The organism is Microbacterium sp. SLBN-154 (assembly GCF_006715565.1).
Taxonomy (GTDB): domain Bacteria; phylum Actinomycetota; class Actinomycetes; order Actinomycetales; family Microbacteriaceae; genus Microbacterium.
In genome coordinates, this window is sequence record NZ_VFNL01000001.1 from 335,837 (window position 1) to 1,235,300 (window position 899,464).

The window sequence follows — 899,464 nt, forward strand, 5'->3', positions numbered from 1 at the left end:
CCCCGACCGCAGCAGGGGCACCGAAGTGTCACAGGTGATCCTCGGCGCCCACAAGCCACCACCCCGTCGGGCCGCCTCGCCTGGCGGCGGCGCATCGAGGTGTCACAAATGGTCGCCACCCACGTCACCGAGCGACCACCCCATCCGAATACGCCAGCGGCGCCCGAGCCGAAGCCCGGACGCCGCTGGCGTTCTCAGCGCCGTTGTTCTCAGCGCCGTCGCACTCCGCGTCAGCGGAGCACGAGGAACCCGGAGAGCCCCGTCGAGGTCTCGACCGTGTTGCTGCCGCCGTACTGCGCGACCACGACGTGCACGCCGCGGTTCTGCTTCGGGAGCGGGAAGGCGACCTGACCGTTCACCAGGGTGCCGGTGTACTTCTTCGCATCCACGAAGAGGGTCACCTCACCCTCGGGCACGACGCCGTTCCGGGCCGAGACCGTCACGGTGGCGACGAACTCCTGCGAGCTCGATCCGACGTAGCGGTTGAGGCTCACCCGCGTGTCGGAGGCCACCTTGACGAACACCTCGGCGCTCGTCGCGGTGCCGGGGTTGATGTTCCCCTCGGCCGTGGCGGTGACGCGCACCGACAGGGCGGCGCCCTGGTCGTCGCGGGTCACGCGGTACCGGTCGGAGGTCGCCCCCTCGATCGGCTCGCCGTTGCGCAGCCACTGGTAGGCGACCGTCACCTCGGCCGGGTCCCACGTGCCGGGGTCGGCGGTGAGGGTGCGTCCGATCTTCGGGGTTCCGCTGATCGAGGGAGCCTCGACCGCGACCGGAGCCGCGGCCCCGGGATCGACCTCGACGACCGTCCGCACCGCCGAGTCGCCGTAGCCGACGACACCGAGGTAGCGCGTCCCGGGCTCCAGCCCCGACCACGAGACCGTGTAGGTCGCGGGCACACCCTGCTGCACCGGCAGCGGGTTGGGCGTCGCGGTGAACGAACCCGCGCCACCCGGGGTGACGACCGCCGAGGTGAGGTCCCACCTCAGCGGCTGCGTGATCGAGTACATGTTCGCGATGACGAGGTACGTCCCCGCCTCCGGGTCGTCCAGGCTCACCTGCTCATCGGCCGACGCCGTCGCCGACGTCCACGACTCGTAGTAGCGGAGGTCATCCGGGGCGACCACGCGGTACACGAACAGGTCGAGGTCGCTGCCCTCGTCATCCGACGAGTCCAGCTTCCACTGTGCGAGCGTGGCACCCTCGGCCACGTCGACGATCCACGCGACGTCGCCGTTCTCGTCACCGGAGTTCTCGTTGCCGGTGTGACCCTCGACCGGGTTCGCCGGGTCGGTGAGCAGGCTCACCGGCGCGAGGCCCGAGAGGTTCAGCGCGAGGTCGCCGGTCACGCCGGGCGTGATGGTCACGTCGGTGCTGCCGGTGATCCCCTCGCCCGACGCGGTCGCCGGAGCATCCGCCGTCACAGGCTGCACCGCGAGCGGCGAGCGCGCGGTGGTGCCGTCGCCGCCGGTCCAGGTGAGGAAGCCCGTCGCCCACTGCTCGACCGGGGCCGAGGCGTTGGAGATCGTCACCGAGAACGACTGGCTCTCGCCTGCCGCCCCGAAGGTGAGCGTCGACGGCTCGACCGAGACGTTGACTCCCGGGATCGACGCGTCCACGGTGTACGTGCCGGGGCGCGTCGCGGTGAGGGTGCGGGTCACGGTCTGCTCGCTGGAGAGCGTTCCGATCGCGATCGACGCGAGGTTCAGGTCGCTGCCGTCGATGGGCTCGACGCCCTCGAAGTCGAAGTTCCCCACGCCCTCGACGAACGCCGCCCAGTCGGCCGGACCGTTGAGGTACAGCAGGCCCGGGTCGAGGAAGCGTCGCGCGTCGACCTGGCCGGCGCCCTGTGCGAACGGATCGGTGTTGGCCGAGCCGTCGGCGTTCACGGTGTCGTAGGCGGTGGTCATCATCGCCGACTTCACCTCGTCGGGCGTGGCCAGCGGGTTCTCGCTGAGGTAGAGCGCCCCGAGACCGGCGATGTGCGGCGCCGCCATCGAGGTGCCCGAGAGCACGCCGTAGGCGGGTTTGCCGTCGGCGTCGTTCTGCACGGCCGCGAGGATCGCCACACCGGGTGCGGCGATGTCGGGCTTGAGCACATCACTGCCGTCGGCGAGCATCGGGCCGCGGCTCGAGAAGCCCGCGACCTGGGGCACCGGCGTCTCGTTGCCGGTGATGTTGCCGCCGATGAGCGTCGCCGTGGGGTCGACGGTGTTCTGGACGTAGTCCAGCAGCGCAGGGCGCACGGCGGCGTCCAGGTGCACGGTCGGCACCGAGTGGAAGTCGTTGTCGAGCGACCCGGGGGTGACGTTGACGAGGATCATCCCGGTTCCGCCCGCGGCGGCGACCTCCTGCGACTTCTCCACGCGCGCGTTCACACCGCGGTCGCAGACGACGATCTTGCCCGCGGCCTGCGCGGGGTCGACGGTGTCGAGGAAGCACAGCGCGGCATCGGCGGCGTTCGCGCCCGCAGCGGGGATGTCGCCGGCGTACACGACCGGACCGGTGACCTCCTCGCCCTCCTGCACGGTGACCGAGGCACCGGCTTCGAGGTAGCCGTTCGGCAGCTGGACGCTGCCCTCCCAGGTAGGGATCGTCGAGGCCGCGACCGTGGCGTACCAGGGCGAGGCGTGGTCGGCGGTCGAGGCGCCGGGGCCGCTGTTGCCGGCGCTGACCGACACGAAGACACCCGCGATGGCCGCGTTGAAGAACGAGATGTCGTCCGGCTGCCAGGTGGAGGATGCGGCGCCGCCGCCGATCGAGTAGTTGATGACGTCGACGCCGTCGGCCACCGCGGTGTCGATCGCGTCGAGCAGGTCGCTCAGCGCGCAGATGTCGTCGTCGGTCACGAGGGGATCGGGTCCTGCCCAGCAGGCCTTGTACGCCGAGACCTTCGCGGCGGGGGCCACACCCGAGATCGCGCCGAGGTCGATGCCCTCGATCGACGCGGCCACCTGGTCGTTGCCCGCGGCGGTGCCGGCGGTGTGCGAGCCGTGGCCGTCGTTGTCACGCGGCGAGACGTACTCGGCCTCGAACGTGAACCCGGCGGCGGCGGCGCCGTCGCCGAAGTAGCGCGCACCGATGAGCTTGGTGGAGTACGCCGACTCGTCCCACGCATCGCCGGTCACGCGCTCCGCGCGGAACTGCGTGCCGTCGGCCTTGTCGAACACGACCTCGTTGCCCTCGAGGTACGGCTCGCCCGTGCCCGGCGTCGTGCCGAGCGGGTCGCCGGCGAACGAGGGGTTCTCGGGCGCGATACCGGTGTCGATGACACCGACGACGACGCCCTCACCCGCAGCATCCACACCGCCGACCTGCTCCCACACGCCGCCGGCGCCCTCGAGGCCGAGGAACTCGGTGGAGGGGACGGCGTCGGGGTGACGGATCTCATCGGGGTAGACGCCGATGACGCCGTCGGTCCCGGCGACCTTCGCGGCCTGTTCGGGCGACATCTTCGCGCTGAAGCCGTTGAGGGTCAGCTGGTAGGTGGCCGCAGGGTCGATGCCGGTCTCGGCCGCGACATCCTGCTGCCGTTCGGCGAGGAAGGTGGAGTACTCCTCGACGGCCTGCGACTGGGTGTCGAGCTTCTCGCCCTCGCCGGGCTTGGTGGGCGCGAGGCCCGCCTCGCCGCCTTCGTACGTCGCGACGGGCTCTTCCTCGAGCAGGACGATGTACGAACCGGTGGGGGAATCGATGGGAGTGGGGGGTGTCACCTCCTCCACGGGTGTCGCGGCATAGGCGCCGGTTGCTGCGGACCCGGTGAACAGGGCGGCGAGTGTGACGACCGCGGCTGCTCTCACGGAGGATCGACCCATAGAAGGCTCCCAACGAGGATGGTGTAGAGCGAGGCGTGCGCGGCATCATCGGCGCGCACGTCGGGCTAACGTAACTCACAGGCGAAACTCAGAGAACGTATTCCAGATGAGAACTCGATGAGATCCGCCCTACGCTGGAGAGGTGGCCCGAACCGCGCCCCTGACGACCCGCGTTCTGTTGACGTGCGCGGCGATCGGCGTGGCGACGGGCGTGCTGCAGGCAGGAGCGGGAGCCCTCAGCGGCGTGATCGTCGCGACCTGGCCGATCCTCTACGGCCTCGTCCTCGGCATCCATGTCCTTCCCGGGGTGATCGCGCAGGAGCTGCTGCGCCAGCCCTGGGTCGCCCTGCTGACGCATCTCATCGCGGCGCTTGTGGCGAGCGCGGTCGTGCCGGTGTGGATCGGTCGCTACATCGGGACGGCGATCCTCATCGGCCTGCTCCAGGAGGGGGTGGCTGCCCTCACCCGATACCGTCGATGGGAACCGTGGCGGTTCTTCGTCTCGGCCGTCGTCGTGGGCGTCGTGATCGGCGCGGCGATCTGGTTCGCCGCCGATGTGACGCAGTTCCGCGAGTGGCAGCAGATCGTCTACGTCGCCCTCTTCGTCGCCGGTCCGATCGCCTGGACCGCGGTCGGGCTCGGCATCGGTCGGGCGCTGCGCCGGGCAGGTGTGCGTCCGCGGATTCCTCAGCCCCCGAGCTCGGCGGGGTGAGTCAACCGCCACCACTGCGTGGGCGGCTCGATGTCGCCCTCGATGACGACGTCGACCGTCTCGGTCCGCGGCCCGGCGGTCCAGGTGATCGAGCCGATAACCTCGCCGTCGGTGTAGGTCTCGGGCGTGCGGATGTCGGAGGTCACCGCGATCGGGGTGTCCGACCAGGTGCGGATGTCGGCTGCCGACGCCGTCACCACGCGCGCCGCCCCACCCCACGGGGCCGTGACGTCTCCGAGTGTCTGACCGGCGGTCACCAGCGGCACGTCGTGGAAGCCCTCCTGGATGCTGCCGAGCAGCCGCAGCACGTCGCCGTTGACCGCGTCGCGGGATTCGCCCCCAAGCATCACGCCGACGACCGCGAGGGGCGTGCCCACGCCGACGTCGAGCCGTGAGGTGTAGAGGAATGCGAACGTGCCGGGGCCGAGGTTGCCGGTCTTGAGCCCGCTGATGCCGGCCGTGCCGAGCAGGCCGTTGGTGTTGTTGACGATGCCGGCGCTGCCGATCGTCGCCGATGGGGTGTCGACGATCCCCGCGATGTCGGGATGCGCCGCGGCGATGCGCCCGAGCGCGATGAGGTCTGCGGGAGTGCTGGTGTTGCGCGGGCTGATGCCGGTCGGGTCGACCACGGTGGTCTGGGCGAGGCCATGGCCGTCGAGCCAGGCGCGGGCCGCCGCGACGAAGCCGGCCCGTGACCCGAAGGCCCACGTCGAGACCGCGTCGGCGTAGTTGCTGGCCGACGGGATGAGCATCGTCGCGAGCGCGCCGCGGAGCGACATCGAACTGCCCGCCGGCATCGGCGCGATCGTGACGTTCTGCACGTAGTAGGCGTCGTAGAGGTCCTCGTCGGCGTCGTCGAACCACAGGGTCGGACCCTGGTCCTCCGGGCTCGCGAGAGGGTGGGCGTCGAGCACGACGAGCGCGGTGACGAGCTTGGTGATGCTCGCCATCGCCGCCGGCTCCTGTGGACCGGAGGTCGTCCAAATGCCCGCCGCCTCCGCGCCGAGGTAGGCGTCGGCGCCGGCGACGCTGATCGCCGACGACCCCTGGGCGGGGAGCGAGAGCGTCGCGGGGGCGGTGATGGGGGCGGCCGGTTCGGTGTACGTCGCCTCGGGGGCGGGAAGCGGGGCGGTCAGCGCCCAGGTGACGTAGGCCGATGGCGCGCCGATCACCAGGGCGAGGACCACCGCGATGACCGTCCAGCCGATCCAGCGGCGCCTCCGCCGTCGCCGGGGATCGATATCGTCACCTCTCACGGGCGCCCCCGGGGCGTCGCGCATGAGGGCGTCGAAGTCGGCGAAACCGCCCCGCTCGTCCAGCTCCGTCGTCACCGCTCCCCCTCCGGCCCCTCATGCTTACCTCGTCGCGCGGGAAAGCGCGAGGCCCGAGCCGGAGTCGAGTGGTGTCGCGTCCCGAACTCCTGCAGATTCGGCGCGCACCGCCCCGATCCGGGGAGGCTGGCCGCGCGGCGCGCGAAACGGCAGGAGTTCGGGACACGGCGAGGCGGCGCCGGCGCCGTGCGGCTGGGCTCGACGTCGAGAGACCGCCCGGCCGAGGGAGGTTAGGGCAGGCTAAGTTGGGGGTACCGAGCCATCGAGGACCCATGCCCGCCCATCCCCGCGACCACGCCGCCCCGCGCACGGCTCGGGACGACGCTCCGCGGCTTCTCCGCGCACGGCAGGTCGCGATCACGCACGAGGGGGCACAGGCCGCAACCCCTGCCTCCGCGACCCTCGACGTCGCACCGGGTGAGGTAGTGCTGCTTCTCGGGCCCAGCGGTTCGGGCAAGTCGACGCTCACCCTGGCGCTGAACGGTCTCATCCCGCAGGCGATCCCCGCCGCGGTCGTCGGCGACCTCGAGGTCGCCGGCCTCGACGTCGGCGCCACCCCCGTGGCGACCCTGAGCACGCGGGTGGGGATGGTCTTCCAGGACCCCGACGCCCAGCTCGTCACCGGCACGCTCCTCGACGAGGTCGCCTTCGGCCCCGAGAACCTGCGGCTCCCGGTCGGCGAGGTGCTCGGGCGCGCCGAAGCGGCGCTCCGCCGGGTGGGGCTCTGGGAACGGCGCCGCGAGAACCCCGACCGGCTCTCCGGTGGCGGCCGGCAGCGCCTGGCGATCGCCTGCGCCCTCGCGCTCGGGTCGCCGCTCCTCGTCCTCGACGAGCCGACCGCGAACCTCGACCCGCGCGGCATCGAGGAGGTCTATGCCGCGCTCGCCGACATCGTCGCCGCGGGCGATCGCGCGATCCTTCTCGTCGAGCACGATCTCGACGCCGCGGTCGGCCTCGTCGACCGGGTCGTCGTCCTCGATGCCGACGGGCAGCTGTTCGCGGACGGTTCGACCGACGACGTGCTGCGCGCCCGCGCCGAAGAGCTCCACGCGATGGGCGTGTGGCTCCCGGTGTCGACCCTCGCCGCGCTGCGGCTGCGCTCCGCGGGGTACCTCCTCGATCGGCTTCCCCTGACGCCCGCCGAACTCACCGACGCCCTCGACGCCGCACCCTCCCCCCTTCCCGCCTCCTCCCCCCTCCCCACCTCCTCCCCCCTCCCTACCGCCTCCCCCCTCCCCACCTCCTCCCCCCTCCCCACCTCCTCCCCCCTCCCTACCGCCTCCCCCCTCCCCACCTCCTCCCCCCTCCCCACCTCCTCCCCCCTCTCGACCTCCTCCCCCCTTCCCGCCTCCTCCCCCCGTCAGACGCGGGCGATCGGTCCAAACGCGGACGATTCGGGGCGAAACGTCCGCGTCTCGGCCGAATCTCCTCGCCTCGACCGCGCGCTCCGCACAGCCGGCGCGCTCCGCGCGCGCGCCACGGAAGCACCCGCAGCCGCCCCCGCCGTCACAGTGCGCGAACTGACCATCCGACGCGGAGGCAGCGAGATCCTCCACGGCGTCGACCTCGACATCGCCACGGGCGAGTTCATCGCGATCGTCGGCGCCAACGGCGCCGGCAAGACCACGCTCCTGCAGGCGATCGCGGGCGTCATCCGTCCCCCGAAGGGCAGCGTCACCGTGGGGGGGACGGATGTCGCACGCGCCGACATCCGCACCCTCGCGCGCCGGGTGGGCTTCGTCTTCCAGAACCCCGAGCACCAGTTCATCACCCACACCGTGTTCGACGAGGTCGCCCATGGGCTGCGCCTTCAGCGACTCCCCGACGACGAGATCCGTGCGCGGACGGCCGAGATCCTCGCGCGCTTCGGCCTGTCCGACAAAGCCGCCACCCACCCGTTCCTCCTCTCGGGCGGCCAGAAGCGCCGCCTGTCGGTCGGCACCGCGCTCGTGACGGGTGCGCCGGTGCTCGCCCTCGACGAGCCGACGTTCGGGCAGGACCGCGCCCGGGCCGACGAGCTCCTCGCTCTCCTGGGCGACCTGAACGCCTCCGGCACCACGGTCCTCGTCGTCTCGCATGACATGCAGCTCGTCGCCGAGCACGCCCACCGGGTCGTGGTGGTCGACGACGGACGCATCCGCGCCGAAGGCGCGCCGGCCGACATCCTCTCCGACCTCGCGCTGCTCGAGTCCACGGGCCTGGCCGCGCCACCGCTCGCCCGAGCGATGACGGCGCTCAAGCGGCATCCGTCCCTCCGCCGGGTCACCCGCCTGGCCGACCTTCCCGGCGGTGCGCCGTGACGGTCACCGGCCCGGTCACCGCGGCGCAGGCGACCCGCGGCCGGTTCGACCCGTACGCCGAGCGAGTCGAGGCGTCACCGCTGCGCTTCCTGTACGGCATCAATCCGCTCGCCACGCTGATCGCGCCAGCGCCGGCCATGCTGGGGCTGGTGTTCGTCAGGGATGCCGCCACCCCGGCCGCCTTCCTGGCGCTGGCGTACGCGGTGCTGCTCGTGGGGGTGCGCTTCACGCCGCGTCTCGTCGGCTTCCTCCTCGCCATCCCCGCCTTCGCCGCGGTGCTGGCGCTCAGCTTCGCCCTCTGGACCGACCCCGAGCGCGTCGACCAGAGCGTCACGGTCTGGTCGATCGGCGACTGGACCCTCTACGGCGGCGCCCTCGAGGTGGGGGCGGCCACCGGCATCCGGATCGCCGCCATCGTCTCGCTCGCCCTCATCGCCGGACTGTCGGTCACCGGCCCCGACCTCGTCCGCGCGATGGTGCAGCAGCTGCGGGTGCCGTACCGCATCGGGTACACCGCGCTGGCGGCGTTCCGGTTCGTACCCCGGTTCGGCTACGAACTCGAGGTGATCCGCCAGGCGCACCGGGTGCGCGGCGCGCACGGCGGGCGGGGGCCGTTCGCCGCGGCCCGCCGGTGGATCGGGTACATCGTGCCGCTCCTGGCCGGCGCGATCCGGCACGCCGAGCGGGTGGCGCTCGCGATGGACTCCCGCGCCTTCGGCGCCTACCCCGACCGCACCGAGCGGCACCTCGTGCCGTGGCGGGCGCGCGACACGGTCTTCACGCTGGCGTTCTGGATCGTCAGCGCGGCACTCTTCGCCCTGCCGTTGCCCCGCTGACGCGCCCGCCGCCGCCGCGCCGCGGAGGGCGCCCGAAGTTCGAAAACCCCGGATGCCGCCCCTCAGCGCTTGCCGGCGAGCTGACGCCCCACGATCTCGCGCATGATCTCGTTCGTGCCGCCGTAGATGCGGTGCACGCGCGCGTCGAGGAACGCCCGGGCGATCGGGTACTCGGTGATGTAGCCGTACCCGCCGTGCAGCTGCACGCAGGCGTCGAGCACGTCCCACTCGCGCTCGGTCGCCCAGAACTTCACCTTCGCGGCCTCTTCGGCGCTGAGCTTGCCGTCGCGGTACGCCAGCAGGGCACGGTCGATGTAGGCCCACAGCGCGTCGACGGTGGTGGCGACATCCGCCATCTGGAAGCGGGAGTTCTGGAAGTCGATGATCCGCTGCCCGAACGCCTCGCGGCTGCGGGTGTAGTCGAGGGTCCAGTCCAGCGCCGCCTGCGCGGCCGCCGCCCCTGCGACGCCGATCGACAGGCGCTCGAGCGGCAGGTTCATCATCAGCTGGATGAAGCCCTGCCCCTCCTTGCCGCTGATGAGGTTCTCCTCGGGCACGAACACATCGGTGAACGACAGCTCGGCGGTGTCGTGGCCGTGGAAGCCCATCTTCTGCAGCTTCTTGCCGTGGTCGAAGCCCTCCGACGAGGTCTCGATCAGCAGCAGGCTGAACGCCTCGGGGCGATTGCCCTCCCCCGTCTTGACGAAGGTGACCACCACGTCGGCGCTCGCACCGCTCGAGATGAACGTCTTCGCCCCGTTGACGACGTACCCGCCGTCGACCTTCTTCGCGGTGGTGGAGATGCCGCGCAGGTCGCTGCCGGCGCCCGGCTCGCTCATCGCGAGCGCGCCGATGATCTCGCCCGTGGCCATGCCCGGCAGCCACTTCTGCTTCTGCGCGTCGGTGCCCATGTGCACGAGGTACGGCACGGCGAGGTCGTCCTGGATGCCCAGAGCCCCCGCCAGCGACCCGGCACCGGCAGCGATGACCTCTTCGTTGACGATCGCGCGGAAACGGTAGTCCTGCAGCATCCCGGCGCCGCCGTACTCCTCGGGGACCGAGAGTCCCATCACGCCGGCGTCGCCCGCGGCGCGCAGCGTCTCGCGATCGATCTGCCCGTCGGCATCCCACTTCTCCCGCTTGTCGTTCGTGACGTAGCGCTTGCAGAACTCCTTGACGACGTCGCGGAACGCCTCGTGGTCCTCGTCGTAGATGTCGCGCTCCATGAGCGGGCCTCCCATTCTCGTCTTCGAGTGCGGGTCACGCCGACCCTCAGTGTCACGAGCAAGGGTACTCAGTTTCATGGCAGAGCGGATGCCGCGGTCCGGCCGACGACGGACGAGTGCCCCGCGTCCAGGCCGCGGGGCACTCGGGCGGTGAAGGTCAGCGGATCAGAGCCTGCCCCCCGGGCTGGCATCGACGACGTCGACGCTGCTCTTCTTCGCCGCACGGACGGCGACGAGACCGAACCCGACCTTGTTGAGCACGTCGGCGATGACGTAGATCACCGCGGCGATGCTGATCGCGACGGCGGCGTCACCCCCGCCGAGCTCGATGAACTCCTGGATGGCGGTGCCGAGCGGGTAGATCGACCACCCGATGACCACGAACAGCCGCATCACCTGCACGGCGCCGCGCACGTGGGCCGGAGCGCCCGCGGGAACCTTGACGGTGAAGATCAGGTACACGATGTACAGCCACGCCAGCACCGAGATGATGAAGAAGATCCAGTTCGGCGCCGATCCGGGAACGCCGATCTCGCCGAGGTAGCCGAACACGATCATGATGATGTCGGCGACGATGAGCTGCGCCACGAAACCGCGACGCACCGCGCCGGCGATCGCGAGGATGAGGCCGAACTCCACCAGCAGGAGCGGGGTGGTGATGAGCCAGTCGATGTAGCGGAGCGGCAGGGTCGCATCGACCTCCGCCGCCGTGATGTCGCCGCCAGGGAACTGCACGACGTCCTTCATCACGTAGTAGAGGATCGCGGCGACGAGGGTGATGACCGCGGCGTAGCTCGCCACGGATCTGTACTCGGGTTTGAGGTCGTTCCGCTCCATGAAGAACCAGAACGTGCCGGCCGCCATGGCGACGAAACCGAGCATGAAGAACGACTGCACGATGGAGAAATCCATGACCACTCCCTGAGACAACGGCGGCGGGGAAGCCGAAGGGCTCAACGTCGGTGTCAGCCGGTGCTGAGAGGCGTCGGGGTGGCGCCTGTGATCAGGCTAGAACCGCGATTTGACATCGGGGCCGAACCGTAGTAGAGGTCTCTCGATCGCGAGGAATCGCGTGCTAACCGTAGGTGGGAGCGGCCGGCAGGCCGAAGAACTCCTCTAAAGTGGTGAAGTTGCCTTCGTGCATCGCTCGCGCGATGTCGGGGCCGACATAGCGAAGGTGCCAGGGCTCGGGCGCGTAACCCGTGACATCCGTCCGCCCCTCCTGATACCGGACGATCCAGCCGAACTCCCACGCGTGCTGGGCGACCCAGGCCCCCTGCGGCGTGGCGGCGAGGTCGTCGAGGGTGCCGCAGGCCCCATCCGCACACGGCACGACGTCGGCGGCGAGACCCGACTGGTGCTCGCTGTGACCGGGCCGGGCGCTGACGAGGTCGGCACCCTCCACACCGCGATCGGCGACCTGCACGCCGTACGAGGTCTGCTGCGTGGTGTACGACCGGAAGGCGCTCTGCAGCCCGATCTCGCCCACGCCGGCGGCAGCCGCCGCCGACACCATCGCCGTGAGCGCCGCGGCCGCGTCGGGGGCCAAGGCTCCTTCACCGAGGTTGCGCACCCCCTCGGGGAAGACGACCGAGCCGGGGGCCCAATCGATCGGGGCGAACGGACGGATCTTGTTGACCACCACCCAGCTGAGGTTCGGGTCGTCGAGGCGCAGGCATGGCGCGGTGCCGGCGACGACTGCATCTCGGAATGGCCCGATGCCGCCGACAGCGGAGATCACCGCAGCCTCGTCCTGCACGGCGAGCGCGGAGGTCACCGCGGGGTCGGCGCACAGATCCTGTCCGGCGACCTGCTGCTCGACGACAGGGAGGTCGGTGGCCGGCACCGGCGCGAGAGGCGGCGGGGTGGGTGCCGCGGTCGCCGGGGCGATGAACGCACTGAGCGGGGCGGGAGGTGCGGATGCCTCGGGCTCGGCGGCCGCAGGGGGCGGGGCGTCAGGAGCAAGGCCGGCGACCGCAGCGGTGACGCTGGCGCTCGAGCCGAACACGAACGCCGCCACGAGAGCCGTCGTCACGGGCACCGACGGCCAGCGACGGTGGCGCTTTCGCGCGTGTCGCGCCAGGGGGACCCCCGGGCCGCCGAGCGAGGACCCCCGCCGCGCCGGCGCTGCCTCGTCGCCCGCCGTGCGCGCAGCATCATGCGCCCGGGCGCGCTCTCTGGCTTCGCGACGGGTGAGGGGAGGGGTGTGAGGAGGGGGCGCCTGCACCCCCTCATTCTTCCCGCATGTGCGCCCGGTGGCCAGCCCGGCCGGGTCGTCTTCGATTATCGGTCGGTGGGATCTTGACAGAGTTTCGAAGACGTGTTCCCCTGGAAGCATGCGATGGCAGGGGCAGCAGTTGGGCGTGGCGGATGCCGCGGCGCTGCCAGGTCTCGAATACCTCAACGGTCTGGTGCGGTCGGTGACCACGCCCGAATTCGCGGGGATCACCTTCCACGAGGTCATGGCGAAGTCGGCGCTCAACCGCGTTCCGGGGTCGTCGGCGATGCCCTTCGACTGGACGATCAACCCCTACCGCGGCTGCTCCCACGCGTGCTCCTACTGCTTCGCGCGGGGAACCCACGAGTACCTCGAGCTCGACGCGGGGAAGGACTTCGACTCGCAGATCGTCGTCAAGATCAACGCCGTGGAGGTGCTGCGGCGGGAGCTGGCGAGGTCAACCTGGCTGCGCGACCCGGTGCAGCTCGGCACGAACACCGACCCGTACCAGCGGGCCGAGGGCCGCTATCGGTTGATGCCGGGGATCATCGACGCTCTCAGTGCGTCGGGGACGCCGTTCTCGATCCTGACGAAGGGCACGCTGCTCCGACGTGATCTGCCGTTACTGGCCGACGCCGCGGCATCCGTCCCGATCACCATCGCGATGTCGATCGCCGTCTTCGACGACGCCCTGCAGGCTGCTCTCGAGCCGGGGACGCCGAGCGCTGCAGCGCGGCTCGACACCGTTCGGGCGGCGGTGGACGCCGGATTCGCGGTGACGGTGTTCCTCATGCCGATCCTGCCCCACCTGACCGACTCGGTGGCGGCGATCGACGACGCTCTGCGTCGGATCCGCGACGCCGGAGCATCGCGGGTCGTCTACGGCGCCCTGCACCTCCGCCCGGGAGCGAAGGAGTGGTTCCTGCAGTGGCTGGCGCGCGAGCGCCCGGAGCTGGTGTCGTCGTACCGGGGGCTGTACCCGGGGGTCTCGGCGACCGCGCCGAAGGCCTACCGCACGTGGCTCGCGCGCCGGGTGCGCCCGCTGCTGCGGGCCTATCGTCTGGAGGGCGGCGCGGAGGACGACGCGCACCCGCGCGCCACACGGTACGCGGGGCTGGCGGGCGGCCCGGGCGCGGGGGGCGCCCCGCTCTCGCATGAGGCCGCCGACCGCGCGCGGCTGGCCGCCACGGTGATGACGACCTCGCGCGGCCGACGTGCCGCCTCCGCGCCGCCGGCGCAGCCGTCCCTCTTCTGAGCGCTCGAGCTGTACGCAGCGCCGCGCGTCAGGTCACCGGGATGCCGCGAATGCGACGTCGGGCCGCCGCAGGCGACCAGTCGCGCCACCCTGGTCGCACCGCCGCTCGCGCCGAACCACCCGAAAGGCGACGAGCCACCCCGGAATGCAGGGTGGCTCGTCGTGAAGGGGGTCGGTTCGACGCTCCGCGGGGCCGGACGAGGTTTCGCCGGCGCAGCGGCCGTCAGGAGGTGAGGTCGGCGACCGTCGGACGACCGGCGAGGGCCTCGACGACCTCGTCACCGGGACGCGCGTCTTCGAAGGGCGCCTCGATCTCAGCGCGACTGAGCAGCTCCGTCATGCGACGACGACGCTGACGCGTGACCAGGGTCACGACGGTGCCGGCACGGCCCGCGCGGCCCGTGCGGCCCGAGCGGTGCAGGTACGTCTTGTACTCGTCGGGCGCGTCGGCCTGGACCACGAGATCGATGTCGTCGACGTGGATGCCGCGCGCGGCGACATCGGTGGCGACGAGCACCCGGACCCGGCCCGAGGTCAGTCGCTCGAGGTTGCGCGTGCGCTTGCCCTGGTTCAGGTCGCCGTGCAGCGCCAGTGCCGGAATCCCCGCGTCGTCGAGCTGCTCGGCGAGCATCTCGGCGTAGGCGCGGGTGCGGGCGAAGACGAGAGTCTTGCCGTCGCGGTCGGCGAGGGCGGTGACGATCTCGGCCTTGTCGCGGTGGTCGATCACGAGCACGCGGTGCTCGATGGTGCTGGAGTCTTGGTCTTCGCCGGCGACCTCGTAGACAGCCGGCTCGACGAGGAACTCCTCGACGAGGGCGGCGACCTCACGGTCGAGGGTGGCGGAGAAGAGGAGCTTCTGCGACCCTTCGGCGGTCCGGCGGAGGATCCGCTGCACCGGCTCGAGGAAGCCCAGCTCGCACATGTGGTCGGCCTCGTCGAGGACGGCGATCTTCACCTGCGAGAGGTCGAGCTTGCCCTGCTCCACGAGGTCCTCGATACGTCCAGGGGTGCCGACGATGATGTCGACGCCCTTGCGCAGGGCTCCCACCTGTCGAGCCTGGGGCACGCCGCCGTAGATCTGGGTGGTGAAGAGGCCGACGCTGCGCGCCAGGGCCTGCACCGTGCGGTCGATCTGAAGGGCGAGCTCGCGGGTCGGCGCGAGGATCAGCGCCTGGGGAGCGCGGCCCTGCTGGCGACGCTGTCCGGCCTGCGCGCGCAGGATCGCCTCGACGAGCGGGGCGCCGAAGGCGATGGTCTTACCCGAACCGGTGCGACCGCGCGCGAGCACGTCGCGTCCCTCGATGATCGGGGGGATGGTCGCCGCCTGGATCGGGAACGGCGTCGACGCGCCGAGCTCTTCCAGACGGGTCACGAGGTTCTCGCCGAGACCGAGGTCGCCGAAGCCGACGTTCTCGACCTCGTGCGCCTCGACGGCTTCGGCCTGCAGGCGCTCGTGGACGACATCGAGCTGGGCCTCGGCGTGCGCCGAGCGCACGGGGCGGTCGTCGGTCCGACGCGCGGGGCCGTCGTCGAAGCGACGCGCGGGGCGGTCGTCGAAGCGACGCGCGGGGCGGTCCTCCGTGCGACGCGCGGGACGGTCGTCGAAGCGACGCGCGGGACGGTCCTCGTCGTAGCGGCGGGCCGGGCGGTCGTCGAATCCGCGCGCCGGACGGTCGTCGAAGCGGCGCTGGGGGCGGTCGTCGGTGCGGCGCTGGGGGCGGTCGTCATAGCGACGCGCCGGACGGTCGTCGCCGGAGCGCGCCGGGCGGTCGTCGAAACGGCGCTGCGGACGGTCGTCGACGCGACGGGAAGGACGGTCGTCGTCTCGGCGGGGAGCCCGATCCTCGAAGCGACGCTGCGGACGGTCATCCTCGAACCGGCGCTGCGGACGGTCGCCACCCTCGTAGCGACGGGCCGGACGGTCGTCGGTGCGACGGGCCGGACGGTCGCCACCTTCGTAGCGGCGGGCGGGACGGTCGTCACCCTGGCGGGCATACGAGCCGCGGTCGCCGCGCGCCTGCGAACGGATCGCGCGGGCCTCGTCGCGGCCGGCCTTCTCCTGCGCGCTCCAGCGGCGCTTCGGCTCGCTCGCTTCGCGGGCCACCCACTCGCGTGAGGCGCCGGGTCGGCTGTCAGTCGCACCGTCGTTCGCGCGGTAGCCGCGGTGTCCGGGGCTGCGGCTTCCGGCCTTCGCGCCGGAGCCGCCGGAGCCCGCACCGTCGGCGGGGCGCCGCTTGCGGTCCTGGTAGCTCGAGCCCGCGGCGTAGCGCGGGTCGTAATTGCGTGCCGGGCGTCCGCCGGCAGGCTTCTTGTTCTTCGGGCTCATGATGAGGTCCTTCGTGCTGGCACGAGAACAGCGCTCGAGAACACGCTCGAGCAACCCGGGCAATCGCCGGCCGGGGGCCATTCCTGTGGTGTGAAGCGCCGGCTCGCAATGGCAGAGGGCGCGGGAATCGGCCGTGAGAACTCACAGAAGCCGTCACAACTTGGCGGTGTCCTCAGCCCGACGCTCCCCAGCCTACCGTCCCAGCCTGTGAGAGCCCCGATCGGCGGCGTGTCCGCTTGTCATGTGCACGCGCTACCATTCACACCAACGGGCTGGAACCGCTTGGCCCGGGGGATCCTCCTTTCCTTACTCGCGTCGACCTCCCGGAGGAGCGGTTGGGCACAACCGACCATCGGTACGCCGTCGTCGCCCGACCGATCGTGAGCAGCATGACCACCGCGACCCTTCCGGCCACGGCTCCCTTCTCCTCTGCGCTCGCGGCCGCGCTCCCGGCATCCCCCGTCGCCCTCCCGCGCGTCCACCGCCTCGGCACCATCGCGATCTCGTCCCTTCCGGTCGGCGTGCTCCTGGCGATCCTCACGACCACCGACCCCGACTGGTGGCACCTCCACTTCTCCCAGCTCGGAACGTTCAGCACGATGTCCAGCAAGCTGTTCAACTCCACCGTGCTCTTCTCCGGCTTCTTCCTCGCCGCGTACGGCGTGCTCCTGGCCGTCGCCCTCCCGCAGGGGGTGGGTCGCCGCACCCGTCGGATCTTCCGCGGATCCGTCGTGTCGGCAGGGTTGCACCTCACCGTCGTCGGGATGATCCCGATCCCCGTCAGCGTCGTCCTTCACGACCTGGCCGCGTCAGGCCTCGGGCTGTCGTTCCTCACGATGGTCGCGTCGAGCCTCGGCATCCGCGGACGCCACCACGCCTTCCGCCGGTTCACCCTCTTCTGCGTCGCGACCCTCGCGATCGGCATGGTGATCCTCACCGCCGGGTTCATCACGCTCGCCCTGTTCGAGATTGTGGCGTTCTCGCTGATGCTCGTGTGGCTCGGTGTGCTTCCGCGCGCGCTCGCCTATCGCGCGCCCGTCGGCGCCCACGGCGACGCCTTGACGAAGACCACCCCGATGACGGATGCCGCGACCGCACCTCGCGCCGAGATCACCGCGATCGGTTCGACGTGCGTCCCGACGCCGTCGACGGCCCGCCGTGTCGGCCGACCGTCGACGGTCACCGCGCGTCGCTCGCCTCGTCGTCGGATTCCCCGTCGTGCGGCACGCCTTCGGGCGATGCGCCTTCCGGCTATGCACCTTCTGACGTCGGCTCCACCTCGGCGTCCTCAGCAGCCGGCTCGCCTCGGTCCGGTTCAGGTCCGTCAGCACCGGAATCGCCGTCGGCTGACCCACCCGTAGGCGTCGACTCCTCGAGCGGCTCTTCCGGGGGCATCGGCGTCTCGATGTCGGGGTCCTGCTCGATCATCGGCAGATCGTCGGGCACCGTGGTCTCTTCCCGCACGACGTCGCCCTCGGTGGCATCCTCCTCATCGGTCGACGGTGTCTCGACATCGGGAGCTTCCTCGATGAGAGGCACGGCCACGGCGATCGCGCCGGTCGCGACGCCCGCCTGCTGACGCAGCTGGCGGCGGGTGAGGCCCGTCGAACCGACGGCGAGTGCACCCTCGGCCGGAGCGAGTGCACCCTCGGCCGGAGCGAGTGCACCCTCGCCGTCGCGGAGGCGACGACGGGCTTCGCGGCGCTCCTTCGCTCCCTCGATGAGGTTGTAGAGCGTCGGAAGGACGAGGAGCGTCAGCACCGTCGACGAGATCAGTCCGCCGATCACCACCACCGCGAGCGGCTGCGAGATGAACCCGCCGCTGCCGGTGATGCCGAGAGCCATCGGGGTGAGGGCGAAGATGGTCGCAAGGGCGGTCATGAGGATCGGACGGAGCCTGCGCGACCCGCCCGCGATCGTGGCGTCGTGCGACGACAGCCCCTTCTCGCGGTACTGGTTCACCAGGTCGATGAGCACGATGGCGTTCGTCACCACGATGCCGATGAGCATCAGCACGCCGATGAGGGACGGCACACCCAGCGGGATGCCGGTCACGACGAGCAGCAGGATGGCGCCGGTCGCGGCGAACGGCACGGAGATCAGCAGCTCCAGCGGCTGACGCAGCGACTTGAAGGTCGCGACCATGACGATGTACACGATGAGGATCGCGGCGAGGAGCGCCAGGCCCAGCTGGGTGAAGGCGTCCTGCTGCTCGGAGACGACGCCGCCGATCTCGGCGTCGGCCCCGGTGGGCAGATCGACCTCGGCGAGCGCCTCGGCCACGGTCGCCGAGGCGACGTTGAGGTCATCGGTCGAAGGGGTCACGGTGACCGTCGCGGTGCGCTGTCCCCCCTCGGTCGTGATCGACGCGGGGCCCGCCGACTCCTCGACGGTGGCGATCTGCTCGAGCGGGATCGGCCCGGTGGCGGCGGGCACCTGCAGCTGCCGGAGCTCGTCGATGGTGAGCGGGGTGTCTGAGGCGGTCAGGTAGACCGTGAGCGACGTCCCGTCGATCTCGACGGTGCCCACCGACTGCGGCTGCATGGCGGCCGACACGATGCCCCCGACGGCGACCTCCGAGAGGCCGAGGGCCGCAGCAGCGTCGCGGTCGACCGTGACGGCGATGAAGGGCAGCGACGAGGAGAGGTTGTTCGAGACCTGACCGATCCCCTCCTGGCCGTCGAGCCCCGCGACCACGGCGTCGGTCGCCTCCTGCAGGGTCGGCGAATCGGGCGCGGTGACATCAATCTCGATGTCGGTCGAGCCGAAACCGCCCTGCGCGGCCGAGACGGTGATCTCGCCGGCATCGTCGAGCTCCGACACCCGCTCCTGCACCTCTTCGCGCAGGGCGACCTGGTCGACGTCGTCAGCGGTGGTGATCGAGTAGGTGATGCCGGTGCCACCGCCGGCGAAAGCGTCCTGCAGCGGTGATCCGCTCGAGCCGATCGAGACCTGCACGGTCTGGATGCCGTCGATGTCGGTGAGGATCGCCTCGACCTCCTCGGCCGCGGCGCTCTCGGCCTCGAGGCTCGGGGCGGGCCCGATGCTCTGGGTCATCGTGAAGGTGTTCTGCCCCGAATCGCCGAGGAAGTTCGTCTTCATGAACGGGATGGCCGCAACCGTGCCGCCGAGCACCAGCACGGCGACGAGAAGGGTCGCCCACGAGTGACGGAGCGTCCAGCGCAGGACCGGCAGGTAGGCCTTCTGCAGTCGGCTCGGGGGTGCCGCCGGGTCTTCGGGGTCGATCGCGCGGCCGTCCTCGTCGAGGATCGGCTTACCCGGCCGCAGGAACCAGTACGCCAGCACCGGCACGATGGTGAGGGCCACGAACAGCGAAGCCAGCAGCGCGATGGTGGTCGTCAGGGCGAACGGGCGGAAGAGCTCGCCGGTGACATCGCCGACGAAGGCGATGGGCAGGAACACCGCCACGGTCGTGATCGTCGACGCGGTGATCGCCGTCGAGACCTCGCGGACGCCGAGGAGGATCGCGGCCTTCTTGTCGGCGTCGCCGACGTAGTGCCGCTTGATGTTCTCGATCACGACGATCGAGTCGTCGACGACACGGCCGATCGCGATCGTGAGCGCGCCGAGGGTCAGGATGTTCAGCGAATAGCCGAACCCCTGCAGGCCGATGAAGGTGAGGAGGACGCTCGTGGGGATCGAGATCGCCGTGACGATCGTCGCGCGGACCGACAGCAGGAAGACCAGGATGACGAGGACGGCGAAGACGAGGCCGAGGGTGCCCTCCACGGCGAGGGTCTCGATCGATTTCTGGATGTAGGGCGCCTGATCGAAGACGACGGTGAACTCCGCGCCGCCGATGGCGTCTTCGAGGTCGGGGAGGGCGGCGAGCACGCCCTGCGACACCTCCACGGTGTTGGCTGCCGGCAGCTTCGTGACGGCGATCGTGAGCGCCGGCTCACCGTCCACCCGCGAGATGCTCGTCACCGGGTCCTCGGCCTGCTCCACGGTGGCGACGTCGCCGATCGTGACCGTCTCCGCGCCGAACTGCGCGGCGTCGGTCGGCACGAGCGGGAGTGCGGCGATGTCGTCGACGGAGCCGAGCTTCACACCGGTCTGCACCGTGAGGGTCTCGTCGTTCTCGGTGATCTCACCGCCCGGGAAGAGCACGCCGTTCTGGTCGAGCGCGTCGCGGATCGCCTGCTGGCTGAAGCCCGCGGCGGCGAGCGCGGCCTGGTCGGGTGTGATGCTGATGCGCTGGCCGGTGCCGCCGACGATCTGGGCGGTGTTGACGCCCTCGACGTCTTCGAGGTCGGGAACCACACTCGCCTCGAGCTGCGACTGGATGGTCTCCTCGTCGTCGTACCCGGTGACGGCGAGCTGGATGACGGGGAAGTCGTCGATGCTGGCGCTGAGCACGTTCGGGTCGAGGCCGTCGGGGAGCTGGCTCTCGATGCGGTTGATCGCCTGGTTGATCTTCTGTTCGGCGGTGGCGAGGTCGGTGCCGTAGGTGAAGGACGCCTGCACCACCGAGGCATTGGTGGTGCTCGTCGCGGTGGTGGACTCCAAGCCCGGCACCGCCTGGATCGCCGTCTCGATCGGGGTCGACACATCGGTGTTGACCACCTCGGGCGACGCGCCGGGGTACGTCGAGACGATGATCAGCGTCGGGAACTCGATCGAGGGGATGAGCTCCTGCTTGAGGCTGTTCAACGCGATGCCACCGAACAGCGCCGCCACGATGGTGATGAGGGCGATGAGCGCGCGGTTCTTCAGGCTCAGGACGGCGAGGTTCGACATGAGCTGCTTTCTGCAGGGACACCGGATGCCGCGACCCGGCGCTCCATGCTGTGCTGCTGCTGTGGCGGAGCCGCCGGCGCGTCGATACGGGAGTGTATCGGCCGCCTCAGTATCTCATCCGCGTGGTGACGTCAGGCTGTGAGGACCGCGCCGAGGAGAAGACCCAGGCCCGCCGCGGCGACACCGGCGAGCAGCGTGCCGACCACGTTGCCGAGGGCGAGCCGCCACCGGCCCCGCTCCGCGAACAGCACCGTCTCGACGGACACGGTGCTGAAGGTCGTGTACGCCCCGAGGAAGCCGACCCCGACCACCGTGACCAGGGTGTCGCCGAGCGCCAGCGCAGATCCCGTGAGGAGGCCGAGGAGGAAGGATCCGGTGACGTTGACCAGGAGGATGCCGAGCGGGAATGCCCGCAGCCACGCGCGCTGCACGAGGGTGTCGATGACATAGCGGGCGCCTGCTCCGAGGGCACCGGCGACGAGGAGCATCAGGAAGGCGAGCGGATCGACGGCGCTCACGGCGTGCCCCGCGACGGGTTCACTCGGCCTCCCGCGGGGCATCGGAACCCGGCCGTGCGCCGGTGAGCCGACGACCGATGGCGAGTCCGCCGAGTGCGGCGAGGAGGCCGAGCAGCAGCGAGGCCAGCGCGAGCAGAAGCGCCGCCGCCGCGGCATCCACGGTCGGAGGCACGGTCAGCTGCACCGTCTGGACGGCGAACGTGCTGTACGTGGTGAATCCGCCCAGCACACCGGTGCCGGCGAAGGCCCGCAGCCGCGGCCGGCGATCACCGAGGATCGCGACGACGATGCCGAGCATCAAGGATCCGACGACGTTCTCGACAAGGGTGATCGCGACGACCTCGGTGCGACCGCCGCCGGCGGCAGGCAGGAGCAGCAGCGCCCGCAGTCCCGCACCGACCGCCCCGCCGGCCATGACGGCGAGGAGCACATCGGGGCGGATGCGCGGTCGGACGGGCACTCGGCCACAGTACTCGCCGCCCACCGGCGGCGCGGGGCGAGGGCGGCCGGTGTCAGCGACCGGTGAGCAGCTGGCGGATCGCCGACTCGGGCGAGATCGTCAGGTCGAGCAGCCGCCCGCGGTCATAGCGGGCGAACACCTTCGGGTCGATATAACTGCTGCGCGCGACCGCAGGGGTGTTGCCGAGGGCCTCGGCGGTGGCGCGCACGGCGAGCTTCTCGGCGCGCTTGCGGTCGCGCGCCGTGTCGACGGTGCCGATGCGGGCGAGGGCCTCGGCCGCCATGATCGTGCCGCGCAGGGTGCGGAAGTCCTTGGCGGTGAAGCGGCCACCCGTCAGAGCTCGGACGTGGTTGTTCACATCGGCGGGGGTCACCGGCACCCGCCGACGGCCACGCTGATACGACAGCAGCGCAGAGCGCGGGCGGCCGGCACTGAGCTCTTCGATGACCGCGGCGAGCTCGTCGTCCTCGATGCGGATGAGTGCGCGCTGCCCGCTCTTGGCGGGGAACGACAGCGTGATGACGGAGTCCTCCACCGACGCGTCGCGGCGCTGGAGCGTCGTGAGTCCGCGGCTGCCATGACGCTCGAGATAGCGAGCCGAGCCGATCCGCGGCGCGCCTTCGTCGAGCAGGCGGAAAGAGACCGCCAGCACCTTCTCGCGGCTGAGATCGTCGCGCCGCAGGGCCGTGGTCGCCTTCGCCCTCGCACGCGGGAGTGCCTCGGCGAGGGTCAGGGCGCGTGCGAACTTGCCCCGGTCGCGGCGCTCCCGCCACTTCGGGTGGTACAGGTACTGGCGCCTCCCGGCCTCGTCGACCCCCACCGCCTGGATGTGGCCCATCGGCTCGCTGGAGATCCAGACGTCCTGCCAGGCGGGCGGGATCACCAGCTGGTGGATGCGCTCGCGATCCTCCTCGGGGGCGGATGACCCGTGGACGTCGACGTAGCGGAAGCTCGATCCCGAGCGCACGCGGCGGTAGCCGGGATCGTCACCGGGACGCACCCGCACCAGTCGCGCCATACGTCGCCCCTCCGCGGTCGCGCTCAATGATCGCGGAGCATCGAGATGAGCTCCGCCTTCTTCTTGTTCGAGTATCCCGACAGCCCGAGCTCCTTTGCACGATCGCGGAGCTCGGCGACCGTCCAGTCTTCGTAGTTGCCGGATTCACCGCCCCGGCGGCCGACGGTCTTGCGGCCGTCTCGAGCGGCGGCGTTGGAGATGCGTGCGGCCTTCTCCTTCGACGCTCCGTCCTTGCGGAGCTCTTCGTAGAGCTCGGGGTCCTTCAGGCTCGACGAGCCACGTCCCTGGGGCATGATGCCTCCTTCCGCGCGGTCGCAGCGACCACACCGCCGACGTTAGGACCATGGCTGCGGGTGCACAGCGGCTTGACAATCCCCCTCCCCAGGGAATAGCCGTCAGCCTGCGGCTACACCGCACGGGGGACGACGTCAACCCCCTGCTGACGGAGCCCGCGGGATGCGAACCTGTGAAAGTGCCGAGTGGCACGCGGCGCACCCGACACTGGTCGCCGAATACGGACAAGGAGAGCCCCATGAACCTCGCCCTGATCATCATCATCGTGGTTGCGATCGTGCTTGCCATTGTCGGCGGCCTGAACTCCGCCCTGCAGTGGCTGCTGTGGGTGGCGCTCATCGTCGGCGTCATCGCCCTGATCGCCTTCCTGTTCCGCGTCATCACCGGCAGCCGCCGGACCTGACGTCCCGCACCCGCGCGCGACGGACAGAGCGCGGGAACGACGAAAAGGATGCCGCAGGCCTCGAGCCTGCGGCATCCTTCTCTTTTCCGTTCGGGTCTCTCACCCCAGGGCGTCCACGTGGTGCCGCAGCGCCGCGCGCACGAACTGCGCGCCTGCTGTCCCGCCGTAGTTCGCCGCGAAGCGCGGGTCGTCGACGTACATGTCGGCCAAGCCCCGCACGTACTGTGCGAGCTCGCGGGCAGATCCTTGACCGGGAGTCCCCGGGATGCTGCGCAGCCACGCCACGTGGCGGGCGGCGAGCGCCTGCGCCTCGTCGCTCTCCGGGTCGATGCCGGCTTCGGCGGCGGCGATCCAGTCGCGGCCGAGGTCCGCGGCACCGGCCTTCCAGTCGGCGCGCTCACCGTCGCTCATCCCGCGCCACCAGCGGTCGCTCCGCTCGTACGCGTCGGCGCCCCAGCGCTGTTCGACCTCTTCCCGGTACTGGGTGTGGTCGAACCCGTCGAACATGTTCTCTGCCATCAGTTCTTCACCTCCTCTCAATGCGTGGATGGTCGCCTTCACCGACGCGATCTGACGCGCCAGACGGCTCTGCTCATCACGGAGCCAGGCCAGATGCCTCTCGAGGGCGTCCACCTCGGTCGTGTCTCGATCGAGCAGATCGCGGATCTGCTCGAGCCCGAGCCCGAGTTCTCGAAGCAGCAGGATCCGCTGGAGACGAACCAGCGCCGACCCGTCGTAGTACCGGTAGCCGTTGCCGCCGATACGCGTCGGAGCGAGCAATCCGATGTCGTCGTAGTGCCGCAGCGTGCGGCTCGTCGTCCCTGCGGCCCGCGAGATCTGCTGAATCGACCACTCCATGGCTCAACCTCCTTCGAAAACGACCGTAGAGGTTGACGTTGCGTCAAAGTCAAGACGCATTTCCGAAGCAAGGGACGTTGGTCCTGGTGCGAACGCGATATATCGTGTTAGCCTCAGGACGAACGAGATATATCGCGTCTCGCAGTTTGGAGGAGTCATGAGTCTGGAGAAGTGGATCATCCACCCGGGAGAAACCCGCGTCATCGACCTCGAGCACGTCGCCGCTCTGAAGATCGGGCTCGTCGGCGGCCAGATCGACGTCGTCGCCCACGACGAGCCCGGCGCCCGTATCGAGGTGCATTCGGTCACGGTCAAGGACCTCCGTATCGAGGTGACCGGTGACGGCGCAGAGGGCAGCACCGTCGAGATCGACCACCCGCAGCTGCGCTGGGACAACTTCCTGGAGGTGTTCCGCAACTTCGGCGCGGGCGGCCCGCGTGCGGAGATCAGCGTCGCCGTCCCCCGCTCGGTCGCGCTCAACCTCGGCGTCGTCAGCGCGAGCGCGCTGGTCACGGGGCTGCGCAACGACGCCCGCGTCAACACCGTCTCGGGCGACATCATCGTCGACGGCCACACCGGCAACCTCACGGCCAACGCCGTCTCGGGCGACGTGCAGGTGCGCGAGCTCGTCGGCGGGCTCGTGGCCAACAGCGTCTCGGGCGATGTGACCGCCACCGGCGAGCTGCGCAAGGCCACGATCGACACCGCCTCGGGCGCCATGCTGGTCGACTCGACCGGCGCCCTGCAGAGCGTGAACCTCAACACCGTCAGCGGAGATGCGACCGTCCGCCTCGACGAGGCGCTGCCGGCCAACTACGTCGTGCGCAGCGTCAGCGGCCGGATCCAGATCGACGGCGTCGTGCGCTCGGGCCGCGGTCCGACCGGCTACAGCGGGTCGACGGGTGAGCTCAGCGGCTCGTTCGTCGACGTGCGCGCGAACTCGGTCTCGGGAGACCTGACCGTGCTGCGCCGTGCACCGCGGGTCGCCCCCGCCGACGTTCCCACCGCTCAGGTGGAGGGCGCCGACGACCGCCGCGGGGAGGACTGGTCATGACGCCGGTGTTCTCACATGGCGACCTGCGCCTGTACCTGCTGAACCTCCTCGACGAGGGGCCGCGCCACGGCTACGACGTGATGCAGGCCCTCGCCGATCGCACGGGCGGCACGTACACCCCGAGCGCGGGGACCATCTATCCGCGGCTGGCCAAGCTCGAGGAGGAGGGCCTTGTGACCAAGACCGTCGACGGCCGCAAGACCGTCTACGAGATCACCGAGGCCGGTCGCGCCGAGGTGCGAGCCCGCGCAAGCGACCTCGAGGGCATCGAGGCGGGCCTCAGCGACTCGGTGCGACTGATCGCCGAGGGTGTGCGCGGCAGCGTGCGCGAGGCGATGAAGAGCCTTCGCGCCGACCTCGCCGCCGCACGCGTCGACGAACGCGCGAGCACCGAATCGGCGCGGACCATGACGGATGACCCGCGAGGACGCAATCGCGAACAGCTGAACCGTGCCGACGCGGCTCTCACCGAGTTCCGCGCCCGCATCCGGGGAGACCTGAGGACGCACGTCGCCCGGGGCGGCGAGCTGTCACCATCTGTCGTCGATCACCTCGCCGACGACCTCGATCGGATCTCCCGCGAGATCATCCGCGCCCTGCGCGGCTGACCTGCCCGACCGTCACGCCGGCCAGATCTCCTCGTCCTCGGGCACCGGCTCGCCCAGAGGCACGACCAGGATCGGCCGGCGCTGACGGTGGGCCAGGCGCGCGGCGACCGATCCGGTGAAGAACTCGCGGATCGACTCGCCGATCCCGCGCTTGCGGGTGCCGACGACGAGGAGCTTCGCGTCGACCTTGTCGGCGAGGTGCTTCATCGCCAGCGCCGGATCGCCGACCAGCTGGTGCACACGCCAGTCGACGCCGTGTCCCTCGAGGGCTGCCGCAGCCGCCTGCTGGATGAGCTTGAGGTCTGCCTCGCCGGAGGCGATGTTGATGTCGATCGGCGCCGAGTGGACGTAGCCGTCAGGATCTTCATACGTGACGAAGCGGGTGACGTCGACGTGGACCACCACGAGAGGCGCGCCGAGGAGCTGCGCGTAGCGGCCGGCTTCGTTGAGGACGCGGGGCGACTGACCCGGGATGACCCCGGCGATGACCGCACCGTGCAGGGCCTCGAGATCGATTCCCGCGGTCTGAGATTCCGCCTCGCTCATATATCCTCGTTTCACCAGTCGTGGGGCCGCCGGTCGGGCGGGGCGCCGTGATATTCTGAATGCTACTCTTGCCGGTTCGTTGCCGGATTCGTGATTGCCCGGGTAACCGTCGCGGACAGCCCGCGCACAACAGCCCGCGGCTCAGACATGAGGGGGTCTCGCATGGGGCGTGGCCGACAGAAGGCGAAGAACACCAAGATCGCCCGTGAGCTCAAGTACGACATGCAGAGCATCAACTACTCTGCACTCGAACGTGAGCTCGGCTCCCCGACTCGTGAAGACGAGTACGTCGACAAGTGGGCAGGCGAGTACGAGGACGAGAAGGCCTGACAGCCTCGTCGCTCTGACCGCTGCACTCTCCCCGCGCCGTGAGGGCGGGGTGGCACGCTATGCCCGGCGGGCGGCGCGCTGTGCGCGATGCTGCCGCCACCAGGCCCAGAAGCGGTCGAGCTGACGCTTGAGCCATGCGGCGATGCGTCGTGCCCAGTGGAACTCGGTGCCGAGCACGGCGAGTCCGAGGAAGACGACCAGCCAGCCGGGCCCGGGGAGCGGGACGAGGATGAGTCCGCCCAGCGCCAGGACTCCGCCGAAGATCGCGACCCCGACACGGTAGAACCGTTCGAGAAGCGGATGACCCGCCACCCACGCCCGCGCGCGTCGGAGCGCCTCGCGGATCGGGCGATCCGGCCGTTCGGCTTCGGCGATCTCGCTGCGGATCTCGCGTTCGAGCCCCTCGGGCTCGGCCGGCTGCGGGTCGGGGTTCGCGGGTGCGGACACCCTTCGACGGTAGCAACGCCGCTCGCGAAAGGGCTGAGAGGCCGGTGGGCAGACACCCCACGCCGGCGCGCACCCGCTTCGCACCGTCGGAGAATCGCGCGGAGTTCGGACGATTCGCCCCGAACCCTCCGAGTCTCGCGCGATTCTCCGAGCTTCGTGAGGAAACAGGCACGCGCCGCGGGCGGTGCGGCGGGGCGCTGCTCAGCTCTCCTGCGAGCCCTCGACCCAGGCGAGGTACTCCTCGGTCACCGTTCCGGTGACGTAGCGACCATCGAAGCAGCTCATGTCGAGGTCCTCGACGTCCGAGCCCTCGAGGATCGCCGCCTTCAGGTCGTCGACCTCCTGGTAGACCATGTAGTCCGCCCCGAGCTCGGCGGCGATCTCGGGAATCGTCCGCCCGTGGGCGACGAGCTCGAGACGTGAGGGCATGTTGATGCCGTAGACGTGGGGGTACCGCACCGGCGGTGCGGCCGAGGCGAAGGTCACACTCTTCGCCCCGGCATCCCGGGCCATCTGGATGATCTCCTTCGACGTCGTCCCCCGCACGATCGAATCGTCGATGAGAAGCACGTTCTTGCCCTTGAACTCGCTCGACATCGCGTTGAGCTTCTGGCGCACGCTCTTCCTGCGCACCGCCTGCCCGGGCATGATGAACGTCCGGCCGATGTAGCGGTTCTTGTAGAAGCCCTCGCGGTACTCGATGCCGAGCTTGCGGGCGACCTGCATCGCCGCCGGTCGTGACGAGTCGGGGATCGGCATCACCACGTCGATCGCCCCCGGCGGGGTGTACTTCGCGATGGTGTCGGCCAGGCGCTCGCCCATGCGCAGCCGCGCCTCGTACACCGAGATGCCGTTCATGATCGAGTCGGGCCGCGCAAGGTAGACGTACTCGAACGAGCACGGCACGAGCTTCGGATCCGCCGCGCACTGGCGGGTGTGCAGCTGCCCCTCGAGGTCGATGAACACCGCCTCGCCGGGGTCGACGTCGCGCACCACCTCGAACTCGCCGTTCTCGAGGACGAGGCTCTCGCTGGTGACGACCCACTCGTAGTGGCCGTCGTCGTGGCGACGGGTGCCGAGGATCAGCGGTCGGATGCCGAACGGGTCGCGGAACGCGAGCAGACCGTGACCGGCGATGAGGGCGATCGCCGCGTACGATCCCTCCACACGCTCGTGCACCCGGGTGACCGCGTCGAAGACCTGGTCGGGGTCGAGTTCGGGGCCCGAGATCGTCGACTGCAGCTCGCCACCGAGCACGTTCACGAGAAGCTCGGTGTCGCTGGAGGTGTTCAGGTGACGACGGTCTTTGTGGAACAGCTCGTCGGTCAGCTCACGGGTGTTGGTGAGGTTGCCGTTGTGGATCAGCACGATGCCGTAGGGGGCGTTGACGTAGAACGGCTGCGCCTCCTCCTCGCTCGAGGCCGTGCCCTTCGTGGCGTAGCGGACGTGACCGAGACCGATCGTGCCCAGCAGCGCCCGCATGTCGCGGGTGCGGAAGGCCTCCCGCACCATGCCGCGCGCCTTGTGCATGTGCACCGCGCCGCTCGGCTCCGCCGTGGCGATGCCGGTGGAGTCCTGCCCCCGATGCTGGAGGAGGAGGAGCGAGTCGTAGATCTCCTGGTTGACGCTCCCGCGCCCGACCATCCCGACGATTCCGCACATGTGGTGTTACTTCGCTCCGATCCGGGGGATGCCGCCATAGGCGCCGACCAGACGCACCGCGCCCCCGTCGACCCCCTTCGCGCCCTGTTCGAACTCGCCGTCCGGCACGGGGCCGTCGCCGACGACGCCGACCTGCCATGTGGCGATGCCCGCGCGCACGAGCGCCGCGGTTGCGGCAGGCGCTGTCTCGGGGGCGACGACGGCGAAGAATCCGATGCCGAGGTTCCAGGTGCCCTCGGTCGCGGTGAGCGGGAGGTCGCCGAGGTCGGCGAGCACCTGGAACACCGCGGGGGGCTCCCACGTCGAGCGGTCGACCTCGACCCAGCTGCCGCGCGGCAGCACGCGCGCGAGGTTGGCGGCGATGCCGCCGCCCGTGACGTGGCTGAGTGCGTGCACCCCGTCGCCGACCTCGTCGATGAGGTCGAGCAGCGGACGGGTGTAGAGGCGGGTGGGTTCGAGCAGAGCCTCACCCCAGGTCATCCCGAAATCGGCGGCCCGATCGCCGTAGCCGATGCCGGCACCGGCGACGATGTGGCGGATGAGGGAGTAGCCGTTCGAATGCGGACCACTCGAGGCGAGGGCGAGGACGACATCGCCCGGGCGCACGCGCTCGGGCCCGAGAACAGCGGATGCCTCGACGACACCGGTCGCGGCACCGGCGACGTCGTAGTCGTTCGGCCCGAGAAGTCCCGGGTGCTCGGCGGTCTCGCCACCCACGAGCGCCGCTCCCGTCTCGCTGCAGCCGCGGGCGATCCCCGCGACGATGTCGGCGATGCGGGCCGGGACGACCTTGCCGCAGGCGATGTAGTCGGTCATGAACAGCGGTCGGGCGCCGACCACGGCGATGTCGTCGATGACCATGCCCACGAGGTCGAGACCGATGGTGTCGTGCTTGTCGATCGCCTGCGCGATCGCGACCTTCGTCCCCACGCCGTCTGTGCTCGTCGCGAGCAGCGGCCGCTCGTATCCGCGCAGCGCCGAGGCGTCGAAGAGACCGGCGAAGCCGCCGACCCCGCCCAGCACCTCGGGGCCGTGGGTGCGCGCGACGGCGCCCTTCATCAGCTCCACGGCCAGGTCGCCCGCCGCGGTGTCGACGCCCGCAGCCGCGTAGGGATTCTCGGGAGAGGAGGGGGAAGTGTCGCCAGAGATGCGGTCCACCCGCTCAGCCTACCCGCGCCCAAACAGCGGCCTTTACACTGGCGGCATGGGCGGTGCCGGCGGTCCGGAGTGGCTGATCCGCGAGGACGCGGGTCGGCCGGTGCTGATCGCCCTCTACCTGCGACAGGCCCTTGGGATCCGGTCGCCCGACGAGCTGCCGCCGCTTCGTGGCATCCCTTCCCGTGTCAACGATCGGAACGAGAAGGCGCAGTCGCTCCTGGAGCGGCAGTGGCGGGAGTTCTGGGCGCTGACCGTCGAGCCGCAGGCGCACCCGTCGCCCGTGCCGCTCGACCTCGTCGACGGGTTCGGCGTCTACGTCGCCCTCCCCACCGAGGGGATGGACGAGCTGCGCGAGGCGATCGTGCCGCACGCGGCGGAGGCCGTCGCCTTCGCCGAGGACGTGCATGCGCGATACAGCCGCGAGGCCGGGTCGCACAGCGCGTATCGCGCGTACGCCAGCGCGATCGCCGAGCACGAGCGGCAGGTGGGTCGACGCGCGCATTCGTTCGAGTTGAACGTGCAGGTGCTTCCCCTCGCCCAGCGGGGGGTGTGGTGGATCGGATCGCTCACGATCGCCGTCACCGACGGGCTGCGCGGCGACATCGCGGCGTTCGACACCGCGATTCACCCGATCATCGCCGAGCTGGCGTGAGGATCAGTCCTCGCGGGTGAGGGTGTGGTCCACGCGCACCTGACGTGTGCGGCGCCCCGAGGTGCGGTCGAGGATGAGCGCGACGGCGCCCATCACCGCCAGACCGACGGGGATGAAGATCAGCAGCAGGAAGCCGAACACCTGGCCGCTGGAGTACTCCAGCCCGGTGTTGTCGCTCACCTGCGCGGAGCCGTTGAAGCCGAAGGTGAGGATGAGGGCGGTGAGGATGCCGAGTGCGGCGCCGACCAGCAGGAAGGCGGAGTACTTCGGCGATCGGCGCACCGACACGGTCTCGACCTCATCCCGGGCGGGGGGACGGAGGTCGGGACGACGCGGCTCATCTGCCATGCCCCCATTGTCCCACCCCGAGCTTCGGGCGGCGTCGCGCCGGTGCGGGCGCGGTCGGGCCCGCAGGGGCGACGTCAGCGCGGTCGCTTCTTCGGGTCGGGGTCGGCAGGCCGCCACGGCGGCGGATCGTCGGAGACCGGGCGGCGCAGATCGTCGACGAGCGTCGTGTCGCGCTGCGCCTGCAGCATCCGTCTCCGCCTGCTGATGACGGCGTCGACGACCAGCACCACGAGCGCGGAGACGAGCAGGCCGAGCCCGGCGAAGACGACGCTCAGCACCCCGGCGACGCGGAACGCGCCCCCGAGGCTGTCGGAGGCGGGGCCGCCGGGGTTGCCGACGAAGACGTAGAGGAGGGCCAGCGCGACACCCGACAGCACGCCGATGACGAGGAACCGGCCGTAGCGCGGCGAGCGATGGACGACGGCGGGGATGCGCTCTTCATCGACGACGTGTTCGTCGTCGGGGTTTCCCTGCCAGCCGTCGCGGCCGGCGCGGCCGCGCGCCATGCCCTCATTGTGGCACCGGCGATGAGGGGTGGGGGCCGCCGGGGTCAGGGCCGCAGCGGCAGGAGTGCGCTGATGTCGGCGCGGACCCCGGATGCCTGGATGCGGCCCGCCGCGGCGGCATCGGCCCACTGCTCGGCGCCGGTGGCGAGGGCGAGCCAGGTCGCGGCATCCATCTCCACCACGTTGGGCGGGGTTCCACGGGTGTGCCGCGGGCCCTCGATGACCTGCACCGCCCCGAAGGGCGGGACCCGCACCTCGACCGAGTGGCCCGGCGCCTTCTCGGCGAGCAGCTGCAGGAGGTAGCGCACCGCCGTGGCCTGGGCCGGGCGTGGCGCCCCGGGCCGACGTGCGGCGTCGAGCGCGGCGCGCCCCTCGTCGGTGGTGATCTTCCGCGGCATCCTCTCACCGTACGCCGGGCCCTCGTGCCCGAGCGCCCGTGGCGCCTCGGCGCGCATCGATAGGCTGGCCGGGTGAGAATCCTGGTCCTCGGCGCGGGAGCCCGCGAGCACGCCATCGTCCTTGCCCTCCGCAGCGAGGAGGCGCAGCACGAGATCTTCGCCGCCCCGGGCAACGCCGGCATCGCCCGGGATGCGACGATCGTCGAGCTCGACCCCGACAGCCCCACCGCCGTGACGTCGTTCGCGCTGGCCCAGAACATCGATCTCGTCGTGATAGGCCCCGAGGCGCCCCTCGTCGCAGGCGTGGCCGACGCGGTGCGCGAGCGCGGCATCCCCGCCTTCGGCCCGAGTCGCGCCGCTGCGCGGCTCGAGGGGTCGAAGGCGTTCGCGAAGCGGATCATGGAGGCCGCGGGCGTGCCGACCGGGCGCGCCCTGCGGGCCCGCACCCTCGACGAGGTGGCCGCCGCGCTCGACGACGTCGGCGCACCGCACGTGGTCAAGGCCGACGGCCTCGCCGCCGGGAAGGGCGTCATCGTCACCGACGACCGCGCCGCCGCCCTCGCTCATGCCGAGATGTACCTGCCGACCGGTCCGGTGCTGATCGAGGAGTTCCTCGCCGGGCCCGAGGTGTCGCTGTTCTTCCTCAGCGACGGCGACCGGGTGCTGCCCCTCAGCCCCGCCCAGGACTTCAAGCGCCTCGCCGACGGCGACGCCGGCCCCAACACCGGCGGCATGGGCGCGTACTCCCCGCTGCCGTGGCTGGCCGATCGGTTCGGCAGCGAGGAGGCCTTCGTCGACCTCGTCACGACCGAGGTCGCCGCACCCGTCATCAGCCAGCTGGATGCCGAGGGCACCCCGTTCATCGGACTGCTCTACGCCGGCCTCATCGTCACCGACGCAGGCGTGAAGGTCATCGAGTTCAACGCGCGCTTCGGCGACCCCGAAACGCAGGTCGTGCTTCCCCGCCTCGCCGAACCGCTGTCGGAGCTGCTGCTGGCCGCCGCCTCGGGCCGGCTCGAAGGTCTCGCGCGCCCGCGGTTCAGCGACGCCAAGGCGGTGACCGTGGTGCTCGCGAGCGAGGGATACCCTGCGGGTCCGGTCACCGGCCGGGTCATCGAGGGGACGGATGCCGCGGCGAGCGTCGCGGGGGTGCACCTGGCCCACGCGGCGACCCGGGTCGAGGGTGACGACCTCGTCGCCACGGGCGGCCGGGTGCTGAATGTGGTCGCCGTCGCACCGACCTTCGCCGAGGCGCGCGATCGCGCCTACGACGCGATGGGCCGCATCACACTCGAGGGCGGGCAGTTCCGCACCGACATCGCCGCGCAGGCCTGACCCGTCCCGGTCGCCGAGCGGCGTCCCCGGTCGTTGAGCGAGCGCAGCGAGACGAAACGTCCCGGTCGTTGAGCAGGGTGTTGCGGGTGACATGCACCGCCAGAGCGGCCGCCGGCGAGCTCAGTCCGACGCGACGCACGCGCGTTTCCGCTCCTCGCTCGACGATGACGATGACCGAGCCGCGGCACGCGGAGCGGGTCGGGATAATGGGCGGGTGACCCTCCCCTCTACGCTTCCCGGCTGGCGGCACGTCTACTCCGGCAAGGTGCGTGACCTGTACCTCCCCACCGACGAGCCAGAAGACCGGATGCTGGTGGTCGCGAGCGACCGGGTGAGCGCGTTCGACCACGTGCTCTCCCCCGGCATTCCCGGCAAGGGCGAGCTGCTCACGCGGCTGAGCCTGTGGTGGTTCGACCGCCTCGGGGTGCCGAACCATCTTCGGGAGGGAGAGATCCCCGCGGAGGTGCGCGGGCGGACGATGCTCACCCGGCGCCTGGAGATGCTGCCGGTGGAGTGCGTCGTCCGCGGCTACCTGACGGGATCGGGCTGGGCGGAGTATCAGCAGCACGGCACGGTCTGCGACATCCCTCTTCCCGCCGGTCTCGGAAACGGCGACCGCCTGCCCGAGCCCCTCTTCACCCCCGCGTACAAGGCGCCGCTGGGCGAGCATGACGAGAACATCTCGTTCGACCGCACGGTCGACCTCGTCGGTCGTGAGCGCGCCGAAGAGCTGCGCGATGCCTCGCTCGACATCTACCGCCGCGCGGCGGCTATCGCCGAAGAACGTGGCCTCATCCTCGCCGACACCAAGTTCGAGTTCGGCGTCGACGACGCCGGCGTGCTGCGCCTGGCCGACGAGGTGCTGACCAGTGACTCGTCGCGGTACTGGGATGCCGAGGCCTGGGCGAGCGGCACCACTCCCGAGGAGCGGATGGCGAGCTTCGACAAGCAGATCGTCCGCGACTGGCTCGCCGCGCACTGGGACCGCACCGGTGCCCCGCCCGCGCTCCCCGCCGAGATCGTCGAGCGCACCGCCGACCGCTATCGCGAGCTGATCGACCGCCTCACCGCCTGAGCCCCCGGCCCCGCCGCGCCTCAGGCGTTGCGCATCGCCTTCAACCGCGACAGCAGCACCGGGCCGGTGCGGTCGAGGGTCCGGCCGCCGACCACCATCCCCCCGGCGAAGACGACGGCGCCCATCACAAGCCCGACGAGCCCTGCGATGAGGCCCAGCACCGTGTTCCCCGTGAAGAAGGCGATGAGCGCCATCACCACCGACGGCGCGGACAGCACGATCGCGATCAGCCAGATGCCCATGAAGATGAGCCCCTGGACGAAGGTCACCCCCGGTACCCGCTTGAACGGGTTGTCTCCGGGTGCGGCGACGGGCACCACGAACTGCGCCGAGGTCACCGCGCACACACCGTAGGAGATGCCGAGGACCCCGAGGCTCGCCCCCAGCACGGCGGGCGCCTGCGACCAGTCGCCCGAGAAGGCGAAGGGCAGCACGGCCCCTGCCACCGTGAGCGGCAGCGCCAGCGTCGCCGCGGCGAGGGTGCGCCCGAACCGGTCGGCGCGCCCCGAGACCCCGGTCGCCAGCTGGGTGCCGAAGGCGGTGCCGTCGTAGGAGATGTCGGCGTAGATGACGATGCCGATGACCAGCGCGATGAGCAGGCCGCTCCAGCTCACGGCGCCCAGCGCGTCGCCGCCGCGGGAGTAGAACCACAGGATGACCGGGACGAGCGGAACGACGATGAGCTGGCGGAGGTAGCGGGGGTCGCGCAGCCAGTAGGTGAGCGACCGCGCGTAGATCGCCCCGAACCCTCCCGTCGGCACGCGCCCGAACCACCCGAGCGCGCCGGGCTTCGCTGCGGCCCCGCCGGCGTTGCGCGGCCGCACCAGCGCGTCTGCGAGCGCCCGGCGCCACAGCACCCAGAGGATCACGACGGTCCCGACCGCGATGAGGAACTTCACCAGGGCGGGCAGATACTCGCCCGCCGCGGCGGCGGCCGGAATCGCCCACGCGGCGCCGAGCGGTGTCCACGAGACGACCTCGACGGCGATCGCCACCGTGTCGATGTTCAGCGCGAACCCGGTGGTGACCGCGATGATGATCGGGCCCGCGAGCACGAGGGGGATGAAGATCAGCACCCCCGCGATCTCGCGGAAGCGGCGGCCGCCGCTCAGCCCCACGGCGAGCGCGGCCATCGTGCGCGACGCGATGACCGCGGTGAGGATCGCCAGCGGGGCGGCGACGACCCAGGCGACGAGCGAGGCCGGGGTCCGCATCCAGGTGGCGACGGTGGCGAGGGCGGCCACGGAGGTCACGATGCCCGGGATGCCGCAGATCCCCGCGAAGGTCAGTGCGACCATCATCCGGTCCACCGTCATGGGGAAGGTGACGAGCCGGTCGGGCTCGAGCGTCGTGTCGACGCCGGCGACGAGGAGCGGTCCGAGCACCCACCCGAGCGTGACGAGGGCGCCCACCCCGACGACGATCGCCGATGCCAGATCGAGCGGTGCGGAGCCGAGCAATACCAGGCCGATGACGACGCCCGCCAGCATCCCGAGCCCGTAGACGCAGCCGAAGAGGAAGCCGACGAGCTGCCACGGGCTCCGCGCCAGCTGGTTGCCCAGCACGCGGAACCGCAGCCTCAGGAGTGTCGCAACCATTCCGGCCCCTCCCCGTGGCGGCGACCGCCGACCAGTTCGACGAAGCGGTCCTGAAGCGACTGGCCTGCGCGCACATCGTCGACCGTCCCCGCGACGAGCAGGCGGCCGCCCGCGACGACGGCGACGTGATCGCACATGCGCTGGACGAGGTCCATCGAGTGGCTCGAGACGATGACGGTGCCGCCGGTGGCGACGTAGCCGGTGAGGATATCCTGGATGTTCGCCGCCGACACCGGGTCGACCGACTCGAAGGGCTCGTCGAGGACGAGGACGCGCGGGGCGTGCACGAGCGCACAGGCCAGCGCGATCTTCTTCGTCATGCCCGCGGAGTAGTCCACGACGAGCACGCCGGCGGCCTCGGTCATGTCCAGGAGCGACAGCAGGTCAGCCGTGCGACGCGCGATCTCGTCGTGCGGCAGACCGAAGAGCATGCCGGTGTAGGTCACCAGCTGCTCTCCGGTGAGGCGGTCGAAGAGCTTGACCCCGTCTGCGAGATTTCCGAGCATGCGCTTGGCCTCGACCGGATTCCGCCACACGTCGACCCCGTGGATGAAGGCCTGTCCCGCGTCGGGCTGCAGGAGCCCGGTCGCCATCGAGAGCGTGGTCGTCTTGCCGGCACCGTTGGGTCCGACCAAGCCGTAGAACGACCCGGTCGGGACGGTGAGGGTGAGTGCCTCGACGGCGACCTTCTCGCCGAAACGCTTGTGCAGACCAGTGAGTTGCATCGCCGCCGAGGGCGGTGCGGTGGTGCGGGAATCGTTCACATCGCTCCGTCCGTCAACGCGCCGGTATATCAGCGCCCGTACAGCATTCCGGAAACCGCTCGCCGCGGCAACTCGAGAGAGGCGCCCCGGCCGATAGGGTGAGTCCCGCCATCCGCGGAAGGAAGACCCACCCATGCCCCTCTGGAAGCTGCACGGAGACGGCCGCACCGTCGCACCCGGAAGCGTCGTCGGCCCGCAGGAACGCCTCAACTGGGGAGCGACGATCGCCCTCGGCATCCAGCACGTCATCGCGATGTTCGGTGCGACGTTCCTCGTTCCGGTGCTCACCGGCTTCCCGGTCTCGACCACGCTGCTCTTCTCCGGCGTCGGCACCCTCCTCTTCCTCCTCATCACACGCAACCGTCTGCCCAGCTATCTGGGATCGTCGTTCGCCTTCATCGCCCCCGTCACCGCCGCCACCGCCTCGCAGGGCATGGGCTCGGCGCTGGCGGGCATCGTCGCCGTCGGCGTGCTGCTCGCCGCTGTCGGCGTCGTGGTCCAGCTCGCCGGTCTCGGCTGGATCGAAAAGCTGATGCCGCCGGTCGTGGCGGGAGCCATCGTCGCCCTCATCGGCTTCAACCTCGCCCCGGTGGCGTGGGACAGCTATCAGCAGCAGCCGGTGATCGCGACGGTCACCCTGACCGCCGTCATCCTCTTCAGCGTTCTGTTCCGCGGCTTCCTCGGGCGCATCTCGATCTTCCTCGGTGTCGTGGTGGGGTACGTCGTCGCCCTTCTCGTGGGCGCCGTCGACTTCACCGCCGTCGGTGAGGCCGCCTGGGTGGGCCTCCCTGAGTTCCAGATCGCCGACTTCGGCTCGCCCGGCACGTGGAGCGTCATCGCGATGTTCCTGCCCGTCGTGCTGGTGCTCATCGCCGAGAACGTCGGGCACGTCCGTGGCGTGGCGACGATGACGGATGCCTCGGTGAACCGCTCGACCGGACGCGCCCTCATCGCCGACGGAGCCGCCACCACGCTCGCGGGGTTCTTCGGCGGTTCGGGCACGACGACCTACGGCGAGAACATCGGCGTGATGGCGGCGACGCGGGTGTACTCCACCGCGGCGTACTGGGTGGCGGGAGCCACCGCCATCCTGCTCAGCCTGTCACCGAAGGTGGGGGCGCTGTTCAACTCGATCCCCGCGGGGGTGCTCGGGGGTGTCACCACCGCCCTGTACGGGCTGATCGGCATCATCGGCATCAAGATCTGGGTCGACAACCGTGTGGACTTCTCCCGGCCCGTCAACCAGTACACCGCGGCCGTCGCCCTGGTCGTCGCCATCGCCGGTTTCACCCTCGAGTGGGGCGACTTCCAGCTCGGGGCGATCGTGCTGGGAACGGCCGCGGCGCTCGTGATCTATCACCTCGGCAACGCCGTCGCGCGATGGCGTCGGACGGGCGCCGACGACGGTGGCCCGCTTCCGGCGGTGGGACAGCTCGGCGGCGATCCCGTCGAACGCTGATCCGGGGGCGCTCAGCTGCGGAGTGGGTCGGCAGGGAAGTCAGGTCGAGTCGCGCACCACCAGTTCGGTGCCGAGGATCGTGGCGTGCGGCGGATTCCGCCCGGCCAGAAGGTCGAGGAGCACCCCCGCCATCTGCTCGCCCTGCTGCAGAGAGGGCTGACGCATCGTCGTGAGGGCCGGCTGCACCGCCACGGCGATGGGTGAGTCATCGAAGCCGACGACGGCGACGTCTTCGGGAACGCGGCGTCCGGTGCGACGCAGCACCTCCACGGCACCCTGGGCCATGAGGTCGCTCGCGACGAACAGCCCGTCGAACTCCACCCCGCTGTAGACGATGCGCTCCATCGCGCGCATTCCGCCGTCGGTCGTGAAGTCGCCGTCCTCGGCCGCCACCTCCGTGAGTCCCTCCGCTGCCAGCGCCTCGCGGAATCCTGCCAGTCGGTCGACGCCCGCCGCCATCGTCAGTGACCCCGTGATCGTCGCGATGCGACGCCGGCCCTTCGCGATGAGGTGCGCCGCGGCATCCTTCCCGCCCCGCAGGTTGTCGACGTCGACGTAGTAGTCCAGGGGGCCGAGCCGGGGCGGCCGGCCGCCGTACACGACCGGGAGAGCGCTGGCGATGCGGTCGAGGAACGTGTCGCTCGTGTGGTGCGACACCACCACCGCCCCGTCGACAGAACCGCTCCGCAGATAGCTCGTCGTCTTGTCTCCGGGATCGTCGCTGGCGATGAAGAGGTTCAGGACGTAGTCCGAGCGGCTCAGACGACGGTTGATGCCCGACACGATCGCCGCGAAGAACGGGTCGCCGAAGAAGCGGGTCGTGTCCTCGGGCACGATGAGCGCCACCGCGTGGGTCTGACGGCTGGCAAGGGAGCGGGCCGCGCGATTGGGCACGTAGTTCAGATCGGCGATGGCGCGCCGCACCGATTCCAACGCGGCGGGGCTCACCGCCGTCGACCCGTTGACCACGCGCGATACCGTCGACCGGGAGACCCCGGCGGCCGCGGCCACCTCTTCGATGGTCGCGGCAGCCCTGGTGTCACTGCTCATGGGATGCCTCCTTGCCCGCGGGGCACCCGCCTCGCGATCGACGCTACGACGCGACCTCCGGGTGGACGTCGTCGAGCTCTCGTGCTGCGATGATACGGCGGTACTCGCGGCCGGAGTCCTTCACCGTGCGCGCCTGGGTGTCGTAGTCGACCCGGACGATGCCGAACCTCTTCTCGTAGCCCCACGCCCACTCGTAGTTGTCCAGCAGCGACCAGTAGAAGTAGCCGCGCACATCGACGCCTGCCTCGGCGGCGTCCAGCACCGCACCCAGGTGCGCCCGGAGGAACGCCGTGCGCTCCGCATCCGGCACCCGCACCTCGCCGCCGTCGACGATCACGTCGTCGTCGTAGGCCGCGCCGTTCTCGGTGACGTAGAGCGCGACACCAGCGGGCGCGGCGTATTCGTCCCACGTCCTCTTCAGCAGGCGTGTCAGCCCCTCGGGCTGCACCTCCCAGTTCATCGCGGTGCGGGCGAGGCCCCGGTCATGCCAGAAGATTCCGTCGGAAGCCGGGAACGGCGACGCGGTCACGCGGTCGGTCGGAGCGTCGCCGCGCGGCGGGAGCACCGCCGGTTCGGTGCCGCCGACGAGCTCGCCGTGGTAGTAGTTCACGCCGAGGGTGTCGAACGGCGTGCTGATCGCGGCGAGGTCGCCGGGATGCACAGCCTCGGTGAAGGCGGCGACGGCCGCGGCATCCTTCTTCTCGAAATCCGACAGGATGTCGGCCGGATACGCGCCCCGGAAGAGGGGGTCGAGGAACCAGCGGTCGAACTGTCCGTCGATCCGACGGGCCGCGTCGACGTCGGCCGGATCGGTCGGATCAGCGGGATCGGCCACCGTGAGGTTCAGGGTGATCCCGAGCGTCAGCGACGCATCACGGGCGCGGAGCTCGCGGACGGTCTGACCGTGGCCGAGGAGCAGGTGGTGGGAGGCGAGCATGCCCTCGGTCATGCTGAAGTGCCCGGGGGCGTGGATGCCCGCCGTGTAGCTGAGGAACGACGCGCACCACGGCTCGTTGAGCGTGGTCCACACGTTCACCCGGTCGCCGAGGGCGTCGTGCATGTCGAGCGCGTACTCGGTGAAGAGGTCGGCGGTGTCGCGGTTCGCCCAGCCGCCCCGCTCCTGCAGTGCCTGCGGCAGGTCCCAGTGATAGAGCGTCAGCCAGGGGAGGATGCCGGCGTCGAGCAGCTCGTCGACGAGCCGACGGTAGAAGTCGATGCCGGCCGGGTTGAGCGCTCCCCCGTCCGGACGCACCCGCGACCAGGAGGTCGAGAATCGGTAGGTCTGCAGCCCCATCTCCTTCATCAGCGCCACGTCGTCGCGATAGAGGTGATAGTGGTCGCACGCCACGTCGCCGTTGTCGCCGTTGATGACGGCGCCGGGCACCCGGCTGAACGCGTCCCAGATGGAGTCGCGTCGCCCGTCCTCGTGCGCGGCGCCCTCGATCTGGTAGGCCGCGGTGGCGGCGCCGAAGAGGAAACCGGGCGGGAAGGCGCGGGCGCTCGTGACAGCGAGGCGAGGGTCCTCGGTGAGGTCGATGGTCATGTCAGCCTTTCACTGCTCCGGCCATGATGCCGCTGATGAGTTGCTTACCCGCGATGACGAAGAGGATCAAGAGCGGGATCGTCGCCATCACGGCGCCGGCCAGCACGATCGAGTAGTCGATGTAGTATCCCGACTGCAGCTGACTGAGTGCTGTCTGCAGCGTGGGGTTGCTCGGGCTCAACACGATCAGCGGCCAGAGGTAATCCGTCCACGCCGTCATGAAGGTGAACAGCCCGAGGATCGCCATCGCCGGTCGCGCGGCGGGAACACCGACGGTGAGGAACGTGCGGAACTGGCCCGCCCCGTCGACACGTGCCGCCTCGATGAGCTCGTCGGGGATGACGTCGACCAGATACTGACGCATGAAGAACACCCCGAAGGCCGTGACCAGGGTGGGAACGATGACGGCGCCGATGGTGCCGGTCCAGCCGAGCTCGCGCATGACCATGAACAGCGGGATGATGCCGAGCTGCGTGGGGATCGCCATGGTGGCGATGACGAAGAGCATGAGTCCGTTGCGGCCGCGGAACTTCAGCTTGGCGAAGGCGTAGCCGGCGATCGTGGAGAACGTCACGACCGAGACGGTGATGACCCCCGAGATGACGATCGAGTTGCCGAGCGCCAGCCAGAACGGGATGGCGTCGAGCACACGGGCGGCGTTGGCGAGGAAGTTGCCACCGGGAATGAGCGGAAGCGTCTCGCCCCGGGTGGCGTTCGTGCCGCTGGCGACCACGAACGACCACCAGAGCGGATAGACGCTGCCGAGGATGAAGGCGGCGAGCAGGCCGTAGGTGAGGAAGCCCGGACGGCTGCCGATGCCGGCGTTGCCGGTCTCGCGACCGCGCCGGCGTCTGCCGGGTCGCTCCGGCGGATCGTTGTCGAGAGTCTCGACCTGCACCGCGGGAAGGGGCTCGGGGATGGTGACACTCATGCGACGCCTCCGTGGGTGCGGGCCTGACGCCGTGCGATGCGGCGTGCTCTGCGGTCGGATCGGGAGTCGGATGTCGCGATGCGACGGGCGATCAGGAAGTTGAGGACGCCGAACAGCACGATCAGAAGGAACAGCAGCCACGCGACGGCGGACGCCTCACCGAGGTTCGTGCGGAAGAAGGCGAGATCCCAGAGGAAGAGGACCATGGTCTGGAACTGGCGGTCGCTCCCGCCGATCCCGCCGGCGGCCGAGACGTCGAACAGGCGCGGCTCGGCGAAGATCTGCAGCCCGCCGATGGTGGCCGTGATGATGACGAAGATCAGCGTCGGGCGGATTGTCGGGATGGTGATCGAGAAGAAGCGTCGCACCGGACCCGCACCGTCGATGGCGGCGGATTCGTACAGGTCGCGCGGAACCGCCTGCATGGCGGCGAGGAGGATGAGGGCGTTGTAACCCGTCCACCGGAAGTTGACCATGATCGCGATCGCGAGATGGCTGAGGAACCGGTCCTGCTTCCACTGCTGGTCGGGGATGCCGAAGATGTTGAGGAGGTTGTTCGCCAGCCCATCGACGTCGCTGAAGATGCTCGAGAAGATGAGCGCGACCGCGACCGGGGTGACCACGAACGGGAGGAGAACGCTCATCCGCCAGAAGGTCGGGGCGCGCAGGCCCCGGTCGAGGAGGTACGCGACGATGAGGGCGATCGTGAGCTGCGGGATGGCCGAGAGCAGGAAGATGCTGATGGTGTTGAACACCGCGTTCCAGAACATCCGGTCGTTCAGGATCTCGACGAAGTTGCCGAGCCCCACGAAGTCGCCCTGTCCCTGCAGCAGGTCCCAGTCGTACAGCGAGACGTTGAGCGTGTAGAGCAGCGGAAAGAGGCCGACGACGCCGAACAGCAGGAAGAACGGGGCGACGTAGAGGTAGGGCGAGGCCTTCTGGTCGGCCTTCGACAGACGCTGGCGGAAGGGGGAGCGGACGGATCGGCGCATCCGATCCTTCGGCTCATCTCGACCGGAATCGGCGGGTGCCGACGCCGGCGACGGCAGAGTCGCGGTCATGTGCAGTTCCTCTCGCGGAGAGATGGTCGGGGCCCCCGGGCTGTCCGCCCGGAGGCCCCGTGTCATCCGATCGGCCTCAGCCGACCAGTTCGTTCAGCAGCTGGAGCGCCCGCTGCCAGGCACCCTGCGTGTCGGTCTCGCCCAGGTCGAGCGCCTTCAGCGCGGGACCGAAGACGTTCTCCTGGATGACGGAGTCCTCCGGGCCCTTGTACTGCGCTTCGACGCCGACGGCGCGCTCGGCGAGGATCGCGCCGGTGGGTGCGTCGTTGAAGAACGGGTTGGGAGTCGCCTCCGCCGCCAGGGTCTCCTGCGCCTCGACGGTGCTCGGGAAGTTGCCCGCTGCGGCGGACTGCTTCACCTGCTGCGCGGGCTGGGTGAGCCAGTCCGCGAGCTTGGCCGCCTCTTCCTTGTGCTCCGACGTCTCGGGAACGGTCAGGAAGGCGCCACCCCAGTTCGCCGGGCCACCGGGGAAGACGTTGGCGAAGTCCCATCCGTTGTCCTCATCGCCACCGGCCCCCTCGATCGAGCCCTTCATGACGCCCAGCATCCACCCGGGGCAGATGAACGTCGCGAATGTCCCGTCGAGGAACGATTCGCCGCTGTTCCAGTCCCATGCCGCCTGTGCCGCCGAAAGCCCGTCCTCGGTCGCCGCGCCCAGAAGCTCGAACCGCTCCTCGAGTTCGGTGTTGCCCTCGACGTTCAGCTCGCCGTCGGTGGTGTAGTAGCCCTCGGGGAGCTGGTTGACCATGGCGTTCCAGACGAAGCCGGAGTGGTCGTACCAGGCGTTCCCGGTGGCCTCGCTGTACTGACGGCCGACGTCGAAGTAGTTCTCCCAGTCGCCCTCGAGAAGAGTCGCGACCTCTTCACGGTCGGTGGGCAGACCCGCCGCCTCGAAGGCGGGTGCGTTGTAGCAGATGCCCTGCGGGCCGATGTCGGTGCCGTAACCGATGACGCGGCCCTCGGGATCGGTCGCCTGGTCGTACTTCCACTCGAGCCAGTCGCTCTTGCGGTCTTCGATGCCGTAGTCGCGCAGGTCGACGAACTGGTCGGAGACGCCCATGATCTGACCGAGCCAGCCCTCTTCGACCGCCACGACGTCGGAGAGTCCTGATCCCGCCCCGATCTTGGTGAAGGCGTCGGTGCGGGCGTTGCCGCCCGTGTCGATGTTGGTGGCCTCGATGGTGATGCCGGGGTTGGCCTCTTCGTACTCGGTGTACAGGTCGTCGTAGCCGAACGTGCCGAAGGTGGTGACCGTGAGGGTGATGTCCTCGCCGGCCTCGCCGCCTGCGGCGTCGCCGCCGGAGGAGCTGCAGCCCGCGAGAACGAGGGCGGTGGATGATGCGATCGCAGCCGCGACGGCCGCTTTGCGCATGGTGGATGACGTCACGATCACTCCTTTGTGGGTGGGTAAGCACGATGCTGTGTCGGCGACACGGTGCAGGTTGACGTTCCCGTGGAACCGCTCCCACGGATTGCGGATGACGCTATGGGATCGCTCTCACAGCTGTCAAGGGAGCGCTCCCAAGAAGATGGGTAACGATCAGGTCACGACGGCGAGCGGGGGGTCGAGCCGTAAGATGTCGGTGTGCCCACCATCGTCGTCGACGTCATGCCCAAGGCCGAGCTGCTCGACCCGCAGGGGAAGGCCGTCGCCGGAGCCCTCACGCGGCTCGGCGTCGACCGCTTCTCGGGTGTGCGGATCGGCAAGCGTTTCGAATTGACCGTCGACGGGGAGGTCGATGACGAGACCCTCGCCACGGCCCGCCGCATCGCCGCCGAGGTGCTCTCCAACGACGTGATCGAAGACGTCGTCGGCGTGGAGGTCGTGGAGTGACCGCCCGTATCGGCGTCATCACCTTCCCCGGGAGTCTCGACGACGTCGACGCCCGCCGCGCTGTGCGTCTGGCCGGCGGTGAGCCGGTCGCCCTCTGGCACGGCTCGCACGACCTCGAAGGCGTGGACGCCCTCATCCTCCCCGGTGGCTTCAGCTACGGCGACTACCTGCGTGCCGGGGCGATCGCCGCCCTCGCGCCCATCATGTCGGAGGTCACCGACGCCGCGCGGGGCGGGATGCCCGTGCTGGGCATCTGCAACGGCTTCCAGATGCTCGTCGAGGCGCACCTCCTCCCCGGCGGCCTCATCCGCAACGCCCACCAGCAGTTCATCCGCCGCGACCAGCGTCTTCGCGTCGAGAGCGCGTCGACGGCGTGGACATCCGACTTCGCCGACGGCGAAGAGATCGTCATCCCGCTGAAGAACGCCGACGGCGGCTACATCGCCGACGCCGACACCCTCGCGCGCATCGAGGGCGAGGGCCTCGTCGCCTTCCGCTACCTGGGCGTGAACCCCAACGGGTCGCTCAACGACATCGCGGGTCTGCGCAACGAGCGCGGCAACGTCGTGGGGCTCATGCCCCACCCCGAGCACGCCGTCGAGGAGGGTTTCGGCCCCGACACCCGTCTCGCGATGCGTTCGGGAGTCGACGGCCGCCGGTTCTTCACCTCGGCGATCGCGTCGCTCGTCGCCGCGGCCTGAGCCGCGGCGAGCGGGTCAGACGGTGCCGGCGGGCGGCCAGACCCCGATGATCAGCGCCATCACGACGAACGTCGCCAGCTCGTGGCCGATCGTCAGCACGGTCAGCGACGACGGTCGCCCCTCGAAGGCGTCGTGCGTGATGATCCGGGCGGCCGTGAACCCGGCCCACAGGATGATCGCTGTGCCGAGCGCTGCGAGCAGATACCCGCCCCCGTAGAAGTGCCACGCGATCGCGGTCGCCCCGGCGAGCACCCACGCGCTGATGAAGCTCACGAGGATCGTGACGAGGATCGGGATGACCGCCGTGGCGCCAGGTCTGTTCATGTCGACGCCGGCCAGTCGGGCCCACCTCGTGCCGAACACCTTCGGCGCATAGAACACCGATCCGACGATGAGCGTCGAGGCCGTGGCGATCAGGACCGCCCAGTAGTTGATCTCGGGAACCATCCGTCATCGGCAGGTGCTGCCGCCTCCTGCGCCAGACCATACTCCGGCCGGGCGGTAGCGTGGGAGTGGTGAGTGCGAATCTCGTCGTGTCCGTTCCGACCGCCCAGCTCGCCGATGACATCCAGCCGGCCCCCGCCGGCGTGGAGGTGATCGTGTGGCCGATGGATGGCCCGCCGCCTCGACCCCGGATCGACGTCGTCGTGCTGCCCTACATGTCGCTGACCGATGCGGTGCCGCTCCTCGACCAGGTCGAGACCCGCCTGGTGCAGAGCCAGTCGATCGGGTACGACGGCATCGAGGATATTCTGCCGCCGACATACACCTTCGCCAACGCCTCCAGCGTGCATGAGACCTCGACCGCGGAGCTCGCGGTGACCTTGGCGCTGGCTGCGCAGCGACGCGTGCCGGCGTTCGTGCGCGCGCAGGTCGAGGGCCGGTGGGCGCCCGAAGTCGCGGAGAGTTTCGCCGATCGGCGGGTCCTGCTCCTCGGATACGGCGGCATCGGCAAGGCGATCGAGGCCCGGCTCGCGGGCTTCGAGGTCGAGCTCGTCCGGGTGGCGTCGCGCCGCCGCGAAGAAGACGGTGTCACGATCCACGGGGTCGACGAACTGCCCGAGCTGCTGCCGCATGCCGAGATCGTGATGGCGTCCCTGCCGGGCGGCGACGCGACCCGCCACCTCGTCGACGACGGGTTCCTCCGCGCTCTTCCCGACGGCGCCCTCATCGTCAACGTCGGTCGCGGGCCGCTCATCGACACCGATGCGCTCGTCGATCACGCGGGCCGTGGCCGCATCCGCGCGGCGCTCGACGTCACCGATCCCGAGCCGCTGCCCGCGGGTCATCCGCTCTGGTCGACCGACGGCGTGCTCATCGTCCCGCACGTCGGCGGCGCGTCGAGCGCGATGCGCCCGCGGATCGCGCGACTCGTCCGCCGTCAGATGGAGCGGATGTCGCGGGGCGAGGCCCCGCTGAACGTCGTCCTCGGCGGCTGACGCCGCCTCCGCCTCACCCGCGCGGCGCGCGCGCTGCCTCCTCGATCAGCTGCAGCAGCCGCGCTGCGACGCTCACCGCGATGACGGCCGGCGCCTTGCCCGACACCTCGGGCACGCCGATGGGCGTGGTCACACGCGCGAGATCGCCGTCGGTGTGCCCCAGCTCGCGGAGCTTCGCCGCGAACCGCCCCCACTTCGAGCGCGAGCCGATCAGCCCGATCGACGCGAGGTCATCGCGTCGGAGCGCCTGGTCGGTGAGGGCCAGATCCTCGACGTGATCATGGGTCATGATGAGCACGTGCGTGCCGGCCGGCAGGTCGGCGATCGCCGCCTCGGGCACCGGGGTGTGACGCACGTTGACGGTCGCGACCGCGTCGGCGAAGATCCCCGAGCGTCCGGGTACCCCGAGCCGCTCCTCGGCCACCATGTCGGCGCGCCCGTCGATGAGCCACAGCTCGATCTCGTGTCGCGCGAGCACCCGGGCGAGCTCCAGTCCGACGTGACCGACTCCGAAGACCGCCACCGTCGGCACCACGCGCACCGGTTCGAGCAGCATCGTCACCTCTCCCCCGCAGCACTGCACGCCGTACTCGGTCGCGGCCTTGTCGCTGAGGGTGAGGGTCAGCAGCCGCGGCTCGTTCTCGCCCGCCTCGATCATCTCGCGCGCCGTCGCGATCGCGGTCTCCTCGAGATTGCCGCCGCCGACGGTGCCGAAGAGCCGATCGGGTGAGACCACCAGCTTCGCCCCGCCGTTGCGCGGCGCGTGACCCCGCACCGCGGCGAGGGTGACGAGCACCGCCGGCAGGCGTGCATCGCGCAGCCGGCGCAGTTCGTCGACCCAGTCCATCGGCGTCGCTCTCCGCTAGGGCGCGACAACAAGCGCGGAGCGCGTCGCCTCGATCGCCCAGAAGACCGCCTCGGGGGTGGCGGGCGAAGCGAGCTCGACGGTGCGCCCCGGCTCGCCGAAGGCGGCGACCGCCTCGCGCAGCGCCTCTCGCGCGGCGAACGCGAGCATGAGCGGCGGCTCCCCCACGGCCTTCGATCCGTACACCGCGCCGTCCTCGCGGGCGTCGGCGAAGAGGTGCACGCGGAAGTCCTCGGGCATCTCCGAGAAGCTCGGCAGCTTGTACGTGCTCGCCGAGGTCGTCAGGAGTCGCCCGCGGCCGGGGCCGGCGGAGGTGTCCCACCGCAGATCCTCGAGGGTGAGCCATCCGGCGCCCTGCACGAACCCGCCTTCGATCTGCCCGCGGTCGATCTGCGGCGAGAGCGAGTCGCCCACGTCGTGGACGATGTCGACCCGTCTCAGCCGGTAGGCGCCGGTGTACCCGTCGACCTCGACCTCGGCCGCCGCGGCACCGTAGGCGAAGTACTTGAAGGGCGAACCCGTCATACGTTCGATGTCCCACGACAGGCCCTCGGTGCGGTAGTACCCGGCGGCGAAGAGCGGCACCCGCGAGAAGTAGGCGGCAAGGGCCACCTCGGCGAACGGCACCGAGCGCTGCAGATGAGGAGCGGTGACCTGCCCGCCGGCGAAGACGAGGTCATCCGGATCGGTGCCCAGGAGCCCGGCGGCGACCGCCGTCATCCGCTCTTTGATCTGCTCGCAGGCGTTCTTCACGGCCGCGCCGTTGAGGTCGGCGCCCGACGACGCTGCCGTCGCGGAGGTGTTGGGCACCTTGTCGGTGCGGGTCGGGGCGAGCCGCACCTGGGTGAGAGGCACCCCGAGGGCGGTCGCGGCGACCTGCAGCATCTTGGTGTGAAGGCCCTGGCCCATCTCGGTTCCGCCGTGATTGATGAGCACCGAGCCGTCTTTGTACACGTGCACGAGGGCGCCGGCCTGGTTGTAGGCGGTGAAGTTGAACGAGATGCCGAACTTCACCGGCGTCATCGCGATTGCGCGCTTGACGTCGTCGTGCTCGGCGTTGAACGCCGCGATCGCCGCGCGCCGAGCGTCGACCTCCGCCTCGGCGCGGAGGGTCTGCCAGATCGCGGGCATCCGCTCGGCGTCTTTCACCACCTGCCCGTAGGGGGTGTCCTGCCCGGGGGCGTAGAAGTTCCGGCTGCGGAGCTCGTCGGGCTCGATGCCGAGCGCGGGGGCGGTGCGGCCCAGGATGTCCTCGATGAGGAACACCCCCTGCGGACCACCGAAGCCCCGGAACGCCGTCTGCGAGGTCTTGTGCGTCTGGGCGACGCGGCCGACGACGTGGACGTTCGGGATCCAGTAGGCGTTGTCGACGTGGCAGAGCGCGCGGCTCATCACCGGCTCCGAGAGGTCGAGCGCCCACCCGCCGTCGGAGGTGAGCGTCGCCTCCAGCGCCTGCAGCAGGCCGTCGTCGTCGAATCCGACCCGCCAGGAGATGTGGAACGGATGCCGCTTGCCGGTCATCGTCAGATCCTGAGTGCGGTTCAGGCGCAGCCGCACCGGGCGCCGGGTGAGGCTCGCCCCGAGTGCGGCGATGGCCGCCAGGCCGTGGGGCTGCATCTCCTTGCCGCCGAAGGCGCCGCCCATCCGCAGCGACTGCACGGTCACCTGGTGCGACGGCAGGTCGAGCACGTGCGCGACGATCTCCTGCGTCTCGCTCGGGTGCTGCGTCGACGACTCGACGAAGACCTGCCCCTCGGAATCGATCCGTGCGAAAGACGCATGGGTCTCGAGGTAGAAATGCTCCTGGCCCGAGAACGCGGTGACGCCTTCGAACACGCGGGGGGCGTCGGAGAGGGCCGCGCCGGCGTCGCCGCGGACGATCGCGCGCTCGGCACCCTGGAACGAGCCGGCCGCGATGGCCTCCTCGAGGGTGACGATGCTCGGGAGCGGCTCGTAGGTCACCTCGACGGCGGCGGCGCCGAGCCGCGCCGCCTCGGGGGTCTCGCCGAGCACCCAGGCGAGAGCGTGCCCGTGGTACATCGCCTCGACGGGGAAGAGCGGCTCGTCGTGCTTGACCCCGGCGTCGTTGACACCCGGCACGTCCTCCGCGGTCAGCACCCGGACGACCCCGGGCACACCGTAGGCGGGCAGGACGTCGAGGGTCACGCGCGCATGCGTGTGGGTGGATTGCACCGGCCACGCGGTGAGCACCCCCATCGTCTCCACGGCGAGGTCGTCGGTGTACATCGCGCGGCCGGTGACATGGAGGGTCGCGCTTTCGTGCGCGACGGAGCGGCCGACGACCGGGTCGGCGGGGCGGCGGGCGAGATCGCTCATCAGCCCACCGCCGATGCGGTGGGCTTCGGGTGCCGCGCGAAGAGTTTCCGCAGGGCGTTCTCGAGCATCGCGGTGCGGTAGGCCGCACTCGCCCGGTGATCCGACATCGGCGTGCCCTCGGCGCCCAGCACCGGGGCGACCTCGCGCACGGTGGCGAGGCTCCAGTCGCGGCCGATGAGCGCCTGCTCGGTGGCGCGGGCGCGCACCGGCATGGCGGCGACGCCGCCGAGCCCGATGCGTGCGTCGGCGACGACGCCGCCTCGCAGGTCGATCACGAACGCGACGGCGACGCTGGAGATGTCGTCGAAGCGGCGCTTGGCGATCTTGTGGAACGCAGCGAGCTCGCCGCGGGGCGCGGGGAAGCGCAGGGCTCGGATGATCTCGTCGGTGCGCCGCACCGTCTGGCGGTAGCCGGTGAAGTATTCCTCGAGCGGTACATTCCGCTCCCCGTCGCGCGAGGCGAGGGCGACGCTCGCGCCGAGGGCGAGGAGCGCCGGCAGCGCGTCGCCGATCGGCGACCCGGTGCCGAGGTTGCCGCCGAGGGTCGCCCGGTTGCGGATGAGCGGTGAGGCGAACTGCGGCAGCAGCTCGGAGAGGAGCGGCACACGAGCGCCGAGGGCGGCGGCGACCTCGGTGAGGGTGAGCGCCGCACCGAGCTCGATCTCGTCGTCGTCGATGCGGAACGCCCGCAGCTCGGGCAGGCGGTCGATCGCGACGACGAGCGGGGCGCGCAGACCGCGGAGGTTGACGTCGACGCCCCAGTCGGTCGCGCCGGCGACGAGGCGCGCATCGGGCTCAGCCTCGAGGAGGGCGACCGCATCGTCGAGGGTGGCCGGGCGGACGAACCGGGCGCCGTCGACGGTCACGTCTGTCGCGACGGGCTCCGGGGCCGGATGCCGCAGGCGCGCCGCCAGCGGATCGTCGCCCTCCGGCATCCCGAGCTCGTATGCCGCATCGCGAATCGGTCGGTAGCCCGTGCAGCGACAGAGGTTGCCGCTCAGCGCGTGCAGGTCGAATCCGTTCGCCCCGACGTGCCCACCCTCCGCACCCGCGAGGGTGCGCTCCTCACCCGCGAGGGTGCGCTCCCCACCCGCGAGGGTGCGCTCCTCACCCGCGAGGGTGCGCTCCCCACCCGCGAGGGTGCGCTCGTTCCCCTCCGGCGCGCGATCGCGCCGGTAGTACTCCCCGGCCATGCTGCAGACGAAGCCAGGTGTGCAGTAGCCACACTGCGACCCGCCGCCCACCGCCATCGCCTCCTGCACCGGGTGCAGCGCTTCCGGAGTGCCGAGGCCCTCGGCGGTCACGATCTCCTGACCGCGGAGCGCCTGGGCGGGCACGAGGCACGAGTTCACCGCGGTCCACGCCGCACCCGCGGCATCCGCAGCCGGCGTCGCGATGAGCATCGCGCACGCGCCGCACTCGCCCTCGGCGCACCCCTCCTTGCTGCCCGTCAGGCCGCACGAGCGCAGCCAGTCGAGCGCGCTGGTGTGCACCGCGACGCCGTCGAGCGATCGGAGCGCGCCGTTGACGGTGACCTCGTTGATAACCACCTCGGCCACCGCTCCGTCATCCACACGGTGTTCAGCCACGCGCACGCTCCATCTTCGCGATTGTACGGCCCGCGCGAGACGGGCGGTCTCCTCCCGCCGCACCCCGCCGCGCCATCCGTCACACGTCCGAAACACCCCACGGCGTCAGGCGAAACGTCGGCGCCATACCTTCGCCTGATCACATCCCTGAGCTCCACCTGCACAAGAAAGAGCCAACACCCGATGGCAACACACAGCCCCCTGAGCCGCCGCGGCCGCATCGCCGCCGGCGCCGCCGCGTTCCTCGCCTCCGCCCTCGTCCTCGCCGGCTGCGCGTCCGGCGGCACGACCACCGCCGCCGCCGGCGGCAACAGCGCCGAAGAGGCGTCGTACGGCGAGATCAGCGTCCAGTACTCCTGGATCAAGAACGAGGAGTTCGCCGGCGAGTTCTACGCCTACGAGAACGGCTACTACGACGAGGCCGGCTTCGACGAGGTCATCGGCATCTCGGGCCCCGACACCGGAGTCGCCAAGCTCCTCTCCGGCACCGTGCAGGTCGCGCTCAGCGACGCCGCATCGGTGGGCGCCGCGATCGCCGAGGAGGAGGCGCCACTGAAGATCATCGGCGCGACCTTCCAGAAGAACCCGTTCACGATCCTCTCCCTCGCCGACGGCGGTGACATCACCACCCCCGAAGACCTCATCGGCAAGACGATCGGCGTGCAGGACTCCAACGCCTCCGTCTTCGCGGCCCTCCTCAACGCCAACGACATCGACCCCGCCGACGTCAACGTCGTGCCGGTCGACTTCGACCCGACGCCGCTGATGAACGGCGACGTCGACGGCTTCATGGCCTACCTCACCAATGAGGCCCTCACCGTCGAGCTCGCCGGCTACGAGGTCACCAACCTCGCCTACGCCGAGAACGGCGTGCCCTATGTCGCCGAGACCTTCACCGTCACCGACCAGTACCTCGCCGAGAACGCCGATCTGCTGAAGGCGTTCCTGACCGCCGAGATCAAGGGCTGGACCGAGGTCTTCCAGCAGCCGGTCGATGACACCGTCACCCTCGTCGAGAAGTACTACAACGCGGCTGCCGCGGAGTCGTCGGAGGGGCTCGAGGCCGTCTTCGGGGCGCTCGACCCTGAGAAGACAGCGCTCGGCATCGAGGCGCAGAACCTCCTCATCTCCACCGAGGAGACCGAGGCGAACGGCCTGTTCACCATCTCCGACGCGCTCAAGGAGCAGACCGTGGCCTCGCTCGCCGCGGCCGGCTGGGAGGTGTCGGTCGACGACCTCTTCGACACCACGATCATCGACGAGATCTACGAGGAGAACCCCGAGCTCATCGACTACCTCCCGTAGCCCGAGCGACGCACATCATGACCGATACAAGAACATCGGATGCCACGGCGACGCCGTCGGCGGGGGTCACCCCGTCGGCGGCGCCGGCCGGCGGTTCCGGCATCAGCATCGACGGTCTGACCAAGACCTTTGCCACCGGTCGCGGCCGCACCGTCACCGCCCTGCAGGACACTCACCTGCACACCGAGAAGGGCTCGTTCCTCGCCCTTCTCGGGCCCTCGGGATGCGGCAAGTCGACGATCCTGCGCATCCTCGCCGACCTCGAGACGCCGACGACCGGCGACGTGCGCGTCGACGGCAAGACCCCCGCGCAGCTGCGCCGCGACAGCGAGCTCGGCATCGCCTTCCAGGACCACGCACTTCTTCCGTGGCGGAGCGTCTACGCCAACATCCGGCTCGTCTTCGAAGTCGCCGGCCGCCGCGCCGACAAGGCCTACATCGACGAGCTGATCTCCCTCGTCGGGCTCACCGGCTTCGAGAAGGCCAAGCCCGCCCAGCTCTCGGGCGGCATGCGCCAGCGCGTGTCGATCGCCCGCGCCCTCGCGCTGAAGCCCTCGGTGCTGCTCCTCGACGAGCCCTTCGGCGCACTCGACGATATGACCCGGCAGAGCCTCAACCTCGAGCTCCTGCGCATCTGGACCGAGAAGCCCGCGACGACGCTGCTGGTCACCCACGGGATCTCCGAGGCGATCTTCCTCTCCGACCGCGTCGCGGTGATGTCGCCGCGTCCCGGACGCATCAAGGAGATCATCGACGTCGACCTGCCGCATCCTCGCACCCCCGATCTGCAGCGCACGCCCGAGTTCCACGCCCTCGTCGACCGCGCGTCGGAACTGCTCTTCGGGGCCGACGGGCGCGCCGCGGCGGAAGCCTGATGCGGGTCCGCCGCATCCCCGGCTGGCTCGCCGGGCTCATCGGGGCCGCGGGGCTCCTCGCCGCGTGGTGGCTGTTCTCGGCGACCGTCTTCCAACCGCGGCCCGGCACGACCTTCACCCCCGTGCCCTCACCGTTCGTCGTGTTCCAGACCATCTGGACCGACGGCCTGGCTCCCTACATCGGCGTCTTCGAGGTGACGATCACCGAGGCGCTCATCGGGTACGCCTGGGGCAACGGCCTGGCGCTCCTCGTGGCCTCGACCGTGCTCCTCCTCCCCCAGATCGAGACCGTCGTGGTGCAGATCGCGGTCGTGAGCTACTGCCTGCCGGTGGTCGCCGTCGGCGGCATCGCGATCGTGGTGCTCGGCGGCGCGCGGCGCGCGGGCGACCCCAGCGCGACGGCGATCTTCCTCGCCGCCCTCGCGGTGTTCTTCACCACGGTCGTCGGGGCGCTCCTCGGGTTCCGCTCGTCCGACCGCTCGAGCCTCGACGTCGTGCGCGTCTACGGCGGATCGCGCTGGATGCAGCTGCGCAAGGTCCGGCTCATCGCCGCCCTTCCCGCCATCCTGAACGCCCTCCAGATCGCCGTCCCCTCCGCCTTTCTCGGCGCGATCCTCGGCGAGTACATGGGCGCCACCGACCGCGGCGTCGGCATCACCCTCATCCGTCTGCAGGGCGATCTCGATTCCGCGCGCGTCTGGGCGGTGTTCCTGCTGTCGGCGATCGTCGCGCTCGTCGGCTACGCCGTCGTCGGACTGCTCGCCCGCGCGGTCACGCCGTGGGTCTCGGGCAAGGCGGTGGCGGCATGACCGGCGCCGCACGGGCCGTCGGCCGCTCTCTTCTCAACGCCCTCCTCACCCTCGTCATCGTCGTCGCGCTCTGGTGGGCGGTGGTGAACCTCACGGGCATCTCACCGTACGTCGCCAAGGGTCCGGTAGACGTGTGGCAGTTCCTTTTCACCGATGAGGATGCTGCGCTGCACCGTGCCGAGATGGCGCCGCTTCTGGCGCAGACCCTCTCCGACGCCGCTCTCGGTTTCGTCGTCGGCATGCTCGTCGCCGTCGTCCTCGCCATCGCGTTCTCGCTGTCGCGCTCGGTCGAGATGGGGGTCATGCCTCTCGCGCTGCTGCTGCGGAGCGTGCCGCTCGTGGCGATCGCGCCCGTCATCATCCTCATCACCGGCCGCGGAACTCCCGCCTCGGTGGCGGTCATCGGCTCGATCGTCGTGCTCTTCCCCGCGCTCGCGTCGGTGCTGTTCGGGCTCAGCCGGGCGTCGAAGGAGAGCCTCGACCTCGTTCACGTCTACGGCGGCGGGCGGGCGACGCAGCTGCGGAAGGTCAACGTGCCCGGCGCCCTGCCGTCGCTGTTCGCGGCGGCGCGGGTGTCGGTGCCGGGCGCGGTGACCGGAGCGCTGCTGGCCGAGTGGCTCTCGACCGGTCAGGGCATCGGCGGGATGATCCAGAAGTTCAGCGCCTCGGCGCGCTTCGACGAGCTGTGGGCCTCGGTGGCGCTCATCACCGTCATCACGCTCGTGCTCTACAACGTGGTGCAGGTGATCGAGAACGTCGTCCTGGCGCGCATGGGGATGCCGACCGGGTCGCGCTGACGCGCGGGGCGGCGCGCAGCGTCGCCGCCTCGCGAGACCGACCTCCGCTGCCGAAACTCACCGCGCCGCGGTCGGTTTCGACGGCGCGGGTGGGTTTGGGCGCGCGGAGGGCGCGCCGCTGGATCAGAGCTGGAACTCGGGCCGCACTTCGGCGTCGCCGTCGGTCGGCATCCGAGGCTCCGCTCTGCTCGACGCATGGGAGCCTGGCGATACGGCGCAGTCATAAGGGTCGCTCGCGACCCGGTCTCGGTAGGCCTCATCGAGGGGAGGGCCGCGCCGCCCGTGCTTCGGCGGCGGCGAGGGCCGCGCGTGCCCCATCGGTGGGGGCGATGGCGACGAGTCCGCGGTAGAGCCGCACGAGGGTGTCGACCTCGAGTTCTCCGGTGCGGGCTCGGTTGCAGTGCACCGCCTGGATGGCCGCTTCGAGCTGGAAGCGCCCCAGCGGGCGGCCGAGGTCGGACGCCCGCTGCAGGAGCGCGTCGCCCTCGGCGATCAGTGCGCGATCCCACAGCGTGGTGTCCTGCTCGTCGAGCGGCGGCCAGGGATCGCCGATGCGGGCCGCCGCGCGAGACTGGGCGAACGTCAGCAGCGCGGCGAGACCCCACGCCTCAGGTTCGTCGCCCAGCAGCGCGGCGGTGAGCACCGCGAGCCACCGTGCCTCGTCGGCGAGCGATTCGCGCGGCTCGTCGCCCTGATTCAGCCAGTCGATCGCATATGCGCCGTAGATCGCTTCGAGCACTGCGGGCAGACGCGCGGGCATGTCGTCGCGGCGCGGGATGCGGAACGGAATGCCGGCACCGCGGATGCGACGCTTCGCCCGCACGAGTCGCTGGGCCATCGTCGCGCTCGGAACCGCGAAGGCGGCGGCGATCTGCGACGCCTCGAACCCCAGCACCGTCTGCAGCATGAGGGGCGTGCGTGCGGCGGGATCGATCGCCGGATGCGCACAAGCGAAGAGCAGTTCCAGTCGGCGGTCGGGGATGTCCTCGAGCCGCTCCAGCTCGTCGAGGGCATCGGCAGACGCCGGGTGGGCGAGGCGCGCCACCAGGCCGTCGTCGAGATCAGCAGAGGTTCGCCGAGCCGCAGAGCCGAGCGCGTCGCGCAGTCGGTTTCGCGCCACGGTGATCACCCACCCTTCCGGATTCGCAGGGACGCCATCGCGGGGCCAGAGCCGCAAGGCTCGTTCGAAAGCATCGGCCAGGGCGTCCTCGGCGAGGGCGACGTCGCGTGTGCTCGACGCCACCACCGCCAGGACGCGTCCGTATGACACCCGCGCCGTGCGCTCAGCGACGGCCCTGGCGTCACTCTCCGCGGTCATCGGTAATCGAACGCCTGCCACGCACCGTCGGCGAAATAGGTGCCCGACGGGCGCACCTCGACAGAGCCGTACTGCGCCGACGGCGCACGACCCGCCCAGGCGATGGCGTCATCGAGGTTGTCGACCTGGATGACGAAGGTGCCGCCCAACTGTTCCTTCGTGTCGGCGAAGGGGCCGTCCTGCACCTGGAGTGCACCGTTCGCTGCCGTGACTGTCGTGGTGAGGCTGGACGGCTGCAGCACCTCGGCACTGATGAGAACACCCGCCGCATCGAGAGCTTTCGCGTAGTCGTCGAAGGCTCGCATCCCTTCGGCCAGTGCCTCGGCGCCGAGTTCGTCCGCGGTCATCTCGGGGTAGTGCAAGAGCAGTGCGTATCGCATGATGTCATCCTTTCGTGCGCCGGAGTCGGCGTCACTGGGGTGACGATCGAACGCGTCGCCGATCGACACTCCTCCGTGCGGAATCACCTACCCGTCGGCCTCCACCCCCGAGACCGACCTGCACTGTCGAAACCCGCTGCGCCGCGGTCGGTTTCGACAGCGGGGGTCGGTGTGGATGTGGGGAGCCTGTCGCTTCCGTCAGATGACCGCGCGCGCGACCTCCGAACCCGTCTCCTCCGCGCTTCCGGTCATCCCGGCGGCCGGCGCAGGCGCGGCATCCTCTTCTGTTGATGGCGGAACCAGGATGCGACGGGGGTGCGCCGCCGAGCCTGAGACGACGTACTTCTGTCCGCGCCCGGTCGCGCTCGGGCGGGCCGGCCGCGGCGCGGCAGGCGACTCGGCGTCGACATCCGGGCTGTCGTCCGGCTCGTGGTCGACGCCGGGCAGGACAGGATCGCCGGCCGTCTGCGCCGGAGATTCCGCGCCGGTCCTGCGCGGCGGGGCAGCGTCGAGAGCTTCGCGCATGATCCGCCGGGGGTCGTATTGGCGAAGATCCATGGTCTCCCAGCGAGCACGGTCGAGGGGAACCCCCAGGTCGCTCTCCGCCTGGGTGCGCGTGCTCTCGACGAAGGCGCGCAGTCCTCTCACTATCTCTCCCGCCCGGCGGGCGAGGTGCGGCAAGCGATGCGGGCCGATGACCAGCGCGGCGAGAACGGCGACGACGAAGAGCTTCTCGAAGGTCAGGCCGAACACCGGGTCTCCTTGGGTCGGGGAGCCTCAGACACCCGCGGGCGTGGCGACGGGGTCGGGAAGGCGAGCGGCGCTCGCGCGGCGGGCGGCGCGGCGGTCGTGAAGATGAGTGATGAGGAGCGCGCCGGCGAAGAGCGCCGCCATCGGCACGGCGATGAGGAACATCGACAGCACATCGGCCGAGGGGGTGACCAGGGCGCTGAAGACGACGACCGCGACCACGATGAGCCGCCAGCTGCGCAGGAGCGTGCGGGCTGACACCAGTCCGAGCGCGTTGAGCAGCACCATGAACACCGGCAGGGTGAAGGCGATGCCGGTGGCCACCACGATCTTCATCACGAAGTCGACGTAGTACGTGGCGCTGAGGATCGTGCTGTCTTCGGCCGACGCGAAGCTCGCCAGCAGCTCCACCATGTGCGGGAACAGGATGAACCCCGTCACGCTTCCGGTGGCGAACAGCGCGAGCGCGGCGAAGGAGAACCCGACCGTGAGCCGACGTTCACGGCGTGTGAGGCCGGGCGAGACGAATCCGAAGAGCTCGAAGATCCAGACCGGGCTCGACAGCACGACTCCTGCGAACAGGGCGATCTTCACCTTGAGCTCGAACGCTCCGGTCACGGAGTCGTAGTTGAGGCTCGCGTCGCGCGACTCGGCGAGGACCTCGATCGGGGCGCGGAGCACCTCGATGACCTGGTCCGAGAAGACGAATCCGGCGATCACGCCGATCGTGAGCGCCACCGCCGCCCGGACGGCACGCCGACGGGCTTCGCGCACATGCGATCCGAGGGGCATGTCGCCTCGGGCGACGGTCGCGGCGGTCATGACGGGCGCACTCCTCCGGCGCCTGCCGTCGTCGGTACGGCGGGAGCGCGCGACGGGCCGATCGGAACCGATGCCGCAACCGACGCGACGCCCGGCTGGCCGGGGGTATCGTCGACGTTTTCGCGGACTTCGTCTTTCAGGATCCGCATCGACTGACCGACGCTTCGTGCGAGCGCCGGGAGTTTCGCGGCTCCGAAGATCAGCACGATGACGGCGAGGATGACGAGGGCGTGCCAGCCCGTGAGGTTCTGCAGCATGGGAGTTCCTTTCTCATGTGTCCAGTGGTCAGTTGCCAGGTAGTCAATTGCCAGGGGATCGGTTGCCAGGGCCCCCGCCGGACGGCGGCTGCCCGCCACCGGCCCCACCTGCGCCGGCGCTGACGCCGGGGGCGGTGTCGGTGTCCACTCCGACGGCGAGGGTGCCGACATAGCGGGACGAGGTGTCACCGCTGAACGTCCCCATCTGCAGCTCGGTGCCGTCGCTGAAGACGTTGTCGTTGGCGAGGCTGCCGATCTGCGCCAGGTTCTGGGCCGAGCCGGAGTAGGCGTCGAGCTCGTAGACCGCGTTGAGCATCTCCTCGGGGAACGCCACCTGCGACGTAGCGATGACGTTCGCCACATCGGTCGCGGATGCCACATCGGGGTACACCTCGAAGTGGATGTGCGTCCAGCGGCCGGTGTAGCACCCCGGCACGATCGTCTGGAACGTGGCCTCGCCGTTGGCGTCGACGACCTGGATGCCGCGGAGGAACGTCTCGTCCTCGACCCCCTCGGAGTACATCGAGTACAGCCCCTGGGCGTCGCAGTGCCACACGTAGACCGCGGCACCCTCGAACGGCACGTCGCCGCCGGCGATGTCGGTCACCGAGAAGGTGAAGGTCAGGGGCACGCCTTCGGCGGTCGTGCCGCCGTCGAGACTGGACCGGATGTCGCTGCGGACGATGCCCGACTCCTCGAGCACGTTCACGCCGTTGGCGCCGTCCGCAGGGTAGGGACCGTTGGTCTCCTCGGGGATCTCGCCCGCCGCCGCCGTCGTCGTGGTCGTCGAGTCCGTCGCTTCAGTTGTCGGGGTCGACTCTGTCGTGGCGGCCGACGTCGAACTGGCGGACGAATCGGTCGTTGCCGCACACGCGGCAAGAGTCGCCGCGCCGACGCCGAGTCCCAACAGCGTGAGCACCCGCCGCCGGCTGACCATCGTCGCGACATCGAATCCGGCGCCTTGGTCGACCACCTCGTCCGCCGGACGGGGCAGAACACGCCCTTCGTAGCTAGGACCCTGCGGGGTGTCGTCAGGTTCGGGCGTATTGCTCACGGCATCCTCCTCTGTCGGTGTGTTGCAGCAAGACTGGAGGGCCCGGATAAGCGCGATGTAGGACGTACCTTTGCTCTTCCTCTGTAGCCAGGGGATCAGCGCACGAAGAAGGGGATGGCGGTCGGGCAACCTTTCTGCCAACCCTCGCGGCCATCGGCCAACGACGAACGACGCTGTCAGCGGTCTGGGAAATCGCCTTCGTAGTCCTGCCACGTGCCGGCCAGATGCTGCATCGCCCACAACTGCTGGCTCTTGGTCACGCTTGTCTTGCCAGCGAAGTCCATGACGATGTAGTTCGACCGAAACCCGTCAGAAACTGTGCTCTCGTGCTCCTCGGCGGCCGCTCGGGATTCGAACCGAACGTAGAGCGCCTCGGCCGTGTCCCAGGCCTCAACGCACAGGATTGGTCCCCCGCAGACCGAGGAGGTGACGTTTTGAGGGTCAGTGGTCGGATCGGCAGCGTCAGGCTCGCTCTCCATCAGATAGTCGAGGGTGAGCGTCCACTGCGAATCGAACAAGGTTCGCCCGAGCCACCAGCCGCCGACGAGGACAAGTCCGGCAGCGATCACGGCCGCTGCGATCGCCGCGAGCTTCCACGCCCTCAGGGCTCTTGGTGTTGCGGACATGGTCGCGATCATCGCACGCGTCTGCTGTGTGGAGTACTCATCGACCTCTGCCCGGAAGCGGCCAGCCGCAGGGACTTGCCGCGCTCCTGTCGCGGTTGGTTACCGAGCGGCGTACTCGCTGTCGATGACGTGATCACCCCAGATCGCGCTGGGTTGTCCGGGCAGGGTGTCCCAGACGGCGAGGTGGCTCATGAAGCTGTGGGGTGCGGCGCCGTGCCAGTGCTCCTCGCCGGGAGGGCATAGGACGGTGTTTCCGGCGGACACCTCGCTGACGGCGCCGCCCCGCGACTGCACCAGCGCGACTCCTTCGAGGATGTGAAGCGTCTGGCCTCCCGGATGCGAGTGCCACGCGGTGCGGGCGCTGGGCGCGAATCGGACGATGGCGGCGTTCGCCTGCTGTCCCGGAGTCGACGGCGCGGCGACAGGGTCGAGCCAGACCTTTCCGGTGAACCACTCGGGCGGGTTCTTGGCGGTCGCGTGGCGGGTGATTTGCATGATGGCTCCTTCCGTCGGTCGTGCAGTCAGAGGGTGAGCAGCACCTTGGTGGCGCGACGTTCGTCCATCGCTGCGTACCCGTCCGCGGCCTGCTCGATCGGCAGCGTCAGGTCGAAGACATCGCCGGGGGTGATCTGCCCGTCCCAGATCAGCTGGATGAGCTCTGGCAAGAAGCGCCGTACGGGGGCGGGGCCGCCGTGGAGGTTCACGCTGGAGAAGAACAGCTCGAGCCCGTCGAGCGACACGTCGTGCGAGACGCCGACGAAGCCGACATGCCCGCCGGGACGGGTGGCGCGAATCGCCTGTTCCATCGCCTCCTGGGTGCCGACCGCCTCGATGACGCCGTGCACGCCGAGACCGTTCGTAAGTTCCCTGATCTTCGCGACGCCTTCGTCGCCTCGTTCCTCGACGATGTCGGTCGCGCCGAACAGGCGCGCCAGGGCCTGCCGGTCGGTGTGCCGTGACATCGCGATGATCCGCTCCGCTCCCAGCTGCCTCGCGGCCAGGACGCCGAGGAGGCCGACCGCGCCGTCGCCGACGACAGCGATCGTCTTGCCTGGGCCCGCGTGAGCGGCGACGGCGGCGAACCATCCTGTGCCGAGCACATCGGATGCCGCGAGCAGGGACGGCACCAGCTCGGCGCTCGGCTCGCCCGGCGTGGGTACGAGGGTGCCGTCGGCGAGCGGGATGAGCGCGTAATCGGCCTGCGTGCCGATCGCCCCCATCATCACTTGGTGCACGCAGCGCGACTGATAGCCGGCGCGGCAGATCTCGCACGTGTTGTCTGAGGCGACGAATGATCCGACGACGTAGTCACCGGGCTTGACGTTCTTCACCTCGTGGCCGATCTTTTCGACGATCCCGATGTATTCGTGCCCCATGGGCTGCGGGGTCTGGTGCAGCGGCTCGAGTCCCCGATACGGCCATAGGTCGGAGCCGCAGATGCAGGTCGCCGTGACGCGGATGACGGCATCCGTCGCCCGCTCGATCTCCGGCATCTCGCGCTCTTCGACCCGCACATCCTTCGGGCCGTACAACATCACTCCACGCATCGCGTTCTCCTGACTGAGGAATCCTGGGGTGCCGGCAGGTCCCGCCGCCAGGCACCATCTCAGGGAACGCGATGTCGGCCGCGACGGGGAGTGCCTGGTGAAAGGTGTACGGACAGTGCACCCCACACCTCGCGCCGGGCGACTTACGCTCGACGACATGGACAACAGGGCCGAGGTGCGGGAGTTCCTCACCACCCGCCGTGCGCGCGTCACCCCCGAAGCGGCCGGCCTGCCAGCGGGCATCGGCATTCGGAAGGTGCCGGGACTGCGCCGCACCGAGGTGGCGATGATCGCCGGAGTGAGCGTGGAGTACTACGCGAAGCTGGAACGCGGCGACATAGCCGGTGCTTCGGCGTCCGTCCTCGACGCGATCAGCCGGGCGCTGCAGCTAGACGACACCGAGCGTGCACACCTCGTCGACCTCGCGAGGGCGGCGGACGGCATCCCGCTCTCCGGCCGTCCCCGGCGCAAGGCGCCGAAGCAGTCGGCGTCTCGACCGAGCCTGCGATGGGCGCTCGAGGCCATCACCGATGGCATCGCGTTCGTCCGCGACTCGCGCCAGGATCTCCTGGCCACCAACAGTCTCGGCCGCGCGTTCTACTCACCCGTCATCGGCGATGGCGGCAGGACACCGAACCTCGCCAGGTTCCAGTTCCTCGACCCGGCATCCCGCACGTTCTACCCCGACTGGGACCTCTTCGCCCAGATGTGCGTCGCCATCATGCGCGCCGAGGCCGGACGCGACCCCCACGACCGCGGGCTGCAAGACCTCGTCGGCGAGCTGTGCACCCGGAGCGACACGTTCCGCACCCTCTGGGGGGCACACGACGTACGCACCCACGGCACCGGCACCAAGCGCTTCCACCACCCCGTCGTCGGCGAACTCGTCCTGTCCTACGAAGAACTCGCCATCACCGCCGAACCGGGACTCATCCTCATGGTCTATACGGCCGAGCCCGGATCACCCTCAGCGGAACGGCTCCGACTGCTCGCGTCATGGGCTGCCCAGCACCCCGCCGACAACACAGCCACGCCCGCCTAGCGCGTACCGCGTTCCACCGCATCCCTCCACGGAGCAACACATGACACTCACCGAACTGCTCGACGCGCTCAACGCCGGACACACGATCACCGGCAACTCGCCCTTGCACCACGTCATGCACGAGGCCAGCCAGGACGCGCTCCGGGTCACGGGCGAGCTCAACGGCGGGTACCACCCGCCCGCACGGGTTCGAGAATTGATCGCCGAGCTGATCGGCGGGGCTGTCGACGAGACCGTCACCGTCTTCCCACCGTTCCACGCCGACTTCGGCAAGAACATCACCATCGGCAAGCGGGTCTTCATCAACTCCGGATGCAAGTTCCAGGATCAGGGCGGCATCACGATCGGCGACGACTGCCTCATCGGCCACAACACCGTCCTCGCCACCCTCAACCATGACCTGGACCCATCCCGTCGCGCAGACCTCCACCCCGCACCGATCCGCATCGGACGCAACGTCTGGATCGGCGCCAATGCGACCATCCTGCCTGGCGTCACGATCGGCGACAACGCGGTGGTCGCCGCCGCAGCAGTCGTCACCAAAGACGTCCCCGCCGACACCGTCGTCGTCGGCTCCCCCGCAAGAGCCGTTCGCGCCGTCACAGGCTGAACGCCCGCCTCCGTCGGACCCCGCGCCACAGTGTGCGGAACAACGGCGTCGGGGCTGTGTCAGGGTTGTTTGCATGGACGCGCGCGCACGCATGTGGGGGTCTCACCTCCTCGCGACGGTTCGCGACACGGAGTTCGCGGTGTCACTCCGCTCACGCCTGATGTGGGACCGCGAACCCGTCCTTCTTCTCCCGAGCGCCGAGCACATCGCCGACCTCCCGTGGGTTGCCGAGCTCCTCGACGAGAACCGCCGCATCACTGTCGAGCATGCGTCGATGACGCGCCTTCGGCGGGTGGACGCGTACGGCTGGTACGCGGGTGAGGGGCCGTTCAGCGTCACGTTCTTCGGCCCGGATCGTGATCGGATCCGGGAACCTCGCCCCCGTGACTCCGGTGAGGCTGATCTCGCCTACGGCGGCCCACCCGAGTCGGACGCGCGGGTCGCCGCGCTACCCGGTCTCACGAACAACCCCTGGCTTGGCCGCGTCGTGGGGCGCGTACCTACCGCCGAGATCACCGATTACCAGCAGACATTCGTTGAACTGGATGTCACGCAGTGGCCGATCCCGATCGTGAAGGCGAAGGTGCCCGGGCGAAATTAGACCCGGCGCGTGACGCCTCAGGCGGGCCGATCGCATCCAGTCGTCGCGTTCGCCGACGCCTGTGGGTCACCCCGCCGGTGCGTGCCACGTGCGCGCCCCACGGGATGATGGGTCGAGTGCGCTCTTTACCAGCGGAGCAGGGATCGTGCCCTACTCGCGGGGCTGCCCATCGCCGCGCAAAACGCACGCTTCGACCTCATGTTCCTCCGCGCGGAGTTTCGCCGCGCGGGCTGGGACATTCCCTGGCTGCCGATGTACCGCACAGCTTCCGCTTGTCGATTCGCGGAAGGAGCCCGCAGGTCCGTAAGCCGGTGGGTCAGCGGGCAGGTGGGCGCTCCTGGATCACCCAGGCGTTACCGGCGGGGTCCGTAAAGAAGACGAAGGAGTTCCAATCTCCGCCACGACCCTCGCGGAACTCCCCGTCCTCGACCCGCTGGACGGCGCTCACCTCGACCCCACGCGAGATCAGCTCGGCGCGGGCGGCGTCGACGTCGTCCACGACGAGCTGTAAACCGTCCACGCGCGTCGCACCCCTCTTGAGGTGGATGCTGCTCGCGGAGCCGCGCGGCGTCAGCTGGACAACGCGGCCCGTCGCGCCGATCTCGATATCGAGGTCGAGGTGGAATCCGACCTGCTTCTCATAGAAGCGCTTGGCCTCGTCGACGTCGTCGACACACACCGGTATGACCTCGAGGCTCCACTGCACACTCGCACCTTATCGGCGCAGAGCGGTTCGCGAGAGAACCCCTCCAGCACAACTGCCGCGGCCACGGCCTGTGCATCGACGAGTTGTGGAACAGCGGCCTGTTGCCGATGAGCAGGGCATCTTCGGCTAGGAGTTCCGGACGATATCTCGCCTCGCGCCGGTGAAACATAGGCTTGCGAGATGGCGCATTCGACCGGATCCCGACCCGTCACGATCATCACCGGCGGAAGCCGTGGCATCGGCGCAGCGGTCGCGGAGCGACTCGCCGCTGACGGTCATGACCTCGTGCTCACCTACCGGGTCGCCCGCGACGAGGCCGCGGCCGTCGCTGCAGCCTGCCGTGCCCTGGGTGCCCGAGTCTTGCTGATCCGGGCGGATCTCGCCGACCTCGATGACGCCGCTGCGGTGGTCCCGGCGACCCTGGCCGAGTACGGCCGGCTGACCGGGCTCGTCAACAATGCCGGCGTGACCATGCAAATCGGCGACTACATCGACATCGACCTCGCAGAAGTAGAGCGGATGCTTCGCATCAACGTCCTCGCTCCCATCTCCCTCACACGCGCAGCGTTGGAGGTGATGTCGACCGAAAGGGGAGGCGAGGGCGGCACGGTCGTCAACATCTCCTCGGGTGCGGCGACGAGCGGCGCACCGAACACGTACGTGCCGTACGCGATGAGCAAGGCGGCGATCAACGCGATGACCGTCGGCTTGGCCAAAGAGTTCGGCCCTCAGGGGGTGCGCGTGAACACCGTCTCACCCGGGACCACCTACACGACCATCCACGCCGATGGCGGGCGCCCGAACGCTCCCGAAGAGCGCGCTTCGGCGATTCCGTTGCGTCGAGCGGCCCATCCCCACGAGATCGCCGACGCCGTCGCCTACTTCTTCGGCCCGGGCGCCGCCTTCACCTCCGGTGCCGATCTCCGCGTCACCGGCGGCAACTGAGCCCGGGCAAGACGCTATCGTCGCCACTGCGACGAACGGCCCCGCTGACGTCCCCGCGACGATGGGAGAGCAGGGTCGCCGCCACGCGGCGAGAAGTCGCGCTCGTCGCATCCGGATACCGCAGGCGCATGGCGAGGTCACCGGTGACGACCAGCACCAACTCGTCGGCGACCTCGCCCGCGCCGTCGCCGACCAGCGGACGCGCCAGTGCTTCCAGTCGAGATCGCAGCGATTCGGTGTCTGTCCGCACGGCCTCAGCAACTTCGGCAGGGGGATCGGCATGCTCCGCCGCTGCCCCGAGGAAGGCGCACCATCGCGAGCCGTGGGCACTCCCGCGAAACGTGTCGAGCGCATCGAAGACGGCGAGGACGCGGGACACATCGTCGGACGCGGCCGCGACCGCCTCATCCCACGTCTGGATCCAGACGCGCTGACGCCGTCGCAGTGCGGCAGCCAACAACGCCTCTTTGCTGGCGTAGCCCCGGTAGAGCGTCGCGGCCGACACCCCCGCACGCTCGATGACGGCGTCGATTGGCGTCGCAGCGACGCCGCGCGTGAAGAACAGCTCCTCTGCGGCGTCGAGGATGCGTCGCTCGGTGCCCTCGCGCAATGCCATGTCAGCACCCTATGCTTGTGAAAGTGAAACGATCGTTTTCATTCTACCTGACCGTTGCTGCGACCACTCTGATCGCCGCCACGTATGGTCTCGCCCGCTTCGCGTACGGCTTGCACCTCCCCGGCATGCAGGCCGAGCTCGGTTTCGATTCCGCGGTCGCCGGAGCGATTTTCGCCGGCGGATCGATCGCCTACTGCGTCGGAGCGGTGTGCGGTTTCGGGCTCGCGCCGCGGTGCCCGCGCACGCTGGTCGCTCTCGCCGGCGCCACCGCTGCCCTTGGCACCACGGGGGTGGCGATCGCCCCCTCGACTGCATGGCTTGCTCCCGGCGCGGTGCTGGCCTCGACCGGTGCCGGTCTGGCCTCCCCGGCGCTCGTGCGGGTCATTCAGCGGAATCTGCGGCGCGAGGCCGCCGATCGCGCGCAGTCGATCGTCAATGCCGGAACGGGGCCGGGCCTCATCGCGGCAGGCATACTCGCGCTCGCGCTGCTGCCCCAGTGGCGCGCGGCCTGGTGGATGGCCGCCGCCGTGTCGGTCGTCGCCGCCACCGCTGTACTCCTGCTCGACCGGCAACGCGACTCCGTCCCGACTCTCGGCCTTCCTCCGGCCGCGTGGTGGCGTGCGCACCGCATGGTGATCGTCGGCGCCCTGCTGATGGGCGTGGCATCCGCCGCGGTGTGGAATTTCGGTCGCACGATGCTCACCGATGCCGGGCTCGCCGATGGCGCGACGGTGCTCGCCTGGGTCGCGCTCGGCGTCGGCGGGCTGGCGGTGGTTCCGACCGCGGGTCTCCTCGCGGTCAGGCCGCCGCCGCGAGTGTGGGCGCTCACCGTCGTGGTGCTCGCCCTGGCCACCGCCACGCTCGTCGCGGCTCCCGCCACGGTGGGCTTCACGCTGGCCGCCTGCGTCGTCTTCGGTTGGGCCTACGTGGCGAGCACGGGAGCGCTGATCGGATGGACGGCCCTCCTCAAACCGGCGCGGGCAGCCAGCGGAACCGCTCTGCTCTTCGTGCTGCTGGTGCTCGGGCAGGCGGTCGGCGGCGCCATCCTCGGTCTCGTCGTGGGGTCGGCGGGTTACCCGACGGCGTTCCTCGCAGCCGCCGCCGTCGCCATCATCGCCGCCGGCGCGGGCGTCGTCCGCAGTCGGCCAGGCGCGCGACGCAACGCCTCGCCCCGAACTCCCGACGCGATGACCTCGGGCCGCTGACGGGGCGGATGTGGGTTCAGCGTCGATCGACGCCGACGGATTGATGCGAGGTCAGCGTCTGGTGATCGTGACGTCGACGACGTCGCCGATGCCCTTTCTCAGCTCTTTGCGGACCTTCGCGTTGAGAGACACCATGTGACCGCCCTCTCCGGTCGGCAGCGTGCCCACGTTCGCCAGCAGGACATCGTCGATCTTCGCGTCGATCCTGACGCTCTTCCCGGTGCCGAACAGACTCGTGGATGCCGGGATCTCAACGCAGTTCCACACCTCGCCCTTCACGTCGACACCGATCGTCGTGCGAAAGCTCGTCTCTTGCGCGTCCATCCCGCCAGCGTATGGCGGTGCGCGGCGGCGGTTGTCGTGCAACTCGCTTGTCCGCAGGGATGCCACGCATTCCCCCAACGTACGCCGCAGCAGTAGTTCACGCGGCTGATCCTCACAACCCCCTCATCGATGCCCGACTCGGTGGGTACCGTTGGTCGCCCGTCCCAGGACCGCACCCCCGGAAGGCGTCTCATGGCTCAGCACCCTCGCGAGAAGACATCGAGCAAGACGGCGAAGCTCGTGTATCGCCCGGTCGGCCTGCTGAGCGGGATTATCAGCGGGGCACTGGCGAGCGTCCTCTTCAAACAGATCTGGAAGCGCCTGAGTCCAAGCCATAGAGAAGACAGCCCCAATGCCTTGGAATCCGAGTACGGTCTCGGCGAGCTGCTCATCGCCACCGCGATACAGGGAGCGATATTCGCGGTCGTCAAGGCGCTCGTCGACCGGGGCGGAGCTCGGGCCTTCGAGCGCGTCACCGGCTCGTGGCCGGGCGACTGATCGTCGCGGCACCAGCACCGGCGAGCTCAGCGATCTTGGTCTAGCCTCCAGCCGCTCGAGGTGCGGTCGCTCAACCGGCAAGGCCCGTAACCGAATAGCGGCGAGTGATGCCAGCCGTGGCCCTGCCCCACTCGCTACTCGCGACTCGACGCTGATGAGACTCGAACACCGCCTGATCTGCGAATCGCTCCTCTACTGACCAGATCCGTGGATTGTCGGTCGCGACGACCTCGAAGGAGACGCACCCGACTTCGGCCCGAGTGAGCCTGAGGTGCTCCGGCAGGAGAAGGCGCACTACTTGTGCCTCTTCTTCCGTAGCGCATTCGAGCTCGCCAGCGAGGTGGATTTCACCCATGCATCGACAGTAGGGCGCTTCTCGATCTGACCGGAGCCCGTGGCGGGGACCTGGTCCGTCTACGGTGTACACCGCTGTGGCCCTCGCGAGCCTACGCCGCCCGCGCGACATCGATGCCGCTTCTCATGAGCAGACGAGTGCTCCCGAGGGGAGCCGCTGACTAGCATCGATTGATGACCAGGAACGCGATCATCTTCCATGGCACCGGCGGCAACCCGGACGTGCTCTGGTATCCGTGGCTGGATCGGCAGCTGACCGAGCGTGGCTACCAGGTGGAACGCCCGTACTACCCGAGTCTCAACGTCGAGCCGATCTCCACGTTCCTGCCGAAAGTGCTCGACGGTCGTCTGTTCGACGCGGACACCGTGTTGGTGGGCCACTCCGGCGGCGCAGCACTTCTGCTCGCACTGCTGGAGCACCTGCAGGCTCCGGTGGCTCAGACGATCCTGGTCGCGGGCTACGCGACGAGACCCAACGACTCCGACGAGCCCGTCCTACAGGATGGCTACGACTGGGACCGGATCCGCTCGAACGGCGGAGAGCTGTACTTCATCAACTCGATCACCGACCCGTACGGGTGCGATGCCACGCAAGGCCGGCTGATGTTCGACAACCTCGGCGGCACCCAGATCGTGCGCGACGACGGCCACTTCGGCGACTTCGACCAGCCCTACGACACCTTCGAACTCATCGATCGGCTGATCGTGCCGACGAGGCCCGACCACGACTCTGAGCCGCACATACCCGCTGCCGGGGAACCAAGCATTCCCGAGATCGAGGTCGACGAGACCGTCGCGCCGCGACCCGAAGAGGAGGTCGCCGACGTCGCCCGCGCCGACGTGCGACCATGACGCGGTGGTCTGCCCGCGGCATGCACGGCTCGCCGAGCGCGGATCGCACGGTTGAGGTCGGTGAGGATGCGTATGCCCTCGCCGCCCTTTTGGCAACGGCCGCGGCGGGCGCACCCCGCCACCCTACGTTGGACCCATGCTGCACTCGACCCGGCAAGGCTCCGGCAAGCCGCTTCTCCTGATTCACGGCCTCGGTTCCAGTAGTGGCAACTGGGCCCCGATCATCCCGGCACTGGCAGCCGAACGCGAGGTGATCGCCGTCGACCTCCCTGGCTGCGGCAAGTCCGCGCCGCTGACGGGGGAAACCACGATCGCCACGCTGACCGATGCTGTCGAAGCCTTCGTCCGCGACGCGGAGTTGGGCGATATCGATGTGGTCGGCAGCTCCATGGGCGCCCGGATGGCGATGGAGATGGCGCGTCGAGGGCATGCGGGCACCACTGTCGCATTGGCGCCTGGTGGGTTCTGGAACGACCGCCAGGCTGCGATCTTCGGGGCGAGTATCAAGGCCTCCGTCGCTCTGGTGCGCCGGATTCAACCGGCGCTTCCCTTCCTCACCGGCAACCCCGTGGGCCGCACAGCCCTGCTCTTGCAGTTCTCCGCTCATCCCTGGAAGCTGCCGCAGGATCTGGTGCTGCACGAGCTCCGGGGGTTCAAGACATCACGCAGCCTCGACCCAGCCCTCGACGCCCTCATTCACGGGCCCCGCCAGGCGGGCGCGCCGGCCGGTTCGCTCAAGGGCAGGATGGTCATCGGATGGGGGCGGAAGGACAGAGTCACCGTTCCGAGCGAGGCAGCGCGCGCGACGGAGTTGTTCCCGGATGCCACGCTCCACTGGTTCGACAACTGCGGTCACTTCCCACACTGGGACCAACCAGCGGAGACGGCCCGCCTGGTGCTCGACAGCAGCGCCTGAGCTGCGGCTGAGCGTCGACGCGAAGCCGGTTCACCATGGGCGCAGCGATCGACTCGTGCCGTCGGCTAGGCGGATGCGGCCGGGCGAGGATCGTCCTCCTCGCGCAGCCGCGGTTCGACGCGCAAAGCCGGACGCATTCCCGACTTGTCCGCGTAGAACGCGCGGATGGCGTCCATGTCCGCGCGGACGTCCCCTGTCAGCACGAGTGTCGGCCCCAGCCCAGTGGTCATCGTGGCGCGGTCGACGTAGCCGAGCGTGACCGGGAGGCCCGCCTCGCGGGCGATGCGATAGAAGCCCGATTTCCAGTGGGCGACGCCGCCGCGGGTTCCTTCCGGCGTCACGACGAGGCCGAACACATCGCCGTCCCGGATGCGGCTGACGAGCGCGTCGACCACGCCGGCGGGGTTCGACCTGTCGACCGGGATGCCGCCGATCGCCCGCATGAGCGGGCCCCGCCACCCGCGGAAGAGGCTCTCTTTTCCCAGCCAGCGGAAGCGCATCTTCAGGCGCCACGCGATCCCCAGCATGAGCACGAAGTCCCAGTTGGAGGTATGCGGCGCTCCCAAGACCACCGTGGGCCGGGCGGGTGCGGGTTCGGTGACGAGAGTCCATCTGCTGAACGCCCAATAGATGCGGGCGATGAGACGGAGCATCCGGCAACCCTAACGCCCCAACAGTCACCTCGGGGCTTCGGGTGGCAGGTCTCCGCGAGTGATGACGTCAGCGCCGGGCTCCCCCGTCAGTCGCCACCAGCTCGGTCCGGACTTGTAGGCGTCATACGGCACCCACTGATCGCCCCGGAGGATGAAGTCACGACCGTTCGTCATCCGGAAGTAGTGATCTGTGGATGCCACGGAGTGTCGCCAATACTGAACTCCGTCGTCGCTCGCTGGCGCGTCGGGTCGAGACTGCGACGCGGCCGACGCGGCCGGAAGTGCCCGGTCGGGGTCGGAACCGTCGCCATTCCACAGCACGGACCAGAACGCGCGAGAAGCCAGAGCGTCGATGGCGTCATCTCGAACCTCGGGAAGCCGACGGCGCAACTCAGTCTTGTAGTCGGCCGACACGGCGATCGTCAGCGCCTCCCCCGAAGCAATCGGGATGCCCTCCGACACCGCTATCGCGGCGTGAATCGCGCCCAGGAAAACGTCTGGATCGATGTCCGCGCGTATCGCGAGCTTCGCCGCCCCGTCGCGGAGGGAACCGGGATGCGGTGACCCTGGCCAGCCGAGATACGTCACCACTCCATCGGAGAGCAGATCCGGATCGACGCTCATGGCACCGGCCGCATGGCTCCCGGCTGACGCCAAGACCCCGGGGTAGGTGGACTGGATCGCCTCGGGCTGAACGACGAAGGCTGAGCGTTCCGTCATCAGCCACAGCGCCCCGCACGCCGTGCAGCGGTACAGCTCGCTGTGATCCACCACATTCTCGGCGACGAAGTCCGGCCGCTCGGCAGTCTCCCACTGCCGACGACACACCGCGCACCCCTGCGAATCCCAGAGAGATGGTGCGTTCGGCGCCTTGCTCACCTCAGGGTTCTCCTCTTCGTCGACGCGACTCTCGCGAGGCCGGGTCGACCGGTGCACTCACAGATCGAGGAAGTCGCCGAGCCACGTGCGGACTGAGGCGAGGCACTCCGGCGATACCTCGCCTGCGATCCCGGTCAGCCTGTCTCGCGAGAGCGTGCGGGGCTGTTCGGTCATTATCCACGAGGGTCGATCGAGGCCGGACGTGCCGTCCACCCGGACGTGGTTCGGCCAGCCGCGGTCGGTCGTTGTGATCGGCAGAGCAATCACGAGTGTCGTCACCGCATCCAGGTAGCCCGACGATGACACGATCATCACCGGCCGGTGACCGCCTTGCTCCCGACCGCGAACCGGCTCGAGCGCGGCCCACGCGACAACACCGGGAGCGAGCTCCAACGCGGTCACGACTCGTCGGTCAGTTCGGTGCGCTCCCACTGGGCGGTCTCGGTGGCGTGCGACTCGACATCCGATCCCGTGGACGCGGTGATCGCAGACTTGAGCGCCGCGAGACGCCGGCGTCGGTCCTCAGCGTCAGCGAGGTACGCGAGATGTGCTCCGAGAGTCACTCCGTCCCGTGCGGCCTGGGCCTTGAGCCGGTCACGGAGCTCATCGCTGACCTTGATGGTCGTGGTCATACTCGAAGTATACCGAGCAAAGCTTCCGCCGCTGCGGTTGTTCGGAGACGAGCCCTCCGCCCGCGGATGTCGAGAACGCGGCCTCGGTTCCGTCTCCTTCGTGAAGCGGCCAGAATGGGCCGCACGAACGGAAGGCTGACATGCCGAAGTACCTGATGCTCAAGCACTACCGCGGTGGTCGCCCTGCGGTGAACCAGGTTCCGATGGACCAGCTCACGCCGGACGAGTGGAACGCGCACGTCCAGTACATGAAGGACATGGAGCAGCGACTCCTCGCGTCGGGCGAACTCGTCTCCTCGGAGGCACTGTCGATGGACGGCTCGTGGGTGCGCTTCGACGGCGAGGGACGCCCGCCGGTCGTCGACGGCCCCTTCGCCGAGACGAAGGATCTCATCGCGGGCTGGATGCTGATCGAGGTGGACTCATACGATCGCGCGCTCGAGCTCGCCTCGGAGCTCTCCGCGGCGCCGTGGGCCGGCGGCACGCCGCTTGGTGAGTGGCTCGAGCTTCGCGAGGTGATGGGCGCACCCCCGGCAGACGCCGGATGATGATCGCGGATGCCACCGCTCTGCGTCGAGCGATCCCCGAGGTCACCGGCATCCTCGTCGGGCGCGGCGCTGATTTCGCGTCGGCCGAGGATGCCGTCCAGACTGCCCTGGTGCGAGCGCTGGAGCGTCCCGACCTCGACGAGGTTCGAGACATCCGGGCCTGGCTGGTCGCTGTCGCGTGGCGGGCATTTCTCGACCAGGTGCGCAGCGATTCGGCTCGCGCGGCGCGTGAGCAGCGCCACGCCGACGAGCCGGAGGCGGGGCCGGTTCCACAGCGCGAAGACACGCTCGCGATGTACTTCCTGTGCGCGAATCCGGTGCTGACCGCGACATCCTCGATCGCCCTCACGCTACGCGCGGTCGCGGGGCTGACGACCCGCCAGATCGCCGACGCCTTTCTCGTCCCAGAGGCGACGATGGCGCAGCGGATCAGTCGCGCGAAGCAGCGACTCGGTGGCATCCCGCTGGATCAGCCCGGCGACCTCTCTCGAGTGCTGCGCGTTCTCTACCTGCTGTTCAACGAGGGCTACTCGGGCGAGGTGGACCTCTCCCTCGAAGCGATCCGCCTGACGCGTCAGCTCGCCGTGCTCACCGACCACCCCGAGGTCGGCGGCCTGCTCGCACTCATGCTCCTCCACCTTGCGCGGCGGCCCTCTCGAGTGGTCGGCGGCCGGCTCATTCCGCTCGCGGAGCAGAACCGCGCCCTGTGGGACACCCAGTCGATCGCCGAGGGCGTCGACATTCTGCAGAGAGCGCTGGCGCGAGACCTCCTCGGCCAATACCAGGCGCAGGCTGCGATCGCCGCGCTCCACGCGGATGCGTCGAGCGCGTCGCAGACCGACTGGGTGCAGATCGTCGAGTGGTACGACGAGCTCGTCCGTCTCGCTGACTCTCCGGTCATCCGGCTTGGTCGCGCGGTCGCTGTCGGTGAGGCGGATGGTCCGCAGGCAGGCCTCGCGGCGCTCGCCACGGTGGATGCCCAGGTGCCGAGGTTCCACGCGGCGCTCGCCTACATGCACGAACGGGCCGGAGAGGCGGGTGTCGCGGCATCCGAGTATGCAGAGGCGGCGCGCCGAGCGACCAGCGTCCTCGAGCAGCAGTATCTGCTGCGCCAGGCCGATCGGCTCCGTCTCGGAGTGGTGGGCAGACCGTCCAGACGATGAGGTTGACCGACGCCTGAGCGGCTCGCTTTGGAGCAGTCGTCTGCTCGCTTAGAGGGGCGTGGATGTCGCGGGGGCGGCGTAAGCTCCCGCAGTGGCCACCCTCGATGACGTGCGGAGGATCGCCGACAGCCTGCCCGGCAGCGAGGAGCGCACGACGACGGGTGGCATCGCCTGGTTCGTCCGGAGGAAGCCGTATGCGTGGGAGTGCCACCCGTGGCCCAGCATCCCCGACGACATTCGAGCGATTCTCGCAACCGAGCTCGTCGTCGCCGTCAAGGTCGCGGACCGGATCGACGGAATCGCTCTGGTCCAGATGGAGCCCGACGTGTTCCTGCGGACGACCACACCCTGGAGCGAGCCGAAAGTGGCTTTCCGGCTGGCCGCGATCACGGCGGACCATCTCGCCGAGCTCGTGACCGACGCCTGGCGCGTGCAGGCTCCGAAGTATCTTCGCGACGAGTTCGATGCCGTCGCCAACGGCGCAGAGTCGACCGAGCCCGAGGTCTGATGAGCGAGTTGCAGGCTTAGGCCCCGTGGCGCAAGGCGCAGGCTCAGAACGCAGGTTGAGCGAACTGCAGGAGGAGCAGCTGCATGCGGCCGGAGACTGCGCGCGTCGCCGCGGGCACGATCTAGGTTTGTGACGGTCAGCCCGTGATCAACGTAGATGTTCGCGTCGAGGACCCCGAGACGCAACAGTGCGTCGCGTTGCGAGGAGAGGTCCTGGTCGGCGGTGGAGACCCTGGCATAGCCAATCTGAGTTTCATTGATGCCGCCGAGGGTGTCACTTGGTCTGGCGATGCGCGCTCAGGATCCGCGTACCAGCGAACGGAAGTCGATGGACAGCGCAGAATGATGCCGTGGACAAGAATCGGCGGGCGTCGACGCAGCTCATAACCGACGTCCTGCACCTTCTGAACGCTCTCGATCCCTCTGGGCTTGATCCCGGAGACGAAGACGGCGCACCGGCCGACGAGTACAGCCCAGAGGCAACGGCAATAGCGAGCAAGCTACGAGCGAGTGGGCTCATCACCACGGAAGACATCAATATGATCTGGGCCGACTGGTTCGGTGAATCCCTGGCTGCCGACACCGATGGACTCGCAGACTTCGTCAGGGATCTGAACGCGCTGATGAAGCGTCCCTGAGTTGAGGCGAGGTGCCGCCCGGTCGCCGATCGTTCAGCGATCCCGATCAGCCATTACCCCAGCGGCGTTAACTGCGACTGAGGTGTCCGCTAACCGCCGGCACCTCACCCAGCTCGGCGCTGATCAGTCGGTTCGTTGTAGTGGTCGTTCGGTGTATCCGCCTGTGTCCCCGGCCGATTTTGGCGCGTTTCGTAAGGCTCAGGTTCGGGCCGAAAGAACCGCACTACTCGCTGCCAAATTGACGATCTCGCAGTCGTCGAAGCTCCCGTCGTTGGTCACGCCCTACGCGCGCTCGTATCGTGCCGCACGAGCCGCCAAGAACGAGACCTTCGCCGGCTGATCCTAGAGAGACGGGGACTGTCGCGCACGCCAAGGGATACGAGACACAGGTCGCGGTTTGAGCAGGCGTGGGCATGTGGCCCCTGCCGTGCAAATCTCACCAGACGGGTCCTGCGAACAGTCAGGTGACGCGAAGAACTGCTCGGTCACTGACCACGCGAGCTAAGCGAGCCAAACATCTTGCGAGGTACCATCGCGCATGTGCGGACAGACAGGAACGTGACCGGCGGGGCGCGTTCTGACCGTGATCTCGACGCCGTGACCGCAGTGAGAATCGCAGGTGAAGAAGGCGAAGACCTACGTGACGTTGCTGTTGCGTTCGCTTGGTTCTTCTCCTTCCCGCTAGTTGGCATCGCGGCTCCCAGCCTTCCTGGCTCAAGCCTCGCTTTGAGCGCCTCCGGAATCATCGGGATTGTTTGGATCGTGAGCGCCCTGTGGGCTCCTCGATGGGGGCCCGTGACGAGCGCCATCCCCCTTCTCGGAGTCGCCTTCTTCCTCGTGTCACTTTTCGTCGGGAACCTGCTCGTGGGGTACGACCAGCCAACGATCCCTGGCGCGGGTCTGGCACAAGGGGCTGTGATTGCGCTCGTTGTCCTGGCTGCTGCCGGAGGTGCACTATCGACGGTCACGGTCGGGCGTGTGCGGGGCGCAGCGACGCTTGCCCACCTCGCTAGCGGCGTTGGGTTGTTGTTCGTCGTTGGCTGGTCGCTGTTAGCGAGCTAGCGTTGCGTGGTCGGCGCCTCCCTGATCGCCCGCTGGAGGATCGCTTACGAGTGCGCCGCGTGGCCTGAGGTCTGCAAGCGCTACCGGGCAGCCACGTACGCGCGCGTAATCCAGGCCCTTACCTCGTCATCGATCTCATCGACGGCACGCAACTCGAGATGGTGCATGAACACACCTGCCCGCGGTTCGACCACCTCCTTCCACCTCGGGTTCTCGTCGCGCTCGGGCAGCGCCAGCGAAAGCACCAGCGGCGCGCCGCGTTCTCCCAGGTATTGACCGGGTGCCCACGCGATCGCGAACGTTCGTCCGGCACGGAATGCCAGCTGGCTCTTGGACAACTCCTCCGTCACCGTTCCCACCCCGAGGATCACAGCCCGCAGCGCGTTGAGGAGCCCGCGAGAGTCGGCGTGGTCAACGAGGTACTCCTCCAGATTCATGGACACATGGTGTCGGGGACCTCAGAGCGCGAGCAAGGTCACGCCCCGATCCTCGGCGACCGCGGTCGGCACACCGGCTCCGCTATACCGTCGAGGGCGGGCACCGAGGACACCTTTCACGCGCCGCATGGCTCGTCCGCGACGTGGCCCTCCCGTGCAGTGCCCGTGTGGGGATCGCTACCTACTTAGCGTTCGTCCGGCGGGGCCGGAGTATGGGCCTTCACGGACGACATGGCCAGAGTGCTCGACGAGCCGCGCGACGATCTCTGCACGACGCCCGATCATCCAGTCGGCGGTGACGGAGTCCCACTCTTCGTCCGACGGTACGTAGAGCACGAGAGGACTAGCTCCCCACCCGGCGTCGAAAAGGTAGCCGCGGGAACCCTCCCAGTACACGACCTCTTCCTTCCAACGTCCTTGGACCTCAAAGGTTTTGTCGTCGCCGTCTTCCACAGCGGAAGGCTACATCGGGGGATCGGTCGCTAGTCTTCCTGACCGAGCTGCCCGCAGCACGGATCTTCCCGCTCGCGGTCCCGTTATGGCCACTGCACTACAGGGATCCCTAAACGGGAACCGCCCAATTGGGGCACCGTGTGCGCGCTGGCGACGCGCAGGCCCGACGAGTCGTATCCCGGCGTCCATCCCCTAGCCCGGACAAGCATCCGGCGATAATGCGGGCGAACTGACTCTCCCGTCTTCGCGACCCTTGGATTCCTTTTCGTGCTGAGCCCGCTAAGCCACCGTGGCGGGCAGTTTGGGCCGGCGAGCTCGCGGACTATCCCGCCGATGCGGCGATCAGACGTGCTTGTCCCTGAGGTCGGGCGAGAAGGACGCCGGTCACGTGGGAACAAAATCGACCTGCCCGCCGCCATGTAATCGCGCTTTGCTGCTCAAACGTTGCCGGCCATTGTCGCGCTTTCGTCAGTGCCGTACGGGCGTGTGACGCTCCTAGAGGCTGAGACGGGGCCGGGTGTCGGCAGCCCTCACTAGATTTGTGGGAGGGCAAGAGCTGGGGGTCTGGATGAGCGTTTTCGATGCGTTTGGTGCGTTCCAAACGAAGGTCAACGCGGACGTCGAGTCCGTGCGCGAAGCGCGCCGGCGCCGGGATGTATTTCGCGCCGCGTTCTCAAAGGAGGAGGACGTTCTCGAAGTCGTTTCGTCGGGCTCTCTGGCTCGCGGGACTCAGAAGGATCCAATCCACGACGTAGACCTGATCCTGATTTACAGCGCCGATGATCACCCAGAGTGGGGAAACCCGGGCGCGTCCGCGGCGGCGGCATTGGACCACGTTCGCGGCCGAGTGAACACTCTGCTGGGCGCCACTGACGGGAGCCATGACAAAGTGGTGCGACTGGCTCGCTGGCGGAATCACGCTGTGAAATGCTTCCTCGATGACCCGAATGATGAGTCGGGGTTCACTGTCGACGTCATGCCGGCGCTCCGAGTCGGCGACCACCTGATGATCCCCGAGGCCGCTTCGGAGGACTGGGTGCACTGCGACCCCGAGTCGCTGATTGCGGCCGTAGCCACGAAGCACAGCGAGTGGAACAAGTTCGCTGGCACGATCCGGATGCTTAAGCGGTGGGCGAGCGACCAGGACATCAAGATCAAGTCCCTCGTGATGGAGGTCCTCGCTCTCGATCATCTTCCTACCAGCTCGAATCAGCCGGCCGCAGTCAAGCAGTTCTTCGTTGCTGCGACGTATGCGATTGAGGGCTACGAGGAAGTGACCGACCCGGCAGGCTATTGCGGGCCCATCCAGGGAGATCTCGACTACGACGAGTTCGCGAAACGATTGCGCGGGGCGCGTGATCACGCTATCCAAGCAATCCAGGCATCGTCCAATAACGACGCGGACACTGCTCTGTGGCACTGGGGTCAGATCTTTGGTGCAGACTTCCCGCACGACCCAAACCCGGTCAAGGCTGCACCGGCGATGGTCGCACCGCGCCCGGTCAAGGACACTCCTCAGGGATGAGCAACCGTCCTTCGCCGGTCGCGTGGTTCGAGGACGATCCGCACCGGCTTCTCCGTGACAGGGAGGAGATCGGGCAGTTCGCCCCGGAGTTAAGATTCGTGGAGCCGACGACGGCGGCTCCCGGCGGAGGCTGGGTCGGCAAACTGCCCTTGTGGCCATTCGACCGCACTGCTCCCGCGGGTCTTGAAAGCCATTACCAGGACGGCGGGCTGGAACTAGTTGTCAACTACGGTCCGGCATACCCGATGGTGCCACCAGACCTGTGGCCGACGAATCCTTACCCGGAGATCGAGGAGCGAAGCCAAGCCGTGTGGCACGTTCTCCCGTCCGGCGCGTTGTGTCTTCTGCAAAGCGTGGGCCAGTGGCATCCCGAAGCGAGCATTACTCAGATGCTCATGAAGGCGGCGGGATGGAGGCTTGAGTACGCACTGATGAAGGCCGGACGTCTGGAGCGAATGACGGAAAGCGGGATCGTCTCGAACGCGGGTCTTGACGCGTTGCTCGTCGAGGCTGGTGCATGAGAAACGCGCCGCATGTGATGGTTCCCCGCGACGCGCTGAGTAAGATCGCGTCGTCGCTGGAGCGTTCCGGCGACCTTGCCTTCCGCCACGTGCCGTCCGACGACCTATTCGTGGTCTCGGTCGTCGAGACCGCGCCCAGTGTCAGGCAGCAGGTGGACATCCCGAGGCAGTACTCGGCCTTACGGTCGGGCGATGCGCTGTTCCATGGCAAGTGGGTAAGAACCCCGGGCGGTCTCGCCAATCTCACTCATCTCCAGCTTCTGCAACGCCCCGGGACGATGTTGCCGCACGAGGATGCCACAAGCCTGTTCGGGGTCTCCATCAACCCCGGTGCCCAGATCTCGCTCGTCCTTACTCATGATTCCGCCCTGCCGGAGGAACTCCGAAAGGCAGGCGTGCAGGAGTTTGCGGGGTGGGCGGTGACTCGCGAAGGGGCATTCCCCTACCCGACTTCCTTGGAGCCCGAGATTCTTGGTCTCTCACAGTTGAGCGGGCTGTGGCCGTTGGCTGAAACTGCGTCCCTTTCCATCGCTGTCGTCGGGTGCGGAAGCATCGGCAGCGTCGCTGCTGATGCGCTCGCAGGGTACGGCGTCGGCGCGTTGCATCTCATCGACAATGACCGTCTCCTGTGGCATAACCTCATTCGCCACCGGCTAGGCCCGGAAAGCGTCGGTCGGTTCAAATCGGCCGCTCTGGCTGACGCGATACAGGAGCGCTGGACAAACGACAACGTCGTCTCACACCCCATCGACGTCGTTCGCTCGGCCGACGTCTTTCGCAGTGTCATCCGCGAAGTTAACCTCGTCTTGTGCGCAGCGGACGGTATAGCGCCGCGTCGGGTTGTCAGTCACGCCGCTCGGCGAGCAGGGGTTCCGGCCGTCTTGGCCTGCGTCCTCGACCAAGGGGCAATCGGCGAGATCGTACGACTTCGCCCGTCGCCGCGCTTCGGATGCCTCTTGTGTCTGCGGGCGCAGCTGGCTGGAGAGGGCGCAATGGACGCCGAGGCAGATCAGGAACTCGCCTACGGGACCGGCGAGGTTCATCAGCCCATGACGGCGTCTCCTGGAGACCTGCAGGCCGTTGGGATCTTCGCAGCGAAGGCGGCTATCGCCACGCATCTCGAATCACGGTACGGCGACAGTTCACAACTATTGCCGGGTGAGCACGCGGTTCTCGGATTGCGACCTCAACGCGACCTCGTTCCCCCTTTCAACCTTGAGCACGCCGGAGAAGTCCGGTGGTCGTCGATCCCGCCGCCGCGGGAAGGATGCCCAACATGCAATCCGTAGTCCCGATAAGGATCACGCGCTCAGCGCTGCGACTCATAGCGAGCGAAGCGGTCGCGTCCTCGGACGGTAGAGAGACCGGCGGCGTACTGTTGGGGATTTCCGACGGCGAGCACATCACGATCCGCCATGCTGGCGGTCCAGGTCCTGGCGCCAGGAGAACGCCGATGACATTCGACCGCGATCTCGTCTACGCGCAGGATCTCGCAGACGAGGCGTGGGCACGAGATCGAAGTCAATGGATTGGTGAGTGGCACACCCACTCAAGCGGGCCGCTCTTCCCGAGCCCGCGCGACATCAGCTCATACCTCACTCATCTTGCGGACGCCGAACTCGGATTCACTCAGTTCGTATCAGTAATCGTCGGCCCGCCGACGCCCGAGGGAACGCCGATATCTGGGTGGATAGTGCGGTCGGCGCAGACCGTCGCATCGCCGATAGAAGCCATCGAGGAGGACGATTCGCATGCCCACTGACCCTGATTCCGTCAACCCGCGTGACCCCGTCTTTGTCTCGTACCGACACTCCGACGGCAAGCCCATCGCGGCAGAGCTGACGTGGTTGCTGCGTGCCGCGGGGATCCCTGTCTGGCGCGATGTCGATGACCTTCCCCCCGGAGACACACGAGAGCGTCTCCAGCAGGCGATAGATGACGGCATTTCCGGAGCGGTCATCGTAGTCACTCCTGAGATCGCCGCTAGCCCGGTGGTCAGAGAAGTCGAAGCTCCCCGCTTGCTTGACCTACATCGATCTCGACCGGCATTCGCGTTAGGCATCGTCAACGACGTGCACCGGCCCGACGGAGAGCTTGACTACAGTGCGCCCGACCGACTGCTGGGGCTTGAGAGGTCTGAACTCAAGGGTGTCGACCAGCGTGAGACGACGCGGCCTGGCCTGGTGGAGATGGCGAAGCAAATGCTGTGGCATCGAATCGCGTCGCTCCGTCCGGAGATTCTTTCGGAGTCGCGAGCCATTCGTATTTCTATACAGACGCGAAATACGCCGCAGGTGTATGACCGCACTGATGCTGACCTGGATGTTCGACTTCGCCCCTCGACCCACGAAAAGCTGCCGAGCAGGGCGGGCCTCTTGGACCTCATGGAAACGGCTCCATTCCTACCAGACGCTGTCACCCGCTCCGCCGCGCACGGTCTCCACATCGAGGGTGGTGCACACCTGTCGGTAGCCGTCGCACTCGGAGCAATCATCCCGTCGACTCGAATCGGGCCGGTGACCGTCACAGATGGACGCGGTGACGACTGGCGCAGCACCACTGAGGCGCAGATCCCTGACCCTGAGCGTTTGCGCGTTCTTGGCCGATTTGCCGGTCACCGTCCCCTGCCCGAAGACCGACGTGCCGACGTGGCGGCATACGTAGACCTTCAAACTCCACCCAGCAACGCCGCATTTGAGAAGTTCCTACGTGACCATGACGCCATCCTCACCGATTGGGTGCATATCGCCGCCGTCCACGACGGTTTACTCGATGTAGGCGACGCTGGCAACCTCGCCGCGGAAGCAGCGGCCAGGCTCCGCGAGCTTTCTATGTCCAACGGGAACGCACGAGTGCACCTCATGTTCCGGGGTCCGTTTGCGGTCGCCACGCTTATCGGCCGTCTGACAAACACGCTCCGAATCACGTCGTACGAGTATGACGAGTCGCAGTCCCTGAGCGCCCCATTCGTCGGGCCGCGCTACGAGCCCGTCTTGGAGATACGAGCGTCGACACCAACAGGGGCCATCCAAGAAGTCGTAGTGCCCGACCACGCCTGAAAAGTTTGGTGCGTCTTCCTCGGCCGAGTGCTCGGCTACGGATCTCGCGTTGCGAGCGCGAAGGCACTCACACTCTGCCCGGGTCCTTGACCGGGCGTAGTTGCCCCAGGCGTTTGCGCGTTCACAGAGCATGCCGGCCGCGCGGGTGACGTCGCCGGGTGAGGGAACCTCGACGTCCACGACGTTGGTGCACTCGGTGAGTCACCGATTCGCATATGACCCGCCCGGTGACGTGCTCGACGATGGTGCCCCATCCGCGATAAAACAGGGAAACGCGATGAGCCGCTGACAGCGAGCCGATCAGGCGACCGCCCGGGCACGCACCGCCGCGGCCAGCGCACGGATGCCGAGGTCGACGTCGGTGCCCGACACGGCCTCCTCGGGGTGATGGCTGATGCCGTTGGGGTTGCGGAGGAAGAGCATGCCGACCCCCGTCACGGCCGCGAAGGCCATGCCGTCGTGGCCGGCGCGACTGAAGAGCGTCGGCGCCTCCCCTGAGCGGAAAGGCGACACCGACCGGATCCCCTCGCCGACCACGTCCTGCAGCAGCGGGTCGCAGAACACCGCCGACGCCTCGTGCACCTCTCGCGCCGACCACGTCAGGCCTCGGCGCGCCGTGACCGCACCGACCTCGTCTTGGATCACCCGCCACACCCGGTCGCGGTCGCCGTCGAACTCGCCGCGGAGGTCCAACGAGAGGTGCGCGTCGCCGGGCACCACGTTGATCGCCCCGGGGTGGATCTGCAGCTCGCCGACCGTGCCGACGATGTGGTGCTCGGCGCGGCACACCCGCTCGACCGCGAGCGCGATCTCGGCCGCTCCGAGCAATGCGTCACGCCGCCGGTCGTAGGGAGTGCCGCCGGCATGCCGGGCCTCGCCGGCGATGTCGAGCCGGAACCGGCGCGCCGACGCGATCGACGACACCACTGCGAGAGGCTCGTCGCCCTCGTCGAGCTCGGGGCCCTGCTCGATATGCGCCTCGAGGTATCCGACGAGGTCGCCCGAGGCGCGCGCGGCGTCGCCGATGCGTCCCGGGTCAAGACCGAAGTCGAGGAACGCCTCGCGCAGCGTCGCGCCCGCGGCATCCGTCAGCTCCCACCAGGTCGGGTCCCACACGCCCGCGGCTGCCGACGACCCGAGCAGCGCGCGGCCGAACCGCGTGCCCTCCTCATCCCAGAACGCGACGACCTCGAGCGCGAACGGCAGCGTTTCCGCACGCAGCGCGCGCACCACCTCGATGGCCATGAGCACGCCGGCGATCCCGTCGTAGCGGCCCGCATCGGGCACGGTGTCGAGGTGCGAGCCGAGCACGAGCGCCGGCGCCTCACCCGCCGCCGGCCCCGCCCGCCCGATGAGGTTGCCCGCGGCATCCTGTCTCGTGGTCATGCCCGCTTCGCGCATCCACTCCGCCACCAGCCGGTTCACCCGCGCGTGCTCGGGCGAGAGGTACACCCGCTCGATGCCGCCCTCGGCGCTGCTGATGCGCGCGAGCTCATCGCACCGCGCCATCACGCGCTCGGCCGGCGTCATCACGCTCGCGCGCGTCACGCGTGCGCGGTCCACACCGCATCCCCCGCACCCCGGAACACGTCGGTCGCCGCCTCCACCCCGCCCGCGGCGGGCACCGCAACGCCGTGCCGGCGCAGCACCGCCTCGAGCGCGGCAAGGGTCGTGAGCACCGCGTCTTCGCGAGCGTTGTAGCCCATCGTGCCGATCCGCCACACCCGGCCGTGAAGCGGCCCGAACGACGTGCCGATCTCGATGCCGAAGTCCTCCAGCAGGTCGCTGCGCACCGCGTCGCCGACCACGCCGTCGGGGATCTCCACGGCGACCACGTTCGTCATCTTGTGCGCGACGTCGCCGAACACGACGAGTCCGAGGCCCTGCACGCCGGCGAGCATCGCCGCACCGGCGCGCGCATGCCGCGCGAGCACGTTGTCGGCGCCCTCCTCGAGCAGCAGCCGCGCGCACTCGCGCGCGCCGTAGAGCATCGAGGTCGCCTCAGTGTGGTGGTTGAGCCGCCGCGGGCCCCAGTAATCGAGGATCATCCCGAGATCGAAGTAGTTCGAGCGGATGAAATCGGATGCCGCCTCGTCGCCCTCCTCGCGAATGCCGGCCTCGATGCGCTTCCGCGACCGGATGATCTCCACCGCGCGGTCGGACAGGGTCACCGGCGCCGACCCCGAGGGGCCGCCGAGGCACTTCTGCAGGCCCGCGGTGGCGGCATCCAGTCCCCACCCGTCGGCCTCGAACGGGTTGCCGCCGAGCGACGCGGTGGCGTCGGTGTAGAACAGCACCCCGTGGCGGGCGCAGATCTCGCCGACCCCCGCGAGCGGCTGGTTCATCGTCGTCGAGGTGTCGCCCTGCACGAGCGCGAGAAGGGTCGGGCGCACCCGCACCACGGCCTCCTCGATGACGGAGTCGGGGAACACCTGCCCCCACTCGGTCTCGATCGTGTGCACCTCGGCGAGCGCACGCTCGGCGATCTCGGCGAGCAGGTGCCCGAACCGCCCGAAGATCGGCACGAGCACGCGGTCGCCGGGGCGGATGAGCGAGACCAGCACCGCCTCGATCCCCGCCCGAGAGGTGCCGTCGACGAGCACGGTCGCCTCGTTGCGGGTGCGCCACACCTGCCGGTACAGGCCCTGCGTCTCGGTCATCGTCGCGGTCATGAACGGGTCGTACTGGCCGACGAGCGGCGCCGACATCGCCGTCAGCACGCTCGGGTACGCCGAGATCGGGCCCGGGCCCATGAGCAGGCGCGGGGGCGGGGCGATGGGGCCGGGGAGGTGGGTCATGGTGCGTCCTGGGTCAGTGGGCCGGGGGGGTTGGTCATTCCTGAACCGCCTCGGCGAGGCGGCGGGCGAGACGGACGAGGGCGACATCGGTACCGGCGCGCGAGGTGACGCAGACGCCGACGGGTGCCGGCGCTCCGCCACCGGCGGCGACGCGCAGGAGCGGCGCCGACATCGACGGCAGGCCGGCGACAGCCGCGGGTGTCGTCATCCGGAGAGTTGCGGTGCGCGCCGCGTCGATGTCGGCCCCGGCGGCGGTGCGCAGCGGCGCGGGCCCGGGCACCGTCGGCATGAGCAGCACCGCCTCGGCGGCGAGCGCCTGCAGGCGGTCGGCGAGGGGGGCGAGGGCGCGGCGGGCGTCGTCCTCTTCTGCCGGGGTGATTCGGGATGCCGCACGGAACCGCTCCGCGACAGCCGGCCCGAGCGCGCCCGGATGCCCCTCGACCCACTCACCGTGATTGCGCCAGGCCTCGGCGCCCTGCACGGTGCGGAAGGGGACGAGGTAGTCGTCGAGGTCGCCGATCGAGACGGTCGCGACGTCTGCGGCATCCGTCCGCGCCAGCCGCGCGAGCAGCGCCTCGAAGGCTGTACGGGTCTCGGAGTCGGCGGCGTCGAGCACCTCGGAGGGCACGACGAAGCGCCACGGCAGGTCGTCGTCGGAGGCGCCGAAGACGTTCTCGGTCGACTCCGATGAGTCGTAGCTCAGGCACCAGTCGGCCACCCGCTGCAGGGTGTCTCCGTCGCGCGCGAGCCACCCGACCGTGTCGAACGACTGAGCGAGGGGCACGAGGCCCTGCCGGGGGACGAGACCGTGCGTGGTGCGGAGGCCCCACAGGCCCTGGTACGACGCAGGCACGCGGATCGACCCAGCGGTGTCGGTGGCGAGGCCCACCTCGGCGTGACCCAGGGCGACGGCGGCAGCGGGTCCGCTCGACGAGCCGCCGGGCAGTCCACCGGGGGCGGCGGGGTTCGGCGGGGTGCCGTAGTGGGCGTTGTCGCCGGCGACGCTGTACGCGAACTCGTCGGTGCGTGCGATGCCGCGCAGCGACGCTCCGCCGCGAAGGAGGTCGGTGACCGCGGGCGCGGTGGTCTTCTCGGGCCGGGCCTCGTCGAGGAAGACGGGATTGCCCGCCCCGATGCGGTACCCCGCGATGGCGAAGAGGTCTTTCACCGCGACGGTGAGACCCCCGAGCGGGCCCTCCCACGCGCCCTGCCAGAGCGGGTCGCCGACGGTGCGCCACACGGTGCGGTCGAAGGGGGCGGAAGCGGCGACCTCGTGCGACGCCGGGCCGGCGGCATCCGTCCGTCCCTCGAAATCCGACACCCGGATGCGGGCATGCACGCCGCAGACGATGTCGACCACCTGCGAGATGTCGAAATCGGTCGCGGCGCTGAGGTAGGCGTAGGCGAGGTGCTCGGCCATGCCGTACCGCGTCTCGATGAGGGTGAGCGCCGCGCGCACGCAGCGACGCATCGCCTCGTTCAGGTCGGGGTCGAGCCCCGTCGGCACAAGGTAGTCGGGCGTGCGCACGAGAGGGCCGCCCAGCTCACCGAACTCGACCAGCGCCTGCGCGCGCGGGATCACGTCGAAGCGGAGCGTCGCGCGCAGCGACGCCTCGAGCGCCGTCAGCGCGACCTCGCCATCGCCCTGCGCGAAGTGCGGATCGCCGACGTAGGCGAGCGCACCCTCGACCTGGACGGGGAGGTACAGCGCCGTCCCCTCGACGAGGAGGTTGATGTCGATGTTGCCGCCGTGCGATCCGGGCGGCACCGAGTGGGGGCGCTCGGGTCCGGTGACGGCGACCCCCATCGTGCCGAGGAACGGCGCGAGGGGGAACGACACCGTCCGGTCGCCGCCGTCGACGATCGGCAGCAGTCCGAAGAGCCGGCCGTCGCGCCGCTCGACCGGGGTGAAGACGCTCACATGCCAGTCGCCTCGCGGCAGCTCGCCGACGAGCGCTCCCTTGCCGTGCCGGTTGGAGATCACGCCGTACGGCACGCGCGGGGCGAGCTTCTCCACGGTGATGCGCAGCACGTCGCCGGGCGCCGCGCCCTCGACGAAGACAGGCCCGGTCACCACGTGAGGACCGTCGGTCGCGGGGTCGCGCGAGAGCTGCGCGGCGATCGCGATCGCGTCGTCCAGCACGGCGTCGGGCGCCACGCCCTGACCGGTGAAGTAGCCCAGCGGGTCTTTCCCGTGGTCTTCGAGGATGCCCTCGTGGCTGACGGTGTCGATCGTGACCGACTCACCCGAGCGGATCCGCAGCACCGGTGCATCCGTCTCGCAGGGGAGGCGCCCCCACAGCACCGTCTCGGGCGTCGCGCGCAGATAGTGGTCGCCGGGGATCGCGCCGACGCCCGGCTGCAGGATCGGCGTCACCGCGAGCATGTCCTCATCCCACCGCGCGCGCTCATCCCACACCATCAGGCGACCCCCCGCGACAGGAGGCGACCGCCGGGCGCCCCACGGAACTGCGGCGCCTCGCCCGGCCCTCCCTCGGTCACGTCGAACACCGACCGGCCGTGCAGCCATGTTCGTCGGATGCGGCCGCGCAACACACGGTTCTCGTAGGCCGTGATGGGGTTCTTGTGCAGCAGCTCTGCGGCTCTGATCGGGTACGGATCGTCGGCGCCGAAGACGGTCAGGTGCGCCGGGGCGCCCGGCTCGATGACCCCGGCCGAGAGGCCGGCGACGCGCGCAGGCCCCGTCGTGAAGAGCGGCAGGAGGGTCTCCAACGGGATGCCGCGCCGGCGCGCCTCGGTCCACACCGCCGAAAGCCCCACCTGAAGACCCGAGATGCCACCCCACGCGAGGCCGAAGTCGCCGTCGCCGGTGCGCTTGAGGTCAACAGTGGAGGGCGAGTGGTCGCTGACGATGGCGTCGACCGTGCCGTCGACGATCCCCTCCCACAGCCGGTCGCGGTTCGCGGCATCCCGGATCGGCGGACAGCACTTGAACTCGGGCGACCCGGGCGGAATCTCCTCGGCCGAGATCGTGAGGTAATGCGGGCAGGTCTCGACCGTCAGGTCGACGCCCTCGGCCTTCGCGCGGCGGATGGCGGGGAGGGAGCCCGCGTCGCTCAAGTGCAGGATGTGCGCGCGGGCGCCGGAGCGGCGGGCCTCGGCGATGACCGTCTCGATGGCCGAGGCCTCGCTCGCGGCGGGCCGCGAGGCGAGGAACGCGGCGTAGTCCCGGCCGATCGCGCCGTCGGCGTGGAGGTGCGCGGGGTCTTCGGCGTGGACGATGAGCCGCGAGCCGAGTGCGGCGATCTCGTCCATCGCCGCCGCGAGCTCGGCGCGGTCGAGGTGACCGAACTCGGGGACGCCCGAGGGAGAGAGGAAGCACTTGAACCCGTACACGCCCTCGTCGTGCAGCGGCTCGAGGGCACCGAGGTTCTCGGGCACCGCGCCACCCCAGAACCCGACGTCGATGTAGGCCGACGGGGCGGCTGCGGCCTTCTTAACGGCGAGCGCGTCGGCCGTGATCGTCGGTGGCAGGGAGTTCAGGGGCATGTCGACGATCGTCGTCACCCCGCCGGCCGCGGCGGCGAGGGTCGCCGAGCGGAATCCCTCCCACTCGGTGCGACCGGGTTCGTTGACGTGCACATGCGAATCGACGAGGCCCGGCAGCAGCACCGCGTCATCCGGGACGATGTGGGCGCCCCGCGCGGGTCCCGACGGATCGTCGACCCGGGTGATGACGCCGTCGACGTACTCGACGTCGGCGGGGCGGAAGCGGCCAGCCACCCACGCGCGCGCGGCGCGGATGACACCGCTGCCGGCGCTTCGGGGGTCGGCCATCGGCGCTCCTTCGTCGGGTCCGCCGCGCGGCGGATGCCCCATCCTCCCCCCGCCGCGTTTCGTCGATGTGAACGGCGGTGCGGCAACGCGATGTTTACACGAGGGAAACCGAAACGTGTCGGCGCGCTTCGTAGCGTGAGCCTCCAGCAGCACCCCCGCGGGAGGACCGTCATGCGCATCGGCGACTTCAACGCCCTCGACGAGGGCGAAGCGCGCGATCTGGTGAGCCTGTGGGCGGCGATCCCGCGGTGGGTGACTGCGGTGCTCGCGGGGCGCCCGTACCCCACGCGCGAGGCGTTGGAAGAGACGGCAGCGACCGAGGCCGCGACCTGGGACGCCGCCGATCTCGACCAGGCGCTGGCGCAGCATCCCCGGATCGGCGAGCGCCGCGAGGGCGACGACCCTTCCGCGACCGCGTCGCGTCGGGAGCAGGCCGCGATGACGGATGCCGCTTCCGACGTCGCCCAGCGGATCGCGGCCGGCAACACCCGGTACGAGGCCCGGTTCGGGCGCGTGTTCCTCATCCGGGCCCGCGGGCGCTCGGCCGAGGAGATGCTCGCCGAGCTCGAGCGGCGCCTGGCGAACACCCCCGAGTCGGAGGTCGCCGAGGCGGCGGGCCAGCTGGCCGAGATCGCTCTGCTGCGGCTGCGCGAGACCGTGTCGGCCGAGCGGGTGGCGTCAGGATGATGCCATGACCGGCCAGCTCACCACCCACGTCCTCGATGCCTCCACCGGCTTCCCCGCGAGCGGGGTCGCCGTCGTCCTGTCGAAAATGGGCGACGAGCCGCGCATCGTGCAGATCGCGTCGGGCGAGACCGACCTCGACGGGCGCCTCAGCCTCGGGCCCGAGTTCCTCGACCACGGCACCCACGTGCTGAGCTTCGCCACCGGGGCGTACTACGCCGGTCTGGGCGTCGACACCTTCTACCCGTCGGTGACGGTCACGTTCCGCGTCACCGACGACACGCACCTGCACGTGCCGCTGCTGCTGAGCCCCTTCTCCTATTCCACCTACCGCGGGAGCTGAAACGTGAAGGTCGTGATCATCGGAGCCGGTATCGGAGGCACGAGCGCGGGGATCGCGCTCGCCCGGCACGGGCACGACGTGGTGATCTACGACCGGATGCGACAGAACCGACCGGTCGGCGCCGCCCTCTCGCTGTGGTCGAACGGCGTGAAGGTGCTCAACTGGCTGGGCCTCGGCGAGGAGGTCGCGCGCCTCGGCGGCCGGATGGATCACATGGCCTACCACGACGGCCACACCGGCGATCAGCTATGCCGCTTCAGCCTCGCACCGGTGACCGCGCACACCGGACAGCGGCCCTACCCCGTCTCGCGCGCCGAGCTGCAGGCGCTGCTCATGGACACCTTCGGGCTCGACCGGGTCCACCTCGGGCACGAGCTCGTCGGGATTCGCGAGGAGGGCGAGAAGGTGATCGCCGTCTTCGCCGACGGTTCCACCGACACCGCCGACCTGCTCATCGGCGCCGACGGGGCGCGCTCCCTCACCCGCGACTGGATCACCCGGGCCGATGAGGGCGGCTTCCGCGTCGAGCGGCAGTACTCCGGCTACACGAACTTCAACGGGCTGGTGGCGGCTTCTCCCGCGATCGCGCCGCTCGATCAGTGGACGACCTGGGTCGCCGAGGGCAAGCGCGCCGCGGTGATGCCCGTCGCCGACGACCGGTTCTACTTCTGGTTCGACATCCCGCAGCCGGCGGGGCTCCCGTACGAGCGGGAGGATGGCGTCGCGCCTCTCGAAGCCGCCTTCGGGCACTGGTCGCCCGAGGTGCGGCGGCTGATCAGCGGCATCCGTCCTGCGGAGTCTTTGAACCGGGTGGAGATCTGGGACATCGATCCGCTGCACACGTGGACGCGCGGGCGCGTGGCGATCCTCGGCGACGCGGCCCACAACACCGCGCCCGACATCGGGCAGGGCGCGTGCTCGGCGCTCGAAGACAGCTTCGCGCTGGCGATCAGCCTCACCACGCACACCGTGGGGGTCGAGGACTCGCTCCGCCGCTACGAGAAGATGCGCACCGAGCGTGCGGGAGAGCTCGTGCTGCGGGCGCGCAAGCGCGGGGAAGAGACCCACGGCTACGACCCGTCGATCACCGCCGCCTGGTACGAGAGCCTGCGCGGCACCGACGGCACCGCGATCATCCGGGGGATCATCGGCAACATCGAGGGCAGCCCGATCAACCTCGGGGTAGGGCTGCTGTAGCTGCTCGGGTCGGACCCTCAGGTCAGGCGATGACGAGCAGGGCGATGCCCGTCCCGACGCTCACGACCGCCAGCACCAGGGCGAGCGTGATCAGCACGACGTGCACCCGGTAGAACGCCGTGCGGCGCCCGTCGGTGCCGCGGGCGCGGGGGTCGTTCGCGATGCGCGGGTAGAACCTCGGCCACACGACGGCGTTGAAGAGCGCGTTGACGAAGAGGACGATCGCAGCAAGCACCAGCACCGCTCGATCGTATGACGGATGCCGCGGCGCGGCGCCCGTGCCCGGTCGTTGAGCGAGCACAGCGGGTCGAAACGCGGCGCCCCCGCCCCGGTCGTTGAGCGAGCGGAGCGGATCGAAACGCGCCCACCCCGGTCGTTGAGCGAGCGGAGCGAGTCGAAACGCGGCGCCCCCGCCCCGGTCGTTGAGCGAGCGGAGCGAGTCGAAACGCGGCGCTGTCCGGTGGGCGTTTCGTCTCGTCGCTTCGCTCCTCGCTCACCGATCAGGCGTCCTCCCTACGGCGCTCCCGCCGCGTCGAGGAACCAGCGGCGCTCTGCGCCGTTGCGCGTCAACCCCGCGGCGCGCTCGTACTCGCGCCGCGCCTCCGAGGTCCGCCCCGCCCGATCCAGAAGGTGTGCGCGCACCGCCGCGACGCGAAGCGGCGAGGCCCGCCCCTCCCACGCAGCGACGATCTGCAAACCGGCCGCGGGGCCCGCCACCTCCCCCATCGCGACGGCGCGGCCGAGCTCGCTCACCGGTCCCGGGTCGAGGCGGCGGAGCACCTCGTAGAGTCCGAGGATCTGCCGCCAGTCGGTGTCGGCCGCGGTTGCGGCCTCGTCGTGGACCGCGGCGATGGCGGCGCGTACCTGATAGCGTCCGGCGGCGCGGAGCGCGAGGGCGGCGGTGAGCAGCTCGGCGCCCTCGGCGATGAGGTCGGCGCGCCACCGCGTTCGGTCCTGCTGGGCGAGCGGGATGAGCACACCCTCGCCATCGACGCGCGCAGGCCCCCGCGCGTCGGTGAGGAGCATGAGCGCCACCAGACCCATGGCCTCGGGTCGCCACGGATCGCCGGGACGACTGAGAGAGAGGAGCAGCCGGGCGAGGCGCAGCGCCTCGGCACCGAGGAGGGGTCGTGCGATCTCCTCACCCTCGGCCGCAGAGTGCGCCTCGGTGTGGATGAGGCTCAGGACGTCCAGGAGCACGGGGACGCGGTCGGCCAAGGGGCCACCGGCGTCGAGCGTGACCCCGCGAAGCGACGCCTTCGCCCGCGAGATCCGCTGCGCGACCGTCGACTCCGTCGAAAGCAGGCCGCGCGCGATCTCGCGGGTCGTGAGCCCACCGACGCAGCGCAGGGTGAGCGCCATCTGCGACGCGCGAGACAGCGACGGGTGACAGCAGAGCAGGAAGAGGCGCAGAGTGTCGTCGACCTGCGCGACGGGCCCGCCGGGCTCCTCTCGCGCGGTCCTCTCCTCGCGCGCCCGCCGCGCGGCATCCGATCGGACCGCATCGACGTACCGGCGCGACGCGACCGACACCAGCCACGCCGCGGGGTTGTCGGGAACGCCCTCGCGCGGCCACTGCGTCCAGGCGGCGGCGAGCGCCTCCTGCACCGCGTCTTCCGCGTCGTCGAAGCCGCCCGTGCGCCGCACCATCACCGCGAGCGCCCGCGGTGCAGCCGACCGCGCGGCGGCGGTCACCGCCCCGAGCGGCGCCGGGTTCACGTGTTCTCGGCGAAGTCCGCGTCGGTCCAGATGCGGGCGATGCGCATCCCGCCCGGCACGACGGCCTCGGGAAACCGCGCGGCGATCTCGGTGGCGCGGGCCTCGTCGGCGACATCCACGAGGTAGTAGCCCGACACCACCTCGGTCAGCTCCGGCAGCGGTGCATCGGTGACGACCGGGCCGTCGGCACCGCGCAGGACGTGCTTCTGGGCGGCGGTGTCGAGCGCCTCCGAGGAGACGAGCTCCCCCGTGGACTGAAGGTCGGACACGACGTCCCAGTAGACCTGGAACGCCGCCGCGCGCTCGTCGTCGGACATCTTCGCGAACAGGTCGATCACGGCCGGGCTGTTGTGGATCAGGATCAGGTACTGCATCGGAACTCCCTCACTTCCGGCCGCCGGGCGCGGCCCTCTCAGTGTGTCGGAGCCGCCTCGCCGATTTCGACACCCGTCGGGGCGCCCGAGCGGGCGGTCTCGCACCGAGACCCACCTCCCGCGCCGAGACCTACCGTGGCGCGGTAGGTCTCGGCGGGGATGGTGGGTCTCGGCGGGGACGGAACGCCGCACCGCGCGTTTCGTCTCGTCGCTTCGCTCCTCGCTCAACGACCGGTGAACGCCCGCCCTGCCCCGGTCGTTGAGCGAGCGCAGCGAGTCGAAACGGCGCCGACCCTCCGCGTCCCGCCCCAGGGTCAGGCGACCGGCTGCTGCAGATCGACGACCCAGCGGGTGCCGCCCGGATCCATCGGCGTTTCGAGGTACACCTCGCGGGCCGGTCCCGCGACCGACAGCCCCCGCCGCTCGCCCTCGGCGACGAGGTCCTGCCACGCGCGCTGGATCCCCAGCAGGTCGTCGGCCTCGTACCGCCCGGTGAGGGCACGGGATGCCGCGGGCACGGTCGCCCGCTCGAGCCCCGGCGGGGTCGCGGCATCCCCGATCTGCTCCGCCGCGGCGGCGATCATGCCGTCGCCGTCGGTGGTGTAGATCGCCACGCCGGGCCCGGTGTGCGCGGCGCCCGCCGCGGCGATCGCTTCGTTCACGCGCGTGAACATGTAGCCGATCTCGGCCTCGATCTGCGACATCTCCTCGATGCGCGCGGTCTGCTGCACCACGTGCAGTTCGGGCAGGGCGGTTTCGATGTATTCCGTCATGGGAATCTCCTTCTGGATGACGCGGAGACGCGCCTCGACCGCCGCGAGCCGATGCCGGTCTGCGGCGATCTGCGACCGCAGCTCCTCGCGCCGCTCACGCAGGAGGAGCGCGACGTCCTCCTGTGAGAGGCCGCCGTCCAGCATCCGTCCGACCTGATCCAGGGTGAACCCGAGGTCCTTCAGAGCGACGATGCGGTTGGCGCGCTCGAGCTGGCCGACGCCGTACGAGCGGTAGCCGCTCCAGGGGTCGACGCGCTCGGGCGTGAGGAGACCGAGGTGGTCGTAGTGACGCAGCATCCGGACCGACACTCCGGCCAGCCGGGCGAATTCTCCGATGCTCAACATGGTGATTCCACGACAGAGCCTGACACCGTGTCAGGGTCAAGCACCAGGGTTCGGGTTCACTCCGTCAGGCCCGGAAGACGGTGTGGATGTCGCGTTCGACGCGACTCAGCACCTCCCGGCCGCCGAGCGCCTCGAGCTCGAGCAGCACCGCGGTGCCGGTGACGTCGGCGCCGACCGCGGCGAACAGTTCGTGCGCCGCGGCGAGGGTGCCGCCGGTGGCCAGCACGTCGTCGACGAGAAGAACGCGCGCGCCGCGAGGCAGGTCGTCATGCACCTCGATCGTGGCATTGCCGTACTCGAGGGCGTAGTCGACCGCCGCCGCGGGCCGCGGGAGCTTTCCGGCCTTGCGCACCGGCACGACGCCGGTGTCGGCGGCGATCGCCGCGGCGGCGGCGAGGAGGAACCCGCGCGCCTCGACGCCGGCGACGACGTCGAAGCTGCCCGCAAAGGGGGCGATGAGCGCCTCGGTCACCGCGCGGAGCGCGGCGGCGTCTGCGAGGAGCGGAGTGATGTCGCGGAACTGGATGCCCGGCGACGGGTAGTCGGGGATGACGGTGATCAACGATTCGGCGCGGGCGAGGGGGCCGGAGGCGGTCACCCCGCCACCCTAGTCGCGCGCGCAACATACTCAGGAAAATGTAAGCGCTTGCAGTATTGTGAGCGCATGACTTCGCCCGAAACGGTCACATCCCCCGCAGACCGCTCCTCCACCCCCGGTTCCGAGTGGTGGCGCACCGCCGTCATCTACCAGATCTATCCGCGCTCGTTCGCCGACACCTCCGGTGACGGCATCGGCGACCTTCCCGGCGTCACCGCCCACCTCGACGACCTCGCTGAGCTCGGCGTCGACGCGATCTGGCTGTCGCCCTTCATGCGCAGCCCCCAGAAGGACGCAGGATACGACGTCGCCGACTACTGCGACGTCGACCCGCTCTTCGGCACGCTCGCCGACTTCGACGACATGCTCGAGGGGGCGCACGCGCGCGGCATCCGGGTCATCGTCGACCTCGTTCCCAACCACTCCTCCGATCAGCACGAGTGGTTCCAGCAGGCTCTCGCCGCCGCGCCCGGCAGCCCTCAGCGTGCGCGCTACATCTTCCGCGAGGGCCGTGGCATCGACGGCGACGTGCCCCCGAACAACTGGGAGTCGGTCTTCGGCGGCCCGGCCTGGACCCGCGTGACCGAGGCCGACGGCACCCCCGGTCAGTGGTACCTGCACCTGTTCGACACCTCGCAGCCCGACTTCGACTGGACCAACGAAGAGGTGCGCGAAGAGTTCCGTCGCATCCTCCGCTTCTGGCTCGACCGTGGCGTCGACGGCTTCCGCGTCGACGTCGCGCACGGCCTGGTCAAGGCGGAGGGCCTTCCCGACTACACCCCGCCCTCCACCGCCGACTCGATGGGCGGCGGCGAGGTGGACGTGCCCTACTGGGGTCAGGAGGGCGTACACGACGTCTACCGCGACTGGAACGCCCTGCTCGCGGAGTACGAGGGCGACCGCGTCCTCGCCGCCGAGGCGTGGCTGCCCACTGCCGACAAGACGGCGCTCTGGGTCCGCGAAGACGAGATGCACCAGGCTTTCAACTTCCCGTACCTGTCGACGCCGTGGAACGCCGCGGAGCTGCGCGAGGTCATCACCGAGTCCCTGCGCGCCTTCCCGGGTGTCGGTGCGCCGAGCACCTGGGTGCTCTCCAACCACGACGTCGTGCGTCACGCGTCGCGCCTCGCGCTGACGGCCGAGAACCCGCAGGGGCACGGCATCGGTCCCGACTCCCCCGGCAAGCCGATTCCGGATGTCGGACTGCGCCGCGCCCGCGCCGCGACGACCGTCATGCTGGCGCTCCCCGGTTCGTCGTACCTCTTCCAGGGTGAGGAGCTCGGCCTCCCCGAGGTCGTCGACCTGCCCGATGACGCCCGCCAGGACCCCACCTGGTTCCGCACCGGCGGCGAGCGCTACGGCCGCGACGGCTGCCGCGTGCCGCTGCCGTGGCAGAGCGACGCGCCCGCGTTCGGCTTCAGCACGACCGGCGAGGCGTGGCTGCCGCAGCCGGCCGACTGGGCGGGTGTGGCCCGTGACGTCCAGCGCGCCGACGGCGGCTCGACGCTGTCGCTGTACCGGAGCCTTCTCGCCGAGCGCCGCGCCCACCAGCTGGGTGCCGGCGGCCTGGAGTGGATCGACGGATTCGGCGACGACGTGGTGGCGTTCCGCAACGGCTCGGTGCGGGTGATCGCCAACCTCGGCGCCGCCCCGGTCGAGCTGCCGGCGGGTGACGTCCTGGTCGCGAGCGGGCCGGTCGACGGTCGCACGCTGCCCGTCGACACGGCGGTCTGGCTCACCGAGGACTGAGCGGCGCAGGCGCGCGGGACGACGAGCGAGGGGGCGACGTGGTCAGCATCGATGAGGTGGCACGCCTGGCCGGCGTGTCCACCGCCACGGTCTCCCGCGCGCTGAGCGGCCGCGGCCATGTCTCGGCGACGGCGAAGACGAGGGTCGAGGATGCCGCGAAGAGCCTCGGCTACGTCGTGTCGGCGTCGGCATCGAGCCTGGCCTCGGGCCGCCGGCGCAACATCGGGGTGCTCGTGCCGTTCCTCGACCGCTGGTTCTTCAGCACGGTGCTGAGCGGCATCTCGACCTCGCTCATGCGCCGCGGCTACGACATCACGCTGTACAGCCTCACCAACGACGCCGCCGAGCGGCACGCGATCTTCGAGACGTTCCTGCGCCGCCAGCGGGTGGACGGGGTGATCGCGATCTCGCTCGAACTCGGCGAGGACGAACTCGAGCGGCTGCGGCAGCTCGACCTGCCGGTCATCGCGATCGGCGGGCCGAGCCCGCGGCTGGACACCCTGACGATGGATGACGTGGCCGTGGCCCGGCTCGCCACCGAGCACCTCCTCGCGCTCGGCCATCGCGACATCGCCCACATCGGCGCGAGCCCCGAGTTCGACGTCGACTTCCACGTGCCGACCCAGCGGCGGCAGGGCTTCGAGCAGGCGCTGGCCGACGCCGGGTTCCCCGCGCGGCCGGCCCTGTACGAGCCCGCCGACTTCACGATCGAGGGCGGCTTCCGCGCCGCCAAGCAGCTCCTCGGGCGCCCCGGCGAGCGCCCGACAGCGATCTTCGCCGCCTCCGACGAGATGGCGATCGGCGCGCTGCTCGCCGCGCGAGAGCTCGGCTACCGGGTGCCGGAGGACCTCTCGATCATCGGCATCGACGGGCACGAGCTCGGCGAGTTCTTCCGGCTCTCCACGGTCGACCAGTTCCCGCTCGGTCAGGGTGAGAGGGCTGCCGACGCGATCCTCGCCGAGATCGATGCGGTCGCGCCCGTCGAGGATCGCCCGTCGCGGCGCCTGCCGTACGAGCTGGTCGTGCGCGGCTCCACCGCCCGCGCGGCGGGCTGACTCCGCGCGCGGCTCACCGGCCGGCCCGGAGCCGCCCGGTGTTCGCAGGTTAGGCTCGGCGGTATGGCCCTCGACCTCGACGCGATCTACACCGACCTCCACCGTCATCCCGAGCTGTCGTTCCAAGAGACCCGCACCGCCGGGGCCATCGCGCAGCGTCTGACGGAGCTCGGAATCGAGTTCGAAGAGGGCATCGGCCGCACCGGCCTTGCCGCGGTGATTCGCAACGACGACGACAACGCCGCCGATGGCGAGCGCGGCCCGGTCGTGTGGCTGCGCGCCGACATGGACGGCCTCCCCGTCGAGGAACGCACCGGCCTCGCCTACGCCAGCACCGCGCGCGGTGTCGACCCGCAGGGCCTCGACGTGCCGGTCATGCACGCGTGCGGCCACGACATGCACGTCACCGCTCTTCTCGGCGCGCTCGAGCGCCTGGTTGCGACCACCGACGAGTGGCGGGGCACCGTGGTGGCCGTCTTCCAGCCCGCCGAGGAGTACGGCGCCGGGTCGCAGGCGATGATCGCCGACGGCGTTCTCGACCGCTTCCCCCGCCCCGACATCGTGCTCGGCCAGCACGTCACCCCGCTCCCGGCGGGCACCATCGGCGTGCGCCCGGGCACGCAGATGGCCGCCTCCGACGGACTGCGCGTGACGCTTCTCGGCCGAGGCGGCCACGGCTCGCGGCCGCAGGCCACGATCGACCCCGTCGTGATGGCCGCGGCCACGGTGATGCGGCTGCAGACCGTCGTCTCGCGCGAGACCGACCCGCGCGATGTCGCCGTGGTCACCGTCGGGTCGATCCACGCCGGCCTGAAGAACAACATCATCCCCGCCGAGGCCGTGCTCGAGCTCAGCCTCCGCTATCCCGACGACGCGGCCCGTGCCCGCGTGCTCGAGAAGGTCGAACGCATCGTCCGGGCCGAGGCGCAGGCCTCGGGCGCCGAGGAGGAGCCGGTCATCAAGGTCGACCACAGCCTCCCGCCGACGATCAACGACGACGAGGCGACGGCGCGCCTGAGCGCGGCGTTCACCCGCGCCTTCGGCGACGACAAGGTCGTTGACCCCGGCATGTTCACCGGCAGCGAGGATGTTTCCTGGTTCGCCCGCGAAGCAGGAGTGCCGCTGGTGTTCTGGTTCTGGGGAGGCGTCGACCCTCAGGTGTACGCCGACGCCGCGGCATCCGGGAGCATCGAACGCGAGATCCCCACCAACCACTCGCCGTTCTTCGCTCCGCTCCTGCAGCCCACCCTCGACAACGGCGTGGCGAACCTCGTCACCGCGGCGCGGGAGTTCCTCGCCGCGCGCTGATCCGGCGCATCCTCTCCCTCTCTGCGCGGGCACCTTTGTCCGCGCGGGAACCTTCATCCGCGCAGCCTCCGCTTCCCCTCCCCGCGCGGGCACCTTCTCTCTGCGCGGGCACCGCCTTCCTTCCCCGCGCGCGGAGAATCGGCCGAGAGGCGTACGTTTCGCCGCGAAAAGTACTCCCGCGGGCCGATCGTCCTCTCGCCGCGAACCGCGGCTCTCGGGCCACCCGGTCGCGACATGGTGCGCACGCGCCGCGACAGGCGTAATGTCATCGGCCGTGACGACTGATGGTCGCGAGCCGGTGGAGGAATCCCCTCGCGCAAAACGCCTCCTGCTGGGAGACCCCCTCACCTCCGAAAAGCTCGACGACCAGCTGCTGCCCAAGCGCCGCGCGCTGCCGATCTTCGCCTCCGATGCGCTGAGCTCGGTCGCCTACGCCCCGCAGGAACTCCTGATGATCCTGCTGATCGGCGGCACGGCGTTCCTGGCCTTCAGCCCCGGGGTCGCGGTCGCCGTCGTCGTGCTGCTCGTCGTCGTCGTGCTGAGCTACCGCCAGCTCATCAAGGCCTACCCCTCAGGCGGCGGCGACTACGAGGTGGCGCGCACCAACCTCGGCGAGGTGCCGGGGGTCGTCGTCGCCTCGGCGCTGCTCGTCGACTACGTGCTGACCGTGGCCGTGTCGATCGCGTCGGGCGTCGACAACATCATCTCGGCGATTCCCGAGCTGGCGCCCTTCCGCATCGAGTTCGCGGTCGGGTTCGTGATCCTGCTCGTCCTCGTGAACCTCCGCGGGGTCCGCGAGGCCTCGTTCGCCTTCGCGATCCCCACCTACGTCTTCATCGGATCGGTCGCCGTGATGGTGGTGGTCGCCCTCATCCGCACCGCACTCGGCGACCCGCCGATCGCGTCGAGCGCCGAGTACGCCGTCCAGGCCGAGGAGCTGACGCAGGCCGCGACGATCCTCCTCATCCTGCGGGCGTTCTCGAGCGGATGCTCCGCCCTCACCGGTGTCGAAGCGGTCTCGAACGGCGTGCCGGCCTTCCGTCGCCCGAAGGTCAAGAACGCGCAGTGGACCCTCGTGCTCATGGGCGGCGTCGCCATCGTCCTGTTCGCCGGCCTCACCGCGGTCGGGCTCATCTCGCAGGTGCACTACGCCGAAGACCCCTGCACCCTCGTGGGCTTCGCGTGCGAGACCACCCCGCAGCCGAGCCTCATGGCGCAGATCGCCGCGGCGACATTCGGGATGGGCTCGATTCCGTTCTTCATCGTGCAGGCCGCCACCGCGTGCGTGCTGCTGCTCGCCGCCAACACGGCGTTCAACGGCTTCCCGCTGCTCGGCTCGGTGCTCGCCCGCGACGGCTACGCACCGAAGGCGCTCAACACGCGAGGCGACCGCCTGGTGTTCTCCAACGGCATGATCATCCTCGGGCTCGCGGCCATCGTGGTCCTGGTCGTGTACCAGGCGAACCTCACCACGCTGATCCAGCTCTACATCATCGGCGTCTTCGTGTCGTTCTCCCTCGGGCAGATCGGCATGGTGCGGCACTGGCGTCGAGAGCTTCGTCAGACCACACGGATCGAGGCGCGGCGCGATCCGCGGGCGGCCGCGGAACGCCGTTCGGTGCTGATCGGACTCGCCATCAACTCCACCGGAGCGGCGATGACGGTGGCCGTGCTGCTCATCGTCACGGCCACGAAGTTCATCTACGGAGCGTGGCTGGTCTTCCTCGCCATCCCCGTCCTCGCGGTCCTCATGGTCGGGGTGAACCGCTACTACCGCGACGTCGACCACGAGATCCGCATCGACGAGCCCGTGCGATACGGATCGTCAGGCGACATCGCTCTCATCCTCGTCAGCAAGCTGCAGAAGCCTGTCGCCAAGGCCCTCGACTACGCCCTGGCTGCCCGGCACGACAAGACGATCGCCCTGCACGTGGCGGTGACGAATGAAGATGCTGACGCGCTGCAGCAGGCGTGGCAGGACCAGCGGATGCCGGTGCCCCTCGTCATCCTCGAGTCGCCCTACCGCTACTACGCCCAGCCCGTCGCGGAGTTCATCCGTCAGTACCGCGAGAAGCACGGGTCAGCCGTGGTGACGGTGTACCTGCCGCAGTACATCGTCGGGCACTGGTGGGAGACCTTCCTCCACAACCGCCGCGCGCGGCGCATCGCCCAGCAGCTCATGCTGATCCACGGCGTCACGATCACCCTCGTCCCGTGGCTGCTCGACTCGTCCGAGCTCATCTACGGGCGCCGCTCGCGCCCCCTTCCCGGCCAGGACCGCGCCGGCCGGCCGTTCGACCCGGCCATCGAGGCGCCCCCGATCGCCGAACGGTCGAGCCTGGAGGCCCGCCCCGACGAGTGACGCGGGCCCCGCGGCATCCCCTCTTCTCCCCCTTCGGCCCCTTCGCGCCCTCTGCCGGCGCGCGTACTTCGGGCCCCTCTGCCGGCGCGCGCACGATCGGCCGAGACGCGGACGTTTCGCGGCAGAACGTACGCGCCCGGGCCGATCGTCCTCGTCTCAGCGCAATGATCGTTGCGGCCGGACCCTGAGCGGACCGGACTGTCTAGGCTGTCGGCGATGACCGCCGCCGATCGCCCCGCACTCCGCCTTCTGTTCCGAGGGCCGCGGGGTCGGCTGCTGGCCGCGCTTCTGCTGGCCGAGTTCGCGGCGAGCGTGACCGGCCTGAGCTACGCCGCCGTCCTCCCCGTAGCAGCGGCCGAATTGGACGGACTCGCGCTGTACGGACCGGCCGTCACCATCACCGGTGTGGTCAGCATCGCGTTCATGGCGTTCGGTGCCTACCTCTACGGCCGTATCGGCGCGCAGGCACAGCTGGGGATCTCCACGGCCATGCTCATCGTCGGCGTGGCCCTCTCCGCCGGCGCCCCGTCGATGGAGGTACTCATCGCGGGCCTCGCAGTGCGAGGCGTCGCGGCCGGCATCATGGGCGGGCTCGGGATGGGTGTGCTCTCCGACGTCTTTCCCGACGCGAAGGAGCGCGAGCGCGCGTTCGGTCTCTACGCGCTCATGTGGGTGGCACCCGCCCTTGCCGGCCCTGCGGTCAACGGCGTCCTCCTCGTCACCGTCGGCTGGCGGGCATCGATGGCCTGGCCGGCCGTGCTCATCGTGATCGCGCGAGCCCTGATGTCCCGATACCTGCGGGTCGTCGGATGGCAACGACCCCCTGATCCGGCGAAGATTCGCGCACCATGGGCGTTCCTGTCGATCGCCGCCGGCGTGCTCGTCGCCCAATTCGGAATCGCATCGGAGACACCGCTCGGCGTCGCGATCGCTGTGGCGGCCCTCGCCCTGACTCTCGCCGTGCCCTTCCGTCGCGCCCTTCGGCTGACCGTCCCGGGCGAGCGTCAGGCCCAGGCGGGCGGATGGATTCTGGCGCTCGTCTGTGGGAGCTATTTCGGCATCAACGCGCTCGTCCCGCTCCTTTCGGCGACGTATCTCGACGCCTCCGGAGTCATCGGGACGGTGCTGGTGTCGATCGGTCCCCTCGCGTGGGCGCTGTTCAGTGCTGGCGGCCTGGGGGCGCGCGTGTCAGCGAGAGGCTCGTACCTGTTGGCCGCCGTCGCCTTCCCCCTCGCAGCCCTCGGAGTGGCGATGTTCGCCGTGGGCCTCACGAAAAGCGTGGCGATCGGGGCGATCGGGCTGGGCCTGGTCTCGGCACTGATCGGGATGGCGATGGGTGTGGTCTATCCGAAGGTGATGACGCTGGCGTTCGAACGATTCCGGGGCTTCGACGGCACAAATCGCGCGCACGGCGGAGTGGTCCTCGGGGTCGGGGAGGACGTCGGCACCGCGACAGGCACCACGCTGCTCGCCGGCATCGGTGCGGTCGTCATCGGAATGGGGACGGGGTGGGTCGCAGGGCTCGCGGCGGCATTCGCCGTGCTCCTGGTCGTCGCGTGGGTCATGGCCGGCCGCAGTCGGCTGTGGCGACCGTGACCTGACCGCGCGGCGCGAGCGCAATCGGCCGAGACGCGGACGTTTCGCGGCAGAACGTACGCGCCCGGGCCGATCGTCCTCGTCTCGGGAGAGAGGAAAGGGGAGAGGCGCGAGGAGAGAGGAGAGAGGAGGGGAGCGAGGCGCGCGAGACCCGCAACGCGACCGTGAGCAACCCGTGAGGAGCAGCCGCCCGGCCGTAGGGATTCCGTGAGGACGCCGGATCCGCAGCATCCACGGGTGTTGCATCGCATCTCGTGCTCGATGTCATCTACCTCCTGGCGACCCTCGCCCCTCTTCGCCCTCGTCGGCCTCGCCGTGAAGGGGGTGGAGCGGCTGTGACCGTGCTCTCGCTCATCGCCACGGTCCTCGCCGTCGCCGCGATCGTCTACCTCGTCGTCGCCCTGGTGAAGCCGGAGAAGTTCTGATGGACGCCTCCTCCGTCTGGACCGGTGTGCTGCAGGTCGCCACCGTCGTCCTCCTCCTCGTGCTGATCTATCGACCCCTCGGCGACTACATCGCCCACCTCTTCACCTCCGACCGCGACCTGCGCGTGGAGCGGGGGCTCTACCGCCTCATCGGCGTCGACTCCCGCTCCGAGCAGAGCTGGCAGGTCTACGCGCGAAGCGTGCTGATCTTCTCGGCCGTCGGCGTGCTCTTCGTCTACACTCTCCAGCGGCTGCAGCAGTTCCTGCCCTTCTCGCTGGGTCTTCCCGCCGTGCCTGAGGCGCTGGCGTTCAACACCGCGGTCTCGTTCGTGACCAACACGAACTGGCAGTCGTACTCCCCCGAGCTGACTCTCGGCTACACGGTGCAGTTCGCCGGACTCGCCGTGCAGAATTTCGTCTCGGCGGCCGTCGGCATCGCCGTCGCGGTGGCCCTCGTGCGGGGATTCGCCCGGCGGGGCGCCGCCACGATCGGAAACTTCTGGGTCGACCTCGTCCGCGGCGTCGGGCGCCTGCTCCTGCCGCTGTCGATCCTCGCGGCGATCGCCCTGCTCATCGCCGGCGTCGTGCAGAACGTCAACGGTTTCACCGAGATCACCACCGCCACCGGCGGCACCCAGCTGATCCCCGGCGGTCCGGTCGCCTCGCAGGAGGCCATCAAAGAGCTCGGCACGAACGGCGGCGGATTCTTCAACGCCAACTCGGCGCATCCGTTCGAGAACCCGGCCCCGTGGACGAGCGTGCTGCAGATCCTCCTCCTGCTCGCGATCCCCGTCGCCATGCCCCGCGCGTTCGGCCGGATGGTCGGCGACAACCGTCAGGGCTACGCGATCCTCGCCGTGATGGCCTCGATCGCGATCGTCTCGATCGCCGCGGTCAGCTGGCTCGAATCGCTCGCCCTGGGCACCGCGCCGCAGCTGGCCGGCAGTGCGATGGAGGGCAAGGAGGTGCGCTACGGCATCTTCGGCTCGACCCTCTACGCCGCCGCGACCACCCTCACCTCCACCGGCGCCGTCAACTCGATGCACGACTCGTACACCGCGCTCGGCGGCATGATCCCGATGATCAACATGATGCTCGGCGAGATCGCGCCCGGCGGCGTCGGCTCGGGACTGTACGGGATGCTGGTGCTCGCCGTCATCGCGGTGTTCGTCGGCGGCCTGCTCATCGGCCGTACCCCGGAGTACCTGGGGAAGAAGATCGGGCCGCGGGAGATCAAGCTCGCGAGCCTGTACATCCTCGTCACCCCGACCCTCGTGCTCGCCGGGACGGCACTGAGCTTCGCCCTCCCCGGCATCCGCGAAGACGTCGAGTCGACCTCGATCTGGAACCCCGGCGTCCATGGATTGAGCGAGGTGCTGTACGCCTTCACCTCGGCGGCGAACAACAACGGCTCGGCCTTCGCCGGCCTGACGGCCAACACCCCGTGGCTGAACACCGCCCTGGGGGTGGCGATGCTGCTCGGCCGGTTCCTGCCGATGGTGCTCGTGCTGGCCCTCGCCGGGTCGCTGGCGGCCCAGAAGCCCGTCCCGACGACGGTGGGCACCCTGCCGACGCACCGGCCGCAGTTCGTCGGCCTTCTCGCGATCCTCGCGGTGGTCGTCACCGCGCTCACCTATTTCCCCGTTCTCACGCTGGGTCCCCTGGCGGAAGGTCTGGTCTGAACATGTCCACACTCACCGATCCCGCCGACGCAGCGGGCGTTTCGACTCGCTCCGCTCGCTCAACGACCGAAGCGGAGGGCGTTTCGACTCGCTCCGCTCGCTCAACGACCGAAGCGGAGGGCGTTTCGACTCGCTCCGCTCGCTCAACGACCGAAGAGCCGCGCGCCCCGCGCGCCTTCGGCGCGGCCCAGCTCGCCCAGGCCCTTCCCGGGGCGCTGAAGAAGCTCAACCCCGCCGCACTGTGGCGGAACCCCGTCATGTTCCTCGTGTGGGTCGGCGCCGCCCTCACCACCGTGATCGCGATCGCCGAGCCCTTCCTCGGCGGCGCGGGCGAGTCGGGCGGCACCCCCGTGCCCGCCGGATTCACCTGGGGCATCGCGGTGTGGCTCTGGCTCACCGTGATCTTCGCCAACCTCGCCGAATCGGTCGCCGAGGGACGGGGCAAGGCGCAGGCGGCGACCCTGCGGAAGACCCGCACCTCCACGATGGCGAACCGGGTGTCGGGCTACGACGCCGCCGGCGACCCGGCCGCCGAACGCGCGGCGACCGCGCCGGTCTCATCGGCCGACCTGACCCTCGGCGATGTCGTCGTGGTCTCGGCCGGTGAGCTGATCCCCGGCGACGGCGACATCGTGCACGGCATCGCCACCGTCGACGAGTCGGCGATCACCGGCGAGTCCGCCCCCGTCGTGCGCGAATCCGGCGGCGACCGCAGCGCCGTCACCGGCGGCACCCGCGTGCTGTCCGACCGCATCGTCGTGCGCATCACCTCCAAGCCCGGCGAGACGTTCGTCGACCGCATGATCGCCCTCGTCGAGGGAGCCAGCCGGCAGAAGACGCCTAACGAGATCGCGCTGAACATCCTCCTCGCGAGCCTGTCGATCGTCTTCGTCATCGTCGTGCTGACGCTGAACCCCATCGCCGACTACGCCGCCGCGCCCGCGAGCATCCCGGTGCTGATCGCCCTGCTGATCTGCCTCATCCCCACCACGATCGGTGCGCTGCTGTCGGCGATCGGCATCGCGGGGATGGACCGGCTCGTGCAGCGGAACGTCCTGGCCATGTCGGGACGCGCCGTCGAGGCCGCGGGCGATGTCACCACGCTGCTCCTGGACAAGACCGGCACGATCACCTACGGCAATCGTCGTGCGAGCGCGTTCGTGCGGATGCCGGGGGTCGACCCCCGGCAGGTGGCCGAGGCGGCGGCGCTGTCGTCGCTGGCAGACCCCACCCCCGAGGGGACGTCGGTGGTCGAGCTCGCCGCCGCCGAGGGCGTCAGCGCCCGGATGCCCGCCGGAGCGGTCGCCGTGCCCTTCACCGCGCAGACCCGTATGAGCGGGCTCGACCTGCCCGACGGCACTCAGGTGCGCAAGGGAGCCGGGTCGGCGGTGCTCGCGTGGCTCGAGGCGGAGGGCGCGGCGGTGTCGACCCAGGTGCGCGCCCAGGTCATCAGCGAGACCGACGCGATCGCGTCGTCCGGCGGCACGCCGCTCGTCGTCGCGACGTTCGCCCCGGTCGAGCCCGCGCAGCCCGGCGAGCCGCGAGGGCGCATCCTCGGCGTCATCCACCTCAAGGACATCGTCAAGGACGGCCTCCGCGAGCGGTTCGACGAACTGCGCGCGATGGGGATCCGCACCGTGATGATCACGGGCGACAACCCTCTCACCGCCAAGGCGATCGCCGCCGAGGCCGGGGTGGACGACTACCTCGCCGAGGCGACGCCGGAAGACAAGCTCGCCTTGATCCAGCGGGAGCAGGAGGGCGGGCGCCTGGTCGCGATGACAGGCGACGGCACTAACGACGCTCCGGCGCTGGCACATGCCGACGTCGGGGTGGCGATGAACACGGGGACGTCGGCGGCGAAGGAGGCCGGCAACATGGTCGACCTCGACAGCGACCCGACGAAGCTCATCGACATCGTGCGGATCGGCAAGCAGCTGCTCATCACCCGCGGCGCCCTGACGACGTTCTCGCTCGCCAACGACATCGCGAAGTACTTCGCCATCATCCCCGCGATGTTCATGGGGATCTTCCCCGGGCTGGCCGCGCTGAACATCATGGGGCTGTCGTCGCCGGCGTCGGCGGTGACGAGCGCCATTATCTTCAACGCGATCGTCATCGTCTTCCTGATTCCGCTCGCGCTCCGCGGCGTCGCCTACCGTCCCGCCAGTGCCTCGCAGCTGCTGACGCGGAACCTGCTGATCTACGGGCTCGGCGGCGTCATCGCCCCGTTCATCGGCATCAAGCTCATCGACATGGTCGTGAGCCTCATCCCGGGCTTCTGAGCCCCCGCATTCTCGGCCCGAACAAGGAGTCCCCCTCATGTCCGCCACCCGCACCACCCTTCGCAGCGTCGGCGTCGCCGTCCACGCGATGGTCGCCTTCACCGTCATCCTCGGTCTCGGCTATACCCTCCTCATCACCGGCATCGGCCAGCTGGCCCTCCCCTGGCAGGCGAACGGTTCCCTCGTTCAGGACGCGTCCGGAAACGTCGTGGGCTCGGCCCTCATCGGGCAGTCCTGGACGGATGCCGACGGCGAGGCCCTGCCGGAGTACTTCCAGTCCCGCCCCTCGGCGGCCGGTGACGGCTACGACGGCGGCGCCTCGAGCGGCTCGAACTGGGGTCCTGAGAACCCCGACCTCATCGCCGCGATCGAGGAGCGCAAGGCCGTCATCGCCGAGCGCGAGGGCGTCTCGCCCGACGACATCCCCGCCGACGCCGTCACCGCGTCGGCCTCGGGACTCGACCCGCACATCAGCCCCGCCTACGCGCTTCTCCAGGTGCCGCGCGTGGCGGAGGCCCGCAGCCTCGCCGAGCAGGACGTCCGCGACCTGGTGGAGTCTATGATCCAGTCCAGGGACCTCGGGATTCTCGGGGAACCGCGCGTCAACGTCCTGCAGCTGAACCTCGCGCTGGACGCCCGGAACCAGGACTGACGCCGCAGAGACAGAAGGACCACCCATCATGCCCGCCGCCCGCGCCCACCGCATCACCCTCGCCGGGGTGAGACGGTGAAGCGCGGGCGGCTGCGCGTGCTGCTGGGAGCGGCACCGGGCGTCGGCAAGACCTACGAGATGCTCGAAGAGGGCCGGCGGCTGGCGGGAGAGGGGCGCGACGTCGTCGTCGCGATCGTCGAGACCCACGGCCGCGCCGCGACGGCCGCGCAGATCGAGGGTCTGGAGGTCATGCCGCGCCGCGTCGTGGAACATCGCGGGGTCGAGCTGACCGAACTCGACCTCGACGGGGTGCTGGCGCGACGCCCCGAGATCGCGCTCGTCGACGAGCTCGCCCACACCAACGCGCCGGGATCCCCGCACGACAAGCGGTGGAAAGACGTCGAGGCCCTCCGCGACGCGGGGATCGACGTGATCACCACCGTCAACGTGCAGCACATCGAGTCGATGAACGGGGTGGTCGAACAGATCACCGGCATCCCGCAGCGCGAGACCGTGCCCGATGCGGTCGTGCGCGGCGCCGACCAGATCGAGGTGGTCGACCTCGCCCCCCAGTCGCTGCGCGACCGGCTCTCGTCAGGACAGGTCTACCCCGCCGAACGCATCGACGCGGCGCTGTCGAACTACTTCCGCCTGGGCAACCTCACGGCGCTGCGCGAACTCGCCCTGCTGTGGCTGGCCGACGAGGTCGACAGCGCCCTGAAGTCCTACCGGGCCGAGCACGGCATCGAGGGCACCTGGCAGGCCCGCGAGCGTGTCGTCGTGGCCCTCACCGGCGGACCCGAGGGCGAGACGCTGCTGCGTCGCGGCGCGCGGATCGCCGCCCGTTCGGCCGGCGGCGAGCTGCTCGCGGTGCACGTGTCCAGCCAGGACGGGCTCCGCACCTCGAGCCCGGCCGCGCTCGCCCAGCAGCGCGCCCTCGTCGAGTCGCTTGGGGGCACCTACCACCAGGTCGTCGGCGATGACATCCCGCGCGCCCTGGTGGACTTCGCGCGCTCGGTCAACGCCTCGCAGCTCGTCATCGGTGTCAGCCGTCGCGGCCGGCTCGCCGCGGCGGTGACCGGCCCGGGTATCGGCGCGACCGTGATCCGGGAATCCGGCGATATCGACGTGCACATCGTCACGCACGCCGCCGCCGGAGGCCGTTTCGCCCTCCCCCGGGTAAGGGGCGGAGCCCTGAGCGTCAAGCGACGGGTGCTGGGGTTCGTGACTGCACTGTTCGGCGGTCCGCTCCTGTCGGTGTTGCTGCTCACCTTCCGCAGCGACGAGTCGATCACCTCCGACGTGCTGTCGTATCAGCTGCTCGTCGTGATCGTCGCGCTCATCGGCGGCATCTGGCCGGCGCTGTTCGCCGCCGTGCTCTCGGGATTGACCCTCGACTTCCTCTTCGTCGAGCCGCTCTACAACGTCACGATCTCCGACCCGCTTCACGCCCTGGCGCTCGGACTCTACGTCGTGATCGCGATCCTCGTCAGCTACATCGTCGACCAAGCCGCGCGGGCAGCGCGGGTCGCCCGCCGCGCGGCAGCCGAATCGGAGCTCCTCGCGACGGTCGCCGGCAGCGTCCTGCGCGGAGAAAGCGCCATTCCCGCGCTCGTCACCCGCACCCGTGAGGCCCTCGGCCTCGCCGGGGTGCGCCTCGAAGCTGCCGACGGCACGACGATCGCCACGGACGGCGAGCCCGTGCGCGGCGACGACTACGTCACGATGGACGTCGGCCGCGGTCCCGACGGCGAGCCCCGGGGCCGATTGGAGCTGCACGGCACGCTGGGGGCGCGCGAACGGCGACTGCTCGACGCGATCGTCGCCCAGCTCGCCGCCGCCCTCGAGCACACCGACCTCACCGCGACCGCGCGAGCGGCCGGTGCCCTGGCCGAAGCCGACCAGGTGCGCTCGGCCCTGCTGTCCGCCGTCAGCCACGACCTCCGCCGCCCCCTCGCCGCCGCGCTCGCGGCGATCGGAGGCCTCCGCGCCGCAGGCGATCAGCTGAGCGCCGAAGACCGGCGAGAACTTCTCGAGACCGCCGACGAGAGCCTGTCCACCCTGGCGCAGCTCGTCACCGATCTGCTCGACGTCAGCCGCGTGCAGGCGGGTGTGCTCGCCGTGTCGCTGACACCCGTCGATGCGGCCGGCGCCGTGCTCTCAGCCCTCGACGAGCTCGACCTCGGGCCGGGCGATGTCGAACTCGGGCTCGACGCCGACCTTCCCGCACTCACCGCCGACCCCGTCCTGCTGCAACGGGTGCTGGTGAACGTGCTCGCCAACGCCCGGCGGCACAGTCCCGAGGGTGCACGCGTGCTCGTCACCACGAGCCGGCTCGGGCAGTATGCCGAGATCCGGATCATCGACCGCGGACCAGGTGTGAGCGCCGAGCGTCGAGAGGACATGTTCGCGCCCTTCCAGCGGCTCGGCGACGTCGACAACACCACGGGGCTCGGCCTCGGGTTGGCCCTGTCGAAGGGCTTCACGGAAGGGATGGGCGGTGCGCTCACGCCCGAGAACACGCCGGGCGGCGGGCTCACCATGGTGATCTCACTCCCGCTTGCGGCCGTCACCCCGGTCCCTGCCGGAGGCGGGCGCCCATGAAGATCCTCCTCGCCGACGACGATCCGCAGCTCGTCCGGGCGCTGCGTATCACGCTCGCAGCCCACGGGTACGACGTCGTCGCCGCCCCCGACGGGGCCGCCGCCGTCACCCTCGCCGCCCAGTCGCATCCCGACATCGTCCTCCTGGATCTCGGGATGCCGCGGCTCGACGGCATGCAGGTGATCGAGGCCCTGCGCGGCTGGACGAGCGCGCCCATCATCGTGGTGTCGGGGCGCACCGGATCGGCTGACAAGGTCGACGCGCTCGACGCGGGCGCCGACGACTACGTCACCAAGCCCTTCCAGATCGATGAGCTCCTCGCGCGGCTGCGCGCCCTCTCCCGCCGGCGCGGCGGCGCGGCCTCCGAGCCGCTCGTGTCCTTCGGCGACGTCACCGTCGACCTCTCCGCGCGGGCCGTGACCCGCAACGGCGACCGGGTGCACCTCACCCCCACCGAATGGCGGATGCTCGAGTTCCTGGCACGAAACCCCGGCGCCCTCGTCACCCGTCAGACCCTGTTGAAGGAGATCTGGGCGAGCGAGAACGTGCAGGACTCGGGGTACCTGCGGCTGTACATGTCGCAGTTGCGCAGGAAGCTCGAGCCCGACCCTTCGCATCCGGTGCACCTGATCACCGAGTCGGGGATGGGCTACCGGCTGGTGATGGATCCCGCCTGATGCCCGCCGGCGCGCGCCATCCGACGGGACTCCACCCGGCGGGAGATGGCCCGGCCGGCGTGCAGCTGCACGAAGAGTGTCACCGTTCCCGCCAGGAGGAGCCCGGCGAGATTCAGCGCGAGCTGCACCAGCGCCGCGCCGGCCTCAGCCCACGCCCCTACCGCGAGGGTCAGTCCGATCGTGCCGACCGCGGGCACGGTCGTGATGGAGATGAAGACCCCGACGAGCGCCGACGACTTCGACGTCGTCGATGAAAGCACCCCGGCGATGCCCGCAAGCACGGCGATCACGAAGGACCATGCGTCGGGACTGACGATGAACTGCGTCGCCTCGCCGGTCGTCGCCTGCTCGTACGTGAAGATGCCGAGGGCGTAGAGGAGGGCCCACACCCCCCACGCGATCAGGGCGCACACCGCGAAGCCGCCGAAGAGCGTGACCGACGCCGGCCCGATGATTCCCCGACGGCGGCGCACCGCCGCGTAGCAGATTGCGGCGATCGGAGCGAACTCCGGCCCCACCACCATCGCGCCGATGATGAGGATCGGCTGGTCCAAGAGCCGCCCGATCCCAGCGATCAGCGTCGCCAGCAGCAGGAACGCGAAGAAGCTCCAGGACGGACGGGCGTCCTCGGTGGCGCGGCTTGCCAGCTGAGCCCACAGGACGCCGTCGGAGGGATGACCCGGTGCGGCGCGTTCGGCCGCGTGTGCGGCATCCGACACCACCGTCAGAGGCTCGCTCACGACGATCGCGCCGCGCTCGGGCACTCCGGCGTGCCGGAGCAGCCGAACGATGTTGTTGACGTCCTCTCGTGCGACATCGAAGAGCAGCAGGTCACCGTTGCCCGTGTCGGAGACGCCGGGCACGACGACGAGATCGATGACGGTGGGCTGCGCCCGCAGCTGCGGCGCGAGCTCGCGGGCGAGCGCCGACGGCGCGGTCACGCGGATGGTGAGCATGGTGCCATCCTGCCCGGCAGGGGCGTCAGGAAGTCGTGAGGATCACGTCGCGTCGCGTAGGCGATCCGTCGAGACCGGATACCCCCGGGCGGGCGGTGCCGAGGATCATCTCATGCGTCCTCTCCCCACCGCTCCCGGCTCGCGCCCACTGCGTGGCAGCTGGGGGTTTCTCGAAACGACGGTCGCCCGCTACGGCGAGATGCGCGTGCGCCTGGTGATCCTTCCCCCTGAGACCACCGACCTCGAACGGCGCCTGTGGGTACTGATGCGGCTCTGGCCCTTCGTCGGACTGGTCGTGGGGGTCGTGGCGGGCCTGCTGCTGTCCGACGTCCTGGGAACGGCCGCGACGGTGATCCTCGCCGCGGTGGTGTGGCTGGCGCCCGCCATCGCCCTCTGGGTGGTGATGGGGCCGTTCCTCGGCCGCATCCGCGAGGAATGGGTGACCTGCGCGATCGGATGCGAGGACTCCGACCTGCGTCGGCGCGAACTGAACCGCGTGGCCCGCGCGCTGTCGTACGCGGAGGAGTCCTGGCGGACGGGCCGCCGCTCGCGCGGCGACTTCGAGGCGTCCTGGTCGGGCGCATGGGACCGGTTCGCCCCCCGGGTGTCCGAGTACGAGCCTGGCTCCGACGAGGGGAGGGTCGCCGCGTCGGGCGGGTTCTAGGATGAGGGCGCCCCCGTCCTCATCCCGGAGCCGCATGGACACCGCGATCGCCGCCCCCACCCTGATCACGAGCGCCGTGGCGCTGTTCACCATCTGCAACCCGATCGGCACCCTGCCGGTCTTCCTGCAGGTGACCGACGGCCGAACGCCCGCGCAGCAGCGCCGGATCGGGCTTCTCGTCGGGCTCGCGGTCATCGTGATCCTCGCCGTGTCGCTCCTGGCCGGCACCTGGGTGCTGCAGGTCTTCGGCATCGACATCACCGCGTTCAAGATCGCTGGCAACCTGCTCGTCGCCGCGATCGGATGGGCGATGCTCCTCGCCCGGCCGAGCCCGGTCGCCACCAACGATCCCGCCGGGTCGCCGGTCGTCGTGCCGCTCGCCATCCCGGTCATCGCCGGGCCGGGGGCGATCGCTCTCGCCATCACCTTCGCCCACTCCTACACCTCGGTGATCGACTACGTCGCAGGACTCGGCATCGTGGTCGTCGTCGGGCTCATCTGCTCGGTGGTGCTCTACTTCGGCCCGTTCGTCGCGAAGCTCCTCGGCCCCGCCGGCATGAACGTGCTCACCCGGATCTTCGGGTTGCTCCTCCTCGCGATCGCGGTGCAGTCGATCGTGACCTCGCTCGGCGAGGCCCTGCCGGGGCTGACCTCGACCGCGTCCTGACCGCGACCGGGTCAGGTCACCGGCTGTGCCGCGGAGAACACCGCGGCGGGATCGAACCGGCGCTTGAGCTCGCCCAGCCGAGCGAATGCGTCGCCGTACCCGATCCGACGATCCGCCCCGCCGCCGTCGACGAAGGTCAGGGCGAGGGCATCGATGTGCCACGGCGAGAAGAGCGCCACCGCCTCGCGGACGGCCGCATCGGCTCCGGCCGCAGCCTCGGGCACCGGGACCATCGTGACGGCGTGGCTGATGTACCGCCCCCGCATGGCCGACACCGCACCGCCGGCGGCGACGGGCCGGGCGACGGCTCCTCCGATGTGGCGCAGCTCCGTCATGAAGAGTTCTCGGTTCGAGCCGGCCCGCAGGAACGCGTCGATGGCGTCATCCGGGAGCTCGTCGAGGACCGCGTGCGCGGTGACCGCGGGAGTCGGCTGCGGCGGGTCCATGTGTACGGCGACCAGTCCGGCGGCGGGGATACGGGCGAACGTGTCCATCTCCGGCGCGAGCTCGCGCAGCGGCGCGAGGACCGCCGCCGCCGCGTCATCCGTCTCGAGCACCGCCCCGTCGATGACCACGACCGACCGGCCGGACAGGAAGGGCGGGAGCTCGGGCAGGGGCGGGAGGTTCAGGATGCGCAGGGTGGTCGTCGCGCTCTCGGGAACCGTCGCCGTCCACGCCGCCCAGGCGCGAGCGACCTCCGGGGCGCGCGCTGCGTCCCACAGCAGCATGCCGGCGTACACGTCCGCGTACGGGAGCAGGTCGATCTCGAGCGAGACCACCACTCCGAAGGCGCCGGAACCGCCGCGGACCGCCCAGAAGAGGTCGGAGTTCTCCTCGGCGCTCGCGCGCACGAGAGCGCCGTCGGCAGTGACGAGCTGTACGGCGCGGACGAAGTTGACGGCCAGGCCGTGCGTCCGCGCGTAGAACGACAACCCGCCGCTGAGGCTGTACCCGGCGACGCTCACGTCGCCGGCGCTCCCGTGCGGAGCGGTCAGGCCGTGAGGGGCCGTCGCTTCGAGCACGTCGTTCCAGTGCGAACCGCCCAGTACGCGCGCGGTGCGCGCGACGGGGTCGACCGTGACGCCGCGCAGGCGCGCCAGCGAGACGATCACGGTGTCGGCGTGCCCGGTGTCGGCCAGAGCAGCAGCAGCGTGACCGGTGGACTGCGGTGCGACCCGAAGTCCTGCCGCAGTGGCGGCACGGACGATCTCCACGACGTCTTCGGCGGTCTCGGGGCGGGCGACCGCGACCGGTCGTTGGTCGACGGCGACGTTCCATGGCATGCGTGCCAGGTCCCATTCGGCGTCGCCGGGCAGCACGACGCGGCTTCCGAGGTGGGCGCGCAGGCGGTTCGCCCGCGGGTCCGCCTCAGGACGGGCGGCGTCGGTCGTCGTGTCGGACAGGGTCATGATGAGCTCCAGCGGTCTGATGTCTGATCGGGTGGGCACCGCGATGGGCGCCCGTCGGAGAGTCTGACGGCGCCCGACGTGCTGCCACCATCCCAGCGGAGAGGGATCTTGGGGCATCCCAGATACCTGGGATGGTGGATCTTCTCCGGCGGGAGCACACTGTTCGCATGGCCACCGCACTGGCTCTGGGGCGTGCGCGGAGCGACATCGAGGTGATGTCGCGCGCCGGCCTCCCCCTGCACCGGTTCATGGACGAGGCCGCGGTCGCCCTGGGCACCGTGGTGCCCTTCGTGGCCGCGTGCGTGTCGACACTCGACCCGGCGACGGCGATGGTGTCGAGCGTGCGGAAGTTCGGCGCCCTCGACGGCCGCAACGAACAGGATGTCTCGTGGTCGCAGATCGAGTACGGCGGCGAGGAGCCGACGGCGATCCGCGGGATGCTCCGAGCCGGGCGCACGGCCGTGGGGATGCAGCGTGAGACCGGCGGGGAGCTGGAGCGCTCAGCGCGGATGGCCGAACTGCTCATTCCGTACTTCGACTTCCATGACGAGGCGCGTGTGGTCTTCGCCGATCGGAGCGGCGGGTGGGGACACGTCTCGCTCTTCCGCGGGAGCGACGACCAGGGGTTCGGACCGGATGAGCTGGCGTTCCTCGCCGCCGTTGCGTCATCGTTCACCCGCGGCATCCGCACCGGGCTCCTCGCCCAGATCGCCCTGACCAACCCCGTGCGCGAGGCCGGTCCGGCCGTCGTCATCGTCGATGCGCAAGACCGCATCATCCAGTCCACCCCCGGGGCACAGCGGCACCTGGAACGGATGTCCACGCCGCCGGGAATGGGCGATCCGCTCGTCTACGTCTTCGCGCTCGTCGACGCCGCCCGCCGACTCGCGCGGGGCGAGACCGACCGCGTCCCCCGGGTGCGGGCGCGCACGGCGGACGGGCTCTGGCTGGTGCTGCACGCCGCACCGCTCGGTGGGCTCGGCGATCGCGGCGGGGACGTCGTCGTCACCGTCGAAGAAGCCCGTCCACAGGAGGTGATCGACCTGGTCGCCGCGGCCTTCGGCCTCACCGCGCGCGAGCGCGACGTCGTCTCCATCGTGCTCCGAGGCGCCGACACGAAGGAGATCGCCGCCTCGATGCACGTCTCGCCCTACACCGTGCAGGACCACCTGAAGTCGATCTTCGACAAGGCGGGGGTCACCAGCCGTCGAGAACTCGTCGCCCGGGTCTACTTCGACCAATACCTCTCGCGCGCCGGGTCCGACCTCGCCCCCGGCGGGTGGTACGCGGCCGCGCCCTGACGGTGCCGCGCCCTGACGGCGCCGCAGCACACCGCCGGATCGGGCTCAGCCGAGGCCGGCGCGCTCGGTTTCGACCGCACCCTCGCCGGCGACGGGCTTGCGCGAGAGCCCGACCGCACCGGCGGACGGGTCCTTCGACCGCGACAGCGCCGCGGCGACGGCGACCGACTCGTCGACGTCGCGGTAGCGAGGACGCAGCTTCACCGGATGCTCGGGCTTCTTCTCGCGCTTCGCGCGCCGCGCGGCGTAGGTGAGGTTCAGCGCCTCGACGAAGATCGCGAAGGCCATCGGCCCGTAGATGAAGGCCTTGTCGATGTAGAACCCGAAGCCCTCGGCGATGAGGAACACACCGATGAGGAGCAGGAACGACAGGGCCAGCATCTTCACGGTGGGGTGCTTGTTGACGAACTCGAAGATGAACCGCGCGGCGAAGAGCATGATGCCGAACGACAGCACGACGACCGTGACGATCACCACGAGGTTCGTCGTCATGCCGACGGCGGTGATGACCGAGTCGAGCGAGAAGACCAGGTCGAGCACGAGGATCTGGCCGATCACCGCGCCGAACGAGATCGCCTTCGAACCGCCGGCGCCGTGCTCATCCTCGGCGCCCTCGAGCTTGTGGTGGATCTCGGTGACCGCCTTGTAGAGCAGGAACAACCCACCCGCGATGAGGATGATGTCCTTCCACGAGAAGCTCAGATCACCGACGGCGAACACCTCTTCGGTCAGCGTGATGAGCCAGCCGGCGAAGAACACCAGGATGACGCGCATCAGCATCGCCAGGGTCAGCCCGAGGTTGCGGGCCTTGGCCTGCTGCTCCTTCGGGAGCTTGGAGGCGAGGATCGAGATGAAGATGACGTTGTCGACGCCGAGGACGATCTCCAGCACGAACAGCGTGAGGAACACCGCGATGAGATCGGGCGTGAATGCGAAGCTGAAGTCCACGGTCACATCGTAGGGGGGTGACCGAACCGGCCACCCCCCCTTGATCTCCGCGCCACCGTTCGAGGTGCGCCGATCAGACCGTCGCGAGCACACCCTCGAGGCGTGCGTAGCTGGCCTCCATGCCGTCGACCATGCCGGTGGCCAGGATCATGTCGCGCGTCTCCTTGTCGGGGTACTCGATGACGAGCGTGAGAAGCGTCACCCCGTCTTCTTCGTAGAAGGAGAGATCGTTGATCGTCCCCGGTCCGTCCATCCCGATCATCCGCTCGGTCGACACCTCACGGCGGGGCGGGTCACTGAGGAGGAGCTCGCCTTCGAAGCCGAACTCCTCCCCCTCGACACCCGGGCCGGGCACCCAGACGTTCCGGAACGTGTCGCCGACGGCTTCGGCCTGTTCGGCGACGGGCATCGTCCAGCCGTCGGGTCCGAGCATCCACTTCTTCAGCAGCTCCGAGTCGTGGTGGGCCTTCCAGACCAGCTCACGGGGACCTCGGATGACCCGGGTGATGCGCACGTGCTGATCGTCGAGGATCTCGAGCTCCGTGCCGCGCCCCGCAGCGTACTCGCGGAGGTCGTGCAGGACGAGGTCGAGCTGGTTGATCGCCAGCGTCGAGCCTTCGACCGCGCCGAACGCGACGACCTGCTCGAGTGCGTCAGCGGACGCGAAGTAGGTGGTGTTGACCAGGCGCGACCCTGTCGCGGTCGCCTCGAAGGCGAAGACCACCCGCATGACGGGCATTCCCTCGAGCGGGGCGCCCTCTTCATTGGCGAAGGCGTCGAGCACGGTGAATCCCCGCGGAGCGTCGATGGAGAGGAACTCCCACGATCCCCACGACTGCTCTCCCTTCGGGCTCGTCATCACGTAGCGCGCATGCCCGCCGACGGTGAAGTCGAACTGCGGGAAGCGCGCCGGCCACCCCGGAGGGCCCCAGAAGCGCTCGAGCTGCTGCGGATCGGTGAACGCGCGCCAGAGCCGTTCGACGGATGCGTCGAACTCGGCCTCGAGAGTCATGGTGAGCGCTTCGGCGTCGGTGGTGACATCGGTGACGGGCATGTCAGTCTCCTTCGTTGGGTCCTGCGGGTGTGGGTGTCGAGGGGTCTTCGGCGAGAAGCTGGTCGAGGCGCGCGATGCGCGAGCGCCAGAGTTCCTCGTAGGCGGCGAGCAGCGCGCGGGCGCGGGCGATCATGGCCGGATCCGCTCGGACCAGCCGCTCCCGGCCCTCGGCGCGCTTGACGATGAGGCCGGCCGCTTCGAGCACCGCGACATGCTTCTGCACCGCGGCGAACGACATGTCGTACTCACGGGCCAAGCCCGACACCGAGTGCTCGCGCTCGATTGCGCGGCGCAGGATGTCGCGACGCGTCGCCGCGGCGAGTGCGTGGAACACGCGGTCGATGTCGTCATCGCTGAGCTCCGTTTGTACAACCATTTGGTTGTACGTTAGACCTCTGCACCGACTCGGTCAACACCCGCTGTGAAATCACTGATGCTCGGTCATGCCGCCTCCCGCCTATATGCAATATATTGCGACATCTTGATGTTGTGCCTCGACAACGGGCTCACAAGAGCCGCCTTTCAAAGGAAGAGAGTCATGACAACCACTGAACAGATCAAGAACGTCGTCCTCGTTCACGGGGCCTTCGCGGACGGATCCGGCTGGCGCCGGGTCTACGACCTGCTCACGGCCCGTGGGTACCGTGTGTCGATCGTGCAGAATCCGCTGACCTCGTTCGCCGACGACGTCGCCGCCACCACGCGCGTCTTGGACCTGCAGGACGGACCCGCGATCCTCGTCGGCCACTCCTGGGGCGGCACCGTGATCACCGAAGCCGGCGCACACCCCAACGTCGCCGGGCTGGTCTACGTGTCGGCGCTCATTCCCGATGTCGGTGAGACCAGCGGGCAGCAGTACGAGGGCTTCGCTCCGACGCCAGAGTTCGTCATCGACGTCACCCCGGACGGCTTCGGCTACCTCAACCGCGACGCGTTCCGCGGTGGGTTCGCCGCCGACCTCGACGAGGCGGATGCCGCGTTCCTGGCCGACAGCCAGGTGCCGGTGAACATGGCGGTCTTCAGCGAGGCGGTCACGGTCGCCGCGTGGCACGACAAGCCCAGCTGGGCGGTCATCGCCACCGAGGACAAGGCGTTCGACCAGGCGATGCTGCAGCATATGGCCACCCGCATCGGCGCCGACATCACCCACGTACCCGGTAGCCACGCCCTGTTCATCACCCAGGCAGATGCCGTCGTCGAGGTGATCGCCACCGCCACCCGCACCGCACCCAAGGCGCACGCGGAGGCGGGAGCTCGTTGACGTCCCACCCTCCGTCGGGGTCGGCTTCGCCATCACCGCGAACCGACTCCGACCGCGGCGTCACTCCGACGAGCGAGCGGCGTGCGGTGCGATGTCCTTCCGGGACGAGGGCAGAAGGCGCTTCACACCCGTCACCACGCCGACGATGAGAAGTCCGGCGATGAGACCGAAGACCGCCGAGACGGCGGTGTCGACGATCCAGACGACGACCGGGCCGGCCGCCTCCACGAGGCCCGTGATCGCGTGCAGGACGTCGTACGGCCCGTGCCAGAACGTCTCCGCGAGGTTGGTGATGACGAGGTGGCCGCCGACCCAGAGCATCGCGACGGTGCCGACCACGCTGATCACGCGGAACACCGCGGGCATCGAGGCGACGACACGTGCGCCGGTGCGACGGACGCGGCGCGACGGACTCTTCATCAAGCGGAGCCCGACGTCGTCGATCTTGACCAGCAGGGCGACGGCGCCGTAGACGAGCGCCGTCATGCCGAGTCCGATGACGGCGAGCGCGGCCAGGGTCATCCCCAGTCCGAAATCGGGATCCAGGCTCGTGAGGGCGATGAGCATGATCTCGGTGCTCAGGATGAGATCGGTGCGGATCGCGCCGAACACGAGCTTCTTCTCATCCCGCGGCTCGTCCTCCTCGGTCTCGTGATGCGCACCGAACCACTCCATCACCTTCTCGGCGCCCTCGTAGCAGAGGAAGCCGCCGCCGATGATCAGCAGGAACGGCAGCACCCACGGCGCGAAGGCGGTGAGAAGCAGCGCGATCGGGATGATGATGACGAACTTGTTGACGAGGCTGCCCAGCGCGATCTTCCACACGACGGGGAGTTCCCGCGCGGGAGTGATGCCCTGAACGTACTGGGGCGTCACGGCCGCATCGTCGATCACGACGCCTGCGGTCTTCGCACTCGCCTTCAGCGCCGCCGTGAGGATGTCATCGACGACGGCGAGCAGCCCTACCGACATGTGCGCTTCTCCCCTCGGCCTGAGCATCGGTTCCGACCACTCAGAGCACCCGCCCTAACGCTATCCGCTCGCGGGGCAACCACCGGGGGTATCGACAGGTCAGCTCGGCGGCCAGTGCGCGAGCGCCGCGTCGACGACTCGCTGCAGGTCATCGGCCGAGGCTCCCCCGGCGGCCTCGACGGAGACCCCATCGGCCACCGCCGTGAGATATCGAGCGAGCAGGTCCGGATCGGCGTCAGCGGGGAGGTCCCCCTCTGCGATGGCGCGCCGAAAGCGGTCCCGAAGGTCGGATCGAGTCCGGGCGCGCCACGTCGTGAGGATGCTTTGCGCCGTCCCGCCGGTCACGCCGACGGCGAGAGCAGCGCGCACCCCGAAGCATCCGGATGGTTGACCGGGCAGCGTACCGGCCCGAACGGCGCCGTCGAGGTACGCGCGAGCCACCTCCCTCGCAGAGGGCGCGGCGACCGACTCGCGCGCGTAGGAGCCCGGGCCCTTCTCGTAGAGCTGCAGGACCCTCAGAAAGAGGTCTTCCTTGTTGCCGAACGCGGCGTACATGCTCTTCCGCGAGATGCCCATGGCCTCGGTGAGAAGAGCGAGGCTCGCGCCTTCGTATCCGTGCTCCCAGAACACGACCAGGGCCTTCTCGAGGGCGGCATCGGAGTCGAAGGATCGCGGGCGACCGCGCCTCGTGTGCTCCATGAGATCAACCTAAACCTCTCGCCCGAACGAACCACTGGACAACAACGACGACGCTCGCGCTCAGAGGATCACTCCGAGCGCGAGCGTCGTGGGTCTCGCGCCGGCGTGACCACCGCAGGCGATCACTGCCAACCGAGGACGTTGACGACTCCCAGTGCAGCGGCGGCGACGAGTCCGGTCCAGAGCACGATCGCCACGGCCTGCCAGAGAATCACCCACCCCTTCTTGATGCCCGAGGCGACGAAGAAGGCGGCGGTCAACTGAGTGGGCAGTGCGAACGGCGCGATGATGCTTGCACCCGGTACGCCGAATCGGACCAGCCACCGCTGCAGGCGGCGGCGGCCCTTCGCCCGCCGCGAATCACCTTCGGTGTCGGCCTCCGTCGGGCGTTCCATCACCATCGTCGAGCTCGAACTGGCTTGCGGCCCGGTCGGAGCGACCGAGGCCTTCGCGGCTCGGCGGGCGATCACCGACTCGCGGACACGGGAGCCGAGCAAGACGACGAGGACGACGCTGAGGAGGTTGCCGATGATACCGGCGAGCGCGGCGACGACGGGATGGATGCCGCCGAGAATGCCGATCGCTGCGGACCCCTCACCCTCCACATAGGGGATCATCCCGAGGAGGGCGACGAGCAGCGGCTGGAGGAACTCCGGAAGTTGGTCGACGTAGGCCTGGAATCCCTCGTATGGGCTGGACATGAGTCACTTCTTTCTCTTCGCCCTTTTGGGGCCCTGGCGGCGGAGAGATGCGGTCAGCTCTCCGATATCGCATCGTCGGCACGTATTTATGCACCGATCGATGCGTAATAACGCACAGTCGTGAGAATCATTCCCATTGGACACCGCGCTGCCGACACCGGTCGTCGCAAAGGCATGCAGCGAGCCGTAGCATCCCTGGGATGACCGACCTCATCGTCTCCGGTGCCACCATCCAGCGGACGCCCACCGACATCGCCGTCGGCGACCTCGTCGTCCGCGGCTCGATGATCACTTCGGGGGAGGCCCCGGCAGACGCGGCGGCGGTCATCGACGGGCGCGGCGCCTCGGTCGTGCCGCTCTTCGTCGACACGGTGTTCGGCGCACCTGAGCCACCCGCCTCGGACGCGTTCGATCTCGTCCCGGGGAACCCGGCGACCTTCGCCGTCATCGACGGCAGGGTCGGGCCCGACGAGATCCGGCACATGCTCGTCGTCCGCCCGGAGCGACTTCGCGCGGTCGTCGTCGACGGTTCAGTGATCGTCCGGGACGGTCACGCGCTTCGGCCGGCGGGCACCGATCTGAACCCCGGCGATCCGCGCCTCACCGCGTGGACCGACACACGTCGCGACATGACCCAGTATCTGACCGCGGACGGCCGGTACAGCGAGACCCGCGGCGGCCGGCGAGACGCCTGGACGGGACGGTTCTGGATCGACGGTGAGAGGATCACGTACCTCGACGACTCAGGCTTCTGGGCGTTCGGGCAATTCCACGGCGGCCAGCTGCATCACGCAGGATTCGTGCTGGAGAGCTGATCGCGCGCGTCGATGACGCAGAACCGGATGCCCTCGGGGTCCTCCATGATCACGAAGTCCGCGTCCTCCGGCATCCGATCCCACGGCACCACGCGCGCACCGAGCGCGGTCAGCCGCGCAACCTCCGCCGCCTGATCCTGGGCGTACAGGTCGAGGTGGATCCTCGGCGGCAGCACCCGGGGCGCGGGCACGGCGTCGAGCGACACGTTCGGGCCCTCGCCGCTCCGCGGGCGGAGCACAGCGAAATCCGGGTCGCGCGGCTCTCGCACCTCGTAGTCCAGCGCCCGGGTCCAGAACGCGATCTGCGCCTCGATGTCGTCGACGCGGATGACGATCGATCCGACGATGAGCATGGGTTTCTCCTATGTCAAGTGTCAGGCCGCGAGGGGGAGGTTCGCGGGGGGCAGGGTGGGCTGTTGGTCGGCGTGGAGGGCGTGGAACACGACGCGGGAGAGGCGGCGTTTGAGGCAGCGGAGGGCTTCGACGGTGGAGTCGCCGTTTTCGAGGCGTTTGCGGTAGTAGACGCGACCGAGGCCGTTGACGCGGATCTGGGTGACCGCGATGCGATGGAGGGCGGCGTTGAGTTGTCGGTTTCCTGAGCGGCTCATCCGGACTCTGCCGCGGGTGTTCCCTGACCAGACCGGGAGGAGTGCGACACCGGCGTTCATCGCGAAGCATGCTTCGGATCGGAACCGGTGGACGTTCGCGGTCTCTCCGGCGATCTTCGCGGCGGTCAAGGGGCCGCAGCCAGGGATCGCGAGGAGGTGCGGGTAGCGGTCTTGGACGAGCGCGGTGATCCTCTTCTCGAGCTCGTCGATGCGGGAGCTGCCCGTGTCGATGTCGATAAGGATGTCACGTGCCAGCTCAGCGACCAGCCCGTTACGGGCGTCCAGCCATTCATTGACCCGTCGCCGCTGCTTGCCGATCGCGAATCCTTTGGTCGGAACGTCAAACTCCGGATCCAGTTCGTGCAGATGCCAGCGGAGTCGGTTGATCTGGCGGGTTCGTTCGCTGACCAGGTCTTCCCTGCGGTCGACCAGCAGCTTCAGCTCGCGGGTCGACTCGTCGTGCGATGCGACGGGGAGGTCGGGTTCACGCAGCACGGCACGGGCCACCGCTAGCGCGTCGATCGGGTCGGACTTGCCCCGCTCACGGCTGGATGCTCGGGCCTGAGCCATCAGCTTCGGCGGCACGCGCACCACGTCCTGCCCTGCCGCGAGGAGCTCACGCTCAAGCCGTGCAGAGAGGTGGCGGCAATCCTCGATGCCCCACCGCAGCTCGCCGGGAAGCTCTCGCCTGGCCCACCGCAACGCCGCCTCGTGACCTGCGGTCGTGGCTCTCACGGTCTTCTCGCTGAGTTTGCGACCGACGGCGTCGACCGCGACGAACGTGTGCGTGCCTTTGTGGACATCCGCGCCGATGACGATCACCATGGAAATCGTCTCCTTCCAACATCATCCGAATGGGACAGGTTGGGCCGGTCGGCGGACAAACCTCAGTCGGGGGGCGATGCCACGCTCCTATCAAGTCACGCCGGCCGGTCCATCACACCCGGTGCCGGCAAAACACATGAACGCCAACCCGAAAGCGGCAGCGACCCTAAGAGCCAGACACCAGGTGATCAGGATCCAACCACCGCGAAGCGGCACTGTCACCCTGACACTGAGGCGACCCTACGCCCCGGCCGACGGCTCCCAAGGGATGTCGGGGGCACAACTAGACTGATCGCGTCCGGCGCCCCGCGATCTCCAGGAGTTCAGCCGCGTGACCACCCCCTCCACCTCCCTGGCAGACACCGTCTCGAACGCCCTCGCGACGCCCGAGCGCGAGCAGCCGTTTGCCGCACTGGGCTTGAAGCCCGACGAGTACGAGCGCATCCGCGAGATCCTCGGCCGCCGACCCACGAGCGGCGAGCTGGCGATGTACTCCGTCATGTGGAGCGAGCACTGCTCCTACAAGTCGTCCAAGATCTACCTGCGGCAATTCGGCCAGAAGGTCAGCGACGAGATGAAGAAGCGTCTCATGGTCGGCATGGGGCAGAACGCCGGCGTGGTCGACATCGGCGAGGGCTGGGCGGTCACCTTCAAGGTCGAGTCGCACAACCACCCGAGCTACATCGAACCCTTCCAGGGTGCCGCGACCGGCGTGGGCGGCATCGTCCGCGACATCATCTCGATGGGTGCACGACCGGTCGCTGTCATGGACCAGCTCCGTTTCGGCGCGATCGACGACCCCGACACCGCCCGCGTCGTCCACGGCGTGGTCAGCGGGATCTCCTTCTACGCCAACTGCCTGGGACTGCCGAACATCGGCGGCGAGACGGTCTTCGACCGCGTCTACCAGGGGAACCCCCTCGTCAACGCCCTCGCCGTCGGCGTCCTCCGCCACGAGGATCTCAAACTCGCCAACGCCAGCGGCGCGGGCAACAAGGTCGTGCTGTTCGGCGCCCGCACGGGCGGAGACGGCATCGGCGGAGCATCCATCCTCGCCTCCGACTCCTTCGACGCGAGCGGTCCGACGAAGCGCCCCGCAGTGCAGGTGGGCGACCCCTTCGCCGAGAAGGTGCTCATCGAGTGCTGCCTCGAGCTCTACCGCGACGAGCTCGTCGAGGCCATCCAAGACCTCGGCGCCGCCGGCATCTCGTGCGCGACGAGCGAGCTGGCCGCCAACGGCGGATCGGGCATGCGCGTCGACCTCGAGAAGGTGCTGCTGCGCGACCCCACGCTCACGCCCGAGGAGATCCTCATGAGCGAGAGCCAGGAGCGGATGATGGCGATCGTCGCCCCCGAGAAGCTCGACGCCTTCCTCGCGGTCACCACGAAGTGGGATGTCGAGACGAGCGTCCTCGGCGAGGTCACCGGCGACGGGCGCCTGCAGATCTTCTGGCACGGCGAGGAGATCGTCAACGTCGACCCCTCCACGGTCGCCGTCGATGGGCCGGTGTACGAGCGCCCCGTCGCCTACCCGACGTGGATCGACGGCCTGCGGGACGACTCCGCCGAAGCCCTTCCCCGCCACAACGACGCCGCGCGCCTGCGCGAACAGTTCCTTGCCCTTGTCGGCAGCCCGAACCTCGCCGACCCGTCGTGGGTGACGAACCAGTACGACTACTACGTCATGGGCAACACTGCACTGTCGTTCCCCGATGACGCCGGCATGATCCGCGTCGACGAGCAGTCCGGCCTCGGGTTCGCGATCGCCACCGACTGCAACGGGCGCTACTGCCAGCTCGACCCCTATGAGGGCGCAAAGCTCGCCCTCGCCGAGGCGTACCGCAACGTCGCCGTCACCGGAGCCGAGCCGACCGCGGTCACCGACTGCCTGAACTTCGGCAGCCCCGAGAACCCCGAAGTCATGTGGCAGTTCTCCCGTGCGGTCGAGGGGCTAGCCGACGGATGCCTCGAACTCGGCGTCCCGGTCACGGGCGGCAACGTGTCGTTCTACAACCAGACCGGCGATCAGCCGATCCACCCCACCCCCGTGGTGGGCGTGCTCGGCATCATCGACGACGTCGCCCGCCGCATCCCGTCGGGATGGCAGGACGCCGGGGAGAACATCTACCTCCTCGGGGTGACCTCGACCGAGCTGAGCGGGTCGGCATGGGCCGAGACCGTGCACGAGCACCTCGGCGGCCGCCCGCCGGCGGTCGACCTCGCTCAGGAGAAGCGCCTCGCGGAGCTGCTGCACGCGGCCTCTCAGCAGTCGCTCGTCTCCAGCGCCCACGATCTGTCGACGGGCGGGCTCGCGCAGGCCCTGGCGGATTCGGTGCTGCGGTTCGGAGTCGGAGCACGGGTGTGGCTGACGGAGATCATGGAGCGAGACAGTGTCGACGCGGCATCCGCTCTCTTCTCCGAGTCCACCGGGCGCGTTCTGGTGTCGGTGCCTCGGGAGGATGACGTGAAGTTCCGCGGGCTCTGCGAGGGCCGCGGCTACCCGGTGCTGCGCATCGGCGTGACCGATGCGCCCGCCGAGGGCGAGGCCGAGCTGGAGGTGCAGGGGCTGTTCTCGGTGCGGGTAGACGAACTCGGGATGATCTCCCGCGCCACACTGCCCGACGCGTTCGGAGCCACGGTCACGGAGGCTGTCGCGCGATAGCGCGCCGGTCAACGGCGAAGAGCCGGGAGCATCTCGCTCCCGGCTCTTCCGGCCCCCGCCTGCAGTCCTGGATCAGGCCTGCACGTCACCGCGCCACGCGCCGGTTTCGGCGCCGCGCGACTCGATGAACGTCTTGAAGTTCTTCAGGTCCTTCTTGACCGAACGGTCGTCGATGCCGAGGGCATCCCCGACATGCTCGACGAAGCCCTGCGGCTCCCAGTCCAGCTGCACCGTGACGCGGGTCTCGGTGTCGCTGAGCTTGTGGAAGGTCACCACACCGGCGTGGTCCTCGCCCCCGGTGCTGCGCCATGCGACACGCTCGTCGGCGTGCTGCTCGGTGATCTCGGCGTCGAACTCGCGCTCGACGGTGCCGATCTTCACGCGCCAGTGGTTGTGGGTGTCATCCAACTGGGTGATCGACTGGACGAAGCTGAGGAACTCGGGGAAGGTCTCGAACTGGGTCCACTGGTTGTAGGCCGTGGAAACCGGGACATCGACATCGACGGTTTCGATGATGCGCGCCATGTCGCACTCCTTTCGTCGGCAGAGCCGGGTTCGGCCCCGTCGAGGGGAAATCTATCGAGCGGGGTGCGATCCGCCCGCGGCGTTGACGGCCGCCTGTCGGTCGGCTATCGTCGCGCGGTCGCGCTGGACGGAAACGGATGCCACGGGGCGCTCTCTAGACTGGGTGAGACCCGGGACGGAGAGCCGATGAGCGACGACGACGATTTCGCCATGTACAGCGATGCGCGCCAGCGCCGGATCAAGGCGGTGGCATGGGTCGTCATCCTGTCGCTCATCCTCGTCGGGGGCGGCGCGACGGTGCTGTCGCTGCTCTTCGGCTGACGCGGGTCGCAGAAACCTCTCTCCCCGTCCGCGCTCGCGCGCACCTGCCTCCCCTTCGCGCGTCACGCGTGCCGAAGAACTCGTGGCCCGCGTCCAGCCACCGTGGCTAGCATGGCCGGGTGGACCCGTTCACGGTCATCGCCGAGTTCTGGTGGATCGGAGCGTCGGCAGCCGGCGCTGGAACCATCGGATGGTTCGGGCTGCGCCATCAGCGCGCGAAGGGCTCGCGGCGGCTCGCGCTCCACGCCGCTCGCCACGAGCTTCGCGAGGCCCGCGATGTCGTCACCGCCTCGCGTGTCGAGGTGCGGCTCGCGCGCGCGGAGCTCGCCCGGGCGCAGGCCGATCGAGCGGCCGACCGTGTCCCCGCATCCGAGGTGACTCTCGCCCGGCAGCGGCTGCAGCAGGCCCAGCGTGAGGTGCGTGCCGCACACGCCGAGATCCGCCTGCGCCGCATCCAGGTGTCGGCGGCGCGGGCGACGATCCCCCGCGCGAAGTCGACCCCCGACACCCTGCCGCTCGCTCGGCTAATGGCCGCGCACACCGCGATCGACGGCCGCTGGCTGGAGTACGAGACCGATCCCGCCAAGCGCATCGCTTTCCCGGCGATGAGCGATGTGCGCCAGCCCTCGACCGCGGCCTACCTCGCCGCCCGCGCCGAAGCCGGGCGACTGCGTCCTCCCACCGCCGTCACCAAAATGACGCCGGTCGAGTTCGCGCAATACCGTGCGTCGGTCGAGAACCTCGGGAAGCTGTTCGAGCGCGCGGAGCGCGAGGCGTGGCGGGCGGCCGGAGCCGGCAACGGTCCTTCACGCCAGGATGATCCCCACTGGGTCGACCTCGCGCAATCGGTCGCGCAGACGGTGATCGCACGCGGGACCGAGGCGATCGCCCGCGTCGCGGAGTCGAACGCACGCAATCGCGAACGTGCCGGGGGACGGACGGATGCGACGGGTGCCGCCCCGCAGGCCGGCTCGCCCCCGGCTGGAAGCGCCGGACGCGAGGCCCGTGACGCCCGCCCGCCGCAGACGCCGGGGACTCCGGTGTGGCCCGTCCCCTCGCGCGGAGCGCGGCGGCCACAGGACTGACGCGCTGCGGGGAGCGCCGATGACGATCGAGTGGGGATGACGGGTGGACTGGTCGAACATCTGGATGTTCTGGTGGCTGATCTTCCCGATCGGAGCCGCCATCGGCGGCGCCATCAAGTCGTTCGACCGCGCGTCGGAGCGCCGGCACCGGCGGCGGCTGGAGATGATGCGAGCCAAAGCCGAGCTGCGCTCGGGTGCGATCCCTGCCGTCGGCGCGCGGGCCGCGACCCCGGGTGACGCGGGCGACGACCCGGGCCACGCGGCATCCGATTCGGCCGACGCCACCCTCACGCAGCTGCTCGCCATCCATGACGACGTCACCGCCCGCTGGCTCGAGTACGAACTGGATGTCGCCAAGCTCATCGCCTTCCCCGCGATGAGCGACGGACGCCAGCCGCTGACGGCGGCGTTTCTCCGCGCGAAGCGCGTCGCCGATCGGCTGCGACCGCCGTCGGCCACGGCGCGGATCAGCCCCGACCAGCTGCGGGAGTACCGCGAGGCCGTCACCGACTACGAGGTCGCCTTCGACCTGGCCGAGCGCGACGCGCGCCGGCTCAGAGACGCGAACTTCAGCGCCGAGGAGCGCAAGCGCCTCGACACCGCGCAGCAGCTCCTCTCGGTGGCGATCGACGAAGCGGCGACCCCGGCGGAGCGGCAGCTGGCCTACCGCCGCGTGCGCGAGGAGCTCGACGGCCTCCTTCTGCTGTCGGATGATGCGATCGAGGTGCTGGAGAAGAAGGTCGCGCAGGAGCTCCCCGCACGCCCTTCGACCGCGCCTCCCGCAGCACCGCCCGCGCCCTCCGCCTGACCGCCCGCTCCGCCGTCGAGGCCACTCGACCCCTCGGCCTCACGCCGTCTCGGCCACCCTGCTCCCCCGACACGTTCTGCCCCTTCGCGCGCGGGATCGGGGCACATCGTGACGGCGGAGGCACGACCGCGCTCGCCCGCGCCCCGCTCGCCTGGCGCAAAGGGCGCCGCCTCGCGGCAGATCGTGACAGGCGAAGGGTGCGGGCCGTACACGCGCCCCGCTCGCCTGGCGCAAACGGCCCCACCCCGCGGCAGATCGCGACAGGCGAAGCGGGGCGGGCGGCCCGCAGCGAGGGGACGGCCATCGCGTCGAAGGTTGACACGCGCCGCCCGAGTGTTGCATGGTTAGTTAGTCAACTAATTAACCAGTAAGGAACCCCGTGGTCGAAGAAGGCAGGGCGCTCTTCCTCCAGATCGCCGAAAGCGTGGAGGACGCGATCATCGACGGCAGCCTCACCGAAGAGAGCCAGGCGCCGTCGACGAACGAGCTCGCCGCGTTCCACCGCATCAACCCCGCCACCGCTGCCAAAGGAGTGACCATGCTCGTCGACAAGGGCGTCTTGTACAAGCGACGCGGAATCGGCATGTTCGTCGCTCCCGGCGCACGCGAGCGTCTGCTCGACGAGCGCCGCACTGCATTCGCCGACCGGTACGTCGAACCGCTGCTCGCCGAGGCGCGCAAGCTCGGACTCGGCCCCGCCGACCTCACGGCACTGATCAACGACCGCGCCGCGGTCACCGAACCCTGAGTCCCGAAAGGACACCACGATGACCCACGTGATCGAGGTGGAGCACCTGACCAAGCGCTACCGCGACACCGTCGCGGTCGACGACGTCAGCTTCTCCATCGAGAAGGACACCATCTACGGCCTCCTCGGCCGCAACGGCGCCGGCAAGACGACCGTGATGTCGATCCTCACCGCACAGAACTTCGCCACCAGCGGCACGGTGCGCGTGTTCGGCGAGCACCCGTACGAGAACGCTCGCGTGCTGCAGCGCATGTGCTTCGTGCGAGAGAGCCAGAAGTACCCGGATGACGCGACTCCGCGTCACGCACTGAGGATGGCGCGGCTCTTCTTCCCCCACTGGGACCAGGAGCTCGCCGATCAGCTCGTCGACGACTTCCAGCTACCGCTCAAGGGCCGGACGATCAAGAAGCTCTCGCGCGGTCAGCTCTCGGCGGTCGGCGTCATCATCGGCCTGGCCTCACGCGCCGAGATCACCTTCTTCGACGAGCCGTACCTCGGTCTCGACGCGGTGGCCCGCCAGATCTTCTACGACCGTCTGCTCAGCGACTACGCCGAGCACCCCCGCACGATCATCCTCTCCAGCCATCTCATCGATGAGGTGTCGAATCTCCTCGGCCGGGTGCTGGTGATCGACCGGGGCCGCATCGTCATGGACGAGGAGACCGACGAGATCCGCGATCGCGCGACGAACGTGGTCGGCGACGCCGCGGCGGTGGAAAGCTTCACCGCCGGTCGCGAAATCATCCACCGGCAGAGTCTCGGGCGCACCACCTCGGTCACCGTCCTCGGTCGGCTCTCGGCCGACGACCGCGCCCGCATGGCCGCCGCCGGACTGGATATCGCTCCCGTCTCGCTGCAGCAGCTCATCGTCCGCACCACCCAGCACGCCGCCGAGCAGGGCGGCTCGTTCACCTCACTCGAAGAAGGAGCACTCCGATGAACCGCACGCTGCGCGTCGTCCGGATGCAGCTGATCAACCGTCAGACCTACCTCTGGGTGCCCCTCCTCGTCCTCGGCGGCGCCTTTATCCTGTCCGTCGCGATCTGGTGGATCCTCGCCGGGTCGGGCGTGACCGGGAACTTCTACGGCGGCGGCGCCCAGGCACCCCTGTGGTATCTCGCGGTCGTCGGTGTGCAGGCGCTGACTCTGACGTTCCCGTTCTCGCAGGCGATGAGTGTCACGCGCCGGGAGTTCTTCTTCGGCACCTATCTCATCGCCGCGCTCAGCGCGGCGAGCCTGGCGGTGATCTTCGTCATCGGCGGCTGGATCGAGACGCTGACCGGCGGCTGGGGGCTCAACGGCTACTTCTTCTACTCGGCCGAGATCTGGCAGGGCGGCCCCCTAGGCGCCGCGTTCATCTTCTTCACCGTGGCGATGCTGATGTTCACGCTCGGGTTCACCGGTGCGACCGTGTACAAGCGTTTCGGGCCCACGGTCTTCACGGTCAGCCTCATCGGGCTCGGCGCGCTTCTCGTGGGAGCCATGTTCATCGTCGGCCGGCTGAACGCCTGGGGCCAGGTGTTCACTTGGATCGGCGAGCAGGGACCCCTCGGCATGGCTGCGTGGGGACTCGTCGTGGCCGCCGCGCTCGGCGCTGCGGCGTTCGCGACGCTTCGCCGCGCGACGCCCTGATCGGCCGTCGCGAGGCCTCCTCCCTCTGCTCCCCCGTCACGTTCTGCCCCGTCGCTCATCCGAACGGGGCGGAACGAGACGGGGGAGCGATCGAACGAGGGCGGAACGAGACGGGGGAGCGATCGAACGAGGGCGGAAGGTGACGGGGGAACGATCGAACGAGGGGACGCCGTCCTAGTCGGAGGGAAGGGATCCCAGGAACACCCCGATCTGGTCGTCCACCTTCACGAACTGCAACGCCGCACCGGGGAATCGCTCCCGCAACTCGGGAGGGGACGCGCTGTCGACCGCGAGCGAGACGGTCGCAGGGAACTCGCCGACGCGGCACCCCGAGTACACGGGGCCGGACGTCGAGTAGCCGTTCTGAGCGGCCTCCTCATCCTCCGGCAGGTCGGCGGTCAGGACGACAGTGAAGCAGTCACCGCCGGTGCCGTAGAACCCGGTCGTCGTCTCGAACAGGGTCAGCCCGAAGAACTCGTACACGGCGGAACTGGCTCCCACTCCGAACCACCCGGTCGGGATCGTCGTCGTCGACTCGGGCTCGAGCGCCGCGATCTGGGGCGCGCCGTGCGATGACTCGACCGGCGCCAGACGGACCAGCCCGTAGGTCACCACCGCCGTCACTGCCGCGACCGCGGCGAGGGACGCGATCCATCCGACCCAGATGAGGGAGGACTCTCGCCGACGAGGCGAAGAGCGAGTCGGATGCCGCGGTGCCCCGTTCGAGGCCGCAGACCCAGCCGTCCCCTCGTCGAAACCGGCGATCCCGGTCGCTGTGGCGTCGCCCGGTGCGACGGACCCCTCAGACTGCGGTCCGAGGGACGGGGCCTGCCCCGACAGGGCCTCCCCCGACAGGCCCTGCTCCTCCGCCTGCACGACCGACGTCACCGACGCGTCCCGTGCTGACGGCAACGCACGCGGAGCGTCGGATGGCTCGGGGCGGGCGGCGGCGGCGGACGAACTCTTCGTCTGCCGCTCGAGCTCCCTCAGACGGCGAAGGGCGTCCGGGTCATCGTCGATGTCGGCGGCCGGCCCGTACGCGCGCCGACGAAGAAGATCCAGTTCGGAACGCTCGGAGCCCTTCACGCTCCGATGATGTCACCGGCGCACAACCGCCCGCGCGTCGCGCGCCGGGTCAGCTCGACGAGCGGCCCGTCTTCTCCTGCAACCGTTCGATGTGCTCCGAGGCCTCGGCCTTGGTCAGATCGGCCGAGAGCTCTTCCCCCGCCTCGCGGGCCAGAGTGTCGAGATAGCTGCGCTGCGGAGCGGTCATGGGTTCGTCGCCGGTGACCCAGTCGGCCGGATCCTTCTCCGCCGGATTGGTGGTGTCGTCGGACGTGGTCGCACCGAGGGTCTCGGCGCCGGATGTGTTGTCGGACATGCGTTCGAGAGTACGTCGGGCCAGCGACATCCCTCCCGCCCTTGACAACGGCCCCGGATCCCGTCAGCGGATCGGCACCGCCACGTCGCTTCCGCCCTCCACGGTCAGGCGCTCACCCATCTGCACGAGCCCGGCCGTCTCGACGAACCCGCCCGCGAACAGCGCCTGCCCCTGAGCGAACAGCGGCGAGCGCTCCACCAGCGCTGCTGGCGCATAGCCGAACACCTCGCCGAGCTCGGCCAGGTCGCGCGGCGAGCTCATGCGCATCAGGGCGAGGTTGTCGCACTGCGACAGGGCATTGGGGTGCACCTTCGAGGGCCGCTGCGTCGACAGCAGCAGCCACAGCCCGTATTTTCGGCCTTCGGCCGCGATCTGCACGATGCGCTCGGTGAGCTCTCGCTCCACCGGGGTCATCGGGTTCGGCTGCACGAGATTGTGGGCCTCGTCGATGACGATCAACCGGCCCACCCGCTCGGCGCGGTGCTCCCACAGGTGATCGAGCACCGCGAGCGCCGCCGCGAGCATCTCGGCCCGCGTGGGGAAGCCGCCGAGGTCGAGCACCGTCGCGTCGGGCTGCTCGCGGATGTCGTCGGTGACGCTCCGGCCGCGCCAGGCCCACAGCCCCCACCCGCCGAGGCCGAGGTTCTCGAGCCGGGTCGCGAGGCGGTGACGGGCGGGGTCGTCGCCCGACCTCAGGTGAGCGACGAGGCTTCCGCGGCGGACGACGTCGAGTTCTTCCTCGAGTTTGAGCAGGGCGTTGAAGTCTTCGGCGTCGCGAATCGGATCCAGCTCGAGCAGCGCCGCGCGCGAGCGCCACGGCATGTCGAGGAATCGCGCTTGCAGGGCGTCGGGGCGGTCCCGCCCCGGGCGGAACACCCGGATGTCGCGCTCGTCCCAGGCGGCGCGCACCGCGTCATCCGCTCCCTCCCGCACCGTGCCGAGGCCGACGAAATCCGAGTTCGGATCCAGGATGACCAGGGGCAGGCGGGTGTGCAGGATGACGCGCTCGAGCAGCACGCCGAGGGCGTAGGTCTTGCCCGACCCGCTCTGCCCGCACCAGAAGGTGTGCCGGTTGAGCTTTCGCGCGAGCACCTGTGCGGGGGTCGGTTCGGCTGCCTCGAGGAGGGTGCCGATCTCGAGCCGATCGCCCATGTCAGCGCCCTTCGCTCACAGCGCCCGCGGCGGTGTGGTGGCGGATCACCTCGGCGACGACGAAGTTGAACCACTTCTCGGCGAACTCGGGATCGAGGTCGGCCTCCTGGGCCAGTCGCTTCAGGCGTGCGATCTGCTGCTCCTCGCGTCCGGGGTCGGACGCCGGCATGCCGTGCGCGGCCTTCAACTCACCCACCTGCTGCGTGCAGCGGAAGCGCTCGGCCAGAAGGAAGACCAGCGCCGCGTCGACGTTGTCGATGCTCGCGCGCAACCGCAGAAGCGTGGTCGTGGGATCTTCGGTCGTCATGGCTTTCCCTCCCCGATCCACGACCATACCGCGCGGCCCCGAGCGCCGCCGAGGTCGCGGGCCGCACGCCCCTAGAGTGTGACCATGACCGACGCCCGCCCGTCCGCTTCGTCGCCTGCGGACGACCCTGTCACCGACGCGTCCGAGCCCTCCGTCGAAACGACCTACGTCCGGCGCCGCACCCTCTTCACCAGCGTGAACAATCCGTTCGCGATCGGCTTCTTCCTCACCCTCGGCGGACTCGTCGCCCTCGGGCTCGGTGTCGCGTTCATCAACCTCTCCACGGTGCTGATCTACATCGCCTTCGCCCTGTTCGCAGCGCTCGGTCTCGACCCGATCGTGCGCTTCCTCGAGAGGCGCGGACTCGGACGCGGGTGGGCGATCCTCATCGTCTTCGCAGGCTTCGTCGTCATCGTCGTCGGGGTCGTGTCGCTCGTCGTGCCGACTCTCGTGCGACAGATCTCCCAGTTCTTCTCCGACCTGCCCTCGACGATCAACGCCTTCCAGGCCTCAGACGTCTACGCCTGGCTGCAAGACACCTTCGGCGACCAGATCGGCAGCCTGCTCGGGGAGTTCGAGACCTTCATCACCAACCCCGCGAACATCGCCGCGATCGGCGGCGGGGTCCTGCAGGTCGGTGCGACCATCGCGACGACGATCTCGGGCATCCTGATCGTGCTGGTGCTGAGCCTGTACTTCCTGGCATCCCTCGACACCATGAAGGTCGCCTTCACCCGTCTGAGCCCCGCCCGCTACCGCCCGAAGGTGCGGTCGATGACCGATGAGATCACCGACTCGATCGGCGGATATCTCATGGGCATGGTGGTGCTGGCGTTCTTCAACTCGCTCGTGGCGTTCTTCCTGCACCTCTTCCTCGGTCTGCCCTTCCCGGCCCTGATGGCGGTCGCGGCGTTCGCGATCACGCTCATCCCCCTCGTGGGTCCGGTGCTGTACTGGATCTTCGCCAGCATCCTCGCGCTGTTCACCAACCCCCTCACGGCGCTGATCTTCGCGATCGCGTACCTCATCTACATCCAGATCGAGGCATACCTCCTGACCCCGCGCGTGATGAGCCGCGCGATCGCGGTGCCCGGGGCGCTCGTCGTCATCGGCGCTCTCGTCGGCGGCACGCTGCTGGGGCTTCTCGGAGCGCTCGTGGCGATCCCCGTGACGGCGTCGATCCTGTTGATCATCAAGCAGGTCGTGATCCCCCGCCAGGACGCGAAGCTGTAGCGGGCGCCGTCACGGGGCGCCGCGCCGCCGCACCCCGCGCGCCCCGAAGCACCGCGACCCGCCGAAAAACGTCGCTCCCGCGGCATCCGCACGGCAGAAATCGACGGGTCGTGGGAATGGAGCGGGTCAGACGAGGGGCGTCAGGCAGGTCGGCGACGGCGCCGACGTGCGATGGCGCACGCGGCCGGGCACCCCGGAGCGGATGTCGAGGGTCAGCGACACCACGTCGTCGGAGCGTTCCCCGGCGACCAGCAGGGTGTCGCGCACCACGAGGTGGTGTCTCGGCCAGTCCACGCCCGCCTCGACGAGGGCGACGGGCGCGAGGCTCTCCCCCGCGCCGCGCACGGCGACGACGGCGATCGTGTTGCTCCCGCGCACACCGGCGTAGAGGAACGCGCCGTCGCGCGACGGGGCCAGCTCGGCGGCGCTGTCTCCGGCGAGCGTTCCGGCTCCGAGGGGCGCTCCCGACACCACGCGCCAGCGCCCCGCTTCGTCGCGCGCGAGCGCGAAGACCTCGCAGCTGTACTCCGTCACCACGTACAGGTGCCCGCTCGGGTGCCACACCATGTGCCGCGGACCGCTGCCGTAGGGCAGCGAGACGTCGTGCAGCGGTCGCAGCCTCCCGTCCACGAGGCGCCAGAAGCGCACGAGATCGAATCCCAGATCGGATGTCGCGACGAGCCCGCCGGGCAGGAACACCGTCTGATGCGCCCGCGACACCCGCTCCACGGCGGGCTCCGGTCGATCGACCGGCCCCGTCAGGGCCGCCGCGTCGGCATCGCCGCCGAACAGCGCCATGGCATCGAGCCCACCCACCCCGTCGAGCCCTCGCCCGCCGAAGAGATCCGCATCTCCGCGCCCACCGAGGCCCAACGCCCCCAGGTCGATGCCGACCTCGGCCGCCGCCGCCTCGACGTCCGACACAGCCCCCGCCGCCCCGCCCGGGGCCGACGGATCCGCCGCCGGCGGCGCGAACGACGGCCGCCCGATCCGTCCATCGCTCGCGAGCGGATAACGCACCACGCGCCCGTCGCCCCAGCACGTCGCGACGAGAGTCCCGCCGTCCGGCGACACCGCGACATGGCACACCGCTTCCCCCGCCTCGACCGCGTCGCCGAGCGGAGCGAACCGGTCTTCGCCGATGCGTCGGAACGCACGCACGGTTCCCTCCGCCTCGAGGGTCGCGTAGGCGACATCCGTCCCCTCGTTCCAGCTGACCCACGACGGCGAGCTCGCCGAGACCGCCTCACCGACCACGGCGAGCGGTCCGGCGGCGGAACCGGAGTCGGGTTCGCCCGCCAGGAGCACCCCGATCCCGGTGGCGATCCCGCCGCTGTCGGCGGAGTACCCGCCGACGAGGAACCGCATCAGTCGACCAGGTCGCGGCGCACGATGACCGCGTCGCGAGCTGCGCCCACGCCGATCACCGAGATGCGGGTGCCGCTCATCTCCTCCAGCGCCAGCACGTAGTCCTGCGCCGCCAGGGGAAGGTCGTCAAAGGTCCGGGCGCCCGAGATGTCGTCCTTCCATCCGGGGAACATCTCGTAGATCGGGCGCGCGTGGTGGAAGTCGGTCTGGTTGACCGGCACCTCCTCGAACCGCTCGCCATCGACGTCGTAGGCGACGCACACCGGGATCTCGTCGAGGCCGGTGAGGATGTCGAGCTTGGTGAGCACGAGATCGGTGATGCCGTTGATGCGGGTCGCGTACCGGGTGATGGGCGCGTCGTACCAACCCACGCGGCGCGGGCGCCCCGTGGTGGTGCCGAACTCGAACCCCCGCGAGCGCAGGAAGTCGCCATGCTCGTCGAACAGCTCCGTCGGGAAGGGACCCGATCCGACGCGAGTCGTGTACGCCTTGACGATCCCGACGATGCGATCGAGGCGCCGGGGGCCGACCCCCGATCCGGTCGCCGCGCCACCCGCCGTCGCCGACGACGACGTGACGAAGGGATACGTGCCGTGGTCGACGTCGAGCATGGTCGCCTGTCCGCCCTCGAACACCACGACCTCGTTTCGGTCGAGGGCCTCATCGAGCAGCAGCGACGTGTCGGCGACCATCGGGCGCAGACGCTCGGCGTACGACAGCAGGTCTTCGACGACCTCTTCCACGGCGATCGCGCGGCGGTTGTAGACCTTCAGCAGGAGGTGGTTCTTCTGATCGAGCGCCCCCTCGACCTTCTGCCGCAGGATGTTCTCGTCGAAGAGGTCCTGCACGCGGATGCCGACCCGGTTGATCTTGTCGGCGTAGGCGGGGCCGATCCCACGACCGGTCGTGCCGATCTGGCGCTTGCCGAGGAAGCGCTCGGTGACTTTGTCGAGGGTGCGGTGGTACTGCGTGATCACGTGCGCGTTGGCGCTGATCTTCAGGCGCGAGGTGTCGAGGCCGCGCGCCTGCAGCGCCTTCAGCTCGGCGAAGAGCACCTCGAGGTCGATCACGACGCCGTTGCCGATGACCGCGTTCACGCCCGGCGACAGGATGCCGGAGGGCAGCAGGTGCAGCGCGTACTTCTCGTCGCCGATCACGACGGTGTGCCCGGCATTGTTGCCGCCATTGAACTTCACGACCCAGTCGGTGCGTTCGCCCAGGAGGTCGGTGGCCTTGCCCTTGCCCTCGTCACCCCACTGAACGCCGACGATCACAATGCCTGGCATGGCCCACTCCCCCGTTGTCGGACGGTTACACCCGATCCTATCGGGCGCGCCCTCGCGCCCCCGGACCGGCCCGCTAGAGTCGGCCCATGCTGGCATCCTCTCGCTGGGCCGCCGTGTGGAACGTCCTGCGCCTCCTGGCCGCCGTCGCCATCATCACCGCCGTGATCGGGCAGGCCGTCCGCACCATCGGAATCGGCATCACCGACGGCTCGCACCTGCCGACGGTGGTGACGAACTTCTTCAGCTTCTTCACGATCCTCTCCAACTGCGCCGCCGCGGTGGTGCTGCTCTGGGCTGGTGGGCGCTGGGCTGTGGCGCGGCGGACGAGAAGAGCGGATGCCGCATCAGCGGCCGATCCCGCCGCCCTCGCGGTCGCGCTAGCCAGCGTGACGACCTACATGGTGATCACGGGCGTGGTCTACAACACCCTGCTGCGGAACGTACCCCTGCCCCAGGGAGTCACGGTGCCCTGGTCGAACGAGATCCTGCACGTGATCGCGCCGCTCTTCCTGCTGCTCGACGTGTTCCTCGGCCCCGGGCGCCGTGCGCTCGCGTGGCGCGACGTCGGCGTCATCCTCGTCTTCCCGATCGTGTGGGTGGTGTACACCCTCGTGCGCGGGCCGCTCATCACCAACCCGGCGTCGGGTCAGCCGTTCTGGTACCCGTACCCGTTCCTGAACCCGAACAACCCCGACCTGATCTTCCCCGGCTACGCGGGCGTGGCCTTCTGGGTCGTCGTCATCGCCCTCGGGATCGTCGTCGTCGCCTCGGTCGTCGTCGCCGTCGGGCGACGCCGCGATCACGACCGGGAGGCGTCGTCGGTCGGGGTCTCCGCCTCGGGCGGGGTGGGATCGGCGGGGGTCTCCGGCTCTTCGGCCGGATCCGTTCCCTCGTCGACGGGCTCGGCCGGCCCGGCGTCCGGCGCCTGATCACCGTCCACCGCCTCGCGCACCAGGTCGGGCACCTGCCAGCGGCCCTCCAGGATCTCGGCACGGGGGCGGTAGAGGCGGACGAGGAAGTTCCACCCCTCCGGCAGCGGGATGTCGTTCGGCCCTTCCACGTGACCCGGAGGCGTGAATCGCACCGTGATCGAGCCGTCCTCGTCGCGGACGCCGGTGACGCTGTTCACCGAGTAGCGACCCTCGGGGTTCGGCTCGAAGAAGCCGCGGGCGTTGTAGACCGACACCGACCAGAAGCCGTCGACCGGGACCTCGTGCATCGTGAGCTCGTAGTGCCCCACGGGCAGCTGCGGGTCCACACCGAGGTACGAGGCCTCCCACAGCGGCAGGCCGCCCCAGCCGGCGGCGGTGCCGATGAGGTGGCGCACCGGATCGACCTCGTCCCGGTTGCCGAAGGTGCGGTCGAATGCGCGCAGGCCCCGCGCGAGCGTCAGCAGGGCGTCGCGAGTGGCGTCGAGAGATGCCGCATCCCAGTCCCCCGGCTTGAAGGGCTGCGACGACACGGCCTCGAGCGCGAGCTGGTCCTGCAGGGCGACGACCGCGGCGATGTCCTCCGGATCATCGGGGTCGACGAGCGTCCGCGCCGCGACGAGCACGTGATCGGCACCCGGCGCGAGGGCTCCGAGGTCGTGTTCGCCCGGGTCGTGCACCACCGCCCGCACGTAGTGGTCGCGGTCGAGCACCATCACCGAGAGGTACCGGCCTGCGGCATCCGGAATCGTCACCCGACCGCCCTCGGACACGTCCACGATCGCGAAGCTGTAGAGGGTGTCGCGATTGAGGCGGATGACGGTCTGATGGGCGACGTCGGCGGGCTCGCGATTGTGCTTGAAGACGTTCACGCCGCCGGCGTCGCGTTGGATGTCGGCGAACATCCGATCGGTCTCGGCACGCACGAAGGTGTCGACATTGACATGCATGGCCATGAGAAAACCCTCCCGCACCGCGGAGCGGGGCGCAAACCCCCTCTCACTAGACTTGGGGCCATGTCGAAGGTCCTTCAGTCCCTGCCCGTCGGCGAGCGCGTCGGCATCGCCTTCTCGGGGGGTCTGGACACCTCCGTCGCCGTCGCCTGGATGCGCGACAAGGGAGCGGTGCCCTGCACGTACACCGGCGACCTCGGCCAGTACGACGAGGACGACATCGCCTCGATCCCCGACCGCGCCCTGCAGTACGGCGCTGAGATCTCGCGCCTGGTGGACTGCAAGACCGCCCTCGTCGAGGAGGGGTTCGTGGCGCTGGCGTGCGGTGCGTTCCACATCCGCTCCGGAGGCCGCACCTACTTCAACACCACGCCCCTCGGGCGCGCCGTGACAGGCACGCTGCTGGTGCGCGCGATGAAGGACGACGGCGTCGACATCTGGGGTGACGGCTCGACCTACAAGGGCAACGACATCGAGCGGTTCTACCGCTACGGCCTGCTCGCCAACCCCGCTCTGCGCATCTACAAGCCGTGGCTCGACGCCGACTTCGTGACCGAGCTCGGCGGCCGCACCGAGATGAGCCAGTGGCTGGTGGCCCATGGCTTCCCCTACCGCGACAGCGCCGAGAAGGCGTACTCGACCGACGCGAACATCTGGGGGGCGACCCACGAGGCGAAGACCCTCGAGCATCTCGACGTGTCGCTCGAGACGGTGCAGCCGATCATGGGCGTGCGGTTCTGGGACGACAGCGTCGAGATCGCCCCCGAAGACGTCAGCATCACCTTCGACGCGGGTCGGCCGGTGGCGATCAACGGCGAGGAGTTCGGCGACCCCGTCGAGCTGGTCCGGGCCGCCAACGCCGTCGGCGGCCGTCACGGCCTCGGCATGAGCGACCAGATCGAGAACCGCATCATCGAGGCGAAGTCGCGCGGCATCTACGAGGCGCCCGGAATGGCGCTGCTGTTCATCGCGTACGAGCGCCTCGTCAACGGCATCCTCAACGAAGACACCCTCGCGACCTATCACGAGCAGGGTCGTCGCCTCGGTCGTCTGATGTACGAGGGCCGCTGGCTCGAACCGCAGTCGCTGATGCTGCGCGAGTCGATCCAGAAGTGGGTCGGGTCCTCGATCTCGGGCACGGTGACCCTGCGCCTTCGCCGCGGCGAGGACTACACGATCCTCGACACGGTGGCCTCGGGCCTGTCGTACGCACCCGAGAAGCTGTCGATGGAGCGGGTCGGAGACGCCGCCTTCGGCCCCACCGACCGCATCGGCCAACTGACGATGCGCAACCTCGACATCGCCGACTCGCGCGCCCGCCTCGAGCTCTTCGCCGGGCTCGGCCTCATCGGCGGCGCCACCGGTGAGCTGGTCGGAAAGCTCGAGCAGGGCGGGGCCGACGAGATCATCGAGCCGGCCGAGCCCGACGAGCGCGGCCGGCTGGCCGAAGCGACCGACGCCGCCTCGGAGGCTGCGGCGTTCGACACCGGCACCGACTGACCCCGCGCGCCACGCCCCCAACCCTCGGGATACGATTCTCCGGTGTCGCCCGAACGGCACCGAGACCCACGCTTTCCGGCACCGGGTCTCGCGACTGGAGGTCTCCTTCGATGACGAAGCCCGCAGACGTGATCGACGACGTCGAGCTGTTCGACGAGCCCGAACCGCCCGCGCGTCGATCCCTCGGGCGCCGCATCGCCCTCATCGCCTACTCCGTCTTCGTCGGTGTGGTCGTGCTCGCGCTCATCGCCGCAAGTGTCGTCGTCTACTCCGTGCAGCGGTCGTTCCCCCAGCTCGACGGCGAGAAGACCCTGTCGGGTCTCACCGCCGAGGTGAGCGTGCAGCGCGACGCCCTCGGCATCCCCACCATCACCGCCGCGACCTCCCGCGACCTCTTCTACGCGCAGGGGTACGTCCATGCGCAGGACCGGTTCTGGGAGATGGACTTCCGCCGTCACGTCACGAGCGGCCGGCTGTCGGAGCTCTTCGGCGAATCGCAGCTGCAGACCGACATCTTCCTGAGGACACTCGGATGGCGCGAGATCGCCGCCCAGGAGGTCGCGTCTCTCGACCCGACCGTCCGGGCGTACTACGACGCCTACGCCGACGGGGTGAACGCGTACCTGGCCGACCATCAGGGCCCGGACGCGTCCTTCGAATACGCCGTCCTGGGGCTCCAGAACGCCGACTACGAGATCGAGCCGTGGACGCCCGAGGACTCGGTCGCGTGGTTGAAGGCGATGGCCTGGGACCTCCGCTCGAACATCGGCGACGAGACCAGCCGCGCGGTCGCAGCGGCATCCTTCACCCCTGAGGAGCTCGCCGACCTCTACCCGACCTACCCGTTCGACCGGAACCCCGTGATCGTCCCCGTGCTCGACGAGGCGGGAACCCCCCTCCCGGCGAGCGCGACCGCGGCGGCGGCGGACGCGCCGATCGTCGAAGCCGGCGTCGACTGGACCGAGGTCGGCGACGTCGTCGCGGCCGTCAGCACCCTCGTCGGGCCGATCGGCGAGGGCATCGGCTCCAACTCGTGGGTCGTCTCGGGGGCCCTCACCGACACCGGCATGCCGCTCCTGGCCAACGACCCGCACCTGGGCGCCTCGCTCCCCAGCGTCTGGCACCAGGTACAGCTGAAGTGCGAGCGCGTCCAGCAGAACTGTCCCTTCGACGTCGCCGGATTCGGGTTCGCCGGAATGCCGGGCGTGATCATCGGCCACAACGCCGACATCGCGTGGGGCTTCACCAACCTCACCACCGACGTCACCGACCTGTACCTCGAGCGAGTGCAAGACGACGCGTACTGGCGCGACGGGCAGCTGCTGCCTCTCACCACGCGGCAGGAGACCATCGAGGTCGCCGGCGGCGACGACGTCGAGATCACCGTGCGCGCCACCGAGAACGGGCCGCTCATCTCCGACGCGAGCGGGGAGTACGCCGGCATCGCCGACGACCCGTTCGTCGGCACCGAGGGTGCTCCCGCCGCGCCGGCGGGCGCTCCCGACGGCGAGTACGCCGTGAGCCTCCGGTGGACGGCGCTCGAGCCCGGCACGACGCCGGCGGCCATCTTCGCCCTCAACCAGGCGGGCGATTTCGACTCCTTCCGCACGGCCGCGTCGCTCTTCGACGTGCCGGCGCAGAACCTCGTCTACGCCGACACGGCCGGGAACATCGGCTACCAGACGCCCGGCAAGCTGCCGATCCGCGGAGCCGGCGACGGATCGCTGCCGCAGCCGGGGTGGGACTCCGCCTACGCCTGGCAGGGGTACATCCCCTTCGAAGAGCTCCCGGTCTCGCTGAACCCCAAAGCCGGGTACATCGTCACCGCGAACAACGCCATCGTGGGCGAGGACTACCCGTATCAGCTCACCCGCGACTGGGACTACGGATGGCGCGGGGCCCGCATCGTCGAGATGCTCGAGCGAAGGATCGCCGCGGGGCCGTTGACGGCGACCGACATGCGCGACATCCAGGCCGACAACGCGATGTGGGTCGGCCCCCGCCTCATCGCCGCCTACGCCGGCGTTCAGACCGGTGACGAGGGAACGGATGCCGCGCTCGCCCTCCTCGGCGGGTGGGACGGCCAGAACCACGCCGGCTCAGCCGCGGCCGCCTACGCCAACGTGCTCTGGGACGAACTGGTGCAGAACATCTTCGTGCGCGAGCGCGACACTGCCGCTCCCACCGGAAACCAGGCCCGTAAGTTCCTCGTCGTCGACACCCTGCTCTCCGATCCGTCGTCGCCGTGGTGGCAGAACGAGGGGCTCGACGTGTCGTCGCAGGCCGAGATGCTCGAGCGCTCCGCGACCGATGCGTACGAGCGACTCGTGACGCTCCAGGGCGACAACCCCCGGATGTGGAAGTGGGGCACCCTGCACGCCCTCGAGCTGAAGAACGACACGTTCGGAACCTCGGGCATCGCGCCGATCGAGATGCTGTTCAACCGCGGCCCTTACCCCGTCGGCGGCGGCTCGTCGGTGGCGAACGCGACGGGCTGGGTGCTCGGGCAGGGCTTCGAGACCGTGACCGTGCCGTCGATGCGCATGGTCGTCGACCTCGGCGATCTCGACCGGTCGGGCTGGCATCACCTGACCGGAGCGAGCGGCCACGCCTTCCACCCGAACTACGTCGATCAGACCCCGGCGTGGCAGCGTGCTGAGCTCCTCCCCTGGGCCTTCACCCCCGACGCCGTCGCGGCGACGACCACGCACACGCTGCGGCTGATCCCCTCGGACTGAGAGAACAGGCGACGACGGGTCAGCCCCCCGCGGCGGGCGGGGTCTGCTTCTGCTCGGCGAGTTCGTCGACGAGCAGATCACGGTCGTCGATCGTGCCGTTGCGGTGCGCCTGACGGGCGATCATGTGCGCGGAGAGCGGGGCGGTCGCCATCTGCAGCAGCATCACCGGCACGAGGAAGGCGACGACCGGCCACGATTGGAGCGCCAGTGCGATGGCGATGCAGATGAGGAGCAGGCCCAGGATCTGCGGCTTGGTCGCCGCGTGCAGACGCGAGGCCACATCGTTGAACCGCATGAGACCGATGGCGGCCGTGAGGCAGAGCAGACTCCCCGCGAGGATCAGCACGAGGGCGACGAGGTCGAGAGCATCGGTCATCGCTCTGCGGTGTCCTTCCGTGCGACGAACCGGGCGATGGAGATCGATCCGAACACCCCGACCGCCGCGATCACGAGGAGGACGGGAAGGGTGCGCGTGTGCTGGTTGATGGCCATCTCCGCGCCCAGCACGCACAGGACCTCGGTGAGGAGGACATCGGATGCCACGGCGCGGTCGAGGATCGAAGGACCGACGACGATGCGCCACAGCGTGATCAATGCCGCGACGACGAAGATCACGAAGATGGTGATGAGGAGCACGGTACTCATGTCGGTGTTCCTCCCTGACGCGGGGTGTCGACCGTCGCTTCGCGGATGATGTCGAGTTGAGCCCGTGATCCGACGGCCCGCACGATCCGCGCCTCCCAGCCGAGCACGGTCTTGCGCTGCAGGTCGATGTCGTCGTCGTCATCCACCCCGATGACGTGGAGGTAGAGCACGCGACGGTCTCGATCGGCTTCAACCACGAGCGAACCGGGGATCAGCGAAGAGGTCACCGCGGTGTGGGTCATGATCAGGTCGTCATCGGTGCGCAGGTGCACGGCGATGATGGCCGACCCGGGAAGCTTCCCCGGACGGACGGTCTGCCACGCCACCAGGAGCGAACCGCGCACGAGCGCCACGAGGAAGGTCACGACGAAGACCAGGCCGTACCAGAGATTGAGGCGACCCGACAGCGCCACGGGCGGCAGCCGGAACACGCGCGTGACCACGACCGCCGCGACGAGACCGGTGAGGAACGCGAGCACGGTGAACTGGCCCCACAGCAGCATCCACAGAGCGATCAGCCACAGGAAGAACGGCAGCTGACGCCAGGTGATCCCGAGCATTCCGCGAGCAGGAGGGGGAGTCGCGCGATCCTCGCTCATGAGTCCGCCTCCTCCTCGAGCTGAACGAGCTGGATCGGCTCGAGAAGCGCGGCGCCGATCCGTTCGCACACACCGTAGAGCGGCCCGGCGAAGACCGTCAGGGCGACCGTGATCGCCACCATGCCGGTGGTCGCCGCCGTCATGATGCGGGGGATCGCGCGCCGCTCGGTCTGGATGCCCGCGGCCGGCGCCTGGCCGAGATACGAGATGCGCGCCTCGGTCTCGGTGGAGTCGTCGTCCTCGCGCCAGAACGACAGGTTCCACGCGCGCATCAGCGCGTAGAGGGTGAGAAGGCTCGTCACGATGCCGCCGACGATCAGCACGAGCATGATCGGGGTGCCGACCTCGGCCGCGGCGTCGAAGAGGGCGAACTTGCCGATGAAACCCGAGAAGGGCGGAAGCCCGCCGAGGTTCACGGCGGGGATGAAGTAGAGCACCGCGATGACGGGCGCAGCCCGCATCAACCCCTTCACGCGCAGGATCGACGTGCTTCCCGCGCGGCGCTCGATGAGTCCCACCGCGAGGAAGAGGGTCGTCTGCACGACGATGTGGTGGACGGTGTAGTAGATCGTCGCGCCGATCGCCGCCGGGGTCGCGATCGCGAGCCCGAAGATCATGTAGCCGATATGGCTGACGAGGGTGAACGAGAGGATGCGTTTGAGCTCGGCCTGCGCGATCGCGCCGAGCACCCCGACGATCATCGTGGCCAGCGCCACGCACATCAGGAGGAAGTTCAGGTCGTTGTCGTTGAACAGCTGGGTCTCGGTGCGGATGAGCGCATAGACGCCGACCTTCGTCAGCAGGCCCGCGAACACCGCGGTCACCGGCGCCGGCGCGGTCGGGTAGGAGTCCGGCAGCCAGAACGACAGCGGGAAGACGGCGGCCTTGATGCTGAATGCCACGAGCAGCAGCAGATGCAGCACCGTCTGGGTCTCCTGCGGAAGCTCCATCATCCGCTCGGAGATCTGCGCCATGTTCACGGTGCCGAGAGCCCCGTAGATCGCGGCGATCGCCGCGAGGAAGAGGATCGACGAGACGAGCGAGACGACGATGTAGACGACGCCGGTGCGGATGCGGTTCTCGGTGCTGCCGAGGGTGATCAGCACATACGAGGCGACGAGCAGGATCTCGAATCCGACGTACAGGTTGAACAGGTCACCGGCGATGAAGGCGGTGAAGATCCCCGCCGCCAGCAGCAGGTACGACGGGTGGAAGATCGACACCGGCGTCTCGTCGTCGTTGTCGGCCGCTCCCTGGCCGACCGAGAACAGCAGGACCGCCAGGAGCACGATGCTCGAGACGACGATGAGGAGCGCCGAGAGCCGATCGACGTACAGCACGATGCCGAAGGGGATCGGCCAGTCGCCGACCGACACGGCCAGGGCATCGCCGCCCTGGTCGACGACGACCAGCAGGATCGCGGCGATGACGGTGACCGTCGTCAGCGTGACGATCGAGATGGCGACCTGGGTCCGCCGATGCCGACCGGCAACGAGCGCGAGCGCCGCGCCGAGGAGCGGAAGGGTCGCCAGGAGGGGGACGAGGGCGATCATGCGTCTCCCCCCTGCTCGGTCGCGTCGCCTCGCCGCGACCGACGCGACGAGCCTTCGGGAAGGTTCACCGGGGCGTCGTCCTGCACGCCGGAGATGTCCCGGCTGCCGAGCACCGTGATCGGCGCGGTGTCGAGACCGACGAAGTCGGTCGTGGCGTCGTCGTCGGTGTCTTCGATCTCGGTTTCGTCGTCGATCATGTCCTCGTCGGCGGCGCCGCGATCGCGCACCGCCAGGTCGGCCTCGTCGTCGGTGACGGTGTCGGCCTGACCGAGCTGCCACGAGCGGTAGATCAGGGCGAGGAGGAACGCCGACACGGCGAAGGTGATGACGATCGCCGTCAGGGTCAGCGCCATGGGAAGGGGGTCGGACATCTCCTCGGGCTCGCCCGACCCGAAGAACGGGGCGATGCCGGGTTGGCCGATGACGACGAGGAGGAACAGGTTCGCGGCATTGCCGAGGAGGAGGAAGCCGATGAGCACGCGGGTGAGACTGCGCTCCAGCATCGCGTAGACGCCGCAGGCGAAGAGCACGCCCATGATGAGGATGAGGGTGAGGGAGACGCTCACGACACGCTCACCCCCCTGGCCTTGCTGCGCTGCATCTGTCGGTCGACCTCGGCGCCGAGCGAGCGCAGCACATCGAGCACGAGGCCGACGACGACGAGGTACACCCCGACGTCGAACAGGGTGGAGGTGACGAACTCCACGTGACCGAGGACCGGGAGCTCGGCCTCGAACCAGGTGCTCGTCAGCGGCGGTGCGCCGAAGAGGAGCGGCACGATGGCGCAGCCCACTGCGATCGACATCCCCACCCCGAGCAGGCGCCCGGCGTCGGTCGGCGCGGCGACTCCGAGTTCGTACCGCCCGCCCGCGACGTACCGCATCACCAGCGCCATCCCGGCGACGAGACCCCCGGCGAAGCCGCCGCCGGGCAGATTGTGGCCGGCGAAGAGAAGATAGAGCGAGACGATGATGATCGAGTGGAAGAGGATGCGCACGATCACCTCGAGGAGTATCGAGCGGTTCTCCGGACGCACCTGCTGACCGCCCACGAGCCACGCCATGCGCTGACGCCCGCTCTCCGCGTTCCGGGGCTTCACGCCCGACGGGGTCTCGACGAGCAGGCGGCGATCGCGGCCCCCCACGCGGGGCAGGGCGTTGGTGGCGGTGAGGTTGTCTTTGCGGTCGGTGACGAAGACGAGGGATGCCACGCCCGTCGCCGCCAGGATGAGAACGCCGAGCTCGCCCATCGTGTCCCATCCGCGGATGTCGACGAGGGCGACGTTGACGACGTTGCGTCCATGCCCGAGCCCGTATGCGAGGTCGGGCCACGCCACGGAGACCGGGTCCTGCAGGCGCGCGCCGGTCGCGATGACGGCGACCGCCATCATCGTGATGCCGACGGCTCCGGCCACGAGTGCCCGCGGAATCGCGGCGACCGAGGCGTTGTGCTCACCCATCCGCGAGGGGATGCGTCGCAGCACCAGCGCGAACGCGATGAGGGTGACCGTCTCGATGAGGATCTGGGTCAGCGCGAGGTCCGGGGCGCCGCTGATCGCGAAGAGGGCGGCCATTCCCAGCCCCGTCACCGAGACCAGTACGACGCCGGTGTACCGCTTCTTCGCGCGCACGGCGATGAGTCCCGCGACGATCATCACGGGCGCGATGGCCAACTGGGCGGGGTTCTGGAACAGGTCGACGTCCGCCCGCCAGTCGGGACCGCCGACGATGAGGGCGGTCGCCTCGGCGACGACGAAGACGATGAAGATCGTCCCGATGTAGACCGGCAGCGAACCGCGCTGGGTGAACGTGGTCGTGGCCACCGACAGGCGGGCGATGCCGCGGAGCACGGCGTTGTAGATGTCGAACGCCTCGAAGGGCAGAACGCGACGGGAGACATCCTTCCGCACCGTCGCCCAGAAGATCGCCGCGCCGAGCGCGATCGTGCCCAGCGAGATGAACAGCGCCGGCTCCAGACCGTGCCAGAGCGCCAGGTAGTAGGGCTCGGGCTCTGCCACGCCCGCGGTGGCGAGCGGCGCCTCGTCGGCGTAGGTGGCGAGCACCGTGTCGACAGCCGGCGCCGCGAGCCCCGCGACGAGGGTGAGGGCGGAGAGGATCAGCGGTGCGGCGAGGAACCCCGCTGGGGCGCCGGGCCACTCGGTGCGCTTCGGTGACGCACCGTCGGGTCCGGTGCGCTTGGTCCAGAAGGCGCCCCAGACGAATCGGATGCCGTAGGCCATCGTCAGTGCCGAACCCGCCGCAACACCGAGGATGCCCACGATCGCCCAGGCTTCGCCGCCCTCGGCCTGATGGAGGAGTGCGGTGAGCGCGGTCTCCTTGGCGACGAAGCCGATCGTCGGCGGCAGTCCCGCCATCGAGGCGACGGCGACGATCGACAGGGTCGCGAGGACCGGCGCCTGCCGGCCGAGCCCCGACAGCTCGCCGATGTTTCGGGTGGCGAGCTGACGGTCGATGATGCCCACGACGAGGAAGAGCGCGGATTTGAACAGCGCGTGGCTGAGGAGGAGGGCGAGCCCCGCCAGCGCGGTGTCGCGGACGCCGTACCCGAGGATGACGGTGAGGAACCCGAGCTGGCTGACGGTCCCGAACGCCAGAAGGCGCTTGAGGTCGGTCTCGCGGAGGGCCTGGAACCCGCCGAGGAGCATCGTGAAGACACCGAGCGAGACGACGATGGGCCGCCACCCCGGTTCGTTCGCCTCGAACGGGGCGAACAGGGCGATGAGGTAGATGCCGGCCTTGACCATCGCCGCGGCGTGGAGGTACGCGCTCACGGGCGTCGGGGCGGTCATGGCGCCCGGGAGCCAGAAGTGGAACGGGAAGACCGCGGACTTGCTGAGCGCGCCGACCAGCAGCAGGACGAGGGAGGCCACGACGACGGGGCCCTCGGGTCGGGCGGCGAGGATCTCGGAGATGCTCGAGGTGCCGGTGTCGACGACGAGCAGCACGACGCCGATCAGCATCACCAGGCCGCCCAGGGTCGTCACGAGCAGGGCCTGCAGGGCCGAGCGGCGACTTGCGCCGCGGCGGTGGTAGTACCCGATGAGCAGGTACGACAGAACGCTGGTGACCTCCCAGAACATCACCAGCACCACGAGGTCGTCGGTGAGGACGAGACCGTACATGGCCCCCGCGAAGGCGAGGAGCACGGCGGCGAACTGACCGAGTCCCTCGGCGTTGTCGCGGAAGTACCACCGGCAGTACAGCAGGACGAGGGCGCCGACACCCGTGACGACGAGCGCGAGGATCCACGACAGGGTCGTCATCCGCATCGACAGCTCGATGCCGAGCGGGGGGATCCAGTCGTATGACTCGAATGGAATGTTCCCCGCGAGGACGGCGGGTCCGAGCACGACGGTGTAGACGAAGGCGGCAGCCGACACCGCGGCAGCGAAGAAGAACGCGCGCGCCCCGAGGCGATGCACCAGCCAGGGAAGTGCGAGTGATGCCGCCGCGAACACAGCGAGGAAGACCAACATGCGGCCTCCTCAGGGTCGTCGGTCGGCCGGGCAGCACGACTCAGGCGATCGGGGTCGGGTCCATTCTATTGGGCGGCCGGCGCCGGCCCCGACGTGTTCCCCTCGCGGAACGCGCAGGTGAAGTGCATCGAGACGGCGCTCCCGCCCTCCAGCATGCTCGCGACGGCGAGTCCCGCCGCGCGTCCCTTGTCGGCAGCCGGCTGGACGAGGGTGGTCAACGAGTACGGCGCGAGCCCATCGACGACGATGCCGTCGAACCCGGTCACACTCAGGTCGTCGGGCACGCGCAGTCCCGCCTCCTCGGCCGCCCGGATCACCCCCGCCGCGAGCAGATCGCTCTGCGCGATCACCGCGGTGGGTCGGTCGGGCGCCGCCAGCAGATCGCGGCCCGCCGCCAACCCCTCATCGATGAAGCTGCCCGCCGCGGCGTAGGCGGGCGCATCGGGATACACGTCGCGCGCGCCGGCCAGACGATCGCGCGTGACATCGACGGTCACCTCGACCTCGGGGCCGAAGAATCCGCGCGGACGATCGGCGTTCACCGGAAGGGTCAGCACCACCACGTCCTCATGTCCGAGCGCCCGCAGATGCCGCGCTGCGTGGCGCTGAGCCTCCCTGTTGTCCAGACCGATGCGGGGGATGTCCCCTCCGGCATCCCCCTCGATGACCACCACCGGGATGCCGCGGGCCCGGACCGTGTCGAGGGATCGCCGCATCAGCGGGCTGCATCCGATCAGCACGGCGGCGTCGATCGGAGCGGTCGTGAGCGACGGTGCGGTCTCTGCCGTCTCGTCGTCGCGCAGGAGGAGCAGCCCCGCACCGAGCTCGGCGACGCCCTCGGTGAGGCCGTCCATCATCAGGGTCTTCACCGGGTCGAGGAACGCCGTGCCGAGGTGCTCCTCGAAGACCACGCCCACGATGCCCGATCGCCCCCGCCGCAGCGAAGCCGCCCGCGGATCGGGTCCGGTGTAGCCGAGCGACGCCGCCGCATCGAGCACCCGCGTCCGCGTGGCATCCGACACCGGCGTCTTGCCGCTGAAGACGACCGACGCCGTCGACGCCGACACCCCCGCCGCTCGGGCGACATCGGCGATCGTGGCGCGGCGCCGTTCGTCGGTGCGTCTCATCCATCCAGGGTAACCGCCGCGCCGTTCCGCGGATCGAAACGATTCGGTATCCTTCTCGGGTGGAACTCGTCCTGACCCGTCCTCAGCTGGTGCGCTGGCGTACCGCCGTCTTCGCGATCTTCATGGCCAGCGGTCTGAGCATCGCGACGTGGGCATCGCGGGTGCCCGCCATCAAGAGCGCGCTGGGCGTGGACAACGTCGAGATCGGGTTCCTCCTCCTCGGCGCCGGCATCGCGTCCATCCTCGGACTCTCCCTCGCGTCGGCCGTGCTCGCCCGCTTCGGTGCCAAGCGCGGCATGCTCGGCGCGATGATCACCTTCGCCGCCGGTGTCGCGATCGTCGGCGTGGGTACCGACGCCGTCCCCTCGTACGCGATCGTCCTGCTCGGTCTGTGCCTCTTCGGCTTCGGCAACGGCGCGGTCGACGTGATGATGAACGTCGACGGCGCGGCGATCGAGAAGCAGTCGAACAAGACGATCCTCCCCCTCTTCCACGCCTTCTTCAGCTTCGGCACCGTCATCGGGGCGGGCGTCGGCGCCCTCGCCGCCGCGGCCGGCATCAACGTGCTGGCCCACACCGTGACGATGGCGGTCGTCGTGCTCGTCATCGCCCTGGTCACCTACCCGGCCGTTCCGGCCCGCGAGCTGGCCGAAGACCCGACGCCGGGCGAGAAGGTCGACTGGCGCACGCGTCTGCACTCCAACCTGTCGGCCTGGCGTGAGCCGCGTACCTACGCGCTCGGCGTGATCATGCTCGGCATGGCCTTCGCTGAGGGCGGTGCCAACGACTGGCTGGCCCTGGGGGTCGTGGAGGGCCATGGTGCAACCGAGGCCGTGGGCGCCGCGGGGCTCACCGTCTTCTCGGTCAGCATGACCGTCGTGCGCGTGCTGGGCGGACCGCTCGTCGACCGCTTCGGTCGTGTCAACACCCTCAGGATCCTGGCGGTCACCGCCGCGATCGGCCTGCTGCTGTTCATCCTCGCCCCCAATCTGCCGCTCGTCTTCGTCGGCGCGGCGCTCTGGGGCGCGGGAGCATCGCTCGGGTTCCCCCTGGGCATGTCCGCGGCCGCCGACGATCCGGCCCGCGCGGCCGCCCGGGTGAGCGCGGCGGCGACCATCGGCTACGTGGCCTTCCTCTGCGGGCCGCCCATCCTCGGGTTCATCAGCGAGCAGATCGGGCTGCTGAACACGCTGTTCATCCTGGTCGCGCTCATCGTGGCATCCGGTATCGCCTCTCCTGCCGCGCGCCCGATCGCCGGGTCGACCGTCGGCGCAGGGCACCCGCACCACTGAGCCTCCTCATCACATCGGTTCGGCGACTACGCTCGACGGGTGCGTCTGGTCATCGCTCGCTGCTCCGTCGACTACACGGGCCGCCTCACCGCTCATCTCCCGCTCGCGACGCGCCTGCTCGTCCACAAGGGCGACGGGAGTCTGCTCGTGCACTCCGACGGCGGCTCCTACAAGCCGCTGAACTGGATGAGTCCGCCGTGCACCCTGACGGTGCAGACGCCGGATGAGGATGCCGCTGCGGCCGGCGTGCTCGAGCAGTGGCGCGTCACGCACGCCAAGACCGGCGACGCGCTCCTCGTGCACGTATACGAGGTGCTGCACGACACGTCGCACGACCTCGGGATCGACCCGGGCCTGCAGAAGGACGGCGTCGAAGCCGACCTTCAACGGCTGCTCGCAGAACAGGTCGCGATCGTGGGGGAGGGGGTCTCGCTCGTGCGGCGGGAGTTCCCCACCGCCATCGGACCCGTCGACCTGCTGCTGCGCGACCCCGAGGGCGGCACCATCGCCATCGAGGTCAAGCGCCGCGGCGACATCGACGGCGTCGAGCAGCTCACCCGCTACCTCGAGCTGCTCAACCGCGATCCGCACCTCGCGCCGGTGAGCGGCGTCTTCGCCGCCCAGGAGATCAAGCCCCAGGCGCGGGTCCTGGCCGCCGATCGCGGCATCCGGTGCCTCACCCTCGACTACGAGGAGATGAAGGGCGTCGACTCGGGGCACCTGCGGCTCTTCTGACCGGCTCTGTCCGGTCAGACCCTGCGTGGCTCAGCGTCGCGCCCGTACCAACGCTGCTGCGTGCGTGCGGCTGCGTGCACCGAGCTTGGCGAGCACATTGGACACGTGCGTCTTGACGGTGGTGAGCGAGATCCCGAGACGCAGGGCGATCTCCGCATTCGAGAGACCCTCGCCCAGCGCGGTGAGGACGTCGTGCTCTCGTTCGGTCAGTCCGGCCGACACCACCGCACTCGTCTGGCGGAGGCCTCCGCTCACAGCTTCATCGCCGTCTGCAGTGGGAGTCGCGCGCGGGAGCAGGCCGAGAGCGCGCCGGGTGACACGGGGGTCGAGCACACCGTCTCCCTGCGCCACCGCATGGACCGCCGCCACAAGGGATGCCGCGTCGACGGTCTTGAGCAAGAAGCCGACGGCGCCGGCGGTAAGCGCGCCCGCCACCAGCTCCTGCTCGTCGAAGCTCGTGAGAACGAGGACGTCGCCGCATCTCTCCGCGACGATCTGCCGCGTGGCTTCGACGCCGTCCATACCCGGCATTCGCAGGTCCATGAGAACGACGTCGGGTTTCAGTGCGCGGGCGTTGCGCACGGCAACGGCGCCGTCCGCTGCTTCTCCGACGACATCGATCCCGTGCGATTCGAGCATGATCCGAAGACCCTCGCGGATCGCGCCATGGTCGTCGACCAGAAGAACCCGGGGCGCCGTCATAGCGGCACTTCCCGTGGGAGGAGTGCTCGCACCGACCATCCCGATGTCGTCGGCCCGGCGTCGAGCGTCCCCTCGAGGGCTCGAACCCGCTCGCGGAGCAGCTCGAGCCCCCACCCACTGCCGGGAAGCTCGGGCGCGGTGATCGGTCCGCCGCCACGCGAGACCACCCGGACGTCGACCTCGCGGGTGTCGGCGGTCAGGAAGACGGTCGCCTCGCCGCCCGACGCGTGTCGCACGCAGTTGGCGAGCGCCTCCTGAACGATGCGGGCGGCAGCCTGATCCACCGCCGCCGGCAGCGGCTCGGTGATGCTGTCGCGAAGCGTCACGGTCAGGCCCGAGCGCTCGGCGTCACGCACCATGGCAGGAATCGTCGTGGTACCGGCGCTGATCACCAGGGGGGCGTCTCCGGTGCGCAGCACCGCGATCATCGATCGCAACGCGTCGTGCGCCCGCAGGCTCGAATCTCGAACCGCACGCAGCGCCGAAGCGTCCCGATCGGACTGGGCGGGGTCGCTCAGGGCCGCCTCGGCGCGGATGGCCACCGCCGACACGTGCCCGGCGACCAGGTCGTGGAGCTCGCGCGCCATGGCCTCCCGTTCGCGTTCGACGGCTTCGTGTCGATCTCGTACGGCCAGACGTTCGGCATCCTCGGCACGCTGACGGTGCAGCGCAACCAACTCCTGCGACTGGGCCGTTGACGTCCCCCACCAATACGCGACACCGAGCAGCCCTGCGGTTTGCATGGCCATGAGGATTGCCACGCGTGGTTCCCCCGTGCTCAGTCCCGCCCCGAGCGCCGAAGCCGCGGCGAAGACCAGGACGACGGCCAGGATGCGACGACGGATCCGGGCGGTCGCCCTCACGACCGCGGCGTACAGCAGGTCCAGCGTCACGATGACCGGCACGACGCCGCTGACCGTGAGCACGTCTCCGACGAGCAGCACACCGGCGAGCACCAGCCCAAGGAGAGGGGCGCGATCCCGGAGGAGCACGAGGGCTGCCGCGGGGAGTCCTGCGAGGAGGGTCCACCACGGGGACACAGGGTCGGAGAGGAGGGAAAGAGAGCTCCATAGGCCGGTGAATCCCACTGCTGCCCCGAGGAGGGCTCCCAGCGCATACCCGATGGCATCGACGGCAGGTCGACGGGCGCTGATCCGCTTCCGCCACGAGATGGTCGTCGCCGGCATGGACCCATGCAATCACGCAGGAGGGTCCGTGACCTCCGTCGAAAGGACGATGACCGACCGGACCGGAATCGTCCCTTCTGCCGATGCCTCACCCGGGTCGGGCGGTCGACGGTGGAACCATGGACCTCCTTCCCGGCGTGCCGCTGCCCCTGACCCTCCTCGCGCTCGCGCTCGTCGACTCCCTGAGCATCGGCACTCTGCTCATTCCGCTCTTCCTCCTCGTGGCACCCGGCAGAGTGAGAGCAAGCAGAGTGCTGGTCTACCTGTCGACGATCGCCGCGTTCTACTGCGCCGTCGGAGCGCTGGTCCTCCTGGGTGCCGTCAATCTCGCCGAGGTCGCGCAGGACGCGCTGGTCTCTCCTCCCGGGCGGTGGGGTCGGCTGATCATCGGAGTTGCGCTGGTGATCGTTGCTTTCGCAATACCGACCAAGACCGACGTCCGGGCGACGGTCACCGCAGCAACGGCGACTGCTGATGACGCGGCTTCAGCCGCGGATCACCCGTCGCCGGGTCCCGGACGACTCAGCCGATGGCGAGACCGCCTCCTGGATCCGACGACGCGAAAGCGCGGAGTCGTGGCAGTGGCGGCGGGGGCAGGCATCATCGAGGTGGCCACCATGCTCCCCTACCTGCTCGCCATCTCGGTCCTCGCGTCATCCGATCTCTCGTCCGTCGCGCAGGTGACGGCACTAGTCGGGTATTGCGTGATCATGATTCTCCCCGCGACCCTCCTCCTCTTTCTGCGCGTGCTGGCCCACCGGGTTCTGGAGCGCCCCCTCCAGCGGATGACCGCATGGCTGCAACGCACAGCGGCAGAGAACACGGCGTGGATCATCGGAATCGTGGGCTTCCTCATCGCGCGCGATGCGATCTCCGACCTCGGGGGCCTCGGCTTCCTGGGGTGACCGGCGGTCCGTGCGTGCTCCGCGGACTTGTAGCGTGGAGGTCATGTCGACGCGCTCACCCTGGACCTGCATCCTGTGGGACGTCGACGGCACCATCATCGACGCTTCCGTCGGCATCCTCCGCCGTCTCACCGTCACACTCGAGCACTTCGGCAAGCCCGCGCCCACGCGGGAGGAGCTGGCCCACTGGATCGGGCCGCCGATGTACGAGTCGTTCCAGGTGAATGTCGGCATGACACCCGCCGAGTCGACCGAGGCCGTGGCGTTCTACCGCACCCTCGGCAAGCAGGAGGGCTACACCACCGATGCGCGGCTCTTCCCCGGCGTCGCCGAGATCATCCGGGACGCCCACGCCGCCGGCATCCCGCAGGCGACCGCCAGCTCGAAGCCGGAAGTGCAGGTGGTCTCCCTCATGGACCACTTCGACCTCTCGCCCCTCTTCACCGCCATCGCCGGGGCGACCCCCGACGAGAAGACGCTGAGCGCGAAGTCCGACATCGTCGCCGAAGCCCTGCGCCGCCTCGAGACCGCCGGCGTCGACACCGACCGGCCCGTACTGATCGGTGACCGCCACCACGACATCGAGGGCGGCGCCGAGCACGAGGTGCCCGTGATCTTCGTGACCTGGGGATTCAGCTGGCCGCATGAGGCCGAGGGAGCGCAGGCCGTCGTCTCGGATGCGGCGCAGCTGCGAAGGCTCCTCCTCGTCTCGGACGACGACTCCACCGACGGCGACGGCTGAGCGAGGCGCCCGATGACCGAGCAGGCCGATGACCTCCTCCGCTGGGTGATCCCTGCCGCCGTCGTGTTCGGTGTGACAGCTCTCGCCGTCGTCGCCGGGCTCATCGCCTTGCGCCGCTCACGGCGCTCACCCAAGGCGCGTGCCGCCGCCGAGGCGGCGCGGAGCGACGCCGGTCGCGCCCTGGTGAGACTCGATGACGCGGTGGACGACCTCGACATCGAAGTGAGCCTCTCGGGAGCGCTCTACGGCGGCGACGCCCCGACGACGCTGCGCCGCGCGCGGATGAGCGCCCAGCACGTGCGCGACGACGGATTCGAGGAGTACCGGCGCCTGGCCGCGCGGCTCGAGAGCGGCGAAGAAGCGGCGCGGGTGCGGCGCGCCGCCGAGGCGATCACCCGACGCGTGGAGGCCGCCCTCCGCACGGTCGACGGCGCCCGCACCGCGCATGCCGCGTGGGTGACCGCGCACGTCTCGGCAGCCGACCAGGTTCGCTCGGCGCAGGCACGGCTGGTCGAGGTGCGGGCGGCGATGGGCGATCCCGAAGCCCTCATCGCACAGCTCGCCCGGTTCGACGAGCGTGAATGGAAGGATGCCGCGGCGGCAGCCCGAGCCGCCGTCACCGAAGCCGACGAGGCCGAGGAACGCCTCGCCGAGGCGTCGCGCTCAGCAGCCGACCCGACGCGCAACGCCCTCGCCGAACTCGCCGCGGGCGAGCGGGCGCTTCGGCGCGCCGAGGCCGATGCCCGGACGCTCGAGGAGACCTACCGCCTCATCACGCAGGCGTCGCAGGCGCTTGCGGACGAGTTCGATTCGGCGCGGGGTGCGCTCCGGGCCGCAACGGCGATCCGGGCCAAGCTCGAACCCGCCGATGCGGAGCGCCTCGGCGACGAGATCCGGGCCGTCGCATCCTCCCTCGACGGGCTCGAGCCAGGAGCGGCACGCCGCCCCACCCATACGATCAGCGAGATCGCGCGGCTGCGCGACCGCCTCGACCGGGCCCTCGGCGATGCGCGCACCGCGCAGCAGCGGCTCCGCGGGGCCCGCACCGCCCTGCCCGGCACCCTCGCCGCCGCGCGCAACGGGGTCGCCCTCGCCGAAGCGGCGATGGCGGGGGTGCGCACCGGCGCGGATGCGCGGGCACGCCTCATCTCTGCGCAGCGCGACCTCGCGGCTGCCCGGCAGGCTCAGGATCCGGTCGAGGCGCTCGACGCCGCCCGGCGCGCGCTCCGGCACGCCGAAGACGCGCAAGCGCTCGCACAGTACGCCGCGGGCAGCGGCGGCGCCATCGATCCCGCGTGAGACGGCGCGCCCTCGCTAGGGTGAGTGCCATGGCGGGGGCGGGCGACGAGGCGGGCGTGGTCACGACGAAGGATGCCGCGAGTGCGACGCCGCGCGCGCCGCATCCGGTCATCCGGGTCATCGGTCGAATCCCGGCGACGCTCACCCTGGTCGCCCTCATCCTCGCGGCCGGTGTGATCTGGCAGGGCCTGTGGCGTCCGTTCGAGGCCGCCGACCTGTACGACACCGTCGCCTACGGCCTTCCCGCGCTCCTGGAGGGGCGGTGGTGGACACCGATCACCGGCACGTTCTTCGTGAACCAGCCGTGGGTGTACGTCTTCACCATCGCCGGCTTCTGGGGCATGGCCCATCTGGAATACCATCGCGGCACGCGCGTCGCCCTGGCGTACTTCTGGATCGGCCAGCTCTTCGCCGTCTGCGCGACGGCGCTGCTGCTGTGGTGCGCAGCGCTTCTGCCGTGGGAGTGGGCGCAGACCGAGGCGGCCGCGCTGGATGTGGGCGCCTCGGGCGGCACCATGGCGTGCATCGCGGCGGCGGTCGGCCTCTTCCCGCCACCGTGGCGGGTGCGCGCCTGGCTCGTGCTGCTCGGCTTCGTCTTCGTCGCGCTGCTGTTCTGGGGCGCGCTCCCCGACCTCGAGCACGTCGTCGCCGTCGTGCTCATCCTCTTCGTCGACCGGTCGCTGCGCCTCCAGCGCATCACGGTGCGCGAGCAGAGACTTCTGGCCTTCGTGACGATCGTCGTGCTCGGCGTCATCCAGATCGCCCTCATCATCGTGCCGACCAACGGGCCGTTCGGTCCCACCGAACCGGTCTCGGGCGGCTTCTTCGACGTCGCCGTCGACACCGTCATCATCGCCGTCGTCGCCAACGGCCTGCGTCTCGGGCGCCGCTGGGCATGGGTGCTCGCCGTCGTCCTCGGCATCCTCAACGTGCTCGTCGGTGTGCTGATCCTGGTCGCGATCACCGTGAGCACCGAGGCCCAGGTCGAGGTCGTGATCGACGGCGAGACCGAGATCGGTCTCGTCTCGGCGGCGCTCTGGCTGATGCTCGTGATCTATCTCGTCTGGGTGCGCGCGGCGTTCCGCGCGAAGCCGCGCCGCGGGTTCGGCGTGACACCGCTGCCGACCGTGGCCGACGTGAAGCAGATGATCCGCGCCGACGGTGGCGGCACCCTGTCGTGGATGGCGACGTGGGAGGGCATGGCCTACGCCCGGACGACCGGGGGCGTCGTGCCCTACCAGCGGCACCTCGGCACGGCCATCGCCCTCGGCGATCCGCTCGGGCCGGAGGAGTCGCGGCCGGGCTCGGTGCGCGAGTTCGCCGATGCGGCCGAGCGCGCGGGACTCATCCCCTGCTTCTTCAGTGCCGGCGAAGCCACCCGCGCGGCGGTTCCCGACGGATGGCGGAGTCTCGTCGTCGCCGACGACACGATCGTCGACCTCCCCGGCCTGCAGTTCACGGGCAAGGCGTGGGGCGCGGTGCGCTCGTCGCTCAATCGCGCCGAGCGCGAGGGCATGACATTCCGGATGACCCGGCTCGGCGACGAGCCGTGGGGCGTTCAGGCGCAGCTGCGCGCGATCTCGGAGGCGTGGGTGGGCGACAAGGGCCTCCCCGAGATGCGGTTCACCCTGGGAACGCTCATCGAAGCGGCCGACCCCGAAGTGCGTCTGGCGTTGGCGCTGTCGCCCGCGGGCGACGTCGACGGCTTCCTCTCGTGGCTGCCCGTCTACGGCGCGGGCGGCGAGGTGCGCGGGTGGACGCTCGACCTCATGCGCCGCCGCGAAGGCGGCTTCGGCCCGGTGATGGAGTTCCTGATCGGATCATCCGCGCGGCACTTCGCCGACGAGGGCGCGGCCGTGCTCTCACTCTCGGGCGCGCCGCTCGCCCACGAGAACCCGGCCGACGCCGGGGTCATCGCCGACCTCACCGACCGCCTCGCGCAGATGCTCGAGCCGGTCTACGGGTTTCGGTCGCTGCACCGGTTCAAGCAGAAGTTCAACCCGCGCTACGAGACGATGTACCTGCTGTACCGCGATGAGGGCGACCTGTCGCGGATTGCGGCCGGCCTCACCCGTGCGTTCCTCCCCGACGCGACCCTCCGGCAATTCGCCGGCGCGGGCCTGGAGCTGGTTCGCGGGAAGGACTGAGCCCCTGCGTCAGACGGGACGGATGTTCTCGGCCTGCAGGCCCTTGGGACCCTGCGCCACCTCGAACTCGACGCGCTGGTTCTCCTCGAGGGAGCGGTAGCCGCTCGCCTGGATGGCCGAGTAGTGCGCGAACACGTCGGCGCTCCCGTCATCCGGTGCGATGAAGCCGAAGCCCTTCTCGGAGTTGAACCACTTGACCGTGCCCTGCGTGCTCATCTACTGCCTTCGTTCCACCCGCGAGCCCGGTGCCCGCGTGGCGTGACCCACGCTAACGAAGGCCGCCGCCCCGCCGGGAGATGGTGACACAAACGTTGCGAAACAAGACGACGATGGATGCCGCCCGGCGACGAGGCACCCGGTTCCATCGTCCGCCCGGGCCGAGCAGAGAGCTCGAGGCCCGGGCGTCGACGGATCCCCCCGGATGTGTCGCGGGCGCCGTCGCAGGGACGGCGCGTGGTCGCGACAATTCACACTGTACCGATATATCAGTGATGATGCGAGCAATGTGTCGGTTGAATACACTTGTGGCGCCATGGCCGACAATGACTTCGTTCCGCTGACGCCCCGCGAGGGCACGGCGCTCGGCGACGACGTCTATGCGGTCCTGGGCGAGGCCATTCTGCGCGGCACTCTGCGGCCGGGGGATCGGCTCCGCGATGTCGAGCTCGCCTCCCGCCTCGGCGTCTCTCGCACCCCGGTGCGGGAAGCGCTGCAGCGCCTGGAGCGACTCGGTCTCGTCGAGGTCGCCGCGAACAAATACACGCGGGTGAAAGAGCCGCACCCCGACGCCTACCCGCACACCACCGAGTTCATGACCTACATCGCCGGCGATGCGGCGATCCTCGGGTTGGCGCGCGCGACCCCCGACGAGCACGCCGACCTGATCGACGCCGTCGACGCCCTCATCGACTGCTCTGCGCGCGACGACGCTCTGGGGGTCCTCGGGGGCACGACGGCCTTCTATCAGCTGCTGATCCGGGCGACGGCGAACCACGTGTTCATCACCATCATGCGCGAGGCGGGGCTCGCCCTCCAGCGGAACCTCCAGGCGTGGACCCCGCCGGAAGAAGACATCGAGCTGCGTACCGCCCGCTACCGACGGCTGCGGGACGCCGTGGTCGCGCGAGACGGCCGCGCGGCCGAGCGCGTCCTCATGGAGCTGAACAACATCGCCTCGCCCGGCGGGGACGACCCTCGCTAGGTTGGCCTCGTGGGCCACATCGAACTGCGAGACCTCGACGACGACGACCTCGACGCGGTGTTCGAGATGATGCGCGACCCCGCGGCGGTCGAGCTCGCCGCCTTCACCGCCGACGATCCGGATGATCGCGCGGCCTTCGACCGGTGGATCGCCCGCATCCGGGGCGATGCCGACGTCACCTACCGCATCGTCACGGAAGACGGGGCCTTCGCCGGTGCCGTCGGGTCGTTCACCGTCGACGGCGATCGCGAGGTGACCTACTGGATCGCCCGCCACGCGTGGGGGAGGGGCGTGGCCACGCAGGCGCTGCGCCTCCTGGTCTCCCGCGAGCCCGTGCGTCCGCTGTTCGCGCGCGTGGCCGTCCACAATGAGGCCTCCCGCGCCGTTCTCACGCGGTGCGGCTTCACCGAGGTCTCCCGCACGACATCGTTCGCGCCCGGTGTCGGTCGCGACGTGGAAGAGGCCGTGTACACGCTGCTGCCCGTCCTCGACGGCAACTGACGCCGCCCCGCGGCATCCTCTTTCCCGCCCCGCCCGCCCCGGCCCGCGCGTTCGCCCCGTGCGTTCAGGGAGCTGTTGCGCTTTCAGTAGTCAGCGTTACTATATACTGGTACTCATCATCACTGAGTACTGAGGGAGGCGCCGTGGGAAAGCAGACGACCGAGATGCTGAAGGGCATCCTCGAGGGCATCGTGCTGGCGATTCTGGCCACGCGCCGCGCATACGGCTACGAGATCACCGCGTGGCTGCGAGACGAGGGCTTCACCGACATCGCCGAGGGCACCGTGTACGCGCTCCTGGTGCGCATCGAGCAGCGCGGTCTCGTCGATGTCGAGAAGGTGCCGTCGGAGAAGGGCCCGCCCCGCAAGGTCTACAGCCTCAACGCCGCCGGCCGCGACTCCCTCGATGAGTTCTGGAGGACCTGGAGCTTCCTCTCCGAACGACTGGAACAGCTCCGCGAAGGGGGATCATCATGACCAACTGGATCGAGTGGGTGACCGGATCGCTCGCCGACAAACGACGCTGGAAGGCGTACCGCGCGCGGGTCGAGGCGCTGCCGACCCCGTACCGCACGGCCGCCAAAGGCGTCGAGCGCTACCTGATGTACAACGGCGGCACCGACCAGGGCGAGCTGCTGCTGCAGATGTTCGACGACCTGGCCGAGCTCTTCGAGGGTGCTGCCGCCGATGGCACGCCGGTGCGCGAGATCGTCGGCGACGACCCCGTCGAATTCGTCGACGCCTTCAAGTCCAACTACGGGATCGGATCATGGATCACCAAGGAGCAGAAGCGTCTCGCCGCGGCCATCGAGCAGGCGGAGAGGGAGGAGACGTCGTGAGCGCCGCGCTCACCCACGACGTCCGGTCCGCGGTGCGGATCCGCGGGCTCGAGAAGGCCTTCGGTGACCTCTCGGTCCTGAGGGGCGTCGACCTCGACGTGCCGACGGGCTCGATCTACGCCCTGCTGGGCTCCAACGGCGCGGGCAAGACGACGGCGATCCGCATCCTCGCCACCCTGCTCCGCGCCGACGCCGGCACGGTCGAGATCCAGGGACAGGATGCCGCGGCCGAGCCTGCGCGCGTGCGCGAAGCCATCAGCCTCACCGGCCAGTTCGCCGCGGTGGATGAGGTGCTCACGGGACGCGAGAACCTCGTTCTCGTGGCCCGACTGCGCCACGTCGCCGACCCCGGAGACACGGCGGACAGACTGCTGGCGCGGTTCTCCCTGACGGAGGCCGGTGGTCGGCGCGTCGGGACGTACTCGGGCGGGATGCGTCGCCGGCTCGACATCGCGATGAGCCTCATCGGCGATCCGCCCGTGGTGCTGCTCGACGAACCGACCACCGGGTTGGACCCCCAGGCACGCATCGAGGTGTGGGATGCCGTGCGCGAGCTCGCCCGTGGCGGCACGACCATCCTCCTCACCACCCAGTACCTCGACGAGGCCGAGCAGCTGGCCGACCGCATCGCGATCCTCCACGAGGGCCGCATCATCGCCGAGGGCACCCTCGACGATCTCAAGCGGCGGTTCCCGCCCGCGCGCGTGGAGTACGTCGAGAAGCAGCCGACCCTCGAGGAGATCTTCCTCGCGATCGTCGGCGGGAAGGACACCCCGTGACCACGCACGTCGTCGGCGACACCGCCGCGCTGACCGGTCGATCACTGCGCCACATCCTGCGGAGCCCCGACACGATCGTCACCACCGCGGTGATGCCGATCGCCTTCCTGCTCCTGTTCGTCTTCGTCTTCGGCGGGGCCATCCAGACCGGAGGCGAGTCCTACGTGGACTATCTCCTTCCCGGCATCCTGCTCATCACCGTGGCGTCGGGCGTCGCCTACACGGCGTATCGGCTCTTCCTCGATCTGCAGGGCGGGATCTTCGAGCGTTTCCAGTCGATGCCCATCGCCCGGTCGTCGGTGCTGTGGGCGCACGTCCTCACCTCCGTCGTCGCGAACGCGGTGTCGCTGGCCGTCGTCGTGGGCGTGGCGCTCGTCATCGGGTTCCGGAGCCCGGCGAGCCTCGGGGCATGGCTCGCTGTCGGCGGCATCCTGCTCCTGTTCACCCTCGCACTCACCTGGCTCGCCGTGATCGCCGGACTCACGGCGAAGACCGTCGACGGCGCCAGCGCCTTCTCGTACCCGCTGATCTTCCTGCCGTTCCTGAGCTCGGCCTTCGTCCCGACCGACTCGATGCCCGGGCCGGTGCGGTGGTTCGCGGAGTATCAGCCGGTCACGTCGATCGTGAACGCGATGCGGACGCTGCTGGCGGGCGAGGTCCCGGGCCCCGACCTCTGGATCGCCCTCGTCTGGTGCGGAGGGATCCTCATCGTGGCCTACCTCGGTGCGGCGTTGGCGTACCGGCGCCGGTTCCGCTGAGCCGAGGCGCGACGTCGTCCTCGCGGGGCGCGCGTGCAGCCCCGCGAGGACGAGCACGCCCCGCGAGCACGGGGCGTCGTCACGCGGCCTTGATGTAGCCGTTCGGGTTCAGGACGTACTTGCGCGCGGCGCCCTGGTCGAACTCCTCGTAGCCGCGCGGGGCGTCGTCGAGCGAGATGGGCGTGGCCTTGACGGCCTTGGCGATCTGCACCTTGTCGTGGAGGATCGCCATCATCAGCTGCCGGTTGTACTTCATCACGGGGCACTGACCCGTCGTGAACGACAGCGACTTCGCCCACCCGAGGCCGAGTCGCAGCGACAGCGAGCCGACCTTCGCGGCCTCATCGATGCCGCCCGGGTCGCCCGTGACGTAGAGCCCGGGAATGCCGAGGGCACCGCCGGCGGCGGTGAGGTCCATCAGCGAGTTCAGCACCGTCGCCGGCGCCTCGTGGCTGGAGTCCGAGCCGTGTCCGCGCGCCTCGAACCCGACCGCATCGACCGCGCAGTCGACCTCGGGCACCCCGAGGATCTGCTCGATCTGGTCCTTCGGATCGCCCTTGGACACGTCCACGGTCTCGGCGCCGAACGAGCGTGCCTGCGCGAGGCGCTCTTCGTTCAGGTCGCCGACGATCACGACCGCCGCGCCCAGCAGCTGCGCGCCCACGGCCGCGGCGAGCCCGACAGGACCGGCGCCGGCGATGTAGACGGTGGAACCCGGCCGGACCCCGGCGGTGTACGCACCGTGGAACCCGGTCGGGAAGATGTCGGACAGCATCGTCAGGTCGAGGATCTTCTCCAGGGCCTGGTCGCGGTCGGGGAACTTCAGCAGATTCCAGTCGGCGTAGGGCACCAGCACGAACTCGGCCTGGCCGCCCACCCAGCCGCCCATGTCGACGTAGCCGTAGGCGCTGCCCGGTCGGTCGGGATTGACGTTGAGGCAGATGCCGGTCTTGCCCTCCTTGCAGTTGCGGCACCGGCCGCAGGCGATGTTGAAGGGGACCGAGACGATGTCCCCGACCTTGATGAATTCGACGTCGGGGCCCACCTCCACGACCTCGCCGGTGATCTCGTGCCCGAGGACGAGACCCTCGGGAGCGGTGGTGCGACCGCGCACCATGTGCTGGTCCGACCCGCAGATGTTCGTCGAGACCGTTTTGAGGATCGCGCCGTGGGGCACCTTCCGGCCGACGTTCGCCGGGTTCACGCCTGGACCGTCCTTGAGTTCGAACTCCGGGTAGGCGGTGTCGATCACCTCGACCACTCCGGGCCCTTTGTACGCGACAGCTCTGTTCGTTGACATCATCGTCCTCTCGTCGTGCGCGACACAGGGCGGCTGGCGCCCCGCATTTCCAGCATGACCCAGGGGCAGTTGCGGCTCTACGCCTTGACAGGATCGCGTACGCGTCGATCATGCACGGGTCGCAGTCGGGCCGCGCACGACGAAGCCCCCGACCGGGAATCCCAGGTCGGGGGCTGATTCGTCGCTGTGCGCGAGGGGGGAGTTGAACCCCCACGCCCTTTCGGGCACTGGCACCTGAAGCCAGCGCGTCTGCCTATTCCGCCACTCGCGCGAGCCGCGGATCATCGACCCGCGAAACTCAACTTCCCGAGGATATCACGCCTCCCGGGCGGCCTCCGGCGTCGCCGGTCGCCACGTGCGACCGCCCGCCGTCGCGCGTGAGACGGCAGAAAGCGCGGCTCGGGATGCTGCGCGGCCGCGTTTTCTGACGGGTCGCGGCCCCGCGCGCGACGTGCGGAGGGATGAGCGGCGGAATCCCGGGAACGGCGGGTCGAACCGGGTGTGGATCGCCTGTCCAGACTGGACAACTAACATGTACCGACTGGATCGCCTGCCTGAGGAGCCCCGTGGGACTACTAGACAGCTTCGAGAAGGGACTCGAACGCGCCGTCAACAGCGCCTTCGCCAAGACCTTCCGTAGCGGGATCCAGCCTGTCGAAATCGCGTCGGCGCTTCGCAGTGAACTGGACAAGAAGGCCGCCGTCGTCAGCCGCGACCGCATCCTCACCCCGCACACCTTCACGGTTCGTCTCGCCCCGAGCGACGATGAGCGGATGCGCGCGATCGGCCCGGCCCTCGCTGAGGAACTGCAGTCCCTCGTGCACACGCATGCGCGCGCGCAGGGTTACAGCTTCGCCGGCCCCGTCACGATCACCCTCGAGCGCGACGACCAGCTCTCCACGGGAACGCTCCGCGTGGACAGCTCCAGCGCCGAAGGTGCGGTGTCGTGGCGCGGCGTGATCGACGTCGAGGGCAAGCGGCACCCGCTGCTGAAGGGCCGCACGGTCATCGGCCGCGGCAGCGACGCCGACGTCACGATCTCGGATGCCGGGACGAGCCGCAAGCACGTCGAGGTGCTGTGGGACGGCGAGCGCGCCATGGTCCGCGACCTCGGCTCGACCAACGGCACCCTTCTCAACGGCAGCCGTGTGAGCGAGGCACCGCTGGCGCCCGACTCCACCATCACGATCGGTCGAACCGATATCGTCTTCCGCGTGGTGGCGCAGGCGGTACCTCCTCGGCCCTCCCGGCCGGCTCCCGACGCCACGCGCGCCTTCGACATCCGCGAACAGGGGCCGCTGTCGTGAGTGAACTGACCCTCCTGCTGCTGCGCATCGGCTTCCTGGTGCTGCTGTGGTTCTTCGTCTTCGCGGTGGTGTATTCGCTGCGGGCCGACCTGTTCGGCATGAAGGCACGCAAGATGCCCGAGCCGGCCGCCGCGGCCGCCGCCCCGGTGGGCCCCGCCGTCACGAAGTCGCCGTCCTCGCCCTCGGCGCTCACCGAGCCCGTCGCCCGCGCGCGCCCCGCCGCAGCCCCCACCGCCCCGCAGAAGGGCGGACCCGCGACCCCCACCACCGTCTCGCGCATCGTCATCACCAGCGGCCCGAAGGCCGGCCTCGAACTGCCGCTCGGCAGCGAGCCGCTCACCATCGGACGCTCCAGCGAGTCGGGCCTGGTGATCCGCGACGACTACACCTCCAGCCACCATGCCCGCATCATGCTGTGGGGCAATCAGTGGATGCTGCAGGACCTCGATTCCACAAACGGCACCTGGCACGACGGCGCGCGCGTGTCGGCGCCGGTCGCGATCACCGTCGGTGCGCCGATCCGCGTGGGGGCGACCACCTTCGAGCTCCGGAAGTAGCGGACGGACCCCTCCTTCATGGTCTTCCAGGGCTCGAGCGCCGCGATCTCGCACACCGGCAAGGTGCGCTCCAACAACCAGGACTCCGGGTACGCCGGGTCGAACCTCTTCGTCGTCGCCGACGGCATGGGCGGCCACGCGGGCGGAGATGTCGCCTCGAGCCTCGCCATCGAGAGGCTGCGCGACCTCGACGACTCGTTCTCGTCGACCGCGACGGCCGAACGCGCGCTCCGCGACGCCATCGCCGAGACCGCGCAGCACCTGATCGACACCGTCGGCGTCAAGCCCGAGCTCGCCGGCATGGGCACGACCGTCAGCGCGCTGCTGATGGTCGACGACTACGCCGTCATCGCCCACATCGGCGACTCGCGCATCTATCTGTACCGCGACGGCGCGCTCACCCAGATCACCACCGATCACACGTTCGTCCAACGGCTGGTGGACTCGGGGCGCATCACCCCGGAGGAGGCGCGCTACCACCCGCGCCGGTCGGTGCTGATGCGGGTGCTCGGCGACATGGATCCCGATCCCGAGGTCGACACGTTCATCATGCCGACCCAGCCGGGCGACCGGTGGCTGCTGTGCTCCGACGGGCTGTCGGGCGTGGTCGACGACCCGCATACCGCAAAGGCCCTCGGGCTCGGCCTTGCCCCGGGCCGCACCGCCGATGCGCTGCTCAAGCAGGCCCTCGACGGCGGTGCCCCCGACAACGTCACCATCGTCCTGGTCGACGTCGGCGGGCAGCATCCGGTCTTCTTCGGCACCCCCACGATCGTCGGGTCGGCCTCGAACCCGATCGGCGTCGAGGTGCCCGCCGCCCGCCCCGGACGCAGCAGCTGGCTGCACCCCAACCGTGGGGCGGCGAACGAACCCACGCACTTCGAACCCGACGCCGAGTTCCTCGAAGAGCTCATCGAGGAAGACCGGCGCCGCGCGCGCCGGCGACGGATCGCGTGGTTCGCGGGGCTGATCCTGGTCATCGCCGCCATCGCGACGACGCTCATCCTGGCGTACCAGTGGACCCAAACCCGCTACTTCGTCGGTGCCGACGACGACACGGTCGTCATCTACCGCGGCGTCCAGCAGGACATCGGTCCGCTCCCGCTGTCGACCCCCTTCGAAGACACCGGCATCGACCTCACCGACCTCCCCCCGTTCTCGCGCACGACCGTCGAACGGACGATCACCGCACAATCGCTCGACGACGCCCGGACGATCGTCGATCGACTGCGCATCGCCGCGGAGGCGAACTCATGACCGCACCTCCCGGCGTCACCCGACCGGACGCCCCTTCGACCGACACCGCAGTTATCCGCGCGCTCAAGCGCATCCGCGTGCCGCAGACGCAGCGCAACCGCGAGCTGTTCCTGCTGCTCTTCGCCTGCGCGCTGACGTGGGCGGCCGTCGCCCTGGTGCAGCTCGGCGCGATCGGCGCGATCGAGCCGACGTTCCTCTACTACTGCGGTGGCCTTACCGTGCTGGTGCTGGCACTCCACATCGTGCTGCGCTTCCGCGCGCGCGACGCCGATCCGTTCGTCGTCCCGATCGCCACGATCCTCACCGGCCTCGGCATCGCGATGATCTACCGGATCGACATCGCGATCCGCGACGAGGGATGGGATGCCGCGTCGACGCGCCAGATGGCCTGGGCGGCGATCGCGGTGGTCGCCGCGGTGCTCGTGGTGATCTTCCTCCGCAACTACCGGGTGCTCTTCCGCTACACCTATGTCTCCGGCTTCGCCGGCATCGCCCTGCTGCTGCTTCCGATCGTCCCCGGCCTCGGCACGAACGCGAACGCCGATGTCTGGGTCTCGCTCGGGTTCGTGTCGTTCCAGCCGGGCGAGCTGGCCAAGATCGCCCTGGCCATCTTCTTCGCCGGCTACCTCGTCCGCACCCGCGAGAGCCTCACCTCGACGGGCACCCGGTTCCTCGGCATGACGTGGCCGCGGGCCCGAGAGCTCGGTCCGCTGCTGGTGATCTGGCTCGTCTCGCTCGGCATCATCGTCATGCAGCGCGACCTGGGCACCGGCACGCTCATCTTCGGCATGTTCGTGGCGATGCTCTATGTCGCCACCGGAAAGACCAGCTGGGTGCTGATCGGTGTCGCCCTCGCCGCCTCCGGCGCCTTCCTCGCCTCGCGCGTGCTGCCCTACGTCGGCGGGCGCTTCGCCAACTGGCTGAACGCGTTCGACCCCGAGATCATCGAGCGCTCCGGCGGCAGCTACCAGCTCGTGCAGGGCATCTTCGGGCTCGCCCACGGCGGCCTCATCGGCACCGGCCTCGGTCAGGGCCGCCCGTACATCACCCCGCTGTCGCAGAGCGACTACATCCTGCCGAGCCTCGGCGAGGAGCTCGGACTCGTGGGCGTCTTCGCGATCCTCTGCCTGTACATGGTGTTCGTCAGCCGCGGCATCCGGATCGGGCTGGCCGGACAGGATGACTTCGGCAAGCTCCTGGCCACGGGCCTGGCGTTCACCATCGCGCTGCAGGTGTTCATCATGGTCGGCGGCGTCACTCGCCTCATCCCCCTCACCGGCCTCACGACACCGTTCCTCGCCGCGGGCGGTTCATCGCTCGTGGCGAACTGGATCATCGTCGCCCTGCTCCTGCGCATCTCGGACGCCGTCCGCAGCCGTCCCCGGGTGGTGATCGGATGACGAAGGAACTGCGCCGGCTCAGCATCATCGTGCTGCTGATGTTCCTCGCCCTCTTCGGGTCGACGAGCATCATCCAGGTCATCCAGGCCGAGACCCTCGCGACGAACTCGGCCAACACCCGCGCGCTCTACGACTCGTACGAGGTTCAGCGCGGCTCGATCGTCGCGAGCGGCATCGAGATCGCGTCATCCGTCCCCTCCGACGATGTCTACAGCTGGCAGCGGGTGTACCAGAACGGCGACATGTGGGCACCGGTCACCGGGTACATCAACCCCGCTCTGGGCGCGTCGACCGGAATCGAACAGGCGATGAACGGCGAACTCAGCGGCACCTCCAACGCGCAGTTCCTCTCACGCATCGAGCGCATCTTCACCGGACAGCCGCCGCGCGGCTCGAACGTCGAACTGAGCCTGGATGCCACGGTGCAGCAGGCCGCCTACGACGCCCTCGGCGACCTGCAGGGCGCGGTCATCGCGATCGAGCCCGACACGGGCCGCGTGCTCGCGCTCGTGACCAGCCCGAGCTACGACACCAACTCGCTGGCCATCCACGACCCCGAGCAGGTGAACGCGACCTACGAGCAGCTGCTGGCCGACCCGGCCGACCCGCTCATCGACCGCGCGATCGGCGGCGATCTGAACCCGCCGGGATCGACGTTCAAGCTCGTCGTCGCCTCGGCCGCCCTCGCCTCCGGCGACTACACGCCCGAGTCCGAGCTGCCGAACCCGGCGGTGTATCAGCTGCCGCAGTCGAGCAACGTGGTCTACAACGCCAGCCGCGGTGCGTGCGGTCCGGGCGAGACGGTCACGCTGGCCGAGGCGCTGCGCCTCAGCTGCAACATCCCCTTCGCCGAGCTCGCCGTCGAACTCGGTGACACCGCGATCCGCGAAGAGGCCGAGAAGTACGGCTTCAATCGGAGCTTCGACATCCCGCTCACCTCGACCGCCTCGCCCTACCCTCGCGCACTGGATGACCCGCAGACCGCGCTCACCGGCTTCGGCCAGGGTCAGGTCGATGCGACGCCGCTGCAGATCGCCATGGTCTCGGCGGGGATCGCCAACGGCGGCGTCGTCATGAACCCCCGCATGGTCGATCAGGTCATCGGGCCGGATCTGTCGGTGCAGCAGACCTTCGAGAACACCGAGTTCGGCCGCGCGCTGGATGAGGATCTCGCCGAGGAGATGGTGGCGATGATGGTCGCCAATGTCCAGGACGGCGCGGCGAGCGGTGCAAGAATAGACGGGGTCGACGTGGCCGGGAAGACCGGCACGGCGGAGAACGGATCAGACGAGCCGTACACGCTCTGGTTCACCGGTTTCGCACCCGCCGACGACCCCCAGGTCGCCGTCGCGGTGGTCATCGAAGACGGTGGCGGACAGGGCCAGTCCGGCAGCGGGAACACAATCGCGGCGCCCATCGCGAAGACGGTCATGGAGGCGGTGTTGGGAAGATGAGACCGACGCAGGGAGTGACCTTCGGAGGACGCTACGAGCTGGACTCGCGCATCGCCATCGGCGGGATGGGCGAGGTCTGGGAGGCGACCGACCACGTCATCGGACGGACGGTCGCCATCAAGATCCTCAAGGACGAGTACATGGGCGACCCCGGGTTCCTCGAGCGCTTCCGCGCCGAGGCCCGGCACGCGGCCCTCGTGAACCACGAGGGGATCGCGAGCGTCTTCGACTACGGCGAGGAGGCAGGCTCGGCCTTCCTCGTCATGGAGCTCGTGCCCGGCGAGGCGCTGTCGACGATCCTCGAGCGCGACGGCGCACTGTCGACCGACAAGACCCTCGACATCGTCGCGCAGACCGCGGCGGCGCTGCAGGCCGCGCACGCGGCGGGCCTGGTGCACCGCGACATCAAGCCCGGCAACCTCCTCATCACCCCCGACGGCCGGGTGAAGATCACCGACTTCGGCATCGCCCGCATCGCCGACCAGGTGCCGCTGACCGCGACCGGTCAGGTCATGGGAACCGTGCAGTACCTCTCGCCTGAGCAGGCATCGGGTCACCCGGCATCTCCTGCGACCGACACCTACTCGCTCGGCATCGTCGCCTACGAATCCCTCGCCGGAAAGCGTCCCTTCACGGGTGAGTCGCAGGTCGCGATCGCCATGGCGCAGATCAACGAGCAGCCCCCGCCGCTCCCGCCGACGGTCGCGCAGCCGGTGCAGAACCTCGTCATGGCGATGATCGCGAAGAAGCCCGAGGATCGACCGGCCTCCGCCGCCGCGGTCGCGCGGGCGGCATCCGCTCTCCGCCGGGGAGACCTCGCCGCTGCCGCAGCCGCCGTGCCCGCCGTCGCCGGTGCCGCAGTCCTGGCCGATGACGCCACCCAGCTGCTCGCCCCTGCCGGTGCCACGGCCGCGGCGACCCAGATCCTGTCGGCGCCGCTGCCCGACTACGCCGAGTCGGAGGAGCCGGAGAGGAAGAAGCGCAGCCGCTGGACCTGGCCGCTCGTCGCCCTCATCGTCATCCTCCTCCTCGTGCTCGGCGGCACGCTCTGGGCCCTGTTCGCCAACCAGGGCGACCCGTCACCCGATCCCTCCGGGTCGACCTCGACGCCCCCGCGCCCGACGCCCTCCCAGACGACTCCGTCGGCGACGCCCACTCAGGACCGCATCGACCTCGACGCGCTGGGTCTCGTGGGCGTCGACTGCGACACCGCGCGTGCGGCGGCGCTGGATGCCGGTGTCCTCACCGTCAACTGCCAGCAGGGCAACGCCGCGCCCACCGCCGACGAGATCTCGCTCGTGTACGACTACGAGCCGCAGGGATCCATCACCCCCGATCAGGTGCTGACGCTGTCGTTCTACGGTCCGCAGACCGAGCTGCCGCAGCCGACCGCGCCGACCCTCAGCTCAGGGACGGTCGCCCCCGGCGGCACCCTCACCGTCAACTGGCAGGGCTACTCCTGCCCCGCCGGCGAGGGATCGCCCGGTGCGTACACGCTGACCGCGGTGAACGGCACGTTCTCGAACGGGCAGAACACCATGCCCTTCGACACCAACACGCGTCAGGCGCAGCTGTCGGTGCCGAACAACGCCAGCGGCACGGTGCTCGTCACCTACACGGTCACCTGCACCGGCGGACCGTCCGGCGAGCGCACCTCCGGCAACTCGCCCGAAGCCCAGGCGTCGATCGAGGCCGCACCCTCGCCCTCGCCCTCCGGCGGCGGCGACGGCGGTGACGACGGCGCAGACGGCTGAGCCCCGTCATCCGATCCGGTCTCAGGGAGTACCTCGGGACCGTCCGTTAGGCTGTACCCGTTCCACCAGGGGGTGACTGTGACCACTGAGACGCGCGTGCTTTCAGGGCGATACCGCGTCGATGAGATCATCGGTCGCGGCGGGATGGCCACGGTGTACCGCGGCGAAGACCTGACGCTCGGCCGTCAGGTCGCGATCAAGATCCTCGACCGCGATCTCGCCGACGACAACGCCTTCCGCACGCGTTTCCGGCTCGAGGCGCAGGCAGCCAGTCGCATGGCCAACCCCGCGATCGTGCGTGTCTACGACGCCGGCGAAGACTCCGAGTCCGGCGTCGACGGAGTGACGCGTCCGGTGCCGTTCATCGTCATGGAGCTCGTGCGCGGGCGTCTGCTGAAGGACATCATCGCCGCGGGCCCGGTGCCCGTCTCTGATGCGGTGCGCTACGTCGACGGCATCCTCGAGGCCCTCGAGTACTCGCACCGCGCCGGCGTGGTGCATCGCGACATCAAGCCCGGCAACGTCATGGTCACCGACGCCGGCCAGGTCAAGGTGATGGACTTCGGGATTGCGCGAGCGGTGTCGGACTCGTCATCCACCGTCGCCGAGACGACGCAGATCCTCGGCACCGCCGCCTATTTCTCCCCCGAGCAGGCCAAGGGCGAGCCGGTCGACGCGCGCGCCGACCTGTACTCCACCGGTGTGGTGCTCTACGAGCTGCTGACCGGGCGTCAGCCGTTCCGTGGCGATTCCCCGGTGGCGGTGGCCTATCAGCACGTCAGCGAGACCCCGCTCACCCCGTCGGAGGTCGTCGAGACCGTGCCGCGCGCGCTCGACACCGTCGTCCTGCGGGCGCTGGCGAAGGATCCTTTCCAGCGGTATCAGGATGCCGCGGGCTTCCGCGAGGCACTGGATGCCACCATCGACGGCAAGGCCCCGTCCAAGCGTCAGGTGGGGGCCCTCACCAGCGAGCTCTACGGTCCGAACCCGCGCGCCGCTGCCGAGACCGCGCGATCACTGCGTCAGCTCAGCACCGACACCACGATGAAGCGCACCCAGGCGGGCCCGCCGGTCGCATGGATCTGGGCGGGCGTCGCGCTGCTGGCGGTTCTTCTGATCTCGGTACTGTTCTGGGCGGTGACGATCCAGCCGTCGAACGAGGTGCCCTCGAGCGCCCGCATCGTCCCCGACGTGTCGGGCATGACCTACGAGCGCGCCGTGGTGGAGCTGGAGGGGGAGGACCTCGTCCCGTCCCAGATCACCGAACCCAGTGTCGACGTGCCCGAGGGTGCGGTCATCCGCACCGACCCCGCCTCCGGCGTCTCGGTCTCCCCCGGGCAGGACGTGCTCGTCGTGGTCTCTGAGGGTCAGGATCTCGCGACGGTGCCCACGCTCGAGGGATTGACCCGGGACGCCGCGGCCCAGGCGCTCACCGATGCGGGACTGCGCGTGGGAACCATCCGCACCGAGAACGATCCCGGCCGTGAAGCGGGCATGGTGCTCTCGGCCGATCGTGACGCGGGCACCGAGGTGCCGGCGGGCACGGTGGTCAACCTCGTCGTCGCCACGGGCAACGTCACGATCCTCGATTACCGCGGTTACACCGTGGAGGCCGCGACGCGCGAGCTGCAGTCCGACGAGCTCGGCCTCACGGTCGAGACGGCGGAAGACCCCGGCTGCCCCGCGACGAACCCGGCGACGGTGTCGCAGCAGTCGCTCGCCCCGGGTGACGTTCCGGTGCGATCGACGATCACGCTGACGTACTGCACCGGAGCCTGAGCCGGCGAGGCACTCATTGGGCAGGCTCGAGCCGCGGCATCCTCCTTCTCGCACGCGGACGATCGGCCGACGCGAGTACAGCTGGCGCGAGATCGCCCTCGCCTCGACCGATCCTCCTCGTGTCGGCGAGCGGAGTCAGCGCCGCGGGCTCAACTCCGCACCGCGCTCGGCGGCCCCGTCGAAACCGAGCGTCTCGAGCCAATTGCCCAGCAGCCGGTGACCACCCTCGGTGAGCACGCTCTCGGGGTGGAACTGCACGCCCAGCACCGGCGCGGAGCGGTGAGCGATGCCCATGATCACACCGCTCTCGGTCTCGGCCGTCACCTCGAGCTCGGGCGGGAGCGTCGGACGCTCGATGGCGAGCGAGTGATATCGGGTGGCGGTGAACGGATCGCTGAGCCCGCTGAAGAGCGTGCTGCCGTCGTGACGCACCTCCGAGGTCATCCCGTGCATCAGCTCCGGGGCGTGACCCACCCGGGCACCGAAAGCCTCGGCGATGGCCTGGTGGCCGAGACACACCCCGAGAAGAGGGATGCGGCGGGCCGATGCAGCGCGCACGACCTCGATCGACGCCCCGGCGCCGGCGGGGGTGCCGGGACCGGGGGAGATGAGGATCCCGCGGTGGCCCTCGAGGGTCTCGTCGAGAGCTTCCGGATCCAGCGCGTCGGCCTCCACCATGCGGGTGGACGCGCCGAGCTGGTGGAGGTAGCCGACGAGCGTGTGGACGAAGCTGTCGTGATTGTCGACGACGAGCACGTCGGCCGTCACTCGACCGTCACTTCCTGCGGATTGACGAACTGGCTCACCCAGGGGAAGGCATAGAAGAACAGCCCGTAGAGGATCGCGGCGACGAGGACGATCACGATGAACAGCCGAACCCACCAGGGGCCGGGAAGAACCCGCCAGAACGCGGCGTACATCAGCTGACTCCCTCGGTGAGCGAGGCCGGCGGTCCGTCGGCGTAGGGCTGGAAGGACTCGAAGACGCCGTAGGCGACGATGCGCTCGGCCAGTGAGAACATCGGGCTGCAGCTGGTCATCGTGATGTAACGCCCGTTCGCCGGGACGTCGGGCATCTGCGGCACCGGAAGCAGCACCTCGACCTCGTCGGGCGTGACGTACTCCAGGGTGCGGAAGCGGTAGGTGTACCACCCCGCCGGCGTCTCGATCACGATGGCATCCCCGACATGGAGCTCGGCGATCCGGTTGAACGGCGCGCCGTAGGTGGTGCGGTGACCCGCGACGGCGAAGTTGCCGACTTCGCCGGGCATCTTGCTTCCGGGGTAGTGGCCGATGCGGAAGTTGTCCAGCGTGCCCGCGCGGGTGACCCCACCCGCCATGGTCCAGGCGTAGTCCGAGCCGAAGCGCGGGATGCGCATGATGGCGAAGTCCTCGGTGCCGGTCGGCTCAGGAAGGATCACCGGCTCGGCCGGCACCGGCTCAGCGTCGGCGGGTTGGTCGGAGGGGGTCGGCACGGCCTCGGGCAGACCGTCGCCGTACTGCTCGGCCCACTGCTCCGACAGCTCGCGTCCCTCGGCATTGGCCTGTGCGCCGAAGATGAGGTCGCCGAGGTACATCTGCCACCCGACGTAGAGCAGGGTCACGACGCCCGCGGTGATGAGCAGTTCGCCGAAGACGCCGACGATCGATACCCGCGGTCTCGGCTTCGCGTGGCGCGGTGGCTTCCCGGGAGGCGACGCCTGTGACGGCGCCGCGCGGGCGGTGCGATCACGGCGCAGGGCCGGCTCGGTCATCCGCACGTCACGCTCGTCACCCACGGGGCGATTGTAGCCACCTCTCGCTGGGATCCCGCTGGCGGATAGAATGGGCCCATGGCACGCTCAGGCAGGGACGACGACACGCTCATCGAGCGCGCGGAGGGCGAAGCCGCCCCCAACCCGGTGTGGTTCAAGCCGATCATGATCGGCCTCATGCTGATCGGACTCGTCTGGGTCCTGGTCTTCTACATCAGCGGCATGCAGTGGCCGATCCCCGGCATCGGCGCCTGGAACCTCGCGATCGGCTTCGGCATCGCCTTCATCGGGTTCCTGATGACCACCCGCTGGCGCTGACCCTCCCACCCCCTGGCCCTGATCCTGCCTGTTCGCTGGCACCCGCCCGGGCCATGAGCCGTCCCCGACCCGGGAACCTGCTGGCCATGACGCCTTTTTCCCGCGCACCGCGCGATAGGCGTGCATCCGGCGTTCGGCGGCGACTTCTCCCGCTCCTCGCCGCGGCGATATCCCCAACCGCGGCGATCTGGGCACCCACGAACCGCAGCACGGTGAATCTCCGCGGGAGGGGGACGGCGCGGGCGGGCCGACGGGCGGGCCCGGTCGAGGAATCGGGATGCCGCGGCATCCGTCCTCTCCACAGGACCTAATTACACCGGTGTGATTCATCCCCAGGTGGGGATGAATCTGTGGATAACTACCCTCAGAAATACAGGGCGGGCGGCACCAGCAGCAGCGCGAGCAACCCGACCGTCAGGGCGATGAGCAGGGCGATCTGCAGGGGGCGTCGCGATCGGGCACGCGTCCGGGTGAGGATGACCGCGACGAGAAGTCCCGCGATCAGACCGCCGACGTGCGCCTGCCAGGAGATGTTGAATCCGGGGATGAACCCGATGACGAGGTTGATGCCGAGCACGATGGCGATGCCGGTCACCGGCGCACCGAGGTGCCGGCCGATGATGAGCAGCGCCCCGAAGAGGCCGAAGACCGCACCCGAGGCACCGACGACCGGGGTTCCGAACGACAGCAGCGCCACCGCCACCGAGCCGCCGAGCGTGCTGATCAGGTAGAGCGCGATGAACCGCCATCTGCCCAGGAGCGGTTCGAGACTGCGACCGATGAGCCACAGCGCCAGCATGTTCAGACCGATGTGCCAGAAACCGGAGTGGACGAGCGACACCGTGAGCAGGCGCCACGGCTGGAAGACACCGAAGGCCTCGGGGTAGAGGGTAGGCGCCCAGAACGAAAGGGTGTCGGTCACGGCGCCCCCGAACCCGGGGATCAACGAGATGAGGTAGACGAGTGCCGTGAGGCCGATGATCGCGTACGTCGCGAGGGGCCGGGTGTCGCCGACGACGACCGCGGCGGGGCGGCGGGCCCAGCGGCGCTCCGCCTTCTTCTGCGCGGTCGTGCGCGACGCCTGCTGCTCGGCGAGGCACTCGGGGCAGATGACGCCCACAGGCGCCTGGGTCTGACACTCGGGACAGATGGTGCGCAGGCACCGCTGACACAGGACGAAGCTCTGCCGATCGGGATGCCGGTAGCAGAAGTTGTCGCTGTTGCGACGAAGGTCGTCGGAGCTCACGTCCGTGTCAGCGGCGCCGCCGCTCAGGCGGTGACGACGTCGATCGACTCGATGACGACCGGCTCGACCGGACGGTCACCGGCCGCGGTGGGAACCTTCGCGATCGCGTCGACGACGGCGCGCGAGGCGTCGTCGGCGACCTCCCCGAAGATCGTGTGCTTGCCCTGCAGCCACGGGGTGGGGTCGGTGGTGATGAAGAACTGCGAACCGTTGGTGCCTTCGGGCTTGCCGGTGAGGCCGTTGCGCCGAAGACCGGCGTTGGCCATCGCCAGCTTGTAGGGGGCGTTGAAGTCGAGCTCGGGGCTGATCTCGTCGTTGAAGGTGTATCCCGGGCCGCCGGTACCCTGACCGAGCGGGTCGCCGCCCTGGATCATGAAGCCGGGGATGATGCGGTGGAAGATGACGCCGTTGTAGAGGGGGCCTTCTCCGGGCTTGCCGGTGGCGGGGTGGGTCCAGGAGCCCGAGCCGTCGGCGAGGCCGACGAAGTTCTGAACCGTGCGGGGGGCCTGGTCGCCGAAGAGGTTGACCACGATGTCTCCGTGGTTGGTGTGGATCGTGGCGACAGCGGTGTGAATGGGCATGAGTACATTCTTTCAGAGTCCCGTGCAAGCCCTGGCGGTCAGGGGGCAGTCTGGCAAGATGGACGAAACGTCCGATCACGCCTGTCCAGAGGGAGGGCCCCGTGAGCCTCAGCCGTAAGCGCAAGAAGGAACTCCGCAAGCTTCAGCGTGAAGCCAACAATCTGTGGGAGTCGCAGCAGGTGCTCGTCGGCCAGGCGGCGAACGTCGCCCGTGAAGCCGGCCGTCAGCTCGGCAAGTACGGTCGCGAAGACCTCGGCCCGCAGGTGCAGGCCACGTACGGCAAGTACGCCGAGCCGTACATCACGAAGAGCCTCGACGTCTCGCGCGACGTGCTGACCCACCGTGTCATCCCGGCCACGGGTGCCGTGGTCGGTTCGGCGATGTCGGTGTGGGATGCGGCCAACGACACCCGCGCCCGGCTGGCCAAGGGGAAGGGTCTGGCGCTGCCCGACTCGAAGACCTACTCCAAGAAGGCCGAGAAGTACGGCAAGGACGCCACCAAGGCGCTGTCGAAGAAGTTCTCGGTGCTCGAGCCCAAGAAGCAGGGCATGGGTGCGGGCGGGGTCATCGCGATCATCCTCGGCGTCGCCGCCGCCGCCGGCGTGCTCTACGCCGCCTGGCAGACCCTGCGGGCAGACGACGAGCTGTGGGTGGCCGACGACCCGCTGCGTGCCCCCGACGCCTGAGACATGGCGGGCGAAGCCCGCGAATCGAGATCTCATTCGTGAACGCAGCGCTGAACCGCGTTGAAGAGGCCGCACGAGAGCGCGGCCTCTTCGTCGAGTTCCGCGAGCGTCCGGCAGCGAAGAGCCTCCCCGAGGCCGCCGAGCTTCTCGGCATCCCTCCCGCGGGCATCGTGAAGACACTGGTGGTGAAGAGAGCGGATGACTCGTATCTGTTCGCCCTGGTGCCGGGTGACCGGGCGATCTCGTGGCCGAAGCTCCGCGCGGTCGTCGGCGTCAATCGTCTGAAGCTTTCTGATCCGGATGCCGCTCTCGCCGCCACCGGTTACGAGCGCGGGACGATCGTGCCCATCGGAAGCACGACCGACTGGCCGATCTTCGCTGACGAGCGGATCGTGGGCGAGCGGATCGCGATGGGCGCGGGTGCGCACGGGTACAGCCTCTTCGTCGATGCCGACGCGCTGATCTCCGCCTACGGCGCGACGGTGGCGGACATCTCGCAGCCGGCAGAGGGCGACTAGCCCGAGGCGGCGGCGACGCCGGGGTGCTGATCGCTGTACCCCGCCATACCGAGGGCGAGGTCGACAAGCCGCACGTGCTGCAGCTGAGCCACCTCGCTGAGAGCGAACCATCCCGCTCTGTCGGTGCTGCCGCCGACCTCGTAACGCAGACTTCCGCCGGTGACATGCGCGCGGTAGACGATCTGCAGGGTGTGAAGCGGCTCGGTGGCGCCCGGTGTGATGCGGCGGTTGCCCGGAATGACACGGGAGTTGATGCCGAGCAGCTCGACGAGCTCGACGTCGAAGCCGGTTTCCTCGAACACTTCGCGGCGGGCCGCCGATGCCGGATCCTCGCCAGGCTCGAGCCCGCCCCCGGGCAGCGTCCAGGCCGCCCGGCGCCCCTCGTTCCAGTGTGCGAGGAGAAGGCGATCAGCGGCGTCGACGACGACCGCATACGCGGCGACGCGCAGGTCCATACGCACGACCCTAAACCAGCAGAAGGGCCGACCCTTCGGGCCGGCCCTTCTCGCGTTGTGGAGCCTAGGAGATTCGAACTCCTGACATCCTGCTTGCAAAGCAGGCGCTCTACCAACTGAGCTAAGGCCCCGGGGCAGGGATGGTGGGGCTACCAGGACTTGAACCTGGGACCTCTTCATTATCAGTGAAGCGCTCTAACCGCCTGAGCTATAGCCCCGATTGTGTCGGCGACTCGCGTCGCCAACCTCCAAGAGATTACCGGACGCGACCGGTTTTCTCGAATCGGTCAGTTGGAGGTGAAGCCGACCAGCAGGCCGCCGGTGACCTTCACCGCGAGGTTGTAGATGCCGGCCATGACCGCACCGAGCACCGTGACGACGACGAGGTTCAGGATGCCCACGACCGCCGCGAACGCGAGCACCTGCGGGAGGCCGAGGAACTGCGCCAGCACGAAGCCGCCGTCGGTGAAGCTCGCCAGCAGCTCGTCGACTTCGGCGATGAGCCCGGTGGTCGACACCACGAGGTAGATCATGACGAGCGAGACGACAGTGACGATCGCCACTGCCACAGCCGCGAGGAACGACAGCTTGACCGCCGACCAGAAGTCGACGTACACCAGACGCAGGCGCACCTGCTTGGCGCTGGTCTTGCTGCTGGACTTACGGGCGAGCTTGTCGGCTACCGTGCTCATGCGTCAGTACTTCCTTCGGGCGTCTCGGGGGTGTCGGGTGCATCCGCCTCCTGCGGCACCGCACCGGCCGGGAGGTCTGGGTCGGCCGCCAGACTCGAGTCTGCCTCGGGTGCCTCGCCGTTCTCTGTGAGATTGCGCTCGGAGTTCCTGGCGATCGCGATGATCCGATCATCGTCGCCGGCACGGGCGAACACGACACCCATCGTGTCGCGTCCCTTGGCAGGCACCTCGGCCACCGCAGAGCGTACCACCTTGCCGCTGGCAAGGACCACCAAGACCTCGTCGTCCTCCGAGGCGATGAGACCGCCCGCGAGAACACCGCGATCCTCCGTCAGACGCGCCACCTTGATGCCGAGACCGCCTCGCGTCTGACTGCGGTACTGATCGACCGAGGTGCGCTTGGCATACCCGCCTTCGGTGACGACGAAGACGAAACCGTCTTCCGAGACCACCGAAGCCGACAGCAGCGAGTCGTCGCCGCGGAACGACATGCCCTTCACACCCTCGGTGGCGCGCCCCATCGGGCGCAGCGCCTCATCGGTGGCGGTGAAGCGCAGCGACATCCCGTGCCGACTGATGAGAAGGAGGTCGTCGCCGTCGTTCACGAGCATCGCGCTAACGAGCTCATCGCCGTTCTCCTCATCGGCGCCGCGCAGCTTGATGGCGATGACACCGCCCTGACGGTTCGTGTCGTACTCGGTGAGGCGGGTCTTCTTGACCAGCCCGCTGCGCGTTGCGAGCACGAGGTGCGTGGCAACGTTGTAGTCGCGGATGTCGAGGATCTGCGCGATCTCCTCACCGGGCTGCAGCGCGAGCAGGTTCGCGACGTGCTGTCCCTTCGCATCGCGTCCTGCTTCGGGGACCTCGTACGCCTTCGCGCGGTAGACGCGGCCCTTCGTGGTGAAGAAGAGCAGCCAGTGGTGGGTGGTGGTGACGAAGAAGTGCTCCACCACATCGTCGGCGCGAAGCTGCGCCCCCTTCACCCCGCGACCGCCCCGGTGCTGCGAGCGGTAGTTGTCGCTGCGCGTGCGCTTGATGTAGCCGTCGCGCGTGACGGTGACGACCATCTCCTCTTCAGGGATCAGGTCTTCGACCGACATGTCGCCGTCGTAGCCGGGCAGGATCTCGGTGCGGCGGTCGTCGCCGAACTTGTCCACGATGGCGGTCAGCTCGTCGCGGATGATCTCGCGCTGACGCGCCGGATCGGCGAGGATCGCGTTGAACTCGGCGATCTGCGCTTCGATCTCGCGCGCCTCGTCGACGATCTTCTGACGCTCGAGGGCCGCCAGGCGGCGCAGCTGCATCGCCAGGATCGCATCCGCCTGGAGATCGTCGATGTCGAGAAGGGTCTTCAGGCCCTCGCGCGCGTCATCGACGGTCGGCGACCGCCGGATGAGCGCGATGACCTCGTCGAGCGCGTCGAGCGCCTTGAGGTAGCCGCGGAGGATGTGCATCCGCTCCTCCGCCTTGCGCAGGCGGAAGCGGGTGCGGCGGACGATCACATCGACCTGGTGGGTGATCCAGTAGGAGATGAACTGGTCGAGCGAGAGCGTGCGGGGCACACCGTCGACGATCGCCAGCATGTTGGCGCCGAAGTTCTCCTGCAGCTGGGTGTGCTTGTACAGGTTGTTCAGCACGACCTTGGCGACCGCGTCGCGCTTGAGGACGATGACCAGGCGCTGACCGGTACGGCCCGAGGTCTCGTCGCGGATGTCGGCGATGCCGGTGATCTTGCCGTCCCGGGCGAGGTCGCCGATCTTCACGGCGACGTTGTCAGGGTTCACCTGGTAGGGGAGCTCGGTGATCACGAGGCAGGTGCGGCCCTGGATCTCCTCGACGTTGACCACCGCCCGCATGGTGATCGATCCGCGGCCGGTGCGGTACGCCTCTTTGATGCCGCGGGTGCCGAGGATCTGCGCGGAGGTGGGGAAGTCCGGCCCGGGGATGCGCTCCATCAGCGCCTCGAGCAGCTCCTCGCGCGTGGCATCGGGGTTCTCAAGCGCCCAGAGCGCTCCGGAGGCGACCTCCCGCAGGTTGTGGGGAGGGATGTTGGTGGCCATGCCGACCGCGATGCCGACGGATCCGTTGACGAGGAGGTTCGGGAATCGCGAGGGGAGGACGACGGGCTCCTGGGTGCGTCCGTCGTAGTTCGGCTCGAAGTCGACCGTTTCCTCTTCGATGTCGCGCACCATCTCCAGCGCGAGAGGAGCCATCTTCGTCTCGGTGTAACGAGGCGCGGCAGCGCCCTGATTGCCGGGCGAGCCGAAGTTCCCCTGCCCCAGGGCGAGCGGGTACCGCAGCGCCCACGGCTGCACGAGGCGGACGAGGGTGTCGTAGATCGGCGCGTCGCCGTGTGGGTGGAACTGACCCATGACCTCACCGACGACACGGGTGCACTTGGAGAAGGCCTTGTCGGGACGGTAACCGCCGTCGTACATGCCGTAGATCACGCGGCGGTGGACGGGCTTCAAGCCGTCCTCCACCCGCGGCAGGGCACGACCCACGATCACGCTCATCGCGTAGTCGAGGTAGCTGCGCTGCATCTCCAGCTGCAGGTCGACCTGGTCGATGCGCCCGTGGTTGTGTCCGGCGTTCACGTCAGGACGCTCGTCGTCAGCCATCAGTTGTCTCTACTTTCTTCGTTTCGTCTCGCGAGAGACGGAACGCGCATGGATCGCGTCGTCAGATGTCGAGGAAGCGCACGTCTTTGGCGTTGCGCTGGATGAATCCGCGCCGCGACTCGACGTCTTCGCCCATCAGGACCGAGAAGATCTCGTCGGCCGCCGCGGCGTCGTCGATGGTCACCTGGCGGAGGATCCGGGTCTCGGGATTCATGGTGGTCTCCCACAGCTCGTGATCGTTCATCTCACCGAGACCCTTGTAGCGCTGGATGCCGCCGTCGTTGGCCTTGGGCAGGCGGTTGCCGCGGGCCTGCCCTTCGACGAGCATCGCATCGCGCTCCCGGTCGCTGAAGGCGTACTCATGATCGGCATTCGACCACTTCAGCCGGAAGAGCGGCGGCTGTGCGAGGTAGACGTAGCCCGCCTCGATCAGTCCGCGCATGTAACGGAAGAGGAGAGTGAGCAGCAGCGTCGTGATGTGCTGACCATCGACGTCGGCATCGGCCATGAGCACGATCTTGTGATAGCGCGCCTTCGCGATGTCGAAGTCCTCGCCGATCCCCGTGCCGAAGGCCTGGATCATCGCCTGGACCTCTTTGTTGCCGAGTGCCCGGTCGAGGCGCGCACGCTCGACGTTGAGGATCTTGCCCCGCAGCGCGAGGATCGCCTGGGTGCGCGGGTCGCGCCCCTGCACGGCCGATCCGCCGGCCGAGTCGCCCTCGACGAGGAAGATTTCGCTGATCGAGGGGTCCTTGCTGGTGCAGTCCTTCAGCTTGTCGGGCATCGCCGCCGACTCGAAGACGCTCTTGCGGCGCGCGGTCTCGCGGGCCTTGCGGGCGGCGAGACGTGCGGTCGCGGCGTCGATGGCCTTGCGGATGATGTTCTTCGCCTGCACCGGATTGCGGTCGAACCAGTCGCCCAGTCGATCGCCGACGACCTTCTGCACGAACGCCTTGGCCTCGGTGTTGCCGAGCTTGGTCTTGGTCTGCCCCTCGAACTGCGGCTCGGAGAGCTTGACCGAGATGACCGCGGTGAGCCCCTCGCGGACGTCTTCGCCCGAGAGGTTCTCGTCCTTCTCCTTCAGGAGGTTGTTGGCACGGGCGTACCGGTTCACGAGCGCGGTCAGCGCCGCGCGGAACCCTTCCTCGTGCGTCCCGCCCTCGTGGGTGTTGATGGTGTTGGCGAAGGTGAACACGTTCTCGGTGTAGCTCGTGGTCCACTGCATCGCCATCTCGAGGGCGATCTTGCGGTCGGTGTCCTCGGACTCGAACGCGATCACCTCTTCGTTGACGATCTCGGCTCGGCGCACCTTGTTGAGGTACTCGACGTAGTCGACCAGCCCGCGCTCGTAGAAGAAGCTGTCACGCGGATGGTGCGGCTTCTCCTCGCCCGACTCGTCGGCCTCGACCGACACAGCGCTCTCGCGCTCGTCGCTCAGGGTGATCCGCAGCCCCTTGTTGAGGAACGCCATCTGCTGGAAGCGGGTGCGCAGGGTCTCGTAGTCGAAGTCGACCGTGTCGAAGATGCCGGCGTCTGGCCAGAACGTCACCGTCGTTCCGGTCTGGTCGCTCGGCTCGTCCTTCGACAGGGGCGCCTGCGGTACGCCGCCGTTGCGGTACGACTGCCGCCACACGTGGCCTTGACGGCGCACCTCGACCTCGAGGCGAGACGACAGCGCGTTCACGACCGACGAACCGACGCCGTGCAGACCACCCGAGACCGCGTACCCGCCGCCGCCGAACTTTCCGCCGGCGTGCAGGACGGTCAGCACGACCTCGACGGTGGACTTGCCCTCGGTGCGGTGCATGTCGACGGGGATGCCACGGCCGTTGTCGATCACGCGGATGGCGCCGTCTTCGAGGATCGTGACCTCGATCGCATCGCAGTAGCCCGCAAGCGCCTCATCGACGGCGTTGTCGACGATCTCGTAGACCAGGTGGTGCAGGCCGCGCTCGCCGGTCGAGCCGATGTACATGCCCGGGCGTTTGCGGACCGCTTCGAGGCCCTCGAGCACCTGGATGTCGTCGGCTCCGTATTCGCCTGCCACGCGGTTGTCCGCGGAACGCGGCTCGGTGCTTTCGGGAACGCTTTCAGGGGTCACAGACGTCATAGATTTCCAGCGCTCCACATCGGTTCACGAACCTTCACAGTCTATCAAGCCGATGACTCGTTTCACGCCCTCTACGCCGCTGTGGCGGCATGAAATGCGCCCGGACAGGATCGGACGTGGCTCAACCGTAGGTATCGCGCGGACCGCGCCCTGGAATGGCTCTCGGACCCCATTTCCAGGAGGGGACGTCCGGTCCGATGAAACGGATGGACTCCACACCCGCCTCGGGATAGCGGCGAACGATCTCCGACAGGATGTGCGCGCGCATCAGCTGCAGTTGCTTGGCCCAGGCCGTCGAGTCGGCCTGGACGGTGAGGATGCCGCGATCGAAGGCGACCGGACGGGTGTGGTGCGCGGTGTTGTCGCCTGCCACCTCGTTCCATGTGCGCACCACGTCTTCCCGGGCCAGCTGGGGCTCCCACCCGGCTTGCCGGGTGAGGTCGGCCAGCACATCGGCCACACCTTTGGGGTCGCGCCCCGGCGCGAAGGGCTGATGCGCCTCGTCGACGTCTCGTGTGCGACGGCGACGACGCAGTGCGCGGGGCGAGGGGTCGAGACCGCGCAGTCGCAGATAGGTGGCGATCGTCTCGGGAACCGATTCGGCGTCGGGCTCAGTCATTCACGCCGCCCCCGTCGACCGGGTCGACCGAGTCGACGACGATGGCCGCCGACGCCGGGGACCCGGAGTCCTCGGGACCGAAGATCTCGCCCGCCTCGACTCGGAGTGTGTGCGCGCGCAGCGCGCCGGGCACGTCGGCGCCGACCGCTGCCGTGACGATCACCTGCTCGAACCCCGCCGTCAGCTCCGCCAGGCGTCCCCGACGCCCGCTGTCGAGTTCGGCGAAGACGTCGTCGAGGATGACGATCGGATCGCCGAGCTGCGAGTCGGCCCGCAGCAGCTCGGCCGACGCGAGACGCAGCGACAGGGCGACCGACCACGACTCGCCGTGCGATGCGTAGCCCTTGACGGGCAGTCCGCGCACGCGCAGGACGAGGTCGTCTCGATGGGGACCGACGAGGGTGACGCCGCGGTCGAGCTCGGCGGGACGCCGCGCTGCCAGCGCGGCGCGGAACTGTGCGACGACGTCGGCCGTCGGGGGAACGGTCGCAGACGCGGCATCCCTCCTCGGCTCGTCCGCGGCGGCGTCGTCGTCGGAGTCGGAATCGCGCGAGAACGACAGGGCCCATTCGAGCTCGGGACGATGATCCTCACCCGCGATCGCACGGTACGCCGCGGCGACAGGCGGGGTGAGATCGGCGGCGAGCGCGATCCGCGCACGGATGATCTCGGTTCCGAGTGCGACGAGCTTGTCGTCCCACACATCGAGGGTCGAAAGCGCGTCGGCTTTGAGCCCTCGGGCGCGCGCCGACTTCAGCAGTGCGGTGCGCTGCTTGAGCACGCGATCGTAGTCGGCCAGGACTCCGGCCATGCGCGGGGTTTGCTGAACGAGCAGCTGATCGGCGAAACGGCGTCGCGCCGACGGATCGCCGCGAACGATCTGAAGATCCTCGGGGGCGAACAGCACCACTTGCGCGTAGCGCGGCAATTCGGCGGTGCGCACCGGGGCACCATTGACACGTGCCTTGTTGGATCCCTGTCGATTGACCTGGGCCTCGAGCTGCACGCGACGCTCGCCGTGGGCGAGACGTGCACGCACGATCGCGTATTCGGCTCCGTCGCGCACCATCGGCGCATCACTTGAGACTCGATGCGACCCCAGGGTGGCGAAGAAGGCGATCGCCTCGACGAGATTCGTCTTCCCCTGCCCGTTCTTGCCGACGAAGACGTTGGGACCGGGGACCAGGGTCAGGTCGACGGCCGCGTAGTTGCGGAAGTCGACGAGGCTCAGGTGCTCCACGATCACCGTGACAGCCTAGTTCGACGCTCCGACGTCGTCCCCGGGACCCGGATCGAGTCAGCGCAGCAGCAGGTTCGGCTGCAGCAGGTACTTGAACGACTCCGCGCCACCCTTGTCGACCGAGGTCTGCGGGGTGATCAGCACCGGGCTCAGCTTGTTGGCGTTCTCGCTCGAGGTGAACGTGATGCGGGTGAACTCGCTGCGCACTGCGCCCAGGGATTCGAGGAGGTACTGCGGGTTCAGACCCAGCGTCACATCGTCGCCGACGAGCGTGGCGTCCACCGACTCGGTCGCGCGGGCCTGCTCGGTGCCCGACGCGTCCATGGCGACCCCCTCCGACGTGAAGGTGAACCGCAGCGGTGCGGAACGGTCGAGCACGAGGGAGACGCGACGCACGGCCTCGGCCAGCTCGGCGGTGTTGACCACCGCGTGGTGCTCGGTCTGCTCGGGGAACAGACGTCGCACGGGCGGGAAGTTCCCCTTGATCAGCAGGGAGGTCACCGTCTTGTTGCCGGCAGTGAAGGCGATGATCTCGCGGTCACCCGCGCCCGAGAAGGCGATCGAGATGTCGCCGCCGTGGGCGAAGGTCTTGCCCACCTCGGTCAGGGTGCGCGCGGGAACCAGAGCGGTGGTGGCCTCATCGGATGCCGCAGAGCCGCCATCCCACGGGATCTCACGCAGCGCCACGCGGTACCGGTCTGTTGCGACGAGGCTGAGCCGGGTACCGGTGACCTCGAGCTGGACGCCCGTGAGGACGGGGGTGACGTCATCACGGGATGCCGCGAAAGCCACCTGCGCGATGGCGGTGGCGAAGTCCTCCGCGGGCACGAGGCCCGATTCGCCCGTGACCTCGGGGATCGCCGGGTACTCCTGCACCGGCATCGACGACAGCGTGAAGCGCGCCGACCCGCACGTAAGGAGGATCCCGCCGTCATCCTCCACCGCGATCTGGATCGGGGCGTTGGGCAGGCGGCTGGCGATCTCGGAGAGCAGGCGTCCGTGGACGAGGATCGTTCCGGGCTCATCGACCGTGGCGTCGATCGTCGTACGAGCCGACGCTTCGTAGTCGAACGCCGACAGAGACAGTCCGGACTCACCCGCCTCGATGAGCACACCGGCCAGGATCGGCTGCGGATTGCGCTGCGGAAGGAGCTTCACCACGAATGACACGGCTTCGCTGAACACATCGCGATTGACGTGGAACTTCACGGGTGCTCCCTCGACGTCGGGCTGGGCCTTCTCATGCTAGTAGTCGGCCTCGCCCATGCTAGTGCCCGCATCAAGCCGCATCCGGACGTGTTCTCCCCACGGACCGAGCCTGTGGAGGTGATCGGATGAGCTTTCTCTAGATCTTTCTCTGTCTTCTTGTTAACAGCTGTGGAAACTGTGGAGAACCGGCTCGATGCCACTCAGCACAGGGGAACTACACGTATGTGAGTTGTGGAGCGGCTGCGGACGAGGGGGTGAACAGTCCGAGCGCTGACGCCGGGTTATCCCCAGTTCTCCACAGGTAGGTGCAAAGCGTGCACAGTGATTCCGCAGGGCTACGGAGTTATCCACAAGTTTTCCACACTGTGAGGAACCGGATAATGGCGTCGTCCAGGGGGTCGTGTCAAGCACGGATTACGGCATACGCCGTTGCACGACGCCGCGTCGCATGCGGCATGGGAAATCGGTTCGGTCAGCGTCCGCCGCGACCCAGCTGCGTGGTGATCTCGGTCACCTGGTTGTAGATCGAGCGGCGTTCCTTCATCAGGTCGCTGATCTTCTTGTAGGCGTACATCACCGTCGTGTGATCACGGTTTCCGAAGAGCTGTCCGATTTTCGGCAGCGACAGGTTGGTGCGTTCCCGACAGAGGTACATCGCGATCTGTCTCGCGGTCGCCACGGCCTGGGATCTGCTTGAGCCGTAGAGGTCGTCGACGGTCAGTTTGAAGTACTGAGCGGTCGCCGTGATGATGTCGGTCGGCGAGATGATGTTCGCGTCATCCTGATCGACGATGTCTCGCAGCACCGTCTGGGCGAGGGACATGTCCAGACTCGAGCGGTTGAGACTGGCGAACGCCGACACGCGGATCAGGGCGCCCTCGAGTTCGCGGATGTTGCTGGAGACGACGGTGGCGATGTATTCGAGCACCTCGTCGGGGATGTGCAACCGCTCCGACTGCGCCTTCTTGCGGAGGATGGCGATGCGTGTCTCGAGGTCGGGGGCCTGCACGTCGGTGATGAGACCCCACTCGAACCGGCTGCGCATGCGGTCTTCGAAGCCGGTGAGGTGCTTGGGCGGCACATCGCTGGTGATCACGACCTGCTTGTCGTGGTCATGCAGTGTGTTGAACGTGTGGAAGAAGGCCTCCTGCGTCTCGGCACGGCCCTGGAGGAATTGGATGTCGTCGATGAGGAGGATGTCGACATCGCGATACCTGGCCTGGAAGGCCGATCCGCGGTTGTTGGCGATCGAGTTGATGAAGTCGTTCGTGAACTCTTCGCTCGAGACGTATCGGACCTTGATGCCGGCGTAGAGGCTGATCGCGTAGTCGCCGATGGCGTGCAGCAGGTGAGTCTTCCCGAGCCCGGAGTCGCCGTAGATGAACAGCGGGTTATAGGCCTTGGCCGGAGCCTCGGCGACGGCGACCGCCGCGGCATGGGCGAACCGGTTGGACTGTCCGATGACGAAGTTGTCGAAGGTGTACTTCGGATTCAGTCGCGTGTCGGTGCGCGACACGGATGCAGGTTCCACGGGTTCTTCACGCGGCGACCGGATCGGGGTGAGCGTGGCGGTGACCGTCGGCGCCGAGCCGTTGGATTCCACCGCTGCTGCCTGCGCGACCGGGGCGGACATCGGCGTAGCCACCAGGTCGGGATTGACCACGACCCGGAAAGCACTGGCTGCCGGACTGCCGTCGACATCCACGCGGGAGAGTGCCTCGAGGAGTGGTGCGCGCATGCGCTTGTTCACCTGTGCAGCGGTGAGGTCGTTGGGGACGTCGAGGTAGAGCGTTCCGCCGATGACACCCTGAGGGACGGCGAGGTTCAGGAAGCCGTGGAGCTGCGGGGTGACACGTTCGTCCGTCGCCAGAATCTCCATGACGGCAGGCCAGAACGGTACATCTGGTGCGTCCTGCTCGGCCATGTGCCCCCCGGGTGAGATTCGCGGTCCCAGGCCGTGCGGAGTCGACACGCCGGGCCTGTGGATAACTGCCGGAGCCACGCTAGTCAGCGCAGGTCGCGGGAGCAAACTCCACTGTATGGCGCGGCGGCGTGTCGTGCCACTGCCGAAGTAGGTCACACTGGTAATGCGACGAGAAGCCCGCAGAGCGCGTCGGTTTGAGTTCTCAGGCATCTCGACGTAGCCTTAGTCGGTTGACTTATGCCCTCGTGGCAGTCCCCGTAACGTCGTCCCCGGTCCTCCAAGGGTAGAACCCCGTCCCGGTGACACCTGATCCGGAGTTGATCTCTATGAGCAAGCGCACCTACCAGCCCAACAACCGTCGCCGGGCCAAGAAGCACGGCTTCCGCGCCCGCATGCGCACCCGCGCCGGCCGCGCCATCCTCTCGGCTCGCCGCTCCAAGGGGCGCACCGAGCTCTCCGCCTGATCTGACCGGTGCTCGCGCGGTCGCATCGGCTCACCCGCGGATCGGACTATAAAGCTGTCGTCCGGCGGGGGCGCCGCTGTGCAGGCGCTCATACCGTGACGTATTCGATGCGCGCCGCGGACTCCACCGCACCCAGGTTCGGTTTCATCGTCAGCCGGCAGGTCGGCGGCGCGGTCGTACGCAACACTGTTCGGCGACGGCTGAAAGCGGTGTGTGCAGAGGCGTTGCCCGATGTCGACGAGGGACGGGACATCGTCATCCGCGCCCTTCCCAGTGCGGCGAACGCGACGTTCGCCGACCTTCGCGACGAAGTCACCCGGTGCCTGTCGCGGAAGATCGCGTCATGAGCGTTCTGCCGGCCTATGCCCGTGGCGAGGCGCACTTCGACGCATCCGCTCTTCTCTCCTCGGTGCCGCTCCTTCCTCGCAACGCGCTTCTCGGTCTTCTCCATGCCTACCGTGCGACGATCTCCCACACGTACGGTGATGTGTGCAAGTACTACCCGTCTTGTTCGGCCTATGCGGTCGGTGCGGTGCAGCAGCACGGCGCGATTGTCGGGACGGCCATGACGGCGGCGCGACTTGCGCGCTGCCACCCCTGGGCGAAGGGCGGCGTCGATGACGTTCCTCTCCGCCCCGACTTCCGTCACGGCATCACCCCTCACGGCTTCGTCGTGCCTGCCACCCCTGGAAAGGACTGATCCGTCACATGGATCTCATCGGCATCATCCTCTGGCCACTGAAATGGGTGGTCGAGCTCGTGCTCGTCGCGTGGCACACGCTCTTCACCGCGGTGGGCCTCCCGCCCGCAGACGGCATCACGTGGGTGCTTTCGATCGTCGGTCTCGTCATCGTGGTGCGGGCGGCGCTGATTCCGCTGTTCGTGCGGCAGATCAAGAGCCAGCGCAAGATGATGGAGATCGCTCCTGAACTGCGGAAGGTTCAGGAGAAGTACCGGGGCAAGCGTGATCAGCTCTCTCGCGAGGCGATGAGCCGTGAGACGATGGCGCTGTACAAGAAGCACGGTACGACGCCGGTCTCGAGCTGTCTGCCGCTGCTGGTGCAGATGCCGATCTTCTTCGCGCTGTTCAGTGTGCTCAACGACGTGCGTTTCATCGCCGACCGACCGGATTTTGCTGGTGTCGGCCTGCTCAACAATGAGCTGACGCAGCAGTTCTACGACGCCAAACTCTTCGGCGTCGCGTCGCTCCACGAGACCTTGATCGACGCGTTCAACAGTCAGAACACCGTTGCGATCATCATCCTGCTCACCCTCGTGGTGCTGATGATCGTTTCGCAGTTCTTCACCCAGTTGCAGATCATCTCGAAGAACCTGTCCCCCGAGGCCAAGACCGGCCAGGCGTATCAGATGCAGAAGGTCATGCTCTACGTCCTGCCGTTCGCCTTCGTGTTCTCGGGTGTCTTCTTCCCGCTCGGTGTCGTCATCTACTGGTTCGTGTCGAACCTGTGGACGATGGGTCAGCAGTTCCTCGTCATCCGTGAGATGCCGACGCCTGGTTCGGATGCCGCGAAGGCACGTGAGGAGCGACTCGCGCGAAAGGGCAAGGCCATCGATTCGTCGGGCAAGGTCGTCCCGATCGAGAAGTTCCAGGCCGAGCAGCAGCGACTGCTCGAAGAGGCCGAGCGGGCGAAGGCGACGCAGCCTAAGCGTCAGCAGCCGATGAGCAAGCAGCGAGCCAAGAAGCAGCAGCGTCCGAATTCGCAGGCGGGGCAGAAGCCCGATCCTGCGGCGAGCTGATCCCAACCCTCCCCCTCGAAGGAAACCCATGTCTGACGTCGCGCCTGTTGACGCACGCCCACACCGCGAAGAGCCGTCCGTCGAGCAGCTGGAGGAGGAGGGCGATATCGCCGCCGACTTCATCGAGGGGCTCCTCGACATCGCGGACGTCGACGGCGACCTGACTTTGGACGTCCGTGGAGGTCGTCCGTACGTGTCGGTCGAGGGTGACACGGGGCAATCGCTTTCCCTCCTGTCGGACCCCGACACCGTGCAGGCGCTCCAGGAGTTGACGCGCATCGCGGTGCAGAATCGTACCGGGCGGCTGTCGCGCGTCATTCTCGACATCGGTGGTTCGCGCGATGCACGTCAGCGCGAGCTGGAGAAGCTCGTGGACCGGGCGGCCGCGCGTCTGGACGAGGGAGCGACGCAGGCCTCTCTGCCGGCGATGTCGAGCTACGAGCGCAAGCTCATCCACGACATCGTCGCTGAGCGTGGGCTCGTGTCGGAGTCGTACGGCGAGGGTGCAGACCGTCACACCGTCATCCGACGTGGCTGACGGCCGCGTTTCACGTGAAACCACGGCAGCGGTAGAGGCCGAGCCGGCGGTTGCTGCGACGCTGTTCGGTAACGCGAGCGCCGTTGATCAGGCGCGGCGCTTCACGCGTGCTCTGGCGGAGCAGGGTGAGGAGCGCGGTCTGATCGGTCCGCTGGAACTCCCCCGCCTCTGGACACGTCATGTTTTGAACAGTGTGATCGCCGCACCGCTGTTCCCTGTCGGGCGAGTGGGCGATGTCGGTTCCGGTGCAGGACTCCCGGGAATCGTGTTGGCAATCGCGCGCCCCGATGTGCAGTGGGTGCTCATCGAACCGATGGAGCGCCGTGTTGCATGGCTGTCGGAGCAGGTCGATGCGCTCGGGCTTTCGAACGTCGAGATCGTGCGAGCCCGCGCCGAAGAGTGGTCCGAGGGCGCGGTTCTCGATGCGGTAACGGCTCGCGCAGTCAGTGCCCTCCGAACTCTGCTGCCGTTGACTGCGCCTCTCGTACGCAACGGTGGCGAGCTGATCTTCCTCAAAGGGCAGAACGCGCAGGCGGAGATCGACGCGGCAGCGAAGCAGCTGCGCACGTTCAACGTGGTCGACACGCGCGTCGAGCTCCTGGGCGAGGGCGTGGTCGCCGAACCCACCCGCGCACTCCGCGGTCGCATCGCCCGCCGCTAGCTTCGCCGGCCCCTGCGATCGAGTGGCGCCGAAGGCGGGTATCGAGGCCGCACCGTTTAGGGCGGTGACTCGTTGTTCTCGTCGTGGTCGCGGGTACGCTGCGGACAGCTTCCGGTGATCAAGGATCGCGGCGCTCGCGTATCGAGTTCACTCTCCCGTCGCGGTGGTTGATGATCCAGTGTCGGTCTTCTGAATATGGAGCCGTTCGCGTCCGGGTGATCGAGTAGCGTCCCGGGCCCTCATCGAGGTCCCGCGCGTGAGGTGGCCCCGGACCACGATTCTCCCTGCCCATACGCGTTGAAGCCGCGATCACCCACACCCGCGCCTCAACGCGAAATCTCTACACGGCGTGTAACAACGATCGTCGTGTGACGCAGGTGGAGATCCTCGAGCACAGCGAGCGGTCAACAACCCAGAACCGTGGAGTTTCACTTCGCTGTTCACGCAGACACGACCGCTCATCCGTCTCCTGTACACGGAGGACCTCGCGAAGGTCGCCGATGCTTTCAGACGCGGGACGCACGTGAATGCATAGGTTTCGGCGGAACGCCTTGTGCTCACGTATGGATAACAGGCGCAGTTGAGACGACCGAACCGCACGTCCGCTCGAGCGCGGTGATGCCTCTTCGCCCGATATCGCCGATTTGCGTCCGACAGATCGGAAGGGATCGGCGCGGGCCGGCCATCTGCGACGTCCTCGGATCGTCCTGCTCCACAAAGAGGCGTTTCACGTGAAACTGATATCCGAAGCGCCGGCCGCACGGTGTTTCACGTGAAACGCCCGAGGGAGGCCTGCCGATTTGAGGCGCGAGCGTTTGAGCCCTAAGTGGGAGTTTGATTCGTGCGACGACTCTGGAGGAAGACCTCTCGATTCACTGACCGTGGAAGCCGCGCGGACAGCAACGGGCACACGCGGAGGTCGAGTTCACCTCGACGTGCATCTCGGTGACGCGCGCGGCCAGCAGACAGCTCGATGAAGGCCAGTCATGCCGCGAGCCTTCAGTCGTCGCGAGCAGTCCAGTTTCACGTGAAACGTCGAAAGGGTCAACCGTTCGACAGATCGAGCACGGATCTAAGCTCCGGCCGTCAGGGTGCGACGCCGTCGCCAACGTGGGGCCGTCTCTCGAGCGGCGTCGCTCGATGTCGGCTGGGTGGGGTCGAGGCCACTCTGCGCGGACGCGCCGCGTTTCACGTGAAACATCGGGCGCAGTGACCGTTATTTATCGCGCGTCAGAGCCGCGGCCACGGAAACGCGACGTTGTGCCGCTCCTTCATCACCGGCGAAAGTCGATCCCCGCCGTAGAGTTGGATGCCGGCTACCGGAAATGACCGCTCGAGTTGGGAACACGGCTTATACCGTCGACTCGACTAACGAACGCGGCCGAATGTTTCACGTGAAACAGGGTGCGCATCTGAATAGGTGGCGGGAATCGCCCGGTGCTGGCCCCACGAGACGCTTCTCCCTCCTCCGCGATTACGCGTGACGGCGTCCTATCGGGTTGCGCTTGAGGAGACCGATGTCGATACGCCGTCTCGACGCATACTCGACCATGGAAATGCGACGCCTGAGGGAGGCAAGCGCAGGTGTGCGATGGTCTCGGTACGGCGGACGCGGCGCCTGCCCGAGCACCGGTACGGCGTTGAGTCACGATCACTCGAGATCTGGGCTCGATACGGCGACTGCGCCGCTCAACTCCGCCGCCAGCGCAGGCCGATGTTTCACGTGAAACAGAGTTGAGGTCGCTTCTGACGCGGGCCGGGTGTCGCTGTGACGCGGTGGGGTGTCAGGGGATGTCCGGTGGGGCGATTAGAGTGGAACGAGTGATGAACGAAGCGAGCGGAGCGTTTCACGTGGAACACGCCGAGAACCGGACGCCCGCAGCATCCGTCACTCTTGACGACACACCCCTCGCACGAGAGCTCGCGGACCTCACAGCCCGACGCCGACGACTCGAGAATATCGACGTCCACTTCTCAGGGAAGACCCGTGTCTTCACGGTCGCGAACCAAAAGGGTGGCGTCGGGAAGACGACGACGACGGTCAACCTCGCCGCCGCGCTCGCGTCTCTCGGCGCACGCGTCCTTGTCATCGACCTCGACCCACAGGGAAACGCCTCCACGGCGCTTGGTGTCCCGCACGACGCCGACACGCCGAGCATCTACGACGTCCTCATTGACGACTTCCCCCTCGCGGACATCATCCAGACCAGCCCCGAGTCCGACAACCTGCTCTGCGCACCGAGTACGATCCACCTGGCCGGTGCCGAGATCGAGCTGGTATCCCAAGTCGCCCGGGAGCATAGGCTCCGCACAGCCGTCGATGACTTCCTCGCCACGACGACCGAACACCTCGACTTCGTCCTGATCGACTGCCCTCCCTCACTCGGATTGCTGACGATCAACGCCTTCGCGGCCGGCCACGAGCTCTTGATCCCCATCCAGTGCGAGTACTACGCGCTCGAAGGTCTGAGCCAGCTGCTCGGCACGGTGAGGATGATCCAGAAGCACCTGAATCCGCGACTTCACCTTTCGACCATCATGCTGACGATGTACGACGGGCGCACCCGGCTCGCCCAGCAGGTCGCCGAGGAAGTACGGCAACACTTCCCGAAGGAGGTGCTGCAGACGGTGATCCCGCGCTCTGTCCGCGTGTCGGAGGCTCCGAGCTTCGGTCAGACCGTCATCGCCTACGACGGCCAGTCCGCGGGCGCCGTCGCGTACCGCGAAGCAGCGGTGGAGGTCCTCCGCCGCGAAAGCACCACCCAGCATGAAGGAGACGCCTGATGGCGAAGCGCACAGGACTCGGACGCGGCATCGGCGCGCTGATCCCCACCAGTGAACCCAGCGAGTCGCGGCCCGCCGACGTCTTCTTCGCCCGCAGCGCCGTCGCTGTCGAAGAACGCCCGGAGGATACCCGAGACGCTGCACCGGACGCTGACTCGGCTGCGGCCTCAGCGAGCGGCGGCGCTTCGCCGGCCGCGTCGAACGACGAAACCGTGGATCTCGTCGCCGTGCCCGGTGCGCGCCTCGTACAGGTCGACCCGCACGCGATCGTGCCGAACCCCCGGCAGCCGCGCACGCACTTCGATGCGGACGACCTGGCCGAGCTCGTGCACAGCGTTCGCGAGTTCGGCGTCCTCCAGCCGGTCGTCGTCCGCGACCTCGGCGACGGCTCGTACGAACTCATCATGGGGGAGCGCCGCACGCGCGCAGCGCGCGAGGCAGGACTCGCCACCATTCCCGCGGTGGTCCGCGACACATCCGATGAACACCTGCTCCGCGACGCGCTACTGGAGAACCTGCACCGCTCGCAGCTGAATCCGCTCGAAGAAGCGTCCGCATACCAGCAGCTCCTCGAGGACTTCGGCATCACCCAGGAGGAGCTCGCAGCCCGTATCGGCCGGTCGCGTCCCCAGATCAGCAACACCATCCGTTTGCTCAAGCTGCCCGTCCCTGTCCAGCAGCGCGTGGCCGCGGGAGTGCTGAGCGCCGGGCATGCCCGTGCCATCCTGTCGCTCGCCGACGATGACGCGATGCAGCGCCTCGCCGACAAGATCGTGAACGAGGACCTGTCGGTCCGCGCGGCGGAGTCGGCCGCGAAGCTGACGGATGCCGGTCTGATCCGCACCTCCCGCCCGAAGGCCGGCGCACGCCGCGGCCATCTCGACGAGCTGGCGGAACGGCTCGGGGATCGCCTGAACACCCGCGTGAAGATTTCGCTGACCGCGCGAAAAGGCCAGATCAGCATTGATTTCGCCAGCATCCAGGATCTGAACCGGATCCTCGGCGAATTGGGCGAGAACGGCTACGGCGACAGCTGAGTCCACAACCTCGGACTGGGATGAGCCGAGTGTCAGGGAGGGCACGTACGCTGGTTGGGTGACATCTCACGACCGCTCACCACGCCGCCGTGCCAGCCTCGAACTCTTGCGCGCGGAAGCTTCGGACGAGCTGTCGGTGATCGTCACCGAACGACTCCGTGCGGGTGAGGACCCATGGGACTTCATGGAGGATCTTCCGACGGTCGACGAACTCGTCGTCTTCACTCTCCGCGCCGAGCACATCGAAGCCAACGGCGGGGTTCGTCTGACCGCGTCACGCCACTACCGGGTTCTCCGGCAGATCGCCTTGGACTATCCGCCGCTCACCCGGGCCGTCTGGCGTCTCCTGGGGACCGACACTCCCTATCGCCGCTGGGATGCTTCGGTTCAGGCTGACGCCTCGTGAGCCCACAACCCACTCGTCACTGCTTCATGCCGCTCGCGGCATAGACCGGGCGAGACGACGAAAGCCCCGATCCGCGAGGTGGGATCGGGGCTTTCGTGCGAAGACGTCAGGACAGGTAGGACGCCAGGTCCTGCTCGAGCGCGAACTTCGGCTTGGCACCGATGATCGTCTTCTCGACCTCGCCCTTGTTGAAGACCTTCATCGCCGGGATCGACGTGATCTGGTACTTCATCGCGAGATCGGGGTTCTCGTCGACGTTGAGCTTCAGAACCGTGATCTTCTCGGGGTTCTCGGCCTGGATCTGGTCCAGAACAGGCGAGACCATGCGACACGGTCCGCACCACTCGGCCCAGAAGTCGACGAGCACGGGGCCGTCGGCCTTCAGGACATCCTGCTCGAACGTGGCGGAGGTGGTGGCCTTCGCGGTCATAGCTGTCTCCTTCGTTTCAAGTCCAACTGTGTGGTCAACGCTCTCAGGCGCTGCGATGTTCCCGGGGGTGTGCGCCGTCGCGCCTCACGCGGCGTTGACGCCGGGCAGGTTGTCGATCTCCGCGACGTCGGGTGCCGGCTCACCGGCCTCGCCGAGAGCAGCGAGGTAGTGCTCCACATCCAGTGCCGCGACCGTGCCACTGCCGGCCGCGGTGACGGCCTGGCGGTAGGTCGGGTCGATGACGTCCCCCGCGGCGAAGACGCCCGGCACCGAGGTGCGCGAGGAGCGGCCGTCGACCCACACGGTGCCCGCATCGGTGAGGTCGAGCTTGCCGTGCACGAGGTGCACGCGCGGGTCGTACCCGATGGCGACGAAGATCCCGTCGAGCGCGAGCTCACGACGCGACCCGTCGACCGTCGACTCGAGGACCAGACCGGTGACGGCCTCCTCGCCGAGGATGTCGACGACCTCGCTGTTCCAGACGAACTCGATCTTGTCGCTCTTGAACGCGCGCTCCTGCATGATCTTCGAGGCGCGCAGCTCGTCGCGGCGGTGGATGACGTAGACCTTCGAGGCGAACTTCGTCAGGAACGTGGCCTCTTCCATGGCCGAGTCGCCACCGCCGACGACAGCGATGACGCGCTCACGGAAGAAGAAGCCGTCGCAGGTGGCGCAGTACGACACACCCCGGCCCGACAGGCGCGACTCGCCCTCGATACCGATCTTGCGCGGGGCCGATCCGGTCGCGAAGACGATCGACTCCGCCTCGTGCGAGGCTCCGCTTCCCAGGGTGACGCGCTTGACGTCGCCGTCGAGCTCGAGCGACACGACGTCGTCGTAGACGACCTCAGCGCCGAACTTCTCGGCCTGCTCCTGCATCTTGGCCATGAGCTCGGGGCCCTGGATGCCCTCGGGGAACCCGGGGAAATTCTCCACCTCGGTGGTGTTCATCAGCTCACCGCCCGCCTCGACCGAGCTGGCGATGACGAGGGGTTCGAGGTTGGCCCGGGCCGCGTAGATGGCCGCCGTGTAGCCGGCGGGGCCCGATCCGATGATGATGACGTGACGCACGACGCGCCCCTTTCGATTGCTTCCGGGGTTCTCAACACATGGTAGACGCCCGACATTCCACAGCCGGGAGGTGAACGACAGGTAGCGCGGCTGCTCGGCTCAGCGCCGGCCGGGCAGGAACCGTCGCACCATTCCCAGCGCCGGCGTCAGCTCCGGCGCGCGCAGAAGCGCGAGCACCCCGACGTACACGCCCAGCACCACGACGCCGATCACCACGGTGCCGAGAGCACCGAGGAAGCGGTCGGACACCGTCCAGCCGTCGACCCCGCCGAAGAGCAGGAACACGCCCCAGCCGACGGCCGCCGCGGGAAGGGCGGCGAGAGCGAAACGGCCGAGCGACAGCATCCATCCCCGCACGTGGATGTCTCCGACTCGTCGCCGCAGCAGCAGCGTCGCGATGATCACCTGCACGAGGCTCGCGAACGACTGTCCGAGGGCGACGGCAGCCGCGAGACTTTCGAGGGGGAGGATGCCGGCCTGCTGCGCCGCACCCGCTGCCCACGCCGTCGCGACCACGACCCCGCACTGGAACAGGGTGAAGAAGAACGGCGTGCGGGTGTCGTTGTAGGCATAGAAGGTGCGCTGGATGGTGAACAGCACCGCGAGGGGTACCAGCCCGACGAGATAGGCCAGCAGCACCCAGGCCGCCTCGACGGCGTCGCCGGAGGAATTGGTAAAGATCCGGGACGCGGGCACGGCGGCGACCGCGACGGCAGCCGTTGCCACCACGATGAAGAAGCCGAGGGTGCGGATGCTGCGCCCGACGTCGGCGCGCACCTCGGCCTCGCGGCCTGCGGCCGCATGCTCGCTGAGCTGGGTGAAGTACGGCGTCCCGATCGAGATGACGATGATCGAGTACGGGAGCATGAAGATCAGCCACGCGTTGGCCATGACGGTCAGCGACGCCCCGTCACCCGACGCCTCGGAGACCACGCGGGTCTGCACGAGACCGGCGAGCTGCCCCGCGAGCACCATGAGGAAGGTCCAGCCCGCAAGGCGTCCGACCTGACCGAGGCCGACGCCGCGCCAGACGAAGTCGGGCCGGACCCGGATTCCGGTGCGCCGCCAGAACGCCAGCAGCAGCACCGCCTGCACGACGATGCCGAGGGTGGCGGTGCCGCCGAGGACGGCCACGCGCGTGGCATCCCACTGGCTCACGAGCGTCAGATCGGAGCCGAACACGGCGATGAAGACGCCGAACCCGATGATCGAGATGATGTTGTTGACGATCGGTGCCCACGTGAACGGCCCGAACACGCGGCGGGCGTTGAGGGTCTCGCCGACGAGCGCGTACAGGCCGTAGAAGAAGATCTGCGGCAGACACCAGTAGGCGAAGGCCGTGGCGAGGGCGAGCTGGTCGGCGGTGAAGCCGTCGGCGTAGAGCGCGATCAGCCACGGTGCGACGAGGAGGGCGATCGCCGTGGTGAGGAGGAGCACGACGGTGCCGAGGGTGAACAGCTTGGAGATGAAGCGCTGCCCGCCGTCGGTGTCGGTGCTGGCGCGGACGATCTGCGGGACGATCACGGCGGTGAGGATGCCGGTGGAGATGATCGCGTAGATGTTGTTCGGGAGCTGGTTGGCGATCGTGAAGGCGTCGGCGGCGCGGCTGCCGACCGAGCCGATCGCGGCGACGAGCACGATGGTGCGGAGGAGCCCCGTCACGCGGGAGACGATCGTTCCCGCTCCGATGAGGACGCTCGCGCGCCCGATGCCGCTCACGCGGCCCCGTCCGCGGCGTCCGCGGTCTTCCGCCGGCGAAGGCGCCGGACGGTGCGGATGACCCCGATCACGAGGAAGAGCCCGACGAACGAGGCCAGCACGATCAGTCCGATCGACTCCCACTCGGCGCTGACGACGACCTCGACCGACTGCGTCTGACCGATCGGCTCGAGGGTGGGGCTTCGCAGCTGAAGGTCGACCTGCACCTCGCCGTTGCCGAGCCGTGCCTGAACGGGGATCTCGACGCGGGCGTTCGACCCGGCGGGAACGGTGAAGGCCGTCACCTCCTGCACGTCGAGGCGGACGTCGTCGGGGGCGGCGCGCAGCTCGAGGTTCACCGGCCATGGCAGGTCGTTGCGCACCCACGGACGCAGCGCCGAGTCGGCGCTGATGAGCTGCGTGGTGCTCGGCGGCAGCATCTCCACCGACGCCAGGGTCTCTTCGGTCGCGGTGCGGTGCTCGGTGACCGCGAGTGAGCGAGCGGCGGGCGTGGCCAGCCACGACACCCCGAGAAGCTGGAGCAGCTCAGCGCGCTCGGGTCCGGTGAGCAACTGGGCGTCGTCCATGATGCTGGAGAACCGGCCGATCCGGGCTTCATCGTCGATGAGCGCGGATGTCGCCACCGCGCGCTCGGCTTCGAGGGCGGCCTCGTCGTCGGTGAGGGAGACGATCTCGGTCGTCGTCGGTGGCACGGCGATGAGCCCCGGAAGGGAGAGGGCGGTCACGCCCGGCGCCTCGAGGGCGGCGGCGATCGCGGTGTCGAGGGCCACATAGGAGCGGGCCGACGACCGGTCGAAGGCCACCATGAGGGCGGCTCCGGGCGCGTCGGCCTTGGCGAACGCGAGCTCGGCGCTCGCCGTGGCGAGCTCGGCGCCGCGCAGCACGGCGTCGTCGAGGAGGGAGGCGGTCTGCAGTGCATCGGAGAGCCGGCTGTCGTAGGCCAGCACGCCGGCACCGCCGGCGTCTCCTCGCGCCGGCACGGCCGCGCCCTCCGAGCCGGCGGCGGTGCGGTCGGACGGCACGAGCGTGAGGGCCGGCGAGCTCTCGGTGCCCAGCGGCGCGAGTCCGGCGACGGTATCGGGTGCGACCGCGTCGCCGGCGGGCCAGTACACCGCCTCGCGCGCGTTGCCGATCGAGAGCAGCTCGGCGAGGTCGGGGTAGACGGGGGCGGAGGGGTCGACGGGCGCCGACGGGGTGGCCGACGGTGTGGCCGAGTCCGCCCCGGGCGTCGCGGTGCCTGCTCCCGGGGTGGATGCCTGCCCGCTCGGCGCACCCGACGGGCCGTTCTCGGCGGTGCTGTCGGCGGTGCCGTCCTCGACGGTCTCGTCGTCGCCCGGGGCGAAGTCGTCGGCGTCCATGTACGACAGCAGCGACGTCGGCTGGAGCGGCACGGTGAGCCCGGCCCGCAGCTGGGTGGCCACATCGGCGTCGCCGAACTGGGTCGCGAATCGGGAGTTCGGCAGTGACAGCAGGCGATCGAGCCACTCGGCGGCCTGCTCGGGGGCGCTGTCGCCGAGAACGCGGATGCTGGCGGGAATGGCCGGATCGATCGCGAGGATGGCCGCGGTTCCTTCCACGCCGGTCAGCTGCGCGTCGAGATCGCCGCCGGGTGCGGTGAGGGTGGAGAGCTCGTCGGCCGTGAGAAGCCCGCCCGAGAGAGCGGGGGCGGTGATCGGCACCACGGCGGCCACGGCGGCGGTGGCGGCGGGATCGGGCACGACGATGACGCTGCGGGCCTCGAGCTCGCCCTCAGGGCCCGCAACACGGGCGGCGAGCGGGTAGACACCGGGGGCCTTCCCGGCGAGGACGGCGTCATCGGCGGCGACCGTGACGGCGACCGTCTGCCGAGCCCCGGACGCCACCGGCTCAACCTGTGCCCCTCCGGCCTCCTGCACGGTGGCGCCCTCCGTGCCCCCGAGCCATGCGTCGAGCGCGGCGCGGTTCGGCAGCGCCTCGAGTCCTACCGAGACGACCGCCTCGGCCCCGGCGGTGGGGAGCTCGGTGCCGTTGTCGACGGTCACCGAGGCGGTGAGCGACTGACCGGGGGCCACGACGCCGCCGCCGATCGGGGCGAGGAGGAGTGCCACCTCGCCAGAGAGCGTGGGGGTGTCCGACGGGGTCGGCGTCGGATCGGGGGTGGCTGCGGTACGCCCCTGGGTCGCCGAGACCGGCTCCGCGGCAGCCGAGGCGGTCGCGCTCGTCGGGGCTCCCACCAGCGCCAGCAGGGTCACGAACGCGGCGACCGCCGCGCTCCAGGGGGCGCGCGTGCCGCGTCGGGATCTCGCCCGCGACTCGGAGGGGCTCAGCGTCATAGATAGTCGCCCCGGGAGTCGCTGTGTGCGACCGAAGACCCGCGGCCGGGTGTGATTCTACGGTCCGGGCCTTCGAGGTTGCCGATGCCCTTCCGCGCAGCGGCTGATCGGTCGCGCGCGCACCGGCTGATCGCACGGCTCGAGGGTGAATCGGACGATCGGCTTGAATGGGCAGATGCCACACCGCGGATCCCGCCCGAGCGTCGCGCCGCTTCCCGAGCCCGACCCGGTGCGCTGCCGGTCGCTCGCCGACGACCTGCGGGCTGCCGGCTTCACGTCCGAGACGCTTCGCGGGGCGTGGGGACCGACGGCCGACACCGCCATCGCCCGGGGTCTGCGGGGCCCCGCGGTGGCAGCCCTCGGTGACCGGACCGATCCGCTCGCCGTGCTCGGGCGCCTCTTCGTGCTCGGCGTCACCGAGCAGGCCGGCCGCGTCGCGGCATCCGTCCCCCGCACCGGTATCGACGGGCTGGTCGCACTCGGGCTGGTGAAGACGACGGATGAACCGGATGCTGCGGTGCAGCCGCTCGCGATCGTGCGCCCCCAGTCGTTCGTCGACGAGCACGGCGAGGGCGAGTGGTGGATCGCCAGCGACCTCGACGAGGCAGCCCTCGCGGGTCCGCTCGCGGAGGGTCATGTGCTCGGAGTCGGCGGCGCGTCGCAGACGCTCGCGCGGTTGCAGCTGCCGGGTGATTCCGTCCACGGCGGCGAGCGCGGACTCGATCTCGGCACCGGCTGCGGCATCCAGGCTCTGCGGCTCCGGCGCGGGGTGCGACGGGTGGTGGCGACCGACATCTCGGAGCGTGCTCTCCGCTTCACCCGTCTGAACGCGCTCCTCAACGACGTCGCCGAGGTGGAGACTCGCGCCGGCAGCCTCTTCGACCCCCTCGAGCCGGGCGAGCAGTTCGAACGGATCGTCTCCAACCCGCCCTTCGTCATCACCCCTCGCGTCGAGGGGGTGCCGGCCTACGAGTACCGCGACGGCGGGCGCGTCGGCGATGCCCTCGTCGCCGAGGTGGTCACCGGGCTCGGGGTGCATCTCGCTCCCGGCGGGGTCGCCCAGCTGCTCGGCAACTGGGAGTACCGCGATGGTCAGGACGGTCTCGATCGGGTTCGCGGCTGGGTGGCCGACGCCCCCGTGGCCCTCGACGCCTGGGTGATCGAGCGCGAGCGCCTCGACCCCTTGGCGTACGCGGAACTGTGGATCCGCGACGGAGGGACGGCGCCAGGAACGCCGGAGTACGCCCGTCTCATGGAGGCGTGGCTCGATGACTTCGCCCGCCGCGGGGTCACCGAGGTCGGGTTCGGCTACATCCTGCTGCACCGGCCCCCGTCGTGGCGGGTCACCCTCGAGCGGTACGAACGGGTCCGCGGCACGGCCGAGGCCACCGGTGCCGACCTCGCCGCCTCGCTCGCGGCGCACGCACAGCTGGTGTCGCTCGGCGACGGACCCGCCGGCGACGCCGCGCTCGCCGCATCCGTCCTCCGGGTCGCGCCCGACGTGACGGAGGCCCGTCACCACCGCCCCGGCGAAGAAGCGCCCACCGTCATCGAGCTGCACCAGGGGGGAGGATTCGGTCGGGTCGTACCCGTCGACCCCGCGCTCGCCGCCCTCGTCGGCGCGAGCGACGGCGATCTGGCTGTCGGACCGCTCGTCGACGCGATCGCCCAACTGCTCGAGGTCGACCCGGTCGCCTTGCGCGCAGACCTGCTGCCGCGGGTGCGGGAGCTGCTGTTTACCGGCTTCCTCCGGTTCGCCGACTGAGTCGGCGGATATCGTGGAAGCCATGCTCAACATGGCCGAAGGCCTTGCGCGCCTGAGCGCGCTCGCCGCATCGCCGGTCGTGTCCACCCTCGCCGCGGCGTTCGACGCCGCCGGCCGAGAGTTGTCGATCGTGGGGGGACCGGTGCGCGACGCGTTCCTCGGGCGTCGCACGAACGACCTCGACTTCACCACCGATGCGTCGCCCGACGACATCCTTCGGATCGTGACTCCGATCAGCTCCACGCAGTGGGACATCGGGCGCGCCTTCGGCACGATCGGCGCGAAGGTGCAGGGCGAGAGCGTCGAGATCACGACCTACCGCGCCGACAGCTACGACGGCGTCACCCGCAAGCCCACCGTCGAGTTCGGTGACACGCTCGACGGTGACCTCGCGCGGCGCGACTTCACGGTGAACGCGATGGCGTTGCGGGTGCCCTCGTGCACCCTCGTCGATCCGACCGGCGGCGTCGAAGACCTCGTCGGGCGGCGGCTGCGCACTCCCGGCGACCCGCGGGTGAGTTTCGGCGATGACCCGCTCCGGATGCTGCGGGCCGCCCGATTCGCGTCGCAGCTGGAGTTCGACGTCGACGCCGACACGGTGGCGGCGATGGCCGAATTGCGCGACACCCTTTCGATCGTGAGTCCCGAGCGGATCCAGGGCGAGCTGGTGAAGCTGCTGCAGACCGATGACCCGGCGCGCGGCATCCGACTTCTCGTCGAGACCGGGCTGATCGACCTCTTCCTTCCCGAGGTGCCCGCGCTGCGCCTCGAGATCGATGAGCACCATCACCACAAGGACGTCTACGAGCACTCGTTGACGGTGCTGCGTCAGACGATCCAGCTCGAAGAACAGCGCTTCCCGGAGGCCGCGCCCGACGTGCCGCTGCGCCTGGCGGCCCTGCTGCATGACATCGGCAAGCCCGCGACGCGGCGGCTCGAGCCCGGCGGTGGGGTGACGTTCCACCACCACGACGTCAAGGGTGCGCGCATGGCGCGCAAGCGCCTCCAGGCGCTGCGGTTCGACAGCGACACCATCGCCTCGGTGACCCGGCTGATCGAGCTGCACCTGCGCTTCTTCGGCTACGCCGAAGGCGCATGGACGGATTCGGCCGTGCGGCGATACGTGCGCGACGCCGGCGCCGAGCTCGAGCGGCTGCACATCCTCACCCGGGCCGACGTCACCACCCGCAATCGCCGCAAGGCGGCGCGGCTCGCCTCGGCGTACGACGACATCGAGAACCGCATCGCCGCCCTCCGCGAGCAGGAGGAGATCGACGCGGTGCGCCCTGAGCTCGACGGCAATCGTATCCAGGAGGTGCTCGGCATCCGCCCCGGCCGAGAGGTCGGCGAGGCGTACCGGTTCCTCCTCGACCTGCGCCTCGACGAAGGTGTGCTCGGCGAGGAGGAGGCCGAGCGGCGCCTCCGCGCCTGGTGGGCGGCCCGGTCGGCCTGAGTGTCGCCGCGCGGCTGCGCCGCGGCGCCGCTTGACCCTGAGAGTGCATCTGCGCGCCGAGAATCCGGGTGAACCCCGCGCCTTCGGCGCGCAGATGCACTCTCGCGGGTCGGTGGGGTCGACCGGAGCGTCAGGCGACGCGCGAGCGGTGCGCCTCGGCGATCTCGCGACCCGAGCGGCGCGCGCCCTCCTCTGCCTGCACGCGCAGTTCGGCGGCGGTGTCGACGAAGGCATCGAGTGCCGGATTCACACCCACGAGGGTGAACGGACGCTGCACCACTCGGAGGTCGAGGCCCCAGACATCCTGCAGTACGCGGCGCAGCCACCCGGTCGAGTGGTCCCAGCCCTCCTTCGGTGTCCCCGGCGCGTAGTTGCCGCCGAGAACGGTGACCAGGGTCGCAGGCTTGCCGTTCAGCGCGGTTCCCTGCGGGTCGATGCGCGGGTCGGTGTACGCGACGTCGAACCACGCCTTGAAGTGCTGCGAGACCCCGTAGTTGTACAGCGGCACGGCGAACAGCAGCGCGTCGGCGCCGATCAGCTCATCGGCGAACGTTCGGGCGAGGTCGAGCGCCTCGCGCTGTCCGGGCGACCGGTCGCCCTCGGGCGTCATCCCGCCCGTCACAGCGTCGACCCACGCGGTGGCGGGGACGGGGTCGGCGGCGATGTCACGGCGGGTGACAACCGAGTTCGGATGAGCGGTCACCCACTCGGCTTCGACGAGGTCTGCGAGCTCGCGGCTGGCGGACCGGGCGGGGAAGACGCTGGCGTCCAAGCGGAAGAATGACATGCTGTTCCTACCTCACTGGGAAATGGTGAGTCGCTAAGAAAAAAAGAGCGACTCCGGTGAGCGTAGCACGCGTACAATGGCCGGGTGGACGAACAGGCGACGGAAGCGCATCAGTGCGACGCTGCCGTCACGTTGGCGTTCTCGATCCTCGGCAAGCGCTGGAACGGAATGATCATCGACGCCCTCGGTGGCGGCGAGATGTCATTCGTCGTGCTCCGGCGGACTGTCACGGGGATCAGCGATGCCGTGCTGTCAGATCGACTCAGTGAGTTGTCAGACGCGGGCCTGGTCCTTCGCGAGGTGAACGCCGGTCCGCCCGTCACCGTCGTCTACCGGCTGACCGATGCGGGGCGTGAACTCGTGCCGGTGCTCGCTCAGCTGGGTGACTGGGCCCGGTTGAATCTCATCGCCGCCCCCCGCTGACGCCCGACCCCCCGCACTCGGGCAGCTCTCCGAGACCGCGAGAGTGCATCCGGGCGCCGAGGATGCGGGAAAACCCCGCATCCTCGGCGCGCACATGCACTCTCGCGGAGCAAGGGCGAGCTCAGCCGCCCGTCGCGGCGACGGGCGGACGTACACTGGCGGCAACCGCTCGCTGACGAACGGAGCCGGCGTGATATCGTCGTGGTCGTCGCGCCGCGAAGTCTCGCCCGAGACCACGCGGCTTCTGATCGAGCGCGCCCACGAAGAACTGCTCGCGGGCAACGCCGCTGACCGCCGACTCGACGATGTGCGCCCACTCGTGCGCGAGTCGTGGCGCCGTTCGCTGCAGGGTCTCGTCGGCGTCGAAGATCTTCCGCCACTCGACCTCGACGCGGATGCGCTCGAGCAGTACCGGCGCAGTCATCCGCTCGGGTCGGTGATCGACATGGTGCGCGGGCTGCTGCTCCCCGGCGGCGCGGCCGAGTCGGGCGTCATCGTCGCCGTCGGCGACGCCGCGGGCCGGCTCATCTGGGTCGACGGCGATCACCGCATCCGGACGCTCACGGGGGACATGGGATTCGTCGCGGGCGCGAACTGGTCGGAGGATGCGGTGGGCACCTCCGCGCCCGGTACCGCCCTCGCCCTCGACCGATCGGTGCAGATCCACGGCGCCGAGCATTTCAACCGCCTCGTTCAGCCGTGGTCGTGCACGGCCGCCCCGGTGCACGACCCCGAGACGCGGCGCCTCCTCGGGGTGATCGACGTCACCGGCGGACCCGAGGCCGCAACACCGCAGGCGCAGTTGCTGGTGGATGCCGCGGCTCGAGCCATCGAGGGGGAGTTGCTCATCACGCGGCTGCGCGAGCGGGCGGCGCCGTCGCATCCGTCCCCCTCCCCGCGCCCGCGCCCGCGGTCGCGCACCGCCGGCCCGACACCCATCCGGGCCACCCTGCGCGTGCTCGGACGCGACCGGGCGCTCTTGGAGGTCGGCGCCGGTGACAGCGAGACCGTCGTCGAAGTGAGCGGCCGTCACGCCGAGTTGCTGCTGCTCCTCGCCATCCACCGGCAGGGCCTCTCGGCCGAGCGCCTGAGCGAGCTCGTCTACGGCGATGCCGAATCTGTCGTCACGCTTCGCGCCGAGATGGTGCGGCTGCGCAAGATGCTGGAGAAGATCTCGCCCGACCTCGTCCCCGTGTCACGTCCGTACCGTCTGACGACGGCCGTCGAGACCGACGCGCACCACCTTCTGTCGCTGCTCGACCGCGGCGCCCACCGGGTGGCCCTGTCGGCGTATCGAGGCGAGGTGCTGCCCGATTCGATCGCGCCGGGGGTGGAGGAGTTCCGCGACACGGTCGCCTCGACCCTGCGCGAAGCGCTGCTCGCCGAGGCGTCCGTCGAGGTCCTCCTCGCTTACGCCGACACCGCTGCGGGTGCCGACGACGTCGAGGTGCTGCGCCTGTGCCTTTCTATGCTGCCGCCGCGCTCGCCGAAACGGGCGGCCCTCGTCGCTCGGGTCGCGCAGCTCGAGGAGTGACCTCGCAACCGGATGCAACCTCCGCTGACCTAGCGTCGGGGCACGCGACGACGACCTGTCGCGAACCTGTCGAAGGAGACATCCATGACCATCGTCGAAGAAGGCGTGTCGAGCATCTACGCCGCCCCCGGCCAGCGCGGCGCTCTGGCCGCTTATCGACCCCGGTACGGCCACTACATCGGCGGCGAGTTCGTCGAGCCGATCAAGGGCCAGTACTTCGAGAACATCTCACCCGTCAACGGCAAGCCCTTCTGCGAGGTGGGGCGCGGCACCTCCGAAGACATCGACCGGGCGGTGGATGTCGCGTGGCGGGCGTTCGAGGGCTGGAAGCGGACGACGCCGGCCGAGCGCGCGGTGATCCTCAACAAGATCGCCGACCGCATCGAGGAGAACCTCGAGAAGATCGCCGTCGCCGAGACGTGGGAGAACGGCAAGCCCGTCCGCGAGACGCTCGCCGCCGACATCCCGCTCGCCGTCGACCACTTCCGCTACTTCGCCGGGGTGCTGCGCGCTCAGGAGGGCTCGCTCAGTCAGCTCGATGAAGACACTGTCGCGTACCACTTCCACGAGCCGCTCGGTGTGGTCGGGCAGATCATCCCCTGGAACTTCCCGATCCTCATGGCGACGTGGAAGCTCGCGCCGGCCCTCGCCGCGGGCAACTGCGTCGTGCTGAAGCCGGCCGAGCAGACCCCGGCATCGCTGCTGTTCCTCTTCGAGATCATCGGCGACCTGCTGCCCGCCGGGGTGGTCAACATCGTCAACGGCTTCGGCATCGAGGCGGGTGCGCCGCTCGCGCAGCACAAGCGCATCCGGAAGGTCGCCTTCACGGGTGAGACCACCACCGGGCGCCTCATCATGCAGTACGCGTCGCAGAACCTCATCCCGGTCACGCTCGAACTCGGGGGCAAGAGCGCCAACGTCTTCTTCGAGGACGTGGCGCGTTCCACGGACGATGCCTACTACGACAAGGCCCTCGAGGGCTTCACATTCTTCGCGCTCAACCAGGGCGAGGTCTGCACGTGTCCGTCGCGGGCGCTGATCCAGCGCTCGATCTACGACCGCTTCCTCGGCGACGGCCTCGAGCGCGTCTCGAAGATCGTGCAGGGGAACCCGCTCGACCCGGCGACGATGATCGGCGCGCAGGCGTCGAACGACCAGCTCGAGAAAATCCTGTCGTACATCGACATCGGGAAGGCCGGCGGCGCGAAGCTGCTCACCGGCGGCGAGCGCGTCGACCTCGGAGGCGACCTGTCCGAGGGCTACTACGTCGCCCCGACGGTGTTCGAGGGGACGAACGACATGCGGATCTTCCAGGAGGAGATCTTCGGGCCCGTGGTCTCGGTCACCTCGTTCGACGACTTCGACGATGCCATCTCGATCGCCAACGACACCCTCTACGGCCTGGGCGCCGGGGTGTGGAGCCGTTCGGGCGACACTGCCTACCGGGCGGGCCGCGCGATCGAAGCCGGTCGCGTCTGGACGAACACCTACCACCAGTACCCCGCCCACGCGGCGTTCGGCGGGTACAAGCAGTCGGGCATCGGTCGCGAGAACCACCTGAAGATGCTCGATCACTATCAGCAGACGAAGAACCTGCTGGTGTCGTACGCCGAAGGCGCGATGGGCTTCTTCTGAGTCGACCGGCCGGGCCGCGGCATCCGTCCCCCGGAGGATGCTGCGGCCCGGTGTCTGATTTCGCCGCCACATCTGGAACACGCCCCTCAGCACCGAGACGGAGGATCGACATGGAAGATGCGCCCCACAGCCGCGTGGCTGTCACCGACGCGGCGGCGAGCCTGCTGCGCACCCTCACCGCGCAGCACGGCCCGCTGATGTTCCATCAGTCGGGGGGATGCTGCGACGGCAGCGCACCGATGTGTTACCCGGTCGGCATGTTCCTGATCGGTCCCGGCGACGTGCACCTGGGCTCGCTCGAGGTAGGGCTCGACGAACCGATCGAGGTCTACATCTCCGAGGCGCAGTTCGAGTACTGGAAGTACACCCACCTCACCATCGACGTGGTGCCCGGCCGCGGCGCGGGCTTCAGCGTCGAGGGGCCGACAGGCAACCGCTTCATCATCCGCTCCCGCATGCTCGTCGACGCCGAACTGGAGGCGTTCGGTCTCGCCCCGTCGGCGTGATCGCCCCACCGAGCCCCGCCCTCGCCGGTCTCATCCCGCGAGAGTGCCTCGGCGCGCCGAGAATGCGGGTGAACCCCGCGCTCTCGGCGCCCAGGTGCACTCTCGGCGAGCGGATGGGCGTCAGGTGTTGTCGCGGAGGTCGCGCGCGAAGTCGGTGATGCGCAGGCGCAGCGCCTCCATCCGGCGCGCCCGGGCCGCCTCGACGTCGAAGCCGAGATAGGCGGGCGGCGGCAGCCGGCGGACGTTCTGCGAGCACTCGAAGTGTTCGCAGACGAGCGTTCCAACTGTGTTGCCGTTGCGCCCCGCGCGCCCGGCGCGCTTCGCGCTGAAGAGCACGACCTCGTTCGGAAGGGTCACGTCCTCGCACCATGCACACTGGGTGCGAGCGAGCGTGCGCTGTTCGGTCTGGCGGAGGACGATCCCGATGAGGTCGTCGTCGACGGGGATCACCGCGTAGGCGGCAAGCGGCGTCTTCGGCGGACGCCAGCCGAGGAAGTCGCGTTCGGCCCAGTCGATCCCCGCGAGATCGGGCATGACGACGGCGGCGCGTTCGCGCTGCGAGGCGTTGACGAAGGACGCGCGGATGTCCTTCTCGGTGAGTGCGTGCATAGTCACGGCTTTCGTGTGCGGCTCGCTCGGAGCGAGCGGAATCGGATGCCGCGGGCAGACCGCCCGCGAAGAAGAGGCGTCGGCGCCGCTTCGCGGCGCGCACGACTACCTCCGCTCGGCGCACAGAGCGCCGGCGACCTCCTCACGCCCCGCGGGCGTCACACGAATCTGCACCGCAATACCCTAACCCCGGCCTCGGCCGGCCGCTCCGGGAGCATGCGACTTCTCGGGTCGGTCGCAACCACGGGGGTCGGGGCCGACTCGCCGCGCCGCGGCATCCCTCCCACGGCGTTGTCCGCCATCCCCGCGGTCGCCCGCAGCGCCGATCTGCCGCTGCGCCCGGGTTCAGCTCGGAACGACGACCGCGCGCCCTCGCACCGTGCCCTCGTGCAGCTTCCGATACGCCGCGACAGCGTCGTCGATGCCGTAGCGCTCGACGTGCACCGAGACCTCGCCGACCCGGGCGAGGTCGAACACCTCCTGCAGCTCCGACCGTGTTCCCCAGTACGGCGCCCGGACGGCCGCGCCGAACGGTGTGGAGAAGAACCCCGTGGGGAGCACCCCGCCGCCGATCCCGACGATGTGGATGTACCCGTCGATCGCGACGACCTCACGCGACATGTCCAGCGTCGGCTGCGCACCGACGAAGTCGAAGACCGCCTCCGCTCCGCGTCCGCCGGTCAGCTCGCGGATGCGCACCGCCGTGTCCGGCCCCGACACCAGCGTCTCGTGCGCGCCGACCTCGGCGGCCAGGGCGAGCTTGTCGTCGTTGAGGTCGACGGCGATGACGCGAGCGGCCGAGATCGCACGGAGGATCTGGATGCCCACGTGCCCGAGACCGCCTGCCCCGATCACCACCGCCGTGGCGCCCGGGTAGAGCTTGTGCTGTGCGGCTCGGATCGCGTGGTACGGCGTCAGGCCGGCATCCGTCAGCGACACGAACTCGACCGGATCGAGATCGCCGAGCGGCACCAGGTGACGCGGGTCGTCGACGATCATGTACTCGGCCATGGCGCCGGGGGCCCCGAGCCCGGGAGGGGCGATGCCGAGGTCGGCGGCGTTCGGGCAGTAGTTCTCCGCGCCCTGCGCGCAGGCGTGGCAGAGGCCGCATCCCCAGGGGCCGTACACCGCGTACGCGCCGCCGACCTCGACTCCCGAGACACCGTCGCCGAGCTTGTCGACGATGCCGGCGCCCTCGTGACCGAGCGTGAGCGGAAGGCCGTAGATGTACTGCTCCTCGGGCAGATCCATGAGGAACCAGTCGGAGTGGCAGAGCCCGGCCGCCGTCACCTTCAGCCGGATCTCGCCGGGCCCCGGCTCGGGAACGTCGATCTCGACGACCTCCGGCCCCCTTCCGATCTCGCGATACTGCACGGCCTTCATGGCGCCTCCTTGCTCGAGGTGGTCTCTTCACCCCCACTCTCCGCCGTCGCGGGACTCCCCACCACCCCTTCTCCCGCTGAGTGCACCCGAGAACGGGAGAAGGTGGACACCCGCGGGTCAGCGGAAGAACAGGCCGAGGAATCCCGTCTGACCGATGAGCCAGAACAGCCCGATCACGCCGAAGACGATGATCGCGACCCACGGCACCCCGCGCTTCAGGCGCCGCCCGGGGGCGGCGACCCCGGGCGGAGGACGCAGCGCCGCCGGCGGCACCGCGAACGGGACGGCGGTCGCGGCGGGTGCCGACGATCCGGACGGGGGAAGAGCGGATGCCGCGGCCGCAGCGTGGGCGGCATGCGCGGCCGCGTCGCCGAGTCTCTCGTCGCGCCAGCGCGCCCACTGGGCGAGTTTGTCGAGCAGGGCGCCGACGACGGAGAACAGCCAGGCCCACGTGGCGGGGTCGAGGGTGGAGAAGTCGCGCTTGGCGTAGAGGAAGAGCCAGTCATCGACGATCTCGACGTCGAGGGCCGCGGCGTTGTCGATGAAGCGCGCCATGATGTCGGGGGTGAAGAGGTAGAGGGCGTCGCGCTCGTAGCCGGTCGGGCAGTACAGCGAGAAGTAGCGGTCGAAGTCGCCCTCGAGTCCGAGACGCTGGTCTTTGTCGAAGGTGAGCGGCAGATTCGAGCCGAACAGCCCGTTGTTGCCGGTGGCGTCGAGCACGATGTGCGGCAGCGGTACGTCGAGCTTCACTGCCACGTACCCCCACTTGTGGGTGGTCTGGTTCTTGCCCGAACCGGTGACGTAGCGGTAGTTCGCGAACTCCACGAATCGTGGCCGTTCCCCGCGCACGAGGTCGGTCGACTGGCGCGACCGCCCCTGCGAGAAGATCATGCCGGGCAGGCCCGGCGAGCCGAACTGCGGCACGTAGGTCATGCCGTTCGCCCGGGCGAACCAATCGAGGCGGTACCGGCGTTCGCTTCCGCCGCGCAGCGACCTGACGGTCAACACCGTCGCGAGCGCGATGACGCCGGCGAAGAACAGCACGGGCACGATGGCGACCAGGCTGAACGCGCCACTGCCGCTCTGCGCCAGCGCGGCGAAGACGCCGACGAAGATGCTGAGGGCGCTCGACCCGATGATGAGCGCGGCGATGCCGCCGACGACGAGGCCGACGATCGCCTGAGGCGATGCGAACACGCTCGCGATGCGCCCTTCGGCGCGCAGCCGGCGCGTGAACTCGCGTACCGCATGGCCGTCGACCGGCTGCACGAGCGGGTTGGCGTCGAACGGGTAGGCCGTCCGCATCCCGCCTTCCCCCGGCGCGGTCATGCGTTCACCTCGTCGCCACCCCACGACAGGTTCGCGCCCTCGTCGATGGCCCACGCCTCGAGGCGAGTGTCGGTGCACACGGCGCGGATCGCCGCAGCAGAGCCCCCGATCACCGTGGAATCGGCGTCCACGTCGGTCGCGAAGACCCAGGCGCGATCGGCCGGCCACACCAGACTCGGCGACAGAGCGGATGCCGCGCCGCCGGGCGCCTCCAGGGCGGTGTCGCGCCACGGCACCTGCCACGGCCACTCCGGGTCGGCGAGCAGGGCGAGGTCGGTGCGGAAGAGCACGTGGTCGCGGTTCGGCAGGCGCAGCCGTGGTCCTCGCGACACCTCGTCGTCGAGGATGCCCGGCTGCCACGAGGGTTTCCGGAACACGTCGTTGAAGCGGTCGCGAGCAGATGTCGCGAGGAAGTTCGCATGCCGATCGGTGGTCGGGTCGCCGGCGGCGGCGGTGAGGAGCACGCGCGACGGACCATATCCGAGGTGTCCGACGAGCCCACCCCATCCCTCCCAGAGGGCGACGAACCCGTCGGCCGGGGTGATGGTGTGCGCGAGCAGCGTCTGGGTCACGGCGGCGACGAGATCGCTCGGCAGCTCGCCCGCCTGCGGGTCGGAGTAGCGCCAGCCCGCGGCATCCCTCGGTCCGTCCTCGTTCTCGACCTCGCGGGGTCCGACGATGCTCTGCCACTGGGCCCGCGGATGCATGGTGGTGCCGAAGGCGTCGGCGGTGGCGGCCCAGCTCACCCGTTCGACGTCGATCTGGGGCGCATCGGCCTGGAAGGCCGCCCACTCGCGGTGGTGGCGATCGTAGGGGAGCGGCGGCCAGGGGCGTCCGACGGGGCGATCGCGGTCGGCAGGGTGGAAGACGCGTGCGTAGGCCTCGTACCCGCGCGGCGCCCAGGCGTGCATGGTCGCGCCCCATGAGGGACCGTCCGCGTCGAGCCGGTCGCGCAACCAGTCGCCCGCGGCGACGTCCCCGGTCCATTCCATCCGTTCACGCTAGCCCGGCCGGCTTCGCTTCGTGGGTGTCACATGTCGATATCCCCGACTTCACGACACCCGAGCGACCTACACTGTCGCCGTGCCGACACTCGCCGAGGCTCTGATGCGGGGCACCGTCGTGCTCGACGGCGGGCTCGGCACCCTCCTCGAGGCGCACGGTCACGACCTGACGTCGCACCTGTGGACCGCCCGCCTGCTGCGCGACGACCCGGACGCGGTGCGCCGCGCACATGAGGCGTACTTCGCCGCCGGTGCGCGGGTGGCGATCTCGGGGTCGTACCAGGTCAGCTACGAGGGACTCGCCGCCGTCGGGTTGGACCGGACCGAGGTCGATGCGCTCCTGACCCGCAGCGTCGAGATCGCCCGTGAGGCGCGCACCTCGTCGGGACTCGAGCCCGGCGAGGCCTGGGTCGCCGCGTCGGTCGGACCGTACGGGGCCGCCCGCGCCGACGGCAGCGAGTACACCGGCGAGTACGGGATGACGGTGGGCGAGCTCCGGGCCTGGCATCGCCCGCGCCTTGCGGCGCTCGCCGCAGCCGGCGCCGATGTGCTGGCGGTCGAGACGATCCCGTCGCTCATCGAGGTCGAGGCGATCTGCGCCGAGCTCGCCGACCTCGACGTGCCGGCATGGGTGAGCCTCACGATTGCCGATGACGGCACGCTGCGCACCGGCGAGTCACTCGCGCAGGCGGCCGGGATCGCGGCATCCCTCCCCCGGCTCGTCGCCGTGGGACTCAACTGCTGCGACCCGCGCGGTGCCGCGGATGCCCTCGGAGTGCTGCGTGCGGCGACGGATGCTCCGCTGCTGGTGTACCCCAACAGCGGAGAGGCGTGGCGGGCGGACGAGCGGCGGTGGTCAGGCGCCGGCCGCGCACGGGCCGACGATGCCGCGGCGTGGCGCGACGCCGGCGCGAGCGGCATCGGAGGGTGCTGCCGCGTCGGCCCGGATGAGATCCGCGCGATCGCCCGCGCCCTCGGCTGACCCGCGGAATCGCGCCGGGACGGGGCATCCGGTAGCATGGGAGGGTTGTCCGGCTGGGCCTGTGCGCCTGTGAGCCCGTGACGACGTGCACACACCCTCCTGCTACCGGGAAATGCCCGGCAGCCGTTCTAGTCCGAAGGAGGTGGGTAAGTGACGCACACGCACCAGTACGAGCTCATGGTCATCCTGAACCCTGAGATCGACGAGCGCCAGGTCGCCCCGAACCTCGACAAGTTCTTGAAGGTCATCACCAACGCTGATGGCTCGATCGACAACGTCGACATCTGGGGTCGCCGCCGTCTCGCCTACGAGATCCAGAAGAAGACCGAGGGCATCTACGCCGTCGTGAACTTCACCTCGACCAGCGAGGCCGCTCAGGAGCTCGACCGTCAGCTGAAGCTCAACGAGAGCATCATGCGCACCAAGGTCCTGCGCGCCGAAGAGGCACAGGCCATGGTCGCCGCCGAGAAGAAGCGCGCCGACGAGAAGGCCGCCCGCAAGGCTGCCGCTCCCGCCCGGGCCCCGCGCCGCGAGTCGGCTGAAGCGAAGGCGTAACGACGATGGCCGGCGAAACGATCATCACCGTCGTGGGCAACCTCACGGCAGATCCCGAACTGCGCTACACGCAGAACGGCCTGCCCGTCGCGAACTTCACGATCGCATCGACGCCGCGTACCTTCGACCGTCAGGCGAACGAGTGGAAGGACGGCGACGCGCTGTTCCTCCGCGCGAGCGTGTGGCGGGAGTTCGCCGAGCATGTCGCCGGTTCGCTGACGAAGGGCTCCCGTGTCATCGCGACCGGTCGCCTGAAGCAGCGCAACTACCAGGACCGCGAGGGCAACAACCGCACCTCCATCGAGCTCGAGGTCGACGAGATCGGTCCGTCGCTGCGTTATGCGACGGCCCAGGTCACGCGCGCATCGAGCGGTGGTGGCGGAGGTGGCGGCGGAGGCCGTCAGCAGGCGCAGGTGGCGGATGAGCCGTGGGCGACCCCCGGCTCGTCGAACGCCGGCGGCGCCGACGCCTGGAGCACCCCCGGGTCCGCCGCCTACGGCGACGACACGCCCTTCTAAGAGATCTCAAGAAACGTAAAGGAAAACCATGGCTGGAAAGTCGAGCGGCGACCGCCGCAAGCCGCGGAAGGGCGCGAAGAACGCCGCTCCCGCGAAGGCGATCCGCGTTGGCGTCATTGACTATAAGGACGTCGCCACGCTTCGCAAGTTCATCTCGGAGCGCGGCAAGATCCGCGCCCGTCGTATCACCGGTGTCTCGGTGCAGGAGCAGCGTCTGATCGCCCGCGCGATCAAGAACGCCCGCGAAATGGCGCTCCTCCCCTACTCCGGCGCTGGCCGCTAAGGAGCACCCATGTCGAAGCTGATTCTCACGAACGAGGTTGCCGGCCTCGGCTCGGCCGGTGACGTCGTCGATGTCAAGGACGGGTACGCCCGTAACTACCTCATCCCGCAGGGCTTCGCCGTGCAGTGGACCCGCGGTGGCGAGAAGCAGGTGGCGTCGATTCGCGCCGCCCGCGAGGCCCGCGCCTTCCACGACCACGAAGAAGCCGTGGCGCTGAAGAACCGTCTCGAGTCCAACACCGTCAAGCTGACCGTCAAGGCCGGCGCCGAGGGGCGTCTGTTCGGTTCGGTCAAGACCGGTGACGTGGCCGACGCGGTCAAGGCCGCCGGCCTCGGTGAGCTGGACAAGCGCACCATCCACATCACCTCGCCGATCAAGGCCGTGGGCGAGCACGAGGCGACCGTTCGCCTCCGTGACGACCTCACCGCCGTCATCACCCTGCAGGTCGTCGCCGCGAAGTAACGCGCCGACACCTCACGCGGTTCCGGATGCCGCGGAGCGGCCCTCTCCCGAGAGGGCGGCCCCGCGGCATCCGTCGTTCCCGGGTCTCGCGAGCCGCCGCGATTGCGACGAGCCACCGTGCGGGTGACAGCCGCTCGGCGCGGACCGGGTGGCTCGGTGAGCGACCCCACTCGACGAAAGAGCCGGATGCCGCGGAGCAGCCCTTCCCCAGGGGCTGTCGCCCCGCGGCATCCGTCGTAGCGGCGTGACGACACGGACGCGCATCCCTCGCGACGCGCGTCCGTGACCGTGTGATTCACGCCGTACGGTTACGCACCTTCCGCAGGCCCGCGCCCAGGACGATGAGTCCGAGCGCCAGCAGCAGCGCCGCCGGACCTGTCGTCGTGCCGCCGGTGGCGGCGAGGGGTGCGGTGGCGGTCGCTGCGCCTGCCATCACGCGCTCGGCGGCGAGTGACGGAACAGCGGATGCACCGGTCGCCCCAGGCGTTCCCGGGCTACCAGGGGTGCCGGGGGTACCCGGCTGACCGGGCTGGCCGGGAGTACCCGGGGTGCCGGGCTGGCCGGGGGTGCCGGGCGTGCCGGGGGTGCCGGGCTGGCCGGGGGTGCCGGGCGTGCCGGGGGTTCCGGGTGTGCCGGGCTGGCCGGGCGTGCCGGGGGTGCCAGGCGTACCCGGGGTGCCAGGCGTACCCGGGGTGCCAGGCGTTCCCGGCGTACCGGGCTCGCCCGGAGTTCCCGGCGTACCGGGCTCGCCCGGAGTTCCCGGCGTACCCGGGTTACCAGGCGTACCCGGGCTGCCAGGAGTTCCCGGCGTACCGGGGGTGCCAGGAACGACCGTGGTCGAGCCGCTTTCGCTGTCGCCGATGACCGAGACGGCGTTGCCGCCGATGGTGATCGGCAGTGACATCGGGGCGAGGATCTGGGTGCCGCCGAGGAGGCTGTCCTCGCCGGAGGTCACTCCGGTCATCCCCCCGCCGCTGCCGTTCGCGCCGGTCTGCGTCGTTGACGAGCTGGTGCTGTCGCCGATGCCGGAGATGGCATTGCCGGCCACGGTGACGGGTGCGGTGATCGGGGCGATGACCTGGGTGCCGCCGAGGATGCTGTCCTCGCCGGAGGTCACGCCGGTGATCCCCCCGCCGCTGTCGCCGTTCCCGCCGTTCGCGCCGGTCTGCGTCGTCGACGAGCTGGTGCTGTCGCCGATGCCGGAGATGGCGTTGCCGGCCACGGTGACGGGTGCGGTGATCGGGGCGATGACCTGGGTTCCGCCGAGGATGCTGTCCTCGCCGGAGGTCTCGCCGGTGATCCCCCCGCCGCTGTCGCCGTTCCCGCCGGTCCCGTCGGTCTGCGTCGTGGACGAGCTGGTGCTGTCGCCGATGCCGGAGATGGCGTTGCCGGCCACGGTGACGGGTGCGGTGATCGGGGCGATGACCTGGGTTCCGCCGAGGATGCTGTCCTCGCCGGAGGTCTCGCCGGTGATCCCGCCGTCGCCGTTCCCGCCGTTCGCGCCGGTCTGCGTCGTGGACGAGCTGTCGCTGTCGCCGACGACCGATACGGCGTTGCCCGAGACAGTGATCGGAGCGTCGACCGACACGATCCCCTGCGTTCCGCCGAGGATGCTGTCCTCGCCGGAGGTCTCCGCCGAAACGGGCGCGGAAGCCGGGGCGGACGTCATCGTCGACGAGTCGGACGAGCTGTCGCCCAACACCGAGACCGCGTTGCCGGTGACGGTGACGGGGGCTTCGACGTCGAGCAGGGCTTGCGAGCCCGACCCGATCGCGTCGGAGCCGTCGGTGGTCGCCACCGGCTGCGATGCCGATGAGGCCCCGGGCGGCTGAGCCGTCGAGGATTCCGACGTCGATTCGCTGTCACCGATGACGGAGACCGCGTTGCCGACGACCGAGACCGGTGCGTTCAGATCGACGACGGCTTGGGTACCGGAGAGGAGGCCGTCCTCCCCCGTGGTTTCGGCCGCCGTGGCGACCGTTGCGCCGAACAGCGTGAGGCCGCCGGCAATGACCGCGCCCCAGAGGGCACGCTTGACGAACGTGTGCATGGAAGTTTCTCCCTAGAACTGATGGATGTCGCGCGAACGCGGTGACTCTCGTGCCGCCGCAGGGCGGCGCAGAGTCCATCAGTCGGGAGAAGCGTCTGTCTCGAAGATCGGCGCCCCGGGAAGGCGATCGTCCTCAGGACCGGCTCGTCGCATCCAGGCACGGTATGCGAAGAGCGGTCCGAAGGCGATCAGCCCCCAGGTGCCGAGGCTGGCGCCGCCAGACCCGGCGGCAGTGGCATCGCCGGGGAGAACTCCCCCGGGTGAGTCGAAGAGTCCACCGCGCTTCGCGGTGAGGTCGGGGCTGGCGGTGGCGCCGTCGCCCACGACGGGCGACGCGGAAGTCGACCCGCCCGCGGCGGACGGCCGAGTCCCGTCGCTCAGGCGGTGGGCGAGCTGAAGAACACCGGATGCCGCGAACGAGGCCGTCACAGCGGCATCCGCTTCCGAGGTTCCGGCGGCGACGACGTTGACCAGAGAAGTGTCGATCGCATGTGAGGGAGGCGTGGCGGCAGGGGAGCCAGGCCCCTCACCTGCCGCCGGGGGCCGGACGGCAGGTGCGGCGGGCACGGGGCCCGCAGGAGCGAGGATGTGTCCCGAATCGCCGACGGTTTCGCCGACCGACTCGACACCGTCGTCGATCGATCCGCCGATCTGCTCGACGGCGTCGGGGATGCCGGCGGCCTCGGCCACCTTGCCGACGACGGGCGTCTGCTCGACGACGTCCGTCACCACCTCGACCACGTGCGACACCGGACGCTGCTCGCCGACGGACGCCGTCAGCTCCCCGACGGCGTCGACGGCGGATGCCGCGACCTCGGCCACCGGGCGGACGACAGGCTGCAGGGGCGCGGCGGCTGCGAGATCCCCCGCCGTCTTCGTCACGTCTTCGGCAACGGTTCCCACGGTTCCCGTCAGCGCGCCGGAAGCGTCATCGACGACAGACGCACCCGCACCGACGATCTCACTGACGGGCGCGGTGGCGGGCTTCGTCACTTCCCCGACGGCGTCCGTCGCGTCGTCGACCACGGGTACTGCGGTGCCGGTGACCGGTGCGGCGACTTCCTCGACGGTGTCGGTGCCGCCGTCGACCACGGTTGTCGCGGCGTCAGCGACCGGCGCGGCGACCTTCTCGACGGTGTCGGTGCCGCCCTCCACCACTGTCGCTGCGGTATCGGTGACGGGCTCGGCGACCGCGCCGACGGTCTCCGCGCCACCCTCGGCGACCGCGCCCACCGCACCCAGCAGACCCCCGGAGTCCTGCGATTCGTCGGCGAGGGCGCTCGAGGACGACAGTCCGAGCACGAAGGACAGAAGCATCCAGCCGATCGCGACGCCCACACCCGCCAGCACAAGCCGCAGGGGTCGTGGGCTACGACCGGGAAATGCCCTGTCCATCCTTCACCTCCGCACGCGAATGACTCGCTCCGCGCGACATCGCGCGGATCTGGGGTGCCTGGACTCCCGACCCTATGACTGGGCTATGAGGCTGTCAAGAGGCCCTGCCGCAAGCCGCAGCTCGAAGCACAGCGAGTTCGGCATGGTGGCGCGGTACGGCTCGTAGACCGGAGTCGGGGTGAATCCGAGGCTCGTGTAGAGCGCGATGGACTCGGGCTGAGGGGCACCGGTCTGGAGGATGACACGTGGCGCACCGTCTTCTCGTGCGCGTGCGATGACCCGTTCCGTGAGGGCGCGCCCGATTCCGCGGCCACGGGCTGTCGACGTCACGACGAGGCGCTTCAGCTCCCACTCGGATCCCAGGCGCCGAAGCATGACGTGCCCGACGGGCGCATCATCGGTGACCGCGATCCAGGTCGACACGATCTCCTCCGGCGCGACGCGCAGCGCCTCGATCCGTGCTGCCTTGATGTGTGCCGGCTCATCCCGGTTCAGGGGTCCGTAGCGTCGTTCGAGGTCCTCGTCGAGTGCAGCGCGCAGTGCCGCGGCGCGCGGGTCGTCCACGGGAACCTCGAGAATCTGATACGTCACCCTTCCATCCTCGCGGTGCCGCAGCATCCGAATGACCGTCGGCTGACCTCGCGGGTTGTCCACATCTGTTTGTCAAGTCGGCAAACCTTCAACGAGTACTTCAAGCACATCGTTATCCACATCGTGTGAGCGAAGAAAAACCTGATCAAAGGGATTAATTGCCACTCAGGCGGCGACCATTCCCAGAGTTGTCCACAACCGTTGTTCACAGGCCAGACGGCGTTTCGCGCAAACTATGCACAGAGTTATCCACAGGTCGTCTTGCGAGTGTCCGACCCCCTCCTTACCGTGAGTGGAGCTCAAGACGAGCCGCACGCACAGCGTCGACGCGGACGCGGCGGGAACCTCGGGGCCCGGGGCCGGCGTGACGGGTCGTCGCTTCCGCGCGCGCACGAACAACAGGGAGAACACATCGCCTATGTCGATCGCAGACATCTCTGATGAACGCATGGGCGGCCGTCGCGACCCGGAGCGGACGCCGCCGCACGACATGGCGGCCGAGCAGAGCACGCTCGGCGGGATGCTGCTGTCGAAGGACGCTGTCGCGGACGTCATCGAGACGCTGCGGGGCGCCGACTTCTACATCCCGAAGCACGAGATCATCTATGAGGCGATCCTGTCTCTGTACTCGCACGGCGAGCCGACCGACGTCATCGCGGTCACCGACGAGCTGATCAAGACCGGCGACCTGCAGCGAGCGGGTGGGGCGGACTACCTCCACACCCTCACCTCGATCGTGCCGACCGCGGCGAACGCGGGCTACTACGCCTCGATCGTCGCCGAGCGGGCGCTGCTGCGCCGCCTCGTCGAGGCCGGGACGCGCATCGTGCAGATGGGCTACAAGGGCGAGGGTGACGCGATCGAGCTCGTCAACAACGCCCAGGCCGAGATTTACTCCGTCAACAGCGGGCAGGAGACCGAGGATTACGTTCCCTTGACCGTCGCGGTCGACGCCGCGGTGGACGAGATCGAGGCCGCGCGCGGCCGTGACGGGCAGATGACCGGCATCCCGACCGGGTTCTCGGGGCTCGACCAGCTTACGAACGGTCTGCACCCCGGACAGATGATCGTCGTGGCGGCGAGGCCGGCTATGGGCAAGGCACTGGCCCTGGACACGCCGCTTCCGACACCCACGGGTTGGACCACCATGGGCGAGGTCAAGGTCGGGGACGAACTGTTCGATGCCGACGGACAGCCGACGAAGGTCGTCGCGGCCACCGAGGTCATGACCGACCGGCCCTGCTACGAGGTCGAGTTCTCTGACGGGTCGCGCATCATCGCCGATGCCGAGCACCAGTGGGTGACGGAGACTCGCGCCGCGCGTCGCGGTGGTCGTGCGACCGCCAGCGTCGTCACGACCGAGAAGATGGCGGCAACGCTGACGGTGGGTGCCGAGAAGCGGGCGAATCACTCCGTGCGCAATGGTCGACCGCTTCAGGCTCCTCATGCTGACCTTCCGGTGGCGCCGTACGCCCTCGGCGCGTGGCTGGGCGACGGTCACACCGCCGGCAATCGCATCACAAGCGAGACCGACGAGATTCCCGGTTTCATCCGCCGCAGCGGACTTCGGGTCGAGGCGCGAGGCGGCATGCTCTACTCCGTTCAGCTTCTCGAACGGGAGGAGCTGACGCGGGTCTGCGAGATCTGCGGCGCCGGCTTCCGAGCGCGCCACCCACACGTCCGCACGTGCGGGCGCACCTGTGGACCGAAGAACAAGGGCGCCCACCCCGAGCGCCTATCCTGCCCAGACTGCGGTCAGCCTTTCTCGGGGGAGGCGCAGCGCTGCGCCGCCTGCCATCGCGACCACGGCTCGTTCACGGCCCTCCTGCGAAAAGCGGGCGTGCTCGGTGACAAGCACGTGCCGCTCGCGTACCTGCGAGCGTCCGAGGCGCAGCGCCGCGAACTGCTTGCGGGGCTTCTCGACACCGACGGCACGGTCGTGCGGGGCGTCGGCTCGTGCCAGTTCGCCGTGACGAACAAGAAGCTGGCCGACTCCGTCTACGAGTTGATCGTCAGTCTCGGTTACCGCTGCGGACGCACGACCAAGCGCGTGAACGGGCGATCGGCGGAGTCGTCCACCTGTTACATCCTGAACTTCTCGACGACGGACGACGTGTTCTGGCTCGAGCGCAAGCGCGTCCTCCACGAGCAGGAGCGTCCCGTCGATGTGACGAGAACGGGTCGCCGCTATGTCACGGCGGTCCGGCCCATTCCGAGCGTCCCCGTGCGCTGCGTGCAGGTCGACAACGACGACCACCTGTATCTCGCCGGGGAGTCGATGATCCCGACGCACAACTCAACGCTGGCTCTGGATTTCGCCCGCGCGGCCGCGATCAAGAACAACATGCCGACCATCGTCTTCTCCCTCGAGATGGGCCGGAGCGAGATCGCGATGCGCCTCATGAGCGCGGAGGCGGCGGTGCCGCTGCAGAACATGCGCAAGGGCACGCTCGACTCACGCGACTGGACGACGATCGCCTCCACCCGCGGGCGCATCAACGACGCGCCCCTCTACATCGACGACAGCCCCAACATGACCCTGGTCGAGATCCGCGCGAAGTGCCGCCGCCTCAAGCAGCGGGTGGGTCTGAAGATGGTCATCATCGACTACCTGCAGCTCATGACGAGCGGCAAGCGCGTAGAGTCGCGTCAGCAGGAGGTCTCGGAGTTCTCCCGCGCGCTGAAGCTGCTCGCGAAGGAGCTGCAGGTGCCGGTGATCGCGCTGTCGCAGCTGAACCGTGGTCCTGAGCAGCGCGCCGACAAGAAGCCGGCCCTGTCCGACCTCCGCGAGTCGGGATCGATCGAGCAGGATGCCGACATGGTCGTCCTGCTCCACCGTGAGGCGGCGTACGAGCGCGACAGCCCACGCGCCGGCGAGGCCGACCTCATCGTGGCGAAGCACCGTAACGGCCCGACCGACACCGTGGTCGTGGCGTTCCAGGGGCACTTCTCCCGCTTCACCGACATGGCTGTGGGGATGTAGGACAGCGGGGGTGTGTCATCCCGTCGGCTGAACACCCGTGCGAGTCACGGGACTTGAGAGTCCTCCGGCCGCGAGGCTGACGGTGCCCTCAGCGGCACGTCACCTGATGCGGGAGTGAGGCTCCGCGGATCGCGACGCTGCGCCGGTGCGCACCCGGCGAAGGGCGAGCGCCGCGATCGCTCCCCCGATCGCGCCGAACAGGTGCGCCTGCCAGGAGATGCCGTCCCCGGCGCGGAAGATCCCGGCCAGCATGCTGCCGCCGTAGATGGCGACGACTGTCAGGGCGATGAGCGCGTAGAGGATGCCGTGGCCCAACGACCTTGCCACGAATGCCCGGACCACCAGGTAGCCGAAGTAGCCGAAGACCATCCCGGACGCGCCCACGGTGATGGTGCCGGGTGCATTCAAGATCCACGTCCCTACACCAGCGATCACCCCGACGATGGCGGTCACAGCCCAGAACCGGCCGATGCCGTCGAGTGCGACGAGCACCCCGAGGACGAGGAACGGGATCGTGTTGGCGATCAAGTGCGGCCAACCGGAGTGCAGGCCGTGGGCGAGCAGGATGCCGTCGAGGCCGTCGAGAGCCCACGACTCGATGCCGAAAACCCGAACCCAGCTTCCGGGCAGGACCGCGTCCAATGCCGTGATGGCCCACATGATCGCCATGAGGATCAGCGGCTGGAGCGCGCGGGTCGCCCACCGACTGGTCGATCGCGGCGAGGTCGCGGCAGCGGTCATGGACACATCGTCGCATCCACTCCTGGCTATCGAGTCGGAACCTCTCAGCAAGGACGTTCGTCGCGAGACCTGTGGATAACTGCGCGCGCATCCACAGCGGGCCGCCGACTCTTGAGCTGCGGCCCGACGAGTCGCTCGGACACGCCAGGATCGACGTATGACAGTGGACGTGACGGTGGTCGGCGGCGGAATTTCCGGGCTCGCGTGCGCCCGAGCAGTCACGGCCCGCGGCCTGTCGGTCCGCGTTCTCGACCGCGGCCTCCGCGTCGGTGGGCGTCTCTCGAGCCGAACGCTCTGGGGGCGCCCGGTCGATCTCGGCGCCTCGTACTTCGTCTCGGATGATTCGGATTTCGATAGCGTGGTCCGCGGATGGGCAGATCGCGGCCTCGCCCGCCCCTGGACCGATACCTTCGCCGTCATCGACGCCGACGGTGAACAGAGCCGCAAGAAGGGGCCGACGCGCTGGGCTGCGCCGCGAGGGCTGCGATCGCTCGCTGTCGATCTCGCGGACGGCCTCGATGTGCGCGTCGAACACACCGTCGAGCGCGTCGAGCCGCACCGCATCGACGATGATGAGGCCGGCGAGGTCGTACTCGCCATGCCGGGCCCGCAGGCTGCGCGCCTTTTCGAGGCCGCTCCCGGCGGTGAGCTCGCGTGGGAGCCCGTCATCGCCGTGGCGCTGCGATGGGACAGCCGGCAATGGCCTGTCGATCTGCACGGTGCCTTCGTCGAGGCCGACCCGGACGTGTCGTTCGTCGCCGACGACGGTGACCGTCGAGGCGACGCCGCGCCCGTGCTCGTCGTGCACACGACGGCCGAGCGCGCCCGCCGGCACCTCCACGATCCCGCAACGGCGATCCCGCCCGTGCTCGACGCCGTGCGGCGGCTGCTGCGGATCGTCGCCGAACCCGCCGCGACGTTCGCCCACCGCTGGACGTTCGCCCGCCCCGTGGGAACGACCGGTGAGCCGTTCTCCCGCACTCCGGGGCTGTCCGCCTGTGGCGATGCCTGGGGCGATCGGGCCGCTGTCCGCACGGCGTGGGGCTCAGGTCACGCACTCGGTAGAGCACTCGCCGGCGCCTGAGGCATCAGCGGGAAGCGGTTTCGGCGCGCGACGAGTGATTGATCAGCCGACGAACCCCCTGACACGCTGGACGCATGAGAGCGATGATTCGAGCGCCACGACCGGCCGACGCGGCAGCGATAGCCGAGGTACACGTCGCAGCCTGGCGAGAGACCTACTCGCACCTGCTCCCCGCAGACTTCTTCTCCCCGTCGTACGTAGCCGGTCGGCAGCGGCTCTGGAGACACCTTCTCGCTGAGCCACGGGACGACATGACGATCCGCGTCGCCGAGATCGACGGTGACATCATCGGGTTCGCCTGGCTGGGGCCTGGCGAAGGGCGGGACGCCGAGCCACCGCCACGCGACCGGCTCCTCTACGCGATCTACGTCCTCGCTGACCATCACGGAACGGGCGCGGGGCAGACGTTGCTCGATGAGACCGTCGGTGAGGGGCCGGCGATGCTCTGGGTCGCGAAGGAGAACCCCCGCGCGGTCGCTTTCTACGAGCGCAACGGGTTCCGCTTCGACGGCGTCGAGCAGATCGATCCCCATGCCCCGCTGATCACCGACGCGCGAATGGTGCGGTGACCTCGACACGCGGTCATCCGTCTGTCCCGTGGGGAGTTCATCCGTCGGAGATGTACGCGTCCGACGGGCCGGACGTACATATACGACGAATGAGCCCGCGCGGCAGCGCGAATCCGCCCCACGCCGCGCACACGACGGCCCCTATGATCTAGCCATGACGGGCCAGGGCGATCTCAGGACGCGAGCCGTCCAGCGGCTCAAGGCGAAGCAGCACTTCTGGTCGGCCCTCATCACGTGGGTCGTCCTCTCGGCGATGTTCGTCGTGATCTGGTTGGCCACGGGGATGGGCGGTTTCTGGCCCATCTGGCCGATCGCCGGCATCGCCGTCGGTGTCGCATTCACCGGCATCCGTGCGTTCGGCCCCGCGAACGCGGGTCCGAGCGAAGAGCAGATTCAAACGGAGATGCGCCGCCTCTCCTGACCCCGTCGTGAAACGACGAAACCCCCGCTCGATCGCATCGGGCGGGGGTTCGTTTTGGTACTTCAGCGTACGTAGGCTCTCATGATCGACATCCTTCCGTCGGGGGACCTTGAGAGTACCCAGCGATCCGCGATCAGGCAAGGGGTGGGGTGACCCGAGGTCAGCTGCCCGCGCGACGCCATTCGTCGGAGGTGAGGTGAGATCCGGCCTGAGGGCCCATCTGCAGCATCCCGCCGTCGACGACCCAGCTGGCCCCCGTGACGTAGGACGCGGCAGGCGAAGCGAGGAACGCGGCCACAGCAGCGATCTCGTCGGGCCTTCCCGGACGACCGAGCGGGATGCCGGGGCGATGCGTGTTCTCGGCCTCTTCGGCGTCCATGTCGTTCAGGGGTGTGGCGATCTCGCCCGGGCCGAGGGCGTTGACGGTGATGCCGTGCTCGCCGAGCTCCTGCGCCATGGTCTTCACCAGACCTCCCAGGCCATGCTTCGACGCGACGTACGCGGCACTTCCCACGCGGGGCTGGTGTTCGTGGACGCTGGTGATGGCGATGATCCGCCCACCGCGGCCCGCGGCGACCATCCGGCGCGCCGCAGCCTGCATCCCGACGAATGCGCCGTCGAGGTTCAGGAGCACATCCTTCCGCCAGGCTTCGACATCGAGATCGAGGAACGGGCCCCCCGACCCGCCGCCGGCGTTGTTGACGAACACGTCGACGCCACCGAGTTCGTCGGCCAATGCGTCGATGACCTTCGCGGCTCCCTCGAGATCGGTCGCGTCGAACTGGGTCACCACCGCCCGGGAGCCGCGGGCGCGCACCTCTTCGGCGGTCTTCTCGGCGCCGTCCTTGTCGGAGTGCCAGGTGATGCCCACGTCCAGCCCGGCCTCGGCGAGAGCGATGGCGGTCGCTGCACCGATGCCGGAATCGGAAGCGGTGACGATGGCATGCCGAGGAGTGAAGGTGTCAGTCATGGTCCGACGGTATGCCGGTGTGGGTCCACCCGCGTGGGCCTTGCGGCGCGTGACGGCACTCGCTAGGCGTTGACCGGGCCGGCCGCGGATGTCGTCGAGCTCATCACGCTCCGGTTACGGTCGAGCATGCCCACTGCGACGACCAGGCCTGGCCCGCGCGTCGGAACGGGGTGGCGCGTCACAGTGGTCCTGGCAGCGACCATCGTGATCTGGGGTCTCATGGTCTGGCTCTCCACTGCCGTCTGGGGGAATGAGGTGGGCCCGGCCAGACGCATCTCCAGCGCTCTCTTCGTCATCGCACTCACGGTGCCGATGATCGTGGTCGTCCGACGTTTTCTCGATCGCCGGCCGTGGTCGACACTGCGGCTCCAGACGGGACCGAGCCTGTGGCGGTCCCTTCTCGTCGGGGTGGGCTCATTCGTGATCCCCTCGGCGATCGGGCTGGGGGTCGCGAGTGCGGCGGGGTGGGTCCGGATCACGACAGACCTCTCCCCGGCCGCGTTGGTCGGCGCTGTCGCCTTCACTGTGGTGACGGTCCTGCTGCTGGAGGCCATTCCCGAAGAGTTGATCTTCCGGGGCTACGTCTACCGCACTCTGTCGGCATCGATCGCACCCGTGCGGGCCGTGCTCATCCAAGCCGTCCTCTTCGCGCTCCTCGGCACGACACTGTGGGTCGCGACGACCGGTTGGGGCGTGATCGTGGAGAGGGGTTCGCTCTTCCTCGTCATGGGTGTCGTCCTCGGCGTCCAGCGACTGGTGTCAGACAGCGTCTGGACGCCGATCGGTTTCCATCTCGGGTTCCAGGTCGTCGCCCAGTCACTCTTGACGAATCCCGCCGTTCAGACGAGCAGCGCCATGGTGGTCACCGTTGCCGGCATCGTGCCCGGTTTCGTTTTCTCCGTCGCCGTCACGCGATTGTTCATCCACCGGAAGGCGAACTGGATACTCCCCGAGCCCGACGCGTCGCTCTGAGGCCGTCGGCGTCCGTCAGTTGCCGGCGGGGTCGTCCGCGGAGTCGCGGCTCGCCGCGGGCTTGCGGGCCGCCGGAGCCGCCGGCGCCGCCGGCGTGGCGGCCCCCGCCATCCCCGCTCCGATCCCACGCCCGACTGCCTGACCCTGGATGATGCCCGCCAGGTCGAGTCCGGTGGCCGACTCGACGCTGTCGAAGACCGAGCGCAATGCCTTCGCGCTGTCTCCGCCCACGACATCCGACGCGCCGTCGCCGGAGCCGCCGACGATCGAGACGTTGCCGATCGTGGAGTAGCCCTTGGCGAATTCGGCCATGATCGAGGGCAGCACCTCGAGAACGCGCTGCGACAGGAATGCCTCCTGGTTCGACGCGATGGCCTCAGCCTCGGCCTGTACCGCCGCGGCCCGCGCCTCACCTTCGGCGCGGATCGCGTCGGCTTCGGCCTGCGAGCGCAGACGGCGGGCCGTCGCCTCGGCATCGGCCAGTGAGCGGAGTGCGTTCGCCTCACCGCTGGCCTTCGCCTCGGCGGCCGCTGCCTCACCGGCCGCGCGGGCGCGGTCGGCTTCGGCCTGCTGCTCGGCGATACGCGTGCGCGCCTCGGCCTGCTTCACCTGCTCGATCGCCGCGGCCTCGGCCGCGCGCTCGCGCGTGTAGAGCTCCGCCTGCGCGCGGGTCTCGGCCTCGTAGCGCTGCGCGTCGGCGACGCGCTTGACGTCGGCATCGAGCTGCGCCTGCTTGTTCTCGGCCTGCTGCTGCAGCACGGCCTGCTCGGCCTGGGCGCGGGCCAGGTACTCGGCCTGCTCGGCCTCGGCGCGGGCCCGACCGACGCCGGCGTCGGCGTTGGCCGTGTTGGTGTCGAGGGCGGTCTGCTCGACAAGGTTCGCTTCCTTGTTCGTGATGATCTTCTGGTTGATCGCACGATCGGCGTTGGTCTGAGCGATCTCGGCAGCCTGGCGCTTCGCCTGGATCTCGGGAGCACCGAGCGACTGGATGTAGCCCACGGCATCGGTGATGCCCTTGATCTGGAACGAGTCGAGGATGAGGCCCTGCTCGGCGAGTTCGTGCGAGACGTCGGCGGCGATCTGGTCGGAGAACTTCTTGCGCTCGCGCATCAGTTCCACGACCGACAGTGTCGCGACGATGCCTCGCAGCGCACCTTCGAGCTGCTCGGTGGTGAATTGTTCGATCGCGGCGTCCTGCGAGGCGAAGCGTTCCGCGGCGCGACGCACGAACAGCGGGTCGGAGCCGATCTTCACGATCGCCACTCCATCGACGTTGAGAGTGACATTGTCGAGCGACTGCGCCTCGGCGTTCAACGACACCTGACGTGACCGCAGCGAGATGATCTCGTGGCGCTGCGTGATCGGGTTCACGAGCGACTTGCCGTTGACGATCACCGTGACCGGCGACTCCGACATCTCCGATGAGCTCGTGCCGTCGGCGGCCAGCACCGTGCTCTGCACCTTCTGCTTGCGGCCCGAGATCACCAACGCCTCGTCGGCGCGGGCGACCTTGATCCAGCTACGTGCGAACAGCAGTGCGATCAGGCCGATGACGATCGCGGCGACGACCGCGATACCGACGATGATCAGGATGCCGACGACTCCGGCGATCTCCATGTATGACTCCCCTTGTCACGCAAGACGGCGGCGGCCCACCCGACACCCCCACCCACCCTGCCAGACCGGCCGTGCGCCCACCGCATTCGGCGGAAGAGATGTGGAAACCGCTGACCGAGGAAACCGTCGATGGTCACGACGAGTAGAGAGCGGCCAGAGCACGTGCACGCGTCGCGACGGCCTCGCAGAGCGCATCGGGTGCGAGGACGCGCGCGTCGAGCTCGAGCTGCCAGGCCGCCCACACGGCGTGACGAAGGTCGTCGAACGCGACGTCCAGCCGCACCCATCCGGATTCGGCCGGCCTCTCCGCACGGAGGGCCCGCACCGTCCCGACCAGCTCGTCTCGGCGTGAGGCCCTGACGTCGACGGTCACGGACAGGTGGCCATCGGCCAGGAACGTCGCGCTGCGTTCGGCCCAGAGGCGGTCCAGGTCGACCCGCGCCGGACGGTCGGCCGGTTCGGTGAGCTCCTGAGCGAAGAGCATCCGAGACAGCCGATACGTGCGGTCTTCCCCCGCGGCGAGGGCGAGCAGATAGGTCCGGTCGCGGACGGTCACCAGGCCGATCGGGTCGACGAGGTGCGATCGGGGCGTTCCGGTGGGGGCCGCGTAGTCGAACCGCAGCTTGTGTCCGGCCAGGACCGCGCGGCGGACCTCGCTCATCACCCCGTCCGCCAGTTCCTCGGTCACGGTTCGCCGGGACAGCAGATCGGTCTCCGGTTCGACGAGCAGACGGCGGGCGGCGTCATCCACGTTGGCGCGGTGTCCTTCGGGCAGCGCGTCGATCACCTTGCGCATCGCCGACGCGAGGGGGGCGCTCAGGCCGAAGACGCTCCCGCCGCGTCCCGAACCCGCCGTGAGCATCGCCAGCGCTTCGTCATGGTTCAGACCGGTCAGTTCGGTCCGGAATCCGGGAAGCAGGGAGAACCCCCCGTGCCGACCGCGGTCGACATACACCGGCACGCCGGCAGCAGACAGCGCCTCGATGTCGCGCAGCACCGTGCGCGGCGACACCTCCAGCTCTCCAGCCAGCTCGCCCGCCGTCATCCGCCCCCGCTGGCGTAGGAGCAGCACCAGCGAGACCAACCGATCCGCCCGCATCCCCTCATCCTCGTGCAGAAACACGACACAAGGTGTCATGTTTCGTTGCGAGGCTCGTAAGAGCGGGCGATGACGGCTCCCGGCCGCCGGCTTCCGCACACATACAGATCGGAGTGGAAATGGATCGAACAGCAGTCAACCCGGTGACGTGGTCGCAGGCGATGGGCTTCAACCAGGGTGAGGTCGTCTCAGGCGAAACCCGCACCCTCTACATTTCGGGACAGACCGCCATGAGCGCTGACGGCCGGCCGGAGCATGACGGTGATCTCGCGGCTCAGCTCGCCTTGGCAGCGGACAACCTCGAGGGGGTCCTCACCGCTGCGGGGATGTCTCTGAAGAATCTCGTCCGGCTCAACGTCTACACCACGGATGTGGACGCGCTGTTGCCGCACTACGGCGTGCTCGCTGCCCGGCTCGGCGCCGCCGGGGTCGCCCCGACGACGACGATGCTCGGGGTGGCCCGGTTGGCGATCCCCGGCCAGATGGTCGAGCTCGAGGGGACGGCGATCGCGTAGCGGGCAGCCGTGGTCTTCGCCACGACGGTCGGTGGAGGCTCCCCGGCCGTCGTGGCGAACTCCTGCCATCCCGCCCTTGCCGCACCCCGCCGGCGTCCCGGGTCTGGTCCTCGCGCGGGAACACCGGCACGATGGCGGTGACCCCGCCGTCGTCATCCTCGCCGCGTGTCTCGCGCACCGACGGTTCCTTCAGGAGGAAGCAGTGCTGCACAACCGCAAGTCGCTCCGAGACGAACTGCTGGATGTGATCTTCGCCTCGCCCTACGCCGCGAGCACCCTGCCGAAGTACCGCATCCCCGACGACGAGCACCTGCCCGACCGGGCGCACCAGATCGTGGTCGACGAGTTGATGCTCGACGGCAACTCCCGGCAGAACCTGGCGACCTTCTGCCAGACCTGGCTCGAGCCGCAGATCCAGGACATCATGGCCCGCTCGATCGACAAGAACATGGTGGACAGGGACGAGTATCCGCAGACGGCTGCGATCGAGGAGCGCTGCGTGCACATCATCGCCGACCTGTGGAACTCGCCCGACGCCGCCGACACCCTGGGGACGTCCACGACCGGTTCCAGCGAGGCGGCGATGCTCGGTGGCATGGCGCTGCTGTGGAAGTGGCGCGAGCGTCGCCGCGCCGCAGGGCAGCCGACCGACCGGCCGAACCTCGTCACGGGGCCTGTTCAGGTCTGCTGGCACAAGTTCGCGCGCTACTGGGACGTCGAGCTCCGGGAAGTCCCGATGGCGGAGGACCGTCTGCTGATGACCCCGGAGGAGGCGCTGGCCCGGGTCGACGAGAACACGATCGGTGTCGTGCCGACGCTCGGGGTGACCTTCACCGGCGCCTACGAGCCGGTCAACGCCATCAGCGATGCGCTGGATCAGCTTCAGCGCGACACCGGGCTGGATGTGCCGATGCACGTCGACGCCGCCAGCGGCGGGTTCCTCGCCCCCTTCGTCACGCCCGACCTGGTGTGGGACTTCCGGCTGCCGCGGGTGAAGTCGATCAACGCCAGTGGCCACAAATTCGGGCTCGCGCCGCTCGGGGTGGGGTGGATCATCTGGCGCGACGCCGCCGACCTTCCGAAGGACCTCATCTTCGACGTGAACTATCTCGGCGGCAACATGCCGAGCTTCGCCCTCAATTTCTCCCGGCCGGCGGGGCAGGTCGTGGCCCAGTACTACCTGCTGCTTCGTCTCGGGCGCGAGGGGTATCGCCGGGTGCAGCAGTCCTGCTACGACACCGCGCAGCACCTCGCCGCCGAGATCGCTGCGCTCGGCCCGTTCGAGATCATCCATGACGGGGCGCCGGCAGGCGGCATCCCCGCGATCTCCTGGCGGCTGAAAGCCGGGCATGAGGCGCCGTTCACCCTGTTCGACCTCGCCGACCGGCTGCGCACACGCGGATGGCTCGTTCCGGCGTACTCGCTCCCGGCCGACCGCGAGAACACGGTGGTGCAGCGCATCCTCGTCCGCCACGGCTTCGGTCGCGACGAGGCGTCACTGCTGATGGACGATTACCGCTCGGCCATCGCCCACTTCGACAACCACCCGATCACGGTGCCGATGTCAGAGGAGGAGGCGGGCAGCTTCCATCACTAGGGACGCCGGACGAGCGCGACCGAGCGCTCCTCGGCGACGAAACCCAGGCCCGAATAGAGCGTGTTCGCGCCGGTCGGGCTCTCGGTGTCGACGTCGAGGATCGCCTCGTCGATGTCGGCGTCGGCGATGGCGCGCAGCGCGTGGGAGATGACGAGTGGCGCGAGCCCTTCACGGCGCCGGTCACGCACCACGCCGATGAGGTCGATGTACGCGTTGCTGCGTCCCCGGGCCTCCCAGTCGTCATGGTTCACGGTGACGAGGCAGAAGGCGATGATCCGTCCGTCGGCGTCGACGACGAGTCGGGAGAGATCGGCCCGGAAGAATTCGCTGCCGACGAACTTCCCCCACCCCTGAGGGGTCGAAGGGAGACTGCCCCAGTGATCGCGGAACGCGTCGTTGCGCGCCGTGCGGGCGTCGTCTTCCCGATCGCTCGAGTATGCGACGACCTCGACACCGTCGGGCTTCGTCACGTCGGGCACGGCGGATCGCTGCCGCACCATCGTGGCGAACCACCGCTCGGGGGTGAAGCCGAACGACGCGGCAAGGGCCTGATGACCGACGTTGATCGCCTCGGCGTACGTCTTCAGCTCCGTGGGCAGCTCCACCGTCGCCCCCGCAGCCGCCTCCGCGACCTGCTGCTCCGCCCGGGCGTTCTGCCACGCGAACAGCTCGCGACCGATGCCGCGCCGGCGCCACGCGGGATGCACGGAACCTGCGAGGTGCACGCTGTACTTCTCATCCCGCGAAGGGTGAAGGAACGAGCTGCCCGCAGCGATCGCCGTCCCATCCTCGGCGAACCCGATCAGGGTGTCGCGCGTGTGGTCGATGTGGGGAAGGTCGAACGTGTCGGCCACCTCCTCGCGAGGAGTGACCCAGGAGGGGTGATCGACGGCGTCCGCCGCAGCGAAGACTCCGTGGATGGCGTCGATGTCGTCGCGCGTGCCGGTTCGCCACAGCGCGACATCCGGATGCTGCGGCAGGGCCGGTCCGGCGCCGTCGCCGGTTCGGGTTCCGACCGTACTGTCGTCGCTCACGGGGCCCACCCTACCGACGACGGCAGGGACGGTCCTGCCCGCGGCGCGAGGACGATCGGTCGAGGCGCGTACTATCCAGGCCGGTCCTTACTCTCCTCGACCGATCGTCCTCGTCTCGGCCGCGACGCCGCGTGGCGCGCGCCAGAAACGCCTAGCGGTGACCGTCCTGATCGACGTCGGTGTACTCGCCGGGCGTTCCCTCGGGGTGGGTGCGGGTGCCGTCGCGCCCTTCGGCATCCTCGTACTCGCCAGGGGCTCCGCGGTGATCCGCGGTGCGCGTGCCATCGGCCCGCTCGGCGTCTTCGTACTGCCCCGGCACTTCGTCGCCCTGGTGGGTGAAACGGCCGCTGCGCGTTTCTTCGTCGGTGTACTCGCCCTCGTCGGGGGTGGACCTGTCGCTCACGATCGTCTCCTTCGTCGTCGTACCCCACACGCTACGCCCGAGGGCCGCTCCGCGGCATCAGGTTGACAGCGGATATCACCCCAGCTCGAGGCTCGTGATCCCGAAGAGGCCGTCGGTGTCGATCCGCGGCGGCTCTCCCGTGTACATGCGGGCCGTCTCGAACGACGGCGCCCACCCCTGCGCCTGCGCCCACGCCACGGCGCGGGGATTGACGCCGGGCACGTCGACGGCGACCGAGGTCGCTCCGCGGTCCTCCGCGAGCGCGCTCACGAGGGCCGAGGCGATCGCAGCGTCATCGGTGAAGACGGGTCCGAGCCGCGAGGCGGCATGGGCATCGCGCAGCACCGCGAACCCGACGATCTCATCGCCGCGCAGGGCGACCCGGGCGCTGCGCGCGGGCAGGCTCACCCACGCCGCGAGGAATGCGTCGCGGGGCGCTCCGAAGAAGCGCCGGTCGTATGCCGCCAAGCGGTCGGACGGGATGTCACGCGCATCGACGAGGCGCACACCCGCGGGCGGCGGCGTCGCGGCAGGCCCACCCTCGTACCGGATGTTCGTCCATGCCGGGTGGAATCCCGACCGGCGGTAGTTGTCCTGCTGGGCGACGACGCCGTCGAGGGCGACGATTCGTCCCGCCATCCGCTTCATCCCGGCCCGCCAGGTCTGAAAACCGAGTCCCCGGCCCCGCACGTCGGGACGGGCGATGTACATGCCGAGGAACCCGAACGCGTCGCCGTAGCCGATGACCGAGATGGATGTCACGGGCTCGCCGTCGAGCCGGCCGATCAGGAACCCGCGGGGGTCGGCGACAGCGAACGCCTGCGCGTCGGTGACGCCCGGGTTCCATCCCTCGGCGACCGCCCAGTCGGCCATCATCGTCACCTCGGCGGGGCTCGCCACGCCGACCTCGAATCCCATGGTCAGACCGTAGCGCGTGGCGCCCGGGCGGTCAGCGCCGGGCAGTCCGGTTCGAGCCGGGTGGCCCGCTGATGGCGCAGAACTTGACTCCGCCGTTGCGTCATAGTTCTGACTGGGTGCATGAACGTCATCCCCGTCGCCTACCTCGCGTCCTACATGCTGTCGCTGCTGGGCAACTCCGTCGCCGGAATCGCCCTTCCGCTGATCGTCCTCCAGGTGACGGGGAGCGCCCTCGGGGCCGGCGCGGTGGCGGCCGCGACCGCGATCCCCGCCGTCCTTGCCGGCCTCGTGATGGGGGTGGTGATCGACAGGATCAACCGGCGAACCTCCTCGGTCATCACCGATCTCGTGTCAGCCGCATCGATCGCCGCGCTCCCGCTGATCGACCTGATCTCCGGGTTGAGCCTTGGATGGTTCATCCTGTTCGGGATCATCGGCTCGCTCGGGGATGTACCGGGCATGACCGCCCGCGACGCTCTCCTGCCTGCGATCGTGCGTCACGGTGGGATCGGAGCCGAGCGACTCATGGGCATCCGCGAGACGCTCGGCGCCGCCGCGCTGCTGCTCGGGCCGGCCGCGGCAGGAACGCTCATGGTCCTGTTCGACGGCTCGACCGTTCTCTGGATCACCGCGGCGACGTCGCTGTCCGCGGCACTGCTCACGCTCGTGATTCCCCGCCGTGTCGGCGTGGTCTTCGTCCCGACCCGCGCCGCCGGCAGCGCGCGCACCAGCGGCTGGACGCAGCTGCGCGACGGGTGGCGGGTGCTGTTCCGCAGCCCGTTCCTCGTGATGACGACGACGCTGAGCCTCATCTCCGTGATCGTGCTGTCGTCGATGCAGGGACTGATCCTTCCGGTGCACTTCTCGCTCATCGATCAGCCCGGAATGCTCGGCTTCGTCCTCACGGCCCTCGCGGGGGGAATGCTGGTGGGCGGCACGATTTACTCCGTCGCCGGCGCGCGGGGCCGGCGACGGACGTGGTTCCTCATCGGGCTGTTCGGCAGCGCCGCGGGCTTCGGGGTCATCGCGGTCCTTCCCGATGTCTGGGTCGTGTTCGCGGGTGCCTTCATCGTCGGACTCTCCAGCGGGCTGTTCGGCAGTCTCATCGGCGTGCTGATGATCGAGCGGATTCCGGAGCAGATGCGGGGGCGGGTGATGGGCACGCAGAACGCGATCATGACCGCCGCGCCCGCGGTGGGCATCGTCGCTGCAGCGGTGCTCACCGAGTACGCGGGCGTGAACGTCGCCGCGATCGCCCTGGCCGGCGTGTGGATCATCGCGCTCGCGCTCGGGGTGTTCGCCCGCCCGCTGCGTAGTCTGGAGCGGGGAAGCGCGGGGCCGGGCGGAGCCGAGACGGTGGTGAACGAGCGTGCGTAGTGCAGAGCTGGCCCGACTGGCCGGGGTCACCGTTCGCGCTCTGCGCCACTACCATCAGGTCGGCGTGCTCGCTGAACCTCCGCGCGGGTCGAACGGATACCGCGACTACGACGTGCACGACCTGGTTCGGTTGCTGCGGATCCGGCGGCTGGCGTCGCTCGGCGTTCCCCTGGAGCGCATGCCCGACCTCCTCGATGCATCATCCGACGGTGCCGCACTGCTCGACGAGCTCGACGCCGAGCTCGCGGAGCAGATCGCGCGCCTCGCCGAGCAGCGCGCCCTCATCGCGCGGGTCCGTGCGCTGGATGCCCCGCCCGACGTCCCCGCCGAGTTGGCGCCGTTCCTGGCGTTCTTCGCTGCGGCGGGTGCCCCGTCGGAGCTCACTCGGATCGATCGCGACCAGTCCGTCCTGCTCGCGCATCTCGTCGGTGACGAGCGGATGCCTCAGCTGGTGCGCTTCTACGAGAGGATCAGCGATCCCGCCATCGCTCCCGCGGTCGTCGCCTTCTCGGAGCGGTTCGCTGACCTGGGTCCCGACACTCCCGAGCAGGAGACCGCAGCGCTGGTGTCGGACTTCATGAGCGCCTTCGGCCCACTTCTCACCGAGTCGTCCGCAGACGCGATGCTGACGATGAGCCGCGCCGCCGAGCAGCTGATCGCCGAGTACACCGGCGACGTGCTGAACCCCACGCAGCGACGGGTCCTCGCCGATCTCGCCGCGGCGGTCGACGACCGTCTCGCCTGACCGATCGACGGCCCGCCCCTCAGTCCTTCTCGCCGAAGCCGTCCTTCACCAGATCCCGCAGGGCGGCGACCGCCTTCTCGGCGTCGGGCCCGTCGGCCTCGATCCGCAGGACATCGCCCTTCGACGCTCCCAGGGACAGGAGGCCGACCATGCTGTTGGCCTTCACCGGTCCCGCTCCCGAGGTGGCGTTGGAGATGCGGATGTCGGCGGTGAACGTCCGCACGGTGCGCACGAGCGTCGCCGCGGGGCGCGAGTGCAGCCCGACCTTGTTCACCAGCGGCTCCTCGGCGGTGATCCCGTCGGCCGGCGCAGGCGCAGTATCCGCCGGTTCCGGTGCTCCGTCCGACTCGTCCCGCCGCTTCGCGGCCAGGGCGCCCCGGGCTTCGGCGGCGACCTCGTCGAGCGTGGCGCCCGACAGGGCACGCACGATGCCCGCGGTCATGCCCTCGACGAACGGCCCGTCGCTGATGCGCACCGGATGGGTCGACTCCCGCAGGTCGAGGGCGAGCTCAGCGCTCAGCACCGCCGAGCCGAGGTCGGTCATGATGAGCACGCCGTCGGCGTCGGCGAGCTCGTCGATCGCCTCCGCGATCGCTGCCGCGTCGGTGCCGAACCCTTCCTGGGCGCCCGAAGCGATCCGCACCGGCGGCGGTTCGTCGTGCACCATCTGCATCGCGAGGTCGAGCGCCGCCTCGGCGAGGGGCTGACTGTGCGAGACGATGACGAACCCGATCACCCCGCAGACTCCGACAGCGCCTCACTCATCGTCCGCAGCAGGATCGCCGCCGACACCGAACCGGGGTCGATGTGCCCGGCGCTGCGCTCGCCGAGGTACGAGGCGCGGCCCTTGCGCGCGACGAGCGGCTCGGTGGCATCCGATCCCTCCTGCGCCGCCTCCGCGGCCGCCGTCACCGCATCCGCTGCGGACGCGCCCGAGGCCACCGACGCCGACAGCGCCTCGATCGCCGGGTCGAGTGCGTCGATCATGGTCTTGTCACCCACCTCGGCGTGACCCCGGGCGACGACACCGGCGACGCCTGCCCGCAGCGCCTTCTCCACGTCGGCCGCGCTCATCTCCCCGTCGGGGGGAGAATTCTTCCCCATCTCGAGAAAGAAGGTGCCGTAGAGCGGCCCGGCCGCACCGCCGACGGACGAGATCAGCGTCATCCCGACCGTTTTGAACAGGGCCGGGATGTCGGCGGGCGAGCCTGCATCGAGCTTCGCGGTGATCGCGGTGAACCCACGGTTCATGTTGGTGCCGTGGTCGGCATCGCCGATCGCCGAGTCGAGCTGGGTGAGGTAGTCGGCGTTCTCGCTGAGCGCCGCGGCGGCGCGGCGGAGCCAGTCCTGCAGCGTGGCAGTGGTGACGGCATCCGTCATCTCAGGCACCCCACCGCAGGCCGCTGGTGTTGACGGGGGCATCCCAGAGGCGCAGCACCTCGTCATCCGCCTGGGTGAGGGTGAGCGAGCACCCCGCCATGTCGAGGCTCGTGATGTAGTCGCCGACGAGGGAACGAGCAACGTCGATCCCGCGCTGCTTCAGCGCCGCGGCCACTTCGGCGTAGACGACGTACAACTCGATCAGCGGGGTGCCGCCGAGGCCGGTGAGCAGGGCGATCACCGGTCCGCCGGTGAAGTCGAGGTCGGCTGTGATCGAGGAGACGAGCTCCTCGGCGATGTCGTGCGCGCTCGCGAGCGGCTTGCGCGTGCGACCCGGCTCGCCGTGGATCCCGACGCCCATCTCGATCTGGTCCTCCGGGAGGTCGAAGCTGGGCTTCCCGGCTGAGGGGACGGTGCAGCTGGTGAGAGCGACGCCCATCGACCGGCTCGCCTTCGAGACCTTCTCGGCCACGGCGGCCACCTCGGCGAGGGGGCGGCCTTCGGCGGCGGCGGCCCCGGCGACCTTCTCGACGATCACCGTGCCGCCGATGCCCCGGCGCCCGGCCGTCCAGGTCGAGTCCTCGACCGCGACGTCGTCGGCCACCAGGACCGACGCCGTCTCGATCCCCTCATCCTTGGCGAGGTCGGCGGCCATTTCGAAGTTCAGCACGTCGCCGGTGTAGTTCTTCACGATGAAGAGCACGCCGGCGCCGGTGTTCACCTTCGTCGCAGCGGCGAGCATCTGGTCGGGGGTGGGCGAGGTGAAGATCTCGCCCGCGCAGGCCGCGGCGAGCATGCCCGGGCCGACGAAACCGCTGTGCAACGGCTCGTGCCCCGAGCCGCCGCCCGAGACGAGCGCGACCTGGCCTTCGCTGCCGGCGGTCGGGCGCAGGACCAGGCGGTTCTCGTGGTCGACCTCGAGTTCGGGATGGGCGGCTTCCACCCCTCGCAGCGCGTCAGCGAGCACCGTTGCGGGGGCATTGATGAGCTTCTTCATGCGGGTCTCCTCTTCATCGAGTGCCTGGGTGGGCGGCGCGGTCATCGGGGCGCGCACCTGAGACGACAGTAGACACATCCGGTGGGGTTTCGGTATGGGTTCTTGGGGAGTTCGAAGCGACGCCGCGCGAGCGCCGCAGTGGAATGCCGGCACACCCGCGGGGGTTGAAGGGCACATGGATGCCGCGGGCCAGACCTCTTCCCTCATCGCCGACGACACGGCGATGGGCCCGGTGACCCTTCTCGTCGGCGACCTCGACGTGATGACGCGGTTCTACCGCGACGTCGTCACCCTCGAGGTGCTGAGCGCCGAGGGCGACACCGTCACTCTCGGGCGTACGGGGCGACCCATCGTCATCCTCGTCCACGCGCCCGAGCTCCGTCATGCGCCGCAGGGCGCGGCCGGGCTCTACCACACGGCCATCCTGTTCGAGTCGCAGGCGGCGCTCGCCGCCGCCGTGTACTCGGTCGCGCGCCAAGCACCGCAGACCTTCACGGGCAGCGCCGATCACCTGGTCAGCCAGGCGTTCTACTTCACCGATCCCGAGGGCAACGGCATCGAGCTGTACTGGGATCGCCAGCGCACGGAGTGGTCGTGGACCCACGGGCGCGTCGAGATGGGGACGCTCTTCCTCGATCCCAATGCGTTCCTCCGCGAGCATCTGACGGAGGATGCCGCGGCGGGCGCCACCGCCCGTGACGCCGCCGGGGTGGGACATGTGCATCTGTCGGTGGGCGATATCGCCAGCGCGCGGGCGTTCTACGTCGACGGGCTCGGTTTCGCCGAGACCGCCGAATTCCGGGGTTCGGCCCTCTTCGTCAGCGCGGGCGGCTACCACCATCACATGGCCATGAACGTCTGGAACTCGCGGGGTGCCGGTCCTCGCATGCCGGCGCTCGGGCTCGGGCGGGTCGACCTGGTGCTCCCCGGCGCCGACGACCTCGGCGAGCTCGGTGAGCGGCTGCGTCACCACGGCGTCGCGGTGCGCGACGACGGCCGAGGGCTCTCCTTCGACGACCCCTGGAGGAACGCGGTCTTCGCCACCGTCGCCTGATGACCCGTCTCGTGTCAGACGAAGGTGCGACGCCGGCGGTGGCGACGGTCAGGCGTGCCGACGACTCGTCGGCCTCGAGATGGTGGTCGCTGGCCTCGCCGGACGATCACGGCGTCGACATCGCGTCCTGGACCGACACATTCGACTGACCACGCCCGCGTCCCGGCCAGGCGGGATGGCGGCGGATGAGGGCGGCGACAGCCACGCCGACCACCGCGCCCAGCCCATTCGCGACGAGGTCCCGCGGGTGGGAGATGCGGTCGAGGGGGATCTGCGCCAGCTCGATCCCGAGGGTGAGCAGCAGAGGCAGCGCGAGCGCCAGCACGCCCCGCAGGAGCAGACCGGTGGCAACACCGATCGGCACGAACATCAGGACGTTCAGCAGGATCTCGAGGCTCCGCCCGTCGGTCCACGCCGCCTCATCCGTCCACGCGGCGGGGTTGAGGATGCCCCAGCGCGCCTCCGACCCCTCGGTCGCCCACGGCAGCGGGCGAAGGGTCACCCAGAGGACGAGGCTCGTGTAGAGCGCGCCCAGCAGGAACACAGCGGCCGACACCGTCCGTCGAACGGCGGGCGAGGCGGGGCTGCTCATGGTTCGATCGAACCGGTCGTGCACCGTCACGTCAACGCGATACGGCAACCCCAGCACCTCTGCACCGCGCTTTCCCAGGCGTCACGGGGTGGCCGGAGCGCGCTCACCGCCGAGCCAGCGCGTCCCAGTCGACGTCGATCATCCGGGGCTTCCGGCGCGAGATGCGCGCCCGGAGGACCGTTCCCACCTCGGGCCAGTACCGCTTGTCGAGGACGACCTCGGTCCGCAGCGTCTCGCCTTCGATCTCGGGCACCTCGAGAGCGAGCTCCATCGTGCACGTCTGGTAGCGCCGGCGGAGGGTGGGCGGCGTGAGGGAGAGGATGCGGATGGTGCCCACGTACGCGTCCGCCATCGTCGATCCGCTCAGGCGCTCGAGCGTTTCGGCCGCCCCATCTTCCCAGTCCTCCATGGTGCGAGCGTAGCGGGCAGGGTGCGCCTGTCCCCGCGCGCGTCACGACCCGTCACTTTTCGCGGTCTCGGTCTCCGCCGAGCCGCCGTTCTCGACGGGTCGCCGCGGGCCGATGCGCGGACGACGGGACCCACGCCGCTCGCGCTGTGCTTCGATGAAGACATGACGCTGCAGGGGAGAACGCGATGAAAGCCACCCTCATGTACGGCGCCGGAGACGTGCGGATCGAAGACGTCGCCGACCCCGTCATCCAGCAGCCGACCGACGCGATCGTCCGCACCGTCCGCACCTGCATCTGCGGCTCCGACCTGCATCCCTATCACTCGATGAAGCCGTCTGCGCGAGGTCAGAGCATGGGCCACGAGCTGCTGGGCGTCGTGGAGGAGACCGGGCCCGAGGTGACCACGGTGAAGAAGGGCGACCTCGTCATCGCCCCGTTCGCCTGGTCGGACAACACGTGCCCGACCTGCCGGGACGGCTTTCAGACCGCCTGCCCGCACGGCGGGTTCTACGCCACGCGCCAGACCGCGGGCCTCCAGGCCGAGCTCTCCCGCATCCCTCTCGCCGACGGCAGCCTCGTCGCCGTTCCCGGAGTGACCGAGGATGACACCGCGGTGCTCCCCTCGCTCCTGACCCTGTCGGATGTGTATCTCACCGGCTACCACGCGGCCTTCATGGCGCGGGTGCGTCCCGGCCAGTCGGTCACCGTCGTCGGCGACGGGGCCGTGGGTCTGTCGGCGGTGCTCGCAGCGAAGCAGATGGGCGCGGAGACCATCATCCTGATGGGACGCCACCGGGCGCGCACCGACCTGGGCGTGGAGTGGGGTGCCACCCACGTCGTGCCCGAGCGTGGCGATGAGGGCGTCCAGCGCGTCCTCGACATCACCGACGGCCTCGGAACCCACGCCGTGCTCGAAGCGGTCGGACACATGCCCGCCTACGAGCAGTCGTACCGTGTCGCGCGGACGGGGGGAGTGATCTCCCGGGTCGGCGTGCCGCAGTACGAGGAGGCGGGGGTAGGCTTCCGCTCGCTCTTCGGACGGAACCTCACGCTCACCGGCGGCCCCGCGCCCGTCCGCGCGTACATCGAGGACGCGATCCCGCAGGTTCTCGACGGCACGATCGAGCCCGGTCGCGTCTTCGACGTCACGATGCCGCTCGACGAGGTGCCGGCCGGGTATGCCGCCATGGACGCGCGCGCAGCACTCAAAGTCCTCGTGACCGTGTGAGCGCGCTCGACTCCGCACGACCGACCGCCACCCGCCCGGTCGGCACCCCCGCGGTTCTCGTCGCGCAGCTGCTCATCCGCAGCGCGTCGGCGGCCGGCGCGCTGGCCCTCGGAGCCTATTTCGTCGACCTGGCTCGCGCCGGCGCGCCGGTCGGGGCCCTCATCCTCGGCGTGCTCTCGGGGTTGAGCTTCCTCGCTGAGCTCGTGCTCGCACCCCTCGCGGGTTCGGCGAGCGATCGCCGCGGACGCCGCGTGTTCCTCGTGGCCGCCCCGCTCCTGGCCGCCGCCGGCATCCTCATCACCCCCGGCGCGTCGCTCATCGCGGTGGCGCCGTCGGCCGCGCTCGTGATCGCCGTCGTCGCGACATCCCGCCTTCTCGACGGCGCAGGCGCCGCGATCGCCGCGCCCGCCACCCTCGGCCTCCTCGCCGACGCCAGCGATGACGACCGGATGCGACGGGGCCGCGTGACGAGCCTGTACGAGCTGTCGTCTTCCGGCGGCATCGCCGTCGGCGCCGTCATCGGTCCGCTCCTCTACGGGGCGTGGGGGCTGTGGTCGTTCGTCGCGCTCGCAGCCGTCTACGTCGTGGCATCCCTGCTGGTGCTGCTCTTCGTGAGGCCGGATGCCGCGGGCGGACCGAGCCGCCTGCAGGCCGGCGTCCGCGAACGGATCCGGATCATCGGTCAACCCCGCCTGCTCGCCTTCCTCCCGGCATGGATCGCGGTCAACGCCATCCTCGGCACCTGGGTCACCTCGCAGATCACGTTCGTGCTCGCCGGCGACCGCACCGCTGACGGCCAGCTCCTGCCGGGCGCTTTCGCCGGCAACGAGGTGGGGCTCTCCGCCGTCCTCGGCGTCTACGTCCTGGTGTTCAGCCTCTGCATCGTGGCGTGGGCCTTCTTCATCGGGCGCCTGCCGACCGTGCCGACGCTGTTCGTCACGGTCGCGGGGGCGATCGTGGCGTCGATCGGTCTGCTGCTGCTCAATCACGGCGTGTCTCTGGCGATCGCGATCCCCATCGTGGTCGCGGGGATGTTCCTCGAGGCGGGGTTCACCCCGGCCGCGCTCACCCACCTCAGCGACATCTCGTCGGAGTTCCGCGAGAACCGCGGTCTGATCATGGGCGTGTACTCCGTCGTGGTCGGCGCCGGCTACCTTCTCGGCAACGTCCTCGGCGGCGTCTTCGCCGAGTGGCTGCTCTTCGACGGGCTGGCGATCCTCACGATCGGTCTCGCGGTGGTCGCGATGGCGTCGATCCTGGTGATGGCGGTCATCGAGCGGCGGATGGTCCCCCGCGTCCCCGGTGTCACACGGTCGAGCTGAAGTACAGCAGTCCGATCGGCACCAGCATCAACAGACCCAGCACGATGCCGCTGATCGACAGGCCGTAGCGGCGCTTGCGCGTGATGCCCACGATGAGTCCGATGACCGCCAGCAGCAGCACGAGCGCCCCACCGATCCCGAGCATCGGGATGAGGGCGACGAGCAGCCACCAGATGGCGTTCATCTCGGGGATGAGCCCGATGAGGAAGACGAAGAGCGTCGGCACCAGACCGACCATGGCGATGATGACGGCGATCAGACCGAGGACGTCGAAACCCTTCTTGCGCGCCGGCTGCGGGGCCGGCATCGCGGCGTATCCCGGCCCGTACCCCTGGCCGTACCCCGGTTCGTACCCTGCCGTCATCGGCGTCCCCCTCCGTCGGAGCGATCCTAGGGGAGCCCGCGGTGCGGGTCGATCATCGTCATGCCCGCCGGCGCGGCGGTGTCGAACCGGGGGAGGAGAGCGGATGCCTCGTCGAGGCCGATCACGCGCTCGATGAGGTCGTGCGGGCGGAGCCGCCCCGAGGCGACGAGCCTCATCATCGCCGGGTAGTCCATCGCCGCCATCCCGTGGCTGCCGAGGATGTCGAGCTCCCATGCGATCGCGCGCGCCATGGGGACGGGGGAGCGGCCGTCGTCCGTCGGAAGCAGACCGATCTGCACGTGGCGTCCACGACGGCGAAGGCTCAGCACCGCGTCCGCGGCGGTCTGAGCGCTGCCGACGGCGTCGACCGAGACGTGCGAACCGCCGCCGGTCAGCTCACGGACGACATCGGAGACGGCAGGCCCGCCGGGTTCTGCGACGACGACGCCGGCGGCGCCGAGCCGGCTCGCGAGCTCGAGCGCGCGGGGGTTGGTGTCGACGGCGATCACCCTCGCGCCCAGGGCGACCGCGATCATCACGACGCTGAGTCCCACGCCACCGGCGCCCACGACGGTGACCCACTCCCCGGGGGCGACGCGGGCCCGGGCGGTGAGCGCCCGGAAGGCGGTCGCGAAACGGCAGCCGAGCGCCGCGGCCGCCTCGAACGACACCGCATCGGGGAGGGCGACGAGATTCGTGTCGGCGGCGTGGAGCGCCACCTTCTCGGCGAAGGATCCCCAGTGGGTGAAGCCCGGCTGCTGCTGATCCGGACACACCTGGGCATCGCCCGCCCGGCACCACGGGCACACTCCGCACCCGCAGACGAAGGGCACGGTGACGCGGTCGCCGACACGGAAGCGGGCGACGCCGGCTCCGACCTCGGAAACCACGCCCGCCAGCTCGTGGCCCGGCACATGGGGGAAGACGATGTCGTCGTGACCGGCCCACGCGTGCCAGTCGCTGCGGCACACCCCGGTGGCGCGGACGTCGACGACCACCCCACCCTCCGGTGCGACGGGCTCGACGACGTCGACCACGGCGGGTATGCCACGGACAGCATGGATGACGACGGCGCGCACAGGGCGAATCTACCCGCCGCGTCCGCCGTCTAGGGTGGGCTCGTGACAGAGCCTCACGCCACCCTCCCCGCCTCCATCGGCTTCCCCGACACCGACACCGTCGTGACGTACCCCCAGGGTGCGACCTCGAGCACGGGTCGCGTCCTGCACATCGACGACCTCGGCGAGGGGCGCTCCGCCGTTCTCCTCGACGTCACGTGCGTGCATCCCGTCACCGCGGCCTGGCCCGATCAGCCCGCCGACCGCGCGACCCTCGAGGCCGCAGGGCAGACGTTCCCCGTCGTCGACGCGGTGGTCGGTGGCATCCAGGACGGTCGCCTCTTCCTCGGGTCCGACCTGCCCGTGCGGATCGGGACGGAGGGCTGGGTCTTCGTCGTCGCGCACATCGTCGAGGGCTCGGCGCCCGCGGTGGGCGCCGAGGTGGACGCGGTCGTCGATGCCGATCATCGCGCCGCGCTCTCCTCCGGACACACCGTCTGCCACCTCGCCTCCCTCGCCCTGAATGCCGCCCTCGCGGGGGCGTGGACGAAGGACGTCATGAGGGATGCGCTCGGCCACCCCAACTTCGACGCACTGGCGATCCAGACGAGCCGCATCCATCCCGAGGGTTCGGTGGACGTCTACCGGGTCGGCAAGTCGTTGCGGCGGAAGGGTTTCTCCGCCGCCGGGCTCGATGACCTCCCCGCGATCGAATCGCACGCGAACATGCTGCTCGCGGAATGGGTCGCCTCCGACGCCGCCGTCCGCATCGAGCGCGACGGAGACGGACTGTCGTCGCGCCGCGCCTGGGTGTGCGAGCTCCCGGACGCCACGGTCGAGATCCCCTGCGGCGGCACCCACGCCTCGCGCCTCGGCGCCTTCTCGTCGGTGTCGGTGGCCCTCGAAGCCCGCGACGTCGAGGGAGCCCGCGAGATCACGATGACGACGACGGGTCGTCCGGCCCTCTGACCCTCTCTCGCGCGGCACCATGGAGACATGGGTCGCGCACGGAGAGGTTCGGATGCCGCCGAGCCGCGGCATCCGAAGATCTGCGCGTCCTGCGGTCGCACCATGGAGTACCGCGCCCGATGGGCGGCGAACTGGGACACGGTGAAGTACTGCTCCGATGCGTGCCGCCGCCGCGGTGTGACGCCCATCGACCGTGAGCTCGAGGCGTCGATCCGGCAGACGCTCGCGTCGCGTACGGCGACCTCGTCGATGTGTCCGTCCGAAGCGGCGAAGGCCGTCGGCGGCGAGGAATGGCGTGAGCTGATGGAGCCCGCGCGGCGGGCCGCGCGGCGCCTCGTCGCGGCAGGTGAAGTGGAGATCACCCAGGGCGGCCGTGTGGTCGACCCGTCGACGGCGAAGGGGCCGATCCGCATCCGGCGCAGCCCCGCCTCCGGTGCGACGATGGAGGCATGAGCACCTCGATCTCTCCCCGCCGTCTCGATTGGTCCGAGGGGCGTTGGACCCACGACCCCGTTTCCGCCGAACGGCGCGGTGACGACCTGGTCGTCACGGCCGTCGAAGGCAGCGACGCCTGGCTGCGCACCGCGTACGGCTTCGAGCACGCCTCCGAGCACGGGCTCATCGCCCCGTTCCCCGTCGGCTCGGCGATGGAAGTCGAATTCACGGCCGATTTCACCGAGCAGTTCGATCAGGCCGGGATCTTCGTGCGGATCGACGAGGAGCGCTGGATCAAGAGCGGTGTGGAGTTCTGCGATGGTGAGCTCGGTGCGGGCGCCGTCGTCACCGACCGGCGTTCGGACTGGTCGGTCGGTGCCGTGCCCGGGTGGAGCGGCCATCGCCTGGTCATCCGGGTGAGCCGGGGTGACGACGCGATCACGGTGCGCGGCGGTGTGGCCGGCGAGCCGATGCGGCTGCTGCGGCTGGCGCCGTTCGACGGCGCCGCCGAGGCATCGGCGGGTCCGCTCGTCGCCGCGCCGTCTCGCGCCGGACTGACCGTGGTGTTCCACTCCTGGCGGCTGACCGAAGCGGACGCGTCGATCCACTGATCCGGCCCTCCCGCCCGCCGCGCGGGCGTACGCTCTGAGCATGATCGAGCTGTTGGCACTCGGAGGCATCGCCGCCGGTGTCACGGCGGTGGCGTTGTGGGTCACCCGGCCTCGACGCAAGACGTCGACGCCGCATGACGACACGCTCCGGGTCGGGCAGGCCGCGACTCCGTCTCCGTACGAAGCGGCCCGTCGCGCAGAGGGAAAGGCCGCCTGGACCCGCATCTCGGGCGCCTGAAAGGGATGTCGTCCCCCCTGATCGGACCCGTGGCGCCGCCCGCCCTGCACGTCATGACCTTCAACATCCGCCGTCGGCTTTCTCCGACGCTGCGGCGCGTGGACCGGTGGAGTCACCGGCGAGCCGCGGTCGCCGCACTGCTGGGAGCGGAACGGCCCCACGTCCTGGGTGTGCAGGAGGCTCTCCCCGACCAGGCGCGCGACGTCCATGCCGCGCTCGGCCCGGGTTACGTGGCGATCGGTCACGGACGACGCCGGGATGGCGGGGGAGAAGCCTGCCCGCTCTTCTTCGACGCCGACCGCCTCGAGCTCGAGAGCTGGCGGCAGATCGCCCTGTCGGACCATCCGGATGAGCCCGGATCGCGTTCGTGGGGCAACAGGGTGCCCCGCGTCGCGGTCATCGCGCGGCTGCCCGACCGGGCGACATCCGCGGCGTTCGTCGTGGTGAACACGCACTTCGACCACATCTCCCGGACGGCGAGGCGTCGCTCGGCCGAGGCCCTCCGTCTGCTCGTCGCCGAGGCGGCGCTCCCGGGCGTGGTGATGGGCGACCTCAACTCCGGGGAGGGGACGGTGCCGATCAGGGAGCTGCTGCGGGATGCGGCGCTGCGAGACGCCTGGGCGGTCGCCGACGAGCGGGTCACGCCCGAATGGGGCACCTTCCCGAACTACGGTGATCCCCGCGTGGGCCGGAAGCGCATCGACTGGATCGTCGTCACACGCGACATCGAGGTCGAGCGCGTCGCGATCAACCCGTCGGCCCCGCAGGGCCGCCGGCCCTCGGACCACCTGCCGGTCCAGGCCGTGCTGCGGCTACCCGAGCGACGCGCCGATCACACCCTGGACTGAGCGGCGGCGTCGTCGCGGGCATGCCGGTCGCGAGCGGGCGGGTCACCCGGCCGGATGCCGCTCCGCGTCGTCCGGCGAACGCCGAAGACCGCAGCCCCCGGCGATGAGCAGCGAGGGGCCGTCGCCGCCCCGCATCAGCGTCCACAGGGTGTGCGTGCACGACCGGCATCGCACGATGAACGCGTCGCGGTCGGCCTCGACCCGCCATTCCGCGAGCGGTGCCGCGCGGTGGCATCCGCCGCACTCGACGATCAGCATGCTCAGGTCACCCGCGAGGAGATCCTCCAGGGCGCCCACTACGGCGTTTCCGTCGACGACGTGCGCCGTGTGAGGGTCGTCCCGGCCGGGGTGTGTGGCGTGGGCGACGCGGGTGGGGTCGTCGGACATCGTCATCCTCCGAATCGTTCGGTGCGCACGCGCGCCGGGTCATGACCGGCGGCGACCATCGCGTCCGCCGCGGCTTCCACGAAGCGGGTCGGTCCACAGATGAAGGTGAGCGGATGCCGCGCGGGCGGCCATGTCGCCGCGGCGACCCGGTCGGGCGTCAACCGGCCGACGGGCTCCGGCCAGCCCTCGGGGGCGGCGCGGGTGTACGCCCACGTGAGGTCCAGGGAGCGACCGGCGAGGTCGAGGATCTCGTCGCGGTAGAGGGCGTCGTCGGGGCTGCGCACCGAGTAGAGCAGGCGGAAGGGCACGGGGCTTTCCGACCGGTCGTGCGCTCGCGCCATCGCGAGGAGGGGCACGATCCCCGATCCGCCCGCAACGAGCTGCACCGGGTCGGGGTCGGACTCATGCCACACGAAGTATGCGCCGAGTGGGCCTTTCACCTCGAGCATGTCGCCGACCTCGGCCACGTCGACCAGGTAGGGCGAGACCTCCCCGTCGGGCACGGTGTCCACCGCGAGTTCGACGCGTTCGCCCGGCCCTGACGAGGCGATCGAGTACGACCGCTCGGCCTGGTAGCCGTCTTCCGCGGTGAGGCGGATGTCGAGGTGCTGGCCCGGATCGTTGCCGGGCCAGCCGGGGACGTCGAGGGTGAGGACGCGCGCGTGGCTCGTGGTCGGCCGGACCGCGGCGATGCGCGCGGCGAGCCACCCGGTCGTCCTCACCAGTACCGCTCCTCCAGCCAGGGGTCGCCGCGCAGGTGATAGCCGTTCTGCTCCCAGAACCCGGGATCGTCGTGCTGCTGCATGACGAGGCCCCGCACCCACTTGGCGCTCTTCCAGAAGTAGAGGTGCGGCACCAGGAGGCGGGCGGGGCCTCCGTGCTCGGGGTCGAGCGGCTCGCCGTCGAACTCGTACGCGATCCAGGCCTTGCCGTCGAGCAGATCCTCGAGGGGCACGTTCGTGGTGTACCCGCCGTAGGAGTGGGCCATGACGTAGTCGAAGCTCGTCTCGACCTCTTCGAAGAGCGTGTCGAGGGCGACGCCTCGCCACGAGGTGCCGAGCTTCGACCATCGCGTGACGCAGTGGATGTCGGTCGACACCTCCTCCGACGGCAGAGCGGTGAATTCGTCCCAGCTCCACCGCGCCGTCTCACCGGTCTCGGTGCGGATGGAGAACGACCATTCCGAAAGCGGAATGCGCGGCGTGGGGCCTGCGGAGAGGACGGGGAAGTCGGTGGTGAGGTACTGGCCGGGCGGAAGATCCGGGTCGGCGTCACGCCGACGCGAGCCGAATCCGCGGGTGAACTGGGCCATCGGAACCTGCTTTCGCGAGGGTGGTGCCGAATCGGGGTGTGACGCTCTGCCGCGAGCCTAGGGCGCGGGCGCCCGCCGCTCAACCGCTTCCGCGGGTCGCCGCCGCGGCGGGGAGCCCTCAACTCCTGCAGAATCGAGCGCAGGGGCCGACAGCAAGGCTTTTCCGGGCTTTTCGCCTCGGTAGTGCAGGAGTGAGGGACGACGCGGATCAGCCGCCGACGGCGGCGGCCTTCGCCCGCAGCACAGCCGCCTCGCGCTCGTTGCCCGTCAGTGCCGCCGCGGCCAGGAGCTCGGCGCGGGCCTCCTCCGCCCGGCCGAGCTGGGCGAGCAGCTCGCCGCGCACGCTCGGGATGAGGTGCGAGCCGCGCAGCGCGCCCTTCGCGACAAGCCGGTCGACCATCGTCAGCGCCGTGCCCGGCCCGACGGACATCGAGACGGCGACCGCGTGATTGAGGTCGACCACCGGGCTGGGGGCGATCCGGCCCAGCGCCTCGTACAGCACGACGATCTCCTCCCAGTCGGTCTCGGCGAAGGTCGGGGCGGTCGCGTGCTGCTCGGCGATCGCCGCCTGCAAGGCGTACGCGCCCCGTCCGCGCCCGACGGCGTCGGCTCGCGCGAGCGCGGCGCGCCCCCGCTCGATCTGGGCACGGTCCCACCGGGCCCGGTCCTGATCCGCCAGCAGCACGGGCTGCCCCCCGGCATCCGTCCGCGCCCCGAACCGTGAGGCCTGGAGCTCCATCACTGCCAGCAGGGCGCACGCGTCGGCCTCGCGCGGCATCAATCCGGCGAGCATGCGACCGAGCCGCAACGCCTCATCGGCCAGGTCGGCGCGCACCCACCGGTCACCGCTCGTGGCGGCATACCCCTCGGTGAAGATCAGATACACCACGCTCAGAACGGTCTGCAGCCGAGCCGGCCACTCCGCAGGATCAGGCGTCTCGAACGGTACCTTCGCGGCCTGGAGGGTCTTTTTCGCCCGGGTGATGCGCGCCTGCACCGTCGGCACGGGCACCAGCAGCATCCGCGCGATCTCGACGGTCGTGAGCCCTCCGACGACCCGCAGGGTGAGGGCGACCTGCGATTCCCGCGAGAGCGCCGGGTGGCACGCGGTGAACACCAGCCGCAGCACATCGTCGTCGATCGGTTCCCACGCGTCCTCGGCCAATTCCGAGAGGTCGTGCGCCATGGCGCGGTGGCGCTCATCGAGCGCCGACCGGCGTCGCCAGGCGTCCACCGCTCGCCGCTTCGCGACCGCCGTCAGCCACGCACCCGGGTTGTCGGGCACGCCGTGCTCGCGCCACGAGCCCAGGGCCTCGACGATCGCTTCCTGCGCGACATCCTCGGCGAGGACGACGTCGCCGGTCGCCTTCGCCACCGCGGCGACGATACGCGCACCCTCCATGCGCCACACGGCCTCCAGCACGCGGCGCGGATCGGCGCTCATTCGGTGCCGAGCTCCTCGCGCCAGCCCTTCTCCTTCTGGATGTACTCGTTGTCGGCGTAGTCCGCGAAGTCGGACTCGTCGGTCATCCGGCGCACCTCGATCTTGTTGCCGGGGCCGAGGGGGGCCTTCTTCGCCCACTCGACGGCCTCCTCCTGCGACCCGACCTGGATCGTCCAGAAGCCGTTGAAAAGCTCGTGCACCTCGCCGTAGGGCCCGTCGGTCACGATGGGCGCTTCGCCGGTGAACTCCACCACCGACCCCTGCGCCGCATCGGTCAGACCGTCGCCGCCGAGAAGCACCCCGGCCTTCATCATCGACTCGTTGTAGGCGCCCATCGCGTTGATGATCGCCTCGAAGTCCATGTCTTCGTAGTTCTCCACCGAACCGCTGTTGCGCATGATGAGCATGTACTTGGCCATGAAAATCTCCGTTTCGTTCGGGGAGGAGGGCCCTCCCACTATCGCGTCGAACCGGGCGGAGCGGAATCGACATCGCCGGCGAGAAAGATTTCGGATGCCGCGACGGCGAGCCGCGGCATCCGCTTCCCGTGCGCCGGACCCACCTGCGGGCACAATGCCATTCATGTGGCTCTACCAGCTGCCGGTCGGGGTCGCGCTGCCCGGTTTCGTCATCCTCTTCGTCGCGGCGTCGCTGCTGATCGTCATCGCGCTGCGTCGCTGGGTGCCGGGCGACAAGAAGCAGATGCGCGAGTGGGACCGGATCCTCGCCTACGTGATGGCGACCTTCGGCGTGCTCTACGGCGTGACCCTCGCGCTCATCGCCGCCGCCTCGTACGAGAACTACCGCGGCGTCGAGGAGATCGTGATGGATGAGGCATCGGCGGTCGCGGTGCTCTATCGCGACACGGCCGGATTCCCCGAGCCCGAGCGGGGGGAGCTCCAGGCGCTGATCGTCTCGTACGTCGACCACGTCCGGGAGGTGGATTGGGAGGCGCAGCGCGAGGGACGGATCCCCTCGCAGTCTGTGGCGGAAGTCGCCGCGATCGAAGAGGTTCTCTTCTCGTTCGAGCCCGAGGGTGAGGGGGAGGCGAACGTCCATGCGGCGGCGATCTGGTCGTTCAACGAGTTCATGTCGGCGCGAAGCGCGCGGATCGGGGTGATCGGGCTGGAGCTCCCCGGCATCCTGTGGTTCGTCCTGTACTCGGGCGCGGCGATCACGGCGGTGCTGATCGGGATGATCCAGATGGGACGGCTGCGTACTCACCTCGTCATGGCGGCGGTGCTCGCGTCGTACGTGGCCATCGTCATCTTCACCATCGCGAGCTTCGATCACCCCTACATGGGGCCGGTCGCGGTCGACACGGAGTACTTCGAGGAGGTGCAGGAGTGGCTCTTCGACCGCGCGGATTGATCGCTGTCGGAGACCTCCTCGGGCGCCGATCTGTCGTGATCGCACCGTTGTGCGACATGCTGACGTGATGAGCGAGGATGCCCAGGCCGCGACCGAAGACGGTGCCGTCGAAAGCGTCGCGGTCGAGAACACCGTGGAGACGCTGGTCGGCCAGGTCAAGGCCGCGCGTCACACCCTCCAGCGCCGCGCGAATGCGGAGGTGATCGGCCTGTACTGGCAGATCGGCGCGACCATCCTCGCGCAGGAGAATGCCGCCGAAGACCAGGATGCCGCGCTGGAGGCGCTCGCGCACCGGCTCCGTCACACCTACCCGACCATGACGAGCCTCACGGTCGAGGGCCTTCGTCGCATGCGCGACTTCGCCGCCTCGTGGCCCCCGCGCGGCGGGATCGTTCAGCAGCCGGTCGGACAGCTGCCGTGGGGTCATGTCGTCGAGCTGCTCACCCGCCTCGAAGATCAGCGTCTTCGCGAGTGGTACGCCGGAAAGGCCGTGCAGCACACCTGGAGCCGCACCGAGCTGATCGGCCACATCGACGCGGCCCGGCACGAGCACGACACCGACGCGCCGCAGAACTTCGCCGCGGCGCTGCGTCGCGTCGACTCCGCCCTCGCCGAGCAGCTGAGCGCCGACCCCGACACCGTCGGCTTCCTCGCCGTGGGGATCGACCTCGATCGCGCAGCCCGCCTCCCCGTGGCGGAGTGAGCCGTCAGTCGCCGCCGCGTCCGGTGAAGGCGTCCATCGACGAATAGACGCGGAACACCCGGCCCGCGATGGCATCCCAGGCCCTCGTCGGCAGCACGCCGCGGAGGGCCATCGCGAGCTTCACAGTCCAGGGGCGCAGCACCATCGGCGTGCCGCGGCGCATTCCACGCCAGGCGGCCGCGGTCGCCTGGACCGGGGTCATGATGGGGGTCAGCAGGGGCCCGCGGGCGCCGGCGAACATGCCGGTCGACACGTAGCTCGGGCAGAAGGTCGTCACCGCGATGTGGCGGTGACCGGCGGCGGCGAGCTCCAGCCGCACCGACTCGCTCCACCCGATCATCGCCCACTTCGACGCGGCGTACACGCTCATGCGCGGGTTGGCGAGGGTCCCGGCGGCCGAGGCGATGTTGAGGATGCGCTTCGGCCGCGAGCGGTCGGCGATCATGTGGGGGAGCACCTCCCGGGTGAGCCACATCGCCGCGAGCGTGTTGACCCGCATCGTCGCCTCGATGCCACGGACGGGGTCGTGCTCCCAGAACGGCGCCCCACGGACGATGCCGGCGTTGTTGATCAGGATGTCGGGTGCCCCGACGTCGTCGCGCACACGCGCGACCCCGTCGCGGATCGACTCCGGCTGCGAGACGTCGACGGCGTAGGCGCGCACGTCCACGCCCGACCGACCGAGGTCGGCCGCCAGTGCGGTCGCCCGCTCCTCATCGATGTCCCACAGCGCCACGTCGCGGGCGCCGGCGGCGACCGCTCGCCGCGCGTACAACTCACCCATCCCCCGCGCGCCGCCGGTGATGAGCACGACGGCGCCGCGCACCGGATCGACGTCGTTGGTTCGCTTCATCGCGTCCTCTCCTCGGCTGTGCCACAGGCACAATTCCCGGCCGTCGTCCAGGCCTGGAGCCGCACCTGGTCTGCGTGCCATCATCGCGCAACCCCAAGGGCGAGGAGACATCATGTCCACGTATCAGGTCGGCTACTTCATCGGCAGCCTCTCGTCGACATCCATCAACCGGGTGCTGTCGAAGGCGCTCATCCGCCTCGCGCCCGACGATCTCGAATTCACCGAGATCCCCATCGGCGACCTTCCGCTCTACAGCCCCGACTTCGACAGCGACTTCCCGGCCGAGGCGCGGGCGCTGAAGGAGGCGATCGGTGCCTCGGAGGCCCTGATGTTCGTCACGCCCGAGTACAACCGCAGCATCCCCGGTGCGCTGAAGAACGCCATCGACTGGGCGTCACGGCCGTGGGGCGAGAACTCGTTCGAGCACATCCCGGCGGCAGTGGTCGGGGCGTCGGTCGGGCAGATCGGCACCGCCGTGGCTCAGCAGAGCCTCCGCGGAGTCCTCAGCTACTGCAACGCGAGGCAGATGACCGCCCCCGAGGCCTACATCCAGTTCTCCGACGAGGTCTTCGGCCCCGACGGCGAGGTGCGCGCCGAGGATACCGAGACCTTCCTGCGCGACTTCATGAGCGAGTTCCGCGACCACATCGAGAGGGTGCTCACCGTCCTTCCCCGCTGACCTCCGCGGTACCGGAAGCTCTCGACGCGCCGAGCCGACCGGCAGGACCCCGTCGAGTCGCTACGGTCGGAGTGACGAAGGAGCCGCAGACCATGTCGACCACCCCGCCCGCCCGCCCCGCCCCCCGGCGGAAGGATGCTGTCGAGAAGACCCGCGCCATCGAGCGAGCGGCGACCGATCTCGTCCTCGAGCGCGGCTACGAGGCGGTGACGGTCGACATGATCTGCGAGCTGGCCGGAGTGAGCCAGCGCACCTTCTTCAACCATTTCAAGACGAAGGATGCGGCTCTGCTCGGCGTGGATCCGCCGACGATCGACGAGCGCGCGGCGCGCGAGTTCATCGTCTCCACCGGGCCACTGCTGGCGGGCGCCGCACAGCTCATCAAAGTCGACCCCGGGGGGCTCGACGCCGACCCCGCGCAGCTGGCGCGGCGCATCCGCGCCATCGGGAGCAACCCGATGCTGATCACCCGCCAGCTGGAGCGGATCGAGGCCGTCGAGGCGGAGGTCCGCGAGATCCTGATCCTGCGGTTGAAGAACCAGTACCCCGACGACGATCCCGCGGAGCGCGAACGGCAGGCGGGGCTCATCGTGTCACTCGTCGCGGGGCTGATGCGCTTCATCGGGCGCAGCTGGGCGGCCGAGGCCGCAGCCGGCGGCATCCCCGACATCGATCCCGCCGCGATCGAGAGGCTGCTTCACCGGGTTCTCCCCAAGCTCGGATGACCGGACGCCCGCGGGTCGCGAGCGTAGGGTGAGGGGTATGCCCCACCCCGAGCCCCGCCCCGCGCGAAAGCCCCTCCGGGAGCGGATGCGCGAGGAGGGCGGCTGGTTCAACTGGATGAACGCCGTGCTCATCCGCAAGGCCGGGCCCGCGGCGGTCGGGCCCTACGACACCGAGCCCGAGCCCGAGCGCACCGAGCGGCCCTGCCCCCTCTGCGGTGCGCCCATGTCGCAGCACACATTCGACCGCACCGGCCCCCGGCCGCGCATGTTCTGCCCGCAGCAGTGACCGGGGCTCATCCGATCGGCGACATCGATGCATCGCGAATCGACGAATACCTTGTCCGGACGCTGATCGCCGAGCAGTTCCCCGCGTGGCTCGACCTTCCGGTGCGCGGCGTGCCCTACGGCGGGAACGACCACCGCATGTTCCGCCTCGGAGATGCACTCTCGGTCCGCCTGCCCTCGGCGCCCGGATACGTCCCGCAGGTTGCGAAGGAGCAACGGTGGCTGCCGCACCTCTCGCGGTCGTTGCCGCTCCCGATCCCCACCCTGCACGGCATCGGACGCCCCTCCCGCGCCTTCCCGGGTCCGTGGTCGGTCTACGGCTGGATCGAGGGCGATCCGGCCGCCGTCGTCGAGATCGATGACACCCGGGAGTTCGCGGCCGACCTCGCCGCCTTTCTCGTCGCCCTTCGCGCCGTGGACGCCGCCGGTGGCCCGGCCCCCGGCCTGCACAGCGGATACCGCGGTGGTCCCCTGGCGCACTACGACGACGAGATGGCGGCGATCGTCCATCGTGTCTCCGGCCGGGAGCGCGACCTCGCCGAGGGGATCTGGCGCGACGCCTGTGCCGCCGTCTTCGACGGGCCGCCGGTGTGGGTGCACGGCGATGTGTCCATCAACAACCTGCTGGTCCGCAGTGGACGGCTCGGCGCAGTGGTGGACTTCGGATGCAGCGCCGTCGGCGATCCCGCCTGCGACACCGTCATCGAGTGGACCTTCTTCGACGGGGTCGCGGCGGCACTCTTCCGCCGTGATCTCGCCGTCGACGACGGAACGTGGGCTCGTGGACGCGGCTGGGCGCTGTGGAAGGCGCTTCTCATGATCGAGAGCCCGAGTCCCGCGGAGGTCACGCAGGCCCGACGCGTGCTGGACCGTCTCTTCGGGGAGGCGTGAGCCCGCGGCATCCGCTTCTCTCGCCGGTGAAGCATCGCCGAATCCGCCGAGCGCCCACGGCCTACACTGGAAACGCCCCGATCCCCGTCTGAAACGCCGTCATGCCTGCTGCTGCCACGCCCCGCGCTTTCCGTGCGCGCGACCTGCAGCTCGCGCGCGCCCTCTTCGCGGCGATCGTTGCGGTGATGATCACTTTCTCGCCCGATCATTCGGCCTCGATCGGGCTGTCGGTCTTCAGCGGATTCGCGATCGCGACCGGTCTGGTCTTCCTCCTCGCCGCCTGGCTGGTCTATCCCGCCGGGGCGCGGTGGCAGGCCATCGTGATGGGCATCCTCAGCATCGTCGCCGGCATGGCGGGAGGCATCCCGGCGTGGCGATCGGAGGTCACGTTCGTGGTCATCGTCGCCACCTGGGCGCTCGCGACCGGACTCACCGAGGCCCTGTCGTCGTGTCGTGAGGTGCGCCTCTCCCGGGGAGCGCCCGAGCTCGCCGTGGCCGCCCGCGAAGCCCGCGACGGTCTGGCCGTGGGGCTCATCACCCTCGTGCTGAGCGTCGCGCTGATCTCGGTGCCGGTGTCGTACGCGCTGGAGTACACCATCGACGAGGCGGGCACCTTCACCCTCACCGGCACGACGATCGGTGTCGGCATCCTGGGCGGCTACGCCGCCATCATCGCGGTGTGGCTGGCCATCGCCGGCTTCTCGCCGCGCCCCGAGGCGGATTCCCCGTCCGCCGAACCCATCGATGACACCGCCGCGGTGTCATCCCCGGAGGACTCCCGATGACCGACAAGCTCACCCGACGCGATCTGCTCAAGCCCGTTCAGCTGCTAGGGCTCGCCTTCGGGGCCGCGCTCTTCGCGGGATTCGTCACCCTCATGTCGATGGGCTTCTTCCAGCAGGGCGGCGGCGAGCAGGCCTCACGTGCGCTGGTGGTCGCCGGCATCGTCGCGGGCGTGACGTTCATCGTCACCCTGCTGATCCTCTCGCTGCTGCTCCTGGCCGTCGACCCCGCCGCCGTGCAGAAGCCGATGGAGCGACCGGTGCTCTACGACGACCCCGCCGACGCGCCCGACGCACCCACCGGCGGGTCGACCACCCCGTAGCGGTTCAGATGCGGAGGGCGCGGCTGAAGCGGGTGTGAAACCCGGGATGCTGAGCCGGCGTCGCCAGCACGGAATCCGGCGTCCGGCCGGCCAGGCGAGGAAATCCGGCGTCTGACATCAGGCCGTCGTCGAGCGCCCGCACCCGCGCCTCGACGAGCGGCCACGACACGTGCTCGTTGGCCGCCCAGATCGTCCGCCCGAGGTGCGTCTCGTGGAACCCCCACCGCGCGGTGAGGAAGCGCGACAGCGCGGTGTCGACGGCTTCGGTGTCGCGTTCGACGGCGATCCGGGTTCCCGGACCGACGGCGCGGCCGTCGAGGCGGCGGCGCCGTGAGCGGTATTCGATGAGCGGGCCGGTGTCGCGCATCCCGATCCGCGCCCACCGGTAGGGAAGCCCGAAGATCGCCCGCGCCGCGAGCACCGGCGCCACGTGCTCGGCCTCGAGGGTGCGGAAGACGACGCCGCGCCGCCCGGCGGCGTCGACGCCGTAGGTGCGGACGTTGATCTCGCGGAACGTGCCGACGAACGGCACCGGAGGAAGCGGCAGGAATCGGAACTCGCTCAGAACGAACGGAACGAGCCCGACCCACGCCGATCCGTCGAAGACGTCGGGCTCCACTCCGCGGGGGAGAAGCGGTGCGACCGCGCCGGGCTCGACCCGCCAGTGCAGGAAGACCGCGTCGCTCCAGCGCTGGGCGATGACCGCGCGCCGCAGGAGGGGCGGGGCATCGCGCTCGAACGTCACCCTCCGATTCTCCCGCCGCCGTGGCATCCCGGCGCCCGCTCTTCCGCCCCGCTGAGCGGGGGACGGAGGCGGGGAAGGCGGCGGCGGGGCGGGGAAGGGCGCGGCGGGGGTCAGCGCGCGGGGGGCACGAGCTCGGCGGCGAGACCCACGTAGCCGGCCGGCGTGAGGGCGAGCAGCCGTTCCTTCGCCTCGTCGCCGATGTCGAGGCCGCGCACGAACTCCGCCAGCTCGGGCCCGCCGACGCGGCGCCCGCGAGTGAGGTCCTTCAGCAGCGCGTAGGGGTCGGTGATCTGCGAACGGCCCGCGGCGATCTCGGCGCGCACCACGGTCTGGATCGCCTCGGCGAGCACCTCCCAGTTCGCGTCGAGGTCGGCCAGCAGCACGTCGCGGCGCAGCGAGATCTCGCCGAGACCGCGCAGCAGGTTGTCGAGCGCGAGGAGGGAGTGACCGAAGGCCACACCGATGTTGCGCTGCGTGGTCGAGTCGGTGAGGTCGCGCTGCAGACGCGAGGTCACGAGCGTCGAGGCGAGCGTGGCGAACAGGCCCCCCGCGATCTCGAGATTCGCCTCGGCGTTCTCGAAGCGGATCGGGTTGATCTTGTGCGGCATGGTCGACGACCCGGTCGCGCCGGCGACGGGGATCTGCGCGAAGTATCCGAGGGAGATGTAGGTCCAGATATCCGTCGCGAGATTGTGCAGGATGCCGCCGGCGTGACGAGCGCGGTCGTAGAGCTCGACCTGCCAGTCGTGCGACTCGATCTGGGTGGTGAGCGGGTTGAAGTCGAGTCCCAGGCCCTCGATGAACTCCCGCGAGAGGGTCGGCCAGTTCACCTGCGGGTCGGCGGCGAGATGCGCCGACCAGGTGCCGGTCGCTCCCGAGAACTTCGCGAGGAACTCAGATCCCTGGATGCCGCGGACCACCCGCTCCAGGCGTCCGGCGAACACCGCCAGCTCCTTGCCCATGGTCGTGGGGGTCGCCGGCTGTCCATGCGTGCGCGCCAGCATCGCGGCATCCCGGTGCTCGTCCGCCAGACGCCAGAGGGCCGCGACCACCTCGCGGAGCTTCGGCAGCCAGACGTCGTGCACCGCGCGCTTGACGGTGAGGGCATAGGCGGTGGAGTTGATGTCTTCGCTCGTGCACGCGAAATGCGTGAGCTCGGCGATGCGGTCGAGCCCGAGGGAGGTCAGGCGATCGCGTACGAGGTACTCGACGGCCTTGACGTCGTGGCGGGTGACCGCCTCCTTCTCGGCGAGCCAGTCGATCTCGCTCTGCCCGAAGTCGAGATAGAGCACGCGCAGGCGGTCCTTGTCCGACGGCGACAGGGGCCGGGTGCCGAACAGGGAGGACTCGGTCAGGGCGATCAGCCACTCGACCTCGACCTCGACGCGGGCGCGGTTCAGACCCGCCTCGGAGAGGTAGTCGGCCAGCGGTGCGACCGCGGCCCGGTAGCGCCCGTCGAGCGGGCTGAGCGGCTGAGGGGGAAGAGAGGGCACGATGCTCCCGTGACGACGCGGCCCCGCGTCAGCACCTCACGGAGACGTGGTCGCGGGACGGATGGCGGGTTCCAGCTGCCGGAAGAGCGCCCGGCTCGCGTTCTCGATCATAGCGAGCACCTGATCGAACATCGCGGGCCCCGCGTAGTAGGGGTCGGGCACGTCGACGCCGTCGGCCGCGGAGTCGAACGAGCGGAGCAGGGCGATCTTGTCGGCATCGGTGTCGGAGGGCGCCCAGCCGCGGAGGATCCGTTCGTGACTGCGGTCCAGGGCGACGATGAGGTCGGTGCGCTCGAAGTCGGACTGCGTGAACTGGCGCGCCCGGTGGCGGGAACCGTCGTAGCCGCGGCGCTCCAGCGCCGCCAGCGTCCGCTCGTCGGCACGCTCGCCCACGTGCCAGTCGCCGGTGCCGGCGCTCGTGGAGACGACCCGCGCGGCGAGCCCGGCGTGGTCGGCGAGAGCTCGGAACACCACGTCGGCCATGGGGGAACGGCAGATGTTCCCGGTGCACACGAACACGACGCGGAACGGCGCAGCAGGCGAGGCGCTCGCGGACATGAATTCCATTCTGGGGGTGAAGACGCGGCGTGCAAGGGCGTCGACCGTTCCTGCACAGCCCGGCGTTCGGCGCCATCCCCTCACAGATCGCCGCCCCCGCCCCCGCGGGGACAGCCGGACCTCGATCATCGTCCCATGCTCTCCACCGCCGCCTGCTCTCCCGGTGCCGAGGCGAGTGCGGTCGCGCTCGCCGCCGTCGTCCGCGAGCTGCGCTCGGTCGCGTTCGCGCTCGCCGACGCGACGATCACCGCCCGCTCCCTCGATCACGCCACCGGCTGGCGCGCCCGGGCCGCCGAGGCCTTCCACGACAAGGCCGCACGGTGGGCGGGGGATGTCTCAGGGCTCACCTGCCAGCTCGAGACGGTCATCTTCGAGGCGCAGTGCGCCGGTGACCGGGCAGCGTCGATGGCGGAGGGATGCTGGTGAGCGATGGCCTCGAGATCCGCGGAGGCGGCGCGGTCTCGGTCGACACCGAGTCCCTCCGCGAGGCGGCGGGACGCTTCGATCGGATGATCGACGACCTCGACGTGCTGCAGCGCCGCTTCGGGGCCGCTCGTGCCGAACTCGCCGACGAACGACGCTTCGGGTGGGCGGCGGCCGGGGCGGCGAGCGTCTTCGCCCACGATCTCGACGCCGCGATCGTGCAGGCGGCGCAGATCGCCGGCGACCTCCGCCATGCCGCCGCCGTCTACGAGTTGGTCGAGCTGGACGCCGAGCACGCCGCCCTGTCGGCGCGCGGCGACGGTGCGGGGCTGGCCGCCGTCGAACTCCGACGCGCCGAGCTGCTGCGACTGTTCCCCGGCGCCGATGGTGAGGCGTTCATCGCCCGCTTCGACAGGGCGGTGCTGTGGCCGAGCTTTCTCGTGCGTCAGGCGACCGAGACCGGAAGCGACCTCGGGGGCATCTTCAGCGAGTTCGGCGCCGCGATCGGGGGCGTCGCGCTCGGCGGTGCCACGCTCGGCACCGCCGCGATCTTCGGTGTCGGCGGGTGGGGACGTCTCTCGCGTGACGCGCGCCTCGACGGTGAGCCGTCGGCGGTGGTTCTGCGGTCGACGCCTCCGCCGCCGCGGGTGACCACGGCGCCCCCCGACCTGGCGTCAGCCGCATCTCGGATGCCGGGAGCGGGTGAGGCGCGGGTTCGCGTGGAGAAGTACACGATGCCCGACGGCACCGAGCAGTTCGCGGTGTACATCGCCGGCACGCAGTCGCTCGGTGTCGGGGGCGAGGATCCCTGGGATGTGCAGTCCAACGCCGAGCTGTACACCGGCAGCCGCTCGGCGTCGTACGAGGCGACCCTCGCCGCCCTCGAGGCGGCGGGCGCGAAGCCCGGCGACACCGTTCACGCCTTCGGTCATTCGCAGGGAGCGATGATCGCGGCGCACCTGGCGCTGGAAGGGCCGTACGACATGGCCACGATGGTCTCGTTCGGATCCCCCGTCGAGGCCGACGTGGGCGCGGACACGTTGGCCGTCGCGATCCGTCATTCCGACGACCCCGTCGCGGTGCTCGCCGGGGGCGGGCACGAAACCGCCGTCGGCGCGCCGGGCAGCTTCACCGCCGAGCGCGAGGCCCACGCCGATTCCGGACTGGTGGATGCGACGGTGCCGGCGCACTCGATGCGCAGCTATGCCGAGAGCGCGGCCCTCGTCGACACGTCGGGCGATCCGAGGGTCGCCACCGTGCACGAGGTGTTCGCACGGCTCGGCCAGGCGGAGGCCGTCGCCGTCACCGAGTACGCGGCGGCGCGCCCGCAGCCGGCGGCTGCCGAGCGGCTCAGTCCTCGCGGCGGCGAGGACGCAGGATGATGCCGGCGATCCAGTTGATCACCGAGATGATGAGCGCGGCGATGATGCCGCCCCACCAGAACTCCTCGACGCGCAGACCGAAGCTCCACCACTGGGTGAACCACGCGGTCAGCCACAGCAGGAACGCGTTGATGAGCAGCCCGATCAGGCCGAGGGTGAGGATGTACAGCGGAAAGGCCAGCACCTTGATGACCGTTCCGATGATCGTGTTCACGAGCGCGAAGATGGCCGCCACGAGCAGGAGGGTGAGGACCAGCTGCAGCGTCTCTCCCGGCGCGAACGGGATGACGAAGACCTGGAGTGCGGGGATGAGGGTGACGACCCAGATCGCGAACGCGTTCACGACCACGCGGATGAGGAAGCCCATGCGGTGAGTGTGCCACGCCGCACCGGTGCCCGCGAGACCTTGACGCGTGCCGCGATGCCCTCCGTCCGCCGGTACCGCCATCCCCATGGCCCGGGCGTCATCCCGCCGTAGACTCGGTGCTGTGAGCGACGCTGCAGACATCCCGGTTCGCGTGCGCCCCGGCATCGCCTCCCTGCCGCCGTACAAGCAGGGCACGCAGGCGGGGCCCGACGCCTTCAAGCTCTCGAGCAACGAGAACCCGTTCGACCCGCTGCCGGGGGTTCTCGAGGCGGTGCGGTCGGCCAGCGCCTTCAACCGGTATCCGGATGCCACGGCCACGCGCCTCCGCGAACGCCTGGCCGCTCGGTTCGACGTGACCCTCGACGAGGTGCACGTGGGTGCGGGAAGCGTCTCGATCCTCGCCCAGCTCGTGTTGGCCACCTCCGGGCCCGGTGACGAGGTCATCTACGCCTGGCGCTCGTTCGAGGCCTATCCGTGGCTGGCCGTGCTCGCCGGCGCCGCTCCCGTGCAGGTGCCGCTGACCGCCGATGCGCGCCACGACCTCGATGCGATGGCCGACGCGATCACCGACCGCACCCGCGCGATCCTCGTCTGCAGCCCGAACAACCCCACCGGGCCCGTGGTCGGTCAGGACGAGTTCGATGCCTTCATGCGACGCGTGCCCTCCGACATCCTCGTGATCCTCGATGAGGCGTATGCCGAGTTCGTCACCGCCCCCGGTGCCGTCGACGGCCTCACCGTGCTCGGCAACCGCACGCGCGGCGGGGCGGAGCGGTCCAACGTCGTGGTGCTCCGCACGTTCTCCAAGGCGTTCGGTCTCGCCGCTCTCCGCGTCGGATACGCCATCGGGCACCCGCGCATCCTCGATGCCGCGCGCACGACGGCGATCCCGCTGTCGGTCACGGCGCATGCCGAGGCGGCGGCACTGGCGAGCCTCGACGCCGAGGACGAGCTCCTCCATCGCGTCCGGCACATCGCCGCCCGCCGCGACCGGCTGGCCGAGGCTCTCCGCGATGCCGGCTGGGCCGTTCCCGAGGCGCAGGGCAACTTCGTGTGGCTTCCCGCGCACGAGAACACCGTGGCCATCGCCGAGACGTTCGCCAAGGCCGGACTCATCGTCCGTCCGTTCGCCGGCGACGGCATCCGGATCTCGGTCGGTGAGGAAGAGTCTGTGGATCACGTCCTACGAATCGCGGCCTCCGTTGTGAGAGACCTCCCAGAAGCCCATCCGGGCCGGCGGCTAGCGTAGAACGGTGACTCTGCACGCAGGCCCCGCCTCGTCTGACCCCGCCGCTTCGGGAGACCCGGTTCCCGACGCCCGTTTCGTCCGCATCCTCGATGCCGACGGCACGCTGTCACCGACGCCCGCGGCCGAGCCGTATCTCGCTGTCATCGACGCGCTGAGCGACGCCGAGCTCGAGGGGCTGTACCGCGACATGGCCGAGATCCGCGCCTTCGACGTGCAGGCGACGAACCTGCAGCGCCAGGGTCAGCTCGCCCTCTGGCCGCCGAGCTTCGGTCAGGAGGCCGCCCAGGTCGGCTCCGCCCGCGCCGCGCGCGCCCAGGACCACGTCTTCCCGTCCTACCGTGAGCACGTGGTCGCCCGCATCCGCGGCGTCGACCCGGTCGACATCATCCGCCTCATGCGCGGACTCACCCACGGCGGCTGGGATCCGACCGATCCACGCAACGGCAACACGCACATCTACACGCTGGTGCTCGGCGCGCAGACGCTGCACGCCACCGGACTCGCGATGGGACTCGTCTTCGATGGTCGCAGCGGCACCGGCGATCTCGAGCGCGACGAGGCGGTGATCGTCTACTACGGCGACGGGGCCTCCAGTCAGGGGGATGTGCACGAAGCGATGGTCTTCGCCGCCAGCTACCAGACGCCCGAGGTGTTCTTCCTGCAGAACAACCAGTGGGCCATCTCCGTGCCGGTCTCGACGCAGTCGCGCTCGCCGCTGTACCGCCGCGGCGACGGCTACGGCATCCCCGCCATCCCGATCGACGGCAACGACGTGCTCGCCGGCTACGCCGTGACCCGCGTCGCGCTCGACGAGGCGCGCACGGGTCAGGGACCCCGCGCGATCGAGGCGATCACCTACCGGATGGGCGCCCACACCACCAGCGACGACCCGACGAAGTACCGCACCTCCGACGAGGAGCAGTCCTGGGCTCGGCGCGACCCGATCGCCCGCATGGCGACCTACCTGCGCTCGCGCGGCGCCTCCGATGCGTTCTTCGCCGATGTCGAAGCCTCGGCCCGGGCCCTCGCCGACGACACGCGCGTGCGCACGAACGCCCTCGGCGGCGTCCCGACCGACCTCATGTTCGACCACGTGTACTCCGAGCCTCACCCGCTCATCGACGAGCAGCAGCGCTGGCTCGCCGACTACGAGGCGTCGTTCGAGGAGGGGACGTCATGACCACCGCTCAGCCGATCTCGACCCCCGCGCCCGAGCCCGCGGGCGACCCGGCCGACGCCGGCGTCATCCGCTCCCTTCCCCTGTCGAAGGCCCTCAATCTCGGGCTCCGCGCCGCCCTGGCCGGCAGTGACCGCGTGCTGCTGATGGGCGAGGACATCGGGCGCCTCGGCGGCGTCTTCCGGGTCACCGAGGGGCTGCAGGCCGAGTTCGGCGACCGCAGGGTGATCGACACGCCGCTGGCCGAGTCGGGCATCGTCGGCACGGCGATCGGACTCGCGATGGCGGGATTCCGCCCCGTGCTCGAGATCCAGTTCGACGGATTCGTCTTCCCCGCCTTCGACCAGATCACCTCGCAGCTGGCCAAGATCACGAATCGGCACGAGGGGGCTGTGCGGATGCCCATCGTCATCCGCATCCCCTACGGCGGTCACATCGGTGCGGTCGAGCACCATCAGGAGAGCCCCGAGGCCTACTTCACCCACACCCCCGGTCTGCGTGTGGTGAGCCCCTCGACCCCCAACGACGCCTACTGGATGATGCAGGAGGCGATCGCGTCGGACGACCCGGTCATCTTCCTCGAGCCCAAGAGCCGCTACTGGCAGAAGGGCGAGGTCGACACGCGCGCGCCCGCGCTGCCGCTCCACGCGTCGCGCCTCGTGCGCCGGGGAACCGACGTCACGCTCGTCGGCCACGGCGCGATGGTGCACACGCTGCTGCAGGCCGCCGCGCTCGCCGAGTCGGAGGGCACCAGCTGCGAGGTCATCGACCTGCGGTCGCTCTCGCCCGTCGACTACGGCCCGGTGCTCGACTCGGTGCGCCGCACCGGCCGGATGGTCTACGCGCAGGAGGCGCCCGGGTTCACCTCGCTCGGCAGCGAGGTCGCCGCCACCGTCATGGAGAAGGCGTTCTTCGCGTTGGAGTCGCCCGTCCTCCGGGTGTCGGGCTTCGACACCCCCTTCCCCCCGGCCAAGCTCGAGGGCACCTACCTCCCCGACGCCGACCGCATCCTCGAGGCCGTCGACCGCGCCCTCGCCTACTGAGGAGTCCCATGAGCACCCAGACGTTCCTCCTCCCCGACGTCGGGGAGGGTCTGACCGAGGCCGAGATCGTGACGTGGCGGGTCGCCCCGGGCGACTCCGTTGCGGTCAACGACGTCATCGTCGAGATCGAGACCGCCAAGTCGCTCGTCGAGCTGCCCTCCCCGTTCGCGGGGCGCGTGGGCGAGCTCCTCGCCGACGAGGGGGCGACGGTGAACGTCGGCGCGCCGATCATCACGATCGACCCGGCGGATGCGGGGGCCCCGCCGGTGCCCCCCGTCACCGTCGGACAGAGCGAGCACGGCGAGCAGCGCGCGGAGTCGGAGGAGTCGGGCTCGGTGCTCGTCGGATACGGCTCGGCGGGCGCCGTCCAGTCGCGGCGCCGGAAGCCCGCCGAGCGTCCGGTCACCCAGTCGGTCGGCGTCGTCGCCAAGCCCCCGATCCGCAAGCTCGCCCGCGACCTCGGCGTCGACCTCGCCGCGGTGACCCCGAGCGGGGCGGCGGGGGAGGTCACCCGCGACGACGTGATGCGCCACGCCTCGCAGGCGAGTGTCTTCCGCAACATCCAGACCCCGGAGTGGGGCGACGTCCGCGAGGAGACCATCCCGGTCGACGGTGCGGGATCGCGCGCCGCCGAGCCGGCCGCAGCAGCGGCATCCGATTCTTCGTCCTCCGGCCCGTCACGCGCGGCGACGGAGGACGACGGGCGCGAGGAGTCCATCCCCGTCCGGGGCGTGCGCAAGGCCGTGGCGAACAGCATGGTGCGTACCGCCTACTCGGCGCCGCACGTGTCGGTGTGGACCGACGTCGACGCCACCCGCACGATGGAGCTCGTCAAGCGCCTGAAGGCCTCGCCCGACTTCGCCGACATCAAGGTCTCGCCGCTGCTCATCATGGCCCGTGCGGTGATCTGGGCGGTGCGGCGGACGCCGATGGTCAACGCCTCGTGGATCGACGGCGAGGACGGCGCGCAGATCCGGCTGCACCACTACGTCAACCTCGGAATCGCCGCGGCGACCCCGCGCGGACTCCTCGTCCCGAACATCAAGGACGCGCAGGACCTGTCGATGCGCGACCTCGCTCGCGCCCTCGAGCGGCTGACCCTCACCGCGCGCGACGGGAAGACCACCCCCGCCGACCAGCAGGGGGGCACGATCACGATCACCAACATCGGGGTGTTCGGGATGGATGCCGGCACCCCGATCATCAACGGCGGTGAAGCCGGCATCGTGGCGCTCGGCACGATCCGCCAGAAGCCGTGGGTGGTCGACGGCGAGGTGCGTCCGCGCTGGGTGACCACGGTCGCCGGGTCGTTCGACCACCGCGTGATCGACGGCGACGGGATGTCGCGCTTCATCGCCGATGTCGCGTCGATCCTGGAGGAGCCCGCACTGCTGCTCGACTGAGCTGCGCCCCCGCGCCCCTCTCTGCCCTCCTCTCAGCGGCCGGATGCTCTTTCGCCGGGAATGAGGAGGGTTGTCGAGAGGTGGGAAAACCCTCGGGAAGCGTCGGGTCTGCCCGGTGCCGCTGGCGGGCGCGCTCCGCCAGCGTGGAGTCATGTCCGCCCTCCCTCCTCGCCCCGCCCGTCTCCGCCGTCTCCGCCGCCCGAAGGTCGTCATCGGCATCGTCGTCACCCTCGTCCTCTCGGCCGCAGGCGTGGGTACCGCCTTCGCCACCGGCATCGGCAACGCCCCGGCCGTCGACACGGTCGGCGCCGTCGACTTCGACACGCCCCTGGCGATCCCCGAGCTCCTCGAGCCCGTCATCGATCCGGACGGCACCAAGGTGTTCGCGCTCGATGCCCGAGCCGGGTCCACGGCGTTCGTCGACGGACGGGAGACCCCCACCTGGGGCTTCAACGGGTCCTACCTCGGGCCCACCATCCGCGCAGCGCAGAACGACCGCGTGCGCATCGACGTCACGAACGGACTGGATGAGACGACGAGCGTCCACTGGCATGGGATGCGGCTGTCGGGTGAGATGGACGGCGGCGTGCACCAGCCGATCGACCCCGGCGGCACCTGGTCTCCGCAGTGGACGATCGACCAGGAGGCCGCCACGCTCTGGTACCACCCGCACCCGCACGGGGCGACCGAGGAGCACGTGCGGCGGGGGCTCGCCGGGCTGTTCCTGATCGACGACGCGCATTCGGCGGGTCTGCCGCTCCCGGCCGAGTACGGGGTCGACGACATCCCCGTCATCGTGCAGGACGTCGCGCTCGACGCCGAGACCGGCGCGCTCGGTCAGCGCGACGGCGGATCGTCGGGACATCTCGGCGACGAGATCCTCGTGAACGGGACGCTCGCGCCGTACCTGGCGGTGGCGACGGACGTGGTGCGGCTGCGCCTCGTCAACGCGTCGACCGCGCGCGTGTACGCCTTCGGATTCGATGACGGACGGGCCTTCTCGCACATCGCCACCGACGGCGGGCTGCTCCCTGCGCCCCGGGAGACCGAGCGCCTGCAGCTCTCGCCCGGGGAGCGGGCGGAGATCCTCGTGCGGATGACGCCGGGCGAGACCACCGTACTGCGAAGCGAGAGCCCCGACCTCGGCGGCGTCCTCCCGGTCTTCGGGGGCGGCAACGGCGGCGCCGACCGCTTCGATGTTCTGCAGCTGCGCGCCGCCGACGACCTGGAGAGCCGCGGGACTATTCCGCCCGTGCTCGCGCCGGCTGACCCGCTCGATGCCGCCGATGCGGTCATGACGCGGGAGTGGGTGCTCGACGGCACCGCGATCAACGGTCAGGCGATGTCGATGGAGCGGATCGACGCGGTCGTGGAGCGCGGCACGGTCGAACGCTGGCGGGTACGGAACGACATGTCCTACCCCCACAACTTCCACGTGCACGGTGTCCACTTCGAGGTCACGCGGTACGGCGGCGACGATCCGCCCGCAGCCGTTGCGGGCCCCAAAGACACTCTGTACCTCCCGCCCGGGGTCGAGGTGGAGATGGTGCTCCGTTTCGACCACGCCGACGCGAGTCATCCGCTCATGCTCCACTGCCATCTGCTGCGGCACGAAGACGCGGGCATGATGGCGCAGTTCCTGGTGGTGGGGCCGGGTTCCGACACCGCGGTCACGACCCTTCCGCCTGACGCGACCGCCGGACACCGCCACTGACCCGACCGGTCGTGCGAACGCGCACGCCCCCCGCCGAGGCGACGGGGGGCGTGCGCGTTCGTCGATGTCAGCCAACGGCGACGGCGAACTCGTTCGGAACGGCGTCGAGCTCGGTCGTCGCGACGACCTCGCCGGTGGTCAGGTCGACGGCGTGCACCGCGTTCGCGGCGGGCTCGGTCACGTAGGCGATGTCACCGGACACGAGGATGGCGGGGTGCGGGTCCTGCCACTCCGCCGGGCCCTCCCATGCCTGGATCACCGGGAACTCGTCGACGAACTCACCCGAGGTCGGGTCGAGGACGTGGATCGAGCCGTCCGAGGCGAGGATGTACCCGAGGTCGCCGGGCCCGCGCGCGAGGTCGCGGAAGGTGTACTGCGCCCCCTCCGGCATCTCGACGACCTCGAGGGTCCGCGCTTCGGTGTCGACGAGGGTGACCGCGCTGAGCAGGACCCCCTCTGCGTCGGGGTCGTTCTTGTAGTCCATCAGCACGATAGGGCTGGTTTCGGTCGTGAACGCGTTCCCGATACGGCCGTAGGGCTGATCCGGCGAATCGAGCTTGACGATCTCGCCGCCGTCGTAGATCAGAGCGCCGTTCTCGCACCCGAACACGACGACCTCATCCTTCGCGGTCCCTTCGCCGTGCACGCCCGGGCACTGATCGGTCTCGGCGATGACCGCTCCGCCTGCGTCCTGGGCGGTGATGCCACTGCGGCCGTCGGCGTTGCCGACGGTGGTGAGGAAGGTCCCGTCCTCGAGGACGATCGACACACCGTGATGCGCTTCCACGCCCTCGATCGTCTCGACGTCGGGAAGACCCTCGGATGCCGCGAGGTCGGCGGTGTCGAAGATGGTGGTGTCGCTCGTGCCGTCGGCGTACAGGATCGTCTTGCCGGCGTGCCGGACGACGTGGCCGGGTTTGTCGGCCTCGAACACCAGATCGGTGAGCTCGGGCTCCTCCGATGTCCCCGCGGCGGTGTCGAGCACCTGGAAGCCCTCGCTCATCGTCACCATCACGTGCCGGTCGTCGCCGGCCGGGTTCAGGCGGATGAACTCCTCGGAGTCGAACTCGGCGACCGGCTCGAGAGTGTCGCCGTCGAGGACGACGACCCCGCCCTCGTACCCGACCGCGACACGGGGGCCGGGGGAGGCGGACGGGGAGTCGGGCGTCGCCGGTGCGGCGGAACCGGTTGCGGCGCCCGACGAGCACGCGGCCAGGGTCACGACCGCTCCGATGGTGAGCGCGGTGATGCCCGCGCGGCGCAAAGGGGAAGTGCGCATGATGCCTTTCTTCTTCATGGGGTGGACCCTCAGCGGGAGAGTCCGGTGGAGATGCGCTCGGTGTTGACGCGCATCATGGTCAGGTAGTCCGGAGCGCCGCCGTCGGCGTCGGTGAGCGACTCGGTGAAGAGCTCCACGACATCGACGTGGACGTCGGCCTCCTCGGCGAGGGCGCGGACGAGTCGATCGGGAGAAGACGACTCGGCGAAGATCGCCGGCACACCCGTTCTCTCGACCGCCGTGACGAGATCGGCCAGATCGGACGCGGACGGGGCGGCGAGGGTCGTGCCGCCGGGGATGACCGCACCCACGACCTCGAAGTCGAAGCGGTCGGCGAGGTAGCCGAACACATGGTGGTTGGTCACAAGCGCCCTCCGCTCGGACGGGATCGCCGCGAAGGCCCGTGTCATCTCCGCGTCGAGCTCGTCGATCGCGGACCGGTATTCCGCGGTGCGTGCGGCCACCTCGGGCGAGGCGACTCCGTCGAGGCCGGACAGCACCGGCTCCAGTGCATCCACCACGTCACGCATCCGCGCGGGATCGGTCCAGAAATGCGAGTCGGGGGTGCCGGCGGCGTCGCCGTCGCGGTAGGAGAGGACGTCGATCACGTCGCCGGCGATGAATGAGGCGACGCCGTCGGCCGCTGCCGCATCGAGGTGCTGCTGCAGCCCCTCCTCGAGACCGAGTCCGTTCGAGACGATCAGGTCGGCGCTGCGCAGGCGCGCCGCCTCCTGCGCCGAGATCTCGAACGAGTGCGGATCGGCGTTGGGCTTCATCAGCGTGAGGACCTCCGCCTCATCGCCGACGAGCTCTTCGACGACATCGCCGAGGATGTTGGTGGTCACCACGACGAGCGGACGCTCGTCCCCGACCCCTGCGCACCCGGTGAGCGTCGCCGCCGTCAACCCCGCCGTGAGGAGTGCCGCCGCGAGTCGCCCTCGCGGCGTCCGACGCGCGCTCATCGCCCGGTCCCCGCGATGAACTGGAACGGCGCAGCCGTGTCGAACGTGCGCGCGATGCGGGCATCGTCCGCGAAGTCGATCTCGAAGAGCTTCTGCTCCCGGGGCCCGGAGACGTACGCCCGTTGCGCGTCGGCGACGATCGCCGGAACCTGTGCGCCGGCGTCGTCGATCGAGGCTGCGACGAGCGGCTCGGTCCGCGCCCGCACGGCGCCGTCCGTGCCGTCGAGCACGATCACACGCCCCTCCCTCGTCACGGCGAGCACGGTGTCGGCGTCGTCGTCGACCGCGGTGACGGTGACCAGTGGCTCGGGCGAGGGCAGGAGCGTCCAGGTCTGTGCGCGGGTGTTCAGGAGCCAGATTCCGTCCGTGCCGGACTCGCCGGCGAGAGCCGCCACGGTCGGGCGCCCCTCCCGGTTGTGGAACGACTCCGCGGCCGCCGCCGTGGTGCCGGGCGGGTACGGGATCCGCGAGAGCGTGAGCTCGCCGGCGACGACCTCCGCGAGGAGGGCCGCGTCGCGGCATCCGATCACGGCGCCGACGCGGGTCGTGATCGTGCCGCGCGCGTCGGGGCACGTCGCCTGCATCCCCACCGGCGCGCCGTCGCCCGAGTACGCGGCGACCCGGTCGGCTCGGCCGTCCGGCCCCGCCTCGGTGACCAGCGCGAACGATCCGACGGGGACCACCAGGCCGTCGTGCGGCGTGACCTCGAGCCGGAACCGCTCGGTCAGCGTGCCGTGCGAGAGAGCCTCGGTGTCCAGGAGCACCGCTTCACCCGAGCCCTCGAAGAAGACTCCGGTGCTCCCCGACATCGACTGGTTCGTCGTCGCCACGCGCGCCGGACCCTGCCCCTCGACCGTCCCGAGGATCTCGGGGGAGGCGCGGTAGTAGTGGAAGTGGTCGACGTGGTCCCAGGTCCACACGCCCGAGTCGACGATCTCTACTCCGGTGGCGGTCTCGGCGAAGAGGTAGCGCCCGTCGCTCGCGACGCTCCGGGGCGGGGCGATCGCTCCGAGATCGGAGACGGTCTCGTCCCACAGGTCGAGGTGGGTCACGGTGCCCGCCTCGTCGATCATCGTCAGTCCCAGTGGGGGTTCGGTGAGCTCGGTGGCGCCGGCGCGCTCGCCGTGATCGTCGCCGGTGGCGGAAGCTCCCGACGAGGGGGTGGTCGCCGGGGTGCCGGCGCACGCGGTGAGACCGACGGCGAGGACGGCGACGGTGAGGGCGAAGACGCGGGAACGCATGGGGATTCTCTCCGGAGAAGGGATGGGACGGGTCAGGCGCCGACGGGCGCGGGAGTGCGCCGCGCGGGCGTTCCGCGCCGGTTTCCGCGAGCGGCGACAGCGGCGCGGAGCAGGGTCGACCCCCCGGCAAGGGCGATGGCCGCCGCGGCGACCGACGCCCCGGCGGCGGAGGCGAAGTGCCATGAGGCGAGAAGGCCCGTGAAGACGGCCGCGATTCCGAAGGCTGCGGCCAGCAGCATCCGGCTCGGAATCCGGGCCGTCCACCCGCCGGCCGCCACCGCAGGCGCGAGCAGGAGACCGACGACCAGCAGCGACCCGACAGCCTGGTACGAGGCGACGACGGCGAGGGTGACGAGCCCCACGAGGACCGCCTGGGCCAGACGAGGACGAAAGCCCAGCACGGTCGCGATCCGTGTGTCCAGCGCGAGGGCGACGAGGGGACGATGGGCGAGGGCGGCCACCAGGACGCCGGTCCCGCACGCGGCGGCGAGGACGACGAGGTCGCCGGCGGAGATGGCCAGGATGTCTCCGAAGAGGATGGCCGTGGCGTCGGTGGCGAAGTTCCCCGAGAACGAGATGACGATGACACCGAGCGACAGCATCGCGACGAACAGCAGACCGATGCTGGTGTCGTACGACAGACGTCCGCGACGCTGCAGGGCCGCCACGCCGACGCTCATGGCCGTCGCGCCGATGGCGCCACCCACGAGCACGGGGATGCCGAGCACGGTGGCGAGGGCGACCCCGGGGAGCATCCCGTGCCCCAGCGCCTCGCCGAGGAACGCCATGCCGCGGATCACCACCCAGGTGCCCACGACCCCGCAGAGCACCGCGACGAGCGCGCCGCCGAGGAAGGCCCGCTGCACGAACTCCAGCGCGAAGGGCGCGAAAAGAGCGTCGATCAGAACGGGCACGTCCCCACCGTAGGCTTGTTGAGAATGATTCTCAAAATCGAAAGGATGCCGGATGCCGCACCTCGCGACGCACCGCGCTCGCCCGCGAAGCACCACCACCTCGTCTTCTCCGATCGCTCGCCTGAGTCGGGTCGGCGTCGAATTCGGGGGCCGCTCCGCCCTGTCCGACGTCAGCGTCGACGTCATGCGCGGCGAGATCATGACCATCGCGGGACCGAACGGTGCGGGCAAGTCGACGCTTCTCGAGGTGATCGCGGGTGCGCGGCAGCCGACGCGGGGAACGCGGGAGGTGACGGCTTCGCTGGCCTACGTCCCCCAGCTGGTCGCGGTGTCGCCCCTGCTTCCGATCACCGTCGGAGACGTGGTGTCTCTGGGTGTGCCGCGCCGGACGGCGCGAGCCCCCCGACGGCGATGGGTCGCGGCAGCGCTCGACCAGCTGGGCATCACCGATCTCGCGACCCGGTCCTTCGCGGAGGTGTCAGGGGGTCAGCGCCAGCGCGCGCTGCTCGCCCAGGCGCTGGCGCGCACGCCGGAACTCCTCCTCCTGGATGAGCCGACAACGGGGCTCGACGCCGGCAGCGCCGCGTGCATCCGCGCAACCCTCCGGGAGTCGGCGCGGTCCGGTGTCGCTGTCGTCTGCGTGTCGCACGAGCACTCCGTGCTCGCGCTCGCCGATCGGACGCTTCGGCTCGATGCGGGTCGCCTCACGACGACGGGGCGAACGCCCGCACCCTGACCGGATCGAAAATCATTCCCAATTGCATAAACATATTGCAATCTTCTTATGGATCCGTTGAACTGAGCCAGTGGAGTCGGATGCCGGTCTCGAGGCCACCGCAGCCCTGTTCAAGGTGCTGGGGTCGACGTCGAGACTGCGCTTGCTGCGCCTGCTCGCTGCGGAGCCGACGGGCGTGACCGAACTCGCGGCGCGTAGCGGACTGACGCAGCCGCTGGTCTCGCAGCACCTGCGCACGCTTCGGCAGGCGGGCATCGTGACGGTGTCGCGCGCCGGCCGCGAGGCGACGTACCAGCTCGCCGATCACCACATCGCGAACGTCGTCGACGACGCGATCGCCCACGCTCTCGAAGAGAGCCCCCGGAAAGAATCACCACGTAAGGAGCGACCCATGAGCACCGAAACCCACGCCGAGCACACCCTGGCCGAGCACGAGCACGGTTCCGACTGTGGACACGAGGCCGTGCCGCACGGCGATCACGTCGATTTCGTCCACGACGGACACAAGCACGCGCTGCACGGCGATCACTACGACGAGCACTGATCGCCGCCGCGCGGCTTCGAAGGTCAGCCCTGTCGGCCTTTGAACCGCGGATTGAGCTTGTTGATCACGAACACGCGGCCTCGCCGGCGCACCACCTGTGCGCCGGGCTGGTTCTTCAGAGACTTCAACGATGCGCGAACCTTCACGGGTCCCTCCCTTTATTGAGAACAGTTATCAATAACAGGCTAGGCTCACCGCGGGTCGACCGTCAAAGCGACGGCGGCCGGCGGAGAGGGGTCCGAGGTGGCGGATGTGGATTCGGGTTCGATCCTGGTCGTCGGAGTGTGCGCTCCGGAGCGTCGCCGATACGCGCAACGCCTGGCTGAGCTCACCGAGCGGCGCATCGTGGGTGCGACCGGCGGGCGCCGGCACGGGCAGGGTCTCGTTCTCGATCACGCCTCCGCCGATGCGCCGCGAGGTCGCGCGGTCGTCATCGATGCAGCGACCGACGTGGACGCGGCGCACCTCGCGGGCGCCGAGATCGATGGCGTTCCCCTGTTCGGCGTCATCTGCGTCGTCGACGCCGCCCACCTCCTCGATGACCTCAAGAGTGAGGCGGCTCTGGTCACCGGTGCGCCGCCCGGCGACGATCGGGGCGACATCGGCGCCTGGGCGCGGCAGGCCGCCGCTCTCATCGAGCTCGCTGACGTGGTTGCGTTCGTCGGATGGGAGGCGTGCGACACCCCCACCCTCTCGCTGCTGATGTCGCTGGCCTCGCACCTGAGCCCGACGGCGCGCATCCGGCTCAGTCGTCGGCTCTCCGACGATCTCCGAGCCCTTCGCGAGGCCGTGGCTGACGGCGCGGGCCGGTACGAGCGAGCGGGGTGGGTGCGCGCACTCGATCAGGAACACGACCCGTACATGACCGACCGGCGGGTCACCACATTCCGGTACGAACAGTTGCGTCCGTTCCACCCGCAGCGACTGATGCCGTCGCTCGACGAGATCGCGTCAGGACGCTGGGGGACGGTCGTCCGGTCGATGGGATTCTGCCGTCTCGCCACGCGACCGACGCTCCTAGCCCGGTGGGAGCAGGCAGGCTCCGCGATGTGGATAGACCCGATCCCTCCGGATGACAGCCTGTCGGCGATCGGCCAGGAGATCGCCGTCACCGGCTGGGATCTCGATGTGCGATCTCTCGTGGCGATGCTCGACGATGCGGCGCTGACCGACGAGGAGTTCGCCGCCGGGTCGGGGGTGTGGCGGGACTACGAGGATCCATTGCCGCAATGGGTCGCCTGGGAATCGACGGAGCGGGACTGATAACGATTATCACTCCGGTACACTGATTCCATGCCCAAGACCCGGTCTCTCTCCGCTTTCGCCCTCACCGCCGCGTCCGCTCTTGCGCTGGCCGGCTGCGCCACACCGACGGGGTCGACGTCGACGTCCGCCGAGACGGAGCCGGCCGGCGATGCGCTTCTGGTCGTCGCATCGACCAACGTCTATGGACACATCGCCGAACAGCTCGGCGGTGATGCGATCGAGGTGACCTCGATCGTCACCTCCGCGGCGCAGGATCCGCACTCCTACGAGCCGAGCGCTCAGGACACGCTCGCAATCTCGAATGCAGACCTCATCGTGGAGAACGGTGGAGGTTACGACTCCTTCGTCGACGCGCTGATCGAGTCCAGCGGGAGCGATGCGCACGTGATCACCGCTGTCGAGTTCTCGCACGACTATCCCGGCGCCCAAGAGCACAGCGACGAGGAGCACGCCGACGAGGCGACGGCCGGCGACGCGGACGCCGGGGCAGTCGCTGAGGAAGAGCACGCCCACGAGGAGGGCGAGGCGCACGTCGAGGGTGAAGACCACGCCCACGAGGAGGGCGAGGCGCATGTCGAGGGTGAGGAGGGCGAGGCTCACGCCGAGAATGGAGACCACGCCCACGACCACATCGAGGGCTTCAACGAGCACGTCTGGTACGACCCGCACACCATCGCGTACGTCGCGGAGGCGATCGCCGATGAACTCACCGAGCTGCGTCCGGACGATGCTGACACCTTCGCGACGAACCTCGACGCCTTCACCGCAGAGATCGAGGCTCTCGAGGAGTCCCTCGGCGACGTTGCTGACGCGAACGGCGGCGCGCGAGTCTTCGTGACCGAGCCGGTGCCGGTCTACCTCGCCGCCGAGGCGGGTCTCGAGAACGTCACCCCCGATGCCTTCAGTGAGGCGGTGGAAGAGGGACAGGATGTTCCGCCCGCCACGCTCCTCGAGTCGCTCGACCTGCTCCGCGCCGACGATGTGCGCGTCGTCATCACGAACACCCAGACGGGCGGAGCCGAGACCGAGCAGGTCATCGGAGAGGCCGAGACCCTCCGGATCCCGGTCATCGCGTTTTCGGAAACGCTCCCTGAGGGGGAGACTTACATCTCGTGGATGCAGGCGAACATCGCAGCGCTCAGCGACGCTCTGGCGGAGTGACGGCCACCGCGCCTGCGCTCGAGATCCAGGATGCCGCGCTGCGGCGATCGGGCCGCGAGCTGTGGGCGGGCCTCGACCTCTCGGTCGCGCCCGGTGAGCTCATCGCCGTGCTCGGCCCGAGCGGGTCGGGGAAGACGACCCTCCTCCAGGCGATCCTGGGCCTCCAGTCGCTGAGCTCGGGCGCGATCTCGGTGCTCGGTGAGCCGGTGCGCCCCGGGGGCAACCGCCGTATCGGCTACATCCCGCAGTCACGGCCGCTCCCGCGCGACGTCGCGCTGCGCGGACGCGACGTCGTGGCGCTCGGGGTCAACGGTCACCGATTCGGTCTGCCCATTCCACGCCGCCGCGACGCGGCGCGGGTGGAGAGACTGATCGATGAGGTGGGGGCGCGAGCGTTCGCCGACCGCCCCGTCGGGGTGCTCTCCGGGGGGGAGCAGCAGCGACTCCGCATCGGACAGGCCCTCGCTGACGAGCCGAAGCTCCTCCTCTGCGACGAGCCGCTGACGAGTCTCGACCTGGCGAACCAGAGAGCCGTCGTCGACCTGATCGACCGGCATCGGCGCGAGCGGAACGCCGCGGTGCTCCTCGTCACGCACGACGTCAATCCGCTGCTGGGCAAGGTCGACCGGATCCTCTACATCGCCGGCGGACGGTTCACCCTGGGCAGTCCCGACGAAGTGCTGCGCTCCGATGTCCTCACCGAGCTGTACGGCACGCCCGTCTTCGTCCTGCGGGCGGGCGACCGGCTCGTCGTGGTCGGCGCGCCGGACGCGGAGGAAACGCATCATCACCACCACGACGAGGACCACTCGTGAGCTGGGACGCCATCTGGGAGGCCATGTTCGGTGGTCTCCCGGTCTACGGCCAGCTGCTCGGACTCGTCTCCAACGCCGTCTGGGCGGGTGCCGCGCTGGGCCTGGTCGGCGGTCTCGTCGGCGTCTTCGTCATGCAGCGCGACATGGCCTTCGCCGTGCACGGCATCAGCGAGCTCTCCTTCGCCGGCGCCGCGGCGGCGCTCCTCATCGGCGTCGACGTCGTGACCGGCTCGATCTTCGGGTCTCTCATCGCGGCAGCCCTGATCGGCTGGCTCGGCGCCCGCGCCAGAGACCGCAACTCGATCATCGGCGTCCTGATGCCGTTCGGCCTCGGCCTCGGCATCCTGTTCCTCTCCCTCTACGACGGGCGCAGTGCCAACCGCTTCAGCCTGCTGACCGGGCAGATCGTGTCGGTGCAGACCGGCCAGCTCGGCTGGCTGATCGGCATCAGCGCGGTCGTGCTGCTCGGGATGCTGGTGATCTGGCGGCCGCTGCGCTTCGACTCCCTCGACCCGCAGTCGGCAGCGGCGCGCGGCGTGCCCACGACCGCGGTGTCGCTGCTGTTCATGATCCTGCTCGGTCTCATCGTCGCCGTCGCCGTGCACATCATCGGCGCACTCCTGGTCATGGCGCTGCTCGTGACGCCGGCCGCCGCGGCGATGCGCGTCGCCCACGGGCCGCTCTCGGTGCCGCTTCTGGCGGCGACCTTCGGCTTCGTGTCCGCGGTGGGCGGTATCCTCCTCGCCATCGCCGGCACGCTTCCGGTGAGCCCCTACATCACCACGATCTCGTTCGTGATCTACCTGGTGTGCCGTGCGGTCGGTGCGCGCCAGGGCCGGGTGACCCGTGAGCGCGGGGGAGAACGGCGTCCAGCGGTGGTTCAGGGCGGCTCGCTAAACTCCTGACCATGGCCCAGCGGAACACGTGGCAGCGCGAACGCGTGCGCGAAGCCCTCGCCGACGCCCGCGGCTTCGTCAGTGCTCAGTCGCTGCACGCCACCCTCCGTGACGAGAACACCGGCATCGGGCTGGCGACGGTGTATCGGGCCCTGGCCGGGCTCGCCGCGAACGGTCAGGCCGATTCGCTGCAGAGCCCTGAAGGCGAGAGCCTCTACCGGGCCTGTGTATCGACGGGTCACCACCATCACCTGATCTGCCGCAACTGCGGCGTGACCGTCGAGATCGAAGCGACGGATGTCGAGGACTGGGCGCGGCGCACTGCGGCCGCCCACGGGTTCAGTCAGGCCGAGCACATCGTCGACATCTTCGGATACTGCTCCGCCTGCACGGCCGGAGCCGGTGAGCGTGACACGGACTGATCCGGCCCCCCGCGTCGCCCCCGCGCGCGATCGCACCGTGACCCCCGAGGGGTCGCGGCCGTCGTCGTTCGCGCGTGCGCTGGTGGCGCTCGGGATCGGCGCCGCGGTCATCGTCGGGCTCTTCCTCATCGACGCGCTCGCCCCCGCGATCTTCCCCGACCCGCTGCCTACACGCGGGCAGGACGGGCTCACTCTCGCCGTCAGCGTGCTGATCGAGTCCCTTCCCTTCGTCGTCCTGGGCGTCGTGCTCTCGATCGCGGTGCAGGTGTGGGTACCGCCGGGGCTGATCGAAAGATGGATGCCGCGGCGAGCCTGGGCGCGCCGGGCCGTCCTCTCCCTGCTCGGCATGCTGATCCCGGTCTGCGAATGCGGCAACGTGCCGTTCGCCCGGGGCCTGTTGATGCGCGGGTTCAGCGTCTCCGAGACGATGACGTTCCTCATCGCCGCGCCGATCGTGAACCCGATCGTCATCATCACCACCCACGCTGCGTTCGGCTTCGACGACGGGATCCTGGTCGTCCGACTCATCGGCGGGTATCTCATCGCCAACCTCATCGGCTGGCTCTACAGCCGTCACCCCGACCCCGACGCACTCCTCACCGACCGCTTCCGCGATACCTGCGCGCTGCAGCTGGCGCGCGGTCCGGTCGAGGCCGGGACGGCCGGTGCCCTCGGTGAGCGGGGGCGTCGCAGCCTCGCGCAGTTCGTGATCGAGCTGCGGGCCGTCATGCCGGCACTCATCATCGGTTCGGCGATCGCCGGCGCCGTGCAGGTGCTGATCCCCCGCGATGTCCTGCTGGCGATCGGGTCGAACCCAGCGCTGTCGATCGTCGCGATGATCGCCCTGGCGATGGTGGTGTCGATCTGCTCGAACGTCGACTCGTTCTTCGCGCTGTCGTTCGCCTCGACGTTCACACCAGGGTCGCTGGTGGCGTTCCTGCTCGTCGGACCCCTCGTCGACGTGAAGATGCTCGCCCTCATGCGCACCACCTTCACCACCCGTGCGCTGGCCGGTGTCGTCGTCGTGGTGCTCCTCGCCGCCTTCGCGATCGGGACGGGGGTGAACCTCCTTGCCTGAGCGTTCCGCCCTCCTCACGCGCTGGCTCGGCGTCGGACTCGCTGCGATCATGGCCGTCGTCACCGTCTCCCTCGCCCTCACGGGGCGGCTGGGTCTCTACATCAACCCCGAATCGTCGTGGTTCGCGGTGTCGATGTCGGTCCTTGTGCTGATCGGCGCGGTGTTGAGCTTCCTGCTCCCGGTCGGCGCCGAAGACGACCACGGACACGATCACGGTGACGGTCACGGTGACGGTCACGGTGCTGATGCGCACGCGCATCAGCACGGGCATGCGCACGGGCATGCGACCGATCCGGAGATCCGTTCCTCTCCCGACCACGGGGCGCCCCTCGCCACCCGGGTCGCCACGCGTGCGCAGGCGCGTGCCGCAGCATCCCGTCCTCGTCCGGCCCGGGCGTCGCGCGGGTCCCGCCGACGCACTCTCGGGGTGATCGCGACCGGTACGGGGGCGGTCCTCGCCACGGCGGTCGTGCTGCTGACACTCGTCCTCCCCCCGCGCTCCCTGTCGGCCGAGCTCGCGATCTCACGCGACGTCGGAGCGCCGCCCCTGTTCGGTGGAACCGATGTGGTCACCCTTGCCCGCACCGGCGACACCGCCTCGTTCGGCGTCGGGGAGTGGTCGGCGGTCTTCGCCACCGCGACGAACCCCGAGGCGTTCGACGGCGATCCCGTGACGCTGACCGGATTCGTCACGCCAGGGGACGGCGGCGGATTCGCGCTGTCGCGCCTGGTGATCACCCACTGCGTGATCGATGCCCAGTCGGCGAGCATCCCTGTCGCGGTCGGCGAGAACGAGGCCTCCGCCGACGCCGAGACCGGGCAGTGGGTCACGGTCGACGGCATGGTGCGCGCCAACTCCGATGGACGACTGTTCATCGACGCGGCGACGGTGGAGCTGATCGACGAGCCCGAGGATCCGTATGAGTACTGACCGCGCGCGCTCTTCGGCGCGTCCGCGGCCGACTCCTCGTCGCGCGTTCGTGCTGCCCTTCCTCATCGTCGCCGCGCTTCTCGGCGCCCTGGGACTCGCGGGCGCCGCGGTGAGCACTCTTCAGGGGCCGCGGGTGACGGCGGTCGATGTCGACCCCGAGGCGGCCGCTGCGGCATCGGGAGGTCGGTTGATCGTCTCGACCTCGCTGCCGCTGGCAGAGGTGACAGCCGACCAGGTCAGCATCACCCCCGAGGTCCCTTTCGCGGTCGACACCTCGGGGCGGAGCCTCGGCGTGCGGTTCGGGCTCCCGCTGCGGGATGACACCGAGTACACGATCACCATCGAGGGGCTGGCCGCCGCAGGAGGGGGGCCCGCCACCGAGGTCACCGAGACGTTCCGGACGCCGCGCGCGGAGGTCTTCCTGCTGCAGCGCGGGAATGGCGGCGACACGGTGTTCCGCACCGATCTCACCGGTGAGAATGCCGAGGCGGTGTTCACCCACCCTCACATCGAGGACTTCCGAGCGACCTCGCGACATCTGGTGATGTCGGTGCTCGACGACGACGGATCGGCCGAGCTGATCGTGACGAACCTCGAGGGCGGCGACGAGCGGAGCCTTCCGCTGCCCGGTGACGGGTTCGTCACGAATCTGCAGAGCGCCGACCGCGGCGAGGTGGTCGGCTACCTGTACACCGACGAGGATGTCAGCGCCGAAGGCGCCCGGGAGAGTCGTCTCTACACGGCATCACTCGCCCGGGGCGCCGCCGAGGTCGACCCCACCGAGATCGCGATCGAGGGCGCCGACCCCCGCATCGCCGAGTGGCGGTTCGTGCCTGACACCGACAGCATCCTTCTCCTCTCCTTCGATGGACAGCTCCTCCTGACGGGCGCCGACGGTGCCGATTCGACGGCGCTCGGGACGGCGTTGTCGATCAGCGGGATCGCCCGCGGCTCGTCGGAGGCGGTCGTGGAGCGCGCGGACGGGCCGGCGGTGATCGATCTGACGGATGCCTCGGAAGAGCCGCTCGGGGTTCCCCAAACCGATCTCGGGACGGTCACCACGATCACGCCCATGCCCGACGGCGGGACGATCCGCTCCGCCGCGGTGTTCGACAGCGGCGGCAACCCCACCGGATCGACCGCCGTCGTGCGCGTCGGCGCCGACGGGGCCACGAGCGCCCTCACCGAGATCGGTGCGGCGGACGCCGTCGTGCAGACCTGCGTATCGCCGAGCGCACGCTATCTCGCAGTGCTCGTCGCGCCGGCCGCGGCGCAGAACGCGTACGACGACTATCGCCTACCGCTCCCCGAACGACTGCAGACCCGCATCGTCGAGATCGACGACGGGACGCAGGTCGTCTCGCTGCAGGGCTTCGACATCTCGTGGTGTCAGGTGCCCCCGCGGTGAGCGCGATCCCCCATCAGCCCGGCGGAGAGGGCTCGGGGCTCCGGCCGGCCTCCCGCGCCGACGTTGCGGGACTGCCCGTCGACGTCGCGCCGCGGCTGCTCGGGGGAATCCTCGAGGTGACCGTCGACGGAGAGACCGTCGCCGTCCGCCTCACCGAGGTCGAGGCCTACCACGGTCGGGGCACGGGCTCGGTGCCCGACCCCGGGTCGCATGCTCGCATGGGACCGACCGCGCGCAACGCCACCATGTGGGGGGAGCCGGGCCACCTCTACGTCTACCTCAGTCACGGAATCCATTCGTGCGTGAACGTCGTGTGCGGCCCCGAGGGCACCGCCGGCGGAATCCTCCTGCGCGCGGGTGAGATCGTGAGCGGGAGGGATGCCGCGGCGCGCCGTCGCACCGCCACCCGCGTGCCGGTTTCTGCCGCCGCTGTCGCTTCTCCGTCGGTTCCTGCCGGTGTCGCGTCTGGTCCGTCGGTTCCCGCCGGTGTTGCGTCTGGTCCGTCGGTTCCCGCCGGCGCTGCGTCTGGTCCGTTGGTTCCCGCCGGCGCTGCGTCTGGTCCGCCGGTTCCCGCAGGCGTTGCTTCTTCTCCTCGCGCCCTCCCGGATCGTGACCTCGCTCGGGGACCCGGCCGATTGGGGCAGGCGGTCGGCCTGCGGCATCCGGTCCACGATGGAATCGACGCGATCACCTCCGAGCCGCGCGCGGGAGCGGTGGCGAGACTGCTCCTTCCTGATGAACCTCTTCCGGAGACGGTCGCCGGGCCGCGGGTCGGTGTCGCCGGAGTCGCGGGAACCGCCGTGTTCCCCTGGCGTTTCTGGATCGACGGCGACCCGACGGTGTCGGCCTTCCGGTGGGGACGGGGTGCCCGCGAGGCCGACACCCGGAACACCTGAGCGTCACGACGACCGACGGCGGTATCCCGTGCGCTCGGCTGTCGCGATGTCGGTCCCCGACCCCGACCTCGACTTCGGACCTCGAACCTCGAAGCGACTCGGACGTCGGAGCAGCCTCCGAAGCCGAACGCGACTTCAGAGCCCTTCGGGCTTGGTCGCGATGCCGTCGAGCCAGAGACGGTCGCTCGCGTCGGCGTGCGCGCCACCCGAACCGACGTGCTTCGAGTCGATTCGATCGCCCTTGGTGATGACGTGGACCATCGCCATGGCGTGACCACGCCCCAGGTCGTAGTCGGACTTCAGCCACTCGATGATCTCTGCCGCTTTCACGCCGGGTGCATCGAGTCCTCGCCCGTGGGCGATGTCGACGAGTTGCCGGGGGGTGAGACCAGTCTTGCGTTCGATGGTGTCGAGATAGGCCTGGAAGGACATCCTGCTCCTTGCCGTTCGTTCGGTCGATGCGCCGCCGTGTGCGACGGCATCAGTATATCGAAGAAATCTTCGTCACCAAGTCTTGATCGAGTAGAACATGTGTACTAACATCGTGGCATGACGTCACCACTTGCGGGGATCGCCCAGGCGCTCGAGGTGCTGGCGCTCGCAGGCGGCGACCGCATGCCATCGGCGCTCACTCCGTCGGAGTTGATCGCGGTGACCGACGCTTTCGGGTCGTTGAAGAGGCACGTCGATGCCGCGTACGCCGGCGTCGCGGCGGAGGTCGCTCGGCAATCGCGCGCTGAGCTCGGGAGAGACTCGCTGGCGAAGCGGCAGGGATTCTCGTCACCCGCAGTCCTCATCTCGACGACGACCGGCACGAGCGTCGGTGAGTCCGTGCGGATGATCCAGGTCGGCGAAGCGACGGCACCCCGCACCGCCCTGAGCGGTGAGCAGCTCCCGGCCAGGCATCCGCACGTGGCGGCCGCGCTATCCGCCGGACGGATGGGGATGACGGCCGCCGCATCGATCGTGACCATGTTGACGAAGCTGGCGCTGCGGGTCGACTCCGCGCGGCTCGAGGACGCCGAGCGGCAGCTCTGCGATCTGGCGCCCGGGCTGCGGCCCGATGAGCTGGTCAAGCTGCTCGCGCGCGTGGAGGCGCACCTCGATCCCGACGGTGTGGCCCCGCGCCATGAGGAGCTGCGGGGCGCACGGGCGCTCGTGATCCAGGAGCGCGACGGGATGCTGGTCATCTCGGCGAAGCTCGACGTCGAGACCGGAGCGCCGGTGAAGGCGGCGATCGAGTCGCTCGTGGGCGCGAGTCTCCGGCGGAACGAGCACTCTCCCGACGATGACCGCGACACCCGGTCGGTGAAACAGATGAACGCCGATGCCCTCGCCGACATCTGCCGGCACGCCATCGGATGCGACCGGGTTCCGACCGCTGCGTCGACGACCGTCGTGATCCGCATGGATCTCGAGGCGCTCGAAAGCGGCGTCGGCACGGCGACGATCGACGGCATCGCCCAGCCCGTGCCCGCAGGCATGATCCGACGACTGGCCGCCGATCAGCAGGTCATCCCCTGCGTGCTCGGCGGTGAAAGCGAGATCCTCGACTGGGGTCGCACCCGCCGACTGTTCACCACGGCCCAGAAGCTCGCCATCGCCGAGCGCGACGGAGGATGCATCGACTGCGGTGCCCCGCCGATGTGGTGTCATGTGCACCACATCGCCTGGTGGGACAGGGACCGGGGCAGGACGGATCTGGCCAACGGGGTCCTCCTCTGCACCGGCTGTCACCATCGGCTTCACTCCGACGGGTGGGAGATCACGGTCGACGGTGCGGGGGTCGAAGGCCGCGTGCACCTGGTGCCCCCACCCTGGATCGATCCACAGCGAAGGCCGCGACTGGCCGGGCGAGCCCGCTACCGCCTGACCGCCTGACCCCCGGCGCCCGATCCCGGCCCATCCCGATTAGGCCGGGCCCGCGGCATCCGGTACCATCGAGGTTTGTCTGCGCGCACTCCAGCGTGTAGTTCGTACCCCTCCTTCGATGCCGGCCCACGGTCGCGCCCGGAACGGGGTGCAGACAAGGGATCTTGGGTGGCACCGTCCGGTGTCACGGTACAGAAGGAGACATCACCATGGCAGCAGTGTGCCAGGTGACTGGAGCGGTTCCCGGCTTCGGTCACAACATCTCGCACTCGCACCGCCGGACGAAGCGCCGCTTCGACCCGAACGTGCAGAAGAAGACCTACTACGTTCCCTCGCTCGGTCGGAAGATCACGCTGAACGTGTCGGCCAAGGGCATCAAGGTCATTGACGTCCGCGGCATCGAGTCGGTCGTGAAGGACCTCATCGCGAAGGGTGTGAAGCTCTAATGGCGAAGAAGGCTCAGGACGTTCGTCCGATCATCAAGCTGCGTTCGACCGCCGGCACGGGGTACACCTACGTGACGCGCAAGAACCGCCGAAACAACCCCGACCGCATCGTGCTGAAGAAGTACGACCCGGTCATCCGCAAGCACGTCGAATTCCGAGAGGAGCGCTGATCTCATGGCCAAGAAGAGCAAGATCGCGCGCAACAACCAGCGCAAGGAGATCGTCGAGCGCTACGCGGCCAAGCGGGCCGAGCTGAAGAAGGCCCTCGTCAGCCCCACCAGCACCGACGAAGAGCGCGAAGCCGCCCGCCTGGGCCTGCAGAAGCTTCCCCGCAACGCGTCGCCGGTCCGCCTGCGTCAGCGCGACGCGATCGACGGCCGTCCCCGCGGAAACCTCCGCAAGTTCGGTATCTCGCGTGTGCGCTTCCGCGACATGGCTCACCGTGGCGAGCTGCCCGGTGTGACGAAGTCGTCCTGGTAACAGACGCCAGCCGCTGAAGGGCGGGAGTTCTCCGGAGCTCCCGCCCTTCGCCGTTCCTCAGCGGGCGAGCCGGCGGTGCGCCACCGCGACATCGGTGACCACCTCATCGGTCGACTCCCCGCGCACGTGCGGGTACTGGGCCTTCAACAGATCGGCGAGCTCGTCCACGATCACGGCGAGGGCGCGACCCGCACTGCGCACTGCTGAGCGCGGAGACCCTTCCGCCACGTCACGCAGCTCGAGCACGTACTCCATCGCCTGCGGCGCCGACAGCCGGCGCGACTCGTCGGCGAAGTAGAAGATCTCGGAGTTCTGCACCAGATCGGCCGTGAGCACCGCAAGCGACTCGGTCACCCGATCGACGATCGAGGCCGCGCGCTCATCGCTGAAGGTCACCAGGTCCTCAGCGGTACGCGAACGACGAAGGCTCTCGATCTGCAGCCCGAAGGCGCGCCTGCGCGCAAGCGCCGGGTAGAGCTGCATGAACCAAGAGACCGATGCCGACAGCAGCGCGAACCCCATCAGCGCCTCCAGGGGAGACACCAGCCGCAACAGCGGCTGAGCGGGCACGACGTCACCCAGCCCGAGGGTGGTGAGAGCGACGAGCGACATCGTCACAGACTCGGCGAACGGGTCGAACTCCGCCGGTTCCAGACTCTGGTACGCGAATCCGTGCGGCATATGCGGCAGGTAGACCAGCGCCCAGCCGAGGGTGATGAGCGCGACCCAGACCCCGATGACGATGAGGATGGTCAGGGGCGCGGATGCCGGAAAACGGCGACTCGGCACGATCGCCCACGACAGCCGGAAGATGATGTGCGTCAGACGGCCGGTCTCGCTCGGCCGGAGCAGCGTCTGGAAGACGTCGTAGAGCGCCGTGACGATCAGGATGATCCCGACGAGGGTGGCGACGATACCGGGGATGGTCATGCGGGTCACGGTAGGCGATGCCCGCCGATCCGGCACCGACCGAGGTCCCGCCGGATCCGTCGCTCGTAGACTCAGGTGTCCCCGGGAAAGGAACGCCGTGCCACTCGACCCGGTCTTCGCCGACCGCCTTCGCGTCCACCGGAAGTACCTCTTCGGGCAGGCCGTCTCGCGGCTGAAGACGCGCCTGGCCGCGATCTGGCGCTTCGGGCCGCCCTCGAGTGCGCCCGCGCCCCGCACCCGCGCCGAGGGGTCGCCCGGCCCGCGCGCCCGCGCGCGCGCGAAGCACCGCCGCGCGGCCCTCGCGTGGGACCGCACCGAGCTCGAGACCGTCGGGACCCCGGGCCCCGACATCCGCACCGTCGAGCACACCGTGGCGGTTCCGGGCAGGCCCGCCGTGCGCGTGCGCGTCTACGATCCGCGCCCGTCCGACGCGGATGCCGCCGTGGCACCCCTCCCCGCGGTACTGGCCTTCTTCGGCGGCGCCTTCCGCATCGGCGGCGTCGACTATCCGACCACCGACGCCGGCTTCCGTCGCCGCGCCGCCGACGCCGACGTCGTCATCGTCGCCGTCGACTACGCCCTCGCCCCCGAGCACCGCTATCCCGTCGCCGTCGAGCAGGGCGCAGCGGTGCTCCGCTGGCTGTTCGCCCACGCGGCCGAGCTCGGCGTCGACGAGGACCGCGTCGGAATCCTCGGCACCTCCGCGGGAGCGAACCTCGCCGCAGCCGTCACACTCATCAACCGCGACGACGACGATCCGCTGCCCCTCCGCCTCCAGGTGCTCGAGGTTCCGGTGCTCGACCTCACGGGCCGGCACCTCGACCTCCGGGCGACGCGGGCGCTGGGTGTGCCGACCGTCATCGCCCTGCGCGAACTCCGATCGGTCGCGCGCACCTACCTGCCCCACCGTCGGACGGCGCGCGAGCCCCTCGCCTCGCCCCTTCTCGCCGCCTCGCACGCAGGACTGCCGCCCGCGGTCATCCTCACCGCCGAGTTCGACCCGCTCCGGGGCGATGGTGCCGCCTACGCCGCCGCGCTCCGTGCATCGGGCGTCGATGCCAGCGCGGTGCAGTATCTCGGCGTCACCCACGACACCCCCATCTTCACCGGCGTGCTTCCCGCTGCTCGGCGATGGCACGGCGACGTGGTCGCGGCCCTTCGCCGGCTCCACGGGCGCTGACCGCGACGGGCGCCCGGTGCACAGCCGAAAAAGCCCCGGAATGCCGCCTCAGGCGTCACAACAGCACCACAGATCCGACGACACGCCGCCCATTCCGTCCGCCAGGAGCCGAAATCCGCGAAATTCCGCGGTTCCGTGGGTATATTCGACCCCGGTCGGTCCGACCAGCCGGCGGCGAACCCCGCCCCGGTCCACGTAGCAGAAGGCGACCTGTGGTCGCCCTGGAGGACAATCCACATGGCTGACAAGTCCATCACCAAGACCGAACTCGTCGCGAGCATCGCGAGCGCCACGGGTCAGAGCCAGTCCGCCGTGTCCGGCGTGCTCGACTCGCTCTTCTCCACGGTGTCGGAGGCGGTGGCCAAGGGCAGCAAGGTCTCCATCCCCGGATGGATCTCCTTCGAGCAGGTCGAGACCTCGGCTCGCACCGGCCGCAACCCCCAGACGGGCGAAGAGATCAAGATCCCCGCCGGCAAGCGCGTCAAGGTGACCGCCGGCTCCAAGCTCAAGGCTGCGGTCAAGTAATCACGATCGCACCCTGATCGAAGGGGGATGTCGCACACCGCGGCATCCCCCTTCGGCATCCCCGCACCCAGCCGCCGTCCACCGCCCGCCCGTAGGCTGGAGGGGTGAACTCCCGCGCGCTGCGGGCCACCGGGCCCGTGATCCTGGTCGCCGCGGCGCTCGTCACCCTTGTCGCGGGACTCGCCCTCGGCGGGGGAGCGGCCCCGCTGCTGATCGGCGATCCCGGCCCCGTCGCGCGCTGGGGCCTCCCCGTCGCCAAGCTCCTGGTCAACCTCTCCGCGGCCGGCATGGTCGGCGCCCTCGTCCTGGCGCTCTTCGCCCTCCGCGCGGGTGAACGCGAGTTCGACGTCGCCCTCGACACCGCATCGGTCTCGGCGGCGATCTTCACCGTCTCGGCCGCAGCCACCGGCTTCCTCACCTTCGTCGACGCGTTCAACCCGGCCATCAACGCCGGCGCCGAGTTCGGCGCGCAGCTCGGCCGCTTCCTCGTCGACACCGAACCCGGCCGGGCGTGGCTCCTCACGACGATCGCCGGAGCCGCCCTCACCGTCCTCACCTTCGCGGTGCGCTCCTGGCTCGCCACGATGCTCGTCGCGATCGCGGCGATCGCGGCGCTCATCCCGATGGCCACGCAGGGGCACTCCGGTGAGGAGGCGAACCACAACTCCGCCGTCGTCGCCCTCGCGCTCCACATCATCGCCGCCGCGGCCTGGCTCGGCGGCCTTCTGCTTCTCGTCATCCTCCGGCCCGTCCTCGAGCGCTCCCGCCTCACCGTCGTCCTCAGCCGTTACTCGAGCATCGCCCTGGCCGCATTCCTCGTCGTCGCCCTCTCGGGCACCGTCCGCGCGGCCATCGGCGTGGTCACCCCCGAGGCGCTCCTCAGCCCCTACGGCGCGATTCTGGCGGTGAAGGTGATCGCCCTCATCGCCATCGGGGTCTTCGGCGCCTGGTACCGCCGGGGCGCCATCGCACGACTGGATCGGAAGCCGGATGCCGCGGCCCGCCGCTTCTGGGGGATCATCGCCGTCGAACTGGCGTTCATGGGCATCGCCAGCGGCGCGGCCGCCGCGCTCGCCCGCACGCCCCCGCCGGTCGACACCGCCCTCCCGACCGTGCGCACCCCGGCGGAAGTCCTCACGGGCGCTCCGCTCCCGCCCGAGTTCACCCTCGACCGGTGGCTCACGGCGTGGGACCTCGACCTGCTCTGGGCGACCGCGGCCGGCTTCGGACTGTTCTTCTACCTCGCGGGCGTGTGGCGCCTCACCCGCCGCGGCGACCGGTGGCCGGTGTACCGCACGGTGCTGTGGGTGGTCGGGATCGTGCTGCTCTTCTGGGTGACGAGCGGTCCGATCAACGCCTACCAGGACTACCTGTTCAGCGTGCACATGCTCGGCCACATGCTGCTGTCGATGGCCATCCCCGCCCTCCTCGTCGCCGGTGCCCCCGTGACTCTGGCGGCGCGGGCGATCCACAAGCGCGATGACGGCACGCGCGGCGGCCGCGAGTGGATCCTGTGGGCGGTGCACACGCCGTTCTCCCGCGTGCTGACGAATCCGTTCGTGGCCGCCGGGCTCTTCATCGGGTCGCTCTGGGCGTTCTACTACACCGACCTCTTCCGCTGGTCGCTCTACGACCACCTCGGCCACGAGTGGATGATCGCCCACTTCCTCATCACCGGATACCTCTTCGCCCTCACCCTCATCGGCATCGACCCCGTGCCCTGGCGGCTGCCGTACGCGGGCCGGCTGCTGCTCCTCATCGGCGTCATGGCGATGCACGCGTTCTTCGGGGTCGCGATGATGATGCAGTCCGGCCTCATGGTCGCCGAGTGGTTCGGCTCGATGGGTCGCACCTGGGGGCCCACGCCGCTGGAGGACCAGTACATCGGCGGTGGACTCGCGTGGTCGGTGGGCGAGCTCCCGACCCTGATCCTCGCCATCACCGTCGCGATCCAGTGGAGCCGCAGCGACGCCCGCGACCAGAAGCGCAGCGACCGCCACGCCGACCGCACCGACGATGCCGAGCTCGAGGCCTACAACGCCCAGCTCGCCGCCCTCGCCCAGCGCGACGCCGAGCGGGCTGAGCGGGCTGAGCGCGGAGCCCGCGTCAGTCGCTGACCGTCCCGTCGGGGATCACTGCGTCTCCGAGGTCGTGATCGAGATCGACGCACGCCCCTCGGGATCGACCGTGATGCTGCCCGCGAGCGTGAACGGCACGTCTTCCTCCGTGCTCTCCACGCGCCCGTCGAAGAGCGAACGGATGTCGACGGCGATCCGCGCCACGGCCGGGGTCGGCGGAATGACCCAGTTCGCCCCGTCCGGCTCCAGACGGATGGCGGGCTGCTGCGCGATCGACCAGGTCGGGGGCGAGACGATGCGGTCCTGCACGCGGTAGCCGAAGGGACAACCGGTCGGCTGGAGCACCTCCTGGGCGGCGCACCCGGTGAGGAACTCCTCGACACGGTCCTGCACCACCGAGACGAACTCCTCGGTCGGCTGGGCCTGCAGCGACACCGGCACCGACGAGAACGGACTGTCAGACACCACGGCCACCCCGGGCGTCGTCGAGATCGCCGTGTCCACAGAGACGGAGTAGATGCCGGGGGAGAACACCAGCAGCGACACCGGCGCCGAGGGGTCGGCTTCCGCGCCGTCGGGCGAGACCTGCCGCTTGTCCAGGGAGAATCCGTTGACGTCGAAGGTCATCGACCCCTGGACGGCCACCTGCATGACCGCGAGGGGACTCGTGGCGAAACGCCAGGTGGGAAGCGGCCCCACCGATCCATCGCGTTCGACCTCGAAGGTCGTCGTCCCCTCGAACTGACCGGCGCGGTAGGCGGCGGTCACGCGGGTGACGCTGCGGTCGGTCTCCTCGCCGACGATCTCCACGCCGCCGAGGGCGGCGAGGGCGTCGCGACGCAGCAGCGCCTGCGACGCGGTCGGAGGAAGTCCCGCCGCCTCGAGGGCCTCGATGTCGACCGAGACCCCCGGCGTGGCGAGAGCCTCGGCCGCATGCCCGTCGGCGAGAAGTCCCAGGTAGCGCTCGACGAACGCGGCGGGGCTGTAGAACTCGCGGTACAGGGTCGCGCCCGCCGCGACGAACGCGGCGATCAGGAGCGCCCCGATGACGCCCAGCACGGCAAGATCGGTGGCCAAGCGCGAGCGCGAGCGACGCCCGCCCCCCGCCGCCGCCCCCTGCTGCATGGGCCCAGTCTAGGAAACCGTTCCCCGCTCCGCGTCGATCTCGCGGGCGACGAGCTGGTGAACGGCCGCTGCGGCGGCCAGCTGGCCGGCGGCGATCGCCACGGCGAGCGAGGCCATCGGGCCGGGCATCGCCGCGGTATGCGCCATGTCACCCGCGGCGAACACCCCTGACACGCTCGTGCCGCCCAGAGCATCGACCTCGACGCCCCCCGATGGCAGCGTCGCAAGCCCCAGCTGCGCCGCGAACGGCGACCGCTGGGTCGACGTCGGCGCGACGAAGAGTCCGCCGACATCGATGGCGTCGCCCTCGCGCCGCCGCAGCACCAGCCCGTCGGCGGTCCGCTCGACGCCGGTCACCTCGCCCGGGTCGATCACGACGACCTCCGACCCGATCGGCGAGAGCATCGCCCGGTGCGTGGCGGCGTGCGCCCCCGATCCGAGGATGCCGATGCGCTTGCCGCTGAGTTCATGGCCATGGCAGAACGGGCAGTGGGCGACCTCGCGCCCCCACGCTTCGGCGAGCCCCGGAATCGGCGGCAGCTCGTCGCGCAGGCCGGTCGCGAGGATCAGGACGGATGCGACGAAGACGCCGTCCTCGGTCATCGCGGCGAACCCGCCGTCATCCCGAGCCTCGATCGCGTGCACCGTCGCCTCGACGACCTGCACCGTCGCGTAGCCCGCGAGCTCCTCACGCGCGAGCCGGCGGATCTCCGCGGGTGCTTGGCCGTCGTGCGTGATGAGGTTCTGTGCGTGGTCGACCGTGCCGTTGCGGTACTCGCCCGAGTCGAACAGCAGCACCTCCCGGTGCATCCGACCCAGCGTCAAAGCTGCCTGCAGGCCGGCGGGTCCGCCGCCGATCACGATCGCGTCGATCATGGTTCCTCCTCAAATGGGGTTGCGTCAGACCTCATCGTGTGACTTCATCTCGACATGAAGTCAAGCGGTCTGGCAATCGGCGACGCGGCGGCGCGCTTCTCGCTGCCCACCCACGTCCTGCGGCACTGGGAGGACGCCGGTCTCCTCGCACCGGCACGCGACGGCGGCGGCCGCCGTCGCTACAGCGACGACGATCTGGTGCGCATCGCCGTGATCCTCCGCGGCAAATGGGCGGGGATGTCGCTGGAGCAGATCCGGGTGCTGCTGGACGATCGGGCGCCCGAGCGCCACCGCGTCCTCGAGGCGCACCTCGCCGATCTCGCCGCGCGGATGGCCGAGATGGAGCGATCGCGCCTCATGACCGAGCATGCCCTGCGCTGCCAGGCGCACGACATCTCCACGTGTCCGCGCTTCCGCGAGATCGTCACGGGTGTGGTGGCCGGCACGAAGCGCTGGCCGAGCGTCGCCGACGTCATGGAGCCGCGGCATCCGTCTACCATGAACCGGTGACCACGCCCGCGCTCTCCGCCGAGCAGGAGGCGCTGTTCCGGCTCATCGAGGACTCCCGCGACCACGTCTTCGTCACCGGCCGCGCCGGGACCGGCAAGTCCACGCTGCTGCAGCATCTGGCGTGGAACACCTCCAAGCAGATCGCGGTCTGCGCGCCGACCGGAGTCGCCGCGCTCAACGTCGAGGGTCAGACGATCCACTCGCTGTTCCGGCTGCCGATCGGGCTCATCGCGAACACCGACCTCGACCAGTCCGACGCGACCAGGCGCATCCTCAACGCCATCGACACCCTGGTCATCGACGAGATCTCCATGGTCAACGCCGACCTCATGGACGGCATCGACCGCGCCCTCCGCCAGGCGCGGGGTCGACGCGCCGAGCCCTTCGGAGGCGTCCAGATCGTCATGTTCGGCGACCCGTATCAGCTGGCTCCCGTGCCGCCCCGCGGCGACGAGATGCGCTACATCCGCGACCACTACCGCTCGTTCTGGTTCTTCGACGCCAAGGTGTGGACCGGCGAGGTCGCCGGTGACGGACTCATGGAGCTCGGCGCGTACGGCGCCTCGCTGCACGTGCGCGAGCTCGCCGAGATCCATCGGCAGGCCGACCCCGCGTTCAAGGCGATGCTGAACGCCGTCCGCCATGGGCGCGTCACCGCCGACATCGCCCAGGTGCTCAACGACACCGGCGCCCGGACGCCCCCGCACCCCGACGACGGCGAGCACCCCATCATCACGCTCGCCACGCGCAACGACATCGTCAACAACATCAACCGCCGGCACCTCACCGAGCTCGTCGGCCGCGAGCAGACCGCGGTCGCCGAGATCAACGGCGACTTCGGGCGGGGCGAGGCGAACTACCCCGCCGACACCGAACTGAAGCTCAAGGTGGGGGCGCAGGTGATGTTCCTCCGCAACGACACCCAGGGGTACGGCGACCCGCCGCGCTGGGTCAACGGCACGATCGGCACGGTCACCCGCATCGCCGGCGGCACCGTGCGCGTCGAGGTCGACGGTCAGGAGTTCGACGTCGAACCCGCGGTGTGGGAGAGGTTCCGCTACGCCTACAACGCCGGCTCCCGCACGCTCACCCGTGAGGTGGTCGCCGAGTTCACGCAGTTCCCGCTGCGGCTGGCGTGGGCGGTGACGATCCACAAGTCGCAGGGGAAGACCTATGACCGGGCGGTGATCGACCTCGGCTCGGGCGCGTTCGCACCCGGCCAGACCTACGTGGCCCTGTCGAGACTCACCTCTCTCCACGGGCTCTACCTCTCTCGACCTCTCCGGCCGAGCGACATCCGCGTGGACCCGGATGTCGCCCGGTGGATGCACGAGCACGTCCGCCGCCCCGCGGCATCCTGACCCTCAGGCGACGGCTTCCGCCTTCGCGGCGGCGAGGTCGTCGAACAGCTCGGTGTTGTAGCGATACGCGCGCAGCACCTCGTCGATGACGCGCTCCTGTTCGTCGGCATCCCAGGGGGCGGCATCGAGCTGCTCGCGGTAGACGTCCTTGAACCCGCGGGGGTCGGCGATCTCGTCGAAGAGGTAGAAGCCGATGCCGTTGGTCTCGAAGCCGAAGCGCCGCGCCATGAGACGCCCGATGAACAGCCCGCCCGACAGGTCGCCGAGGTAGCGCGTGTAATGATGCGCCACGAAACCGCCCGGCCAGGTGGCCCCGACCTGCCGGATGCGCTCCACGTAGGCCCGCGTCGTCGGCAGCGGGCTGATGCGGTCTCGCCAGTCGGCTCCGAGCAGGAAGGCGAGGTCTGATTCGAGGGCGGGGAGCCTGGTCAGTTTGTCGGAGATGAAGACGGATGCCACGGGGTCGCGCCGCATCCGCTCGGCGGCCGATTCGAGCGCTTCGTAGATGAACCAGTGCTGGGCGACCAGGGCGACGTAGTCCTCGCGGGTTCCGGCGCCGTCGATGAGGTCGGCCATGAAGCCGGAGCGCTCGCTGGAGGAGTGCGCGCTGCTGGAGCGCTCACGCAGCATCGCCGAGAACGGGATGAGGTCGGCCATGCGCCTCATCATAGGCGACTTAGGGTCACCTAACCAGCGCCGATCGGCGCTTCCGCGCGGTCGTCGATCCGTGCGGTCGTCGCTCAGTGCGGCCGTGGCTCAGTGCGGTCGCGGCGTGACGCCGAGGCGACGGCACGCCTCGTCGTACAGCGCCACGATCTCGCGCCGCACCTCGGGGCGCTCGGTGATCGCGCCGCCGGGCCAGTCCACGCGCACCGCGACCTCGTCGCCCGCGTCGGTCTGCGCCATCCAGTCGCCTCCCGCACCGTCGAGCCCGGTCATCCGTGCCGACCGGTACGCGCCCGACGGGCCGAACGCGCTCACGATCAGCAGATTGTCGTCACGGTGGTCGTCGTTCATGTGGCGGAGGATCGCCGCGACGGTGGAGTCGTCGAACCGGTGGGTCACAGCTGACCACCCTACGACGCGGGGCGATCACACAGCCCTCGTGTGCTTAGATTCTCGAGGACGACGATGCTCCTGGGGGGTGACATGCGGCTGCGTTCGGATCGATCGCGCGCTCTTCGTGGCGCCCTCGCGATGGTTGTGGCAGGTGCGGTCGCCATCGGGCTGACGGCCTGCTCCCCCGATGAGACGGTGCCGATCGACGTGCCCGCTCAGGTCGAGGGCTCGCTCCCCGACGAGATGGTCACCCAGCTTCAGGACGCGGTGACCTTCGCGATGGCCGCCACCGGGTCATCCGGCGCCGTCGTGGGCGTCTGGGCACCCTGGAGCGGATCGTGGGTGTCAGGGGTCGGGACCACCGCGCCCGGGGGCACGGAGACCTCCGCCGACAGTGCCTTCCGTGCCGGGCAGGTGACCCGTGCCATGACCTGCGATGCGGTCTATCTCGTCGCCGAGCGGGGATTGATCGACCTCGACGCGCCCATCACCGACTATGTCTCGGGCTTTGCCGGCCTCGCCGACATCACCGTGGAGCAGCTGTGCGACGGCACCTCGGGGCTGGGAGATTACGCACCGCGCCTGCAGAGCAGTTTCCTCACCACCCCCGACCGCATCTGGAACCCGCGGGAGCTCGCGGGGTACGGCGTCGGCACCACCGCCGACGTGACGCCCGGCGCCGCGTTCCGCGACTCCGACTCGGGATACCTGCTCGCCGGGCTCGTCCTCGAGCGTGTGACCGGTCGCTCCGCGGCCGAGGTGCTGCAGGACGAGGTCTTCGATCCGCTCGACCTGACCGGCACCCGCCTGCCGGGCGCGCTGGCCTCTGCGCCCGCAGCCGAGGGTCCCGTGCTCGACGGGCTCTGGTCGCCCGACGTCGAAGGCGGCGTCAACTGCGCGGAGCCCCTGAACATCACCGAGGCCTCGGCGAGCTTCGGCTGGACCGACGCCGGCGTCGTGACGACGATCGACGATCTCGGTCGTTACGCGCAGGGATTGGCCGCGAACGCCCTCGGGATCGACACCGACGAGCGCTACGACGCCCCGCTGCCCCCGTACGACGGGGCACCGTCGTGGCAGACTACCGCCGGCGGCGTCGTCCAGGCGGGGTCGATGATCGGCCAGTACGGCTCGACCCCCGGGTACATCACCGCCACGTTCGCCGACCCGCAGACCGGACTGACCGTCGCCGTCTCGCTGAACAACTCGCGCGCCGCCGACGGGATCGGGGCCTTCCTGGCCTGGCAGCTCGCGGCGATCGCCTCGAAGGCGCCCGCCGCGTCGGGGCAGACGGCACCCGAGGCGGGACTGCCCTGGACTCCCGAGCAGCAGCGCGACGCCATCGCCCAGAACGCGATCTGCCCCCTCCCGTGACCGCGCCGGTCTCGTGAGCACGCGGGCTCCGAGCCCCGCCGTCCTCCTCGTGGTGGCGGGCCTGGCCTGCCAGGAGGTGGGGGCCTCGATCGCGGTGCTGCTGTTCCCGCAGGTGGGTCCCCTCGGCATGGTGCTGCTGAGGCTGGCCTTCTCGGCCGTGCTGCTGCTGGCGGTCGCCCGCCCCGCGCTCCGCGGGCATTCGCGCGCGGCGTGGCGCGCCGTCATCCTGTTCGGGCTCGTGCTGGCCCTCATGAACGGGCTGTTCTACCTCGCCCTCGAACGCCTCGCCCTCGGGGTGACGGTCACGATCGAGGTGCTCGGCCCCCTGGTCCTGTCGATCGTCGCCTCCAAACGGGCCTCGGCGTGGCTGTGGGCGGTGCTGGCCTTCGCGGGGGTGGTCGCGCTCGGCGGCGGAGGATGGGATCGACTCGATCCCATCGGGGTGCTCTACGCGCTGGGCGCCGCGGCGAGCTGGGCGTTCTACATCCTCGCGTCGGCGCGCGTCGGACGGGAGTTCCGAGGACTCGACGGGCTCGCCATCGCCATGGCGGTCGGCGCAGTCGTGATGCTGCCGCTCGGGGTCTGGGATGCCGGGTCCGCGCTCCTCCGCTGGGATCTCCTGGCGCTGGGCGCGGCCGTGGCGGTGCTGTCGTCGACCATCCCCTACGCGCTCGAGCTCATCGCCCTCCGACGGCTTCCCGCGGCGGCCTTCGCCATCCTCATGAGCCTCGCCCCGGCCACCGCCGCCCTCGCCGGCTTCCTGCTGCTCGGCCAGGAGCTCGCCTGGCTCGAGCTCGTCGGCATCGCCCTCGTGATCGCGGCGAGCATCGGGGCGGTGCGCTCGTCGGCCCGCGCTGCGCGCAAGACCGCCGAGCCGTTGCCCTAGCGGCAGACCGACGCACGGGACGGACGCGGTTGCGGCCAGGCCGCACACTGTGTGCAATATGTCAGGTGCCGATCCCTCCCGCCTCCTCGTCGCTACCCCGCAGTCTGCTCCGCGATGACGTCTATCGGCGGCTGCGCGACGCGATCGTCGACGGCACCTTCGAACCCGGCGAGCAGCTGAAGGACGGCGACCTCGCTGCGTGGCTCGGCGTGAGCCGCACCCCGGTGCGCGAAGCGCTGCTGCGGCTCAGCGGCAGCGGCCTGGTCGTGTCGCAGCCGGGTCGCTCGACCACGGTGAGTCCCATCGAGGAGTCCGCGCTCCGCGACGCGCGCGACGTCGTCGCGGCCATGCATGAACTCGCCGTCCGCGAGACGGTGGGGCGGCTCACTCCTGCCGACATCGCACGCATGCGCGACGCCAATCGGCGTTTCACCGCCGCGGCCGAGCGCGGTGACGTCTCGGCAGCCCTCGACGCCGACGACGAGCTACACGCGGTCCCCATCGAGGTCCTCGGCAACGCCGCCGTCGTGACGGTGCTCGAGCAGTTCGGTCCGATCGTCCGCCGCGCCGAGCGCCTGCGCTTCGGCAGCGAGGCGCCGGCGGCCGCGGAGCGCCACGAGCGCTTCATCGCGCTGTGCGAGGAGCAGGATGCCGCCGCGGCGGCCGCCATGGCCTACGAGACGTGGCACACGCTGCCGGTCAGCGCACAGGCGCGTCCGTCGACGCGGAGAGATGCGGATCGGTGACGCCGTCGACGCACCGGTAGCGCTCGATGTCCCAGCCGGCCAGCGTCGCTCCGGCGAGGTAGGCCGTCTCGAAGAAGTTCAGGGCCGCCGCCCGGGGATCGCCGGTCGCGCGGGCCGCGCTCAGCGGGTAGATCGCCAGATGCGAGGAGCCTCGCGGCGCCCACTCCGCGCCCGCGGGCAGGGGTGTCGCCGCCAGACCCTCGGGTTCGGGCGAGGTGTAGGCGTAGAACGCGGGATAGGGCACCTGCGGGTCACCGAACCAGAAGCCGAAACTGGTCACCTCCCGGGAGTACGCCTCCCGCGTGACGGGGTCGGTCTCGGCGCCGTGCTCGACCGAGACGTCGGCGAAGCGGGTGAGGGCGATGTCGAAGGTGTGCCAGAAGTGATGGACCGGACTGGTCTTGCCCGAGAACCGCGCCGCGAACTCCTCCAGCGTGAGTCCAGCGTCGCTCAGCGTGCGGAAGTACCGGGTTGCCGCTGCCGGGTCGTAGTCGTCGTGCTCCGTGTCATCGGCGAAGCGGCGGGCGGCGTCGGGGAGATCGAAGGGCGCGGCCTCGCGGATGCCCGAGGTGTCGATGCCGAAGCCGTCGAGCACCCGTACGAGCTCGGCGTGGAACGTGGCGACGCTCCGGCCCGCGAGCCCGAAGGAGGCGCGGTCTCCCGAGGTGGTCGTGACGAGGGCCCGGTGGTCGAGGAAGTCGAGATCGACGGTGAAGGTGGGCTCCGTTCCCATCGGGCGTGTGGTGATCCCCGACGCCGTCAGGTGGAAGGGGACGTTCCACCAGTGATTGCGTCGGACGCTCAGCGCCAGCCGGAGCTTCCCGACGATCTGGGCGAAGCGGTGGACGGTCTCCCTGGTCGGAAGCCAGTCCTCGTACGGGAGGTCACTGTCGAACATGGCGAGCCTTCGGTGGAGGGGGTGACGGGAATCGAACCCGCGCTCTCAGCTTGGGAAGCTGATGTTCTGCCATTGAACTACACCCCCGGAGGGTGCGCCCGAAGCGCCTCGCAAGGATAACACCAGCGACAGCGATAGTCTGATCCGCGTGCTGCTGAGCGACCGCGACATCCGCTCCGAGATCGACGCCGAACGCATCGGTCTGGCGCCGTGGGATCCCGCGATGGTGCAGCCCTCGAGCGTCGATGTGCGACTGGACCGCTATTTCCGGCTCTTCGACAACCACAAGTACCCGTTCATCGACCCGGCGCTGGACCAGCCCGACCTCACCCATCTCATCGAGGTCGACCCGGCGGAGCCGTTCATCCTGCACCCGGGCGAGTTCGCACTCGGGGCGACGTTCGAGCAGGTGAGCCTGCCCGACGACATCGCCGCGCGCCTGGAGGGGAAGTCGTCGCTGGGGCGGCTGGGCCTTCTCACGCACTCCACGGCGGGCTTCATCGATCCGGGGTTCACCGGGCACGTCACGCTCGAGCTGTCGAACGTCGCGACCCTGCCGATCAAGCTGTGGCCGGGGATGAAGATCGGGCAGCTCTGCTTCTTCCGGCTCTCCTCGCCCACGGAGACGCCGTACGGTTCGGGCCCCTACGGCAACCGCTACCAGGGTCAGCGAGGCCCGACGGCGTCGCGCTCGCACCTGAACTTCCACGTGACCGATGTCGGCGCCACCGACGCCGGAGCCCGCGGCGCCTGAACGCCACGGGCTCGGCTGTCAACCCTTTGCCGCGAGGAGGCAGACGGACCACGCTGGAGGCATGCCCGCACTTGCCCTCATCCTCCTCATCGTCGGAATCGTCCTGCTGCTCCTCGGAGTGTTCGTCGAGGCGGTGAAGTTCCTGCTCTGGCTCGGGATCGTCCTGCTCGTGCTGGCCGTCATCGCCTACCTGATGCGCTTCATCCGCCGTCAGACCTGATCCGGCTGCGGTCAAACCGCGTCCGCATCGGGACGGGGGCCGGCGCCGCGGAAGCCGTGATGGGGATTGCCGCCGAAGCGGCGACCCGGGCCGTCCTTCTCGCCGGGGCGGGGTTCTCCCGGCGCGAAGGGCCGGAGGCCGAAGCGGTGACGCGGATGCCGCGGCGCGCCGCGCCACGGTCGAGGATCGTCCTCGGAGAATCCGAGTGCGCGCGCGATCGCCTCGAGGGAGGCGATCGTCGTGCGGTAGTCCTCGGGTGAGACGGCGTCGGCGACGCGCGTGCGGATGCCGGTGACGCTTTCGGCCAGGAGGTCGTGCCTGGCGCGGCCCTCTGCCGTCAAGACCCAGTCGTCGCCCTCTAGGGCGACGAGACCGCGGTCGGCGAGGTGCCGGAGCATCTTCGGCTTGCGGGCGAGACGGTCGCGGAATCCGCGTGCGTCGATCTCTCCTGCGAGCACGTTCAGCACCATCCATTCGCGCCGGTCGGCGTCGTGGGCGGCGAGCGCTGCGTCGACCTCTCGGGAGATCAGGGCATCGGTCGCGCGCAGCCAGAAGCCGAGCGGGCGGTCGGGTGTGTCCGGGGTGTCGGGTGATTCGGTGTTCATGGGGTGTCCTCTCACAGCGTCGCCGACGGCGACGCGTTTTGTATGTCATTGAGCATGTACATGCAGTGTGACATGTATCCGGAGTGCATGTCAAGAGGCATGTATTCTGACCGGGTGAGCGATCCGCCCTCCGACCCGTCGCCCGACCCCGCGGACCGGATCGCCGCGGCCGATCAGATCGCCGCAGCCCTCGCCCGGCTCCGACCTCGGCGTGGGGGACCGCCGTGGGCGGGGCGCGGCGACGCAGAAGCCGCCGGTCCGCGGCATCCCTGGTCCGAGCGGGGACCGCACGGCCACCGGCGCCCGCCGACGGCCGGCCAGGAGGGCACCTCCTCGCACTTCGGCGGGCCCGCGCGCCTGCGCCTCCTCGAGGCGCTGGTCGCGGCGACGCATCCGCTGAGTGTCGGCGAGATCGGCGAAGCGATCGGCGTGGACCAGCCCCGTGCGTCGCGCCTGGTGCAGCAGTGCGTGCAGCTCGATCTGGTGCGGCGCGAGGCCGACCCCGACGACGCCCGGCGTACCCGCGTCGCCCTGACCGATGCCGGCCGGCGGGTCGTGCGGGGCTTTCGTGGCGAGCGGCGCGAGGCGATCGCCCACGCGCTGGAGACGTTCACCGAGGCCGAGCGCGCCGAGCTCGCGCGCCTGCTCGCGAAGCTCGCCGACAACCTCAACGGCTGACTCCCGCCGCCTGTCAGCGTGGGGCGCGCACAGGCAGGAGCAGCAGGAGACCGACGAGCAGGACGAGCACGATCCCGAGGATGCCGAACGCGGTCACGCCTCCGATGATGATGAACACCGACCACATCGCCGACGCCATCCAGCTCGCCGCACGTCCCGTCGTGGCGTAGAGCCCGAAGATCTCGCCCTCTCGACCCGCCGGAGTGACGCGCGAGAGGAAGGATCGCGCGGCCGCCTGCGCGGGGCCGACGAACGCGCAGAGCACGAGACCGCCGATCCAGAAGACCGTGGTTCCGGCGTCGACGAGGAAGAACACGGCGAGCCCCGCGATCACCATGCCGCTCAGGGAGAAGACGATCACCGACTTCGGGCCGAAGCGGTCGTCGAAGCGGCCGGCGATGATGGTCGACACCCCCGCGATGAGGTTCGCGGCGACGCCGAAGATCACGAGGTCGAGGAACTCGAAACCGAACACCTGCGCGGCGATGACGGCCCCGAACGCGAAGACGCCGCCCAGTCCGTCGCGGAAGACCGCGCTGGCGAGAAGGAACCAGAAGGTCTGGCGGGTCCCCGGATTCCGGTACAGGCCGATGACGTCTCGGATCAGCAGACCGTACGCGGCGAAGAATCCCACCTTCCGCTCGGGGCGACCCACGGAGGGCTCGGGAACGGCGAGGAAGATCGGGATCGAGAAAACGAGCGCCCAGATCGCGCACCCCACGGCGATGATCCGGAACGGCAGGCCGTCGGCGTCGGAGATGCCGAACCAGTCCGCGCTGTAGAACACGACCACCAGTACCAGGGCGATGATGCCGCCGAGGTAGCCGAAGCCCCATCCGAGCCCGGACACCCGGCCGATCGTCTTGCGGTTGGCGATGCCGATGAGCATCGCATTGGAGTTCACCGCCGCGATCTCGCCGAACACCGTGCCGGCGGAGATGAGCGCGACGCCCAGCCAGAAGTACGCCGGCGCAGGCTCGACGAACCACAGCCCGAACATGCAGAGGATGAGCGCGCCGGTGCCGATTCCGAGCCACAGTTTCTGGCGTCCGCGGGCGTCGGCCTGCTGCCCGAGGATCGGGGCGATCGCGAGGATCAGGAGCCCCGCGATCGTGCCACCCCAGCCGAGCCCGACCGCGAGGTCGGCGAGGGCGGCCTCCTTCGCCGGCGCATCGTCCGGGAGCGACGCGACATCGGTCGGCAGGAAGGCGTCGGTCGTCAGGTACAGGGCGGTGAAGATGAAGGTGAGGATGACCGTGTTGAACGGCTGCGTCGCCCAGTCCCACAGCGCCCACGCGTAGATCTGACGCCGCGGCGCGGAGGTGTCTTCCCGCAGATCCAGCCCCATCACGGGGATGGCGGCGCTGTCGGCGGTGGCGGGCGGCACGCCCTCGGCGGGTGCGGTCATGTCCGTCACGCTAGGGCCCTTCCGTGAACGGGGGAAGAAGCGAAACCGTCACGACGCGCCAGTCTGAAGTTGAGCCGATACATATCAAGTTCATTTGACGCCGATCGCCCCGCCGCGTAGTCTTGAGTCATTGCGGCTCAACCCCTCGGCGCGCTCGGGGACCGCCCGCAAGAAGACTTCATGACAACGCCCCGGGTCGAGGCTCTCGGCCCCGTGAAAAGGAGAAACACACATGGCACGTGCTGTTGGTATCGACCTCGGAACGACGAACTCCGTCGTCGCGGTGCTGGAGGGCGGCGAGCCCAAGGTGATCGCGAACGCCGAGGGCTTCCGCACCACCCCCTCGGTGGTCGCCTACACCAAGGACGGCGAGATCCTCGTCGGCGAGACCGCCAAGCGTCAGGCGGTCACCAACGTCGACCGCACCGTCTCGAGCGTCAAGCGTCACATGGGCACGAACTGGACCTTCGAGGTCGACGGCAAGAAGTGGACGCCGCAGGAGATCTCGGCCCGCATCCTGCAGAAGCTCAAGCGCGACGCCGAGCAGTACCTCGGCGACACCGTGACCGACGCGGTCATCACGGTGCCGGCGTACTTCAACGACGCCGAGCGCCAGGCCACCAAGGAGGCCGGTGAGATCGCGGGCCTGAACGTGCTGCGCATCATCAACGAGCCCACCGCCGCGGCCCTCGCGTACGGCCTGGACAAGGGCAGGGAGGACGAGCTCATCCTCGTCTTCGACCTCGGTGGCGGTACCTTCGACGTCTCCCTCCTCGAGGTGGGCAAGGACGACGACTTCTCCACCATCCAGGTGCGCTCCACCGCCGGTGACAACCGCCTCGGCGGCGACGACTGGGACCAGCGTCTGGTCGAGTACTTCATCAAGCAGTTCAAGGACACCACCGGCGTCGACGTCTCGGGCGACAAGATCGCCCTGCAGCGCCTCAAGGAGGCCGCCGAGCAGGCGAAGAAGGAGCTGTCGTCCTCGACCAGCACCTCGGTCAACCTCCCCTACCTGTCGCTGACCGACTCGGGCCCCGTCTCACTGTCGGAGACGATCACCCGCGCGAAGTTCGAGGACCTCACCAAGGACCTCCTCGACCGCACCAAGAAGCCGTTCGAGGACGTCATCCGGGAGGCCGGCATCAAGGTCGCCGACATCGCCCACGTCGTGCTCGTCGGCGGCTCGACCCGTATGCCCGCCGTGTCGGAGCTCGTCCAGCGCGAGGCCGGCAAGGAGCCCAACAAGGGCGTGAACCCCGATGAGGTCGTCGCCGTCGGTGCCGCCCTCCAGGCCGGTGTGCTGAAGGGCGAGCGCAAGGACGTCCTGCTCATTGACGTCACCCCGCTGAGCCTCGGCATCGAGACCAAGGGCGGCATCATGACCAAGCTCATCGAGCGCAACACCGCCATCCCCACCAAGCGGAGCGAGACCTTCACGACCGCCGACGACAACCAGCCGTCGGTCGCGATCCAGGTCTTCCAGGGCGAGCGCGAGTTCACCCGCGACAACAAGCCGCTCGGCACGTTCGAGCTCACCGGCATCGCGCCGGCTCCCCGCGGCATCCCGCAGATCGAGGTCACCTTCGACATCGACGCCAACGGCATCGTGCACGTCTCGGCGAAGGACAAGGGCACCGGCAAGGAGCAGTCGATGACGATCACCGGTGGCTCGTCGCTGCCGAAGGACGACATCGAGCGCATGGTGCGCGAGGCCGAGGAGCACGCGGCGGAGGACAAGAAGCGCCGTGAGGCCGCGGAGGTCCGGAACCAGGCTGAGACCCTCGCCTACTCGGTCGACAAGCTCATCAAGGACAACGACGACAAGCTGCCTGCCGACGTCAAGGAGTCGGTCCAGGCCGACGTCGATGCGCTGAAGACCGCGCTCGCCGGTGACGACGACGACGCGGTGAAGTCGGCGTTCGAGAAGCTGTCGCAGTCGCAGGGCAAGATCGGCGAGGCGATCTACTCGGCGAATCAGGCCGCGCCGCAGGCCGACGGCGCCCCCGCCGGTGGCGAGGGTGCGCCCGCAGGTGACCAGCCCTCGAACGATGAGGACGTGGTCGACGCCGAGGTCATCGACGACGAGGAAGACAAGAAGTAACCATGGCGAAAGACAAGGACGACCCCACTGTTCCCGGGCCTGACCCCGAGGACGGTTCGGCGCCCGAGTCGGCAGACGCCTCACCGAACGCGTCGGCGGACGCGGCGAGCGCAGAGGACGGCGACTTCACCGTCGACGACATCCTCAGCGCCGCCCAGTCCGCCGACGCGGCGGCAGCGGATGACACCGACGCCGTCGCCGACCGCGTCGAGGCTCTGGAGTCGCAGCTTCTCACCGACCTCAAGCGCCTGCAGGCGGAGTACGCCAACTACCGCCGCCGCACCGAGGACCAGCGCGAGATCGAGATCGAGCGTGCCAAGGGGGCGGCCGCCAAGGGCCTCATCCCCGTGCTCGACGACCTCGACCGCGCCGCCAAGCACGGCGATCTCGTCGAGGGCACGCCCTTCGCCGCCATCGCCGACAAGGTGCGGGCTGTCGTCGAGCGCATGGGCGTGGAGGCATACGGCGCCGCCGGCGAGACCTTCGATCCGCAGCAGCACGAGGCCATCTTCCAGCAGCCGACCCCCGGCGCGACCGAAGCGACCATCCTCGAAGTGGTCGAGACGGGCTACCGGCTGGGGTCGACCGAGCTGCGTCCGGCGAAGGTCGTCGTCGCGGTGCCGGCAGAGTAGGCCGGAGACGCCATGGCCAGCCAGGACTGGTTCGAGAAGGACTTCTACAAGGTGCTGGGGGTCTCCAAGGAGGTCTCCGACGCCGATCTGAAGAAGACCTACCGCAAGCTCGCGCGGCAGTATCACCCCGACTCCAAACCGGGGGATGCTGCGGCCGAGGCGAAGTTCAAAGAGATCAGCGAAGCGTACGCGGTGCTCTCCGACCCCGAGCAGCGTGCCGAGTACGACCAGATCCGCGCCATGGGCTCGGGCGCCCGCTTCACTGCGGGCGGCCCGGGCGCCGGCGGGTTCGAAGACGTCTTCAGCGCGTTCGGTCAGAGCCGTGGAGGTGGGCGCTACGAATCCGCCGACTTCGACGACATCTTCGCGATGTTCAACCAGCAGCAGGGCGGAAGCTTCGGCTCGGGTCGGTTCGGGCAGCCCACCGGCGGCTTCCGCGGCTTCGGCGGCCCGACCCGCGGGGCCGATGTCACGGCGCGCACGACCATCGACTTCGTCACCGCCACGAAGGGCGAGACCATCACCCTCCAGGGCGAGGACGGCAAGCCGTTCAAGGTGAAGATCCCGGCCGGCGTCGCCGACGGGCAGCGCATCCGCCTCCGCGGCCGCGGCCGTCCCTCGCCCGACGGCGGGGAGAGCGGCGACATCGTGGTGCAGGTGACGGTGCGACCCCACCCGGTGTTCACCCGCGAGGGACTGAATCTGCGCGTCGTCGTCCCGGTGACCTTCACCGAGGCGGCTCTCGGCGCCACGATCGAGGTCCCCACGCTCGGCGGCGACCCGGTGAAGCTGCGCGTTGCGCCGGGCACCCCCTCGGGACGCGTGCTGCGCGTCAAGGGACGCGGTGTGGCGACGCAGAAGGGCACCGGCGACCTCCTCGCCGAGGTGCAGGTGGTCGTGCCCTCGCACCTCGAGGGCGCCGCGCGCGAAGCGCTCGAGCGCTTCCACGAGGTGGAGCCGAAGGAGAACCCGCGGGCGGACCTCATGGCCAAGGCGCGCGGCTGACACGGGAGGGACGGATGACGGACCACGTCGACATCGACGGTGACGCGCCGATCTTCGCGATCGCCGCGGCAGCGGAGCTGTCGGGCATGCACCCGCAGACGCTGCGCCAGTACGACCGGCTCGGTCTCGTCGTCCCCGCCCGCACGCAGGGCGGTTCCCGCCGCTACTCCCTCCGCCACGTCGAGCAGCTGCGCGAGGTCGCGCGACTGTCGGCTGACGGCATGAGCCTTCCCGCGATCGCGCGGCTCATCTCCCTCGAGCAGCGGGTGCACGACCTCACCCGTCGTGTGCGCGACCTCGAGCAGCAACTCGAGATCGAGCGCCAGTCACGCCCCGGCGCTCGGGTCTTCGCGGCGGGCGCCACCGGCTCGGTCGTTACCCTGAGGCATGGCACGCGCGTGCGTCGCGCCACCGAGCTGGTGGTCTGGCGCCCGCGTCATCCGCTCTCTCCCGGCGCTCAGGACGAATCGGCCTAGCCGACACGCGCGAGGGTGCCGCCGAGTCGCGGGCGTGAGTGCGCGCCTTCTAGGCTGAGGCCCGCGCCGAGATCGATCTCGGCGTTCGTCCTGTCCTCACACGCCACGAAAGTCCCATGGATACCTCACGCATCACCAACCGCCTCCTCACCGCCGGCGTCGTCGGCACCCTCGCCGTCGCTCTCGCCGGATGCGTGAGCTTCACCGCTCCCTCCACCGTGGAGCGCGACGCCGATTCGCAGGAGGTCGTCGAGGGCGGGAACGCCGACGTGTTCGCCATCGCTGTGGGGGACTGCTTCACCGAGGTGACCGAGACCGAGATCAATCAGCTGCCCGTGGTCCCCTGCGGGGAGTCGCACGACTACGAGGTCTTCCATCTCTTCGACATGCCCGATGGTGAGTGGCCGGGCGCCGAAGCCGTCGATGCGGCCGCAGAGGAAGGGTGTCTGTCTGCGTTCGAGCCGTTCGTCGGGATCGCCTACGAGGAGTCGGTGTTCATCGCAGACTCGATCGACCCGTCCGAGCAGTCGTGGGGCGACGGCGATCGCGAGATCATCTGCATCCTGTCCGACCCGTCGGGTCCGACCGAGGGATCGGCCGAGGGCACCGCGCGCTGATCGGGCGGGCCGTGCCCACTCAGCCCTCGCTCCCGCGGTGGCGGCGGAACGCCTCCCAGTCCTGGTACGACAGGTCGGCGTAGGCGTACGCCCACTCGACGACGGCGTCCTCGAACCGCCGCCCGCCCCCGACATACCCGGCCGCGGTGGCACCCGTCGGCGATTGCCCGTGGGCGCGCGCCAGCGTCGCCGCACACGCCATCGCGTACCAGCGGAACGGCTTGTCCTGCATCGCCTCGGCGTCGAAGCCGCCCTTCATGTCGTGGAACTGCCGCACGTAGAAGTCGCGCCGCGCGCCGGACGGCGAACGGCGGATATGACCGAGGAATGGGTCTGACACCGCCTGCAGGATGCGCTGGAGCGCGACGACCCGCCCTCCGTTGCCGTAGGTCTCGATGAAGGTCGCGACCGCCTCGGGCTGCGTCACATGCCCGTACTGGACGAGCACGCTCTCGCCGGCCTCCTTGCCCTGGAGGAGGAGGACATCGCCGTCACCGTCCTGGAGCGCGATCAGCAGACAGCGTGTGCCGACGCTGCCGACGCCGACCACCCGAGCCGAGACGTCGGCCATCACGTACTTCTGCAGCAGAACCCGGATGTCGACGTTGACCGACAGGCGGTACTCGTCGAGGACACGCCAGGCCCGCTCCTCGTCGGCGGGCGTGAGGTGGGTCATCACGGGGGGATCGTCCAGGAGCGTCACCCGGCCGTGGTCGTCGGTCGTCGTCAGCTTCCGCGCGGCGCGCGAGCCGGTGCGCTTCTGCGCGGACCGCACCGCGCGCTCGACGACCGCCGCGGTCTCCGAGTCGGTCGAAAGGCGGGCTCCGAGCGCGTCGAAGCGGTCGAAGTACCGCTCGAGCGGCGACCGCTTGGCGGCCGTGCGGAGTCCACGCTGATACGTGCGGACGGCCTGCCTCGCGGCATCCTCGACGACGGTGTCGTCGCGCGAGGTCGCACGGCCGGCGATGACGACGCTGGTGACGAGCCGCTTGAGATCCCACTCGAAGGGGGCCCAGGCCGACTCGTCGAAATCGTTCAGATCGAACACGAGCGTGCGCTGCGGCGACCCGTACAGACCGAAGTTCGACAGGTGCGCGTCGCCGCAGGAGGCGACGAGGATGTTCGTGCTCGGGCAGCGCGACAGGTCGTCGGCCATGATGGCGGCGCTTCCCCGGTAGAACGCGAAGGGGCTCGCTCCCATGCGGGCCGTGCGCAGCGGCACGAGCTCCGGCACGCGATCGACGTCTTGGGCGTCGAGGACGGCCATCGGGTCTCGGCCCGTGGTCACGAGCTGGGAGAGCGCGGCGCGGGGCATCCGACCCCGCTCGATCTTGCCCTCCGCCGTGTGGGCGGACAGGCCGGGGGGTGGCATCCATGGATCTCGAGGCACGGTGGCTCCTCTCACCCGGCGGCATCGTCGCCTGATCCGACGGTACGGGATAGGGTCGCACGCCGCCAGCACCGGCGTGCGCTCCCGGCCGGGGCCGACCGCCGCCGATACTGTCGTGCCGTGAGCGTCACATCGGCCGGCGGACCCGCGACCAGGGGGTTGACCGCCGATCAATGGCAGAGACTCACCTATTGGCCGTTGATCATCACGTCGCTGGTCTTCATCGTCGTGTACTCGTGGCAGGTGATCGCCGACCTGCAGGGGCCGGCGTACGCCGTCGCCCGGGTCGTCATCGGGGTCACCTGGGTCGTCTTCGCGGTCGATTACATCGTCCGGCTGGCCCTGGCGGATCCGCGCGGGAAGTGGTTCCGGGGACACCTGTTCGACCTCGCCGTCGTGGCGATCCCGGCGCTCCGGCCGTTGCGCCTGCTTCGCGCGCTGACCGTCGTGAAGGCGCTCCAGCGCACGGCAGGGTCCGCCATCCGCAACCGGGTGGCGATCTACGGCGCCGGGGCGGCGGCGATCCTCATCTGGATCGCCGCGCTCGCCGTCCTCGAGGCCGAGCGCGGCGCCCCCGGCGCCAACATCGAGAACTTCGGTGACGCGGTCTGGTGGGCCTTCGTCACCATCACCACCGTCGGGTACGGCGACTTCTACCCCGTCACCTGGTGGGGCCGCGTCGTGGCGGTGCTGCTGATGTGCGGCGGGATCGCGGTGGTCGGCGTCGTGACGGCGACGGTGTCGTCGTGGGTGATCGAGCGCGCGGCGGCGACCGTCGGCGACGACACCGAGCCCGCCACGCGAGGGCAGGTGCGCGAGCTCGCTCACCAGCTGGCGGCCGTGAGCGCCAAGCTCGGCGACCCGCCCGCCCGATGACCCGCGCACCTACGCTGGGTCGATGGCCCCCGTCCTCGTCCTCATCGACATCCAGCGCGACTACTTCCCCGGCGGACGCTTCCCCCTGGTGGATCCGGATGCAGCAGCCGAGCGTGCCGCGGAACTGCTGGCGGCCTTCCGCGCGGCCGGGCTCCCGATCGTGCACGTGCGCCACGAGTCATCCGGTTCGGGGAGCTTCCTCGAGGCCGGGACGCCGGGAGCCGAGATCGACCCGCGGGTCGCCCCCGAGGGCGACGAGACGGTCGTCGTCAAGCACCACCCGAACGCGTTCTTCGGGGGTCTCCTCGGCGAGGCGCTCGCCGCCCACACCGGCGCTCCGCTCGTCGTCGCCGGGATGATGACGAGCATGTGCGTCGACGCCAGCGTCCGCGCGGCATCCGACTTTGGATGGGCGGTGACGGTCGCCGCCGATGCCTGCGCCGCGCCCGACCTCGCCTTCGGCGGGGTCGCCGTCGGCGGCGCCGACGTGCACGCGGCCTTCCTCGCCGCGATCGCGAGCGCGTACGCGCGGGTCGAACCGGTCGCCGAGGTGGTCGCGGCGCTTCGCGCCCGCGCCTGACCGGCGCGCGCCGGCCCGCGGCGCCACCGCGCCCCCCGCTCGCCGCGCCCCACGCGCCGCGGCGCCACCCCCGCTCGCCGCGCCCCCCGCGCATCCCGCGACCCGCGCTCACCTCCCTTCCCCGCGACCCGTCGATTCCTGCGGGTGCTGCGCTCATCGGGCCTTACTTCTTGACGGGTCGCGTTCGCGCCGCGCTTGACCGGCCCGCGCTCACCCGCCCCCCCGGCGCCGCGGCGCCACCCCCGCTCCCCGCGCCCTACGCGCATCCCGCGACCTGCTCTCACCTCCCTTCCCCGCGACCCGTCGATTCCTGCGGGTGCTGCGCTCATCGGGCCGCACTTCTTGACGGGTCGCGTTGGCACCGCGCTCCCGCGCCTTGCCCCCGCGCCGCGCTCCCGCGCATCCCCCGTGAGCACCCCTCGTGTGCGACCCGTCGATTTCTGCGGCCTGCTTGGTGGCTGAGCCGCAGAACGTGACGGGTCACGCAGCCCCGCCAGGTGCTCGTCGACTCCTGCACAGAGAGGCGAATCGGCGGGCTGTCCACCGACACGGTTCGACGCGTCATCCCGACATCCAGGCAGCGGGATGCTGGGGCGATGCGGCATCCGAAACCTCTGCCCTCAGCTCTCGTCGGCAGACCGTTCTCGGTGGCCGAGGCGCTTCGCGAGGGAGCGTCGCCGGGTCGACTTCGTGCGCGCGACCTCGACGCGCCGTTCCCGGGCGTGCGTACCGTCGCCCGCGGAGAATCGTCGTTCGTCGAGCGCGTGCGAGCGGTGGCGCCGAGGCTCCGCGACGGCGACGCGGTGAGCCACCTCGCTGCGCTCGCACTCGTCGGAGCCGATGCGATCGGCGGCCGGTCCGCGGTGGTGGACGTCTGCTCTCGGGCACCTCTCGCCCGTATGCGGGCACGTGGCGTGCGCGGACATCAGATCACCGAAGGATCCGTCCGCATCGGCGCCGTGGCCGGCGTGCCCGCGGTGCACCCCGTCGACGCCTGGTGTCAGCTCGCCTCGGACCACTCCGTACGAGAGCTCGTCATCGTCGGCGATGCGCTGGTCCGCCGCCAGAACCCGATCGCTGATCGGGAGGAACTTCGGCGTGCCGCTGCGCAGTGGAGCGGTCGACGCGGTGCGAAGCGGCTGAGGGAGGCCGAGGCGCTGGTGCGCCAGGGCACCGACTCTCCACGCGAGACCCGGCTGCGCCTCGACGCCGCGGGGCACGGACTGCCGGAACCGGAGGTGAATCACCCCGTCTACGACGAAACCGGCCGGCTCGTCGCGATCCTCGACCTGGCTTACCCGGAGTACCGCGTCGGGCTGGAATACGACGGCGACCACCACCGCACCGACGACGGGCAGTACTACCGCGACATCGAGCGACTCGACGCCCTCGCGCGGCTCGGTTGGCGTCACATCCGCGTGACGAGAGAGCATCGTGGCATCCGGCTGAGCCTCGTGCTGAGCCGAGTGTCCGACGCTCTCCTGGATCGCGGATGGCGGCCCGGGTGACCGGCTGCGCGACTGGTCAGGGATCGTCGGTCAGGCGGGAGTGTCCCGGGTGACGGACTGCGCGACTGGTCAGGAATCGTCGGTCGGGCGGGGGGTGGCCCGCAGGAATCGACGGGTCGCGGGCGCGGGCGGGTGGGCCTGCGGGCAGGTGCGGGCGCGGGCGGGGGTCTGGCCGATGGGCGCGGAGGCGCGGAGGCGGGTGGGCGCGGGCGCGCGCGGGGGGTGGGCGTGGAGCCGAGCGGCGCGCGACCCGTCGAGAATCGTGGGCCCGCGCGCGCGTGGGCCGCAGGAATCGACGGGTCGAGCGCCCGTAGGGCGGGCGCGGGCGGCGACGGCGCCGGCGACGGCGACGGCGACGCGCGCCGCCCGTCAGGCGCGCGGCTCGATGCGCAGAACCTCGGGAGAGCCGTCGATCGTGAGGTCATCGATGACACGGATGCTGCGGGCCACCTCATCCACGAAAGGGATCACCGTCCCCACGCGCTCCCGGTCCGAGCACACCGCCGTCAACGTGACCAGGTGGGTGCCGGTGTCCCACGTGTAGGTGGCGAACGGGGGAGTGCGCGGCTCGGGCGGAAGCGCCATCACCAGCCGCTCACCGACACCCAGGTGGGGGTTGGGGAACGACTCGGTGTCGTCGTACTCGATCGGCATCATCGCCCGGGCCGTGCGCAGCTGCGGGGTGAGCTCCTGCAGCTGCGCCATGAGGACGACGAGCTCGGGATCGGCCTTCCACACCCAGATCAGAACCCGGCCGTCGGCGCGGCGCATCAGCAGCGGTGCCGCCTGGCTCATCATCCAGGCCATTCCGCGGCTCCCGGGCCGCTCCTCGGCGCCCATCGCCCGATTGGCCTGGCCCAGCAGCATCCGGATCGCCGCCTTGCGATGGCGACGCCCGCGGAATCCGAGCGAACCGGTGACGGGAACCCAGCGGTCGGGGGAGGCATCGGCCTGGAGTCGAGGCATGCCCCCAGGGTAGGTGCGCGGCCTGCGCAAATCCTCGACGCACGCACCGCACGAGCCCCACTCCCGGGGGAACGCCCCGCCTCGATTAGAGTGGGACCGCCGCGCGACCCTGCGCGGCGCCATCCTCCGCCGCAGAGAACAGGCACACCTCCCGTGACCACCCCCGCGACGCCCGATGACCCCACACGCTCCGACGCCGTGAAGCGACCGCTCCGGGTCCTCATCGGCTGCGACACCTTCGCTCCCGACATCAACGGTGCCGCCCGGTTCGCCGAGCGCCTGGCCGCCGGCCTCGTGGCCCGCGGCCACGACGTGCACGTGATCGCCCCCAACAGCGCCTACCGGAGGAGCCCCGCCCACACCGAGGTGATCGAAGGCGAGCCGATGATGATGCATCGCCTGCCCTCGGTGCGCTGGCCTCCGCACGACTGGCTGCGCTTCGTCTGGCCGTGGCGGTCGAAGCACTACGCCCGACAGGTGCTTGACGAGGTCAAGCCCGACGTGGTCCACATCCAGTCGCACATCGTGATCGGCCGCGGGCTGTCGCGCGAGGCGCGCAAGCGCGGTATCCCGATCATCGCCACCAACCACGTGATGGCCGAGAACATTCTCGACTTCACCACGCTCCCCGACGCCATGAACAGGGTGGTGCTCAAGCTCGCGTGGGCCGACGCGCGGCGGACGTTCCAGATGACCCGCGCGGTCACGACCCCCACCCGTCGCGCCGCCGACTTCCTCGAGTCGACGATCGAGATCCAGAACGTCATCCCGATCAGCTGCGGCATCGACCGGTCGAATTACGCCCCCGACCTCACGCCGCGCGACCGCCACCGCGTGCTCTTCGTCGGTCGCCTCACGAGCGAGAAGCACATCGACGTGCTGCTGAACGCGGTCGCGACGCTCGACCCGGCCCTCGATGTCTCGGTGGACATCGTCGGCGGCGGCGATCAGCGCAAGAACCTCGAGAACCTCACCGCGCAGCTCGGGCTCACCGATCGCGTCACCTTCCACGGTCACGCCTCGGAGGAGGACCTGCGGGCCATCTATTCGCGTGCGAGCGTCTTCGCGATCGCCTCGATCGCCGAGCTTCAGTCGATCGCCACGATGGAGGCGATGGCCTCGGGCTTGCCGATCGTCGCGGCCAACGCCGTCGCGCTCCCGCACCTCGTGCACGACGGGGAGAACGGCTACCTGTTCGAGCCGGGGAACGTCGCCGAGATGGCCGACCGGCTCACGGCCGTCCTCACCGCCACCCCCGAGGAGCGGCAGCGGATGCAGCAGGCCTCGCTCGACGGGGTGCTCGTCCACGACATCGGCCGCACCCTCGACACCTTCGAGGCCCTGTACCGCGGCGAGCCCATCCCCCAGTGAGGCGCCCCGCGTGCATATCGTGATGTTCGGCGACCAGCACGTCGAGTCCTCCGGCGGCGCGCAGGTGTCGATGAGGCTGCAGCGCCGATTCCTCGAGCGCGCCGGGCACACGGTGACCATCGTCCAGCCGCGCCTGCATGCCCGCAGGGTCGATGACCCCGCCTCCCTCGACCTGCCGTCGGTGCCGGTGACGCTCGATCGCGAGTACGGGATGACACTTCCCACGCGGGCCGCCGACCGCGCCGTCGATGCCGGGATGGCCGGGCGCCCGCCGGTCGACGTGGTGCACGTCCAGGGTGACTTCTGGGGGGCGATCCTCGGCCACCGGTTCGCCGCCCGTCACGCGCTGCCGCTTGTGCACACCATGCACAACCGGGTCGATGTGGGCATCGAGGCGACGACGCCCTTCCCCCGCCTGGCGTTGCGCGCGCTCAATGCGTGGGCGAGCGGGGCGATCCTCCCGCGCGAGCCGAGGGAACCCGGGACGGATGGGTGGGCCTACCTCCGCCGGTTCGCCGCGCGCGCCGCGGCGGTGACCGCCCCGTCGTCCCACTTCGCCCATCGCCTGATGGCCCATCACGTCCGTCCCGGCGGTGCACCCGAGCGCCACGTCGACGTCGTGTGGAACGGCATCGATGACGAGATGCTGGATGCCGCGAGCGCCGCCGGCCCGCCGCGGCCGGCGCATCCGCGACCCCGTCTGGTGTGGGTCGGCAGGATGAGTCCTGAGAAGCGCCTGCTGCCCTTCCTCGACGCGCTCGCCGACTCCGGCGTCGCCGCCGACGTCACCGTGATCGGCGGCGGAGGTCAGGCCCGAGCGGCGCAGCGGCTCGTGGCGCGGCGCCGACCGGCGGCGCGGGTGACCTTCGCCGGGCGGCTTCCCTACGCCGAGACCCTCCGGCGCCTCGCCGCCGCCGACGCCGTGGTGCAGAGCTCGATCGGCTTCGAGACGCAGGGGATGACGGTGTTCGAAGCGGCGTCGCTGGGGACCCCGGCGATCGCGGCCGACCCCGACATCGCCGACGAGCTCGGCGACGGGGTGTGGCGCGTCGGAGCCGAGCCGGATGCGTTCGCGCTGACACTCCGCGATGCCGTCGCCGACATCGCCGCCGGCCGCGCGCCGCGACCGCAGCCCGAGATCGCCCAGACCTTCCGGCAATCGTCGCGGACCGCGGCGATGGTGGCGGTCTACGAGCGGGTCAGGCGGCGCTGAGGATCAGCGGGTAGAGCACGTTCCACAGCACCGCGCTCAGCAGGGCGAAGCCGCCGGCGCCGAGCGCGACCGCCGCGAGGACGGGCGACCGGTCGCGCCGGAAGAGGCCGATCAGACCCAGGACGACGGTGACGAGGGCCACGAGCCCCTCGACGATGCCGAGGACACCAGTGATCGGGCCGAACAGATCGTAGGTCTGCGAGAGCAGGATGCCCACCTGGACGAAGACCTGCAGCACGAGGAGCAGCACGAGGACGGCGGCCGAGATGATGGCGGCGAGTCCCCACGGATTCCTCCCGCCGCGGGTGCCGCCGGGTGCCGGAGCGACGCCGGCGGGCGCGTACCCGGGCGGCGGGGCGAAGGCGCCGGCAGGTGCGGCGGGCGCGGTGCCCGGCGCCGGTGTGGGCTCGGAGGGAGTGGGGTAGGACACGGCGACCTCATCTCATCGAGGTACCGAGTCTAGGGTCAGGGCAGCCGGGCGCGGTCGGTCGGCACGCGGCGGTAGCCGTCGCGGTGCACGGCGATCGCGGAAGCGACGATGCCCCACACCGAGGCGGCGGCGAGAAGGATCAGGAGTGTCATGGCAGAAAAGCTACGCCTGGCGCCATCCTGCCAAAAGTGGCAGAATAGACACCATCCGAATGATTTCTGCCATACCGTGAGGGTGGTACGGGAGGGACCTGCATGAAGACCGTTGCCTGCATCGTCACCGACGGGTTCGCCCCGTTCGAATTCGGCGTCGCCTGCGAGGCGTTCGGACTGGATCGCTCGGCGGACGGTGTGCCGAACTTCGACTTCCGTGTCGTGACACCCGATCCGGGTCCCGTGCCGTCGAAGCTCGGCTTCTCGATCAACGTCGACGCCGACCTGGGTTTCGCCGACGAGGCCGATCTCGTGGTGGTCTCGCCCACGCCGCACGAGTACTGGGGCGCCCCCGACCCGCGCGTGATCGAGGTGATCCGCCGTGCGGTCGATCGCGGCGCATGGGTGCTCAGCGTCTGCAGCGGCTCGTTCGTGCTCGGCGCCGCGGGCGTGCTCGATGGACGACGGGCGACGACCCATTGGATGTACGCGGCGACGATGGCCGAGATGTTCCCCGCCATCGATGTCGACCCCGACGTGCTCTACGTCCAGGACGGCCGGATCATCACCAGCGCCGGCACGGCCGCGGGTATCGACGCATGCCTGCACCTGCTACGTCAGGAGCTCGGCGCCGAGCTGACCAACAAGATCGCCCGGCGCATGGTCGTCCCCCCGCAGCGCGACGGCGGTCAGGCCCAGTTCATCGACAAGCCGCTGCCGGTCTCGACGTCGCAGTCGCTCGCACCGGTGACCGACTGGATGCTCGACAACCTCCGCAGCGACCTCACCGTGGAGCAGCTCGCCGCGAAGGCCCACATGTCGCCGCGTACATTCGCGCGGCGCTTCAAAGCCGACCACGGCGCCACCCCGGCGGCGTGGCTCGCCCGGCAGCGTCTCATCCACGCCCAGCGGCTGCTGGAGACCACCGACCTCGGCCTGGATCGCATCGCCTGGGAGAGCGGCTTCGGATCGGCCGCCGTCCTGCGACAGAACTTCGCCCGCACCCTGGGGATCACCCCGACCGCCTACCGTGATCGGTTCTGCTGCATTCGAGAGAGCTCGACCACGAAAGAGACGGATGCCGCGGCGCACGTCGTCGCCGCGGCATCCGTCCTTCAGCCCGTGGGTTGAGGCGTCAGCGCGCCGCCGCCTCGGTGTGGTGGCCGTGATCGTGCAGGAACCCGCCGCCCGGCGTCGAGGAACCACCGGCGCCGGCACCGGCGCCGCCGTCGTCGGCGGTGAGGATCGACGTGTCGAACGCGAAGGTGATGATCGCCGACGCGAGCGCATCGGAGTTCACATCCAGCGCGGTCCGGTTGACGTTGCCCGTGAGACGCTGCTTCACCGAGCGGGCGAGGTCTTTGTAGAGCACCTCGTCCTGGCCCTCGCCGGTGAGGTTGTCGCATAGCTGGTGGTAGCAGGGGTCATAGGCGACGCCCGCCAGGCCGCCGAAGCGTGCGGCCTCCTCCTCGGTCTTGATGCCCTCGGCGCCGGTGAACAGGCCTCCCGCCGGGATGCCGACGGCGATGAAGGGCCCATAGTCGGAGCGACCGGAGAACTCGGTGTCCTGGAACGGCACGCCCTGCGAGGCGTAGAACTGCTCGAAGACGTCCTCGATCTGCGCGGATCCGGCCGGGATGAAGCCCTCCGGAGCGGTGCCGCTGGAGTTGTCGCCGTCGTACACGCCGTAGACGTGGTTCGGTGAGCCGATCATGTCGAAGTTCAGGTAGAGGGCGATGTCGTCGATCTGCTCCGGCGTGAGGTTCGAGACGTAGTAATCGGCTCCGAGGAGGCCTTCCTCCTCCGCGCCCCACCAGGCGAAGCGCACGGTGTTCGTGGGATCCACGCGCTGCATCTGGATCGCCGTCTCGAGAAGCGCGGCGCTGCCCGATCCGTTGTCGTTGATACCGGCGCCCGCCTGGACGCTGTCGAGGTGTGCGCCCGCCATCACGACGTTGCCGTCGTCACCGGTGTTCGTCTCGGCGAAGACGTTGTAGGTGGCGCGCTCCTCGGAGAAGTAGTCGACCGTCACGGTGACGGTCGCGCCGGGGGTCGCAGCGAGGTCCTCGCCGACCGCCGACGACGTGAACACGGCCGGGATCGTCAGGCCCGTGGCATCCCCGCTCATCTGGACGAGCCCGGCACGGCCGTCGTTCGTCACGATCACCGCGGCGGCGCCGGCGGCCTGCGCATTGAGCGCCTTCACGACGAAGTCGCACGTGCCGCGCTGGACGAGCGCCACGCCGCCGGCGGGGAAGCCGGTGAAGTCGTCGGCCTCGCACCCGCTCGTGCTCGTGCCGTCTGCCGGGAAGGGCGTCACCAGATCGACGGGCACGAGCGCGCCGGTCGCCGTTCCTTCCGGCGCGCTGGGGTCGAAGCCGTTGCGGAGGAAGTCCTGCCCGTCGACCCACGTCGTGGCCGGGTCCTGGCGGCTGAGCGCGCTGTTCTCCTCGGTGTAGGTGAAGGGGAACTCCTGGACCTCGGGGTCGTAGCCCGCTCGGGTGAGCTCCTTGACGATGTAGTCGACGGATGCGTCGTAACCGGGCAGACCCGACGCGCGGTTGCCGTCGTTGGCGTCGGCGATCTTCTGGAACTGCCGGAGGTGGTTCATCACCTGGCTGATCTTGACGGCCTTGACGATCTTCTCGGGCGTGTCGGCAACCGGTACGGCATAGGCCGGTGCGGCCAGTCCCATGGTGGCGATCACGGCTGTGGCGGCGGTGACCGCTGCGATCCTGCGCTTCGTGAGCGGCATGGCTCTCCCTTCGGATGTCGGCGACCTCGTCGACGCCGACCCTCCCGACCGTAGTGACGCGGGGGCGGGCGGGGAAGGAAAATCTGCGCAGATGAGAGGGGTCTCATCCGGGTCGCCCGTTGCCCATGCAGCATCCCACTGATAAAGTTGAGTCATTACGACTCAGGTTTGAGTCCCGCGATTTTCAGGAGAACTCATGCAAGCCACGCAGATGCCCGGGCACGAGGAGCAGCAGAGCGCCCTCGAGCAGTTCGGGATCAACCTCACCGACCGTGCCCGGCAGGGCAAGCTCGACCCCGTGATCGGGCGCGACAGCGAGATCCGCCGGGTCAGCCAGGTGCTCACCCGGCGCACCAAGAACAACCCGGTGCTGATCGGCGAGCCCGGTGTCGGCAAGACCGCTGTGGTCGAGGGTCTCGCCCAGCGGATCGTCGCCGGCGACGTCGCCGAATCGCTCAAGGACAAAGAGCTCATCACCCTCGACATCTCCGCCCTCGTCGCGGGGGCGATGTACCGCGGGCAGTTCGAGGAGCGCCTGAAGAGCGTGCTGAAGGAGATCACCGAATCCGACGGTCGGATCATCACGTTCATCGACGAGCTGCACGTGCTGATGGGTGCCGGCGGCGGCGAGGGATCGGTCGCCGCTTCGAACATGCTCAAGCCCATGCTCGCGCGCGGCGAGCTGCGCCTCATCGGCGCGACGACGCTCAACGAGTACCGGGAGTTCATCGAGAAGGATGCCGCGCTGGAGCGTCGCTTCCAGCAGGTCTACGTCGGAGAGCCGTCGGTCGAAGACACCGTCGCGATCCTGCGGGGCCTCAAGGAGCGGTACGAGGCGCACCACAAGGTCGCGATCTCCGACGGGGCGCTGGTCGCCGCGGCATCCCTCTCCCATCGGTACATCCCCAGCCGCCAGCTGCCCGACAAGGCCATCGACCTTATCGACGAGGCCGCCTCGCGCCTGCGGATGGAGATCGACTCGGCGCCGCTCGAGATCGACGAGCTGCGCCGTCACGTCGACCGGCTGAAGCTCGAGGAGCTCGCGCTGAAGAAGGAGAAGGATGACGCCTCGCGCGAGCGTCTCGCGGTGCTGCGCGACAGTCTCGCGAAGGAGCAGGCGAAGCTCGACGAGCTGCAGGCGCGCTGGGAGCGGGAGCGGTCGTCGCTGAACAGGGTCGGCGACCTGAAGACCCGGCTGGATGCCGCCCGCATCGAGGCAGAGCGCGCGCAGCGCGAGGGCAACCTCGAGAAGGCGTCGCGCATTCTGTACGCCGAGATCCCGCGGCTCGAGCGCGACCTCGTCGAGGCCGAGCGCGAGGAGCCCGCCGGTGACCGGATGGTCAACGACCAGGTGACCGAGGAGGACATCGCCGCGGTGATCGCGGCGTGGACCGGTATCCCGGTCGGACGCCTCATGCAGGGCGAGACCGAGCGCCTGCTGCACCTGGAGAAGGAGCTGGGCAAGCGCATCATCGGTCAGCGCGAGGCGGTGCGCGCGGTGTCCGACGCGGTGCGCCGGTCTCGCGCCGGCATCAGCGACCCGAACCGGCCGACGGGGTCGTTCCTCTTCCTCGGCCCGACCGGCGTCGGCAAGACCGAGCTGGCCAAGGCCCTCGCGGAGTTCCTCTTCGACGACGAGCACGCCATGGTGCGCATCGACATGTCGGAGTACGGCGAGAAGCACTCGGTCTCGCGGCTCGTCGGCGCCCCGCCCGGGTACATCGGGTACGAGCAGGGCGGTCAGCTCACCGAGGCCGTCCGGCGGCGTCCGTACTCGGTGGTGCTGCTCGACGAGGTCGAGAAGGCCCACCCCGAGGTGTTCGACGTGCTGCTGCAGGTGATGGACGACGGGCGCCTGACCGATGGGCAGGGGCGCACGGTCGACTTCAAGAACGTGATCGTGATCCTCACCTCGAACCTGGGGTCGCCGATCCTCATCGACCCGACGCTGTCGACCGAGGTCAAGCGCGAGCAGGTGCAGGCGCTGGTCCGTCAGGCGTTCAAGCCCGAGTTCATTAACCGCCTCGACGACATCGTGATCTTCCAGGCCCTCACCGAGGACGATCTCGCCCAGATCGTGGAGCTCGCCGTCGACCTGCTGCAGCGTCGGCTGAAGGATCGGCGTCTGACGCTGGCCGTCACCCCCGACGCCCGCGCGTGGCTCGCCGAGCGCGGGTACGACCCGGTGTTCGGGGCACGGCCGCTGCGTCGTCTCATCCAGTCCGAGATCCAGGACCGCCTCGCGATGGCGATCCTGTCTGGCGGGGTGCGCGACGGCGACCTGGTGCGGGTCGACGTCGCCGCCGACGGGTCGGCGCTGGTGCTCACGAGCGACGGTCCTGCGGCGGGGCCGGGCGGCGGAGCGGCGGAGGAGGACGAGGTCATCGAGGCGATCCTCGAAGACTGACCCCTCCCTCCCGCCCGCGGGGGTGCACTCCCTCCCCGCGAGGGTGCACTCCCTCCCCGCGAGGGTGCACCCCCTCCCCGCGAGGGTGCACCCCCTCCCCGCGAGGGTGCACTCGTCCGATAGCTTCGGGGAATGCGGATCGTCCGGGCGCTGTGGGGATCGTCCCATCCCGGACCGACCCTCGTCGTCACCGCGCTCTCGGCAGGCCTCGGCATCGCCGCGGGGCTGGAAGCCTGGCGCATCACGCTGCTCGCTGTCGCGGTGTTCTTCGGCCAGCTGTCGATCGGCATCTCCAATGACGCGATCGACGCCGATCGTGACCGCGCGGTCGGCCGCACCGACAAGCCGATCGCGCGCGGAGACGTCGGCGTGCGAACGGCGTGGATAGGTGCGATCGTCTGCGCGATCGTGGCGCTTGCGCTCTCGGCGCCGCTCGGCTGGGCGATGCTGGTCGTCCACGCCGTGGTCATCCTGTCGGGGTGGATCTACAACCGGCCCCTGAAGTCGACCCCGCTGTCGATCGTCCCCTTCCTCGTCGCGTTCGGATCGTTCCCGTCGCTGGCGACCCTCAGCGCCCCGAACCCCTCCCTCGCGCCGGTATGGGCGAGCATCGCCGGTGCGACGCTGGGTGCCGCCGTGCATCTGACCAACGTGCTGCCCGACCTCGACGCCGATCGCCAGACGGGGGTGCGGGGGCTGCCGCACCGGCTCGGCGCGCGCCTGTCGGCGGTGCTCGCCGCTCTCGGTGTCGTGGCTGGGGCGCTGGCTGTGCTCCTCGGACCGGTCGGGGGCGATGTCTCGCGGATCTCGGTGGTGTCGTGGGTGCTCTTCTCCGCTGTCGTCGCCGTCGCCGTCCTCACCGTCGTGCTGACGGCCAACCGCGCCCCCGGGCGAACGCTCTTCCGGCTGGTGATGCTGTCGGCGCTCCTCCTGGCGGCCCAGCTCATCCTGTCGGGCGGCGCCTTGCGCGGGTGAGGCGCCCGCCAGGGCCCGACACGCCAAGCGGCGCGGGGCACGTTCGGGCATGGGCCCGCTCGCCCTAGCCTGTCGTTGTGCGCGGCCGTCGGATCTATGTCGAAACGACGATCGCCGCGGACATCGAGACGGTCTGGCGGCTGACGCAGGACCCCGCTGCCCACGTCCGATGGGACATCCGCTTCTCCCGGATCATGCCGGGTCCGGTTGCCGAACCGGATGCTGGGGAGCCGACGCGCTTCCGATACGAGCGCCGGACTCCCCTTCGCACAATCCGCGGCACCGGCGTGAGCCTGGGTGAGCGTCTCCGGCCGGACGGCACTCGCACCTCGGTGTTACGGTTCCACACCCGTGACCGACTCTCGCCGATCCGCGCCGGTCGCGGCTTCTGGCGATACGTGCCCGACGGGAACCGGACCATCTTCATCACCGGCTACGACTACGAGGCGGGCTGGGGACAGCTCGATCGGGTCGTCCGGCCCCTTCTCGGCTGGGCGACGGCGTGGAGCTTCGATCGGCTGCGCATCTGGGTCGAGACCGGGGTTCCGCCCGAGCAGTGGCCGCTGAGGAGCGCGCTGTGGTGGTGGCGCCGCGACCGCCCGCGCGCGGCGAGGTGTGCGCGGACGCCGACCCGTGCCCGTCGCGAATCGGGTGTCGCCACGGTTCCGGCGACCCTCGACGCGCTTCCCGACCCGAAGGATGACGCGTGATGTCGATGTTCGCCGAGGTACTGGGGAGCGACTTCACCCGTTTGCACCCCATGATGCAGCGGCGCTTCGGAGTGGGGCTCGCGTCGGCCGAGGCGTGCGTCGGGCGCGGGGTGATGTCATCCATCCGGCGAGGACCGTGGTGGACCGTGCCGTTCCTCCACATCGGCCGGCTCCGCAACATCCTCGTCCCCGATGTCGGCGAGAACGTGCCGTTCGTCATCGAGAACTATCCCTACCGGGATCCGTTCGGGCGTGAGACGGTCACCTTCGTGCGCGAATACGTCGTGCGCGGCACGCGACGGCGGTTCGACGCCACGATGATCCGAGACGCCGACCGCATCGTGGACTACCTCGGCACTCACCAGCACCTCGCGGTCGACCTGGACCTCGCCGTCGACGACCGCGGCGGGCTCGAGCTGCGGTCGGACGCGCAGCGGTTCTACGAGGGCCCGGTCGCGTTCTCGTTCCCGATGCTCTTCAGCGGCCGGGCGGTCCTGAGGGAGTGGTTCGACGAGTCGGACGAGCGCTTCCACGTCGATCTCGAGGTGCGAAACGCTCGGTTCGGCTTCCTCTTCGGCTATCGCGGGAGCTTCACGTGCGAATGGATGCCGGCGACCGACGCTCCGCCGAGGCTCAAGCCCCGGCGGCACGAGCGCCGGACCTGAGGGTCAGGGGGCGACGACGCGGAAGGTGCAGGCGCGGGCGCGCGGAGTGATGGTCTCCTCGACCGATGAGGGCGCGTCGGCGTACTTCGCCCAGAGAGCCTCGTCGATGCGGTCGTTGATCGGATCGTCGACGGGCACGGGCTCGAGCGCGACGCGCTCACGCGGAAGCTCGAGGGCGGCTTCCTTGTCGCGTTCGGCCACCGCGCCGTCGCGCATTGCGAACGCGACCTCGCGACCGGCCGTCACGTGGCGATACCACCACGCCTTCTCGCCGTAGGCGGAGCGCACATAGGGGACGCCGTCGATCACGACGGCCCAGATCGGGGTGGCGGTGGGCGACCCGTCCTGGCGGCGGGTGATGATCGCGACGACCTGCGTCGCGTCGAGGTGGTTCACGACATCGGAGAAGCTCACGAAACCACGCTACGCGTCGATGGCGAGGCCGGCCAGCGCGTGCACCCTCGCGGGTGGGGAGTGCACCCTCGCGGGTAGGGAGTGCACCCTCGCGGGGAGTGGGTGCACCCTCACGCGTCGAGGTCGAGGCTCATCGCGTAGGCGTGGGCGAAGGCGCGACCAGCCGGGCCAGCGAGGAGCACACGCAGCGCCGCGCGCCGCGCGCGATCCCCGGCCGCGCCGAGCGGTCGCCCGAGCCCGGTGTTGAGCGACGCGAGCATCGCCGCGCGCCGCGCGGAGGCCACCCGGCGCCGCTCCCATCGCGCGAGCTCTGCGTCAGGTGCGTCGCCGCCGCGCGCCCACGCCGCCACGAGCGGCGCGAGGGTGACGGCATCGAGCAGCCCCAGATTCATGCCCTGCCCACCGATCGGGCTGACCTCGTGTGCCGCGTCGCCGATCACCACGACCCTCCCGCGACGCAGCCGCGGTGCGACGGCCCGGCGCACCCGGAACGACGTCGCCCCCGCGATCGAGGCCGCCGCGTCCGCCCCGACGCGGTCGGCGACAGCCTCCCGCAGCCGTGCGGTGCGCGCCGTCGGGGCATCGTCGTCAGGCGACGGATCCCACGCGACGAACCGCCGCAGCCCACCCGGCATCGGAAACGACTCCAGAACGCCCCCGCGATCGAGGTGCACCTCGGCCACCGGTCGACCGCCGGCCGGCGCGTCGGACATGAGATACCGGTCGGCGTATTCGCGCGCGGCGACGGCGCCGGGGCGGTAGACGAGATCGCGCGCTCCCGCGCCCGAGGCCACGATCACCACCGCCGCGCGCATCTCGCCGGGCCCGCCCGCCCGCTCGACACCGATCCGCACCGCATCGCGGTCGGCGACGACACCTCGCACGGTGACCCCCCGCTCCACGGCCGGCGCGGCATCCGTCAGAACCCGTTCGGTCGCGGCCTGGGGCAGGGTCGCGACGAAGGGGAAGCGGCGCGACAGCCGATCGAATCGCACCACCCCCAGCACCTCACCGTCCGCGCGCGCCTCCCCCCGATCCACGCGCAGCGCCTCGGCGAGCAGGCGCTCGGTGTATCCCCCCGGTTCGAGGGCGGCAAGCGACGGCGAATGAAGCCCGATCGCCCGTGATCCGGGCCCCGCGACCGGCCGACGCTCGATCACCGTGACGTCGCAGCCGAGGCGTCGCAGCTCGGCGGCGGCCAGCAGACCGACGGGTCCGGCGCCCACGACGACGACGTCAGGCATGGCGGGCCTCCGCCACGGCCAGCACCCGGAACGGTGCCGGCTGTTCGACCCGCCACCCCGGCCCGAGGGCGGCTGCGAGCTCGGGAGCGGTATACGAGCGACGGATGCTGCGGAGCCCGTCCGTCCGCAGGAACGAGCCCGGGGCGAGCGGCGTGATCCCCACGGCATACAGCCCGTACGCCAGGTGCCCGCGGGCGATGTCGCCGTGCAGCACGAGCCCCTGGGACAGAGCCCGCGAGTCGTCGCGGAACGCCGCGAACGCGGCCGGGTCGAGGTGGTGCAGCACGTGGTTGGAGAGCACGAGGTCGAATCGGTCGCCGCGTGATCGCAGCGCGCCCGAGTCGGTGGCCTCGAACCGTATGCCCGAACCGGCATACCGCGTCGCGACCGAAAGCGCCCGCTCATCGGGGTCGACGCCGAGCCACTCGGCCGCCAGCCCGTCACGGCGCGCGAGCGCGGCGAGCCGGGCGATGACGTCGCCCCCGCCGCATCCGAGATCGAGCACCCGGGCCGGGCGTCCGAGCCCGCGCAGGTACGGCGCGACCCGCGACCGGTAGACGGCGCCCCATCCCGATACCAGGCGGTTGACCACCGCGAAGCGGCGGAGGGTCGCATGCAGGCGCGAGAGATCGCACGCGGGGTCGTCCATCAGCTCCCGCAACTGCGTGTCGCGCACCGCGAGGGTCACGCGTGCCCGCCGGTGCGCGCGGTGAGCAGAGCCGATTCCACGGTCAATCCCGGGCCGAAGGCGAGCGCGGCGACGCGGTCGCCCTCGCCCAGATCGCTCTGCAGCAACCGCTCGAGGATGAACAGGATCGTCGCGCTCGACATGTTGCCGTAGTCACGCAGCACCGCCCGCGACGTGTCGAGCGCGGTATCCGAGAGCTCGAGACCCTGCTCGACCCGGTCGAGCACGCTTCGACCGCCCGGGTGCACGGCCCACGTCGTCGGCTGTTCGCCGCCGAGGAATCCCCCGACGGCGTTCCGGATCTCGCGACCGATGATGCGGGGGACTTCGGCCGAGAGGGTCATGAGGAAGCCCTCGTCGCCGATCGTCCAGACCATGTCGGACTCGCCCTCACTGGTCAGCGTCGTGGCGAAGCGGTCGAGCTCGAGCGTCGCGCCGGGTACCCCGGCCGCCAGATCAGCGCGGGCAGTGACGATCGCTGCGGCCGATCCATCGGCGAACACCGACGCGGCCACGATCTGCTGCGGGTCGTCCGAGGCGCGGATGTGCAGCGAGCAGAGCTCGGTGCATACGACCAGCACGACGGCCTCCGGCTGGGCCGCGCAGATCCGCGCGGCCGCACGAAGCCCCGGAAGCGCCGCCGCACAACCGATGAACCCGAGGTGATACCGCTCGACGGTTGTGCTCAGTCCCAGATCGCGGACGAGCCGGTAGTCCGGGCCCGGCGCGAAGAAGCCCGTGCAGGAGACGGTCACGACATGGGAGACATCGGATGCCGCGACCCCGCCGTCCTCGAGCGCGGCGCGTGCGGCCCGCGCGGAGAGTTCGGGTGCGAGCGCCGTGTAGGCGGCGTTGCGGTCGCCCGTCGACGGCCGGTTGAGGGCTCCTGCGGCGCTGATGAACCCGCCGCCGGGCGCGGCCGGCGCGGCCGCTTCTCCGACCGACCCGAACTCGTGCAGCACGGTGTGCCGGCGATCGATCGCCGCGGCGTCGAAGGCGGCGCCGATCAGCCGGCCGGTGAGCCGGTCGACGCCGGGCTGCCGGACGAAGAAGTCGCGCACATCGCTCTGGGCGAGCGCGGTGGCGGGAACCGCCGTGCCGATGGAGAGGATGCGTGCGACCATGCTCACACTCAACCACGCCCGGCACCGGGTCGGGCCGGGGCTTGCGTCCCGTGGGAACGGCTCCTAGGCGTCTGCGTGCGCGTCGGGCAGCTCCCGCATCCCCCAGAAGGGGCCGATCACCACGAACAGGCACGACAGCAGTTCGCCGGCTGCGGCGATCCACAGGGTCGGCACTGTGCCGATCCAGGTGCCGAGGGCGCCGGCGACGAGTGCGGCGATCGGCATCACGCCCCAGACGACGAAGCGGATCGAGGCATTCATCCGCCCGAGCAGGCGCGCGGGGGTGATGCGCTGCCGGAATGTGACCTGCGTGATGTTGTACAGCAGCACCGAGAAGCTCAGCGCGAAGAACTGGATGACCAGCAGGGGGAAGGCGAGCTCGGGGACGAGCGAGATCGCGGGGAGGAAGAACGGCACCAGGCAGAAGATGATGGCGCTGATCGGGATGGCGCGCGCCTCGCCGATGAGCTTCACGATGTGCGGCGTCGCGATGGCGCCGAGGAGGCCCCCGACGGCCGAGAGCGAGAACACGATGCCGAGCATCTCGGGGGAGAGACCGAGCTCGCGCAGCACGAAGATCGGCAGCAGTGTCGTGGCGATCGTGCCGAAGAAGTTCGCGGTGCCGGTCGTGCAGACGATGCGGCGGAGCAGCGGATTGCCGAACACCCAGCCGAGCCCCTCGCCGATCTCGCGGTGCAACGGACGGCGGCTCTCGCGCTCGTGGGGCGGTTCGTGGTCGCGGGTGAACAGCAGGGCGACGAAGGAGGCGAGGTAGGTGGCCACGGTGGCGAGGATCGCGACGGGGGCGGCGAGCACGCCCACGAGCCAGCCGCCCACCGCCGGCCCCGCGAGCCCGGCGACCTGATGGGTCGCTTCGAGCTTGCCGTTGGCCTCGGCGATCTGGTCCGGCCGCACGAGCGAGGGGATGAGGCTCTGGTACGACACGTCGAAGAAGACGGTGGCGACACCCATCACAAGCGCCACGGCGATGAGGTGCCAGATCTCCAGGATCCCGGCGAACCAGAGCAGCGGCAGCGAGCCGAGCGCGAGCGCTCGGACGAGGTCAGCCCAGATCATGACGTGGCGCTTTCGCATCCGATCGATCCAGGCGCCGGCGGGCAGGCCGACGATGAGGAAGGCGGCGACGTTGGCGGCGTTCAGGACGCCGACCTCCCACTCGGTCGCCTGCAGCAGGATGACGGCGAGCACCGGAATCGCGAGCTCGGTGATCTGCGAGCCGAACTGGCTGAACGCCTGGCCGGTCCACATCGTGAGGAAGTTGCGGTCGCGCCAGAGCGATCCTTTCGCTGCGGTGTCGGCCGCGACTGATTGAGACATGTCGATCAGTGTGACCGGCTGATTGAGGAAAGTCAATCGGTGTGATTGAGTGAGGGGGTGAGCAGCGGACGCGTGGAGCTGCGCCCCGGCGATCCGGAAGCCGAGGCGCGGATGCGTGCGCTCAGCTCACCCCTGCGACTCCGGGTGCTGCGACTGTGCGCCTTCGAGGCGCGGACGAACAAGGAGCTGGCGGAGCTGCTGGGTGTGAACCCCGGGACGATGCTGCACCACGTCCGGACCCTGGTGAACACCGGGTATCTCGCCGCCGAGGCGGAGCGCGCAGGTGCCCAGGGTGCGCGCGAGGTGCCCTACCGGGCGACCGGCCTGTCATGGCGGACTTCGATGCCGGGCGGTTCGCACGTCCTGGTCGAGACGTTCCTGCAGCAGATCGAGGGGGTCGCCGACGACGACCTCGACACGACGTGGCTGGGGCTGAAGCTCAACGACGCGCACAGGGAAGAGCTGCAGGAGCGGCTCTACGCGCTGGTGAACGAGTTCAAGGAGCGCGGACCCGACCCCGACGGCGAGACCTACTCGCTCTTCACGGTCCTGCACCCCGACAAGAACCCGCCCGCCGCGCACTCGTGACGCCAACTCCTGCAATCCGCGCCCAGAACCGCGAATAACGCCCCGAGGCCGGCGGATCTGCCGATTCTGCAGGAGTTCGGGACGAGCGCGATCGGCGTTCCCGGCCTACGCCTCCTCGATCAGCTCGAGAGCGCGGCCGGTGCCGTCCTCCGCGGCGACGAGGGGGCCGAGTTCGGCCGCGCGCGGCCGGCACCGGAGGGCCTCGTCGATGGCGTCACCCGCGTGCCGCGCTGTCACCCGGCGCCGGGAGAGCGGGGCGGCAGCGAGGCCGCGAGCCTGCAGCGTCCGGGCCCAGAAGGGTTGATCCGCCAGGAACGGCACGATCACCGACGGCGTGCCGGCGCGCACGGCGGCCTGGGCAGTCCCGGCACCACCGTGATGAACCGCCACCTCGACGAGGGGGAACACCTCGTCGTGCGGAGCGCCGTCGATCACCAGCACGTCGTCGCCCCGGAGCTCGGACGGCACGTCGGCGCCGCCCCAGCCGCGGAGCACCAGGGTCTGCCGTCCGCGCTCGCGCGCCGCTGCGACGAACGCCGCACCCCGCGCGAGCGGATCGCCCTGTGCCATCGACCCGAAGCCGACCGACACCGAGGGCCCGCGGGCGAGGAAGGCCGCCACCGCGGCATCCGATCGCCCGTCGGATCGGCCGGTCCAGGCCCCGGTGAGGTGAGCTGTCGGCAGCCAGTCTCTCGGGCGCGAGAGGATCCGGGGGCTGATCGGAAGAAACGTGGCTCGCGGCGCGCGTGGCCGGGGATCGCCGAGCACCCGCGCCGCCTCGCGCAGCTCTCGCCGGAACATCGACGCCGCGGCCCCGCCCGCGCGGTAGGTGAGGCGGTTGAGGGGACCGAGGTCGAACGACACCGTTCCCGCGGCCGGGAAGTCGCGGGTGGGAACGGTGGTGGGCACGGTTTCGACGGCGAACAGCTTCGCCCCGAGGCGCGCCGCGATGAGGGGAGCCGAGAGCACCTTCGGGTGGGCGATGACCGCGTCGGCTCCGTGGGTGAGCCCGATCTGTGCCGACCCGACGATCACCGCCCGCATGGTCGGGCGGACGACCGAGGAGAAGTTCCGCATGGCCTGGCGGATGGATGTTCCCTGCGCGGCGATCATCGCCTGGAAGTCCGCTCCCAGCGAGGCCGTCTGAAGCCCGTCGAGGTCGACACCGGAGTTGTCCGGGATCGCGAGAGTGACCTCGTGGCCGCGCTCCCGAGCTCGGCGAGCCAGTGCGGCGAAGGGCTCGACGTCTCCGCGCGACCCCGCTGTGAGCAGGAGGAGCTTCACGGTCGAACCCCGCGGACGAGGAGGGGGCCGATGGCCGCCAGGCCGCTGTGGAGGCGCAGGAGCACGTCGGCGTCGACCTCTTCTCGTTCGAAGCGGCGGGCGATGAGGCCGCCGAGGAGAAGGGGGGCGAGCGAATAGGCGGTGAGCGCGACGCGGGCGTCCTCTCGCGCCGCCGCTGAGGCGTCGGCGACCATCCCCTCGGTGTCGAGGACGCGATCGGACGACGCGACGAGCGCGTCGAACACCGCGGCTGCGCCGTCGCCGCCTTCGATCAACGTGCGTGCGATGTAGCGGACGTGAGGCGTCAGGTGTTCCGCCGCGGACCGGCGGCTCGCCTCGTCATCGGGTGAGCCCTTGTGGGTCACGGCGTGGAGCGCGGCGGCGTCGCAGGCGCGACGAAGGCCGGCTTTGTCGGTGAAGTGGTGGATGACCAGCGCCGCGCTCACGCCCGCCTCGGCGGCGATCGTGCGGACGGAGCAGGCGAACCCGTCGCGGGCGAAGCACGCCACCGCGGCATCGAGGATGCGCTGGCGCGTGAAGTCGGAAGCCGGGGAGGGAGGTGTCACGAAGCACATCATTGAACAACTGTTCAACGTCTGTCAACAATCAGACGCCGTCGGCCCTGGACGCCGCCCGCCGAACGCGCCAGGCTGGCACCGACACCACTCGGGAGGATCCATGTTCACCACCGACCACGCTTTCCCCGGCTTCAGCGTCGACGACATCGAGGCGGCACGCCGCTTCTACGGCGACACGCTGGGCATGACCGTCTCCGACAACGACATGGGCTTCCTCGTGCTCGACTTCGCCTCGGGCGGTCGTGTGCTGATCTACGACAAGCCGAATCACGAGCCGGCGAGCTTCACCATCCTGAACTTCCCGGTGCGAGACCTCAGCGCCGCGGTCGACGACCTGAACGCGCGCGGGGTGAACACGAAGATCTACTCCGACGACGAGTTCCCCACCGATCACCGCGGCATCGTCCACGCCACCGACAACGGGCCCGACATCGCCTGGTTCCGAGACCCGGCCGGCAACGTGCTCGCCGTCTTCCAGGACGACGATCTGCCCGGATGACCATCGAGCTGCCCGCCCCGCCCGCGCGCCCGCCGCTCTTCGACGACGACTTCTCTCAGGGGCTCGACCCCGAGCGGTGGGTCGCGCACTACCTCCCGCACTGGACGACGCCCGATCGGTCCGAGGCGCGCTACGCCCTCGGCCCGGCCGGGCTGCAGCTGCGCATCGACGCCGATCAGCGCGACTGGCGGCCCGAGGACGCGCCGCTGCGCGTCTCCAACATCCAGACCGGCACCTTCTCAGGCCCCGTCGGGTCGACGATCGGCACGCACCGCCACCGCGACGACGGTCTCACGGTGCGCACCGAGACGCCCCCGCGCCTGCTGTGGGCGCCGCGATCGGGACGGGTCGACATCACCGTTTCGGCCTCGCGCGACGCGGACTGCATGCTCGCCGCCTGGTTCGTCGGCACCGAGCACCTTTCGGCCGACGACGCCGGCGAGATCTGCATCTTCGAGATCGACGCCTCGGCGATTGGAGACACCACGACCGCGCGCACCGGCATCAAGGCGCACAGCGACCCGCGGCTCACCAGCGACATGAGCGAGGTCGCCCTGCCGCTCGACGCGTCGCGCCCGCACACCTGGACGGCGATCTGGGGCGGCGGCGAGACGGTGGTCGGGTGCGAAGGGAAGGTGGTCGCGCGGATGCCGCAGGCCCCCGCCTCACCGATGTTCCTGCTCATCGACCTGTTCGAGATCGGGCCGCCCTCCGGCGCCTATCCGAAGTCGGCGACGGTGCACCGGGTGCGCGCGTGGGACGGGGAAGTCACCGAGCCGGGTCGCTAGGGCCGCGGCCACGCCGCGGGACCGTCGGTGCCGGCGGGGTACTCGTCCAGCGGCACCTCGCCGCTGCGCCACGCGTCGAGCACGGGCTGCACGATCCGCCAGCACTGCTCGGCCGCGTCGCCGCGGACGGCGAGCATCGCATCGCCGTCGAGGATTCCCGACAGCACCTCGGCATAGGCCTTGAGAGTCCCCTCGCCGAGGTCGGCGATGAGCGGGGCGCGTTCGAGTTCGAAGGCGTTGCCGTCTCCGCTGACGTTCAGCTCGAGCGTCATCCGGTCGGGACCCAGCGCGAAGCGGAGCACGGTGGGTTCCGTGCTCCCGGTGAGACCGTCGGGCAGGTGGCGCACCGGCTTGAACCGCACGATGACCTCGCGCTCGGCGTCATCCAGCGCCTTCCCCGACCGCAGGGTGAAGGGCACTCCCTGCCAGCGGGCGTTGCGCACCTCGAAGACGACCTGGGCGAGCGTCTCGGTGTCGCGCGCGGCATCCACCCCCGGCTCATCGACATACGACGGCAGCGGGCGCGCCTGCACGACGCCGGCGGTGTATCGCGCGCGGTGCGAGGAGGCCACCGGATCGTCCTGCCAGACGTCGGTGGCGCGGAGGACCGCGCCGGTCGCCTCGCGGAAGTCGATCTCCGACAGTGACGCCGGGGGCTCCATCGCGACGATCGCGAGCACCTGCAGGAGGTGGCTCTGGATCATGTCCACCAGCGCGCCGGCGTGGTCGTAGTACCCGGCCCTGCCCTCGAGCCCGAGGGTCTCGTCGTAGCCGATGAAGATCGACTCGATGTGCTCGGCCGACCACACCGGCTCGAGCACCCGGTTCGCCAGGCGCGCGCCGAGGATGTTCAGGGTCGTCGAGCGGCCGAGGAAGTGGTCGATGCGGAAGACCTGCGACTCGGGGACGATCTTCGCGACGGTCTCGTTCAGGGCGCGGGCGGTCTTCTCATCGCTGCCGAACGGCTTCTCGATCGCGAGGATGAGGCCCTCGGGAACCTCCAGCCCGGTCAGCGCCTTGCACGCGCGCTCGGTGATCGCCGGCGGCACGGCGAAGTACAGCGCGACCCGGCCGTCGTTGCCGCTCATGAGCGCGGTGAGGTCGGCGGGGTCGGTGATGTCGGCTTTCGTATAGGTCGTCGCCGCCACCGAGGGGAAGGCCTTCTCCGATCCGGTCGTGGCGAACGACGCCTTCACGACCTCGCGCCAGTGGTCGTCATCCCAGTCATCCATTCCCGCGCCGCGGAGGTGGATCCGGCGGTCGGGCTCACGGGTGAGCAGCTGCCCGAGGGCGGGGAGGAGGAGCCTCGAGGTGAGATCTCCGGAGGCCCCGAGGATGATCAGCGTGGTCAGGTCGGTGGCCGTCTTCTCCGCAGCGCTCATGCTCGCCACCCTAGTTCGTCGATGGGGCTTCTCACCGCGAAGAAGAGGGGGGATGCCGGGACTCCGGCATCCCCCCTGGCGCGGCGCCTCAGGCGGCCAGCGCCTCCCGCAGCTTGACGCGTGCCCCCATGCGCAAGAGCGAGTTCTCGTAGATCTTCGCGCCGACGAGGATCGCGCCGACGCAGGTCGCGGCGAGGATCGCGAGCGACACCAGCGGCTCCCACCACTGCGCCTCGCCGAGGAAGAGTCGCATCGGCATGCCCACGGGTGCCGAGAACGGCACGTAGGACATGATCGTCAGCACCAGCGAGTTGTCGTTGAAGAAGATGACCAGGAAGTACGGCGCCATGATCAGCATGGTCAACGGCGTCGTGGTCGACCCGATGTCCTCCTGCCGCGACACCATCGCCGCCGCCGCGGCGAACAGTGCGGCCAGCAGCACGAAACCGAAGAGGAAGAACACGGCGAACCAGGCGATCGGCGCCCCGAGGCCCTGCAGCAACGCGGTCTGGTCGGTGACGGTGAGTCCCACGACGGCGACGGCGGCGAGCACCAGGATCTGCCCCACCGCGAGCACGGTGTTGCCGATGACCTTTCCGGCCAGCAGCGCACGGGTGGGCACCGCCGAGATGAGCAGCTCGACCACGCGGGTCTGCTTCTCCTCGACCACGCTCTGGGCGATGGTGCCGCCGAAGAGAGACGCGGCGAGGAGGAACACGATGCCGAAGCCGAGGGCGACGAAGTAGCGGAGCAGCGGGTTGGTCTCATCCGGGTTCAACAACTCCACGGGCGGCACCTGCGCCAGGGTGAGCATGAGGTCGGTGGGCGGGCTCGAGTCGGCGATGATGACGAAGCCGAGCGGCGACGACGAGTCGCCCACGACCGCGGCGTCGACCTCACCCGCGGCGACGAGATCCTCGGCCTGCGCCCGGTCGCTGACGTCGGTGACCTCGAGCCCATCGACCCCGTCGACGTACTGCACCGCGTTGCTGGTGACCGCGACCGGCGTTCCCGAGGTGTTCTGGGCGCTGAAGCCGCCCCAGATCACCAGGGCGAGCGCACCGAGGACGAGGATGGCGGTGGAGATGACGAAGGCCTTGCTGCGCAGCTTCGACCCGATCTCGCGCTCGGCGACGAGCCAGACGCTCTGCGCCGTGCTGGGCGCGCTGGGAAGGGTGGACGTGCTCACTGGATGACCTCCTTGAAGATCTGGGCGAGGGTGGGATGCTGCGGGGCGAAGCTCGCGACGTCCCCCTGGGCCACTGCGCGGCGGAGCACCCGCTGCGCGGCGTCCTCGGAGTCGACGTCGAACACGGCGTACCCGCCGTCGAAGTCGATGACGCTCACGCCGGGCTCGTCCCGCAGCCACCCGGCGTCGCCGGCCGACACGAGCTCGTACCGGTGAGCCGAATGCTCCGCGCGCAGGGCGTCGCGGGCGCCGGAGGCGCGGACGCGGCCCCCGGCGATGATGACGAGGTCGTCGCACAGGCGCTCGACGACGTCGAGCTGGTGCGAGGAGAAGAGGACGGATGCCCCGGCGGCGGCCCGCTGCTGCAGCACGCCCGCGACCACGTCGACGGCGAGGGGGTCCAGGCCCGAGAACGGCTCGTCGAGGATCAGCACCTCGGGCTGGTGCACCAGGGCAGCGGCGATCTGGGCGCGCTGCTGGTTTCCGAGCGAGAGCGTTTCGACGTTGTCCTCCAGGCGCTCGCCGAGGCCCAGCTCCTCGAGCAGGGCGGTGGCGCGGGCGGTGGCGTCGGCCTTGGAGAATCCGTGGAGGCGCGCGAGATAGACGATGTGCTCGAGCACCTTCATCTTCGGGTACAGCCCCCGCTCCTCGGGCATGTACCCGAAGCGGCGGCGGTCGGCGGGGGTGACGGGCGATCCGTCGAGCGCGACGGTGCCGGCGTCTTTGCCCAGGACCCCGAGGACGATGCGCATCGTCGTGGTCTTGCCGGCGCCGTTGCCGCCGACGAAGCCTGTCAGGCGCCCGGGGCGCACGTCGAACGACACGTCGTCGAGCGCGCGGCGACCGCCGTACGCCTTGGTGATGCCTCTCAGTTCCAGCATGGGTGCTCCTTCTGGTCGGGACCGGCGGGGGATGACATCGACGTTACGGAGGACGCCGCGGCGTGACATCCGTCCCCGGGCGGGTTCTGCGCTCGCTCGGCCCTCCCCCCTGCGGGGGATCCCTCGACATCGAGAGAAAATTCCATACGCGGGAATACATAAGGGATGCCGCGACTTTCACCCTCTTGGAATGTCCGACGGCGGTCTCCCGCCGGGAGACGCCATCTATGGAGGAGAACTCAATGAGCAACCGCACCATCGGGTACATCGTCGGGAGCATCTCGTCGACGTCGATCAACCGGCGCCTGGCCGAGGCGCTCGCGCGTCTTGCCCCGGAGGGCACGACCCTCGTCGAGATCCCGATCAAGGACCTGCCGTTCTATTCGCCCGACCACGACGCCGACTACCCCGAGGTCGCCCGCGACTTCAAGCAGGCCCTCGCCGACGTCGACGGCGTCATCATCGTCACCCCCGAGTACAGCCGCTCCATCCCCGGCGTGCTGAAGAACGCCCTCGACTGGGCGGCGCGCCCCTGGGGCCAGAACTCGTTCGACGGCAAGCCCACCGCCGTCATCGGCACCTCGCAGGGCGGCATCGCCACCGCTGCGGGCCAGCAGCACCTGAAGGCCATCCTCAGCCACTTCAACGCCCCGTCGCTCGGACAGCCCGAGGGCTACATCCAGACCACCCCGGGTCTGTTCACCGACTCGGGTGAGGTCACCAACGACGAGACCGCCGCGTTCCTCGTCGGCTACCTCGAGGCGTTCAACGCCCTCGTCGACCGCTACGCGCACGAGCTCGTCAGCGCCTGACGCATCCCCCCTCGACAGCCCCGGCTCCGCTTCGGCGGGCCGGGGCTGTCGCTCTTCCGGCCGGGGTCTCGAGGGGCGAGGATGGCTGTCGACGTCAGCGCGACGCCGAGGGGGATCTGTGACCGGACGCATCATCATCGACCTGTTCGTCTCGCTGGACGGTGTCGCCCAGGCGCCGGGGGCGCCCGATGAAGACCGATCGGGCGACTTCCCCTACGGCGGCTGGCAGGAGCCCGTGATGGGCGAGATCGAGGGGCGCGAGATCGCCCGCGGCATCGACGAGATGGACGCGCTCGTGCTCGGGCGGCGCACGTACGACATCTTCGCCGCCTACTGGCCGCACCACGTCGAGGGCGACGGCGCCGGCCGCATCGGCCGGAAGTTCGCCGCGATCCCGAAGTACGTCGCGTCCCGGGGCGCCCCCGCGCTCGCCTGGGAGGGCTCGACGCTTCTGGGTGACGATGCGGTGGCGGGCGTCATCGCGCTCCGCGAGGTGCACGAGAGCATCCACGTCATCGGGAGCGTCGACTTCGTGCAGTCCCTCCTCGCCGCGGAGGCGTTCGACGAGCTCCGGCTCTACACCTACCCGGTGGTGATCGGTCGGGGCAAGCGGGTGTTCCCCGAGGGGGCGTCGCCCGCGACGCTCGCGCTGCTCGGCGATCCGATCGTGTCCGAGAAGGGGGCCGTGCTGCTTCGCTACGCCCCCGCCGGCCCGCTCCGCACGGGAGAGATGGGCGACTGACGCGCTCTCAGGTGAGGCCGTGCCGGTGAGCGTAGACCACCGCGGCGACCCGGTCGCGGGCGCCGAGCTTCTGCAGCACGTTGGAGACGTGGGTCTTCACCGTGGCCTCGCCGATGAAGAGCCGCTCGGCGATCTCGGCGTTGCTGAGCGCCTGCGCGACGAGGCGCAGCACCTCGGTCTCGCGATCGGTGAGCTCGACGACGGGTGCGGCGGGCGCGGCCTCGGGCGCCGCCGCCGTCGGCCCGGACGAGGAGATTCGGTCCAGACGCGGACGATCCGACGCGAAAGCTCCGCCGCTCGGCCGATCCTCCTCGACCGAGGTGGGCGGGGCCGGGCGCGGCGCCGCGTTCAGGGCCGAGTCCGCGCCACCGCCCGCGAACCGCTGGATCACCCGGCGCGTGACCTCGGGGGCGAGCAGCGCGTCGCCCGCGGCGGCGACCCGCACCGCGTGGACGAGCTCCTCGGGCCCGGCGTTCTTCAGCAGGAATCCGCTGGCCCCCGCCGACAGCGCCTCGAAGAGGTAGTCGTCGCGGTCGAAGGTGGTCACGATGAGGAGGGCGGCCTCCGATCCCGCCTCGACGAGGGTGCGGGTCGCGGTGATCCCGTCCATCCCGGGCATCTGCACGTCCATGCAGATCACGTCGGGAGAATGGACGGATGCCGCGGCGACCGCCTCGGAGCCGTTCGCCGCCTCTGCGACCACCGCGATGTCATCCTCGGATTCGAGGATCATGCGAAAGCCCGCCCGCATGACGGCATGGTCGTCGACGAGGAGGACGCGGATCATCGGACCGCTCCGGTCGTCACGGCAGCGTCATCCCTCGGCGCCGCCGGGGGCGCGGCGGGAAGCGGCACGTGCACCCGCACGCGGAATCCGCCACGCACGCGGGGCCCGGCCTCGAGGGTGCCGCCGGACGCGGCCGCGCGCTCGCGCATCCCCACGAGCCCGAGACCGGGTCGCATGGGTGTGGCCACGCGGCCGGTGTTGGTGATCTCGAGCTCGACCCCGTCCCGCTCGAATCGCAGGCGCACGTCGGCCCGCGCGTCGGGCCCGGCGTGACGCCGTGCATTCGTGAGCGCCTCCTGGGCGATGCGGTAGAGGTTCACCTGCACGACGTCGGGCAGGGGCCTCGGGTCGCCGATGACGGCGTAGGTGGTCGGCAGTCCGTTCTCGTCCGCGTACGCCACGAGGTCGTGGAGATCCTCGACCGAGAGCGTCGAGCCCTCGGTCGACCCGCCGTCCGGTGTCCGCAGTGTCTCCAGCAGCTGGCGGAGCTCATGCAGAGCCGAGCGGGCCGAGGTCTCCACTCCCGCCAGCGCCGTCCGCGCGGCATCCGGGTCCTTCTCGATCACCGCGCGCGCGGCCCCCGCCTGCACTCCCATCGCCGAGACGTGGTGCGCGACGACGTCGTGGAGCTCGCGGGCGATCCGCACCCGGTCGAGGGCCACGGCCTGGGCGGCGGTGACTTCCCGCTCGCGCTCGAGCTCTGCGGTGCGCTCCTCCAGCGCGCCGCGCTGAAGGGCCGAAGCGTACGCCCGGTCGCCCATGTACCAGGCGCCTGCGAAGAAGGCCATGTTCACCAGGATCTGGATGAGCGCGTACGCGGCGAACGGCGAGAACGCTCCGGCCATCGACGGCCCGTCGGGGTCGGGGTCGGCGGTGTCGAGGTAGAGGGTGGCGAGGAGCCAGACGAACATCCCCACCGTGACGAGGGCGCGGATGACGACCGCGCGTCGTCGGTCGAGGACCCAGGCGCCGACGCCGTAGAAGGCGATGAACAGGGCGATCTGGCCGACATAGAGGTCGGAGACCCGCAACGAGCCGCCGGCGTAGAACACCGCCGCGACGATCACGAGGCAGAGCGTGGGAAAGCGCCGACGGAAGGCGAGGGGCGCGCTGAGGGCGACGGAGTACACCAGAGCCGTACCGAGACCGGCCGCCTCGCCCTGGTAGAACCCGGCGACCAGTCCCAGCCACGAGCTGAGGATCCCCGACAGCAGCAGCCCGGCCGCCAGAAGCACATCGCCGCGCGGCGGGATCCAGCGCGTGGCCGGAGAAGGGAGGGCGTCCGACATGCGTTCCACGGTAGGCCAGACACGCCGGCGCGACATCCGTCTCACGGGGGAGCCCGCGCGACGGGTTCCGGTCAGGTGAGGCGGACGATGTCGGCGCGCGCCGCCCGGATGAGGGTCTGCACGCGGTCGCGAACCCCCCACTTGGCCATCACGTTGCCGAGGTGCGTCTTCACCGTCGCCTCCGACAGATGGAGCTCGGCGGCGATCTCGGCGTTGGACATCCCCCGTCCGAGGAGGACGACCACGTCGCGCTCGCGATCGGAGAGCTGCTCGTGGTCGGCGAGCGACTCGACGGTCGTCGGCCCCGCGCCGTCGCGGATGGAGGTGATGAGCTCTGTCGTGACGCTCGGGGAGATCACCACCGAGCCGTCGACGACGTCGCGGATGGCGGCGACGAGCTCGTCGGGATCGGTGTCCTTCACCAGGTACGCGCTCGCCCCTGCGCGAAGGGCCGGCACGACGTAGCGCACCGACGAGAACGTGGTCACTGCGATCACGCGGATCTCGGGGAAGGCCTCGTGGATGCGGCGGGTGGCCTCGACGCCGTCGACGCCGGGCATCTGCATGTCCATGAGCACGGCGTCGGGACGCAGTTCGGCGCAGAGGTGCACGGCCGCGGCGCCATCGGCCGCCTCGCCGACGACCTCCATGTCGGGGGCGCTGCGCACGAACACCGCCAGCGCGTGACGCATGAGGGCCTCGTCGTCGACGATGATGACACGCAGAGACGCGGGAGCGGCGGTCGGCACACGGGCAGTCTATGGGCCGGGGCGGAACCCGGGTCCGACGAAAGTCGGAGGGGAACGGCGACCTTCGACTGCTGCGCCGCCACGGCTCGACCGCGAGGATGGAGGCATCGACTTCTGAGGAGGAGATCATGGCACCGACGCCGACCCGCCCCCTGCCGGGCTTCGCCAGCGTCCTCGGTCGCGGTCCGCTCGCACCGCTGGCGTTCTGGAGCACCCTCTGCAACCTGTTCGGCGGCACCTGCTGAGTCGCCGGCGCCCGGGCACAGCTGCCCGGGCATAATCGGGGGGATGGCTTCCCACGCCTCCACCCCTCGCTCAGCCGGCAGCGGCGCCGCCGGCTGGCGTGATATCTGGCGCATCACCCCCCTCTCCCGCGTCGCCGCACGAGTGGTGGTGGCGCTCGTGGTCGCGATCATCGCTCTCGAGATCGTCGTCGCCGTCATCGACGCCGGGGCCGAGCCCCTCACCACCACCGTCGCCGAGATCCTCATCACCGCGTGCTTCGCCCTGTTCGCGGTGCACCCGCCCACCGCGACGCTCGTGCTCCTGGCCGGCGCCTCCCTCGCCCTCGGGCGGACGGGCGCCGAGCAGACCCTCCTCGCGCTCGCCGTGGCATCCGGATTCGTCGTCGCCACCTGCTCCCGCATCCTCTCTCTCGTCTACGGCGCGGGACTGGTCGTGTGGATCCTCATCGTCATCGTCTTCTCCCCCGGTGCGATTCCCGGCACCTGGATCGTGGTGCTGGCGATCCTCGCCGCCGTCTCGGCCGTGATCGGGTGGTCGGTCAGGCGACTCCGCGAGCGCACGAGCGCGCTGTCGACGGCGCTCGAGCGCCGCGAGCGTGCCGCCGAGGACGCCGCCCGTGTGGAGCGCCAGCGGATCAGCGATGAGCTCCACGACGTCATCGCTCACGAGCTGACGATCATCTCCATGCACGCGAGCGTGCTGGAGCGCACCGACGACAGCGCGATCCGCAGCGAATCGGAGGCGGCGATCCGGGATGCCGCGCGGCAGGCCCTCGCCGATATCCGGCGTCTGCTCGATCTCACCGCGCCGTCGGACGGTGAGGAGGGAGACGGCGGCCGGAGGCGGCTTCGCTCGACGCTCGGCGACGTCGAGCGTGAACTGCGCGCGCTGGGAATGACCGTCGACGCACGCGGCTTCGATGCCGCCGGCTCGCTCTCGCCGACGGTCGACATCGCGCTGGCCCGCGTCCTGCGGGAGGCTGCGACCAACGTCGCGAAACACGGTCGCCCCGACGGTGCCGTCGAGATCGCCCTTTCCCTCGAGGACGGCGAGGCGACCCTCGCGGTCGTCAACCCCGTGGGTGGGGGGTCGGCGCGCACCCGACTCGCCCTGCCTTCCGGCGGCTACGGCCTCGCTCGGATGCGCGAGCGGATGCGCGTGCTCGGCGGCTCGCTCGACGCCTCACCGATCGATGACGGGTGGCGGGTGCAGGCCCGGCTGCCCCAGCGCTGACACGGCGCCGAACCCCTTCGCTCCACCTTTCGTCGGAGCCGGCCTCCGACGCCGGTCGCGGCGAGGTTCGGTCGTCCGGGCGATGTGGCCGGGGGGTGCGCGGCCGGATTCTGAGGGCATGACGACGCCCATGCTGACCGGGACCGACCGCTACGGCGGACGGATCACCGAGATCTACGACCTGATGTATCCCGACCTCTTCGGGGACTTCTCCGGTCTGCTCGACTACCTCGCTCGCCGGGTGTCGGGCCGCCGGGTGCTGGAGTTCGGCGTCGGCACCGGACGACTGGCCTTCGTCCTGGCCGACGCGGGCTACGACGTGACCGGCATCGACGCCTCGCCGGCCATGCTCGAGGTCCTCCGCGAACGCGACGCCGACGGCCGCATCGATGCGCGCCTGGGAGACTTCACCCGCGACCGGGTGGACGGCGAATACGACCTGGCGATGGTGATGGTCAACACCCTCTTCTTCGCCACGAGCCTCGACGACCAGATCGCGGTGTTCCGCTCTGCCCACGACGCGCTGAGCGACGACGGCGTCTTCCTCGTCGAGACCTTCTCGCCCTCGGTCTACCACGCTCAGCGCGCGCCGCTCGTGCAGATGCGCCAGCTGGATGTCACCACGGTGATGGTCGAGCAGTACACCGTCGAGCCCACCGCGCAGCTGCTCGTCGCCGAGCACACGGTGCTCGGTCGGGGGGAGCCGTTCACCTTCACCCACGTCTTGCGCTACGCCTTCCCCTTCGAGCTCGACGCCGTGGCGCGCGCCGCCGGCATGGAGCTGGCCGAGCGGAGTGCCACGTGGCAGGGGGCGCCGTATGTCGATGGCATGGGGCGCTGTCTCTCCCTCTACCGCAAGGCCGCCCGATGATCGGCGAGAACGGGCAGCGACTGCTCGAACGGGTGCGGCCGCTCCTGGAGGCGATGGGCCGCCGCGTCGACGAGGTCACCGAGGCTTCCCCGATCATCGGACGCAACCTCAACGGCGAGATCGTCTTCGGCGACGGCGACCGGGTCTTCGTCAAGCAGCTGGGCGGCATGGCCGCCGGCGAGCGTCACGCGCGCAGCGTCTCGTTCCATGAGTGCGTGCGTCTCGCCGATGCCGGCGCCGACCTGCGGGCCCCGGCGCTCCGGGCCGCGCATGCCCCGTCGGTGTCGCTCGCGTACGAGTGGGTCGACGCCCGCTCGACGTTCGCGCAGTCCATTCGCGAGGTCGAGGCCGAGACGGACGAGGTCCGCCGCGCCGGACGCTGCGTCGCCGCCCTGCACTCGCTCGAGGTGATCGATCCCGACGCCATCGACCGCAGCCGGCCGATGTTCCCCCCGGCCGGGCCCAACGCGATGTCACGCGAGACCTTCTACGGCTCCACGATGGGGCAGCTCGACATGTGGCGGTTCATCCAGCGCGACCAGCCGCTGCTGGACGCCCTGAATCTGCTGGTGGATCGCTCGCGCGACGGCCGGCGCACCCCGGCGCACGGCGACCTGCGCGCCGACCAGATCTTCCTCACCGCCGAGGAGGCGTTCATGCTCGACTGGGAGGAGTTCCGCCTGGGCGACCCCGCCCGCGATGTCGGCGCCATGCTCGGCGAGGTCTTCTACCACCGGCTCCGCCGCACCATCGTCGACGCATCGATGCACGCCGACGAACTCGACGACGCCGACGTGGTGCGTTTCGGGTCGGAGGCGATCGACACCTCGCGGCCGTTGGCGCAGGCCTTCTGGCGCGGGTACCGCGACCGCGTCGCCGACGACATCGTCGACGCCGCGTTCGTGGACCGCGCGGTGAGCTACTTCGGCTGGCAGCTGTTCGACCGCTCGCTGGCCTCCGGTACCTACTTCGGTCGCGTGTCGGCGCTCGATCGGGCGCTCGCCGGGATCGGGCGGGAGGCGATCGTCGGCTCCGACCGTTACGGAGCGGTGCTCGGCCTCGACGACCTCAGCACCCAGGAGGTGACGGCATGACCGACCGTGCGACTCCGATCCGCCGCGAGTGGCGTCTCGATCCCGGGGTGGAGGCGCTCATCGAGGCGACGACCGTGGCGTACCGCGACGACGGATGGATCGTCGACTGCGACGGGCACGAGCTGCGGGCGTCGTCGCAGCGCGGCCTCGAACACGCCCTCGCCACCCACCTGTACACGCGGCACCACGCGGGGAGCACACCGCAGCACGCCGATGACTTCGTGCCGGCGCTGCAGAACGACCACGTCTTCGAGGAGCGCCTCGTCGCCGCATCCGCTTCCCTCTCCCGTGTCGAGAGACTGACTGCGATCGACACGGTCGACGGCGCCGACGGCGGCGCGATCGTGCTGCTCCAGGGGGTGCGGGTCTTCGTGCCCGGCACCGTCCGCCCGGGCCGCGGCCGTGTGCGCATCGATGCCGAGCTGCCCTCGCTCGCCCCGCGCCTGTCGATCGGGTTCCTCTTCTTCACCCCGCGCATCGGCGGGGGCGGTGGGGGGAGGCCGCTGCGGGTCTACCGGCATCTCCGCAACGCCGACGAGGCGGTGTCGGTGTGGGCGCGCTTCACCCGGTGGGCCGAGGACAGCGGCGCACCGCTGCGCGCGAAGGTGATCTCGCAAACCTGGAGCTTCCCCCGCAACGACGCCCTCGTCGTCTACCTGCCCGCCGAGAGCTGGGCTCTCCTCGACGAGGTGGCCGAGGTGCTGCGCGCCGACGACGAGACTCCCGTCTCGATCTTCGCGCGACGGATCGCACCCGGCGTGAGCGTCGCGTGGGAACCGATGGACCTCGCCGCGGGCCCGGGACGCACCAGTTTCGGAGAGCACCGCGCCGCCGCCGTGGCCCAGGGCGTGGTGGCCTCCGCCGACGGCAGCAGCCCCACGGCGCGCGTCCGTGAGGCGCTCCTGGCTGCGAACGTCGACCCGCGCGCGGTCTTCCAGAATCTCGACTCGCCCCCGTGGGAGTGGCGGGTCGGTCGGACTGGCGACAGTCGCCAGAGCGGGAGCGGAGACGCCGCTTCCGTCACCACAGAGAGAAAGGAGCAGTGAATGGATGCTGCCACGCAGTCGCTCATTGCCGGTTACCGCTCGTACGCCGGAGCGGCCGACCTCGTCGAGATGACCGAGGCGGCCCCCGCCGCCACCCCGGGCATCCTCAGCTTCATCGCCGCCTCCAGCGCCGCCTGCGGCACCGCCACCTCCATCGTCAGCGTCGGCGGAACCTCGTTCACCGTCACCTACGGCTGCTGACCCCCCAGGAAAGGAAAACCCGCATGTCACACACCCAGTCGCTCGTCGCCGGTTTCAGCGCCTACGCGCAGGCATCCGAGCTGTCCGCCCTCACCGGCGAGGCGGCCCCCGCCGCCACCCCGTCGACGGTGAGCGTGTTCCTGACCGCCTCCTCGCCCGAGTGCGTCGCCTTCTCCATCGGCGCGAGCGCCGGCGCGGTCACGAGCACCGGCGTCACCATCACCGCCGGCTGCTGATCGCTTCGCCCGCCGCCGCGGTGTCAGCGCCGTCGTGCTGAGGCGCCGGCGCACGTGCCGCGGCGGCGGGCGAGACCGATCCATCGACATCTCGAGAGGAAGAACCGACATGGTGGAACAGGCACAGGGCGTGCTCGCCGACGGCACGCGCGTCGCGGCCCTCCGGGTCCCCGGTGCGCGAGCCCTCGGGGTGAGTGTCGCCGTCGCGGGCGGGTTCGCCGACGACTCCGCTGCCGGCGCCGGACGCGCGCACCTCGTGGAGCACCTGCGCCACCACCACGCCGTCGACGCATCATCGCAGTTCATCGATGCCGCCGTGCTCTCCGCGGGCGGGCTCTCCAACGCCCAGACCTACCCGTTCCACACCGAGTACTCCTTCCTGGTGCCGGCAGACGATCGTCGCTCGGTGCTGGACTGGATCGGCCGCGCCCGCGGCCGTCTCGAGCCGTGGCGGGCCACGCCCGCCGACCTCGCCCGAGAGATCGACCTCGTCCGCCGTGAGGTCGCCGAGCGGGCCGCCCGTTCGCCCCTCGCCGGTTTCCCCTGGTGCACGGCGCTCTCCGGCATCGCGGGCGGCGATCGTCCACAGGATGCGCTGAGCGACCTCGCCGGGCTCGACGACGTCAGCCTCGCCGACCTCGACGGCGGGCGCGTCGACCCTCGGTCCGCCGCGATCGGGATCGCCGGCGACGTCGATCCGGCAGCGATCCTGGCAGACCTCGACGCCTCGCCCTCGGTCACGGCCGCGCCGTTTCACCCGCTCTCCTCCCCCACCCCGAGGGAGATCTCCCTTCGGCGGATCGGTCTGGGAGCGCCCGCACGCTCCGACATCCGCCTCATCGACCTCACGCAGCCGGGCGTCTCGCGCGGACTCCTCATGATCGCCACCCGCATTCTGAGCGCGACCTCCGGCAGCGCCTGGCGGAGCGGACTCTTCGGTGAGCTGCTCGGTCCCGACGCGGCCCTCGTCCTCGCGACGCAGATCGGCGCGACCGACGACGGCGTGTTCCGCCTTCCCACCCCCCTCTCGGGCGCGCGAGCCCATCACGCGGCCTTCGAGCCGGCGCGTCGGGGGGCGGCCCGCGCCATCGATGAATACCTGTCGGGCACCGGTACCGCGAGCGCGCTCGTCGCCCGCGACGTGCTCGCCGGGTTCGATGTCGTCGCCGACCGCTCGGCCGTCGCCGATGCGGTCGAACACGACGTGATCGACCTCTGCGCCCACATCCTGCAGGCACCCTCCGGCCGCGTGGTGTGGGAACCGGTGGTCACCCGCCCCGGAGCGGAGGCCGCGGCATGAACACCGTCCTCGGACCCACCGCCCTGACCGTCGTGCGCATCGATCTCGACCTCGCCGTGCCGGCCGCCGAGCGCGCCGCCGCCGGTGACGCCGTCGCGCGATCCCTCACCATGACCGGCCTCGCGCACGACGGGGTCACCGTCACCGACGACGGCGTCGCCGTGGAGGTCACGCTCGATGCGCCAGACGAAGAGACCCGCCTCGTGGCCGCGCTCGCCGCGTGGCGGGTGCACCTGAGCGCGCTGCCGTCGCGCGGCGCGCCGCTCCCCCTCCTGTCACTGTCGGCACGCGCCGACGCCCTCACCGCCGAGCCGACGGAGGTTCCCGTCACGGCTCTTCTCCGCCACGCCCCCGCCCGCGTCGTGGTCGGGCGGGGCGACGCCGCCGTCGCCACGTCGACCGCCGATCTCGAGCGCCGCCTCGCGGAGGTGCTCTCCGTACCCGCGCGCCGCTCGGCGGGGTACCGCCCGACTCGCGCCGGCACCTCTGCCGCCCCGCCCGCTGCCGACGCCGCGCCGCGACGTCGATGGGCCCGCCTGGGCGGCCCGGAGGGCGCCGGCATCCTGTCCCTCGCCCTGGTCCGCCACACCCGCAGGACCCCGCCGCCGCGCTCGCTCGCCGAGCACCTGGCCGACCGCGTGATCCTGGCCGCCTTCGCGACCGACGCCGACGGCGTCCTCGCCGCCGAGGTGCGCAGCACCGGCCTCGCCTACAGCCCGGTGGCCGAGCTCCGCTCCGCCACCGACCCCGCCGTCCTCGTGGTCGAGGCCGAGGTCGCTCCCGGTGACGAGAACGCCGCCGACGCGGCTCTCGCGCGGGCGCGGGCGCGGTTCGTCGCGACCTTCGACGCCGCCGCCGCGCTCGCGCGGGCACGCGGACGCACGCTCGTCGAGGCCGACTCGTTGCGCGGCCGACTCGCGGCGGAGAGTCGGCGTCGCCGGCGCGCCGCGCACATCGACGCGCCCGACGCCGGTGCCGACGACGCCGCCCTTCTCGACCGGCTCGCATCGCAGGCGGTCACCGCACGCGCCGCGGAGCTCTTCCGCGCCGACGACTTCGACGCGCTCGTCCTCAGCCCGGGGGAGCGCCCCGACGAATGGGAGGAACTGTGAACATCGACGTCGGAGTGATGTACCCCGAGATGCCGGTGGCCCTCGGCCCCGTCATCCCCTACGCCGACGCCGCCCGAGGCGGCGGTCATCGGCTCTGGTTCGGCCAGTCGAACATCGTCGACTCGCATGCGACGATGGCCGCCCTCATCGGCCGCGGCTACACGATCCCCTTCGGCACAGGTGTGGTCCTGCACCCTCTCTGGCATCCGCACGGCCTCGGCATCCAGGCCCTGTCGATCGCGCGACTCTCGGGTCACTCCTACGTCGCCGGAATCGGCCCGGGCGGAACGGAGTTCCAGCAGAAGGCACTGGGTGCCCCGCTGCCGCGTCCCGCGGCGGCCACGGAGGAGTTCGCGCGTCGCCTGCTGTCCGTCGTACCGGTCCCGCTTCGCACCCACCCGCATTCCGGTCAGCCGATCGATCCCCATTTCGGAGCGGTCGAGGTCGGATTCGGAGTCCTCCGTCCCGGGATGGCCCGCGCGTCGGGGCGTTCGGCGCAGTGGGCGATCACCTGGCTCACGCCGGAGGCGTATCTCCGAGACACCCTCATCCCCGCTGCGGAGCGCGGCGCCGACGAGGCGGGGGAGCGGATGCCGCGGGTCGCCGCCATCGTCCACGTGGGCATCCGGCGGCCCGGCCGCGACCCCGACCGGATGGCGTTCCGCGCCGTGGGCGCCCACCTCACGGCGCCCCACTACGTCGACATGCTGAAGAGGGCGGGGATCGAGGTCGACGCCGCCGATCCGGTCGCCGGTGCCCGCCGGATCGTCCGAGACGAGGTCTATCTCTACGGGAGCGCGGCTGAGATCGTCGACGCCGCCGAGCGCCTCGGCGACGCCGGCGTCGACGAGGTCGTCTTCAACGTCTTCGGCGTCTCGCAGGAGCACGGCACAGGTGCAGCCCTCCACGACCTGTCCGAGGTGCTCGACGAGGTGCGTCAGCGCCGCGTCCGCTCGCTCCTCCCTCTCCCCACCGAGGCACGCACCCACGCGGAGGTGACCGCGTGAGCGCGTCCGAGTACCTCCCCGCCTCCACCCCCGATCTCACCGCGCTCGAGGGTCGCCGGATCGTCGTGATGGGCACCGCCGCGCCCGGCGCGGCCTTCCTGCCGTCGTGGCTCGGCTGGATGGCGCAGGTCGCCCCCGACATCGAACTGCGGATCGTCCTCACCCGCTCGGCCCGCGCGTTCGTGGGACCCACGGCGCTTCGCACCTTCACCGGCGCCGCGCCGATCATCGACGACTGGGAGACGGCCGACGGTGCGGCTCTGCACGTCGACCTCGCCCAGTGGGCGGAGGGCTGGCTCATCCACCCGGCGACGATGAACCTCGTCTCGCGACTGGCGGCCGGCCTCTGCGACTCACCCGCGGTTCTGGCGATGCAGTCCACGCTCGCCCCGATCGTCGTCGCGGCGTCCGCCCCGCCGGGGTTCGTCGACACCCCGGTCTGGCAGAAGTACACGCGGGAGCTGGGCGACCGGCCCCATGTGCGCCTGCTCGAACCGCTGACGGGGGTGAGCGCCTTCGACCCGAGCATCGCCGGATCGCCACCGGCCATGTTCCCCCACGCGGCGTCGGTGCTGGCCGAGGCCATCATCCGGCACGACACGAAGACGGAGGTGGGGGTCCCGTGACCATGGAGATCGCCTGGGAGTACGACACCCGTGTCTGGCAGCAGCAGCTGCGCAACGAAGACGGCCGCTGGCGTCTGATCCGTCGGATCAAGGACTCCCGCGCCGACGACACGCTGCGCCGGGAGCTCTCGGCCCGGCAGCTCGAAGAGGCCTCGAAGACCGGATCGGTGCGCTTCCCTGCTCCCGAGCGCACGACAGAGGGCGCCGTCTACGCGCTCACCGGCCCCGAGCTGCTGGGAAGCCTCCTCTGGCCCGACCCCCGTGTGTCCGCGGACGAGATCACCGAGGTCATGACGACGCTGGGCGGGGCGCTCGCCGAGCTCCAGCGCGACGTCGCGGCCGCGGCATCCGTCGCCGGTATCGATTCCCCGCACCTGATCCGTCTGGCCGACCATCTCGCGGCTCACCCCACCACCCACGCCGGCCTCGTCGTCGTGCAGCAGCAGGCGACGGTGGTCGAGCGACTGCGCGCGTGGCTCGCCGAGCTTCCCCGCGAAGGGGTGCTCTGTCACGGCGGGTTCACCCTCGGCTCGGTGTTCGTCGCCCCCGATCTCAGCCGCCCCGAGGTGCCCGTGGGCGATGAGCTCATGGCGTCGATCCCCGAACTGGACCTCGGATGGATGCTGGGGGAGTTGACGGAGTTCGAATATCTCGCTCAGGGCCGGGGGGTCGACCCGTCCGCCTACCCCACCGCCGCCACCGCGTTCATCGACGGCTGGAGCAGCGCGACGGGACGCCGACCCGACCGCCGGTGGCTCGATCGGGTGATCGCCCTCCGCTACTTCCTTCACCTGTGCGACTTCGCCGAGACCACGAGATCCACCGACACCGGATCGCGCAACGCCGCCTTCCTCGCCTGGCTGGTCGAGCGCGCCGACGCCCCCGCGGGGGCCTGACGAGAGGAGATGAGGAGCATGACCCTGCTGATGGACACGCAACACCGGCACGACTCCGCCCCGACCGCCCCGGTGATCCGGGTGTCGGGACTGACGATGACCTACGGCACCCGTCGAGTGCTCGACGGGATCGATCTCGAGATCGGGATGCGCGAGAAGATCGCGATCCTCGGCCCGAACGGGGCCGGGAAGAGCACGCTCGTCGAGACGCTCGAGGGCATCCGCCGCCCCTCGTCGGGCGAGGTGACGGTGCTGGGCGAGGTCCCTTCCACCGCGCCCGAGGCCTGGAAGTCGCGCATCGGCATCGTGCTGCAGTCCTGGCGCGACCACGGGACGTGGCGGGTGATCGACATCCTGCGCTACGTCGCCGCCGGACATCGCACCGTCGGTCGCGACGACCTCCGCGACCCGGCCGAGATGCTTGCCGCCGTCGGCCTCGCCGACCGCTCCCGCCAGCTCATCCGCACCCTCTCGGGTGGCCAGCGGCGTCGGCTCGACGTCGCGTGCGCCCTGATCAGTCGGCCCGACGTCCTCTTCCTCGACGAGCCGACGACCGGATTCGACCCGAGCGCCCGCCGCTCGTTCCATGAGCTGATGGACTCCATCGCCGAGACCACCACCATCATCTGGGCGACGCACGACCTCAGCGAGGCGCAGCGCATGTGCGATCGGATCCTCGTGCTCGACGGCGGCGCGATCGTCGCCGACGGTTCACCCGACGACCTGCGCGCGGCCATGGCCGGCCGCACGACCGTGACCTGGCGCGACGGCGAGGGGCGGCACAGCCGGGAGGTCGACGACCCCCGCGCGCTCCTGGCCGCCCTCTCGGCCGACCCGTCCGCCGTCGACGTCGAAGTGCGCCGCGGCACCCTCGAAGACGCCTACCTCGCCATCGTCGCCCGCGCGGAGGCATCAGACCAGTCCGAACAGAAGGAGGCGTCATGACCACTCAGGCCCTGCCCCGCCGCATCCATCTCGGCGGCGTCCTCAGCGCCGGCCTGCTGCAGGCCCGCATCGAACTCGTGAACCGCTTCACCCGGTGGGGTGCGATCGGCTATCTGTTCCCACCGATCGTCCTGCTGACCGTGTTCAGCCTCGTCGACATCGAGGCGACCATCGGCGTCGACGGGGTGCGGGCGATCGTCGCCGGGCTCGCGGCGGCTCTGCTGTTCGTCACGGGGTTCGTCGGCATCGCCAGCGAGCTGATCACCGAGCAGGATGACGGCACGATGCTGCGTGTGCGGATGCTGCCGCACGGGCTGTCGGCCCACCTCATCGGGAAGGTGGTCATGCTGCTGGTCACCGGGCTGTTGTCGATGATGCTCATCCTCGTTCCCACCCACGTCGTCGTGGCCCCCGTGCTCCCCGACTCCGTCACCGGGTGGCTCGGATTCCTGGGCGTGGCCCTCCTCGCCATCGCCGCGACCGTGCCGCTGGGCGCGATCGCCGGCAGCATCTTCAGATCCCCGCTGGCGATCTTCCCCGCCTCGCTCCTTGCCTACGCGATGCTCGGGATCTCGGGAGTGATCTTCCCGCTCGACGATGCGCCGGGATGGCTGCAGGTGGTGGCGCAGATCTTCCCGGTCGCCGGGCTCGCCGCTCTCGCCCGCGGCGTGCTGCTGCCCACGGCGGCACCTCTGGAGGGCATGGACCTGGCCCTCGCGATCGGCGTGCCGGTGCTCTGGGCGATCGTCGGCCTGCTGCTCGTGCCGCGGGCCCTGCGGGCGATGACCCGGCGTCAGTCGGGGTCGCGCCTGGACCAGATCCGCATCCGCCGCGAGCAGCGAGGCTACTGAGTCCGACGGAGGGCGGGGTGGAATTCCACCTTTCGTCGGATGTGCGATGCCGCCCGGTGCGGCATCGTGGAATCCGAATCATCTGGAACCGGCTCCCGGCACCCCGCCGAAGCCGACGGAAGGAGAGATCATGGCGAAGCTCGAGAAACTGCTGTGGGGCGACCGCACCGACCCCCGTCGTGAGCTGGCGGAGATCTTCCCGGCCGACGACGCTTCCAGCGTCGTCCGGGCCCAGGAGTGGGCGCGCGGGGTCGTGGCGAAGGCGGGCGTCGCCACGTCCGACGAACTGCGCGTCATCCGCGCGCTCCGCGATGCGGAGCCGCGGCTCTCGCTGAAGCCCGCCCGCTATCTGGCGGCTCAGCTGAACGTCTGACACCCCTCACGATGCCCCCGCGGGACGCTCCGCGGGGGCATCGGCCTGTCGGGGTCATCCGCTGCTAGCGTGCGGCGGGTGAGCGAACAGCAGATCGAGGAGCCGGCGGCGACGGAGCGGGTGGTCCCGATCGGGGTGGTGATGGTCGGGATGTCGCTGGTGGTGTGGTGGCCCGCCTTCACCCTCGGCGCGTGGGGCGACCTCTTCTTCGATCAGCTGCTGACGCTGTGGGCGGCGTCCACGGCAGCGCTGGTGTTCGTCCTCGTGGAGCGCAAGCCCGTCGGTGCGAAGCTCGTTCGCGCGCTTCTCCTTCTCATCCCTTCGCTGTGGATCGTGCTGTCGTACCTCTTCAACGAGAGCGAGACGAACCTCGCGGCGCTGCTTCTCGCGGTCGGTGGGATCCTCGTCATCGTCGTCGGCCTGCCGCTGACCATGTGGGTGCTGGTGCGCATCGTCTGGCCCGATTTCGGCTCGTTCACGCGGCGCGCGACGCGCTGGCTGATCCTCGGGGTGGTCGGTGGAATCGCCGTCATCTCGTTCATCCTGGGCCTCACGCAGGCGGAGTGGCTGTACTGCGAGGACTTCACGATCAGCGGCAACTCCGAACCCGCGGGCTGTACACCCGAACCGCCCGACCTCTACGAGTGACGCGCGGGGGTCAGGTGGGGCGGACTTCGCCGTAGAACTGGCCGTGGTAGCCGTGCAACACCGCGTGGGGGAGCTCGGCGCGGGCGATCTCGGTGAACGAGGCGGCGTCGAGCACCAGGAGGAACGACGTCTCCGCCGCGGCGTCCAGCACCACAGACAGCACCACACCGTCGTCCTCGGCCTCGCGCCCCGGGCGTCCGACGAAGACGCCCTCTCCCGGGTAGCAGGCCTCGGCTCGCCAGGTCGTCGTGGTGCGGCTGACGTTGTCGATCTTCACCAGGCGGTCGTAGAAGCCCGGCTCGTCGCCGAGGCTGACGCCGTAGACGTAGCGGTGGTCGGGCCGGGTGTTCATCCGGGCGTAGTCGAGGCTCGGCAGCTCGATCGGCGTCGGCGAGATCTGCTCGCCGGTCACGGTCTTCCCCCCGCCCCGGAGGGGCAGGCGGAATCGGCGCAGGGTGCCGGGAGGAATCCGCGCGTCGGGCTCTTCGAGCCGGTGGAGGTAGAACGCCTCGATCACCGACGCGTCGTCGTAGCCGACGAGGTCGACCACGACATCGCCGCCGTCGTCGTAGGCGTTGACGTGGTGGAAGGCGAAGAAGGCCGGCGAGGTGACGGTCTTCACGTGTGCGCCGGTCTGCCGGTCGAAGATGTGGAACTTCGTCCCGCGCTCGGGCTTCCACCGGAAGTTCTCGATGTACGGCTTCAGCCACAGCAGGAGCGAGACGGGGTTCACCACGAGGGGGAACTCCGCGAGCACGAGGTAGCGCTCCGACATGCCGAAGGAGTGGATGTAGCCGGGTTCGCCCACCCGCCGACGCGCGAGCGTCGTGGGGGTGGCCCCGGGGGTGGCGGTGTCGAGATGGCGGAAGACGTACTGGCTCGAGGCGTTGAAGCGCGTGACGAGGTTGATCGCCTCGCCCCGCGCGTCATCCAGCTGAGGGTGCACCGTCGTCATCCGTCCGAAATTCGACGTGTCCCACCCGGTCACCCCGACGGTCTTGAGGGTCACCGGGTCGAACTCGACCTGGATCGGCGTCTCGGCCAGGGCGAGGAACTTCTCGGCCACCTTGGCGATGTTGACCTTCGCGCTGTCGGTGGGCTGGGGGTCGAACACCGCCATCGCGCGCGCGAAGAGCGACCGGCACGGGTCGGTGGCGAACTCGGGGAAGGCGATGCGCCCCTCGTCGCGCGCCGCGCGATAGGCCTCCGTCTCGAGGAACCGGTTCTGATACGACACCCGGCCGCTCGAAACGGTGAACCGGTGGAGCATCGCCAGACCGTCGAACCAGTGCCGGTAGCGCCGCTCACCCACCTGGAACGACCCGGGGCCGTTGCGCAGGAGCGACCCCTCCAGCCAGTCGGGAAGGATGCCGCGAACCGGCACGTCGTCGATCGCGACCTCAGGGCTCTCGCCGAACCCGGCGGCGAAGCCCTGCGACGTCGTCCCGGCGCTCACGAGGGCACCTCGTCGGCGACACGGGTCGTGTCGGCGTCACCGGCGCGGCGGGCGACGACACGGGGGTACTCCTCGCCGATCAGGCCGGCGGCGATCTTGCCCGAGGCGAGCACCGCCGGCACTCCGGCGCCGGGGTGCGTGCCGGCACCGACGAGGTAGAGACCGCGGATCGCGCGCGAGCGGTTGTGCGGGCGGAACCAGCCCGACTGGAAGAGGGTGGGCTGGAGCGAGAAGGCCGCGCCGCGCGGCGTCTGCAGGACGTCGCGGAAGTGCTCGGGCCCGATCGCGTGCTCGGCGACGATGTGGTCGGACAGGCCGGGGAGGAACCGCTCGTCGAGCGTGTCGAGCACGAGACGGCGCACGCGGGCGGCCTCGTCCGCGGCGGCTTCCGCCGACCGCTCGCCGTGCGAGGGAAGGGCGGGCGAGGCCACCAGCACGTACAGGGCCTCGCACCCGGGCGGCGCGACCGAGGCGTCGGTGCGGGTCGGCACGTGCACGTAGAGGAAGAGGTCGTCGGCCTTCAGGTGCGCGCCGCCCTCGAGGTCGCGGGCTTTCGGACGGAAGACGCGCTGCATGACCGCGCGCGCGTCTCCGCCGAGGAGGAGGTTGTGATGAGCGAGCGGGGTGTCGGGCCAGGTGCGGTCGGCGCCGAAGTACAGCACGTGCAGCGACATGCTCGGCGTGCTCCGTCGCATCCGCATCCGCGACGGCGCCGCCTGCGGCGCGCCGGCCAGGAGGCGCTCGTAGGTGGCGCCGGGATCGGCGCCCGAGACCACGACGTCGGCGTCGATCTCCGACCCGTCGACCAGCCGGACACCGGTGACCCGTCCGCCGGTGTGGACGATGCGGTCGACCTCGGCGCCGCAGCGAATGGTGCCGCCCAGGCGCTGCACCAGCGCGCCGATCGCCTCGACGAGGGCGCTCGTGCCGCCGATGGCGTAGTGCACCCCCCAGCGGCGCTCGAACTCCACGATGAGGGCGTACAGCGACGGGGTGCGAGCCGGGTCGCCGCCGATGAGGAGCGGATGGAACGCCAGGGCGCGCCGCAGGAACGGGTCGCGCACCGTGGTGTTCACCAGGTGCTGCATGCCGCGTGCCGCTCCGTGTCGCAGGAGGTAGGGGAGCATCCGCAGCATGACGTGCAGCTGCATCATCGAACGCTCGGTGTAGGGATAGAACGCGTCGAAGATGCCGCTGATCTTGCGCTGCAGCCGGTCGAAGCCGGTGACGTCGGCGGGGCTGCGGCGAGCCACTTCCTCGCGGAAGTCGTCGAGCGATGCCCGGAAGTCGAAGCGTCCGCCCGAGGCGTCGAACGCGCGGTAGAAGGGGTCGAGGGGTACCAGTTCGACATGGTCGGACAGCTTCTCCCCGGCGAGGGCGAACAGCTCCTCGAACATGAACGGGGCGGTCAGGACCGTGGGCCCGCCGTCGAAGCGGAACCCGTTGATGTCGTACCGGTACGCGCGTCCGCCGATGAGGTCGCGCTTCTCCAAGACGGTGACCTCGTGTCCGGCTGCGGCGAGACGGGCGGCGGCGGCGAGCCCCCCGAACCCGGCGCCCACGACGACGACGCGCGCGCCCCCGGCGGTCACCGGCGGCCGCTCGGTGCGGCGTGCACCACGACGATCGAAGCCACGGCCGCGGCCGCGCCTCTTCCCCACCCGCGGGAGGTCCCTCGGGTCTCTGACACGCTCCCCATTGCGCTCCCCTTTCGAGGATGTGGGGCTAGCATACGGCTCCCCCGTGAGGGGGAGGGTCGCCGGAAGAGGCTTCGGGGTTCAGCCGAAGATCATCGGGCGGTCGTCGTCTTCCTCCGCCGGTGGCTTCAGGTCGAGGTCGACCACGACCGGCACATGGTCGCTCGGCAGCTCGCCCTTGCGCTCGTTGCGGTGGATCTGCGCCCCGGTGACCTTCTCCGCCAGACCCGCCGAGCCCAGGATGAAGTCGATGCGCATCCCCTCGTTGCGCGGGAACTTCAGCCGCTTGTAGTCCCAATAGGTGAACCCGGCCGGCACGAGCGGTCGTACCACATCGGTGAGTCCCGCCGACTGCAGTGCCGAGAACGCCTCCCGCTCGGGCGGGGAGACGTGCGTGGAGAAACCGGGCACCACCGCGGGGTCGCCGTTGTCGGCGTCGGTGGGGGCGATGTTGAAGTCGCCGACGAGCGCCAGCGGCAGACCGGGCTCTGCGGCGAGGGTGTCACGGGTGTACTGCTCGAGCGCGGCGAGCCAGTGCAGCTTGTAGTCGTAGTGCGGGTCGCCGAGCGCGCGGCCGTTCGGCACGTACAGACTCCACACCTCGACCCCGTCGATACGCGCGCCCAGCGCTCGCGCCTCCTGCGGAGCATCCGGACCTTCATGTCCCTTCGCGAACCCGGGCATCCCCGGGAAGGCGGTGCGGATGCCGTCGATCGGCGCCTTGCTCGCGATCGCGACGCCGTTCCACTGCGAGAACCCGTGCGCCTCCACCTGGTAGCCGGCCTCTTCGAACCGCTCGTAGGGGAACTGCTCGGCCTTGCACTTGATCTCCTGCATCGCCAGCACGTCGACGCTCTCGCGGACGGCGAAGTCGACGATGCGGTCGACGCGGGCGCGGATCGAGTTGACGTTCCAGGTGGCCAGGCGCATGCCTCCAGCGTAGAACCGCGCCGGATCTAGACTCGTCGTCGTGACCGTCGCCTCCACTCCCGACCTCGAAGCCGACCGCCAGGCCCTCATCGCCCTCATCACCGACGAGGCGGTGTTCCACGGTGACTTCACGCTCTCAAGCGGGAAGAAGGCGTCGTACTACGTCGATATGCGACGGCTGACACTCGACCACCGGGCGGCTCCCGCGATCGGGCGGATCATGCTGGATCTCATCCGGGATGTCGACGGCGTCGTCGCGGTCGGTGGGCTCACGCTCGGCGCCGACCCGATCGCCAACGCGGTGCTGCACGAGTCGGTGCGCGCGGGGCGCCCGCTCGACGCATTCGTCGTGCGCAAGGAGCCGAAGGACCACGGCCGGGGACGGCAGATCGAGGGCGCGGATGTCGCGGGCAAGCGCGTGGTCGTCGTCGAAGACACCTCCACCACGGGCCAGTCGGCGCTCAAGGCCGTCGAGGCCCTCCGGCGCGAGGGCGCGGAGCCGGTCGCGGTCGCGGTGATCGTCGACCGCAAGACCGGGGCGCAGGATGCCGTCGAGGCGGCCGGGCTGCGATGGCTCGCCGCGATCGACCTCGACGACCTGGGCCTCGCTCCGCAGTAGCGCGCGCCGCGGCGAGGGAGCGGGCTACTCGTCGTCGCGGGGGCCGCGCCCGCGACGCGACCGCAGGAGCTGCCAGATCAGCACCACGAGCGTGCCGGCGATGATGAGGGCGCTGGTCAACAGCAGCAGCGTCTGCTCGGTCTCGGAGATCATGGGCGCTTCCCTTCCGTCGCGTCGGCGACGATCTTCGCGATGCGCGCGGCCCGGGTCTCCGGCCTGCGCGCGGTGTCGATGAATCCGATGCCGAACTTGCGGGATGACGGCGGGAAGGCGTCCCACGCCGCGCGCGCCTGAGGTGTCGCATCCAGAGCGGCGGCGAGATCGTCGGGTTCGCGCAGGGCCTCGGCGTTGTCCAGCACGCTCCAGGCCCCGTTCGCCTTGGCCACCTCGATCGCGCGGATGCCGGCCTCTTCAAGAAGCCCCTCGGCTTCCAGCCGCGCGACCCGCGCCTTGTTCGTCGCCGCCCAGCCGCTGGTGGGTCGGCGCGGCGCGAACCACAGGCCGCTCGTGCGTTCGTCGAAGGTACGCACCGGTCCGTCGATCCAGCCGAAGCACAGGGCCTGGAGGATGGCGTCTTCGTAGCCGATGAGGTCGAGGTCCGATCCCGGCCGCGGTCGCACGAGCCAGGCCCCCCGCGAGGTGCGGTGGTTCTGTTCCAGCCACGAGCGCCACGCCCCGGCATCCTTCGCGATGACCTGCTCGCCGTCGTCGAGCGCACCCATGCGGCGACTCTATCGGCCGGGGGAGGACGGGGCCGAGAGCGATCTAGAGTCCGTCGAGTGCGCCCATGTCCGAGGCTTCGGCGAGGTCGGATTCGAAGGGCTCGGTCGCGAGCAGGTCGGCGACGGAGTCGACGACCTCGTCGGGTCGGAACGGGTAGCGCTCGATCTCGGTCTGGTCGCTGATTCCGGTGAGCACCAGGATCGTGTGGAGACCCGCCTCGATGCCGGCCACGACGTCGGTGTCCATTCGGTCGCCGATCATGCCGGTGGTCTCGGAGTGCGCCCCGATGCGGTTCAGCGCCGACCGGAACATCATCGGATTGGGCTTGCCGACGACATAGGGCTCTTTGCCGGTCGCGCGGGTGATGAGCGCGGCGAACGACCCGGTGGCAGGGACCACTCCGTGGGGGGTCGGGCCCGTGGCATCCGGATTGGTGATGATGAAGCGCGCACCGTCGTTGATGAAGCGGATCGCCTTGGTGATCGCCTCGAAGTTGTACTGCCGCGTCTCGCCGACGACGACGTAGTCGGGCTGCGTCTCGGTCATGACGAACCCGGCCTCGTGGAGGGCGGTCGTCAGCCCCGACTCGCCGATGACGAACGCGGTGCCGCCGGGGAGCTGCGAGCGGAGGAAATCGGCGGTCGCGAGGGCGGAGGTCCAGATCCGCTCCTCGGGCACATCCAGGCCCGATCGCGCCAGCCGGGCGCTCAGATCGCGCGGGGTGAAGATCGGGTTGTTCGTGAGGACGAGGAAGGGCGTCGCACGGTCGCGCCATTGCGCGAGCAGCTCGGCGGCGCCGGGGATCGGACGATTCTCGTGGACGAGGACTCCGTCCATGTCGGTGAGCCAGCATTCGATATCGGCGCGGGTCCGCATGGTGCCAGCGTACCGGGGGAGTGGGGGATGCCACCGGACGGGGTGAGGTCTACTGTCGGAGGGGTGACCGCGCCCGACTGGGACCCCGAAGCGCTGCCGGATCTGACCGGCCGCACCTATCTGGTGACGGGTGCGACGCGGGGCCTCGGGTACTTCGCTTCGGAGCAGCTGGTGCGCGCGGGGGCGCGGGTCGTCATGACCGGCCGCAATCCGAACCGTCTCGTCGCGGCGCGCGCCGCGGTCGAGCGTCGCGTTCCCGAGGCCGCCACCGTGGGGCCCACCGAGACGCTCCTGCTGGACACCAGCAACCTCGGATCGGTGCGCGCGGCCGCGGCGACCGCCCGTGCCCGGTGGAACATCGACGGCGTGCTGCTGAACGCCGGCGTCGTGCATCCGCCGCGAACCCGCGAGACGACGTACGGCGGCAATGAGGTCGTCTTCGCCACCAACGTGCTCGGCCACTTCGCTCTGGCAGGGGCCCTCCTGACCTCGCTGTCGGCGGTCGCGGGGCGGATGGTGTGGGTCGGCAGCATCGCGGCGACGCTCTCGCCGTATGACCCGGTCGATCCGCAGCTCGTCGAGGGCTATACGCCCTGGCGCGCCTATGCGCAGTCGAAGGTGGCGTGCACGTCTCTCGGGCTCGAGGCCGACCGGCGGCTGCGCGCGGCGGGGGTGCCGGTGTCGAGCGTCGTCGCGCACCCCGGCTACAGCATCAGCGGACGGACGCCCGGCATCCACGGGGTGAACGAGCCGTCGCGCTGGGCGCGCTTCGTCGACAACCTGCAGGGGCCCGTCACCCAGTCGAAGGAGGAGGGCGCCTGGCCGCTCGTGCGCGCCCTCGTCGACCCGACCGTGGGCGGTGGGGAGTTCTGGGGGCCGCGCTTCACGCTCCGAGGGCGGCCCGCGAAGCAGCGTCCGTCGAAGATCACCCGCGACCCCGCGGTCGCCGAGCGACTGTGGCGGTTCTGCGAGGAGACCTCGGGCATCCACTGGCCGTGAGGGTGTGGGCGGGCGGGGGTCGGCGGAGGCAGCGGGATCAGGCGCTCAGCCAGACCGCCGACGTCGCGCCCTCCGGCAGGGTGACCGGCGGGCCGCCGTCGACCGACACCCGCGCCGCCGCCCGCACCTCGATGTGGTGCCCCACCGCGACGCCGACGATCTCCAGAGCGCGGAGCAGATCGGGGTCGCGATCGCTGACGCGCAGCACCCGCCCCCGGTGCCCCGCGGGCGCGACCGAGAGCAGCACGAAGGATTCGCGCTCGACGCGCCCCTCGGCGTCGGGAATCGCATCGCCGTGCGGGTCGAACCGCGGGTGGCCCAGTCGCTCGTCGATGCGGGCGAGCAGCCGGTCGCTGACGGTGTGCTCCAGCACCTCGGCCTCGTCGTGGACCTCGTCCCAGCTGTACCCGAACTCCTGCACCAGCCAGGTCTCGATGAGCCGGTGCCGGCGGATGATCGCGGCGGCGCGCCGCTCGCCGGTCTCGGTGAGCATCACCGGCCCGTAGGGGCGGTGGGTGACCAGTCCCTGCGCCGCGAGCTTCTGCACCATCTCGGTGACGCTCGAGGGGGCGAGGCCCAGCACCGCCGCGAGCTGGGACGGCGTCATCCGCGCGTCCTGCCACTCGGTGTGGTGGTAGATCGTCTTCAGGTAGTCGTCGACGGCGGGGGAGGCCACCGCTCCAGGCTACCTACGAGCCTCGATGCAACCTGCGCGTGAGTCGCCAGACGTTGCCGCCCTCGCCGGAGTGCTCGAGCTCGTCGAGGGTGGCCAGGGCCAGCGCGAGACCGCGGCCCGACTCGGCGTCCTCGCCGGGCATCGACACGGTCGCCAGGTCGATCAGTGCCGGCTGCGCGTCATCGGCGAACACGGCGCGCAGGCCGGTGTCGTCGATCGACACGTCCAGGCTCACCGAGATCTCCTCGCGGGCGCGTGCGTGCTCGACGATGTTCGTCGCGATCTCGCTGACGGCGAGGGTGAAGAGGGTGCGGTCCTCTTCGTCGACCTCGGGTCTGCCCGACCAGAGCAGGTCGAGCACCTGGTGCACCTCGTCGAGGAACGTGTCGTCGGCGCGCCCCTCGACCCGGAGCCCGTCAACGCTCATCGAAGGCCGCCTCGACGGTCTCGTACTCGCGGAGGACCCGATCGAGGTTGGTCAGTTTCAGCACCCGTCGCACCGGCTCGGTCACCCCGGCGATCCGCAGGTCGCCGCCCGCGAGACGCGCGGATTTCAGCCCGCCGATGAGCGCGCCCAGTCCCGACGAGTCGACGAATTCGGTGCCTGCGAGGTCGATGACGACCCTGCTGCTGCCGCCGTCGACGAGTTCACTGATGGCGGACCGCAGGCGCGGCACGCCCGGAGCGGTCAGGCGCCCTTCGAGGGCGATGACGGCGTAGGCGCTGCCGGGGGTGACGGTGAGGTTCACGGGGCGATCTGCCTTTCGTCGGTGAACGGGGCCTTGGGGCCACGATAGAGCGCGGCCTGGATGATCACGCTCAACACCGCGAGGTCGTAGACGACCCACACCGTGTTGACGAGCGTTCCTGTGCCGTCGGCGGTGCCCACCGCGAGCCGGGCCAGGCCGATCCCGAGGGCGAACACCAGGACGACGATGGCGGTCAGCTGCGGCCAGATCTGCCGCCACGGCGGGCCGCCCTCGGCCCGGCCGTCCTTCTTCGTCACGGCGAAGCCGAGGGGCTGCTTCAGCACGACGTTGGCGAAGGCGGTCACGCACGCATCGATCCACACCGGGAACAGCGCGAGGGCGTACTGCTGCCCTCGCCAGGTCTTGATCCCCCGCGCCACCACGAGGAAGAGGATCTGGTTGATGATGAAGTACGGCAGGAACCGCGCGAAGAAGTCCACGCTCCAGGCCGTGACCGGCATGACCCCGAAGACGAGGTAGATCACGGGGGCCGCGAGGTAGACCAGCGCGGTGAAGCCCGAGAGGTAGCTCCACATCGTGGCGAAGTACATCAGCCGCTGTCCCCCCGACAGCCCCTTCTTCACGAGCGGATTGTCGCGCAGCATCACCTGGAGCGTCCCCTGAGCCCACCGCAGGCGCTGCGTGAGCATCGTGCGGAGGTCTTCGGGGGCGAGGCCGTGGGCGAGGATCTCGTGGTGGTAGACGCTCCGCCATCCCAGGGAATGCAGCTGCATCGCGGTCGCCATGTCCTCGGTGACCGAGATCGTCGCCATCGGCTGCACCGGCTGCGCTTCGCCGGGCCGGTCGACCCGCAGGGCGTCGAGGAGTGCCGAGACCGACTCGACCGCACCGAGCGGTGACATCTCGCGTGTGGCGAGGGCGTCGAGGGCGGTGTCGTCGATGACGATCGCGTCGAGCTCGCTGTCGCGCTCGATCGGCAGCTGGGCGATGACGTCGAGATCGGCCTGAAGGGCCGCGAGATCGCGCGACACCAGACGGCGGGATGCCGCGTCGACGGCGCTCTGCACGCCGTAGGTCACCTCGCCGATGGGCTCGCCGGCGGCGATCCGGCGGCGAGCGTCGGCGACGACGTCGCGCAGCGCCGTCAACTCGGTGCGGACCGCCTCGTCGGCATCGCGGTCGCGCGCGGCGCGCGAGAGCAGGGACTCCGCAGCCCGGAGGGTGCGGGCGGTGGACTGCTCGAGGTCGCGGACGTAGCCGACGATGCCGAGCTGCATGAGCGCGTCGCGGCGGAGGACGGCGTTGGATCCGCAGAAGAAGGCCGCATTCCAGCCGTCCTTCCCCTGTTGGATCGGTCCGTAGAACAGCGGCGCCTGGCTGCCCAGCGGATCGGCGTCGTCGACGTTGACGAACCACTGCGGCGTCTGCACCAGCGCCACCTCGGGATCGTCGGCGAAGTAGCCGAGCGTGCGGTGCAGGATCAGCGGGTCGGGCACCTGGTCGGCGTCGAGGATGAGCAGGAACTCGCCGTCGGTGTCCATCAGGGCGTTGTTGAGGTTGCCGGCCTTGGCATGGCGGGGCTTGCCGGTCCAGTCCTCCGAGCGGGTGATGTACCCGAGCCCCGCCTCCTGCGCGGCCGCGGCCATCTCGGGGCGTGCCCCGTCGTCGAGCACCCAGGTGTTGTGGGGGTAGGCGATGCGCTGCGCGGCGAGGGCCGTGGCCATCACCATCTCGATCGGCTCGTTGTAGGTGGTGATGAAGACGTCGGCGGTCCCCTGCGGTGGCGAGGTGGGCGCCGGCCGATCCCTGGCGCGCCACATCGTGACGGCGAAGAGGAACGTGTCGATGAGGCTGTAGGTCTCGGCGATGACGAGAGGGACGGCGATCCACCAGGCCGACCAGTTGATCGAGTCCAGCCACCGCCACGCGATGTAGTTCACGCCGAGGAGCACCGAGAGCAGGGCGAGGATGCGGATCCAGACGAAACGCGCGCTCATCGTGCGCGACCCCTTCTCACGCGTCCCGGCGCACGAGCAGCACCGTGACGTCGTCGGGAGCGTGGCGCTCCTGAGCGAGCCGCACCGCTTCGGCGACCGCGCCGACGGGTCCGTGGGCGGCGATCACCCGCAGCACATGATCGAACGGATCGTCGTCGAGGATGTCGAGCAGACCGTCGCTGCAGCACAGGAACGCATCCCCCGGCTCGAGCTGCACCGACGCCGCCGCGCGGTCGAAGTCGAAGCCCATGCCCAGGGGCAGACCCGTCGAGCGCAGCGGTGTCCAGCTGCCGTCGGCCCGCAGGATGAACGCCAGGCTGTGGCCGGCGTCGACGAACGAGATCGTGCCCGAGTCGGGGTCGAGCTCGGCGTGCACGGCGGTGACGAACAGTCCCGCCCGTCCGAGGTCGGATTCCAGCAGCCTGTCGGCCTCCCCGACGGCGTCGGCGAGGCCGCGGTCGGGCGCGGTGCGAAGCGACGCCCGCACCGACGCGGCGACGATCGCGGGTCCCGTGCCCTTGCCCATGACGTCGGCCAGCGTCATCCGCAGCTTTCCGTCGTGCAGGTACCAGTCGTAGAGATCCCCCATGAGCTGACCGGATGCCGTTGCGGCGGCCGCCAGGGTGTACCCGGCGATCTCGGGGGTCTCGCGGGGGAGGAGCGCCTGCTGCACGACCGTGGCATGGTCGAGGTCGTCTTCGGCCATGAGCTCGGTCTGCACCCACTGCGCCATCTCGCGCAGGAGCTCCACTTCCCGCGCGTCGAGGGACCGGGGCTGCGTGTCGAGGATGCACAGGGTGCCCACGTGCTCGCCGCCGGGCGCCTGAAGCGGGTGGCCGGCGTAGAACCGGAGGTGCGGGTCGCCCACGACGAACGGATTCTCGGCGAAATAGTCGTCGATGCTCGCGTCCTCGACGATGAGCGTGTCACCGGTGCGGACGGTGAGATCGCAGAAGGCGCCCTCCCGTGAGGCCTCGTTGCCGCCGAGGCCGATCTGCGACTTCCGCCACTGACGGTCGCGGTCCAGGAGCGTGACGCTCACCATCGGCACGCCGAAGATCTCCTGGGCAAGGCGTGTCACCCGGTCCACGCGCGCATCCGGGCGGGTGTCGAGCAAGCCGAGAGCCTCGATGGCGCGCTGTCGTCGATCGTCGTCGAACAAGGAAACCCCCCCACTGGTTCGTCGTCGGCGAATCTCCAGTATGTCGAGGATCGGCGGGTCGTGGGGAGGGTTCGGAAAATGCTTGCGCGGGCGGCGATAACCTGATCCGGTGGATGTCGCACCGTCCGAGCCGACGCCGGGGTCGGCCTCGACCGAGCCGTCGGAACCCGTCCTGCCCCACGGCGTCGGTCCCTGGCCCGGCGGGCCGGACGCCTGGCCGGACGACCCGCGGTACGACCCCGACCTGCTGGCCGGCGGTGACACCCGAAACGTCGTCGACGCGTACCGGTACTGGCGGATGGACGCGATCGTCGCCGACCTCGACCGACGTCGCCATAGCTTCCACGTCGCGATCGAGAACTGGCAGCACGACATGAACATCGGCTCGATCGTGCGGAGCGCGAACGCCTTCCTCGCCGCCGAGGTGCACATCGTCGGCCGGCGGCGGTGGAACCGGCGCGGGGCGATGGTCACCGACCGGTACCAGCACGTGCGCCACCACGAGGATGTCGCAGCCTTCGCCGCGTGGGCGGAGGGCGAGGGGCTCCCCGTCATCGCGATCGACAACGTCGAAGGGTCGGTAGCGCTCGACCGCGCCGACCTCCCCGAGCGATGCGTGCTGCTGTTCGGTCAGGAGGGTCCGGGGCTGTCGCCCGAGGCGCTCGCCGCCGCATCGGCCGTGGTCGAGATCACCCAGTACGGTTCGACCCGGTCGATCAACGCCTCCGCCGCGGGCGCCGTCGTCATGTACGAGTGGTGTCGCCGCTGGGCGTGACGGTGCTCCCCCGCGCGGCGTGACAGTGCTTCCCCGCGGGGCGTGACCTTGGTCCCCTGGTGGGTGCCGACCCCGACCGCCATGCTGGAGCGATGGGGGTGGTGAGGGCTCTGGTGCGGTACCCGATCATCGCGGCGACGCTCGTCGTTCTGGCGGCGGTGGCGATCATCGCCTCCGCGGGCGGGGAGCAGCAGGCGCGGTGGATCGCGAGCGCGTACGTGGGGCTGTTCATCGCGTGGACGCTCATCCGGATGGTGCGCGACGTGCTGCGCGGGCACATCGGCCTGGACGTGCTGGCGGTCGTGGCGATGGTCGCCACCCTCGCCGTCGGCGAGTACCTGGCCTCCCTCATCATCGTGCTGATGCTCTCCGGTGGAGAGGCGCTCGAGGACTTCGCGGCGCGACGGGCGACGCGCGACCTGACTGCTCTCCTCGATCGGTCGCCGCGCACCGCGCACGTCGTGGTGCGCCCACCCGGGTCAGCGACGGCGGACGGGACGGCGACGGCCTCGGAGCGGATCAAGGACGTTCCCGTCGACGAGGTCGCCGTCGGCGACATCCTGCTCGTGCGTCCCTCCGAAATCGTGCCCGTCGACGGCGAACTGCAGAGCGAAACCGGCACGTTCGACGAGTCCTCTCTCACCGGCGAGAGCATGCCGGTGGTCCACGACCGGGGGATGGAGGTGTTCTCGGGAGCGGTCAACGGGTCGGAGGCCGTGCGCATCCGGGCGAGCCGCCCGAGTTCCGAAAGCCAGTACCAGCAGATCGTGGCCCTCGTGAAGCAGGCCCAGGCCTCCCGGGCGCCGGTGGTGCGGCTCGCCGATCGCTTCGCGATCCCGTTCACGGCCGTGTCGCTCGTTCTCGCCGGCACCGCGTGGACGATCTCGGGCGATCCGGCGCGCTTCGCCGAAGTCCTGGTGCTCGCCACCCCGTGCCCCCTGCTCATCGCGGCGCCCGTGGCCTTCCTCGGCGGGCTTTCCCGCGCGGCGAAGGCCGGCGTCATCGTCAAGGGCGGCGGGATCATCGAGCGCCTCGCGCGGGCGCGGTCGGCGTGCTTCGACAAGACCGGCACGCTCACGGCGGGACGGCCCGAGCTCGTCGACGTGCGACCGGCCGACGGGTTCGATCGTCGCGAGCTGCTGACCCTCGCCGCGTCGGCTGAGCAGTACTCGACCCACGTGCTGGCCGAAGGGGTGCGCCGTGTCGCGGCCGCGGAGGGCATCGCGCTTCGTCCGGCCGAGGCGGCGACGGAGGTGGCGACCAACGGGGTGACCGCGGTCATCGGCGGCGCGCCGGTCGCCGTGGGGAAGCCGGCGTTCATCGCCGGGCGCGCACCCGCCCTGACCCGCACGCACCTCGTCTCGGGGCAGGCCGCGGCCTACGTCGCGGTGGGCGACCGCTTCGCGGGCGCCCTCGTGCTCGCCGACGCCGTCCGGCCCGAGTCGGCGGCCGTGGTGGACTGGCTTCGCGGCAACGGCGTCGAACGGGTGACCATGCTCACCGGCGACGCGGAGTCCACCGCCGCCGCCATCGCGTCGCAGGTCGGGATCACCGAGGTGCACGCCGAACTCCTCCCACCCGAGAAGGTCCACCTCGCCGCCGGCATGCAGCCGAGGCCCACGATGATGGTCGGCGACGGCGTCAATGACGCCCCGGTGCTCGCCGCCTCCGACATCGGCGTGGCGATGGGTGCGCGCGGGGCGACCGCCGCCGGTGACGCCGCCGACGTCGTCGTGGTCGTCGACTCCCTGGCGAAGGTCGTCGAGGCCGTGGCGATCAGCCGCCACACGCTTCGCGTGGCGCTCACGGCGATCTGGATCGGGATCGCCCTCAGCATCGGTCTCATGATCGTGGCGATGACCGGCGTCATCCCGGCCGTCGCGGGCGCCCTCATCCAGGAGGGGGTCGATCTCGCGACGATCCTCTACGCCCTCCGCGCGCTGCGGGGGCCGGTGCCGGTGATCGGCGCGGCGCCGGCGGTCACGCTCCCGCGGTCAGCCACGCCCGACCGCGCACCCGGCGCCCCAGCGTGACCAGACGCGCGAGCATGTAGACGCCGAAGAACGCCACCGCCAGCCACGCCAGGCCCGCGGCGCCGGTCGGGGCGATCATGGCCACGAGCACCAGCGCGGGAACGAACGGCACGAGGTTCAGCACCCCGACGATCGCGAGGTATCTTCCGTCGCCCGCTCCGATCAGCACGCCGTCGAGCACGAACACCACGCCGCAGACCGGTTGGGTCACGGCGAGAACCAGCAGGGCCGGCTGCACGAGGGCAGCGAGCGCCGGGTCGCCGGTGAACACCAGGCCGATGACTCCGGATGCCGCGGCGATGACTCCGCCGACGATGACGCCGAACCACGCTCCCCAGGCCACCGTGCGGCCGAGCACGCGGCGCACGAACGGTTCGTCGCCGGCGCCGAGGCCCTTGCCGATCAGCGCCTGCGCGGCGATGGCCAGGGCGTCGAGCGCGAAGGCCGCAGTGGAGAAGATCGTGAAGGCCACCTGCCACCCGGCGAGCTCGTCGGTGCCGAGGCCGGTCGCGACCGCGACGGTCGCGAGCAGCGCCACGCGCAGCGACACCGTGCGCAGGAACATCCATCCGCCCTGCAGAGCGGAGCCGCGCACGCCGTCGCGCTGCGGGCGGACGGATGCCGCGTGCCGGCGCGCCAGCCGGCCGATGACCACCACGTAGGCCGCCACCATGCCCCACTGGGCGACGACCGTACCGGCAGCCGACCCCGCGATCCCCCACCCGAAGACGTAGATGAACACCCAGTTCAGCACCGCGTTGGCGCCGAATCCGAGCCCCGCGATCCACAGGGGTGTCACCGTGTTCTGCATGCCGCGCAGGAGGCCGGTCGCGGCGAAGACGATGAGCATGGCCGGCAGGCCCCACATCGAGATGCCGAGGTAGATCTGCGCGTCGGCGGCGACCTCGGCGCCGGCGCCGAACAGGCCGACGAGGAACGGGGTGGCGAGGTATCCCGCAAGGGCGAGGATCGCTCCGATGCCGAGGGCCAGCCACATGCCGTCGATGCCGACCGATACCGCGCGCGAGGGGTCGCCCGCCCCGAACCGCCGGGCGACGGCGGGAGTGGTGGAGTAGGCGAGGAACACCATCAGCCCGACGATCGTCTGCAGGACCGCCGCTCCGATGCCGAGTGCCGCCAGCGGCGCGATCCCGAGGTGGCCGACGAAGGCCGAGTCGAGGATGAGGAAGAGCGGCTCGGCGATGAGCGCGCCGAGCGCGGGGACGGCGAGCCTCAGGATGTCGCGATTCAGCGTCATCCGTCCGGTCTTCTGCTCGCTCCCGCTCACCCCACCGAGCGTAGAACCCGCCGGCGACACCGGTCGTGATCTGCTCCCGAGTCGCGTGGCCGCGGTCGCACGAATCGCCGACCCGTCAGAAAACGCGGCTTCGCCGCATCCCGGGCCGCGTTTTTCGACGGTTCGCGGCTGAGTGCGGGCGTACGGATCGCCGACCCGTCAGAAGACGCGGCTCCGCCGCATCCTGAGCCGCGACTTTTGACGGTTCGCGGCTGCGTGCAGGCGCACGGATCGCCGACCCGTCAGAAAACGCGGCTCCGCCGCATCCTGAGCCGCGTTTTTCGGCGGTTCGCGTGGAAGGAGCGCGCGGAGCGGGGGGTGCGGCGCGGGTCGACGGGCGAGCGACAGCCGCTCGGACGCCGCCCGCAGAACCGCCGCCTATCCTGGAACCCATGACCGATGCACTTCGCTCCGGCCTTGCGCTCGACGAGCTCAGCGACGAGATCCGCCCGCAGGACGACCTTTTCCGCCACGTGAACGGCTCGTGGCTCGACCGCACCGAGATCCCCGACGACAAGGCGAGGTGGGGATCGTTCCACCTCATCGCCGAGCAGGCCGAGAAAGACGTCCGGGCGATCATCGAGGAGTCGCAGGACGCCGAGCCCGGCACCGAGACCCGCAAGATCGGCGACCTCTACGCCAGCTTCATGGACGAAGGCCGCATCGCCGAACTCGGCGCCGCGCCACTGACCGCGCAGCTGGCGCGGATCGACGAGGTCGCCAGCATCCCCGACTTCCTCCGTCTGGTGGGCGCGTTCGAGCGCGAGGGCGCGGGCTCGCTCATGGTGCTCTACGTCGAGCCCGATCCCGGCAACCCGCAGCGGTACGTGCCGTTCTTCGTGCAGGGTGGGCTGAGCCTTCCCGACGAGAGCTACTACCGCCTGGAGAACTTCGCCGACACCCGCACGGCGTTCCGGGCCCACCTCGAGAAGATGCTGGAGCTCGCCGGGGTCGCCGACGCCGCGGCATCCGCTGACCGCATCTTCTCGCTCGAGACCGAGCTGGCGACCCACCACTGGGACAACGTCAAGAGCCGCGACGCGGTCGCCACCTACAACCTGCGCACCTGGGAGCAGGTCAAGAGCCTCGCCGGCGCCGACCTCCAGCCGTGGCTGGAGGGTCTCGCGCCCGGGTTTGAGGACGCGTTCGGCGACGTCGTCGTCTACCAGCCGAGCTTCATCGAGGGGCTCGGCGGACTGCTGCGCGAAGACCGGCTCGAGGACTGGAAGGCGTGGCTGCGCTTCCAGGTCGTGCACGCGCTCGCGCCATTCCTGTCGGATGACTTCGTCGCGGCGAACTTCGCGTTCTACGGCACTCAGCTCACCGGCGTGCCCGTCAACCGCGAACGCTGGAAGCGCGGGGTGAGCCTCACCGAGGCGGCCATGGGCGAGGCGATCGGGAAGGTCTACGTCGACCGGCACTTCCCGCCGGCGGCGAAGGACGCGATGGACGAGCTCGTCGCGAATCTCATCGAGGCGTACCGGCAGAGCATCTCCGAGCTCGAGTGGATGACGCCCGAGACCCGCGAGCGGGCCCTTGCGAAGCTCGAGGCCTTCACGCCGAAGATCGGGTACCCCGTGAAGTGGAAGGACTACTCCTCGCTCGAGATCGACGAGGCCGACCTCGTGGGGAACGTCCGCCGCTCGCACATCTGGGAGCACGACCGTCAGCTGGCCAAGGTCGGCGGACCGATCGATCGCGACGAGTGGTACATGACGCCGCAGACGGTGAACGCGTACTACAACCCGCTGATGAACGAGATCGTGTTCCCGGCGGCGATCCTGCAGTACCCGTTCTTCGACGAGACCCGCGACGCGGCCGCCAACTACGGTGGCATCGGCGCGGTGATCGGTCACGAGATCGGTCACGGCTTCGACGACCAGGGGAGCCGTTTCGACGGCGACGGGTCGCTTCGCGACTGGTGGACGGATGCCGACCGTGCGGCCTTCGAGGAGCGCACCGGCGTGCTGATCGAGCAGTACAACGCGCTCGTCCCGCAGGGCCTCGCAGAGGAGAACACGGTCAATGGCGCACTCACGATCGGTGAGAACATCGGCGACCTGGGCGGCCTCGGCATCGCGATCAAGGCCTACCGCCTGTCGCTCGGAGCCGACCTCGAGGGCACCCCGGTGGAGGGTCCCGAGGTCGACGGGTACACCGGCATCCAGCGCCTGCTGCTGTCATGGGCGCAGATCTGGCAGCAGAAGGGGCGCGACGCCGAGACGATCCGCCTGTTGACGATCGACCCGCACTCGCCGAACGAGTTCCGCTGCAACCAGATCGTCCGTAACATCGATGCGTTCTACGACGCGTTCGATGTCGCCGAGTCCGATGCCCTGTGGCTCGAGAAGGACAAGCGCGTCACCATCTGGTAATCCCGCCGGTCTGGTGGCGAAGGCCGTCTTCGCGTAGACAGTTGATCGAACCGTCTGGCAGGAGGGACAGTCGCGTGGCGATGCCCATCGAACCGCCCTCGCAGGGGTCTTCCGGCCCCGGCTTCCGTCGGGAAGCCGAACCGCTGCGCGGACCCCGCCGCGGGCGCGCGCGCACCTCGCGTCGCGGCGGGGGCGGCACGCGCACGTTCACCACGACGCTGCGCGCCCTCGACGCGGTCGCCGCGTCGGGCGCGCAGGTCTCTGTGCGCATCACCGACCTCGACCGCGGCACCACCGTGCTCGCCGGCGACGACCATGTCACGCAGCCGGTCGCCGGCCTCGGCGTCGTGCCGCTGCTGATCGAGGTCGCGGCGCAGTTCGAGGGCGGAACCCTCGACCCCCTCGAGCTGTTCGACCGGGCGGGCCTTGCCGGCATCGAGGGGGCGGGGCTCTGGCAGCACCTGAAGGTGCCGACCCTGCCGCTTGTCGACATGGCGGTGCTCGCCGCCGCCGCGGGTGACGGCCTTGCGGCGAACGGGCTGCTCGAGCGGGTGGGTCTGCCCGCCGTGCGGGCGCGCATCGACGCACTCGGGCTCACGCGCACCGCACTCCTCGACCGGTTCCGCGACCACCGGGGGCCCGACGACGCCCCGCACTTCGCCCTGAGCTCGGCGCGCGACCTCGCGGAGATCTTCGCAGCTCTCGCCAACAGCCAGGCCGTGTCCCCCGCGGTCAGCGCGCAGGTGGCGGAGTGGCTCACCCTCAACCACGATCTGTCCCTCGTCGCCTCGGCCACGGGGCTCGACCCGTTCGCGCACGAGAGCGATGACCACGGACTGCTCTTCCTCAACAAGACCGGCCGCGACCGCGGCATCCGTGTCGAGGCCGGCGTGATCGCCGGACCCCGCGCCGGTGTCTCCTACGCCCTCATCGTGTGCTTCGACGACCTGTCGGTCATGCACCGCAGCCGTGCGCACGAGGCGTTCCGCACTCTCGGGGTGGAGCTGATGGAGTACGTGTACTGAGCCCGGTCGGTCACCCCTGCGGCGAGGACGCCTTCACGAGCGCCTCGATCTCGTCCGCGAGGTCGGCGACCGGGCGCCGGGCGTCGAGCTCGAGCGTCGCCGACCGACGGAGGAGGGGCTCGACCTCGATCGTGTATCGGCGGATCTCCTCCTGCTGAGCGGGCGTCTTGCCGTACGGGTTGTTCGCGCGCCGCGTGACCCGGTCGAGGAGCACGTCGATCGGTGCGCTGAGCAGGACCACCTGGGCGAACCGGTCGCGGAACACGCCCTGATTCTCAGCGGTGCCCGAGACCACGACGTCCTCATGCGTGGCGAGGAGTCGCGTCATCCGCTCTTCTTCCCAGGGGCCGCCGTCGCCGTCGGTCCAGCCCTCGTAGTCCGTGTCGACGGTCAGGTGACCGCGCCGCGCGAGCTCGGCGAGAACGGTCGACTTGCCGGTTCCGGACATGCCGGTGATGAGGATGCGGGCCACGAGGCGCCTCAGTTGCTGTCGCCCGACTTCTCGGGCAGGTAGGGCTCGATCGCCGCGGCCAGCTTGGCCGGGGTCATCGACTGCAGCCAGACGTGGCCGGGGCCGTGCAGCTGCGCGAGGAAGAGCGAGTCGCCGAAGAACTTGTTCTTGATGCCCTTGATGCTGGCGAATTCCAGCGGCATCTCGGCGCGGTAGAGCGCCAGGTGGCCCGGGTGGATGAGGAGCGACTGCCCCGCCGGCAGGTCGTACTCGACGATCTCACCCGCGAGTTGCACCCATGCGGTGCCGTTGCCGGCGAGCTTCTGGAAGACGACGCCCGCGCCGCCGAAGATGCCCGCACCGAGCTTCTTCTGCAGACCCACCGAGACCTCCACGTCGGGCGTGCTGGCCATGTACGCGCCCGACTGCACCATGAACTGGTCCTGCGGATCGACGGCGATCTCGCGGATCGTGCCCGGCAGCTGCGCGGCGAACGCGACGAAGCTCCCCGGCGTCTGTGCGGTGTACTGGGTGAGAAAGAGCTGTCCGCCGCCGACGATGCGCTTCAGGCCGCTCATGAAGCCGCCCTTCCCGCCCGAACCGAAGGCCGTCGAGGTCTGGATGTCGAATCCCGGGGTGAGCCACGAGACGTCGCCGCCCTCGGCGATGATCCGCTCCCCGGGGTCGAGGGTCAGCTCGAGAACCGGCATGGTCGTTCCCGCGATCGTCGCCTTCATGCGCACAACATACCGACGTCGTTGCTCGGACGATACCCGCCGGGGTGGCCGTGAGACCTGCCAGGATGTCGGCATGGCCCTCGCCCCGTCATCCGCTGGTGTGTCACCGTCCTCCGGGGCGGCCGCGAGCGGCACGGGGTCGAGTCGTCCGCTGCGGAAGGTCTCACCGGCCCGCCAGGTCCTCACTCTCTTCGGCGACTACTGGTGGCGCAACGACGCCCCTTTGCCTTCCGCCGCGCTCGTCGGTGCGATGGGCGACCTCGGGATGAAGGAGCCTGCCGCGCGGGCGACCCTCGCGCGGCTCGTGCGGCTGGAGCTGCTCGAGCAACAGCGCGACGGACGACGCACGACCCACGGACTCACCTCGCGGGGTCGGGCCATCATCGAGGATGAGGCTGCGTGGCTCGAGAACTTCGGGGTCGCGCCGATCGTGTGGGACGGCGCGTGGAGCGTCGTCACCTTCTCGATCCCCGAATCGCAGCGGGCGCTTCGCCACACGGTGCGGTCGCGGCTGAAGTTCCTGGGGTTCGGTCCGCTTTACGACGGCGTCTGGATCTCTCCCTCGGATGTCGCCACGCTCGCCCGTCAGGAGCTGCTCGCTCTCGGGGTGCCGGATGTCACCACGATGCGTGCGCAGCTGGATGTCGCGGGGCCCGGGGGGCCGCAGCGGGCGTGGGATCTCTCCGGCGTCCTGGAGCGCTATGACGTGTTCCGTCGTGAGTTGAAGGCATCGGATGCGGCGCTCGTGGGGGCGGAGGCGCTCGCCGAGCGCACGGCGTTGATGATCCAGTGGCAGGCGTTCCGAGGCGTGGACGCAGGGCTTCCGGCCGCGCTCCTGCCGCCGGACTGGCCGCGGGAGGAGATCCGCAAAGGCTTCGGCCGCAGATTCGACGAGCTCGGCCCGGCCGCGGAGGAGCGCATGCGGGGGCACGTGTCGCGCGTCGACGAAGCGTTGGCCACCGGCGTCCTGGAGCGCCGGCTGTCTCGGTGACCTACTTATCGTAATTAGTTTCGATAGAGCAGGTCGCTCTTCTGGGTCAATGTCGGAACCCCCTGCGATGATTCTGGTAGGTCATCGAGACGGGGATTGCAGTGGATGCGGACGAGAAGCGGCGGCGGGCGGAGGATAAGCGCGCCGGGGTGTTCGCGGATGAGCTGGCGAAGCTGCGTCGTCGTCGGGCGGCGCTGGAGGCGAAGGAGACCCGTTTGCTGGCGGACGCGTATGCGTTGACGCTGGAGCAGCGGTCGCGGGTGGGGTCGGTGTCGTCGCGGGAGCGGGACTTGCCGTTGCGGTCGATGGCGCTGGAGCTGGGGATGGCGGTGCGGGTGAATGACCGGTCGATGCAGTCGCAGATGCATGACGCGCACGAGTTGATCGCGTTGTTCCCCCAGACGATGGAAGCCCTCGTGGAGGGGCGGGTCAGTCGTGCGCATGCGCAGGTGATCCAAGACGCCGGCCGGGTGATCGAGGATGCCGCCGACCGGGCCGCGTTCGAACGCATCGTGCTCGTTGAAGCGGAACGTCAGACGGTGCCGAGGACGAAGAAGTACGCCATCCAGCGCGCCGCGGTCCTGGACCCACGGCCCCTGCAGGAGCGGCATGACCGGGCGGTGCGGGAACGGCGGGTGTGGGTGACCGACCTGGATGATGCGATGTCGACGTTGACGATTCTCGGTACGAACGTCTATATCCACGGCGCCTACAACCGACTGACCGGGCAGGGCACCACGATCAAGGACGTCGACCGCGCGAAGCGGCGTGCGTACGCCGCCGCACAGGCCGAGGCGGGGAGGGCGGGCGGTAGCGGGGCCGGATTTGGACTCGGCGGCGACGCGGGCGACCGCGGCGGCGGCAGCAGCGGTAGCGGCAGCGGCAGCGGCGACAACGGTGCCGCAGATGGTGATGCCGAGCCGTGGTTCGATGACCGGATCCTGGATGAGATCCGCTGCGACCTCGCCCTGGACATGCTCCTGACCGGCTCCCCGGTGATCGACCCCACCGACCCCATCACCGGCGGGCTCGGCGCCATCCGGGCCGAAGTTCAGATCACACTCCCGATCACCACGCTGACAGGGGTTACCGGGTCGGGGGCGGAATTGAACGGGGTCACCCCGGTCGACCCCGAGACCGCAAGACGGATGGCCGGAACCGCGAGGGTGTGGGACCGGGTGATGACCGACCCCATCACGGGCGTGGTGACCGCGGTCGACAGGTACACCCCGCATCCATCCCAAACCCGGTTCCTCAACGCCAGAGACGTCACCTGCCGAACACCGGGATGTCGAAGGCCCGCGAAACTCTGCGACAAGGATCACTCGAGGGACTTCGCGTTGGGCGGACCAACGTCCAACGACAACCTCTGCAACGAATGCGTCAGACACCACACGCTCAAGCACGCGACGAACTGGCACGTCGAACAGCTCCCCGGCGGCATCCTGACCTTCACCAGTCCGGGTGGGAAGATCTACGACAGCCATCCACCCTCACGGGTCGCGTTCGTCCCCACCGACGACGGCCGACTCGCGGTCGCACCCTTCTGACCTGATTGCGCGTACGCTCGCTCAGCGGGGACGACGATGAAGCGAACCATGGGGGCCGTGTGCCTGACGGCGACGATCGTTGCGACAACGGCCGCGCTGACAGCAGGGATGGGTCACGTGCCGGTCGCCGCGGCCGTCGAGGACGGCCTTGCGATCTCGGTACCGGATGGGCTCGTGGTCGAGGATCTCGGGAAGCCCGGCCTCGCCGGCGACATCCTCATCGGGGGGTGTGCGGGCGGCACCAGTCTGGTCGATCTCTTCTACCTTGCGCTCGATCGCGGAGACGATCCCGGTCCGTCGCTGCAGGATGTCTTTCTGATCCCCGACGATGACGGCGTGACGCGCCTGCCCGTGCAGACGGTGTCCACGTGGTTCTCTTCGGCACCACGTCCGCCCGGCGGCGAGGTCGAGATCACGGTGGAATGCGACACCGCCGGTGACCGCACCTACGCCCTCGCCGCCATCGAGTCGATGGGGCTTCGCGTGGTCGTTCCTGCGGGCATGACGGTGGCCACGCTTCGCGCCGCCGACGCGCCGAGCGCGGTGACGATCGAGGGATGCACCGGCGGAGTCGTCTCCGCACAGTTCAGCTACGCCTATCCGCTCGCCCCGGGGGTGCCGGAGGTGTCGACGCCGATCGTCCTCGTGCCGCCCGTCGAGACGGTGGACAGCTCCGTCTCGATGCCCCTCGCGGCCGTCTCGGAGTGGCTGCGTCTGAACGTTCCCGAAGCACGGGAGGGGGAGCGGATCATCGTTGCCGCGCAGTGTGTGGGACGAGACCGAGCCGACGGGGTCATCCCGTCCGATCTCTCGGTCGTGCCCGAGATCCCCGACACCGAACCGCTGCCCGACGCCGAGCCGGTCCCCGGGGTCGCCCCCGTTCCCGGGAGCGCGACCGGCTCTCCTCAGCAGGGGCGCCCGCTCCCCGCCACCGGCTGAGGCGCGAGCCTCCGCCGAGACCGTGCCCCCGGGGCGGTGCGTGCCGCGCCCGGGCGGACCTCGGCATGCCCGAACATCGACTACAAACTTTCATTGACGCTCGTCACTGTGACTTCTACTATGACTCGCGTGCGACGATGACGCCGCATGTCAACGACGATGACGTCGAAAGGTTCGGGACCTATGACCTCTGCTCGAGCGCGCCTGTGGGCGTGTACGACCGCGACGGTGGCGCTCCTCGCCTCCGTCCTCACCCCGGTGGCGGCCTTCGCCGCACCACCAGACGCCGCCATTGAGGTGCTCTCCGGACGCGCCGACAGCGTCTCGGGCGGCGACGCCCTCATCGGCATCTCCGGTGTCACCGACGAGATGCGTGTCACCGCAGCCGGCGCGGATGTCACCGCGGCGTTCGCGCCGCTCGACGGCAGACTCGTCGGCGAGGTCACGGGCCTCCCGGTCGGCGTCAGCGAGATCACGGTGACCTCGGCGACGGGGGCCGAGGTTGCGAGCCTCGAGGTCGAGAACCACCCGGTCACCGGTCCGGTCTTCTCCGGCCCGCAGCATCCGATGTACTGCACCGCGTCGGGCGCGCCCTGGAATCTGGGTCCGGTCGACGAGGACTGCCACGTCGAGGAAGCGGTCGTGTCCTATCGCTACCGCACCACCGGCGGACACTTCGCGAACTACCCGACCGACGGCTCGACCCCGGCGGATGTCGCCACCACGACGACCATCGAGGGTGACACGGTTCCCTACGTCGTCCGCATCGAGCGAGGCACCATCAATCGCGCGGTGTACGAGACCGCGATGCTGCACCAGCCCATCGAGCCCGAACCCACCCCGTTCGCGAGCCCCGCGGGATGGAACGGGCGCCTCGCGTACACCTTCGGCGGCGCCTGCGGCGTCGGGTACTGGCAGGGGTCGTCCACCGGCGGCGTCGAGAACGACCTCCTCCTCAGCCGCGGGTACGCGGTGGCGTCGGCGACCTTCAACGTCTACGCCCAGAACTGCAACGACGTCACGAGCGCCGAGACCGCGATGATGGTCAAGGAGCACGTCGTCGAGCAGCTCGGCCCCGTGACGTACACGATCGGCTCGGGCGGATCGGCGGGGACCATGCAGCAGCTGCTCCTGTCGAACAACTACCCCGGCATCCTCGACGGCGTCCTGGGCGAGATCGGCTACCCCGACGAGCGCTCGACCACCATCGGCGGACACGACTGCCGCGGTCTGCTCGGCTACTGGAACTCGCCCGCCGGAGCCGGCTGGACCGACGCGCAGAAGCTCGCCGTCACCGGCCACGCCACCACGGGCACGTGCTTCGGCTTCACCTTCTTCGACGGTGTCGACGACCCCAACCGCGGCTGCAACCCCGCGATCCCGGTCGAGGACCGGTGGTCGCCGACCAACCCCGACGGCCTCCGGTGCACAATCGCCGACATGGTGAAGAACGTCTACGGCACCGACGAACAGGGCCGCGGCCTGCGCGTGGAGCCCGACAACGTCGGCATCCAGTACGGATTGAACGCCCTCGCGGACGGGGTGATCACCGCCGAGCAGTTCCTGTCGCTCAACGAGAACATCGGCGGCATCGACGTCGACGGCGCCCGCACGGCAGAGCGCTCCGAGGCGAGCGTCGAAGCGATCGAGCGGGCGTTCGCCACGGGCCGGGTCAACATGATGACCGGCGGACTGGAGACCATTCCGGTGATCGAGATCCGCAACTACACCGACCCGACGGGCGACTTTCACGAGCGGTACCGGTCCGCCATCATCCGTGAGCGGATGCTGCAGGCCTGGGGTGATGCCGACACCCACGTCAACTGGACCGGCCCCAACAACGGCCCGGCGACGGCGGGGATGCGTGCCGAAGCGCTGACCCAGCTCGAGGCGTGGCTCGACGCGATCGTCGAGGCGGGAGGGTCGGGGGATCGTGCCCGCACCGTCGCCGCACGGCCCGCGGGCCTGAGCGACGGGTGCTTCGATGCCCAGGGCGGCTTCATCTCCGAGGTGCTGGACTACGACGACCCCACCACCACGTGCAACACGCTGTATCCCTACCACTCGCAGCCGCGAGCGGAGGCGGGGATGCCGCTGTCGGCCGAGGTGCTGAAGTGCCAGCTCACCGAGCCGGTGCGGGGCGAGTACCCCGAGATGACCGATGACGAGTGGAACCGTCTCACGGCGCTGTTCGACACCGGTGTCTGCGACTACACCCAGCCGAGCCAGGACTTCACCGAGCTGGAGGGCACCTGGCTGGACTTCGGCGACACCGAGGTGGCAGCGCTCGACGGTGTGGGGATCACCGGCAGCGCGCGTCTGGGTGCCGAGCTCATCGCGACCGGCACCTCGTCGACCGCGGAGGCGACGCTGTCGTACCAGTGGTTCGCCGACGGGCAACCGATCGAGGGTGCGACCGGAGCGACCTACGTCGTCGAACCAGGCGTTGCCGGTGCGGCGATCACGGTGCGGGTGACGGCATCGGCGCCCGGTTTCGTCGACCGCAGCGTCGTGTCGGACCCCACCCTTCGAGTGCTGCAGGCCACGACGCCGACGATCGACGGCACGCCGGTGGTCGGAGAGCGGCTCACCGCGGTGCCGGGCGCCTGGACCGAGGGGGCGAAGCTGACCTACCAGTGGTACGTCGGCGACCGGGCGATCCGCGGACAGAACAAGCCGACGCTGAAGGTCAGCGCGGCCTATCTGAAGCAGCCCCTGAGCGTCGAGGTGACCGGCGCGCTCGACGGCTACGAGACGGTGACGCTGCGGTCGGAGCCGACGCTGAAGACGGCGCTCGCGACGGAGGGCTTCGTCATCGGCCTGCCGTGGGTGGGGACCAAGGTCACCGCGGTGGCCGGGGTTTGGACCCCCGGCACGTCGATCAGCTACCAGTGGCTCCGCGACGGGGAGCCGATCCCCGGTGCGACCGGCCGCCAGTACACGCTCACGAGGGATGACCGCGGCGCGAGCATCTCGGTCGCGGTCACCGGCACGCTGGAGGGGTACCCGACGGTCACCCTCGAATCGCGCAACGCGGTGCGACTGCGCTGACCGGAAAGCTCACCCCTCGACACACGTGACCCCGTGTGTCGAGGGGTGAGCACCACGCCGGCGCCGTGATTACGCTCGACCCATGTCCACGCCACCGTTCCGCGCCGACATCGTCGGCAGCTTCCTCCGTCCGCCCGCGCTCGCCGAGGCGCGCGCGCGTCACGCCGTCGGTGAGTTGGATGCCGAGGGGCTGCGGGTCGCCGAGGACACCGCGATCGCCGAACTCGTCGTGCAGCAGGCGGATGCGGGGCTGCAGCTCGCCACCGACGGGGAATTCCGTCGCTCGTGGTGGCACTTCGACTTCTTCGGCCTTCTCGACGGCGTCGAGATCGTCGAGCTCGATCACGGCATCCAGTTCCAGGGGGTGCAGACCCGGCCGCGGGGCATCGAGATCACCGGGCCGATCGGGTTCAGCCCGCAGCATCCGTTCCTCGACCACTATCGGTCGCTGGCGTCGCTTCTGGAGCGGACGACCGGCGCCGTGCCCAAGTTCTCCATCCCCGCGCCGACCGTGCTCGACTTCCGCCTCGAGCCGGGGCACATCGACGCGGGCACCTACGGCGGGCGTGACGACATCGTCGACGACCTCGTCACGGCCTATCGCGATGCTCTGCAGGCGTTCTACGACGCGGGCGCCCGGTATCTGCAGTTCGACGACACCGCCTGGGCCTACCTCTGTTCCGAGGAGGAGCTGGCCAAGGCGGCGAGCCGTGGCATCCGCACCGACGGCATCGCCGAGCGGTACGCCGATCTTCTGAACCGCATTCTCGAGGGGCGGCCCGACGACCTCACCGTCACCACGCACGTGTGCCGCGGCAACTTCCGGTCGACGTGGATCTCATCGGGCGGATACGAGCCGGTCGCCGAGCAGCTTCTGGGAGTGGTCGACTACGACGGCTATTTCCTGGAGTACGACAGCGAGCGCGCGGGCGGCTTCGAGCCGCTGCGGTTCCTGCCCGAGGGCGACAAGACGGTGGTGCTCGGGCTGATCACGACGAAGAGCGGTGCGCTGGAGGATCCGGATGCCGTGCGCCGCCGTATCGACGAAGCCGCGGCGTTCGCACCCCTCGGGCAGTTGGCGCTCAGCCCGCAGTGCGGTTTCGCCTCGACGGAGGAGGGGAACCTGCTCACCGAGGACGAGCAGTGGGCGAAGATCCGCGAGGTCGTCGCCGTCGCCGACGCCGTCTGGGGCTGATCGCCGGGTCAGGGCTTCTTGTAGGGCTCGCCGCGCATGGCGGCGGCGTCGATCTCCTCCTGGTTCTCCACGAACGGGGTGCCGTGCGTGTGGAAGGTGGGAACGGTCTTCGCCCCCCAGGCCTGACCCTTCGCCCGCTCCGCCTGGCTCCACTCCACGACCGGCCAGTCGGGGTCGAGGATGAGTCGCGCGCCGGCGTTGGCCAGCTCGATGCGATTGCCGCCCGGCTCCCACACGTAGATGAAGAACGTCTGGTTGATGGCGTGCTTGTACGGCCCGAACTCGATGTGCACGCCGTTCTCGAGGAAGATGTCGGCGGCCTTCAGGATGTCTTCGCGGGTGTCGGGCGCGAAGGCGAAGTGGTGGAACCGGCCCCTCTCGCCCGTCCAGTCGTCGGAGTACACCACGTCGTACGACTTCTGCTGGAACCGGAACCACCAGGCTCCGTAGCGGCCGTCGTCCAGGCGCACCCGCTCCGATTCGCGCGAACGCATGACGTCGCGCCAGAACTCGCCCGAGGCGTTGACATCGGAGGCGAGGTAGTTGATGTGATCCATCCGGCGGGCGTTGACCCCGCGACCGGGGAACGCCGAGGCCTGGTTCTTCAGCGCCGGCCGGTCCTCGTCATCCGAGATGTAGTGCTCGGTGTCGTAGTACAGCGCCATCAGATGACCGTCGGGATCCTCGAACTCGTACGATCGACCCACGCCCACCTCGGGCTCGCGCCAGCCGTGGCCGAGGCCGGTCGCCTCGACCGCGGCCACACGCCGCTCGAGCGCCTCGGGGCTGGTGGTGCGGAAGAGGGTGCGTCCGATGCCGTTGGTGTCGGACGCGGTGAGCTTCAGCGTGTACAGCTGATACTCGTCCCAGCACCGCAGGTAGACGGAGTCGCCGTGTTCGGCGACGACCCGCATCGCCAGCAGGTCGCGGAAGAAGTGCAGGCTCTCATCGAACTTCGGGGTGTACAGCTCGACGCCGCCGATGTGGGCGAGGTCGAAGTTCTCGCTGCTGGCCATGGTCGGTCCTCTCTGACGCGGGTGGGTCGGGGTTCAACGGCGCGGGCGCGGGAAAACGGTGCCGTCGAAGATCTTGCGGGCGGTGCGAAGGGATGCGGATGTGGCGTGCCAGACGCCCTGGTCGTCGGCAGCGACCCGCACCCGGGAGGTGAGGATGCCACTCGGATGCTCGACGTCGATCGCGAGACCGGCATCCGGCTCGCCCTCCGGAAGACGTGCGCCATCCGCGCCGACCGCTCCGGGAACGCAGACCGCGGCGGCGACCGACGCCGCCATCAGGACGCCGATCGACGAATGAACCCGGTGGGGGATGAAGGCACGCGTCGCCACGGCGCCGCCCGCGGCCGGGGGCGACACGAGGATCATCTTCGGGACGGTCTGATCCGCCACATCGCCGAGCCCCATCAGGGGACCGGCTTCGCGGCGCACCTCTTCGACGGCAGCACGCACCGCCGCGTCGGCTTCGAGCGCCTCGGGGGTGTCTCGCCCGGTGGCCCCGACGTCCTCGGGGCGAAGGAGAACGACCGGCATCCCGTTGTCGACGAGGGTGACGGTGCGGCCGGCGACGAGGTCGGTCACGTTCCCCGTGGGGAAGAGCGGACGGATGCCGCCCGACTCGAGCTCAATCGGAGCGGCCGTCCCGGGCACGCCGTCGATCGAGGCCTCGCCGTCGTAGCGGGGCATGCCGTTCTCGAGGGGGAAGGTCGCCGTCGCGACATCACCGGTGTTGACCAGCCGTATGCGAATGACGGCATGATCACCCTCGGCCTCGACGAGACCGCGTTCCACAGCGAACGGACCGACGCCGGCGAGCAGGTTGCCGCAGGTCTGAGTCGTCGCCACGGTGGCCTCCTCGACGCCGATCTGCAGGAAGAGGTAGTCGACGTCGATATCGGGCTCAGTCGACCGACGGACGATCGCAACCTTCGACGTCAGCGGATGAGCGCCGCCGAGTCCGTCGATCTGCCGGGCATCGGGGGTGCCCATGATCCGCAGCAGGAGGTCGTCGCGGGTCTCGGGGTCGGCCGGAACGTCATCAGCGACGAAGTACGCCCCCTTCGAGGTGCCGCCCCGCAGCAGCATGCACCGGACGCCGTCACTGCTGCCCACGTTGATATTCCTCCTGCGTCATGTACGTGACGCCGAGGTCGGCGAGGAGGGGGCGGAGCCCCTTGCGGTCAAGGCTCAGCTCCGTGCCCGCCGCATAGGCGTCGCGATCCGCGGCCTCCTTGGCCACGCGCGCATCGGCGGCGGCCAGCGCCGCGGCGGCGTCGGCACGCGGCACCACCACGACGCCATCATCGTCGGCGATAACCACGTCGCCGGGATGGACGACCGCACCTGCCACGACCACCGGCACGTTCACCGAGCCGGGCGTCGCCTTGACCGTGCCCTGCGCGTGCACGCCGTTCGACCAGACCGGGAAGCCCATGGCTCGCAGGTCGGCGATGTCGCGCACGCCGGTCGTGGTGACCAGCCCCCGCACGCCCCGGGCCTTGAGAGCCGTGGCGAACAGGTCGCCGAACGCGCCGTCGGAGGACGGCGAGGTCGTGGTCACGACGAGGAGATCACCGGCTCGGCACTGCTCGATCGCCGCATGGATCATGAGGTTGTCGCCCGGAGCCCCGACGACGGTGACGGCGCTGCCGGCCACGCGCGCAGCATCCTGAATCGGACGGATCCCCGGCCCGACGAGCCCGGTGCGTCCCATCGCCTCGTGCACCGTCGCCACCCCGTGGGCGGCCAGCGCATCGATCACGGCCGGGTCCGGCCGCGCGATGTCGGTGACGATGACGGGGCGGGCGGTCACGACAGGACGCTCGTCACCTGGGGGAGGTATCGCATGTACGCCTCGCCCATCGTGTCGTGGGGAAGCCCGAGGTTGGGCCCCGCATTGCGCTTGACCTGCACACCGCGGCGCACGGCGAGGTCGGCGTAGTACGACCACATATGCTTCTGCGCCGGAAGACATTCCATCGCCGCACGCTTGCGGGGGAAGGCGTCGGTGATGTCGAGCAGCACGTTGGGGGTGAAGTCGCACTGCTCGGGCTGATGCGGCTCGAAGAAGAACACCGGCGGCGCGCCGATGATCTGCTCCTTCGTCGGCACCGACCCGTCGCCGTTCGCGACGCCGATGGCCTGCGCGAGGATCCGCGCCTCCAGCGCCATCCGCGCCGCGGCCGGGTGGTCGCCGTTGTACGGGTCGTGCAGGGTGTGCGTGAGGACGACGGTGGGCTGCACTCGGCGGTAGAGGTCGACCAGCTCGGCGACCGCCTCACGCGATTCGACGAGGGGGTAGTCACCGAGGTCGAGGAACTCGATCTCGGCGCCGAGAGCGGATGCCGCGGCCTCGGCCTCGTCGCGCCTGATCGCCTTGATCTCCTCGAGGTCCTTGCCCTGCAGCCATTGGCTGGCGGACTCGCCGCGCTCGCCGTAGGAGAGGCAGGCCACCACGGCACGATCGCCGCGCATCGCGGCGGACGCGATCGCGCCTCCCGCGCGCCAAACGAAGTCGCCCGCGTGGGCGCTGACGACCAGCAGTGTGCCCTGAGCCTCTGACATGCCGTAAGGGAACCACACCCCTAGCGGAATGGTCAAGAAATTGTCTACAATCTCGGCTACCGGATCCCTTCGCTCGTAGGGAAGCTGACAAGGAAGTCGAGGACGCCCCATGGCCGCCACCCTCCAGGAACTGCTCGATGAGCGCGGGAACACCGTGGACATGCTCCGCAACTCCCGCCTCGGCACCTACATCTACCCGGTGGTGCCGGCCGAGTTCACCAACTGGCGACGCGAACAGAAGGCCTGGCGCGAGACCGCCGTGCTCTACGACCAGTCGCACCACATGGTGAACTTCTTCATGTCGGGCCCGGGTGCGCTGCAGCTGCTCTCGGACACCGGCATCAACAGCTTCGCCAACTTCCCGGTCAACGTCGCCAAGCAGTTCGTCCCGACCGCCTCCAACGGCGGCGTGATCGGCGACGGCATCCTCTTCCACGAGGCCGAGAACGACTACGTCTACGTCGGCCGCGCACCCGCGGCGAACTGGCTGCAGTTCCACGCCGAGACCGGCGGGTACGACGTCGAGACCCGCTACGACGACCGTTCGCCCTCGCGCCCCTACGGCGCCGCCGTGCACCGGGAGTACTACCGCTTCCAGATCCAGGGCCCCAACGCCTGGGCGATCATCGAGAAGCTCGCCGGCGGCGAGGTCGAGAAGGTCAAGTTCTTCCACATGGGCGAGATGACCATCGCCGGCGAGAACGTCCGCACCCTCCGGCACGGCATGGCAGGCGCCCCGGGCCTGGAGCTGTGGGGGCCGTACGAGCACCACGGCAAGATCCGCGACGCGATCCTCGAGGCGGGAGCCGAGTTCGGCATCGAGCCGTGCGGCTCGCGTGCGTACTCCTCCAACACCCTCGAGTCGGGGTGGATCCCCTCGCCGCTTCCGGCGATCTACACCGGCGGCGACATCGAGCGCCGGTACCGCGAGTGGCTTCCCGCCAACAGCTACGAGGCGATCAACGCTCTCGCCGGCTCATTCGTCTCCGACAGCATCGACGACTACTACCTGAACCCCTGGGAGCTCGGATACGGCTCGTTCGTGAAGTTCGACCACGACTTCATCGGACGCGACGCCCTCGAGCAGGTCGACCCCGAGCGCCAACGCAAGAAGGTCACGCTCGCCTGGAACGATGAGGACCTCGCGAAGATCCTCGCCTCGCCCCTGGACCGCGAGGGACCCGGGTACCAGTTCTTCGATCTGCCGAACGCCAACTACGGCTCGTCGAACTACGACGCCGTCATCGACGCCGACGGGAACACCGTCGGGCTGTCGCTGTTCACCGGTGTCACCGCGAACGAGAAGCGCGGCCTGTCGCTGGCGACGGTCGACCGCGATGTGCCGATCGGCGCCGAGGTGCGCGTGGTGTGGGGCGAGCCCGACGGCGGGTCGGGAAAGACCACAGTCGAGCCCCACGAGCAGATCGCGGTGCGCGCCGTGGTGAGCCCGGTGCCCTACGCCGCGACCGCCCGCACCGAGTACCACGGCGGCTGGCGCACCACCGGTCAGGCCTGATCGCCGCGGAGTCGCCGCGCTCCATCCTTCGGAGAATCGCGCGAGCTTCGGAGCGTCCGGCGGGATGGCTCCGAAGCAGGGGCGTTTCTCCGAAGTCCGGGCGCGCACCCAGCGTTCACGCGGCCCTCAGTCCGCCGCGCCTGCGGCGCGGAGCCGCGCAAGCCATGCCAGCGTGGCGCGGGTCATGTCGGTCGGGGCGCCGAGGGCTTCGAGCTCGGTGAGCGCATCGTGCATCTCCTGCTCGCGCCGCGCGGCGTGGATGCGGGTGCCGTCGACGAGGCGCGCGACGCGCTGGTGGCCCTGTCCGTCGACGTCGAGCTCGGCGGCGATGTGGTCGCGCATCCACGCCTCGGCGTCGGCGGCGCGCGCCGCATCGAGGCTCTCGAGCACGACGGCGGCGAGTCCCTTCATGAACACGCTCCGCAGGAGCTTGCGCTCGGCAGCTGCCCCGGCGGGCGCATCGACGACCTCGACCGGCACGCCGAGCGGCGACATGATCGCCGCGAACGACGCCGCACCGTCACCGGAGGCGAGGAGCGGCGTCGCGTGGCCGGCCCGTGGCACCGGGGCGAGCACCGCGACATCCGCCATCGACACCCCGTGGTCGGCCGCCAGCTGCGCGACCGCCCGCATCGCGTCGGGTGAGGCGGCGTTGAGGTCGGCGTACACCGTGGTCGCGGCGACGTGGGGGAGGAGGTGCTCCGCGACCTCGACCGCGAGCCGGCCGTGCACGAGGCTCAGGACCAGGTCGGTGCCGGCGACTGCGGCGGCGGCGCTGTCGGCGTGGACGACGCCGGGAAGTTCGGGTGCGTGATGCGGATCGAAGCCGCGCACCCGGGCGCCGGCCGACGCGAGCCCCGCCGCGTAGCGGCTGCCCGCCTCGCCGAGCCCGATGACGGCGATCGTCGGTTCACTCACCGCGCACCACGATCCCGGCGTCGTGGGGGTCGCTCGTGAGCTGTTCGAAGTACTCCAGCGATCGCGCCGAGCCGCGCACGAGGGAGCGGATGCCGAGCGGATGCTCCTCGACGTCGGCCCGATAGGCCTCGGCCAGGTCCTTCTCGATGCCCGCCGCCGCCCGGCGCAGGAGTCCGATGTACGGATGCGGCGACGCGCCGTCGTTGGGGACGACGACTCCGACCGCGGCGTACACCGATCCGTCGGGCCCGGAGACCGGCACGGCGATTCCGCGGGACTCGGCGTGGATGTGCCCGTCGTTGACGGCGAACCCGTCGGCGCGCACCTGCCGGAGGCGTGCCCGCAGGTCCTTCTCGGTGCGCAGGGTGTGCTCGGTGTAGACCCGCAGGCCCTGCCGGACCACTTCGGTGACGAGAGCGGGATCGGCGAAGGCGAGGAGCACCAGACCGCTGGAGGACGCATGCAGCGGCATCCGTCCTCCGATGAGGGTGGCGTTGAGGACGGCGTCGCGCATCGAGAGGCGCTCGATGAAGAGCACGTCGGTGCCGCTGAGAACCCCCAGCTGCGTGTGCTGGCGCACGCGCTCGTGCACGGCGCCGAGCCAGGGTCGCGCGATCTCTCGGAGGCCGAGGGCCCCGGGCGTGCGGCTGGCGAACTCCCACAGCCTCACGCCGAGTCGGTAGGTGCGGTCGGGGAGGCGCTCCAGCAGCCCCTCGCGTTCCAGCTCGGACACGAGGCGGTGAGCGCTCGAGCGCGGCAGCCCCGAGGCATCCGCGATCTCACTGAGCGTCAGGAACGGATGCCACGCGTCGAAGGTCTCCAGGATGCGGAGGTGTTTGTGGAGCACCGACTCCCCCGCGGATCCGCGTGCCATGGGTTCACTCCTGCTTCCGCTCGCGCCGGGCGTCGCGGCGGAGGCGCAGGGCGAGGAGCGCGGCGACGGTGAACGGGACCATCGCGAGGTGGCAGAGCGCGAGGGCGACGGTGCTGCCGGTGTCGAAGTCGGCGGGGATCGTCAGGGCGAAGATCGTTCCGACCTCGAGGACCACCGCCACGATGATTGCGACGAGGAAGACCCAGCGCCACCAGTGGCCGACGATCGCCGCGATCGTCAGCCCCGCCAGGAGGGGGACGGCGGTGAACTGGATCAGCACCGGCGGCAGCACCTGGAGCGGCCCGCCGGCGGCGGTGAACCAGAACTCCACACCGAGGAGCCGGGCGACACCGTAGATCGCGAGATTCGCCAGGACCGCGCCCGCCACCGCGATGAGGATGATCCACACCGATCTCAGTCCCGCATACCGGGACACGACGCCGCGCATGCTCGCACGCTACCGGAGAAGGGCCCGAACACAAGCCCGCCTGCTGTCGCTCACGCGGATATCCGCGCTCCTGCGGACGGATGCGGGGACCGCGGTCCGCAGGAGCGCGAAACTCCTTGCGACGGAGAGAAACGAGAGCCCGAGCGAGCGAGCCGACAGCGGCGAGGCGGCTTTAGTTGTCGGCGCGATACACCGTGCGCGCGTACTCGTGGTACGGCGCGGGAGCGACCGTCGCGCGGATGCGCACCTGGCGGTGCTGCTGGTCGACGGAGTGCTTGCGCGAAATCGGATCCTCGCCCCAGAGCACCTCGACCTCGGCGCCCTCGGGCACCTCGTTGTCGAGGGTCGCGAGCGACATGTAGAGCTGGTCGTACGCGACGTAGCCGGCGTCGGTCGAGATCCCGACGCGGCGGCCGTCCTGCTGGACCTCGTCCATCTGGTAGAAGCCGTACCGGGCCTTGGGGAAGTCGAGATACTTCGCGGGCACGCCCGGCTCGACCTGCGAGCGGACGACGTCGGCGACGTCGGAGGAGTTCCAGATGAGGGTGACCTTGCGACGCTTCGGCGCCTCGGCGATCTTCTCCAGCGCCTCCCGCCCGTGGAAGTCGTGGTCGAAGCGCACCGACCGGCCGAGACCGAGATCGAACGGCGTCATGTAGAAGTCGTGGATGTCGGGTGAGTAGAGCGATCCGCCGATCGACCCGATGCGTGCGGCGGGGAGCCACTCGCGGTACTCGGCGAAGTCGTCGTCGAAGATCGCCGGGAACGGCGTGGGGACCCACCCCGATTCGAGGGGCGACGACGAGTACGCCTTCGCACCCACGCGGCGGATGTCGAATTCCGCCCCGGCCTCCATGATCGCGTCGAGCACGATCTCGTTGTCCTCCCAGGGGCCGTAGAACTCGAAGCCCGGCTGCCCCGCCATACCGTGGCGGAGCGCCTTGACCGGGCGGCCGGCGATCTCGACGTCGCCGATGTGGAAGAACTTGATCGCCGGCGGCGGGCCGCCGAAGATCTTCTCCATCACCCGGTCGGCGTGCGGGCCCTGCAGCTCGTAGCGGTAGAAGGTCGGCGGACCCTGGCGCATGTGCGAGTTCGGGTCGAGGCGATACCGCACGTCCTTGCCGAGGGCCTGGGCCTTCTCGATGTTGAACCGCACCCAGTCGATGAGGATGTGGTGTCCCACCAGCACGATGCCGTCGGACCCCTCGTGGTTGTAGAACAGGATGCCGTCGCCGATGAGGTAGCCGTCCTTGTTCACCGAGATGAGCTGCTTGGCCACGCCCGGCCGGAACGTCGCGAAGGTGTTGGGTGAGATGCCCTGCAGCAGCGGGATCAGGTCGGCGCCGTCCATGAACAGCTGTGTCATGTGGTGCGACTGATCCATCAGTGCCACCGAGGTGTTCCATGCGCGCTGCTCGTCGCGCCAGTTGGTGAACTCCGGCGCCACCGGGAAGGTGAACGCGGGCCAGTTCTGGTTCCGCAGCAGTTCCACCGGGCTTCCCTCGCGGGCGATCGCCTGGGCCAGTGTTTCGGTCATCGTCGACCCTCCATTCGTCGGCGTCACACTATGCGCTGCGCTGAGGGTTGACCGGCGTTGTTCCGTTGAACGGAAATCACCCACACCGCCTCGTCGACGCGCGCGACGATCAGACCGCGAGGGTCACGAATGAGCCACATTCATTCAATCTGCGCACCAAAATCGTTGACAATTTCGACGATTATCGCGTAGCGTCCCCTCCACGGGATGACTCGATCCCCAGTCAGAGCAGAGACGCGACGACGGAAGGCGGGCAATGGGTGCTCGATTGACGGTGTCGGACGTCAACCTCCACTTCGGCGGTGTCCGCGTGCTCGAAGATGTCTCGTTCACCGTGGAACCCGGAAGTATCGCGGGGCTGGTCGGACCGAACGGAGCCGGCAAGACGTCGCTGTTCAACTGCATCAGCGGCCACTACAAGCCTTCGAGCGGATCCATCACGATCGACGGATCCGAGGTGCTGGGCTCGTCGCCCGCGAGCCTGGCCAAGCACGGCCTCGCCCGCACCTTCCAGCATCCCGCCCTTCAGCTTCGCGAGACGGTCCTCGAGAACGTGCTCCTCGGTGCCCACGGGCGCCTCCCCGGCGGAGCCCTGGAGTGGTCGATACGGATGCCGCGGACCCGCCGCACCGAGAAGGAGCTGCGTGCCGAGGCGCTCGCCCTGCTCGAGCGCAACGGTCTCGGCTGGACCGCGTACGTCCGTGCCGACGAGCTGTCGCACGGCCTGCACAAGGGCATCGAACTGTGTCGCGCGCTGATGAGCCGCCCGACGCTCCTGCTCCTGGATGAGCCGGCGGCGGGGCTGCCGCACAACGAGGTGGAGCAGCTGATCGAGACCGTCCGGCGGGTGCGCGACGACGGCATCACCGTCGTCGTGGTCGAACACAACATGGGCCTCATCGCCGCGCTGACCGACCACGTCGTCGTCCTCGACCATGGCCGGAAGCTCATGGAGGGCACCGCGGCCGAAGCGCAGTCCGATCCCCGGGTGATCGAGGCGTACATCGGAAAGGATGCCGCCGATGACGCTGCTTGAGCTGAAGGACGTCACCGCCTTCTACGGACCCGTCCAGGTGCTGGAGGGCGTCTCGCTGACCGTGCCCGACGGCGGGGCGGTCGGCATCCTCGGCGCCAACGGCGCCGGCAAGACGACCACCCTCCGCGCGATCAGCGGAACCGTCCGCGCCGGGGGCAGCATCCTCTTCGAGGGCAAGGACATCCGCGGCTCGAAGCCCGAGAAGGTCGCGGCGATGGGGATCGCACACGTCCCCGAGGGTCGTGGCACCCTGGGCGGGCTGACGGTCCGCGAGAACCTTCGTGTCGGCGCCTACCTGCGGCGCGACCGCAAGGGGATCGAGAGCGACATCGAGTACTGCCTCGATCTCTTCCCGCAGCTGCGCGACCGCATCCGCTCGAACGGTTCGGCCCTGTCGGGCGGCGAGCAGCAGATGCTCGCCGTCGCCCGCGCGATCATGGCCAAACCCCGCCTCATGCTCCTCGACGAGGCCTCGCTGGGTCTCGCGCCCTCCACCGCCAAGTCCGTCTACGAGGCGATCGGGCGCCTGCGTCGCGAGTCGGGCATCGCGATGCTCGTCGTGGAGCAGAACGCCAACCTCGCCTTCACTCTCGTCGACAGCGCCACGGTGCTCGAAACGGGGCACAACGCCATCACCGGCTCGACCGCGGAGCTGCGGGGCATGGACGAGATCCGCCGCGCATACCTGGGAGGCTGACGTGCAGACCTTCATCCAACTCGTCGTCGACGGTCTGTCGACCGGGTCGATCTACGCCGCGCTCGCCCTCGCGATCGTCCTGGTGAATCAGGCCACCGGCCTCATCAACTTCGCCCAGGGCGGCATCGCGGTGCTCTCGGCCTACATCGCCTACCAGTTCACCGTCTGGGGGCTCCCGCTGATCCTGGCGATCCTCGCCTCGGTGGTGGTGTCGTTCTTCATCGGGGCGTTCATCGAGCGCTACCTGATGCGCCGCTTCGAGAAGGGCGACCCCGACACCGCCGTCGTGGTGACGATCGGCCTCCTGACCCTCATCACCGGCATCTGCGCGTGGATCTGGAGCTACAACAACCTGCAGTTCCCGTCGCTGTTCCCGCTGGACACCGTGACGATCTTCGGGGCCGTCGTCAGTGTCCGCTCCCTCGGCACGATCTTCGTCATCGTCGTGATCATGCTGATCCTGCAGGGGCTGTTCCTCGGAACGAAGCTGGGCCTCGCCCTGCGGGCGGTGGCGATCAACCCCGAGTCGGCGTCGTTCTCCGGTCTGAAGGTCGGTCGGCTCCTCATGGTCGGATGGGGACTGGCTGCCGCCCTCGGCGCCGTCGCCGGCGCGATGGTCGCCCCGCAGCTCACCCTCACCCCCGGGATGATGGACGGCGCCCTCGTCTACGCGCTCGCCGCCGTGATCATCGGCGGTCTCTCCAGCCCCCTGGGGGCGGTGGTCGCCGCGTGGCTCATCGGGGTTCTGGAGAACCTTGCCGCGGTGTACGTGCCCTTCATCGGCTACGACCTCCGGATCGCGGTGCCCTTCATCCTCCTCTTCATCGTCCTCATCCTGAGGCCGCAGGGCCTGTTCGGCCGGAAAGTCGTGGTGCGGGTGTGATGACAACGGCAACCGGCATCCTTCAGCGTCCCTGGGTCAGGTGGGCGGGGCTCGCGCTCGGCGTCATCCTCGCCATCGTGCTCCCGCTCGTCTTCGACGCGGGCACCAACTCCACCCTCGCCCGCATCGGCGTCTTCGCCGTCGCCGTGCTCGGGCTGAACGTGATCATGGGATACACCGGCCAGGTCATGCTCGGCCAGATCTTCTTCGTCGGGCTCGGCGCCTACATCACCGCCTACGGGGTGTCGCAGGAGTGGAACATCATCCTGGTGTTCATCCTCGCCCTCGCCCTGACCGCGCTCGTCGGGCTCGTGATCGCGCTGGCCGCCGCCCGCCTCGGTGGTCTCGCGATCGCCATGGTGACCATCGCCCTCCCCATCGTGGGCGTCCCGCTGGCCCGACGCCTGGGGGAGTTCACCGGCGGATCGCAGGGGCTCTCGGCGCGGTTCTCCGGCGCCCCCGAGTGGGCGCCGCTGTACGACGACCAGTGGCAGCTGTACCTCGTGCTGCTGATCGGCGGCATCACCTTCCTCCTCACGCGCAACCTCGTGCGGGGGAAGTACGGACGCGCGTTCGCCATCGTGAAGGAGAACGAGGCGGTCGCGGCATCCATGGGCATCTCGCCCTACAAGTACAAGGTGCTCGCCTTCACCATCGCCGCCCTCATCGGCGGGGTGAGCGGGTTCCTCTACATGGTCGTGATCCAATACACCTCGCCCGAGACGCTGAGCTTCGGTCACTCGATCGAACTCGTCATCTCGATGGTCGTCGGTGGCGCGGGAAGCATCGTCGGGTCGATCCTCGGCGGCGCCTACTACGTCCTGGTCCCGCAGCTGACGAACATCATCGACCCGAACCTGACCGCGATGCTGCAGGGCGCCATCCTGCTGCTCGTGCTGTTCCTCCTCCCCGGCGGGCTCGTCTCGCTTCCCCGGGTCATCCGGCGGCTCGTCCGCCGCGGTGACCAGGGTGGGGGGCCCGGCACGCGGTCTCAGGCGGCGACACCGCAGCCGGTCGCCGCATCCCACCCATCCACCGAGAGAAAGCAAGACACATGAGCGAGTTCCACACGAAGACGTGGGGACGCCGGACGCGGGTGACGACCGTCGTCGCCGGCATCGGCATCCTCGCCCTGGTGGCCACGGGCTGTGCCCGCGGCGCGAACACCGGCGGCGGCGACGAGTCGGGCGACGCCGTCGCATCGAGCCCCGGCATCACCGACGACAGCATCACGCTCGGTATCACCACTCCGCTGTCGGGTCCGACCGCCGGCCCCGGCACGTGCACGGTGGCGGGCCTCGAGGCCTACTTCGGCGCTGCGAACGCCGCGGGCGGCATCGAGTTCGGTGACGGCAACACCCGCACCGTCGAGATCCAGGCCCTGGATGACGCCTACGACCCGCAGCAGGCCGCGGCGAACTTCGAGCAGCTGAAGGACAGCGTGTTCGCCATGACCTCGGGTCTCGGCACGCCGACGAACCGCGCATGGCGCGAGGCGGCCATCGACGATGAGGTGCCTCAGGTGCTCATCATGACCGGCGACCCGCTGTTCTCCAACACCGAGGAGAGCCCCTGGCAGCTGGGCTTCGTGCCGATCTACCAGAACGAGGGTGCCGCGTTCGGCGAATTGCTCGCCGCGTCGGGCGAAGACCACAAGGTCGCGATCCTCGCGCAGAACGACGACTACGGCGAGGGCTACGTCGAGGGCTTCAAGGAGGCCATCGAGGGCGCCGACAACGTCGAGATCGTCGAGGAGCTCACCTACGAGGCGACCGACACGTCGGTCGACGCGCAGCTGACCGAACTCGCCGCCTCCGGCGCCGACGTCTTCTTCAACGCGATGTCGATCACGCCGCTCGTGATCTCCTCGCTGCAGAAGGCGCAGGAGCTCGGCTGGCTCCCGTCGTGGTTCCTGCCCTCGAACACCTCCAGCCCCACGGCGATCCTCGAGCCGGGCGGGGCGACGGCCTTCCCGGGGGTGTACTCGGTGTCCTTCGCCAAGGCGCCCGCGAGCCCCGCGTTCGCCGAGGACGAGGATGTGCAGAACTTCCTCACGAACCTCGCCGAGTACGCCGACTACCCCGACATGCCGGCGTTCCCCCACTGCATGTGGAGCTACATGATCGGCGGCACGCTCGAGCAGGTGTTCGCCGAGATGACCGAGCCGACCCGCGAGAACTTCATGGAGGCGCTGCGGACGGTCTCCGACTACCAGGCGCCGCTCATGCTCGAGGGCACGGCCGTCGACACGACCGAAGACGGCCAGCCCGCCGTCTCCAGCGTCGTGGTGCAGAAGTACAACGGCCGCGGCTACGACACAGTGGAGGCGTTCGAGTAACCCGCGATCCCTTCGAGAGGCGCGTCGTCCCAACGGGTCGGCGCGCCTCCTCGTGCGCCCCGCGTTCCGCGAGGTGCGCGACCCGTCACAGAATGCGGCCCGCTCCGCCCGTAGGCCGCAGTCTCTGACGGGTCGTGCGGGTTCCGAGGGGTCGTGCGGGGTGGGGGCGGTGGCGGGAGCCGGGATGTCAGCCGAGCGCGCGGAGGACGCCGACGATCCCGTTCAGGTGATCCCGGGTGGCGGCATCGGCCGCGTCGGGGTCGCGGGCGAGCACGGCGTCGATGATGGCGATGTGCTCCGGCGCCGACTGCGAGGCCCGCCCGGGGTGGAAGGCCAGGCGGAACTGGTGCCTGGCCGACTGGGCCCGCAGGCGCTCGAGGAGCTGCCTCGCGGTCACGTGGCCGCTCTCCTCGCGGAGGCACCGGTCCATCTCCTGGTTGAGTCGGGCGTACTCCATGAGGTTGCCGGTGGCGATGGCCTCCTCGATGCCGTCGCGGATGGCGCGGAGCTCCGCCTCGCCCCGGGCGGTGAGGTTCTCGGCGGCCTTCCGGGCGCAGAGGGATTCCAGGCCCACCCGCACCTCGACGATCTCGACGGCTTCGTCGACGCTGATGGCGCGCACGCGGGCGCCCCGGTTGGGCAGCCGTTCCACGAGGCCCTCGCCGGCGAGGTTCAGCAGCGCGTTGCGCACCGACGCCCGCGACGCCTCGAAGCGTTCGCTGAGGTCGGCCTCGATGAGCCGCTGGTGCGGTGCGAACTCGGCGTTGAGGATCGCGTCGCGGATGCGCTGGGTGAGGTCCGGACGCGCGGGCGCGTCATCCAGAACGTCCGTGTCGGTCATCCGCTCCACCTCTCCATCGACGTCGACCGGGCGCGCGGCCATCGCTGAGGACGAGGATCGCCGCGCACGCTCCGAGCGTACTCCGAAACGGTGATTGCTGACGAGATCGCCGCGGATTCTGTCGCCAATCGACGACGGAGCAGAGGAGGGCGACCTCAGCCCACCCGGTCGACGAGCTCGAGCCCCCGGCGGGCCCACTCGATCTCGCCGCGAGCCCGCTCCACGAGACCCTCGTAGGCGAAGCGCTTGTACGCGATCGTGCGCTCGCGGTCCTCCTCGGCGGTGACCGCGAGGCGCCGGACGAGCATCGGGTTGCTCAGGGCGTCGATGCGCGCCAGCTCCCCCTCCCACTGCGCCAGTTCGGCCGACCAGGCCGTGATGTGACGCTCGAGGAAGTGCCGCGCGGCGTCGGGGGTCGTGGTCTCGAGGTAGGCCGCCCGCAGATGCGCGGGGTCGCGCACGCGCTGGTAGTCCAGCGGCGAGGTCATCCACTCCAGGAACGCCCGATCACCGGCATCCGTCACGTGATAGAGCCGTCGCCGGCCGCGCTCGCCGCGGGTCTGCTCCTCTGCCTCGACCAGGCCCTCGTGCTCCATCTTGCGCAGCTCGGGGTAGATCTGCGAGTCGGGAGCGTGCCAGACATGACCGACCGAGAGGGAGAACTGCTTCTGCAGGTCGTAGCCCGAGAGCGCACCGACGCGGAGGATCGCCAGCAGGGCGTATCGCAGACTCATGAAGCTCCTTGCCGGGGTCTGGAGGTGAGGTTAGCAAAGGGGCCCGGACGTGTGCGCCCGAGCCCCTTCGCCATCATCGTCAGTCGTTCTTGTAGCCGGTGCGCCATCCGCCCTGGTAGGTCTGGCGGGCCACCGTGGAGTACGGCACCGGAGAGACCACGACGCGGACCTCGGTCTGCTCGTGCGGCTCGACCGACGCCTTCGACGAGCCGCCGTTCGGCTCGCCCCAGACGACCTTCAGCTCCGTGCCCTCGGGCACGTCGGGGTCGACCGTTCCGAGCGAGAGGCCGCGCTTCTCGTTGGCGCTGTAGCCGGTGAACATCGAGAACCCGACGACCGTGCCGTCGGCGTCGACGACGGAGTCGTAGTTCGCCGAGCCGTAGTTGGCCAGCGGCAGGTCGAAGAACTTGTAGCTCGGGCCGTCGACATCCAGGAGCGACGACCACACCCGGCCGAGGTCCTCGGCGTTCCACGCGAGCGTGACCTTCTTGCGCTGGGTGGCCGGGTCGACCTTCTCGAGGGCGTCGCGACCGATGAAGTCGTGGTCGAACTTCACGAACGAGCCGTAGCCGAGCTCCCACGGGGTGAGGTAGTAGTCCTCGATGTTGTCGGACACGAACGACCCGGCGAGCGTTCCGGTCGCCTCGTAGCTGTCCACGCCGAGCCACTCGCGGTACGCGCGCTCTTCTTCGCCGGTGTAGATGGCGGGGAGGGGCGAGGGGATCCAGCCCGACTCCAGCGTGTTCGACGGGTAGGCCCGCGAGCCCACCGGCACGAGGCCGAACTCGGCGCCGGCCTCGACGATGATGTCGCGGACGCGGTGGTGGTCGGCGTAGGGGCCCCAGATCTCCAGGCCCGGAGCGCCGGCCATGCCGTGACGGAGGGTGCGGACGTTCATACCCTCGATGTTCATCGTCGACATGGCGAAGAACCGCAGCTGCTCGAGCGGTCCGCCGTTGAGCTTCTCGATGACCTTCCATGCGGCAGGGCCCTGGATCTGGAAGCGGTAGTAGCGCCGCGAGACCGCGTCGCCGTACGGACGCGAGGGGGAGCGGCGGTCGACCTCGATCTCGAGGTTCTTGTAGCCGCCGGTCTCGCCGTGGAACATCAGCCAGTTCGATGCGGGCGCGCGGCCGACGTAGACGTACTGGTCCTCCTCCTCGTGGAAGAGGATCCCGTCGCCGATGACGTGACCCGACGCGGTGGTCGGCACGTACTGCTTCGCGCGGTTGACGGGGAAGACCTCCACCGAGTTGATCGCGGTGTCGCGGATCAGGTTGATCGCGTCGGAGCCGCGGAGGAACACATTGTCCATGTGGTGCGACTGGTCGTACAGGACGGCGGTGTCGCGCCAGGCCTTCTGCTCCTTGATCCAGTTCTGGAAGTCGGCGGGGACGACGGGGTAGATGTAGGAGCCGATCTGGGAGTTGCGGAGCAACTCGACCGGGCTTCCCTTCTCGTCGAGCAGGGCTTGCAGATTCTCTGCCATGGGTGGAACCTCTCTGTTCGGTAGGTGGTCTTCGGGAGGGTGTGCGGAGATCGTCAGGGGCGGTCGCTGAAGACGATCGTGTGATTGCCGCGACGGATGACGCGGTCTTCGGCGTGCCACTGCACGGCACGAGAGAGCACGGCGCGCTCGACGTACGCGCCACGAGCCTGGAGGTCGGCCGCCGTCATCCGGTGGTCGACACGCGCGACGTCCTGCTCGATGATCGGACCCTCGTCGAGGTCGGCGGTGACGTAGTGGCTCGTCGCCCCGATGAGCTTCACGCCCCGCTCCTTGGCCTTCTTGTAGGGAGCCGCGCCGATGAAGGCGGGCAGGAAGGAGTGGTGGATGTTGATGACCGGCACGCCGATCTTCGCGAGGAAGTCCTCGGAGAGGATCTGCATGTACCGCGCCAGGACGACGAAGTCGACGTTGCCGTCCAGGAGCTTGAGGATCTCCGCCTCGGCGGCGGACTTGTCGGGCCCCTGCGAGTGCACGTGCACGAAGGGGATGCCGAACGAGCGGACGTCCTCAGCGGTGTTGGTGTGGTTGGAGATGACCATCGGGATGGTCACGGGAAGCTCGCCGCGGCGGTGGCGCCACAGCAGCTCCAGCAGGCAGTGGTCGCTCGTCGAGGCGAGGATCGCCATGCGCTTGGGCACCGACTGGTCGGTGAGCACCCAGGTCATGCCCAGCGGTCCGAGCGTCTTCTCGAGGTCGGCCTCGATGGCGGGCATGGTCGCGGTGAGGTCGGGGCGGTGGAAGACCACGCGCTGGAAGAACTCCCCGCCCTCGGGATTGTCGGAGTACTGGTCGAGCGTGACGATGTTCCCCTGATTGCGGGCGATCAGCGACGACACGGCCGCGACGATCCCGGGCTGGTCGGGGCCGTGGACGATCAGGCAGGCGTGGTCGCGCCGGGCATCGGTGTGCAGCGTCATGCGTAACTCCTCAGGATTGCGGGGCGCGGAAATCGCGCACCCACTCCGAGGTCGCGCGCAGGCCGCCGAATGTGTAGAAGTGCAGTCTGACATTCCCGAGGGTGCCGTTCTGAGCCAGCAGGTCGGCGAGGTCGGTGACGAAGCGGTCGGGACCCGCGGTGCCCATGAGGTTGGTCAACGAGAACCCGTACTTCTTGACGATCATCGCGTTCGCGCCGATCCCGAAGCGGCGGGCGAAGCCCAGCAGGCGCTTGATGCCCGCGGGACCGGGCGTGCCGATCCGGATCTCGGCGGTGATCCCGCGCCGGCGGACCTCCTGGATCCAGGCCATGACGGGGTCGGTGTCGAAGGCGAACTGCGTGAGGATGACCGCGTCGAGGCCCTGCTCGGTGAGAGCGGCGATCTTGTCCTCGAGGTGGCGCCACAGGATGTCGTCGGCGATGTCGGGGTGACCCTCGGGGTACCCCGCGATGCTGACCTCCTTCACTCCGTACTGCTGCAGGATGCCGGAACGGATCACCGAGAGCGAGTCCTCGTAGGGGCCCTCGGGCTCGGCCGGGTCGCCGCCGACGGAGAACACGTGCTCGCTGGCGCCGACCTCCTGGAGGCGGGCGAGGAACTCCTGGAGCTGCTCTGCGGACGTCAGGCGCCGCGCCGAGATGTGCGGGACGGGGATGAATCCGGCCTCCTTCACCGCCTTCGACGCGGCCACCCGCATCTCGAGGTCCTCATTGCCCAGGAACGTGACGTTCACCTTGGTGCCGGCGGGGATCGAGTCCTGCGCCTCCTGCAGGCCCGGGATGTCCTTCCCCGTCATCTCCAGCGAGTAGTCCTGAACCAGCGCGCGAGCGGCGGCGGAATGTTCGGAGGTGGTGCGTGCCACGTCGAGGTCCTTTCCTCTGCGATGAGCGTCGATGCTCTCGACCCACGATAACTATCAACATAGGTAATGGCAAGAGGCATCCAATAAGGCAGATTCAACAATTCAGTGACGCTCGTCACGAAAGTCTTGACAAGCGGATGTCACCTGCCGGAGCATGAACTCGTCAGGCCACGAGGATGTGACGACCCGACCCAGCACCGACGTCACGCCTCGAGGACCGGCTCAACTCCGACACCAACGAGAGGCCCGTCAATGAAGAAGAGGCTCGCCGCGCTCGGCCTGATGGCCGCAGCCGCACTCGCCCTCGCCGGTTGCACCGACTCCGCAGCCGGCCCCACCGCCGAACCCAGCGACAGCGCCGATGCCGGCGGCGGGACGACCGAGGAGGTCCGCGACGTCCGCGTCGCTGCGCTCCCGATCGCGGAGTCCGGGGCCCTGTGGGCCGCGATCGACGAGGGGATCTTCGAGGAGTACGGGCTGAATGTCGAAGTCGTGCCCGCTCAGGGCGGCGCTCAGGCGATCCCGGCCCTGCTGAGCGGCGACATCGACTTCGCGATCGGTCAGCCCTTCGGCCCGATCCGCGCCGACCTCCAGGACCTCGGCGTCGTCATCTTCAGCAACTACGCCTCGTCCCTCGCCGACGGCGAGGATGTCAACTCCGTCGTCGCCCTGGGCGACTCCGGCATCGCAGGCCCCGCAGACCTCGCCGGCAAGCGCGTCTCGGTCAACAGCCTCGGCGCGGCGGGCGACCTCACGATCCGCAAGGCGGTCGACGACGCCGGCGGCGATTCCTCGACGATCGAATTCGTCGAGGTCGCCTTCCCCGATGCGCAGGCCCAGCTCGAGGCCGGCAACATCGACGCCGCGTGGGTCCCCGACCCGTTCCGGGGCATCATCGTCGGTGCCGGCGGCGTCGACGTCGTCTCGCCCTACCAGGCGACGATCCCGGGGCTGACGGTGCTGACGAACTTCACCACCCAGGCGAAGATCGACGAAGACCCCGAGCTCGTGGCCGACTACGCCGCGGCCATGGCCGATGCGCTGGAGTTCGCCTCGCAGAACGAGGACGCCGTCCGAGCTGCCATCGCCTCCAACCTCGAGATCCCCGAAGAGGCGGCCGCCGCGATCGTGCTGCCCGACTTCACGCCCGACCTCGGCAGCGCCGGGATCGAAGACCTCGCCGCCCTCGCGGTCGAGTACGACTACATCGACGCCGAGCCGGACTTCTCGCGGCTCATCCAGCAGCAGTAGTCCCGCGCGGAGCGGGCGGCCGCGTTCGCCGCGTGCCGCCCGCTTCCGCCGCCGAGAGGATTCCCCCCGTGTCTGATTCCGTGGTGATGTCATCACCGAAGTCCACCGAGGCGCCGCGCCCGACCCGCGAGGGGCCGTCGAGCCGCCTGCGATCGGCGCGCCGCGCCCGCGCGTTCCGCAAGGTCGCACTCGGGGCGCTCGGCATCGCCGGGTTCCTCATCACGTGGCAGCTGATCCCGACGCTGGGGATCCTCGACGCCCGGTTCTTCCCGCCGCCCACCGAGGTGCTCGCGCGCCTGGCCACCGACGTCCGCGACCTCGAGTTCTGGCGGAACGTGGGGCGCACCATGACGGCGTGGGGCATCGGCCTCGCGATCGCGACGGTGCTCGCGGTCATCCTCGGCACCGTCATCGGGCTCGTGCCGTTCCTTCGCAAGGCGACCCACACGACGGTGGAGTTCCTCCGGCCGATCCCGTCGGTGGCGCTCATCCCGCTGGCGATCCTGATGTTCGGCATCCAGCTGCAGGCGGCGCTCGTCATCATCGTCTTCGCCAGCTTCTGGCAGATCTTCGTCCAGGTGCTCTACGGCGTCGCCGACGTCGACGCCGTCGCCCGCGACACCGCCAAGAGCTTCGGACTGCCGCGCGCGCAGCGCATCCGCTACCTCGTCCTGCCCACCGCGCTGCCATACCTCATGACCGGGCTCCGTCTCGGCGCGACGGTGGCGCTGATCCTCGCCGTCACCGCCGAGATGACGATCGGCAACCCGGGCCTCGGCAGCGCCATCGTGCTGGCCCAGTCGGCCGGCGACTACGTCCGCGTCTACGCCCTGGTCATCGTCACCGGGCTCCTCGGCCTCGTGGTCAACCTCGTCTTCCGCCTCATCGAGCGGCGGTCGCTCGCGTGGCATCAGTCGGTGCGTGGGGAGGAAGTGCTGTGACCCTCTACACCAGCACCGTGGTGACGCCGGGGCCCCGCTCGCGACGGTGGGCGAGCGTCGGGTCGGGCATCGGGTACGCCCTCGGGTTCCCCCTCCTGCTCCTCATCGTGTGGGGGATCTGGTCGTCCTTCTCGACGACCCCCTTCTTCCCGAGCCCCGTCGTCATCGCCGAGGCGTTCGTGGAGACCTGGGTGGGTCCGGCGTTCTTCACCGATGTGCTCCCGAGCCTCGGCCGCCTGGTGGTCGGAGCAGCGCTGTCGATCCTCATCGGCATCGTCGCCGGACTGGTCATCGGGCTCACCCGGTGGCTGAGCGAGCTGCTCGAGCCGATCCTGGAGTTCTTCCGAGCCATCCCGCCGCCCGTGCTCATCCCGATCATCGCGGTGCTCCTCGGCCCCACCGACTCGATGAAGATCGTCGTGATCGTCGCCGGGTCGCTCTGGCCGGTGCTGCTGAACACCATCGACGGGGTGCGAGCGACAGACAGCGTGATGACCGAGACCGCCCGCTCCTTCGCGCTGACGCCGGGCGAACGCATCCGCTATCTCGTCCTGCCCGCCGCGAGCCCGCGCATCATGACCGGGGTGCGGCAGGCGCTGTCGATCGCGCTGATCCTCATGGTCATCTCCGAGATGTTCTACTCGTCGTCGGGGCTCGGTTATCGCATCGTCTTCTTCCAGCGCAATTACCTCATCGCCGAGATGTGGAGCGGCATCGTGCTGCTCGGACTCATCGGGGTGCTGCTCGCCACGATCTTCGGGTTCGTCGAGCGGCGGGTGCTGCGCTGGTACCACGGAATCAAGGAGGTGGAGCGTGCCTGACGCACTGCTCGAGGTTCAGAACCTCAAGAAGGTCTACGAGTCGGCGACCGGCAACGTCGAGGCGATCGGCGACATCAGTTTCCGGATGAAGGCCGGAGAGCTGGTCTGCATCGTCGGTCCGTCGGGCTGCGGCAAGACGACCCTGCTGAAGTGCATCGCCGGACTCCTGCGCCCCACGGCCGGTTCGGTCGAGCTCGACGGCCAGGCGGTGACCGCGCCGCCCGAGAGCATGGCGCTGGTCTTCCAGGAGTACGGCCGGTCGCTGTACCCGTGGCTGACGGTGCGCGGCAACGTCGAGCTGCCGTTGAAGCACAAGCGGATGTCGCGGACCGACCGCGATCGCCTCGTCGACGATGCGCTGAAGGCCGTGGGCCTCGATCACGCCGACAAGAGCTATCCCTGGCAGCTGTCGGGCGGGATGCAGCAGCGCGTCGCCATCGCGCGGGCGGTGGCCTATCAGCCCGAGGTGCTGATCATGGACGAGCCCTTCGCGGCCGTCGACGCCCAGACCCGCGCCGACCTCGAGGACCTCGTGCGCACGCTCCACCGCGAGCGCGGAATGTCGATCCTCTTCGTCACGCACGACATCGACGAGTCGGTGTACCTCGGCGAGCGCGTCGTGGTGCTCTCGAAGTCGCCCACCTGGGTGCAGGAGGATCTGGCGATCGACCTGCCCCCGGCGCGTGACCAGATCACGACGCGAGCGATGCCCCGGTTCACCGAGCTCCGGACGCACGTGTACGAGCAGATCCAGCGCGCCAAGCGCGGTGAGGCCGTGAGGCCGGGCGCAGTGGCGTGACCTCCCCCGTCCTCCGGTCGGCGTCGCCCGACCGCACCCTCCTCACGCGCAAGCCGCGCCAGCTGCTGCTGGCGTTCTTCGGCGAGTACGTCTGCGACCGCTACTTCGAGCCGCTGCGGGCGAGCGTGCTGTTGAGCGTGCTGGAGGGAGCGGGGGTCGCCGGCCCGGCGGTGCGGACGAACCTCGACCGGATGGTCTTCAGCGGCCTCGTCGAGCGCCGACGGCTCGGCCGCGAGATCGGCTTCGTGCTCACCGCGCACGGCAGCGACGTGCTGCGCGAGGCCTCGCACCGCGTGCACAGCCCCACCCCGTTCGCGCGGGAAGGGGAGGGGTGGACGCTGGTGACCTTCAGCGTCCCCGAGCATCAGCGCACGCTCCGCCATCGGCTTCGCGCGGCCCTCACCTGGTCGGGATTCGCGCCGCTGCGCGACGGCCTCTGGATCGCCCCGGGCGAGGTCGACCTCGCCGCGGCGCTCGCCGCCATCATCCCCGATCTCAAGCCCGGCTCGGTGACGGCGTTCGCCGCGAGCCAGCTCGAGGGCTTCCCGATGGGCGAGGCGGTGCGCACCGCGTGGGACATCGCATCGATCCGGCGTGCGCACCACGAGTTCCTGTCGCAGTGGGATGACGATGTCGACCCGGATGCTCCCGGAGCGCTGGCCACCCGCATCCTGCTCGTGGCCGACTGGCTCGCTCTTCTGCGCGCCGACCCGGCGCTGCCGGCGCAGTACATGGATGACGACTGGCCGGCGGATCGCTCACTGGAGCTGTTCACGCGCCGCCACCGCGAGCTGGCCTTCCCCGCGGTGCGGGAGTTCGCGGCGCTCGTCGGGTGACGGCGGCCGTCAGGTCTCGCTGGTGCGCGTGAACGTGACGTGGACCACGCCGCTGGAGGACACCTCCGACGCCACCTCGTAATCGCGGTCGAGGCCGCGCAGCTCGTCCCAGAGGCGAATGCCCTTGTCGAGGATGATCGGGGCGATGCCGACGTGCAGCACGTCCACGAGCCCGGCGCGGAGGTACTCGCGGGCCATCGTCGGTCCGCCGCCGATGCGGACGTCCCGGTCGCCCGCCGCCTCGCGGGCCAGGGCCAGAGCCTCGGTCGGCGAAGCTTCGATGAAGGTGAACGTGGTGCCGCCCTGCATCTGCAGGGGTGGGCGAGGAGTGTGGGTGAGGACGAACACGGGGGTGTGGAAGGGCGGGTCCTCGCCCCACCAGCCGCGCCAGTCCGGGTCGTCCGGGTGGGCGTGTAGGCCGAACTTGCCGGCGCCCATGATCTCGGCGCCGATGCCGTCGAAGTAGCCGCGGGCGTAGGCGTCATCGAGTCCGGACGTGCCCGCGCCGCTGGTGTCGTGGAGCACCTGCTCGCGGAAGGTGCGGGTCTGGGTGTAGGCCTCGACGAGCCGGCCCCAGTCTTCGCCGAACGGGTTGTCGGGGGTCTGGTCGGCCGTGGCGGCGATGCCGTCGAGGGAGATGTTGAGGTCCATGCGAACGAGACTCATGCGCCGACCCTGACACGGCCGGGGCGCCGTCTCAAGGGGAGCGCCGGGCGTGCGGCCGTGGTCGGGGCTGCATGAGATCGAGGTGGCGGAGGTGGTCGCGTTTTGTCGCTGGGCCCGACAATTTGTGCCACTTCGATGCGGTGGGGGTGATCGAGGTGGCGGAGATGGTCGCCGTGCGGCGCTGAACCCGACCATTTGTGCCACTTCGATCACCTCGACGGGCGGTCGTGACGGGTAGATGCGCGGCGCCGCGCCCCGCCTCACCCGGCGAAGCGCGTGCGAAGCTCGGCCTTGCGCACCTTCCCCGACGCGGTGCGGGGGAGCTCGTCGACCACGACGACGTTCTTCGGGATCTTGTACCGCGCGATCCGTCCCTCGAGGTGGGCGCGGACGTCATCGGGCGACACCTCCGTTTCGGGTGCCACGGTGACGATCGCCCACGGCACCTCGCCCCAGCGCTCGTCGGGCACCCCGATCACGGCGACCCCCGTCACGCCGGCGACGTCACTGATGAGGTTCTCGACCTCGGCGGGGTAGATGTTCTCACCGCCCGAGATGATCATGTCCTTCAGCCGGTCGGCGATGAAGAGGTACCCGTCGGTGTCGAGGTACCCCAGGTCGCCTGAGCGGAACCAGCCGTCGGCGGTGAACGCCGCGGCCGTGGCATCCGGCAGGTTCAGGTATCCCGCGAAGACGTTCGGTCCTGAGATCTCGATCTCTCCCACGGTGCCGCGGGGCACCATCGCACCCGACTCGTCGGCGATCCGCACCTCGGTGAAGAAGTGCGGCAGCCCCACGCTTCCCTGCTTCTCGCGCGTCTTCTCGGGCGAGAGCGAGGTCGCCCCCGGCGAGGTCTCGGTCATGCCGTACCCCTGCGAGAACGACATCCCCCGCTCCTCGTAGGCATTGAGGATGCGGGTGGGCACCGCCGATCCGCCGCACGTGAGCTTCCGCAGGCTCGACAGGTCGGTGCCGGCCCAGTCGGGATGGTCGGCCATCAGCTGATACGTGGTGGGCACACCGCTCAGCATCGTCACGCGGTGCTGTGCGATGAGGGCGAGCGCCCGGCCCGGATCGAAGCCCTTCTCGAGCACGAGCGTGCCGCCCTTGAGGAAGACCGGCAGCGCCCCCATGCCGAGCGAGGCGACGTGGAACAGCGGCGAGATCATCAGCGCGATGTCGGTGGAGACCACGTCGTAGTCGATGATGCAGTTCAGCGCCACCCACGTGAGGTTGCCGTGGGTGAGCACCGCGCCCTTGGCCTTCCCCGTCGTGCCGGAGGTGTAGACGATCGCCACCGGGTGATCGGGCGCCACGTCGTCGGGGCCCACCTTCTCGTCGGCGTGGCCGCCGGATGCGCCCCGGATGAGCAGATCCAATCCGGGATGCCGCGCGTCGCCCTCGCCGGTCGGGATGACGTCGACGATGCGGGCCTGCTCGATCCCCGGCTGGGCGCGCTCGCGGAGCGCCGGGTCGACGATCACCACACGCGCTCCCGAATCGGTCAGCACATGGGCGACCTCGGGCGGGGCGAGCCGGGTGTTGACCGGCACGAACACGGCACCCAGCTGCGCCGCGGCGAACATCACCTCGAGGAACTCGGGGCAGTTCTCGCCGATGTAGGCCACCGCGTCGCCGCGACCGAGCCCGTGATGGCGGAGCACCGACGAGATGCGGTCGACCTGATCGGCGAACTGCCGGTAGGTCACCTGCACGTCACCGGCGACGATCGCCACCTTGTCGGGGCTCTTCCGGCGACGCGTCGCCGCCCACGCCCCGATGCCGTGGTTGTGCATGCACTTCTCCTTCGAAGTCGGATGCCGGGACTCGCCGCCGGACGGCGCTCAGGCGTAGAAGCGGTACAGGCCCCGCGCGACGACGGCGGGCTTCTCGGCGCCGTCGATCTCGATCGTCTGGTCGACGGCGAACTGGTAGCCGCCCCGCACCTCGGTGACCTCGGCGATGACGGCGGTCATGCGCACGCGCGCGCCGACCTTCACCGGCGAGACGAAGCGCACCTTGTCGAGGCCGTAGTTGACGCGGGTGCTGACGCCGGTGACGTCGAACAACTCCGACCAGAACTTCACCGTCAGCGACAGCGAGAGGAAGCCGTGCGCGATCGGCGCGCCGAACGGGCCCTCCGCGGCGCGGGCGGGGTCGACGTGGATCCACTGGTGGTCGTCGGTGGCGTCGGCGAAGAGATTCACCCGGTCCTGGGTGACCTCGAGCCAGTCGGTGTAGCCGAGGTCGGTGCCGGCCAGGCCCGCGACGTCGTCGTAGCTGACGGTGGTGGTCATGGGATGTCTCCTTCGGTGGATGGATCAGGTGAAGGCCGAGGTGCCGGTGAGTGCGCGCCCGACGATGAGGGCGTTGATCTCGTGCGTGCCCTCGTAGGAGTACACGGCCTCGGCATCGGCGAAGAACCGCGCGACGTCGTGTGCGAGCAGGATGCCGTTGCCGCCGAGCACCTCGCGGCCGAGGGCGGCGGTCTCCCGTGCCAGGCGCGCGGTCTGCATCTTCGCCAGCGCCGAGTTCTCGTCGGCGAAGACGCCCGAGGCGTCCTGGTGGAGCGACAGCTCCACGACGAGGGAGAGGGAGGCGACGGCGTTGCCGAGCATGCGGGCGAGCTTGTCCTGCACGAGCTGGAATCCGCCGAGCGGCCGATCGAACTGGCGCCGCTCCCGCGTGTAGCGGACGGCGGCGTCGAGGACGCCGGCCTGGAGACCGGCAGCGATCCAGGCGACATCCGACCTCATGGCCCGCAGGATCCGGGCGACGTCGCGCCAGCCCTCGACCCGCTGCAGCCGATCGGGCTCACACACCCGCACACCCTCGAGCGAGATGAGGGCGTTCTGCATCGGCCGGAGCGAGACCTTGCCGGTGATCGCGGCCATGCTGACGCCGGGCGCATCGGTCGGCACGAGGAAGGCTTTCACGGCGGCGTCGGCGACATCGCGGGCGAAGACCACCAGGAGGTCGGATGCCGCGGCCCCGCCGATCCAGGTCTTCGCGCCGTCGATCACCCAGGCGTCGCCGTCCCGGCGCGCGGTGGTCGACAGGCCCCCGGCGATGTCGGAGCCGTGGTCGGGTTCGGTCAGGGCGAAGACGCCGGTGACGTCGAAGCTCCGCACGCGCGGATCGATCTCGGCCACCTGCTCGGGGGAGCCCCCGAGCGCGACGGCCGAGCGGAAGAGCCCCGACTGGGCGTTGTACAGGGTCGCGACCGACACGTCGGTGCGGGCGAGGACGTAGTTGCGGAAGCCGGAGAACATCGTCGAGCGTGTCTCGGCGGCATCCATCCCCGACGGCTGCATGAGGTCGAGCGGGATCAGTGCCTCGAGGATCGCCTCGGGCATCACCGCCCGTTCCCAGGCGTCGGCGAGGAGCGGACGCACCTCGCGCTCGAGCGTCGACTGCAGGCGCGCGAGCGCTTCTCGCGCGGCCGGGCTCAGGTGCCGCGCGGCGATCGCGTACGGGTCGAACCCGAACACCTCGTCCGCTTCGAGCGCGGGCATGTCAGCGTCCGAGGCCGAGCAGTCGCACGGCGTTGTCCTTCAGGATGCCGGGCATCACCTCGGGCTTGAGCGCCGTCTCGGCCGCGTCGCGCTGCCAGCGATCGGGGGTGAGGAGGGGGAAGTCCGACCCGAACAGCACACGCTTCTTCAAATAGGAGTTCGCTGCGCGCACCAGCGACTCGGGGAAGTACTTCGGGCTCCACCCCGACAGGTCGATCCAGGTGTTGTGCTTGTGGGTCGCCACCGACAGCGCCTCGTCCTGCCAGGGCACGGAGGGGTGGGCCATGATGATCTGCAGCTCGGGGAAGTCGGCGGCGACGGGGTCGAGGAGCATCGGGTTGGACAGGCCGAGGCGCATGCCGCGCCCGCCGGGAAGGCCCGCACCGATGCCGGTCTGGCCGGTGTGGAAGAGGGCGACGACACCGGCATCCTGCAGGATCGCGTAGAGCGGATACCAGCGCTCGTCCGACGGGTCGAACCCCTGCACGGTGGGGTGGAACTTGAAGCCGCGCACGCCCGCGTCCTCGATGAGGGTGCGCATGCGGTCGGCGGCGTCGGAGCGGTGCGGATCGACCGAGCCGAAGGGGATGAGGACGTCGTTGTGGCGGGCGGCGCCCGCGGCGACCTCGGCACTGGAGATGGGCGGATGGCCGAGCGTGTGCTCGGCGTCGACGGTGAAGACGACGGCGGCCATCGCGCGTTCGCGGTAGTAGTCCGCGACGGAGTCGAGGTCGGGGCGGGGGCCGTCGGCGGAGAAGTACCGGGATGCCGCGGCGACGAGGTCGTCGGGAAGGGAGTGGTGTCCGTGCCCGTCGACCTCGATGTGCACGTGGACGTCGACGGCGGTGATCGCGTCGACGTCGATCGCGGGCTCGTACCGGGTCATGGCTGCGTCGGAGTCATCGCGTCGTGCGGGTCACCGCTGCAGATCCTCGGGAAGCGGCGGGAATTTCTCGCCGACCGTCTGCAGGTCGCCGACGGCGTCGCCGAAGCCTTCGACCAGCGCGTCATAGGTCCAGCCGCCCTCGCGGTAGGCGGTCGCGACAGCCTCGGGGTGCGACCAGAGCTGCAGGCGGTCGCCGCCGATGCCGATCGCCTGGCCGGAGACGCCCGCGGCGGCGTCGGAGGCGAGGAAGGCGATGAGTCCGGCGACATCGTCGGAGGTGCCGAACCCGAGGTCGTGGCGGAAGAACGCGGGCATCGCCTCGCCCTTCTCCTCGGCTTCGACGGCGGCGGCGAAGTACGGCACGGTCGCCGTCATCGCGGTCGCCGCGACCGGGATGACCGCGTTCGTGGTGATGCCGGCCTTCTTCAGCTCCAGCGCCCAGGTGCGCACCATCCCGACGATGCCGGCCTTGGCGGCGGCGTAGTTGGTCTGGCCGAAGTTGCCGCGCTGACCGGTGGGGGAGCCGATGCAGATGATCCGCCCCGCGATCTCGTTCGCACGCATGTAGGTCGCCGCGGCGCGGACGCAGGTGAAGGTGCCGCGGAGGTGCACATCGATGACGGTGTCGAAGTCGTCGTCGCTCATCTTCCACAGCACGGTGTCGCGCAGCACACCGGCGTTGGTGACGAGGATGTCGAGGCGCCCGAAGGTGTCGACGGCCGTCTGGACGAGCTGCTCGGCGGTCTCGGTCGGGCCGACCCGGGCCACCACGGCGACGGCGGAGCCCCCGGCGTCGGTGATGGTCTTCACCGCCGCATCGGCGGTCGCGTCGTCGACGTCGTTGATGACGACCGAGGCGCCCTGCCGCGCGAGTTCCTGGGCATAGGCCAGGCCCAGGCCGCGGCCCGAACCGGTGACGATGGCGACTTTGCCTTCGAGTGACATGACAGCTCCTTCGGTCACCACCCATTGAATCGGACGATGATTGAAGTTGTCAACTATTCACGCGCAGGGACTGCCCTCAGGAGTCGAACCCCATCCCGACCGCGTCGAGCGTGCGCAGGAGCACGTTCCGCCGACCCTGGTTGTGGTCGGCGCGATCGAGGGACCACTTCGTGAGGGTGACGCCGAGGGCAGCCACCGGCTCGGGGGGAAAGGGGATCGGCTTGTCCTTGACCATCTTCAGCTCGGTGCGCTCGGTGGGCGTGCCGGCCAGCAGGTCGAGCATGACGTCGGCGGCGAACCGCGTGGCGCCGACCCCGAGTCCCGTGAAGCCGGCCGCGTAGGCGACGGTGCCGCCACGGGCGACCCCGTAGAAGGCGCAGAACCGCGAGCACGTGTCGATGGGGCCCGACCAGCGGTGGGAGAAGCGGAGCCCCTCGAGCTGGGGGAAGGTGGTGAAGAAGTGCGACGCCAGGGTGCGGTAGCTCGAGGCGCGCTCCTCGTAGGCGGGCCGCACCTTGCGGCCGTAGTGGTAGATCGCGTCGTATCCGCCGAAGAGGATGCGATCATCGCGTGTGAGCCGGTAGTAGTGGAACTGGTTGGCCAGGTCGGCGATGCCCTGGCGCCCCTCCCACCCGATGGCGGCCTTCTGCTGCGCGGTGAGCGGCTCGGTCATGAGGACGTAGTCGTAGACCGGCACGGTGTAGAGCCGCGTGCGGGTGAGCAGTGACGGGAAGACGTTCGTGGCGAGCGCCACCTTGGCGGCTCGGACGGCGCCGTCGGAGGTGCGGACGATCGGCCGGCTTCCCGCCTCGGAGTCGATGTCGACCACGCGGGAGTGCTCGAAGATCTCCACCCCCGCCTCGGCCGCCACCCGCGCGAGCTCGGCGGCGAGCTTCGCGGGGTGGATGAGCGCGGTCTCCTCGCGCTCCCAGGCGCCGGCGAGATAGGTGGGGGAGTCGACGAGGGCGCGGGTGGCCGCGGCATCCAGGAACCCCTTCTCCTCGGCGAGCCACTCGATCTGGTGGGGTTCGACGGCGACCGAGAGGGTGCCGGTGCGCTCGAACTCGGCGTCCATGCCGTAGCGGGCGACGGTCTCGCCGATGGCATCGAGGTTCTCGCGACCCAGTTCGTCGAGGCGGTCGATCTCGTCGGGCCAGCGGGTGGCGCCGTTGTCGTGGCCGTGGGTGAGGCTCGCCTCGCAGAAGCCGCCGTTGCGGCCGGAGGCCGCCCAGCCGACGGTGCGGGCCTCGACGACGATCACCCGCCGTGCCGGATCGCGTTCCTTGGCGCGGAGCGCCGTCCACAGCCCCGCGTAGCCGGCGCCGACCACGACGAGGTCGGCGAGGTGCGTGCCGACCAGTCGCGGATACGAGGGCGGGGTGATGTCGTCGAGCCAGAACACGCTGTGGCGGGTCGCGGCCAGCGCATGATCGATCACCGAGGCCGCGGGTGGGCGGCGTTCGAAGACGGTGGTGTGCATCGGGTCCTCCTCGAGCGTGGCGAAGGCCGCTCAGCACCACTGTGCACATCGTCGGCGGGATTCGCCAGTGCCGCGGGTCGAGTCGGGGGAGCGTGTCCGGTCAGGAGGCGAACGCGAGGCGGCGGAGAAGGGTCATGAGGGTGCGGCGCTCATCGGCGTCGAGGTCGCCGTGGACGGTCTCCTCCGCGCGGCGGGCGGTCTGCTGCGCGTCGCGGGCGAGCTCCAGGCCGGCGGCGGTGGCGACGACGGCGTTCGCGCGCCGGTCGTTGGGGTCGGCGCGGCGCTCGACCAGGCCCCGCTGCTCCAGCTGGTCGATGAGGGCCACCACCTGGCTGGGATCCAGGCGCAGGAAGTCGGCCAGCTCGCGCTGCGACGGCGGTGGGGTGGCACATGCCGCGACGAGCACGGCGTACGAGCGGGCCTTCAGATCGTGGGCGGCGAGGGCGGCGTTGCCGGCGCTCAGCGACAGGGCGTTGGCCCGGGCGAGGAGGAAGCTGAGGTCGTCGCCGAGGACGGATGCCGCGAGCCCGGTGGTCGCGGTGGCGTCGTCCTTCGTCGGCATGCCGCCGATCGTAGCGCCGAATCGTTGAGTTTCCCAACGATATGCGCCGGGTTCACCTCAGCACGAATCTCGGGCGTCCCGCGAACACCCCCACCGCGCTCTGGCCGACGAGGACGAGCAGCAGCAGACCGAGCGGCCACAGCCACGACCCCGTCGCGGAGTACAGCGCGCCGAACACGATCGGTCCGGTCGCGGCGACGAGGTAGCCGACCGACTGCGCCATTCCCGACAGCGCCGACGAGGCGACGTGGTCGCGGGCGCGCACCGCCATGAGCGTCAGCGACATGCCGAGCGACGCCCCCGACGACAGCCCGATGAGTACCACCCAGCCGGTGATGAGGTCGGGTGCGGCCATGAGCCCGATGGTGCCGACCACCGCGAGCACCGGCACGGCGGCCGGGGCCCAGCGCTCGACCCGGCCGCGCAGCAGCAGCGGCAGTACCAGGGCGCCCGCGGTGGAGAAGAGCTGGTAGAGCATCACGTCGACGCCCGCGGCGACTTCGCTGCGCCCCGTCGAGACCGAGATCGCGGCGAACCAGGTGACGCTCATGTAGAACATCGCCGACTGCAGTCCCATGTAGGCCGCGACGAGCCAGGCGACGCGGTCGCGCCAGATCCCGGTGCTCCGCCGCGGCGGCCGTGCCGTGGCATCCGCGCTCTTCCGCCGTGATGCCGCCGCCCAGCCTGCGATCGCCGGCGGGATGAGCACCCCGCCGACGAGGACCAGCGCCCACCGCCAGCCGAGCTCGCCGCCGGCGGTCGACAGGTGCGAGAGCGGCACGACGACACCCGAGGCGAGGGCGCCGAAACCGCCGAGAAGGGCGGTGTAGACCGCCATCATCAGCGGAACGCGGGCGGGGAAGTCGCGTTTGACCACCGCGGGCATGAGGACGTTCACCGCGGCGAGCGCCATGCCGATGAGGGCCGTGCCGATCCACAGCAGAGCGACGGGACCCGGGAGCGAGCGGACGACGGCGCCGGCGAGCAGCAGCACGAGTGACCCGAGGATGGCGCCGCCGAGGCCGAAGCGCCGCGCGACCTCGTGCGCGAGGGGCGAGAACAGCGCCCACGCCGCGAGTGGGACGGCGGCGAGAACACCCAGCACGGCGAGCGAGAGGCCGGTGTCGGCGCCGATCTGGTCGAGCACCGGGCCGAGTGCGGTGATCGTGGGGCGCATGTTGGCCGCCACCAGGCACACCGCGAGGACCAGGATGACGGTGCGCGCCGTCGTGCGCGATGTCCTGCGCGCCGTCGCCCGCGCCGGTGAGGTCATGAGCACCGAACCTAGCCGAGCCTCGCGTCCGGTCGACCCCGCCGCTCACTCACCGGGACCGCGAGGGTGCACTCCCTCCCCGCGAGGGTGCACTTTCTCCCGCACGAGGGTGCACTCCCGCCCCGCGAGGGTGCACGCCCCCCGGCGCTCCGTCCGTCCTGAGAGGAGGACAGTCGGTCCAGACGCGTACATCCCGTAACCGAACGTACGCGTCTCGGCCGATCGTCCGCGCGCGGAGGGGACGGGGAACGGGGTGGCCAGGAAGCCGCGAGGGTGCACTCCCGCCCCGCGAGGGTGCACTTTGTCCCGCACGAGGGTGCACTCCCTCCCCGCGAGGGTGCATGCCCTCCCCCGCGAGCCTGGGCGGGATGCGGCCACAACCGCCGGATGCCGCGGGCGCGGCGACGGCTCAGCCCGCCTGCGGAAGCGGCCAGCCGGTGTAGGCCTCTGCCAGGTAGGACTTCCCCGCCTCCGACTCCACGACCGAGCGCAGTTCGCCGATCTGCCGCCGCCGGTCGAAGTCGGTGGCGTCGGGTGCGACATGGAGCATGCTCGTCATCCACCACGAGAAGTGCTGAGCCTTCCAGATGCGGGCGAGCGCGGTCTCGGGGAACGCTTCGATGAGCCGGGTGTCGTTCTCGAGCAGCAGGGCGCGCAGCGCCCGTTCGAGAACGATCACGTCGGCGATCGCGAGGTTCATGCCCTTCGCGCCGGTGGGCGGCACGGTGTGGGCGGCGTCGCCGATGAGGGCCACCCGGCCGCGCAGCAGCTCGTGGGCGACGAAGCTGCGGAACCGCAGCACGTCGCGCTGGAAGATCGGACCCTGGTTCAGGGTCGTCCCGGGCACGCGCACCTGCAGCTCGTGCCAGAGTTGCTCCTCGCTGTAGGAGGCGGGATCGACCTCGGGGTCGCACTGGAAGTACATCCGCTGCACGGTGGCGTTCCGCTGGCTGATCAGGGCGAAGCCGTCAGGGGAGTTGGAGTAGATCAGCTCCTCCGAGCTCGGCGGCGCCTCGCAGAGGATCCCGAACCACGCGAACGGGTACTCGCGGAAGTAGCCGCCGGTCGCCGACCCCGTGACGGCGGGGCGCACCACGCTGCGGGAGCCGTCGGAGCCCACCACGAAGTCGGCTTCGATCTCGAGCGGCTGACCGTCGGCGTCGACGGCGATGACCCGCGGATGATCCGTCTCGGCGTCTTCGACCCGCTCGGCCGTGACGCCGAGGCGCAGGTCCTGCCCCTCGGCGAGGCGCACCGCGACGAGGTCTCTCAGCACCTCGTGCTGCGGGTACAGCCAGACCGCGCGGCCGGTCGACGACGGGAAGTCGATGCGGTGCCCCTCGCCCTCGAAGCGCAGCTCGATTCCGTCGTGGCGGTTGCCGACCGTGCGCACCCGCGAGGACGCGCCGCTGGACTCGAGGATGTCGACGGTCCCCTGCTCGAGGATCCCTGCCCGGATCGTCGTCTCGATCTCCTCGCGGGTGCGCTGGTCGATGACGACCGACTCGATGCCGGCCTTGGCGAGCAGGTGCGACAGCAGCAGGCCGGCGGGCCCGGCGCCCACGATCGCGACGCGGGTGCGGATGCGGGTCATGACGTCTCCTTCGACGGATGTCGGTGCACGGCGACGGATGTCGGTGCGCGGCGTTTTGGCGCCCGTGCGACCAGTGTGCCGGGCGGCGCCCGCGCGGCATCCGGCATCTCCCGTTCAATGAGAACTGGATCGCAACGCGCGCTCGACTCCCGCCGCCGCCGAGCGCAGCTCGTCGAGCGCCCCGGCGGTCGGCGCGTCGCGGGGGAGGACGACCGAGAGCGCCGCGACGACCGGTCCTGTCCGGCCCTCGCGGATCGGCACCGCCACGCCCGTCGACACCGCCTCGACCGTGCCGGCGGCGACGACGAAGCGCTCGCGGCGGATCCGGGCGAGAAGGCGCCGGAGCTCCGCGGCACGCGTCACCGTCTCGGGAGCGAGGGCGGTCAGACGGCTCGACAGCACGTGCTCCTGCACCGCCTGATCGGCGAAGGCGAGGAGCACCAGTCCCGATGAGGAGGCGTGCAGCGGGAGCCGCCCCGCGACGCGGGTGATGTTCGCTCCCGCCTGCGGGTGGCTGAGGCGCTCGAGGAACAGCGCCTCGCCCTGCTCCAGCACGGCGAGCTGGGTGTGCTCGCGCACCCGGGCCTGCACCCTCTCCATGTACGGGAGGGCGGCTTGGCGCAGGCGCAGGGCGAGCGACCCGCGTTCGGCGAGTTCCCACAGCCGCAGGCCCAGGCGCACCCGATGGTCCTCGTCGCGCTCGAGCAGCCCGGCGGCGACCAGGTCGCCGACGAGGCGGTGCGCGGTCGAGGGCGGAAGGCCCGCGCGGCGCCCGATCTCGGACGCCGTCTGCAGTGTGCGATCGGCGTCGAAGGTCTCGAGCACCCGCACCAGGCGGTCCAGACCCGAGTCGCCGGAGGGCGAGTTGGCCATGGTGACACCATCTCACGGGCGCACACCCTCCACGGCGGACATCCTCACACCAGGTGGTCGTCGGCGGTGAGCTGCCGGATGCCGTCGTCGTGGAGGACGAACTGCGCCCGGAGGCCCACGCCTTCCGCGCCGCACTCGACCGCCATCGCCCCCGCCCACGCGCGTTCATCGTCAGTGAACTCGCGCGGCCCGCGTCGCTCCCACACGATCACCGCCTGGGCCGCGTCGATCGCCGCGATCAGACCACCGATCCAGACCGCCAGGATCTCGGCGCACGGCAGGAGGCCGAGGTCGTCGATCTCGTCGAGCCGGAACGGGTCGAGCGGGTAGTCGTCGCAGGGCATGATCGGACCCGTCAGACGCCCATCGGCATCCAGGAACAGCAGCCACATCTGCCGGGGGTTCAGCGCCCGGTCGAGCAGCAGTTCGAGCACCTCCTCCAGATCGCTGTCGTGGCGGAGCACGCGGTCGTGGTCGAGGCGGGGATCCATCGTCGTCATGCCCCCACGCTGGCCGAGCGCGCGGTGCCCTCGAGGCCCGCCGGCGCATCTGGGGACAGCTCGCCTCGCCGGGGCGCCTGTGCAGGAGTGGTTGCGGGGACCGTAGTGTCGGATGGGTGCGCGAAGATGCCGAACAGCGGGACGACCGAGCCCCCTCGGGGGAGGGTCTGCTCGATCGCGCGCTGCGCGTTCTCGGTGCGTTCACGGAGGATGAGCCGGCGCTCACGGCCGCAGAGCTCGGCGCCCGCGCGACCCTGTCGTCCTCGACCCTGCACCGGCTGCTCGCCCGCCTCGTCGATCAGGGCCTCCTCGTGCGGCTTCCCGACCGTCGCTACGCGATCGGGCCCCGGCTGTGGGAGCTCGGCGAACTCTCGCCCCTCGCCCTGAGGCTCCGTGAGACCGCGCTTCCGCACATGCTGCGCCTCTACGAGGCCACCGGCGAGAACGTGCACCTCGCCGTGCTCGACGGCCCCAGCCCCGAGGGCTCGGCGGCGCTCTTCGTCGGCCGGGTCACCGGGCGCCATTCGATCCCGACCCTCAGCCGCATGGGCGGCCGAGGGCCCCTGCACACCACCGGTGTCGGCAAGGCGCTGCTGATGACGAGGGATGACGCATGGCTGGCGCGCTACTTCACCGCTCCACTCGAGCGCGAGACCGTCCACTCGCTCACGGATGAGACCGCCCTGCGCGCCGACCTCTCCCGCGCTCGCGCGCGGGGTTTCGCCACGACGCGCGAGGAGATGACGCTCGGAAATGTGTCGGTCGCGGCTCCCCTGCCCCGTCTCGACGGGCTGCCGCCCGCGGCGATCGGACTCGTGGTGCACCTCGAGCGCGCTGATGAGCGGCGCCTGGGTCCGCTGGTGATCCAGACGGCGCGCGAACTGGCCGACGACCTGCGCTGAGTCCTCCCACTCACCGGGAGTCCCGACCGCTCCCGTGGCCGCTCGGTGTCACCCTGGACGCACCCGGACCCGTCGAAGGAGACCGCCGATGACACTCGCGGACCAGGCGCCCACGCCACCCGCCGCCCCCGAGTCGCTGCTCGCGACGCCGGTGCAGGTGAGCCAGGCCGAGATCACCCAGGAGATCCGCGATCTCCACGCCGAATACGACCGGCGCGAGGCCGCCGGCGAGGTGCTTCCCGCCACGATGTGGGACTTCCCGCCCTACCGCTCGAGCATCCTGCGTCATCCGACGAAGAACCCCAAGCTCGTCGACCCCGAGACGATCGAGCTGCTCTCCCCGGCCTTCGGGCAGCGTGACGTGGCCGCGATCGAGTCCGACCTCACGCTGCAGCACTCCGGTGAGCCGATGGGCGAGCGCATCACCGTCCGCGGTCGCCTGCTGGACTCATGGGGTCGTCCGATCGCCAATCAGCTGATCGAGATCTGGCAGGCCAACGCCGCCGGGCGCTACATCCACCAGCGCGACCAGCACCCCGCCCCGCTCGACCCGAACTTCACCGGCGCCGGCCGCACGGTCACCAACGACCAGGGCGAATACCTCTTCACCACCATCAAGCCCGGGCCCTACCCGTGGAAGAACCACACCAACGCCTGGCGTCCCGCGCACATCCACTTCTCGGTGTTCGGCAGCGCGTTCACGCAGCGCATCGTCACGCAGATGTACTTCCCGGGCGACCCGCTGTTCGCCCTCGACCCGATCTACAACACCATCCGCCGCCAGCGCGACCGCGATGCGCTGATCAGCATCTACGACCACGACCTCACGGTTCCCGAGTTCTCGATGGGCTACCGGTTCGACATCGTCGTGGACGGCCCCGACGCCACCTGGTTCGAGCCCGAGGAAGAGCACTGATGCCCCGCCCCACCGGTCCGAAGACCCACACCCCGTCCGCCGGCCAGACAGTCGGCCCCTTCTTCCACTACGGCGTGACCTACGACGCCATGCACCAGGTCGCGTTCCCCCATTCGCCGGGGGCGATCGTACTGTCGGGCACGGTCACCGACGGCGCGGGCGCGCCGATTCCCGACGCGCTCGTCGAGGTCTGGTCGGCCGACAGCGACGGCACCGTCTCGCGCGCCCGCGGCGCGCTCCGCCGCGACGGCCACACCTTCACCGGGTACGGCCGCTCCGGCACGACCGACGACGGCCACTACGAGTTCTGGACCCGAAACCCCGGGGCCGAGGCGGGCAAGGCCCCGTTCTTCGCGGTGATCGTCTACGCCCGGGGCCTGCCGAACAAGCTGCACACCCGCATCTACCTGCCCGACGACGAGGCGCTCCTCGCCGCCGACCCGCTGCTGGCCTCACTCGACGCCGACGAGCGCGCTACGCTCATCGCAACGCGCACCCCCGACGGACATCTGCGCCACGACATCCGGCTGCAGGGGGAGAAGGAGACCGTGTTCCTTGCCTTCCCCGACGCCCCCGCCTGACACGTCCGACGACGGCGCGATCGACGTCGGCCTGCTGAGCCCGGTCACCGTCGGTCATGACGCCGGGGTCTCGGATGCCGCCGTGCTCGACGCCCTCGTGACGGCCGAGGTCGCCCTCACCCGCGCCTACGGCCGCGTGGGCGCCGCACCCGGCGGCGCCGTCACCGAGGTCGCCTCGACCTTCGGCTGGCAGGACGGGCAGAGCGGATGCCGCGGGCACGGCGTCGCGCTCGGCGAACTCGTCACCGCGGCGGTGGCCGGGGGGAATCCCGTCATCCCGCTCGTGGGCGCACTGAAGGCCCGGGTGTCGCCGGAGGCGGCGACGTGGATCCACCGCGGGGCGACGAGCCAGGACATCCTCGACACCGCCCTCGTCCTCGTCGCCCGCGATGCGGCCGCCGAGGTCGCCGACTCCCTCGCCGCCACCTCCGTCTCCCTCGCGCACCTCGCGCGCGTGCACCGCGACGAGGTCGCCGCCGCCCGCACGCTCACCCAGCACGCCGTTCCCACGACCGTCGGCGCCCGCGCCGCCGGCTGGCTCCGCGGGGTCGACCGCGCGCGGGCGCGGCTGGACGCCGCACGCGCGGCGCTCCCCGCGCAGCTGGGCGGGGCAGCCGGCACGGCCGCGGCGTTCGCCGAGCACCTGGGATCGCCCGAGGACGCCGCCGCGCTCATCGACGCCTACGCCGCAGAGCTCGGCCTCGCGGCCCCGGCAACCCCGTGGCACACCGAGCGCTGGCCGATCACCGAGCTCGGCGACGCGCTCGTGCAGGCGATCGATGCGGTCGGAAAGATCGCCACCGACGTCGCCACCCTCAGCCGCACCGAGATCGGCGAGGTCGCCGAGGGTGCAGCCGGCGGATCCTCGGCGATGCCGCAGAAGCAGAACCCGGCAGCATCCGTCCTCATCCGGTCCGCGGCGCTTCGCGCTCCGCAGCTGGGGGCGACGCTGCACCTGGCCGCCGCGCTCGCCGCCGACGAGCGGCCCGATGGCGCGTGGCACGCCGAGTGGCCGACGCTGCGCGACCTCCTCCGCCTCGCCCTCGGCGCCGCCGCCACCGCCGCGCGGCTGGCGGGCGGCCTGCGGATCGACACCGCCGCCGTCGCGCACAACCTCGCCGCGACCGGCGGCCTCCTCGTCTCCGAGCGGCTCTCCATCGCCCTCACCCCCCCGATCGGCGCGGCACGCGTGCGCGAGATCGTCGCCGCCGCCGCACGCGGCGACGACCTCGCGGCGCTCCTGCGCGCCCTCCCCGAGCTCGACGGGACGGAGGTCGCGAACCTGCTCGATCCCGCCGCCTACACCGGCCTCGCCGGCACCTTCGTCGACCGCTCGGTCGCCGGATCCCGCGATGCCTCCGACCCCGGGAGAGACCCCCGATGACGCAACCCGCGCTGACCCTCACCGACGCCGGCGGCCCGGCGGGCGCCCCCCTCGTCGTCCTCGGCAACTCCCTCGGCACCTCGACGATCCTGTGGGAGCAGGTCGTTCCGGCCCTTCGGGCCCGGTTCCGGGTGCGCGCCTTCGACCTCCCCGGCCACGGTGCCTCTCCCGCGGCGACCGAGGCGTTCACCGTCGCCGGCCTCGCCGACGCCCTCGCCGCCGAGATCGACGAACCCTTCCACTACGCCGGAGTCTCGCTCGGGGGCGCCGTCGGGTTGGAGCTGGCCCTGCGGCATCCCTCCCTCGTCCGCTCCGCGACGATCATCGCGTCTGGTGCGAAGATCGGCACAGCCGAGGGGTGGCACGAGCGCGCCGCGCAGGTGCGGCAGCAGTCGACGTCGTCGCTCATCATCGCCTCGGCCGGGCGGTGGTTCGCCCCCGACACGATCGCGGCGAACCCCGACCTGACCGGGCGGCTCCTGCACTCCCTGCGCGATGCCGACGCCGAGAGTTACGCCCGCTGCTGCGAGGCGCTCGCCGCGCACGATATGCGTGCCCGGCTCGGCGAGATCGCCGTGCCCGTGCTGGCGGTCTGGGGCGGATACGACCAGGTCACCCCCGAGAGCCTCGCCCGCGAGATCGCCGACGGCGTCGCTCACGGCCGCGCCGCCGGCATCCCGCGCGCCGCGCACCTGCCGCCCGTCGACGACCCCGCCGCCACCGCGGCCGTGGTCGCCGACTTCATCGACGAAATCGAGAGGACACCGGATGACCCGGCCTGACGGCGAAGGACTGACCGACCAGGAGCGCTACGACCAGGGCATGACGGTGCGCCGCGAGGTGCTCTCGGACGCCCACGTCGACCGCGCGATCGCGGGGACGACCCCGCTGACGGCGGACTTCCAGGACTTCATCACCCGGGTCGCCTGGGGCGACGTCTGGTCGCGCCCGGGCCTTGATCGACGCGCCCGCTCGGTGGCGGTGCTCACCGCGCTCATCGCGCTCGGCCACCACGAAGAGCTGGCGATGCACCTGCGGGCGGCACTTCGCAACGGGCTCACCGTCGACGAGGTGCGCGAGGTCATCCTGCAGGCGGCGGTGTACTGCGGTGTGCCCGCGGCCAACACCGCGTTCCGCATCGCTGCAGAGGTCTACGCCGACGCACCATGATGTGAGCATGACCGCAGAGCCGCCGGCGACCGCCGAACCGCCGATGTCGGATGCCGCAGCCCCCGCCGACCGCGTGACGATGCGCTTCCTGGCGCTGCCGCACGATGCGGCCGCCGGCGGCCTGACGGTCGCCGCGGGAAGCGTGATGGAGTGGATCGACCAGGCCGGCTACGCCTGCGCGGTCGGCTGGAGCGGGCGCTACTGCGTCACGGCGTACGTCGGGAACGTGCAGCACACCCGCCCGATCGCGCCCGGATCGCTCGTGGCCGTGCACGCCCGCGTCGTGCACACCGGCCGGTCGAGCGTGCACGTCGCCGTGACCGTCGAAGCCGCGGACATCCGGTCGCGTCAGTACGAACCGTCGACCACGTGCATGCTCGTCTTCGTCGCCGTCGATGACGACCGCACGCCCGCGTCGGTGCCGGAGTGGACGCCGCGCACCGACGCCGACCGGGCCCTCGGGGCGATCGCGACCTCGCGCATCGCCGCCCGCGACACCATCAAGAATGCCATGCTCGGCCAGGTCTACACCGAAGACACCGCGGCGCCCCGGTCGCAGATGCGCTTCCTGGCCCCGCCGAGCGCGGTGAACTTCGGCGGCGCCGCGCACGGCGGCACGGTGATGGGCTGGATCGACGAGGCGGCGTTCGCGTGCGCGGCCGCGTGGTCGTCCGACAAGGCCGTCGCGGTGTATTCCGGCGGCATCCACTTCCTCGCGCCGGTGCGCATCGGGCACCTCGTCGAGCTCGACGCGCGTCTCATCTACACCGGCCCGCGCAGCATGCACATCGTCGTGCGGGTGCTCTCGGCCGACCCCCGGACCCCCGCCGAGAAGATCCTCACCACGCAGTGCATCATGGTCTTCGTCGACCCCGGCGACGACGGCCGCGCCCGGCCGGTTCCGCGCTGGGAGCCCCAGCTCGCCGAGGATGTGCGGCTCGTGCGCCACGCCGTGGAACTCATCCACGAGCGCGAGCGCATCGTGCCGATCCCCGCCGCGCTGACGCTGCAGGACTGACTCCTGCGCGCGGTGCCGACGACGCGCGGTGCCCGCGCCGTACGGCGGGGCGTCGCTCGCCGTCACCCACCTTCGCCCGCCTGTCGCAATCGGCGGCCCCGCACCGCACATCGTGACCAGTGACGCACGGCCGCGTGCCTTCGCTTGGCGCGCATGGCGCGAAGGACCAGCCGTTCGGGTCAGGCGAACGGTTGCGTTCGCGAGAGCGGGTCGCGCTGGCGGCGGATGCGGCGTACCATGGGTGCGTCATACGTACAGGTGTACGTATCGCGAACATTTCCCGCGAAGCAAGCGGGAAGGCAGGAGCCGGTGTGATCGACAAGACCGTGGCGGGCGTCGCAGACGCCGTCGCCGACATCCCTGACGGCGCGACCGTCATGATCGGCGGGTTCGGCCGTGCCGGTCAGCCCGTCGAGCTCATCGACGCCCTCATCGCGCAGGGCGCGACCGACCTGACGATCGTCAACAACAACGCCGGCAACGGCGATGTCGGGCTCGCGGCCCTCCTCGCCAAGCGGCGGGTGCGCAAGATCATCTGCTCGTTCCCCCGGCAGAGCGACTCGTGGGTCTTCGACGGCCTGTACCGCGACGGTGACATCGAGCTCGAGCTCGTCCCGCAGGGCAACCTCGCCGAGCGCATCCGCGCCGCCGGCGCCGGGATCGGCGCCTTCTTCTCGCCGACCGGGGTGGGCACGGAGCTCGCCGAGGGCAAGGAGGCCCGCGAGATCGATGGACGCGCCTACGTGCTGGAGTATCCGATCACGGCCGACGTCGCCCTGATCAGCGCGCTGAAGGGCGACCGGTGGGGCAACCTCGTCTTCCGCGAGACGGCCCGGAACTTCGGCCCGATCATGGCCACAGCCGCGACCCGGACGATCGCCCAGGTCGACCAGATCGTGCCGCTGGGAAGCCTCGACCCCGAGACGGTGGTGACCCCCGGCATCTTCGTCGACCGCGTCGTCGCCGTCGGCGAGCGCCCCTGGCTGAACAACGGTGCCTTCGTGGGCGGCGTCGACCTGGAAGGACGGCCCGTCCGATGAGCACCCGCATCTCGCGCGACGACCTCGCCCGCCGCATCGCCGCCGACATCCCCGAGGGCGCGTACGTCAACCTCGGCATCGGCGCCCCCACGCTCGTGGCGAACTTCCTCCCCGCCGACCTCGAGATCATCCTCCACACCGAGAACGGGCTCCTGGGCATGGGGCCGGCCCCCGAGGCCGGCGCCGTCGACCCCGACCTCATCAACGCCGGCAAGCAGGCCGTCACCGCCCTCCCGGGCGCGGCCTACTTCCACCACGCCGACTCCTTCGGCATGATGCGCGGCGGACACCTGGATGTCTGCGTGCTCGGGGCGTTCCAGGTCTCCGAGACCGGCGACCTGGCGAACTGGTCGACGGGGGCGCCCGGCGCGATCCCCGCCGTCGGCGGGGCGATGGACCTCGCCATCGGCGCGAAGGACGTCTACGTCATGACCGACCTGCTCACCAAGACCGGGGAGTCCAAGCTCGTCACGGCCTGCACCTACCCGCTGACCGGCGTCGGCTGCGTCACCCGGGTGTACACCGACCACGCGATCTTCGACGTGACCCCGGGCGGCTTCACAGTGCGGGAGGCCTTCGGTGACAACACCGTCGCCTCGCTCGAAGAACTCACGGGCCTGCGCCTGGCCCGGACGGAAGGAGCCTGACATGCCCGCCACCTACGTCTACGACGCCGTCCGCACCCCGTTCGGCCGCGCCGGCGGCGCGCTCTCGGGCGTTCGACCCGACGACCTGGCCGCGGTCGCCATGAAGGCCGTCGTCGAGCGCACGGGCCTCGACCCCGCCCGTATCGACGACGTCATCTTCGGTGATGCCAACCAGGCCGGTGAGGACAACCGCAATGTCGCGCGGTTCGGCGCGCTCCTCGCAGGGTTTCCCACCACGGTGCCGGGGGTGACCGTCAACCGCCTCTGCGGATCGAGCATGGAGGCCGTCATCCAGGGCTCCCGCGCAATCGAGGCCGGCGACGCCGATGTGATCCTCGCCGGGGGTGTGGAGTCGATGAGCCGCGCCCCGTTCGTCGTGGAGAAGTCGCCGAAGCCGTGGCCTGCCACCGGCAACCAGACGATGTGGAACACCTCGATCGGCTGGCGTATGACGAACAGGGCGCTGCCGAAGGAGTGGACGATCTCCAACGGCGAGTCCGCAGAGAAGCTCGCGTCGATCTACGACATCTCCCGAGAAGAACAGGATGCCTTCGCCCTCCGCAGTCACGAGCGTGCCGCCCAGGCGTGGGCGGACGGCGTGTTCGACGGTGAGATCACCCAGGTTCCCGGCGCGGAGCTCGCCCGCGACGAGGGCATCCGCGCCGACACGACGCTCGAGAAGCTCGCAGGCCTGCGCGCGCTCTTCGCCGCCGACGGCACCGTGACCGCCGGCAACTCGTCGTCGATCAACGACGGCGCCGCGGCGATCCTTCTCGGCGCCGAGGGGGCGCTGGAGGGCGAGCCGCTGGCGCGGATCACCGGTCGGGCCGCCTTCGGCAACGACCCCGACGTCTTCGGGGTCGCCCCCGTGGAGGCGGCGAACCGGGCCCTGGCCCGTGCGGGCCGAACCTGGGCCGACGTCGACGTCATGGAGCTGAACGAGGCGTTCGCGTCGCAGAGCCTCGCGTGCCTGAAGCTGTGGACCGAGCTCGACCCCGAGAAGGCGAACTCCCACGGCGGCGCGATCGCGATCGGTCACCCGCTCGGCGCCTCCGGCGCGCGCGTCATCGGCCGCGCAGCGCACGAGCTCGCCCGGCGCGGCTCGGGCGTCGCCGTCGCGGCGCTCTGCATCGGCGTCGGTCAGGGGCTCGCGGTGGTCCTCGAGCGGTGAGCGCCGATCCCGAACCGCCGAGCGAGTTCGTCCAATCCCTGGCGCGCGGGCTCGGGGTGATCCGCGCGTTCGATGCCGAGCATCCGTCGCTCACCCTCAGCGAGGTCGCGCGCCGCACCGATCTCACCCGCGCCGCGGCGCGGCGGTTCCTGCACACCCTGCAGACCCTCGGCTACGTCCGCAGCGACGGTCGAGCGTTCGCGCTGACGCCGAAGGTGCTCGAGCTCGGCTTCAGCTACCTGTCCGCGCTGTCGCTGCCCGAGGTCGTGCAACCCCACCTCGAGCCGCTTTCGCGCGAGGTCGACGAGAGCGTCTCGGCGGCGGTCCTCGCCGGTGCCGAGGTCGTGTACGTCGCCCGTGTGCCCACGCGCCGCATCATGAGCGTTCGCATCACGATCGGTACGCGGTTCCCCGCCTACGCCACCTCGATGGGGCGGGTGCTGCTGGCCGCCCTGCCGGACGCGGCGGTCGCCGACATCCTCGCCCTCCTCCCTCCCGAGCACCTCACCGACCGCACCCTCACCGATCCCGATGCGCTCGCCGCCGAGCTCGCCCGTGTGCGCACGCAGGGGTGGTCGCTCGTCGACGGCGAGCTCGAGCCCGGCCTGCGCTCGGTCGCCGCGCCGATCCGCGATCGCACGGGCACCGTCGTGGCCGCCGTCAACATCTCCACCAGCGCCACGCGCGACACCGTCGACCGGGTGCGCGAGACCTACCTCCCCGCGCTCCTGTCGACGACCCGCGCGATCGAGGCGGACCTGCGGCTGGTGTGACGGGGCGGGCGTTTCGTCTCGCTGCGCTCGCTCAACGACCGGGGCATCCGCCACCTCAATGTGGATATTTATCCTTCTTATGCGCGAAAGCGACAGATCGAGTTAGCCTGAGGATGGGCCTGTCGAGGCCTCGTGCCGGCGTCGCCGCCGCGCCGGACCATCCCGACGAAGTGAGCATCGATGCTTCTCGAACGAGACATCCTCCAGTCCATCGGCTTCCGAAACGTCCGTGAGGGCGACCGGGTGACCGGCTTCCAGATCCGCCTGCGCATGCCGTCCTACCGCGGCATGGCCGCTTCGCTCATCGACGGGATCGGCGTGCGCGTCGGCGACCTCGTCGATGTCGGTCCCGACGTCCCGCGGTGGACGCTGCAGGGCCGCACGTACACCCTCCAGGAGCTGTGGGACTCCGAGGGTGTCCGGTGGCCGCTGGAGTATGCCGCGGTGATCACCGTGCCGTTCGACGGCGGTCTTCCCGAGGGCACCCACGAGGTCTCGATCGAGCTGCGGCTGCGGATGTCGTACATCCCGGTCGAGCACCAGCCCTCGACCTACCGCGAGACCCGGCACATCACGCTGACCTCCGACCTCGACGGCGGGCCCTTCAAGTACGGCGTCTCGCTCTACAGCTTCATGCACGACTTCGGCACGGTGCTCGACCTCGAGTCGGCGCTCGCGCACGTCGCCGACGTCGGCGCCACCGGGGTCGAGATCCTCGGCGAGGGGCACATCGCGGGGTACCCCGAGCCCTCCACGGCGTGGATCGACACGTGGTTCGCCCTGCTGGAGAAATACCGGCTCGAGCCGACGAACTACGGCTCGTGGATCGACACGCGCCTGCACTCCAGCGGCGCGAACGCCCGCGACCTCACCGCAGCCGAGGGAGCGGCTATGCTCCAGCGCGACCTGCGGCTCGCCCGTCGCCTGGGGTTCGGGTTCGTCCGGCCGAAGATCGGGGTGGTCTCGAGCGACCTCGTTCCGCACCCGACGTGGACCGAGGCCGTGGAGCGGAGCCTCGACCTCGCCGCCGAGCTCGACGTGATCATCTGCCCGGAGATCCACTCGCCCACCCCCATCAAGCACGAGGTCGTCGACGACTACATCGGTCTCATCCAGCGCACCGGGACGAAGCACTTCGGGCTGCTGGTGGACACCGGCATCTTCCAGGACCGGCCGATTCCGCTCCGACCCGGCGAGCTCCCCGGTCAGCGCCCGGCCTTCCTCGACGGCATCGGGGTCGACCCCGCCGACATCGCCGGCATCGCCGAGTACGTCGTGTTCATCCAGGCGAAGTTCCACGACATCGATGAGAACCAGGTCGATCAGCAGATCCCGTGGGAGCCGGTGCTCCGCGCCCTGAAGGATGCCGGGTACAACGGCTATCTCTCCAGCGAATACGAGGGTGACCGCGCGCCGTGGCGCTCGATCGAACAGGTCCGCCGACAGCACAGCCTCATCCGGCGCATCGCCTCTAGCCTCTGAAGGACGCATCATGCCCAACGGACTCATCGCCGACGACAGCCTCCGCCCGCACCCCGAGGGGCTCGCGCTCGCGCTCACGATCCCGTGGTACCGCAGCCTCTGGCTGTCATCGGTCTCCACGCTCTCGGTCGCCGTCGACGGCACGCGGGTGCCGGCATCCGATCTGTCCTTCGAACTCGCGGGGCGCCGGTACTCGATCGACGAGCTGCCCGCCCAGAGCGAGACGCTGTGGTTCCTGCAGGCGCACCCCCTGCTGGTCGTGCGGCGCGACGACAAGACCGCCGTCGGCGACACCCATGAGGTCACGGTGCACGGCGAGCTGCGCCTGCCGTACATGCAGATCGCACCCGGGGAGGACGGCGGGCCGGGCCTCTACGTGCCCAACGTGGTGCACCAGACGCTCACCCTCACCGCGACCGACGGCGACGCGCCGCCCCCCGCGCTCGTCCGCGACGTCGCGCCGCCGCCGCCCGCGACCGACAGCGATCCTTTCCAGCTGGGGTTGACGCTCTACTCCGCGAGCGCCGAATTCCGCGCCGGCTGGTACGACTTCGACGGCCTGCTCGACCGGGTCGCCGAGCTCGGCATCGGCCCCGGCATCGAGATCGTCGCGTCGCAGATGGTACCCACCTACCCGGTCGTCTCGGATGACTTCGTCCGCACGTGGCGCGACGCCTTCGACCGGCACGGGTTCGCGGCGAGCTCCTTCGGTGCGAACCTCGACATGGGCCGACGCCGCGATCGCGACATGACGCCCGACGAGGAGTTCGCGTTCTCGGTGGAGATGTTCCGCGGCGCGAAGAAGCTCGGGTTCCCTCTGGTGCGCATCCAATCGGCGAAGCCCGCGCTGCTGCGGCGGCTGCTTCCGGTGGCCGAGGAACTCCAGCTCACGCTCGCCTACGAGATCCACGCGCCACTCGGTCCGAACGCGCCCGAGATCATGAAGGTGCGCGACACCTACGCCGAGCTCGATTCGCCCCTTCTCGGGTTCGTCGCCGATTTCTCCTCGACGATGCACGCGATGTCGCCGACGCTGCTGCGCGCGGTGCGGCGGGCGGGGCTCGACGACCCTGCCGTGGAAAGGCTGCAGGAGATCTGGGCCACAGACGCGTCGATGCGCGACCGGCAGCAGGAGTTCATCGCCTATCTGCACGGCCGTGATTTCGATCCCGGGCGGCTCGGCGCCTTCGCCCACCTCGCTTTCAACATGCACGGCCACGTCGACCCGCGGGAGTGGGCCGACATCATGCCGCAGATCCTCCACGTGCACGCGAAGTTCTACGACATCGACGACAGCGGGCAGGAGCCGGCGATCGACTATCCCGCCCACGTGCGGGTGTTCGTCGAGGGAGGCTACCGCGGGTACTGGTCCAGTGAGTGGGAGGGGCACGCCTTCGCCGAGCTCGGCGAGGTCGATCCCCTCCTCCTCGTCCGGCGTCAGCACGACCTGATCCGCGCGTCGATGCGGGCTGCGGCGGAGCCGGCACATGCCTGAGACCGACACCGATTTCCGTTCCCTGCCCCTCGCGGAGCTTCTCCGGCTGCTGCGCGAGGAGGGGGAGCCGGCCGACCCGCGCCCCGACATCGACACAGCCTCGCTCAGGGTCCGGTTCCCCCGGCTCGCGGGGGTGGCGATGCGCGACCTGGCGATCGAGGGCGCCGAAGGTCGGGCGGTCGCGGCACGGCTCTATCGGGATGACACGGCACCGGCCTCGGGCCGGGCGCTCGTCTGGGTCCACGGCGGCGCCTTCATCGGCGGGCACCTCGACATGCCCGAGTCGCACTGGGTGGCGATGGAGCTCGCCGCGCGCGGCACTCCTGTCCTCACGCTCGACTACGCGAAGTGCCTCGGTGCAACCCACTTCCCCGAGCCCTCCGACGACGTGCTCGCGGGGTGGCGGTACGCCGTCGCCCACGCCGATCAGCTCTTCGACGTTCCCGCGTCGGCGATCGCGCTCGGCGGTGCGAGTGCGGGCGGGAACCTGACCGCCGGGGTGACCGCTCGCCTGCGCGACGCAGGAGATCCGGTGCCGGCCGGGCTCGTCCTCGTCTATCCCGTGGTTCATCCCAACGGGCCGGAGGCTTCGGCTGAGGTCGACCCGTGCTCTCGTCACGGCGAGCTCGCGCTGAACTTCGCGGGCACGACCGAGGCGCTCGCCGACCCGCATGCGTTCGCGGCGCTCGGGCCGGCCGCGGGGTTCCCGCAGACATTCATGCTGGTCTGCGAGCGCGACGAGCTCCGTCCGTCGGGTGAGGCGTTCGCACGGCAGCTCGGCGATGCCGGTGTGCCCGTCTCGCTGCGGGTGGAGCCCGGCGCAGCGCACGGTCACATCAACGAGCCGTCCAACCCCACCGCCCTCCCCACCGTCGAGGCGATCGCGGACTGGATCGGAGGACTCCCGTGAGCACGTCAGGCAATCACTCACGCTGGGCGTTCGACGACGACATGCGTCTGCGACAGGGGAACGAGCTTCGTCTCCTTCTCGGCGGGCAGGTACACAACTCGTCCAGTTCCTCGGCGGCGACAATCCGCCGGTCATTCGCGCACACCCGACGCCTGGGCGCCAATACGGTGCTCGCCCCGGTCAGCTGGGCGCTGACAGAGCCGCAGGAGGGCGTCTTCGATTTCGACCTCGTGGACACGATGATCGAGGAGGCGCGCCGGCTGAGTCTGCGCCTCGTGCCACTGTGGTTCGGTGCGTTCAAGAACGCTGCCTCAACGTACGCGCCGCGGTGGGTTCGCGCAGACCTCGAGAGGTTTCCGCGAGCCGTGGTGCAAGCCAAGGTCCGCGGCAACGCGTTCCACTACTCCGGAGTGACGCCCACACCCGTGCTTTCGGTGTTCAGCGAGAACCTCCGCGCGGCCGATGCTGCGGCGTTCGAGGCGTTCCTGGCACACGTGGCGAAGGTTGACACGACCGACGTCGTTGCCATGGTCCAGGTCGAGAACGAGTCGGGCATCCTCCGCGACAGCCGAGATCGAAGCGCACTCGCCGAGGAGGCTTGGGCCGGCCAGGTCCCGTCCGAACTGATCGTGCTCGCACGCGCTGGTCGCGCCGACTCGTTGCTGCGCGAGCTCTGGACAGCGCACGGGGAACGGGAGAGCGGAACCTGGGCCGAAGTGTTCGGTGAGGGGTCCGGAGCCGACGAGGTCTTCATGGCGTGGTCCATAGGCTCATACGTGCAGCACGTCGCCGAACGTGGACGTGTGCACAGCCGTGTCCCGATGTACACCAACGCGTGGCTCGGGCCGCAGCCGGGGCAGGACGAGCCGGGACAGTGGCCGAGTGGCGGCCCCGCCAGCCGGGTCGTGGATGTATGGCGCACCGCGGCTCCCTCGCTGTCGTTCGTCGCCCCCGACATCTACGTCGACGACGCTGATTCGGCGATGCGGGTCTACACCTCCCACAACCAGCCGTTCTTCGTCCCGGAAAGCCGGTTGCGCGCAGGCGAGCTCGTCCGTGCGATCGGCAGCTACCGCGCCATCGGCTGGTCGGCGTTCGGCATCGATGGCGCGAACCCCGATGGCCAGGTCGCGGCCGTGCTCACGTTTCTCAGCGCCCTCGAGTCGGACATCGCCGAGGCTCAGCGCGCCCGTCGCATCGGAGCCGTCGTCGTCGAGCGCGACTCTTCACCTGCCGAGACTCGGGTCGGCGATCTCACGGTCTCGGCGCGCGGCCTCAACGACATCGTGCGCACTTTCCTCCTCGACGTCGGTGTGCAGCTGCCCGACGCAGCACTCCCCGTTCCTGACGAGACGCTCCCGCAAGAGCCCGTCCCGACGCCCGGTGAGCAGCGACCGTTCGCCCTGGTCTTCGCAGTAGCCGACGATGAGCTGGTCGTCGTGGGACAGGGGGTCAAACTGGACTTCGCCACTTCCGACGGCGGTGTCGAAATCGACTCCGTCACGGAACTGCTCCTCGAAAAAGGAGAGCTCGTGCCGGGCAGGGTCCTCAATGGCGATGAACGCCTGCAGGTCGTGCCGGTGGACCGCGTCGGCGCTGCGAAAATCACTCTGCTCAGGCTTTCTCAGGATCAATGAGTCCGGGCAGTTCGCCCGAGCGTCACCGACGTGGCGTGCAGGAGGGGGACGTGGATCAGGAAGCTGACGGACCGGGAGCTGCGCGGAGCTACACCAACCCGGTCCTCAGGGGAGACCGGCCCGACCCCGCGGTCATCAAGGTGGGGGACGAGTACTGGATGACGTACTCGTCGTTCGAGGCGGCTCCCGGGCTGCTCCTGTACCGCTCACCCGACCTCGTGAACTGGGCGTACGCGGGTTCCGCGCTCCCCGAACCTCTCGGCAGCACGTTCGCCGTCGACGTCGCCGAGCATGACGGCCGCTTCTTCATCTACATCCCCTTCATCCCGACACCGTGGTCGTCCCTCACCGACGCCTCGATCTTCGTCATCCACGCCGACGCGATGGCCGGTCCCTGGTCGGAGCCGATCGATCTCGGCGTCCGGGGAGCCATCGACCCCGGCCACGTGGTCGGCGAAGACGGCCGGCGCTACCTGTTCCTCAGCGGCATTCGCCGGGTCGCCCTGTGCGACGACGGACTGTCGACCGTGGGGGAGATCGAGCAGGTCTACGACGGCTGGCGGTACCCCGACGACTGGATCACCGAGGCCTACGCCCTCGAGGGCCCCAAGCTGTTCCGGCGCGGGGAGTGGTTCTACCTCGTCAGTGCGGTCGGCGGCACGGCTGGCCCGCCGACCGGTCATATGGTGATCGTCGCCCGATCGCGGTCGGTGCACGGTCCGTGGGAGAACCACCCGGGTAATCCGATCGCTCGCACCCGCAGCACGGACGAGCGCTGGTGGTCGCGCGGGCACGCCACGATCCTCGAAGGCCCGGGCGAGCAGTGGTACATGCTGTCGCACGGGTACGAGAACGGCTACCGCACTCTCGGTCGGCAGATCCTGCTCGAGCAGGTCGCGTGGACGGAGGACGGATGGCCCGTGGCGGCCGCCGACGACGTCGGCGGTGCGCTTCCCCTCCCCGAGGGGGCAGCCCCGCAGCATCCGCTTCTCCCACCGGCCGAAGAGATCCCCGGCTTCCGCCTCGGGGAGCGCTGGGCCTTCCACGCCCCGTTACCGGGCGAGTCCGGGCGCCTCACCGTCGCCGACGACGTGCTGGTCCTCCGCGGCAAGGGGGTGGGGCCCGGAGACTCCTCCCCGCTCGCCCTCGTCACCGGCGACCACGCTTACGAGATCGAGGTCGACGTCGAGCTGGAGGGGCCGATCGAGGCGGGGCTGCTGCTGTTCTTCAACGGGCGCCTCTTCTGCGGGATGGCCATCGACGGCGCGGGGATGCGCAGCTACTCCGGGGGCATCCGCACGCACTGGCGCGAGCCTGCGCCGGCCGGGCGCCGCCTGTCGCTTCGCCTGCGGAACGACCACCACATCGTCACGGGCTGGTGGCGCGAGCAGGGCGGCGAGTGGACACGGCACGGCGTCCGCTACGAGACGTCGGGCTACCACGCCAACACGATCGGCGACCTGCTGAGCCTCCGTCCGGCCATCTACGCCGCCGGTGACGGGTCTGCGCGGTTCCGCGCCCTGCGCTACCGCCGAGGCTGACGGCGTCAGACCGCGACGGCCGCCTCGGGCATCGAGGCGACGTGGGCGCCGGAGTCGACGATGCGTCCGGCCTCGACGAAGAGGTCGCGCATCCAGGCGTGCTCGGGGTCGCGCCCGTGCACCGGATGCCACCACAGGGCGTTGGTCAGCGGTGTCGGCTCGAACGGCAGCCCGACCGCGCGCACCCCGCCGGCGCGGGTGGCGAGGTGCGCGATGGCCTTCTGGATGATGCCGATCCGCCGCGTTCCGGCGATGAAGTGGCTCATCGCCAGGAAGCTCTCCACGATCGCCTCGATGCGCGGCTCGATGCCGAGCTGCTGCACCTGCCGCCCCGCCGAGGTGAAGGCCGACCGAGTCTGATAGGTCATCACCCAGGGGAGCTCTGCCAGCTGGTCGCGGGTCAGTTCGTCGCCGACCTCATCGTTTCCGGTCGCGACGAGAGCCGTCCAGTCGTCGTGCCAGAGGTCGACGAACGGATGATCCGAGATCGGCCCGTGGGGGATGATCATGCCGTCCACCGAACGCAGCCTGGTCGCGGCATCGTCGACGATCGTGGGGTTGTGGAGCATGAACCGGAAGCGCACCCCGGGTGCGCGCTCGGCGGCCAGGCGCGAAACGACGCTGCCGACGGTGACGAAGCCGTAGTCGGAGCCGTAGATCGCGAACTCCCGCGTGGACTCCTCCGGTGACCACGTCGCCTGCGACTCGAAGACCCGGCGCGCGGCTTCGAGGGCGGAGGTGGTGTGCTCGCTCAGGCGGACTGCGAAGGGCGTCAGCTCGTAGGTGTTGCCACGGCGGGCGAGGATAGGGTCACCGAAGTGGGTGCGCAGTCGTGCGAGGGAGGCGCTGAGGGCCGGCTGGCTGAGGTGCAGCCGCTCCGCGGCCCGGGTGACGCTGCGCTCGGTGAGCAGCGCGTCGAGCGAGACCAGCAGGTTCAGGTCGAGGCGGGAGAGCGGCATCTGGTCGGTCACGGCGGTGTGATCCTTCGGTCGGGGGCACGCCCACCGTATCAACCAGTTCTATGTTCGTGCTATCCCTCATCGGTGCGGGCGATGCGCCCTCGCCGCAAAGAAGAGCGTCGCCGCCCGGGAGGAGGACCCGGGCGGCGACGTTTCGACGCGGAGGCGTCAGGTGCGGCGAGTGTTACTCACCCCACGCGGCATCCATCTCATCGAGCACCTGGTCGACGGTCTTCTGGCCGGTCAGCAGACCCTGCACACCCACACCGAGGGCGTTGTAGACGTCAGGGTTCGGCCACGTGGCGTTCGGGAGACCCGCGTAGTCGCCGTTCTCGAGCAGGTCGCCGATCGGGGAGTAGATCGGCAGCAGGTTGTCGGCCGTGGCGCCGGAGATCGACACGAAGCCCGACAGGTCGGCGAAGGCCTGCGACTCCTCGGGAGTGGCCAGCCAGTCGAGGAACTCCTGCGCGGAGGCCTTGACGGCGTCGTCGGCCGAGGCGTTGACGGCCCAGGCGTAGTTGGCCGAGGCCAGCGTGTAGGGCTCGCCGCCGTCCGCGGGCGGGAAGGCCTGGACGGTGAGGTCGAGACCGGTGCCGGCGCTGATCGACGACGCCGCCGAGCCGGGAACCGCCGCGGTGAGCGAGGACTGCGAGCCGATGCCCTGCGTGATCGAGTCGAAGGTGCCGCCCGCGACGCCGTCCTGGAAGCAGCCGCCCTCGTTCATCTCCACGATGTCCTCGAGCACGTCGCGCCATCCGCTGTCGGCGAAGGTCACATCGCCGGCGGCACGCTGCTCGTTCCAATCGGGGGTCTCGGCGTACACGCGCGTGGCGGAAATCAGCATCGAGAACAGGCCGGTGTTGAAGGGAACGCTGCCGGCGAGCACGGTGAAGGTCTTGCCGCCGTCGCGCGCCGTCGTGCACGCCTCGAGCAGGTCTTCGTAGGTCTCGGGGTAGGCGTCGATGCCGACCTCTTCGCCGCCGGCGCCGTTGTAGATGAATCCGACGGGCACGAGGGCGGCCGGCTGTGCGTAGACGTCGCCGTCGAAGGAGTACTCCGCCTCGGTACCCGAGGGGATCGTCGCGGCGGAGGTCTCGTTGAGCGGCTCGAGGAAGCCCGCCTCGGCGAGGTTGACGACCGAGATCGGCTGGCCCGTTCCGGGGGCGAGCACCATCATGTCGGCGGCGTTTCCGGCCTGCAGCTGCGTGGTGACCTGCGTGTTGTATGCGTCGGAGGGGTAGGGGATGACCTCGATCTCGACACCGGTCTGCTCGGTGTACTTCGCGGCGGTCTCGGCCCAGTAGTCGTCCTGGTCGTTGGCCTGCGCGACCATGAGGCTGAAGTTCGCCGAGGTCTCGTCGCCGGAGTCGCCTCCATCGTCGGAACCACCGCTGTCGGAACCGCCCCCCGAGCAACCCGCGAGGACGAGGGCGCCGGCGGCGCTCACAGCCAGGAGGGACCAACGGAGGCGCCGGATGTCGGAATGCTGTGACATGTCGACCTTTCGTGACGTCGTTGTCGCCAGTGCAGGACTGGCGCGGCTTCGGATCTGCCGCACCATCAGCCTGACACGATATGCCGCATTTCGACATAACTACTGCTTATGTGTGGCCATAGTCCTGGTGATCTGCGGGGCGGGGCTCAGAACGAGCGACACCGGCCCGGTGAGGCCCGCGGGCCGCGGAGCCGCCTCGACGGTGAAGACCCCCGTCATCGGTGCGTAGATCCGCCCGCTCGGCGCCTTCGCCTCGGCGATGAGCCGGTTGCGCCACCCCGTCGCCACGCGCACCGCGAGCAGGTTCTCGCCCTCGCGGACGCGATCGGTGATGTCCAGGCGCCACGGCGCCGTCCACACCACCCCGGCGCTCTCCCCGCCCACGAGGATCTCCGCGATGTCATGCACGGACTCGAACTGCACGCTCACGAGCCCCTGCAGATCTGCGGCCGAAAGGGTGAACCGCGTCTCGTAGGTGCCCACCCCCGAGAAGCCGGCGCGATCCGCGTCATCCGTCCACAGCCGGGGCACCGTGGCGAACAGCTGCGGCGCGTGTCCCGGCAGCGTCGCCCGCCATGACCCGTCCAGGGGCACCCGCCTCTCGCCGTCCCGGGCGGGAACCGGCGCGTCGGCTCCCGCCACGAGGAACGCCGACCCGAAGGGCGCGAGTTCCAGCGCGAAGGTAGCCGGACCGCCCGGGAGGGCCTGGAGTGCCGTCGCCGTCGTGGTGACCGGATCCCACAGGGCGATCCTCGCGGCGTCATCCCCCGACACCGACACCGACCCCGACCCCGACCCCGACCCCGACACCGACACCGACACCGACACCGACGTCGAGACCGGCGTCGGGCCGGGATTCGCCACGAACGTCACCAGGTGCCCCTCCACACGCCGCGAGATCATCCGGACGGCCGGGTCGCCCACCACGACGGCGGGTGGGATCCCGAGCATGCGAAGGGCCTCGGAGAGATCGGATGTCGCCACGAGGCGCCCGCCGTGGTCCGACCCCCAGATCCGGTCGCGGATCGCCGCGAAGGCCTCGGGGTCGTCGGCGAGAGAGGGCGACGCCTCCGGCGCGCGTCCGACGACGGTCGCGCCCGCCGTGAGGAGGCGCTCGATGTGAGCGAGGGCGGCGAGTGTCATCCGGTGGGAGCTGCCACCGAGGAAGAGGACGGCGTACGAGGCGCCGCGGGCCGTGATCCGCCCGTCAGCCACGCCGAGGACGTTCACGAGAGCATCGACGCCGACGTAGTCGAAGCCATAGCCCGCCGGCGCCGTGTCGTCCGGTGCTTCGCTGAAGAGCGCCGTGACCGGCGCCTCCTCGCCCACGAAGACCGCGACCTCGACCGCGGGCTCCCCTTCGGCGAGCAGTGCAGAACACCGGGTGAGGTAGTCGATCCACGGCCGGGCCATCGTCGCCCAGGTCTCGTTTCGCGAGAAGGTCTGCCCGAGGAACGGCGCGAGCGCCATGCCGGGAAGCGGCGCCGTCGACGGCTGATGGGGCGACGAGTGGATGCAGAAGCGCGTCACGCCCAGGGCCAGCTGAAGGTCGGCGACGTGCTTGAGGCTGCCGGGGGTCGCGGTCCATGGGTCTTCGAACGCCGTGAAGGCCTCCGATCCGGTGTGCGCGGCGCCGTAGACATGGGCGACCGAGGCGGCGCCGCGGAGGTCGGCGACGTAGGTCGGGCGCGGCCCCTTCTCCGGCGCGAAGGTCCACATCGCGCCCATCGGCACGTCGGCGGGTGCTCGCATGGCCAGGTCGTCGCCGAGCTGCGGACGCCCGTCCTCGAGCGCTTCGGTGAAGAACGTCCATCCCCGCTCGTGCGCCACCTCGGCGAGAGTGCCGTAGTACCGCTCGGACAGCAGCTCGGCGAGGGTGCGGCGGTAGTCGTAGAGGAAGCGGTCCGCGCTCGCCGCGTCGCCCACCACCCATCCGAGCAGACACGGCAGCCACGGTGTCGGGTCGTAGCCGCGTCGCGCGGCGAACTCCTCGGCGATCGCGTCGGTCCAGTTCTGCAGCCCGGCTTCGATGCTGTCGCTGAGAAGTGCCGAGACGGCGTCCTCGGCGGGTCCGGTGAACCGCGCCAGATGGGTCTCGAGGTACGCGCGCACACGACCCGCGTCGAGCTTGTCGACTTCGAGCCCGGTCGCGTCCGGCAGCGCAGGGCCGTTGACGGCTCCCGTCGTCGACGCCCCGAGACGCAGGATCCGCCACCGCCCGGGTGGCGGAGTCCACTCGAGGATGCCGTCCCGCAGGTGGTAGGTCAGATCGAAGACCTGCGCGGGATCGATCACCCCCGCGGTTGCGTCGGGGGAATCGAGGGCGTAGTAATCGGATGCCACGCCGAAGCCGGCCTTCGCTTCGCCGACGTGCACGCGTGATGCGGTGAACAGGGCGAACTCGCTGACCTCGAACGCGCGTGCCGGGCGGAGCACCGGGGGTGTCGCCAGACCGTCGGCCATCGGCGGCAGTGCGGTCGTGGCCGGTTCCCCGTGGAGTCGGAGGCGGAACGCGCGGGCGCTCACCGGCGCGAAGGACGCCGAGCGCACCGGCGCGCGCGTGTCGAGCAGCTCGACGACGACCGCCCAGGTGCCGGCACCCGTCTCGGCCTCGAGCGCCGCGCGCGCCGGCGGCGCGGCACCGAAACCGCGTGGACCCGGGAGCCCGACGACCACCGAGCGGACGGTCACCGGCTCGGCGAAGCGCTGCACGATCCAGGCCTCCGACGGGCCATCCGGATCACGGGCGAGCGACACCCCGCCGGCGAAGGAGCCGTCGGTCAGCGTGCCGGCCGCCGCGACATCCCCCGACGACGTTTCGACCGTCTGCGCGCGAAGCGGCAGGCGATCGAGGTCGTCGGGCACCGCGAGCACGCGCCAGTGCGCCGAGAATCGCCTCGCCGCGTCGTCCGTCCCACTGTCTTGGTACGCCCCGACGGACGTCGGAAGCGGGGGAAGGGAGATGCGCACCGGTGCGCCGCCGTCGACGGTCGCTTCCGACCACACGATCTTCTTCATCGCGTCGACGGACTCCACCCAGGGCCCACCCGACGCGCTCCACCCCGAGGAGGTGGCGACCGCCACCTCGAGCCCGAGCTCGCGGGCCCGGGTTGTCGCTGCGGTCATCGCCTCGTCCCAGGACGGGCTTCCCGGACGCACCGGCGCCGCGACGACGGTGGGGAGCCCCATGCCGCCGTCGAAGATCTGCACGCCGCCGATCCCGGCACCGTGCATCCACTCGAGATCGGCGCGGAGGCCCGGGATGTCGATGTTGCCGTCCATCCAGTGCCACCACACGTGGGGGCGGGCGTCCGCGGGCGGGTCGAGGAACACCCGGCGCAGGCGGGCGATGACGGTCTCGCCATCGAGGGAAGGGATCACGGGCCGATCCTGTCACCGCACCGAACTCAAGAGGCACTCTCCCGCGCCTCGCGCCCACTTATATCCGATATCGCAAAAACTAATGTGCGGTTTCGACGCAAGCGTGTGATCCTGAATTCACGGCGCCCCGAACTGCTGTGGGCGCGCAGACGACGACGAGGTCAGGCGAATGACAGCGACGATGCAGGACGATCAGAGCACCCGGGCGGTGACCGTGCCGCCGAAGAACCGCCGCGCAAGCACCCGGATCAAGGGGCGCCGGCCGCTCATCAGCTACGGCCACTGGTGGTGGGCGCTGCCCGCCGTCGTCTTCGTCATCGGAGTGCACTACGTCGCGACCCTCACCGGCGGGTTCTTCGCCTTCACCAACTGGACGGGACTGGGCGACTGGGAGTTCATCGGCGTCGACAACTTCGTCCGCATCTTCAGCGACCCGCTCCTCCTCGGCTCGGTCTGGAACACCCTCTTCCTCGCGATCGGCTCGGTCGTGCTGACGAACGTCCTGGGCCTGCTGTACGCCCTCGCAATCAACCGGATGCTGAAGACCCGGTACATCCTGCGGACTCTCCTGTTCATGCCGGTGGTGCTCAGCCCCCTGGCGGTGTCGTACGTGTGGAAGTTCATCTTCCAGTTCGACGGGCCGCTCAACGACTTCCTCGGCCTCGTCGGCCTGCAGTCGTGGCAGAAGGTGTGGCTGGCCGACCCGACCTACTCGATCTGGGCGATCCTCATCGTCATCGTCTGGCAGCAGACCGGTTTCACCATGGTCATCTACCTCGCAGGGCTCGCGTCGGTCCCGGTCGAAGTCGAGGAGGCCGCGGCACTGGACGGCGCGAACCTCTGGCAGCGCTTCTGGCATGTCGTCGCCCCCGCCATCCGTCCCTCGATCGCCATCGCGACGACCCTCGGCATCATCCAGGGACTGCGGGTGTTCGACCAGATCCTGGCCCTCACCGGGGGTGGGCCCGCCGGTGTCACCGAGACCCTGGCCACCCAGGTGTACAAGCAGGCGTTCTCGCTCGGTCAGTTCGGCTTCGGCTCGGCGCTCGCGCTCGTGCTGACGGTCATCATCCTCGTCTTCGCCATCTTCCAGCAGTGGCTCACCCGCGACCGCTCGGTCGGAAAGGCCTGAGACATGTTCCGCTACACCAAGCTCACCGCGGCGCGTGAGGTCTTCGTCTGGGTGGTGACCCTCCTCGGGCTCCTCCCCTTCTGGATCCTCATCATGACCTCGCTGAAGTCCGATCAGGAGGCCTTGACCTCGAGCGCCGTCGCCCCGCCGACGGCGCCGACCTTCAACGCCTTCGTCGAGGTGCTCACCACCACCGGGCGCAACAGCATCCCCCTCAGCATCCTGAACAGCGCCGTCATCACCGCGGGGTCGATCTTCCTGCTCGTGCTGCTCGGGTCGGTCTCGGCCTATGTCATCGCCCGCCGCACGCGCACCTGGACGACGCTGACCTACTACCTGGTGCTGATCGCGATCATCCTCCCCGCGCAGCTGGGCACCGTGCCCCTCTACATCGGTGCCCGCAGCGTCGGTCTCACGGGCTCCGTGCTCGGCATGGTGCTGCTGTGGGCGGGCATTCTGCTCCCCCTGTCGGTCTTCCTCTACGCGAGCTTCTTCCGGGGCCTGTCGACCGAGTACGAAGAGGCCGCCGTCATCGACGGCGCCTCGCCCACACAGGCGTTCTTCCGCGTCGTCCTGCCTCTCATGGCCCCCGCGACCGGAACGGTGGCGATCCTCACCGGTCTCATCATCTGGAACGACTTCTTCAACTCGTTGATCTTCCTCGGCGGCACCACGACCCAGACCCTCCCGGTGGCCATGTACACCTACGTGGGCGGTCTGGTGTCGGCGTGGAACAAGATCTTCGCCGTCGTGATCATCTCGATGATCCCGATCCTGGCGTTCTACATGTTCGCCCAGAAGCGCTTCATCCAGGGCTTCGCCGGCGGCCTCAAGGGCTGAGCCCCGCCCGCCGTCGACCCACCCTCATCCCGTCATCCCGTCAGGAGACCCTCCCGTGTATCAGCTCGCCCCCAACATCGAACTCCTCTTCACCGAGGCCGGTGACTACCACGACCGCGTCCGCGCGGCCGCGGCCGCCGGGTTCACCGCCGTCGAGATGTGGGGACCCACCGGTGTCGACGCCCCGGCACAGCCGAAGGACCTCCCGGCGCTGAAGGCCGCGCTCGAAGAGACCGGAACGCAGCTGACCGCGCAGCTGTCGGAGCCGCGCACACAGTTCATGATCCCGCCGTGGGACCACAGCGAGTTCTTCCGCAAGCTCGACGAGGGCGTACAGATCGCCCAGGATCTGGGCTGCCCGCGCATCGTCGTGGGCAGCGGCACGGGATTCGGCGGGTGGAAGCGCCAGGTGCAGCTGGACAAGCTCGTCGAGATCTACCAGAAGGCCATCGCGCAGATCGACGGCTCCGGTATCGCGCTCGTGCTCGAGCCGGTGAACGTCCGGGTCGATCACCCGGGATCGCTCCTGGACCGCACCGCCGAGGCGGTGTACGTCGCCCGGGGCGTCGACTCGCCTTTCTTCGGGGTGCTCTACGACATCTATCACTCCGCCGTCGAGGGCGAGGACATGGCAGCAGAGCTGGCGAACGCCGGCGACCTGGTGCAGTACGTGCAGCTGGCGGATGCCCCGGGCCGAGGTGAGCCCGGATCCGGCGACCTCGACTGGGCCGAGCGCCTGGGCATCCTGCGCGCGTCGGGCTACGACGGACCCATCGGCCTGGAGTACTACCCGACCACCGAGTCCGCCGCCTCGGTGGCGCGGATCGTCGAGTGGGCAGCATCGGCATGACGCGGTACCCCTCCGAGGTCGATGTCGCCATCGTCGGCAGTGGTCCGACCGGCGCGGCGTACGCGCGCGTCCTCAGCGAGCAGGCGCCGAACGCGACGATCGCGATGTTCGAGGTGGGTCCCACGGTGTCCGACCCGCCGGGCGCGCACGTGAAGAACATCGCCGACCCCGAGGCGCGCGCTCGCGCGCAGGCGGCTTCGGAGGGCCCGGGCGCGCGCGGCGAGAAGGTGGCCAACCCCGGGCAGGCGAAGGCCGGCATGCGCGCGGCGCGACCGGGGACCTTCCTCCTCGAGGACGGTTTCCGCTTCGAGGGCGAGGACGGGATGCCGGTGGCGGCGATGTCCAGCAACGTCGGCGGCATGGCGGCCCACTGGACCGGCGCCTGCCCCCGGCCGGGGGGCAGCGAGCGGATCGACTTCCTCCCTGACCTCGACGACCTGCTGACCGAGGCGGAGCGGCTCCTCGGCGTCACCACCGACGCGTTCGACGCCGCACCCTTCGGGCAGATCGTCCGAGATCGACTCTCCGTCGCCGTCGACGACGGACGGACGGTCGAGACGAGGGTGCAGCGGATGCCGCTGGCCGCACACCGTCGCGACGACGGCCGGCTGGTGTGGTCGGGCTCGGATGTCGTCCTGGGCGACGTCACCCGCGACAACCTCGCCTTCGACCTTTTCGACGAATCACTCGTGACGCGGGTGCTGACCGAGGACGGTCACGCGACGGGCGTCGAGGTGCGGGATCTCCGGTCGGGGGAGACGCACCGGGTGGCGGCGCGGTTCGTCGTGGTCGCCGCCGACGCGCTGCGCACTCCGCAGGTGCTCTGGGCTTCCGGAATCCGTCCCCCCGCCCTCGGGCGCTACCTCAACGACCAGGCGCAGATCGTCTTCGCCTCGCGGCTGCGCGGCGTCGAGACCCTGGGCGCCGATGCGCCGACGACAGGACTGGCGGAGTACAGCGGCGTCAGCTGGGTGCCGTTCACCGACGACGTCCCCTTCCATGGACAGGTCATGCAGCTCGACGCCTCGCCCATCCCCCTCGCCGACGACGATCCCGTCGTCCCCGGTTCGATCGTGGGTCTCGGGCTCTTCTGTGCCAAGGACCTCCAGGCCGACGACCGCGTCGAGTTCGACGACGCCGCGCACGACGCCTACGGCATGCCGGCACCGCGGATCCACTACCGGCTGACCGAGCGCGACCACGAGGTGGTCGACCGGGCTCGCGCCGAAATCGTGCGACTCGGAGAGGCGATCGGCGACCCGCTGGACAGCCGGCCGTTCACCCTTCCACTCGGCTCCTCGCTGCACTACCAGGGGACGACCCGCATGGGTCGGACGGATGACGGAACGAGTGTCTGCGGACCCGACAGCCAGGTGTGGGGTGTCGACGGACTCTTCGTCGCCGGCAACGGCGTGATTCCCACCGCGACCGCGTGCAACCCCACGCTCACCTCCGTCGCTCTCGCGGTCGCCGGTGCGCGCAGCATCGCGCGTGCCCTGTCTCGCACGCCCGTCGCGGGGATCGCCAGTACTCCATGACCGCGAGAATCCAACGGCGCGCCGAGAGTGCGGGTGAACCCCGCGTCCTCGGCGCCCCGTTGCATTCTCGCCGGCACCGGGCGAAGCGAGAAGGCCGCGAGGCATTGACTTATGTTGGAAAACAACGTTAAAGTGTAGGAATTATGACAAAGACGTCGGCGGCGCTGGCCGCCCCCACGAGGAGGTTCGCGTGATCCCCGATCGAATCATCGAGCAGGGCACGCTCACGTCGCGCGACGGCCGCGTCGCCGTCGAGGTGCGACTGCCCTGGTATCGCGCGCTGCCGGGATCGTGCATCGCCGGCGCGACGCTCACCGTCGACGGCGTCGAGGCGCCGGCCGCCTCGCTCCGCTGGCGGATGAACGGCAGCGAGTTCACGTTCGACGAGCTGAAGACCAATACCGACGAGTGGTGGTTCCCCACCGACTCCGCCGTCCTGTCCGGCGCGCTCGAGCTCGCCGGCGGCGAGCACGAGGTCAGCGTCGAGCTCGTCCTCTACATCCCGTACATCGTCATCTCCGACGACGAGGTGCTCCACATCGAGGAGCGCGACACGAAGAAGATGGCCGTCCGACAGGAGGTCTCGGCATGACCGCCACAGCGAAGGGCACGCCGATCCAGGGCGTCACCCTCTACAGCTTCACCCGCGCATTCCACGGGCGCGAGTACGACCTCGAGCAGCTGATCCGCAAGGTCGCCGCCGAGGGGTACGGTCCGGGGCTGGAGATCATCGGGTTCTCCAGCTTCCGCGGATTCCCCGAGATCGACGACGCCTACGCGGCATCCTTCTCCGACCTGGTCGACGAGGTCGGACTCGTCCGCACCTCGCTCGCGGTCAACGCCGACATCGGCATCCACCGCGACCGCCTTCTGAACCAGGACGAGCTGCTGGAGTACATGCGCCGCCAGATCCAGGCCGCTGCCAAGCTCGGCTTCCCCGTCGCCCGCGTGCAGATCTCGATTACGCCCGATTCCATGGAGGCGCTCGCGCCGATCGCCGAGGAGTACGGGGTGACCCTCGCGCTCGAGGTGCACGCCGACCAGTACGCCTCACATCCCCGCATCCTCGCCCTCCGCGACCGCTACGAGAAGGTCGGCTCCCCGTTCCTCGGCTTCACGATGGATTGGGGCGCCACGGTCAGCGGGTTCGCGCCGTCGCTCATCGAGGCCTATCGCCGTCGCGGCGCGTCGGAGGAGCTGCTCGCCGCCGTCGTCCAGCTCTGGGACGACTTCTACGAGCAGGGACCCCCGGCCGATCAGGCCGAGCACGGCCAGCGATTCGGCCGCTTCATCGGTCTCGCCCACCAGTACGGCCGCCCCGACCTCGGCATCGACTTCGGCATCAACGGCACGGGCCTGTTCGGTCCCGCACGGGTGGACGACTGGCTGGAGATCTTCCCGTGGATCCGCCACGTGCACGGCAAGTTCTTCGGGATCGACGAGAACCATCAGGAGCCGTCCGTGCCGGTCGCCGAGCTCACCACGCTGCTGGTCGAGAACGGCTACAGCGGTGCCATCTCGAGCGAGTACGAGGGCTGGCACTGGAACCACTGGCAGAGCCCGTTCGAGATCATCCGCGATGAGCAGGCCCTTCAGCGCGCGGCCGCCGAGGCAGCGGGCTCCCGAATGATCACGGATGCCGCGGAGGCCCGCCGCATCCTCGATTCCCACCTCGCGCACGCCGTGCGCTCCTGAGAGGACGACGATGACCCTTCGACAGGCTCAGAACAGACCCGACGGTATCGCCGGAACCGGCATCAAGCTCGGCACCACCCTGTATTCGATGACGAGCGAGTTCGCCGCGGGCCTGTACACGCCCGAGACGCTCATCAAGGCCGTCCACGATGAGGGCATCGGCCCGGGTGTGGAGTTCAACATCGCGCAGCTGCTGCGCACGTACCCCGACGTCGATCAGGAGTTCGTGAAGCTCTGGTTCGATTCGCTGGAGAAGTACGGACTGGAGGCCAGCGCCGTCGGCACGAACCTCGACATGGGGCGCCGCAAGGACCGCGACATGACCCCCGACGAGGAGCACGACTTCCTCGCCCGGCAGCTCAAGACGGCGCACACGCTGGGCTTCAAGAGGGTGGTCATCCGCTCGCACGGCAAGGAGCTGCTGCGCGGTCTCCTGCCGCTCGCCGAGAAGTACGACCAGTACCTCGGCTACGAGATCCACGCGCCGTCGGGGCCGAACAACCCGCAGGTGCTGCAGATGCGCGAGATGTACGACGAGCTGCAGTCCGAGCGCCTCGGCTTCACCGCCGACTTCTCATCGACGATGCACTCGCTTTCGCCGACGCTGCTGACCACGCTCGCGCGCATGGGGATGGACGAGAAGCACTTCCCCGTCATGGACGAGATCTGGCACGAGCCCACCCCGATGCACGTGCGAAACCAGAAGTTCGAGGACTACCTGGTCGGCGAGGGCGTCGACCCGCTCACCTTCGGCCCGTTCACGAGGCTCGCCTTCAACATGCACGGGCTCGTGCCGCCGGAGGAGTGGCTGGACATCATGCCCCAGATGTTCCACGTGCACGCCAAGTTCTACGACATCGGCGCCGACGGTGAGGAGCCGGCGATGGACATCCCACGCATCGTGAAGCAGTTCGTCGTGGGGGGCTACCAGGGGTATCTCTCCAGCGAGTGGGAGGGACACGCCTTCCAGGACCTCGGCGAGGCCGACCCCATCGATCTCGTGAAGAAGCAGCATGCGCTCATGCGCAAAGCCATCGAAGACACCGTCGCCGAGCAGTCGAGGGAGACCGCGAATGTCTGACACCACCACTGTCTCGGTCGGCGAGCTCGCCGCCGAGCTCGCCGCTCTCCGCGAGGAGGTCGTCGCCGCCCGCGCTCTTGCGCAGCGCGCCGAGGATCGCGGACAGGTCGAGAACCTGTTCAACCGCTACATGTACCTCCACAACGCCTTCGAGGACGAGCAGATCATCCCGCTGTGGGTGAAGGAGGGCACCGAGGGCATCCGGGCCCGCTACACCAACGCCGGTCAGTACACGACGTGGCAGAGCGTCACCGACTACCACCGCGGTCGGCCCCACCCCGAGGGCAAGCTCATCCTGCACGCGACGACGACCCCCGTCATCGAGGTCGCCGCCGACGGCAAGACCGCCAAGGGCGTGTGGTTGATGGCAGGCACCGAGTCGGGTCTGACCGACCCGAAGGTCGCCGAGGCCTTCCCCGACATGTACTCCCCCGAAGAGGTGCTCGGCAAGAAGGTCTGGGCGCACTGGGTGTGGTGCAAGTACGCCATCGACTTCCTCAAGCAGGACGGCGAGTGGAAGTTCTGGAAGTTCCGCTGCTACGAGCTCGCCCGCGCGCCCTTCGAGGAGAACTGGGTGAGCTTCGGTCTGAAGAACCAGGGCGCGTTCGACCTCGACCTCATGTACTTCGGCGACGACGGCAAGCCCGTCTTCATGCCGCCCGCCGACGAGCCCGTGCCGTCGACCAACCACCCCTACAGCCCCGAGACGGTGCAGAAGCTCGAGCCGGCCCCGCCGGTTCCGCATGACACCTTCACCGACACCTACGCCTGAGGAACGACCATGGCAACGCACGACTCGCTCTTCCGCGACGACGACGTCCGTCGCACCGACGACGGCCTCGCCGTCTCGCTGCAGATCCCCTGGTACCGGAGCCTCTGGCTCTCCGCGGTCGACGACGTCGCCGCGACGGTCAACGGTGTCGAGGTCCCCACAGAGGACCTGCGCTTCGTCCTCGAGGGACGCGAATACCGCATCGAGGAGCTCCCCGAGCAGTGGGACACCCTCTGGTTCGTCGCCGAGCGCCCCGACGTCCGCATCCGCCTCGACGACCCGCCGGCCGCCGGCGAGAAGATCACCGTCGGGGTGGTGCTCACCATGCGCCTGCTCTACATGCAGATCATGCCGGGCGTGGACGGCGGACCTGGCCGGTACGTGACCAACCGTGTGCCTGTGGAACGGGAGCTGGTGCTCGCATGACCAGCTCTCGCTCGTTGAGCGAGCGTAGCGAGACCCGGTCGTTGAGCGAGCGTAGCGAGACGAAACGCCCGCTCCGCGTCGCGATGATCGGCTACGGCTTCATGGGCGCGGCGCACTCGGTCGGCTGGCGCCAAGCGCCGCGCGTGTTCTCGCTTCCCGAGGCCGTCGAGATGGCCGTCGTCGTCGGTCGCAACGCCGAGGCGGTGGCCGATGCCGCGGCCCAGTGGGGCTGGCAGGAATGGGCGACCAATTGGCGCGAGGTCATCGCGCGGGACGACATCGACATCGTCGACATCGTCACGCCCGGTGACTCGCACGCCGAGATCGCGATCGCCGCTTTGGAGGCCGGCAAGCACGTCCTCTGCGAGAAGCCGTTGGCCAATACGGTGGCCGAGGCCGAAGCGATGGCGGATGCCGCCGAGCGCGCGTCTGCGCGCGGAGTGCGCGCGATGGTGGGGTTCACCTATCGGCGCGTGCCCGCGGTCACCCTCATGCGCGACATGATCGTCGAGGGCGCGGTGGGCACCGTGCAGCAGGTGCGCGCGGCCTACCGGCAGGACTGGCTCGTCGACCCTGCGATGCCGCTGGCCTGGCGGCTGCAGAAGGAGCACGCGGGCTCGGGTGCGCTCGGTGACATCGGCGCGCACATCATCGACATGACCCAGTTCGTCACAGGACAGACGGTGGAGCGAGTGAGCGGCACCCTCGAGACGATCGTGAAGGAGCGACCGCTGCAGGCAGCCGGCTCGGGGCTCAGCGGCGAGGCCGGTGTCGGAACGGGCACGGTGACCGTCGACGACCTGGCGATCTTCACCGGCCGGCTCTCGGGCGGATCGCTGGCCTCGTTCGAGGCGACGCGTTTCGCGACGGGCCGGAAGAACGCCCTGACCGTGGAAGTCTCGGGGGATCGGGGAGCGCTCGCGTTCGACCTCGAAGACCTCAACAGCCTGCGGTTCTACGACCGCACCGCGCCCGAGGGGCGACAGGGCTTCACCCAGATCCTCGTCACCGAGTCGGTGCACCCGTATGTGGCCGCATGGTGGCCGGCAGGCCACATGCTCGGCTACGAGCACGGCTTCAGCCACCAGGTGGTCGACCTCGTCACCGCGATCGCCGAGGGCACCGACCCGCACCCGACCTTCGCTGAGGGACTCAGCGTGCAGCGCGTGCTCGACGCGGTCGAGCGGTCGAGCGCGAACGACGCCGCGTGGACACCGGTCGCCGCCGACGTCCTCGTCCCCGGTCGTTGAGCGAGCCCCTGCCCCCGGTCGTTGAGCGAGCGGAGCGAGTCGAAACGCCCGGAACCGGTGTGGGCACGGGGCCCGAGTCGTTTCGTCTCGGTCGCTCCGCTCCCTCGCTCAACGAACGAAATTCACGAAGGAGTCAATGAGATGGCACGTCCGATCACGTTGTTCACCGGCCAGTGGGCGGATCTTCCGTTCGAGGAGGTGGCGCGTTTGGCGGGCGAGTGGGGGTACGACGGGTTGGAGATCGCCTGCTGGGGCGATCACCTGGATGTGTCCCGGTGGGATGACGCGGAGTACGTCCAGTCGCGGAAGGACATCCTGGAGCGCAACGGGCTGAGGGTGTGGGCGATCTCGAATCACCTCACCGGTCAGGCGGTGTGCGACGACCCGATCGACCAGCGGCACCGCGACATCCTCTCCGACCGGGTGTGGGGCGACGGCGACCCCGAGGGTGTGCGCCGGCGGGCGGCGGAAGACCTCAAAGACACCGCGCGGATGGCGGCGAAGCTGGGTGTGACGCAGGTGAACGGGTTCACCGGGTCATCCATCTGGAAAGCCGTCGCCATGTTCCCGCCCGCCTCGGAGGAGTGGATCGACGCCGGCTACCAGGACTTCGCCGACCGGTGGCATCCGATCCTCGACGTCTTCGAGGAGGAGGGCGTGCGGTTCGGGCTCGAGGTGCACCCGTCCGAGATCGCGTACGACTACTGGACGGCCAAGCGGACGCTCGAGGCGATCGGCCACCGGAAGAGCTTCGGCCTCAACTTCGACCCGTCGCATTTCATGTGGCAGCAGCTGGATCCGGTCGCCTTCGTGCTCGACTTCGCCGACCACATCTTCCACGTGCACGTGAAGGAGTCGGTCACCAACCTGGACGGGCGCAACGGCGTGCTCGGCTCGCACCTGGGGTGGGCGAACCCGCGCCGCGGCTGGACGTTCGTCTCGACCGGTCACGGCGCGGTGCCGTGGGAGCCGATCTTCCGCGCTCTGAACGCGATCGGCTATGACGGGCCCACCAGCGTCGAATGGGAGGACGCCGGGATGGACCGCCTCATCGGCGCGCCCGAAGCCCTGCAGTTCGTGCGCACGCTCAACGCCATCACCCCGCCCGCCGCGGCTTTCGACGCCGCGTTCTCCACCAAGGCGGATTGACTCGTGACCGACATCCTCAACGTCCTCATCCTCTCGGGCCATATGACCCGCGAGCACGACAACGAGCATCGCAGCTTCCGGTTGCACAACCAGTGGATCACGACGCTGCTCGAAGACACCGGCCGCTTCAAGGTGCGCGTCGTGGAGGATCCGCGAGGGCTCGGCGCCGAGGTCATCGACAAGTACGACGTGCTGATCGTCGTCTTCGAGGGTCGCGACGGCTTCTTCGAGAAGGCCGTCGGGTTCGGCGCGGAGACGGACGCCGCGATCCTGAGGTTCGTCCACGACGACGGAAAGGGCATCGTCTGGTTCCACGGGTCGGCCGCGCAGGAGGACCGCTGGGGCTATCCCGAGGAGTACAACGTCATGCGCGGGGCGAAGCTCAGCGCGTACGAGACGGGTCTTCGTCCTCGCCCGTGGGGTGAGGCGCAGCTCGATACGGTCGAGCCGCGGCATCCGATCACCGAGGGGATCAGCGCCCGCTGGACTGTGACCGGTGACGACATCCTCACCGGCGTCGACCTGTACGAGGGTGCCCAGGTGCTGTTGACGACCTTCGACGATCTCGAGGCGTACGAGAAGGCACCGGTGTGGCCGATGTCGCACTACCCGGTCGAGATCCCCGAGGGGGGCATCGCCGCACTCAACGGCATGAACACCGACCAGCCGATCGCCTGGATCAACGAGTACGGTGCAGGCCGGTCGTTCACGATCACGATCGGACACGATATCGACACGTTCCGGCGCATCGAATTCATCCGCATGTTCCCGCGCGGCGTCGAGTGGGCGGCCACGGGAGAGGTCACCCTCACGGGCCCCGACCGCCGTGGCGAGCGTCGCTTCCTCCCCTGGCCGTACTACAACCGCGAGGGCTGAGTCCGGCAGCCACGCGCCCACGCTTCTCGGCCCGGCGCACTCGCGTCGGGTTACGGTGGGCCCATGCGGTCTCGATTGATGGCGCTTCCCGGCGTCCTGATCTGCGGCGCGGTGATGGCGGCGTGCACCGGTGGCCCGCCCGAACCGCCGGAGACTCCGCCCGCGGTGACCGGCGACCCCGCCGCCCGCGCACAGGCCGCGGCATGGCTGGATGCCGCCGCTCTCCCGCCCGGAGCCGTGCGGTCGGACGCGGGTGTCGCCGAGTTCCTCTCCTTCACGGGGTGGCCGTGCACGCCGGTCGAGGAGCTCGAGGGCTACTGGGCCGTTCCCGAATCGACGGTAGCGGAAACAGCGAACTGGCTGCTGGCCAATCCGACCGCCGATCTGGTCACGACCGGGATCGGTCCCTACCCCGACGACTCCGAGCTCGACAACGTGACCGTCGGCTACATCCCGGCTGAGGGTTCGCAGGAGGGCGTCGTCTACACGGTCGTGCAGACGGCCGACGGCGTCGCGGTGCGCGCCGAGGTCGCCGCCCTCACCGAATCGGCGGTGTGTCCGGAGCTGCCGGACGGCGGAACGCTCGGACCTCCCGGCCAGGGCTGAGGGCAGGGCAGGATGAAGGGGTGATGAGCACCGCAAGTACCGAACCCCGGGGAACGATGGTCCTCGTCCGACACGGCGAGACCGAGTGGAGCAAGACCGGGCGCCACACCGGGCTCACCGACATCCCGCTCACCGAGACCGGCGTCTACAAGTCCGAGCTCGCCGGCACGCTCCTCGCGACCCGTCGCTTCGACCTCGTGCTCACCAGCCCGCTCCGCCGCGCCGTCGATACCGCCCGATACGCGGGTTTCCCCGACGCCCAGCCCGATGAGCGCCTCCACGAGTGGGACTACGGTGCGTACGAAGGGCTCACCACCCCCGAGATCATCGCGCAGCTCGGCCACCCCTGGTCGATCTGGGACGACGGTGCCCCCGCGGGCGAGACTCCCGGCGAGGGCATCGCTGCCGTCACCGCCCGCGCACAGTCGCTGCTGGACGACATCCGTCCGCGCCTCGAGCGCAGCGAGCACGTGCTGATGTTCTCCCACGCCCACTTCATCCGCGCCCTCACCGGCACGTGGCTCGGGCTCACCGCCGCCGGCGGGCGCTACTTCTGGCTCGGCACGTCGGCGGTCAATGAGCTCGGCTTCGAGCACGGGCGGCCGGTCGTGCTGCAGTGGAACCACGTGCGCGGGCGCTGAGTCTCGCGAGGCGATTTCACCCCGCCGACGCGAATGATCGAGGTGGCGAATCTGGTCGCCGGCGAGCCTGAAATGCGACCATCTGTGTCTCCTTGATCGCATCACTGCCATCGAGGTGGCACAGATCGCCGCCCACGCCGACCAGAGGCGACCAATTCCGCCACCTCGGTCACGCAGCCTGCGAGCCCGCGCTGGCCGCCGATGTCGCACCCCCGTGCGACGATGCGCGCGGGGAGGGAGGTGTCGATGCGCGACACGGCGACGGTGCTGCACGCCGACCTCGACGCGTTCTACGCCTCGGTCGAGCAGCGCGACGCTCCCGCCCTGCGTGGGCGACCGGTGATCGTCGGGGGCGGAGTCGTGCTCGCCGCCAGCTACGAGGCGAAGGCGCGCGGGGTGCGTACCGCGATGGGCGGACGCCAGGCGCGGGAGCTCTGCCCCGATGCCATCGTCGTGCCCCCGCGCATGGAGGCGTACTCGGCCGCGAGCAGGGCGGTGTTCGACATCTTCCGCGACACCACCCCGCTCGTCGAGGGGCTCTCGATCGACGAGGCCTTCCTCGAGGTCGGCGGACTGAGACGCATCGCCGGTCCTCCCGCAGACATCGCCGCCCGCCTGCGCGAACGCGTTCGCGCCGAGGTCGGCCTCCCGATCTCGGTCGGCGTCGCCCGCACGAAGTTCCTCGCCAAGGTCGCGAGCGCCGTGAGCAAGCCCGACGGCCTCCTCGTCGTCGAACCGGGCGAGGAGGAGGCCTTCCTCCTACCGCTGCCGGTCGAGCGGCTGTGGGGCGTGGGCGCGAAGACCGCGGAGAAGCTGCACGGCCTCGGCATCCGCACCGTCGGTCAGCTCGCCGAGCTCGAGGCCGCGACGGCCGAGCGCCTCCTCGGAAGGGCAGCGGGCGCGCACCTGCACGCGCTCGCGCGCCTGCGCGACCCGCGACCGGTCGACACGACCCGCCGGCGCCGTTCGATCGGGTCGCAGCGGGCCCTCGGCACCCGTCCCCGCGCCCCCGACGAGCTCGACGTCATCCTCAGCCAGATCGTCGACCGGCTGGCTCGGCGGCTCCGCGACGGCGACCGGGTCTGCCGGAGCGTCGTCCTCCGCCTCCGCTTCGGCGACTACACAAAGGCGACGAGATCACGCACACTGCGGTTCCCCACCGATCGCACGTCGGTGCTCATCGACACGGCGCGGATGCTGCTGGCCGCCGCCCTTCCGACGATCACCGAGCGGGGCATCACCCTGATCGGCCTCTCGCTGTCGCATCTCGAGCACGCCGACAGCGTGCAACCCGAGCTCCCCCTCGACTTCAGCGGCGGCGATCAGATCGACGGCGCTCTCGACGATGTGCTCGACCGCCTTCGCGATCGCTTCGGCTCCGACGCTGTTGCCCGTGCTACGCAGCTCGGTCGTGATCCGGGGTGGTCGACGCCGATCCTGCCCGAGCACGAGTAGGTGGAGGGACCATCGGCCCCCACGGGCCGACCGTCTGCACGTACCGTGCGGTCATGAAGACCCATCGCGCGTTCCGGGATGCCGGGCGATGATCGTCTTCGTGGTGCTGGGCGTCGCACTGGGTGCCGCCGTCGGCATCCCGCTGGGTCGGCGCATCGACCGCACGCGGCCGCCGCAGCGGGCGAGCGCTCTGGCGTGGACAGCCCTCGCTCTCGGCATTGTCGCGGTCGGAATGCTTGCCAGCGCCCTCTTCCTCCCGCTGGCGCTTCCGGGCCCGACCGGCTCAGCCGTCAATTCCACGCCGGTGTCCATCGTGCTGTCCATGGCCGGGGTGACCGCTGCGGTCTGGGCGATCGCCCGAGGCGACCGCCGCTGGGTCTCGTGGACCGCGGGTGGGATCGCCGCGGTCCCCACCGTCTTCTGGACCGTCTTCGCGCTGGGCTATCTCATCGACCCGAATCCGGCGTCCGGGTGACGGCGCCTCGGGCGTTCACGCCGCGCCGAGCGCCTCGCGCGCCCCGGCGATGTGGTCCCTCGTCATCTGGGCGGGGTCGGAGTCGAGCCACTCGTGCCCGCCCCATTCGCTGGTGAGGACCCCGTCGAACCCTGTCGTCGCGAGCACGGCTCCGAGGTCGCGCACCGGCTGCCACACCCGGCCGTCGGCATCCTCGAGATCCCAGAACTTCAGATGGAACCCACTCACCAGGGGCAGGACCGGACGGATGGCATCGACCGACGACCGCCCGAACCGCACGATCATGTCCATGTACAACGTGTGGACCGGCTCCGGAACGCCGCCCGAACGAAGGACGTCCACGATCGCGGGCAGCGTCGCCGGATTGCGCCAGTCGTCACGCACCCGCTCGATCAGCGAGCCCGGCACACCTCCGCGCTCGAGCTCGTCGAGGTAGCTCACCGGCACCGCGGGCATGAGCATGCTGATGTCGATGAGCAGCCGCACATGGGGATCGTCCAGCTCGGCGATCACCTCGTACGCGCCCGCCGACGAAGGAGAGTCCGGCGTCTGCGACCCCTGCGCCTCTTCGAACAGCACGAGGTCGAGCTCATGGAGGAGGGGCTGGAGCCGCCGGAGAAGGCCCGGTCCCGCCTGGCCGATCGGCAGGCGCAGACCGACGGCGCCGAGCGCATGTGCGGCATGCAGCTGCGGTGCGAGGAACTCCAGGCGCTCCTCCTCCGTGCGACGCCGCGTCGGCGACATCCACTCATCCAGGCTGGCGCCGACGATGCTGACCCGCCCCCCGGCCGCTGCGAGGCGGTCACGCAGGAGGGCGGCCTCATCGGTGCGGGTGACGGGGAACGACCGCCACAGCTGGCCGGGTTCGATCTCGATGACCGGGCTCACGCGGTCGGCGACGATGTCCACGGCGATGGAGGTCGCGGCGCGCTCGGCCCGGATGACCTCGGGGGTCCAGTTGAAGGCGCTCGCCCCGATCACACGACGCGGAAGGGCGGATGCTGCGGCGTCAGGCAACATCGCGTGACACCGTCCCCGTGGCAGGCGCATCCAGGAGAAGGGTGCGCGCGGAGGCGAACGGGAGGCTGAGTGGACCGTCGGCGCCCGCGTCGAGGTACGGCACGATCAGCCGGAATCCGAGCGTCACCGCATGAGCGCCGGGTGCCAGCATCCGTCGCCCTTCGAGTCGGAGCCGATCCTGCACGAACCACCAGCCGCGCTCGAAGGCGAGGGCGGAGGGGGCGACGCGGCGATCGCCGACCCCCACGGCCGACACCGCGACGGGATCGCCGTCGACGGACAGTTCCCACCCGCCCGCGCTCCACACCGGCAGCGACCTGATCCAGGGGAGCGAGACTCGGAGGCTGAAGCCTTCGTCGGTGGAGCGCAGGGCGTCGTCGCGCAGGATGGGCAGACTCATGAAGCACGTCCTCGTGGTGTCTTTGACCTCGAAGATACATGCTTACGTCTGAATCAGGTAAAAGTAATGCGAGCGCTCGTGGGTCGCCCGTCCGCGAACCACCGGGCGAAAGTGACCTCGAAGAGCTGCTCGCGCGCGAGCTCGGCCCCGCCTCGAAGGGGTGCGTTGGGGTCGTTGACTGACTGCACGATCTCGAGGTCGCGCGTGGCGAGCGGCAGGGAGAGCTCGTACACCCGCTGTCGCACCTCGGCTAGGTAGAGCTCGCCGGCCGAGGCGACCGCCCCGCCGATCACGATGATGCCCGGGTTGAAGACGTTGACCAGCGTAGCGATGGAGCCCCCCACCACCCGTGCCGAGGCCTGGAGGAGCGAGATGGCCAGCGCGTCCCCATCCTCGGCCGCCAGGGAGATCGTCTCGGCGCTGAGGTCCTCGGGCGACAGGCGGCTCGCCTCGCCCGCCTCGATGCGCGCCTGCGCCTCGCGCACGAGCGCCCAGCCGCCGGCGACGGCCTCGAGGCACCCGATCTTGCCGCACCGGCAGGGGGCGTCGGATTCCGGAACGCGCACGTGCCCGATGTCGCCGGCCGAGCCGTTCGCGCCGCGGTGGATCCTTCCGCGCGAGAGCAGGCCCGCCCCGATCCCCGTGCCGATCTTGATGTAGACGAGGTCGGCGTGGTGGCGGTGCCGTTCGGCGCGCTCGCCGAGGGCGAGGAGATTCACGTCGTTGTCGACCCAGATGGGCGCGTCGAAGCGCTGCTCGAAACGTCGCCGGATGTCGAACCCGTTCCACCCCGGCATGATCGGCGGGGCGACAGGGCGACCGGTCTCGAAATCGACCGGACCCGGCACACCGACGGCGACCGACCAGACCGGGGCGTCGCCGGTGCGTTCGAGAACCTCGTCGACCATGCTCATGACGACGTCGAGGGTGTCGGCGGGGCCACGGGAGATCTCCCACGACCGGTGCACCTCGGCGAGCACGTCGCCGTCGAGGGCGGCGACGCCCACGTGGATGTGCAGCGCGCCGAGTGCGCAGACGATGATGCGGCCCTGGTCGGCGCGGAAGTGGAGGGTGCGGGGGGCTCGGCCGCCCGACGACGGGCCGAAATCGCCGTCGGCCAGGAAACCCATCTCGATCGCCTGGTCGACACGCTGCGTGACGACGCCGCGACCGAGTCCGGTGATGCGTCCGATCTCGGGGCGGGTTGTCGCTTCCCCGGTCCGGACGAGGTTCACGATGCGCAGCAGGCTGGTGACCTCGTCGGTCTGCGCCGCGAAACGTAGGGTGCTGTCTCTTGCCACGCTCGATTCTGACACAACCGATGCCCCTCATCGTCCATTTCGTTGACAACTAATGCCCGAAGTACTTTCACTTATGTAGTGTTCAGTCCTAAGAAGCACGAGCGGGAACGACGAGGGAGTCACCATGCGGGGAGTCGGCCTGATCGGTGCCGGGCCGGGCGGGTGGGCACTGCATGCGCCCACGCTTTCGCGCCTGGGCGGTGAGTTCCGCCTCGTCCACGTCTCCGACGGCGGCAGCGGGCGTGCCGCTGAGATCGCCGCCGCCCGGGGTGCGCGGAGCTCCACGGGCATCGACGACCTCCTCGCCGATCCCGCCGTCGAGGTCGTGGCGATCTGCTCCCCGCCCGAGGTGCACGCTGCCCAGGTTCTCGCCGCCGTCGAGGCCGGCATCCGGGTCATCCTCTGCGAAAAGCCCCTGGCCACCACCGTCGCCGACGCCGAGCGGGTGATCGAACGCTGTCGCGCGGCCCGCGTCGCGCTGGTCGTCGGCACGCACCACCTCTTCGATCCGGCGTGGGGCCGGGCGACGCACCACCTCACCGCCCTGTCCGGCGAGGTGCGGAGCGTGACGGTCACGCTCGCTCTTCCCCCCAACGACCGGTACCACCGGGCGGTGAGCGACGCCGCCCTTCCGCCTTCGACGCCGCGTCCGCGGCCCGATCTGTCCGACCCCGTGGTGGCAGGGCATGTCGCCCGAGCCCTCGTCTCCGGGCTCGTGATCCACGACCTTCCCCTCGTGCGGGATCTCGCGCGGGGCATCCCGCAGCTGGTCTACGCGACGCTCCTCCCGCCCATCGGCGTGGCGCTCGGGTGGACGGCCGGCGAGGTGGCGGTGCGTTCCTCCGCGGTCATGCTGCCCGAGGGCGCCGACGCGCTCTGGCGGCTGACGGTGCAGACCGACCGCGACCGCCTCGACATCGCGTTCCCGCCCGCCTTCGTGCACGCCGGAAGCGCGACGGTCACGGTGCGGAGCGCCGACGGCACCCGGACCGTCTACGCCGCCGACCCCGAAGACGGGTACGTCGCCCAGTGGGCGAACCTCGCCGCCCTCGCCCGCGGAGAACAAGCGATCGAGTACGACGAGATCCTCGCCGATGCCCGCTTCGCGATCGATCTGGCGGATGCCGCGGCCGCGGCGATCGGATCTGTCTCGTGATCGCGGTGTGGGCCTCCTCGGGCGTTGCCCGGCCGGTCGCCGTGGCGGTGGACTCCCTCGCGGCCCATGCCGTCGCGGCGAGGACCGCCGCCGGCGCGCTCGCCGTCGTCGGGGGCGGCGGCTGGTGCGCAGCGGCCGGGGCGGCCCTGCGCTCCGGAGCACGCGCGATCCTCGTGCTGCACCCCGCCGGTGGCTCCGCTGCCGAGCTCAACGAGCTTCATGCGGCCGCCGGCGGCGTCGCGTTCATGGTCGAGCGGCGCCGCCGCCCCTCGCAGCTCACCGAGCAGGTCCGCGACCTTCTCACCGCGCCGGGGACCGGCGATGCGCCCGCCTCGCTCATCGAGATCGATGTCTCGGCCCCCGAGGCGGAGCTGACCGACGCGCTGACCGATGCGCTGGCGTGGGCCGACGTCATCGGCCGGACGTCACACCTCACCCTGGAGGGCCACGCGCCGACGCGGCACGGGGCGATCGCACGACTGACGGCGCGCACCGGGGTCGGCGGCGACACGCGGCCGACGAGCGTCGTCGTCACCGCGACCGCGATTCGAGCGGGGGCCGGAGCGCTTCGCGTGACCCTCCTCGCCTCCGTGCGCGTGGAAGTGGAGATCGACCTCGACGCCGGCACGCAGAGGGTGACCGTCACCGACCAGAGGGGTGCGACGACGCTCGCTCCCCCCTTCGAGGATCCCCTGCGTCACGGCCTCCGACAGGCGATCCGCCGCCTCGGCGGCGCCGAGCCCACGGATGATCTCGAGGCCCTGATCCGCGATCGCGCCTCCGCCGGTGGCATCCTCAACCCCCGTTCGCGGCATAAGTCAGTCTGATATCGGGCATCCGCATATTCGGATTCCCTTATGTCGCTAATCGACCGATAGTGGATCTGGGCGCCGAAGTCACACGCCCCCAGGGCTTTTTGAAAGGGTCGAAGATGATCAAGCTTCTCTCTCACCTCTCCTATGTCTCCATCACGACTCCCGACGTCGAGGCGTCGGTGAAGTTCTACGAGGAAGAGGTCGGTCTCACCGTCGTCGACCGCGTCGACGGCCGGGTCTACCTCCGCTGCTGGGGTGACTATTACGCCTATTCGGTGGTCGTCGTTCCCGGTGACGAGCCGTCGCTGGAGACGATGGCGTGGCGCACCTCGAGCGAGGAAGCGCTCGAGGAGGCCGTGAAGCGCATCGAGGCTGCGGGCGTTCAGGGGGAGTGGTTCGAGGCCCACAAGATCGGGCGCGCGTATCGCTTCGTCGGTCCCCAGGGGCACCCGATGACGCTGCACTGGAACGTCACGCGCCACCAGGCTCCGGGGCACACCGCGTCGATCTATCCCGACCGCCCCGAGAAGCGCAGCAAGATCGCCGGCGCCCCCCGCCAGCTCGACCACGTCACCATCGCCGCGCGCGACGTCGACGAGTTCGCGAAGTGGTACAACGAGGTGCTGGGCTTCCGCATCATGGCCCGCACCGTTCTCGACCAGGCTCCGATCTCGGTGTTCAGCGTGCTGACCACCAACGAGAAGTCGCACGACCTCGGCGTCGTCCTCGACGGCTCGACCCGCCCCGGCCGCATCAACCACTACGCGTTCTGGGTCGACACGTACGAAGAGCTCCTCATCGCCGCCGACACGCTCATGGAGCGCGACATCCCGATCGAGTACGGCCCCTCCATCCACGGAATCGGCGAGCAGACGTTCCTCTACTATCGCGAGCCCTCGTCGATGCGCATCGAGCTGAACACGGGCGGCTACCGCAACTACGTGCCGGACTGGACGCCCAACACCTGGAAGCCGTCCCTCGGATCGAGCAACATGTACCGCAACGGCGCCATGCCGATGTCGATGACCGAGTCGTTCCCGGCTGCCGACGGCCCCAGCGCGACCGAGGAGGGCGTGCCCGACGAGATCCGCGACGCGCTCATCAACCCGTACACCACGACCGGCTGATCCGTGCTCGATTCCCGGGGCGGCCGATGACCGGCCGCCCCGGGCACCACGTCAGGATTCGAGGAGGACTCATGACGACCCCACCCCCCGCCCCGTTCGCCCTCGCCCGCTACCGCGCGGGCGATTCCGTGCGTCTGGGCCTCGTCGCCGCAGATCGCATCCGGCCGCTCGGCGAGAGCGAGCTCGGCGCGGCGAGCCTGAACGCCTTCCTCGCCGCCCCGGACTGGTCACGACTGCAGACGCTGGCGGAGCAGACGGATGCCGCGTGGCAGCCCCTCGCCGAAGTCACCCTGATCGCCCCGGTGGAGCCCCGGCAGGTGCTGCAGGCCGGCGCGAACTACCGGACGCACGTGGTGCAGCTGATCATGGCGGGGCTGACCAAGGGCGGCGAGTCGGAGCTGAGCCCCGAGGAGCTGCGCGCGAAGGCCGAGAAGATCATGGACGCCCGGGCCGCCAGCGGCCGGCCCTTCATCTTCCTGGGTCTTGCGCAGTGCGTCGTCGGTGACGAGGTGCCGCTGGAGCTCCCCTCCTACAGCGACACCCACGACTGGGAGCTCGAGCTCGCCGTGGTGATCGGCCGCGAGGCATTCCGGGTGACCCCGGACGACGCGCTCGACCACGTCGCGGGGTACACGATCGTCAACGACATCACCACGCGTGACCGCGTGTTCCCGCCCGACGTCGGAGACATCGGCGCCGATTGGTACCGCTCGAAGAACGCGCCCGGATTCCTCCCGACCGGCCCGTACCTGGTGCCGGCCCCGTTCGTCGACCCGAGCGCGCTGTCCGTGCGCCTCGAGCTGAACGGCGAGGTCATGCAGGACGCGACGACGGCCGAGCTCGTCTTCGATGTGCCGACCCTCATTTCTGCGGCCTCGCAGACCCTTCCGCTCCTCCCGGGCGACCTCCTCCTCACCGGCAGTCCCGCCGGCAACGGGCAGCACTGGAAGCGATTCCTCCGGGATGGGGATGTCATGACGGGCACCATCGAGGGCCTGGGAACCCAGGTCGTCCGCTGCGTGGCGGAGGTCGGCGCGTGAGCGTGCACACCGAGACGACACGTCCGTCCGAGAACCCGGCCGACCTCGATCGCACCGACCCCGAGGGTGAGATCGCGGCCCGCGCCGCCGCGTACCGCAACTGGGGACGCTGGGGCGAGGATGACGTGCTCGGCACGCTGAACTTCATCGACGCTGACAAGCGCGTCGCCGCGGCATCCCTCGTCCGCGAGGGGGTCGTGGTCTCCCTCGCGCAGGCCTTCGACACCGACGGGCCCCAGACCGGCTGGCGGCGCCGGACGAACCCGGTGCACACGATGACCGACACCGGCACCGACGCCGAGCGGGGCGCCCAGGGCTTCCCGCACGGCATCGGCGGCGCCGACGACGTGATCGCGATGCCCCTGCAGTGCTCGACGCAGTGGGACGGCCTCGGCCACATCTTCGACCACGGCATGGCGTGGAACGGTCGCCGGGCGGGCGACGTCGTCACGAGCGACGGCGACCTCGTCACCGGTATCGAGCACACCCGCACCTCGTTCGTCACCCGCGGCGTCCTGCTCGACGTCGCCGCGTACCTCCGCCCCGACACGGGTGAGCTCGAGGACGGATACGCCATCTCGGCCGATGACCTCGAAGCGACGATCGCCGCTCAGGGCGAGTCGAGCCGGGTCGGGCGCGGTGACATCGTCGTGGTCCGCACCGGACGCTACGCCCGCACGCGCCGCGAGGGGTGGAACGGCTACGCCGGCGGCTCGGCCGCGGGGCTCTCGCTCACCACCGCCGGGTGGCTCCACCGCACCGAGATCGCCGGGATCGCCACCGACACGTGGGGCTTCGAGGTGCGGCCGAACGAGTTCGACGTGCCCTCCTTCCAGCCCCTCCACCAGGTCGTGATCCCCAACATGGGACTCTCGATCGGTGAGATGTGGAACCTCGAGGAGCTCACCGAGACCTGCCACCGTCTCGGCCGGTTCGACTTCTTCCTCGCCGCGCCGACCCTGCCGATCACCGGCGCGGTCGGGTCGCCCGTCAACCCCGTCGCCGTCCTGTAGGCGACACGCACACCCACAGAACAGGGAGGTTCTGAAATGACCCAGGAGCACAACACCTCCGTCGGCAAGGTCGCGATCGCCGGTGCCGGCGTCGCCGGGCTCGCCGCGGCGATCAGGCTCGCCGCCTCCGGCGTCGAGGTCGACCTGTACGAGTCCAAGCCCGAACTGACGGCGCTGGGGTCGGGGATCTCGCTGCAGGGCAACGCGCTCCGGGTCTTCGACGCGCTCGGCGCGTGGGACGACATCCGCGCCGCCGGTTTCGCGTTCGAGGGTCTGACGCTGCGCGCCCCCGGACCCGACGCGCCGGTCGTCGCGAACCTCCCCGACGTCAAGACCGGTGGTCCCGACTATCCGGCCGCGATGGGGATGCCGCGACCCGACCTCGCGCGGATCCTGCTTGAGCACGCCGAGAAGGCCGGTGCCCGCGTGCACTTCGGCCGCTCGATCACCGGGATCGACGCCCGTGCGAACGACGCGGTCGAGGTCTTCGTCGACGGCGAGTCCGCCGGCGAGTACGACCTGCTGATCGGCGCCGACGGGCTGAACTCCGCGATCCGCGAGATGATCGGCATCACCGAGAAGCCCGAACCGACGGGAATGGGCATCTGGCGCACCTTCGTGTCGCGGCCGGCCGAGGTCGAGCGCAGCGAGCTCTACTACGGCGGGCCCGTCTACATCGCCGGCTACACCCCCACGGGTGAGGACTCGATGTACGCCTTCCTCGTCGAGAAGGCGCAGGACCGCCAGGGTGTGTCCGACGAGGAGGCGACCCGCATCATGATCGAGGAGTCGCGCGCCTACGGCGGCCCCTGGAACGCGATCCGCGCCGACCTCGAGAAGGGCGCCCACGCCAACTACACGTGGTTCACCCAGCACCTCGTCGACGGTCCCTGGAACCGCGGCCGCGTCGTCATCATCGGCGACGCCGCACACAGCTGCCCGCCGACGATCGCGCAGGGCGCGGCCCAGGGACTGGAGGACGCCCTCGTGCTGACCGAGCTCCTCACCACCCGCGACACGGTCGACCAGGACCTCTGGGACACCTTCCACGCGCGGCGCCTGCCGCGGGCCAAGGCGGTCGTCGAGGCATCGGTTCAGCTCGGCCAGTGGCAGATCGACGGCAACCGCGACGCGGACGCCGGCGGCCTCATCTTCGGCATCGCCCAGCAGATGGCCCAGCCCGCATGAGCGCCGAGCATCCGGTCACCGACGTCCACGCGCACGTTCTGCTGCCGGCGCTGCACGCCGAGGTGGAGCGCCGCGCGCCCGACGAGGTGCGCGCCGCCGCCGAGCTCGACCTGCGTCGCAACGGCGCGGAGAGCCAGGCGGTGTCGGGCCCGATGGTCGGCTCGCGCATTCCGAAGCTCACCGACGTCGCGGTCCGGCTGGCCGACATGGACGCGCAGGGCGTCGACCGGCAGTGGGTGAGCGCCTCGCCGAACCACTTCTACCCGTGGGCGAACGAGGGGCTGTCGGTGTGGATCGCGATGGAGGCGAACCGTCTCATCGCCGAGCACGTCGCACAGGCCCCCGATCGGCTGACCGGGCTGGGAGTCGTTCCGCTCCAGCATCCCGAGCGTATCCTCGAGTGCCTCGACGACGCCGTCCTCGGCCGTGGACTCGCGGGAGTCGAGATCTCCTCGTTCGCCGGCGACGTCGAGCTCTCCGATGAGCGACTCGAGCCGTTCTGGGCACGCGCGGCCGAACTCGGCGTCGTGATCTTCCTCCACCCGTTCGGGTGCAGTCTCGACGAGCGTCTCGACCGGTTCTACCTCGCCAACACGGTGGGGCAGCCGGTGGAGAACGCGGTGGCGCTGTCGCACCTCATCTTCTCGGGCGTGCTCGACCGGCATCCCGATCTGAAGATCGTCGCCGCGCACGGCGGTGGGTACCTTCCCACGGTGATCGGGCGCTCCGATCACGCCTGGCGGGTGCGGCCCGATGCGCGCCGCTGCGCGCACCTGCCGTCGACGTACCTGTCGAAGCTGTGGTTCGACACGGTGGTGCACGACGCCCGGACGCTGCGAGCCCTCGTCGACGTCGCGGGCGGCGCGAAGGTCGTCCTCGGCAGCGACTACCCGTTTGACATGGGACTGGAAGACCCGGTCTCCTTCGTGCGGGACGCCGACCTTCCCGAGGAGATCACCCGGGCGATCCTGTCGGGGAACGCCGCCGAGCTCCTGCGGACGCGGGTGAAGGTATGAAGATCGCACGCTGGACCGGTGGGGGCGAGGGCTTCATCATCGAAGATCGCGTCGTGCCGTTCCCCGACGGACTGACCGTCGGCCGAGTGCTGGCGGGCGGACTGCCGCTCGCGCAGGCGCTGTACCACCGGGTCGCCGACAGTCGCACGATCGCCGATCACGGGCAGCCGCTCGCAGATGTCACGCTGCTGGCGCCCCTGCAGCCGGCCTCGGTCCGTGATTTCGTGACCTTCGAAGAGCACGTCGAGGGCGTGAGTGCGGGCGTCGAGGGCAAGAGCAACGTCGCCGACGAGTGGTATCAGGCGCCGACGTTCTACTTCACCAATCCGCACACGATCCTCGGACCGGGCCAACCGGTCAGCCCGCCGGTCACCGAGCGCCTCGACTTCGAGCTCGAGGTCGCCGTCGTCATCGGCGAGGTCGCCGGATCGACCGGGTCGAACCTCGACGCCGAGCAGGCGGCGGCGCACATCTTCGGGTACACGATCATGAACGACTGGTCGGCCCGTGACCTTCAGGCGCGGGAGATGAAGGTGCGCCTCGGCCCGGCGAAGGGCAAGGACTTCGGCACGAGCCTCGGTCCGTGGATCGTCACCGCCGACGAGCTCGCGCATCATCTCGACGACGACGGATTCCTGGCCATCCGCGCCGAGGTGCGGGTCAACGGCGTGCTCATCGGCGACGACCTCGTGTCGAACATGGGGTGGCCTTTCCCCGAGCTCGTCGCCTATGCCTCGCGCAACTCCCGCGTCGCACCCGGGGACGTGCTCGGCTCGGGGACGGTCGGAAACGGCGGATGCCTCGGCGAGCTGTGGGGTCGGAACGGCGACCTGACACCCCCGCCGCTGAAGCCCGGCGACACGGTGACGATGTCGGTCGAGGGCCTCGGCGAGCTGAGCGGCCAGGTCGGGGAGTACGTCCCGGCCCCCGACCTGCCCGCCGCGCGTCCTCGGCCACGGGTGCGACACCGTGCACTTTAGTTGCTTTTAGACCGAAGCTCACATAAAATGGACCTGACGTCGGGGTCCTCTGGGCCCGTTCCCGCCGTGATGGATCGGACGGGGCACACCGAGTCGCGTCGACGGCCCGATCGATCGGGCACATCGAATATGCCGCTCTCCCGCGCCAGGCTCCGCCTGCTCGTCTTCTCCCTTCTCACCGCCGCCTTCCTCGGCGCCCTCGATCACACGGTCGTCGCGACATCGCTCGCCACGGTCGCCGGCGACCTGGGTGCTCTGGAGCACATGAGCTGGGTGGTCGTCGGCTACACCCTCGCCGCGACCGTGCTGCTTCCCGTCCTCGGCAAGCTCGGCGACATCCTGGGGCCGCGGGCGGTCTTCTTGACGTCGCTCGTCGTCTTCATCGTCGCGTCGCTCGCGTGCGGCTTCGCCCAGGACATGACCCAGCTCGTCATCGCGCGCGTGCTGCAGGGCGCGAGCTCGGCCGGGCTGCAGCTGATGTCGCAGACAATCGTCGCCTACGTCACCACTCCGCGCGAGAGGCCTCGGTACCTCGCGATCATCGGCGCCGCCTTCCCGGTCGCCATCGTGCTCGGGCCCCTCTTCGGCGGTCTCATCACCGATTTCTGGGGATGGCCGTGGGTGTTCTGGGTCAATGTGCCCGTGGGCCTTGTCGCCCTGGTGCTCGCCCTCTTCGCGGTGCCGCACGTCGAACCCTCGGGAAGGCGCAGCTTCGACGTCCCGGGAGCGGTGCTCTTCACCGCGGCGATGGTCGCCCTGGTGCTCGCCGTGAGCTGGGTCGGCGACCCCGCGGCATCCGTTCCGGTGCTCATCGCCTTCGCGATCGCCGGGGTGGCCTTCACCGCGTTCTTCGTCGTGGAGGCCCGGGTCGCCGAGCCGTTCGTACCGCTGCGCGCGTTCCGCAACCGCACCGTCGCAGCGGGGATCGCCCTGTCGGGGATCATCGGGATCGGCCTGTTCTCGGTGACGGCCTACCTTCCGACGTACTTCCAGATGGCCTACGGCACCACCGCGACCGTGTCGGGGCTCGTTCCGATCGCCACGGTGTTCGGGATGCTGGTGGCCAACCTCGGCACCGGGTGGCTCGCCAGCCGCACGGGACGCTACCGGCCCTACCCGATCATCGGCACGACCCTGGGCGCCGTCGGACTGTTCATCATGTCGCTGCTGCCGGTCGGGCTCCCCCTCTGGGTGCCGATGGTGGTCATGGCGGTGGTCGGTCTCGGCACCGGCAGCTTCATGAGCCTCGTGATCGCCGTCGTGCAGTCGGCCACGCCGCGCAGCGAGACCGGCAGCATCACCGCGACGATCAACCTCGTCCGTCAAGTCGGCTCGACGGTGGCGACCGCCGTCATCGGCGGCGTGGTCGGTTTCGGCGTCGCCGCACGCCTGCCCTCCATGATCGATCCGAACGGGCTCACTCCGCAGGTCGTGCGCGAATCCTCCCTCGCCGTCCAGACCGAAGTCGCGGCGATCTACCGCGACGTGCTGGCCCCCGTCTTCCTCGCCCTCGCCGTCGTCTACGCCCTCGGCATCATCGCCGCGCTCCTCCTTCCCGGCGGCAGGCTCTCCGACGAGGCGCCTGCCGACATCACCGTCGACGCAGATCGCGTCGCCACACCCTGAACCCGCTCACTCGAACCAGGAGTCACCATGTCCGACACCCGCACCATCGCCATCGTGGGCAGCGGCCCGATCGGCAGCGCCTACGCGCGCACCATCCTCGAGGGCGCCCCTGACACGCGCGTCGTCATGTTCGAGGCAGGGCCCACCCTCACCGACCCTCCCGGCCAGAGCATCCGCAACATCGCCGATCCCGATGCCAAGGCGCGGGCGCGGGAGATGTCGCAGGGTCCGCAGGCCGGTGACTTCCGCTCGCAGCTCGGGATCCCCGAGTCGGTGGTCGTCGAGGGCATGTTCACCGCCCGTCAGGGCACGCACCTGCTCGACTTCGGCGGTCCGGGCTCCGCACATGCGCCGACCTTCGGAGCCGTGGCCGCCTCGACGAACGTCGGCGGTCAGGGAGCGCACTGGACGTGTGCGACGCCGGCGCCGCAGTTCAGCGAGCGGGTCGGATTCATCGACGACGTCGAGTGGGAGGAGCTCATCACCGAGGCCGGCCGCCTGCTGCACGTGCAGAGCGCCGCATTCGCCGACTCGCGGGTGGGTGAGGCGATCCGCTCGCTCCTCGACGAGGAGTTCGGCGCCGAGCTGCCCGACGGGTTCGGTCCGAGCACCCTCCCGGTCGCGGGCGACCCGCAGCCCGACGGCACGATGCGGTGGGCGGGAGCCGACGTCGTCCTCGGCCCGCTCGTCGAACCGGGTCATCCGCTCGCCGACCGCTTCGAGCTGCGCGACCTCACCCTCGTCCGCCGGATCGAGCACGACGGCACGCGCGCCACCGGTGTGTCCATCGAGGATCTCCGCACCGGGGAGCGCTCCACGGTCGACGCCGACCTCGTCGTCGTCGCCGCCGACGCGTTCCGCTCGCCGCAGCTGCTGTGGGCGTCGGGCATCCGTCCGCAGGCGCTCGGTCGGTATCTCACCGAGCATCCCGTCGTGATCTCCACGGTCGCCCTCGATGCCGAGAAGATGCGGCGCTTCGCCGACGAGTCCGACCTCGCCGAAGAGAAGGCACGCCGCGCGGTCAACCCCGTCGACCCCGTTGCCGCGGTCAACCGCATCCCGTTCTCCGAGCCCGATCACCCCTTCTCGCTGCAGGTGATGTATTCCGAGACCACGCCCTTCCTCATGGAGCCGGGCACCCCCTACGCCGAGAACGAGTGGGGCTACGTGAACATGGGCTACGGACTGCGCAAGCGCCCGCGCGTCGACGACGGAGTGCGCTTCGTCGACGATGAGCTCGACTGGCGCGGGTTTCCGAACATGACCATCGAGTACGCGCTCACCGACGACGAGGAGCGCGAGATCGCCGCGGCGACCGAACGCCTTCGTCGCGCCGGGAACGCACTGGGACACTTCGTCGCCGAACCGCGGCTGCTTCCGGCCGGATCGAGCCTGCACTACATGGGGACGATGCGGATGGGCGAGTCCGATGACGGCACGTCGGTCGCCGATCCCTGGTCGCGTGTCTGGGGGTTCGACAACCTCGTGGTGGGTGGCAACGGGCTGATCCCGACGGCGAACACCGTCAACCCGACTTTGATGAGCACCGCGATCGCCGTGCGCGGCGCGCGCAAGGCGCTCGAGCAGCTGCGCGCCGCGGAGGTGACCTCGGCCCGCTGAGCCATAGTGGCTCCATGAGCTTCGACATCGAGGGGTTCCGTGCGCAGTTCCCCTCCCTCGCCTCCGGCATCGCGCACTTCGACGGCCCCGGCGGCACCCAGACGCCCCTCGCGGTCGCCGAGGCGATCGCGCGCACGCTGACCGCGCCCCTGTCCAATCGCGGCTCGTCGGTGCGCAGCGAACGGAACGCGGATGACGCGGTCGCCGCGTTCCGTCTGGCGGCGGCCGATCTGCTGGCCGCCGACCCGCGCGGTGTGGTCTACGGACGGAGCGCCACGCAGCTCACCTACGACCTCTCCCGGACCCTCGCCGCCTCGTGGGCGGAGGGTGACGAGATCGTCGTGTCCGAGCTCGACCACGACGCCAACGTCCGCCCCTGGGTGCAGGCGGCCGAGGCACGCGGCGTGAGCGTGCGGTGGCTGTCGCTGGATCCGGCCACGGCCGAGCTCGACCTCTCGGGTCTCGACGAGATCGTCAACGACCGCACCCGGCTGGTCGCGGTCACCGCGGCATCCAATCTCCTCGGCACCATCCCGCCCGTCGCTCGCATCGCGGCCCGCGCCCACGCCGTGGGGGCTCTCGTCCACGTCGACGGTGTGCACTACGCCGCTCACGCATCGGTCGATGTCACCGCCCTCGGCGCGGACTTCTTCGTGTGCTCGCCGTACAAGTTCTTCGGTCCGCACTGTGCGGTCCTCGTCTCCGATCCGGCGCTGCTGGAGACCCTGCACCCCGACAAACTCGTCCCCTCGACCGACCAGGTGCCCGAGCGCTTCGAGCTCGGCACCCTGCCCTACGAGACCCTCGCCGGCGTCACCGCCGCGGTCGACGTGATCGCCGGGATCGCGCCGCCCGCCTCGTCTCGCCGCGAGCGCCTCGTCGCCGCGCACCACCTGATCGAGCGGCACGAGACGGCGCTGCGCGAACGCATCGAGACCCGCGTCGCCGAGCTCGGCCTCGAGGTGCATTCGCGCGCGGACCGACGCACGCCGACGCTCTACGTCACCCTCGGTGACCGGGTCGCGTCGGCGGCGTCGAGCTTTCTCGCCGAGCGCGACATCCTCGCCCCGTCGGGGAGCTTCTATGCCTGGGAGACCTTCCGGGCGCTCCGCCTCCCGGTCGAAGCCGGCATGCGCATCGGGGTCGCCGCGTACACGAGCGACGACGACGTCGATCGCCTCCTCGAAGGACTTTCGGAGTTTCTGACACGATGACCGCCCCTGCCCCTGCCCCTGCCCCTGCCCCCGCGCCCGCCCCCGCGTCCTCGGCCGCCGAGCCGCCGCGCCTGTCCGGCCTCTTCGGCGACATGGAGCTGCTCGTCGTCATCCTTCTCGGCATCGTCTCGGTGTCCACCGCCTACACCTCGTTCCAGTCGACGCTGTACGACGGTCTCACCGCGTCGTCGTACTCGCAGGCGCAGAACACACAGACCGAGGCCGAGTCGCTGTACCTCGAGGCGAACCAGACCTACGTGCAGGACGTCCAGACCTGGGGTCGGCTCACCGAACTGTCGGTCGACATGGACAACCCCGACCCCGTGATCGCCGACGCCGCGAGTGCGAAGTTCGACACCCTCCAGTTCGTGCTCGTCGATGAGATCTTCGATGCGGCCATCACCTGGTCCGACGAGGAGACCACCGCCACCGGCGATTACGTCGGGCCGTTCGAGTCGGAGGAGTACTTCGCCGCCCGCTTCGGTGCCTGGGCCGAAGAGGATGACCGCAGCACGGCGCTCTTCGAGAGTGCGGAGGAGTACAACACCCTCGGTGACCGGCTGCAGCTGAACACCGTGCTGATGGCGATCACCCTGTTCCTCCTCGGTGTCGCCGCGGTGGTCAAGCGCCGTCGCATCCAGTGGATCCTCATCGGATTCGGTATGTCGATCTTCACCGTCGCCGCCGTGCTGACCGCCCTGGTGCCGTTCGCCTGGTTCTGATCGGATGGGTTCTGACCCGCGTGATCTGAGGAGGCAATCGATGGCATCCATTCCTGAGGATCCCCGTCCGGAGCTCACTCCCCTCGCCGCCCTGACCTCGAGCTTCGTGACGGAGCAGTCGGTGTACGGGGTGATCCTGGTGTCGGGGATGATCGTCATGAGCGGCGCGGGGGATCCCACGAGTCTCAGCGTCTTCGTGGTCGTCGTCAGCACCGTCGTCGTCTTCTGGGGCGCTCACGTCTACGCCGGTACGGTCGCCGGTCACGGCTTCGGGCGCGATGCGCGCCCGCTGTCGGTCGCCTTCCGCCGCGCGGTGCGGCAGTCCAACGGGCTGCTCGTGTCCGCGCTGATCCCCTGTGCAATCCTTCTGCTCGGCACGGCGCGTCTGGTGGACGACCAACTCGCGATCTGGGCGGCTCTCCTCTCGGGCACCGTGCTGCTGGCCGCGCTCGGGTGGATCGCGTTCCGACGACGCGGCGCCTCGGTGCCGCGCAGTCTCGCCGGATCAGCGATGACAGCCGCGTTCGGCGCCGTCATGGCGCTGCTGAAGGTCGTCGTCGTGCATTGACTGCGGTGAGCATGCGTGCCCCGCTAGCGTGAGGGCGTGCCCTTCGCCGTCGCTCTCACCGTCCTGCTCGTCCTGCTCGGCGCCTTCCAGCTGGCCCTCGCCGCCGGCGCCCCGCTCGGCCACTTCGCCTGGGGCGGGCAGCACCGCGTCCTGCCGACCCGGCTGCGTATCGGGAGCGTGGTGTCGATCCTGATCTATGCCGTGATCGTGCTCATCGCCTGGAGTCGGGTCGGCGCGGTCGACCTCCTTCCGCGCGTCGTGTCGGAGGTGGGCATGTGGGTCGTCTTCGGCTACTTCGCGCTCGGGATCGTGATGAACGCGCTGTCGCGTTCGAGGCCGGAGCGGTTCACGATGACGCCGGTCTGCCTCGTGCTGGCGGTGCTGTCGTTCTTCATCGCGATGGGCTTCGACGACATCGAGATGGAGACGCTCACCCTCTGACCGGCGGCAACGGGCACTATCGCGAGCCCCAGTTCCAGGCCGGCCGGTCGAGCACTCCCTGCCCCGCGACCTGCGTGCCGCCGGTCCCGCTCTCCAGTCGATGGGTGAGCGCACCCGATCGCTCGAGCGCTCCGGCCAGACGTTCGGCGTGGGTGACGACGATCACCTGGGACTGAGCGGATGCCGCGGCGATGAGTTCGGCGAGGGGATCGAGCAGGTCGGGGTGCAGGCTCGCCTCCGGCTCGTTCAGCACGAGGAGGGGCGCCGGTCGCGCGGGGAGGAGCGCCGCGCACAGCAGCAGGTATCGCAGCGTGCCGTCCGAGAGCTCGCCGGCCGCGAGGGGACGGAGGAGTCCCGGCTGCCGCATCGTCAGGGCGAATCGACCGTCCGCCGCGTCGATCTGCACCCGGGCGCCCGGGAAGGCGCGTGCGACGGCGCCATCGAGATCCGCACCGAAGCCGGCATCGCGGATGGTCGCCCAGACCGCCGCGAGGTTCTCGCCGCCGTGCGCCAGGGTGTGCGAGCGCGTGCCGATCTGGGGCGCTCGGGCGGGGGCGTCGGCGTCGACGCGGAAGTGGTCGTAGAACCGCCAGCCGGCGAGGGTGCGTCGGAGCGTCAGGAGCTCGGGCCCGGTGTCGCCGTCGGCGAGGTCGGTGACGATGCTCTCCCACGGCGCGAGAGGCTGGGCGAGGGCCGTCCAGGAATCCTCGCGCACGCGCGTGGCCGCACCCTTGCGGTCGATGAGCAGTGCGGCGGGCTTCGCAACCGGCCCCGCGAAGACCTGCTCGCGCTTGATCTCGGGGTCGCGGCTGAAGAGGTTCTGCGGATCGGCCTGCGGGATGCCGAGGTCGACGAGGAAGCCGAGCTCGTCCGAGGCATACCCGAGCTTCACCGCGATCGGTTCGCGCCGCACGGTGCCCTGGGTGCCCCCCGACTCGGGGCCGGCCCACAGCAGGGAAGGAAGTCCGCCCTCGCGGGCGACCGCCGCGATGAGCGACCCCGTGGCGGACTGCGCAAGGAGGCGCATCGCCCGGTACAGGTTGGACTTGCCCGACCCGTTCGGACCGGTGATGACCGTCAGCGCGTCCAGCGGCAGCACCAGGTCGCGCAGCGACCGGTACCCGGCGACGGCGAGGGTGGTGAGCACCCCGCCATCCTGTCAGGAGTGCCCGACGTCGTCGTGGCGGGCCTGCAGCTGGGCGACGAACTCTTCGGCTGCCGTGAGCTGCTGGGCGAGGCGGTCGCGGCGCTCGACCGCCTCGGCGGTCATCTCGGCGAGCCTGCCGCGCAGGTCTGCATCGGTCGCATCCCTCTCGAGGCCGTCGATGACCGTCAGGAGCTCACCCATCTGTTCCAGGCTGTACCCCAGCGGCTTCATGCGACGGATCAGCAGCAGTCGGGACTCGTCGTCTGTCGTATAGAGACGGAATCCGCCCTCGCTTCGCCCCGAGGGCGTGAGCAGTCCGATGTCGTCGTAGTGGCGCAGGGTGCGCAGCGAAAGGCCGGTCCGCTCGGCGAGCTCACCGATCTGCATCGTCCCGTCGTCCGCCATCGCGCCGATTTCCCTCCAAACCTCACGTTACGTTAGGGTTGCCCGGTCCGGGTCGCCGGACCCCGCCGCCCCGAAGGAGCTCCGTGACCGCTGTCGTGCCCCGTGAGGACCCTCGAGCTCGGTATCGGATCGAACCCACCGTAGGCCAAGCGCTGCGCAGCCCCCGGATCCTCACCCGCGAGGTGCTGGCGGGGCTCGTCGTGGCCATCGCGCTGATCCCCGAGGCTATTGCGTTCTCCATCATCGCCGGCGTGGACCCCCGTCTCGGGCTGTTCTCGTCGTTCGTGATGGCGGTGGCGATCGCGTTCCTCGGTGGTCGCCCGGCGATGATCACCGCGGCCACCGGCGCGATCGCCCTCGTCATCGCGCCGGTCGCGCGAGAGTACGGCGTCGACTACCTCATCGCCACCGTGATCCTGGGCGGATTGATTCAGGTCGTGTTCGCCGCGCTGGGGGTGGCGAAGCTGATGAGATTCATCCCGCGCAGCGTCATGGTCGGATTCGTCAACGCCCTCGCCATCCTCATCTTCACCGCCCAGTTCCCGCAGCTGTTCGGCGTCGACATCCCTTGGCTGGTCTGGCCGCTCGTCGCCGCGGGGCTAATCATCATGTACCTGCTGCCGCGGTTCACCAAGGTCGTGCCCTCGCCGCTGGTCGCGATCGTGGTGCTGACCGCTGTCGTCCTCAGCTTCGGCGTCGCCGTGCCCACGGTCGGCGATCAGGGCGACCTGCCGGAGTCGCTGCCGCAGCTCCTCATCCCGAACGTCCCGTTCACCCTCGAGACCCTCTGGATCATCGCGCCCTACGCGGTGGCGATGGCGGTCGTAGGACTTCTCGAATCGCTGATGACGGCGAAGCTCGTCGACGACATCACCGACACCCACTCCCGCAAGACCCGCGAAGCCTTCGGTCAGGGCGGCGCGAACATCCTCTCCGGCATCTTCGGCGGGATGGGCGGCTGCGCGATGATCGGGCAGACGATGATCAACGTCAAGGCCTCCGGTGCGCGGACGCGCATCTCCACCTTCCTCGCCGGGGTCTTCCTCCTGGTGCTGGTCCTGGTCCTCGGTGATGTGGTCGCCGTCATCCCCATGGCGGCACTCGTGGCGGTGATGATCGTCGTCTCGGTGGCCACCTTCGACTGGCACAGTGTGCGCCTGTCGACGCTCAGGCGCATGCCGAAGAGCGAGACGCTCGTGATGGTCGTGACGGTCGCGATCACCGTCTGGACGCACAACCTCGCCATCGGGGTGGGGGCTGGGGTCATTGCGGCGATGGTTCTCTTCGCCCGGCGCGTCGCACACTTCGTGACGGTGACCCGAGAGGTCGACGAAGCTGCGGGGACGGTGCGGTACACCGTCGACGGCGAGCTCTTCTTCGCCTCGAGCAACGACCTCACGACGCAGTTCGAATACTCCCGCGATCCCGACACCGTGACGATCGACATGTCGCGTTCGCACGTGTGGGATGCCTCGACGGTCGCAGCGCTCGACGCCATCCAGACCAAGTACACCCGCCTGGGCAAAGCCGTGATGTTCGAGGGTATGAACGCCGCCACCACGCAGTTCCATGATCGCCTGAGCGGCGGCCTCGGCTCCGGGCACTGACCGGGGCTCAGGAGTCCCGCAGCCGATCCGAGAGCACCTTCGCGCCCGCCGACGACGCGAACCCGCCGTCGACCGGGATCTCCGCGCCTGTGACGTAGGCCGCGGCATCCGACAGCAGGAACGCCACCATCTCGGCGACCTCCTCGGCCTCACCGGTGCGTTCGAGCGGCGTGAGAGCGAGCTGCGCCTCGCGCATCGCGGCGGGCGCGCTCGCCGTCATCGGCGTCTCGATGAACCCGGGATGCACGGCGTTGACGCGGATCCCACGCGGCCCGAGCTCGGTCGCCGCGGCATGCGTGAGGCCGCGGAGGGCCCACTTCGACGTCGTGTAGGCGACGGGGTAGTGCCCGCTCACGGCCGCGATCGAGCCGACGTTCACGATCGACGATCCGCGCACCATGAGAGGCGCGAGCGCCTGGATGCCGAGCATCGCTCCGGTCACGTTCACCGCGAGCACGCGGTCCCAGTCGGCGCGGGCCACCTCGCCGAGACGCGCGCGATGGGTGATGCCGGCGTTGTTGACGAGGCCCCGCACGGGTGGGCCGCCGGCGAGCTCGGCCGCGAGCGCACCCCAGGCGCTCTCGTCGGCGACGTCGAGCGTCCGGTAGGTCGCCTCCGAGCCCTCGAGTGCCGGAGCGGTGTCGGCGACATCCGTCGCGATCACCCGCGCTCCCGCGCTCGCGAGAACCAGCGCCTCAGCTGCGCCCTGCCCGCCCGCGGCGCCGGTCACGACCACCACCTGGCCGGCGAGGTCCGGATGACGCCCGCTCGGCGTCATCCGCTACTTCACGCCCTTCATCAGCGCCAGCACGGGCTTGACCGACACCAGCAGCCCGACGCCCACGATGATCGCCAGCCCGCCGAGGATGGCGAAGTACGGACCTTCGTTGTCCACGTCGAAGAACTGGGCGAGCCAGCCCGAGATGGAGGTGCCGAGCGCGACCGAGAGGAAGAACAGCGCCACCATCTGGGTGTGGAACATCTCGGGGGCGAGCTTGGTGGTCACCGACAGGCCGACGGGGGAGACCAGCAGCTCGGCGACGGTGAAGACGAACAGGATGCCCACGAGCGCGAGGAGCGGAGTGGAATTCGGCCCGCCGCCGGCGAACGGCAGGAAGAGCAGGAAGGCGACCCCCATGATCATCGTGCCGATCGCGAACTTCACCGGCGTCGACGGCTGGCGGGTGCCGAGCTTGAGCCACAGGGTCGCGAAGACGCCCGAGAGGATGATGATGAAGATCGGGTTGATCGACTGCACCCATGACACCGGCATCGTCCAGCCGAAGATGTCGCGGTTCAGCTTCTGGTCGGAGTAGATCGTCACCACGGTGAACTGCTGCTGGTACAGCGACCAGAACGCGACGCTGGTGATGAACAGCGGCAGGAATCCCCAGACGCGTGAGCGCTCGGTCGAGGTGATGCGGCGGCTGGAGAGGATGACGAAGAAGTAGGCGATCGTCGCGGCGAGGGTCACCACGATGACGACCAGCGAGAGGTTGTCGACGGTGATGACGCCGAGGAGGACCATCGCGACGATCAGGCCGAGCCCGGCGGCGCCGATGCCGAGGAAGAGGCCGTACCGGTGGCGCGGGAGCGGGTTCGGCACGATGCTCGCCTCGGGTGGGAGCTGCTTGCGGCCGAAGGAGTATTGGATGAGCCCCAGCGCCATGCCGACCGCGGCGAGACCGAAGCCCCAGTGGAACCCCATCGTGGTCTGGAGCAGACCGGTGAGGAGCGGACCGAAGAAGGCGCCGAGATTGATGCCGAGGTAGAACAGCGAGAACCCGGCGTCGCGGCGCGGGTCATCGGCGGTGTACAGGGTGCCCACCACCGAGGTGGCGTTGGCTTTCAGTCCGCCCGATCCGAGCGCGACGAGGATGAGGCCGACGGTGACTCCGAGGAACCCCGGGAGAAGGGCCAGGGCGATGTGCCCCGCCATGATGACGATGGCGCTGTAGAACAGCACCCGCTCCGAGCCGAGGATGCGGTCGGCGATCCAGGCGCCGAGGATCGTGGAGAGGTAGACCGATCCGCCGTAGGCGCCGACGATGCCCGCCGCGACGGTCTCGGGAAGGCCGAGGCCCCCCTGCGTCGTGGAGTAGTAGAGGTAGATGAGCAAGATGCCCTGCATGCCGTAGAAGCTGAACCGCTCCCACATCTCCACGCCGAACACGTGGGCGAGCGCCCACGGCTGGCCGAAGAACCGGGTGTCGTGGTCGCCCTCGCCCCGCCCGAACGGTCTCTCGGTCGTGCCGGCGGCTGTGGCGCCCGTCGGGGGTCCGACCGGCACCTGCTCCGGTGCCCGGTCGCGGTCGTCGCTGTCCATGCGATGACGATACGCCCGCGGGGCGCGGCCGCGCAGGCCATTTCGCCGCCGCGAGGAAACCCGGCTGAGCCGCGTACATCCGAGTGAGAAACGTCCTCGCCCCGGCGGTTGGTACTCGTTTCAGCGGGTGACGCGCTCGTGCTCGGGCAGCGCGGGGTGCCGTTCGCGGGCGTCGTGGCGACGCGGGATGAAGAGGGCGACGACGAGCGCGATCACCGCTGCCGCCCCGCCGAGGATGAAGGACATCTGGAAGGCCGCGCCGGTCGGCACGTCGACGCCCTGGTACGGCGTGACGTAGGTGGCGAGCACCACCCCGATGACGGCGGCGGCGGTGCTCGTGCCGAGCGAGCGGAAGAGGGCGTTGAGGCCGTTCGAGGCGCCCGTCTCGGACTGCGGCACCGAGCGCATGATGAGCATGGGCATCGCAGCGTACCCGAAGCCGATCCCGACCCCGATGAGGATGTTCGCGACGAGGATCTCCCACACCTCGCGGGAGAACAGCAGCGTGTAGCCGTAGGCGACGATGAGGGCGAAGGCGCCGAGGATGAGCAGCAGCCGCGGGCCGAAGAGGCGGGCCAAGCGCCCGGAGAACGGCGAGAGGAGCATCATCATCAGACCGGCCGGCATGACCACGAGGCTCGCGGCGATGAGCGAGAGGCCGAAGCCGCCGGTGGCGACGGGAAGCTCGAGCATCTGCGGGTAGACCACGTTGGAGGCGAACAGCGAGAAGCCCATCGCGATCGAGGCGATGTTGGTCAGCAGCACCGGGCGGCGCGCGGCGACCCGCAGGTCGAGGAGCGGCTCGCTGATCCGCAGCTCGTACCAGCCCCACGCCACCAGGATGGCAAGCCCCCCGAGACCGAGCGCGAGGACGGCCGGGGAACCCCAGCCCCACTCGTTGCCGCGGGAGATCGCCAGCAGCACGCCCAGGAGTCCGATCGACATGCCCGCTGCGCCGACGTAGTCGAAGCGCCCGGCGGTGCGCAGCGTGCTCACCGGCACGATCCACAGCACCAGGACGAAGACGACGACGCCGAGGCCCGCCGACATCCAGAACAGGACGTGCCAGTCGCTGCGCTCGGTGATGAGCGCGCTGATCGGCAGGCCGAGCGCGCCGCCGACGCCGAGCGTCGCGCTGATGAGCGCGATGGCGGTGTCGACGCGGTTCTCGTGGAGCACGTCGCGGAGGATCGAGATGCCGAGCGGGACGACACCGGTCACCGCTCCCTGCAGGGCGCGCCCGACGATCACCCCCACGATCCCCGGCGAGAGCGCGGCGATGACCGAACCGATCACGAGCAGGGTGAGGAGCACCAGCACGATGCGGCGCTTGCCGTACATGTCGCCCAAGCGCCCCGCCACGGGGGTGCTGATCGCGGCGGCGAGGAGGGTCGCTGTCACCACCCAGGCGGTGTCTTCGCGGCTGGCGTCCAAGAGCTCGGGGAGCTTCGACTGGATGGGCACCACGAGGGTGAACATGAAGGATGACGCCAGGCCCGCCACGGCCAGCACGGCGACGATCGCACCCTGTCGAGGCTTTCGGCTGAGGCTCTTCCGGGTGTCCTCAGCTCGATCTCGCACCGAGCCAGCCTACTCCCGCTCGACATCACCGGCGCTCGCTTGGTGAACAATCGTGCGCTGAACGAACATCCCAGAGGAAGGATTGGCTTGCCCCGGGCGAGGTGCCATGCTCGATCCGATGAACCCGCCCCTCGAGCTACGTCTCCTCGCACGGCTGCGCGTGCCCGTCGAGGCCTCCGTCCTCGCCGGCGCCGTGACGGGAGGCGAGCGGCGCATCATCCCGATCGGCACCGGCGCCGTGTCGGGCCCCGTCCTCTTCGGCGAGGTGCTGCCGCTCGGCGCGGATTGGAACCTGCGCCGCCCCGACGGCACCGAGACCGTGTCGGCCCGCTACCTGCTGCGCCTCACCGACGGCACGGTCCTCTCGGTGCGGAACGAGGGTGTTCTCACCCCCGGCCCGGCGGGGCCCGAGGGCATCACAGCCCTGCAGATCGAGGCGCCGGTCGGCTCGCCGTGGGCATGGCTGAACGACGCCGTCCTCGTCGGCAGCCTCTCGGTCATCTTCGACGGCGAGGCCGTCGCCGGGGTGTCGCTGGAGTACTGGAGCACCCATCGACGGGGAGAAGAACCGCGCGAGTAGGGTGAGGCCATGGCCGAGGCATCCGTTCCCACTCCGCCCGGAATCGCCCTTCGCCCGCTCGACACGGTGGAGGCCGTCCACACCGCCTCGGCGGTGCTCTCCGACGTGTGGGGCGGTGACCGGTCGGGCATGCCGCCGAACCTCCTGCGCGCGCTCGCCCACACCGGCAACTACGCCATGGGCCTCTACGCCGACGAGCACATGGTCGGCGCGTCCGTCGCCTTCTTCGCTGCGCCCGCCGCCCGCTCGATGCACTCGCACATCACCGGCGTCCTGCCCGGCCATCAGAGTCAGGGCCTCGGGCGGATCCTGAAGCAGCATCAGCGCGAGTGGGCGCTCGCACGCGACGTCGGCCACATCACCTGGACCTTCGACCCCCTCGTCGCGCGAAACGCCCACTTCAACCTCCAGGTGCTCGGCACGCGGGTGACGGATTACCTGGTGAACCACTACGGCGCGATGGACGACGGGGTCAACCGGGGCGACGAGACCGATCGGATCCTGGTGTCGTGGGCGCTCGCGGCGCCACCGGTGCCGACACCCACCGACGACCGGGTTGTCGCCGAGGTGCCGGTCCCGCCCGACATCGCCGCCATCCGTCGCGACACCCCAGCTGAGGCGGCCGCATGGCGGCGGCACGTGCGGGCGGCGCTCGTCTCGCACCTCGCGGACGGCCTCGTGATCGGCGGATTCGACGCGCCGCGCGGTTACCTGCTGGTCAGGCCGTGATGTTCGCGTATCAGCAGGCCGCGTGGTGACTCTCTTCTGGTGACGCGGGGGGCGTCACCAGACAGGGGAGTCCGACATGAATCTGCGTACCGCACTGTTTCCGACCACCGCTCCGTTCCCGCCCACCGCAGACGGCGCAGCGCGCCGCCTCACCGCCCGCATGGCGCGGCGTCTTCGCCCGCGCCGCGCGCGGTCGACCTTCCGTCCGCTCATCGCCCCGCGCGCCGTCTGAGACCGGGCGTACGCTGAGCGCATGCCCATCGCTCAGCCCGCGGCATCCGTCTCTCTCGAGGGGTTCGAGCTGCGCGTGGTGCACCTGCCGCTGGTCGCGCCCTTCACGACCTCGTTCGGCACCGAGACGGTGCGCGAGGTGATCATCGTGCGTGCTCTCACCGCCGACGGCGACGGGTGGGGCGAGATCGTCACGGGGGCGGCGCCGCTCTACTCCAGCGAGTACACCCAGAGCGCATGGGACGTCGCGACGCGCTTCCTCGCGCCGGCCCTCCTCGAGCCGGCGCGGGTCGCCCCGCACGAGGTGCCGAGCCTCCTCGCGCCCATCGTCGGACACCGCATGGCCAAGGCCGGTCTCGAACTCGCCGTCCTCGACGCGGCCCTGCGGGCGGAGACGCGCTCGCTGGGTGCGTTCCTGGGGGCCGCGGTCGACCGGGTGCCCTCCGGCGTCTCGGTGGGGCTGCAGCGCGACCCCGCGGCGCTCGTCGACGCGGTCAGCGGCTACCTCGCCGAGGGGTACGTGCGCATCAAGATCAAGATCAAGCCGGGTCGGGATGTCGCCGACACCGCCGCCGTGCGCGACGCGTTCGGCGAGGTGCCGCTGCAGGTCGACGCCAACTCCGCGTACACGCTCGCCGACATCGACACCCTGGCCGCGCTGGACGCCTTCGACCTGCTGCTCATCGAGCAGCCGCTGCAGGAGGACGACCTCGTCGACCACGCCGTGCTGGCCGAGCGCGTGCGCACGCCGATCTGCCTGGACGAGTCGATCGTCTCGGCCAAGGCAGCCGGCGACGCGCTCGCGCTGGCGGCGGCGTCGGTGATCAACGTCAAGGCGGGCCGGGTCGGCGGGTATCTCGAGGCGGTGCGCATCCACGACCTGTGCGTGGCCGCGGGGGTACCCGTCTGGTGCGGCGGCATGCTCGAGACCGGCATCGGCCGGGCCGCGAACGCGGCCCTCGCCGCTCTTCCCGGTTTCGCCCTTCCCGGGGACGTGTCGGCGGCGAGCCGCTTCTACCACCGCGACATCGTGACCGAGCCTGCGGTCCTCGACGAGGGGCACGTGCGGGTGCCGACCGGCCCCGGCCTCGGGGTCGAGATCGACCGCGGGTTCCTCGACGAGGTCACCGCGGAGCGGGTCGAGATCCGGAGGTAACGCCGATGCGGCGTCCCCAACTCCTGCATCTCGGTGGTCGACCCCGTCAACACGCCGAGCGGGAGCCCCGTCATCGCCGATTCTGCAGGAGTTCGGTCGCCCTCACCGTCGGGCTCCTCCTGACCGGCTGCGCCGGTGGCGTCGAACCGGGTGACGCTGCCTCTCCGGGCCCGGCCGCACTCCCCGAGGGCGTCGCGGTCGAGATCGTCCAGCTGCGCGCCGATGTCGCGGTGCGTCAGGCGCAGGTGCACATCGTCAACGGCAGTGACGCCGACCTCGAGATCGGCGACGTCGCCGTCGACGATCCCCGGTTCGTCGCCCCGGCGACCCGCGTGCTGCCCGGACGCACGAGCCGCGTGCCCGCCGGCGGCGAAGTCGACATCCGTGTGCAGCTCCCCGACGTCGCGTGCGCACGCGACGACGTCGAGCCTTCCGAACCGACCGTCGCGCTCGGATTCACCGTCGACGGCGCTGCGGGAACCGCCCGGGTGACGGCCGACGACCCGCTGGGCTTCCTCGCGCCACTGCACGAGCGGGAATGCCGGGCCGCCGCGCTCGCCGAGGCCGCGACGCTGGCGTTCACCGGGTTCATGCCCGCACCGACGGGAGAGCCGGCCCGCCTCGAGCTGACCGTGACCCCGACCGGCGGCGGCAGCGCGACGCTCGTCGCGGTGCAGGCGACCAATCTGCTCGACTTCGGCCCGGCGACCGTCGACGGCGCGTTCCCGCTCGATGTGACGGTGGCGCCCGACGACATCGCGCCGATCGTCGTCGACATCCCGATCCTCCCCTCGCGCTGCGACCCCCACGCGGTGCAGGAGGACAAGCGCGGCACGATCTTCGACGTCCGGCTCACCCTCGCGGGCGACCCCGGTGAGATCGAGCTCTTCGTCGGTGACGCGCTGCGTGGCGACATCCTCACCTGGGTGTCGAGCTGGTGCGGATTCGCCGGCACTCCCTAGTCCTCGCGCCCCACCCCGCCGTGGATGGCGACCCCGTCCAGGGCGTCGAGGATCGCCACGCCCAGCGCGCCCCCGGCATGCCAGGGGGTGTACGCCTCGGTCCACCAGCGCGTGATCTCGGGCGCCGTCACGCCCGGCAGCACGCGCTCGCGCTCGCGGTCCTCGGGCGCGAGGCGCGGTCTCAGCACCGACAGCACCACGACGTCGTCGACGACGACCTGCAGGACGGCGCCGTCATCCAGAGGACGCAGTTTGAAAGGGGCGCCGTCGCCGCCGGTCACCCGGTCGTGGACGGATGCCGCGGCCCGCCCGATCGCGGCCGCATCCACCGGCTCGGGGGTGAGCACCACGCTGCTACGAGGCATCGGACATCCTCCGTCGGCGTCGCGGACCCGGCTCGCCGGGATCGTTCTCCGCCGGCGCGGAGGACCCCGCCGGAACCGGTGTCTCGGTCGGCGCCGGCTTCGCCTGGGTGGCCGCACCGGCATCGAATCGGGCCACCTGCACCAGGGTCGGCCGCTCGCCGCGGCGGGCGAGGCGCCCCCGGCCGGCGATCATCGGCTCGGCGTAGAGCTTGGGGAGCAGCTGTCCCTCGGCGCGGTCGCCCGACATGATCAGCGCCGTTCCGCCCGTGTCGCGGATGCCCTGCAGCGCCAGGTCGAACATCGCGCGCGAGGCTCCGGCGACCGGCCGGCTGACCACGACGTTCAGGCGCAGGTCACGCGCCGACGCGAGGTAGGGCAGAAGCGGGCGGAGGGGTTCGGTACCCCCGGCGGCGAGGATGTCGAAGTCGTCGGCGACGACCAGGATGCGCGGGCCCGGCGCGGAGCGGTCGATCGCGCGCTTCTCGAGCTCGGTCGCGATCGACTCCGCCAGCTGACGTCCCTGACGGCCAGAGGTGGCGTGTCCGCCGAGGTAGGCGTCGGGTACGTCCGCGGCGAGCTCGCCACGTGCGTCGAGAAGACCGACGACGAGCTCCTCGGGAGAGTACCGGTCGATCGCGCCCTGGACGATGCCTCGGAGGGTCGTGGTCTTGCCGCAGCGGCTGTCGCCGAAGACAAGAAGGTGCGGGTCGCCGGTGGCGAGGTCGAGGGCGACCGGCTGCATGGTGTCCTGGCGGATGCCGAACGGGATCGCATCGGGCTCGTCGAAGGCGTCGGGAAGCTCGGCGGGCTCGAGCACCTCGGGAAGCAGCCGGATGGGTGCAGCCTCGGGGCCCTCCCACCGCGCGGCGCTCTCTCGGGCGATGCGTTCGAGGGCGGCGCCGATGTCATCGTCCTCGGCCTCCTCGAGAAGCGGCAGCGCGATCTGGGCGAAGAGCTTCTCGTCGGTGAGCACCCGGCCCGGCTCGTCGGCCCGGAGGGTGGTGGAGAGCTTGCGTGCGATCTGCGAGTCGGCCGGGTCGTTGAGCTTCAGCTCCAGTCGGGTGCCGACGAGGTTCTGCAGGTTCATCCGCAGTTCGTTCCAGCGGGACAGGGTCACCACGACGTGGATCCCGAAACTGCCGCCACGCTCGAGAAGCTGCGCGATGGGTGCCTCGAGGTCTTCGAACTCGGTGCGGACGGCTCCGAGGCCATCGACGAGCAGAACCACGTCGGCACTCGGCAGCTCGGGCAGCCGCCCCGCGGCGTGCTGGCGGCGCATGTCGGCGAGGGAGTCGAGGTTCTGCTCGCGGAACACCCGTTCCCGGACGGCGAGCATGCCGGTGAGCTCTTCGAGCAGCCGCCCGAGGCGCTCCCGGTGTCCCCGGGTCGCGACGCCGCCGACGTGGGGGAAGGGCTCGATCCGCGCGAGCCCGCCGCCGGTGAGGTCCATGCCGTAGACGCTCACCTCGCGCGGGGAATGGGTGAAGGCGAGCGCGGTCGCGAGGGTTCGCAGGAACGTCGAGCGCCCCGACTGCGGGGCGCCCATGATCGAGACGTGACCGCCCGAGCGAGTGAGATCCAGCAGCCACGGCTCCTGCCGCTGCCGGCTCGGGTCATCGAGCAGACCGATGGGTGCCCTCAGGGTGCCGGCGACGGCTTCGCCTTCGCTGCTGGGAAGCACGCCGCCGAGGGTGAGCACCGGCGGGAGCGGGGGAAGCCACACCGGGCGGGTGCGGGCGACCCCGCGGGCGACGCGTTCGGTCGCGGCCTGCACGAGGGTGCGCCCGGTGACCGGAACCTCGGGTTGCGAGCTGTCGAGCCCGGCGGTGTCGCCGGGGTCGGGGTCCAGGGCGCGGAGGTCGTAGGGCGGGAGGGGCAGCACCGGCGGCGCGACCTCACGCTCGGGGCCGCGTTCGATCCGCTCCGGCACCGGACCCGAGACGTAGCCCGCGCGGAATCGCGTGTACACCGAGGTGTCGACCTTCAGATAGCCGAACCCGGGGATGGCGGGCAGGTGGAACGCGTCGGGGCTGTCGAGCACGACGGCCGATTCGGCCTCGCTGAAGGTGCGCAGGCCGATGCGGTACGACAGATAGGTGTCCAGGCCCCGCAGGCGCCCCGCCTCGATGCGCTGGCTCGAGAGCAGCAGGTGCACGCCGATCGATCGACCGATGCGCCCGATCGTGAGGAGCAGCTCGACGAAGTCGGGCTCGGCGGTGAGGAGCTCGCCGAACTCGTCGATGACGAGGAAGAGATGCGGCAGCGGCGGCAGATCGTCGCGTTCGCGACGCAGCTGGCGGTAGTGGCCGATGGATGCCGCGTTGCCGGCCTCTTTCAGCAGGCGCTGGCGGCGCACCACCTCGCCCTGAATGCTCGCGCGGGCGCGCTCGGTCAGCTGCGGATCGTCGGCGAGATTGTCGATGATGCCGGCGACGTGGGGAAGCGGGGCGAACGGCGCGAACGCCGCGCCGCCCTTGTAGTCCACGAGGATCATCGACAGATCGTCGGGGGCGTGGGTCAGGGCGAGTCCGAGGATGAGCGTGCGCAGCAGCTCGCTCTTTCCCGACCCTGTCGCGCCGATGCAGATGCCGTGGGGGCCCATGCCGAGCTGCGCCGATTCCTTCAGATCGAGCAGGACCGGGGCGCCGCGGTCGTCGATGCCGATCGGCACGCGCAGGAAGTCTCCGGCGCTTCGGGGGCGCCAGGCTGAGGCGACGTCGATCGTGTCGACGTCGGCGACCCCGAGCAGCTCGGTGACATCGGGGGCGAGGACGGTGCCGCTGTCGGTGGAGCTCGTGCGGGTGAGGCGGAGGCCCGCGAGCGGGCGCCCGATCACCTCGAGCAGAGCGATGTCGACGGGGTCGGGCTGGATATCGGTGACGGCGGGGTCGCCGCTTCCCGGCGTCTCCACCGTGGCGGTCCCGCCCGAAAGGGTGACGCGGGTGGAGACCGTCGAGGGCTCCTTCAGCCGGTCGTCGACGATGTGGACGACGGTCACACCGAGGTCGGCCAGGTCGAACGCGGCGTCGATGCGGGGGAGCGCGGTCGCGGAGCCTCCGTCCTCGTCGATGAAGATGACGAGACGACCCGGCTTGGTGCGTCGCCCGGCGCGGCGGGCCGCGGCGGTGGCGGCGGCGCGGTCGCGAAGCTCGTCGCGGAGGAGGGTGAGGAGCTCCGGCAGCGACGGTGCGATGCGCCGTGCGGCGAGGGCGCCGGCGGGGATGTCGCTCGCGGCGACGTGCGGCAGCAGGTCGAATCCGCGCCACTCGTCGCGCACGCGCGCGGGGAGGACGGCGGCGAGGTGGACGTCGTCGGGCGAGTGGAGCGCGGCGATCTGCGCGGCGATCCCGCGGCAGACCTGGAGGGCCGTCTCGCGGTCTCCGACGATCGAGACCTGGCCGCCCCGCTCGAGGTCGACCTCTGCCGGCATCCCCTGCGACAGACCGGCGAGGCGTACCATCCGCTCGGCCGATTCGCGCATCACCGGGTCGAACGGCTGCACCGGATTCTGTTCCGGCGGCAGCGAGACATCGACGGCGCGCAGGTCGGCGGTGCCGATCCTGACGCGGAGGAAGTCGGCGTCGCCCGGCCGGCGCTCCCAGCGTCGCGCGGGATTGAGCGCGACTTCGACCAGGGTCGCGGGGGCCGGGTGGAGGGCGAGGGAGGCCTCGCGGTGGACGTCGGCGAGCTCGCGCACCTCGCCGCGGGTGCGTTCGAGGTAGTCGAGATAGCGCTCGCGCTGGAGTCGGCGCTGGCGCGCGGCGTTGCCGCGCGAGCTGAAGGCCATGCCGACGCCGCCGACGAGGGCAACGACGAGGATGACCGCGCCGACGACGACCATGATCGGGTTGTTGCGCAGCAGCACGATCATCGTGATCGACGACAGGCTGCCCACGACCGGCAGGAGCGACTGGATGGGAAAGCCCGAAGCCCCTTCGCCGAGGGGCGGTGGCGGGGCGAGCATGATCTCGGCCGGCGGCTCGACCGGGGTGGTGAGGCGCGCGGGGCGGTGGATGACGCGGAGGGTCATGCCATGACCTCCCGTCCGCCGGCGACGAGGGCTGCGGCGAGGCTCAGGACGGCGCGCCGTGCGGCCCGCGGAGCGCGCGGGATGAAGACGACCGGATGCGACGAGGTCGCCGCGATCGCTCGCGCCACCGCCGAGGAGTCGGGGTCGGTTTCGGTGAGGGCCAGAACCACGGCGGGTTGTTCGGGCAGCGCCTGGATCGCGGGAACGACCGCACGCGCGTTCTCGGCGGCGGCGCGGGACGCGTCGGCGACGAGGCACACGACATCGCTGAGCGCGGCGCAGGAACCGAGGTCGGCAAGGGGGTGGTGGGCGCCGAAATCGGTGACGGCGACATCGAAGAACCGGGTGATCGGTGCCGCTTCAGCCAGCCACGCACCCACCGGGTCGCCGGTGGCGGGCGGGCGGAGGCCCACGATGCCGCGGCGATCCTCGAGCCCGGTCAGTGCCTCGGCGGTCGTCCGCGCCCCCGCGCGCGTCTCGTTCGGTGCCGTCTCGGCGACTTCGAGCGCCCGGGCCAGGTCACCGTCGGGGGTGGCGTCGACGGTCAGCACCGACTCGGGGCGACGCGCGGTGATCGCGCGGGTGACCTGCAGGGCGAGGGGGGTGACGGACGCGTGCGGCGCGAGCGAGAGGAACCCGATGCGACGCGTCGTGGACAGGGGCGCGCGGATCGCGGCATCCTGCGTCGCCAGCACGGTCTGCGCGGCGGTGGCGCTGCCGAAGACGATGCGGGGAATCGAGGCGAGACCCTGACTCATGAGCCGCCGCCGAACATGCCGAGGAGTTCGTCGTAGATGCCGAGGGCGCCCAGGAGCAGCGGCAGGAGGGAGACGACCGCGAGGGTCTCGAGGATGTTGCCGAGCCCGCGCAGGCGCGCGCGAGCGGCGGGCTTGGGCGAGACGATGCTCGCGGTGGCGATGACGGCGGCGACGGCGACACCGACGGCGGGGGCGATCCAGCCGAGGGGTGCGAGCTGCGTGAGGAACGCGGTGAGCCCGATCGCGCCGACAGCCGCCCAGAGCGCCCAGCCCTGCGCGCGGAGCGGGAAGGCGCGGAAGCGAAGCGCGGCGACGGCCGCGATGGCGAGGGCGACCAGTCCCGGCCAGAGCGCATCGGCGAGGACGAGTGCCACCCCGGTGATGGCGAGGGCGGCTGCGACCGCGAGCACGCTCCAGGTGAGGGCGGCGTAGGCGTCGTCGATGGCCGAGAACGCCCGGTCGCGGCCGATGCGGTCGCCGGCGGCGGCCTGGGTGTCGAGGGTGGTGAGCCCGGCGGCCGACAGGGCGATCCAGGGCAGGGGCCCCGTGACGAAGGCGGCCACCACCGCGGTGATCGCGGCGGCGGCGGGGTCGGTGACGCCCGCGATGAGAAGGACGAGCAGGAGCGTGCCGAGCACCGCGCCGAGTGCGCCGCCGGCGAGGGCTCCGGGCGACCGGCGGGCGACGCCGATCGCGACGAGGACGGTGGTGGACGCGGTGGCGAGTCCGACCGCGGCACCCAGGAGCAGATCGGAGGTGAGGGTGGCGGCGGCGATGGCCAGCACGGCCGCGATTCCTGCCGCGGCTGCCCCGACGGCGGCCGACACCCGACGGATCCCGCCGAGCCCGAGCCCGGCCGCAGTGGCGAGGAGGATCACGAACGCCGCGATCTGGATCGCCGCGGCCGCGTCGCCCGGCAGGGGCAGGAGCAGGGCGCCGCCGCCGACGGCCAACGCGATGCCGGTGCCGGCCGCCAGTGCGCGGGCGCGGGAGTCCCACCGGTCAGGGCGGCTGTCGTGGGCGTCGGCGGCGGCATCGGTCACGTCGATGACGACGGGCGAGGGCGGTGCTGCCTCGAGGCGCTCCAGGCGCAGCAGGGTGCCGTCGAGCAGGTCGAGCTGCGTGGGGGTGCGGGCGATGTCGAGCTGTTCGCCGTCGGGGGCGACGAGGGTGAGCGGGCGCGCGACGGTGCCCTCGGTCTCGCCGAGGAGATCGAGCAGGCGCGGCAGAGCCGATCCGAGCGACTCGTCGCTCGGGACGACGAGCTCGGCGCGGGCGTGGGCGCCGGCGACGGTGACGCGGGTGTAGATGCTCACAGGGCCTCCGGTGCGTAGGGCAGGACGATTCCGGACGCGTTCGCCTGCTCGCGGGCGGCGGCTTGGTCGGCCAGGAGCTGACTGACGAACGAGATGCCCGCGCACACCGCGCAGGCGATCGCGGCGACGATGATCGAGCCGATCAGACGCTTCATGTGGTCGTTGACGGTGCGGCGTTCGTCGATGTGTCCGTAGAGGAGGGCCGAGCCCAGTCGCATCCGCTGGATCTTCGCCTGCTCGATGAGCACGGCGTCCTTCTGATCAGGCATCGGGGGTACCTCCGCGTTCGAAGAACAGGCGGGCGACGGCCGGTGAGAGTCCCAGGAGGCGCCACAGGCGTTCGCGGTCGAGCGGGGCGACGACCTCGTCCAGGCGCTGCCATCCGCCGCCGTCGATCGAGCCGAGGGGGATCAGGGCGCCGGGGAGGCGCGGGCTGCCGACCGTGGTGCCGCCGACCTCGGCGGTCCATCCGGCGGCGTCGACGCCGAGGGCGCGGACCCCCGGAGGGCCGACGAGCAGCGCCAGGGGTTCGGGTGCGGGCGAGGCGGTGGCGCGGCGGGCCAGGTCGGGCGAGCCGATCGAGCCGAGCACCACGCCGATGAGCGGCATGCCGACCGTCGCCGCGGCCGCGAGCGACCGGCGGGCGAGCCCGGCGAGATCGGCCGATGCCGCGTCATCCGCTCCGGCGACGTCTGCGACGACCCGCGTCGTCTCCTCCAGACCCTGACCGGTGCGGCTGATGTGCAGCGTGCCGACGAGGGGTCGGGAAGAAGCGGAGACGGCGATCCAGCGGCTGTCGTTCGGCATGCGCCGACGGGTGCGCTCGGTGAGATCGTCGCGGTCCCACGCTGCGAGCAGGGGTTCGAGGGCGCCCCAGTGCGTGGGCGGCGCCTGGGTGACGACCTCCGACACGGCGTCGAGGACGCCGCCGAGGCGTACGGGCCTGCTCACCCGGTGGCGCGTGGACACCGAGACGACGAGCTGCAGGCGGCTTCGGATCGTGGCGCGGAGGAAGGCCGGGTGCACGCGGGCAGGGTCGAGGGGGCCGCCCAGGGAGAGGGCGGCGTCGGGGGTGTCGAGGCGGGCGCCGGAGCGGGCGTCGTAGAAGCCGTCGGTGCGGGTGCGGATGATCCAGTGCCCCTGCGTCGACGACAGTGCTTCGGCCAGGGGCTCGGTCATCCGGGTGTGCTCGCCCGAGACCAGGAGCGGCCTGCGGCCTTCGGTGGCGGTGCGTCCGAGGAGGTCGCTGAGCCCCTGCGAGAGGCTCAGCACCTCGCTGTGGATCTCGGTGAGCACCCAGCCCTCGCCGGTCGCGTCGGCGAGGGGATGGTCGATCGTCAGCGTCATCGCGCCTCCGTCACCGAGAGGCTCCGGTCGCCGAGGTCGATCTCGGCGGGGAGCGGGAGCGGGGTGCGCTGGTGGGCGATCAGCGGATGCCGGTTGCCGGCCGTGCGGATGAAGGTGCCGTTGGTGGAACCGAGGTCGGTGACCCACAGGCGTGCGCCGTCCCACTCCAGGCGGGCGTGCGACTTCGACAGCGAGCGCGAGAGGTCGGGCCATTGGAACGCTTCGGCGGGCGCATCGGCGGGAGCGGTGGGCGTGCGCCCCAGGATGAGCGCTGATTCGAGGGAGAGGCGCTCGCCGGAGTCGAGGCGCACGAGCGGCACGCCCCCGCGCGCGGCGGATCGGGGCCGGGGCGCCGGTGCCGGCGCCTGGGGGAAGGTGACGGGAGCCAGAGCGGGCGCGAACGGGTCGCGGCCCCGACGGAGGTCGAAGGTCTCGAGCTGTCCGCGCAGCAGCGCCGGCAGGAACGAGCCGCCTGCGGCCGCGCCCGTGGACGCCTTGACGGTGCGCAGCCCGACGGCCAGGCCGCCGAGGGCGCGGCCGCTGCGAGCAAACTGCCAGGCCGTGACGGCGACGAGGATCGCGGTGATGACGACAAGCGCGGTGCCGAGGGCCGGGGCTCCCGTGACGAAAGCGAGGATGCCGCCGATCGCGGCCACCAGGGGAGCGGCGAGGTCGATGAAGATCGCCCCGGCGAGCTGGCCGGCGCGAGCGCGGGCGGTGAGCACGAGGGGGTCGACGTCGGCCAAGCGCAGCGAATCCTGTGTGGTCATCCTGTTCTTGCGTTCTTCCCGTTCCGGCGAACCCTCCGATCCTAGTCGGGGCTTACCTGTCGCTCCCTGTCCGGCCACCGCCGCGGCCGCCGTCAGGATGACTCCCGCTCCCTCAGCCTCGCGAGCTGAACTCCGGCTGGTTCCGCGGTGCCCAATCGGAAAGGTGCTGAGCCGTCCTTGGGTATCGCGAAGGGGCCGTTGCCGGCGAGCGCCTGCATGACGTCTCCGTCCTCCATGAAGGCCCGGCTCTGATACCCCTGCACCCACCAGCGTCCGTGGTCCTCGGGTTGTCCGACGAGGACGCACGGAATTCCGCCGCGCTGCTCTGCCTCGGCCAGCATCCGAAGAGCGATACGGCGTGCGTCGGCTGCGCCGACGACATCCCCCGCGGGCGTGTTCACGGGGTCGCGATCCGCCGCAGCTGTCCTTCTCGCACGAGGTCGCGGATGCCCATGGAGGGATCCTGGACCGCGAATCGGATGCCGCCCCCTTCTCGCCCGAACCACGGCGGCGTGACGGTGGCGGCGACCCGGATGGGAGCCGTCGTGAGGAACGACTGGAGGGGCTGATCCAGGGCGGTCACCGGTAGCGAACGCGCCTCGAACGACGTGCCGGTCGGGTAGAGGAGGAACCCGTCGAGGGCTCCGATCCGATCGACCAGCAGACCGGCGGGCAGGTCGATCACGGTGTCCTTCACGCCGCGAGCGGCGAGATCCATCACATGCGGGGCGGCCCACGTGAGAAGCCGTTCCCGCTCGCTGTCGGGCAGTCCCTGCGGCTCGGGAAGCGGCGACAGGGCGTACTGGAACAGCGCGGTGACGATCTCCGCCGCCGATGGGCGCCGCAGCAGGACGCGCGACGTTCCGTAGTCGACGGTGGCGAGGGTCCACCGGTCACCGGCGTCGGCGACGACCAGTGCCCCTTCCCACGGCACCCCGTCATCCGCGGGGAGGAGGACAGCACGGTCGGCAACACCGTTCTCGCGCAGGGTGGTGCGAACGTCCGCCCAGGAGGTCTCGGGCGTCATCGGTCTCCTCTTTCGTCGCAGGACATCGCCGACAAGCCTATGCACACGGCCGGAATGCCGTTCGCCGTCAGAATAGGAGTGTGGATGACGCTGGAATTCTCGCGCTGTGGGCTGACCGCCTGGGTTACCTCCCGATGACGGACGACGGGACGTTCCTGGTCGGGTGGGGCGATCTGGAGACGGCATTCGCCATCCGAGAGGACAGCGAGGGGTTCACCGTCGAAAAGCAGAGTCGGGGTCAGTGGGCAACGCTCGGGCGCTTCTCGGCACGATCAGAAGCGGAGGCGTTCCTCGCCGTCTGCCTGGCATCGATCTGGCGCGCCGATCGTGGGCTCGGAGATGTCTTCCCCGCCGACCCCGCACCCGACACCACCGTCACCCGGACCGATCAGGGATACCACGTCGAAGCCCGAGGACACCACGCATCCTTCCGTCAACGCACGGACGCGAAACGCTACACCTACGTCGCCGGCCTCGGACTTCAGCGGGTCAACGACTTCCTCATGCAGTAGACGAGTCGGTCGGGGAGTCCTCCGAGGCCAGCGCTCGAATCTGTGTGTCCACGTCGCGAACCGAGGGAAGCGCGAACGGCGCCCCACCGTCTTTCGGCACGACGATCGGCGCGTTCCCGATCAGCATGGCGTCGACGTCGCCGCTCTCGACGTACCCTCGCCCCTGGGAGAAGAACACCCAGTACCGACCCGACTCGACCGGATCACCGAGGACGACGCGGTCGATACCGTCCTCGGCCGTCGACTGCTGGAGTGAGGCTTCGACGAGTCGGCGAGCTTCCTCAGCCATCCGCGCGCTCACGAGGCGGCGTCACTCGTCGGTACTGCACCGCCGAGCGCGCAATCCAGGACCTTGCCCTCGGCGACCGAGAGGTTCGACACCGTGTCGGTGCCGAACGGCGACGACACCTCCAGTGTCGGGTTCCGCCCCGCGTGCGGCACGACGGAGATCATCTCGTGCGCCCGCTCTGCACGAAAGTTCATGGGGTCGTCGGCAGTGATCGTCCATCCGGCGGCAGCGACCGCGTCTCGCACGCGACGGCCCAGCAGCTCGGTCAGCTCGGGCTCGAACGCGTCCGCGCCGGTCGCGAGAATCGCGTCCCGACGTCGGAACGCCTCGTCGCCGAACCAGCGCAAGACCTCGCCGTCATCGAGCTCACCGATCGGCCGGTCATGGGTTCGCAGCCACATTCCCGCCGCGGTCCACCACAGCTCGCTCACAGCCCACCGGCTGACGAGGATTCGCTCGTCTCGGTCCACCTCACACCTCTCCTCTTGCAGTCCTCAGCCGATTCATCTGCTCGTGCGCGGGCTCTGCGCTCGAGAGCCGGAAGGGCGTCGATCCATCCTTGGGGATGACGATCGGACCGTTGCCGGCCAGAGCTGCGTCCTCGTCCCCGTACTCGATAAGGGCCCGACTCTGAAAGGCCTACACCCACCAGCGCCCGTCGTCCTCCGGATCGCCGACGAGGACGCACGAAACCCCGCCGTGCTCCTCTGCGTCGGCGAGTAATCGGCGCGCGATACGCTGCGCCTCGGCCGCATCCATCTCAACAGCCATGCTCAGTCGAGGTCAGGCGCCAGGGGAAAGGACGTCTTTCAGGAAGCGCAGCCCGCCCCGGTCGGCTCTGCGCTGCCCTTTGCCGACCGACCGCAGCCCCACTCGCTGTCAACCGTGAAATCGGATGAATCCCCACCGCCACACGAGCGCTTCCACAGCACCATCCCCCAGCTCCGGAAGCGACTCCCGGTGCGCTTCCGTTGCGGCTCGTTTCACCTCGCTCGATGCCGGTCCGTCTACAACGATCTGATCGGACACCGCGAGCGCGCGTTTCACGTCGCGAAGCAGCTCGTCTCCGTGCTCCGAATCGAGTGCCAGAACCGCTGCTTCATCGGCGGTGGGGATCTTGTGCGATCCGCGACCGACATAGGCCACGATGGCGTCGTCGAGAAGCGGGTTCGTGCCTCGATCAGCGTCGGTAGACATACAACACCTCCCCGGTTCGGGCGTCGATGACGGTCACAGAGGTCACGTCCGGATTCTGGATGAGCGTCGGAAATTCGACTTCGTTCCACACCGATCCTTCGCGGACGTCGCCGAGATACGCACGCACGTCGCCTGACGCGTTTCTCGCGAGTGCTTCGGATACGGCGCGCCACGTGGCCCCGGTGGCGGGGTCGAACCAGTCGTCCGGCATGTCGTCGAGCAGGCCCTGCTTCTCCAACAATTGTTCGAGGGTCGAGCCGTGCGTCCGCGTCGTCAAGTCCGCGGCGCCGTTCATCGCGGCGTCCGGGATCACGACGCCGTCCTCATCCAACACGCGGCCCGACCAGAACGTGGCGTTGTCCGGCCCTGTCGCCGGATCGAGCCTGCCGAGGATGTTCTGGTCCGCCAGGGTGTAGTCGATGACTGCCGGCTGCGCGCTCCCCGTCGGGAAAGGACGGTACTCCGGATCGGGCACGGCCACCGACGTCTGCGAACCCTCTCCGTCCCCTCCGCCGCCATCCGTGGCGGTTTCCGGCTCACGGAAGACGGTCGAGTCCGACTCGGCCATGAACGCGATCTCTGATGCCGGGTCGGCTGCTGCCGCAGCATCGCTGTCGCCCTCGCGCAAACCTGCCCCCGCGTCCACGCCGTCCGGCACCGTCGGGGTCGTCGACTCGATGATCCGGTAGTCGTTCGACAGCAGCTGCTCGACGCTCAGAACACCGTCGACGTCGTCGACGAACTGGAGCTGGATGCCGCCGCCCGGCTGACCGAACGCCGGAGCGACCTCGGAGACCTCGATGTGGACCCCGGGAGGAAGCTCATCGGTGAGGCGGAACACGTGGTACCCGGCGTTGAGGTTGCCGCCCGGCAACGCCCGCTGCTCGAACAGCACACCCTCCGGCGAGAGGTAGGCGCCACCGCTCCCCCCGAAGCGGTCGATCGTGTCGCCGTAGTCGCGGTGGAACGCCTCCATGTCGGTGTACGACACCCGGGAACCCGGAACCGCCCCGTCGTTGCCGGGGTAGATGGGCCGGTTGTCCGGACCCATGTACCGCTCTTCCCACTCGGCGCGCGTGTACGGCTCCCCGTCCGAGCCGCGACCGTAGGGCGCCTCGGGGTCGGAGACGAGGTGCCGGATGTCCGCCGGCACCTCTGCCGGCGGCGCGTACTGGTCGGCCAGCGTGCCGTGATCGGCGCGAGGCTCGCCGTACTGGGGATCGATGTCTCCCCCGCGGTGCTCTGGGCCCTGCGTCCAGCCGTCGCCTTCGCCGCCACGATCGACCGGTGGCGAACCGTCGCCCGGTCCTGAACCGTCGCCCGATCCTGCACCCCCTCCGCTGGGGGTGTTCGCGTCGCCGCCCGACCCGCCCGACCCGCCGGTCTCGGTGCGAACGGGCGCCTCGTCGACGATCGCGTTCACCGGGGCCGGACCGGTCTCGCCGCGCACGCCACCGGCGTTCACCAGTTCCGGCTCGCGCACGGGCGCGGAGACGGATCCATCGGCGCCGCCGTCGCCGCCGCGCACGCCACCGCCTGCGGCGTTGTCGAACGAACCCGCCGGCATCTCGATCACACCGCCGGGGAACTCCAGCACCGGCGTGCCGGTCTCATCGACCCGGGCGAAGACGTTCTGCGGGTCGACACCGGCCTCGTCGAGGAGGCGCATCGCCGACGCCGAGTCGGTGGCGGTGTACACCTCGACGGGGCCGAGGTTCACGTCGACGGGCGCGTTGTCCAGGCGCCCGATGAGGTTGTCCAGGCTCCCGAGCCCGGCGCTTCCCAGGCGCATCGTGCCGTTCACGGCCCAGGCGGCCGGGTCGACGAAGTCGGCGACCCGCGCCATCCGAGAGAGGACGGATGCTGCCGTCGAGGCTGTCTTCACACCGGCGACGGCCGCGCCGCCCACCGGGATGAGGGCGGTGCCGACGTTGAACACCGACTCGCCGAGCGCGGTGCCCGGGTCATCGGCCCACTTGTCCCAGGCGATGAGCGCCTTGCCGGTGTTGATCGCGGCCTCATCGGCCTGCGCCTTGAAGTCGCGCACCTCCTGCGGAAGGAACCCGTCGCCGCCGAACTGCTGCATGAGCGTGTCGGCGTGGAAGATGGGCGCGAGCACCCCGCCGTTGGCCATCCCGGCGAACAGCAGATTGCCGAGGTTCCCCCAGGCCGCGCCATAGGCGTCGCCCGAGAAGAAGTCGCCGGTCGCGGGGTTGTACCCGAGCACGAGGGTGCCGAGGCCCTCCACCGTGCCCCAGATGCCGCCGACGGCGATGCCCTCCCAGAGGAAGTCCTTGAAGACGAATTTCGCCGTCGCCTCACCGCAGCCCTCGGTGCGTTCGACCTCGGCTCCCCAGGGCATCTCGGTGCCCTCGGGGATCTCCTCGATGCCGTAGCCGAGGGCGTCGTCCTCCGACTGCGCGGCCCGGAGCGGATCGGCGCCGTAGAGCGCACGGATCTTGTTCGCGCAGTCGCGCTCGGCCTCCCACAGCAGCACCTGCTGCGCATTCACCTGAGCGATGAGGTCGTTGTTGCGGTCGACGTACTCCTGGACCTCGTGCCACTCCTTCGTGACGGTCCGGTACTGCTCCACCGGCTCAGCAGAGCTCGTCGACCCGGCCGCTCCGTAGGCGTTCCACGAGCCCGAGTACGACGCCGCGGTCGTGCCGTAGGACCCGTACGCCGTGTAGGCGGGGTTCAGCTCCTGCACCTGGACGCCACCGGCGATCTCGGCGCGGAACGCCTGGGCGTCCAGCCGCAGCTGGTCGAGCGCTGCCTTGATCGGGCGCACCGCCTCGGCGAACCCGGTCAGCGCCTGCGAGACGACCGACAGGTTGTCGCCGACCTGGGTGGACTGCGTGTTCACCGGCTGCATCAGGTCGAGCACGATGCCCGACTCGGGCGCCTCGTACACCGCGGCCATCCCCTGCCACTTCGTGTGCACCGCGGCGCCGTGGTCGCGCACCTGACCGGAGACCGTGTTCACCGTGCCCGCGTGGAGCTCGATGGTGTCCGGATCGATGTCCTTACCCGGAATCGCGTCCGGATCGATGGCACTCGGCATCTGTCACATCACCCCCGGCGGCAGCACGGGCGGGTAGACCGTCGCGTGGGCCGCAGACTGCGCGTGGGCCGCCATGTCCAGGTCGCCCTGCACGTAGGCCTCCGTCGCGCTCACGACACCCGTCGCGGCCGCGCCGATCCGGGTGCTCATCCCCTGGATGCGGGGACCCTCTTGAATCTGGAAGTACGACTGCACCGCTTCAGCGATCGCGGCCGACTGCGAGGCGGTCACCGCCCCCTCGAGGGCGGGACTGAGGTTGTTCAGCGCGGTGCCGAGGGCCTCGGCATCGACGTTGACGTCCTGCAGTACGGCGACGACCCCTGACGGTTGGATTCTCCAGCCCGTCACAGGTCAGCCTCCTCAGCCGATGGATTCGACCGCGGTACGCGCCTTGCTGAGAGCGGTCTGCGCCGACTCGTCATTGCGCTCCAGCGACGACCGGAGCGTCTGGATGATCGAGCGCACCTCGCCCGCGGCGTTCTTCCACCGCAGCTCCTTGGCGCGGTAGTCCTCCGACACGCCGTCGGCGGCGTAGTCGGCCATCGCGGCGTTCACGTCGCGGTCATGCGCGTCGATCAGCGTCTCGAGCTGAGCGGCCACGCGGTTGAAGTTGTCCTGTGCGTTCTGCGATGCCGGAATGCTGTAATCCCGGCGGTCACCCTGATTCGCCATGATGATCCCCCTCGTCATCGAGCGCCGAAGCGCGCCGCGTCGAACGATGAACCCGACTCCAGGCTGGTGGTGGAGTCGACCATCGACGCCTCACCCTCCTGGAACGACCGGTCCATCCCTGCGATACCGCCGAGAACGCCGTCCAGCGCGAGCTTCAGCTCGCCGGAGATGGCGTCGGTGCGGGCCTTGAAACGGTCGAACGCCACGCGTCCCGCGCCCTGGAACTGCCCCTCCAGCGGCTCCGCCGCCTCGAGCAGCTGCCGCACCAGCAGTGCCAGCTCGTCACTCGACCCGGAGGTCGCCTTTCCCAGCACGCCCAGCGTGTCAGCCCCCATCGCGAACTTCATCGCGTACCTCCCCGAACCGTTGACAACGACTTCCACAGCCTAGACAACCGCGAAACCGCCTTCCAATCAGATGAGAGAACTCTCCTTTTCGGGCTTCCCAGCTGACACGATGGACCCGACGGGAGGGCCTCATGGCGGATTACCCCAACATCGCCGACCACGGCGTGATCGGCGACCTGCAGACGGCCGCGCTGGTGGCCACCGACGGCACGATCGACTGGTTCTGCGCGCCGAGGTTCGATTCCCCGAGCATCTTCGGGTCGCTCCTCGACGCCGAGACGGGTGGTTTCTGCAGCATCCGGCCGATCGCCGACGACGTCGTGACCCGACAGCTCTACCTTCCCGACACCGCCATCCTCATCACCCGCTTCATGACCGAGGACGGCGTCGGCGAGGTGGTCGACTTCATGCCGATCGCGGGACGCGGGCATACCCAGCGTCACCGCATCGCACGCCTCATCCGCGTCGTGCGCGGTGCGATGGAGTTCGAAGCCGAGGTGAGGCCCCGGTTCGGATATGGACAGCACCCCGAGAGCATCGAGGCCTCGCCCGATCACGGTGTGGTGTTCAGCGGAGCCGGCCAGACTCTCACCGTCCACCGGGTCGGCGACGTCATCGAGCGCGACGGTGCTCCCGCCGGCCACCTGGAGATGGTCGACGGCGCCCTCCGCATCCGGGGCGAGCTCCGCGCCGGTGAGAGCACGGGGCTGCTCCTGGAGACCGGCGGTGCCCGCGCCGAGCGGGTGCCGGCCGGTGAGCTGGACCGGATGTTCCGACGCACCCAGAGGTTCTGGCGGGAGTGGGTGGACCGATCGACCTATCGCGGTCGATGGCGGGAAGTGGTCACACGTTCGGCCATCACCCTGAAACTCCTCACCTATGCGCCCACCGGGGCCATGGTCGCCGCACCCACTGCCGGACTGCCCGAGCAGGTCGGCGGCGAGCGCAACTGGGACTACCGCTACACGTGGATCCGCGACGCGTCGTTCTCCGTCTCGGCCCTGCTCGCGCTCGGGTACGCCGACGAGGCGGAGGCCTTCGTGGCGTGGCTCGCCGATCGGGTCAAGGAGAGCGTCGGTGACGAGTCGGGTCCGCTGAAGATCATGTACCGCGTCGACGGCACCCACGACCTCGACGAGACGATGCTCGAGAACTTCGAGGGCTACCGGGGCTCCCGACCGGTCCGCATCGGAAACGGGGCGGAGGACCAGCTGCAGCTGGACATCTACGGCGAGGTCATGGACTCCATCGCCCATGCCCAGGCCCACGGCCTGATGCTCTCGCACCGCGGGTGGACCGAGGTCGCCCGCATGCTCGACTGGGTGTGCGACAACTGGCAACGAGACGAAGAAGGAGTCTGGGAGACCCGCGGCGGACGCCAGCGCTTCACCTTCGGGCGCCTGATGTGCTGGGTGGCGCTGGACCGCGGCATCCGTCTGGCGGAATCGATCGGAAAACCCGCCGACATCGTCCGGTGGCGTACCGAGCGCGACGCGCTCTACTCCGAGATCATGACCGCCGGTTGGGACGACAAGCGTCACGCCTTCGTCCAGCACGAAGGGACGGATGTGCTGGATGCATCGCTCCTGGTCATGCCGCGGACAGGTTTCGTCTCGCCGCGCGATCCCCTGTGGCTCTCGACCCTTCGGGCGATGGACGAGGAGCTCGTCTCGGACAGCCTCGTCTACCGCTACAACCCGGCGGCATCGCCTGACGGCCTGCGCGGGTCGGAGGGCACCTTCACCCTCTGTTCCTTCTGGTACGTCGACGCCCTCGCCCGGTCGGGCCGACTGGATGACGCGCGGCTGACGTTCGAGAAGATGCTGACCTACGCCAATCACCTGGGCCTCTACGCCGAGGAGATCGGCCTCACCGGGGAGCAGCTGGGCAACTTCCCGCAGGCGTTCAGCCACCTCGCCCTCATCACCGCCGCCGTCAACCTCGACAGGATGCTAGGAACATGACCACGCCGCCGCCCGTCCCGCCCGCCGCCGAACCGATGAGCCCCTCCGATGAGAAGCTCTGGGCCACCCTCGTCCACCTCGGCGGACTCTTCCTCGGGTTCCTCGCCCCTCTCATCGGGTACCTCGTGCTCAGGGATCGCGGACCGTTCGTGCGGGCGCACACCGCCACCGCCCTGAACTTCCAGCTCACCCTGATCATCGCCTACCTCGTCGGCGGCATCCTGACCTTCTTCCTCATCGGGCTCTTCGTCATCCTGGCCGCCTACGTCCTGAACATCGTGTTCTGCATCATCGCCGCCGTCGCCGCCAACCGTGGTCAGTGGTACACCTACCCGCTGTCGATCTCGTTCGTCCGATAGGGCTCACTAGAATCGACGGGTGCCCGACCAGTCCCGTCTCGATAAAGTCATCGCCCTCGCTCGCCATCGCGGGTTCGTCTTCCAAGCGGGCGAGATCTACGGCGGATCGCGCTCCGCGTGGGACTACGGGCCCCTCGGCACCGAGCTGAAGGAGAACATCCGCCGCCAGTGGTGGCAGACGTTCGTCCGCGGACGCGGCGACATGGTGGGCCTGGACTCCTCCGTCATCCTGCCCAAGCGCGTGTGGGAGGCGTCGGGCCACGTCGCCACCTTCACCGACCCCCTCGTGGAGTGCCTGCAGTGTCACAAGCGCTTCCGCGCCGACACCCTGATCGAGGACTTCGAGGCGCGGAAGGGCCGCACCGCCGAGAACGGCCTGGCCGAGGTGCCGTGCCCGAACTGCGGCACGAAGGGGCAGTACACCGAGCCGAAGGCGTTCTCGGGTCTGGTGAAGACGTATCTCGGTGTCGTCGACGACGAGTCGGGGCTGCACTACCTGCGGCCCGAGACCGCGCAGGGCATCTTCGTCAACTTCTCCAACGTGCTGACCGCCAGCCGCAAGAAGCCCCCGTTCGGCGTCGGCCAGGTGGGCAAGGCGTTCCGCAACGAGATCACCCCGGGCAACTTCATCTTCCGCACCCGCGAGTTCGAGCAGATGGAGATCGAGTACTTCACCCCGCCGGCCGAGGCCGAGACGTGGTTCCACCACTGGGTCGAGGCGTGCTGGAGCTGGTTCGTCGACCTCGGCATCGACGAGGCGAACATGCGTCGCTTCGACGTGCCCGCCGAGGACCGCGCGCACTACTCCGCCGGCACCATCGACCTGGAGTACCGCTTCGGCTTCCCGGGCAAGGAGTGGGGCGAGCTGATGGGCGTGGCGAACCGCACCGACTACGACCTCAAGAGCCACAGCGAGGCATCGGGCCAGTCGCTGACCTTCTTCGATCAGGCCTCGGGGGAGAAGTACACCCCGTACGTCATCGAGCCCTCGTTCGGTCTGACCCGGTCGATGATGGCGTTCCTCGTCGATGCGTACCACGAGGAGGAGGCGCCCAACGCCAAGGGCGGTACCGACAAGCGCACCGTGCTGCGCCTCGATCCGCGCCTGGCTCCGGTCAAGGCCGCGGTGCTGCCGCTCTCGCGCAACGAGCAGCTCTCGCCGATCGCCCGCGAGGTGGCCGACGACCTGCGCGGGCAGTGGAACGTCGACTTCGACGACGCCGGCGCGATCGGTCGTCGCTATCGCCGACAGGACGAGATCGGCACGCCGTTCTGCGTCACCATCGACTTCGATTCGCTCGAGGACCGGGCGGTCACCGTCCGCGATCGCGACACGATGGGTCAGGAGCGGGTGCCTCTCGAGGGCCTGCGTGCCTACCTCGCGGAGCGCCTGAAGGGGGCCTGACTCAGCCGGTGACACTGCTCGCCGGTGACCGGCTCAGCCGGTGACGGTGATGGCGGCGTACTCGCCGCCGCCGCTGGTCACCGACGCGAAGCTCTGCACCAGGATGTGTCGCAGCACGTCGAGGTCGACCTTCTCGAGGTCGGTCAGGTAGATGCACGACACGCTCGAGGTGTGCGGCCCGAGTTTCGCCAGATCGTCGGTGTGCGCCGCGACGGCGTCGACGTAGACCGTGGTCGACGCCTTGCGCGGCGCGAACGACAGCAGCGGCATGTCGCCCTCGGTGCCGGTGGGATAGCGGTAGTGGCAGCTGCCGAAGCCGATGATCGTGCCCCACAGCGCCGGTTCCCGGCCGGAGATCTCGCGCATCATCGTCACGAGCGTCTCGGCGTCCCGCCGACGGCGCTCCGGTGTCACCGCGGCGATGTACCCCTCGACGTCGCCGCCGGTCGTCTTCACGACGACTCCTTCGCCTTCGCCTTCATCGCGCGTTTGTGTTCGCGCACCTTCGTCAGCGACTCGGGCGAGACGATGTCGGCGACGCTGCGGAACGCCCCCTCCTCGCCGTAGGGCGCGGACGCCTCCCGCCATCCGGCGCCGGTGTAGCCGTACTGCTTGCCCAGGAGCGCGAGGAAGATCTTCGCCTTCTGCTCCCCGAATCCCGGGAGCTTCTTGAGGCGCTTCAGCACCTCGGCGCCATCGGGCTCGTCGCGCCGCCAGATCGCCGAGGCGTCGCCGCCCCACTCCTCGACGACGGCGGTGCACAGCGACTGCACGCGCGCCGCCATCGAGCCGGGGAAGCGGTGCACCGCCGGGGTGGCCGAGAACAGCTCGGCGAAGGCGTCGGGCTCGAAGCCCGCGATGGCGGCCGCATCGAGGGTGCCGGCTCGCTCCGAGATCTTCAACGGCCCCGCGAAAGCGGTCTCCATCGCGACCTGCTGGTCGAGCAGCATCCCGATCAGCAACGCGAGCGGATCGTCGGTGAGCAGCTGATCCGCGGTCTCATCACCGGTGATGTGAAGCGTCATGCCGACAGTCTCGCACCCGTTAGGTTGTCAGGAGCCATCGATCGGACCACTCAGCGATCGGACCAAGGAGGTGCGCGACGTGGCGGATCCGCGCACCCTCGGCACGGCCGGCCTGGTCGTGCGCAGGGCGCGTGCCCGCGCCGGGCAGCTCGGCGCCCTCTCGGCGACCGTCGCCGTCGCAGTGGCCACCGTCATCCTCGTCCTCGTCGTCACCGGCGATGCCGAGTCGCTCGCCCGCGCCGCCGCGGCCGCCGGCACCCCCGACGACGAGGTCGCCGCCGCGGTCGCCGTCGGCGCGGGTTCGCTCGCCTCAGCGCTTCCGTCCCTCCTCCTCACCGTCACCGTCGTGGCGGGGGCCGCGGTGGCGCAGCTCGGTCGGCTGCTCGCCGCTGCACGCGAGCACGAGACCGACACCGCCCGCGCCCGGGGGCTCTCGCGCGGGCAGGCGCTCGTGCTCCACGCGATCGAGGCGCTGGCGGTCGGTGTCGCCGGCGCGATCGCAGGCGCGGTCGCCGCCGCCGGGCTCGCGTCGGCGATCGCAGGGACGGATGCCGCGGCCGCGGCGGTCTCGCAGACGGCGTCCGGGGCGTTGGTCGCCCTGCTCCTCGCGGCGATCCTCGTCGTGGCGCTGGCGCGCCGCTCGATCACGCGTCGCCGGGGAGCACGGGCGACCGGCGCCGCCGCCGTGGTCATCGTGCTCGCGGCAGCGGCCCTCGGCCTCTGGCAGCTCGGGTTCGCCCGGCCCGGCGGGTTCGACCCGATCGTGGCGCTCACCCCCACCGTGGTCCTCCTCGCCGCGGCGCTGGCAGCGCTCGCCGCCTTTGGCGTCATCGCGCGCATCGCGGCGCTTCCGGCGGCGCGCACCCGGGGCCTGGAGACCGCGCTCGGCCGGCGCCAGATCGCCCGCCGGCTCCCGCTCTCGGGGGTGGCCGTGCTGCTGGTGGCCCTGACGGTGTCGCAGGCGGTGCTCGCCGGCGCATTCGCCGGCACCTGGGTCGCCGCCGCGTCGGATTCCGCCGCGCTGCGCGTGGGCGCCGACCTCCGCGTCGACCTGGCACCGCAGAGCGCCTCGCCCGCGGATCTCGCCGCGGCTGCCGCCGTGGAGGGCGTCGATGCGGTGGCGGGGGCGGTCACCGACATGCTCGAGTTCGGCGACGATGACGTGAGCCTCGTCGCACTCCCCGCCGCTCTCGCGCCGGAGGTCATGACCGATGCGGGCGGCGCGGCCGATCCCGAGGCGCTCGTGCGGGCGGTGACCGACGAGGAGGGCGCCGGCGCGGGCGACGTCGCGCGGGCGGCACCCGTCGCGCTCGGGGACGGAGCCGCCGGTCTCTCGATCACCGTGTCGACGCAGTGGACCGGTGCCGACGTGAGCGGTGCGCTGCAGCCGCTCGCCATCCTCCTCGACGCGCGCGGGACGCCTGTGTCGCAGCCGCTGTCGCTGTCGTCGATCGACGGCGCGCAGGTGGTGGCCGAAGCCGCTCTCCCCGAGGGGGCAGCGCCGTGGACGCTGGCCGCGCTCGTCGTGCGCGTGGGCCCGACCCCCGGCGTGCCCGCGGGAACGGTGACGCTGGACCGGGTCTCGGCGGTCGGAGGGGAGACCCTCGACCTCGCCGGCTCGGTCGTCTTCGAGGGTGGGGACCGCGAGCGGGTGATCTGGCTCGCCGACGGCCGGGAACGCGGACCCGCAGCCGTGCCGGCCGAGGCCCTGCGGGTCGCCGTCTCCGAAGGGTTCGGGGCGCGGTTCGGCATCGCCGTCGGCGACCGTCTCGACTACCGGGTGGCCGGCACCGGGCGCCGCGGCGAGGTGCTCGTCGCCGCCGTCGTCGCGGCCATCCCCGGGGCGTCGCGCACCGACGCCGTCTTCGCGGTGACGGACGATCTTCTCGTCGCCTCCCTGCAGCGGGGAACGTCGTTCGCCCTCCCCGGGAGCGTGTGGGCCGCGGGCCGCACAAGCTCCGACGCCGCGCTCAGCGCGACGTTCGACGACCGTCCTGTGCGCGTGGCCGCCCCCGGGGTGGCCGACCGGATGATCGGGGTGCTCGTTCCGGGGTGGTGGGTGGCCGCCGGTGGCGCTGCCGTGCTCGCGCTGATCGCCACGCTCGCCATCGTCCAGTCGCTCGCTCTCGCGCGGGGGCCCGAGGTCGCGGTCCTCCGTGCGCTCGGCGTCACCACCGGCCGGCAGGCGCGGCTGCGCGCCGGTGAGCTCGGAGCGATCCTCGGCGGCTCCGCCCTCCTCGGCGTGGTGGCCGGCGGAGCGGTCACGCTCCTTCTGGCCGCACCCCTCGTCCGCGCGACGACGCCCGGCATCCTTCCCGTGGCCCTCTCGCTTCAGCCTGCCTGGGTTCCGCTCATCGGCGTCGTGACGGTGGTCGTGGCGGGGCTCGCCCTCATCGTCGTGGGTGCGAGCCTGAGCGTCGATCGCGCCGCCCGTGACGCGCTCGTAGGGGAGGAGGCCCGGTGAGCGGCCGCGTGACCCGGGCGGCGCTCCTGCGCCACCACCTCGGCTTCGCCTCGGGCGGGGGTTTCGTGGTCGCCCTGCTCGTGCTGGTTCTCACGGTGCTCACCACCACGGCTCCCGTCGCCCTCGGGCGCCTCGGCGACGCGACCGTGCAGTACCGGCTCGCCGGGCTCAGCGCGGTCGAGCGCGACGTCGTGGCCGACGAGAACGGCATCCCCCAGGTCGCGCCCGAGGTGCTGTTCTCCAACCCGACCGTCGTCGACGATGTCTGGGGAGGCTTCACAGCCGAGGTCGAGCGGATCCGCGGCGAGGCGGCGGCGCCGCTCCCCGACATCCTGCAGCCGGCGCGCACGGTCGCCGTCGGCTCACCGGCCGTCCTGGCCGACGAGCCGGGGACGGCGGAGATCGCCGTCGCCGTGGACCCCCGTTACGAAGACGAGATCGAGATCGTCGACGGCCGGCTGCCCGAGCCCGCGGTCTTCGTCGAGCCGGGCGCCGAGGTCGCGGACGGTCAGGCCTTCGGGAGGATCGAGATCATCCTGTCGGCCGACACCGCCGACGAGCTCGAGTGGGAACGCGACACCACGCGTCAGATCACCGGCTTCGACGGCATCGTCGATGTCGTGCTCGTCGGTGTCTTCGCCCCCGTCGATCCCGCCGGTGCGTACTGGCAGCACGTCGCCTCGGTGCTCGAGCCAAACATCTTCGATGACGGCAACATGCCGCGGGTCGTGACCGGCACCGGGTTCGCCCATCCGGCGTCCCTCCGCGCGACCTTCCCGACGCAGGGCGCGAGCGTCACGACGATCGTCTGGTACCCCTTCGACGAGACCGCGGTCGACGCGCGCGACGCCGAGGCGGTCGCGGCGGGCCTTCGTCTCCTCACCGCGGTGGGGCACACCGTCGCCGAGACCTCGGCCGGCAGCGGCGGCATCCTGAGCCTGCGGTTCACCGCCGACGTCATCGGCGCCATCGACGCCGCGCTCGCCCAGGAGCGGGCGACCGCAGGGGTGGTCGCCATGATCGCCTCCGGCCCGATCGGCGTGGCTGCCGCGGTGCTGATCCTCGGCTGTCGGCTCGTGTTCGACCGGCGCCGACCCGCTCTGCGCCTCCTCGCTGCGCGTGGCGCGGACACCGCGCAGCTCCGGGCTCTTCTGGCGCTCGACGGCGTGGCCTGCGGCATCCTTCCGGCGCTCTTCGGTGTCGGGATCGGCATGGCCCTCACGCAGGTGGTCCTCGGAACCGTCCCCGACGTCGCGGGGGTCGGGCTGGCGGTCGCCGTCGGTCTCCTTCCCGCCGTCATGCTGGCCGTCCTCGCACCGTCGGCCGCCGACCGCCGGCCTCGCGCCGATCTCGGCGGGCGCGGATCGCGGCTGCGGGTCATCGGCGAGGGCGCGGTGCTCGTCCTCGCCGCACTCGCGCTCACGCTGCTGCTGATCCGCGGTGCGGGTGACGGCGCCGACCTCCTGACCGCGGCGACACCGCTGCTGCTCGCGCTCGTCGCGTGCGTCGTGACGCTGCGGCTGTATCCGCTGCCGCTCGCGGCGATCCTCCGGCGATCCCGCGGAGCCCGCGACCTCGCGGGCTATCTCGGAGCCGTGCGGGCGCTGCGGGAGCCCGCGATCGGGCTGACCCCCGTGCTCGCGCTCGTGGTCGGGGTGTCGGTGGCGGTCTCCTCCGGCATCCTCCTCTCCACCGTCCAGGCGGGCATTGACCGATCGGCGGGCGCGCAGATCGGCGCCGACATCCGGGTGGCGGGCGGCATCATCACGCGCGACCAGCTCGCGCAGCTGGGCGCCCTGGACGGCGTGGCGGGGGCGACGGGGATCTCGGGGGCGGAGCCCGTCACCCTCGACATCGACGGTGAGCGGGTCGGCACCTCGGCCTTCGTCGTCGACGCCGACGACCTCCGCGCGGTGCAGGGGGAGGGCCCGGGGATGCTGCCGCCCGGCGTCTCGCTGGCACCGACGTCCGGGTCGCTTCCGATCGTCGTCTCGACCGCGCTCGCCGACGAGATCGACGGCCGCGACGGCCTGCGGGTCGGCTCGGTGCCCGCCGAGGTCGTGGGGGTGCTCGACGGACCGGCCCCGATCGGCGCACGCGCGGCCTGGCTGGCGCTCGACGCCTCGGCCGCCGAGGAGGCGCTCGGTCGGGATCCGAGCGACCGCACCGCGGTGCTGCGGCTCGCGCCCGGCGGCGACCCGGGTGCGGTGCTCGACGCGGTGCGGCAGGTCGTGAGCCCCACGCTCCGCATCGACACCGCCCGCGAGATCACCGACGGGATCGAAGCGAGTCCTGCCGTCGCGGGTCTGCGCGCCGCGCTCCTCACCGCGACGGCGCTCGCCGCACTTCTCGGCGCCCTCGCGGTGGTGATGACCCTCACCCTCGCCGCCGCGCCGCGGGCGCGGCTGCTCGCCCTGCTCCGCACGCTCGGCGCCCCGGCCCGCATCGGGCGCGCCCTGGCGGCGTGGGAGGTCGCGCCGGCGGGACTCGCCGCCCTCATCGCGGGCACCCTGTTCGGCGCTCTCGTGCCGCTCGTGGTCCTGGCCGGGGTCGACCTCCGGTCGTTCACCGGATCGACGGCTCAGCCCGCCTATGCCGTCGATCCCGTGATCCTCGGGGTCACGCTCGGTGCCTTCGTCGCGCTCGTGGCGCTTGCCACGCTCATCGCCCTGGCGGTCTCGCGCCGCGCCCGCACCTCGCGCCTCCTGCGCACGGTCGAGGAAGGATAGGACCATGGACCCCACCACCCGTGCGCGCCCGGGAGCCGCGCCCGATGCCGACATCTGGTGCGCTGATCTCGTGCGCATCTTCCAGGTGCCCACGGCCTCGGGCCCGGGAATCGAGGTTCAGGCCCTCCAGGGACTGAACCTGCGGGTCGACGCCGGAGAGCTCGTCGCCGTCGTGGGTGCGTCGGGGTCGGGCAAGTCCACGCTCCTGTCGATCCTCTCCAGCCTCGACCGGCCCACCGCCGGGGTGGCCGTCGTCGCCGGCCACGACCTCCTGACGATGAAGGAGAAGGAGCGGGTCGGCTTCCGCCGTCGCAGCGTCGGGTTCGTGTGGCAGCAGACCTCGCGCAACCTCTTCCCCTATCTCACCGCCGCCGAGAACGTCGCGGCGAGCCTCGCCGTGACGGGAACGCCCCGCGGTGCCGCCGCCCGGAGAGCGCGGGTGCAGGAGCTTCTCGACCTCGTCGACGTGGGGCACTGCGCCGTCCGTCGACCGGCGGAGATGTCCGGCGGTGAGCAGCAGCGGGTCGCCATCGCCGTCGGCATCGCGAATGATCCGCGGGTGCTCCTCGCCGATGAGCCGACCGGCGAACTCGACGACACCACGAGCGCCCAGGTGCTCGAGGCCATGCGCACCGTGAACCGTGAGCGCGGAATCACCACGCTCATCGTCACGCACGACCCGGGGGTGTCCGACCACGTCGCGCGCACCGTGCAGATCCGCGACGGGCGCACCTCCACCGAGGTGCTGCGCTCCACCCGCGTCGACGAGCACGGCGCCGAGGAGCACATCGCCGAGGAGTACGCCGTGCTCGACCGGGTGGGACGACTGCAGCTCCCCGACGAGTTCGTCGCGGCGCTGGATCTCCGCGACCGGGTGCGGCTCGCCCTCGAACCCGACCACGTGCAGGTGCGCCCGGGGGAGCGAGCGGATGCCGCGCCCGACGCTCCCCGGGAGGATCGGCCGTGAGCGGCGCGGGGGTCGCGGCCCTCCGCGGCGAGGGTCTCACGCGTACCTTCCGCAGCGCCGCCGGCGACGTGCACGCCTGCGTCGGCATCGACCTCGAGGTGCGTGCGGGTGAGCTCGTCGTCGTCACCGGGCCCTCCGGCGCGGGCAAGACGACTCTCCTGAACATCCTCGGCACGCTGGATCGCCCCGACGCGGGCCGCGTATGGGTGGGTGAGACCGAGGTGACCTCGCTCGACGAGGACGCTCTGGCCGAGGTCCGCCGGCGCGATCTGGGGTTCGTCTTCCAATCGTTCGGACTGATCCCCGTGCTCTCGGCGGCCGAGAACGTCGAGCTGCCGCTGCGGATCGCCCGCACCGAGCCCGGCGAACGCGATGCGCGGGTCGCCGAAGCCCTCCGCCAGGTGGGGCTCGCCGACCACGCCGGGCAGCGGCCCGGCGAGCTGTCGGGCGGGCAGCAGCAGCGGGTCGGGATCGCGCGGGCGATCGTCGCGGAGCCGCGCGTGCTCATCGCCGACGAGCCGACCGCGCAGCTGGACTCCCGCACCGCGACAGCGGTGATGGACCTCATCGTCGATCTCGTCCACACCCGAGGCATCGCCGCGGTGGTCGCGACCCACGATCCGATCCTCCGCGCACGCGCCGATCGGGTCGCCGAACTGCATGACGGCCGACTGGTGGCCGCCGAAGGGAGACTGCGCCGTGACCGACGCCGCTGACGCCACATCCGTTCCCGCGAATCCCGCCGACAAGGCCGTGATCGTCGTCGGCGGCGGGGTCGCGGGTCTGGTCGCCGCGCTCGAGTGCGCGAAGGTCGGCATGAGCGTCACCGTTCTCGAGCGCGACGCCCGGGTCGGCGGCGTCATCCGTCGCGAGGATGTGGGCGGGGTCGGGGTGGACCTCGCCGCCGACGGATTCTCCACCCGCGGCGGGGTGGTCGCGGCGGTTCTCGACGACGTGGGGCTCGGTGATGCGGTGATCCGTCCCGACCACGGCGGGCGCTGGATCGCGGGCGCGGCCGGAGCCGCGCCGCTCCCGGCGGAGACCGTCGTCGGCATCCCCGCGAATGCGTGGGCCGATGACGTGCGCCGCCACATCGGGTGGTCCGGCGCGTGGCGCGCGTACCTCGACCGGCTCCGCCCACCGCTCACGATCGGTCAGGAGCAGAGTCTGGGGCGCCTCGTGCGAACCCGCATGGGCGACCGTGTCCGCGACCGACTCGTCGCCCCGCTCAGCGTCGGGGGTTACGCGGTCGATCCCGACGACGTCGTCGTCGATGACGTCGCGCCGGGCCTGAACGCCGCCCTCACCCGCACCGGATCTCTCGCCGGCGCCGTGGCGGCCGTTCGCGCCGAGCGTGAAGGCGCAGGAGAGGGCCTCGCCGGGCTCTCGGGCGGGATGTCGCGGATCGTCGACGGCCTCGCCGCACGCCTCGACGACTTCGGCGTCGAGATCCGCACCGAGGCGCCGGTCACCGGGATCAGGCGCTCCCGCGACGTCGGCGCCCGGCCGTGGCTGGTCCAGACCGGCGACGAGGCCGTCGCCGCCGACGCGGTCGTCGTCGCCGTCGACGAGGACGCCGCGCGGGCGCTCCTCGCCGATGCCGCGCCGCAGCTCACCTCGCTCGCGGTCGATGTCGCCCCCACCGTGCCCCTGGAATCGATCACCCTCGTCTTCGACGCCCCCGGCGGCGCGGTCGACCGCCCGGGGCCGGTGGTGCACGCGGTGCCGGGAACCCGCAGAGCATCGACGCTCCTGCACCAGACCGGCCGGTGGGACGGGCTTCGCGCTGAAGCCGGTGAGAACGGCGTCGTCGCGCGGGTGACCTTCGGCGGCCCGGGCGATCCGCCGGCCACGGCCGCGCTCGACGACGCCGCGGCGACGGCGATGGCGCTGGCCGAGGCATCCGCTCTTCTGGCCCTCCCGCTCGACGGTGTCCGTCTGCGCGGGGTGCACCGAAATCGCTACGAACAGCCGCCGCCTGCGACAGCCCGGGGACGGGCCGAGCGCGCCACCCGTGCCCGCGCCGCGCTCGCGGCGGCGCCCGGCATCGCCGTCGTCGGTGCCTGGCTGGCCGGAACAGGGCTCGCGCAGGTCGTGGAGGATGCGGTCGCCGAGGCCGACGCGCTTCGACGAGGCGTCCTCTTCGGCGGCGTGGCCGGATGATTGTGCCCCGGGCGACTGCGCGCGTCAAGAGCGGATGCCGTCAAAGGAATACGCCGCTACTGTGTAAGGGATTTCACCCGACGAACGTGAGGAGACGTCATGCGAGGCAAGATCGGGCTGGTCATTGGACTGGCCGCCGGCTACGTCCTGGGATCCCGTGCGGGGCGCGAACGCTACGAGCAGATCAAGGCGCAGGCCGAGAAGCTGTGGAACCAGCCCCCGGTGCAGAAGCAGGTCGCGAAAGTGACGGAGTTCGCCAAGTCGAGCGCCGCATCCATCCCCGGCACGCTGTGGGACGGCGCGGTGAAGGTGACCAAGGCGGCGACGTCCAAGGACACCAGCGGCGACCAGAAGGCCGCGGAGGTCAAGCGCGCCGCGAAGTCGTCGGCGGAAGCCGTGAAGGATGCCGCTGCCGACGCCGCGTCCGACGCGTCGGCCGCTGCGGCGAAGACGTCGCCCGCGTCCCACTCCGGAGCCTGATATGACGACCCCGCGCGGCTTCCGCGACCGGGCTGACGACAGTCTGCTGACACTTGTCGGCGAGATTCCCGAGCTGGTCAAGAACCTCATCGTCGCCGAGATCGAGTCGGCGAAGAAGTGGCTGGCGAAGACCGCGAAGGATGCCGGCATCGGGGCGGGCTGGTTCGTCGCGGCCCTGTTCGTGCTCTTCTGGTCGGTGCCGGTCTTCGGCACCTTCGTCATCGCGGGCCTGTCGTCGTGGTGGCCGGTGTGGCTGTCGGCCATCGTCGTGTTCGGGGTGATGATCCTCATCACCGTGATCCTGGCGCTGCTGGGCTACCTGCGCTTCCGGCGGCTGTCCAGCCGCGAGAACCCGGTCCAGTCGATCGCCCTCGACGTGAAGGAGGTGCGCGATGAGCTCTGAGGTCTCGCCGCGCAAGAGCGCTGTGGCCCCTGTTCCCGTTCCCCGGACCGCCGTGCCGATCGGCATCGCCGACCCCGTGGAGCAGGCGCGGGCCGAGCTGAAGGCTGCGCTCGCCGCCATCGAGGTCAAGGCGAACGTCCCGCGCCGGGTGTCGGAGGCGACCGACCGCGAGGTCGAGCGCGCGCGCGACTTCGCGCGGCGCAATCCCGGGGCCGCGACGGCGGCCGTGGTCGCGGCCGCCGCTGCCGTGGGCGGACTCGTGTGGCTGTTCGTGCGCTCGTACACCCGGTGAACTGAAATATCGGTCGCGAGGCGGTTCTGAGCGGCCCGGGGTATGCTCGGGAAGCAGGCAGTGCAATGGAGCGGATGCTGCCGATCGCGCGTATGCACCTGCGCGCGTCGGTTGCTCGAAGTGCGGGCGGCCGAACACGCCCCACGAGAGTCGACTGAATGAACCACGCAGCTCAGGACCCGTCAGCCAAGCCCCTCGGGGGTTGGCGCGTCCTCGTGCCCCGCGGTGGCCCGTGGGGTGATGGGGTGGCGGCGTCGCTTCGCCGCCAGGGCGCGACGCCGGTCATCGCGCCGCTGATCAACTTCGCCCCCACGCGCGATCACGAGACCCTCGAGAAGGCCTTGGCCGACCTCGCTGCGGGTGCTTTCCGCTGGCTCACGGTGACGAGTGCGACCACCGTCGACGTGCTCTACGCCTATCGCGCGACGATTCCCGCCTCCACCAAGGTCGCCGCCGTGGGTGAGACCACCTCGGCGGCCCTGCAGGCCGTCGGATACAAGGTCGACCTCGTCCCCGAGCGCGACAACTCCGCCGCGGGAATGGCCGAGCAGCTCATCGGGCTCGAGCCGGAGCCGGTCGACATCCTCACCCTCCGGAGCGAGATCGCCAAGCCCGTGCTCACGCGCAGCCTCAGCGATGCCGGTCACCGCGTGCGCAGCGTCGTCGCGTATCGCACGGTCGGGGTGCCCGTCGCCGACCGCATCGCCCGCGACGTCGAGAGCGGCCGCATCAACGCCATCCTCGTCACCAGTGGGTCGGTGGCAGAACAGGTGCACGCCCAGTTCCCCCACATTCCCGACACGACAGTCATCGCCGCCATCGGACCCCGGACCGCGCGCGACGCCCGCCGTGCCGGCCTGGCCGTCGACGTCGTCGCCGACACGCAGACCGTCGATGCGCTCATCGCCGCTGTGGCGACCTTCTCGCTGCCCCACGCCGCCGACGAGTTCGCGCCGCAGACGGGCGTGATCCGGCTGCCGGGCGCCGGTCGCGAAGTCTGAGGGGTGCCCGAACTCAGCCCGTTCGCCTGGGTTCTGCTGGCTGTCGCGGCGGTCGTCATCGGGCTGTCCAAGACCGCGGTCCCGGGGGCCGGCACCCTCGCCGTCGCAGCGTTCGCCGCCGTGCTCCCCGCGCGCGAGTCGACCGGCACCATCTTGCTGCTGCTGATCCTCGCCGACATGTTCGCCATCACGATGTACGTGCGGCACGTGAACTGGCGGGCGCTGCTCCGGCTGGCTCCGGCGATCGTGGCCGGCCTTCTCGTCGGGGTGCTCTTCCTCGCCGTCGCCGATGACGCGTGGGTCAAGCGCACCATCGGAGTGCTGCTTCTCGGGGTGATCGCGGTCACGTTGTGGCGTCGCCGCATGGCATCCGCCCTCGTCGAGGGACCGCCTCGCCGCGGGGCCGCGGCGGTCTACGGCACGCTGGGCGGCTTCACGACGATGGTCGCCAACGCGGCGGGACCGGTGATGTCGATGTACTTCCTCGCCGCGCGATTCCCCGTGAAGGAGTTCCTCGGCACCGCGGCGTGGCTCTTCGCGATCGTGAACATCAGCAAGGTGCCTTTTTCCGTCGGACTCGGCCTCATCACGGTGCCCGGTCTCGTGCTCGACGCGATCCTCGCGCCGCTCGTGGTGGCGGGTGCCCTCGGTGGGCGATGGATCGCCGACCGGATCGACCAACGGCTGTTCGAGCGACTCGTGATCGTCCTGACGGTGGTCGGCGCCGTCTATCTGCTGATCTGACCGCTCACACCCTCGACGGCGTCACCCGCGGTAGCCTGCCGACGTGATCGCGTTGCGCACCGAGAGATTGATCCTGGCTCCGCTCGGCGCCGACGACCGCGACGACTTCGTCGCCTATCGTCGTGACCCCGACGTCGCGCGCTGGCAGTCGTGGACGCCGGAGTACAGCGCGACCGACGCCGACGCCCTGCTCGGCGGGCAGCCGACGCGATTCCCGCCGCCGGCGGGGGAATGGCTGCAGATCGGAGTGCGGGATGCCACCTCCGGCGCCCTCCTCGGCGATGTCGCCGTCCACACCCTGGCCGATCAGCCCGACACCTATGAGGTCGGCGTCACGGTGGCTGCCGAGCATCAGCGGCGCGGTGTCGCCGGCGAGGCCCTGGGGGCGGTCGTCGCTGAGCTGTTCGACGATCACGGTGCGCATCGGGTGATCGCGATGTCGGATCAGCGCAACGCCGCCGTGGCGCGACTTCTCACCGGACTGGGGTTCCGGCACGAGGGTCGCGCGGTGGAGGCGGACTGGTTCAAGGGCGAGTGGACGACTCTCGACACCTGGGCGATCCTGGCGCGCGAACGCTGATGCGGCCCGGCTCGCCCACGATAATGAGCCTGTGGAGCCCTGGCAGATGCACGAGTGGTTCGCGGACTACATCGATGCGGCCAACCGCCACGACCTCGACGCGATCCGCGGCTTCGTGCACGCCGAGGTGCGGCGCGCCCACCGGCCGGCGGGTGTCGAGGCGTGGGTCAGCGACCTCGATGATCTCTTCCACGCCTTCCCCGACTGGCGGTGGCGGATCATCCAGGTGGTCGCAGAGGACGACCGCGTCGCCGCGCATGTGCGGGGGAGCGGCACCCACACCGGGGTCTGGGAGGGCATCGCACCCACGCGGCGCCATGTGAACGTCGCCGAGTTCGCCGTGTACACGTTGGCGGCGGGCCGGGTCACCGCGTTCTCGGGATCGGAGCCTTTCGAACTGCGCCTGCAGCTCACCGAGCCTCGCGGCTGATCGGCGCAGCGCTGCCCGGCCGGCGGGCCCAGCGCGGTGCGCGTTCGGGTCTGACGCCCACCCCGATCGCGAAGGCGGGAACGACGGTCAGGGCCGGGATGACGTGCAGGAGGCGCAGGAGCCACGCGGGAGGATCCGGGGGGCTCCCTCGCAGGCCGGGCATGATCACGCCCGCGTGGAGGATCCGTTGGAGGGTCTGGATGACGACCACCGCCGGAAGGCGGCGTCTGCGGACGCGGGCGAGCACGCGGCTGCCGTGGGGCCGGGTGAGTGCTCCACGCGCGAGCGGGCCGGCGAGGAGGCGGGCGGCGGCGACGGCGTCCTGGATGGCGAGGTTGATGCCCACGCCTCCCACCGGTGACATGGCGTGGGCGGCGTCGCCGATGCAGAGCACGTTGTTCGCATGCCATCGCCGCAGACGCTCCAGCCGTACATCGAGATGCTCGACCTCGTCCATGGTCGCGATCGTGCCGACCGCATCCGCGAGCTCCGGGAACAGCGTCGCCGCCTCGTGGCGGAAGGCGTCGATGCCACGGGTGCAGACCGCGGCATCCGTCCCCTTCGGTCCGAGCGCGGCGACCTGAACGTAGCCGCGCCGCGGGATGCCGATCGCCACCTTTCCGTCGCGCACCCGGGGGAGGAGGCTCTCGTCGAGGTGCCGGTCGCTGGTCAGTCGATACCACCAGACGTCGAAGCCGACGGGCATCTCGCGCACCGGGAGCCCGACACTGCGGCGGACGGTGGACCAACGGCCGTCGCAGCCGACGACGAGGTCGGCGGTGAGACGGCCGTCGCCGTTCGGCGAGGTGAAGCTGACACCCGTCGCCCGGCCGTTCCGGCGCGTCACCGCCGTCACCTCGTGCTCGCGCAGGAGGGTGAAGGTCGGTTCGGCGGCTGCGGCTTCTGCGAGCAGGTCGAGCAGATCCCACTGCGGCACCATGGCGATGTACGGATGCCGCACCGGCAGCCGACTGAAGTCAGCGAAGACGGCAGTGCCCTCCCGGCCCGGGAAGAACGCCCGACGGATCTTCGAGTGCGGCAGGGCGTCGAACCGCTCGAACAGTCCGAGGTCGTCGAGGAGTCCGAGGGTGGCGGGGTGCACGGTGTCGCCGCGGAAGTCGCGGAGGAAGTCGGCGTGCTTCTCGAGCACGGTCACCTCGATGCCGTCGCGGGCGAGCAGGAGGCCGAGGACGAGACCCGCCGGGCCGCCACCCACGATCGCGCAGGTCGTGTGGTGGGTCGCGACGGGGCTGCCTTCGGTCACGCGACGAAGATACTCGGGAGGGGAACTCTCCCGCGAGCAGACCGGAGGAGTGACGATGGATCTCGATCGGGTGGACCCCGCGCTCCGTGCGGCGACGCGCAGGACGCGCCTTCCGGATGTGTCGCGGCGGTGGGTGCGGTCCCTGCTCCGCGGGGGTACGCGGATCTTGCCGGTGCCGCGGATCCTCGGCGTCGAGGTGACGTCGATCCGAGTGGCGGGGCAGCGCACCCGGGTATACCGGCCGCTCGTGCGCTCGGAGGACGCAGCGTTGGTCTGGGTCCACGGCGGCGGCCTGCTCATCGGCGACGCGCGTCAGGACGAACGGCTGTGCGCAGAGACCGCGCGCGACCTCGGCATCGTCGTCGTCTCGGTGAACTATCGGCTCGCGCCCGAGCATCCCTTTCCCGCTGCGCACGACGATGTCCACGCCGGCTGGCGGTGGGTCCAGGCGCACGCCGACGATCTCGCGGTCGACCCCGGGCGGATCGTCGTCGGTGGGGAGAGTGCGGGAGGCGGCCTCGCGGCGGGAGTGGTGCAGCGCATCCGCGATGAGGGTGGGGTGCAGCCGATCGGGCAGTGGCTGTTCGCGCCCATGATCGACGACCGGACGGCCGCGGACGCGGCTCTGGACGAGATCGACCATCCGGTCTGGAACAACCGCTTCAATCGGGCCGGGTGGACTGCCTACCTCGGCGAGGGGGCGGGAGGTGCGGACGTGCCACCGTATGCCGCTGCCGCACGAACGGAGGATGTTTCGGCGCTTCCTCCGACCTATCTCGCGGTGGGCGACATCGAACTGTTCTTCCCGGAGGTGCAGGACTACGCGCGGCGGCTCACCGCGGCCGGCGTGCCCACCACCCTCGATGTCGTGCCGGGTGGCCCGCACGGGTTCGAGAGCTGGGCCCGTGACACCGAACCGGCTCGGGCGCTTCTCTCGCGTGCCCGCGCCTGGCTCCGGGAGGTGATCTCGACGCCGGCCTGACGGCGGGGATTCTCCGGCCCACCCCGTCAGAAGGGGGCCACGGCGAGCGTGCCATCGTCGATGGGGACGAAGGCGACGCGTGAGGGTGGATGGCTGTCGTAGGTCTTACCGCCCGGACTGGTGAAGGTGAGAATGCCGCCGGGCAGTTGTTGCACGTGCCAGTTCGTCGCGTGTTTCAACGTGTGGTGTCGGGCGCATTCGTTGCAGAGGTTGTCGTTGGAGGTTGGTCCGCCCAACGCGAAGTCCCTGGAGTGATCCTTGTCGCAGAGTTTCGCGGGCCTTCGACATCCCGGTGTTCGGCAGGTGACGTCTCTGGCGTTGAGGAAGCGGGTTTGGGATGGATGTGGGGTGTACCTGTCGACCGCGGTCACCACGCCCGTGATGGGGTCGGTCATCACCCGGTCCCACACCCTCGCGGTTCCGGCCAGCCGTCTGGCGGTCTCCGGGTCGACCGGGGTGACTCCGTTCAATTCCGCCCCGGACCCGGTGACTCCGGTGAGGGTGGTGATCGGGATGGTGATCTGCACCTCGGCGGTGATGGCGCCGAGCCCACCCTTCGCCCCGTCGGTGGGGTCGATGACCGGGGATCCGGCGAGGAGCATGTCCAGGGCGAGGTCGCAGCGGATCTCATCCAGTGAGCGGTCGTCGAACCACGGCTCCGCGGTGCCTCCGCTGACGCTCCCGTTGTCGTCCGTCCCGGTCTCGCCGAGCCTGAACCCCGCACCTGACCCCGCACCTGACCCCGGCCCCGACCCGGACCCCGTGCCGCCGCTCCCGCTGTTCGCTTCAGCTTCGACCTGCGTGGCCGCGTACTCGCGCCGCTTCGCGCGGTCGACGTCCTTGATCGTGGTGCCCTGCCCGGTGAGCCGGTTGTACGCACCGTGGATGTAGACGTTCGTGCCGAGGATTGTCAGGGTCGACAGGGTGTCGTCGAGGTCGGTGACCCACACGCGTCTTTCCTTCATCGCCGTGTGGTGCCGTTCCTGCAGGGGCCGTGGGTCCAACACTGCCGCGCGTTGGATGGCGTACTTCTTCGTCCGCGGCACCGTCTGCCGCTCCGCTTCAACGAGCACGATCCGTTCGAACGCGGCCCGGTCGGTGGCATCCTCGATCACCCGGCCGGCGTCTTGGATCACCTGCGCATGCGCCCGACTGACCCGCCCCTCCACGAGTGCTTCCATCGTCTGCGGGAACAACTCGATCAGCTCGTGGGCGTCGTGCATCTGGGTCTGCATCGACCGGTCGTTCACCCTGACCGCCATCCCCAGTTCCAGGGCCATCGACCGCAGCGGCATGTCGCGTTCCCGCGACGACACCGACCCCACCCGTGACCGCTGCTCCAACGTCAGCGCGTACGCGTCCGCCAGCAACCGGGTCTCCTTCGCCTCCAGCGCCGCCCGACGACGACGCAGCTTCGCCAGCTCATCCGCGAACACCCCGGCGCGCTTGTCCTCCGCCCGCCGCCGCTTCTCGTTCGCGTCCACTGGAATCCCCGTCTCGATGACCTGCCCACATCATCGCAGGGGGTTCCGACATTGGAATCGCTCACGCGCAAAAGAAATAGAACGTAATAACGAATATCTGACCGGGTTACACCCGACTCCACCGGATATCCGCGATCCCGGTGAGCTCGCGCCACCCTTCCGCCCGCGCACCCGCCGGTCCCAGAACGTCCGCTCCGACCAACGGACCGAACTCCAGGTCTGTGGCCGCGGCGATATCGCTGATCGGCACCTGGAATGTCCGAAACGCCCCGAGACGGTCCACCGCGACGACGCCCTCGCGGGTGTCGACCAGCTCCGACTGGTCCAGCACGAATCCCGCCGCCTCGAGCCCCGTACGACCGAGCCACGCGGCGACCTTGTAGAACCGCAGCGGCACCCGGACACCTCGATACGGCGGATCCTCGTCGCCGAAGATGGGCGCCGTGAACACGCTGATCCGCTGATCGGACGCCTCGGCGAAAGCCAGCACATGATCCTCCAGACCCAGCCACAGCTCCCTGGACTGGTTGAAGTCAGCCGCCTGAGGCGCGGCGTTCGTGTAGAAGAACGTCGCCTCCGTGGCATCCCGTGCCTCGGCAGGCGTGCCCCAGCCCGGATCCCGCCGACGCACCAGGTGTCCTCGGTCGAGATCGTTGCGGGCGTACACCTCCGGACCGGTCTGCTCCGCAGCGGGCACCCGCGGGTCGAGGCGCCAGTCCCCCGTCCTCGGCAGGTCGAGCAGTCTCTCCCCGTCGATGTTCACGCCCGTGACCGAGGCGAGCCGTCGCTCCGCATCGAGCAGCACGCTGAACCGCGGGTAGTCGAGCAGCCGTCCGACCCGAGACGACACGGGCAGCGGAACCCCGACGCCCAGGAATCCCGCGTCGTAGCCGCTCATCCGAGCATCGCCGCCGTCCGCGCCCCGAGCCCGATCGCGGCTGCGTCGCGCAGCTGGTCCGCCGTGTCGACGTCGCGTCGCAGCGTCGACCCGCTCGGCACCTCGAGCACCTCGCATCCCATCGCGCGGTGCGCGGCGAACGACCCCTCGCCGAACTCCGACCGCCACGGCACGCCCGCCCGCGCCGTCACCAGCGTCGACCCGGTGCCTTCGGCGTCGGCGACGACACCGCGCTCGACCCCCGCCGCTCCGCGCAGCGCGACCGCGAGATCTTCGCCCCGCAGCGCCGGTACGTCACCGAGAAGGGCGGCCCGCGGCATCCGGTCTCCCGCCCCTTCCATGCCGACGGCGATCGCGGCATTCAGTCCGCGCGCCTCGCCTTCCGGGAGGAATCGCAGACCGGGGATGTCTGCCGCGTGAAGCGGCAGCGTCGCCTCGTCGGTCACGACGATCACCTGCGCGACGAGGGAACAGGATGCGGCGGCGGCGACGGTGTCCAGTGCGATCGCCCGCGCGAGCGCGACGCGATCGAGCCCGTCGACGGCGAGTCGCGACTTCCCCCGGGTGGTCGCCTTCACCGGGACGACGACCACCCACGCGGAGGCTTCAGGCATCGGCGAAGCGTGCCCGCAGTCGGGGCAGGATCTCCTCGCCGTACGTCCGGAGGAACTCGGCCTGATCGTGACCGGGGTCGTGGAAGACGAGGTGGCGGAACCCGAGGTCGACGTAGCGGGCGATCCGCTCGACGTGCTCCTCGGGGTCGGTCGAGACGATGAACCGGGATGCGGCGCGCTCGATCGGTAGCTCGGCGGCTCGGCGCTGCATCTCGATCGGGTCGTGGATGTCGCGCTTCTCCTCGGGTGAGAGGGCGAGCGGGGCCCAGAAGCGCGTCTTCTCCAGCGCCGTGGCGTGGTCGGGGTGGTACGAGACCTTCACTTCCATGAGGGTGTCGATCGCGTCGCCCGGGCGTCCGGCCTTCTCGAGCCCCTCGTGCAACGCCGGCAGCAGGGTGTCGGTGTACAGCGAGGGGTCCTTGCCGCTCGTGGTGATGTAGCCGTCGGCGATCCGGCCCGCGAGCCGCGTCGCGGCCGGGCCCGATGCGCCGATGTAGATCGGCACCTTCTGATCGGGCCGGTCGTAGACCGTCGCTCCGTCGAGCGAGTAGTACGTGCCGTCGAAGGTCACCCGCTCGGCGTCCCAGAGCTTGTCGATGAGCTGGATCGATTCCTTCAGGCGCTGGAACCGCTCGGGCGGGTCGGGCCACTCGAGGCCCAGAGTCACCTCGTTGAGAGCCTCGCCGGTTCCGACACCGAGGATCACGCGGCCCGGGAACATCACCCCGAGGGTCGCGAATGCCTGCGCGATCACGGCCGGGTGGTACCGGAAGGTGGGGGTCAGCACCGAGGTCCCCATGATGATGGTCGACGTGCGGGCGCCGATCGCGCCGAGAACCGGAATGGCCGCCGGGGCGTGCCCGCCTTCGTGCATCCACGGCTGGAAGTGGTCGGACAAGAACACCGAGTCGAACCCCATCTCCTCGGCGAGGACGGCGTAGTCGGTGAGCTCTGCCGGACCGAACTGCTCCGCCGACGCCTTGTATCCGAACCTCAGCGGTACCGTCATGTGGATTCCTTTCCTCGTGCTCCCACCGGGGTCCCGGTGAATTCCGTTCCGTTCGTCTCCGACAACCGCCGCCGGAAGGCGTCGACCGTCCCCGGCCAGAGCAGCGTCAGCCGCCCCGACCGGTCGTCCACGTACCAGTTGCGACAGCCGCCCGAGAGCCAGGGAGTGGATGCCGCGGCGGCGGCGATCTCACCGACATACGCCCGCTCGGCGGCGGGATCCACGCGCAGCACACCGTCGGCGGTGAGACCACGGCGCTCGAGCGCGGAGACGGCGTACGCCGCCTGCTCCTCGATCATCAGCACCGCGGAGTTGTGACCGAGTGACGCGTTGGGCCCGTTCAGCACGAAGAGGTTCGGGAAGCCGCTCACCACGGTCGAGGCGAAGGCGCTCATGCCCTCCGACCATTGCTCGGCCAGGGTGGTGCCCGCCTCGCCGCGGACGAGTTCGGCGTATGGCTGGCGGGCCGAGGCGAACCCTGTGGCGAGGACGACGGCGTCGACGTCGACCCGTCGTCCGCTCGCGGCGAGAAGGGTCGTCCCGTCGACCGCCGCGAGCGCGGAGGGCTCGAGCGTGACCCTGTCGGAGGCGACGGCGGGATAGAAATCGTCGGACAGCAGCACGCGTTTGCAGCCGAAGGCGTAGTCGGGCGTGAGGGCGCGGCGCAGCGCGGGGTCGGCGACCTGCCGGCCCAGGTGCGCGAGCGCGATCGCGCGGGCCGATTCGGATGCCGCGGCATCGCCTGATCGCGAAGCGAAGCGCTCCTCGCCTTCGCGGTACAGATCGTCGCGGAGACGTGCGAGCTCGTCGGGGTGGGCGGCGAAGCGGGCCCGCTCGGCGTCGGTGTACTCGCGTGCCTCGCGCGGCACGATCCACGCCGGCGTCCGTTGGAAGAGCGTGACGTCCGCAGCGGTGCGGGCGAGCTCGGGAACGAGCTGGACGGCACTCGCCCCGGTGCCGACGACCGCGACACGCAGGCCGGCCAGGTCGGTGGCGTGGTCCCACCGCGCGGAGTGGAACAGGGGGCCGGGGAAGGTCCCGAGGCCCGGTACCTCGGGGATGAGCGGCTCGGTGAGACGGCCGCATGCGAGGACGAGCGCCTCGGCGGTGATCTCGCCCGCCGGGGTGCGCACGCGCCACCGCGCGGCGACGTCGTCCCACTCGGCGCCGAGCATCGGGGTGCGAAGGTGCATCAGGTTGCGCAGGCCCTCGCGATCGGCGACGTCGTCGAGGTAACGGCGGATCTCGTCTCCGCGCGCGAAGACGCCCGACCAGTCGGGGTTCGGGTGTGCGGCGAATCCGTACAGATGACTGGGCACGTCGCACGCGACGCCGGGATAGGTGTTGTCGCGCCAGGTCCCCCCGGCGGCGTCGGCCCGCTCGAGGATGACGAGGTCGTCATGCCCGGCGCGGCGAAGGGCCATGGCCATGCCGATACCGGCGAAGCCCGCGCCGACGATCACGACCTCGGCGGTCCGCGGCAGCGGGAGAGGGGGAACGGGAGTGCGAGTCACTCGGCCGCCCCGATGCCGGAGGACGGATGCGACACGGTCCGGTAGTCGGTCGTGCGCAGCCGGAACGGGCGGAACAGGCGTGCGGCGATCGCTGCGGCATCCGTGGTCGGCAGTTCCTGGCCGTGCTCGATCCCCGTCTCGGGCTTCACCCGCCCGTCCAGCAGCGTTCCGCCGAGGTCGTCGCCGCCGGCGCCGAGGAGCACCGCGGCATCGCCGCGGCCGACCCGGGTCCAGGGGATCTGGATGTGCGGGATGCTCCCCGACAGCAGCAGTCGCGACACCGCGACCATCGCCCGGTGCTCGTCGATCGCGGCACGCTCGGCGACCAGAGGCACCCCGCCCGCAGGGCCGGGGAGGGGGATCGGGACGAACTCGGTGAACCCGCCACCGCCGGCCTTCTGCAGTGCGCGCAGGCGACGGAGGTGCGCGATCCGCTCGGCCGCGGTCTCGACGTGGCCGTAGAACAGCACGGAGGTGGACCGGAACCCGGCGCGATGCGCGGCGGTGATGCCCTCCTCCCATCGGTCGATCTCGAGGTCGCCGGGCGCGACGGCGGCCCGGACGCGCTCGCTCAGCACCTTCACGCCCGTCCCCGGCACCGTGTCGACGCCCGCCTTCCGGAGCGCCGCCAGCGCACCGGTGAGCCCCAGGCCGCCGCGGTCGGCGAGGTCCCAGACATCCTGCGGGCGGTAGGCGTGGAGGTGCAGCGTCGGGGCCGCCGTCCGGACGGCCCGAACGATCTCGAGGTACGCCTCCGGGTCCTCCTCCTCGGGCAGCCGCCCCTGGATGCACAGCTCGGTGGCGCCGAGCGCGACCGCGTCCGCGGCGATCGCGGCGACGTCGTCGAGGTCGAAGGTCTCGGCGTCGACGGCGCCCGCTGCGCGGAATCCCGTCGACGTGAGATTGCGGTTGACCACGAGGCTCACCGCCTCGCCCACGGTGTACCGGCGCACGTCGTCGGCGGTCGCCGTCAGCGCGTCGAGGTCGGATCCGGTCGCCGTCAAGAGGCGCTCCCACTCGGCGTCGTCGAGGGTGAGCGGGTCGGTCGCGGCCCGCTCGAGCAGGGGGCCGACGCCGGCGGTGCCGTTCACGGCGGAGAGGTGCAGCTGAGAGCGGGGCGGGCGATCGGATGCGGCGGCGGGCGACGTGTCGGGCTTCGCCAGGCCCGTCGCCGGGTCGGCGAGGCGGGCGACCGCCTCGTGGAGACCGGGATCGATCCACGCCGCCGCGTCGGTGACGTAGTCGGGCTGCGCGGTGAGGCGCTCGGCGAGGGTGAAGCCGAGCTCGGCGGTGCGCTCGGCGAGCTCGTCGAGCTGAGGCCACGGCCGCTCGGGGTTGACGTGGTCGGCGGTCAGCGGCGACACCCCGCCCCAGTCGTCCGCGCCGGCGCGGACGAGCAGTTCGAGCTCACGCGCGTCGGAGAGGTTCGGGGGCACCTGCACACGCGCGTGCGGTCCGAGCACCAGGCGCGCCGTGGCGACCGCGGCGACGTACTCGCGCATCGTGGCATCGGGAGCGCCCTGCATCGCCGTCCGCGGCTTCGCGCGGAAGTTCTGGACGATCACCTCCTGCACGTGACCGAGTGTGCGACCACCGGGCCCGTCGACCCGGTGGGCCTCGTCCGCCGCGCGGATCGCCACCAGCGATTCGGCCCGGTCGCGGATCGTCTCGCCGATGCCGACGAGGATCCCGGTCGTGAACGGCACGCGCGCGCGACCGGCGTCCTCGATCACCGCCAGGCGGACCGCCGGATCCTTGTCGGGCGAACCGTAGTGCACCTGAGCGGGCTCGGCGAAGAGTCGTCGCGAGGTCGTCTCGAGCATCATCCCCATCGACGGGGCCGTGGGCCGGAGCGTCTCGAGCTCGGCCAGCGACATGACGCCGGGGTTCAGATGGGCGAGCATGCCGGTCTCGGCGGTGATGAGCCGCGCGATATGGCCGACGTAGTCGAGGGTGGAGGCGAATCCGTGGTCGTCGAGCCACTCTCGCGCCTCGGGCCAGCGGTCTTCGGGGCGGTCGCCGAGGGTGAGGAGCGCCTCCTTGCATCCCATCGTCTGGCCCTGCCGCACGACGGCGAGCACCTGTTCAGGCGACATGAAAGCCGGCTTGTGCTTCTTCTTCAGCTGGGACGGAGTGTCCACGAACACGCAGTAGTGGCACCGATCTCGGCAGAGCGTCGTCAGCGGGACGAACACCTTCCGCGAGTACGTCAGGATGCGACCGCGGCCGGCGGCGTCGAGACCCGCCGTGCGAACGGATGCGGCGAGCTCCAGCATCCGCTCGAAGTCGGCGCCCTCGGCCTGCAGCAGGATCTCGGCCTCGTCGACCTCCAGCCGCGCGCCGGACTCCGCTCGCGCGAGGACGTCGCGGGCGGAGAGTCGGGAGGCGCGGACCGGATCGAGCAGGGTCACGCTCCCAGTCTTGCACCGTCGCCCGACAGCGGGGCGCGAGGATCGTTGCCGCTCTGTGAGCAAAAGCGTTCTCGAGTGCCCGCTGCGCGCTGGCAGACTAGTCGCATGGTGACCCTGCTGCTCGACTCGACGCGGCTCGAAGTCGCGCTGTCGGTCACCGAGCGCGCGCTGTCATTCCGCAGGGGGAATGTGCTCATCGAGCGGTCGGCGATCACCAAGGTGCAGCTGACCGACGACCCGTGGACCTGGCTTCGCGGCGCCGCGAGCCCCGGCACGTTCGTGCCCGGCATGGTCGCGATGGGGACCTTCACGCACTCCGACGGTGCCGACTTCGTCATCGTGCGGCGGCGCCGGCCGGGCGTCGTGATCGACCTCGACGGGCACCCCGAGTACGCGCGGGTGGTCCTCACCACCCGTCACGGCGTCGCGCTCGCGCAGGCGCTGCGCCTCGACACCGATGCGACCCCGACTGACGTGGTCGACATCATCGCCGCCACCGGGCCGATCGAGACCATCACACCCAAGCAGAAGCCGCGCCGTCGTCCGTCGCCGTCACCGGCGCCCGCTCCGTCGCCGGCTTCCGCGCGCTGACGGCGTCCGGTCCGCGACTCAGGTGACGTCGCGGCGCCAGCTGACCACGTGCCCGAGCACGACGAGGACGGCCGCGTAGGCGACGAGCACGAGGCCGCCCGCCCACCACGCAAGAGGTTCGGACCCCCCGGCGCCCGTCGCCGCGGTCAGGATGCTCTCGCCGACGAGGGCGTCGCTGGCCGCGCCGGGGAGGAAGCCGAGCACGTCTCCCAGACCCTCGACGAAGGATGCCGCCAGGCGGGCGATCGGCTCGAGGAACAGCGTGAAGACCAGGACGCCGACGATCGCGCCGACCTGGTTGCGGATGAGGGCGCCCACGCCGATGCCGATCCACACCCACAGCACGAAGGCGATGAGCATGCGGCCCAGGAGCGCCCAGGTGTCGCCCGAGGTGAGGTCGGTGTCCAGGCCGTAGCCGGCAAGGAAGGCCGCCGACGGCCCCACCGCGGCGATCACGCCCAGCACGCCGAAGAGGAGGCCGATGACGAGACCCACGACGAGCTTCGCCCCGAGCACGAGTCCGCGACGCGGGGTGGCGAGGAAGGTCGAGGTGAGCGTCTTGTGGCGGAACTCGCTCGTGACCATCAGCGTGCCGATGAGGAGGGGGAAGACGTAGCCGACCGCGGTCGCGGTGCTGTACAGCAGTGCGGGAATCCCCTCGGGCGGCACCGCCGGGGCTCCCTCGCCGCCGAGCGAACCGGTCGACGCGGCCGAGAAAACGAAGGCGAGCGCGGCGGCGTTGAACCCGATGTACCCGACGAGCGCGATCGCGAGCACCCACCAGATCGACGTGGTGAACAGCTTCGTGCCCTCGGAGCGGCTGGCGGCGATCAGGCTCATCGCGCTTCTCCCCTGTCGGTCGTCGGGTCGCCGCCCGGGCCGTCGTCCTCGGGGCGGATCACATCGATCACCCCGGTGCTCGCGACCGAGAACGAGCGGTCGGCGGCGCGCGCGGGCGCCGGCGCATCGTCCGGCGCGGGCTCTTCGTCGGGCGCTGGCGCGGGTGCGGGCTCTTCGTCGGGCGATGGTGCGGGTGCGGGCTCTTCGTCGGGCTCGGGCTCGGGCTCTTCGTCGGTCTCGGGCTCCGGCGCGGGCTCTTCGTCGCGAGCCGGTGCCGGCTCTTCGTCGGGCGCCGGCGTCGGTTCGGGTCCGGGCGCGGAGAGTCCGGAGGCGCTCGGATGGGTCCTCACGCCGTTGACGAGCTCGAGGAAGACCTCCTCGAACGCCGGACCCTTGCGCTGCAGCGACGAGAGGGCCACTCCCGCCTCGGCGGCGACCCGGCCGATCTCCTCGGTGGAATGCCCCCGGACGGCGAGCCCGGCGCGCAGCACCTCGCCCGCGATGCCGGCCGCCGCCATCGCGGCCACGAGTGCCGCGCGATCGGGGGCGTCGACGACGGTGGCGAACTCCGCCGGGTCGGCGAGGTCGGCGATCTCGCCCTGGAAGACCAGGCGCCCGCGGGAGATGATCAGAAGTGCGTCGACGGTCTGGGCCACCTCGGCGAGCAGGTGCGACGAGACGAACACGGTCCGGCCCTCGGTCGCGAGCTGGCGCAGGAACCCGCGCATCCACTTGATGCCCTCGGGGTCGAGGCCGTTGGACGGTTCGTCGAGGACGAGCACCCCCGGGTCACCGAGCAGAGCGTAGGCGAGCCCGAGGCGCTGACGCATGCCGAGGGAGAATCCGCCGATACGCCGGCCCGCGACATCCGCCAGTCCCACCAGGCCCAGCACTTCGTCCACCCTCGATTCGGGCAGCGAGGCCGCCTGCGCGTACACCTTCAGATGGTTCGCGGCGCTGCGGCCCGGGTGATAGCTCGAAGCCTCGAGCACCGCGCCGACGGTCTGCAGCGGGTGGCGCAGCTGCGCATAGCGCTCGCCGCCGATGAGGGCGGCACCGGCGTCGGGGCGGACGAGGCCCAGCAGCATCCGCAGCGTCGTGGTCTTGCCGGCCCCGTTCGGGCCGAGGAACCCGGTGACGACTCCGGGCTCGACCCGCGCGGTGAATCCGTCGACGGCCGCGACGGCACCGAACCTCTTCGTCACCCCGGAGAAGTCCAGTACGTGTCCATCGGGCATGCCGAAGTCCCCTCGTCGTGGAAAGCCGTCGTCCCCATCTTGGCCGATCACCCCTTCCCGGGCGAAAAGGCCCGCGGCCGGTAACGTGGCAGTGTGACCGACACCGACCGTTCTCACGTGCTCACCCGCATCGCCAACGGTCTCGGTCACCTCACGCTCAACCGCCCGCGGGCCATCAACGCGCTCGACCTCGGCATGATCCACGACCTGCACGCGGCGCTGGACGCCTGGGAGCGTCATCCCGGGGTGGATCTCGTCGTGCTCGATGGCGCCGGCGAGCGGGGATTCTGCGCCGGGGGGGATGTGCGGGGCCTGCGCGAGCAGATCATCGGCGGCGATCCGGATGCCGCGGGCGTCTTCTTCCGCGCCGAGTACGCGCTGAACGCGCGGATCGCCGAGTACCCCAAGCCGATCGTCGCCCTCGCCGACGGCGCCACGATGGGGGGCGGTATCGGACTCGCGGGGCATGCTGCGGTGCGCGTGGTCACCGAGCGCTCGCAGCTGGCGATGCCCGAGACCCGGATCGGCTTCACCCCGGATGTGGGGGGCTCGTGGCTGCTCGCCCGCGCCCCCGGCCGCGTGGGCGAATACCTCGCGCTCACCGGGCGCCCGATGGATGCCGCCGACGCCCTCTACGCCGGCTTCGCCGATCACCTCGTGGTCGCCGACAACCTCGAGCCCCTGCGGGAGGCTCTTCAGAACCGCGCCGACCCGGCCAGCCCGACCGAGATCGTGCTGCTGTTCGACGACACCGCCGGGGCTCCGTCGCTCGCCGCCGCGCGCCCGTGGATCGATGACGCCTTCGCCGCGGACACCGTGGTCGAGATCGTCGAGCGCCTTCGCGCCCGACCCGAACCCTCGGCGGCGGCGACCGCTGACACGCTGGGCGAGCTCTCGCCCACCGCGCTCGCGGTGACGCTCGAGGCGGTACGCCGCGCCCGCACGCTTCCCGATCTTCGTGCCGCGCTCGCGCAGGAGTACGGCCTGGTGCTGTGGTTCGCCGCGACCCAGCCCGACCTCGTCGAAGGCATCCGCGCTCAGCTCGTCGACAAAGACCGGTCGCCGCGGTGGACGCCCTCGCGTCTGGAGGATGTCTCGCCCGACACCGTTGCCGACGCCTTCGCCTTCGAGCCGTCGCGGCCGATCTGGGGCTGATCGGGATGACGCCGAGGTCGGAGCGGGCGCGGCGACGCCGCGTGTCCCGGGGCGTCGCGGTCGACTGGTTCTTCTTCGTCTTCGCCGGTCTCGCCGCCATCTGGCTCGCCTACCTCAGCCTCACCGAGTCGTTCCGCGTCGGCTGGTGGGGCATCCTCGTGGCGATCGCGTTCTGGGTGCTGCTCGCCTACCTCGTGCTGCCGCGCCTTCACCGCATCCTCACCACGATCTACGTGCCCGACTACTTCATCGGCCGCACCCGCACGAGCGACGGGCTCCTGGGCGACCCGGTCAACCTCGCCTTCGTCGGCGAGGCCGAGCAGATCAAGGCCGCCCTGCGCGCGGCGCGCTGGACCGAGGCCGACCCCGTCACCCTCGCCTCCTCGTGGCGCATCGTCACCTCGACCCTCACCCGCCGCAGCTACGGGGAGGCGCCCGTGAGCCCCCTGTTCCTCTTCGGGCGTCAGCAGGACTTCGCCTTCCAGCAGGAGGTCGACGGAAATCCCGCCAAGCGCCACCACGTGCGCTTCTGGCGCTGCCCCGACGACTGGCTGCTTCCGGGCGGCTACCGCGTCGACTGGCTCGCCGCCGGGACCTTCGACACCGCGGTCGGGCTGTCGCTGTTCACGCTGCAGATCACCCACCGCATCGATGCCGACACCGACATCGAGCGCGACCACATCGTCCGTTCGCTGCGCGAAGGGGCACCGCAGGTGACGGTGAGCATCATCGCCGACTTCTCCACGGGCTACCACTCGCGAAACGGCGGCGGCGACAGCATCCGCACCGACGGCGACCTGCCGGTCGTCGACGTCCGCGCCGTGCCGGTCCCCTCGGACCCGGTGCAAGGCGAGGTGAGCGCATGAGGCACAGCGAGCATCCCAAGAAGCGGGTCGCCTTCGAACCTGCCGAGCGCCTGCTCCAGGCTCCGGGCTCCGACCCGAACATGAAGCGGCCGCCTGCGATCATCGCGGGCACGCTGCTCATCGTCCTCGGCGTCCTCGCCGGTGCGGCATGGATCATCGCCTCGTCGGGGGTGTGGCCGGAGTGGGTGGGCGAGGTCGCGGCGATCATCGGCGGCGACGACGTGCCCCGGCGCGTGGAGCAGAGCACCTTCCTTCTCTTCGCCGCATTCGGCGGGGTCTTCCTGGCGATCGAGGCGACGCTCGCGCTCCTGGTCTTCCTCGGTGTGAACTGGGCCCGGGTGCTGATCATGGTCTTCGCCGTCCTCACCATCTCCGTCGCCTTCGCGCGGTGGTGGTCGGAGGGTCAGGAGATCGAGATCACCACCACCTACGTCTCGCTGGGAATCGACATCCTCATTCTGCTCGCGCTGTCGAGCCGGAGCGCCGCCGCCTACGCACGCCGCAAGGAGGCCCGCTGAACACCGGGTCGAAGGCGGCGGACCTAGGGTGGAACCGTGTCGACCCCGCGTGATCCTCGTGGCCGCCGCCGCTTCCCGGCCGCCGTGTTCCGTTACGGCGCCGAGCCCGACGCACGCTTCACCCTCGCCAACGAGCGCACCTTCCTTGCCTGGATCCGCACCGCGCTCGCCCTCATCGCCGGCGGGGTCGCCCTCGAACTCCTCGGGCTGCAACTCCACCCGGGACTGCGGCTGGCAGCGAGCCTGGTGCTGGTGATCGTCGGGGTTGCCGTCCCCGGCCTCGCCTGGCTGAGCTGGATCCGCACCGAGAGGGCGCTCCGCGAGGCCGAGCCCCTGCCGTCGTCGCTTCTCGGGCCCGTGATCGCCGCCGCCGTCACGGTCGCCGGGGCCTTGGTGCTGCTGTCGATCCTGCTGGCATGAGCACGCTGTTCGACCCCGGCCTCCAGCCCGAACGCACCGAGCTCGCGTGGCGCCGCACGGCCCTCGCGTTCGGCGTCGGCTCGATCGTGGCGATGCGTCTCATCCCGGCCGTCTTCGGCAGCGCCTGGTGGGTGCTGGTGGGCGTGGCGGGCCTGGTCGCCTCCGGCGCGCTCTGGGTGTCCGCCGAGCGGCGGTACCGCGCCGTCAACGGCATCCTGCGCCGCGAGGGCGATCGGGGGCGGATGCCGGGGGCCGGCCTCCTGCTGGCGCTCACCCTCTGTGCGTCCGGGGCCGGGCTCCTCAGCCTCGCCGTCGTGGTCGTCGTCGCGCTCGCGCCCGGCTGATCAGGCGTCGCGGGTCAGGCGCGACAGCTCCACCACGAAGGCGTCGACGTCTGCCTCGGTGGTGTCGAACGAGCACATCCAGCGCACCTCGCGGCGGGCGGCGTCCCAGTCGTAGAAGCGGAACTTCTGTCGCAGCTGGTCGGCGACCCCCTCGGGGAGGATCGCGAAGACGCCGTTGGCCTGGGTGGGCTGGGTGAACTCCACCCCGGCGATGGCCCCGTCGGCCAGGCCCGCCTCGACCCCGCCGCGCAGGCGCTGGGCCATGGCGTTGGCGTGACGGGCGTTCCGCAGCCACAGATCGCCCTCCAGGAGGGCCACCAGCTGCGCCGAGACGAAGCGCATCTTGCTCGCGAGCTGCATGTTGAGCTTGCGCAGATAGGTCAGCCCCGCCGAGGCCTCCGGGTCGAGCACGACGATCGCCTCGCCCAGCATCGCACCGTTCTTGGTGCCGCCGAAGCTCACCACGTCGACGCCGACGTCGCGCGTGAACGCCCGCACCGGGAGATCGAGCGCGGCGGCGGCGTTGGCGATGCGCGCCCCGTCGAGGTGCAGCCGCATCCCGAGCGGGTGGATGTGGTCGGCGATCGCCCGGATCTCGTCCGGGGTGTACAGGGTGCCGAGCTCGGTGGACTGCGTGATCGAGACGACGAGCGGCTGGGCGCGGTGCTCGTCGCCCCAGCCCCACGCCTCGCGGTCGATCAGTTCCGGGGTGAGCTTGCCGTCATCGGTGGGGACGGTGAGGAGCTTGATCCCCGCGACCCGTTCGGGCGCGCCGCCCTCGTCGACGTTGATGTGCGCGCTGGATGCCGCGATCACCGCGCCCCAGCGGGGGAGCATCGACTGCAGACCCACCACGTTGGCCCCGGTGCCGTTGAACACCGGGAACGCCTCGACGCCCTCGCCGAAGTGGGCGGTGAACACCTGCTGGAGACGTTCGGTGTAGACGTCCTCGCCGTAGGAGATCTGGTGGCCCTCGTTGGCGGCGGCGATGGCCGCGAGCACCTCGGGGTGGATGCCGGAGTAGTTGTCCGAGGCGAAGCCGCGCACGGCGGTGTCGTGGATGGTCGTCACGTCGATCAAGCCTAGGCGCACGGATCAGGCGTCGAGCGTGACGACCTCGTCGTTCACCGACGACGCCTCGGCGGCGAACAGCGAGACGAACGCGGTGGCGACGCGCTCCTCGAGACCCTCGAGGCTCTTCACGCGGAAGATCACCGCGGCGCTCGACGCCGGCTCGCCGGCATCCCTCGCCGCCTTCGCCAGGCCCTGCGCGACGGCACGGGTCCATGCCTCGCTCGCCGCCTTCACCGCGGCGTAATTCGCACCGCCGGCGAGGGGCCGCGCGACCGCCGTCGAGGAGATCATCGCCAGCCGCCCGACGGGGGAGGCCACCAGATCGTCGAAGAACGCGCGCGTGGTGTGGCGAAGCGCGGTGAGCGAGGTCTCGAGCACGCGGTAATCGTGGTCGCTCTGCCCGGCCAGCCCGCCGCCGCCGCGCCACCCCCCGACGAGATGGAGGATGCCGTCGAGGCGGCCGTGCGCGGCGTGCAGCCGCTGTGCGAATTCGCGGACCTCCGCCTCGTCGCTGAGGTCGACCGTCTCGGTCGACACGCCGGGAACGGCGGACGCGAGGGCGGCGAGCTTGTCGGGGTCGCGGCCGGCGACGACCACGTGCGCCCCCGCGGCGACGAGGGCCTCGGCCGCCACCCGACCGACCGTGCTCGTGCCGCCGGCGAGCAGCACGACCCGGCCGGCGACGGTGTCAGTCATCCGTCCCCCGGATTCCGGCGGTCGACTCGATCACCGGACGCATCTTCTTCTCCAGGGCCTCGTAGAACATCGACAGCGGGAACTCGTCATCCAGAACCGCGTCGGTGTAGCCCTTCGGCGCTCCCGAGAGGATGTCGTCGGGCAGGCCCCGTGCCCAGCGCGACGCGGGGTGCGGGGTGAGGGTCTGGCGCACCAGATCGTAGGCGGCCAGCCAGTGGGCGGTCTTCGGCCGGTCGATCGAGCGCCAGTACAGCTCGTCGATCGCGTCGCCGAGGGCGACGACCGCGGCGGGCACGCCGTCCCAGTCGAAGGCGAGCGACGTGTCGGTCCACTGCAGCACACCGCGCTGGTGGAGCCACGCGAACAGCAGCTGGCCGCCGAGTCCGTCGTAGTTGCGCACCCGCGAGCCGGTGATGGCGAAGCGGAAGATGCGGTCGAAGATCACCGCGTACTGCACCAGCACCGCGTGCTCGAGCGTCTCGGCGTCGGTGTCGTCGAGCGTCTCGCCGGCCTCGACCCGCGCCCGCAGCCGCGCGGTGAGAGCGACGCACTCGCGGAAGGCGGTGAGGTCGCACCGCAGTTCCTCCAGCGAGTAGAGGAAGTACGGCATGCGCTGCTTGATCATGAACGGGTCGAAGGGCAGGTCGCCGCGCATGTGGGTGCGGTCGTGGATGAGGTCCCACATGACGAAGGTCTTCTCGGTCAGCCGCTGGTCGTCGAGCATGCGCGCGGCATCGGCGGGCAGCTCGAGCTTCGTGATCTCGGCGGCGGCCCGGGTGACCCGGCGATAGCGGGCGGCCTCACGGTCCTGGAAGATCGCGCCCCAGGTGAAGGTCGGGATCTCGCGCATCGCCACCGTCTCGGGGAAGAGCACCGCGCTGTTGGTGTCGTAACCGGGGGTGAAATCCAGCAGCCGCAGCGACAGGAAGAGGCGGTTGGTGTACTCGGTCTCGAGCTGGGCGATGAACTCGGGCCAGATCACCTCGACGAGGACGGCTTCCAGGTGCCGGTTCGGTGAGCCGTTCTGCGTGTACATCGGGAAGACGACGAGGTGGCGCAAGCCGTCGACCCGGTGCTGCTGCGGCTGGAAGGCGACCAGGGAGTCGAGGAAGTCCGGCTCGGCGAAGCCGCCGTCGGCCCAGCGTCGGAGGTCGACGACGGATGCCGCGAGATAGTCCTCGTCGTGGGGGAAGCGCGGTGCGAGGGCGGTGATGGCCTCGGCGACGGCGGTCACGAGCTCGCGGGCCCGCGCGTGCACCTGCGGATCGGGAATCGAGCCGTCCTTCACTTGGAGGCCCTGGATCTCGATGGCTGCCGCTTTCAGGGCCAGCCACTCCGACGAGGTCTCGACTCCGGACGCGGACAAGGATGCCGCGGGCGCAGGGATGACGGTGCTCATGCGCCTCAGTATAGGAAACATTCCTGCCTAGCAACATTCTGACAGGAGGAAATCCTGTCGACCCCGGGCGCACTGCTACGCTCAGGGCATGACCGGAGGCGAAGCGCACGGCCCGGGAACCCGCCTCGACGACGACATCGACGTCGGCATCGTCTCGGTCGTGAGCGCCAACGCCCGCGCGACGCTGGCCGAGCTGTCCGCCGCGGTCGGCCTTTCGGTGTCGGCGGTGCAGACCCGCCTGCGGCGCCTGGAGGCGCGTGGCGTCATCACCGGGTATCGGGCGCAGGTCGACGCCGAAGCGGTCGGCAAGCCCCTCTCGGCGTTCGTGGAGATCACCCCGCTCGACCCCGGTCAGCCCGACGACGCCCCCGAGCGACTGGAGCACCTCGCCGAGATCGAGGCCTGCCATTCCATCGCCGGCGACGCCAGCTACATCCTCTTCGTCCGCGTCGAGAGCCCGCGCCATCTCGAGGCGCTGATCCGCGACATCCGTGCCGCCGCCCAGGTGAACACCCGCACCACCGTCGTGCTGCAGACCTTCTACGAGAACCGGCCGATCCGGGTGCCGCGGGGTACGGTCGACGGATGACGACCGACGGTTCGGGCCTGCTCATCCTCCGCAACAGCCGGTCGGGGACAGCGGTGATCCGCACCGACCCCGCCGAGCTGTTCGCCGAGCGCCTTCCCGCGGCGCGCGTGCACGAGTTGGACGAGGGTGAGGATCTGGCGGATGTCGTCGACGCGGCGTTCGCGGGAGGCGACGCGCCGACGGCGCTCGGCATCTACGGCGGAGACGGATCGGTCTCGCGCATGGCGGGCCTGGCTCGGCAGCACGGCGTCCCGCTGCTGGTGATGCCGGGGGGCACCTTCAACCACTTCGCCCGGTCGGCAGGCCTCGAGGACGTCGAGATCGCGGTCGAGGCGTTTCTCGCGGGTGACACCGTCGAGGTGAGCGCGATGGAGGTCCGCGAAGGCGAGGGGGAATCGGTGCTCGCCCTCAACGCCGCGTCGGTCGGCGCCTATCCCGAGCTGATCGAGGAGCGCGACAAACGGCGTCGGCGGCTCGGGAAGTGGCTCGGCGGCATCGTCGCCGCGTGGCGGACGATGCGCACCGCCGAGCCGCTCGTGGTCATCCGCGACGGCCGGCGCGCGCGCGTCTGGTCGGTCTTCGTCGGCGTGGGAACGAACGACCCGAAGCGGGTCGCGACGATGCAGCGCGAGAACCTCGAGGATCCCGTCCTCGACATCCGCATCCATCACGCCCGCGGCACGCGTCTCCGCGCGATCGCCTCGCTCGCCTTCGGCAAGCGGACGGCGGCGGTCCTGCGCGCGGTGCGGCTCATGCCCGCCGAGCGCGACGTCGAACGCCTCCTCGAGACCGGATTCGAGATGACCGTGCGGCCGGGGCCGGGCCACCCCGAGGTGTGGGTGCACGACGGCGAGCTGGAGGAGCCGCGCGGCGAGGAGTTCACGCTGCGCTTCACCGCGGTCGCCGCCGCGCTGACGGTCTTCGCACCGCGCCCCGACTGACCCCGCGCCGCCCGCCTCCCCTTCCTCATCCGCGAGAGTGCAACGGGGCGCCGAGGATGCGGGAAGACCCCGGATTCTCGGCGCCCAGATGCACTCTCGCGAAGGAGGGTGGAGGGCGTCTCGCGTCAGGAGTGCTGGGGGAAGCCCAGGTTGATGCCCCCGTGCGACGGGTCGAGCCACCGGCTCGTCACCGCCTTCTCCTGCGTGAAGAAGTCGAACCCGTGCGGGCCGTACGCCTTGGCGTCGCCGAACAGCGACGCCTTCCACCCGCCGAAGGAGTGGTAGGCGACCGGCACCGGGATCGGCACGTTCACGCCGATCATCCCCACCTGCACCTCGTGCTGGAACCGCCGGGCTGCGCCCCCGTCGTTGGTGAAGATCGCGGTGCCGTTGCCGAAGGCGCCGGAGTTGATCAGCTCCAGTCCCTCCTCGTAGCCGTCCACGCGCACGACCGAGAGCACCGGTCCGAAGATCTCGTCGCGGTACGCCGCCGAGGAGGTGGGCACCCTGTCGATGAGGGTCGGTCCGACCCAGAATCCGTTGGGGTCGCCGTCGACCTCGATGCCGCGTCCGTCGACCACGACGTCCGCGCCGTCCCCGGCGGCGACGTCGACGTACGACGAGACCTTGTCGCGGTGCGCGGCGGTGATCACCGGACCCATGTCGCAGCCGCGCGTGCCGTCGCCGGTGCGCAGCGTCGCCATCCGCTCCGAGATCTTCGCCACCAGCGCGTCGGCGACGGCGTCGACGGCGAGGACGACCGAGATCGCCATGCACCGCTCGCCCGCCGATCCGAAGCCGGCGTTCACCGCTGCATCGGCGGCGAGGTCGAGGTCGGCGTCGGGGAGGACCAGCATGTGGTTCTTCGCCCCGCCGAGGGCCTGCACGCGCTTGCCGTGGCGGGTTCCGGTCTCGTAGACGTAACGGGCGATCGGGGTGGACCCGACGAACGAGATCGCGCGGACCTCGGGGTGTTCGAGCAGGGCGTCCACGGCCACCTTGTCGCCGTGGACGACGTTGAGCACGCCGTCGGGCAGGCCCGCCTCGGTGAGGCGCTCGGCCATCCAGTTCGCCGCCGTCGGGTCCTTCTCGCTGGGCTTGAGCACCACGGCGTTCCCCGCTGCGAGGGCGATCGCGAAGAACCACATCGGCACCATCGCGGGGAAGTTGAACGGGCTGATGATCCCGACGACGCCGAGGGGCTGACGCAGGGTGTACACGTCGATGCCGGTCGAGACGTTCTCGGAGTACGCGCCCTTGGTCAGGTGACCCAGGCCGCACGCGAACTCCACGACCTCGAGGCCGCGCGCGATCTCGCCCTGCGCGTCGGAGATCACCTTGCCGTGCTCGGAGGTGAGGATCGCGGCGAGCTCGTCCTTGCGCTGATTGACCAGCTCGCGGAAGGCGAACATCACCTGCTGCCGTTTGGCGATGCTGGCGTTCTTCCACTCCGCTGCGGCAGCCGAGGCGACCTGGACGACGTGGTCGACGTCGTCGGCGGTGGCGAAGCGCACCTCCTTCTGCACCGCGCCGAGCGCGGGGTTGTACACCGGGCCGGTGCGGTCGCCCGCTCCCGCCCAGGGGGCGCCTCCCACCCAGTGATCGAGGATCGCGGTCGCGGACGGCGTCGTCTGCTCCAGAGTCGTGGTGTCGGTCATCTCATCCTTTCGGTGGGTCCCCTCGTGAGGGACACGTGGTTCGAGTGTGTCGTCAGAGGCGCACGGTCGCGAGCGCGGCGTCGTAGATCTCCAGCGCTTCGGCGACCTCGTCGGCGGTGACCACGCAGGGCGGCACGACGTGGATGCGGTTGTCGGCGGTGAACGGCAGCAGGCCCCGCGCCATCAGGTCTTTCTTCAGCGCGCCGATGCCCGAGGCCGGCAGCGGCTCGCGGGTCTCGCGGTCGGCGACCAGCTCCATCGCCCAGAACACGCCCTCGCCGCGTACCTCGCCGATGACCTCGTGCTTCTCGGCGAGGGCGAGGAGCCCAGGGCCGATCGCTTCGGCGCCCATGCGGCGGGCGTTGTCGACGATGCCCTCCGACTCCATCGCATCCAGGGCCGCGATGATGGATGCCGCGGCGAGCGGGTGTCCGCTGTAGGTGAGCCCGCCGGGGAAGACCCGCTCGTCGAACGTGGCGGCGATCTCGTCGGAGATGATCACCCCGCCGACCGGCACGTAGCCGGAGTTGACACCCTTGGCGAAGGTGATGAGGTCGGGCACCACGTCGTAGCCGTCGAACGCGAACCAGCGGCCGGTGCGTCCGAAGCCCGCCATGACCTCATCGAGGATGAGGAGGATGCCGTAGCGGTCGGCGAGTTCGCGCACCCCGGCGAGGTAGCCCGGCGGCGGCAGCAGCACCCCGGCGGTGCCGGGCACAGATTCCAGCAGCAGAGCGGCGATGCTCGCCGGCCCTTCGGCCTGGATGACGCGTTCGAGGTGGTGGAGCGCCCGTGCGCTCTCCTCTTCGGGCGTCGTCGCCCAGAACTCCGAGCGGTAGAGATACGGGCCGAAGAAGTGCACGTGCCCGCGGGCGTACTCGTTCGGGATGCGACGCCAGTCGCCGGTCGCGACGATCGCCGCCCCCGTGTTGCCGTGGTACGAGCGGTAGGTCGACAGCACCTTCTCACGTCCCACCTCGCCCTTGGCGGCGGCGTGGAGGCGCGCCATCCGGATGGCGTTCTCGATCGCATCCGCTCCGCCGTTGGTGAAGAACACCCGGTTCATCCCCTCGGGGGCGCGGGCGACGATGCGGGCGGCGGCCTCGCCGCGCTGCAGGTTGGCCGTCGCGGGACCGATGGTCGCCAGGCGCCCGGCCTGCTCCTGGATGGCGGCGACCACCGCGGGATGCTGGTGACCGATGTTGACGTTGACGAGCTGGCTCGAGAAGTCCAGCATCCGATTGCCGGCGTGATCCCAGACCGTCGTCCCCGACCCGCCGGCGATGACGGGAAGGTCGAGCCCGGCCTGCGCCGACCACGAGTGGAAGACATGCGCGCGATCGAGCTCCTTGGCTCGGACGTCGAGATCGGTCTGGATGTCGGTGGTCATGCTGTCTCCTCATCGATGAGTGCGGTCTCACCCGCGAGACCGCACTGCGGCGACGAGACCCACTGCGGCGAACGTCGTCTCGGCGCGCATATGCAGTCTCGCTGATCGCGGGCGTGTTGGGGAGAGGGTCGCGCCGAGCCGGCTCCGTCTCAGGCGCCGAGGAGCATGAGCGCGTGGTAGAGCACGTACGCCGGCCACACGATCGCCTGGAGGAGTCCGAGGATGAACCCCCAGAACGATCCGTCCGACACCGAGACGAAGTAGATGGCCGCGCCGATGTACGCCAGGAAGAAGAAGAAGCCCCACGCGCCGGAGTTCACGACGGTGACACGACTGTCTGATGCCACGAGCTGACCTCACTTCCCCCTCGCCTCGGGCGGTCACGTCGATGATCGCGAGGCAGGCGTCGTCGCGCCGGGCCCAAGGTCCCGCGAGACTGCACTGCGGCGTCGAGACCGATCGCGGCGCGCTCGGTCTCGACGTGCACATGCAGCCTCGCGGAAGATGGTGCGGGTGGCGGTGGATCAGTTGCCGCCCTCCTGCAGCTCGACCTCGATGGGCTCGAAGGACTCGCCGAACACGTCGACGCCGTCGGCCTCCAGCTCATCGAGCGCCTGCTGGATGTACTGGTTGTCGTATGCCGTCGCCGGAGGCTCTTCGGTGATGAGCCGCGCACCGGTCTCGTTGACGGCGGCGAGGGCGCCCTCGACGGTCTGAGTCCACGCCGCTTCGTCGATGATTCCGATGCCGTCCGCCGCGGGCCAGATGAGCTTGTTGGTCTCGTTCATCATCCACAGCTCGTGGCTCGGGCCCCAGCCCGACCCCGACGCGAGGGTGATGTCGGCGGCCTCCTCGGGATTGTCGCGCGCAAACGCCCACCCCTTGATGACGGCCTTCAGGAACGCCACGGCCGTCTCGGCGTACGCCTCGTCGGACTCCAGACGCTCGGTGTCGGCCCAGATGGCGTCCTGCAGCATGGCTCCGACGGTGTCCTGGTAGCTGATGACCGAGAAGTCCTCGGGCTGGTACAGCTCGCCGGTGTCGGGGTCGACGGTCTCGAGCAGCTGGGCGTACTCGTTGTAGGTCATCGCCTGCGCCGCGTCGATGTCGCCCTGCAGGAAGGCGTTCATGTTGAAGTCCTGCGTGATGATCTCCACGGTCGTGGAGTCCAGACCCTCGGCGGCCATCGCCGCGAAGATCTCCCACTCGTTGCCGAACCCCCACGAGCCGATCCGCTTGCCCTCGAAGTCGGCGACCGACTCGATGCCCGCGTCGGCCCACGAGACCTGGAGGGTGCCCGAGCGCTGGAAGATCTGGGCGATGTTCGTGAGGTTGGCGCCCGCCTCGATCGAGCCGAGCACCTTGGGCACCCAGGCGATGGCGAAGTCGACGTCGCCGGCGGCGAGGGCGTCCTGCGGCACGATGTCGCCGCCGGACGGGATGATCTCCACCTCCAGACCCTCTTCTTCGAAGAAGCCCTGGTCGGCGGCGGCGAAGTAGCCGGCGAACTGCGCCTGCGGCAGCCACTGCAGCTGGAGCGTCACCGGGGTCAGCTCGTCGTCGGAGCCGCCGCCCGAGGCGTCACCCGAACCCGAATCAGAGCCGCCGCCCGAGCAGGCGGTGAGGACGAGCGCCGCAGTCAGCGCGGCTGCTCCGGCCGCGAGCACGCGGCGTGTGCTGTGTCTCATGATGGTTCCCTTCGAATCCCTTCCGGGATCACGTCGTGCGATGGGATGGTGCGGTGCCGGCCCCGCCGGGTGCGGGGACGCTGTCGGGGGCGGGCGTCATCGCGCACCTCCGGGAGAGATGCGGCGCAGGACCAGACGTTCGAGCGCCGCGGTGACCAGGAAGAACACGAGCCCCAGCGCGATGGCCGCGGCGACATAGGCCCAGGCGCGCGCATACGCGCTCGTGGCGGCCGAGGTGGAGATGAAGCTCCCCAGGCCCCCGCGCGGCCCGCCGAAGTACTCGGCCACCAGGGCGGAGATGACCGCGAGCGAGCTGGCGATCCGGATGCCGGTGAGAAGGAACGGCGCGGCCGTCGGCAGCGTCACCACGCGGAAGGCCTGCGACGAGCTGGCGGCGTAGCTGCGCATGAGGTCGCGGTGCACCGGGCGGGTCTGACGAAGGCCGCGGAGGGTGTTGACGAAGACGGGAACGAACGACGCCAGAGCCGCGATCGCCTGGCGCCCGAACTGGCTGTCGGCACCGAACATCGAGTTCAGCACCGGGGCCAGCGCCACGATCGGCACGACCGCGAGTGCGGCGACGACCGGCGCCGACATCCCGTCGACGGCCTGCCACCGTGCGGCGAGGGCCGCGAGCAGCACAGCGAGGACGGTGCCGACGACGAGTCCCAGGAGCGCGTTCGTTCCGGTGACGAGGGTCGCGTCGGCGATCGCGGGGGCGAAGGCGATGAACTCCTCCGCGATGGCCGCGGGACTGGGAAGCAGGTAGTCCGAGACGCCGACGACCCCGACCAGCAGCTGCCACACGCCGAGGAAGATCAGCCCGACGACGATCGGGGCGATGATCCGGAGGCGCTCGGCGGTTGCGGCTGTCATCGCATCTCCCGGGTCGCGGCGCGCTCGCCGTCGGTCTCGCCGTGGAGGGCCGCGCGCACAGCGGTCACGCTGTCGAAGAAGACGGATGCCTCGCGCAGGGCCTCGTCGCGACGGGTGGCCCCGAAGCTCACATCCACCACCGAGGTGATCCGCCCCGGGCGTGGCGACATGACGACCACCCGATCCGAGAGGAAGACCGCCTCGGGGATGGAGTGGGTGACGAAGACGACGGCCGCGCCGGTCTCGGTCGCGATGCGCGCGAGCTCGGTCTGCATGCGCTCGCGCGTCATCTCGTCCAGGGCGCCGAACGGCTCATCCATCAGCAGCAGCCGCGGCTGCTCGGCGAGGGCGCGCGCGATCGCGACGCGCTGCTGCATCCCTCCTGACAGCTGGTCGGGGTACCGGTCGGCGAAGTCGGTGAGTCCGACCATCTCGGTGAGCTCGGTCACGCGCGTTCGCCGATCGGCGGCGCCGACGCCGTGGATCTCCAGGGGCAGAGCGATGTTCGCCGCCACGGTGCGCCAGGGCAGGAGACCCGCCTGCTGGAAGGCGATGCCGTAGTCCTGGTCGCGGCGGGCGCGGGAGGGGTCTTTGCCGAAGACCTCGATGTGCCCCGACGATGCCGTGTCGAGGTCGGCGATGAGCCGCAGGAGCGTCGACTTTCCGCACCCGGACGGACCGATCAGCGACACGAACTCGCCGGGGGCGACGGTGAGGTCGACCGCGGTGAGAGCCTGCACCTCGCCCGATGCCGAGGCGAAGGTCTTGGTCACGTCGGTCACCGAGACCGCCGCTGTCGCGGTGACCGGTGGGGCGGTGGGGGTGGGGGCGCTCATGCGGTGACCTCGCCTCGTCGATAGTTCTTCAGGATGACGCCGAGGACCGCGATCGATCCGGCGGCGATGAGCCCGAGAGCCACAGCGCCGAAGATCGGGCCCCAGGCCTTGGCGGGGTCGCCCGAGGCCTGGCCGGCGAACTGGATGAGGAGCCGGCCGATCCCGCCCTGGAGGCCCGTGGACACCTCGGCGACGACCGCGCCGACGACGGCGTTCGCCGCCCCGAGACGCAGGGCCGGAAGGAGGTAGGGCACCGCGGCCGGGAGCCGCAGGCGCCACAGGGTCTGCCAGTATCCGGCGGAGTAGGTGTGGAAGAGCTCGGCGTGGAGGCGCTCCGGGGACTGCAGCCCGCGGAGGGCGCCGACGGCGATGGGGAAGAACGCGAGGTAGGAGGCGATCACGGCCACCGACATCCAGTCCTGCCACTGAGCGCCGGCGATCTCGATCCGAGACCCCCAGCTGCGGACGATCGGCGCAAAGGCGATCAGCGGGACGGTCTGGCTGAGGATGATCCAGGGGAGAAGTCCCCACTCCGCCAGCTGCCAGCGCTGCATCACCAGGGCGAGCGCCATGCCGATCACAAGGCCCACGAGCCATCCGGCCGCCGCGATCCCCAGCGTGGTGAGGGCCGCGAGGGCCACCGCCGCCCAGAGCGGGGGAGAGCCGTCCTGCCGGGTGACGGGTTCTGCCAGACGGATCACCATGTCCCAGACGTGGGGCATGGCGAGGTCGGTGGTGCGCGGGAGGATGCGCACGTCGCCGACGATCACCCCGTTCTCGGGCGCGAGGAGCTTGTACACCTCCCAGAGCAGGATGACGGCGGCGACGCCGACGACGCCCCAGAGCCACGCCGCGCCCCGGCGCCCGCCCCGGCGTCCGCCGGGGCGGGCGGCACGGACCGAGGTGGACCGGGCCGCGGCGGTGACGACGTCGGGAGCGACATCCGTTCTCGTCATCCCGACCTCACTTCTTGGCCGCCACGTGCGCCTGCAGGGCCGGGATCACGGTCTCGCCGTAGACGCGGAGGGTCTCCTCCTTGTTGTCGTGCTGCAGGTACCCCGCGAACTGGGTGACCCCGAGGGCCCGGAGCTGCTCGAGTTTGGCGATGTGCTCCTCGGCGGTGCCGAGGATGCAGAACCGCTCGACGATCTCGTCGGGCACGAAGTCGACGTGGTCGTTGTCGGCCTTGCCGTGGGTGTTGTAGTCGTAGCCGGTGCGTCCCGCGATGTACTCGGTGAGCGCATCGGGAACGGCCCCGTGCTGGCCGTACTTGGCCACGATGTCGGCGACGTGGTTGCCGACCATGCCCCCGAACCACCGGCACTGCTCGCGCATGTGCGCGCGGTCGGTGCCGATGTACATGGGCGCCGCCACGCAGAACGCGATGCTGTCGGGGTCGCGGCCGGCGGCCTCGGCGGCCTCGCGCACCGTGGTGATCATCCACGCGGCGATGTCGAGGTCGGCCAGCTGCAGGATGAAGCCGTCGCCGACCTCCCCGGTGAGCTTGAGGGCGAGGGGACCGTAGGCGGCGACCCACACGTCGAGCTCCGACCCGCGGCTCCAGGGGAACTGCAGGGTGGCGCCGTTGTACTCCACCGGGCGCGAGTTGCCGAGCTCGCGGATGACGTGGATCGACTCCCGCAGCTCCTTCAGCGTCGTCGGCTTGCCGTTCGTCACCCGCACGGCCGAGTCGCCCCGGCCGATGCCGCAGATGGTGCGGTTGCCATACATCTCGTTGAGGGTCGCGAACACCGAGGCGGTGACCGTCCAGTCGCGGGTGGCCGGGTTCGTCACGAACGGCCCGACGATGACGCGCGTGGTCTCGGCGAGGATCGCCGAGTGGATGACGTACGGCTCCTGCCACAGCAGGTGCGAGTCGAAGGTCCACACGTGACTGAACCCGTGCGCCTCGGCGAGCTTCGCCAGCTGCACGGTGCGGGCCGCGGGCGGGTTGGTCTGCAGGACGACACCGAAGTCCATGGCCGTCACACCTTCCGGTCGTTGAGCGAGCGAAGCGAGACGAAACGCCCGACGGGAGCAGGCGCGCTCATACGAGGTACTGGCTCAGGCCACGGCGCAGGTACTGCCCGTCGCCCTTGCTGCCGTGGTACATGCCGCCGTCGACGATGACCTTGCCGCGGGAGATGACGGTGTCGACGTGACCGTCGACCTCGAAGCCCTCCCACGCCGAATGATCCATGTTCATGTGGTGACTGGCCGCCGAGATGGTGGTGTGTCCGTGGGGGTCGTAGACCACGACATCGCCGTCGGCACCGGGCTGGATCACCCCCTTCTTGCCGTACAGGCCGAACATCCGCGCCGGGGTCGTGGAGGTCAGCTCCACCCAGCGCTCGAGCGTGATCTTCCCGGTGACGACGCCCTGGTACATGAGGTCCATGCGGTGCTCGACGGAGCCGATCCCATTGGGGATTGCGCGGAAGTCATCCTTCCCCAGCTCCTTCTGCCCCTTCATGCAGAACGGGCAGTGGTCGGTGGAGACCATCTGGATGTCGTTCGTGCGCAGGGCTTGCCACATGTGGTGCTGATGACCCTCGCTGCGGCTGCGCAGCGGCGTGGAGCACACCCACTTCGCACCCTCGAACTGACCCCACTCCTCGCTGAACGCGCCCAGCTGCTCCTCGAGCGAGAGGTAGAGGTACTGCGGGCAGGTCTCGCCGAAGACGTTCCAGCCCTGGTCGCGCGCCCAGGCCAGCTGGTCCACGGCCTGCTTGGCGCTGACGTGCACCACGTACAGCGGGGCGCCGGTGAGGTTCGCCAGCATGATCGCGCGGTGGGTGGCCTCCTCCTCCATCTGCCACGCGCGGGCGATGCCGTGGTAGTACGGCGCCTTCTTGCCGACCTCGGCGAGCTGGGCGGCCAGCACGTCGATGGCGGGGCCGTTCTCGGCGTGCATCATCGTCAGCAGGCCCGTGTCGGCCGACTTCTGCATCGCCCGCAGGATCTGGGCGTCGTCGGAGTAGAACACCCCGGGGTAGGCCATGAAGAGCTTGAAGCTCGTCACCCCCTCGTCGATGAGGGAGTCCATCGCCCGGAGCGAGTCGTCGTCGACCCCGCCGATGATCTGGTGGAACCCGTAATCGATCGCGCAGTTGCCGGCGGCCTTGTCGTGCCATGCGGCGAGTCCGTCTTCGACGCGCTCGCCGTAGCGCTGCACGGCGAAGTCGATGATGCTCGTCGTCCCGCCCCACGCGGCGGCGCGCGTGCCGGTCTCGAAGGTGTCCGAGGCGGCGGTGCCCCCGAAGGGCAGCTCCATGTGGGTGTGGGCGTCGATGCCGCCCGGAATCACGTACTTACCGGTCGCGTCGATGACGGTGTCGACGGATGCCGCCAGGTCGGTGCCCAGCAGCTGCGAACCGGGTGCCAGCACCGCGACGATGGTCTCGCCGTCGATGAGCACGTCGGCCTCGCCGCGGCCGGTCGCGGAGACGACGGTGCCTCCGGTGATGAGTGTGGTGGTCATGCTCGATCCCTTCCTGCGTGCGCTGCGCGACTCACGGCTTCGCGATCCGGGTGTACGAGTCGGGACGGCGATCGCGATAGAACTGCCAGTCGTCGCGCATCTCCCGCACCATCTCCATGTCGAGGTCGCGCACGAGGATCTCCTCCTCGGTGCCCGAGCCGCGCTCGCCGACGAAGTTGCCGCGCGGGTCGATCACCTGGCTGGTGCCGTAGAAGTCCACGGCGAGGTCGCCGTACTCGTTGTCCTCGCGGCCCACCCGGTTGGGCTGCAGCACGAAGTAGCCGTTGGCGACCGCGGCCGCGGGTCCCTCCACCTCCCAGAGCCGGTTGGACAGGCCGGGCTTGGTGGCGTTGGGGTTGAACACCATGTGCGCGTCGGCGAGGCCGAGTTCGCGCCATCCCTCGGGGAAGTGCCGGTCGTAGCAGATGTACATGCCGATCCGGCCGACGGCGGTGTCGAAGACGGGGTAGCCGAGGTTCCCCGGACGGAAGTAGAACTTCTCCCAGAACCGGTCGAGGTGCGGGAGGTGGTGCTTGCGGTACTTCCCGAGGATGGTGCCGTCGGCATCGACCAGCACCGCGGTGTTGTAGTAGACCCCGGTCTCGGCCTCCTCGTAGATGGGGAGGACCATCACCGTGCCCAGCTCCTTGGCGACCGCGGCGAAGCGCTGCACGATCGGGCCGTCGGCGGCCTCGGCGAAGCGGTAGTACTTCTTGTCCTGCGTGATCCCGAAGTAGGGGCCGTAGAACAGCTCCTGGAAGCACACCACCTGTGCGCCCTGAGCGGCGGCATCCCGGGCGAAGCCCTCGTGCTTGTCGAGCATCGACGCCTTGTCGCCGGTCCACGTGGTCTGTGTGATCGCTGCGCGCACCATCGTCATCTACGCATCTCCATCCGTGTCGTCCAGTACTTCTTCGTGCTGACGCCGACGGGGACCGGTGTCGGGACCGTCCGGTGAGTACTCACCCCGTGGACTGATCCTTCTTCCCAGACGTTTCCCGCCGGTTTCGGCCTGTGTCCGGACAGTAAAGCCTCGGGCCGCGCGCCCACAAGGGGCGGTCGCCGCGTCGCGGAGATACATCGGAGGACGGATGCCACGCGGCATCCACTCCTCTACCGTGAAACGGTGTTCCGACCGCTTCGTCCCCTCCAGACCGCGACCGACATCGCGCTGGCGGCCGGTTTCTTCTTCGTCGCCGTCGTCTTCGAGCTGAACGCGGGTGTCGGGGTGGTCGGACCGCCCACCGGGACGCTGGCGGTGCTCGGCGTCATCGGTTACGTGCTGCTGTTCAGCGTGGCGCTGGGGTTCCGCCGGTTCTCGCCGGGGGTCGCCCTGGCGCTGGCGTGGGCGGGCGCCCTTCTGCAGATGAGCCTGCTGCGCGGGCCGAGCCTGGTCGACTTCGCGATCTTCGGGGTGCTCTACGCCACGGCGGCCTACGGGAGCATCCGGGTGTTCTGGGCCGGGCTCGCGTCGGCGGTGACGGGCGCCGTCGTCATCACCCTCTATCTGTACCTCGGGCCGCTCTACTCCGCGCCCCTCGACCTCTCGGTGCTCCCCATCGCGGTGATCGTGCTCGGGGGATCCACCTTCGCGCTGATGCTCGCCTGGACCTGCGGCGCCCTCGTGCGCACCGCGCGGCGCGCGCGCGAGAACCGCCTCGCCCGGGAGCGCGCCGAAGAGGAGGCGCGGTCGGAGTTCGAGCGCGCGCGGATCGCGCGCGACATGCACGACGTCGTCGCCCACTCGCTGGCGGTAGTCGTCGCTCAGGCCGATGGGGCGCGGTACGCCGCGGCGGCCGATCCGCAGGCGGCGACGGCCGCCCTGCAGACGATCTCGTCGACGGCTCGCGCCGCGCTCGCCGACGTGCGGCTGCTCCTGACGCAGCTGCGCCACAGCCAGGGCGACGGCCCGCAGCCGGGCCTGGCCGACCTCGAGGAGCTGTGGGCGCAGGTGCGCGCCGCGGGGGTCGACCTGCGCGTCGACATCGACCCCGCCCCGCCGGGCGAGCCGCCGGCATCGGTGCAGATCGCCGTCTACCGCATCCTGCAGGAGGCGTTGACGAACGCGCTGCGGCACGGGCGCGGCGAAGTCTCCGTGCGGCTGGGGTGGCACGCCGATCGCGTGGAGCTCGCGGTGCGCAACGCCAGGGCGGTCGACGGTGCGCCATCGGCCGACGGCCCACGGGGCCACGGCGTGATCGGCATGCGCGAGCGCGCCCAGCTGGTGGGCGGGCGGCTGGAGGCCGGCGAGGACGGTGACGACTGGGTCGTCTCGGCGACGGTGCCGATCGGGGCGACCGTATGAGCGGGGGCGACGGGGCGATCCGCGTCGTGCTGGTGGACGATCAGGCGCTGTTCCGCGCGGGGATTCGCATGGTGGTCGATTCCCAGCCCGACCTCGAGGTCGTCGGCGAAGCCGCCGACGGGCGCGAGGCGCTCGCGGTCGTGCGGGCGGCACGGCCCGACGTGGTGCTGATGGACATCCGGATGCCGGTGATGGACGGCCTCGCCGCCACCGCCGAGCTGCTGCGCGACCCTGATCCGCCGCGCGTGGTGATGCTGACGACGTTCGACCTCGACGAGGCGGCGGCGCGGGCGATCCGCGGGGGAGCGAGCGGCTTCCTGCTCAAGGACGCCGACCCCGAGTTCCTCCTGGCCGCGATCCGCACCGTCCACGCGGGGTCGGCGGTGATCGCCGCATCGGCGACCCGTGATCTGTTCGCCCGGTTCGCCGACGCCGCGCCGCGCCCCGTTCCTCCCGCGTACGGCGGTCTCACCGAGCGCGAGCGAGAGATCTTCGCGCTCGCCGCGCGGGGGCTCTCCAATGCCGAGATCGCCGCCCGGGAGTACCTCTCGGAGGCCACGGTCAAGACGCACATCAGTCGCATCCTGACCAAGCTCGCGCTCCGCGATCGCGTGCAGCTGGTGGTCTTCGCCTTCGAGCACGGCCTGGCCTGAGCGCGCCGCGCGAGGCGTGGGCGGACTGCGTGCCGGGTCGAGGTGGCGCAGATGGTCGCGTTCGGCTGTTGCGGCCGACCATCTGTGCCACCTGAGTGCGTGGGCCCTTATCGAGGTGTCGCGGATGGTCGCGTTCGGCTGTTGCAGCCGACCATCTGTGCCACCTGAGTGCGTGGGTTCTCATCGAGGTGTCGCGGATGGTCGCGTTCGGGTGTTGCAGCCGACCATTTGTGCCACCTGAGTGCGTGGGTTCTCATCGAGGTGTCGCGGATGGTCGCGTTCGGGTGTTGCAGCCGACCATCTGTGCCACCTGGCTGCGTGGGGCCGGGTACTCCTGCGAGGGTCGCGCGGACCGAGGTGACGCAGATGGTCGCGGTGAGGCTCTGAATCCGACCAGTCGCGCCACCTCCGCGCGCGCCCGGGGGCTGCGCCCTCGCGGAAGCCCGGCCCTGCGTCATCCTTCCGATGTACACGGATCGACCCCGCGGCCGACGCGCCCGCACCCCGCCGATTCCTAGCGTCGAAGGCATGCACATCTCCTCCACAGACCTGGGCCTGGCTGCCCGGGTGCAGCAGCTGACCAAGACCTACGGCACGGGCGACAGCGCGGTGCGCGCGCTCGACGGCGTGACCATCGGCATCCGCCGCGGCGAGTTCACCGCGATCATGGGCCCGTCCGGCTCGGGCAAGTCCACGCTCATGCACGTCATGGCAGGACTCGACGCTCCGACGTCGGGCCGCGCGTGGCTCGGCGACACCGAGATCACCGGCCTGACCGACCTCGAGCTCACCATCCTGCGCCGCCGCCGCGTCGGGTTCGTCTTCCAGGCGTTCAACCTCGTGCCGACCCTCGACGCGATCGGCAACATCCTGCTGCCCTTCGACCTCGACGGGCGGCGTCCCTCCGCACTGGAGCGCGCGCGCATCGATCGGCTCGTCGCATCGCTCGGGCTCTCCTCACGGCTCGGCCACCGCCCGCATCAGCTCTCCGGGGGGCAGCAGCAGCGCGTCGCGATCGCCCGCGCCCTCGCCACCGCCCCCGACGTGGTGTTCGCCGACGAGCCGACCGGCAATCTCGACTCCCGCAGCGGCCGCGAAGTGCTGCGCCTTCTCGCCGATGCCAGCCGCGAGCACGGCCAGTCGATCGCGATGGTCACCCACGACCCCGTGGCAGCCAGTCACGCCGACCGCGTGATCGTGCTCGGCGACGGCCGCATCGCCGCCGACAAGCCGCGACAGAGCGCCGAGGAGATCTCGGCCTTCCTCCTCGCCGGCGAGCTGTCGGGCCCCGCATCCGCGCAGGTGACGGCATGAGCGCGGTCGCCCTGGCGGAGGGAACAGACCGGATGGCGCGGACCGCCGCCCCGCGATGGGCCTTCCTGCGCGAGCGCGGCATGGGCGCGAGCATCCTCGTCGCAGCCATCTCGAGCGCCTTCGGCGTGCTCCTCGTCTCGGTCACGGGGTACCTGGCTGCAATCCTCCGCGCCGACCCCTACATCGGAGACAGCGGGACGCTGGCCTTCGTGCTGAGCTTCCTCACCGTCATCCTCGTCGGCGTCGCCGTCTACGTCGCCGGGATCGTCACCGCGAACACGTTCGCCACGGTGATCGCCGGGCGCACCCGGCAGATCGCGCTCATGCGCCTCATCGGCGCCTCGGCGCGCGCGCAGCGCCAGGAGGTCGCCCGACAGGGACTCGTCGTCGGCATCATCGGCGCTCTCAGCGGCCTCGTCGCCGGCACCGGCGTCGCCGCGCTCGGCGTGGTCGTCGGCACCGAGCTGCTGGGGCTCGACGGCGTTTCGTACGGTGTCGTCACGGGAGAGCTCCTGGTGCCCGCGGTCATCGTCGCGCTCACGACCTGGGTCGCGGCGTGGGCAGGATCGCGGCGGGTGCTGACCGTCACCCCGATGCAGGCCCTCGGGGGCGCCGTCGAGGCCACGCGTGAGGAGGTCGTCCGTCGCACCGGACGCAACCTCACCTCCGTCGTGCTGTTCGCCGTCGGCGGCGCGCTTCTCGCAGCTGGCGTCGCGCTCGGGCTCATCACCCCGCTGGGAGTCGCCGTCGCGTTCATCGGCGGCATCCTGTCCTTCACCGGCATCGCGCTCGGCGCGACCCTTCTCATGCCTCCGGTCCTGCGGCTGATCGGTCGCCTGTTCGGAGGGTCGGCGACGGCGCGGCTGGCCGCCGAGAACGCGCTGCGCTACCCCGAGCGCTCGAGCCGCATGGCGATCGGGGTGGTGATGGGCGTGACGCTCGTGACGATGTTCGCCGTCGCCATCGAGTCGACCAAGGCGGTGCTCACCGCGTCGGCGGGTGGCGAGCTGCCGACCGAGATGGCGGCGGTGCTCGACACCTTCGCCGCGGTCATGATGGGGCTCGTGGCCGTCTCGGCGGTGATCGCCGCGGTGGGCCTGGTGAACCTCCTCACCCTCGGTGTCGTGCAGCGCCGTCGCGAGCTCGGGCTCCTCCGCGCCCTCGGACTCACCGCCCCCCAGGTGCGGCGGGTCGTGCTGCTCGAAGCCGCTCACCTCACCATCGCCGCCCTCGCGACCGGTCTCGTCCTGGGCGTGGCCTACGGATGGGCGGGCGCGCAGTCACTGCTCGGCTCGGTGCCGGGCGATCCGAGTCTCGCGCCGGGACCGACCTTCGTGTGGCCGGCAGTGCCCCTCGTCCCGGTGCTCGTCGTGGTGACGGCGACCGCGGTGCTGACCCTCGTCGCCGCGGTGGTGCCGACCCGCCTCGCGACCCGGGTCGCGCCGGTGGAGGCGCTCGCGGAGTGAGGCGCGGGCCGCGGCGAGCGCCTGCGCGGGCGTGCTCGCCCCGCGGACCGGAGGAGATCGACACACCCAAGGACTCGCGGCGGCGCAGCCGCCTCCCTCGTGTCGATCTCCTCCCGTGTGTCGCCGAGGCTCACCTGCGCGCGACCGAAACCGACCTGCCCCGCCGAGACCCACTTCGTCGCGGTGGGTTTCGGCGCCCAAGGTGGGTTTCGGTGGATGAACGGGCAGCCGGAGGTCAGGAGGCGGGCGGCGCGTCGGATCCCGGCGCGGGCGACGCGTCCGAACCCGGCGCGGACGCCGCGTCAGCGAGCTCCGGCTCGTGTGCCCACGTCGGAGCGAGTGCGCGGATGCGTGCCGCGCGCCACTGCCACGCCGCCCAGAGGCCCGGCCAGAGCACCGGCGCGGCCGCCCCGCCGATGACGAGGCGGTCGCGCCACAGGGTCTTCGTCGGGTCGCCGGGCGCCGGTGACACCGCCATCTGGTGGTCCCAGACGTCGAGGGCCGCAAGCGGCCCGGAGATCGGGATGCCGCTGTCGCGGAAGATGCGGATCGGCCCGTCCGGGCCCTTCAACGTCCGGTCGCTCGCGTGGATGATCTGGCGGCCGAGCGACACCCGCCCGCCGAGGCTCATCTCGACCCCGACCTCCGCTCCCGGCTCCCAGGCGGTCGGCAGGACGTCGGGTTCGAGGGGTGCCAGCTGCACCAGGGGGCCGTACAGTTCGGCGACCGCACGCGGGGAGTGCAGCGCCCGCCAGGCGGCATCCGCATCGCAGTCGATGACGAGCTTGAGCATGATCCGCATGTGCCCACTCTGTCATTCCGCACCGCCCGGCTCGCCCGTTTAGGCTGACGGAATGGCCTCGCCCTTCGATCAATCCCGGTATCAAGTGCGTCTGGACTGGGGGCTCGACGCCCTCGCGCGCCTCGCACCCGCCGACATCGTGGTCGTCGTCGACGTGCTCCGCTTCTCCAGCACGGTGATCGACGCGGTCGAGCGAGGCGAGGAGATGATGCTGGATGACGCGGCCTTCGCCGTGTCACTCAACGGCGCCCGGGTCGCCGCGGCCGCAGCCGCCGCCGCAGGCCCCGACCAGACCGGCCCCCACGCGGTCGAGGACGAACCGTCCGGCCCGGTCGTGCTCCTCGCGGGACTGCGCAACGCCTCCGCCGTCGCTCAGGCGATCGCCGATGAGCAGGAGCGCCGTGGCCGCCGCACCTCGATCTCGATCATCCCCGCCGGCGAGCGCGGTCACGGCGGGGCGCCGCTGCGCTTCGCCGTCGAGGATCTCCTCGGCGCCGGCGCCGTCATCGACGCCCTCACCACCCGGGGGATCGACCACTCCTCGCCCGAGGCCGCCACGGCGGGCGAAGCGTTCCGCGGCCTCCGCGGCGCCGTGCGTCACCTCCTCACCGCGAGCGGCTCGGGGCAGGAACTCATCGAGAAAGACCTGCGGCCAGACGTCGTCCGCGCCGCCGAGATCGACGCCTCAGACGCGGTGCCGATCGTGCGCGGGCCCCGCATCGTCGGGCTCTGACGCGCGCGAAGCAGCATCCGCTCGCGGTGTCATCGCCGCCAGCCGGGTCGCAGCCGAGATCTCGCGTCGCGTCCAGGTGAACAGATGACGGCGGTCGAAATGCGGCGCGCACGCGACGCACGACGTCGCCCGCGGCGGGCGCCGATGCCGGTACGCGGTGTGCCCGGCGGGGCACACCCCCACCCACGGCGCGAGCTCGACGGCAGTCTCGCCGTCGTGGGTCGTTCCCCCGACGTAGCCCAGACTTCGCGCGATGCGCTTCCACTCGGCGCCGTGTCCGGCCGCCGGCCCGGCGAGGGCGTGGGCCACCTCGTGCAGCAGCGTCTGGTGATTGGTGTCGTCGTCGTACCGCGCCGACAGGTAGCGCGAGACGCTGATGCGTTTGCGCCGGAAGTCGCAGAGGCCGGCACGCCGCTTGGCGTTGTCGAAGCCGAAGGACCAGGAGGGATCGAGGTGCTGCCGGATCAGCGCGGTCGCCCAGACGCGCACACGTTCAGGTTCTGACATACCCGAGACGGTAGAACGTACCTACGACACTCAGCTCGCGACCGACGACCGCATGCGCCGCCGCTCGGACGCGTCGATCGCCAACAGCGTCGATTCGAGCTGATCGTCGGGAGCCCCCGACTCCTGCCGGAGGAACAGCGCGCGCTTGAAGTCGGTGCGCGCGGCGTCGTAGTCCTCGCCGTCGTAGCGGGTCTTGCCGCGGTGCTGGTAGGCGAAGGCCGCGATTCCCGACCAGCCCTGGCCGTCGGCCTCTTCGGCGCACGCGGTGAGTTCCTGCTCGGCGGCGGCGAGCTGTCCGCGCACCTGCAGCACGGTGGCATGGAGGATCCGGGCGCGCAGCAGGTCTTTGCGTGTCCCCGCCATCCGCGCCACGCGCACCGACTGCTCCGAGAGCACCAGCGCGTCATCGAGTCGATCGAGCACCTTCAGCAGCCACACGCGCTCCAGGAGCGCCGGCAGGCTCCGCTGCTCGCCGATCTCGTCCAGGCGCCCCTCGCAGCGGACAGGGTCGACCTGCTCCCGCAGGGTGTCGGGGTCGTATCCCAGGATGTAGCTCATGATCGACTCCTTCCACGCTCGAGGGTCCCGCGCCCACGCTCCCCCAGTCTGCGCGACCGCGGCGCCGGCGCCGGCGTGGCACGCCGCAGGGCGGCATCCGGATCGGAATTCACCGTTCGAAGACGGATGCCGCGGGCTTGGGCGACGGCGTCGCGTCGCCGTCGGTCGCGATGCGCGCGCCGCGCACGAACTCGACGATCTCCTCGCCCTCGGCCACCTTCGCGGGGTGAGGGCCAGCGGCCATCAGCCGCGGCAGCCACTGGGTCGGAAGGGGCGTGGGCGAGGCGGCGACCACGAGGTTGCCGAACCGGCGACCCTTCAGCGTCTGCACCTCGGCCAGCACGATGACGTGGGGGAGCACCTCGCGCACCGTCGCCACCTGACGACGGGCGAAGGCGAGCCCCGCCCCGTCGGCGACATTGATCAGCAGCACGCCGTCGGACGCGAGGAGGGCGGCGGCCTCGCGGTAGAACTCCACCGTCGTCAGGTGCGCCGGGGTCTGCGCGCCGGCGTAGACGTCGGAGACGAGCACGTCGACGGCGCCGACCAGGGCGCGCGGAAGCCGGGCCAGGCCCCGTCGGGCGTCGCCGATCCGCACCCGGATCGCCGCGCCGCGCGGAAGGGGCAGATGCTCGCGCACGAGCTCGACCAGGGGCTGCTCGAGCTCGATGACCTGCTGGCGCGACCCCGGCCGGGTCGCCTCGATGTACCGCGGCACCGTCAGCGCGCCGGCCCCCAGGTGCACGGCGGTGAGGGGCTGACCCGGGAGCTTCAGACGATCGATCACCGCCGCCATCCGCGACACGTACTCGAAGTGCAGGTGCGTGGGGTCGTCGAGGTCGACGTGCGACTGCGGAGTGCCGTCGACGATGAGCTCCCAGCCGGTGTCGTACTCCGACGGCGCGATCGTCGCCAGCGTGCCGTCACCGAGCCTCGCCGAGGGTCGCACCTGTTCCACCCGAGCGCGCGCCATGGCTCAACGCTAGTCCGCGGCATCCCCTCCTCCTCCCCCGGCCGTCGAAACAGAATCGCAACCTCACCGTGACCATCCGCGCGACGGCGCGCGGGTACGGTCGAGGGATCACACTCCGTGGGCCGGTGCTGTCACACACATCGCTGTGCTCGCGACCCGAAAGGGACCCTCAAAAAGGAAGGTGCAGTACACGATGCTTCACTCAACGAGAAAGCGCCTGCTCGCCGGCGCTGCCGCCCTCGCCATCGGATCGCTGATCCTGACGGCCTGCGCGAGCCAGCGCGAGGAGGGCGGCGGAAGCGAGGAGCCGAGCGACGTCGACTCGACGTTCATCTTCGGCGCCTCCGGTGACGTGTCGAGCCTGGATCCGGCGTTCGCCAGCGACGGCGAATCGTTCCGCGTCTCCCGGCAGATCTTCGAAGGCCTCGTGGGCGTCGAGCCCGGGACGGCCGACCCCGCGCCGCTCCTGGCCAGCAGCTGGGAGCAGTCCGAGGACGGACTGAGCTACACCTTCACCCTCGAGGAAGGCGTCACCTTCCACGACGGCACCCCCTTCAACGCCGAAGCGGTGTGCTTCAACTTCGACCGCCAGAACAACTTCACCGGCATCGCCCAGAGCGAGAGCCTGTCGTACTACTGGGGCAAGCTCATGCGCGGCTACGCCGACACGGGCACCTCGATCTACGGCGGGTGCGAGCCGAACGGTGACACCGAGGTCACCGTCACGCTGACCGAGCCGTTCGCCGGGTTCATCCCCGCGCTGTCGCTGCCCGCCTTCGCGATGCAGAGCCCGACCGCGCTGGAGGAGTACGGCGCCGATGACGTCGGCGGCACCTCCGAGGCCCCGACCCTCAGCGAGTACGCCACGGGGCACCCGACCGGCACCGGTCCGTTCCAGTTCGAGTCGTGGGACCCGGGCAGCACCACCACCCTCACCGCCTACGAGGACTACTGGGGCGAGCAGGGCGTCGTCGAGGAGATCATCTTCCAGGTGATCGGCGACACCACCGCGCGGCGCCAGGCGCTGGAATCCGGCAGCATCGACGGCTACGACCTCGTCGCCCCCGCCGACCTCGGCGCGCTGGAAGAGGCGGGCTTCACCCTCATCAACCGCGACCCGTTCAACGTGCTCTACCTCGGCATGAACCAGGCCGTTCCCGAGCTGGCCGATGAGCGCGTCCGCCAGGCGATCGCCCACGCGATCGACAAGGAGCAGCTGATCACCCAGGTGCTCCCCGAGGGCACCGAGGTCGCCACGCAGTTCATGCCCGACAGCGTGATCGGCTGGAACCCCGACGTCGCCACCTACGAGTACGACCCCGAGCAGGCCCAGGCGCTGCTGGCCGAGGCGGGCTTCGACGAGTCGAACCCCCTCACCATCACGTTCAACTACCCGGTCAACATCTCGCGGCCGTACATGCCCAACCCCGAGCAGATCTTCACCAACCTGCAGTCTCAGCTCGAGGCGGTCGGCATCGTGCTCAACCCGGTCTCGAACGAGTGGGGCGAGTACCTCGACCTCATCCAGGGCGGCAGCGAGCACGGCATCCACCTGCTCGGCTGGACCGGTGACTACAACGACCCCGACAACTTCGTGGGGACCTTCTTCGGCGCCCCGTCGAACGAGTGGGGCTTCGACAACGGCGAGATCTTCAGCGCGTTGACCACCGGTCGTGGCCTCGCCACGGCCGAGGAGCAGGAGTCGGCCTACGCCGACGCGAACGCGCAGATCATGGAGTTCCTCCCCGGGATTCCGCTCGCCCACCCGGTGCCGACCCTCGTCTTCGACGAGCGCGTCACCTCGTACCCGGCGAGCCCCGTGCAGGACGAGGTCTACAACCTGGTCGAGCTCTCCGAGTAACGACGATCCGGATGTCGCGGCGCGGCCTGAGACGCCGCGCCGCGACATCCGCTCGTCTTCTCCTCCGCTCGTCGTCGAAGGCTGTCTTCCGTGATTCGCACCATCGGCAAGAGGATCCTCTTGCTCATCCCGACGCTGTTCGGGTTGTCCGTCCTGCTGTTCCTCTGGGTCCGCGCCCTGCCGGGCGGTCCCGCCGTCGCGCTCCTCGGTGAGCGGGCGACCCCTGAGGCGGTCGCCGAGATCAACCGCCTCTACGGGTTCGACCGGCCGCTGTTCGAGCAGTACATCATCTGGCTCGGGCGCCTGCTGCAGGGCGACTTCGGCACGTCCATCCAGACCGGGCGGGCCGTCACCGAAGAGTTCTGGCGCCGTTTCCCGGCGACCCTCGAGCTCTCCAGCGCCGCGCTGCTCATCGCCGTCGGCGTCGGCATCCCCCTCGGATACTGGGCCGCCCGCCGGCACGGCAAGGCCACCGACCACCTCACCGTGGCCGCGAGCCTCCTCGGCATCACGATCCCGGTGTTCTTCCTCGCGTTCCTGCTGAAGTGGGTGTTCGCGGTGCAGCTGGGCTGGCTGCCGTCGGAGGGTCGGCAGGATCCGCGCATCGATGCGACCCACTACACGAATTTCTACATCCTCGACGGGATCATCACCGGCGAATGGGATGCCGCGTGGGACGCGATCCTGCACCTGATCCTGCCCGCGGTGGCGCTGGCGACGATCCCGCTCGCGATCATCGTGCGCATCACCCGCGCGTCGGTGCTCGAGGTGCAGAACGCCGACTACGTCCGCACCGGCATGGCCAAGGGCGTGCCACGGGGCACGATCCGCGGGCGGTTCATCCTGCGCAACGCCCTGCTCCCTGTCGTGACGACGGTGGGTCTGCAGACGGGGCTGCTCATCTCGGGGGCGGTGCTCACCGAGACGGTGTTCGCGTTCCCCGGCATCGGATCGTTCCTCGCCCGCGCCATCTTCACCCGTGACTTCCCGGTGCTGCAGGGCTTCATCATCTTCATCGCGATCGCGTACGCCCTGATCAACCTGATCGTGGATGTCTCGTACAGCTTCATCGACCCGAGAGTGAGGGTCCAATGACCTCGGCGATGCTTCCCCCCGCCCCCAGCGGCGGTCCGGTCGACGACACGGCGATCGATGACCGGGAGCTGCTGGGCGCGCAGGTGCGCGGCGGCTTCTGGCGCGACGTGTTCCGGCGTCTGCGCCGGAACCCCTCGGCATGGGTGGGTGCGGTCATCATCGCCCTGTTCATCCTCGTGGCCGCCCTCGCGCCCGTGCTCGCGCCCTACGGTCCGACCGAACTGCCGGGGCAGCGGTACATCACCCCGACCTACATCCCGGGTCCGGGAGAGCTCCCGCAGTTCCCGCTCGGGCTCGACCGCTTCGGCGGCGATGTGCTGTCCAAGCTCATCTGGGGTGCGCAGGCGTCGCTCACGATCGGCGTGGTCTCGACCGCGTTCGGTCTTCTCGGCGGCATGCTGCTCGGCCTCATCGCCGGCGCGTTCGGCGGCTGGGTCGACGTCGTCGTGATGCGCTTCGTCGACATCCTGCTCTCGGTGCCGTCGCTGCTGCTGGCGGTGTCGATCGCGGCGATCCTCGGGCAGACCCAGCTGTCGGTGATGATCGCGATCGGTGCCGCGCAGGTGCCGGTGTTCGCACGGCTTCTGCGCGCGTCGATGCTCCAGCAGCGGTCGGCCGACTACGTGCTGTCGGCCCAGACGCTCGGCCTCGGCCGCGGCAAGATCACGATGAGCCACGTGCTGCCCAACGCCATCGGTCCGGTCATCGTGCAGGGCACACTGTCGCTCGCGACCGCGGTCATCGAGGCGGCGGCGCTGTCGTTCCTCGGTCTCGGCGGCGGGCTTCCGCAGACCGCGGAGTGGGGGCGCATGCTCACCTACGCGCAGCTCGAGCTCGCGATCGCGCCGTGGCTGGCGTTCCTGCCCGGCGCCTGCATCACGATCACCGCGCTCGGGTTCACCCTGCTCGGCGAGGCGCTGCGCGAAGCGATGGATCCCCGCACCCGCGCGCGGTAGCGCCGCTCGGTCGTCCCTGCGCTCTTCTGCCCGCTTCGCTTCCCCCGTCACGTTCGGCCCTTCCTCGCGCGGGTGAAGGGCGAATCGTGTCGGGGCAGCGGCGGGTGCCCCCAACGAGGCGAGCGTCGCCGCCGGCGTTCGCTGGACGCGATCGGCGCGTCGGCTCGACCGTTCGTGACAGGCGAGCGTCGCCGCCGGCGTTCGCTGGACGCGATCGGCGCGTCGGCTCGACCGTTTGCGTCAGTGGAGTGCCGGCACGCGGGGCGCCGACCTCGGCGAAGCGGTGACGCCCGCCGCTCGACGCCCGCCGCCGCGAAGCGGGAGAGGGGTCAGACCGCGATGTCGAGCTCGTTGCCCGGGATCGAGGCGAGCAGGCGCCGGGTGTACGGGTCGCGCGGGTTGGTGAAGATCTCCTCGCCCGACGCGGCCTCCACGAGGTGCCCGTCCTTCATCACGCAGACGTAGTCGCTGATCAGCCGCACCACCGCGAGGTCGTGCGAGATGAAGAGGTAGCTCAGCCCGTACTCGCGCTGCAGGTCGCGCAGAAGCCGCAGGACCTGATCCTGCACGAGCACGTCGAGCGCCGAGACGGGCTCGTCGCAGACGATCAGCTCGGGAGACAGGGCGAGAGCCCGGGCGATCGCGACGCGCTGACGCTGGCCTCCCGACAGCTCCGACGGGTACCGGCGCATCATCGAGGCCGGCAGCGCCACATCATCCAGCAGCTGCCGCACCCGCTTGGTGCGCTCGGCCGACGACCCGCGCCGGTAGAACTCCAGCGGCTCCTCGATCAGTCGCTCGATGGTGAACATCGGGTTCAGCGACGAGTAGGGGTCCTGGAAGATCGGCTGCACCTTCTGGCGGAAGTCCTTCAGCGCCCTCCCCTTGAGGGTCGACACGTCGACCCCGTCGAACGAGATGGTGCCACTCGTCGGTTCGACGACCTTCAGCATCATCCGGGCGGTGGTGGTCTTGCCCGATCCCGACTCCCCGACGATCGCGACGGTCTGTCCGCGCGGGATCGCGAACGAGACGTCCTTGACCGCGACGAAGTCCTCTTTCCGTCCGCGCACCGGGAAGGTCTTGGTCAGACCCTCGACCTCGACGATGTGATCCGGGGCCGCCTCGGCACCGGCCGGCGCCGCCGGCGCGCTCTCGACGACGGAGACGGATGCCGCGGGCGCGGCCGGCTCGGCGGCATCCGTCTTCTCGACCCGGCGGAAGGCCTCGGGACGCAGCCGCACCGCCGCCACCGACGGGGCGGCCTTCACCAGCGCCTGGGTGTACGGCTGCTGCGGGTCTTCGAGGATCTGGCGCGCAGGCCCCTGCTCGACGATGCGCCCGCGGTGCATGACGACCACGCGCGAGGCGCGTTCGGCGGCGAGGCCGAGGTCGTGCGTGATGAGCATCACCGAGGTGCCCGTGTCGCTGGTCATCCGGTCGAGCTGATCGAGGATCGTCTTCTGCACCGTCACGTCGAGCGCGCTCGTGGGCTCGTCGGCGATGAGGAGCTTGGGGTTGCACGCCAGGCCGATCGCGATGAGCGCGCGCTGACGCATACCGCCGGAGAACTCGTGCGGGTACTGTTTGGCGCGGGCGGCGGCGTCGGGAAGACCCGCCGCCTCGAGCGTCTCGACGACCCTGCGGTCGACGTCCTTGCGGGTGGCGAGGCCGTGCGCGAGCAGGGTCTCGGCGACCTGGGTGCCGATCTTGGCGACCGGGTTGAGGTTCGACATCGGGTCCTGCGGCACGAGGCCGATCGAGCGGCCGCGCACCTGGCGCATCACCGACTCGGGCGCCCCGACGAGGTTCTCGCCCTCGAAGAGGATGCTGCCCTGCGTCACCCGCCCGTTGCCCGGGAGGAGCCCGATCACCGCCATCGCCGTGGTCGACTTCCCCGATCCCGACTCGCCGACGATGGCGAGGGTCTCGCCGGCGGCGAGATCGAGGTCGACCCCTTCGACGGCGTGGACCGTCCCGTCGACGGTGCGGAACTCCACGGCCATGTCGCGGACCTGCAGCAGCGGCGTCCCTGCCGCGGGCCGCTCGAAAGATCGAGGCATCCCCCCATCCTGCCCCGGCGCGTGCGCCGGCGCACCCGGCGCAGGGAGCCTTTACGCATCCGTAACGTTGCCGCGCGGCGTAGCGTGAAGACATGGGCGTGATCGACCTCAATGCCGACCTGGGTGAGACGGTCGACGGGATGCCGACGGCCGACGACGACGCGATGTTCGCCGTGATCTCCAGCGCGAGCATCGCCTGCGGCGGCCACGCGGGCGATGAGAGGTCGATGCGCGAGGCGGTGGCACGCGCGGCGGTTCACGGCGTGGCCGTCGGGGCGCATCCGTCCTATCCGGATCCGGCGAACTTCGGCCGGGTGCCGATGGCGCTCGCGCCTGCGGATCTGCGGGTCGAAGTCGCGGCGCAGCTCCGGTCGCTGGCGACGGCGGGCGCCGACATCCGGTACGTCAAGCCTCACGGCGCCCTGTATCACGCCGTCTCCGCCGACGCGGGGTCGGCGCGGGCGGTGGCCGAGGCGGTCGCCGAACTTGCCGGGGCGCAGGGACGCGCCGTGCCGATCCTCGGGATGCCGGGGGAGATCGCCCGGGCCGCCGAATCGGCCGGCCTGCCCTTCGTCGTCGAGGCGTTCCTCGACCGCGGATATCTGCCCGGCGGGGGTCTCGTGCCCCGGGGGCGCCCCGGTGCGGTGTTGGATGACGCGGCGGCGGCCGCGGAGCGGGCGATCCGGCTGGCACGATCGGGCGAGGTCGTCGCCGCCGACGGGTCGGTGCTGATCGTCGCAGCGTCGTCGCTCTGCCTGCACGGCGATTCACCGGCCGCGGTGGCGATGGGGGAAGCGGTGCGACGCGCGCTGGATGACGCCGGCGTCGCCGTGCGGGCGCCGTGGTGAACATGCTGCCGATGGGAGACCGCGCGATCCTCGTCGAGGTCGCGGGACTCGACGAGGTGCTCGCGCTGCACGCCCGCCTCGTCGCCGGAGTGCCGCCCGGGGTCATCGACATCGTCCCCGCGGCGCGCACCGTGCTCATCACCGTCGACCCCGCGGTGATGAGCCTGTCGCGCGCGCGGGCGTGGGTGACGGATGCCACGGCCGCGGCCCCGACGGCGGACGCGCCGGCGGCCGCGGAGGTCGTGGTCGACATCCGCTACGACGGCCCCGACCTCGAGGAGACCGCGGAGCTGTTCGGCATGTCGGCATCGGAGCTCGCCGGGCGCCACGCGGCGGCGGCCTGGACCGTCGCCTTCACCGGCTTCGCGCCCGGTTTCGGGTACCTGGTGAGCGATGCGTGGCCCTTCGACGTGCCGCGGCTCGACACCCCGCGGACCCGCGTCCCGGCCGGGGCGGTGGGGGTCGCCGGGGTGTTCTCGGGGGCGTATCCGCGCGAGACCCCCGGCGGGTGGCGACTCCTCGGCACGACGGACGCGCCGCTCTTCGACCCTGCGGGCGAGAATCCGGCGCTCCTCGTCCCGGGCATGCGGGTGCGGTTCCGCCCGGTCGCCGGGGACAAGCGCACCCTCGCGGGGGACGAGCGCACCCTCGCGGGGGACGAGCGCACCCTCGTGGGGGGCGAGCGCACCCTCGTGGGGGGCGAGCGCACCCTCGCCGGGGGCGAGCGCACCCTCGCCGGGGGCGAGCGCACCCTCGCGGGGGGCGAGTACACCCTCGCGGGGGCGGCGGGGGCGGCGGGGGCGGGGGCGGCGGCGATCCGCGTCGAGGAACCGGGACTGCTCGCCACGGTCCAGGACCTCGGCCGTCCCGGCTCGGCGGCCCTCGGCATCTCCGGTTCGGGTGCGATGGACCGCCGCGCGCTCGGCGCCGCGAACCGACTCGTGGGCAACCCCGGTGATGCGGCGGCGATCGAGATCACCCTTGGCGGCTTCCGCGCCGTCGCCCTCGCCGACCTGTGGTTCGCCGTCACCGGCGGCCGCGGTCCGCTCCGGCTCGCGGGGCGCGACATCGACCCCTACGTGGCGCACCGCTGGCCCGCCGGCGCCGAGCTCGAGGTCGGGTGGATCGAGCGGGGCGCCCGGGCGCTTCTCGCCCTCCGCGGCGGTGTCGACGGGCCGGTGGTCCGCGGGTCGCGGGCCACCGACATTCTCTCGGGTCTCGGGCCCGCCCGCCTCACCGCGGGCCGCGTGCTGAGCGTCGGCGCCGACCCGACCACTCCCGTCCCGCCCGCCCCCGACGCGCCGTGGGGCGCGCCCGACGGCGAGGATCTCGAGATCGACCTCGCGCCGGGGCCGCGCGCGGACTGGTTCGCCGACGACGCCCGCGCGACCCTCTTCGAGGCGACGTGGACCGTCTCGGGCGCCGCCGACCGCGTCGGCATCCGCCTCGACGGTCCGTCGCTCGCCCGCGCGCGCAGCGGCGAGCTCCCGAGTGAGGGGATGGTGCCCGGCGCCCTGCAGGTGCCGCCCTCCGGCCGGCCGACGATCCTCGGACCCGACGCCCCGGTCACCGGCGGCTACCCCGTGATCGCGGTCGTCGCGGATGCTTCTCGCGACGCGCTCGCCCAGGCCCGGCCGGGCAGTCGCATCCGCTTCCGCCACTCGCGACCGACCGAGTGAGCGGCGGTCGCCGCTCACCAGCGGGCGACCAGCGATGACGCCTCGGCCCGTGCGTCGGCCGGAAGAGCCAGCGCCAGCGCCTCGGCCAGGGTGAGCTCCGCGCCGCGACGTTCCCCGGCGGCGACCGCATCGGGGTCGGTGGCGCGCATGGCGTCCAGCTGGGGGGTGTGGACGGTGAAGGCCTCGGCGTCGAACACGCCGATGCGATGGCGGATGACGGCGGCCACCGCCGACAGCGCGCCCGCCCGCTCGCCGTCCCCGCGTGCCGCGGCGACGGCGCACAGCCCCTCGAGTCCGTAGGCGATCCCCTCTTCGAAGTGCAGGCGCAGCGACACCAGGAGCGTCCGCACGCACTGCGCTTCGGCGGTGTCGATCTCGCCGCGGACGAGCTGCAGTCGCGCGAGGTGATTGCCGGCGACCGACGTGGTGAAGAGGTCGCCGCCGGCGGCGGCCGCCGCGGTGGCGCGGTCGAAGTGTCCCAGCGCGTCGTCGGTGAGCCCGCGGAGCCACGCCAGTCGTCCGCGTGCGACCTCGGTGATGGCCTCGGCCCAGGTGTTGCCGAGGTCGTGGAGCCGCTCGACGGCGGTCGTGAGCTCGCGATCGGCGGTGTCGAGGTCGGGCAGCTCGAGCTGCAGCCGCGCCGTCGCCCGCGCGGCGAGCGCCATCGCCGCGGCATCCTCGTCGCCGCTCTCCTCGAACAGTCGGATGCACTCCCCGAGACCGGCCACCGCCTCTTCGCTCGGACGCTGCCACATCTCGCCCCACAGGGCGAAGAACCACGCGACCGCGCGGGTGTGCTGGGTGATCGGCTGGTCTTTGCCGAGAAGCTCCAGCATCCACACCCGCACCTCGGCGAAGAATCCGGCCACCCACCAGTAGATGAGGAGCGACCATGCGAAGTCCCCGGCGTCGTCGAGTCGGTCGGTGTGGATGAGATGACGCACCGCCGCGCGGAGGTTCGGGAGATCCAGGCCCAGCTCCGCAACCGCATCCGCCTGCCCCGGTCCGCCCAGCCGGGGCGCGATGCGCGCGACGAGCTCGCGGTAGTGGTCGGCGTGCGCGGTCCGCACTGTGGCGGCGTCGCCCCGCTCCTTCAGTCGCCCCACCGCGTACTCGCGCACCAGGGCCAGCAGCGAGAAGACCGGTCGGCCGTCGACGTCGACGGGTTTGACGAGTGAGGAGTCGACGAGGGCCGCGAGATCCTCCATCGCCTCCGCGCCCCAGGATCGGCCGCGCCCGATCGCCTCCACCGCGTCGAAGGTGAACCGGGTGGCGAAGACGCCGAGATCCTCGAGCATGGCGCGCTGCGAGGGCGGCAGGAGGCTCACGCTCCACTCGATGGTGGCCCGCATCGTGCGGTGCCGGTCGGGGAGGTCGCGCACCGCCGCGGTGAGGAGCGGCAGGCTCTGCTCCAGGCGCTCGGCGATCCCGCGGGTGCCGAGGACCCGCACCTTCGCCGCCGCCAGCTCGATGCCCAGCGGCAGGCCCTCCAGGCGACGGCAGATGTCGGCGACGTCCTGCGCGTTGGCGTCTGACAAGACGAAGTCGGGGCTCACCGCGCTCGCGCGGTCGGCGAACAGGCGGCACGCGGGGGTGGTGCGCACCCGCTCCCGTGTGGCGCGCGTCCACGAGTCGGGGACGGGCAGTCCCGAGACGTCGTAGACCTGCTCTCCGCGGATGTGGAGCACGATGCGACTGGTGACGAGGAAGGTCGCCATGGGCGAGGCGTGCGAGAGGCACACCAGCAGGGGAGCGGCCTCGATCACCTGCTCGAAGTTGTCGAGGACCACGAGCACGCGGCGTCCGGACAGTGCCCGCGCGATGCGTTCCTCCAGCGGTGCCTCGCCGTTGTCGCGCACGCCGAGGGAGTAGGCGATCGTGGGCACGACGAGTCCCGGTTCGAGGACGCCCTCCAGGAGGACGAAGTACACCCCGTCGGGGAAGAGGTCCTCGCTCGCCCGGGCGACCTCGATCGCCAGCCTGCTCTTGCCGACTCCGCCGGGCCCGATGAGACTGACCACGTGGGCGGACCCGGTCAGAAGGTCGCGGACCGCCGCGACATCCCCCTCCCGCCCGATCGTCGAGGTGTACGGGACGGGCACCTTCGGCGCCGCGGCCGGGACGACGTCCGAGACCTCGCGATCGGCCAGGGGGCGAGAGGCATCGAAGCGCTCGGCGAGGAGGGTGGCCAGGTCGTCGCGGACGTGGCGTCGCAGCTCGTCGGTCGACGTGAAGGAGAGGTACGCGGCGGTATCGTCGTTCCGGATGCGGTCGATGAGGGCGACCAGGCGTGGATCGCGCTGCTCGGAGGTGCGGATGTAGATGAGCTTCGGCATCTCGCGGGGGGCGAGGTTGTACTCGTCCTCCAGCCCTGAGACCTCCTCCTCCGGCGCCACCCACCCGTAGCTGTCGCCGTAAATCCCGACGAACACGTCGCTCTGCGCGAGGTACGAGCGGTAGAGCGCGCGAGGCGGATGCGGCCGGGCGCCGAGCTCGAACATCACCGGCGCCAGACGCAGGCTCTCGATGGCATCGCGCACCGCGACGCGCTCGTCGGCGAGTTCGCGCAGGGTCGAGCTGACGAAGATCCGCAGGCGCTGGTCGGGCGTGCGGATGATCCGCTCGTGCCCCGCCACGGTCGCGGACTCGACGAGCCCGGCGGTGGCGGCGTCGCCCCCCGTCATGCAGACATCATGGCCTCACCAGGGGTTCTCCGCCAGATGCCGGGGAATGCCGGGGGTTTTTGCGGGGTTATACCCGAGGAACATCAACTCGTCAAGGATTGCGCTGGACACGGCGCGTCATCCGGACTATAGTTGGTCCTTGCGCTCTTGGATTCCCCCTGCCCTCATATGGTGGTCGGCTGTGACTGCACGCCCCCGCTTCACCGCGGTGAGCGACGTGCAGGCTTCGGGGACGACTGAGCACTCCACCTGACGACAAGGAAACGAAGCCCGATCCGGGCTCACGGAGGTTATCCCTTGGCTGCTGCGCCCAACGCATCCAATCCCACCACCACCCCGAAGAACGGCCGCGGCGCATCGCGGCTCTCGTTCGCGAAGATCTCCGACACGCTGACGGTTCCCGACCTTCTCGCGCTGCAGACCGAGTCCTTCGACTGGCTCGTCGGCAACGAGCAGTGGCGAGCCCGGGTGGCCGAGGCCAAGGCCGCCGGTCGCACCGATGTCCCCGAGATGAGCGGACTGGAGGAGATCTTCGAGGAGATCTCCCCGATCGAGGACCTGAGCGAGACCATGCAGCTCTCGTTCACCAACCCGTACCTCGAGCCCGAGAAGTACTCGATCGAAGAGTGCAAGGAGCGCGGCAAGACCTACGCGGCCCCTCTCTACGTCGAGGCCGAGTTCATGAACCACCAGACCGGTGAGATCAAGACCCAGACGGTCTTCATGGGCGACTTCCCGCTCCAGACCGACAAGGGCACGTTCATCATCAACGGCACCGAGCGTGTCGTGGTCTCGCAGCTCGTACGCTCGCCCGGCGTCTACTTCGACAAGACGCCCGACAAGACTTCCGACAAGGACATCGTGTCGGCGCGCATCATCCCCAGCCGCGGTGCGTGGCTGGAGTTCGAGATCGACAAGCGCGACCAGGTCGGCGTGCGCATCGACCGCAAGCGCAAGCAGTCGGTCACGGTGTTCCTCAAGGCCCTCGGCCTGTCGAGCGAAGACATCCTGAACGAGTTCGGCGGCTTCGACTCCATCGAGGAGACCCTCTCCAAGGACACGATCCTGTCCAAGGAGGACGCGCTCCGCGACATCTACCGCAAGCTCCGTCCGGGCGAGCAGGTCGCCGCCGAGGCCGCCCGCGCGCTGCTGGACAACTTCTACTTCAACCCCAAGCGGTACGACCTGGCGAAGGTCGGTCGCTACAAGATCAACCAGAAGCTGGGGCTGGATGCTCCGCTGTCGGACTCGGTGCTGACCGTCGACGACATCGTCGCCACCATCAAGTACCTCGTGCGCGTGCACCGCGGCGACGAGACCTTCGAGGGCGTGCGCGGTGGCAAGAACGTCGAGATCCGTCTCGACGTCGACGACATCGACAACTTCGGCAACCGTCGCATCCGCGCGGTGGGCGAGCTCATCCAGAACCAGGTCCGCACGGGACTCTCCCGCATGGAGCGCGTCGTCCGCGAGCGCATGACCACGCAGGACATCGAGGCGATCACCCCGCAGACCCTGATCAACGTCCGCCCCGTGGTGGCCGCGATCAAGGAGTTCTTCGGCACCTCGCAGCTGTCGCAGTTCATGGACCAGAACAACCCGCTCGCGGGTCTGACCCACAAGCGTCGCCTCTCGGCGCTGGGCCCCGGCGGTCTGTCGCGCGAGCGCGCCGGCGTCGAGGTCCGTGACGTCCACCCCTCGCACTACGGCCGCATGTGCCCGATCGAGACCCCGGAAGGCCCGAACATCGGTCTGATCGGGTCGCTGGCCTCGTTCGCCCGCATCAACTCGTTCGGCTTCATCGAGACCCCGTACCGCAAGGTCGTCGACGGCAAGGTCACCGACCAGATCGACTACCTCACGGCCAGCGAGGAGAGCGACTACATCATCGCCCAGGCCAACGCCCCCCTGAAGGCGGACGGCCACTTCCAGGAGGACCGGGTCCTCGCGCGGAAGATCGGCGGCGAGGTCGACCTCATCCCCGCCGAGGAGATCGGCTACATGGACGTCTCGCCGCGCCAGATGGTGTCGGTCGCGACCTCCCTCATCCCCTTCCTCGAGCACGACGACGCCAACCGCGCGCTCATGGGCGCGAACATGCAGCGTCAGGCTGTGCCGCTGCTGCGCAGCGAGTCGCCCGTGGTGGGAACCGGTATGGAGGGCTACGCCGCCGTCGACGCCGGTGACGTCGTCACCGCCGAGAAGAGCGGTGTGGTCATGGAGGTGTCGGCCGACGTCGTCACCATCCAGCTCGACGAGGGCGGCACGCAGGACTACTTCCTGCGCAAGTTCGACCGGTCCAACCAGGGCACGAGCTACAACCAGCGCGTGATCGTCTCGGCGGGCGACCGCATCGAGGCCGGCGAGGTCATCGCCGACGGCCCGGCGACCGAGAACGGCGAGCTCGCGCTCGGCAAGAACCTGCTCGTGGCGTTCATGACCTGGGAGGGTCACAACTTCGAGGACGCCATCATCCTCAGCCAGGACCTGGTGAAGGACGACACCCTCTCCTCGATCCACATCGAGGAGTACGAGGTCGACGCCCGCGACACCAAGCTCGGCAAGGAGGAGATCACCCGTGATCTGCCCAACGTCAGCCCCGACCTGCTGAAGGACCTCGACGAGCGCGGCATCATCCGCATCGGTGCCGAGGTCCGCCCCGGCGACATCCTCGTCGGCAAGGTCACGCCCAAGGGCGAGACCGAGCTGAGCGCCGAGGAGCGGCTGCTGCGTGCCATCTTCAACGAGAAGAGCCGCGAGGTGCGCGACACCTCGCTGAAGGTTCCTCACGGTGAGCAGGGCACGATCATCGCCGTCAAGGAGTTCAACGCCGAGGACGGCGACGACGAGCTGGGCTCGGGCGTCAACCGTCGCGTCGTGGTCTACATCGCCCAGAAGCGCAAGATCACCGAGGGCGACAAGCTCGCCGGCCGTCACGGCAACAAGGGCGTCATCGCCAAGATCCTGCCGGTCGAGGACATGCCGTTCCTCGCCGACGGAACGCCGGTCGACGTCGTCCTGAACCCCCTCGGAATCCCCGGTCGCATGAACTTCGGCCAGGTTCTGGAGACCCACCTCGGGTGGATCGCCAAGCAGGGCTGGAAGGTCGAGGGCACCCCCGAGTGGGCCGTGCGCCTGCCCGAGGAGGCTCGCGAGGCCGCCCCCGGCACCAAGGTCGCCACCCCGGTGTTCGACGGTGCCGCCGAGGAGGAGATCGCGGGTCTGCTCGACTCGACGACGCTCACCCGCGACGGTGTGCGCCTGATCGACTCGTCGGGCAAGACCCAGCTGTTCGACGGCCGGTCGGGTGAGCCGTTCCCGGCACCGATCTCCGTCGGGTACATGTACATCCTGAAGCTGCACCACCTCGTGGACGACAAGATCCACGCCCGTTCCACCGGCCCCTACTCGATGATCACGCAGCAGCCGCTGGGTGGTAAGGCGCAGTTCGGCGGTCAGCGGTTCGGTGAGATGGAGGTGTGGGCACTCGAGGCCTACGGCGCGGCGTACGCGCTCCAGGAGCTCCTCACGATCAAGTCCGACGACATCCCCGGCCGCGTCAAGGCGTACGAGTCGATCGTCAAGGGCGAGAACCTGCAGGAGCCCGGCATCCCCGAGTCGTTCAAGGTGCTCATGAAGGAGATGCAGTCGCTGTGCCTGAACGTCGAGGTCCTCTCGGCCGACGGCACCGTGGTCAGCCTCCGCGACAGCACCGACGAGGCGTACCGCGCCGCTGAGGAGCTCGGCATCAACATCTCGAGCCGCTTCGAGTCGTCGTCGATCGACGAGATCTGATCCGTCGACGCCGACCGCAACCCACTTTTGACAACAGGAGAACTAGTGCTCGACGCAACAACGTTTGACGAGCTTCGCATCGGCCTCGCCACGGCCGACGACATCCGCCGCTGGTCGTTCGGCGAGGTCAAGAAGCCCGAGACCATCAACTACCGCACGCTCAAGCCCGAGAAGGACGGCCTCTTCGGAGAGCAGATCTTCGGGCCCAGCCGCGACTGGGAGTGCGCCTGCGGCAAGTACAAGCGCGTCCGCTTCAAGGGCATCGTCTGCGAGCGCTGCGGCGTGGAGGTCACCAAGTCCTCCGTCCGCCGCGAGCGGATGGGTCACATCGAGCTGGCCGCACCGGTCACCCACATCTGGTACTTCAAGGGCGTGCCCTCGCGCCTGGGGTACCTGCTCGACATGGCGCCGAAGGACCTCGAGAAGGTCATCTACTTCGCCGCCTACATGGTGATCTCCGTCGATGAAGAGGCGCGCCACCGCGACCTCGCCACGCAGGAGAACAACATCCGCCTGGAGATCAAGACGCTCGGCGACCGCCGGGACGCCAAGATCGCCGCGCGCCTTTCCAAGCTGGAGGAGGAGCTCGCCGCACTGGAGGCGGAGGGCGCCAAGGCCGACCAGAAGAAGAAGGTCAAGGACGCCGCCGAGAAGGACATGGCGCAGGCCCGCAAGCAGGCCGACGACGCCATCGCCAAGCTCGAGCGCGTGTGGGAGGACTTCCGCACCCTCGAGGTCGGCTCGCTCAAGGGCGAGGACGAGATCTTCCAGGAGCTGCAGGACCGCTTCGGTCAGTACTTCGAGGCCCACATGGGCGCCGAGTCGATCAAGCGTCGCCTGGAGGCGTTCGACCTGGCCGCCGAGGCGGAGAGCCTGCACCTGCAGATCGCCGAGGGCAAGGGCCAGCGCAAGATCCGTGCGATCAAGCGCCTGAAGGTCGTCAACTCCTTCCTCCAGACCGGCATGAGCCCCGCCTCGATGGTGCTCGACGTCGTCCCGGTCATCCCGCCGGAGCTGCGCCCGATGGTGCAGCTCGACGGTGGCCGCTTCGCGACATCCGATCTGAACGATCTGTACCGTCGCGTGATCAACCGCAACAACCGTCTTCGTCGCCTGATCGACCTCGGCGCTCCCGAGATCATCGTCAACAACGAGAAGCGGATGCTGCAGGAGGCCGTCGACGCACTGTTCGACAACGGCCGTCGTGGTCGCCCCGTCACGGGTACCGGCAACCGGGCCCTGAAGTCCCTGAGCGACATGCTCAAGGGAAAGCAGGGTCGGTTCCGCCAGAACCTGCTCGGAAAGCGCGTGGACTACTCGGGCCGTTCGGTCATCGTCGTGGGTCCCCAGCTGAAGCTGCACCAGTGTGGTCTGCCCAAGCAGATGGCCCTCGAGCTGTTCAAGCCGTTCGTCATCAAGCGCCTGATCGACCTCGGGCACTCGCAGAACATCAAGGCCGCCAAGCGCGCCGTCGAGCGCACCCGTCCCGAGGTCTGGGACGTGCTCGAGGAGATCATCCGCGAGCGTCCGGTTCTGCTGAACCGCGCGCCCACGCTGCACCGTCTGGGCATCCAGGCGTTCGAGCCGCAGCTCGTCGAGGGCAAGGCCATCCAGCTCCACCCGCTCGTGTGTGCGGCATTCAACGCCGACTTCGACGGTGACCAGATGGCCGTGCACCTGCCGCTGTCGGTCGAGGCCCAGGCCGAGGCCCGCATCCTGATGCTCGCCTCGAACAACATCCTGAAGCCGTCGGACGGCCGCCCGGTGACCCTGCCCTCGCAGGACATGATCATCGGCCTCCACCACCTCACCACGGTGAAGGAGGGCGCCGCGGGCGAGGGTCGCGTGTTCGGCTCGGTCTCCGAGGCGATCCTGGCGAAGGACGAGGGCACCCTCGACCTGCAGGCGAAGGTCCGCATCCGCATCCCCGGCCTCGCCTTCCTCGAGGGCGAGGCTCCCGAGGGCTACGAGCGTCACGGCCTCGTCGACACCTCGCTCGGCCAGGCGATCTTCAACGACGCGCTGCCCAAGGGCTACCCGTTCGTGCGCGAGCAGGCCGACAAGGGCAAGCTCTCGCAGATCGTCAACAAGCTCGCCGAGGAGTACCCCAAGGTGGAGGTCGCCGCGACGCTCGACCGCATCAAGGACGCCGGCTTCTACTGGGCCACGCGTTCGGGTGTGACGGTCGCCCTCAGCGACATCCTCACCCCGCCGAACAAGGCGGAGATCGTGGGTCGCTACGAGAAGCAGGCCGCGAAGGTCCAGTCGCAGTTCGAGAAGGGTCTCACCACCGACGCCGAGCGTCGTCAGGAGCTCATCAAGATCTGGACCGAGGCGACCGACGAGGTCCAGAAGGCGATGCGCGACAACTTCCCCGACGACAACACCATCAACCGGATGGTCTCGTCGGGCGCGCGTGGTAACTGGCTGCAGATCCGGAACATCGCCGGTATGCGAGGCCTGGTGAACAACCCCAAGGGTGAGATCATCCCGCGTCCGATCATCTCCTCGTACCGCGAGGGGCTGAGTGTGGCGGAGTACTTCATCGCCACGCACGGTGCCCGTAAGGGTCTGGCCGACACCGCCCTGCGTACCGCCGACTCCGGGTACCTCACCCGTCGTCTCGTGGACGTCTCGCAGGATGTCATCATCCGCGAGGAGGACTGCGGCACGTCGAAGGGTCTGGAGCTGCCGATCGCCGCTCCCGGCTTCGACGGGACCCTGGTCAAGGACGCCAACGTCGAGAACTCCGTGTTCGCGCGGACGCTCGCAGCCGACGTGGTCAGCGCCTCCGGCGAGGTGCTCGCCGCGGCGGGCTCGGACGTCGGCGACGTGGTCATCAACGCGCTGGTCGAGGCGGGTGTGGAGACCATCAAGGTGCGCTCCGTGCTCACCTGCGACTCCGCCGTCGGTGTCTGCGCCCGCTGCTACGGCCGCTCGCTGGCCACCGGCAAGATGGTCGACATCGGTGAGGCCGTGGGCATCATCGCGGCCCAGTCGATCGGTGAGCCCGGTACCCAGCTGACGATGCGTACCTTCCACACCGGTGGTTCGGCGTCGGCGGATGACATCACGCAGGGTCTTCCCCGCGTGCAGGAGCTGTTCGAGGCCCGTACCCCCAAGGGTGCGTCCCCGATCGCGGAGGCCGACGGCCGCATCACGATCGAGGAGACCGACAAGAGCAAGAAGATCATCCTCACGCCCGACTCCGGCGACGAGCCGGTCGTCTACCCGGTGCTCAAGCGTGCGACGCTGCTGGTCGAGGACGGCCAGCACGTCACCGTGGGTCAGCCCCTTCAGGTCGGCACGCTCGACCCCAAGGAGGTCATGCGTGTCATGGGTGCCCGCGAGGTGCAGAAGTACCTCGTGAACGGTGTCCAGGGCGTGTACCGCTCGCAGGGTGTGCCGATCCACGACAAGCACATCGAGGTCATCGTGCGCCAGATGCTGCGGAAGGTCACCGTGGTCGACCACGGCGACACGACGCTGCTCCCCGGCGAGCTGGTCGACCTCAAGCGCTACCAGGGCATCAACCGCGAAGCGGTCGGCTCGGGCAAGCGTCCGGCGTCGGGTCGTCCCGAGCTCATGGGTATCACCAAGGCGTCGCTCGCCACCGAGTCGTGGCTGTCGGCCGCGTCGTTCCAGGAGACCACGCGTGTTCTCACGCAGGCCGCCATGGAGGGCAAGAGCGACCCGCTGGTGGGCCTGAAGGAGAACGTCATCATCGGAAAGCTCATCCCCGCCGGCACCGGCCTTGCGAAGTACCGCAACGTCGTGGTCGAGGCGACGGAGGAGGCCAAGAGCGAGCGGTACCCCAACCGCATCTTCGCCTCGGACGGCGCCTACAGTGACGCGGACCTGAGCTACGTCGACTTCGACAGCTTCTCCACGGACGACTTCGGCACCTACAACTGAGTCGCGTTTCCGCAGTACGCCCGAAGGGCCCCGGCATCTGCCGGGGCCCTTCGCGTGTCGGCGGGGTGGGGACGGATGCCCCGGCGCGGCGGCGCTGATGCGCGCAACGCGATACGGGCGGGGCGGACGGGAGAGGTGCGCATCGCGGCGAGCCGTCACATGCGGTGTGGGCGCGCCGCCGTACCGTGGATCCGGAGGTGGAAGAAGGTGGCGCGCATCCCGGGTCGGAGCCTGTGGCTCTCCGCCCCGGTCGGACTTCTCTGCGCGGCGGTCGTCGCAGCACTCGTTTGGCTGGCCGCCCCGATGGTCCCGACCGTGGTGAGCTGGGCCGGCGACACCCTGCGCGCTGCGACCGCCCGCGCCGAAGCGGCGCCGCCCGACGACCCCCTGGTCGCGGCCCTCGCCGGCGAGGCGCCTCTGGACTGCCGGGACATCTACCCCGATGACCTCTGGCGGCAACTCGCCTGGTTCCCGGGGGCGCTGCTCGCCCAGTCGGGGGCGGTCCCCGAGATCGCGACGCCGCCCCTCGTCGAGGCGCTGGCCCCCGACATCCGCGTCTCGTGCCGGTGGCACACCCGCGACGGTGCGACCCTGCAGACCGCGCTCGCCGCCGTCGCCCCCGACGCCTCGGCCGCGGGCGAGGCCGCCCTGCGAGGAGCGGGCTTCGCGTGCAGCGCCCTCGCGCCCGGCCTCACCTGCACCCGGACGAGCGCTGACGCGATCGAGACGCACGTCTTGCGTGACGGGTGGTGGCTCGTGAGTGTCGAGCGAGGCTGGCACCCCGAGGATTACGCCGGCCGCATCGCGGCGCGGCTCTGGGGCTGACGGGTCCGCGCGCGCTACGCGTCGGGCCAGATCGACGAGACGATCGACGCCGTGTAGCCGCTGGGTGCGAGGTTGGAGTACCACGTGTCGATCAGCAGATCGTCACGCCAGAACAGCGTCCGCCCGTTCATGACGGGATACTCCTCGCTCTCCCACGTCCTCTCGCATCGCGTGCCCCCGTCGGGGGTGTAGCAGGTGAACCCCTCGTCGGCGGCGAGCTGATTCAGCAGGTCCAGCGCCGGTCCGCGATTGAGGGGGAGGTACGTCGTCTGGAGGGAGGTGGTGTCGGCCTGCGGATACCGCCAGAGGCAGACCAGCGACCCATCGGGCTGCGGTCCGAGCGCGCCGCCGTTCGCGGGATCGTTCAGGGGGATGCCCTCGAGTTGCGCCCTCACTGCCTCCGACAGCGGCGCCTCGCAATCCTCCGGTACGGCGGCAGCCCCCACGGCGACAGACGGCGTGGGGCTGGCGGAGGGAGTGGGAGAACCGGATGCCGCGGAGGTCGGCGTCGCCGACGCCCCGACCGAGGGGGTGGTCGCGGCCTCGTCGCCCTCCTCGGGCGCGCAGCCGCCGAGAGCCAGAGCGAGAAGAAGGACGGATGCCGCCGCTGCCGCGACGACCGCACGGTGCGCCATGGCCACACTCTACGAACCCACCGCGACGGCTCTGTGCGACGCGCGGGAGAAGCCTCGTCGGTCGCATATTCCGATCCCGGAATGACGCGAGAGGGTTCGGTTTGCGCCAGTTCGGCGAATCGGTACGCCGCCGCGCGGCACGCCTGCACGATTCGGGGCGTCGGTGCCGCTAGTTTCGCTCTGCGGGGCGCCAGTCCCGCGTGAGGAGTGCGAACGATGAGTGATTCGAAGTCGTCGTACGGCGACCCCGTCGAGGAGCCCCGTCCGGCGGACGATGACGTCGTCACGCGCGCGAACGAAGGCCTCGCCGATGCCGAAGCCGCCCGCGAGGCCGCGGTGCGCGAGGACGCCGCCCGTGCGGCCGACCAGGCCGACCCCGGCCACCCCGCCGACGGCTCGCACCACGACTCCGCCGTGCGCACTGACGGGGGCGACGACCGCGCCGCAGCGTCGGTACCCGCCGCGGACGACCGGCCCTACGCTCCGACGAGCGAGCCCGCCACCGCCCGGTGGGACGCCCCCGGCGACCGCGACGCCTCCGACTACCGCGACGACGCCGAGCGCGACCGTTTCGCGGCGTACGAGGCCTCGGCCGACACCTCCGCCGACCGCTCCGTCGCGCCCGCCGCCGCCGCAGGTGCCGCCGCCGGTGCCGCCGCGGCATCCTCGCGCCCGCAGGTGACCCCGAGCGAACCCGCCTCAGACCGCGGATATGACGCCCCCACCGTCGTCTCCGCCCCCCTTCCGCCGCAGCAGACCGCGGCGCCGCAGCCGATCTTCGTGCAGGCGCCCGAGGCGCCCCGGCCCCGCGGCAACCGCGCCGCGGCCGGCGCCATCGGTCTCCTGGCCGCGCTGGCGTTCGGGCTGCTCTACCTCGCCGCGTGGGTGGGCCTCGGCGCCCTCGCGGGCGACGTCACGGTCGACACCTTCGCCTCGACGACCCTTGCGGCCCTCGCGAGCTGGTCGCTGTGGATCCCTGTTCTGGTCTTTTTCATCGCGTTCTGGCTGCTCGGCGCCATCATCAACCGCGGCCGCTGGGGCTCGTGGGTGATCTTCGGACTGCTGGTGGGCTTCGCCGCGTGGGCGGGCCACATCCTGGGCCAGCTCTTCCAGGCGCCGTTCTGGACGCTCACTGCCCGCGAGGGTGCCGAGATCACGGCCGAGCAGGTGCTCGCACCCCTGGCGATCGTGGCGTTCATCCTCGGACGCGAGCTCACGATCTGGTTCGGCGCGTGGGTGGCATCGCGAGGACGGCGGGTCACCGAGCTGAACGACGAGGCGCAGCGCGAGTACGAGCGCACGCTCGAGGCGGGGCCCCAGCTCGTTCGGCAGTGAGCCGGGCGCGCTGAGGCGACGAGGCCGGAACGCGGGCGACGGCCGGCAGTGACGGGGTGACGTGATCGAGCCTGTCGACGACCGCCCCCGCGTGCCGGTGCCCCCGCTCGTCGCGGTGACGTTCGCGACCGTCGGATATGTCGCCCTCATGATCTTCGGGCTGGGGATGACCAGCCTCGCCCTCGATCGCAGCGTCATCGAGGTGCAGGGTCTCGGTCCGCTCCCGGGGGTCTTCGCCGCCACCGCCTCGACGCTCGCGGTCGCCGCCGTCCTGCTGAGCGTCATGCCGCGTCCCCTCCTTCCGCAACCCGATGCCCCGCCCCCCGCGAATGCCTCGGCTTCGCCCCGCTACTCCGTCGCCCTGTGGACGGCGCTCGGCGCCTACCTCGGCTACGTCGTCGTGGTCTGGATCGCCGTCGTCGCCTCGGGGGAGGAGCTGAGCACCGCCTCCACCGTGGCCGGCGGCATCGCAGCATCCTGGTTCGGCCTCGTCCTCGCCGCCGCCGGGGCGATCGCCGGGGTCAGCGGCGTGGCGATGGTGCGCACCCGCGGCGGCCGGCCGCAGTGGCCCTGGGAGGGGGAGGAGCGGGATGACGCATGACGCCGCCGATCCGCAGGGATACCGTGTAGGAGTGGAGCGGTCGCTCGAGACCCAGGTCAGTCAGGCGGTGGACGCCTGGCTGCGGTGGTTGCCGCGGTGGGAGCCGGCGACCCATCGGGGACGCGTGGCTCCGTGCCGACGCTGCTTCGGCTCTCCCGTCCTGTCGGCAGCCGGGCTCGGCGCCGACGTCCCCCACGGGGTGCAGCACGGTCTTTCGACCCGTATCAAGACGATCGTCGACCACGCCGTCGCGGAGTACACCGCCGTGAACCTCCCGATGCTGCAGGCCGAGCTCGACCAGCAGGCCGCCCGCAACCGCGCGCGCAGCTACCGGCCCGCCGAAGGGCTCGAGCCCGAGTTCGAGGGCCTGCCGCTCGATCCGGAGCCGACGCCCGGCGCGCCGTTCCTGTTCACCCTGTCAGGTCTCGCCGCCCAGGCCGATTCGGATGTGCCCGAGCTTCCCCCGCTCACCGAGGAAGCCAAGGCGGCGCTCCGCCAGGAGGTGGGGCTCGCCGACGACTACGCCAACATGGTCGGGCGCGAGGTCTGCACCATCCTGCTGCACCATCGCCTGCGCATCCAGGCCGGAGTCACCGAGTACGTCGAGCCCCAGATCGAGGCGATGCTCGACGAGCTGACCCGGTCGCTCGACGCTCCGTTCGACCCGAACGACCCCCATCCCCTTCCCTGAGCGGGGGTGCGGGTCTGCACGGATCCGAACGCCGTTACCGAGGCTCTCCGCAGCCCTGGACGAGGGTGCAGGCAGGCTTTGTTAGCATGGCCGGGTTTCCAGCGTCGTTGCGCTGTGATCCCGCCGGTCGGCGGGCGGATGTGCGGGGAGGGGATACGGTGACGACTCGCCTGCCCTCCGCACCACCGATCCTGCCGGGACTGTCGTACATCCGGCCCCTCGGCTCGGGCGGTTTCGCCGACGTCTTCCTCTACGGGCAGGACATGCCCCGTCGGGATGTCGCGGTGAAGGTCCTCCCCAGCGACGTGGGCGACCCCGAGCTGCGGCGCATGTTCAACGCCGAGGCCGACGTCCTCGCCCATCTGTCGGCGCACCCGTCGATCGTGACGGTCTATCAGGCCGGGATCTCGGCCGACGGCCGCCCGTACATCGTGATGGAGTACTGCCCCGGCTCCCTCGCCCAGCGCTACCGGATCGAGCGGATGCCGGTGGACGAGGTCCTCACCATCGGTGTGAAGATGGCCAGCGCCCTGGAGTCCGCCCACCGGGCGGGGCTCGTGCACCGCGACGTCAAGCCCAGCAACATCCTCGTGACCACCTTCGGCGCCCCGGTGCTCGCCGACTTCGGCATCTCCTCCTCGCTCGCACGGGTGACCGCCGGGGAGGTGCTGGCGATGTCGATCCCGTGGAGTGCCCCCGAGGTGGTCGCCGAGGAGACGGCGGGGACGATCGCCAGTGAGGTGTGGAGTCTCGGCGCCACGATCTACTCGCTGCTGGCGGGCCACAGTCCGTTCGAGCGGCGCGAGAAGGGCCAGAACACGAAGGAGCTGCTCCGCCGTCGCATCGCCAAGGCCAGCTACACCCCGATCAACCGCGGCGACGTGCCCGATGCGCTGCAGGACGTGCTGTCCCGCGCGATGAGTCGCGATCCGCGCGAGCGGTACGCCACCTCGAGGGAGGTCGCCGACGCGCTCCGCGAGGTCCAGGCGGGGCTCGGCCTGTCGCCGACCCCCCTGGAGGTGCCGGTGGCCGACTGGGCCGCCAGCGGCGGCATCGACCTCTCCGACGACGCCCTGCGGGGCCCTGCCCGCAGCCGTCTCGAGCGAGAGGTGACCCGCAAGCGGACCGCGACGACGGGGGTCGCGTCGCTGCTGCGGGACGAGGACACCTCGCTGTCGTCGCCCGCCCCCGCGCCCGCACCCCACCGCGCCCTGCCGTGGATCCTCGGCGGTGCCGGCGCCGCCGCGCTCGTCGCGGTCGTCCTCGCCGCGCTCCGCGTGGCAGGGGTGCTGTGATGGCGGCGCGGCGGGCCCGGCCCGCGCACGCCGTGCGTCCCCGCGCGGCGCGAATCCCCCGCCGCGGCCCTCTCCTCGCCCTCGTGGCGGGTGGTGTCGCCGTGGCCACGGTCGTGGTGGCCAGCATCGTCTGGCCGGGGCTCGACGCGCAGGAGACCCCGCCGGTGGACACGTCGGTCTGGGCGCTGCAGACCGGCGAGGGCACGCGCTACGCGCGGGTGAACACCTCGATCCTCGAGCTCGACACCGTCCGCACCGTCTCCGACCCCAGCCAGGTCGCGCAGTCCCGCGCGGGCACGTTCCTCTTCACCGGCAGCAACAGCCGGGTGACCCGCGTCGACGAGGCGCTCCCGGTCGACCTCGACGACGAGGCCCTCCGCGAGTCGCCGAGCACCCCCGACGGCACCGTCGAGGTCGTCACCGCGGGCGACTTCGTGGTCTACCGGACCGAGTCGGGTGTTCTGTACACCGGCACGCTCGCCGAGGGCGGCTCGGTCTCGCGGCTCGAGCCGTTCCCGTCCGACGACGAGGACGCCCCCTCGTACGCCGCCGACGCCGTCGCCCTCGATGACCGCGGCATCCTGCTGAGCTTCTCCGAGAGCGACGGATCGGTCCTCACCTACGACATCGGCGCATCGACCGCGCGCTCCCGCGATGCGGTGTCGATCGACGACCTCGCCGACCCCGCCATCACCGGTGCCGGCGACACGTGGGTGCTGGTCGACCGCGAGGACGGGTCGTACCTGGTGGAGGGGACGGATGCCGCGCGCCCGGCGCCCGTCACCGGAGCCGTGGTCGCCGGTTCCCCCGACCCCGACGGGGAGGCGGTCTACCTCGCCTCCGACACCGGGCTCGCGCGCATCCCCGTCGACGGCGGTGATCCCGAACCCGTGGTGGGCGACACTACGCTCCTCGGCACCCCGGCCCAGCCTCTCGTGCAGGACGGGGTGGTCCACGCCGCATGGCTGGCGGAGGGGAACCTCGGGGGGCAGCTGTGGACCTCCGAGCGCGGCACGCTCAGCCCGCTCGACTACGCGGGGCAGGAGCTCTCCGATCAGCGGCGCCCGGTCTTCACGTCCAACGGCGACACCGTCATCCTCAACGAGACGCGAACGGGCTGGGTCTGGACCGTTCCCGAGGGGCGTCTGGTCCCCTCCAGCCAGCGGTGGAGCCTCGAGGACGAGGTCGTCTCCGATGCGCAGCCGAGCGAAGAGCAGCTGAGCGTGGTGATCGACCCGAAGGCGCCGATCGCCGAGCCCGACGCGTTCGGCGTGCGCCCCGGGGCGCTCGTGAGCCTCCCCGTGCTGCTGAACGATCACGATCCGAACGAGGATGTCCTCAGCGTCGATCCCGCCTCGGTGACCGGGCTCGACCCCGGCTTCGGGACGGTGTCGATCACCGACGACGGCCAGCGCCTCGCGGTCCGCGTCGCTCCCGGGGCGAGCGGGGCCGCGAGCTTCTCCTACGCCGTGACCGATGGCACCGCCCCCGGCGGCCTCGCCTCGAGCCCGACGACGGTCTCGCTGCTGGTGGCCGGCGACGAGCAGAACGGCGCTCCGGTGTGGTGCGGCGTCGAGCGGTGTCTCGCCGAGTGGCCGAACCCCGAGGTCGCGCGGGGCGGCACGGTGACCGTGCCGGTCATGACGGGCTGGGTCGACCCCGACGGTGATCCGATGCTGCTGCTGTCGGCCGAGAACGCCTCGGGGGTGGGCAAGGTCGCCGCGACCCCTGCGGGTGACATCGTGTACCAGCATGCAGACGACGGCAGCGGCGCCGAGCAGCTCATCGAGATCGTCGTGTCGGTGGCCGACACCCGGGGCGCGGTGGCGACGAAGTCGCTGGTCATCCGGGTGTCGCCGCAGCCGACGCTGTCGATGCAGTCCTTCGCCGTCGTCGACATCGTCGGGGCGACCACCACCGTCGACGTCGGTCCTCACGTCACCGGCACCGCCGGAACCGTCCGTCTGGACGCGGTCCGCGTGCTCGACGACGCCCGCGCGAGCGCGACGATCGTGGGGGGATCGACCTCGTTCGACTTCCGCGCCGAAGAGCCGGGAACCTACCGCGTCGATGTGACGGTCACCGACGGCACGACGCAGGAGAACGGCACCGTGCGCGTCACGGCGCTGGCCGCCGACGCCCCGACCGAACTCGCCACGGCGCCGGTGGTCGCCTTCGTCCGCCCGCAGCAGGATGCCACGCTCGACATCCTCGCCGCGGTGTCGAACCCCACGAGGCGCGTCCTGCTCCTCAGCGACGTGCAGGCGCAGCCCGATGCCGGGGCGTCACTGTCGTTCGACACGCTGTCGCAGAACTACCTCCGGGTGTCGGGTTCGACCGCCGACGGCGCGCCGGGGCGGCTCGGCACGATCACCTACACCGTCACCGACGGCACCGAGAACCAGGGCTCCTCGGTGGAGGGTCAGGCCACCGTCTACCTGCTGCCTCCCGCACCCGAGCTCGCTCCCATCGCGGTGGACGACACCGTCGTGGTCCGCGCCGGCACGCAGATCGACATCCCCGTGCTGGAGAACGATGTCGCCCCCGCCGGTGGACGCCCCACCCTCAACCCGGCGACGGTGACGTCGACCTCCCCCGCGGCCCTCGCTTTCGGGTCGGGTGACGTGCTGCGCTACCTCGCCCCCGACGAACCCGGCGAGTACGCCGTCGACTACGACGTGTACACCACGGGTGCGCCGTCGCTGTCGGATCAGGCGCGCGTGATCGTGCAGGTGCTGCCCGACGACGAGAATCGCGCTCCGGCCCCCGACACCCTCGAGGGCCGCGTGCTCAGCGGCCAATCGACGCGAATCGAGTTCGACGGCTACGGCGTCGACCCCGACGGCGACACGGTGTCGCTCGACCGCATCATCGCCCAGCCGCATTCGGGGGTCGCCACCATCTCGGCCGACGGCGACGCGATCGTCTACACCAGCGTGTCGGGCTTCAGCGGTCAGGTGACCTTCCCGTACCGCGTGGTCGACGAGTTCGGTCAGCGCGGCGAGGGCATCGCGCGGGTCGGCGTGCTCGACAGCGATGCCAATCCGAGCCCGGTGACCTTCACCGACTACGTGCAGGTGCAGGCGGGCGCCGAGAGCACCATCCGCGTCAACCCTCTCTCCAACGACAGCGATCCTACGATGGGGGAGCTGACGGTCGACGACGTGCGTCCCGATGTGCCCGAGACGCTCGAGGACGGTTCGGAGAACCCCGAGTTCGCCCGCCTCGACGAGCGGATCCGCTCCGTCGGCGACAGCCAGGTCGTGATCGCAGCGGGAACCGAGCCCGGCACGATGTCGTACCTCTACGACGTGTCGTCGAGCTCGGGCAACACCGGTCGCGGGCTCATCGTCGTCACCGTCGTCCGCGAGAGCGTGCCGGACTTCCCGGTCGTGGAGGACACCGTCCTGACCGCGGAGACCCGCGAGGACTTCGTCGACGGCGTCGACGTGCTCTCGGGGAACGTCTCCTGGTCGGGCGGCGACATCGCCGAGCTCGAACTCGCCCTGTGGGGCGAACCCGACGAGGTCGTCGTGCGAGGGTCGGAGATCTCCGGTCCCCTCCCCGACACCACCCGCGTCATCCCGTTCTCCGTCACCGGCGAGGGCGCCTCCGGCGAGGTGACCAGCTACGGCTTCCTCCGCGTCCCCGGCGACGCCGATCTGTCGCTGGCGTTGCGGTCGTCCGCGCGCCCCGTCGAGGTGCCCGAGCTCGAATCCGTCACCTTCGACATGGAAGACCTCGTCGCCATCCCACGCAATGCCGACCTCGAGGTCGGCGACGACGTGCGGGCCTCCGGCGCGCGTGGCGAGGCGGTCTGCACCGCCGTCGGCGATGGGCAGATCCGGTACGACGCCGGGGCGGGGGCGCCGTGGACCGACGCCTGCCAGGTGCCGGTGCGCGTGGCCGGGACCGAGGACTTCAGCTACCTCGCCGTGCCGATCCTCGTCGAGGCCCAGGATCCGCAGCCCGAGCTGCGACCCGGCGCCCTCACCGTCGGACCGGGCGAGACCGCCACCTTCGACCTGCGGAACATGACCACGTGGCAGCTTCGCGAGGACTGGGACGGCATCGCGTACGCCCTGTCGTACCCGGGCGGCGCGTTCGAGGTGTCGCTCGAGGGCTCGATCGTCACCGTGACCGGCGCCGACACCGCGGTGCCCGGACGCGAGGAGGTCGTCGGGGTCTCGGCGTCGAGCCACCCCAACACCGCGCCGTCGCGGCTCATCCTGCGGGTCGGCCAGGCGCCGTCGACCCTCCCGCAGGGCGGGTCGGTGACCCAGCAGTGCTCGCAGGCGAGCGGGTCGTCGTGCACCATCACGGTCATCGGCGGTGCGGGGGAGATCAATCCGCTGCCGCGCACCCCGCTCGAGGTCGTCGACGTCCGCCCGACGGGCGCGTGCGCGGGCGTGAGCTTCCAGGTGTCGTCGCCGCGCGCGGTCGTGGCGTCGTGGGCGCCGGATGCTCCGGGGGCGACGTGCTCGGCGACGTTCTCGGTCGTCGATGCGCAGGGTCGGCGCACCGCGGGCGAGCGCGACGGCCGCCTGCTGCTGGATCTCCAGGGGTTCCCGCGGCCGCCGGCCGCGCTCGTGCAGACGGCATTCGGCAACGAGACCGTCACGCTCCGCGTCGACCCGGGCGACGCCCGACTGGCCTACCCGGGGCTGAGCGGCTTCCGCATCCGCTACAACGGCCAGGTGGTCGCCGAATGCGGTCCTGCCGGATCGTGCCCGCCCATCTCGGCGCCCAACGGCGAGCGACGCACCTACGAGGCGGTCGCGGTCAACGCCGTCGGCGAGTCGCGCGGCGCGGTGCGCACCGAGGCGTGGGCCTACGACGCGCCGCCCGCGCCGGGCAGAGTGCAGTGGGCCCCGCTCGAAACGCGCGGCGAGGGCGGGTACGTCTCGCTGCGGATCGAGGGGATCGACCCCTCCCGCACCGGGTCGCTGGAGATCACCAGTCCGACCGGCGACCGCTCGGTGGTGAACGTCGGCAGTCGTGACACCACGGTCGAGGTCCGCTCGTACCGTGTGGGATCCAACGCCCCCACGCCCGTGACCGTCACGCCGTACTCGCGCTTCGACCGTCCGCCCGGCCTCGGCGGTGGCGGCGTGAACGCCGGCGCCTCGGTCACGGTGAACGCCAACGGCGTGGGCGCACCGCTGAACCCCGCGCTGGACCTCGACTCCGTCTCCGACGGCGAGGGCACCTCGACGGTCACCGCACGTGCGAGCGCCGGACCCAACGGTGCGGGTTCCACCCTGCGTTTCGGCATCGTCCCGGAGGGTGACCGCTGCGTCCCCGCCGACAACGGGGCGACCGCCACCTTCCCGGGCCTCGAGGACGGCGAAGAGTACGAGTTCGAGATGTGCGTCGAGTCGGTCTTCCAGGGCGAGGTGTACGGCACCGCGACCGCGACGGCGACCGTTCGCGCCGCGCAGTCCGCCGCCGCTCCGACCGGGTACACCTTCGTCGTCGACGGTCGACCGAACGTCTCCGGCAACCGGGCGGACTGGGTCATCCGCGACCAGCCGACCTCGAACGAGGAGATCCCCAACCGCAATCAGGTGCGCTTCTCCGGCCTGCCCTCGAGCGTCTTCGGACAGGACCCCCGCGTCCGGGTGTGGTACGAGCACCAGTTCTGGGGCACCCGCTCGGCTGAGGCGACCGTGACGCCGCGCGAGGGGAGCGCCCCGTGGCAGATGACCGCGTCCTGGCGGGCGACCTCGTGCGTGGGCGGGAGCACACTCACGCTCGTCGGCGACTCGTCGACCGGCCCCGGCGGCAACGGCGCGGCCATCACGTTCAGCCCGGCGAACCTGCGGTACTTCGACGCCGACAACAACGTCCTGCCGCACACCGCCGACTCGTTCGCTGTGCCGGCGGGGGCCGACCGTGTCGAGGGCATCACCGTGACCGTGGACTGGTCGGCTCGTGGGTGGGGCCTGCAGAACGTCACCGAACGGTTCCAGGCCGACTGCCAGCCCGGCGACGGCGGCGCCCCTCCCACCTCCTGATCTCACGCTTCACCGACAACCGAGGAACGACACGATGACCATCACGCAGGAGCAGGCCACCTGGTTCGCGCAGACCTTCAGCCAGCTCGCCGACAACGTCGAGCGGGCGGTGCTCGGCAAGCGCCACGTCGTCGAGCTGGTGCTGACGGCGATGCTCAGCGACGGTCACGTGCTCCTCGAAGACGTCCCCGGCACCGGCAAGACCTCGCTGGCCCGGGCGATGGCGCAGTCGGTGCAGGGCACCAACACCCGCATCCAGTTCACCCCTGATCTCCTCCCGGGCGACATCACCGGCATCTCGGTCTACGACCAGAAGAGCGGAACGTTCGAGTTCCACGCCGGCCCGATCTTCGCCAACATCGTCCTCGCCGACGAGATCAACCGCGCGAGCCCGAAGACGCAGGCGGCGCTCCTGGAGGTCATGGAGGAGGGCCGGGTCACCGTCGACGGCGTGAGCCGTCAGGTGGGTGTGCCCTTCCTCGTGCTCGCCACGCAGAACCCGGTCGAACAGGCGGGCACCTACCGTCTTCCCGAGGCGCAGCTCGACCGGTTCCTCATGCGCACCTCGCTCGGCTACCCCGACCACGCCGCCACCGTCCGCATCCTCGACGGCGCCGCGGTCGCCACCTCCGACCTGCCGGCTGTCATCACCCCGCAGGCCCTCGTCGGGATGGCCGATCTGGCGGCGAACGTCTACGTCGATGCGCTCGTGCTCGATTACATCGCGCGCCTGGTCGACGGCACCCGCTCGGCCGACGAGGTGCGGCTCGGCGTCAGCATCCGCGGCGCCCTCGCCCTCACCCGCGCGACCCGCACCCGCGCCGCCTCGCAGGGCCGCACCTACGCCACCCCCGACGACGTCAAGGCGCTCGCCGTCGCGGTGCTCTCGCACCGCCTCATCCTCCAGCCCGAGGCGGAGTTCGACGGCGTGACCCCCGAGGCCGTCGTCGGCCAGGTGCTGCTGGATGTCGCGCCCCCGACCCGCCGCGAAGCCACGGTCTGAGGCCTGAACCCGATCCATGAGCGCCACCGAGTCCCGCGTGACCCGCACCTCCCGCACCGGGGGGCGGACCGGCGCGGGCGGGCACACCCTGCACAGCACCGTGCAGGGGACGGGGCTGCAGAGCACCACGCAGCTGGCGCCGGGAGGGCGCTCCGGTCGGCTCGTCCGCGCTGCGGTCGCCGTCACCGCGGCCGGGCGAGCCGTGGGCGACACCTCGCGGGTCGCCGCCTCGTGGGCTGCGCGCACGATCCGTCCCGCGGGTGCGCTCGTCGCACTGGCCGCCACGGTGGGCCTCGTGATCGGGATCGCGTTCGGCTGGACGGAATGGGTGGTCGCCGGCGGCATCTCGCTGGTGCTCCTCCTCCTCAGCATCCCGTTCCTCTTCGGCGCCCGCGCCTACGACGTCGACCTCGCCCTCACTCACGAGCGGGTCGTCGCGGGGCAGGGGATCTCCGGTGAGATCACCGTCCGCAACGACAGCCGGCGGATCGCCCTCCCCGGGCGTCTCGACATCCCCGTCGGCCGAGGGCTGATCGAGTTCGGCGTGCCGCTCCTGCGTCCCGGCCACACCGTGGCCCAGCCGCTGGACATCCCCTCGCTCCGGCGCGGCATCGTACCGGTCGGGCCCGCGACGACGGTGCGGTCCGACCCGCTCGGGCTCCTCCGTCGCGAGCACAGCTTCGACGACGTGCACGAGGTGTACGTCCACCCGCGCACCGTCGCCCTGCCCTCCACGAGCGCCGGTCTCGTCCGCGACCTCGAGGGGAGCCCCACCCGACGGCTCGTCGACGCGGACATGTCGTTCCACGCCATCCGCGAGTACGCCGCGGGCGATTCGCGCCGCCACATCCACTGGAAGTCCACCGCCAAGACCGGCCGGCTCATGGTGCGCCAGTACGAAGAGACGCGGCGCTCGCGCATGGCGGTCGTGCTCGGCGTCGCCGAGAACGAGTACCTCGACGACGACGAGTTCGAGCTCGCCGTCAGCACCGCCGCCTCTCTCGGCCTCCGTGCCGTCCGCGACGCCCGCGACCTCGACATCGCGGTGGGGTCGGAGATCCCCCGCGTCGTGCGGGGGCGGCTCCGCGCCATCCGTCACCTGCCGACCATCTCGCCGCGCGCGATGCTCGACGGCTTCAGCGGGGTCGAACGGCTCGAGAGCACCATGCCGATCGTCGATGTCTGCCGGCTGACGGCCGAGGCCAATGAGCGGCTGTCGGTGGCCTTCCTCGTCGTCGGGTCGACCGTGACCCTGTCACGCCTGCAGCAGGCGGCCCTGACCTTCCCCGCCGACACCGCCGTGGCCGCGGTCATCTGCGACGAGCGGGCCCACCCGCGCATGCGGGTGCTTACGGGACTCAGCGTCCTCACCGTCGGCACGCTCGACGATCTCTCGGGCCTCCTGGTGCGGGGAGCGGCCTCGTGAGCCGGGTCGTCGAGGCGCCCGAGCGCGCCGCGGATCCCCGCGCGGATCGGCGGAGCGATCTCCCGCGCCTGATCGCCGGGGGTGTGTTCACCCTCCTCATGGTGCTCATCGCCGCCGTGGCGGCATGGCCGGTCTACCGGTCGACCTCGTTCACCCTCCTCGTGGCGGTCGCCGCCTCGCTCGCCGCCGCGATCGTCGTTCTCGCGCACCTGCGGCGATGGAGCGGATGGCTCGTGGCCGCCCTCCTGGCGGGCGTCTTCGTCGTCGTGGGCGTCCCCTTCGCCGTCCCCACCCGCCTGACCGGTCCGGGGGAGTTCCTGAGGGGCCTCGCCGAGCTCGGTGCGGGGGCCGTCGTCGGCTGGAAGGACCTCGTCACCGTCGAGCTGCCGGTCGGGTCGTACCGCAACCTCCTCGTCCCCGCCCTCGTGGTCTTCCTCGTCGGCACGGCGGCCGCGCTCCGACTGTCGTGGCGCGAAGACCGCCTCGCCTACGCCGCGGTGCCCGTGGGTCTGGCGATGACCGGCTTCGGCCTGCTCTTCGGGCAGGCGGTCGTGAGTCCTCCGCTCGCCATCGGGCCGCTCACCCTGACCGCGCCCGTCGAGACGGCAATCGGGGCCCTGGCGGTGCTCACCGGCATCCTGTGGATGGCGTGGCGGAGCCATGACGAACGCACCCGCGCCCTGCAGCGCGCGGCGCTCTCCAGCGGAGTCCGCATCACCCGCCGCCCCTCGCGGAGCGAGCGGCGCCGCACCCTGCTCGGCGCGGGCATGGTCGTCATCGCCCTCGTGGTCGGCGCCGGGGTCGTGCCGCTCCTCGTTCAGGGCGGGTCGCGCGACGTGCTGCGCTCGACCACCGGACCCGACCTCGACCTCTCGCGCGAGGTCAGCCCCCTCGCCGAATACCGTGCCCTGTTCGCCGACGATCGGGCAGGCGACGTGCTCTTCACCGTCACCGCCGACGGGGAGCGCGCGCCCGATCGCGTGCGGTTGGCGACCCTCGACACCTACGACGGCGAGGTCTTCCGCAGCGGTGCCGACGCGGCATCCCGGTTCGTGCGGCTCCCCTCCGCGCTCGATCCCGGAGCCGGCACTCCGGCGACGGCAGGGATCGAGATCGGTGAGTGGGAGGGGATCTGGATGCCGACGCTCGGCCGGGTCGCTGCGGTGCGCTTCGGCGGCGATCGGGCTGACGCCCTCACCGACCGGTTCTACTACAACGCCGATCTCGCCGCGGCCGTGCAGACCGCCGACGGCGGGCTCGCACCGGGTGACCGGTACACGGTCGAGGGCGTCGAGCCCGCGCTCCCCGCCCTGTCGAGCCTCACCGCGCCGGGCGCTCCGAGTGACGGCGCCCCGGCCGCACCCGAGAACCTCTCGCGGTGGGTCGAGCGGCACGCCGCCGGAGAAGGCGGCGCTGCCCTCGAGGGGCTCGTGTCGCTGCTGCGTGAGCGCGGCTATCTCAGCCACGCCCTCGAGATCGGCGAGCAGCCGCCGCTGTGGATGAGCGACCTGCCCGACTACCGGTTCCAGCCGAGCGCCGCGGGCCACTCGCTCGCCCGCATCGACGACATGTTCGACACCCTCCTCGAGCGCGAGAGCGACCCGCGGGCCGCCGAGACGGGCAACTACGTCGCCGCGATCGGCGACGACGAGCAGTTCGCGGTCGCCGTCGCCCTGATCGCGCGAGAGGTCGGCTTCCCCTCGCGGGTCGTCGTCGGCGCGCGGCTGGCATCGGCCGACACGGGTGTGTCGGTGTGCGAGGCGGGCGCGTGCCGCGCGCAGGACATCTCGGCCTGGACCGAGGTGCAGGGAAGCGACGGACGCTGGGTGCCCATCGACGTCACCCCGCAGTACGCGCAGTCGCCGAGCCTCGAGGTCACCGAGCAGCGTGACCCCGAGAACGTCACCGAAGTGCTCCCCGACCCGGTCGAGGAGGTCGTGCCGCCCGACCCGACGCAGGAGGACTCGGCGCGCGACGACACCGACGAGGACCAGGCGGGTCTGGACCTCGCGTGGCTCTGGCCGATCCTGCGGATCACCGGACTCGTGCTCCTCATCCTGGTGCTCGTCTTCGGGCCGTTCCTGGCGATCATCCTCGCCAAGTCGCTGCGCCGGCGGGGCCGGCGTCGTCGCGGAGACGCGCCCACGCGCGTGGCCTCCGGATGGGACGAGTACGTCGACGCGGCGGTCGACGCCGGCCGGGACGCCCCCGCGTCACTGACCCGGTCGGAGTTCGCCGCCGCCCTCGATTCGCCGGCGGGACGCGCGCTCGCGGTCACCGCCGATCGCGCGGTCTTCTCGCGCTCCGACCTCTCCGAGGCCGAAGCCCGCGCGTTCTGGCGAGGCGTCGACGGCGAGCGGCGGCGGCTGCGCCGTGAGCGTGGCTTCTGGCGCGGACTTGCCGCGACCGTATCGTTGAGATCGTTCATCCGACATCTGTCGCCTGGGGGCGACAGCCCGCGCACCGTCGAGAGGGGGAAGCGCCGGGGACTCCTCCCTGCGCGCGCAACGACATGAGCGCAACCGACGCATCGCTGGTCGTGACACTGGGGGTCTCCAGCGCCCTCGTCGCGGTCGTGCTCTACGTGTGGACCGCCCTGGCTCTGGGTGCGGTCTTCCGCAAGTCCGGCGAGCAGAGCTGGAAGGCGTGGGTGCCGATCCTGAACATCGCGGTGCTGCTGCAGCTCGGCGGCTTCTCGGGGTGGCTGGTCCTCCTCCTGCTGCTGCCCGTGCTCGGGTCACTGCTGGTGTGGGTGGCGATGATCGTCGCCTGCCACCGCATCGGACGGGAGTTCGGCTACGGCGCCGGGATGACGGTGCTCGCGGCGCTCCTGCTGCCGGTGTGGGCCTCGGTGCTCGGCTTCGGATCGGCCCGGTGGGTGGGGACCGACGACGCCGGCCCCCGCCGGAGCGTCAACCCCGACCTCGGCGGCTCGGTCTCCGAGGTCGGCGGCTCGAACGACGACGAGTTCGACGACCGCGTCTACGGAGTGCCGACCGCGCGCGGCGCGGTGTACACCCCGCTCCTCCCGGCCCCCGACTACGCCGGCTCGCGAGAGACGACCCGGAGCGAGGCCTCGTGGGAGGACACCGTCCGCGGTACCGGGGTGGGGGAGCCCGCTGACGCCGATCTGGGCGATCCGGAACTGGACGAGGACTCCTCGACCGACGAGGCGCGCCGGTCTTCCCCTTCTGCCACGACCCCCGCGGTCGAACCCAGCGACACGGCGCCGATCGCGAGGGCGTCGGCTGAAGGTCGTCGCGATGCCGACGATGACGACGTGCTGAGTGGATTGTTCGCTGCCCCCGAGCCGCCGCGCTTCACTCCTCCCGACGCGGAGGACGTGCCGGCAGCGGAGCCGGCGGCAGAGCCCGAACCTGTGGCGGAGGCAGCGCCGGCGGCATCCGACCCCTTCTCGATCCCTTCGTGGCCGTCGGCGCCCGCCGCGTCTCGGCCGGACACCCCGGTGCGTTCCGGGCCGGTGTGGCCGTCGGTCGAGCCCTTCCGCCCGGTGCGGTCGTGGGACCCCGACCCGGCGGAGCAGCCCGCAGCGAGCGGGGATGTCGACGATGCGCCCGCGCCCGCCGCCCCGCGGGTCGAGGGCGCCTCCGGGGCCGAGGCCGTCGCCGCGGAGGTCTCCGGCGCCTCCGCCGACGAGCGCGAGCCCGACGCAGGGTCGGAACCGGGCGGCGCTGCCGCTTCCCGCGCCGAGATCCGTCGCTCCGCGTCGGTGTGGAACGGCTTCGTCCTCGACCAGGACGTCACCGGCGAGGTCACCGGCGCCGTCACCGGGGCGCCCGCCCCGATCGCCGCGGTCCCCGGCGCCGTCGTCGCCCCCTCCGACCGCGCCACGCCCTCCGACGCCAGCGAGGATGTCCCGGGCATCCGTCGGCGCAGCACCGCCGACGGGGCAGCGGCCGGCGAAGACGCCGACCCCGCGTCATCCGCCCCGCTCTTCCAAGCCCCCCTGGCCCGGGTGCCGTCCGCGGATCCGGCTCCCGAGACCGCCCCGGCGGCCTCGGTTCGCGACGATGACGAGCCGTGGCGGCCCGCGCACTCGCCGATGCCCGAATCCGAGCCCTTCCCCGAGACCTCCGGTCCGGTGTCCGCGATCGCCGGCGCACCGGTGGCCGGCACCCCCCGGGCCGCGGGTGGAGCGGTCTCTGCGCAGTACGCCCGGCCCGGGGTGCCCGACCTCGACGACGGTCTCGACCAGACGATCGTCGCGCGCCGTCGCCGGACGAACTGGGCGGTCGTCACGCCCGCGGGGGAGTCGATCGCGATCACCTCCGACATCGCGATCCTCGGCCGCAAGCCACTGCCCGATCCCGATCACCCGCGCGCTCAGCTGATCCGGATCGACGACTCCACGGTCTCGAGCACGCACGCGCGCCTGGAGCTGCGGAAGGACACCTGGTACATCCTCGATCTCGGCTCCACCAACGGCGTGGTGTTCGCCACCCTGATGGGGACCGAGGTCGAGGCGCCCTCGGGGGTCGAGGTCGAGGCGGGCGACCGCTTCTTCCTCGGCGACGCCGAGATCCGACTGGTGCGCAGCAACAGCTGACGATGGCCGATCTTCCCGACGAACGGACGGCGCCCTCGAAGCGTCAGGCGCCCGGCGCATCGGAGCACGACCCCCAGGCCCCCGTCGAGCAGACGATGCTCTCGCGGCGTCAGGCCCCGGTCGAGACCACCGCCCCCTCCACCCGGCAGAGCCCCGCCGAGAAGACGGTGGTCTCCGGGCGCGCGCGCAGCCGCGGTGACGGTGTGGACGAATGGACGGTGCGCACCGCCGATGCGCGGTCGCCCGGTGTCATCCGTCCTGCCCCCGCCGCCGGCGGCGCGACGGATGGCGAGGGGTCGGCGCGGACGGCCCGACGGCCGGGTCCCGAGACCGACGTCTACGCCCGCCGTGTCGACACGGCGGCCCGCGTGCCGCGCACGGCCCCCGCCGCCCAACCGGCGCAGCCCGTCGTGGATGCCGCCCGCGCGGCGGCCGAGCGGCGGCGGCGGTCGCGGTGGCGGGCCGCGGTGGCGGTGATCGTCGCGGTCGTGGCGCTCGTGGCGGCCGTCGTGGCGATCGTCGCGCTCCTCGCCCTCCCGGTCTGAATTGCCCGGTCCCCGAAAGGGGCGTATCATTGAGCGGGTGTGCGCTCACGCGCGCCGTCCGCTGTGCCTCACGACAATCGAGTCCGGCGAGCGGCCGTCCCGGCGCCGCACAGGGATTGGTTCTGCGAACAGGCCACCCCCACGGCATATCCACCCTCGAAATCGCGTCAGGTCATTCTGCTGCGCCGGTGGATCTGTGGTGAAACCACGACGCTGTCACCGTGCAGCACTGACAAGGAGAGAACGTGCCAACCATTCAGCAGTTGGTTCGCAAGGGTCGCTCGCCCAAGGTCTCGAAGACCAAGGCGCCCGCCCTGAAGGCGAACCCGCAGCAGGCGGGCGTGTGCACCCGTGTGTACACCACCACCCCCAAGAAGCCGAACTCGGCGATGCGCAAGGTCGCCCGTGTGAAGCTGCGCAACGGGACCGAGGTCACCGCGTACATCCCCGGTGAGGGCCACAACCTGCAGGAGCACTCGCTGGTGCTCGTCCGCGGCGGCCGTGTGAAGGACCTCCCCGGTGTCCGCTACAAGATCGTCCGCGGCGCCCTGGACACCCAGGCCGTGAAGAACCGCAAGCAGGCCCGTAGCCGCTACGGCGCGAAGAAGGGTTGAGTTAGATGCCTCGTAAGGGACCCGCTCCTCGCCGCGTCGTCGTCAACGACCCGGTTTACGGTGCGCCGATCGTCACCCAGCTCGTCAACAAGATCCTCGTCGACGGCAAGAAGTCCATCGCCGAGTCGATCGTCTACAACGCCCTGCGCGGCGTCGAGGCCAAGAACGGCCAGGACGCCGTCGCGACCCTCAAGAAGGCGCTCGACAACGTCCGCCCCACCCTCGAGGTCAAGAGCCGCCGCGTCGGTGGTTCGACCTACCAGGTGCCGGTCGAGGTCAAGCCGCACCGCGCGAACACGCTCGCGCTGCGCTGGCTCGTCAGCTACGCCAAGGGCCGTCGTGAGAAGACCATGACCGAGCGCCTCCAGAACGAGATCCTGGATGCCTCGAACGGCCTGGGTGCCGCGGTCAAGCGCCGCGAGGACACCCACAAGATGGCCGAGTCGAACCGCGCCTTCGCGCACTACCGCTGGTAACCAGCATCCTCTCACCGGCCGGAGGCCACCCCTCCGGCCGGTGCAGCCCGACACAAGGTAAGGAAGACACCCCGTGGCACAAGAAGTGCTCACCGACCTCAAGAAGGTCCGCAACATCGGCATCATGGCGCACATCGATGCCGGCAAGACGACGACGACCGAGCGCATCCTCTTCTACACGGGCGTCAACCACAAGATCGGCGAGACCCACGACGGCGCTGCCACCACCGACTGGATGGAGCAGGAGCAGGAGCGTGGCATCACGATCACCTCTGCCGCGGTGACGTGCTTCTGGGAGAAGAACCAGATCAACATCATCGACACCCCCGGGCACGTCGACTTCACCGTCGAGGTGGAGCGCTCGCTCCGCGTGCTCGACGGTGCCGTCGCCGTCTTCGACGGCAAGGAGGGCGTCGAGCCCCAGTCCGAGACGGTGTGGCGTCAGGCCGACAAGTACGACGTCCCCCGCATCTGCTTCGTCAACAAGATGGACAAGCTCGGTGCCGACTTCTACTTCACGGTCGACACGATCGTCAACCGCCTGAAGGCGAAGCCCCTCGTGCTGCAGATCCCGATCGGCGCCGAGAACGACTTCGTCGGCGTCGTGGACCTCGTCTACATGCGTGCGCTGGTGTGGCCCGGTGACGCCAAGGGTGACGTGACCATGGGTGCGAAGTACGAGATCCAGGAGATCCCGGCCGACCTCGTGGACAAGGCCAACGAGTACCGCGAGAAGCTCATGGAGACGGTCGCCGAAAGCGACGAGGTGCTCCTGGAGAAGTACTTCGGCGGTGAGGAGCTCACCCACGAGGAGATCAAGGGCGCCATCCGCAAGATGACGATCGCCAGCGAGGTCTACCCCGTGCTGTGCGGCTCGGCGTTCAAGAACCGCGGCGTGCAGCCGATGCTCGACGCGGTCGTGGACTACCTTCCCTCGCCGCTGGACGTCCCCGCCATCGAGGCGAAGGACCCCAAGAACGAAGAGATCATCATCGAGCGTCACCCCGACCGCGATGAGCCCTTCACGGCGCTGGCGTTCAAGATCGTCACGCACCCGTTCTTCGGTCGCCTCACCTACATCCGCGTGTACTCGGGTCACCTCGACTCCGGCGCCCAGGTCGTCAACGCGACCAAGGGCAAGAAGGAGCGCATCGGGAAGATCTTCCAGATGCACGCCAACAAGGAGATGCCGGTCGACTCGGTCACCGCGGGGCACATCTACGCCGTCATCGGTCTGAAGGACACCACGACGGGCGACACGCTGTCCGACAGCAGCAACCAGGTGGTTCTGGAGTCGATGACCTTCCCCGAGCCGGTCATCGAGGTCGCCATCGAGCCCAAGACCAAGGCCGACCAGGAGAAGCTGGGTCTTGCGATCCAGAAGCTCGCCGAAGAGGACCCGACGTTCCGCGTGGAGCAGAACTCCGAGACCGGCCAGACCGTCATCCGCGGTATGGGCGAGCTGCACCTCGACATCCTCGTGGACCGCATGAAGCGCGAGTTCAAGGTCGAGGCGAACGTCGGAAAGCCCCAGGTGGCGTACCGCGAGACGATCCGCAAGACCGTCGAGCGTCACGACTACACCCACAAGAAGCAGACCGGTGGTTCGGGTCAGTTCGCGAAGATCCAGTTCGCGATTGAGCCGCTCGAGGTCACGGCCGACAAGACGTACGAGTTCGAGAACAAGGTCACCGGTGGCCGCATCCCGCGCGAGTACATCCCTTCGGTCGACGCCGGTTTCCAGGACGCGATGAACGTCGGCGTCCTGGCGGGCTACCCGATGGTCGGCGTGAAGGCGATCCTTCTCGACGGTGCGGCGCACGACGTCGACTCGTCGGAGATGGCGTTCAAGATCGCCGGGTCGATGGGCTTCAAGGAGGCCATCCGCAAGGCGAACCCCGTCATCCTCGAGCCGATCATGGCCGTCGAGGTGCGTACTCCCGAGGAGTACATGGGCGACGTCATCGGCGACCTGAACTCCCGTCGCGGGCAGATCCAGTCGATGGAGGATGCCGCCGGCGTCAAGGTGGTGCGTGCCAACGTGCCGCTGTCGGAGATGTTCGGCTACATCGGCGACCTGCGCTCGAAGACCTCGGGCCGTGCTGTGTACTCCATGGAGTTCGACAGCTACGCCGAGGTTCCGCGCAACGTCATGGACGAGATCGTCCAGAAGACCAAGGGCGAGTGACCCTCCGGGGCCACGCGCACACCAACCACCAGAAACCCTCTCTACTACACTGAGAGCCATCCCCGTAGACGACCGGTCGCAAACCAGTGCCCGGAACTTCTACACGACCGTCCTGAGGAGGACCCAGTGGCTAAGGCCAAGTTCGAGCGGACCAAGCCGCACGTGAACATCGGAACGATCGGTCACGTCGACCACGGCAAGACCACGCTCACCGCCGCGATCTCGAAGGTGCTCGCCGACAAGTACCCGTCGGCCACCAACGTGCAGCGCGACTTCGCGTCGATCGACTCGGCTCCCGAGGAGCGTCAGCGCGGCATCACGATCAACATCTCGCACGTCGAGTACGAGACCCCCAAGCGTCACTACGCTCACGTGGACGCCCCGGGTCACGCCGACTACATCAAGAACATGATCACCGGTGCCGCTCAGATGGACGGTGCGATCCTCGTGGTCGCCGCCACCGACGGCCCGATGGCTCAGACCCGTGAGCACGTTCTGCTCGCCAAGCAGGTCGGCGTGCCCTACCTGATGGTCGCGCTGAACAAGGCCGACATGGTCGACGACGAGGAGATCCTGGAGCTCGTCGAGCTCGAGGTCCGCGAGCTGCTGTCCAGCCAGGGCTTCCCCGGCGACGACGCTCCGGTCGTCCGCGTCTCGGGCCTGAAGGCTCTCGAGGGTGACGACAAGTGGGTCGAGTCGATCGTCGAGCTGATGGACGCCGCCGACGAGTCCATCCCCGACCCGGTGCGTGACAAGGACAAGCCGTTCCTCATGCCCATCGAGGACGTCTTCACCATCACCGGTCGTGGCACCGTCGTCACGGGCCGCGCCGAGCGTGGCACCCTCGCCATCAACTCCGAGGTCGAGATCGTCGGCATCCGCCCGACGCAGAAGACCACGGTCACGGGTATCGAGATGTTCCACAAGCAGCTCGACGAGGCGTGGGCCGGCGAGAACTGTGGTCTGCTCCTTCGTGGTCTCAAGCGCGACGACGTCGAGCGCGGCCAGGTCGTCGTGAAGCCCGGTTCGGTCACCCCGCACACCAACTTCGAGGGCACGGCGTACATCCTGTCCAAGGAGGAGGGCGGCCGTCACAACCCGTTCTTCACGAACTACCGTCCGCAGTTCTACTTCCGCACCACCGACGTCACCGGCGTCATCTCGCTGCCCGAGGGCACCGAGATGGTCATGCCCGGCGACACCACCGACATGACGGTCGAGCTGATCCAGCCGATCGCCATGGAGGAGGGCCTCGGCTTCGCGATCCGTGAGGGTGGCCGCACCGTCGGCGCCGGCACGGTGACCAAGATCCTCAAGTGATCTCCGCGCCCTAGGCGCACCCACGAAAGCCCCCCGGGTCCCCCGGGGGGCTTTCGCCATCCCCGCGAGGGTGCACTCCCTCCCCGCGAGGGTGCACTCGATCCCCGCGAGGGTGCACTCCCTTGCTGTGGGAGGGACTACCCGCGTCGACCGGAATACGGCCATGATGGGTCCAACGGCACAAAGGAGTCCTCCATGGGAATCGACGACCTCGTCAACCAGGGCAAGCAGTTCCTCGACCAGCACAAGGACAAGATCGACGACGCGCTCAAGAGCCAGCAGGCCGAGGACGCCAGCGACAAAGCGCTCGACGCGGCGGCGGAGTTCGTCAAGAAGGTCGCACCCGACTCCGTGGACCAGCACGTCGACAACGTCCGCGCGAACGTCGACAAGCACATCGGCAATCAGTAGGGCCTACGGCTTCTGCACAGACCGGGGTCTGCGGTTCGTCTCCACCGATCGGCGCCGGACCCGCCCGCCGGTCGTTTGTGTGAGTCACGCTCGACGCGTGACGACCACACCGTCCCCCGACATCCTTCGCAGCGGGCAGTTCCGCTCGGCGCCACACGGCTTCTCCCGGTTGCGCGCCGGCGCTCTGGTGCGCACCGAGGCCTGGGCCGGAGCCTTTGCTGACGAACGGCAGGTGCTGCGAGCCACGGCCGTCGCGGGGTCTGCGCGATCGGCCATTGTCTTCTCGCACGTGACGGCGGCGGCGCTGCACGGCCTACCGCTGAGTCGTCCGCACGATCGTGTGCATGTCATCCCCCGCGGGGAGAATCCGCCCAAAACGCGCGGCGACGTCGTCAGGCACAAGCTGGCCTTGCCCGATGAGGACATCGCCGAGATCGACGGGATGCTGGCGACGAGCCTGGATCGCACGGTCGCCGACGTGATCCGCATGCTGCCCGCGCAGGCTGCTCTCGCCGTGTTCGACGGAGCGTTGCGGCTGGTGGCGTGGGATGACACTCGGCGCGAGCTCGATCCGGCTGCGGCCGACGGCTTCCGCCGGCTCGTGCGACACCGGATCACCGCGGCCCGGGGCGGCCGGGGGGTTCGTGTGGCACGCACGATCACCGAGCTCGCCGACGGACGCGCCCAGCTGCCGGGCGAGAGCGAGAGCCGCTACCTGATGTGGGAGCTCGGGATGCCCGCTCCCGCCCTTCAGATGCCGGTCGAGACCTCACTCGGCCGCTTCTGGTTGGACTTCGCGTGGCCGGCGCTGCGACGATTCGGCGAGTTCGACGGCATGGTCAAGACGAGCGACCCGCGCTTCACCCGTGGCCGGTCAGGGTCGGAGGTCGTGGCGGATCAGCGCGAACGTTTCGGCGCGATCGAGGCGGCGACGGGATGGACCGGCATGCACTGGGGGTGGCCGGAGAGAGCGGATGCGACGACGCTGTGGGCCTCGCTGCTCGGCCAGGGATGGTCGCCCCGCGCCCGCATGTGAAACGCGCACCCTGACGGGTTGGGAGTGCACCCTGACGGGTTGGGAGTGCACCCTCGCGGGGTGGGAGTGCACCCTCGCGGGGTGGGGGGACCGCGGGCGCGACACGCCCGAGTTTGCGACACGCCCGGGCGACACGTAGACTGTTCCAGTTCCACATTCCGGCGCGCTTCGGCGTGCGACGGATCACTGCCAGGGCAGTGCATAGGCGGCGCGCAAGCGCCACAGGCCTAGGCCGCGGGCAGCAGAACAGCACACATCCTTCCCCATCCGGCTCGAGAGCCGCGCGTTCGCGTGCCGACGGGATAGGGATGCCGGGTGCCGCGCGTGCCCGGATTGACAGAAGAACAGCGGTGCAGCACGCACTGCGCAAGCGGTGCGAAAGTGCCACGGCGCGTCAGCGCCACCGTGCGTCCAATGCCCCCGGGCCCTCCGGGACGGTACGACGCGGAAAGAGAGTGAGCAGACACATGGCGGGACAGAAGATCCGCATCCGACTGAAGTCGTACGACCACGCCGGTCTCGACTCGTCGGCGCGCAAGATCGTCGACACCGTGACCCGTGCCGGCGCAACGGTCGTGGGCCCCGTGCCCCTCCCCACGGAGAAGAACGTCGTCGTCGTCATCCGGTCGCCCCACAAGTACAAGGACAGCCGCGAGCACTTCGAGATGCGCACCCACAAGCGTCTGATCGACATCATCGATCCCACGCCCAAGGCCGTCGACTCGCTGATGCGCCTTGACCTGCCGGCCGACGTCAACATCGAGATCAAGCTCTGAGGTTCGTCGACATGGCACACATCAACGAAAAAGTCTCCAAGGCTCTGCTGGGCACCAAGCTCGGCATGACCCAGGTCTGGGATGAGAACGGCAAGCTCGTTCCCGTCACCGTCATCGAGGTGACCCCCAACGTGGTCACCCAGATCCGCACCGCGGAGAAGGACGGCTACTCCGCCGTCCAGATCGCCGCCGGCGCCATCGACCCCCGCAAGGTGAACAAGCCCCTGACGGCCCACTTCGAGGCCGCGGGCGTCACCCCCCGCCGTCACCTCACCGAGGTGCGCACCGCTGACGCCGCTGACTACTCACTCGGTCAGGAGCTCACGGTGGACGGCGTTTTCGAGGCCGGCCAGCTGGTCGACGTCGTCGGCACCAGCAAGGGCAAGGGCACCGCGGGTGTGATGAAGCGTCACAACTTCGCCGGTGTCTCGGCTTCGCACGGTGCCCACCGCAACCACCGCAAGCCCGGTTCGATCGGCGCATCGTCGACCCCGAGCCGCGTCTTCAAGGGCATGCGCATGGCCGGCCGTATGGGCGGCGAGCGCGTGACCGTTCTCAACCTCACGGTGCACGCCGTGGACGCCGAGAAGGGTCTGCTGCTCGTCAAGGGCGCCGTCCCCGGTGCCCGTGGCCGTACCGTCTACGTCCGCAACGCAGTGAAGGGTGCCTGATCGACATGGCTGACTCCACTCTCGCGCTCGACGTCCTCAAGGCCGACGGCAAGAAGGCCGGCTCTGTCGAGCTGCCCGCCGCGCTCTTCGACGTCAAGACGAACATCCCGCTGATCCACCAGGTCGTCGTCGCCCAGCGCGCCGCCGCCCGCCAGGGGACGCACGCCACCAAGACCCGCGGCGACGTCTCGGGTTCGGGTCGCAAGCCCTTCAAGCAGAAGGGCACGGGTAACGCCCGTCAGGGTTCGGTCCGGATGCCGCAGCACCGCGGCGGTGGCACCGTCCACGGTCCGCAGCCCCGCGACTACTCGCAGCGCACCCCCAAGAAGATGATCGCCGCGGCGCTCCTCGGCGCCCTGAGCGACCGTGCCCGTGGTGAGCGCCTCCACATCGTCGAGTCCCTCGGCGTGACCGATGCGCCCTCGACCAAGGCCGCGGCATCCGTGCTCACCGCACTCGGCGCCGTCAAGAACGTCCTGGTCGTGGTGGAGCGCACCGACGAGGTCAGCGTCATGAGCGTGCGCAACCTCGCGTACGTCCACGTGCTGTCCTTCGACCAGCTCAACGCCTACGACGTGCTCGTCTCCGACGACATCGTCTTCACCAAGGCCGCGTACGACGCCTTCGTGTCGGCTCGCACGGCCACCACCCAGGAGGTCTCGGCATGAGCAACATCGCCGTCAACAAGGACCCGCGCGACATCATCCTGAAGCCGGTCGTGTCCGAGAAGAGCTACGGGCTCATCGACGAGGGCAAGTACACCTTCCTCGTCGACCCGCGCGCGACCAAGACCGAGATCAAGCTCGCGATCGAGAAGATCTTCGGCGTCAAGGTGGCCTCGGTCAACACGCTGAACCGCACGGGCAAGGCCCGTCGCACCCGCTTCGGCATGGGAAAGCGCAAGGACACCAAGCGCGCCATCGTGACCCTGAAGTCGGGCACCATCGACATCTTCACCGCGGTCGGCTGACCGGCGGGATAAGGACGAGAACATGGCTATTCGCAAGTACAAGCCCACGACCCCCGGTCGCCGCGGCTCGTCGGTGGCGGACTTCGCCGAGATCACCCGATCGACGCCCGAGAAGTCCCTCCTCCGTCCGCTGGCTAAGACCGGCGGCCGCAACAACCAGGGCCGCATCACGACCCGTCACATCGGTGGTGGCCACAAGCGCCAGTACCGCGTCATCGACTTCCGTCGTGACGACAAGGACGGCGTGAATGCCAAGGTCGCCCACATCGAGTACGACCCCAACCGCACCGCGCGCATCGCGCTGCTGCACTACGTCGACGGCGAGAAGCGCTACATCCTCGCGCCGAACAAGCTGGCGCAGGGCGACGTGGTCGAGTCGGGTCCGTCGGCTGACATCAAGCCGGGCAACAACCTGCCGCTGCGCAACATCCCCACGGGTACCGTCATCCACGCCATCGAGCTCCGCCCCGGCGGCGGCGCGAAGATGGCCCGCTCCGCAGGTGCCGCCGTGCGCCTCGTCGCGAAGGACGGCCCGTACGCCCAGCTGCGTCTGCCCTCGGGTGAGATCCGCAACGTCGACGTGCGCTGCCGCGCGACGATCGGCGAGGTCGGCAACGCCGAGCAGTCCAATATCAACTGGGGCAAGGCCGGCCGCAAGCGCTGGAAGGGCGTCCGCCCGACCGTGCGTGGTGTCGCCATGAACCCGGTCGACCACCCGCACGGTGGTGGTGAGGGCAAGACCTCGGGTGGCCGCCACCCGGTGTCGCCGTGGGGTCAGGCCGAGGGCCGCACCCGCCACGCCAACAAGGAGAGCGACAAGCTCATCGTCCGCCGTCGCAACGCCGGCAAGAAGCGCAAGTAGGTAGGAACTTCAGATGCCACGCAGTCTTAAGAAGGGCCCCTTCGTCGACGAGCACCTGCTTCGCAAGGTTGTTTCGCAGAACGAGGCGGGAACCAAGAACGTCATCAAGACGTGGTCACGTCGCTCGATGATCGTGCCGGCCATGCTCGGCCACACGATCGCCGTGCACGACGGCCGCAAGCACATCCCGGTCTTCGTCACCGAGACGATGGTCGGCCACAAGCTGGGCGAGTTCGCGCCCACCCGCACCTTCCGCGGTCACGAGAAGGACGACAAGAAGGGCCGCCGCCGCTGACGCGGGGGCGCAAGGAGAGAGAAATGGTGGAGTCCATCGCACGCGTGCGACACATCCGCGTGACCCCTCAGAAGGCTCGTCGTGTCGTCGCTCTCATCAAGGGCAAGCAGGCTCAGGAGGCCCTGGCCATCCTGAAGTTCGCTCAGCAGGGCGCCAGTGAGCCCATCTACAAGCTCGTCGAGTCGGCCATCGCGAATGCTCGCGTCAAGGCCGACAAGGCGAACGAGTACCTCGACGACGCCGACCTGTACGTGAAGAACGCGTACGTGGACGAGGGCACGACGCTCAAGCGTTTCCAGCCCCGTGCCCAGGGTCGCGCGTTCCAGATCAAGAAGCGCACCAGCCACATCACCGTCGTGCTGTCGACCCCCGAGGTCGCCGAGACGGCTCCGGCTGCCACGAGCAAGAAGGCGAGCAAGTAATGGGACAGAAGGTCAACCCGTACGGCTTCCGCCTCGGCATCACCACCGACCACGTGTCGCGGTGGTTCTCCGACTCGACGAAGCCGGGTCAGCGCTACGCCGACTACGTGGCCGAGGACATCAAGATCCGTCAGCTGCTGCAGAAGCAGCTCGACCGCGCCGGTGTCAGCAACATCGAGATCGAGCGCACCCGTGACCGCGTCCGTGTCGACATCCACACCGCCCGCCCGGGCATCGTGATCGGTCGTCGCGGCGCCGAGGCCGAGCGCATCCGCGCCGACCTCGAGAAGCTCACCGGCAAGCAGATCCAGCTGAACATCCTCGAGGTGAAGAACCCCGAGGCCGACGCTCAGCTGGTCGCCCAGGGCATCGCCGAGCAGCTCTCGGCTCGCGTGGCGTTCCGCCGCGCGATGCGCAAGGGTCTGCAGGGCGCGCAGCGCGCCGGCGCAAAGGGCGTCCGCATCCAGGTCTCCGGCCGCCTCGGCGGCGCCGAGATGAGCCGTTCGGAGTTCTACCGCGAAGGCCGTGTGCCCCTGCACACGCTCCGCGCGAACATCGACTACGGCTTCTACGAGGCCAAGACCACCTTCGGCCGCATCGGCGTGAAGGTCTGGATCTACAAGGGCGACCTCACCAACAAGGAACTCGCACGCGAGCAGGCCAACGCGCCGAAGTCGCGCGGTCGTGACGACCGCGGCGACCGCCGCCGTGGCCCCCGCAGCGAGGCCCCCGTCGCAGAAGGAGCGTCGGCGTAATGCTCATTCCCCGCAAGGTCAAGTACCGCAAGCAGCACCACCCGGGTCGCTCGGGCCAGGCCACCGGCGGCACGAAGGTCTCCTTCGGCGAGTTCGGCATCCAGGCCCTCACCCCCGCGTACGTGACGAACCGTCAGATCGAGTCCGCTCGTATCGCGATGACGCGTCACATCAAGCGTGGCGGCAAGGTGTGGATCAACATCTACCCCGACCGACCGCTCACCAAGAAGCCCGCCGAAACCCGCATGGGTTCCGGTAAGGGTTCGCCGGAGTGGTGGGTCGCCAACGTCAAGCCGGGCCGGGTCCTCTTCGAGGTCTCGGGCGTGAACGAGCAGCTCGCTCGTGAGGCGCTGACCCGTGCCATCCACAAGCTGCCCCTGAAGGCACGCATCATCAAGCGCGAGGAGGGCGACGCGTAATGGCGATCGGCACCAAGACGCTCGCACCGAGCGAGCTCGACACGTTCGAAGACCAGCGCCTGGTCGAGGAGCTGCGCAAGGCCAAGGAAGAGCTGTTCAACCTGCGCTTCCAGTCGGCCACCGGCCAGCTCGAGAGCCACGGCCGCATCCGCGCCGTCAAGCGCGACATCGCGCGGCTGTACACCGTGATCCGCGAGCGCGAGCTGGGCATTCGTGCCACGCCCGCGCCGGTGGAGACCGCGACGAAGACCAAGAAGACGAAGGCCAAGAAGGCGGATGCCGCTGACTCGGCCGCGAAGGAAGAGGGGGCTGAGTGATGGCCACCGCGAAGAAGGCCGACGCCGCCACGGAGCAGGTCAAGGGCCACGAGAGCGCCGAGCACGATGTGCGCGACGCCGATGCCCGCGGGTACCGCAAGGCCCGCCGCGGCTACGTCGTCAGCGACAAGATGGACAAGACCATCGTCGTCGAGGTCGAGGACCGCGTGAAGCACCCGCTGTACGGCAAGGTCATCCGCCGCACGTCCAAGGTGAAGGCGCACGATGAGGGCAACACGGCCGGCATCGGTGACCTGGTCGTCATCAACGAGACCCGCCCGCTCAGCGCGACCAAGCGCTGGCGTCTGGTCGAGATCGTGGAGAAGGCCAAGTGATCCAGAACGAATCCCGGCTGAAGGTCGCCGACAACACCGGCGCCAAGGAGCTGCTCACCATCCGCGTGCTCGGCGGCTCCAACCGTCGGTACGCCGGCGTGGGTGACGTGATCGTCGCCACCGTCAAGGACGCCATCCCCGGCGGCAACGTCAAGAAGGGTGACGTCGTCAAGGCGGTCGTCGTCCGGACGGTCAAGCAGACCCGACGTGCCGACGGCTCATACATCAAGTTCGACGAGAACGCCGCCGTCATCCTGAAGAGCGACGGGGAGCCCCGCGGCACCCGCATCTTCGGGCCGGTCGGCCGTGAGCTGCGCGACAAGCGGTTCATGAAGATCGTCTCGCTCGCCCCGGAGGTCATCTGATCATGGCGAAGATCAAGAAGGGCGACCTGGTTCAGGTCATCTCGGGCGCCAAGCCCGAGCGCGGCGGAGACCGCGGTAAGCAGGGCAAGGTCCTCGAGGTCCTTCCCGAGCAGAACCGCGTGATCGTCGAAGGCGTGAACTTCGTCACCAAGCACAACCGCGTGGGCCAGTCCCAGCGCGGCACCAAGACGGGCGGCATCGAAACGATGGAAGCCCCGATCCACATCTCCAACGTCTCCCTGGTCGACCCCCAGACGAAGAAGCCGACCCGCGTCGGTCACCGCGTCGAGGAGCAGGTCAAGGACGGCGTGAAGCGCACCGTCCGCGTGCGCTACGCGAAGAAGTCAGGCAAGGACCTCTGAATATGAGCAGCGCAACTGCCGTCGAGGCTGGCAAAATCCAGCCCCGCCTGAAGCAGAAGTACAAGTCCGAGATCCAGAAGAAGCTGCAGGAAGAGTTCGGCTACGCCAACGTCATGCAGATTCCGGGCCTCGTGAAGGTCGTGGTCAACACCGGTGTCGGCGAGGCAGCTCGCGACAGCAAGGTGATCGATGGCGCGGTCGACGACCTCACCAAGATCACCGGTCAGAAGCCGGTCGTGACCAAGGCCCGCAAGTCCATCGCGCAGTTCAAGCTGCGTGAGGGCCAGGCCATCGGCGCGCACGTCACCCTGCGGGGCGACCGCGCGTGGGAGTTCCTGGACCGCCTGATCAACCTGGCCCTGCCCCGCATCCGCGACTTCCGCGGACTGTCGGGCAAGCAGTTCGACGGCAACGGCAACTACACCTTCGGTCTGCAGGAGCAGTCGGTCTTCCACGAGATCAACCAGGACAAGATCGACCGCGTCCGCGGGTTCGACATCACGATCGTGACGTCGGCGAAGACGGATGACGAGGGCCGCGCGCTCCTGCGCCACCTCGGCTTCCCCTTCCGCGCCGAGGGTGCACAGCAGTAACACCTGACCATGGAAGGTCGTCAGTCGTGTAACGGCTGCCGATACCTCATGAACGAAAGAAGCTAACAAATGACGATGACAGACCCGGTCGCTGACATGCTGACCCGTCTGCGCAACGCGAACTCGGCGCACCACGACTCCGTGTCGCTGCCGAGCTCGAAGCTCAAGACCCACATCGCCGACATCCTCAAGCAGGAGGGCTACATCTCCGACTGGGCCGTCGAGGACGCCCGCATCGGCCAGACGCTGACCCTGACGCTGAAGTACGGCCCGAACCGCGAGCGGTCCATCGCCGGCATCAAGCGCGTGTCCAAGCCGGGCCTGCGCGTCTACGCCAAGTCCACCGAGATCCCCACGGTCCTCGGCGGTCTGGGCGTTGCCATCCTGTCCACCTCCTCCGGTCTTCTCACCGACCGTCAGGCCGAGCAGAAGGGCGTGGGTGGGGAAGTCCTCGCCTACGTGTGGTGATCTGACATGTCGCGCATCGGACGTCTCCCGATCGACATCCCCTCCGGCGTCACCATCACGGTGACCGGACAGGACGTCGCGGTCAAGGGCCCCAAGGGCGAGCTCGCGCTCACCGTGGCCCGTCCCATCGAAGTCAAGGTCGAGGACAACCAGGTGATCGTCACCCGTCCCGACGACGAGCGCGAGTCGCGGTCGCTCCACGGCCTGACCCGCACGCTCATCAACAACAACATCATCGGCGTCACCCAGGGCTACACCAAGGGCCTCGAGGTCGTCGGCACCGGTTACCGCGTCGCGCAGAAGGGCAGCTCGATCGAGTTCGCGCTCGGCTTCTCGCACCCGGTGCTCGTCGAGCCCCCCGCGGGCATCACGCTCACGGTCGAGGGCAACAACAAGGTCACCGTGAGCGGCATCGACAAGCAGGCCGTCGGCGAGGTGGCTGCGAACATCCGCAAGATCCGCAAGCCCGAGCCGTACAAGGGCAAGGGTGTGCGCTACGCCGGCGAGGTCGTTCGGCGCAAGGCCGGAAAGGCTGGTAAGTAACCATGGCTGTGAAGACGAAGTCCGACGCGCGTTCGCGCCGTCACGCCCGCCTTCGCAAGAAGGTCGTCGGCACCTCCGAGCGTCCCCGCCTGGTCGTCACCCGTTCGGCACGCCACGTGTTCGTCCAGGTCGTCGACGACAGCAAGGGCCACACCGTGGCATCCGCATCGACGCTCGAAACCGACCTGCGCGGGTTCGACGGCGACAAGACCGCCAAGGCCCGCAAGGTCGGCGAGCTGGTCGCTGAGCGCGCGAAGGCCGCCGGCGTCTCCGACGTGGTGTTCGACCGCGGCGGCAACCGATACGCAGGTCGTGTCGCGGCCATCGCCGACGGCGCCCGCGAAGGGGGGCTCAACCTGTGAGTGACAACAAGGAGAACAACGTGACCGCAGAGGCCGCTGCCGAGGCTCCGGCCGAGGCCGCCACCGCTACCGCTCCTGCCGAGCGTGAGCGCGAGCCGCGCCGCGGTGGACGTGAGCGCAACCCCAACCGCGACCGTGGGTCGCGCGACCGCAGCGAGAGCCAGTTCCTCGAGCGCGTCGTGACGATCAACCGCGTGTCGAAGGTCGTCAAGGGTGGTCGTCGCTTCAGCTTCACCGCGCTCGTCGTCGTCGGCGACGGCAACGGGCTCGTGGGCGTCGGCTACGGCAAGGCCCGAGAGGTGCCGCTGGCGATCTCGAAGGGCGTCGAAGAGGCCAAGCGGAACTTCTTCCGCGTGCCCCGCGTCGCCTCGACCATCCCGCACCCCGTCCAGGGTGAGGCTGCCGCCGGTGTGGTGCTCCTGCGTCCCGCCGCCGCCGGTACCGGTGTGATCGCGGGCGGCCCGGTGCGTGCCGTCCTCGAGTGCGCGGGTATCCACGACGTGCTGTCGAAGTCGCTCGGGTCGTCGAACACGATCAACATCGTCCACGCGACCGTCGAGGCGCTGAAGCAGCTGGAGGAGCCCCGTCACGTCGCCGCGCGCCGTGGACTGGACTTCGACCAGGTCGCTCCCGCCCGTCTGGTCCGCGCCGAGGCCGAGGCCGCGGCAGCAGCGAAGGTAGGTGCCTGATGGCTGCGCGTCTGAAGGTGACGCAGATCAAGTCCAAGGTGAGCGAGAAGCAGAATCAGCGCGACACCCTCCGGAGCCTGGGTCTCAAGCGGATCGGCGACACCGTCGTCCGTCCCGATGACGCCCAGACCCGCGGGTACGTGCGCACTGTCGCCCACCTCGTGAAGGTTGAGGAGATCGACTGATGGCGGAGAAGAAGGAAGAGACGGCCGAGGCCGTCGAGTCCGCGCCGAAGAAGACCACGGCGCGCAAGACTGCGCCCAAGAAGGAGACCGCTGCGAAGAGCGCACCGAAGAAGGATGCCCCGGCTTCGCGCCCGGGCGTGCTCAAGGTGCACCACCTCCGCCCGGTCCCCGGTGCTCACACCGCCAAGACCCGCGTGGGTCGCGGTGAGGGTTCGAAGGGTAAGACGGCCGGTCGCGGTACCAAGGGAACCAAGGCCCGCTACCAGGTCAAGGTCGGCTTCGAGGGTGGGCAGATGCCCCTCCACATGCGTACGCCGAAGCTGCGCGGGTTCAAGAACCCGTTCCGCGTCGAGTACCAGGTGGTCAACCTCGACAAGCTCGCCGAGCTGTACCCGCAGGGCGGCGACGTGACCATCGGCGATTTGGTCGCCAAGGGCGCGGTGCGCAAGAACGAGAAGGTCAAGGTGCTCGGCACCGGCGACATCTCGGTCGCGCTCAACGTCTCGGTCGACAAGGTGTCGGGCTCGGCTGAGCAGAAGATCGTCGCCGCGGGCGGCTCGGTCTCCGCCGGCGAGTCGGCGGGCACCGCCCAGTAAGGCCTGCAGGAGGGGTCGGAGTTCGCTCCGGCCCCTCCTCGCGTTACCCTGGGAGTCGGCGTGCCCGCGTGGTCGTCGGCATCCCCAATGGAGGCAGCCTCTTGTTCAGCGCCATCGCGCGTGTCTTCCGCACTCCGGATCTGCGGCGGAAGATCGCTTTCACCCTCGCCATCATCGCCCTGTACCGACTCGGTGCACACGTGCCGGCACCGTTCGTGGACTTCCCGAACGTGCAGTCCTGCCTGCGCGACAGCGCCGGGACCGAGGGCCTGCTGTCGCTCGTGAACCTGTTCTCGGGCGGTGCGCTGCTGCAGCTGTCCATCTTCGCGCTCGGTGTGATGCCGTACATCACGGCGACGATCATCGTGCAACTGCTGCGCGTGGTCATCCCGCACTTCGAGGCGCTGTACAAGGAGGGCCAGGCGGGTCAGGCCAGGCTCACCCAGTACACCCGCTACCTCACCATCGCGCTGGCGCTGCTGCAGTCGACCACCCTGGTGACCGTGGCCCGCAGCGGTCAGCTGTTCGGCATCACCGGCATCCCCGAGTGCGAGCAGCTGCTCACCAACGACGTGTGGTGGGCGCAGCTGCTGATGATCATCACGATGACCGCCGGCACCGGCCTCATCATGTGGTTCGCCGAGCTGGTCACCGAGCGCGGGATCGGCAACGGCATGTCGCTGCTGATCTTCACCTCGATCGCCGCCGCGTTCCCCGCCTCGATGTGGGCGATCGCGCAGTCGCGCGGCTTCGAGGTCTTCCTCCTCGTCCTCGCCGTCGGCATGGTCGTCGTCGCGCTGGTGGTGTTCGTCGAACAGTCGCAGCGGCGGATCCCGGTGCAGTACGCCAAGCGGATGGTCGGCCGGCGCACCTACGGCGGCACGAACACCTACATCCCGATCAAGGTCAACATGGCCGGTGTGGTGCCGGTCATCTTCGCCTCGTCGCTGCTGTACATCCCCGCGCTGATCGCGCAGTTCAACCAGCCGCAGCCGGGCCAGGAGGTTCCGGGCTGGGTGGCGTGGATCCAGCAGTACCTCGTCTCGGGCGATCACCCGCTGTACATGGCGCTGTACTTCCTGCTCATCGTCGGATTCACCTACTTCTACGTCGCGATCACCTTCAACCCGGTCGACGTCGCCGACAACATGAAGAAGTACGGCGGCTTCATCCCGGGCATCCGCGCCGGACGTCCGACGGCGGAGTACCTCGACTACGTGCTGACCCGCATCACGCTGCCGGGTTCGATCTACCTGGGCCTCGTCGCGCTCCTGCCGCTGTTCGCGCTGGCGCTGGTGGGCGCGAACCAGAACTTCCCGTTCGGCGGCGCCTCGATCCTCATCATCGTCGGTGTGGGTCTGGAGACCGTGAAGCAGATCGACGCGCAGCTGCAGCAGCGTCACTACGAAGGGCTTCTGCGCTGATGGCTCGTCTTCTCATCGTCGGCCCGCAGGGCTCGGGCAAGGGCACCCAGGGTGTCCGCATCGCCGAGGCGCTCGGCGTGCCGGTCGTCTCGACCGGCGACGTCTTCCGCGCGAACGTCGCGGGCGGCACCGAGCTCGGTGTGCAGGTCAAGGAGATCATCGACGCCGGGCAGCTCGTCCCCGACGAGCTCACGAGCGCCGTCGTGCGCGATCGGCTCTCGAAGGAGGATGCCGCGAGCGGCTTCCTCCTCGACGGATATCCGCGCAATCTTCCGCAGGTCATGCACCTCGACGAGTTCCTGGGCGGCCGCGAGGAGGAGCTCGACGCGGTCATCGTGCTCGAGGTGCCCCGCGAGGAGTCGATCGCGCGTCTGAGCAAGCGTGCGCACGAGCAGGGACGAGCCGACGACACCGAGGCCGTCATCGCGCAGCGCCTGGCGATCTACGAGAGCGAGACGGCGCCGATCATCGGCGTGTACGCCACGCGCGGCATCGTCGACGAGATCGACGGCACCGGCACGGTCGACGAGATCACCGAGCGCATCCTCGCCGCGCTCCGGGCCCGAGGGCTCGGGAGCCCCGCGGCCGCGTGAGTCCGAACGTGGGACTGCGCCGCTCGATCTACAAGACCCCCGCGCAGCTGCGGGCGATGGTCGAACCCGGCCTCATCACCGCCGACGCCCTCGCCGCGGTCAAGGCCCTCATCGCTCCCGGTGTCACGACGCTGGAGCTGGATGCCGCGGCATCCGATCTCATCGTCTCACGGGGGGCGAAATCCAACTTCCAGATGGTGCGCGGGTACCGCCACACCGTCTGCGCGTCGGTGAACGAGCAGGTGGTGCACGGGATCCCCGGTGACCGCCCGCTCGAGCCGGGCGACATCCTCTCGATCGACTGCGGCGCGGAGTACAAGGGCTGGAACGGCGACTCGGCGTTCACCGTCGTTCTGCCCGACCCGACGCGCCCCGAGCTCGTCGCCGAGCGGGAGCAGCTCTCGCGGGTGACGGAGGGGTCGCTGTGGGCCGGCATCGCGGCGCTCGCCTCCGCCCGCCACATCGCCGACGTCGGCGCCGCGATCGAGGAGTACATCCGGGCTCACGGCGAGGACTACGGCATCCTCCGCGAATACGTCGGACACGGCATCGGCCGGAAGATGCACGAGTCGCCGTCGGTGTTCAACTACCGCGTCGACGACCCGGGCCCCGAGGTGCGGCCCGGGCTCGCCCTCGCGATCGAGCCGATGGTGGTCGTGGGGTCGGATGCGACGTTCGTCGAGGACGACGGCTGGACCGTCTCGACCGTCGACGGCTCGGCCGGCTCACACTGGGAACATAGCGTCGCGGTGCATGATGAGGGAGTGTGGGTGCTCACCGCGCCCGACGGCGGCGCAGCCGGGCTCGCGCCGTTCGGCGTCACCCCGGCACCGATCCGGTAGCGCCGGGATTTCAGGGAGGACGCCGATGGCAACCGCCACGCGCAAGGTCAACTGGTTCGCGATTCTCGTGAGTGTCGCCGTGGTTCTGGCACTCATCGTGACGGCGGCCATCGTGGTGTGGTCGAACGACGCGTCGGATGACGCGGGGCCGGCGCCCCAGGCGGCCTCGATTAACGCCGAGACCGGCGCCATCGAGATCGGGACGGGCGAGCAGACCCTCGACACCTACATCGACTTCATGTGCCCGATCTGCAATCAGTTCGAGCAGGCCTACGGCGAGTCGGTGCAACAGCTCGTCGATGACGGGACGATCACCCTCGGCATCCATCCGATCGCGATCCTCGACCGGTACTCCCAGGGCACCGAGTACTCCACGCGCGCGGCCAACGCGATGTACTGCGTCGCCGAGACGGCGCCCGATTCCGCGGTGTCGTACATGCAGGCGTTGTACGCCAACCAGCCGGCGGAGGGCTCGTCGGGACTGACGGACGCGCAGCTGATCGAGATCGCGGGGTCGGTCGGGGCCGAAGGCATCGACGCGTGCGTGACCGAGCAGCGCTACAGCGGATTCGTGTCATCGATGACGGAGCAGACGCCGATCCAGCCCGGCCAGTCGGGCATCGCCACCCCGACCCTCGCCGTGAACGGCCAGGCGATCGCCAACGACACCATTCCCGCGCCGGCGGACTTCGCCTCGCTCTTCTCCTGACCCGCTCGCCCGCCCGCCCGCGCACCCGCGCCGCCCGGCGCCGCGCCCCTTTCCGTTCCTTCATCCGTCGCAGATGTACGCCAGGGGCGCGTGGAGCGTGCATGTGCGACGGATGAATAGCAGCGGGGCCGCGAAAGGGTGGGAGCGGGGGGAGGGTTTGCCGCGGGGTGCGATATCACCTATAGTTGATCTTTGGTGCGTTGCGCCTTCATTGGCGTGTCGCCGCACCACAATCCCATCCACCGCAGACCGGCCGGTCTGCATGCAAGCGTTAGCGAGTTTATGGCGAAGAAAGACGGTGTCATCGAGATCGAGGGTGTCATCTCCGAGGCGCTGCCGAACGCGATGTTCCGCGTGGAGCTCACCAACGGACACAAGGTGCTCGCCACGATCTCAGGCAAGATGCGGCAGAACTACATCCGCATCATTCCGGAGGACCGCGTGGTCGTGGAGCTCAGCCCCTACGACCTCACCCGCGGCCGGATCGTCTACCGCTACCGCTAGACCGGTCGAGAAGTAACGCCCCGCGCGGCTCGGGAGAGCCCGCGTGCCCGGCGAAGACAGCGAACAGGAACATCATGAAGGTCAACCCCTCCGTCAAGCCCATCTGCGATCACTGCAAGGTGATCCGCCGGCACGGCAACGTGATGGTGATCTGCAAGTCCAACCCGCGCCACAAGCAGCGCCAGGGCTGAGCTCAGACCCCACGACGAAGACTCACAACTGAACACTCACAGGCAGGATCAGAACCCGCAAGGGGGACACCTCGGGGCGGAGGCCCGGGCACCGATCCTGCTCCACACCTCCACCAACTCCTAGGAGAGCCGCATGGCACGTCTTGCCGGCGTCGACATCCCGCGCGATAAGCGCGTGGTCATCGCCCTGACCTACATCTACGGCGTGGGCCGTACCCGTTCGCACGCGATCCTCGCTGAGACGCAGATCGACGAGAACATCCGCGTGAAGGACCTCAGCGATGACCAGCTCATCGCCCTCCGCGACTACATCGAGGCCAACTTCAAGGTCGAGGGTGACCTCCGCCGCGAGGTGGCCGCCGACATCCGCCGCAAGGTCGAGATCGGCTCCTACGAGGGCCTGCGTCACCGCCGCGGCCTCCCGGTGCGCGGACAGCGCACCAAGACCAACGCGCGCACCCGCAAGGGCCCGAAGCGCACCGTCGCCGGCAAGAAGAAGGCGCGCTGAGCGCGGCCTGCAGGGTTTAGGAGAACACGCACATGGCACAGGCCAAGTCCGCCGCGCGCAAGCCGCGCCGCAAGGAGAAGAAGAACATCGCCGTGGGTCAGGCCCACATCAAGTCGACGTTCAACAACACCATCGTCTCGATCACCGACCCGTCGGGCGCTGTGATCAGCTGGGCGTCCTCGGGTGGTGTGGGCTTCAAGGGCTCGCGCAAGTCCACCCCCTACGCCGCCGGTATGGCCGCCGAGTCGGCCGCCCGCCAGGCGCAGGAGCACGGCGTCAAGAAGGTCGACGTCTTCGTGAAGGGTCCGGGCTCGGGTCGCGAGACCGCGATCCGTTCGCTGACGGCCGCCGGCCTCGAGGTCGGTTCGATCCAGGACGTCACCCCGCAGGCGCACAACGGGTGCCGCCCGCCCAAGCGTCGCCGCGTCTGACGCTCGCTCTCTGACTCACGGATGCCGCGGGGCGCGGTCCCTCGTGGTGCGCGCCCCCGCGGCATCCCTGAACACAACTCAATACTTCACCCACCGCACGTGTCATATAGCGGGCACGTGATTGAAAGGAACACATCGTGCTCATCGCACAGCGTCCCACTCTGACCGAGGAGAAGATCGGGGAGTTCCGCAGCCGTTTCGTCGTCGAGCCGCTGGAGCCGGGCTTCGGCTACACCATCGGCAACGCGCTGCGTCGCAGCCTCCTGTCGTCGATCCCCGGCGCTGCCGTGACGTCGATCCGCATCGACGGCGTCCTCCACGAGTTCAGCACCATCCCCGGTGTGAAGGAGGATGTCACCGAGATCATCCTCAACATCAAGCAGCTGGTCGTCTCCAGCGAGCGCGACGAGCCCATCACCGCCTACCTGCGCAAGACCGGCGCCGGTGAGGTCACCGCCGCCGACATCTCCGCTCCCGCCGGCGTCGAGGTGCACAACCCCGAGCTGGTCATCGCGACCCTCAACGACACCGCGCGTTTCGAGCTCGAGCTGACCATCGAGCGTGGCCGTGGCTACGTCTCGGCGACGCAGAACCGCAACGAGTACGCCGAGGCCGGGCAGATCCCGATCGACTCGATCTACTCGCCCGTGCTGAAGGTGTCGTACCGCGTCGAGGCCACCCGTGCCGGTGAGCGCACCGACTTCGACAAGCTGGTGCTGGATGTCGAGTCCAAGCCGTCCATCGCCCCGCGCGACGCCGTCGCGTCGGCCGGTCGCACCCTGACCGAGCTGTTCGGCCTGGCTCGCGAGCTGAACGTCGAGGCCGAGGGCATCGAGATCGGCCCCGCGCCGGTCGAGACCGTCCTCTCCAACGAGCTGTCGATGCCGATCGAGGATCTCGATCTCTCGGTGCGCTCGTACAACTGCCTCAAGCGCGAGGGCATCAACACCGTCAGCGAGCTCGTCGCCCTCTCGGAGACGCAGCTGATGAACATCCGCAACTTCGGCCAGAAGTCGGTCGACGAGGTGCGCGACAAGCTCGTCTCGCTCGGCCTGTCGCTGAAGGACTCGGTCCCCGGGTTCGACGGCGCGCACTTCTACGGCGGCTACGACGACGAGACCGTCTGAGCTACGGCGTCCCGACTGACTTTCGACTGGAGTAACTGACATGCCCAAGCCCACGAAGGGTCCCCGCCTCGGAGGCGGCCCCGCCCACGAGCGCCTGCTGCTTGCGAACCTTGCCGCGGCCCTCTTCACCCACAAGTCGATCCAGACCACGGAGACCAAGGCCAAGCGCCTGCGTCCCCTGGCTGAGCGCCTCATCACCTTCGCCAAGCGCGGCGACCTGCACGCGCGTCGCCGGGTGCTGTCGGTGATCGGCGACAAGGAGGTCGTGCACGTCCTCTTCACCGAGATCGCGCCGCTGGTCGCCGACCGCCCGGGTGGCTACACCCGCATCACCAAGATCGGCAACCGCAAGGGTGACAACGCCCCCATGGCCGTCATCGAGCTCGTGCTCGAGCCGGTCACCCCGAAGGTGAAGAGCTCGCGCTCGTCGACCAAGGCGGCCCCGGCTGTCAAGCCCGCTGCGGATGACGCCGCCGCGGAGGAGACTGTCGCGGAGGACACCACCGAGGAGGCCCCCGTGGAAGACAGCACCGCTGACCAGAGCGCCGATGCCGGTTCGGAGTCGCCCGAAGAGGGTGCCGCCGCCGAGCAGGCCGCGGAGGACGCCGTGGTGGAGGGTGACTCCACCGCCGACGCCAACGCCGACAAGAAGTAACGACCCCGGTTGTCCCGAGACCCGTCGCCCCTCCGGGGGCGGCGGGTCTCGTCGTCGGTGGGCCGGGGCCCGCGGGCGCTACTCGAACTCGCGGCCGACCGTGAAGTGCGCACGCCGCCAGGCGCGCAGCTCCTGCTCGTAGGCGAGGAGGGCGCGGTGCTCCTCCGCGCGGTCGACGGCCTGTCCGACGGCGTCGGCGAAGACCGTCCCGCCCCCCGAGTCGGGGTGGATCTGGTCGCCGGCGAGCAGCTCGGGCTTCGGGGTGATCGCCCCCGACCAGTCGGCGATGAACACGCGCGGGTGCGTCGCGGCGAAGTCGGCCAGCTCGGCGTTGACGCCGGGGATCCAGTCACGCGGCGCGAAGGCGTTGACGAGGATGAGGGTGCGCTCGGGCCCCGCGATCGTCGCCATCCGCTCCAGGGCGTCGCGATCGACCGGACCGTTGGTCCCGAGACCCAGGACCACGTACGGGCGCAGCTGCCCGCTGTCGGCGAGCTGCTGCAGAATGCCCGGGCCCGCCCACGCCGAGCGTGACACGGCCGCGTCGACGGCGATGCCGGGGAAGCGCTCGAGCAGCGCCGGTGCCGAAGCGAGCATGACCGAGTCGCCGACCGCCGAGATCTGATCCCCCGTCACGGGCGTCGGGGCCGGACGGGGCACGCTGGCGCCGGAGGGGACGCCCGGCACGGCAGGAGCCGAGGATCCGGATGCCGCGGGGGCACCCTCCGCGCCGGCCGTCGCCGTCGCCTCCGGTGACGGGGTCGGAGCGGGCGCTGCGGGGGCGTCGATCTCGGCGAGAGCCCGCTGACCGGCATCCACCATCGCCTGGCCCGACGACACCGCCGGTGCCGCGGCGACCGCGGCACCGGTGCCGGCGACGAGTGCGATCGCGACGGCGCCGGCGGTCACCGCTCCGATCCGCGCGCCCGCGCGGGCGCGCACGGCCCTCCCGAGCCGGCGGAGCGATCCACGGAACCCGTGCCGCCGCACCGGCGTCTCGACGAAGCGGTACGACAGCTCCGCGGCGACGAGGGTGAGCACGAGGGCGGTGAGGCCGACGCTCCCGGGGACCCCGGCCTCGGCGCCGGTGCCCTGGAGCCCCGCGAGGAGCAGGACGAGGATCGGCCAGTGCCAGAGGTAGATGCCGTACGAGCGGTCGCCGATCCACCGCAGCGGCTGGGTGTCGAGCGCCGCGCCGAACCGGGAACCCGGCCAGACCCCGGCGATGATCGCCGCGGCGGCGAGGAGGCTTGCCGCCAGCAGCGCACCGGGGAAGGTCACCACCCCGTCGACCGGTGCCAGGAAGGACAGCAGCACGAGTCCCGAGATCGCCGCCGCGCCGACCGGACCGGTCCACCGCGGACGCGACGACGCCGACGGGCGCGCCAGCACCCTCGTCGTGGCGAATGCCAGGGCCACCCCCAGCAGGATGCCGAAGGCGTGGGTGTCGGTGCCGAAGTACACGCGGGTGAGGTCGCCCCCGGGCGTGCCGAGGGCGGAGGCCACCAGCAGCGCCATCCATGCCGCCGAGGCCGCCGCCAGCAGCACCGCCGCCCCGGCGCGCGCCCACGCACGGGGGAGGAGGAGGAACAGCGGCAGCAGGAGGGGCCAGACGACGTAGAACTGCTCTTCGACGGCGAGCGACCAGAAGTTGCGGAACAGTTCGGGGGTGGCGGCGGAGAAGTATCCGCTGTCACCGGCCAGCGAGACCCAGTTGTAGCTGAAGGTCGCCGCCCCTAGCACCTGCGCCCCCAGGCGCACGAGCACGTCGCCGCCGACGAGGAGGGCCGCGCTGGAACACACGAGCACCACCAGCGCGAGCGCCGGCAGGAGCCGCCGGGCCCGTCGGCGCCAGAAGCCGACGAGCGCGATCCGGCCGTTCCGGGCGTGCTCGCGCAGCAGCAGGCTGGTGATGAGGAACCCGCTGATGACGAAGAAGACGTCGACGCCGATGAACCCGCCCGGAAGCATCGCGGGGAAGAGGTGGTAGATCACCACGAGCGTCACGGCGACCGCTCGCATCCCGTCCAATCCCGCATGACGGCGCGGGAGATCGGCGGTGGGCGAGCTGGGGCTGCTGAGACGTGTGGGGGCGGTGAGCGTCATGGGATAACCGGTCAGGTCGACGATCCTGCGGGGGGACACCACAGTGTACGTCGGTCCTCGTCTCGGCCCCCGGGGAATCTCCGAGAGCGACGCTCTCGCGAACGCCCTGCGGCGGTGGCTCGGGACGCCCGGCCGAGGCGAACTACGCTGGTGCGGTGCGCATCCGCCTCGATCTCTCCTACGACGGCACGCACTTCCGCGGGTGGGCCCGCCAGCGGGGCCTTCGGACCGTGCAGGGGACGCTGGAGTCCGCCCTCGGCCGCGTGCTGAGCGGCGACCCGCGCGTCGTGGTCGCCGGGCGCACCGACGCCGGCGTCCACGCCACAGGGCAGGTCGCCCACCTCGACCTCGACCCGGCGCAGGAGGAACGCCTGGCCGCCGCCCGCGCACCGCGCGCGGCAGCGAACGCGGGCACGACGGAGGTCGACCCCGTCGCCCAGCTCGCGCGTCGCATCAACGGGGTACTGGGTGCCTACGCCGATCTGGCGGTGCGGGCGACGACTCTCGCCCCCGCCGGGTTCGACGCCCGCTTCTCGGCGGTGTGGCGGCGCTACGTCTACCGCATCGCCGACCGCGCCACGGGGTACGACCCTCTCGAGCGCCACCGCACCACGAGCGTGCGGTCGCACCTCGATGAGGAGCGGATGGATGCCGCGGCGCGCTCGCTCGTCGGACTGCACGACTTCGCGGCCTACTGCAAGCCGCGCGAGGAGGCGACGACCATCCGCACCCTGCTCGACTTCGGCTGGCGCCGCGACGCCGACGGCGTGCTGATCGCCGACGTCAAGGCCGACGCGTTCTGCCACAGCATGGTGCGGGCCCTGGTCGGGGGGTGCGTCGCCGTGGGGGAGGGGCGCCTCGAGCCGGGGGACCTCGCCGCGATCCGCGATCGCGGTGGCAAGGTGCCTGAGATCCACGTCCTCGCCGCGCGCGGACTGACCCTCGCCGAGGTGGGCTACCCCTCCGACGACCTGCTCGCCGCCCGCGCCGAACAGACTCGGGCACGACGCGAAACGGACTGAGGAAACCTGATCATCGCTTATGGGTCACCTCCCGGTCAGCCCGCGTCTGGCGTCGCGGCCGTAGGCTGGGCGTCGATGAGAGTGATCTCGTACAACCTGCGCAAGCATCGCGCCGCGGGCGAGCTGGCCGAGCTCGTCGAACGCCACGGTGCCGACGTCCTGTGTCTGCAGGAGTACGACACCTCCGACATCCCCGACGAGATCGCGGGGCTCCGCCTCGCGGACGCGACCTCGCGCAACCGGCTGGGCCTTGCGGTCTACTACCGCGCCAACACCTTCCGCGCGGTCGAGGTGCGGGCCCTGGCGCTGAAGAAGTCGCTGCACGATCACCTGCTCAAGCCCGCCGAGGAGCGGATGCTGGGGGTGCGGCTGCACGACATCGATCACGGCACCGACCTGATCGTGGCGTCCTTCCACGCGGCGCCCCTGACAGCGCTCAATTCGCTTCGCCGGCACCAGATCCGCACGGCGCTGTCAGAGCTGGAGCAGCTGGGGGTGGGTCTTCCGACGCTGATGGTGGGCGACTACAACTACCCGGTGTTCAAGGAGAACCTCGGACAGAAGGTGCGCGAGCAGGGGTACGAGCTCAGCCTCAGCGACTCCCGCACGTACACGCGCTATCGATTCTTCCGCGGCCACTACGACTTCGTGACCTCGTCCGGATTCACCATCGACCGGGTCCGCACCCTGCCGCAGGGCCTGTCGGATCACCTCCCGATCCTGGTCACGGCGAACATCACCGCGGCGCAGCCGGCGGAGGTTCCGACGGCGGGCTGAGCGACGGCACGTCCGGGGCTCGGAGCCGCAACGCTCGTGGCTAAACTCTGCGTATGTTGACGGGGGGCAGGTCGCGGACGGTCGATGCCTCACCGGCGCCGATCTCGACCTGGTCTGTCGCTCCCGACACCCGGATGTTGGCGCCCGCACCGATCTCCACCCGCACCCGGTCGATCTGGTTGAGTCAGCTCGTGCTGGGGGTCACGGTCCTCGCCGTCGTCATCCTGTTGCTGTTCATCCAGCCCTCGCAGCTGGCGAACGCGACCTTCACCGGGGGCGTCCTGCTGCTGGTGGTGATCACGGCGGCGACCCTGATCGCACCGTGGGCGCGGCTGACATCGGCCGCGGTGCTGATCGTGCCGTTCGCCGACCTGTTCGCGGTGGGGCTGCTGAATCTCGACGGCGACCTGCGGTTCGCGTTCCTGTGGACCTTCCCCATCGTGTGGATCGCTCTGCACTACGGCGCCCGCACCCTGGCCGTGGCTCTTGGCGCGGTCGGGCTCTTCCTGCTGATCGTGGCGAGCCTCAACCCCGGCACCGAATCCACGATCCGCGTGGTGCTGATCATCATCGTGCTGAGCTTCATCGGCATCACCCTGCACGTGGGATCAAGGCGCACCCGGGCATTCAAGCGCCTCCTGCGCCAGCAGGCGCGCCGCCTGCGCGCGACCCTCGATCGGGCCACCGCGCAGGAGCGGCGGATCGCCGAGATGATCGACGGCATCGACCTCGGCATCGTGCGGCTGTCTCCCGGCGGTGAGCTGCTCGCCCTCAACGCCGCCTATCGACGGCTCTACGGTCTGGGGGAGCAGGAGGACCCCGCCCACACCGCCGTGATCGAGCATGCCGGAGTCGACGGGCCGGAGGTGCCCGCCGACGAGCGTCCGTTCGCGCGCGCCGCCCGCGGCGAGGCGTTCGCCCCCGAGACGTACTGGATCATCGACGCCGAAGGCACGTGGCGCGCGGTGACCGTGTCGGCGAGCCCGCTCGCCTCGCGAAGCGAGGACGAAGCCAGCATGCTGCTCGTCGTGCGCGAGGTCACAGCCCTGCTGCACGCCGAACGCGCGCGCGATCAGGTCGTCGCGATGGCCTCGCACGAGATCCGCAACCCGCTCACCGTCATCCTCGGCCGCGCCGAGCTCGCCCTCGAGCGCGACGTCGACGCTGCGAGCCGTGACGACTTCACCGTGATCGAGGCGTCGGCCGAGCGGATGCTGACGATGCTCGAACAGACCCTCCGCGATTCCCGGTCGTCGTTCACCGCCCCTCGCGGCACCGACGAGATCGATCTGCGCAGCGTGCTGGAGGCGTCGCTGGTGGGAGTGACGGCCAACGCGCGAGCGCGCAACATCACCCTGCACACCGAGCTCCCCCCGGTGCTCCCCGCGCGGGGGGATGCGTTCCGCCTGCGCCAGGTGTTCGACAATCTCCTCACCAACGCCGTGAAGTACACACCCCGGCAGGGCACGGTCTCGGTGAGGGCGGCGGTCGACCGCGACATGATCCACGTCGACGTCAGCGACTCGGGGATCGGGATCCCCGCCGACGAGATCGACCGGGTGTTCGAGCCCTACTTCCGCTCCTCCGCTGCCGGCCAGACGGCGTCGGGGACGGGCCTCGGCCTCGGGATCGCGCGCGACATCGTCGAGGCGCACGGCGGCACCCTGACGCTGACGTCGCACGTCGACGAGGGCACCACGGCGAGCGTCGCCCTCCCGCGGGCGGCGACGCCGTGATCGACGGCATCCCCTCCTTCAGCGGACCCAACCTCGCCCTGGCCCAGGCGACGGTGGCCACCCTCGGCGTCGTCATCATGATCGGGGTGGCGTTCCTGGATCGTCCGCATCGCTCGACGCTGCTGTGGTCGATCGCGTTCCTTCTGGCGATGACCTCGTCGTGGGGGGTCGTGCTGGCCGAGACCGTCGACTCCGAAGTGATCCGTCGGGTGTCGCTGGGCATCCTCATGGGTGCGCCGGGCTTCTTCTGGGCGGGCTTCCGCACCCTCCGCGGCACCGCATCGCGGTGGTGGGTCGCGGCGTCGCTGTCGGTTCTCAGCCCGGTGATCCTCGTCGCCGCCGGCGCCACCGAGGTCTACAGCGTCGTGTTCCGCCTGATCTTCTTCCTCTCGGCGGTGTTCGCCTTCCTGCTCCTCGTGGAGTGGCTCCGACTTCCCGACCGCGGCGACACCGTGCTGTACCCGCTCGTGGTGATCTCGGTGCTCTACTCCGCCCTCGCCGCCTTCGTCGCCGTCGCGGGCTTGGTCTTCCCCGCCTCCACCGGCGACGATCTGCAGTTCGTGCGCTCGGTCAACCAGCTCGGCTTCATCGTCTACATGGTCTGCGCACTGGTGTCGCTGGTCGGGTTCGCCACCCGTCGCGAACGGGTGGTGGCGCCGGGATCGCGCACCCCGTGGGAGGAGTTCATCGCAGGATGCCGCGACCGACTCGTCCGTGCAGGGAGACGCGGGGAGCGTTCGTGGGCCCTCCTGGTGTTCCGTCTGGACGACGAGGACGACGTTCGCGACGCCGTCGGGGCCGCTGGTTTCGACACCGTCTGCGCCCGCTTCGCCGAGGCGATCTGCGCCGCCCTTCCCGCCGACGCCGACATCGCCGAGCGCAGGCCCGGCACGGTGGTCGTGCTGATCTCCCGACCCGAGCCGGTGCTGCGCGCCGCGCTCCGCGGCGCGCTCGGAAGGGTCGGTCGGATGGAGAATGCCGGCGGTATGGAGATCCAGGTCTCGGCGAGTGTCGGATGGGTCTCCGCCGACGGCGACGAGGACGACCTCGACACCCTGCTCGATCGCGCCGAGGCGGCCGCCGACACCGCCCGCGCCTCCGGCGGCGACCGGTGGGAGCGGATCAGCCGCTGACGGCCGCGAGCCGCCTCACTCCTCGGGATCCGACTCGGACCCGGGTGCCGCCGCGATCGCCACGGTGACGGTGTCGCTCGCGGTCTGCTTGGCGAACTCGTTCGAGGTCGGGGTGGTCTGCACGAGGAAGTCGTAGCTGAACTGCAGCTGCACGTGCGTCGCGTCGGTCGGCACCGATCCCACGTTGAAGGTCTGCGAGTAGCTGTACGGTGCGAGGACGAGGTATCCGGGGGCGACCGAGGACTGGTCGACCTGCGCCTCCAACGGCGCCATCGCGCCATCCGGTCCCTGGGGCACCGCGACCATCACCGCTCGCTGCAGGTAGACCTTCTGGCCGTCGTCGGGAGTGACCGTCGTCGTCATCGACAGGCTCACGGGCTTCAGCGCCTCGGCCGTCCACCGATCCATCGACAGGTTCGACCAGTAGTCCACCGACGCCGCGACCGCACCGGCGACGAGCTCACGCTCGGTCGAGCCGCTGGAGAGGTCGTTGGGAACCGGCGTCGGCGCCGCGGACGGCGTCGAGCTGGTCGTGGTGCTCGGGGTGGGCTCGGCGCCGAAGTCCCACGGAGCCGGACCGCAGCCCGTCAGGGCCAGGGCGAGCGTCAGGGCGAGCGCGGAACTCGCAGCGCCCGCGGCGGCACGACGATGGGGACCCATGGAACCTCCCGGGGCGGGTGGGACGAAGCGCCTTCCGGCCGGGGAAGACAGTGGCGTCAGTCTACGGACCTCCCAGCGCAAGGCTGGCGCAAGATCACCTCAAGAACCTCAAGATCGCCGATCGGCGTGATTGTGTAACCGGCGAGGGGTGGGACCGGTCGCTCTCGCAGGCCGCCCGAACCCGAACCGGGCGGTGTGCCCACAGTTCGCGGGGCCGACCGGCCCCCACCCCGTTCCAACCGGCACGTCAGGAGTCCCGCCGTGAGCATCTCAGCCCCCCGCACCCGCCGTCCCGGCCGGCTCCTGGCCGTCACGGCCGCCGGCGCTCTCGTCGTGGCGCTGTCGGGGTGCGCGCAGGTCGTCGATGCGTTCAACCAGTTCCAGCAGTCCACGGGCGCACCGGTGGCGGCGGCGACTCCGACGCCGCTCGCGTCGCCGTCGATGGACTTCGACTCGCAGTTCACCTACGACGGTTCGGTGTCGCTGTCCACCGAGGTCGCCGATCAGCTCGAGGTGCGCCTGGACGTGTGGGCGTCAGACCCCAAGCGCACCCTCGAGTGGACCCCGACCCGCGCGAAGACGCTGGGCTTCGCGGTGAACGTCCACGATCACCGCGTCGATGAGAAGGCCGTTCTCACCGAGAAGCGCCGCGTCTACCTCTCGTCGGTCTCGGTGACCTCGCAGACCGCGCAGACGAGTGGTCAGGTGCAGAGCCCCTTCCAGTTCAGCGCCGACCCGCGGACCCTCGTGCCGACCGACACACTCCGCTCCGATCGCGGGCTGCTGCTCAACAGCTTCCAGGGCGGCCTGCTCGTGCCCGAGACGACGATCAGCCAGCTCCCGGGCGACACCTACGGCATCACGCTCGAGTTCGCCCTCACGGTGTGGGTCGAGGGCAACGCCAACGACGAGAACTCCTTCTCGCAGCAGACGGTCTACCAGTACCTGCCGGTCGCCATCTATCCCGACGGCTCCGCCGCGGTGGCGGGTCCCCCCACCCAGCCTTGAGGCAACCTTGCGGGGCGCTTGGTGAGACCTCGGGCTCGCGTCGCGGTTGGGCGGGCACTGTGGTCGAAGCGGCAGGAAGCCACCCGGCAGAAGCAGGCCGCTCCGAACGACACAGGATGTCACGATGACCGAGCAGAACTCCCCCGTCGCCTTCCCCCGCACCGCACCCATGTCGGCCGTGCCGCGGCCCCCGGCCGACGTTCCGATGGAGACCGGGTTCGCCGATGACTTCGCCTCGGTGCTGGAGAACCTCACCGGTCACCGCTCGACGATCGGCTGCGTCATCCCCGCGTACAACGAGGAGGAGTCGATCGCCGGGGTGATCGAGTCGCTGCTCGCCCAGACCCGGGTGCCCGACGTGATCCACGTGGTGGTCAACAACTCCTCCGATGCGACCGTGAAGGTGGCCTCGGAGTTCGCCGGTCCCCACCAGATCACCAACGACCTCGGGGAGCAGTTCACCGAGGTCTTCGTCCACGACATCGGCAAGAACCCCGACAAGAAGGTCGGCGCGCTCAACTACGGCTACTCGCTGGTGGAGGGATACGACTACCTGCTCGGCGTGGACGGCGACACGATGGCCGATTCCAAGGCCGTGGAGTTCCTCGAGACCGAGGCGGTCTCGGACTCGCGCATCGGCGGCATCTCGGCGATCTACTCCATCGACGACCGCCCCATCAAGGGCGTGGTCGGTAAATTCCTCATCGCCGGTCAGCGCACGCAGTTCGCCGCATTCAACCTGCAGAACCTGCTGCGCGGGCGCAACATGGCGGTGCTGGGGGGCCAGTTCTCCATCTTCTCGACCAATGCCCTCCGCGACGTGATGCGTCAGAACCACCAGTCCACCCCGTGGGTGCGCGACAGTGAGGTGGAGGACTCGCTGCTGTCGCTGCAGATCAAGAGCGCCGGGTACCTCACCAAGATCAGCCCGTATGCCCGAGCGGATGTCGGCGGCATGACCACGCTGAAGGGCTACGACGCCCAGCAGGTCAAGTGGACCTACGGCGCCATCGAGCTGATGTGGCCCGGACAGCGCGGAGACACCAAGGGGCAGCCGCTGCACCCGAACCTGCGGCTGCGGTGGTTCGAGAACTTCGGCATGCTCACGAACCTCTTCGTGCGCGTGGCCTTCCTGATCCTCCTGGCCGGTTCGCTCTCGATCGGCGCGTTCATCTTCTCGCCGTGGTGGCTCATCCCGCCGGTGGTGGCGACCCTGCTGAACCTGCGTGTGGCTCGCACGATGAAGAGCCACAACTCGCGCGACATGCTCTTCGCGGGCCTGATCTTCCCCGCGGAGATCTTCATGTGGATCCGCCTCAGCCACTTCCTGCGGTCGTGGACGCGCTTCCTCTCGCGCAAGAAGGTCGACAACTGGGCGATGCAGGCCAAGGCCGAGAAGGGAGGCGGCAGCGCGCACTGGCTGCCCCTGGTGCTGCTGATCGCCGTGCTCGTGGCGATGGCGGTGATCTGGACGATGCTCGGTCCGATGGTGCAGTCCACGATCCTGTGGATCGGCTGGCCGATCGTGGGCGTCGTGACGGTGCTCCAGACCCTGCTGATGTTCTTCAAGCTCATCCGCCGTCACCAGGGCTACAAGGTCTGACATCTGCGGGCCGTGACGGCATCCGCACGACGGGAGATGTGTAGCATGACCGTGGACAGCGCTTCCGCAAGGCAGACCGCCGTGGCTGCTCCGCTTTCTCTTCACAGCTGGGAGCACCCGCCGATGAGCGACCCCTCGATGGCCCTGCGAACGGCCGTCATCGTCGAAGACGACCCCGACATCCGCCACCTCCTCGTCGAGGTGCTGGAGGCGGCGGGATTCTCGACGGTGTCGGTCGGCAACGGCATCGACGGCGTGCGCGCGGTCGTGTCGTACCAGCCGCTCATCACCACGCTCGATGTCAACATGCCCGGCATCGACGGGTTCGAGGCGGCTCGGCGCATCCGCGCGCAGTCGGACACGTACATCATCATGCTCACGGGCCTCGAGGACGAGGCCGACGTGGTGCTGGGACTCGGTGCCGGCGCCGACGAGTACATCGTCAAGCCGTTCCGCCCCCGCGAGCTCCGCGCCCGCATCGACGCGCTGCTGCGCCGTCCCCGTACCCAGCATGCCGCTCCCGCGCCGCGCCAGGACAGCGTTGGTCCGTCCTTCCCCGGCGCCCGCCCGATCGCGCAGCGCCCGTACGATCCTCACGCTCCGGCGCCGTACCCGTATCCCTACGAGGGCATGCCGGGGATGCCGCAGATGCCGACCGGTCCTGCGATGCCCTACCCCGGCTACGCCGGCGAGCAGGGCGGCCAGCCGGCTCAGGCACCGCCGCCCACGGGCCCCGGGTCACCGCTGGAGCCGATCATCATGGCCGCGGGGTCCGCGGCATCCGCTCCGGCCACCCCCGGCCCCGTCGCCGATCCGAACGCCGGCACAGACCTCGTGCCGGCGGATCAGGGACCGCGCGAGCTCGCCGGTCTCAACGTCATGGCGCACCGGGATCTGCAGCTGGACCCCGACACCCGGATCGTCATGGTCGCCGGTGACACCCTGGATCTCACCCGCACCGAGTTCGACCTGCTGGCGACCCTCATGGAGTCCAAGCGCCGCGTCCGCAGCAAGGCCGATCTGACGCTGGTCCTCCGGGGAGAGTCCTACGTCACCTCGTACTTCGTCGGCGAAGCCGACAAACGGGCGATCGAGGCGCACATGACCAACCTGCGCCGCAAGCTCGGCGACAACCCCACCAACCCCCGGTACATCGAGACGGTGCGCGGCGTGGGCTACCGACTGACCTCGGAACTGGTCGCCGGAGCCTGACCCGGATCGGACGGACCGCGGCCAGGTCCGGGGTCACTCCACGTCGCGGGTCAGCTCGACCGCGGCCTTCGGCCACCACACCCCCGCGGCGGGGCCGCCGTTGCATTCGCCGTCGGACTCGCCGGGAGGCTTGATCCAGAGGTTGGTGTCCACCACGTCGTCGGCGAGAGTGCCGCCGGGCTCGCCGATGAGGCGGCCGCGGGGGTTGCACCATTCACCGTTGGACCCGGCTCCGCTGCGCGACGTGTCGACGACGGCCTTCGCGCCGCCGAGGAGACCCGACAGCTGACGGGCGTAGACGAACTCCTCGGTGGAGTGGTTGTAATTGGAGACGTTGGTGGCGAAGCCCCGGATGCTGCCGGTGCGATCGAGCTGCGAAATCAGGCCCGCCATCTCCTCGGGCGGGAGCCAGGTGGAATGGCCGCCGTCGACGTAGATCCAGGTGTTCGGGCCCGCGAGGCGATCGATGGCCCCCCGCAACTGCTCGGTCCGCTCGGCGACGTTTCCGCATTCGGGGGCGAGGGCCAGGCTGTCGGGCTCGAGGACGACGATCTTCTGCAGGTCGCCCGCCGCGCGCAGGCCCGCGGCGATCTCCTCTGTCCAGGTGACGTAGTCGGGTTCGTCCAAGCCCCCGGCGGAGAAGTTGCCGCAGTCCCGTCCGGGGAGGCCGTAGACGACGACGGCGATCGCGGCGTCCTGGGCGCGCGCCTCTTCGGCGAGGTGCGTCATGCGCGCGAACACGTCGCCGATCGGGTCTTCCTCGGGGGTGAGCCAGTACGCGGTGGGCTGAGCGGCGAGGTACTCCGTGGCGGCGTACTCCTCGGTGCCGGGCGTTTCGGCGGCAAGGGCCTTGGCCGCCTTCGACTCGTCGGGCACGACGATCGTCGTGCCGAGGGCGGGAGGGCGGGCGCTGAGCATCTGGAACCCCCAGGTGGCGACCCAGCCGATCGCCGCGAGGATGGCCAGCAGCCCCGAGGCGGCCAGCACGACGAACGCGATGATGAGCCACCGCGGCAACCCGCGGCGGCGACGACGCACGGGTGCGGGGGCTACGGCCACGAGAGCGATGCTATCGGCGCCGGCGGGTCAGCACGCGCGTCCAGCGGCGTGCGCGCCAGGACATGCCCTCGAGCGTGCGACGCGACATGCCGCGACGCCGCGCTCGCCGCAGCGCCCGACCCCAGAGCCGCGTCACGCGCTCGTCGGAGAACTGCGCCGCCCGTTCCCGCGCAGCGTGGCGTTGCGCTTCGCGTGCGGCCGGAGGTTGCGCGATCACGGAGCGGAGCGCGTCGGCGAAGGCATCGACATCGCCGTCCGCCACCAGCATCCCGTCCCATCCGTGCCGGATGATCTCCCCGGGGCCGTAGGGGACGTCGTAGGCCACCGGGATGCAGCCGGCCGCCATCGCCTCGAGGATCGCCAATCCGAATCCTTCGGTCCGGCTCGTCACGAGGAGGACGGAGGCCTCGCGCAGCACGCCCCGGGCGGCCGGATCATGATGATGCAGGGTGATCGCGGGGTCACCGTCGATCCTGCGCATCAGGGCGGCGCGGCGTGAGCCGTCGCCCCAGATGTCGAGGGTCAGTGACGGTGTGACGACGGTGTTGACCCGCTCGATCGCCGCGATCGCATGATCCACGCGCTTCAGGGCGGACAGGCGGGCCAGAACCACCGCTCCCCCTCGTTCGCTTTCCGCAGGGGGTTCGGAAGGGGGGAGGGTGATCCCGAGGGGAATGGTCACCAGCCGGCCGCGGTGGGCGGTCAGCTCGGCGGCGTGATCTCGCTGTCGACGGGTGAGGAAGACCACGGCGTCGAACCCGTCCAGCCGCGAGAACACCTCCCGACGTGACGGGATCACCTCGCTGCCCGGCGACGACGACACATGCGCGCCGTGCACGACGTGCACGACGACCGTCCCGCGTCGTCGGTAGTCGAGCAGGCTCCGGGCCGCGGTCTTGCTGTCGATCACGAGCCAAGCCCTCGATCCGGCGACGAGGGCGTCGATCCATGCCGTGTAGAGCCCGGAGATGTGAGACCAGGAGCGATGCGGTCGCCCGCGCCCGTCGCAGACCACGACCGACCGCTTCGCCGACCCGCCGCGCCCGTCGAGGTCGCGACGGTCGGACACGACGAGCGATCCGTCTCTGCGGTAGTGGTCGACCTGGAGGACCTCCCCGGCAGGGCCCCGCCGTTCCCGTCGCAACACCACCCCGCCATGAGACAGGCTGACGACGCCGGGTTCGTCCGGGCGGAGCGGGCGGAACGGATGACGCGCGCCGGATCCCCGTCCACCGGGGAGGGGATGGGTGCGGAGCCAGTCGTACAGGTTCAGCAACGACACCCCGTCGATCAGCTCCCGCGCGTCCCGGAGGCGTGATGCGACGTCGGTGTAGTCGATGCGGTCATCCAGGGTGAGGACCGTCACGGCGACGCCGCCCTCGCGTCGGAAGCCCCGGGAGCGGTGGAGGAGGGCACGGGTCATCCCCCCGAAGTCGTCCGGGATCGACCAGGTCACGGCGAAGTGACGGCCGGTCGGGAGAGGGGCGGTGAACACCGAGGGTCTCGACCCTATCGGCGGGCGCGCCCGCGTCGGAGAAGCGCCGCGACGGCGAGGGCGAGGCCGGCGAGCAGCAGCGCGCCGCCGCCGACGAAGAGGCCGATGAGCGAACCGGAATCCATCCCCGAGACCGGCAGCGCCCCGTCCGGAGCGGTCACCGTCACCGCGGCCGTGCTGCCTGCCGAGGTCGACGACACCGCGGCGATGTTGTAGGTGCCCGAAGCGTTCTGCGGGAGCGTGATGCGCACCGGGGCGATCGAGCCGTCCTCGGCCGAGGTCGTCGTGCCGCTGGCGGTGGTGATGGCGAAGCGCACCATGCCGATGTCGGCACCGGCGCCGTTCTCGCCGGTGACGGTGATGGTCACCTGCTCGGCGCTGGAGAATGTCGCCGGCGCGCACTGGAAGTCGAAGCCGCCGCCCGGCTCGACGGCCGCGGGGCTCGTCGTGCACGACCCCGAAGGTGGGTAGATCGATGAGGCGTCGGCGGCGGATGTCGCGTGCGCGGCGCCCGGCACGCCGACAGCCGCCATCGCCACGAGGGCGATGAGCGCGACGCGGGGGGAGCGGCGGGACACGCCTCGAGTCTAGGCGGGCTCGCAGACGGCGACGAGGTCGGGAGGTGAAACCAGGGTGGGGGTTGACACCAGCTCCAGCTGCGGGGCCGAGCCCTCGGGGGCGGTGACCGTGACCGTCGCGGTCGCCGATGCCCCGGGTGCCACGTCGACGGCGAAGCTCAGCACTCGGCGTCCGTCGTGGGTGCCGCCGCCGAATCCGACGTCGCCGGTGATGGTGGCATCCTGCAGCTCGAAGCCTTCGGGCAGGTAGACGTAGCCGACGGTCCGGGCGATGCCGGGATCGACGTCGAACGCGCCGCCGCCGGTGATGTAGCGGGGGAGCGAGGTGGCCGCGTCGGCGGGCGCGTTGTTGGTCAGGGTGACCGTGAGGGTGGCCGTGCCCGATGCCGTGGGCGACGCCGCGGAGCCGCCGGTCACGCAGGAGTCCCACGTGAGGGTGGGGGTCGCGCTGACGTAATAGTCCATCTTCGAGCCCGTGCCGTCGTTGAGGTAGACCCCGAACCGGACGATGTCGTCATCGGTCTCGGGCAGGGGCCCCGCCAGGGTCGTGCCGGCGAGCAGGGCCTGCTCGTCCTCGCGGGCGCTCCACAGCAGCAGCCGTCGCTCGTCGCCCGCACGCGTCAGAGCATCCACGAGCGCGGTGGGGTCGGTGCCGCCCGCCGTCAGCGCGCTGAACACCGAGGCCGCCGCGGCAGCGAAGAAGGCGTCCTGGTCGGCGGGGTTCTCATAGCGGAAGTACACCTCGTTCAGCAGCAGCGGAACCGCGTTCTCCGCCGTGATCACATCGCCGGTGGGGAGGGTGACCGGACCGGTGGCGGCGAGGAGATACGACAGGGCCACGGGGTCGATCGCGATCACGCCGTCGACCTGCTCGCCGCCGCGCTCGCGCGCCCACATCTCGCGGGCGAGGGCGCCGGACACGGCGAAGTCGGGGATCTGGGTGACGTTCTGGATGAATCGGCCGGGGCGTGCCGAGAAGATCCCCTCGACATCCGAGCCGAGCGGGAGCACCGATTCGTCATAGCGGGGGAAGTCGGAGGATGACGCCTGCTCGGCCAGCGAGATGGCTCCGCCGTCGGTGCGCACGAGCGCCGTCGCCCCCGGGATGCCGCCGAGCGAGCGCCACTCGGCGTTGTTCTGGAACAGCACGAGGTAGGACCGCGGCCCATCGGCGCCGAGCATCGCCGGAAGCAGGGTCGCCGCGCGGGTCAGCGCTCCCGTGGCGGTCTCGGTCTCGTCGAGGAGTGTGCCGACCTCGTCGACGGCTTCGCGCAGCGGGCGGACCAGGGGGGCCCGGTCGATCGCGGCGACCGCCTCGGCCGCGCCGCCGATCGATGAGGCGCCGGTGGCGGCGGCCTCGCGGATGTCGGTGAACGGCGCCAGGTCGATCCGGCCGTCCTGGGGGCGGAGCGCGGCGAGGTCGAACCCGCTCGCGACATCGGCGAGAGGGGCGAGGGCCGATCCCGCGACGTCGTCGACGGCGGCGGCGACGGTCGAGACCGCTGACAGCTGCGGCCCCGCCCACGGAAGGGCCTCGGCGACCCTCCAGAGCGGGTCGGAGGTGAGAGCGCGAGCGGCCGCGGTGTCGGCCGCGACCTCGGCGATCGCCGCAGACGCGAGCGCCGGGTCGGTCAGGTCCTCTCGCACCGCGGTGGCCGTCGCCTGCGCGTCGGTGAGGTGCTGGTACGCGAGGAATCCGCGCACTCCCACCCAGCCGGCGAGGAAGACCAGCGCGATGAGGAAGGCGGCGACGACCCAGGCGAAGACGACACCGGCCTGGCGGAGGGCGCGGGGGTTGGCCGATTCGCTCACCCGATCACCCTAAGCGGTCTTGTCCGCGCGCACCGGTGCGCGCGGGAGTATGCTCGCACCCATCATCGCGCGGCAGGGTCGCGGCGCCGGACCCGAAGGGACCGCGTGACCGCACATCCGACGTCTTCTGCTCGCCCCCGCACCCCGCACCTCGGTGCGCTTCTCCTGCTGGGGGCGTACGGACTCGCGCTCCTCGTGATCGCCTTCTGGCCGACCCCGGTCGATCGAGGAGCGGGCCCGTTGCTGCGCGCGCTCACCAGGGCGCTTCCGTGGCTGACGTACGACGTGATCGAATTCAGTGCCAACATCCTGCTCTTCGTGCCGCTCGGGGTGCTGCTGGCGGGGATCCTGCGCGCCGAGCGCCCGCTGATGCTCCCGGTGATCCTCGCCACCACCCTCGTCGTGGAGGGCGGGCAGCTCCTCCTTCCCGAGCGCACCGCCACCCTCCGGGATGTCGTGGCCAACACCCTCGGCGGCCTCGTGGGCTGGGGGATCGTGATCGTCCTCGAACGTCGACGCCGTCGTCGACGACGTATTCCGACGCATGAACCGTGAACATCTCGTTACAGCGGGCGATTCGATTGGCGGCGCTGTCGGAGGCGGGAGCACAATGACGAAGGCCTGCGACACCCGAAGCTGCGGGCGAAGTGAGGAGACCCATGTCCGACGTCGATGAGCCGCCTCGGCGGCGGCGAACCTCGGCCTCGTCGCGCTCGTCGGCCGAAGCACCGGACGGCGCGACCGCGGTCTACCGCCGGAAGAAGCTGGGGGCCGTCGACGCGACCCCGAAGATCATCGCCGAGTACCACGGCATGCGCGGGTGGGAGCCGGTGAAGGATCAGCGACTCGACCCCGACACGGCGCGCTCTCTTCTCGCGCTCGGTGTGTCGCAGGTGCGGATCCGGCGGGCGTTCTCGACCGTCGAGGTCACCCTCCGCCGCTACCTCGGACCCGCCTCGTGAGCCTCAGCCCCGAGGGTGAGCGGTTCGTCGCCGACCGGCACCTCGCCACCCTGTCCACCATCGCGCCGCACGGCGGGATCCACGTCGTGGCGGTGGGATTCACCTTCGTCGACGGCGTGGTGCGCGTGATCACCACCGAAGGGACGCAGAAGGTGCGCAACGTCGAGCGCGACGCCCGTGCCACGGTCGCCCAGGTCGAGGGCGCGCGATGGCTGAGCATCGCCGGCACCGCGCGCATCGAACGCGACCTCGACGCGGTGCGATGGGCCGAGCGTCTTTATGCCGAGCGCTACCGGACACCCCGGGAGAACCCGCGGCGCGTGGTCATCCGCATCGATCCCGACCGGTTCCTCGCCTCGTCGGGGCTCCTGTCCCGCTGATCCCGCAGCGCACGGCGGGCGCCACTGGGCGGTGTCGGCGCGCAGGAGTACCCTGTGGTCATCGGCCGGAGAGAGGACTCCCATGGCCGAAGGATGGAACCCGATCCTCGCCGCGGTCGAGGGCCCGACCGGAACGTGGCGGATGGTCGATCCGGCCGGTGACGAGTACGGAACGGTGGAGATTCGACGGGTGATGAACGGCGCGGACGTGCGGTACCGGGCGATGTATCGCGGCGAGATCCTGGGGTGGTCGACCACCCTGCGACTGGCGTGCGAGCAGATCCACCGCGCCTATCTGCGCGCCCATGGGCCCGGCGGCGGCGCGATCGCCGACTGGGGCCGGCGTCCGGTGGCGCGATGACCGCTCACGACGACCTGGACGGTTTCGACGCCCTGGCCCAGCCGGCGTGTCCGGAATGCGGCACCGTGCTCCGCGACATCCGTCGGGGGTACCGCTGTCCGACGTGCGAACTGGTGTTCCTCCCCGACCTCGCCCCGCAGGCGACCGGGCCCGCCCCGCAGGTGAGGGAGGACGCTCAGCTGATGCGGCCGACGTCCACCGACACCGTGGCGCCGTCCGGAAGCTGATCCAGCAGCGCGTCGGCCACGCCCCGCGCGACGTCCGCGGCGCTCGCCGCCCGGTCGACCGCGATCCGCGTCGACACCGACACCAGGTCGCCCGCGGCCTCGACGACGACCTCGGGCGGCGGCACCACCGCGCCCCGCAGGGCCGCGGTGGCCATGTCGGCGACCTGGGCGAGAGCGGGCCTCGGCGAGTAGGCGTCGGTCACGCCCGCGACACCGCGGACGATCGGCGACAGCCCGGAGCTGGTGAGGGGTGTGCTCATCGCTTCTCCTTCGAGGAACGGCTCCCGTGCACATCCTCCACCGTGACGTTCACGGCGGCGACGTTGAGCTCGGTGTGGCGGGTGAGGGCGTCGTAGACGAGGGAGCGGAGGGTGCCCGCCACGGTGGCGAACGGCTCACCGTAGGCCACCGAGGCGCTGATGTTGATCTCCACGGGGGCGCCGGGGATCTCGGCGTCGCCGACGATCTGCGTGCGGCCCACCACCACGCCGTCCAGGGCGTCGCCGGTGGCTCGCAGCAGCGTGCGCACCGCGCCCTCCGAGACGGTGATCTTCACTCGCGGATCGGGATGGTGGATGGGGAAGCTGCGACCGGACGTCAGCTCCGCCTGGATGGTGGCGAAGAGGGCGTCGAACCAGCTGTCGGAGGGTGGGGGAAGGCGGGTGGCGTCGTCGGCGACGAGGTCGCGCGAGAGCGCCCCGACCCTGGCGAGTGCGTCGAGGGCGTTCAGGCACTCGGGACACGTCTCGATGTCGGCGTCGTACGGCGCGCGGCCGGCATCGAGGTACTCGCTCAGTTCCTCGATGGTCTTCCCGCAGTCGAGAACCACCCGATCGTCCTCGCTCATCGCCATCCCTCCATCTGCGCGGTGATCCGCGCTCTCGCGCGGGCGAGGGTGCCCCGCACGGTGCTCACCGGCATCTGCATCTCATCGGCGATCTCGTCGTAGCTGAGCTCGGCGACCTCACGCAGTAGCCAACATCGTCGCTGATCGGAGGGCAGCGTGTCGAGCGCGGCCGACAGCGCCGACAGCTGCGCGTGCCGCATCGCGACGTTCTCAGGCTGGGTGTCGGCGGCGTGCGGAGCGTCGAAATCGGCGATGTCGGCGTCTTTGGGACGCCGCCTCAGAAAGGCGGATGCTTCGCGGCTGGCGATCCGCATGAGCCACGCTCGCACGGCGGAGGGATCGCGCAGGCTCGGCAGCTGGCGCCAGGCGGTGACGAACGCCTCCTGCACCACGTCGTCGGCCTCGCTGCGGGATCCCACCATCCGGATGACGTAGGCGCGCATGAGGCCCGAGTGGCGCCGAACCAGTTCGCCGAAGGCGACGGTGTCCTGATCCAGCGACCGCGCGACGAGCATCGCGTCGGACACCTCGACCAGCGCTTGGCTCACAGCGACCTCTCAGGAAAAACCGGCGATGAATTCGTGACGAATCCGGTGCGACGACCCTCTTATCTCTGAAGCGAACGTACTGCTTCGGTGCGGAGACACACGCTCTTGCGCACCCCCGAACGATCAGATAGTGAAAGGACTTCCTCATGGCCACTTCGGACCAGAACCCCACCGCCCCCTCCGCGTCCAAGGTCGCTCCGCGGGTCGACCGTTCCGCGTCGAGCTCGCTGACCGGTGCAGACGGCGCCGCCGGCGGCCGCACGGTGATCGCCGACAACGTGGTCGCCAAGGTGGCCGGCATCGCCGCACGTGAGGTCGCGGGCGTGTACGCGCTCGGCGGTGGTGCGTCGCGCGCCTTCGGTGCTCTGCGCGACGCGATCAACGCCACCGACCTCACGCAGGGCGTGAAGGTCGAGGTGGGCGAGACCCAGGCTGCCGCCGACCTCACCATCGTGGTGGAGTACCCGGCGCCCATCCAGGAGGTCGCCTCCAACGTCCGCACTGCGGTCGCCGGCGCCATCACGCGCCTGGTCGGACTCGAGGTCGTCGAGGTCAACGTCGAGGTCAACGACGTGCACCTGCCCGGTGACGACGACGACACCACCGAGGAGTCGCGCGTCGCATGAGTGCCACGATGACCGGAGTGCTCGTCGGGGCGGTGCTCGCCTTCGCCGCTCTCCTGTTCGGGTTCTGGGGATTCCTCCTCGTCGCTTTGTTCATGGCGATCGGCGCGGGTGTCGCACGCGTGGCCTCGGGCCAGCTCGACCTGCGCGCCGTGGCCGGAGCCTTCAGCGGGAGGCGGACGTCATGACCCTGACCGACTCGGTGGGACAGGCGGGGGGCGGCCCTCAGGCGGTCGCCCCCGCCGGCCGGGTCGACGTCACGGAGCGCGTCTTCACCAAGGTGGTACGGGCGGCCTCCGCCGAACTGATCGGGATCGAACGCGATGCCCTCAGGGTGGAGGTCGCCGGATACCGCGGCGGTCTGGCCGTGCGCCTGGCGACGCCCCTCCCTGTCCCCCCTCTCGATGATCCCGACGCCGTCCGGGCCATGCCCGGCGTGATCGAGCGCAGCAGGGCTCTCCAGGAGCAGCTGCAGCAGCGTCTGTCACGCCTCGTCGGCCGGGACATCACACGCATCGACATCACGGTCACCGGAGCGGTGACCCCCGAACGAAGGAGAGTGAGATGACCGATCGGGCGCTTTCGCGCGTCGTGCGTCGCGAGACGCACTCGCCGCGCACTGTGGCGATGTTCGTCGCGGTCATCCTGCTGATCCTCGCCCTCATCTATCTCGGTGTGGAACTGGTGCTGTCGCTGCTCGCGCAGCCGGCACTGGTGGCCGCACCGGGGGTGATCGCGCAGTGGCTGGTGGCCCTTCCCGGCGACCAGCCCATCCCGCTGGTCATCGTCGGCGGCGTCATCGTGGCCATCCTCGGCATCGTGTTCGTCATCCTGGCGGTGACCCCCGGTCGGCTGTCCAAGCACGAGCTCGCCTTCGACGGTTCCGAGCGTGCCGTCGTCGTCGACAACGGCGTGATCGCCGCGGCGGTCGCCCAGAAGGTCAGCGCCGAGTCCGGCGTCGCCCGCGACCGGGTGACCGTCGGCGTCGCGCATCGCACGGTCGACGTGACCGTTCGTTCCGATCCCGGGGTGGAGCTCGACCGCGAGAGCGTTCGCCGTGCCGCCGCTGAAGCGCTGGACGCCTACCGCCTGGTGCCCCGGGTCACGGTCCGGGCGCGCATCGCGCAGGCCCGACAGGAGGACGATTTCCGATGAACGACACCAATCGCGTTCTGAACCGCATCGTGCTGTTCGTGGTGGGCCTCGTGCTCGTCGCCCTGGGTGCCGTGGCCGTCCTCGCCACCGCGTGGAACCCTGCGCGGGACGCGTGGTCGGCGGCGACCGAGGCCGGAGACACCTGGCTCGCAGGCGCGGCGGAGGCCACGACCATCGGGGCCACCACCGCGTCGTGGGTCGCGATCGGCGCCGTGGTGCTGATCGTCTTCGCCATCGCGCTGCTGATCGTCCTCCTCACCCGGGTGGGCGGCGGACGCTCCCGCGTGGTGGTGCGGTCGGCGGCCTCGGAAACGCCTCTGGGCCGGGTGGTCGTTCGTGAGGGCTTCGCCTCTGACGCCCTGAAGAACGCCCTGTCCACTCGGCCCGACGTCCTGTCGGTGTCGGTGTCGGCCTCCGACGTCCGTCGGCAGCCCGTCATGCACGTGGCGGTCACGCCCCGCCAGAACACCGATCCCCGCTCTCTCGCGGAGGACGTCGATCGGCTCGTGACGAATCTCGCCGTCGTCACCGGTCAGCAGATCCCGACCTACATCTCGGTGCACTCGGGGCTGCGCGCCAAGCTCGCTGCGGACCACCGCCGACTCGCCTGAGCCGGCCCCGCCACTTTCCTTCCCGTCCGAAGAAGAACCCACACAGAAAGGAGACCCCCATGGGACTCGACGACAAGATCAAGAACGCCGCGCAGGAGATCGCCGGCAAGGCCAAGGAGGCCATCGGCAACGCCACCGACAACGACAAGCTCGTTGCCGAGGGCAAGGCCGATCAGTCCAAGGCGAACATCAAGCAGGCCGGCGAGGACGTCAAGGACGCCTTCAAGAAGTGACCCGGCCCCTCGAACGCCCCGACCGTCCCACAGCGGTCGGGGCGTTCACCTTCGCGTGGTGTAACGCACCCGCGACGGCTTTGCAAGGCCCTTCTCTTACGCGCCGGTCGGCGTAACGTCGAGGGCAGCCGATCGAAAGGAGAACCATCATGGGACTCGACGACAAGATCAAGAACACCGCCGAAGAAGCCACGGGCAAGGCCAAGGAGGCCTTCGGCAAGGCCACCGACAACGAGCGACTCGAGGCAGAAGGCGAGCGCGACCAGACGAAGGCCAACGTCAAGCAGGCCGGCGAGAACGTCAAGGACGCCTTCAAGTAAGGCCTCCTCGCAACACCGACGCAGCCCTGGCATCCTCCGTGGATGCCAGGGCTGCGTCGCGTCTGGTCAGTCGATCGGGTACTGACTCGGTGACCCGGGGGCGCCCTGGAGGGCGGCGTCGCTGCGGATCCGCGCGAGCATGCCCCGCAGCACCTCGTTGAGGGCTGCGACCTCGGTCGCGCCGAGCCCCTCGGTGATGATCTCCTGTCCGCGCATCGACACGGGCAGCATCTTGTCGTGCATCTCCGCGCCGGCGCGGGTGAGGTAGAGAGGCCGCGACCCACGGGGCCCGTCGCTGAGGACGATGAGCTTGCGCAGCTGCAGCCTCGTCACCGAGCGCGACACGACGGACTTGTTCATCCCCAGGAACTCGCACACCTCGGTCGCCGACATGCCCGGCCGCATCGACAGTGCGGAGATGACCCGCCACTCGTTCGTGCCGAGCTTGAACTGCCGCCGCAGCTCATGGGACTCACGGTAGACCAGCGCGTTGGAGAGCAGGGCGAGGAGGCGCGGGGTGAACTCGTCGGGGTCGATGACCGTCTCGAGCGGATCGGCGACGATGTCGCCGGTCACCGCCGCATCGGTGTCGGCGAGCGGAGCGGAGGTCATCGGGGGTCCCTTCGTCGGCGCCGGAGCGCGGGGGTCGTACGCGACGGGATCCGGTCCTCGCGGACCGGATCCCGCTGCGTGTCGATCAGTGAGCCATTCCGGCGAGCGCCTCGGGGTCGATGGTAGCGATGGAGCGGGTGTCCTGGAACGCCCGCACGCCTTCGATCCCCTGCTCCCGGCCGAAACCGGACTGCTTCATGCCGCCGAACGGTGCGCGCAGGTCGAGCCGCGTCGCGCCGTGGTCGTTGACCCAGACGTAGCCGCAGACCAGCTGCGATCCGACGCGCTGCGCCGAGGCCGGGTCGCCGGTCCAGACCGATCCGCACAGTCCGCCCCAGGTGTCGTTGGCCAGGCGCACGGCCTCCTCCTCGCTGTCGAAGGGGAGGATCGGGATGACGGGCCCGAACTGCTCCTGAGTGACCACGCGCAGCTGCGGGTCGGGGTCGACGACGATCGCCGGGCGCAGGAAGTTGCCGCCGGCGAGGTCGCCGCCGGGCAGCTGCCCGAACTCGCGGACATCGGCCCCTGCGTCCTTGGCCTCCTGGATGATCTCCTCGACGAAGGCCTTCTGCGCCGACTGGTGCAGCGGCCCCATCGTCGCGCCCTCATCGAGGCCGTAGCCGATGACGGCCTTCTCGAGGCGGGCCGAGAGCCCGGCGACGAGTTCGTCCATCCGCGAGCGGTGGACGAACACGCGCTTGGCGTTCATGCAGATCTGGCCGGTGGTGTCGAAGATCGCGGCGTACAGGCGGTCGAGGTGGGTGTCGTCGAGGATGGCGTCCTCGAGGAACACCGCCGCGTCGTTGCCTCCGAGCTCGAGCGTCACCCGGGTGAGGGTCTTCGACGCCATCTCCATGATCCGCTTGCCGCCGTTGACGCTGCCGGTGAAGCAGACCTTGGCGATGTCGGGGTTCTGGATGAGACCCGCCATGTTCTCGTCCTTGCCGGTGATCACGTTGAGCACACCCGGCGGCAGCTTCTCGGCCACGCGCTGGACGACACGGGTGGTCGCCAGGGGCGCCGAGGGCGGCGGCTTCACGATCGCGGTGTTGCCCGCGAGGAGGGCGTGTGGCAGGGCGGCGCCCAGAATCGCGATCGGCCAGTTGAAGGGCACGATCACGGTGACGACCCCGAGGGGCTGGTAGGCGACCTCGGTGTTCACCGGAATCGCGCCCGGGACCACAGGGAGGGTGTGGCCCTTGTCGACCTCGCCGGCGAGCATGAGCGCGAGGTTCCACCGGATCTCGAACACGAGGGCGTCCACCCACGCCTCGAAGCGGATCTTCCCGTTCTCCTGGGAGAGGATCGCCGCGTCGGTGTCACGGTCGTCGGCGATGCCGGCGATCGCCTCCGCCATCAGACGGGCACGCTCCTCGGCTCCTATCGCGGCCCACGCGGGGAACGCCGACTTCGCCGCCGCGACGGCATCGGCGACATCCTGGACCGAGGCGGCGGCGGCCGTGCCGACCGTCGCTCCCGGCTTCGCCGGGTCGGCCACGGTCAGCACGTCGTCCGTGAACCGCTCCTCCCCGCCGATGAACAAGCCCGTCGACACTCCTGCCGACGTCATCACATCTGTCATGGCTGAAACTCACCTCTCTGTGGGTTCTTCGTTCCCGGGCCATTGTCCAATACCCGGCGAACGTGCGGGCCGTCGCCGGAGTGATGACCCGTGCGGCGAGTTTACGTGCATCCCTCTTTACTTGTAAATGAGTCGGTGGTAGCTTCGCCGACATCCCTTCCCGTCGAGGGATCGCAGACGGCCGACGAAGGCCGACTGATCGACAACGACTGATCGACACCGTGTCATTCAATGAGGAGGCATGTGGTGAGTTCGCCGACCCTGACAGCCGGTCGAGAGCACAGCGTGGCTGAGCTGGAAGACCTCGCATTCGAGCTGCGATCGAAGCTCCTGCAGCTGTGCGGCACCTACGAGGGTGCCGTCCACATCGGCGGGGATCTCTCCGCCGCGGACATCCTGACCGTGCTCTTCAGCTATGGACTGCGCGTGGACCCGACCGACATCGCCGCCCCCGAGCGCGACCGCTTCGTGCTCAGCAAGGGCCACGCGGCAGTCTGCATGTACATCGCCATGGCCATCCGCGGCTTCTTCGAGTACGACGACATCGTCGCCACATACGGCCAGCTCGACAGCGCCTACGGCATGCACCCGTGCAAGGTGCAGCTGCCGGGCGTCGAGTGCTCCACCGGCTCGCTGGGCCACGGACTGCCGCTGGCGGTCGGGATGGCGCTGGGCGCCCGTCACCGGGGTGAGACGCACCGTGTGGTGACCCTCCTGGGTGACGGCGAGACCGGCGAGGGATCGGTGTGGGAGGCGGTGATGGCGGCCCGCAGCAATCGCCTGGGGAACCTCGTGGCCTTCATCGACCGCAACAAGCAGCTCATGACGAGCTTCGCCGAGGAGCGGGTGATGTTCGAGCCGTATCCCGACAAGTGGCGCGCGTTCGGCTGGAACGTCGTCGAGGTCGACGGCCACGACATGGCCGAGCTCGTCGCAGCGGTCGATGCGCTCCCCGACCCCGCCAGCGACGTGCCGACCGTGGTCATCTGCAACACCGTCAAGGGCAAGGGCGTGGACTTCATGGAGCACAACCTCGCCTGGCACGCCGGTTCGCTCGGCGCCGCCGACCTCGAGCGCGCGCTCGCCGCGCTCGACGCATCCCGCACGAAGGAGAGTGTCTGATGCCCGTCACCTTCACCTTCGGGGAATTCCTCGGAGCCCGATCCGTCATCGGCTCGACCCTGGCGGAGCTGGGCGAGGACCGGGAGAACCTCTTCGTCCTCACCCCCGACATCGGGGCCACCCTCGTGGAGTTCCGCGACCGCTTCCCCGACCGCTTCATCGACGTCGGGCTCGCCGAGCAGGCCTGCGTCGGGATCGCGGCGGGCCTCGCCTACGACGGCAACATCCCCGTCGTCTCCGGCATGCTCCCCTTCCTCAGCATGCGGGCGCTGGAGCAGATCCGCACCGACATCTGCTACCCGAACCTCCCGGTGAAGATCATCGGCACGCACGGCGGTCTCGTCGGCAACGGCGGCTCGACGCACTACGCCGTCGAGGACCTCGCGCTGATGTCGGCGCTGACGAACATGACGGTGACCTCGATCGGCGACCCGCTGATGGTCGGCGAGATCATCCGTCAGTCGATGAGCATGACGGGGCCCCTGTACATCCGCCTCGCGGTCGGCAAGAAGGACATGGTCCTCTACGAACCCGGTCAGCACGACATCCGCATCGGCAAGGGCATCATCGCCCGCGAGGGCACCGATCTCACCCTCTTCACCCACGGCACCACCGTCGCGCAGGCGCTCGCCGCCGCCGAGCAGGTCGCCGAGGCGGGGATCTCGGTGCGGGTCGTGGACATGTTCACGCTGAAGCCCATCGACGAGGAGCTCATCCTCGACTCCGCCGAGCGCACCGACGGGCGATTCGTCGTGCTCGAGGACCACCTCGCCTACGGCGGCCTGGCCAGCCGGATCGCCGACGTCATCGCCGATCGCCGCCTGCACCTGACCGCCTTCGAGCGGCTGGGCATCCCGCAGGTCTACGCCGGATTCGGCGAGGACGAGCAGCTCCGCGACAAGCACGGGTACGGCCTCGCCGCCACGGTCGCCGCCATCCGCCGGGCGCACGCGGCCTGAGACGGAGGGACGTCACCATGAAGACGGTCGCCGTCACCCGCGTGGGGAACCTGCGCGCCGAAGACGCCGACGAGCGCGGACTCATCGGTCTCGCCGACTTCCCCGCGCAGCCACTCGGCCCGGAGGACGTCCGCATCCGCGTCGCCTACGCGGGCATCTGCGGATCCGATCCGCACGTGGCGGAGGGCTACTTCGGAACCGAGGTCCCCATCGGGCTCGGCCACGAGATCTCCGGGGTCGTCGAGGCGCTCGGCGAACGGGCGCATCGCACGGGCCTTCAGGTCGGCGACCGCGTCGCGGGCAACTTCCTGCGCTTCTGCGGGACGTGCCTGCCCTGCCGGGACGGTCGCCAGCAGTTCTGCGAATTCATCCAGGAGTACAACCGGCCCGGCATGGCCGAGACCGTCACGTGGCACGAATCGCAGGTCTACCGCCTGCCGGGTGAGGTGAGCCTCCGCCAGGGTGCGCTGCTCGAGCCGGTCTCGGTGGCCGTGCGCATCGCCGACAAGACCCGCCTGCGGGTCGGCGACCGGGTCGTGGTCTGCGGCGGCGGTCCGATCGGCCAGCTGGCGCTGCAGGTGCTGAAGCTGCACGGAGCGACGTCGCTGACGATGATCGAGCCGATCGCCGAACGGCGCGAGATGGCCCTCCGCGGCGGCGCCGATCACGTGATCGATCCGCTCGCCGAGGACCAGGCCGCTCGCGCGCAGGAGATCACCGGCGGCAGGGGCTTCGATGTCGTCGTCGACGCCTCGGGCTCGACCCGCGCCGTTCCGGGGCTGCTCGACCTCGCCGCGCACGGGGCCACGGTGGTCTACGGCGCGATGTATCCGGCCGACTACGAGCTGCCGCTGAACCTCTCGTCGTACCTCTACCTCAAAGAGCTCACCCTCACCGGTGTGTTCGTGTCGCCCTACGCCTTTCCGCGCGCCGTGCAGCTGCTTCCGCACCTGCGGCTCGACGATTTCACTCGGGCGGTCTACGACCTCGACGACGCCGTCGCCGCCTTCGCAGAACACCTGAGTGGACGTCACCCGAAGGTCCTCATCCGGTGCAACGACATCCCCGACGGGAGCTGAGGAGCATGACGACCGTGGAAGAACGTCCGCAGACGGTGGGGACCCCGACACCGACCCTCCAGGTGGAGAACATCGTCAAGCGCTTCGAAGGCGTGCACGCCCTCAACGGCGCACGACTGGAGGTGCGCCCCGGCGAGATCCACGCCCTGCTGGGCGAGAACGGCGCCGGCAAGTCGACCCTCATCAAGATCATCACCGGCATCCACGAGCCCGACGCGGGGTCGATCCGGCTGAACGGCGAGGAGGTGCACTTCGCCAGCGTCCGCGCAGCCAACCGCGCGGGGATCGTGGCCCTCTACCAGGAGCTCTCGATCGTCCCCTCGATCAGCGTCGCCGAGAACATCATGCTGGGCGAGGAGACTCCGAGCGTGGCCGGGGTGGTGCGCTGGGCGCACCTGCGCCGGCGCGCGAAGGAGCAGCTGCAGCGGATCAACCAGAAGATCCCGCTCGGCAAGCTCGCCGGCGAACTCTCGCCCGTGCAGCAGACCATGGTCGCCTTCGCCCGGGCGCTCGCCACCGACGCCCGGGTGCTGATCCTCGATGAGCCCACCGCGTCTCTCACCGACACCGAGATCCGCGACCTCTTCGCGGTGCTGCGGTCGCTGCGTGACGAGGGGGTGTCGATCGTCTACGTCTCCCACCGCCTCGAGGAGGTCTTCGAGCTCTGCGATCGGCTGACGATCATGCGCAACGGCGAGACGATCATCACCAAGCCCGTCGCCGACTCCCACATCGACGAGGTCATCTCCCTCATGGTGGGCCGTTCCCCCGATGCCCTCTATCCCGATCGGGGAACGACGACGGCCACCCCGGTGATGACGGTGACAGGGCTCAGCGGTCGGCGGGTGTCGGACGTGTCGTTCACCGTGCACGCCGGCGAGGTGCTGGGGATCGGCGGACTGGCGGGCTCGGGACGCAGCGAGCTGCTGCGTCTCCTCGCCGGCGCGCAGCGCCACACCGCGGGCGAGATCGCCGTCGGCGACGCGATCCTCCCGCGCCGCGGCGGCGTCGGTCGGGCCCTCGAGGCGGGCATCGCCCTCGTCCCCGAGGAGCGCCGCAGCCAGGGAGTGATCCTCGGCGCATCGATCCAGGACAACATCACCCTGGCGAACCTCGGCACCGTCAGCTCCGCCGGCTACGTCGCCGGGAACCGCGTCGCCGACATCGCCAAGCGCGGCATCGCCGACCTCCGCATCAAGGCGCGCAGCCCCCGCCAGCACGTCAGTGAGCTCTCCGGCGGCAACCAGCAGAAGGTGGTGCTCGCCAAGATGCTCGCCCGCAACCCCCGGGTGCTGCTGATGGACGAGCCCACCCGCGGCATCGACGTGGGAACGAAGGCGGAGATCTACCGCCTCATCCGTCAGCTCGCCGCCCAGGGCACCGCCGTCATCGCGGTGAGCTCCGAACTCCCCGAGCTCATCGGGATGAGCGACCGCATCATCATCCTCCACGAGGGTCACGTCTCGGGCGAAGTCCCGGCCGAGGGCGCGGACGACGAGATCCTCCTGTCCTACTGCTACGGAAAGGCGGTCTGACATGACCACCACGGAAAAAGAGCGCACCGGCGCCGTCATGGTCGCGGGTCACGCCCGCACCGTCGGCACCCGGCTCATGCAGGGCGGCACCGTCGTCGCCCTCGTGCTCCTGGTCGTCTTCTTCTTCGCCATGCGGCCCGACGTCTTCCTGACCTTCACCAACGTCCGCAACATCCTCTATCAGGTGTCGATCCTGGCGATCATCGCCGGCGCGCAGACGCTCGTCATGGTCGTCGGCGACTTCGACCTGTCGGTCGCGGCGACCTCGGCGCTGGCCGGCGCGGTGGCGGCATCCCTCATGCTCCAGGGTGTTCCGGTGATGCCGGCGATCGCGATCGCGCTCCTGGTCGGGCTCCTCATCGGCATGATCAACGGGGCGCTCGTGGCGTTCCTCAATCTCTCGGCGTTCGTGGCGACGCTGGCCACGATGACCTCCGTCATCGGACTGGCCTTCCTCGTGACGCAGGGGACGACGCTGTTCAACCTGCCTCCGGAGTTCAACGCCCTCGGCCAAGGACGGTTCCTGGAGATCCCGCTGCCGGTCTTCATCGCCATCGCGATCTCGGCGGTGCTGTGGTTCATCCTCCGCTACACCACGCTCGGTCGACGCTGGTATGCGATCGGCGGCAACGCCGAGGTCTCGCGCCTGTCGGGCGTGAACGTCAAGCGCGCGCGCTTCCTCGCCTTCTCGGCCGCCGGCCTGGTCGCCGCCATCGGCGGGGTGCTCCTGGCCGCGCGGCTGGGAAGCGCGAGCGCCATCCAGGGCGAGGACAACCTGATGTTCTCCGTCGCCGCGGTCTTCCTCGGCATGACCATCGTCCGCTCGGGTGCCGCCAACATCGTCGGCACCATGGTCGGCGTCGCGATCATCGGCGTCATGAGCAACGGACTGAACATCCTGGGCGTGAACGCGTACGTGCAGCAGGTCGTCACCGGCATCATCATCATCGCCGCGGTCACCCTCAGCTCGTTCAAGAACCGAGAACGCTAGGCGTTCTCATCAGCCCGGCGACACCCGCGCCGGGGGCACCAAGAAAAAACGCAACCATCACAAAGGAGTAGAGAAGTGCGTAACAGAATCAGGGCATTCGCAGTCCTCGCCGTGGCCAGCGCCCTCGCGCTCGCCGGATGCGCCGGTGGCTCCGGCTCCAACGGAGGCGGAGGTGACGCCGGCGGAGGCGGTGGCGATGAGCCGCTGCGGGTCGTCGCCTTCACCTCGGGCAACCAGACGCCCATCGGTGCCTGGTGGGTCAAGGAGGTCGAGGCCCAGGCTGCCGAGCTCGGTTGGGAGCTCACCATGGTCCAGGGCGACTTCGACTTCCAGAAGATGAACCCCGCCGTCGAGAGCGCCATCGGACAGGGCGCCGACCTCGTCTACAACGGCTACACCGACGTCGCCTCGATCGGCTCGATCGTCACCGCGGTGAAGGATGCCGGCATCCCGATGTTCGCCATCGACGCCGGCGTCGAGCCCACCGACGCCTACGCGCTGAACATCACCACCGACCAGCAGGGCATCGTCGACCAGACCATGGGCGCGATCTCCGACGCGATCGGCGGGCTCGAGGGCAAGAACATCATGGTGATCGGGCACGACCCGCACGCCGGCATCCGCACCCGCGCCGCGCTGGCCGCCGAGGCGGTCGAGGCCGCCGGCGCCACGCTCGCCGGCGGAGAGATCCAGCAGGTCGTCTCACCCGCCACCGGGCGCACCGAGGCCCTGGCGCTGGTCGCCGACTACCTGTCTGCCAACCCCGACGGCCTCGATGCCGTCTGGGTCGGCTGGGATGACGCGGCTCTGGGTGCGGTGCAGGCCGTGACCGAGGCCGGCGCCACCGTCGCCGTCACCGGAGTGGATGCCACGAGCGAGGCGATCGCGGCGGTGAAGGCCGGCACGATGCTCGCCACCGTCGAGCAGCCCTGGCCGCTGATCAACGAGGCCGTCCTGGAGGCGATCGCCCAGTGGCGCTCGTCGGGCTCGGCGCCGTCGAACAACTTCGAGGAGGAGGCCACGACGCTGGTCACCTCCGAGAACGCCGACGACATCACCCCGTCCGACCAGCTCGGCTGACGCAATCCCCTCGGGGGCGGGCTCTTCTCTCGGGCCTGCCCCCGAGGTCCACCACGGAAAGGAACCCCCATGCGCCTGGAAGGCAAGGTCGCCATCATCACCGGCGGCGCGAGCGGCATCGGCCGCGCCACCGTCGACAAGTTCGTCCGCGAGGGCGCGAAGGTGCTCATCGCCGACATCTCCCTCGAGGCGGCCGAGCGCGCCGTCGCCGAGGTCGAGGCCGCCGGCCACACCGGCATGACCGCCGCGTGCCGCGTCGACGTCTCGGACTTCGCCGAGGTCGAGCAGATGGTCGCCACCGCGGTGTCGACCTTCGGCAAGCTCGACGTCATCTTCAACAACGCCGGCATCGCCGGGGGCGCGCCGCTCCTGGACCACGACCCGGCGAAGGACTATGTGCCGATGATCCGCGTGGATCAGGACGGCGTCTACTACGGCATCCTCGCCGCGGCCCGCCAGTTCCGCGATCAGGGGACCCCCGGGGTGATCATCAACACATCCTCCATCTACGGCGAGCAGGCCGCAGAACTCGCCTTCAGCTACAGCGCCGCCAAAGCTGCGGTCATCTCCTTCACCCGCTCGGCGGCGTACGAGCTCGCCGAGCACAACATCCGGGTCGTGGCGATCACGCCCGGTCGGGTGGGGACGGCGATCATCAACCAGTTCAGCGACGAACTGAAGACGGTGTTCGCCTCGGAGCAGCTGCGCAACACCATGACCCAGCCGTCCGAGATCGCCGATGTCGTGGCCTTCCTCGCCTCGGACGAGGCGAATGTCATCAACGGCACGGTGGTGCACGTCGACGACGGGTACTCGGTGTTCAAGCAGCGGCTGGACCTCCCGGTGTTCTGATGACCGCCCACGCCAGCGACATCCCGATGACCCTCGATGTGGCGTGCCACCTGAACGTGGTGGTCGCCGACGCCTCGCCCGAGAGCCTGGAGCAGGCGCTGCCCGCGCTCGTCGATCTCGGAATCCACCGGGTCGTGCTTCCGCCGCTCGACCCCGCCGCGACCGACACCCGCAGCATGAGGGACGCCTTCGCGCACTGGGAGGTCTCGCCGATCACCATCGCCGGGCAGGCTCCCGGTGCCGATGTCTCTTCGGATGACGCGGACGAACGTGCCGCGGGCGTCGACGCGCTCCGCCAGGCGCTGCGGCTGACCGCCGAGCTCGGCGGCGACCAGATGAACGGCGTGCCCTACGGGCTCTTCGGCTCGCCGGGGGCTCCCGTGCCCCGGCAGCGCGTCGAGGAGGCCGCGCGCCTGGTCGGACAGGTCGCCGACGAGGCGGCCGATCTCGGGATCGCCATGACCTTCGAGGTGCTCAACCGCTATGAGACCTCGGTGGTGAACACCGCCGCGCAAGCGATGCGGTTCGCCGAGGCGAGCGGGTCGGAGAACCTCCGCATCCACCTCGACACCTTCCATATGGCGGTGGAGGAGTCAGACCTCGAGGGCGCGATCCGTCTCGCCCTGCCGCGCCTGTCCTACCTCGAGCTGGGTCAGTCGGGGCGCGGAGCCCTCTCGGGCGGGGCTGTCGACATCCCGCAGATCGTCCGGCAGGCCCTCGACGACGGCTATCGCGGGAGGTTCGGGGTGGAGGCGTTCTCGCGCACGGTGCTCGCCGAACCGGTCGCCGACATGCTGGCGATCTGGCGCGCGCCGTATGACGACGGGATCGAGCTCATGCGCGACGCGCTGCGCGTCATCCGCTCGGGATGGGCCGCGAGCACGGCGGGTCGGCGGGAGATCCGTCTCGCCCGCGGGGCGATGGTCTGACTCAGCGGGTCGCGGCGCGCAGCGCCTGCTCGATGTCGGCGATGAGGTCGGCGGGGTCTTCGATCCCCACGGACAGGCGCACGACCTCGACCGGCACGGCCGCGTCGGTTCCGCGCACCGAGGCGTGGGTCATCGCGTCGGGGTAGTTCACGAGCGACTCCACGCCGCCGAGCGATTCGGCGAGCTGGAAGAGCTCCGTCGACTCCGCGAACCGGCGGGCGAGCTCGCCCGAGTCGAAGGCGACCGAGACGATCCCGCCGAAGTCCGACATCTGCCGCGCGGCGATCGCGTGACCGGGGTGGTCCTCCAGGCCGGGGTAGAACACCTGCGCGACGTGCGAGTGGTCTCGGAGGAAGGCGGCGATCGCGGCCGCGTTGGCGCTGTGGCGTGCCATCCGGATCCCGAGGGTCTTGATCCCCCGTGAGGCCAGCCACGCATCCATCGGTCCCGAGACCGCGCCGACGGCGAACTGGAGGAATCCGATCTTCTCGGCGAGTTCGTCGTCATCGAGCACGAGCGCGCCGCCGACGACATCAGAGTGCCCGCCGAGGTACTTCGTCACCGAGTGGACGACGACGTCGGCGCCGAGGGTGAGGGGGCGCTGCAGAGCCGGAGTGGCGAAGGTGTTGTCGACGACGACGAGCGCTCCGGCCTCGTGCCCGATCGCGGCGAGCTCGGCGATGTCGGTGATCTTCAACAGGGGGTTCGACGGCGTCTCGACCCACACCAGCTGCGCGGGGCGCTCGGCGAGGGCGGCGCGGACCGCCGCGGCGTCGGACATCTCGACCGTGCGCATCTGCACACCCCACGGCGCCAGCACACGGGCCAGCAGCCGGTGGGTGCCGCCGTAGACGTCGTTGCCCAGCAGCACGCTGTCGCCGGGCTTCAGCGTCGCGCGCAGCAGCGCATCTTCGGCGGCCAGGCCCGACGAGAACGAGAACGCGTGGGCGCCGCCCTCGAGTGCGGCGAGCTGACGCTGAAGGGCCGTGCGGGACGGGTTGCCGCTCCGGCCGTACTCGTAGCCCTGGCGGAGCCCGCCGATGCCGTCCTGGGCGAAGGTGGTGGAGAAATGCACCGGGGGGATCACCGCTCCGGTGGTGGGGTCGAACTCCTGACCGGCGTGGACGGCGAGGCTGTCGAAGCGGTGGGTGCTCTTGTCGACGCTCACGGCAGGTTCCTCGTCATCCATTCGTCATCGAAGATCTTGCTGATGTAGCCGCGGCCCGAGTCGGGGAGGATGACGACGACGACGTCGTCCTCGCCGAGGTCGCGTGCGGTGCGGAGGGCGGCGACGACCGCCATCCCGCACGATCCTCCGACGAGGAGGCCCTCCTCGCGCGCCAGGCGCCGAGTCATCTCGAACGACTCGCGGTCATCCACCCGCTCGTAGCGGTCGACCACGTTCGGATCGAAGGTGGTGGGCCAGAAATCCTCGCCCACGCCCTCGACGAGGTAGCCGTGCACCGGGCCGCCGGAGTAGATCGAGCCCTCGGGGTCGGCGCCGACGACCGTGACGCGGCCCTCGGAGACATCCTTCAGATACTTGCCGGTGCCGGTGATCGTGCCCCCGGTGCCGATGCCGGCGACGAGGTGGGTGACCCGGCCCTCGGTGTCGTCCCAGATCTCCGGGCCGGTTGTCTCGTAGTGCGAGAGCGGCCCGTTGATGTTGGCGAACTGGTTGGGCTTGAAGGCGCCCGGGATCTCCTCGGCCAGCCGGTCGCTGACCGAATAGTAGGAGTCGGGATGATCCGGCGGCACGTTCGTCGGAACGGTGACGATCTCGGCGCCGTAGGCGCGGAGGACCGCGGTCTTCTCGCCGGAGAACTTCTCGGGCACCACGAAGATCATGCGGTAACCGCGCTGGAGGGCGACGAGGGCCAGGCCCACGCCGGTGTTGCCGCTCGTGGCCTCGACGATCGTGCCGCCGGGCTGGAGCTGGCCGCTTTCTTCGGCGGCGTCGATCATGCGACGCGCGATGCGGTCCTTGACCGATCCGCCGGGGTTGAAGTACTCGACCTTGGCCAGCACGGTCGGCTTGACATCAGCGACGACGCGGTTCAGGCGGACGAGGGGGGTGTGGCCGACGAGGTCGGCGACGTGGGAGGCGTAGCGCACGGTGTGTTCCTGAGTAAGGGCTGCTCGTGGCAGCCGAAGGTGAGTGGTCGTCGAAGGCGCGCCGAGGGGCGCTCACTCACAACAACGACACGTCAGGGTCACGAAGGGAGGTTATCAGCATCCAGGCCCGCCATGAACGTGCGGGTGTGCGCGGCGGCCCGCCGGAGGTAGTCCGCGATGGCCTGCTGCTGCTCCTCGGAGTACTCGTCGGCGAGATCGTCGAGGGTGCGGAACAGCGGTGAGAGCCCTCCGATCACCTGGTCGACCGCCTGCGGCTGCACCGTCAGCTGAACCCGGCGGCGATCGCGCGGGCTGCGCTCCCGGGCGACGTGACCCGCCCGCTCGAGGCGGTCGACCAGCTCGGTCGCCGACCCCGGGCTGATGCGCAGGCGTGCGGCCAGCTCGAGGGTGCCGAGCGGCGAGCGCTCGGATTCCATGAGATGTCCGATGGCGTCGTAATCCATGGGGCGCAGGTGCATGTGCTCCGCGAGTGCGCGCTCCACGTCCGCCGTCGCGCGATTGAGGTCGCGCAGCGCCCAGCTCACCTCGTGGGCGTCGGTGCGTCCGCGTTCCAGATGCTCGACGTCGTCGTACGAGTCGGGCCGGGTGGGGTCGTCGAAGGGGGCGGAGGCCATGTCGCGATTCTATTGACAACTCTGCGGAATCGGAAGAATATGGAAACCGAATCATTCCGAATCCGAAGGGAACGCCATGTCCGCTCCGAGCGTCGCCTCGCCCCGCACCTCGTCCGAGGGGCGGCTGCGAGGCCTTCTCATCAGCCTGTGCGTCGCGCTCGCACTCGTCGTCGCGGGAAACTCCGCCCTCGCGATCGCTCTCCCCGACATCGCGACCGACCTCGAGGCCGATCAGTCGGAGTTGACCTGGATCATCGACGCCTACGCGCTCACGTTCGCGGCGTTCCTGCTGACGGCGGGGCTGCTGGCGGACAAGATCGGTCGACGGACGGTCATCATCGTCGGGTTGGCCGTCTTCGGCGCGGCATCCCTCGCCTCGGCCTTCGCGCCCGATCCCGCCTGGTTCATCGCCCTCCGCGCGATCTCGGGGGCGGGCGCCGCGGCCATCTTCCCGGTGACCCTGTCGGCTCTCGTCGATGCCTATCCGCCCGAGCGGCGGACCTTCGCCATCGCCGTGTGGTCGGGGGTGAGTTCGGCCGGCGCTGTCGGCGGGACGATCGTCGCGGGCGTGCTGCTGGAGTGGTTCTGGTGGGGGAGCGTGCAGCTTCTCTTCGGCGGGGTGGCGCTGCTCCTCGTCATCCCCTCGGTGATCCTCGTGGCGCAGAACCGCAACCCGCGTCTGTCGGCCGACCCGCTTGCGGCGCTCTGGTCGGTTCTCGCGCTCACCGGCATCGTCTTCGCCGTCATCGAGGGCCCCAAGCGGGGGTGGGACGACGCGCTGGTGCTCGTGGCCCTCGTCGTCGGCGTCCTCGGCGTCGGCGCGTTCATCGTGCATCAGCTGCGGGCGAAGCAGCCGTCGCTCGATGTGCGGCTGTTCCGAAGCCGCGGCCTGTCGGCCGGGTCTCTCATCGTCACCGCCCAGTTCTTCGCCTCGCTCGGTCTCTTCGTTCTGGCACCGCAGTACCTTCAGCTCGTGCAGGAGTTCACTCCTCTCGGGGCGGCGCTGTCGCTGCTGGTCATTCCGGTGGGAGTGGGGGCGGGGATCGGCGGATCGGTGGCGTTGGCCCGGCGGTTCGGGCAGGGAACACCGGGCGCACTCGGCCTCGTGCTCATGGCGGCCGGCTTCGCCGGGGCTGCCCTGACGCTCGCCGAGGGAACGGACGCCTCGATCTGGGTGCTCGCCGTCGCGCTGGCCGTCTTCGGGGTCGGCTTCGGGATGGGCATCACCCCGGGCACCGAACTGATCATCGAGGGCTTGCCCGCCGAGCGTCGGTCGATCGCCAGCGCCGTGAACGACATCACTCGCGAGGTCGGTGGGGTGCTCGGCATCGCCGTGCTCTCCAGCGTGCTGCTGTCGAGCTATCGCGACGAGATCGCCGGCGTGCTCGACGGGGTGCCCGAGCCGGCGCAGGAGGTCATCGAGTCGGGGGCCGGCGCTGCCATCGGTGCGTCGGAGGCCTTCGGCCCGGCAGGCGATGCCATCGCCGAGGCGGCGCGCGACGCGTTCGCGATCGGCCTCGGGTCGGCATCCTGGGTCGCCGCGGCGGTGCTGGCTGCGACCGCCGTCGTGTGCATCGCCCTCGTGCCGCCCCGGCGGCGGTCGACCACGACCGCCTGACCGGGAGCGCCCCGCGTCGATCCGCGAGAGACTGGAGGGTGATGAACACCCTCCCGACTCGCGTGCGCGACGACTTCCCCTTCCTCGCCGCGCATCCCGATCGCGCGTACCTCGACTCCGCGGCGACCTCGCAGCGGCCGCGGCAGGTGATCGACGCCGAGGCGGCGTTCGTCACCGCCGATTACGCGGCGGTTCATCGGGGCTCGAGCATGGCGACCGGGGCGGCGACCCAGGCCTTCGAAGACGCCCGCGCACGGGTCGCCTCGTTCGTGGGGGCGGGTGCCGATGAGATCGTGTGGACCGAGAACGCCACCGATGCGATCAACATGGTGTCTCTGGGGATGTCGGATGCCGCTCTGGGCCTCGGCGGCGACGACGCCCGGGCGCGGTTCGGCCTCGGGCCCGGCGACGAGATCGTCGTCACCGAGGCCGAGCATCACGCCAATCTCCTTCCCTGGCAGCGCCTCGCCGCGCGAACCGGCGCGACCCTCCGGTGGGCCGCGACGGACGATGACGGCCTCTGGAGCGTCGATGCGCTCGCGGCCGTGGTCACCCCGCGCACCCGGATCATCGCCTTCGCCCACGTCTCCAATGTGACCGGCATGGTCGCGCCCGTCGCCGACGTCGTCGCACTCGCCCGACGGGTGGGTGCGTTGACGGTGCTCGATGCGTGTCAGTCGGTGCCGCATCATCCGGTGGACCTCCCGTCGCTCGGCGTCGATTTCGCGGCGTTCTCGGCCCACAAGATGCTGGGTCCGACGGGCATCGGGGCGCTGTGGGGCCGCAAGGACCTCCTCGACCTGCTGCCGCCCGCCCGCACCGGCGGGTCGACGATCACCACGGTGACGATGGAGTCGGCGCAGTTCCTCCCCGCTCCCTCGCGCTTCGAGGCGGGGACCCAGCCGGTGAGCCAGGCGGTCGGGTTCGGCGCCGCATCCGATTTCCTGCGCGAGATCGGGATGCCGGCTGTCGCCGCCCATGAGCACGAGATGACCGGCCTTCTGGTCGACGCGGTCGTCGGCACACCGGGCGTGCGGCTCATCGGTGTGCCGGGCGGAGCGGAGCGGGGACCGCTGGTGAGCTTCGTCGTCGACGGGGTGCACGCGCATGACGTCGGGCAGTTCCTCGACGACCGGGGGATCACGGTGCGCACCGGACATCACTGCGCCCAGCCCCTGCACCGCCGTCTCGGGGTGGCGGCGACCACCCGCGCGAGCGCCTACGTCTACACCGACGCCGCCGAGGTGGCGCGCTTCGCCGCCGCGCTCGCCGAGGTGCGCCCCTTCTTCGGAGCCGACCGATGAGCGATCTCGAGAGCCTGTACCGCGAGGTGATCCTCGACCACTCCCGTCACCCCGAGGGTCGCGGCGACGTCACGGGCTTCGCGGTGACCCATCACGAGCTGAACCCGTCGTGCGGCGACGAGATCACGCTCGGCCTCGCCGTCGAGGACGGCGTCGTGAGCCGGCTCGCCTGGGAAGGGCAGGGCTGCAGCATCTCCATGGCATCGGCGTCGGTGATGTCGGGCCTGCTGAAAGGTGCCGACGTCGACACGGCGCGGGCGCTCATCGAGGACTTCCGCACCATGCTGCGTTCGCCGGGCATCGAGCCGCCCGAGCGTCTCGAAGATGCCGCCGCCTTCCAGGGCGTCGCCCGCTACGTCATGCGCGTGAAGTGCGCGATGCTCGGCTGGGTCGCCGCCGAGGCGTGCCTGCTGCGCGCCGCGGACTGAACCCGCCGACTGAGCGCCACGGCGAGAAGGTGGCGCAGATGGTCGGGTTGGGGCGCTGAAAGCGACAATCTGTGACACTTCCTTCGGCCCGGTCGCCGAGAAGGTGGCGCAGATGGTCGGGTTGGGGCGCTGAAGGCGACAATCCGTGACACCTCGATGGCGGGGGTGGGGCGTCAGCGCACGCTGCCCACACCCTCCACCCGCGCGCCCGCGGCCGACTCCTCTGCGGCCAGCCGATCGGCGGGGGTGACCCCGAACACGCGGTGCACCGCGGCGTCGAACACCCGATCCGGCAGCAGCCACCGGGCGAAGACGATGGCCTTCGCGGCGAAGGGAACGGTGTACCGGATCCGCGGCTTCGCGGCATCCACCGCCCGTCCGATCGCCTCGGCGACGACCGCCGGCCCCGGCGCGCTCTCGGTGTCGGCCGCGCTCAGCGCCCGCACGAGCGCGTGCGCCTGCGGGGCGTACGCGGTGTGGCCTGAGACCTCGAGGGCGCTCCGCCGCGAGATCTCGTTCCACTCGGTTCGGATCGCCCCGGGACGGATCAGCACCACCCGCACCCCGTGCGGCTCGACCTCGACCCGCAGCGAGTTGCTGAGCCCCTCCACGGCGTACTTCGTCGCGTGATACCAGGCGCCCAGCGGCTCGTAGATGCGGCCGCCGATCGAGGAGATGTTGACGATCGTGCCCCGGCGCTGGCGCCGCATCGTGGGCAGCACGAGCTGGGTGAGCCGCGCGAGCCCGAAGATGTTGACCTCGAACTGGCGTCGCGCCTCGTCGATCGGCACGTCTTCGACGGCTCCGTACGAGCCGTATCCGGCGTTGTTGACGAGCACGTCGATGCGCCCTCGATCATTAAGGATGCCGGTGACGGCCGCCGTCATCGACTCGTCGTCGGTGACATCCAGGCGGATGACGCGGGCGCCGTGATCGGCGAGGTGCGCCATGCGCTCGACACGCCTCGCTCCCGCGTAGACGACGAATCCGCGCCGGATCAGTTCGAGGACGGTGGCCTCTCCGATTCCCGAGGATGCTCCGGTGACCAAGGCGACGCGTGAATCCATAGGGAACACAAAACCAGCTCCTCCTGCATGTCTCCTCCGCGGATCTGGTGCGTTTGCCTAGCCTGGCCGAGTGGGGGAGCGTGCACGACGTCGACGCCGCGCTCGCCTGCGTCGCGCGGGGACGGTGCTGGGCGGCATCCTGTTCGTCGCAGCCCTCACGGTCGGGTGGCTCGCGCTCACGCTCGGGCCCCTCAACGGCGTCGCCCGGGCTGCGGCTCCCCTGACGCCCGCACCGGTCCCCGCCGAGGCCGCCCCGGCCCCGACACCAGCGGCGACGCCGCTCCTGCCCACCCCGGTGTTCGACGACGCGCCCGCCGACCCCGCCCCGCCTGCACCCCCGCCGCCACCCACCGCCTGGGTGATCGGCGACTCGCAGGCCGCGGCCGAGGCGTCATGGGTGGCGCGCGCCCCCGCCGAGCTCGGCTACGACGTCACCCTCTCCGCGCGCGGCGGCATCGGGTTCGTCGCCGCGCCCCCGGGCTCTGACGCATCGACCGGGCACCCGAGCATCCGCGATGCGCTCGCCGCCGGGCTGTGGCAACCGCCCGCCGACCCCGCGCTCATCGTCGTGCAGTCCGGCGGCAACGACCAGACCTTCCCGATCGATCACGTGCGTGCCTCCGCCGAGGCCTCGCTCGATCAGCTGCGCACCACCTTCCCCGAGGCGACGATCGTCGTCGTCGGACCGCTCGTGCAGGTGGAGGCCTGGGCGCCCCAGCGCCGTGCCGTGAGCGCGACACTCGCCGAGGTCTCTGCGGCGCGCGGGATCGCCTTCGTCGACACGACCGGCTGGGTGGCGTCATCCGGTCTCTCGCCCTTCCTCGTCGACGACCGCCACTTCTCGCCCGCAGGGCACGACGCCCTCACGGGCATCTTCGTGCGCGCGCTCGCCGGCACCGGAGTCGGCGACCCCGCCGCGACGGCGCCGTCAGCAGCCTCCTGAGCCCGCGGCATCCGACTCTCCCGGCGCGCTCTCCGCGCCGGTCAGCTCCGCGACCAGCGCCTCGGCGGCCGGCCAGTACGGCGCGTAGTGGTCGGGCTGGGCGTTGATCTGCGTTCGATGGGCGACGAGTGTCGGCTCCATCGCCAGGCGCTCGGCCTCGGGCACCTCGTCGAGCATCGCCCGGTAGAACATCGTCGCGGCGGTGTACGGATCCATGCGCGCCTCGCGCGGGCCCCACTCGTCCTGCTGCTGGAAGAGTCCGACCGAGGTCGTGGGGCTGCCGTCGGGGTTTCGCACGCCGCTGGTCTCCCAGTCGCCGTAGTCGAGGTTCCGCAGTGACGACTCGCCCATGGCGGTCATCACGGCGATGGTCTGGTCGCGCTCCGAGAGCCCGAGGTCCCGGCCCGCCTGAATGACGGTCGCGGCGTTCTCGCGCTGCTCGGCGGTCCAGGTGCGGCATTCGGATGCGCCCTCGCGGGGGGAGAACAGCACGACGACGGCGATCACCGCGACGACGGCGACGGTGACCAGACCCGCGAGCACGGTCTGGATTCGGGATGCCGCGGAGGAGCGCACCCGCACATGGTGGCACCCGTTCCTGAGATCCACCCGCCGGGTATAGCCTGCCGCCGATGCGCCTTCGCCCGATCGATCTCGTGGACGTCTTCGTCTACCTCGTCGTGCTGGGCGTGTTCATCCAGCTCTTCCCCGCCGTCATCTCCGAGACCTTCCTTCTCGCCCTCCTCACCGCGATCCTGCTGAAGGTCGTGCTCGAAGTCGTGCTGTGGCTGAAGAAGCGGGTGATCGCGCGCATCCGCGCCTCGAGCACCGCCCTCACGCGCACGGTCAACATCGTCGCGCTCGTGCTGATCCTTCCGGGCAGCAAGTTCGTGGTGCTGCTACTGGTCGACCTCGTCTTCGGCGACGAGGTGCGCCTCGGCGGCTTCTTCGCCGTCACGGCGCTCATCATCGTCCTGACCCTCGCGCGGGCGGGCGTCCGCCGGCTGCTCGCTCCGGTCCCGGGCGACCCGGCGAGCGATCAGAGCTCGCGGAGGTAGCAGAGCATCCGATAGTCCTCGCCGGGTTCGATGTTGACGAACCCGTGTCGCTCGTAGAACCGGCGGGTGTCGTGATCGATCTCGTCGACGTTGATGTGCATCTCGCCGGCCCCGCGGCGTCGCACCTCGTCGATCGCGGCGGTGAGGACGCGGGTGCCGATGCCCTCGTCGCGCAGCGTCGGGCGCACGTAGAGCTCTTCGAGCTGGGCGAGTGCGCCCCGGTAGTACGGCGTCGGCCGCAGCGTCAGGAAGGCGAAGGCCACAGCCGCGCCTGCGTCATCCTCCGCGAGGACGACCAGCACGTCGTCCCGCAGCAGGAGGGCGGCGAACCGCTCCCCGAAGAACGCGGCACCGGGGGTGGCCGATTCGAACTCGGTGTTGAAGTCGTGGAGCAGCGCGCCGACCGTCGCGGCATCCTCTTCGGTGGCGAATCGCACCGTGACCGGCGTCGGCATGGGTTCATCATTGCCGACGGCGGCGCGCGGCGGTAGCGTGCGGCGCGTGAGCCATCCGATCATGTTCGATGAGGCGGATGCTGCGCTGCGGCGCATCCGCGAGATCGCCCTGGCGTTTCCGGGTGCGGCGGAGCGGGTCTCGCACGGCCGGCCGAACTTCTTCACCACGAAGACCTTCTGCTACTTCGGCGGATCGGAGCGGGGCGACCATGTGGGGGCGCGGCACGATCGCGCCATCCTCGTCCGGCCCGACCCGGTCGACGAGCCGGCCCTCCGACAGGACCCCCGATTCTGGGAGCCCGCGTACCTCTGGCCGGCCGGGTGGCTCGGCGTCGACGTTCCCGCCGGCGACGCTCCCGATGACGAGTGGGCCGAGGTCGCCGAACTCATCGACGCGTCGTACCGTGTCACCGCGCCGAAGAAGCTGGTGCGCGAGCTCGATCTGAGGGCAGCCGAGGCGGACTGACCCCGATCGCGCTCGCCCGCAACCCCTCGCCCGGCCGAGCCCGCGCCCCTAGAGTGCCCCCATGGGAGAGGATGTCGCACCGCAGGAGTTCACCCGCGCCGACCGCACCCGCCACCGCGAGAAGGTGCGGCAGAACCTCGACGTCTTCGCGCAGATGCTGCGCGAATCGCGGTTCGACACCGACGATCCGCTGACGGGGCTGGAGGTCGAGTTCAACCTCATCGACGAGGTCGGCGATCCCGCGCTCCGCAACGCCGAGGCGCTCGCCGCGATCGCCGACCCGGCGTTCCAGACCGAGCTCGGTCAGTTCAACATCGAGATGAACGTCCCCCCGGCGCGACTGCGCGGGGGAGGGCTGACGACGTTCGAGGAGGGACTGCGCCGGAGCCTCAACCGAGCGGAGGAACGCTCGGCGGGTGTCGGCGCGCATCTGGTGATGATCGGTATCCTGCCGACGCTCGCCGAAGGACACCTCACGCGCGAGACCCTGAGTGCCAACCCGCGCTACGCCCTGCTCAGCGAGCAGATCCTCGATGCCCGCGGCGAGGACATCGCGATCTCGATCACGGGTGCCGAGAAGCTTCGCACCACGGCCGACTCGATCATTCCCGAAGCGGCGTGCACGAGCACGCAATTCCACGTGCAGACCTCGCCCGACGACTTCGCCTCATACTGGAACGCCTCGCAGGTGATCGCCGGGGTGCAGCTCGCCGTGTCGGCGAACTCGCCGTATCTCCTCGGCAAGGAGCTCTGGCGCGAGACGCGCATCCCGCTGTTCGAGCAGGCGACCGACACCCGCAGCGAGGAGCTGAAGGCGCAGGGCGTCCGCCCCCGGGTGTGGTTCGGCGAGCGGTGGATCACCTCGGTGTTCGACCTGTTCGAAGAGAACGTCCGGTACTTCCCGGCTCTTCTCCCCGTGGTCGACGACGAAGACCCGGCGGTCGCCCTCGAAGAGGGCCGGGTGCCGTCGCTCGCCGAGCTCAAGCTCCACAACGGCACCGTGTACCGCTGGAACCGCCCGGTGTACGACATCGCCGACGGGATGCCGCACCTGCGCGTGGAGAACCGGCTGCTGGCCGCAGGGCCCACCGTCGCCGACATCATGGCCAACGCCGCCTTCTACTTCGGGCTCGTGCGCGCGCTCGCCGAGGACGAGCGGCCGCTGTGGTCGCAGATGTCGTTCAGCGCCGCGGAGGAGAACTTCCACGCCGGCGCCCGCGACGGCATCGATGCGCGTGTCTACTGGCCGGGGGTCGGGCAGGTGGCGGCGACCGAGCTGGTGCTCCGGCGCCTGCTCCCCCTCGCCCACCGAGGCCTCGAGGCATGGGGCGTCGACACCGCCGAGCGCGAGCGTCTCCTCGGGATCATCGAGCAGCGGTGCCTCACCGGAGTCACCGGGGCGGAGTGGTTCATCGGGCGCATGCATCAGCGCCGCGGCATGGAGCGCTTCGATGCCCTGCGGGCCACCCTTCTCGACTACACCGCCGGCATGCACACCAACGAGCCGGTGCACACCTGGGAGCGCTGATCGCCCGCGCCTGTCAGCGCGGCTTCTTCTCCGAGGTCTCGCCGCGCTTCCAGTAGCCCTTGATGACGGTCTGGTCCGCCGGCACGCCCCACCGCTCGAGCAGCAGCTCACGTCCGGGCTTGACGATCGACTGCTCGGCCGCGATGAACCCCAGGATGCTGCCGGCCGGCCGCTCCTCACCGCCGAGGGCGCTCAGGCGCGCAGCCAGCGCCGACCCAGGCGCCGTCGTGCCGCGGTGCACCTGCTCGACGGCAACACCGGCGGGCGCGTCGATCGGCAGCTCGTGGGCGGCGTCGGCCACCTCGACGAAGATGCGCCCGCGCGCCTGGTCGTCCATGATCCCCGCGAAGCGGCGCATGGCCGGCATCGCCGTCTCGTCACCGGCGAGCAGCCAGAAGTCGGGTCGACCGTCGACGATCTTCGAGCCGCGTGGACCGCGGATGCCCGCCAGGGCACCCGTCGGAGCGGTCGCCGCCCACGTGGACGCCGCACCGGCCGGTCCCTCGAGCGGGTCGCCGTGCAGCACGAATTCCAGATCGAGCCAGTCGGCACCCCACCGCGCCGGGGTGTATTCGCGGCTCGGCGCGGCGGCGAGCTCTTCGTCGGTGCGAGGATCGCCGTCGGGGAAGAAGATGCGCACGTGGTCGTCGGGTGCCGCCGAGACGAAGTCCGCCATGTCGTCCCCGACCAGCCGGACCCTCACATAGCCGGGCGTGACCCACTCGCGGTCGGCCAGGCGAAGGCGGCGGAACCGCAGCTCGTGACCCTGAGGGCGGAAGGAGAAGGAGGACTCGGGCATGGCGCTCTTTCGTTCGGGTTTCTCTTTCCACCCTGTCACGGAGTGCCATCGGGGCCCGAGGCGCCGTCACTGAGTGGGCCCCCCGCCCCGTCGGCTTCGAACCTCAGGATGTCGCCGGGCTGGCAGTCCAGGGCCTGGCACAGCGCATCGAGGGTCGAGAAGCGCACCGCCTTGGCCCGGCCGTTCTTCAGGACGGCGAGGTTCGCGGGGGTGATGCCGATGAGGTCGGCGAGCGTGCCGACGGCCATCTTGCGCCGCGCGAGCATCACGTCGATGTCGACGATGATCGGCATCAGATCACCTCGTCGAGCTCGGCGCGGAGCCGCCCCGCCTCGACCTCGCGGGCGATGGCCTGCGTCAGCAGCATCCTCATCACCACCACCAGCAGGGCCATGCCGGCGAGCACGAGGGCGAAGCCCGAGATGAGGCCGATGATTCCGGGGGCTGCCTCGCCGAAGCGGAGCACCACGGCGAAGGCGAAGGTGACGACGGATGCCGCGATCACCGCGCCGATGATCACGTCGACGTAGCGGAACGCGGCCGGGATGAACACGGCGCCGCGGCGCACCATCGTCAGGAGGCGCCAGACGCAGACGGCGAAGACCTGGAGGGTCAGAACCCCGAGGACGACGAGAACCGCGATGCTCACCCGCGCCCACAGCGGAGCGCCGTCGAGGTCGATCCACAGCAGGGGGACGATGACCGTCTGTACGATCAGCGACCCGACCAGCGAGAGCGCAATGATCACCCGCAGCGCCAGAATCGTCTTCTTTCCCATCATTCCTCCTGTTGCTCGAGAGGAATCTATCGAATATCGATAGTTCAGGCAACTCGAAGATATAGACATACCCCCGGGGGTATCATCGGAGCATGCCCCAGAGCCCTTCCCCACACAGGATCGTCATCGTCGGAGGCGTCGCCGGCGGAATGAGCTGCGCCGCCCGCGCCCGACGGCTGGACGAGTCCGCCGAGATCATCGTGCTCGAGCGCGGCCCGCACGTCTCCTTTGCGAACTGCGGTCTGCCCTACTACGTCGGCGGCGAGATCGCCGAGGCCGACAAGCTCCTCGTCCAGACTCCGGCCTCGCTCCGCGCCGCGCTGAATCTCGACGTGCGCACCGACCACGACGTCACGGCGGTAGACACCGCGGCGCAGACGGTCACCGTCATGACCGCCGACGGGGTGGAGCAGATCCGCTACGACGCCCTCGTTCTCTCCCCGGGCGGGCAGGCGGTGCGTCCGCCGCTTCCGGGCCTCGACTCCCCGCGGGTGCGGACCCTTCGCACCGTCGACGATGCCCTGGCGCTCCGGAACCGCGTCGACACGGGCGCTCGCCGGGCAGTGGTGCTCGGCGCCGGGTTCATCGGGCTCGAAGCCGCCGAGGCGCTCGCCGCTCGAGGGCTCGCCGTCTCGCTCGTCGAACTCGCCGGGCATGTGCTGCCCCCGCTCGAGCGGGAGCTTGCGACCCTCGTCGCCGATGAGCTCGTCGACCTCGGCGTCGATCTGCACATCGGGGTCGGCGCGAACGCGGTCGAGCAGGGCACCGAGCACGACGTCGTCGTGCTCGCCGACGGCACCCGCATCGACGCCGACCTCATCGTCCTGTCGGTGGGCGTCCGTCCTGACACCGCCACCTTCGAGGCGGCCGGCATCGTGTGCGACCGGGGCGCCATCGTCGTCGACGAGCACGGGCGCACCTCCGCTCCGCGGGTCTGGGCGGTGGGTGACGCCACCGCCGCGATCGATGCGGTCACCGGCGTCCGGCGCCCGATCGCCCTAGCGGGCCCGGCCAACCGCGCCGGTCGGCTCATCGCCGACGACATCCTCCGCCCCGGTGCCGCTCGGGCGGTGCCCTCGTCGGTGGGCACGGCGATCGTGCGGGTCGGCTCTCTCGCCGCAGCCCTCACCGGCGCGAACCGCACGTCGCTCGACGCCGCGGGCACGCGCTACCGCACCCTGCACCTGCACCCCAATCAGCACGCAGGGTACTTCCCGGGCGCCGCGCAGCTGCACCTCATCGTGCACTTCCGCGAGGACGACGGCCTGCTTCTGGGAGCGCAGGCGGTGGGGGAAGACGGCGTCGACAAGCGCATCGACGTCCTGGCCACCGCCATCCGCTCCTCTCTCACCGTCGATGACCTCATGGATCTCGACCTCGCCTACTCGCCGCCCTACGGTGCTGCGAAAGACCCGGTGAACCTCGTCGGGATGCTGGGTGAGAACGTCCGCACCGGTCAGCTGCGCCTCTGGTACGCCGACGACCTCGACGAGGTGCTCGCCTCGGCGCTCGTACTCGACGTGCGCTCGGCTGACGAGGTCGCCACCGGTCACCTGCCCGGCGCGCTGCACATTCCGCACACCGAGCTGCGTGCTCGGCTGGCCGAGGTGACGGATGCCGCCGACGGCCGTCCGGTCCGCGTCATGTGCGCGTCGGGGGTGCGCTCGGCGATCGCCTACCGCGTGCTCGTGCAGGCGGGCTTCGATGCCGCGTCGCTCTCGGGCGGCATCCTCACCCTGCGTGCGGCGCTCGGACCGCGCGCCGCCGATCTGCTGCGCGTCTGGTCCGAACCCGTCGTCCGTGAAGGGGGATCCCGCTGATGCGCACCGCCGACCCCGAAGTCCAGCGCCGGATCGTCAATCGCCTGCGCCGCGCCCGCGGCCAGCTCGATGCGGTCATCGCCGCCGTCGAGCAGGACAAGCCCTGTCGCGACGTGATCACCCAGCTCGCCGCCGCCGGCAGCGCGATCGACCGTGCCGGATTCGCCATCGTCTCCACGGCGATGAAGGAATGCCTGGCCGACCCCGATGCCGCGTTCGAAGACGACGGCACCACCCCCGAAGAGCTCGAGAAGCTCTTCATGATGCTCGCCTGACCCCCCGCACCCGAAGGAGATTCCCCATGTGCTACCCCGTCACCTGCGCCACCTGCGGCAAGACCACCTGGGACGGATGCGGCCAGCATGCCGACCAGGTCATGAAGGCCGTTCCCGCCGGTCAGCGCTGCCCCGGTCACCAGTCGGCGCCCCGCGCCGGCATCCTCGCGCGCCTCTTCGGCGGCGCCGCCTGAGCCGGAGAGGCCTTTCCCACGCTGCGCCGCTCGGGTAGCGTGGCGGCGATGCCCACGCTTTCGCCTCCTCAGCCCGACGCCGCCGCGCCGCGCACCCCGGCTCCGGGGCTCGCCGGTCGCGAGCTGGTGGTCCAGATCCGGCGCCTGCTCGTCGTCACGCTCGTGGCGTGCGTGGTCTACCCCGCCTTCATCGGGGGGTCGAGATCGTTCTGCCCCGGCGGGTTCGACGCCGACGGCGGGTTCATCGACCGCGACGGACAGGCGACCGACCTCGCGCCGCAGTGCCTGTCGCTGCAGATGGGGCCCGGCCCCTTCGTCTTCGCTGCGATCGCGGCGATCGTGCTTCTGGCGCTCGGTCGCGTGATCCGCGTGGCGGACGATCTCGAGTCGGCGACACGGATGCTCCGCCGCGCGGGCCTCGCGATCATGATCGTCACGGGGCTGTCGCTGGTGATCGCGCACGTGTGGTTCGCGCTGCTTCCGGTCACGGAATGGGATCCGGCGAGCGGGTCCTTCTTCCTGTTCCCCTTCCCGTTCGCGGGAGTCGAGATGACGGTCGCGCCCCTGACGCCCTGACCGCGCCTCAGACGGCGGGCTGCTGCTGGGTGATGCAGTGGATGCCGCCGCCTCGGTCGAACAGGGGCCGCGCGTCGACGGTCGCCACGCGACGGCCGGGGTAGGCGTCGGCGAGGATCTCGCGCGCGCGGGTGTCGGCGAGTTCCTCGCCGAAGCCGCAGGCGATCACCCCGTCGTTGACGACGAGGTGGTTGACGTAGCTCCAGTCGACGACGCCGGTCTCATCGCGGAGTGTCGCCGGTGCCGGCAGCCCCGTGATCGTGACGCCCCGACCGCGGGCGGCGAACGCCTCCTCGAGCTCGGTGCGGATCTGGCGCGACACCTCGAAGTCGGGATGGTCGGGATTCTGCTGCTCGTGGAGCAGCACGTGGCCCTCTGCCGCGAAGGTCGCGACGATGTCCACGTGACCGTTGGTGCCCAGGTCGTCGTAGTCGCGGGTGAGTCCGCGCGAGAGCCAGATCGCGTCGGTCGCGCCGATCGTGCGGGCCATCTCGGCCTCGACGCGGGCTTTGTCGGCGAAGGGGTTCCGGCGGGGGTCGAGCTGCACCGTCTCGGTCAACAGGACGGTACCCGTCCCGTCGACGTGCAGGCCGCCGCCCTCGTTGACCAGCAGTGAGCTGATCACCTCGACGCCGAGGAGCTCGCCGATGAATCGGCCGATGAGGGCGGACTTCTGCCACTCCGCCCAGTCGGGTGCGCCCCAGCCGTTGAACACCCAGTCCACCGCGGCGAGCGTGCCGGGTCGCGCATCGTCGACGACGAAGGTCGGCCCGACATCGCGCATCCAGAACTCGTCGATGGGGGCTTCGACGATCTCGATCTCGGCGCTGAGCATCCGCCGCGCGCGTGTGATCTCGGTGGGGTCGACCACCATCGTGACCGGTTCGAAGTCGGTGATCGCGTGGGCGACCGCCGTCCATGCGGCGTAGCCTTCCTCGCGCTCGGCGTCGCTGTCACCGAGGGTGAAGCCCTCGCGGGGGAACGCCATCCACGTCCGCTCGTGCCGCGCGGTCTCGGCGGGCATGCGCCACCCGAGGGGCGGGAAGCTGTCGGTCATAGGGGAGATCCTTCCGTGGTTGCCAGGGCGCCCGCCACGGCACCGGTGAAGCCGCGTGCGACGACGACGACGAGCGGTCCGAACGGCGGCAGCCACTCACTGAACGGCGTCGTGTGCGCGTCGGCGGCGAGGTGGTGGCGGCCGTCGATGCGCGAACCGCTCACGGTGAGGGTCGCGCGGACACCGTCGACGAAGGCGACGACCTCGTCGATCGGTCCGCCCTCGACGGTCGCGGTGAAGGTGACGGTGGTGTGGTCGTGATCCGGGTCGATCCGCACCTCGTCGATCCGCACCTCGAGGGGTCCGGCCGCGGCGGGGCGCGGGGCGTCGAACAGTGCCTCGTCGGGCAGCGCCGGAGTGCGCGGGGGCGTGGTGCGCCGGCGCCCGAGGGCTTCGATCGCGGCGCCCAGCTGCACGAGGTGGACGTCGGCGTAAGCGGCGCCGGCGATCGTCACGCCGACGGGCATGCCCGTGTCATCCATCGTCCCCATCGGCACGGTCACGGTCGGAATGCCCAGGTGGCGGGGCACGAGGTTGCCGTTGGAGACCCACACCCCGTTTCGCCATGCGATGTCGGCCGAGGCCTCGTTCACGTCGGCGTCCGCCGGCCCGACATCGGAGTGGGTGGGGAAGATGACGGCGTCGAACCCTTCGGCGACGAGCCAGTCGTCGACGTCGACTCTGCGGGTGTGCTCGAGTCCTCGCATCCCCTGCTCCACACTCGGGATGTCGGTGGGCGCACGCACCCCGGCACGCGCGGCGCCGACGTACTCGGCGATGTCGTACGCGATGTCGAAGGAGTAGATGCCGTAGCGGTCGGGCAGGGCGCCGGTGGGGTGGGGGAAGATGCGGTCGCCATCGACGTCGGCGAGTCGGTTCAGCGTCGGGTCGCCGTTCAGGCGCAGAAAGGTGTCGAAGCCCCACACGGCCAGGTCGCCGACCTCATCGGTGAGGAACTCGCGGGGCACGAACCCGCGGTCGACGAAGTCCTCATCGCCGGCGTGGAGCTTCTCGTAGTTGTTGACCGCGGGGAAGTCGACTTCGACAACCTCGGCTCCGGCGGCTTCGAGGTCGGTGCGCAGCTGCTGCCAGAGCGCCATCACCGACGGGCGCGGGTCGATCGGGTGGGCGCTGTCGTCGTCGGCGCCGACGTAGATGCGGGGGACCGCGAGCCGCAGTCCCGCGAGATCGGCCGGCTCCAGGGCGGCGAAGGAGTCGGGGCGCACCTCCGACGGCCGGGGGAGGGCGATCCACGGCTGGCTGCGCCACAGGTCGCCCTCGGTCTCGGGGTCGTCGGCGACGACGGCGTCGAGCACATGGGCGAGGTCGTCCACGCTGCGGGTGTGGGGGACGACGACGTCCATCGTGGGGACGAGGGGCCAGTTGCCGCGCACCGAGATCATGCCGCGCGAGGGGGTGTAGGCGCACAGGGCGTTGTGGGATGCCGGGGCGCGCCCCGACGACCAGGTCTCCTCGCCCAGGCCGAAGGCGGCGAAGCTCGCCGCGGTCGCCGTGCCCGACCCGTTGGACGACCCCGAACCGAAAGCCGAGGTGAGGTAGGCGGCGTTGTAGGGCGACTCCGCCCGACCGTAGAGCCCTCGCTGCATGCCGCCGGCCGCCATCGGCGGCATGTTGGTCAGGCCGAGGAACACCGCGCCGGCCTCACGCAGCTTCGCGACGGCGAAGGCGTCGTCGCCCGCGATGAGATCGGCGAAGGCGGGGGATCCGGATGCGACGGGCAGGCCCGTGACGCAGTAGCTGTCCTTCGCGGTGAACGGGATGCCGTCGAGCACTCCGCGCGTCTCGCCGTGGGCGCGGCGTTCATCGGCAGCGCGCGCTTCGGCGAAGGCGGACGGGTTCAGCACGATCACCGAGTTCAGGGCGATGCCGGCGCGGTCGTAGAACGCGATGCGGTTCAGATAGCGGGCGACGAGCTCGACGCTCGTGACCCGGCCCTCGCCGAGTGCAGCCGCGAGCTCGGCGATGTCGGCTTCGACCACGGTGGCGAGAGGGGTGGACGGAGGGGCGGTCATGGGCGTAAACATACACCGTATGTTTTTCCTTTCGCCACCACTTTCTCCGGCACCTGCCCCGTAGGCTCGGCACAGACCTCGAGGAGTCCGTCATCGCCCGACCGCCCCGCCCCCTGCTGAGCCGTGAGCTCATCGCGAAGACGGCGCTCGCCCTCGTGGACCGGTACGGGGCCGAGGGCGCGAGCATCCGCCGGGTGGCGACGAAGCTCGCGGTGAACCCCACGTCTCTCTACAACCACGTGCCGAATCTCGCGGCGATGATCGAGGACGTGCGGTCCCTGGTGTCGGCCCGCATCGACTCGTCGCCGCTGCGCACCCTGAAGTGGGAGGACGGACTGCGGGAGTGGGCGCGCTCCTACCGACGGGCGTTCGCCGATCACCCGCGCGCCGTCCCGCTGCTGATGACCCATCCGGCATCCGCGCCGGTGCTGCTGGCCGAGTACGAGGATTTCGCGGTGGCGGCGCGCGCGGTGGGGTGGCCCGATCGCGACATCCTTCCCCTCCTCACCGCGTTCGAGTCGTTCATCCTCGGCAGCGTGCTCGACATGTCGGGCCCGACGGTCGTCTTCGATCCGCGGGGCCAGGAGGAGCGGTTCCCCACCTTCGCGGCAGCCTTCGCGACCCTGCGTGACGAGGACCCGGATGATCCGATCGCCACGCGAGCCTTCGAGATGGGCCTGACGATGCTCATCGCCTCGGCCCGCCCTTCCCCAGGAGGGTGACGTACCCTCGCCTCATGACCCCGACGGCCGCCGCAGAGATCACCCTCTCGCATCGCTTCGCCGATGAGCTGCCCGAGCTCGCCGTCGATTGGCAGGCGGTCGAGCCGCCGGCGCCGCGGCTGCTCGTCCTGGGCGACGCGCTTGCCGCCGACCTCGGGCTCGACCCCGCGTACCTCCGCACGTCGGAGGGTGTCGGCTTCCTCACCGGCACCGCGGTGCCGAGCGGCGCCCGACCCGTCGCGCAGGCCTACGCCGGACACCAGTTCGGGGCGTTCAACCCGCGGCTCGGCGACGGCAGGGCGCTGCTGCTCGGGGAGGTCGAGGGCGCGGACGGCGCACTTCGCGACATCCATCTGAAGGGCTCGGGTCCGACGCCCTTCTCCCGGGGCGGCGACGGCCTCGCCGCGGTCGGTCCGATGCTCCGGGAGTACGTCATCAGCGAGGCGATGCACGCACTCGGCATCCCCACGACGCGTGCGCTCGCCGTCGTCGCGACCGGTCGCACGGTGCGGCGCGAGAGCGATCTGCCCGGCGCGGTGCTGGCCCGTGTCGCGTCGAGCCACCTGCGGGTCGGCACCTTCGTGCTCGCGCGGGCGATGGGCGACGTTCTGCTCCTCGAGCGCCTCGTCGACCACGCGATCGCGCGCCACTATCCCCACGCCGAGGGCGCCGAGAACCGGGCGCTTGCGCTTCTCGACGCGGTCATCGACGCCCAGGCGCGCCTCATCGCCCGGTGGATGCTCGTCGGATTCGTCCACGGCGTCATGAACACCGACAACATGACCATCTCGGGCGAGACCATCGACTACGGCCCCTGCGCCTTTCTCGACACCTTCGACGTCGGCGCCGTCTACAGCTCCATCGATCAGCAGGGCCGCTACGCGTACGGCGCCCAGCCCGCGATCGGCGAGTGGAACCTCGCGCGCTTCGCCGAGGCTCTCCTGCCGCTGCTGGCGGAGGACACGGATGCTGCCGTCGCGACCGCCCAGCAGTCGCTCGCCGCCTACCGCGAGACCTACAACGCCGCCTGGGCCGAGGGGATGCACGCCAAGCTCGGCGGCACGCCCGACGATGAGCGGACGGCCGCGCTCGTGAACGACATGTTCGACATGCTGGCAATCGGCCGGGTCGATCACACCTCGTTCTTCCGCCGCCTGGCGACAGTCGCGCGCGGTGATCGCGAGCCCGCGCGCGCTCTCTTCGCCGATCCGGCACCCTTCGACCTGTGGGTCGAGCGCTGGCTGGCGCTCGACCCCGACGCCGACCTGATGGACCGGGTCAATCCGCTGTACATCCCGCGCAACCACCTCGTCGAAGAGGCGCTCGCCGCGGCATCCGATGACGGCGACCTGGCCCCCCTCAACGAACTGGTCGGCGTCATCCGCCACCCCTTCACCGCCCGTCCCGGGCTCACCCGGTATGAGCAACCGGCCCCTGAGGCCTTCGGCCCCTACGTCACCTACTGCGGCACCTGAACTCCGGCGGCATCCGAGGTCCTTAGGCTGAGCCCGTGACGTCGGCAGCCGAATGGTGGGATCGCCACCAGGTCTGGCTGTACGTCGCCGCCATCGCGCTCGGCGTCGTCGTCGGGCTCACGCTCCCCGCCGCCGGCCCCGCTCTGTCGCTCGCGACGACGCCGGTGCTCGCCCTGCTGCTGTTCGCCACCTTCCTCGGGGTTCCGCTGATCGAGGTGGGGCGGGCATTCCGCGACATCCGGTTCCTCGGCACGGTGCTCGCCGTCAACTTCGTGATCGTGCCGCTTGTGGCCTTCGGACTTTCCCGATTCGTCGCCGACGACCGCGCCCTCCTCCTCGGCGTGCTGCTGGTGCTGCTCACCCCCTGCGTCGACTACGTCATCGTCTTCACCGGACTCGCCGGGGGCGCTCGTGCGCGTCTCCTCGCCGCGACGCCCCTGCTGATGCTCGCGCAGATCGTGCTGCTCCCCGTCTACCTGTGGGTTTTCGTCGGCGGAGCGGTGGTCGCCGACGTCGCACTCGATCCTTTCGTCGAGGCCTTCCTCTGGCTCATCGCGGTCCCCCTCGCGGCGGCCGCGATCGTGCAGGCTCTGGCGCGCCGGCACCGCGTCGGTCGTCGGATCGAGCGCTTCTTCGCGGCGGCGATGGTCCCGCTGATGATGTCGACGCTCGCGGTGGTGGTCGGGTCGCAGATCGCAGATGTCGGCGCCGCGGCCGCCGCGCTCGTGCGCCTGGTGCCGATCTACGCCGCGTTCCTCGTGGTCATGCTCTTCGCCGGTCTGGGTGCGGCGCGGCTCACGCGGCTGCCGCTTCCCGAAACCCGGGCCCTCATCTTCAGCGGCGCCACACGCAACTCGCTCGTCGTGCTGCCCCTCGCCCTCGCCCTGCCTCCGTCCTTCGCGATCACACCCCTGGCCGTGGTCACTCAGACGCTCGTGGAGCTGGTCGGAATGGTCGTCTTCCTCCGCGTCGTGCCGGCGCTCACGCGGGTGGCGGGTCGGTCGTCCGTGCATCGAGTTCGGCGAGGGCGGTGAGGGCCGCCTCGCGGCGGTCGTCTTCGGGCCTCGTCCGCGCATCCGCATGATAGGAATTTGCGTTCTTCTCCGGGTCTGTGAAACGGTGGGGCCGGGCCGGTTGCGGCCCACTCCCGACCAGTCCGCGGTCGCTGGTGGCTCCCGAAAGCCAGACCGGCGAGCGTACGGTCGGCGGCTTCACCCGGCGGGTCCGATGCCCGCTCTTCGGCGCGCCCGCGCCGCCTGAAGCCGCCACCCGGGCGTGACCGAATGCAGTCACGTGACTGCCGAGGTGCCTGTGACGATCACTCCTGCCATCGAGGCGCGAGGCCTCTTCAAAGTCTTCGGTCGTCATCCCCGATCCGCGGTCGAGCGCCTTCGCGCCGGAGCCCGCCGTGACGAGGTCGCCGACTCCGGAACAGCTGCGGTCATCGACGCCAGCTTCAGCGTGAACCCCGGCGAGATCTTCGTCATCATGGGCTTGTCGGGGTCGGGGAAGTCGACCGTCATCCGCATGCTCAACGGCCTGCACGACACGACCGCCGGCGAGGTCACGATCGGTGGCGACTCGATCACCGACGTCTCCCCCTCCCGCCTTCGAGCCCTACGTCGCGACCGGGTATCGATGGTCTTTCAGCACTTCGCCCTGCTGCCCCATCGCTCGGTCGCGGCGAACGTGGCGTATCCGCTCGAGCTTCGCGGCGTCGGCAAGGACAAGCGCCATGCCAAGGCCGAGGAGATCCTCGAGCTGGTGGGCCTGGGGGGCTGGGGTGACAAGCTGCCCGACGAGCTGTCGGGCGGTATGAAGCAGCGGGTCGGAATCGCCCGGGCGCTCGCCGCCGACACCGACATCCTCCTCATGGACGAGGCGTTCAGTGCACTCGATCCGCTGATCCGCCGCGAGATGCAGGAGCAGCTGCTCGAGCTGCAGCGAACGCTCAAGAAGACCATTGTCTTCATCACTCACGACCTCAACGAGGCGATGTTCCTCGGAGACCGGATCGCGGTGATGCGCGATGGCCGGATCGTGCAGATCGGCACGCCGGAAGACATCCTCACCGACCCCGCCAACGACTACGTCGAGCAGTTCGTGCAGGACGTCGACAGGGCCCGCGTGCTGACGGCGGCGAACGTGATGGAGCGACCACGTCCGGTGGTCACCGACAGCGGAGGGCCCCGCACCGCCCTTCGCCTCATGCGCGACGCGTACATGTCGGCGGCGTACGTGGTCGACCGCGACCGGCACCTCCTGGGCGTGGTGAGCGATCGCGATGCGGTGAAGCTGGTGCGTCGCGGTGAGCGATCGCTGCTCTCGGCGATCCGGCCCGCACCTCCCACCGTCTCGGAAGACGAGGTGCTCATGAACCTCTTCGTCCCCGCGGTCGAGTCGCCCCTGCCGGTCGGGGTCACCGACAGCGACGGACGCCTCGTCGGCGTCATCCCCCGGGTCACCCTCCTCGCCGCGCTCCAGCCGGGCACGGGAGCGACGGGCGAGATCACGATTCCGATCCAGCCGATGCCGACGACGGAGATCGACGAACTGCTGGCCGGATTCCCCGAGTCCGCGAGCGACGAGGGAGCACACTGATGGACGGGTTCCGCATTCCGATCGGCCTCTGGGTGGAAGACGCCGTCGACTGGGCCCGCGACACCTTCAGCGGGTTCTTCGACCTCATCACCGTTGTCGTGCGGGTGCTCGTCGAGGGGCTCACCGACGGCCTCCTCGCCGTTCCGATCCCCCTGGCGATCCTGCTGTTCGCGCTCATCGGCTGGGGCGTGCGCTCCTGGCAGCTGGCGGTGGGAACGGCGGTGACCTTCACCTTCATCGTGGCGATGGACCTGTGGGTCGAATCGATGCAGACCCTCGCGCTCGTGCTCGTGGCCACCGTGGTGGCGCTTCTCATCGCGATCCCGCTCGGCATCTGGTCGGCGCGCAACGACACCGTCCGCGCCATCCTGAAGCCGGTACTCGACTTCATGCAGACGATGCCCGGCTTCGTCTACCTGATCCCCGCCATCACGTTCTTCAGCATCGGCGTGGTGCCGGGGGTCGTGGCGACGGTCATCTTCGCGTTGCCGCCGGGGGTCCGGCTCACCGAGCTCGGCATCCGCGGGGTGGATTCCGAGACGGTCGAGGCTGGATACGCCTTCGGTGCGAAGCCCGGCCAGATCCTCCGCGGCATACAGCTGCCGCTGGCGATGCCGACCATCATGGCGGGCGTCAACCAGGTCATCATGCTCGCGCTGTCGATGGCGGTGCTCGCGGGCATCGTCGGCGCCGACGGCCTCGGAAAGCTCGTCGTGCAGTCGGTCTCGACCGCACGACTCGCGATCGGTGTCGAGGCGGGTCTCGCCGTCGTCATCATCGCCGTCTACCTCGACCGCGTCACCGCGGCGCTGGGGAGTCCTGGCGAGCACCCCTCGTCGCTCCGCGGCGCCCTCCGTCGGCGCCGACTCACGGCGAGGACAGCGACCACCTCGAAGGCTCCCGAAGACCAGAGGGTGAAAGCCCTTTGACCGAGCACGCGGCGACGCGCGCTCAACACCAAGAGAACAGATACGGAACGAGTGACTGACATGCATCAAGGAGCACAGCGAATGAAGAAGAAGCACCTCACGGGAATCCTCGCGTTCGGGGCGGCAGCAACCCTGACGCTCGCCGGCTGCGCCGGGGGATCGGATGACGCGGACCCGGCCACCGGCGGAGACGCGGCGGCCGAGAACTGCGACACCATCACGCTCGGGTTCCTCCCGTCGTGGACCGACGGACTGAGCACCGCCTACCTGCTGGAGAACCTCCTCGGCGAGCGCGGCATCGACGTCGAGATGGAGACCCTCACCGAGGCGGGGCCGCTGTACACCGGTCTCGCGCAAGGCGACGTCGACATCTATCCGTCGGCCTGGCCGGAACTCACCCACGCCTCCTACATGGAGGAGTACGGCGATGACATCGAAGACCTCGGTGCGTACTACGACAACGCCAAGCTGACCATCGCGGTGCCGAGCTACGTCGACATCGACTCGATCGAAGACCTCGAGGGCAACGCCGACCGCTTCGGCGGGCGCATCGTCGGCATCGAGCCCGGTGCGGGTCTCACCGCCCAGACGCAGGACTCGATGCTTCCCGAGTACGGCCTCGACGGCGATTACGAGCTGGTCACCTCCTCCACGGCGGCGATGCTGGCCGAGTTGGATGCCGCGATCGCGGCAGAAGAGGACATCGTCGTGACGCTCTGGCGTCCCTTCTGGGCGAACGACGCCTACGACGTCAAGGACCTCGAAGACCCGATGGGTGCCATGGGTGAGGCCGAGGCGCTGCACTTCCTCGGCACCGCCGGGTTCTCCGATCGCTGCGCCGAGGCCGCCGAGCTCATCGGCGAGATCCAGCTGAACGACGAGCAGTACGGTGCGCTCGAAGACCTCGTGGTCAACGAGTACGGCGAGGGCCGCGAAGCCGAGGCCGTCGAGGCCTGGCTCGAGCAGTACACCGACGCCGTGCCCAGCAACAGCTGATCGGAAGCGGCTGACACCCCGTCACCACACCCCGTCACCACACCCCGTCACCCACACAGCGGCACCCCCGGCATCCGTGCGGACGCCGGGGGTGCCGCAATTCTGAACCCGCTCGCCTCGGCCCTGCCGTTCGAGCCCTCGGCGCACAGATCATCCATCCGAGCGCTCATGAGTGCTCGTTGGTCTTCTCCAGCAGTGCCACCACCTCGGCCTCGGTGGTCTGGCCGAAGTCGCGGTAGTACTCGCCCACGGCCTGGAAGCCGGCCGGCTGCTCGAGGCAGATCACCCGGTCGGCGCCGCGCACGCGCTGGACGGCGTCGCTGCCGCCGACCGGTGCGGCCACGATCACTTCGGCAGCGCCGCGCTTTCGGGCGACCAGGCACGCCGCGGAGGCGGTGGCGCCCGTCGCGATGCCGTCGTCGACGATGAGGATGCTCGCGCCGGCGAGGTTGCGCGGTGGTCGATCACCGCGGAGCGCCGCGGCGCGGCGGATCAGCACATCGCGCTCGCGCGCTTCGACCGCATCGATCTCGGTGAGGGTGACTCCGAGGTGGCGCACGAGGTCGGTGTCGATGAGGCGGACACCCTCCTCGCCGATGGCGCCCATCGCCACCTCGGGATGACGGGGGTAGCCCAGCTTGCGGACGATGATCACGTCGAGCGGCGCTCCGAGGATCGTCGCCACCTCGGCCGCAACGGGCACCCCGCCGCGGGGAAGCCCCGCCACGACAGTCGCCGTGACGCCGAGGTTCCGGAGGTGGGCCCCGAGGCGCCGCCCCGCGTCTACCCTGTCGTCGAACATCATCCGGGCTCTAGGTCTTGCGGATCACGCGCCGTCCATCCGCATGCTGTCCCCGCCGGGGCCGCTCGTGCCCGAGCCTGCTCCCGCCTTCCTGCTCCGCCGCGAGAGGACGATCCATGTGATGACGATCGCGAGGATCAGCACGACGAGCGCGATGATGATCCCGATCAGAAGGCCCGAGTCACCGCCTGCCGGCTCCGGCGTCGGAGTCGGGGTCGCCGTCGTCGGCGTGGGCGTCGGAGTCGGCGTGGGCGTGGCCGTGACCGTGACATCCACCGATGCGAGCGGCGTCTCGCCGTCGCCGACCGCGATGACGAGGTCGCCCGCCTCGGTGGCGGTGAGGGTGGTGGTCGCCTCGCCGTTCGTGACGGGTACCTGCGCCGACGTTCCGCCGCCGTCGAAGGTGCCGCTCCCGGTGCCGCCCAGTCCGAACGAGGCCTGCTCGAGGCCGCCGAGTCCGGTCGCGGTGACGGTGGTGCTCTCACCTGTGTCGATAGATGTGGGGTTCGCGGTGATCGTGACGCCGCCCCCGCCCCCGCCCCCGGTGACGGTGATCTCGACGGTCGCGAGCACGTTCTCACCGTCGCCGACCGAGATGGTGTTGGTGCCCTCGGCCAGCGCGCTGAGAGTCGCGGTCGCCTCGCCGTTCGAAACGGGCGCCGCGTAGATGCTGTCGTTGTTCTCGGTGAAGACGGCCGCCGATGGGTCGCCGAGTCCGAAGAACGCCTGCTCGAGGCCGCCGAGTCCGGTCGCGGTGACCACGGTGGTCTCGCCGACCGCGATCGAGCTCTCCGCCGTCGTCACCTCCGGAGTGCCCGATGCCTGCGCCGCAACGGAACCTCCGAGCGACAGCACCGCAGCGCCGATGCCGGCGAGCAGGGCGAGCCCGAGGCGACGAGGACGACGGATGACGGAGCTGGATGTCACGGTGGGGCTCGCTCTCTGGCGCCAGGTGGCGTGCGTCGAACGCTACACCCGCACACCGACGTCGGGATAGCAACTCCTGGCGGTGCATCCGCGACCGGCCTACCGTGAGAACAACCTGGTGAGCGCTCGGTGTCCTGGCGGAGCGTTCGATGCCACGAGCAAGGAGTCACGATGTCCGGCAAGACTGCGTCTCACACGACCACCGAGCCCACGACCCGCACCCGGGCCATCGCGCGTCAGGTGATCATCCTCGTCAGCTCGATCCTCGCGATCGTGGCCGCTTTCATCGGCTCGGGGGTGTTCTTCGGCACTCCGATCCAAGAGGCCGCGGGCGGGTTCCTCAACTCCGACTCCACCCTGATCGCCCCCGGCACCGGGGCGTTCCGCATCTGGAGCGTCATTTACACCGGCATGCTGGCCTACGCGATCTGGCAGGCCCTGCCCGCGCAGCGCTTCGATGAGCGGCAGCAGCGGATCGGCTGGTGGGTCGCCGCATCCCTCATCCTCAACGCCGTCTGGATCGGCGTCGTGCAGCTGAACCTGCTGGCACTCAGCCTTCCCGTGATCGCCCTGCTTCTCGTGGTGCTGTGCCGGATCTTCGTGATCCTGCGTCAGACGCGCCCGAAGAACAAGGTCGAGGTCGTCGTCGCCGACGGCGCGATCGGCCTCTATCTCGGCTGGGTCATCATCGCCACCGCCGCGAACGCGACCGCGATCTTCTACGCGGTCGGCTTCGACGGCTTCGGCATCGCGCCGGAGGTGTGGTCGTCGTTCGTGCTCGCCGTCGCTGCGGCGGTCGGCATCGCTCTGGCCTTCTGGGGTGGCGGACGCATCGCTCCGGCGCTGTCGCTCACCTGGGGTATCGCGTGGGTCGCCATCGCGCGCTTCACCGACGAGCCCTCCTCGCCCCCGACGGGCGTGGCGGCGATCATCGCCGTCGCCCTGATCGTCATCGCGACCGTCGTCGCCCGCGTGCGGCACGACCGCGCGGTGCGTCGCTGACGTCGGCTCGTCCCTATCGACCGTCCTCGGCCTCGTCGCCGGACTCCGGGGCCGAGCGTGCGTCGAGGGCTGCGCCGATCGCGATGCCGAACACCAACCCGAGCCCCGTCCCGATCGCGATGTTGTCGAACAGCAGCATGCCGATGACCGCGCCGAAGGGCAGGCCGAGAGCGATCCCCAGGCCGATGCCGTTTCGCGACTTCTTTCTCTCAACCGCCATCCGGCGAGCCTAGCCGTCCGCCTCCGCACGCATGCCGGTCAGCGGAGGAACTCCTGATGCTGCTACATTGTGAATATCATTCACGAAAGGCAGCACCATGGCGGAATCGACACACCCGAACATCACCCGGTTACGCACCGGCCTCGACCTCGTCGCCGCCGGCCGGTCGGATGAGGTCGTGGCCCTCCTCACCGATGACTTCCGCATCACCGTGCACGGTGCCCCCGAGACTCTCGTCGGCCGCGAGGCCTGGCTCGGCAATGTCGCGATCATGAATGCGTCCTTCTCAGACCTGACGCTCGACATCCGTCACGAGCTCGCCGCGGGCGACCTCGTCGCATTCAACATCACGTACACAGCTCGCCATACGGGCGATTTCCTGGGGATTCCCGCCACGGGCCGCACGGTCTCGTGGCAGAGCCTGGAGCACTACCGGGTGAGCGACGGGCTCATCGCGGAGGAGTGGATCGCCTCCGATATCGGCACTCTCCTGGGCCAGCTCACCCCGCAGTCCGACCCGTCGAGTGAGGACGCATGACGAGCGACGCCTTGCGCATCCTCGACGGTGTGATGCGCCTCGCGGACCTGGTTCAGCGCGACATGGCCGAACCCTTCGCCGGCACGTCGTTGACAATGTCTCGGGCGGCGCTCCTCTGGGTTCTCCGATCGACGGGACCGTCGACGCAGCAGGCGCTCGCGACGGCGCTGGAGGTCAGTCCCCGCAACGTCACCGGACTCGTCGACGCGCTGGAGACGAGCGGCCACGTCGAGCGTGCACCCCACCCGACCGATCGACGGGCGACGCTCGTCACGCTCACCGACCTCGGACTCGATGTCGTGCAGCAGATGGTCGCGCAGCGCGAGCAGATGGCCGATGATCTCGTCGCCGAACTCGCGTCGGCCGAAAAGGAAGCTCTCGGCGCAGGCCTGGAGAAGCTGGCGAATCGCTACGAGACCATGCTGGCGGTTCGTGAGCGGAAGGACTCCCCGTGACCTCCGCATCCGTCCCGACGTCAGCGGCTGCCCCAGAGCCGGCGACTCCGGGTCCCGCCTTCCCCGCCGAGACGCGAGCCGATCGTGCGAAGCGCCTCGCACGTCGTGCGACCCAGATGGAGGCTGCCGGCTGGGTCAGTCTGGCGCGACTCGTCTTCTTGCGGCCGCGCGTCCCCGCGGGAGCGGTCGCGGTGCCGTACCACCGGCCGGTCACCGGCATCCTCACGATCTTCATCGTGCTGTCAGCGCTCGAGGTGCCGATCATCGATCTGATCGTGCATCCCTGGCCGTTCGTGCGCATTCCCCTTCTGATCCTCGGGATCTGGGGTGTCGTCTTCATGCTCGGGATGCTGGCGGGCTACGTCACTCGTCCGCACGCCGTCGGTGCGGGCGGCCTTCGCATCCGTCAGAGCACCGACCTCGAGATCGCGCTCAGCTGGGACGACGTCCTCTCGGTCGCCCGCCGGCGCGAAGTCCGGCACAGGGGCCCGAAGTTCACGCCCGGACGCACGGATGATGCGTGGACCGTGCACCTGCCGATGCAGGATGAGACCAACCTCTCGGTCAAGCTCGAGCGTCCGATCGAGGTGGCGATGCCGCAGGGTGTTGTTCGCATCGACGAGATCCGCTTCTGGGCCGACGATCCGACGGCCTTCATGGATGCCGCGCGTCCGCACCTCGAGGCTGCGCCTGCGTCCGCTGCGTGATCGAGAAAGTGGCCCCCTCGAGCGCACGTCTGGCGAGGGGCGCTCGAGGGGGCCGGACTGCACGGGCAGGCGGCGAAACGGGGGAGTTCGCGCGTCACCGCACGCGGGGGGAGCGTGCGGGCGTTGCCTGACCGGGGGAGTCCTCACCCAGCCTAGGCCTGCATCCTGAGAGCGACGGAGCGCACACGGGCCTGTTCGCGCATTTGCGGTAAATCGGATGCGCCGGGGCCAGCCCGTGCTTCCGCGCGTGTCAGTGCGTGGGTGCGCTGCGCGCCGAGATCGCCCGGGCGGGCGCGACGGGGCGCTCGTGCTGATCGGCGACGGAGATGCTGCGGCCTACGAGCAGGCCTGCGGTGATCGAGAGAGCTATCCAGGCAACGACGGCGACGATCGCGATGACGAGGAGGGTGGTGACCATAAGACTCTCCTTCGAGTCTCGGTGGTGCTTCCGGACGGGTTGCGACCCACGATAGGGCCGCCGTGGGCAGGCGGGTCGCTCATTGAGCCAGTCCTGTGGAAATGTTGAGGAACCCCGTACGCCGACGATCGGTGGGTGTGCCCGGACGACAACGGTTTTGTCGCCGCGGGGGGTGGCTTCGACAATCGGTGGATGCGCGTCACACCTCGCACGTTGGCTTGGGGCATGAGTCTCTGGCCGCCGAACCTCTTCAGCGGCATCCGAGTGCGGCGTTTCGCCGACGACTGGACGGAGGCGGTCGTCGAACTGCACGTCAATCGCTTCACGCGGAATTATGTGGGCACGGCGTTTGGGGGATCGATGTCGGCGATGACCGATCCGTACTTCTTCATGCTGGTGATGCATCAGCTGGGGCGCGACTACGTCGTCTGGGATACCCGCGGTGAGATCGAGTTCCTCAAGCCCGGTCGCGGCGTGCTGACGGCACGCTTCTGCGTTGCGCCCGAGCAGGTCGCCGAGCTTCGTGCCCGCGCGGCCGGCGGCGCGAAGGTTCGCGAGTGGTTCGAGACGACGATCACCGACGAGAGCGGCGACGTGGTCGCCCGCAGCCGCCGAGAGGTGTTCGTGCGCGAGAAGCGGCGCGTCACCCATTCTCAACTCGCTGGAGCCTGACCGTCCCGATTCCGTCAGAAGGGTGCGACGCCGTATCCGCCGTCGTCGGTGGGGACGAATGCCACCCGTGAGGGTGGGTGGCTGTCGTACGTCTTTCCGCCGGGGCTGGTGAACTTTAGGATGCCGCCGGGGAGCTGTTCGACGTGCCAGTTTGTCGCGTGCTTCAGGGTGTGGTGTCTGGCGCATTCGTTGCAGAGGTTGTCATTGCAACTCTTCCCGCCCAGGGCGAAGTCCTTCGAGTGGTCGATATGGCAGAGCTTCGCCGGCCTTCGGCACCCTGGGGTTCGACACGTGACATCTCGCGCGTTCACGTATCGGGTTTGAGATGGATGCAGCTGATACCTGTCCACCGCGGTCACGACCCCGCTGATCGGGTCGGTCATCACCCGTTCCCAGATCCTCGCGGTGCCCGCCATGCGTCTGGCGGTCTCTGGGTCGACGGGGGTGACCCCGTTCAGCTCCGCCCCCGACTTCGTCACCCCCGTCAACGTGGTGATGGGGATGGTGATCTGCACCTCAGCCCGAATCGCGCCGAGCCCGCCGGTGGTGGGGTCGGTGGGGTCGATCACCGGGGACCCGGCGAGGAGCATGTCCAGGGCGAGGTCGCAGCGGATCTCATCCAGCGACCGGTCATCGAACCACGGCTCGGTGTCCTCGGTGGGTGCGGCATCTCCACCGTTCTGTTCAGCCTCGGCCTTTGCGGCCGCGTGTGCGCGTCGCTTCTCCCGGTCCACGGTCTTGATCTCGGTGCCCTGGCCCGTCAGTCGGTGGTACACCCCGTGGACGTAGACGTTCCCGCCCAGGATCGTCAACGTCGACAGGGTGTCATCCAGGTCAGTGACCCACACCCGCCGCTCCCGTATCGCGGTGTCGTGTCGTTCCTGCAACGGCCGCGGGTCCAACACCGCGGCGCGTTGGATGGCGTACTTCTTCGTCCGCGGCACCGTCTGCCGCTCCGCCTCGGCCAACACGATCCGCTCGAACGACGCCCGATCCGTAGCATCCTCGATCACCCGCCCGGCGTCCTGGATCACCTGCGCATGCGCCCGCGACACCCGCCCCTCCACCAACGCCGCCATCGTCTGAGGGAACAACTCGATCAACTCATACGCGTCATGCATCTGCGATTGCATCGACCGGTCATTGACCCGCACCGCCATCCCGAGCTCGAGCGCCATCGACCGCAACGGCATGTCCCGCTCCCTGGACGACACCGACCCCACCCGCGACCGCTGCTCGAGTGTCAGCGCGTACGCGTCCGCGAGCAGCCGGGTCTTCCTGGCCGCAAGCTTCGCCTCCGCCCGCTGCAGCTTCGCCAGCTCATCCGCGAACACCCCGGCGCGCTTATCCTCCGCCCGCCGCCGCTTCTCATCCGCGTCCACTGGAAACCCCGTCTCGATGACCTACCCACATCATCGCAGAGGGTTCCGACATTGACCTCCGGAGGCATAGCACTCGTGTAGAACTAATGTTCCAAGAAGATCCCATTCCACCCCTCACCCCCCACGCCCGACCCCTGACGAATGTCACCCCAGAAGGTGTCACCCCGACACTGCCGCCGCGCGCCGACATCCGGTGCGATGGACTCATGCCCACTCACACCCCCTCGTGGCGCACCCGCCTCGCCGAGCGTCGCGCGAAGCCCGGCGACGGGCGCCCGCTCCCGCCGTTCCGCTGGTGGCAGACCCTCGGGCGCTCGCTGTTCCTCCTTGACCTCGCCACCGCCGAGGGCGCGAGAACCACCTTCGCCGTCGATGTGCGCCAGCTCGGCGACCGCGACGATGGAGTGGTCCGCGCGCGCCTCTACCGCGACGGCCGTCAGACGGCGGTGTCGAAGCTCCCCGCGAGGTTCGCCGTCCCGGGCGGCCACATCGAGGTCGCCGCGCGCGCCTCCGGATTGCGGCGCTGCCATTTCGTTCCGGATGCCGGTGAGGAGCGTCAACTCACCCCGCACCCTCGCTCGGCCGAAGGCCTGCGGGCGCGTCTTCATCACCGATATCCGGTCCTGAGTACCGTGATCGGCGTCATCGCTACACTCGTCGTGCTCGTCGGCGTGTGCATCACGGTGCCGCAGATCATCGAGACGATCTCGCAGGTGCCGGCGATCGCCGACAGTATCGGGACGTTCGCGTCTCCGATTCATCTCCCGCCCGCCCTGAACGTCATCGTCACCATCGCCGTGGTCCTCGCCAGCACCGAGCGCGCCCTCCGCCTGCGCTCGTCGTGGCTCGACGAGCTGGCCAACTGACACAGAAGGAGTGCAGACGTGATAACCGCGTCCCTCGTCCCCGACCTCGTGCTCGGCGCTGTCGAGATCGAGCCGACCGAGCGGGGCCTGCGGCCCCACCGCCTGCCGCGCCACGTCCGTGAGCGCGACGCCGACCCGCAGCTGACGCTCATGGAGGCTCAGCCGTCGGGCGTCCGCCTCCGGTTCGTGACCTCCGCGACCGTGGCGGCGCTCGAGCTGCACACCACCCGCGTGGCCTATCGCGGTTTCGCTCGGCCGCGCGGCGCCGTGGATGTCGTGATCGACGGGGTGCCCGCCGGCAGCCACGGGCTGTCGGGCGGTGACGCCCTCGAACTCGACCTGCAGACCGGGGCGACGACCCTCGCGTCCGGAGCGCTCGACATCGTCGAGGTGTCGCTTCCGGCAACAGGGGAGAAGACCGTCGAGCTGTGGTTGCCGCACAACGAGCAGGTCGACATCGTTTCGCTCCGCGCCGACGCCCCCGTGCGACCGGCGCCGTCAACCGATCCGGTCTGGCTCCATCACGGCAGCTCGATCAGTCACGGCTCGAATGCCGCGACGCCGACCGGCATCTGGCCGGTCGTGGCGGCACGCCGTGCGGGCGTGCAGCTGCAGAATCTCGGGTTCGGCGGCAGCGCGCTGGTCGATCCGTTCCTGGCGCGTGTGATGCGCGACACGCCCGCCGACCTGATCAGCGTCAAGCTCGGCATCAACGTGGTGAATCTCGACGGTATGCGTCTGCGCACCTTCGTGCCGACGGTGCACGGGTTCCTCGACACCGTCCGCGACGGTCATCCCGAGACCCCGCTGCTGCTGGTGTCGCCGATCTTCTGCGGCATCCACGAGAACACCCCCGGTCCCGGAGCGGTCGATCCCGTCGCCGGGGCGGCGGGTGAGACCCGCTTCATCGCAACCGGCACGCCGGGAGACACCGCCGCCGGCCGGCTGACCCTCGAGGTCATCCGAGGGGCGCTCGAGAGCGTGGTCGCCGCGCGGTCCGACGACCCCCACCTGCACTATCTCGACGGCCTCGACCTCTACGGCCCCGAGGATGCCGAAGACCTGCCGCTGCCCGACGATCTCCACCCCGGTCCTGAGGCGCACGCCCTGATCGGCGCACGCTTCGCCGATCGGATTCTTCGCCCGGGGGGCCCGTTGCGTCCGCAGGAGGCCTGAGGGCCGGCCTGAACTCCGCGTCGGTCAGGATCCGGATGCTGCCAGTGCACCGTCCACGAGAAGATGCGCGAGGCGCTCCGGGTCGTACCCGGGCGCCGCGCCGCCGATGCAGAGGTTCCCGATCCCCCGCAGGAAGGCGTACGCCTCGACCGGCGCGCCTTGCGGCGCGGCGGCGTCGAGCAGCTCGGCGCAGACCGGCACGAGCCGGTCGGTCAGCAGCTGGTGCAGCGCGGAGAAGCGCTCGGTGTCGCCCTGCAAAGCGTCGGCGAGGCCGTGCTTGGTGACGAGGAACTCCACGAACAGCGTCACCCAGGCGTGCAGAGCAGCGGCGGGGGTCGCGCTGTCGCGCAGCAGCGTCGGCCCTGCGGCGGCGGCGGCGTCGACCTGGTGCCGGTAGACGGCGACGACGAGATCGGCCCGGGTGGGGAAGTGGCGGTACAGCGTGCCCATGCCCACTCCGGCCCTGTCGGCGACCTCCCGTACCGGCGCCTGGACGCCAGACTCCACGAACACCGCCGCCGCGGCGTCGAGAATCGCCTGCGCGTTGCGCTGCGCATCGCGGCGTCTGCCGCGTGCGGTCTCGTCGGTCATCCACACCCTCCTTGCAAAACGGAACGTCGCTCCGTATAGTTTCGGAACGTTGCTCCGTTTAAGTATGGCCGAGCACGCGACATCCGGAAAAGAGACCCCCGTGCAGACACTCGCACCCCTCCACGACTCCGCCCTCCTCGCCGCTCTCGACGCGGTGACCGGCCCTTCGACGCCGGTCGTCTCCGTCGCCCCCGTGGTGCTCGACGCACCCGGTCGCCCCTTCCCCCTCGAGGTGCGGGTCTCAGCTCCCGCCACGGGCGATGACCTGCCGCTCCTGCTCTTCTCTCACGGCAACGGCTGGTCGCTCGACGGCTACGCACCTGTCGTGTCGTTCTGGGCGTCGCAGGGCTTCGTCGTCGTGCAGCCGACCCACCTCGATTCGCGCCGCCACGGCATCGGCTTCGACGATGAGAGGTTCGGATCGATCTGGATGCAGCGCCGCGACGACCTCGTGCGGGTGCTCGATCAGCGCGCCACCGTCGAGGCCGCCGTCCCCGGCCTCGCGGGGCGGCTCCACCGCGTCGCGACCGCCGCGGCGGGCCACTCGTGGGGTGCGCAGACCGTGCAGATGCTGCTCGGTGCGCGGGTGCTCGAGACCGACGGGTCTCCGGGCTCCGACCTCGGCGATGCCCGCGTGCGAGCCGGCGTTCTGATGGCCGCGACCGGACTCGGCGGCGAGGAGCTGCATCCGTTCGCGAAGGCCAACTTCCCCTTCATGAACCCGTCGTTCGCCGAGCTGACTACGCCGACCCTGGTGGTGGCGGGCGACCGTGACCAGTCGAGGATGTCTACCCGCGGGCCGGACTGGTTCACCGACGTCTTCCATCGCAGCCCCGGCGCGACCGATCTGCTCACCCTGTTCGAGGCCGAGCATTCGCTCGGCGGGATTCCGAGCTGGGAGGCGGCGGAGACCACCGACGAGAACCCCGAGCGCGTCGCGGTGCTCGCCCGGCTGACCGCGATCTACCTGCGCGCGACGCTCGCCGGTGATGAGGCGGCGTGGGAGAGCGCGCGCCGGGTGTTCGACGAGGTCGGTGGGGCGATCGGCCGCCTTGATCGCTGAATCCTGATCCACCGGACCTGCAGACCCAGCCCGCGAGCCCCGTCAGTCAAGCGCCTCCAACGCGGTCGCCGCGGCGGCGGCGACGAGCGCGTCGTCGGTGGTGGCGCCCTCGACACCGCGGGTGGTCAGCACGGCGACGACGATCGGCTCGCCATCGGGAGGCCAGACGATCGCGAGGTCGTTGCGGGTGCCGTACTGTCCGGTGCCCGACTTGTCGGCGACATCCCATCCGCTCGGTGCACCGGCACGGATGAGCGTGTCGCCGGTGGCGTTGCCGCTCATCCAGTCGATGAGCGTCGCGGCGTCATCCTCGCTCAGCCCGCCGTCCAGGGCGAACCCCCGCAGCGTCTCGGCCAGGGCGCGGGGCGTGCTGGTGTCGCGGGGGTCGTCCGGCACCGCGGTGTTGAGCTCGGGCTCGCGTCGCTCGGGTCGGGTGGTGTCGTCCCCGGCGGCAGTGAGCGCGGCGGCCAAACCCTCGGGACCGCCGATCTGGTCGAGCAGCAGGTTGGCGGCGGTGTTGTCGCTCACGCGGACCGCGGCCTCGGCCAGGTCGGCCACCGACATCCCGCTCCCGGCGTACTGCTCGGTGACGGGGGAGTAGGTCACCAGCGCGTCGGCGCCGTAGGCCACCTGCTGGTCGAGGTCGTCGACCTGCTGCAGCACCACCGCGGCCAGCAGCGCCTTGAACGTCGAGGCGTAGGCGAAGCGCTCGTCGGCGCGGTGGGCGACGGTCTCGCCGGTGCCGGTGTCGACCGCGTACACCCCGACACGCGCGTCGTACTGCTCCTCCAGAGAGCTCAGCTCGTCGGTGACGTCGATGGTCGGCGCGGCGCTCGGCGTCGGCGCCGCTGCATCCGTTCGGGAGGGCGAGGATGTCGGCGACGCACCGCCCGGCGCACTGGTCGCGCAGGCGGGCGCGACCAGTGCGAGGGATGCCGCGAGGCTCACGCCGACGGCAGTGCGGCGGATGCGCTGAGCATGCCCCGACGTGACGGTGTTCATTCCCCTCCGGAAGTTGTGTCGCCCTCCGCGCCGTCGATCGTGAAGGTCGGGGGCGCCTCGGGCAGCGTGGCGGTCGAGAGAGCGAGATAGCTGTCGAGGTACAGCGCCCGCTCGCCGGGGATGTCGACGTCGGCGGCGGGGTCTTGCAGCGCGAGCTGCAGCTGCACGTCCGAGACCGCGATGCGCTGGTACGACGGGGTGTCGATCCAGTCGCTCAGCGGACCGGCTTCGATGGTACCGATCTGCACGGCCAGCGCGTGCCCGGCGGCCAGGCGCCAGTCGCCGGCCTTCATCTCCAGCGTCACCTCGCCCGGGGTCACCGCGGCGACCTGCTCGTTGATCAGCACGGCGGTGCCGTCGGCGGCGACGTCGTACAGCTTCGCCATCAGGTTTCCGTGGCCGGCCGACGTGAGCGTCATCGAGGGTGTTCCGGTGATCCGGGTGTCTGCGGCCACCGGCTCCGACATCTGCACGAAGCGGTTGCCGGTGTCGACGGTCGGGTCGCCCTCGGCCCCGTCATCGAGGTACTCGCCGCCGTCCAGGGCGATGCCGGCGGTCTCGTCGACCACGGGCCAGCTGTCCTGCGCCCGCCACGACCCCGTGTTGTCCTGGATGACGAAGGCGGGGTATTCCTCGGTCGGCGCGACGCCCTTCAGGTGCTCGTCGTAGAACGCCATGACCTCGTCGAACCACCCCTCGCGGCCGGTCTTCACGGTGCCGTCTTCATCCACCTCGTTGCCTCGGATGTGGTCCCAGGGTCCGAACCAGCCTCGGACCGGGCCCTCGTGGTTCGCGAGGAACTCCTCCAGCGCCTCCGACTCGGTGTTCCACTCCGCCCACCCCTGCGTGAACAGCAGCGGGGTCGTCGACCCGTCGACGCGCGCGGCGAAGTCGCGGCTCGTCCAATACGGCGATGCCGGGTCGGCCGTCTGCGCACTGAGCGTGTTGATCGCGACGCACTCGGGATGCGCCTGCTCGTACGCGGCGTTCTCCCGGTAGCGCTCGGTGTCGTCGGGCAGCTGTTCCAGAGTCGCGATCTCGTTGTAGGTCTGCACGGCGACGGTCAGCGGCAGCCGGGGGACGCCGCCCGACCGGTTGTTGCGGTACTTGTCCCAGATGGGTGCCTGCGCCACGACTGCCCGGAGACCCTCCGGCTGGAGCACGGTGCCGACGAGCCCGGTGATGGCGTCGTACGACTTGCCGTACATGCCCACGTCGCCCGTCGACCACGGCTGCGATGCCGCCCACTCGATCGCCGCGGCGACGTCGGCCTGCTCGCCGTCGCCCATGAAGTCGAGGCATCCGGTCGATCCGCCGAAGCCGCGCAGGTCGACCATCACGAACGCATAGCGCTCGTCGAACAGGTCGCCGCCCTCGATGAGGTCGGCGAACCGGTCCGAGGGGCCGGGGTGTGCCCAGTCCTCGTCGGCGATCTCTCCGGAGTGGCCAAAGTACGATCCCACGGAGAGAATGACCGGAACCTGCTCGTCCTCGCCGAGGTCTTCGGGAAGCAGGACGTCGGCGTGCAGCTCGACCTCCTCGCCGTCGAGGCCCGGTGCCGATGGGAAGTAGTGCTGGGTCCAGGCCGCGCCCTCGGGGACGCGGTCGTTCTCGGCGTGGGTGACGGCCTCGGTGTCGCCGGCGACTCTGGCCGCGGGGGCCTCGGTGCAGGCTGCGAGACCGATCGCGAGCGGGATCGCCGCTGCGATCGCGATGATGCGGCGTCGCCGCGAGTGTGTGAGCATGATGGACTCCTTGGAGGTCATCCGTGCCAGGCGAGGGCGCGGCGAGGTGGGATCAGCCGTATCCACTCCAGACCGTGCCCCCGGGGCACGGTCAAGTCGCAGGGTCGGTGTTGACCGTGCCCCTGGGGCATGGTTTGGAATGGATGCTGCGCAGAACGGACCGCAAGGAGCTCGACCATGGCTTGGAGCACGCGACAGCTCGCCGAGCTGGCCGGCACCACGGTGAAGGCCGTTCGGCACTATCACAAGGTCGGATTGCTCGAGGAGCCCGAGCGGCTGTCGAACGGGTACAAGCAGTACCAGGTGCCGCACCTCATCCGGCTGCTGCAGATCGTGCGGCTGGCCGAGCTCGGGGTGCCGCTCGCCCAGATCGCGACGCTCGACCAGGCCGAAGAGCGCCCCGACGACGCCATCGCGGTGCTCGATGCCGAGCTCGCGGCGACCATCGAGCGGCTGCAACGGGTGCGGGAGGAACTCGCCGTCATCCTGCAGCACCGATCTCCCGCGTCGCTTCCCCCTCGGTTCGCACCGCTCGCCGACCGCCTCACCGAGACGGATCAGTCGATGGTCATGATCTATTCGCGCGTCTTCGACGATCAGGCCATCGCCGAGCTCGAGCAGATGATCCGCGACACTCCCGTGTCACCGGCCGAGGCCGCGCTCGCGGCGTTGCCGGCCGACGCCGACCGCGCCACGAGGCGCCGCCTCGGCGAGGAGTTGGCGCCGGATCTGGCTGCAGCGCGGGAGGCCTACCCGTGGCTGCGTGACCCGGGTGCGCACGGCCGCCGCGGTGCGGCGCACGCCGAGGCGACCGTCGGTCGGGCGGTGGGTGAGCTTTACAACGTCGCCCAGCTCGAGGTGCTCCACCGGGCGAATCTGATTGCCACAGGCCAACTCGATCAGCTCGAGGAGTTCGAGCGGGCCGTGACGGGAAAGGACGACGAAGGATGAACACCACCGACACCCTCGCATCGCCGACACTGGCGGAGGACCTGCTGCTCGTCCTCTTCCAGCCCGATTCGGGCACCATCGCGGGCGAGAACACGCTATTCTACGTGCTCGGCGGGGCCGTTCTGGCCCAGCTCGGCCTCGAGAAGCGCGTGACGACCGAGAAGACATGGACCGGCACGGTCGATATGTCTGCGGTCGCCGATCAGGCACCGTCCGATGAGATCCTCCGCGCCGCGTGGACATCTGTGCAGGACAAGCCGCGCGGGGTGCAGACGGTCCTTCCGGCGATCGGTCCGACGCTCCGTCAGCCTCTGATCGATCGTCTCGTCGCGCGCGGCGACCTGCGGGAGGAGAAGACCAAGACCCTGGGCCTCTTCCCGACGACCGTCCTCAAGGACGGCGGGACCGGGCGTCGTGATCGACTGCTCTCCGACATCCGAGGCGTCCTCGTCGACGGGGTATCGCCCGCTCCGCGGCTGGCGGCCCTGACGGGATTGCTGTCGGCGAGCGGCACCCTTCCCCAGTTCGACCCCTTGATCCCCTGGAACTCGGCGGTGTACACGCGCGCAGAGGAGCTCGAACGCGGCGACTGGGGTGCCGCCGGCGCCGGCGAGGCGGTCGAGGGCGTGATGATGGCCATGATCGTCAACAGCGTGATGATCGCGACTATCGCTCTTCGGTAGGTGCGTCCCGGCGCGCGTCGTAGCGGTCACGCGCGGCGTCGACGTCGGCCAGCGCCTGCGTCGCCCAGGCCTGCAGGGCCGCGATGGGCGCCTCGAGGGTGCGGCCCAGGTCGCTGATGCGGTACTCCACGGCGATCGGCGTCGTGTCGATCACGCGGCGGTGGATCATGCCGTTGCGCTCCAGTCGTCGCAATGTCTGCGAGAGCGACTTCTGCGTGATGCCGTCGATCTCCGCCCTCAGACGGCTGAAGCGCTGCGGCCCGTCGCACAGCACGGCGAGGACCGAGATCGACCACTTGTCGAGCGTCTGGTCGAGCAGCTCGCGTCGTGAGCCGGAGAGTTCGGCGAGTTCCCTTCGCGACATCCGGTTTCCTTCCCGTCACCTGGTTGCGTTGAAGTATCTGATAGATACCGAGTATCACAGAGATACTAGCCGCGCCGATGGACGGCGCCGCGAGAGGAGACTCCGATGACTGTCACGCTGTCCAATCCCGACGGCCTCTTGGCGACCGACGCATACCACCACGTCGCGGTCGCGACCGGGAGCAGGCATGTGCACGTCGCCGGCCAGGTGGGCTGGGATGCCCAGGGCGAACTGGTCGCCCCAGACCTCGCCGGCCAGGTGGCGCAGGCCTATCGCAATGTCGCGGCGGCGCTCGCCGGCGTGGGTGCGACATTCGCCGATGTCGTGCGCCTCACCGTCTACGTCGCGGACTGGGATGTCGCTCAGTACCCGGCCTTCGCCGACGGTGTCGCACGGGCGGCCGACGAGATCGGCTTCACCGCGCCGCCGGCCTCGCTGATCGGAGTGCAATCGCTCTTCCAGCCGGGAATCCTCGTCGAGGTGGAGGCGACGGCCGTCCTGGATTGACGGATTGCGTATGTCAACGTAGCCTTGACGCATGCAATTGAACGTGACAGACGCGCTGGGTGCTCTTCGCGCGGAGACCGATGCGTTCCTCGCCGCCCCCGTGCTGCAGCAGCAGCCGGACGCTGCCGGAGCCATCCGGCGGGCGCTCCAGATGCGAGCCGCAGCCGACGCCGTCGTGCGTGCGGTCGTGGTCGACGCCCGCGCGTCGGGCATGACCTGGCAGGCGATCGGCGAGGCGCTGGGGGTGACCCGGCAGGCGGCCTTCCAGCGCTATGGTCGGCCGACCGATCCTGCGACCGGGCAGCCGATCGACGCTCCTCCGATCCCCGATGCCGCCGCCCTCGCCTCCGCCGTCGTCGACGATCTGGCGAGCGGCCGCTGGGCCCGCGTCACCGAGCGTTTCGACCCGACCATGCGTGACGGTCTTTCTGAAGACGCGCTCGCCGCCGCGTGGGCGCAGATCCAGGCGCTCTCGGGCGCCCTCGAGCGGGTCGGCGAGACCGATGTCGTGCGTGCCGCCGACGTCACGATCACCACCACACCCCTGGCCATGGAGGCCGGCGATTACGCGGCGCGCATCGCGTTCCGCGACGACAAGACGATCGCCGGCCTGCACCTCATCGAAGCGAAGGAGACGACATGACCGTCACCGACACCTCCCGCGACCGGGCGACACGGCCACGCCTCGCGCCCGGCGACGGCCGCCTGATCGCCATCTTCCTCGCGATCTCTTTCGCGCTGGCCTGGCTCTTCGCCCTTCCCCTGTGGTTCGGCGACGGCCTCGCATCCCCCTGGTTCATGGTTGTCGCGGTGGCCACGATGATGACGCCCGCGATCGCCGCGCTCGTCGTGGTGTTCTTGATCGAGCGCCCCGCCCGCAGGGCACGGGCCCTCGGCCTCACTCCGTTCCGTCCCCTCGGCCGCTTCATCGCCTACTGCGCCCTGGGCATCTTCGTGCCGATCGCCCTCGTGCTGGTGGCGCTTCCCATCGGGGCGCTCCTCGGGGTGTACCCGGCGGACTTCGTGAACTTCTCGGCGTTCCGCGAGGTTCTCGACGCCCAGCTCGCCGCGGCCGGCGGAGGCGAGGTCCCGATCCCCGTCGGCGTCATCATCGCCCTGCAACTGGCGATGCTGCCGCTCACCGCCTTCATCAACCTCATCCCCGCCCTCGGCGAAGAGCTCGGCTGGCGCGGCTGGCTGCTCCCGAAGCTCCTGCCGCTGGGCACGCTTCCCGCGATCCTCATCTCCGGTGTCATCTGGGGGCTCTGGCACGCGCCGCTCATCCTTCTCGGCTACAACTATCCCGACGCGCCTGGCTGGCTGGGGCTCTCCGCGATGGTCGCGATGTGCATCGTGATCGGGGCGGTCTTCGGGTGGCTCCGCATCCGCTCCGAGTCGGTCTGGCCCGCCGCCCTCGCTCACGCGGCATTCAACGGCGCCGCCGGGTCGTTCCTGCTCTTCGCGATGGCCGGCGAACAGATCGACACCACGCAGGCCACGGTGCTCGGCTGGAGCGGCTGGATCGTCCCGGTCGTCCTCGTCGTCATCCTCATCGTCACGGGCCAGTTCCGTCCGACCCGCCCCGCGGCCGAGCAGGCGGCAGGACGACCGGATGCCGCGGCGCAGCCTGTCGCAGACACCGCGACGAAGGCCCGCTCGTGAGCGGCACCCGTGTCACCGTGACGGGCGGCAACCTGGTCGTCGAGCCGAAGGGTCTCGACAAGGTCTGGTCGTTCACTCGCCGCATCGTCGTGCCGACGTCGGCTGTCAAAGGCGTCTCCGTCCGCCCCGCCGCTGACGTACGGCCTCGTGGGCGGAGGTGGCCGGGCCTGCGCCTCTTCGGCAAGGTCTCGGGCAGGTTCGTCTCCGACGGCAGGCGCCAGTTCTGGAACGTCTCCGGTCGCGGCGACGTCGTGGTCATCCGTCTCGCCTCGCAGCCCCGGTTCGACGAACTCGTCCTCACCGTCGACGACCCCTCTGCCGTCGCCGGGGAGTTGCATCGTCAGGGCTCGAGCAGCTGACGTGCCCGCCTCTGACCGTGGCCCGTCGGATCAGAGGCGGCCCCCTCGAGCGCAGTACCGACGAGGGATGCTCGAGGGGGCCCGACTCCACGTCACGGCCGCGGGTACGGGTGCCCGCGCGGCGCGGTCAGCCGGGGGAGCGCTGACAGCGTCACCGATCAGGGGAGTCTCCGGTCAGGGTATTGGCCGCTGGCGGGTCTCACCACGATCTGGGCGGCCGATCCCCGTGTTTCTCATCTGAACTCACCGGGCGCAGCTGGCTTCACATGGGCCGCCTCGTCACCGCTCCCGCATCGCGCGGGCGATGACCTCGCCGACGAGCACCGCCGACGCGGCGGGCCCGCGGGTAGGGACGACGGGGAGGATCGAGGTGTCCGCGACGCGGAGGCCGGCGAGGCCGTGAACGCGACCTGCACCGTCCACGACCGGGCCCATCGGAGCCGTGCCGCACATGTGGATCGCCGTGCCGAGGTGCGACAGCATCCACGCGTCGAGCGTCTCGTCGTCGAGGTCCGATTCGTTGAGCTCCGTCAGCCGACCGCCCATGTCGCGCACGAGCGCGGCCGCCTCCCGGATCCCTGCGCGCAACCGCCGGCGGTCGTCGACGTCGGCGAGGTAGCGGTACTCGATGCGCGGCGGCGCAGCGGGGTCGGGGGCTTGCAGGGCGAGCGACCCCCGCCCGGCCGGGCATTGCAGTCCGACGATGAGCGGCAGGTCGTCGCGGTGCGCCACCTGCATCGCGGCGCGCCGCGCCGAGATTCCCGTCACCGCACGCGCGGTGCGGAGAGGATGCCGCAGTGCGGCCCCGAGCCCCCCGGCGAGGGTGCGCGTGGTTCCCGTCAACAGATACCCCAGCGGCTTCACCGACAGGAGGATCTCGACGTCGGCGTCGGGATGGCCGCCGGTGTCGATGTTGACGGCCGCGGGGAACGCGAATCGTTCAGCCGGGTCGATCGTCGGGCCATCCGGTCGCCACGAGAGGGAGATGTCGGGATGATCCGAGAACGCCGTTCCCACGGGAAGATCGGCGCGGACCCGGATGTCGAAGCGTTCCAGATCGGCTGCCGGCCCGACACCGGAGGCGAGGAGGATGCGGGCCGAGCCGATCGCGCCTGCCGAGAGCACGACCTCGTCGGCCCGGATCTCGCCCCGGGAGGTCTCCACGCCGATGGCGCGGATTCCGTCGAAGATCACGCGACCCACCGTGGTGCGATCCAGGATCCGCAACCCCGGTCGGGCCCGCACGGCGCCGGGGAGGTACGCCATCGCTGTGTTCACGCGCTGCCCGTCGCGAATGTTCGAGGGAACGGGGCCCGCGCCGGGAACCCCCTCCCCGTTCTTGTCGGGCTCCTCGGCGTGTCCCCGCACCCGTGCGGCCCTCAGGAAGGCCGCCGCGAGGGCCCCCGGCGCCGGCCGCCGCACCGGCATAGGGCCCGTGGAACCGTGCATCGGAGAGTCGGGGAAATCGACGTCGGATTCGATCGCGCGCCACACCGGCAGGGCCGCGTCGTACGACCAGCGGTCGCCGCCGACCTGGGCCCACCGGGCATGATCGCCCGAGCGCGCGCGAACGAAGTAGGCGCCGTTGATGGCGCTCGAGCCACCCAGCATCCGTCCGCGCACGACGGTGTAGGCGAGGTCGGGTGTCAGGTGACCGAGAAACGACCAGTTCGCGGGATGCCCCGGCATGGCGCCTCGGATGCTGGAGGCGTCGCGCACATCGGGAGCGAAGTCCGGATCGGCTGGTCCTGCCTCCACGAGGATCACGTCGCGGCCGTCATCCTCGGTCAGGCGGGCGGCCAGGGCCGACCCCGATGATCCTGCACCGACGATGAGTGTGGTCATCAGCTGGCTCTCCACGCGTCGCCGAATCTGACGAAGGCCTCGTCGATGAGGGCGAGGAGGTCGGCATCCGGGTGCGCCAGCCACTGCTCGTACGCCGCCAGCGACAGGCCAAGGCACGCCCACGCGATCGCCTGGGGTTCGATCGCGTCGGGCGGATCACCGAGGCGCTCGGCGACGAACTCGGCGATCACCTGCCGCCACTCCGCGTACCGCAGCGTCGAGTGGGCGGTGAGGCTCGGCACGTTGAACAGGAGCCACATGCGCTCCCGGTGGACCGGGATCTCGATGTCGGGGAACCGATTGAACTCCACCACCGCCGTACGCAGGGCATCGCGAAGGGGCAGGTCGTCGGGGAGACCGGCGAGGTGGGCGCGCATTCCCGCGAGCATGCTCTCGAAGTCGCCCCATGGCAGGTCGTTCTTGGATCGGAAGTACCGGAAGAACGTACGGCGTCCGATCCCCGCGGCCTCGACGATGTCATCGATGGTGGTCTGCTCGAAGCCGCGCTCCAGGAAGAGGGCGAGCGCGATGTGGCTCAGCTGGCCGTGCGTCGTGGCGGGAGCGCGCCCCATCCGCGCGCGGGTCTCGGAGCTCACCGGCACGGCTCACCCTTCCATTCGGCACTGAGTGTCATTAGTATCGTCCTCAGCAACGGATCCGCCAACGGCGGCGGATCGCTGAGGAGGAGCTTTTCATGGATCCTGCGAAGACCGAGGCCCCCGATCCGGAGATCGTCGAGACCGACTCCCTCGTTGAGGAAGTGTCGATCGACGGCATGTGCGGCGTCTACTGACGTCATGGACATGCACGCGCCGTGGCGGCTCAGCCCCCAGGTGTCGGTGCGGCCCGAGCCGTTCGGAGCATTGCTCTACCACTTCGGCACCCGCAAGCTGTCGTTCCTGAAGGACCGCACGCTGCTGGCCCTGGTGGAGCAGCTCGACAGTTCTGACACCCTCGCGGCGGCGTGCGACGCCGCCGGCGTCTCCGTCCCGGATCGCCCCCGATATCTGCGCGCATTGGAGACCCTCGCCGGGTCCGCGATGATCGAAAGGCGTTCGTCATGACCCTTCTGGCCGACGCCCCGGCATCCCGCCCCACTCGCCTGGTCGACCATTTCGAGCGGGGCCTGGATGCGCCGATCTGCCTGACCTGGGAACTGACGTACGCCTGCAATCTCTCGTGCGTGCACTGCCTGTCCAGTTCCGGCCGGCGGGATCCTCGTGAGCTCAGCACCGAGGAGTGCAAAGCCATCATCGACGAGCTGGAACGGATGCAGGTGTTCTACGTGAACATCGGCGGGGGTGAGCCGACGGTCCGCAGTGATTTCTGGGAGCTCGTCGACTACGCGACGGCTCACCATGTCGGCGTCAAGTTCTCGACCAACGGGGTGAAGATCACCCCCGATGTCGCCGCCCGACTCGCTGCGAACGACTATGTCGACGTACAGATCTCGCTCGATGGGACGACCGCCGACGTCAATGACGCGATTCGCGGCCCCCGGTCGTACGAGACGGCGATGCGGGCGATGCAGAATCTGTCGGATGCCGGGATGCGCGGATTCAAGCTGTCGGTGGTGTGCACCCGCACCAACATCGCTCAGCTGGACCACTTCAAGGTCATCGCGGATCAGTACGGGGCGCAACTGCGACTGACGCGGCTTCGTCCTTCCGGTCGCGGGGCGGACGTCTGGGACGATCTCCACCCGACCCGCGAGCAGCAGCGCGAGCTCTACGAGTGGCTCGTCGCTCACGGTGACGACGTCCTCACCGGAGACTCGTTCTTCCACCTTTCGGCCTACGGATCCTCCCTCCCGGGGCTGAATCTGTGCGGTGCGGGGCGCGTGGTCTGCCTCATCGACCCCGTCGGCGACGTCTACGCCTGTCCGTTCGCCATCCACGACGAATTCCTCGCCGGAAGCGTCCGCGAAGCGGGCTTCCAGGAGGTCTGGCAGCGATCCGATCTGTTCGCCCGTCTCCGTCAACCGCAGTCGGGCGGCGCCTGTACGTCGTGCCAGTTCTTCGACTCCTGCAAGGGCGGCTGCATGGCTGCGAAGTTCTTCACCGGTCTGCCTCTCGACGGTCCCGACCCCGAATGCGTGCGCGGCTTCGGGGAGGAGCTGCTCAAGACCAAGGGCGCCGTGCCGCAGCCATCCCAGGACCACTCTCACCGCACCTCCCCACCGCGGTCTCGACCCGTCAGGGTCAGCATCGGCCGTCGCGACGACATCACGGCGCCGCCGGTGAGCGCCTGCGCGGAGAGCCCGCTCGCGGGCTTCACACCGACATCCCACCCCGCCCACGAGGGCGCTCATCTCTCAGGAGGTCCTCACTCCCGCACCGCGTGACATCGCTTCACTCGACGACCGCGCCGCGGTCGCGGCGATGTCGTGCGCCTTGAGAAAGGAACATCGATGGCTGGACGAGTCGAAGGCAAGGTCGCGCTCATCACCGGAGCCGCCCGCGGACAGGGGCGCAGCCACGCGCTCCGGCTGGCAGAGGAGGGCGCCGACATCATCGCCGTGGACCTCTGCGCCCCCGTGCCGAATCTGCAGTATCCGCCTGCAACGGAGGAAGACCTCGCCGAGACGGTTCGACAGGTCGAGGCGCTCGATCGCCGGATCGTTGCGACGAAGACCGACGTCCGCGACCGGGATGCCTTCAAGGCCGCGATCGACGAGGGCGTCGCCGCGCTGGGCCGACTCGACATCGTCGTCGGCAACGCCGGCATCTGCATCATCGCCGCCTATGACGAGGTGACTCCGCAGATCTGGGACGACACGATCGCCACCAATCTCACCGGTGTGTTCAACACCGTGCAGCTCTCGGCGCCGCACCTCATCTCGGCGGGCGGAGGTTCGATCATCCTGACCAGCTCGGCGGCCGGGCTCAAGGGTCTGCCCTTCCTCGCCCCCTACGTGGCGTCGAAGTGGGGCGTGACCGGCCTCGGCAAAGCCTTCGCGGCGGAACTCGCGGTTCACAACATCCGGGTCAACACCCTGCACCCCACGGGTGTCGCCACGCCGATGGGCGAGATGGGCAACGCCTTCCCGCCGCTGCTGGAGAAGAACCCGAACCTTGGGGGGATGCTCACCAACATGCTTCCGGTCCAGGTCACCGAACCTCGTGATCAGTCGAACGCCGTCCTGTTCCTCGCCAGTGACGAAGCCCGGTACGTCACCGCGATGGCGATGACCGTCGACGCCGGGAACACCCAGTACTGACCCCGGTACTCACAGACCCCGTCCGATAACCCGAGAAAGGAACATCATGGGAGTCCTCGAAGGCAAAGTCGCCTTCATCACCGGAGCGGCGCGCGGTCAAGGTCGCGCGCACGCCATCCGTCTCGCCCAGGAGGGCGCAGACATCATCGCGGTGGACATCGCCGCGCAGATCGACTCCGTCGCCTACCCGATGGCGACACCCGAGGATCTGGAAGAGACCGTGCGGCTGGTCGAGGAACTCGATCGCCGTATCCACGCAGTGCCGGCCGACGTGCGCGATCGCGCAGCCCTGCAGGCCGCGTTCGACGGCGGAGTGGCCTCGCTGGGCGGGTGCGACATCGTGCTCGGCAACGCCGGCATCGCTCCCCTGTCCATGCATCCCACCGAGCAGGAGTGGTTCGACGTCATCGACGTTAACCTCACCGGGGTCTACCACACGGTCGAAGTTGCCAAGCAGGCCCTCATCGACCGCGGCGGGGGTGCCATCGTGCTCACCAGCTCCACGGCAGGCCTCGCCGGAATCGGCGGCGCGACACCCGGCGGGCTCGGGTACACGGCGGCTAAGCACGGCGTGGTCGGTCTCATGCGCTCGTACGCGAACCAGCTCGCGCAGTACAGCATCCGTGTGAACACGATCCACCCCACCGGTGTGGACACCCCGATGGTCGTGAACGACGTCATGCAGGAGTTCCTCCAGAGCGATCCGCAGCTCAGCAACGCCATGGCCAACGCCCTGCCGGTGCCGATGCTCGACGCGGTCGACATCAGCAACGCCGTCCTGTTCCTCGTCTCCGACGCCGGCCGCTACGTCACCGGTGTGACGCTGCCCGTCGACGCCGGGTTCCTCAACAAGCGCTGAAGAAAGGAGATCGTCATGGGACGACTCGACGGAAAGGTCGCCTTCATCACCGGAGCGGCGCGCGGGCAGGGGCGCTCGCACGCGATACGTCTCGCTCAGGAGGGTGCGGACATCATCGCCGTTGACCTCGCCGCGCAGGTGGACACGGTTCCGTATCCGATGGCCACGCCGGAGGATCTCGCCGAGACGGTCCGCCAGGTCGAGGCGCTGGATCGCCGGATCGTGGCGACCCAGGCGGATGTCCGCGACGTCGACGGTCTCCGGCAGGCGGTGGATGCGGGGGTGGCGGATCTCGGCAGGCTCGACATCGTCAGCGCCAATGCCGGGATCTTCTCCAATGCCCGGGCAGAGGATCTCACCGAGGTCGAATGGGACGACATGATCGACATCAACCTCAAGGGGGTGTGGCTCACGGCGAAAGTCGCGATCCCCCACCTTCGCGCGGCCGGTGGCGGATCGATCATCATCACCAGTTCGGCAGCTGGGCTCAAGGGCTATCCGAACTTCATCCACTACGTCGCTGCCAAGCACGGTGTGATCGGCATCATGCGCACGCTGGCGCTGGAGCTGGCCCCCGACTTCATCCGCGTCAACTCGCTGCATCCGACGTCGGTAGACACCGACATGATCCAGAACCCCGCGCTCTACGCGCTCTTCGCGCCCGACCTCGCACCCGAGGAGCGCACGCGCGAAGTACTCGGGGAACGGTTCGCCGCGCTCAATGCGCTGCCCATCCCGTGGGTGGAGTCGGTCGACATCTCCAACGCGCTGCTGTGGCTCGCCTCCGACGAGGCGCGCTACGTCACCGGCGTGACCCTCCCGGTCGACGCCGGCAACACGCAGAAGTAGCAGGGAAAGAGAGAACGACGTGACGATCGACGCACTGTCCGACGTGGAGAATGCGGACACCCTCCGCCAGAACCGTGCGAAGATCGCCGCGCACCTCGTCGGCCGCGAGCGTGAACTGGAGCTCACGCTCGCGGCCGTCGCCGCGGGCCGCGACATCGTGCTGGAAGGTCCCCCGGGTACGAGCAAGACCACGATTCTCCGGGCGATCACCGACGAGTGGGGCATTCCGCTGCTCTTCGTGGAGGGCAACGCCGACCTCACACCGGCGAAGCTCGTCGGTCATCACAACCCCGCCCGCGTGCTCCGGGAGGACTATTCGCCCGAGAACTTCGTCCCCGGGCCGCTGCTGGAGGCCATGCAGCGCGGAGGGTTCCTCTACATCGAGGAGTTCAACCGTGCCCCGGAAGACACCCTCAACACGCTCCTGACAGCGATGGCCGATCGGTCGATCACGGTGCCACGGGTGGGGCGCATCGACGCATTGCCGACCTTCCGGGTCATCGCGTCGATGAACCCCTACGACAACGTGGGGACCACGCGCCTCTCCACGAGCGTGCACGACCGCCTCAACCGGCTCGCGGTGGACTACCAGAGCGCTGAGGAGGAGGAGCGGATCGTCTCCCTCCGCACCGGCGCGCGCGGACTCCTCGCCGAACGCGCGGTGGTGGATGCGGTCGCCGTGACGCGGGCCACTCGCGAGCATCCCGACGTTCGTCAGGGCTCGAGCGTCCGAGGTGCGATCGACACCACCCTGGTCGCCCTCCGTCTCGCGGCCCTCCGCGGACACACCGAACCGGGGGCCGCGGAGTACCCCGAGCTGATGTACGACGCCATGGTGGTGGCGCTGTCGGGCCGCATCCATCTGGATGAGGCTGTGGAGACGACGCCGGAGGCGGTGCTGCGGGAGATCTGGGAGGACCGCTTCGTGCTCGAACCGCGCCAGGCCGCGCCCGGGTGAAGAGAAGTGGCCGCTGACTCACCGGTCCGCTCCGGGCGCCGCCGCACGACGAAGGTGCGGGGTGCGCCCCTGAAGCGGACTCCGAAGCACCTCGACGAACCGCCGACGGTGTTCGACGTCACGATCAGAGGGGGGACGGCCCTCCGTGCCGGCGGGTCGCGCCGCTCCGCGGTGCGGCCGCAGCGCGGGGCCACCGCCCCGGGGGAGACCGATGAGGAGGCCGTCCTGGTGCCTGCACCCGTCGACGAGGCGACGCTGGATCCGGCGGTGCGGGTGATCGCTCGGCAGATCGCCGGGCGCCTGTCGGTGCGTCGTGCCCGTCGCGATGTCACGACCCGTCGCGGCATCGGCGACCTGCTCAGCACGCCCTACCGCGGCGCGTCCGACGAGATCGACCTCGACCAGACGATCGAGGTGCTGGCCGAGCGGCCTGTACCCGAGGATGAAGACATCGTGGTGCGGGAGCGGATGCGCACGACGCGATCGGTCGTCCTCCTCGTCGACGTCTCGGGATCGATGCGGGGTGAGCGGATCAAGACCGCTGCAGCCACCGTGGGCGCGGTGTCGTCAGAGCTGCACGCCGATGCGCTCGGGGTGATCGCGTTCTGGTCGGATGCGGCCATTCTGCTCAAGCTCGGCGATGTCGTGCGGCCGATGACCCTGCTCGACCAGATCCTGCGAATCCCGGCACGGGGCCTGACGAACCTCGCCTTCCCGCTGGAGCTCGCTCGACAGCAGCTCGCCCGGGTCCCCGCGCGGGACGCCCGCGTGCTCCTGCTCTCGGACTGCGTCCACAACGCCGGCCCCGATCCCCGCCCGCTCGCGGCTCGACTCCCGCGACTGGACGTGCTGCTGGATGCGACCGGCGAGAAGGATCTCGAGCTCGGCCGCGAGCTGGCTGCGAAAGGACGGGGCGTGTGCCGCGTCATCCATGGCCATCGGGATGTCGCACCGGCCATCTCACAGATCTTCGCGGGCACGTGACCCGCGTCCCTACGAGGCACAGCAGAGGAGTCCCATGATGCTCGACGTGAAGAACCTTTGGCCCTGGCGGCAGAACCCGTGGTTCGAGACCGTCTTGGAAGCGCAGCGGCGGGCGCGCAAGCGTCTCCCGCCGTCGGTGTACGCCGCGCTCGTGGCGGGGTCGGAGCGCGGCCGCACCCCCCGAGACAACCAGGACGCGTTCGCTGAACTGCAGTTCGCTCCGCACGTGGCGGGGCATCAGGCGGAGCGCGACCTGTCGACGACGGTGCTCGGCATCCCGATCTCGATTCCCGTGCTGATCTCGCCGACGGGCGTGCAGGCCGTCGATCCCGCCGGCGAGCTCGCCGTGGCGCGGGCAGCGGCGGCGCGCGGCACGATCATGGGGCTGAGCTCGTTCGCCAGCAAGCCGGTCGAGGAGGTGGTCGCCGCCAACGGCAACACCTTCTACCAGCTGTACTGGACGGGCTCGAAAGAGTCGATGATCCAACGGATGGATCGAGCGAGGGATGCCGGTGCGAAGGCGCTCATCGCGACGCTCGACTGGTCGTTCTCCGTCGGCCGCGACTGGGGGAGCCCGACCATCCCCGAGAAGCTCGACCTGAACGCGATGATCCAGATGGCACCGGAGGCGATCCGCAGACCGGGATGGACACTCCGTTTCCTTCGCGAGGGTCTCCCCGATCTCACCGCCCCGAATCTCCAGCCACCCGACGGCGCGGCCCCGACGTTCTTCGGCGCCTACTACGAATGGATGCAGACGCCCCCGCCCTCATGGGACGACGTGGCGTGGCTTCGCGAGGAGTGGGGCGGCCCCTTCATGCTCAAGGGGATCACACGGGTCGACGACGCCAAGCGCGCCGTCGACATCGGAGCTCACGCGATCTCGGTGTCCAACCACGGCGGCAACAACCTCGACACGACGCCGGCGACCATCCGCTGCCTTCCGGCGATCGCCGAGGCGGTCGGTGATCAGGTGGAGGTCCTCCTGGACGGCGGTGTCCGGCGCGGCGGCGATGTCGCGAAGGCACTTGCGCTCGGTGCGCGCGCCGTCATGATCGGCCGCGCCTACCTCTGGGGTCTGGCCGCGAACGGCCAGGCCGGTGTGGAGAACGTGCTCGATCTGCTGCGGATGGGGCTCGACTCCGCCGTGCTCGGACTCGGCCACCGCTCGATCACCGAGCTCAGTCCGGACGATCTGTGGATCCCCGCCGGCTTCACCCGTACTCTGGGCGCCGAGGGCGCAGCCGACGCGCCTGCGGGGCGGCCGTCGCAGAAGCCGGTGGTTTCGCCGAAGGACGCCACGATCGACGGCGAGATCCCCGCCGGCGCGAAATGATGGCGGGATGCCGCAGCCGCTCGTCCCCTCGCCCTCCCGCCTCGCGTCGCACACGTGGGAGTCGGCGAGCGGCATCCTGATCGTCCCCCTCGGATCGACCGAGCAGCACGGTCCGCATCTTCCGCTCGCCGTCGACGCCTTGATCGCGGAGGCGGTCGCCGACGACCTCGCGGATCGGTGGGGATCGCAGGGTGTCGCCGCTGTGGTGGCCCCGGTGCTGTCCTACGGCGCAAGCGGCGAGCACGAGGACTTCGCAGGCACGATCTCGATCGGCACGGCCGCGATGCGGACCGTCGTCGTCGAGATCGGCCGCTCGGCCGGCCGCTGGGCTGAGCGCATCGTGTTCGTCAACGGGCATGGCGGAAACGTCGAGGCTCTCTCGGAGGCGGTGGCCATGCTGAGAGCTGAGGGGCGGGATGTCCGTTCCGTGGGATGCGGGGTGCCGGGGTCGGATGCGCACGCCGGCCGCACCGAGACCTCGATCCTTCTTCACCTGTCACCGCAGAGCGTCCGAGTCGAGCGACAGGCGCCGGGCGAGACTCGCCCGCTGGACGAGATCTTCCCACTGCTGCGCGAGCGCGGCGTCGCGGCGGTGTCGCCGAACGGCGTGCTCGGCGACCCGACCGGGGCATCGGCTGAGGAGGGCGCCCACCTCCTCGAGGCCATGGGCGATGCGGCGTGGGAGGCGGTGCGACGGTGATCGACGAGCGCGGTCGCGCGTCGTCATCCCGGCTTCCGGACGGTTTCACCGTCAGGATGGGGCGGCAGACGCGGGTCGTCGACGACGGTGAGGTGCTCATCGGCGGCACGAGCGCCCGGGTGGTGCGGTTGACGCCTCGAGCCCGCGCGATCGCGTCGGCCGGCACCGTGGTGGTCCGCGATGCCGCCTCCCGCGCCCTCGCGGAGTATCTCCTCGACGCGGGCTTGGCCCACCCGGTGCCGGACGCGCTGGCGGAGATCGGGCTCGACCGATTGACCGTGGTGATCCCGACGAAGGACCGGGCGCGCCTTCTCGCGCGGCTGCTGGGCACCATTCCCGCCGAGGTCGCCGAGGTGATCGTCGTCGACGACGGTTCGGATGATGCGGGGGCGGTCGCACGCGCTGCGGGCGCGCACGGTGCCCGGCTGATCGTGCACCCGCAGAATCTCGGCGTGTCGGCGGCGCGCAACTCAGGGATGCGAGCGACGGAGACCGAGTTCGTGGCGTTCGTCGACACCGATGTCATGGTGGATGCCGCCTGCTTCTCCCTCCTGCTGCGGCATTTCGCCGACCCGCGCTTGGCGTTGGCTGCGCCGCGGGTCGGCGGGATGACGGAGGGAGCGCCCACGTGGATCACGCGATACGAAGATGCGCGATCATCGCTGGATCTCGGTCAGGAGAGCGCGCCCGTCGTGCCGCGGACGCGGGTGGCGTGGGTGCCGACGACGTGTGTCGTGGGCAGGGTCGAGCTGCTCGGTGACGGCTTCGACGAAACGACGAACGCGGGCGAGGATGTCGATCTCGTCTGGCGGCTTCATGCCGCCGGGCACCGGGTGCGCTTCGAACCGGCGGCCGTCGTCCACCATGAGCATCGGGCGCGCGCGATGCGGTGGTTGGGGCGGAAGTTCTTCTACGGCACCGGCGCTCAGCCGCTCGCGGCCCGCCACCCCGCCAACATCGCTCCCGTGGTGCTCGCGCCGTGGAGCGCCGTCGTTCTGGGTGCGGCCCTTGCGCAACGGAGGTGGTCACTGCCGGTCATCGTCGGCACCGCGGGGTTCGTGACGTGGCGGATCGCCCGCCGCGTCAGTCACGTACGACGGCCGTATCGCGTCGCGATGAAGCTCGTCGGCAGCGCTCTCGTGTCGACCGCTGCACAGGGCATCGCCCTTCTCGTGCGGCACTGGTGGCCGCTCGCAGCCGTGGGGGTGGTCTTCTCCCGCCGCCTTCGCCGGGCGGTGGTCGTAGCAGCCGTGGCCGATGCCGCGTGGGAGTACCTGCGGCTGCGGCCGCGCCTTGATCCGCTCCGCTTCGCGATCGCCAAGCGGCTGGACGATCTCGCCTATGGCGCGGGCGTGTGGTGGTCGTCGCTTCGGGTCGGTTCGGTTCGCGCCCTCCTCCCGGCGTTCGTGCGCACCACCTCGCGTTCCCGTTCGGCGCCTGCGCGCCCAGCTGAAGCTCCCCCGCGCTGATCTAACGGCGGTGCCCGCCCCGCCCTCACAGCCAGCCGCGGTCGCGGGCGGCCCTCGCGGCGTCGTGCCGGGTGGTGGCGCCGGTCTTCTGCATCGCGCTCGAGAGGTAGTTGCGCACCGTGCCGGGCGCCAGGTGCAGTCGTCGTGCGATGTCCCTGACCGAGTAGCCCTCGCGGGTCTCGCGGAGGGCGTCGGCCTCCCGGTCGGTCAAGGGCGAGTCATCCACGACGGACGCCTCGAGCACGTCGTGTGCGATCCATCGCCCTCCCGCGTGGAGTTTGTGGATCACCTCGGCGATCTCTTCGGGATCTGCGCCTTTGCTCATGAAGCCGACGATCCCGAGTCCCAGTGCGCGTCGCAGCACCCCCGGCCGCGCATGCCGGGTGAGCATCAGCACCCGCTGTTCGGGCCGCTCCGCCAGGATCACGCGGACAGCCTCGAGGCCGTCCAATTCGGGCATCTCCAGGTCGATGACCACGACATCGGGGCTGTGCCGCCGTGTCGCGGTGACGGCATCGGCGCCGTTGTCGGCTTGCGCGACGACCTCGATGGTGCCGTCGAGGGGAAGCAGCGCGGCGAGTGCGCCGCGCAGAAGACGTTCGTCATCGGCCAGTACGATGCGGACGGGCTCGACGTCGGTCGTCACGTCATCTCCTTCATTCGCTCGGGGGAATCCGCCGGAATGCGCGCCGTCACGACGAATCGTTCCGGCGTGCGCGTGATGTCGAGGGTGCCGTCTGCGGCCTCCACTCGCGCGCGCAGGCGCGCCAGGCCCCGGAGGCTCATCTCCGCCCCGTCCTCGAGACCGTCGCCGAGCCCGTCGTTGGCCACCTCCACGGCGACCGGGGACGCCGTGATCGACACGCTGGTCGGGTGGGCGTGGCGGAGCAGGTTCGTCGTCGCCTCGCGCAGAACCTGGGCCAAGAGCGGGTGCGTGGCGGCGCCGGGGTCCCCGTCGAAGCGCGCCTCCACCGACAAGCCCGCAGCCTGGCACAGGCGTTTGGCGTTCTCGAGCTCGGCCACGAGGTTCAGCTCGTGGTGCGCGTAGGCCAGCGACTGGGTCTGCGTGATCGTCTCGTCGGCGATCCGACGGATCTCGCCGAGCTCGGCATCCGCACGATCCGGGTCGGTCCGCATCACCTTCCTCGCCAGCGCTGCCTTGAGTTTGATCACGTGGAGGGAATGGCCCTGGATGTCGTGCAGATCGCCGGCGAAGCGCACGCGCTCGCGGGCCACGGCGAGATCGGCCTCGATCTGCTTCGCGCGGTCCAACCGTCGAGCGATGAGCCACGCCTGCTCACTGGTGAGGATGACGCCGAAGACGAACAGCGTGCCGATGAGCGGGACGACGACGTAAGAGGCGAAGAGAGTCCATGTCGGGGGACGGAACGCGAAAGCGCTGGCGCCGATCGCTGCGACGCCGACCGCGAAGAATCCGACCCAGATCCTCCAGCGCCCGGTTCGCATGAGGAGCATGCCCCCGACGAGCGCGAGGGGGACGAATCCGATGAAGGTCGTGCCCCGCAGCGAGTCGGCGGTCCAGGTCGCCGCGGTGAACGCCAGGGCGAAGATCGCGTGGCGAGGGTAGCCGTCCAGGCTCCAGGCCCTCAGCACACCGAGGGCGAGCAGATAGCCGAACATCATCGTCAGGCCCTCCCACCACGACCGGGCGGTGAACACCACGCCGATGATGCTGATCGGCGCGATCGCGGCGATCGCGCTGAGCATCGACACTCGCCGCATGCGGGCATCGATGGGGGGATACTGCGTGGCGTCTCGGATCAGTTCTGCTCCCCGCTGCGGTCTCGCCTCATCGCGCGGTCGGTGCGGATCTTGGCGATCATCGCCGCGACGAGGAGGGCGAGGGCCACGTACATCAGGAAGGGGTTCTCGATGAAGATCCGCGTGATGCCCTCGGGGAGGGTCACGAAGAGACCGAAATCGAAGAAGTACAGACCAATGTAGGCGAGGAAGACGACCGCCGATATGGCGATGAGGCCGCTCAGAAGTGTGCTGCGAAGTCTGGTCACCGTGCCAGCGTCGTCGTGTGGGGCGGGCGCCGGTAGTGACGTGGTGTCACCTTTCGTCGTGACATGACGCCACTGCACGAAAAGCTCCGCACCGTGTGCGATGGATGCATGACCTCCACATCGACCACTCCCGTCCCGACGGCACGCGTGCCACTGTGGCGGCGTCCCTTTCGGCTCATCCGCGAGAACGCCCGCGTGTACCTTCTTCTCAACCTCGCCACCTACGGACTCGTCCTGATCGGCTTCGTGATCGGCCTGATCTTCCCCGAGCTCAACGAGGCGCGTATCGCCGCGCTCGAAGAGAGCGGTGACGCCGACCTGGTGGCCAGGGTGTTCATGAACCCGGTGCTGTTCGGCCTCGTGATCTTCGGGGTGAACGTGGTCCGGCTGAGCCTGTTCACCATCGTCCTGCCTTCCCTCATCGTGCCTTTCGCCGGACTGGCGTTCTTCGGATACTGGGCGCTCCAGACCGGCATCACGCTCGTCCCGACCACTCCGGTGGGATGGGTCGCCCAGATCCCGCACGCCCTCACGGTGATCATCGAGCTCCAGGCCTACCTGATGCTCGTCCTCGGTGCGTACCTTCTGGGCAAGCACTGGCTCTTCCCCCGCACGGTGGGGGCGAAGAACCGGCGGCAGGGCTACGTTCGAGGTCTGCAGCGGATCGGTCTTCTGGCGCTGCCGGCACTGGTCCTCCTCGTGATCGGCGCGGTTTGGGAGGCGTACTCGCTGCGGTACCTCGTCGGGCCGCTCAGCGAGCTCCTTCTGTAGCCTCGGCGCACAGTCGGACGGGGCGATCGCGTGGGGGCGCGATCGCCCCGTTTCGTCTTCACGGCAGAGTGAGTGTACAGTCACTCTCATGACGCCCCGCATGATCCTCTCGACCGCCGACTCCCGTCGTCCCCTCGTGGCGGCGGCGGCGCTGCGAGAGTTCGGTCGTGGCGGTTATCACCGCACGACGGTGGCCGATGTCGCCCGGGAGGCGAAGATCTCCCCGGCGTACGCCTTCAAGCTGTACCCGCGCAAAGAGTCGCTGTTCGTGGCCGCGCTCGACGAGTGCTTCGATCGGATCATCGCTGCGCTGGCAGCGGGGGCGGATGCCTCGGAGTCGCCCCTTCCCGCCGATGTGCTCGAGGCGATGGGGGATGCGTACGCGGCCCTCATCGACGACAGCGCGCTGCTGATGCTTCAGGTGCACGCCCAGTCGGTTGCCGAGATTCCCGAGATCGGCGACGCGTTGCGAGCCGGACTCGCACGGGTCGTCGACTTCGCCCGCGCCCGGTCGGCCGGAACCGACGAGGACGTGCAGCGCTTCGTGGCCTACGGCCAGCTCTGCCACCTGATCGTGACCGCCCGGCTCGAGGGCGTCACCGCCGACTGGGCCCGCCTGCTTCTGAAGGGCATGAGTCACCCGCGGTGAACGCCGCCCGCGGGGGACCCTTTTTCTTTATCCATAAGAGTGAGTGACTACTCACTCGCTCACCGCCTCCTTCCCTCATCTTCGAAAGGAATCATCATGACCGCATCGCCCGCCAGCACCGCACCGCGGCTCCCCGCGACCGGGAAGACGGCCGCACCGGCATCGAACCCGGCCGGCGCCCGCCGCTGGTTTGCCCTGGGCGTCCTCGCCCTCGCGCAGTTCCTTGTCGTCCTCGACGCCTCCATCGTCAACATCGCCCTGCCGGTCCTCGGCGCCGAGCTCGGAATGGACACCGTCGCGCTCGCCTGGGTCATCACCGCGTACGTGCTCGCCTTCGGTGGCCTGCTGCTGCTCGGCGGGCGCCTCGGCGACCGGTGGGGGCACCGGCGAGTCTTCCTCGTCGGCACCGCCGGATTCGTCGCCGCCTCGGCGCTGGCCGGGTTCTCGTTCACAGACGGGATGCTGCTGACCGCACGTGCTCTGCAGGGCGCCTCGGCCGCGCTTCTCGCTCCCGCTGCGCTGGCTCTGCTGATGCGCCTGTTCGTCGACCCGGCCGACCGGTCCAAGGCCTTGGGTGTCTGGGGCGGCGTGGCCGGCATCGGCTCGGCTGTCGGGGTGCTGCTGGGTGGTGTGCTGACGGCGACCCTCGGATGGCAGTCGGTGTTCTTCATCAACGTCCCTGTCGGCGCCGTCGTGCTCGTGGCTGTTCCGCTGCTGATCGTGAGGGACGCCCCGGCCGAGCGACGGCGGCTCGACGTGCCCGGAGCCGCCACCATCACCGGCGCCCTGCTCGCCGCCGTCGGCGCATTGAGCGCCATCGAGCAGGTCGGCGTCTTCCACGTCATCACGGTCGGCCTGGCCATCGCCGCCGCGGTCCTCGGCGTCGCGTTCGTCCTGATCGAACGGCGGGCGGTTGAGCCTCTCATCCCGCTCACGGTGTTCCGCAACCGCAGTCTGACCGTCGGCAACGTCGTCATGCTCCTCATCGGTGCGGCAATGGTGTCGCTGTTCTTCGCGCTGTCGGTGTTCATGCAGGCCGTCCTCGGGTACGACGCTCTAACGGCGGGACTCACGCAGCTGCCGTTGGCAGGCGCCCTCGTCGTGGCGGCGGGGATCGTGCCCGCTGTCGTGGCGCGGTTCCGCCTTCCGGCGACCCTGATCGGCTCGCTGGCCATCCTCGCGGCCGGTCTCGTCTGGCTGTCGTTCGCGCCCGCCGATGCCGGGTTCGTCACCGACATCCTCGGGCCCAGCATCCTCATCGGAGTCGGAATGGGCGGCGCCTTCGTCACCGCGACCCAGCTGGCGGTCGACGGCGTCGAGGACGGCGAATCCGGCCTCGCCGGAGGCTTGGTCAACACCAGTCAGCAGATCGGCGGCGCCCTGGGCCTCGCGGTGCTCGGCACGCTGGCCGCGCTTCGCACGGAAGCGGTGCTCGAGAGCGGGGCCGGGGCGTCCGAAGCGCTCACCAGCGGGTTCTCGTGGCTGTTCCTCGGTGCCGCGGGCATCGCCGCGGTCGCCGCCGTCGTCTCCGGCCTTGCGCTATCGCGGGGGTCTCGCAGTCCTCACGCCGAAAGCGCGACGTCCTCACCGCGAGCGTGATCGGCGATGTCGTCCAGCGACAGGTGCAGCGCGGCGGCGACCGCCGCCACCGTCTCGAACGAGGGGGTGGGGAGGCGCCCCGTCTCGATCTTGCGGAGCGTCTCCGCGGAGATACCCGCGCACGCGGCGACATCGACGATCGAGCGACCGCCCCGGGCCTCACGGAGGAAGGTGCCGACTCGTCGGCCCCGCGCGAGGGTCTCGGGCGTGTGGGGCAGGCGCACCATCATGCCGGCCAGCCTAGCGGTATTATCGGCCCGGTATTCTTATACCGCCCGACTTGCCCGCCCCCGAGACCCCCGAAGGCGCCCCATGATCGAGATCCTCAACGCCCGCCAACTCGAGCACGCACGGTCTGCGGGCGCCATCGTGGGGGCGACGCTGCAGGAACTGCGCGAGCGCGTGACCGTCGGCGTGAACCTCCTCGAGATCGACGAGTGGGCGCGGCAGCTCATCGTGAAGGCGGGCGCGCAATCGTGCTACGTCGACTACGCGCCATCCTTCGGCAACGGTCCGTTCGGTCACTACATCTGCACGGCCGTCAATGACGCCGTTCTCCACGGGATGCCGCATGACTACGCCCTGCAGCCCGGAGACCTCCTCACCCTCGACCTCGCCGTGCTGAAGGACGGCATCGCCGCCGACGCCGCGATCAGTTTCATCGTCGGGCCCGAAACCCCCGCAAGCCCCGAAGACGCCGCCCTCATCGCCGTCACCCAGCGCGCGCTCGCCGCCGGCATCGAGGTCGCCCGTTCGGGCAACCGCATCGGCGACATCTCCCACGCGATCGGCACCGTGCTCACCGATGCCGGGTACCTCGTGAACACCGAGTTCGGCGGCCACGGCATCGGCACCACCATGCACGGCGACCCGCACGTGCCGAACATCGGCCGCCCGGGGCGGGGCTACAAGCTGCGACCGGGACTCCTCCTCGCCCTGGAGCCCTGGGTGATGCGCGACACCGACGTTCTGATCACCGATCCCGACGGCTGGACGCTCCGCAGTGCCACCGGCTGCCGCACCGCGCACACCGAGCACACGATCGCCATCACCGACGGCGAGCCCGAGATCCTCACGCTCCCGCGATAGCACTCACCCGCCACGTCACGTCACGTCGAGCGACGGGTCCGGTTCGGCATCCGACACGACATCCGTCCCCCCGCTCACCGACGTCACCTCGTCCGCCGGATCCTTCTGAGCGCGACTGAGAAGCACGAAGGGCACCGCGACGGCGCTGATCACTCCGCTCCACAGCAGCGACTGCCCGTATCCGCCGATGTCGGCCGCCCGCCCGAGCACCGGCTGCCACACCACACCGCCGCCCGAACCGAGGAGCGAGTCGAACGACAGCACCGTCGCCCGCTGCTGCGACGGGATCATGTCGTTGAGGTAGGCGCGGCGCACGGGGTCGTCGATGGCCGAGACGATTCCCCAGGCGGCGAGCAGGACGACCGCGACCCAGAAGTTCTGCACGAGGCCGAGGACGACGAGAACGAAGATGCTCCCCACGGTCGCGATGAGGATGACGGTGGTGCGGCGTCGGAACAGTCGCCGCACCCAGGGAGCGAGTGCGCCGCCGACGATCGATGAGCCGGCGATGAGGGCGGCGGCCAAGCCTGCGATCGAGTACGCCTCTTCGTCACCCCAGAGTTCGAGCAGGTACGGCTGCAGTGCGTAGAACACGTACATGCCGACGCCGGCGGCGAACGGGCTCGCGAGCATCAGCCAACGTACCGGCGGGTTTCCGAGCCCGTACGTCACCGACGCGCGGAACACCGTTCGCGTCGCGCGCAGCGGTCCCTCGCTGCGATCGGGCGTGAAGCCGAGGTCACGCATGAGCAGGGCGGCGACGACGAGCATCACCACGAGGATTCCGCCGCGCACGAGGAACGGCACTCCGAGGTCGGTCAGCTGCGCGATCACTCCGCCGAGCACCGAACCCGAGAGCATCGCGACTCCGCCGACGATCTGCGCGCGTCCGAACACCGTCTCGAGGCTCCCGGTGTACCCGGTCGCGCGGAGCGCATCGACGAGCCATGCGTCGACCGCCCCCGAGAAGAACGTGAATCCCAGCCCCAGCAGCATCGACACCACGGCCCACGCCCAGAACGGCGACTCCATCACCCAGAGCCACCAGTAGAGCGCGGTGGTGATCGCGAGCGTTAGGGTCCCGAGAAGGTACGACGCTCGGCGGCCGAGGGTGTCGGCCACGACTCCGGTGGGGATCTCGAAGATCAGCATGCCCGCCGTGAAGAACGCGTTGGCCGCGAACGCCTCCAGGTTGCTCAATCCGGCGTCGAGGAGGAACAGGGTGTTGATGCCCCAGATGAACGACGCGGCAAGCGTGTTGCCGAGCATGAGCGTGTAGTAGGTGCCCTGCACACGCCTGGGCGACGGTGTCATGTGCCTAGTGTGCTCCTCAGCGACGACACCGGGCTCAACCCTTCTTCTGGAACCCTGGCCGTCCCAGCCCGGGGGCGCCGCGACCCCTCAGTCGTCGACGACCGAGACCGTCACCTCGATGTTCCCGCGCGTCGCGTTCGAGTACGGGCACACCTCGTGGGCGGCATCGGCCAGCTGCTGCGCGACATCGCCGTCGACCCCCGGGATGTTCACCTCGAGCAGCACCGCGAGCTGAAACCCGCCGTTGCCGTTCGAGCCGAGCTGCACGCGCGACCCGACGCTCGATCCCTCGACCGACACCTTCTGCGCGCGCGCGACGCTCTGCAGCGCGCTGTGGAAGCACGCCGCATACCCGGCGGCGAACAGCAGCTCGGGGTTCGGGGCGCCGCCGGCTCCGCCGAGCTCCTTGGGCACCCGCACCTCGGTGTCGAGAATGCCGTCGGCCGTGCGCACGTGACCGTTGCGTCCTCCGCCGGTGGCGAGGGCTTCTGCGGTGTAGAGGGCGTCCATGAGTGTCCTTTCGTAGGGGATGAAGAGATGACGGATGCCGCGGCGACGCGCGTCAGGAAGCGGCGCGAAGCTCGCCGGCGAGCGCCCGCATATTGGCGGTGATCGCGTGCAGCTGCGCCAGGAGCTCGGGCACGCTGCGACCGCTGTCGACGAAGCCGGGTACGAGGCATCCCGCTGCCGCGACGACGTCGGCGTAGACCGACCGCCCCTCCTCGGTCAGGCTGACCCGCACCACCCGCTCGTCGCCCGGGTCGCGGCGACGGTCGACGAGTCCGCGCGCCTCGAGCCGGCGCAAGAGGGGCGAGAGCGTCCCCGAGTCGAGGTGCAGCTCCTCGCCGAGCGAGCTCACCGTCCGCTCGCCGGTGGCGAGCACGACCATTGCGAGGTACTGCGGATACGTCAGCGACCACGGCTTCAGCACCTCGCGGTACGCCTGCGTGGTCGCGTGCGACGCGGTGTACATCGCGAAGCAGACGAAGTCGTCGAGCGCAACGGGCGGCATGGAAGAAGCATTGCACGCAATCCAATTGCGCGCAATCGAAGAAGTATGCACGCCCGATTCCGCGCTCCTGCGGAGATCCGCACTCACGAGGATGCTGCCGCGGCAACGTCATCCGCAGGAACGCGGATCTCCTCACGACCGCGACGACGAAGAGCCCCCGGCGCCACAACGGCACCGGGGGCTCTGTCGTTCGTCGCGTCAGATCTCCTGCTGGCGGGCGCGGCGAACGCGCCAGGTTCGGAGCCCGGCGCCCGCGCCCACGAGGAGGAGCGCGATGAGCGCCGTCCACAGCAGCGGGGTGCTCTCGAATCCGGTCGTCGCGAGATCGTCGTCGCCGGCACTCGTCGGCTGACCGCCCGAGCTCGCCCCGTCGCCGCCGGTCGCCGGAGCTCCGCCATCGCCGGGCTGCTGACCGGGCTCGCCAGGCTCCGAGGGCTCACCGGGCTCCCCAGGCTCACCGGGTTCCCCGGGTTCCCCGGGCTCACCCGGCTCTCCCGGCTCCCCGGGCTCCCCAGGCTCTCCGGGCTCCCCGGGTTCCCCGGGTTCCCCAGGCTCACCCGGTTCACCCGGCTCGCCGACGACCGTCACGTCGACCGCCTGGGTCACGCCGTTCACCGTCACCGACAGCGTCGCTTCACCGGCGGCGACAGCGGTCACTTCGCCGGTCGCCGGGTTGAGGCGCAGCACTCCCTCGGCGGCGGCCTCGAGCCGGGAAGGCGTGCTGATCAGGTCGGTCACGACATCGATGCCGTCGCCCGCCCAGTCGGCCGACACCGGCCAGGCGACCGGCACGACTCGCTCGCCGTCCTGCTCGAAGGTGGCGGACACCGCGGCGGTTTCGCCGACCTCGAGCACCGTGGGCGCCTCGAGGTCGACCGCCGACACGCGGGGCTTGGTCTCGGCCTGCATCCAGCGCACCCGGTCGACGACCACCTCGGGCGACGCGCCGACGACACCCGCACCCGGGTTCACGCCGAGCATCGTCCAGCCGGTGAAGCCACCGGCATCCGGGGTTCCCGACGGACCCTTGCCGGCGTTGCCGCCGAGCACACGGCTGACGCCGTCATAGCTCGTGGCGTCGAAGACGCCGACGTGCCCGTTGACCATCGCGGCCGACTTGCCCGTGTCGGCCCGGAACTGCGTGAGCGTCTCGACGAACTGCGCCGCCTCGTAGCGATCGGCGAGCTGGCTCGCCTTCGACGGCAGCGGATCGTCGGCGGGATGGTGCGAGAACACCAGCACGCCGGTGACCGACGAGTCGGATGCCGCGTCGGCAAGCTGCTCGTCGAGGAACCGCAGCTGCTCTAGACCCGAGGCCCGGAACGACCCCGCTGCGCTGTTCAACGTGATCATGCGCGTGCCGCCGAGGTCGACGGAGCGGTACGGGTCGCCGAACGCGTCGATGAAGTTCGATATGGCGCCGCCCATGATCTCGTGGTTGCCCGGCACGTAGACGTACGGGATCCGGTCGCCGATCTCTTCCTCCAGGATCTGGGCGGCGAGCTCGAAGTCGGCGACGGACGCCTCATCGACCAGGTCGCCGTTGATGACGAGGTAGTCGGGGTCTGCCGCCACGATCTCGCGGAACGTCTCTCGCGCGGCCTGCACCAGCTCGCTGTCGGGGTTGCGCGCTACGAACTGGGCGTCGCTCATCACCGCGATGCGCTGCGCGCGATCGTCGACCGTACCGTCGGTGACGATCACCGGGTCGAAGACGCGGGGTGCGACCGGCTGCTCCACGTCGGGTGCGACGACCGACTCGAGAGAGGCGATCGTCACCTCGCCCTGGTAGCTGGCGGTGGGGCGGGTCTCCATCATCCGCACCCGCTGGAACGTGAGCGGATACGCCGTCCCCGCCGGCACGGTGAACCGCGCCTGCTGCCATCCGGTCCAGTCGACCATCGGCCCGTCGAGGTTGATGGTGGTGCCGGCGCCGGTCTTCAGCTGCAGGCGAGGCCACGCGCCCGATCCGTCACCGTGCATCCACATCGTCAGCGCCTGGGGCTGGCCCTCGAGCACACGTCCGCCGGTGGCGGCTTCTCCCGGCACGATCGCGTAGTACCCGCGGGTGCCGGTGGAGGTGGTGAAGTCGTACGAGAGGGTGAGCGCAGGCTGCCCGTCCGGCCCAGTGGCCGGGGTCAGCGTTCCGGTGGCACGCGCGACGCCGGCGGTCCACTCGGCGGCGTCGGCGAAGTCGGCGACGGGGAGGGTGTCGTACCCGATCGTCACCGCGACGTCGACGCTGCGGCCTCCGGCGGTGAAGGTCACCGTCGCCGAACCGCTGTCGACGACCGGCGAAACGGTGAACTCACCGAGTCCGGTGGCCTCGACCGCGACATCCGCGCCGTTCTCGACGGTGACATCGCGCGCCTCGATCGGGGCGGTGAAGCCATCGGCGTCGAGGCCGGTGAGGCGCACGGTCGCGGTCTGCCCGGGCTCGGACAGGGCGATCACCGTCGCGCTCGGGCGGATCCGCTCGAGGTCTCCGAGCACCCGCACCTGGGTCGAGGCGCTCTTGCCCTCCGCCGTGAAGGCGACGGTGGCTGTGCCCGGGGTGACGCCCTCCACCACGACGGACGCGTCGCCCTCCGGGGCGAGCGAGACCGCAGCATCCGTCGTCTCGAACGCACCCGAGACCACGACGCCCGCGAGGTTGTCGTCGAGGCCCGTGCCGGCGAGCGTGCGGTGCAGCCCAGGGAAGACCGCGTCGGCGTCGGTGCCGTCGAGCGCGGGTGCGACCCGCACGTCGGAGACGACCCCCGCCGGTGCGGAGGAGAAGAACGCGAGGCTGTTGGCGACGACGCGCTCGGTGCCGTCCGACGGACGGTTGTGCAGGGATGCTTCGCTCTCACCCGGCTCGCGAACGGCGAGCATGGTCGAGCCACCGCCGTCGAGGTTCACGGCGTTGTGCACGCCGAGGTCGAGCATCAGGTCGCCGAGCTCCTGCAGCGTCATGCCGCGGCTGTCGCCCGTCCGCCCGTCGATCGTGACGACGGTGATCTCGGTGCCGTCACGGCTCACGCCGATGGCGGTGCGCGCGGCCTCGACCTGCTCGGCGTCGGTCTGCACGCCGTCGATGACGAGGCGCTGCGCGCCGCTCACGGCGAGATCGACGTCTGCGGATGTCGCGACGGCGACGTCGACGGTGTCGCCGACCTCGAGCGCGGCCAGGGTGGCGGCGCCGGCTTCTCGCCCGATGAGCACACCGGTGCCGTCGGCGATGGTGGTCTCGCCGGTGACGGATGCGGGGTCTGTGCTCACCTCGGTGACCACCCCGTCCTGCACGGTGACGGCGGCCATCGGCGAGGCGAGCGCGGCGGGTGCGCCCAGAGCGCGGGCGAGCGGGTGCGCGCCCCATGCCGCGGTGTACCACCCGATGCCGTTCGCTCCGATCGCCGGGCTGTTGACGCCCGAGACACGGTGGGAGGTGCCGTCGATCGTCACCGTCGCCGCAGAGGCCAGCGCCTGGACGGCCGCGAGTCCGTCGCTCAGCGTGAACGCAGGGCGCTCATCCGGGGCTGCCGAGCGCACACCCTGGGTCGGCGACACGTTGGTGCCGACGGGCGCGGTGGAGTTGTTCATGTCGGAGTAGTCGCCGTTGATCGCAGCGATCGCGCCGGTGCCGGCGATCTGCTCGCTGAGCGTCGCACCTCCCGAGACTGTGCCGGCGTCGAGGACGTCGAGCGAGAGAGTGGGTGTGGTGAGATCAGCGCGCATGACGTGACCGGTGACCCACCCGGCCGGCTGCAGTCGGCGGAAGTCGGTGAGCTCGAGCCCGGGGGCGAGCGTCTGCGAGTCGGCGGAGAGAAGGGTGGAGTCTCCGCCGGCGAGGTCGAAGCCGCCCGTGTCGGGTGCGGCGACCGCCGGCATCGGAGCGAGTGTGCCGACTCCCACCGTCGTCGTGGTGACCACGGCGACGAGCAGCGCGGCAGCGAGGCGTCGCCGTGGGGGAGCAGAGGAGGAAAGAGGTGTTGCAGGCGCGGGCAAGCGAAGTACCTTCCGGTTCGATGAGGGGAGGTCGTGCCCAAAGGTTCACGGGGCCGACCCGGCGACCCTACGGAGGCAGCCGCGTCGTGACATGAGGGGGCGGTGTCGATGAGATGGACGCGGCATGAACGAACGGTGTTCCGGCGCGCCCCGAACACGCCCCGCCCCGAACCCTGCATATTCATGCAGAGGAATAGATCGAACCACGGGCGGTTGCACCCAGAGAACACGCACAGATGAGGCATCCGGTTCACGAGCTCACAACGCGAACGGCCGGAGTCTCGAGACGAAAGGCGAGAGACATGACTGAACGATTCACCGACCGCACCGTCCTCATCACCGGAGCCGGCTCCGGCCTCGGCCGCGCGACCGCGGTGCGACTGGCCTCGGAGGGTGCGAACCTCTCGCTCGTCGACGTCTCGAAGGACGGGCTGGATGCCACGGTGCAGGCCGTCCGCGACGTCGCCCCCGACGCCACGCTCGTGACCGTCACCGCCGATGTCTCGAGCGAAGACGACACCCAGCGCTACGTCGACGAGACCCTCGCGGCCTTCGGCCGCATCGACGGCTTCTTCAACAACGCCGGCATCGAGGGCAAGCAGAACCTCACCGAAGACTTCTCGGCCGACGAGTTCGACCGGGTCGTGTCGATCAACCTGCGCGGTGTGTTCCTCGGCCTCGAGAAGGTGCTGAAGGTCATGCGCGCGCAGGGGAGTGGCGCCGTGGTGAACACCGCGAGCGTCGGCGGCATCCGCGGTATCGGGCGCCAGTCGGGCTACGCCGCCGCCAAGCACGGCGTCGTCGGCCTCACCCGCAACTCTGCGGTGGAGTACGGCGAGTTCGGCGTGCGCATCAACGCCGTCGCGCCCGGCGCGATCTGGACTCCGATGGTCGAGAACTCCATGAAGCAGCTCGACGCCGAGAACCCGCGCCAGGCGGCCGAGCAGTTCATTCAGGCCAACCCCACCAAGCGCTACGGCGAGGCCCCCGAGATCGCGTCGGTCGTCGCGTTCCTCCTCTCCGACGACGCGTCGTACGTCAACGCCACCGTCATCCCGATCGACGGCGGCCAGTCGGCCAAGTACTGAGGCGCAGGGCGGGGCCGCGAGATCCGATCGATGGATGCCGCGGCCCCGCCGCAACACTTCGCGCCCCCGGGCACGCGGTTTCTCCTCAGGAGCATCCCCTCACGACCGACGGCGCCTTCCACCCGTGGCCACGTCGAGAGACGCCGACGGCGCCGCAACCGTCGGCATCCCTTCGCCCGGAAGCCCCACCCCACGCGAGGCCCCGTCACGCAGCGGCAACCGCAGCAGCGCGACACCGACGGCCGCGAACCAGACCCACAGCAGCGGTCCGTAGACGGTGTACAGGGCGGGCACCGCGAACCGCAGCGCCTCGCTCGCGAGGCCGAGCGCCCCGGTTCCCACACCCAGCCACCCCACCCAGTGCGGAAGCACGCCTCTCGACAGGGGGAGGGAGATGAGCAGGATCCCGAGGGGTGTCAGCACGCCCGCGAGCGCTGGCGTCCCGTTCTCGGCGAGGAGCGCCTCGGCGGCGGCGACGAAGCCCGGTTGCTGCGCCAGGTTGGCCGACACGAACTGATCGCTCAGAGTCACGAGTGACAGGGTTCCCTCGCTGGTCACCGGCACGGCCAGCAGCGCCGTCCACGAGGCAGCCCCGATCGCGAACCCCAGCACCGCGAGGCTCGGGCTCGTTGCGAACAGCACGACGAACAGGGCGACGAAGACGATCAGCCCGAACACCGCCGGCACGAACCAGAGGATCTGCTGCGCGACGTACGACACCTTGTGGGCGGCAATGAATCGCAGCACCTCGCCGCCGTCCGAGACCGGCGGCGGGTTCACCGCGAAGAGAACGAGCGCCGCAACCAGGGAGGCGACGTAAAGCAGCGCGGCAACGCCCGCGGTGCGATACAGCACCGTCCACTCGGGCGCTGTGGGATCACTCACCGAGACCATGGCGCGACCGTATGACCGGTTCGACGATGCAGGCGGGCCGAATGTCCCGTCGGCGTCGGTCATGATTCGGATGCCGCCGCGCGCCGTCCCACGCCCAACGCCGTCATGACGGAGGAGGGGAGTGTTGTTCTCCCCTCCTCCGATTCCGCGGCCGCTCTCCTCACCGGCGGGCCGCGGGTCAGCGCGACTTACGCGGCCTCACCGAGTCAGCCGCGGCCTTCGCGCGCTTGGCCTCGCGCTTCTCCTTGAGGGTAAGCTTCGGCTCCTTCTTGACATTGGTGCTCCGAGGCGTCTTGCCGGTCATTGCGATGCACCTTCCTTTCTCTAGAGAGGGTCTGGGCTGTCAGCCGAGGGCGAGCCATTTCGCCGAGGGCGCGGTGCCCGTCACGCGGCGCGAGCGGCGCGGAGTTTCCGCAGCGACCGCCGCCGCGTCATCCGCTCTTCGCCGGCGTGACAGCACGCGGTGCACCACGCGGGCCGCGACAGGAACGGGGGTGGTGAACATGGTGAACTCCTTCGGGTGGGATTCGTGGGTGGGGTGGCGCCCACTCAGAGGTAGGCGTTCATCCCGGCGACGCCGATCGAGGTACGGACGATGTCCGTCCAGCGCAGTGCGATCCCGGCGTCGAGGGCTTCGCGTTCCCGCGCCCGCGCGATCACTCGGGATGCGAGAAGCTCCGCGTCATCGCACCGTTCGGCGAGGACCGCGGTGATCACGATCGATCGCGCGTAGGCCTGCTCGAGTTGGGTGTGGATTCGCCGGGCGGCGCTGTCATTCATCCGCAACAGGGTGTCTTCGGAAGGAACGTCAGAGCCGTTCACAACGAGGAGGATGTGCTCGAGCCGCCGCATCCGCCCGCACAGCGACGCACACTGATCTTCGATATGCCGCAGGCGCGCCCGCACCTCCCGCGGTGTGCGCAGTCCGCGGATGTCGACGCCGATGACCACCGCGCGATAGCCGCCCGTGACCGCACGGACACTCGCAATCGTGCGCGCTTCCGGCGCAGAACGAATCGCCGCCAGGCATTCGAGCGCGTCGCCGATCACGGCGATCGTCGGCACCCGCGCGTGCTCCCCGCTGGGCGAGGCGGCGTGCGGATGGCCCGTCAGAACCTCAACGTCTGTCAACATCGCGCTGACAATCGATGCAGTTCTCGGCGTAGGGCATGATGTCCAGCCGGGCCGCGACGATGGCGCCCCCGCAGCGGATGCAGCGGCCGTACGTCCCGGCTTCGAGTCGGTCGAGCGCGGCGGTGATCTGATCCATCACCCGCTGGGTCGCCTTACTGGTCGCCCACGACACCGGGTCGACGTTCGGCGCGGCGTTCGGGCTGGCTTCGCGGATGATGGCTTCCCGTTCCCGTAACTCCTCTTCAAGGAAACGGCGGATGCGGGCGGTGTCGATTTTTGGTGCGGATCGAGGCGCAGTGTCGAGCGACATAAGAACTCCTGAAAAAGGGCATAGAAAAGAAATCGACAGCGCGCGAAGCCGCCAATTGGGTACAAAAAAAGCGCCGCATATGCGACGCGCTGTCAGTGCGAGAAAGGCCGTAGCGATACGGGCTCGTTCACGGTGGAGCGCGACGGGTGGAGAGCGAAGGGGATGCTGCTCTCGCTGCCGTCATCCGGGGCGGAAGAACCTCATGGCGGGCTCCCGCGATGTCCAGCACGAACCGCACAACCTGGTCGCACAGCGGTTGCGCTGTGGTCACAAAGGGTGCGGTCATGAACATGCCCTCACCATAGCCCGAAAAAAGAAAAAGGCAAGTCGCGATCGAGAAAGGTGGAAAAGCGCGGAAAAGGGAAGTCGGATGCAACCGCAATTCCCCATTGCTGCAGAACCGGCGGTCTTTCTCGCAGTCGATCGGTCGCACAATTCCTCCGTCGCCGCAGTCGAGAACCTCCGCCCGCACGTCGCGCAGCACGGGCTCGCCCATATCGCCTCTCGCGATGCAGATCAGAAGGGTGCGACCGCGAGTGCGCCGTCGTCGGTGGGGACGAACGCGACCCGTGAGGGTGGGTGGCTGTCGTAGTTCTTCCCGCCCGGACTGGTGAAGGTGAGAATGCCGCCGGGCAGTTGTTGCACGTGCCAGTTCGTCGCGTGTTTCAACGTGTGGTGTCGGGCGCATTCGTTGCAGAGGTTGTCGTTGGAGGTTGGTCCGCCCAACGCGAAGTCCCTGGAGTGATCCTTGTCGCAGAGTTTCGCGGGCCTTCGACATCCCGGTGTTCGGCAGGTGACGTCTCTGGCGTTGAGGAAGCGGGTTTGGGATGGATGTGGGGTGTACCTGTCGACCGCGGTCACCACGCCCGTGATGGGGTCGGTCATCACCCGGTCCCACACCCTCGCGGTTCCGGCCAGCCGTCTGGCGGTCTCCGGGTCGACCGGGGTGACTCCGTTCAATTCCGCCCCGGACCCGGTGACTCCGGTGAGGGTGGTGATCGGGATGGTGATCTGCACCTCGGCGGTGATGGCGCCGAGCCCACCCTTCGCCCCGTCGGTGGGGTCGATGACCGGGGATCCGGCGAGGAGCATGTCCAGGGCGAGGTCGCAGCGGATCTCATCCAGTGAGCGGTCGTCGAACCACGGCTCCGCGGTGTCTCCGCTGACGCTCCCGTTGTCGTCCGTCCCGGTCTCGCCGAGCCTGAACCCCGCACCTGACCCCGCACCTGACCCCGGCCCCGACCCGGACCCCGTGCCGCCGCTCCCGCTGTTCGCTTCAGCTTCGACCTGCGTGGCCGCGTACTCGCGCCGCTTCGCGCGGTCGACGTCCTTGATCGTGGTGCCCTGCCCGGTGAGCCGGTTGTACGCACCGTGGATGTAGACATTCCCGCCCAGGATCGTCAACGCCGACAGGGTGTCATCCAGGTCAGTGACCCACACCCGCCGCTCCCGTATCGCCGTGTCATGCCGCTCCTGCAACGGCCGCGGATCCAACACCGCAGCGCGCTGGATGGCGTACTTCTTCGTCCGCGGCACCGTCTGCCGCTCCGCCTCCACCAACACGATCCGCTCGAACGCCGCCCGATCCACCGGGTCCTCGATCACCCGACCGGCGTCTTGGATGACCTGCGCATGCGCCCGCGTGACCCGGCCCTCGATCAGGGCTTCCATCGTCTGCGGGAACAGCTCGATCAGCTCGTGCGCGTCATGCATCTGGGACTGCATCGACCGGTCATTGACCCGCACCGCCATCCCGAGCTCGAGGGCCATCGACCGCAGCGGCATATCCCGCTCCCGCGACGACACCGACCCGACCCGCGACCGCTGCTCCAACGTCAACGCGTACGCGTCCGCGAGCAAGCGGGTCTTCTTCGCGGCAAGCTTCGCCTCCGCACGCTGCAGCTTGGCCAGCTCGTCCGCGAACACCCCGGCGCGCTTGTCCTCCGCCCGCCGCCGCTTCTCGTCCGCGTCCACTGCAATCCCCGTCTCGATGACCTGCTCACATCATCGCAGGGGGCTCCGATATTGCGCCCGCAACACTGGGTCAAGAATCGAAGATCAGTACTACCGACGCACCTTTTTGCACATACCCGCCCAGCCTGCCGGCGTTTCGTTGCGATCGGCGAAACCCTCCTTGATGTCACGCTCGGGCTTGCGTCGCATCTGCTCCGGCCGGCCGAGATCAGCGTGGTGACCACCGAGTTCCCTTGACTTGCTGGTGAAGGGAACTCGGCGCCAAAAGCGCAGCGCTCCGAAACATTGGCAATTGCCACTATGGCCTGACAAGGAGCACGCAATGAAGCGCACGAAGTGGGTCGCGTCCGGAGTAGCCGTCGGGTTCCTCGCCGCATCTGTCGCCGCCGGTATCGGCGGAAGCCCGGCGCCGCAGGCGATCGTCACCGCCAAGCCGGCGATCGGTCTCACCTCTGACGGCAAGCTGGTGTCGTTCAACACCCTGACGCCCTCCGTTGCGAAGCCCGTTGGCGCCATAACCGGATTGAGCGGTGACTCGCGACTGATCGGCATCGACTACCGCGTGCAGGATGGGCTGCTGTACGGAGTGGGCGATCTTGGCGGCGTCTACACCCTCGCCGGCGCCACCGCCACGAAGGTGTCGCAGCTGACGATCGCCCCGTCTGGCACGAACTTCGGTGTCGACTTCAATCCCGCTGCCGACCGGCTGCGAGTGATCAGCGACACCGGCCAGAATCTCCGGCACGACGTCGTCGGAGGAACCACGGTCGCGGATGGCCCCCTCACATACCCGGCGACTCCGACAGCAGCCGCGACGACGGGCGTGGGAGTGACCGCGGCGGCGTATACCAACAACGATCTCGACCCTGCCACCAGCACGACACTGTTCAACATCGACACGACGCTCGATCAGGTCGTGCTGCAGTCGCCGGCCAACGCCGGATTGCTGGCGTCGACCGGCAAGCTCGGAGTCGACGCCGCACCCGACGCCGGCTTCGACATCACCGCCGACAATGCCGGGTTCGCGGTGCTGGCCGCGAACGGCGAGAGCAGGTTGTACAGCGTTTCGTTGCTGACCGGTGAGGTCGATGCGGCGGGCAAGTTTCCGCGGGGCGTGACCGTGACAGACATCGCCATTCGCATCGGCTGATCGCGGCGGCGTCGCCGTCGCCAAGGGCGATTCATCCGATACGGCAAGATCGCGCTCTCGCCGCCTGGGTTGCGCCCTCCGGTATCACCGGTCTCGGTTCGTCCTCTGACACTGCAGAGGCCGACCCCGCACCGGCCGACACCAGGAAGGCGACGGCAATGACGCTCGAACTCCACATCCGCGAATCCGTCATCGCGCACGCGATCACCCAGTGGGTGCAACCCCGCCTCTTCACCCGGTGTGTGCCCACCCCGCTCCCGGTCATCGTCGACCATCTCGACACCGTCCCCGACTCGGTCGCCTTCGCGCAGCTCGCCGACGGGAGCATCGAGGTGTCGCTCGCCGTCCGCGTCTTCGTCGTGCTCGAGCCCGACCTGCGCGCAACCCCCGGCGCCCCGGCATCCCACCCGGCGACCGGCGACATTGTCACCAAGATCATCATCGGCATCCGAGACCGGGCCCTCGTGATCCTGGATGCCACGGCACCGCCCACCGCAGGGCTCCCCGCCGAAGCGACGAAGGCCGTCAATGACCAGCTCGCCGAGCTGAAAGGCCAGCAGCTCTTCGACGTCGCCCCGATCGTCACGGCCCTCGAGGCGCGGGTTCCCGCCGAGCCCGACCTCGCCCTGGGCGACAACGTGCTCGCCCTCCGCTTCGGCGCCGACGGCGCGTTCACCCCGCAACTCGACTCGACGCTCACCCCACCCCACGACTGGGGCGTCTTCCTCGACGCCGACCAGACGCTCGACCTGCTGCGCCGTCGCATCCCTCCGAGCATCCCCGTCCAGCTGCACTGGCAGCCGAACGGCGCCGACCCCGCGATCGGCGCCTCGATCTCGTACCAGCTCGAGTTCGTCGGAGTCGAGGTCGCCTCGGCCGTCGCGGTGCTGACGGTCACACCCCGGTTCGTCGCACCGTCGACCCTGCGACTCGCCGCCTCGTGGGGGATCAACCTGACGGGCGTCGCCAGCCCGTTCGAGGCCGAAGCGCGCAAGCAAGTGCGCAGCCTGGTCCGCCGCACGTTCGTGACCGCCACCCACGATGGCCCGCAGTCGTTCTTCTACGACATCCCCCTCCCCGCGCTCCCCGACATCCTCGGGTCGGTTCCGAGCTGGGGCGGAATCGGCTCCAACACAGAAGGGATGACCCTGGGCGGCCCCGTTCGCCCGGTGCTCCCCGCGCCACGCGAGCTGCTCGACATCACCGTCTTCCGCTTCGGACGACCCGTCTGGTGGGGCAGCTGCCGCGAGCGGGCGAAGGTGGGAAGCGGAAACCCGCCGCGCAGCTTCGCGGCGAACAGTCCCGGCGTCCGCGTGCAGGCCGGCGTGAACTTCACCGATGCCGGCGCCCTGTGCAGCGCCACGCTCTACCCACCGAACGAACACCTCGCCGCGAATCTCGGTGTCGGCGCTACGGGCGCCGGCTTCGATATGACCGTCGGTCAGGCGCGCGCAATCACGAGCGATGTCCGCATGCTCGTCCGCACCGCGCGCGGCGCCCGTGTCGTCGATCTCGGGGGCCCGAGCATCCGGCAGAAGGATGACGGCACCCTCGACGTGCAGGTCAACTACCTCGACGACTGTCTGTACCTCTCCGGGCCCTGGCTGAAGGTGGTCCTCGGCCAGTCGCTGACCCTCGACGACCTCATGACCGGCCCGCTCGAAGACCCCGACTGGCTCGCGCACCTCGGCGCCCACCGCGGCTTCAACAGCCACATCGTCACCCTCGACGGGTTGACCGCGGGCGAAGCGGTCACGGTGACCGCGCCGGGACTGCGGGCGACGGTGTTCGCCGACGAGTCCGGCCACGCGGTCGTGCCGGTGTTCGCGGCGATCGGCGCCGTCGCGCGCGATGTGACCGTTGAGCGCGCCTCGCAGATGCCGTTGACCGGGTCCATCAGCGTGGAGACGACCGAGTTCCGTTGGCTTTCCGACGTGGGAGAAGCGGATGCCGCGGCCGTCCGCGACCTCGCAGGCACGGTGTTCCTCGGGCGCAGCCTGCGAGGCGAGGCGTTCGTCGACGAGTGGCAGCCCGACGGTGAAACCATGCTTCTCCGCCGCGACGGCGGCGAGGTCGAGCTGAACCCGCAGCCTCTGCCGCCGGAACCACCCGAGGCCGCGCGCCTCGCGGCCGCCGCCGGGCTCGACGACGTCGTCTCGGCCCAGCTCGTCCCCGGCTTCGATGCGCGTCTTGCGATCGTGCAGACGAAGGAGGGTCGCGGCATGATCGTCGCCCCCGGCTCGCGCACCCAAGTCGTCGGCGAGTGGGAGGGTCCGCTCATCGGCGTCCACGTGGCGGGCGGTTACGCGCTCGCGCGCAGCGGCGGCACAGTGCAGCTCCTCTCTGTGCACCGCCCGGGCCGGGTCACCTTCCGGGATCGCGTCCCCGTCACCGGGTGACCCCAGGCGCGGCCCGAACCCCGTCGGGCGCCACCACGATCAGGTGCTCTCGCGAGCCACCACCCTGCCGCGTACACGCCGGATCCCCGGTTCGACCGGCCCGGCCATCGAGGCGAACAGCAGCTCGGCAGCCTCCCGGCCGAGCTCCTTCAGGTTGAGGTCGACGCTGGTCAGGGTGGGCGATGCGCCCGTGGTCATCGGCTCCCAGTTGTCGACGCCGATGATGCCGACATCGCGCGGCACGTCCCTGCCGAGGTCTTTGAGCGCATCCAGCGCGCCGCGCGCGATCTGATCGCTCGCGCACACGATGCCGTCGATCTCGGGGTCGGCCTCGAGGAGGCGCCGCGTCGCGGTGCGCCCCCACTGCTCCGACCACGACCCGAAGAGGGGGCGGCCAAGGGCGAGCGGAAGCCCCTCGTCCGCCAGGCGCTGCTCGACACCGCGCGCGCGATCGGTCGCGGCCGTGTAGTCGGGGTCGCCGGAGATGTGCGCGATGCGCCGACGCCCCGTGGTGAGCAGGTGATCGGCGGCGAGCACTCCGGCCGTCTCGTCGTCGGGGATGACCGAGACATCATCGGCCGACTCGCTCGGCGCGTAGGCATAAACCACCGGAACCGGGAGGGACTCCGGCAGCGGCACGCGCGGGTTCGTGCGGTACCCGACGACGATGATGCCGTCGACGTTTCGGCGCAGCAGCGCGTCGAGGTGATACTTCTCCCGGATCGCGTCGCCGCGCGCATCGCAGAGCAGCACCGACACGCGCCCCGCCCCGAACGCGTCCTCTGCTCCCATGAGGATGGGGAGACTGAACCGGCCCTCGAGGTCGCCGGTGATCAACCCCACGGTTCCGGTCTGGCCGGCGAGCAGGCTCCGTGCGGTCTCGTTCGGGGTGAACGACAGCGAGTCCGCCGCCTCGCGAACGCGGGCGCGCGTGGTCGCGCTGACGTGCTGCCGGTCGTTCAACGCCTTCGACGCCGTCGCGACCGAGACGCCGGCGCGCTGAGCGACATCGCGCAGCGTCGCGCGCTTCGCCCCGGCATCCGTCACTTCGCCTCCGATGTCATCCTCGATCACGGCACCCGATCGGGCATCGCACTGGGTTCGGAAAATCATAGACCGATGTTTCCGAAACCGCGCGGTTGACAGCAGTCAATCCGCGGCTTTAACCTACAGAAACCCTTTTCGGAATGTTTCCGAACGTGCGACGCAACTTGTCGCCCGCATCAATGGAGATCAGGAGCAGCACCCGAGCATGAACAGCGCATCTCGAGTCCAGGGTCGCATCCTCGTCGCGTCAGCGGCGGCGGTCGCCCTCACTCTCACCGGTTGCACCCCGAGCGCCCAGACCCCGTCCGGCGACGGCGGAGGCGACGGCGGCGGCGCCCAGACCCTCACGGTCTGGCACTACTTCAGCGACGACAACCAGGTCGCGATCCTCGACGAGTACAAGGCCATGTTCGAAGAGGCCAACCCCGACGTCACCGTCGAGAACGTCTTCGTCCCCTACGACCAGCTGAACCCGCGCCTGATCTCCTCCGCGGCATCGAGCACCGGGCCCGACGTCGTCGTGTTCAACGGCGCCGACATGAGCACCCTCGCCCTCGGCAACGCGCTTGCCCCGCTCGACGACTATTGGGCCGACTTCGCCGACGCCGACCAGTTCCCCGAGTCGGTCATCCACTCGCTCGACGACACGGTCTACGCCGTGCAGGGCTACGTCAACCTCCTCGGTCTCTGGTACAACGCCGACGTGCTCGGCGAGATCGGCGTCGAGCCGCCGACGTCGATCGAGGAACTGGATGCCGCCCTGACGGCCGCCGTTGATGCAGGACAGGGGGGCATCACCCTCTCGGGCCTGCCGAACTCGCAGGGTGAGTGGCAGGCCTACCCGTGGCTGTCGTCCTTCGGCTTCACCTACGACGACCCGCAGCGCGAGCCCCTCGTCGAGGCGTTCTCGATGATCCAGCGCTGGACCGAGTCGGGCGCCCTCACCCGCGAGGCCTCGACGTGGGACCAGACGGTTCCGTTCCAGACGTTCGCGGCCGGCGGCCACGCCTTCGCCGAGAACGGCAACTGGCAGATGGGCACCGCAGAGTCCACGGCCGAGTTCTCCTACGGCGTCGTCCCGCTCCCGGTCGGCGCGGAGGGCGGTGTCTACCTCGGCGGTGAAGGCCAGGCCATCGGCGCCTTCAGCGAGCAGCCCGACCTCGCCTGGGACTACCTCGAGGCGACCTACTACAGCGAAGAGGGCGGCGTCATCGCCGCCGAGCTCGTCGGCAGCATCCCGGCGCGCTCCGATGCGGCAGGCTCCGAAGCCGTCACCGGCAACGACCTGATGGCTCCCTTCGCCGACTCGATCGCGTCGAACGGCACGAACTACCCCGCCGGCGTCATTCCTCCCGAGTCGGTCGCCGACGTCCAGCTCGCCGTCGGGCAGGCCTGGAGCGCCGTCATCAGTGGACAGCTGACCCCCGACGCCGCCGCCGACCAGGTGCTCGCGGCCCTCGAGGGCCTGCTCTGACCGCAGGCTGAGCCCAGCCAGCACCGCCCGCCCCCATCCTGTCGAACCGAGGAGTCCCGTGTCGAACCTGACCACCGCGCCGCCCGCCGGCGCACCCTCCGTCCGACGGGGTGGGGGCGGGCGCACCCCCGCCCGGCGACGCCGCATCACCGGCGCCGGCGGCAACCGTCACCTCTTCTTCATCCTCCCCGCCGCGCTCTTCCTCCTCGTCTTCGCGGTCTACCCGGTCGTGCAGCTGGTGCGCATGAGCCTCAGCGACGTGCGGGTGGACAATCTGGGCGCCGACTGGCAGTTCGTCGGTCTCGAGAACGTCATCCGCAACTTCGGCGACGGAGCGTTCGGCGGCGTCATCATCAACACCGTCGTCTTCGTCGCGATCGTGACGGTGCTCGGCCTCGTCGGGGGTCTTGCCGCAGCCATCCTTCTCGCCCCGACGGGGAAGTGGCCGGGCCTCATCCTCGCGCTCCTCGTCTTCGTCTGGGCGCTCCCGCCGGTCGTGAACGGCAGTGTCTGGAAGTTCCTCCTGGGAACGCAGGGGCTCTTCAACACCCTGCTCACCGACCTCGGACTGGCATCGACCGCGGTGCCGTTCCTCTTCGACGACCGTCTGGCGCTGGTGTCAGTCGCCCTCGTCAACTCGTGGGTCGTCATCCCGTTCAACGCCCTGGTCTACCGCGCGGCGATCATCGGCATCCCCGGCGAGCTCTTCGAAGCGTCGCGGGTCGACGGGGCCTCGCGCTGGCAGGAGATCCGGCACGTCATCATCCCGTCCGTGCGCTCGACGACCATGATCCTGACGGTGCTGACCGTGGTCTACGGCTTCCGGTCGTTCGACTTCATCTACGTGATGACCTTCGGCGGCCCGGGAACGGCGACGACGACCCTGCCCTTCCTCGGGTATGTGCAGGCATTTGTTCGCTTCGACTTCGGCCTCGGCGCCAGCACGGCGCTGATCGCGGTGCTGATGGTCCTCGTCCTCGCGGTGATCTACGCCCGCAACGTCCGGCAGGAGGAGAAGTGATGTCGACCGTCACCGCAACCCGCACCCTCACCACTGACTCGTCGCGCCCCCGGCGCGCACCCCGCAAGCTCTTCGCCAGCCCGGTCGCGGGCGCCCTCCGCATCGTCCTCTTCCTCATGTACGCCGTTCCGCTGCTGTGGATCGTGCTGACGTCGTTGAAATCGCCGTCGGATGTCATCGGGTCGCAGTCATCCCTGCTGTTCCGGCCCACCATCGACGCCTACGTCGCGGCGCTCTCCAACGCCGGGCTCTTCACGGCCATGCAGCAGTCGTTCGTCATCGCCGCCGGGACGACCCTGCTCACCCTCGCCATCGCCATCCCGGCCGGGTACGGGCTCGCCCGCGTCAACTCGGCGGTGACGACGATCATCCTCGGGGCACTCATCGTCTTCCAGATGCTGCCCCAGACCGCGAATGTCATTCCGCTCTTCCAGATCTTCGGACAGTGGGGGTTGCTCGACACCAACCTCGGCCTCATCATCGCCGACACCGCTCTCCTCACCCCCTTCGCCGTCCTGCTGATGCGGCCCTTCTTCCGCGCCGTGCCGGTCGCCCTCGAGGAGGCGGCGATGCTCGACGGCGCCTCCAGCATCCGGGTGTTCCGCTCGGTCATGCTGCCGCTCGCACGCAACGGCATCGCCACGACCGGAACGCTCGTCTTCCTGCTGGCGTGGGGAGAGTTCCTCTACGCGGTGAACTTCTTCCTCAGCCCCGTCAACTACCCGCTGAGCGCGCTGCTCGCGGCGCAGGTGTCGGCGTTCGGCATCAACTGGCCGGGCCTCATGGCGCTCGCGGTCATCACGTCGGTGCCCATCCTGATCCTCTTCTTCTTCACCTACCGGCTCCTGCGCGAGGGACTCACCCTCGGCGCTGTCAAGTAATCGTCTCGAAAGGTTCGCACCGTGAGCGACGCCCTCCTGCAGTACCCCCATGTCACCACTCCGGTCGACGGACCGGTGAGTCCGAGCCGCGGAACGCTCTCACCGATCGGGGTGACCGGCGTAAAGATCGACGGCGGTTTCTGGGGACGGATGCAAGAGCTCAACGGATCCGCGATCATCCGCCACTGCTACGCGTGGATGGATCGGCTCGGCTGGATCGACAACTTCGTCGCCGCGGTCGAGGGACGCCTGCCGCACGACCGCACGGGCCGGGAGTTCAGCGACTCCGACGTGTACAAGCTGCTCGAGGCGATGGCGTGGGAGATGGCCCGAGCGGATGACGCGGAGCTCGCGTCTCTCTATGAGGCGGTGGTGGCGAAGATCGTCGCCGCGCAGGAGGCCGACGGCTATCTCAACACCCGGTTCGGTCGCCCGGGCCAGGAGCCGCGCTACTCAGACCTTGAGTGGGGGCACGAGCTCTATTGCTACGGGCACCTGATGCAGGCCGCCGTGGCGCGTCTGCGCGCGCACGGTGAAGACGACCTGGTCCGCGTCGCACGCCGCGCCGCCGATCATGTGTGCGAGGTGTTCGGGCCGGGCGGCATCGAGGCGGTGTGCGGCCATGCCGAGGTCGAGACCGCCCTGGCGGAGTTCGCCCGCGCCACCGGCGAAGCCCGCTACCTCGAGCAGGCGCGCCTGTTCGTCGAGCGCCGCGGCACTGGCACCCTCGCCGACATCGAGTTCGGCCGGGAGTACTACCAGGACGACGTTCCGGTGCGCGACGCCGACGTGCTGCGCGGGCACGCGGTGCGCGCGATGTACCTCGCCGCCGGCGCGATCGATGTCGCCGTCGAGCTGGAGGACGACGAGCTGCTGCACGCTGTTGAGCGTCAGCTCGATCGCACCATCGCACGCCGCACTTACCTGACCGGAGGCATCGGCGCCCACCACGAGGGGGAGTCGTTCGGCGCGGACTGGGAGCTGCCGTCGGAGCGGGCGTACAGCGAGACCTGCGCGTCGGTGGGATCGATGATGACCTACCACCGGATGATGCTCGCAACGGGGGAGGCGCACTACGCCGACCTGGTCGAGCGGAACCTGTACAACGTGGTGGCGACCTCGCCGGCCGAAGACGGACGCTCCTTCTTTTACACGAACACGCTGCACCGCCGCGCCCCGGGCACGGTGCCGGCCACCGACGAGGTGAGCCCGCGCGCCGCCGCGAGCATGCGTGCGCCGTGGTTCGCGGTGTCGTGCTGCCCGCCGAACGTCGCGCGCACGCTGGCGTCGCTGGGGAGTTATCTCGCCGCGACCGACGACAACACGCTCTATCTCGCGCACTACGCCACGGGGCAGGTGACGGCTTCGCTTCCGGGCGGGACCCTCACCGTCGACGTCGAGACGGCATACCCGCACGAGGGCCGAATCACCGTCAAGGTCACGGCGGCGCCCGAGGGCGGGCCTGACCTGGTGCTGCGCGTGCCGGCGTGGGCGGAGTCGGGCGCGACGTTGACAGCGCACGGGACATCTCGTCCGGTGGCGGTCGGCTGGGCTCGCGCGGAATCGCTGCGGGTCGGCGACAAGGTCGTGCTCGATCTTCCGATGGCACCGCGGGTCGTGTCTCCCGATCCGCGGATCGACGCGCTCCGCGGGCAGGTCGCCGTGGAGCGCGGGCCGCTGGTGCTGTGCCTCGAGCGATCCGCGGACGCGGACTACAGCGCAGAGGAGCTGCGTGTCGCGGGCGACCCGATCGACACCGAGGAGGGCGTCATGCTGCCTATGGTGCCGGTCGGGTTCGACGACAAGCCGTGGCCGTTCGGTGCGCCGGCGGCCCGGCCACTCGGCGAGCAGATCACGGTCCCCCTGATCCCCTACCACCGGTGGGGAAACCATGGTCCTTCCACGATGCGGGTCTGGATGCCGCTGGCGGCAGGCTAGCGCGAACACGCCGTTCGCACTCTCAGTTCCCGCTTCCAGGCCTGCCCTTACCGCGACCTCGACAGCCCGCGGATCATGTCCTTCAAGTCCGCGATCTCGGTTCGCAGTGCCTCAACTTGTTCCTCGGTCGCCGTGGCAGATGTCTGGGTCTCAAGTGAGACACGCTCCACGATCCAAGAGGCGAGGGTTGCGGTGACGACACCGATGAGCGCGATGCCCCCGAGCATCAGAGCAAAGGCGATGAGTCGGCCCAGATCCGTAACCGGGTAGAAGTCGCCATAACCGACTGTCGTGATCGTCACGATAGCCCACCACAACGCTTCGCCGAACGTCTCGATGTTGCTGCCCGGTTGTCCTCGTTCTGCGTCGAGAACCGCCAGTCCGGCGATGATGATCGTGAGAGCCGTCGCGCCAACGGTGTAGGTGAGCACTCGACCACGCAAGAGCGTCCCCGCGCCACGGTGAACAATTGCTAGCACGGTGAGGAAGCGCATCAGGCGCAACGGGCGGAGCATCGGCAGCACGACGATTGCCAGATCGAGAAGGTGGCGGTAGAACCATTGCCAGCGGGGCTGTGCGATCACCAGGCGGACGACGTAGTCGAGAGCAAACATGGCCCAGGTGGCGTAGATCGCTCCCTCAGCCACTGCTGCGGCGAGACCGGCGGGTTGGAAGAGAATCTGGGCGGCGTAGGCGATCAGAAATGCGACCGCGGCGCCCATAAGGGGCCAGTCGATGATGCGTTCCCAGCGGGCAAGACGTTCTCCATACACGCACAACGACGTTACCGGCCCGGAAAAGGAGCCCCAGCTCGGCCGTCGTCGCGCTTCAGCGCGGGACGCACGCGACACGAAGGCGCTCCGCGTCGACAGTCGGTGACGGAGTACCCGCGTCAGCGGCGTGCCGAGATCAGGGCCGCCCCATCCCGAAGTACTCCCATCCGGCGGCCCGCCACGCGCCCGCGTCCAAGCAATTCCGCCCGTCCACGACGACCTTCCCGCGCACCAGCGACCCGGCGTGCTCCGGATCCAGCTCGCGCCGGTACTCGTCCCACTCCGTCACCACGATCACCGCGTCCGCTTCGCGCAGCGCCTCGTCGCGATCCTCGACGTAGTTCAGCTGCGGGTGCACCCGCTGCGCATTCTCGATTGCGGCGGGGTCGGTAATCGTGACCCAGGCGCCAAGGCCGTGCAGCTTCACCGCCACATCCAACGCCGGCGAATCGCGGATGTCGTCGCTGTGCGGCTTGAAGGCGGCACCGAGCACCGTGATGTTCTTCTTGAACACCGAACCGCCGAGCGCCTCAACGACGAGCTGCGAGGCGCGATCCCGCCGGCGGAGGTTGATTTCATCGACTTGGCGTAGGAACGCTACCGACTCTCCGCGCCCAAGCTCCTCCGCACGGGCCGAGAAGGCTCGGATGTCCTTCGGCAGGCACCCTCCGCCGAAACCGATCCCGGCGCCGAGGAACCGGCGTCCGATCCGTGCGTCGTGGCCGATAGCGTCGGCGAGCTGAGTGACATCGGCACCCGTGACCTCGGCGATCTCCGCCATCGCATTAATGAACGAAATCTTTGTCGCCAGGAACGCGTTCGCGGCGACTTTCACCAGCTCGGCGGTGGCGTAGTCGGTCACGATAAACGGTGTCCCCTTGGCCACTGACGGATGGTAAACCTCGCGAAGAACGGATGCCGCGGTCTCGCCCTCCTCGCCCGCGGAAACGCCGGCAACAAGACGATCAGGGTCGATGGTGTCCTGCACCGCCCAACCCTCGCGCAGGAACTCGGGGTTCCACACCAGCGTCGCACCGGTCTCGCTGACGCGCGGCGCGAGCCCGGCGGCTGTGCCGACGGGCACCGTCGACTTACCCGCCACGATGTCGCCCTCGGCGAGGTAGGGGAGCAGCCCATCGACCGCGGCGTTCACATAGGTCAAGTCGGCGGCGTACCCGTCCTTGACCTGTGGGGTACCCACGCCGACGAAGTGCACCTTGGCGCCCGCAGCCGCGGACATGTCGGTGGTGAAGCGCAGGTTGCCCGACGCGATCCCCTCCGTCAGGATCTCCTGCAGCCCGGGCTCGAAGAACGGCGCTTCGCCCTTCGACAGGGACGCGATCTTCCGCGCATCGACGTCGATACCGATCACTTCGTGACCGATCGACGTCATCGCAGCAGCGTGAACGGCGCCTAGGTAACCACAACCGATGACGGACAGACGCATAGTGCTCCTCTTGTTGGGGAATCGCCCTGACATTCCTAGCAGACGTGTGTTTCATGCTCTGACCCGGCATCGAGACTGCAGAGGTGATGGGGGAGGATCAAGGGGTGACCTACCTGCCCGCAGAGCGGTACCGCCTCGTCGAGGACACCATGCCGATCGCTTGCGTGGACTTCTTCCCGCAGCAGCCCGATACCCGGGCCGAGGTCGGACTGATCCTTCGCGACTCGCCCTTCGGAAAGGTCTGGTGCCACCTCGGCGGCCGTATCCTGCGCGGAGAGTCGATCAGACAGGCACTCCTTCGCCACGCCAAAGACACACTCGACGTGACTTTGCGACTTCCGCGCGACCCGCAGCCGCTCGACGTGTATCAATGGTTTCCCCCAGACGACACTCCCGCCGATTCCGACGATCACGGGGTAGACCCGCGCAAACACGCGATCGGCCTGTCATTCATCATCGAGCTCGAGGGTGCCCCCGAGCCGAGGAACGAAGCAGACGACTTCGCGTGGTTCCCCTCTGAGGACCTACCCGCCCCGTTGTGGCCGGGAACAGAGCCGCTCCTACGTCGATTGCTCACTCGTCACTCGGCCACGTAATCACCGATCCACCAATCAGAGATCTCCGCCAGGCGATGTCCCGCCCGACGAGTACGAAGCTGTCTACTACGCTGACCTCGAAACACCAGCCCACCCGGCGCTGGAACCCGCATAGGAGCGGCAGAGAACCGGGGACGGTTCAAACTGCCCCGCACGGTGTTGAGAAACTCCACCACTCAGCGGGACGTCACCCGTTCATACCTGTTGCGCCCCGGGTCTGGTGGAGGCTCCTGACATCCCGAAAGGATGAGGAGCATGCCGAAGTTGAAGAAGTATCCGCCTGAGTTGAAGGAGCGTGCTGTTCGGCTGGTGCTCGCTGCGCGTGACGAGGACGGTGGTCGTCGGGGTGCGTGCACGAGGGTCGGGCAGCAGTTGGGGATATCGCCGGACACGCTGCGCGGTTGGGTGCAGCGCGCCGAGGTGGACGGTGGTCTGCGACCGGGCAGGTCCACGGACGACGCGGAGCACATCGCGAACCTGGAGCGTGAGGTGCGTGAGTTGCGGCGGGCGAATGCGATCCTGCGCAGCGCGTCGGCTTTCTTCGCGGCGGAGCTCGACCGCCCGCACAGCTGATGGTCGATTGCATCGACGCGCACAAAGCCGAGTTCGGGGTCGAGCCGATCTGTCAGGAGCTGCCGATCGCCCCGTCGACGTACTACGCCTCCAAGAACGGGACGCCGTCCGCGAGAGCGGTCAGCGACGAGGCGATGCTCACCGAGATCCGCCGGGTGCACTCTGAGAACCTCGGCGTCTACGGCGTCCGGAAGGTGCATGCCCAACTGCGCCGAGAAGGGCACCTGGCCGCTCGTTGCACCGTGGAGCGGCTGATGCGGCGCGACGGACTGCGCGGCGTGATGAGGCGTCGAGGACCGCGCACCACCGTTCCCGGCGACCCGACTGAGCTGCCGCTGGACCTTGTCGAGCGGGCGTTCACGGCGACCGCGCCAGATCAGCTCTGGGTCGCGGACATCACTTACATCCGCACGTTCGCCGGCTGGGTCTATGCGGCGTTCGTTATCGACGTGTTCTCCCGGCGGGTGGTCGGCTGGCAACTGTCCACGAGCCTGCGCACCGACCTTGCCCTCGACGCCCTGGAGATGGGCATCTGGACACGTCAGCGCGACGGGCGCGACACCACGGGCCTCACCCATCACAGCGACAGAGGAGTGCAATATCGAGCGATCCGCTACACCGAGTGGCTCGTAGAAGCCGGCGCGGTCGCCTCGGTCGGATCCCGCGGCGACAACTACGATAATGCCCTCGCAGAGGCGTTCAACTCGCTCTTCAAAGCCGAGCTGATCCGCCACCGCGGCCCCTGGCGCTCTATCGACGACATCGAGTTCGCGGTCGCCGAATACATCGACTGGTTCAACCATCGCCGCCTGCACGGCGCCATCGGCATGATCCCGCCCGTCGAGGCCGAACAACATCACTACGATTCACACCAAGCGCCCGTCCACGACAGCGAACGGGTCACACCGAGCCTCCGATAGACCCGGGGCGCAACAACCCGTTCATTCCCCGCCTCCACCACGTCACCGCGCCGCCAACGGGCCGCCACCACCCGCCACCGAACCGCCAAGCCTCAAACATCGCGATCCGGGCTGGACTTGAGAGCATCACTCCCGCCGATAGTGCCGCAAACCTCGGTCTTGCCCGGGCACCCCCGTCGCACTACTGCTCATCGACGCGAGGAGCGGAACTCGACGAACTACATAGGGGCACCCCCCGGACCCCACTTTCGACCCGACGCAGCCACCGCCCTCGCGGCGACCGGGCCCGATCCCGCGTGGTCGGCAGTGGCCCTCGGTGGCTCGCTCCTCGTCGCCGGCGCCACCACGCTGCTCGTCGTCCGCCGCCGCCCGAACCAAGGGAACTGACCCCCGCATACCGTCACGATGCCGCCTGGGTCGCGTCCACCGGGGCCGGCATCGTTTCGCCGCATCAGGGCAGTGCGCGTCTGGGCGGCACCCCAACCACCCCTCCACTTGGCGAACGAAACGCTCGCGGGCGACTCGGCGACCCGTCAGCCGACGATGTGGACTGCCATCGAACCGCGCCTCGTGACGATCCAGTACATGGTGAATGAGCACCGAAAGAAGGTGTCGGACTCGGCGCGTAAGACGGTCATCGGCTCACTCGTGGATGCGACGATCGCCGCTGTAGGGCACGAGTCGACCGTCCAAGTTTCCGATGCGGACCCTTCCCACCCCGGCACTCCGGTGGCACCGTGGTCCTCGTACAAGGCTGCTCCCGCGGAAGTGTCGCAGGAGAAGGGGCTTCCCCTGTTCGAAATGACGAGTGACTCGGGCCTCGGTCCCGGAGGGAGCGGAATGAACCCCGCGGGCAACAACACCCACGACAAGGCCGCTGGTCGTCAGTCTGCCCGGACGCGCTGGCTGGTTTCCTACTGCCGTTTGCGGCCTGGCCCCTCACGGTGCGGGCCCATCGACGAATTTCGTTGACAGGCCCGCGCTCGCCAGCTCCAACCGAGCGCGTGCAAGCGAGAAGCCCGCCAGCGCCGCGACAGGGAGCATCACGAAGGGATAGACGAAGGGGTTGTCAGTGATCGCCACAAACCCGACAGCCAACATGGCGATCAGAGCAGCCCAGTGCACCGAACTGTCGGAAACGCGAGCGTTCTTCCAGACTCGGAAGAGCAGCAGGAGGTAGCCAGCGAGGAACAACGAGACGCCCAGCAGGCCGAACTCGAAGTAGAACCGCAGGTAGTCGTTGTGTGGATGGCTCTGCGAGGGAATGTACGCCGTGATGAGGCGGGCCGCGGAGCCAAGGCCCTGGCCGATGAGCCAGTTCTCGCCGACGTTGGCGAGCAGTAGGTCCCAGAACGTCGCGCGCCCTTGTGTGCTGATTGAAAGCCCACCGATCTGCAGTGCAGCATCACCAACAAGGAACCGGTCGCGGAACGGCTGATAGTAGAGGAACATCCACACCAGCGCGCCGACCGCAGCGGACACGAGCAGGATGCCGCGCACGAGTCGCTTGCCGCGTCGCCCCCGTAGGACGATGAAGCCGAGGAAGAGGATGCCGATCGCGGTTCCCGTGCGCGACAGGCTCAGCGCGAGAGCGCCGACCATCGCGAATGGGGCGAGCAGAACCCAGAGGTTCTCGGGCTTTCCCGGGACGACGATGGCGAGGATGATGAGTCCGACGATCGCCATGGGGCGCGAGCCCAGGAACGTCAGGCCGGTGACCTCCATCACCAGACACAGGTACGAGGCGAAGGTGCCGAGTGTGCGGAACAGCTCCCAGCCGCGATCGATGATTTCGATCGTCCTCGCGGTCGCGGCGAATCCGATTGCGGCGACAAAGGAGAAGTACACGCACAGGTTCTGGATCGAGTCTACGTCCAGCTGGCCGGCGCTTGCCGTGTAGACGAAGTTTGTTGCTAGGACGAGAAGGAATCCCCAGAGCGGCCACGGGACTCGGGTTCGGCTGGGTTCGTAGGTCCCGGACGCGGAACGGCGAGCGCTCGTGTTGACGGCATAGATCGGGAGGCAGGCGACTGCCAGGACCGCGACGAGGATCGTGACTGCGCCGGAAAGACTCACCGGCCCGAGGGAAATCAGGCGTGGTGCCGAGATCACAACCATCCAGAACGCGCCGATGACGGCAGTGAAGGGCAGTTGGCTGATGCGAGCACGCGACGGACGCGACTGCTGCGTTGGCGCCAGAGCCGTCACCAACTCGGACCCTGGGTGAAGATGATCCATCCCGCGATGAAAAGGAAGACCACGAAGGCAGCCAAACCGCGGTTGTCGTCGGCTCGAGGGCTGCCCTTGAACACGCGCACCGCCAACCTCGCGATGCTGTGCGTTGGTAGACGCCGAGTCAGTTCGCTCATCGCTGCTCGGCCACGCCGCTCTCAGCGAGGAGCCGATCAAACGCATCACGAGCTTCAGCTTCGTACCGTGCGATCGCCTGCTCATCGCCTTGGAGATCGAGTGCAGAGGAGAGCCCGTTTACGACGCGGGCGAAGTCGCGCATTGCGTTGTCGGTCATGTCAGGAGGGTACCGCGTCAGCCGATGATCGATTCGCGGCTGCAGCCCTCGTCGCGATACGCGCGGCGTACCTCGCGAACTCCTTCGCCCGGGCCGACTCGGGTTCCGCAGAGGTCGAACCGGGCCGAATCCTCTCCTGAGCCGCGCATGAATGGGTGGAACCACTCGCCGATGCGCTCAATCGGTGTGCGGTGTTCCATGAGGCAGATCGTGCGCTCTGGTGGCGCGGGGCTCGACCCCGAGCAAGACCATCAGACAGACCGGACCGATTCCAGTGGCGACCGCCCCGTCTGCTTGTGCAATGGTGACGACGGATCGGGTTCTCCTGATCACGGTTCGCTCGCCTAACCAGGTAACCGTCTTGTTTCGGGCGTAGCGGGGATACGGGCATGCGTTCGCGTCCCCACTACGATCCTGAGGGTGACAAGATCCCCTGATCGCTGGTATCGGCCTGACATCACGGGGCTCCGCACCCTCGCTATCGTTCCGGTGGTTGCATTCCACGCGGGTGCGACCGTCATCCCTGGTGGATTCATCGGAGTAGACATCTTCTATGTCATTTCGGGCTTCCTAATTACGACTCTGCTAGTCCGGGAAGTCGGGGAGCGGGGGCGCATTGCCCTTGGCACGTTCTGGGCGAAGCGCGTACGACGCCTCGTGCCTGCGCTCGTCGTCGTGGTAGTAGGCACACTTCCTATCGCGGCTGTGCTGAGCTCCGTGATCAGTTGGGACGTACTCGCGGCGCAGGCCGTCGCGTCTGTCCTCTACGTCGCGAACATTCTGTTCTGGCAACAGTCGACGAACTATTTCGACACGGGTACGGGGCTCAGCCCCTACCTGCACATGTGGTCTCTCGGGGTCGAGGAGCAGTTCTACCTCGTGTGGCCACTCATGGTGATCCTGGGTGCGGTGATCGCTCGCCGGTGGCTGAAGCTCAAGACCGTCCTCGCGATCGGCTTCACGCTTGTCTTTGTCTCATCGCTCGGACTGTCCATCTGGCTCAGCCCTCGCGATCCGGACGCGGCGTTCTATCTGCTCCCGACACGCGCATGGGAGTTCGCAGGCGCCGGCCTGCTTGCGCTGACCGCTGCTCGCATCCGGCCAGCGGCCGGGTTGCGACTGCTTATGTCTTCAGCCGGCGTCGTCATCATCGGCTTGGGTCTCCTCACCATTCACGAAGGTCAGCCGTACCCCGGTATTGCTGCGCTCATTCCTTTCGTCGGCACAATGCTGATTCTCGCGGCCGGCGGCGCACCTCGCCCAGACCCGGTGACCCGTGCTCTGCAAGCTCGACCGCTCGTCTGGATTGGGGAAGTTTCATACTCCTGGTACCTCTGGCATTGGCCCCTTATCGTCTTCGCGGCTGCCCTCTTCCCTGGCCAGATTTGGGCAACTGCCGCAGCGGGCGTTCTTTCCCTTGGCGTCGGCGCCCTCAGCTACTACCTGGTCGAGCGGCCCCTGCGGTTCGCACCTCGGCTAACAGGCTCGGTGCGTCGGACCTTCAAATTCGGCGCCGCGATGACGGCAGCCGCTTCGGTGGCGGCTGTTGCCGTCTTCGGAGCAGCGTGGGTGCTCATGCGGCAAGAGCCTTTGCGGACGTATGCGGCTGCAGCTGAAACGCTCCCCACGACTAACTGCTCCGACTCCACAGAGCCGTGCGTCATGGGAGACCGAGACGGTCAAGCGACCGTCGCTCTCATCGGAGACTCCCACGCGGGGCACTGGGTCGCCGCATTCGACGAGGCTGCCCGCGACGCTGGGATTCGGCTCATCGTGCGATGGAAAAGTTCTTGCCCGTCCATGCAGGTAACTGTGATCGACAACGCCGGTCGCTACGATCCGACCTGCGCATCGTTCCGAGAAGACACATCGCTTATCCTCGCCAACGAGTTGCCTCAGGCTGTCGTCATTTCCAATGCATTCGGGTATAACGACACAATTCGCGCTGATGATCTGACTGAGCTGGCTCGGCCGGATCAGATCAGAAGGTGGAAGGACGCGTACCGCGAGCAGCTCTCCTCTTTTCAAGACGCCGGCATCAAGGTGGGCGTCGTTGAGGACAACCCACGCATGCTCTTCAACCCAGCTGAGTGCCTCACCCGGCTTGGCGCTGACGCGGTCTCTTGCCAGTCATCGGTTGATGATGCGTTTTCGCTGATCACCGATCTCGCGTCGGTGCACGATGAGATGACGAGTGAGTTTGCGATCGAGGACGTCTTCGACGTCAATGACGACATCTGCTCGAAGGTCTGCATGGCCGTCGATTCAGCGGGTCTGCCGATCTTTCAAGACCAAACGCACCTGTCCGATGTGTGGACGCGTTCCAAGTCGCCCGAGGCTGCGTCATTCCTCCGGGCGGTGGCCGAGTAGGTCGGATTCGTCAAGTCCTACCCTCTGGGGCAGCTCCGACAGGCGAAACGACTCTCGGAGTTCCCAGGCAATCTGAACTATCGACGCCCCGACAGTGCCGCCGTCGCGAGTCGCAGGCCCCACGAAGGTGAGGGAGTCCGGGGGCTCTGGAAGTCCCCCTTCGGACATCCCGGTTAAAGTTCCGTCACCGATCACAAGGAAATCTGCAATATGTTGCGTTAGCGGGTCTCGTAGTCTCCGATCCACCAGTCGGAGGTGTCGGCCATGGTCTCAGCGGTTTTCGTGTGTTCGGGGTGTTCCCGAAACGCCTCGAACGCTGCCCTGTCGACAAAGGATGCGTCTTCGACGATGACGCGTCCTTTGCGAGTGTCCAGGGACAGCTCGACTCGCCAAGACTGGATGCCGGGTAGAACGCCGAGTGACCGGAGCCGCTCAATTGCTTCGGTCACTCGGTTGTCGTCGACATCGTCGTGGACTCGGAAGAGCACGATGTGTCGATAGGTCATTCGGGGCGCTCGTTACTGGCGTAGTGCGTCGGCGTGGTCGCGGTACCAGGCGACGGTCCGCTCCAGGCCTTCCTGGAGGGAGATCTGCGCGGTCCACCCCGCCTCAGCAAGCTGCGACACATCCAGGAGCTTCTGCGGGGTCCCGTCGGGCTTCGTGGTGTCCCACTCCGTCTCACCCTGGAATCCAACGACGTCCGCGATGGTGTCAGCGATCTCGCGGATGGTGACATCCGTCCCGGTGCCGACGTTGACTTGTGCGGGGCCGTCGTAGTGCTCGAGGAGGTGCAGGCACGCGTCGGCCATGTCGTCGGCGTGGAGGAACTCCCGCCGCGGTGTTCCGGTGCCCCAGTTCGTCACCGACCCAGCCCCCGTGGAGGCGGCTTCGTCGTACCGGCGGATCAGCGCCGGGAGGACGTGTGAGCCCTTCGGGGAGAAGTTGTCGTTCGGCCCGTACAGATTCGTCGGCATCGCGGAGATCCAAGGAAGCCCGTACTGGCGACGCACCGCCTGGGTGTGCAGGATCCCGGCGATCTTCGCGATCGCGTACGCATCGTTCGTGGGCTCCAGATGCCCGGTCAACAACGAGTCTTCCCGGATCGGCTGCTCGGCAAACTTCGGATAAATGCAGGACGATCCGAGGAACAGCACCCGCTCCACATCGTTCGCAACCGCCGCGTCGAGCACGTTGGTTTGGATGCGCATGTTGTCGCTGAGGAAGTCCACCGGGTAGGTGGAGTTCGCCAGAATCCCCCCGACCTTCGCCGCGGCCAGAACGACGTACTTGGGCTTGATCTCACCCATGTACGCAAAGACCGCATCCCGGTTCTTCAGGTCCAGCTCGGCGGACGGCTTTCCGACGACCCGGTCAAACCCGGCGGATTCGAGCCGGCGGACGATCGCGGACCCGACCAGGCCCCGGTGGCCGGCGACGTAAAACGTGGCGTCGCGGTCAAGCTCTCCGGGGGTGTAGCCGACGCCGTCGGTGGCGGTGGTCATCGGGCCGCCACCGTGTCCGCGGTGCCCCACGACGCGAGCTTCACGGTGTCGATCCACTCGGCGCCCTTTTCGAGGGCCTCGATGTCGGCGTCGACCATGAGCTTGGCAAGTTCCTTGCCGTCGATGGTGGGAACCCATCCGAGCTTGTCCGCCGCCTTCGACGGGTCACCGATGAGCGCGTCGACCTCGGTGGGACGCAGGTACCGTTCGTCGAACTTCACGTACTCCTGCCAATCCAGCCCGACGTGCCCGAACGAGGTCTCCAGGAAGTCCCGGATCGTGTAGCCGACACCGGTGCCGAGGACGAAGTCTTCGGGTTCGTCGACCTGCAGCATCCGCCACATGCCCTCGACGTACTCCGCGGCGTATCCCCAGTCGCGGATCGAGTCGAGGTTTCCGAGGTAGATGTCCTTCTGCACCCCGGCCTTGATGCGGGCGACCGCGCGGGTGATCTTGCGGGTTACGAACGTCTCCCCGCGACGGGGGGATTCGTGGTTGAACAGGATGCCGTTGACGGCGAACATGTCGTACGCCTCGCGGTAGTTCTTCGTGATCCAGTACGAATACAGTTTTGCAACCCCGTAGGGGGAGCGGGGGTAGAACGGGGTCTCCTCGTTCTGCGGCGGCGGCGTCGCACCATACAGCTCCGAGGTGGAGGCCTGGTAGAAGCGGGTCTTAATTCCCGACAACCGGACCGCTTCGAGCAGGCGAATCGTACCGGTACCGGTGGTGTCGGCGGTGTGCTCCGGCTCATCGAACGACACCCGCACATGCGACTGCGCCGCCAGGTTGTAGACCTCATCCGGATTGATCTCGGCCATGAGCGTCACCATCCGCGCACCATCGGACAGGTCCCCGTAGTGCAGGAACAGTTTCGCCGACGGGTCATGCGGGTCCACGTAGAGGTGATCGATCCGGTGCGTGTTGAACGTTGACGCCCGACGGATCAAGCCGTGCACCTCATACCCCTTCCGGAGGAGGAGTTCCGCGAGATACGAGCCATCCTGACCCGTGATACCAGTGATGAGTGCGCGCTTGGCCAAAGTGCTGTCCTAGGGTGCTCAGGCGACGCGTTTCACGTCGGTAGTCGAGAAGGCTTCACAAGCGTACCGGGCGGCATGTTTCGCCGAAGTTGCCACTCGGTGTCGAGTGCGGCGGCAGTGCTGCTCGAGTCGCCGCGTTCGGATAGGTTGGCTCTGCTCGGCTCTGTTGACAAACGAGAAAGACTATCCCAGGTGCCTCACTGCGTTATTTTGAGCCAGGTTCCTCCGCCCGTCCATGGGTCGACAGTGATCACGCGAAGGCTGATTGAGTTGCTAACTGAGCGCGGATGGAACGTTCAGCTCGTGGACAGGCGTTTCAGCTCGGAAGTCGCGGATGTCGGCAAGCTCACTGTGAGCAAACTCTCTTCGATTCCGGGCCTGTTGGTGAGAGCGGGACGAGCTTTCAGGGGATCGAGAGACCCGATTATCTATTTTGTCACCAACCGTCCCGGGTCATTCCTGATCGATTGGTTGGTGCTGAGGCTATGTGGGCGTCGACGTCGGATGATTGCTTACATACACACGGTGGGCTTTGTGAGCCTGGCGGAGCGCGGCAGTTGGTGGGCAAACCGGGTTCGCGAGGTTCTATCGCGCTTTGATGACGTTGTCGTCCTCGGGCCCTCGTTGATACGTGACATAGAGAAATGGGTTTCGCCGGAAAAGATAACGGTGATCAAAAACCCCGCCCGCTCGCCTGCGAAGGGGGACTCCATCCGCCGCGGCGGGCCGCTTCGACTCTTGTACCTCTCGAATCTGCTCGAGGAGAAGGGTGTGTTCGATTTCATCGAGCTCGCGACACGCCTCGCCGGGCACGGAACGCAGTTCCGAATCGCTGGGCACCCCGGACCCGCCGACGTTATGGCCCGACTCGATGACCTACTAAGCAGGGTAGATCCGGAAGAGTTAGCGTACGTGGGTCCCGTCGACGAAGGCGGTCGCGACGATCTCTTCGTCTGGGCGGACGCTCTGATCTTCCCGAGCCGCTACGCGTACGAAGCTCAGCCGCTCGTGCTGATCGAGGCATTTGCCGCCGGGGTGCCCGTCATTGCCTACGACGTCGGAGGTGTTTCTGACCTAGTGGAGGACGAGAAGACGGGGGTACTCATTTCGTTTGGTGATATCGACGGCATGGTTGAAGCGGTGTCGACTGTGTCAGGAGATTCGCTATCTCAACTCGCTCGTGGTGCGCGCAGAGCGTACGAAACGGATCATTCGGAAGCCGTGTACATCAGCCGCTGGACTGACTTGCTAAATCGGGGAAGCCAAGACGAGTGGTCATCGTGACATCACTCGCATCCGCTGCAGCGAGGGGCGGGGCATCGACTGTCATCTTCCAGCTGATTCGAATGGTCATTGGGCTTGGGACGATGGTCATAGTCGCGAGGCTGCTTAACCCCGCGGACTTTGGCCTCTTTGCGATGATCATCGCGATCGTCGGCTTGGCGGAGATCCTGCGTGACTTCGGCTTCATGAACGCAGTTTCTCGAGCCCCGAGTCTCTCACGCAGACAGGCCTCCAACCTATTCTGGATGAACACTGGACTAGGTCTATTTATTGGTGTCGCACTCTTCTTGTCGTCGAGCCTCTTAGCGACCTTCTACAGCGAGCCGCGGCTGGGGCCGCTTGCTCAAGCCCTCGCGCTGGTGTTCGCGGTCAACGGAGTCTCCGTCCAGTTCAAGGCTCATCTAGTCCGAGGTCTAAAGATAACCCGCGTTAATATAGCCGAGACTTTTGCACAACTGTTCGGTTCTGTCGTAGTTATTGTGCTCGCTATCCTGGGTCTCGGGTATTGGGCGCTATTCTGGCAGCAGCTCGCGGTTGCAGTATCAGCGCTAGCAATGTTGATCGTCTTTAGTGGATGGTTCCCCGGGCTCCCAGCGAAGGCGCCGATGGGGTCTTTTCTCAGCTACGGTGCTGCTGTTGCCGGTCAACAGACTCTCAATTACGCGGTTCGGAACGTGGACACAGTTGCGATTGGTCGATTTCTCGGGGCTGTCACTCTAGGCTTCTACGACCGTGCATATCAGCTATTGATGATTCCTATCGGCCAGTTCAACGCTCCGCTGACCCGGGTCGCGGTTCCTACTTTGGCGCGGGTGTGGAACGGTGGAGGGCCGTTTGAGCGCTATCTGCATACTGCGCAGAAGGTGGCAGCGTTCGTAACTGTCCCGTTCTTTGCGTTGATGATTGCGTTGGGAGAGGTAGGCGTTTCAGTCGTGTACGGGGAGAAGTGGGGCTTCAGCGGGGTCATTCTGCAGATCCTGGCGGTAGGCGGCGTTTTCCGTTCACTTATGCAGATCACCTACTGGGCCTACCTGTCAAGCGGGCGCGCTGGGACCATGCTCCGGTTCGATCTCATCGCTCTTCCCGTGCTGGCGCTTACGATCTTGGGGGGGCTGCCCTGGGGTGTCCTTGGAGTGGCGGCGGCCCACTCGGTCGGTTACGCCGCGTACTGGCTCGTGGGGCTGTGGTGGATGACGCGAAAGCTCAAAGTAGCTTTCCGGCCCTTGTTCGTCACGGGGATGAAGTCGATCGCGGTTGCGGTGCTGGTTGTGGCGGTCGGACTGGCAAGCACGGCGCTTATCACTAATGATCTCGTCGCACTGCTCGCAGGGCTCGGCGCCGCGCTGGTCGCGATCGGGCTTGCGGTCGGATTAGTGCCGGGGATACGGAATGAGTACGCGACAGTACTGAGGGTCGCGAGAATGGCCCTCGGGCGGCGGAGGCCATAGTTGCGAATAGAACCGACTTACCCGAGCTGGCTTGCTGCAGCCAAGTCCATGGCGCTCCCCGCGTCGGCGGAGTGGGCCTCGCCGTCCGTCTCCGCCAGGAGCTCTCATGGTGTTGCTGCTGACACGCTGGAATCGTTCGCGCGACCATTTATGCTGACTTCTCTCGTGGCGGCCACCGGGGATCGAGATGCAATCGAGGTCGGTATGAGCCAGCTTGCGCTGTTCCTCTCGGCCCGCGCTGGAAGAAACGAAGCTTTTCGTCTATTTGCGGTATCGCCGTCTGCGGCTCTTCCGGAGGCTACGTCTCTCGCGTTAGCGCTCTGGTTTGGGCGCCACCATATGTGGGAGGCCATGGAGCCACACCTCCGAGCGGAGGTCGCGACCTGGCTCAGAGAGAGCGCACTGACGGCGACGAAGAGAGCCAACAACTGGGTTCTCTTCGGCTGGACCATCTCACGCTTCCTGAGAAGTGTCGGACGCCACGATCCCGAGCTTTTGGCGATGGAACGTTGGTGCGAACAGCAGGTGGACGGGTGGTACGTAGGTGGCGGGTGGTACACAGACGGTGGCAGTGCGACCTTCGACTACTACAACTCCTACGCGTTCCACTACTACTTTTACTTAGTTCCATTCCTCGAGGGGCGCCCGCCCGCCGAGAAGCGGGTAGCTCGACTCGGCTCTTTCCTCAATGACTTGGAGTGGCTGATGGGGCCGGACGGTGCGCCTATCCGATATGGCAGGTCCCTGACATATCGCTTCGGCGTGGCTGCCCCCTTGAGCGTGACAGCGTTGTTGCCTGACGTAGCGGAAAGTGGCGCCCTGCCGCGATCGATCCTCGCTTCGCGGGTCATGAACTACTTCGCAACAAGGGAAGACTTGGCTCGCATCGGGGGGGTGGGACTGGGGTGGGCTGGGCAGCAGGAGGGAGTGGCTCAGCGCTACTCGGGACCCCTTGCGTCCTACTGGTTTGGGAAGTCTTTTGTCGCACTTCTGGCAGGGCAAGAATCCGGTTTCTGGATGCCTGAATGGAACGACGCGGAGCCTGAGCCAGCCGCCCGGATAAGGCTATCTCCTTCGCCGGGATTCGCTTTCGCTCGCTCTGAGGTGGGTAGCAAACTGCTACTCAATCATGGATCGTACGATCGTACATCGACGGACCTCCGGCTGATAGCGGACGATCCGTTCTATACCAGGGTCATCTACTCGGACAGGTCGTGGCCCGACCAGTCGAATTCTGCCCTCTCGGGTGGGGTCAGTGCTCAAATCGGTCGTTCGACTTACGTGCGCGCTCGGCCCGTGCGGGTCGACTTCACCGAGGACGAGATGAGCTCTGTTTGGTCACTAAGGCGTCAGCCCGGCCCCTTCGGAAAACGACTTTCCCGAATGAAGGGGATGTCCAGGCTCCGGAGGCTCTGGCTACTGCGCCACTTCGTCGCCAGGCGCCAGCGTACGGTGGAAGTGTCATCGCGGGAAGTTGCGGGCTGGCTGATCGTGCGAGCGCGCCTTACGCACACTGCTAGTCGAACCGCCACGCTTCGGTTTGGCGTTCCCGAAGAGCTCGGCCCGGCCGACCATGCATCCTGGTTGCGCTTATCGACGAAAACAGTTCTCGAGCGCAGGAATATCGGTGAGAGTTTCGGGAGTGGATTCTACGTCCTCTGTTCGAATGAAAGCGACATCCACTTCGCCATCAGGCTTGAGCTGACGGCCCCGGCGTATGAATTTGAGTGATGACATCATGCGACTAGGGTCGCGACGGTTTCAAAGGACATTGATGTGTAACGAAGAAGAGAAGGAGATAGCTGGATGCGGGTCCTGGTTGCAGTACCAACTTATCGACGCCCCAACGAATTGAGTGAGTTCCTTGAAGCCACGATTCCCCAGCTTGATTCCATGGACGCGACCCTCTTGGTCATCGATAACGATGATGAGGCTTCTGCGCAGGCGCAGGTTGAGGCCACTATGGCGCTATCGGCTCGAGTGAATTACATTCATGAGCCGAAACCCGGCATCGCAGAGGTGAGGAATGCTGGTCTTAAAATCTTTGCTCGCGGCGACTGGGACGCCATTGTCTTTGTGGATGACGACGAGGTTCCGGAGTCGCACTGGCTAGCACAGCTCACTTCCTATGCCCTGAGTTCGGGAGGGGGGATCGTGACAGGGCCGGTCGTGTCTATCTTCCCGCCTGAGACTCCTGACTGGGTCATCCGCGGGGGCTTCTTCCAGCGATCGATACGCGACACTGGCTCGACTAGTTGGACCGCCGCCTCGAACAATACGCTGCTAGCCAGATCCACCTGGGTGGACGCGGGGTGTCCGCAGTTTGACCCCGCCTTTTCCAGAACGGGCGGCTCCGACACAGACTTCTTCTCGCGCATCGTCATCGCTGGTGGGGTGGTGCGATATTGCGCGGAGGCCGTCGTATTCGAGCGAGTTCCGCATGGCCGGATGACGCGTCAATGGCTACGACGGCGAGGGCTGCGGATGGGGGTAGTCAATGGAATCGTCCTGCGGCGCACGACGTCCGTGGGCCGGCTGCTATTAGTTGGATTCGCAAACCTTGCATACGGAGCCGTCATGTCGCTGACCGACATGCCTCTCTGTCGTTTCCCCCAGGCGTCGCACTGGAATCGGTTCTTGTACGGGCGAGGTCTTATTGCCTCCCAATTCGGTTGGCGAGTTCAGGAATACTCGAGGGGGTGAGGGATGGCGGAAGCGATCAGCCTACGCTGCTCAAATCAAGACGGCCCGGTGTGGATGCTGAGCGTCAACCCGAGCAAGCCAGGCATATGGTGCGCCAATGAACTGGCCGCAGCCCTCGTGAGACGGATCGAGTTCGCCAAGATGCTGACGCGTCAATGCCAAACACCCTCTAACTGAGGACGCGCCCCATGACCCTTGGCTAGACCGAACAAACTCGGCCCGTTCGCAGCGCCCGAGTGAGAGGCCGCGATCGTCGTCAGTCGCTATCACGCATGCGCGAGGAGAAATTTTCTGTGACCGTCTGCAGCCTCGTCTAGGCCCTCGCTCTTTATGCGGTCTCGCAATGTCTGAGGAGCCGACCCGGCAGCCAGCGACGCCAGTTGAGCCACTACTCCGGCGGGCTCCTCGGTCACCGCCTGCGCGAGTCCTAGTTCTTCATGAAGCGCGCGGGTTTTCGCCTTCGGTTGAAATGAAAAGAATGGCACGTCAAACGTTGCGGCGACTAGACCAACGTGAAGCTTGTCGGAGACGATTGCGTCAAACGAGGCGAGTTCGCGCAAGAAGCTGCTCACGGATTGATACTGCACGCGATCAGCTTCGCTGTGGCCCCACTCATAGTGCCCCGAAAAAGCGGAGCTGTGAGTTACAACGGGAATGAACTGAAATTGCGCAGAAAGCGCGCCATTGTTCAGTGCGTCCACCAGCGATGTTGCGCGCTTCTCGTGAACATTAACGCCAACCCGCGCGCGAGCAGTCGACGTGGGCTTGGGTACCTGCGGAAGATGAGCAGAAGCCGAGAACAAGACATCGGGAAAGAAGCTGTAGCTCTTGCCAAAGACACGAGACATCAGGGTCGAATCGCCCTTCAGCCGTACTGTACCTTCTGGGGCGGCGTCACCGCGGAAGAATCTTCTGCGGTTGTGGAAGATCCCAGAACCGTCCGGCGTGCCTGATCCTCCGATGGAGATTGGAAGCACTCTCGCGTTCGCGCGGGAAGCGAAGTTGGTGAGTTCCTTGAATTCGCTGTCCACGGCCCGGCTGGCTGGACGAGCCAAGAACTCCAGAACGGTGTCCCGAGAAAGCATGGCACCACCTCCCATCACGATGAGAGGCTCGTCGGGCGCGGACCAGTTCTCGAGCTTGTCCACGATCTTGGCCGACGCGTTCTCAACTACGCGGGGGTTTCGTGAAATCACGGTCACATCGTGACCATCAGAGCTGAGGAAACTTGCAAACATCTCAGCCATGAGATCATCTCCAAAGTTCCCGTAGTGATAAGACCCCCACAAAGCGATCTGAGTCAATTACTTGCTCCTTGAGAGGGTAGGTGCGTAGCGTCGTACGCGCGAGAGCGGGTGCTTCGAGATGAGGTGGTCAAACCACCACTTGTCGGCGATGCGCCACTCAATGACCTGGGGGGGGTGCACGAGGGGGAAGCCCATGGCTTGGTGGCGCGTTCGGTGGTATCGGGACTGACGTCGCGTGTGAGTGCTCTCCTGGCCGAAGCCGACGTTCTCCACCAAGTTTTCACGGGGGCAGATGCACAGGCCGCGCGCGAGGAGCATCGCGAGCAACCAGCGCGACGCCCAGGCCGTGTCCTTCGCGTCGCTAAGCTGCCTGTTCCAGACCCTTCTGTAGAACACCATCTCTCTCTTCCTCGGAAAGAGAGATCGTAGATTGCTTCGCACAACCTCATCACGCAACGCGGTCATCTGGTGGTCGTAGGACGCCCAGGAACGCGCCCACGCGCCCCAGCCCCATATGTGAATGAAGCGGGAAAAGTAGTACGAATAGGGCAGCTTTCTCGCCATCTCAGGTGGGAGGAATTGGTTACCACTGACCATCGCTACGCGTGGGTCATCCTTATAGCGCTCGAGGTTCTCCACCATGAAGCGGAAGAAGTCGGGGCTCGGAAGGCAGTCTTCCTCAAGGAGGATAAATCGGTCAAAGCCGTCGGCCAATGCCCAGTCGATTGCGGCTGGCATCGCACGCGCGACGCCGAGGTTCTGCGGTGGGCGCCGCACAACGACCCTCGCATGCTCTGCGGCATACTCCGACACCATCGTCCCGACCTCTTCACACGCGGCCACATCGGACGCCACGTTATCCCGCGGGTGGTCAAGGAAGACGTAGATCGGACCGGAGTGGTGGGAGATCGTTGCCTCTAGCGTTTGCCTAAGCTCATTGCCTCTGCGAAAGCCGACCAGGATGACTGGTGTTTCGTGCTCCGTCGTGCTCATCTTGTTGCAGCCCTTGTTTCTCGCCAGTTCCGCACTACAGCCCAGGTGAACTGAGCGTTTCCAATCGTGTACCTTTTCCAGAGTCGGCGCGGCTCCATGGCGAACCGAAAGGCCCACTCGAGGCCGAACTTTTGTGCGAACGCGGGAGCCTCGGGAACGGTCCCTGCAACAAAGTCAAACGCCGCGCCCACCCCCACCGCGGGTATCCCCACTCGCTCCGCGAGCACCGTTGATAGGAAATCCTGCTTTGGGGTACCGAGACCCACCCACACCATGTCGGCGGATGCCTCTTCCACCGCCGACACGCATTCGTCGATGAAGTCTGAGTCAATCGGAGCGAATGGAGGGGAGAACGCCCCCGCGATGGCGAGCGCCGGGAACTTTCGCGATACTTCGGTCTGGAGTGCCGCAAGGGTCGAGGGTGACGAACCGAGGAAGAAGGGTCGCACACCATCAGCCTCCTGGTGCGCAAGCGCAGTCGTGAAGAAGGAGGGCCCTCGGACCCTATGCGCGTCGCTTTGTCCCGCGGCGCGCAATGCCCATGCCACAGGTGTTCCGTCCGGGTAGTTCACGCCGGAATTGTTCAGGAGTTGGTGGTAGCTATCGTCGGTGGTCGCTAACGCGACGCAGTAGGCATTGGCCAGCCTCATGCTGACCCCACGCCGACACTCTGTGGCAGTCCGGAGCGCATCGACAGCATCAGGCATGGAGCTGACCGTAAACTGGACGCCGCCGACTGGCACTTGTGTGCTACTCATGTGCTCTGGTTGCTTTCTCGATCGAGTTATTGGAGGGCCGCGACAATCGACTCAATGAGCGGATTCTCCGGGTGCGAGGGTTGCGCGCGCGGTCCTGGCCAGGATGGCAATATCGCCAAGCATCGTCCAGTTCTCGACGTAGGAAAGATCGAGGCGAACAGTGTCTTCCCAAGAGAGAGATGAGCGCCCGCTTACCTGCCACAGGCCTGTGATGCCTGGCTTCACGAGGAATCGCCGGTGCACGTGGCTGGCGTACTGTTCAACTTCCATGGGCAACGGAGGACGTGGCCCGACGAGGGACATAGAACCGCCCAGCACGTTGAAGAGTTGAGGGAGCTCGTCGAGGCTGTATCGACGCATGACCCGTCCAATTGGGGTGACGCGAGGATCGTTCTTCATCTTGAACATGACCTCGTTGCCCGAGTCGATGCCCTGCTCTTCTCGCTCACGCTGGAGCTTCTCGAGCAATTCTTCGGCGTCCATCACCATCGAACGAAACTTCAACATCGTGAACGGTCTGCCGCCGCGGCCAATACGCGTCTGCCGAAACAGGACTGGTCCCTCGGATGAAAGACGAATGCTGATCGCGAGGAAGGCCAGCAACGGGCTCAGGAGGACAATGCCGACCAACGTCGCCGACCAGTCCAGCATCCGCTTCAGGAAGAGCTGGCCCTTGCTAAAGCGCGGAGTCTCGACGTGGATGAGCGGGAGGCCCGCGACTGGGCGTGTGTGGAGGCGCGGGCCGGCAATATCGATGATGCTGGGCGCGAGAACTAGGTGCTGTCGCCCGGCCTGGAGACCCCACGAAATCTGCTTGACCTTGTCAGGGGGTAGTTCGTCGGTGCTCGTCACGGCGACGGTGTCGGCTCCGGTCAGCTCCATCGCGCGCTCCACCGCGTTGACGCTTCCCATCATGGCAATCGACGTGCCAGGAACAACATCGCCCACTGTGCCGCTCGGCGTGCACGCGCCCACCACCGTGTAGCCGGCCCGTGGAGCACGCTGGAGTTCGCGGGCCACTTGGGTGACGGACTCGACGGAACCGACGAGGATCATGCGCGCGGAGTAGTTGCCACGGATCCGCTGCGCGATGAGCCACTGGCGCCAGAGCCATCGCGTCAGAAGAAGCGCGACGATTCCCAGCGGGAGGGCGATTAGCAGGTATCCTCGCGCAACGTCCACTCGCGTGAGGAACGCGATGATCGCGATAGCACCGAAGAGGCGGAGGCTCGAGTCGACAACGCGGACGTACTCGGCGTTTCCCGTACCCACCGTGCGGTAGCTGCGCGAGTCGACGAGGGCGAGGACCCACATCCATGCCACGATGAGGCCACCCGAGAAGAGCCAGTAGGAGAACTCGGAAATGCGGGAGTCGGCACGGATGGCGACGTCGACGTTGCCGAAGCCGAACCACAACAGCTGCGACCCGTAGACGGCCCAGAAGAGGACGAAGAGGTCGCTGAACCAGAGAATACGGCTGTAGGTGCGGCGCCAGCCGGCCGCGTCACCGCGCGCGGGGCCGGTCACCGAAGCTCTCAGGATGGGGCTCGGTGCGGGAGTCGATTCTTCGCTCGTGTCGCTCGAAGCGGTCGTTGCTTCGGCGACGCGTGTGTCTGACGTCAACTCAACCTGCCTCTCTGGCTCCCAGCCTTCGTGCAGGTTACTACGAGCGCTGTTACCGCTCTGTTGCGTGACGGAGTCGGGTACGCCACGTTCCCCACTCTTGCCCTCGTCGATGCTCTCCGGCTCGTTCATAGTGCTGCGACCTCACTGACGGAGTCGCCCGACCAGGCGCGTATGGCCTCGCCATCCCGGGTGATCGCGAGCGGCGCCGCCGGATCCGTCTCGGGGAGGCAACCCATGAGCGCCGTGGTGTCGGCGACCTCGGTGATCGCGAGACCGGGGCACGCGGCATCCGTGTGGGCGATGAGGAGCGACGGGGGAGTGGCAGCGAGCGCGGTCGCCCCCGCGACTTCAATCGGCTGCCAGGATCCGTCGATCCAGCGGTGCGGAGTGCCGTCGCAGATCAGCGCGACGACGTCGCCGCTCGCGCGGAGACCGGTTGGCACCGGGCAGGGCGCGGGGAGAGGTTCGCCGGCGACGATCACCACGCCCGGGTCGACGGCGTCGAGGTAGCGCGAGGCGGCGAGCACCTCCGGGTAGGGCTCCCAGAACTGACCATCGGTGTAGGTGCGAAGGGCCTGCACCTCGCAGTCCGGCCCCACGGCGGCGACCATCTCGGCGTCGGCAGCGGTAAATGCGCTCATCGCCATGACCTGGCCTACACCGAGGTACCGCGGAGTCACGTCCGTCCAGGTGGCGCCGCCGTCATCCGATCTCTCGATCAGCGGCTCGGTAACACCGCACTGGCCCGCGACCCCCCGCCACCAGACAGCGCTACCCGTGGTGAGGAAGCGTTCGTCGGCGCGACTGGCTGGCGGAGCCGGGCTGGGTGCCTCTGGAGTCGGTGTCGGTGTGGGTGTCGTCACTCCCAGCGTGAAGGAGGGCACGGGGTTCGGCTGGGCCGCGGTCTCACCGCGGGAGCGTTGCAGCGCAAGCGATGCGAGCACCACGACGATGATCGTGAGCGCGGCAACGCCGGCGACCGCGACCCAGCGGGCGCCGGTGAGGTTCACCGAGCGTCGAGACACGGATATCAGCGCTGCGACGGGGGCCCGACATCCGCAGGCCTGCGGACCGACGAGTCGGCGCCGGTGGAACGTTCACCTCGCTGCGGTGTCGTCGGCGCAGGAGCGGGTACGGGTGCGGCAGCCAACGGCGCGCCACGACGGCGACCGGCGCCCTTATCGGACTTCTTGCGGCGCCCCTCCGCGGGCTGCTCCTGGAAGTAGCCGTACCCGTATCCGTATCCGGCGCCATAGGCGTAGTACGCGTCGGGACCGCGGGTCGGAACCATCGTCATCACGAGGCCAGCGACCTTCGCCCCTACCGTCTGCAGCGCGTCCAATGCGCTGTCGAGCTGGTGGCGGTTGGTCTGTCCGGAGGCGACGATGACGATGGCCCCACTCGTCGCCTTGGCGAGAATCGCGCCGTCCGTCACAGGAAGAAGCGGCGGCGCGTCGCACAGAACGACGTCGAAGTCACGCTCGAGCACCTCGAGGAGCGTATGCATCTGCGCCGAACCGAGCAGCTCGCTGGGGTTCGGCGGAACCTTGCCCGCAGGGAGGACGTAGAGGCTTCGCTGACCCCACGGCAGCATGACATCGCCCACGCGAGCGCGGTTGATCAGCACGTCGGTCAGGCCCGCCCCGCCCTCGATGCCGAGGTACTCGGCAACCTTCGGCTTGCGGAGGTCGCAGTCGATGAGCGCAACGCGCTTGCCGGCATCCGCTAGAGCGATCGCGAGGTTAATGGTCGTTGTTGACTTGCCCTCGCTGGGCACGCTCGAGGTGACGACGAAACTGGCGCGGCCGTCCATGTCGAGGAATTGGAGGTTAGTGCGCAGCGCCCGGAACGCCTCGGCGCGCGGGCTCAGCGGGTCGGCATGCACGATCAGCGGCCGCTCCTTGACCTTCGGGTCGAAGGGGATCGCGCCGATCATCGGGCGGTCGGTGACCTGCTCGACGTCGCGCGGCGAGCGGATGCGGGTGTCGAGCACCGAGCGAAGAACCGCGGCTCCGATACCGAGAGCGAGGCCGACGAGTCCGCCCAGCGCGAGGTTGAGCGGAACGTTGGGGCTCGACGGGGAAAGCGGTGGGAGAGCATCCTTCACGCGAGTGAGGCGAACTGGGCTCGTCTCGGAGCCGTTCGGCGTCTCGATCTGCTCCACCGCGGAGGTGAGGCTCGACGCGAGCGCGTTCGCGATGTCAGCAGCCGCAATCGGGTCGGGATCAGTCACCGTGATCGTGATGAGCGTGGTGTTGAGCGCCGAAGATGCCTCGACCTTGCCACCTAGCTGCGCCGCCGTGATGCCGAGGTCCAGCTCGGCGATCACGGGGTTCATCACGATGGGCGTGTCGACAAGGTTGGTGTACGTCGTCACGCGTGCCTGGGTGAACGTATTGCCCTGCTGCAGCTCCTGGATCGTGGAGCCGGTCTGGCTCGACACGAAGACGGTGCTCTGGGTTTCGTACTGAGGAGTTCGCGTCAGCGAGTAGGTCGCGGCGACACCGATGCCCAGAAGCGTCGCGACCACGATGATCAGCCAATTTTTCCGCAGAATGCGGATGTAGTCGATGAGCTCCATGGTGCCTCTCGTGTCCCGAACCTGCGGACCATACTGCCATGGGGGTGTTTCGGGGGAGTGTCGCGGGGTCCCGATGCGCCGGCTTGCCGGCTACCCGCACCACCGGGAGGGGGCGCCCACCCGACGTCAGGCGAAGGCGAGCTTGAGCGCTCGGACGGTGGCGTTCACGGCGGGGTCGAGCTGAGAAGCCGACACCTGATACGTATTCCACGAGCGACCGTAAGGATCGATGACGTCGTCGTCGGCGGGGTCGGCGGGTGGGAGAACCAGGCCCCGCTGCGACGCGACCGCTGCTGCCACGGCGCGGACGCGCGATGACGGCTCAGATCCGCCGGCCGCGGCGGCGGACTGCAGCTGGTGGTCGGTCAGCGAGTCGGCAAGACGGGCGAACTCGCGGATCGTGAAGGTCGACCGCATCCGCGACGGCGCGAGCTCGACCACTTCGCGACGGTGGTCGCGCGTCATGGCGAAGATGACATCGGGGGAGCTGAGGTGATTCTCGCCGAGAAACCGTGCGCGGTGGAGCTCGGTGTCATCGGCGGATACGCCGAGCGCGTGCGCGAGCTCGACAGTCTCGGGCGTCATCGGCGAATCGGTCATGCCGCGGGTGCCCGCGGAGCCGACGACGACGTCGAGCGGCGCCAGCCGAGTCTTCAGAAGGACGGCGGCCAGGGGCGACCGGCAGATGTTACCGGTGCACACCGTGAGGATCTCGAACACCGGGTTACCTTTCCCCCTCGGGGTAACGTGAGCGAGTGCTCGATCACTCTAGCGACGTCGACGCTGCGCCTTCGCGCCGCGAGCGGCACGGTTCGTCGAGTGAGTCATCGGCTGACGACATCCGTCCCCGGCGGTCGTCCTCGCGCAAACCTCGAACGGACTGGCGGGTGGGCGGACGAACCGTTCGTCGTTGGCGGGAGTGGGCGTTCGCGGCTGGGCTCATCGGTCTCGGTGTGGGGGTTCTCGTCGGTGCGTTGGTCGAGACGGTCTGGGCGTCGCCCTGGGCTCCGATCGCAGCGACGGGGCTCGTGTGGATCGGGATGCTGGTGCCCACCATCCTCGTCTTTCGGCGGTCTCGTCCCGTCGGCCTCCTCCGCTTCCGACCGCTCGATCTGCTGTGGGGACTCGGGCTCGCGGTCGCCCTGCGGATCGTTCAGGGATCAGTCGCCCAGTCGGTCTCGAGCGAATCATCCCTCCCGTCATTCACGACGATCGACGCCGCCACCGCTGACGGGTGGTGGGTGGAGGCTGTGCTCGGAGCCGTCTTCATCGCCCCGGCCATCGAGGAATTCTTCTTCCGTGGCCTCGTGCTTGTGACGGTTTACACCATTCTGCGGAGGCCGCTCGGCCATCTGGCTGCCGGGATCATTGCGGCAATGGTGTCGACAGGACTCTTCGTTCTGGCTCACTCGATGACCGGGACCGTCTCGATCGACGCTGTCATCGCGACGACACTGCTCGGATTCACCTGCTCCGCCGTCGTGCTGCTCACTGGCCGCATTTGGGGGGCCGTTCTCATTCACGCGCTGTACAACGCGAACTTCGTCGTCCTCGCACTAATGGGCACGTTCTTGGCGTGAAAGTGTGGCCCCGATTTTGGCGACACGCCGTGCATTGTCCCCCGAACGGGGGACAAGCGGTCACAAAATGTTACTTCCCAGTAACTTTACAGGTTGCGGTAACCCCTTGCCGTGTGCGTACGATGGTCACGTTCGGCGACACAGCTCACACACAGCTGCCTCTCATGTCGCGTTCATTCTGAATATCGACTACGACGCACAGGACCTTGTGGGGGGTACCGCGAAATGCTTAAGAAAACTCTGTCTGCAGCCGGCATTGCTGGACTGCTCGTTCTCGGAGCGGCATCTGCTGCTCAGGCCGACGACTATGCAACCGACGTGGAAACCGTCGCGGGAGATGTAACGCTGACCCCCGGTCAGGCAACTGTCATCACCGCGCAGAACGTCGACGGAACTGTCACGTTCGCCACCAGCGGCCCCGGTGTCAGCGAGAACACGCTGACCTCGATCGCGTTCGCCGCTGCCGTCGGCAGCGACACCGCGGTGAAGCAGGCCGACGAGAACCGCACCGCTCAGGCGACCTTCACGGCGCCGACCGCGGGTGGCACATATGTGGTTACCATCACCGACGGTGACGGCGACACTGACAGCATCACGTTGACCGTTGCCGCTGCGAGCAGCGGTGGAACCGGCGGCACGGGTGGTTCGCTGCCCGCGACCGGTGGCGACGCCGTTCCGGCCGCAGCCATCTGGCTCGGTGCCGGCGCCGTCGGACTCGGCGGGATCGCCGTGACCGCTGCCGTGGCTCGGCGCCGCGCAGCTGCCAACCGCTGATCATCTGTCCCTGACGACAGCCCCGGGCACTGCCTGGGGCTGCCCGTCTATCCGCGGGCATGCGCCCTAAACCCCTCGTCGACCTTGTGGGAGGTCTCTCATGTTCAAGAAATTCCTGGCAGCAGCCGGCGTCGCCGGCCTGCTTGTTCTCGGTACCGCGGCTGCGGCCAACGCCGACGCCGACTACACCGCGACCCTCGAGGTCACTGCGGGGGACGCTGTCCTGGAGCCCGGTCAGTCCACGGTTCTCACCGTGAACGGCGTCGCTGACGGGACCGTCATCTTCGGCACCGAGGGTGTGGGCGTCGAGCCCAACACCCTGTCGTCGATCGCGTTCGCCGCCGAGTTCCCGACCAGCATCGTCGAGAAGCAGGCTGTCAACGGCTCTGCATCGGCCACCTTCACCGCGCCTCAGATCACCGGCACCTACGTGGTGACCGTCTTCGACTCGGCCGGCGAGTTCGGTCAGATCAGCATCACCGTCGGTGCCGTCGGCAGCGGCGGCCCCGGTGGCTCCGGCGGAGCCGGTGGCGGTACGGGTGCTGAGGGAACGGGTTCGCTGCCCGCAACCGGTGGCAACGCGATCCCGGCCGCGGCGATCTGGCTCGGAGCCGGCGCCGTCGGCCTCGGGGGCATCGCCATCACCGCCGCCGTGGCTCGCCGCCGCGCGGCCGCCAACGCCGAGTAAGGCATTCGGCCTCAGCACAACGATTCAGACAGAGACCCCGGGCAGGTGCCCGGGGTCTCTGTCGTTGCGTCGTGCATCCGCGAGCATTGCGGATAGCATTTTCTCTATGTCTTCCGTCCCGGGCGTCACCCCGGGGCAGCCGTATCTCTTCACCCGGTCGTACCACCAGCCCTGGCGGGCGCTCCTCGTCGCCGCCGGCGGATTTGGGGCTGCGGCTCTTCTCCTCTTCGTCGTCGACGCGACCGGACCCATGTGGGCAGGCATGCCCGGGTGGATCGCTGCCGTCGCGTCGATCTTCGCCGCGAACGCGCCGCTCATCATCGCCGTTGTGGCTGCCGCAGCGTTCACGTCGATCGTCGGCTTCGCTCGGGCCACCGGCATCCGTCACTGGGTCTGGACCGACCTCTTATATGGACTGTTCGTCGGAATCGTCGCCCGTGCGGTCGTCGAGCTGCTCGCGCCGACCCTCGGCGGGTTCGGCGGGCCGCTCGGCGGGGCGCTGTCGGGCGACGCGACCCTCGCGTTGGCGATCGCAGCCTCGGCCGCGGTGCTCATCTCGCCGATCATCGAGGAGCTGTACTTCCGAGGGCTGATGGTGCGGGCGCTCGTCGATGCGCTGTCAGACGCCGGGCGGGTCGGTGCGTCGATCGTCGCCGTCACGACCTCGACCGCGGCGTTCGTGCTGCTGCACGTCGTGGCCGCTGGGTCGTTGGTACCGGTGGGGCTCATCATCGGGTCGCTCGTGGTCGGCGTCGGGTGCGGGGTGTTGACCGTGGTGACCGGGCGGTTGTGGGCGGCGATCGTCGCGCATGTGCTCTACAACGCTTCGGGGTTGGCGCTGCTGCTCTGGTAGAGGCGTTTCGGCTCGCTGCGCTCGCTCCACGACCGGGGCGGGGGCGTTTCGGCTCGCTGCGCTCGCTCAACGACCGGGGGGCGGCGATCGTCGCGCATGTGCTCTACAACGCTTCGGGGTTGGCGTTGCTGCTCTGGTAGGGGCGTTTCGTCTCGCTGCGCTCGCTCAACGGGCGGGGCGGGCGGGGGCGTTTCGTCTCGCTGCGCTCGCTCAACGACCGGGGGGTGGGGGTGGGCGTTTCGGCTCGCTGCGCTCGCTCAACGACCGCGCGGAACTCGCTCTTGCTTTCTGACTTTGTTTAGTTTTAAATGAAGTCGTTCAGAAAGATCTGAGGTCAACGATGACATCGTCCCTTCACCGCACCGACGTCAATCGGTCGGCGATCCTCGCCCAGCTCGGGGCGCACGGCGCTGCCTCCCGCGCCGACCTGGCTCGCACGCTCAACCTCTCGCCGGCGCTCATCACTCAGCTGGTGAAGCAGCTCATCGGCGAAGGACTCGTCGCCGAGCTCGAGCAGGCGCCCTCCAGCGGCGGGCGCCCGGCGCGACTGCTCGGCCTCGCCGCGTCGGCGGGCCACGCGATCGGGGTCAAGGTCAGCGCCACGCATGTCGCCCTCGTCGAGGTGGGGATCGCGGGGCATGTCATCCGCTCGGCAGAGGTGCCCTTCGACGCGACCGCCAGCACCTTCGTGCTCGACCTCGCCGACCGCATCCAAGCCTTCATCGACGCCGGCGACGAGGTCACCCTCCTCGGCGTCGGGGTCGCGGTGCCGGGCACCGTCGACGAACCGGGCAACGGCGTCGTCGAGTGCGGTGTGCTCGGGTGGAACAGCATCCACCTCGGCGAAGCGCTCCGCGGGGCCATCGGCCTCCCTGTCGTCATCGAGAACGACGTCAACGCCCTCGCGGTCGCCGAGCGCCTCTACGGCATCGGCCGCTCGCACGAGAACTTCCTCGTCGTCACGATCGGCGCCGGTATCGGCGCGGGCATCGTCGTCGAGGGCACGGTGCTCCGCGCGGCCTCCGGCGGAGCGGGCGAGATCGGACACATCCCCGTCGCCGACGACGGCCCCCTCTGCAGCTGCGGCAACCTCGGCTGCCTCGAGGCCGTCATCGGCGAAGCCGCCCTCGTCCGCCGCGCGCGTGAGGCGGGCATCATCGATCCGGGCGCCGGCATCGACGACCTGCTCGCCGCCGCCGAGCGCGGCGACGACGCAGCCGTCGCGCTCTACCGCGACGCCGGACGCCTGCTCGGGCGCACCCTCGCGGGCATCGTGCACGTCATCGACCCCGCGGCCATCGTGGTGCTCGGTGAAGGAACCGTCGCCTGGCCGCACTGGGCGGCCGGCTTCGAGCCGGCGTTCCGCTCGCACCTGCAGCGCCACCGCCGCACCATTCCAGTGAACGTCGAGACCTGGCTCGACGACAGCTGGGCGCAGGGCGCCGCGGCCCTCGTGCTCGCCACCCCCTTCGACACCGGCAGCGACGTCGGCGACCAGGGCCGCCTCATCCGCGCGCGCCTCGTCGGCCAGGGGAGCCGGTGATGACCGGGCTGCTCAGCCAAGCCACGGCCACCCCGCCGGTCGACGGACCCCCCGCCCTCGGCCCGGCCGTTTCGCGCCGTCGCGGTTCGCGGCGCCTGCGCTACGCCCTCACCGTGCTGGTGTTCCTCTTGCCGAGCGCGGTGCCGCTCACCCTCTTCGTGCTCGTGCCGATGGTCGCCGCCGCGGGCATCAGCCTCACCGAGTGGAACCTCCTCCGCCCCGCGGAGTGGGTCGGCTTCGACAACTACGTGCGGCTGCTCACCAATCCCGAGACGGCCGCCATCTTCTGGCACACCCTGTACTACATCCTCGGCTACCTGCCGCTGGTGTACGTCGGGGGTCTCCTCATCGCCCTCGCGCTCAACACCGCGCTCCGCGGCCGCACCCTCTTCCGGGGCATCTACTTCCTCCCCGTCATCACGAGCTGGATCGTCGTCGCCCTCGTCTGGCGGTGGCTGCTCAATCCCTCCAACGGCGTGGTCAACACCGTGCTCGGGTTCTTCGGCATCGACGGCCCCGGCTGGTGGACCGACCCGGCATGGGCGATGCCGTCGATCATTCTCGCGTCGGCATGGAAGGACATCGGGTTCGTCATGGTGATCCTCCTCGCCGGGCTCCAGGCCATCGACCCCGAGCTGCTCGACGCCGCCCGCGTCGACGGCGCCGGACCCTGGCGCCGCTTCTTCTCGGTCACCCTGCCCCTTCTCTCCCCGGCGACCTTCTTCGTGCTCGTCATCTCACTCATCAACGGCTTCCAGGTCTTCGACCAGGTGTACGCGATGACCGGCGGCGGCCCAGGAGGGGCGACCCAGGTGGTGGTGCAGCAGATCTACGACCTCACCTTCCGGTACGGACGTGCGGGCGAAGCATCCGCTCTCTCATGGATGCTGTTCATCGTCATCCTCGCCGTCACCGTCATCCAGATCCGCGGACAGCGCCGGTGGGTGAACTATGGCTGAGACGACCCTCACCCGGCCGCGCCCTCGCACCGGCCCGCGCACGCGGTGGAGCGCACGCTCGATCATCCTCCACGTGGTGATCGCCCTCGGGGCGCTGGCGATGTTCTTCCCCTTCTACTGGACGCTCATCACCTCCCTCTCCCCGGGCACGGGCCTGAGCGGCACGCCGTCGTTCTACCCCGCGAACCCGAGCATCGACGCCTACCTGCGGCTCTTCACCGACGTGCCGTTCGCCCGCGTCGTCGGCAACAGCCTGCTGCTCGCGGTCATCACCACGCTCGCGCAGCTGTTCACCAGCGCCACCGCGGCCTACGTCTTCAGTCGGCTGCCCTTCCCCGGGCGCGGGGTCGTGTTCGGGATCTACCTCGCGACCATGATGATCCCGCTGCAGGTGCTGGTCGTACCGCTCTTCGCGCAGCTGCGCACCTGGGGGCTCGTCGACACCTACTTCGGAGCCGTCCTCCCGACCCTCGCCGCGGCGTTTGGGGTGTTCCTCCTCCGCCAGGCGATGAACCAGGTGCCGATCCAGCTCGACGAGGCCGCCTCGCTCGACGGCGCGGGACACTTCCGCATCTTCTGGGGCGTCATCCTGCCCAACATCCGTCCGGCCCTCGCCACCCTCGCGGTCTTCGCGTTCATGGGCAGCTGGAACAGCTTCCTCTGGCCGCTCGTGGTGCTGCGCTCACCCGAGGTGCAGACCCTCCCCGTCGCGCTCGCCGGCCTGCAGGGCCAGTACACGACGCAGTGGGACATCGTCATGGCCGGCTCGGTCATCAGCATCCTGCCGATGCTCGCGCTCTACCTCTTCGCCCAGAAATACATCATCCAGGGGGTCGCCAACACGGGGCTGAAGTAGCCCCGACCCGACCCGACCCGCCCTTTTTCACCCCCCCGTTCTTCACCACAGGGACCCGTCCCACCGCATCAAAGGAGATACCCACCATGAGAGTCACCGCAAAAGCCGGTGTCGGCATCGTCGCCGCAGGACTCGTGCTCACCGGCTGCGCCGCCGGCAGCACGGGCGGCAGCGATGGCGGCAGCGAGAACGTCACCATCAGCTACACCAACTTCATCTCGAACGGCGGCAACGAGGAGAACCTGCAGACCATCGTCGACGCCTTCGAGGAAGAGAACGCCGGCATCACCGTCGAGGTCACCACCCTGCCGTACGCCGACTACGCCACCGCTTTGCAGACGGATGTCGCTGCCGGCACCGTCTCAGACGTCTTCGACATCGAGTACGGCGGATTCGCCGAGTACCAGGCCAACGGCGTGCTGGCCGAGCTCGACGTCGAAGACCCGTCGGTCTACCGCCAGAGCGTGCTCGAGGCCTACCAGGCCGACGGTGCGCAGTACGCGCTGCCGAGCTCGTTCTCGACCGTCGTGCTCTTCTACAACAAGGACCTCTTCGACGCCGCGGGCCTGGACTACCCCTCCGCCGACTGGACCTGGTCGGAAGAGCTCGCCGCCGCCGAAGCCCTGACCGATCAGGATGCCGGGGTGTGGGGCGACCACCAGCCGGTGAGCTTCTTCGAGTTCTACAAGGTGCTCGCCCAGAACGGCGGGCAGTTCCTCAACGACGACGGCACCGCGGTCGCCTTCAACACCCCCGAGGGGATCGAAGCCGCCGAGTGGCTCGTCGAGAAGAGCGGCACCGTCATGCCGACGATCGAACAGGGCCAGGGAACCCCCGACTTCGACACCGAGCTGTTCACCAGCGGCAACCTCGCCATGCTGCACACCGGCATCTGGATGTTCGGCGCCTTCGCCGACGTACCCTTCGGGTGGGACATCGCCGTCGAACCCGGCAACACCCAGCAGGCGAGCGCCCTGTTCTCCAACGGCGTCGCGGTCTCGGCCGACTCCGAGAACCAGGAGGCCGCGCAGGCGTTCGCGGAGTTCCTCACCTCCAGCGACGTCATGGTGCAGATCCGCCTCGACGCCGGATGGGAGCTGCCCGCCATCTCGGATGAGGCCGAGCTCGAGAGCTACCTCACCCGCGGCGACCCCGAGAACCGGCAGGCCGTGTTCGACTCGCTCGACGAGGTCGCGCTGCAGCCGGTGGTCGGCGAAGGCCAGCAGGAGATGCAGGACATCATGAGCGAGGAGCTCGTCGAAGCCCAGGCTGGGCGGAAGAGCGTCGAAGACGCGCTCGCCTCGGCCGAGGAGCGCATCAACGCGGTCATCGGCGGCTGACATCGGGATGACCCGGCGGCGGGGTCCTCACTCCCCGCCGCCGGGTCGCCCCCTGCGCCTGGGCGTTCGCGCCCGCCCTTCTTCGCTTCGACCTTCCAGGACACACCATGACCGTTCCTCCTCCCGGCGCTTTCTCACACACCGCGCAGATCGACCGGCAGGCCCTCGTCGCCGGCAGCATCGAGCTGATCGAACGCCTGCAAGACCCCACTGGCGCGTACCCCGCGAGCCCGACGTTCTCGGCGTACGCCGGCTACAGCTGGTTCCGCGACGGGGCGTTCATTGCCGACGCGATGTCGAGCGCCGGTCGGGTGGCATCGGCCGAGCGGTTCTTCGACTGGTGCGCGGGCGTCATCGTCTCGCGGTCGGCACAGATCGGGCGGATCGCCGCGGCGGCCCAGGCGGGGCGCCCGCTCGCCGACAGCGAAATGCTCCCCACCCGCTTCACCTTCGACGGCCGCGACGGCGACGACGACTGGTGGGACTTCCAGCTCGACGGCTACGGCACCTGGATCTGGGCGGTCGGCGCGCACGTCGCCCGTCACAACGCCGACCCCGGCCGGTGGGCCGAAGCGATCGGGCTCACCCTCGACTACCTCGCCGCATCGTGGCAGCGCCCCTGCTTCGACTGGTGGGAAGAGCACTCCGAGCACGTGCACATCTCGACTCTCGGATGCCTCGTGGCCGGCGCCCGGGCAGCCGCAGCGCTGCCGGTGCTCGGCGCCGAGCACCGGCAGGTCGCCGAGACGCTCGCCGGGGAGATCGACGCGGCGATCGCTGCGCGCGGTGTGAGCGCCGCAGGCTTGGGGCGAGCGCCGCACCTGGTCAAGTGGGTCGGCTCGAGCGCGGTCGACGCCAGCCTCGCGGCGGTTGTCGGGGTGATGGACGTCGTGCCCGCGGCATCCGCTCTGGGGCTCGCGACCATCTCGGCGATCGAAACCGACCTCGCTGTCGACGGCGGCGTGCATCGCTTCGTCGACGACACCTACTTCGGCGGCGGGCAGTGGCCGCTGCTGTCGTGCTTCCTGGGGCTCGCGCAGCTGCGCGCGGGCGACCGCGGGCGCGCGGAGCAGCTGCTCGACTGGGCCGGAGCGACCGTCGACGCCGACGGCGCGATGCCCGAGCAGGTCGAAGACCATCTGCTCGCCCCCGACCGGCTCGAGGAGTGGGTGACGCGCTGGGGGCCCTCGGCGCGCCCGCTGCTGTGGAGCCACGCCATGTACATCCGACTCGCGGTCGACCTCGGCCGCCCGAGCGCCCGTGAGGAGCACTCCGCATGATCACCCACCGACCGGCCGGATCGGGTCACCCCTACCTCGTGACGACCGATCAGCGCTGGCCCGTCCACCCCGTCGCCGGCGAGCCGCTGCGCCTGGGCGTTCGGGCGTCGGCCGACGTGAGCGAGGTGGTCGCCGAGATCACGGTCACGGCCCCCGATGGTGGGGTGACGACGCGGAGTCAGCCGCTCACGCGTGTCGAGCCGGCCCGGGCCGAGGGTGCGGCCGAGCCCGACGGTCACCTCGCCGCCGCGCAGGAGCGACTGGCGGGAAGCGGCGGCGGATGGGTGCTCGAGACGACCGCGCCCGACGCGGGGAGCACGCTGGCGTACCTCTTTATCGGGACCACCGACGATGGTCGAGAGCAGCGCACCCGCGGGTTCTCCACGGGCGTCGCCGCCTGGCAGCCCGCACCCGACGACGTCGTCACCGCGGTAGGGGCGCGCCGCGTCATCCCGGGCAGTGTCTCGGTGCTGACCGACGGTCGGGTGAGGTCGCGCGTGCGGTTCGCTCTGCCACTGGCGGACGGGGAGCACGTCACCGGGTTTGGAGAGCGCTTCGACACCCTCGACCAGCGCGGCAGCGTTCTCGACTGCGTCGTGTTCGAGCAGTACAAGAGCCAGGGTGCGGCGCGGAAGACGTACCTGCCGATGCCGTTCGCGCACGTGATCGGCGGTGACGGCTGGGGCTTCCACGTGCGGACGACCCGGCGCACCTGGTTCGACATCGGCAGCTCTACTCCTGACCGGATCATCGTGGAAGCCGAGGTCGGGCCGGCGGCGCCGGGCGTCGAGGTGGCCTTCTACGACGGGGCGCCGCGCGAGGTGCTCGACGCGTTCGTCGCCGAGACCGGGCGGCCCGAAGAGCTGCCCGACTGGGTGTTCCGGCTGTGGGCGAGCGGGAATGAGTGGAACACGCAGGCCGAGGTGGTGCGTCAGATGGACCTGCACCGCGAGCACGACGTACCCGTCGGGTCGGTCGTCATCGAGGCGTGGAGCGATGAGAGCACGTTCACGGCGTTCCGAGACGCCAGGTACGAGGTGACGGAGGACGGTGCACCGCACCGGCTCGCCGACTTCACCTTCCCCGCCGACGGCGCCTGGCCCGACCCGAAGGGGATGGTGGATGACCTGCGCGAGCGCGACATCCGGGTCTTGCTCTGGCAGATCCCGCTGCTGAAAGCGCGTCCGCACCCGACCGGGCAGGCGAAGGCCGACCGCGAGGCGGCGGTGCGCGAGAACGTGCTGATCCGCGAGCCTGATGCGCGCGGGGGCCTTAGGCCGTACCGCAACCGCGGCTGGTGGTTTCCGCTCTCGACCATGCCCGACCTCACCGATGAGCGGGCGGCGCGGTGGTGGACGGACAAGCGGCGCTACCTCGTCGAGGAGGTCGGCATCGACGGGTTCAAGACCGACGGCGGCGAGCACGCGTGGGGGAGCGAGCTGGTCTACCTCGACGGCCGGCGCGGCGATGAGGCGAACAACACCTTCGCCGTCGCGTACGCGAAGGCGTACGGCGACCTGCTCCGCTCCGCAGGCAAAGCCCCGGTGACCTTCAGCCGGGCCGGGTTCACCGGGGCCGGCGCCCACGGCGCCGTGTGGGCGGGCGACGAGAACTCCACGTGGGAGGCGTTCCGCTGGTCGATGTTCGCGGGGCTGTCGGCCGCCGCCAGCGGCGTCCTCTACTGGGGCTGGGACATTGCGGGGTTCTCGGGACCGCTGCCGACAGCGGAGCTGTACCTGCGGGCGACGGCGGCGTCGACGTTCGTGCCGATCATGCAGTACCACTCCGAGTACAACCACCACCGCACGCCGCTGCGCGACCGCACGCCGTGGAACATCGCCGCCGAGACCGGCGACGAGTCGGTGCTGCCGGTGTTCCGGTCGTTCGCGCAGCTGCGGGAGCGGCTTGTGCCCTACCTCGCCGCGTCGGCGCGCGAGACGGTGCGCACGTCGGTGCCGCTGATGCGCCCGGTGTACTTCGATCACCCGTCGTTCGAGGGTGCGTGGTCGCATCCGTTCCAGTGGTTCCTCGGGGCGGATCTGTTCGTGTCGCCGGTGGTGACCGAGGGTGACGTCGAGCACGAGGTGGCGCTGCCGCCGGGCGAGTGGATCGACGCGTTCCGCGGCGAGCGGGTGTCGGGCGGGGCCGTTCTGCGGCGCACCGTCGAGATCGACGAGGCGCCGGTGTACGTGCGCGCCGAGGCGTGGGAGGCGATGGCCCCGGTCTTCGGGCGGTGAAGCGCGCGTTTCGTCTCGCTTCGCTCGCTCAACGACCGGGGGGATTCGCGCGGTCGTTGAGCGAGGAGCGCAGCGACGAGACGAAACGCGCGCACGACCCACACCGGTCGTTGAGCGAGGAGCGAAGCGACGAGACGAAACGCGCGCACGACCCACACCGGTCGTTGAGCGAGGAGCGCAGCGACGAGACGAAACGCCCGGTCCGGCGTCGTCTTGCTTTGCGTGCTCAACGACCGGGGCCGCGGTGGTGCCGTGGGTCGTCGTCGACCGTGTGCTCGGCCTGGAACACCGCCTCGGTGACGAGCCGGCGCACGTGCTCGTCGATCAGGCTGTAGAACATGGTGGTTCCCTCGCGCCGCGCGCGCACCAGGCGACCGAGGCGCATCTTGGCGAGGTGCTGCGAGACGACGGTCGGCGACTTGCCGACGACCTCCGCGAGCTGGGTCACCGAGCGTTCGCCCTCTTGGAGCGCGAGGATGACGCGGATGCGGGTGGGGTCGGACAGGAGCCGGAAGATCTCAGCCGCGACATCCACATACCCGTCCTGCGGATCGACGGGTGCGCGCGGGTCATGGCTCACAGGTTCAGTGTGCCATCCCTCGTGACTTAGAATCTTCGCATGCGTGCAGGTATTGCGAGCGTACTCGGCAATCGGACATACCGGGCGCTCTTCGGTGCGCAGGTGATCGCGCTCGTCGGAACCGGTCTTCTCACCGTCGCCCTCGGCCTTCTCGCGTTCGAGCTCGCCGGAGCCGCCGCCGGGGCAGTCCTCGGAACGGCGCTCGCGATCAAGATGGTGGCGTACGTGGGGGTCGCCCCGGTCATCGCCGCGCTCGTGCATCGCCTGCCGGCAAAGGCCGTGCTCGTCGGAGCCGACCTCGTGCGCCTGGTGATGGCCGTCTCGCTGCCGTTCGTCACCGAGGTGTGGCAGATCTACGCCCTCATCTTCCTGCTGCAGGCCGCGTCAGCGACATTCACGCCGACGTTCCAGTCGCTGATCCCCGCGGTGCTTCCCGCGCCCGACGACTACACGCGCGCCCTGTCGCTTTCGAGGATCGCCTACGACCTCGAGGCGATCCTCAGTCCCGTGCTCGCCGCCGCGCTGCTGGTTCTCGTGCCGTTCTCGGCGCTGTTCGCCGGAACAGCGTTCGGGTTCGCTGGGTCGGCGGTGCTCGTGCTCGTCGCTGCCGTGCCGCGGGTCGTCTCGACGGAGTCATCCACGTTCTGGCAGCGCCTCGCGGGGGGTGCCCGGATCTTCCTGCGCACGCCGTCGCTCCGCTTCGTGCTCGTTGCGAATGTCGTCGTCGCAACGGGCGTCGGGCTCGTGCTGGTGAACACCGTCATGCTCGTGAAGGATCGTGCGGGAGCGGATGACGCCGCCGTCGCGCTCGCCCTCGCGGTGTTCGGCGCCGGGTCGGTGGTTGCGGCGCTCGCCGTGCCGCGGGCGGTGACGCGGTGGTCGGTGCCGGCCGCCATGCGGGCCGGGGCCGTCGTCGTTACGGGCGGACTGGCGGGAGGGGTTGCGGCGGCGCTTGCTCCGGCGGGAAGCGGCGCGGCGTGGTGGGGGATGCTCGTCGCATGGCTGGTGCTCGGGGCGGGGACGTCGTTGATCGCGACGCCGACGGGCCGTCTTCTTGCCGAGGCCGCGAGCCCCGAGAATCGGTCGCTGGTGTTCGCCGCCCAATTTGCGCTGTCGCATGCGTGCTACCTGGTGACCTACCCGATCGCGGGTTGGGTCGGGGCGGGGAGTGTCGCCGCGTCCGCGGCCGTGCTCGGTGGGCTGGCGGCGGGGGCGACTCTCGCCCTGCTCCTCATCAGCGATTCGGGCCCGACGCCGAAGCGCCGGGCCCGAGTCACCGAAGCGGGAACGCGTATCAGACGAACACGAGCGAGTTCGAGACCGAGATGAGGGTCACGACCGCCGCGTTCAGGAAGCCCCCGATGTACGGGTTGTTCGTCGCGCGGTAGATCTTCCGGCTGATCACCGCCGCCACCGCGAGGATCAGGATGACGGGGAACAGCCAGATGCTGAAGATGCCCCCGAAGCCCGGGATCGTCTCGCCCGTGATGAAGAACGTCGTGTACTGCAGCACCACGAGGATGATCGGGCCCAGCGCGTTGAAGACGGCGAGCACGAGCGTGTTCAGCCACTCCTTGCCCGCCAGCGTGAAGCGGTTGAACCCGTTGATCGCCACCGAGTTGGCGAAGAAGTACACCAGGAACAGCGGCAGCACGAGCAGTGCGAACCAGATCTTCTCGGGCGTGAACACCTTCACCGCGACCACCCACAGGCGGAAGTCGGTCGTGAAGAAGTAGTCCAGCACGAACACGACGAGGAACGCGGCCACCACCGTGACGAGGGCCAGCGCGATGCCCTGGAAGAACCGGCCCCACCCGGGGAGCACGCCCGACGCGCGGAGGTCTTGGCCGCTCTCACGCCCGAACACCAGGTACGACACCACCATGATGACGATGGCCGCGAGGCCGTTGATCGCCGCCCAGATCCCGATGAACCACGGCACGCCGGGTGCGATGAGGTCGGTGACGCCGAACGCGATGCCGCCCGCCCAGGGGGCTTGGCTCAGCAGCACGTAGCTGATCGCCGAGATGCCGACCGAGAGCGCGAGTCCGCCCCAGAACCACGCGAGCCCCTTGCGGGTCGGCGCGGCGGCGGGCACGGGTTCGCTCACGCGAAGGCGGGCGAAGGCCGGAACCGCGAGCATCGCGCGGGTGAAGGCGACCAGGAAGACACCGAAGCCGATGAGCCCGATCGTGGTGAAGATCTCCTTGATCTGCCAGATCTGGTTGCTCGCCGGGATCGGGTTCGGAGCCCCCAGCGACTCCTCGAAGAAGTCGACCAGGTGGCCGACCGCGGCGCTCGAGATCGTCGACCACGGGTGCGTCTGCGGCAGCGAGTAGATGACGCGCATCGCCTCATCGCCGTCGACGTTCTCGGTGTAGACCTCGAAGCCTTCGCGCTGCTCGGCGTCGGCCGGGTCGGCGCCGAACGACAGGAACGACTGGGCGTTCGGGGTGGAGAGGAACTCGCGCGGCGGGGTCAGCGCGTTGCCCTCGGCGTCGTAGCTGCGGAAGAAGAACTCGTCGTACTGCGCCTGCACGATGCCGGTGTCGCGGGAGCCGTAGACGTTCGTGTACGCGCCCTCCTCATCGGTGTAGACCGCGTCGTTGTCGACCAGCAGCACCGAGGCGATGAGCGGGGTGTCGGCCTCGTTGTCGAGGGCGACGGAGAAGTTCGCGGCGCGGGCGCCGTTGGAGTGCCCCGAGACGCCGATGCGCTCGGTGTCGACGTAGGGCAGGTCGGCGAGGAGCTTCACCGTGTCGTACATTCCGGTGCCGCCGACCGCTTCCTCACCCGCCGGCAGCGGGTCGGAGTCGCCGTGGCCGTACATGTCGATCGAGACGACGACGTACCCGCGACGCGCGAGCTCGACGTAGTTCGCCGTCTGCATCTCGCGGTTGTTCCACCAGCCGTGGCTGACGACGATCGCGGGGCGCGGGTCGTCGGCTGACGCCGCCACCGGCTTGAACAGCAGCGCGTTCATCTCGCGGCCCGAGGCCGCCTCCCACTGCATGTCTTTGACCTCGACGCTGCCGCCGGCGGTCTGCACCAGCGACGCCCCTACCGCAGACACGAGCATGAGAACGAGCGAGAACACCAGCCAGAAGCTGTTGCGCCGCAGAAGTCGTTGCCTCATTGAATCCTGAACTCCCTTGTCGGATCCCTGGAACCGTTTCCAGAGCCGTCGAGAACCCTATCCACCTGAGGAAAGCGAGAAAGCCCATTCCGTCTCATTTGCACGTATGTGCACAAATGTGCGCAGAACGCACTCCTCTACGCGCGGGAGGGGGTGCGCATCCGTGCAGGGAACGCGGCGTGGCGCGGGCGGATGCGCGTGGGCGCCGTTCATGATCGACAGAACAGGTGCCGTGACGCGCTGTGGGACGGGTCACGGCACCTGCGATTCGGGGGGTCGGCGATCGGCGCCGCGTTCTGGGGCGCGACGTGCCGGTCACAGGACCGAACGAGGTTTCCGGCCGCAGGTGTTCGGGTGACCTGCGGAGTCGGAGCGAGAGTCTGACGTCACCGCCGAACTCTCGATGCTGACGCTACTTTATGTGCGCCTGAATGGATCGCTTCGAGGTCAAATGAGGGTGATTGTGGGGTGAACCTTCGGGTTAACCCCGGGGTGTGCGCGCCTTGACCCACAGCCCGATGTCGTGGACGGCGCGGGCGGCGCGGTCGGGGCTCTCCGCAGCATCCAGATCATCGAAGGTGTCGTGGAACCCTTCGGGCAACGCGGCCTGCGGTGTCGCGACGGGACGGAACTCCATCGTCCAGTCGCCGAACTGACGCTCGTCGATCGGCTCGTCGAGCACGATGCGGATGTCGCCGTGCCGCGGATCTGCCGTGATCGTCGCCACCAGGCTCTGGACCGAGTCGCGCGGACCCTCGAGCACCTGCACGAACTGGCCGTCACGGTAGAGCAGAACGCCGGTCACGCCCGACTGGGCGTTGTTCTCGCGGCTCTCGGTGAGGATGTCGCGCAGGGTGTCGTCGCCGACATCCGCTGTGGCCCTGCTGACGTAGACGACCGACACGAGCTCATCGCCGCTGGTGATGCTCATGCCGTCGCCTCCTGGTCGTGATGGGCGAGGAGCGCGTCCATCGCCGCGCGGCGGTCGGGCGCCGCGCCGACCAGGCGGGAGCGGCCGTTGAAGACGCGATAGGTGCCGTCGGCCTCGCGGTCGAGATAGCCGAGGAAGACGCCGTCGCGGTTGGCGACGTAGAAGCCGTCTTCGACACGCGACCACAGGACGCCGTAGGAGAGGGGTGCGGAACGACCTTCATCGGTCGTCGGATCGGGGGCCAGTGATGAAGCCATTGCTTCAGTCTGCGTTCCTCGGCGGCGGCCGGGGAGGAGGTTGCGCCGGCGCGCAGAATATGTCAGCGGGTGGGGGTGTGCGCTGGGGTGGGGTGCGGCGAAGGCGCGTTGCCCCACGATGCGTTACATGTAACACTGGAGGCATGTCCGTGAGAGAGCGGGTGAGCGAACATCGGCGCCGTATGCGGGAGCGCGGATTTCGTCCCGTGCAGGTGTGGGTTCCCGATGTGCGCACGCCTTCTTTCGCGGCAGAGGCGGCACGGCAGGCGGCTCTCGTCGCTCACGCCGATCGCACATCCGACGACCAAGCGTTCATAGAGGCGGTTGCGGCGCCCTGGGACGACGAGTGATTCGTGGAGAACTCTGGACCGTCGCCGGCGGTGTCTATGCATCAAAGCCCAGACCAGCGTTGATCCTTCAGGACGACGCGTACGCGGCGACGGATTCCGTCACGGTTCTTCCCTTGACGAGTCAGTTGGTTGACGCCCCACTGTTGCGCATCCGCATCTCTGCGGGCGGACTGTCCGGTCTCGACCGCGACAGCGACGTGATGGTGGATAAGCCGACCACGGTCCGGCGAGCCAGCGTCGTGACCCGAGTCGGGCGCGTGACATCGGAGCAACTCGCTGACGTTGAGCGCAGCGTGATGGCATTCCTGGGGCTCGCGCGGTAAGACCGTCGAAGGCGCGCCGCCCTCGCCGGCGCCCGCGTAGACCTGGGGTGGCTCCCGTGATCAGGAGCGTGCGGCGGCGCGACAGGGCGGCAGGGGGCGGGCGGCGGCAGGCAGCACGCAGCGGCACGGCGCCGCGGCGGGCGGCGCGCGAGCGGAGCGGCGGGACGTTGGACCCGCCCGCGGCGCGCGAGCGCGACGACCGTGGGCGTATGACCGATACGCAGCCTGTTCCCCGCGCGCGAACGACGTGGCGACGCGTCGCGCGGCCGCTTCTCGCGGTGACGGTGACGACCGTCATCCTGCTCCTCGGCACCGGCGGTGCCGCCCTGGGCACGCCGGCGACGATCGCAGTCGCGCCCCCGAACGACGGAGAGGGGCCCCAGTTCTACTCCGGCGTCGCCGTGGATGTCTCGGGCACCGTCGACGGTGACGTCTACGCCGCCGGCCAGAGCGTCACCGTCAGCGGCGACGTCACCGGAGACATCATCGCCGCCGCGCAGACCATCACGATCACCGGCACGGTGGACGGCAACGTCCGGCTCGCGGGGCAGGCGGTCACGATCAGCGGTGAGGTGATGCGAAGCGCCACCGTGTTCGCCCAATCATTGCGCGTCGACGAGGGCGCGCTCATCGACGCCGACGTCGTCGGGGCGACGGGGGCAACGAGTGTCTCCGGCGACGTCGGTCGAGATGTGTACCTCAGCACCGAGCGGCTGCGGGTCGACGGATCGATCGGCGGCGACCTCACGTATGTCAGCGGAGACGAGGCGCGGATCGCCGACGGCGCGGTGGCGGGGTCGATCGAGCGGATCGAACCGCCCGAGACGCCGCGCATGGAGGTCTCGCCGTGGGCGGTGTTCGCCGGGTGGCTGCTCGGCGCGCTCTTCGCGCTGGTGTCGCTGAGCCTCATCACCCTCGCGGCAGGGCTGCTCATTCCGCGGTGGCTCGACCGCGTGACCGATCACCTCATGCCGTCGCCGTGGAAGGCGCTGCTGGTCGGATTCATCGGCGCGATCGCCGTGCCGCCGGCGCTGCTCGTGCTCGCCGTGACCGTGGTCGGCTTCCCTCTTGCGCTTGCCGGGCTGCTGGTGTGGACCCTGATGGTGCTGGCGACCTTCATCTACAGCGCGCACTACCTCGGGCGTCTCATCTTCCGCGACCGGGTGCCGCCGGTCGTGTCGGCGCTCGCCGGCGGTGTGCTCCTCATCATCGGCCTGCAGATCCCGTGGCTGAACATCCTGGTGTGGGTGGCGATGGTGCTGTTCGGACTCGGAGCCCAACTGCTCGAGGTGCACCGGCAGCGGCCGTGGCACGTGGAGCGACGGGCACGGGATGCCGCGGGGGCGCTGTCGGTGCCGGGCGCGGCGGTGAGCGGATCGCCGTCAGCTGCGCCGGCCGTGCCGCCTGCGGTCGCGCCGCCGGCGTCCGCGTCGGCCTCCGCGCAGACCGCTCCGCCGGCGTCCGCGCAGCCCGCGCCGCAGCCCTCCGCGCCGGCCATGCCGCCGGCGCCGACACCCCCACGGCCACCGGATCCGACGGTCGGGCCGTGATCGAGCGAGACGCACCCCCCGCCGACGGGCAGGACGCCGCCGACGCCGATCGCGGGTTGCTCGCGGAACTCGTTCCCGGTGAGGTGCGCAACGCGGCGGGCGCGGTGGTGTGGGATGCCGACGCGTACGCGTTTCTCGATGGCGAGGCGCCGGACACGGTGCATCCGAGTCTCTGGCGGCAATCTCAGCTCGTCGCCCGCCAGGGGCTCTTCGAGGTCGTCGACGGGATCTTCCAGGTGCGCGGGCTCGACCTGTCGAACATCACCTTCGTAGAGGGCGAGCGCGGGGTGATCGTCATCGATCCGCTCATCTCGACCGAGACCGCCGCAGCCGCCCTCGGGCTGTATCGCTCGGTGCGCGGCGACCGGCCGGTCACTGCGGTGATCTACACGCACAGCCACGTCGACCACTTCGGCGGGGTGAAGGGCGTCACCACGCAGGCGGCCGTCGACGCGGGCGAGGTGCGGGTGCTCGCGCCCGACGGATTCCTCGAGCACGCGATCTCGGAGAACCTCTCCGCCGGCACGGCGATGACCCGCCGCGCGGCGTACATGTACGGCGCCGTGCTCGAGAAAGGACCGCGCGGAAGCGTCGGCGCGGGGCTCGGGCAGACGACCTCGACCGGCACGGTGACGCTCATCCCGCCCACCGACCTCGTGACCCGGACCGGAGAGGAGCGCACGATCGACGGGGTGAGGATGGTGTTCCAGCTCGCACCCGGTTCGGAAGCGCCCGCCGAGATGCACCTCTTCTTTCCCGACTCCCGGGCGCTCTGCATCGCCGAGAACGCTACGCACACCCTGCACAACGTGCTTACGATCCGCGGGGCGCTCGTGCGCGACGCGCGCGCGTGGGCCGGGTATCTCACCGAGGCGATCGCGCTCTTCGGCGACGGGCTCGAGGTGGTGTTCGCCTCGCACCACTGGCCGACTTGGGGGCGCGAGCGCGCTCTGCAGTATCTCGGCGAGCAGCGCGACCTGTACGCCTATCTGCACGACCAGACCCTCCGCCTACTGAACCGCGGGCTCACGGGAATCGAGATCGCCGAGCAGCTCCGCCTCCCGCCGGCGCTCGAGCGCGCCTGGCATGCCCGCGGGTACTACGGCTCGGTGAGCCACAACGTCAAAGCGATCTACCAGCGGTACATGGGCTGGTACGACGGCAATCCGGCGCGGCTGTGGCGGCATCCGCCCGGGGCCGAGGCCGAGCGGTACGTCGACGCGATGGGCGGGGTCGACGCGGTCGTCGACCGGGCGCGCAGCGCCGCCGCGGAGGGCGACCTGCGGTGGGCCGCGCAGCTGCTCGATCATGCCGTGTTCGCCGGCCCGGGTCATCCCGATGCCCGTGCCCTTCTTGCGGACGTTCTCGAGCAGCTCGGATTCGGCAGCGAGAACGGCACGTGGCGCAACGCGTACCTCATGGGCGCGGCCGAGCTGCGGGTGGGGAGCCGAGGGACGCCGGTGTCGATGTCGGCCGATGTGCTCAGCGCGCTCTCACCGCGGCAGTTCCTCGACGCGCTGGCCGTGCAGATCGACGGGCCCTCCGCGTGGGAGCTCGACCTTGCGATCGGGTGGATCTTCCCCGACCACGGCGAGGTGTACCGCGCCACGCTTCGCAACGGCGTCTTCACCGCGGTGCGCGACGGCGAGGGGGAGTGCGCGGTCATGGTCTCGGTGCCGCGCGCGGCGCTCGGACCGCTGGCGGCGGGGGATGTCGCGGGTGCGCGACGAGCCGGGCTGGGCGTATCGGGCGATGTGGCGCTGCTCGTACAGCTGCTCGGGGTGCTCGAGCGCGGGGACTCCGACTTCAGCATCGTGGTGCCTTAGCGCCTCGGGAATGCTCCTCGCCCGGCCCGCGCGATACCGGGGAGGGGTACCCTGGGGGAAACGAGGAGGATGACATGAAGACGTCGAACAGGCGATCCGTCGCCGGTATGGCCGCCGCGGTCGCGTTGACTTTCGCACTGACCGGATGTGTCACGGTATCGACCGGCGAACAGATGGGAGAGCACGGCGGGCACGATTCTTCGAGCGAGGAAGCCGCGCCGATGAGCGCCGACGCGCGGTTCGCGATGATGATGATCCCCCACCACGAGCAGGCGGTGGAGATGAGCGACATGCTCCTGGCGAAGGATGACATCGACGAGCGCGTCACCTCGCTGGCCGAGCGCATCAAGGCTGCGCAGGGTCCGGAGATCGAGCAGATGCAGGAGTGGCTCGACGCCGAGGGCATCGGCATGGGCGACATGGATGACATGGGCATGGACGGCATGGGGCACTCGGGGATGATGTCCGAGGGTGACATGCAGGCTCTCGACGCGGCGGAGGGCGAGGATGCCGCGCGTCTCTTTCTCGAGCAGATGATCAGGCACCACGAGGGCGCGATCGAGATGTCGGAAGACCTGATCGAAGACGGCGAGGATGCCGAGATGCGGGCGCTCGCCGAGTCGATCGTCGAGAGCCAGACCGCCGAGATCGCCGAGATGCAGGCGCTGCTGCAGGAGATCTGAGGTCTGTGCGGCGGATGCCGCGTCAGATCAGACCGGGTCGCCTGCCGCCGCGGCAGGCGCCTCGGCCTGGTCGCCGGCCGTCTCGAGCAGGGTAAGCGCAATCAGCCCGAGCCGCGCGTCGAACACGTCTTGCGGATTGGTGAGATCCAGTCCCAGCCGCTCCTCGACGCGGGCGAGGCGCGAGGCCACGCTGCTGTGATGCATGTGGAGTGCCGAGCCGGCCAGGCGGAGCGACCCGTGAGCCAAGTACATCTCGAGCACGGCCAGGTCGATCCGCCCGTTCTCGGTGGTGGAGAAGTCCCGCAGCGCGCAGACGCGGGGATCGCGCTGCCAGACCGCGGCATCCACCGTCGACAGGGCCGAGAGCGCTCCGAGCTGCTCCGCGTCGATCACCGCGGCATCCAGCCGATTCGGTGAACTGAAGCGCAGGGCGAGGCGGGCCTGCGCCCAGCTGCGATGCGCGTCGAAGGCCCCGATCGCTCCGCCGACTCCCACGCGCACCGGCGCAGGCGCGGCCGCCAGCGAGGAACGCAGCGAAGTGAGGAAGTCCTCGCGCGCAGCTCCCGGGTCGGTCGCGGCGAGAGGAACGATCGCCGCAGACATACCGCCGAGCATCGCGCCGCGCGCGCTGTGGCTGCGCCGCAGCATCCCCAGGATTCCCGAGCCCACCTCGCCGGCGCTCTCGACCGAACCGGCCGGCGCGATCGCCACGACGCACGCCTGGGCGGAAGCAGACAAGCCCAGCCGCCGGAGGGCGAGGCTGCGCTCCTCGAGCGGCTCTCGGTGCGAGAGTGCGGTCTCCACCAGGGCGGTATCGACGGTGTCGGTGCGCTCGCGCCGGTCGGAGCCGACAGCGCGAACCGCCAGCGCGAAGCGCTCGAGGATGAGGTCGTCCATCGCCGCGGGCGCGTCCTCCCGCTCGAGCCACACCGTCGTCGAACCCGCACGCTGCTCACGACGGCGGCGTCCGTCGGACGACGACGACAGTCGGCGCCCGTCAGGAGCGAAGCGGTGCTCGACCCCGTCTTCGGTGCGCAGGCCCGCCGCCGTCTCGGCCAGGGCCGCCGTGCCGCGCACGATCATCTCGGGTGTCGCGCTGCGCAGGGTGAGCGCGTCGAAGTAGGCGATGACCCGCAGCGCCGCCTCGGCGTCGGAATCCATCGCGGACAACTTCATCAAGAGGGCCTTCATCGTCCTCCTCCGTGTCCATTGTCCTCCCGCCGCGGCCGCACGGTCGTGGTCGGGTCACGACCGCCCGCCGCCACTCAGGGCGCGGCGGAGCACGGCCACCTCCTCGTCCAGTTCCCGACGCGACACCTCCGCGTGCGCGAGAGCGGATGACCCGTGGAACGTGCCAGGGAAGAGGTGAAGTTCCACGGGGACCTCGTCGGCGAGCAGTTTGCCGGCGAAGGCCAACCCTTCATCGCGAAGCGGGTCGAATTCCATCAGCGCCAGGTAGGTAGGCGGGAGGCCTCGCAGGTTCTCCGCGCGCGCCGGTGCCGCGTCTGCCGGAACCTCATCCGAGCCCGGGGTGATGTCGCCGAGATAGAGGCGCCAGCTGATCTCGGCGTCGCGCGCGGTGAACCCCGGTGTGTCGACGAACTTCGCCATGCTGGCGCTGGACCGGCGGTCATCCAGCTCGGGCGAATTCAGGAACAGCAGGCGAGGGGCGATCCCGCCCCGGTCGCGGGCTCGCAGCGCGACCGCGATGGCGAGCGCGCCTCCGGCGCTCGTTCCATGGATCGCCAGGCGCGCGGGGTCGACATTCAGTCCACTTCCGGGGGCGGAGAGCCACTGCCCACTCCCGGGGGCGGAAAGCCACTGCCAGGCGGCATCGCAATCATCGACCGCCGCCGGATAGGGATGCTCGGGCGCAAGCCGGTACTCGACCGCGACCACCAGCGCCCCCACCTCCCGGCAGAGGTCGATGGCCTGACCGCGGACGGAGGCGGTGGACCCGCCCACGAACGCCCCGCTGTGGATGAGCAGGATGCCGGGCAATGCCTCGCCCGCTTCCGCCGGGGCGAACACCGTCGCCGAGATCGCGCCGGCCGGGCCGGGGAGCTCGAGGGTGGACTCCGTCACATCGGTGGGGAGGGCGGGGGATGACTGGACGGAGATGCGATGCCACGTCTTGCGGAAGGCGTCGACGTCGTTGAGGGTGGCGTCGGCGAGCAGAACCGCACCGGCCCCGATCTCCTCATCCATGGCGTAGCGGCTCCAGGCCGGCGCGGCCGCCGGCGAAGGCGCCTCCTGCGCGGCGGACTCCTGCGGTGGGGCGACGTCATCGTCGGAGGTCATATCGACAAGCATGCCGCGTCGTCGCCCGCAGCGGCCGTGCAGGCCGTCGGGAGAATGGGGAGAGATGCCCGACGGGCGGCGGATGCGCCCGGCGCTCGCTCCTTGTCATGCTGACACCACCGACCGGCGGCACCCGCGCCGGACGATCCCTTTCACCGATGGAGGTGCGCGATGATGCGCAGCAGAAACGCCGACGGCCGTGTGGCCCGGCGCACCCTCGTTCCGGCGGTCCTGATCGGCGCGATGTTCTTCGCCGCGGGATGCTCCGTCGATGCCGCTCCCGGGGCGGGAGGCGGTGACGGCCCCGCCGACAGCGGCGTCGGCGACGGCGTCTCGGAGCGCCCGTCCGAACCGTTCGTGCCGAGCGACGAGACCGGTGAGGCGCCGCCGCTCGACGGCGGGCTCGCCGCGGCGATGAACGTGGTGAACGTCGAGGTGTTCGCCGCCACATCGCGCGCCATGGGAGAGGCCGCCGATGAGGCAGGGCTGGCCTTCACCGAGACCGTGGCCGACAACGACCCCGCCCGCAACGTCGATCAGCTCCGGTCCCTGCAGAACCAGGGCGTCGGTGCGATGTTCGTCTGGGATGTGGATGTCGCCGCGCAGCGCCCGGTCGTGAGGGACATCATGGACACCGGCGCAGCCGTCTTCACGCTCTCGAGCGGCCCGTCCACCATGCCGATGGTCGCCAACCAGGAGCAGATCGGCGAGCAGATCGCAGCCGCGGTCACCGACTACGTCGACACCGATCTCGGCGGCGAGGCCAACGTCGTGATCTTCAACCTCGACTCGCTCCCCAACATCAAACCCCGCTTCGACGCGATCCGCGACGTGCTCGCCGAGCAGGAGGGCGTCGAGGTCGTCGCCGACGTGCTGTGGGACACCGGTGACCCCGACTCGGGCTTCACCTCGATGAGCACCGTGCTTCAGGCCAACCCCGACATCGACGTGGTGATCGGCCCCGACCCGGTCGTGCTCAGTGCGATGTCTGCCGTGGAGGCTGGGGGTTTCGATGTGAACGCCATGGCGTTCTTCGGCTCGGACGGTGAGCCGCAGGCGCTGGAGATGATCGCAGCTGGGGGTCCGTACAAGGCCACCTACGCCTTCAACTTCTCGGTCGTCGGGTACGCCGCCGGTGTCTGGGGCGCCGACTGGCTCGAGGGGAAGACGATCCCGTCACTGACGATCATCAACGCCGTGCAGCTGGACAGCCCCGAGGCGATCGAGCAGTACAACGCCGACGTCGCCGACCCCGCGACTGCGTTCGACGAGCGGCTCGACACGTACCTGCAGCCGCTCGGCGGCATCAGCTACGAGACCCGGCAGGACTACTGGAACGAGACGAACCCGCAATGACCTCCGCGCTCTCCGCCGCGAAGAGCCCCCGGGTCCGGTGGCGCCGCACGACGCATGTCGGCGGCGCCACCGGGCGCGCCGGTCTCGTCGTGCTCGCCGCCGCGCTCGTGGTGCTCTTCGCCACCGTGAATCCGACCTTCATCAGCGCGGCCAACATCACCACCATCCTGGTCAACATCTCGGGCACCCTCATCGCTGCCATCGCGATGGCGAGGCTCATCATCGCCGGGCAGATCGATCTGTCGATCGGCGGGATGATGGCGCTCGTCGCCGTCGGTGGCGCGTGGGTCATGCGCGAGACGCAGAGCTTCTGGCTCGGCGTCGTCGCGACGATCGCCCTCGGGCTGCTCCTCGGGCTCGCGAACGGGCTGCTCGTCCGCATCCTGAAGATCTCGCCCATCATCGTCACCCTCGCCCTTCTCGGGGTCTACACCGGGCTGGCGTTCGTCATCACGCAGTCACGGCCGATCTTCGAGCTGCCCGCCGACATCGCGCTCCTCGGGCGTCTGCGCATCCTCGGCGTCCCGATCATCGTGATCGTCGCGCTCATCGTCTTCATCCTGGGCGCTCTCGCGCTGACCAAGACGGTCGGCGGGGTGCGCAGCTATGCCATCGGCGGCGATGCGCGCGCGGCCGGAGCGCTCGGCGTCGACGTGCCGCGCCACCTCGTGCTGCTCTACGTCTACATGGGCGGCTCGATCGGCCTCGTCGCCCTCCTCACCTACGGGCGGCTCGGCAGCGCGAGCCCCAACCTCGGCAGCGGTTTCGAGATCGCGGTGATCACCGCGGTCATCCTGGGTGGCGTCGGCTTCTCGGGCGGCATCGGCCGGCCGCTGGGTGTGTTCTTCGGCGTGGTGACCATCGGAATCCTCAACGCGGGCCTGATCTTCGTCGGCATCTCGGACTACTGGCAGACCGTCATCGGCGGGGCGGTGCTGCTCCTCGCGCTCGGAGCGGATCAGTTCAACGAGTACCGGAGGCGTCGATCGCGCAAGGCGGCAGAAGACCGGCAGGGCGGTGACCGTGAAGGCCTGGTCGATCCCGCCGAACTCGTCGCGCACGTCCCCGCGGGCGACATCGCGCTGTCGGCCACGGGGCTCCGCAAGGCATACGGCGCGGTGACCGCGGTGTCGGAGGTGGGTTTCTCGCTGCGGGCCGGCCAGGTGACCTGCCTGCTGGGCGACAACGGCGCCGGGAAGAGCACGGTCATCAAGATGATCTCGGGGCTCGTGCGACCCGACGCCGGCGACATCGAGCTGAAGGACGTGGGATCGATCGTCGACCGCGGCGCGCTCGAACGCCGCGACCTCGGCATGGAGACGGTCTATCAAGACCTCGCCGTCGCCCCGAACCTGGGCGCCGCCTACAACCTCACCCTCGGGCGCGAACCCGTGAAGTGGGGCTGGGGGAGTCTCGGTGTCTTCGACCGGTCGGCGGCGATCGCCGAGGCCCGGACTCGGCTCGGGTCGCTCGGCATCTCGCTGGAGGACTACCTCGCGCCGGTGTCGGCTCTTTCGGGCGGGCAGCGGCAGTGCGTCGCGATCGCCCGCACCGATGTCGACGACGTCAAGGTCGTCATCCTCGACGAGCCGACCGCCGCGCTGGGAGTGCGCCAGCGTTCGCTTGTGCTGAAGCTCGCACGGTCGCTCGCTGATGCCGGGGCGGCGGTGCTGATCATCACGCACGACGTCGAGTCGGTGAAGCTCATCGCCGACCGGGTCGTCGTGCTGAACCTCGGCCGGGTGTCGTTCGACGACGACGCCGACACGGTGGGCACTCGTGATCTCATCCACCTCATGGCGGGGCTCCCGCTCGAGGCGCGAGAGATCGACCAGGAGCGCTGAGGAGTGAGATGACCGACCACGAGGTCGTCGACGGTCGCGATCGGATGCTGCGGGAACTCGCCGACCGGCTCGATGAGGTGCCCGACTACCGCCCGGGCGACGTGGCGGCGCTGCGGGAGCTGATGGCGTCGTCGATGACACGGCGCCCGGCGCGGGCGGCGGAGGTGCACCTGATCGCCGCGGACGGCGGGGGCGAGCGCGAGCTCCGCGTGCACCGGCCGCCCACCGGCGAGTCGGCGGGGACGGTGCTTCACATCCACGGCGGCGGCTTCTTCATGGGAAGCGCGAGGCTCTACGACGCGGTGTGCGCGCAGCTGAGCGAGCGGACGGGCGCCGTGGTGTGCGCCGTCGATTACCGGTTGGCGCCGGAGCACCCCTACCCTGCGGGGCTGGATGACTGCACCGCGGCGTACCGGGCGCTGGTCGCCGACCCCGGCCGGTTCGGCCTCGGCTCCGGGCCGCTCGGCATCTACGGTGAGAGCGCGGGGGCAGCGCTCGCCGCCGGGGTGGTGTCGCGCGTCGGCGAGGAGCGCCGGCCCGACTTCCTGGCGCTTCTCGAACCGGTGCTCGACGATCACCTCACCACGGCCTCCGCCCGGCGGTTCACCACGACGCCGATCTGGAACCGGGGCCTGGCGGAATGGAGCTGGGACATCTACCTCGGCGACATCCGGTACTCCCGTCCCGCCGAGGCGGCGCCCGCGCACCTTCCGGATGTCTCGCGGTTCCCGCCCACGCTGATCTCCACCCGTGATCTCGACCCCCTGCGGGACGAGGGGATCGCATTCGCGCGCCGACTGATCGGCGTAGGGGTGCCGACCGAGCTGAGGCACTATCCCGGCACGTTCCACGGCGCCCAGGGGGTGGAGGGAAGTGCGGTCGCCGCGCGCATCGTGGAGGACGCCGCGTCTTTCGTGCGGGATCATCTCGTCGCGCGGTACGCCGACGGGAGGGAGCGATGACGTGACCCACGCGATCGAACAGGCCGTCATCCCCGCGGGCACATTCCTCATGGGCGAGTCGTCCGACCTCGTCCCGGCGCGGGCGAACGAGCGGCCGGTTCATGAGGTCGAACTGTCCACATTCCGCATCGACGTGACGACGGTGACCAACGCGGACTTCGCCCGATTCGTCGACGACACCGGACATGTCACCGACGCCGAGCACTGGGGGAGCTCGGCGGTATTCCACCTGGCGTTGCGCGGTCCGCAGGATGATGTCATCGGTGCCGTGAGCGGTGCGCCCTGGTGGCTCATGGTCCGGGGCGCGGACTGGCGTCATCCGGACGGTGCGCTCTCGGGCATCGACGAGCGCGCCGATCACCCGGTCGTCCACGTCAGCTGGGCGGACGCATCCGCGTACTGCGCGTGGGCGGATCGGCGCCTCCCGACCGAGGCGGAGTGGGAGTTCGCCTCACGCGGCGGCCAGGAGGTCGCACGGTACCCCTGGGGGGACGCCGAGGTGGACGGCGCCGACTGGCGGGCGAACATCTTCCAGGGCGATTTCCCGGCCTCCAACACCGGCGACGACGGGTTCCTCACCACCGCTCCGGTGCGGACATTCTCGCCCAACGGCTGGGGACTATGGCAGTGCGTCGGCAACGTCTGGGAGTGGTGCGCCGACTGGTACGACCCGGGCTACTACGACGTCTCGCCTCGCCGCGATCCGCGCGGTCCGGAAGGCGGCCACGCCCGCGTCATCCGGGGTGGCAGCTACCTCTGCCATCCCTCCTACTGCGACCGCTTTCGCAACGCCGCCCGCTCGGCGAACACGCCGGACTCCTCGACGGGCAACACGGGGTTCCGCACCGTCGCACGCTGACCGCCGGTCGCCCGCAGCGCAGCAGTCCACGAAAAACCCTTGTCGTAGAGAACGTTCTTCGATAACGTTCTTCGAGAACGTTCTCTGTTCGAGAGCGAGACCCGAAGGAGTGTCACATGCTTGATCGTCGCCTCATGGCCGCGTCCGGCGTCGCGGTGATCGCGCTCGCCGTGAGCGGATGCGCTGGTACCGCAGAATCGACCGATGCCGGGGAGGAGGTGACATCACTCACCCTCTGGCACGGGGCATGCGTGACCCCCGAGGTCGAGGGACTCTACGAGGCCTTCGAGGCGGAGTCGGGCATCACCCTCGAGCTGGTCGACATCCGGTGCGACGGCTTCGAGAACGCCACGACCACGCGGTGGGCCACGGGCGACCGCCCCGACATCCTCACCTACCACGCGATTCCCTCGCTGGTGTATCCCCTCAACCCCGCGGAGAACTTCCAGGACCTGTCCGACATGGACTTCGTGTCGAAGGCCTTCGCCACCGTGACCATCGACGACACCGTCTACGGCGCGATCACGCAGTTCCCCGAGGTCTACGGCTTCTACTACAACAAGGCCGTTCTCGCCGACAACGGCCTGGAGCCTCCGAGGTCGATGGCCGACCTCGTGGAGATGTGCAGCTCACTGCAGGGCACGGGGATCGACCCGATCATCGAGTCGGGCGCGAGCGGGTGGCCCACCCAGCTCATCCCGCTGCTGTCGATGGCGGAAGCCAACCAGGACGGTGCCTACGCCGAGGCGGTGCTGAGCAAGGAGGAGACCCTCGACGACCCGGACGGGCCGCTCGTCGCCGGGCTGACGCTCTACTCCGACCTCAAGGCGGACGGCTGCTTCAACGCCGACGCGACCACCACCAGCTTCGAGGACTCCCTGGCCGCGGTCATCGACGGCGAGGCCGCGGTGACGGTTCTGCACTCGAACTTCTACGACAGCCTGGTCACCTACATCGGCGGCGACCGCGACCTGCTCGATGAGACCGTCGGCTTCGTCGGGTTGTCCCTGTCGGAGCAGATGGCGACGGCCAACTACGGCCCCTTCGGCACCTTCTACGCACCCAAGACGGGGGATGCCGCGAAAGAGGCGGCTGCGCGAGAGTTCATCGAGTTCGCCACGGGCGCCGGGTACCAGGACATGGTCGACTCCGGTCCGCTCTTCCCCGTCTACGAGGGCGCGACGACCCCCGACGGATTCTCGGAGCTGCAGCTGTCCTTCCAAGAGGCGGCGGAAACCGCCTCTCCCGGCGTCAACGCGGGAATCCCCGGATTCGTGGTGCTCAAGGACGTCACCACGAAGATCCTCGCCGACCAGTCCAACCCCATCGACGGAGCCAAGGAACTGGCGCTGTCGGTGCAGCAGGCCGCCGGCGCCGCCGGAATCGACGGATGGTGACGCAGCTCCAGGCCCCTCCGGTGAGCAGCCCCGCGGGGAGTGCTTCGGCGCTCCCCGCGGGGCCTCGCCCCCGGCGGCGTGTCACCCGCCGGACGTGGCCGTTCATCATCCCCTCGATCGTCCTCATCTGCGTCTTCTTCACCGTTCCGTTCCTGCTGAACCTCCCGTTCGCCTTCTCGTCGTGGACCGGATACTCGTCGGACATCGCCTTCGTGGGACTGTCGAACTTCGAGCTCCTCGCCTCGCGCGGCATCCTGTGGACCAGCACCGCCGTCACGGTGGTGTACGCCGTCATCTGCATGCTCGTGCAGAACGTCGTGAGTCTGTCGCTGGCCTTCGCGCTGCGGGACACGACGTGGGGGAACACCTTCTTCCGCTCGCTCTTCTTCCTCCCGGTGCTCATCTCGCCGCTGGCCGGCGGCTACATCTGGCGGGCGATCCTCGATCCGGAGGGGCCGCTGAACGCGGCGATCGGTGTGGTCGTCCCCGGCTTCAGCTTCGCCTGGCTCGGCGACCCGGTCTGGGCGCTGTTCTCGGTCGCGTTCGTCGATGCCTGGAAGTGGTGCGGCATCGCCACCCTGGTGTACATCGCCGGCATCAACAGCGTGCCGCGCGAGCTTCTCGAGGCGGCGGAGATCGATGGGGCGCCGCCCTGGACGCGGTTCTGGAAGGTCACGTTCCCGCTTCTCGCGCCCGCGTTCACCTTCAACGTGGTCACGACCCTGATCGGTGCACTCACCGCCTACGACGTGGTCGCATCGATGACGCAGGGCGGACCCGGCGACAGCACCTCGACACTCAACTTCGCCGTCGTGCAGCAGTTCGGCTACTCGTTCTTCGGCGTGGCCAGTTCGCTGAATCTCTTCGTCACCCTCCTCGTGGTCGTCGTCGCGATCCCCCTCGTCTCGTGGCTGCGCAGACGGGAGATCTCCGCATGAGCTCCCGTCTCGCGCGCCGGACCGGCATCGCCGGCGGCATCCGCTATCTCCTGCTGGCTCTGTTCGCCGTTCCCTGGGTACTGGTTCCGCTCTGGCTGCTGGTCGTGAACTCGTTCAAGACCGAGCGGGCCGCGGCCGACCTCACCCTCGGGCTCCCGGAGGAGTGGCGACTCCTGGAGAACTACGCCGCCGTCTTCGCCGACGGCAACTACCTCACGGGTCTGCGCAACAGCCTGCTGGTGGCGATCCCCACGATCGCTGCGGTGCTGATCCTCGGTGCCATGGCTGCATGGGCCTATGCGCGTTCGCGCTCCATGACGCTGCAGAGTCTCTACTACCTCAGCGCGCTGTCGATCCTTCTCCCGCCCGCCGTGATCCCCACGATCTTCGTGCTGACGACGCTGGGCATCGACGGGTCGCTGGCGGGCTATGCGCTCATGATGATCGGCACCAAGATGGGCCTCTTCGTCTTCCTCGCCACCGGGTTCGTCAAGGGCATTCCGATGGAGATCGAGGAGTCGGCGGCGATCGACGGTGCGTCGCGCGTGCGCACGTTCTTCCAGATCCTCCTGCCGCTGCTGCGGCCGGTGATGTTCGTCGGCGCGGTGCTGCTGATCATCGCCGTGTGGAACGACCTGTTCTTCGCCCAGCTGCTGTTGCGTGGTCCCGACAACGCGACACTGCCGGTGGCACTGTTCTCGTTCGCCTCCGCGTCGATGAACATCATCCGCTGGAACGAGGTCTTCGCCCACGTGGTCCTGTCGAGCCTGCCGCTCGTGATCGTCTACATCATCGCCCAGCGCCAGGTGCTCGCCGGGCTCACCGAAGGAGGGGTCAAAGGATGACCATGTCCATGCAGCGCGCAGAGGTGGCGGGCGACCTGAGCGGCCGGGATGAGCGGTTGCGCGTGCGGGTCGCGCTCGACTCCGAACGGGTCGTCGGCGACATCGATCGGCGTCTGTTCGGCGGCTTCGTCGAGCACATGGGCCGCGGGGTGTACGGCGGCATCTATGCGCCCGGGCACCCCAGCGCGGACGAGCGCGGGTTCCGGCGCGATGTCATCGAGCTCGTCCGCGAACTGGGTGTGACCACCGTCCGCTATCCGGGCGGCAACTTCGTCTCGGGCTTCCACTGGGAAGACAGCGTCGGCCCAAGGGAGCTTCGGCCGACGCGTCTGAACCTCGCCTGGCACAGCAGTGAGACCAATGAGGTCGGCGTCCACGAGTTCGCAGAATGGCTCGCCGAGGTTGATGCGGAACTCATGCTCGCGGTCAATCTGGGAACGCGCGGCACACGGGAGGCGATCGAGTTCCTGGAGTACGTCAACATCTCCGCGCCGACGCGCTTGTCGCAGTGGCGCTCTGAGAACGGGCGCACAGAGCCGTTCGGCGTGAAGATGTGGTGTCTGGGAAACGAGATGGACGGTCCCTGGCAACTGGGTCAGCGCACCCCGGAGGACTACGGCATCCTCGCCGCGCAGACTGCGAAGGCCATGCGGCAGGTCGATCCGGATCTCGAGCTGGTGGCCTGCGGGTCTTCGCATGCCGCGATGCCCACCTTCGGGGAGTGGGAGAAGGTGGTCCTCACCCACACGTACGACGACGTGGACTACCTCTCGTGTCACGCCTATTACGAACCGGAGCCCGGCGATCGCGCCTCGTTCCTCGGTTCGGCGGTGAACATGGACCGCTTCATCGACGCCGTCGTCGCGACGGCGGATCACGTCAAAGCCGTGCGGGGGAGCACCAAGACCATCGCGGTCTCCTTCGATGAATGGAACGTGTGGTACTCGTCCCGCCTGCCGGAGCAGCTGCCCCGGGCCGCGGACGATTGGCCCCTGGCGCCCCCGCTCAGCGAGGAGGACTACACCGTGACCGACGGGGTGGTCGTCGGAGACCTGCTCATGTCGCTGCTCCGGCATGCCGACCGGGTGCGAAGCGCCTCGCTGGCCCAGATCGTGAACGTCATCGCACCGATCGCCGCTCCGGACGACGGGCCGGCGTGGCGGAAGGCCACCTTCCATCCGTTCGCGCTGACCGCGCGCCATGCCCGAGGGCGGAGCCTCGATGTGGTGATCGATACCCCCGGTCACCACACCCGTGTTCACGGCGACACGCCCTACGTCTCCGTCGCCGCAACGCATGACCCCGGCCGTGGGGGCGCGGTCTTCCTCGTGAATCGTCATGAGTCGGCCGCGGCAGAGGTCACCGTCGAGTTGAGCGGCGCGCTGGCCGTGCTCGGCGTGGCCGAAGCGGTGACGCTCCACGACCCGGATCTCGATGCGCACAACTCCGCCGCTTTCCCCGACCGGGTCGGTCCGCGACCGAACCGCTCCCTCCGGCAGCAGCCGGGTGCGCTGACGGTGAGCCTCCCGCCGGTGTCGTGGACGATGGTGCGGCTCGTCGATGTCGAGGCGGACGCCGAGGCCGAGGTCGAGGCGAACGAGGGATGAGGCACACGAACGTCGTCGTCATCATCACCGATCAACAGCGCGCCGACCTCACGCGGCGGGAGGGGTACCCCCTGGATGTGACGCCCTTCGTCGACACGCTGGCGCAGCGCGGCGCGTGGTTCTCGGGTGCGTACACGACAGCACCGGTGTGCGCCCCGGCGCGCACGAGCGTGCTCACCGGGCGGTTCCCGAGCGCCCACCGAGTGACGCAGAATGCGGCCCGCGACAGTGCTCTTCGCACGGCGGACATCTTCTCGGTCGCCCGCACCGCGGGCTACGCCACGGCTCTGGTGGGGAAGAACCACACCTACCTCGAGGCCCGAGACGTCGACGAGTACATCGAGTTCAGCCACAACGGGCAGATCACCGGTCCGCGCAGCGCGGAGGAGGAGGCCTTCGACGAGTGGCTGACGCACCTGCGTCATCGCACGTCGACCTCGCCGTCGCCGGGCGGCGTCGAGGTGCAGAATCCGCACCGTCTGGTCAGTCACGCGCTGGGGTGGCTCGACGCGCTCGAACCGGACGCTCCCTTCCTGCTCTACCTCGCCTTCCCCGAACCGCACAATCCCTACCAGGCGCCGGAGGGCTACTTCGACCTCTTCCCGCCGGAGGACATCCCCGACCCGCGCGTGGGCGCGGAGTTCCTCGACGGCGCCCCCTTCGAATACCGGCATCTGCGCCGGATCGGTGAGAGCGGGGAGCCCGACTACAGCGAGAAGATCCCGCGTGCGCGCGCGAACTACCTCGGCATGCTCCGCCTCATCGACGATCAGATCGCACGGTTCACCGCCGGGCTCGCCGAACGCGGCGTTCTCGACGACACGCTCGTTCTCGTGACCTCCGATCACGGCGACTACTTCGGGGAGTACGGCCTGATGCGCAAGGGTGCCGGGATATCCGACTTCCTCATGCGCGTGCCCCTGGTCGTCTCAGGTCCCGACGTTGCGGCGCGGGGTCGCATCGACGCGCAGCTGGTGAGTCTCGCCGACATCCTCCCGACGGTGTGCGACTACCTCGGCGTCGACGTGCCCCTCGGGGTGCAGGGCCGGACTCTGCGGGGAGTGTGGACGGCGTCGGAACGGAGCGCTCGATTCGACGACGTCTACGGCGAGCAGGGAATCGGTGGCGCGCGGTTCACGCCTCGAGGGCTCGACGGGCGCCCCCTTCCCGGCCTTCCCTTCGGGGGTGAACCCGACGGCGCACCGACCTTCGATGAGCTGAACGCGGTCACCCAGGCGGGGCGCATGAGGATGCTGCGCTCAGGGCCGTGGAAGCTCATCGTCGAACACGCCGATGCGGCGACGCCCGTCATCCGTCTTCATCACCTGCCGACCGATCCCGCGGAGATCCGCGATGTCTCTGCGGCACCCGAGCACCGGGACATACTCGCCGACCTGATGCGGCGCCTCGTCCTCCGCCAGATCGAGGTCGAGGACGTGCTCCCGATCCCGGGCGATGGGTACGAACGGGCCGCGACAGCGCCCGGTGGGGGTCAGCGCACCTGAGCGACGCGCTGCGGCGCGGCGGTGCTTCGCCGCACTACCAGCGTCGTGGGGTGGACGGACTGCGTGCTCTGGGTGCGGCCGGCGATCCGCTCCAGGAGCCGGGTCGCCGCGACGGCACCGATGTCACGCGCCCCCTGGTCGACGCTCGTCAGCGACACCGGCCGCAGCGCCGCGATGCGGGTGTTGTCGTACCCCACCAGGGACAGTTCATCGGGGATCGAGATGCCGCGGTCGGCGCACTCGCTCATGAGCGCGATGGCGGCGACGTCTGCTCCTGCGAAGATGGCCGTCGGCCGGTCCGCTCGGTCGAGGATCTCGCGAGCGGCGTCGTGGCCGCCCTTCTCGCTCCACGCGGTTCGCACGATGTCGATCTCGTCGACGAGACCGTGCGCTGCCATCGCTTCGCGATAGCCCCGCTCGCGCATCTGCTGCGGTGACAGCGGGTCGAGCCCGGGACCGTCGTCGTGACCGACGAACGCGATGCGCGAGTGCCCCAGCTCGACGAGGTGGTCGATGACGGCGCGAGCGCCGCCGAGGTCGTCTCCGGCGACGGTGTCGTACTCCGGTGCCAGGCCGTGGCGCGAGATGACGACGGTGGGAGTCTGGGCGGCCACCTCGGCGAGCTTGGCGGCGGACGCATACGGGGCGAACAGCAGCAGCCCGTCCATCCGGTGCTCGATGAGGGCGTCGATCATCCGCGCCTGCGTGGCGGCGTCGTTGCCCGCGGGACCGATGAGGACGTCGTAGGACGTCGCCCGGAGAGCATCGGAGATCCCGTCGACCAGGAGCGAGACGAACTGGTTGTCGATGTCGGCGACCACGAGGCCGACCGTGTAGGTCTGCCCGCGCATGGCTCGGGCGGCGGCCGAGGGTCGGTAGTCCAGCTCTTTCATCGCCGCGCGGACGCGCTCTTTCATCTCGGCGCTCACGCCGTACGCATCACGGAGCACCTTGGACGCGGAGGCGACAGACACCCCGGCGTGGCGGGCGACGTCCACGATGGTGGGACGTTTGGCCGAGGCGGTCGCGGCCGGGGTGGCGTTCATGCGGTCTCCAGCTGTTCGGGTCCCCACCGTGGAGAACGTTCTATACGTTAGCAGGCTCGCCGTGCAAGTCAATGACCCGGGCGGCGTAAGGGGGATCAGCGACCCCTCGAATAGGGGAAGGGGGTATTGTGGTGATGCATACCCCCTAGACGTATCGAGGAGAAGCCATGAGCACCACCACCGAGTACGCCGTCACCGGCATGACCTGCGGCCACTGCGAGATGTCGGTCCGCGAAGAGGTCAGCGAGATCGCGGGACTGACCGTCGTCGACGTGTCGGCCCAGACCGGAAAGCTCGTCGTCTCGGCTGAGACGCCCGTCGACGACGCCGCGGTCATCGCCGCCGTCGAGGAGGCCGGCTACCAGGCGGCCCGCGCCTGACATGAACGCCCCGGTCCGTCTCGGCCTCTACGCGGGGGCGCTCGCGCTGGTGTTCGGCGCGTCCTTCGGCGTGGCGGCGCTCGTCGCGCCCGACGCGTCGTCGTCGGCGGCGTCGGAAAAGGTCGAGCCCGCCGACCCCAACGCCGAGACGCCGCATTCGTCACCAGCCACCCCGTCAGACGCGGTGGCTGGTCACGATGACGGTGGCTCGGCGCACGGAGAGTCGGGGAGCGCCGACGCCGCGGATGCCGCCGACGCCGCGGAGGCCGCGGGTGCCGTCACCGGCGTCGGCGCCGTCACCGGCGTCACCGCGAGCGACCGCGGGTACACCCTCTCGGAGGTCGAGGCTCCGAAAGAGGTCGGCGAAGCCGGCATCCTGTCGTTCGAGATCACCGGACCGGGCGGCGACGTCGTCACCGCGTACGACGTCGCGCACGAGAAGGAGCTGCACCTCATCGTGGTGCGCACCGACGGCGCCGAGTTCCGACACGAGCACCCGACGCTGGGCCCCGACGGCCGCTGGACGATCCCTTGGACCTGGGATGCCGCGGGCGGCTACCGCGTCTACGCCGACGTCGTGCCGAGCGAGCTCGGCGAAGGCCTCACCCTCACCCGGTCGCTGCTGGTGGAGGGCGGTGTCGTGGCCTCCGCCTCTCCGACAGGGATGACGGCGGCCGCCGGCGCGTACCAGGTGACCATGACCGGCGACCTCGCTGCCGGTGACTCATCGACCCTCGCCTTCACCGTGACGCGCGACGGCGAGCCTGTCGAGCTGGAGCCCTACCTCGGCGCCGAGGGTCACCTCGTGGCGCTCCGCGAGGGCGATCTCGCCTACCTGCACGTGCATCCCGAGCACGTCGACGGCCACGAGCCGGGCGCCGTGTCATTCGCCGCCGAGGTGCCGAGCGCCGGCGCGTACCTGCTGTACCTCGACGTCCAGATCGACGGAGAGGTGCACACCGCCGCCTTCCGAGTGGAGGCATCGTGACCACCGTGCAGCCAGGCCCGACCGACCGCGTCGAGCTCGAGATCGGCGGTATGACGTGCGCGTCGTGCGCCAACCGCATCGAGCGCAAGCTCAACAAGCTCGATGGAGTGACCGCGAGCGTGAACTACGCCACCGAGAAGGCGCACGTCGAGGTGCCCGCGGGCACCGATCCCGCCACCCTCATCGCCGAGGTCGAGAAGACCGGCTACACCGCCGCGCTTCCCGCTCCGCCCGAGCCCGACCCGTCGGCCGCGTCGGCCGAGGGGCGTGACGACCCCGAGCTCCGGTCGCTGCGACAGCGGGTGATCGGCAGCGTCATCCTCGGGGTTCCCGTCATCCTGCTCTCGATGATCCCTGCGCTGCAGTTCACGTACTGGCAGTGGGCGGCGCTCGCGCTCGCCGCGCCGGTCGTCGTCTGGGCGGCGTGGCCGTTCCACAGGGCGGCGGGGCTGAACCTCCGCCACGGCGCGGCGACCATGGACACGCTCATCTCGGTCGGCGTCTCTGCAGCGTTCCTCTGGTCGCTGTGGGCCCTGTTCTTCGGCACCGCCGGCGAGCCCGGCATGATCCACCCGTTCACGCTCGCGATCGCGCCGAGCGACGGGTCGGCCAACATCTACCTCGAGGTCGCCGCGGGCGTGACGATGTTCGTGCTCGCCGGCCGCTACTTCGAAAAGCGCGCCAAGCGCCGGGCGGGTGCGGCGATGCGGGCCCTGCTCGACATGGGCGCGAAGGATGTCGCGGTGCGCCGCCCCGGTGCGGGGAACGCGATCGCTGAGGTGCGGGTACCGATCGGCGACCTCCGCGTCGGTGACGAGTTCATCGTGCGCCCGGGGGAGAAGATCGCCACCGACGGCGTGATCGTCGAGGGGCGAAGCGCCGTGGACGCCTCGATGCTCACGGGCGAATCTGTGCCCGTCGAGGTGACACTGGGCGACACCGTCGTCGGCGCGACCGTCAACGCCGGCGGGCGGCTCGTCGTGCGCGCCACCCGCATCGGCGCCGACACGCAGCTCGCGCAGATGGCGCGCCTCGTCGAAGAGGCGCAGTCGGGCAAGGCCGAGGTGCAGCGCCTGGCCGACCGGATCTCGGGCGTCTTCGTGCCCGTCGTCATCGCGATCGCGGTCGGCGTGCTGGGCGCGTGGCTGGGCGCCGGTTTCGGCGCCGAGGCGGCGTTCACCGCGGCCGTCGCCGTGCTGATCATCGCCTGCCCCTGCGCTCTCGGGCTCGCCACGCCCACGGCGCTGCTCGTCGGAACCGGTCGTGGCGCGCAGCTGGGCATCCTGATCAAGGGTCCCGAGGTGCTCGAGCAGACCCGCCGCGTCGACACGATCGTGCTCGACAAGACCGGCACGGTGACGAGCGGGCGGATGACGCTGACCGGCGTCGTCGCGGCGGCCGGCGTCTCGGAGGACGAGCTGCTGCGCCTCGCGGGGGCTGTCGAGGATGCGTCGGAGCATCCGATCGCCCGTGCGATCGGAGTCGCAGCGCGCGAGCGCGGGGGAGAGCTTCCCGCGGTCGAGACCTTCCAGAACCTCGAGGGACGCGGCGTGCAGGGCATGGTCGACGGACACCTCGTCTTCGTCGGTCGCGATTCCCTGCTCGCCGAGTGGGCGGTGGAGCTGCCCGCCGACCTGGCTGAGGCCAAACGTCTGGCGGAGGGCGAGGGTGCGACCGCGGTGATCGTCGGGTGGGATGGTGCCGCCCGCGGCATCCTCACCGTCTCGGATCAGGTGAAGCCGACGAGCGCCGAGGCGGTCGCGACCTTCCGGCGACTCGGACTCACGCCGGTGCTGCTCACGGGTGACAACGACGTGGTCGCGCGGCGCGTGGCCGCCGAGGTCGGCATCGACGAGGTCATCGCCGGGGTGCTGCCCGCCGAGAAGGTCGAGGTCGTGGGGCGCCTGCAGGGCGAGGGACGGGTCGTCGCGATGGTGGGCGACGGCGTGAACGACGCCGCGGCTCTCGCGCAGGCCGACCTGGGCCTGGCGATGGGGACGGGGACGGATGTCGCGATCGAGGCCTCCGACCTGACGCTCGTCTCGGGTGATCTGCGGGCGGCGGCGGATGCGATCCGGCTGTCGCGTCGGACCCTCGGGGTCATCAAGGGCAACCTCTTCTGGGCGTTCGCGTACAACGTCGCGGCGATCCCGCTCGCGGCGCTCGGGCTGCTGAACCCGATGCTCGCCGGAGCGGCGATGGCGTTCTCGAGCGTGTTCGTGGTGAGCAACAGCCTGCGGCTGCGGGGATTCCGATCGGCTTTCCGTGGTTCGGCGGAATACGCCGCGGTGTCGCGGAGTTCTGTCTGATACCCCTAGGGGGTACCCGGAAGGATCTCACCATGGCCCACCACGACCACCACCACCCCACCCGCGAGGGTGCACCCGCTGCGCGCGAGGGTGCATCCGCTGCCCGCGAGGGTGCACCTCCTGCCCGCGAGGGTGCACCCGCTGCGCGCGAGGGTGCATCCGCGACCCGCGAGGGTGCACACGACGCGCGCGAGGGAGTGCACCCTCACGCGGAGGGAGTGCACCCTCACGCGGAGGGAGTGCACGCTGGCGCGGAGGGAGTGCACCCTGGCGCGGAGGGACTGCACCCTCACGCGGAGGGAGTGCACCCTCACGCTGAAGGAGGGCACGGCGGGCACGGCGGGCACGCGGGGCACGGCGACCACGTCGGGCAGTTCCGACGCCTGTTCTGGTGGAACCTTCTCCTCGCCGTCCCCGTCATCGTCTTCTCGGGCATGTTCGCCATGCTCCTGGGCTACTCCCTGCCCGACCAGGCCTGGATCCCCTGGATCTCGCCCGTCCTCGGCACCGTCATGTACGTATGGGGCGGCCGCCCCTTCCTCACCGGCGCGGTCAGCGAGCTGCGCTCGCGCGAGCCCGGGATGATGCTCCTCATCGCCCTGGCGATCACGGTCGCGTTCCTCGCATCCTGGGGGTCGAGTCTCGGCATCCTCGATCACGAGCTCGACTTCTGGTGGGAGCTCGCTCTTCTCATCGTGATCATGCTGCTCGGGCACTGGATCGAGATGCGCTCGCTGGCGCAGACCACCTCCGCGCTCGACTCGCTCGCCGCGCTGCTCCCGGATGAGGCGGAGCGCGTCGAGGGCGACCAGACGGTGACCGTCGCGCCGAGCGACCTGCGTGTCGGCGATAGAGTCGTCGTGCGCCCCGGCGGGCGTGTACCCGCCGACGGCCGCGTCGTCGCGGGCTCGGCGAGCATAGACGAGTCGATGATCACCGGCGAGTCGAAGCCCGTGCGCCGCGAGGCCGGCGACGCGGTCGTCGCCGGCACGGTCGCGACCGACTCCGGCATCCGCGTCGAGATCACCGCCGTCGGCGACGACACCGCTCTCGCCGGCATCCAGCGGCTGGTGACCGATGCGCAGAATTCCTCTTCGCGCGCCCAGCGCATCGCCGACCGGGCCGCCGCCCTGCTGTTCTGGTTCGCGCTCGGCGCAGCCGCGCTGACGATGCTGGTCTGGACACTCGTCGGCAACGTCGACGAGGGCGTGATCCTCACGATCACCGTGCTCGTGATCGCCTGCCCGCACGCGCTGGGCCTCGCGATTCCGCTCGTCGTCTCGATCGCCACCGAGCGCGCCGCGCGCGGCGGCGTGCTGGTCAAGGACCGCCTCGCCCTCGAGCAGATGCGCACCGTCGACACGGTCCTGTTCGACAAGACCGGCACCCTCACAGAGGGTCGCCCGGCCGTCGCCGCGATCGAGCCCGCCGCCGGTCACGACGAGACCCGCGTCCTCGCGCTCGCCGCAGCGGCCGAGGCCGACTCGGAGCACCCGCTCGCGAAGGCCATCGTGCAGGCCGCCGCCGATCGCGGGATCGCGGTGCCCGCGGCATCCGATTTCGACTCCTCGCCCGCGGTCGGCGTCACCGCCACCGTCGAGGGCGCCCGCGTGCGGGTCGGCGGGCCGAACCTCCTCGCTGAGGAGAACGCCGCCGAGCTCGACGTCGCCGACCGGTGGCGCGCCGACGGCGCGATCATCCTGCACGTCGTCGCCGACGGGGCCGTGATCGGAGCGCTCCGCCTCGCCGACGCCGTGCGGCACGAGTCGCGCGAGACCGTCGAGGCGCTGCACCGGCTGAACGTGCAGGTCGTCATGATCACCGGCGACGCCGAGGCTGTCGCCCGCTCGGTCGCCGACGAGCTCGGCATCGACCGGGTGTTCGCGGGCGTCCGCCCCGAAGACAAGAGCGCCAAGGTGCAGGAGCTGCAGCGCGAGGGTCGGAAGGTCGCGATGGTCGGCGACGGCGTGAACGACGCCCCTGCGCTCGCGCAGGCCGATGTCGGCATCGCCATCGGTGCGGGGACGGATGTCGCGATCGCGTCGGCCGGCGTCATCCTCGCCAGCGACGACCCGCGCTCGGTGCTCTCGGTCATCCAGCTCTCGCGCGCCAGCTACCGCAAGATGAAGCAGAACCTGTGGTGGGCCGCCGGCTACAACCTCATCTCGGTGCCGCTCGCCGCGGGCGTGCTCGCGCCGATCGGGTTCGTGCTTCCGATGTCGGTCGGTGCGATCCTGATGTCGCTGTCGACGATCGTCGTCGCGCTCAACGCCCAGCTGCTGCGCCGACTCGACCTGCGGCCCGAGGCCAGTGCGGCGGCGCTGCTTGGCAGCATCCCTGCTTCTGAAGAGAATCGTTCCGAGAGGATCACATCATGACCGACATCGCCTCGCCCGACACGGGTCACGACCACGGGACGGATGACACGCACGCCGGCCCCCACGGATACATCAGCGACAAGCAGCGCTACCTCAACCGCCTGCGGCGGGTGGAGGGACAGGTGCGGGGCATCCAGCGGATGGTCGAGGAGGAGCAGTACTGCATCGACATCCTCACCCAGATCTCGGCGCTGAGCTCGGCGCTCGAGAATGTGGCGCTCGGCCTCCTCGACGATCACCTGAAGCACTGTGTCGTCGACGCGGCGGCCCGCGGGGGCGACGAGGCGGCGGTGAAGCTCAAGGAGGCGTCCGACGCCATCGCGCGGCTCGTGAAGGCCTGACGCGGGCGCTTCGCGCCCGCGACCGTCGATACCTGCGGTCTGCGCGCGGCCAGCGACCGCGACCGGTCGATCCCTGCGGTCCGCGCGCGGCCAGCGCCCGCGACCGGTCGAAATATGCGGTCCGCGCGCGGAATGAGCGACCTTCTTTGACGGGTCGTGGACCGGGCCGCGAAGCTGACCTGTCCTGATGTGCGGTCAGCGCCCGCGACCCGTCAAAGGATGCGGCCTGTGCGGCGCGCGAGCGACGTTTTGTGACGGGTCGCGGGCAGGCGGGCCGCGCGGGGCGTCTCAGTCGGCGCGGGGGCGCCCCTTCGGGCCGCGAGCCGTCAAAGGATGCTGCCTGGGCGGCGCGCGAGCGACGTTTTGTGACGGGTCGCGGGCAGGCGGGCCGCGCGAGGCGTCTCAGTCGGCGCGGGGGCGCCCCTTCGGACCGCGAGCCGTCAAAGGATGCTGCCTGGGCGGCCCGCCAGCGACGTTTTGTGGCGGGTCGCGGGCAGGTGGGCCGCGGGAGGCGTCTCAGTCGGCGCGGGGGCGCCCCTTCGGGTCCGCGACCCGTCAAAGGATGCGGCCTGTGCGGCGCGCCAGCAACGATTCGTGACGGGTCGCGGGCAGGTGGGCCGCGCGAGGCGTCTCAGTCGGCGCGGGGGCGCCCCCTCGTGCCCGCGGCCCGTCAAAGGATGCCGCCTGTGCGCCGCGCGAGCGACCCTTCGGGCCCGCGACCCGTCAAAGGATGCCGCCTGTGCGCCGCGGGGGCGACCCTTCGCGCCCGCGACCCGTCAAAAGATGCCGCCTGTGCGGCCCGCCAGCGACGATTGGTGACGGGTCGCGGGCACGCGGGCCGCGCGAGGCGTCTCAGTCGGAGCGGGGGCGACCCTTCGGGGCGAGCAGTCCGTGCTCGTACGCGTAGATGACGAGGTGCACGCGGTCGCGGGCGTTCAGCTTCGTCAGCAGCCGCCCGACGTGGGTCTTCACCGTCGACTCGGCCACGAACTGCCGCTTCGCGATCTCGGTGTTGCTGAGCCCCTCTCCGATCGCCGTCAGCACCTCGCGCTCGCGCGGAGTCAGCGACGCCGCTTCGGGCGACAGCGCGGTGTTCTGCGCCGGCACCTCCTGGCCGAAGAGCTCGAGCATGCGGCGAGTGATGCGCGGTGCGAGCGCGGCATCCCCGGCGTGCACCGAGCGGATCGCCGCGAGCAGGTCCGCCGGGCGGGCATCTTTCAGCATGAACCCGCTCGCCCCGGCACGGATGGCGGCGAAGGCGTTCTCGTCGAGATCGAACGTGGTGAGGATCAGCACCCGCGGGGGGTGAGGGCCTGCGACGACGGACGCGGTCGCGGCGATGCCGTCCACCCGCGGCATCCGCACATCCATGAGGACGACGTCCACCCTCCGCGCGCGGGTCAGCTCGATCGCCTCATGGCCGTCGGCGGCCTCGCCGACGACCTCGATGTCGGGCTCTGCCTCGAGCACCATGCGCAGGCCCGCGCGCACGAGCGCCTGATCGTCGGCGATCGCGACCCTGATCCGGTCGCCTGCGGGGGCGTCTGTGCTCGGTTCGCTCATTCTCCGGCTCCATCTGGTCGATCGGGGGAGGGCAGGACCGCGCGCACGCGCCAGCCGTTGACGCCGCGCGGGCCCGCGTCGAGTGTGCCGCCGTAGAGGGCGACCCGCTCGCGCATGCCGATCAGGCCGTGCCCGCCCGTGTCATTCTGCGGAGCGTTGCGGTGGGGCTGCCGGGAGCCCTCCGCGTCATCGACCACCTCGACCCTCACCTCGCCGTCGACGTGCTCGATCGACACGTCCACGCTTCGGGCGGAGGGGGCGTGGCGAAGGGCGTTGGTCAACGCCTCCTGCACGATCCGGTACACCGTCAGCTGCAGGTTCGGGTCGGTGATCGCCCGGCCCGACGTCGTGAGCTTCACCGGCAGTCCCGCGGCGCGGAAGCTTTCGAGCAGCTCCGGCATCGCTGCGGATCCCGGCTGCGGTGCTCGTCCCTCGTCGCTCATCGTGCCGGGCTCGGTGAGCACTCCCAGCATCCGCCTCATCTCGACGAGGGCGTCTCGGCCCGCGTCGGCGACATGGCGCATCCCCTCCGCTGCGCGATCCGGGTCGCGGCTGACCGTTGCGGCGCTGCCCTCGGCGAGCGTGACCATGACGGTCAGGCTGTGCGAGACGATGTCGTGCATCTCGCGCGCGATCCGTGCGCGTTCCCGCGCGGTCGCCAACTGGGCCTGCTGGTCGCGTTCGCGGGCGAGATCGCCCACTCGTGCGATGAGCGACTGAACGTATCGGCGGCGGTTGCCGACGTTGATCCCGATCAGGGTGCCGATGAGGGCGGTGACAACGGCTTCGGCCGCCGCGAGGGCGAAGAACGGCTGGGTGGGAAGAAGCGGACCCGGCTCGAGAAGGGATGCCACGAGGGCAGCGGCCGTCCCCACCACCGCCGAGACGGCGAAGCCGATCCAGGCGGCACGGGTCGACCGGTAGACCGCGAGTGCGTACAGGCCGATGGGGATCGCGAAGACGTTGACGTTCTCGAGCGGGTAGACCACCAGGGTCGTCACCCAAGCCGCGCCGACGAGCAGCCACGGGTTGCTCCGCCGGAACAGCACCATGACGACCGCCGTCGCAGCAACGAGGACGATGCGCGCGACGGTCACCCAAAGCGGTACCGGGCCGGTTGCCGCCGCGAGGATCAAGGCAGCGAGGATCGAAAGGACGTAGAAGCCGGCGACGAGACAGTCGACGAGAAGCGGATGTCTCGCCCAGAACCGCCGGATGACTCCGGGCGGTCGCGGCAGGCGCAGTTCTCCCCCGACCGCCGTTGCCGACGGATCGGGGGAGAGCTGCGCAGTCGACATGCTGTCGACGTTACGCGTCGCGGGTGCGCAGCAGCACGGCCGCTGCCGCGGTGGGAACCACGACCCACAGGCCCGTGACCAGCAGGTTCACCCACATCCCCAACGCCTCACCCTCGGGTGCGAGGGTAGCGGAGCTGTAGATGCCGCCGCCGGCGTTGGAGAGAAGGAACGGAACGGCCTCACGTGCCCAGTCCGCGGGAACGAGACCCAGGATCGTGGGGAGGATCAGCAGGATGCCGACCACCACCGCGATGCCCCCGGCGCTGCTGCGGACGAGCGCGCCGATCGCGAGGGCGAACAGCGAGACCATCGCGAGGTAGAGGGCGGCCCCCAGGAGCGGCCAGAAGACGCCCGGGTCGGTGAGGGGCGCGGCGATGTCCTCCTGCGAGAGCATCAGCGATGCCACGAGGTACGCGGCGACGTTCGCGATCAGCCCGACGATGAACGTGGCCGAGAAGAGCACGGTGCCCTTCGCCGCGAGCGCCGAGAGCCGCCCCGGCACAGCCAGGAACGTCGAGCGGACCATGCCCGTGGTGTACTCGCCGCTGATCACCAGGACGCCGAGGATGCCCGCGATGAGCTGGCCGAAGGCGACGCCGGCGACGGATGCCTGCACGATGGTCTGCACCGGCTGCGCGCCAGGCGCTTCGCCGGCGACGCCCTCGGGGATGTTCGTGAGAGCGAACGCGACGAGGGCGGCGAGTCCGACCGAGATCACGACGAGCAGCGCGTACGACCAGATCGTCGAACGCACGCTCCGGAGTTTGATCCACTCGGAGCGGATCGTGCCGAGGAAGGTCAGGCGCGCATCTTCGAGGGCGTCGACCGAGGTGGTTGGCAGAGAAGTGGCAGTGGTCATCGGACCGCCTCCGTTCGGTATTCCACCGCGTCCGCGGTGAGGTCCATGTACGCCTCTTCCAGCGAGGCGCTGAGGGGTGTCAGTTCGTGGATGACCACGCCGTGCTTGGCGGCGAGGTCTCCCACGAGTGGCGCTTCCACGCCGGTGATCTCGAGCAGGCCCGACTCCGAGCGGGTGACCGTGACCTCGGGAGCAGCGACCAGCTCGGCGAGCATGCTCGCCTGCGGCGAGCGAACCCGCACCCTCGGGCCCGTGCCGCCGGCGATGATGTCGGCGACGGGGGCGTCGGCGATGATCTCGCCCTTGCCCAGCACGATGAGGTGGTCGGCGGTCAGCGCCATCTCGCTCATGAGGTGGGACGAGAGGAACACGGTCCGGCCCTCGGAGGCGAGGTGCTTCACGAGCTGCCGCACCCACAGGACGCCCTCAGGGTCGAGGCCGTTCACCGGCTCGTCGAGGATGATCGTCGCGGGGTCTCCGAGAAGCGCCGCCGCGATGCCGAGACGCTGACCCATTCCGAGGGAGAACCCGCCGACGCGTCGGCGTGCGACCGACTCCAGGCCCGTCAGCTCGATCACCTCGCGGACGCGCTTCTTGCCGATCCGGTGGGTGGCGGCCATGGCGAGGAGGTGGTTCTCGGCCGTCCGGCCGGTATGCACGGCTTTGGCGTCGAGGAGCGCGCCGACCTCGCGGAGCGGAGCCCGGTGGGCCGCGTAGGCGCGCCCGTTCACGGACACGGATCCCGCGGTCGGGCGATCGAGCCCGACGATCATGCGCATCGTGGTGGACTTGCCCGCGCCGTTCGGGCCGAGGAATCCCGTCACCTGGCCGGAGTGCACGGTGAAATCTATGGTGTTGACGGCGGTCTTGGCGCCGTACCTCTTCGTGAGGCCTACTGCTCTGATCATGCACGTCACGCTACGGATGACGCCGACCCGCGACATCCGTCCAGGGCATGAACCGCGCCGAGGTCGGGTCCTCCCGTGGTACCGGTGGCGCTCCGCCGCCGGTAGCACGACCCGTCACAGGATGCTGCCTGTGCGACCCGGGGGCCGCATTCTTTGACGGGTCAGCGCTCGACAGGGTCAGAGGAAGAGCAGGCGCCGGGACCGAGGGCGGGGGGCGTCACAGTCCCGGCGCCTGCGCCTAGACGGCCGGCAGCGGGGGAAGGCTGCGACGACCGGGCCTGCCGGAGGGCATCGCGGCGCCACCGGTCCACCTGACGGTGTGCGTGGCGATCGTCGACATGGATCCCTCTCGGATTCATCGGCGGGTTGCCCGACGGGGCGGACGGGCGGCGGCGACGCGAAATCTTGGGGGCGCGTCGCACGCAAGAGGCGGGGACCTCCTGAGGTGAGGGTATGCCTGCCGGTCGTGCAGGAGAGGGAACCTTCGGGTTTCGGGGCGCGACGTTTCGGGCATAGGGGTTCGGCGGCCTGCGGCATCCGGGATTCCGATATACCGCCCGGGCCCACTCCACTGCACCCTGTCCGTGAAGCGCGAGGGTGCACGCATTCCCCTCGAGGGTGCACGCGCTCCCCCCGAGGGTGCACGCGTTCGCCGTGGACGAGCACGCCCTCGCGGGCAGGGAGCGCACCCTCGCGGGCAGGGAGCGCACCCCCGAGGGCGGGAAGCGCACCCTCGCGGGTGGGGAGTGCACCCCCGCGGGTGGGGAGTGCACCCTCGCGGAAAGGGTTGACGACGCGCGCGGGGGCGGTGCATAATCTGATAAATCGATTTATCACATCACGATGGAGTGACATGAGCCGGCCCCGCATCTCCGACGTCGCCGCCGCCGCGGGCGTGTCGGTCACGACGGTGTCGCTGGTGATGAACGACGTCGAGTCCCGCATCTCCGAGACCACCCGGCAGCGCGTGCGAGAGGCCGCGGTCGCCGTCGGCTACGCGCCGAGCTCGGTGGCGCGAAGTCTCCGCACCCGCCAGACCCGCACGGTCGGCCTCATCTCCGACCAGATCGCCACGACCCCCTTCGCCGGCCGCATGCTCGCGGGTGCGCAGGACGCCGCCCGCGAGAACAACCACCTCGTGATCTTCGTCGACACCGGCGGCGACGTCGGGGTCGAGCGCGACGCGATCTCGGCCCTGCGCGCCCAGCAGGTCGACGCGATGATCTACGCCTGCATGTGGCACCGCGTGGTCGAGGTGCCCGAGTCGCTGCCGGCCGGGTCGGTGTTCCTCGACTGCCGGCCCGTGAACGGCGGCTTCCCGAGCGTCGTCCCCGCCGACCGCGAGGGTGGCTACGCCGCGACCCGCGTGCTCATCGAGGCCGGTCATCGCCGGATCGCCTTCCTCGACACCTCCGACGGCCCGATCGCCTCGTTCCTCCGCCTCGAGGGGTATCACCAGGCGCTGACCGACGCCGGCATCCCCATCGACCCCGCCCTGCACATCCGCGGCGGCGAGTCGACCGCCCACGGTGCCCGCCTCGCCGCCGAGCGCCTGCTCGACCTGCCCGCCGACCAGCGGCCGACCGGCATCTTCTCGTTCAACGACCGCATGGCTGTCGGCGTCTACAACGCCGCGCACCGCCGCGGTCTCCGCATCCCCGACGACCTCTCGGTCGTGGGCTACGACGACCAGCTGCTGGTCGCCGCGGAACAAGACCCACCCCTCACCACCGTCGCCCTGCCCCACTACGAAATGGGTCGCTGGGCGATGGAGGTCGCGCTCGGCGTCCGCGCGGATGGGAACACCGACGCCACGCACCGCATGGAATGTCCCGTCATCCGACGGGAGTCCGTGGGCCCGCCGCCGGCGCACGTCGCCAAACAGAGCCGACGGCGGACCACTTGAGATACCGAACGACCGCCGAAGCGGTCCCCGATCGGTGGTCGACGTAGCGGTCGACCACCAGAACAGGAAATCACAGATGCGCAGAACAGTCCCGGCTTTTGTTGCGGCCGGCGCCATTGGAGCCCTCGCCCTCACCGGCTGCGGGCAGGCCGGCCAGGGCAGCACCACCACCGAAGACGGTCGCACCCAGATCACGATGTGGACCCACTCCGCCGGCAACCCCGCCGAGCTCGAGGTCTACGAACGGATCATCTCCGACTTCAACGCCTCGCAGGATCAGTACGAGGTCGTCGAGGAGTCCTTCCCGCAGGGCGCCTACAACGACGCGATCGTCGCCGCCGCGGCATCCGGAGATCTTCCCTGCCTGCTCGATCTCGACGGCCCGATCATGCCCAACTGGGCGTGGGCGGAGTACATCCAGCCGCTCGGGATCTCCACCGAGATCACCGACTCGCTCCTGCCCACCGCGGTGGGCGTGTGGAACGACGAGATCTACTCCGCCGGCTACTGGGATGCCGCGCTGTCGATCTTCGCCCGTGAGTCGGTGCTGACCGAGAACGGCATCCGCATCCCCACGACCGACCAGCCCTGGACGGCTGAGGAGTTCACCGCCGCCCTCCAGACCCTGAAGGATGCCGGCTACGAGACGCCCATCGACATCGGCGCCGAGGACACCGGCGAGTGGTGGCCCTACGCGTACTCGCCGCTGCTGCAGAGCTTCGGCGGCGACCTCATCGACCGCGACACGATGCTGAGCGCCGACGGTGCGCTCAACGGACCGGAAGCCGTCGCCTGGGGCGAGTGGTTCCAGGGCCTCTTCGCCGAGGGCCTCGCCGGCAACAGCGGCACCCTGGGCAACCAGGAGTTCGTCGACGACGAAGTCGCCCTCAGCTACACCGGTGTCTGGAACGCCCTCGCCTCGGTCGAAGCGATCGGCGACGACCTGCTCATCCTGCCCCCGCCCGACCTCGGAAACGGCCCGGTCATCGGCGGCGGCTCGTGGCAGTGGGCGATCTCGTCCACCTGCGAGGAGGTCGAGGGTGCCCGCGAGTACCTGGAGTTCAGCTTCCAGGACGAGTACATCACCGAGTTCGCCGACAAGCAGATCGTGATCCCCGCGACCGAGGGTGCCGCTGAGGCATCCGAGTACTTCGGCCCCGACGGCGTGCTGCGTCCCTTCGTCGAGCTCTCGCAGCAGTTCGCGGTGCTCCGCCCCGAGACGCCGGCCTACGCGGTGATCTCCACCACGTTCGAGACCGCGGCGAAGGACATCATGAACGGCGCCGACGTGCAGGAGACCCTCGACCGGGCTGTGCAGGAGATCGACGCCAACATCGAATCCAACGACGGCTACGGCTTCTGATCACTGATCGCGCGGGTGGGGAGCCGCCGCTTCCCGCCCGCGCGAGCCGGGAGATACTTCTCATGACTGTCACGCCTCCGACGGTCGCCGCCGAGACACCTCAGCGCGCGACCCGCCGCTTCCGCACCACCAAAGGACGCGAGACCTGGGCGGGCCTGGCGATGATGGCACCCGCCGGCATCCTGCTGGTGCTGTTCCTCATCATCCCCGTCATCCTCGCCTTCACCCTCTCGTTCACCAACGCCCGCCTCATCTCGCCGAACCCGCCGCGCTTCGTCGGATTCGACAACTTCGTCCGGGCCTTCACCAACGACCCGGTCTTCCTCCAGTCGGCCTGGAACACCTTCCTGTTCGCCCTCGTCGTGGTGCCGGTGCAGGCGGGGCTCGGGCTGCTGCTGGCGGTACTCGTCAACAGACGGATGCGAGGGGTCACCGCCTTCCGGGTGATCTTCTTCATCCCGGTCGTCACCTCGATCGTCGTGGTGTCGATCCTGTGGCGCTTCCTCTATCAGCCCAACGGCCTGATCAACTCCATGATCGACACGATCACCTTCGGTGCGTGGTCGGGCATGGACTGGCTGAACAACCCGCAGACCGCGCTCGGCGCGATCATCGTGCTGTCGATCTGGCAGGCCGTGGGGTTCCACATGATCATCTGGCTCGCAGGGCTGCAGACCATCCCCGAGGAGCTCTACGAGGCGGCCAAGATGGACGGCGCCGGCCCCTGGCGCCAGTTCACCAGCGTCACCTGGCCCGGGCTCCGCCCCACCATGGTGTTCGTCCTGGTGACTATCACGATTTCCGCCTTCGCGCTCTTCGTGCAGATCGACGTCATGACCCAGGGCGGCCCCGTCAACAGCACGTCCACGATCGTCTACTACGCCGTGCGCAAGGGATACGAGCAGCAGGAGATCGGCTACGCCGCCGCCATCTCGCTGATCTTCTTCGTCGCGGTGCTCATCATCGCCCTCATCCAGCGGCGCCTGACGAGGGAGAAGGATTGACATGACCGACACCCGCAGCCGCCCGCGCACCGGGCCCGAGGGCCGCGCCGCGGCATCCGCTCGGACCGCCACCGACGCCAGCGAGAAGCGGCGTCGACGCACCGGGAAGTTCTTCCTCTACGCCGCCATGTCGGTGTTCGCGGTGATCTTCCTCTTCCCGCTGGTGTTCATGTTCGTCTCGAGCTTGAAGCCCGACGCCCAGATCCTGCAGGACATCGACTCGCCGATGGCCTTCCTCCCGGTCGGCGATATCAGCCTCGACAACTACTTCGGGGTGTTCGACCGGGTGCCGGTCGCGCAGTTCCTCTTCAACTCGGTGCTCGTTACCGTCCTGACGGTGGGGCTCGGGCTGATCGTGAACTCCATGGCCGGGTTCGCGCTGTCGCGCCTGGCGTGGCGGGGCCGGTTCGTCGTGCTCGCGATCATCATCGCCACCCTGATCGTTCCCTTCGAGACGATCGCGGTGCCGATGGTCTACTGGGTCGCGCAGCTGCCGACCCTCGTGATCGAAGGCGGCGTGCTGAAGTACGACTTCGGATGGCTCAACACCTACGAGGTGCAGATCGTGCCGTTCATCGCCAACGCCTTCTCGATCTTCCTGTTCACGCAGTACTTCTCCACGATCCCGAAGTCGCTCGACGAGGCGGCCCGCATCGACGGCGCGGGCTGGTTCACCATCTACCGGCGGATCATCGTGCCCCTCTCGGGTCCGGCGTTCGCCACGGTGGCGATCCTCACGTTCCTGCCGGCGTGGAACCAGTACCTCTGGCCCCTCATGGTGGTGCAGCGCGAGGAGCTGCGGCCGGTGATGGTCGGCATGCAGTACTTCTTCCAGCTCAACACCGCCTGGGGTGAGGTCATGGCCTACACCTCGCTCATCACCCTTCCCGTCCTCATCGTGTTCCTGGTGTTCCAGCGCGCGTTCGTCTCGTCGATCGCCGCGAGCGGGGTGAAGGGATGACGCGGGGCGCTGTCGCCGGTTCGCTCGACGTCTCTCTCGATGTTTCTGAAAGGTCTGCTGTGTTCGATCTGCCCGGCTCCTGGGTGTGGGATTTCTGGTTCGCCGACGACGGAGAGCAGTACCACCTGTTCTTCCTCTACGCCTCACGCGCGCTCGGCGACCCCGACGCGCGGCACTACCGGGCGGCGATCGGGCACGCGGTCTCGACCGACCTGCAGTCGTGGACGCAGGTCGCCGACGCGCTCGTGCACTCCGATGCGCCGGCGTTCGACGACCTGGCGACGTGGACCGGGTCGGTGGTGCGGCACCCCGACGGCACCTGGTACCTCTTCTATACGGGGTCGTCACTGGATGCCGGGGGGAAGAACGTCCAGCGGATCGGGTACGCGACCTCGCGCGACCTTCTGACCTGGACCAAGGCGCCCGGGCCGGTGCTGTCGGCCGCGGCGCCGTGGTACGAGACGCTCGACTCGGGCGACTGGCACGACGAGGCGTTCCGCGACCCCTGGGTGTTCCCCGACCCGAACGGGAACGGGTGGCACATGTACGTCACGGCGCGCGCGCCCGAGGGGCCCGCGTTCGGGCGCGGTGTGATCGGGCACGCCTGGTCGGCGGACCTCCGCTCGTGGGAGCTGCGCCCGCCGCTCAGCGCGCCGAGCGAGCATGGGTTCGGGCAGCTCGAGGTCACCCAGGTCGAGGTCATCGACGGTCGCCTGGTGCTGATCTTCTCGTGCGGCAGTGAGCACGCGATGCGGTCGCGGGCGGGGGAGCCCGGCGGCGGAGGCACGTGGGCGATCAACGCCGACAGCGTGCTCGGGCCGTTCGACGTCGACGCGGCCTACCCCGTGACTGACGAGCGGCTGTACGTCGGACGGCTCCTGCGGCGGCGCTCTGACGGGCAGTGGCTGCTGTTCGCGTTCCGCAACGCCGACGTCGAGGGGCGTTTCGTCGGGGGAGTGATCGACCCGCTGCCGGTGGCGTGGGTCGGCGACCGGCTGGTGGCGGGGCCGCGCGCGTAGCTGTACTGACCCGGATCGTTGTTGACGTAGGAGAGACCTCCGGGGTCGAGTTGGAGCTGTCTAGTTCTTCAGCTCGAACGCACGGAGGTCTCTCGTGTCTCACGCTAATGCCCGGCTGACTCCGGCTGGCAGGTTGATCATGGTCCAGCGCATCGAATCGGGGCGTGCGGTCGCGCATGTCGCGGCGGAGATGGGGATCTCGCGGACGACGGCGTGGCGGTGGTGGCGCAGGTTCCGCGAATCGGGACCGGCGGGTCTGATCGACCGTTCCAGCGTCGCCCGATCGCATCCCGCCCGCACGGGGCCGTGCGTGGAAACACGTGTGCGGATCGTGCGAGCGTTGACCAGGCGGGGACCGGTGTTCATCGCGGGCCGGCTCGGGATGCAGCCCTCAACCGTCGGCCGAGTGTTACGCCGACACGGAATGCCGTTGCTGCGCGAGGTCGACCCGGTAACCGGGGCGGTGATCCGAGCGGTCCGACGCTCCCCCCGACGCTACGAGCACGCCCGTCCTGGCTCTCTGGTTCACCTCGACGTGAAGAAGCTCGGTCGCATCCCCGACGGCGGTGGATGGCGCGCCCACGGTCGCAGCGAGCAGGTCCGCGGACGCGGCATCGGCTACGACTACGTTCACACCGCCATCGACGATCACTCCCGCCTCGCCTACGCCGAGGTCCACGACGACGAAAAGGGTGCCACCGCCGCGGGCTTCCTCGAACGCGCTGTCGCGTTCTACGCCCGACTCGGCGTCACCGTCGAGCGTGTGATCACCGACAACGCCTTCGCATACCGCAACTCGAACGCATTCCGAGACACCCTCGCCGCGCACGGCATCACGCAGAAATTCATCCGCCCCCACTGCCCCTGGACGAACGGCAAAGTCGAGCGCCTGAACCGCACCCTCGCCACCGAATGGGCCTACGCCCGCCCCTTCACCTCAAACGATCACAGAGCGGCAGCCTTGCCCGCCTGGCTGGACTACTACAACCTAGACAGGCACCACCTCGGCATCGGCGGCATCCCCATCGACCGAATCAACAACGGTCGAGGTCAGTACACCTAGCGCGCGCCCCCGCCCGCCCCGCCCCCGCCCCTCCCGCGAGGGTGCACTCCCTCCCCGCGAAGGTGCACTCCCCGCCCGCGAGGGTGCGCTCCCCGCCCGCGAGGGTGCACTCCCTGCGGCTGCGGGGCCGAAGTCGCGTCCCCGCTGCCCTGAACACGCTGGCGCGCGGAGGTTCGGTCGAGACGCGTACGTTTCGCGACTGATCGTCCGCGTCTCGGCCGATCGTACGCGGCCCGAGGGGCCGGCCCACCCTCCGCGAGGGTGCACGCCCCGCACGCGAGGGGTGCACGTCCTCCCCGCGAGGGTGCACTCCCTGCACGCGAGGGTGCACCGCATGCACGCGAGGGTGTACCCCGTGCCCCTCGGTGGTCCACTCTCGCGGGCAACGCGTGCACCCTCGCGGGCAACGCGTGCACCCGCGCGGGTGGTGCGTGCACCCTGGAGGGTGGTGCGTGCACCCTCGCGGGCAACGCGTGCACCCGCGCGGGTGGCGCGTGCGCCCTCGCGCGCGCCGACCGAGCCGGGCATCGATAGTCGGGCGTGAGACCGCCCGCCCTTCCTAGCATCGACACGTCGGCCATCCGGTCGGCAGGATGACACGGGAAGGAACGCGATGCTCGAACGGTGGAACGACGCGATCGACCTCATCGAGGAGAACCTCGATGCGCAGATCGACGTCGCCGCGCTCGCCCGCGCGGCCGTCACGTCGGAGTACCACTTCCGCCGTGTGTTCTCGGTGCTCGCCGGGATGCCGCTGTCGGAATACGTCCGGCGGCGACGGATGAGCGTCGCCGCCGCCGACGTGCTCGAGGGGAAGCCCCTCATCGACGTCGCGGTGCGTTTCGGGTACGGCTCGGCCGATGCGTTCCGCCGAGCGTTCGTCGCCGTGCACGGGCTCACGCCCGAGCAGGCCCGCCGTCCCGGCGCCATCCTCACGGCCCAGCCTCGTCTGCGGCTGCGTCTCACCATCGAAGGGAGCATCCCCATGCGCCACCGCATCATCGACCTCGAACCGTTCCGCATCGCCGGACCCGGCGCCAGGATTCCGCTGGTGTACCGCGGACCGAACCCCGACATGATCGCGTTCCACCGCTCGTTGCCACCGACGATCGCCGACCAGCTGGCGGCGATCAGCGACATGGATGACCCGGCGGGACCCTTCTCGGTGTCCACCGACTTTGCGCCGGATCGCGCAGACGGCAGCGAGTTCCACTACGTCTACGGGGTCGCGACCCGGCGGTCGGCAGCCGACATCCCGGCGTCGTTCGACACGCTCGAGGTGCCCGCGCACACGTGGGTGGTGTTCGACGTGGCGGCCGAGACCGGGTTCTTCGACGCGCTTCAGCAGGTGTGGGCCGACGCCTACGGCGACTGGTTCCCCTCGCATCCGTATCGCACGGTCGCAGCGCCGGAGATCCTCGCGGTGCACGAGCGGTCGGACGACGGCGACTCCGGCCGCGCCGAGCTCTGGCTCGCCGTCGAGCGGGAGGCTTAGCCGCGCTGCCCCGCGCTGAGCGCGGCGGGGCGAGGGCGGGGCAGCGTACCCGCCCCCGCCGGTTCGGGGAGGCCGTTGAGCGAGGCCCGGCGCTCGCCTACAGTCGCGAGCAGCGATGCCCCCCCTCGCCCCCCCGGAATGAGGCACCCATGGCACAACGCGTCTCGCAGGTCTCCGCGCACTGGTGGCGGGAGATGACGGCACCCGCGCGGCTCCTCATGGCCGCCAAGACGGCGATCGGCTGCGCGCTGGCGTGGGTGCTCGCGCCCCTGCTGCCGACCGAGGACCAGTACTCCTACTACGCCCCGCTGGGCGTGCTGGTGAGCATGTATCCGACCGTCGCGGCATCGGCGCGGTCGGGTGCGCAGGCACTGCTCGGACTCGCCGTCGGGATCGGCCTCGGGCTCCTCGGCATCGTGGCCCTGTTCGCGGGACTCCCCGCCGTGCTGACGCTCGCGCTGGTCATCGCGATCGGGGTGATCATCGGCGGCATCCGTGCGCTGGGTGTCGGCCGGGAGTGGGTGGCGATCGCAGCGCTGTTCGTGCTGCTCTTGAGCGGCTCGCAGGCCGACGACTTCTCGGTGTCGTACCTCTTCACGGTGGGGTTCGGGGTGCTCATCGGGGTGGTCATCAACGTCCTGATCGTGCCGCCGGTCTACCTCGACACCGCGAGCGGGCGCCTGTCGGAGCTGCGCGACGAGATCGCCGAGCTCCTGCGCGTGCTCGCAGACCGCGTGGCCGAGGGGAACATCGACGCCGCGGAGGTGTCCGAGCCCGACGCCGGACTCGACGCCGTCATCGCCGACGTCCACGAGGAGGTGCGCGAGGCCGACGAGAGCCTGCGCGGCAACCCGCGGGGGCGCCGGCACCGCGCCGAGCAGAGGGAGAACCTGCAGCGGATGCGCGCGCTCGAGCGCATCGCGTTCTACAGCCGCGACCTCGCCGATGTCCTCTACGCGCTCGACCGGGAGGAGGACGCCGCGGTCGGACTCGAGACGCGCGCGGCGCTCGCCGACGCGATCCGCCGGTGCGCCGATCTCGTCGCGACCCCCATCGGCGACAGTTCCGCATCGGCGCGATTGGCCGATGCCGACCGGGCCGTGGAGGCCTACGCCGACGCCCTGACCACCGTCGCCGGACCCGCCGGCGTCGCCCGTCGGTCGACTCCGGTCTCCCTCCTCCAGCGGATCATCGATGCATCACTGCCGTTCGTCGCCGACGGGCGGTGACGAACTGTACGTAAGTACGTAATATCGAAGAATGGATGCGACTGCACTCGACGAGCTACGCCAGGAGGTCGCTGCGCTCGCCGCTCGGCTCAGCGCCCTCGAAGCCGCAGCCGCCGCGGCTCCCGCGCCCGCCGCCGCGGATCCCGCGCCCGCCGCCTCTCCCGGCCCCGGCCCCGGTCTCGACCCCGAGACCTTCTGGGCCCTCTACGGACTCCAAGCCCGCCTCGCCGACCACCCGAGCACGACCGACGGCGCGGTGATGCTGGTCGGCTCGGTCCGCCTGCCCGACGGCGGCGGCGACGTGGTCTGGCAGCAGGCGTTCGGCACCGAGGGGCTCATCGCTGCGGAGTGGTCCGCTCATGCCGCCACGCTCGCCGCGCTGGGTCATCCGGTCCGCATCGAGCTGTTGCGGCAGATCCTCGCCGGCCGACACACCACGGCCGAGCTCGCCACCCTCGACGACCTCGGGACCACCGGCCAGCTCCACCATCACCTCCGCCAGCTCGTCGCGGCCGGCTGGGTGCGTCAGAGCGGACGCGGCAGCTACGAGGTGCCGGCCACGCGTGTCGTGCCGCTCCTCGCCGTCATCGCGGGGGCGGAGCGATGACCCGCGTCATCCTCGCCCTGTATCGCGTGCGGGGCGTCCTCTACTATCCGGCCGCCGCAGTGCTCGTTCTCCTCGCCCTCTCGGCCGCACTCTTCCGCGACGTCGAGGCGCCCGTGGTGCGCGCCGTCGTCGCGACGCTGACGGTGCTCGCGCTCCCGGCGGTGGTCGTCGCGGTGCTGTGCGTCCTGCTCTCGGTGCTGGCGCCGCGTCTTCTTCCCGAAAGGGAGCGGATGACGGTGGCCCCGCCCGTCCGCGGACGATGGCTGGCCGTCAACAGCCCCGCCACCAAGGTGCCGAGCCATGGCGTCCGAGCGTGGGGGCAGGCGTATGCGATCGACCTGGTGAGCGAGCCGACCGACGGTGCACGCCCCGCGTTCGGTGAGGGACCTGCCATGCGCCCGCCCGCGGACTACCCCGCTTTCGGTGCACCGGTGTTCGCGATGATCGACGGCACCGTCGTGCGACGCGTCGACGGCATGCGCGACCACCGGTCGCGATCGAGCCTGCTCGCCTTCGCCTACATGATGATCGAGGGGATGCTGCGAGAACTCGGCGGTGCGCGCTTCATCCTCGGCAACCACGTCGTCATCCGAAGCGAGGGTGGCGTGTGCGCGGTGGTCGCGCATCTCCAGCGCGGATCAGTCGCCGTTCAGGTGGGCGACCGGGTGCGCGCGGGCGACGTGATCGCCCGGTGCGGCAACTCCGGCAACACCAGCGAGCCGCACGTGCATGCTCAGCTCATGGACCGCGCGTCGGTGTGGACAGGGCAGGGCGTGCCGCTGGCATTCGCCGTCGACGGTTCGGCGGAGATGCCCGCCGATGGCGAGCACCTGGTCGTCGCCGGGTGAGGGGCCCGCGTACGTTCGGCCACGCCCCGCGCACCCGCTCGAGTGGCGGCCGGCGTGTCGCCCTGGCTAGCCTGGACGGATGGCTGACACCCGAAAGGCCATGACGGCCGACCCCGCCCGGCACTCGACCATCAAACGATGGGTCTTCTGGCCTGCCGCGACGATCGCCCTGGCCTTCAGCGCCTTCGCGCTCCTCGCCCCCGACCTCGCGGAGGCGTCGTTCGGCGCCATCCAGACGAGCATCGTCAACGCCTTCAACTGGTACTACGTGCTGATCGCGGCCTTCTTCGTCGCGTTCGCGCTGTTCCTCGGATTCAGCCGATTCGGCGACATCCGCCTCGGTCGCGACGATGACAAGCCGGAGTTCTCCCTCGGCGCCTGGTTCTCGCTTCTCTTCGCCGCCGGAATGGGCATCGGGCTGGTGTTCTACGGGGTGAGCGAACCCCTCAGCCACTTCGTCTCACCCCGGCCCGGCGTCGCCGGCACCCCCGAACAGCTCGCGCAGGCGGCGCTCAGCCAGACCTATCTCCACTGGGGCGTGCAGGCCTGGTCGATCTACGTGATCGTCGGGCTGAGCCTCGCCTATGCGATCCACCGCCGCAGGCGTCCGATCTCCATCCGATGGGCCCTCGAACCGCTTCTCGGCGACCGGGTCCGCGGCGGCTGGGGGAACGCCATCGACGCCATCGCGCTCGTCGGCACCCTCTTCGGGGTCGCCACCTCGCTCGGCCTCGGTGTGCTGCAGATCTCCGCCGGCCTCGACTTCGCCGGCCTGATCGAGCCGAGTGAGCCGATCCAGCTCGCCATCATCGGCGTCATCTCGGTGCTCGTGCTCATCTCGGTGCTCTCGGGCGTCACCCGGGGCATGAAGTGGCTGTCGTCGTTCAACCTCATCCTCGCCGGCATCCTCGTTCTCTATCTGCTCGTCTTCGGGCAGACCGAGTTCCTGCTGCGCGAGTGGGTGCAGTCGATCGGCAACTACATCCAGAACTTCGTCGGACTGTCGTTCAACGTCACCGCCTTCCAGGGCGAGGCGGGCGAGTCATGGCAGGCCAGCTGGACCTCCTTCTACTGGGGCTGGTGGATCGCCTGGGCGCCGTTCGTCGGCATCTTCATCGCCCGCATCTCGCGAGGCCGAACCGTGCGTCAGTTCGTGATGGGCGTCATCATCGTGCCGACGCTCGTGACGCTGCTGTGGTTCGCCGTCCTCGGCGGGTCGGCGATCTACCTCGAACTCACTCAGCCGGGATCGCTCACCGGGGCCGACGGCTCGGTCGATGTCAACACCGCGCTGTTCCAGCTGCTGCAGTTCCTTCCCGGCACCCCGGTGCTCACGGCCGGTGTGCTGCTGCTCATCACGATCTTCTTCGTGACCTCGGCCGACTCCGGAGCCCTCGTCATGGGCATGATCGCCACCGGCGGCGACATCAACCCGAAGCGCTGGGTGCGGGTGTTCTTCACCCTCACCACCGCCGTCCTCGCGGGCGCGCTGCTCGTGACCGGAGGCCTGCAGGCCCTCCAGACCGCGGCGATCATCATCGCGCTCCCCTTCAGTGTCGTGATGCTCATGATGTGCTGGTCGACCGTCGTCGCCTTCAGTCGCGAGCGGCGGGCGTACGAGCGCGCAGCGCGCGCGCAGTTCGTCGACCAGATCGGCGAGTACTACGGCCTCGAGGTCGAGGAGCCCTCCTCGGCGGGCGTCGTCCACGAGCCGTCGTGGCTGCGGCGCGTCTCGTCCCGTCTCACCGGCCGTCCCGTCTCGACCGGCGAGGTTTCCGAGAACGGGGTGGAGAAATCGGATGCCGCGGAGCCGGCCGATGACGACGACGCCCACCTCGCTCGCAGCGAGAACTGACGAGTGCACCCTCGCGGGAGGGAAGTGCACCCTCGCGGGGGTGGAGTGCACCCTCGCCGGTGGGGAGTGCACCCTCGCGGGCGGGGTGGGGGAGGCGGGTTTGGCCGTGGGGTGCGGATGACGTAAGCTAACCCTTTGGTGCGAAGTCTGCTGGCAGCGCACCGCGAACGTGAGCCCTCCACCGGCCTGTTTCCCCCGGCATCCGTCGGGATAACGACCACCGGAGCGGGATTCACGAACCACTCCGTTCGATCAAGAAAGCAGCACTACTGTGACGCGTACTTTCACTCCCAAGGCTGGCGAGATCCAGCGCGACTGGCTGGTCATCGACGCCACTGACGTCGTTCTCGGCCGCCTCGCCTCGCACGCCGCCGCGCTCCTGCGTGGAAAGCACAAGGCGAGCTTCGCCAACCACCTCGACTCCGGTGACTTCGTCATCATCGTCAACGCCGACAAGGTCGCCCTCACGGGCAACAAGCGCGAGCAGAAGATGGCCTACCGTCACTCGGGTTACCCGGGCGGTCTGAAGGCCGTCACCTACACCGAGCTTCTCGAGAAGAACCCGGTCCGCGCGGTGGAGAAGGCCGTTCGCGGCATGCTCCCCAAGAACAGCCTCGGCCGTGCCCAGCTGTCCAAGCTCAAGGTGTACACCGGTGCCGAGCACCCGCACGCCGCGCAGCAGCCCAAGACGTACACCTTCGACCAGGTCGCCCAGTAAGCGCCGCACACATTAAGGACAGACTCGTGGCGAAGATCTCCGACTCCATCGACACCGACTCCAACTTCTCGACCGAGACCCCGGTCGACACCGACGCCGCAGCCGTCGAGCGCCCCGTGCTCTCGGTCCCCGGCTCGGCCGTGGGCCGCCGCAAGCAGGCCATCGCCCGCGTGCGCCTCATCCCGGGCTCCGGCACCATCACGGTCAACGGCCGCACGTTCGAGGACTACTTCCCGAACAAGCTCCACCAGCAGCTGATCACCGACCCCTTCACGGTGCTGAACCTCACCGGCGCGTACGACGTCATCGTCCGCATCTCGGGTGGCGGCCCCTCGGGCCAGGCCGGCGCGCTGCGCCTCGGCATCGCTCGTGCGCTCAACGAGATCGACGCCGAGAACAACCGCCCGACCCTGAAGAAGGCCGGCTTCCTCTCGCGCGACGCCCGCGTCATCGAGCGCAAGAAGGCGGGTCTGAAGAAGGCCCGCAAGGCTCCGCAGTACTCCAAGCGCTGATCGCGGAAACCTCCACCCGTATGCCGCTCTTTGGCACGGATGGGGTGCGGGGGCTGGCCAACGGCCCCCTCACCGCCGATCTCGCACTCACCCTGGCCCAGGCGACCGCGGTCGTCCTGGGCCAGGGCCGTACCGCCGAGGCGCGTCGCGCCGCCGGCAAGCGTCTTTCCGCCGTGGTCGCCCGCGACCCGCGCGTCTCGGGAGAGTTCCTCTCCGCGGCCGTTCAGGCCGGGCTCGCGTCATCCGGAGTCGACGTGTTCGATGCCGGTGTGCTGCCCACGCCCGCCGCGGCGTTCCTCATCGCCGACATCGACGCCGACTTCGGCGTGATGGTCTCGGCGTCGCACAACCCCGCGCCCGACAACGGCATCAAGATCTTCGCCCGTGGCGGCGTGAAGCTGCCCGACGTCGTCGAGCAGCGCATCGAGTCGGCCATGGAGTGGGACAAGCTTCAGCCGACCGGCGCCGGCGTCGGCCGGATCCGCCGGTTCGCCGACGCCGAGGACCGCTACGTGGTGCACCTCCTGGGCTCGCTCGAGAACCGGCTCGACGGCATCCACGTCGTGCTCGACTGCGCGCACGGCGCGGCCTCGGGGGTCTCGCCCGAGACGTTCCGCGACGCCGGGGCCCGTGTCACCGTCATCGGTGCCGACCCCGACGGACTCAACATCAACGACGGGGTGGGCTCGACCCACCTGTCGCAGCTGGCTGCGGCCGTCCGCGACGCCGGAGCCGACCTCGGCATCGCGCACGACGGCGACGCCGACCGCTGTCTCGCCGTCGACGCCGAGGGCAACGTCATCGACGGCGACCAGATCATGGCGATCCTCGCCGTGGCGATGAAGCAGCGCGGCGCGCTCGCGCGTGACACGCTCGTCGCGACCGTGATGAGCAACCTCGGCCTGCACCGCGCGATGGCCGACCACGGCATCCGCGTGCTTCAGACCGCCGTCGGCGATCGCTACGTGCTGGAGGCGATGAACGAGGGCGGCTACTCGCTCGGCGGAGAGCAGTCGGGCCACGTCATCATGAGCCGTTTCGCCACGACCGGCGACGGTCTCCTCACCGGCCTGCAGCTGGTGTCGGAGATGGCCCGGACGGGGAAGTCCCTCGCCGAGCTCGCGTCGATCATGACGGTCTACCCGCAGATCCTCGTGAACGTGAAGGATGTCGACCGTTCGCGCGCCGCGGACGACGAGGGCGTGCAGGCGGCCGTGGCCGCGGTGGCCGCCGAACTCGGCGACTCGGGCCGCGTGCTCTTGCGCCCGAGCGGCACCGAGCAGCTCGTGCGCGTGATGGTCGAGGCCGCCGACGAGGTGACCGCGCGACGCCACGCCGAACAGCTCGCCGACGTCGTGCGGGAGCGTCTGGCGCTTTAGCGCGCGCCGACCGCCACGCGTCGCGTGCGCCGACCACGTGCCCACCCATCCCCGCCGAACCACCGCGTCTGCGTCGAGGCGCCGTCCCCGGCAAGGTGGCTCGACGCGATCGCGGTGGCTCGCCGGGCGAGGAGGGCACGGCGGGCAGCGGGGAGCGACGGGGCACTTGTCAAGGGGCGGGCGCCCGGCATCCGCTCTTCCGTACGGTGTGCGGATGCCCTCCGACGACACCGCCTCAACGTCCCCTGCCTCCGCGAAAACCATGATGCCTGCGCAGGAGGGGTCGAAGCTGCGCCGCGCCATCACCGGTCCGATGCTGTTCCTGTTCGTGCTCGGCGACGTGCTGGGCGCAGGCATCTACGCGCTGATGGGCGTGCTCGCCCTCGAGGTGGGCGGCGCCACGTGGATTCCGCTGGCGGTCGCCCTCGGGCTCGCCCTCCTGACCGCGGGGTCGTACGCCGAGCTCGTCACCAAGTACCCGCGCGCGGGCGGGTCGGCCTACTTCGCCGAAAAGGCCTACAAGAAGCCCGTGGTGTCGTTCCTCGTCGGCTTCAGCATGCTGGCCGCCGGCGTCGTGAGCGTCGCAGGCCTGTCACTCGCCTTCGCCGGCGACTACCTCTCGGCATTCGTGCCGATCGCGCCGCCGGTCGCCGCGATCGGTCTCATCGCGGTGCTGGCGCTGGTGAACATGTGGGGCATCCGCGAGTCGATGACCGGGAACATTGTGATGACGATCATCGAGGTGTCGGGGCTCGTGCTCATCGTCGTCGCCGTCGGCCTCATGCTCGGCGGCGGGGGAGGCGACCTCTCGCGCATCGGCGAGTTCCCGGCCGGCGTGAACCCGGCGCTCGCGACCCTCGCTGCGGCGATCATCGCTTACTACTCCTTCGTCGGATTCGAGACGTCGGCGAACGTCGCCGAAGAGCTGAAGAATCCGTCGCGGTCGTACCCGATCGCCCTCCTCGGCTCGCTCGCCGTCGCCGGCATCGTCTACGTGCTCGTGGCGATGGCGAGTGCCGCTGCGCTTCCTGCGGACGAGCTCGCCGCGTCATCCGGTCCGCTGCTGGCGGTGTTCGAGGCGACGGGCGTGCCGCTCCCGGCCGTGATCTTCAGCATCATCGCGCTCATCGCCATCGCCAACGGGGCGCTTCTGACCTCGATCATGTCGAGTCGTCTCGCGTACGGGATGGCCGACCGCAGCCTGCTGCCCCGCGCGCTCGCGCGCGTGCTGCCCGGACGGAAGACCCCGTGGGTCGCCATCGTCGTCACGGCGGCGATCGCCGCGATGCTCACCCTGCTCGGCGATCTCGCCACGCTCGCCGAGACGGTGGTGCTGCTGCTCCTCATCGTGTTCATCTCGACTAACGTCGCCGTGCTCGTGCTGCGCCGAGACCGGGTGGAGCACCGTCACTTCCGCGTGTGGACGTGGGTCCCCGTCGCCGGGGTGCTCTCGTGCATCCTGCTCCTCACCCAGCAGAGCGCCCGGGTGTGGCTCTTCGGCGCCATCGCGCTGGCGGTCGGGCTGGCGTTGTACGGGGTGATGCGAGCGGTGGGGGCGCGGGCTGCCGTCGACGAAGACGAGCGCTGAGCGCGAATCGGATCAGGATGACGCGGCGGTGCGCCGTCGCAGCCGAAGGCCGATGCCCGCGGCGATGAGCGTCGCCGCAGCGCCGATGCCGAGGAGTGCAGCACCGCCGCCACCGCTGTCGGCGAGGCGGGCCGTGCCGTCCGAATCTCCGGAAGACGCCGAGTCACCGCTGGTGCCCGGATCCACCGGCGCGACCGGTGCGGGCGGCTCTTCGAGGTCGTCGGCGACCCCGAAGACGGGGATGACGATCGCGAGCCCGTCGGTGTCGTACCGCGGGTCGAGGTTGCCCGCAGACACGAGGGTCGTGGCGCTGTCGACGTTCGACGAGCCCGCGCCGCCGCCACCGCCTGCCGAGGAGAGTCCGCCGGCACGGCCGAAGCTGCCCCCGTTCAGGATGCCGCCACCGCCGCCGCCGCCCGCCGCGCCGTCTTTGTGATTCTCGCCGCTGTCGCCGCCGGCGCCGTTGGCGTTGCCGCCCGGGCCGCCCTTGCCGCCGAAGTCACCGCCACCGACCCCGCCCGCTCCGGCGGCACCGATCCCGCCCGGTACGAGGGTGTCGATGCCGTCACCGCCGTCGCCGCCCGGGCACGTGCAGATTCCGTCGAAGATCGGACCGCCCGCTCCGCCGCCACCGCCGGCGCCGACGCGCGGCTCGCCTTCGCCGGTGATGAGCACAGCCGTCGAGCCGCCGCCGGTTCCCCCGTCATCGGAGGCTGTGCCGTGCTCGCCGCCGCGCCCGCCGGAGGCCCAACCGTACCCACCGTTCGCGCCGCCGCATCCGGTCACGATCTGCAGCTGCGTGCCGGCGGCCGCATCGAACCGGCCGGTCACGACAGCCCCGCTGCCACCGTCTCCACCGTCCTCGGTCGATTCGCCGCTCGCGCCGCCCGCGATCGCGAACGCGCCCGTCCCGCCCTCGGGGATGTCGAGGTCCTGGGTCGAGCCGTGGCATCCGAAGACGGTCGCCTCGCCGTTCGGGATGACGATCGCGATGCCGTTCCCGGCGTCGTTCCACGGTCCCGACGAGGTGAAGGCGGCCGTCGTCGCCACCGAGCTCGCGTACGAGGTGCCACCTGCGCCGCCGCCGGCGGCGGGATAGTCTTCATCGCCGTCGGGTGCGCCGACGCTTCCGGATCCTCCGCCCCCGCGTCCGTCGGTGGCGTAGCCGCCGCCTCCGCCGCCGGACGTCGGGAGCGGCCCGAGCGCGCTGCGCTCCTTGCCGTCATTCGTGTCCGACTCACCCGCACCCCCACCGGGGGCGCCGTTGGGGCCATCGCTGGCGTCGGCGGTGTACCCGTCCTTCGCCGGGTTGCCGCCGGCGCCGCCCGCGCCCCCCGCGTCAGCCAGGCCGACGCTCGAGCCGCCGCCACCGCCGCCACCGCCCGCGACGGCGATGAGATCAGACGATCCGGCGTCGTAGAGCGCCGACGATCCGCCGCCCGCGCCGCCGGTCGGGGTGCCGTCGACCACCGCGTCAGCGCCGCCACCGCGTCCGCCGTCGCTGAAGCCTGTGCCTGGAGTGGCACCGCTGCCTCCGCCGCCGAGCTCGATCCCCAGCAGGTCGCCCTCGCTCACGGGGAAGGTCACGACGGTCATGCCGCCCTGTCCGCCCGGGATGCCGTCGGAACTGGACCCACCGCGCCCACCCACGAGCACCACGGTCATGCGGCTGGTCCCCGTCGGGACGGCGACGACGTGTTCTTCGCCCGGGGTCCCCGTCACCAGGCACGCGCCGGAGCTGAAGTCGCAGTCGAAGGTGTCGGCCGCGGTGGCGGCCGTGGCAGAGCCCGCGGGAAGGACGGCGGCGAAGATCAGCCCCGTCACACCGACGAGCGCCGCCAGAAGCCTTGTCCTGCGTCCCGACAGGTCACGCCGGACATCGACCATCGCAGAGTCAGCCATGACCCGTTCTCCCCCAGTTGCCGCCGGGCCCCACGCCCGCGCCGTCCGTCTTCGTCCGGCCCACCCTACGATGCGAGCGCGCGGGGCGCTACGTTCGGAAGGTGACCCGACACGCCTCCCCCCGCCACGCTGTCCTCGCGATGACCGTCGCCGCCCTTTCCCTCCTCCTCGGCGGCTGCGCCGCCGAGGCCGCCACCACCTCGGTCGCGGTCGACACACCGACCCTGTCGGTGGAGGTCTCGCCCGAGGCATCCGTCGTCCCCTCCGTCTCGGCGACCGACATCGCCGCCGGAGAGATCGACGAACCGGTGCAGGTGGCCGTCGCACCGGGCGCGGAAGGGGTGGGGGTGACGTTCCGCGAGATCACCCTGCAGCCGGGCGCCGGCACGGGCGAACACTGTCACGCCGGCCAGCTGATCGCGGTGGTCAAGGAGGGCGCGCTCACCCACTACGCCCCCACCCACCCCGACGGTGTGCGCGTCTATGAAGCCGGCGAGGCGATCATCGAGGGCGCCGAGTACGTGCACCAGGGTGTGAACGAGGGCGATATCCCCGTCGTGCTGTGGGTGACGTACGTGATTCCCGAGGGGGAGCCGCTGGCCGAGACCGACCTGGCCAACTGCGGCTGAGCGTCAGACGCCGGCGCCGGAGGGCGCCGTGCTCCACGACAGCGACTCGATGTAGCGCAGCAGCACGCCCTCGCGGAGGGCCCAGGGCGAGATCTCGAGCTCATCGATCTTCAACATCGTCATCGCGGTGTCGAGCACCACGGCGGCCGCGACAATCTGGAAGGTGCGGTCGGCAGTGATGCCGGGGAGCTCCTGGCGCGCGGTTGCGGGGATGCGGGCGAGCCGTGGGATCCACGACGCCAGTGCGGCGCGGGGGAGCAGCATCCGTTCGCTCCCGGTCCAGCCCGGGGAGGGGTAGCCGGCGAGCTTCGCCAGCGAGCGGATCGCCTTGGACGACCCCACCACGTGATCGGGTCTGTCGAGGGAGCGGAAGCGGCCGATCACCGGCTCGAGGGTCGCCTTCGCATGGGCGCGCAGGCGCTCGACGGCATCCTCGCCGGGCGGGTCGTCGGGCATGAACTGCACCGTCATGCGTCCGGCACCCAGAGGGACGGATGCCGCGGCCTCGGGCAGTTCGTCGGACCCGGCCGCGATCTCGAGCGAACCGCCGCCGATGTCGAACAGCAGGATCTGACCGGCCGACCAGCCGAACCAGCGCCGGACGGCGAGGAAGGTGTAGCGGGCCTCGGCCTCACCGCCGAGCACCTGCAGCGGCGCGCCGAGCGCGGACTCCAGGCGCGCGATGACCTCGGGACCGTTCGTCGCCTCGCGCACGGCGGAGGTGGCGGTGGCCAGGAGCTCCTCGACCTTCTCGTCAGCGGCGACCTGGCGTGCCTCGGCGACGGCGTCGACGAGCGCGGTCACGCCCTCCTCGGTGATCGAGCCGTCGGGGGCGAGGTAGCGCATGAGGCGCAGCACCGTGCGCCGGCTCGTCGTACCGAGCGGGCGCCCGCCGGGCTGCACATCGGCGACGAGCAGGTGGACGGTGTTCGAGCCGATGTCGAGGACTCCGAGGCGCACGGGTTCAGGCTAGCGGGCACGGGTGTCGGGCGGGTGTGGCGCGGTCGCTGTGCCGAACTCCTGCGATCCGGGGCGTGGGGCGTCCGGACGGGTCGTTTTCGGCGGTGCAGGGCCGGTTCTGCAGGAGTTCGGGACGGGTAGCGCGGCGCAACTCCTCAGATTCGGGGCCGCCGGGCCGGATCCGGCCGGATTCACGGCCGACGCCCGCAGAATCTGAGGAGTTGTGACGCCGCCGACCTCGCGGCGCCCGAGGATCGGGGCGGCCGGTGGTTACGATGAGCGCCATGTCTCTCGACGAAGCGACCACCGACCTGGCACTCTCGCTGTACCGGGAGATCGCCCGCGACGACTGGGCGCGGATGGCTGCGGGGATCCCGCAGCCCCTCACCGAGACCGAGGTCGTGCAGCTGCGCGGGCTCGGCGACCGGCTCGACATCGCCGAGGTCTCCGAGGTGTACCTGCCGCTGTCCCGGCTTCTGTCGCTCTACGCCCAGGCCACCAAGCGCCTCGGCGCCGAGACGAGCGCCTTCCTCGGCGAGGCCGACACCACGACACCGTTCGTCATCGGCGTCGCCGGGTCGGTCGCGGTGGGGAAGTCGACGATCGCACGCCTGCTGCGCGAACTGGTGAGCAGGTGGCCCGGCACGCCACGCGTGGAGCTCGTCACCACCGACGGCTTCCTCCACCCCAACGCCGAGCTGGAGCGCCGCGGGCTCATGGCCCGCAAGGGCTTCCCGGAGTCGTACGACCGGCGCGCGCTCGTGGAGTTCCTCACCGACGTCAAGAGCGGGGCGGTCGAGGCGCGCGCACCGTTCTACTCGCACGTGAAGTACGACATCGTGCCCGACGCGCACGTGACGGTGCGCCGCCCCGACGTCGTGATCGTCGAGGGGTTGAACGTGCTGCAGCCTCCGCCGGCGCCGAACGACGTGGCCGTCAGCGACCTGTTCGACTTCTCGATCTACGTCGATGCCGAGACCGAAGACATCGAGTCATGGTTCGTGCAGCGCTTCCTCGCCCTCCGCCACGCGGCGTTCAGCGATCCGAACTCGTTCTTCCGCGTCTTCGCCGAGCTGAGCGACGAGGAAGCCGTGACCACCGCGCTCGGCTACTGGAACGACATCAACCTGCCGAACCTCGAGGCGAACGTGCTGCCCACCCGGCATCGCGCGACGCTCGTGCTGCGGAAGGCGGCCTCGCACGCCGTGGAGAGCGTGCTGCTGCGGAAGCTCTGATCTGCGGTCACCGCGAGGAGTCGCGGTCGGGCTCGGCGGCTCCCGGCACGGCGTCCGCGGGGTCGGCGGAAGCGGGGGACGACTCGGCCGGCACGCTGTCGGCGGGCGGGGCGGCTTCGAGTCTCGCGAGGAGGCGGTACTCCGACAGCACGCGTGCGAGATCGTCCGCTTCCCGGCGGGCTCGCGCGGCGAGCTCGGGATCGCGTGCCTCGACGCGCCGCGCGAAGCGGAGCGAGCGGTGGTGTGCGCGCTCGAGCTGTCTGATCGCGATCTTCAGCTCTCTCATCCGACCCCTCGACACGGCCCGCGACGCCGAACCCGCCGCGCGACCGTGCCGCAACTATAGTCCCGCCCGCGACCTCGGGCTCCGACTCAGGGAACGCCGAGAAGCACCGCCACGTCTCCGGAGTGCCAGTTCGCCGTCAGCAGGTCGCGCCGGCCGTCGCCGTTGAGGTCTCCCGCGGCCACCGCGAACGGTGTCAGCGAGACCGGCACGGACTCCCCGGCGGCGAAGCCGCCGCCCCCGGTTCCGCGCAGCAGCGTCACACTGGTGGGAGTCGAGCCGCTCGGATAGTTGCCGTGGGTGTTGGCCGAGACGATGTCGACGATGCCGTCGCCGTTCATGTCGGCGAGGACTGATGCCTTCGGGCGCGGCCCGACGGCGTGGAACTCGGTCTCCGCGAAGGTGCCGTCTCCGCGGCCGCGGAGCACCCCGATCGCATCGGAGAGCTCGGCGGTGACGACCAGATCGTCGACACCGTCGCCGGTGACGTCACCCAGCTGCAGGTTGTGCGGCCCGAGCCCCGACCAGTACTCCGTCGGCGGCGCGAATCCACCGACTCCGTCGCCGAGGAGCACCATCACCCGGTTGGATCCGTAGGCGGCCACGGCGACATCCGTATCGCCGTCGCCGTCGAAGTCGGACGCCGAGAGCGAGTGTCCGGCGTTACCCGCCGGGAAGAACGTCGGGGCGCCGAGGGCGCCCGTTCCGTCGCCCGGAAGCACCGCCATCACATCCCCGCCCCAGCAGGCGGCGACCACATCGCCGATCCCGTCCCCCGTCACATCCGCGACCTCGACCTCGTGGGTGCGATCGCACGCCTCGAAGGTGCCGACCGCCGAGAATCCGCCGCCCCCGGTGCCGCGGAAGACCGTGACATCTTCGCCCGCGGGCGAATCCTGATTCGCGGTGACGAGGTCGTCGATGCCGTCACCATCGAGATCGGACACGGCGACGTACTTGGGGAACGTCCCCGCCCCCGTCGGGTACGACGTCACCCCGCCGAAGGACCCGTCACCGTTGCCGAACGCCACCGTCACGGCGTTCGCCCCGGCCACCGCGGCAGCGACGTCAAGGGTGCCGTCGCCGTTGAGATCGGCTGCGCTCACCGAGTGGGTGAAGGGTCCGGTCGGGACGGATGCCGCTGTGGTGAACGGTCCGGTCGGCGTCGGCGTCGGTGTCGGTGTCGGTGTCGGTGTCGGCGTCTCCGTTTCGGTCGGGGTCGGTGTGGGTGTGGGTGTGGGTGTCTCCGTCGGTGTGGGTGTCGGCGTGGGTGTCGGGCTGGGCGTTCCCGATCCGTCGCCGCATCGCAGCTGCGCCCCGGCCCAGACCGCGTGGTCCCACCACGTGTTGTCGCCGGCGTCCGAGACCTCGAGCACGAGGGCGTCGTGGCCCGAGATGTCCACGTCGGCCGCCCCCGGCGCACCGCCCACGAGCGTGTCGGAGGTGAACAGCGCCGTTCCGCTTCCGTCGCGGACGGTGAAGACCACCGACCCGTTCGTGCCCACGGTGTCGTCGATGCCGATGGCACTGACCAGTCGGGTGCATCCGGCGGGCACGTCGATCGTCACCGCCGACGCGGCATGCACGCCGAGCCCGGATTCGTACGCGGTTCCGCCGAGCGTGATCGGCGCGCCGTCGCCGGCGGCATCCTCTCCGTTGGTGGTGTCGAGTTCGACCGGCCCCCACCCGTTGGTCTCGTCGCGCAGCGGCAGCTCAGACACCCACACGTCGCCCTCGGTCGGGGTGGGGGTGGGTGTCGGCGTGACCGTGGGTGTGGGCGTGACCGTGGGTGTCGGCGTGACCGTGGGTGTCGGGGAAGCCGTCGGCGTCGGACCGCCGCCGGATCCCCGGCAGGAGAATCGCGCGCTCGCCCAGACGGCGTGGTCCCACCACGTGTTGTCGCCGGCGTCTCCCACGCGCAGAGAGAGGGATGCCGCGTCGGCGACGTCGAGGTCGACCTGCGCGGCTCCGCCCGCACCGGTCAGCACCGTGGAGGTGTAAAGGGCCTCGCCGTCGGCGAGCACCTCGAACACGACCGACCCGTTGACCCCGACGGTGTCGTCGACGCCGATGGTGGACCGGAAGCGGGTGCAGCCTGCGGGCACTGCGACCGCGACCGTCGAGGCGGCGTGGACACCCAGGCCGCGCTCGTGCGCGACGCCGTCGACGACGATGGGCGCCCCGTCTCCGGCCGCATCCTCGCCGTTGGTGGTGTCGAGTTCGATCGGTCCCCATCCGTTGGCGGCATCGGTGAGCGGGAGCTCCGACACCCACACCTCCGTCGGCTCCGGCGGAGGAGTCGGGTTGGGTGTCGGAGTCCCGGTCTCGGAAACCGTCGGGGTCGGGGTCGGGGTCGGTTCGGCGCCGTCGCAGACGAACCGCGCCCCCGCCCAGACGGCGTGGTCCCACCAGGTGTTGTCGCCGGCGTCGGTGACGACGAGGGTGAGGGAGGCCTCGGCGGTGACATCCACGTCCACTGTTCCCGTCCCGCCCCCGCCGGTGAGGATGTCGGAGGTGACGAGCGCGCCCTGCGCGCCCCGCACCTCGAAGGTCACCGATCCGTTCGTCCCGACGGTGTCGTCGACGCCGACGGCGCTGACGAACCTCGTGCAGCCCTCCGGAACATCGACGGTGACCGAAGAAGCCGCGTGCACACCGAGACCGGAGGGGTACCCGATGCCGGCGAGCACGATGGGCGCGCCGTCGCCGGCGGCATCCTCTCCGTTCGTCGCGTCGATCTCGACCGGTCCCCAGCCGTTGGACACATCGCGCAGGGGCAGCTGCGACAGCCACACCTCGTCGCCGCCGCCGGTGGGCTCATCGATGACGAGCGTCGTCTCGGCTTGGCCTGTCGCACCGAGCGAGTCGGTGGCGACGACGCGGAGCGTGTGCGAGCCCGGCTGGGTGACGGTGGTCACAAGCGTCGCATCGGTGCCGATGGGGACGCCGTCGAAGAACCACTCGTAGGTGAGGATGTCGCCCTCGGGGTCGCTCGCGCGGGCCACCGCTTCGACGGTCACCGGTGCCGGACCCGACGCGACGCCGGGAAGCTCGATCGCCACGGTCGGCGCAAGGTTTTCGTACACCGCGCGGAAGGTCGAGGCGCCCTCGCCGGCGACGAACGTCCGGGAGGACTCGGCGACGCCGTCAGACCACCCGGCGAAGGTGCGGCGCGCCTGCACGAGGGGAGCGGTCAGGGTCTGGGTCGACCCGCGGATCGGACGGATGGTGGCGGGCCCGTCGATGCGCAGACCCTCGTCTTCGTAGATGACCCCGAGCCCCGCCGGCTCGGTCTCGACGGTGTAGGGGAGGCGATCGGGCGTCGCTGCTTCGCAGCTGACGTCGGTGAGTCCTGAGGGCGAGGTAGCGGTCAGGCACACCTCGTAGAAGGTGTCGTCACCGTGCTCGTCGACCCTCACGACCCCGGTCGTCGCGTTCGGATCGGCCGGGTCGATCGCCCACGAGGGGGTTCCGAAGTGGCTGTGCTGGTTGTGCCACTGGCGCACCTCCCAGCGGTGCCCGGTGGTGGGCATCGGGCCGTCGGGTGTCGACGCGCGCCCAAGGAACACGAGCTCATCGCCGATCGCGTATGGCGACGGCAGGAGGGGATCCACCTCCGCAAGTGGTGGGTCATTGCCGGCGGTCACGCGCGTGGTCGTGGTCGACGACAGCCCGCCCGGCCGGTCCTGCGTGACGGTCAGGCGCACGTCGTAGGCGCCGGGGTCGGCGAAGACATGCGTCGGCTCGGGATCGGTCGACACCGGGGAGCCGTCGCCGAAGTCCCACGCGACGCGCAGCGGCGTACCGCCGGCGTCGTACGACGGCCGGGACGAGAAGGCAACCTCCAGCGGTGCGACCCCGGAGGTGGTCGAGGCGGTCGCGATCGCCACCGGCGGCGCATCCGCATCCACGTATCGGATGCGACGGACTTCGCCGCCCGCGCTGGCGTACTTCACCCAGTAGATGTTGGTGTCCGGCCCCGCGACGACCTGCACCGGGCCGGAGCCGGCTCCGGTGTCGACCCCGAACTGCGAGACGTTGTTCGCGGCCCCCTGGGCGTCGAAGTGCACCGCACGGATCCACCGGCGGTTGTAGTCGGCGATGAACAGCGCGCCGTGGTACGCCTCGGGATACGCCTCGCCCTCGTAGAACGCCCCGGCGTTCGCGGCCGCGCCGCCCTCGGAGTGGTCGTAGGTGTACACAGGGGCGGTCACTGCCTCGAGCCCCTCGTCGTACACCGCGTCGCACGCTGCCGCGGTACTCGTCGTGGCGGCATAGGTGTCCTGTCGACGGCTCACCGTCGACAAGCCCTCCGACCCGGCGGCCAGCCCGCCCTCGTAGCAGGGCCAGCCGAAGTTCGCCCCTTTCCCGGTGTTGATCTCCTCCCACGTGCCCCAGCCGACATCCCCGACCCAGGCCGCGCCGGTCTCGGGGTGGACGGCCATCCGGAACGGATTCCGAAGTCCCGATGACCACACCTTCGAGCGGTTCGCCCCCGGATCATCCGCGCGGAAGTAGGGGTTGTCGGGGAGGCCCCCGCCGGTGACCGGATCGATACGCAGCACCTTGCCCGAGAGCGAGTCGAGGTTCTGCGCGAGGATCGCCCGCGGATCGGGGCCGTTGTAGTTCGCGCCGTCGCCGTTGGTGACGAACAGCGAGCCGTCGGGGGCGAAGGCGACAGTGCCGATGGTGTGAGAGTTCTCATCCGACCCGAGGCAGTCGCGGATCGGCTCGCCGCCGAGTGTGCCGCCGGTCATGCACGACACCCGTGAGGTGTCGCGGCCGTCATCCTCGTTCCCGATGTTCTCGCGGGTGCTCGCGGTGCCGAGCAGCACGACCCCCGAATCGGGAACGGCGCGGGTGTAGCCGGCGGCCGCATCGGCGGTGAAGCGCTCGAGGCGGCTCACCCGCCCGGGGATCGGCCACCCCTGGTCGGGCACGACCCCGGGCGGGTCGTAGGTGTAGAGCAGGTACACGTACGGCTCGGCGGGGAAGTCGGGGTGGATGGCGAGCCCGAGCAGACCGCGGTCGTCGTTGTCGTGCACGCGCGCGGAGATGTCGATGAAGGGTTCGGGGTCGAGCCCGTCAGGACCCGCCACCCGCACGACTCCGCCTTTCAGGGCGATGAACATGTCGTCCTGCGGGGTGAACGCGATCGCCGAGGGGTAGGGGAGGCCGGAGACGACGGGCTCATCGACGAAGCCGGGCGGCAGGTCGCCGAGAGCAGCCGTCGCCGAGGGAAGCGTCCCCACCAGGGCGAGTCCGGCGAGGGTCAGCGCTCCTGCGGTCGCAGTGGAGAGGATGCGGCGCAGTCGACCTCGACGCAGAGGTGAGCCGGTCTTCCGCGTGCCGATATCGGATGACATCATCTCGCCCCTTCGGTTGCAGGTCGCCGTCGTGACGCGCCGACGGCGGCGGTGTAGACGGCGTCCAGCCGCCCTGTGATCGCGACGGGATCCGTCGCTTCGCGCGCCCATGCTCCGCCGTGCCGAGACAGGCGCAGGCGCCGCTCCCGATCGGCCAGGAAAGCCCGCACCGCCTCGGCCGCCGCTGCGGGCGCGTCGGGGACGGCGAGCACGAGGTCGTGCCCGACCGGGCCGAGGGTCTCGGCCACGGCCTCGGACGTCACGCAGGGCACTCCCGCCGCCATGGCCTCCATCACCGCGACCGACTGGCCCTCCCAGCGGGAGAGCTGGACGTAGATGTCGGCCCGGGCGAGCAGGCGACGCTTGTCGTCGCCGAAGACCGGAGCAAGGAATCTCAGATTGGCGGGGGCATCGGAGATGAGCCGTCGCGCGCCATCCGGATCGTTGTGATCGACGTCGCCGTGCACCACGAAACGCATCTCGGGGAGGTGGCGGGCGAGCGCTGCCGTCCGATCAAGACCCTTCTGATACACGTCGAAGCGGGTCAGGGTCACCGCGATCGGGGTGAGGGAGCGGCTGCCGGTGTGCCGGGGGGTGTGTCCGGGGTGCGCGGGGAGGGGATTGTGCACGATGGTGGTCCGTGCCCGCGCGACCAGGGTGCGGACGTCGCGTTCCTCGATCGCGGAGAGGCACACCACGCGGGCCGCGTGCTGCAGCGCGGTGCGCTCCACGAGCGCGATCCAGACCGCCTTGCGTACCCGGGCGCGCGCCCGCCCGGCCGGCGCGAGCCCGGAGTGGGGCGAGACGACGTACGGAATCCCGGTCATCCGACAGGCCGCCGCCGCGACGGCGTGCAGCGGGCGGTACACCGAATGCAGGTGGACGACCGACGGGCGCTGCCGGCGAAGAGTGCGGATGACACTGATCGCCGTGGCCGGAAGGCCCGCCCGCCCGCGCCACGTGGCATCGAGCACGTCGACGTCGTGACCGGCCGCACGCTGCGCGTCGCACAGGGTGGCCACGACCGCCCCGATGCCGTCCAGAGGGGAGACGGCGGTGGCGAGATCGATGTGCAGGATGCGCATGTCAGCCTCCCAGCACCACGAAGCGCAGGGCGATGATGAGCAGAGCGAGGGTGATCGCCGCCCCCGCGACGATGCGCAGGGCCACGCGCACGCGCGCGGAGAAGAGCCCGACGACACTGACCGTCCAGCTGGCCACCGCGAGCACCACCGCCCCCACGCTCGCCGCGAGGAGGGCGGGGGAGAGGAGGAATTCCGTCACCGCGACACCTCCCGCACCGCCAGCGCGGCCGCCGCGACGATCGCGACGACTCCGACGACGAGCGCCGGGTGGAACAGGCCCACCAGGAGGAGCGCCTGCGCGATGACCGTCGCCGTCCCGAGGCCCAGGCCCAGCACCAGGACGAGCGTCTGTGCGGTGGGGCGTTCCCCGGGCAGCGCGAGGGCGACGGCCATCCCTACGCCGAAGAGGGTGAAGGGCGCGACCACGAGTAGGGGGCCGACACCCTCGGCTCCGCTGGCGGACAGGCCGACGGCGGCCAGGGCCCAGGCGAGCAGGAACACGGTGGCGAGTTCGCGGGTCATGAGGCACCCCCCACGCGGTAGACGACCCCGCCGGGGTTCTCGCACACCGCGGTCATGCCCGGATCAGCGGCCAGCTCGCGTTCCAGCATCGTCGGCCACGCGGCCGGGGCACCCAGAGATCGCACGACGAACTGCAGCTGGGGCTCGGTGACGATGAGATACCGCGGTCGGGGGGTGTCCTCGAGGCGGGCCCTCAGATCGTCGGCGGTGTCGGCGTCGAAGGCTCGCTCGTTCGCGGAGAGGTGCAGGTGGTCCGCGATGTCGCGGAACTGCCAGGCGAGGTGAGGGCTCACCGACAGGAGCGTCGACCCGGCCGGGGCGCGGTCGTAGAGGCATCCGGCCAGCGCGATCTCATCGGGAGTCACGCGCTCGAACGGCTCGTTGCCGTAGCGGGCGACGAGGAACGGTGGCACACAGGCCACGGTGATGATGATGACGGCCGCCCCCGCGGCGCGGCCGAGTCCCCGCCGCGTGACGAAGAGCTTGGTGAGGAGCATGGCGAGGAACGGTGTGGCGAAGACCAGGACCCGCAACACCCCCTCGCCGCCGTAACTCTGGGCGAACAGGAGGAACCCCGGGGCGGCGGCCAGGAGCGGCAGCGACAGCTCGATGCGCCGGTCGCGGACGAACTCGGCGATGACGCCCCCGGCGGCGGCGAGGACGACCGCGAGCGTGAAGCCCATGCGCACGGCCACGACCGTCTGGTGCTCGGCGGAGCCGCCGGTGCGGTCGGCGATTCCGGCGGAGAGATTGCCCACCGGGTCACCGACTCCGCCGAAGACGTCGGCGACGAACGGGATCCAGAAGTCCGACGCCCCCCACGAGACCCAGACGAGGGCGGTGACCCCGACGATCCACGCCGGCAGCATCCACGGGAGTCGCCCCGCGTACCACAGCACGGCCAGCTGGACGGCGATCACGAACGGTGTGAGCTGGTGGGTCATCGCCACCGCGGCGCAGAGCACGACGACCGATCCGACCAGCAGCAGCGCATCCGGAATGCGGGCGCGCACGAGGGCGGCGTCACGGATTCCCGGTCGACGGGGCCACAGCAGCCCGCCGCGTCTGAGCAGCCCGTCGCGCGTCGTCCACAGCGCCGGTGGTCGATCCGACAGCGTGAGCACGATCGCGATGATCGACAGCCCCAGCAGGAGAGCCAGGGACTGCGGTGCGAAGTAGTCCTGTCCGAACCAGTCGATGAGCGGGAAGAACCACACAGCGAGCCAGGGAGCCCGCCACGATCCCCGCCACAGAACCACGCAGCGCCGGGCGATCACGAGGATCACGGGGAGCATCGCCAGCACGAAGAAGATCGGCGCGAACCGCAGCACCGGCTCGGGCACGGTCTCGCCGGCGGGTGAGAACGCCGACGCGGTGACGACGAAGAATGCCGGCCAGCTGAACCGGGCGCCCAGGCTCGGGAGGACGTCATGGTTCTCCATGACGTGCGCGGTGTACCCGGCGTGCAGCCACGCGGTCGGAAAACGTGCGAGCTGCTCGAGGACGATCATCGTGCCGTGCACGACGAGGGCGAAGGCGCCGGCCAGGAGCCCGAGCGTCCACGGATGCTCCTCGGGCAGGCGGAGCACGAAGACGAAGGCCCCGGCGAGACACAGCACGGCGACGAACAGCGAAGCCGGCCACACCGTCACCACGGCGAAGTGGAGCGCGGCCACCACGAGGGACGCGGTGGTGAACAACAGCGGTCGCCGCGTGAGCGCGCCGCGGGGCCCGGGGCGCCCTTTCAGCGCGGACGGTGGAGACCCCGCGGACGCCGCCCGGGTGGGTGCGGGCGCCGTGTCGCGCGAATACTCAAGGACCATGGGTCACCGCCCGGGTCGATCCGCGGCGTCCGCCGGAGAGGGGGATGACCACGGCGAGGGCGACCACCTGTCCCGCCGCCCATGCGAGGGCCATGCCCAGCGCGCCGCCGTTCGGCACGGCCCAGGCGGCGATGCCGAGGACCGCCGCCGCGTGGGTGACCTCGACCAGGGCGATCCGTCCGGTGCGCCGTGCGGCGCGAAGCCCCGCCAGGCGCAGGATGAGTATCGCGCGGAGGATGGATGCCGCGGCGAAGACCTGCAGCACCGGTGCGCCCTGCGCGGCATAGGTCGGACCGAGGAGCGCGAGGATCGGTTCCGCGAAGATCGCCAGGACGGCGGCGCCGACGGCGACGACGACGAGGGTGCGCGCGGTCACCCGGTGCGAGAGTTCCTCCCGGCGCTCGGGGGTACGGGCCAGCTCGGTCGCGAGCGGGACGGCGGCATTGTGGGCGAGGGTGTCCAGCACCAGCACGATCGCCCACGCCGCCGCGAAGACGCCGGCCATCTCGGCGCCCGCCCAGGCGAAGACGATGAAGGGCAGGAGCGTCGTGCACGACTGCAGCGCGACGACCCCGATGTAGTCCGCGGCGAGGAAGCGCGCATCGTCGCCGCGCCGCGTGCCGACAGCGACGGCCGGCTCCCGGGGCGGGGCGATCCGCGGGAGGGCGATCACGAGGGCCGCCACGGGGACTACGAGAGCGATCGGCGCGAAGGTCGCGAGAACGATGGCGTCGCCGCCGGGGACCTCGCCGGGTCGTGCCGTCGCGGGCAGGAGAGCGACCGCACCGACGAGCGCCGCGATCTTCAGCACGGCGTATCCGCTGTTGAGCGCGGGGACGAGCGCCGTGCGACGGCGGGCGATGAGAAGGGCGTCCTTTACGGCGAACGCCGTCCAGGCCACCGCGCAGGTCACGAGGAGGGGGAGCGTCTGCGGAACGATCGCGGTGCGAACCGCGAGGACGTCCATCGTCACGACGATCGCACTCACCACCGCACCGACGGCGAGCGTCGCGCCCGCGGCGAGAGCCCACAGGCGGAACGCCGCGGCGCGGCCGTCTCCCGACGCGCGGGCGAGGAGGACGCCCGCCGACTGGTAGAGGTTCAGTTGGCCGAGGCCGGCGATCGTCAGCACGATGGCGACCGTGGCCGTTCCCGTCCCGACCGCCTCCACCGGCAGGAGGCGCGCGGCGACGACCCAGAAGGCGAAGCCCAGCGCAGCGGTGACCGCGGTGTTGACGAGCATCAGGTGGCTGCCCCGCAGTGCCGGATCGGCCCACTCTCGGGCGATCAGCGCCGCGATGCCGCGGCGCTCGGTGATCGTGCGGTGCGTGGCGATCATCCGGCCGCTCCCGCCTCGTACCGATGGACATGCGACATCGCGGGCGGTGCCGTGAGAGGTCGGCGTTCGGGCCGGATGCGAGCGTCGAGATACCCGACGACCGTTGCGGCGAGCCCGATGACGATCACGCCGGCGCGGGCGAAGGCGGCGGGCCGGAGGTGCAGCAGCCCCTCACCGAGGGCGCGGATCGTGGCGTCGAGAAGGGTCATGACGACGAATCGCCGTTCGGTGCGCAGCGTCGCCGCGCCCGGGTGCCGGCGCGACACGGCCGCTTTGCTGCGCCCCTCGCCGCGGCAACGCCGCAGGAAGTAGGCCAGGCGCTGACGGTGGGCGGTGACGCGGTGGTGGACCCGGGCGCTCCGGGCGAGCACGATGACGGAGCCGGATTCCTGCGCGGTCAGCCGCAGCGAGACCTCCGTCTCCTCGCATCCGGCCGTCGACGACCCGACCCGACCCAGCTCGGTGATGAATCCCCCCGCGCGGGCGAGGGCCTCCGCGCGGAACGCCATCGCGCAGCCCACGGGGTTGCGCACCGCCCCGCCGTCGCCCGGGAGCCCCCGGTGGCTGCAGCCGACCACCCAGAGGAACTCGTCGGGAAACCACCCGGGGCGCCCGGGAGCATCCCAGACCGGCACGGCGAAACCGCTCACGCCGACGACGTCCGAGGCGGCGAACGGTGCCGTCATCCGTTCCACCCACGTGGTCTCCGCGACGGCGTCGTCGTCGAGGAACAGCACGATGTCGGCACCTGCGGCGGCCCGCAGGCCGGTGTTGCGCGCATCCGACAGTCCCTGGCGACCGGAGTTGCGCACCACGAGGGTGTCGTCCTCGAGCTCCGCGCGCAGCACGGCGAAGAGGTCGTCGTGGTGATCGACCACGACGATGACGAGCGCGGGCGGCGTGGTCTGGTGGGAAAGGGAGGCGCGAGCGGCGCGGACGTCATCGAGGCGCTGCGGAGTGAAGCAGCAGATGACCACCGCGGTGCGGGTGGGAGGGGGCATGGCGGTGCCTCATTCGCCTTCACCTACGAGTTCGGCGGTCACCTTCGGGCGCGCGCGCCGCTCGGCATCGACGACCGAGTCGACGGAGGCGCTGACGAAGCGTTCGAACAGCAGCGTCCGCAGACACCGCAATCCGTCGCGCACAGCGGAGAGGTTGCTCTCGCCGAAACGGCGAGAGGCCTCGAAGCTCGGTACCTCCACCACGCGAAGGCCCGCTTTGACGGCACGGACGTGCATGAGCGTCTCGATCTCGAACCCGTCGCCCCAATGCCGCAGACGTGTGCCGTCGGCCGGATCGGGGAGGCGCAGCGCCCCTGCGGCCTCGCGGGTCATCGCATTGAAGCCGTAGCAGAGGTCGCTGTGGCCGGTTCCGAACAACAGGTTCGCCAGGGAGTTCAGCACCTTATTGCCGATGAACCGCACGGCGGTGATGTCGGCGCTTCCGCCGCCGCGGGAGAAACGGCTGCCCCGGACGTATTGGGCGCCGGCACGCAGGGGAGCGACGAAGCGCTCGATCTCGCGCGGGTCCATCGAGCCGTCGGCATCGATGGTGACGATCTCGTCACCGGTGGCGGCGAGGATGCCGGTGGCCAGCGCGCTGCCCTTTCCCGGCCGGGTCTGACCGAGGACGCGGATGCCCGGCCTTGCTCGACGGGCGATGGCGACTGTCGCGTCGGTCGACCCGCCGTCGACGAGGATGACTTCGTCGACGGTGTCGGGGAGGAGCCCCAACACGTGCTCGATGTTTCTGGCTTCGTTCAGCGTCGGGATGACGACGCTGAGGGTTGTTTCAGAGTGCACTGGACTGCTCTTTCCGTTCACGGTCGGATGCGGCGCGCAGCCAGGGCAGGCTCGAGCAGCGACACCGTCGGGTACGGTGACACAGCCGTCATGGCCTCTCAGTACGGGTGCTGACTCCCCAGCCGCCTCACACGCTCAACACGTGTGCCCGTCGGTGCGCCCACGGCGCAGCATCACCCCCTGAGGGGGAGCGCGTCAGAAGCGCCGAACGGCCGTCAGCGCAAGTCGGGTGTCCGACGGTCGGTTCCGCGATTCCCCAGAGACACGCTCGGCCCCGGATCATCACATTCTGTGGTCCTGCGCGGAGCGGGGTCCGGGTTCAGCGCTGGTGCCGGGAATCGTACGCGCGTGCGGCATCACTCGCAAGAGTCCGCGGTGATCGGTGGGGGACTCATGGGCCCCGTACATGCCTGACCCGGGGAGGGCGATGTTCGTTCAGACGCCTCACATACCCCGGATCGTACGATGGAGCCCATGTGTGGAATCGTCGGGTACGTGGGCCCTCGCCAGAGCCAGGCCATCCTCCTCTCGGGCCTCGCCCGCCTCGAATACCGCGGTTACGATTCCGCCGGCATCGCCGTCATCGACGGTGACGGGGATCTGGGCATGCGCAAGCGTGCCGGCAAGCTGGGCATCCTCCGCGACGACCTGAAGACCCACCCCCTCGCCGACGGCACCACCGGCATCGGGCACACCCGGTGGGCGACCCATGGCGGGCCCACCGACGACAACGCCCACCCGCACCTGGCCGATGACGACAGGCTCGCCGTCATCCACAACGGCATCATCGAGAATTACGCCGATCTGAAGGCCGAGCTCCTCGCCGAGGGCTGCACCTTCAAGAGCGAAACCGACACCGAGGTCGCCGCCGTGCTCCTCGGCCGCGCGTACCGCGCCCGCGGCGGCGACCTGGTCGCCGCGTTCCGCGACGTCGCCGCGCGCCTGGAGGGCGCGTTCACCCTTCTCGCCATGCACCGCGACCAGCCGGGCCTCGTCGTCGGCGCGCGCCGCAACTCCCCGCTCGTCATCGGGCTCGGCGAGGGGGAGAACTTCCTCGCCTCCGACGTCGCCGCGTTCGTCGAGCACACCCGCGACGCCCTTGCGATCGGGCAGGACGAGATCGTCGCCATCACCCCCGAGGGCGTCGAGGTCACCGACTTCGACGGCAACGCGGTCGAGGTCGAGCGGTTCGAAGTGACCTGGGACGCCTCGGCCGCCGACAAGGGCGGCTGGTCGTCGTTCATGGCCAAAGAGGTCTCCGAGGAGCCCGAGGCCGTCGCGAACACGCTGCGCGGTCGCATCCGTGACGGCGTCGTCACCATCCCCGAGCTCGACGGACTCGATGAGCTCTTCACCGGCATCTCGCGCATCATCATCATCGCCTGCGGCACCGCCGCCTATGCAGGGATGACGGGCAAGTACGCCCTCGAGCAGTGGGCGCGCGTGCCGGTCGACGTCGAGCTCGCGCACGAGTTCCGCTACCGCGACCCGGTGCTGACCCCCGACACCCTCGTCGTCTCGATCAGCCAGTCGGGCGAGACGATGGACACCCTCATGGCGGTGAAGTACGCCCGCGAGCAGGGGGCGAAGACCGTCTCGATCTGCAACACCCAGGGCGCGACGATCCCGCGCGAGTCGGACGCGATCGTCTACACCCACGCCGGCCCCGAGGTCGCCGTCGCCTCGACGAAGGCGTTCGTCGCACAGATCACCGCGCTGTACCTGCTGGCTCTCCACATCGCGGCGCTGCGCGGCACGCTCGGCGCCGCCGAGATCGCCGAGCAGGCGCGCGAGCTCGAGGCGGTGCCCGAGAAGATCGCGCACATCCTCGCCACCGAACAGGAGCGCATCGAGGAGCTCGCGCACTGGATGGGCGACACCCGGTCGGTGCTCTTCCTCGGTCGGCACGTGGGCTACCCGATCGCCCTCGAGGGTGCGCTCAAGCTCAAGGAGATCTCGTACATCCACGCCGAAGGCTTCGCCGCGGGCGAGCTCAAGCACGGCCCCATCGCGCTCATCGAGCCCGGTCAGCCGGTGTTCGTCATCGTCCCCTCGCCGCGCGGGTCGGCGGTGCTGCACCCCAAGGTCGTCTCGAACATCGAGGAGATCAAGGCCCGCGGCGCGCGCGTGATCGCGATCGCCGAGGAGGGGGATGTCGCGGTGCTCCCCTCCGCCGACGAGGTGCTGCGCATCCCGCTCGCGGGCCCGCTGTTCGAGCCGCTCCTCGCCGTCGTGCCGCTGCACATCTTCGCGATGGGCCTCGCCACGGCCAAGGGGCTCGACGTCGATCAGCCGCGCAACCTCGCCAAGTCGGTCACTGTCGAGTAGCGGCGCGGCCGGCTCGTCGCCTGTCGTCGTCCGTAACTCCTGCAGAATCGGCCGCGCGGGTGTGATGTCGGGATGGAGAGGCCGCCTGGTCGCCGTTCTGCAGGAGTTGCGGGCACCTGCCGGCGGTCACCGCTCGCGCTCGGGCTCACGGGCAAAGCTTTTCCGTCGCGTTCAGCAGGCGTTCACCGGTGCGACCCGTGGCGCTGTGCGGCATCCCTAGCGTGGCCGAGGCCCTCCGACGACGGGGGCCTCAACTCGAAAGTGATCCATGCCTCGCCGACGCCGTTCTCTGCCCGCGCTTGTCCTCGTCCCCGTCCTCGCCGCCGCTTCCGTCGCTCTTGCGGCGCCTGTCGCCGCCGCCGAATCTCTGCCGTCACCCGCTCTCGTGGTGACCGAGATCGTCGCCGACAACGTCGGCGCCGACCACTTCGAATTCTTCGAAGTGCACAACACCACCGATCGCCCGATCGACCTCGACGCTGAGAGCATCGACTTCGCCTACACCTATGCCGACGGGTCGGACACCGCGCGGGATGTCGTGCTCACCACCCCGGCGGGCACCGTCATCGCCCCGGGCGCGACGGTGGCCCTGTGGCTCAGCTACACCTCGGGAAGCGTCGACAGCTTCGCCCGCTCGGTCGACGACTTCCGGGCGCACTTCGCCGCGACGCAGCCCGAGACCGACTACGACGTCGTCCGGGTCGAGGGACAGCCCGGCATCGCCAACGGCGGCTCCCGCGGCATCCGCGTCATCGCAGCGGGTACGGAGATGAGTCATTCGTTCGCCGCCGCAGGCGCTTTCGGTGCCGACCTCGCCGCGACGTTCGCCGTGCCGGAGTCGGGGACGAGCGCCCTGCCGCTCGCCACCCTCGCGCCCGCGACCCCCGGCCGGCTCGCGGAAGCGGAACCGACGCCGGAGCCGACGGGCGACCCGACAGGCGAACCGACCCCCGAGCCGACCGAGACCGCACCCGCTGCGCCGCTGACGGCCCGCGATCTGCTCATCACCGAGTTCGCCCCCGACACCACCGGCACCGACCGGTACGAGTACATCGAGATCGCCAACACCACCGATCGCGCGGTGGATCTCGGTACGGACGTCCGCATCAGCTACGACTTCCTGTCTGGCGAGAAGGACCTCACGGTGCCGGCCGGCTCGATCATCCCCGCGAACGGTGTCGCGGTGCTGTGGCTGCAATACGCGCCCAACACCGACGGGCTGACCGCCGCGGACTTCCGCGCCTTCTACGGGACCGCGGACGATGTCGTCGTCTTCCCTCTTGAGGGACAGGCCGGCTTCGCCAACAGCGCCGAGCGCGGCATCCGTCTTCTCACCCCAGCCCAGGACGGCGCGGACGGGATCGAGATCTCCGCCGCCCGCTACCGGGCCGACGAGATCGGCGCCGGACTCGGCGTGGACTACCGACTCCCCGAGGCGTCGACCGCCACGCAGATGACGGTGCTCCGCGCTCTCGCCGCACCGACCCCGGGCGTCGTGGATCCGGCGGCCTTCGTGCCCGCGCCGTTCCTACCGGTGGCCGACCCGCAGCTGGTGACCGCACCGCTGCAGATCACCGAGATCGCCCCCGACACCGCCAACGTCGCAGGTGCCGACGGGTACGAGTTCATCGAGATCTACAATGCCACGACCGAACCGATCGCCTTCCGCGACTTCACGCTGAAGTACCTCTACCCGCTCGAGGATCTCACCAACTCCAACACCGTGCTGTGGCCTGCCACGGTGCGCGACTCCGTCGTCGCCCCCGGTGCCACCCTGGTGTTCTGGATCAAGAACGGCGCCAACGACGCCCTCACCGCGGACGACTTCAACACGCACTTCGGCAGCGCCCTCGTCGCCGGACAGGACCTGTTCGAGATCGCCAGCGGCGGCATGGCCAATAGTTCGCCGCGAGGCCTCGAGATCGTCACGAACACCGGTTTCGCGATGAACCGCGCGTACTACAACCTCGGTGGCGTCGACGACGTCACCGCCGACCAGCCGGTGCAGTACGCGGTGAACCCCGACGACCTCCTGGTGCAGAAGAAGCTCGGCACGGCGCCCGCGACCCCCGGTGCGATCTACCGGGAGCAGGTGCCCGGTGGGCTGATGGTCACCCCGATGGATGCCGCGGCCCCGGCCGTCACCGACGCCACCGCGCCTGAGATCACCCCTGGCGCGGACTTCCCGCTGCAGATGACGGTGACCGACGACCGGCAGGTGCGGACGGTGGAGATCGAGGTGGCGAGCAATCTCGACACCGCCCCGCTTCGCCACACCCTGCTGGCCGGCGCCGACGGCACGACATACCGCCACGTCATCCCGGCCGTCGACCTCACCGGCAAGACCTGGTTCGAGTACCGCGTGATCGCCCGGGACGGCGCGAACGAAACCGTCACCGAGCTCCGGCGCCTCCCGGTGACCGGGGTCGACCAGTCGCCCGTGCGCCTTCAGCTCGAGGAGGGCCAGTGGGTCTCGGGCACGACCGAGATCGTCGCGGGCGGCAACACCTTCCCCTCCGACATCCGCCTGTCGATCGACGGTGTCGAGGTCGAGACGACCCCGCGCCTGGAGAACCCGGCGGTCTTCGCGTTCGAGGCCAGCGGCACCGACGCCCTGTTCCGCAACGGTGTGCGCATCGGCGATGAAGTGCTGCACGTCTTCGACCGCGGCACGTACGCCGACTGGGCCACGATCACCGTGCCGGTTCCGGTGTCGTACCTCACCGGCGAACGCGTCGACCTCGGCATCTGGGCAGGAACCAAGGCCAAGACCGACCGTGACCCGAACGAGAACAACGACGACTTCACCATCCGCGGAATCCGCCTGATCCTCCCCGACGGGCGCACCCTCGCCCCCGAGGGGTACACCGACCCGACCGCGATCGTGCCGATGGGCGACAGCCAGGGGCGCCTGGACGTCTTCGAGGCAGGGTTCGCTCTTCCCGGCGACGCACGCACGGCCGTGGGCCACCTGTGGGAGACCACGGCGGCCGCGGACGGCGCCCACCGCGTGCGGGCGAGCGCCGGAGAGGACGCCGTCGAGGTCGCCGTGAATGTCGACAACACGGTTCCCGAGATCGGGACCGACCTCGAGGAGGGGCGCCTCTACCAGGGCGAGTTCACTATCGACGCCGCCGCGAGCGATGCGGGAGCCGGGGTGTCCGCACTCACGGCGACCCTGGACGGCCGAGCCATCGAGCTTCCGTACGCCACCGGTTCGCTTCTCCTCGCCGACGGCGCGCACACGGTGGTCTTCACTGCGGTGGATGCCGCGGGCAATCGCGCCGAGCGGACGGTGACGTTCCAGACCCCGGTCGAAGAGCCCGGCAACGAGCTCCTCTCACCCGAGGACGGCGCCGAGTTCGACACCGGCGACCCGATCACCCTCGCCGCCCGCGCGACCGATCCCACCGGCGACCGCCTCGATGTGTCGTTCCGGGAGGCCGTTCGCACCGTACCCGGTGACGGCATCGAGGCGACGACCGGCGAGATCGGCACTGCGCTGTCGACCGACCGCACCGGGGCGCGCGCGCTCACCGCGGAGGAGGTGGGCGCCATCGGTCGACTCGACGAGAGCGCGCTCACGCAGACATCCGACGCCGCCTTCCCGTACCAGCTGTTCGAGGTCGCCGTCCCCGGCGATGTCGGCGACGACGCCCGCGTGAGGGTGCGGTGGGACGGATCGGCCAACACCGACGCGAAGGTGCTCCTCTACGCGCTCGGAACCGATGGTGCCTGGCAGGAGCTCGACCGCGCCCTGACGACCGACGGCGCGCCGACGTCCTTCACGCTCGAGGCGATGGTTCCGGTCGACGGCTTCGCGACCGAGGGGACGGTGACGGTGCTCGTGCAGCACTCGGAGGGCTTCGCGGGCGCCAACCTCTCCACCCGTGACACGGTTGTGGAGCCCGCTCACCCTGAAGACACCCCTCGCTCGGCGTACGACTTCACCTTCGCGTGGGAGTCAGACACCCAGTACTACAACGAGACGTTCTACAACCACCAGGTGGCGATCCACGATTACCTGCTGGCGGAGCGGAGCGATCTGAACCTGCAGTACCTGTTCCACACCGGCGACGTGGTCAACGTCGCCGAGGACATGGCGCAGTGGGAGCGGGCAGACCCCGCGTACGCCGCCCTCGACGAGGCGGGCCTGCCCTACGGGGTGCTCGCCGGCAACCACGACGTGGGGGCCTTCGATGCGAACTACACGAACTTCAGCGCGTTCTTTGGGGCGTGGCGGTTCGCCGACAACCCCTGGTGGGGCGGTGACTACCTCGACAACCGCGGGCACTACGACCTCATCACCGCCGGTGGCATCGACTTCCTCATGCTCTACATGGGATGGGGACCGGGAGACGCGGAGATCGCGTGGATGAACGACGTCATCTCGCGCTACCCCGAGCGGACGGTCATGCTGAACCTGCACGAGTACATGCTCACGACGGGCGGTCTCGGGCCCATCCCGCAGCGCATCTACGACGAGGTCGTGGCCCCGAACCCGAACGTGCGGACGGTCTTCTCCGGCCACTACCACGACGCCTTCACCCGGGTCGACGGGTTCGACGACGACGGTGACGGAGTCGCCGAGCGCCAGGTCTACCAGGTGCTGTTCGACTACCAGGGCCTCGCCGAGGGCGGCCTCGGCTACCTCCGCCTGATGCACTTCGACAATCAGACCGGGCAGATCCTCTCGCGCACCTACAGCCCCTCGCTCGCCGACTACAACGCCGACGATCCGACGCTCGAGGTGCAGCACCAGGAATTCGCGATCCCCTACTCCGCGCTCGGCATCGCCCCGGCCCAGAAGGTGCTCGCCACCGATGCGTTCCGCGCCGACATCCTCACCACCACCCCGATCGCGGACTTCGCCGATGTCGAGAGCGGCACCGATCTCACAGCAGAGTGGGAGCCGGGGGAGGGCACCCACGGCTGGTTCGTGAACTCGGTGGACCCCTATGGCGCCACCACCGACTCCGAGGTGCGCACGGTCGTCGTGCGAACCGGCGGCGGCGAAGAGCCCGGTGAGGGTGAGGAGCCCGGTGACGGCGAAGACCCGGGCGACGGCGAAGAGCCGGGGAACGGCGAAGACCCGGGGAACGGCGAAGACCCGGGCGACGGGCGGCCCACCGAGCCGTCGGTGCCGGTGATGCCCGACCAGCTCGACCCCGCACTGCAGGGCGTGATCACCGCACCCGCGAGCGTGCGCATCGGCGATCCCTTCACCGTCCAGATCGGCGGCGTGGCGCCGGGCACGTGGGTGCAGCTGTGGCTGCACTCCGCACCCACCGCGCTGGGGACCTGGACCCAGGTGGGCGCAGACGGCACCGTCCGGGCGGTGGTCCCGGCCGGCACCACGCTCGGCGACCACGTGCTCGTCGCTCAGGACGTCGACGGCGTCGTGGGCTGGACGACACTGCAGGTGGCCGCGGCGCCGGGTGAAGCGCCGGTCGATCCGCTGCCCGGTGCAGGAACCGGCGACGGCGGCGGCGATGGCCCCGGCTCGGGGACGGTCGGTGAGGGCTCGACAGCGGCATCCGGCTCGTCGGGTCCGCTCCCGGCGACCGGAGGAGAGGCGGCGCCGCTCCTCCTCGCCGCAACGACCGCTCTCCTGCTTCTCGTCTCGGGCGTGATGCTGGTCCTCCGGCGTCAGCGCAGGGTCTGATCGCCGACGCCCCGCGACCTCACGGCTGAGTCCTGGAGGTCGCGGGGCGTCGCCGCGCCCCACGGCCGTCCGCAACTCCTGCAGAATCGGCCGCGCGGGTGTGATTTCGGGGTGAGGAGGCCGCCCGGTCGCCGTTCTGCAGGAGTTGAGGACACGTGCCGGCGGCCACCGCCCGCGCTCGGCACCACGCCGCCGTTGATAGGGTGACAGCCGCGGGAGAGGAGAGCGGATGATCGCCGGCATCGGCGTCGACCTGGTCGACATCTCCCGCTTCGAAGCCACCCTCGACCGCACTCCGCGCCTTCTCGAGCGCCTCTTCTCGCCCGCCGAGCGGGCGTTGAAGCCCCGCTCGCTCGCCGCCCGCTATGCCGCCAAGGAAGCGCTCATCAAAGCGCTGGGCGGGTCGGACGGCGTGTACTGGACCGACATCGAAGTGTGGAACGAATCGTCGGGACGCCCCCAGTTCACCCTGTCGGGAAGCACTGCCGATGTGATCGTCGACCGCGGGATCTCGTCGGTGCACCTGTCGATGTCGCACGACGCCGGCTTCGCCGTGGCGTACGTGATCGTCGAGATGAACGAAGGAGTGACCGGATGACGCGACTTCCCGCCGGCACCATGCGCGAGGCCGTCATCGACGTCGGCGCGATCGCCGACAACGTCCGTCATTTCCGCCGCCTCACCGGCGCCGAGGTCATCGCGGTGGTCAAGGCGGACGGCTACGGTCACGGTGCGGTCCGCGCCGCGACCGCGGCGCTCGAGGGCGGGGCGACCCGGCTCGGCGTCGCCGACATCGCCGAGGCCCTGGCCCTTCGTCGCGCGGGGATCCGCGCTCCGATCATGGCGTGGCTGCACGCGCCCGGCGCGTCCTTCGCCGAGGCGGCCGCCCACGGCATCGAGCTCGGCATCTCCACCCTCGACCAGCTGCAGGCGGCGGCGGCCGCCGCCTCCGGAGAGCGTTCGGTCGCGGTGCATCTGAAAGTCGAGACCGGGCTCTCGCGCAACGGCCTCACCCCGGACGACGCGCGCATCGCCTTCGCCGAGGCCGCCCGCCTCGAGCGGATCGGGAAGCTCCGGGTCATCGGCATCTTCAGCCACCTCTCCAACGCCTCCGCCGACGACGACCGCGCCGCCCTCGCGCGCTTCGAGGAGGCGCTCGGTGCCGCGGCATCCGTGGGTCTGGCCCCGCCCCTTCGCCATCTGGCGGCCACCCACGCGGCCATCGCCTTGCCCGAGACCCGCCTCGGCTGCGTGCGCATCGGCATCGGCATCTACGGTCTGTCGCCCTTCGCCGACCGCGGGTCGGCCGAGCTGGGCCTGCGTCCCGCCATGACGCTGCGCGCCGCGGTCGCGAACGTGCGCCGCGTGCCGGCCGGCACGGGGGTCTCGTACGGCTACGACTACCGCACCCCCCGCGAGACGACCCTCGCGCTCGTGCCCCTCGGGTACGCCGACGGCGTGCCGCGGCAGGCGTCGGGTGCGGGACCGGTCACGATCGGCGGCCGCCGATTCGCTGTCGCCGGGCGCATCGCGATGGACCAGTTCGTCGTCGACGTCGGCGATGCCCCCGTCGCGATCGGCGACGAGGTCGTGCTCTTCGGCGATCCGACGCTCGGGGCTCCCGCCGCCGATGAGTGGGCCGTCGCCGCCGGCACCATCAACTACGAGATCGTCACACGCATCGGTGCGCGCGTGCCCCGTCGGCAGGTGGACGGATGACGGGACTCGACGCCCTCGTCGGGCGACGCGAGATCGCCTCGTCGGCCGAGATGGAGGCGCTCGGCGAAGAGATGGGACGGATGCTGCGCCCCGGCGACCTGATCGTCCTCACCGGCGCACTGGGCGCGGGCAAGACCACGCTCACCCGGGGGATCGGCCGCGGGCTCGGGGTGCGCGGCCCCGTGCAGAGCCCGACCTTCGTGCTGGCGCGGACGCACCCGTCGCTCGTCGGCGGAGCTCCGCTCGTCCACGTCGACGCCTATCGGCTCGGCTCGGCGCTCGAGCTCGACGACCTCGACCTCGACGTCGAGCGCTCGGTCGTGGTCGTGGAGTGGGGTCGAGGAATGGTCGAGGGACTCCGCGACACCTGGTGGGAGGTCGAGCTCGACCGTGAGCTCGGCGGTCGAGGCGCCGACACCATGTGCGGCGGCCCCTCGCGTGCCGATGAGGAGCTCGACGCCGAGGCGCCGCGCGTCGTGACGATCAGCCGCCGCCCCTGAGTGGTCGGCGTTCCTGACGCACCCGGTCGCTGAGCCGTCGGCGCGACCGCCGGTGTTCCGGCGCCGCGCCGCGGCGCCGCGGCGCCGCCGCGGGGCGGCGTCCGTCCTCCGCGCCGCGGAGATCTGCGTCATCTCGGTGGGATGCCGCGCAAGCGACCGTGCCGGCGAGGTTCGCCGCGGTTGGTGCCCGGCGTTTCGAGGTGGCGCGCCGCGGCGCGGCTGCGCGGCAGGCATCCGTCGTTCGTGCCGCGGAGATCTGTGCAGCTTCGGTCGGATGCCGCTGAGACGACCGTGGGACGGAGGATCGCCGCGGTCGGGGCGAGGCGGGGATCCCGCGCGCCACTCAGCCGCCGAAGAACGCGTTCGCCCGGCGGGTGTAGAGCAGGATGAGGCCGATGATCGCGGGGAGCGCGGAGAAGAGGCCGGTCCAGAACGTCTCGGCGCCGCCGATGATGAGCAGAACGGCGCTGACGATGTTCAGCACGAACACGATCGTGACGACGAGCCGCGCACCGGGGCTGCCGCGCAGCAGCCCGACGCTCACCGCGATGATGATCACCCCGAGGATGATCGTGAGGATCGCGATCAGCACGAGGTTCAGCAGCGGTCCCTGCCCCATCGCCCCGCCGATGAGGATCAGCGCGCCGCCGAGGATGTTGAAGAAGCCCGAGATCCACGCGAGGACGGCGACGATCGTGACGCCGACGGGACGAGACGTGGCCATGGCACTCTCCTGTGTTCGTTGTTGCCCACACCGTTGTTGCCCACACCGTAGCGCCCCCGCTCCCGCAGGCGCCACGGCTCGCCCGACTACCCTGGAGAGGTGATCCTCGGCATCGACACGTCCCTCGGCACCGCGGTCGCGGTGATCGAACCCGACGGCGTCGTCGTCGCCACAGCCGACAGCCCGAACCCCCTCGGGCACGCGGAGGCGATCGGCGGTCTTCTCGAGCAGGTGCTGACGTCTGCGGGGGCGCTCACGCACGTCGCCGTCGGCATGGGCCCCGGCCCCTTCACCGGGCTTCGCGTGGGCATCGCCACGGCACGGGCCTTCGCGCTGGGTCGCGGCATCCCGCTCGTCCCGGTGCCCAGCCACGACGCCGCCGCCCTGGGCTTGCTGCTCGGCGATGCCGTCGCCGGTGCCGACGGCACCCCACCCTTCGCCGTGGTCACCGACGCGCGCCGGCGCGAGTTCGCGTACTCGGTGTTCGAGGGGACGGATGACGACGGAGTGGCCGTCCGCACCACCGGACCCCTGCTCGCCCCCCGCGACGAGCTCGACGACCGGCTGGCCGCGCTCGGCGCGGCGCGCCGGGATGTCGCAGCGGTTCCTGCCGCGATGGTCGCGCTCGCGGCATCCCGGGCCCTGGCCGCGGGGCGCACGCTCGCGACGTCCGAGCCGCTCTATCTGCGCTCGCCGGATGTGACCCTCCCCGGCGCCCCGAAGAAGGTGACCGCGTGAGCCTCCGCCCCGCGAGCGTCGACGACCTCGCCGCGATCATGGTGCTCGAGCGCGCCGCCTTCGGCGGCGACGCCTGGTCGGACGACGTCATGCGCGCCGAACTCGCCTCCCCCCACACCTGGTACGTGGTCGCCGAGGAGGACGGGCGCCTGGTCGGATACGCGGGGCTGCGCGCCCCGGGCGGATCGAAGGATGCCGACGTGCAGACCATCGCCCTCGACGAGACGGTGCGCGGGCGTGGGCTCGGGCGCGGCATCTTCCGCGCCCTCCTGGCCGAGGCCGCCCGCCGCGGGGTGAGCGAAGTGTTCCTCGACGTGAGGGACGACAACGCCCCCGCCCAGAGCTTGTACGCCTCCGAAGGGTTCGAGGCGATCGGGCGCCGCCCCAACTACTACCCGGGCGAGGGGGTCGACGCCATCGTGATGCGGCTGCGGCTCGCGGCGCGGGAAGGGGGCGCCGCATGAACCGGCGTGAACCCCTCGTCCTCGGCATCGAGACGAGCTGCGACGAGACCGGGATCGGGATCGTCCGCGGGCGAACCCTGCTGTCGAACACGATCGCGAGCAGCATGGACGAGCACGCCCGCTACGGCGGGGTCGTTCCCGAGGTCGCCGCCCGCGCGCACCTCGAGGCGCTCCAGCCCGCGATCGAGGCGGCGCTCGCCGAGGCGGGGGTGGGCCTCGACGACCTCGACGCGGTCGCCGTGACGTCGGGCCCGGGGCTCGCCGGTGCGCTCATGGTCGGCATCGGAGCGGCGAAGGGCCTCGCCGTCTCGCTCGGGAAGCCCCTCTACGCCGTCAACCACCTCGTGGGGCACATCGCCGCCGACATCCTGGATCAGGACGCCGGCCCACTCGAATACCCCACCGTCGCGCTGCTCGTCAGCGGCGGGCACACCTCCCTCCTGCTGGTGCGCGACCTCACCAGCGACGTCGAACTGCTGGGCGAGACCGTCGACGACGCCGCCGGCGAGGCCTTCGACAAGGTGGCACGCGTGCTGGGTCTTCCCTACCCCGGGGGTCCGGAGATCGACCGGGCCGCGGCATCCGGAGACCCCGCGGCCATCGCGTTCCCGCGCGGACTGTCGCGGGCGTCCGACATGGCGGCGCACCGATACGACTTCTCGTTCTCGGGGCTGAAGACCGCGGTCGCCCGCTTCGTCGAGGCACACCCCGAGATGCGGGGGGATGACGCCGGGCGCGCCGACATCGCCGCATCGTTCCGCGAGGCGGTGGTCGATGTGCTCGTGACGAAGGCGCTCAACGCGTGCCGCGATCACGGGGTGCCCCGTCTTCTCCTCGGCGGCGGGGTGATCGCCAACCGGCGCCTGCGCGAGGTCGCGCTCGAACGCGCCGCGGCCGCCGGGGTGGCGGTGCGTATCCCGCCGTTCTCGCTGTGCACCGACAACGGGGCGATGATCGCCGCGCTCGCCGCAGAGCTGATCGCCTCCGGAGCCGAGCCCTCGACCCTGGAGTTCGGGGCGGATTCGACGCTGCCGGTCACTGAGATCCAGGTGGCCCCGTCGTCGCCGCGCCTTGAGAGGGCGGGGTCGTGAGCGCGCCGGAGCCTCCCGTGCCGGGGAGCCCCCGCATCGAGCCCCCGACCGATGACGTCGCGCCCGTCGGGGAGGAGTCGGTGCTCCCCGGACACCACCGGGGCGGCTTCCACCGCCCGCCGACCGCCCCGGTCGACGTCGCGGTGACCACGACGGGCCCGAGCCCCGATGCCGAGCCGCTCGTGATGTGGGCGCCCCAGGAGGACCCCCCGCCGCGCGCGGCCCTCGCCGCGTGGGCGCTGTTCTTCTCCGTGGTCGGTCTGGTCGTCTCGCTCTTCGTCGGGTGGGGGTTCCTGCTCGGCCTCGTCGGTGTGGTGTCGGCGATCGTGGCGCTCTTCCGTCCGCTCGAAAGCCGCCGCATGGCCGGATGGGCGATCGCCCTGGGCATCCTCTCCCTCCTCTACAGCGCCGGGTGGCTGTGGTTCGCCGCGACGCAGGCCGAGCTCTTCGCCTGACTCAGGCAGCCGGCACGCGATCGGCGAGGATCGCGACGCGGGCACCCGCGACGCGGGTGAGGATCAGCGTCGCCTCCCCGTCGCCGCGGAGCTTGAGCTTCGTGCGAAGCGTCGCCGGGTCGACATCCACGCCCCGCTTCTTGATCTCCAGGCGGCCGATGCCGCGCTCGCGGAGGGCCGCACCGAGCTTCCGGATGTCGGTGGGCAGCGTCTCACGAACCCGGAACGTCGAGACGAACGGGCTCGTGAGCTCCGCATCGGAGGTGAGGTAGGCGACGCGGTCCGCGAGCATGCCTGCGCCCAGCGCCCGGGCGACCTCGCCGATGAGGCGGGCGCGGATGACGGCGCCGTCGGGTTCGTGGATGAAGGCGCCGAGCGGGCGCACCGGCTCGTCGGGGGAGTCGGCGGGGGCGGTGAGCTCCATCGCCGAGGTGCCGCGCAGCACCAGCGCCGCCCGGCGCACACCCTCGCGCGCGAGCGCGCCCGACCAGAGCACCAGCTCGATCGTCGATCCGCCGGCGCTGACCCACTGCGCCTCGACGTCGTCGGGGATGAGGTCGCGGTCCATCCCCGGTCCGAGCTTCACGCCGGTGGGGTGGCGCGAGGCGAGGTCGAACACCCAGTCCAGCGGCGGCGACCACTCGGAGGAGGCGGTGCGGGCCGTGTCACCGTGGCCGGCGGTGCGGCGGGCGGGGTCGAGCCAGAAGGCATCCGGGTTTCCGAGGGCCGGGAGATCGGATGCCGCGTCCTCCGCCGTGGCATGACGCACCGTCGCGAGGTCGCCGAAGGGAGCCAGGTTGTAGGCCGCGATCGCCGTGGTGACCTCGTCCGCGTCCACCGCGGTGACCCGCAGGCCCAGGGCGGCGAACCCCATCGCGTCGCCGCCGATCCCGCAGCCGAGGTCGGCCACCGACGTCATCCCCGCGGCGCGGAAGCGGTGCGCATGGTGGGCGGCGACCGACAGGCGGGTCGCCTGCTCGAGCCCTGCGCGAGTGAAGAGCATGCCCGAAGCGAAGGCGTCGAACTTCGCCGTCGCGCGTTCGCGAAGGCGGACCTGCCCGACGACGGCCGAGACCAGATCGGGGGAGTGCCCGGCCTTGCGCAGGCGCGAGACGGTGGCGGCGACATCCGCCGCGGACGTCACGGGCGGCAGATCGTCGAGGAGCCGCAGTCCTTCGGGGGTCAGGAGGGCGGCGAGTTCGGCCTTGTCCACCCGGTAAGCCTAGGTGCGGCGGGGTGTGCGACCCCGAACCCCCGGCGACCCCGAACCCCGAAACCCCGCACCCGACCCCTAGGGGATCCCCGGAAGGCTCCGGGGTGATCCCGGATGCCGGGGATGGCACCTGAGGCTGACACTGATGGAGCAAGGCCACAGGCTTCCAACGAAAGGGATAGGCAATGCCTAACATCGAAGACGTCATCCTCGCGGACGACGACAACAACATCGCCGTCGGCAACGAGGTCCTTTCGGACAACAACGTCGCCGTCGACTCGGGCAACGTTGAGGACAACGTCGTCATCGAGGACAACAACGTCGCCGTCGACTCGGGCAACGTCGAGGACAACATCGTCGTGACCGACAACAACCTCGCCGTTGACTCGGGCAACACCACCGACTCGTACAACGACCTGCTCTCGAACAACGACGTCGACATCGAGGACTCGGGCAACACCGCGACCGACTCGTTCAACGAGACCGACGTGGACGTGGACGTCGACATCGACGCTTCCGACAACTCGGACAACTCGGACAACTCGACCAACGACTTCTCCGACAACTACACCGACTCGTTCAACGACTACACGCTGACTGACGAGTCGATCACCGTCGGTGTGCGCCAGTACAACACCAACGTCAACAACGACTACCTCTTCCACGGCGCCGGCGCCGGTGGCGCTGCTGCTGCGGCTGCCGCTGGTGGCACCTTCGCCATCGACAACCGCACCACGATCGTCGACCAGTCGGTCAACCAGAACATCGACGCCGGCGACGACGTCTCGCAGTTCTTCGGTCAGGGTGCTGCTGTCGCCTCGGGTGACATGTCCATCGCGGCCGGCGGCGACGTCGACGTCGACAACTCGGTCACCGAGACCACCGTCGGCGACGTCTACATCGGAAACGAGTGGAACGCGCTGTCGATCAGCGACTCGTTCCAGGACAACTCGGTCAACGAGAACTACGAGTGGGAGCTCGAGATCGAGGACTCCTTCAACGACGAGTCGACGAACACCGCGATCGACGTGGACGTCGAGGACGCGTTCAACGAGTACGACTACACCGAGATCGAGAACGAGTTCGAGTGGGAGAACAGCGGCAACTTCTTCAGCGACGGCAGCATCGTCACTGACGACGTCGAGCTGTGATCTGACACGGTTCAGTAACGAACACACCTTGCCCGGCCACCCCTTGGGGAGTGGCCGGGCAAGGCTCGTTTACCGCCTGAGCGGCGGCAGTTCTCGCGCGCTGAAGATTGGCGTAGCGTGTGGGTGGGGATGCACGACCAAGGGGGATGTGTGGCGGACAAGACGAACGACACCGACAATGCAAACGGGTTGGCGCAGCAGAGTCAGGAGGTGACGCTGCCGGCGCTCGCGCAGAGCGAAACGGGAAGAACGCTCGTCACCCTCGTCGACAACATCGGCACGCTGGCTGACTCAGCCGGCCGCGCTGACCTCTCCGACCGCCTTCACCACACACGCGACCGCCTGGAAGACCCGAACGTCCGCGTCATCGTCGTCGGGGAGTTCAAGAAGGGCAAGAGCAAGCTCATCAACGCCCTCGTCAACGCCCCGGTCTGCCCCGTCGACGACGACGTCGCCACGAGTGTTCCGACCGCCGTGGGGTACTCCGAGACGCCGGGCGCCTGGGTCGTCACCCAGAAGGAGGGTGAGCCGGGCGTCGTCGAACGGCTGGAGGTGCCGCTCGAGAACCTCGCCCAGTACGTCTCCGAGAAGGGCAACCCGCAGAACGAGCAGCAGATCGTCGGCGCGGAGGTGGCGCTCCCTCGCGAACTGCTGAAGGGCGGTCTGCGGCTCGTCGATTCTCCCGGCGTCGGCGGTCTCGACTCGACGAACGCCCTCGCCACGCTGGCCGCGCTTTCGAGCGCGCACGCGGTGCTGCTGGTCTCCGACGCGTCGCAGGAGTACACCGAGCCCGAGGTGCAGTTCCTGCGTCACGCGATGCGCGTGTCGCCCAACGTCGCCGCGGTCATCGCTAAGACCGACCTGTATCCGCACTGGCGCGAAATCGAGCAGATCGACCGGGGCCACCTCGGTGATGTCGGCGAGGTCCCCGTCTTCTCCGTCTCGAGCGATCTGCGCCTCATGGCCGCCCAGCTCCAGGATCGAGAACTCAACGACGAGTCGGGCTTCCCCGCCCTGGTCTCGCACCTCCGTCGGGATGTCCTCGGACGTGCCGAGGACATTCAGGCTCGCTCGGCTGTTCATGACCTGGTCTCCGTGGTCGACCAGCTGCAGATGTCGCTCACCACCGAGTTGAACGCCATTCTGCACCCCGAAGACACTCCGCGCATGATCGCGCAGCTCGAAGACGCCAAAGCCCGTACGGAGGAGTTCCGTGGTCGGTCGTCGAAGTGGCAGACGGCTCTGAACGACGGTGTTGCCGACCTCATCTCCGACATGGAGCACGACCTGCGCGACCGCCTCCGCCGCGTGCAGCGCGAGGCCGAGAACGCCATCGACGAGGGTGACCCCGGGCCCATCTGGGAGCAGATGACGGACTGGCTCGACCAGCGCGTCTCGGCTGCGGTGTCCGAGACCTTCGTCTGGACAGACGAGCGCTCGCGCTGGCTGTGCGAAGAGGTCGCGGATCTGTTCCAGGAGGGTGAGACCGAGATTCCGCTCGTCTACGTGGCCGATACCGCCGGCGTGCTTGACCCGATCGACCAGATCTCCCATCTGGATGCGGGCACCCTCGGCGCAGGGGAGAAGATCTTCATCGGCGTCCGCGGATCCTACGGCGGGGTGCTCATGGTCGGGCTCGCGACCAGCCTCATCGGCCTGTCGTTGATCAACCCGCTCTCCCTTCTCGCCGGCGTGCTGGTGGGACGCCGCGCGTATCGCGAGGACATGGGCAACCGGCTGTCGCGGCGCCGCTTCGAGGCGAAGAACATCGTCCGCAAGCACATCGACGAGGTCATCTTCCAGGTCTCCAAGCAGTTGAAGGACCGCCTTCGCATGGTGCAGCGTGCGGCGCGCGACCACTTCGGCAGCATCGCCGACGAGCTTCATCGCTCGCTGTCGGAAGCCGTGCTTGCGGCCAAGCAGGCTGCAGGCTCGTTCTCGGCGAACCAGGACCAGCGTGTCAAGCAGCTGCAGGCCCAGATCGCCCAGATCGAGACGGTGCGGTCCAAGATCCCGAATGTGCCGGCCATCAAGCAGCTGGAGACCGTGCGGCGGTGACAAGTTCGGTACGCGACGACGCGGCGAAGCTGCTCGCGTCGGCCCTGGAGCTCTACGATGAGACGTCCGACACCCGGACGGCTCTCGACGACCTGCACCGCCGCCTCCACGAACCCCTGCGGCTGGCCCTGGCCGGCATGGTCAAGGCGGGCAAGTCGACGCTTCTGAATGCGATCCTCGGAGAGAAGCTCGCTCCCACGGACGCGGGGGAGTGCACCCGGGTGGTGACGTGGTACCGCTACTCCACGACCCCGAGCATCACGCTGCACCCGCACGAGGGGGAGCCGCGACGGATGCCCATCAAGCGCGAGGCGGGGCGTCTCGTGCTCGAGCTCGACGGCGTCGCGGCCGAGGAGGTCGCCTGGATCGACGTCGGCTGGCCGTCCTCCGGTCTGCGCTCGGTCATCCTCATCGATACCCCCGGCATCGCCTCGCTCTCCACGGATGTCTCCGCTCGGTCCACGGCCTTCCTCGTGCCGGAAGCGCGCCCCTCATCGGCTGACGCGATCATCTACCTCATGCGGCACCTTCACGCCTCCGATCTGAAGTTCCTGGAATCTTTCCGCGACACGGCGGCGGGGTCATCCGAGACCGTGAACGCGGTGGCGGTGCTTTCGCGTGCCGACGAGATCGGCTCCGGACGCATCGACTCGATGCTCTCGGCGCAGAAAGTCGCGCGACGGTACGAGAGGGACGGGGACCTGGCCTCGCTGTCGCTCGGTGTGGTTCCCGTGGCCGGCCTTCTCGCCGAGAGTGCGAAGACGCTCCGCGAAGGCGAGTATGCGGCGTTCAAGGCACTCGCCGCCCTGCCGCGCGACGATCGTGAACGCCTCATGGTGTCGGCCGATCGCTTCGCCCGTCCGTCCGAGGTGACGACCCTGAGCGAGAAGGCTCGGAGGGACCTCCTCGCCCGTTTCGGCATCTTCGGTGTGCGTCTGGCGGTCGCCTTGATCCGCGGTGGTGCGTCGACCTCCACCGATCTTGCCGAGCAGCTGGTGCAGCACAGCGGTCTGAATGAGCTGCAGGGGTTCGTCCGCGAGCAGTTCCGCACGCGAGGGGCAGACCTGAAGGTGCGTGGCGTCCTCGACGGACTGGAGCAGACCATCCGCGATGATCCTCGGGAGGGGACGCAGTCCATTCTCGCCGGGATCGAGCGGATCCGCGCCACCGCGCATACGCTGCGCGAGTTGTCCCTGCTGTCTCAGGCGAAGGCGTCGGGGCTGCCGCTGCGTGTGGCCGACTCGGCCGTGGCTGAGCGGATCATCGGTGGTCAGGGGGTCACCGCTACCGCTCGACTCGGACTCGACGACGAGGCGACCGATGCGGCAATTCGCGAAGAGGTCGACACGCAGCTCGCCTACTGGCGTTCGCTGAGTCAGTCCCCGCTCACCGAGCGGGCCGCCGTCGAGGTCTGTCGCGTGGTGATCCGCAGCCTTGAGGAGATCGTGTCAGAACTCGTCGCCGCCCCCGGCAGGACGCACGTCAACCCGACGGGCAGTCCAGCGCAGAGCGTTCGGGAACGTGCTGAAGAGCAGCGCGAGGACGGCGAGACCGGCCTGAGCGATGAAGAGCTGCTCGAGCATGGCTCCGTACTCTCCGGTCCCGACAAACTCTAGGGCGATCAGATAGACGACGCCCATCACGATGGTCGTCCCCAGCTGCCACCACCGGATATTGGGTTTGCGTCCGGAGAATGACACCAGCTGCACGATCTGGAAGAGCAACAGCGTCACCATGATGCCGAAGACCGACCAGAAAAGGATGTCGGCTGCCGACTCATAGGTCGCGTCTTCGCGTCCTTCGCTGACGCCTCGGATGACGTCCTGGATGAGCGGAAGCTGGTCCTCGCGGATGACGAAGTAGAACACGACAGCCACGGCTCCTACGGCGAAGCTCAGCACCCAGAGGAACTGGGCCATGCGCACCGTGAAAGGAGGCGGCGCCTTGGCCATGACGGGCGCAGCAGAGGGGTTCACCAGCGCGGGACGCTCCGGGGCATCTCGCTTGGGCTGGAATCCCCTTCGCGGAGTCGAGACGACCGGACCCTGCGGAGGCGCCGGGTCGGTGTAGAGCGGCACCGGCTGCTGTGGCCCGGAGCCGGGCGCGAACTTCGCCTGGCTCACCGGGACCTGCACCGGCTGGATGCGGCCGAGCGTTGCCCCCGACTGTGCGGGAGGTTGCCCGGGATACGGCTGCGCGCCCTGCGGTGGTCGCTGAGGTGGTTGCCCCTGAGCGCGCTGCTGCCCCTGGGGGCGGTGCTGTCCCTGGCCCGGCGCCTGCTGCCCTTGCGGGCGCGGCTGTCCCTGGTTGGGTGACTGCTGGCCCTGTGGGCGCGGCTGTCCCTGTGGGCGCGGCTGTCCCTGTGGGCGTGGCTGTCCCTGTGGGCGCGGCTGTCCTTGGCCGGGCACCCCCTGCCCCTGAGGACGCTGCTGGCCCTGGTCAGGCGCCTGCGGAGAGCCGTTGCCCTGTGGAGGAGTCTGTCCCTGCATCTGAGCCTCCGGCGTCGGCGCCTGCGTGGGCACCGCGTTCGCCGGACGCTGGCGGTCACGGCGCTTCTTTTCGGTCGCCGCGTGCTGCGCGAGGACATCGTCCACGAAAGAATCCTCAGCCGCGCGCCGGCTTGGGGCATCGGCGCGCGGCTGAGGGGGCTTCTGATCGTCGGTCACAGAAGAACCTTACGGGGAGACCGTTACGGCTGGTCAGTCTCCTCTGTGTAGACGATCGCGTCGTCAGAGGCGATGTTGCCACTGTTGTCGTAGTCGTAGGACTCCTCGACGACGACCTCGGTGGTGTCGTTGAACGAGTCGTCCGCCGAAACATCGGCGTCCACGTTGGTCGACTCGTCGTTGAACGACTCGTCTGCCACCACCACGACGTCGGTGTCGGTGTTCGTCGACTCGTCGTCGAACGAATCCGTGATGTCGACGTTGGTCTCTTCGTTGCCGATGGAGACATCGCCGACAGTGACGTCGGTTTCGGAGTTGTCGACGGACGCGTCATCGCCGGCGGCGATCGACTCGTCGCCCGACGCGACATTGGCTTCCTGGTCGAAGATCTGGTTGACGTCGCCCTCGGCCCAGATGTTCTGGTTCACCGACTGGTCGACGATGGTCGCCCGGTTGTCGATGTGGAAGTTGTTGGCGATGTTCCAGATCTCCTTCTCGACCGGCGGCTTCGGGCCGGGGCCAGGAGGATTGGGGTGCGGCGTCGGGTGCACGTCGGGGCGGTCGACGATGATCGGGGCGACAGCCCGAACGTCTTCCGCGGTGCACTCGGCGAGGCCGGCGCTGGCGAGAGCGGCCTCAGGGTTGGCGTCATATTCGGCTGCTGCGTCAGGATCGTTCAGCAGGCTCAAAATGAACTCGATCAGTGCATCGGCGATGGTCGCCAGCGGTGTAGTCATAAGTCGGCTCCTGTCTCTGCGAGACTCTTTTCAGAGGCTATGCGTTGGTCTTCGGTCTGGAATCGGGGGTTAGCCCGAAAAGTCGTGGGGGTACTACGGGGTTCCCCCGATACGTAACGGCTCATCCGGTGGCTCCCAGAGTGACGCGCAGTTTCGCAATGAGATCCGACCGCGAGGTGGCGCCGAGGCGCCGCTTGATCTGCGCCATGTGGTGCTCCGCTGTCCGAGGCGAGATGAAGATCTCTTTCCCGATTTCCGCATAGGTCTTCCCCTGCAGGACGAGCTCGGCGACTTCGCGCTCACGTTCGCTCAGAACGTTCGGCGCGGCCGTCCGCGTCGGCCCCGTGTGAGGATCGGCATCTCCCGGGCGGGGCGTTTCGCGGGGGTGCAACTCCCGGGCGCACGCGAGGAGTCGTGAACTGACCTTTCGGTCATCAGATCGCCGTGAACCATGACCTGCCAGGCGGGCACCGTCCCACGCGAGACCTACCGAGGCCAGTCCCCGCGCAGCTTCTTCCACGGCGTCCGGGTCTACTTTGCCGGCCAGAACCGACGTCCAGACCCGCCCGGCGTGGGACATCTTGGCAGCGAGCGGGTTTCGTCCGGCCGCTGCCACGAGCGCGCGAGCGTGAGGTGCAAGGTCGTCAGGATGGTTGATCACGATCCCGCGCTGAATGCCGGCCCAGTGCAGGGGAGCGGACCATAGCGTCGGCTCGCCCAGTTCGGTGACAAGAGCCAGACCGCGGTCGAACGCTGTTTGCGTCCAGTGCATGTCGCCGAGACGAGCTGCCACGATCACCAGCTCGCCGAGGGGCAGCAAGAGGTAGAGGTCGATCTCAGGCCGCGTCGCACGCGACTTCACCGACGCCCACGTCGCCTCGAGGGTGGGCGTGTCGTCATACCGACGTGCCAGACCCACCGCGATCGCAGCGGCGATCAGATCATCGCGGGGCGACAGGCGGCCGCCCTGGGTCGCCGCTGTCAGCAGCGCCCGCGCCTCGGCGGGCTGCTCCCGCTGCAGTGCGACCCAGGCGTTCCACAGCTGGAGATGCGGAAGCCAGCGGGTGCCCCCCTGCCGTGCCCGCAGGGCGTCGTCGAGGACGGCGTGTGCCGCAGCGACATCTCCCAGTCCGACGGCGACGATGGCCGCGACGACGGCGGGCAGCTCGGTGGCGGGCGATGTGTCGTGACCCGCGTTCGCCAGGTCCGATGCCCGTCGGAGATCGTCGAGGGCACTGCGCGAGTGCGTCGCCTGCAGCGAGGCGCGCAGTCCCCGTGCCAGCAGCTGCATCGCGACCCCGTTCGCCGACGGCGCCGAGCCGGCCGCTCCCGAGGCATCCGGCGCCGGATCCCCGTTCTGGGCGGCCGACCCCGCGCCTGCCGCCGTGACCAGAGCTCTCGTCTTTGCCGCGGGGGAGAGCGGGGGGACGGCGAGGTAACTCTGATGCGCAAGCGACATCAGTCCGCGGTCGGCCCAAGTGGCGGCGACCGCGTCGGCGAGAAGATCATGGTCGGAGGGCGAAGGGACGAACCCGCCGGCGTCGCCGGCGACCTCGTCGAGAAGAGCCCCCGCCGCGTCGACGTCGCCCGCGGCCCACAGCGCGTGCGCGTGCGACGCGGCGAGGACGCGTGGGTCGGAGCCGCAGCGGATCGCGTACTCGAAGAGGGTGACGGCCAGCCGCGGATCGCGACCCACCTCACGGCGAGCGCGGGCGGCGAGTCGGTCGCCGAGGAGCGGGTCGACGATGCCGTCGAGGCTCGTGGCGATGTCGGAACCGGGGATGAGGTCGAGGGTCCCGGCTTCGACGAGATCGACCAGGCGATCGACCGGCACGCTTGCGCGCGCCGTCATCGCCACGACCGGAGCGGGGCGGCCATTGTGCAGGAGCAGGCCCTCGGCCCGTCCCTCGGCCGAGAGCTCGGCCTGCGCCTCGCGGTCGTCGCCCTCCGCGTCGCTCACGCCCAGGCTCAACGACTCGATCCTGCGCCGAAGGCGCGGCGAGACGGTCTCGAGCCGGTGGCTGATCCGGCGCATCAGCGCGCGCGTCACATCGGCGTGTGCCTCGTCGTCACCGCAGTCCCGCCCCTCGTAGGCGAGGGCGGCGTGGGCTTGGGCGCACTCGAACACCAGCCAGGCGATCCCGCCGGTAGCGCCGAGGATGCGTTCCTCGCATTCCACCGCAGCATCGGGCAGGAGCTCCCGCAGCTCGGCGAGGGTCACCTCGCCGAGGAGGATCGCGGGCGCATTGCGCTCGACAGCGCGCGTCAGCTCGAGGAGCTCCGAAGGGGCCGGCCAGGAGCGGTACGCGATCACCACGGCCGCATCGGGGCGGTGGGCGCGATCGATCAGCTGAGACAGACGTGCCGGGTCGAGCGTGTGGGCGTCATCGACCAGGAGCGCGACATCGTCGGGGATCGTCGAGATGCGATCGCGTGCGGACAGCAGCCTGACCGGCCGGTCATCGGCTTCGAGCTGGGCGTGCAGGAAGCGGAGGGCGTCGGTCTTTCCCGAGCCCGAGCCCCCCACGATGGCGGCGCGGACCGGCCGGTCCGTCGCGACGATGGCGTGCAACGCGGTCAGCGCGTGAAGCGCACGGGGCATCATCGAGGCGGTCCGGGTGTCCGACGAACTGTTCAGCAGAGTCGTCATCGGAGAGCTCACCGGGTCAGGCGGGGTTGTCGGGGCTCGGGGTGGACTCGGCCGGCGGTGATTCCGCAGGCGGGTCGGGTTGCGGCGCTTGAGTCTGAGTGACCTCGGGCGCGGGCGTTGTCTCCGTGGGCGTCGGGTCCGGCGTCGTCTCGGTCGGCGTCGGGTCCGGCGTCGTCTCGGTCGGCGTCGGGTCGGGAGTGGTTTCCGTCGGCGTCGGGTCCGGCGTCGTCTCGGTGGGCGTCGGGTCCGGTGCGGACGTGCTCGGGTCGGGCGCGGGAGTCGATGTTCCCGGCGCGGGAGTGCTCGTCCCCGGCGCCGGCGTGCTCGTCCCCGGTGCGGGCGAATTCGTGCTCCCGCCACCGCTCGTCTGCGAGGGCTTCGGCGACGACGGCTTGCCCGAGGTCGGTGACTGGCTGGCGGCCGGCTTCTTCTCCGGGGGCGGGTCTCCGCGTTACGCTCGGCAGCCTGCTTGCGCTGGTTGGTGGCCTTCGGCTTCGACTGGCTCGAGCCTCGATCCTGCTTGGCCTGGGGTGCCTGCGCCTGTGGGCCGGCGGCGACCGGGTCGGAGGTCGGAAGATCACCGACGGCCGCCGGCGACGGCGTGAGCTCCACGTCCACCCATTCGCGCAGGTTCTCGGTCGACGCGGTGGTGTCGAACGTGCCGGCGCCGAGCCCGCCGGCGCTGGCGAAGACCAGGCCCGTGGCGATGACGAGGGCGCCCGCTCCAGCGGCCGCAACGGCGGGCACGCGCTGGTACCAGCGGCGCGCCGCCTTCTGCTCGGCCGGACCCTTGGGGTCGAGCACGGCGAGGTCGGTCGTGGCAGCAGCCGCGGCATCCGTTGTCGCCAAGACACCTGCCGCGCCCACCGCAGCGCCCGCGGGAACGAGCGCAAGGGTCGTGGCCGACTCATCCGCGGTCACCGGCACGAGGGCGCGGGCCGCGCCCAGGGCGATGGATGACTTCGGGTCGGCGTCGATCGCGATCGGTCGGTCGAGCCGCTCGGAGAGGCGCTCGGCCACGAGCGGGATCCGGGACGAACCGCCGATGAGGAGGATGCTCTCCAGAGCCTCGGGCTCGAGACCGGCCGAGTCGAGCCCGTCCTCGAGGGTGTCGATCGTGCGCTCGATCGAGCCGTCGATCATCTCCTCGAACTCCTGGCGCGTCAGGCGCACGCTGGTCGCCCCGGAGGGGAGCAGCACCGGCACGGTGACGTCGGAGTCGAACGAGAGGGCTTCCTTGGCCTCGACGCACTCGCGGCGCAGCTGCGCCAGCGCGAGGCGGATGTCGGGGTCGGCGTCGTTGAGGTCGGCTTCGGCGACGCCCGACGAGCGCAGGACGTGACGGAAGACGGCGTCGTCGAAGTCGGCGCCGCCGAGGTTGTCGATGCCCACCGGGATGCCCACGGGAGCGAAGGAGCCGTCGGCGCTCTTGCGCAGGATGACGGAGTCGAATGTGCCGCCGCCGAGGTCGTAGACGGCGAGCGCCTGCCCGGCCTCCATCACCCGGCCCGACTCGTAGTGACGCGCCGCGGCTTCGGGCTCGGTGATCAGGTGCACGTCCTTGACGCCCAGCTTGTCGAGCGCCGACAGGATGAGGCCGATGCGGTGGGGACCCCACGCGGTGGGGTGGGTGAGCATCACCGCCGCGGGGCGGGAGCCCTCGCGCTCGACGACCGCGTCGACGACGGCCGACACGGTGTGCGCCCACAGCTTCTCGGCCGGGATCGAGCGTCCGCCGGCGACCACCGGCACGTCGTCGCCGATGCTGCGCTTGAACTCGCGCACGAGCCGCTCGGGCTGCGTGATACCGCGACGTTCGGCGGCGTCTCCGATCAGCAGTTCGCCGTCATCAGCGACGAACACCACCGTAGCGGCGCTGTCGTTGCGACGGCCCAACGGGAACGGTGCCGCGACGATGCTGCCGTCGGGCGCAGTGCGCGCCGTTGCCGCAGCGATCCGCGTCGTTCCGACGTCGATCCCCAAAAAATACGTAGCCCCAGTAGCCAAGTTCTCATCTCCCCCAAGAGAGTCGATTCCGGAACCTCCCCAGGTTCCGCCCCAATTCGACTCTATTTGCCGCGTTGTTCGTCACTGAGTGGTCTCAGCTGTGAGAGCGGCGTCCCACCTCGGATGATACACACCTCCTCGGACCTCCGGTAGGTGGCCGGCGACCGTTTCCCCGTGCGTCGCGACCTGCTAGTGTGCGCGCTCCGAATCTGGCACTCACGTTGCGAGAGTGCCAACGGTTTGCCTACACTGGATTAGCACTCTCAAGGTATGGGTGCTAACCAGTCTTCATCTCAAGAAAGAAGAGGTAGACCGTGACGGTTTCCACTCAGGTTTCCATCAAGCCGCTCGAGGACCGCATCGTCATCAAGCAGGTCGAGGCCGAGCAGACCACCTCGAGCGGTCTGGTCATTCCCGACACCGCCAAGGAGAAGCCCCAGGAGGGCGAGGTCGTGGCCGTCGGCCCCGGCCGCATCGACGACAACGGCAACCGGATCCCGCTCGACGTCGCCGTCGGCGACCGCGTGATCTACTCCAAGTACGGCGGCACCGAGGTCAAGTTCGGCGCGGACGAGTTCCTCGTCCTCTCCGCCCGCGACGTGCTGGCGGTCGTCGTCCGCTGAGTCCATCTCGGCGACACACTCCACGGGGGTCGGATGCTTCGGCATCCGGCCCCCGTTTCGTGTGCGCGTGCGACGTCGAACAGGCCACGGATGACCGATCGGCCCGTCGTCCGTCCCGCCACCCGCGCGTAGGCTGAATCGGTGACGCGCGAGACGACCGAAAGGGCCGGGGGAAACGCCCCGCCCACGGATCCGACACGCGAACGCACACTCGGCGCCATATATGCGCTGGCGGCCTACCTCATCTGGGGTTTCCTGCCGCTCTACTTCTTGCTGCTCGAACCGACGGGTGCGTTCGAGGTCGTCGCCTGGCGCATTCTGCTGTCGCTTGTGTTCTGCGCGCTGCTGCTCGCGGTCACGCGTGGCTGGGGGAAGTTCCTCGTCATCCTCCGCACCCGCCGGTTGCTGCTGTGGACGGCGGTCGCCGGCATCCTCATCTACATCAACTGGCAGGTGTTCCTGATCGCCGCCCTCACCGGGCATGTGATCGAGACGAGCCTGGGGTACTTCATCAACCCGATCGTCACCGTGCTGCTCGGTGTGGTGGTGCTGCGCGAGCGCCTGCGGATCACGCAGTGGGTCGCGCTCGCGATCGCCGCCGTCGCCTGCATCGTCATCGCCGTCGGCTACGGCGCCTTCCCGTGGATCGCGCTGTCTCTGGCGTTCTCCTTCGGTCTCTACGGTCTGGTGAAGAAGCAGATCGGCCCCTCCGTCGACGCTGTGAGCGGCCTCACGCTCGAAACCCTGTGGCTGACCCCCGTCGCCGCCGTCGTGCTGGTGAGCGTCGGGGTCACCTCGGGCATCACGATGGGCACGGCGGGTGTCTGGCACGCCGTGCTGCTGTCGCTGGCGGGCGTCGTGACCGCCACCCCCCTCCTCTTCTTCGCCGCCGGCGCGCGGCGCGTTCCGCTCAGCCTGATCGGACTGCTGCAGTTCGTCGCGCCCATCCTGCAGTTCCTCACCGGCGCGTTCCTCCTGGGCGAGCCGATGCCGCTCGAGCGATGGATCGGCTTCAGCCTCGTCTGGATCGCCCTCGTCGTGCTCACCGTCGACTCGATCCGTCACGCCCGCCGCGGAGTGTCGGATGTCGGCGCGGTGACCTGATCGGTCAGGTCAGCCAGTCCGACAGCCGGGTGGGCGCAATCCTGGCGTTCTCGCCGGGGAGCAGTTCGTCACGCTCGATGGCGGCGCCGAAGTAGAGCGCGCGCGGGTCGGCGATGACGGGTTGGTCGTCGCCGATCGCCGCCAGGCAGCGCGAGACGAAGTCGGCGAGGGCCATCACCTCGGGCCCGGCGATCTCCGAGGCGCCGCCCGACGGCGCCTCGTCAGCGAGACCCGCGAGCTGCACCGCGACGTCGTCGCCTGCGATCGGCTGCACCTCGGCGTCGGCGACGCGCACGTCATCCGTCCCTGCGGCGCGCGCCTGGGCGCCGATCTGCGCACCGAACTCGAAGAACTGCGTGGCCCGCACGATCGAGAACGGCACCCCCGATCCGCGCAGAATCGCCTCGCCGTGCGCCTTGGCCCGGTAGAAGGGGATCGGCTGAGGATCGCGCTCGGTTCCGACCGCCGACAGGGCGACGTGATGGAGGACGCCCGCCCGCGTCTCTGCTGCGACGAGGGTGCGCGTGGCGAGGTCGATGTGCCGCCAGACCTCGTCGGGGTCGTAGGTGCGGGGTTTGGACACATCGATGACGACGGATGACCCGGCGAGGGCGTCGTCCACGCCCGCCCCCGTGACGAGGTCGACCCCGGTCGAGGGTGAGGCCGCGCGCACCTCATGCCCGGCGGTCCGCAGAAGCGCCGTGACCTTGCGCCCGATAAGACCGGTGCCGCCAACGACCGTGATGCGTGTCACGGGTGTCATCCTCCACCCTGTTGCGCGATTCGCGACCACTTCTTGCACAGTGCCGCCAGGAGCCTGCGCAAGCGTTACAGATCGTTAACGAACGGCAACATTGGCGAGACTCGTTCGCGATTAGGTTTGTCCCACTGGAAGCGGCTTTCCCGAGCCGTTTCGCACCCTTACACAGCAAGGAGCAACATGAGCGTCTTCACTCGCTCGCGCAAGCGCACCGTCCTCGGTGCCGTCGCGCTCGCAGGCGCCAGCGCCCTCGTCCTCGCCGGATGTTCCGGCGGCGGTGGCGACACCGGTGGCGACAGCGCTGAGCCGTCAGCCGCGGCACCCGGCGAAGAACTCGCCCTCAAGATCGGTACGGCCCTGCCGCAGACCGGTAACCTCGCCTTCCTCGGCCCGCCGGAAGAAGCCGGTGTCGGCTACGCCGCCTCGCAGATCAACGAGGTCTCCGAAGAGACCGGTCTGACGATCGACGTCGTCTACGGCGACTCGGGTGACACCGACAACAAGGCCTACGAGACCGAGATCCCCCGCCTCCTCGGCGAGGATGTCTCGGCCATCATCGGCGCCGCCTCGTCGGGCACGTCGCTGCAGTTCATCGACCAGGTCGTGGGCGCGGGCGTCATCCAGTTCTCGCCGGCCAACACCTCCGACGCGTTCACCTCGTACGACGACAACGGGCTGTACTTCCGCACCGCACCGTCCGACGTCCTGCAGGGTGAGGTGCTCGGCAACCTCATCGCCGAAGACGGCAACCAGACCCTCGGCATGATCGTCCTGAACGACTCGTACGGCACCGGCCTCGCCGGCTACGTCACCGAGGCGTTCGAGGCGGCCGGCGGCGAGGTCGTGGCCCAGCCGACGTACAACACCGGTGACACGAACTTCGACGCTCAGATCTCCGAGGTGCTCGCCGCCGACCCCGACGCGATCGCCCTGATCACGTTCGAAGAGGTCACGACGATCCTCCCGGGTCTGCTCGGCTCGTTCCCCGCCGACAAGCTGTACTTCGTCGACGGCAACCTGTCCGACTTCAGCGAGGAGCTCGAGCCCGGTGCCCTCACCGGGGCGAAGGGCACGCTGCCCGGTCTCTCGATCGACTCGATCGGTGACTTCACCGCATCGCTCGACGAGTGGGTCGCGGCCGAGGGCCTGCCCGAGCTCACCGAGTACAGCTACGCTGCCGAGTCGTTCGACGCGGTCGTGCTGCTGGCTCTCGCGTCGCTCGCCGCGGGGTCGACCGACCCGGCCGACATCGCCGAGAACCTCATCACCGTCTCCGGTGGCGAGGGCGATGGTGAGAAGTGCACCAGCTTCGCGGAGTGCGCCGACATCATCCTCGGTGGCGGGACGGCCGACTACGACGGCGTCTCGGGTCCGATCACCTTCGACGAGGTCGGCGACCCGACCGAGGCGTCGATCGGCATCTACCAGTACGGCGAGGACAACACCTACTCGGCGTACGAGGGCTGATTCAGCCTGATACGGCAACGGGCCCCGGAGTCATCGACTCCGGGGCCCGTTCTCCTGCGCCGCGAGGGTGCACGCGCTGCGCGCGGGGGTGCACGCGCTGCGCTCGGAAGTGCGCTCTTCCGCGCCGACGAGGGGGTCGGCGTCACCTCGTTCTGCGTGCCTGCGTTGAGGTGGCGCACCTGGTCGGATTGGGCGCTCCGACCCGACCATGTGCGCCACCTCGGGCTGGTCGCTCCCGCAAAGGTGGCGTGAATGGTCACGTTGAGGGTCTCAGTATGGCCATATGCGCCACCTCGATCAGGGGCGCCGGGGTGGGCGGTCGAGCGCAGTCGCGAAGGTGGCGTGAATGGTCACGTTGAGTGCCTCATCGCGGCCATATGCGCCCACTCGACCGGGGGCGGCGGCGGCGCAGCCGAAGGGTCGCGTCGCGCGCTCCGCGCGCGTCAGGCGCCGAGCGTGCCGAGGTAGAGCTCGGTGACCTTGGGGTCGTTCAGCAGTTCACGACCGGTGCCGGTGTAAGCGTCGCGCCCCTGGTCGAGGACGTACCCGCGGTCGCAGATCTGCAGACAGCGGCGCGCGTTCTGCTCCACCATGATGCAGGTCACACCGGCCTTGTTGATCTCCGAGACCCGGATGAACGCCTCGTCCTGCCGAACGGGGGAGAGGCCCGCCGACGGCTCGTCGAGGAGCAGCACCTTGGGGTTCATCATCAGCGCACGGCTCATCGCCACCATCTGACGCTCACCGCCCGAGAGCGATCCAGCGCGCTGCTTCAGCCGCTTGCCGAGCTCGGAGAAGATGCCGGTCACGAACTCCAGGCGCTCCTTGTAGGCACTCGGGCGCTGATAGAGCCCCATCTGGAGGTTCTCCTCGATGGTGAGGCTGGGGAAGACGTTGTTGGTCTGCGGGATGAAGCCCACCCCGCGTGCGACGAGCTTGTTGGCCTTCAGACCGGTGATGTCGTCGCCCTCGAGCGTGACGGTGCCCTTCCGGATGTTCACCTGCCCGAAGATCGCCTTCAAGAGCGTGGACTTGCCCGCACCGTTGGGCCCGATGATGCCGATCAGCTCGCCCTGGTGGGCGACCAGCGAGCATCCGTTCAGGATGTTCACGCCGGGAAGGTAGCCCGCGTGGACATCGTCGACGAAGACGACGGGGGTTCCGGTGGCCGTGGCCGCGCCGGTCTCGGTGGGGGTGCTCACTTGTGCTCCTCCTGCTGCTCTTCCTCGGCCAGGCCTTCGTCGACGAGCGTCTGCGCGCTGTACGACGCCGACGCCGCGGCATCCGTTCCCGCATCCGCCTCCACGACGGGGATGCGCCCGGTGACGACACCGAGATCGAGCTCCTGGTGCGCGCCGAGATAGGCGTCGATGACCGCGGGATTCTTCATGACGGATGTCGGGTCGCCTTCGGCGACGATACGTCCCTCGGCCATGACGACCACCCAGTCGGCGATGTGCCGGACCATGTGCATGTCGTGCTCGACGAAGAGCACCGTCATCCCCTCGTCCTTGAGGTCGAGGATGTGATCCAGGAGCGACTGGGTCAGCGCCGGGTTCACCCCGGCCATCGGCTCATCGAGCATGACCAGCGTCGGCTGCGTCATGAGGGCCCGGGCCATCTCGAGGAGCTTGCGCTGACCGCCCGAGAGGCTCGCGGCGAAGTCGGCCGACTTGGCGTCGAGCTTGAACTTCTTCAGCAGACCCTCGGCGCGCTGCTCGATCTCGGCGTCCTGCTTGCGCCACAGCGGCGGGAAGAGCGAGGCCCAGAACTTCTCCCCGCGCTGCCCGGTCGCGCCGAGCTTCATGTTCTCCATGACGGTGAGGAGACCGAGGGCCTTGGTCAGCTGGAAGGTGCGGACCAGTCCCATGCGCGACACACGATAGGCCGGGATGCCGGAGAGGTTCTTCCCCTCGAAGCTCCACGTGCCCGTGTTGGGCTTGTCGAATCCGGTCAGCAGGTTGAACAGGGTGGTCTTGCCGGCGCCGTTCGGTCCGATGAGCGCCGTGATGGCGCCCCGCGGGATCTCGAGGTGCTCGACATCGACGGCGTTGACGCCGCCGAACGAGCGCTGCACGCCGTCGGCGACGAGGATCGGGTCGACCTTCGGCACCCCGGGGCGCACGTCGCCTTTGTGGAGACCGGTGGTCTTCGCGCGCGGCGTGGGGGCGGCCATCGGGTCGACGTCGTCGACCGGCTCGTTGGAGGGCTGGTTATCGGACAAAGGTCAGCTCCTTCTTGTTGCCGAGGATGCCCTGCGGCATGAAGATCACGAGGAGCATGAGCGCGACGCCCACGATGATGAAGCGCAGCGTTCCCGCCTGGATCTGGGTCATGAAGGGAAGGATGCCCGCCGCCACCAACGCCGGGAGGACGTTGGAGAGGAACGTCTGGAGCACCCAGAAGATCAGCGATCCGAGGAGCGGGCCGAACACCGTCGCCGCACCGCCCAACAGAAGCGCCGTCCACACGAAGAACGTCAGCGAGGTCACGTACACACCGGGGCTGACCGCCGAGGGGAGGGCGTACACGATGCCGCCCGCCGCGGCGAGCACACCACCCAGGATGAGGGACTGCATCTTGTACGCGTAGACGTTCTTGCCGAGCGCGCGCACGGCGTCTTCGTCCTCGCGGATGCCCTTGATCGTGCGGCCCCAGGGGCTGCGGGTCAGCATCCACACCACGAGAACGGCGAATGCGAGGGTGAGAAGCCCCATGATCCGCACCCACCACTGGGTCTCGTTGTAGGTGAAGGGTCCGAAGCCGTACGTCCCGTCGGGGATGGGGTTCGCCCCGCGGAAGCTCGCGTGATACCCGCTGAGCCCGTCGGCCGAGCCGGTGTACTCGTCGAACGCGGTGGTGAGGAAGAGCAGTCGCACCACCTCGGCCGCCGCGATCGTGACGATTGCGAGATAGTCACCGCGCAGTCGCAGCGTCGGGATGCCGAGGATGACGGCGAAGACGGCCGATGCCACGAGGCCCAGGAGCGCGGCGAGCCACCACTCCAGTCCGAAGGTGAGCACGCCGATCGCGTAGCCGTATGCCCCGATCGCCATGAACCCGGCGATACCCATGTTGATCAAGCCGGTGTAGCCGAAGTGCACCGCGAGACCGAGCGCCGCGAGGGCGTAGCCGATGGTCGCCGGACTCAGAATCGAGGAGGCGGTGTTGGAGAGGATCTGCAGCCAGTCCATTGCCGGGCCCTAACCTATTCTCTCTCGCCGGCCCAGGATTCCCTGTGGTCGGAACAGCAGGATCACGATGAGGATGAACAGCGCGCTGGCGTACTTCAGGTCCGACGGGATCCACAGGCTCGAGACCTCGACGACGATACCCACGATGATCGCGCCGACGAGCGCGCCGTAGGCGGTGCCGAGGCCACCGAGGATCACGGCGGCGAACATCAGCAGCAGGATCTGCGCTCCCATGTCCCAGCGGATGCCCGGACGGTAATACGCGTACAGGATGCCGGCGAGGCCGGCCAGGGCGCCGGCGAGGATCCAGACGATGCGGACCACGAAGTCCACATCAATTCCGGATGCCGCTGCGAGCGACGGATTGTCCGAGATCGCCCGTGTCGCCTTGCCGATCCGAGAGCGGGTCAGCCACAGCGCGAAGGCGACGATGACGATGATCGAGATCGCCAGCGACGCGATGTCGATGACGCTGAGCTCGACCGTGCCGAAGAGCGGGATGCGGGGGGCGTTGGAGCCCGGGAGCTGGATGGTGCCACCGCCGATGAAGAACTGGAAGGTGTAGCGCATCGCCAGCGAGAGGCCGATCGACACGATCATGAGCTGCACGATGCCCACGCGCCTGCGCCGCAACGGTCGCCAGAGCGCCATGTCCATCACGAGCCCGAGGAGGGCGCTCAGCACCACCGCGACCGGGAACCCGAGCCACCACGGCAGCGCCAGGCTCGCCGGCCCCACGAGGACCGCGGCCATCACCGCCCCGAAGGTCACCATCTCGCCGTGGGCGAAGTTGGAGATGCCGGTGGTGCCGTAGACGAGGGAGAGCCCGATGGCCGCGAGGGCCAGCATGAGGCCGAAGCTCAGACCCTGGATGATCCGCTGGACGAACTGGTCGAAGAACCCGGTGACGTTTCGCTCGCCCTCGCCGATGAAGAAGTTGACCGTCGCGCGGCCACCCTGCCCCATCTCGACTTCCTTGATGTTGGGGGAGTCGTCCTCGGGGTCGACCACGGCGATGCCCTCGGGGAGCGTCTCCTCGTCGAGGGTGACGGTGTAGGTCTCACCCCGCTCGGGCACCCCGACCCGCCACTGGCCGTTCTCGTCGGTCTCGACCTCCTGCTCGCCGCCGGGCCCGTCGATGACGAGGCGCACCCCTTCGAGGGGCTCGCCGTCGAGCTGGACGTTGCCGCTGATGCGATACGGGTTCTCGGAATCCGTGGCGAAGGCGGGAACGGATGACACGAAGATGCCCATGAGCATCAGGAACAGGGCGATGATCGCGGGGATCGCCCTGCGTCTCGTCCGCTGAGCCGCAGCGATGGTGGGACTCACAGATCCTCCAGTCCGGCGCCAATGCCGACATCGGGGTGCATCGGCATTGATGAACGGTATGAGCGTAATGTGTCGGGCGTGTTTCACCTACGAACCGACTTGGCATTTGAAAAGAGTGCTGGTCGAGCATAAGTGACCGATCGGTCGGAATAGGTCGCCGCCTCCCGCGTTTAGAATCAGCACACCCCTCTCGCGCGCAGGAGCCCCCATGGAAAACGATCCCTTCGGCTTCGTCGGTCTGACCTATGACGACGTGCTGCTGCTTCCCGGTCACACCGACGTCATCCCGAGCGAGGCGGACACCTCCTCGCGCGTGACCCGTCGGATCACGGTCGCCACCCCGCTCCTCTCGAGCGCGATGGACACCGTCACCGAAGCCCGCATGGCGATCGCCATCGCGCGTGAGGGCGGGATCGGCATCATCCATCGCAATCTCTCCATCGAGGAGCAGGCGGCGATGGTGGATCGGGTCAAGCGCAGCGAGTCGGGGATGATCTCCGACCCCATCACCACCACCCCCGACGCCACGATCGAAGAGGTCGACGCGCTGTGCGCGAAGTACCGCATCTCGGGGCTGCCGGTGGTCGACGCCGAGGGGCAGCTCGTCGGCATCGTCACCAATCGCGACATGCGGTTCGTCTCGGGCTTCGAGCGTCAGACGACGCTGGTGAAGGACGTGATGACGACGGAGGGGCTCATCACCGCGCGGGTCGGGATCGGCGCGAACGACGTCATCGCCCTCTTCGCCAAGCACCGCGTCGAGAAGCTGCCGCTCATCGACGACGACGGCAAGCTCGCGGGCCTGATAACCATCAAGGACTTCGACAAGAGCGAGAAGTACCCCCTCGCGACCAAGGACGAGCAGGGGCGCCTGCGCGTCGGAGCGGCGATCGGCTTCTTCGGCGACGCGTGGCAGCGCGCCGAGGCGCTTCGCGACAAGGGCGTGGACGTGCTCGTGGTCGACACCGCCAACGGCCAGTCTGCCGGGGTCATCGACATCGTGCGTCGCCTCAAGGCCGACCCGTCGTTCGCGGGCGTCGACGTCATCGGCGGCAATGTCGCGACGCGGGAGGGCGCGCAGGCTCTCATCGACGCCGGCGTGGACGCCGTCAAGGTCGGTGTCGGACCGGGCTCGATCTGCACCACCCGGGTGGTCGCGGGCGTGGGCGTGCCGCAGGTGACGGCGATCTACGAAGCATCCCTCGCCGCCCGCGCGGCGGGCGTGCCGATCATCGCCGACGGCGGCCTGCAGTATTCGGGTGACATCGCCAAGGCGCTCGTCGCCGGAGCGGACACCGTCATGCTCGGCTCGCTCCTCGCCGGCACCGACGAGTCGCCGGGCGAGATCGTCTTCCAGAGCGGCAAGCAGTTCAAGCAGTACCGCGGCATGGGGTCGCTCGGCGCTCTGCAGACGCGCGGCAAGAAGACCTCGTACTCGAAGGACCGCTACTTCCAGGCCGACGTGCCCAACGACGACAAGCTCATCCCCGAGGGGATCGAGGGTCAGGTCCCCTATCGCGGCCCGGTGTCGGCGGTGGCCTACCAGCTCGTCGGCGGCCTCCGGCAGTCGATGTTCTACGTCGGCGCCCGCACGATCGACGAGCTGAAGGCCAAGGGCAAGTTCGTGCGCATCACATCCGCGGGGCTCAAGGAGTCGCACCCGCACGACGTGCAGATCGTCGTGGAGGCTCCGAACTACAAGCGCTGAGCCGCGCCGCGCCCCGGCGAGCTGCGGAGAATTCGCGCTTCTTCGGAGCGCTTCAGGCGTTCGGGTCCGAACCGCGCGTGGATCTCCGAAGCACGCGCGCGCCCGTCCTCTTCTGCACACGCCGGGCGTGCGTCGAGCTGTCCACGGAATGCAACGAACCGGCGGATGGATGCCGCGAACGTGGCCACACTGCCGATGTGAACCTCCTGCAGTGGCTAGCCTCCCGTGACGGCATCGCTCATCGCGCTGACATCCTCGCCGCGGGTTTCGCCCTCCCGTCGCTGCAGTCGTTCGTCCGCAGCGGCTTCGGCACTCTCATCCGCCGGGCATGGGTGGCGACATCCGATGCCGACCCCGCTCTCGTTCTTGCGGCCCGCGCCGGCGGGCGGGTGTCATGCGTCTCGCTGGCGAACCGTCGCCAATGGTGGGTGGCTTCCCCTCCTTCCAGGGTGCACCTGCACCTCCCCCCGCATGCCGCTTCGGCCCACCTCACCGGCCCGATCGACGCGACGTTGCACTGGACGAAACCCCTGCTTCCCGCACCGCGATCGTTGTACGCCGAGGTCGAAGATGCGCTGCAGCACATCGCCGGCTGCCTTCCGAACGACGACGCTCTGGTGCTCTGGGAGTCGGCCGTGCGCGTGGAGAAGCTCGCGCCGGAGTACCTGCGCTCGCTGCCCTGGACCTCGAAGGCGGCGCGCGAACTGGCCGAGGCTGTCACGGGGCTGTCCGACTCCGGGCTCGAGACCCTGCTCGTCGTGCCGCTCCGGCGCTGGGGTGTCAATATTCGACAGCAGGTGTGGCTCGCGGGGCGGCCCGTCGACATCGTCGTGGGCGAGAAGCTCGTCATCCAGCTCGACGGGTGGCAGTTCCATTCTTCGGCCGCTCAGCGCGGGAAGGACATCGCTCACGACGCTGAGCTGCGTCTGCGGGGATACACGGTGCTGCGCTTCGGCTACGCACAGGTCGTGCACGACCGGGAGACGGTGTTCCGTGTCATCCGCCGGGCCATCGCCGCCCGCCTTCACCTCGCCGCGTGAATGAACCTTCTTCGGAGAGGGCCAGCACCTTCGGAGCCTGGACGCACTCGGCTCCGAACCTCGCGCATTCTCCCGAAGGTCGACCGCCCACCGCTAGCCTGGCGGGGTGATCAGGGGGAAGGCCCACCCGGAGGCGACGGTCGGCGCGACGCGCCTGGCCGCCTTCGCCGACGGGGTCTTCGCGATCGCGGCGACCCTGCTCGTGCTGGATCTCACGACCCACACCTTCGGCACCATCCAGAGCAACGCAGAGCTCTGGGGGGCGTTGGCCGCGATGGTGCCGCAGTTCTTCAACTTCGCCCTGAGCTTCCTGCTCCTGTGCCTGCTGTGGATGACGCACGTCGAGCAGTTCGAGTGGATCGTCCGAGTCGACGGCGTGATGATCTGGCTGAACAACGTCCGGCTCCTCTTCATCGTCGTCGTCCCCTTCGCCACCGGCCTCACCACCGAGTACTCGACGTACACGGCCGGACGCGTGCTCATGCCGATCACGTTCTTCCTGGCGATCCTCACCAGCTGGTTGCAGTGGTCGTGGGCGGTGCGCCGCCGCGCCGACCTCATGCCGGACCTTTCCGACGGCGATGCACGTGCCTACGGTCGCGGGGCGCTCAGCGCGGTGATCATCTCGGTCGTCGTCGTCGTCGCCTCGCCGTGGATCGGGTCAGCCGCCTTCCTGCTCTTCCTCCTCGACGGGCCCCTCACGCGGCTGCTGCGGGGACGCTGACCCCTTTTCGCGGTCACACGACTCGGCGTATCGTCGCTCGCATGTGTCGGAACATCCACACCCTCCACAACTTCGAGCCCGCCGCCTCGTCGGACGAGGTGCACGCCGCCGCGCTGCAGTACGTGCGGAAGATCGCCGGGACGACCAAGCCCTCGAAGGCCAACCAGGAGGCCTTCGACCGGGCGGTCGCCGAGATCGCCCACGTCACGCAGCACCTGCTGGACGACCTCGTCACCACGGCGCCCCCGAAGAACCGTGAGGAAGAAGCAGCCAAGGCCCGCGCCCGCGCGGTGGCGTCGGGGCGCTATCAGGTCGCCTGAGAAGGACGACCCCCGCGGCCGCGTCAGACCCGGCGGGTAGGCTGGGACGGTGACCATGGAGATGGAACTCGGCCGCGCCAAGCGCGCTCGCCGCGCCTACACGTTCGACGACATCGCCGTCGTGCCCTCGCGGCGGACGCGGAACCCCGAGGATGTCTCGACGGCGTGGTCGATCGACGCGTACCAGTTCGACATCCCCGTGCTCGGTGCCCCGATGGATTCCGTCGTCAGCCCGCGCACGGCCATCATGCTCGGCCAGCTCGGCGGTCTCGGTGTCCTCGACCTCGAGGGCCTGTGGACCCGCTACGACGACCCCGAGCCGCTCCTGGCCGAGATCGCCAGCCTCCCCGACGCCGCCGCCACCCGCCGCATGCAGGAGCTGTACACCGAGCCGATCAAGCCCGAGCTCGTGCGCGACCGGCTCGCCGAGATCCGTGCGGGCGGCGTCACCGTCGCCGGCGCCCTCACTCCCCAGCGCACGGCCGACCTCTACGAGACCGTCGTCGCAGCGGGGGTCGACCTCTTCGTCATTCGCGGCACCACCGTCTCGGCCGAGCACGTCTCGAGCGTGGCCGAGCCGCTGAACCTGAAGAAGTTCATCTACGACCTCGACGTCCCCGTCATCGTCGGCGGCGCGGCGACCTACACCGCCGCGCTCCACCTCATGCGCACCGGTGCTGCGGGGGTGCTCGTCGGCTTCGGCGGGGGAGCGGCTTCCACCACGCGGGCGACCCTCGGCATCCACGCGCCGATGGCGACCGCGGTGGCCGACGTGGCGGGCGCGCGGCGCGATTACCTCGACGAGTCGGGCGGACGCTACGTGCACGTCATCGCCGACGGCGGTGTCGGCACCTCGGGCGACATCGTCAAGGCCCTCGCGATGGGCGCCGATGCGGTCATGCTCGGTGTCGCGCTCGCGCGCGCGACCGATGCGCCCGGCGGCGGCTTCCACTGGGGCCCCGAGGCCCACCACGCCAAGCTCCCGCGCGGCCGCCGCGTGAAGGTCGACCAGGTCACCACGCTCGAGTCGATCCTCTACGGCCCGGCGCCCGTCGCCGACGGCACCGCGAACCTGATCGGGGCGCTGAGGAAATCCATGGCGACGACCGGCTACTCCGACCTCAAGGAGTTCCAGCGCGTGGAGGTCGTCGTCGCGCCCTACCCGCAGTGATGACCCAGCCCGCCCCACTGCCCCCGCCGGCTCCGACGCAGGAGTTCCCGCCGACGCTCCGCGAGGTGCTGATCCGGCCGCAGTGGATCGCCCTCCTCGCGCTCTCCCTGGTCGTCGCGGGCCTGTTCGCCTGGCTCGGCCAGTGGCAGCTCGGGCGGGCGATCGACACCGCGCCGCTTCCGCCGGGGGCGACCGAACAGGTGCGCCCGCTCGCCGAGGTGAGCGAGCCCGGTGAGTATCTTCCCGAGCCGTTCGTCGGGCAGCGCGTGGCGGTGAGCGGCACCTGGGTGCCCGGTGACTTCATCGTCGTCTCCTCCCGGTTCAACGACGGAGTCGAGGGCTTCTGGGTCACCGGCCAGCTGCGCGTGGCCGACACGGCCGTCCCCACCTCGATCGCCGTCGCGGTGGGATGGGCGCCGACACAGGATGCCGCGGAGGCGGCGGTCGAGCGGTTGAACGCCGACGCCGACGCGGGGGGTGCCGCGGTCGCGATCGAGGGGCGGCTCATCTCCGACGAGGGCGCGGTGCCGCCGCCGTCGGGTGCGGATCCGCAGACCCTGATCCGGATGTCGCCGGCCGCCCTGCTCTCGCGATGGAGTGACACGGCGGGGTTGGAGGTCTACCGGTCGTACATCGTCGCCGAGGTTCCCCAAGGGGGTCTCGACGAGATCGTCTCGGCACCGCCGGAGGCGGGCTCGGCGGTGAACTGGCTGAACGTCTTCTACGCCGCCGAGTGGGTCATCTTCGCCGGCTTCGCGTTCTACCTCTGGTACCGCCTGGCCAAGGACGCCTGGGAGAAAGAGGTCGAAGACCTCGAAGACGCCCGCGCCGCGTCATCCGCCTGACGCGCGCTGCGTGTCTCTCGTCGGCGGCAGCCGATACGCCGCGCGGTAGTCGCGCGAGAAGTGGGCGGCGCTGAGGTAGCCGACGGCGAATGCCGCCTGTGACGCCGACCGCCCCTCGGTGAGCATGACACGGCGAGCCTCGCCCAGGCGGAGACGCTTCAGGTAGCGCATCGGGGTCAGACCCGTGATCTCGCGGAATCGCCGCGTCAAGGTCGCGGGACTGACATGGCAGAGGGCCGCGGCGTCGTCGACCGTCCACGGGCGTGCGAGATCGGCGGCGAAGTGGTCGATCGCCGTGCTGACCGAATCGGCGTGCGCATGCTCGGCTGCGGCGTGCAGACGGGGTGCTTGATCGCTCTGCAGCAGACGGAGGGTGAGTTCGCGACTGATCAGCGGAAGCAGGACCGGCGCGTCCTCGGGGGTGTCGAGGAGACCGAGGAGACGATCGACCGCGTCGGCGATGCCCGCCGTCATCGTTCCCAGGCGCGGGGACGGTGCACTCGTCGCGGCTCTCGGCAGGTGCGCGGCGACTTCGCTGACGATGGTCGGGTCGAGCCGCCAGTTCAGCGAGAGGAAGTCGCCGGCAGGGCCGATCTCGATCACCCGGGCGATCACCGGCAGATTCACCGGCGTGATGAGGAAATGCTCCGGTCCCCACTCCGCTCCCGCACCATCGGCGTCGAGCGACTGCTTGCGGCCGTGAAGCACCATCGCCAGGCACGGCGGGTAGCGCACGAACAGCATCGGCGTCGGCGCGGTGGTGCGCCCGAGCGTGACCCCCAGCGCCTCCGCGCGAGCGGTGTCGCCGCCGTGGCGGCGAGCCTTCTCGGCCGCGCGCTCGAGGAGCGCGGAGATGCGGGTATCCATTCGACCATTCAATCCCAGACGGTTTCCGTCAAGGTCACGACGTTGACGATCAAGCCGCCCACCTCTTCGGGCGGGAGTCTTGAGACATGACCACTTCCTCCTCCCTTCCCACCCTCCCGCGCGACGAGCGGCTCGCCGGCCGAACGGCGATCGTGACCGGATCCTCGAGCGGGATCGGTGAGGCGATCGCCCACGTCCTGGCCGCTTCCGGAGCCCACGTCGTCGTCCACGGCCGGAGCGCCGAGCGCGCTGAGGTCGTCGCCGTCGCCATCACCGAGCGCGGCGGGCGGGCGAGCGTCGTCACCGGCGACCTCGCCGAGAGTCCCGACGCCGCGCGGGATTTCGCCGCGCGCGCCGCCGAAGCGGTGGGCGGTCGCGTGGACATCCTGGTCAACAATGCGGGGATCTTCCCCGTCGGCCCGACGGCAGATCTTCCCGATGAGGATGTCGCCGCACTCCTCGCCACCAACATCCGCGTTCCCCACGATCTCGTCGGGGCTCTCGCTCCGGCCATGGCCGAGCGCGGTGCGGGCGCGGTCGTGAACATCACCTCGTGGATGGCGAACGTGGGGACGCCGGCCGTGGGCCTGTACCCGGCGACGAAGGCCGCCCTCGACCACCTGACCAAGGCGTGGGCGGCGGAGTACGGCCCGCGCGGCGTGCGCGTCAACGCCGTCGCCCCCGGCGCGACCCTGACTCCCGGCAACGCCGCCGCCGCCGAGATCCTCGAGGCCATGACCGCCGGCTCGCCGGCGGGCAAGCCGGGCCGACCGATCGACATCGCGTTCGCCGTCCGCTATCTCGCCTCGGACGAGGCGGCGTATCTGCACGGTGCGACGATCGACGTCGACGGGGGCATCGTCGCCGCCCGCGTCTGACTCGGCCCGCGTCTGACTCGGCCCCGCACCTGATTCAACGCCGAGACATCCTGAATCGGCGCTCCGGCCCGGCCGGTAGACTCGGGGCATGCCGCGTGCCCCGAAACTCGCCTCATTTCCGGCGATCCGCGGAGCGCTGACCTTCTACCAGATCTGCTCGATCATCACCGGTGTGGGCCTGCTCCTCCTCGTGGCGGAGATGATCCTGAAGTACACCCCGCTGCACCTTGAGCTGTTCGCGGGAGGGTCCGGGGGGTTCCTCTGGTTCGCGCCCGTCATCGCCGGCGCCGACTGCCAGTGGTGGTCGTTGTTCCTACCCGCGACGAACAGCTGCGAGATGATCTCCACGGGCGACGGGTTCAACATCTCGCTGTTCATCCTCGTCGCGCACGGCTGGTTCTACGTCGTGTACCTCTTCGCGTGCTTCCGCATCTGGAGCCTCATGCGCTGGCCCTTCCTGCGGTTCATCACCCTCGCCCTCGGCGGCGTCGTGCCGCTGCTGTCGTTCTTCATGGAGGCGCGGGTGGCCCGTGAGGTCCGTCGCTACCTCGCCGAGCGCGAGGCCGCTGCCGCGGCATCCGCCTCATCCACCGTCCCCGCTTCGGAAGGCACCCGGTGACCGAACAGACCGAGACGTCACAGCGTCCCGTCCTCGTCGTCGACTTCGGCGCGCAGTACGCCCAGCTGATCGCCCGGCGGGTGCGCGAGGCCGGGGTGTACAGCGAGATCGTCCCGCACACGGCCACCCCGGATGAGATCGCCGCGCGTCAGCCCGTCGGCATCATCCTCTCGGGCGGACCGTCGTCGGTCTACGAGGACGGCGCGCCGGCCCTCGACCCGGGCGTACTCGAACTCGGAGTGCCGACCCTCGGCATCTGCTACGGCTTCCAGGCCATGGCCAAGGCCCTCGGCGGGGAGGTGGCTCACACCGGCCTGCGCGAGTACGGCGCCACCGACGCCACGATCGTGACCGAGGGAACGCTCCTGGAGGGTCAGCCCGCCGAGCAGAACGTCTGGATGAGCCACGGCGACCAGGTCGCGAAGGCCCCCGAGGGCTTCGACGTGCTCGCCCGCACCGCCGCGACCCCGGTGGCGGCCTTCGCGAACGATGCCCGTCGCCTGTACGGCGTGCAGTGGCATCCCGAGGTCAAGCACACCGATCACGGTCAGGCGGTGCTCGAGAACTTCCTGCACAAGGCTGCGGGTCTTCCTGCCGACTGGAACAGCGGAAACGTGATCGCCGAGCAGGTCGAGAAGATCCGCGCCCAGGTCGGCGACGCCCGCGTCATCTCGGCGCTCTCGGGCGGCGTGGACTCCGCGGTCTCGACCGCGCTCGTCCACCGCGCGGTCGGCGACCAGCTCACGGCGATCTTCGTCGACCACGGGCTGCTGCGGAAGGGCGAGCGCGAGCAGGTCGAGAACGACTACGTCGCCTCCACCGGCGTGCGCCTGGTCACCGTCGACGCGCGCGAGCAGTTCCTCGCTGCGCTCGAGGGGGTCTCCGATCCGGAGCAGAAGCGCAAGATCATCGGGCGCGAGTTCATCCGCGCGTTCGAGGCCGCCGAGCGCGACCTCGTCGCCGAGGCCGCCGCCGACGGCGAGCCGATCCGATTCCTGGTCCAGGGGACGCTGTACCCCGACGTGGTGGAATCCGGGGGCGGCACGGGGGCGGCCAACATCAAGTCGCACCACAACGTCGGCGGTCTTCCCGAAGACCTCCAGTTCGAGCTCGTCGAACCGCTGCGCACCCTCTTCAAGGACGAGGTCCGCGCCATCGGTCGCGAGCTCGGTCTCCCCGAGGCGATCGTCGCGCGCCAGCCCTTTCCGGGCCCCGGCCTCGGCATCCGGATCGTGGGTGAGGTCACCGCTGACCGTCTCGAGATTCTGCGTGATGCCGACGCGATCGCGCGAGCCGAGCTGACGAAGGCAGGCCTCGACGGCGAGATCTGGCAGTGCCCCGTCGTGCTCCTGGCCGATGTGCGCTCGGTCGGCGTGCAGGGTGATGGCCGCACCTACGGTCATCCGATCGTCCTCCGCCCGGTCTCTTCGGAAGATGCCATGACGGCGGACTGGACGCGCCTGCCCTACGACGTGCTGTCGAAGATCTCCAACCGCATCACCAACGAGGTCCGCGAGGTGAACCGGGTGGTCCTCGATGTCACGTCCAAGCCCCCGGGCACCATCGAGTGGGAGTGAGCTGAGCGGATGACCGTCTTCCCCGACGCCGAGTACGTCATCCTCTCCAGCCGTCTGATCCCCGACCGGGACGGCGGATACACCCTCGCCACGCTCGCGCGGGCGCGCCAGATGGCAGCCGCCGGCGTGCACGGTGGGCGTGGGCCCCTTCTCCTCACCGTCGACCCCGGCACGCCCGAGGAGCATGCCCGCCACCGCGCCGTCTTCGACGGGCGCGACCTCATCGTCGGTGTCGACCGCATGCGGAACCTCTTCGACGAGGCGATCGGAGCGGATGGCGGTGCCGCCGCGTGGCTGCGGGAGGCAGCCCGCCCCGGTGACCCCGACCCGGCGCTGCAGTATCGCCCGGTGCCGGCTGAGCGCCCGGCGCTGTCGCTGCCGGTCATCCCCGACGATCCCGACTGGCACATCACGACGGCCCCGATCGCCGTGCACGGCACCGACGGGCGGGTGCGCGGCATCCTCTCCGGGTTCGGCGCGCTCTACCGCGCATGGCTGGAACACGTGACGGCGGGGCTCCGAGCGGATGACCCGACGCGGCCGGTGATCGTCGTGTGCGAGTCGCGGCAGCTCGGCGAGCTTCTCGCCGGGTGGGACGACCCCGATGTGCGGCTGCTGCACTCGATCCACACGGTGCACATGGAGCCGCCCTACACCCCCGACGCCGAGACGAACGCCCTGTGGGAGCGGTGGTTCAGCGTCGCCGAGCGGTTCGATGCGGTGCTCTGGCCGACCGCGGCGCAGCGTGACGCGATCCAGGAGCGCTTCGGCGCTTCGGACGTCCACATCGTCGTGCCGAACGGCGTGCCCGCCGCTTCGGCCGTCGCGCCGCTCGCCGGCCGCGACGCGAACCAGGTCGTCATGCTCAATCGGCTGGCGTTCCAGAAGCGGGTCGACCACGCCGTGCGGGCGTTCGCGGGCGTCATCCGGGTGCTTCCCGACGCGCGACTCGACATCTTCGGCGACGGGCCGCTGCGCGCAGAGGTGCAGGCGCTCATCGACGAGCTGGGCGTCGGGTCGCACGTGGTGCTGCGTGGACCGACGGATGACCCGGGACGCGTGCTCGACCAGGCCGCCGTCTTCCTCTCCACCTCCCGGCACGAGGGGCAGGGTCTCTCCCTGGCGGAGGCCCTGGTGCGCGGATGCCCGGTCGTGGCCTATGACGCGCCCTTCGGTCCAGCCGAAGCGCTCGCCGGCGGTGGGGGACTGCTCGTACCGAACGGCGACATCGAAGCGATGACGCAGGCACTCGTGCGGGTGCTCACCGACCTCGACCTGCGGCACCGGCTCTCCGTCGAGGCGGTGGAGGCGGCGCGTCGCATCGAGCCCGAGCACGTGATGTCGGCGCTCGCCGGTGCGGTGCGCGACGTGCTGGCCAAGCCCTCGCGGCGCTCTGCCCTGAGCTGATCCGCCGAGGGCCGCGCGCGCGGCCGCGGCCGCTGCATCCGTCGCACGATGAGAGGCATGTCAGACACACCCCGCCCTCCGGCGTTCGGCCTCGAGACCCGACGCGAACTGTTCCATCACCGGGTGCTCGTGCTCGACGGCGCGCTGGACGACGACAACGGCACCCTCCTCACCACCCAGCTGCTGACGCTGGCGGCCGAGGACGAGGCCGCCGACATCGCCCTGTGGATCCATTCGCCCGGCGGATCGGTGCCGGCGATGCTCGCCATCCGCGACGTGATGCGGTTGATCCCCAACGACGTCGCGACCCTCGCCCTCGGCATGGCCGCGAGCGCCGGCCAGTTCCTGCTGTCGGCCGGGACGCAGGGCAAGCGTCGAGCCCTCCCGCACGCGCGGGTGCTCATGCACCAGGGTTCGGCCGGCATCGGCGGATCGGCGGTCGAGGTGGAGATGCAGGCCGACGACCTCCGCCACACGCGCGACACCGTCCTCGCACTCATCGCCGACGACACCGGGCAGCCCGTGGCGCGGATCTTCAACGACTCCCTCCACGACCGCTGGTACACCGCCGCCGAGGCGCAGGCCTACGGCTTCATCGACGGGATCGTCGACCGGTTCGACCAGGTCGTGCCGCGCCGGCGGCGGCCGGCCGGTCTCGGCGCCCGCGCGACGGAGGTGGGGGCGTGAGCGGGTACACGATCCCGAACGTGGTGGCGCAGCATCCCCGGGGCGATCGCATCATGGATGTCTACTCGCATCTTCTCGCAGAACGCGTGGTCTACCTCGGCACCGCCATCGACGCAGGCGTCGCGAACGCCCTCATCGCCCAGCTGCTGCACCTGGACGCCGACAGTCCCGAGCGCGACATCCAGCTCTACATCAACTGCGAGGGGGGTGACCCCGCGGCGATGCTCGCGATCTACGACACGATGCAGCACGTACGGCCGGATGTCGTGACGACCGTCGTCGGACAGGCGATCGGCGTCGGGGCGGTCCTGCTGGCGACCGGTGCCGCGGGCAAGCGCGCCGTGCTGCCGCACGCGCGCGTGGTGCTGCACCAGCCGGCGGGGCAGGGGCGCGGAGCGATCCCCGACCTCATCCTGCAGGCCGACGAACTGGTGCGGGTGCGGGGCGAAGTGGAGGAGATCCTCGCGCGGCACACCGGTGTCGACGCGGCGAAACTGCGCGTCGACACCGACCGCGACCGGGTCTTCACCGCCGTCGCGGCCGTGGAGTACGGCCTCGCCGACACCGTGCTCACCCGGGCTTAGCCGCCGCGTGTCCCTAACTCCTGCATTTCGGGCGGCTGGGCGCCGGATTCCGGTTGCTGAGCTGCCCCGGCGACCGAAGTGCAGGAGTTGGGGACCAGCCTCAGCCCGCACCCATCTGCGCAGCGGCCGCCCGCACCGCCGCCACGGCGTCGGCCGGGCGCCCCCGCCAGGGCGCACCGTGGCCGGGGAGGATCCACTCGACGTCGAGCCCGGCGAGCCGGTCGAGCGAAGCGAGCGCCTCGGCCGGCTCGTCGGTGAAGGGGGCCGGCTGCGGTCCGACCTCGCCGGTGAGCACCGAGCGGGTTGTGAGGGCGTCTCCGACGAACGCCGCCCGCACCGCGGGGACGTACACCGCGACGCTTCCGGGCGAGTGGCCGGGGAGTGCGACGATCTGCGGATCGCCGGGGAGGGGCAGCACCTGCCCGTCTCCGATCTCGACGACCTCGGTCAGGTGCCGGGTGCGTGCCCCGCCCTTGCGCGCGGCGTAGACGAAGAACCCGACGAGCGCGGCCAGCCGCTTGCGGCCCATCGCCGTCGGAGGCTTCGGGCCGCCCTTGGCCCGCTCGGCGTCGGCGGCGTGGATGTAGACCGGCACGCCGTGCTCGCGTCGTAGGCGCTCGGCGAAGCCGAGGTGGTCGCTGTCGCCGTGCGTGAGGATGACCCCCCGGATGTCGCCGAGCTCGCGTCCCATCGCCCGCAGCTCGCGAAGAAGGTCTCGCCAGTGCCCGGGGAGTCCGGCGTCGATGAGGGTGATGCCATCGGCGGTCTCGACGAGGTACGCCGCGACGATGTCGTTGCCGATGCGGTGGAGCTGGGGGGCGAGTCGCATTGCCGTCTTCTCTCTACGTGAGTACGATGGCTACGTTACATAGCCTTCATGGCTAACGTCAATAGCTAATTGTTATTCCCAGGAGCCTGCGATGCCCACGCCCGAGCGCACCACCCTCCCCGCGATCGTCGCCTCGGCACGCGAGTTGCTCGAGCGGCGCGGCCCCGCGGGGGTGACGATGCAGGCGGTGGCCGAACGCGTCGGCGTTCGCGCACCCTCGCTGTACAAGCGGGTCCGCGACCGCGATGAGCTTCTGCGTCTCGTGGCCGAGAACGCGGCATCCGATCTCTCCCGCCGCTTCGCCGCGACCGACGGAAGCGTAACGGAGCTCGCCCACGCGTACCGGGCCTTCGCGCGCGCGAATCCGATGAGCTTTCGTCTGCTGCTCGATTCGGAGTCGGCGGGGGCGTTCCGCGACGTCGCCGACCCCATTCTCGAGGCGACGAGGAGTCTCGACGCCGCGCGCGTGGTCACCGCGTGGGCGACGGGGTTCCTCACCATGGAGCTGGCCGGCGCCTTCCGCCTGGGCGGCGATCTCGACGAGGCCTACGCGTACGGGCTCGACACCATCGTCGCGGGCCTTCGGAGGCCGGTCTGACCTACCGCTCGGCCTTCGGCCAGACCCTGCCTGCCCAGGGGTCGTAGTCGGCGATCAGGTCCTCCTGCAGCGGACGCTCCCCCTCGGCGACGTGCTGCAGATTCACCCGCACCCGGTACCAGAGAGAGGATGACCCGCGCATGCCGTCGATCATGACATCGGCCGGATGCAGCTGCGCGGCGACCTCGGAGTGGTGCGCCTTCCACGTCTCCAGCGCCTCGAGTGCCTCCGGCTTGGTCTTCGTGCGGGCGACCTCGATGAGCGGCATGAGCGACTGACGTCTGCCCGAACCGTCGCCTCCGCGGGGCGGCTTCTCGGCCGGGCCGAGCTCTTCGGCCAGCCGCAGCAGTCCGTCGAGCGACCCGACGGCGTCGTCGATGCCCGCGTGCGGGTCGCCGATCTCGGCGTAGCGCGTGATCATCGTCGGCACGGTGAAGGCCTCGGGGAGGGAGGTGCGCACCTCCTCCCACGACAGCGGGGCGGACACGCGGGCGTCGGGGCGGGGTCTCACCGAGTACGCCGAGGCGACGGTGCGGTCCTTGGCGTTCTGGTTGAAGTCGACGAAGACGCTCTCGCCGCGCTCCTCCTTCCACCACCGCGCCGTCGCGAGGCCGGGTGCGCGGTTCTCGATCTCGCGGGCGAGGCTCTCCGCCGCGAGGCGCACCTGCTTGTAGTCCCACTCCGGGGCGATACGGACGAGGATGTGCAGGCCCCGCGACCCGCTCGTCTTGGGCCAGCCCACGAGCCCCACGTCGTCGAGCACCTCGCGGGCGACGAGGGCGACGTCGACGATCTGCGACCACTCGACGCCGGGCATGGGGTCGAGGTCGATCCGCAGCTCGTCGGGGTGGTCGAGGTCTTCGGCGCGCACGGGGTGGGGGTTCAGGTCGAGGCATCCGAGGTTGACGATCCACGCGAGCCCGGCGGCGTTTCGGATGACGGCCTCTTCGGCGGACGTGCCCGACGCGTAGTGCAGCGTGGCGGTGTCGATGAACGCGGGGTGGTTCTCGGGCACGCGCTTCTGGAAGAACGGTTCGGCGTCGATGCCGCGCGGGAAGCGCTTGAGCACCATCGGGCGCCCGCCCGCCCCCCGAAGGGCCCCGTCGGCGACGGCGAGGTAGTACTCGACCAGGTCGAGCTTCGTGATGCCGGGCTCCGGGAAGACGACCTTGTCGGGGCTGGAGATCCGCACCTCCTCGCCGTCGACGTCGAGGATCGCGGGCGGTGTCTTCGCGGCCATGCGGCCCACGGTACCCGGGCGAGGTTCAGGCGGCGAGGGCGAATGCGCCGCGGATGCTCGTGGTACGCACGCTCTGATCGCCGCGCAGATCGTCGGCGACGCCCAGGGTGAGGTCGACCAGAGTGGTGTCGAGCGCGCCGGCGATGGCGGCGATCATCTCGCTCGAGGGCTCTTTGCGGCCGCGTTCGACCTCGGAGAGGTACTGCGGCGACACGCCCGCGCGATCGGCGGTGTCGGTGAGGCGCTCGCCGCGCTCGTGGCGCAGACGCCGCAGGCGCTCGCCGAGGGCATCGCGCCAGAGCGGTTCGGGCGGGAGACGGTCGGTCATGAAGCGAGGCTAAAGAGCGGATGCCGCGCTGCGCCACGCGTTCTGCTGACAGCAGAACGGCCGGCCCGGGAACCGGGCCGGCCGTTCGTGACGCGTGAGGTTACTCGCTGCCGCGCAGGATCGCGAGGATGCGAAGGATCTCGATGTAGAGCCACACGACGGTGACCATGATGCCGAAGGCGCTCAGCCAGCCGTACTGACGCGGGGCGCCGTTGCGGACACCCTGCTGCACCTGGTCGAAGTCCAGCACCAGCGAGTAGGCGGCCATGATGACCACGAGGACGCCGATGATGAGACCCAGCGGGATGCCGAAGACCTCGACGCTGCGCAGTCCGAAGGCGCCACCGGCGAGCGGGACGTTGAACAGCATGAGGCCGACGTTGACCAGCGAGAAGACCAGGTAGCCGACCATCGCGATCAGAAAGATCTTGGTCGCACGAGCCGACGCGCGGATCTTGCCACTGGCGAAGAGAGCCAGGGTGACACCGACGACCACGAGAGTCGCGAGGGTCGCCTGGAACACGATGCCGGGGTACATCATCTCGAAGAAGGCCGAGATGCCACCGACGAAAAGTCCCTCGGCCGCCGCGTACGCGAAGATCAGCGCGGGGCGCACCTTCTTGCGCGAGGTGAAGATGATCACCATCGCGAGGACGAAGCCGGCGAGACCACCGACGACCATCGGCAGGGCGGAAACGCTGTCGGTCGGCACGAGGCCGCCGAGCGTCCAGACCCAGCCGACGGCGGCGGTGACGAGAAGGATGGCGAAGAGTGACACGGTCTTGACGACGGTGTCCTCGATCGTCATCCGTCCGGTCTCGACCGAACCGGCGGGCGGGCCTGCGAAGGCGCCTTCGAGCTGCGCCTGCGCGGCGAGATCGACACCACCGCGCGAGGCGGAGCCTGCGGCGGCGGCGGGCGGCGGAGTCAGGCTTGCTGCACGCGCACCGCCCGGGTATGACTGCACGGCGCGAGGGTCCTGAAACGCCGGGTTGTTGAATGCGGGGTTGTTGAGGGCCACTGCTCTCACACTCCAAAGTATTCGGGCCACAGCGGTGTGCTGTGAATCAACGATATCGGACCGTTTCCGATTCCCGGCAGGTGGCGGCCTGTGAAGCGACTATGAGCAGAGATCAGCGTCTAGCCTGAAGGCGTGCGCCGCCCCCTCGTCATCGGCCATCGGGGTGCCCCCGGCTACCGCCCCGAGCACTCGCGCTCCTCGTACACCCTCGCCCTCGAGATGGGCGTCGACGCGGTGGAGCCCGACGTCGTGCTCTCCAAAGACGGTGTGCTCGTCGTGCGTCACGAGAATGAGATCTCGGCGACCACGGATGTCGCGACGCGACCCGAATTCGCTGATCGCCGCACCACCAAAGAGGTCGACGGGGTCACGCTGACGGGGTGGTTCACCGAGGACTTCACCTGGGACGAACTCGCCACGCTCACCTGCCGCGAGCGCCTGCCCGAGGTCCGCCCCACGAGCGCGACTTTCGACGGCCGGCAGCCGGTGCTGCGCCTCATCGACGTGCTCGACCTCGTGCGCGATGCGTCGCTCGCCCAGGGGCGTGAGATCGGCGTCGTGCTGGAGATCAAGCACGCCACCTTCATGGCCTCGCTCGGCTTCGACCTCGCCGCCATCGTGCACGACGAGCTGGGCGCTGCCGGGTGGGCTGCGGGGGAGTGGCCGCTCATCGTGGAATCGTTCGAGTCCAGCATCCTCTTCGCCCTGCAGGAACGGGGGCTCCTCGCCCGGTACGTCTACCTGCTCGAGGCGGCGGGCAAGCCGTTCGACCTAGTGGTGGCACACGGCGACGATGCGCCGACCTACCCTTCGATCGCCCACCCCGCCGGGCTCGATCGCCTGATCGGGCGCGTCGACGGCATCAGCGTCGACAAGAGGATGCTGCTCGCCCCCGACCGCCTGGGCCGGGCCACGGACCGCTCGCGGATCATCGCCGACGCGCACGCGCGCGGCCTACAGGTCTTCACCTGGACCTGCCGGCCCGAGAACCCGTTCCTCCTCAAGGAGTTCCGGCGACCCGGCGGCAAAGCGGCGTTCGGCGATTACGAGGCCGAGTGGGCGCTGATCCGAGACGGCGTGACCGGCGACGGCGGCGTCGACGGCGTCTTCGTCGACCACGCCGACCTCGGCGTCCGGTTCTTCGGGGCCCCTACTTCTGGGGGTCGTGCCCCCAGTTCATGAGCGAGTAGCGCCACGGGGTCTCGGTGACGTCGCCGCTCGGGCGCTGCGAGGAATGCCGCGACACATACCCGGTGACCTTCTTCATGTGCGCGTAGTCGCTGTCGGTGAGGTCGGCCTTCTTCTTCCGGAGGATCTTCACGATGCGTCGGCCCGAGGCGTGTCCGGTCGACTCCTCTCCGCCGTCCTTCTGGCCGACGTCTTTCGACTCGTCGGTATCGAGCCAGGTCTCCAGCTCGCTCGCCGTCATGTTCACGGCGTCATCGAAGTCATCCGCGATGCTCTTCTGCTCGTCCTTGTCCATGCCGAGATTGTGAGCCGGGGGCGATCGGGAATGAACCCCTTGCATCCCGCGCTGGCACATGCAAGCCCGAACCGGTTCCTGAAAGCCTCATGCCAAGGTGCGTATACGCCCGGCGTAGACTTTTGGTTTCACCGACGGGCCTTCTCGATCCCGTCGAACGGAGGTTCTGTGGCCGGAAATGCGACCACCCGTTTCGGCAACGTGTCGTTGCTGTCGGTGGCGAGTGTGCTGCCGAGCAGGGTGACCACCTCCGACGACATCGAGGATCGCCTCTCCGCGGCGCTGGCCCGTCTCCGCCTGCGTCCGGGACTGCTCCGCCGCGTGGCCGGCGTCAACGAGCGGCGCAACTGGGCTGAGGGTGAGTCATCGGATGACGCCACCATCGCGGCCGGCACGAAGGCGCTCGCCGAGGCGGGTGTCGCGCCGGGTGAGGTGGGCCTTCTTATCAACACCTCGGTGACCCGCAAGCACCTCGAGCCCTCGGTGGCGGTGCGCCTGCACCATGGCCTCGACCTTCCCACCTCGGCGATCAACTTCGACATCGCCAACGCCTGCCTCGGGTTCGTCAACGGCATGAGCCTCGCCGCCGGCATGATCGAGTCGGGCCAGATCCGCTACGCGATCGTGGTCAACGGTGAAGACGCCGACGAGATCCAGGTCAACACGATCAATCGCCTGGTGAACTCCAACGCCGACCGGGACGGGTTCATGAGCGAGTTCGCCTCGCTCACCCTCGGGTCGGGCTCGGCGGCGGCCGTCCTCGGCCGCGCCGACGAGCATCCCGAGGGTCACCGGCTGCTCGGCGGAGTGACCCGGGCGGCCACGCAGTTCCATGAGCTCTGCGTCGGCAGTGTCGACGGGATGTTCACCGACGCCAAGGCGCTCCTCAAGGGCGGCCTGAACCTCGTCGTCTCGGCGTGGAAAGAGGCGGCACCCGAGTGGAAGTGGTCGGGCATGGACCGCTACATCACCCACCAGGTCTCCTCGGTGCACACCGGCGCGATCGTGAAGGCGGCGAAGCTCGACCCTGAGCGTGTGCCGGTCACCTACGACCGCTACGGCAACGTCGGGCCCGCGTCGATTCCGATCACCCTCGCCGAGCAGCAGTCCTCGCTGAAGCGCGGCGA

At 69.9% G+C, this 899,464-nt stretch carries 886 protein-coding genes, 4 tRNA genes, 5 pseudogenes and 1 other annotated feature (1 of these 896 only partly in view); of the genes and pseudogenes, 524 read left to right on the plus strand and 371 right to left on the minus strand.

All coding sequences use genetic code 11. The annotated features are described in order from the left end of the window. Positions 1–230: 230 nt before the first annotated feature. Positions 231–3,815, minus strand: coding sequence for a S8 family serine peptidase (locus FBY40_RS01695; protein WP_141935921.1), 3,585 nt, complete (start codon positions 3,813–3,815; stop codon positions 231–233). A 142-nt stretch (positions 3,816–3,957) separates the two neighbouring features. Here FBY40_RS01695 and FBY40_RS01700 point away from each other — a divergent pair, with 142 nt between their 5' ends. Beyond that, positions 3,958–4,527 (plus strand): ECF transporter S component, encoded by a 570-nt coding sequence (locus FBY40_RS01700; RefSeq protein WP_141935923.1) that lies wholly within the window; start codon positions 3,958–3,960, stop codon positions 4,525–4,527. On the opposite strand, the gene FBY40_RS01705 is transcribed toward FBY40_RS01700, so the two are convergent. Further along, positions 4,503–5,858: a D-alanyl-D-alanine carboxypeptidase family protein gene (locus FBY40_RS01705; RefSeq protein ID WP_235014433.1), complete on the minus strand. Its 1,356-nt coding sequence runs from the start codon at positions 5,856–5,858 to the stop codon at positions 4,503–4,505. The two genes, FBY40_RS01700 and FBY40_RS01705, sit on opposite strands and share 25 nt — an antisense overlap. Before the next feature lie 272 nt (positions 5,859–6,130). On the opposite strand from FBY40_RS01705, the gene FBY40_RS17485 reads away from it, so the two are divergent. After that, the gene (locus tag FBY40_RS17485) at positions 6,131–8,158 is read left to right on the plus strand and encodes an ABC transporter ATP-binding protein (protein ID WP_141935925.1); all 2,028 of its coding nucleotides are present in this window, start codon (positions 6,131–6,133) and stop codon (positions 8,156–8,158) included. Then, on the plus strand, positions 8,155–8,994 hold the full coding sequence (locus FBY40_RS01715; RefSeq protein WP_141935927.1) for an energy-coupling factor transporter transmembrane component T: 840 nt from the start codon (positions 8,155–8,157) through the stop codon (positions 8,992–8,994). The genes FBY40_RS17485 and FBY40_RS01715 overlap by 4 nt, the downstream gene beginning before the upstream one ends. Before the next feature lie 62 nt (positions 8,995–9,056). Here the strand turns inward: FBY40_RS01715 and FBY40_RS01720 are convergent, their stop codons facing one another. The 3 genes from FBY40_RS01720 to FBY40_RS01730 all read right to left on the minus strand — a co-directional run bounded on the left by FBY40_RS01720 (position 9,057) and on the right by FBY40_RS01730 (position 12,255). Then, positions 9,057–10,220 (minus strand): acyl-CoA dehydrogenase family protein, encoded by a 1,164-nt coding sequence (locus tag FBY40_RS01720; protein WP_124292152.1) that lies wholly within the window; start codon positions 10,218–10,220, stop codon positions 9,057–9,059. Positions 10,221–10,385: 165 nt separating this feature from the next. After that, on the minus strand, positions 10,386–11,132 hold the full coding sequence (locus FBY40_RS01725; protein WP_141935929.1) for a bacteriorhodopsin: 747 nt from the start codon (positions 11,130–11,132) through the stop codon (positions 10,386–10,388). Between the two features lie 163 nt (positions 11,133–11,295). After that, on the minus strand, positions 11,296–12,255 hold the full coding sequence (locus FBY40_RS01730) for a M15 family metallopeptidase (RefSeq protein WP_141935931.1): 960 nt from the start codon (positions 12,253–12,255) through the stop codon (positions 11,296–11,298). Between the two features lie 301 nt (positions 12,256–12,556). Between FBY40_RS01730 and FBY40_RS01735 the strand changes: the two genes are divergently transcribed. Next, positions 12,557–13,693 carry an Rv2578c family radical SAM protein gene (locus FBY40_RS01735; RefSeq protein WP_141935933.1) on the plus strand — a complete coding sequence of 379 codons (1,137 nt, stop codon included), beginning with the start codon at positions 12,557–12,559 and terminating at the stop codon, positions 13,691–13,693. 223 nt (positions 13,694–13,916) lie between these two features. On the opposite strand, the gene FBY40_RS01740 is transcribed toward FBY40_RS01735, so the two are convergent. Then, positions 13,917–16,019: a DEAD/DEAH box helicase gene (locus FBY40_RS01740; protein WP_141935935.1), complete on the minus strand. Its 2,103-nt coding sequence runs from the start codon at positions 16,017–16,019 to the stop codon at positions 13,917–13,919. A gap of 389 nt (positions 16,020–16,408) precedes the next feature. On the opposite strand from FBY40_RS01740, the gene FBY40_RS17250 reads away from it, so the two are divergent. Beyond that, positions 16,409–17,380, plus strand: a complete 972-nt coding sequence (locus tag FBY40_RS17250) for a DUF998 domain-containing protein (RefSeq protein WP_160141328.1) — start codon at positions 16,409–16,411, stop codon at positions 17,378–17,380. On the opposite strand, the gene FBY40_RS01750 is transcribed toward FBY40_RS17250, so the two are convergent. The 5 genes from FBY40_RS01750 to FBY40_RS01770 all read right to left on the minus strand — a co-directional run bounded on the left by FBY40_RS01750 (position 17,271) and on the right by FBY40_RS01770 (position 23,069). Continuing rightward, positions 17,271–20,780 (minus strand): efflux RND transporter permease subunit, encoded by a 3,510-nt coding sequence (locus tag FBY40_RS01750; RefSeq protein WP_141935937.1) that lies wholly within the window; start codon positions 20,778–20,780, stop codon positions 17,271–17,273. The genes FBY40_RS17250 and FBY40_RS01750 overlap by 110 nt on opposite strands. A 131-nt stretch (positions 20,781–20,911) precedes the next feature. Continuing rightward, positions 20,912–21,298, minus strand: coding sequence for a fluoride efflux transporter FluC (locus FBY40_RS01755; protein ID WP_235014435.1), 387 nt, complete (start codon positions 21,296–21,298; stop codon positions 20,912–20,914). 19 nt (positions 21,299–21,317) lie between these two features. After that, complete coding sequence (locus tag FBY40_RS01760) at positions 21,318–21,758, minus strand: fluoride efflux transporter FluC (protein ID WP_235014437.1); 441 nt, start codon at positions 21,756–21,758, stop codon at positions 21,318–21,320. Between the two features lie 52 nt (positions 21,759–21,810). Beyond that, entirely contained in the window at positions 21,811–22,776 is a 966-nt protein-coding gene (locus tag FBY40_RS01765) for a DNA topoisomerase IB (RefSeq protein WP_141935942.1), read from the minus strand. Positions 22,777–22,799: 23 nt separating this feature from the next. Beyond that, the gene (locus tag FBY40_RS01770) at positions 22,800–23,069 is read right to left on the minus strand and encodes a DUF7218 family protein (protein ID WP_124292145.1); all 270 of its coding nucleotides are present in this window, start codon (positions 23,067–23,069) and stop codon (positions 22,800–22,802) included. 239 nt (positions 23,070–23,308) lie between these two features. Here FBY40_RS01770 and FBY40_RS17405 point away from each other — a divergent pair, with 239 nt between their 5' ends. Beyond that, entirely contained in the window at positions 23,309–23,473 is a 165-nt protein-coding gene (locus tag FBY40_RS17405; protein ID WP_164478137.1) for a hypothetical protein, read from the plus strand. A 99-nt stretch (positions 23,474–23,572) separates the two neighbouring features. On the opposite strand, the gene FBY40_RS01775 is transcribed toward FBY40_RS17405, so the two are convergent. Further along, the gene (locus FBY40_RS01775) at positions 23,573–24,331 is read right to left on the minus strand and encodes a MerR family transcriptional regulator (protein WP_141935944.1); all 759 of its coding nucleotides are present in this window, start codon (positions 24,329–24,331) and stop codon (positions 23,573–23,575) included. A gap of 157 nt (positions 24,332–24,488) precedes the next feature. Between FBY40_RS01775 and FBY40_RS01780 the strand changes: the two genes are divergently transcribed. Together FBY40_RS01780 and FBY40_RS01785 are read left to right on the plus strand one after the other, a co-directional pair. After that, a complete protein-coding gene (locus tag FBY40_RS01780; RefSeq protein WP_141935945.1) occupies positions 24,489–25,385 on the plus strand; it encodes a DUF4097 family beta strand repeat-containing protein in 897 nt (298 codons plus the stop codon). Further along, entirely contained in the window at positions 25,382–25,993 is a 612-nt protein-coding gene (locus tag FBY40_RS01785; RefSeq protein WP_141935947.1) for a PadR family transcriptional regulator, read from the plus strand. The genes FBY40_RS01780 and FBY40_RS01785 overlap by 4 nt, the downstream gene beginning before the upstream one ends. A 12-nt stretch (positions 25,994–26,005) precedes the next feature. Here the strand turns inward: FBY40_RS01785 and FBY40_RS01790 are convergent, their stop codons facing one another. Then, positions 26,006–26,539 carry a universal stress protein gene (locus FBY40_RS01790; RefSeq protein ID WP_141935948.1) on the minus strand — a complete coding sequence of 178 codons (534 nt, stop codon included), beginning with the start codon at positions 26,537–26,539 and terminating at the stop codon, positions 26,006–26,008. A 162-nt stretch (positions 26,540–26,701) separates the two neighbouring features. Here FBY40_RS01790 and FBY40_RS01795 point away from each other — a divergent pair, with 162 nt between their 5' ends. Continuing rightward, the gene (locus FBY40_RS01795) at positions 26,702–26,869 is read left to right on the plus strand and encodes a DUF3073 family protein (RefSeq protein WP_124292140.1); all 168 of its coding nucleotides are present in this window, start codon (positions 26,702–26,704) and stop codon (positions 26,867–26,869) included. Between the two features lie 57 nt (positions 26,870–26,926). Here FBY40_RS01795 and FBY40_RS01800 read toward each other — a convergent pair whose 3' ends face one another. The 3 genes from FBY40_RS01800 to purM all read right to left on the minus strand — a co-directional run bounded on the left by FBY40_RS01800 (position 26,927) and on the right by purM (position 30,136). Next, a complete protein-coding gene (locus FBY40_RS01800; protein WP_235014440.1) occupies positions 26,927–27,316 on the minus strand; it encodes a TIGR02611 family protein in 390 nt (129 codons plus the stop codon). Positions 27,317–27,517: 201 nt separating this feature from the next. Beyond that, positions 27,518–28,978 (minus strand): amidophosphoribosyltransferase, encoded by a 1,461-nt coding sequence (gene purF, locus FBY40_RS01805; RefSeq protein WP_141935950.1) that lies wholly within the window; start codon positions 28,976–28,978, stop codon positions 27,518–27,520. Between the two features lie 6 nt (positions 28,979–28,984). Beyond that, on the minus strand, positions 28,985–30,136 hold the full coding sequence (purM, locus tag FBY40_RS01810; RefSeq protein WP_235014442.1) for a phosphoribosylformylglycinamidine cyclo-ligase: 1,152 nt from the start codon (positions 30,134–30,136) through the stop codon (positions 28,985–28,987). Positions 30,137–30,182: 46 nt separating this feature from the next. Between purM and FBY40_RS01815 the strand changes: the two genes are divergently transcribed. After that, entirely contained in the window at positions 30,183–30,788 is a 606-nt protein-coding gene (locus FBY40_RS01815; protein WP_141935951.1) for a zinc-binding alcohol dehydrogenase, read from the plus strand. 3 nt (positions 30,789–30,791) lie between these two features. On the opposite strand, the gene FBY40_RS01820 is transcribed toward FBY40_RS01815, so the two are convergent. The 3 genes from FBY40_RS01820 to FBY40_RS01830 all read right to left on the minus strand — a co-directional run bounded on the left by FBY40_RS01820 (position 30,792) and on the right by FBY40_RS01830 (position 32,040). Continuing rightward, on the minus strand, positions 30,792–31,136 hold the full coding sequence (locus FBY40_RS01820) for a potassium transporter Trk (RefSeq protein WP_141935953.1): 345 nt from the start codon (positions 31,134–31,136) through the stop codon (positions 30,792–30,794). Positions 31,137–31,210: 74 nt separating this feature from the next. After that, positions 31,211–31,642, minus strand: a complete 432-nt coding sequence (locus tag FBY40_RS01825) for a hypothetical protein (RefSeq protein ID WP_124292136.1) — start codon at positions 31,640–31,642, stop codon at positions 31,211–31,213. Between the two features lie 44 nt (positions 31,643–31,686). Next, a complete protein-coding gene (locus tag FBY40_RS01830) occupies positions 31,687–32,040 on the minus strand; it encodes a sterol carrier family protein (RefSeq protein WP_141935954.1) in 354 nt (117 codons plus the stop codon). A 72-nt stretch (positions 32,041–32,112) separates the two neighbouring features. Between FBY40_RS01830 and purD the strand changes: the two genes are divergently transcribed. Then, complete coding sequence (gene purD, locus FBY40_RS01835; RefSeq protein ID WP_141935956.1) at positions 32,113–33,375, plus strand: phosphoribosylamine--glycine ligase; 1,263 nt, start codon at positions 32,113–32,115, stop codon at positions 33,373–33,375. A gap of 214 nt (positions 33,376–33,589) precedes the next feature. Next, positions 33,590–34,450: a phosphoribosylaminoimidazolesuccinocarboxamide synthase gene (locus tag FBY40_RS01840; RefSeq protein ID WP_235014444.1), complete on the plus strand. Its 861-nt coding sequence runs from the start codon at positions 33,590–33,592 to the stop codon at positions 34,448–34,450. Between the two features lie 20 nt (positions 34,451–34,470). Here the strand turns inward: FBY40_RS01840 and FBY40_RS01845 are convergent, their stop codons facing one another. Together FBY40_RS01845 and FBY40_RS01850 are read right to left on the minus strand one after the other, a co-directional pair. Further along, positions 34,471–36,048: a hypothetical protein gene (locus FBY40_RS01845; RefSeq protein WP_141935959.1), complete on the minus strand. Its 1,578-nt coding sequence runs from the start codon at positions 36,046–36,048 to the stop codon at positions 34,471–34,473. Continuing rightward, on the minus strand, positions 36,030–36,773 hold the full coding sequence (locus FBY40_RS01850) for an ABC transporter ATP-binding protein (protein WP_141939961.1): 744 nt from the start codon (positions 36,771–36,773) through the stop codon (positions 36,030–36,032). The genes FBY40_RS01845 and FBY40_RS01850 overlap by 19 nt, the downstream gene beginning before the upstream one ends. A 172-nt stretch (positions 36,774–36,945) precedes the next feature. Here FBY40_RS01850 and FBY40_RS01855 point away from each other — a divergent pair, with 172 nt between their 5' ends. Next, a complete protein-coding gene (locus FBY40_RS01855) occupies positions 36,946–38,271 on the plus strand; it encodes a uracil-xanthine permease family protein (protein ID WP_141935960.1) in 1,326 nt (441 codons plus the stop codon). A gap of 39 nt (positions 38,272–38,310) precedes the next feature. On the opposite strand, the gene FBY40_RS01860 is transcribed toward FBY40_RS01855, so the two are convergent. The 5 genes from FBY40_RS01860 to FBY40_RS01880 form a co-directional block, all read right to left on the minus strand. After that, positions 38,311–39,321 carry a LacI family DNA-binding transcriptional regulator gene (locus FBY40_RS01860; protein ID WP_141935962.1) on the minus strand — a complete coding sequence of 337 codons (1,011 nt, stop codon included), beginning with the start codon at positions 39,319–39,321 and terminating at the stop codon, positions 38,311–38,313. A gap of 43 nt (positions 39,322–39,364) precedes the next feature. Beyond that, positions 39,365–40,864 carry a GH1 family beta-glucosidase gene (locus tag FBY40_RS01865; protein ID WP_141935963.1) on the minus strand — a complete coding sequence of 500 codons (1,500 nt, stop codon included), beginning with the start codon at positions 40,862–40,864 and terminating at the stop codon, positions 39,365–39,367. A gap of 1 nt (position 40,865) precedes the next feature. Further along, on the minus strand, positions 40,866–41,795 hold the full coding sequence (locus FBY40_RS01870; protein ID WP_141935964.1) for a carbohydrate ABC transporter permease: 930 nt from the start codon (positions 41,793–41,795) through the stop codon (positions 40,866–40,868). After that, positions 41,792–42,856 carry a carbohydrate ABC transporter permease gene (locus FBY40_RS01875; protein ID WP_124292127.1) on the minus strand — a complete coding sequence of 355 codons (1,065 nt, stop codon included), beginning with the start codon at positions 42,854–42,856 and terminating at the stop codon, positions 41,792–41,794. Before FBY40_RS01875 ends, FBY40_RS01870 begins: the two co-directional genes overlap by 4 nt. A gap of 76 nt (positions 42,857–42,932) precedes the next feature. After that, positions 42,933–44,228 (minus strand): ABC transporter substrate-binding protein, encoded by a 1,296-nt coding sequence (locus FBY40_RS01880; RefSeq protein ID WP_141939962.1) that lies wholly within the window; start codon positions 44,226–44,228, stop codon positions 42,933–42,935. Between the two features lie 213 nt (positions 44,229–44,441). On the opposite strand from FBY40_RS01880, the gene purS reads away from it, so the two are divergent. Both purS and purQ read left to right on the plus strand, forming a co-directional pair. Next, positions 44,442–44,690 carry a phosphoribosylformylglycinamidine synthase subunit PurS gene (gene purS, locus FBY40_RS01885; protein ID WP_124292126.1) on the plus strand — a complete coding sequence of 83 codons (249 nt, stop codon included), beginning with the start codon at positions 44,442–44,444 and terminating at the stop codon, positions 44,688–44,690. Further along, complete coding sequence (gene purQ, locus FBY40_RS01890; RefSeq protein WP_141935966.1) at positions 44,687–45,391, plus strand: phosphoribosylformylglycinamidine synthase subunit PurQ; 705 nt, start codon at positions 44,687–44,689, stop codon at positions 45,389–45,391. The genes purS and purQ overlap by 4 nt, the downstream gene beginning before the upstream one ends. A 15-nt stretch (positions 45,392–45,406) precedes the next feature. Here the strand turns inward: purQ and FBY40_RS01895 are convergent, their stop codons facing one another. After that, on the minus strand, positions 45,407–45,838 hold the full coding sequence (locus FBY40_RS01895) for a DUF1761 domain-containing protein (protein WP_141935967.1): 432 nt from the start codon (positions 45,836–45,838) through the stop codon (positions 45,407–45,409). 68 nt (positions 45,839–45,906) lie between these two features. Between FBY40_RS01895 and FBY40_RS01900 the strand changes: the two genes are divergently transcribed. Next, entirely contained in the window at positions 45,907–46,830 is a 924-nt protein-coding gene (locus FBY40_RS01900; RefSeq protein WP_235014446.1) for a 2-hydroxyacid dehydrogenase, read from the plus strand. A gap of 13 nt (positions 46,831–46,843) precedes the next feature. Here the strand turns inward: FBY40_RS01900 and xdhC are convergent, their stop codons facing one another. From xdhC to FBY40_RS01915, 3 genes are read right to left on the minus strand one after another with little or no spacing between them, the layout of a single operon-like run. Continuing rightward, positions 46,844–47,677, minus strand: coding sequence for a xanthine dehydrogenase accessory protein XdhC (xdhC, locus tag FBY40_RS01905; RefSeq protein WP_141935969.1), 834 nt, complete (start codon positions 47,675–47,677; stop codon positions 46,844–46,846). A gap of 15 nt (positions 47,678–47,692) precedes the next feature. After that, a complete protein-coding gene (xdhB, locus tag FBY40_RS01910) occupies positions 47,693–50,032 on the minus strand; it encodes a xanthine dehydrogenase molybdopterin binding subunit (RefSeq protein ID WP_141935970.1) in 2,340 nt (779 codons plus the stop codon). Further along, the gene (locus FBY40_RS01915) at positions 50,032–51,621 is read right to left on the minus strand and encodes a xanthine dehydrogenase small subunit (protein ID WP_235014449.1); all 1,590 of its coding nucleotides are present in this window, start codon (positions 51,619–51,621) and stop codon (positions 50,032–50,034) included. The genes xdhB and FBY40_RS01915 overlap by 1 nt, the downstream gene beginning before the upstream one ends. A gap of 183 nt (positions 51,622–51,804) precedes the next feature. On the opposite strand from FBY40_RS01915, the gene FBY40_RS01920 reads away from it, so the two are divergent. The 4 genes from FBY40_RS01920 to FBY40_RS01935 are packed head-to-tail and all read left to right on the plus strand — an operon-like array spanning position 51,805 to position 55,407. After that, entirely contained in the window at positions 51,805–52,926 is a 1,122-nt protein-coding gene (locus FBY40_RS01920) for an ABC transporter substrate-binding protein (RefSeq protein WP_141935972.1), read from the plus strand. 17 nt (positions 52,927–52,943) lie between these two features. Further along, positions 52,944–53,801 (plus strand): ABC transporter ATP-binding protein, encoded by an 858-nt coding sequence (locus FBY40_RS01925; RefSeq protein WP_141935974.1) that lies wholly within the window; start codon positions 52,944–52,946, stop codon positions 53,799–53,801. Further along, positions 53,801–54,610: an ABC transporter permease gene (locus FBY40_RS01930; RefSeq protein WP_235014451.1), complete on the plus strand. Its 810-nt coding sequence runs from the start codon at positions 53,801–53,803 to the stop codon at positions 54,608–54,610. The genes FBY40_RS01925 and FBY40_RS01930 overlap by 1 nt, the downstream gene beginning before the upstream one ends. Further along, positions 54,607–55,407, plus strand: a complete 801-nt coding sequence (locus FBY40_RS01935) for an ABC transporter permease (RefSeq protein WP_141935976.1) — start codon at positions 54,607–54,609, stop codon at positions 55,405–55,407. The genes FBY40_RS01930 and FBY40_RS01935 overlap by 4 nt, the downstream gene beginning before the upstream one ends. Before the next feature lie 256 nt (positions 55,408–55,663). Here the strand turns inward: FBY40_RS01935 and FBY40_RS01940 are convergent, their stop codons facing one another. The 9 genes from FBY40_RS01940 to FBY40_RS01980 all read right to left on the minus strand — a co-directional run bounded on the left by FBY40_RS01940 (position 55,664) and on the right by FBY40_RS01980 (position 62,161). After that, on the minus strand, positions 55,664–56,725 hold the full coding sequence (locus FBY40_RS01940) for an RNA polymerase sigma factor (RefSeq protein ID WP_141935978.1): 1,062 nt from the start codon (positions 56,723–56,725) through the stop codon (positions 55,664–55,666). Next, complete coding sequence (locus tag FBY40_RS01945) at positions 56,722–57,105, minus strand: YciI family protein (protein WP_124292116.1); 384 nt, start codon at positions 57,103–57,105, stop codon at positions 56,722–56,724. Before FBY40_RS01945 ends, FBY40_RS01940 begins: the two co-directional genes overlap by 4 nt. Before the next feature lie 198 nt (positions 57,106–57,303). After that, entirely contained in the window at positions 57,304–57,858 is a 555-nt protein-coding gene (locus FBY40_RS01950) for a twin-arginine translocase TatA/TatE family subunit (protein WP_141935980.1), read from the minus strand. A gap of 24 nt (positions 57,859–57,882) precedes the next feature. Beyond that, positions 57,883–58,677, minus strand: coding sequence for a twin-arginine translocase subunit TatC (gene tatC / locus FBY40_RS01955; protein ID WP_141935981.1), 795 nt, complete (start codon positions 58,675–58,677; stop codon positions 57,883–57,885). After that, positions 58,674–58,934: a twin-arginine translocase TatA/TatE family subunit gene (gene tatA, locus FBY40_RS01960; protein ID WP_141935983.1), complete on the minus strand. Its 261-nt coding sequence runs from the start codon at positions 58,932–58,934 to the stop codon at positions 58,674–58,676. The genes tatC and tatA overlap by 4 nt, the downstream gene beginning before the upstream one ends. Before the next feature lie 43 nt (positions 58,935–58,977). Continuing rightward, a complete protein-coding gene (locus FBY40_RS01965) occupies positions 58,978–59,988 on the minus strand; it encodes an intradiol ring-cleavage dioxygenase (RefSeq protein WP_141935986.1) in 1,011 nt (336 codons plus the stop codon). Between the two features lie 176 nt (positions 59,989–60,164). Continuing rightward, positions 60,165–60,626 carry a hypothetical protein gene (locus FBY40_RS01970; RefSeq protein ID WP_141935988.1) on the minus strand — a complete coding sequence of 154 codons (462 nt, stop codon included), beginning with the start codon at positions 60,624–60,626 and terminating at the stop codon, positions 60,165–60,167. 87 nt (positions 60,627–60,713) lie between these two features. Further along, on the minus strand, positions 60,714–61,109 hold the full coding sequence (locus FBY40_RS01975; protein WP_141935990.1) for a (R)-mandelonitrile lyase: 396 nt from the start codon (positions 61,107–61,109) through the stop codon (positions 60,714–60,716). A gap of 26 nt (positions 61,110–61,135) precedes the next feature. Continuing rightward, on the minus strand, positions 61,136–62,161 hold the full coding sequence (locus FBY40_RS01980; RefSeq protein WP_141935992.1) for a zinc-dependent alcohol dehydrogenase family protein: 1,026 nt from the start codon (positions 62,159–62,161) through the stop codon (positions 61,136–61,138). Positions 62,162–62,318: 157 nt separating this feature from the next. On the opposite strand from FBY40_RS01980, the gene FBY40_RS01985 reads away from it, so the two are divergent. From FBY40_RS01985 to FBY40_RS01995, 3 genes are all read left to right on the plus strand, one after another. Continuing rightward, positions 62,319–63,203 (plus strand): helix-turn-helix domain-containing protein, encoded by an 885-nt coding sequence (locus FBY40_RS01985; protein ID WP_141935995.1) that lies wholly within the window; start codon positions 62,319–62,321, stop codon positions 63,201–63,203. Positions 63,204–63,243: 40 nt separating this feature from the next. Further along, a complete protein-coding gene (locus FBY40_RS01990) occupies positions 63,244–63,813 on the plus strand; it encodes a DapH/DapD/GlmU-related protein (RefSeq protein WP_141935997.1) in 570 nt (189 codons plus the stop codon). A 73-nt stretch (positions 63,814–63,886) separates the two neighbouring features. Continuing rightward, positions 63,887–64,414: a hypothetical protein gene (locus FBY40_RS01995; protein WP_141935999.1), complete on the plus strand. Its 528-nt coding sequence runs from the start codon at positions 63,887–63,889 to the stop codon at positions 64,412–64,414. A 316-nt stretch (positions 64,415–64,730) separates the two neighbouring features. Here the strand turns inward: FBY40_RS01995 and FBY40_RS02000 are convergent, their stop codons facing one another. Beyond that, positions 64,731–65,120, minus strand: coding sequence for a VOC family protein (locus FBY40_RS02000; protein WP_141936002.1), 390 nt, complete (start codon positions 65,118–65,120; stop codon positions 64,731–64,733). A gap of 180 nt (positions 65,121–65,300) precedes the next feature. Here FBY40_RS02000 and FBY40_RS02005 point away from each other — a divergent pair, with 180 nt between their 5' ends. Continuing rightward, complete coding sequence (locus tag FBY40_RS02005; protein WP_141936004.1) at positions 65,301–66,065, plus strand: SDR family NAD(P)-dependent oxidoreductase; 765 nt, start codon at positions 65,301–65,303, stop codon at positions 66,063–66,065. Here the strand turns inward: FBY40_RS02005 and FBY40_RS02010 are convergent. Beyond that, positions 66,049–66,681 carry a TetR/AcrR family transcriptional regulator gene (locus tag FBY40_RS02010; protein ID WP_141936007.1) on the minus strand — a complete coding sequence of 211 codons (633 nt, stop codon included), beginning with the start codon at positions 66,679–66,681 and terminating at the stop codon, positions 66,049–66,051. The genes FBY40_RS02005 and FBY40_RS02010 overlap by 17 nt on opposite strands. 23 nt (positions 66,682–66,704) lie before the next feature. Here FBY40_RS02010 and FBY40_RS02015 point away from each other — a divergent pair, with 23 nt between their 5' ends. Then, positions 66,705–67,886 carry an MFS transporter gene (locus FBY40_RS02015; protein ID WP_160141329.1) on the plus strand — a complete coding sequence of 394 codons (1,182 nt, stop codon included), beginning with the start codon at positions 66,705–66,707 and terminating at the stop codon, positions 67,884–67,886. Positions 67,887–67,937: 51 nt separating this feature from the next. Here the strand turns inward: FBY40_RS02015 and FBY40_RS02020 are convergent, their stop codons facing one another. Next, on the minus strand, positions 67,938–68,210 hold the full coding sequence (locus FBY40_RS02020) for a DUF1905 domain-containing protein (protein ID WP_141936011.1): 273 nt from the start codon (positions 68,208–68,210) through the stop codon (positions 67,938–67,940). Positions 68,211–68,402: 192 nt separating this feature from the next. Here FBY40_RS02020 and FBY40_RS02025 point away from each other — a divergent pair, with 192 nt between their 5' ends. Next, a complete protein-coding gene (locus FBY40_RS02025) occupies positions 68,403–68,708 on the plus strand; it encodes a DUF4235 domain-containing protein (RefSeq protein ID WP_141936013.1) in 306 nt (101 codons plus the stop codon). A gap of 70 nt (positions 68,709–68,778) precedes the next feature. Here the strand turns inward: FBY40_RS02025 and FBY40_RS02030 are convergent, their stop codons facing one another. After that, positions 68,779–69,174, minus strand: coding sequence for a putative quinol monooxygenase (locus FBY40_RS02030; protein ID WP_327437026.1), 396 nt, complete (start codon positions 69,172–69,174; stop codon positions 68,779–68,781). A 62-nt stretch (positions 69,175–69,236) separates the two neighbouring features. Between FBY40_RS02030 and FBY40_RS02035 the strand changes: the two genes are divergently transcribed. Then, positions 69,237–69,914 carry an alpha/beta hydrolase gene (locus FBY40_RS02035; RefSeq protein ID WP_141936017.1) on the plus strand — a complete coding sequence of 226 codons (678 nt, stop codon included), beginning with the start codon at positions 69,237–69,239 and terminating at the stop codon, positions 69,912–69,914. A gap of 136 nt (positions 69,915–70,050) precedes the next feature. After that, positions 70,051–70,830, plus strand: coding sequence for an alpha/beta fold hydrolase (locus FBY40_RS02040; protein WP_141936019.1), 780 nt, complete (start codon positions 70,051–70,053; stop codon positions 70,828–70,830). Between the two features lie 65 nt (positions 70,831–70,895). Here FBY40_RS02040 and FBY40_RS02045 read toward each other — a convergent pair whose 3' ends face one another. From FBY40_RS02045 to FBY40_RS02060, 4 genes are read right to left on the minus strand one after another with little or no spacing between them, the layout of a single operon-like run. After that, positions 70,896–71,483: a 1-acyl-sn-glycerol-3-phosphate acyltransferase gene (locus tag FBY40_RS02045; RefSeq protein ID WP_141936022.1), complete on the minus strand. Its 588-nt coding sequence runs from the start codon at positions 71,481–71,483 to the stop codon at positions 70,896–70,898. Between the two features lie 24 nt (positions 71,484–71,507). Continuing rightward, positions 71,508–72,362, minus strand: coding sequence for a hypothetical protein (locus FBY40_RS02050; RefSeq protein ID WP_141936024.1), 855 nt, complete (start codon positions 72,360–72,362; stop codon positions 71,508–71,510). 57 nt (positions 72,363–72,419) lie between these two features. Then, complete coding sequence (locus FBY40_RS02055; RefSeq protein WP_141936026.1) at positions 72,420–72,764, minus strand: type II toxin-antitoxin system PemK/MazF family toxin; 345 nt, start codon at positions 72,762–72,764, stop codon at positions 72,420–72,422. Then, positions 72,761–72,994, minus strand: coding sequence for a ribbon-helix-helix protein (locus FBY40_RS02060; protein ID WP_141936029.1), 234 nt, complete (start codon positions 72,992–72,994; stop codon positions 72,761–72,763). Before FBY40_RS02060 ends, FBY40_RS02055 begins: the two co-directional genes overlap by 4 nt. A gap of 140 nt (positions 72,995–73,134) precedes the next feature. On the opposite strand from FBY40_RS02060, the gene FBY40_RS02065 reads away from it, so the two are divergent. From FBY40_RS02065 to FBY40_RS02075, 3 genes are all read left to right on the plus strand, one after another. Then, positions 73,135–73,542 carry a YciI family protein gene (locus tag FBY40_RS02065; protein ID WP_124292092.1) on the plus strand — a complete coding sequence of 136 codons (408 nt, stop codon included), beginning with the start codon at positions 73,135–73,137 and terminating at the stop codon, positions 73,540–73,542. Then, on the plus strand, positions 73,539–74,705 hold the full coding sequence (locus FBY40_RS02070; RefSeq protein WP_442922849.1) for an RNA polymerase sigma factor: 1,167 nt from the start codon (positions 73,539–73,541) through the stop codon (positions 74,703–74,705). The genes FBY40_RS02065 and FBY40_RS02070 overlap by 4 nt, the downstream gene beginning before the upstream one ends. Positions 74,706–74,796: 91 nt before the next feature. After that, the gene (locus FBY40_RS02075) at positions 74,797–75,213 is read left to right on the plus strand and encodes an MmcQ/YjbR family DNA-binding protein (protein WP_141936032.1); all 417 of its coding nucleotides are present in this window, start codon (positions 74,797–74,799) and stop codon (positions 75,211–75,213) included. A gap of 128 nt (positions 75,214–75,341) precedes the next feature. On the opposite strand, the pseudogene FBY40_RS17625 reads toward FBY40_RS02075, so the two are convergent. Then, positions 75,342–75,503: pseudogene (locus tag FBY40_RS17625) on the minus strand (recombinase family protein); the annotation flags it as partial. Between the two features lie 59 nt (positions 75,504–75,562). Between FBY40_RS17625 and FBY40_RS02085 the strand changes: the two are divergent. Then, positions 75,563–75,850 carry a hypothetical protein gene (locus FBY40_RS02085; RefSeq protein ID WP_141936034.1) on the plus strand — a complete coding sequence of 96 codons (288 nt, stop codon included), beginning with the start codon at positions 75,563–75,565 and terminating at the stop codon, positions 75,848–75,850. A gap of 1,142 nt (positions 75,851–76,992) precedes the next feature. Here the strand turns inward: FBY40_RS02085 and FBY40_RS02090 are convergent. After that, positions 76,993–77,349, minus strand: a complete 357-nt coding sequence (locus tag FBY40_RS02090; RefSeq protein ID WP_141936036.1) for a DUF5655 domain-containing protein — start codon at positions 77,347–77,349, stop codon at positions 76,993–76,995. Between the two features lie 177 nt (positions 77,350–77,526). Continuing rightward, a complete protein-coding gene (locus FBY40_RS02095; protein WP_141936038.1) occupies positions 77,527–77,802 on the minus strand; it encodes a hypothetical protein in 276 nt (91 codons plus the stop codon). Positions 77,803–78,370: 568 nt separating this feature from the next. Between FBY40_RS02095 and FBY40_RS02100 the strand changes: the two genes are divergently transcribed. Genes FBY40_RS02100 through FBY40_RS02120 form a run of 5 tightly spaced genes read left to right on the plus strand, consistent with a single transcriptional unit; the run spans position 78,371 to position 82,907 of the window. Continuing rightward, complete coding sequence (locus FBY40_RS02100; RefSeq protein ID WP_141936040.1) at positions 78,371–79,327, plus strand: nucleotidyltransferase; 957 nt, start codon at positions 78,371–78,373, stop codon at positions 79,325–79,327. After that, the gene (locus FBY40_RS02105) at positions 79,324–79,848 is read left to right on the plus strand and encodes a hypothetical protein (protein ID WP_235014455.1); all 525 of its coding nucleotides are present in this window, start codon (positions 79,324–79,326) and stop codon (positions 79,846–79,848) included. The genes FBY40_RS02100 and FBY40_RS02105 overlap by 4 nt, the downstream gene beginning before the upstream one ends. Further along, positions 79,845–81,137 (plus strand): HesA/MoeB/ThiF family protein, encoded by a 1,293-nt coding sequence (locus tag FBY40_RS02110; RefSeq protein ID WP_141936042.1) that lies wholly within the window; start codon positions 79,845–79,847, stop codon positions 81,135–81,137. The genes FBY40_RS02105 and FBY40_RS02110 overlap by 4 nt, the downstream gene beginning before the upstream one ends. Continuing rightward, positions 81,125–81,610 (plus strand): Mov34/MPN/PAD-1 family protein, encoded by a 486-nt coding sequence (locus tag FBY40_RS02115; RefSeq protein WP_160141330.1) that lies wholly within the window; start codon positions 81,125–81,127, stop codon positions 81,608–81,610. The genes FBY40_RS02110 and FBY40_RS02115 overlap by 13 nt, the downstream gene beginning before the upstream one ends. After that, a complete protein-coding gene (locus FBY40_RS02120) occupies positions 81,600–82,907 on the plus strand; it encodes an SAVED domain-containing protein (RefSeq protein WP_141936046.1) in 1,308 nt (435 codons plus the stop codon). Before FBY40_RS02115 ends, FBY40_RS02120 begins: the two co-directional genes overlap by 11 nt. 300 nt (positions 82,908–83,207) lie before the next feature. Here FBY40_RS02120 and FBY40_RS02125 read toward each other — a convergent pair whose 3' ends face one another. The 5 genes and pseudogenes from FBY40_RS02125 to allB all read right to left on the minus strand — a co-directional run bounded on the left by FBY40_RS02125 (position 83,208) and on the right by allB (position 89,503). Further along, positions 83,208–84,470 carry an allantoate amidohydrolase gene (locus tag FBY40_RS02125; RefSeq protein ID WP_141936048.1) on the minus strand — a complete coding sequence of 421 codons (1,263 nt, stop codon included), beginning with the start codon at positions 84,468–84,470 and terminating at the stop codon, positions 83,208–83,210. Further along, on the minus strand, positions 84,452–85,705 hold the full coding sequence (locus FBY40_RS02130) for a pyridoxal-phosphate-dependent aminotransferase family protein (protein WP_141936050.1): 1,254 nt from the start codon (positions 85,703–85,705) through the stop codon (positions 84,452–84,454). Before FBY40_RS02130 ends, FBY40_RS02125 begins: the two co-directional genes overlap by 19 nt. A 34-nt stretch (positions 85,706–85,739) precedes the next feature. Continuing rightward, entirely contained in the window at positions 85,740–87,026 is a 1,287-nt protein-coding gene (locus FBY40_RS02135) for an amidase family protein (protein ID WP_235015028.1), read from the minus strand. Beyond that, positions 87,015–88,091: pseudogene (locus FBY40_RS17495) on the minus strand (acetamidase/formamidase family protein); the annotation flags it as partial. The gene FBY40_RS02135 and the pseudogene FBY40_RS17495, both read right to left, overlap by 12 nt. Positions 88,092–88,126: 35 nt before the next feature. Then, positions 88,127–89,503, minus strand: coding sequence for an allantoinase AllB (gene allB, locus FBY40_RS02140; protein WP_141936052.1), 1,377 nt, complete (start codon positions 89,501–89,503; stop codon positions 88,127–88,129). Positions 89,504–89,674: 171 nt separating this feature from the next. Between allB and uraD the strand changes: the two genes are divergently transcribed. Genes uraD through hpxO form a run of 3 tightly spaced genes read left to right on the plus strand, consistent with a single transcriptional unit; the run spans position 89,675 to position 91,727 of the window. Next, complete coding sequence (uraD, locus tag FBY40_RS02145; protein WP_141936054.1) at positions 89,675–90,190, plus strand: 2-oxo-4-hydroxy-4-carboxy-5-ureidoimidazoline decarboxylase; 516 nt, start codon at positions 89,675–89,677, stop codon at positions 90,188–90,190. Between the two features lie 4 nt (positions 90,191–90,194). Continuing rightward, complete coding sequence (gene uraH / locus FBY40_RS02150; protein ID WP_141936056.1) at positions 90,195–90,530, plus strand: hydroxyisourate hydrolase; 336 nt, start codon at positions 90,195–90,197, stop codon at positions 90,528–90,530. Between the two features lie 12 nt (positions 90,531–90,542). Beyond that, entirely contained in the window at positions 90,543–91,727 is a 1,185-nt protein-coding gene (gene hpxO / locus FBY40_RS02155) for an FAD-dependent urate hydroxylase HpxO (RefSeq protein WP_235014458.1), read from the plus strand. A gap of 22 nt (positions 91,728–91,749) precedes the next feature. Here the strand turns inward: hpxO and FBY40_RS02160 are convergent, their stop codons facing one another. The 5 genes from FBY40_RS02160 to FBY40_RS02180 all read right to left on the minus strand — a co-directional run bounded on the left by FBY40_RS02160 (position 91,750) and on the right by FBY40_RS02180 (position 95,536). Further along, positions 91,750–91,968 (minus strand): SCO4848 family membrane protein, encoded by a 219-nt coding sequence (locus tag FBY40_RS02160; protein ID WP_141936060.1) that lies wholly within the window; start codon positions 91,966–91,968, stop codon positions 91,750–91,752. A gap of 272 nt (positions 91,969–92,240) precedes the next feature. After that, the gene (locus tag FBY40_RS02165) at positions 92,241–93,446 is read right to left on the minus strand and encodes an RNA polymerase sigma factor (RefSeq protein WP_235014461.1); all 1,206 of its coding nucleotides are present in this window, start codon (positions 93,444–93,446) and stop codon (positions 92,241–92,243) included. Further along, the gene (locus FBY40_RS02170) at positions 93,443–93,820 is read right to left on the minus strand and encodes a YciI family protein (protein WP_141936062.1); all 378 of its coding nucleotides are present in this window, start codon (positions 93,818–93,820) and stop codon (positions 93,443–93,445) included. The genes FBY40_RS02165 and FBY40_RS02170 overlap by 4 nt, the downstream gene beginning before the upstream one ends. Positions 93,821–94,134: 314 nt before the next feature. Then, the gene (locus FBY40_RS02175; protein WP_141936065.1) at positions 94,135–94,938 is read right to left on the minus strand and encodes a MerR family transcriptional regulator; all 804 of its coding nucleotides are present in this window, start codon (positions 94,936–94,938) and stop codon (positions 94,135–94,137) included. Positions 94,939–95,002: 64 nt separating this feature from the next. Next, a complete protein-coding gene (locus tag FBY40_RS02180) occupies positions 95,003–95,536 on the minus strand; it encodes an adenine phosphoribosyltransferase (protein ID WP_141936067.1) in 534 nt (177 codons plus the stop codon). A gap of 66 nt (positions 95,537–95,602) precedes the next feature. On the opposite strand from FBY40_RS02180, the gene FBY40_RS02185 reads away from it, so the two are divergent. The 11 genes from FBY40_RS02185 to FBY40_RS02235 all read left to right on the plus strand — a co-directional run bounded on the left by FBY40_RS02185 (position 95,603) and on the right by FBY40_RS02235 (position 111,931). Continuing rightward, positions 95,603–97,285, plus strand: a complete 1,683-nt coding sequence (locus FBY40_RS02185) for a glycoside hydrolase family 13 protein (RefSeq protein ID WP_141936069.1) — start codon at positions 95,603–95,605, stop codon at positions 97,283–97,285. Positions 97,286–97,323: 38 nt separating this feature from the next. After that, positions 97,324–98,340 carry a LacI family DNA-binding transcriptional regulator gene (locus FBY40_RS02190; RefSeq protein WP_141936071.1) on the plus strand — a complete coding sequence of 339 codons (1,017 nt, stop codon included), beginning with the start codon at positions 97,324–97,326 and terminating at the stop codon, positions 98,338–98,340. A 63-nt stretch (positions 98,341–98,403) separates the two neighbouring features. Then, complete coding sequence (locus FBY40_RS02195) at positions 98,404–99,648, plus strand: amidohydrolase (RefSeq protein WP_141936073.1); 1,245 nt, start codon at positions 98,404–98,406, stop codon at positions 99,646–99,648. Between the two features lie 262 nt (positions 99,649–99,910). Continuing rightward, positions 99,911–102,010 carry an APC family permease gene (locus FBY40_RS02200; RefSeq protein WP_141936075.1) on the plus strand — a complete coding sequence of 700 codons (2,100 nt, stop codon included), beginning with the start codon at positions 99,911–99,913 and terminating at the stop codon, positions 102,008–102,010. Positions 102,011–102,226: 216 nt separating this feature from the next. Continuing rightward, positions 102,227–103,606, plus strand: a complete 1,380-nt coding sequence (locus FBY40_RS02205; RefSeq protein ID WP_141936078.1) for an MFS transporter — start codon at positions 102,227–102,229, stop codon at positions 103,604–103,606. A 335-nt stretch (positions 103,607–103,941) separates the two neighbouring features. Further along, a complete protein-coding gene (locus FBY40_RS02210; RefSeq protein ID WP_141936080.1) occupies positions 103,942–104,031 on the plus strand; it encodes a potassium-transporting ATPase subunit F in 90 nt (29 codons plus the stop codon). Next, positions 104,031–105,713, plus strand: coding sequence for a potassium-transporting ATPase subunit KdpA (kdpA, locus tag FBY40_RS02215; protein WP_141936081.1), 1,683 nt, complete (start codon positions 104,031–104,033; stop codon positions 105,711–105,713). The genes FBY40_RS02210 and kdpA overlap by 1 nt, the downstream gene beginning before the upstream one ends. Positions 105,714–105,715: 2 nt before the next feature. Then, positions 105,716–107,998, plus strand: a complete 2,283-nt coding sequence (gene kdpB, locus FBY40_RS02220; protein ID WP_141936083.1) for a potassium-transporting ATPase subunit KdpB — start codon at positions 105,716–105,718, stop codon at positions 107,996–107,998. 37 nt (positions 107,999–108,035) lie between these two features. Further along, positions 108,036–108,650 carry a potassium-transporting ATPase subunit KdpC gene (kdpC, locus tag FBY40_RS02225; protein ID WP_141936085.1) on the plus strand — a complete coding sequence of 205 codons (615 nt, stop codon included), beginning with the start codon at positions 108,036–108,038 and terminating at the stop codon, positions 108,648–108,650. Positions 108,651–108,725: 75 nt separating this feature from the next. Next, on the plus strand, positions 108,726–111,254 hold the full coding sequence (locus FBY40_RS02230; protein WP_141936087.1) for a DUF4118 domain-containing protein: 2,529 nt from the start codon (positions 108,726–108,728) through the stop codon (positions 111,252–111,254). Further along, positions 111,251–111,931, plus strand: a complete 681-nt coding sequence (locus tag FBY40_RS02235) for a response regulator (protein ID WP_141936089.1) — start codon at positions 111,251–111,253, stop codon at positions 111,929–111,931. The genes FBY40_RS02230 and FBY40_RS02235 overlap by 4 nt, the downstream gene beginning before the upstream one ends. Here FBY40_RS02235 and FBY40_RS02240 read toward each other — a convergent pair. After that, positions 111,904–112,887, minus strand: coding sequence for a DUF389 domain-containing protein (locus FBY40_RS02240; RefSeq protein WP_141936091.1), 984 nt, complete (start codon positions 112,885–112,887; stop codon positions 111,904–111,906). The two genes, FBY40_RS02235 and FBY40_RS02240, sit on opposite strands and share 28 nt — an antisense overlap. Before the next feature lie 112 nt (positions 112,888–112,999). On the opposite strand from FBY40_RS02240, the gene FBY40_RS02245 reads away from it, so the two are divergent. Both FBY40_RS02245 and FBY40_RS02250 read left to right on the plus strand, forming a co-directional pair. Continuing rightward, a complete protein-coding gene (locus tag FBY40_RS02245) occupies positions 113,000–113,551 on the plus strand; it encodes a DUF6611 family protein (protein WP_141936092.1) in 552 nt (183 codons plus the stop codon). 34 nt (positions 113,552–113,585) lie between these two features. Continuing rightward, the gene (locus FBY40_RS02250; RefSeq protein ID WP_160141331.1) at positions 113,586–114,218 is read left to right on the plus strand and encodes a MarC family protein; all 633 of its coding nucleotides are present in this window, start codon (positions 113,586–113,588) and stop codon (positions 114,216–114,218) included. Between the two features lie 11 nt (positions 114,219–114,229). Here FBY40_RS02250 and FBY40_RS02255 read toward each other — a convergent pair whose 3' ends face one another. Then, the gene (locus FBY40_RS02255) at positions 114,230–115,627 is read right to left on the minus strand and encodes an FAD-dependent oxidoreductase (RefSeq protein WP_141936096.1); all 1,398 of its coding nucleotides are present in this window, start codon (positions 115,625–115,627) and stop codon (positions 114,230–114,232) included. Positions 115,628–115,794: 167 nt separating this feature from the next. Between FBY40_RS02255 and FBY40_RS02260 the strand changes: the two genes are divergently transcribed. Beyond that, positions 115,795–116,928: a helix-turn-helix transcriptional regulator gene (locus FBY40_RS02260; RefSeq protein WP_141936098.1), complete on the plus strand. Its 1,134-nt coding sequence runs from the start codon at positions 115,795–115,797 to the stop codon at positions 116,926–116,928. 45 nt (positions 116,929–116,973) lie between these two features. On the opposite strand, the gene FBY40_RS02265 is transcribed toward FBY40_RS02260, so the two are convergent. The 3 genes from FBY40_RS02265 to FBY40_RS02275 all read right to left on the minus strand — a co-directional run bounded on the left by FBY40_RS02265 (position 116,974) and on the right by FBY40_RS02275 (position 119,306). Continuing rightward, positions 116,974–117,876, minus strand: coding sequence for a TerC family protein (locus FBY40_RS02265; protein ID WP_141936100.1), 903 nt, complete (start codon positions 117,874–117,876; stop codon positions 116,974–116,976). Between the two features lie 73 nt (positions 117,877–117,949). Continuing rightward, positions 117,950–118,930: an SRPBCC family protein gene (locus FBY40_RS02270; RefSeq protein WP_141936102.1), complete on the minus strand. Its 981-nt coding sequence runs from the start codon at positions 118,928–118,930 to the stop codon at positions 117,950–117,952. Position 118,931: 1 nt separating this feature from the next. Further along, positions 118,932–119,306: an ArsR/SmtB family transcription factor gene (locus FBY40_RS02275; protein ID WP_141936104.1), complete on the minus strand. Its 375-nt coding sequence runs from the start codon at positions 119,304–119,306 to the stop codon at positions 118,932–118,934. Between the two features lie 162 nt (positions 119,307–119,468). Here FBY40_RS02275 and FBY40_RS02280 point away from each other — a divergent pair, with 162 nt between their 5' ends. After that, positions 119,469–120,191 carry an alpha/beta fold hydrolase gene (locus tag FBY40_RS02280; RefSeq protein ID WP_200829908.1) on the plus strand — a complete coding sequence of 241 codons (723 nt, stop codon included), beginning with the start codon at positions 119,469–119,471 and terminating at the stop codon, positions 120,189–120,191. Between the two features lie 60 nt (positions 120,192–120,251). Here the strand turns inward: FBY40_RS02280 and FBY40_RS02285 are convergent, their stop codons facing one another. From FBY40_RS02285 to FBY40_RS02295, 3 genes are all read right to left on the minus strand, one after another. After that, positions 120,252–121,163, minus strand: coding sequence for a DUF808 domain-containing protein (locus FBY40_RS02285; RefSeq protein ID WP_141936106.1), 912 nt, complete (start codon positions 121,161–121,163; stop codon positions 120,252–120,254). A gap of 99 nt (positions 121,164–121,262) precedes the next feature. Continuing rightward, a complete protein-coding gene (locus FBY40_RS02290) occupies positions 121,263–121,862 on the minus strand; it encodes a TetR/AcrR family transcriptional regulator (protein WP_141936108.1) in 600 nt (199 codons plus the stop codon). 122 nt (positions 121,863–121,984) lie between these two features. Further along, entirely contained in the window at positions 121,985–122,563 is a 579-nt protein-coding gene (locus tag FBY40_RS02295; RefSeq protein WP_141936110.1) for a small multidrug efflux protein, read from the minus strand. Between the two features lie 200 nt (positions 122,564–122,763). Here FBY40_RS02295 and FBY40_RS02300 point away from each other — a divergent pair, with 200 nt between their 5' ends. Continuing rightward, on the plus strand, positions 122,764–123,378 hold the full coding sequence (locus FBY40_RS02300) for an Atu4866 domain-containing protein (RefSeq protein ID WP_160141332.1): 615 nt from the start codon (positions 122,764–122,766) through the stop codon (positions 123,376–123,378). Here FBY40_RS02300 and FBY40_RS02305 read toward each other — a convergent pair. Together FBY40_RS02305 and FBY40_RS02310 are read right to left on the minus strand one after the other, a co-directional pair. Further along, the gene (locus FBY40_RS02305; RefSeq protein WP_141936114.1) at positions 123,351–123,731 is read right to left on the minus strand and encodes a VOC family protein; all 381 of its coding nucleotides are present in this window, start codon (positions 123,729–123,731) and stop codon (positions 123,351–123,353) included. The genes FBY40_RS02300 and FBY40_RS02305 overlap by 28 nt on opposite strands. 21 nt (positions 123,732–123,752) lie before the next feature. Continuing rightward, the gene (locus tag FBY40_RS02310; RefSeq protein ID WP_200829909.1) at positions 123,753–124,811 is read right to left on the minus strand and encodes an IS110 family transposase; all 1,059 of its coding nucleotides are present in this window, start codon (positions 124,809–124,811) and stop codon (positions 123,753–123,755) included. A gap of 331 nt (positions 124,812–125,142) precedes the next feature. On the opposite strand from FBY40_RS02310, the gene purL reads away from it, so the two are divergent. Next, on the plus strand, positions 125,143–127,473 hold the full coding sequence (gene purL, locus FBY40_RS02315) for a phosphoribosylformylglycinamidine synthase subunit PurL (RefSeq protein WP_141936116.1): 2,331 nt from the start codon (positions 125,143–125,145) through the stop codon (positions 127,471–127,473). A 72-nt stretch (positions 127,474–127,545) separates the two neighbouring features. Here the strand turns inward: purL and FBY40_RS02320 are convergent, their stop codons facing one another. Next, on the minus strand, positions 127,546–127,998 hold the full coding sequence (locus FBY40_RS02320) for an SRPBCC family protein (RefSeq protein WP_141936119.1): 453 nt from the start codon (positions 127,996–127,998) through the stop codon (positions 127,546–127,548). Between the two features lie 186 nt (positions 127,999–128,184). On the opposite strand from FBY40_RS02320, the gene FBY40_RS17630 reads away from it, so the two are divergent. From FBY40_RS17630 to FBY40_RS02345, 6 genes are all read left to right on the plus strand, one after another. Further along, complete coding sequence (locus tag FBY40_RS17630) at positions 128,185–128,319, plus strand: hypothetical protein (protein WP_268815526.1); 135 nt, start codon at positions 128,185–128,187, stop codon at positions 128,317–128,319. Between the two features lie 119 nt (positions 128,320–128,438). Continuing rightward, on the plus strand, positions 128,439–129,404 hold the full coding sequence (locus FBY40_RS02325) for a hypothetical protein (protein ID WP_141936120.1): 966 nt from the start codon (positions 128,439–128,441) through the stop codon (positions 129,402–129,404). Between the two features lie 43 nt (positions 129,405–129,447). Further along, positions 129,448–130,212 (plus strand): hypothetical protein, encoded by a 765-nt coding sequence (locus tag FBY40_RS02330; RefSeq protein WP_442922850.1) that lies wholly within the window; start codon positions 129,448–129,450, stop codon positions 130,210–130,212. Between the two features lie 379 nt (positions 130,213–130,591). Continuing rightward, on the plus strand, positions 130,592–130,960 hold the full coding sequence (locus FBY40_RS02335; RefSeq protein WP_141936122.1) for a GntR family transcriptional regulator: 369 nt from the start codon (positions 130,592–130,594) through the stop codon (positions 130,958–130,960). 19 nt (positions 130,961–130,979) lie between these two features. Next, positions 130,980–131,900 (plus strand): ABC transporter ATP-binding protein, encoded by a 921-nt coding sequence (locus tag FBY40_RS02340; protein ID WP_141936124.1) that lies wholly within the window; start codon positions 130,980–130,982, stop codon positions 131,898–131,900. After that, positions 131,897–132,592 (plus strand): hypothetical protein, encoded by a 696-nt coding sequence (locus FBY40_RS02345; protein ID WP_141936126.1) that lies wholly within the window; start codon positions 131,897–131,899, stop codon positions 132,590–132,592. The genes FBY40_RS02340 and FBY40_RS02345 overlap by 4 nt, the downstream gene beginning before the upstream one ends. 174 nt (positions 132,593–132,766) lie before the next feature. Here FBY40_RS02345 and FBY40_RS02350 read toward each other — a convergent pair whose 3' ends face one another. The 4 genes from FBY40_RS02350 to FBY40_RS02365 all read right to left on the minus strand — a co-directional run bounded on the left by FBY40_RS02350 (position 132,767) and on the right by FBY40_RS02365 (position 135,432). Next, the gene (locus FBY40_RS02350; RefSeq protein WP_141936128.1) at positions 132,767–133,678 is read right to left on the minus strand and encodes a hypothetical protein; all 912 of its coding nucleotides are present in this window, start codon (positions 133,676–133,678) and stop codon (positions 132,767–132,769) included. Between the two features lie 49 nt (positions 133,679–133,727). Then, positions 133,728–133,973, minus strand: a complete 246-nt coding sequence (locus FBY40_RS02355; protein WP_141936129.1) for a DUF3072 domain-containing protein — start codon at positions 133,971–133,973, stop codon at positions 133,728–133,730. Between the two features lie 63 nt (positions 133,974–134,036). Then, the gene (locus FBY40_RS02360) at positions 134,037–135,125 is read right to left on the minus strand and encodes an ATP-binding protein (RefSeq protein ID WP_124292048.1); all 1,089 of its coding nucleotides are present in this window, start codon (positions 135,123–135,125) and stop codon (positions 134,037–134,039) included. Between the two features lies 1 nt (position 135,126). Next, on the minus strand, positions 135,127–135,432 hold the full coding sequence (locus tag FBY40_RS02365) for a chorismate mutase (RefSeq protein ID WP_124292047.1): 306 nt from the start codon (positions 135,430–135,432) through the stop codon (positions 135,127–135,129). Positions 135,433–135,516: 84 nt separating this feature from the next. On the opposite strand from FBY40_RS02365, the gene FBY40_RS02370 reads away from it, so the two are divergent. Beyond that, positions 135,517–136,665, plus strand: coding sequence for an AI-2E family transporter (locus FBY40_RS02370; protein ID WP_141936131.1), 1,149 nt, complete (start codon positions 135,517–135,519; stop codon positions 136,663–136,665). A gap of 126 nt (positions 136,666–136,791) precedes the next feature. Here the strand turns inward: FBY40_RS02370 and FBY40_RS02375 are convergent, their stop codons facing one another. Continuing rightward, entirely contained in the window at positions 136,792–138,033 is a 1,242-nt protein-coding gene (locus tag FBY40_RS02375; RefSeq protein ID WP_141936133.1) for a lactonase family protein, read from the minus strand. After that, positions 138,033–139,319 (minus strand): adenylosuccinate synthase, encoded by a 1,287-nt coding sequence (locus tag FBY40_RS02380; protein WP_141936135.1) that lies wholly within the window; start codon positions 139,317–139,319, stop codon positions 138,033–138,035. Before FBY40_RS02380 ends, FBY40_RS02375 begins: the two co-directional genes overlap by 1 nt. Before the next feature lie 86 nt (positions 139,320–139,405). Here FBY40_RS02380 and FBY40_RS17500 point away from each other — a divergent pair, with 86 nt between their 5' ends. Then, positions 139,406–140,248 (plus strand): Pr6Pr family membrane protein, encoded by an 843-nt coding sequence (locus FBY40_RS17500; RefSeq protein ID WP_235014463.1) that lies wholly within the window; start codon positions 139,406–139,408, stop codon positions 140,246–140,248. Between the two features lie 74 nt (positions 140,249–140,322). Here the strand turns inward: FBY40_RS17500 and FBY40_RS02390 are convergent. Then, positions 140,323–141,204: pseudogene (locus FBY40_RS02390) on the minus strand (DUF1254 domain-containing protein); the annotation flags it as partial. A gap of 60 nt (positions 141,205–141,264) precedes the next feature. On the opposite strand from FBY40_RS02390, the gene argG reads away from it, so the two are divergent. Continuing rightward, positions 141,265–142,701 (plus strand): argininosuccinate synthase, encoded by a 1,437-nt coding sequence (gene argG, locus FBY40_RS02395; protein ID WP_141936139.1) that lies wholly within the window; start codon positions 141,265–141,267, stop codon positions 142,699–142,701. A 110-nt stretch (positions 142,702–142,811) separates the two neighbouring features. Next, positions 142,812–145,439, plus strand: a complete 2,628-nt coding sequence (locus tag FBY40_RS02400) for a penicillin acylase family protein (RefSeq protein ID WP_141936141.1) — start codon at positions 142,812–142,814, stop codon at positions 145,437–145,439. A 19-nt stretch (positions 145,440–145,458) separates the two neighbouring features. Here the strand turns inward: FBY40_RS02400 and mnhG are convergent, their stop codons facing one another. From mnhG to FBY40_RS02435, 7 genes are all read right to left on the minus strand, one after another. Then, a complete protein-coding gene (mnhG, locus tag FBY40_RS02405) occupies positions 145,459–145,815 on the minus strand; it encodes a monovalent cation/H(+) antiporter subunit G (RefSeq protein WP_141936144.1) in 357 nt (118 codons plus the stop codon). Next, a complete protein-coding gene (locus tag FBY40_RS02410; RefSeq protein ID WP_141936146.1) occupies positions 145,812–146,084 on the minus strand; it encodes a monovalent cation/H+ antiporter complex subunit F in 273 nt (90 codons plus the stop codon). Before FBY40_RS02410 ends, mnhG begins: the two co-directional genes overlap by 4 nt. Next, positions 146,081–146,683, minus strand: a complete 603-nt coding sequence (locus FBY40_RS02415; protein WP_235014465.1) for a Na+/H+ antiporter subunit E — start codon at positions 146,681–146,683, stop codon at positions 146,081–146,083. Before FBY40_RS02415 ends, FBY40_RS02410 begins: the two co-directional genes overlap by 4 nt. Continuing rightward, positions 146,680–148,236: a Na+/H+ antiporter subunit D gene (locus tag FBY40_RS02420; RefSeq protein WP_141936147.1), complete on the minus strand. Its 1,557-nt coding sequence runs from the start codon at positions 148,234–148,236 to the stop codon at positions 146,680–146,682. The genes FBY40_RS02415 and FBY40_RS02420 overlap by 4 nt, the downstream gene beginning before the upstream one ends. Continuing rightward, positions 148,233–148,802, minus strand: coding sequence for a Na(+)/H(+) antiporter subunit C (locus tag FBY40_RS02425; protein WP_141936148.1), 570 nt, complete (start codon positions 148,800–148,802; stop codon positions 148,233–148,235). The genes FBY40_RS02420 and FBY40_RS02425 overlap by 4 nt, the downstream gene beginning before the upstream one ends. Then, positions 148,799–151,732, minus strand: a complete 2,934-nt coding sequence (locus tag FBY40_RS02430; protein ID WP_141936151.1) for a Na+/H+ antiporter subunit A — start codon at positions 151,730–151,732, stop codon at positions 148,799–148,801. Before FBY40_RS02430 ends, FBY40_RS02425 begins: the two co-directional genes overlap by 4 nt. A gap of 65 nt (positions 151,733–151,797) precedes the next feature. After that, a complete protein-coding gene (locus FBY40_RS02435) occupies positions 151,798–152,859 on the minus strand; it encodes a LacI family DNA-binding transcriptional regulator (protein WP_141936152.1) in 1,062 nt (353 codons plus the stop codon). 59 nt (positions 152,860–152,918) lie between these two features. On the opposite strand from FBY40_RS02435, the gene FBY40_RS02440 reads away from it, so the two are divergent. After that, positions 152,919–154,151: an MFS transporter gene (locus FBY40_RS02440; RefSeq protein WP_200829910.1), complete on the plus strand. Its 1,233-nt coding sequence runs from the start codon at positions 152,919–152,921 to the stop codon at positions 154,149–154,151. Positions 154,152–154,190: 39 nt separating this feature from the next. After that, entirely contained in the window at positions 154,191–154,886 is a 696-nt protein-coding gene (gene nucS / locus FBY40_RS02445; protein WP_141936153.1) for an endonuclease NucS, read from the plus strand. 30 nt (positions 154,887–154,916) lie between these two features. Here nucS and FBY40_RS02450 read toward each other — a convergent pair whose 3' ends face one another. Beyond that, positions 154,917–155,588, minus strand: coding sequence for a response regulator (locus FBY40_RS02450; protein WP_141936154.1), 672 nt, complete (start codon positions 155,586–155,588; stop codon positions 154,917–154,919). Continuing rightward, positions 155,585–156,775, minus strand: coding sequence for a sensor histidine kinase (locus tag FBY40_RS02455; RefSeq protein ID WP_141936155.1), 1,191 nt, complete (start codon positions 156,773–156,775; stop codon positions 155,585–155,587). The genes FBY40_RS02450 and FBY40_RS02455 overlap by 4 nt, the downstream gene beginning before the upstream one ends. A gap of 119 nt (positions 156,776–156,894) precedes the next feature. Here FBY40_RS02455 and FBY40_RS02460 point away from each other — a divergent pair, with 119 nt between their 5' ends. Genes FBY40_RS02460 through FBY40_RS02475 form a run of 4 tightly spaced genes read left to right on the plus strand, consistent with a single transcriptional unit; the run spans position 156,895 to position 161,868 of the window. Beyond that, positions 156,895–157,680, plus strand: coding sequence for a GAP family protein (locus FBY40_RS02460; RefSeq protein WP_141936157.1), 786 nt, complete (start codon positions 156,895–156,897; stop codon positions 157,678–157,680). A gap of 43 nt (positions 157,681–157,723) precedes the next feature. Then, positions 157,724–158,422, plus strand: a complete 699-nt coding sequence (locus FBY40_RS02465) for an HAD hydrolase-like protein (RefSeq protein ID WP_141936159.1) — start codon at positions 157,724–157,726, stop codon at positions 158,420–158,422. A gap of 12 nt (positions 158,423–158,434) precedes the next feature. Continuing rightward, a complete protein-coding gene (locus FBY40_RS02470) occupies positions 158,435–159,721 on the plus strand; it encodes a hypothetical protein (protein ID WP_141936161.1) in 1,287 nt (428 codons plus the stop codon). A gap of 29 nt (positions 159,722–159,750) precedes the next feature. Continuing rightward, a complete protein-coding gene (locus FBY40_RS02475; protein ID WP_141936162.1) occupies positions 159,751–161,868 on the plus strand; it encodes a DUF2156 domain-containing protein in 2,118 nt (705 codons plus the stop codon). 9 nt (positions 161,869–161,877) lie between these two features. Here the strand turns inward: FBY40_RS02475 and FBY40_RS02480 are convergent, their stop codons facing one another. Next, positions 161,878–162,084, minus strand: a complete 207-nt coding sequence (locus FBY40_RS02480; RefSeq protein WP_124292030.1) for a cold-shock protein — start codon at positions 162,082–162,084, stop codon at positions 161,878–161,880. A 316-nt stretch (positions 162,085–162,400) separates the two neighbouring features. Here FBY40_RS02480 and FBY40_RS17635 point away from each other — a divergent pair, with 316 nt between their 5' ends. From FBY40_RS17635 to FBY40_RS02510, 6 genes are all read left to right on the plus strand, one after another. After that, the gene (locus FBY40_RS17635; protein WP_160141333.1) at positions 162,401–163,069 is read left to right on the plus strand and encodes a GntR family transcriptional regulator; all 669 of its coding nucleotides are present in this window, start codon (positions 162,401–162,403) and stop codon (positions 163,067–163,069) included. A 9-nt stretch (positions 163,070–163,078) separates the two neighbouring features. Beyond that, on the plus strand, positions 163,079–163,570 hold the full coding sequence (locus FBY40_RS02490) for a GNAT family N-acetyltransferase (RefSeq protein WP_141936165.1): 492 nt from the start codon (positions 163,079–163,081) through the stop codon (positions 163,568–163,570). Positions 163,571–163,713: 143 nt separating this feature from the next. Then, positions 163,714–164,046 (plus strand): PadR family transcriptional regulator, encoded by a 333-nt coding sequence (locus FBY40_RS02495; protein ID WP_141936166.1) that lies wholly within the window; start codon positions 163,714–163,716, stop codon positions 164,044–164,046. Next, positions 164,043–164,408, plus strand: coding sequence for a DUF1048 domain-containing protein (locus FBY40_RS02500; protein WP_327437027.1), 366 nt, complete (start codon positions 164,043–164,045; stop codon positions 164,406–164,408). Before FBY40_RS02495 ends, FBY40_RS02500 begins: the two co-directional genes overlap by 4 nt. Then, positions 164,405–165,187: an ABC transporter ATP-binding protein gene (locus FBY40_RS02505; protein WP_235014467.1), complete on the plus strand. Its 783-nt coding sequence runs from the start codon at positions 164,405–164,407 to the stop codon at positions 165,185–165,187. Before FBY40_RS02500 ends, FBY40_RS02505 begins: the two co-directional genes overlap by 4 nt. Beyond that, positions 165,184–165,945 carry an ABC transporter permease gene (locus FBY40_RS02510; RefSeq protein ID WP_141936171.1) on the plus strand — a complete coding sequence of 254 codons (762 nt, stop codon included), beginning with the start codon at positions 165,184–165,186 and terminating at the stop codon, positions 165,943–165,945. Before FBY40_RS02505 ends, FBY40_RS02510 begins: the two co-directional genes overlap by 4 nt. Before the next feature lie 79 nt (positions 165,946–166,024). Here the strand turns inward: FBY40_RS02510 and fdhA are convergent, their stop codons facing one another. After that, positions 166,025–167,245, minus strand: a complete 1,221-nt coding sequence (fdhA, locus tag FBY40_RS02515) for a formaldehyde dehydrogenase, glutathione-independent (protein WP_141936172.1) — start codon at positions 167,243–167,245, stop codon at positions 166,025–166,027. A 187-nt stretch (positions 167,246–167,432) separates the two neighbouring features. Next, positions 167,433–167,516: transfer RNA gene (locus tag FBY40_RS02520), tRNA-Leu, on the minus strand. Positions 167,517–167,811: 295 nt separating this feature from the next. Here FBY40_RS02520 and FBY40_RS02525 point away from each other — a divergent pair. The 7 genes from FBY40_RS02525 to pknB all read left to right on the plus strand — a co-directional run bounded on the left by FBY40_RS02525 (position 167,812) and on the right by pknB (position 176,753). Then, entirely contained in the window at positions 167,812–168,552 is a 741-nt protein-coding gene (locus tag FBY40_RS02525; protein WP_124292025.1) for an FhaA domain-containing protein, read from the plus strand. Further along, positions 168,549–169,109 carry an FHA domain-containing protein FhaB/FipA gene (locus FBY40_RS02530; protein ID WP_141936173.1) on the plus strand — a complete coding sequence of 187 codons (561 nt, stop codon included), beginning with the start codon at positions 168,549–168,551 and terminating at the stop codon, positions 169,107–169,109. Before FBY40_RS02525 ends, FBY40_RS02530 begins: the two co-directional genes overlap by 4 nt. Positions 169,110–169,127: 18 nt before the next feature. Then, positions 169,128–170,366 carry a PP2C family protein-serine/threonine phosphatase gene (locus tag FBY40_RS02535; RefSeq protein WP_124292023.1) on the plus strand — a complete coding sequence of 413 codons (1,239 nt, stop codon included), beginning with the start codon at positions 169,128–169,130 and terminating at the stop codon, positions 170,364–170,366. Continuing rightward, positions 170,363–171,766, plus strand: coding sequence for an FtsW/RodA/SpoVE family cell cycle protein (locus tag FBY40_RS02540; RefSeq protein WP_141936175.1), 1,404 nt, complete (start codon positions 170,363–170,365; stop codon positions 171,764–171,766). Before FBY40_RS02535 ends, FBY40_RS02540 begins: the two co-directional genes overlap by 4 nt. After that, on the plus strand, positions 171,763–173,220 hold the full coding sequence (locus FBY40_RS02545; RefSeq protein WP_124292021.1) for a peptidoglycan D,D-transpeptidase FtsI family protein: 1,458 nt from the start codon (positions 171,763–171,765) through the stop codon (positions 173,218–173,220). Before FBY40_RS02540 ends, FBY40_RS02545 begins: the two co-directional genes overlap by 4 nt. Then, the gene (locus tag FBY40_RS02550) at positions 173,217–174,974 is read left to right on the plus strand and encodes a serine/threonine-protein kinase (RefSeq protein WP_141936176.1); all 1,758 of its coding nucleotides are present in this window, start codon (positions 173,217–173,219) and stop codon (positions 174,972–174,974) included. Before FBY40_RS02545 ends, FBY40_RS02550 begins: the two co-directional genes overlap by 4 nt. 78 nt (positions 174,975–175,052) lie before the next feature. After that, positions 175,053–176,753 carry a Stk1 family PASTA domain-containing Ser/Thr kinase gene (gene pknB, locus FBY40_RS02555; RefSeq protein ID WP_141936178.1) on the plus strand — a complete coding sequence of 567 codons (1,701 nt, stop codon included), beginning with the start codon at positions 175,053–175,055 and terminating at the stop codon, positions 176,751–176,753. A 135-nt stretch (positions 176,754–176,888) separates the two neighbouring features. On the opposite strand, the gene FBY40_RS02560 is transcribed toward pknB, so the two are convergent. From FBY40_RS02560 to FBY40_RS02565, 3 genes are read right to left on the minus strand one after another with little or no spacing between them, the layout of a single operon-like run. Further along, positions 176,889–177,521 (minus strand): anthranilate synthase component II, encoded by a 633-nt coding sequence (locus FBY40_RS02560; protein WP_141936179.1) that lies wholly within the window; start codon positions 177,519–177,521, stop codon positions 176,889–176,891. Beyond that, entirely contained in the window at positions 177,518–177,673 is a 156-nt protein-coding gene (locus FBY40_RS17410; RefSeq protein ID WP_164478133.1) for a hypothetical protein, read from the minus strand. Before FBY40_RS17410 ends, FBY40_RS02560 begins: the two co-directional genes overlap by 4 nt. After that, complete coding sequence (locus tag FBY40_RS02565; protein ID WP_235014469.1) at positions 177,673–178,530, minus strand: class E sortase; 858 nt, start codon at positions 178,528–178,530, stop codon at positions 177,673–177,675. Before FBY40_RS02565 ends, FBY40_RS17410 begins: the two co-directional genes overlap by 1 nt. Before the next feature lie 54 nt (positions 178,531–178,584). Between FBY40_RS02565 and FBY40_RS02570 the strand changes: the two genes are divergently transcribed. Continuing rightward, a complete protein-coding gene (locus FBY40_RS02570) occupies positions 178,585–178,824 on the plus strand; it encodes a cell division protein CrgA (protein ID WP_124292017.1) in 240 nt (79 codons plus the stop codon). Positions 178,825–179,188: 364 nt separating this feature from the next. Here the strand turns inward: FBY40_RS02570 and FBY40_RS02575 are convergent, their stop codons facing one another. Both FBY40_RS02575 and FBY40_RS02580 read right to left on the minus strand, forming a co-directional pair. Further along, positions 179,189–180,070, minus strand: coding sequence for a rhomboid family intramembrane serine protease (locus FBY40_RS02575; protein ID WP_141936180.1), 882 nt, complete (start codon positions 180,068–180,070; stop codon positions 179,189–179,191). A gap of 23 nt (positions 180,071–180,093) precedes the next feature. Beyond that, the gene (locus FBY40_RS02580) at positions 180,094–180,651 is read right to left on the minus strand and encodes a peptidylprolyl isomerase (protein WP_124292015.1); all 558 of its coding nucleotides are present in this window, start codon (positions 180,649–180,651) and stop codon (positions 180,094–180,096) included. A 101-nt stretch (positions 180,652–180,752) separates the two neighbouring features. On the opposite strand from FBY40_RS02580, the gene FBY40_RS02585 reads away from it, so the two are divergent. Further along, positions 180,753–181,337 carry a DNA helicase gene (locus FBY40_RS02585; protein ID WP_124292014.1) on the plus strand — a complete coding sequence of 195 codons (585 nt, stop codon included), beginning with the start codon at positions 180,753–180,755 and terminating at the stop codon, positions 181,335–181,337. Between the two features lie 38 nt (positions 181,338–181,375). Then, complete coding sequence (locus tag FBY40_RS02590) at positions 181,376–181,855, plus strand: aminoacyl-tRNA deacylase (protein WP_141936182.1); 480 nt, start codon at positions 181,376–181,378, stop codon at positions 181,853–181,855. Here FBY40_RS02590 and FBY40_RS02595 read toward each other — a convergent pair. The 10 genes from FBY40_RS02595 to dnaA all read right to left on the minus strand — a co-directional run bounded on the left by FBY40_RS02595 (position 181,852) and on the right by dnaA (position 192,725). Then, entirely contained in the window at positions 181,852–182,310 is a 459-nt protein-coding gene (locus FBY40_RS02595) for an NUDIX hydrolase (RefSeq protein ID WP_141936184.1), read from the minus strand. The two genes, FBY40_RS02590 and FBY40_RS02595, sit on opposite strands and share 4 nt — an antisense overlap. 58 nt (positions 182,311–182,368) lie before the next feature. After that, positions 182,369–182,441: transfer RNA gene (locus FBY40_RS02600), tRNA-Ala, on the minus strand. A 10-nt stretch (positions 182,442–182,451) separates the two neighbouring features. Continuing rightward, a tRNA-Ile gene (locus FBY40_RS02605) sits at positions 182,452–182,528 on the minus strand. 69 nt (positions 182,529–182,597) lie between these two features. Further along, positions 182,598–183,002, minus strand: a complete 405-nt coding sequence (locus FBY40_RS02610) for a DUF3566 domain-containing protein (protein WP_124292011.1) — start codon at positions 183,000–183,002, stop codon at positions 182,598–182,600. Then, a complete protein-coding gene (gene gyrA / locus FBY40_RS02615) occupies positions 182,999–185,623 on the minus strand; it encodes a DNA gyrase subunit A (RefSeq protein WP_141936185.1) in 2,625 nt (874 codons plus the stop codon). Before gyrA ends, FBY40_RS02610 begins: the two co-directional genes overlap by 4 nt. A 61-nt stretch (positions 185,624–185,684) precedes the next feature. Beyond that, positions 185,685–187,733: a DNA topoisomerase (ATP-hydrolyzing) subunit B gene (gyrB, locus tag FBY40_RS02620; RefSeq protein ID WP_141936186.1), complete on the minus strand. Its 2,049-nt coding sequence runs from the start codon at positions 187,731–187,733 to the stop codon at positions 185,685–185,687. A 121-nt stretch (positions 187,734–187,854) separates the two neighbouring features. After that, positions 187,855–188,352, minus strand: a complete 498-nt coding sequence (locus FBY40_RS02625; protein WP_141936187.1) for a DUF721 domain-containing protein — start codon at positions 188,350–188,352, stop codon at positions 187,855–187,857. Further along, complete coding sequence (gene recF / locus FBY40_RS02630; RefSeq protein ID WP_141936188.1) at positions 188,345–189,598, minus strand: DNA replication/repair protein RecF; 1,254 nt, start codon at positions 189,596–189,598, stop codon at positions 188,345–188,347. The genes FBY40_RS02625 and recF overlap by 8 nt, the downstream gene beginning before the upstream one ends. A 51-nt stretch (positions 189,599–189,649) precedes the next feature. Beyond that, a complete protein-coding gene (dnaN, locus tag FBY40_RS02635; protein ID WP_141936189.1) occupies positions 189,650–190,801 on the minus strand; it encodes a DNA polymerase III subunit beta in 1,152 nt (383 codons plus the stop codon). A gap of 472 nt (positions 190,802–191,273) precedes the next feature. Then, complete coding sequence (dnaA, locus tag FBY40_RS02640; RefSeq protein ID WP_141936190.1) at positions 191,274–192,725, minus strand: chromosomal replication initiator protein DnaA; 1,452 nt, start codon at positions 192,723–192,725, stop codon at positions 191,274–191,276. 326 nt (positions 192,726–193,051) lie between these two features. On the opposite strand from dnaA, the gene rpmH reads away from it, so the two are divergent. From rpmH to FBY40_RS02680, 9 genes are all read left to right on the plus strand, one after another. Next, positions 193,052–193,189, plus strand: coding sequence for a 50S ribosomal protein L34 (gene rpmH / locus FBY40_RS02645; protein WP_124292004.1), 138 nt, complete (start codon positions 193,052–193,054; stop codon positions 193,187–193,189). 8 nt (positions 193,190–193,197) lie between these two features. Then, complete coding sequence (gene rnpA, locus FBY40_RS02650) at positions 193,198–193,536, plus strand: ribonuclease P protein component (RefSeq protein WP_141936191.1); 339 nt, start codon at positions 193,198–193,200, stop codon at positions 193,534–193,536. Continuing rightward, entirely contained in the window at positions 193,533–193,889 is a 357-nt protein-coding gene (yidD, locus tag FBY40_RS02655) for a membrane protein insertion efficiency factor YidD (protein ID WP_141936192.1), read from the plus strand. The genes rnpA and yidD overlap by 4 nt, the downstream gene beginning before the upstream one ends. 8 nt (positions 193,890–193,897) lie before the next feature. Further along, positions 193,898–194,947, plus strand: coding sequence for a membrane protein insertase YidC (gene yidC / locus FBY40_RS02660; protein WP_141936193.1), 1,050 nt, complete (start codon positions 193,898–193,900; stop codon positions 194,945–194,947). Between the two features lie 28 nt (positions 194,948–194,975). After that, positions 194,976–195,485, plus strand: coding sequence for a Jag family protein (locus FBY40_RS17515; RefSeq protein WP_235014471.1), 510 nt, complete (start codon positions 194,976–194,978; stop codon positions 195,483–195,485). After that, the gene (gene rsmG, locus FBY40_RS02665; RefSeq protein ID WP_235014473.1) at positions 195,478–196,146 is read left to right on the plus strand and encodes a 16S rRNA (guanine(527)-N(7))-methyltransferase RsmG; all 669 of its coding nucleotides are present in this window, start codon (positions 195,478–195,480) and stop codon (positions 196,144–196,146) included. Before FBY40_RS17515 ends, rsmG begins: the two co-directional genes overlap by 8 nt. 1,824 nt (positions 196,147–197,970) lie before the next feature. Next, complete coding sequence (locus FBY40_RS02670; RefSeq protein WP_141936195.1) at positions 197,971–198,930, plus strand: ParA family protein; 960 nt, start codon at positions 197,971–197,973, stop codon at positions 198,928–198,930. Beyond that, complete coding sequence (locus FBY40_RS02675; RefSeq protein ID WP_141936197.1) at positions 198,930–199,967, plus strand: ParB/RepB/Spo0J family partition protein; 1,038 nt, start codon at positions 198,930–198,932, stop codon at positions 199,965–199,967. Before FBY40_RS02670 ends, FBY40_RS02675 begins: the two co-directional genes overlap by 1 nt. A gap of 58 nt (positions 199,968–200,025) precedes the next feature. Further along, entirely contained in the window at positions 200,026–200,373 is a 348-nt protein-coding gene (locus tag FBY40_RS02680) for a tryptophan synthase subunit alpha (protein ID WP_141936199.1), read from the plus strand. 106 nt (positions 200,374–200,479) lie between these two features. Here the strand turns inward: FBY40_RS02680 and trxA are convergent, their stop codons facing one another. The 4 genes from trxA to FBY40_RS02700 form a co-directional block, all read right to left on the minus strand. Next, complete coding sequence (gene trxA, locus FBY40_RS02685) at positions 200,480–200,803, minus strand: thioredoxin (RefSeq protein WP_124291993.1); 324 nt, start codon at positions 200,801–200,803, stop codon at positions 200,480–200,482. Between the two features lie 84 nt (positions 200,804–200,887). Then, the gene (gene trxB, locus FBY40_RS02690; RefSeq protein WP_141936200.1) at positions 200,888–201,874 is read right to left on the minus strand and encodes a thioredoxin-disulfide reductase; all 987 of its coding nucleotides are present in this window, start codon (positions 201,872–201,874) and stop codon (positions 200,888–200,890) included. Between the two features lie 99 nt (positions 201,875–201,973). Then, positions 201,974–203,593, minus strand: a complete 1,620-nt coding sequence (gene murJ / locus FBY40_RS02695) for a murein biosynthesis integral membrane protein MurJ (RefSeq protein ID WP_141936203.1) — start codon at positions 203,591–203,593, stop codon at positions 201,974–201,976. Next, positions 203,590–205,905 (minus strand): DUF6049 family protein, encoded by a 2,316-nt coding sequence (locus FBY40_RS02700; protein WP_141936205.1) that lies wholly within the window; start codon positions 205,903–205,905, stop codon positions 203,590–203,592. Before FBY40_RS02700 ends, murJ begins: the two co-directional genes overlap by 4 nt. A gap of 175 nt (positions 205,906–206,080) precedes the next feature. On the opposite strand from FBY40_RS02700, the gene FBY40_RS02705 reads away from it, so the two are divergent. Further along, on the plus strand, positions 206,081–207,670 hold the full coding sequence (locus FBY40_RS02705) for a DUF7059 domain-containing protein (RefSeq protein ID WP_141936207.1): 1,590 nt from the start codon (positions 206,081–206,083) through the stop codon (positions 207,668–207,670). Between the two features lie 22 nt (positions 207,671–207,692). Next, positions 207,693–209,123 carry a CCA tRNA nucleotidyltransferase gene (locus tag FBY40_RS02710; RefSeq protein ID WP_141936209.1) on the plus strand — a complete coding sequence of 477 codons (1,431 nt, stop codon included), beginning with the start codon at positions 207,693–207,695 and terminating at the stop codon, positions 209,121–209,123. Positions 209,124–209,253: 130 nt separating this feature from the next. Here FBY40_RS02710 and FBY40_RS02715 read toward each other — a convergent pair whose 3' ends face one another. Continuing rightward, complete coding sequence (locus tag FBY40_RS02715; protein ID WP_141936211.1) at positions 209,254–209,910, minus strand: FMN-dependent NADH-azoreductase; 657 nt, start codon at positions 209,908–209,910, stop codon at positions 209,254–209,256. An 84-nt stretch (positions 209,911–209,994) separates the two neighbouring features. On the opposite strand from FBY40_RS02715, the gene FBY40_RS02720 reads away from it, so the two are divergent. The 4 genes from FBY40_RS02720 (at position 209,995) to FBY40_RS02735 (ending at position 214,008) form a co-directional block, all read left to right on the plus strand. Next, complete coding sequence (locus FBY40_RS02720) at positions 209,995–210,333, plus strand: winged helix-turn-helix transcriptional regulator (RefSeq protein ID WP_235014476.1); 339 nt, start codon at positions 209,995–209,997, stop codon at positions 210,331–210,333. A gap of 190 nt (positions 210,334–210,523) precedes the next feature. Continuing rightward, entirely contained in the window at positions 210,524–211,867 is a 1,344-nt protein-coding gene (locus tag FBY40_RS02725) for a helix-turn-helix domain-containing protein (protein WP_141936213.1), read from the plus strand. A gap of 84 nt (positions 211,868–211,951) precedes the next feature. Then, positions 211,952–213,502: an acetaldehyde dehydrogenase ExaC gene (gene exaC, locus FBY40_RS02730; RefSeq protein WP_141936214.1), complete on the plus strand. Its 1,551-nt coding sequence runs from the start codon at positions 211,952–211,954 to the stop codon at positions 213,500–213,502. 110 nt (positions 213,503–213,612) lie between these two features. Then, the gene (locus tag FBY40_RS02735; RefSeq protein WP_141936216.1) at positions 213,613–214,008 is read left to right on the plus strand and encodes a DUF779 domain-containing protein; all 396 of its coding nucleotides are present in this window, start codon (positions 213,613–213,615) and stop codon (positions 214,006–214,008) included. A 120-nt stretch (positions 214,009–214,128) separates the two neighbouring features. On the opposite strand, the gene FBY40_RS02740 is transcribed toward FBY40_RS02735, so the two are convergent. From FBY40_RS02740 to FBY40_RS02755, 4 genes are all read right to left on the minus strand, one after another. Beyond that, positions 214,129–214,617, minus strand: a complete 489-nt coding sequence (locus FBY40_RS02740) for an FBP domain-containing protein (protein ID WP_141939976.1) — start codon at positions 214,615–214,617, stop codon at positions 214,129–214,131. Positions 214,618–214,962: 345 nt separating this feature from the next. Beyond that, positions 214,963–216,000, minus strand: a complete 1,038-nt coding sequence (locus FBY40_RS02745) for an NAD(P)-dependent alcohol dehydrogenase (protein ID WP_141936218.1) — start codon at positions 215,998–216,000, stop codon at positions 214,963–214,965. 117 nt (positions 216,001–216,117) lie between these two features. Then, positions 216,118–217,329, minus strand: coding sequence for a hypothetical protein (locus tag FBY40_RS02750; RefSeq protein ID WP_235014478.1), 1,212 nt, complete (start codon positions 217,327–217,329; stop codon positions 216,118–216,120). Then, complete coding sequence (locus FBY40_RS02755) at positions 217,326–218,321, minus strand: hypothetical protein (protein WP_141936220.1); 996 nt, start codon at positions 218,319–218,321, stop codon at positions 217,326–217,328. Before FBY40_RS02755 ends, FBY40_RS02750 begins: the two co-directional genes overlap by 4 nt. Before the next feature lie 91 nt (positions 218,322–218,412). On the opposite strand from FBY40_RS02755, the gene mmuM reads away from it, so the two are divergent. From mmuM to rplI, 5 genes are all read left to right on the plus strand, one after another. After that, positions 218,413–219,315: a homocysteine S-methyltransferase gene (mmuM, locus tag FBY40_RS02760; protein ID WP_327437028.1), complete on the plus strand. Its 903-nt coding sequence runs from the start codon at positions 218,413–218,415 to the stop codon at positions 219,313–219,315. 177 nt (positions 219,316–219,492) lie between these two features. Further along, complete coding sequence (rpsF, locus tag FBY40_RS02765; RefSeq protein ID WP_235015035.1) at positions 219,493–219,870, plus strand: 30S ribosomal protein S6; 378 nt, start codon at positions 219,493–219,495, stop codon at positions 219,868–219,870. A 5-nt stretch (positions 219,871–219,875) separates the two neighbouring features. Next, positions 219,876–220,388 (plus strand): single-stranded DNA-binding protein, encoded by a 513-nt coding sequence (locus FBY40_RS02770; RefSeq protein ID WP_141936222.1) that lies wholly within the window; start codon positions 219,876–219,878, stop codon positions 220,386–220,388. A 28-nt stretch (positions 220,389–220,416) separates the two neighbouring features. Next, on the plus strand, positions 220,417–220,671 hold the full coding sequence (rpsR, locus tag FBY40_RS02775) for a 30S ribosomal protein S18 (protein WP_124291977.1): 255 nt from the start codon (positions 220,417–220,419) through the stop codon (positions 220,669–220,671). A 9-nt stretch (positions 220,672–220,680) separates the two neighbouring features. Further along, positions 220,681–221,133, plus strand: a complete 453-nt coding sequence (gene rplI / locus FBY40_RS02780; protein WP_124291976.1) for a 50S ribosomal protein L9 — start codon at positions 220,681–220,683, stop codon at positions 221,131–221,133. A 295-nt stretch (positions 221,134–221,428) separates the two neighbouring features. On the opposite strand, the gene FBY40_RS17520 is transcribed toward rplI, so the two are convergent. From FBY40_RS17520 to FBY40_RS02805, 3 genes are all read right to left on the minus strand, one after another. Beyond that, positions 221,429–223,183, minus strand: a complete 1,755-nt coding sequence (locus FBY40_RS17520; protein ID WP_235014480.1) for a chaplin family protein — start codon at positions 223,181–223,183, stop codon at positions 221,429–221,431. Between the two features lie 78 nt (positions 223,184–223,261). After that, positions 223,262–224,578, minus strand: a complete 1,317-nt coding sequence (locus tag FBY40_RS02800) for a hypothetical protein (protein ID WP_160141334.1) — start codon at positions 224,576–224,578, stop codon at positions 223,262–223,264. 72 nt (positions 224,579–224,650) lie between these two features. After that, positions 224,651–225,169: a GNAT family N-acetyltransferase gene (locus FBY40_RS02805; protein ID WP_235014482.1), complete on the minus strand. Its 519-nt coding sequence runs from the start codon at positions 225,167–225,169 to the stop codon at positions 224,651–224,653. Between the two features lie 418 nt (positions 225,170–225,587). Here FBY40_RS02805 and dnaB point away from each other — a divergent pair, with 418 nt between their 5' ends. Next, positions 225,588–228,152, plus strand: a complete 2,565-nt coding sequence (dnaB, locus tag FBY40_RS02810; RefSeq protein WP_141936229.1) for a replicative DNA helicase — start codon at positions 225,588–225,590, stop codon at positions 228,150–228,152. A gap of 99 nt (positions 228,153–228,251) precedes the next feature. On the opposite strand, the gene FBY40_RS02815 is transcribed toward dnaB, so the two are convergent. After that, positions 228,252–228,893, minus strand: coding sequence for a rhomboid family intramembrane serine protease (locus tag FBY40_RS02815; RefSeq protein ID WP_141936231.1), 642 nt, complete (start codon positions 228,891–228,893; stop codon positions 228,252–228,254). A gap of 157 nt (positions 228,894–229,050) precedes the next feature. Here FBY40_RS02815 and FBY40_RS02820 point away from each other — a divergent pair, with 157 nt between their 5' ends. From FBY40_RS02820 to FBY40_RS02830, 3 genes are all read left to right on the plus strand, one after another. After that, the gene (locus FBY40_RS02820; protein WP_141936233.1) at positions 229,051–229,977 is read left to right on the plus strand and encodes an NAD(P)/FAD-dependent oxidoreductase; all 927 of its coding nucleotides are present in this window, start codon (positions 229,051–229,053) and stop codon (positions 229,975–229,977) included. An 83-nt stretch (positions 229,978–230,060) separates the two neighbouring features. Then, on the plus strand, positions 230,061–230,546 hold the full coding sequence (locus FBY40_RS02825) for a GNAT family N-acetyltransferase (RefSeq protein ID WP_327437064.1): 486 nt from the start codon (positions 230,061–230,063) through the stop codon (positions 230,544–230,546). A 154-nt stretch (positions 230,547–230,700) separates the two neighbouring features. Further along, on the plus strand, positions 230,701–230,967 hold the full coding sequence (locus tag FBY40_RS02830) for a 2TM domain-containing protein (protein ID WP_141936237.1): 267 nt from the start codon (positions 230,701–230,703) through the stop codon (positions 230,965–230,967). A gap of 160 nt (positions 230,968–231,127) precedes the next feature. On the opposite strand, the gene FBY40_RS02835 is transcribed toward FBY40_RS02830, so the two are convergent. After that, positions 231,128–231,937, minus strand: coding sequence for an SDR family oxidoreductase (locus FBY40_RS02835; protein WP_141936239.1), 810 nt, complete (start codon positions 231,935–231,937; stop codon positions 231,128–231,130). 126 nt (positions 231,938–232,063) lie between these two features. Between FBY40_RS02835 and FBY40_RS02840 the strand changes: the two genes are divergently transcribed. Beyond that, entirely contained in the window at positions 232,064–232,909 is an 846-nt protein-coding gene (locus FBY40_RS02840) for a CPBP family intramembrane glutamic endopeptidase (protein ID WP_141936241.1), read from the plus strand. A 15-nt stretch (positions 232,910–232,924) separates the two neighbouring features. Here the strand turns inward: FBY40_RS02840 and FBY40_RS02845 are convergent, their stop codons facing one another. Then, positions 232,925–234,526, minus strand: coding sequence for an SPFH domain-containing protein (locus FBY40_RS02845; RefSeq protein ID WP_141936243.1), 1,602 nt, complete (start codon positions 234,524–234,526; stop codon positions 232,925–232,927). Between the two features lie 133 nt (positions 234,527–234,659). Further along, positions 234,660–235,625 (minus strand): helix-turn-helix transcriptional regulator, encoded by a 966-nt coding sequence (locus tag FBY40_RS02850; protein ID WP_141936245.1) that lies wholly within the window; start codon positions 235,623–235,625, stop codon positions 234,660–234,662. A 119-nt stretch (positions 235,626–235,744) separates the two neighbouring features. Between FBY40_RS02850 and FBY40_RS02855 the strand changes: the two genes are divergently transcribed. Beyond that, complete coding sequence (locus FBY40_RS02855; RefSeq protein ID WP_141936247.1) at positions 235,745–236,140, plus strand: RidA family protein; 396 nt, start codon at positions 235,745–235,747, stop codon at positions 236,138–236,140. Between the two features lie 202 nt (positions 236,141–236,342). After that, on the plus strand, positions 236,343–237,737 hold the full coding sequence (locus FBY40_RS02860; RefSeq protein ID WP_141939979.1) for a glutamate decarboxylase: 1,395 nt from the start codon (positions 236,343–236,345) through the stop codon (positions 237,735–237,737). Here FBY40_RS02860 and FBY40_RS02865 read toward each other — a convergent pair. From FBY40_RS02865 to FBY40_RS02875, 3 genes are all read right to left on the minus strand, one after another. Continuing rightward, complete coding sequence (locus FBY40_RS02865; RefSeq protein ID WP_235014488.1) at positions 237,734–238,771, minus strand: GNAT family N-acetyltransferase; 1,038 nt, start codon at positions 238,769–238,771, stop codon at positions 237,734–237,736. The two genes, FBY40_RS02860 and FBY40_RS02865, sit on opposite strands and share 4 nt — an antisense overlap. A gap of 151 nt (positions 238,772–238,922) precedes the next feature. Next, the gene (locus tag FBY40_RS02870; protein WP_124291959.1) at positions 238,923–239,174 is read right to left on the minus strand and encodes a hypothetical protein; all 252 of its coding nucleotides are present in this window, start codon (positions 239,172–239,174) and stop codon (positions 238,923–238,925) included. A 75-nt stretch (positions 239,175–239,249) separates the two neighbouring features. Next, positions 239,250–240,092 (minus strand): GNAT family N-acetyltransferase, encoded by an 843-nt coding sequence (locus FBY40_RS02875; protein ID WP_141936251.1) that lies wholly within the window; start codon positions 240,090–240,092, stop codon positions 239,250–239,252. A 120-nt stretch (positions 240,093–240,212) separates the two neighbouring features. Between FBY40_RS02875 and FBY40_RS02880 the strand changes: the two genes are divergently transcribed. Together FBY40_RS02880 and FBY40_RS02885 are read left to right on the plus strand one after the other, a co-directional pair. Further along, entirely contained in the window at positions 240,213–241,469 is a 1,257-nt protein-coding gene (locus FBY40_RS02880) for an MFS transporter (RefSeq protein WP_141936253.1), read from the plus strand. Next, a complete protein-coding gene (locus FBY40_RS02885; protein WP_141936256.1) occupies positions 241,462–242,214 on the plus strand; it encodes a MerR family transcriptional regulator in 753 nt (250 codons plus the stop codon). The genes FBY40_RS02880 and FBY40_RS02885 overlap by 8 nt, the downstream gene beginning before the upstream one ends. Positions 242,215–242,233: 19 nt before the next feature. On the opposite strand, the gene dhaM is transcribed toward FBY40_RS02885, so the two are convergent. Genes dhaM through dhaK form a run of 3 tightly spaced genes read right to left on the minus strand, consistent with a single transcriptional unit; the run spans position 242,234 to position 244,591 of the window. After that, a complete protein-coding gene (gene dhaM, locus FBY40_RS02890) occupies positions 242,234–242,950 on the minus strand; it encodes a dihydroxyacetone kinase phosphoryl donor subunit DhaM (RefSeq protein WP_141936258.1) in 717 nt (238 codons plus the stop codon). Next, positions 242,947–243,594, minus strand: coding sequence for a dihydroxyacetone kinase subunit DhaL (dhaL, locus tag FBY40_RS02895; protein WP_141936259.1), 648 nt, complete (start codon positions 243,592–243,594; stop codon positions 242,947–242,949). Before dhaL ends, dhaM begins: the two co-directional genes overlap by 4 nt. Before the next feature lies 1 nt (position 243,595). Next, positions 243,596–244,591, minus strand: coding sequence for a dihydroxyacetone kinase subunit DhaK (gene dhaK / locus FBY40_RS02900; protein WP_141936261.1), 996 nt, complete (start codon positions 244,589–244,591; stop codon positions 243,596–243,598). 175 nt (positions 244,592–244,766) lie between these two features. On the opposite strand from dhaK, the gene FBY40_RS02905 reads away from it, so the two are divergent. After that, the gene (locus tag FBY40_RS02905; RefSeq protein ID WP_141936263.1) at positions 244,767–245,645 is read left to right on the plus strand and encodes a VOC family protein; all 879 of its coding nucleotides are present in this window, start codon (positions 244,767–244,769) and stop codon (positions 245,643–245,645) included. Positions 245,646–245,751: 106 nt separating this feature from the next. Here the strand turns inward: FBY40_RS02905 and FBY40_RS02910 are convergent, their stop codons facing one another. Next, positions 245,752–246,237: a VanZ family protein gene (locus FBY40_RS02910; RefSeq protein WP_141936265.1), complete on the minus strand. Its 486-nt coding sequence runs from the start codon at positions 246,235–246,237 to the stop codon at positions 245,752–245,754. A 103-nt stretch (positions 246,238–246,340) separates the two neighbouring features. After that, positions 246,341–246,646 (minus strand): hypothetical protein, encoded by a 306-nt coding sequence (locus FBY40_RS02915; RefSeq protein WP_141936267.1) that lies wholly within the window; start codon positions 246,644–246,646, stop codon positions 246,341–246,343. Positions 246,647–246,831: 185 nt separating this feature from the next. Here FBY40_RS02915 and FBY40_RS02920 point away from each other — a divergent pair, with 185 nt between their 5' ends. Both FBY40_RS02920 and FBY40_RS02925 read left to right on the plus strand, forming a co-directional pair. Further along, positions 246,832–247,875 carry a zinc-binding dehydrogenase gene (locus FBY40_RS02920; protein ID WP_200829911.1) on the plus strand — a complete coding sequence of 348 codons (1,044 nt, stop codon included), beginning with the start codon at positions 246,832–246,834 and terminating at the stop codon, positions 247,873–247,875. Further along, positions 247,872–249,197: an MFS transporter gene (locus FBY40_RS02925; protein ID WP_141936269.1), complete on the plus strand. Its 1,326-nt coding sequence runs from the start codon at positions 247,872–247,874 to the stop codon at positions 249,195–249,197. Before FBY40_RS02920 ends, FBY40_RS02925 begins: the two co-directional genes overlap by 4 nt. On the opposite strand, the gene FBY40_RS02930 is transcribed toward FBY40_RS02925, so the two are convergent. Further along, on the minus strand, positions 249,181–249,561 hold the full coding sequence (locus FBY40_RS02930) for a hypothetical protein (protein ID WP_141936271.1): 381 nt from the start codon (positions 249,559–249,561) through the stop codon (positions 249,181–249,183). The genes FBY40_RS02925 and FBY40_RS02930 overlap by 17 nt on opposite strands. A 26-nt stretch (positions 249,562–249,587) precedes the next feature. After that, positions 249,588–250,640: an alcohol dehydrogenase catalytic domain-containing protein gene (locus FBY40_RS02935; RefSeq protein ID WP_141936273.1), complete on the minus strand. Its 1,053-nt coding sequence runs from the start codon at positions 250,638–250,640 to the stop codon at positions 249,588–249,590. Between the two features lie 42 nt (positions 250,641–250,682). Here FBY40_RS02935 and FBY40_RS02940 point away from each other — a divergent pair, with 42 nt between their 5' ends. Genes FBY40_RS02940 through FBY40_RS02960 form a run of 5 tightly spaced genes read left to right on the plus strand, consistent with a single transcriptional unit; the run spans position 250,683 to position 253,720 of the window. Continuing rightward, on the plus strand, positions 250,683–251,588 hold the full coding sequence (locus FBY40_RS02940; RefSeq protein ID WP_235014492.1) for a metal-dependent hydrolase: 906 nt from the start codon (positions 250,683–250,685) through the stop codon (positions 251,586–251,588). Positions 251,589–251,615: 27 nt separating this feature from the next. Continuing rightward, positions 251,616–252,041, plus strand: coding sequence for a DUF2256 and DUF3253 domain-containing protein (locus FBY40_RS02945; RefSeq protein ID WP_141936275.1), 426 nt, complete (start codon positions 251,616–251,618; stop codon positions 252,039–252,041). Next, complete coding sequence (locus FBY40_RS02950; protein ID WP_141936276.1) at positions 252,038–252,634, plus strand: DUF1349 domain-containing protein; 597 nt, start codon at positions 252,038–252,040, stop codon at positions 252,632–252,634. Before FBY40_RS02945 ends, FBY40_RS02950 begins: the two co-directional genes overlap by 4 nt. Before the next feature lie 40 nt (positions 252,635–252,674). Then, positions 252,675–252,872: a hypothetical protein gene (locus FBY40_RS02955; RefSeq protein ID WP_124291946.1), complete on the plus strand. Its 198-nt coding sequence runs from the start codon at positions 252,675–252,677 to the stop codon at positions 252,870–252,872. A 5-nt stretch (positions 252,873–252,877) separates the two neighbouring features. After that, the gene (locus tag FBY40_RS02960) at positions 252,878–253,720 is read left to right on the plus strand and encodes an endonuclease/exonuclease/phosphatase family protein (RefSeq protein ID WP_141936279.1); all 843 of its coding nucleotides are present in this window, start codon (positions 252,878–252,880) and stop codon (positions 253,718–253,720) included. 42 nt (positions 253,721–253,762) lie between these two features. Here FBY40_RS02960 and FBY40_RS02965 read toward each other — a convergent pair whose 3' ends face one another. The 5 genes from FBY40_RS02965 to FBY40_RS02985 all read right to left on the minus strand — a co-directional run bounded on the left by FBY40_RS02965 (position 253,763) and on the right by FBY40_RS02985 (position 257,282). Continuing rightward, positions 253,763–254,113: a DUF6510 family protein gene (locus FBY40_RS02965; RefSeq protein WP_141936281.1), complete on the minus strand. Its 351-nt coding sequence runs from the start codon at positions 254,111–254,113 to the stop codon at positions 253,763–253,765. Further along, the gene (locus tag FBY40_RS02970) at positions 254,110–254,829 is read right to left on the minus strand and encodes a ferredoxin reductase (RefSeq protein WP_141936283.1); all 720 of its coding nucleotides are present in this window, start codon (positions 254,827–254,829) and stop codon (positions 254,110–254,112) included. The genes FBY40_RS02965 and FBY40_RS02970 overlap by 4 nt, the downstream gene beginning before the upstream one ends. Beyond that, positions 254,826–255,419 (minus strand): sulfite oxidase-like oxidoreductase, encoded by a 594-nt coding sequence (locus tag FBY40_RS02975; RefSeq protein ID WP_141936285.1) that lies wholly within the window; start codon positions 255,417–255,419, stop codon positions 254,826–254,828. Before FBY40_RS02975 ends, FBY40_RS02970 begins: the two co-directional genes overlap by 4 nt. Positions 255,420–255,627: 208 nt before the next feature. Then, a complete protein-coding gene (locus FBY40_RS02980) occupies positions 255,628–256,863 on the minus strand; it encodes an RNA polymerase sigma factor (RefSeq protein WP_141936287.1) in 1,236 nt (411 codons plus the stop codon). Further along, the gene (locus tag FBY40_RS02985) at positions 256,860–257,282 is read right to left on the minus strand and encodes a YciI family protein (RefSeq protein ID WP_124291940.1); all 423 of its coding nucleotides are present in this window, start codon (positions 257,280–257,282) and stop codon (positions 256,860–256,862) included. Before FBY40_RS02985 ends, FBY40_RS02980 begins: the two co-directional genes overlap by 4 nt. Positions 257,283–257,445: 163 nt before the next feature. On the opposite strand from FBY40_RS02985, the gene FBY40_RS02990 reads away from it, so the two are divergent. Both FBY40_RS02990 and FBY40_RS02995 read left to right on the plus strand, forming a co-directional pair. Further along, positions 257,446–258,234 carry a bestrophin-like domain gene (locus FBY40_RS02990; protein WP_235014495.1) on the plus strand — a complete coding sequence of 263 codons (789 nt, stop codon included), beginning with the start codon at positions 257,446–257,448 and terminating at the stop codon, positions 258,232–258,234. Between the two features lie 67 nt (positions 258,235–258,301). Next, positions 258,302–258,937 (plus strand): DUF1016 N-terminal domain-containing protein, encoded by a 636-nt coding sequence (locus FBY40_RS02995; RefSeq protein ID WP_141936291.1) that lies wholly within the window; start codon positions 258,302–258,304, stop codon positions 258,935–258,937. Between the two features lie 4 nt (positions 258,938–258,941). Here the strand turns inward: FBY40_RS02995 and FBY40_RS03000 are convergent, their stop codons facing one another. Continuing rightward, positions 258,942–259,790: an SDR family NAD(P)-dependent oxidoreductase gene (locus FBY40_RS03000; RefSeq protein WP_141936293.1), complete on the minus strand. Its 849-nt coding sequence runs from the start codon at positions 259,788–259,790 to the stop codon at positions 258,942–258,944. 112 nt (positions 259,791–259,902) lie between these two features. Between FBY40_RS03000 and FBY40_RS03005 the strand changes: the two genes are divergently transcribed. The 6 genes from FBY40_RS03005 (at position 259,903) to FBY40_RS03030 (ending at position 263,475) form a co-directional block, all read left to right on the plus strand. Next, on the plus strand, positions 259,903–260,469 hold the full coding sequence (locus tag FBY40_RS03005; RefSeq protein ID WP_141936294.1) for an NADPH-dependent FMN reductase: 567 nt from the start codon (positions 259,903–259,905) through the stop codon (positions 260,467–260,469). A gap of 92 nt (positions 260,470–260,561) precedes the next feature. Then, complete coding sequence (locus FBY40_RS03010; protein WP_141936296.1) at positions 260,562–261,194, plus strand: TetR/AcrR family transcriptional regulator; 633 nt, start codon at positions 260,562–260,564, stop codon at positions 261,192–261,194. A gap of 37 nt (positions 261,195–261,231) precedes the next feature. Continuing rightward, on the plus strand, positions 261,232–261,480 hold the full coding sequence (locus FBY40_RS03015) for a hypothetical protein (RefSeq protein WP_141936298.1): 249 nt from the start codon (positions 261,232–261,234) through the stop codon (positions 261,478–261,480). Further along, positions 261,477–262,370 carry an aminoglycoside phosphotransferase family protein gene (locus FBY40_RS03020; protein WP_235014498.1) on the plus strand — a complete coding sequence of 298 codons (894 nt, stop codon included), beginning with the start codon at positions 261,477–261,479 and terminating at the stop codon, positions 262,368–262,370. Before FBY40_RS03015 ends, FBY40_RS03020 begins: the two co-directional genes overlap by 4 nt. Before the next feature lie 101 nt (positions 262,371–262,471). After that, a complete protein-coding gene (locus tag FBY40_RS03025) occupies positions 262,472–263,155 on the plus strand; it encodes an acyl-CoA synthetase (RefSeq protein ID WP_141936301.1) in 684 nt (227 codons plus the stop codon). Next, positions 263,152–263,475 (plus strand): amino acid transporter, encoded by a 324-nt coding sequence (locus FBY40_RS03030; RefSeq protein WP_141936303.1) that lies wholly within the window; start codon positions 263,152–263,154, stop codon positions 263,473–263,475. The genes FBY40_RS03025 and FBY40_RS03030 overlap by 4 nt, the downstream gene beginning before the upstream one ends. 4 nt (positions 263,476–263,479) lie before the next feature. Here FBY40_RS03030 and FBY40_RS03035 read toward each other — a convergent pair whose 3' ends face one another. From FBY40_RS03035 to FBY40_RS03045, 3 genes are all read right to left on the minus strand, one after another. Then, positions 263,480–264,220, minus strand: coding sequence for a YqjF family protein (locus FBY40_RS03035; RefSeq protein ID WP_235014500.1), 741 nt, complete (start codon positions 264,218–264,220; stop codon positions 263,480–263,482). A 110-nt stretch (positions 264,221–264,330) separates the two neighbouring features. Then, positions 264,331–265,713 (minus strand): adenylosuccinate lyase, encoded by a 1,383-nt coding sequence (gene purB / locus FBY40_RS03040; RefSeq protein ID WP_141936307.1) that lies wholly within the window; start codon positions 265,711–265,713, stop codon positions 264,331–264,333. Between the two features lie 36 nt (positions 265,714–265,749). Further along, positions 265,750–266,271 carry a low molecular weight protein-tyrosine-phosphatase gene (locus tag FBY40_RS03045; protein WP_141936309.1) on the minus strand — a complete coding sequence of 174 codons (522 nt, stop codon included), beginning with the start codon at positions 266,269–266,271 and terminating at the stop codon, positions 265,750–265,752. A gap of 135 nt (positions 266,272–266,406) precedes the next feature. On the opposite strand from FBY40_RS03045, the gene FBY40_RS03050 reads away from it, so the two are divergent. Both FBY40_RS03050 and FBY40_RS03055 read left to right on the plus strand, forming a co-directional pair. Beyond that, positions 266,407–266,697, plus strand: a complete 291-nt coding sequence (locus tag FBY40_RS03050; protein ID WP_141936310.1) for a hypothetical protein — start codon at positions 266,407–266,409, stop codon at positions 266,695–266,697. Next, a complete protein-coding gene (locus tag FBY40_RS03055; protein WP_141936312.1) occupies positions 266,694–268,076 on the plus strand; it encodes a hypothetical protein in 1,383 nt (460 codons plus the stop codon). Before FBY40_RS03050 ends, FBY40_RS03055 begins: the two co-directional genes overlap by 4 nt. Here the strand turns inward: FBY40_RS03055 and FBY40_RS03060 are convergent. Beyond that, positions 268,045–268,443 (minus strand): phage holin family protein, encoded by a 399-nt coding sequence (locus FBY40_RS03060; RefSeq protein ID WP_141936314.1) that lies wholly within the window; start codon positions 268,441–268,443, stop codon positions 268,045–268,047. The two genes, FBY40_RS03055 and FBY40_RS03060, sit on opposite strands and share 32 nt — an antisense overlap. Before the next feature lie 121 nt (positions 268,444–268,564). Here FBY40_RS03060 and FBY40_RS03065 point away from each other — a divergent pair, with 121 nt between their 5' ends. From FBY40_RS03065 to FBY40_RS03085, 5 genes are all read left to right on the plus strand, one after another. Next, complete coding sequence (locus FBY40_RS03065; protein WP_442922851.1) at positions 268,565–269,692, plus strand: histidinol-phosphate transaminase; 1,128 nt, start codon at positions 268,565–268,567, stop codon at positions 269,690–269,692. Between the two features lie 82 nt (positions 269,693–269,774). Next, complete coding sequence (locus FBY40_RS03070; protein ID WP_235015038.1) at positions 269,775–270,872, plus strand: thiamine pyrophosphate-dependent dehydrogenase E1 component subunit alpha; 1,098 nt, start codon at positions 269,775–269,777, stop codon at positions 270,870–270,872. Continuing rightward, positions 270,869–271,912 (plus strand): alpha-ketoacid dehydrogenase subunit beta, encoded by a 1,044-nt coding sequence (locus tag FBY40_RS03075; RefSeq protein ID WP_124291924.1) that lies wholly within the window; start codon positions 270,869–270,871, stop codon positions 271,910–271,912. The genes FBY40_RS03070 and FBY40_RS03075 overlap by 4 nt, the downstream gene beginning before the upstream one ends. Positions 271,913–271,920: 8 nt before the next feature. Then, positions 271,921–273,315: a dihydrolipoamide acetyltransferase family protein gene (locus FBY40_RS03080; protein ID WP_141936318.1), complete on the plus strand. Its 1,395-nt coding sequence runs from the start codon at positions 271,921–271,923 to the stop codon at positions 273,313–273,315. A gap of 151 nt (positions 273,316–273,466) precedes the next feature. After that, positions 273,467–275,029 carry a multicopper oxidase family protein gene (locus tag FBY40_RS03085; protein WP_141936320.1) on the plus strand — a complete coding sequence of 521 codons (1,563 nt, stop codon included), beginning with the start codon at positions 273,467–273,469 and terminating at the stop codon, positions 275,027–275,029. A gap of 67 nt (positions 275,030–275,096) precedes the next feature. Here the strand turns inward: FBY40_RS03085 and aztD are convergent, their stop codons facing one another. From aztD to aztB, 4 genes are read right to left on the minus strand one after another with little or no spacing between them, the layout of a single operon-like run. Continuing rightward, a complete protein-coding gene (gene aztD / locus FBY40_RS03090) occupies positions 275,097–276,308 on the minus strand; it encodes a zinc metallochaperone AztD (protein ID WP_141936322.1) in 1,212 nt (403 codons plus the stop codon). A 29-nt stretch (positions 276,309–276,337) separates the two neighbouring features. Then, positions 276,338–277,270 (minus strand): zinc ABC transporter substrate-binding protein AztC, encoded by a 933-nt coding sequence (gene aztC, locus FBY40_RS03095; protein WP_141936324.1) that lies wholly within the window; start codon positions 277,268–277,270, stop codon positions 276,338–276,340. Further along, positions 277,267–278,511 (minus strand): ABC transporter, encoded by a 1,245-nt coding sequence (locus tag FBY40_RS03100; RefSeq protein ID WP_141936325.1) that lies wholly within the window; start codon positions 278,509–278,511, stop codon positions 277,267–277,269. The genes aztC and FBY40_RS03100 overlap by 4 nt, the downstream gene beginning before the upstream one ends. 32 nt (positions 278,512–278,543) lie before the next feature. Then, positions 278,544–279,425 (minus strand): zinc ABC transporter permease AztB, encoded by an 882-nt coding sequence (gene aztB, locus FBY40_RS03105; RefSeq protein ID WP_235014502.1) that lies wholly within the window; start codon positions 279,423–279,425, stop codon positions 278,544–278,546. Positions 279,426–279,477: 52 nt separating this feature from the next. On the opposite strand from aztB, the gene FBY40_RS03110 reads away from it, so the two are divergent. Beyond that, positions 279,478–280,161 carry a metal ABC transporter ATP-binding protein gene (locus FBY40_RS03110; RefSeq protein WP_141936328.1) on the plus strand — a complete coding sequence of 228 codons (684 nt, stop codon included), beginning with the start codon at positions 279,478–279,480 and terminating at the stop codon, positions 280,159–280,161. A 70-nt stretch (positions 280,162–280,231) separates the two neighbouring features. Further along, entirely contained in the window at positions 280,232–280,705 is a 474-nt protein-coding gene (locus tag FBY40_RS17525; protein WP_235014505.1) for an ArsR/SmtB family transcription factor, read from the plus strand. Between the two features lie 23 nt (positions 280,706–280,728). On the opposite strand, the gene ykgO is transcribed toward FBY40_RS17525, so the two are convergent. Beyond that, complete coding sequence (gene ykgO / locus FBY40_RS03125) at positions 280,729–280,851, minus strand: type B 50S ribosomal protein L36 (protein ID WP_036311902.1); 123 nt, start codon at positions 280,849–280,851, stop codon at positions 280,729–280,731. Between the two features lie 106 nt (positions 280,852–280,957). Between ykgO and FBY40_RS03130 the strand changes: the two genes are divergently transcribed. From FBY40_RS03130 to FBY40_RS03170, 9 genes are read left to right on the plus strand one after another with little or no spacing between them, the layout of a single operon-like run. Beyond that, positions 280,958–281,968, plus strand: coding sequence for a GTP-binding protein (locus FBY40_RS03130; RefSeq protein WP_141939985.1), 1,011 nt, complete (start codon positions 280,958–280,960; stop codon positions 281,966–281,968). Between the two features lie 30 nt (positions 281,969–281,998). Continuing rightward, positions 281,999–283,132, plus strand: a complete 1,134-nt coding sequence (locus FBY40_RS03135) for a metal ABC transporter substrate-binding protein (RefSeq protein WP_141936330.1) — start codon at positions 281,999–282,001, stop codon at positions 283,130–283,132. Continuing rightward, complete coding sequence (locus FBY40_RS03140) at positions 283,129–283,947, plus strand: metal ABC transporter ATP-binding protein (protein WP_141936332.1); 819 nt, start codon at positions 283,129–283,131, stop codon at positions 283,945–283,947. The genes FBY40_RS03135 and FBY40_RS03140 overlap by 4 nt, the downstream gene beginning before the upstream one ends. After that, the gene (locus FBY40_RS03145) at positions 283,944–284,852 is read left to right on the plus strand and encodes a metal ABC transporter permease (protein ID WP_141936334.1); all 909 of its coding nucleotides are present in this window, start codon (positions 283,944–283,946) and stop codon (positions 284,850–284,852) included. Before FBY40_RS03140 ends, FBY40_RS03145 begins: the two co-directional genes overlap by 4 nt. A gap of 2 nt (positions 284,853–284,854) precedes the next feature. Further along, positions 284,855–285,265 (plus strand): Fur family transcriptional regulator, encoded by a 411-nt coding sequence (locus FBY40_RS03150; protein WP_124291912.1) that lies wholly within the window; start codon positions 284,855–284,857, stop codon positions 285,263–285,265. Positions 285,266–285,302: 37 nt separating this feature from the next. Further along, positions 285,303–286,343 carry a permease gene (locus tag FBY40_RS03155; protein ID WP_141939986.1) on the plus strand — a complete coding sequence of 347 codons (1,041 nt, stop codon included), beginning with the start codon at positions 285,303–285,305 and terminating at the stop codon, positions 286,341–286,343. Continuing rightward, the gene (locus FBY40_RS03160) at positions 286,336–287,274 is read left to right on the plus strand and encodes a TIGR03943 family putative permease subunit (RefSeq protein WP_442922852.1); all 939 of its coding nucleotides are present in this window, start codon (positions 286,336–286,338) and stop codon (positions 287,272–287,274) included. The genes FBY40_RS03155 and FBY40_RS03160 overlap by 8 nt, the downstream gene beginning before the upstream one ends. Further along, on the plus strand, positions 287,264–288,682 hold the full coding sequence (locus tag FBY40_RS03165) for a hypothetical protein (protein ID WP_141936336.1): 1,419 nt from the start codon (positions 287,264–287,266) through the stop codon (positions 288,680–288,682). The genes FBY40_RS03160 and FBY40_RS03165 overlap by 11 nt, the downstream gene beginning before the upstream one ends. After that, positions 288,679–289,578 (plus strand): DNA-3-methyladenine glycosylase, encoded by a 900-nt coding sequence (locus FBY40_RS03170; protein ID WP_235014508.1) that lies wholly within the window; start codon positions 288,679–288,681, stop codon positions 289,576–289,578. The genes FBY40_RS03165 and FBY40_RS03170 overlap by 4 nt, the downstream gene beginning before the upstream one ends. 135 nt (positions 289,579–289,713) lie before the next feature. Here the strand turns inward: FBY40_RS03170 and FBY40_RS03175 are convergent, their stop codons facing one another. Then, complete coding sequence (locus FBY40_RS03175; RefSeq protein WP_141936338.1) at positions 289,714–290,010, minus strand: DUF4287 domain-containing protein; 297 nt, start codon at positions 290,008–290,010, stop codon at positions 289,714–289,716. 117 nt (positions 290,011–290,127) lie between these two features. Between FBY40_RS03175 and FBY40_RS03180 the strand changes: the two genes are divergently transcribed. The 4 genes from FBY40_RS03180 to rpsN all read left to right on the plus strand — a co-directional run bounded on the left by FBY40_RS03180 (position 290,128) and on the right by rpsN (position 292,376). Continuing rightward, positions 290,128–291,459, plus strand: coding sequence for an HNH endonuclease (locus FBY40_RS03180; RefSeq protein WP_235014511.1), 1,332 nt, complete (start codon positions 290,128–290,130; stop codon positions 291,457–291,459). Between the two features lie 200 nt (positions 291,460–291,659). Continuing rightward, entirely contained in the window at positions 291,660–291,896 is a 237-nt protein-coding gene (gene rpmB, locus FBY40_RS03185; RefSeq protein ID WP_124291907.1) for a 50S ribosomal protein L28, read from the plus strand. After that, on the plus strand, positions 291,896–292,066 hold the full coding sequence (gene rpmG, locus FBY40_RS03190; protein WP_005051772.1) for a 50S ribosomal protein L33: 171 nt from the start codon (positions 291,896–291,898) through the stop codon (positions 292,064–292,066). The genes rpmB and rpmG overlap by 1 nt, the downstream gene beginning before the upstream one ends. Before the next feature lie 4 nt (positions 292,067–292,070). Beyond that, positions 292,071–292,376, plus strand: coding sequence for a 30S ribosomal protein S14 (gene rpsN, locus FBY40_RS03195; protein ID WP_124291906.1), 306 nt, complete (start codon positions 292,071–292,073; stop codon positions 292,374–292,376). 57 nt (positions 292,377–292,433) lie between these two features. Here rpsN and FBY40_RS03200 read toward each other — a convergent pair whose 3' ends face one another. After that, positions 292,434–293,306 (minus strand): potassium channel family protein, encoded by an 873-nt coding sequence (locus FBY40_RS03200; RefSeq protein WP_141936340.1) that lies wholly within the window; start codon positions 293,304–293,306, stop codon positions 292,434–292,436. Between the two features lie 97 nt (positions 293,307–293,403). Here FBY40_RS03200 and FBY40_RS03205 point away from each other — a divergent pair, with 97 nt between their 5' ends. The 3 genes from FBY40_RS03205 (at position 293,404) to FBY40_RS03215 (ending at position 297,128) form a co-directional block, all read left to right on the plus strand. Further along, complete coding sequence (locus tag FBY40_RS03205; protein WP_141936342.1) at positions 293,404–294,486, plus strand: alpha/beta hydrolase; 1,083 nt, start codon at positions 293,404–293,406, stop codon at positions 294,484–294,486. A 237-nt stretch (positions 294,487–294,723) separates the two neighbouring features. Next, entirely contained in the window at positions 294,724–295,011 is a 288-nt protein-coding gene (locus FBY40_RS03210; protein ID WP_124291903.1) for an HU family DNA-binding protein, read from the plus strand. A gap of 104 nt (positions 295,012–295,115) precedes the next feature. Then, on the plus strand, positions 295,116–297,128 hold the full coding sequence (locus FBY40_RS03215) for a cytochrome c oxidase assembly protein (protein ID WP_141936344.1): 2,013 nt from the start codon (positions 295,116–295,118) through the stop codon (positions 297,126–297,128). Between the two features lie 15 nt (positions 297,129–297,143). Here the strand turns inward: FBY40_RS03215 and FBY40_RS03220 are convergent, their stop codons facing one another. Continuing rightward, a complete protein-coding gene (locus FBY40_RS03220; protein ID WP_141936346.1) occupies positions 297,144–298,214 on the minus strand; it encodes a hypothetical protein in 1,071 nt (356 codons plus the stop codon). 9 nt (positions 298,215–298,223) lie between these two features. Then, a complete protein-coding gene (locus FBY40_RS03225; RefSeq protein WP_141936348.1) occupies positions 298,224–299,090 on the minus strand; it encodes an NAD(P)/FAD-dependent oxidoreductase in 867 nt (288 codons plus the stop codon). Positions 299,091–299,144: 54 nt separating this feature from the next. On the opposite strand from FBY40_RS03225, the gene FBY40_RS03230 reads away from it, so the two are divergent. Together FBY40_RS03230 and FBY40_RS03235 are read left to right on the plus strand one after the other, a co-directional pair. After that, positions 299,145–299,600 carry a helix-turn-helix domain-containing protein gene (locus FBY40_RS03230; RefSeq protein WP_141936350.1) on the plus strand — a complete coding sequence of 152 codons (456 nt, stop codon included), beginning with the start codon at positions 299,145–299,147 and terminating at the stop codon, positions 299,598–299,600. Next, positions 299,597–300,961, plus strand: coding sequence for an ATP-dependent DNA helicase (locus tag FBY40_RS03235; RefSeq protein ID WP_141936352.1), 1,365 nt, complete (start codon positions 299,597–299,599; stop codon positions 300,959–300,961). The genes FBY40_RS03230 and FBY40_RS03235 overlap by 4 nt, the downstream gene beginning before the upstream one ends. Positions 300,962–300,964: 3 nt before the next feature. Here the strand turns inward: FBY40_RS03235 and FBY40_RS03240 are convergent, their stop codons facing one another. Both FBY40_RS03240 and FBY40_RS03245 read right to left on the minus strand, forming a co-directional pair. Then, the gene (locus FBY40_RS03240; RefSeq protein WP_141936353.1) at positions 300,965–301,618 is read right to left on the minus strand and encodes a biliverdin-producing heme oxygenase; all 654 of its coding nucleotides are present in this window, start codon (positions 301,616–301,618) and stop codon (positions 300,965–300,967) included. Between the two features lie 99 nt (positions 301,619–301,717). After that, entirely contained in the window at positions 301,718–302,026 is a 309-nt protein-coding gene (locus tag FBY40_RS03245; protein ID WP_141936355.1) for a DUF2470 domain-containing protein, read from the minus strand. A gap of 66 nt (positions 302,027–302,092) precedes the next feature. On the opposite strand from FBY40_RS03245, the gene FBY40_RS03250 reads away from it, so the two are divergent. The 3 genes from FBY40_RS03250 (at position 302,093) to FBY40_RS03260 (ending at position 305,026) form a co-directional block, all read left to right on the plus strand. Beyond that, positions 302,093–303,394: a serine hydrolase domain-containing protein gene (locus FBY40_RS03250; protein WP_235014513.1), complete on the plus strand. Its 1,302-nt coding sequence runs from the start codon at positions 302,093–302,095 to the stop codon at positions 303,392–303,394. Positions 303,395–303,407: 13 nt separating this feature from the next. Next, positions 303,408–304,280 carry an EamA family transporter gene (locus FBY40_RS03255; RefSeq protein ID WP_141936356.1) on the plus strand — a complete coding sequence of 291 codons (873 nt, stop codon included), beginning with the start codon at positions 303,408–303,410 and terminating at the stop codon, positions 304,278–304,280. A gap of 65 nt (positions 304,281–304,345) precedes the next feature. After that, positions 304,346–305,026, plus strand: a complete 681-nt coding sequence (locus tag FBY40_RS03260) for a GntR family transcriptional regulator (protein WP_141936358.1) — start codon at positions 304,346–304,348, stop codon at positions 305,024–305,026. Here the strand turns inward: FBY40_RS03260 and FBY40_RS03265 are convergent. Both FBY40_RS03265 and FBY40_RS03270 read right to left on the minus strand, forming a co-directional pair. After that, positions 304,980–305,924 carry a DUF5996 family protein gene (locus FBY40_RS03265; protein ID WP_141936359.1) on the minus strand — a complete coding sequence of 315 codons (945 nt, stop codon included), beginning with the start codon at positions 305,922–305,924 and terminating at the stop codon, positions 304,980–304,982. The genes FBY40_RS03260 and FBY40_RS03265 overlap by 47 nt on opposite strands. Before the next feature lie 13 nt (positions 305,925–305,937). Next, positions 305,938–306,011 (minus strand) — tRNA-Gly (locus tag FBY40_RS03270). Positions 306,012–306,072: 61 nt separating this feature from the next. On the opposite strand from FBY40_RS03270, the gene dcd reads away from it, so the two are divergent. Then, complete coding sequence (gene dcd, locus FBY40_RS03275; protein WP_124291891.1) at positions 306,073–306,678, plus strand: dCTP deaminase; 606 nt, start codon at positions 306,073–306,075, stop codon at positions 306,676–306,678. Between the two features lie 61 nt (positions 306,679–306,739). After that, on the plus strand, positions 306,740–306,898 hold the full coding sequence (locus FBY40_RS17420; RefSeq protein ID WP_164478128.1) for a hypothetical protein: 159 nt from the start codon (positions 306,740–306,742) through the stop codon (positions 306,896–306,898). Between the two features lie 11 nt (positions 306,899–306,909). On the opposite strand, the gene FBY40_RS03280 is transcribed toward FBY40_RS17420, so the two are convergent. Continuing rightward, a complete protein-coding gene (locus tag FBY40_RS03280; protein ID WP_141936360.1) occupies positions 306,910–307,503 on the minus strand; it encodes a hypothetical protein in 594 nt (197 codons plus the stop codon). A 114-nt stretch (positions 307,504–307,617) separates the two neighbouring features. Here FBY40_RS03280 and FBY40_RS17530 point away from each other — a divergent pair, with 114 nt between their 5' ends. Further along, positions 307,618–308,181 (plus strand): MarR family winged helix-turn-helix transcriptional regulator, encoded by a 564-nt coding sequence (locus FBY40_RS17530; protein ID WP_235014515.1) that lies wholly within the window; start codon positions 307,618–307,620, stop codon positions 308,179–308,181. Positions 308,182–308,194: 13 nt separating this feature from the next. Here FBY40_RS17530 and FBY40_RS03290 read toward each other — a convergent pair whose 3' ends face one another. Next, positions 308,195–309,589, minus strand: coding sequence for an MFS transporter (locus FBY40_RS03290; RefSeq protein ID WP_141936362.1), 1,395 nt, complete (start codon positions 309,587–309,589; stop codon positions 308,195–308,197). A 232-nt stretch (positions 309,590–309,821) separates the two neighbouring features. Between FBY40_RS03290 and dnaK the strand changes: the two genes are divergently transcribed. The 5 genes from dnaK to FBY40_RS03315 all read left to right on the plus strand — a co-directional run bounded on the left by dnaK (position 309,822) and on the right by FBY40_RS03315 (position 314,423). After that, on the plus strand, positions 309,822–311,693 hold the full coding sequence (gene dnaK / locus FBY40_RS03295) for a molecular chaperone DnaK (protein WP_141936363.1): 1,872 nt from the start codon (positions 309,822–309,824) through the stop codon (positions 311,691–311,693). Positions 311,694–311,695: 2 nt separating this feature from the next. Continuing rightward, the gene (locus FBY40_RS03300) at positions 311,696–312,325 is read left to right on the plus strand and encodes a nucleotide exchange factor GrpE (protein WP_141936365.1); all 630 of its coding nucleotides are present in this window, start codon (positions 311,696–311,698) and stop codon (positions 312,323–312,325) included. 12 nt (positions 312,326–312,337) lie between these two features. Further along, a complete protein-coding gene (locus tag FBY40_RS03305; protein WP_141936366.1) occupies positions 312,338–313,330 on the plus strand; it encodes a DnaJ C-terminal domain-containing protein in 993 nt (330 codons plus the stop codon). 14 nt (positions 313,331–313,344) lie between these two features. Then, complete coding sequence (locus tag FBY40_RS03310; protein WP_141936367.1) at positions 313,345–313,806, plus strand: heat shock protein transcriptional repressor HspR; 462 nt, start codon at positions 313,345–313,347, stop codon at positions 313,804–313,806. A gap of 116 nt (positions 313,807–313,922) precedes the next feature. Continuing rightward, on the plus strand, positions 313,923–314,423 hold the full coding sequence (locus FBY40_RS03315; RefSeq protein WP_141936369.1) for a septum formation family protein: 501 nt from the start codon (positions 313,923–313,925) through the stop codon (positions 314,421–314,423). A 19-nt stretch (positions 314,424–314,442) separates the two neighbouring features. Here the strand turns inward: FBY40_RS03315 and FBY40_RS03320 are convergent, their stop codons facing one another. Next, on the minus strand, positions 314,443–315,795 hold the full coding sequence (locus FBY40_RS03320; RefSeq protein WP_141939992.1) for a DUF2252 domain-containing protein: 1,353 nt from the start codon (positions 315,793–315,795) through the stop codon (positions 314,443–314,445). Positions 315,796–315,933: 138 nt separating this feature from the next. On the opposite strand from FBY40_RS03320, the gene FBY40_RS03325 reads away from it, so the two are divergent. The 3 genes from FBY40_RS03325 to FBY40_RS03335 all read left to right on the plus strand — a co-directional run bounded on the left by FBY40_RS03325 (position 315,934) and on the right by FBY40_RS03335 (position 318,777). Then, positions 315,934–316,689: a potassium channel family protein gene (locus FBY40_RS03325; protein WP_141936370.1), complete on the plus strand. Its 756-nt coding sequence runs from the start codon at positions 315,934–315,936 to the stop codon at positions 316,687–316,689. Positions 316,690–316,711: 22 nt separating this feature from the next. Beyond that, complete coding sequence (locus FBY40_RS03330; protein WP_141936372.1) at positions 316,712–317,269, plus strand: cysteine hydrolase family protein; 558 nt, start codon at positions 316,712–316,714, stop codon at positions 317,267–317,269. A gap of 596 nt (positions 317,270–317,865) precedes the next feature. Further along, entirely contained in the window at positions 317,866–318,777 is a 912-nt protein-coding gene (locus tag FBY40_RS03335; RefSeq protein ID WP_141936373.1) for a hypothetical protein, read from the plus strand. Positions 318,778–319,146: 369 nt separating this feature from the next. Here FBY40_RS03335 and FBY40_RS03340 read toward each other — a convergent pair whose 3' ends face one another. Next, positions 319,147–319,743: a hypothetical protein gene (locus FBY40_RS03340; protein ID WP_141936374.1), complete on the minus strand. Its 597-nt coding sequence runs from the start codon at positions 319,741–319,743 to the stop codon at positions 319,147–319,149. A 153-nt stretch (positions 319,744–319,896) separates the two neighbouring features. Here FBY40_RS03340 and FBY40_RS03345 point away from each other — a divergent pair, with 153 nt between their 5' ends. Continuing rightward, complete coding sequence (locus tag FBY40_RS03345; protein WP_235014517.1) at positions 319,897–321,114, plus strand: glycosyltransferase; 1,218 nt, start codon at positions 319,897–319,899, stop codon at positions 321,112–321,114. Positions 321,115–321,124: 10 nt separating this feature from the next. Next, complete coding sequence (locus FBY40_RS03350; protein ID WP_141936377.1) at positions 321,125–322,327, plus strand: glycosyltransferase; 1,203 nt, start codon at positions 321,125–321,127, stop codon at positions 322,325–322,327. On the opposite strand, the gene FBY40_RS03355 is transcribed toward FBY40_RS03350, so the two are convergent. Then, on the minus strand, positions 322,314–322,757 hold the full coding sequence (locus tag FBY40_RS03355; protein WP_141936379.1) for a hypothetical protein: 444 nt from the start codon (positions 322,755–322,757) through the stop codon (positions 322,314–322,316). The two genes, FBY40_RS03350 and FBY40_RS03355, sit on opposite strands and share 14 nt — an antisense overlap. A gap of 254 nt (positions 322,758–323,011) precedes the next feature. Here FBY40_RS03355 and FBY40_RS03360 point away from each other — a divergent pair, with 254 nt between their 5' ends. Beyond that, complete coding sequence (locus FBY40_RS03360) at positions 323,012–324,040, plus strand: GlxA family transcriptional regulator (protein ID WP_141936380.1); 1,029 nt, start codon at positions 323,012–323,014, stop codon at positions 324,038–324,040. A gap of 4 nt (positions 324,041–324,044) precedes the next feature. On the opposite strand, the gene FBY40_RS03365 is transcribed toward FBY40_RS03360, so the two are convergent. Beyond that, a complete protein-coding gene (locus tag FBY40_RS03365; RefSeq protein ID WP_160141335.1) occupies positions 324,045–325,664 on the minus strand; it encodes a M28 family metallopeptidase in 1,620 nt (539 codons plus the stop codon). A gap of 196 nt (positions 325,665–325,860) precedes the next feature. Between FBY40_RS03365 and FBY40_RS03370 the strand changes: the two genes are divergently transcribed. From FBY40_RS03370 to FBY40_RS03385, 4 genes are all read left to right on the plus strand, one after another. Next, positions 325,861–328,071, plus strand: coding sequence for an ATP-dependent Clp protease ATP-binding subunit (locus FBY40_RS03370; RefSeq protein ID WP_141936384.1), 2,211 nt, complete (start codon positions 325,861–325,863; stop codon positions 328,069–328,071). Between the two features lie 132 nt (positions 328,072–328,203). Next, on the plus strand, positions 328,204–329,046 hold the full coding sequence (locus FBY40_RS03375; protein WP_141936386.1) for a UbiA family prenyltransferase: 843 nt from the start codon (positions 328,204–328,206) through the stop codon (positions 329,044–329,046). Between the two features lie 77 nt (positions 329,047–329,123). Continuing rightward, positions 329,124–329,756, plus strand: coding sequence for an SRPBCC family protein (locus FBY40_RS03380; protein ID WP_141936387.1), 633 nt, complete (start codon positions 329,124–329,126; stop codon positions 329,754–329,756). Further along, a complete protein-coding gene (locus FBY40_RS03385) occupies positions 329,756–330,421 on the plus strand; it encodes a DUF4166 domain-containing protein (protein ID WP_141936389.1) in 666 nt (221 codons plus the stop codon). Before FBY40_RS03380 ends, FBY40_RS03385 begins: the two co-directional genes overlap by 1 nt. A gap of 3 nt (positions 330,422–330,424) precedes the next feature. Here the strand turns inward: FBY40_RS03385 and FBY40_RS03390 are convergent, their stop codons facing one another. The 5 genes from FBY40_RS03390 to FBY40_RS03410 form a co-directional block, all read right to left on the minus strand. Then, complete coding sequence (locus FBY40_RS03390; RefSeq protein WP_124291848.1) at positions 330,425–330,835, minus strand: DUF2255 family protein; 411 nt, start codon at positions 330,833–330,835, stop codon at positions 330,425–330,427. A gap of 110 nt (positions 330,836–330,945) precedes the next feature. After that, positions 330,946–332,079 carry an FAD-dependent oxidoreductase gene (locus tag FBY40_RS03395; RefSeq protein ID WP_141936391.1) on the minus strand — a complete coding sequence of 378 codons (1,134 nt, stop codon included), beginning with the start codon at positions 332,077–332,079 and terminating at the stop codon, positions 330,946–330,948. Next, positions 332,072–332,767 carry a methyltransferase domain-containing protein gene (locus FBY40_RS03400; protein ID WP_141936392.1) on the minus strand — a complete coding sequence of 232 codons (696 nt, stop codon included), beginning with the start codon at positions 332,765–332,767 and terminating at the stop codon, positions 332,072–332,074. The genes FBY40_RS03395 and FBY40_RS03400 overlap by 8 nt, the downstream gene beginning before the upstream one ends. Next, complete coding sequence (locus FBY40_RS03405) at positions 332,764–333,891, minus strand: type III polyketide synthase (protein ID WP_141936394.1); 1,128 nt, start codon at positions 333,889–333,891, stop codon at positions 332,764–332,766. The genes FBY40_RS03400 and FBY40_RS03405 overlap by 4 nt, the downstream gene beginning before the upstream one ends. A gap of 63 nt (positions 333,892–333,954) precedes the next feature. Beyond that, positions 333,955–335,229, minus strand: coding sequence for an MFS transporter (locus FBY40_RS03410; RefSeq protein ID WP_141936396.1), 1,275 nt, complete (start codon positions 335,227–335,229; stop codon positions 333,955–333,957). A gap of 111 nt (positions 335,230–335,340) precedes the next feature. Between FBY40_RS03410 and FBY40_RS03415 the strand changes: the two genes are divergently transcribed. Continuing rightward, positions 335,341–335,817, plus strand: coding sequence for a winged helix-turn-helix domain-containing protein (locus FBY40_RS03415; protein WP_141939993.1), 477 nt, complete (start codon positions 335,341–335,343; stop codon positions 335,815–335,817). 105 nt (positions 335,818–335,922) lie between these two features. Here the strand turns inward: FBY40_RS03415 and FBY40_RS03420 are convergent, their stop codons facing one another. Beyond that, positions 335,923–337,101, minus strand: a complete 1,179-nt coding sequence (locus FBY40_RS03420) for a glycosyltransferase (protein ID WP_141936398.1) — start codon at positions 337,099–337,101, stop codon at positions 335,923–335,925. Further along, complete coding sequence (locus tag FBY40_RS17425) at positions 337,098–337,667, minus strand: TetR/AcrR family transcriptional regulator (RefSeq protein ID WP_235014522.1); 570 nt, start codon at positions 337,665–337,667, stop codon at positions 337,098–337,100. The genes FBY40_RS03420 and FBY40_RS17425 overlap by 4 nt, the downstream gene beginning before the upstream one ends. 112 nt (positions 337,668–337,779) lie before the next feature. Here FBY40_RS17425 and FBY40_RS03430 point away from each other — a divergent pair, with 112 nt between their 5' ends. Beyond that, positions 337,780–338,178, plus strand: a complete 399-nt coding sequence (locus FBY40_RS03430) for a VOC family protein (protein WP_141936400.1) — start codon at positions 337,780–337,782, stop codon at positions 338,176–338,178. Beyond that, positions 338,175–338,966 (plus strand): hypothetical protein, encoded by a 792-nt coding sequence (locus tag FBY40_RS03435; RefSeq protein WP_141936402.1) that lies wholly within the window; start codon positions 338,175–338,177, stop codon positions 338,964–338,966. Before FBY40_RS03430 ends, FBY40_RS03435 begins: the two co-directional genes overlap by 4 nt. Here FBY40_RS03435 and FBY40_RS03440 read toward each other — a convergent pair. The 3 genes from FBY40_RS03440 to FBY40_RS03450 all read right to left on the minus strand — a co-directional run bounded on the left by FBY40_RS03440 (position 338,963) and on the right by FBY40_RS03450 (position 342,418). Then, positions 338,963–340,348 (minus strand): glucose-6-phosphate dehydrogenase, encoded by a 1,386-nt coding sequence (locus tag FBY40_RS03440; protein ID WP_141936404.1) that lies wholly within the window; start codon positions 340,346–340,348, stop codon positions 338,963–338,965. The genes FBY40_RS03435 and FBY40_RS03440 overlap by 4 nt on opposite strands. 88 nt (positions 340,349–340,436) lie before the next feature. Continuing rightward, positions 340,437–341,537, minus strand: coding sequence for an ABC transporter permease (locus tag FBY40_RS03445; protein ID WP_141936406.1), 1,101 nt, complete (start codon positions 341,535–341,537; stop codon positions 340,437–340,439). Further along, positions 341,534–342,418, minus strand: a complete 885-nt coding sequence (locus FBY40_RS03450) for an ABC transporter ATP-binding protein (protein ID WP_141936407.1) — start codon at positions 342,416–342,418, stop codon at positions 341,534–341,536. The genes FBY40_RS03445 and FBY40_RS03450 overlap by 4 nt, the downstream gene beginning before the upstream one ends. A 242-nt stretch (positions 342,419–342,660) precedes the next feature. On the opposite strand from FBY40_RS03450, the gene FBY40_RS03455 reads away from it, so the two are divergent. Together FBY40_RS03455 and FBY40_RS03460 are read left to right on the plus strand one after the other, a co-directional pair. Further along, positions 342,661–343,230, plus strand: coding sequence for an NADPH-dependent FMN reductase (locus FBY40_RS03455; RefSeq protein ID WP_141936409.1), 570 nt, complete (start codon positions 342,661–342,663; stop codon positions 343,228–343,230). A gap of 118 nt (positions 343,231–343,348) precedes the next feature. Next, positions 343,349–343,972, plus strand: coding sequence for a dihydrofolate reductase family protein (locus tag FBY40_RS03460; RefSeq protein ID WP_141936411.1), 624 nt, complete (start codon positions 343,349–343,351; stop codon positions 343,970–343,972). Positions 343,973–343,979: 7 nt separating this feature from the next. Here FBY40_RS03460 and FBY40_RS03465 read toward each other — a convergent pair whose 3' ends face one another. From FBY40_RS03465 to FBY40_RS03475, 3 genes are all read right to left on the minus strand, one after another. Next, the gene (locus FBY40_RS03465; protein WP_141936413.1) at positions 343,980–344,759 is read right to left on the minus strand and encodes a response regulator; all 780 of its coding nucleotides are present in this window, start codon (positions 344,757–344,759) and stop codon (positions 343,980–343,982) included. Beyond that, positions 344,756–346,048: a sensor histidine kinase gene (locus FBY40_RS03470; RefSeq protein ID WP_141936415.1), complete on the minus strand. Its 1,293-nt coding sequence runs from the start codon at positions 346,046–346,048 to the stop codon at positions 344,756–344,758. The genes FBY40_RS03465 and FBY40_RS03470 overlap by 4 nt, the downstream gene beginning before the upstream one ends. Before the next feature lie 71 nt (positions 346,049–346,119). Further along, complete coding sequence (locus FBY40_RS03475; RefSeq protein WP_141936417.1) at positions 346,120–346,797, minus strand: response regulator; 678 nt, start codon at positions 346,795–346,797, stop codon at positions 346,120–346,122. A gap of 288 nt (positions 346,798–347,085) precedes the next feature. Here FBY40_RS03475 and FBY40_RS03480 point away from each other — a divergent pair, with 288 nt between their 5' ends. From FBY40_RS03480 to FBY40_RS03550, 15 genes are all read left to right on the plus strand, one after another. Continuing rightward, on the plus strand, positions 347,086–348,276 hold the full coding sequence (locus tag FBY40_RS03480; protein WP_141936419.1) for a sensor histidine kinase: 1,191 nt from the start codon (positions 347,086–347,088) through the stop codon (positions 348,274–348,276). A 118-nt stretch (positions 348,277–348,394) separates the two neighbouring features. Continuing rightward, positions 348,395–349,147, plus strand: coding sequence for a class I SAM-dependent methyltransferase (locus FBY40_RS17255; RefSeq protein WP_160141336.1), 753 nt, complete (start codon positions 348,395–348,397; stop codon positions 349,145–349,147). Then, complete coding sequence (locus tag FBY40_RS03490) at positions 349,144–350,241, plus strand: phosphotransferase (protein WP_141936423.1); 1,098 nt, start codon at positions 349,144–349,146, stop codon at positions 350,239–350,241. Before FBY40_RS17255 ends, FBY40_RS03490 begins: the two co-directional genes overlap by 4 nt. Next, the gene (locus FBY40_RS03495) at positions 350,238–351,287 is read left to right on the plus strand and encodes a T3SS effector HopA1 family protein (protein WP_141936425.1); all 1,050 of its coding nucleotides are present in this window, start codon (positions 350,238–350,240) and stop codon (positions 351,285–351,287) included. The genes FBY40_RS03490 and FBY40_RS03495 overlap by 4 nt, the downstream gene beginning before the upstream one ends. Further along, positions 351,288–351,488, plus strand: a complete 201-nt coding sequence (locus tag FBY40_RS03500; protein ID WP_141936427.1) for a hypothetical protein — start codon at positions 351,288–351,290, stop codon at positions 351,486–351,488. It begins immediately after the preceding gene. A 23-nt stretch (positions 351,489–351,511) separates the two neighbouring features. Further along, on the plus strand, positions 351,512–351,724 hold the full coding sequence (locus FBY40_RS03505; RefSeq protein WP_141936428.1) for a hypothetical protein: 213 nt from the start codon (positions 351,512–351,514) through the stop codon (positions 351,722–351,724). A 109-nt stretch (positions 351,725–351,833) separates the two neighbouring features. Then, positions 351,834–353,024 carry an insulinase family protein gene (locus FBY40_RS03510; protein WP_141936430.1) on the plus strand — a complete coding sequence of 397 codons (1,191 nt, stop codon included), beginning with the start codon at positions 351,834–351,836 and terminating at the stop codon, positions 353,022–353,024. Continuing rightward, on the plus strand, positions 353,021–354,136 hold the full coding sequence (locus FBY40_RS03515) for a hypothetical protein (RefSeq protein ID WP_141936432.1): 1,116 nt from the start codon (positions 353,021–353,023) through the stop codon (positions 354,134–354,136). The genes FBY40_RS03510 and FBY40_RS03515 overlap by 4 nt, the downstream gene beginning before the upstream one ends. Next, a complete protein-coding gene (locus tag FBY40_RS03520) occupies positions 354,133–355,143 on the plus strand; it encodes an LLM class flavin-dependent oxidoreductase (RefSeq protein WP_160141337.1) in 1,011 nt (336 codons plus the stop codon). The genes FBY40_RS03515 and FBY40_RS03520 overlap by 4 nt, the downstream gene beginning before the upstream one ends. Further along, a complete protein-coding gene (locus tag FBY40_RS03525) occupies positions 355,140–355,769 on the plus strand; it encodes a flavoprotein (RefSeq protein ID WP_141936436.1) in 630 nt (209 codons plus the stop codon). Before FBY40_RS03520 ends, FBY40_RS03525 begins: the two co-directional genes overlap by 4 nt. Continuing rightward, entirely contained in the window at positions 355,766–356,665 is a 900-nt protein-coding gene (locus tag FBY40_RS03530; protein ID WP_141936438.1) for a hypothetical protein, read from the plus strand. The genes FBY40_RS03525 and FBY40_RS03530 overlap by 4 nt, the downstream gene beginning before the upstream one ends. 18 nt (positions 356,666–356,683) lie before the next feature. Then, the gene (locus FBY40_RS03535) at positions 356,684–357,610 is read left to right on the plus strand and encodes an ABC transporter ATP-binding protein (RefSeq protein ID WP_141936440.1); all 927 of its coding nucleotides are present in this window, start codon (positions 356,684–356,686) and stop codon (positions 357,608–357,610) included. Next, positions 357,607–358,461: an ABC transporter permease gene (locus FBY40_RS03540; RefSeq protein WP_141936441.1), complete on the plus strand. Its 855-nt coding sequence runs from the start codon at positions 357,607–357,609 to the stop codon at positions 358,459–358,461. Before FBY40_RS03535 ends, FBY40_RS03540 begins: the two co-directional genes overlap by 4 nt. A gap of 130 nt (positions 358,462–358,591) precedes the next feature. Further along, on the plus strand, positions 358,592–358,834 hold the full coding sequence (locus tag FBY40_RS03545) for a hypothetical protein (RefSeq protein WP_141936443.1): 243 nt from the start codon (positions 358,592–358,594) through the stop codon (positions 358,832–358,834). Between the two features lie 78 nt (positions 358,835–358,912). Then, positions 358,913–359,482, plus strand: a complete 570-nt coding sequence (locus tag FBY40_RS03550; protein WP_235014525.1) for a hypothetical protein — start codon at positions 358,913–358,915, stop codon at positions 359,480–359,482. A 10-nt stretch (positions 359,483–359,492) separates the two neighbouring features. Here FBY40_RS03550 and FBY40_RS03555 read toward each other — a convergent pair whose 3' ends face one another. From FBY40_RS03555 to FBY40_RS03565, 3 genes are all read right to left on the minus strand, one after another. Then, positions 359,493–360,938: a carotenoid oxygenase family protein gene (locus tag FBY40_RS03555; protein ID WP_200829912.1), complete on the minus strand. Its 1,446-nt coding sequence runs from the start codon at positions 360,936–360,938 to the stop codon at positions 359,493–359,495. Beyond that, complete coding sequence (gene crtI / locus FBY40_RS03560; RefSeq protein WP_160141338.1) at positions 360,935–362,530, minus strand: phytoene desaturase family protein; 1,596 nt, start codon at positions 362,528–362,530, stop codon at positions 360,935–360,937. Before crtI ends, FBY40_RS03555 begins: the two co-directional genes overlap by 4 nt. A 186-nt stretch (positions 362,531–362,716) precedes the next feature. Next, positions 362,717–363,565, minus strand: a complete 849-nt coding sequence (locus FBY40_RS03565) for an exodeoxyribonuclease III (RefSeq protein WP_141936447.1) — start codon at positions 363,563–363,565, stop codon at positions 362,717–362,719. A 40-nt stretch (positions 363,566–363,605) separates the two neighbouring features. On the opposite strand from FBY40_RS03565, the gene pyrE reads away from it, so the two are divergent. Further along, the gene (gene pyrE, locus FBY40_RS03570; protein WP_141936448.1) at positions 363,606–364,184 is read left to right on the plus strand and encodes an orotate phosphoribosyltransferase; all 579 of its coding nucleotides are present in this window, start codon (positions 363,606–363,608) and stop codon (positions 364,182–364,184) included. Positions 364,185–364,208: 24 nt separating this feature from the next. Here pyrE and FBY40_RS17640 read toward each other — a convergent pair whose 3' ends face one another. Genes FBY40_RS17640 through FBY40_RS03580 form a run of 3 tightly spaced genes read right to left on the minus strand, consistent with a single transcriptional unit; the run spans position 364,209 to position 365,783 of the window. Continuing rightward, positions 364,209–364,337, minus strand: a complete 129-nt coding sequence (locus FBY40_RS17640) for a hypothetical protein (protein WP_268815527.1) — start codon at positions 364,335–364,337, stop codon at positions 364,209–364,211. Continuing rightward, a complete protein-coding gene (locus FBY40_RS03575; RefSeq protein ID WP_141936450.1) occupies positions 364,334–364,906 on the minus strand; it encodes a YdeI/OmpD-associated family protein in 573 nt (190 codons plus the stop codon). The genes FBY40_RS17640 and FBY40_RS03575 overlap by 4 nt, the downstream gene beginning before the upstream one ends. A gap of 43 nt (positions 364,907–364,949) precedes the next feature. Next, a complete protein-coding gene (locus tag FBY40_RS03580) occupies positions 364,950–365,783 on the minus strand; it encodes an HAD-IIA family hydrolase (protein ID WP_141936451.1) in 834 nt (277 codons plus the stop codon). 63 nt (positions 365,784–365,846) lie between these two features. Here FBY40_RS03580 and FBY40_RS03585 point away from each other — a divergent pair, with 63 nt between their 5' ends. Then, the gene (locus tag FBY40_RS03585) at positions 365,847–366,782 is read left to right on the plus strand and encodes an SDR family NAD(P)-dependent oxidoreductase (RefSeq protein ID WP_235014527.1); all 936 of its coding nucleotides are present in this window, start codon (positions 365,847–365,849) and stop codon (positions 366,780–366,782) included. 37 nt (positions 366,783–366,819) lie between these two features. Here the strand turns inward: FBY40_RS03585 and FBY40_RS03590 are convergent, their stop codons facing one another. From FBY40_RS03590 to FBY40_RS03610, 5 genes are read right to left on the minus strand one after another with little or no spacing between them, the layout of a single operon-like run. Then, positions 366,820–367,458: a metal-dependent transcriptional regulator gene (locus tag FBY40_RS03590; RefSeq protein WP_141936455.1), complete on the minus strand. Its 639-nt coding sequence runs from the start codon at positions 367,456–367,458 to the stop codon at positions 366,820–366,822. 13 nt (positions 367,459–367,471) lie between these two features. After that, a complete protein-coding gene (locus tag FBY40_RS03595) occupies positions 367,472–367,885 on the minus strand; it encodes an ATP-binding protein (RefSeq protein WP_141936457.1) in 414 nt (137 codons plus the stop codon). Next, entirely contained in the window at positions 367,875–368,207 is a 333-nt protein-coding gene (locus FBY40_RS03600; RefSeq protein WP_141936460.1) for an STAS domain-containing protein, read from the minus strand. Before FBY40_RS03600 ends, FBY40_RS03595 begins: the two co-directional genes overlap by 11 nt. Then, the gene (locus FBY40_RS03605) at positions 368,204–370,165 is read right to left on the minus strand and encodes a glycosyltransferase family 2 protein (RefSeq protein ID WP_141936461.1); all 1,962 of its coding nucleotides are present in this window, start codon (positions 370,163–370,165) and stop codon (positions 368,204–368,206) included. Before FBY40_RS03605 ends, FBY40_RS03600 begins: the two co-directional genes overlap by 4 nt. Before the next feature lie 16 nt (positions 370,166–370,181). Continuing rightward, positions 370,182–371,282: a PP2C family protein-serine/threonine phosphatase gene (locus FBY40_RS03610; protein ID WP_235014532.1), complete on the minus strand. Its 1,101-nt coding sequence runs from the start codon at positions 371,280–371,282 to the stop codon at positions 370,182–370,184. 154 nt (positions 371,283–371,436) lie between these two features. Between FBY40_RS03610 and FBY40_RS03615 the strand changes: the two genes are divergently transcribed. Further along, on the plus strand, positions 371,437–372,102 hold the full coding sequence (locus FBY40_RS03615; RefSeq protein WP_141936465.1) for a TrmH family RNA methyltransferase: 666 nt from the start codon (positions 371,437–371,439) through the stop codon (positions 372,100–372,102). A gap of 92 nt (positions 372,103–372,194) precedes the next feature. After that, positions 372,195–374,135, plus strand: coding sequence for a heavy metal translocating P-type ATPase (locus FBY40_RS03620; protein ID WP_141936468.1), 1,941 nt, complete (start codon positions 372,195–372,197; stop codon positions 374,133–374,135). Here the strand turns inward: FBY40_RS03620 and FBY40_RS03625 are convergent. Continuing rightward, positions 374,083–375,393, minus strand: a complete 1,311-nt coding sequence (locus tag FBY40_RS03625) for an MATE family efflux transporter (protein WP_141939996.1) — start codon at positions 375,391–375,393, stop codon at positions 374,083–374,085. The two genes, FBY40_RS03620 and FBY40_RS03625, sit on opposite strands and share 53 nt — an antisense overlap. 431 nt (positions 375,394–375,824) lie before the next feature. Between FBY40_RS03625 and FBY40_RS03630 the strand changes: the two genes are divergently transcribed. Beyond that, positions 375,825–377,807 (plus strand): M13 family metallopeptidase, encoded by a 1,983-nt coding sequence (locus FBY40_RS03630; protein ID WP_200829913.1) that lies wholly within the window; start codon positions 375,825–375,827, stop codon positions 377,805–377,807. An 80-nt stretch (positions 377,808–377,887) separates the two neighbouring features. After that, complete coding sequence (locus tag FBY40_RS03635) at positions 377,888–378,832, plus strand: serine hydrolase (protein WP_141939998.1); 945 nt, start codon at positions 377,888–377,890, stop codon at positions 378,830–378,832. Between the two features lie 10 nt (positions 378,833–378,842). Here the strand turns inward: FBY40_RS03635 and FBY40_RS03640 are convergent, their stop codons facing one another. Both FBY40_RS03640 and FBY40_RS03645 read right to left on the minus strand, forming a co-directional pair. Continuing rightward, positions 378,843–379,304: a shikimate kinase gene (locus tag FBY40_RS03640; RefSeq protein ID WP_141936470.1), complete on the minus strand. Its 462-nt coding sequence runs from the start codon at positions 379,302–379,304 to the stop codon at positions 378,843–378,845. Between the two features lie 8 nt (positions 379,305–379,312). Beyond that, positions 379,313–380,020: an AIM24 family protein gene (locus tag FBY40_RS03645; protein ID WP_141936471.1), complete on the minus strand. Its 708-nt coding sequence runs from the start codon at positions 380,018–380,020 to the stop codon at positions 379,313–379,315. A 73-nt stretch (positions 380,021–380,093) separates the two neighbouring features. Here FBY40_RS03645 and FBY40_RS03650 point away from each other — a divergent pair, with 73 nt between their 5' ends. From FBY40_RS03650 to FBY40_RS03670, 5 genes are all read left to right on the plus strand, one after another. Further along, positions 380,094–381,011, plus strand: a complete 918-nt coding sequence (locus tag FBY40_RS03650; protein WP_160141339.1) for a PaaX family transcriptional regulator — start codon at positions 380,094–380,096, stop codon at positions 381,009–381,011. Between the two features lie 101 nt (positions 381,012–381,112). Next, positions 381,113–382,561 carry an HNH endonuclease signature motif containing protein gene (locus FBY40_RS03655; RefSeq protein ID WP_141936476.1) on the plus strand — a complete coding sequence of 483 codons (1,449 nt, stop codon included), beginning with the start codon at positions 381,113–381,115 and terminating at the stop codon, positions 382,559–382,561. 36 nt (positions 382,562–382,597) lie between these two features. Beyond that, positions 382,598–383,500, plus strand: coding sequence for a hypothetical protein (locus tag FBY40_RS03660; RefSeq protein ID WP_141936478.1), 903 nt, complete (start codon positions 382,598–382,600; stop codon positions 383,498–383,500). 183 nt (positions 383,501–383,683) lie between these two features. Beyond that, a complete protein-coding gene (locus FBY40_RS03665; protein WP_141936479.1) occupies positions 383,684–386,551 on the plus strand; it encodes a DUF6351 family protein in 2,868 nt (955 codons plus the stop codon). An 82-nt stretch (positions 386,552–386,633) separates the two neighbouring features. Beyond that, the gene (locus FBY40_RS03670) at positions 386,634–387,746 is read left to right on the plus strand and encodes a 5-methyltetrahydropteroyltriglutamate--homocysteine S-methyltransferase (RefSeq protein WP_141936481.1); all 1,113 of its coding nucleotides are present in this window, start codon (positions 386,634–386,636) and stop codon (positions 387,744–387,746) included. 8 nt (positions 387,747–387,754) lie between these two features. On the opposite strand, the gene FBY40_RS03675 is transcribed toward FBY40_RS03670, so the two are convergent. From FBY40_RS03675 to FBY40_RS03690, 4 genes are read right to left on the minus strand one after another with little or no spacing between them, the layout of a single operon-like run. Beyond that, positions 387,755–388,762: a VOC family protein gene (locus tag FBY40_RS03675; protein ID WP_141936483.1), complete on the minus strand. Its 1,008-nt coding sequence runs from the start codon at positions 388,760–388,762 to the stop codon at positions 387,755–387,757. A gap of 33 nt (positions 388,763–388,795) precedes the next feature. Beyond that, positions 388,796–389,872, minus strand: coding sequence for a PrpF domain-containing protein (locus FBY40_RS03680; protein WP_235014535.1), 1,077 nt, complete (start codon positions 389,870–389,872; stop codon positions 388,796–388,798). Further along, positions 389,859–390,572, minus strand: coding sequence for a 4-carboxy-4-hydroxy-2-oxoadipate aldolase/oxaloacetate decarboxylase (locus tag FBY40_RS03685; protein WP_200829914.1), 714 nt, complete (start codon positions 390,570–390,572; stop codon positions 389,859–389,861). Before FBY40_RS03685 ends, FBY40_RS03680 begins: the two co-directional genes overlap by 14 nt. Continuing rightward, a complete protein-coding gene (locus FBY40_RS03690) occupies positions 390,569–391,324 on the minus strand; it encodes a PIG-L deacetylase family protein (protein ID WP_160141340.1) in 756 nt (251 codons plus the stop codon). Before FBY40_RS03690 ends, FBY40_RS03685 begins: the two co-directional genes overlap by 4 nt. 109 nt (positions 391,325–391,433) lie before the next feature. Here FBY40_RS03690 and ligM (FBY40_RS03695) point away from each other — a divergent pair, with 109 nt between their 5' ends. Continuing rightward, positions 391,434–392,840: a vanillate/3-O-methylgallate O-demethylase gene (gene ligM, locus FBY40_RS03695; protein ID WP_141936488.1), complete on the plus strand. Its 1,407-nt coding sequence runs from the start codon at positions 391,434–391,436 to the stop codon at positions 392,838–392,840. 126 nt (positions 392,841–392,966) lie between these two features. Here the strand turns inward: ligM (FBY40_RS03695) and FBY40_RS03700 are convergent, their stop codons facing one another. From FBY40_RS03700 to FBY40_RS03715, 4 genes are all read right to left on the minus strand, one after another. Further along, positions 392,967–393,758, minus strand: coding sequence for an NAD(P)-binding domain-containing protein (locus tag FBY40_RS03700; protein ID WP_200829915.1), 792 nt, complete (start codon positions 393,756–393,758; stop codon positions 392,967–392,969). Continuing rightward, positions 393,751–394,632: an IclR family transcriptional regulator gene (locus FBY40_RS03705; RefSeq protein ID WP_141936490.1), complete on the minus strand. Its 882-nt coding sequence runs from the start codon at positions 394,630–394,632 to the stop codon at positions 393,751–393,753. The genes FBY40_RS03700 and FBY40_RS03705 overlap by 8 nt, the downstream gene beginning before the upstream one ends. 4 nt (positions 394,633–394,636) lie before the next feature. Beyond that, complete coding sequence (locus FBY40_RS03710) at positions 394,637–395,080, minus strand: DUF6069 family protein (RefSeq protein ID WP_141936492.1); 444 nt, start codon at positions 395,078–395,080, stop codon at positions 394,637–394,639. Positions 395,081–395,252: 172 nt separating this feature from the next. Beyond that, complete coding sequence (locus tag FBY40_RS03715) at positions 395,253–396,620, minus strand: aminomethyltransferase family protein (protein ID WP_141936494.1); 1,368 nt, start codon at positions 396,618–396,620, stop codon at positions 395,253–395,255. A 256-nt stretch (positions 396,621–396,876) separates the two neighbouring features. Here FBY40_RS03715 and FBY40_RS03720 point away from each other — a divergent pair, with 256 nt between their 5' ends. The 5 genes from FBY40_RS03720 to FBY40_RS03740 are packed head-to-tail and all read left to right on the plus strand — an operon-like array spanning position 396,877 to position 401,574. Further along, entirely contained in the window at positions 396,877–397,656 is a 780-nt protein-coding gene (locus FBY40_RS03720) for an ABC transporter ATP-binding protein (RefSeq protein ID WP_141936496.1), read from the plus strand. Further along, positions 397,643–398,353 carry an ABC transporter ATP-binding protein gene (locus FBY40_RS03725; protein WP_141936498.1) on the plus strand — a complete coding sequence of 237 codons (711 nt, stop codon included), beginning with the start codon at positions 397,643–397,645 and terminating at the stop codon, positions 398,351–398,353. The genes FBY40_RS03720 and FBY40_RS03725 overlap by 14 nt, the downstream gene beginning before the upstream one ends. A 1-nt stretch (position 398,354) precedes the next feature. After that, on the plus strand, positions 398,355–399,236 hold the full coding sequence (locus tag FBY40_RS03730) for a branched-chain amino acid ABC transporter permease (protein ID WP_141936500.1): 882 nt from the start codon (positions 398,355–398,357) through the stop codon (positions 399,234–399,236). Beyond that, positions 399,236–400,294, plus strand: coding sequence for a branched-chain amino acid ABC transporter permease (locus FBY40_RS03735; RefSeq protein WP_141936502.1), 1,059 nt, complete (start codon positions 399,236–399,238; stop codon positions 400,292–400,294). Before FBY40_RS03730 ends, FBY40_RS03735 begins: the two co-directional genes overlap by 1 nt. Continuing rightward, entirely contained in the window at positions 400,291–401,574 is a 1,284-nt protein-coding gene (locus tag FBY40_RS03740) for an ABC transporter substrate-binding protein (protein ID WP_141936503.1), read from the plus strand. Before FBY40_RS03735 ends, FBY40_RS03740 begins: the two co-directional genes overlap by 4 nt. 187 nt (positions 401,575–401,761) lie before the next feature. On the opposite strand, the gene FBY40_RS03745 is transcribed toward FBY40_RS03740, so the two are convergent. The 5 genes from FBY40_RS03745 to FBY40_RS03765 all read right to left on the minus strand — a co-directional run bounded on the left by FBY40_RS03745 (position 401,762) and on the right by FBY40_RS03765 (position 406,393). Beyond that, positions 401,762–402,415, minus strand: a complete 654-nt coding sequence (locus tag FBY40_RS03745; RefSeq protein WP_141936505.1) for a GntR family transcriptional regulator — start codon at positions 402,413–402,415, stop codon at positions 401,762–401,764. A gap of 155 nt (positions 402,416–402,570) precedes the next feature. Continuing rightward, positions 402,571–403,149, minus strand: a complete 579-nt coding sequence (locus tag FBY40_RS03750; RefSeq protein ID WP_141936507.1) for a PadR family transcriptional regulator — start codon at positions 403,147–403,149, stop codon at positions 402,571–402,573. A 79-nt stretch (positions 403,150–403,228) separates the two neighbouring features. Then, the gene (ligM, locus tag FBY40_RS03755) at positions 403,229–404,638 is read right to left on the minus strand and encodes a vanillate/3-O-methylgallate O-demethylase (RefSeq protein WP_141936509.1); all 1,410 of its coding nucleotides are present in this window, start codon (positions 404,636–404,638) and stop codon (positions 403,229–403,231) included. 53 nt (positions 404,639–404,691) lie between these two features. After that, positions 404,692–405,576, minus strand: a complete 885-nt coding sequence (purU, locus tag FBY40_RS03760; RefSeq protein WP_141936511.1) for a formyltetrahydrofolate deformylase — start codon at positions 405,574–405,576, stop codon at positions 404,692–404,694. A gap of 10 nt (positions 405,577–405,586) precedes the next feature. Then, positions 405,587–406,393, minus strand: coding sequence for a methylenetetrahydrofolate reductase (locus tag FBY40_RS03765; RefSeq protein ID WP_141940001.1), 807 nt, complete (start codon positions 406,391–406,393; stop codon positions 405,587–405,589). Positions 406,394–406,711: 318 nt separating this feature from the next. Here FBY40_RS03765 and FBY40_RS03770 point away from each other — a divergent pair, with 318 nt between their 5' ends. The 5 genes from FBY40_RS03770 to FBY40_RS03790 all read left to right on the plus strand — a co-directional run bounded on the left by FBY40_RS03770 (position 406,712) and on the right by FBY40_RS03790 (position 411,107). After that, on the plus strand, positions 406,712–407,710 hold the full coding sequence (locus FBY40_RS03770) for an ABC transporter substrate-binding protein (protein ID WP_141936513.1): 999 nt from the start codon (positions 406,712–406,714) through the stop codon (positions 407,708–407,710). A 68-nt stretch (positions 407,711–407,778) separates the two neighbouring features. After that, positions 407,779–408,651: an ABC transporter permease gene (locus tag FBY40_RS03775; RefSeq protein ID WP_235014539.1), complete on the plus strand. Its 873-nt coding sequence runs from the start codon at positions 407,779–407,781 to the stop codon at positions 408,649–408,651. Beyond that, complete coding sequence (locus FBY40_RS03780; protein ID WP_141936515.1) at positions 408,648–409,472, plus strand: ABC transporter permease; 825 nt, start codon at positions 408,648–408,650, stop codon at positions 409,470–409,472. Before FBY40_RS03775 ends, FBY40_RS03780 begins: the two co-directional genes overlap by 4 nt. Further along, on the plus strand, positions 409,465–410,271 hold the full coding sequence (locus FBY40_RS03785; protein ID WP_141936517.1) for an ABC transporter ATP-binding protein: 807 nt from the start codon (positions 409,465–409,467) through the stop codon (positions 410,269–410,271). Before FBY40_RS03780 ends, FBY40_RS03785 begins: the two co-directional genes overlap by 8 nt. Beyond that, the gene (locus FBY40_RS03790) at positions 410,268–411,107 is read left to right on the plus strand and encodes a PaaX family transcriptional regulator (RefSeq protein WP_141936519.1); all 840 of its coding nucleotides are present in this window, start codon (positions 410,268–410,270) and stop codon (positions 411,105–411,107) included. Before FBY40_RS03785 ends, FBY40_RS03790 begins: the two co-directional genes overlap by 4 nt. 9 nt (positions 411,108–411,116) lie before the next feature. Here FBY40_RS03790 and FBY40_RS03795 read toward each other — a convergent pair whose 3' ends face one another. The 12 genes from FBY40_RS03795 to FBY40_RS03850 form a co-directional block, all read right to left on the minus strand. After that, on the minus strand, positions 411,117–411,773 hold the full coding sequence (locus FBY40_RS03795; protein WP_141936521.1) for a dihydrofolate reductase family protein: 657 nt from the start codon (positions 411,771–411,773) through the stop codon (positions 411,117–411,119). Between the two features lie 260 nt (positions 411,774–412,033). After that, a complete protein-coding gene (locus FBY40_RS03800) occupies positions 412,034–413,569 on the minus strand; it encodes an acyl-CoA synthetase (RefSeq protein ID WP_141936523.1) in 1,536 nt (511 codons plus the stop codon). 48 nt (positions 413,570–413,617) lie between these two features. Continuing rightward, complete coding sequence (locus FBY40_RS03805) at positions 413,618–414,070, minus strand: MaoC family dehydratase (protein WP_141936525.1); 453 nt, start codon at positions 414,068–414,070, stop codon at positions 413,618–413,620. Positions 414,071–414,094: 24 nt separating this feature from the next. After that, the gene (locus FBY40_RS03810; protein WP_141936527.1) at positions 414,095–415,288 is read right to left on the minus strand and encodes an acyl-CoA dehydrogenase family protein; all 1,194 of its coding nucleotides are present in this window, start codon (positions 415,286–415,288) and stop codon (positions 414,095–414,097) included. 1 nt (position 415,289) lies between these two features. After that, on the minus strand, positions 415,290–416,174 hold the full coding sequence (locus FBY40_RS03815) for an amidohydrolase family protein (RefSeq protein WP_141936529.1): 885 nt from the start codon (positions 416,172–416,174) through the stop codon (positions 415,290–415,292). Between the two features lie 30 nt (positions 416,175–416,204). Further along, entirely contained in the window at positions 416,205–417,119 is a 915-nt protein-coding gene (locus FBY40_RS03820) for an SDR family oxidoreductase (protein WP_141936531.1), read from the minus strand. Between the two features lie 76 nt (positions 417,120–417,195). Further along, complete coding sequence (locus FBY40_RS03825) at positions 417,196–418,599, minus strand: NAD(P)/FAD-dependent oxidoreductase (protein ID WP_141936533.1); 1,404 nt, start codon at positions 418,597–418,599, stop codon at positions 417,196–417,198. 100 nt (positions 418,600–418,699) lie between these two features. After that, positions 418,700–419,161: a MarR family winged helix-turn-helix transcriptional regulator gene (locus FBY40_RS03830; RefSeq protein ID WP_141936535.1), complete on the minus strand. Its 462-nt coding sequence runs from the start codon at positions 419,159–419,161 to the stop codon at positions 418,700–418,702. Positions 419,162–419,213: 52 nt separating this feature from the next. After that, positions 419,214–420,434: an MFS transporter gene (locus FBY40_RS03835; RefSeq protein WP_141936537.1), complete on the minus strand. Its 1,221-nt coding sequence runs from the start codon at positions 420,432–420,434 to the stop codon at positions 419,214–419,216. A gap of 409 nt (positions 420,435–420,843) precedes the next feature. After that, complete coding sequence (locus FBY40_RS03840; RefSeq protein ID WP_141936539.1) at positions 420,844–422,028, minus strand: 4-hydroxybenzoate 3-monooxygenase; 1,185 nt, start codon at positions 422,026–422,028, stop codon at positions 420,844–420,846. A 114-nt stretch (positions 422,029–422,142) separates the two neighbouring features. Beyond that, positions 422,143–422,901, minus strand: a complete 759-nt coding sequence (locus FBY40_RS03845; RefSeq protein ID WP_141936541.1) for an IclR family transcriptional regulator — start codon at positions 422,899–422,901, stop codon at positions 422,143–422,145. Between the two features lie 44 nt (positions 422,902–422,945). Then, positions 422,946–423,401: a hypothetical protein gene (locus FBY40_RS03850; protein WP_141936543.1), complete on the minus strand. Its 456-nt coding sequence runs from the start codon at positions 423,399–423,401 to the stop codon at positions 422,946–422,948. Positions 423,402–423,517: 116 nt separating this feature from the next. On the opposite strand from FBY40_RS03850, the gene FBY40_RS03855 reads away from it, so the two are divergent. The 16 genes from FBY40_RS03855 to FBY40_RS03930 all read left to right on the plus strand — a co-directional run bounded on the left by FBY40_RS03855 (position 423,518) and on the right by FBY40_RS03930 (position 440,068). Further along, on the plus strand, positions 423,518–424,303 hold the full coding sequence (locus FBY40_RS03855; protein WP_141936545.1) for an IclR family transcriptional regulator: 786 nt from the start codon (positions 423,518–423,520) through the stop codon (positions 424,301–424,303). A gap of 88 nt (positions 424,304–424,391) precedes the next feature. Next, on the plus strand, positions 424,392–425,219 hold the full coding sequence (gene pcaH / locus FBY40_RS03860; protein ID WP_141936547.1) for a protocatechuate 3,4-dioxygenase subunit beta: 828 nt from the start codon (positions 424,392–424,394) through the stop codon (positions 425,217–425,219). Beyond that, a complete protein-coding gene (gene pcaG / locus FBY40_RS03865; RefSeq protein WP_141936549.1) occupies positions 425,219–425,800 on the plus strand; it encodes a protocatechuate 3,4-dioxygenase subunit alpha in 582 nt (193 codons plus the stop codon). Before pcaH ends, pcaG begins: the two co-directional genes overlap by 1 nt. Beyond that, entirely contained in the window at positions 425,775–427,184 is a 1,410-nt protein-coding gene (locus FBY40_RS03870; RefSeq protein ID WP_235014542.1) for a lyase family protein, read from the plus strand. The genes pcaG and FBY40_RS03870 overlap by 26 nt, the downstream gene beginning before the upstream one ends. Beyond that, positions 427,181–427,966, plus strand: a complete 786-nt coding sequence (locus tag FBY40_RS03875) for an alpha/beta fold hydrolase (RefSeq protein WP_141936550.1) — start codon at positions 427,181–427,183, stop codon at positions 427,964–427,966. Before FBY40_RS03870 ends, FBY40_RS03875 begins: the two co-directional genes overlap by 4 nt. Further along, positions 427,953–428,354, plus strand: coding sequence for a 4-carboxymuconolactone decarboxylase (gene pcaC / locus FBY40_RS03880; protein ID WP_200829916.1), 402 nt, complete (start codon positions 427,953–427,955; stop codon positions 428,352–428,354). Before FBY40_RS03875 ends, pcaC begins: the two co-directional genes overlap by 14 nt. 7 nt (positions 428,355–428,361) lie before the next feature. Further along, a complete protein-coding gene (locus tag FBY40_RS03885; protein WP_235014546.1) occupies positions 428,362–429,372 on the plus strand; it encodes an acyl-CoA thioesterase in 1,011 nt (336 codons plus the stop codon). A gap of 311 nt (positions 429,373–429,683) precedes the next feature. Next, a complete protein-coding gene (locus tag FBY40_RS03890; protein WP_141936552.1) occupies positions 429,684–430,412 on the plus strand; it encodes a 3-oxoacid CoA-transferase subunit A in 729 nt (242 codons plus the stop codon). Continuing rightward, positions 430,409–431,059 (plus strand): 3-oxoacid CoA-transferase subunit B, encoded by a 651-nt coding sequence (locus FBY40_RS03895; RefSeq protein ID WP_141936554.1) that lies wholly within the window; start codon positions 430,409–430,411, stop codon positions 431,057–431,059. Before FBY40_RS03890 ends, FBY40_RS03895 begins: the two co-directional genes overlap by 4 nt. 1 nt (position 431,060) lies before the next feature. After that, entirely contained in the window at positions 431,061–432,230 is a 1,170-nt protein-coding gene (locus FBY40_RS03900) for a thiolase family protein (protein WP_141936556.1), read from the plus strand. Beyond that, a complete protein-coding gene (locus FBY40_RS03905; RefSeq protein ID WP_141936558.1) occupies positions 432,227–433,003 on the plus strand; it encodes an IclR family transcriptional regulator domain-containing protein in 777 nt (258 codons plus the stop codon). The genes FBY40_RS03900 and FBY40_RS03905 overlap by 4 nt, the downstream gene beginning before the upstream one ends. A 180-nt stretch (positions 433,004–433,183) precedes the next feature. Then, entirely contained in the window at positions 433,184–434,485 is a 1,302-nt protein-coding gene (locus tag FBY40_RS03910; protein ID WP_141936561.1) for a C-glycoside deglycosidase beta subunit domain-containing protein, read from the plus strand. A gap of 10 nt (positions 434,486–434,495) precedes the next feature. Beyond that, complete coding sequence (locus FBY40_RS03915) at positions 434,496–435,980, plus strand: C-glycoside deglycosidase beta subunit domain-containing protein (RefSeq protein WP_141936563.1); 1,485 nt, start codon at positions 434,496–434,498, stop codon at positions 435,978–435,980. Continuing rightward, positions 435,973–436,890 carry an alpha/beta hydrolase gene (locus tag FBY40_RS03920; RefSeq protein ID WP_141936565.1) on the plus strand — a complete coding sequence of 306 codons (918 nt, stop codon included), beginning with the start codon at positions 435,973–435,975 and terminating at the stop codon, positions 436,888–436,890. Before FBY40_RS03915 ends, FBY40_RS03920 begins: the two co-directional genes overlap by 8 nt. Continuing rightward, complete coding sequence (locus FBY40_RS03925; RefSeq protein WP_141936567.1) at positions 436,887–438,527, plus strand: DUF5597 domain-containing protein; 1,641 nt, start codon at positions 436,887–436,889, stop codon at positions 438,525–438,527. Before FBY40_RS03920 ends, FBY40_RS03925 begins: the two co-directional genes overlap by 4 nt. A 50-nt stretch (positions 438,528–438,577) precedes the next feature. Next, the gene (locus FBY40_RS03930; RefSeq protein WP_235014549.1) at positions 438,578–440,068 is read left to right on the plus strand and encodes a family 43 glycosylhydrolase; all 1,491 of its coding nucleotides are present in this window, start codon (positions 438,578–438,580) and stop codon (positions 440,066–440,068) included. A gap of 5 nt (positions 440,069–440,073) precedes the next feature. Here the strand turns inward: FBY40_RS03930 and FBY40_RS03935 are convergent, their stop codons facing one another. The 3 genes from FBY40_RS03935 to FBY40_RS03945 all read right to left on the minus strand — a co-directional run bounded on the left by FBY40_RS03935 (position 440,074) and on the right by FBY40_RS03945 (position 445,903). Continuing rightward, on the minus strand, positions 440,074–441,039 hold the full coding sequence (locus FBY40_RS03935) for a LysR family transcriptional regulator (RefSeq protein WP_141936570.1): 966 nt from the start codon (positions 441,037–441,039) through the stop codon (positions 440,074–440,076). 172 nt (positions 441,040–441,211) lie between these two features. Beyond that, positions 441,212–442,522: an ABC transporter substrate-binding protein gene (locus tag FBY40_RS03940; RefSeq protein ID WP_141936571.1), complete on the minus strand. Its 1,311-nt coding sequence runs from the start codon at positions 442,520–442,522 to the stop codon at positions 441,212–441,214. A gap of 99 nt (positions 442,523–442,621) precedes the next feature. After that, entirely contained in the window at positions 442,622–445,903 is a 3,282-nt protein-coding gene (locus FBY40_RS03945; RefSeq protein WP_235014551.1) for a glycosyl hydrolase, read from the minus strand. Positions 445,904–446,072: 169 nt separating this feature from the next. On the opposite strand from FBY40_RS03945, the gene FBY40_RS03950 reads away from it, so the two are divergent. The 16 genes from FBY40_RS03950 to FBY40_RS04025 all read left to right on the plus strand — a co-directional run bounded on the left by FBY40_RS03950 (position 446,073) and on the right by FBY40_RS04025 (position 460,689). Further along, complete coding sequence (locus tag FBY40_RS03950) at positions 446,073–447,035, plus strand: carbohydrate ABC transporter permease (protein ID WP_141936573.1); 963 nt, start codon at positions 446,073–446,075, stop codon at positions 447,033–447,035. A gap of 3 nt (positions 447,036–447,038) precedes the next feature. Continuing rightward, positions 447,039–447,875, plus strand: coding sequence for a carbohydrate ABC transporter permease (locus FBY40_RS03955; protein ID WP_141936575.1), 837 nt, complete (start codon positions 447,039–447,041; stop codon positions 447,873–447,875). A gap of 55 nt (positions 447,876–447,930) precedes the next feature. Then, positions 447,931–448,725, plus strand: a complete 795-nt coding sequence (locus FBY40_RS03960) for a TIM barrel protein (protein WP_141936576.1) — start codon at positions 447,931–447,933, stop codon at positions 448,723–448,725. Continuing rightward, on the plus strand, positions 448,722–450,263 hold the full coding sequence (locus FBY40_RS03965) for a GMC oxidoreductase (RefSeq protein WP_141936578.1): 1,542 nt from the start codon (positions 448,722–448,724) through the stop codon (positions 450,261–450,263). Before FBY40_RS03960 ends, FBY40_RS03965 begins: the two co-directional genes overlap by 4 nt. A gap of 190 nt (positions 450,264–450,453) precedes the next feature. Further along, complete coding sequence (locus FBY40_RS03970; protein ID WP_141936579.1) at positions 450,454–450,855, plus strand: C-glycoside deglycosidase beta subunit domain-containing protein; 402 nt, start codon at positions 450,454–450,456, stop codon at positions 450,853–450,855. Continuing rightward, entirely contained in the window at positions 450,852–451,958 is a 1,107-nt protein-coding gene (locus FBY40_RS03975; protein WP_141936581.1) for a sugar phosphate isomerase/epimerase family protein, read from the plus strand. The genes FBY40_RS03970 and FBY40_RS03975 overlap by 4 nt, the downstream gene beginning before the upstream one ends. Before the next feature lie 10 nt (positions 451,959–451,968). Continuing rightward, positions 451,969–453,039, plus strand: a complete 1,071-nt coding sequence (locus tag FBY40_RS03980; protein ID WP_141936582.1) for a sugar phosphate isomerase/epimerase family protein — start codon at positions 451,969–451,971, stop codon at positions 453,037–453,039. Further along, positions 453,032–453,811 (plus strand): nuclear transport factor 2 family protein, encoded by a 780-nt coding sequence (locus FBY40_RS03985; protein WP_141936583.1) that lies wholly within the window; start codon positions 453,032–453,034, stop codon positions 453,809–453,811. Before FBY40_RS03980 ends, FBY40_RS03985 begins: the two co-directional genes overlap by 8 nt. 9 nt (positions 453,812–453,820) lie before the next feature. Beyond that, a complete protein-coding gene (locus tag FBY40_RS03990; protein ID WP_141936585.1) occupies positions 453,821–454,237 on the plus strand; it encodes a C-glycoside deglycosidase beta subunit domain-containing protein in 417 nt (138 codons plus the stop codon). Between the two features lie 83 nt (positions 454,238–454,320). Beyond that, the gene (locus FBY40_RS03995; RefSeq protein WP_141940007.1) at positions 454,321–455,487 is read left to right on the plus strand and encodes a Gfo/Idh/MocA family protein; all 1,167 of its coding nucleotides are present in this window, start codon (positions 454,321–454,323) and stop codon (positions 455,485–455,487) included. A gap of 141 nt (positions 455,488–455,628) precedes the next feature. Next, positions 455,629–456,636: a sugar phosphate isomerase/epimerase family protein gene (locus tag FBY40_RS04000; protein WP_141936586.1), complete on the plus strand. Its 1,008-nt coding sequence runs from the start codon at positions 455,629–455,631 to the stop codon at positions 456,634–456,636. Between the two features lie 3 nt (positions 456,637–456,639). Next, positions 456,640–457,512 carry a ThuA domain-containing protein gene (locus tag FBY40_RS04005; protein ID WP_141936588.1) on the plus strand — a complete coding sequence of 291 codons (873 nt, stop codon included), beginning with the start codon at positions 456,640–456,642 and terminating at the stop codon, positions 457,510–457,512. Between the two features lie 63 nt (positions 457,513–457,575). Continuing rightward, entirely contained in the window at positions 457,576–458,118 is a 543-nt protein-coding gene (locus FBY40_RS04010) for a hypothetical protein (RefSeq protein ID WP_141936589.1), read from the plus strand. A 23-nt stretch (positions 458,119–458,141) separates the two neighbouring features. Next, the gene (locus FBY40_RS04015) at positions 458,142–458,759 is read left to right on the plus strand and encodes a histidine phosphatase family protein (protein ID WP_141936590.1); all 618 of its coding nucleotides are present in this window, start codon (positions 458,142–458,144) and stop codon (positions 458,757–458,759) included. Positions 458,760–459,005: 246 nt separating this feature from the next. Further along, a complete protein-coding gene (gene dinB, locus FBY40_RS04020) occupies positions 459,006–460,214 on the plus strand; it encodes a DNA polymerase IV (RefSeq protein WP_141936592.1) in 1,209 nt (402 codons plus the stop codon). An 88-nt stretch (positions 460,215–460,302) separates the two neighbouring features. Next, on the plus strand, positions 460,303–460,689 hold the full coding sequence (locus FBY40_RS04025; RefSeq protein WP_141936594.1) for a hypothetical protein: 387 nt from the start codon (positions 460,303–460,305) through the stop codon (positions 460,687–460,689). Positions 460,690–460,704: 15 nt separating this feature from the next. On the opposite strand, the gene FBY40_RS04030 is transcribed toward FBY40_RS04025, so the two are convergent. Genes FBY40_RS04030 through FBY40_RS04040 form a run of 3 tightly spaced genes read right to left on the minus strand, consistent with a single transcriptional unit; the run spans position 460,705 to position 463,410 of the window. Then, the gene (locus FBY40_RS04030; RefSeq protein ID WP_141936596.1) at positions 460,705–461,709 is read right to left on the minus strand and encodes a restriction endonuclease subunit R; all 1,005 of its coding nucleotides are present in this window, start codon (positions 461,707–461,709) and stop codon (positions 460,705–460,707) included. After that, positions 461,699–462,109, minus strand: coding sequence for a hypothetical protein (locus tag FBY40_RS17260; RefSeq protein WP_160141341.1), 411 nt, complete (start codon positions 462,107–462,109; stop codon positions 461,699–461,701). Before FBY40_RS17260 ends, FBY40_RS04030 begins: the two co-directional genes overlap by 11 nt. Before the next feature lie 53 nt (positions 462,110–462,162). Continuing rightward, positions 462,163–463,410 carry an ROK family protein gene (locus FBY40_RS04040; RefSeq protein WP_141936599.1) on the minus strand — a complete coding sequence of 416 codons (1,248 nt, stop codon included), beginning with the start codon at positions 463,408–463,410 and terminating at the stop codon, positions 462,163–462,165. Between the two features lie 124 nt (positions 463,411–463,534). On the opposite strand from FBY40_RS04040, the gene FBY40_RS04045 reads away from it, so the two are divergent. The 14 genes from FBY40_RS04045 (at position 463,535) to FBY40_RS04110 (ending at position 477,936) form a co-directional block, all read left to right on the plus strand. After that, complete coding sequence (locus FBY40_RS04045; RefSeq protein ID WP_141936601.1) at positions 463,535–464,566, plus strand: Gfo/Idh/MocA family protein; 1,032 nt, start codon at positions 463,535–463,537, stop codon at positions 464,564–464,566. Continuing rightward, positions 464,563–465,393 carry a hypothetical protein gene (locus FBY40_RS04050; protein WP_141936603.1) on the plus strand — a complete coding sequence of 277 codons (831 nt, stop codon included), beginning with the start codon at positions 464,563–464,565 and terminating at the stop codon, positions 465,391–465,393. Before FBY40_RS04045 ends, FBY40_RS04050 begins: the two co-directional genes overlap by 4 nt. Positions 465,394–465,497: 104 nt before the next feature. Further along, positions 465,498–466,508: a VOC family protein gene (locus FBY40_RS04055; protein ID WP_141936605.1), complete on the plus strand. Its 1,011-nt coding sequence runs from the start codon at positions 465,498–465,500 to the stop codon at positions 466,506–466,508. Positions 466,509–466,579: 71 nt separating this feature from the next. Then, positions 466,580–467,548 carry a fumarylacetoacetate hydrolase family protein gene (locus FBY40_RS04060; protein WP_141936607.1) on the plus strand — a complete coding sequence of 323 codons (969 nt, stop codon included), beginning with the start codon at positions 466,580–466,582 and terminating at the stop codon, positions 467,546–467,548. Beyond that, entirely contained in the window at positions 467,545–468,561 is a 1,017-nt protein-coding gene (locus FBY40_RS04065; protein ID WP_141936609.1) for a cyclase family protein, read from the plus strand. The genes FBY40_RS04060 and FBY40_RS04065 overlap by 4 nt, the downstream gene beginning before the upstream one ends. 36 nt (positions 468,562–468,597) lie before the next feature. Beyond that, a complete protein-coding gene (locus tag FBY40_RS04070) occupies positions 468,598–469,749 on the plus strand; it encodes an FAD-dependent monooxygenase (RefSeq protein WP_141936611.1) in 1,152 nt (383 codons plus the stop codon). Beyond that, positions 469,746–470,765, plus strand: a complete 1,020-nt coding sequence (locus FBY40_RS04075; protein ID WP_141936613.1) for an amidohydrolase family protein — start codon at positions 469,746–469,748, stop codon at positions 470,763–470,765. Before FBY40_RS04070 ends, FBY40_RS04075 begins: the two co-directional genes overlap by 4 nt. After that, entirely contained in the window at positions 470,762–471,745 is a 984-nt protein-coding gene (locus FBY40_RS04080; protein WP_141936615.1) for a fumarylacetoacetate hydrolase family protein, read from the plus strand. Before FBY40_RS04075 ends, FBY40_RS04080 begins: the two co-directional genes overlap by 4 nt. A gap of 129 nt (positions 471,746–471,874) precedes the next feature. Then, positions 471,875–473,371 carry an MDR family MFS transporter gene (locus FBY40_RS04085; protein ID WP_141936617.1) on the plus strand — a complete coding sequence of 499 codons (1,497 nt, stop codon included), beginning with the start codon at positions 471,875–471,877 and terminating at the stop codon, positions 473,369–473,371. A 27-nt stretch (positions 473,372–473,398) separates the two neighbouring features. Beyond that, on the plus strand, positions 473,399–474,991 hold the full coding sequence (locus tag FBY40_RS04090) for a GMC oxidoreductase (RefSeq protein ID WP_141936619.1): 1,593 nt from the start codon (positions 473,399–473,401) through the stop codon (positions 474,989–474,991). A 14-nt stretch (positions 474,992–475,005) separates the two neighbouring features. Then, positions 475,006–476,205 (plus strand): cysteine desulfurase-like protein, encoded by a 1,200-nt coding sequence (locus tag FBY40_RS04095; protein WP_141936621.1) that lies wholly within the window; start codon positions 475,006–475,008, stop codon positions 476,203–476,205. Then, the gene (locus FBY40_RS04100; protein WP_141936623.1) at positions 476,202–476,927 is read left to right on the plus strand and encodes a hypothetical protein; all 726 of its coding nucleotides are present in this window, start codon (positions 476,202–476,204) and stop codon (positions 476,925–476,927) included. The genes FBY40_RS04095 and FBY40_RS04100 overlap by 4 nt, the downstream gene beginning before the upstream one ends. Positions 476,928–476,967: 40 nt before the next feature. After that, positions 476,968–477,495: a hypothetical protein gene (locus FBY40_RS04105; protein WP_141936624.1), complete on the plus strand. Its 528-nt coding sequence runs from the start codon at positions 476,968–476,970 to the stop codon at positions 477,493–477,495. A gap of 36 nt (positions 477,496–477,531) precedes the next feature. Continuing rightward, a complete protein-coding gene (locus tag FBY40_RS04110) occupies positions 477,532–477,936 on the plus strand; it encodes a hypothetical protein (protein ID WP_141936626.1) in 405 nt (134 codons plus the stop codon). Between the two features lie 16 nt (positions 477,937–477,952). Here the strand turns inward: FBY40_RS04110 and FBY40_RS04115 are convergent, their stop codons facing one another. Further along, complete coding sequence (locus tag FBY40_RS04115) at positions 477,953–479,083, minus strand: AAA family ATPase (RefSeq protein WP_141936628.1); 1,131 nt, start codon at positions 479,081–479,083, stop codon at positions 477,953–477,955. 12 nt (positions 479,084–479,095) lie between these two features. Further along, entirely contained in the window at positions 479,096–479,488 is a 393-nt protein-coding gene (locus tag FBY40_RS04120) for a MerR family transcriptional regulator (protein WP_141936630.1), read from the minus strand. Positions 479,489–479,571: 83 nt separating this feature from the next. On the opposite strand from FBY40_RS04120, the gene FBY40_RS04125 reads away from it, so the two are divergent. After that, positions 479,572–481,095, plus strand: coding sequence for a SulP family inorganic anion transporter (locus FBY40_RS04125; RefSeq protein ID WP_141936632.1), 1,524 nt, complete (start codon positions 479,572–479,574; stop codon positions 481,093–481,095). Positions 481,096–481,102: 7 nt separating this feature from the next. On the opposite strand, the gene FBY40_RS04130 is transcribed toward FBY40_RS04125, so the two are convergent. The 3 genes from FBY40_RS04130 to FBY40_RS04140 all read right to left on the minus strand — a co-directional run bounded on the left by FBY40_RS04130 (position 481,103) and on the right by FBY40_RS04140 (position 485,002). Next, positions 481,103–481,873: an SDR family NAD(P)-dependent oxidoreductase gene (locus FBY40_RS04130; protein WP_141936635.1), complete on the minus strand. Its 771-nt coding sequence runs from the start codon at positions 481,871–481,873 to the stop codon at positions 481,103–481,105. Positions 481,874–481,876: 3 nt separating this feature from the next. Next, complete coding sequence (locus FBY40_RS04135) at positions 481,877–483,421, minus strand: peptide MFS transporter (protein WP_141936637.1); 1,545 nt, start codon at positions 483,419–483,421, stop codon at positions 481,877–481,879. A gap of 120 nt (positions 483,422–483,541) precedes the next feature. Further along, entirely contained in the window at positions 483,542–485,002 is a 1,461-nt protein-coding gene (locus FBY40_RS04140) for an MFS transporter (protein ID WP_268815528.1), read from the minus strand. Between the two features lie 106 nt (positions 485,003–485,108). Here FBY40_RS04140 and FBY40_RS04145 point away from each other — a divergent pair, with 106 nt between their 5' ends. The 5 genes from FBY40_RS04145 to FBY40_RS04160 all read left to right on the plus strand — a co-directional run bounded on the left by FBY40_RS04145 (position 485,109) and on the right by FBY40_RS04160 (position 488,660). Beyond that, on the plus strand, positions 485,109–485,582 hold the full coding sequence (locus tag FBY40_RS04145; RefSeq protein ID WP_141936638.1) for a DUF3237 domain-containing protein: 474 nt from the start codon (positions 485,109–485,111) through the stop codon (positions 485,580–485,582). Positions 485,583–485,591: 9 nt separating this feature from the next. Beyond that, positions 485,592–486,311, plus strand: a complete 720-nt coding sequence (locus FBY40_RS04150) for a GNAT family N-acetyltransferase (RefSeq protein ID WP_141936640.1) — start codon at positions 485,592–485,594, stop codon at positions 486,309–486,311. Positions 486,312–486,387: 76 nt separating this feature from the next. Further along, entirely contained in the window at positions 486,388–486,543 is a 156-nt protein-coding gene (locus tag FBY40_RS17265) for a hypothetical protein (RefSeq protein ID WP_160141342.1), read from the plus strand. Positions 486,544–486,564: 21 nt separating this feature from the next. Then, positions 486,565–487,698: an o-succinylbenzoate synthase gene (menC, locus tag FBY40_RS04155; protein WP_141936642.1), complete on the plus strand. Its 1,134-nt coding sequence runs from the start codon at positions 486,565–486,567 to the stop codon at positions 487,696–487,698. Positions 487,699–487,703: 5 nt separating this feature from the next. Further along, entirely contained in the window at positions 487,704–488,660 is a 957-nt protein-coding gene (locus tag FBY40_RS04160) for a hypothetical protein (RefSeq protein ID WP_235014554.1), read from the plus strand. On the opposite strand, the gene FBY40_RS04165 is transcribed toward FBY40_RS04160, so the two are convergent. The 9 genes from FBY40_RS04165 to FBY40_RS04205 all read right to left on the minus strand — a co-directional run bounded on the left by FBY40_RS04165 (position 488,657) and on the right by FBY40_RS04205 (position 498,273). Continuing rightward, positions 488,657–489,025 (minus strand): hypothetical protein, encoded by a 369-nt coding sequence (locus tag FBY40_RS04165; protein ID WP_141936645.1) that lies wholly within the window; start codon positions 489,023–489,025, stop codon positions 488,657–488,659. The two genes, FBY40_RS04160 and FBY40_RS04165, sit on opposite strands and share 4 nt — an antisense overlap. Next, a complete protein-coding gene (gene eccCa / locus FBY40_RS04170) occupies positions 489,015–493,055 on the minus strand; it encodes a type VII secretion protein EccCa (RefSeq protein WP_141936647.1) in 4,041 nt (1,346 codons plus the stop codon). Before eccCa ends, FBY40_RS04165 begins: the two co-directional genes overlap by 11 nt. Beyond that, positions 493,052–493,813 (minus strand): hypothetical protein, encoded by a 762-nt coding sequence (locus tag FBY40_RS04175; protein WP_141936649.1) that lies wholly within the window; start codon positions 493,811–493,813, stop codon positions 493,052–493,054. The genes eccCa and FBY40_RS04175 overlap by 4 nt, the downstream gene beginning before the upstream one ends. Then, on the minus strand, positions 493,810–495,129 hold the full coding sequence (locus tag FBY40_RS04180; protein WP_141936651.1) for an EsaB/YukD family protein: 1,320 nt from the start codon (positions 495,127–495,129) through the stop codon (positions 493,810–493,812). Before FBY40_RS04180 ends, FBY40_RS04175 begins: the two co-directional genes overlap by 4 nt. Further along, positions 495,126–495,398: a hypothetical protein gene (locus FBY40_RS04185; RefSeq protein ID WP_141936653.1), complete on the minus strand. Its 273-nt coding sequence runs from the start codon at positions 495,396–495,398 to the stop codon at positions 495,126–495,128. Before FBY40_RS04185 ends, FBY40_RS04180 begins: the two co-directional genes overlap by 4 nt. Further along, complete coding sequence (locus FBY40_RS04190; protein ID WP_141936655.1) at positions 495,391–496,476, minus strand: DUF6177 family protein; 1,086 nt, start codon at positions 496,474–496,476, stop codon at positions 495,391–495,393. Before FBY40_RS04190 ends, FBY40_RS04185 begins: the two co-directional genes overlap by 8 nt. Continuing rightward, complete coding sequence (locus FBY40_RS04195; RefSeq protein ID WP_141936657.1) at positions 496,473–497,246, minus strand: FHA domain-containing protein; 774 nt, start codon at positions 497,244–497,246, stop codon at positions 496,473–496,475. Before FBY40_RS04195 ends, FBY40_RS04190 begins: the two co-directional genes overlap by 4 nt. Positions 497,247–497,338: 92 nt before the next feature. Next, positions 497,339–497,647 carry a YrhB domain-containing protein gene (locus FBY40_RS04200; RefSeq protein WP_141936660.1) on the minus strand — a complete coding sequence of 103 codons (309 nt, stop codon included), beginning with the start codon at positions 497,645–497,647 and terminating at the stop codon, positions 497,339–497,341. Next, a complete protein-coding gene (locus FBY40_RS04205) occupies positions 497,644–498,273 on the minus strand; it encodes a TNT domain-containing protein (protein WP_160141343.1) in 630 nt (209 codons plus the stop codon). The genes FBY40_RS04200 and FBY40_RS04205 overlap by 4 nt, the downstream gene beginning before the upstream one ends. Positions 498,274–498,353: 80 nt before the next feature. Here FBY40_RS04205 and FBY40_RS04210 point away from each other — a divergent pair, with 80 nt between their 5' ends. Then, positions 498,354–498,785 (plus strand): hypothetical protein, encoded by a 432-nt coding sequence (locus FBY40_RS04210; RefSeq protein WP_160141344.1) that lies wholly within the window; start codon positions 498,354–498,356, stop codon positions 498,783–498,785. Here FBY40_RS04210 and FBY40_RS04215 read toward each other — a convergent pair. From FBY40_RS04215 to FBY40_RS04245, 8 genes are all read right to left on the minus strand, one after another. Next, positions 498,775–499,074, minus strand: coding sequence for a YrhB domain-containing protein (locus FBY40_RS04215; RefSeq protein WP_141936665.1), 300 nt, complete (start codon positions 499,072–499,074; stop codon positions 498,775–498,777). The genes FBY40_RS04210 and FBY40_RS04215 overlap by 11 nt on opposite strands. Before the next feature lie 8 nt (positions 499,075–499,082). Then, a complete protein-coding gene (locus tag FBY40_RS04220) occupies positions 499,083–499,544 on the minus strand; it encodes a hypothetical protein (RefSeq protein ID WP_141936667.1) in 462 nt (153 codons plus the stop codon). A gap of 169 nt (positions 499,545–499,713) precedes the next feature. Next, positions 499,714–499,845 (minus strand): hypothetical protein, encoded by a 132-nt coding sequence (locus FBY40_RS17645; RefSeq protein WP_268815529.1) that lies wholly within the window; start codon positions 499,843–499,845, stop codon positions 499,714–499,716. A 108-nt stretch (positions 499,846–499,953) separates the two neighbouring features. Further along, a complete protein-coding gene (locus tag FBY40_RS04225) occupies positions 499,954–500,271 on the minus strand; it encodes a hypothetical protein (protein WP_141936669.1) in 318 nt (105 codons plus the stop codon). Continuing rightward, a complete protein-coding gene (locus tag FBY40_RS04230) occupies positions 500,255–503,335 on the minus strand; it encodes a TNT domain-containing protein (RefSeq protein WP_141936670.1) in 3,081 nt (1,026 codons plus the stop codon). The genes FBY40_RS04225 and FBY40_RS04230 overlap by 17 nt, the downstream gene beginning before the upstream one ends. Before the next feature lie 3 nt (positions 503,336–503,338). After that, positions 503,339–503,683, minus strand: a complete 345-nt coding sequence (locus tag FBY40_RS04235) for a DUF6507 family protein (RefSeq protein WP_141936672.1) — start codon at positions 503,681–503,683, stop codon at positions 503,339–503,341. Positions 503,684–503,695: 12 nt separating this feature from the next. Next, on the minus strand, positions 503,696–504,007 hold the full coding sequence (locus FBY40_RS04240) for a pore-forming ESAT-6 family protein (RefSeq protein ID WP_124291785.1): 312 nt from the start codon (positions 504,005–504,007) through the stop codon (positions 503,696–503,698). 14 nt (positions 504,008–504,021) lie between these two features. Beyond that, complete coding sequence (locus FBY40_RS04245; protein WP_124291784.1) at positions 504,022–504,354, minus strand: hypothetical protein; 333 nt, start codon at positions 504,352–504,354, stop codon at positions 504,022–504,024. 131 nt (positions 504,355–504,485) lie between these two features. Here FBY40_RS04245 and FBY40_RS04250 point away from each other — a divergent pair, with 131 nt between their 5' ends. The 3 genes from FBY40_RS04250 to FBY40_RS04260 are packed head-to-tail and all read left to right on the plus strand — an operon-like array spanning position 504,486 to position 508,082. Next, positions 504,486–506,318: a glycoside hydrolase family 15 protein gene (locus FBY40_RS04250; protein ID WP_141936674.1), complete on the plus strand. Its 1,833-nt coding sequence runs from the start codon at positions 504,486–504,488 to the stop codon at positions 506,316–506,318. Continuing rightward, positions 506,315–506,677: a DUF4870 domain-containing protein gene (locus tag FBY40_RS04255; protein ID WP_235014556.1), complete on the plus strand. Its 363-nt coding sequence runs from the start codon at positions 506,315–506,317 to the stop codon at positions 506,675–506,677. The genes FBY40_RS04250 and FBY40_RS04255 overlap by 4 nt, the downstream gene beginning before the upstream one ends. 19 nt (positions 506,678–506,696) lie before the next feature. Then, a complete protein-coding gene (locus FBY40_RS04260; protein WP_141936676.1) occupies positions 506,697–508,082 on the plus strand; it encodes a glycine--tRNA ligase in 1,386 nt (461 codons plus the stop codon). Between the two features lie 33 nt (positions 508,083–508,115). Here the strand turns inward: FBY40_RS04260 and FBY40_RS04265 are convergent, their stop codons facing one another. Together FBY40_RS04265 and FBY40_RS04270 are read right to left on the minus strand one after the other, a co-directional pair. Continuing rightward, positions 508,116–508,538: a DUF1801 domain-containing protein gene (locus FBY40_RS04265; protein ID WP_141936678.1), complete on the minus strand. Its 423-nt coding sequence runs from the start codon at positions 508,536–508,538 to the stop codon at positions 508,116–508,118. Continuing rightward, the gene (locus FBY40_RS04270; RefSeq protein ID WP_141936681.1) at positions 508,535–509,107 is read right to left on the minus strand and encodes an HhH-GPD-type base excision DNA repair protein; all 573 of its coding nucleotides are present in this window, start codon (positions 509,105–509,107) and stop codon (positions 508,535–508,537) included. Before FBY40_RS04270 ends, FBY40_RS04265 begins: the two co-directional genes overlap by 4 nt. Before the next feature lie 79 nt (positions 509,108–509,186). Here FBY40_RS04270 and FBY40_RS04275 point away from each other — a divergent pair, with 79 nt between their 5' ends. From FBY40_RS04275 to FBY40_RS04330, 12 genes are all read left to right on the plus strand, one after another. Continuing rightward, a complete protein-coding gene (locus tag FBY40_RS04275) occupies positions 509,187–511,571 on the plus strand; it encodes an FtsX-like permease family protein (protein WP_141936683.1) in 2,385 nt (794 codons plus the stop codon). Beyond that, positions 511,568–514,300, plus strand: coding sequence for an FtsX-like permease family protein (locus tag FBY40_RS04280; protein ID WP_141936685.1), 2,733 nt, complete (start codon positions 511,568–511,570; stop codon positions 514,298–514,300). The genes FBY40_RS04275 and FBY40_RS04280 overlap by 4 nt, the downstream gene beginning before the upstream one ends. A 4-nt stretch (positions 514,301–514,304) precedes the next feature. After that, complete coding sequence (locus tag FBY40_RS04285; protein WP_141936687.1) at positions 514,305–515,267, plus strand: ABC transporter ATP-binding protein; 963 nt, start codon at positions 514,305–514,307, stop codon at positions 515,265–515,267. After that, on the plus strand, positions 515,264–515,983 hold the full coding sequence (locus tag FBY40_RS04290; protein WP_141936689.1) for an ABC transporter ATP-binding protein: 720 nt from the start codon (positions 515,264–515,266) through the stop codon (positions 515,981–515,983). Before FBY40_RS04285 ends, FBY40_RS04290 begins: the two co-directional genes overlap by 4 nt. Beyond that, a complete protein-coding gene (locus FBY40_RS04295) occupies positions 515,967–517,430 on the plus strand; it encodes a protoporphyrinogen/coproporphyrinogen oxidase (RefSeq protein WP_235014558.1) in 1,464 nt (487 codons plus the stop codon). Before FBY40_RS04290 ends, FBY40_RS04295 begins: the two co-directional genes overlap by 17 nt. Positions 517,431–517,529: 99 nt before the next feature. After that, the gene (locus FBY40_RS04300; protein WP_141936693.1) at positions 517,530–517,910 is read left to right on the plus strand and encodes a hypothetical protein; all 381 of its coding nucleotides are present in this window, start codon (positions 517,530–517,532) and stop codon (positions 517,908–517,910) included. A gap of 1 nt (position 517,911) precedes the next feature. Next, positions 517,912–518,313, plus strand: a complete 402-nt coding sequence (locus tag FBY40_RS04305) for a phage holin family protein (RefSeq protein WP_141936696.1) — start codon at positions 517,912–517,914, stop codon at positions 518,311–518,313. Continuing rightward, a complete protein-coding gene (locus FBY40_RS04310) occupies positions 518,303–518,605 on the plus strand; it encodes a hypothetical protein (RefSeq protein ID WP_141936698.1) in 303 nt (100 codons plus the stop codon). Before FBY40_RS04305 ends, FBY40_RS04310 begins: the two co-directional genes overlap by 11 nt. A gap of 158 nt (positions 518,606–518,763) precedes the next feature. After that, positions 518,764–519,606: a uroporphyrinogen-III synthase gene (locus FBY40_RS04315; RefSeq protein WP_141936700.1), complete on the plus strand. Its 843-nt coding sequence runs from the start codon at positions 518,764–518,766 to the stop codon at positions 519,604–519,606. A 3-nt stretch (positions 519,607–519,609) separates the two neighbouring features. Next, positions 519,610–520,350 carry a sulfite exporter TauE/SafE family protein gene (locus FBY40_RS04320; RefSeq protein WP_141936702.1) on the plus strand — a complete coding sequence of 247 codons (741 nt, stop codon included), beginning with the start codon at positions 519,610–519,612 and terminating at the stop codon, positions 520,348–520,350. Between the two features lie 43 nt (positions 520,351–520,393). After that, positions 520,394–520,930 carry a GNAT family N-acetyltransferase gene (locus FBY40_RS04325; RefSeq protein WP_141936704.1) on the plus strand — a complete coding sequence of 179 codons (537 nt, stop codon included), beginning with the start codon at positions 520,394–520,396 and terminating at the stop codon, positions 520,928–520,930. 31 nt (positions 520,931–520,961) lie between these two features. Then, a complete protein-coding gene (locus tag FBY40_RS04330; protein WP_141936706.1) occupies positions 520,962–521,360 on the plus strand; it encodes an ester cyclase in 399 nt (132 codons plus the stop codon). On the opposite strand, the gene FBY40_RS04335 is transcribed toward FBY40_RS04330, so the two are convergent. Then, positions 521,341–522,624, minus strand: a complete 1,284-nt coding sequence (locus FBY40_RS04335; protein WP_141936708.1) for an FAD-dependent oxidoreductase — start codon at positions 522,622–522,624, stop codon at positions 521,341–521,343. The genes FBY40_RS04330 and FBY40_RS04335 overlap by 20 nt on opposite strands. A gap of 55 nt (positions 522,625–522,679) precedes the next feature. Between FBY40_RS04335 and FBY40_RS04340 the strand changes: the two genes are divergently transcribed. Then, positions 522,680–523,606, plus strand: a complete 927-nt coding sequence (locus FBY40_RS04340) for an alpha/beta hydrolase (protein ID WP_141936709.1) — start codon at positions 522,680–522,682, stop codon at positions 523,604–523,606. A 26-nt stretch (positions 523,607–523,632) separates the two neighbouring features. On the opposite strand, the gene FBY40_RS04345 is transcribed toward FBY40_RS04340, so the two are convergent. The 6 genes from FBY40_RS04345 to cofG all read right to left on the minus strand — a co-directional run bounded on the left by FBY40_RS04345 (position 523,633) and on the right by cofG (position 531,536). Continuing rightward, complete coding sequence (locus FBY40_RS04345; protein ID WP_141936711.1) at positions 523,633–525,090, minus strand: HNH endonuclease signature motif containing protein; 1,458 nt, start codon at positions 525,088–525,090, stop codon at positions 523,633–523,635. A 106-nt stretch (positions 525,091–525,196) separates the two neighbouring features. After that, positions 525,197–525,988 (minus strand): DNA/RNA non-specific endonuclease, encoded by a 792-nt coding sequence (locus tag FBY40_RS04350; protein ID WP_141936714.1) that lies wholly within the window; start codon positions 525,986–525,988, stop codon positions 525,197–525,199. Next, a complete protein-coding gene (gene cofC, locus FBY40_RS04355; protein ID WP_141936715.1) occupies positions 525,985–526,602 on the minus strand; it encodes a 2-phospho-L-lactate guanylyltransferase in 618 nt (205 codons plus the stop codon). The genes FBY40_RS04350 and cofC overlap by 4 nt, the downstream gene beginning before the upstream one ends. Then, complete coding sequence (fgd, locus tag FBY40_RS04360; protein ID WP_141936717.1) at positions 526,595–527,611, minus strand: glucose-6-phosphate dehydrogenase (coenzyme-F420); 1,017 nt, start codon at positions 527,609–527,611, stop codon at positions 526,595–526,597. The genes cofC and fgd overlap by 8 nt, the downstream gene beginning before the upstream one ends. After that, on the minus strand, positions 527,608–529,125 hold the full coding sequence (locus tag FBY40_RS04365; protein ID WP_235014561.1) for a flavin-containing monooxygenase: 1,518 nt from the start codon (positions 529,123–529,125) through the stop codon (positions 527,608–527,610). The genes fgd and FBY40_RS04365 overlap by 4 nt, the downstream gene beginning before the upstream one ends. After that, positions 529,122–531,536 (minus strand): 7,8-didemethyl-8-hydroxy-5-deazariboflavin synthase CofG, encoded by a 2,415-nt coding sequence (cofG, locus tag FBY40_RS04370; protein ID WP_235014563.1) that lies wholly within the window; start codon positions 531,534–531,536, stop codon positions 529,122–529,124. Before cofG ends, FBY40_RS04365 begins: the two co-directional genes overlap by 4 nt. 105 nt (positions 531,537–531,641) lie before the next feature. Here cofG and FBY40_RS04375 point away from each other — a divergent pair, with 105 nt between their 5' ends. Then, positions 531,642–532,127, plus strand: a complete 486-nt coding sequence (locus tag FBY40_RS04375) for a hypothetical protein (protein ID WP_141936719.1) — start codon at positions 531,642–531,644, stop codon at positions 532,125–532,127. Positions 532,128–532,145: 18 nt separating this feature from the next. Here the strand turns inward: FBY40_RS04375 and FBY40_RS04380 are convergent, their stop codons facing one another. Together FBY40_RS04380 and FBY40_RS04385 are read right to left on the minus strand one after the other, a co-directional pair. Then, on the minus strand, positions 532,146–532,967 hold the full coding sequence (locus FBY40_RS04380; RefSeq protein ID WP_141936721.1) for an ABC transporter permease subunit: 822 nt from the start codon (positions 532,965–532,967) through the stop codon (positions 532,146–532,148). Further along, positions 532,964–534,205, minus strand: coding sequence for an ABC transporter ATP-binding protein (locus tag FBY40_RS04385; RefSeq protein WP_141936723.1), 1,242 nt, complete (start codon positions 534,203–534,205; stop codon positions 532,964–532,966). The genes FBY40_RS04380 and FBY40_RS04385 overlap by 4 nt, the downstream gene beginning before the upstream one ends. Positions 534,206–534,298: 93 nt before the next feature. Here FBY40_RS04385 and FBY40_RS04390 point away from each other — a divergent pair, with 93 nt between their 5' ends. Genes FBY40_RS04390 through FBY40_RS04410 form a run of 5 tightly spaced genes read left to right on the plus strand, consistent with a single transcriptional unit; the run spans position 534,299 to position 537,508 of the window. Beyond that, on the plus strand, positions 534,299–535,360 hold the full coding sequence (locus FBY40_RS04390) for an enoyl-CoA hydratase/isomerase family protein (RefSeq protein ID WP_141936724.1): 1,062 nt from the start codon (positions 534,299–534,301) through the stop codon (positions 535,358–535,360). Positions 535,361–535,365: 5 nt separating this feature from the next. Beyond that, a complete protein-coding gene (locus FBY40_RS04395) occupies positions 535,366–536,226 on the plus strand; it encodes an LssY C-terminal domain-containing protein (RefSeq protein ID WP_141936726.1) in 861 nt (286 codons plus the stop codon). Then, the gene (locus FBY40_RS04400) at positions 536,223–536,744 is read left to right on the plus strand and encodes a hypothetical protein (protein ID WP_141936728.1); all 522 of its coding nucleotides are present in this window, start codon (positions 536,223–536,225) and stop codon (positions 536,742–536,744) included. The genes FBY40_RS04395 and FBY40_RS04400 overlap by 4 nt, the downstream gene beginning before the upstream one ends. A gap of 36 nt (positions 536,745–536,780) precedes the next feature. Beyond that, positions 536,781–537,164 carry a YidH family protein gene (locus tag FBY40_RS04405; protein ID WP_141936730.1) on the plus strand — a complete coding sequence of 128 codons (384 nt, stop codon included), beginning with the start codon at positions 536,781–536,783 and terminating at the stop codon, positions 537,162–537,164. Beyond that, a complete protein-coding gene (locus FBY40_RS04410; protein ID WP_141936732.1) occupies positions 537,161–537,508 on the plus strand; it encodes a DUF202 domain-containing protein in 348 nt (115 codons plus the stop codon). The genes FBY40_RS04405 and FBY40_RS04410 overlap by 4 nt, the downstream gene beginning before the upstream one ends. Here FBY40_RS04410 and FBY40_RS04415 read toward each other — a convergent pair whose 3' ends face one another. The 3 genes from FBY40_RS04415 to FBY40_RS04425 are packed head-to-tail and all read right to left on the minus strand — an operon-like array spanning position 537,509 to position 540,677. After that, complete coding sequence (locus tag FBY40_RS04415) at positions 537,509–538,579, minus strand: threonine aldolase family protein (RefSeq protein WP_141936734.1); 1,071 nt, start codon at positions 538,577–538,579, stop codon at positions 537,509–537,511. It abuts the gene before it with no gap. Positions 538,580–538,603: 24 nt separating this feature from the next. Next, positions 538,604–539,278, minus strand: coding sequence for an SDR family NAD(P)-dependent oxidoreductase (locus FBY40_RS04420; RefSeq protein ID WP_141936736.1), 675 nt, complete (start codon positions 539,276–539,278; stop codon positions 538,604–538,606). Next, positions 539,271–540,677 (minus strand): DUF6421 family protein, encoded by a 1,407-nt coding sequence (locus FBY40_RS04425; protein ID WP_141936738.1) that lies wholly within the window; start codon positions 540,675–540,677, stop codon positions 539,271–539,273. Before FBY40_RS04425 ends, FBY40_RS04420 begins: the two co-directional genes overlap by 8 nt. A gap of 88 nt (positions 540,678–540,765) precedes the next feature. Between FBY40_RS04425 and FBY40_RS04430 the strand changes: the two genes are divergently transcribed. Next, the gene (locus FBY40_RS04430; protein WP_141936740.1) at positions 540,766–541,266 is read left to right on the plus strand and encodes an Lrp/AsnC family transcriptional regulator; all 501 of its coding nucleotides are present in this window, start codon (positions 540,766–540,768) and stop codon (positions 541,264–541,266) included. Then, the gene (locus FBY40_RS04435) at positions 541,263–542,207 is read left to right on the plus strand and encodes a diacylglycerol/lipid kinase family protein (protein ID WP_235014566.1); all 945 of its coding nucleotides are present in this window, start codon (positions 541,263–541,265) and stop codon (positions 542,205–542,207) included. The genes FBY40_RS04430 and FBY40_RS04435 overlap by 4 nt, the downstream gene beginning before the upstream one ends. Before the next feature lie 125 nt (positions 542,208–542,332). Here FBY40_RS04435 and FBY40_RS04440 read toward each other — a convergent pair whose 3' ends face one another. The 10 genes from FBY40_RS04440 to FBY40_RS04485 form a co-directional block, all read right to left on the minus strand. Next, on the minus strand, positions 542,333–543,865 hold the full coding sequence (locus FBY40_RS04440; RefSeq protein ID WP_141936742.1) for a CoA-acylating methylmalonate-semialdehyde dehydrogenase: 1,533 nt from the start codon (positions 543,863–543,865) through the stop codon (positions 542,333–542,335). 52 nt (positions 543,866–543,917) lie between these two features. Further along, positions 543,918–545,255, minus strand: a complete 1,338-nt coding sequence (locus FBY40_RS04445) for an aspartate aminotransferase family protein (RefSeq protein ID WP_141936744.1) — start codon at positions 545,253–545,255, stop codon at positions 543,918–543,920. A gap of 149 nt (positions 545,256–545,404) precedes the next feature. Further along, a complete protein-coding gene (locus FBY40_RS04450) occupies positions 545,405–545,602 on the minus strand; it encodes a hypothetical protein (protein WP_141936747.1) in 198 nt (65 codons plus the stop codon). A gap of 177 nt (positions 545,603–545,779) precedes the next feature. Continuing rightward, entirely contained in the window at positions 545,780–546,943 is a 1,164-nt protein-coding gene (locus tag FBY40_RS04455) for an ABC transporter substrate-binding protein (protein WP_141936749.1), read from the minus strand. 96 nt (positions 546,944–547,039) lie between these two features. Continuing rightward, positions 547,040–547,819, minus strand: a complete 780-nt coding sequence (locus FBY40_RS04460) for an ABC transporter permease (RefSeq protein ID WP_141936750.1) — start codon at positions 547,817–547,819, stop codon at positions 547,040–547,042. After that, positions 547,816–548,655, minus strand: coding sequence for an ABC transporter ATP-binding protein (locus FBY40_RS04465; RefSeq protein ID WP_141936753.1), 840 nt, complete (start codon positions 548,653–548,655; stop codon positions 547,816–547,818). Before FBY40_RS04465 ends, FBY40_RS04460 begins: the two co-directional genes overlap by 4 nt. Further along, positions 548,652–549,611, minus strand: coding sequence for an ABC transporter permease (locus FBY40_RS04470; RefSeq protein WP_141936755.1), 960 nt, complete (start codon positions 549,609–549,611; stop codon positions 548,652–548,654). The genes FBY40_RS04465 and FBY40_RS04470 overlap by 4 nt, the downstream gene beginning before the upstream one ends. A gap of 7 nt (positions 549,612–549,618) precedes the next feature. Beyond that, a complete protein-coding gene (locus FBY40_RS04475; protein ID WP_141940014.1) occupies positions 549,619–550,635 on the minus strand; it encodes a TIGR03842 family LLM class F420-dependent oxidoreductase in 1,017 nt (338 codons plus the stop codon). A 67-nt stretch (positions 550,636–550,702) separates the two neighbouring features. After that, positions 550,703–552,136, minus strand: coding sequence for a dihydropyrimidinase (hydA, locus tag FBY40_RS04480; protein ID WP_141936757.1), 1,434 nt, complete (start codon positions 552,134–552,136; stop codon positions 550,703–550,705). A 31-nt stretch (positions 552,137–552,167) separates the two neighbouring features. After that, positions 552,168–553,016 carry a nitrilase-related carbon-nitrogen hydrolase gene (locus tag FBY40_RS04485; RefSeq protein WP_141936758.1) on the minus strand — a complete coding sequence of 283 codons (849 nt, stop codon included), beginning with the start codon at positions 553,014–553,016 and terminating at the stop codon, positions 552,168–552,170. A gap of 246 nt (positions 553,017–553,262) precedes the next feature. Between FBY40_RS04485 and FBY40_RS04490 the strand changes: the two genes are divergently transcribed. From FBY40_RS04490 to FBY40_RS04505, 4 genes are all read left to right on the plus strand, one after another. Further along, entirely contained in the window at positions 553,263–554,441 is a 1,179-nt protein-coding gene (locus FBY40_RS04490; protein ID WP_141936760.1) for a sensor histidine kinase, read from the plus strand. Continuing rightward, positions 554,438–555,094, plus strand: a complete 657-nt coding sequence (locus tag FBY40_RS04495) for a response regulator transcription factor (protein WP_141936761.1) — start codon at positions 554,438–554,440, stop codon at positions 555,092–555,094. The genes FBY40_RS04490 and FBY40_RS04495 overlap by 4 nt, the downstream gene beginning before the upstream one ends. A 528-nt stretch (positions 555,095–555,622) precedes the next feature. Next, positions 555,623–556,408 (plus strand): ABC transporter ATP-binding protein, encoded by a 786-nt coding sequence (locus tag FBY40_RS04500; protein ID WP_141936763.1) that lies wholly within the window; start codon positions 555,623–555,625, stop codon positions 556,406–556,408. Further along, entirely contained in the window at positions 556,405–557,874 is a 1,470-nt protein-coding gene (locus tag FBY40_RS04505; RefSeq protein ID WP_141936764.1) for an ABC transporter permease, read from the plus strand. Before FBY40_RS04500 ends, FBY40_RS04505 begins: the two co-directional genes overlap by 4 nt. A 235-nt stretch (positions 557,875–558,109) precedes the next feature. Here FBY40_RS04505 and FBY40_RS04510 read toward each other — a convergent pair whose 3' ends face one another. Next, the gene (locus FBY40_RS04510; protein WP_235014568.1) at positions 558,110–558,676 is read right to left on the minus strand and encodes a hypothetical protein; all 567 of its coding nucleotides are present in this window, start codon (positions 558,674–558,676) and stop codon (positions 558,110–558,112) included. A 52-nt stretch (positions 558,677–558,728) separates the two neighbouring features. On the opposite strand from FBY40_RS04510, the gene FBY40_RS04515 reads away from it, so the two are divergent. Continuing rightward, the gene (locus FBY40_RS04515) at positions 558,729–559,409 is read left to right on the plus strand and encodes a 2-phosphosulfolactate phosphatase (protein ID WP_141936766.1); all 681 of its coding nucleotides are present in this window, start codon (positions 558,729–558,731) and stop codon (positions 559,407–559,409) included. Here FBY40_RS04515 and FBY40_RS04520 read toward each other — a convergent pair. From FBY40_RS04520 to FBY40_RS04530, 3 genes are all read right to left on the minus strand, one after another. Next, positions 559,362–559,916 (minus strand): SprT-like domain-containing protein, encoded by a 555-nt coding sequence (locus FBY40_RS04520; protein ID WP_141936767.1) that lies wholly within the window; start codon positions 559,914–559,916, stop codon positions 559,362–559,364. The genes FBY40_RS04515 and FBY40_RS04520 overlap by 48 nt on opposite strands. 30 nt (positions 559,917–559,946) lie before the next feature. After that, complete coding sequence (locus FBY40_RS04525) at positions 559,947–560,474, minus strand: hypothetical protein (protein WP_124291736.1); 528 nt, start codon at positions 560,472–560,474, stop codon at positions 559,947–559,949. Positions 560,475–560,583: 109 nt separating this feature from the next. Continuing rightward, the gene (locus tag FBY40_RS04530) at positions 560,584–561,447 is read right to left on the minus strand and encodes a spermidine synthase (RefSeq protein WP_141936769.1); all 864 of its coding nucleotides are present in this window, start codon (positions 561,445–561,447) and stop codon (positions 560,584–560,586) included. A gap of 193 nt (positions 561,448–561,640) precedes the next feature. Between FBY40_RS04530 and FBY40_RS04535 the strand changes: the two genes are divergently transcribed. The 3 genes from FBY40_RS04535 (at position 561,641) to FBY40_RS04545 (ending at position 565,359) form a co-directional block, all read left to right on the plus strand. Next, a complete protein-coding gene (locus FBY40_RS04535) occupies positions 561,641–563,308 on the plus strand; it encodes an ABC transporter substrate-binding protein (protein WP_141936770.1) in 1,668 nt (555 codons plus the stop codon). A gap of 90 nt (positions 563,309–563,398) precedes the next feature. Further along, positions 563,399–564,403, plus strand: a complete 1,005-nt coding sequence (locus tag FBY40_RS04540; protein WP_141936772.1) for an ABC transporter permease — start codon at positions 563,399–563,401, stop codon at positions 564,401–564,403. Further along, complete coding sequence (locus FBY40_RS04545; protein WP_124291732.1) at positions 564,400–565,359, plus strand: ABC transporter permease; 960 nt, start codon at positions 564,400–564,402, stop codon at positions 565,357–565,359. The genes FBY40_RS04540 and FBY40_RS04545 overlap by 4 nt, the downstream gene beginning before the upstream one ends. A 329-nt stretch (positions 565,360–565,688) precedes the next feature. On the opposite strand, the gene FBY40_RS04550 is transcribed toward FBY40_RS04545, so the two are convergent. Further along, positions 565,689–567,422, minus strand: coding sequence for an ABC transporter ATP-binding protein (locus tag FBY40_RS04550; RefSeq protein ID WP_141936773.1), 1,734 nt, complete (start codon positions 567,420–567,422; stop codon positions 565,689–565,691). A gap of 92 nt (positions 567,423–567,514) precedes the next feature. Here FBY40_RS04550 and pxpA point away from each other — a divergent pair, with 92 nt between their 5' ends. Both pxpA and FBY40_RS04560 read left to right on the plus strand, forming a co-directional pair. Next, entirely contained in the window at positions 567,515–568,270 is a 756-nt protein-coding gene (gene pxpA / locus FBY40_RS04555) for a 5-oxoprolinase subunit PxpA (RefSeq protein WP_141936775.1), read from the plus strand. A gap of 11 nt (positions 568,271–568,281) precedes the next feature. Then, complete coding sequence (locus FBY40_RS04560) at positions 568,282–569,949, plus strand: urea amidolyase family protein (RefSeq protein ID WP_235014570.1); 1,668 nt, start codon at positions 568,282–568,284, stop codon at positions 569,947–569,949. Positions 569,950–569,963: 14 nt separating this feature from the next. Here FBY40_RS04560 and FBY40_RS04565 read toward each other — a convergent pair whose 3' ends face one another. After that, positions 569,964–572,633: a DUF4062 domain-containing protein gene (locus FBY40_RS04565; protein WP_141936776.1), complete on the minus strand. Its 2,670-nt coding sequence runs from the start codon at positions 572,631–572,633 to the stop codon at positions 569,964–569,966. 297 nt (positions 572,634–572,930) lie between these two features. On the opposite strand from FBY40_RS04565, the gene rpoB reads away from it, so the two are divergent. The 3 genes from rpoB (at position 572,931) to FBY40_RS04580 (ending at position 581,168) form a co-directional block, all read left to right on the plus strand. Next, positions 572,931–576,428, plus strand: a complete 3,498-nt coding sequence (gene rpoB / locus FBY40_RS04570; protein ID WP_141936778.1) for a DNA-directed RNA polymerase subunit beta — start codon at positions 572,931–572,933, stop codon at positions 576,426–576,428. Between the two features lie 45 nt (positions 576,429–576,473). Then, positions 576,474–580,343 carry a DNA-directed RNA polymerase subunit beta' gene (rpoC, locus tag FBY40_RS04575; protein ID WP_141936779.1) on the plus strand — a complete coding sequence of 1,290 codons (3,870 nt, stop codon included), beginning with the start codon at positions 576,474–576,476 and terminating at the stop codon, positions 580,341–580,343. Positions 580,344–580,550: 207 nt separating this feature from the next. Further along, positions 580,551–581,168, plus strand: coding sequence for a hypothetical protein (locus FBY40_RS04580; RefSeq protein WP_141936780.1), 618 nt, complete (start codon positions 580,551–580,553; stop codon positions 581,166–581,168). A gap of 14 nt (positions 581,169–581,182) precedes the next feature. On the opposite strand, the gene FBY40_RS04585 is transcribed toward FBY40_RS04580, so the two are convergent. Next, complete coding sequence (locus FBY40_RS04585) at positions 581,183–581,803, minus strand: hypothetical protein (RefSeq protein WP_141936782.1); 621 nt, start codon at positions 581,801–581,803, stop codon at positions 581,183–581,185. 216 nt (positions 581,804–582,019) lie between these two features. Between FBY40_RS04585 and FBY40_RS04590 the strand changes: the two genes are divergently transcribed. From FBY40_RS04590 to rplQ, 46 genes are all read left to right on the plus strand, one after another. Next, positions 582,020–583,138, plus strand: a complete 1,119-nt coding sequence (locus FBY40_RS04590) for an ABC transporter (RefSeq protein ID WP_141936783.1) — start codon at positions 582,020–582,022, stop codon at positions 583,136–583,138. Between the two features lie 61 nt (positions 583,139–583,199). Continuing rightward, positions 583,200–583,739, plus strand: a complete 540-nt coding sequence (locus FBY40_RS04595) for a hypothetical protein (protein ID WP_141936785.1) — start codon at positions 583,200–583,202, stop codon at positions 583,737–583,739. Between the two features lie 31 nt (positions 583,740–583,770). Then, a complete protein-coding gene (locus tag FBY40_RS04600) occupies positions 583,771–584,430 on the plus strand; it encodes a spermidine/putrescine ABC transporter substrate-binding protein (protein ID WP_141940016.1) in 660 nt (219 codons plus the stop codon). 158 nt (positions 584,431–584,588) lie between these two features. Then, positions 584,589–585,725 (plus strand): serine/threonine-protein kinase, encoded by a 1,137-nt coding sequence (locus tag FBY40_RS04605; RefSeq protein ID WP_141936787.1) that lies wholly within the window; start codon positions 584,589–584,591, stop codon positions 585,723–585,725. Further along, entirely contained in the window at positions 585,725–591,742 is a 6,018-nt protein-coding gene (locus FBY40_RS04610; RefSeq protein WP_160141345.1) for an Ig-like domain-containing protein, read from the plus strand. The genes FBY40_RS04605 and FBY40_RS04610 overlap by 1 nt, the downstream gene beginning before the upstream one ends. A gap of 34 nt (positions 591,743–591,776) precedes the next feature. Then, positions 591,777–592,745 (plus strand): AAA family ATPase, encoded by a 969-nt coding sequence (locus FBY40_RS04615; RefSeq protein ID WP_124291721.1) that lies wholly within the window; start codon positions 591,777–591,779, stop codon positions 592,743–592,745. Between the two features lie 16 nt (positions 592,746–592,761). Further along, a complete protein-coding gene (locus tag FBY40_RS04620) occupies positions 592,762–594,171 on the plus strand; it encodes a DUF58 domain-containing protein (protein WP_141936789.1) in 1,410 nt (469 codons plus the stop codon). Beyond that, positions 594,168–596,687, plus strand: a complete 2,520-nt coding sequence (locus FBY40_RS04625; RefSeq protein WP_235014572.1) for a DUF3488 and transglutaminase-like domain-containing protein — start codon at positions 594,168–594,170, stop codon at positions 596,685–596,687. The genes FBY40_RS04620 and FBY40_RS04625 overlap by 4 nt, the downstream gene beginning before the upstream one ends. Further along, positions 596,684–598,738, plus strand: a complete 2,055-nt coding sequence (locus tag FBY40_RS04630; protein ID WP_141936793.1) for a DUF5684 domain-containing protein — start codon at positions 596,684–596,686, stop codon at positions 598,736–598,738. Before FBY40_RS04625 ends, FBY40_RS04630 begins: the two co-directional genes overlap by 4 nt. A 2-nt stretch (positions 598,739–598,740) precedes the next feature. Beyond that, positions 598,741–599,283, plus strand: coding sequence for a hypothetical protein (locus FBY40_RS04635; protein WP_141936794.1), 543 nt, complete (start codon positions 598,741–598,743; stop codon positions 599,281–599,283). Positions 599,284–599,528: 245 nt separating this feature from the next. Beyond that, on the plus strand, positions 599,529–599,897 hold the full coding sequence (rpsL, locus tag FBY40_RS04640; RefSeq protein WP_018171438.1) for a 30S ribosomal protein S12: 369 nt from the start codon (positions 599,529–599,531) through the stop codon (positions 599,895–599,897). 5 nt (positions 599,898–599,902) lie between these two features. Beyond that, positions 599,903–600,373 carry a 30S ribosomal protein S7 gene (gene rpsG, locus FBY40_RS04645; RefSeq protein ID WP_124291717.1) on the plus strand — a complete coding sequence of 157 codons (471 nt, stop codon included), beginning with the start codon at positions 599,903–599,905 and terminating at the stop codon, positions 600,371–600,373. Between the two features lie 73 nt (positions 600,374–600,446). Further along, the gene (gene fusA / locus FBY40_RS04650; RefSeq protein ID WP_141936796.1) at positions 600,447–602,561 is read left to right on the plus strand and encodes an elongation factor G; all 2,115 of its coding nucleotides are present in this window, start codon (positions 600,447–600,449) and stop codon (positions 602,559–602,561) included. 126 nt (positions 602,562–602,687) lie between these two features. Continuing rightward, entirely contained in the window at positions 602,688–603,881 is a 1,194-nt protein-coding gene (tuf, locus tag FBY40_RS04655) for an elongation factor Tu (RefSeq protein ID WP_124291715.1), read from the plus strand. Between the two features lie 195 nt (positions 603,882–604,076). Continuing rightward, positions 604,077–604,292, plus strand: coding sequence for an Rv0909 family putative TA system antitoxin (locus tag FBY40_RS04660; RefSeq protein WP_141936798.1), 216 nt, complete (start codon positions 604,077–604,079; stop codon positions 604,290–604,292). 97 nt (positions 604,293–604,389) lie between these two features. Beyond that, positions 604,390–605,328, plus strand: coding sequence for a hypothetical protein (locus FBY40_RS04665; protein WP_141936800.1), 939 nt, complete (start codon positions 604,390–604,392; stop codon positions 605,326–605,328). 467 nt (positions 605,329–605,795) lie between these two features. Continuing rightward, positions 605,796–606,104: a 30S ribosomal protein S10 gene (rpsJ, locus tag FBY40_RS04670; protein ID WP_045246810.1), complete on the plus strand. Its 309-nt coding sequence runs from the start codon at positions 605,796–605,798 to the stop codon at positions 606,102–606,104. An 11-nt stretch (positions 606,105–606,115) separates the two neighbouring features. Further along, positions 606,116–606,775, plus strand: coding sequence for a 50S ribosomal protein L3 (gene rplC, locus FBY40_RS04675; protein ID WP_124291712.1), 660 nt, complete (start codon positions 606,116–606,118; stop codon positions 606,773–606,775). 5 nt (positions 606,776–606,780) lie between these two features. Next, entirely contained in the window at positions 606,781–607,443 is a 663-nt protein-coding gene (gene rplD, locus FBY40_RS04680) for a 50S ribosomal protein L4 (protein WP_124291711.1), read from the plus strand. After that, positions 607,440–607,745 carry a 50S ribosomal protein L23 gene (rplW, locus tag FBY40_RS04685; protein WP_124291710.1) on the plus strand — a complete coding sequence of 102 codons (306 nt, stop codon included), beginning with the start codon at positions 607,440–607,442 and terminating at the stop codon, positions 607,743–607,745. The genes rplD and rplW overlap by 4 nt, the downstream gene beginning before the upstream one ends. Before the next feature lie 22 nt (positions 607,746–607,767). Next, positions 607,768–608,607 (plus strand): 50S ribosomal protein L2, encoded by an 840-nt coding sequence (rplB, locus tag FBY40_RS04690; RefSeq protein ID WP_124291709.1) that lies wholly within the window; start codon positions 607,768–607,770, stop codon positions 608,605–608,607. A 13-nt stretch (positions 608,608–608,620) separates the two neighbouring features. Then, positions 608,621–608,902 carry a 30S ribosomal protein S19 gene (gene rpsS / locus FBY40_RS04695; protein WP_124291708.1) on the plus strand — a complete coding sequence of 94 codons (282 nt, stop codon included), beginning with the start codon at positions 608,621–608,623 and terminating at the stop codon, positions 608,900–608,902. A gap of 23 nt (positions 608,903–608,925) precedes the next feature. Next, the gene (rplV, locus tag FBY40_RS04700; RefSeq protein ID WP_141936802.1) at positions 608,926–609,324 is read left to right on the plus strand and encodes a 50S ribosomal protein L22; all 399 of its coding nucleotides are present in this window, start codon (positions 608,926–608,928) and stop codon (positions 609,322–609,324) included. After that, the gene (gene rpsC, locus FBY40_RS04705; protein WP_124291706.1) at positions 609,324–610,079 is read left to right on the plus strand and encodes a 30S ribosomal protein S3; all 756 of its coding nucleotides are present in this window, start codon (positions 609,324–609,326) and stop codon (positions 610,077–610,079) included. Before rplV ends, rpsC begins: the two co-directional genes overlap by 1 nt. Continuing rightward, positions 610,079–610,498, plus strand: a complete 420-nt coding sequence (gene rplP / locus FBY40_RS04710) for a 50S ribosomal protein L16 (RefSeq protein ID WP_124291705.1) — start codon at positions 610,079–610,081, stop codon at positions 610,496–610,498. The genes rpsC and rplP overlap by 1 nt, the downstream gene beginning before the upstream one ends. After that, complete coding sequence (gene rpmC, locus FBY40_RS04715; protein ID WP_124291704.1) at positions 610,498–610,815, plus strand: 50S ribosomal protein L29; 318 nt, start codon at positions 610,498–610,500, stop codon at positions 610,813–610,815. Before rplP ends, rpmC begins: the two co-directional genes overlap by 1 nt. After that, a complete protein-coding gene (gene rpsQ, locus FBY40_RS17650; protein ID WP_218869247.1) occupies positions 610,815–611,150 on the plus strand; it encodes a 30S ribosomal protein S17 in 336 nt (111 codons plus the stop codon). Before rpmC ends, rpsQ begins: the two co-directional genes overlap by 1 nt. Continuing rightward, complete coding sequence (rplN, locus tag FBY40_RS04725; protein ID WP_124291703.1) at positions 611,147–611,515, plus strand: 50S ribosomal protein L14; 369 nt, start codon at positions 611,147–611,149, stop codon at positions 611,513–611,515. Before rpsQ ends, rplN begins: the two co-directional genes overlap by 4 nt. 2 nt (positions 611,516–611,517) lie before the next feature. Then, on the plus strand, positions 611,518–611,877 hold the full coding sequence (gene rplX, locus FBY40_RS04730; RefSeq protein ID WP_124291702.1) for a 50S ribosomal protein L24: 360 nt from the start codon (positions 611,518–611,520) through the stop codon (positions 611,875–611,877). A 2-nt stretch (positions 611,878–611,879) separates the two neighbouring features. Then, complete coding sequence (gene rplE / locus FBY40_RS04735) at positions 611,880–612,470, plus strand: 50S ribosomal protein L5 (RefSeq protein WP_141936804.1); 591 nt, start codon at positions 611,880–611,882, stop codon at positions 612,468–612,470. A 69-nt stretch (positions 612,471–612,539) separates the two neighbouring features. Then, entirely contained in the window at positions 612,540–612,938 is a 399-nt protein-coding gene (gene rpsH / locus FBY40_RS04740) for a 30S ribosomal protein S8 (protein ID WP_141936806.1), read from the plus strand. A 6-nt stretch (positions 612,939–612,944) separates the two neighbouring features. Next, complete coding sequence (rplF, locus tag FBY40_RS04745) at positions 612,945–613,481, plus strand: 50S ribosomal protein L6 (protein WP_124291699.1); 537 nt, start codon at positions 612,945–612,947, stop codon at positions 613,479–613,481. A gap of 2 nt (positions 613,482–613,483) precedes the next feature. Then, a complete protein-coding gene (gene rplR / locus FBY40_RS04750; protein ID WP_124291698.1) occupies positions 613,484–613,843 on the plus strand; it encodes a 50S ribosomal protein L18 in 360 nt (119 codons plus the stop codon). Further along, the gene (gene rpsE, locus FBY40_RS04755) at positions 613,840–614,532 is read left to right on the plus strand and encodes a 30S ribosomal protein S5 (RefSeq protein ID WP_372492499.1); all 693 of its coding nucleotides are present in this window, start codon (positions 613,840–613,842) and stop codon (positions 614,530–614,532) included. The genes rplR and rpsE overlap by 4 nt, the downstream gene beginning before the upstream one ends. Continuing rightward, on the plus strand, positions 614,532–614,717 hold the full coding sequence (gene rpmD, locus FBY40_RS04760) for a 50S ribosomal protein L30 (RefSeq protein ID WP_124291696.1): 186 nt from the start codon (positions 614,532–614,534) through the stop codon (positions 614,715–614,717). Before rpsE ends, rpmD begins: the two co-directional genes overlap by 1 nt. After that, positions 614,717–615,313, plus strand: coding sequence for a 50S ribosomal protein L15 (rplO, locus tag FBY40_RS04765; RefSeq protein ID WP_124291695.1), 597 nt, complete (start codon positions 614,717–614,719; stop codon positions 615,311–615,313). The genes rpmD and rplO overlap by 1 nt, the downstream gene beginning before the upstream one ends. Before the next feature lie 101 nt (positions 615,314–615,414). Further along, positions 615,415–616,737: a preprotein translocase subunit SecY gene (secY, locus tag FBY40_RS04770; protein ID WP_124294273.1), complete on the plus strand. Its 1,323-nt coding sequence runs from the start codon at positions 615,415–615,417 to the stop codon at positions 616,735–616,737. Beyond that, complete coding sequence (locus FBY40_RS04775; protein WP_141936810.1) at positions 616,737–617,330, plus strand: adenylate kinase; 594 nt, start codon at positions 616,737–616,739, stop codon at positions 617,328–617,330. The genes secY and FBY40_RS04775 overlap by 1 nt, the downstream gene beginning before the upstream one ends. A gap of 8 nt (positions 617,331–617,338) precedes the next feature. Continuing rightward, positions 617,339–618,172, plus strand: coding sequence for a type I methionyl aminopeptidase (gene map, locus FBY40_RS04780; RefSeq protein WP_141936812.1), 834 nt, complete (start codon positions 617,339–617,341; stop codon positions 618,170–618,172). A 25-nt stretch (positions 618,173–618,197) separates the two neighbouring features. After that, a complete protein-coding gene (locus FBY40_RS04785) occupies positions 618,198–618,881 on the plus strand; it encodes a DsbA family protein (protein WP_141936814.1) in 684 nt (227 codons plus the stop codon). Positions 618,882–619,163: 282 nt separating this feature from the next. Further along, positions 619,164–619,385, plus strand: a complete 222-nt coding sequence (gene infA / locus FBY40_RS04790) for a translation initiation factor IF-1 (RefSeq protein WP_028496510.1) — start codon at positions 619,164–619,166, stop codon at positions 619,383–619,385. 74 nt (positions 619,386–619,459) lie between these two features. Then, on the plus strand, positions 619,460–619,576 hold the full coding sequence (rpmJ, locus tag FBY40_RS04795; protein WP_022893853.1) for a 50S ribosomal protein L36: 117 nt from the start codon (positions 619,460–619,462) through the stop codon (positions 619,574–619,576). Positions 619,577–619,709: 133 nt separating this feature from the next. Then, complete coding sequence (gene rpsM, locus FBY40_RS04800) at positions 619,710–620,084, plus strand: 30S ribosomal protein S13 (protein ID WP_124291692.1); 375 nt, start codon at positions 619,710–619,712, stop codon at positions 620,082–620,084. Positions 620,085–620,116: 32 nt separating this feature from the next. Continuing rightward, positions 620,117–620,515, plus strand: coding sequence for a 30S ribosomal protein S11 (gene rpsK, locus FBY40_RS04805; RefSeq protein ID WP_013583990.1), 399 nt, complete (start codon positions 620,117–620,119; stop codon positions 620,513–620,515). A gap of 137 nt (positions 620,516–620,652) precedes the next feature. After that, positions 620,653–621,642 carry a DNA-directed RNA polymerase subunit alpha gene (locus FBY40_RS04810; RefSeq protein ID WP_141936816.1) on the plus strand — a complete coding sequence of 330 codons (990 nt, stop codon included), beginning with the start codon at positions 620,653–620,655 and terminating at the stop codon, positions 621,640–621,642. Positions 621,643–621,682: 40 nt separating this feature from the next. Further along, positions 621,683–622,297, plus strand: a complete 615-nt coding sequence (rplQ, locus tag FBY40_RS04815; protein WP_141936819.1) for a 50S ribosomal protein L17 — start codon at positions 621,683–621,685, stop codon at positions 622,295–622,297. Between the two features lie 78 nt (positions 622,298–622,375). Here rplQ and FBY40_RS04820 read toward each other — a convergent pair whose 3' ends face one another. Continuing rightward, entirely contained in the window at positions 622,376–624,403 is a 2,028-nt protein-coding gene (locus tag FBY40_RS04820; RefSeq protein ID WP_141940018.1) for an acyltransferase family protein, read from the minus strand. Between the two features lie 155 nt (positions 624,404–624,558). On the opposite strand from FBY40_RS04820, the gene FBY40_RS04825 reads away from it, so the two are divergent. The 4 genes from FBY40_RS04825 to FBY40_RS04840 all read left to right on the plus strand — a co-directional run bounded on the left by FBY40_RS04825 (position 624,559) and on the right by FBY40_RS04840 (position 629,071). Continuing rightward, positions 624,559–625,425: a tRNA pseudouridine synthase A gene (locus FBY40_RS04825; protein ID WP_141936820.1), complete on the plus strand. Its 867-nt coding sequence runs from the start codon at positions 624,559–624,561 to the stop codon at positions 625,423–625,425. Positions 625,426–625,500: 75 nt separating this feature from the next. Beyond that, the gene (locus tag FBY40_RS04830; protein ID WP_124291688.1) at positions 625,501–626,202 is read left to right on the plus strand and encodes an endonuclease/exonuclease/phosphatase family protein; all 702 of its coding nucleotides are present in this window, start codon (positions 625,501–625,503) and stop codon (positions 626,200–626,202) included. Positions 626,203–626,255: 53 nt separating this feature from the next. Further along, a complete protein-coding gene (locus FBY40_RS04835; protein WP_141936822.1) occupies positions 626,256–627,938 on the plus strand; it encodes a sensor histidine kinase in 1,683 nt (560 codons plus the stop codon). Next, positions 627,935–629,071, plus strand: coding sequence for a diguanylate cyclase domain-containing protein (locus tag FBY40_RS04840; protein WP_141936825.1), 1,137 nt, complete (start codon positions 627,935–627,937; stop codon positions 629,069–629,071). Before FBY40_RS04835 ends, FBY40_RS04840 begins: the two co-directional genes overlap by 4 nt. Positions 629,072–629,086: 15 nt before the next feature. On the opposite strand, the gene FBY40_RS04845 is transcribed toward FBY40_RS04840, so the two are convergent. Then, positions 629,087–629,731, minus strand: coding sequence for a hypothetical protein (locus tag FBY40_RS04845; protein ID WP_141936827.1), 645 nt, complete (start codon positions 629,729–629,731; stop codon positions 629,087–629,089). 261 nt (positions 629,732–629,992) lie between these two features. Between FBY40_RS04845 and FBY40_RS04850 the strand changes: the two genes are divergently transcribed. From FBY40_RS04850 to FBY40_RS04860, 3 genes are all read left to right on the plus strand, one after another. Further along, a complete protein-coding gene (locus FBY40_RS04850) occupies positions 629,993–630,739 on the plus strand; it encodes a fructose 1,6-bisphosphatase (RefSeq protein WP_235014575.1) in 747 nt (248 codons plus the stop codon). A gap of 169 nt (positions 630,740–630,908) precedes the next feature. Continuing rightward, entirely contained in the window at positions 630,909–632,342 is a 1,434-nt protein-coding gene (locus FBY40_RS04855; RefSeq protein WP_200830040.1) for a glycosyltransferase family 2 protein, read from the plus strand. A 123-nt stretch (positions 632,343–632,465) separates the two neighbouring features. Beyond that, positions 632,466–633,554, plus strand: a complete 1,089-nt coding sequence (locus tag FBY40_RS04860) for a response regulator transcription factor (protein ID WP_141936830.1) — start codon at positions 632,466–632,468, stop codon at positions 633,552–633,554. Between the two features lie 33 nt (positions 633,555–633,587). Here FBY40_RS04860 and FBY40_RS04865 read toward each other — a convergent pair whose 3' ends face one another. From FBY40_RS04865 to FBY40_RS04880, 4 genes are read right to left on the minus strand one after another with little or no spacing between them, the layout of a single operon-like run. Further along, positions 633,588–634,613 (minus strand): glycoside hydrolase family 6 protein, encoded by a 1,026-nt coding sequence (locus FBY40_RS04865; protein WP_235014578.1) that lies wholly within the window; start codon positions 634,611–634,613, stop codon positions 633,588–633,590. 10 nt (positions 634,614–634,623) lie between these two features. Further along, positions 634,624–636,108 carry a glycosyltransferase gene (locus tag FBY40_RS04870; RefSeq protein WP_141936833.1) on the minus strand — a complete coding sequence of 495 codons (1,485 nt, stop codon included), beginning with the start codon at positions 636,106–636,108 and terminating at the stop codon, positions 634,624–634,626. A 14-nt stretch (positions 636,109–636,122) separates the two neighbouring features. Next, complete coding sequence (locus FBY40_RS04875; protein WP_141936835.1) at positions 636,123–636,686, minus strand: cell wall protein; 564 nt, start codon at positions 636,684–636,686, stop codon at positions 636,123–636,125. 9 nt (positions 636,687–636,695) lie between these two features. Next, a complete protein-coding gene (locus FBY40_RS04880) occupies positions 636,696–638,498 on the minus strand; it encodes a DUF4012 domain-containing protein (protein ID WP_141936837.1) in 1,803 nt (600 codons plus the stop codon). Positions 638,499–638,603: 105 nt separating this feature from the next. Between FBY40_RS04880 and FBY40_RS17270 the strand changes: the two genes are divergently transcribed. The 5 genes from FBY40_RS17270 to FBY40_RS04905 all read left to right on the plus strand — a co-directional run bounded on the left by FBY40_RS17270 (position 638,604) and on the right by FBY40_RS04905 (position 640,428). Next, positions 638,604–639,053 (plus strand): VanZ family protein, encoded by a 450-nt coding sequence (locus FBY40_RS17270; protein WP_160141346.1) that lies wholly within the window; start codon positions 638,604–638,606, stop codon positions 639,051–639,053. 104 nt (positions 639,054–639,157) lie between these two features. Next, the gene (locus FBY40_RS04890) at positions 639,158–639,460 is read left to right on the plus strand and encodes a hypothetical protein (RefSeq protein WP_141936841.1); all 303 of its coding nucleotides are present in this window, start codon (positions 639,158–639,160) and stop codon (positions 639,458–639,460) included. Beyond that, positions 639,457–639,840, plus strand: coding sequence for a PPOX class F420-dependent oxidoreductase (locus FBY40_RS04895; protein ID WP_141936843.1), 384 nt, complete (start codon positions 639,457–639,459; stop codon positions 639,838–639,840). The genes FBY40_RS04890 and FBY40_RS04895 overlap by 4 nt, the downstream gene beginning before the upstream one ends. A gap of 82 nt (positions 639,841–639,922) precedes the next feature. After that, positions 639,923–640,201: a hypothetical protein gene (locus tag FBY40_RS04900; RefSeq protein ID WP_141936845.1), complete on the plus strand. Its 279-nt coding sequence runs from the start codon at positions 639,923–639,925 to the stop codon at positions 640,199–640,201. Further along, positions 640,198–640,428 (plus strand): hypothetical protein, encoded by a 231-nt coding sequence (locus FBY40_RS04905; protein ID WP_141936847.1) that lies wholly within the window; start codon positions 640,198–640,200, stop codon positions 640,426–640,428. Before FBY40_RS04900 ends, FBY40_RS04905 begins: the two co-directional genes overlap by 4 nt. On the opposite strand, the gene FBY40_RS04910 is transcribed toward FBY40_RS04905, so the two are convergent. The 3 genes from FBY40_RS04910 to FBY40_RS04920 are packed head-to-tail and all read right to left on the minus strand — an operon-like array spanning position 640,377 to position 641,823. After that, complete coding sequence (locus tag FBY40_RS04910) at positions 640,377–640,688, minus strand: hypothetical protein (RefSeq protein ID WP_141936849.1); 312 nt, start codon at positions 640,686–640,688, stop codon at positions 640,377–640,379. The two genes, FBY40_RS04905 and FBY40_RS04910, sit on opposite strands and share 52 nt — an antisense overlap. After that, positions 640,685–641,275 carry an Asp23/Gls24 family envelope stress response protein gene (locus FBY40_RS04915; RefSeq protein ID WP_235014581.1) on the minus strand — a complete coding sequence of 197 codons (591 nt, stop codon included), beginning with the start codon at positions 641,273–641,275 and terminating at the stop codon, positions 640,685–640,687. The genes FBY40_RS04910 and FBY40_RS04915 overlap by 4 nt, the downstream gene beginning before the upstream one ends. Beyond that, positions 641,272–641,823 carry an RNA polymerase sigma factor gene (locus tag FBY40_RS04920; protein ID WP_235014583.1) on the minus strand — a complete coding sequence of 184 codons (552 nt, stop codon included), beginning with the start codon at positions 641,821–641,823 and terminating at the stop codon, positions 641,272–641,274. The genes FBY40_RS04915 and FBY40_RS04920 overlap by 4 nt, the downstream gene beginning before the upstream one ends. Positions 641,824–641,969: 146 nt before the next feature. Here FBY40_RS04920 and FBY40_RS04925 point away from each other — a divergent pair, with 146 nt between their 5' ends. The 7 genes from FBY40_RS04925 (at position 641,970) to FBY40_RS04955 (ending at position 644,765) form a co-directional block, all read left to right on the plus strand. Then, positions 641,970–642,449, plus strand: coding sequence for an Asp23/Gls24 family envelope stress response protein (locus FBY40_RS04925; protein ID WP_141936853.1), 480 nt, complete (start codon positions 641,970–641,972; stop codon positions 642,447–642,449). Then, complete coding sequence (locus FBY40_RS04930; protein WP_124291673.1) at positions 642,446–642,634, plus strand: DUF2273 domain-containing protein; 189 nt, start codon at positions 642,446–642,448, stop codon at positions 642,632–642,634. Before FBY40_RS04925 ends, FBY40_RS04930 begins: the two co-directional genes overlap by 4 nt. Continuing rightward, positions 642,631–643,014, plus strand: a complete 384-nt coding sequence (locus FBY40_RS04935) for a hypothetical protein (RefSeq protein ID WP_141936855.1) — start codon at positions 642,631–642,633, stop codon at positions 643,012–643,014. The genes FBY40_RS04930 and FBY40_RS04935 overlap by 4 nt, the downstream gene beginning before the upstream one ends. Then, complete coding sequence (locus FBY40_RS04940) at positions 643,011–643,601, plus strand: DUF6286 domain-containing protein (RefSeq protein ID WP_141936857.1); 591 nt, start codon at positions 643,011–643,013, stop codon at positions 643,599–643,601. Before FBY40_RS04935 ends, FBY40_RS04940 begins: the two co-directional genes overlap by 4 nt. Then, positions 643,598–644,212: a hypothetical protein gene (locus FBY40_RS04945; RefSeq protein ID WP_141936859.1), complete on the plus strand. Its 615-nt coding sequence runs from the start codon at positions 643,598–643,600 to the stop codon at positions 644,210–644,212. Before FBY40_RS04940 ends, FBY40_RS04945 begins: the two co-directional genes overlap by 4 nt. A 59-nt stretch (positions 644,213–644,271) precedes the next feature. Next, positions 644,272–644,445, plus strand: a complete 174-nt coding sequence (locus FBY40_RS04950; RefSeq protein WP_141936862.1) for a CsbD family protein — start codon at positions 644,272–644,274, stop codon at positions 644,443–644,445. A gap of 149 nt (positions 644,446–644,594) precedes the next feature. Beyond that, positions 644,595–644,765 carry a CsbD family protein gene (locus tag FBY40_RS04955; protein WP_141936864.1) on the plus strand — a complete coding sequence of 57 codons (171 nt, stop codon included), beginning with the start codon at positions 644,595–644,597 and terminating at the stop codon, positions 644,763–644,765. Positions 644,766–644,831: 66 nt separating this feature from the next. Here FBY40_RS04955 and FBY40_RS04960 read toward each other — a convergent pair whose 3' ends face one another. Then, positions 644,832–645,377 (minus strand): MarR family winged helix-turn-helix transcriptional regulator, encoded by a 546-nt coding sequence (locus tag FBY40_RS04960; RefSeq protein WP_141936866.1) that lies wholly within the window; start codon positions 645,375–645,377, stop codon positions 644,832–644,834. Between the two features lie 85 nt (positions 645,378–645,462). Then, positions 645,463–646,959: an aldehyde dehydrogenase family protein gene (locus FBY40_RS04965; RefSeq protein WP_141936868.1), complete on the minus strand. Its 1,497-nt coding sequence runs from the start codon at positions 646,957–646,959 to the stop codon at positions 645,463–645,465. 246 nt (positions 646,960–647,205) lie between these two features. Between FBY40_RS04965 and FBY40_RS04970 the strand changes: the two genes are divergently transcribed. From FBY40_RS04970 to FBY40_RS05005, 8 genes are all read left to right on the plus strand, one after another. Further along, positions 647,206–648,081, plus strand: a complete 876-nt coding sequence (locus tag FBY40_RS04970) for a transketolase (protein WP_200829918.1) — start codon at positions 647,206–647,208, stop codon at positions 648,079–648,081. Next, the gene (locus FBY40_RS04975; RefSeq protein WP_141936873.1) at positions 648,081–649,040 is read left to right on the plus strand and encodes a transketolase family protein; all 960 of its coding nucleotides are present in this window, start codon (positions 648,081–648,083) and stop codon (positions 649,038–649,040) included. Before FBY40_RS04970 ends, FBY40_RS04975 begins: the two co-directional genes overlap by 1 nt. Before the next feature lie 17 nt (positions 649,041–649,057). Further along, positions 649,058–650,119 carry a zinc-dependent alcohol dehydrogenase gene (locus FBY40_RS04980; RefSeq protein WP_141936875.1) on the plus strand — a complete coding sequence of 354 codons (1,062 nt, stop codon included), beginning with the start codon at positions 649,058–649,060 and terminating at the stop codon, positions 650,117–650,119. A 5-nt stretch (positions 650,120–650,124) separates the two neighbouring features. Then, positions 650,125–651,654 carry a sugar ABC transporter ATP-binding protein gene (locus FBY40_RS04985; protein WP_141936876.1) on the plus strand — a complete coding sequence of 510 codons (1,530 nt, stop codon included), beginning with the start codon at positions 650,125–650,127 and terminating at the stop codon, positions 651,652–651,654. A 1-nt stretch (position 651,655) separates the two neighbouring features. Beyond that, entirely contained in the window at positions 651,656–652,645 is a 990-nt protein-coding gene (locus FBY40_RS04990) for an ABC transporter permease (protein ID WP_141936878.1), read from the plus strand. 75 nt (positions 652,646–652,720) lie between these two features. Then, on the plus strand, positions 652,721–653,725 hold the full coding sequence (locus FBY40_RS04995; RefSeq protein WP_141936881.1) for a sugar ABC transporter substrate-binding protein: 1,005 nt from the start codon (positions 652,721–652,723) through the stop codon (positions 653,723–653,725). 69 nt (positions 653,726–653,794) lie between these two features. Beyond that, positions 653,795–654,577 (plus strand): SDR family NAD(P)-dependent oxidoreductase, encoded by a 783-nt coding sequence (locus tag FBY40_RS05000; protein ID WP_141936882.1) that lies wholly within the window; start codon positions 653,795–653,797, stop codon positions 654,575–654,577. Then, complete coding sequence (locus tag FBY40_RS05005; RefSeq protein ID WP_141936884.1) at positions 654,577–655,506, plus strand: sugar phosphate isomerase/epimerase family protein; 930 nt, start codon at positions 654,577–654,579, stop codon at positions 655,504–655,506. Before FBY40_RS05000 ends, FBY40_RS05005 begins: the two co-directional genes overlap by 1 nt. Before the next feature lies 1 nt (position 655,507). On the opposite strand, the gene FBY40_RS05010 is transcribed toward FBY40_RS05005, so the two are convergent. The 3 genes from FBY40_RS05010 to FBY40_RS05020 all read right to left on the minus strand — a co-directional run bounded on the left by FBY40_RS05010 (position 655,508) and on the right by FBY40_RS05020 (position 658,256). Next, the gene (locus FBY40_RS05010; protein WP_141936886.1) at positions 655,508–656,695 is read right to left on the minus strand and encodes a cystathionine gamma-synthase; all 1,188 of its coding nucleotides are present in this window, start codon (positions 656,693–656,695) and stop codon (positions 655,508–655,510) included. Then, positions 656,671–657,621, minus strand: coding sequence for a cystathionine beta-synthase (locus tag FBY40_RS05015; protein WP_141936888.1), 951 nt, complete (start codon positions 657,619–657,621; stop codon positions 656,671–656,673). The genes FBY40_RS05010 and FBY40_RS05015 overlap by 25 nt, the downstream gene beginning before the upstream one ends. Before the next feature lie 98 nt (positions 657,622–657,719). Next, a complete protein-coding gene (locus FBY40_RS05020; protein WP_200829919.1) occupies positions 657,720–658,256 on the minus strand; it encodes a MarR family winged helix-turn-helix transcriptional regulator in 537 nt (178 codons plus the stop codon). 76 nt (positions 658,257–658,332) lie between these two features. On the opposite strand from FBY40_RS05020, the gene FBY40_RS05025 reads away from it, so the two are divergent. From FBY40_RS05025 to sufU, 3 genes are read left to right on the plus strand one after another with little or no spacing between them, the layout of a single operon-like run. Beyond that, positions 658,333–659,874: an MFS transporter gene (locus FBY40_RS05025; protein WP_141936890.1), complete on the plus strand. Its 1,542-nt coding sequence runs from the start codon at positions 658,333–658,335 to the stop codon at positions 659,872–659,874. 41 nt (positions 659,875–659,915) lie between these two features. Then, a complete protein-coding gene (locus FBY40_RS05030; protein WP_141936892.1) occupies positions 659,916–661,178 on the plus strand; it encodes an aminotransferase class V-fold PLP-dependent enzyme in 1,263 nt (420 codons plus the stop codon). Next, positions 661,175–661,606, plus strand: coding sequence for a Fe-S cluster assembly sulfur transfer protein SufU (gene sufU / locus FBY40_RS05035; protein WP_141936894.1), 432 nt, complete (start codon positions 661,175–661,177; stop codon positions 661,604–661,606). Before FBY40_RS05030 ends, sufU begins: the two co-directional genes overlap by 4 nt. Before the next feature lie 173 nt (positions 661,607–661,779). Here the strand turns inward: sufU and FBY40_RS05040 are convergent, their stop codons facing one another. Beyond that, positions 661,780–662,673, minus strand: a complete 894-nt coding sequence (locus FBY40_RS05040; protein ID WP_141936896.1) for an oxidoreductase — start codon at positions 662,671–662,673, stop codon at positions 661,780–661,782. 70 nt (positions 662,674–662,743) lie between these two features. Here FBY40_RS05040 and FBY40_RS05045 point away from each other — a divergent pair, with 70 nt between their 5' ends. Further along, positions 662,744–663,616 carry an SGNH/GDSL hydrolase family protein gene (locus FBY40_RS05045; protein WP_141936898.1) on the plus strand — a complete coding sequence of 291 codons (873 nt, stop codon included), beginning with the start codon at positions 662,744–662,746 and terminating at the stop codon, positions 663,614–663,616. On the opposite strand, the gene FBY40_RS05050 is transcribed toward FBY40_RS05045, so the two are convergent. Then, on the minus strand, positions 663,602–664,225 hold the full coding sequence (locus FBY40_RS05050; protein ID WP_200829920.1) for a peptidase M23: 624 nt from the start codon (positions 664,223–664,225) through the stop codon (positions 663,602–663,604). The genes FBY40_RS05045 and FBY40_RS05050 overlap by 15 nt on opposite strands. Positions 664,226–664,248: 23 nt before the next feature. On the opposite strand from FBY40_RS05050, the gene FBY40_RS05055 reads away from it, so the two are divergent. After that, on the plus strand, positions 664,249–664,674 hold the full coding sequence (locus FBY40_RS05055) for a hypothetical protein (RefSeq protein ID WP_141936900.1): 426 nt from the start codon (positions 664,249–664,251) through the stop codon (positions 664,672–664,674). Here the strand turns inward: FBY40_RS05055 and FBY40_RS05060 are convergent. Then, positions 664,656–665,129 carry a GNAT family N-acetyltransferase gene (locus tag FBY40_RS05060; protein ID WP_141936902.1) on the minus strand — a complete coding sequence of 158 codons (474 nt, stop codon included), beginning with the start codon at positions 665,127–665,129 and terminating at the stop codon, positions 664,656–664,658. The genes FBY40_RS05055 and FBY40_RS05060 overlap by 19 nt on opposite strands. A 46-nt stretch (positions 665,130–665,175) precedes the next feature. Between FBY40_RS05060 and FBY40_RS05065 the strand changes: the two genes are divergently transcribed. Together FBY40_RS05065 and FBY40_RS05070 are read left to right on the plus strand one after the other, a co-directional pair. Next, positions 665,176–665,595: an MmcQ/YjbR family DNA-binding protein gene (locus tag FBY40_RS05065; protein WP_141936904.1), complete on the plus strand. Its 420-nt coding sequence runs from the start codon at positions 665,176–665,178 to the stop codon at positions 665,593–665,595. Between the two features lie 61 nt (positions 665,596–665,656). Next, a complete protein-coding gene (locus tag FBY40_RS05070) occupies positions 665,657–667,123 on the plus strand; it encodes a glutamate--cysteine ligase (protein ID WP_141936906.1) in 1,467 nt (488 codons plus the stop codon). 13 nt (positions 667,124–667,136) lie between these two features. Here FBY40_RS05070 and FBY40_RS05075 read toward each other — a convergent pair whose 3' ends face one another. Genes FBY40_RS05075 through FBY40_RS05085 form a run of 3 tightly spaced genes read right to left on the minus strand, consistent with a single transcriptional unit; the run spans position 667,137 to position 668,700 of the window. After that, positions 667,137–667,922, minus strand: coding sequence for a siderophore-interacting protein (locus tag FBY40_RS05075; protein ID WP_141936908.1), 786 nt, complete (start codon positions 667,920–667,922; stop codon positions 667,137–667,139). A 35-nt stretch (positions 667,923–667,957) separates the two neighbouring features. Continuing rightward, the gene (locus FBY40_RS05080) at positions 667,958–668,215 is read right to left on the minus strand and encodes a helix-turn-helix domain-containing protein (RefSeq protein WP_141936911.1); all 258 of its coding nucleotides are present in this window, start codon (positions 668,213–668,215) and stop codon (positions 667,958–667,960) included. Continuing rightward, positions 668,215–668,700, minus strand: coding sequence for a DUF2975 domain-containing protein (locus tag FBY40_RS05085; protein ID WP_141936913.1), 486 nt, complete (start codon positions 668,698–668,700; stop codon positions 668,215–668,217). Before FBY40_RS05085 ends, FBY40_RS05080 begins: the two co-directional genes overlap by 1 nt. Before the next feature lie 92 nt (positions 668,701–668,792). On the opposite strand from FBY40_RS05085, the gene FBY40_RS05090 reads away from it, so the two are divergent. The 4 genes from FBY40_RS05090 to FBY40_RS05100 are packed head-to-tail and all read left to right on the plus strand — an operon-like array spanning position 668,793 to position 671,565. Further along, positions 668,793–670,520, plus strand: a complete 1,728-nt coding sequence (locus FBY40_RS05090) for an FAD-dependent oxidoreductase (protein WP_141936915.1) — start codon at positions 668,793–668,795, stop codon at positions 670,518–670,520. Further along, positions 670,520–670,795: a metal-sensitive transcriptional regulator gene (locus tag FBY40_RS05095; protein WP_141936917.1), complete on the plus strand. Its 276-nt coding sequence runs from the start codon at positions 670,520–670,522 to the stop codon at positions 670,793–670,795. The genes FBY40_RS05090 and FBY40_RS05095 overlap by 1 nt, the downstream gene beginning before the upstream one ends. Before the next feature lie 26 nt (positions 670,796–670,821). Next, a complete protein-coding gene (locus FBY40_RS17430; protein WP_200829921.1) occupies positions 670,822–670,989 on the plus strand; it encodes a hypothetical protein in 168 nt (55 codons plus the stop codon). 48 nt (positions 670,990–671,037) lie between these two features. Continuing rightward, positions 671,038–671,565 (plus strand): hypothetical protein, encoded by a 528-nt coding sequence (locus FBY40_RS05100; protein ID WP_141936918.1) that lies wholly within the window; start codon positions 671,038–671,040, stop codon positions 671,563–671,565. A 7-nt stretch (positions 671,566–671,572) separates the two neighbouring features. On the opposite strand, the gene FBY40_RS05105 is transcribed toward FBY40_RS05100, so the two are convergent. Continuing rightward, the gene (locus FBY40_RS05105) at positions 671,573–672,622 is read right to left on the minus strand and encodes an agmatine deiminase family protein (RefSeq protein WP_235014587.1); all 1,050 of its coding nucleotides are present in this window, start codon (positions 672,620–672,622) and stop codon (positions 671,573–671,575) included. Between the two features lie 347 nt (positions 672,623–672,969). Further along, positions 672,970–674,655 (minus strand): annotated as a pseudogene (locus tag FBY40_RS05110) (amidase); the annotation flags it as partial. Positions 674,656–674,849: 194 nt separating this feature from the next. On the opposite strand from FBY40_RS05110, the gene FBY40_RS05115 reads away from it, so the two are divergent. The 6 genes from FBY40_RS05115 (at position 674,850) to FBY40_RS05140 (ending at position 681,378) form a co-directional block, all read left to right on the plus strand. Next, positions 674,850–675,377, plus strand: a complete 528-nt coding sequence (locus tag FBY40_RS05115; RefSeq protein ID WP_141936922.1) for a TetR/AcrR family transcriptional regulator C-terminal domain-containing protein — start codon at positions 674,850–674,852, stop codon at positions 675,375–675,377. Between the two features lie 14 nt (positions 675,378–675,391). Continuing rightward, entirely contained in the window at positions 675,392–676,852 is a 1,461-nt protein-coding gene (locus tag FBY40_RS05120; RefSeq protein WP_141936924.1) for a protein adenylyltransferase SelO, read from the plus strand. Between the two features lie 35 nt (positions 676,853–676,887). After that, positions 676,888–677,886, plus strand: a complete 999-nt coding sequence (locus tag FBY40_RS05125) for an arsenic resistance protein (RefSeq protein WP_141936926.1) — start codon at positions 676,888–676,890, stop codon at positions 677,884–677,886. A gap of 277 nt (positions 677,887–678,163) precedes the next feature. Continuing rightward, complete coding sequence (locus tag FBY40_RS05130; RefSeq protein ID WP_141936928.1) at positions 678,164–679,453, plus strand: quaternary amine ABC transporter ATP-binding protein; 1,290 nt, start codon at positions 678,164–678,166, stop codon at positions 679,451–679,453. Beyond that, entirely contained in the window at positions 679,453–680,382 is a 930-nt protein-coding gene (locus FBY40_RS05135; RefSeq protein WP_141936930.1) for an ABC transporter permease, read from the plus strand. The genes FBY40_RS05130 and FBY40_RS05135 overlap by 1 nt, the downstream gene beginning before the upstream one ends. 81 nt (positions 680,383–680,463) lie before the next feature. Beyond that, positions 680,464–681,378: a glycine betaine ABC transporter substrate-binding protein gene (locus FBY40_RS05140; RefSeq protein ID WP_141936932.1), complete on the plus strand. Its 915-nt coding sequence runs from the start codon at positions 680,464–680,466 to the stop codon at positions 681,376–681,378. Between the two features lie 166 nt (positions 681,379–681,544). Here FBY40_RS05140 and FBY40_RS05145 read toward each other — a convergent pair whose 3' ends face one another. Further along, positions 681,545–682,183 carry a phosphoribosyltransferase gene (locus FBY40_RS05145; RefSeq protein WP_141936933.1) on the minus strand — a complete coding sequence of 213 codons (639 nt, stop codon included), beginning with the start codon at positions 682,181–682,183 and terminating at the stop codon, positions 681,545–681,547. A gap of 21 nt (positions 682,184–682,204) precedes the next feature. After that, positions 682,205–683,107, minus strand: coding sequence for a hypothetical protein (locus tag FBY40_RS05150; RefSeq protein WP_141936935.1), 903 nt, complete (start codon positions 683,105–683,107; stop codon positions 682,205–682,207). A gap of 171 nt (positions 683,108–683,278) precedes the next feature. Between FBY40_RS05150 and FBY40_RS05155 the strand changes: the two genes are divergently transcribed. Beyond that, complete coding sequence (locus FBY40_RS05155; RefSeq protein WP_200829922.1) at positions 683,279–684,109, plus strand: tryptophan-rich sensory protein; 831 nt, start codon at positions 683,279–683,281, stop codon at positions 684,107–684,109. A gap of 13 nt (positions 684,110–684,122) precedes the next feature. Here FBY40_RS05155 and FBY40_RS05160 read toward each other — a convergent pair whose 3' ends face one another. After that, positions 684,123–684,329: a glycine zipper family protein gene (locus tag FBY40_RS05160; RefSeq protein ID WP_141936937.1), complete on the minus strand. Its 207-nt coding sequence runs from the start codon at positions 684,327–684,329 to the stop codon at positions 684,123–684,125. A 97-nt stretch (positions 684,330–684,426) separates the two neighbouring features. Between FBY40_RS05160 and FBY40_RS05165 the strand changes: the two genes are divergently transcribed. From FBY40_RS05165 to FBY40_RS05175, 3 genes are read left to right on the plus strand one after another with little or no spacing between them, the layout of a single operon-like run. Further along, positions 684,427–684,867 (plus strand): ester cyclase, encoded by a 441-nt coding sequence (locus tag FBY40_RS05165; protein WP_141936939.1) that lies wholly within the window; start codon positions 684,427–684,429, stop codon positions 684,865–684,867. Beyond that, on the plus strand, positions 684,864–685,322 hold the full coding sequence (locus tag FBY40_RS05170) for a MarR family winged helix-turn-helix transcriptional regulator (protein ID WP_141936941.1): 459 nt from the start codon (positions 684,864–684,866) through the stop codon (positions 685,320–685,322). Before FBY40_RS05165 ends, FBY40_RS05170 begins: the two co-directional genes overlap by 4 nt. Further along, positions 685,319–686,029: a hypothetical protein gene (locus FBY40_RS05175; RefSeq protein WP_141936943.1), complete on the plus strand. Its 711-nt coding sequence runs from the start codon at positions 685,319–685,321 to the stop codon at positions 686,027–686,029. Before FBY40_RS05170 ends, FBY40_RS05175 begins: the two co-directional genes overlap by 4 nt. 250 nt (positions 686,030–686,279) lie before the next feature. Here the strand turns inward: FBY40_RS05175 and FBY40_RS17275 are convergent, their stop codons facing one another. Further along, positions 686,280–686,447: a hypothetical protein gene (locus tag FBY40_RS17275; RefSeq protein ID WP_160141347.1), complete on the minus strand. Its 168-nt coding sequence runs from the start codon at positions 686,445–686,447 to the stop codon at positions 686,280–686,282. 225 nt (positions 686,448–686,672) lie between these two features. Here FBY40_RS17275 and FBY40_RS05180 point away from each other — a divergent pair, with 225 nt between their 5' ends. After that, entirely contained in the window at positions 686,673–687,119 is a 447-nt protein-coding gene (locus FBY40_RS05180; protein WP_327437032.1) for a DUF4442 domain-containing protein, read from the plus strand. A 14-nt stretch (positions 687,120–687,133) separates the two neighbouring features. Here the strand turns inward: FBY40_RS05180 and FBY40_RS05185 are convergent, their stop codons facing one another. Next, positions 687,134–688,501 carry an HNH endonuclease signature motif containing protein gene (locus tag FBY40_RS05185; RefSeq protein WP_160141348.1) on the minus strand — a complete coding sequence of 456 codons (1,368 nt, stop codon included), beginning with the start codon at positions 688,499–688,501 and terminating at the stop codon, positions 687,134–687,136. Between the two features lie 206 nt (positions 688,502–688,707). Between FBY40_RS05185 and FBY40_RS05190 the strand changes: the two genes are divergently transcribed. After that, complete coding sequence (locus tag FBY40_RS05190; protein WP_141936950.1) at positions 688,708–689,367, plus strand: hypothetical protein; 660 nt, start codon at positions 688,708–688,710, stop codon at positions 689,365–689,367. An 18-nt stretch (positions 689,368–689,385) separates the two neighbouring features. Continuing rightward, positions 689,386–690,543: a GDSL-type esterase/lipase family protein gene (locus FBY40_RS05195; RefSeq protein WP_141936952.1), complete on the plus strand. Its 1,158-nt coding sequence runs from the start codon at positions 689,386–689,388 to the stop codon at positions 690,541–690,543. A 24-nt stretch (positions 690,544–690,567) separates the two neighbouring features. Here FBY40_RS05195 and FBY40_RS05200 read toward each other — a convergent pair whose 3' ends face one another. Next, complete coding sequence (locus FBY40_RS05200; RefSeq protein ID WP_141936954.1) at positions 690,568–691,134, minus strand: TetR/AcrR family transcriptional regulator; 567 nt, start codon at positions 691,132–691,134, stop codon at positions 690,568–690,570. 100 nt (positions 691,135–691,234) lie between these two features. Here FBY40_RS05200 and FBY40_RS05205 point away from each other — a divergent pair, with 100 nt between their 5' ends. Continuing rightward, positions 691,235–692,197: an alpha/beta hydrolase family protein gene (locus FBY40_RS05205; protein WP_200829923.1), complete on the plus strand. Its 963-nt coding sequence runs from the start codon at positions 691,235–691,237 to the stop codon at positions 692,195–692,197. 42 nt (positions 692,198–692,239) lie between these two features. On the opposite strand, the gene bla is transcribed toward FBY40_RS05205, so the two are convergent. Next, on the minus strand, positions 692,240–693,199 hold the full coding sequence (bla, locus tag FBY40_RS05210) for a class A beta-lactamase (RefSeq protein WP_141936958.1): 960 nt from the start codon (positions 693,197–693,199) through the stop codon (positions 692,240–692,242). After that, the gene (locus FBY40_RS05215; protein WP_235014589.1) at positions 693,196–694,944 is read right to left on the minus strand and encodes a CocE/NonD family hydrolase; all 1,749 of its coding nucleotides are present in this window, start codon (positions 694,942–694,944) and stop codon (positions 693,196–693,198) included. The genes bla and FBY40_RS05215 overlap by 4 nt, the downstream gene beginning before the upstream one ends. 177 nt (positions 694,945–695,121) lie before the next feature. Between FBY40_RS05215 and FBY40_RS05220 the strand changes: the two genes are divergently transcribed. Continuing rightward, positions 695,122–695,895, plus strand: a complete 774-nt coding sequence (locus FBY40_RS05220; RefSeq protein WP_141936960.1) for a MerR family DNA-binding transcriptional regulator — start codon at positions 695,122–695,124, stop codon at positions 695,893–695,895. Beyond that, entirely contained in the window at positions 695,892–696,578 is a 687-nt protein-coding gene (locus FBY40_RS05225) for a GOLPH3/VPS74 family protein (protein ID WP_200829925.1), read from the plus strand. The genes FBY40_RS05220 and FBY40_RS05225 overlap by 4 nt, the downstream gene beginning before the upstream one ends. On the opposite strand, the gene FBY40_RS05230 is transcribed toward FBY40_RS05225, so the two are convergent. Further along, positions 696,562–696,942: a winged helix-turn-helix transcriptional regulator gene (locus tag FBY40_RS05230; protein WP_141936962.1), complete on the minus strand. Its 381-nt coding sequence runs from the start codon at positions 696,940–696,942 to the stop codon at positions 696,562–696,564. The two genes, FBY40_RS05225 and FBY40_RS05230, sit on opposite strands and share 17 nt — an antisense overlap. 105 nt (positions 696,943–697,047) lie before the next feature. Between FBY40_RS05230 and FBY40_RS05235 the strand changes: the two genes are divergently transcribed. From FBY40_RS05235 to FBY40_RS05250, 4 genes are read left to right on the plus strand one after another with little or no spacing between them, the layout of a single operon-like run. After that, positions 697,048–697,449: a RidA family protein gene (locus FBY40_RS05235; RefSeq protein ID WP_141936964.1), complete on the plus strand. Its 402-nt coding sequence runs from the start codon at positions 697,048–697,050 to the stop codon at positions 697,447–697,449. 31 nt (positions 697,450–697,480) lie between these two features. Further along, positions 697,481–698,092: a DUF3887 domain-containing protein gene (locus tag FBY40_RS05240; protein WP_141936965.1), complete on the plus strand. Its 612-nt coding sequence runs from the start codon at positions 697,481–697,483 to the stop codon at positions 698,090–698,092. Next, positions 698,089–699,111: a CPBP family intramembrane glutamic endopeptidase gene (locus FBY40_RS05245; RefSeq protein WP_141936967.1), complete on the plus strand. Its 1,023-nt coding sequence runs from the start codon at positions 698,089–698,091 to the stop codon at positions 699,109–699,111. Before FBY40_RS05240 ends, FBY40_RS05245 begins: the two co-directional genes overlap by 4 nt. Continuing rightward, positions 699,108–699,470, plus strand: a complete 363-nt coding sequence (locus FBY40_RS05250) for a hypothetical protein (protein ID WP_141936969.1) — start codon at positions 699,108–699,110, stop codon at positions 699,468–699,470. Before FBY40_RS05245 ends, FBY40_RS05250 begins: the two co-directional genes overlap by 4 nt. 279 nt (positions 699,471–699,749) lie before the next feature. Here FBY40_RS05250 and FBY40_RS05255 read toward each other — a convergent pair whose 3' ends face one another. Next, positions 699,750–701,315, minus strand: a complete 1,566-nt coding sequence (locus FBY40_RS05255; protein ID WP_141936971.1) for a GMC family oxidoreductase N-terminal domain-containing protein — start codon at positions 701,313–701,315, stop codon at positions 699,750–699,752. Then, complete coding sequence (gene mftR, locus FBY40_RS05260) at positions 701,315–701,917, minus strand: mycofactocin system transcriptional regulator (RefSeq protein WP_200829926.1); 603 nt, start codon at positions 701,915–701,917, stop codon at positions 701,315–701,317. The genes FBY40_RS05255 and mftR overlap by 1 nt, the downstream gene beginning before the upstream one ends. Before the next feature lie 92 nt (positions 701,918–702,009). Between mftR and mftA the strand changes: the two genes are divergently transcribed. From mftA to mftF, 11 genes are all read left to right on the plus strand, one after another. Further along, the gene (gene mftA / locus FBY40_RS05265; protein WP_141936973.1) at positions 702,010–702,108 is read left to right on the plus strand and encodes a mycofactocin precursor MftA; all 99 of its coding nucleotides are present in this window, start codon (positions 702,010–702,012) and stop codon (positions 702,106–702,108) included. A gap of 4 nt (positions 702,109–702,112) precedes the next feature. After that, entirely contained in the window at positions 702,113–702,379 is a 267-nt protein-coding gene (gene mftB, locus FBY40_RS05270) for a mycofactocin biosynthesis chaperone MftB (RefSeq protein WP_141936974.1), read from the plus strand. Further along, positions 702,376–703,659 (plus strand): mycofactocin radical SAM maturase, encoded by a 1,284-nt coding sequence (mftC, locus tag FBY40_RS05275; RefSeq protein ID WP_141936976.1) that lies wholly within the window; start codon positions 702,376–702,378, stop codon positions 703,657–703,659. Before mftB ends, mftC begins: the two co-directional genes overlap by 4 nt. 66 nt (positions 703,660–703,725) lie before the next feature. Then, a complete protein-coding gene (locus FBY40_RS05280; protein ID WP_141936978.1) occupies positions 703,726–704,535 on the plus strand; it encodes a mycofactocin-coupled SDR family oxidoreductase in 810 nt (269 codons plus the stop codon). Positions 704,536–704,581: 46 nt separating this feature from the next. Then, a complete protein-coding gene (locus FBY40_RS05285; protein ID WP_141936980.1) occupies positions 704,582–705,394 on the plus strand; it encodes a mycofactocin-coupled SDR family oxidoreductase in 813 nt (270 codons plus the stop codon). Positions 705,395–705,409: 15 nt separating this feature from the next. Next, positions 705,410–706,243, plus strand: a complete 834-nt coding sequence (locus FBY40_RS05290) for a mycofactocin-coupled SDR family oxidoreductase (RefSeq protein ID WP_141936982.1) — start codon at positions 705,410–705,412, stop codon at positions 706,241–706,243. Between the two features lie 19 nt (positions 706,244–706,262). Beyond that, the gene (locus FBY40_RS05295) at positions 706,263–707,201 is read left to right on the plus strand and encodes an AAA family ATPase (protein ID WP_200829927.1); all 939 of its coding nucleotides are present in this window, start codon (positions 706,263–706,265) and stop codon (positions 707,199–707,201) included. Positions 707,202–707,207: 6 nt separating this feature from the next. Further along, positions 707,208–708,185, plus strand: a complete 978-nt coding sequence (locus tag FBY40_RS05300) for a vWA domain-containing protein (RefSeq protein WP_200829928.1) — start codon at positions 707,208–707,210, stop codon at positions 708,183–708,185. Between the two features lie 34 nt (positions 708,186–708,219). Further along, a complete protein-coding gene (gene mftD / locus FBY40_RS05305) occupies positions 708,220–709,521 on the plus strand; it encodes a pre-mycofactocin synthase MftD (protein ID WP_235014592.1) in 1,302 nt (433 codons plus the stop codon). A gap of 7 nt (positions 709,522–709,528) precedes the next feature. Next, positions 709,529–710,221, plus strand: a complete 693-nt coding sequence (gene mftE / locus FBY40_RS05310) for a mycofactocin biosynthesis peptidyl-dipeptidase MftE (RefSeq protein ID WP_141936985.1) — start codon at positions 709,529–709,531, stop codon at positions 710,219–710,221. Next, entirely contained in the window at positions 710,218–711,690 is a 1,473-nt protein-coding gene (gene mftF, locus FBY40_RS05315; protein ID WP_200829929.1) for a mycofactocin biosynthesis glycosyltransferase MftF, read from the plus strand. Before mftE ends, mftF begins: the two co-directional genes overlap by 4 nt. A 25-nt stretch (positions 711,691–711,715) precedes the next feature. Here mftF and FBY40_RS05320 read toward each other — a convergent pair whose 3' ends face one another. The 3 genes from FBY40_RS05320 to FBY40_RS05330 are packed head-to-tail and all read right to left on the minus strand — an operon-like array spanning position 711,716 to position 713,720. Next, positions 711,716–712,336 (minus strand): response regulator, encoded by a 621-nt coding sequence (locus FBY40_RS05320; protein ID WP_235014594.1) that lies wholly within the window; start codon positions 712,334–712,336, stop codon positions 711,716–711,718. Next, on the minus strand, positions 712,333–713,418 hold the full coding sequence (locus FBY40_RS05325) for a sensor histidine kinase (protein ID WP_160141349.1): 1,086 nt from the start codon (positions 713,416–713,418) through the stop codon (positions 712,333–712,335). Before FBY40_RS05325 ends, FBY40_RS05320 begins: the two co-directional genes overlap by 4 nt. A 53-nt stretch (positions 713,419–713,471) precedes the next feature. Next, a complete protein-coding gene (locus FBY40_RS05330) occupies positions 713,472–713,720 on the minus strand; it encodes a hypothetical protein (protein WP_141936988.1) in 249 nt (82 codons plus the stop codon). A 108-nt stretch (positions 713,721–713,828) separates the two neighbouring features. On the opposite strand from FBY40_RS05330, the gene FBY40_RS05335 reads away from it, so the two are divergent. The 3 genes from FBY40_RS05335 (at position 713,829) to FBY40_RS05345 (ending at position 716,739) form a co-directional block, all read left to right on the plus strand. After that, positions 713,829–714,491 carry a stage II sporulation protein M gene (locus FBY40_RS05335; RefSeq protein ID WP_141936990.1) on the plus strand — a complete coding sequence of 221 codons (663 nt, stop codon included), beginning with the start codon at positions 713,829–713,831 and terminating at the stop codon, positions 714,489–714,491. 88 nt (positions 714,492–714,579) lie between these two features. Then, the gene (locus FBY40_RS05340) at positions 714,580–715,140 is read left to right on the plus strand and encodes a TetR/AcrR family transcriptional regulator (RefSeq protein WP_141936992.1); all 561 of its coding nucleotides are present in this window, start codon (positions 714,580–714,582) and stop codon (positions 715,138–715,140) included. Between the two features lie 96 nt (positions 715,141–715,236). Next, positions 715,237–716,739, plus strand: coding sequence for an MFS transporter (locus FBY40_RS05345; RefSeq protein ID WP_141936993.1), 1,503 nt, complete (start codon positions 715,237–715,239; stop codon positions 716,737–716,739). On the opposite strand, the gene FBY40_RS05350 is transcribed toward FBY40_RS05345, so the two are convergent. Further along, on the minus strand, positions 716,703–716,969 hold the full coding sequence (locus tag FBY40_RS05350; protein ID WP_442922853.1) for a helix-turn-helix domain-containing protein: 267 nt from the start codon (positions 716,967–716,969) through the stop codon (positions 716,703–716,705). The genes FBY40_RS05345 and FBY40_RS05350 overlap by 37 nt on opposite strands. Positions 716,970–717,051: 82 nt before the next feature. On the opposite strand from FBY40_RS05350, the gene map (FBY40_RS05355) reads away from it, so the two are divergent. Then, a complete protein-coding gene (gene map, locus FBY40_RS05355) occupies positions 717,052–717,828 on the plus strand; it encodes a type I methionyl aminopeptidase (protein WP_141936995.1) in 777 nt (258 codons plus the stop codon). A gap of 15 nt (positions 717,829–717,843) precedes the next feature. Here the strand turns inward: map (FBY40_RS05355) and FBY40_RS05360 are convergent, their stop codons facing one another. The 4 genes from FBY40_RS05360 to FBY40_RS17435 form a co-directional block, all read right to left on the minus strand. Continuing rightward, a complete protein-coding gene (locus FBY40_RS05360; RefSeq protein ID WP_141936996.1) occupies positions 717,844–719,142 on the minus strand; it encodes an MFS transporter in 1,299 nt (432 codons plus the stop codon). 87 nt (positions 719,143–719,229) lie between these two features. Then, positions 719,230–719,652, minus strand: coding sequence for an organic hydroperoxide resistance protein (locus tag FBY40_RS05365; protein WP_141936997.1), 423 nt, complete (start codon positions 719,650–719,652; stop codon positions 719,230–719,232). Between the two features lie 52 nt (positions 719,653–719,704). After that, positions 719,705–720,154, minus strand: coding sequence for a MarR family winged helix-turn-helix transcriptional regulator (locus tag FBY40_RS05370; protein ID WP_141936999.1), 450 nt, complete (start codon positions 720,152–720,154; stop codon positions 719,705–719,707). 198 nt (positions 720,155–720,352) lie between these two features. Then, on the minus strand, positions 720,353–724,141 hold the full coding sequence (locus FBY40_RS17435) for a phosphodiester glycosidase family protein (protein WP_200829930.1): 3,789 nt from the start codon (positions 724,139–724,141) through the stop codon (positions 720,353–720,355). A gap of 302 nt (positions 724,142–724,443) precedes the next feature. Between FBY40_RS17435 and FBY40_RS05390 the strand changes: the two genes are divergently transcribed. Next, the gene (locus FBY40_RS05390) at positions 724,444–725,229 is read left to right on the plus strand and encodes a glucose 1-dehydrogenase (RefSeq protein ID WP_141937000.1); all 786 of its coding nucleotides are present in this window, start codon (positions 724,444–724,446) and stop codon (positions 725,227–725,229) included. A 99-nt stretch (positions 725,230–725,328) separates the two neighbouring features. On the opposite strand, the gene FBY40_RS05395 is transcribed toward FBY40_RS05390, so the two are convergent. The 6 genes from FBY40_RS05395 to FBY40_RS05415 all read right to left on the minus strand — a co-directional run bounded on the left by FBY40_RS05395 (position 725,329) and on the right by FBY40_RS05415 (position 729,541). Beyond that, positions 725,329–726,123, minus strand: coding sequence for a DUF4386 family protein (locus FBY40_RS05395; protein ID WP_160141350.1), 795 nt, complete (start codon positions 726,121–726,123; stop codon positions 725,329–725,331). 178 nt (positions 726,124–726,301) lie between these two features. Continuing rightward, positions 726,302–726,427 (minus strand): hypothetical protein, encoded by a 126-nt coding sequence (locus tag FBY40_RS17655; protein WP_268815530.1) that lies wholly within the window; start codon positions 726,425–726,427, stop codon positions 726,302–726,304. Between the two features lie 39 nt (positions 726,428–726,466). Then, entirely contained in the window at positions 726,467–726,628 is a 162-nt protein-coding gene (locus FBY40_RS17280; RefSeq protein ID WP_160141351.1) for a hypothetical protein, read from the minus strand. A gap of 44 nt (positions 726,629–726,672) precedes the next feature. After that, on the minus strand, positions 726,673–727,257 hold the full coding sequence (locus FBY40_RS05400; protein WP_141937003.1) for a hypothetical protein: 585 nt from the start codon (positions 727,255–727,257) through the stop codon (positions 726,673–726,675). Then, complete coding sequence (locus FBY40_RS05405) at positions 727,241–727,567, minus strand: TraR/DksA family transcriptional regulator (protein ID WP_141937004.1); 327 nt, start codon at positions 727,565–727,567, stop codon at positions 727,241–727,243. Before FBY40_RS05405 ends, FBY40_RS05400 begins: the two co-directional genes overlap by 17 nt. 516 nt (positions 727,568–728,083) lie before the next feature. Further along, on the minus strand, positions 728,084–729,541 hold the full coding sequence (locus FBY40_RS05415; RefSeq protein WP_141937007.1) for an HNH endonuclease signature motif containing protein: 1,458 nt from the start codon (positions 729,539–729,541) through the stop codon (positions 728,084–728,086). A gap of 322 nt (positions 729,542–729,863) precedes the next feature. Between FBY40_RS05415 and FBY40_RS05420 the strand changes: the two genes are divergently transcribed. Both FBY40_RS05420 and FBY40_RS05425 read left to right on the plus strand, forming a co-directional pair. After that, a complete protein-coding gene (locus FBY40_RS05420; protein ID WP_141937008.1) occupies positions 729,864–730,691 on the plus strand; it encodes a DUF4394 domain-containing protein in 828 nt (275 codons plus the stop codon). Between the two features lie 158 nt (positions 730,692–730,849). Continuing rightward, positions 730,850–733,090, plus strand: a complete 2,241-nt coding sequence (locus FBY40_RS05425; protein WP_141937010.1) for a hypothetical protein — start codon at positions 730,850–730,852, stop codon at positions 733,088–733,090. A 39-nt stretch (positions 733,091–733,129) separates the two neighbouring features. Here FBY40_RS05425 and FBY40_RS05430 read toward each other — a convergent pair whose 3' ends face one another. Then, a complete protein-coding gene (locus FBY40_RS05430) occupies positions 733,130–734,203 on the minus strand; it encodes a LacI family DNA-binding transcriptional regulator (RefSeq protein ID WP_141937011.1) in 1,074 nt (357 codons plus the stop codon). A gap of 139 nt (positions 734,204–734,342) precedes the next feature. Between FBY40_RS05430 and FBY40_RS05435 the strand changes: the two genes are divergently transcribed. From FBY40_RS05435 to FBY40_RS05450, 4 genes are read left to right on the plus strand one after another with little or no spacing between them, the layout of a single operon-like run. Continuing rightward, on the plus strand, positions 734,343–735,611 hold the full coding sequence (locus FBY40_RS05435; RefSeq protein WP_160141352.1) for a sugar ABC transporter substrate-binding protein: 1,269 nt from the start codon (positions 734,343–734,345) through the stop codon (positions 735,609–735,611). A gap of 58 nt (positions 735,612–735,669) precedes the next feature. Further along, entirely contained in the window at positions 735,670–736,632 is a 963-nt protein-coding gene (locus FBY40_RS05440; protein WP_141937014.1) for a carbohydrate ABC transporter permease, read from the plus strand. Continuing rightward, positions 736,632–737,513: a carbohydrate ABC transporter permease gene (locus FBY40_RS05445; protein ID WP_141937016.1), complete on the plus strand. Its 882-nt coding sequence runs from the start codon at positions 736,632–736,634 to the stop codon at positions 737,511–737,513. The genes FBY40_RS05440 and FBY40_RS05445 overlap by 1 nt, the downstream gene beginning before the upstream one ends. A gap of 21 nt (positions 737,514–737,534) precedes the next feature. Continuing rightward, positions 737,535–739,451 (plus strand): glycoside hydrolase family 127 protein, encoded by a 1,917-nt coding sequence (locus FBY40_RS05450; RefSeq protein ID WP_268815531.1) that lies wholly within the window; start codon positions 737,535–737,537, stop codon positions 739,449–739,451. 47 nt (positions 739,452–739,498) lie between these two features. Here FBY40_RS05450 and FBY40_RS05455 read toward each other — a convergent pair whose 3' ends face one another. Further along, positions 739,499–740,224, minus strand: coding sequence for a potassium channel family protein (locus FBY40_RS05455; RefSeq protein ID WP_235014599.1), 726 nt, complete (start codon positions 740,222–740,224; stop codon positions 739,499–739,501). A 136-nt stretch (positions 740,225–740,360) separates the two neighbouring features. Continuing rightward, complete coding sequence (locus FBY40_RS05460) at positions 740,361–741,671, minus strand: UDP-glucose dehydrogenase family protein (protein WP_141937017.1); 1,311 nt, start codon at positions 741,669–741,671, stop codon at positions 740,361–740,363. A gap of 104 nt (positions 741,672–741,775) precedes the next feature. Between FBY40_RS05460 and FBY40_RS05465 the strand changes: the two genes are divergently transcribed. After that, positions 741,776–742,267 carry a DUF4916 domain-containing protein gene (locus tag FBY40_RS05465; RefSeq protein WP_160141353.1) on the plus strand — a complete coding sequence of 164 codons (492 nt, stop codon included), beginning with the start codon at positions 741,776–741,778 and terminating at the stop codon, positions 742,265–742,267. 255 nt (positions 742,268–742,522) lie between these two features. Continuing rightward, positions 742,523–743,760 (plus strand): annotated as a pseudogene (locus FBY40_RS05470) (IS3 family transposase). After that, positions 742,801–742,914 (plus strand) — a sequence feature (AL1L pseudoknot). (Overlaps the previous pseudogene by 114 nt.) Positions 743,761–744,699: 939 nt before the next feature. On the opposite strand, the gene FBY40_RS05475 reads toward FBY40_RS05470, so the two are convergent. The 3 genes from FBY40_RS05475 to FBY40_RS17290 are packed head-to-tail and all read right to left on the minus strand — an operon-like array spanning position 744,700 to position 746,287. Further along, positions 744,700–745,968, minus strand: a complete 1,269-nt coding sequence (locus FBY40_RS05475; protein WP_160141354.1) for an O-antigen ligase family protein — start codon at positions 745,966–745,968, stop codon at positions 744,700–744,702. Then, positions 745,965–746,129 carry a hypothetical protein gene (locus FBY40_RS17285; RefSeq protein WP_160141355.1) on the minus strand — a complete coding sequence of 55 codons (165 nt, stop codon included), beginning with the start codon at positions 746,127–746,129 and terminating at the stop codon, positions 745,965–745,967. Before FBY40_RS17285 ends, FBY40_RS05475 begins: the two co-directional genes overlap by 4 nt. Further along, positions 746,126–746,287 carry a hypothetical protein gene (locus FBY40_RS17290; RefSeq protein ID WP_160141356.1) on the minus strand — a complete coding sequence of 54 codons (162 nt, stop codon included), beginning with the start codon at positions 746,285–746,287 and terminating at the stop codon, positions 746,126–746,128. Before FBY40_RS17290 ends, FBY40_RS17285 begins: the two co-directional genes overlap by 4 nt. Before the next feature lie 420 nt (positions 746,288–746,707). Between FBY40_RS17290 and FBY40_RS05480 the strand changes: the two genes are divergently transcribed. Further along, entirely contained in the window at positions 746,708–748,657 is a 1,950-nt protein-coding gene (locus FBY40_RS05480) for an acyltransferase family protein (protein ID WP_160141357.1), read from the plus strand. A 218-nt stretch (positions 748,658–748,875) separates the two neighbouring features. On the opposite strand, the gene FBY40_RS05485 is transcribed toward FBY40_RS05480, so the two are convergent. Genes FBY40_RS05485 through gmd form a run of 3 tightly spaced genes read right to left on the minus strand, consistent with a single transcriptional unit; the run spans position 748,876 to position 751,202 of the window. Next, positions 748,876–749,163: a Dabb family protein gene (locus FBY40_RS05485; protein WP_141937024.1), complete on the minus strand. Its 288-nt coding sequence runs from the start codon at positions 749,161–749,163 to the stop codon at positions 748,876–748,878. Positions 749,164–749,175: 12 nt separating this feature from the next. Then, positions 749,176–750,159 carry a GDP-L-fucose synthase family protein gene (locus tag FBY40_RS05490; RefSeq protein WP_141937026.1) on the minus strand — a complete coding sequence of 328 codons (984 nt, stop codon included), beginning with the start codon at positions 750,157–750,159 and terminating at the stop codon, positions 749,176–749,178. Beyond that, entirely contained in the window at positions 750,156–751,202 is a 1,047-nt protein-coding gene (gene gmd / locus FBY40_RS05495) for a GDP-mannose 4,6-dehydratase (protein WP_141937028.1), read from the minus strand. The genes FBY40_RS05490 and gmd overlap by 4 nt, the downstream gene beginning before the upstream one ends. A 75-nt stretch (positions 751,203–751,277) precedes the next feature. On the opposite strand from gmd, the gene FBY40_RS17535 reads away from it, so the two are divergent. The 4 genes from FBY40_RS17535 (at position 751,278) to FBY40_RS05515 (ending at position 756,637) form a co-directional block, all read left to right on the plus strand. Then, entirely contained in the window at positions 751,278–752,486 is a 1,209-nt protein-coding gene (locus FBY40_RS17535; RefSeq protein WP_141937029.1) for a glycosyltransferase family 4 protein, read from the plus strand. Next, positions 752,483–753,934, plus strand: a complete 1,452-nt coding sequence (locus FBY40_RS05505; RefSeq protein WP_141937031.1) for a lipopolysaccharide biosynthesis protein — start codon at positions 752,483–752,485, stop codon at positions 753,932–753,934. The genes FBY40_RS17535 and FBY40_RS05505 overlap by 4 nt, the downstream gene beginning before the upstream one ends. Beyond that, entirely contained in the window at positions 753,935–755,665 is a 1,731-nt protein-coding gene (locus tag FBY40_RS05510; protein WP_268815532.1) for a DUF2264 domain-containing protein, read from the plus strand. It begins immediately after the preceding gene. Between the two features lie 75 nt (positions 755,666–755,740). Continuing rightward, positions 755,741–756,637: a glycosyltransferase family 2 protein gene (locus FBY40_RS05515; protein WP_141937035.1), complete on the plus strand. Its 897-nt coding sequence runs from the start codon at positions 755,741–755,743 to the stop codon at positions 756,635–756,637. A gap of 266 nt (positions 756,638–756,903) precedes the next feature. Here FBY40_RS05515 and FBY40_RS05520 read toward each other — a convergent pair whose 3' ends face one another. The 7 genes from FBY40_RS05520 to FBY40_RS05550 form a co-directional block, all read right to left on the minus strand. Continuing rightward, the gene (locus FBY40_RS05520; RefSeq protein ID WP_160141359.1) at positions 756,904–757,884 is read right to left on the minus strand and encodes a hypothetical protein; all 981 of its coding nucleotides are present in this window, start codon (positions 757,882–757,884) and stop codon (positions 756,904–756,906) included. 57 nt (positions 757,885–757,941) lie between these two features. Continuing rightward, positions 757,942–758,877 (minus strand): glycosyltransferase, encoded by a 936-nt coding sequence (locus FBY40_RS05525; RefSeq protein WP_141937040.1) that lies wholly within the window; start codon positions 758,875–758,877, stop codon positions 757,942–757,944. Then, positions 758,874–759,584, minus strand: coding sequence for a WecB/TagA/CpsF family glycosyltransferase (locus tag FBY40_RS05530; RefSeq protein ID WP_200829931.1), 711 nt, complete (start codon positions 759,582–759,584; stop codon positions 758,874–758,876). The genes FBY40_RS05525 and FBY40_RS05530 overlap by 4 nt, the downstream gene beginning before the upstream one ends. 102 nt (positions 759,585–759,686) lie before the next feature. After that, complete coding sequence (locus FBY40_RS05535) at positions 759,687–761,390, minus strand: sugar transferase (RefSeq protein WP_141937044.1); 1,704 nt, start codon at positions 761,388–761,390, stop codon at positions 759,687–759,689. Further along, a complete protein-coding gene (locus tag FBY40_RS05540; protein ID WP_160141360.1) occupies positions 761,387–762,286 on the minus strand; it encodes a hypothetical protein in 900 nt (299 codons plus the stop codon). Before FBY40_RS05540 ends, FBY40_RS05535 begins: the two co-directional genes overlap by 4 nt. A 5-nt stretch (positions 762,287–762,291) precedes the next feature. Next, the gene (locus FBY40_RS05545) at positions 762,292–763,842 is read right to left on the minus strand and encodes a polysaccharide biosynthesis tyrosine autokinase (RefSeq protein WP_141937048.1); all 1,551 of its coding nucleotides are present in this window, start codon (positions 763,840–763,842) and stop codon (positions 762,292–762,294) included. A gap of 126 nt (positions 763,843–763,968) precedes the next feature. Further along, positions 763,969–764,562: an arsenate reductase/protein-tyrosine-phosphatase family protein gene (locus tag FBY40_RS05550; RefSeq protein WP_141937050.1), complete on the minus strand. Its 594-nt coding sequence runs from the start codon at positions 764,560–764,562 to the stop codon at positions 763,969–763,971. Positions 764,563–764,729: 167 nt separating this feature from the next. Here FBY40_RS05550 and FBY40_RS05555 point away from each other — a divergent pair, with 167 nt between their 5' ends. From FBY40_RS05555 to FBY40_RS05600, 10 genes are all read left to right on the plus strand, one after another. Next, positions 764,730–765,422: a CPBP family intramembrane glutamic endopeptidase gene (locus FBY40_RS05555; protein ID WP_235014602.1), complete on the plus strand. Its 693-nt coding sequence runs from the start codon at positions 764,730–764,732 to the stop codon at positions 765,420–765,422. A gap of 318 nt (positions 765,423–765,740) precedes the next feature. Further along, positions 765,741–766,196 carry a hypothetical protein gene (locus FBY40_RS05560; protein ID WP_141937052.1) on the plus strand — a complete coding sequence of 152 codons (456 nt, stop codon included), beginning with the start codon at positions 765,741–765,743 and terminating at the stop codon, positions 766,194–766,196. 100 nt (positions 766,197–766,296) lie between these two features. Beyond that, entirely contained in the window at positions 766,297–766,884 is a 588-nt protein-coding gene (locus tag FBY40_RS05565; RefSeq protein ID WP_141937054.1) for a hypothetical protein, read from the plus strand. Positions 766,885–766,990: 106 nt separating this feature from the next. Further along, a complete protein-coding gene (locus FBY40_RS05570) occupies positions 766,991–767,737 on the plus strand; it encodes a CPBP family intramembrane glutamic endopeptidase (RefSeq protein ID WP_141937056.1) in 747 nt (248 codons plus the stop codon). A 340-nt stretch (positions 767,738–768,077) separates the two neighbouring features. Then, positions 768,078–769,280: an ROK family transcriptional regulator gene (locus FBY40_RS05575; RefSeq protein WP_141937058.1), complete on the plus strand. Its 1,203-nt coding sequence runs from the start codon at positions 768,078–768,080 to the stop codon at positions 769,278–769,280. Next, positions 769,280–770,239 (plus strand): carbohydrate ABC transporter permease, encoded by a 960-nt coding sequence (locus tag FBY40_RS05580; protein ID WP_124291554.1) that lies wholly within the window; start codon positions 769,280–769,282, stop codon positions 770,237–770,239. The genes FBY40_RS05575 and FBY40_RS05580 overlap by 1 nt, the downstream gene beginning before the upstream one ends. Next, positions 770,232–771,095: a carbohydrate ABC transporter permease gene (locus FBY40_RS05585; protein WP_141937060.1), complete on the plus strand. Its 864-nt coding sequence runs from the start codon at positions 770,232–770,234 to the stop codon at positions 771,093–771,095. Before FBY40_RS05580 ends, FBY40_RS05585 begins: the two co-directional genes overlap by 8 nt. Before the next feature lie 86 nt (positions 771,096–771,181). After that, a complete protein-coding gene (locus FBY40_RS05590) occupies positions 771,182–772,435 on the plus strand; it encodes an ABC transporter substrate-binding protein (protein WP_141937061.1) in 1,254 nt (417 codons plus the stop codon). Between the two features lie 107 nt (positions 772,436–772,542). Beyond that, positions 772,543–773,715: a glycoside hydrolase family 15 protein gene (locus tag FBY40_RS05595; protein WP_141937064.1), complete on the plus strand. Its 1,173-nt coding sequence runs from the start codon at positions 772,543–772,545 to the stop codon at positions 773,713–773,715. Continuing rightward, positions 773,712–775,952, plus strand: a complete 2,241-nt coding sequence (locus tag FBY40_RS05600; RefSeq protein WP_141937066.1) for a glycoside hydrolase family 31 protein — start codon at positions 773,712–773,714, stop codon at positions 775,950–775,952. The genes FBY40_RS05595 and FBY40_RS05600 overlap by 4 nt, the downstream gene beginning before the upstream one ends. A 226-nt stretch (positions 775,953–776,178) precedes the next feature. On the opposite strand, the gene FBY40_RS05605 is transcribed toward FBY40_RS05600, so the two are convergent. Continuing rightward, positions 776,179–776,532: an ArsR/SmtB family transcription factor gene (locus tag FBY40_RS05605; protein ID WP_141937068.1), complete on the minus strand. Its 354-nt coding sequence runs from the start codon at positions 776,530–776,532 to the stop codon at positions 776,179–776,181. Between the two features lie 39 nt (positions 776,533–776,571). On the opposite strand from FBY40_RS05605, the gene FBY40_RS05610 reads away from it, so the two are divergent. Next, on the plus strand, positions 776,572–777,861 hold the full coding sequence (locus FBY40_RS05610) for an MFS transporter (RefSeq protein WP_141937070.1): 1,290 nt from the start codon (positions 776,572–776,574) through the stop codon (positions 777,859–777,861). Here FBY40_RS05610 and FBY40_RS05615 read toward each other — a convergent pair. The 3 genes from FBY40_RS05615 to FBY40_RS05625 form a co-directional block, all read right to left on the minus strand. Beyond that, entirely contained in the window at positions 777,827–779,668 is a 1,842-nt protein-coding gene (locus FBY40_RS05615; protein WP_141937072.1) for an alpha/beta hydrolase family protein, read from the minus strand. The genes FBY40_RS05610 and FBY40_RS05615 overlap by 35 nt on opposite strands. A gap of 481 nt (positions 779,669–780,149) precedes the next feature. Then, complete coding sequence (locus FBY40_RS05620) at positions 780,150–780,599, minus strand: BLUF domain-containing protein (RefSeq protein WP_141937074.1); 450 nt, start codon at positions 780,597–780,599, stop codon at positions 780,150–780,152. Continuing rightward, positions 780,596–780,856, minus strand: coding sequence for a hypothetical protein (locus FBY40_RS05625; protein ID WP_141937076.1), 261 nt, complete (start codon positions 780,854–780,856; stop codon positions 780,596–780,598). Before FBY40_RS05625 ends, FBY40_RS05620 begins: the two co-directional genes overlap by 4 nt. A gap of 143 nt (positions 780,857–780,999) precedes the next feature. Between FBY40_RS05625 and FBY40_RS05630 the strand changes: the two genes are divergently transcribed. The 5 genes from FBY40_RS05630 to FBY40_RS05650 all read left to right on the plus strand — a co-directional run bounded on the left by FBY40_RS05630 (position 781,000) and on the right by FBY40_RS05650 (position 785,588). Next, complete coding sequence (locus FBY40_RS05630; RefSeq protein ID WP_141937078.1) at positions 781,000–781,206, plus strand: antitoxin MazE-like protein; 207 nt, start codon at positions 781,000–781,002, stop codon at positions 781,204–781,206. Beyond that, entirely contained in the window at positions 781,203–781,529 is a 327-nt protein-coding gene (locus FBY40_RS05635) for a type II toxin-antitoxin system PemK/MazF family toxin (RefSeq protein ID WP_141937080.1), read from the plus strand. The genes FBY40_RS05630 and FBY40_RS05635 overlap by 4 nt, the downstream gene beginning before the upstream one ends. A gap of 209 nt (positions 781,530–781,738) precedes the next feature. Then, positions 781,739–783,079 carry a polymer-forming cytoskeletal protein gene (locus tag FBY40_RS05640; protein WP_235014604.1) on the plus strand — a complete coding sequence of 447 codons (1,341 nt, stop codon included), beginning with the start codon at positions 781,739–781,741 and terminating at the stop codon, positions 783,077–783,079. Further along, positions 783,076–784,905, plus strand: a complete 1,830-nt coding sequence (locus FBY40_RS05645) for an alkyl/aryl-sulfatase (protein WP_141937082.1) — start codon at positions 783,076–783,078, stop codon at positions 784,903–784,905. Before FBY40_RS05640 ends, FBY40_RS05645 begins: the two co-directional genes overlap by 4 nt. A gap of 74 nt (positions 784,906–784,979) precedes the next feature. Continuing rightward, on the plus strand, positions 784,980–785,588 hold the full coding sequence (locus tag FBY40_RS05650; RefSeq protein ID WP_235014607.1) for a DUF305 domain-containing protein: 609 nt from the start codon (positions 784,980–784,982) through the stop codon (positions 785,586–785,588). Between the two features lie 27 nt (positions 785,589–785,615). On the opposite strand, the gene FBY40_RS05655 is transcribed toward FBY40_RS05650, so the two are convergent. Together FBY40_RS05655 and FBY40_RS05660 are read right to left on the minus strand one after the other, a co-directional pair. Next, positions 785,616–786,749 (minus strand): PucR family transcriptional regulator, encoded by a 1,134-nt coding sequence (locus FBY40_RS05655; RefSeq protein ID WP_160141361.1) that lies wholly within the window; start codon positions 786,747–786,749, stop codon positions 785,616–785,618. Between the two features lie 84 nt (positions 786,750–786,833). After that, a complete protein-coding gene (locus FBY40_RS05660; protein WP_200829932.1) occupies positions 786,834–787,889 on the minus strand; it encodes an alpha/beta hydrolase in 1,056 nt (351 codons plus the stop codon). Between the two features lie 171 nt (positions 787,890–788,060). On the opposite strand from FBY40_RS05660, the gene FBY40_RS05665 reads away from it, so the two are divergent. From FBY40_RS05665 to FBY40_RS05705, 9 genes are all read left to right on the plus strand, one after another. Continuing rightward, the gene (locus tag FBY40_RS05665; protein ID WP_141937085.1) at positions 788,061–789,245 is read left to right on the plus strand and encodes a sugar ABC transporter substrate-binding protein; all 1,185 of its coding nucleotides are present in this window, start codon (positions 788,061–788,063) and stop codon (positions 789,243–789,245) included. Then, positions 789,242–791,089 carry an ABC transporter permease subunit gene (locus FBY40_RS05670; protein ID WP_141937087.1) on the plus strand — a complete coding sequence of 616 codons (1,848 nt, stop codon included), beginning with the start codon at positions 789,242–789,244 and terminating at the stop codon, positions 791,087–791,089. The genes FBY40_RS05665 and FBY40_RS05670 overlap by 4 nt, the downstream gene beginning before the upstream one ends. A gap of 8 nt (positions 791,090–791,097) precedes the next feature. Further along, entirely contained in the window at positions 791,098–792,051 is a 954-nt protein-coding gene (locus FBY40_RS05675; protein WP_141937089.1) for an alpha/beta hydrolase, read from the plus strand. Between the two features lies 1 nt (position 792,052). After that, complete coding sequence (locus FBY40_RS05680; RefSeq protein WP_235014610.1) at positions 792,053–792,910, plus strand: formylglycine-generating enzyme family protein; 858 nt, start codon at positions 792,053–792,055, stop codon at positions 792,908–792,910. A gap of 116 nt (positions 792,911–793,026) precedes the next feature. Beyond that, a complete protein-coding gene (locus FBY40_RS05685) occupies positions 793,027–794,307 on the plus strand; it encodes an ABC transporter substrate-binding protein (RefSeq protein WP_141937091.1) in 1,281 nt (426 codons plus the stop codon). Continuing rightward, a complete protein-coding gene (locus FBY40_RS05690) occupies positions 794,301–795,245 on the plus strand; it encodes a carbohydrate ABC transporter permease (protein WP_141937093.1) in 945 nt (314 codons plus the stop codon). The genes FBY40_RS05685 and FBY40_RS05690 overlap by 7 nt, the downstream gene beginning before the upstream one ends. Then, positions 795,242–796,090, plus strand: coding sequence for a carbohydrate ABC transporter permease (locus FBY40_RS05695; protein WP_141937096.1), 849 nt, complete (start codon positions 795,242–795,244; stop codon positions 796,088–796,090). The genes FBY40_RS05690 and FBY40_RS05695 overlap by 4 nt, the downstream gene beginning before the upstream one ends. An 8-nt stretch (positions 796,091–796,098) precedes the next feature. Further along, positions 796,099–797,697: an arabinosylfuranosidase ArfA gene (gene arfA / locus FBY40_RS05700; protein WP_141940040.1), complete on the plus strand. Its 1,599-nt coding sequence runs from the start codon at positions 796,099–796,101 to the stop codon at positions 797,695–797,697. Further along, complete coding sequence (locus tag FBY40_RS05705) at positions 797,694–799,202, plus strand: sulfatase family protein (protein ID WP_141937099.1); 1,509 nt, start codon at positions 797,694–797,696, stop codon at positions 799,200–799,202. Before arfA ends, FBY40_RS05705 begins: the two co-directional genes overlap by 4 nt. Here FBY40_RS05705 and FBY40_RS05710 read toward each other — a convergent pair. After that, positions 799,190–800,248 (minus strand): LacI family DNA-binding transcriptional regulator, encoded by a 1,059-nt coding sequence (locus FBY40_RS05710; RefSeq protein WP_141937101.1) that lies wholly within the window; start codon positions 800,246–800,248, stop codon positions 799,190–799,192. The two genes, FBY40_RS05705 and FBY40_RS05710, sit on opposite strands and share 13 nt — an antisense overlap. A gap of 167 nt (positions 800,249–800,415) precedes the next feature. On the opposite strand from FBY40_RS05710, the gene FBY40_RS05715 reads away from it, so the two are divergent. The 5 genes from FBY40_RS05715 to FBY40_RS05735 are packed head-to-tail and all read left to right on the plus strand — an operon-like array spanning position 800,416 to position 806,644. Continuing rightward, complete coding sequence (locus FBY40_RS05715; protein WP_141937103.1) at positions 800,416–800,628, plus strand: heavy-metal-associated domain-containing protein; 213 nt, start codon at positions 800,416–800,418, stop codon at positions 800,626–800,628. A 1-nt stretch (position 800,629) separates the two neighbouring features. After that, positions 800,630–801,616, plus strand: a complete 987-nt coding sequence (locus FBY40_RS05720) for a heavy-metal-associated domain-containing protein (protein ID WP_141937105.1) — start codon at positions 800,630–800,632, stop codon at positions 801,614–801,616. Further along, positions 801,613–803,925: a heavy metal translocating P-type ATPase gene (locus tag FBY40_RS05725; protein WP_327437033.1), complete on the plus strand. Its 2,313-nt coding sequence runs from the start codon at positions 801,613–801,615 to the stop codon at positions 803,923–803,925. Before FBY40_RS05720 ends, FBY40_RS05725 begins: the two co-directional genes overlap by 4 nt. A gap of 32 nt (positions 803,926–803,957) precedes the next feature. Then, the gene (locus FBY40_RS05730) at positions 803,958–806,303 is read left to right on the plus strand and encodes a heavy metal translocating P-type ATPase (RefSeq protein ID WP_235014613.1); all 2,346 of its coding nucleotides are present in this window, start codon (positions 803,958–803,960) and stop codon (positions 806,301–806,303) included. Then, a complete protein-coding gene (locus FBY40_RS05735; RefSeq protein WP_141937107.1) occupies positions 806,300–806,644 on the plus strand; it encodes a metal-sensitive transcriptional regulator in 345 nt (114 codons plus the stop codon). Before FBY40_RS05730 ends, FBY40_RS05735 begins: the two co-directional genes overlap by 4 nt. Positions 806,645–807,496: 852 nt before the next feature. Here FBY40_RS05735 and FBY40_RS05740 read toward each other — a convergent pair. The 4 genes from FBY40_RS05740 to FBY40_RS05755 are packed head-to-tail and all read right to left on the minus strand — an operon-like array spanning position 807,497 to position 811,272. Beyond that, positions 807,497–808,207, minus strand: a complete 711-nt coding sequence (locus FBY40_RS05740; RefSeq protein ID WP_141937109.1) for a response regulator — start codon at positions 808,205–808,207, stop codon at positions 807,497–807,499. Then, complete coding sequence (locus FBY40_RS05745; protein ID WP_141937112.1) at positions 808,204–809,505, minus strand: sensor histidine kinase; 1,302 nt, start codon at positions 809,503–809,505, stop codon at positions 808,204–808,206. The genes FBY40_RS05740 and FBY40_RS05745 overlap by 4 nt, the downstream gene beginning before the upstream one ends. Before the next feature lie 10 nt (positions 809,506–809,515). Next, positions 809,516–810,364, minus strand: a complete 849-nt coding sequence (locus tag FBY40_RS05750) for an ABC transporter permease (RefSeq protein WP_141937114.1) — start codon at positions 810,362–810,364, stop codon at positions 809,516–809,518. Next, positions 810,361–811,272, minus strand: coding sequence for an ABC transporter ATP-binding protein (locus FBY40_RS05755; RefSeq protein WP_141937116.1), 912 nt, complete (start codon positions 811,270–811,272; stop codon positions 810,361–810,363). The genes FBY40_RS05750 and FBY40_RS05755 overlap by 4 nt, the downstream gene beginning before the upstream one ends. Positions 811,273–812,125: 853 nt before the next feature. Between FBY40_RS05755 and FBY40_RS05760 the strand changes: the two genes are divergently transcribed. The 15 genes from FBY40_RS05760 to FBY40_RS05830 all read left to right on the plus strand — a co-directional run bounded on the left by FBY40_RS05760 (position 812,126) and on the right by FBY40_RS05830 (position 828,819). Continuing rightward, on the plus strand, positions 812,126–813,178 hold the full coding sequence (locus FBY40_RS05760; protein ID WP_141937118.1) for a LacI family DNA-binding transcriptional regulator: 1,053 nt from the start codon (positions 812,126–812,128) through the stop codon (positions 813,176–813,178). 76 nt (positions 813,179–813,254) lie between these two features. After that, entirely contained in the window at positions 813,255–814,541 is a 1,287-nt protein-coding gene (locus tag FBY40_RS05765) for a sugar ABC transporter substrate-binding protein (protein ID WP_141937120.1), read from the plus strand. A 62-nt stretch (positions 814,542–814,603) separates the two neighbouring features. Then, positions 814,604–815,545, plus strand: a complete 942-nt coding sequence (locus tag FBY40_RS05770) for a carbohydrate ABC transporter permease (RefSeq protein ID WP_141937122.1) — start codon at positions 814,604–814,606, stop codon at positions 815,543–815,545. A gap of 1 nt (position 815,546) precedes the next feature. Beyond that, positions 815,547–816,506 carry a carbohydrate ABC transporter permease gene (locus FBY40_RS05775; RefSeq protein ID WP_141937124.1) on the plus strand — a complete coding sequence of 320 codons (960 nt, stop codon included), beginning with the start codon at positions 815,547–815,549 and terminating at the stop codon, positions 816,504–816,506. Positions 816,507–816,565: 59 nt separating this feature from the next. Beyond that, entirely contained in the window at positions 816,566–817,525 is a 960-nt protein-coding gene (locus FBY40_RS05780; RefSeq protein ID WP_141940043.1) for a family 43 glycosylhydrolase, read from the plus strand. 94 nt (positions 817,526–817,619) lie between these two features. Continuing rightward, a complete protein-coding gene (locus FBY40_RS05785) occupies positions 817,620–818,588 on the plus strand; it encodes an IS481 family transposase (protein WP_141937126.1) in 969 nt (322 codons plus the stop codon). A gap of 613 nt (positions 818,589–819,201) precedes the next feature. Then, positions 819,202–820,083 carry an AraC family transcriptional regulator gene (locus FBY40_RS05790; RefSeq protein WP_141937128.1) on the plus strand — a complete coding sequence of 294 codons (882 nt, stop codon included), beginning with the start codon at positions 819,202–819,204 and terminating at the stop codon, positions 820,081–820,083. Between the two features lie 149 nt (positions 820,084–820,232). Further along, positions 820,233–821,312, plus strand: coding sequence for an FUSC family protein (locus FBY40_RS05795; protein WP_141937130.1), 1,080 nt, complete (start codon positions 820,233–820,235; stop codon positions 821,310–821,312). 31 nt (positions 821,313–821,343) lie between these two features. Further along, entirely contained in the window at positions 821,344–821,919 is a 576-nt protein-coding gene (locus FBY40_RS05800; RefSeq protein WP_141937132.1) for an ArsR/SmtB family transcription factor, read from the plus strand. Beyond that, complete coding sequence (locus FBY40_RS05805) at positions 821,916–822,767, plus strand: M23 family metallopeptidase (protein WP_141937134.1); 852 nt, start codon at positions 821,916–821,918, stop codon at positions 822,765–822,767. Before FBY40_RS05800 ends, FBY40_RS05805 begins: the two co-directional genes overlap by 4 nt. Positions 822,768–822,846: 79 nt before the next feature. Further along, entirely contained in the window at positions 822,847–824,622 is a 1,776-nt protein-coding gene (locus FBY40_RS05810; protein ID WP_141937136.1) for a BCCT family transporter, read from the plus strand. 271 nt (positions 824,623–824,893) lie between these two features. Then, complete coding sequence (rplM, locus tag FBY40_RS05815; RefSeq protein ID WP_124294221.1) at positions 824,894–825,340, plus strand: 50S ribosomal protein L13; 447 nt, start codon at positions 824,894–824,896, stop codon at positions 825,338–825,340. Positions 825,341–825,366: 26 nt separating this feature from the next. Beyond that, complete coding sequence (gene rpsI / locus FBY40_RS05820) at positions 825,367–825,852, plus strand: 30S ribosomal protein S9 (RefSeq protein WP_124294220.1); 486 nt, start codon at positions 825,367–825,369, stop codon at positions 825,850–825,852. 20 nt (positions 825,853–825,872) lie between these two features. After that, on the plus strand, positions 825,873–827,231 hold the full coding sequence (gene glmM, locus FBY40_RS05825; RefSeq protein ID WP_141937138.1) for a phosphoglucosamine mutase: 1,359 nt from the start codon (positions 825,873–825,875) through the stop codon (positions 827,229–827,231). A gap of 214 nt (positions 827,232–827,445) precedes the next feature. Beyond that, positions 827,446–828,819 carry an APC family permease gene (locus FBY40_RS05830; RefSeq protein ID WP_442922854.1) on the plus strand — a complete coding sequence of 458 codons (1,374 nt, stop codon included), beginning with the start codon at positions 827,446–827,448 and terminating at the stop codon, positions 828,817–828,819. 12 nt (positions 828,820–828,831) lie between these two features. On the opposite strand, the gene FBY40_RS05835 is transcribed toward FBY40_RS05830, so the two are convergent. After that, a complete protein-coding gene (locus FBY40_RS05835; RefSeq protein WP_141937140.1) occupies positions 828,832–830,721 on the minus strand; it encodes a hypothetical protein in 1,890 nt (629 codons plus the stop codon). A gap of 101 nt (positions 830,722–830,822) precedes the next feature. Here FBY40_RS05835 and FBY40_RS05840 point away from each other — a divergent pair, with 101 nt between their 5' ends. Continuing rightward, positions 830,823–831,350: a cupin domain-containing protein gene (locus tag FBY40_RS05840; RefSeq protein WP_141937142.1), complete on the plus strand. Its 528-nt coding sequence runs from the start codon at positions 830,823–830,825 to the stop codon at positions 831,348–831,350. Between the two features lie 3 nt (positions 831,351–831,353). Here the strand turns inward: FBY40_RS05840 and FBY40_RS05845 are convergent, their stop codons facing one another. Next, complete coding sequence (locus FBY40_RS05845) at positions 831,354–832,310, minus strand: Ppx/GppA phosphatase family protein (RefSeq protein WP_141937144.1); 957 nt, start codon at positions 832,308–832,310, stop codon at positions 831,354–831,356. A gap of 284 nt (positions 832,311–832,594) precedes the next feature. Here FBY40_RS05845 and coaA point away from each other — a divergent pair, with 284 nt between their 5' ends. Further along, positions 832,595–833,545 (plus strand): type I pantothenate kinase, encoded by a 951-nt coding sequence (gene coaA, locus FBY40_RS05850; protein ID WP_141937146.1) that lies wholly within the window; start codon positions 832,595–832,597, stop codon positions 833,543–833,545. Positions 833,546–833,552: 7 nt separating this feature from the next. On the opposite strand, the gene FBY40_RS05855 is transcribed toward coaA, so the two are convergent. The 9 genes from FBY40_RS05855 to FBY40_RS05895 form a co-directional block, all read right to left on the minus strand. Then, positions 833,553–833,831 (minus strand): hypothetical protein, encoded by a 279-nt coding sequence (locus tag FBY40_RS05855; protein ID WP_141937148.1) that lies wholly within the window; start codon positions 833,829–833,831, stop codon positions 833,553–833,555. A gap of 86 nt (positions 833,832–833,917) precedes the next feature. Next, complete coding sequence (locus tag FBY40_RS05860) at positions 833,918–839,197, minus strand: NPCBM/NEW2 domain-containing protein (protein WP_160141362.1); 5,280 nt, start codon at positions 839,195–839,197, stop codon at positions 833,918–833,920. Next, positions 839,194–840,279, minus strand: a complete 1,086-nt coding sequence (locus FBY40_RS05865; RefSeq protein WP_141937152.1) for a glycosyltransferase — start codon at positions 840,277–840,279, stop codon at positions 839,194–839,196. The genes FBY40_RS05860 and FBY40_RS05865 overlap by 4 nt, the downstream gene beginning before the upstream one ends. 1 nt (position 840,280) lies before the next feature. Next, a complete protein-coding gene (locus tag FBY40_RS05870; RefSeq protein WP_141937154.1) occupies positions 840,281–840,478 on the minus strand; it encodes a hypothetical protein in 198 nt (65 codons plus the stop codon). Next, the gene (locus FBY40_RS05875) at positions 840,475–840,801 is read right to left on the minus strand and encodes a hypothetical protein (protein ID WP_141937156.1); all 327 of its coding nucleotides are present in this window, start codon (positions 840,799–840,801) and stop codon (positions 840,475–840,477) included. The genes FBY40_RS05870 and FBY40_RS05875 overlap by 4 nt, the downstream gene beginning before the upstream one ends. Then, positions 840,798–842,501: a hypothetical protein gene (locus FBY40_RS05880; RefSeq protein WP_141937158.1), complete on the minus strand. Its 1,704-nt coding sequence runs from the start codon at positions 842,499–842,501 to the stop codon at positions 840,798–840,800. Before FBY40_RS05880 ends, FBY40_RS05875 begins: the two co-directional genes overlap by 4 nt. A 112-nt stretch (positions 842,502–842,613) precedes the next feature. Next, entirely contained in the window at positions 842,614–843,963 is a 1,350-nt protein-coding gene (locus tag FBY40_RS05885; protein ID WP_141937160.1) for a lipopolysaccharide biosynthesis protein, read from the minus strand. Next, positions 843,960–844,964, minus strand: coding sequence for a glycosyltransferase family 2 protein (locus tag FBY40_RS05890; protein WP_141937163.1), 1,005 nt, complete (start codon positions 844,962–844,964; stop codon positions 843,960–843,962). The genes FBY40_RS05885 and FBY40_RS05890 overlap by 4 nt, the downstream gene beginning before the upstream one ends. A gap of 9 nt (positions 844,965–844,973) precedes the next feature. Continuing rightward, the gene (locus FBY40_RS05895) at positions 844,974–845,765 is read right to left on the minus strand and encodes a glycosyltransferase family 2 protein (RefSeq protein ID WP_200829933.1); all 792 of its coding nucleotides are present in this window, start codon (positions 845,763–845,765) and stop codon (positions 844,974–844,976) included. Positions 845,766–846,239: 474 nt separating this feature from the next. Between FBY40_RS05895 and glmS the strand changes: the two genes are divergently transcribed. The 5 genes from glmS to tsaE all read left to right on the plus strand — a co-directional run bounded on the left by glmS (position 846,240) and on the right by tsaE (position 855,977). Then, entirely contained in the window at positions 846,240–848,093 is a 1,854-nt protein-coding gene (gene glmS / locus FBY40_RS05900) for a glutamine--fructose-6-phosphate transaminase (isomerizing) (protein ID WP_141937167.1), read from the plus strand. Positions 848,094–848,361: 268 nt separating this feature from the next. Further along, on the plus strand, positions 848,362–853,758 hold the full coding sequence (locus FBY40_RS05905; RefSeq protein ID WP_141937169.1) for a lamin tail domain-containing protein: 5,397 nt from the start codon (positions 848,362–848,364) through the stop codon (positions 853,756–853,758). A gap of 229 nt (positions 853,759–853,987) precedes the next feature. Then, positions 853,988–854,356, plus strand: a complete 369-nt coding sequence (locus FBY40_RS05910; RefSeq protein ID WP_141937171.1) for a holo-ACP synthase — start codon at positions 853,988–853,990, stop codon at positions 854,354–854,356. Beyond that, positions 854,353–855,477, plus strand: a complete 1,125-nt coding sequence (alr, locus tag FBY40_RS05915; protein WP_141937172.1) for an alanine racemase — start codon at positions 854,353–854,355, stop codon at positions 855,475–855,477. Before FBY40_RS05910 ends, alr begins: the two co-directional genes overlap by 4 nt. Continuing rightward, on the plus strand, positions 855,474–855,977 hold the full coding sequence (gene tsaE, locus FBY40_RS05920) for a tRNA (adenosine(37)-N6)-threonylcarbamoyltransferase complex ATPase subunit type 1 TsaE (RefSeq protein ID WP_141937174.1): 504 nt from the start codon (positions 855,474–855,476) through the stop codon (positions 855,975–855,977). The genes alr and tsaE overlap by 4 nt, the downstream gene beginning before the upstream one ends. Before the next feature lie 343 nt (positions 855,978–856,320). On the opposite strand, the gene FBY40_RS05925 is transcribed toward tsaE, so the two are convergent. Beyond that, entirely contained in the window at positions 856,321–856,701 is a 381-nt protein-coding gene (locus FBY40_RS05925; RefSeq protein ID WP_141937176.1) for a hypothetical protein, read from the minus strand. 99 nt (positions 856,702–856,800) lie between these two features. On the opposite strand from FBY40_RS05925, the gene tsaB reads away from it, so the two are divergent. The 4 genes from tsaB to FBY40_RS05945 are packed head-to-tail and all read left to right on the plus strand — an operon-like array spanning position 856,801 to position 859,449. Beyond that, complete coding sequence (tsaB, locus tag FBY40_RS05930) at positions 856,801–857,439, plus strand: tRNA (adenosine(37)-N6)-threonylcarbamoyltransferase complex dimerization subunit type 1 TsaB (RefSeq protein ID WP_141937178.1); 639 nt, start codon at positions 856,801–856,803, stop codon at positions 857,437–857,439. Beyond that, positions 857,436–857,903: a ribosomal protein S18-alanine N-acetyltransferase gene (rimI, locus tag FBY40_RS05935; RefSeq protein ID WP_141937180.1), complete on the plus strand. Its 468-nt coding sequence runs from the start codon at positions 857,436–857,438 to the stop codon at positions 857,901–857,903. The genes tsaB and rimI overlap by 4 nt, the downstream gene beginning before the upstream one ends. Further along, the gene (tsaD, locus tag FBY40_RS05940) at positions 857,900–858,994 is read left to right on the plus strand and encodes a tRNA (adenosine(37)-N6)-threonylcarbamoyltransferase complex transferase subunit TsaD (RefSeq protein WP_141937182.1); all 1,095 of its coding nucleotides are present in this window, start codon (positions 857,900–857,902) and stop codon (positions 858,992–858,994) included. The genes rimI and tsaD overlap by 4 nt, the downstream gene beginning before the upstream one ends. Beyond that, positions 858,991–859,449 carry a hypothetical protein gene (locus FBY40_RS05945; protein WP_141937183.1) on the plus strand — a complete coding sequence of 153 codons (459 nt, stop codon included), beginning with the start codon at positions 858,991–858,993 and terminating at the stop codon, positions 859,447–859,449. The genes tsaD and FBY40_RS05945 overlap by 4 nt, the downstream gene beginning before the upstream one ends. Position 859,450: 1 nt before the next feature. On the opposite strand, the gene FBY40_RS05950 is transcribed toward FBY40_RS05945, so the two are convergent. Then, complete coding sequence (locus tag FBY40_RS05950; RefSeq protein ID WP_141937184.1) at positions 859,451–860,662, minus strand: class I SAM-dependent methyltransferase; 1,212 nt, start codon at positions 860,660–860,662, stop codon at positions 859,451–859,453. Between the two features lie 185 nt (positions 860,663–860,847). Here FBY40_RS05950 and FBY40_RS05955 point away from each other — a divergent pair, with 185 nt between their 5' ends. The 3 genes from FBY40_RS05955 to FBY40_RS05965 all read left to right on the plus strand — a co-directional run bounded on the left by FBY40_RS05955 (position 860,848) and on the right by FBY40_RS05965 (position 865,487). Next, positions 860,848–861,813, plus strand: coding sequence for a hypothetical protein (locus tag FBY40_RS05955; protein WP_141937186.1), 966 nt, complete (start codon positions 860,848–860,850; stop codon positions 861,811–861,813). 150 nt (positions 861,814–861,963) lie between these two features. Beyond that, positions 861,964–863,871, plus strand: coding sequence for a dynamin family protein (locus tag FBY40_RS05960; RefSeq protein WP_235014615.1), 1,908 nt, complete (start codon positions 861,964–861,966; stop codon positions 863,869–863,871). Further along, positions 863,868–865,487, plus strand: a complete 1,620-nt coding sequence (locus FBY40_RS05965) for a dynamin family protein (RefSeq protein WP_141937189.1) — start codon at positions 863,868–863,870, stop codon at positions 865,485–865,487. The genes FBY40_RS05960 and FBY40_RS05965 overlap by 4 nt, the downstream gene beginning before the upstream one ends. 1,073 nt (positions 865,488–866,560) lie before the next feature. Here FBY40_RS05965 and FBY40_RS05975 read toward each other — a convergent pair. Together FBY40_RS05975 and FBY40_RS05980 are read right to left on the minus strand one after the other, a co-directional pair. Further along, positions 866,561–867,274: an IniB N-terminal domain-containing protein gene (locus FBY40_RS05975; RefSeq protein WP_141937190.1), complete on the minus strand. Its 714-nt coding sequence runs from the start codon at positions 867,272–867,274 to the stop codon at positions 866,561–866,563. Positions 867,275–867,395: 121 nt separating this feature from the next. Next, a complete protein-coding gene (locus FBY40_RS05980; RefSeq protein WP_141937192.1) occupies positions 867,396–871,931 on the minus strand; it encodes an Hsp70 family protein in 4,536 nt (1,511 codons plus the stop codon). A 314-nt stretch (positions 871,932–872,245) separates the two neighbouring features. On the opposite strand from FBY40_RS05980, the gene groES reads away from it, so the two are divergent. After that, entirely contained in the window at positions 872,246–872,554 is a 309-nt protein-coding gene (gene groES, locus FBY40_RS05985; RefSeq protein WP_124294187.1) for a co-chaperone GroES, read from the plus strand. Between the two features lie 141 nt (positions 872,555–872,695). Then, positions 872,696–873,658 carry an EamA family transporter RarD gene (gene rarD / locus FBY40_RS05990; RefSeq protein ID WP_141937193.1) on the plus strand — a complete coding sequence of 321 codons (963 nt, stop codon included), beginning with the start codon at positions 872,696–872,698 and terminating at the stop codon, positions 873,656–873,658. 4 nt (positions 873,659–873,662) lie between these two features. On the opposite strand, the gene FBY40_RS05995 is transcribed toward rarD, so the two are convergent. Next, the gene (locus FBY40_RS05995) at positions 873,663–874,412 is read right to left on the minus strand and encodes an SDR family oxidoreductase (protein ID WP_235014617.1); all 750 of its coding nucleotides are present in this window, start codon (positions 874,410–874,412) and stop codon (positions 873,663–873,665) included. A gap of 186 nt (positions 874,413–874,598) precedes the next feature. On the opposite strand from FBY40_RS05995, the gene FBY40_RS06000 reads away from it, so the two are divergent. Further along, complete coding sequence (locus FBY40_RS06000; protein WP_141937196.1) at positions 874,599–875,885, plus strand: ABC transporter substrate-binding protein; 1,287 nt, start codon at positions 874,599–874,601, stop codon at positions 875,883–875,885. Between the two features lie 443 nt (positions 875,886–876,328). Here FBY40_RS06000 and FBY40_RS06005 read toward each other — a convergent pair whose 3' ends face one another. Genes FBY40_RS06005 through FBY40_RS06020 form a run of 4 tightly spaced genes read right to left on the minus strand, consistent with a single transcriptional unit; the run spans position 876,329 to position 880,339 of the window. Next, positions 876,329–877,087 (minus strand): ABC transporter ATP-binding protein, encoded by a 759-nt coding sequence (locus FBY40_RS06005; RefSeq protein WP_141937197.1) that lies wholly within the window; start codon positions 877,085–877,087, stop codon positions 876,329–876,331. Further along, positions 877,084–878,061, minus strand: coding sequence for an ABC transporter ATP-binding protein (locus FBY40_RS06010; RefSeq protein WP_141940045.1), 978 nt, complete (start codon positions 878,059–878,061; stop codon positions 877,084–877,086). Before FBY40_RS06010 ends, FBY40_RS06005 begins: the two co-directional genes overlap by 4 nt. Positions 878,062–878,098: 37 nt before the next feature. Beyond that, positions 878,099–879,079 carry a branched-chain amino acid ABC transporter permease gene (locus FBY40_RS06015; protein WP_141937199.1) on the minus strand — a complete coding sequence of 327 codons (981 nt, stop codon included), beginning with the start codon at positions 879,077–879,079 and terminating at the stop codon, positions 878,099–878,101. A gap of 9 nt (positions 879,080–879,088) precedes the next feature. Further along, the gene (locus FBY40_RS06020; protein WP_124294566.1) at positions 879,089–880,339 is read right to left on the minus strand and encodes a branched-chain amino acid ABC transporter permease; all 1,251 of its coding nucleotides are present in this window, start codon (positions 880,337–880,339) and stop codon (positions 879,089–879,091) included. A gap of 280 nt (positions 880,340–880,619) precedes the next feature. Here FBY40_RS06020 and guaB point away from each other — a divergent pair, with 280 nt between their 5' ends. From guaB to FBY40_RS06050, 6 genes are all read left to right on the plus strand, one after another. Next, complete coding sequence (guaB, locus tag FBY40_RS06025) at positions 880,620–882,119, plus strand: IMP dehydrogenase (protein WP_124294181.1); 1,500 nt, start codon at positions 880,620–880,622, stop codon at positions 882,117–882,119. 197 nt (positions 882,120–882,316) lie between these two features. After that, entirely contained in the window at positions 882,317–883,159 is an 843-nt protein-coding gene (locus FBY40_RS06030) for an endonuclease domain-containing protein (protein WP_235014620.1), read from the plus strand. A gap of 106 nt (positions 883,160–883,265) precedes the next feature. After that, positions 883,266–883,883 (plus strand): TMEM175 family protein, encoded by a 618-nt coding sequence (locus tag FBY40_RS06035; RefSeq protein WP_141937200.1) that lies wholly within the window; start codon positions 883,266–883,268, stop codon positions 883,881–883,883. Positions 883,884–883,924: 41 nt separating this feature from the next. Next, entirely contained in the window at positions 883,925–884,203 is a 279-nt protein-coding gene (locus FBY40_RS06040) for a DUF2277 domain-containing protein (protein ID WP_141937201.1), read from the plus strand. A 55-nt stretch (positions 884,204–884,258) separates the two neighbouring features. Beyond that, complete coding sequence (locus FBY40_RS06045) at positions 884,259–885,374, plus strand: GuaB3 family IMP dehydrogenase-related protein (RefSeq protein WP_141940047.1); 1,116 nt, start codon at positions 884,259–884,261, stop codon at positions 885,372–885,374. After that, entirely contained in the window at positions 885,374–886,219 is an 846-nt protein-coding gene (locus FBY40_RS06050) for an SURF1 family cytochrome oxidase biogenesis protein (RefSeq protein ID WP_141937203.1), read from the plus strand. Before FBY40_RS06045 ends, FBY40_RS06050 begins: the two co-directional genes overlap by 1 nt. Here FBY40_RS06050 and FBY40_RS06055 read toward each other — a convergent pair. Beyond that, positions 886,208–887,086 (minus strand): AraC family transcriptional regulator, encoded by an 879-nt coding sequence (locus tag FBY40_RS06055; protein WP_141937204.1) that lies wholly within the window; start codon positions 887,084–887,086, stop codon positions 886,208–886,210. The two genes, FBY40_RS06050 and FBY40_RS06055, sit on opposite strands and share 12 nt — an antisense overlap. Positions 887,087–887,172: 86 nt before the next feature. Here FBY40_RS06055 and FBY40_RS06060 point away from each other — a divergent pair, with 86 nt between their 5' ends. The 6 genes from FBY40_RS06060 to FBY40_RS06085 all read left to right on the plus strand — a co-directional run bounded on the left by FBY40_RS06060 (position 887,173) and on the right by FBY40_RS06085 (position 892,838). Next, positions 887,173–887,964 (plus strand): SDR family NAD(P)-dependent oxidoreductase, encoded by a 792-nt coding sequence (locus tag FBY40_RS06060; protein WP_141937206.1) that lies wholly within the window; start codon positions 887,173–887,175, stop codon positions 887,962–887,964. Between the two features lie 88 nt (positions 887,965–888,052). Further along, positions 888,053–888,583 (plus strand): DUF3817 domain-containing protein, encoded by a 531-nt coding sequence (locus FBY40_RS06065; RefSeq protein WP_141937208.1) that lies wholly within the window; start codon positions 888,053–888,055, stop codon positions 888,581–888,583. Further along, positions 888,580–890,160, plus strand: a complete 1,581-nt coding sequence (gene guaA, locus FBY40_RS06070; RefSeq protein ID WP_141937209.1) for a glutamine-hydrolyzing GMP synthase — start codon at positions 888,580–888,582, stop codon at positions 890,158–890,160. The genes FBY40_RS06065 and guaA overlap by 4 nt, the downstream gene beginning before the upstream one ends. A 9-nt stretch (positions 890,161–890,169) precedes the next feature. After that, on the plus strand, positions 890,170–891,567 hold the full coding sequence (locus FBY40_RS06075) for a glycosyltransferase (RefSeq protein WP_141937211.1): 1,398 nt from the start codon (positions 890,170–890,172) through the stop codon (positions 891,565–891,567). A 57-nt stretch (positions 891,568–891,624) separates the two neighbouring features. Further along, positions 891,625–892,254: a ClpP family protease gene (locus tag FBY40_RS06080; RefSeq protein ID WP_141937213.1), complete on the plus strand. Its 630-nt coding sequence runs from the start codon at positions 891,625–891,627 to the stop codon at positions 892,252–892,254. Next, on the plus strand, positions 892,251–892,838 hold the full coding sequence (locus tag FBY40_RS06085) for a ClpP family protease (RefSeq protein WP_141937215.1): 588 nt from the start codon (positions 892,251–892,253) through the stop codon (positions 892,836–892,838). Before FBY40_RS06080 ends, FBY40_RS06085 begins: the two co-directional genes overlap by 4 nt. 100 nt (positions 892,839–892,938) lie before the next feature. Here the strand turns inward: FBY40_RS06085 and FBY40_RS06090 are convergent, their stop codons facing one another. Beyond that, positions 892,939–893,667 (minus strand): MBL fold metallo-hydrolase, encoded by a 729-nt coding sequence (locus FBY40_RS06090; protein WP_141937217.1) that lies wholly within the window; start codon positions 893,665–893,667, stop codon positions 892,939–892,941. 91 nt (positions 893,668–893,758) lie between these two features. On the opposite strand from FBY40_RS06090, the gene FBY40_RS06095 reads away from it, so the two are divergent. Beyond that, positions 893,759–894,265: a TetR/AcrR family transcriptional regulator gene (locus tag FBY40_RS06095; protein ID WP_141937218.1), complete on the plus strand. Its 507-nt coding sequence runs from the start codon at positions 893,759–893,761 to the stop codon at positions 894,263–894,265. A 1-nt stretch (position 894,266) separates the two neighbouring features. On the opposite strand, the gene ligD is transcribed toward FBY40_RS06095, so the two are convergent. The 3 genes from ligD to FBY40_RS06110 all read right to left on the minus strand — a co-directional run bounded on the left by ligD (position 894,267) and on the right by FBY40_RS06110 (position 896,854). Next, positions 894,267–895,505 (minus strand): non-homologous end-joining DNA ligase, encoded by a 1,239-nt coding sequence (gene ligD / locus FBY40_RS06100; RefSeq protein WP_141937221.1) that lies wholly within the window; start codon positions 895,503–895,505, stop codon positions 894,267–894,269. A gap of 25 nt (positions 895,506–895,530) precedes the next feature. After that, positions 895,531–895,833 carry a helix-turn-helix domain-containing protein gene (locus FBY40_RS06105; protein ID WP_141937223.1) on the minus strand — a complete coding sequence of 101 codons (303 nt, stop codon included), beginning with the start codon at positions 895,831–895,833 and terminating at the stop codon, positions 895,531–895,533. 100 nt (positions 895,834–895,933) lie between these two features. Next, complete coding sequence (locus FBY40_RS06110; RefSeq protein ID WP_141940048.1) at positions 895,934–896,854, minus strand: Bax inhibitor-1/YccA family protein; 921 nt, start codon at positions 896,852–896,854, stop codon at positions 895,934–895,936. A 132-nt stretch (positions 896,855–896,986) separates the two neighbouring features. Here FBY40_RS06110 and FBY40_RS06115 point away from each other — a divergent pair, with 132 nt between their 5' ends. Continuing rightward, positions 896,987–898,036: a glycerophosphodiester phosphodiesterase family protein gene (locus FBY40_RS06115; RefSeq protein WP_141937225.1), complete on the plus strand. Its 1,050-nt coding sequence runs from the start codon at positions 896,987–896,989 to the stop codon at positions 898,034–898,036. Here FBY40_RS06115 and FBY40_RS06120 read toward each other — a convergent pair. Next, positions 898,005–898,337, minus strand: coding sequence for a DUF3140 domain-containing protein (locus FBY40_RS06120; RefSeq protein ID WP_141937227.1), 333 nt, complete (start codon positions 898,335–898,337; stop codon positions 898,005–898,007). The two genes, FBY40_RS06115 and FBY40_RS06120, sit on opposite strands and share 32 nt — an antisense overlap. Positions 898,338–898,505: 168 nt before the next feature. Between FBY40_RS06120 and FBY40_RS06125 the strand changes: the two genes are divergently transcribed. Continuing rightward, positions 898,506–899,464: the 5' portion of a 3-oxoacyl-ACP synthase III gene (locus FBY40_RS06125; RefSeq protein WP_235014622.1), read on the plus strand. It continues 64 nt past the right edge of the window; 959 of the gene's 1,023 nt are visible here — the first part of the coding sequence; its start codon is at positions 898,506–898,508; its stop codon lies off the right edge, out of view.

Excerpts from the sequence above, each read along its gene's own strand:
- FBY40_RS01695 (WP_141935921.1), bottom strand. The coding sequence starts at position 3,815 with ATGGGTCGATCCTCCGTGAGAGCAGCCGCGGTCGTCACACTCGCCGCC.
- FBY40_RS17485 (WP_141935925.1), top strand. The coding sequence starts at position 6,131 with ATGCCCGCCCATCCCCGCGACCACGCCGCCCCGCGCACGGCTCGGGAC.
- FBY40_RS01720 (WP_124292152.1), bottom strand. The coding sequence starts at position 10,220 with ATGGAGCGCGACATCTACGACGAGGACCACGAGGCGTTCCGCGACGTC.
- FBY40_RS01725 (WP_141935929.1), bottom strand. The coding sequence starts at position 11,132 with ATGGATTTCTCCATCGTGCAGTCGTTCTTCATGCTCGGTTTCGTCGCC.
- FBY40_RS01735 (WP_141935933.1), top strand. The coding sequence starts at position 12,557 with ATGCGATGGCAGGGGCAGCAGTTGGGCGTGGCGGATGCCGCGGCGCTG.
- FBY40_RS01740 (WP_141935935.1), bottom strand. The coding sequence starts at position 16,019 with ATGAGCCCGAAGAACAAGAAGCCTGCCGGCGGACGCCCGGCACGCAAT.
- FBY40_RS17250 (WP_160141328.1), top strand. The coding sequence starts at position 16,409 with ATGACCACCGCGACCCTTCCGGCCACGGCTCCCTTCTCCTCTGCGCTC.
- FBY40_RS01750 (WP_141935937.1), bottom strand. The coding sequence starts at position 20,780 with ATGTCGAACCTCGCCGTCCTGAGCCTGAAGAACCGCGCGCTCATCGCC.
- FBY40_RS01765 (WP_141935942.1), bottom strand. The coding sequence starts at position 22,776 with ATGGCGCGACTGGTGCGGGTGCGTCCCGGTGACGATCCCGGCTACCGC.
- FBY40_RS01770 (WP_124292145.1), bottom strand. The coding sequence starts at position 23,069 with ATGCCCCAGGGACGTGGCTCGTCGAGCCTGAAGGACCCCGAGCTCTAC.
- FBY40_RS17405 (WP_164478137.1), top strand. The coding sequence starts at position 23,309 with ATGAACCTCGCCCTGATCATCATCATCGTGGTTGCGATCGTGCTTGCC.
- FBY40_RS01775 (WP_141935944.1), bottom strand. The coding sequence starts at position 24,331 with ATGGAGTGGTCGATTCAGCAGATCTCGCGGGCCGCAGGGACGACGAGC.
- FBY40_RS01780 (WP_141935945.1), top strand. The coding sequence starts at position 24,489 with ATGAGTCTGGAGAAGTGGATCATCCACCCGGGAGAAACCCGCGTCATC.
- FBY40_RS01785 (WP_141935947.1), top strand. The coding sequence starts at position 25,382 with ATGACGCCGGTGTTCTCACATGGCGACCTGCGCCTGTACCTGCTGAAC.
- FBY40_RS01790 (WP_141935948.1), bottom strand. The coding sequence starts at position 26,539 with ATGAGCGAGGCGGAATCTCAGACCGCGGGAATCGATCTCGAGGCCCTG.
- FBY40_RS01795 (WP_124292140.1), top strand. The coding sequence starts at position 26,702 with ATGGGGCGTGGCCGACAGAAGGCGAAGAACACCAAGATCGCCCGTGAG.
- purF (WP_141935950.1), bottom strand. The coding sequence starts at position 28,978 with ATGTGCGGAATCGTCGGGATGGTCGGGCGCGGGAGCGTCAACCAGGAG.
- FBY40_RS01815 (WP_141935951.1), top strand. The coding sequence starts at position 30,183 with ATGGGCGGTGCCGGCGGTCCGGAGTGGCTGATCCGCGAGGACGCGGGT.
- FBY40_RS01820 (WP_141935953.1), bottom strand. The coding sequence starts at position 31,136 with ATGGCAGATGAGCCGCGTCGTCCCGACCTCCGTCCCCCCGCCCGGGAT.
- FBY40_RS01825 (WP_124292136.1), bottom strand. The coding sequence starts at position 31,642 with ATGGCGCGCGGCCGCGCCGGCCGCGACGGCTGGCAGGGAAACCCCGAC.
- FBY40_RS01830 (WP_141935954.1), bottom strand. The coding sequence starts at position 32,040 with ATGCCGCGGAAGATCACCACCGACGAGGGGCGCGCCGCGCTCGACGCC.
- FBY40_RS01845 (WP_141935959.1), bottom strand. The coding sequence starts at position 36,048 with ATGGTTGCGACACTCCTGAGGCTGCGGTTCCGCGTGCTGGGCAACCAG.
- FBY40_RS01850 (WP_141939961.1), bottom strand. The coding sequence starts at position 36,773 with ATGCAACTCACTGGTCTGCACAAGCGTTTCGGCGAGAAGGTCGCCGTC.
- FBY40_RS01855 (WP_141935960.1), top strand. The coding sequence starts at position 36,946 with ATGCCCCTCTGGAAGCTGCACGGAGACGGCCGCACCGTCGCACCCGGA.
- FBY40_RS01860 (WP_141935962.1), bottom strand. The coding sequence starts at position 39,321 with ATGAGCAGTGACACCAGGGCTGCCGCGACCATCGAAGAGGTGGCCGCG.
- FBY40_RS01865 (WP_141935963.1), bottom strand. The coding sequence starts at position 40,864 with ATGACCATCGACCTCACCGAGGACCCTCGCCTCGCTGTCACGAGCGCC.
- FBY40_RS01870 (WP_141935964.1), bottom strand. The coding sequence starts at position 41,795 with ATGAGTGTCACCATCCCCGAGCCCCTTCCCGCGGTGCAGGTCGAGACT.
- FBY40_RS01875 (WP_124292127.1), bottom strand. The coding sequence starts at position 42,856 with ATGACCGCGACTCTGCCGTCGCCGGCGTCGGCACCCGCCGATTCCGGT.
- FBY40_RS01880 (WP_141939962.1), bottom strand. The coding sequence starts at position 44,228 with ATGCGCAAAGCGGCCGTCGCGGCTGCGATCGCATCATCCACCGCCCTC.
- FBY40_RS01895 (WP_141935967.1), bottom strand. The coding sequence starts at position 45,838 with ATGGTTCCCGAGATCAACTACTGGGCGGTCCTGATCGCCACGGCCTCG.
- xdhC (WP_141935969.1), bottom strand. The coding sequence starts at position 47,677 with ATGGACTGGGTCGACGAACTGCGCCGGCTGCGCGATGCACGCCTGCCG.
- xdhB (WP_141935970.1), bottom strand. The coding sequence starts at position 50,032 with ATGAGCGATCTCGCCCGCCGCCCCGCCGACCCGGTCGTCGGCCGCTCC.
- FBY40_RS01920 (WP_141935972.1), top strand. The coding sequence starts at position 51,805 with ATGGCAACACACAGCCCCCTGAGCCGCCGCGGCCGCATCGCCGCCGGC.
- FBY40_RS01925 (WP_141935974.1), top strand. The coding sequence starts at position 52,944 with ATGACCGATACAAGAACATCGGATGCCACGGCGACGCCGTCGGCGGGG.
- FBY40_RS01930 (WP_235014451.1), top strand. The coding sequence starts at position 53,801 with ATGCGGGTCCGCCGCATCCCCGGCTGGCTCGCCGGGCTCATCGGGGCC.
- FBY40_RS01935 (WP_141935976.1), top strand. The coding sequence starts at position 54,607 with ATGACCGGCGCCGCACGGGCCGTCGGCCGCTCTCTTCTCAACGCCCTC.
- FBY40_RS01940 (WP_141935978.1), bottom strand. The coding sequence starts at position 56,725 with ATGACCGCGGAGAGTGACGCCAGGGCCGTCGCTGAGCGCACGGCGCGG.
- FBY40_RS01945 (WP_124292116.1), bottom strand. The coding sequence starts at position 57,105 with ATGCGATACGCACTGCTCTTGCACTACCCCGAGATGACCGCGGACGAA.
- tatC (WP_141935981.1), bottom strand. The coding sequence starts at position 58,677 with ATGACCGCCGCGACCGTCGCCCGAGGCGACATGCCCCTCGGATCGCAT.
- tatA (WP_141935983.1), bottom strand. The coding sequence starts at position 58,934 with ATGCTGCAGAACCTCACGGGCTGGCACGCCCTCGTCATCCTCGCCGTC.
- FBY40_RS01970 (WP_141935988.1), bottom strand. The coding sequence starts at position 60,626 with ATGATCGCGACCATGTCCGCAACACCAAGAGCCCTGAGGGCGTGGAAG.
- FBY40_RS01975 (WP_141935990.1), bottom strand. The coding sequence starts at position 61,109 with ATGCAAATCACCCGCCACGCGACCGCCAAGAACCCGCCCGAGTGGTTC.
- FBY40_RS01980 (WP_141935992.1), bottom strand. The coding sequence starts at position 62,161 with ATGCGTGGAGTGATGTTGTACGGCCCGAAGGATGTGCGGGTCGAAGAG.
- FBY40_RS01985 (WP_141935995.1), top strand. The coding sequence starts at position 62,319 with ATGGACAACAGGGCCGAGGTGCGGGAGTTCCTCACCACCCGCCGTGCG.
- FBY40_RS01990 (WP_141935997.1), top strand. The coding sequence starts at position 63,244 with ATGACACTCACCGAACTGCTCGACGCGCTCAACGCCGGACACACGATC.
- FBY40_RS01995 (WP_141935999.1), top strand. The coding sequence starts at position 63,887 with ATGGACGCGCGCGCACGCATGTGGGGGTCTCACCTCCTCGCGACGGTT.
- FBY40_RS02005 (WP_141936004.1), top strand. The coding sequence starts at position 65,301 with ATGGCGCATTCGACCGGATCCCGACCCGTCACGATCATCACCGGCGGA.
- FBY40_RS02010 (WP_141936007.1), bottom strand. The coding sequence starts at position 66,681 with ATGGCATTGCGCGAGGGCACCGAGCGACGCATCCTCGACGCCGCAGAG.
- FBY40_RS02020 (WP_141936011.1), bottom strand. The coding sequence starts at position 68,210 with ATGGACGCGCAAGAGACGAGCTTTCGCACGACGATCGGTGTCGACGTG.
- FBY40_RS02025 (WP_141936013.1), top strand. The coding sequence starts at position 68,403 with ATGGCTCAGCACCCTCGCGAGAAGACATCGAGCAAGACGGCGAAGCTC.
- FBY40_RS02030 (WP_327437026.1), bottom strand. The coding sequence starts at position 69,174 with ATGTCGCGCGGGCGGCGTAGGCTCGCGAGGGCCACAGCGGTGTACACC.
- FBY40_RS02035 (WP_141936017.1), top strand. The coding sequence starts at position 69,237 with ATGACCAGGAACGCGATCATCTTCCATGGCACCGGCGGCAACCCGGAC.
- FBY40_RS02040 (WP_141936019.1), top strand. The coding sequence starts at position 70,051 with ATGCTGCACTCGACCCGGCAAGGCTCCGGCAAGCCGCTTCTCCTGATT.
- FBY40_RS02045 (WP_141936022.1), bottom strand. The coding sequence starts at position 71,483 with ATGCTCCGTCTCATCGCCCGCATCTATTGGGCGTTCAGCAGATGGACT.
- FBY40_RS02060 (WP_141936029.1), bottom strand. The coding sequence starts at position 72,994 with ATGACCACGACCATCAAGGTCAGCGATGAGCTCCGTGACCGGCTCAAG.
- FBY40_RS02065 (WP_124292092.1), top strand. The coding sequence starts at position 73,135 with ATGCCGAAGTACCTGATGCTCAAGCACTACCGCGGTGGTCGCCCTGCG.
- FBY40_RS02070 (WP_442922849.1), top strand. The coding sequence starts at position 73,539 with ATGATGATCGCGGATGCCACCGCTCTGCGTCGAGCGATCCCCGAGGTC.
- FBY40_RS02090 (WP_141936036.1), bottom strand. The coding sequence starts at position 77,349 with ATGAATCTGGAGGAGTACCTCGTTGACCACGCCGACTCTCGCGGGCTC.
- FBY40_RS02100 (WP_141936040.1), top strand. The coding sequence starts at position 78,371 with ATGAGCGTTTTCGATGCGTTTGGTGCGTTCCAAACGAAGGTCAACGCG.
- FBY40_RS02105 (WP_235014455.1), top strand. The coding sequence starts at position 79,324 with ATGAGCAACCGTCCTTCGCCGGTCGCGTGGTTCGAGGACGATCCGCAC.
- FBY40_RS02110 (WP_141936042.1), top strand. The coding sequence starts at position 79,845 with ATGAGAAACGCGCCGCATGTGATGGTTCCCCGCGACGCGCTGAGTAAG.
- FBY40_RS02115 (WP_160141330.1), top strand. The coding sequence starts at position 81,125 with ATGCAATCCGTAGTCCCGATAAGGATCACGCGCTCAGCGCTGCGACTC.
- FBY40_RS02120 (WP_141936046.1), top strand. The coding sequence starts at position 81,600 with ATGCCCACTGACCCTGATTCCGTCAACCCGCGTGACCCCGTCTTTGTC.
- FBY40_RS02130 (WP_141936050.1), bottom strand. The coding sequence starts at position 85,705 with ATGACCCACCTCCCCGGCCCCATCGCCCCGCCCCCGCGCCTGCTCATG.
- allB (WP_141936052.1), bottom strand. The coding sequence starts at position 89,503 with ATGGCCGACCCCCGAAGCGCCGGCAGCGGTGTCATCCGCGCCGCGCGC.
- uraD (WP_141936054.1), top strand. The coding sequence starts at position 89,675 with ATGCGCATCGGCGACTTCAACGCCCTCGACGAGGGCGAAGCGCGCGAT.
- uraH (WP_141936056.1), top strand. The coding sequence starts at position 90,195 with ATGACCGGCCAGCTCACCACCCACGTCCTCGATGCCTCCACCGGCTTC.
- FBY40_RS02170 (WP_141936062.1), bottom strand. The coding sequence starts at position 93,820 with ATGCAGTACCTGATCCTGATCCACAACAGCCCGGCCGTGATCGACCTG.
- FBY40_RS02175 (WP_141936065.1), bottom strand. The coding sequence starts at position 94,938 with ATGTTGAGCATCGGAGAATTCGCCCGGCTGGCCGGAGTGTCGGTCCGG.
- FBY40_RS02185 (WP_141936069.1), top strand. The coding sequence starts at position 95,603 with ATGACTTCGCCCGAAACGGTCACATCCCCCGCAGACCGCTCCTCCACC.
- FBY40_RS02195 (WP_141936073.1), top strand. The coding sequence starts at position 98,404 with ATGGCCCTCGACCTCGACGCGATCTACACCGACCTCCACCGTCATCCC.
- FBY40_RS02200 (WP_141936075.1), top strand. The coding sequence starts at position 99,911 with ATGTCATCGGCCGTGACGACTGATGGTCGCGAGCCGGTGGAGGAATCC.
- FBY40_RS02205 (WP_141936078.1), top strand. The coding sequence starts at position 102,227 with ATGACCGCCGCCGATCGCCCCGCACTCCGCCTTCTGTTCCGAGGGCCG.
- kdpA (WP_141936081.1), top strand. The coding sequence starts at position 104,031 with ATGGACGCCTCCTCCGTCTGGACCGGTGTGCTGCAGGTCGCCACCGTC.
- kdpB (WP_141936083.1), top strand. The coding sequence starts at position 105,716 with ATGTCCACACTCACCGATCCCGCCGACGCAGCGGGCGTTTCGACTCGC.
- kdpC (WP_141936085.1), top strand. The coding sequence starts at position 108,036 with ATGTCCGCCACCCGCACCACCCTTCGCAGCGTCGGCGTCGCCGTCCAC.
- FBY40_RS02235 (WP_141936089.1), top strand. The coding sequence starts at position 111,251 with ATGAAGATCCTCCTCGCCGACGACGATCCGCAGCTCGTCCGGGCGCTG.
- FBY40_RS02240 (WP_141936091.1), bottom strand. The coding sequence starts at position 112,887 with ATGCTCACCATCCGCGTGACCGCGCCGTCGGCGCTCGCCCGCGAGCTC.
- FBY40_RS02245 (WP_141936092.1), top strand. The coding sequence starts at position 113,000 with ATGCGTCCTCTCCCCACCGCTCCCGGCTCGCGCCCACTGCGTGGCAGC.
- FBY40_RS02250 (WP_160141331.1), top strand. The coding sequence starts at position 113,586 with ATGGACACCGCGATCGCCGCCCCCACCCTGATCACGAGCGCCGTGGCG.
- FBY40_RS02255 (WP_141936096.1), bottom strand. The coding sequence starts at position 115,627 with ATGACCCTGTCCGACACGACGACCGACGCCGCCCGTCCTGAGGCGGAC.
- FBY40_RS02260 (WP_141936098.1), top strand. The coding sequence starts at position 115,795 with ATGGCCACCGCACTGGCTCTGGGGCGTGCGCGGAGCGACATCGAGGTG.
- FBY40_RS02270 (WP_141936102.1), bottom strand. The coding sequence starts at position 118,930 with ATGCCCGTCACCGATGTCACCACCGACGCCGAAGCGCTCACCATGACT.
- FBY40_RS02275 (WP_141936104.1), bottom strand. The coding sequence starts at position 119,306 with ATGGTTGTACAAACGGAGCTCAGCGATGACGACATCGACCGCGTGTTC.
- FBY40_RS02280 (WP_200829908.1), top strand. The coding sequence starts at position 119,469 with ATGACAACCACTGAACAGATCAAGAACGTCGTCCTCGTTCACGGGGCC.
- FBY40_RS02285 (WP_141936106.1), bottom strand. The coding sequence starts at position 121,163 with ATGTCGGTAGGGCTGCTCGCCGTCGTCGATGACATCCTCACGGCGGCG.
- FBY40_RS02290 (WP_141936108.1), bottom strand. The coding sequence starts at position 121,862 with ATGGAGCACACGAGGCGCGGTCGCCCGCGATCCTTCGACTCCGATGCC.
- FBY40_RS02295 (WP_141936110.1), bottom strand. The coding sequence starts at position 122,563 with ATGTCCAGCCCATACGAGGGATTCCAGGCCTACGTCGACCAACTTCCG.
- FBY40_RS02300 (WP_160141332.1), top strand. The coding sequence starts at position 122,764 with ATGACCGACCTCATCGTCTCCGGTGCCACCATCCAGCGGACGCCCACC.
- FBY40_RS02305 (WP_141936114.1), bottom strand. The coding sequence starts at position 123,731 with ATGCTCATCGTCGGATCGATCGTCATCCGCGTCGACGACATCGAGGCG.
- FBY40_RS02310 (WP_200829909.1), bottom strand. The coding sequence starts at position 124,811 with ATGGTGATCGTCATCGGCGCGGATGTCCACAAAGGCACGCACACGTTC.
- FBY40_RS02320 (WP_141936119.1), bottom strand. The coding sequence starts at position 127,998 with ATGGCGCGCATCATCGAAACCGTCGATGTCGATGTCCCGGTTTCCACG.
- FBY40_RS17630 (WP_268815526.1), top strand. The coding sequence starts at position 128,185 with ATGAGCGACGACGACGATTTCGCCATGTACAGCGATGCGCGCCAGCGC.
- FBY40_RS02340 (WP_141936124.1), top strand. The coding sequence starts at position 130,980 with ATGACCCACGTGATCGAGGTGGAGCACCTGACCAAGCGCTACCGCGAC.
- FBY40_RS02345 (WP_141936126.1), top strand. The coding sequence starts at position 131,897 with ATGAACCGCACGCTGCGCGTCGTCCGGATGCAGCTGATCAACCGTCAG.
- FBY40_RS02355 (WP_141936129.1), bottom strand. The coding sequence starts at position 133,973 with ATGTCCGACAACACATCCGGCGCCGAGACCCTCGGTGCGACCACGTCC.
- FBY40_RS02360 (WP_124292048.1), bottom strand. The coding sequence starts at position 135,125 with ATGGGCGATCGGCTCGAGATCGGCACCCTCCTCGAGGCAGCCGAACCG.
- FBY40_RS02365 (WP_124292047.1), bottom strand. The coding sequence starts at position 135,432 with ATGACGACCGAAGATCCCACGACCACGCTTCTGCGGTTGCGCGCGAGC.
- FBY40_RS02370 (WP_141936131.1), top strand. The coding sequence starts at position 135,517 with ATGACCGACGCCCGCCCGTCCGCTTCGTCGCCTGCGGACGACCCTGTC.
- FBY40_RS02375 (WP_141936133.1), bottom strand. The coding sequence starts at position 138,033 with ATGCGGTTCCTCGTCGGCGGGTACTCCGCCGACAGCGGCGGGATCGCC.
- FBY40_RS02380 (WP_141936135.1), bottom strand. The coding sequence starts at position 139,319 with ATGCCAGGCATTGTGATCGTCGGCGTTCAGTGGGGTGACGAGGGCAAG.
- FBY40_RS17500 (WP_235014463.1), top strand. The coding sequence starts at position 139,406 with ATGCTGGCATCCTCTCGCTGGGCCGCCGTGTGGAACGTCCTGCGCCTC.
- argG (WP_141936139.1), top strand. The coding sequence starts at position 141,265 with ATGTCGAAGGTCCTTCAGTCCCTGCCCGTCGGCGAGCGCGTCGGCATC.
- FBY40_RS02400 (WP_141936141.1), top strand. The coding sequence starts at position 142,812 with ATGACGAAGCCCGCAGACGTGATCGACGACGTCGAGCTGTTCGACGAG.
- mnhG (WP_141936144.1), bottom strand. The coding sequence starts at position 145,815 with ATGACCGATGCTCTCGACCTCGTCGCCCTCGTGCTGATCCTCGCGGGG.
- FBY40_RS02410 (WP_141936146.1), bottom strand. The coding sequence starts at position 146,084 with ATGAGTACCGTGCTCCTCATCACCATCTTCGTGATCTTCGTCGTCGCG.
- FBY40_RS02415 (WP_235014465.1), bottom strand. The coding sequence starts at position 146,683 with ATGAGCGAGGATCGCGCGACTCCCCCTCCTGCTCGCGGAATGCTCGGG.
- FBY40_RS02420 (WP_141936147.1), bottom strand. The coding sequence starts at position 148,236 with ATGATCGCCCTCGTCCCCCTCCTGGCGACCCTTCCGCTCCTCGGCGCG.
- FBY40_RS02430 (WP_141936151.1), bottom strand. The coding sequence starts at position 151,732 with ATGTTGGTCTTCCTCGCTGTGTTCGCGGCGGCATCACTCGCACTTCCC.
- FBY40_RS02435 (WP_141936152.1), bottom strand. The coding sequence starts at position 152,859 with ATGAGACGCACCGACGAACGGCGCCGCGCCACGATCGCCGATGTCGCC.
- FBY40_RS02450 (WP_141936154.1), bottom strand. The coding sequence starts at position 155,588 with ATGACGGCGCCCCGGGTTCTTCTGGTCGACGACCATGGCGCGATCCGC.
- FBY40_RS02455 (WP_141936155.1), bottom strand. The coding sequence starts at position 156,775 with ATGCCGGCGACGACCATCTCGTGGCGGAAGCGGATCAGCGCCCGTCGA.
- FBY40_RS02460 (WP_141936157.1), top strand. The coding sequence starts at position 156,895 with ATGGACCTCCTTCCCGGCGTGCCGCTGCCCCTGACCCTCCTCGCGCTC.
- FBY40_RS02465 (WP_141936159.1), top strand. The coding sequence starts at position 157,724 with ATGTCGACGCGCTCACCCTGGACCTGCATCCTGTGGGACGTCGACGGC.
- FBY40_RS02470 (WP_141936161.1), top strand. The coding sequence starts at position 158,435 with ATGACCGAGCAGGCCGATGACCTCCTCCGCTGGGTGATCCCTGCCGCC.
- FBY40_RS02475 (WP_141936162.1), top strand. The coding sequence starts at position 159,751 with ATGGCGGGGGCGGGCGACGAGGCGGGCGTGGTCACGACGAAGGATGCC.
- FBY40_RS02480 (WP_124292030.1), bottom strand. The coding sequence starts at position 162,084 with ATGAGCACGCAGGGCACGGTCAAGTGGTTCAACTCCGAGAAGGGCTTC.
- FBY40_RS17635 (WP_160141333.1), top strand. The coding sequence starts at position 162,401 with ATGGCCGACAATGACTTCGTTCCGCTGACGCCCCGCGAGGGCACGGCG.
- FBY40_RS02500 (WP_327437027.1), top strand. The coding sequence starts at position 164,043 with ATGACCAACTGGATCGAGTGGGTGACCGGATCGCTCGCCGACAAACGA.
- fdhA (WP_141936172.1), bottom strand. The coding sequence starts at position 167,245 with ATGTCAACGAACAGAGCTGTCGCGTACAAAGGGCCCGGAGTGGTCGAG.
- FBY40_RS02535 (WP_124292023.1), top strand. The coding sequence starts at position 169,128 with ATGGTCTTCCAGGGCTCGAGCGCCGCGATCTCGCACACCGGCAAGGTG.
- FBY40_RS02540 (WP_141936175.1), top strand. The coding sequence starts at position 170,363 with ATGACCGCACCTCCCGGCGTCACCCGACCGGACGCCCCTTCGACCGAC.
- FBY40_RS02545 (WP_124292021.1), top strand. The coding sequence starts at position 171,763 with ATGACGAAGGAACTGCGCCGGCTCAGCATCATCGTGCTGCTGATGTTC.
- FBY40_RS02550 (WP_141936176.1), top strand. The coding sequence starts at position 173,217 with ATGAGACCGACGCAGGGAGTGACCTTCGGAGGACGCTACGAGCTGGAC.
- FBY40_RS17410 (WP_164478133.1), bottom strand. The coding sequence starts at position 177,673 with ATGTACGCCGCGTTCTGGCGGGTTCTTCCCGGCCCCTGGTGGGTTCGG.
- FBY40_RS02570 (WP_124292017.1), top strand. The coding sequence starts at position 178,585 with ATGGCACGCTCAGGCAGGGACGACGACACGCTCATCGAGCGCGCGGAG.
- FBY40_RS02580 (WP_124292015.1), bottom strand. The coding sequence starts at position 180,651 with ATGCCCATTCACACCGCTGTCGCCACGATCCACACCAACCACGGAGAC.
- FBY40_RS02595 (WP_141936184.1), bottom strand. The coding sequence starts at position 182,310 with ATGGACCTGCGCGTCGCCGCGTATGCGGTCGTCGTCGACGCCGCTGAT.
- FBY40_RS02610 (WP_124292011.1), bottom strand. The coding sequence starts at position 183,002 with ATGAGCACGGTAGCCGACAAGCTCGCCCGTAAGTCCAGCAGCAAGACC.
- gyrA (WP_141936185.1), bottom strand. The coding sequence starts at position 185,623 with ATGGCTGACGACGAGCGTCCTGACGTGAACGCCGGACACAACCACGGG.
- gyrB (WP_141936186.1), bottom strand. The coding sequence starts at position 187,733 with ATGACGTCTGTGACCCCTGAAAGCGTTCCCGAAAGCACCGAGCCGCGT.
- FBY40_RS02625 (WP_141936187.1), bottom strand. The coding sequence starts at position 188,352 with ATGACTGAGCCCGACGCCGAATCGGTTCCCGAGACGATCGCCACCTAT.
- dnaA (WP_141936190.1), bottom strand. The coding sequence starts at position 192,725 with ATGGCCGAGCAGGACGCACCAGATGTACCGTTCTGGCCTGCCGTCATG.
- rpmH (WP_124292004.1), top strand. The coding sequence starts at position 193,052 with ATGAGCAAGCGCACCTACCAGCCCAACAACCGTCGCCGGGCCAAGAAG.
- yidD (WP_141936192.1), top strand. The coding sequence starts at position 193,533 with ATGAGCGTTCTGCCGGCCTATGCCCGTGGCGAGGCGCACTTCGACGCA.
- yidC (WP_141936193.1), top strand. The coding sequence starts at position 193,898 with ATGGATCTCATCGGCATCATCCTCTGGCCACTGAAATGGGTGGTCGAG.
- FBY40_RS17515 (WP_235014471.1), top strand. The coding sequence starts at position 194,976 with ATGTCTGACGTCGCGCCTGTTGACGCACGCCCACACCGCGAAGAGCCG.
- FBY40_RS02670 (WP_141936195.1), top strand. The coding sequence starts at position 197,971 with ATGAACGAAGCGAGCGGAGCGTTTCACGTGGAACACGCCGAGAACCGG.
- FBY40_RS02675 (WP_141936197.1), top strand. The coding sequence starts at position 198,930 with ATGGCGAAGCGCACAGGACTCGGACGCGGCATCGGCGCGCTGATCCCC.
- trxA (WP_124291993.1), bottom strand. The coding sequence starts at position 200,803 with ATGACCGCGAAGGCCACCACCTCCGCCACGTTCGAGCAGGATGTCCTG.
- FBY40_RS02700 (WP_141936205.1), bottom strand. The coding sequence starts at position 205,905 with ATGACGCTGAGCCCCTCCGAGTCGCGGGCGAGATCCCGACGCGGCACG.
- FBY40_RS02705 (WP_141936207.1), top strand. The coding sequence starts at position 206,081 with ATGCCACACCGCGGATCCCGCCCGAGCGTCGCGCCGCTTCCCGAGCCC.
- FBY40_RS02710 (WP_141936209.1), top strand. The coding sequence starts at position 207,693 with ATGCTCAACATGGCCGAAGGCCTTGCGCGCCTGAGCGCGCTCGCCGCA.
- FBY40_RS02715 (WP_141936211.1), bottom strand. The coding sequence starts at position 209,910 with ATGTCATTCTTCCGCTTGGACGCCAGCGTCTTCCCCGCCCGGTCCGCC.
- exaC (WP_141936214.1), top strand. The coding sequence starts at position 211,952 with ATGACCATCGTCGAAGAAGGCGTGTCGAGCATCTACGCCGCCCCCGGC.
- FBY40_RS02735 (WP_141936216.1), top strand. The coding sequence starts at position 213,613 with ATGGAAGATGCGCCCCACAGCCGCGTGGCTGTCACCGACGCGGCGGCG.
- FBY40_RS02740 (WP_141939976.1), bottom strand. The coding sequence starts at position 214,617 with ATGCACGCACTCACCGAGAAGGACATCCGCGCGTCCTTCGTCAACGCC.
- FBY40_RS02745 (WP_141936218.1), bottom strand. The coding sequence starts at position 216,000 with ATGAAGGCCGTGCAGTATCGCGAGATCGGAAGGGGGCCGGAGGTCGTC.
- FBY40_RS02750 (WP_235014478.1), bottom strand. The coding sequence starts at position 217,329 with ATGACCGCGCCGGGGGAAGGCGGGATGCGGACGGCCTACCCGTTCGAC.
- FBY40_RS02755 (WP_141936220.1), bottom strand. The coding sequence starts at position 218,321 with ATGGAATGGACCGGGGACGTCGCCGCGGGCGACTGGTTGCGCGACCGG.
- rpsF (WP_235015035.1), top strand. The coding sequence starts at position 219,493 with ATGGTCATCCTGAACCCTGAGATCGACGAGCGCCAGGTCGCCCCGAAC.
- FBY40_RS02770 (WP_141936222.1), top strand. The coding sequence starts at position 219,876 with ATGGCCGGCGAAACGATCATCACCGTCGTGGGCAACCTCACGGCAGAT.
- rpsR (WP_124291977.1), top strand. The coding sequence starts at position 220,417 with ATGGCTGGAAAGTCGAGCGGCGACCGCCGCAAGCCGCGGAAGGGCGCG.
- rplI (WP_124291976.1), top strand. The coding sequence starts at position 220,681 with ATGTCGAAGCTGATTCTCACGAACGAGGTTGCCGGCCTCGGCTCGGCC.
- FBY40_RS17520 (WP_235014480.1), bottom strand. The coding sequence starts at position 223,183 with ATGCACACGTTCGTCAAGCGTGCCCTCTGGGGCGCGGTCATTGCCGGC.
- FBY40_RS02800 (WP_160141334.1), bottom strand. The coding sequence starts at position 224,578 with ATGGACAGGGCATTTCCCGGTCGTAGCCCACGACCCCTGCGGCTTGTG.
- dnaB (WP_141936229.1), top strand. The coding sequence starts at position 225,588 with ATGTCGATCGCAGACATCTCTGATGAACGCATGGGCGGCCGTCGCGAC.
- FBY40_RS02815 (WP_141936231.1), bottom strand. The coding sequence starts at position 228,893 with ATGACCGCTGCCGCGACCTCGCCGCGATCGACCAGTCGGTGGGCGACC.
- FBY40_RS02820 (WP_141936233.1), top strand. The coding sequence starts at position 229,051 with ATGACAGTGGACGTGACGGTGGTCGGCGGCGGAATTTCCGGGCTCGCG.
- FBY40_RS02825 (WP_327437064.1), top strand. The coding sequence starts at position 230,061 with ATGATTCGAGCGCCACGACCGGCCGACGCGGCAGCGATAGCCGAGGTA.
- FBY40_RS02830 (WP_141936237.1), top strand. The coding sequence starts at position 230,701 with ATGACGGGCCAGGGCGATCTCAGGACGCGAGCCGTCCAGCGGCTCAAG.
- FBY40_RS02835 (WP_141936239.1), bottom strand. The coding sequence starts at position 231,937 with ATGACTGACACCTTCACTCCTCGGCATGCCATCGTCACCGCTTCCGAT.
- FBY40_RS02840 (WP_141936241.1), top strand. The coding sequence starts at position 232,064 with ATGCCCACTGCGACGACCAGGCCTGGCCCGCGCGTCGGAACGGGGTGG.
- FBY40_RS02845 (WP_141936243.1), bottom strand. The coding sequence starts at position 234,526 with ATGGAGATCGCCGGAGTCGTCGGCATCCTGATCATCGTCGGTATCGCG.
- FBY40_RS02850 (WP_141936245.1), bottom strand. The coding sequence starts at position 235,625 with ATGCGGGCGGATCGGTTGGTCTCGCTGGTGCTGCTCCTACGCCAGCGG.
- FBY40_RS02855 (WP_141936247.1), top strand. The coding sequence starts at position 235,745 with ATGGATCGAACAGCAGTCAACCCGGTGACGTGGTCGCAGGCGATGGGC.
- FBY40_RS02875 (WP_141936251.1), bottom strand. The coding sequence starts at position 240,092 with ATGGGATTCGAGGTCGGCGTGGCGAGCCCCGCCGAGGTGACGATGATG.
- FBY40_RS02880 (WP_141936253.1), top strand. The coding sequence starts at position 240,213 with ATGAACGTCATCCCCGTCGCCTACCTCGCGTCCTACATGCTGTCGCTG.
- dhaL (WP_141936259.1), bottom strand. The coding sequence starts at position 243,594 with ATGACGGATGCCGTCACCACTGCCACGCTGCAGGACTGGCTCCGCCGC.
- dhaK (WP_141936261.1), bottom strand. The coding sequence starts at position 244,591 with ATGAAGAAGCTCATCAATGCCCCCGCAACGGTGCTCGCTGACGCGCTG.
- FBY40_RS02905 (WP_141936263.1), top strand. The coding sequence starts at position 244,767 with ATGGATGCCGCGGGCCAGACCTCTTCCCTCATCGCCGACGACACGGCG.
- FBY40_RS02910 (WP_141936265.1), bottom strand. The coding sequence starts at position 246,237 with ATGAGCAGCCCCGCCTCGCCCGCCGTTCGACGGACGGTGTCGGCCGCT.
- FBY40_RS02915 (WP_141936267.1), bottom strand. The coding sequence starts at position 246,646 with ATGGAGGACTGGGAAGATGGGGCGGCCGAAACGCTCGAGCGCCTGAGC.
- FBY40_RS02920 (WP_200829911.1), top strand. The coding sequence starts at position 246,832 with ATGAAAGCCACCCTCATGTACGGCGCCGGAGACGTGCGGATCGAAGAC.
- FBY40_RS02930 (WP_141936271.1), bottom strand. The coding sequence starts at position 249,561 with ATGACGGCAGGGTACGAACCGGGGTACGGCCAGGGGTACGGGCCGGGA.
- FBY40_RS02945 (WP_141936275.1), top strand. The coding sequence starts at position 251,616 with ATGGGTCGCGCACGGAGAGGTTCGGATGCCGCCGAGCCGCGGCATCCG.
- FBY40_RS02950 (WP_141936276.1), top strand. The coding sequence starts at position 252,038 with ATGAGCACCTCGATCTCTCCCCGCCGTCTCGATTGGTCCGAGGGGCGT.
- FBY40_RS02955 (WP_124291946.1), top strand. The coding sequence starts at position 252,675 with ATGATCGAGCTGTTGGCACTCGGAGGCATCGCCGCCGGTGTCACGGCG.
- FBY40_RS02960 (WP_141936279.1), top strand. The coding sequence starts at position 252,878 with ATGTCGTCCCCCCTGATCGGACCCGTGGCGCCGCCCGCCCTGCACGTC.
- FBY40_RS02965 (WP_141936281.1), bottom strand. The coding sequence starts at position 254,113 with ATGACGATGTCCGACGACCCCACCCGCGTCGCCCACGCCACACACCCC.
- FBY40_RS02975 (WP_141936285.1), bottom strand. The coding sequence starts at position 255,419 with ATGGCCCAGTTCACCCGCGGATTCGGCTCGCGTCGGCGTGACGCCGAC.
- FBY40_RS02980 (WP_141936287.1), bottom strand. The coding sequence starts at position 256,863 with ATGAGCGCCGATCCGCGCCGCGTGCTGGAGGCCGTGTGGCGCATGGAG.
- FBY40_RS02985 (WP_124291940.1), bottom strand. The coding sequence starts at position 257,282 with ATGGCCAAGTACATGCTCATCATGCGCAACAGCGGTTCGGTGGAGAAC.
- FBY40_RS02990 (WP_235014495.1), top strand. The coding sequence starts at position 257,446 with ATGTGGCTCTACCAGCTGCCGGTCGGGGTCGCGCTGCCCGGTTTCGTC.
- FBY40_RS02995 (WP_141936291.1), top strand. The coding sequence starts at position 258,302 with ATGAGCGAGGATGCCCAGGCCGCGACCGAAGACGGTGCCGTCGAAAGC.
- FBY40_RS03000 (WP_141936293.1), bottom strand. The coding sequence starts at position 259,790 with ATGAAGCGAACCAACGACGTCGATCCGGTGCGCGGCGCCGTCGTGCTC.
- FBY40_RS03005 (WP_141936294.1), top strand. The coding sequence starts at position 259,903 with ATGTCCACGTATCAGGTCGGCTACTTCATCGGCAGCCTCTCGTCGACA.
- FBY40_RS03010 (WP_141936296.1), top strand. The coding sequence starts at position 260,562 with ATGTCGACCACCCCGCCCGCCCGCCCCGCCCCCCGGCGGAAGGATGCT.
- FBY40_RS03015 (WP_141936298.1), top strand. The coding sequence starts at position 261,232 with ATGCCCCACCCCGAGCCCCGCCCCGCGCGAAAGCCCCTCCGGGAGCGG.
- FBY40_RS03025 (WP_141936301.1), top strand. The coding sequence starts at position 262,472 with ATGCCTGCTGCTGCCACGCCCCGCGCTTTCCGTGCGCGCGACCTGCAG.
- FBY40_RS03030 (WP_141936303.1), top strand. The coding sequence starts at position 263,152 with ATGACCGACAAGCTCACCCGACGCGATCTGCTCAAGCCCGTTCAGCTG.
- FBY40_RS03045 (WP_141936309.1), bottom strand. The coding sequence starts at position 266,271 with ATGTCCGCGAGCGCCTCGCCTGCTGCGCCGTTCCGCGTCGTGTTCGTG.
- FBY40_RS03050 (WP_141936310.1), top strand. The coding sequence starts at position 266,407 with ATGCTCTCCACCGCCGCCTGCTCTCCCGGTGCCGAGGCGAGTGCGGTC.
- FBY40_RS03060 (WP_141936314.1), bottom strand. The coding sequence starts at position 268,443 with ATGGGCTTCCTCATCCGCGTGGTCGTGAACGCGTTCGCGATCTGGGTC.
- FBY40_RS03075 (WP_124291924.1), top strand. The coding sequence starts at position 270,869 with ATGACCACCGCTCAGCCGATCTCGACCCCCGCGCCCGAGCCCGCGGGC.
- FBY40_RS03080 (WP_141936318.1), top strand. The coding sequence starts at position 271,921 with ATGAGCACCCAGACGTTCCTCCTCCCCGACGTCGGGGAGGGTCTGACC.
- FBY40_RS03085 (WP_141936320.1), top strand. The coding sequence starts at position 273,467 with ATGTCCGCCCTCCCTCCTCGCCCCGCCCGTCTCCGCCGTCTCCGCCGC.
- aztD (WP_141936322.1), bottom strand. The coding sequence starts at position 276,308 with ATGCGCACTTCCCCTTTGCGCCGCGCGGGCATCACCGCGCTCACCATC.
- aztC (WP_141936324.1), bottom strand. The coding sequence starts at position 277,270 with ATGAGCGCGCGTCGGACGCCGCGAGGGCGACTCGCGGCGGCACTCCTC.
- FBY40_RS03100 (WP_141936325.1), bottom strand. The coding sequence starts at position 278,511 with ATGCGTTCCCGCGTCTTCGCCCTCACCGTCGCCGTCCTCGCCGTCGGT.
- FBY40_RS03110 (WP_141936328.1), top strand. The coding sequence starts at position 279,478 with ATGCCGCACCTCGCGACGCACCGCGCTCGCCCGCGAAGCACCACCACC.
- FBY40_RS03135 (WP_141936330.1), top strand. The coding sequence starts at position 281,999 with ATGCCCAAGACCCGGTCTCTCTCCGCTTTCGCCCTCACCGCCGCGTCC.
- FBY40_RS03150 (WP_124291912.1), top strand. The coding sequence starts at position 284,855 with ATGGCCCAGCGGAACACGTGGCAGCGCGAACGCGTGCGCGAAGCCCTC.
- FBY40_RS03165 (WP_141936336.1), top strand. The coding sequence starts at position 287,264 with ATGAGTACTGACCGCGCGCGCTCTTCGGCGCGTCCGCGGCCGACTCCT.
- FBY40_RS03175 (WP_141936338.1), bottom strand. The coding sequence starts at position 290,010 with ATGTCCTTCCAGGCCTATCTCGACACCATCGAACGCAAGACTGGTCTC.
- FBY40_RS03180 (WP_235014511.1), top strand. The coding sequence starts at position 290,128 with ATGACGTCACCACTTGCGGGGATCGCCCAGGCGCTCGAGGTGCTGGCG.
- rpmB (WP_124291907.1), top strand. The coding sequence starts at position 291,660 with ATGGCAGCAGTGTGCCAGGTGACTGGAGCGGTTCCCGGCTTCGGTCAC.
- rpmG (WP_005051772.1), top strand. The coding sequence starts at position 291,896 with ATGGCGAAGAAGGCTCAGGACGTTCGTCCGATCATCAAGCTGCGTTCG.
- rpsN (WP_124291906.1), top strand. The coding sequence starts at position 292,071 with ATGGCCAAGAAGAGCAAGATCGCGCGCAACAACCAGCGCAAGGAGATC.
- FBY40_RS03200 (WP_141936340.1), bottom strand. The coding sequence starts at position 293,306 with ATGACCATCCCCGGTATCGTCGCCACCCTCGTCGGGATCATCCTGATC.
- FBY40_RS03210 (WP_124291903.1), top strand. The coding sequence starts at position 294,724 with ATGGCTGACAAGTCCATCACCAAGACCGAACTCGTCGCGAGCATCGCG.
- FBY40_RS03220 (WP_141936346.1), bottom strand. The coding sequence starts at position 298,214 with ATGCAGCAGGGGGCGGCGGCGGGGGGCGGGCGTCGCTCGCGCTCGCGC.
- FBY40_RS03225 (WP_141936348.1), bottom strand. The coding sequence starts at position 299,090 with ATGATCGACGCGATCGTGATCGGCGGCGGACCCGCCGGCCTGCAGGCA.
- FBY40_RS03230 (WP_141936350.1), top strand. The coding sequence starts at position 299,145 with ATGAAGTCAAGCGGTCTGGCAATCGGCGACGCGGCGGCGCGCTTCTCG.
- FBY40_RS03240 (WP_141936353.1), bottom strand. The coding sequence starts at position 301,618 with ATGGCCGACCTCATCCCGTTCTCGGCGATGCTGCGTGAGCGCTCCAGC.
- FBY40_RS03250 (WP_235014513.1), top strand. The coding sequence starts at position 302,093 with ATGCTCCTGGGGGGTGACATGCGGCTGCGTTCGGATCGATCGCGCGCT.
- FBY40_RS03265 (WP_141936359.1), bottom strand. The coding sequence starts at position 305,924 with ATGTTCGACAGTGACCTCCCGTACGAGGACTGGCTTCCGACCAGGGAG.
- FBY40_RS17420 (WP_164478128.1), top strand. The coding sequence starts at position 306,740 with ATGCCCGCACTTGCCCTCATCCTCCTCATCGTCGGAATCGTCCTGCTG.
- FBY40_RS03280 (WP_141936360.1), bottom strand. The coding sequence starts at position 307,503 with ATGAACACCGAATCACCCGACACCCCGGACACACCCGACCGCCCGCTC.
- FBY40_RS03290 (WP_141936362.1), bottom strand. The coding sequence starts at position 309,589 with ATGACCGCACCCGCCGAGGGCGTGCCGCCCGCCACCGCCGACAGCGCC.
- dnaK (WP_141936363.1), top strand. The coding sequence starts at position 309,822 with ATGGCACGTGCTGTTGGTATCGACCTCGGAACGACGAACTCCGTCGTC.
- FBY40_RS03300 (WP_141936365.1), top strand. The coding sequence starts at position 311,696 with ATGGCGAAAGACAAGGACGACCCCACTGTTCCCGGGCCTGACCCCGAG.
- FBY40_RS03305 (WP_141936366.1), top strand. The coding sequence starts at position 312,338 with ATGGCCAGCCAGGACTGGTTCGAGAAGGACTTCTACAAGGTGCTGGGG.
- FBY40_RS03310 (WP_141936367.1), top strand. The coding sequence starts at position 313,345 with ATGACGGACCACGTCGACATCGACGGTGACGCGCCGATCTTCGCGATC.
- FBY40_RS03315 (WP_141936369.1), top strand. The coding sequence starts at position 313,923 with ATGGATACCTCACGCATCACCAACCGCCTCCTCACCGCCGGCGTCGTC.
- FBY40_RS03320 (WP_141939992.1), bottom strand. The coding sequence starts at position 315,795 with ATGCCACCCCCCGGCCTGTCCGCCCACACGGCGGAGGGCAAGATCGAG.
- FBY40_RS03330 (WP_141936372.1), top strand. The coding sequence starts at position 316,712 with ATGGCCCCCGTCCTCGTCCTCATCGACATCCAGCGCGACTACTTCCCC.
- FBY40_RS03335 (WP_141936373.1), top strand. The coding sequence starts at position 317,866 with ATGCGGCATCCGAAACCTCTGCCCTCAGCTCTCGTCGGCAGACCGTTC.
- FBY40_RS03340 (WP_141936374.1), bottom strand. The coding sequence starts at position 319,743 with ATGCCTCGACTCCAGGCCGATGCCTCCCCCGACCGCTGGGTTCCCGTC.
- FBY40_RS03360 (WP_141936380.1), top strand. The coding sequence starts at position 323,012 with ATGAAGACCGTTGCCTGCATCGTCACCGACGGGTTCGCCCCGTTCGAA.
- FBY40_RS03365 (WP_160141335.1), bottom strand. The coding sequence starts at position 325,664 with ATGCCGCTCACGAAGCGCAGGATCGCAGCGGTCACCGCCGCCACAGCC.
- FBY40_RS03370 (WP_141936384.1), top strand. The coding sequence starts at position 325,861 with ATGCAAGCCACGCAGATGCCCGGGCACGAGGAGCAGCAGAGCGCCCTC.
- FBY40_RS03375 (WP_141936386.1), top strand. The coding sequence starts at position 328,204 with ATGCGGATCGTCCGGGCGCTGTGGGGATCGTCCCATCCCGGACCGACC.
- FBY40_RS03385 (WP_141936389.1), top strand. The coding sequence starts at position 329,756 with ATGTCGATGTTCGCCGAGGTACTGGGGAGCGACTTCACCCGTTTGCAC.
- FBY40_RS03395 (WP_141936391.1), bottom strand. The coding sequence starts at position 332,079 with ATGCCTGACGTCGTCGTCGTGGGCGCCGGACCCGTCGGTCTGCTGGCC.
- FBY40_RS03405 (WP_141936394.1), bottom strand. The coding sequence starts at position 333,891 with ATGGTCGCACGCATCCTCTCCATCGGCACGGCGGTTCCCGCCACCGCG.
- FBY40_RS03410 (WP_141936396.1), bottom strand. The coding sequence starts at position 335,229 with ATGTCTCAATCAGTCGCGGCCGACACCGCAGCGAAAGGATCGCTCTGG.
- FBY40_RS03415 (WP_141939993.1), top strand. The coding sequence starts at position 335,341 with ATGCGTGCGCTCAGCTCACCCCTGCGACTCCGGGTGCTGCGACTGTGC.
- FBY40_RS03430 (WP_141936400.1), top strand. The coding sequence starts at position 337,780 with ATGTTCACCACCGACCACGCTTTCCCCGGCTTCAGCGTCGACGACATC.
- FBY40_RS03435 (WP_141936402.1), top strand. The coding sequence starts at position 338,175 with ATGACCATCGAGCTGCCCGCCCCGCCCGCGCGCCCGCCGCTCTTCGAC.
- FBY40_RS03440 (WP_141936404.1), bottom strand. The coding sequence starts at position 340,348 with ATGAGCGCTGCGGAGAAGACGGCCACCGACCTGACCACGCTGATCATC.
- FBY40_RS03450 (WP_141936407.1), bottom strand. The coding sequence starts at position 342,418 with ATGCTGGAACTGAGAGGCATCACCAAGGCGTACGGCGGTCGCCGCGCG.
- FBY40_RS03455 (WP_141936409.1), top strand. The coding sequence starts at position 342,661 with ATGAGCAACCGCACCATCGGGTACATCGTCGGGAGCATCTCGTCGACG.
- FBY40_RS03465 (WP_141936413.1), bottom strand. The coding sequence starts at position 344,759 with ATGATCCGCGTCCTCCTCGTCGACGACCATGCCGTCATGCGGGCGGGC.
- FBY40_RS03470 (WP_141936415.1), bottom strand. The coding sequence starts at position 346,048 with ATGTCGGACGCCCTCCCTTCTCCGGCCACGCGCTGGATCCCGCCGCGC.
- FBY40_RS03480 (WP_141936419.1), top strand. The coding sequence starts at position 347,086 with ATGGCTTCCCACGCCTCCACCCCTCGCTCAGCCGGCAGCGGCGCCGCC.
- FBY40_RS17255 (WP_160141336.1), top strand. The coding sequence starts at position 348,395 with ATGACGACGCCCATGCTGACCGGGACCGACCGCTACGGCGGACGGATC.
- FBY40_RS03490 (WP_141936423.1), top strand. The coding sequence starts at position 349,144 with ATGATCGGCGAGAACGGGCAGCGACTGCTCGAACGGGTGCGGCCGCTC.
- FBY40_RS03495 (WP_141936425.1), top strand. The coding sequence starts at position 350,238 with ATGACCGACCGTGCGACTCCGATCCGCCGCGAGTGGCGTCTCGATCCC.
- FBY40_RS03500 (WP_141936427.1), top strand. The coding sequence starts at position 351,288 with ATGGATGCTGCCACGCAGTCGCTCATTGCCGGTTACCGCTCGTACGCC.
- FBY40_RS03505 (WP_141936428.1), top strand. The coding sequence starts at position 351,512 with ATGTCACACACCCAGTCGCTCGTCGCCGGTTTCAGCGCCTACGCGCAG.
- FBY40_RS03510 (WP_141936430.1), top strand. The coding sequence starts at position 351,834 with ATGGTGGAACAGGCACAGGGCGTGCTCGCCGACGGCACGCGCGTCGCG.
- FBY40_RS03515 (WP_141936432.1), top strand. The coding sequence starts at position 353,021 with ATGAACACCGTCCTCGGACCCACCGCCCTGACCGTCGTGCGCATCGAT.
- FBY40_RS03535 (WP_141936440.1), top strand. The coding sequence starts at position 356,684 with ATGACCCTGCTGATGGACACGCAACACCGGCACGACTCCGCCCCGACC.
- FBY40_RS03540 (WP_141936441.1), top strand. The coding sequence starts at position 357,607 with ATGACCACTCAGGCCCTGCCCCGCCGCATCCATCTCGGCGGCGTCCTC.
- FBY40_RS03545 (WP_141936443.1), top strand. The coding sequence starts at position 358,592 with ATGGCGAAGCTCGAGAAACTGCTGTGGGGCGACCGCACCGACCCCCGT.
- FBY40_RS03565 (WP_141936447.1), bottom strand. The coding sequence starts at position 363,565 with ATGCGCCTGGCCACCTGGAACGTCAACTCGATCCGCGCCCGCGTCGAC.
- FBY40_RS17640 (WP_268815527.1), bottom strand. The coding sequence starts at position 364,337 with ATGATCTCCGAGACCGAGCAGACGCTGCTGCTGTTGACCAGCGCCCTC.
- FBY40_RS03575 (WP_141936450.1), bottom strand. The coding sequence starts at position 364,906 with ATGGGTGCGCTCGACGACGGCGAGCAGGTCATCGCGAAGGATGCCGGG.
- FBY40_RS03580 (WP_141936451.1), bottom strand. The coding sequence starts at position 365,783 with ATGCGGACCCGCGCCGATATCGAATGCTGGCTCACCGACATGGACGGA.
- FBY40_RS03595 (WP_141936457.1), bottom strand. The coding sequence starts at position 367,885 with ATGAGCGTTGACGGGCTCCGGGTCGAGGGGCGCGCCGACGACACGTTC.
- FBY40_RS03605 (WP_141936461.1), bottom strand. The coding sequence starts at position 370,165 with ATGAGCGCGCGTTTCGTCTGGATCCGCATCCTCGCCCTGCTCTCGGTG.
- FBY40_RS03620 (WP_141936468.1), top strand. The coding sequence starts at position 372,195 with ATGGGGGTGGTGAGGGCTCTGGTGCGGTACCCGATCATCGCGGCGACG.
- FBY40_RS03625 (WP_141939996.1), bottom strand. The coding sequence starts at position 375,393 with ATGACGCTGAATCGCGACATCCTGAGGCTCGCCGTCCCCGCGCTCGGC.
- FBY40_RS03630 (WP_200829913.1), top strand. The coding sequence starts at position 375,825 with ATGACCGATGCACTTCGCTCCGGCCTTGCGCTCGACGAGCTCAGCGAC.
- FBY40_RS03635 (WP_141939998.1), top strand. The coding sequence starts at position 377,888 with ATGCCCATCGAACCGCCCTCGCAGGGGTCTTCCGGCCCCGGCTTCCGT.
- FBY40_RS03645 (WP_141936471.1), bottom strand. The coding sequence starts at position 380,020 with ATGAAGGCGACGATCGCGGGAACGACCATGCCGGTTCTCGAGCTGACC.
- FBY40_RS03650 (WP_160141339.1), top strand. The coding sequence starts at position 380,094 with ATGGCCCTCGCCCCGTCATCCGCTGGTGTGTCACCGTCCTCCGGGGCG.
- FBY40_RS03660 (WP_141936478.1), top strand. The coding sequence starts at position 382,598 with ATGAAGCGAACCATGGGGGCCGTGTGCCTGACGGCGACGATCGTTGCG.
- FBY40_RS03665 (WP_141936479.1), top strand. The coding sequence starts at position 383,684 with ATGACCTCTGCTCGAGCGCGCCTGTGGGCGTGTACGACCGCGACGGTG.
- FBY40_RS03670 (WP_141936481.1), top strand. The coding sequence starts at position 386,634 with ATGTCCACGCCACCGTTCCGCGCCGACATCGTCGGCAGCTTCCTCCGT.
- FBY40_RS03675 (WP_141936483.1), bottom strand. The coding sequence starts at position 388,762 with ATGGCCAGCAGCGAGAACTTCGACCTCGCCCACATCGGCGGCGTCGAG.
- FBY40_RS03690 (WP_160141340.1), bottom strand. The coding sequence starts at position 391,324 with ATGTCAGAGGCTCAGGGCACACTGCTGGTCGTCAGCGCCCACGCGGGC.
- ligM (WP_141936488.1), top strand. The coding sequence starts at position 391,434 with ATGGCCGCCACCCTCCAGGAACTGCTCGATGAGCGCGGGAACACCGTG.
- FBY40_RS03705 (WP_141936490.1), bottom strand. The coding sequence starts at position 394,632 with ATGGCACGCGGATCCGCGGGGGAGTCGGTGCTCCACAAACACCTCCGC.
- FBY40_RS03710 (WP_141936492.1), bottom strand. The coding sequence starts at position 395,080 with ATGCGCGGCGTCGTGTCCCGGTATGCGGGACTGAGATCGGTGTGGATC.
- FBY40_RS03715 (WP_141936494.1), bottom strand. The coding sequence starts at position 396,620 with ATGACCGAAACACTGGCCCAGGCGATCGCCCGCGAGGGAAGCCCGGTG.
- FBY40_RS03720 (WP_141936496.1), top strand. The coding sequence starts at position 396,877 with ATGGGTGCTCGATTGACGGTGTCGGACGTCAACCTCCACTTCGGCGGT.
- FBY40_RS03725 (WP_141936498.1), top strand. The coding sequence starts at position 397,643 with ATGACGCTGCTTGAGCTGAAGGACGTCACCGCCTTCTACGGACCCGTC.
- FBY40_RS03735 (WP_141936502.1), top strand. The coding sequence starts at position 399,236 with ATGACAACGGCAACCGGCATCCTTCAGCGTCCCTGGGTCAGGTGGGCG.
- FBY40_RS03740 (WP_141936503.1), top strand. The coding sequence starts at position 400,291 with ATGAGCGAGTTCCACACGAAGACGTGGGGACGCCGGACGCGGGTGACG.
- FBY40_RS03745 (WP_141936505.1), bottom strand. The coding sequence starts at position 402,415 with ATGACCGACACGGACGTTCTGGATGACGCGCCCGCGCGTCCGGACCTC.
- FBY40_RS03750 (WP_141936507.1), bottom strand. The coding sequence starts at position 403,149 with ATGAGTCTGCGATACGCCCTGCTGGCGATCCTCCGCGTCGGTGCGCTC.
- ligM (WP_141936509.1), bottom strand. The coding sequence starts at position 404,638 with ATGGCAGAGAATCTGCAAGCCCTGCTCGACGAGAAGGGAAGCCCGGTC.
- purU (WP_141936511.1), bottom strand. The coding sequence starts at position 405,576 with ATGACGCTGCACACCGATGCCCGGCGCGACCACGCCTGCCTGATCGTC.
- FBY40_RS03765 (WP_141940001.1), bottom strand. The coding sequence starts at position 406,393 with ATGACGGGGAAGGACATCCCGGGCCTGCAGGAGGCGCAGGACTCGATC.
- FBY40_RS03770 (WP_141936513.1), top strand. The coding sequence starts at position 406,712 with ATGAAGAAGAGGCTCGCCGCGCTCGGCCTGATGGCCGCAGCCGCACTC.
- FBY40_RS03795 (WP_141936521.1), bottom strand. The coding sequence starts at position 411,773 with ATGAGTCTCGTTCGCATGGACCTCAACATCTCCCTCGACGGCATCGCC.
- FBY40_RS03800 (WP_141936523.1), bottom strand. The coding sequence starts at position 413,569 with ATGCACAACCACGGCATCGGGGCGTGGGCGGCGACGCGTCGCCGGAAG.
- FBY40_RS03805 (WP_141936525.1), bottom strand. The coding sequence starts at position 414,070 with ATGACCACCACCGTCAGCTACGACGACGTCGCGGGCCTGGCCGGCACC.
- FBY40_RS03810 (WP_141936527.1), bottom strand. The coding sequence starts at position 415,288 with ATGCCCGCGCTCGAAGCGGACGAGGTGTTCGGGTTCGACCCGTACGCG.
- FBY40_RS03815 (WP_141936529.1), bottom strand. The coding sequence starts at position 416,174 with ATGACCCGGTACGAGCCCGCGATCGACGTCGACGCGATCACCGCCGTC.
- FBY40_RS03820 (WP_141936531.1), bottom strand. The coding sequence starts at position 417,119 with ATGTCACTCGAAGGCAAAGTCGCCATCGTCACCGGTTCGGGCCGCGGC.
- FBY40_RS03825 (WP_141936533.1), bottom strand. The coding sequence starts at position 418,599 with ATGCACACCACCGTCTTCGAACGCCGCCCACCCGCGGCCTCGGTGATC.
- FBY40_RS03830 (WP_141936535.1), bottom strand. The coding sequence starts at position 419,161 with ATGCCGACGAAGGACGACGCCACCGCGACCACCGGGCTCGCGGCATCC.
- FBY40_RS03835 (WP_141936537.1), bottom strand. The coding sequence starts at position 420,434 with ATGACCTCACCGGCGCGGGCGACGGCGCGCAGGACATCGCGCACGACG.
- FBY40_RS03840 (WP_141936539.1), bottom strand. The coding sequence starts at position 422,028 with ATGACCCGCATCCGCACCCGCGTCGCGATCGTGGGCGCCGGGCCCGCC.
- FBY40_RS03845 (WP_141936541.1), bottom strand. The coding sequence starts at position 422,901 with ATGGCCAACTCGCCCTCCGGCGACTCGGGTCTGGACCGCCTGGTGCGG.
- FBY40_RS03850 (WP_141936543.1), bottom strand. The coding sequence starts at position 423,401 with ATGACGACGATGGATCCCCGCCTCGACCACGACCGCGTGCTCCGCCAC.
- pcaH (WP_141936547.1), top strand. The coding sequence starts at position 424,392 with ATGACACTCGCGGACCAGGCGCCCACGCCACCCGCCGCCCCCGAGTCG.
- pcaG (WP_141936549.1), top strand. The coding sequence starts at position 425,219 with ATGCCCCGCCCCACCGGTCCGAAGACCCACACCCCGTCCGCCGGCCAG.
- FBY40_RS03875 (WP_141936550.1), top strand. The coding sequence starts at position 427,181 with ATGACGCAACCCGCGCTGACCCTCACCGACGCCGGCGGCCCGGCGGGC.
- pcaC (WP_200829916.1), top strand. The coding sequence starts at position 427,953 with ATGACCCGGCCTGACGGCGAAGGACTGACCGACCAGGAGCGCTACGAC.
- FBY40_RS03885 (WP_235014546.1), top strand. The coding sequence starts at position 428,362 with ATGACCGCAGAGCCGCCGGCGACCGCCGAACCGCCGATGTCGGATGCC.
- FBY40_RS03895 (WP_141936554.1), top strand. The coding sequence starts at position 430,409 with ATGAGCACCCGCATCTCGCGCGACGACCTCGCCCGCCGCATCGCCGCC.
- FBY40_RS03900 (WP_141936556.1), top strand. The coding sequence starts at position 431,061 with ATGCCCGCCACCTACGTCTACGACGCCGTCCGCACCCCGTTCGGCCGC.
- FBY40_RS03910 (WP_141936561.1), top strand. The coding sequence starts at position 433,184 with ATGCTTCTCGAACGAGACATCCTCCAGTCCATCGGCTTCCGAAACGTC.
- FBY40_RS03915 (WP_141936563.1), top strand. The coding sequence starts at position 434,496 with ATGCCCAACGGACTCATCGCCGACGACAGCCTCCGCCCGCACCCCGAG.
- FBY40_RS03920 (WP_141936565.1), top strand. The coding sequence starts at position 435,973 with ATGCCTGAGACCGACACCGATTTCCGTTCCCTGCCCCTCGCGGAGCTT.
- FBY40_RS03940 (WP_141936571.1), bottom strand. The coding sequence starts at position 442,522 with ATGTCACAGCATTCCGACATCCGGCGCCTCCGTTGGTCCCTCCTGGCT.
- FBY40_RS03950 (WP_141936573.1), top strand. The coding sequence starts at position 446,073 with ATGACAGCGACGATGCAGGACGATCAGAGCACCCGGGCGGTGACCGTG.
- FBY40_RS03955 (WP_141936575.1), top strand. The coding sequence starts at position 447,039 with ATGTTCCGCTACACCAAGCTCACCGCGGCGCGTGAGGTCTTCGTCTGG.
- FBY40_RS03965 (WP_141936578.1), top strand. The coding sequence starts at position 448,722 with ATGACGCGGTACCCCTCCGAGGTCGATGTCGCCATCGTCGGCAGTGGT.
- FBY40_RS03975 (WP_141936581.1), top strand. The coding sequence starts at position 450,852 with ATGACCGCCACAGCGAAGGGCACGCCGATCCAGGGCGTCACCCTCTAC.
- FBY40_RS03980 (WP_141936582.1), top strand. The coding sequence starts at position 451,969 with ATGACCCTTCGACAGGCTCAGAACAGACCCGACGGTATCGCCGGAACC.
- FBY40_RS03985 (WP_141936583.1), top strand. The coding sequence starts at position 453,032 with ATGTCTGACACCACCACTGTCTCGGTCGGCGAGCTCGCCGCCGAGCTC.
- FBY40_RS03990 (WP_141936585.1), top strand. The coding sequence starts at position 453,821 with ATGGCAACGCACGACTCGCTCTTCCGCGACGACGACGTCCGTCGCACC.
- FBY40_RS03995 (WP_141940007.1), top strand. The coding sequence starts at position 454,321 with ATGATCGGCTACGGCTTCATGGGCGCGGCGCACTCGGTCGGCTGGCGC.
- FBY40_RS04000 (WP_141936586.1), top strand. The coding sequence starts at position 455,629 with ATGGCACGTCCGATCACGTTGTTCACCGGCCAGTGGGCGGATCTTCCG.
- FBY40_RS04010 (WP_141936589.1), top strand. The coding sequence starts at position 457,576 with ATGCGGTCTCGATTGATGGCGCTTCCCGGCGTCCTGATCTGCGGCGCG.
- FBY40_RS04015 (WP_141936590.1), top strand. The coding sequence starts at position 458,142 with ATGAGCACCGCAAGTACCGAACCCCGGGGAACGATGGTCCTCGTCCGA.
- dinB (WP_141936592.1), top strand. The coding sequence starts at position 459,006 with ATGCGCGACACGGCGACGGTGCTGCACGCCGACCTCGACGCGTTCTAC.
- FBY40_RS04025 (WP_141936594.1), top strand. The coding sequence starts at position 460,303 with ATGATCGTCTTCGTGGTGCTGGGCGTCGCACTGGGTGCCGCCGTCGGC.
- FBY40_RS04030 (WP_141936596.1), bottom strand. The coding sequence starts at position 461,709 with ATGTTGCCTGACGCCGCAGCATCCGCCCTTCCGCGTCGTGTGATCGGG.
- FBY40_RS17260 (WP_160141341.1), bottom strand. The coding sequence starts at position 462,109 with ATGAGTCTGCCCATCCTGCGCGACGACGCCCTGCGCTCCACCGACGAA.
- FBY40_RS04045 (WP_141936601.1), top strand. The coding sequence starts at position 463,535 with ATGCGGGGAGTCGGCCTGATCGGTGCCGGGCCGGGCGGGTGGGCACTG.
- FBY40_RS04055 (WP_141936605.1), top strand. The coding sequence starts at position 465,498 with ATGATCAAGCTTCTCTCTCACCTCTCCTATGTCTCCATCACGACTCCC.
- FBY40_RS04060 (WP_141936607.1), top strand. The coding sequence starts at position 466,580 with ATGACGACCCCACCCCCCGCCCCGTTCGCCCTCGCCCGCTACCGCGCG.
- FBY40_RS04070 (WP_141936611.1), top strand. The coding sequence starts at position 468,598 with ATGACCCAGGAGCACAACACCTCCGTCGGCAAGGTCGCGATCGCCGGT.
- FBY40_RS04075 (WP_141936613.1), top strand. The coding sequence starts at position 469,746 with ATGAGCGCCGAGCATCCGGTCACCGACGTCCACGCGCACGTTCTGCTG.
- FBY40_RS04080 (WP_141936615.1), top strand. The coding sequence starts at position 470,762 with ATGAAGATCGCACGCTGGACCGGTGGGGGCGAGGGCTTCATCATCGAA.
- FBY40_RS04085 (WP_141936617.1), top strand. The coding sequence starts at position 471,875 with ATGCCGCTCTCCCGCGCCAGGCTCCGCCTGCTCGTCTTCTCCCTTCTC.
- FBY40_RS04090 (WP_141936619.1), top strand. The coding sequence starts at position 473,399 with ATGTCCGACACCCGCACCATCGCCATCGTGGGCAGCGGCCCGATCGGC.
- FBY40_RS04095 (WP_141936621.1), top strand. The coding sequence starts at position 475,006 with ATGAGCTTCGACATCGAGGGGTTCCGTGCGCAGTTCCCCTCCCTCGCC.
- FBY40_RS04100 (WP_141936623.1), top strand. The coding sequence starts at position 476,202 with ATGACCGCCCCTGCCCCTGCCCCTGCCCCTGCCCCCGCGCCCGCCCCC.
- FBY40_RS04105 (WP_141936624.1), top strand. The coding sequence starts at position 476,968 with ATGGCATCCATTCCTGAGGATCCCCGTCCGGAGCTCACTCCCCTCGCC.
- FBY40_RS04120 (WP_141936630.1), bottom strand. The coding sequence starts at position 479,488 with ATGGCGGACGACGGGACGATGCAGATCGGTGAGCTCGCCGAGCGGACC.
- FBY40_RS04130 (WP_141936635.1), bottom strand. The coding sequence starts at position 481,873 with ATGACGCCGAGCGGGCGTCATCCGGACCTCGCCGGCCAGGTGGTGGTC.
- FBY40_RS04135 (WP_141936637.1), bottom strand. The coding sequence starts at position 483,421 with ATGGACAGCGACGACCGCGACCGGGCACCGGAGCAGGTGCCGGTCGGA.
- FBY40_RS04145 (WP_141936638.1), top strand. The coding sequence starts at position 485,109 with ATGCTCGATCCGATGAACCCGCCCCTCGAGCTACGTCTCCTCGCACGG.
- FBY40_RS04150 (WP_141936640.1), top strand. The coding sequence starts at position 485,592 with ATGGCCGAGGCATCCGTTCCCACTCCGCCCGGAATCGCCCTTCGCCCG.
- FBY40_RS17265 (WP_160141342.1), top strand. The coding sequence starts at position 486,388 with ATGAATCTGCGTACCGCACTGTTTCCGACCACCGCTCCGTTCCCGCCC.
- menC (WP_141936642.1), top strand. The coding sequence starts at position 486,565 with ATGCCCATCGCTCAGCCCGCGGCATCCGTCTCTCTCGAGGGGTTCGAG.
- FBY40_RS04160 (WP_235014554.1), top strand. The coding sequence starts at position 487,704 with ATGCGGCGTCCCCAACTCCTGCATCTCGGTGGTCGACCCCGTCAACAC.
- FBY40_RS04165 (WP_141936645.1), bottom strand. The coding sequence starts at position 489,025 with ATGCCTCGTAGCAGCGTGGTGCTCACCCCCGAGCCGGTGGATGCGGCC.
- eccCa (WP_141936647.1), bottom strand. The coding sequence starts at position 493,055 with ATGACCCTCCGCGTCATCCACCGCCCCGCGCGCCTCACCACCCCGGTC.
- FBY40_RS04175 (WP_141936649.1), bottom strand. The coding sequence starts at position 493,813 with ATGAGTCAGGGTCTCGCCTCGATTCCCCGCATCGTCTTCGGCAGCGCC.
- FBY40_RS04185 (WP_141936653.1), bottom strand. The coding sequence starts at position 495,398 with ATGCCTGATCAGAAGGACGCCGTGCTCATCGAGCAGGCGAAGATCCAG.
- FBY40_RS04190 (WP_141936655.1), bottom strand. The coding sequence starts at position 496,476 with ATGACGCTGACGATCGACCATCCCCTCGCCGACGCGACCGGCGAGGGC.
- FBY40_RS04195 (WP_141936657.1), bottom strand. The coding sequence starts at position 497,246 with ATGACCACACAGGATTCGCTGCGCTTGGCCGACGTCGACCCCCTCGTG.
- FBY40_RS04205 (WP_160141343.1), bottom strand. The coding sequence starts at position 498,273 with ATGACGCCCGAGACCTCCTGGGCGGACGTTCGCACCACCCTGCGCGAG.
- FBY40_RS04215 (WP_141936665.1), bottom strand. The coding sequence starts at position 499,074 with ATGGCTGAGGAAGCTCGCCGACTCGTCGAAGCCTCACTCCAGCAGTCG.
- FBY40_RS17645 (WP_268815529.1), bottom strand. The coding sequence starts at position 499,845 with ATGGCTGTTGAGATGGATGCGGCCGAGGCGCAGCGTATCGCGCGCCGA.
- FBY40_RS04225 (WP_141936669.1), bottom strand. The coding sequence starts at position 500,271 with ATGTCTACCGACGCTGATCGAGGCACGAACCCGCTTCTCGACGACGCC.
- FBY40_RS04230 (WP_141936670.1), bottom strand. The coding sequence starts at position 503,335 with ATGCCGAGTGCCATCGATCCGGACGCGATTCCGGGTAAGGACATCGAT.
- FBY40_RS04240 (WP_124291785.1), bottom strand. The coding sequence starts at position 504,007 with ATGGCGAATCAGGGTGACCGCCGGGATTACAGCATTCCGGCATCGCAG.
- FBY40_RS04245 (WP_124291784.1), bottom strand. The coding sequence starts at position 504,354 with ATGAAGTTCGCGATGGGGGCTGACACGCTGGGCGTGCTGGGAAAGGCG.
- FBY40_RS04250 (WP_141936674.1), top strand. The coding sequence starts at position 504,486 with ATGGCGGATTACCCCAACATCGCCGACCACGGCGTGATCGGCGACCTG.
- FBY40_RS04255 (WP_235014556.1), top strand. The coding sequence starts at position 506,315 with ATGACCACGCCGCCGCCCGTCCCGCCCGCCGCCGAACCGATGAGCCCC.
- FBY40_RS04270 (WP_141936681.1), bottom strand. The coding sequence starts at position 509,107 with ATGACGCTTCACATCACCGGTGATGAGACCGCGGATCAGCTGCTCACC.
- FBY40_RS04285 (WP_141936687.1), top strand. The coding sequence starts at position 514,305 with ATGGACCCCACCACCCGTGCGCGCCCGGGAGCCGCGCCCGATGCCGAC.
- FBY40_RS04300 (WP_141936693.1), top strand. The coding sequence starts at position 517,530 with ATGCGAGGCAAGATCGGGCTGGTCATTGGACTGGCCGCCGGCTACGTC.
- FBY40_RS04305 (WP_141936696.1), top strand. The coding sequence starts at position 517,912 with ATGACGACCCCGCGCGGCTTCCGCGACCGGGCTGACGACAGTCTGCTG.
- FBY40_RS04310 (WP_141936698.1), top strand. The coding sequence starts at position 518,303 with ATGAGCTCTGAGGTCTCGCCGCGCAAGAGCGCTGTGGCCCCTGTTCCC.
- FBY40_RS04315 (WP_141936700.1), top strand. The coding sequence starts at position 518,764 with ATGAACCACGCAGCTCAGGACCCGTCAGCCAAGCCCCTCGGGGGTTGG.
- FBY40_RS04340 (WP_141936709.1), top strand. The coding sequence starts at position 522,680 with ATGGATCTCGATCGGGTGGACCCCGCGCTCCGTGCGGCGACGCGCAGG.
- FBY40_RS04350 (WP_141936714.1), bottom strand. The coding sequence starts at position 525,988 with ATGAGCGGCTACGACGCGGGATTCCTGGGCGTCGGGGTTCCGCTGCCC.
- cofC (WP_141936715.1), bottom strand. The coding sequence starts at position 526,602 with ATGCCTGAAGCCTCCGCGTGGGTGGTCGTCGTCCCGGTGAAGGCGACC.
- fgd (WP_141936717.1), bottom strand. The coding sequence starts at position 527,611 with ATGACGGTACCGCTGAGGTTCGGATACAAGGCGTCGGCGGAGCAGTTC.
- FBY40_RS04375 (WP_141936719.1), top strand. The coding sequence starts at position 531,642 with ATGGTGACCCTGCTGCTCGACTCGACGCGGCTCGAAGTCGCGCTGTCG.
- FBY40_RS04380 (WP_141936721.1), bottom strand. The coding sequence starts at position 532,967 with ATGAGCCTGATCGCCGCCAGCCGCTCCGAGGGCACGAAGCTGTTCACC.
- FBY40_RS04385 (WP_141936723.1), bottom strand. The coding sequence starts at position 534,205 with ATGCCCGATGGACACGTACTGGACTTCTCCGGGGTGACGAAGAGGTTC.
- FBY40_RS04395 (WP_141936726.1), top strand. The coding sequence starts at position 535,366 with ATGACGCCGAGGTCGGAGCGGGCGCGGCGACGCCGCGTGTCCCGGGGC.
- FBY40_RS04400 (WP_141936728.1), top strand. The coding sequence starts at position 536,223 with ATGAGGCACAGCGAGCATCCCAAGAAGCGGGTCGCCTTCGAACCTGCC.
- FBY40_RS04410 (WP_141936732.1), top strand. The coding sequence starts at position 537,161 with ATGAGCACGCTGTTCGACCCCGGCCTCCAGCCCGAACGCACCGAGCTC.
- FBY40_RS04420 (WP_141936736.1), bottom strand. The coding sequence starts at position 539,278 with ATGACTGACACCGTCGCCGGCCGGGTCGTGCTGCTCGCCGGCGGCACG.
- FBY40_RS04425 (WP_141936738.1), bottom strand. The coding sequence starts at position 540,677 with ATGAGCACCGTCATCCCTGCGCCCGCGGCATCCTTGTCCGCGTCCGGA.
- FBY40_RS04430 (WP_141936740.1), top strand. The coding sequence starts at position 540,766 with ATGACCGGAGGCGAAGCGCACGGCCCGGGAACCCGCCTCGACGACGAC.
- FBY40_RS04435 (WP_235014566.1), top strand. The coding sequence starts at position 541,263 with ATGACGACCGACGGTTCGGGCCTGCTCATCCTCCGCAACAGCCGGTCG.
- FBY40_RS04440 (WP_141936742.1), bottom strand. The coding sequence starts at position 543,865 with ATGACCGACACCACGACTCTGGAGCAGACGACGCCGTCCGCGACCGCG.
- FBY40_RS04445 (WP_141936744.1), bottom strand. The coding sequence starts at position 545,255 with ATGACCACCGACATCCAGACCGATCTCGACGTCCGAGCCAAGGAGCTC.
- FBY40_RS04455 (WP_141936749.1), bottom strand. The coding sequence starts at position 546,943 with ATGAGACACAGCACACGCCGCGTGCTCGCGGCCGGAGCAGCCGCGCTG.
- FBY40_RS04460 (WP_141936750.1), bottom strand. The coding sequence starts at position 547,819 with ATGACAGCCGCAACCGCCGAGCGCCTCCGGATCATCGCCCCGATCGTC.
- FBY40_RS04465 (WP_141936753.1), bottom strand. The coding sequence starts at position 548,655 with ATGAGCGCCCCCACCCCCACCGCCCCACCGGTCACCGCGACAGCGGCG.
- FBY40_RS04470 (WP_141936755.1), bottom strand. The coding sequence starts at position 549,611 with ATGACGAGAACGGATGTCGCTCCCGACGTCGTCACCGCCGCGGCCCGG.
- FBY40_RS04475 (WP_141940014.1), bottom strand. The coding sequence starts at position 550,635 with ATGGACTTCGGTGTCGTCCTGCAGACCAACCCGCCCGCGGCCCGCACC.
- hydA (WP_141936757.1), bottom strand. The coding sequence starts at position 552,136 with ATGACCACCACACTCATCACCGGAGGCACCGTCGTCTCCGCGACCGGC.
- FBY40_RS04485 (WP_141936758.1), bottom strand. The coding sequence starts at position 553,016 with ATGACGATGGTGCGCGCAGCGATCACACAGACCACGTGGACCGGCGAC.
- FBY40_RS04495 (WP_141936761.1), top strand. The coding sequence starts at position 554,438 with ATGAGCGGGGGCGACGGGGCGATCCGCGTCGTGCTGGTGGACGATCAG.
- FBY40_RS04500 (WP_141936763.1), top strand. The coding sequence starts at position 555,623 with ATGCACATCTCCTCCACAGACCTGGGCCTGGCTGCCCGGGTGCAGCAG.
- FBY40_RS04505 (WP_141936764.1), top strand. The coding sequence starts at position 556,405 with ATGAGCGCGGTCGCCCTGGCGGAGGGAACAGACCGGATGGCGCGGACC.
- FBY40_RS04510 (WP_235014568.1), bottom strand. The coding sequence starts at position 558,676 with ATGCGGATCATGCTCAAGCTCGTCATCGACTGCGATGCGGATGCCGCC.
- FBY40_RS04515 (WP_141936766.1), top strand. The coding sequence starts at position 558,729 with ATGGCCTCGCCCTTCGATCAATCCCGGTATCAAGTGCGTCTGGACTGG.
- FBY40_RS04520 (WP_141936767.1), bottom strand. The coding sequence starts at position 559,916 with ATGTCAGAACCTGAACGTGTGCGCGTCTGGGCGACCGCGCTGATCCGG.
- FBY40_RS04525 (WP_124291736.1), bottom strand. The coding sequence starts at position 560,474 with ATGAGCTACATCCTGGGATACGACCCCGACACCCTGCGGGAGCAGGTC.
- FBY40_RS04530 (WP_141936769.1), bottom strand. The coding sequence starts at position 561,447 with ATGGCGCGCGCTCGGGTGGAACAGGTGCGACCCTCGGCGAGGCTCGGT.
- FBY40_RS04535 (WP_141936770.1), top strand. The coding sequence starts at position 561,641 with ATGCTTCACTCAACGAGAAAGCGCCTGCTCGCCGGCGCTGCCGCCCTC.
- FBY40_RS04545 (WP_124291732.1), top strand. The coding sequence starts at position 564,400 with ATGACCTCGGCGATGCTTCCCCCCGCCCCCAGCGGCGGTCCGGTCGAC.
- FBY40_RS04550 (WP_141936773.1), bottom strand. The coding sequence starts at position 567,422 with ATGCCTCGATCTTTCGAGCGGCCCGCGGCAGGGACGCCGCTGCTGCAG.
- pxpA (WP_141936775.1), top strand. The coding sequence starts at position 567,515 with ATGGGCGTGATCGACCTCAATGCCGACCTGGGTGAGACGGTCGACGGG.
- FBY40_RS04560 (WP_235014570.1), top strand. The coding sequence starts at position 568,282 with ATGGGAGACCGCGCGATCCTCGTCGAGGTCGCGGGACTCGACGAGGTG.
- FBY40_RS04565 (WP_141936776.1), bottom strand. The coding sequence starts at position 572,633 with ATGACGGGGGGCGACGCCGCCACCGCCGGGCTCGTCGAGTCCGCGACC.
- FBY40_RS04585 (WP_141936782.1), bottom strand. The coding sequence starts at position 581,803 with ATGGCGCACCGTGCGGTCGTCGCGGCAGCGGCGGCATCCGTCCTTCTT.
- FBY40_RS04590 (WP_141936783.1), top strand. The coding sequence starts at position 582,020 with ATGAGTGATTCGAAGTCGTCGTACGGCGACCCCGTCGAGGAGCCCCGT.
- FBY40_RS04610 (WP_160141345.1), top strand. The coding sequence starts at position 585,725 with ATGGCGGCGCGGCGGGCCCGGCCCGCGCACGCCGTGCGTCCCCGCGCG.
- FBY40_RS04615 (WP_124291721.1), top strand. The coding sequence starts at position 591,777 with ATGACCATCACGCAGGAGCAGGCCACCTGGTTCGCGCAGACCTTCAGC.
- FBY40_RS04620 (WP_141936789.1), top strand. The coding sequence starts at position 592,762 with ATGAGCGCCACCGAGTCCCGCGTGACCCGCACCTCCCGCACCGGGGGG.
- FBY40_RS04630 (WP_141936793.1), top strand. The coding sequence starts at position 596,684 with ATGAGCGCAACCGACGCATCGCTGGTCGTGACACTGGGGGTCTCCAGC.
- FBY40_RS04635 (WP_141936794.1), top strand. The coding sequence starts at position 598,741 with ATGGCCGATCTTCCCGACGAACGGACGGCGCCCTCGAAGCGTCAGGCG.
- rpsG (WP_124291717.1), top strand. The coding sequence starts at position 599,903 with ATGCCTCGTAAGGGACCCGCTCCTCGCCGCGTCGTCGTCAACGACCCG.
- FBY40_RS04660 (WP_141936798.1), top strand. The coding sequence starts at position 604,077 with ATGGGAATCGACGACCTCGTCAACCAGGGCAAGCAGTTCCTCGACCAG.
- rpsJ (WP_045246810.1), top strand. The coding sequence starts at position 605,796 with ATGGCGGGACAGAAGATCCGCATCCGACTGAAGTCGTACGACCACGCC.
- rplC (WP_124291712.1), top strand. The coding sequence starts at position 606,116 with ATGGCACACATCAACGAAAAAGTCTCCAAGGCTCTGCTGGGCACCAAG.
- rplD (WP_124291711.1), top strand. The coding sequence starts at position 606,781 with ATGGCTGACTCCACTCTCGCGCTCGACGTCCTCAAGGCCGACGGCAAG.
- rplW (WP_124291710.1), top strand. The coding sequence starts at position 607,440 with ATGAGCAACATCGCCGTCAACAAGGACCCGCGCGACATCATCCTGAAG.
- rplB (WP_124291709.1), top strand. The coding sequence starts at position 607,768 with ATGGCTATTCGCAAGTACAAGCCCACGACCCCCGGTCGCCGCGGCTCG.
- rpsS (WP_124291708.1), top strand. The coding sequence starts at position 608,621 with ATGCCACGCAGTCTTAAGAAGGGCCCCTTCGTCGACGAGCACCTGCTT.
- rplV (WP_141936802.1), top strand. The coding sequence starts at position 608,926 with ATGGTGGAGTCCATCGCACGCGTGCGACACATCCGCGTGACCCCTCAG.
- rpsC (WP_124291706.1), top strand. The coding sequence starts at position 609,324 with ATGGGACAGAAGGTCAACCCGTACGGCTTCCGCCTCGGCATCACCACC.
- rplP (WP_124291705.1), top strand. The coding sequence starts at position 610,079 with ATGCTCATTCCCCGCAAGGTCAAGTACCGCAAGCAGCACCACCCGGGT.
- rpmC (WP_124291704.1), top strand. The coding sequence starts at position 610,498 with ATGGCGATCGGCACCAAGACGCTCGCACCGAGCGAGCTCGACACGTTC.
- rpsQ (WP_218869247.1), top strand. The coding sequence starts at position 610,815 with ATGGCCACCGCGAAGAAGGCCGACGCCGCCACGGAGCAGGTCAAGGGC.
- rplX (WP_124291702.1), top strand. The coding sequence starts at position 611,518 with ATGGCGAAGATCAAGAAGGGCGACCTGGTTCAGGTCATCTCGGGCGCC.
- rplE (WP_141936804.1), top strand. The coding sequence starts at position 611,880 with ATGAGCAGCGCAACTGCCGTCGAGGCTGGCAAAATCCAGCCCCGCCTG.
- rpsH (WP_141936806.1), top strand. The coding sequence starts at position 612,540 with ATGACGATGACAGACCCGGTCGCTGACATGCTGACCCGTCTGCGCAAC.
- rplF (WP_124291699.1), top strand. The coding sequence starts at position 612,945 with ATGTCGCGCATCGGACGTCTCCCGATCGACATCCCCTCCGGCGTCACC.
- rplR (WP_124291698.1), top strand. The coding sequence starts at position 613,484 with ATGGCTGTGAAGACGAAGTCCGACGCGCGTTCGCGCCGTCACGCCCGC.
- rpmD (WP_124291696.1), top strand. The coding sequence starts at position 614,532 with ATGGCTGCGCGTCTGAAGGTGACGCAGATCAAGTCCAAGGTGAGCGAG.
- rplO (WP_124291695.1), top strand. The coding sequence starts at position 614,717 with ATGGCGGAGAAGAAGGAAGAGACGGCCGAGGCCGTCGAGTCCGCGCCG.
- FBY40_RS04775 (WP_141936810.1), top strand. The coding sequence starts at position 616,737 with ATGGCTCGTCTTCTCATCGTCGGCCCGCAGGGCTCGGGCAAGGGCACC.
- FBY40_RS04785 (WP_141936814.1), top strand. The coding sequence starts at position 618,198 with ATGGCAACCGCCACGCGCAAGGTCAACTGGTTCGCGATTCTCGTGAGT.
- infA (WP_028496510.1), top strand. The coding sequence starts at position 619,164 with ATGGCGAAGAAAGACGGTGTCATCGAGATCGAGGGTGTCATCTCCGAG.
- rpmJ (WP_022893853.1), top strand. The coding sequence starts at position 619,460 with ATGAAGGTCAACCCCTCCGTCAAGCCCATCTGCGATCACTGCAAGGTG.
- rpsM (WP_124291692.1), top strand. The coding sequence starts at position 619,710 with ATGGCACGTCTTGCCGGCGTCGACATCCCGCGCGATAAGCGCGTGGTC.
- rpsK (WP_013583990.1), top strand. The coding sequence starts at position 620,117 with ATGGCACAGGCCAAGTCCGCCGCGCGCAAGCCGCGCCGCAAGGAGAAG.
- rplQ (WP_141936819.1), top strand. The coding sequence starts at position 621,683 with ATGCCCAAGCCCACGAAGGGTCCCCGCCTCGGAGGCGGCCCCGCCCAC.
- FBY40_RS04820 (WP_141940018.1), bottom strand. The coding sequence starts at position 624,403 with ATGACGCTCACCGCCCCCACACGTCTCAGCAGCCCCAGCTCGCCCACC.
- FBY40_RS04830 (WP_124291688.1), top strand. The coding sequence starts at position 625,501 with ATGAGAGTGATCTCGTACAACCTGCGCAAGCATCGCGCCGCGGGCGAG.
- FBY40_RS04835 (WP_141936822.1), top strand. The coding sequence starts at position 626,256 with ATGTTGACGGGGGGCAGGTCGCGGACGGTCGATGCCTCACCGGCGCCG.
- FBY40_RS04845 (WP_141936827.1), bottom strand. The coding sequence starts at position 629,731 with ATGGGTCCCCATCGTCGTGCCGCCGCGGGCGCTGCGAGTTCCGCGCTC.
- FBY40_RS04855 (WP_200830040.1), top strand. The coding sequence starts at position 630,909 with ATGTCGGCCGTGCCGCGGCCCCCGGCCGACGTTCCGATGGAGACCGGG.
- FBY40_RS04860 (WP_141936830.1), top strand. The coding sequence starts at position 632,466 with ATGAGCGACCCCTCGATGGCCCTGCGAACGGCCGTCATCGTCGAAGAC.
- FBY40_RS04890 (WP_141936841.1), top strand. The coding sequence starts at position 639,158 with ATGTCCGACGTCGATGAGCCGCCTCGGCGGCGGCGAACCTCGGCCTCG.
- FBY40_RS04900 (WP_141936845.1), top strand. The coding sequence starts at position 639,923 with ATGGCCGAAGGATGGAACCCGATCCTCGCCGCGGTCGAGGGCCCGACC.
- FBY40_RS04905 (WP_141936847.1), top strand. The coding sequence starts at position 640,198 with ATGACCGCTCACGACGACCTGGACGGTTTCGACGCCCTGGCCCAGCCG.
- FBY40_RS04910 (WP_141936849.1), bottom strand. The coding sequence starts at position 640,688 with ATGAGCACACCCCTCACCAGCTCCGGGCTGTCGCCGATCGTCCGCGGT.
- FBY40_RS04915 (WP_235014581.1), bottom strand. The coding sequence starts at position 641,275 with ATGAGCGAGGACGATCGGGTGGTTCTCGACTGCGGGAAGACCATCGAG.
- FBY40_RS04925 (WP_141936853.1), top strand. The coding sequence starts at position 641,970 with ATGGCCACTTCGGACCAGAACCCCACCGCCCCCTCCGCGTCCAAGGTC.
- FBY40_RS04930 (WP_124291673.1), top strand. The coding sequence starts at position 642,446 with ATGAGTGCCACGATGACCGGAGTGCTCGTCGGGGCGGTGCTCGCCTTC.
- FBY40_RS04935 (WP_141936855.1), top strand. The coding sequence starts at position 642,631 with ATGACCCTGACCGACTCGGTGGGACAGGCGGGGGGCGGCCCTCAGGCG.
- FBY40_RS04940 (WP_141936857.1), top strand. The coding sequence starts at position 643,011 with ATGACCGATCGGGCGCTTTCGCGCGTCGTGCGTCGCGAGACGCACTCG.
- FBY40_RS04945 (WP_141936859.1), top strand. The coding sequence starts at position 643,598 with ATGAACGACACCAATCGCGTTCTGAACCGCATCGTGCTGTTCGTGGTG.
- FBY40_RS04950 (WP_141936862.1), top strand. The coding sequence starts at position 644,272 with ATGGGACTCGACGACAAGATCAAGAACGCCGCGCAGGAGATCGCCGGC.
- FBY40_RS04955 (WP_141936864.1), top strand. The coding sequence starts at position 644,595 with ATGGGACTCGACGACAAGATCAAGAACACCGCCGAAGAAGCCACGGGC.
- FBY40_RS04960 (WP_141936866.1), bottom strand. The coding sequence starts at position 645,377 with ATGACCTCCGCTCCGCTCGCCGACACCGATGCGGCGGTGACCGGCGAC.
- FBY40_RS04965 (WP_141936868.1), bottom strand. The coding sequence starts at position 646,959 with ATGACAGATGTGATGACGTCGGCAGGAGTGTCGACGGGCTTGTTCATC.
- FBY40_RS04975 (WP_141936873.1), top strand. The coding sequence starts at position 648,081 with ATGCCCGTCACCTTCACCTTCGGGGAATTCCTCGGAGCCCGATCCGTC.
- FBY40_RS04980 (WP_141936875.1), top strand. The coding sequence starts at position 649,058 with ATGAAGACGGTCGCCGTCACCCGCGTGGGGAACCTGCGCGCCGAAGAC.
- FBY40_RS04985 (WP_141936876.1), top strand. The coding sequence starts at position 650,125 with ATGACGACCGTGGAAGAACGTCCGCAGACGGTGGGGACCCCGACACCG.
- FBY40_RS04990 (WP_141936878.1), top strand. The coding sequence starts at position 651,656 with ATGACCACCACGGAAAAAGAGCGCACCGGCGCCGTCATGGTCGCGGGT.
- FBY40_RS05000 (WP_141936882.1), top strand. The coding sequence starts at position 653,795 with ATGCGCCTGGAAGGCAAGGTCGCCATCATCACCGGCGGCGCGAGCGGC.
- FBY40_RS05005 (WP_141936884.1), top strand. The coding sequence starts at position 654,577 with ATGACCGCCCACGCCAGCGACATCCCGATGACCCTCGATGTGGCGTGC.
- FBY40_RS05010 (WP_141936886.1), bottom strand. The coding sequence starts at position 656,695 with ATGGATGACGAGGAACCTGCCGTGAGCGTCGACAAGAGCACCCACCGC.
- FBY40_RS05020 (WP_200829919.1), bottom strand. The coding sequence starts at position 658,256 with ATGGCCTCCGCCCCCTTCGACGACCCCACCCGGCCCGACTCGTACGAC.
- FBY40_RS05025 (WP_141936890.1), top strand. The coding sequence starts at position 658,333 with ATGTCCGCTCCGAGCGTCGCCTCGCCCCGCACCTCGTCCGAGGGGCGG.
- FBY40_RS05030 (WP_141936892.1), top strand. The coding sequence starts at position 659,916 with ATGAACACCCTCCCGACTCGCGTGCGCGACGACTTCCCCTTCCTCGCC.
- sufU (WP_141936894.1), top strand. The coding sequence starts at position 661,175 with ATGAGCGATCTCGAGAGCCTGTACCGCGAGGTGATCCTCGACCACTCC.
- FBY40_RS05040 (WP_141936896.1), bottom strand. The coding sequence starts at position 662,673 with ATGGATTCACGCGTCGCCTTGGTCACCGGAGCATCCTCGGGAATCGGA.
- FBY40_RS05055 (WP_141936900.1), top strand. The coding sequence starts at position 664,249 with ATGCGCCTTCGCCCGATCGATCTCGTGGACGTCTTCGTCTACCTCGTC.
- FBY40_RS05060 (WP_141936902.1), bottom strand. The coding sequence starts at position 665,129 with ATGCCGACGCCGGTCACGGTGCGATTCGCCACCGAAGAGGATGCCGCG.
- FBY40_RS05070 (WP_141936906.1), top strand. The coding sequence starts at position 665,657 with ATGGGAGAGGATGTCGCACCGCAGGAGTTCACCCGCGCCGACCGCACC.
- FBY40_RS05075 (WP_141936908.1), bottom strand. The coding sequence starts at position 667,922 with ATGCCCGAGTCCTCCTTCTCCTTCCGCCCTCAGGGTCACGAGCTGCGG.
- FBY40_RS05080 (WP_141936911.1), bottom strand. The coding sequence starts at position 668,215 with ATGCCGATCATCGTCGACATCGACGTGATGCTCGCGCGGCGCAAGATG.
- FBY40_RS05085 (WP_141936913.1), bottom strand. The coding sequence starts at position 668,700 with ATGGGAAAGAAGACGATTCTGGCGCTGCGGGTGATCATTGCGCTCTCG.
- FBY40_RS05090 (WP_141936915.1), top strand. The coding sequence starts at position 668,793 with ATGCCCCAGAGCCCTTCCCCACACAGGATCGTCATCGTCGGAGGCGTC.
- FBY40_RS05095 (WP_141936917.1), top strand. The coding sequence starts at position 670,520 with ATGCGCACCGCCGACCCCGAAGTCCAGCGCCGGATCGTCAATCGCCTG.
- FBY40_RS17430 (WP_200829921.1), top strand. The coding sequence starts at position 670,822 with ATGTGCTACCCCGTCACCTGCGCCACCTGCGGCAAGACCACCTGGGAC.
- FBY40_RS05100 (WP_141936918.1), top strand. The coding sequence starts at position 671,038 with ATGCCCACGCTTTCGCCTCCTCAGCCCGACGCCGCCGCGCCGCGCACC.
- FBY40_RS05105 (WP_235014587.1), bottom strand. The coding sequence starts at position 672,622 with ATGACCGACAGCTTCCCGCCCCTCGGGTGGCGCATGCCCGCCGAGACC.
- FBY40_RS05120 (WP_141936924.1), top strand. The coding sequence starts at position 675,392 with ATGACCCCGACGGCCGCCGCAGAGATCACCCTCTCGCATCGCTTCGCC.
- FBY40_RS05135 (WP_141936930.1), top strand. The coding sequence starts at position 679,453 with ATGGACGGGTTCCGCATTCCGATCGGCCTCTGGGTGGAAGACGCCGTC.
- FBY40_RS05140 (WP_141936932.1), top strand. The coding sequence starts at position 680,464 with ATGAAGAAGAAGCACCTCACGGGAATCCTCGCGTTCGGGGCGGCAGCA.
- FBY40_RS05145 (WP_141936933.1), bottom strand. The coding sequence starts at position 682,183 with ATGATGTTCGACGACAGGGTAGACGCGGGGCGGCGCCTCGGGGCCCAC.
- FBY40_RS05155 (WP_200829922.1), top strand. The coding sequence starts at position 683,279 with ATGTCCGGCAAGACTGCGTCTCACACGACCACCGAGCCCACGACCCGC.
- FBY40_RS05160 (WP_141936937.1), bottom strand. The coding sequence starts at position 684,329 with ATGGCGGTTGAGAGAAAGAAGTCGCGAAACGGCATCGGCCTGGGGATC.
- FBY40_RS05165 (WP_141936939.1), top strand. The coding sequence starts at position 684,427 with ATGGCGGAATCGACACACCCGAACATCACCCGGTTACGCACCGGCCTC.
- FBY40_RS05170 (WP_141936941.1), top strand. The coding sequence starts at position 684,864 with ATGACGAGCGACGCCTTGCGCATCCTCGACGGTGTGATGCGCCTCGCG.
- FBY40_RS17275 (WP_160141347.1), bottom strand. The coding sequence starts at position 686,447 with ATGGTCACCACCCTCCTCGTCATCGCGATCGTCGCCGTCGTTGCCTGG.
- FBY40_RS05180 (WP_327437032.1), top strand. The coding sequence starts at position 686,673 with ATGAGTCTCTGGCCGCCGAACCTCTTCAGCGGCATCCGAGTGCGGCGT.
- FBY40_RS05190 (WP_141936950.1), top strand. The coding sequence starts at position 688,708 with ATGCCCACTCACACCCCCTCGTGGCGCACCCGCCTCGCCGAGCGTCGC.
- FBY40_RS05200 (WP_141936954.1), bottom strand. The coding sequence starts at position 691,134 with ATGACCGACGAGACCGCACGCGGCAGACGCCGCGATGCGCAGCGCAAC.
- bla (WP_141936958.1), bottom strand. The coding sequence starts at position 693,199 with ATGAACACCGTCACGTCGGGGCATGCTCAGCGCATCCGCCGCACTGCC.
- FBY40_RS05215 (WP_235014589.1), bottom strand. The coding sequence starts at position 694,944 with ATGCTCACACACTCGCGGCGACGCCGCATCATCGCGATCGCAGCGGCG.
- FBY40_RS05220 (WP_141936960.1), top strand. The coding sequence starts at position 695,122 with ATGGCTTGGAGCACGCGACAGCTCGCCGAGCTGGCCGGCACCACGGTG.
- FBY40_RS05225 (WP_200829925.1), top strand. The coding sequence starts at position 695,892 with ATGAACACCACCGACACCCTCGCATCGCCGACACTGGCGGAGGACCTG.
- FBY40_RS05230 (WP_141936962.1), bottom strand. The coding sequence starts at position 696,942 with ATGTCGCGAAGGGAACTCGCCGAACTCTCCGGCTCACGACGCGAGCTG.
- FBY40_RS05235 (WP_141936964.1), top strand. The coding sequence starts at position 697,048 with ATGACTGTCACGCTGTCCAATCCCGACGGCCTCTTGGCGACCGACGCA.
- FBY40_RS05240 (WP_141936965.1), top strand. The coding sequence starts at position 697,481 with ATGCAATTGAACGTGACAGACGCGCTGGGTGCTCTTCGCGCGGAGACC.
- FBY40_RS05245 (WP_141936967.1), top strand. The coding sequence starts at position 698,089 with ATGACCGTCACCGACACCTCCCGCGACCGGGCGACACGGCCACGCCTC.
- FBY40_RS05255 (WP_141936971.1), bottom strand. The coding sequence starts at position 701,315 with ATGACCACACTCATCGTCGGTGCAGGATCATCGGGGTCGGCCCTGGCC.
- mftA (WP_141936973.1), top strand. The coding sequence starts at position 702,010 with ATGGATCCTGCGAAGACCGAGGCCCCCGATCCGGAGATCGTCGAGACC.
- mftB (WP_141936974.1), top strand. The coding sequence starts at position 702,113 with ATGGACATGCACGCGCCGTGGCGGCTCAGCCCCCAGGTGTCGGTGCGG.
- mftC (WP_141936976.1), top strand. The coding sequence starts at position 702,376 with ATGACCCTTCTGGCCGACGCCCCGGCATCCCGCCCCACTCGCCTGGTC.
- FBY40_RS05280 (WP_141936978.1), top strand. The coding sequence starts at position 703,726 with ATGGCTGGACGAGTCGAAGGCAAGGTCGCGCTCATCACCGGAGCCGCC.
- FBY40_RS05285 (WP_141936980.1), top strand. The coding sequence starts at position 704,582 with ATGGGAGTCCTCGAAGGCAAAGTCGCCTTCATCACCGGAGCGGCGCGC.
- FBY40_RS05290 (WP_141936982.1), top strand. The coding sequence starts at position 705,410 with ATGGGACGACTCGACGGAAAGGTCGCCTTCATCACCGGAGCGGCGCGC.
- mftD (WP_235014592.1), top strand. The coding sequence starts at position 708,220 with ATGATGCTCGACGTGAAGAACCTTTGGCCCTGGCGGCAGAACCCGTGG.
- mftE (WP_141936985.1), top strand. The coding sequence starts at position 709,529 with ATGCCGCAGCCGCTCGTCCCCTCGCCCTCCCGCCTCGCGTCGCACACG.
- FBY40_RS05325 (WP_160141349.1), bottom strand. The coding sequence starts at position 713,418 with ATGCTCAGCGCGATCGCCGCGATCGCGCCGATCAGCATCATCGGCGTG.
- FBY40_RS05335 (WP_141936990.1), top strand. The coding sequence starts at position 713,829 with ATGACCTCCACATCGACCACTCCCGTCCCGACGGCACGCGTGCCACTG.
- FBY40_RS05340 (WP_141936992.1), top strand. The coding sequence starts at position 714,580 with ATGACGCCCCGCATGATCCTCTCGACCGCCGACTCCCGTCGTCCCCTC.
- FBY40_RS05345 (WP_141936993.1), top strand. The coding sequence starts at position 715,237 with ATGACCGCATCGCCCGCCAGCACCGCACCGCGGCTCCCCGCGACCGGG.
- FBY40_RS05350 (WP_442922853.1), bottom strand. The coding sequence starts at position 716,969 with ATGATGGTGCGCCTGCCCCACACGCCCGAGACCCTCGCGCGGGGCCGA.
- map (WP_141936995.1), top strand. The coding sequence starts at position 717,052 with ATGATCGAGATCCTCAACGCCCGCCAACTCGAGCACGCACGGTCTGCG.
- FBY40_RS05360 (WP_141936996.1), bottom strand. The coding sequence starts at position 719,142 with ATGACACCGTCGCCCAGGCGTGTGCAGGGCACCTACTACACGCTCATG.
- FBY40_RS05365 (WP_141936997.1), bottom strand. The coding sequence starts at position 719,652 with ATGGACGCCCTCTACACCGCAGAAGCCCTCGCCACCGGCGGAGGACGC.
- FBY40_RS05370 (WP_141936999.1), bottom strand. The coding sequence starts at position 720,154 with ATGCCGCCCGTTGCGCTCGACGACTTCGTCTGCTTCGCGATGTACACC.
- FBY40_RS05390 (WP_141937000.1), top strand. The coding sequence starts at position 724,444 with ATGACTGAACGATTCACCGACCGCACCGTCCTCATCACCGGAGCCGGC.
- FBY40_RS05395 (WP_160141350.1), bottom strand. The coding sequence starts at position 726,123 with ATGGTCTCGGTGAGTGATCCCACAGCGCCCGAGTGGACGGTGCTGTAT.
- FBY40_RS17655 (WP_268815530.1), bottom strand. The coding sequence starts at position 726,427 with ATGACCGGCAAGACGCCTCGGAGCACCAATGTCAAGAAGGAGCCGAAG.
- FBY40_RS17280 (WP_160141351.1), bottom strand. The coding sequence starts at position 726,628 with ATGTTCACCACCCCCGTTCCTGTCGCGGCCCGCGTGGTGCACCGCGTG.
- FBY40_RS05400 (WP_141937003.1), bottom strand. The coding sequence starts at position 727,257 with ATGTTGACAGACGTTGAGGTTCTGACGGGCCATCCGCACGCCGCCTCG.
- FBY40_RS05405 (WP_141937004.1), bottom strand. The coding sequence starts at position 727,567 with ATGTCGCTCGACACTGCGCCTCGATCCGCACCAAAAATCGACACCGCC.
- FBY40_RS05420 (WP_141937008.1), top strand. The coding sequence starts at position 729,864 with ATGAAGCGCACGAAGTGGGTCGCGTCCGGAGTAGCCGTCGGGTTCCTC.
- FBY40_RS05425 (WP_141937010.1), top strand. The coding sequence starts at position 730,850 with ATGACGCTCGAACTCCACATCCGCGAATCCGTCATCGCGCACGCGATC.
- FBY40_RS05430 (WP_141937011.1), bottom strand. The coding sequence starts at position 734,203 with ATGATTTTCCGAACCCAGTGCGATGCCCGATCGGGTGCCGTGATCGAG.
- FBY40_RS05435 (WP_160141352.1), top strand. The coding sequence starts at position 734,343 with ATGAACAGCGCATCTCGAGTCCAGGGTCGCATCCTCGTCGCGTCAGCG.
- FBY40_RS05445 (WP_141937016.1), top strand. The coding sequence starts at position 736,632 with ATGTCGACCGTCACCGCAACCCGCACCCTCACCACTGACTCGTCGCGC.
- FBY40_RS05460 (WP_141937017.1), bottom strand. The coding sequence starts at position 741,671 with ATGCGTCTGTCCGTCATCGGTTGTGGTTACCTAGGCGCCGTTCACGCT.
- FBY40_RS17285 (WP_160141355.1), bottom strand. The coding sequence starts at position 746,129 with ATGAGCGAACTGACTCGGCGTCTACCAACGCACAGCATCGCGAGGTTG.
- FBY40_RS17290 (WP_160141356.1), bottom strand. The coding sequence starts at position 746,287 with ATGACCGACAACGCAATGCGCGACTTCGCCCGCGTCGTAAACGGGCTC.
- FBY40_RS05485 (WP_141937024.1), bottom strand. The coding sequence starts at position 749,163 with ATGACCTATCGACACATCGTGCTCTTCCGAGTCCACGACGATGTCGAC.
- FBY40_RS05490 (WP_141937026.1), bottom strand. The coding sequence starts at position 750,159 with ATGACCACCGCCACCGACGGCGTCGGCTACACCCCCGGAGAGCTTGAC.
- FBY40_RS17535 (WP_141937029.1), top strand. The coding sequence starts at position 751,278 with ATGTTTCGCCGAAGTTGCCACTCGGTGTCGAGTGCGGCGGCAGTGCTG.
- FBY40_RS05515 (WP_141937035.1), top strand. The coding sequence starts at position 755,741 with ATGCGGGTCCTGGTTGCAGTACCAACTTATCGACGCCCCAACGAATTG.
- FBY40_RS05520 (WP_160141359.1), bottom strand. The coding sequence starts at position 757,884 with ATGGCTGAGATGTTTGCAAGTTTCCTCAGCTCTGATGGTCACGATGTG.
- FBY40_RS05525 (WP_141937040.1), bottom strand. The coding sequence starts at position 758,877 with ATGAGCACGACGGAGCACGAAACACCAGTCATCCTGGTCGGCTTTCGC.
- FBY40_RS05530 (WP_200829931.1), bottom strand. The coding sequence starts at position 759,584 with ATGCCTGATGCTGTCGATGCGCTCCGGACTGCCACAGAGTGTCGGCGT.
- FBY40_RS05535 (WP_141937044.1), bottom strand. The coding sequence starts at position 761,390 with ATGAACGAGCCGGAGAGCATCGACGAGGGCAAGAGTGGGGAACGTGGC.
- FBY40_RS05545 (WP_141937048.1), bottom strand. The coding sequence starts at position 763,842 with ATGGAGCTCATCGACTACATCCGCATTCTGCGGAAAAATTGGCTGATC.
- FBY40_RS05565 (WP_141937054.1), top strand. The coding sequence starts at position 766,297 with ATGTTCAAGAAATTCCTGGCAGCAGCCGGCGTCGCCGGCCTGCTTGTT.
- FBY40_RS05570 (WP_141937056.1), top strand. The coding sequence starts at position 766,991 with ATGTCTTCCGTCCCGGGCGTCACCCCGGGGCAGCCGTATCTCTTCACC.
- FBY40_RS05575 (WP_141937058.1), top strand. The coding sequence starts at position 768,078 with ATGACATCGTCCCTTCACCGCACCGACGTCAATCGGTCGGCGATCCTC.
- FBY40_RS05580 (WP_124291554.1), top strand. The coding sequence starts at position 769,280 with ATGACCGGGCTGCTCAGCCAAGCCACGGCCACCCCGCCGGTCGACGGA.
- FBY40_RS05585 (WP_141937060.1), top strand. The coding sequence starts at position 770,232 with ATGGCTGAGACGACCCTCACCCGGCCGCGCCCTCGCACCGGCCCGCGC.
- FBY40_RS05590 (WP_141937061.1), top strand. The coding sequence starts at position 771,182 with ATGAGAGTCACCGCAAAAGCCGGTGTCGGCATCGTCGCCGCAGGACTC.
- FBY40_RS05595 (WP_141937064.1), top strand. The coding sequence starts at position 772,543 with ATGACCGTTCCTCCTCCCGGCGCTTTCTCACACACCGCGCAGATCGAC.
- FBY40_RS05600 (WP_141937066.1), top strand. The coding sequence starts at position 773,712 with ATGATCACCCACCGACCGGCCGGATCGGGTCACCCCTACCTCGTGACG.
- FBY40_RS05610 (WP_141937070.1), top strand. The coding sequence starts at position 776,572 with ATGCGTGCAGGTATTGCGAGCGTACTCGGCAATCGGACATACCGGGCG.
- FBY40_RS05615 (WP_141937072.1), bottom strand. The coding sequence starts at position 779,668 with ATGAGGCAACGACTTCTGCGGCGCAACAGCTTCTGGCTGGTGTTCTCG.
- FBY40_RS05620 (WP_141937074.1), bottom strand. The coding sequence starts at position 780,599 with ATGAGCATCACCAGCGGCGATGAGCTCGTGTCGGTCGTCTACGTCAGC.
- FBY40_RS05625 (WP_141937076.1), bottom strand. The coding sequence starts at position 780,856 with ATGGCTTCATCACTGGCCCCCGATCCGACGACCGATGAAGGTCGTTCC.
- FBY40_RS05630 (WP_141937078.1), top strand. The coding sequence starts at position 781,000 with ATGTCCGTGAGAGAGCGGGTGAGCGAACATCGGCGCCGTATGCGGGAG.
- FBY40_RS05640 (WP_235014604.1), top strand. The coding sequence starts at position 781,739 with ATGACCGATACGCAGCCTGTTCCCCGCGCGCGAACGACGTGGCGACGC.
- FBY40_RS05650 (WP_235014607.1), top strand. The coding sequence starts at position 784,980 with ATGAAGACGTCGAACAGGCGATCCGTCGCCGGTATGGCCGCCGCGGTC.
- FBY40_RS05655 (WP_160141361.1), bottom strand. The coding sequence starts at position 786,749 with ATGGATTCCGACGCCGAGGCGGCGCTGCGGGTCATCGCCTACTTCGAC.
- FBY40_RS05660 (WP_200829932.1), bottom strand. The coding sequence starts at position 787,889 with ATGACCTCCGACGATGACGTCGCCCCACCGCAGGAGTCCGCCGCGCAG.
- FBY40_RS05665 (WP_141937085.1), top strand. The coding sequence starts at position 788,061 with ATGATGCGCAGCAGAAACGCCGACGGCCGTGTGGCCCGGCGCACCCTC.
- FBY40_RS05670 (WP_141937087.1), top strand. The coding sequence starts at position 789,242 with ATGACCTCCGCGCTCTCCGCCGCGAAGAGCCCCCGGGTCCGGTGGCGC.
- FBY40_RS05675 (WP_141937089.1), top strand. The coding sequence starts at position 791,098 with ATGACCGACCACGAGGTCGTCGACGGTCGCGATCGGATGCTGCGGGAA.
- FBY40_RS05685 (WP_141937091.1), top strand. The coding sequence starts at position 793,027 with ATGCTTGATCGTCGCCTCATGGCCGCGTCCGGCGTCGCGGTGATCGCG.
- FBY40_RS05690 (WP_141937093.1), top strand. The coding sequence starts at position 794,301 with ATGGTGACGCAGCTCCAGGCCCCTCCGGTGAGCAGCCCCGCGGGGAGT.
- FBY40_RS05695 (WP_141937096.1), top strand. The coding sequence starts at position 795,242 with ATGAGCTCCCGTCTCGCGCGCCGGACCGGCATCGCCGGCGGCATCCGC.
- arfA (WP_141940040.1), top strand. The coding sequence starts at position 796,099 with ATGCAGCGCGCAGAGGTGGCGGGCGACCTGAGCGGCCGGGATGAGCGG.
- FBY40_RS05705 (WP_141937099.1), top strand. The coding sequence starts at position 797,694 with ATGAGGCACACGAACGTCGTCGTCATCATCACCGATCAACAGCGCGCC.
- FBY40_RS05710 (WP_141937101.1), bottom strand. The coding sequence starts at position 800,248 with ATGAACGCCACCCCGGCCGCGACCGCCTCGGCCAAACGTCCCACCATC.
- FBY40_RS05715 (WP_141937103.1), top strand. The coding sequence starts at position 800,416 with ATGAGCACCACCACCGAGTACGCCGTCACCGGCATGACCTGCGGCCAC.
- FBY40_RS05720 (WP_141937105.1), top strand. The coding sequence starts at position 800,630 with ATGAACGCCCCGGTCCGTCTCGGCCTCTACGCGGGGGCGCTCGCGCTG.
- FBY40_RS05730 (WP_235014613.1), top strand. The coding sequence starts at position 803,958 with ATGGCCCACCACGACCACCACCACCCCACCCGCGAGGGTGCACCCGCT.
- FBY40_RS05735 (WP_141937107.1), top strand. The coding sequence starts at position 806,300 with ATGACCGACATCGCCTCGCCCGACACGGGTCACGACCACGGGACGGAT.
- FBY40_RS05740 (WP_141937109.1), bottom strand. The coding sequence starts at position 808,207 with ATGAGCGAACCGAGCACAGACGCCCCCGCAGGCGACCGGATCAGGGTC.
- FBY40_RS05745 (WP_141937112.1), bottom strand. The coding sequence starts at position 809,505 with ATGTCGACTGCGCAGCTCTCCCCCGATCCGTCGGCAACGGCGGTCGGG.
- FBY40_RS05750 (WP_141937114.1), bottom strand. The coding sequence starts at position 810,364 with ATGACCACTGCCACTTCTCTGCCAACCACCTCGGTCGACGCCCTCGAA.
- FBY40_RS05755 (WP_141937116.1), bottom strand. The coding sequence starts at position 811,272 with ATGATCAGAGCAGTAGGCCTCACGAAGAGGTACGGCGCCAAGACCGCC.
- FBY40_RS05760 (WP_141937118.1), top strand. The coding sequence starts at position 812,126 with ATGAGCCGGCCCCGCATCTCCGACGTCGCCGCCGCCGCGGGCGTGTCG.
- FBY40_RS05765 (WP_141937120.1), top strand. The coding sequence starts at position 813,255 with ATGCGCAGAACAGTCCCGGCTTTTGTTGCGGCCGGCGCCATTGGAGCC.
- FBY40_RS05770 (WP_141937122.1), top strand. The coding sequence starts at position 814,604 with ATGACTGTCACGCCTCCGACGGTCGCCGCCGAGACACCTCAGCGCGCG.
- FBY40_RS05775 (WP_141937124.1), top strand. The coding sequence starts at position 815,547 with ATGACCGACACCCGCAGCCGCCCGCGCACCGGGCCCGAGGGCCGCGCC.
- FBY40_RS05790 (WP_141937128.1), top strand. The coding sequence starts at position 819,202 with ATGCTCGAACGGTGGAACGACGCGATCGACCTCATCGAGGAGAACCTC.
- FBY40_RS05795 (WP_141937130.1), top strand. The coding sequence starts at position 820,233 with ATGGCACAACGCGTCTCGCAGGTCTCCGCGCACTGGTGGCGGGAGATG.
- FBY40_RS05800 (WP_141937132.1), top strand. The coding sequence starts at position 821,344 with ATGGATGCGACTGCACTCGACGAGCTACGCCAGGAGGTCGCTGCGCTC.
- FBY40_RS05805 (WP_141937134.1), top strand. The coding sequence starts at position 821,916 with ATGACCCGCGTCATCCTCGCCCTGTATCGCGTGCGGGGCGTCCTCTAC.
- FBY40_RS05810 (WP_141937136.1), top strand. The coding sequence starts at position 822,847 with ATGGCTGACACCCGAAAGGCCATGACGGCCGACCCCGCCCGGCACTCG.
- glmM (WP_141937138.1), top strand. The coding sequence starts at position 825,873 with ATGCCGCTCTTTGGCACGGATGGGGTGCGGGGGCTGGCCAACGGCCCC.
- FBY40_RS05830 (WP_442922854.1), top strand. The coding sequence starts at position 827,446 with ATGCCCTCCGACGACACCGCCTCAACGTCCCCTGCCTCCGCGAAAACC.
- FBY40_RS05835 (WP_141937140.1), bottom strand. The coding sequence starts at position 830,721 with ATGGCTGACTCTGCGATGGTCGATGTCCGGCGTGACCTGTCGGGACGC.
- coaA (WP_141937146.1), top strand. The coding sequence starts at position 832,595 with ATGTCTCTCGACGAAGCGACCACCGACCTGGCACTCTCGCTGTACCGG.
- FBY40_RS05855 (WP_141937148.1), bottom strand. The coding sequence starts at position 833,831 with ATGAGAGAGCTGAAGATCGCGATCAGACAGCTCGAGCGCGCACACCAC.
- FBY40_RS05860 (WP_160141362.1), bottom strand. The coding sequence starts at position 839,197 with ATGATGTCATCCGATATCGGCACGCGGAAGACCGGCTCACCTCTGCGT.
- FBY40_RS05865 (WP_141937152.1), bottom strand. The coding sequence starts at position 840,279 with ATGCGCATCCTGCACATCGATCTCGCCACCGCCGTCTCCCCTCTGGAC.
- FBY40_RS05875 (WP_141937156.1), bottom strand. The coding sequence starts at position 840,801 with ATGACCCGCGAACTCGCCACCGTGTTCCTGCTCGCCTGGGCCCTGGCC.
- FBY40_RS05885 (WP_141937160.1), bottom strand. The coding sequence starts at position 843,963 with ATGATCGCCACGCACCGCACGATCACCGAGCGCCGCGGCATCGCGGCG.
- FBY40_RS05890 (WP_141937163.1), bottom strand. The coding sequence starts at position 844,964 with ATGCCCCCTCCCACCCGCACCGCGGTGGTCATCTGCTGCTTCACTCCG.
- glmS (WP_141937167.1), top strand. The coding sequence starts at position 846,240 with ATGTGTGGAATCGTCGGGTACGTGGGCCCTCGCCAGAGCCAGGCCATC.
- FBY40_RS05905 (WP_141937169.1), top strand. The coding sequence starts at position 848,362 with ATGCCTCGCCGACGCCGTTCTCTGCCCGCGCTTGTCCTCGTCCCCGTC.
- FBY40_RS05910 (WP_141937171.1), top strand. The coding sequence starts at position 853,988 with ATGATCGCCGGCATCGGCGTCGACCTGGTCGACATCTCCCGCTTCGAA.
- alr (WP_141937172.1), top strand. The coding sequence starts at position 854,353 with ATGACGCGACTTCCCGCCGGCACCATGCGCGAGGCCGTCATCGACGTC.
- tsaE (WP_141937174.1), top strand. The coding sequence starts at position 855,474 with ATGACGGGACTCGACGCCCTCGTCGGGCGACGCGAGATCGCCTCGTCG.
- FBY40_RS05925 (WP_141937176.1), bottom strand. The coding sequence starts at position 856,701 with ATGGCCACGTCTCGTCCCGTCGGCGTCACGATCGTCGCCGTCCTCGCG.
- tsaD (WP_141937182.1), top strand. The coding sequence starts at position 857,900 with ATGAACCGGCGTGAACCCCTCGTCCTCGGCATCGAGACGAGCTGCGAC.
- FBY40_RS05955 (WP_141937186.1), top strand. The coding sequence starts at position 860,848 with ATGCCTAACATCGAAGACGTCATCCTCGCGGACGACGACAACAACATC.
- FBY40_RS05975 (WP_141937190.1), bottom strand. The coding sequence starts at position 867,274 with ATGACTACACCGCTGGCGACCATCGCCGATGCACTGATCGAGTTCATT.
- FBY40_RS06000 (WP_141937196.1), top strand. The coding sequence starts at position 874,599 with ATGAGCGTCTTCACTCGCTCGCGCAAGCGCACCGTCCTCGGTGCCGTC.
- FBY40_RS06010 (WP_141940045.1), bottom strand. The coding sequence starts at position 878,061 with ATGGCCGCCCCCACGCCGCGCGCGAAGACCACCGGTCTCCACAAAGGC.
- FBY40_RS06015 (WP_141937199.1), bottom strand. The coding sequence starts at position 879,079 with ATGGACTGGCTGCAGATCCTCTCCAACACCGCCTCCTCGATTCTGAGT.
- FBY40_RS06020 (WP_124294566.1), bottom strand. The coding sequence starts at position 880,339 with ATGCTCATGGGCATCTTCGTGTCATCCGTTCCCGCCTTCGCCACGGAT.
- guaB (WP_124294181.1), top strand. The coding sequence starts at position 880,620 with ATGGAAAACGATCCCTTCGGCTTCGTCGGTCTGACCTATGACGACGTG.
- FBY40_RS06040 (WP_141937201.1), top strand. The coding sequence starts at position 883,925 with ATGTGTCGGAACATCCACACCCTCCACAACTTCGAGCCCGCCGCCTCG.
- FBY40_RS06045 (WP_141940047.1), top strand. The coding sequence starts at position 884,259 with ATGGAGATGGAACTCGGCCGCGCCAAGCGCGCTCGCCGCGCCTACACG.
- FBY40_RS06050 (WP_141937203.1), top strand. The coding sequence starts at position 885,374 with ATGACCCAGCCCGCCCCACTGCCCCCGCCGGCTCCGACGCAGGAGTTC.
- FBY40_RS06055 (WP_141937204.1), bottom strand. The coding sequence starts at position 887,086 with ATGGATACCCGCATCTCCGCGCTCCTCGAGCGCGCGGCCGAGAAGGCT.
- FBY40_RS06060 (WP_141937206.1), top strand. The coding sequence starts at position 887,173 with ATGACCACTTCCTCCTCCCTTCCCACCCTCCCGCGCGACGAGCGGCTC.
- FBY40_RS06065 (WP_141937208.1), top strand. The coding sequence starts at position 888,053 with ATGCCGCGTGCCCCGAAACTCGCCTCATTTCCGGCGATCCGCGGAGCG.
- FBY40_RS06075 (WP_141937211.1), top strand. The coding sequence starts at position 890,170 with ATGACCGTCTTCCCCGACGCCGAGTACGTCATCCTCTCCAGCCGTCTG.
- FBY40_RS06080 (WP_141937213.1), top strand. The coding sequence starts at position 891,625 with ATGTCAGACACACCCCGCCCTCCGGCGTTCGGCCTCGAGACCCGACGC.
- FBY40_RS06090 (WP_141937217.1), bottom strand. The coding sequence starts at position 893,667 with ATGCGACTCGCCCCCCAGCTCCACCGCATCGGCAACGACATCGTCGCG.
- FBY40_RS06095 (WP_141937218.1), top strand. The coding sequence starts at position 893,759 with ATGCCCACGCCCGAGCGCACCACCCTCCCCGCGATCGTCGCCTCGGCA.
- ligD (WP_141937221.1), bottom strand. The coding sequence starts at position 895,505 with ATGGCCGCGAAGACACCGCCCGCGATCCTCGACGTCGACGGCGAGGAG.
- FBY40_RS06105 (WP_141937223.1), bottom strand. The coding sequence starts at position 895,833 with ATGACCGACCGTCTCCCGCCCGAACCGCTCTGGCGCGATGCCCTCGGC.
- FBY40_RS06120 (WP_141937227.1), bottom strand. The coding sequence starts at position 898,337 with ATGGACAAGGACGAGCAGAAGAGCATCGCGGATGACTTCGATGACGCC.